The organism is Virgibacillus ihumii, assembly GCF_902726655.1.
Taxonomy (GTDB): Bacteria; Bacillota; Bacilli; order Bacillales; family Amphibacillaceae; genus Lentibacillus; species Lentibacillus ihumii.
The window spans coordinates 3,113,625-3,855,489 of the sequence record NZ_CACVAN010000001.1 but is presented as its reverse complement, the minus strand read 5'-3'; the positions used below and the strand labels follow the sequence as shown (position 1 = coordinate 3,855,489).

Genomic DNA, 741,865 nt, shown 5'->3' with positions numbered 1-741,865 from the left:
CTTTATATCTTAAATTTTTAATCACCAAGCAGGTGGTTTATTAGTCATGCAAAATTTTCTGGTAAAGTAAAAAGAATTACAGAAAGATAATTTTCAAATAATGCTTGACTTTTTATAGCTGGTCTATAAAGGAACAAGCAACATGGATTGGATTTCTTTAGTTAAGGGTAAGAACAAACTCTTCAACATCTTTACCACGCGCATTTGAATACCCGATGTCTTCACCCGAAATTGTGAAGCCACATCTTTTTAAAACCTTAAGGGATCCTTCATTGTCTTTCGCGGCACGAGCATATAGTGGACGAATTGTAACCTGTTTTAGAAATTCTCGTAATGCATTGGTTGCAATTCCCCTGCCCCAATATTCCCTTCCAATCCAATAGGTTACTTCTGGATCTCCGAACTGCTCGAAATGTGCAACATGTCCAACTACGATGTTTTCAACAATGATCGTTTGGTTAATAATATCCCTATTCGCAAGTATTTTGTTCCAATGTTCAACGAAGCCATCCCAATCATTAGGATCCTTGCTTGTAAAGGCAGCCATTTGGTTTGCTTCACTGTCCTGCTGATGCTTAAAAAAAATAGGAAGGTCATCCTCAATCACATTCCGAAGCACTAAATTGCTCATTAAACTCCTCCTCTGGCGTTTACTTTATTTTAGCGAACGCATATTCCTGTGGCAAAATATTTTTATCGTGTCAAACCACCTTGATATGCTACTAATAATTCATTTCCTTGTTCAATTAAATGGCCCTTATGTAACAATTTAGGTACGAACCCTTATTCCGGAAGCGCGCCCATTAGCTTAACAAGCACCTAAAAAAACTGTTTGAAGTTCTTCCTCAATTTTATTATTATCCAAACTTACTTTATAAGCTTTGGCGCTAACCCTTGAACTTACAATTTTATGTATATCTTGATCAATAAAATGGATTGCTACACCATCATCTGCCGCTAGTCCGGCTTTTAATTGTCTAGTTTTAATAAATTGTTGATATGACGGTCTTCTTTCTGATTCCCCATCATAATGAGGACAGTTACTACCATTTAGGAGCCCTAAACAATTAATCGGTTCTAGACCAAAACCATATGAGTCTGTAATCCCTTCATCGAACCAGCAAATGGAGCCAGCGCTTATACCAGCTAAAACAGTCCCCTGATTCCATGCTTCTTCCAAGATTTTATCCAGGCCCCATTCTTTCCATAAGGCCAATAAATTTTTGGTGCTTCCTCCCCCTACATAAATGATATCCTTTTCTAGTACATAATCTCTTATATCACCTGTAGGTGGCTTAAATAATGAAAGGTGGGTGGGCTTGCAGTTTTGTTGGGTAAAAAAAGTATAGTATTTTGAAATATAACTATCAGAATCACCACTTGCGGTAGGTACAAAGCAAATTTTAGGCTTATTTTTATTTGTTTGTTTTAATATATAACGATCAAGTAAAGAATTATCTGGCTCCATTGAAAATCCTCCGCCGCCTAGTGCAATGATTTGCCGCATATCATTTCCCCTCCCTATAATTCACAAAAATAAACTGAATTTATGATAGCTGTTTCTATGGCAATTGCGCCCTTATATTGAATAGGCATAGTATTTTTATTTAGATTTCCAGCTAATTTTTATATTGATTTTTGGATGCTCATTTAAATCTTGAATGGCATTATAAATCTGAGAAATAGAAAATGGTTGTATCCTAAATTTATCTAATTCGCTTAACTCTTCTAATGAGCCAACATCACTAAACCCAAACTCTCCTTGCACCTCAAAAGCCACTTTTTGGTAAGCTTCCCAGGCTTCCATAATCTTCTCTTTATAGTCATACATTACATCAAAGCTTAACGACTTTACCTGTTGGCAAAAGTTAGGGATCATTGGAAGAATATCAATTTCTTCTTCAAATTCTTCGACATCCTTAGAGACCACCCTCTTCCAGTCAAATTTCAGTAGCTCCTTTTTTTGCATAATGATATGTAAACCATCCTTGTCTATACGTGTCTTAGAAAGAGGAAAAGCGATGTGAGATATAATATTACGCATTTGTTTGAAGAATCGGTATTCAAAATATTCGTCGAAATAGTTGCGGTCCCTTTGTTCAAAATCCTGTCTTAATTCATTCAAATGAATACTGTATTGCTTTTTGCAATGATCAATGAACGTCGTAAAGCTGGATAATAAGTTGAGAAGTAAGCGATTTGCCTCAATTAAATGTTGCTGACCTTCTTGCTCATAAGATTTCCAGTTTTGCTTAATATCTACTAAGAAGTCCTCCAGTTCCTGGCCATTCTTCAATACAATACCCCTCATCTGAATATTGGTTCGATGAAAACTTTCAATCCTCATTGGGCCTGCAAGTGCTTCATATTCCTCATCAGGAAAAAGACGCAAAAAAGTTATGGATATTCCATCATTTACATCAATTTTAAAAATTCTCCTCATATAAACTACCCCTGTTTCTCATATTTCACAATCTGGCTAATTCTGATTGAGGCCTTCTTATTCCTCTAAAGCGCCCGTTTGCTTAAGAGTATCATGGAAAAGTTATGAGAGAATAAAAACTCACTTTCACATTTTATTCCTCTAATTTTTCGGATTAAGTATACTTTTTAATAAATCCTTATCTGCTTCGACTTGCTCATGGGAGAGAGCACCCGTATCCAGCCTTTTCTTTAGCTTTCGTTGCTTGTCAGCTTCTGAACCTTTATTGGATCGCAAATTCAGTTGATACCTAATTAGAGAAAGTAGATCAAAAAACAATGCTGGCTTTATCCACATCTTTTTAAACAGGAAAAAAAGAACTTTTTTTCTGTGGTTATCAGTTTCCATTTGGTTTAACTGTTTCTGGTTTAATGCTCTCATGGTTTCATCTTTATTTTGATGAAGATATGTTACATTTTCTTCAACTAATACCCCTTGGTTATTTACAAATTTTGCATAATTAAGTCCTTCTTTTACTGTTTTCTCAATAATTTCCTGTTGTTCAATACTATACCCCGCCATTTCTTTAAAAGAATGTAACGAGTGCAACACATCCGAAGGCGCCATAGTTTTAATCTTTTCTTGAAGTTGCTCAAGCGCGTTTAATAAATTTTTATACAACAGTTTAGTTGATGGATTCAGCCAGCCTTTCCCGATATTATTTAAATTGTGATTTGTGGTATTGAATCCTATTGCTAAAAAACCAACTTCCTTTGCCTCATCGAAAGGTGGGATAGCGCCATCTTCTCTTATAATTACATACTCAACAGGAGGTGTTACCGTAAAGAGGCTGGGACAAAACCCAGTAAAATAGAATAAGCGTGGTCTCCACCATTAAGTGGAAAGACCACGCTTATTTTTTTGCTTTTAATAAACAAAAAGGACACCTTCTGATAAAATTAAAGTAACCACACAATAATCATCGGAGGTGTCCTTATGTTTAAACATTATAACATGAATCAAGTGGTTTTGCCGTTAGATTTAGAAATAAAACTTCAAGAAGATGATATTGCTTACGCTGTGAATGACATAGTGGAAGCTATTCCGGATGATGCATTCATTAACTTTTTACGTGACACTGGTTGTCCAGCTTATCATCCACGCATGATGATGAAAATTATTTTATGTGCTTACACGCAATCTGTTTTCTCTGGCAGAAAGGTGGAAGGATTACTGAACGATAGTGTACGTATGATGTGGTTAGCCCAGGGATATGAGCCGAGTTATCGCACCATCAATCGATTCCGTGTTCATCCAGAGGTCAAAGAACTATTGCGTCAGTGCTTCGTGCAATTTCGTTGTCAGCTTGTACAGGAAGAACAGATAGATGAAGAAGCGATTTTTATGGACGGAACCAAAATCGAAGCGAATGCCAATAAGTATACATTTGTTTGGCGTAAAGCGATTGAAAAATACAGTGCCAATTTGGTGGAGAAGTCCAACCAGATGTATGATGAACTATTGGAAAAAGAAATTATTCCGGAAATCGAACGGGAAAGCGCAGATGAGCTATCTACCGATGAGCTCGAAAAAGTAGTCGAAAAGCTGGATGAGAACGTTGAAGCCTATAATAAAAAAATCGAAGCAAGTGAAGATGGAAGCGAACGGAAACGGCTTCGCTCCGAACGCAAAACACCGAAACAATATCGTAAACAATTTAAGGATTACGTGGCACGCAAACAGAAATACCAGCAGGACATGGAAACCTTCGGAACACGCAACAGTTACTCCAAGACAGATCATGATGCCACGTTTATGCGAATGAAAGATGACCATATGAGAAATGGCCAACTGAAAGCAGGCTATAATGTGCAACTTGCGACAGAAGGACAATATGCGCTCGCTTATGATGTGTTTCCAAACCCGACAGATACACGTACATTCATTCCTTTTCTGGATCATATCGAGGAACGTTTCTTTAAGCTACCGACGTATATTGTCGCTGACGCAGGCTATGGAAGTGAACAAAACTACGAAGACGTCATCGAGAATCGGAAACGCACGCCACTGATTACGTATAACCAATACCGTAAAGAGAAGAAAAAGAAATATAAGGAAAACGCCTTTAATGTAGCCAATTGGGAATATAGCGAGGAAAATGATACCTTTACCTGTCCGAATGGTAAAAGATTAACCTTCCGCTATATGTCCAACCGAACAGACCGATATGGTTATACAAGGACATTTAAAGTTTATGAATGTGAAGACTGTTCCGGTTGTCCGTTACGATCCCAATGCACCAAAGCAAAGGAAGGCCATAACCGAAGAATTTATTATAACCAAAAGTGGGAGCAACAAAAAGCATATACGAGACAACAGCTTTCGGAAAAAGAAACTGGTGAAATTTACGGTAAACGTAAAATTGAGGTGGAACCAGTCTTCGGATTCTTGAAGGCTAATTTGCGTTTCACCCGTTTTTCTGTACGGGGCAAAGAGAAAGTGGAAAATGAATTAGGATTTGCATTCATGGCGGTGAACTTGCGAAAGTACACTGCCATGAACGTAAATCAACCAACAGATCATAAAAATAATCCAAATCAAAATGGTTCCGATCACCAACAATCGATGATCGGAACCATTTTTAAGTTATTTTTGGCTAGTTATGTCCCAGCCTCGATACACTTTTAGTTGAAACAATGTTGATTTCTTTTTACCTTTTATATTTTCATATGGCTCGAGAGAATTGAATACAATTGTTGGAATCTCATCTTTACTAAGCATTAAATACACCTCAATTTATTTCTTAGCTGAAATAACTACCAAAACATAATTGAATATCTAAAGAATATGTTTTTTAAACAGGTCTATTTGAAATACGCTTAACTAAGACTAAAAGTTTCATGTCCTTTCATGAAATGGTCTAATAATGCGAGATTGGCGCCAACCCTTATTAAAGATTCGCGCCCGTTAGCTTAACAGTGTACATTTATCCAACCTGCTTCTTTTGGAAAGTCTTTTCTAGTGAATGTTTGATTCGATAACAATTGTCGATAGGAAGTAATGGTACCATCGTGAGATACAACATAGATTTTTTCCCTAGATTGGAGCTTACACCATTGAATAAACCTCTTTCCAATGATTTTAAACTCGTCTTCGGAAGTGCTATTTATTCCCCGGCTCCACAGATCATTTGTTGAATTTTTTTCTATTATAAAATCAGGAAATTCATTTTTTATTTCGCTGCAATCCATAATCACGTCACAAGGTAGGGTCTTCGATTCTTTCTTTTGCGGAAACATTCTTGGTGATACCATTGGACTCACGATTTTTTTACACCGGATACCTTCACTCCAAATAAATGCAGTTTGCAGCGTTCTTCTAATAGGGCTAATTACAACAAGATCTGTATCAGATAAAGGAATTTTCTTTCTTAATAATTTAGCTTGATCTATTCCTTCATCAGTTAATGAAGGATCTTTAATGCGTAAGCTGTTGGGTGGTTCTAGTGTATGCTGACCTTGGCCATGTCTAATAAAAGTTAAATCCATTTCAACCCCCACCAATTATTGCTTTAGATTATTTACTGGAACCTTTTCTTTCTTCAAGATAGGCGCCCATTTCTGGAATAAGGGCAATTTATCTTTTCACAGCCAAGCAATAATTCACATTGTCAAACGCCGTCATTTGATGTTGCGGATGAGCCTCGTTATACTTTTTGAAAAAATGCTCCGTAATTTCATCCGGCGTCAAATGTTCATAAATAAAGAAGGAGTTGTCGGCTAAAAGCTTTTCCATCTCCAGATAAGAATAACCGGAGTGCATTTTTTCGTTCGCTGCCCCGGCAATCGCCACTTGTTTTTTAGCTCGTACACCTGCCTTTTCTGTATGGGTGTTTTCATCAGGATAGTCGAAAACGACACTGCTGCCTTTCGGTACATACCTTGACAACACTTGAACGATTGCACTAAATTTTTCTTTTGACAAATAGTAACTGATCCCCAACAAACTGCAAAAACTTATTTTGTTTTGATCAAATGCCTGACAATCTAACAAACAGCTCTGCCAATAGTCTTCCTCAAAATCTACAGCAACATAGTGTATATTTGCCGGCCTTTTCTCTACCAAATCATGAATGCGTTTTTGTTTGTCCGCAATCATATCCGGATGGTCAAATTCAAAAATCTCGATATTTGTCGCCCAGTCAGGTTGACGGTGAGAAAACGTATCGTATCCCGCAGCAAAAATCAAATATTGCTCCGTACCAATTTTCACGGCATTTTTAAGCATACTTTCAGAAAATGCAGCTCTTCCGAGTGGAGAAGGAGATAATTGATTATCTACCACCCACTGTAAAGCTTTATCTTCTGTTCCATCAAAAGACGGATTAAAGAAATCAATTCCTTTGGACATATGGCAAGCGATTTGATCATATTCCTCTAGCGTTAAAACCTCCTTAGCTAAATAATCATTAAATATTTTTATTTCTTTTTGCGTAGAATGATACGCACGAGCAAAGGCACTTACAAGTGCAGTCATACTTTTTTGTTCCATTTTTTATCACCTCTATTACTTAATACACCTTCTATAGATGTATAACAAGACTTGAATTTTCAGACATTTTATGATAATGTAGAGTAGAGATAATGTACAAATAATCGTCTCAAATGATGATTTGGCATACGTACCTCTAATTTCACAATAAGTTTTTCAACTCTTGCCCTTACATACAATATTAGCGCTATTCCTTATTAGTTTTAATAACTATATGGAAGGCTCATTTTGCTAGTAAGGTACCTCGCCAATTCTAAAGGGGTAGCGTCAGGAAAATGCAGATTTACAACGATAAGAAAATTACAAATTAAAAGGCCCAACTTCTTTGCAAAACAAAATAGAGAAAGTGAGCTTTTCGGTTACTTCATTATTTTTATTTGAACTAATATAAAACTGCTAAGTTGATTTTTTAGCTCAGCTATTTATTGAATTCATTAACTGGAAGAAGTATTCAGGTTTATGAGTCTTATTTAGGTTATACCATGAATGTAATGTATCTGGTGCAAATACATCTATTTTTTTCAGTACCTCCATCGCAAATTCCAGAGGAGCTATTCCTGATGCAGTAACTAAATTCGCATCAGATACCGCAGATTCCAACTCATAGAACTTTTCTCCTTTATAGTTAGGACTATAACCCCTCATTTCACGATAATCATTCTTTTTCTTTACTAGTAGCTCAATCTATCGCAATATGGCTCTATGATGCAATATCGGGCGCTAAATTCTTTTAGATATTAGCGCCCGTTTACGGAAGATGCCAAACACAGCATTATCTGATTAAATCCTTTTCTTATTACCATTTAAAAAGTCCATTAAAAGCTCTCTGTCTTCCTCAAACGAAAGCGACAAATCACTAATGATGATTTCCAATCAATATCATAAATTACCTCATCAGGATCCTGTATTGTTGGTTTTCCTCCTGTTATTTTAACTTCAAAATAATGTGCTTCACTGAATTGGCCGTCCTTTTTGAATAATGGTTGTATGATTTCAACATCATAACCTGTTTCTTCCTTGATTTCTCTGATGCAACACTCTTCAAACGTCTCTTCTGTTTCAAGACCCCCAGAGGGAACTGACCAACGTTTTGGTTCTTCAGTAGTCCCTTGCAAAACCATTAAAACTTTCCCGTCCTTCACACACACTCCTCCAGCGCCATACCATTTCCCCATTATTATCCCCCCAATCCTAATTGCTTTATTTCATAAACTGGTCCAATTCAAAAATAGTAATTATGCTGGGTAAGTGGACAAGGGTATTTAATCTTGCCTAGAACAGAATTAACAAAATCAGTCTTTTCATCTGCGTATTTATGTTTATTATTGTGATTTTCCTTTGACAGTTTCAGTTTTAGTTGCTGATATTCAATTCTTGCTTCATCGTTACTTCTTAGATAATCTCTAAAATTCAACTGGTCAAGCAAATATCTACTTCCACTTTGATACATATGGATTTGATGTGTCCGGGGTTCTCCTTTATTAAAATAATGTCTATCAGGTAGAATGTTTGTGCCCTTATAAGAATAACCCAGGTTTTCCAGAGGTAAGATACAATATTCTCCGTCGCTAAATTTCTTAATTTCAACAGCAATATCAATTATTGGTTTTGCACTTAGATACTTTACTGCTGTACTTCCAACGTGATAAACATCTACAATATACATACCAATTTTCTTTTGTATTCGCTCTTTCTCCAATAAAAATTCCTTATCCCAATTCTCTGTCCAAGGTGCTAAAAAAACCTCACCTTTTGGTAGCCCAAGCATATTATCACCTCTATTAGATAATTCACATTGGACTTATTTTACTCTTTTGATTTGGTTTGTCAACGCTTTCAGTTATTCAACTAAATAACCCATTTTCGCGGAATTAGGTACCAGATTTTATTCCGGAATGGCGCCCGATTGCGGCATAGTCAAATGTATTTTCATAATTTTCCTTTTCAACTTCATTGGCTTCAGGATAATACAGAATACCCAACAGAATCACTTTATGAATAATTTTAATATTATATGAATTCCGCGCCTATTATCAATTATTCCAAAACAGCTGGTCCATTTCAATTTTTTTACAAAAATAAAGACACCTATCTTAATTCAAGGTAAGCGCCTAATTGAGAATACCTTTTAGATACCTTTTAGATATTTTAAAATGGTTACGAACCCTTAGCCATCCTTTTTTCGTTCTTCCAGCATTTTTTTTAATTCATCCTGACCCTTTCGAACGGATTCTAGCTCTTGCTCCAATATTTTTATTTTTCCTGTTAAGGGGTGTAATGCCTCTTGAAGCATCCCCTGCAAGCGTTGTGTTTTTTCATTTTCTTGTGTTTCCATAATTCCCCTCCTCCTTCAAATATGTTGCGTATTCTCTTTTAACGTGACGCTGTTACGGATGGCTTTTCAGACTTCTGTTCTTCCAAAATACTGACAGGACTAAAGACTTCATAATGCGTTTGTTTTTCTGGTATGTTCCAATCTTTGAGAGCCTTATTAACAGCTTTCATAAAAGGTACTGGTCCGCAAAAATAAAAGTCAGCCTGGTTGCTCGGTAAGATAGATTTCAACCAATCCAAATTAATGAATCCTTCTTTATCAAAGTTTTGGGCACTTCTGTCCTCTGCGGTAGGACTGTCATAGCAAGCATAAGAATCGACGTTTGGATATTCAGAAGTTAATTGCTCAACATGTTCTTTCATCGCATGGACTGAACTGTTTTGTGTTGCATGAATGTAAGTCACAGATCGTCCGGTATCAGCTAATGTATTTAACATACTCATGAGAGGCGTTAGTCCAATCCCCCCACTAATCAAAACAATGGGGAGGTCATCGTTCATCATTGTAAAATCACCGGCTGGAACAGCAAAAGGCAGCGTATCTCCTTCCTGTACGCGATTATGCAAATAATTTGAAACAACCCCATCCGGAACTTCTCCATTGCCTTCTTCTCGTTTAACACTAATTCGATAGTAGTCTTTTCCCGGGACATCCGATAAGCTGTAATGTCTCATATGGGTATATGTTTCACCTTCAATATCTGCTTTTAATGTCAAATACTGTCCGGGTTCATATGAGGAAATCGGCTGTTGATCCTCAGGTTTTAGATAAAATGATGTCACAAGGTCAGTCTCTTCAACTTTTTTAACAACACGAAAGTCCCGGAATCCATGCCAACCACCAGGTTTTTGTTCTTTCCCCTCATATAGATCATGCTCCAGATTTATAAATGCATCAGCGATGGTGTTATAGGCCTCACTCCATGCGTCAATCACCTTATCTGTAGCTTTGTCACCAAGGACATCTTTCACGGCCTGAAGAAGGGCTTCGCCAACAACGGGATATTGTTCCGGTTTGACACCTAAGGCAACATGCTTTTCAGCTACCCGCATGATTAGCGGCTCAATATTCTTTAAATGGTCCAGAGTTTCACCGGCCGCATAAACAGCGTAAGTCAATGCTTCCTGTTGTAACCCTCTTTTTTGATTGGATTGATTAAACATATTGTATAATTCCGGAGCCCTTGAAAAAAGCAGGTTATAAAAGCGTGTCCCTATCTCACGGCTATGATCTTTTAATACAGGTGCAGTCGACTTAACAATGCTTAGTTTAGTTGAATTCATTTTATGATCTCCTTTCAGCCTAAAAAGTTTTATAATCCCCTATAGAGCCAAGACTTTAGGGTCTTTTTCATCCACTTTTCACTTTACTAAAAGAAGACTTTCTAACCCTGTGATATGAATCACGATATATTAATTTAAATTGACAGTTATGTGGCATTCATAGCGCATTTGCTGAATAGTTCATAGAAATGGTCGCTTTCTTAAATAGTGGTTAGTTGTCGTGGCCAACGCTACGTTGATAACACTTAACTAATAGAATCGGGTGCAATTTATTGGAAACCAGTAAGAAACCGGCGACTCTGGTAATTGTTCATTTGTATGATGTTTATCAAACATTATAATACCTCTGTATTTAGGATTTTCAGCATTTAGAATATCCATGCAAAGGGATATTATGCGAGTGCTTCGTCATAATAAAGAAGGAAAAACACGTGCATAATAATATAAACACTTTAAACATTGGAGGTCCGACATGATGAACAACATACCTTTATCGTCTACAGAATTAGGTAATCTATGGCAAGCCTATCAGGAAAAGTCCATGAAATTACGTATTTTGGAGCGCTTTATTAAAAACTCTGACGATGAAGAAACCGAAATTGTACTACAATCTGCCCAAGATATAGAAACAAAAAACATTAATGCCATTGAAACCATCTTCCAAAACGAGGGCGTTGCCATTCCCTTAGCCTTTACAGAAAAGGATACAGATAATCATGCCCCTCGCTTATTTGATGATCAATTTCATTTAATGTATCTTCGTTTGTTGAGTCAGATTTTGATCGGTCTTTACGCGTTGCATTCAGGGATGTCTTATCGCGAAGACATCTATAACCTATACAGAGACTTTACTTCAGATAGTCAAACGATTTATAACAAATGCACCCAATCCCTGTTAAAGAAGGGCGTTTTACCACGTCCTCCCAGTGTTCCAATGCCGAACGAGGTTGAATTCGTCAAAGAAAAGAGTTATATAAGCGGATTAAACCCCTTTGGAAAAAAACGCGTACTTAACACAGTAGAAATTGGCTTAGTGTACCAGGCACTGGAAGCAAATATTACGGGAACACAATTGATGACAGGCTTTGCACAAGTTGCTGAAAGTCCTGATATTCAACAATACTTTCAACGTGGAAGAGAACTTGCTGAGAAGCAAGTATCTACCATGAGTAATTTTTTATTAGAAAGTGATTTACAAGCGCCTTCTACATGGACAGGAATCGTAACCAACTCCACCATCCCACCGTTTTCTGACAAAATTATGATGTATATGACAAACCTGTTGTCGATGTTTGGTATGGGGAGTAACTCAGTTGGAGCAGCGTTTAGCTTTCGGAGTGATTTGCTTTTAAAAATGGGTCAAATGTTGACCAATACGTTTGACTTTGCCAAGGACGGAGGGAAAATTATCATCAAACACGGTTGGATGGAGGAACCACCCCAAGCAGCAGACAGAACAAAATTATCGAGGAGACAGAGCAAATAAGGATTGGCATGCAAGTTAAGCGTTGACCGGTTTATCATTCCGCAAAGAAATCCATAAAATAACATCGATAACGGACGGATTACATGAATCAAAATCAAAAATATAAAATGCTTTTTTGGAGTATTGCCTTGCCGGGCTTTGGGCAATTATTAAACGGGAAGTATATTAAGGGAATTATATTTGTTTTGTTAGAGTTTTTAATCAATGTGTTAGGAAATTTTAACGAAATAATTATTTTAAGTTTTCAAGGAAACGTAGTAATGGCCATTGAGCAGACTAACTATCAATGGCTTATGTTTTATCCTTGTTTATACTTTTTTGCAATGTGGGATGCTTTTAAAGATGCAGGTGGAGGAAAAGAACCATATTCATTTTTACCGTTTGCATTTTCAGCATACTTTGTGACTGTGGGGACAATCTATTCATCAAACCTAACCCTATTTAATGTATTATTAGGGCCTGTCTGGCTTCCAATGTTGAGCATACTCCCAGGATTGTTTGTAGGATTTTTATTAAAAAGGATACTTACAAAAAAGTTAATCTCATGATTAGCTTTTTCTTTTCCGCAAAAATATTTGGCCTCAATAAAATTATTTGATTTTAATGTTCTCAAACGGCATTCTTCTATTAAAAAATGCAACTTTTTCAAGAGTAGAACTTTAATCCAATTATCGCAAAGATTGGCGACAATAAATTGCGCTTTTCTTCTACAATCTGAACCATCGTATTTCAGAAAGACGCCTTATTCGACAAGTATGCCCAATTGATGATGATCTTACAGCTAGTCTTAATGAATTAATGATTCCATGACTCTGGAACTTTACTTTGCAAAAAATTAATTAATTTTTTTATTTGTCTGAGATGCTATACCTATAGTGTCAAAAGCAACAAAAGGTGGAAGTTCTTCTAACTCTAAATATTCAAGTTATTTTTCTTTTCTTTAAAGAAGTTTCCTGAGCAGTGGTAAACCCATTAACATTTCTTATATTGTTTTTATCCATCCAATCAAACCAGTCTATTTCATCCATATTCTACCTCTTATTATCAATAATGAGTAATGATCTTTCTCATCAGAAAAAAAATAATTCAGAGGTTTTACAAGTCCTTAACAGCATTCTAACAACCCGGTAACAAAACAAAAGATAACAAAGTTCACATATGTATACCTTTTTCACAACAATTCCCTTCATTATCCTAATTTAGATAACCATGTACCATCCATAAGATTGGGCATAAAACCTGTAATACATGGCATCAGCCCGAAAAACAGCACCAAACCCATAATAACTGCGCTGATTTTCATAATGACCCGGCTGTGTCTGACAATCCATTTTGTTGAACCAAGGAAGAAAATCAACATCAAAATCCGCTTTATTTCATCCAGTGTTTGTTCAATATCCGGTACTTCATGCATAATAAACGATATCATAACTTTACTCAAGGAATTATCATCCAGCCGGATATGGTCCAGATTACTTTCCACATAATGAATGTTTTCAAGCTGCTCTTCCACTGCATTTTCCTTCAGCATCGGCAACCGTATCATTTTTATCTAAATCCAAATACCGGATAACTTCCTCCGGCGGTAATTTTTTTCTGCGAACGTCACTCATCAGTTTATCCGCCTTTTCCGGGTTAAAGCGTTTACCAGTCATTATTCTCTCCTTTCACTCAACACATACAGGGAGAATTACCGACTTTTCACAAGCAGATTTACCGCTTCTTTAATAACGTCTTCCGAACTTTCCCCGGATTCCTTCTCCTCACGAATGCACGCTTCCAGATTTCTGCTGACAACCAATGCTGCTGTACGGTCAAGTGCATTTCTGGCAGCAGTCATCTGGTTCACTACATCTCGACATTCTTTCCCTTCATCCATCGCTTTCAATAATCCCCTGACCTGGCCTTCAATACGTTTAATTCGGTTTTTCATCTGATCATCATAATCCATGGGACGGCACCCCCTTTTCCTATTGAATCTGGTATTTGTGTTGTAAATAAACCCGTTTTATACTATTCACTTTTATACTACTCATTTCCTACACTTCCATTATACATGATGGGGTATTAAAATTCACAAAAAAAGATGAAGGTTTTTCGTAATTAGATATTATTTTGTCTTATCGATACAAACAATCAGTCGCTCCTCTATATCAGCCGCAAATTCTTGTAATAAAGCATCATTGACCATTTCAATTAATGCTGTTGGCTTTGGCATGCCAATTTTAACCTTGTTTGTTTCAATGTCCTGGTACACAACCATTTTACATGGGAGAAAATAACCTATAAGCTGATTTTGAGATAATATATTATTCGCCTCTTTTGGATTACAAACTTCCAAAACCTGATAGGCTTGTTCAAAATCAAACCCTTTATTGTTTAACGTTTCTTTAACATCAAATTGCCAAAGCACACCGAATTTTTCTTCCTTTAGGTTTTCCTCCAGTGCATGAATCGCTTCCTCCATTGATTTTTCCGTTTCAACTGTATAATGAAACATAACTTTATACAACTCCCTTTTTATAAAAAGTTACCTGCCATAAACAGATAAAATTATATTTGGTAATTTTCATCCAACGTTTAATACTAACCCATACGACGGAATGTTAAACATCTCCATATTAATGTACCTGTTAAACTTCTTCATCATCAATCATCATACCCAGGCATTCATTCCGCCTTTAACATTAGATACTTTTTCAAAACCTTGTTTCTTAAGCATTTTGGCTGCCTTTGCGCTTCGCATACCGCTTTGACAAATAACGACTACTTCTTTATTTTTATCCAATTTTCCGGTACGTTTTGATAAATGGGCTAATGGTACATTTGCAAATTTCTTCTGATGATTGGCTTTATACTCACCCGGTGTTCTTACATCAACGAACTGTACATCTTTTTTCGCAAACTTATCTTTTGCTTCTTTTGCGGTTATATTCGAAACTCCTTTTGTCGGAAGAAAAAAGTTCACCACAAATACAATTATAATAATGAAAAAAATCCATTGTAAAATTTCCATCCAACTCCCTCCTAATCCATTAGGTAACTGGTTATCCTAGAAAAAATCCGACCATATTTTAACAGCTGTTGCCAGAATCAGAACGGCAAGAATGCCTTGTAATACTCTCGTATTTACTCGCTTACCGGCATTTGCACCAAGCGGAGATGCAATCAGACTAGCAATAATCATGATAACAGCCGGAATAAGTAATACCTGGCCCGTCATTATTTTACCTGCCGTTGAACCAACGGCTGAAAGAAATGTAATGGCAAGTGAAGATGCAATCGTCACACGTGTCGGTATCTTCAGCACAAGCAGCATAATTGGAACCAATAAAAATGCGCCTGCCGCACCTACAATCCCGGCCCCAATACCGGTTACAAATGCAAAAAATGCAGCCAGCCACTTGTTGAATGTAACCTGGTCAAGCGGGGTATCGTCGATCCCTTTTTTAGGAACAAACATCATAACGGCTGCGATAGTAGCCATTACACCATACACAAAATTGATGCCGCCATCCGTCATGAACTGGGAACCATAACCACCAATAAAGCTTCCAAGCAGGATACTTATCCCCATATAAATAATCAGTGTTTTATTTAGGTATCCACCTTTCCGGTAGGCCCATACCCCGCCAATTGTGGCAAACAAAACCTGAACGGCACTAATGCCGGAAACTTCATGTGCTGTAAACGCTGATAGTCCTAATAAAGGCGGAATGTATAGCAGCATCGGATATTTAACAATGGAACCGCCGATACCAACCATCCCGGATAGGAATGAACCACCAAATCCAATTAAAAACAGGACTAATATGAACATTAAACTGTATTCCATAGCCATCCTCCTTTCATAAAAAGAAGAGACCCCTGAATAAGGGGCCCCTCGTTAGGCTTTCTTAATCCAGAACTTCAGTACGTCATTTTCTTCAGTTTGATCCACCAGCTCGTGACCACCTGAATTAGTCCAAGCTGTTAAATCACTTTTTGCACCTTTGTCTGTCGCATGAACCTCCAGAATTTCACCCGATTCAATGTCTTCGATTGCCTTTTTCGTTTTTACTACCGGCATAGGACATGCCATTCCTTTTGCATCCAATACTTTTACTGCTTCCATCATAAGTTCCTCCTTGTAATTTTTTAATGACCGTGCTGTTTCTGGACCCATCCATTCAGTTAAATGTATTAACCGTGTACTGCACAACGATTCGGGCCAATCTCCATTTCGCGCTGTTTTTCAGCTTCCGGGTTCATTTTACCCATATTGGTCTGACGAATATTATCGTGCTCGTTTGGCTGCGGCGGCAGGTTCTCCGTTACCATTTTCCGGAACTCCTGTGCATCTTCCACCTGCAGACCTGAATTACGCTGATACAAATCACCAAGCCGTGCCTTGACACTTCCGTCATTTCCAAGTTCATCCACAAATGAATAGTGAGCAGGCAATACAATCAGATCGTCAGACAGTTCTTTATAACGGCTGTATAACGTTTCCCGCAAATCTCCGACCCAATCTTCAGCCTTTCCAGCCAAATCAGGGCGGCCAATTGATTTCACAAATAGAATATCTCCGGTCAGCAGGTATTTGTTATCAATAATCAACGATGTGCTTCCAATTGTGTGTCCCGGTGAATAGATCGGCTGTACCTGAATAGTTGTGTTGCCGACAGTAATATCTGTTCCTTCTTCCAATGATGCATAATCAAATGTTACTTCTTCCGCATCTTTATCCGGTAAATGATACGTGCCTCCGGTATTTTCAGCGAGTTGACGTCCACCCGAAATATGGTCAGCGTGAAGATGCGTATCAATCGTATGCTCAATCGATACACCTTTTTCTTCAGCAAAACGTTCATAAATACCTGTCATACGATTAGCATCAACAACCGCTGTTTTTTTGTCGGAAACGATCATATATGACAAGCAGCCTTTTCCCAAGCGTACAAACTGGTACAAACTTCCGTCGTCATTCAAGTCTGCTATTTTGACAGGCTCCAAATGTTCACTCCAGGCTTTCATGCCGCCTTCCAGGTCATAAGCATGTGTAAAACCTTCTTCTTCCAAAAGGTCTCTCACCATTTTCGATGAGCCCCCTTTGGCACAAACCACAATTACTTCCTGATCTTTACTAATTTTATCTGCTATAGCGTCAACGCCATCGAGCAGGTTGAAATAAGGTTCATTGATTATTTCAACGCTGTCCCCTTCGATCTTCCAATCATCAAACTCATCCGTATTCCGAACATCCAGGATGAGAGTCTCCTCACGGTTGACAACCCGTTTTGCAAGTTCATCAGTCGTAATACTCTTTGTCATACAATTAGCCTCCTACTGTTTAAAATGTCAGTGAAATATCGGCATCTTTGGCAAACTCAATGAATGAAGCTGCCCCGCCGACTTCAATTCCTTTCACAAAATCTTCTTTTTCCAGATTCATAACATCCATTGTCATTTGACATCCAATCATTTTGACACCCATTTCCTGAGCCATTTCCAACAACTCACTGATGGATGGAACGTTCGTTTTTTCAAAGCCTTCTTTGAAGTGCTCTTTCCCTTCCGGCATCGCCAGGTTTTTGTGAGCCTCCTTATGAATCAAGTTGAGTCCTTCAAATGTGAAGAATATCCCTACCTCTTTATCCGATGCGGCGGCTGCTGTCGCAATGTTAAATACTTTATAGGCATCGAACATACCACCATTTGCTGCTATTATTGCTACGCGTGTGTTATTGTTTTCCATTGTTTATTCCTCCTAAAATTAGTTTGTGGATTTTTCCGTTGGGCCATCCCATTCAGCCATGCCCGGCACCACATTTTTTACGATTTTGAAACCTTTTTGTGATAGCTTTTGGGCTGCAAGGTCGCTTCGGCTCCCCGTACGGCAAATAACATGAATCTCTTTGTCATCATTTATTTCATTCATTCGGTTTTCCAATTCCCCAAGCGGAATATTGATTGCGCCCGGAATATGATTAAATGCATATTCTGCTTGTTCACGAACATCAAGAATCGTTACATCTTCCTGTCCATCAACTTTTTCCCGCAATTTCCGCAATTCAAGCACATCATCATAGTTTGCTTCATTTTTTACCTCATCATCACTTGCTTTGCGCAAATAATGCTTCAGCACGTCATCTTCTTCAACAGTGCCCAGGTACTGGTGACCTGTACTTTCCGCCCAGGCCTTAATATCGGCTGTAGATCCTTTATCGGTTGCCTGCACTTCCATTACCTCCCCTGGAGCTAAATCAGAAATAGCTTTTTTTGTTTTAACAATTGGCATTGGGCAAGCAAACCCCTTTGCATCCACTGTTTCATTTGCTGTAATTCCCATTAGTAATTACCTCCGTTATTTTTCAATTTCCTCTGTCCATGCGAGCATACCGCCATCAACATTAGTTACGTCAAACCCCTGATTTTCAAGAAATTCACATGCTTTGCCACTTCGGCCGCCTGAACGGCAAATCATATAATAGTGTTTGTTTTTGTTTATTTCATTAATACGGTCCGGCACCTCACCAAGCGGAACGTGTTTCGCACCCGGTATTTTCCCTTGTGCCACTTCATCATCTTCGCGTACATCAATAACATTTACATCCCTTTTACTTTTGATTATTTCTTCCAGTTCGTTCGTCTTTACTGATTTCAATTGAATTTACCTCCTTGATAGTCTTATTTAAAAGATCCTTAAATCAAACTCTTTCTTACTAATATGGGTATGGGTATTAAATTATTTTAAATAAATAGGCTGATATTGCCTTCTTCTGCTTCACCAATATAAGCTGCAACACCGCCGTAATCAATTTCATCCAGAAGTTCTTCTTTTTGAAGACCGAGCAAATCCATTGTCATGGTACACGCAATCAGTTTAACATCCTGTTCCTGAGCCATATCCACCAACTGGGGGAGAGGCATTGCATTGTGCTTTTTCATAACACGTTTAATCATTTTTGGTCCCATTCCCAAATAATTCATTTTGGATATGCCCATTTTATCTGTACCACGCGGCATGAGTTTTCCAAACATTTTTTCAAGAAAATTCTTTTTTACGGAAACCTCACTATCTTTTCGGAGCGCATTTAATCCCCAGAACGTGTGAAATATAGTCACCTCATGGTCATAGGCCGCCGCGCCATTTGCGATGATATATGCAGCCATCGCTTTATCATAATCACCACTGAACAAAACAATTGTTGTTTTCTTTTTATCCTGCATCGATTACTTATTCAACTCCTTTTATTTTCACCCATACATGTATAGGTACTAAATATTGTTAAATAATAGGATTCGCTCTTTTGCTTAACCCTTCAAAAACATTACATGACATACCTTATACCCTTATGGGTATTTTGTCAAGAACATAATTAATATGTTTATGATGACCACGGCTACTCAACCTTTGCCAATTCCTGAATCATAAGGTCATAATTCATTGCACCCAATGCCTTGAATTGTATATGGCCACTGGAATCAATCATATACGAAGTCGGGTATGCTCGTACCTGATACGTTTCCGCAACATCGGAATTTACATCCATCAGAACAGGAAAAGTCATTCCAAATTCTTTTACAAACTTACGGACACCTTCTTTGCTTTTTTCCGTTGATGTTAGATTAACCGCTAATATTTCCACATCCTTCTTCTCATATAGCTTTTGAAAATCAGGAATTTCCGCTCTGCAAGGGGGACACCATGTGGCCCAAAAATTGACGATAACACGTTCGCCCCGGTAATCTGACAAGCGCACTGTTTTTCCTTCGAGCGTCCTTAATTTAAAGTCCGGGGCAATTTGTCCGACTGAAATCCCCACCTCATCCGTCTTTTTGACATCTCCCTTTTCCCCGGCAGGCGGTGGTGAGGTGATTTTGCCTCCACTTGAACCGGTTTTTTCCTCAACAACTGTTTCATCAGTTGTACTTGTAAAATCATAAACAGCCCATCCAAACATTCCCAGTACAACAAGGATAAGAATCGCCTTTTTCATTGCTTGTAACCTCCATACTTTCCTGAACCGATTTTTTCTTATGATTCATGGTAAAGTATTAATATGAAAGTTTGATGAAAATACCTTTTTAATTTTTAATATAACGGTGCTCCAACCTATTTGTAAAAACGTTAAATTTTAAGCAAAAAAGCCAGGCAACGACCGGATCTCCCCCGGACGATACCTGACTATTAATAACAGACAACCAATTTTTTGGATTAAACTTCTGGCAGCATTCTCAACTTTGCACGGCTTATAAAACTGATTTAATCTTCCTCAGCGGCCATTGCCTCTGCTTTTGTACGATGAACAGTACCAAACGGATGTTCAGGCGGGGCATAGATTGTGTAAAGTTTAAGCGGTGTACGACCCGTATTAATCAGATTGTGCCATACTCCGGCAGGTACCATGATTGCATAATCATCAAAAACTATATCCTGAAAATATAAATTATCTTTCCTATCTCCCATTTGAACGACTCCTTGCCCTGCCTCAACACGTAAAAATTGATCCACATCAGGATGTACTTCTAAACCTATATCTTCCCCAACTCCAATACTCATCAATGTAACCTGCAAATTATCTCCTGTCCATATGGCTGTACGAAAAGTATTGTTTTGCTTGGCAGCCTGATCTATATTCAGTACAAATGGTTCTTTTCCATGATCTTGCATCAAGGGACCCGTAAAGCTGCGGGGGTCTGCGTATGGCCAATGTTGGTTTGCATAAAATTCATTTGCTGCACTCCAGTTAAACGGTACCCTGCCACAATTACAAATTGGCGAGTAGGAATAAGGATATTCATACTGAGACATAGTTTTCAATCCTTTCTTGTGATTACATATACAAAATCATCATATGTCCCAAGTTTGTTTTCAGTTACTTTTGAATCGCTTTTGAAAAAACACTGTTGTTCCAGCCTCTCGTGTGTTCCTGCAACCATTCAATTAACCATCATCGGGGTATAAAGATTTCCAAAGCATGCACTTGTACGTTTAACAGTTCTTCCTTTTGCTGCTTGGACTGCTTATAATAAGGCACTTCCGGCGGGAATGTCAGGCTCCCAAGAAGAATACCCCCTATTTGCCTTGCAAGAAGGTTTGTGTCAGGTTTATTTTCAAATCTGGCAAAGTGTATATCCAATCCTTTTTTGAGTCCATTAAAAATAATAACGGGAAAATTAATCTCGTCAGCTAAATGTCCCATAAAACTTTCAGCAAGCAGTGTCTTTGCAAGCATATGGTTTCTTGACAAAGCTGTAAATCGGTCATCCAGAATGCGTTTGAAAAATTCCGTTGTTCCCGGTTCTTCTGCAAACTTCATGACTTTGGCATGAAATTCATTCTCGAGTGCTTTTTTCACCACAATCTCAAAAAGGTTCTGCTTTGTGGAAAATTTGCGGTAAAGTGTTACCTCGGCCACTTCGGCTTCCTTTGCGATTTCCTGAGTGGTGGACTGTAGGAACCCTTTTGAAATGAACACCTTGATTGCCGCATTCAAAATTTGATCCGTTTTATCTCGCATACCTATTTCACCCCGTTACAATTTCTGTTCCTTCATCACTTTTTGTACGCACAAACCGGTCAAGAATTACCAATATTGCGGGCAGGACAATGATCGTACTCAAAAGGGCAAAGGAAATATTCACTAATGTCATCATACCAAAATTGCTTAAAATCACGAAATCAGATATAAGCAAAGCACTGAATCCGCCAATTGTTGTGAGGGCCGAAGCAAATATAGCTTTACCCATTTTTTCATTGGCTGTTATAATTGCTTCCTGTCTTTTTGAACCTTTTTGGCGTTCCTCGTAAAACCGCTCCATTATCAGGATCGTAAATTCTGTTCCAATACCGATAATCAGCGCGCCGAGTGTTGCTGTTAAAGGAGTGTAATCAATATTAAACAAGTACATAACCCCGCCTGACCAGCCAACTATAAACACAATTGGCAGCAGGGGAATGAAAGCCTTTATCGGGTGCCGGTAAATCAGTAATAAGACGAGAAAAACAAGACCCATACCCAACAAGGTCATTTTATATCTGCCTGTCGTCAGTGCTGTTACCATTTCCACATCTACAACCGCCTTACCGGTTATTGTCGCACTGATATCATCTGGCTTATTATCTGCAACATATTCTTTTGTTTCCGTGATAAAAGTCTGCAGTTCCTCCGCTTCCAGGTGCTTGATACCGACATTTATAACAGATCTGTCTCTCTCTTCGTTTATAAATAGTTTTAATTGTTCTTCCGGCATGTCTTCAATAATGTCAGCTGTTTTTCTCTGATTCGGCATTTCACCTTCATTCATTTTCTTTAAAAGTGCTGACAATGAATTGGTGTCAACTATAACGGATGGGAATTCCTGTTCAAGGGAATCAGTCATTTCTTCCGACCATTTCAATGTTTTTTCATCAAGCACATTGTCTGTACTGTACATGATGGAAACTTGATCGGTAGTGCCCAGAATATCACGCAGTTTGTGAATATCCTCCAGTTCCTGCGTATCCTGAGGCATAAAAGTTTCCACATCAGTTTCAACACCTGTATGCATATCTCCCCAGATTCCGAAGGCTGACGTGACAATTGCTAAAAAAAGGATCAGCCATCTGAGTTTAATGATTGCATTCGTGATTTTTCTAAAACCAATGTTCACCTTTGAATCTCCAGTATTTGTCTTTGCATTCTCTATCTTTGATTTTGTGAAAAAATAATCACGTGTAAATAGTATCGGAATCAGGATAAACAAACCAACGATAAAACTGATTAACATCCCAATGGTAAGCATTTTTCCAAAGTCTTGTATCATTGGTACCGGTGAAGTATACAAGGATAAAAAACCTACTGCTGTTGCAAAAAGAGCGGTAAGAACAGCAGGCGCCATCCTTGTTACAGTTTTTTTGACGCTTTCGGTGCTTCTATTTTTCATCATTTAGTGTTTCTCCCCTTTCATTTCTTCCGTATACCTGGTCTGGAATTGAATAGCATAGTCAATACCGAGGCCAATCAAAATCGGGAAAACCGCCATCGATACCATTGTGATTGGCACACTGATCCATCCCATCAATCCTACTGTTCCAATTACAGCAATCAGGATTATCGCAAGTGGCAGAATGCGCCATTTCACCCGGAATACAATTCCAAGCACGATAATCATGAATAAAATCGAAAGACCCATCATTTTTTGCATACTATTTTTCATCTCAGTCCGGATGGAATCATCCAAAACCGGCTTTCCAGATACTATTGTATCCAGTCCTCCAACCGGATTCCCTTCTATATAATCCTTTACGAAAGCGACGGCCTCACTTTTCTCCGCGTCGGTTGCGTCTCCCGTAAACTTGACCATGTAGGTCATATATTGTCCATCAATAATCATGTCATCAAATATACTGCGCAGTGATCCATCATCTTCATAAATCATTTTATTAAATGTCTTCTGTTTTCTTGGGATGGCAGGAGACATACTGTCAGAGAAAGCAATCATTTCACTAAGATTTTCACTCATGGAAATAAGGTTTTCTCCCATTTTTGCCAGTCCCTCCGCAAGTTCCTCCAGATCTTTTTGCTGTTGAACCTGTCGCTTGCTTATTTCGTGCAACTGACTCTGCTGCTTCTTCAAACCTTTGTCCAGGCCCCGCAGACCATTAATGGTATTTCTCGATACATTTGGAAGCTCGGCGCTTTTCACGGATGCATCAATCATTTTATCTCCCATCGCATTAAGCTTCACACCAAACTGTTTGAACTTTGCAGCCTGTTTATGTCCGGCAGGGCCCTCAGCATTGTTCTCCATTTGTATCGCGGATTGCTGCATTTTCATTGCAACATCTTTTAGCTGGCTCCCCATGTTGGAATAGCCATCCAGCAATTCACCTGAACCCCGCTCAAGTTTTTTCTGACCTTCGACCATCCTGCCGATGAGCTTTTCCATTTCGGAATTTTTTGATTCGAAATCCGGCAATGACTGTCCGGTGGCATTTTTTTTGATGTTTGTACTGATTTCCTGAAGATTTTCACCCATGTCCTCCATCCCACCAGCCATTTCTGTCACGCCTTCTTCATATTTTTCCGCCTTTTGTTTCGATATTCTTTCAACTGCCGTATGAGGACCGACAATTGTATAAATACCATCTTGACTGCTCAACTGACTTTCAAGGTTTTCCATTTGGTGCAATGTTTCAGGTGTCAATAGACTGGACTTATTATCAGCCTCATACAGCACAATTATCGATTCACCGCCAAACTCTCGTTCCAATGTTTGGTTATTCTGATAGACCTCGGTATCCTCCTCAATAAGTGTGTTGTTGCCTGTTGCCAATTCTACCTGCTGTACTCCAACGGCAAATAATAAAATAACGACTATCGTTATTGTTAACACTTTAATTGGATACTTCACGATTCCGTTTGCAATAAATTTCAGTATCTTCATTTGTCATCCCCCCCTGTAAGTAACACAACTTATAATGTAAGTTATTACTTACTAACATTATCGTTTTATTTGTTGTTTGTCAAATAAATTATTTACTCTTAAACAAAAGAAACTTTACTCATTAATATTATCGGGAGAGGGTGTATGGGATGGTTAAGAAAGCTGTTAACTATGACCCATTGTGCAGGAATGCAAAGGGATCCATCTGAAACTAATATGTAAACCATTCAGACTGGGTTAGCACAACTATTTTTGTATTTTACTAATCCTTTTCAGTTTCAATTTTTGGCAACAATTAAAAAGCGCCTCAAAAAAATCGAGGCAACTTTCAAATGGGTTTTTATTAACCCTCTATAATATGACTTTCTATTTAGTCAACCTGCGCTTCATTAACCAGATAACAAGTATCGCAAATTTCATAAGGCTCCAGAATTAATTATTTAATTAAATGTCCCTTATATACGATTGTGGCGCGATTCTTATTAGATAATCGCGCCCGTTAGCGGAACAGTCTTTCTGATCTGATATTAGCCGATATTATATTGTTGAACAGTCAAAGTTGTTTAGTAAGTTATCATCCACATAACCGTATTTTGCTAATCAGGGGGACTAAGTATCTTTCCAATATGCCTTTAACACAGAAGTATGATTCATGTATCCAATACTTTACAATTGAATTGCTATTCCAATTCTGTACCCTTTTTTATACTTTTGCTTAACCTTTTTTTCATACAAACGCTGGTTAAAGTATATTTTTGCTTGGTCACCCTTATATTTAGGCGAAACGTGATAAACCAATACAATTTTGGTTGACATCCCCGGTTCTAAACCGCGTAATTTTTCTACATCAAATTTGCCATCCCTTGTCTGAAAATATTCCAGTCCATATCCCAATTTGGCTGTTATCAGATGCATGACATCTATTTTTTTATCGGATAAATTACGGACTTCCATTTCGATCGTAAACGGTACTGACTCATAATTATTTTCCACTTCTGTTTTGCCATACGATGCACTTTTGACTTGTATACTTGCATTGTCTAAATTTATTTCTTCTCCAAGCTTATAGGTTTTGATTTTATACTCTGTTGCTACACCTGCATTAACCTGATAGACCCTAACCCCCCATGCAATGACCAGCATTACTGATAAAACGACCAGAATCCATTTCTTTTTACTCATCTTCTTCACCCTGCATGTCATATGTATCCATAATTTTACCATTCTCCATTAAATAGATGGTATCTGAAAGAAAGTTGAGTTCATCCTTATCATGACTTGCCAATAATATACATTTATTTTTAGACTTTAATTTTAATAATAATGCTTTAAACTCTTCTACACCATCAGAATCGAGCGCATTGGTCGGTTCATCCAGAATGATAAGTTCAGGCTCTTCCATAATCGCCTGGGCAATTCCCAACCTTTGCTTCATCCCCAGAGAATATTTACGATACTTTCGCTTATCTTCCGGATCCAGACCCACTATGCGTATCGATTCCTTAATGCGTTCATCACTGATTTTTCCAGTTAAATCAGCGAGTAACTTCAAATTTTTAAAACCAGTATAACCATTTAAAAAACCCGGATTCTCTATTAATACGCCAACACTCGGTGGAAATGAGATCTCTTCACCAAGTATTTGACTATCGACCTTAACTGTTCCTTTGGATGGAAGAATCAAGCCGCACAACGCCCTGAACAGCATGGTTTTCCCGGAACCATTTTTACCCCTGAACCCATAAATACTGCCTTTGTTTAATGATAAATTAATATCTTGCAAAATAGGTTCTTTCTTTATAGCTTTTGACAGTTGACTCACTTGCAGGAAGGCTGAATCTGCCATTGATAATCCCCCTTTAATAGTGATCCTTTCTTCTAAACGCTAATACAACAGCAATACCCAAAATGATATAGAAGCATATACAGTAAATTATAGAAAAGCGAAACGTCAGACTGTAATCCTGAATAAAAATTTGGTGTTTCAAAATCATAGAATGTACGGCCGGTAACCATTTACCTCCATAAAAAGTTGATATACTACACAAAATAATCACACTGAAAAACACCGATATCTTCTCAAAAAACTGCATCCCTAACAATATGATGCCTGACAGCACAACACTTGATAGGATAAAACCAACCAACAGTTGAACCAATAGCTTCACAGGTGATGTTGATATATTCATGAATGGTTGAATCCTATTTAGAAAATAATCAGAACAATCTATCGAAAAATCACCAAAAATTATTCCAGATGAAATATAAATGGCCAAAAATAGGAATATCACTATTATCGTATTCTGTATTATAATCCAACCAATTTTTGCTGAAATAAAAGCAGTCCTTGAACCACTTCGAATTAATGCGTAGGTTTTATTTTTTTGCGAATCATAAAATAAATAATCGCCAATCAAAAAGAGAATAAAAAATTGAATAAAGTTCCAATAAAATGGGATTTGATAATCAGTAATATGCTTGATATACCCATTATCCTGAAGTAACAGAAAAAAGGTGCCGACACTGCTTGCATCAAATTGTTTTATTTGCAGACTTTTCATGACTGACAAAAATATAATCATGATAAAAAAGGCAATGTATTTAAACTTCCCATATTGCCAACTGTTGATTAAATCACGAAAAAGCAGCTTAAAAAAACCTTTGATGGTCATGAATGGAAGTCCTTTCTTTGAAAGATTAACCCGGTGATTCCATACAAAACCAATGACACAATTAACAGGTAGCTGCAGTGAAATAGTGTAATAGATGGATTCACCCAGTCTTTAAGCGTTAACACCGCGGTTCCAACAAAAATTTTCACCGGCAATAAAGCTGCATAATCAATACCTGCAAGGATAACCAGAATAATCATTATTAAGGCGCCATTTTTTATAATTTGCTTTAGAAATAGCACCAAAAAAGAAATCAAGAGAAAACCAAGAAATTTGGTAATAAATAACACAGCCATAATTCTATTTGCATCCAAATTCCCAACTATTTTTTTAAAGTTTCCATTCTCACCGATTACTTGACCAATTGAACCGCTTTCCTGAAGCCAGGTATTCTCAAATCCAATCAGCAGCCCGCCACCAATATAAGAAATTGCCAAAACAAACAACGTAAACATAAAAGAAATCATAATTGCTGAAGCCACTTGCACATGCCATATATGAAAACGTGACTTTAATGCCAACAAAAATCCGCTTCGCTCACTTTCATCAACAAATCTCGTCAAGACAATCACAAGAAAAGGAATGGCCGCAATAAGAAACATATTTAAATTTGTACTGCCCAAAAGCCCACCAATATCAGCAACTAAGTCGAAAATACCCCATTCAGACCAAGCTCCTTGTTTGGAGATGAGCAATAGACAACACAGAACTGCAAAACAATAAAGTAAGCCAATAATCCAAATCCTTTTGATGGACAATAGTCCGAGGCACGATATACGTATGATATTAAATCGTTTCATTTTTTTCACCGGCAATTTTATACCATACATAACTTCCGCTTGTTCCAATTAGTAAATAAAAAGGAAACCCCCAATGAAAAGGGACATCAAATAAATACATCATGGAAATAGAATAATTAACGTAACCTATACTGACAAACAATACGTCAAGTCCCATAAAAACCAAAAAAGGAAAAACAAGAATTACATATCTGTTTTTCACGGCAGTCGATAAAGCCAGCCCAAGAGATGCAAGCATTCCCCCCAATAAAAACAACATAATTACTCTGACCAGTATGTATAAAAAAGGGTAATTATAAAAAAGACCCGGTGTAAATGAATCCACTCCAACCAAATTCATGCCATAGTACATACTGTTTTCTATTAACGGAAAAGCCATCATTTCCAATAAAAAATTGATAACAGGCGGGAATATGGCTATCGCTCCACCTACAATAAAATTAACCATAAAACGGATATTAAGATATCTACGCTTTTTAACCTTTGTTAAAATTGATTTTATAAGTCCTGAATTATAATCTTGGGCATAAGCGTCTGCATAAGGAAGTGCAGCCAGCAACGGAAATATTAAAACATAAATATTGTATGTGGCAGCTCCAAAGAACATCCAGCTTACAAAGGGGTTTCTTGGATAAAAGACGTAATAATCACTGGTTACATTTCCAGGCCATGTTGCAATTACCGGCAGTAGTGCCAAAACAAATCCTGTAAAGAGTAGTACATATAATACCGGACGACTTATTACCCGTTTAAGTTCCATTCCTAACATAAAAGTTCACCTAATTTATTTTGTGATAGAATTCCTTTGTTTTATATAAGCGTCTGCAAACTAAATAAAGAATGACAATTACTAAAATGAGATAAACAAAATTAAATAACTGTTCCTGGAGTGATAACCAAGTATCCAAACCTGTTCGTATTTTCCCTGTAAAAAGACTAAATCCTTTAGGAAGAAAACTATCAATCCAAAAGAACATCTGCGTAACAAAGAATATATACATATTATTACGTAATATTGTTTTTAAAAAAATGATGATGAAGGCAATTATAACGATTACTAAAAATCTCGAAGTCAGCAAATAGCTCCAAACTTTCACGCTTGTCACATGATTTATATAGAGGGGAAAGTGCATTTTATTTTCCAAAATAAGATAGACCATTCCCTGCTCAGTCGGCCACAAATTCTGGATATGTCCAACTGCCACAAATGAACCTATTATACCGGTCATTGCCAATAAAACAATTATAATAACACTAATTATGGCTGCAAAAATTATATGCTGATTCAATAATTTATTCTTTTCTTTTATTCTGGTAATAACAAAGTCATTTTCCATCCTATCAATTAAAATTGGAAGCAGGATGGCAAGTGTTGGCAATACTCCAACATAAAACGTAATTACATTCATACTTCCCCCTGATCTGAGATTGACAATGTAATCAAACAACGAATTGCTGAACCCGTTAGCAGCATAGACAGTACTAAGTATCGCAATGACAAGGATATAACCAATACTGAAAAACATCATTTTCTTGGTGCAATATTTGTGTTCAAGCATATTATTCCCCACTACTTTTTCTCAGCTTCGGCGCCAACTGAACTTAAATTAAATGTTTTGTTGGAGACTTTCTTATCATCTGAAACATCCAGCTGAAATACTTCTGTTTCATTTTTAATACCTTCATTAATTTTAAGATTCTTTGTTCTTACAAAGAGGTCGATCTGATTATCATTTCCATACGTTTTTAAATCCAGAAGCACACCAGTATTCTTGGCAACTGTCATTTCGAAAGGCCCGGCCGCCGCTTCTGACGTACTTTTTGAAATGGTTCCTTTAATCTTATATACTTGCATGCCGTTTTCCTCAGCGACATGATAACTCCAATCGAGATAATTATCATAAATAAACTTGGACCATTGACTACTTGTAACCGTTGTATTGGACCATTGTAAATAATGGTAATAGTTCCCTTTATCATCATTTGTGTTTTGTTTTGTGTAAATATTTTTCTCAGGTCTTTGACGAATGGCAATTCCATCTTTGAAAAGAAGATTAGTTATTTCCATAATCTTATTTCCTCTTTTTCTTTTTAAGGTTACACGGTTTTTCCCTTCCATTAGATCCAAATAGAAGGATACGTGAAATGTTTCTCCCCCACTGTACCCCCATTCAAATTCACCCTGTACATTCTTTAAATTATCCCAAGCATAATGCATTTTTTTCACAATGCTGAACTTCTTTGGATGCTCCTTGGCAAATTTTTCAGCATCTTCACTTCCGAATGGATATGTATCACTTAAAAAAGGATTTTCATGTTTTTTGTTAGTACTACTTGCAGAATGATCACTCTTACTCAATGAAATGGAATCATTACTTTTATCATCCGTAAATAATTGGGTTATATGGGGGTAATATTTAATACCTACCAACGCTAAAACAAGTAATGTTATCACCACGATGGGGAGAATTTTCCTCATTCCAAAAACACCATCCAAAAAATTATAATAGCTTCTTATTGAACTGCGGATAGTATGGCCATACTATCCGCAGACAAGTTAAATAGAATCCGGACTCCAAACACCATCAGCCGTAAAACCTATATTTGGGCTGACAGCTCTGTCGGCTTCAATCCGAACCTTAGTATACCCATAATCCTCAAATGCATAATTTAATAAGTATCTACCGCGATGTAAATCCCCACTATCAAACTTGTATACCCACGTTTTTGAAAAACTTGAGTAATCGGAATGTACAACTTCAGCATAAAAAGCTGCATTGGAATGACTCAAATTTTGTAGTTTCATGTAAGATGAGGTGCTATCTGTTTTGGTTCGAGCATTAGTATATTGTGAATCATATGACTGAGGTGGAAATGTAAAATCAAAAGCTGTATCGGTATAATTATTTGCATATACTGTTAAGCTTCCAACCGATAACACCATTGCTGCAGATAAAACTACAATGTACAGTTTTTTAGCGATCTTCATCCTGAACCTCCTTTGTAAGTTATTGTAAGCGCCTACAACTCTATTGTAATTAAAATTTAATATTTGTCAATATATTGTAAATTATAGATTCTTTTATTATTAAAAACACACTAATATAATTAGACGATTTTCCGGTATCTTTTCAAGTGTTCAAGTGCTCATACAACTAGTTTTCTATCATAAAGGCTTTACTGAAGCGTTTTAATAATCTACATCATAATGGGCGGATGTTAAACTTATTCTTAATAAGCGCCAGTTTGCGCATATTTTAATCCATAAAGTTAAAGTATCATCATTACCATGAAGATGTATAATTTTATCTGCAAACTGTGTGTTCTCAACAAAATCAGAATTCAAAAACATCATTTTTTGACCTAAAAGACTTTTTCCTAATAGCGATAGTTTTATCTTATTAGGTGCTATATGTTATGATAACAATAGAATACAGCTTATTTTACACTTTAAAAAAAATAAATAATGTAAATATGTATATGCTATGAAATATTTTTTAGGAGAGATTACATTGCCGAAAACCTTGCTTTTATTTTTAATAATTGTCTTTCCACTAGTAGCTTGCGATAATAATCAAAATTATAAGGTGTATACGGGGGAAAGCAACAATTGGCAGGTCAGATATGAAATAAATCAATCAGGTGAGAGTAAACAAGAAACTTCATTTAGTATCTCTTATAAAGGAGACGATCTGTTACCTAAAAAAAGTATTAACTATACCTTCGATTATGTTACTGGAAGTACAAAGGGTGAAGATACTTTAAATGGAGATGGGCTAATTAAAGGAAATGGCAGTATGTGCGAAGGATGCGCTCAATCAAATGCAGAAGAAATAAAATTTGAAATTAAATGGGGAGAAAAATCTGAGGAGATAACTTTGACCCCATGAGATAATACTTTACTTTTGATTATCTTCTTTCTAAATTTAATAAATCTACCCTAACTTCTAATCAGAGAAACTAAGGGTGGATTTTTTTACGGTTCTAATTTTGTTTGAGAGAGGATTTATATACCATTAAAGATTATTTGTAAATGATTGATCCCAGGTAGTAGATCCTCTATGATATTTAGTATAAGAGGTTACTCCTACTACCCCACTAGTATATTGACCCCCACCATTAACAACCACAGGGTCCCAACTTGAAGGGGCATTATAAGACCATGTTAGCCCATTAGGATAGTGGTTAACTTTTTGTCCCGATATTGTACCACCTGAAAAAGATGACCATCCATTTTGACCTATCGTTACAGACATGTCTGATAGAGAAACCCTGTTATCGCTTATGTTCCATCCTCCACTTACGGAAACAATGTCTTCATGCTGAGAACCTCTACTATCAGACACATGATTATAGTAAACGGTAGAATAAGCTGTAATTCCTAAAGTGTCGTCTAGACTCGACTCATATTCAGATGCATCATAGCTAGCAGCAATCAATCTATTGTTTACTGCATTATCTTCTAAATAAAAAGTAGACGCTGCTACAACTTCTCTTTTTCTTCCTTCTGAATCTACATAACTACCAACTTTTTCAATGCTTGAAACTTTGTTATATCCTTGTTTTTCCCTAGCCTCATTATTTGGTAGCACCTTATTAATATCGTTTTCTAAGGCCTTATTAAATAAACGATCGGCTGAATTATTATTCTTATATTCTTTCACTAAACTTTCAGCAGGATTTTTGGGCTGGTCTGTACTTGCTGAAGAAGCAATAGGGAAAATAAAAGCCATGGCAATTAACACGATCAAGGATAAAAATAATTTTTTCAAAACAAACACCCCTTTCCATTTTTTTGAATAAGTTCATTAAGTTACCAATCCTCCCTCATGACCAAAATAACATGTTTTGCAGGGTAATCAAAATATTTGAATTGTTTAGGCGAATATTGTCATCAGTTGTATTAACATAATGACAATACGTTAAAGGAACGAAATGGGTTGCAAATAAGGGGCAGCCTCTCCATAAACACTAGAAATGCCCCGTATTATGCTTTGAAGTGATAGCGGCATCCTCTTGGCATTGTCGAAAATTCATTTTTTGACAATGCCAAGAGGATGGGGAAGTTTTGAAACCTAGGTTTTCAAACCGTTACAGACATATGGGGGTCTGGGGATTCATTCCCCAGTGGGTTTGGGCAACGCCCAAGGTTTTGATTTTAGCCCCCTGCAAGGACGCACGTTTTAATGACTTATGATACCATCAAATATATTATTATCAGCTGCTCATTTGAAATATTTTCTTAGCCATAGCTTGTATGAGTAAAATATATACGGGAAGGGAAATGGGGTTATGAATATTCTGACAGCAGGGATTCTGCCGGCAGAATCCCTACTATATAAATAAACTGTGAAACTTATAGTTATTGGAATAGAAACAAAAGTACGAATCAGTAATTTACTCTTTAATCTTTTATGCTCATTAGCAGGAATAGAATCACTAATATTCACAAGACCCTCTCAATAAAGTATTTTATTCTACATAATGGTCCTACAATGGCAATTTAGACAGCAGCCCTTTATTCCGGAAGTGCGCCCGATTGTGGCACAGTCACTCCCATTTTATCATAAATAAAAATATATAGTTTTTTAAATGTAAATTAATTTACAAAATGATTAAAATGTGATATATAAAAAATAATTAGCATTCACCTCTTTTGAGTGCCAAAAACTTTCTTTAAAGGAGTGATTTGGATGGTTGCAATGGTTCTTGATAGAACAAATCCGTCACCTGTTAGGGAGAGTTCAAACTGTATGTTAATTCGTTATAAAAAATGCTACAGAAAAATTGCGATGGGTCTTCTTTCATTCACGTTGAATAAAAGAGATATCAAATTATTACAAGAAATTGTTGACCAATATGAGAATAATCCTAATTGGCATCTTTATCTTTGGAAACAGTCAAATAATATTATTGGAGCAATTGGTTTTAAAATTAAAAGTGACGTAAACGTGATTATCCAACACGTTTCAGTTAATCCTTCCTATAGAAGTGACGAAATTGGTTACAAAATGATTCATGAAATAATCAAACAATATGGTCACAAATATGACATTCTCCCAAATAATCGAAATCAAAATTTTTTTCAATTGATGTGTTAATCGGTAAATAGTCTAAAACTAATAATAACCAAAGAAAAGCCTCGCGAAATTGACCGTGAGGCTTTTCTTGTACAACTTTATTCAATTTCAATTTTACGTGAATTATCCTTCACTGCTTGTTCATCTTTACCCACACTGATTCTCAGCAATCCATCTTCTAGCTTCGCCTTTACATCATCGGTCTTGGCATTTGCCAAAAAGAGTGAACGCTGCATTGAATCGTAACGTCTCTCTTGATGAATATAGTTGTTATCTTCATCTTTCGTATCAACATTTTCTTCCCGGTTCACCGAGATAGTTAAACGACCTTCATCATTTAACGTGACATCAATATCATTTTTCTTTATCCCTGGAAGTTCAGCATCTACTAAATATTCATTATCTGTTTCCTGAATATCTACCTTGAACGGATCTGTAACAAGGTTTCTTCTGGCCAATGAAAAATCTTTAAAAGCATCATCAAAAAAGTCGTCAATCATGTTAAAAGGGTTTGTTGGTGTCACATTTGATACATTTCGATTTTTTCTATTGAAAGGTATTAAACTTGACATCATGACTCACTCCTTTTCAAATAAATATTGACATTAGCACTTCATTTCAATACTAACAGAGGTGAATTTCATATTACAAAAAGAGATAAACTTTCAATTAAAATGCTTGCTAAGCCCTGTCCAAGGGCACCCTTCCCCTCAACCAAAATCCGTTTGAAAAGTCTTCCATCATACTAAAAGGAATAAATTTAATCAGAATAAATCAACTCCTTTCTTCATATTTTCTCTGACTTAGCACTAGAACCATCCGAGTGCTAAGTTCTATTTTTTATATACCACATTTTAATATATTTATAAACATAATTATTGGAGTTACATTTTTATTAAATAATTTTTTATATCTTTTTACTTTTCAGACCAGAGAGTTAATGAATTGTAAATTTTCACTATGTGTTTATTCAAAAAAAATCGGGTAAATAAAATGAACCAATTCTTATATTTATTGGAGGTGAGGTAATTGTCACGATTAACTATTGGACTTATTCCTTGTCCCGATACGCCAGAAAAATTAGCTAAAAGTTTCAAAAATAAATTACCTGAATTCTTATCTGCAAAGGTTTCAGATCAAGTCAAATGGTCTGTTGAAGTTACAACAGACCCTCTTATTGGCTCAGCTGAAGACACGCAAGAACTGATGGAGGAAACTGAGTCTATAAAAAAGCAAAAAAACTGGGATTTTGCCATATGTTTAACAGACCTCCCATTGTTTGATGATAAGGATTTGGTCGTGGCAGATGGTGATTATAATCGGCAAATAGGGCAAATATCGATTCCAGCATTTGGATCTTTTCCTTTAACGGCACGCATAAGGAAAGTATTGCTACAAGTTGTAAAAGAGTTACACAGCCATCAATCGAATAATAATATGAAAAAAACTGCTGCTACCACAAAAGAAGGCATGTCCGATCGTGAAAAAGGCGCTGTATCCAGACAATTTTTGTTTTCACTGATTCGTCGTGAACATTCAACCCCTATGGGTAAAAAAATGGATCTGCATCTTGTTATTCGCCCACGTTTTCAGGCTAAACTGCGTGTTTTAGCGGGAATGACCTATGCAAATCGCCCGTGGGGCATTATTCCATCATTTAAGCCTGTCGTTGCAGTGGCTTTTGCTACAGGGGCTTATGGCCTTATTTTCCCTACTTTATGGAAGTTAAGTGGAGCATTTGAACTTTTTCGCTTTTTGGGCTTAATGGTTGGTGCAATCTTCAGTATCGTGGTATGGATTATCGTCTCGCATAATCTGTGGGAAAAGCCAGCTATAAATAATGATAAAGCTATCAGAAAATTATATAACCGAACAACAGTAGCTACTTTAACAGTAGCAGTATTATGTTACTATATTACGCTTTTTGTATTATTCCTGCTGACAGTCCTTTTGTTTGTTCCGCCGGATTTATTTCAATCATTAGGTGGTTTAAGCGAACCTGTTAGCTTCTGGAATTATACAAAATTGGCCTGGTTGGCCACTTCCATAGCTACCTTTGCGGGATCAATTGGTGTCGGCCTTGAAAACGAAGAAATGGTACGAAACATTATGTATGGATACCGACAAAGCCAACGTTCCAAATACTATCGGGGTCAGCAAGATGAAGAAAGCAACGAAACCAAAGATGGTTAAAATAAGATACTCAATTTTCGGACATAAAAAATAAGCCCCGAAACTTGATGTAAAAAGGCTAAAGTGAATTAATTTAAGTCAGTCCTTTGACTGGATCCAATTGCCGCCCCATATTGACCAATCCCGGCTGTGTTCATTGTTGTAATATGGAACATCATAAGTTTGTCCGAAAACGGAGATTCGGATGAATCCGTTGGTTGAGCATCCCATACTGACGGTGTTGAAAGATGGTCATTGTGCATAATTTTATTGAAAATATTCACGTGTTTTTCTGATATATCCCGTCCTCGTACCATATACTTTCGAACCTCTGGCGATTGGGCTACCTGACTAAATCCCATAATCAGTGCTGTACCTACCCTATTTCTTTCAATATTGTAATATAAATTCGTAATTTCAATGGCATTTAACGGGCGTTTGTCACTAAACCATCCCCCACTCAAATAATGTTGGTCGTTGATGTATTCGACCTTTTCAGGTTTGGGAATATAGGGGGCTCTTGAAAAAATCCCTTTTGTTAGTTTTACTTGCGTGGCTTGATCCAGTAAGTCTGCAGATGTGCTTAAATTTTGTTTAAAATATTGCACAATATCAGAACGTGCAGCATTAGATAAAGCCATCGTATAGGTAGTCATACCTAGTTTCCCTAAGTTTTGGATATACAAGAGGAAAAAATCATCGGTGTATAATCTTGGTGCGTTTAAATTTACATCCTTTGCCGAAAACCCATTGGGTACAGCAATTTGCTCATTGGTAAACAGGTTTTGGATAAATTGTACATGTTGCTGAGATAGATTTAAAGCCAACTGCAGTACAGAGCGTATGTCTTCATCTTCAACCTGGCTCAATGTATAACTAATAGTCTGTACAGCCATTGAATCGCTTAAATAATTACTCCAAAGACTTGCAATTTCTGCCGAGGTCAATCCCGGATTAGACTGTGTATTCATAAAATATTCCTCCAATGGTTTTATAAATATCTTTCACCTCCCCCTGCAAAATATTCATAACCCTTTTTGGGTATTTTTGCTCGCTTGTTGAATCAACAAGTAAGCCCCCGCGATATTAACCACGGGGGCTTACTTTGACAACATTTTCAACTTTCTGCCATGTCATTTCCTTGTTTTTGTATATTTTTTCTGCTTTTATTAATCTTTTTATACAGGGCCATCACCCTTTCGTCTGGATGTTCTTCAAACGGACTAACATAAAATGATTCTTCTAGCCGTGACATCAAAACACCAAGCATTTGATTTTTACGTTTTGGAGGCAAATATGACTTCATAAGAGCCTCGTATTGTTCTTGTATCACTTGTAAAATCATGTTATATCACCCCCATTTATTAAGGGAGCCCTCTACATTAAGTAATGTAGAGTTCAAGGGTTAACAGACGTTTTGTGACCTATTCGATTTCTATCCTATGCGTGTTATCGTTATTCGCCTGTTCTTCTTTGGTCACATTAATTTTGAGCAAACCATCTTCCAACCTTGCACTGACGCCATCTGGTTTGGCGTTTTCCAAATAAAGAGAACGTTGCATAGCCTCAGAACGACGTTCCCTGTGAATATAATTACCATCTTCGTCTTTGCTCTCAACATCCTCGTTTCGATTTACAGCAATAGAAAGCCTACCGTCGTCGCTTAAATTGACATTAATGTCTTCTTTTTTTACCCCTGGAAGTTCAGCCTCAACCAGGTATTCGTTGTCGGTTTCCCTTACATCAACCTTGAATGGGTCTGTAGTCAAGTTTCTTCTAAGGGACGGGAAATCACTAAAGGCTTCATCAAAGAAGTCATCAATCATGTTGAAAGGATTCCTTGGGCTTGCACTAACCACATTACGATTTTTTCGGTTGAAAGGAATCAATCCAGCCATTATTAATCACTCCTTTTATAAAATTTTAATTGTTGTACTCATTCAGTTAATAAGTGATGATTTTTGTTTTAAATCATTGGGTTTCTGTTCGTAAACCACGGGTCATGAAAGAAGTCGCCAACCATGTTGATAAAATTCCCCGGCCCGTCCCTACTGAGACCTCGAACCCTTTTGTTGAAAGGAATCAATCTAGCCATCATTAACCACTCCTTTATGATGTTGTTGTTAGCACTCGGTAAATATGAGTACTAACTTCTATTTTTTATATATCACATTTTTATATGTTTGTAAACATGTTTTGCACAAAAAATTTTATGTTCTAATCTTCTACAATATGGCCCTACAATGGAATTTTGAACACTGCCCTTTATTCCGCAAGTGCGCCCGATTGCAGAAATAATTCTATCTAAAAAATACCCAAATGAGTATGCTGATTGAAAAGAGAATATATGCAAGATGTATGACTATGTACATTTTCGATTCAAAAGATGTAAGTTTCCTTTGTGTTTAGTTTTTTGTAAATGCCGTAAATAAAAAGCAGCACTTATAATGAGTAGTCCACTTGCTATTGCGCTTAAAACGTTCGATAGCATCAACATATATAATTCCTCCTTACTGTTCAACTAAATGGCCCAAAGATGTAATAATGGCGCCAATTCTTATTAAAGATTAGCGCCCGTTTAAATGAAGACCAATTTAATGATTTGAAGCAATAGAATTTCATTACCACATATGTATGTTTTAATGGGGATAATTAATTTGATTTCGCTTCTTTTTTATAAAAGTAAAAACAATTAAATACACTAGATAAAGCTACAACAAACCATAACCACTTTAAATCATAGTGATTGTTAAAAGAAATAACACAATTGATTACTAGTAAAATAGCTGCAATTATCGAAATTATAAACCTTGTTTTATTAGACAATCTCTCACCACCCAAAAAAATAAATAGTTTATTCAGTAAAATGTTAACATAAATATACATCGGTTAACAATTTTTAACCAAACTACTTTTTAATTCAACAAAATGGCCTTTATATCCAATATTGGCGCTATTCCTTATTAGGGAATCGCGCCCGCTTGCTTAAGAGTGCCTTAGGGTTCACCGATGTTCCAGGCAAGCAACTATAAAGTTGGCTTTCACGTTATTTCATATCACACATAAAGTATTACTTTTAGGCAAATATTAAAAAAGGAAACCCATTAGTTTAAAAAGGAAATATCCGATTTAAAAAACAACGAGTATAAGTCACCAGTTACAGCTTTACTATGGTCCATAACTATGGCGGGGTTGGGACAATTATATAACGGACAATAAATTTTTGGTACATTTATTTTTTTATTTGAAATTATAGTCAACACTTTATCTGGTTTAAATATGACAATTTTTTATTCTTTCCATGGCAATACACAACTCGCTCATGAAGTTGTGAATTATCAATGGGGATTGTTTTATCCATCTATCTACGCCTTTTCCATTTGGCAGGCTTATAACAAAGCGATAATTATGAATTGCCAACAAGAAGGGGCGAATCCACCCAGAGAAACTTATTTAACGGGATTTTGTTTTGGCTTAGTAATTGGTATGAATGTTGGAGTGTATTGGCATCATCATTTCTTTGATAATATCCCATTTTTCAAAATACTATCCATCCCTGTATTCAATGGCATTCTTCTAGGAATAATTGCTGGATTCGTAGGCCACATACTGGAAAGATACATAAAAAGGAAATATTAAAAGGTTGATAATATGGAAAAAGTAATTTTATGGGGAGTCTTTATTGTTGCGGTTGCATTGCTATTTTTTAGTTTTCGAAAATTGCCACTTAAAGATTGGCTGATTATTTTTTTGTTTACTAGTTACATCTCGGTAATTGCCGGTACAGTTGTCGTAGAAGAAAAAAAGCTTGCTTACCCTGTTAAAATTCTTGAAAAACATTTTGAGTCAAGCTTGCAATTTGAAATGCTTTCACTGCCAGTCATTTGCCTTTATTTTTATCAAACATCTTATATTCAACATATACCGTAATCCTTCTACAAGGCGTACTATACACATCTGCATTAACCTTGGCCGAAATTACGCTGGAAACGCATACTGATATAATTGAATACCATACATGGACATGGATGCATACGTTTATAAGTGTCTTTACTTAAATCATTTTCGTACGTATCTTTATAGGATTGGTACATAAAAAAACTTAGTAACGTCTAAAAATAGTTAATATTGGAGGAATTAAAAAATGGTACACCCTTGGTTTTTCGTATCAAATGATTTATTAGTAAATATGTAATCCCCAATGTTGTCATATTGATTTTATTATGCTTGAACTACGTGGGGTATAGCTAACTTTTTATCACTCAACCCACGCTAAGTCATTTTTTTATACGTTAAATAATATAAAACCACTCTATTCAATACCACCTTAGACAAATCATGAAAAATTTATTTACATAAGTTTGATGGACGAGTTTAAATGGTCTGAACCAATAGTTAATAGGAATTTATTACCTGGTTAGATGAACAACATTATTGGGTATTAAATAATAAAATCAGACTAAAGGATTAGGTTAAAATGTATAATTTGTCCGACGAACTACTTCTCAAGGCCTGCAAAAAAGCCAAAGAATTAAATCTAGGCCAAAACTTCATTGCGTTACTTAAAAAAGAGATTAAACGCCGCAATTTATAATATCGTGGTTATTTTTTGTTGTTCCACAAATATGCCAGATTAAATGGGGTTCATCACACAAGATACATTGAATTTTGAGTTTTACACATAATAAGAAGAAATCATCGTGAAACTAAAGAAAAGTTAGAAGCTTGAACGAAAAAAGTTTCTCCTAAATTGAAAAAAGCATTAGAGGAGTTCAGACAGAATGACGATTTGTCAAATATAGGTTTGAGCAAAATGAAAAACCTGTTACATTGGGATATTTAGAGACCTCAATTGATCAGGAAAGGCTGTAAACATCTGTAATGCCGTATTTGCAACTACGATTTCCATTCAACCATCTAATGCAAAATACAAATTATAGAGGGATAACGTTATGATAAAAGCCAAGGATACAGTCTCATCTCTTATGGTGTTCTTTCTTGTTTCAGCCTCACAGATCGGGGTAGGGGTGCTGGGCTTTCAAAGTGTCATCGTTAAATACGCGGGTCATGATGCCTGGATATCGGTTTTAGTGGCTGGCGCCGGTATTAGTGTTATTATCATGATAATGTATGCAATGTTGAACCATGATGAAATGGGGGATATCATTTCCATCCATTCATTTACGCTTGGAAAATGGGTTGGAGGGGCCCTCAGCAGTATCTTTTCTATTTATTTATTGCTTCTGGCAATAGTCGTTACCCGAACATATCTGGAAATTATTCAGGTATGGATGTTTCCTCATTTGAGTATCTGGGCTATGTTATTACTTCTTCTTCCGCTATTTTTCTATATAATAGTAGGCGAATTCAGAATTGTAGTCGGAGTATGCTTTTTTGGTATTGTCTATCCTTCTTTACTTATACTGACCATGTTTTTTCCGCTACAGTATTCCCGCATGTCCAATATTATGCCGTTTTTTGACCATTCCATTATCGAGGTGGTCCAGTCAAGCTCTCTGGCAATGCTAAGTTTTATGGGATTTGCTACAGTCCTGGTCTTTTATCCATTTGTGCAAAATGCACCGAAATCACAAAAAATTGCCCAATATGGCAATTTATGTACAACTCTTGCGTATACAATTATTTGTGTCGTATCGTTTGTTTATTATAATCAGCAGGAACTGAAGGAGACTATCTGGCCTACGTTGGGATTGTGGAAAATTGTGGAACTACCTATTTTGGCCCGTTTCGAATACTTCGGCATTGCGACACTGTTCTTTTCCATTTTACCCAATATCGTTTTATACACTTGGGCAAGCGGTCGGATCCTTTCAAGACAGTTTAATTTTGCTCAAAGAAAAATTACGTATGTTTTGCTTATTGTTATTTTTATCGTCTGTATCCTTTTTGATAACAGAATGGAAATAAACCTTTTAAATAGTATCAGTGGGAAGATAGGAAGCTATTTTTTATTTATTTATATACCAATCCTGTTTCTGCTGCATTGGATTCGCAGAAAGGTGAGTAAACATGCGTCGTAAATATGCCGTCATTTTGGTGTTTATAGCAGTCAGCCTAGTTGTTAATTTCAACATGCCGAAACAGGTTATTGATAAGGTTTTAATGGTGACGGTCGCTGGATATGATTATGTGGATGAGGGAACGATTCGTGGAACGGTTGTTGCTCCTACATTTTTATCAGAGGGAAAATTGGTTGATTTAGTATATTCAGACACCGCAACCATGATTTATGAAAACAGGAGCAAGCTAAACCGCCAGGCCTCCGAGTCACTGTTGAATGGAAAACTGGATGTAGTGTTGTTTAATAAGGAACTCGCCTCAAAGGGTCTAAGTGAATATATCGATTATTTAATTCGAGACCCAAGTATTGGAACACAATTGCACCTGGCAATTGTTGAAGGGTCCACCCAGGAGCTACTTCGTTCCATTAAAGCAAGGAAAGGTGCCGGACATTATTTATCTGATTTAATCGAACATAATATTCGAACCGGTAACCTTCCTATTATTAACTTAAAGCAATTCAGTTCAGAAGTTGCCAGTAAGTTCACAGATCCGTATTTACCGATGATGAAACTTGTAAATGGAGTGCCGAAAATAACTGGTCTAGCCATTTTTAATGACGATACATATGTAGATAAACTTCCCCCGAATGAAGTTATGTTATTTAAAATGCTGCATGAAAACATGCATGACGGCCAGTATTTTTTAGAAACAGAAAAATTTAATGCTGCCATTCAGAATATCGATTCCTCCCGGGAAGTAAAGGTTACCAAAAAAAAACGGTTCTTTGAAAGTAAATTTCACCTTGAAGATTAACGCGGTAGTCAGGGAATTCACGGGAAAAGGTGGATTAAAAAAGAAAAAAGAAATCAAAAAAACGTTTGAGAAGGATATCACGCAAAAATCATTGGAATTGATTAATGATTTGCAGGAAAAGAAGGTTGATCCGCTTGGAATTGAGGAAGTCGTAAAAAGCAGATTTCGATATTATAATAAGAAAAAATTTGAAGAGGCTTATCCAACCTTAGATATTGATGTGGATACTATATTTACGCTGTCGGAATTCGGAACACGCAGATAAGCCCGATTCAGAATTTGATACACTCATAGGTAAAGAGGAGGTTAATACAATGCACAATTAACTCAAAAATATATGCGCAAGAAAAACTAAAAAACTTCGTAATGCCCGCGTTGGTATGTGTTTAAACCTATTTAATATTTTAATGTCGATTTTATTTCATCTGGTAGTTGCTTATTATAGGTCATTGTTCACTATCATAGTGGGATACACCTTTTCTTTTTGTAATGGTTCTGGATAATTCACCTATACTAAGAGTTCGGGTGTTTTCTCCATGTTAAAACCTAATGTCAAGCGTTAAATACCAGATGCAATGGGTAACAGTAAGCATTTCGTAAATTTACTATCCAAAAGCGTCACCATTTACTTTTTTCTTAAAAAACCACAAATAAAATTTCCATGAAACATAAAAGGTTATAAATAAAGTTAACCAAGTCGTATACCAATGCCATTCTTCATTATAGTTAATAGCAGTTGTATAATGTTCAACCAAGATTTCTATAATAGTAATTGCTGAGCAATAAATAAAGTAATATATAAATCGACCGATCCATCCATAATTTTTCGGATAATACAAAACAAAAAACACGCATATAGCCGGATAAAGGATATATTCAAATGAAAAACTTGTTTTTGTCGCATCTGGAAAAAGAATCCGATCAGGGTATTCGAGCCAATCTAATTGGACAGCAGCAAGTCCCAGTATCCATGTCAACGCTTGTTTGAACATTAAAATAACAATGGCTTCACGAATTTTGTTCTTGGGAACGAAAATAACAAAAAGAATTATAACAAGTATTATTGCTGATATTTCAATGATGTGCGCTGTTTTCATAATAAATCTTCCTAAAATAACTCGTGGATTTCCCTTATCCTTAGTTTTCAGTAAAAATATATACATTGCAGACCATATAACGGATTGCCTAAACTTAATATCTCCCTCTATTCTCCAAAATGGCCTTATCGTATTCAGGAACACCCTTAAATTCCTAATGTTCGGATTTAATCTTTTAGAGGCGTTGAGAAAAAATATCCATACTATGGAACGCGGTTTATTATAAAATTTTAATTATCGGCCAAATAAACGCACCCAATAGAGCTCATTTTTAGCTTTCTGGTTGTTAAACAATCTGGCCCTTTAATTGAATAAAGTCCATTAAAAAACTTATTACCTCAATTCCATTTCGGACACTCGATACGGATTATAAATTTCCAGCCATTCTTCAGCTTCAGTAATTATCCAAGTACCCGTCTGCTCCAAAAAGTGTAACAATTCTTCCGTATCGGTAATTGGTTCAATTGCATACTGCAAGGCCAGTTTCATTTCAGGTTCTTTCTCCGGGTAATATTGCGAAAAAAGCTTGTACGCTGGATACAAATCTCTTGTATATCGTTTTTCTTCTACCATCACCAGGGTAAGTCCTGCTCTGACTATAATTTTCATAATCCAGCTGCAACAATCCAAAATATCCTCTGTATCATAATTATCATCAAGATCTTTCTTTGCCTGATCCACCTGATTTTTCAAGTTAATTAAATGATGGTTCGCAAGCGTTTTGTCAGCCCTATAAGATGGAAGCAGACTTATTAGATCTTCACCGTAAACGCACACACTATGCGTTTTCAGCATAAAGGGTATAATGGAAAAAGTGGAAGTCTCCAGTACATCTTCCATTAGATAAAAACTGAATTCCACTCCATTTATACAAGGAAATTTTTCATTTATCTTCTGTTCAATTCCTTCAACCCATTGCAAATCCATAGAGTCCACTTCTTCATTTACAATGGCTAAAGTGTCTAAATCTGAAACACTGTAAATAGCCTGTCCATGCGGAACAGATCCGCGCACATAGATACTATGCAAATTTTTGCCAAGCTGCATTCGGTAATATTGAATCATTTCATTCAGTACTTGATGAAATGCGGGACTAATTTTTCGTGTACAAGCTGTATTGATAATATATCCTGTATCATCAGTGTCACAAAAGCCGCCAATATTTTTTATCTCAGTCAACAATTCACCCCTTCCTTTAAAAACAATTTATATTCCGCTGCAAATCTCTCCTCCTCTTCCAGAAATGGATAATGGTTGCTTCGGTCAAAAACAACCAATGTCGAACGGGGAATATGCTGATGCATCTCCTCAGAGTACATAACCGGACATTGAACATCATACCGTCCGCACATAATCAATGTTGGAACCGTAACAAGCCCTAATTTTCTGGTAACATCAAACACATGCAATTCCCTGCTAAAAAAATTCAGTCTGACTGCGGATATTTCTTTATGAATTCCGGAATTAAAATAATCATCATGCTTTGCAGGCTCGTACAATGACAATTTTGTACGTTCCGCTTTTAATTTTTTGCGATTTTCGGTTGACAAATTATCACGTTTCAAAGCCTCCATCAATTGTTGCAAACGATTAAAATCTGGGTGCTCCTCATTATAAATACAATCTTTGGAAAAGGTCATATACTCCCGTGCTGCCGCTCCCACAATCACATTAAACGTTAAGCTTGCTGAAAAATAAATTCCGTACATGATGCCCAGCATTCCACCTGTAGAGTGTCCGGCAAAACCCCATTGATGATAACCCAATGTTTCACGGATTGCTTCCAGATCAAGTATCGTCTCCAGCATGCTGAGCTGGTATGGATCATATGCTTTCGCTGAATCCCCTGCTTCCCGCAAATTCACAAGATAAACTTTATTTGTCTTCGTGAAAGCTTCAGCAAAATAATCCCCGGTATCATTAAATATGGAATAATGATGTGACACACAAAGAGGGTTACCTTCCCCTTTAATAAACATTTCGAAGGTACCACGTGCTGTCTCAATTAAGCTTCTTTTCCATTTTTGCATAGGACTTTCCTTTCATTTATCATTAAATATTTAAGGAGATAAGCAACACCTAAATCATTCGCTTGTTTTCGGAACCCTTCAACATATACTGAATTCCTCTGCCTGCCAATGGCTCATCACCATATCTTGGCAAAACGTGAAAATGGGCATTAAAAATATGCTGTCCGCCAACTTCCCCGCAATTCCAACCGAGGTTTTATCCCTGTGGATTATATTGTTGATCCAAATACTGTTTCACCTCTTGTACAAGCGTATACGTTGCATTCCACTCATCAAATGTTAAATCAAAAACAGTTTCCTGGTGTTCTTTTGGAACAATCCGATTCCAAGTATATCCTTCATAAACATCCAAATGACTGAAGCAGCTTATACCTGTCCACAGCCAATATTCCTTTCCATTGTTGTCTTGCTACCGCATACGCTTCCGGGTAGTTTCCCCAGTTCCACGAAATATCCCATATACCGTCATCAGATAATTGATCAACATAAAATTGCAGGTTCTGTTCCACCAGATCACCAAATTTTTTACACAACGGATGCTCTGGACCATCAATGAAATCAAGTGGAAGTGGTTTATAACCGATTGACCACTCGGAAACATCTTTTTCAATACAATCCGCTGCAAGCAACATGACCTTCCCCGTAACGTTTGCAAATGAGTAGTTGAGTTTACTGTTAAACGTTTGCTCGTATGGTTTCATAATCTTTACCAACTGCTGAAAATTATTGATCTCGTGACTGTCCATTGTTTGGCTGTTCATGAGATGGTTGACGGCATATTTCAAAACCTCCCAACCTATTCTGGAATTTTCACTTTCTTCAGGCGACCATTGCACAAAGAAAGCGGCTAACTCTACACTGGGATTGTACATCCAGTTCTCCTGCACTCTTTCTTTCCAGTGCCACCAAGGTGCATGCAGATAATCATTTGTTTTTGGATGCACCGTTTGCCAAAGACCTGCTTCATGATCATAAGTGTCTGCCAAATAAGAAAGCAGCGACTGCATGATCTTTTCCTGACTGCTCACACCGATTTCCATTAAAATTTGTCCAGCCGCCCATGTTGCAATGGCTGATGAATGGGGCAACCAAAAGTCGGGTTCCAGGCCATGTCCAAATCCCCCGTCTTCGTTTTGAAACACTGACAAATAGTGTATCACCTTATCAGCTGAGCCGTTTTCAAAAAAATATTCCCACCTCGCAGTCTCAAGCGGGCGTGCATTACGCTTTATCCATGCAGCGGTTTTTTGAAATGTTTCATTTGGGATTTTCATTTTGACTCGTAAACCTCCCGTTCTTCCGTTTCCCTTTTATAAACTTTATTCCGTTCCAATACATTACACCCATTACGCTCAAAGGTTTTCAACATTGGTTTGTTATGATGACTTGTACTGCCAATATAGTAAGATGCATCAAACTGGTTTTTTAAAATAAACAGTGCCTGTTGATGAAGCGGCTTGCTCTTCCCTTTTCCTCTTTCTTCAGGAATTAAGCCAAAGTAAAATATCCTGCCCTCCTCTTTGGTGCCTGGTTCTATATGAGGCATGATGACACCTATTGGATTCTCACCTTCATATGCAACGATGCAGGAATCTTTGTAACCTGGTCCCAGTTCAACCTCTACATTTCGCATCTGCTCATCAATGTTTAAAGAGGATGGCGCATTTAGAGATCCTTCCATCGATTTTTGCCATATAGTCTTAAATTCATTTTCCGATAGCTCGTTTAACGTTTTGAGTAAATAAAATTGTTCCTCTGTAATATGAGTTTCTAATTCTTTCCGGACGGTGACATTTTCGTCGTGCATGTGGAAGCTATTTTGGCGCAACTCTGAATCTACTTGCTCGCTAAGTTTACTTTCAACTAAAATATTTATAGTCTTCGTATTTTTGACAGCTGACTGATTCATCAGATCGTTTATAAGTCGAATGAGTTCATATTCAGCCAGGTTCTTAGTATCTTCAATTGTTACAAATTTTTCCCCTTTGACAACTTTTATTTTTTCATAAAGGTCAGTTTTCATTTTTATAAACCTCACCTGCTTCAATTAGTATCATGGGAAGAGGACCTTACCAAGAAGGCCCCTACAAATTATTTACCGATATTCTGTACAAAAAGTTCCTTATCCCGCTCTTAAAATACCTGTTATCATTTTAACACAAATATTCAGAATAGGAATCATACAAAAAGACCGGCAAATCGGCGTGCGGTTTGTCGGTCTTATATGCTATTGATACTCAGAATAATTAATAAAAATAAGTTGGACAACATAAACCTTCATCATATTAAATATGAGCCTCATCATTTTGCCCTATCGGCTGGAATCGATTATTCCCCAAACCAACAGTCTTAAACTTTTAACACGAGCTGGCGGGAAAAGAAATACAAATACGTCTGAGTAACTGGTTCGTTCCAAATATGTTCAATCGCATGCCGATACAGGTCCATTTGTGTTTCATATCGTCTGACGAGTTTTTCTTTGACCTGATCATCCACTTCCTGATGGATTGCATCTGTTTTATAGTCCAAAATAATCCATCCATCATCAGCCGGGATAACACAGTCGATAACCCCTTGGACGAGCACCTGTTCATCGGTATCACTCGACCAATTGGCATAAACATCTTTGGCGGACAATGCCAAGCTGAACGGCACTTCCCGGTAAATAGTTGGTGCATTCATAATCTTTTTGGCAATCGACGTACGGAAAAATTCCTCGATTGTTTCCGTGTCAATGACTTCCGCTTCCTCGGAGGTCAGGACTTCACGCGCCACCAACCTCTCGGAGAACTCTGCAATTTCCGCAGAACCCATAGGACTGACCATTGGAATATGCTGCATGACCGTATGCATAGCCGTACCACGTTCTGCTGCTGTAATTGTCCGCTTTTTCTGCATAAAGGCCGGCCTTCTGGCAATCGGCGCCCGGAATGGCTGCATGAGCTGATCTGAACTGTATTCATCCTTCAATTCACGCTGCCGTTTAATTTCCGTAACCGTCTGTTTGGCGCGTGACACAGCCGCATCGCGATAGGGGTAACTGTAGGAAAGCCGCTTATTAACTGATTCATCCAACTCCGCATCATCCAGCTCAACCGGCCGCCATTCCGTGATGTTTTCTTTTCGCTCCAGATCTGCTCCCACATCTGATTCATCCAGGTTAGCCAATGAACTGCCATGGACGATTTTTACGTTCCATTCAGAAGGATCAATCCGAATCGCTTCCAGCACCTTATCTTTCAATTCTTCGCTCCGTAAGGCTTCATTGGATTGATGACGAATCAGAGCAGGACCGACCCAATCGAGATATGTTTTCGAATCAATCCGGTAGTGCGCTGGCAAAATCCAACCGGAATGATCCAATATCTTCTGCCATTTTTCCTGTTTCTTTTCAAACGATGCAACATTCCCTACCATTAAAAGTTTTTCCTTCGCGCGGGTCATCGCAACGTACAATACACGCATCTCCTCGGCCAGCATTTCACGGAGCTTTTCCTTCTGAAGCGCATGATAATATAGTGTCGGATAGGTGACTCGTTTCACTGGATCAATGTATTTGCTGGCAAACCCCAAATCCTTATGCAGCAAGTAACGCTGTCGCAAATCCTGTAAGTTAAACTGCTTATCCATTGCTCCCAAAATAACCACCGGAAATTCCAATCCTTTACTTTTATGAATCGTCATAATCCGGACGACGTCTTCCTGTTCGCTTAACGCCCGGGCTGCACCAAGATCATCGCCACGTTCCTCCATCCGCTCGATAAACCGCAGAAACCGGAACAAACCGCGGAATGAGGTCGTTTCATAACCCCGGGCACGATCGTACAACGCTCTCAGATTGGCTTGGCGCTGTCGTCCGCCCGGCATGCCGCCGACAAAATCGTAATAGCCGGTTTCCCGGAAAATCTGCCAGATTAATTCGGATAATGCACCTTGTCTTGCCGCCAGCCGGAAACGTTCTACCTGTTCCAGGAAATTGCTGATTTTCTCCGCCGTATCATTATGATATTGCTTTTGATAAGCCTTAAGTGCATCGAAATAATTCCCTCGCTTGTCAGCCAGTCTTACCGATGCCAACTGTTCTTCATCCAGACCGACAATCGGTGACTTCAGCACCGAGGCTAACGGAATATCCTGCCTTGGATTATCGATTACTTTGAGCACATTAATCATTACTTTCACTTCAATGGCTTCAAAATAACCGGTGGAAAGTTCAGCATAAACCGGGATTCCCTGCCGTTTCAATTCATCGACAATCGTCGGTGCCCATGTCATCGAGCGCATCAGGATGACAATGTCACGGTATTGGATTTCACGCTGTGAATCCGTGTTTTTATCATAAACCTGCAGCGGCTCTGCATCATCCCGTCCAATCCATCCTTTAATTTTTTCCGCATAGGACCGTGCTTCGAGCTGCGCTTTCTCCAAATCCTGGTAATCCTCTTCTTCCGGGGATATATCCTCTTTTTCCTCAGGTGCTTCCCGGTCGATTACAATCAATTCCGGCTCCGGTTCGGTATGTGGCAGCGTGTCATACATGTTATTCGCGTAAATCAGCTCGGCATCCTGATCATACGTAATTTCACCAAGCTCCTCATCAAGAATCTGCCGAAAAATATAATTGGTACCGGTCAGCACCTGTTCGCGGCTCCGGAAATTACTGGCCAGGTCAATGCGTTCGGCCGGACTGTCATTGCCGGCAAAACGTTTATATTTATCAATAAACAGTGACGGTTCGGCATGACGGAACCTATAAATACTCTGTTTCACATCACCAACCATGAACATATTGCCCGGTCCGGTCTGATCACTGATTAACGTTAAAATCGTTTCCTGCACCAGATTGGTATCCTGATATTCATCCACTAACAGTTCAGTGAATTGTTCTTTGAGTGCAGTTGCAACACGGGACGCGATAATATGTTCTGGTTCAGAAGTTTCGTCGCATAAAAGTTGCAAACAGTAATGCTCCAGGTCGGAAAAATCAACAATACCCCGTTCACGTTTTTGCTCAGTAAACCGATCTTTGAACTGTTTGACCAGTTCCGTCAACTGTTTGATGACAGGAGCCAGTTCCTGCATATCCGCCACATGCCCTGTGAGGTTGCGGCTGAACCAGTTATCCTTCATATCGTTCCAGCGCTTTTTATAACTGTTGCGCAGATTTTTCACCTGGTCTTTTTTCGCCTCATCACAGTCCACCCGTTTGCCGGATAATTTCGCGAAAGAACTTTCCACAAAATGAGTTTGCAGTTCATTCCACGAATCCACCTTGGCAAGTGCTTCCTGCATACTCAGGGCATCGGATTCAACCGCGTCCGCATAATGATAGGGACCATCACTTTCTTTGGTCAAGTCCATGGCCAGGTTGATTTCCTCCCGCATTGCTGCCAGCTGGTTTCGGACCTCCCGTTTGATGATATTAAGCCAGGGTAATTCCGATTCCTGCCAGTCCGCCGGAATATCATATACACCAGCAAGTTCATCCAGCCATTGTTCCGGCCACGGGTTTTGCATGGCAAATGTGTACAAATCAAGGACAAGATTCTCGACATCTGTATCGCTGCGGTCACTGGAAAAACGGTCAACCACTGCAAAAAACTTCTCCTGTTCTGTTCCTTCTGTGCCATACCAGTCCTCAAACAGATCATCCATTACTTCCTGCTTGATCAGGTCTGCTTCCATATCATTGGCAATCCGGAATGCAGGATCGATGTCCAACAGGTATGCATACTGTTTCACCACATCCAGGCAGAATGAGTGGAGCGTGGAAATGGATGCACGCTGCAGAAGGGACAGTTGCTTTTTTAAATGGTTGGATGACGGATCCTGCGCCAATGCCTCTTCAAGTGCCTGTCCGACCCGATTCCGCATTTCCTGTGCTGCCGCATTTGTAAAAGTCACGACCAGCAACGAATCAATATCGACCGGATTCTGTTTATGAAGCAGTTTTTGAATAATCCGCTCCACCAGCACAGCTGTTTTTCCGGATCCAGCCGCGGCCGCCACGAGCACATCCCGGCCGTCCGTGTATATCGCCTGTTCCTGTTCCTTTGTCCATTTAACCATTACTTCTCCCCCTTATGCCGCAGTTTTTCCAATACTTCATCGTCTTTCATATCCGTCAGCTTGCGATAGTTATTTTCCTCAAGAATCGGGTCAAACTGACAGACGGACAGAAACGGACAATACGTGCATGCCGTGTTCTGTTTATGTTGAAACGGATTTAAGTGCACCCCGCCGGATGTCATATCAATTCCAGCCTGCATCATCAGGTGGTGAATGTGGTTTTGCAGGCTGCTGAACGTTTCATTATCTGCTACTTTCGAATGGCTGTAAAAGCCGCCCTTCCGTTTCACACCAGCCGGAACAATTCTGCTCGTTCCGGAATCGAGTGACGTATCCATTAATTTAACAATTTCCTCATCTGATAATAATAAACCTTGCATTTTATATTTCTTAAATATTTCTTTTTCAATCTCATCATCCGACATTTTCATTTTGCCGGAAACCATCGGATTATGAACGTGAAAATAAAGCACCCCGGCTGGTGATGCCTTTACTCCCAGCCACTTTTCGGAATGGGACAGGACAACATCCAGATATGTCAGCATCTGCAGTGCCAGCCCATAATACACATCCAGCAAATTAAGCCCTTTTGCACTTGATTTGTAGTCAATAATCCGCAAGAAAAGATCATCCTGGTTCAATGCCTTGTCGACCCGGTCAATCCGGCCGCGCAGCATAAGTTCAAATCCGTTCTCGAGCGGCAGCGTTACCGGTGGAAGTCCACCCTTGTTTTCATCAAACCCAAAGCCAAGTTCCAGTCCGACCGGTGAAAATTCACTTTGCCTTGACTGTTCACTCAGGATAAACGTTGCCCGTGTAATGACTTCCTGCAGTTTTTCCTGGATATATTTATACCGGTTTGAACTGTGTAAAATCTGATGCTGCAAAATCGGCGCAAGGTTATCAACTGCTTTTTTTGCATATCCGGCACTGTCCTGTTTCGTAATCTTGGAAAAATCCCGTCCCTCTTCCTGAATCCATTCGGTAATTTTTTTCAATGCTTCATGAAACAGCTGGCCGATATCCGGTGCATCCAGTTTATACGTTTTCCGCTCATCAAGTTTCAGGCTGTATTTGGCAAAATGCTGATACGAACAACGGTAATACGTTTCCAATCTTGAAACGCTTGCCTTCACCTGTTTTGGAAACAGTTCCTCGGTCGTCTCTTTCGTTAAATTAACCGGCCTATTCCGGTAATACAGACTTTGCAGAATCATATAGGTCGTACCGTATTTCGGATGATTATGAATATACCAGTTCAAAACGTGCCACCAGACAGGTTTAACCGGATACCCTTTTCTGCTTCGAGCCAATTGTGCTGTTAAAGCTGACCTTGTTTTAACAGGGGTTGTAATAAACCGGTCTGCTTCCATCAATTCATCCGGATCCTGCAATAGCAGATGATTACCTGTCACGGGAAATAAATCCTCCATCCGTTTAACTAACTGGGATGGCATTTTCGTTTTACCTTCTTCATCACTTAACGGATAGCTGATCCATAAATAATCACTCGCCGCGGTAAAGGCAATGTACATATAAAACCAGTCATCAAGCAGTTGTCGTTTGCTTGATTCTGCCAGCTGGACCCCATGACCGGCGAGCAGTTCACGCTCCAGTTCATTAATAATTCCGTCAGACTGCGGTTTCATTGGCCATGTACCATCATTTACCCCAAGCAAAAAAGCACATTTCATGCCACTGATCCGGGAACGGTCAATCGTACCGGCAATAACATGATCCATGCTTGGTGGAACATGGGCAAATGTCAGCGAGTCAAATCCGGCGTCAAGAGCAGCACGGAAGGTTTCCAGTGACATCGGCTCATCTCCCGCCATTTCCACCATTTCATCAAACAGCTGAATCACCGCATTCCATACCTGGTCCTGTTCACGTGCCTTTTCAATCTGACCTGCGTCATCATAGGTTTCCCGCATTTTTTCCAGTTGCTGTGGAATCTTTAATTTTTCCATGAACAGATAAACGGTTTCGCACAGTTCCTGAACGGTTGCGGCCTCTCTGATTTCCCCGTCAATTGGCTGGAGCGCCTGCACCACCTGATTCCGGTATGCATTAATCCGTTTTTGCGTTTCTTTTTCCATGTCGGTCTGTGCCGTTTGGTCAAATCCCCGAAAACGCTGAAACAGCCATTCCTGCTCACTCATCCATCGCTCGCGGGAACGGATACCATACTCAAGTACATAGTTTTCCAGTTCATCAATCGCATCGGCCGTAAGCGGATATTTCCGGTCGTCCGCTGGAATGTATCCGGTCTTCAGCACCCGGAAAACCGCATCATAGCGCCAGTTTCCTTCCACAATATCCAAAACAGAGCGAATCAGCTCAATTAGGGCATGATTCATCATTGTTCGTCGTTCATCAATAAACACCGGAATCTCATAATCATTGAAAATTGTCGCAATCAGATCATGGTAGATATCGGTTTGCCGGATAAACACCGCCATATCACGGAACTGGTAGTTTTCTTCCCGGACAAGCCGCAGTATCTCTTGGGCTGCACCTTCCACCTCTGCTCTCGGGTGTACCGCTTCGGCGATCTGTATCGGAACCTTTCCACTGTATTCCGGGGCTGGACGTACATCAAAATTTTGTTCCAAATGCTGAAAGTACGGACGGTTTCTGAACTTTCCATGTTTCGTATCCATTAACACCGGATTGTCTATGCTGATTCCATTTTCCTGTGCAATTGCCCTGAGATTTTGATATGTTTCCTTCGTCTGATAAAACAGATCCAGCTCTGAAACACCCTCTGCATCAGGAATATCGGTAGTCAGGGCCACCGTTACTGAACGGCACTTCTCTAACAGTTCCTCCACTACAAGGAGCTCCTTAGGTGAAAATCTATGGAACCCATCCAAATAAATGTCTGCACCTTCAAGGACAGAAGCGTCGCATATTTTATCAGCAAGCAGCTGCAGCTGGTCTTCACTGTCAATGTAATTATCCTTCAACACACTCGTCAGGCGTTCATATATGTAAACAAGATCCTGCAATTTACCGGTTAACGCAGCCTCGCCGGACTCTTTGTGCACAAACTGATTGATCTGTTCAATCTGCTCATCCAGCATATCAGGCGTGATACGATAACGCTTAAATTCAGTTATCATCGCTTCCAGCTGCTGCAGAAACCCCTGCTTCTCCAATGCTTTTTGAAATATATGCCATTCGGATTCTTTTTCCTCAATAATTTTACGGAGCATCATTTGAATCCCGACCGAACTGATAAACTGTCGTGTCCCGCCACCGGTTTCCTGCAGCACACGCCAGGCGAGACGCGAAAAGCTCACGACCTGGGCACGGATACTCCCGTGGATATCATTTTCCCGGAATAGCGCATACTCCTGCTGAAACGTCATCTGATCAGGCACGATATAAAAAATGGATGCGCCATGCGGGTTATCCGTTAATTTTTCTGTTATTTCATCCAAAATCCGGCCGCTTTTCCCCGTACCGGCTCGGCCAAGCAAAAATCGCAGTCCCATAGGTTCCCCTCTCCTTCAAAAATATTTCACACGAAAAAACCTCTATCCCTATTTTAGCAGAGACAGAGGCTTTCTTATAGCTATTTACGTCAGTTGGCAAACGATAGTTCCAATTGGGAGACCGGCCAGTATGTAATGTCCACTTTACCGACAAGCCTGTCCATCGACACAAAACCGAATTTACGACTGTCCAGACTGTTATCACGGTTATCCCCCATGACAAACAGCTTTCCCTCAGGTACAGTTGTTTTTCCGGTGGTTTCCACTAATGTAAAATCTTTTGTGTATGGTTTGTCATCACTGACTTTTTTAAACGGTTCCAGAAATTCTTCTTCGACATATTTGCCATTTACATAAAGTTTATCGTTTTTGTAGACGATTTTGTCACCAGGCAGACCAATAACACGTTTCACATAATCTGTTTGCTTTGTTGCATGAAATACGATAACGTCAAAACGATCAACATCAGCCAAATCATAGGCAACTTTATTTACCATCATCATATTCCCATCATATAAAGTAGGCTCCATCGATTCACCTTCCACTACATAACTGGCGAACAGATAAGACCTGAATACAAAAGCAAGTGCGGCCGCCAGAATCACAACAGGTATGATTCTTAAAAAAAACTTTTTTATCATATTCTTTTCCTCCAGAATCATTTCTCATTGTCCATCATACCCAATTCGATATAAAATTAATCCTGGTCGGAAATCTCTTTAATCAAGGCTTTGCGCTGTAATCTTTTTTCAATATACTTCCCAATCACCCAGAACAATGTAATACAGACACCAACAATAATGGTCTTCACCGGCTCTTTGGCAAATTCCATGATGCTTGATCCAACATAGGAGATGGAAAAGATCATCACCGATTTCCCAAGTAAAACAGCCAGAATAAATTGCTGTTTGCTTATTTTCGACAACCCGGAAACAACATTAATAACCGATGAAGGGGAGAACGGAAAACACATCAGCAAAAACAGCGGACCGAAGCCATGCCGCTCCACCCAGGCAGTGACTTTACGAACCTGTTTGTTTTTGCGTATCCCTTTGAACACCCGTTTATCTCCAAGTCTTCGGACTAGCAAAAATACTAGAATTGATCCTACACTCGAGCCTGCCCATGATAATAGAAAACCTTCAAGCAAACCATATGCTGCGGCATTGGCGGCCACAAACACAAGCAGCGGCAGGAATGGCAGAAATGACTCCAGAAATGGAAGCAAAATACCCGGAATCGGTCCAAGGCTTTCATACTGGTTCAGTAACTGCATAATATATTCATCAAATTTGTCTTCTTCCAATAATCTTCTCCAATTAGCTATGCTGAGATTAAACAAATACATTCGCCAAAGTCCCCTATTCCTCTCGAACATTTAAATACTTCATTGTCTAGTTTGTCTCCTTTTATTTTAAAGTAAACCTCACTTTCTGCATAGCATTTTTAATTCGGCCTCTTTCTCTTCTCAAACATTTTATTGTATTTTTCGGCTGCTTTGTCATATAATAAATAAAAGAACAAACGTTCGATAATTTGGAGGGGTCATCATGCGCTATCTCAGTGAAGAAGAATTCCAGTTGGCGTCACGCTTTCTGTTTCTTTCGATGGCAATGGTTGTCATACAGCAGGATATTCAGCATATCCAAAATGGATCGTTTAAAATAAAGGAGCCATACATGGAGCTTCTGGAAAAAATGAATACGGAAGCAGCGAATGAACGCAGGCAGCTGCGGAAAAGTATGCAAAAACACAAACTCAAAGTTCTTACATTAAATAAAAATGATTCATTTTCATCTTTCCTGTTTTTGTGCAATGGGCGTGAAGAAAAACGGAATTATTTCAATCCGGCTATTCGCAAAAAGGTGGAAGTCATTATCCAGGAGCTTATGCAAAAGGCTCTGCCACCATATCAGCATTCTGTTTCAGCAAATACTTGATCCGGTTATCCAGCAAGTAACGGAATTGCGCGGTGCGTTGTATTTGGTTCAGCATGGAGCCGTAAGAGACAGGAATCATTATCCGTTTGCCATTTTTGAAAAGTACTTCCGTATGGCTGTTATCCACTTGGGTTACCTGATCAATATGAGAATGGGCAACCCATGAACATTTGGAGCTTGCGGGTGAAGTTGTCGGGAAAAAATACATGCCGCTGGAAGGGTCAACAGCTATCGGAGCCTTATGTGTAATCCCACAGATGTCTCTTGTCCCGTCCTGTCTGCCCCGCAGACTGGACCCGAAAAATTTGCACGCATTGTCAATAATTTTGCTGGGAGAGAACGGAACAATAGATTCAGTCTGTTCCTCAAGCACACACGTATTGGTATTCCCGTTTTGATCAAACTGTGTCAAAACGGCCATTGTAAGAGGGGTAACTTCGTGTGTTGGAGTATAGAAATCGTTAAACACTAAATCAGTCATTTGGTTAACATCCTTTCCATATTTCAGGAAAAGAAAAAGGCCTACTACTAATTTACCAAATTTTTCACAAAAATGGTATCTATTTTTGTAATTTTCAACACTATTTTTACTTACATTGGCCTAAATTACGGATCTGTCGATTTATTTTCGTTTTCAACATTCGCATTGTCCGACGTTTCACCGACGGTCTGATCAACCCGTGCATGAAAGTCAGGGTTCAACAACGTAAACGTCGCCAATTCCGGCATATTTCGCTCCCTTTCCATATTGAACACCATCCTTTTTATTAGCAGTATGCCAGAACTGGGTTGTTTTTATGCAGTAATGCCTTTATTGCAGTATTCTCCGAAAGCGTAGAAATCAGCAAAATGAACACAAATTTTAAGTCCGGTTCATTGGCGAATCGGACTTAAAAAAACAAGCTGTATTAGGAAAAAGTATCGTACTGAATTATTGGTTCACTTTGTCACGAAGAACTTTCCGCAAAATTTTTCCGGTTGTATTTTTTGGCAATTCATCCAAAAACTCAATACTGGATGGAATTTTGTATTTAGCCAGATGTGCATTGCAAAACTCCAATAAAACATCCTCTGTCAGCGTCGAATCTTTCGTGACGACAAAGCATTTCACTGATTCACCTGTATCGGGATGCGGAGCACCGATAACAGCCGCTTCAGCAATACCTGGATGTTCATACAATACTTCCTCCACTTCACGCGGATACACATTATAGCCGCCAACAAGAATCATATCCTTTTTCCGGTCAACAATATAAAAATAGCCTTCATTATCCATTCGCGCCATATCACCGGTATAGAGCCAGCCATCCCGCAAAGCCATTTCCGTTTCCTCCGGCAGTTTGTAATAACCTTTCATGACATTTGGCCCGCGAACGGCAAGCTCCCCGACTTCTCCAACCTCTGCCTCTTCGCCAAACTCATTCATGACCCTATTTTCCACATTCAGAATGCTTTGACCAATCGAACCAGGCTTTCTTGGCCGGTCCAACGGATTAAAACAGGTAACTGGTGCTGCTTCAGACAGACCGTACCCTTCCGAAACACGAACATTAAACACCTCTTCGAAATTTTTCAAAAGAGCTACCGGCATGGATGAACCACCGGAGATACAAAGCCGGATCCCCGAAAAATCAACGGTATGATCAGCAGCGCTTTGCAGCAAATAATTATACATGGTCGGCACACCGGCAAAAATAGTCGCTTTTTGCTCGGAAGCAACCTTGAAAACTTCCTGTGGTGAGAACTTCGGCATAATCAGTATAGTGCCACCATTCATCAGCGGAGCATTCAATGACACCGTTAAACAGAACACATGGAACATTGGCAGTGCAGCAATAACACGGTCTTCTTCGTTAATCGTCAAATAATCTGCCGTATCCTTTGCATTGGAATAGATATTTTGATGAGTCAGCATCGCTCCCTTTGGCTTACCGGTCGTGCCGGAAGTATACAAAATAATTGCCGTATCCTCGTCATCCAGCTGCGGTGTGTGCGTATCCAAGCTCCCCGCTTTGATCAACTCCGTAAACGATTCTATTTTATCAACCACTGGACTATCACCAAAAGACTTGCTTGACCCTGTATCACAGGATATGTAATGTTCAACCGCCGGCAGCTGATCTGCAATCGCTTCAAATTTTTCCAGCAAAACATCCATCGTAATAATTCCTTTGACATCACCATTTTTAAGGATATAACCTAGCTCATGTGAGGTGTACATCGGGTTAACCGGAATAACAACAGCACCGACCCGCAATGCACCATACAGCGCAATGACATAATATGGACTGTTACCTAACGCAAGTGCGATGTGATCCCCTTTACTGTAACCGAGTTGCTGCAGACTGGAAGCAAACTTAGTGACCATTCCTTCCAACTCCAGATAGCTTGTCTCCGAATCCTGAAAAACATATGCTGTTTTATGCGGATGTTCCTGAGCTGTCAACGACAATTGATCCGTTATATTCATTGTTTTCCTCCCCGAGTCATGAATGAATAGTCATTCACTTTTTCGTAAAAATTCAAAAGGCTCTGCTCTTCCTTAAAAAGTCAGCCTTTCGTGTTTAATAAACTTTATAATTTTTAAACTATTTAAAGTATAAAATACCGTGGAACAGATTACAAGTGGAAGCGCTGACATTTACTCTGCTGAAATTTTTACCAGAGTGGATATGCTCATGTCGAGAACTATGGGGGATGTTCTGCTTGTACGGTTGATGTTTTTGCTCGTGCGGTTGATGTTTCGCTCGTGCGGTTGATGTTTCGCTCGTGCGGTTGATGTTTCGCTCGTGCGGTTGATGTTCCGCTCGTGCGGTTGATGTTCCGCTCGTGCGGTTGATGTTCCGCTCGTGCGGTTGATGTTCCGCTCGTGCGGTTGATGTTCCGCTCGTGCGGTTGATGTTCCGCTCGTGCGGTTGATGTTCCGCCTGTGCGGTTGATGTTTTGCCCGTGCGGTTGATGTTCCGCTCGTGCGGTTGATGTTCTGCTTTGTGCGGTTGATGTTCCGCTTGTGCGGTTGATGTTTTGCCTGTGCGGTTGATGTTTCGCTTGTGCGGTTGACATTCCTTGCTTATGAATGTTGCACTATTTTACAACTAAAAAAAGCAGCCCGCCGAATTCCGGTGAGCCGCTTTCCACTGTTAATATAACAGATTAACAAATTCTTCTTTGGAGATTTTCCCAAGATAATGCGGGATATCAACATCGGCAAGTGCTTCTTCAATCGCTTTCCGTTCATGGCGGACACCGATCAGTTGTTGTTCAATATCCTTCACTTCACCGATACCGAAGAAATCCCCGTAAATTTTACAGTTTTCAATCAGACCATTTTTCACATCGAGGCGAACATCAACAAGTCCCCCGTCAAATTTATGAGACTCCTGAATGTTAAACTTCGGTGATTTTCCGTAGTTCCAATCCCACTTTTGATATCGCTCTTTGGAAATCTGATGAACATTCTCCCAATCTTCATCGGACAGTTCATACTGCGGAACATCCTTAACGTCTTCCACATCAAAAATATAGCGTAAAATCATTTCCTTAAACTCGTCCATCGTGATTTTTTCATCAAGAAATTCAGAAATATTAGCTACACGGCTGCGGATGGACTTAATCCCTTTTGATTTGATCTTTTCCATTTTTACATTCAGCGCGGAAACAACGTTCTCAATTTCAGAATCGAGCATTAAGGTGCCATGGCTGAACATGCGTCCTTTTGTTGAAAACATTGCATTACCGGAAATTTTGCGTCCATTGGCAGCAAGGTCATTGCGCCCCTGCAATTCAGCTGGTACACCGAGATTGTTCAATGCTTCTACCATAGGCTTCGTAAACTTAGCAAAGTTCTGGAAGCTTTCCCCATCGTCCTTTGTAATAAAACTGAAGTTAAGGTTTCCTTCATCATGATAGACGGCACCGCCTCCGGACAGACGGCGGACAACTTTAATTCCGTTCTCATCCACATAATTGGTGTTAATCTCTTCAATGGTGTTCTGGTTCCGTCCGATAATAATCGATGGTCTGTTAACATAAAACAACAGATATGTATCTTTTTCACCAAAATTTTGCAGTACATATTCTTCCAGTGCCAAATTTATACTCGGATCAGTTATTCCTTTATTATCAATGAATTTCATGTCATGGCCTCCCTGTGTAATATCATCCTATATCCTATTGTAATGGAAATCCGACACTCCATCAAAAGATATAACCTAGGACGACATACCTATTGAAATCCGATTTATTTCGCCCATGTGAACCCGGAATGCGCTAATTGAACAGTTCCAGTAAAAAACTGCTCAGCTTCTTCCACCAATTTATTGTTATCTCCGTACTGCGGCAAATGACTAAGCAGAAGTTCCCGGACGTTTGCTTCCCTTGCAATGGCGGCTCCATCAATGCTATTCATATGACCTGCTTTGGAACCCTCCTGGTCAGCATAAAAATTGCAATCGGTAATGAGCAAATCCGTATTTTTGGCAAAATCATACCACGCTTCGCTAAAAGCGGAGTCTGCTGTATAGACTACCGTACTGTCACCATCAGATATACGCATGCCGTAACATGGAACAGGATGGACTGTTTTTTGGAAAGTAACTGTAAACGGGCCAATTTCCAACTGTTTTTCGGGGTCATATGCAATTCCTTCTGTGCATTTGTGTGTCAATGCCTCAAAGCCTTCCCTGTCTTCAGTATGACCATAGATTGGCAGGATTTCCTTGTTTCCGGTAACATACGAATTCACCAGCCATGCATACTGCAACACGCCGATATCGGCAATATGATCCGCATGATAGTGTGATATAACAACTGCATCCAAATCCATTACTTTTTTATATTTCTGCAGTTTTGACAAGGAACCGCTGCCAGCATCGATCAATAATGTAAAACCATCTTTTTCAATTAAATATGCTGATGTAGCACCGTCCGGAGCGGGATATCCGCCCCACTGTCCAATTACTGTCAGTTTCATAGACATTCACCTCATTATTATTTTTTCTGATTTTGTTGTAACACAGTATTGACACCATGCATACTGTTATAATACAATATGTGTAATAAATACTTCAGAGGAGGATTCACATGAACAACGTCGTTGAGTTTTTCAGAAACTTGCCTAAAAAGAAGTGTCATAACTGTGGTCAGGCTATGCATGAAAAAGCAGACTGTTATGGAAATTTGTGTGACGAATGTGATCATCCGGCCAGATAATATTTAAGTTGAACGATTTGAAATTCATAACCGTATACTTTGTACTATAACACATTTTTATTTTTTCGCGCGTCATTCAGCTGATGCGCGACTTTTTTGTTTCTGAAAAATCATATCATTCTGCTTGTAATTATTTTATACTAATAATAGAGATTTGCAATACGAGGAGGAATTAGTTATGACAAACACAGCCGAACGCTGGGTGCGCGCAGAAGTCCCAGCAGAGCAAACATGGGATTTAACCGATTTGTTTGAATCAAATGAAGCATGGGAGAATGAATTGTCTGTTCTGCAGGCAAATGTTAGTGAAGTTACCCAATATAAAGGACGAATGACCAGAAAAGCTTCTACACTGTTAAATTGTTTAGAAGCATTGGAAAATTTCCAGCAGCGCCTCATACGAGTGGCTGTGTATGCAAATTTAAAAGCAGCAGCCGACGGATCTGATCCAAAAAATCAGGCTGATTCCGCAAAAGTATCTTCTGTGTTGGCAACAATCGGATCCAAAATTTCTTTTGTTGAATCCGAACTGTTAGAATTGAATCAAAATGATATAGAGTATTTGTTGGAACAAGAACCGAAACTGCAAAATTACCGGAAGATGTTTCTGGATATTTTGGAGAAAAAGCCATTTTCGCTGATTCCGGAAATTGAGGAAACACTGGCTGCTTTGAGTGAAGTACATAATGCACCGTATATGATTTATGAACGAAGCAAATCAGCCGACATGGAATTTGAATCAATCACGGGTGAGGACGGTGAGTCCCTGCCGATGTCTTTTGCACTATATGAAGATCGCTATGAACTGTCTCCGGATGCCGGAATCCGAAGCAGAGCATATGATTCTTTTGTCAAAACGTTAAACAAGTACAAAAATACATATGCAGCAACCTATGCCACTGAAATCACCAAACAAGTGACAATGTCACAGCTACGTTCGCATAGTTCCGTAACCGAGATGCTGCTTCAGCCGCAGCAAGTCACAGAAGAAATGTACCACAATCAGCTTGATATTATTCAGGAGGAACTGGCACCGCACATGCGCCGGTTTGCACGTCTCAAAAAAGAAAAACTGGGACTCGATGAAATGCATTTTTACGACTTAAAGGCACCGCTGGACCCGGAATTCAATCCGGAAACAACGTATGAAGAAGCAGCTGAAACGATTCTGGAGGCACTGGGGGTGATGGGGCCTGAGTACACTGAAATCATCAAAAAGGGACTCTATAACCGTTGGATTGACCGAGCAGATAATGTAGGGAAAGCAACCGGTGCATTTTGCTCAAGTCCTTATGGTGTACACCCATATATATTACTTACGTGGACAGATAACATGCGGGGGGCGTTTATTCTCGCACACGAACTGGGCCATGCCGGACATTTTTATCTTGCCGGACAGCATCAGTCCCTGGTCAATATGCAGCCATCCACTTATTTTATCGAGGCACCGTCAACGATAAATGAGCTGCTGCTCGCGAATCATCTGTTGAACAAAACAGATGATAAACGGATGAAACGGTGGGTTATTACCCAATTACTTGGAACCTATTACCATAATTTCGTGACCCATTTACTGGAAGGTGAATTCCAACGCCGGGTGTACGCTTTGGCAGAGGAAGGAACACCACTTACAGCAGATGTACTGTCTACACAAAAGAAAGAAGCACTGCAAAACTTCTGGGGAGATGATGTCATCCTTGATGAGGGCGCAGAACTAACCTGGATGCGCCAGCCGCATTATTACATGGGCTTGTATCCATATACCTATTCGGCCGGTTTAACCGTCTCAACCGCCGTCGCACAAAAAATCAACGAAGAAGGTCAGCCCGCAGTTGACCGGTGGCTGTCCGTCCTCAAAGCTGGAGGGTCTATGAAGCCTCAGGACCTGATTGAAAAAGCCGGCCTCGACATGTCCAAACCCGATGCCATCAAAGAAGCAGTTGCATATGTCGGTCAGCTGGTTGATGAACTGGAAAAAAGCTATGAGTAATTTGGTGAAGTGCTCCCGATTAGATTCGGGAGCGCTTTTTGTATTTAAGACAGAGGTTCATTGATATTATTGTACAAATCTCTCGAAGTTGGCCACCAAACGAAACAAAAAACCGGTGCTGGATGATATTAGGATCATCCAGCACCGGTTCCCTTCCTGTTACTTTTGCAAAAATTCAAGTACTTCTTCCACAGCTTGTTCACCTTGTCCGATGCAATCGGGCACGCCGACTCCCTCGTATGAACTTCCGGCCAGATATACTCCTGGCAGCTCTTGTTCCATGGCGGAGCGGACATTGTCAATTCGCTCTTTATGCCCAACCGTATACTGCGGCATCGCATTTTTCCAGCGGGAAATTACGCTGAATTCAGGTTCCTGGGTAATCTTCATTGTTTTCTTCAAATCACGCAGAACAATGTTGGTAATTTCCTCATCACTCATGTCCACAACGGCCTGATCATCCGGACGCCCGACATAGCAGCGCAGCAGCACTTTTCCTTCCGGTGCAGCATTCGGCCACTTTTTATGCGTCCATGTACAGGCGGTTATGCGAAAATCACTGTTCCGTGACACAACAAAGCCTGTTCCATCAATATCTTTTTTAATCGCTGAGGCATCAAATGCAAGTGCAACATTGGCGACAGATGTCGCCGGCACCTCTTTAAACGCCTGAAAAAAGTCATACTGGCTAAACATTTTTGGAACAGTATAATGTGGGGTCGCCAACACAACCGCATCAGCCTTATACACATCGCCATCGTTGAGAAGCAGATGGTAGCCATGGTCTTTTTTTTCAATATGATCAATCGCCGTGTTCAACGACAAAACATCGCCCAATTCCTCGGAAAGGCGGTCAACCATTGACTCCAACCCGCCTTTAAATGAAAAGAACATGCCGAGCTTTTTGCCGGAAGATTTTTTCTTTTTCGGTGTCGTTTTCTGCAAGCCTTTGATTAAACTTCGATGCTCTTGTTCCAATTCATAAAAGTTCGGAAATGTTGCCATCAGACTCATGTCATCGATGTTCCCGGCGTAAATTCCGGAAAGCAATGGTTCAATAAGATTTTCCACGAGTTCATTTCCAAAACGACGCCGGAAAAAGCCGCCAAGAGTCTGATCCCCTTTCTTCCCTTTTGGGAGCAGAAAATCCATACCGGCACGAAGCTTGCCAGCCGGGGAAAAAATTCCAGAAAACAGGAACGGCCGAACCTGTACGGGAATTCCCATATAGGCCCCTTTAGGCATTTTATGCAATTTGTTGTTTACGAGAATATAAGACTGACCAGTCCCATTACGGACAAGTTCTTCCCGCATGCCCAGCTCTTCCGCCAGTTTCACAGCGGGCTGTTTCCGGGATAAAAACGAGTCGGGTCCGCGTTCAATTGTAAAACCGCCCCGCTTCACCGTGCTGATTTTCCCACCAAGCCGGGAATCAGCTTCAAACAGTCGCACCTCATATGGCAGACCTCTCATCTGGATTTCTTTTTGCAAATAGTAGGCAGTAGATAACCCTGTTATGCCACCGCCCACAATTGCAATTTTTTTCATTTCGCTCATCGGACCTCACGCTTTACTTTTTTCAAAACTACATTTGACAAAGTCTCGATAAATTGTGGGTGAACATTTGGCATTTCCGGACGGTGATACGCCGCACCAATTTCGTCACACACTACTTTACATTCATAATCATTGTCATACAGTACTTCCAGGTGATCGGCAATGAATCCGACAGGGGCATAGACAAACGACTCGTACCCTTCTTTTTCATGAAGGTCACGGGTTAAATCCTGCACGTCCGGTCCAAGCCATGGATCGGGCGTATTCCCTTCACTCTGCCAGCCGATTGCATAGTCTTTGATCCCGGCCTCATCAGCAATCAAAGCAGCTGTTTCTTTTAACTGGTCAGGATATGGATCGCCATTTTGCAAAATTTTCTCTGGAAGACTGTGTGCTGATACAATCAATACAGCCTTGTCACGTTCTTCGGCAGACATGTCATCATAGACTGTGCTAATCTGATCGGCCCAATACTTAATAAATCCTGGCTCATTATACCAGCTTTCAACAGATTCAATAGTGATGCCGTGCTTTTCAGCCTCGTCACCTGCACGTTTATTGTAGGCCTTCACGCTGAATGTGGAATAGTGTGGCGCGAGTACAAGTGACACAGCTTCTTTAATACCGTCTTCCGCCATCTGTTGTACAGCATCTTCAATAAATGGTGTGATATGTTTCAGGCCAATATAGACGCTGAATTCCACTTCTTCCTGACTGGCGTTGAGATTAATTTCCAGTGCCTTTGCCTGTTCCTGTGTAATCCTGGCCAATGGCGAAATGCCACCGATTGCTTTATAGCGGTCTTTCAAATCCTGCAACGCTTCGTCAGACGGCTTTCGTCCATGCCGGATATGTGTATAATACGGCTCAATATCCGCTTCCTTATTTGGTGTTCCATATGCCATGACAAGTAATCCTACTTTTTTTCTTTCCATTTCAGCCACCTCTTCTGTTCAAAATTATCGTTTTGAATCGGTATGAATAAGTTCAGTCAGTTTCTTCAGTGTTTCCGGATTCACTTCCGGTGTTACACCATGCCCCAGGTTAAAAACGTGGTGGCCATCCTGAACCGACTGCTCCAGAATTTCCTTCGTTTTTTTATCAATTGTTTCCCAGTCGGAAAGCAGAATCGCGGGGTCAAGATTACCTTGTAAAACCTTCGTTACCCCCATCCCCCGTGCCTCTGTAATCGAAGTGCGCCAATCCAATCCGATAACATCCACAGGAAGATCATTCCATTCCAACAGCAAGTGTCTTGCGCCAACACCAAAAACAATCAGTGGTACATTCTCATTCCGTAACGCTGTAAAAATCCGGTTCATGACAGGCTTAATAAAGAATCGATAGTCGGCAGCATTCAATGCGCCCACCCATGAATCAAAGATCTGGATGGCCTTTGCACCTGCTTCGATTTGCGCACGAACGTACGCAATAATCATATCACCCAGTTTGTCCATTAGCGCGAACCAAACATCCGGCTTACTGTACATTAATGCTTTTGTTTTAGCATAATTTTTTGATGGTCCGCCTTCAACCATGTAGCTCGCAAGTGTAAACGGGGCACCGCTGAAACCGATCAGCGGCACATCGAGCTGTTCTTCACTGAGCAGGCGGATAGTTTCAAGAACATACGGCACATCAGCTTTCGGATTAATTGAACCAAGCCTTTCAACATCCTGAATGGTTGATACAGGATTGTAAATAACCGGGCCGATTCCTTTTTTAATTTCCACGTCAACACCAAGTGTCGGTAACGGAGACATGATATCTTTATACAAAATGGCTGCGTCAACACCGTAATGCTCAACCGGCAGCCTTGTCACATATGCACAAAGTTCCGGTTGATGCGTGATTTCAAACAGCGAATACTTTTCCTTCAATTTCCGGTATTCTTGTTGTGACCGGCCGGCCTGCCGCATATACCATACAGGAGTATAATCCGTTTTCTCACCTTTATAAGCTTTTATAATGGAATCATTGATAGTTCTCGTCATTGATTTGATTTCACCCTCTTTAACTGTTAGCAACTATTACTATATCGATTTCCATTTGCGGTGTATAGCAAACAGGAAGTATTGTCATCAATTTGTTTAAATTACAGGGATATTTCCACCGTATTGGATTTCTTTCCTTCTATTTTTGTCAATGGATTATACGGCACTACATAATAAGCGGAAGACCGGAACAGATTTAAGTTGTCAATTACATATTCAGACTTTCCCTTTACTTCACCGACACGTTCGTCTATTCCTTCTTCTTCACGATAAATACGATAGACGACACGGTTATCTGATGAACCGGTCCAATTCAGCTTTCCCTGAAAAAGTGAAAACCCGCCAAATGCAAGTTCCGACTGCAGGTTAATATTATTCGGCAGTTCAATCGGCTCCGGCAAATCCTCCACTTGCTCAGGTTTGGTGAAGGATGCCGCAAGATTTTCAGTTTCATTCAGCTCCGATAAAATTTCTTTGGTCAGACGAGTCGGATATTCACTCCCGCCAGTGAGATAATGGTTCTCGTCAGATGTTCCATATCCCATCCATAATGCACTGACGTATTCAGGTGTGTAACCTACAAACCAGGCATCTTTGTATTCACCTTTCACAAACGGGTGCTCCGTTGATCCGGTTTTACCTGCCAGTGCTTTGGAATACTCACCAGCGCTTCCGGTTCCTGTTTCTACGACCTCTGTCAGCATTTCGGTCATATTCCATGCTAACTGTGGACTGAAGACTTGTGTCTCTTCCGGGTCCGCCTTAAAAATAGTTTGCTGCTCCCTGTTGTAAATCTTGCTGATAGTTGTTGATTCAATTGCCTTGCCGCCGCTCGCAAATGTCCGGTAGCTCTCTGCCATCTGAAGCGGGGTAAGTCCTTTACTCAAACCACCTAATGCAACAGCCAAACCTTGATCCTCAATCGTGATATCCATCTGCTGCAGGTAGTCTTTTGCATACGAAATACCAATTTGATCAAGAAGCCAGACTGCCGGAGCATTTTTGGATTGAACAAGTGCATCATAAATCGTGACCGCTCCGGCATATTGATCGTCGTAATTTGTTGCTGTATAATCATTTATTTCCATTTTTTGATCAGGTATTACCGAATATGGCTGATATGTTTTTTTCATCATCGCCGGGCCGTATACAGCAATGGGCTTCATAACCGATCCGGGCTGTCGCTTAACCGTCACATGGTTCAGATCCCCAAGCTGATAGCCTCTTCCGCCAATTGCAGCGGTTATTTTCCCGGAAGCCTTTTCCATCATGACGAAAGCGCCCTGCACGCCTTTTGTACTGCCCGGAAAAAATCGGTCTTCTGTAAAAAGTTCATGGGCAATTTTTTGGGCTTCTTTATCCATGTTGACAATAATCCGGTATCCACCCTGTTTCAGTTCATCTATAGATAGATCGTGCTTCTCCCGTGCTTCCTGCAGTACCAAGTCGATATATCCGTCTGCCCAGGGATTTGGCTTATCTTTTCGCAGATCTAATCCAAGTGATTTATTCTGCGCTTTCTTTCGCTGTTCCGTCGAAATTTTCCCGGTATCGTCCATGACCTGCAATACAAGATTTCGGCGCGATAAGGCTTTGTCCGGATGATCAATCGGCGAATAACCATTCGGCCCCTTGGCCATCCCTGCTAATAGTGCACCTTCCGCAATTGTCAGGTCATTGACTGATTTGGAAAAATAAAACCGGGAGGCTGCTTCCACTCCGTAAACACCTTGTCCAAAATAAATTTCATTTAAATATAATTCCAGAATTCGTTTTTTGGAAAGCTCACGTTCCAGGTGAATTGCAGCCATAACTTCTTTCGTTTTCCGCATCCAGGTTTTATCGTTGTGCAGGAACAGATTCTTGGCAAGCTGCATTGTAATGGTACTTGCGCCTTCCACTTTTGCCATTGCGGCAATATCTTCCATAACCGCCCGTACGACTGACCTAAAATCGACACCCTCATGCTCATAAAACCGCCTGTCCTCGATGGCAACAAACGCTTCCTGCACGTGTTTGGGAATTTTATCAATACTGACCGGAATCCGGTTCTCATCAAACACCCTGCCGATAACTTTTCCGTCGGTGGTTTCAATCGTAGTTGTTGCATCAAGCGTGAGCTCTTCTTCGTCAACAACCAGTGCACCGCCGAATACAACGGCAGCATAGCCCATAAGCCCCAGTACAGCTACTACAGCAAACGAAAGTACCAGCCACTTTATCCTTTTCATGTATCCACCTCTAATAATTGTACCTGTATAGTATACGACAGATTTCGTCATTTAAAAAGCAATAATATCTACTATAAATTAATAATCATTATAATTGACTAACATTGCAGGAAAGAGGGTATTATTAAGATAAAGAGATTTCAGAAAGGGGAAACTGTATGAATGCATTTATGACGAAAGGTACATTTGATTTTTTGATAAAATTAAAAGACAGACACCCGGAACTTGAATTGTTTTTTATGAACGGGGAAGGCAGCACGCTTGTTTACTATGAATCCGAAAAAAAGAAAAGCGTCTTCGCATCAGGACGTGAGTTTGAAGCAATTTTACAAAAAGGACAAATTAGAAATAAAGGCTATGTTGTGATGAATAATATTCCAGTTACGGAAGAAGGCACAGCTGTTTTTGAAGAAAACTTCCGCAACCGTCAGCAGCATGTTGATTCGTTCGCTGGTTTTCAAGCATTCCGGCTGCTCCGGCCCAAGAAAGGCCACCAGTATGTTGTGTTTACACAATGGGCTTCAAAAGAGGATTTCGATGACTGGAAGAATTCAACTCAATTTAAACAGGCACATAAAGATGGAAATGTTAAACAGCCGGCATATTTTGCCGATCGTCCTTTTGTAACCACCTATCGGATGGTCAATCCGGATAAATAAGACCTGCCATACTGAAATACCAGATACGAACACGAAACAGCGCTGCAGCTGATAACGGCTGCAGCGCTGTTTCGTTATTTCCGAATACAACCCCTGAGCTCTTTTTAATAATATCTGCCACAACAGTGACAATGGTTTTTTTCCTCTTTTACTTTAAAAAGATCAAAACATCTGCAGGAATCGTGACCATGTCTCTTCTTTTTAAAAATATCATGTTTGCAATCTTTCCTGCAGTGATTATAACAACAGTTTTTCTTGCATGGATTATGATGTTTACAGGGATTGTGACAATACCTTTTCGTTTTATAATGACAATCATTTATGCAGTGTTCATCATAATGATCACGAGCATCACAATAACACATCCGAAACCCCTCCCTTTCGATTAACTCTATTCATAATATGAATATAAATCGTTTATTGATTGGACAGGTTTCATAGTCTCAAGCAGAAATGATTATTTTTTCTCTCAGTAGTGCACATGCGCAATCAATCTTTTATCGATATACATAATCTGCAGTAGAGGGATTAGAAAACGAGACAATCGCTAAGCTTTTGAGCGAATACCATACGGGCAGGAAAGTTCTATCCTTTCCTGTCTGCCAAAACAATGACAGAGGGAGGGTTTTTCATGTCAAAAATATATGCAAAACCTGTGCGGGGGTTACGGATATTCCCGGGCTACAGATGGTGTGGACCGGGCTGCAGCGGACCTGGCGCCCCAATTAACGATGTGGATGCATGTTGCAAAGCTCATGACAAATGTTACCGCAGTTCCAGATCAAAATGCCGATGTGACAGGGCATTTCTTGATTGCCTGCAGCCGAAAGTTAATGGTAACACTCGAAAAGGCAGACAGGCTGCGGCCATGTATAACTATATGAAACTGCAGCAACTTTTTACTTGTGCAGGTCGCAGGCGAAACTAAACAGAATCTGATTCAGCCAGATATTAGAAAACTTGGTTGTCACCAAGCCTTTAGGTGACAGCCTTAGTTGCACTTATGCAAAGTATTTTATACTTTCTTGCCTGCTAAAAAAAGACTGCCGCATTAATTGCAGCAGTCCATCCATAGGAAAGCTTCCCCTCTATATTTCTATTTATCTGGCAGCGGTCAGGCTTCTTGCGCCTTCTCGTACAGCAATATATTCCGGACGTTCTTTTCCGCCGGAGAACGGTTCTGCCAAACGATTCTCAACGCTGTTGTACACCATAAATAAATTGTTGCGCGGATATGGTGTCATATTGCTTGTTGAACCGTGCATCGTGTTCGATTCAAACAGCGTGATCGATCCTGCCTTCCCGGTGGGCACGGATATGCCATTCCCCTTTTTCGTAAGGTAACGGAGACTCTCCTGATCCGGAACACCAAGTTTCTGTTTTTGCAACGATTCTTTGTAGTTATCGTCAGGTGTTTCCCCTACACAACTGACATAGTAGCTCTGGGACCCTGGTATAAGCATCAAAGGCCCGTTAAATGTGTAATTGTCGGATAAGGCAATTGACAGACTGACAGCTCTCATCCGCGGCATGCCATCTTCCACATGCCAGGTTTCAAAATCCGAATGCCAATCAAACTCTTTCCCTTTAAATCCCGGTTTATAATTAATGCGGGATTGGTGTATATATACATCACTTCCCAAAAGATGGTTTACAATGTCAAGAATACGGCTGTCATACGCTATATTCTTGAAAAAATCATCATCCTGATGGACATGAAAAATGGAACGGATGTCTTCGCTTTCGGGCTCACGGATGACCTTGTCCGAGCTGACACCCTTCGTTGAGTCCTGCAATTCAAAAATGGCTTTCTGCATATCCGTTACTTCTTTTTCAGAAAAGAAGTTTTTAATCTGCAAAAACCCATTTTGTTCATAGGAATCAAGTTGTTCTTTTGAAATCGGAGCCTGATTATCTTTAGATCGGTCTGTATGAATCACAGGATCCTTCCGCTCCAAAATTGACGGCTGATCATTTTTTCTTGAAGGATAAAGATCTTTCATAAATAAAAACACTCCTCAACAAAAATTTCATGATTATTAAGTTTTTTTCTATATACTTAAGCATCCCAGATCGGGAAGCTTTCCCAACATTAAACGACATTTTTTCAACTTAATTAGATGGTAAAAATCCTAATATACTGACTCTTCTAATACAATTATACAAATTTAGACAAAGAAATCAACTGTTGGGCTCTTTGTATGTTGCAAAAAGGGCTGTGTGTGGAGTACAAATAACAAGGAAGTTAATAATAATGTTAAATTGGATTAGAGATTGAATACTGACTTTAAAGGACTGTTTGCTATGTTTATTTTTCATGATAAAGAACCAATGAACAAAAGTTTCTACCACCAGCCGACACTTGAACTGGCAAAAGGTATGTTAGGCTGTTTGCTTATCAAAGAAACGTCTGACGGAATTGCGGCTGGTTTTATAGTGGAAACGGAGGCATATATGGGGCCGCTTGATAAAGCCGCTCACAGTTTTAACAACCGGCGCACAAAACGAACAGAAATTATGTTTGGTCAACCCGGACTTGCCTACACCCATACAATGCATACACACTGCCTGATTAATATTGTAAGCGGAAATGCCGGGGTCCCTGAATCCGTTTTAATCAGAGGAATTGAACCATATACCGGGCAGGAATTGATAGCATCCCGACGACCAAAAGTAAAAAATGAACGGCAATGGACAAATGGCCCGGGCAAATTGACAAAAGCACTCGGAATTACCATGGAAGATTATGGCCACCCGCTTGATCAATCCCCTCTTTGGATCACCAGCGGATGGACAGTTAGTTCGGACATGATCATGGCGGGTCCGCGAATCGGCATTGGAAATTCCGGTGAAGCAAAAGATTATCCATGGCGGTTTTGGATAAAAGGCAATCCCTATGTATCCAAGTAAGTGGAAATACGATAACACCGCATAAGACTAGTGCATAAGCGCTGGCTATTTTACAGGTTGGTACGACGGATTTCGACCTTGATACGGCGGTTATGTACATTTGTAAGGCGGCTTTCCATACAGCGGCTCCCTTTATTTGTGTTGTGCAACCAAACTAATCTTTTATTAAGTGGGATGGCGTTTTTATCGGCGGCCTTCTTCTTTTTATCAGCGGGATCCAAATGAACGCAGGACCATTCACCAAGCATCAAAAAACATTGACATATTTGACGGCGCTTGCGTATACTTTTAAAGTACACTTTTTTTATCGGAATAATGTTATTTAAGGGGGGTCAAAATGTTTCTTCAGATGGATGATGTCAGCAAACGCTTTATGGGACGGGATCAGCAGCCCTTTACCGTTTTTTCAGATATTAACTTAACCGTACCGGAAAATCAGTTTGTATCTATACTCGGACCGTCCGGCTGCGGAAAATCAACCCTGTTATCAATGGTGGCGGGACTTGAGAATTCCACGGAAGGCACGATTTCACTTCAGGACAATATAATTAAACAGCCTGGCCGGGAACGCGGAATGGTCTTCCAGCAGCCTTCCTTATTTCCATGGCTTAATGTCCGCGATAACGTTACATTCCCGTTGAAAGGGATGATGACGAAACAGGAAGCAATTGAACGTGCGGATGATTTTTTAAAAATGGTTCACTTAAGCCATTTTAAAGATAATTACATTTACGAACTGTCCGGGGGAATGCAGCAGCGGGTTGCGATAGCACGTGCACTGGCTATGAATCCAAAGGTATTATTAATGGATGAACCATTTGCAGCATTGGATGAACAGACACGACATATCTTGCATGATGAACTGATACGGATTTGGCAGCAAACGAAAAAAACAATCCTGTTCGTTACCCACAGCATCCAGGAAGCTATTAAACTATCAGATCGCGTTATCGTAATGGGAACGCTGCCGGGCCGAATCATTGCTGACATAGAAGTGGATATTTCACGGCCACGAAAACGGGAAGATCAACAGGTGATTAAAATTGAAAAAAAGGTGATGAAATTGCTGGAAGGTGAAATTGATAAAGTATTAAAGGAAGAGCTATCCAATGAAAATTAATTTAGTCATCAAACGTATCTTATTCTTAGTAGCAGTGATCGGCTTGTGGCAGCTGATTTTTGTCATGGATGTTTTTCCGGATATTATTTTACCATCACCATTACAAATAGCAACGGCATTATATGAAGGTTTTGCCAGCGGAGATTTGGTTAAAGCTTTAGGGGCAAGCCTGAAACATTTACTTATCGGCTTATCGTTAGCCATTTTATTTGGAACAATTCTGGGGGTTATTTTCGGCAAATCGAATCAGGCGGATGAAACAGCCGGAATGTACTTGATTGCATTGCAAAGTATTCCTAGTATTGTATGGGTGCCGCTTGCGATTATGCTGTTTGGCTTTTCCGAGTTTGCAGTTATTTTCGTCGTTGTGCTGGGCGGTACATTTGTAATGGCATTAAATGTAAGAACTGCCATTCATAACGTTTCCCCACAACTCATCCATGCTGCCAGGACGATGGGAACACGCGGATTCAGTCTATTCCGACGTGTCGAGATTCCTGCCAGTATCCCCTATTTTATGCAAGGTGTCAGACTTGCCTGGGCATTCAGCTGGCGAGCACTCATGGCAGGTGAATTGCTCAGTAATGGTCCTGGACTCGGCTTTTCACTGAGCTATGCGCAGGATTTCGCCCGCATGGATCAGGTTATCGGCATTATTATCATTATTGGAGTAATTGGCGCTGTTGTTGACCAGCTTATATTTTCAAAACTGGAAAAGAACGTGATGAAGCGCTGGGGATTGCGAACAGAAAATTAGGCCGTGCCCCCCATCCTTAAATCGGGTGTTACAGGCTGTAAAAAAGGGAGAGAAAAAAATGAAAAAACTTATTTTACTGGCTTTCGTTGCTGCATTCAGTTTCATCTTAACTGCATGCGGCGGAAATGACGAACAGGCAAGTGCTGACGGATCAAAGGAAATCACAATTGGATACTTCCCGAACATTAATCATGTTGCCGGGATGGTGGCTGAAGAAAAAGAGTTATATGCCAAGACATTACCGGATGGAACAAAGGTTAATTATAAATATTTCCCGGATGGCTCTGCATTTATGACCGCGATTGAAACAGGAGAAATTGAAGGCGGCCTTGTCGGACCGGGTCCAGCCATGAATCATTTTACAAGCGGCGCAAAAATTAATATTGTTGCCGCTGGTTCAACAGGTGGTACCGTTATTATGACAAGGAAGGGCGCTGATATCGAAACACCGGAAGACATGAAAGGACATTCCTTTATTTCGCCACATGTAGGCTGCACACATGATGTACAATTTGAAACGATGATGAAAGAAAAATACGATATTACCTCAAAGCGGATTGGCGGAACCATGAAACACGTCACAGGAAAACCGGCAACATATCACCGGTTGTTTAAGACCGGAAAGGTTGATACCGCAACGGTACCAGAACCATGGGCATCTGTTATCGAGAAAAAAGGAAGCGGAGAAGTTCTCGTTGACACCAAAAATGTAGCGTATGGCCAAACATTGCCTGCCGCTGTATTCGTTACATCACAGGACTTAGTTAAAAACAATCCGGATATGGTTCAAAATATTGTCGACGCCCATAAGAAAGCAACGAAATTTATTCAGGATAACCCAGGAGAAGCTAAAGAGATCGCTATTAAAAAAATCAAAGAAATCACAGATCAAAAGCTTTCTGCGTCTGTAATTGACAATGCATGGGAACGAATCAATTTCACGTATAAAGTTGATGGCGATGTATTGCAGGACTTCGCAAATTCTTCCTATCAGCTTAAGTTTTTAAAAGAAAAACCAAACCTGGATGGGTTGGTGGATACAAGTTTTATTAAATAAGACAGTCAAAAAGCCAGCCTCGGGATTATTCCTGGCTGGCTTTTTGATCACTGCTGCCCTTATATTTATTGAAAAATGCTGTGAATAATTCTTTTGATTGTGCACCATTTACCCGGTCAACTTCTTTGCCGTTGTTAAAATAAACCAATGTTGGAGTACTTCTAACCATATACATAGATGCCATTGCCGGAAATTCGATAAGGTTCAGCTTCTTCATATCCACATTCATGTCCTTGGCAAGCGGGGCCAGCATTGGTGTCGTCTTCTTACAATGCGGACATGTAGGACTGTAGAAATAAACAAAAAGTTTTTCTCCGCTTTTCACCTTTTTGTTCAATTCTTCAGGCAAAATCTGGTTCCCGTAATATGGGCTGTCCAATTGATCAATTGTTGCCTGGTGCAGATCATCTTTGCCATATGGATTGTTTTCCATCGCCTGATCGTTTTTATAATCTATTACAAAATAGAGTCCTGCAAACAAGACTACGATAACAATCCCAAAAATAATCATCTTCTTTTTCATGTTATTTCCCTCCCTGCTGTTTCATCAGGATGATATGCAAAACAAAAATCACAATAAATGCAACCCCGGCCATAAAAGGAATGGTAATAAATCCGAAATAATTTACATATTCAGCATTACATGGTACTAATCCGCATGAATTGCCGGCATCTGCTAATGCAGGAAGTTTTTGTACCAAATAATGATAAACGGACACACACATGCCGATTCCACTCATAACAAGGCCCGGCAACGCTATCGTTATATCTTTTTTTATGGCAGCTGCACCATAAATGATAACGAGCGGATACATCAAAATCCGTTGATACCAGCATAGCTCACATGGGACATATCCCATAATTTCCGAGTAAAACAGACTCCCCAGAAGAGCGATAAATGATTGTCCCCAGATAAGCATAAGCAGTGTTTCGTTTGACTTGGAATTTCCCATAAATAAGCTCCTCATTTTATTTTACGTAGTAATTATACAGGGAATTCTGCAGAAAAATCAAAAATGAGATTTCGAAATACTAGTTTTCTTTTTTAGATAAGGCATTTTTGTGAACATACACCGCTGCCTGTGTACGGTCATGCACATCCAGTTTTGATAAAATGTTGCTGACATGGGTTTTAACCGTTTTTATACCAATAAAAAGCTTATCACTTATTTCCTGATTGGTCAGGCCGTCGCCAATACACAAAAGCACTTCCAATTCACGCTCTGTTAATTCTTCATGCGCTTTCTTCGGACTGCGCCGAAAATTAGTCATCATTTGGCCGGCAACTTTTGGTTCGATAACATTTTCACCTGCCGCAGCCTTTTTAATTGCTGCTGCAATTTCCCGGGCGGAAGATGTTTTTAAAATGTAGCTAAATGCACCGGCTTCAATCGCAGGGATAACCTGTTCATTGTCATAGTAACTTGTCAAAATTATAATCCTGCATGAAGGCAGCTCCCTCATGACCTTTTCAGTTGCCTCAATCCCGGTGCCGTTTTCCATAATAAGATCCATTAAAACAACGTCTGGCTTGGTATCCAGAATAATAGCTGCCCCATCATTCCCGCTGGATGCTTCCCCGGCAATTTCAATATCTTCTTCAGTCCGTAAATAGGAAACAATCCCTTTTCGGACAATTTCATGATCATCCACTACAACTACACGAACCATTCGTCCGCCCCCTTTTAACATGGAATCCTTAAATCAATATACGTACCTTCTCCTTGTGTTGACCTTATGGCAAACGTTCCTCCCAGTTCTTCTGTGCGTTCCTGCATCGTTTTCAACCCATAGGATGTTTTTCTTGCAGTGTTTTCTTTCAAATTAAAGCCTTCCCCATTATCACTGATATGTACAAATAACTCATTGCTCCGGGTGGAAGCTTCGATTGACACACGACTGGCTTTCGAATGACGAAGCGTATTTGACAGCGCTTCCTGGGTAATCCGAAAAACATGCTCTTCCACCGTATCTGATAAGTCTAATTCATCATCGATCACAACTTTAAATTCCATTGCAGTTTTTTCTTGTAACTCATCGATCAGCTTTTTTATACCAATTCTGAGCGGTTCGCCGGATAAATGCACCGGCCGCAAATGCAGCAGCAGTGCACGCATTTCAGTCTGTGCTTTCAAGGCGCTTTCGGCAACGTCCTGCAGCTGTTCTTTGGCAACAGCAGGGTCAATATCCAGCTGCCGCAATGATGCTTCTGACATCATCGTGATAGCGAATAACTGCTGACTGACCGCATCATGCAGGTCTCTGGCAAGCCGCTGTCTTTCCTCAATAACTGCTGCCTTATGCGCCGATTTGGCAAAATCCGCTTTTTCATCAGCCATCCGCTGCAATGATTTTACCTGGTTTTGCAATTTTCCGCCAAGCTCATTCATTTCATTACCGATTCGTGTAATTTCATCGTTCTCATTAAAATAAATTTTTGAATGATAATTACCATTGGCAAACTGCGTAATCAGACCTGATAAATAGTCAAGCCGCTCCTTCATTTCCCCGCCTGATTTAAAACCGGCATAAAACGAAATGACAACAGCAATCAACATATAAAATAAAATGAAAATAAAAATACCAAGCGCCGATAGCCAATCAGGTGAAATCAGGACATACACAGACAAAAGCAATGACAATAGAATGACAGTGGTCAGAAATACGGCATATAAATGAGAACGGATATACATATAGCGAATACTGCTTAATTTTTGCAACATAATTTTCCGCCTCCTTCTATACGGTTACAACCCGAATGGATCCTGCCTTGAGAGTAACGTGTATATCCAATTTTTTTACCGCAGATGGATAATCATTCGTTTCGTACCGCAGGCGTCTGTTGATCCCTTCCGCTTTTTGACCTGCTATATCAATGTCACCGGCTTTTGCTGACGCATCTACCCGGAAAGCAACATTTTCCGGAATCAGAATATGCACATCCCCTGCCAGTGATTTGATGGAAATCGGAATTTCCTTCTCCGGAATAAATGCTTTGGAGAAATCCATGTAAAAATCGCCGGCCATGCTCTTCAGATTCATCGGTTCCACTTTCCAGTTCGGCTGTGTGTAATCATACTCACCAACTGAAAAATAACTGCTATCGTATTTTTCTGTCTTTATCTGTTTATCATTTTCGTCAGTTGATGTATGAATAACTTTCACTCTCTTCGGTTTGCTGATAAACGAAAATCCGATATACACAATCAGCAATGGCCACAATTTCACAACATCCCAGAAATGAAACGTAATGACATCAAACCTGTCAAGAAGCAGCAGCGAACCAAAGATAAAGAAAAATGACCCGAAAATCCAGCTTCCGCCTTTATGCCTGATTTTATCAATCATCCATTTCAGTCCAAACAGAACAAAAATAGACGGATAAATAAACAGCCATGCATTATCCATATTTATATCCACAATACCGATATTTTCCAAAACCAACACAGCTCCGGCTATTATCAGCACCACTGCAATCAGAAGCCGAAAAAAACCTCCGCCCATTGCCATCCCCCCTATTTTCTTCGTAGTTAATTCACCTTTATTGTAACGGTTTGTCATTTGTATCGGAATGACCCCTGGAATGTTTTTACCTCAGACTCAAGACGGAGAACCGCTGCGCTTTTTTTGCACTGCTTTATATATAAGAACCAGTGCACACAGACATAGACTGCCAAAAAAGAAACCGCCAAGCACATCGGTCAGGTAATGCACATTAATGATGTACCTGCTTATGCCAATTAAGAAGATAAGCAATAGAAAACCAACATACATAATCGCTGAAGCTGTGTTATTTTCGATTTTTTTGGCAAGAAAATAGGAAAGCAAGCCATAACAAACTGTGGACATCATCGCATGGCCGGAAGGAAAACTGTAACCTTCCGCATCAGCTGCAGCAAAAATACTGGGACGATCCCTTTCCACAAGGATTTTTATCAAAACATTCAATCCATGGCTGGATAACGTTCCTAATCCAAAAATAACTGCCACAAGCCAATCATGATACAAACGCCATAAAACGATGGACATGATGATCGTGAATGGGGTCAAAAACGTTCCTGATCCAAGCTCTGTTATCCATCGGAAAATTGTAAAAACATACGATCCCGCCAGCTCAGAAACAAGCTCTCTGGTCCATTGATCCACGTACAATACATAACCATTTACAAGCTTAACAATCCAGGTCCCTGTTATTACTGCCATTATACTAAATAAAATGACAAATAAAGAAAAATCTTTCCTTCGCACGTACAAAACCTCCTATTTTCATCATACCTTAAAACAGGTTTTAAAAAAATGATTTAGGGAATCGTATGTACATGATAAAATTTATGAAAGGCTGGGATTTTCAATGAATCAAGATTTACAAAATTTGATAGATGGTCTCAATGAAGACCTCTCACATGAGTATGCTGCAGCAATTCAATACACGTACAGTGCATCGGTCGTCACAGGACTGTACCGTTCCGCCTTAAAGCCCTTTTTCGAGGCTGAAATAAACGATGAGATGGGACACGCTCTCTATCTGGCGGAAAAGATCTATAATATCGGCGGAACACCGACAACAAAAGCAGCTGATATCCCGCAGCCAACAGAGGTAAAAGACCTGCTTGAAGCTTCTCTGCAATCTGAGAAAGATACGATTGAGCGCTACGAAAAACGCAAAAAGCAGGCAGACGGACTGGGATATACAGAACTCGTCGTTAAAATCGAAGACATGATAGCCGATGAAACACATCATAAAGAAGAAATTGAACGATTACTCGCAGACCCGCGAGTTTCCTGATTGAGAGTTTAAATGAGGATTGCTGCAAAGATCGGCAATCCTTTCTTAATTTGAATAGAATTTTTTCCCGATATATCTTCTTCTCCGTAATTTCCACTTTCTTAATAACCACCAAATACTATATGATGTTCCACCTTTTTAAAATACCGTTTAATGTTATAATTATAAGACAATAATAAAAGGGGTTGATTACGTGCTGCATGATATACATAAACAGCTGGATGAATATTATTCCGAGATGGTGGAAATCCGGCGCTATCTTCATCAATATCCGGAGCTTTCTTTTCAGGAAACGGAAACGGCAAAATATATTGCTGATTTTTATAAAAAATTGGGAATCCCGCACGAGACGAAAGTTGGCGGAAATGGTGTCATTGCTACATTAAAAGGCGGGAAACCGGGGAAAACCATTGCACTGAGGGCTGACTTTGATGGACTTCCCATTCAAGATCAAAAGGATGTTCCCTACAAGTCAAAAGTAGACGGTGTCATGCATGCCTGTGGACATGACGGGCATACCGCAAGTCTGCTCATTCTTGCCAAAACAATGAAAGCTTTTCAGGAACAATTACCGGGAACGATTGTGTTTTTACATCAACATGCCGAGGAATATGCTCCCGGCGGCGCGAAACCGATCATCGAATCGGGTGCGCTGAATCATGTTGATGCCGTTTTTGGAACACATCTGTGGGCAACGACCCCGTTTGGTGTTTTGAAAACGTCAAAACACGCATTCATGGCGGGCGCAGACCGGTTTAATCTTACCATCCAGGGTAAAGGCGGCCACGGCGGCTATCCGCATGAAACAAAGGATGCCATCGTAATTGGCTCGCAAATCGTTTCCGAACTGCAGCAAATTGTCAGCAGACGGCTAGATCCGCTGGAAACTGCAGTTATCACAATCGGGGAGTTTAATGCGGGATCAGCTTTTAATATTATCGCTGATACGGCAGAACTCGTCGGGACAGTACGTCATTTAAATACGGACGTCCAGGAACAGGTTATACAGGAAATCCAGAAAATTATCAAAGGTGTTTGTGTGGGGCACGATGTCACATATGATCTGAATTATGAGAAAGGCTATCCCCCATTAATAAACAATGAACGTGAAGCGGATCTAGTTTTAAAGGCAAGTAAAAAGGTGCCGGAAATTAAAAAAGCCGAAGAAGTTAAGCCGGTAATGGCCGGGGAAGATTTCGCTTATTATACGATGGAAAAGCCCGGAGCGTACTTCTTTACCGGTGCAAAAATAGAAGGCCAGGGCTATCCGCACCACCATCCGAAATTTGACATTGAAGAACGCGCATTACCGGTTGCCGCGAAAACACTGATTACCGCATATTTTGATTTCCAGGAACAAAGTTTAGAAAAATGAGCTGAAACTGGACTTCGATAATAATCAGGCTTGATACCTCAGAAAAACGAAACCATCTCAAAGATGAGACGGTTTCGTTTATTACATTATTTTCTTCTTTACATATCCGTTCTGAAAAATGTAGTTAAACGCCATTCCGGCAGCAATTACAATCAAAGCGGCGAACCACTCACCCATTCCAAGCAGCAACACTGTAAAAACAATCGTCTGCAGGAGGGTCAGCTGAAACAGCAGCTTTATCATTGACTGCTGCCTGACCTTTAACGGGATTGGATACAAATCAAGCCACATGACGGTGCGATGGTGATGATACAATGTAATCATCTGAAAGCTGCTCATGTAAATAAACAGCAAAGCAAAAATAGCCTTCATCCACAGATTTGGAATAAAAAAGATAAACAAGCCGCCAATCACAATCAGCCTGAGATACATTCCAAGGTAATCACTGCTCCTGATAAAGGTAATCCGGTACAAATAGTCAAAGGTATGCTTCTTGACAAACGGTACGCGGCTGACCATTGACACCAGCCAATGTCTCCCTTTAACCCGGTTTTTCAAATGTGGAACGTCTGCAAACATATTGGCCATCCGGTAAAACGTGTGCATCCGATGCTGATCTTTTTCCAACAGCAAATCCCACAGCACGCCCGTTTGTTTTCTGGAAACCATTAAATCGTATAAGAAGACGAAAACAAATAAAATCGTTGTGATGCCTGCAAGCAGCATTTCACCTTTTACAAGAAAATAGAAAACAGCCATATTTAACAAGGTACGGGCAAGCAAATCAACCTGACGAATACCCGGTTCCCTTATTTTCAGCATCCACCAGTTGGTAAACAGATTCCACAACTTAAAAATCAGCACAACTGCCAGAATCAGTATGTATATATTACCTGCCCGATCCGGATAAGCAGCGAAATACAATGGCCCCAAAGCTCCTCCGGCAAGCAGGAGCACATAAAGCTGGACAACAAAACTGGAAATGATGGCATCGCGGAAGTATGCATCCATTTTCGTCTCAGCCGGAATCAGAAAAACAAGATCAGGCTCCTGCAACAATGTCCGCACCGGACTGTAGCTGACCAACAGCCCGAATACAACTCCTGCAATCAGAGCAACCGGGAAATTTTCGGGAAGATCCTTCAGCCACTGCTGGTAATAATAAGCCATCGCTGCCACGAAAAAAAACATGGCAAATGCGATGTGCTCATTCAATATGTAACGTGTGTACCGGCTAAGTTCCTTAAAATGGGCAGACAGCCGCTTTTTGAAAAAATCATGAGAATCAAACATGACGATCTTCCTTCGTTAGCTGCACATACAAATCATCCAATGCAGCTTCCGGCATATCAAATTCCTTCCGAAGTTCCTCCAGTGTGCCGGCAGCCCGGATTTCCCCGTCATGAATGATAACAAAACGGTCACATTTCCGCTCTGCTGTCGCCAGAATATGGGTAGACATCAACACTCCCGAACCATTGGATTTCATGCCATCCATCAATTCAAGATACGATTTAATGCCAAGCGGGTCCAGCCCGACGAACGGTTCATCAACAATGTATAATGGCGGTTCAATCAAAAAGGCACACATGATCATCACTTTTTGCCGCATCCCTTTTGAAAAATGAACCGGAAACCATTTCAGTTTTTTCTCCATCCGAAATTCCTTCAAGAGTGGCTGAAGTCTTTTTTCAAATACATCTTCCGGAATATCGTAGGCCATTGCAGTTAGCCTTAAGTGCTCGTACAATGTCAATTCATCATACAAAATCGGCATCTCCGGTATGTAGGCCATCTGATTGCGGTAGCTTTCCGGACTTTCCGCAAACGTTTTTCCATTCACGGAAACAATGCCTTTCTTGGCTTGCATTAACCCGATCACATGTTTAATTGTGGTGCTTTTTCCCGCTCCATTTAATCCAATCAGACCAACAATTTCACCTGGAAAAACATCAAACGAAATACCGTGCAAAACATTCTTATGTGTATATCCGCCATGCAGATTACCTATATGCAACAAAGATTCCACATATTCTCCTCCTAAACGTCACTTATTAAAATTTTACCATGTTTGCATGGCAATGCCAAAATAAACTCTTCCCGCTAATCCGACATTTTTTGGCAGATAAGAAAGCATAAATACTTTTTTACTGCTTAAATCCAACTAAGACGTCCGCCCAAAGGCTTGGCGAATTTTAAGTTGATCTAATGTATAAAAATCACCCAAACCAACCACAATAGCTAATGAAGTTACGAGGATGTTCCACTGTGATACAAAATTCGTGTTCAACACAAATGAGGTGTCTGTGATCGGCAATCTAACGAAATAACCGTTTTTTGCCAGCGTATCCACGTAAAATGTTACGAGGATGTACACTGTCATACAAATTCGTGTTCAAACACAAATGAGGTGTCTGTGAAAGGCAATCTAATGAGATAAACGTTTTTGCCAGAGTATCTCCGTAAAACGGGATTCTGCCAAAATAAGTTTTATTTGTAATCAACGTTAATCGATTAGCGTTAACAATCATTACAAAGTCCCCAACATTAGAATTTTGCAAGTCATCCTCTTGCTTCTTTAACAGGCAAGTCCGCATCAGCGGGCTTGACCTGTTAATTTTATGTCTATACAATTAATGTTAGAAAAACTCGGCATTTGCCTAAGTTTTTCTTATAAGGTCAACCTTAACTTATACTTTCTGACGTTATAAAGAAAATTAGGAGTGATTTCGTATGAGTCATGAAGATTGTATTTTCTGTAAAATTATTGATGGGGATATTCCTTCAGCAAAAGTTTATGAGGATGACAAAGTATACGCATTTCTTGATATCAGCCAGGTAACCAAAGGACATACACTTGTTATTCCAAAAACACATACCAAGAATATTTATGAAACCCCACCGGAAGTAGCAAGTGAATTATTTGCCCGGGTTCCAAAAATTGCTGCTGCCATTAAGGAGCGTTACAGTCCGATTGGGATGAATCTGCTCAACAATAATGAAGAACCAGCGGATCAGTCCGTATTTCACTTACATATTCATATCATACCAAGATATGGTGATGGAGACGGTTTTTCATCCAATTGGAATACACATGGCGATGATTATTCCACCGAGGAACTCCAGCAAATCGCTGCTGCCATTAACGAAAAGATATAGTCTTTTTTAGAAAATTTCCACTTTTTTATTAAGCCGGTTTTCTGCTATAATAATGATATGTTTCTGCAACTGGCAATGAGTGCACAGTTGAGGAACTAATCACTAGATTAGTTTAGCTGAGAAGAGGAGAGATACAAATGAATACTAGAGTTTTGATTATTTTGTCATTGCTGGTGGGAATAGGCGCAGTTCTGCATACAGTGGTACCATCAGTTTTGTATGGTGTCAAGCCTGATATGATGCTGTCCATGATGTTTCTCGGAATTTTGCTTTTTCCGAAATTGAAGTATGTGGTTCTGCTGTCAATCGTAACTGGAATATTATCTGCGTTAACGACAATGGCACCCGGCGGACAAATTGCCAATATGATTGATAAACCTGTCACTGGATTGTTATTTTTCGGATTGCTGCTTCTGGTAAACAAAAAAATCAATCCGAATATCAATGCTCCGATGCTGACCGGAATTGGTACAATCATCAGTGGAACCGTATTTCTCGGTTCGGCCCTATATATTGTTGGTCTTATGAATGGTGCATTTCCTGCATTATTTATTGCGATCGTTCTGCCGACAGCAATTTTAAATACTGTTCTGATGGCGGTTGTATATCCTGTCGTCCAGCGGGTCATGAAACAGACGCAAACATTATCCGTTTCATAAAAGACCGAATATCCCAATCCTCTGGCACAACTTGTCAGAGGTTTTTTAGCAACTAAGGCTTTCGCCATAATGGATTGGCGATAAGCCAAGTTTTCTAAAAGAGAATGTTTCATAGCTTCCCAAATAAAGGAAATGATATAATAAGTGCAGAAAGGGGCGTTTTATATGATTAGTAAAAAATCACTGTTACTCGGTGTTATGGTTGGTGGTGCAATCAGCAGTGCTGCAACACTTCTTAGTACACCGGCATCCGGAAAAGATTTTCGAAACCGTGCCAAATATCAGGGACTCGAATGGAAGGATATGCTTGAAAACCTGAAGCAGGATGGTCTTCGGTTAAAAAATCAACTGACAAAAACCTCTAAAGAAGGGGCTGCCCTGGTCAAGGAACTGACGCAGGAAATGAAAAGCTCTGTTGAAGAATGGAAATTGGCTGTTGAACCACACCAGGAAAACATTTATGAATACCTGGATCAGATTGAATCAAGCCTGAAAGACTTGGAAGAAAAAATTAATAAACAATAATGGCACTCCCCTCCTGCATGGAAAAGGTCTTGCTTTTCTATAGCTGGTGGGGAATTTTCATATCATCTTTAAAGCGATGTAAGAATCATTAAGCTGCCACACGAAAATTCTTGAAAATGACGTACAAACTCTCGAAGCTGTGCTTGTATCTCTTGAAAATGCACGCCTAACTCTCGAAGCTGTACCTGAATCTCTTGAAGGTGCAGCTCAAACTCTTGAAGGTGTTCTTGTATCTCTTGAAGTTGTGCCTGAATCTCTATTGATTCGAAATACAGGTTGCCTATATATCAAAAAAATGCCTAAAGAAAAGACTGCCATCTTGGCAGTCTTTTCGTATGGTTACTAAGCTTATTTTACGCCTTTCAACCATTTATCCAATTTATCCGGATGTTCTTCCAGATATTTAGACGCAACTTCTGCAGGATCTGCACCTTCATGGATTTTGCCCATCAGTGCGTTCAGCTGTTCATAGTCAGCTGTATACTGTTTCAAAATCTTATATGCAGCCGGTGCTTTATCTTTCAGTCCTTTGTTAACTACGATATCGATATGGTCACCGTCACCGCCGTAAATTCCTTTAGGGTCTTTCAGCATTTTCAAATCCATTGCTGCGAATGCCCAGTGCGGCTTCCAAAGTGGAACAATGATTTTTTCTTCATCTTCCATTTTTTTCTGAAGCTGTGAAAGCATTGCTGAACCTGAGCTTGCAGTCAATTGCCATTTGTCCAAGCCGTATTCTTTTAATGCTTTTTGCGTATTCTGCATGATCCCTGCACCTGGATCAATACCAACAATCGTCCAGTCAGTTGCTTCACCAAGTTCTTTGTTTCCTTTCAAATCTTCAACGGAATTAACATTTTCCATATAAGAAGGCACTGTCAGTGCAAGTGGTGCTTTATCAATAACCGTGTTAATCGATTCTACACTGTCTTTATATTTCTTCCAATAGCTTTGGTGAGTCGTCGGCAGCCAAGCGGATGCAGTAATATCAGCAGACCCATCTGATACACTTGACCACATTGGACCAGCTTCAACTTGTGGTGTTTCCACTTCATAACCAGCTTTTTCAAGTACCTGTGCAATCAGGTGTGTACGAGCGATTGCTCCAGCCCATGCAACATATGGCATTGTCAGTTCTTTTTCACCGAGTTCCACACCACTGCTGCTGCCTGATTCACCTTCAGATCCACTGTTTGAGGAATCTGAGCTTTCTTCATTTCCACCGCCACATGCGGCCAATACAACTGCCAATGCAACTATCATTGCAAAGCCAATAAATCTAAATTTCTTAAACATAATGTGCTTACCTCCTGTATATTGATTTATTTTTCCAATCCCTTCCGCATTTATGCAGTCGGGCATTGTAATCAAAATTATTTATCCTCTTTATTTGCACCCTGTGTAATACGATCCAGAACTATAGCAAGAATAACCAGCGCAAGTCCGCCTTCAAAACCGGTTCCAATCTGTATTTGTGTGATGGCTCGGTAAACAACTGTACCAAGACCAGGTGCACCAACCAGAGATGCAATAACAACCATGGAAAGAGTTAACATGATTGTCTGGTTAATTCCAGCCATTATTGTTGGCATTGCTAGTGGTATCTGAACCTTTGTAAGGCGTTGCCCTGTAGACGAGCCAAACGCATTGGATGCTTCGATTAACTCTTCATCCACCTGACGGATACCAAGATTCGTCAGACGTACTGTCGGTGGTGTCGCAAAGATGATAGTCGAAATAACACCTGGCACCATCCCGACACCAAAAAAGACAACCGCTGGAATCAGGTAGACGAAGGCCGGCATTGTCTGCATAAAATCAAGGATCGGCGTAATAATTGCCTGTACCGAAGCTTTTTGCGACATCCAGATCCCAATTGGTACCCCGATTATAATTGCTATCAAAACAGAGATTATAATCAGAGCGATTGTTTCAATTGTCTCCGGCCAATATCCAAGGTTATTAATCAGACCCATTCCAATCAACGTGAATAGCCCAAGCTTCCAATTGACAATCCACCAGGCAATCAGTGCAAGCGCAACAACGAATACCAACGGTGGGATAAATGCAAGTAATGTAACGAAACCTTCCGAAACAAAAGATATTCCATTTGATACCGACTCAAAAAACGCCTCAAAGTTGTCTGTCAGAAAATCGACAAACGACTCAATCCATTCTGCTAGTGGGAGCTTTGGAAATAAGTTATGCATATTATCCATCTAAGCTGTCACCCCCATTCTCATTAATTATGGTGTCATCGCCGGAAAGTGCACCTAACACCATTCCCCGTACAACCAAGCCGATCAGCCGATCCGAATCATCGATAACTGCAAGCGGAGCTTTGGCTTCCGTAATTTGTTCAAATAAATCAGCCAGTAAAACATCCGGCTTAACGGTCGGTATATCAGTTGTCAGCACGTCTTTCAATTCTTTTCTATCCTGAACAGCTTCCGACGCCTGATCAGCCGTAACATAACCAAGAAGTTTCCGTTTGCTGTCGGTAACATAAATGGTGGAAACACCATTATCACGCATCAGCTTTAAGGCAACCTTAGGCCCCTTATCAACGGTCACTTGTTCCGCACGTTTCATGACGTGACCGGCAGTTAATACTTTAGACAAATCAACGTCCTGAACAAAGCGTTCTACATAATCATTAGCCGGTGAAATTAGAATTTCTTCTGCAGTTCCAATCTGAACGATGCTTCCATCTTTCATCAATGCAATTCTGTCACCAATCCGCAACGCTTCATCCAAATCGTGTGTAATAAAGACAATCGTTTTGTGCACGGATTGCTGCAGATCCATCAGCTCATCCTGCATATCTTTACGGATTAATGGATCCAACGCACTGAATGCTTCGTCCATCAGAAGTATGTCCGGGTCATTGGCAAGCGCCCGTGCCAAGCCGACACGCTGCTGCATACCACCGGAAAGCTCACTTGGGTATTTATCCAAATACCCGCCAAGGCCAACCAATTCCAATGCCTCGCGTGCTTTCTTTTCCCGTTCCTCAGGGTTGGTCTTACGAATTTCCAGACCAAATTCCGTATTTTTTAGAATAGATTTATGAGGAAGCAGTGCAAAGTTCTGAAAAACCATGCTCATTTTTTTTCTTCTTAAATCGCGTAACTGTTCCTTACTCATCCCGGTAACTTCTTCACCATCGATTTCAATGCTGCCTGAAGTTGGTTCAATAAGGCGGTTCAGCATACGAACAAGTGTGGATTTACCACTTCCGGAAAGTCCCATGATAACGAAGACTTCACCGGCTTCTACTTCAAAGGAAGCCTGATTAACACCAACCGTCATTCCTGTCATTTCCAGGATTTCATCTTTGGTTTTATTTTCATCAAGATGTCTGACGGCCTGTTTTGGTCGTTTGCCAAATATTTTTGTTAATTTATCAACCTTTATTTTACTCATATCTTCACCTCGCTTAACTCTGTCTTTTTTCATTTTTCGGGTATTGCTCTCGTTCTTTTTTAAAAAGAAGTCAGCAGTCTACCGTGAGATCCGGCCATCTTCTTATTGTTCCTCCCTTTATGCATGTTATTCGGCCATAAAAGTGACGAAAGTCTTGCAACTAAATTATTAGTTTTAGTCCATAAATATAGGAATCTACTCATATTTCACTAATTAAATAGAACCTTCTCTCCGTCACCCACTCTATTTACTATATAAGTATTACATCTATATTTCAAACATTAAATACCATAAATTTTGTTTATTTTAATCGTACAGTTTATTCTGTATGAAATTTTATTGATTTATCCTTTTATTTACTACGATTTTCGTTCAATATCTACCCAATTATCGATTTTCAAAAAAAATCACTTTGTTGTAACCTTAATATAGCAGGGTGTTAGGAGGATTTTATGCTTGAGTCAAATATTGAGGACCTTACCAAAAAAATTATCACGGAGTTTTCAAAAACAATTGAAATGTTTGGGCTTACAACATTGGAGGCAAGACTATTTGTCTACTTATATTTGGAGGAAGCGCCAATGACACTTGATGAAATGAGTGAAGCATTGGGAAAAAGCAAGACATCCATGAGTACCAGTATTCGGAGCTTATCCGATTTTAACCTTGTCACACGTGTCTGGAAAAAAGGGGTAAGAAAAGATTTATATGTAGCAAATGAACAAATCTTTAAAACCATCATGAACTCTTATACTGGTAAATGGATCGATGCAGCTAACCATCAAAAAGATTCACTGTACGACATTAAAAAGCAATTCAAAAATGAAAACATTCCAAATTCCCCATTAAACAACCGCCTGAATAATATTATTAAATTCCATCAACAGTTGGAAAAGGCCATGCGTGAAATCAAACAGAACTGACTATTTCTTCACCCCGGCTCTCCACTTCCAGCCAGTATATTTATAAACACATTCATTAAAGAAGGATAATATCCTTCTTTTTTTAGTGCAAAAATGGTCGTATTCGGATCTAATTTTTCATTCAGCATGCCGGCAAAATGGACAAGAAGCGGTGTGAAGTCCAATAGACCTTCCTCCTTTTGTGCTTCATACCGACTGTTCAAATCGGCCAGTTGCTGCATAAGCTGTTCATATTCCCCATAAGTGATGCTCTTTTCAACCACCAGCTTAATAAATGGATATTGTTTTACATCAATTACCTTTGAAAGTAACTGTACTTGAAAAGATAACGTTTCATTGCTGACCAGATTCAAAAAAATGACCTCCCACTTGATGTCCATCAATTTGCGTGATGACGCTATTTATAATGTAAAAAAAACTTATAAAAAAACTTATGAAAAACGGTTGATTTTCCAATGAAAACATACTATTATTCTTTGAGGAGTTTAAAGACTTGAAACTTGAACGGAACTGGAGGGATCAAAAATGAATTGTTGGAAATCCATAAATATTAATAAAGAGTTTGGTTTAAACCGATTATATCTTCTGTCATTTTTGATCGGTCTGGCTGTATTCATTTTTCTCTATATGCCGATTTCAATTATCCACGGTACAGTGGAAATCTATGATTATGGAATTATTCCGTTACTGATAGCATTGTTCTTGTTGCCGACGATTCATTCATTTATGCATGTCTTACCATTAATTATGATGAATAAGCGGGCAAAATTAGTTTTCAAACGTAAAAATAAACTGTTTCCTATTATTAACTATTATACAAAAAAACATTTAACAAAAAAAGCATCGATAGTGGTAGCAATAGCACCTACTATGTTCCTGACCATTCCGGGACTCATGGGCAGCTTCCTTTTCGTCCATTATCATGTATATTTTCTAATATTTACAGCTTTTCATATTGGAATTACACTAACTGACTTTTTGTATGTTTTCAATATTGTAAAAGCACCTAAACATTCTTATATTGAAAGTACCGATGATGAAATCTCCATTCTTGTAAAGGCGTATGAGTAACAGCCATCAGCAGTAAATCTGCTGATGGCTGTTTCACTGATGAGGAAAAATTCCACGTTATTGACACGACTGCTTTGATTTTTAGTAATTTTAGGTCTGTTCATGAAGGACAACTTTTGATAAAGTATTAAATATGGATTATGTGGTATGCTTGTTAAGGGGGTTTTGGAATGACATTTTTATTTCCGGTGTATGCGGTATTTATTTTACTGATATTTAATTCATTAACCCAGCAATTCTGCACAAAAATGGAAATGAAGGACGCAAAACAATCATCAGTTTTTCGGGTTATTAATATTATGATTCTTGTACTGCTCATCTCTTCCTATGTAAAAGTAATGAACCAGATTACTTGAGTAAGTGAAGAAATAACATAATAATTGAAAAAATAAACTAAGATGGAGTGTTCTTGGATGAAAAAATTAGTTGCGGCTGCAACACTTACAGCAGCAGTATTTACCCTTTCCGCTTGCACTTCCGGCGATGATTCGGAAGCTGTCGTTGAAACAAATGCCGGTGATGTAACCAAGGAAGAATTTTATCAAGCCATGAAGGATCGGTATGGTGAAACTGTCCTTCGTGAACTGGTAACCGTTGAAGTACTGGAAGATAAATATGAAGTTACGGAAAAAGAAATTGATCAAGAAATTAACAAAGTAAAAGAACAATTGGGCGACAAATTCGAAACCGTTCTCCAGCAACAGGGGTACAAGAACGAAGAAGCTTTCCGTAAAGTAATCAAAATCAGCCTTCTTCAGGAAGCAGCTGTAGCAGAAGACATTAAAATTACAGAAAAAGAACTAAAACAGAAATATGAACGAATGAAGACGGAAATCCAGGCGTCACACATTTTGGTTAAGGATAAGAAAACTGCCAAAGAAGTAAAACAGAAACTGGAAAACGGAGCTGATTTTGCAAAACTTGCAAAAGAGTACTCCACCGATAAAGGCACAGCCAAAAAAGGTGGGCAACTTGGCTATTTCTCAACCGGAAAAATGGTTCCGGAATTTGAAGATGCAGCTTATAATTTGAAAGTAGGCGAAGTAAGCGACCCTGTTAAATCACAATTTGGTTACCACATTATTAAAGTCACCGATAAACGTGATAAGAAAAAAGATATCGGATCATTTGAGGATAATAAAGATGACATCCGCCGTACGATTCTGAACAAGCGAATGGATGTCAACAAAGCCCGCGAAAAAATTAACAATCTCCTTCAGGAAGCTGAAATCGACGTAAAAGTTGACGGCCTGGAAGATATGTTTAAGCAAAATCAGAAAAAACAAAATGCTAAAGGATAAAAATATCGGCTAGTTCACATTATGTGGACTAGCCGAATTTTTATTCCGAACCATGCTGTTCCCTTTCCCTGTTGGATTTTTGCTCGCGGAGCTCTTCCAACCGATCCATATATACTTTGCCTTCTTTTTCAATAAATTGATGTTCGAGCTCCCGTTCAGCCCGCATGGCCCTGAATGCCATATATCCACTCAGAAAAATGAAAATAATCATCAGGAAAACCCACCAAGGCACACCCAAAATCATGTTTAGCCCCCCTTGTCCATCTTCGTCTACCACAAATATATGACAACAAAGCCGAAAACATGAATGAAAAGAAAGTTTAATATTGGATTTCGCCTATGAAAACAGTGGAAGATTTTTACCTGTAACACTGACAGCTGTGTTATTTTTCAAATGTTGGTTTATAAAACGACCGGTTATCCATAGCGAAGATACGCTCGGTGAATTCTCCCGGCTTTACTTTATCGAGTGAGCGGTTTAGCATGTTCATCTTGGCATCGATTAAGTCAATCAAATGGAGAAGTTCCGCTTCCCGGACAAGCGGCGGTTTGGGACTTCCCCACTCTGCTTTACCATGATGGCTCAAAACCAGATGCTGCAATATCAGTACTTCCTCGCTTTCAATCTGCAGTTCTTTAGCCATTTGACCAATTTCTTCGACCATCATCGGGATATGTCCAAGCAGTTTCCCTTCAATAGTGTAGGAAGTCGTAACGACACCGGATAATTCCTTCATTTTACCCAGGTCGTGTAAAATAATTCCAGCGTACAATAAGTCCTTATTCAGTTCAGGGTACAGCTTATGCAACTCTTTCGCTACGCCAAGCATGCTTACGATATGGTGAGCGAGGCCGGAAACATAATTATGATGATTTTTTGCAGCAGCGGGGTACGTTAGCAGGGGCTCCTGATATTTTTTGATAAAAGCACGGACTATTCGCTGTATTGCCGGATTTTGCATTTCGAAGATAATTTCCGTCAGGTTCGCAAGCAATTCCTCTTTATCTATCGGTGCTTTTTCCACAAAATCCCCGACTTTTACACCGTCAGTCGGCTGTGCGGGACGGATGGAAATAATTTTTAACTGAGCTTTTCCGCGAAATTGATTAATTTCACCAGCAATCCGGACAATTTGTTCGCCGACAAACACTTCTTCATCCTCTTTTGATACATCCCAAAGTTTTCCATCAATCTCCCCTGTAGCATCACGAAGGATCAGCGTCAGAAAAGGTTTACCGTTACTTGCAACACCTCTTGTAGCCTCTTTAATTAATATAAAGTTGTCAAAAGCATCCCCAATATTGTAATGACCTATCCCTTTTTTCAAAGTAAATCCTCCCCCGGGTATTAGAAAACTTGGTAGTCACAAAGCCTTAAAGTGACAGCCATAGTTGCACTTTGCAGTAAGAAAGGATTTTATACTTTCTTACCTGCTGAAAAAGGATTGACGAAAGATGTATATTTTCCTGTGTCTTTCTGCCAATCACTTTCAGTGTGTGTTTTTTATTCAGTGTTTTTTGGTATATAGTTAAATATTTCACCTGACTCGATTACCTGAATGAATTTCATCAGCCATGCATAGTAATTTTGAGCATAACGCAGTCGTTCAATATCATGCTCAACCTTTTCCTGCAATGCTTTATCCTCAGTACGCTGCATTATTTCCTTTAATTCCTGCACTGCTTCTTCAGCTTCTTCAATGTTTACTTCGGTATGCTGGCGCCAGCGATTTCCAAAAAGTGAAGTAAAGGATTTGTACCAATCTTCCTCCGATTCGTATAAATCTTTTCGGATTCCCCGTTTAAACGTCGATTCAACCATTTTCATTTCCGACAAAGCGCGAACTCCTGTTGACATGCTTGTTTTACTCATTTCCAGGGCATCCCGCATATCATCAAGTGTCATTGGATCTTCGGAAAAATACAGCACCCCGTATAACCGTCCCACGGAAGGGGTAATACCATACAAGGTCATGTTTTTAGCGATTACTTGAATAAATTTTTCAATGGTCTCCTCGTACTTTTGAATGTCATTCTGCACTTCTTTTCTAGGCAATGGAAGTCCCTCCGCGTACAATTTTCTTCCTTTGTTCAAGCCCGATTCGTTCATCTAACATTCAGTGGAAAAACCATCCACTGAATGTTAGTTGAGCGTTATCTGAAAACAGTTTATCATTAATGGCTAACTTATGCGAACAGAATTATCCAATTCGATAATTTGAATGCCATCAGCTGCTTTTGAAACAACTTGTTTACAGGTAAAGAAGATGATTTGACGTGCTGTTGAAATTTCAGCCAATATGTCAACCAGCTGTTGGATTCGAACCGCATCGAAATGCACAAATGCATCATCAATTATAAACGGTAATTTATGCTTTTCACTCATTACCTCACCGATTGCCAGACGGAGCGACACATAGAGCTGATCTATCGTACCCTTTGAAAGTTCCCCTGCTGTATACCGTAAGCCATCCTTTGCCTCCACCCGAAAAGATTCCGCTGCTGAAGGCGGATATACTGCATGATAGTAACCACCTGTAATTCGGGTAAAGTAACTTTCCGTTTTTGCCAGCACATGATTGATATACTTTTCACGGTAATTCCGCTTGGTTTCCTTCAGCATTTCTTTGGCAGACTTATAAACAGACCATTCATGGGCAAGTTTTTTAAGCTGTTCGGATTCAATTGCAAATCGGTGCTGTATATCAGATTGCGATTCTGATGACTCCATTCCAGACAGTTCAGCATTGATATCTGCATACTGCTGCCGCTTTTCATTAATAGCCTCATCCAATCCGGCAATCCGTTCCGAAACCTGTTCCATGCATTTTTCCAGATCACTCTGATAAAGCGGTTCATCTGCCAATAGGACATCCAGTTCATCAGGGTTAAGAAGTGTATTTAATTGGCTGAGCTGCTTCCGGATGTTTGCTTCATGCGTCTGCCGCCTGTCAAGTTGTTTTGCCGTTCCTAAAAATTCCTCTTCATCCGCAGCATTGGCAATATTCAATAACTCCTGTTTTTCGGATTGATAAACATTCATTTTTTGCAATATATGATCCTGCTGCTCCCTATTCTCTTTCAACCACTTCTCATACTGATCCAATATGCCCAGCTCTCGTTTATAGTTTTCAGGAAGTTGTTCGATTTCCGTAAATTTGGTTTCAATTGATTTATTTGCCGATTCCCAATTCATTGTATGGTAAAACCCGTTCAACTGGTCATTCACGTTTTGGCGGTCATCCATTAATTCATTATACTGCTGTTGCAAATAATTCAAATCACGATACACATTCAAAATCGCTTTCAGTTTATTATACAAATCCGGCCAGTAATGAATTTGAACCTGCTTCAAAAACGGGTAATCGGCAAGCTGCAGCGAAACTTGCTCAAGCAGCCGATTTTCCCGCTGGTCAAGTCCTCTTTTCCTTTCTTTCCATTGCAAAAACTCAATATCCACGTTACGAAGTCTGTCCTGGATTGCAGTTAATTCATTTTTCTTCTGTTCATGAAGGGAAAGCAAACGGCTCGCTTCGTCTTTCTCATGTTCAGTAATCTGCGCTGAAAAAGACAGGTCATCACGCGTAATTGATTCCATTTCCGCAGCCGGTTTTTTTGCAAGTCCCCATTGCAAAAAACCTGCCAATGCAAGAAATGCACCCACCACGTAGAGCGTAGACTCACCGTTGAAAACAGCCATAATGAACAGTACAACTGCAGCTGCAATGCTCCCGAATAATAACATACGGGACTGTTTCTGCTGTTTTTTACGCATTGTTTCCAAACCAGTTTGCTGTCGGGTGGCCTCCTGTTTCATTTTTTCCATATAGTACTGTTCGTTATGCCGGTTAATCTGATTTTCAAATTCTTTTCGTTTTTGTTCCGATAACAGATCATTTGTTATCGCTTTTCTCTGCTCCAGCAGGTAATCCCTGTTAGCTTTGAGCTGCTGATTCGCTCTTTCCAGTCTTTCCTTTTCAGTATCCACTTCTTCCCTGTCTTTTTTTATTTGATCCCACACGTTTTCAAGATGAAATGGCAGTGTCAGCCCATTTAAGTTTGATCGGCTGAGTCCAATTTCCATTTGTTCCAATTCAGCTTCCAGTTGTATTTCGTGTTTGGTGATGGACGCTGAAAGTGATGTCAACGTATGCTTTTGTTCGAAAAATACCGGTTGCTGCTTCAGTAGTTCCCCAGCCTTTTCGTATATCTGTTTATCCAATAAATTTGAACGAAGGGAAATCAGTTTTTCCTCATACGTTTCCTCATTCCCCCGTAATACAGAAAGCTCACTTTTAAGTGGAAGCAATTCACTATTCAGCTTCGAAAGTCTTGCCTCCCCTTTTTCCGGAAATGGGATCGACTCAGAGTAGACTGAAAGCAGCTTTTTTTCTTCTCGAAATTCATGCGCCACTGGCAATGCCTGCTGCTGTCGCTCCAGCCGGTTCAATTTTAACCTTTCCTCCTTAACCTGTTCCTGCAGCTTATTGATATCAGTTAATAACTGGTGAGCAATTGCTTGTTTTTCACGGTATGTCTTTTCTGTGTTCGTATCTTTTTGAAGCGACGCATAGAGTTCATCCAGTGACTGTAATTGCTTGTTAATGATAGGTTTTCTTCCGCTTGGTTTAAACAGTTCCCCAATTTTATTGTCCAATTTTTTTTCAATTGCATGGATATTGGCTGAAGCAGTCAATCCGATGCCCAGCAATACCTCCCCAAGGTCTTCTTCCTTCATATGCTGCAGAGCTATTAGATCAAGTGCCGAAAAAGTAAAAACCGATTGGTATGCGCCATATGTCATACCATGCAGATGGTTTTGCAGCCATTCTTCACCATACGTTTCCCCATCAGGGATATGGCAGACAGCTGAACCATTTCGAACGCCATCAACTCTTTCAATCGTAAACTCCCCTATATCCTGATCAAACAATGTCAGCCTCCCCCCCATTTTTCCACTTTGTTTAGGTCGGAATGCAGAACGTCTTTTCGGCGGAAAACCGAACAGCATAAACATTAAAAATTGCTGAATTGTCGTCTTTCCGGACTCATTTTCACCATATACACATATGTAAGACCCGCCCGAAAAATCAAAGTCAGTATCAATCCATTTGCCGAAACCAAATATATGGGCGTATCTGATTTCCATCCTACTCACCTCCATGTTGCAAAAGTTCATCAATTAACAGTTGTTTCGCCCGCTGTTTAATTTCATTTTCATCGTCATCATTCAAAGGGGACATATACTTTCGTGCAAGCCTGTTTCGGTATAGTTCTGACAAATGGCTTTGTATATCGGATCCGTCAATATGGCGAATTAATTCCCCAGCGAAATGATGACCTTCAGCTAACTGTTGATCATTTACAAAATCGGTCTGTTCAATCTTATAGCGGTAAATCATTTTCCAGTTTGCCTGATGAGCGAGAGATTCATTGATCAATTCAAGCATATCCTGTAAATATCCGTCGTTATTCCATCGACTGACTTCCGCAAAGCTGTTTTTCAAATTCAGATGCAGCAGTTGCGGTATGTGAGTGGATATTGAACTGATTTCCTGCTGTATTTTCTGTTCAAGATGGTGAGGATTGATGCAATCGGCAACATCCACATTCAGCTCATTAAACTGGATGGATTGAAGCGGAACAAACGTCAATGTTGCACCGGAAGAAGTTAACTCAACATGGTAACAGCCTTTCGCACCGGATTCTTTCCGGTTTCTGCCCTGAATATTGCCAGGGTATACGACAGCCGGATTTTCCTTTAAAATTTCACGTTTATGAATATGCCCGAGAGCCCAGTAATCATAGTCTTTTTCCGTCAAGTCACCAAGCTGAAACGGGGCATAAACATCATGTTCGGTATTACTGGAAAGACTTCCATGAAGCATCGCAATGTGAAAGAGATTATGTATTTCTGACGGCTGGTACTCCGATGTTTTATTTTCTGTTACAGCCCGATTCTCATAGCTGAATCCATAAATAGACGCCATTTTCTGCCCATTTTTTTCAAACGTAAAGCTGGTGACATTTTCGTCCGGGAATACAAACACATTTTCCGGAAACTCAACCGGATGAACGTTGCCATTGATGAAATCATGGTTACCATATGACAAATAAACATTGATTTGATGTCGATGTAATTCTTCAAAAGCACGTTTCAGCCTGATTTGCGCTTTCAGATTTTGTTTTTCATTATCGAATAAATCACCTGTTATCAGAACAAAATCAACATTCCTGCTTACAGCTGCCTGCACCAGTTGGCTTAACGCGTCGAAAGTACTGTCTTTGACCTTCTTAAAAATATGTTCCGGTATATGGGAAAGTCCGATGAATGGACTGTCCAAATGTAAATCCGCAGTATGAATAAACGTAATCTGTTCCGGCATCTGATAAATCCCCTTTCAAACCTGTAATTTCATATTATCAGAAAACAAACACGAATGCACGTTCGATTGTTTCTTAAATTTCTTATCATTCCATTTGTTTTATGATACATTTAATATAATTACATTGATTCTTCGGGGGAGGAACCGATTATGAAAACGTACAATTTAACTGTATTTGATAAATCCGGTGAAAAGCTGATGGATGAGTCTTTTGAAGCTGCTAATAATGAAGAGGCTAAGAAAGTTGGTACAGCACGTCTTGAAGAGGAAGGCTACAATGAACATACACACCGCTGTGTTTCACCAGAGGCAAAACTGGTACTGTTCCATCGGTAATTCGCAGATTAGCTGTGGCAGATCCCATAATGACAGTGATCTGCCACTTTTGTATTATTGCCCCTTGAATACAGGTTTCCTTTTCTCCAGAAAGGCCCGAACCCCCTCCTGATGGTCTTCTGTGTTACGAAGCTCCCATTGTGACCTGCGTTCAGTTTCCAAATAATATTTAAGTTCGTCGACATTTTGATTGTGATATATCATTTTGGTTTTCAGCATCGCAGCATGCGGCTGACTCTTCAATTGTTCCGACATCGCTTTTGCATAATCAACAGCACTTTCTTTCGTAATTACATCGAAGAGTCCCATGGTTTTTGCCTCTGTCCCACTTACCTGGCGCATCCCCCAGGTAAACTGTTTTGCGCGATGGATTCCCATTCGCTCCTTTAGCCAAAAATGTCCCCCGCCATCAGGAGCAAGCCCAACTCCGGCAAACAGCATACCTGCTTTTGCTTCATCCTGTGCAATAACATAATCGGCGGTTAAAGCAATACTCAAACCCAAACCTACTGCTGACCCCTGGATTGCCGAAATAACAATTTTCGGCATCATGTACAATTTCACCACAACAGCCTCAATTGTTTTCATCACTGCTTCATAAAATTCTTTCTCAGCAAAATCGGTCATCATGCCAATATCACCGCCTGCACAGAACGCATTGCCCTGGCCGCTGACAATAACTGCCCGGTCATCGTTATTTTCCACTCGTTTCAAAACTTCCAGAAGTCCCTCAAGCATTTCCTTGTTCAACGCGTTATACCGCTCCGCGCGATTTAAAGTAACATAAGAAATATTATTTTTGCTTTCATATAAAACCATGCTCATTCCGCATTCCCCTTTACCGTTTTACTGATGCCGAATTTTTTCTTAAAAGGTCTATCTTAATTCTGATGTTATAAAAAAAGCCCGTAACACTAAATGATACGAGCCATGCTTTATTATTCGTTTGATTCTTGTTCGGGATTTCCGTACAGTTCTTCAAGTGGCTTTGTGATGATCCGGCTGACATCATTGATAACCACATTAAGGCGTTGTTCTTCTTCCATCAGCTTGGAAATATCCTCATGCTGCTGAACCAGTTCAACAACCTGGCGCGCTTTTTCAACTTCTTCTTCAGTAATTTCCTGTCCCTGCATTTGTTTTTCCTGCAGCTCCATTTGTGTATTCCGGAAATTATCGAACATCTGCTTGGCAGACTCATCAGCCATCACAGCATCATAAGCATTTTTTAGGTTTTGGAATTCCTCGCTGTTTCGGATTGCTTTTTCCAAATCGTATGCACTATCGTAAATATTAGGCACGTTGTATCCTCCTTCATTATTTAACTAAACCAACTATATCAAACGAACGAAGTCCTGTATACCCTGACGAAATTCAGCAACAGAGCGTAAAATCAGTTTTTCGCAACTTGTTAACCTGCTATAATAAAAAAAAGACGATGGAAAGAGGCATTTTTATGATAAATAAGCTTCGTAAAATTTTTATTTCATTAATTTTCTTTGAAGATCTAACCACAGAAAATACGGAACATTATCATTGGTTTCGTACCAAAGATAATGATTTAATCGGAATAGCAAAAGATGAATTGAGTCAAAAGGATGTAACACTTCTCAGTGCTTTTCTGCAGCCTTATCATATTGCCATTCCTGAAATGACCTCCGAGGAGAAAAAATGGAACCGTTTGCTGCATGGTTATAAGCCTGAGACAGCGGACATCGCTCCATACCGAATTATTTATTTTTCATTTTCCAAATTCCAGTTAGAACCTGCTGCCTTTAAGGAGGCAATTCAAGCTTTTTTTGCAAAACAGGTACCGATTATTTGGAGAAACGAGCATGAAGGGATCATAATTGAAACAAATCCTGATGCTGACCTGTCATTTGATCAAATCATCAATATTCTCATGAGTGATCTCTATGTAAAAATTAAGTTTCTGATTGGACCCTGTCATGATTCACTAAAGGATGTCAGGAAAAACTATGCGATGCTTGTTCAAGGTGCCGACAGCGCTTTCCCCCACTCGGAAAAAGCTGTTATACCATATACTGAAGCAGTTCATTACATACTGCTCAATCAAGCCGATTCCAAGTTTTTAGGCAATGCCGAAGTATTAATCCTCGGGGAATTCAGGCATGATGAAGAATTGTTGAAAACCATCGAGATGTTCATCACATGTAATTTGAATATTTCCGTTACCGCAAAAAAACTGCACTTGCACCGCAACAGTTTGCAGTACCGACTGGACAAATTCATTGAAAAAACCGGTATCGATATCCGTCAGTTTCAACAGGCAATGACTGTTTATCTCGCCATTCTATACAGCAAAAATTAAAACATGCACAAACATCCCGGTTATCTTTGTGCATGTTTGCCATTTACCCGAATGATAATTTTTCGCTACAATTAATGAAACGCTTACATAATTGGGGGAGAAAAAATGGCAGAATTACGTTTGGAACAAATTCAGAAATCATATGACAAAAAAGCAATTGCCGTTGACAACTTTGATTTGCAAATTCACAATAAGGAATTCATCGTGTTTGTCGGTCCTTCCGGGTGTGGTAAATCCACTACATTGCGTATGATTGCCGGGTTGGAAGAAATCACGAACGGTGAATTATATATTGATAACCGGAAAATGAATGATGTCGCACCTAAAGATCGTGACATTGCAATGGTCTTTCAAAACTATGCACTATACCCGCACATGAATGTTTATGACAATATGGCATTTGGTTTGAAACTGAGGAAATTCAAGAAAGATGAAATCGATCAGCGTGTTCAAAACGCTGCGAAGATTTTAGGTCTCGAAGCATATCTGGACCGGAAACCGAAAGCATTATCCGGTGGTCAGCGGCAGCGGGTGGCATTGGGACGAGCGATTGTCCGGGATGCCAAAGTATTCTTAATGGACGAACCACTGTCTAATCTGGATGCCAAGCTGCGCGTGCAAATGCGTGCAGAAATTCAAAAGCTGCACCAGCGTCTGCAAACGACAACTATTTATGTAACACACGACCAAACCGAAGCAATGACAATGGCAACAAGACTCGTTGTAATGAAAGACGGTATTATTCAACAGGTTGGAGCACCTAAAGACGTATACGATCATCCTGAAAATATTTTCGTTGGCGGATTTATCGGATCCCCTTCCATGAACTTTTTATCAGGTATGCTTAAGGATGGCTATTTTATGATGGAAGATACGAAAGTGAAAGTTCCTGAAGGTAAAATGAAGGTTTTGCGTGAACAAAATTATTTAGACAAAGAAGTCGTGCTTGGCATTCGTCCGGAAGATATCCATGACGAACCTGTTTTCATTGATTCAACACCAGATACAAAGATTAAAGCCGTCATTGAAGTAGCCGAGTTAATGGGTGCGGAATCCTATCTTTATTCAAAATTGGATGACCAGGACTTCATCGCACGCGTTGACTCACGATCTGATATTAACGGCGGTGAAAAAATTGATCTGGCGTTTGACATGAATAAAGCGCTGTTTTTTGATGCAGAATCCGAACAGCGCATTCGCTGAATTCCGTATGTATACTTTTCCGGAAATTGTAAAAAATACCAGTAGAAAATGATATTATTAGAGGGAAGTCTTAATGACTTCCCTCTTGCTTTAGGGGGAAAAGGGTCCCCTTAGAGGCCATGGGTTTATTTAGGTTGTTGTCCACTGAATTGCTGTTGTGCTGATTGTACTAGACGTTTAGTGATTTCACCACCGACAGAACCGTTAGCACGGGAAGTAGTATCAGCGCCAAGATTAACGCCGAACTCCTGAGCAATCTCAACTTTCATTTGGTCCAGTGCCTGCTGAGCACCAGGGATTACTAGTTGGTTTGAATTGTTGTTAGCCATGTTTATCACCTCCTGTAACCATATTGTTAGCAATTCCACAAAACTTATCACGTTTTTTAACTGGTAATTGTTGTTTAAAAATATGGATACGAGGAAGTTGGCTGTTATCCGTTTAATTCATGGTTCTATCGGCGAATTTTCAGTGAGCAGCTTCGGTTGATGTTTTGCTCGTACGGTTGATGTTTTGCCCGTACGGTTGATGTTTTGCCCGTACGGTTGATGTTTTGCCCGTACGGTTGATGTTTTGCCCGTACGGTTGATGTTTCGCCCGTGCGGTTGATGTTTCGCCCGTGCGGTTGATGTTGAATATCCAAAAAGCTCACTGCACGATGCAGTGAGCTTTTTTATTTATTTAGGATATGTCATTTCTTTCGGATTCACATACTTTTCGAATTCTTCCTCGGTCAGCAAGCCAAGTTCGACAGCAGTTTCTTTTAATGTTGAATTATCCTGATATGCTTTTTTGGCAATTTTAGCTGCATTTTCATAGCCGATATGCGGATTCAATGCCGTTACAAGCATCAAGGAATCCGTCAAATATTTTTCAATTTGTTCATGATTCGGCTCAAGTCCCTGTACACAGCGTTCATCAAACGAAAGCATACTGTCAGCAAGCAGTTGACAGGATTGCAGGAAGTTATAAGCAATAACCGGTTTAAAGACATTCAGTTCAAAATTCCCCTGACTCGCAGCAAAACCAATTGTTGCATCATTTCCCATAACCTGCGCAGATACCATTGTCACAGCTTCGCTCTGGGTCGGGTTCACTTTACCTGGCATGATGGAGCTGCCTGGCTCATTTGCCGGAATTACAATTTCACCAATACCGCAGCGTGGACCACTTGCCAGCCAGCGTACATCGTTGGCGATTTTCATCAGATCAGCAGCCAACCCTTTCAGTGCTCCATGCGCATGAACAGTTTCATCATGACTGGTCAGTGCATGAAATTTATTCGCTGCAGAAATAAATTCTTTACCGGTAATTTCATTAATTTCTTTACACACAGCTTCAGAAAAATCAGGATGTGCATTCAAACCTGTACCTACAGCTGTCCCGCCAATTGCAAGTTCCTTCACATGCTGTGTACTTTCTGCAATCATCGTTTCCGATTTTTCGAGCATACGATGCCAGCCGCTGATTTCCTGACCAAGTGTAAGTGGTGTTGCATCCTGTAAATGTGTACGACCGATTTTCACAATATCCTGATACGCATCGACTTTTTCTTTCAATGTGCCTTTCAGCGCTTTTAACGCTGGAATCACTGTATCCTCCAGTTTAAGTACCGCCGCAATGTGCAATGCAGTTGGATACGTGTCATTGGAGCTTTGTGATTTGTTAACATCGTCGTTTGGATGAAGGGAAACATCACTGCTCTGTTCATCCAGCCATTTATTTCCAACATATGCAATCACTTCATTTACATTCATGTTCGACTGTGTGCCACTGCCTGTCTGCCAAACAACCAATGGAAAGTGTTCGGTTATTTTATCATCAATGATCAAGTCAGCCGCATACGCAATTGCCTCGGCTTTCTTTTTATCCAACAGACCAAGCTCACTATTTGCTTTTGCCGCACTTTTTTTCAAAATGGCAAATGCCCGGATAACTTCAGCCGGCATTTTTTCGTTGCCAATTGGAAAATTCTGCTTGCTTCGCTGGGTTTGTGCACCCCAGTATTTATCCTTTGGCACATTAATTTCACCAATTGTATCTTTTTCAACCCGGTATTCCATCGTCTGTTGCCTCCTTATGTATGAATAATATACCCAATTTTTATTGTAACAAAATTCGCCGACATATTGTTAACGGAAACCATGATTCAGTCACAAAATAGTACGTATTTGGCCGCCCCCAACAATCCTTTTTCTTTTATAATACAGTAAAATGACGTATTATATGAGAGACGCGACAGAATATTTTATACATTCAGGATACAGCTTAATCACAGAAACCTTCTATTTGGCGTCTTATTCAAGGAGGATTTCACAATGCCAAACATATGGACACATATGCTTTTCAGCGAAGAAATAGTGGATGCAGTGATTGATAATCCCTATTCACTTTCGAAGTTCGAACCTTATATGAAACTGGGCTCACAAGGTCCGGATCCATTTTTTTACTATAATTTTTGGCCTTGGATTAAAGATGAACCTGTACATGATATTGGAATGGCTCTACATACGAAACACTGTGGTGCTTTTTTGATTGATTTAATCGAAAAAGCGCGGAATCACGAAAAAGAGGTACAAGCGTACGTATTCGGATTTGTCACCCATCATATTCTGGACAGAAATGCCCATCCGTATATTCATTACCGGGCAGGATATGAAAGCGGCGATCATCAAAAGCTGGAAGTACTGATTGACACCTTAATGATGCAGAAATGCTGCAATTTAAAAACATGGAAGGTCCCGGTTTATAAAGAGATTGATGTTGGATCGTCACTCAACAAGGAAATTGCCGAACTTTTAAATGAATCAATCCAGAAATATTATCCCGATATTACACCGGTTAAACAAGCTTATATTCAAAAAGCATACAAAGATATGAAACGTGCATTGAAAATTCTTGCAGACCCATACGGCTGGAAAAATAAAATAATGAAATCATTAATCAATTCTTATTCTCATCAGCCGGTTACAAAGGATGTTGATTACCTAAATTTAAACCATCAAACATGGTATCATCCCGCAACAAAAGTCCCGTCTACCAAAAGCTTTATTGATTTATATAACGAGGCACGAACAGAAGGCATTGAAATTATGACGGAAGTACTGACATACTGGCAGAAACCAGATGAAAACACCAAAAATAACCTAACTGCATTAATCGGCAATATTTCATACGATACCGGAAAACCGCTCGAATTCAACTTGGAAAACCGATACAGTGATCCGATCATTTAAATGAAAATGCTCTGACATACAAAGTGTTTCAAATTTATGTGCGATTTTAAGACTAATATGTCCGGTTTCACTGATCATATATGCGGTTTTGAACCACACATGAGCGATTTCGACCAATTTATGTGCGATTTCCAAAAACCAAAAGTCAGAACCTCACAACACAGATCCTGACTTTGATAGATCCTATTCATACACGTTGCTTTCTTCAGCTGTCTGAGGACGCCGAGCTTCTTTCATGCCCTGTTCAATATTGACGAATCGAAGCAAAATAATTCCGCCGATAAAGAAGACAACAAGCGAAACAATACCCAGTCTGCTTGAACCGGTCAGCTGCCCAACGAGCGCAAACAAAAATGGTCCAAAAATAGCGGCAAACTTAGAGGAAATTCCGTAAAAGCCATAGAATTCGGCATGTTTATTTTTCGGTACCATCCGGCCAAAGATAGATCTGCTCAAGGACTGTGCACCTCCCTGAACCAAGCCTACACAAATCGCCAGCATATAGAAATGCAATGCGGAATTCATAAAGTACCCAAGTATTACAATAAATAAATAGGTGTATAAGGTAATATAAAGTGCCCGTTTCGGCGTGATTTTTTTGGCCAGCCATCCAAAAAAAACCGTGCATGGAATGCCCACAAATTGTGTAATCAGCAATGCTGCAATCAAAGCATTTTGGCCAATTCCAATATCGCGTCCGTAGATTGTTGCCATTTTAATGATGGTTGAAATGCCGTCATTGTACATCCAAAAAGCAAACAGAAATATTAATAAGTGCTTATAATGTTTTATTTCCTTAAATGTGGTCGTAACCCTGCCGATCCCGATCGCCGCATAGGATTTATCCCGTTTTATCTTTGTCTTTTTCTCCTCGTGTACATTTTTTAAAAGCGGGAGCGAAAAGACAAACCACCATACGCCTACGGACACAAAAGAAACCTGGCTCGCTATGGTTGCGTTTGGCATTCCGAACCAGTCATATTTCAAAATCATCAACAGATTGATCGCCAACAGCACTCCACCGCCAATATAACCGAATGCAAATCCATTTGACGACACTTTGTCAATTTCATCTTCATCGGCTATTTCAGGCAAGAAAGCATCATAAAAGATGTTGGCACCTGAAAAGCCGATCGTTCCGATGATAAGAAGTATGGATGCAAATATGTATTCTCCTTCATTCACAAATGCCAGCAGGATACTTGCAATAATCCCCATAAAAGCAAAGAATTGAAGAAACTTTTTCTTCGCTGCTGAAAAGTCACTGATTGCACCTAAAAACGGGGCCATAAAAGCAACTATCAACACTGCAATTGACTGTGAATATCCCCAGTAACTTGTTGCCAGGGATTCTTCGAGACCCGCTGCAGCAACATCATAGTAAAAAATCGGCAGAACTGCTGCCATAATCGTCGTTGAAAAGGCTGAATTACCGAAATCATACATCATCCAGCTTATTTTTGTCTTTTTCGTCATCAGTGCTACATTCCCCCTTCCATATAAGCATAACAAATTTTTACTGATTCTTATTTATTTTTCCTGTAAAAAAGCCTCACCCGATCAAGGTAAGGCTGATAACTTATTCCCAGATATAATGTCTGTATTTTTCACTTAATCCAATAAATGCCTCTTTATTTCCGGCATCAATGGACGAATTAATCTCTTTTTCCAATCTTTCCTTATTCCAGTTGAAACAAATCTCATCCAGTAATAATCGTGATGAAAGTTTCAGCTCAAATGGAATTTCTTTTTTGGCGTGGAGTTCTACTCCCTGATATGGGAAGAAACGATAGACAACTTTTTGTTTTTTCATGGAACATGCCCCCTTGTTCCTTTTTTCTATTATCCTAAATCTTTAGAAAAATTGCAAGTGGAAAAACTTCCAACCGAATTAATTTGATTCAGGTTTAATGCCGCGATAAGCAAGAAAACCCGCTCCCAGCGCAAAAATTGTGAGCAAACTGACCATCCAGATAATATTTTCCTCCATCATCAATGCAATAACCGGTGGCCCGGCTGCAACACCGATAAAACGCATTGCACTGTAGATGGATGTGATCACACCACGTACATTTTTTTTCATGCTTTCCGTTATGAGGGCATCCAGACATGGTAATCCCATCCCGATTCCTGTTCCGCAAATTAAAAAAATCGTTAACAAGTATACCGGATGATCCATGAATGGAATAACAGCCACAGAGCAGCCAGTCAGAATAATGCCAATAAATGTAATCCACTTCATCTTAACCAGATTATCCTCAATTTTTCGGCCGGTAATAAATGATGCTATTGACAAAGCCAGCAATGGAACGGCAAGCAGCAACCCTTTCCAAATGCCTTTGTAATCATATTTCTCTTCAAGAATACTGGATAAATAAAAAAGAAAACCGAATAAAATAAACATCAGAATTGCACCAATAAAAAAAACCGAACATAACCATTTCCCGTGTTCTTTGAAGGCATCCTTTGCTAACTGGCAATATTCATGAAAATTGGTATGTTCTTCATTATTATTTTTATTTTTTACCAAAAAACCTACAAGAAGAACAGAAACCACACAAAAAACCGGAATCGAAAAGAATGGTAAAAACCAGACCACTGCAGCAAGGGCAGCACCTAATATCGGACTTAACACTTTCCCGACAGTATTGGACGTTTCGATTATACCTAGCGTAGCACTGGCTTCTTTATCATCACGAAAAATATCACCGACCAACGGTAATACAATCGGTGAGGCCCCGGATGCTCCAATCCCCTGTAATATTCTTCCAATTAAAATCCATATAAATGGATCGCTCATACTGTACGATGCCCATCCGGCCACTAGTCCGCCTGCCCCTGTAATAATAAGTGAAGGGATAATCACCTTTTTTCGTCCGAATCGATCAGATAAAAAACCTGCCAATGGAATGAAGAAAATAGCAACAATCGAATATACCGTTATAATATAACTGGACTGAAGCTTGGAAATATCCAGTTCCGTTTCCATCACAGGCAAAATAGGAATCAGCATGGAATTTCCCAATGTCATAATTAATGGTATGGATGACAATGAAATAATTGCCAAGCGTTTCTCGTGTGAATCCTGTCTCGTTTCACCCTGATTCATCATTTAAAGACCCATCCTTCATTAGAAAACTTGGCTTATCACAAAGCCTTGGCTGCAATTATGCAGAAAGAAAGTTATTCTTACTTTCTTTCCTTCGATTTAAAATAGCTGCTGAGATTTACTATTCACCACCTGTTATTATTTATTCTTATTGTTACTTTTTTATTTTATTGGTCAAATGAAACTTGATTATACATGATCAATACAATTGAATGTACGCTTAAAGGTTGCTCTGGACTTATCACTGATCCCTCTGATAGACTGTTATAGCTGTAATCATTGCAGCCAAAAAGTTTGCAATAATTAAAAGCACAAGTGCCCTAGTATTTAGTGCAGATTGATGGGTGCTGAAATTGGACATGACAAATGCTGCTAAACGATTTTTTCAAGTGTACAAATTGGAGGCTCCGAATATGGATCATGCAGATAATTTAAAACGCGGAGAAAAGGGTGCATGGGTCAGTATTTTTGCATACATCATTCTTTCTGTTGTCAAGCTGCTTGTGGCTTACGTTGGCAGCTCTGCGGCATTACGTGCTGATGGGTTAAACAATTTGACAGACGTGGTCGCCTCGATAGCTGTTCTGATTGGATTGAAAATATCACGAAAACCTCCGGATGAAGACCATCATTACGGACACTACCGCGCTGAGACAGTCGCCTCCCTGTTCGCAGCGTTTATCATGACCATGGTCGGATTTCAGGTGATTGTGGATACCTTCAGCAAAATCATGACACAGGAAATGACTGATCCTGATATGCTGACAGCCTGGACCGCACTCGGCGGCGCACTAATCATGTATGTAGTTTATCGCTATAATAGATCATTAGCTGCAAAAGTTGGCAGCAGTTCACTATATGCGGCTGCCCAGGATAACCGTTCCGATGCACTGGTAAGTATTGGTGCATTTATCGGGATAATAGGCGCACAATTCGGGTTGTTCTGGCTGGACCCGCTTGCAGGTCTCATTGTCGGAATCATCATTTGCAAAACGGCGTGGGATATTTTCGTAGATTCGACCCACACGTTAACCGACGGATTTGATAAAAGGCAGATCAGCCGTATAACCGGAAGTATCAGCAAAGTGCAGGGTGTCAAAAAGGTGGTTGATGTCAAAGGAAGAATCCATGGCAATCAGGAATTTATAGATGTCACCATTCTGGTCAATCCCGAGCTGAATGTCAGGGAAAGCCATGCAATAACCGAACAAATTGAAACACTGTTGCGAAAAAAACACAACATTACGTATGCACAAATCCATATCGAGCCGTATGAATAAAAAATCTGCCTTCCCTAAGGCAGATTTTTTAACAACTGGTCGATATTTTTCCAGCCGTATGCTGTTTCCTGGTAGGTCCCCTCCCCGATTGTTGTAACCTCTTCTCCAACTGGCTGGGCCTCATACCGCTCATAAAATCGACTGGAGGGATTTTGTTTCAAAATCCACACCATAAGCGACTGGTAGCCAAGATTTTTCATTCCTTCACTAAATATTTTCAGCAATCTTGTACCTAGACCGTACTTTTGGAATTCATCCAATAAATATATCGTGTAAATCTCACTGTCGTAGTTGAAGTTTTTCGTGCGTTCCGGCCCGCCCGATATAAAACCGACAATCTTCTCCTCATTTTGAATAACAAATGTCAGCTGTTCTTTTTTCTGTATCCGCAGCACGGTTTCCCAGAGTGCCCGGCGATTTTCATATGTCATATTTGATAAATCTTTTTCTTCAAGTAAATCTGTGTACGTGCTCTTCCAGCTGCTGACATGAATATCCGCGATCGCAGCTGCATCCTCATAACAAGCTTTTCGAACTGTAAACATCTTCGTACCCCCTGAAAAAATCAATCTCTCTGTTTACATACTGAAAAGAAAAACGGTAATGATTGCTCCGGTTACCGCCAACACAACATTTAATCCCAAGTATGCCAAGATGGCTGCCGCTAATCCGCCAAGCAGACCGATATAGGGCTGATCCGGCTTCACGCTTAGAATTCCCGGGAAAATCAGTGCTCCCAGCGCTGCAAATGGAATGGCATTCAGCCAGCGGTTTACCCAGTCATGAAACTGCAGCTTATCGACAATAAACACAGGGATTGCTCTTGGAATCATGGTCACAAGTGCCATACCAACTATGATCACAAATATCATGATTGTTCCTCCTTCAGCAGAAAAACACCGCTCAAACCGCCCAGAACAGTACCGAATACAATCGCCCAACCGCTGCTCATAAATTGACTGCATATGGCATTGATGAGCATCGCAATCACCGCGATTAATCCGATTCGCAACTCTTTTTTAACAGATGGAACAAGCAGACCAATGAACATTGCATATAGCGCAATTCCCATGCTCTGACTCAGTTGCTTCGGAATGATTTCACCAAGGACTCCCCCAAGAAACGACCCGAAAATCCAGGAAAAATATGCTGTTAAAATAAGTGCTGTGTAAAATAATGGACCTTTTTCCATCCTGGCTTCTTTTGGATGCAGAGAAGATACTGCAAACGTTTCATCTGTTAGTCCCAATGATAAAGGAAGTTTCCACTTTAGTCCAATCTCCCTTAAACGATTCATAAACGACAAACTCATCACAAAATGACGGAAATTAAGAACAAACGTTGCGACAATAATTTCCAGTGCACTTGCACCGACAGCGATCATATTCGCTCCCATAAACTGGCTTGCTCCAGCAAACACAAGCACACTCATCAATGTTAATTCAGTCAATGACATTCCAGCTTGTTTAGCAAGAACCCCATATGTAATCGCAATCGGCAAATAACCAAGCATAATGGGAAAACCAACCGCAATTCCTCTTCGAATCATATGTATAGAAGGCGATATCTTTTTCTCTGCTGCATGCATTGTCATTTATTGGTCACCTCTATTTTAAAATTGAAATTATTATAACTTATAAAAGCATTTTTACAAAACGATTGATTTCTATAAAAATATTGACAAACATGTAAGGCACCATGTATAGTCAAAATTAATATTTTGAACTGAATATCCTGTCCGGGAATGCGAAGTAGAAATATATCCTGCAGTATAAAGAGACAGAGTGGCTGGTGCAAGCTCTGGCAGATCTATTTTGAATTACTCATTCGGTTTATCGGATTGCTTTATGAAGCGGATGAGCCTGCAGATTTACAATGTGCTCATCAATCAGGGTGGTAACGCGGAGTGAATGCTTCGTCCCTATTAAGGGACGAGGCTTTTTTTAATTTGTACAACAGGAGGGGAAGCGCATGTTTCCAATAAGCCCAAAACATAATCCACCATTAATTGAATCCATTTTATTCCTTATTATTACAATTGGCCTTATCAGTTATTTTATCATTAGTTTGGGAACATCCCCGCATATTCCGATTCTAATTGCGATATTCCTGCTCGTTCTGTATGGACTGATAAAAGGAATTACTTTCAAAGACTTGGAGGAAGGTATGACGGCAGGTGCAAGATCAGGCATGGGCGCAATCTTTCTGTTTTTGCTCATTGGTGTACTGATCAGCAGCTGGATAATCAGCGGTACAATTCCAGTGCTGATTGACACCGGATTTTCAGTCATTGGCGGTACATGGTTTTATGCGGTAGTTTTTACAGTAACTGCACTGGCAGGTGTGTCGCTTGGCAGCTCATTAACCACTACAGCAACGATTGGTGTGGCGTTTATCGGGATGGCCGGAGCGATGGATGCATCAATGGCAATTACAGCCGGGGCAATTGTGTCCGGAGCCTTCTTCGGGGACAAAATGTCTCCGTTGTCTGATACAACCAACCTTGCATCATCAATTGTTCAGGTTGATTTATTTGATCACATTAAACACATGAGCCTGACTACTATTCCGGCTTTTATCATTTCGTTTATTTTGTTTGGCATCTTATCACCCGATGAAGCGACATCAATCCAAAATCTTGCATCGTATAAATCATCATTGGCAGAGACAGGATTGATTCACTGGACATCGTGGATCCCGCTCATTATTCTGGTAATTGTTACCTTTTTAAAAATACCAGCTTTTATCTCGCTGGCAATCAGCAGTTTGGCGGCAACGATATTAGCAGGAATAACAAGTGGACTTGCCTGGTCTGACATCTGGTTCACCTGGTTTAACGGGTACACCGCGACAACCAATTTTGAACCGGTCAATAGTTTGCTGACCAAAGGCGGTATCAATAGCATGCTTTTCACTATCTCATTAGTGATTTTGGCTCTGGGCTTTGGTGGCTTATTGTTTGTGACTGGAATTGTTCCTTCCATACTATACGCCTTTCAGGAAAAGCTGCAAAGCATACGGTCAATCATCGTCTCAACAGCAGCAACAGCTATTGGGGTAAATGTGTTCATCGGTGAACAGTACCTTTCCATCATGCTGACTGGTGAAACATACAAAGGATTATACCAAAAAGCCCGATTGCCAAATAAAGTCCTGTCCAGAACACTTGAGGATGCAGGTACCGTCATTAATCCGCTCGTTCCATGGAGTGTGTGTGGTGTCTTTATCACGGATGTTCTAGGGGTACCAGTCCTGACATATTTGCCATTTGCCTTTTTCTGCCTGCTGAGTCCCATCATAACGATTATCTTTGGCGGAAAAGCGTTGCAGTAATACAAAACAGAAGTGAAAATTTCCCATTTATCATCAAAAATCCCCTACGGCCAAGGGGATTTTTTACTGATTGTTCGGTTTCATTTATCTCGGTGAGTGCTCTCCCGAGTTTAAGCATTTTTCTCCCGAGTTCTCATATTCTCGGCTGCCTCTCATATCACGTACTTTACTCAAAAAAAGAGCTGTTCCCGGGATATGAATTCAGAATTATTTTAGGTGTCCTGATCTGTCGTCAATACCGGACCATCTTTAGTGATAATCACAGTATGTTCATACTGTGCGGAACGGCTTTTATCCACCGTACGCGCTGTCCAATTATTGGAGTCCATTTTACTTTGCCATTTTCCTTCGTTGATCATCGGTTCGATCGTGATGACCATTCCCTCTTTCAGCCGGACACCCTTATTTGGCAGTCCGAAATGCGGGATGTGCGGATCCTCATGGATGGTCGGTCCGATTCCATGCCCGGTAAAATCACGTACGACGGAGAAACCTTCCCCTTCAGCATACGTCTGAATGGCATGTCCGATATCACCAATTCTGCTCCCTGCCTGGGCCTGCTCAATTCCTTTATCAAGTGCAATTTTTGAAACTTCCAGCAGTTCCTTACCTTTTTCATCAATATTTCCGACAGCATATGTCCAGGCGGAATCTGCCAGGCCACCGTTCAGATTCACCACCATATCAATCGTGACGATGTCACCATCCTGCAGCTTTTCTTCGCGAGGGAAACCATGACAGATTTCATCATTGATGGAGGCACAAATCGCATATGGATACCCGCTGAATCCTTTTTGCTCCGGGGTTGCACCATGCTCAGCCAAATACTTCTCGACAAATGAATCAATTTCCATCGTCGTAATCCCGGGTTTAATCATTTTAGCAATTTCTTTATGACACTTTACAAGCAAATCACCCGCTGTCTGCATTTTTTCAATTTCGCGTTTACTTTTACGTGTTATCATCCTCTAACTTCCTTTCAACAAAGCTTCACAAGTAGTCTCACCATAAAGTGTATCATAAATCCAGGGCAAAATGAGAGTCAGTAAATTGGGAAATACTCCGGAATATATCGTGACACCTCTAAAGTTGGAAAATCTGAACCTCGCCATGCTTTAGGGTGAATGTCTTCATTTCCTATCTTCAAAAAAATGCAGAGAAGCTTCTGCCTCCCTGCATTTTTTGAATTAGTAGCCGCCGTAACCGTAGCCGCCACCCATATAAGCGGTACCAACAATGATCAGCAAAATAAACAACACGACAATCAGCGCAAAGTTGTTTCCATATTTTTCACTCATAGTTACCCTCCTACATTTTCAGGATCAATATAAACTATGCACCTGCACATGTAATTGGGAGGGCGTATGTCTAGATTACTTTTCTTAATAATATTCTTTTACATTATAAATTTTACCATTCTCAATACTTCCTTCGTCGGTCAAAATGTCAACAAGTACGCCGCCTACAGCTTCAGTATCTTTCAGCAGATTTCTATCCTTGTAGTCCTTAAAGGTATCCACCTCAATAAATTCGTCTTTGTTGCTGGCTCGAATCTTTTCCTGCATTTGCGTATCCATTATTCCCGGACTGAAGGCAATCACTTTATTCTCCGTCTTTAACTCTTCCTGCTCTAGCGCCACCGTTTTTGTGTACATATTTATACTTGCCTTCGTGCTGCAATAGGCACTCCAGCCATAAACCGGACGTTCAGCTGCACCGGAAGTGATGGTAACACCAATAAATGGCACCTCTTCTTCCGATGCTTTGTTCAAAAATAAGTTCGTCATAACCATCGGTGCCAGTGAATTCACCTGCATATGATAAGCAAGTTCACGACTGTCAAGATTCATGGATTTGTCCACCGGATCAAGCACCGCCGCATTATTGACAAGATAAACCATTGACGGTTCCTCATCGAAAATCAGACTGCTCATGTCTGCGAACGTCTGCTCAATCGCTTCAACATCACCTAAATCACATGGAAAATGCTGAAAAGATACGTTGTTTTGCTGTGCAGCCTCTTTCAAGGATTTATTCTCACTCCGGGAAATACCAATAACATGAATCCCGGATTCCATTAGTATTTTAGCGATGGATTCACCCAACCCTTTGGATACTCCGGTAACAACGCCATACCTCATTTTTTGTCCCCCTTTCTTAACGCCATCCATACCTATTATTACCCTGGAACACAATAAAAGAAACGGGATTAATTCGTGATTGTAACGGCCTGACTTCCCATTTGCTTCCATGCTGCTACAAAATCTTCCTTGGACACCCGCTGATTTTTATAGCCATATGGATTGTTTATATAGACATAATCTTCGTCAAACCCAGTCACAACAACACTATGCACACTGAATGTTACTTGTATCTTTCCGGAAGGTGTATTCCACGTTTGGAAATTATTAACCGGGACACTGTTTGTTGTGGTAATTACCCAGACAGGCATACCTTTTGCAACATACTTGAAAAGTGTTTCAGCAGATTTACCTGTCAGATCAACGGCTTTATCACCCGCATAGTTTGCTGCCAAATCATGTATCGGTCCATGGTAGACAGTCAGTCCCGGTCCATCCTCCATATCGCCAACAAATCCCTTGTTCGGGTTTCCTTTCAGTCCATTTTCATAGGTTAATGGTACACGTGCAATTTTATTCGCCAATTCCGATTTAGTAACTTCATAGTCATGATATTTTAACAGCATTGCCAAGCTGGAAACCTCGCATCCATTATAAATCTGCGGAGGAGCCATCTGATTAACCAGCGGAACATCCAGAACTGTCTTTTTCATACCTTTTTCAGCTAATGTTCGCAGTCCCTTTCCACTTCCTCCTCCAGTCTTTTTGAATTGCAGCATCTCTTTTTCTTGAAAACGGGTTTCCCTGTCAGTGTTGGCACTGGCTGGCAGACTGGATTGACTGCATCCCAAAAGTAACAGCAGAATACCACCCATAAGTATCCTTACTGCTATTTTTGTCTTACACATATACTATTTCCCCCTGGATCAAAAATTCTTGCTTAATTTTAGTTTACTTTGCTCCAATAATGAACAAGCGTTTCCATTCCTTTATCAAAACTATCCAATGGAAAGCTTTCGTTTGGTGAATGCAGACGGTCATCCGGTGTACCAAATCCCAGCAACACGATTGGTATTTGGTAAAGATCTTCAATCCATTCAACTACTGGAATGGATCCACCCATACGTACATAGACGGTCTCTTTGCCAAATGCTTTTGTATAACTCGCTGCAGCTTTTTTAATCAGTGGATGATCAGGTTCAACTTTATACGCTTTGGCAGACAGCTTCTCTTTTTTTACATCAACAGTTACACCTGATGGCGCAACATTTCTTATATGTTTTTCCAGTAACTGCTGGATGTGCTCTGGATCCTGACCTGGCACAAGCCGGCACGTAATTTTTGCCGTTGCTGTTGATGGGATAATAGTTTTCGTACCTTCCCCTTGATAGCCACCATACATACCATTTATTTCAAATGTCGGACGTCCCATCGTATGTTCTTTTGCTGAGTATCCTTTTTCCGACGCAGTTTCCGTAACACCTGTCGATTTTCGGTAATCTTCGCCTTCCACCTGTCTGATTAATTCCCTTTCGTGGTCTGTCAACGGCTCCACATCATCATAAAAGCCATCCACTGTGACTACCTCATCTTCGTTTTTCATGGATGACAAAATATGGGTCAGTGCCATTACCGGGTTCCGGATTGCTCCGCCATACATGCCGGAATGCAAATCATGATCAGGTCCGGTTACATTTATTTCGATACCCGTAAATCCTTTTAGCCCATACAGAATGGTCGGCTGATTTTCGGCAACCATCCCGGAATCGGAAATCACTGCAAAATCAGCAGCAAATTGTTCTTTCTTTTCCTGAAGAATTTTATACAGATTTTCACTGCCGATTTCCTCTTCTCCTTCAATACAAACTTTTACGTTTAAAGGCAGTTTTCCATCGGTCTTCATAAATGCTTCAAACACGGCCAGATGCATGAATACCTGCCCTTTGTCATCACTTGAGCCGCGGGCATACAAACGCCCATCCCGAATTTCCGGCTGAAATGGATCACTTTTCCACTGATCAATCGGATCCACCGGCTGCACATCGTAATGTCCATAAAACAATACAGTTGGTGCATCCGGTCCCGCCTGACTATATTCGGCATATACAAGCGGATGTCCGCCCGTTTCCTGCCGCTCTACTTTATCGAAACCAATATCGTTCAAATAGGATTCGAGAAAACCGGCTGCCTTGCTGATATCTTCTTTATGTACACTATCCGTACTCACACTTGGAATCGAAAGAAACGCATTCAATTTATTCAACAGCTGTTCACGGTTTTCAGTCAAATACTGTAATGTTTTTTCGCTCATCAACAAATTCCCTCCATATCTTTTTACATACATTATAGTATATCACAGTGCAGGATAGCAGGCAGAGTACCAGCAATATGAAATTGCCGGATTGTAGTTAGGGATCGATTTCTCAAACTTGACCTCCATCTCTTGAAGATGAGGTGTAAACTCTTGAAGTTACCCTTTCATCTCTCGAAGTCGGGGAGTAATCTCTCGAACTGCTGCTTTATCACTCAAGGCTGAGGAACTAACTCTTGACAGTGCCTCCACAAAAAAAAAGACAGTCCATCAAAAGACTGCCTTTCCAAAAATTCTAATTCAATGCCTGTTCCAAATCTTCAATCAAGTCATCCGCATCTTCAATTCCAACAGACAAACGTATCAGCCCGTCTGTAATGCCAAGTTCGGCTCTCCGGTCGGCCGGAATGGATGCATGCGTCATTTTTGCAGGTACAGAGATCAGACTTTCAACGGCACCGAGACTTTCTGCTAGGGTGTAATATTGAACACGGCTCAGTACCTTTTCTGCTTCTTGATCACTGCCAACATCAAACGAAACCATACCGCCAAAGCCGGTTGCTTGTTGTTTTGCCGTTTCATGGCCAACATGAGATTCCAGTCCTGGGTAATAAATATTGCTTACTTTCTCATGATTCCGCAAAAATTCAACCAGTTTGGCCGTATTATGCTCAATTGCTTCCATTCTGAGAGCAAGTGTTTTGATGCCCCGCATAAGCAGCCAGGAATCCTGTGGTCCCAGAACGCCACCTGCTGAATTTTGAACAAAATGAAGGTCATCGCCAAGTTTATCGGAATTGACCGCGACAAGACCCGCGACGACATCACTATGCCCGCCAATGTATTTCGTAGCACTGTGCAGAACAATATCTGCTCCCAAATCAAGTGGCTGCTGCCAATATGGTGTTGCAAATGTATTATCGACAATCAGTACAAGATTATGCCTTTTGGCAATTTCTTCCATCCTTTTAAGGTCGGTAATTTTCAGCAGCGGGTTGGTTGGTGTTTCAATGTACAGTGCTTTCGTATTTTCATTAATCGCCGCTTCCACTTCTTCCGGCTTGCTTGTATCCGTATACGTATGATTCAGGTTAAAGCGGTCAAGCACATTTGTCACGAGACGATACGTTCCGCCGTACACATCATCCGTCATAACAACATGGTCACCTGAGTTAAACAGCATCATAATAGATGTAATAGCCGCCATGCCTGAACCGAATGCAAAACCTCTTTTGCCATTTTCAAGTTCAGCAATTACCGATTCCAGCGCTTCCCGTGTCGGATTTCCGGTTCGGGAATATTCATACCCCCGGTGCTTGCCGACTGCATCCTGTTTATACGTGCTTACCTGATAAATTGGGACTGAAACGGCACCTGTCCGTTCATCGCCAGTTACCCCGCCATGAATCATTTTTGTTTTTGAACGCATTTTTCCATCTCCTTAATCATTCATGTAAATATCTTTACTTAAATACCGGTCACTGCCATCAGGGAAAATAACCGCAATATTTGTTCCCGGTTTGGCACTTTTTGCCTCCTGCAGTGCAGCATACATAGCAGATCCAGAAGAACTTCCGACCATTAGCCCTTCTTTGGCAGCCAGTTGATTGACCATATGAAATGCGTGTTCATCTGATACCGTATAAATATCATCAATCAATGAACGGTCAAAGAACCCCGGAAAAAATTCCATTCCTATTCCTTCTGTTTTATGTGAGCCCGGTTCACCACCGGCGATAATCGATCCTCCTGGCTCTACAATCACATTCTTTACATCGGGATTCTTTTCCCTCAAATATGCCGCTGTTCCCATAAATGTACCGCTAGATCCGGCACCGGCAATAAATACATCCAGGTTACCCCGAAGATCTTTCCAGAGTTCTGGTGCAAGTGTCTTGTAGTATGTCTTTGGGTTTACTGGATTGCCAAACTGTTTTGGTGAGTAGCTGTTTGGAATCTCCTGCAGAAGCTCTTCCGTTTTTTGAATCGCACCACGCATTCCATCTGAGCTTGGTGTATGCACAATTTCAGCACCGAGTGCCTTCATGAGCTGCTGTTTTTCAATACTGAACTGTTCGGGAACACAAAATAGAACTGATAAATTTTTGTTCATTGCAGCCAGTGCCAAACCGATTCCTGTATTGCCGGCAGTAGGTTCAATTATCGTACCACCAGCTTTTAATTGCCCACTTTCCAGCGCATCGTTGATTAATTCAACCCCCAACCGATCCTTAATACTTCCGCCGGGATTATAAAATTCCAATTTTGCATACAAACGAACCCCCTCAGGAAGGGGGAATTGACCTAGTTCGACTAACGGGGTATTGCCGATCAGCTGTTTAACAGAATTATATTTTACCATATCAGTTGCCTCTTACTCTGCAAATACCTGATGCCACTCATCCCGCTTCTCCAGCATTTCCCGGGCAATGTTTTGTGCACCGTCAAGGCTGTGATTTGCAGCCCAGCCACACTGAACCTCATTGCATGCTGGAACTTCAGTTGCTTCCAATACATCATTAAGTGTCTTTTCCAGCGCATCAAGAACCTGGTCATAGTTATCGTTGTTCAAAATAGACAAATAAAAACCTGTCTGACAGCCCATTGGCCCGATATCAAGCACATTGTCCATGTGATTTCGGATGTTTTCTGCCATTAAATGCTCAATTGAATGCAAACCGGGCATATCCATATGCGCCTTATTTGGCTGTTTAAAACGAATATCATATTTATACACTTTATCACCATTTGATCCAGACGTAACACCGACAAGTCGTACATATGGCGCTTTTACTTTTGTATGGTCAAGGTTGAAGCTTTCTACATTCATTTTTTTTGCCATGTTTATTCACTCCTTTAGTTGGTTATGGCTGAATCAGATTTACGCACCGCTGTGATCAGCCAGACAAAATCATTCATTTGTTCAAACGTAACATGAAACCCTGCACTTGTAAAAATCCGCTGCATTTCCGGGATGGTCGTATAATACTCCCGCTGCAAGTCTTCCGCCAGATCTGAAAATCCCTTATTTTCTGCCTGCTTTACCATTGCCTGCTTATGTTGATCTGTTTCAAACACCGTGTCAGCAAACACAATTTTTCTCATTGTAGGATGAAATTTTTTAAACTGTGTCAAAGCTTTTTCCTTTTCTTCATCTGTTAAGTGATGAAAGGCGTACGTACTAACAATGGTGTGAACAGAAATATTATCCTGCGGATACTCCAGAAAATCGCCCTCATACAAAGATAATTCCGGATATTTTGCCAATGCTTTTTGACGCATTTCTTTTGAAGGCTCAATTCCTGTAACATCATAACCCCATTCGAGCAATTTTCCGGTCAAATTTCCGGTGCCAACTCCAAATTCAAGAACATTGCCATAGGAACCCTTACTGACCTGATGCAAAATTTCATCGTAATTTTCAAAGACCGCCTTATATTGCGGGTCCACACCAGCAACACTTTTATCATATGACTCAGCCCACTCATCAAACAAGCCTAAAAACTCACGACCCATTTACATTCAACTCCATTTTTATTAATTCAAAGTAATTTACTCTGTTTAGTATGGATTATATGTATAAGAATAGCACAAGTTGCAATGAATCGCAAAAGTGCGCAAAAAATAAAGCACAAAAACCGGGTGACGGCTAAAAGCCGGCACCCGGTTTGTTATTATCGGAGCCATTTATTCTTTATTTTGCGGGAAAACCCGTTCGATCATATTGCCAACCTGATCAAACATTCCTTCAACAGGATTACCATTACCTGCTTCATCGGCATAGTTGTTCGCCAGGTTAAAGAAATCAGGGTTCGTCGAGACATAAACGTTTTCAATGTCACCATCAACTGATTTTACAATTTTAGAGATCCGGTTTTTCACATCATCTGTCAACGCATCGTCATTATTAGCGCCATTGTCATTCGTGCCTGCATTGTTGTCATTATTCGTGATGTTGTCATTTTTGGTGGGATTATTGTCATCGTTTCCAATATCGCCAATGTTGTTATCATCATCATTGCCGTTATCGTTGTCAACATCACCAAGATTATTTCCATCACCATTATTATTATTGTTATTGGTACCGCCGTCTGTATCAAGTTCTGCAGCAACGTATGCATTGTTATCGGTTTTTAGAACGTAGGCTCCACCGATTTCAGCAATTTGACTCGTTATTTTATCTGCTGCTTCTTCAGCAACTTCATATTCTCGTTTATTGTTACCTTCCTGATTACGGTCCTGGTTATTGTTATTATTCATATCATCCCCATTGAACCGTGTTTGTTCAACATTATTGCCACCATTATCGTTATTTTGACCTTCCTGATTACCATTGTCGTTATTGTTTCCGCCGCCACAAGCTGCCAGCAAAAGCATCAATACTGCAGCTAAACTCAAAATTTTCCACTTCATTGGATTTCCTCCTTACTGTTTTGCCAATTAGTATGTAACAGCAAGGATTTTTTATGCGTAATACAAAAATTGGAAAGCACACCAGTTTGTTTTTGGCATTATCAAACGGAATCGGGAAGACTAAAGAATAACCCTTTATTTCAAAGGAGGGTAAAAAAATGGATATACCGGATTACGACAAAGCCTTATTTTACACGTTGTGGGGACAATGGGATGATTTGCTCGTCTTGATGGTCCGCACAGAGGATGACATGCTTTCAAAAAAAATTCAGCACTTTCTGCACGCCTTTCACTATTCACCGGATCAGACAAAAATCATTGCGTCACATGACAGTCTGCTTTATTATATAGACCATGCAATGAAGCATGTTCCGGCAGCAGTGATGGAAGTTTAAAACGAATTAGTGAATCATTGCGCTTTAAAACGCATTCGAAAATCAAATATTGTTCAATGAGATTGGGTTGCTGTTCAGCGGATTTGACACATGTTCAACACCTTTTAGTTTTTCTTAAGCGCACATATGTGTACAACGAGGAAAAGACACCAAAATGCACCGGATTCCGGTGCATTTTTTCAATTTAATGGTTATGTTTTTGCTTATGACCTTTGCCATGGTCATTTTTAGTATGTCCTTTCGCTTTGCCGGGATGATCTTTTTGATGACCTTTGGCTTTACCCGGGTTATCTTTATAATGGCCCTTGGCTTTACCGGGTATGTTTTCGGAATGCCCTTTGGCTTTACCGGGGTTCTCTTTGGAGTATCTTTTTTCCTTTCCTGACTTTTCTTTATGATGGCCGTTTGCCCTGCCTGGTTTTTCCTGGGAATGAACGTTCGCTTTGCCTGGATTTTCTTTATAGTATCCCCTTGCCTTGCCTCGATTTTTCGGATGATGTTCTTCAACTTTGTCACGCTCACCGGCGTTTTTATTGTCCGGCTTTTCGGACTTTCCATGTTCATTCGAGTTCATGTTACTGGTTTCTTTTGCTGGTTTATTTTTAGCAGATTCTGATTCGTAGTCTGAATTGTTTTGATCAGACTGCTTTGGTGCACCTTGCAAATTATCCTTATCCACAGTCGTTTTGGTTGAATGGGAATCATTGTCATAAAAAGAATTAATAATAGCTTTTTCTTCCTCATCCATCCAAGACGATTGATTGCTCTTGTATTCCGGATCCTTCAATTTTGAAACCATCACTTCACCCATGGAAAGCTTTTTTTTATCGGCAATTTCACGGATCTCTTCTGGCACCATAAACGTTGCAACCTGCCATCCCTCGCCATTTTCCAGGAAATAATTATCAACCTTATCCAATACAGAGCTTTCATGTTTATCCAGAGCATAGCTGACACCAAGCAACATATTTTTCCCATTTTCAAGGAGTCCGGCATCTTCACTTTTTTGCATGATTAACGAAAGAATTTTTTCAAGTTTCTTCCCTTTGTATTCAGGGAGCTTTCTTAGTATTTCCTTTCCGTCTTCATTGACAGCAATCATCGAACGAACCTGCATATCTTCATTTATTTCCAGTTCAATACTCGGATTAATATCAATGCTCACATACGCATACGTCTTATTGACCCCCATCGTAAAATATACAGGCACAAGTAATAAAAGCAACACACATAACATTGCTACCGGCCGCATTGGAATTTTTTTATTCCTTACATAAAAATCAAAACGTTTTTTCGCGGGAAAAGGTTTAAACGAAATTTCTGATCCAACAGTAACATCCATTGGAGGCGCCTTATGAAATCCGCCGTCATGCTGCATGACAATCGTATAACGCCGGTGTTTCTCCATCACGATCCCTTTTTTCACTAACCCACCCCCTTCAGATACTCCTTAAGATATAAATAATCCTCACTCAATACTATGAAAATTGCCAGGATGAACTTTCTGTTCCGTTCCAGGGTTTTTTTACTGACGTCTACTTTCTTCTCCAATTCTTTAATCGGCAATTTCTTTTTTTGTTGCACATACTCCCGTAATAATGGATCGCTATACAATGTTTTTGCCACTAATATAGCTGAATCCCGGGCATCTCTGTGTTTCGGTGAGACTTCCGTAAGCTCCACCATTGACAGCTTATAAGATCGCAGTTTTTCCTTAAAATCAAGAATTTCTTCCCTGCGGTACCAGGACTCCTGCTCCTTCTGATAAATTTCCTTAACCGCCACAATCTCAGTGGGGTTTTCCATCTGTTCTTCGTCATAAGTTTCATCAAGTGACGCAGCGACAGGAGTTTTTTGAACATATCGGATATAATCAATCACTTTGCGTTTCACTACAAGTTTCGAAAAAGAAAGAAAAGAACTGCCTTTTTCCGGAGAATATGAAAGTATTGCTTCGTTAAATGCAGCCAGACCAATACTGAATTCGTCATCCTTTTTCGCATCTATATAACGTTTGCATACCTCGGAAACACACTTGGCAATAAAGGGCTGATATTTATCCAGTAAATCATTCTGAATCTGTGTATCACCTTGCTGGGCAGAAACAATCAGCTCGTTAAGGTGCTTATCATTTGATGACCGTTTCATCATCAGCCTGAACACCCCCAGCCATTATAAATTTCGTTTTATTCGTATCATTTTTGGGTGTGGTTTTTGTATATAAACATTTATTATTTATCATATAAAATCCATAATCCATGATGTATTCACCATCTTTATTATTAAAATTCGTTATATTTACCCATTTTTCCAATATGGTAATCGTAACGTACTAGGCAGAAGCATGCTATCTCAGAATAATTACAGTTTGTTTAAAATATCATTACTTTTTGTTAGCTTGTGATAACTGCGAAAACGGCCAAAAATAAAGATGCCCCCTAAAAGGCATCTTTTAACCAATTATTCTCTATAGATCTGCAAGTATATCTTCTTTATACTGATAGTGCTTTTTCTGTTTAAATGAATCCAGTGAACCTTTGACATAAATATCGCCTTCAAACCAGTCAACCGATTCGATGTCCTGTAAATCAATCACGTAATAATTGCCCTCATTTTGGAGCCCTTCACCCTTGACGACCATATATCGCATTCTCCAATAGTGGTCATCAAGTACAAAGTCAGCGGCATGCCCCAATTTACCATCATCCGCATGTACTTTATAATCCATTGTTTCATCTGCACTCCGAAGATCATGATGTTTTTCTTCATTCAAATTCAATTCCTGTTGTAATTGGTCCTTTGCCAGTGCTTCGTTTCGAACATCATTATACGGGCGGGGCTGTACACCGCCGACCATACTATCCGTCCAATACCTGCCCCAGCCATAGTAACCGGTGAGTGACTTTTCAACTTCTTTTGTGATTGGCTGCCCTTCCGGAACATTTGGGCTGTTTCGGATTGTTTCTTTATCCTCATTTGCTTTGACGAATTCTTCCTCAATATTTATGGAATCGAATGTAGCGGGTGATAACAGCACTCTTCTTCCGGGAAGCCATTTCCTGCTGTCGACTACCGCATATCGCAATCCCCATTTGCTGTCATCAAAATACAAATCATGAACTTTCCCCATTTCGCCATCAGTCGCGTAAATGTTGTATTTTTTCAATGTTGAGGTTAAATGATACATGATAAAACGCCTCCTTTTAGAGGATAGATACCCTGATTACCTGAAATTTAATCACGATGATCCAGATAATACGTTACCGGTATAAATAAACCCACTCTGTCATATTTCTCGTGATCAAGTGTGGCAAACACAACCCCAATCACCTTACCATCCTGATTTATGACCGGACTTCCACTGTTACCGTTATAGACCGGTGCATCCAGCATAACAACCGGTTGTTGCCAATCGCTGAGAGTTATCGAATCAATAATTGTGCCTTTATTGGCAATTCCATTAAAACGCAGTGGATTCCCTATAAAATAAATCGGCGTATCCGTCTTATAATCGGGATTCTCCGCCAGTTGCAGGTGTGGCAGATTTTGATCCTCCACATCCAATACAGCAAGATCAACAGATGGATATGTATGTTCAACATCCGCTTTGTACAAACCTTGATTTGGAAAGGCTACCGTGACTTCCTTCTCACCCTCAATCACGTGATGGTTTGTTAAAATCGTGCCATCAGATGAGATGGCAAATCCTGTTCCCTTACTGGTGCCTGTTTCAATAACCACTACGGCCTGTTTATATGTTTGAATTTCATCTTGTACGGATAGTTTTGCTGATGTAATCAAGAAATCGATAGCCGGAATCGAGAATGTCTTTGGTATCAGTGCAATCACATTAAAAACAAGTGCAAACGCAATAAGCCAAAACGCCCACTTTGGAAATGGACGTTTTGGCTTTTGGTTTTGTTCCTCGCTGGCTCGCGCCAATGCTCTCCGACGCTCCTGCTCAACGAGTTCATACAGTTCTTCATCATCTATTTCTTCATAAAGATCATCATCAATAATATCATGCTTATCTTTATCCATTGTACACCCTCACAACAATCAATTGATTAAACAGCGCGTTTGGCCTTACCTTGCTGCATCTGGTACATATGATAATAAATACCTTTTCCATTAATGAGCTGATGGTGGTTCCCTTGCTCTTTTATTATACCACTTTCCAGCACGAAAATGGTATCTGCTTCCTGAATTGTTGACAATCTGTGAGCAATGACAAGCGTTGTTCTGCCTTTCTTCAGCACTTCAAGTGCACGCTGAATCATTGCTTCTGTTTCAGTATCAATGTTGGCAGTCGCTTCATCAAGAATCAGGATAGACGGATCAAACGCAAGTGCTCTGGCAAAGGAGATCAGCTGGCGTTCACCAAGCGAGAATGTTGAACCGCCTTCTGTTACTTTTTCATCATACCCATTCGGCAATTTTTGAATGAAACGGTCTGCTCCGACAGCCTGTAACGCATGAATCGCCTCTTCTCTTGTAATACGGGGGTCACCCATTGTAACATTTGACAAGATGGTTCCGGAAAACATGAACGGATCCTGAAGCACAATCCCCATATGACTGCGCACCTGCTGTCTGGACCATTCCTTTGTATCATTTCCGTCAATTGTAATCCTGCCGTACTGTGGATCATAAAACCGGAACAACAGATTCATAATAGAGCTTTTTCCTGAACCGGTGTGCCCCACAAATGCGGCCGTCTGTCCCGATTTCACTTGAAACGAAATATCATGCAGTACATAGTCCAAATCATTATATGCAAACGAAACATGGTCAAATTCAATATTGCCGCGGTATTTCTCAATTTTATCATTAACCACTTGTTCACCATTATGATCCATCAACTTAAAAACTCTGGATCCTGCCACGCGTGCCTGTTCAATCAATGGCAGCTGATTAACAATATCCTCCATCGGCTCAAACAACCGGGTCAGATAGTCGACAAACGCATATAGCACACCGATGGAAATGACACTTTCCGGATTCAATGAAAATGAACCAAAATACCAGATGAATCCCACAAACGCCAGATTCCGAAATACTGTCACCAGATTGTAAGAAGTCAGGGCACTTAATTTAACCAGTTTCCGCTGGTAAGTATAATGCCGGTCATTCAACTTCTCAAAATCATCCTTTGTCTTTTTTTCCCTGCTGAATGCCTGTATAATCGGCATCCCCTGAATAGCCTCATTAATATTCCCATTGATTTCGCTGATTGTTGACCGGACAACTTTATTGTATTTTGAACCAAAATATTTATAAACTTTCATCCAGACGATAAGCAGCGGGATGAGAAGCAGACACCAAGCGGCCAGTTTCACATCGAGCAAAAACAACGCCGCGAAAATTCCTGCCATATAAATGATACTAGTCACAACAATGGACAGCACCCTCTCGTACAAGTCACGTATTGCCTCTGTATCATTGGTGATCCGCGCAACGATTTTTCCCGCCGGCTGATCAACAAAGTAATCAATCGGAATCCGTTGTGTATGTGCAAAAATATCATTCCGCATTTTTTTTACAATCTGATTAGATGCTTTCTGCAGCATAAACGTTTCGTAAAACTGAAAAACCGCTGCAATTAGCAAAAGAACAACGTACAAACCCAGTAAAAAGATAATCGGACCCTGTTCAGGTTTAAAAAAAGGATACATTTCGGACAGTGACAGTTTTTCACTTTCAAATGTCAATGTCTCATCATTTGTTTTTATCATTATCTCGCCATCTTCAACACTCCGTTTACCTTGCATTGGCACAACTTCATCAACAAAGTAATAATCATTGCCAACCTGCATGACGGTTACCTGGTCAATTTCCGTATCCGTTTCCCCTAAACGGTCTGACCGTTTATAATAGCCGTCCTGATAGGATATTGTATCGTTATCATTGTTTTCCTGCACTTGGCTCCATTTACCTTCCACACCAAGAATATGTTCATCGATAATGGTTTTGGCAATTAAAGGTCCCGCCAGTTCAAGAGCAACCGCAACAATCAAACATGCCAGCCCAATAAAAATCCCTTTCTTAAAATGCAAGGCATATTGAAATAAACGTTTTTCTGTTGAATTATTTTTCATTAGGAGGACACCTCCTTACCGTCCAATTGCTGCTGCTGATATTGATGCTTATACCAGCCGTTCAGCTTCATGAGTTCATTATGTGTTCCCTCTTCAACAATCTTTCCGTCTTCCAGCACAATGATATGGTCTGCGTGCGTTACCGCAGACATCCGATGTGCCGCAATAAATGTTGTTTTATTTTTTCGTTCCTGCCGCAGATGCTCAATAATTTTTGATTCAGTTTTACCGTCGACCGCTGACATGGAATCATCCAGAATCAGAACCTCAGGATCTTTAATAAATGCCCGTGCAAGTGCTACACGCTGTTTTTGTCCGCCTGAAAGTGTAACACCACTTTCCCCTACTTCTGTATCCAAATCGTTCGGAAGCTGTTTAATATCGTTCAGAAAATGAGCCAAATCCATTACCCGGTAAATTTCCTGATCCGTAGCATCCGCTTTTCCGAATTGGATATTTTCACGAATTGACTTGGAGAACATGATCTGATCCTGTGGGACATAACCAATCCAGTCGCGTAATTGTTTCAACTGAATTGTGTCCAGTTCGGCACCGGCCATTTTTATCGAGCCATTAATACCCGGATACTGCCTGAGCAACAACTTAAATACTGTCGTTTTTCCAGCACCGGTTTTACCAACCACACCAATCGTCTGTCCTTTCTTTACAGTAAGATTAATATTCTCCAGCTGGTTGACAGCTCCCCCCGGATAGGCAAACGAAACATTGTTAAACTGAATTGCATCCAAGGTATCAACATTCATCGGTTCACTCGGATCCGACACATCCGCCTGATAGTCCAGTGTATTGTTAACTCTGTCAAGTGAAGCATTCCCCCGCTGCAGAATATTGATCAGTTCACCGACCGCAAACATCGGCCAAATCAGCATCCCAAGATATACATTGAACGTAACAAGATCGCCGAGTGTAATCCGGCCTTCAAACACGAGCAATGCACCATACCCAAGTCCGATTGTGTACGACATTCCGACAAGGATTTTTATCGTCGGCTCAAACAAAGCATCAATTTTAGCAACTGCAATGTTTTTTTCATAAACATCATTCGTCATTGTTTGGAATCGAACTTCATCCTGTTCCTCCTGGACAAACGCTCTGACAACGCGTACCCCGCGAATAGACTCAAGAACGTCATTGTTCATGTCAGCAAAAGCTTCCTGCGCTTTCATAAACCTGGTATGAATCGCCGCCCCGTATTTATTCATGACAACCGCCATAACGGGCAAAGGAATTAACGCTGCAAGGGTGAGCGGCCAGCTGATTGTAAAGCCCATCATCGCCACAATCATGAACATGAATGTAGTTGAATCGACCAGCGTCAGCACACCAAAGCCTGCTGTCTGATTAATTGCTTTCAAGTCGTTCGTACTGCGTGCCATGAGATCTCCTGTACGGTATTTTCCAAAAAACGTCGGTGTCATTTTCAGAAAATGTGCCATCAGCTTGCTCCGTGTCCACCGTTCCAAAATCACCGCACCGCCGAACAATGTATAATCCCACAAAAAAGAAATGGCGTAATGGACAATAGTTAAGGTGATATACCCCGCAATAAGGATCACCAATACTTTCATCGTCAACGTTTCGAATTGTATTTTATCAATAACATAACCCACCAATTTCGGTGGAATCAACCCGATTGCACTGGAAACAATCAATGCAATTATCGCGAACGTATATCGTTTCCAATAATGTTTAAAAAACCAATCGAGCTTTTTAAAAACCTGAAACATGTGAATCACCTGCTTTCTCTCTGTCTGAAAACCTTCCTGAGACAACAAAAGCACACGCCTGTGACGTGTGCTTTCATGAAATAAGCATGGTGGTACCGCTATAAAACACAAAAAGCCACAGGCATGTGCGGCCTGTGACTTGCTTAAACTAGGCTGTCTTTTTACATGTTACCGTCCAGGAAGGCCACACCACATATTAAATTTTGAAATTGTTTGCCATGTTGTTGGGTTTGAATTTGTTGAATTTTCATTGGAATGACCTCCTCTCTGATTTATTGTACTCAATTATTATAGTGTTAAGAAAATTTTAAGTCAATGACTTTTTAAAATTTTTTTAATTATTTATTTGGATTAGTCGATGTGGTGATAACTTTTACACAAGGTTAAGAAAGCTCACAATTAACATAATAAAGCTCAAATTCCACTGACAAAAATAAAAGAGAACACTCCGCCAATGGAGTTATTCTCAACAAAGATACAAATTTTCATAAGGTGTCTATTGCATGCCGGTCCCATTTGCTTTCCTGATACTTATTCCAAGATTAACCATATTCTTTACTTTTTCAAGCGGGACATCAGTTGAATGAGCAATCTCTTCCAGTGATACATGTGGATGCTTGACAATGTAAGTTCGCACGTGATCGCTTTCAACCAGGCATTTCGTACACATCATAAACGGGCTGGATTCCATTGGTTCCTTACATAAACGGCAATTTCTTACAAATGCTCCCATTTATATCACCCCTTATGAAATAGTAGTTTTATTTTACAATAATCGACAACTTTTAACAATAAGATTTTGTAATCTTTTGAAAAATAATTCAATAGTCATGCAACAGTGACTTTTGATCTAATTCACCGAATTACCAAATGACGTGTAATGCCATCATGAAAAATAATAGCATGGACAGTTGCAAATGCGCACGCCGGCGTTTACCAGTAGCTTTCTTCCTTCGCAAATAGCCGCTGAACAAAACACCAATAAGGCCTGCAAATGCAATTCCTCCGCTTGCTGCTTTATACGTCACATATGTAATTCCGTACTGCTGAATGATCAACAGAACATGCAATATGATAAATATCAGTCCGATATTACCGATCATCAGATGAAACGGCATGATTTTCCGGGCATGTGCAGCTATTTTAATTCGGTCATTCCGGCTGTTCAGACTGCGTATCTTTGAAAAAATTGCATGCATATTCCAATTAAATAATATGAAAACCAGACCACTAACGGCAACCAGAACGGCCAAAGACGGATCACGAATATACAAAATGACTGAAACCATGAACAGTGCGATGTTCAGGATAAACCAATAATTCATATTTTCACCTCTGTCTGTATTGTAACCAACATGCCTTCTTTCTTTTGTGATATTTACCACAGTTTCACAAAGTCATAATGAAAAAATACACAAACATGATATAATCATATCGTAAACTTAATTCAGCATAGGCGGGAACGCAATGTTATTAAAAGGCAGCTATAAAAAAGTGGAACCAGCAAATGGAGCTATCATCATGGCAAACGGTATTTTCCTGATCGGTGCTGTAGAGGCATTTCCCCTACTGGACATTCAACTTGGAAAGTACCTTACATTTATACTTCTTATTGCATGGATTATTATATACAAAGATCTATCTGTGCAGTTTTTCCACCGGGACTTTTTAATTCCCTTTATCCATCATCCGGTTAACTCATTTGTAATCGGTACATGGATTGCCGGCGTATCGGTTCTTTGTAATGTGTTTTTACGGTACTTCCCCGGCATTTACCTGATGACCGAAGCGATGGCTATTTTTAATACGTTTTTATTTCTATTTTTTTTGGCCAATTGTTTTTATAATTTCAAGCAATTGTTTTTTGATCATAAGGATTATCCTGTTCATGGGGCAGTATTGCTATCAACCGTAGGAACCCAATCGATTATAATTCTGTTAAACAATGTTTTCTTTCCGTTTCCGGTTTATTTTTCTGAAGGAATCATTATTTTAGGACTAATATTCTATCTATCCGGCATCACACTGATCGGTAACCGGTATTTGCGTACGAAGAATTGGAATCTGGCAGATGATTGGGCAAATACGAATTGCATTATTCATGGGGCTCTGTCCATAACCGGCTTGGCAATCGTAACAACTAATACTTTTACGCCATTCTTTGTATCAGTATTCTGGGGAGTTGTCTTTGTTCTTCTCGTTGGAGTGGAAATTGTGGAAGTTATCCGCTCCGTTAAGCGTATTAAACGTTATGGACTCGACAAGGGACTATTTACATATCAAGTTACCCAATGGTCCCGCAACTTTACATTCGGCATGTTTTACACGTTCACATGGGTCATGCATTTGAATCCGTTTTATACGATTCCGGATTCGTTGTATAAATTCCAGGAAGTATTCATGAACTACTGGGCCTGGGTTGTTCTGCTGGCACTCGTTGGACAGATTACCCTCTACATCAAGTCACGATTAACGGAAGGCAGAAAACATGAACATGCGATCCAATAATTGATCGGCCGTCAACCGGCCGGTCTTTTTTTATGGCAACTGCAGCTGTGCTGCATCCTTGACTCACATTTATGTTGTCAAACACAGATGATGCTGTTATGATATAATAGTTCACTAATTGAACTATTCATGTATTGAACAATTAAATCAGGAGGAACAGAAATGGAACTGAGGAAGCTCATCAACCGCTACCAGGATGCAACAAACAGCATCTATCGCAATGTAAACAGTATGATGAAAGAAAAAATACATTCCGATATTACAACCGATCAGTTTGCAACACTGCAGTATATTCAAAAACATGAAGAATGCACCAGCACTGACATCGCACATGCTTTTGGAGTCGGAAAAAGTGCAGTTACAGCACAAATCACCCGACTGTATGAAAAAGATTTAATCAAGCGGGTCAGGGATGAAAATGATCGACGAAATGTTTATTTATATGTCACAGAAAAAGGTATAAAACTTATCGAATACACAGAAGAAGAAATTTATACGGAAATCGGTAAATACCTGGGCCATTTTGACGAAGAAGAAATAACTGAGTTTATCAGTTCACTGGAAAAACTGGCTTCCATCATGGAACGGGAGGATAAACCTGAATGAAACACATATTACGTTTTCGTTGGTTAATAGCCGGGGCATGGGTTGCGGCGGTTTTGGCGCTATTTTTTCTTTCCCCGAACCTGCAGGAGCTTGTCAGTAAGAAAGGGCAAATAACCGTTCCGGAAGATTATCCGTCCCAGGAAGCTCAGGAGCTGCTTGATAAAATGTCACCGGATGAAGGAGAGCAAGCCACGAGTGCTGTTCTCGTCTTCCACGATGATGATGGCCTCGATAAATCTGAAACAAAACAAGTCAAAGAAGCTATTGACCAACTTCAAGCTAACAAAAAGGATCTTGGTGTATCTGACATTTTAGCGTTCACAGAAGGCCAGGAAATTAAAGAACAAACCGTTTCGGAAGACAATAAAACAATAATGGTTCCATTCAGCGTCTCCTTGAAAAATCAGGAAATCGTTGAGTCACGGGAAAAGATTTACAACACGGTTGATGGCATTAAAGTTGACCATTATTTGACCGGTCAGGATTATATCCAGCAGGACATTATCAAAAACTCGCAGGAGGGACTGAAAAAAACCGAAATTATTACAGTCGGACTGATTCTCATTATCCTGTTCGCTGTTTTCAAGTCAGTGGTTGCACCATTCATCCCGCTGCTGACAGTTGGTATAAGTTATATAGCAGCACAAAGTGTTGTAGCAATTTTAGCAGACACAGCGGGCTTCCCGTTATCAACCTTTACACAAATATTCATGGTCGCCGTCATGTTTGGAATCGGTACAGACTACTGCATCCTGCTGATCAGCAGATTTAAAGAGGAAATCGCCCATCAAGAATCGATCAAGGATGCTGTACTGGCAACGTATAAATCCGGCGGAAAAACGATCTTTTTCGCAGGTTTGGCTGTACTGATCGGATTCTCTACAATCGGGCTGTCAACTTTTACCTTATACCGGTCAGCAGTAGCAGTTGCGGTCGGTGTAGCGGTTATGCTGATTGCCCTGGCCACATTAGTGCCATTTTTCCTGTCTGTATTGGGAAATAAACTATTTTGGCCCTTTGATAAAAATGTGAATCATAAAGAAAGCAAAATATGGGGTGCTGCCGGGAATTTTGCATGGGCACGGCCAATTGCGGCACTATTAATTGTCGCTGTCATTACAGTACCCGCGCTGCTGACATATGATGGTGCAAAATCCTATAATTCACTTGAAGAAATTGGCGATGAGTACGACTCTGTCAAAGGATTCAACATTATTGCGGACAGCTTCGGTCCCGGCCAGACAATGCCATCTTCGGTAGTTGTTAAAACAGATGAACCTGTCGATTCCGTCAGTGAGTACCAGGATATTGCCAAAATCACACAGGAATTGGCACAGATGGAAGGTGTCAATCAGGTTCGCAGTGCAACTAGACCAGCTGGCGAAATTATCGATGATTTTCTCGTGAAAAGCCAGACCGGTCAGCTTACAAACGGGGTCGGGCAAAGTACTGAAGGGATCAAAAAAATTCAGGACGGTCTCCAAAAAGCAGCATCAGAACTGAATAACGCGTTGCCGCAGCTTGAGGATGCGGAATCCGGTGTCAGTCAACTGATGCAAGGCACACAAAAAGCAAATAACGGTCTTGGCGACATCAGCAATGCACTTACGGAAATTCAAAACGGCATTCAGTCCGGTGCACAAGGAGCTGGTGAAATAAAGAGCAATCTGCAGACGATCAAAAGTAATCTGGATCAATCGATTGCCGGCAATCAGCAGTTGTTGAATGGGTATGAGCAGATTGCTGAAGGTCTTTCAGGATTTGGAGCAAAATCAATCGATACAGGCAAACTGGATGAGATGATAAACACATTAAAAACGGCCAAAGAAAACATCAAAACAGTCCGGGATGCTGCCTTGAAGTCCAATCCTGAACTAAAACAAAACACGGAGTTCATGCAATCCTATGGTGCTGCCAAACAGCGTATTGAAGGCACGATAGCCGGTATCAAAAAAATGCAGTCGAAACTTAACAAGCTTGGGGACGCCTCACAACAGCTGCAAAAAGAAGTCATCGGACCTTTAAATACGTTGAATGATAAATTCGCACAATCAATCGCCGGACAACAGAAACTGTCTGACGGCATCGGCCAATTAATCGGTGCAATCGACCAATTACAGTCCGGGCTGAACAAAGCTGCTGACGGTCAGAATCAGGTTACCAATAACATTCCAAGTCTGCAGGATGGCTTGTCACAGATTTATGGCGGACAAGAGGAATTAAAAACCGCCTTCTCAGATATGCAAAAACAGCTTAACACCTTATCGAACGGATTGAATGACAGTTCGAAAGGTTTGAAGAAAATCAATAATGGACTAAAAGATATGCAGCGTTATTTGAAAGAGTTTGAAACAAATAAAACCAATAACACAGTGGTTATACCAAAACAGGCGCTGGAAAATGAAGACTTTATGGAAGGTACCAAGCCATATCTTTCAGAGGAGAAATCGATTGTTAAATTTGACGTAGTATTGGAATCCAATCCGTATTCAACCGAAGCAATGAACATGGTTGATAAGATCGAGAATATGTTTAATGACAATAAAAAAGGTACGGTATTTGCTAACAGCAATCCGAAAATCGGCGGTGTTAGCAGTACAAACAACGATCTGCAAAATATTTCCGATGCCGACTATACACGGACAGCTATCCTGATGATAGCAGGTATTTTCATCATCCTGATCATTATGCTCCGTTCATTTATTATGCCGATTTATTTAATTGGATCACTGATTCTGACATATTTCACGTCAATGGCTTTTGCCGAGCTGATTTTTGTCAATATATTCGATTATGCCGGGCTTTCCTGGGCCATTCCATTCTTTGCCTTTGTCATGCTCATGGCACTCGGCATCGATTACAGTATCTTTTTAATGGACCGGTTTAATGAGTACAAAAATGGAAGTATTAAGGAAGCCTTGTTATCAGCAATGAAAAACATGGGGACGGTCATCATTTCCGCTGCGGTTATTTTAGGCGGAACATTCGGAGCAATGCTCCCATCCGGCGTCTTGTCACTTCTGCAAATAGCAACAGTTGTTATTTTCGGTCTGTTCCTGTATGCATTTGTGATGCTGCCATTGTTTGTACCGGTATTGGTTCGTCTGTTCGGCAAGGCAAATTGGTGGCCGTTTAAGAAGTAGCAATCTTGCCAGGCGGCTCCACCAATTTACAAACAGCACTATATAATAAGCGACTGCCTCCCAACGTGGAGGCAGTCGCTTATTTCATGATATTTTTAATTATCTCAATAACCCGGTCACGGGATTTGTCACTATGATATTTCTTCATATTATCTATGATAACCGGTGATTTTTCCTTCAGTTGGAACAGTTCATGAACAAGTGATTCTCCAGTCAATTTCTCTTCTTGCAATACCCGCGCGTAGCCCTGATCCAAAAAGGAATTGGCGTTAATGATCTGGTCTCCCCTGCTTGCCTGTTTGGATAACGGAATCAGCAGCATCGGTTTTCGTAATGCTAAAAACTCGAAAATAGCATTAGATCCAGCCCTGGACAAGACAAAGTCAGATGCAGCAAGCAGATCTTTCAACTCTTCATTTACATATTCATATTGGGTGTAGCCATCCCGGTCAATGGAAGAATCTGTTTTTCCGTAACCGCAAATATGAGCAATTTGAAAATGTGAGAGCAATTCATCAAGACTGCTCCTAACCGTCTGATTAATTTTTTCCGCGCCGCCACTGCCACCCATAATCAGCAGCACCGGTTTTTTTCGGTTAAATCCGCAATTTTTCAATCCGGCTTCCTTATCACCTGTAAATAGTTCATCACGGATAACCGCTCCAACATATTCAGCTTTTGCTTCCGGAAGATAGTTCATCGTTTCCGGGAACGTAGCAAGCACTTTTTTGGCAAATGGGATGGCCAGCTTATTTGCCAATCCCGGGGTGAAATCAGATTCATGAATAACCGCCGGCACCCCGCTTAATTTAGCAGCTATGATAACCGGCACCGAAACAAATCCGCCTTTGGAAAAAATGACGGACGGCTTCCGCTTGCCGATAATCCGCCACGCCTGCATCGTTCCTTTTAAAACTTTAAATGGATCCTTGAAATTTTCTTTGGACATATACCTGCGTAATTTACCTGTTGCGATGGGATAATATGTAACACCATCAAGCTGGTCAATCAGTTTCCGCTCGATACCGCTTTTAGAACCAATATAATCAATTTCCCAGCCTTCTTTTTGAAAAATAGGAATGAGAGCAAGGTTAACAATGACATGACCGGCCGTTCCCCCGCCGGTAAACATGATTCGCTTCGTACCCATCCGTTTATCTCCCTTCTGCCTGTAAAAAAATCATGTAAATAAATTATCTCAAAACAATCCAGTAACCACAATAATGAAATGGACTATTAAAAGCAAAAAAACCGCCTGGATAAGACGGTTTTTTCGGCATATTAGAGAAACAGTCCGGCGACAGTAGCTGACAGAATTGATGCAAGCGTGGCACCAATCAACAGTTTCATACCAAATCCGGAAACCTCCACTGCCTTCTTGCTGTCGATTGCTTGTACCGAACCAGCAATGATTCCAATCGATGAGAAGTTTGCGAAACTGGTCAGGAATACCGTTACAATCCCAATCGTCTTCTCTGACATGGCACCCAGCATTTTCTCGAATTCGAGCATTGCCACAAATTCGTTTGTAACAATTTTGGTACCCATAACGCCCCCTGCTCTTATTACTTCACTGGCATCAATTCCCATCAAAATACCAAGTGGAGCAAGAATATAACCAAGTATTTCCTGAAGTGTAACACCTGCAAAGATAAATTGAATAAGCCAATTAACTAGATTTAATGAAGCTATAAATGCGACAAGCATCGCCGCAACGATTAAAGCAATTTTTCCGCCGTCAAGCGCACCATTACCCATCGCCTCGAAAATACTTTTATCTGTTGAAACATCTTTAATGTCAACATGGTCTTCTTCTTTTGGTACAGTGACCGGTGCAATTACCGATGCAATCATCAATGCACTGAACATATTCAACGGCAGTGCCACAAGCACATATTCGGCCGGCAGAATCTGAATGTACGCACCGACAATTGATGCTGATACAGATCCCATCGCAGACGCACTGACAATGTACAGCCTGTTTTTATTTAAATGGTGAAATTGAGATTTGATGGCAAGCAATGCTTCTGACTGTCCGAAAAAGATACTGTTAACCGCGTTGAATGATTCGATCTTCGGCAGACCAGTAATTTTCGATAAGAATCCACCTAAATATTTTATAATAGGCGGCAAAATTTTTAAATATGTGAGCACTGACAGTATTGTTGAAAAAAAGATAATCAGAAGTAACACATCAAAGAAAAAGATACTTCCGCCTTCAGTCCGTGCTACACCACCCAAAATAAAACTTACGCCATCCGAACCAAATTCAATCAGTTTATTGAATCCGGCAGAAATTCCATTAATAACAGCTTGGCCAATTTCGGTCGCAAACATAAACCAGGTTGTTAATATTTGCCCAACCAGCATGACCCCGATACCCCTATAATTAATATTTTTTCGGTCATTGGACATAAGAAATGCGATGCCAAGAACAATTAAAATTGCCAATAACCCAAGAAGTATATCCACGGATGTTCCTCCCTTTATTAAAAATAATATTGTAACTGCTTACAAATCCACTTGTGATTTTAGCAGGTTGTCAGACGTCTTGCAAGTTAATTATACTGGATACTTTTGTTAGTATTCCCTCACTGGTGAATTATTTAACCATAAAAAAGACCCCAGCCCCATAATACAGCTGAAGTCTGTTACTCTCTTTAATGTGCCGGGAAAAAGATCATTTGCAGCAGAAAAATAATTCCAAATACATAGAGAATCCAGTGAACGTCCTTTCCCTTTCCACTTACCAATTTTAATAACGGATACGTAATAAAGCCGACAGATATTCCGGTGGCAATACTGGACGTTAATGGCATCATCAAAATAATGGCAAACGCCGGAAATGCCTCATCAAATGTTGTCCAGTCAATCCTCGCCAAACCTTCCATCATGAAACAACCGACGATAATTAAAACAGGGGCTGTAATCGCCGGCAGGTCGGAAATTGCACTAATAATCGGCGTGAAAAATATGGAGATTGCGAACAATACAGCAACGACAATCGATGTAAGACCGGTTCTTCCCCCAGCCGCAACCCCTGACGCAGACTCCACATACGCGGAAGAAGGACTTGTACCAAACACGGACCCTACTGTTGTTGCTGTAGCATCTGCCAAAAGGGCTGATTTTGCCCGTGGTAATTTTCCATCTTTCATAAATCCAGCTTGTTCTGCAACACCGATCATTGTTCCGGTTGTATCAAAAATCGTAACAAGCAAAAAAGCGAAGATAACCGTGTAAAGACCATTCGCAAATACACCACCGATATCAATATCAAAAAATACCGGAGCGGGCGGCATTGATGCTACCCCGTTAAAATCCAATTGACCGGTAAAGAAACCGATAATCCCGGTAACAAGCATCCCAATGAAAAGTGCACCTTTAACATTCCATGCCATCAGAATTAATGTTATGAACAACCCTGCCAAAGTCAATAACGTCAACGGTTGGTGCAAATCACCAAATGCAACCATATTCACTTCGTTCGGAACAACGATTCCGGACATTTTCAACCCAAGAAACGCAATAAATAAACCAATCCCCGAGGTAATACCGAACTTAAGAGAAGGAGGAATTGCTTCAATTAAGGTCTCACGCAATTTCGTAAAACTTAAGATAACAAAAATAATGCCGGCGAGAAAAACGGTTCCCAGTACAATTTGATAGGAAACATCCTGACTTGCAGCAACACTGGCAAAGTAAGCATTCATTCCCATCCCGGGAGCAATTGCAATCGGGTAGTTTGCACCCAGTGCCATAAACACGGTGCCCACCACAGCCGAAATGACCGTCGCCATAAACACCTGATCAAAAGGGATTCCTGCTGCGGACAGAATTGCCGGATTCACCACAATAATATATACCATCGTAAGAAAAGTTGTTATACCGGCAACAAACTCTGTTCGGATATCTGTATTATTTTCTTTAAACTTGAATAGTTTCTCCACACCAATCACCTTACTTCCGAATAATATAATCAACAGTTACTATAATATTCGTTTTTAAAGGTGATTGCAATGATTTGAGGCGAATTTTTCCCGTTAATCATGATTGGAACTTCAACCGTACGAGCGGAACATCAACCGCACAAGCAAAACTTCAGCCGCACGAGCAAAACTTCAACCGCATGAGCGAAACTTCAACCGCATGAGGGAATCTTCGACCGTTCAGTTGCATCAGCCTTCCCCGGATCAAGGAATCAACTTACAATACATGTGCCTGTTCCAGGGAAGCTCACATTATTTTTTCCTCATATTTAATATGCGGGGCTCTCAGAATAAATTCACATGGATCTACCCCGCTGATCATAATCAAATTGTGCATAGCCCTTGTACAAGCGGTATAAAATAAAGTTCTATCTTCCTCCCTCGAGTATGCCCTGTACGATGCATCAGGAATGATCACTGCATCAAATTCGATTCCTTTGGCTAAATAGACAGGCAGGATGAGAATTCCTTTTTCAAATGCGTAGGTTTCCTCGGTTATTTGTTTTACGGGGATCTGATCTTTTAATAAATCATATACACCATTGCTTTCCTCCATCGTTTTACAAATGATAGCAATCGTCTCATTGCCTGAATCCTGTAATTTCCGAACGTTTTCCATTAAAGCCGGGCATATTGCCTTCTCACTATCCAGCCTGATAAGTTGCGGCAATGCTCCGTCCCGATTAAACGGCTCAATCTTTTCCTCACCAGGTGCAAAACAGCTGGTGAATTCCACAATCTGCCTGGTGGACCGGTAACTTTTGGTCAACGTGATTCGTTCGTGACGCTCTTCCACTTTTTCCGGAATCAGCGGATTACCTTCTATGGTATTGGCAAAAATCGCCTGGTTAATATCCCCCAATAATGACATTCTCGTATACGGGAATACATTACTCAGATATGCAAACTGAAATTCAGAAAAGTCCTGTGCTTCGTCAATAAACAGATATCGTACTGATCGGTTGGAATCTGCACCCAGGATTCTGTTCTTAAAATAGAGATATGGTGTTGCATCTTCCCATGTTAAAAACTTATTTGCCAAATTCTCTGTTGTCTGTTCACATATTTCGTTCCAATTCGCTGGAACAATTTCAGGAGTCCACCCTGTAAATAACTGATAATACGTTGCCAGTACATTTACAAACTCCAACCGTTTTACACGCCTTTTAATTGGAGTAAATACGCGCTTTGCAACTTCAGCACGCAAAATTTCTTCCTCCAGAGCAGGGTCATCAACATCTCTTTCCTGATTTTCCTGATGTGCCTGTAAATAATCCTCTTTATCCAGCAGTTCAGCCCGTTCCAGTATCCAGTCCTTGTCTTTTTCCATCTCCTCACGTTTCCGTATTTCCTTTAACAGCCATTTTACGACAAGCTCCATTTTATTGGGAATCGCAATCGTGCTGTCAAGCGAATAAAAATAATCACGTATCTGGTCGTTTGAAATAATCGTTTCCTTTTGCAGGGTAATATTTTTAAACTGAATTCCATCACTTTCTAAGTAATCAGCAAATTGATCAATCTGATGTTTAAAATCTGCACTCGATTTATAGTTAATATTTTTCATCCGTACAGCATATCCATCGGCATCCGTTTGCGTCAGTACATACTCCATTTGTTCAAAAGGTGATTCAATGATGATATTTTTTTCAATCTGATTGCGCAGATAGTCCTGAAACGTTAATTGTCTGACGTTCGCCTCGCCGAGCTCAGGCAATACGTTGGAAACATAGCTGCTGAACAATGGGTTTGGTGAAAACAGGACAACATTATCAGGATGAAGTTCCCCGCGATACCGGTACATCAAGTAAGCGATGCGCTGCAAGGCTGCAGATGTTTTTCCGCTGCCTGCCGCCCCCTGTACAATCAACAGTTTGCTTCGTTCATTCCGAATAATTTTATTTTGTTCCTGCTGAATAGTGGCTACGATACTCTTCATCGTGGTGCTGGCATTATTTCCAAGCGCCTGCTGCAGAAGCTGATCACCAATTGTTACACCTGTGTCAAACATCCCCTGTATGAAACCTTGTCTGATGATAAACTGCCGCTTCAGCGAAATTTCACCGGATATGGTGCCATCAATTGTTCCATAGGCTGCATGACCGGGAGGATAATCATAGTACAGACTGGAAATGGGTGCCCGCCAATCATAAACGAGAAAATCTTCTTCCTCATAATCCATCAGCGAAGCAATCCCAATATAAATCTGTTCCGTTATATTGCCCGGGTCTTCTGTGAAGTCAATTCGTCCAAAATAAGGTGAATCTTTCAATTTGCCTAATGTTTTAAGTTCTTCGCTTATTTTTCCATGGCTTCGTTCCCTTTCAGATAACAATTCAGCATGTTGTTTAATGCTCGCCTGTGTCTCAATCACATCATCCGGCTCATCCAAGTTAACCGTTACATCTTCCCAAAAGTTTTTACGCAGATCAATAACACTCTCTTTTATCCCGGATGATTTGGAATAAAGCTTTTCTTCCTTCATTTCGATTTCCCGTATGACATGATTCACTCGTTGTTGTTCATCTGAACGGTTGTTTGCATAACTCACGAAACCAACCCCATTCTTTTTTATTTTCATTTGACTTTGCTTTTAATTAGTGATATAATTAAAGTGGACAATTATATATTATAATAATCAAAAATGAATATAACTAACTAAATATACCATGCTATTTATGCTTTTGCAACCTTTTTTTCTTTAAAATAATATAGGAAAAACATATTGTTGTTAGAAAACTTGGTTGTCACCAAGCCTTTGGGTGACAGCCATAGTTGTCAAAAAAGGAATCCATTTACAAATTGTTTAAAATGGATTCCTTTTTTTATTAGGTTTTATATTCTGTTAGAGTTTATCCAATTGTTTCTTTAAATAACGGAAGAATACTCATGAACCCACACCCGCATTTTTGGGGACCAGCGCATACCCGGATGAATATTTAAAATCGCCTGCTGATAACTTTTCAAATCATCATAGCCTTCTTTCATTGCATCCTTATCAGTTATGTCACCGAGATATTGCGGATAGACATCGTCAATTTTAAATTTTTTATCCTGCAATTCCATTATTTCTCCTACATTAGCATAAATGCCATTCCGACGGGACGCTGTTTTCTTTCCGGCTAATACTTTATCTATTTCTTCCTGAATCGTTACAAGTTTATCTATTGTACAAGTCTTTTCTGGTACATTTTCCATTCGTGTATTCCTCCAAATTTCGACCTTTACATTCAGAGTACCATTTAAAATAATATATTGATACATTACCAGATGAGTTTTCACATATTTTTAAGATATACCCACTTATGTCAGGGATTTGATATTGATCGACTTTTACATTAAATAACCCCCGTAACGAAATCCAAATCGTTACAGGGGCGTTTCAACTTGTCTTATCCTTCCAACAGCAAGTCGTAAGGGTCTTCCAGCAGTTCTTTGATACGAACCAGGAATTGTACGGCGTCTTTTCCGTCAACGATACGGTGATCGTATGACAATGCCAGGTACATCATCGGGCGAACTTCAATGGAATCATCCGGCATAACCATTGCACGTTTTTGGATGTTATGCATGCCAAGGATACCAACCTGTGGCGCATTAAGAATTGGTGTTGACAGCATGGATCCAAAGGTTCCACCGTTTGTAATTGTAAACGTTCCGCCCTGCAGATCTTCCATCTTAAGTTCTTTATTCATCGCTTTCTTACCAAGGTTGCCAATTTCACGTTCCACCCCGGCAAAGTCGAGACGGTCCGCATCACGGACAACAGGTACGACAAGTCCTTCTTCTGTTGATACAGCAATACCGATATCATAGAATTTTTTCAGAACTAGCTCTTTGCCTTGAATCTCCGCATTAATATGAGGGAATTCCTTCAACGCGCCAATCACTGCTTTTGTAAAGAATGACATAAACCCGAGCTTGACATCATGCTTCTTAATAAAGTTTTCTTTTCGTTCACTGCGAAGCTTCATGATGTTGGTCATATCCACTTCATTGAATGTTGTCAGCATTGCCGCTTCGTGCTGAACCTCCACGAGACGATTGGCAATTGTTTGACGGCGGCGTGACATTTTCACGCGTTCAACCGGCTTGTCAAATTCCGTTTTCTCTGATTTAGCAGGCTCTTCTTTTTTCTTCGGCTTAGATTCCTTTTGTTCGTTACCGCCTTTTGCTGCTGAATCAACATCTTCCGGGCGGATACGGCCAAGTGGATCCCGTGCCTGCACACTGCTTAGGTCAATGCCAAGTTCACGTGCACGCTTGCGGGCAGCAGGTGAAGCAATAACATCTGAGCTATCCTTTGATTCTTCTTTCGTATTCTCAATTTCTGTTTCTTCTTTTTTAGGAGCTTCTTTCTTTTCTTCAGATTGGGAAGCTTCCTCTTTCGAACTATCCTCGGATTTTGGCTCGGATGATTCTTTGGCATCATCAGCAGAACCGCTATCGCCACCTGCTTCTCCGTTTTCATCAATCTTGGCAATTACGTCGCCAACTTCGACATCATCGCCTTCTTCTGCCACAACTTCCGTAATGACACCGGCATAATCGGAGTTGACCTCGACATTTACCTTGTCTGTTTCCAGTTCGACTACTGGATCGCCTTTTTCAACTTTGTCACCTTTCTTGACAAGCCACTCAGCAATTGTACCTTCTGTAATGGACTCGGCAAGCTCTGGAATTTTAATTTCATTCACTGGAATCTCCTCCTTTTGACTCGCTTATTGCTTCTTTAATAATTTGACCTTGTTCAGCTTTATGGACATTTGGTTCACCGACGGCTGGTGCAGAACGCTCGGGACGACCAATGTATCGTAAAGATTGTCCTTCCTGTAACAATTCTCTGAGGTAATCATCAACGAAATCCCAGCTGCCCATATTTTTAGGTTCTTCCTGGACCCAGACGATTTCTTCCAGATTCGGGAGTTCTTTTAATTCTTTTTCCAATTGTTTCTTTGGAAATGGATAGATTTGCTCAAGACGAAGCGCCCGAAGCCAATCAAAGTTCTCTTCTGATTCATCAATTGCTTCCTCAATATCAACCATTACCTTACCACTGCCGATCATTAGACGTTTTGCATTTTTCTTGCTGACCTTCAAGTTAGGCTGTTGACGAAGCGGTGTAAATTTACCATCTGTAAATTCTTTCGCAGCTGATGCAACACGCTGGTTACGAAGCAGACTTTTTGGTGTCATTAAGATTAATGGCCGTGCCTCTTCTTTACCGCGCATTGCTGCCTGACGACGGATCAGATGGAAAAACTGGGCAGATGATGTGACATTCGCAACCATCCAGTTATTTTCCGCGGCAAGTTGCAAGAACCGTTCAAGTCGTGCACTTGAGTGCTCTGGACCTTGTCCTTCATAACCATGTGGAAGCAGCATCACCATATTGGATTTTTCTCCCCACTTAGCCCGGCTTGCGGAAATAAACTGGTCAAAAATGACTTGTCCTGCATTCGCAAAGTCACCGAACTGCGCTTCCCAGATTACCAGCGTATTTGGCGATTCAACGCTATAACCGTATTCAAAACCAAGCACACCAGCTTCAGAGAGTGGACTATTGCGGATATCGAACGAAGCTTTTGCCTCATCCAATCCATGCAGCGGGCAATATGATTCGCCCGTATTCACATCATGTAAGACCATATGTCTGTGTGCAAAGGTTCCTCGTTCAGTATCCTGACCCGTAATTCGAATTGGAATACCATCTTTGAGGATGGAAGCATATGCCAACGCTTCTCCAGCACCCCAGTCTGCTTTTTTACCTTCCTCCAGAACATCTTTACGGCGTTTCAGGATTTTCTCCAGTTTTTTCAGTCCTGTGAACCCTTCAGGACGTTTTAACAATCCTTCATTCAATGTTTTAAGGTCATCCAACGGAACAGCTGTTTCAAATCGGTCAAGTCCGTTCGTTAATGCTTCAGGCATGCTTTTAATTTCAGGTTCCGTAGTGGTGTTTTCGCTCATACCTTCATAAACATCGCGCAGACCAGACTGAACCTGTTCTTTAATTTGCTGGAAATCATCATCATCTATTATACCTTTATCCTTTAATCGTGCTGCAAAAACATTTGCTGCAGTAGGATGTTCATCAATTGATTTATACAAGTATGGCTGTGTAGCTCTTGGCTCATCCATCTCGTTGTGACCATAGCGGCGATATCCAACCAAATCAATCAGAAAGTCCTTATGGAATTTTTGTCGATACTCATAAGCAATTTTAATCGCCGATACACATGCAATCGGATCATCGGCATTGACGTGAATAATTGGAATTTCAAATCCTTTTGCCAAGTCACTGGCATACCGGGTTGACCGTCCGTCTCCACGATTTGTTGTATAACCCAACAGATTGTTTGCAATAATATGCAGGGTACCGCCTGTCTTATAGCCAGGCAATCCACTCAGATTCAATGTTTCTGCTACAACACCTTCACCAATAAACGCAGCGTCACCATGAATCAGCACCGGGACTGCTTTACTGATGTCCAGTTGCGGATAGCCTTTTTTCGAACGCTCATCCTGGGCTGCACGGGCAAAACCTTCGACAACAGGATTTACAAATTCCAGGTGGGACGGATTATGCGCCAATGTAATCCGTGTATTTGCTTGTTCCTCATCCCTTACCTCTTTTGTCGCGCCAAAATGATATTTTACATCACCGGTCCAGCCATAGGTAACACCTGACGAGCCCTCTGACGGCATGAGCTCCTTGTCCGGTGAATGCTGAAACTCGGAAAATATTTTATCGCAGGGTTTTCCAAGCACATGTGCCAAGACACTTAAACGGCCACGGTGTGCCATTCCCATCATAATATGTTCTATTTTTTCCTCAGTTGCATATTTTACGATGCGGTCGAGCATGGGAACCATTGATTCTAAACCTTCAATTGAGAAACGTTTTTGTCCGACAAACGTCTTCTGCAAAAACCCTTCAAATCCTTCAACATGAGCCATCCGTTCAAGTAACTGCTTTTTTTCTTTATCGGAAAGTTTTAGATGAAATTCACCCGATTCAATGCGTTCAAGAAGCCATTGCCGTTCATCTTCATGATTTACATGATCATATTCAAACGTTATGGTTCCTGCATAATATTTCTTCAGTCGTTGAAAAACATCATAACCATCCCGAACATCATCAGGAGACTGTTCCCACAGCCATGATGCGGGAATACTGCGTAAATCCTCCACCGATAAACCGTAAGTTTCAGGTTGAACAAGTTCTGTTTGACGATTCTCATGTCCTACCGGGTAAATATCCGCCTCCAAATGTCCGAAACGACGAATAGCCTCAACAAGTTTCATTGCTGAGGTCAGTTTTTTAACATCATCTATGGATGTCTCTGACTTAGATACTGCCTGTGTTGTATTTCCGGTATGTTGTATCCATTCAGGAGCACCGTGCTGATCAAACAATTCTTTCATTGAAGGATCAACATTTGCAGGGTCCTGTTTAAAGAGTTCATATTGCTCTTCAATATACCCCATGTTCGGACCATAAAATTGTTCCCAGAATCCAAGACTAGATTCTTCATTCTGTGCCACGTTTTATACCCCCATTAGAAGTTAGCTTTCTCCGCTGTTGCAACGGTCATTTTACACTCAATGTTCATTATAGAACTCTACTGTAACTTCATCAACTAATATACCCTAAATAATAACCGGAAAACAATCAAATTATAAGCTTTCTATATTTTCAGGTTTTTAGCTAAATAATGGATCGTAACCTTGTAGAACGAAAACGTGCATAACAGGCCCGAAAACGTGCAAAATAAATTGCAAACCGTGCATAAAGTCATATTAACATCAATAAATACCCTGGGAATGATTGCTTTTACAATGTACTGCTGCTAATGGTTCACATTACCGGAATTATTCGGTATAATGGAATTTATAATCTGATTACATAATTTTCAACGAGGAGGAAGCGTCATGAAACTCGCATTACTGATGGGGGTTATCGTAACATTCATCGTGTCCTGCTTCACTGCCGGTTACGATGCAAAACCAGGAGTACCGAAAAAGAACCAATAAATTTTAAAAACCGACATGTATACACATGCCGGTTTTTTGATGGAAAACGTTTTTTCATATTAGCCGCGCATTTCAGTGTTACTAACGCGCATATAATTCTCAAATCGCGCATATCGCACCTGAAACCGCGCATAAATGAAATGAAATCACATATAAAATCGGAATCAGCCATTCACCCCAACTCAGGATACCCTTGCTGTCTCAACGCTTCATAAACAATAATCGCTGCTGTATTGGCCAAATTCAGCGAACGGACATTTCCGCTCATTGGAATCCGTAAACATTGCTCTTCTTTACCCTCCAGCAGACTTTTCGGTATCCCGGATGTTTCACGCCCAAATACGAAAAACAAATCGTCATTCGGATTACTGTAATCAAAATCCGTATATTGTCCTGCACCAAAGTTTTCAATATAATAATAAGTTCCCTCAGGATATGTATCGTACAATTCAGTTATCGATGCATATTCTCGAATATCTACATGTTTCCAGTAATCCAACCCGGCCCTTTTCACCATTTTATCGTCCGTGGAAAAGCCAAGCGGATGAACCAAATGCAGGGTTGCATTTGTTGCCAGACAAGTTCTGGCAATGTTTCCGGTATTTGCAGGTATTTCCGGTTGGTATAATACGATATTTAAACTCACTTCTCATTCTCCTTGCATTTTTAATAACCACATCATTATACCACTACTCACCAATCCGGAAAAATTTATAATTGATATCGGGTGTCCATGCACGGGAATCTTCATAGGACCAATAACGGTTTCGGCTGTTATCTGTATGGGCATTAACAAGCGGCATCCCATACGCATCCTTGCCGACTACAATCGTATTGTGGTCCCACCTGCCATTTCCCTGAAAATCGTAGCAAATCACATCACCCGGGATAAGGTCACCTGCTGAATCCATTTCTTTTCCCTTTAACCCGGCTGAAGAACCGCTTAAATACCACCTTAATGAATGTGCCACCGCCCAGCTATAGCTCCAGTTATCATTTTGATACCACCAGCCATCCCCCCGATTCGGCGCGCCCCGCATTGGAGCACCACCGGCATGCATGCACTGTGACACATAATTGGTGCAGTCAACATCGAACGCACGATATGCAGGATTATAACTGTTCCACCAGCGCTCAGCATACTGGACTGCAGCTCTTCTGTCATATGAAAAGCGCTCATCTGATAGACGGCGCAGGGAATCCGCCGTTAATACCGGGGTATCGCTTTGCGGTGCCGGCATACTCATTTCCTTATGTTCGATTACCTCCTCATCCTCCATTCGATATGCAAAAGGTATCACCTGTTCCTCTTGGATAAATTCATCTTGCTGCTTCAGCAAAAATGATAAGTGCAGCAGGTATTTGCAATCTTTTTTATTGTCATAAATAATCTCTTCAAAAGTGTGTCCTTTTCCGCTGATCCGGACAATTTCAGCTTCACGATCACGGCACAATGATTTTTTTCTTTCCCACCAACTGTCTTCATTCCGCTCCAGCTGAAAAAAATCCAACCACAAATCCCGTATCTTTTCCATAAAAAAATCCCCTCCATTACCATTCTATGAAGGGAAAAAACGACCATGCCTATAATGTCAACAAAAAATATCCGGCGATAAACTGCGGAACCATAACAACACCCGAAACAAACATCATGTTACGCCGTTCAGCACGACTCTGTTTACTTTCGGAATGAAAATTAGCCTGCATCTGACTTCCGCTGATGAATGCACCACTTGTCAGCCCCGCAATAATAAAGAAAAACACACCAATACCAACCGCAATCTTTCCGAACAGCTCGGTATTCCCCGAAAGCCATCCCACTAGGAACAAAATGACTGCTGTGATGACACTTATTACAAATGCCTTTTTCAATGATTTACCCCCTTTATAAGGAGTTGTTACCTTATTCTACGGGAAAATGGCTGAAAAGTTTCATGAACATGTTGTCCGACTCTTGCTCTCTCCTATTGAAGGGTGGTTTTTCCCATTTGGAGCGGGCTCTCTCCCAATTGAGTCCATTAGGTAAACGTGTCACTCGCTCGGATTAACTGATTTCCACTATTTCATGATTCAGCAAAAATTCCTTTTTATCCAGCCCGCCATTGTATCCAACCATTTTTCCATTTGCGCCAACTACCCGATGGCATGGGACAACGATTGAAAAAGGATTTTTATTTACAGCACCACCTACCGCTCGGACCGCTTTCGGTTTGCCGATCGTTTCCGCAATGTCCTTGTACGTTTTCGTTTGACCAAATGAAATCGTATCGAACAACGCCTGCCAGACCGTTTTTTGAAAGTCTGTTCCATGAAACTCAAAAGGTATCGTGAATTGCTGACGATTATTCTGGAAATATTCCTGGAGCTCACCTTTAGCTTTGATAACTATCTCAGGTTTCTTAATAAAAACAACGTCACCAAAATATCGCTCTGCCCAGTTAGTCATCTTTTCATCCAAATCAGACAATGAACCATATTCAATTCGTACAATCTTCTCCCCATCGCTGATCAAAAGCATCGTACCGACTGGTGAATCCATTTCATCATAAAATAGCTCCATCGTACTGTCCCCCGTTCGATTAGATCTCAGCCGTTTCCTGTTGGAATGCCAACCCCTTTTCCATTTCAAACAGAACCTGTTCATCTGTTTCGCTCTTCATAGCCATCTGAATTGCAGCAAATGCCTCACCCGTTCCAATTTTACCAAGTGACCATGCAGCAGTTCCGCGAATGACCGGGCGTGGATCATGCTGCATGACTTTGATCATTTCGCTGACCGCTGTTTCATCTTTATAATGTGCCAGAGCAATCAGTGCATTGCGCTGCAAGGGCTTCTTCCCGCGCCAAGAGCCGGCGATATGGCCAAAGGTGTTTTTAAATTCCCGGTTGGAAATCCGCAGCATCGGTTTAAGCTGTGGCTTGGCCACGTCCGGCTCCGGTTCAAACTCAGGATGCACATGAAAATCCACCTTTTTATTGTAGGGACAGACCACTTGGCATGTATCAAAGCCATAGATGAAGTTGCCGATTTTGGAACGGTACTCGTCATCAAGAAAACCTTTTGTCTGTGTTTGAAATGCCAGACATTTCTGAGCGTTAAGCTGCCCGCCTTGAACAAGTGCACCGGTTGGACAGGCATCCAGACATTTCGTACAGGAACCGCATCCATCAGAAAGCGGTTCATCCGGAATAAACGGTATGTTGGTAATCAGCTCGCCGAGATAAACGTATGATCCAAACTCCGGCGTAATAATCGATGTATTTTTCCCGCTGAAGCCGATTCCCGCCCGTTCCGCGACTGCACGATCAGATAACTCGCCGGTATCGACCATTACTTTTGTTTCGGCATCCGGCATTTTTTCCTGAATAAACAATGCAAGTTTCTCCAGTTTCTTCCGTAAAACTACATGATAATCAGTACCCCATGATGCGCGGCAAAACACACCTCGCCGGGCTTCTTTTGTACTTTTCGGCGAACCTTTCACACGGGATGGATAGGCCAGTGCAATGGAAAGGATTGACTTTGCTTCAGGAAGCAAGCGCTCAGGCTCTGTTCGTTCAGCAATTGACCCTTTTTCAAAACCGGACTGATAGTCGAGTTTCTGCTGCCTGCGCAGACGTTCCTTCAACTCACTGAAAACATCCGCAGCGGCAAAGCCAATTTTATCGATGCCGATTTCTTTGCTGTATGCCACTATTTCCTTTCTCAAATTGGCCGTATCCATTCGTTTTACCTTCCTTCTACTTTTGAATGACCTTCGCTGTACGCATCCGGTTCAGCACTGCGGCTATTTCGTAACGTCTGGGGCGTGCGATATCTCCCGGATGCTGATCGTTAAAGACAGTAAATGACGCCAGACCATCCTTATCCATTTGCTTCTCAACATCATCCAACAGTTGATGTACCGATCGATTGCCCAGTCCATTGGTCCGATCCAAATACTGAATGATTTCAGCAATCATCCGTGTTTGTGATTCATCCGCCAATTGCTCGGTATCGTCAAACGAAATATCCGTTTTCCCCATTAAGATTTTGGTTAAGCCTTTTGCCTGTGTTTTGGAGCGTTTACCTTTTTGCGTCTGCAACGAGTTTTGCTTAAAATAACGGTTGGTAATATCACCGAATGTTTCAGCCGACAGCGATTCCCGGTCAAGCGGGTCCTGTTCCATAATCTTTCTCGCTTCATCCGTCACATTATAAGGAACATACGCCTCCATCATAATGACAGAGTCTGCAACGGCAAAATAATCACCGGATCCACCCATGACCAAAATCGTTGAAACATCGAACTGATCACGCAACTGTTTTATTTTATCAATAAATGGTGTAATTGGCTCCTTCTCACGTCTTACAAGCTGTTGCATCCGGTGGTCACGAATCATAAAGTTCGTCGCACTTGTATCCTCATCAATCAGTAATGTTGTGGCACCCGCTTCCAATGCTTCCATCACATTGGCCGCCTGTGAGGTGCTTCCACTGGCATTTTCGGTTGAAAAGAAATCCGTATCCTGCTTATGCGGCAGGTTATTGATGAACGGTGAAATGTTAACACCGGTTATCTGCCGGCCGTCTTCCGCCCGAATTTTCACTGCATCCGGATCAGTCAGCACGTATTCCCGGCCGTCTCTGTGCGTATGAGCATAAACACCGCGCTCAACTGCTTCCAAAATGGTACTTTTCCCGTGATACCCGCCGCCGACGATGAGAGAGATACCTTTTTTAATCGCCATTCCTTTCAGTGGTTCCGTTCGATGCGGAATTTCAATCTCCACCTCATTTTCCGGCGGGCTTTGAAATGCTACAGCATCCTTCATCGGTCGATTACTGATGCCGCTCTCCCGTGGCAGAAATGCTCCATTTGCAATAAAGGAAATCCAGTTATTTTGACGCATTTCCTTCCTAATGGCTTCCTGCTGATCAGCAAGCTGTGTGGCATTAACAATTTCATCATTGGTAATCGTAAAAACGGAATTTTTAATAATAGCCGGGATGGCGGCGGAAAATAATTTTTCTGCCTCACGCCCGTTAATACGGCGTCCGTTCGCCGGCAATCCTACTGAGATACAAACCGTTATGGAGTTTGCATCTATTTGTACAGCACTGCGTTTCAATACTTCCTGACCGGGTTTGTCAAAAAAGATACTGCCACTTTTGCCTGAGCCTTTGATGACAAAATTGCCCTTCGCAATTGCCTTCCCAACTTTCCGTGCAAAAATGTCTTCAGTTGCTGTTTGCCGTGAATCCGGAGAAAGCCACTCATCTTTTAGAGCTCGTTTATCCGTTGGGATCACAACCCGTATTTTCGACGGAGTTGCAAAGGGATCCCCTTGCACATAATCAATATGAACATCAAAATCTTTGAATTTATAGCGACCTTGAATGTTTTTATATGCTTTATAGCTTTTTCCATCAATTTGCTTTAATGTTTGCATTAATTTTTGCATGTAAATCCCTCAATTTAATAGAATATCTCTTTTCAGCATACAGGCATTGCTGCTGAATATTCAAGTGAAGCAAAACAAAAGCGGAAGCGCCCGTTTAGCAACGTACAAACTGCGCCCTGCCATGCAGGGTGGGTCGGCGTTGCCGCGCAAAGCGGCGGTTTTAGCCGATCTTCCTTATCTCTGCAATGAGATAAAGGAAACACGGTGAGCTGAAAGCGAACCGATGTTGACTTATCGTAGTGAAGAGTGTGAAGTTTGCTAGTTGCTGGGCGCTGGATCTGGCCGTGGCTGTTTGGGTAATATTAATAATCCACAGGTTTATGGTCTATATTTTTCTACAATGAAAAAACGCAATGCTTCGTATGTGATGGTACGAAACACTGCGTTAAGACTTATGTAATGGAGCGGATGATGGGAATCGAACCCACATCATCAGCTTGGAAGGCTGAGGTTTTACCACTAAACTACACCCGCATATTCAATTATTAATAACCAGATTTCAATCATTCAATATTATGTATATTTTTTTATGAACATTTTTAATTATACCAAGAGGGTGATCTTAAATCAAGTCTTTTTTGAAAAGAATGTCGAACAAAGAGCTGCAACGATGTCACAGCCCCTCTACAATACGCAATTTTCCACGCCGCACTGTTCACAAACGAGAAGCTCTTTAAAATAATCCACTTTCTTCAATAAAAAATATTTATTATCATTATCAATAATTCCTCGTTCCTTCCATTTGTTCACTATACGGCTGACCGTTTCCCGTGAAATTCCGATATGCTTACTGATATCCTGGATCATAATTGGCTCCGTTATGCGCACTCCCTCAGGTGTTACCACCCCGTACATATTGGAATAGCGGATAAATACAGATGCCACAGCACCTTCTGATCCAAACGCAATATAATCACGAATTTTGGCCTTGCTTGCCTCGAGCGATTCAGCAACCCATCTGGTAAAATGCAGTCCAATTCCACCATTATCCGTCAGTATGTTTTCCAATGTCTGATTCTCAATACGATATAATACAGAGTTCATGACAGCTTCAGCAGTATTGGAATATTTAAGGCTGCTGAAAACACCAACCTCACCAAATGCATCATCTCTCCGCCGGGTAAAAATCGTCAGTTCCTTGTTCGGACCAGTTCGCTTAAAAAGTCTGATTTCGCCTGTATGTATAAAATATAAATAATCGGATGAATCACCTTCATTATAAATGGTTTCACCTTTTGTGAATTCCATTTTTTCGGAATTTGCAAACAATACATTCGCATCTTCCTTGCTCATACGCTGCAATAGTGGTTCCATATTATTCCACCTCCTATACTAACTACTTTCCATTATACCTCATTCTTAAACTGAAATTGTGATAAATATCACTTATAATAATATTTACAAGCATTCAGATAAATTATAGAATGGATTTAATTGCAAGGAGGCGAGTAGTGTGTCAGTTTATCCAATTATTTTATCACAAACAATGTTCACCCACCGTGATAATCTGCATTATCCATTTGAGGAACGGGGATTACAATTCGGTGACGGTGTATATGAAGTCATCCGGATTTATAACGGATCCTATTACCTGCTTCAGGAGCATGTTGACCGTCTTTTCCGTTCCGCTGAAGCTATTAAACTTGTACTGCCATTTTCCAAAAATGAGATTACCAATCTGTTACTGGACCTGCTGGAACGAAACAACATGTCTGAAGACGGCAAAGTATATTTGCAGTCCACCCGCGGTTCAGCACCAAGAGACCATACTTTTCCGAAAAATGTCGAAGCAAACGTGTATGCATATGTTCAGGATTTACCAAGAAACAAAAAGAATCTCGAGAATGGCGTCTCTGCCATAACCCGGCATGACAGCCGGTGGGATTATTGCTATATTAAGAGCTTGAATTTACTTCCTAATGTGCTCGCAAAGCAGGAAGCAAAGGAAAATGGCTCCTTTGAAGCAATCTTTCATAAAGATGGTCTGGTAACTGAATGCAGCTCATCGAATGTTTATTTAGTGAAAGACGGTGAGATTCATACACACCCGGCATCAAATGGTATTCTTCACGGTTGTGTTCGCATGCGGGTTGAGCAGTTTTCCGCAGACTTGTCCTTGCCGTTTGTTGAAAATAGCTTCTCAGTAGATGATATAGCAGACGCTGATGAGTTATTCCTTTCAAGCAGTACTGCAGAAGTTATGCCAATTGTGTCAGTCGATGGTACCAAAATTGGAAACGGACAGCCTGGCAAGATAACCCGTCAGCTTCAGGAAGCATACGAAAAAGATGCCAATATTATAAGACATACCGTGTAGCCTTTTGTTTTTACAAAAGGCTTTTTTCAGCATTCCTTACTGATTAAGTGCAACGATGGCTGTCACCTAAGGCTTGATGGCAACCAAGTTTTCTAAGATTCATATCATGAAACAATAAGGGAGAGAAAATTGTATGCGTAATGAATCAAAACGGGCCTTAACCGCAGAGGATTTGAAGAAGATTGATGTGTACAGTGATCCGCAATTTAATCCGGACGGCAATGGTTATACCTTTGTTTCCACAACAGTGAATGATAAAAACGAATATGAATCGCATTTATTTTATCAAAAGCTGAATGAATCCGAACCGGTGCAATGGACATTCGGCAAAAATAATAACAGCAGCCTGTGCATTTCGCCGGATGGCAGTCGTGCAGTGTTCCAATCAGACCGGAACGGAGGGACACCGCAGCTTTACCTGTTACAAATGAATGGTGGTGAGGCAAAGCAGCTGACGACCTTCAAAAATGGTGCGACCTCCCCCATCTGGTCCAAAGATGGCAGCAAAATCTTTTTCCAGGCAGCGCTTGAAACAAATGACGATGTAACAAATCAGCGTGAATGGACAAAGGATGAGCGGGAAAAAGAGCAGGCGGAAAAAAGCAAAAAACCGCTCGTAGTGACTCGCCTGAAATATAAGTCCGATGCGAGAGGACTTCACGACGAAAAGCGTGCACAGATAGTATCACTCAAGTTGAATGAAGAAAGGTTTGAACAATTAACGACAGCAGATGCTGACCACCATTTGGAAGATGTATCACCAGACGGAAGGACTATCCTATTTTCAGCAAATCTTAATGATAATGAAGACTTTGAACTAACAAATGATCTATTTTTACTTCACCTGATGACGAAGGAACAGGTGCAATTGACCGACGGAAAAGGTGCATACGGCAATGCCCGGTTCGCTCCGGAGGGGAACAAAATTGCCTGTTTCGGTCATGAATATTCACATCAGGGTGCCACACTGAGTGAATTGTATATGTTTGATGTCCAATCCCGGAAACGTACTTGTCTGAGTAGTAAGTGGGACATGCAACTAGGCGATACAATGATTGGTGATACCAGGATCGGGCAATCAACAGAGGGCCCGGTTTGGTCAAAAAATGGAAAACACATCTTTTTCCTTGCTACAGATTATGGAGCAACGGGGCTGTACCAAATCAATCCGGCTGCAGAGCTTCAGGTGCTCTATAAAAACGATAATCATGTATTTGGTTTTTCCTATGATTCAACCGACGGAAAGTTTATTTTGGGAATCAGCACACCGACCAATCCATGTAATTTTTACCTGCTGGACGAGCACGGTCTGCAGCGAATGACCAATGGAAATAATGACCTGCTTGGAGAAGTCGTATTAAGTGAACCGGAAACCTTGACATATAAAGCGGAAGACGGCTGGGAAATTCAAGGATGGATATTAAAGCCATATGGGTTTGAAGAAAGTAAAAAATACCCGCTTGTGCTCGAAATCCATGGCGGACCGCATGCCATGTATGGTCAGACATTCTTCCACGAACTACAGCTGCTGGCAGCCCAAGGGTATGTCGTTCTTTACACAAACCCGCGTGGAAGCCACGGATACGGTCAGACTTTTGTTGATGCATGCCGTGAGGATTATGGTGGAAAAGACTTTACTGACTTAATGGCTGCCGTTGATTTTGTATTGGCCAACGATGACTATATAGACGAGAATCGGCTTGGTGTAACCGGAGGCAGCTATGGCGGGTTTATGACCAACTGGATTGTCGGGCATACCAACCGGTTCAAAGCTGCAGTAACCCAACGCTGTATCAGCAACTGGCTGAGTTTTTACGGCGTGAGTGATATCGGTTATTTCTTTACCAAATGGGAGTTGGGCAAAAACCTGCTTGAGGATCCGGAAAAACTGTGGGAATTTTCCCCGCTCAAGTACGCCGAAAATGTCGAGACACCATTGTTAATCGTCCACGGTGAAAGAGATCTCCGTTGTCCGATTGAGCAAAGTGAACAAATGTTTATTACGCTCAAAAATCTTCGAAAAGAAGTCGAATTTGTCCGCTTTCCGGGTGCAAATCATGAGCTGAGCAGGAGCGGTGATCCGGATATGCGGCTGGCGCGCCTGAACCATATCATACGCTGGTTTGAAACACATTTATAAAGTAATACTACCCGTTAAAACGGATAAAAAAACAAACGGCTGACATCAACTTCGATGTCAGCCGTTTGTTTTATTCGTTACTCATATATTTATCCAAAAATGCTTTCATTTTTCTCACATATTTATCTTTGGCGATAACGAAAGATTCACCATGGTTTGCACCATCCACAGTCATAATTTCCGCTTCACTTTTCGTATTTTCATAAAGTTTATAGCTCATCTTTGTCGGAACAAATGTGTCTGCTTTTCCGTGAATATACAAAATTGGGACTTCTGCCTTTTTCACCTGTTTCAACGCCGAGGCGCCCTTCAATGAATAACCTGCCTTAAATTGTGTAACCAGGCTGGTGCTTGGCAGAATCGGAATATCCGGCAAATGATACATCCGTTCCATCTGATATTCAAACATGCCATATACACTCGTGTACGGACTGTCAGCTATAATTGCCTTAACGTTGTCCGGAAGATCCTCACCGCTTGCCATCAATACAGTCGCAGCTCCCATCGACACACCATGCAGCACGATTTCCGTGTCTTCCCCGTACTTTTTCACAATCTTATTAACCCAGTCAATCAGGTCAAGTCTGTCGTGCCAGCCGAAGCCAATATATTCACCTTCACTCGCACCATGTCCGCGTGCATCAGCCGTAAAAATATTATAGCCCATTTTTTCATAATAGTACTTGCCATATAACCCCATATCCATTGCATCGCCAAGGTATCCATGGGCAAAAACAACCACCTTGTTTGTCGGCTTTTCCGCCTCAAGGAAGTATCCCTTCAATTCCAGCCCATCGTACGACGTCATCGTCCACTTATCAAAGTCCTGTTTATCAACCCAGGTTCGCCAGTCACCATCCAAGAGAACTTCCATTGTTTCAGCGGAAACTTCCAGATCATCATTTCCCTGCAGGAAATCCTTCTCACCACGGTCAATTGCCAAATTATAAAAATAAAAACTTGCAATCATATCTATAATAAATAAAGCACTTATAACAGCAACTAAAATCTTCAGCCATTTTTTCCGTTTCACATCTTCTCCCCTTTCTTGGAAAAACTTAGCATCCTCTAATAGCGAGTGCCGAAGTTTTTCTTAACTGCCAAAAGAGTCTCTTATTCTATTATACTAAAAAAAACGGAAATATTCGCCCAATATATGCTGGTACTTCCATGCAAAAGGGGAAAAGTTTGGCTGCTGAGTAAATTTTATAGATTCAAATCATGCTTCACCTCTTTGAGTTGTTCTGTATGCCGCATTTCATGATAGGCAACAAAAGGTATCCATTGTTTCAGTGATAACTCGCCAAATTGCGGATGCGGGTACATTCGCTCTTCAAGCAGCGTTTCATCAGCATTAATAGCAGTATCCGCAAGCAGCTTATGGCTGCTTTCCAGTTTTTGTATCAGTTCTTTACGTGTTGCAAAGTCATCTCCAGGAATAACAAAATCCGATGCATCCACTTTTTTTTCACGGTTGACCGTAAGCTCAATTGGTTTATCGGAAATATCCTTCCTTTCCCCTTCTTCCAGCTGTTTTTGTATTATTTTAGCAATAGCGCCTTCCATCAAATATAAGTGCTCCAGTATCTGTTTTATGGACCATCTATCCTCTGCAGGTCTTTTGTTAATATGTTCATCAGAAAGTCCTTCCGTTTCTGCCAGCATAGTAGTGCGGGCGCGTTCATTTAATTTCATACATAATCCCCCCAAAATTTAGTGGAACACTTTATTATAGCAATCTTTCACTCCATTTAAAAAAGATTGACCAGTAAATGGCCAATCTTTTAATCAAACATATCTTCTTTCCATCAGATGAATGCCTACCCCGGTCATCAGCACCCCCATCAGCAGTAAAATACTCATTGGAAACAGCAATTCATCAACTGGCTGTCCATAAATCGCTGCACCATACAAAATTTCCATGCCATACGTGATTGGATCGAATTTTGACAGCAACAGCATTATTTCGGATTGGACAATTTCAAGTGGCCAGTACGCACCGCCAATCATCGCCATACTTACTGCAAGTATCGGGATCATCGCGTTAAATTGCTGAACGGTTTTTACAATCCCGGTTACCAGAATCGACAACGCAACGATAGCAAACACATATGGAGTGATCAGCAGCAGCGACTCCCAAAACCTGCCATTAAAATCGATACCGACCCAATAACGGAAAACAAGAAACACGATGACCACCTGTAAGTAACCGGTTAAAAAGGTGTACAGAAAATTTGCTGTATACATTTCCCATTTCTTTACAGGTGACAGAATGATCCGATCCCAAATGCCCTCTTTTTTCTCAAGTAACACATAAAACACATTATAGGCAATCGTGTAAATGACAAAAAACAATGTGAAGCCGAACAACGTATGCAATTTCATGTCAAACGAGTCTGCTTTTGACCCGTTAAAATAACTTGACTCCATGGAGAACACGGCATCGGCAGCTGCCAATTGTTCCATGAATTCTTTTTTCTCTGAAGGACTGGCCGCACCACCTTCATTTGCAATATTATTATATTGCGCTTTTTTCAAATACGCCTCACGTACTGTCTGATGTACCAGATTTGCATTTGCTGAAGATACACCGACAATAACATCATAATCATTTTTACTCAGGAGCAGCCCAACTTCGACATTCCCGCTATGAACCTGCTGCTCTACCCGTTCTTTTGATACCCACTCAAAGGAAAAGGCATCGGATTGTTCAAGTGTCTCACCGACAGCAGAATCACGGATGGAACCATTCTCGGTATAAACAGGCACTGTAACAGTTGCGGGGTTTCCAGACCCCAGAACGAGTGCAAAACCAACCGACATCACAACCATAATAATGAATGTCCATGGATTACGCAGGAACATTTTCACTTTTGCCATGAAAATACCAATCACAGGACTTGCCCCCTTTTCGGAAAACTGAATGCAGCAATACAAATCAATACGACAGCAAAAACTCCCAGAAAAATCAGATGCTCCCAGGAAGAAGACATACCGCTGCCTCTGATTACATTCAGATAAGCAGTCATCCCAGCCCCGTTTGGCGTGAGGTTGCCAATCTTACTCATTATTTCGGCAAACTGCCCGATAGGGAAAAAGCTTCCTCCCAGAAAGGCTAATACAGATATGATAATATTGGAGAAAAAATTAATAATCATTTCCGAATTGAAACGATAGCTGATTGCCACCACTAAAACAGATAACCCACCTACCGCGACTGCCATAGCAAGTGTTACAATCAAAAACCCAGCTACATCCAGCCATGCGACACCGAAGAAAAGCCATGCTGCACCAAACACGATGAACAGATGAATAAATGCGAAAATTGCCCCGGCAAGCAGCACTCCTGTAAAATAAACCCATCTGGATACATCCGCCAATATAATCCGGTTAAAAACATGCATTTTTCTCTCACGAAACGCATAGGAGCCTATTGTCGAGGCGATAAACAGCACATTCATCACCGCCATTCCAATTGCATAATAATCCTTGGCTGATACCGGTTCAGCCTGATCCACTGACTTGATATCACCGGTGATTTTTTCTGCATCCACCTGTATCGCGTCCATCGCAATTCCCTTAGTCCGAACAAAGTTCACCAACGTCAGGTTCTCTTGGTATCGCTGCAGAACATTTTGTACAACCGATGCCGCAATATCTTTTTCGCCGTTTTCATAAACCTTCAGTGAAGACTGTGATTTTTTATCAAGCAAAAGCTTCTGCAATGTTTGATACGTGAAATGATCCGGAACCTCAATAATCACTGCATATGAATCATCCTGCAAAACTTTGTCCAGATTGGCAGGTTTTACAGTCTCCATCGTCACAATATCCCGCAGACCTTCACTTTTAAAAATAGTTCTAATCCGCTGTATTGGTGCCATTTGCTCAGCAGCCCGTTGTATTCTGTTTATCTTCTTTTCCGGTAGTTTACTGTCCTCTCCTACATCTTTCACAAATCGGTCAATCTGCTTTTGCTCATTTCCGTTTTCCACAATGGCAACTTTTGCTTCAATCGAGGTTGTTTCGCCATTCATCACTCCGCCAAGAGCTACACCCAGAATCAAAATTAAGATAAGCGGAAGTCCAATCAGCAAAAGCAGCTGAAATGGATTACGAAGCAAAGTCAAACCGATTTTCTTTATAATTTGCCAGATCATTGAATCACCCCTAATCCCTTAAAGCTCTTCCGGTAAGATGCAGGAAAACATCTTCAAGCGTAGGAGTCTGCACGTTAACGGATGTGAGCTCAATTCCCGCTTCCTCCGCATATTTCAGAATGGTACCAAACACATTTGTTTCCTTTGGCACAATGACACTGCATGCTTTTTCCTCTACGGTAACGCGGCTGATTGTCGGATCATTTTGTAATGCCCCGATAAACGTATCATTCCAGCGCGTTGCCTGAATCGAAACTGATTTTTCCGCTGAAAGAATCTGCTTGATTTCCTCCTGGGTACCTGACGCAATTAAGTTTCCTTTGTCCATGATATAAATCCGGTCACAAAGAAATTCAACTTCTTCCATATAGTGACTGGTGTATAAAACCGTCATCTTTTTCTCCTTATTCAACCGCTTTACTGTTTCCAGAATGTAGCTTCGTGACTGTGGGTCAATCCCTACTGTCGGCTCATCCATAATAATCAATTCCGGATTATGCAGGAGTGCCACACCAATATTCAGTCGGCGTTTCATTCCCCCTGAAAATTTTTTAACGACATCTTTCCGTCGCTCCGTGAGACCGATCAAATGAAGCACATCATCGATTCTCCTTTTCAATTCGGTGCCTGATAATCGATAAATTCTGCCGAAAAACTGTAAATTTTCCTGCGCGGTTAAATCATCATACAGCGCTATTTCCTGTGGCACCATGCCAATCACTTTACGAATTGGTCCCGGACTGTCAATAATGCTGACATTCCGAAAGCGAACATCCCCTTCCGTCGGCTCAGTCAATGACGAAAGCATCGAAATCGCCGTTGACTTACCTGCACCGTTTGGCCCAAGCAGACCAACAATTTCACCTTCTTCGATAAACATATTAACGTTCTTTACCGCATAAAACTGTTTAAATTTCTTGGACAAATCAACAAGCTCCAGCATCTCCCTGCCTCCTCTAAATATAGTGTAATGCCATCCCACTAATTCGCACACTAACTCAGGTCATTGATTTCCGGAAATTACGGTGACTATAGTCATAACACGAGAAACTATACCCACGGCTTACAGATTCTGGTTGTTCAGCGGGATTAGGAATTTTGTTCGGCGCGATAGCACGATTTTCCGTTTAATCTGAACCCTTACATCATGTGTTACGGAGCGATTCTTGAACGCATGCAGCACAAATAAAAAAGACCCTCCAATCAGAAAGTCTTTTAATCATTCACCTATTCCATGCTTCACTGCAAAAATCGCCAGCTGTGTCCGGTCACGAAGGTCTGTTTTTTGTAAAATATGCGTGATTTTATTTTTAACAGTGCCGATTGACAAAAACAATTCATCAGCAATTTCTCTGTTTGTTTTTCCCTGCCCTACCAAGTAGGTCACCTTTTGTTCTCTTGGTGAAAGATCAGCTTCAACAGATGACTTTTCCGCTGTTCCTTCCAGCAAACGCGGCATAACCTTTGCAGCTACCTCATCATGAATGGTCAGGCCTCCTTTCATACAGCTGTACACCGCTTCAATCAATTTTGCCGAATCGGACGTTTTAAGCAAGAACCCATTGGCACCCTCCCGTAACGCCTGCAGTGCATATTCATCATCATTGAATGTTGTCAACATCAGTATTTTTACATCGGGCCAGCATTTCTTGATTTCTCTTGTTGCTTCAATGCCGTTCATGACTGGCATCCGAACATCCATCAAAACAAAATCAACAATATTTTTTTCCAAAATTGTTATTGCTTGCTGTCCATTTTCCACATCATGGTCAACTTTGATATTTTCGTCCTGTTCCAAAATCACCTTTAACCCTTGTCTGACAATATCCTGATCCTCCGCAATCAGTACCCGCCACATCACGTCAACCCCCTATTCACCCGGAATGGTTCCTTGAACAACAAACTTTTCCGCCGTCTGATAAATCTGTAACGTACCATGCACCTCGTCCACCCTTTCTTTCATATTGGACAGTCCAAATCCATACGTAAATGGGACCGCATGAAATATCTGGTTGATTACTTCAAAAGAAACCCCGCCGTTTGCAGATTTCCCCAAAATGATCTGCACTTCACGTGACTGTGCATGACGCATCGTGTTCGTTAATGCTTCTTGAATGGCACGGTACAACACAATACTGCTTTGATTGGAAAGTTTTACAGACAGCACACCCTGTTTCATCGTGAATTGCACAAGAATGTGGCTTTCCGCCTCCAGCTTACGAATCAAATGCACCACTGTTGCCAACCCTTCCTGCTCATTCTGCTGCAATGTTTGCACCGCCTGTCTGATTTCGTCAAGACTCTCCTGTGCTATTTTTTTCAGTTCTTGATACTCCGGTTTTTGCTGCTGAATGGAAAGCATTTCAAGTTTCATAATCAGCGCTGTCAACCGGTGTCCAACTGAATCATGGATGTCCCGGGCAATTTTTGTCCGCTCTTCCAGCCGTGCGTTATTTTCAGCGGTAAGATTCATCCGTTTTAATTTACGGTACTCCTCCAGCATTTGTTCGTATTGCTCAGCCTGCCCTTTCCGCTCCATTACCAGACGATTCAAAGCAAACACCATAAAGTAAAACAACCCACTGAGAATAATCAACTCAAGCGCATAATCCGCATACAGCAAAGCTATGTGCACAGATAACAAAAAATTAATAAAAATATATGTAATCAGAATTCTTCGTTGTAATCGATACAGGGAAACCACCGTGACAAAATACAGCAGCAATAAAGTATAGAAAGCGGAATCAGTCCATAGGATACCATGAACAAAAATAACAGTCGATAAGCCGAAACAGATAACAAACATTTCTTTATGGATGGATAAAAAGAAAAATAATCCCAGCGATAGTGCGGCAAAAAATATACTAAGCGCTGCATACTCACTATCCTGTAAAATAATGAGTCCCCACAGACCGCTGAAAATCACCAGCCGAAACCAGAAAGTCTTCACATGAATTCCCCCCGCTTTCCAAATGATGCCTTTATTATATCGTATAATAAGAAACATTTGAGACAAAGGGGTGTTTTTATCTAAAAACTGATGCAGGAAATCGATTATCTGGCAGTCAATATTTCTTATGACTGTATTGTTGTGCAGCATAATTTGGGAAGGGTGGGATAATCTGTCCCGGTATGAAGTATACAACAGAACCAATGATTCACTTTATCGGAAGTACATGCGTGACCAAAGTATGCATAATACCATAAAACAGCCCGTCATCATGAGAATATTGGACCATTTCCTAAAAATTACCACATGAATCATCACTTTTGTAGTATACTATAGTAGACAGGTCTATACAGGGTGAGGCTTCTTTCGGGAAGCAGTAAAAAGTATCACTCTTTTTACTTGGCGGCTCGGAATCCCCAGAAAGGGGTGAGCGAGTGATTGAAATTGACAAGACTCTCGAGTTGATGTTGATGTTTGGAACACTCGTAGTTTTACTTGTTGGCAGCCATGAAAAGAAGTAATCACCCTGTCGTCTCCGTAAACGTGGGGTAATTACTCTTTTGTGAAAAATCCCGATTCGGAGTCGCCGCGCCTTGCGGATAACTGTCCGGGTCGCAAGTTACAGCTTGCGGCCCGCTTATTGACTCCGAAAAATTACAACCAATGTAATTCTATTTCCTTCCACTTGAAATTATTCATCATTTTCAATTTACTTGCCAACTAGTTCATAAGTTTCGGTACACTTTTGCAACTCGTGAATTATTAATACTTTTGTCTTAATTAAATCGTATCATAACCCGTCATAATCGTCTATTAAAATGATTCATTACAGAAATTCGTTTTATGAGAAAAAACTAGACTGTCGATTGTGAAATTTGTTGAAAATATTTTTTTCTGATTATAATAACATGATTCCAGCTGCTCTTGCGATGAATTTTATTTTCCCGTCAAATATCCATTTACAGCACCATTACCATATGCTCCTCGTCAAGAAAGCCTTCCCCGAATTGAATAGCTTTTTTATGTGTTCCAATCGGGACAAACCCCTGTGCGTAATACATGCTTTTCGCGGTAGTATTGGTAGTAACTACTGACATACATACCTGACTGACACCATCGAGCGACCTGGCATGTTCGACCGCCGTTTGCATCAGTTTTTTTCCAATACTCTTCCCCCTGTATGCAGGAGTGACATACATTCCAAAAACACTGGAGCGATGACTGATCTTATTTTTTGTTTCACGAACAAGTGCAACCATCCCGATCAGATTATCCTCCCTGAACGCACCAAAATTGAACGCTGCATCTGATTGCAGTCTGACTTTATAATCATCCTCCGACATTTTTTCGGCTTCCTCGTGACTGGTCAGGAATGCTTCAGGGCTGTTCAGCAATGCTTCCAGGCGCAGCTTCCGATATGCTCCGGCATCTTCTGGTTCCAATAATCGTATTTCCATTTTGCTCCATCCCCTTTTCTCTATAAACCAATATTCTACATGAAATGATATTTTCCTTCTTAAAATTGAAAAACGTCCCCCTGTAACTTGGAACGTTTTTCTTTTACTATATGTTTTATTGCTTTTGGTTCATGACAGCTCTTTTCAATTATTTTTACCGGCAGTCTCTTGCTCAGTGCGATCATCATATAACGCTGGTTTTTCTAAAAGCATCCCATCAAATAAATGAACGATTCAGTCATAAAAATTGTTTGGCAGACATATGACTGATATAATTTCTCGTATATAAGAAGAAGGAAGTGTGAAATTTGGAATACGAGGCTGGCCTTATGTTGGAAGGTGGAGGTATGCGCTGCGCCTTCACAATTGGCGTACTGGATTACTTTCTTGAGCACAGGATTGAATTCCCTTATGTTGCGACAGCATCAGCCGGAGCATTAATTGGAAGTTCCTATATTGCCAAGCAGCGTGAGCGGAACATTCAACTGCTTCATGCTATTGGCAAGAATCAGCAAGCCATATCCATCAAACGGCTGCTGCAAAAAAAAGAATTGTTCAGCATGGATTTTATTTTTGAAAAACTGGCAAATCAAACTTTCCCGCTTGAATTTCAGGCTTTCAGCGAAGCAGAGTCCAAATTTATCATCGGTACAACCGATATAAATACCGGAACACCCATTTTTTATGATACATTCCAAAAGCAGAAAGATCTTTCAACGATTATCAGAGCTTCCTGCTCATTACCCGTTTTAGCCCCCAGTATTGATTATAACGGAAAACAATTAATTGACGGCGGTGTATCTGACCCTATACCAATTACTCCATTGGTTAATTTGGGCATAAAAAAACATGTTGTCATTCTTACCCGAAATAAAGGTTATATTAAAAAACCGACAAAACTAAACTGGTTTTTCAAGCGATTTTTTAAGAATAAACCTGAACTGATCAAACTGCTGCACGACAGGCATTTGCTTTATAATGACACAATGAAGAAATTACTTGCCATGGAAAAGCGCAACGAAGTCTTTATTATCCAGCCTGAAAAGCCGCTGGAAGCAAGCAGAATTGAAAAAAGCCATTCTAAGCTTGAAGCATTATATCACCAGGGTTATCAAGAAGCGGAAAGAAAACATACTGCATTGCAAAAGTTCCTGCAAAGTACAGAAAAACCGTCCTATAATTTTTCACATAATATTTAAGGACTTATCCAATCTCACAGATTGCTTGCTGATTAAAGGTGAGTTCAATTTATTTTAAATCCTCGACAGGCGCCCTGACTTTCCTAACGGGCGTCTGTTTGGTGTACGTTATTTTTTTTCATAATATCCATGTTCTTCACCGTAAAAATGGTTATAGCGCGCTTTGAATTTCCCAAAGATGTAAATGGTGATCACTTTAATAATCGCGTACCCTGGTATGCCAAGGATTACACCAACAATTCCAAATAAATTTCCGGCTGCCAGCAAAACAATAATAATCGTGAGCGGATGGATACTCAACGTTCTTCCCATAATATTCGGCGAGATGAAATTGCCTTCGAGAAACTGTACAGCTGCCCAAACAATGCCCAATTTAAGAAGCATGATTGGTGAAGCAACCAATGCGATGATGATTGCCGGTGTGATTGCGATAATCGGTCCCAGATATGGAACAACACTCGTAACGGCAGCAATAATTGCAAGGGTAATCGCATAATCCAGTCCGATGATCAAATAACCGATAAATAATAATGTACCGATACAAAGTGCAACAATTATTTGCCCCTGAATGTAAGAGCCGACTTGAACATCCATATTGTAAAGAATTTGATCGGCGTCTTTCCGGTATTTTGAGGGCAATAATTTCAAGCAGTAATGTTTAAAATGATTTCCGTCCTTAAGCAGGAAAAACAAAATGAACGGAAACGTGATAATGGCAACCACAATACTGGTCAATGCACTGGCAATACCTTGTATCCCTTTGATAGCACCACCAAGATATTCACCAATTTTACTCGTTATGTCACTTAGATGGGTCGTCAGCCATGAATAACCCTGGTCATAATACGGTGCCAAAAACGAGCTTTGAATCCATGATTGAAACCCGTTTGCCATCTGTTCGAGATACGATGGAAATTTTTCGGCTAAATCCTTGACCTGTGCCTCGACCGCCGGAGCAATCAATAATACAAGTCCTGTGACCAATCCGCTTATGCCAAGGATTATAATGAGAATTCCCCAAATCCGGCTTATATGTACACGTTCCAGGAGATTTACAATTGGGTTCAGCAAATAATATGCTATAAACGCGAGGATCACTGGCGGTACAACTGTTGATAATACAATAATAAGCGGATTAAATATAAACTGAACCTGATTAAAAATAAAGACGGTGATGCCTATCAATGCTAAAAGTATCAACACAAACAGCAAATCACGACCGCCCATAAATTTTATGAATCTGCTCGAATTTTTCATCCCAAACCTCCTAATATCCAAATTATAGAATAAATTATAGAAATATTCCATCGAAGCGATGTTATGATAAAACACAAAAAAGCCAGTTCCCTTCAGGAAACTGACCTGTCATTGTAAAAGATAACAGCCACAATTGCCGTATTTTTCATAAAAAGTTTTAAACCACCACTTCGCAAAGTGGGTGTTTGCAGAAACCTTCCTGTCTTCCACATGATTCGAGGCACGACATTTGAGCTCCAATATAAAACTCCCTATTCATCTGTTAGAGGTTAAAACTTAAGTTAATACGAACATTGCAGCTTATTCTTATCTTAAACCTATCCTCCAAAAATTGCAATGGGAAAAAAATCCTATTTTTGCAAACGTTTTCAATGAAGCGCTTCGTATATTTCATTCAGTTCCATTGTCGCTGATCATGTTAAACGTTCCCGGCATAGTTGACCAATTATCACTTCAATACAATAGAGCTGTGTCGATGATGTTCAACCTTAAATTTTTGTGTTCTTCTTTTTTGCACGCTGCTCCAATTGTGATTCCGGCCGCTGTTCTCGCTTATCCTCACTCATGCCCTGAGGATTGACACTCGATTTAACCCGCTTATCACTTCTGATCTTATCGTTTTCAGCCAATCTAAAACACCTCCAGTTAATAGTATTTCAGTAAGCCGAAAATTTTATGCCGCCTGGATAGCGTTTTATTTTTAAATTCTTACACCATTATTGTGAAATTCTAGCACTTCTATTGTGAACTTCTAGCGCTTCATTTATAAGCTCTGGCACTTGGCCGGTTACTTCTCACACCTTACTATTTTTCAGCCAAATGCTCATACTGATCCCGCAATGAGCGTTTCAACACTTTACCACTCGGGTTTTTCGGCAATTCATCAGCAAAATCGACATACTTAGGCACCTTAAATGTTGACAGCCGCTCCTGGCAAAACTCCATGACGCGATCTTCCGACAACCTCGCACCTACTTTTGGAACAATAATTGCAGTAACCGCCTCAATCCAGTATGTGTCCGGAATACCGATGATAGCAACTTCCGATACACCATCAAGCTGGTATAGAGTTTCTTCAACTTCACGACTGGAGACGTTAACGCCGCCTGTATTGATCATATCTTTTTTGCGGTCGATAATTGTAATATAGCCTTCCTCGTCCATTACACCCAGATCACCGCTGTGAAACCAGCCGCCACGGAACGCTTCGGCGGTTTTGTCCGGATCATGCAGATAGCCTTTCATCGTATGTGGTGTCCGATGTACAATCTCCCCCATTTCCCCGCGTCCGATTTCCTGATCGTGATCATCTACAATTTTTGTCTGCACATTCAATGTTGGTACACCGGCCGACCCCAGTTTGCGCAATTGATCTTCCGGCTGCAATGCTGTGGCAAGCGGAGCTACTTCGGTCTGACCGTAGAAATTCCAGAACTTTGCATTTGGAAGACGTTCAGCCAGTTCTTTTAAAATTTCACGCGGCATGATAGCAGCGCCATAATAGCACTTTTCAAGTGTTGAGAGATCACGATTATCAAAGTCCGGATTCCGCAGAAGCGCAATCCACACGGTTGGCGGCGCAAACAGCTGTGTTGCACCTTCTTCTTCAATTGTTTTCAAAATAAGTTCGGGGCTTGCCGCACCCAAAACGATACCGCTTGATCCGACATAAACACTCGGTCCTAAAAACACGTGGAGCTGTGCGCTGTGATAAAGTGGAAGTGCATGGATTGCCACATCTTCCGCTGCCATATGACCATCAACCATACAACTTACATATTCACTGATTAAACTTTTGTGTGAGAGCATAACTCCTTTGGGTCGTGATTCCGTTCCGCTCGTATACAGCACATGTGCAAGGTCATCGTCATCCAGGTCGGAATCGACAAAATCTGCCGGCTGCCCATCCCGCGCTTCCGATAATGCTGTCCAGGCTGCAAGGTCTCCGTCATATGTACCGATTGCATCCATCAAATAGCGGAACTTAATATTCAGTCTTCCCGCAGACTTATCCAAAACACCCGCATATTCCTCCGATGCCACAAATCCGCTTACCTCTGCATGCTCCAAAATATATTGAATATCCTCACCAGTCAGCATGTAATTGATTGGAATCATCACCGCTCCAACCCTTGCCAAAGCAAAATTAACCACAACGAAATCCAAACTATTTTTGGACATGACCGTAATCATGTCACCTTTCCGCATCCCGGCATCCAAAAAAGCATGTGCTGTCTGATTGACAAGATCATCCAGTTCCGCATAATTCAGCCACTGACTACCATATGCCAATGCAAATTTCTCCGGCATTCGGTCGCGGGTCCTTGCCAGTAAGTCCCCTAATGTATTTCTGCGTGCTCGTTTCAACATCCTGTTCAAATCATCATGGATTTCTGTTCCTGACTTCATTTCTCCACCCCTCAAATGAATTTTGATGACTTAAGTGCTGAATTTTCTTTTTTTTATTTTAATTCAGATAAGAAAATAAAGCAAATTAAAACCGGGACAAGGGGCTGTACCTCTGTCCCGGTAAATATCAATCTTCTTCTTTTCGAATCTTCCTGATTTCATCCGCAACAAACTGAACCTGTGTGCCGACAACCACCTGGATGTTGTGCTTACCGACTACATTGACACCCGGCACACCTGTTGCTTTAATTTTTTCCTGGTCCACCTTTTCCATATCATTTACCTCAAGACGTAACCGCGATACACAATTATCAACGGTCAGCACGTTTTCATCGCCGCCAAGACCATCATAAATCGTTTCTGCTATGACGGCTGTCTCATTTTTTCCGGAAGCAGGTTCCTCAGCGGCATCTGCATCCTCATCTTCTGTCTCCAAGTCCGCATCGTCTTCACGCCCCGGTGTCTTCAAGTTGAACTTGACAATCAGGAATCGGAACAGGAAGTAATAGATAACCGCAAATACAAGCCCCTGTACAATCAGCATGTACGGTTCTTTTGCCATTGGTGCAACGAAACTTAACGTATAGTCAACAAGCCCGGCACTGAAACTGAATCCGGCTGTCCATTGAAAAAATGCTGCAACGAATAATGATAATCCTGTTAAGATTGCATGTACCACATATAATGCCGGTGCAAGGAACATGAATGAAAACTCAAGCGGTTCTGTTACACCAGTGAAAAAGGATGCAAAACCGGCAGCGAGCATCAAGGATGCCGTCTGCTTTTTCCGCTTCGTCTTAGCTGTATGATACATCGCTAACGCAGCTGCAGGCAGGCCGAACATCATAATCGGGAAAAATCCGGCGAGATAGCGTCCGGTAATTCCTTTTTCCCCTTCACCCGACCAAAAATTTGCGATATCATTTATGCCTGCAACATCAAACCAGAACACTGAATTGAGTGCATGGTGCAACCCGGTTGGAATAAGCAATCGGTTAAAGAATCCATACAATCCGGCACCGACTGCTCCCAATCCGCTGATAGTTTCACCAAATGAAACCAGTGCCGAATACACAACCGGCCAAACGAAAAATAATACTGCTGAAGCCAAAAACATAATGGCAGCCGTCATAATCGGAACAAGCCGTTTCCCGCTGAAGAATGCAAAGGCATCGGGCAGACGGACATCGCTGAAACGATTATAAGCCATCGCAGCAACCAGTCCGGATAAAATTCCAATGAACACATTCTCAATATTTCCAAATGCCGGATTAACACTGGATGCTTCGATTCCCTGTAAACTGGCTACTTTTTCTGTATTGAGCAGTGTAGTTACTACAAGGAAACCGACAAGTCCGCTCAATGCAGCAGCTCCGTCTTTATTTTTCGACATACCTATGGCTACACCTACTGCAAAGATCATTGCCAAATTATCGATAATAGCAAGACCGCCATTTTTAATAAATGTACCAATCGTGCTGCCATCCACAAATTGCAGAATATAATTGCCGATTCCGACCAGTATCGCAGCAGCCGGTAATACAGCAACAGGCAGCATCAGCGAGCGGCCCAGATTCTGTAAATATTTCATCATGTCGTAATCCTCCAAACGTAAAAAATATGAATTCGTTTTCAAAGTTCTTAAAGCTTTCGCAACCGTTCGATATGAAGTGTTATATAGCCAAGTTCTTCTTCCGGAAGTGTCATGTTATAGGCGTTTTGTAATTTTACTGCCACTTCCCTGGCGCATTGATAAGAAGAGCTGTATTTCCTTCTGATCATGTTGAACATTTCCTTATCCATAACATGACTGTCATAACTTTTTGCCCGCGTCACAGCAAATTGCAGATGTGTTACGAGACGTTCGAACGATATATCCGATTCCCGGATTTCTATATTCAAATAATCCTTGATCATCTGGACCATATCCTGAATCATTGTTGTCTGTCTGACGGTTTGATGTACATCACCTCCTTGCATTTTCATCGTGTGGATATACAAGGCGATAAACGCTGCCTCATCCTCTGCCATCCGAACACTGCATTGTTCCTCAATATGTCCGACTGCCCACAAACCGATTTCAAATTCTTCAGGATAAAGAATTTTTATCTCGCGGAGCAATTTATTTTTAAGATGAATGCCATTCTGTTCCCGCTCGATTGCAAACGAAATATGATCTGCGAGTTGGACACGAATGTGTTCATTCAGTTCTGTCCCAAGTCGTTCTTCCGCATGCTTCATAATTTGTTCTGAGACGGTAAAATGTGCTTCAGGTATCCGAAGTAACAATTGCTGCAGCTTTTCATTTTCTTTCAGGACAAACAGCTTCTCAACCTTATGCTGACTCAACACATCATTCTTTCGCTTGTTAAAGGCAACACCACTGCCGATTGCAATCTTTTCTTCCCCGTCATCAAAAACAATCACCGCGTTGTTATTCAAGATTTTTTTAATTTTCATTTGTAGGGTCCCATCCTTTAGCAGATTGGCTTCCACTATTTATAAGTTATGATGACCGTTTCCGCCGCTTTGCATGTTATTGTTTCTGTCATTGTAAATGTCTTATCTGTTTCCTTTCCATTCGTTATGACAATTGGTGTTATCGTATCTGCCGCATGTTCACGCACATATTCCAAATCAAACTCAAGCAGTTCATCACCGGTTGATACGTTTTTACCAACTTCGGTTTTCACTGTGAATCCTTCTCCCTTAAGGGAGACGGTTTCAAGACCGATGTGAATCAGAATCTCCACTCCATCCGCTGTCCGAAGTCCGATAGCGTGTTTCGTTTCCGGAATTTGGATAATTTCCCCATCAACCGGTGCAAAAACTTTTCCTTCAGCAGGGTTGATTGCAATCCCATCACCCATCATCTTCTGATTGAAAACCGGGTCCGGCACATCTGTCAGTTGCACTACATCACCATTTAACGGAGCGACTATTGATCCTTCTTTCTTTCCAAATAAATTTTTGAACATCTCGTAACATCTCCTTATTACTGTAAAAATAAAAAGACATGGCAGTATGAAGACGGACGTTTCCCCTCTTTCGATACCACCATGCCTGATCATGTCAGTAACATGTGATTCCTTATTATTTTCAATATTAATTATAGCATGCGATTCGATTCAAAACAAATTATTCACTCGGTAAACACGATATTATCATTAATGTCAATCGGTTCTCTGTTACGGAACATAAATAACTGGATTGGCATTGCAACCGTGAATGTAACAATTACGAAAACGAGATGCAGTGTTACATTTTTCGAATAACGTTGAATGATAAAATAGAAACCGTAAACAAGCAGAACGGTTGGAACAAGACTAATAAATGGGATAAAGAAATTCAGCACAAATGATACCAGCAAGGTTAACCCATAAATCAATGTAAATTTCCCACGCATCGATTCGTGTACATCACGTTCGACGAGTTGTGTCAGCAGGAACATATTGACAATCGGCACCCATGCCATCCATGCAATATCCGCTTTCCCTTCCCGTTTGGCGATCTTGAACAAGCCAATTGCCATCAAAACGTACAAAATAATTGCAATGACACCTACAATCAGTAAAAAAATCAATAGGCCTGCAAATAACGCAAAAAGAAAACTCTCTTCACCACTCATATAAAAACCCCCCCATGTAAGACCCGGACAGCTTTATGTCCGGGCTTATTTTATTTATCAAAAACAACCCGTGTGCTGCCAATCATATCATGTATCCCCTGTTTCTGCGGGGTAAAGGCAACAACCAGGTACAATATACTTAGTATAAAGAACACACGGTAAATAAACCGGCCGACGACCTCCCTGAATACAAGGTCACTCCAACCCAACGGGTCCTCATCTGCCCGGACAACGCGCAGGCCGAAAATCATTTTACCCAGGGTCTGTCCAAGCCATTTTGTCATCAGCAAAAAGTACAGATAAAAAATAACTGCACCCAAAATACCGGCAGCTGTCCAGAAACCGACATCTATCGCTTCCCCGTCATTGATAAACTTAAACGGCAGAAGCAGGATGCCGTTTATACTGAATACGATAATCAAATCAGCCAGATATGCCCAGAAACGCATCCAAAAACCGGCATAATTCCGATCGGATTCTTCTGTTGTGTTATATATTACTTGTTCCTCACTCATTAAACGGCACCCCCTTTACTTGGAATATAGATACATGGCACGAGGACCATCAGCTTCACGTAATATTTCAGTCAGTCCAAATAGATCTGTTCTGGCTCCGAACATGCTTTGCATCGTTCCACCCAAAAATTGATTGAACTGAAAACCAGTCGTATACTTCACTACTTTTGCGTTCGACCAGTCATTGTCCTTTTCCATCATGGCAATGGTGTCGTCCAGTGAACCAAGTGCATCAACAAGCCCGTTGTTTTTAGCCTGCTGTCCTGTATATACACGGCCATCTCCCAGTTCGCGCACTTTTTGTTCAGACATGTCGCGTCCTTTCACAATCACTTCGACAAAATCAGCGTAAAGTCCATCGATCATCGTCTGCAGAATTTCACGTTCTTTATCCGTCATCTTTCTGCTTGGCGACATAATATCTTTAAACTGACCACTTTTGATTGTATTGAACTTAATTCCGTGATTATTGGCAAACTCTGCATAGTTAATGCTCTGCATGATTACCCCGATGGAACCGGTAAGCGTTGCAGGATGAGCAACAATTTTATCAGCCGCCGCTGAAACATAATATCCGCCTGATGCTGCAGTATTCCCCATCGAAACATAGATTGGCTTATTATGTTTTTTCTTGATTTCGACGACCAAATCATGAATCTCATCACTTTCAACAACACCGCCGCCTGGCGTGTTAATCCGCAAAATAATACCCGAAACACTGCTGTCTTCACCGGCAGTCTCCAGCATTTTCATAAACTTATCATGATTATACCCGCCGGAATTTAAAAGTGATCCGCCTGCACTATCCTGTATTACACCCTGCAGTTCAAGCACGGCAATTTTATTCCCGGATCCCGATTCGATAACTTTTTCCGTAAACTCCTGATTGGTCGGCACTTTAAACATTGAATCAAAATCAGCCGCAGCCAGACTTGATACAAATTGAAAACCGATTGATACGACAAATAAAGCGACCGCTACACCAAGTGCGATCCATCGTTTTGCATTCACTTCCACGTCCTCCATTTCATTCCTGTAGATATGTATTACTGCTACTATACGAGTCCATAGCCAGCAGGTAAAGTCTGATGCAATTGTGCAATTTTAAAAACAAATCCGATTGCGGCATTAGACACCGGTCAGTCCATCTTATTTAACGCCTCTTTCAGGCTGTTAACCTCATCTGATGTTAATGTAACTCCCTTTCCCATCTTTTCTTTATCAGGTGCCCAATCACGCAAATCATACTTCGGATCGCGGCCGTTCCAGCTGATCAAGTTAAGTTCTTTGGTCCAGCCTTTTGATGATTCGGAAAGTACTGCAATTGTTTCCACGATTTCATATTGAATTGCTGCCACGTTTCCCCTCCTTAATATACTTCATAATTTTGTCCGGTTTGCCGGCCTTCCACGCTTTTTACAAACGCACGTGCAACTTTGCCAGCCGGAACCGGATTAAATCCGGCAAATAAATGACCAATCCGCTCCCATGATTCCTCAACAATATTCGGACTTACACTGTTGATGCGAATTCCACGCGGCATTTCGATTGATGCCGATTTAATAAACGCTTTGACACCACCGTTAGCCATTGCAGCAGAGGCACCCATTGGAATCGGGTCATCCATCATCACCCCGGTTGTTAAGGTGAAACTGCCTCCATCATTGACATAGTCCATCCCGAGAAGTACCAGATTAATTTGCCCCTTCAGCTTGCTTTCAATTCCTTTTTCATTCAGCTCGGGGGTCAGTTCCGAAACAGACGCAAAGTTAGCCCCGCCGGATGCGTTGACAACAGCATCCACCTTACCGACTTTTTCATACATGTTCCGGATGCTTTCAGAGGATGTATTGTCGACCTGAACATCGGCACCATTTCTTCCAGCCCGGATGATTTCATGATTCCTCTCCAATGCATACGTAATTTCCCTGCCAATGGTTCCACTTGCACCAATAATAAGTATTTTCATTGTGTTAAAACCCCTTCCCTTATTTTAGATAAAGCTTCGCGCTCTGCTTCTTCCGTTTCACTCTCGGCGGCACATACCCCCGCTCAAACATTTTTCCTTTTGAGATATTACACTTCTTTAGAAATATATCCAATTCAGCCGTCCCATATGTCTCGAAAGCTTTCATTAAAATTTTTGCTGCAACACGTGCATCCTCCAGGGCGTGGTGATGAGCAAATGTAAAGCCGAGATGCGCAGCAACTGTATTTAATTTATGATTTTGCAGCTGCGGCCAGACGTTCCTGGAGATATTCGCCGTACACAGATAGTCCAAATTTGGATATTCCAGATTAAAATGGTCAAGTGTGGCGCGGGCGACACTCATATCAAAACTGGCATTGTGTGCAACCACCATCTTATTGGAAAGATAATTTCCCAAGGTCGGCCACAGCTCAGCAAATGTTGGCGCCTCTATTACATCATCTTCTGTTATCCCATGAATGCGTTTGTTGAACGAACTGAATCGCATCATCGGGTTTATCAAACTGTAGTATTCATCCTTGATGCCGTTCTCATTGACGGTGACAATTCCTATCGCACAGGCGCTGTTCCGTTTTTCATTGGCAGTTTCAAAGTCAATCGATACAAAATCCATGCTTTGCCTCCAGTTATCTGAATCTGTTACTTCCAATTTTATCATATAATTTTCAGCTTCGGGCTTTAGAAAATTTTGAATCTGAAATTCGCAGTTGGCCGCTGATGTTCATTTAAGAAATATGCACGATTCCGCTTCCTGAATGCACGATTATGAAAATCACAGCGGAAGCATGAACGTTATCTATATTTCTATTTACTCCATCAAAATACCTTCCTTTTGTCATATAAATATAGGTAATTTTAATCGTTTTACATCTGTATAAAAGGGTAATGGTTGTGTTAACTGCGAAAGTTTTAACTTCCTGCATATATTTTAATAAAAGGAGGAACGATTGATGAGCAAAATTCATTTAATTCCCCATAAGGTGGACAAAGTCTATGAATCTGCTGCGGATATTCCCGAGGGTGTTAAGATGATTCAAGCCCCAGATATCTGGAAGAAAGCCGACAAAGGGAAAGGGAATGTTGTGGCAGTTATTGACACCGGATGTCAGACCGATCACCCGAATCTGAAAGAACGAATCATTGACGGAAAAAACTTCACATCAGACTATGGCGGAGATGAAAAAAATTATGATGACAATAACGGACATGGGACACACGTATCCGGAACCGTGTCTGCATACTCCGCACCGCAGGATGGAATTGCCGGTGTCGCCCCGGAAGCAAGTCTTCTGGTTGTTAAAGTTTTAACGGGTGAAGGGAGCGGGGAATACCAATGGATAATTGACGGCATCAATTATGCAGTGAATTGGGAAGGACCAAATGGTGAAAAAACGCGGGCAATTTCCATGTCACTTGGCGGACCTGAAGATGTACCCGAGCTTTATGAAGCAATCAAAAAAGCAATAGACGCCGGAATCCCTGTCATATGTGCGGCAGGCAACAGCGGTGATGACCGGGCAAACACGGATGAGTACGCATTCCCGGGTTCCTATAATGAAGTAGTTCAAGTAGGTGCCACTGATTTCAAACGAACAATAGCCCCGTTCAGCAACACCAACGACGAAATTGATCTTGTTGCACCGGGAGTAAATATTCTGTCAACCTATAAAGATGGAAAATATGCAAAACTGTCCGGCACCTCGATGGCCACACCTCATGTGTCCGGCGCGCTCGCACTGATCATCAATATAGCGGAAGAGCAGTTTGAGCGACGACTGACCCAAACTGAACTATATGCTCAACTTGTACGGCGCACCGTCCCGCTCGGCTATCCTAAATCGGCAGAAGGAAACGGATTGGTCGCGCTCGCAATCCTGGAAAAATTTGAACAGCTCTTTGATGTGTATACAAAACCATATGGCAATGTATAACACTGTATCTTTTTATTTATTGTTTACCATGACATTTTCCCGGGAAAAGTCACATAAAACAAATATATAAGCGTTCATTTTTTCCGATTGGAGGTGCAACGATGGCTAACGAAGTTTATGGACCGTACGGATCAGAGGAAGAGGCCATAAAAGCTGTAGACATCATGGCTTTGAAAGGACTCAAGGCAGAAAACATCACCATCCTGGCAAATCGCAAAATGTCAAAGCAGATGGAAAAATGGACAGACGCCAATGTGGAAAGCAGTGCAGAAGATGACAGTAAATCATCCGTTTTCAGCAAAATCAAAGGAATATTTACCGACGAAGAGGAAACAGAGGTTAATTTCCGGGATCGTTTAATTGAGTTAGGATTATCGGAAACACAAGCGGAAAAATTTGAAAAGATTATTGAATCAGGTCAAATTATCATTCTCGCCAGCGATGAATTAAGAATGGGACATGACGCGGCAGGCGAGACAGTCAGCATGCAAGAACCTATTTATCTTCAGAAAGGGTAAAGAAAATGCCAAGGGTTTTGCTGAAACCCTTGGCTTCCTTATTATCAGCCTTCTGCTGCTGTACTTTGCGGTCTGGAATTGCAGATGAAGAAAGAAAGCGCAAGACCAATAATTGCCGAAATACCGGCTACAATAAATGATACATTCACTCCATGCACCATTCCCTGTACACCTTCATTCGGTATCATATTATTAGTCATTACCGTAACGAGCAACGCAGTTCCAACCGCACCTGAAACCTGACGCATCGTATTGTTCATTGCCGTACCATGCGGGATCAGATCCATTGGTAAATGATTCAGCCCTGCCGTCGTAACCGGCATCATCACCATTGCTACCCCAAACATTCTGATTGCATTTACAATTGTCAAATACATAAACGATGTCTCAGCCGTCAAAATCGAAAACATAAATGTTGTAACTGTAATAATGGTCAGCCCGATAATCGCCAGCCATCTCGCTCCGAACTTATCAAACAAGCGTCCGGTAATCGGGTTCATCAACCCCATCAATAATGCACCAGGGAGCAGCATTAATCCCGATTCAAGCGCGGTATAACCGAGCATATTTTGCATAAGCAGCGGCAGAACTGTCGCTCCGCCGATCATTGCGATAAACACCAGCATTCCAAGCGCAGTCGTAATGGTGAACATTTTTATTTTAAACACACGGAACTCAAGAATCGGTTCAGGCAGTCGCAACTGACGCAAAATGAACCAGGTTAAGGTGACAGCGCCAAGGATTAACGGAATCACCACATTCAGCTTTGTCCAGCCGCTTCCTGCCACACTGAATCCGTACAGTAGTCCACCAAATCCAAGTGAAGATAAAATAATCGACAAAATATCAACTTTAGGAAATGTTCTTTTCGTCACATTCACAAGAACGAAATAAGCAATAATAAAGTCAATAACAACAATAGGAAAAATCACATAAAAGAGGCTTCTCCATGGGAAGTTTTCAACGAGCCAGCCCGATAATGTCGGTCCGATTGCCGGAGCAAACGCAATAACAAGCCCGAACATCCCCATCGCAGTCCCCCGTTTATCAACCGGAAAAATAAGAAACAGTATCGTTTGCATCAATGGCATAATAATACCCGCACCAGATGCCTGGATAATCCGTCCAACCATCAGAAATCCGAAGTTGGGTGCCACTGCACAAATCAGTGTACCTGCCGCAAACAACCCCATTGCGGTCAAAAACAATGCCCTTGTTGTATAACGCCCGATTAAAAACGCGGTAATTGGAATCATAATACCGTTTACCAGCATGAATATAGATGTCAGCCACTGTGCCAGATTTGCTTCGAGGTGCAGGTCAGCCATAATATGCGGCAGTGCAGTTGCCAGCAAGGTTTGATTCAAAATTGCCGCAAATGCACCTGATAACAGAACAGCTATCAGTGGTATTTTGTTCACATTTACATTACCTTCTGATTGTTCATGGGCCATTCAAAAAACCTTCTTCCTTTTTTATTCAAATTTTCATCTATAGTAAACAATTAATCCCGGATTCTTTCGATACAAGAGAAAATACTATCACAAAAAAAACATAAATTAAAGAAAGAAATTTTGAAAGTAAGCGTTTTCCGTCATTGACAATATTTTTAACATTGCGTATATTAAACGGAAACAATTCAGGAAATAAGGTGAAATCATGTCAGTTGAAGATCATTTGCTTCGAATTCCCGGACCTACTCCAATTCCTCCAAGTGTACAGCAAGCCATGAGTCAGCCGATGATTGGACACCGGGGCACAGAAACAAAACAATTATTACAGCGGCTAAAGCCAAGGCTGAAACAGGTATTCGGAACCAGCCAGGACGTTTTAATGCTGACGGCAAGTGGGACAGCCGGACTGGAAGCAGCAGTTGTTAATACGGTCAGACCAGGTGAGAAAGTGCTGGTATTGGTAACAGGTGCATTCGGCGAACGATTTGCAAAAATATGTGATAACCACAACCTGAACGTTATCCGGCATGATGTCGAATGGGGAAAAGCCGTTTCTACCGATGTAATCCGGGAGTATGCTGAAAAACATCCCGATATTAAAGCTGTCTTCGCCACATTTTGTGAGACGTCGACAGGTGTATTGAATCCAGTACAGGACTTGGCGGAGGCAGTGCATTCCCAAACGGAGGCTTTATTGATTGTGGATGGGGTTTCCGCAATTGGCGGTGCAGAAGTAAAAATGGACGACTGGGGAATTGATGTGCTGACTACAGGCTCGCAAAAAGCAATGATGCTGCCGCCCGGTCTGTGTTTTCTTGCAGTAAGTCCCAACGCCTGGGACGTCATAGAACATAATTCATCCCGTCCTTTCTATTTAGACCTGGTAAAGTATCGCGATAAACTGGCAGAAGACTCGACGCCGTTCACCCCGGGACTGTCCCTGTTAATGGGGTTGGAACAAGTTTTGAATCGCATAGACGATGAGGGATTGTCACAGGTTTTTGACCGGCACCTGTTAATGAAGGAAATGACCAGGGCCGCATTTAGGGAGATGAACATATCTCTTCTTACAAGTGACAAGGATGCCTCTCCAACTGTTACTTCAGTTCAACCGGCAAATTTTGATCCGGAAGCATTGCGAAAAATACTTAAGACTGAATTCGGACTCGATCTCGCAGGCGGTCAGCAACATATGAAAGGGGATATTTTCCGCATTGGTCATATGGGATACTGCTCCCCTGCAGATGTTCTGCAAACCATCAGCCTCATTGAGATCGGTGTTCATAAACTCAGCAGCGGAACAACGGAACCGGCCTACGGAACGAAGGCAGCACAGAAAATATATCTGGAATGGAAGTGATAACGTGATTTATAATGTACTGATAGCCGATCCGCTAAGTGAAGATGGTATTCAGCCTCTCCAGGAGTCCGAGGACATTAACATTGAAGTGAATACTGACTTAACAGATGCCGAGTTGATCGAACGGATTGGCGATTTTGAAGGTCTGATTGTACGGAGTCAAACAAAGGTTACCCGCGAAATCATTCAACATGCCGATAACCTGAAAATTATCGGACGGGCTGGAGTCGGCGTTGACAATATTGACCTTGATGCTGCCACGGAACGGGGAATCATTGTTGTCAATGCACCAAACGGAAACACCAATTCAGCAGCCGAGCATACGATGGCAATGCTGATGTCTTTGACGCGGAATATTCCCCAGGCGTTTAATGCCCTGAAAAATAACGAATGGAACCGGAAGAAATATGTCGGTGTCGAAGTGAAAAACAAAACGCTCGGCGTTATCGGGCTGGGAAGAATCGGTACTGAAGTTGCATCCCGCGCCAAAGGACAGCGAATGAATATTATTGCGTACGATCCATTTTTAACCGAAGAAAAAGCCGACAATCTAGGGATTCGCTTCGGCACGGTTGAGGACGTTTTGAAAGAGGCGGACTTTATAACAATACATACCCCGCTGCTGAAAGAGACAAAACACATGCTTGATGCAGAGGCTTTCCAGCAGATGAAAGACGGCGTGCAGATTGTCAACTGTGCCCGCGGAGGAATTATTGATGAAGATGCACTGTACGATGCTATTCAATCGGGGAAAGTCGCCGGTGCTGCAATGGATGTTTTTGAAGAAGAACCATTCCTTGATAATAAGCTCCTGCAATTACCGGAAGTAATCGCAACACCACATCTCGGCGCAAGCACGATCGAGGCACAGGAAAATGTAGCCATTGACGTCTGCCAGGATGTGATCCGCTGCTTAACAGGCGACTCTGTCCGAAACCCTGTGAATCTGCCATCTGTACCACAGGAAATCATGCACAAAATCGAACCTTACTTCATGCTGGCAGAAAAACTCGGGAATTTTCTCATCCACTTGGCAAACGAGGTGATCGAGGAAGTAAATATTTTTTATGCCGGCGATTTAAATGAACTCGAGGTAGCACCGTTATCAAGAAACACGGTAAAAGGCTTACTGCAGCGTCATCTCGGAGACCATGTCAATGATGTAAATGCCCTGTTCCTTGCCGAGCAAAAAGGTATATCCGTCCATGAAAACAAAACGTCTCGGGCAAAGGGATTCACCAATCTGCTAACTGTCGAGGTGAAAACAAAGTCTGCTTCCAGAAGTGTTGCAGGAACGTTGTTGAACGGCCTTGGACCACGTATTGTAAAAGTCGATGATTACAGTGTTGACTTCACACCGACCGGACACCTCGTTATCATTCATCACCAGGATCAACCCGGTGTTATCGGTAAAATGGGAAGCATGCTCGCCAGAAACCAGGTAAACATTGCCACCATGCAAGTCGACCGCTCTGACATCGGCGGCGACGCCATCATGATGCTGACCATCGACAGACACCCGGAACAGGAACTTCTCAACCAACTGCATGAACTCGATGAAATTAAAGATGTTACCGCGATAGATTTGTAGTTAACAGCTAAAAACCGGCGGATCTGACTCAGGTATCAGATCCGCCGGTTTTTATTTTCACTGTTCACGATTGTTGCGAAGTATGAAAATTGATAACACTGCTGCATCAGTTGATGTTTCGCTCGTGTGGTTGATGTTCCCGCTCGTACAGTTGATGTTCTCCCCGTGCGGTTGATGTTCCGCCCGTACGGTTGATGTTTTGGTTAAGTCCGTATAATTGTGTAAAAGCGAAATAAGAAAGGGCCATATTAATTCCTATGATACAATGTTTTCAACCACAAAAACATAAGGAGGAATTAATGATGACCCAACTACATTTTAACCTAAACATGGACAAGTTAAAAGATGAGATTATGAACTCCAATATGAACGCTATCTATAAATCAACAGCTGTATTAATTCTGAATGAGTATATGGAAAAGGAACGGGATGAATTTTTGGATGTTCCGCCATACGCCCGTACTGGTAGTTCACGTGATTATCGAAACGGCTATTATGAAAGAGAATATTTGATGAGTATTGGAAAGATCAAGTTACGGGTTCCACGGACTCGCAGCGGTGAGTTTTCACCAAGTATTTTTGAAAAGTATCAACGCTGTGACCAGGCTTTCGTCCTTGCCCTGCTTGAAATGGTGGTGAACGGGGTCTCCACACGCAAGGTTCGAAATGTAGTAGAAGAATTGTGTGGAGAGAGCGTATCCAAGTCCTTTGTATCATCGCTTACAGAGAAACTAGACCCTATCGTCAATAAATGGGCGAATCGAAATTTGGCAAACACCTATTATCCGTACATTTTTGTGGATGCCATGTATATCAAAGTTCGCGAGCATCGTAAGGTTGTATCCAAAGCTGTCTACATTGCGACAGCGATAAGCGAGGATAACCAACGGGAAGTGCTCGGATTAAAGGTTGACCATACCGAAAGTTACGAAGCTTGGAAAAGCTTTTTAAAAGAGCTGAAAGGCCGGGGGCTGCATTCACCAAGACTTATGATTTCAGATGCCCATAAAGGGCTCAAAAAAGCAATACAGGAGGAATTCCTCGGAACCTCATGGCAACGCTGCACCGTTCATTTTAAACGAAATATTGTGGATCAACTGCCAAAGAAGGGTATGTCAGAGGTAATCACGGGGTTAAAACGGATTTTTAAAGCCGTTACACCAGATGACGCAAGAAACTTCAAGGAGGAGTTCGTCACGCGTTACGAAGAAGATCCAAAGCTAAATCAAGCACTTAAGACATTGGAAGAAGGCTTCGATGATGCCATTCAGTATCTCAATGAAGAAGAGAAATATCATACATTCATACGCAGCACGAATTCATTGGAACGCCTAAATGAAGAAGTTAGAAGGCGGGAAAGAGTCATTCGTATATTTCCGAATACACAATCCGCCTTCCGTCTAATTGGCGCAGTACTAATGGATTATGAAGGGCAACAAAAGAATAAAAAAAGGTTTATTCGAAACAAAAGTTGAAGAGGATTCCAGCGCGCGAAAATTTGATGTGGTGGGAAGGGCCCTTCCCACCACATCAAATTCACATAAATACCATCATAAGGTTGAAAACTTGTATTGGACTTTTACACATAGATAAGGACTTGACTGATGTTTTGCCCGTGCGGTTGATGTTCTCCCCGTACGGTTGATGTTTCGCTCGTGCGGTTGATGTTCTCCCCGTGCGGTTGATGTTTTGCCCGTGCGGTTGATGTTCTCCCCGTGCGGTTGATGTTCTCCCCGTACGGTTGATGTTTCGCTCGTGCGGTTGATGTTCCGCCCGTACGGTTGATGTTCTCCCCGTGCGGTTGATGTTTCGCCCGTACGGTTGATGTTTCGCTCATACGGTTGATGTTCAAGCGGCTAAACCGGTTACCCAAACAAATCAGCTACAAAAGCACCTTGCCGATTTCACCTCTTTTTCAAAGATTCCAGCAACGGAAGCAGTTCTTCCAAATTCCGAATTTCATGCGTTGGCTGCACATTTTCGGCTACTTTTCCATCCCGGTTAATCCAAACAGAAGCAATTCCTGCTCTGGATGCACCGAGAATGTCGGTCTGCAAATTGTCACCTACCATCAGCAGCTCATCCATGCTTGCCTTCAATTGTCCAACCGCATGTTCAAAAATTGAAACGTCCGGCTTCCCTCTTCCAAATGCACCGGAAATGACAATAGCATCAAAATAACCCTTTAACGCGGGGGTCAGGTTCAATTTTGTTTCCTGCAATGACGGTGCGCCATTCGTAAGCAGCAGCAATTCGTAATCGTCCTTTAATTGATTAAGCACTGAAAACGTATCCTGATAAACAAAAGCATTTTCCTTACGCATCACAGGGAAAGTTTCAGCCAATTCAGCGCCGAACTTCGGATCATCAACTCCAGCTTCCCGCAAGCCGCGTGTCCAGCTTTGTTTCCGATATACCGGAGCAAGCTCGTGTAAGTTATGAAAATCCTCCCCAGGATCAGAAAAATCCGCCCACAAGCCTTCAAACGGATTGATGCCAATCATCTGTGTGAACGAATATGTATCATATGATGCATAAAGTGAACGTGCCTGCTCACGGACCTTGTTCTCCAACTCAGCCGGATCTACTTCATACTTCTCACCTGCCAATTCACAGGTTTTTCGAAAAGCTGTATCCACGCTTTTTTTATCCCAGAGCAGGGTATCATCCAAATCAAATAGAATAGCTTTTACCATGCATTTCCACCTCCGAAAAAGTCAAAAAATATAAATAAAAAATGCAGTGAGCCCCAGGAAAATAGTTATTACATAAATCAACAGCAGTCTTGGTACATTTGATTTCAGAGAATGTGACTCATAATCGCGTGAACGCTGTAATTCATCCTCAACTGTGTCCCCTTCCTGCTCATACCGCTTCATCTTTTTTTCTTCCTGCCTGAAAACAAAAAACGTCCCGCCGAGCGCCAGAACAAATAAAACAACCAATAAGATGATAAGTTCAACCGTTACCAAAAATGTTCCCCCCAATTCACATGAATAGTCCCTTAAACAAGCATGGGCGCATAGTATAAATGAATAATATTTGACGAGGAGTGTATCCAAAAATGTATTATTCATATGTACCGTTCTATTGTCAAAACCCTTCCTGCCCGAATAGTCCGTACCACCATCCCAGACAGCAGCTGTACCCTGACGTTGATGCAGGACTTTTGTATGAATCCGCAAATGAAACAAAAAAACTCATGGAAGATGCCGGTATCGTTCTCGACAAACTTGCTGATTCAAAAGCATTCGATACGGAATTAATGTATGCAGCACAGGCATCCGATATGGAAGAGGTTGAACGGCTAATCCAAACAACAGGCATTACATCCGACGTGGATGTTGACTTTAATCCGGATGGGTTATCTCTGTCTTTCAGCTCACAGCTAGAAGATCTGGAATGCTGTATATTGAGAATTGCACTACGGTGGCGCTAGAACATAGATTCATATTTTCTTACGAGATTAAAATGATGCTGTTCATGAATCGCCAGCAATTGCACACTTTGCAGCAAATTCGGATAATAAGCAATCGGATCAGGATAGCAGATGTGTCCGGCAATATCCTGCTCAATATGATTGACGTCCATCCTTAGTTTTACCGTCTCCATCACAAGTATTTCTTTGATTTCTTCAAAATTATATTTTTCCGCCAAACCTGGAGGCGGTACAATTATTTTCGGAGCGTCCATCGGCCCTTTTTGCTTTTCGGTATGCTCCCGATAAATGTCATGTATTTCCGTTTTAAATGGCTTCTTCCTCCTCAAACGAGCAACGGGGGTTGTTACCGGAATATAAAACTGTGAAAACCGACGAAAAAATTTAATCATCAACACCAAATGATATAATGTTTCCCCGACAGACCACTTATTGGGAAAAGGTCGTATAAACACTCTCGAAAAATCAATCGTTTCACTATTAAAAAATAATGTACGCTGCTGATCCAATCTTTGAAAATAATTTGTCAGTACCGCACTTTTCATATCCATCACCCTCATATCGCCATCATATCACATCTCATTCTTTCAGGGTTAAAAAAGCACAGCATCATGGTAAAAAATCCAAAATGCTGCACACTTGTATTGTTTACTATCCGATTGTCCCCCTGAAAACCATGCCCTGATCGAAATCGATTATTTTAAGTACATTTGAATCCTTTACATAAACACTTTTGAACTGGCCATTACCGTCTTCATCACTCAGGATGATAATACGGGTATGTTCGTTATCCTCAACAACTTGCATTTCATAATCATCCGCATCAATTTGTTCATCCAGTACGCTAAATTCCGGAAAACTCCCGGCTGCATTGGTCTCCAATCGCTGCTGATCCATTTGCCCGGCCCCCGTTTCAGCATGTGCTTCCTCCCCATTCGGCTGAAAAACTCCTGTTCCTGCAAATCCTCCAGCGGTGAAAATCAATACACCCGCGGCAGTTGTTACCAAAAGATTTCTCAACTTTACCTCTCCTCTTCTTCTTTATGTCTGATTACATCGTAAAACATTACTTTAAGAATCACCTTTGAAGAAAATGAGAATTTGCTGAGAATTAGACTACAGACAAATGACAATTATTTCAGTTGTATATCACAGGCTGAAAATCTGTCCGATTCCACATCAAACAAAAAAGCCAGCTCAACAGATAAACTGGCTTATTTGAAACTATTTAATTATAAAATAGGACACTATTCGAAATGTTAATTCCCTGATGTGAATATACCCGCCACAACGATAAGTATAAGAATGATAACAACCCAGAACAGTATATTCTTGTAAAATGGATTGCTTTTTTGCATCGTCTCGCACCTCCCGGAAAGAAAAGTTATACTTTAAGTATACCTCACGATGGGAGCACCTGACATCACCCGAATTTTGATAGCTTTTAGGTGACAGCCATAGTTGCACTTAAACAATAAAGTAAGATTTTATACTTTTTTTTAGCAGCCTAAAAAAAATGATGCCGCTGGAGGGCATCATTTTCCATCCTTCCCGTTTATGCCGAAATATTCTTCCTAATCTCTTCTAGGTTTTTCATAGAGAATTCAATTATACGTTCATACAGTGACAGAATCGACTGGCCATAATGATTACCAGGGACTGCCCATTTTCCATTTAACTCGACCCATGAACCGGCTGAACCACGTGTCACCAAATCAAAGCGGGGATCAACGAGCGGGTGTTTATCCGGTAATGATTTCGTCGTTGCGTATGCATATAAATGCTGGATATGGGCAAGAACTCCGTCTCGTGGCGTGTCAAAACTGGCACCTGGATTATCCGGTCCGGTTGCACCAAGGCCGCAGAAGTTATTCTGTTCCGGCTGGACAATACCGGTGAATTTCAGAAAATCTGTTTCATGCATCGCCTGAGCAAAGGCAATATCCCCTCTGATTCCGTAATCCGCACCAAATTTCAAATAATAGATTCCCAGTTCAATTGCATCTGCATTCATTTTATTAACGTATTGATTCATCAATTCCGGGGATAAAAAAGTCGCTCCGGAAATGGCATACCCCTTGGGACCACTTTCACCGCCAGTGTCCCCCTCTGTCAAAATAAAAGCATCTTTAATTCCTGCTTTTCGAACCTTTTTCAAACGGGTCTCCGCATTTTTCCGGCTCGAGAATGCACCAGCCTGAACACGGTACCATCGATTTCCGGAAAGCGTCGTTGTATAATCAAATGCCGAAATATCTTTTGATTGAAGATAGGCAACACGCTCTTCTGCGTTATCTTTAGATTGAAACGATCCGGCAATAACTTTGTATAAAGCCTTCTCCTCATTTTTTCGCTCCAGATTGAAGGCCCTTGCCAAACCATTGACATGCCCTTGTGCCACAGTTTGGCGCCATGATGGATCACTGATTAATGCAGCATCATGTTCATTGTCAATAAATCCATTTTCCGTTAGAAGTGCCGACATGACCGATTCCCGCAACACATGGAAGTTCGCTTTTTTCTGTCCGCGGTCCGTAAGCCGATTTACAGCAATGATTTCTTCATGCATCACATTCTGATAGATCGCTGTCTGTGATGAATCAGACAGACTGTCGTGAATATAATCTTCATATCCCTGTACCTGCCCGTTAAAAGCATTGCAATGAATAGACAGAAAATAGTCCGCGCCCCAGGAGTTTGCTTCATTTGTCCGCTCTTCCAGGCTCACACTTTTATCTCCCGTGCGGCTCATTTTTACTTCAACCCTATTATAGCCGCTGGTCAAAATATCACGTATTCTGAGGGCAATATCCAAGACAATATCTTTTTCAGCCATTCCATTTCCACGGGCACCCGGATCAGAACCTCCGTGCCCTGGGTCTAAGTAAAGCTTCATGAATAATACTCCTTTCGCTTAAAGGATCATGCAATATATACTATTAAAATTTTTAAATTGGTATTGGACAAATAGATCACAAATTGTGAAAATATGCTTAAATTTGTACCTTCGCACAGAGAAAGAGCATCGCACCTGAATAGGCACCATGCTCCTGCAGCAATTATTTACCCTGCTGTGTTTTCTTTTCTTTCCGTATATTATACTTCCAGGCCTCATCCTCATCCATCATTTTCTTGGCAGCGTAAATCGTCAGAAACTGAATGACAATAATTGGTATGCCCATGAGACCTGACAGCACTTCAAGCGGAGCAAGACCGCCAATACGCATCAGAATCAGTGCTATTACGGTAATAACTGCTGCAACAATAATACGCAATGCCCGGGACGGCTCTGCTTTACTCATATTGCGTGTTCCTGTATAGGAAGCAATTGTATACGTTGTCGAATCCAGTGTTGTCGTCAGGAAAATTGTCGCAACAATAATAAATACGCTGATTGCCAACCATGAGAGCGGCAATGTCGATAATATCTGCGGAATGGCTGTCATCGCATCATCTTTAATAATATCCAGGACAGGAACTTCGCCGGTCAAATACCGGTGGACACCCAGACCGCCAAGGACACCGGTTGAGAGCCAGGAAATAAGGGTTGGCGCCAGTAAGTACGTCAATATCATTTCCCGGATTGTTCTTCCTTTGGATATTTTTGCCGCAAACACACTGTGCAGCATTGCCCATGTTGCACTGTAGGCAAACCAGAACACAGTATAGCTGACAATATGTGTCGAACCATTTAAATCAAGTGAATTTGTATAAATCGAAAAATCAAGGTAATGCGAAAACAGGAAACCGACACTATCAGTGAAATAATTTAAAATGAAAATTCCCGGTCCGGCCACAAGTACGAATACAGCAAAACCGGCTGCAGCATACATATTAAACGTACTCAGTTTTTTAATCCCTTTTTCAATACCGAGATATGCGCTTAGCGAGAACAGCATTACCCAGACAACTGTCACAATCAATGTCAACCCGAACGACAACTCGAGATTAAACAAGTATGCAATATTGTACGTGACAATCGGTGCCCCAAGACCAAGTGTAACGGCAGCACCTGATAAAATACTGACCAGGAAAATTATATCCAGTACTTTTCCCCCGGCACCATCAGTAAATTTATCGCCAAAAATAACCCGGCATGCTTCGGAAATCCGCATGAACGGCTTTTTCCGGACGTGTAAAATATATCCCATTGCCGGTGCAGCCATTACAAATATCGCAAACACCTGAAAACTCCATAAAAACATGCTGTATGAGTTTCCCCACATTAATGCCTGGGTTGAGCCAGGTTCGACTCCAAATGGAGGATCCGCAGCAACTTTGGACCACTGCAGCATCCCGGTCCGCATAATGGTGGAACCAAGCCCCATCGCAATCAGAATTGAAGAATACTCAAACAAATTAAAACGCGGTTTCTCAGTCGGGTCACCAAGGACGACATTCCCATACTTGGAAAATGACAGATAGACCCCGGCAGCAACCAGAATAATGGCGTACCATATATAACCCCACTTGAAATTGTCAACAATTGTATTAAAAATACTGTTCAACAACTCCAGCGACTTCTCCTCATACAAGGAAAATGGGATAGCAATTGCGATAACAATCAGCAAGGATGGGACAAAAATTTTATAATCAATCATACCTTTCTTGTTCATTTCCTCGCTACTCTTACTCATAATAATCCTCCAATAAACCTGATTTTATAACAACTCATTTCTTCAAATGTATGTACCACAAACAATTTTTTATAAACTTGCTGAAAACAATGACAAATTGAAGAAGGAAAACTGGAGAAAATGGAAGGTGTAGAAGAAGCTAAAAGTCTTATTCAACTCCGGCAAAGTGAAATCTCCATATAGTAAAGAAGACCAGCGGAGATACAAAACACAATCGAAAAGTTTGGATATCCGATTGTAAGCTAAACAGTCCGGACAGCTCGCAATGGCTGCCCAGCTAATTTTTCAGCAGATTTTAAGCTTGCCACTTCCATCCATTTCAATGAATAAGTTATGATTCACCTGGATCCGCACAGGATGAACTTCTGAATCCTTGTCAGAAAAAATCCACCGTCTTTCCGATGGTCCCAATAATAAAAAGGCACCTTCTTCTGCTTCACCCATGAAATTAAGGCTGTTCGCATCTACAGATTCATTCTCTCGAACCGGAACGCCCCGTTCGATAATTTTTCCCGCAATTCCTATCACATCATTTACAGTCAGACTCATTTCACTGATATTCAAAACATCATTTACTGTGAACGTTGCAGCGCCAGAATTGGGGTAACTCTTTCGAGCGATAAATTCCACGATGTTCCCGCCAGGATCAAAAAAATAGATGGATTTTGAATTCAAAAATTCAAAATGTGCTTCATCATCACCGCCTTCCGTATTAAGCTCCATTTTTTCAAAAGCCCATTCTTTCGCCTGCCGAAAGAGGTTGTATGAAATATTTAAAGCAAAATGATAGTATGGCTCACTATCCAGGTTATTTTCCCGGAACTCAAGCACACTCTCCCCTGCTTTCAGTTCAAATCCCTTCTCATCCTTATTAAGCAGTTCAAATCCTAAATTTTCTACATAAAAATCTTTCATCTTCTCTAGGTGATTGCTGTACATTGTAACTTTATTTATCTTCATAACGCTCCACCCCCTCTACTTCTCTTTTGTTAGAATTAGTGACGGTTCCAACCCTTCGCTGTTGCGCATAGATTGGAAAAACTTTCGCCATCTGAATGTTTGTCATCTCATAGCCCATTTTCTTGTACAGTTCAAAAGCACGATCGTTATGAGCAAATACATGCAATGCTATTTTCTGAATACCATGTTGTTCAGCGTACCTATCAAGCTCCTGCATCGCAGCTTTTCCCAGACCCTTTCCTTGTTGATTGTCATCAAGCCTGATGTCGTAAATAAATGCATCGTTACCGTGCAGAGTCGGTCGCACATTTAACCAAAGAACCCCTATTGGCTCATCATCATTGCACACAGAAAAAAGAAAATGTCCTTTTGTTTCCAAACCATCCGGCAGCGTCTGCTCCAACTGCTTTTTTGCTTTATCAACAGCCTCATGTTCACTCCAGTTTCCGGCCTTCACATGTTCACCTGCATAGTCCACTGCCATCCTATCCGAATATTGGCTGAACTTTTCTTCACTCATCGGTTTAAATTCAATCGTCATATGTAAAACTCCCCCTTCTTTAGTCAAAAATATCCCCAATCCAGATCGGATCCAGGGGATGTTTTATCTTTGGTGTTTGGTCTAATGTAGATTTTATTATAACATAACTTTTTTGAAAAATATGAAACCTATTTAAGCATCAGCTCTACAAATAAACGTCCTCCACTTACCATGAAGCGGAGGACATGTTTACACCTATTGTTTTGGTGAAGAAGGGGTAGAAATATTGGACAGTGCTTGTCCGGCTTTGCTGTCATTTTGAGAATCTGCAGCAAGGTCACCTAAAGCAACCATCCCGACTACCTGACCGTTTTCAACAACCGGCAATCGACGTATCTGGTGCTCTGCCATGATTTGCGAAGCCTGTTGAGCATCCATTCCCGGGTCGGCCTGAACTACCTGCTGAGAAGACATCACCTGAGAAACAGGTGTATTTCCATCTCTGCCCTCTGCAGTTGTACGGAGTGTAATATCGCGGTCAGTCAACATTCCAGTGACTTGCCCGCTGCTGTTTACTACCGGAAGTGACCCGACATTTTTAGAGCTCATAATCTCGGCCGCTTCCTGAATGGATTGTGACTCACTGACTGTCGCTACATTTTGTGTCATGATATTTCCAATTTGCTGGTTCATTATAAACCTCCCCTTTCATGACATAGGTTTGGATAATACATGTCATTTATGTAAGGGAATTATTGCAAAAAAGTGTCTGACACCTTTATCGGATAATATTCTTCCTCTCCCAATGTCAGTGCCGTATCAATTCTATAGGTCAACATACCTTTTCCATAAATAAAATGACTATACCTGGATATACTAACCAACACATAATGGATGAATGTGGAAAGGTGGGATAATGATGAGTGATGAAGAAAAATCAGATGACAAAATATCGCGGCGTAAATTCATACGAAACTCGAGCTATGTTGCCGGTGGTGCAATCGGCGGTGGGGTTCTGGGTGCGTTTCTTGGCACTAATTTTCTTGATGATGAAACGGCAACCAAATCGAATAAAAATAATACAACCAATTATAACCGGGCATTAATGTTCTTTACCAGACAAGCCGATTTCCAAATACTCAGTGCAGCTGCTGAACGAATTTACCCGAAAGACGAAATTGGGCCTGGAGCGATTGAACTTGGTGCCCCATACTTTATCGACCATGAACTGGCAGGAGCCTATGGCAATAATGACAGGGAGTATATGAAAGGCCCATTTTTTGAAGGAACTGACTATCAGGGTTATCAGACTCCATTGAAACGCAGTGCTGTGTTCATGGTGGGAATAAGAGAGCTTGAGAATCAAAGTAAATCCAAACACAATAAATCCTTCGTTGATCTGGAAGGTGAACAACAGGACGAAATACTGAAGAAGTTTGAGAATGATGAGGTTAAATTAAAACATGTCAGCTCTGCATACTTTTTTGATTTACTGCGCTCGGCGACCATCTCAGGAACGTACGCAGATCCGCTATACGGCGGTAATGCTGACATGGACGGATGGAGAATGAAAGATTTTCCCGGAAGCCAAATGAGCTACATTAACCGGATTGGCAGTGAAAAATTCATTGATATTAAACCAAAATCGTTGGGAGATCATTATTCATAAAGCAGCCACATTAGGAGGATTTCGATGGTAAAAAAAATGGACAAAGTTGATGTCGTAACAGTAGGCGTCGGCTGGGCAGGCGGTATCATTGCCGCAGAGATTGCCAAAGCGGGTAAAAAAATTGTTGGTCTGGAGCGGGGTGATGACAGATCTACAGAGGACTTTCAGATGGTGCATGATGAATACCGCTATGCTATCCGTTATGAGTTAATGCAGGACCTTTCCCAGGAAACAGTCACATTCCGGAATCACATCGACGAACGTGCATTGCCAATGCGTCAGTTCGGTGCATTTCTGATTGGGACTGGTGTCGGTGGCGCCGGTGTCCATTGGAACGGGGATACATGGTTTTTTTCGCCGTATGATTTTCAAATTAAAACGATGACCGATAAAAAATACGGAAAGAATAAACTTCCGAAAGAATATACACTGCAAGATTGGGGCATCACGTACGATGAATTGGCACCGTACTATCACAAGTTTGAAAAAATGGCCGGAACAAGCGGTGAATTAAACCCGCTCAGACCCGAGCGGAAGGAAAAATATCCAACTCCGCCAATGAAGAACACCCCCATACTTGAAAAATATATGCAAGCAGCCAAAAATCTGGGACTGCACCCATTCCGGCAGCCATCCGCGAATATTTCAGAACAGTATACGAACCCGGATGGTCAGACATTAAACCAATGTCAGTATTGCGGATTTTGTGAAAAGTTCGGTTGTGAGTACGGAGCAAAATCCGACCCGACTGTAACTGTAATCCCGACCGCTCAGAAAACGGGAAACTTTGAGCTTAGAACAAATTCCTATGTAACCGGAATCACCCATGATGGAAATAAGGCGACAGGTGTCAGATATGTCGATGTCCAGACAGGTGAAGAATTCGAGCAGCCGGCAGATGTGGTTGTTTTAACAAGCTACACGTTGAATAATTGCCGCTTGCTGTTAAACTCCAACCTTGGCCGTCCATATAATCCGAAAAACGGACAAGGGGTCATCGGAAAAAATTACTGTTACCAGATTACTGCCGTCGCAACCGGGTTTTTTAAAGACAGGTTTAATGCTGCAATGGGCGCCGGTGCGCTCGGAACTACACTTGATGACTACAATAATGACAACTTTGATCATTCCGATCTGGACTTTATCCACGGCGGTTCAATTACAATGAAACAACTGGGAAAAAGACCAATTAATGAAAACGGAGCACCGAGCGATACACCACGATGGGGAAAAAAGTTTAAACAGGAATCCATTAAATGGTTTAATCGTTCCATACCAGTTACATCACAAGGTGCCTCGATGCCGCACAAGCACAATTATTTAAGTCTGGACCCGATGTACAAAGACAGTTTCGGAAAACCGTTGCTCCGGATGACATATGACTTTACCGAACAGGATCATGCACTATATGACTATATTACAGCCAGATGTGCGGATATTCTGGAAGAAATGGGCGCCGAGGTTGTTGAACCGAAAGAGCTGACAGAACACTTTAACATTGTCCCTGCTCAGAACGACCATATTACCGGCGGTGTCATTATGGGAGAAGACCCGGAGACATCCGCGCTTAATAACTACTTGCAAATGTGGGATGTCGATAATGTTTTCGTAATCGGAGCATCAGCATTTGCCCATAATGGCGGCTATAACCCGACAGGAACAGTTGGCGCTCTTGCTTACCGGGCAGCAGAAGGTATTTTAAAATACCTGAAAAATAACGGACAGCTGGTTAAACGGAAACAAAATCGTAAAACGGTTTAAACTCCAGCAGGAAAGGAGAATTTCCAATGGGCATTGCAAATATAGGCATTCCCGGACTAATTCTTATCCTGGGAATCACACTGATTATTTTCGGACCAAAAAAACTGCCTGAAATCGGCCGATCCCTGGGACAAACACTCTCGGAATTTAAAAGTTCCACAAATAAACTGATGCGTGACGATGAGGAAGAAACAAAACTGAAGCATTCCACTGAAACAACAAAAAGAGATGAATAGACATTAGCTGAAATGAACTGACACATAACTTCCAGAATCCAGCCGGGAATCAGGTTCCCGGTTTTTCTGCGTCTTTCATTCCTCGTTTACCATCTCCAAAATATGCTATCATTGGCTTATAAACAGATAAGGTACGTGAACCCAATATCCTTCTAAAGAAAGCCTTGGGGTGAATTAAAATGAATCCATCCAAACAATATCGACCCACTGTTTTCATAACAGGTGCATCAGGCGGATTCGGTCTTTTGACAAGTGTCGCCTTAGCAAAATCCGGCTATTTCGTTCTGGCATCGATGCGTGATTTATCAAAGAAGACAAGATTGCTTCAATCAGCACAAGAAAAAAACGTTGCTTCAAACATTTCGTGCATTCAATTGGACGTGACCAAACAGGATGAAATTGACACGGTGATTCCAAAAGTTATTAATCGGTTCGGACATATTGATGTACTCATCAACAATGCCGGATATGCTGCAGGCGGCTTTACTGAAGAAGTGTCACTGGAAGTGTGGCGTCAGCAGTTTGAAACAAATTTTTTTGGTCTTGTTGCTGTGACAAAGGCGGTCCTACCGTACATGCGCAAGCAGCAGCGGGGAACGATTATCAACCTTTCCAGCATCAGCGGCAGAGTGGCACTTCCAGGTCTTAGCCCCTATTCCGCATCCAAACACGCTGTGGAAGGATTCAGTGAGGCTTTACGCCTGGAAATGCTGCCGTTCGGGGTAAATGTCGTATTAATCGAACCCGGTTCCTATCAAACAGATATTTGGGCAAAAGGAATGGATAATTTCACTTCTGACGCTGCATCACCCTATAAAAACAAAAATGAACGATTGTGGAAGGTCGTCAATCATATCGCCAAAACAGCCGGTGACCCTGAAGAAGTCGTCCAAAAGATTGTCGAAGCGGCTCAAGATGACCATCCTGACCTGCGTTATCCAGTTGGGAAAGGGGTAAATAAACAAATACGATTGAAAAATTTACTGCCATGGAAATGGGTCGAGCGGGCAATTTTGAAGAAGATATAAGCTGTACCATCTAAGCTTTTTTCATATGGAGATACAACAAATATTGATATAATAAGAAAAACAATGATTATAAGAGGTTTGATTATGAGAGAATTTAAAGAATTGAAAGCTATTGAAGCGGTGAAAGATTTCATCAACAACCAGTCGCTATCTTTTCTGTATATTACCACCCCCAACTGCAGTGTCTGTCACGGGTTAAAGCCACAGGTTCAGGAGCTGATGGAAAAATATCCGGAAATTGCACTCGGATCAGTTAATGCGCAGGAAGTGGCTGAAATTGCCGGGAAGTATTCTGTCTTTACCGCACCTGTTTTGCTGCTTTTTGTAGACGGAAAAGAATATATCCGTGAAGCGCTTATTGTACATATGGACCTGCTTAAAGAAAAAATGGATAAAGTATATCAGCACATGGCTGGTTAATCCGAAACAAAAAATGATCCCTCATGCGCTTTTTGCCAAAAGGGATTTGTAGTAAAGATAATTATCTTTACTTCACTTTTTTCTCATTTTTAAACATTGTAAGTTTCAAAACAGTCTTCATAAACTCATCGAATGAAGAAAAACGATTACGCTGCTGATTATACCACTTTCGGACTGTTTCAATCAGCCAGAACGGAATCGCATTTCCATCAATTAAATGGTAATGTGCTTCGTATCCTTTTTTTAAATGTTCCCATCGGAAATCATTCCCCGGCTGTATATATTCGGAGACATCAATGATTTTGGCTCGGCCATCCTGCAGTAATATATTCTTTAAATGCATATCACGCGGATTCAACCCTTTTTCACGAACATATTCTCTCGCTCTCTCCACATCCTTCACAACTTGTTCGGGGATATGAATACCTTGCAAAAGGCAGTCAAAGAGTGTAATCCCCTCTTCATAACTTAAAACAAGATATCGATCATTGGCTGCAAAACATACCGGAAAAAAAGATGTATCTCCTAACATATCATAAATATTTTTTTCCGTTTTTATCTTGGATACTTTGTCCTCTGCATAAACTTTAAATGCAAAAGACGGGGCGTAAAGGTGCTGAAAAACAGCAGCATCTGTCCCTACACCAACACACTTCAGTTCTTCCGCATGACCAGATATGGTAACCGGTTTGTTATCCGGATTTGAATAAACGGTAATCTGGGAAAGCGATTCTTGCGCAATGTCCCAGTTATTTTCCATAATGTTGCGCTCCTTCTCTCGGATTAGCTTCACTATTAAGTCATATTATGTTTTCCAACAGGCAATATGCTTAAATTCTCCCATATCATTATTATAACGTAAGAATCCACAGTAAAAATGGAATAAATGTGGAAAAAAAGAGGAATTAACGCATGTTTTTTGTTAATTTACAATTTCCTTCACTCTGCCTACAGTGCCGTTCTCCAGCATAACCTTTATGCCATGCGGATGTGAAGCAGAATTTGTCAATATTTTAGACACCACACCTTCCGTTAACTTTCCGGTCCGCTGATCCTGCTTTTGTACAACACGTACTTTTTGTCCTTGCTTTATATTTTCTCTCCGTGTTCCTGTCATGTTTTTTGTCTCCTTCATTTATTCGTTTTCTTCAATGGAATCCGATGTTGATTCTTCCCAATTAACAAATTGCCAGTACTCTTCTTTTGTCAACTGAACACCCATCCCAACGTTCTTGTTTTCCGTGTATAAATACTATATAATGAAAATATAATATGAAGAAGCAAAGAGAAAGTAAAAAACTTTCCCTTTGCCCGTGGCTTAGCAGAAGACTATCGCTTGGTGGAGCGATGGTCTTTCTTCTTGGTGTATAATGTCAGATTTACCAACGCGGTTACCAATCCAACAATAGCTGCAATTAACACCACAATCTCCATATTTATTCACCCCCTTTCTTTATGGGGGTGATCTTATTATATCATATTTTTGTCAAAAACGAACATGTGTTTGTGTTTTTTGGCAATTTTTTTATAGTTACATTAGAAAATATAACATTTAATAACCATCACCTATTTTATATTGCTTGTATGCGAATGGTGTCATCCTCATTGAGTTTTTAAATTTATCAATGAAATAACTTGTACTGTTAAAACCCACTTGAAAGGCAACTTCTGTAACATTGGATTCTTGTTGCAACAGGCTTAAGCTTTTTTGAATTCGATAATCGATTACATAACGCATTGGGGTTGTTTTTAAATTTCGTTTAAAATACCGGCAGCATTCAGAACGGCTCAATTGACCGGCTTTTGCAATATCGTCCAGCTTAATGTTCTCGGTATAATGTAAATGTATCCAATTGATCATTTGTTTCATTCGTTGATTTTTTAACATTACCGTCTGATCATATTCTAATGGAAAACCGTTCAGGATGATGTTTTTCCAAATTAATGTCAATTGCACGGTGATGTCCATTTCATAGTACGGTAATTTTTGCTGAATCAATTGATTGATTTTTACAATCGCGTGTAAAATCAGTTTCCCCCACGACTTATTGGAATCAATATATAAGCAGGATAAATTGGTTGCCTGAATATAAGGCGATACATAGGTTGTGTAGAGTTCCTGCGACAATACAGAATGGGGTGAAACATTTACACAAATATAGACACAGCCCGATTGATTACCTTCTTCTGCCATGTGCAGACTTCCACTATTTATAAATAACCCGTCACCTTCCCGGACTGCAACGCTCTCTTCATTTATTTGAAAAATTGCTTCACCTTTTACGATAAAAATAAATTGAAGTTCATCATGCCAATGAAGTGGTATATATCCATGTATATTTTGGTTAATCGTGGTCTCGTAGCATGCAATTGGTAACACAGCTGTCCGATGCTGCGTCAGTTCTTTTAAACTCTGATCAATCTCGATATCTTTGACCTGCATATAGCCACCTCAATATAGTTATATTTTTTTATTCAATAAACGTATTATTTTAGCGAATTATCTTTTATTATAACACTATAATTATATTAATGATGGAGGTGACACATGACTATGCCTGCAAGAAGAACTGGACTATTCCTTGTTATAACAGGAGCGACCTTTTGGGGAGTCGGCGGCACCGTTGCTCAAAAACTTTTCCAGGATTACGCCATTGATGTCAATTGGCTCGTCTCAACACGCCTTGTCATTGCTGGTTTGTTACTGTTAACTGTTCAATTTTTTGGAAAAGATCGTTCACAAATTCTCGGAGTCTGGAAAAAAGGAAGAACAGCTGTTCAACTGATTATTTTCGGCTTACTGGGGATGCTCGGAGTCCAATATACATATATGGCATCCATTAACCACGGCAATGCTGCGGTTGCCACATTATTACAATATTTAGCACCCGCAATGATCATCATTTATTTACTGTTACGACGGCAAACGGTCCTGACAAGACGTGATTTGCTGACAGTGTTGCTCGCTTTAACAGGTACCTTTTTCTTATTAACCAACGGCTCCATTTCCGGACTTTCTGTTCCAGCGCCTGGCATCATTTGGGGAGTGTTATCCGGGATAGCCCTGGCATTTTATACATTATATGCCGTACCTTTGCTGAAAGAATACGACTCTCTTGTCATTGTCGGCTGGGCTATGTTCATCGGCGGTCTGGCGTTAAGCGTGATCCACCCGCCCTGGCAAGTGGATGTTGGCAGCCTGACACTTGAAGTCTATGGGTACTTAATATTCGTTATCATCTTCGGAACGATGATTGCATTTTGGTTTTACATCGAAAGTCTACAAAGTCTTTCACCAAAAGAAACAAGCCTGCTGGGCAGTTTAGAGCCGTTGTCAGCTGTATTGACTACCGTTTTCTGGTTAAACGAGTCATTCGGTATTTTCCAATGGGTTGGCACCGCTTGTATTATAGGGATGATTTTTTTATTGGCATTAAATAAAAAGTCTTCCTGATAACATTACTTGCAGAGGAAAATCTGTTTGATGTTTAACACCATATCACAGGACATTCCGACCCTTGCCGTAATGAGGGCCATATTCGACCATGGTGTGTAAACGGATATCCGCGAAAACAGCCCGGATATCCACGGTTTCGCACCGTATATCCACGTTTTTGATTACGATATCCACGAATTCAGAGTAGATATCCGCGATTTGCTCTCGATATGCGAAATCCACGGATAATACATAACAGACAGCTTCTTCAAGCTCCAGTCAGCCCTACTGCTTTTCCACATTCCTGGAATCCTGTCTCCGATACATCGAAATCAACGCAGCGCCAATCGATAGAATCACAAAGAATCCTCCGACTGTTGCATTCTGTTCAACCGACACCTGCTCGATAACCACGCCGCCAATCAATGATCCGAATGCGATGCCAAGGTGCAGGGCCGAGTTATTCAGACTTTGCTGTATGTCTGAGGTTTTCGGTGACAGACTGATCAAATAGGACATTGTAGCCGGAGCAAGTGTCCAGCTCAGCATGCCCCAGATGACGAGAATGAGCAAAAATGCCGTTAATGCAAATGTGGTATACGGGATAGCGAACATTACCATTGTAAACACAACTATCGTTAACATAATCGTCCGTTTCGGCCCTATCGTGTCAGAAAGCGTGCCGCCGACTGCACCGCCGCTCACCGCTGCAATTCCGAAAATCATGTAAATAATACTTACCCAGGTTCCATCTATCCCCATCGTTGTTTTTACAAAAGGAGTCAAATAAGCATACAGAACGGTGTGTCCAGCTATAAACAGAAATGTAATAACCTGTCCAAAAAATATTCTGCGGTTTTTCAACGTTGCCAATTGTTCTCCAATCGGACTGGAGGGCTTCGGCTCGATTCGCTCCATTAAAAAGAATACACCTGCCATGGATAAGACTGTTAATACTGCAATCAGTACGAACGGAGCGCGCCAGCCGAATGCATTTCCCAATACCAGTCCGACAGGTAAGCCCAACACTATCGACGCACTGACACCCATGGACACAATGCCGATTGCCCTGCCGCGGTATTTCGGGTGGACAATGGATGGTGCGATAGTTAGACACAATATAATCAATAGTGATCCACTTAATGCTGAGATGACCCTTCCAATAAACACAACAGTATATGTCGGGCTGAATACTGTTACAATATTTCCCAGTAAAAAGATTACCAGGGAAATTAATGTCAGCCGTTTTCGTTCGATATTGGAGGTGAGAATTAATAGAATCGGTGCACCGACAGCAAAAATCAGTGAGAAAATGGTAATCAGAAAACCTACCTGGCCGAGACTGACACCAAGGTCTTTTGCCATCAGGTCCAATAACCCTCCAATTATTAATTCAACCATTCCCACTACAAATGCAACAATCATTAAAAAGTAAACACGTTTATTCATTCTATGACGCCTTTCAACTCTAGTTTGTTCAAGTTTCAATCGTAAACCCATCTGCTGCAAAAGACAAGCATGTAATTCCAGGGAAAATTCATATCGCTTTCTCTATTACATTATGAATTTTTTGAAAATAATGTTGATAAAAATAGGTAATTTGTTATATTCTGGATATATTCAAGGATATAATTGAAGAAAAAATTATAATACCGCCGAAGTTCTCGTAAAACCTGAAAGGACGATACATATGAAAACAACATACCAATTTTGTCTAACTACAATTGGAATATTAATGCTGGGATCGCTCCCATACCTGCTTTTCGATGAAATGGAATCCATGCGGTCCGTTCTGAAATTAATGGAATCCGGCGTATTGAAAAGTGCCTCTTTTCTTGGCCATGATATTGGTTTTCATCCAGAAAACTATGTAACACATATAGTTGGTACCATTTCGGGCTTATTTCATTTTACGGAAATCAACTATTACTATAATGCTGATTTCCTGCCTCTCTTCCCTGCTTTCTTTTATAAGTTTTTATACTCGATGACCATCTTTTTGTGCGCACTTTTTGCCGGATTACTTATTGCTGTTTTATTCACCTTTCTTATTTTAATGATGCCAGATTGGTTAAAAAAACCAGTTAACTTTGTGTTGTTCGTCATTGAGTCGATACCCGATCTTTTTATTATTCTCATTCTGCAAACCACTATTATTTGGCTGTACATAAGAACAGATATAATGCTTTTCGATATTTTTTCATCCCATGAAGATCCTGCTTATATTTTGCCAATATTATGTCTGGCAATTTTACCAGCAATTTTTCTAATTAAACACCTAGTCCAGCTGTTTGAAGAAGAATCGGACAAGCTTTATGTCGAATTTGCAAGAGGAAAGGGACTAAGAAAAAGTTGGATTTTACTTGTACATATTTTACGAAATACCTTGATCATTTTGTTTTACCAATTCAAGACCATTTTCTGGTTTGCACTTTCAAATCTGCTCATGCTTGAAATCATCTTCAATATGAAAGGTTTCATGAATTTCATGTGGTCCTTTGCGCCAACAACACCGTTTATCCTGACGATCGGTTTATTAATGATATTCATACCTTTCTATTTTGTCTTAGGGTTTGGAAAACTGCTTTTGAGGAAGGGAGGGCTGGTTCATGACAGTGGTGAAAATATTTAAACAACCCCTGGTTCTTATCGGGACGCTGTTTATTCTAACGATACTCTGTATAAGCATTTCTTACAGCTTGTTTGTCGGACCGCCTGATCCACTTGAAACCACATTAGTATACAATGATAACGGAAAACTCATCAGCAAGCATCCGCTACCTCCATCTGAAAAATATCCGATGGGCACAGATCGGGATGGTGTCAGTATGTTGTATAAAATCATTCAAGGAGCGAAATATACCATTGGTTTTGCATTAGTTGTAGCTGTGTGCAGAATGGTATTGGCTATCCTGGCAAGCATTACGTTTGCTACGTTTCTGAAAAAATTACGACCGTCATTTAAAAGCTTGTTTGATTCATTTACATACGCCCCCGCTGCTCTTGTTGTATTTGTTATCGTCTCACCGGTAATTATGATCTACAGCTGGGCATTTACCGATACTGAGAAAATAATTTTCACATTAGCATCGCTGACATTCATCGCGTTACCTGCACTGGCTCTGACCATTAGTGAAGAAATAACGGAAATCGAAAAATATGAATTTATTACATGTGCCCGTTCTTTGGGAAGCAGCCGACTCCAATTATTATTGCGCCATGTAAAACCTTTTCTTTCATCACGATTGTTTATTTTATTTGCGCAACAAATTGTACAGGTGTTTTTGTTGCTGGCCCACCTTGGTATTTTGGGACTGTTCGTTGGAGGAACAAACCTCATAGTAGAGGACACTAGTTTAGAAATCGGAAATCAGTCCGAAATGGTCAGTTCATCCGCTTCCTATGAGTGGTCCGGTTTGATCGCAGCGGCACACGATGTTATTACGATTTACCCATGGATGATTTATTTTCCCGTTATTGCACTGACACTAACAATTCTGGCAATGGTTTTTATTGTCGAAGGACTGAAAAACGTTTTGCTTAAGCAGAAGCCTTCCTCTATAGACCGGAAGAAAGAAAAGCAAGCGACTGTTCAGATTAGTCCTATCAAAACGGAATCATTTAAGTTTTTGCATGATAACAGGAAAGTGATGTGAACTCCCCCATTTTGGGAAAGCGCGCTCCCGTTTGAGGGCTACTCTCTCCCGTTTGAGGGCTACTCTCTCCCGTTTGGAGGCTGTTCTCTCCCATTTGAGGGCTGCTCTCTCCCATTTGAGGGCTGCTCTCTCCCATTTGAGGGCTACTCTCTCCCATTTGAGGGCTACTCTCTCCCATTTGAGGGCTACTCTCTCCCATTTGAGGACGTCTGCCATTTCATTCCCAAATGGCCCGTTCATTTTAAAATCGACCTGCAGTACGTATGGCATGGTTATACTCCTTTATGCTTTACAATATAGGTTTCACCAAGAATTTCCCTGGTTTGATAATCAGCTGAAGACAGTTCTTTTTGCACAAATGCATCAATATCCGCTTGTTCAACATCATACATTACCTCTATTTCTTTGGAAAAAAGAAGTTCCTCTTGTTCAAGCAAGCCGGGAAGTGCCGGTTGGGCTTTTGCCTCGATCTCCACCGTATCCAATACCTGCTTCAATCCGGAAACATAGTATTCGAGCGGACGGCCGCCAACAATTTTGACGCCTTTATTTTCCTCATTCACCATAATGATACTTGGGAATCCTCTGGCACCAAGACTTCCGGCAAGTGCAAAATCCTCATTTAACAATTGATGTGCCTTGGATGATTCTGCTTCTCCTACAATTTTTTCGCCATCCAGTCCAAGTTTATTGACAATTTCCACCAAAACAGCTTTATCTGCAATGTTTTGATTAAATGCAAAAACCGCTTCTCTGGAGCGTCGTAAAAATACACCAGCTAATTCTTCATCCTGTTGTTGAATTACTTTAAATACACGGGAAGGAGGGAATGATGACTGAACAGGGTTGTCATACCAGAGTGTTCCGTCAATCGGCATCCGTGTCTGTTCCCCGACTTCTCTCCAGTGTCCGGCAACATCCGCTGGACCATTAATACCATTTGCAGGGTCAACCGGTCCGTCACCCCACTTTTCCAGCAAACCACCCATAACAATTTTTACGCTAAAATAATCGCCATATTGCTCTGTAAAACGGCGAAGTACCGGTTCCAGTGCCCAGCAATGCGAGCAAATCGGGTCTGTCACATAATAAAGGTCAATCGTTTTCTTTGGTTTGTTGAAATCAATTGTTTGCAGTCCATCTTCCCCCGATACACCGCATACGCCTGTTTCCGCATCACACATCATATTATTGTTATTTGCCATGTTATTTTTCCCCGCTTTCCGTTGGTATTTCGACATTCATGTATTTTTGCGCCCACTCCTGAATAGGTTTAAGACTATTGGCCAGCGCACTACCTTTTTCTGTTAATTCATACGAAATAATTACAGATGTTCCGCTTTCAACAAGTTTTTTAACCAATCCTTCAGTTGCAAGTTCAGAAAGCTTCAAAGAAAGTGCTCTTGGCGTAATTCCATTCAAATCCCGTTTCATATCGGAAAAATGTGCAGTATGATTTTCACATAAAGATAGATAATGAATGATTTGGCCATTCCATTTTTTCCCTAGAATTTGAAAAGATGCTTCAATATAAGGGCATGTTTGCATGTGCAACACCTCACTATAAATAGTATATCATAAATATAAAGTATATCAAGTATATAAATTATACTTGATATATAAAAAAAGCACCTCCAAATTAATAGATGGCAATTACTTCTTGAATTCATTTTTTTCAAAATATGTGCATCCCTGCATTGATGTCTAGGACGTTGACATTTTTTGAAGCTCCAATATACCTCCAATGACACCAGCGAAACCGCCTACTGCAAGTATAATAGCAAAATAGGGTAAACTGGAAATCGGCTCATCCGCTATCAATCCATACACTCCATAGATGCATAGAATAAGACTGCTGATCAAGCCAATAATTGTTCGTATTTTTTTATTAATGGCAATCACCACCCGGATAAACAAATAATAAGTTTTAGCTATCGCAGGAATTATACCTGGCAACCAATGGGGTAAGTAAGGTCAGAAATATAGCTGTTATGACTAATGAAATAGAAATCAGCGAAAACGGTACAGACATTATAAAAACTTCAGGCACCATAAAATACGCAAGCAATATTAGCGGGACTGTAGTTAAACATGCAACTCGCAATCTTGTTGAAAAAGTTACTTTATGTTTTGTTCCACATCTATGGCATTGTATTGGTTTATATCCGATCATCAACCCTTTATATAAGGTTCGCCATTTAAAGTGATAATCACAACCCACACACTTTTGCAATATCATGCTTTTACGCCCACCAACTCCAAAAGATTTTTCGGGACAAGCCGTAACTTGCCATTTTGAAAATCATTAATTGGACACCACATCAATTTAAATATGGATCCATCATCCTCTTTTCCCTCAAAGGTTTCAAGATTATAAAACGACTTATCAGCAAAGGATGCATCATAAACCATAACGATTTCATGGCCAACTTCCCCATTAAAAGTGAAGACATTTTCAACCGTTCCCAGGTAGTTAAGGGCATAAATATCCGCTTCGATTTCTTCCATAACTTCCCGTACTACTGCATCGGCACTAGATTCTCCATATTCAATTCCGCCTCCAATCGGCCGGTAAAAATAATCATCCTTTACAGAATCATATCCTTCCGCAACGAGAATCGAATCATTATGTCTGAAAACACAGATGGCTAACGGCCGGATTATTCCTTTTTTCATGAACGACCTCCAAAAATGAAATAAGATTATTTCACATTATAAGTTAATGTTATAATTAGGTAACTTGACATGATCTCCAGAAATACAAGGAAAACGGACTTGGAGCATCAAGCCCGTATTAACTTTCAGAAGGTATTACATTGGACCGGAAATTTGACCAAAACCTCTATATTTATTTTGATCCTGTTCCCTTTCCTCAGTGGATTTCGCTTTGTGGCTTGTTTGCTCTTGCGGATTCTTATATTTTTTGTATTTCCTCCAGCTGATAAAACCAAATAGTGTAACAAGAAAAACAACATAGAATAAAATTTGCATCAAGTAATTTTCCCTCCCCTCTACGACATAAGAACAGAAATATAGCTTGAATCGTGCGAACCTTAAACAGACTCTCCTACAGTGTAAAAAAATACATCCTGACCCGAAAGCTTGATCTGATTTTCAATTTTCATTCCGATCTTCTCCGCCACTTTTTGGGAACCGACATTTCCAGGCTGGACCAGTGCAATCAATCTTTGCTCAGCCAGCTCCTGCAAACCAAAATTCTTAAGTGCTGCTGCAATCTCTGTAGCATATCCCTGCCCCCAGTATGGACGTTTAACCCAATAGCCGATTTCAATTTCATTTCTTTCTTCAACCTGTTGCGGAACAAGACCGGCGTGACCAATAGGAGCATCCTCACCTTTCAGTACCATTACATGCAATCCGAATTCCGAACCATACTCATATGCACTGTAAATCCAGTCCATGAATTGTTTTGCCCCGATTTCATCTTTTATCTTTCCATTTCCAATGAAGCGCACCATTTCAGGATCAGAAAGCATTGACATGAGAAAGTCCATATCTTTATCTTCGTACGGTCGCAATATTAATCTTTCAGTGGATAGCATCATGCTATGGTCTCCTTTCAAGTACTATCAAATTGGAATTTTAACATTTTTTCTTTGAACCCATTGAAATCGCTTTCTAATAGTTTATCATGAAATTGAAAAAGACGTACATCCATTTTCTAAATGAAAAAAGGATCTCCCAATTACTTGCAGGAAAGTGCTAAGCTAAAATAAACGCTTATAAACAACAAATCACAAAAAAAGACCTTTTCAAGTGTATAACTTAAAAAGGACAATCTGTGCTTTCTTGTTCCAACTCATAGCGCTGCCAACATTTTTTCCAAATGTTTTTCCGTCGGCGTTAAATTAATCAGGAAATAGGCTTCTCTTAATCTCCTTGCTGGATTACTCTTTTGCAAGTATGCTGCCCCGCCGGAATGCAGCATATCTCCGTGTACCGCCTTAATGATCAGTTTGTCAATATCCAGCCTGATTTGCAGGACTGCTTTCCAATCCAATTTATCTTGATCCAGAAGTGTAGCAATCCTATCCTTTATAAACAGATATTCCTGCTCTATCTCTTCCGGCTGGATGGATAAAAATGTATTAACCCCACCTTGTTTTTGAGGTGATTTCTTCATCGATTGGATGGAAGCATACGTGACACCGAGACCAAGTGGTACTTGATATAATACAAAAGTTGACCTGATGTTTTCACAAAACGCTTCAGCATTATCACTGACCATCCATTCATCAGGGATAAATACATCAGTAAATCTGCACGCAAATGTTGCGCTGCCATTGACACCCAAGTAACCAATCTTTTCCTTTAATGATAATCCTATGGCATTACAGGGTACAAAGGCCATCACCTGCTGGTTGTCAGCTAAGGCAGCCACTACTGCAAACCAATGATTATCTTTCAAATTTGAAACAGAAGGGATAGTTCCCGATAACACGTACCCGCCATTCGTACGTTTCGCCTGTAAATGCAGCTTTTCCAATCCGGCATAGTACTTCATTGGATTGGATAACCCTGTGGCTCCCAAAAAGGTGCCTTGCTCAAGATATGGCAGTATTTCATTCTTTAAATAATCATTTGAACTGTTTCTCAAATAGGTTAATGAAGCAAGATGACACCATAAATTAAATGCAGTGGTCATACAATATTGCGCTGTTTTTTCAGTAACAAATAATTCCCTCTCTAATCGTTCACTGGTTGAAACGTCATCAGAACGCAACAAACCTGCTTCACCTAGCCCCGTTAAATAACCTTCGGCATAATAGGCTTCGGTATCAATTTTTCTGACAAAAGGTTTTAAATTCTTTTGAATCGCAGTATCTAACAACCTTGTAACTCCTGTCTCTTCTTTCACAACCATATACCTGCTTCCCCTTTGATAAGACATGGTGGTAAGTAAACTGAAGATCTCTCATGATAAAGAGATCTTCAGGACATTAAAAACATATTAGTCATTGTCAATTTCAGTGATGGAATCAACTGGGGTCTGCACTGCTTCTCTTGCCCTTCTTACAGCGGGCTCATCCGGTGCATCATAGAAGCAAAGACATTTTGTCATATCTTCACATACATAAGTTCGTGAGAATGAAACTTCCGGTACCTCTGCATAGTGTACAGAGTTTTTCTTTTTACGTTCCAAATATTTATCCATTGTCAAGCTTTCAGGTAAATTCCATTCCACCAGATAATTTACATTATCGGCTTGTTTTTTCACTTCGTCTAATTCTTTACCTACTAATCTTACTTCTTTTACCAGTTCAACATTAACCCCTGTTTCAACCAAAGCATCTTGCAGTTTATCACTATTCTCTGCTTCAAAAATTAAAAATACTCTGCTAAAGTCTTTCGAAACCTGAACTTCGATGAGATTATTATTCGCTTTACTTACACTCTCCTGAATAGTCGAAACCTTTTTCTCAAACTCTGCTTTGTTATTAATTGTTTCTCCTACATTTGACTCCACTAAATAAAGGGACATCCATATCCTCTCCTTAAATTATGCTAATTCCGATAAAACTTATCAACTTAATGTATTATTAGTTATTTTATTATACTAACTTCAAAAAATCAACCTTATGGAATAAATATTTCAGGTTATGTTATATTTAGGTAAATAGAAGGAGGTACAATCGTGAAAGCAACCTATGATTTGCCATGTAATATTGCTCAAACGCTCAATATTATTGGAGACCGCTGGACATTACTTGTCGTGCATGAAATTTTGATTGGCAACACGACATTTAATGAAATCAAAAATAACTTGGAAGGTATTTCCTCTAATTTACTGTCTGACCGATTAAAGTATTTAGAAAGTTGCGGGTTAATTGCAACATCACTATACTCTCATCATCCACCCCGTTACCAATATACACTGACAGAAAGCGGAAGAGACCTGGAAGATGTCTTCAATGCCATCATTCTTTGGGGAAGAAGTCATCTGGAAAAATGCTACAAAAAACTCATACATCAAAAGTGCAATCATGAAGTAAACATTACCTACTATTGCCCCCACTGCAAAGAAAACGTTGACGATGTTTCTGTAGCCGAAGTAGACATTTAAGTGCAAAAGTCAGGGGATAACTTCCCCGTTCTTTTGCCCATTACTCGCTGACTGTCATCCCCCATCTTTTTTCGATCAACCTTTCCAATAATCGAATACCCTTATCCAGTAACAGACCGCAAATCCCGATCAAAATAATTCCCGCTAAAACAAGATCCAATCTCAATAAATTTCTGGCATCAATAATCAAATACCCTAATCCTGACTGTGCGCCAACCATTTCACCGGATACAAGGAATATCCATGCTGTACCAATGCCAATATGAAGCCCGCTTGCAATAGAAGGATAGGCAGCTGGAAAAATAATTTTTGTCATCAGATGCGGCTGTTTGATTTCCATGTTTTGAGCTAACTTGAGATAATTGGTATCCACTTTTTTCACACCTGTTATCGTGGAAAGTAATATCGGAAAAAAAGCTGCAATAAAAATAATCACAATCGCCGGTGCGCTTCCAATGCCAAACCATAAAACAATGAATGGCGTCCAGGCTACCGGTGCGATAGGTCTTAGAACCTGCACAATCGGATCCGCAATATCCCATAATCGTTGAACTCTTCCCAACAGAAGACCGAGCAAAATGGCTGCAACCGCAGCGGATAAATAGCCTGAAAAAAATCTCATCAAACTTACTTTTAAATGAGCGAATAATGTTCCATCGGCAAATAAGGAGATCATTGCTTCCCCAACCATAAGTGGATCCGGCAAAAGTGCCTCTTCAATATCGGTCAGCCAAATTACAGATTGCCAAGCAGCTAACACAATAATAATTGCAATCACTATATTTAATGTTTTCTTTGTAAATCGCATGCCATCACTTCACCTTTTCAATGAATGAATTGTCTACAAATGCATCATAGCTTGGAGGGCTTTCAGATAATCCCATCTCAACCATATATCGGCTTAATTTTTTGTATGCTTCTTTATTAATTTTCAAATTATCATAAGAAATCCATTCCAGGGATAAATCCAACACTTCATCGTCTACATCCATATATTTAGATGCAACCTTCCGCATCTGTTCACCCTTTGCTTCCGCTTTTTGTCCTGCTTTCACATAACTTCCCACGAAATCCTGTGCAATTTTTTTATTGTTTTTCGCAAAATCACCATGCAACACAAGCGCACAATCAATCGAGTTTTTCCAAAGTTCACCGGATTGATACAATACCTTCGCATTATCCAACACAACGGATTGAGCACCAAAAGGCTCTGCAACTACATATCCTGCAATTCTGTCGGTAGCAAGCGCTGCCGGCATTTCGGCAGGTGCCATTTCCACTACATTTACATCCTCGTAATCTACGCCTTCCTTCTCCAGCATCATGTATAACAAAATATTATGACTGGAGAATTCATGTGGTACAGCATAGGTTTTTCCCTTTAAATCCTGTACATTGTTTATGTTGGGGGAAGCTACTAAGACGTTTCCATCTCTATGTCCCAGAGCAACTGCCTTTAAGTCTATCCCTTGCTCTTTTGCACGCATAGCTACTGTTACAAGTGTAGATGCTCCATCAATTTTCCCTGTATTTAAAGCATCCATCAGGTCTGGCCATGAAGGAAATTTCACAAGTTCCAGATTAAAACTGTTATTTTCCCCTAAAAACTCTTTCTGCATATATAACGGCACAGCATGTGTAATTGGCAAATAACCTATTTTAACTGTTGGTTTCCCGCTGCTGTTTGCTGTCTCGCTGCCCCCGCAGGCACTTAATATCACGATTACAGCAGAAAGGATGCTCATCAGTACTATTTTTCTATATTTCATCATTCTTCCCCCTTGTTGTTTAAATATTGAATTCAATTGACGGTTTAGAGTGAATCAATTCAAATTCATTTAAAATAAGCTTCCGAAAATGTTGGAAGTCATCTCCGCTTCGATCCCTTGGTTTATATGTATCTATTGGTACCTCCCGTATGATTTGACCAGGATTTGACCCCATAATCACGACACGATCAGCAAGATAAATAGATTCATCAATATCGTGGGTAACTAAAATGACTGTCGTTTCAGCTTGCTTTTGAATCTTCAGTAATTCATCCTGCAGGAAATAACGTGTAAATGTATCCAAAGCGCCGAACGGTTCATCCATTAAAAGCACGTCGGGTTCAATCGCAAGAGCACGCGCAATAGCAACACGCTGCTGCATTCCACCCGATAATTGGGATGGAAACCGATCAAGCCTATCATCCAATCCAACCATATTTAAATAATAGAGAGCCTTTTCCCGTCGCTGATCTGATGATAAATCTGTATTTTCCAAACCCAACTCCACATTTTTTAATACAGTACGCCATGGCAGCAGCCCGTAATCCTGAAACAACATCACAATTTTCCTGCCTGGTTTCGTTACTTCTTCTCCCTTAAAATGAATTTGACCCGTATCAGTAGTTAAAAACCCCCCTATTAAATTAAGGAGCGTGCTTTTTCCACAACCACTTTTTCCTAAAATGGCAATCGTTTCACCTTTACGGATGTTAAGGTTAATATCCTTCAATACTTGTTCTGATTTTCCTTTATTTTCATAGCTCTTATGTAAATTCCCGATTTGGATCACTGGCACATCGTTCAAAATATCCCTCCTATCCCTTTAAAACCTATCTACTTAGTTGGTTTTATATGTATGTTATTTTATAATATTTAGTTCAAAAAAACAACTTAGTATTTAAACAATTGAAAACCTTTTTAAATTAATTACTTAAAAAGGTTTTCACATCTACTTTTTCCGGTTTCAGAAGAACTAGCATATTTGTTTGAAGCGTGGAATAGCGACCGAACACATTAATGACTAAAAGTTTCTCACTCCAACTGCTTCATAACTTCGTACATATGCAGCATGTAAAGCCTGATCCAAATCAGCAATTAAATCATCCACATGTTCCAGACCAACCGAGAATCGGAATAATCCATCACTTATACCTCTAGTTTTGCGTTCATGCTTTGGCATTGCGGCATGTGACATGTTCGCTGGATACGACAGGATGCTTTCGACCGCCCCAAGACTGACAGCGAAAATAGGGATGCGAATGTGTTCTACAAATGTTTTAGCTTCAACTGCATCGGAGATTTCAAATGATAAAACCGCCCCCGAACCTTTGGACTGTCGCGCGTGAATGGTGTGCCCTGAGTGTGAGGACAAGCCAGGATAAAATACTTTTTTGATTAAAGGATGTTCATTCAGATACGTTGCTATATCGAGTGCTGTTTCAGATGACTGCTTCAGACGTGCCCCCAGTGTTTTAATTCCTTGCAGCAGCAGATAGGAATCCTGTGCACCTAAAATGGATCCAAATGAATTTTGCAGAAAAGCTAACCGTTCGCCAAGTTCTCTATCTTTTGTTACGGCTAATCCGGCAATAATATCGCTGTGGCCAGACAAAAACTTGGTAGCACTGTGCAGCACCACATCTACACCGAGTTTAATCGGTTTCTGGTAAAGGGGGGTCATAAACGTATTATCAAGAAACGTTAAACAGTTATTTGCCTTGGCAATTTCTACGACTCCTTTAACATCTGTAATGTTCATACAAGGGTTTGAGGGTGTTTCGATGTAGATGACTTTTGTATTTTCCTTAACTGCTTCTGCAACTTCACTAAGATTCGTCATATCCACAAAGGTATGTTCAATTTTTAACTTGGATAGTACCTCCGTAACAAAGCGAAACGTGCCCCCATATACATCTCTGGAAACCAGGACATGCTCACCTGAAGATAAAAGCATAAAGGCTGATGAAATTGCAGCCATTCCGGAAGCAAACGCCAATCCTCTTGACCCATCCTCCAGTTTGGCTATTTTTCCTTCTAATGCCTGCCTTGTCGGATTTCCGGAGCGGCTGTAGTCATACGGTCCAAATTCATCAAAACTTTCCTGGTGATAGGTTGAGGATAAATAAATTGGCACGTTGACAGCACCCGTTTTCTGTTCAACGTCCAACCCCGACGATGTATGAATAAGATTTGTTTCCAACTGTTTTTTATCGATGCTCATATCCCAATCTCCTCCCTTTTCAGTATGGAAAATACGTGTTTCAGATCTGCTATTAAATCTTCTGTTTGCTCAATGCCAACAGAAAAGCGTAATAACCGGTTGTCGACTCCACGGCGGGTTCGTTCTGCTTCCGGAATCTCTGCATGCGTTTGGGTGGCGGGATAGGTAATAAAACTTTCTACTCCACCAAGGCTTTCTGCAAACGTTATAAGCTCCAGATTTTCCAAAAACGGTTCAATCCAATTTGCTTTTTGAAGACGAAATGAGAGCATACCGCCTTTTCCCGGGTATAATACGTCGGGGACCAATGGCTCATCTGATAAATAAGATGTTATTTTCCGGGCGTTTTCATCGTGCTGTCTCATTCTAAGCGAGAGAGTTTTTAACCCCCTGATGATCAACCATGAATCAAATGGAGACAAGACACCGCCGGAAGCGTTGTGGATTTCGGATAGTTTTTCACAGATGGCATCACCCTTTGCAACAACTAACCCAGCCAGCACATCATTATGACCGCCAATATATTTTGTGGCACTGTGAACAACGATATCGGCACCCAGCTCAAGCGGCCGCTGCAAGCAAGGTGTTAAGAATGTATTATCAACAATGAGCAGTAAATTGTGCTTACGTGCGAGATTGGCATATTGTCTGATATCGATTTCCTGCATCAAAGGATTCGTCGGCGTTTCGATCAATAGAGCTCTTGTTTTAGAAGTAATTAACTTCTCTGTCGCGTCCACATTCACAAACTCCGAATAGCTTGTCTTTATATCATAGACATCTGAATAATGCTGAAGTAACCGGTAAGTTCCTCCATAGATATCTTCCGGAACAATTAATTCATCACCAGAACGGAAAAGGGAAAGAACCAATTGGATGGCAGCCATTCCTGAGCTGCAGGCATAGCCACTGTCACCAGATTCCAAATCTGCAATCCCATCTTCCAGAATAGCGCGTGTTGGATTCTTTGTACGGGTATAATCATAACCAGTGGACTTACCGATTCCCTCATGCTGAAAAGCAGTTGACAAATAAATAGGCGGATTTACAGCACCTGTCGTTTTGTCAGACTTATTACCTAATTGCACCAATTTGGTTTCGATGCTTTTTGCTGACATGTTGTTCACCCTTTTCGAAAAAATGAAGGACCCCCTTATAAGAAGAAGGTCCCTAATGCACACGTTCTTCTTACATTCAGGTAATTACTACCTTTTGGATTTAGCACTGATCGTGGCCAATCCTTCCGTCTCTCTTGATAAGAATCATGTTATCATTCAAGCTTTTAATCGATACTTCAAATTGTGCTCTTGAAGTGTCTTGTCTGTTCCGAACAGGAAATGTTTCTCCATATCGGGGGAGTATTTTGAATTTATTGTTTTAACATCTACAGCTTCCGCCACTGCCCGCAGCATCGCTGGTGATGCGCCACAGCACAAGCCAATATAATTAAGACCGGTATCTTTTGCTTCTCTTGCCCATTCAGCTAACTCATAGCGGTTATGATACAGTGGGTCAAGAGCAGTCGGAAATGTTGTTTCTGTAGGTAAATGGCAGCTGCAGCCTCCATCAGGCAAGTTAAAGAATGTTGGGTGTTCTTCTGTCGTACGATATGGGATTGGCAAGCCACCAACATATCCATCCACATTGTTTCGGATGGCAGCAAGGTATGGCTGCATCGTTTCAGGACCCCGGAAACAATTCATACCAACGACCAATGCGCCTCTTTCGGAAAGTATTTTACAGGACTCCTCTACAGTGTATCCATCCCTTAAAATATTCTCGCCCATTAAACCAAACGTAATGACTGCCGGTAAACCTTGTTTAGTGATTTCCTCCAGTGCAATTAACGCCTCTTCATGGTAATAAAATGTTTCACCATTTATGAAATCGACCCCTTCTTCTTTGCACCATTTCACCATTTCCGCAAAAATATTTCTGACTTTTTCTTTTGACTCCGGATCATCCGGATTAAAGATATTGGTATTCGATATATTTCCTGCCACCAACGCTTCTTCTTTTGGATGCTCTTTGGCTACCTCTTTTGCCAAGCGAATGGCATTTCTGTTTAATGGTTCTAATAAATCTTCTTTTCCAATAATACGCATTTTTTCCCGATGAGCATTGTATGTAAATGCTAATACAACATCAGAACCGGCATTCATATAATCCCGATATGTCTGCTTTAATGCCTCAGGATTATCCAGTGCCACCTCAGGAACAAACGAACCCGCTTGTAAATATCCCCTTCGTTCCAATTCAAATAAATAACCTTCCCCTGCAATTACGGTTCCTTCTTTTAAACGCTCTTCTAAACTACGCTTCATCATGTTTCCTCCTTTTGAGTTTAATTGTGAAGTCACGAAAAAACCCCCTTCTTAAATAAGAAGAGGGTTGACCGTGTGTTAAATACTCTTCTTATCTTCAAGCTTCACGCTACTGGAATTAGCACAGTACAAAATAGTCTGTTGCTGAGGCGTCACAGGGCCAGTCCCTCTACCTCTCTTGATAAGAATATCAGGAATTCAATTTTTGATTACTATATACAATACACGCAGTATTTTTAAAAGTCAAGACAATTTTTAATGTGAAAAAAAGTTAGCCAGTTCAACAATCATGGCTCCCATTTTCGGTTTACCCGGATGGAAAGCAGTGGTTACTCCATTCTTTCTCAATTCGGCTGTGGTTACTTTTCCCACCCCCACCGGCAGAACATGATCATGAAAAGCAGCTGTAAGTTCCTCAGCCTCACTACTGCCTTTAAAAAGATTTTGGATCTGCGTTTTACTGGTAAACACAACTGCATCGAGAGAGCGGGTGATTATCTGCTTCCTTAACGCAGTCATTATAGTAAGATCCGGTTCCATGTACTCGTACGGTTTGGAAAGATAAACAGCATATCCTTGATGTTCCAATTGCTTCTTTAACACTGCTTCATCCTGACTGTATGCCTGTAAAAACAAACGATTATTATCATCATCGAGGGCCAGTTGTGCCAGCAGACTTTCCATAGTTCCATCTTCAGAAACGAATTTGGGGGAGAGGGAATGTCTTTTTAGCCAATTCGCTGTTTTACTGCCGCGAATAGCCAATTTCGAGTTTCTGAGATTCCCGATAAAGTCCGAAAGACAATCCAAATCATTTGCCGCCTTTTCCAATGTTTCCAGTCCAATTCCTGTCGTTAAAAGAACCTGGTCAAACGGGTCACGAATAAAATCCAATACATTTTTTCTACTGACCTCTTCATCCAACACCTGCTCTCCCTGAACGGAATAGATGAATGAGGTACCTCCATTATTTTGAATTAGTTTTGCAATTGCTTCACTGTTGCGAGCAGCTGCAACGCCAATTTTTTTGTCATTCAGGCCGCTCATTGTGTTTCCCTCCTCCAGATAAGTCTGCCAGACATTTAAGCAATTTATTTTGATTATCCGTATCCTGGAATTTATCAGAAAGAATCTCCTTTAAAAATAATCGTTGTTCATTTTTAGTAAGACAAGTTTGTTTCAGCAACTTTCGACTTTCATGTAAAAAATCCACATAATCTGTGTAGCTGTTGTCATATACAGCCTGAAGATCATTTTTAATTTTTGCCGAAAGCATCGGGCTTGCCCCATTAGTTGATACACTAATAGACAATCTTCCCCGATTGAAAAATGAGGGAAATGCAACATTTCCCTCGTCAGCATCCGCTGCATTATTGATTAAAGCATTGGAAGGGGTGGCCTGAATAATGGTTTCATTCACTTTTACATCGTTGGTTGCCACGATAACCAGAAATGCATCATCAAGATCTCCAGCCTCAGCTTTCTTCTTTTTCCAGTCCAAACATCCTTCCGTCCACAGGGCATGTATTCCTTGATTAATCTTAGGACTGATCACGGTCAACTTAGCACCATTATTTATAACGGTACGGATTCTGCGCTCGGCTACAGATCCGCCCCCGATAACGATTATGTTTTTTTCAGTTAGGTCAATCATCAAAGGAACTGCTGCCATATTCCTTCAAACCCTTTCCGATTTGCGTGTTGGAGCGGCGAAATCAACATGATTATGTATTGACTCATAAACACGTTCCTGCAAAGCCTGTATCATTCCTGCATGGCCACCAAGCTGATTGCAGCATATGATTTGCTTATCCGATACTTTCAATGCATCTATTTTTTTCTTAATGGAACGCATAAGCACCCCAGTAAACCATAAATAAGGCATAACAAAAACCTGAGAATGTTTTTCTTCCAGTGAAGCCTGTAACCCCTCATCAAATGAAGGATTACAAGCCGCTAAAAAGCATATATCCACTTGTTTGAGGCCAGTTTTTCGTTCCAGCTTTCTTCCAATACTTTTAATATCCATAATGGTGTCGGGATTGCGGCTGCCACGGCCGACAAGCAAAATCTTTGCATCCAGGTTGACTGGTGTTGCCGTTTCTTCCATGCGTTCTATCAAAATGTCGATGAAGCGATCCTGCACGCCAAGCGGCTTCCCATACGTAAATTCAATTTCAGGGTACTCGGATTTTGCCTTACGTATTTCATCAGGTATATCTTTATAGTAATGCCCGGCACTTAACAGCAAAACAGGTATGACGGAAATCTTTGAAGCGCCCTGGTTTACAAGATTTTTGATACCTTGTCCGACCGTTGGCGCTGCAAGCTCCAAAAAGCATATTTCCTGAAGGGGAAAGTTAACCTGCCGGATTACCGATTCGATACATGAGACTGCCTCAGTTGTTGCTTCCCCAATACGACTGCCATGACTGACATATAGTATTCCCTGCACTTTATTCTCCCCCAAATCTACCCTGTAGTTGCTCCAGCCAGCTTACTCTCAGCAATTGCCTTCTCCTCAAACCAGTTAATCTTCTCTCTTAATCGAACGACCTCTCCAACAATGATGATGGAGGGGTTCTTTACTGCCGCAGACCTCTCGACAATATTCTCCAATGTACCAGTCACTGTCTGCTGCTTTTCGGTTGTGCCCCAGTGTACTAAAGCGATGGGTGTTTCTTTCTTCCGCCCATAACCAATGAGCCGATTACAAATATAAGGGAGGTTTTTCACTCCCATGTAGATACAAAGCGTATCAACTCCCTGTGCGAGATGTTTCCAGTATTTTTCGGAAGCAGCATCCGTTTTACCTGCTCCTGAGACAAAGGCCACCGACGAACTAAAATTACGGTGTGTTAATGGGATACCCGCATATGCAGGTGCAGCCGATCCGGACGTGATTCCCGGAATAATTTCAAAGGTAACCCCCTGCCACCATAGCACTTCCGCTTCTTCGCCGCCTCTTCCAAAAATAAACGGATCCCCGCCTTTCAACCGAACTACCGTTTTTCCTTCTTTCGCATGTAGGCAGAGCAGTTGGTTGATCTCATCCTGTGTCAGGGAATGGCGATCGGGAAGCTTTCCGCAATACGTCAATTCTGTCCCTGTCTGAGCATTTTCCAACAATTCTTCATTGATTAAACGGTCATATAAAATAACATCCGCTCGTTGGATAGCTTTTAATCCTTTCACCGTGATTAAGTCTGGGTCACCGGGCCCGGCGCCTACCAAGTAAACCTTTCCCATCATAACTTATCCTCCTTCATGCCTGCATAACTGACCGTCATGAAACAATCTAATCAGCACGGTTTATTTTTTCACCAGATTTGTCGTATGAAAGTCAAGTCCTGAATAAACCTCTTCCACATAGCCGGCACGAATGACATAATCACCAAAGTGCTCCTCTTCCTGCCGTTCCTTCGCGTATTCAATGAGAATCGGACGGAGATCTTTTAGAATTTCCGCTTCTCCTATATTCTCCCGGTATAATTTGTTCAAACGCTCACCGGCAAAACCGCCTCCCAGATACATGTTGTATTTTCCAGGTGCCTTTCCAATAAATGCAATTTCGGCAAGGCCTGGGCGTGAACACCCATTCGGACATCCCGTCATACGAATAGTGATTTCCTGTTCATTAAGGCCGGCCTCATCCAGGATTTCTTCCATTTTTTCAAGCAATGAAGGAAGATACCGTTCTGATTCGGCCATAGCCAGCCCGCACGTTGGAAAAGCTACACAGGCCATGGAATTCCGCTTCAGTGCAGAATACTCTTTTCCTTCCGTGATTCCATATTTTTCAATTAATGCATCAATCTTCTTTTTCTTTTGGCCGGTTACATTTGCAATAATCAGGTTCTGGTTCGGGGTCAGGCGAAAGTCCCCTGTATGGATCTTCGCAATTTTCCGAAGTCCAGTCATAAGTGGATAATTCTCGGTATCCTTGACACGTCCGTTTTGAATAAACAAGGTATAATGCCATCTGCCATTCCCTTTCACCCAACCATATCGGTCACCATTATGTTCAAAGTTAAATGTGCGTTCCTGTTCCAGATTCCATCCTAATCTTTCATTCAGCTCACTTTTAAACCAATCAATTCCACCGGTATCGATTGTATACTTGAACCGGGCATTTTTCCGATTGGATCGATTTCCGTAATCACGTTGAATCGTTACCACTTTTTCCGCTACATCAATAATTTTTTCTGCCGGCGTAAAGCCTATCACCCGGGAGATCTGCGGGTATGTGTTGGTATCACCATGTGTCATTCCCATACCACCGCCAACCGCAACATTAAATCCCTTTAACTCGCCATCCTCCAAAATCGCAATGAAGCCCAGATCATGCGAATAAATATCAACATCATTAGATGGCGGAACCGCAATGCCGATTTTGAACTTACGCGGCAAATACGATGACCCGTAAATTGGCTCTGTCTCTTCTTCCCTGCTATCGACCACTTTCTCATCATCCAGCCAGATTTCGTGATACGCATTGGTCTTTGGCGAAAGATACTCACTAAGTTCCTTGGACCATCCATATACTTCTGAATGTACATCGGATTGGTAAGGGTTTGGATTACACATGACATTCCGGTTTACATCCCCGCAAGCTGCCAGTGTATTCATTAACGACGCATTGATTTCCTGCATCGTCTTTTTCAGGTTCCATTTCAAAATTCCATGAAATTGAAACGACTGCCTGGTGGTTAATTTCAACGTTCCATTCGCATATTTACTGGCAATATCGTCCAGTGTTAGCCATTGCTCGGGAGTAGCCACACCACCGGGGGCACGAACACGGATCATGAATTGATAAGCAGGTTCCAACTTTTTGCGACGCCGGTCACTTCGGATATCCCGATCATCCTGCTGATAACTGCCGTGAAACTTTAACAGTTTGGTATCATCTTCAGAAATCGCTGCGGTAATTTGGTCTCCAAGCCCTTCCTTTATTGTCCCCCGCAGATAATTGCTGTCTGTTTTTAAGTGTTCCAACGCATCAAGCGGTCCATTATCCCGGGGAAAGTTATGTTCTGCCATAATTATGCTCCTTTCAATATCTATTTAAAATTCGTTCCGCACTATGACATCGTTTTATCACGTCAAAACTAAATTAATACACATCACGCTGATACCGTTTCTGCTGGCGCAAGTCCTTCAGATATCCTGCTGCTTGCTCGGTGTTCATGTTTCCCTCTTGTTCAAGGATTTTCAATAAGGTCGCTTCCACATCTTTTGCCATATTTTTTTCATCGCCGCACACATAGATATTGGCTCCTTCCGTTATCCATTGATAGAGTTCCTTGCTGTTTTTATGCATCTGGTGCTGTACATACACTTTTTCGGCAGTATCACGAGAAAATGCAACATCCATCCTGGTCAGAATACCGTCCTTCAGCCATTGCTGCCAATCCACCTGATAAAGAAAATCGGAGGAAAAGTGCTGATCCCCGTAGAATAGCCAGGTCTTTCCGTTAGTTTCTGTCTCCTCCCGTTCTTCCAAAAAGGATCTGAACGGTGCTACCCCTGTTCCGGGTCCAACCATTATAACCGGTATATCCACATCGGAAGGAAATTTAAAATTGGGATTGCGATGGACATAAACCGGAAGATATTGACCAGGTTACACACGTAATGCACATTGTCCGGAGCATACACCCGCTCTGTCTCTTCCATGTGCATGGTAGGCAACCGTTCCAATGGTAAGATGCACCTCATCCGGATTAGCCTGAAAACTGCTAGCTATCGAATACAGACGCGCCGGCATCTTCCGCAATATTTGTACAAATTCACCAGGACATACTCCCTGTAACGCAAAATCCTTTATCAAGTCAAGCAAATCCCGTCCTTCCAGATAAACTTTTCGTTCTTCCTCATGTTCCGGATACAAAAATTTGCCTAAACGATCATTCTCGAATAGCTGTGCTGCTTTTTCCAATAATGGTTTTGTCAGTTTGGTAATCTCAAAATTTGTAAGTAACGCGTTGCGAAGAGCTCGCCCCTCCCCCTCTTTGTTTATCGGAACAGTCTCTTCCGGATCCCAATTCATTTCTAGTATGAGTTGGTCCACGAGATGGGGATCATTTTCCGGAAAGATACCCACACTGTCGCCAGGTTCAAAGTCGAAATTGGAACCTTCCAAGGATAACTCCAAATGTCGGGTTTCCTTATTCGAGCCCCGGTCATTCAAATTCAAATTTTCCAGCACTTCAGCCCTGTATGGATTTGTCCGTGAATAAACAGGCTGATCCTTTGTCAGGGATTCTTTCCCATGCTGCCCTGTCTGAATAGATTCGCCTGCAGGGTGATCCGTCTGTGACTCATGTAATACCCCAAAAACGCCCTCAATCCATTCTGAAGCACCCTCGTCAAAGTCAACATCGCAATCAACCCTTGGATACAAGCGTTCTCCCCCAAGTTCCTCAAGACGCTTATCAAAATCCTTTCCGGTCTGACAAAAAAATTCATAGGATTCATCCCCTAGAGAGAGTACAGAAAATCGCACATCCTCCAGTTTTGGTGCTTTCCTGCTATAAAGGGTTTCATAGAATGAGATGGCATTATCCGGTGGATCACCTTCACCATGGGTTGCTGTGACAATCAGCAAATCCTGGACTTTCTTGAGATTCTTAGGTTTGAAATCATCTAACGCTGAAATCGTTGCTTTCATGTTCTGCTCTTCCAATTTCTGAAGTATTTCCTCAGCAAGTTGTTGTCCATTACCAGTCTCCGATCCAAACAGTACCGTCACCTCACGGGTAGCTGCCTGTTGAGCATTTTGTGCAGATACTGATGTATCCGGCGTTTCAACAGAACTTGCAGCTATCGGTGCTTTCGTATTAACTGGAACCGCAAGATACCCGCTCAGCCAAATCCTTTGTGCTTCTGTCAATGTAGGCAACAGATGATTTAAGTTATCTGCTTGTTCCTGATCAAACGGACTATTCGTTACTTGTAACTGCACAGATATTCACCTCATAACATTTAATTTTGTTGTTATTTCCTTTGTCTGTGATCATTCATAACCTTCCATAACCATGAAAATCATGTTTGATCTAATTTCATAGTATTTTTAGTAGATTAGTCGGAATTAAACAATAAAAAATGAGCGTTTCATTAGAAAACTTGGTTGTCACCAAGCCTTTGGGTGACAGCAATAGTTGCACTTATGCAGTAAGAAAGGATTTTAAATTTTCTTAACTGCTTAAAAAATCCTTACCTTCCAACTGTGTGAAGTCCACACTCCTCTTTATTGGAACCTTTCCATCTTCCAGAACGGGAATCACCAGAATCTGTTACCGGTGACGTACATGGTATACATCCAATACTTGGATAGCCTTGGTCGTGTAATTCATTATATGGCAAGTTATTCAAATGAATATGATCCCATACATCATCCCACGTCCAATGAATTAACGGACAAACTTTAATCGATTTGAAACGTTCATCTTTATTGACAAAATCAGTTTTACTGCGTAATGGTGACTGTTCTCTTCGAAGTCCGGATATCCACGCAGGAACACCCGTCAATGCCTCCTCGAGAGGTTTTACTTTTCGAATAAAGCAGCACTGATCCGGATTTCTTTTCCACAGAGCTGATCCATATTGGTCCGCCTGCTCCTCCAACGTTAAATCAGGCTTTTTCATTTCAATCCGAAGATCCGGATATTTTTCCTTAATCTCATCAATCAGATTATACGTTTCCTGAAAATGAATCTCTGTATCGAGAAACACAATTTTCGCATCTTTTTTCACCCTGGAAATTAAATCAATTAATACAATACCTTCCGCTCCGAAGCTGCATGCATATACAACAGAATCCCCGAACGATTCAAAAGTCCACTCCAGAACTTCAATAGCACCATTGGTATCATCTGTAGGATGAAAATCTTTAAATGGGTCACCGGAGAAATTACGGTAAGTAACCGAATGATTCGTCACAGTTTATCCCTCCATGAAAAAGTATTTAAACCTTACACAAAAAATATCTTGGCAGGATTAAACTCACCTTAATCTTTAAAAAATAATTTCAGCCAAAACAAATTGTAATTTATGCTAAACTAACACCAATTATATATTAATATACCAACTTATTACATAACTTCTTCCATACTGAACGTTTTTTCACTATATTATCCAGGCATTTAAAAAACCCCCTTTTTCCAGTCTTCTGGGAAAAGAGAGTATTTTTTCTGCATTCGACCCTCTTATCTCCCAAGAATAGTTCTTGCTGGATTTAGCACCTTCCTGAATTTATCAGAGGTTGCTGAAGCTTCAAAGGGCCAGTTCCCTCAACTTCTCTAGATAAGATTATTAAATTAATTGAGTGTTATTGTATGTTCAAACGCTCCAAGTGTCAAGACTTTTTCAAAAATAATATAAATTTTAATACAATTTTCTACCATTAGAACTATATAATTTCTGCCGTAATTAATACTTTTGATGGAATTTAGTTAATGTATGATTTGAGAGCTATTGTTTCTTATTTAGAGGGATCTGCTTTCCAGTACCCTCCTCTCCCATTTTGGGAATCCAACTTAAAATCAAAATAGACGCACCTCCTTTTTTCCCAAGAAAGTGCGTCTGTATGAAAAAACTTATGATTTCCGAAAGTTACCTATTACTTCACTTGTCTCACTGACGCTGACAAAAGCTTTCGGATCAACATTTTTAATGAGAGACTTGACCAATGCCAGTTCATAACGGGTAATAACGGTATAGAGCACTTTATTTTCATTATTGGAATAGGCTCCATATCCGGTCATGACGGTAATTCCCCGAATCAGGTTTCCAATCAGTTCGTTTTTAAGTTCCTCTCCCTTAGTTGTTACCACCATCAAACTTAATTTTATATGGCGCGTATGAACCCGATCGATGACAACTCCGGTAATGTAAATCGAGGCCATTGTTAATATGGCCAGATTCCAGGAAAAGACAAATCCGGAAATAAATACGACCGTACTGTTTATACCGAAAATCAACACACCTAACGGAATATCACGTTTTTGGGTAACAACGAGTCCAATAATATCGGCACCCCCAGTTGATCCGTAAAATCGTACAATAAAGCCAATGGCAATACCTGTTATGACTCCGCCAAAAACTGCCGACAGCAGGGCGTCATCGGTCACCTTCATTATTGGAATGTACTGCATCGAAACGGACGTGATAAAAACTGAAAAGATACTGTTCCAAATGAATTCCTTTCCCAGCTTCATTAAACCTATAATGAATACAGGGATGTTCAAAATAACAAGCCAAATACCGGAATTTATTGGTGAAAGCAGTCCGAGTATCATAGCAAGCCCGGTTACCCCACCTGATAAAACTTCATGTGGAAGCAGAAACATATTAAAAGCAAATCCCAAAGCAATTGAAAATACAAATAGTACTGCATATTTATAAACATAATACATGATGATGACACCCCCATCAGGTTCGATAAAAACACTTAATGAATTTTAGTGGTCGAGCAATGAAAAGTCAATATTTTATAGAACATTGATTGTTCAAGCATAACCCGGGGTGTCCGACATCCATCAGCATAACCGCATTCACGGATATAATCCCTAATATTTTTAACTTTTTTCAGGCAAGGTATATAGATAGATTTTCTGACAAAAAAGTGCCCCGTATTCTTTATTTAACAGCAATACAGGACAGTGTAGGAAAAATTAATTATAAAGCAAGACTATCAGCTTTCTGTTTTTAAAGACAAGGCCATAAGTTCTTCATCATAATATGTATCGCCAAATTTAAGTGCCCGTTTTTCCAATCCAAACACTTCAAAACCCAGCTTTTTATAAAGTCTTATAGTTTTTTCATTCGATGTTACTACTGCTAATTGCAGTATTTCTATCGCCCCAATTGATTCTGCATAATGAATTGCCTCCACCAGCAGCTGTTCCCCTACACCTTCCCCACGCATTTTTGGGCTTACATACATCGCTAATAAGTGTGCCTTATGCTTGAGTTTCAGCGGTGATTGCTGCTGAAGTAACGTTACCATACCTACAAGTTCTTCATCATTAAATGCGCCAAACGTACAGTTTTCTCCTAACCGTTGAGCTGTACTTTCTATGGGATTTTCCCTCTCCATCGCTTCGTCATAACTTACAGCAAAAGCTTCCGGATTTTGTTTGAGCGCCTCCAGTCTAAGCTGCCAGTATTTATCTGCATCTGACGGTTCCAATAATCGAATAATCATAAGTGCTCCTTTAATCAATAATACTTTATACTATATTTGTTCGTCACACCCGTTTAGAGCATAACATACGCCTTCGATAAAAGGAAAAACGTGTCGAAAATAAATACCCCCTATTTAATAGAGGGTACAATGATTATGCAATATAATCTTCTCTGTCAATATCGTGGTTCTTTTTCTTGATATAATATTTCCCTTTCGTTGCTGCAGCAATCCCAATTGTAAGAACTGCAGCAAGAATCGCTGCAAAAAATGCAGCTGTACTTTGGAGGAATGCACCAAAATATCCCAAAGCAGCAATTGTACCTAAACCGCTTGCGATGACTAAAGAGCCTACCCCTACAGGATTCCATTTATACAGGTACCTTTGCTCAGATTCGTAATAGCCAGGACCGATCTTCAATATTTTCTTTACAAAAACAGCATCTGTAACCAAAATCGCAGCCCAGGTCATAAGGAAAACGCCTTGGAAAGTCAGGGCAGTATCCAAATAATTAGTAATGCCGCCTAGCATTAAAACCATCGCTGCGACACCTGTAATAACAACCCAAAACCGTCGCCCCGGGGTGAATTTTAGAACGTTCTCGAAAAAGTTTGAAAGCGAAAGAGAGCCACTATAAATGTTCGTAATATTGATTCGTACTTGGGTTAACATCGTAAACAGTGCGCCCCAAATACCTAAAAGCATAACAATATACACGCCAGGATTTGGCTCTGCCATGCGGACACCAAACCAAATTCCTAAGCCACCCATTACACCGAAACAGAATATCTGGGGAATAAATCCTATTGCGACGATACCTATTTTTGTATCCTTAGGTTTAAGGAACCGCGCGTAGTCAGAAGCGAGTAATGGTGTTAAACCCATAATACCATGTTGCATTCCGATACAAAGCAATAATGCTGTGCCGCCAACTTGAACTCCTTCTGGCATATAAGACCAGAAATTACCATCATAAGTGGATGGTGTATATGCAGCCATAACAATGGCAGCAATTAAAAAGACGCCGAATAATGGAAGTGACCATTTTTGTAATTTGTCCAATTGCTTGATTCCAAACCAATTCAGAGGAATAACAATGGAACCGAAGAAAATAATTAATGCCCATTCCGGAATTACTGGAAAAAACTTATGGACTGCAGAAACCAGTATTAATCCCTCAAGTGCACAATACATAATAAAATTCGTGGCATAAATAAGGGAGGTAAGAGATGCGCCGATATAACCGAACCCGCCGCCCCTTGATAGCAGATTCACATTCATTCCCGATTTTGCAGAAAGATAGGCAATGAACGTTCCTAGTATGCCGGCAACAATGATGGCATATATCGCTGAAATAATGGCGTTAATGGCACCAAATTGGAGTGCCATAACACTTCCCATTTGAAAATAGAAAATAGCTGTTGCAATACCAAACGTGATATTGGTAATACTGAGCCAACCCATGTTCCTTTTGTCGCGTGGTACTCTACCTAATGAATAATCATCGCTTGTTGCTTCTTCAGTAACTTTGCGATCTGTAGATTCAACAGATCTCATACATATCAACTCCTATTCCTGGTGTGATTTTTTCCTTATATTTTGTAATGGGGTCACAAAAGAACACAATGTTAAATATTATACCTATATGGTTGACAATAATCAAATCTGATATTTTCGCAAAATTAGTCATATAAGCCCAATAAATTTGTCTATCATGGATATACTTATTCTATCTTAACTATGATGTGTGATCTAGAACTTGTATTTTAAGGAATGGAATAAGAAGTAAAAGAGCGGTAGATATAAGACATGCCTTATACCTACCGTCCAGAAACTAGAAAGTTATTTAGAAGGATTCAGCCCGTAATTTACTAAACAGGCTCTCGCACTTTTGTTATGATTATTTTTCATTATTCTCTTCTTTGTTGCCTTCTGTTCCAAAAAGGTCTTTAAATTGATCATCTTTCACGTCAATTTTTGCTTCATCTAAAAGTCCTTGGATTTTAGATTGTGCTTTTTCTGGATCAACTTTTTCATTTCGAATCTGACGGCGAATGTCGTCTTTCATATCTTTATATTCACCAATATCTTTTTCTTTTTCGCGCTTGTCAGTTACTTTAATAATGTGATAACCAAATTGTGTTTGAACAGGGTCACTGATTTCTCCTTTTTTCATGCTAAATACAGCATCTTCAAAGGCTGGAGCCATTTCACCAACGGAGAAGTAACCTAATTTACCACCTTTACTGGCGTTTGACTTATCCTTGGAATATTCTTTAGCTAATTGAGCGAAGTTTTTCCCATTGTTAAGCTTGTTCTTTATTTCTTTCGCTGTTTTCTTATCATCGACTAAAATATGCTGTGCTTGCACTTCTGTTTTCATACGATCATATTGCTCTTTAATTTCATCTTCTGTAACGTTAACATCTTCGTAAATTGCTTGTTCCAGTAAAAGATTTTTACGTACGAGTTCACGATATGCATCCTCATCCTTAATGCCCATCTGTTGAAGTGCTAATTCAAATTGTTCACCCAATTGGTCTTTTGTTTTTTTTACTTCTTTATCGATTTCTTCTTTTGAAACTTCATATTTATCATCTAAAACTTCTGTCGTAACCATTCCTCGTAGCACAACATCACCGTATTGGTCTTTTAATTTTTGATAAAATTCATTTTTGGTAATATCTCCTGCAATTGTTTCCACTACTATATCTTTAGCACCACTATTATCAGCGCATGCACTTAAACCTAATACACCAACTGTAAGTGTTACTGCGATGGCTAGTTTATTCATGAATGAAACAACACTCCAATCGGTATTTATAAACTATTATCTTTAGCTAGACCTCTTTTTCTAGTTTAAAGCTTTTCTCTATTTCATTATTTTCATCATAATTTTCACCAAAAATCTTCTTCATCCGTTCATGTGCTTGTTGTTTTATCGACTCATCGATATAGGCTTTTATTTTGTATAATGCATAAATCATTACCATTGTATCATCTGCAAATCCAATTAGTGGAATGAAGTCCGGTACAACATCAATGGGCAGAACAAGGTATCCCAGCGCACCTGCTATTGTCACTTTAGTTGATTTAGGAGTGTTGGGACTTTTAAATCCATAAAATAAAAGCAAGCTGTAATAGGAAATTTTGACTCCCATTTTCTTAGCATATTTAAAAAGTTTAGCAACATATTTATTTTCAGAGAAATGTTTTTCCTTTCCTTTAATTGCTTCGGCAGAATCGAAATTCTCTAATTGTTTATTGTAATCATTTTCCTTTGACACGTTATCTTCTCCTTGATTAATAGTAATTTTCTACGCTATATGGAATAAACCGTAATATTTAAAATACATCACCTTTCTTTATCGTAAGTGGTATCAATGAAACCCTAATTCTAATAGTAGTAAACAATTTTGAAATGGATATGTAACAAATGTGGTAAAAATGTGTAATGTACTGTTATCATAAAAACGGCAGAAAAGAAACGTATCATTCTCTTCTGCCTGTTTTTTTCAATATTTATTTAGTATTGGTACGATTGTCCGCCATCAATTGGAATAACGGCAGCATTGATAAATACAGCCTCATCTGATAAAAGGAAAGAGACAAGATTTCCAACTTCTTCTGGCTTTCCAAAACGTTTCATTGGATTGGAACTTACAAAATCTTTTCCGGCTTCTTCCCAATTGTCTTCTCCACCAATTTGTTTCAATGATGCTTCAACCACTGGTGTCATTATTGCACCCGGCGCGATCGCTTTGATGCTGATACCATATTGTCCGTACTCAATTCCGGAATTTCGAGTCAGTCCAACGACCCCATGCTTACTGGCCGCATATCCTGATTGATTACCGACACCGCGAATCCCGCCGACAGAAGCTGTATTGACAACCGATCCGGAACCTTGCTTTTTCATAACTTCCAAAACATATTTAAGTCCATAGAACACGCCATTCAGGTTGATATTGACTACCTTTTGGAATTCGTCAACGCCATAGTCACTAGTGAGGTTCTGCTTTCCTTCAATTCCGGCATTATTGAAAAAGCCATCAATTCTGTCATACGCTTGAACTGTTTCATGGACATAATTTTTAACCGATTCTTCATCAGATACATCAGCCGTTATCAATAGTACTTCTGCTTCGGGAACTATCTCCTGAACCTTTTCCTTCGTTTCTTCCAATCCTTGCTTATTTACATCGACCAGGGATAATTTTGCTCCTTCCTTCGCCGCCTGTATGGCAGAAATCTGCCCCAAGCCAGAGCCTCCTCCTGTAATCAAAACTACCTTATCGTCTAATCTACCCATCATTACCTCTCCTTCCAAAACTATTTTGAATTCAAAATAATTATATACCCATCATTTAAATTTCGCAAAAAAGATGCCTGGAAGCAAAAAACGGGCGTTTCCTTTATTACAATCCTATAATGGTGCCTATGTATGGAGATGTACATCTATCAAAGCCATTCTTTTATGAATGGATTAAAATATTTACAAGCTTACCAAATGGATCCCTGACAAAAAAACGGCGTACACCCCATGGCTCATTAGCCGGTCCATACTCAACTGGAATTCCTGCTTCTTTTATGCTGGCTAATGCATCATCAAGATCATCAACTTCAATTGACAAATCAGGCACCGGTGTTCCGGAACCACCTTCTGAAAGGAAACTGATTTGGGTTTCCATTTTTTCATGGGATCCGTACGTTGCAATAAAATCCATATTCATTAATTGATCAAGTCCAAGTACTTCCTCGTAAAAGTGCTTAGCTTTTGTAACATCTTGTGTTTCCACATTAGCAACAATTCGCTTAACCTTCATTCTTACCACCTCCAGTTGTCTCTTAAAATTGGACAAGTTTTATGCTAGTCATCTTCAATATACCCCTTTGAATCAGGTATATCGTTATAACACTTAATCCAAAGAGGAAGTTTGTCCAATTCATTGCAATTCTACATAAACGGTGGATCACTATAAAAAACTTCAGTATAATAAGGCTGTGACTCATTATTAAATGCCACTCCAACCCCCAGGTATTCATAATTTTCCCGGAGAATGTTTTTTCTGTGCCCCAAGGAATTCATCAGCCCTTGGTGGGCAAAGATGCTACTGAACTGACCATAAGCCAGGTTCTCACCGGCCGAAGTAAAACGAATACTGTCCTCCCTCAGACGGTCAAAAGGAGATTGACCTTGTAAATTTACATGGGAAAAATACTGATTCTCTGCCATGTCCAAGCTATGCTTCCGAGCTGTTCCTCTTGCATCATTATCCCATGTTAAGATAGGAAGATCGTATTTTACTCTTGATGCGTTGGTCAAATCAAATAACTGATATTCCAAGCCTTTTTTTAGTTCCTCACTTGGTTCGGTGTAAAAGGCATTTTTGTTTTGTTCGAGTTTTTCACCGATAATCTGAATCGCTGCAACCGTATTGTTTTCGTGTTTATCATAAAAAACCGTTACATAGCTGTTATCAAACCTGAATACATCATATTCTCCATTGCCGTTAATCCTATAGTTAGTCAAACCTTTTCTTATACTTGACTCAGGTGTACCGAGTTGCTCCCGAACCAACTGTTTAGCGCTCCCCTGTTCGATTCCTGTTGAAGAGGAGATCAAATCCTGATTGGTGTAAAGGCCGCTGACGATATTTTTTTCATCATAAGCAACCATGATAAAGTTTTCATAGTTATCATGATAAGCTGTCCAGTTAACACCATATCCATTTTCCGAAGACCGTTGCGGCTCCCCGGTTTTCTGCTCAACTTCGGCTCTGGAGTCGCCTATTTCAATATTATGAATCGAAAATTGTTGATCTTCAGGAGCTGTTAATTCCGGTGTTTTAACGTTTGTATCGTTTGACTCTGACCGCGGATTATCAATGGTCGCAAACAAAGTGTTCAAGTGCTGATTTAACGTATCCATCACAGAATTGATATCCGGATTATCTTTTATTGAATCAACTGCAGAGTGGATGGAATCCTCCACAGATGAAGGAACAATTTGTTGAACCGGCTCTTCCCATAACGGCTTTGATACATAACCAATAACGATAATCATAAACAATAAAATAAACCGTTTCACAACTACACTCCTTAGTTAATTGTTCCATTATTGGAATCTTTTCCGAATATCATTAGCTTACACCCTCAAGCCGACTACAAGTCAACATTTTTAAATTAAGGCAAGGTAATATTAACAAGTCATATCAAAAAAGTAAGTCCATCCAATGAAAATATAGCTGCAAATTTACTCTATTAGATGTGGCGTTTAACCTTTTAAAGGAAGCAGTGCGACTGCTTCCTTGATCGTTAACTATTAAATTTAATCTGAACATGCTCTTTCACCATTTCAGGATGCTAATTTCCACTCGCCAATTCTTTCTCTTCCAACTTTCGAATCGCTTCTATCGCCACAAGTAAATGTTTTTCGTCTGGTTTTGAAGTGAAAAGAAGATATTGTGCAGCCTTACCTATTACGAATATTGCATCCCAAATTATTTTTGGTTCACCCCTCCATAGCTCGTATCCAATACTCCAAGAGACCAGAAACAGCCAGAACGCATCACCAAATGCCACGAAAAATATACAGAAACAAATGAAAATGGATGCCACCAGATTCGTACCGCAATTTTTATGTGTTCTCGGCTGTTTCTTCACTTTTTCCAATGTTAAGCTCGAATCCCTGTCATAAGCATTGGCAGCCATGTGTTCTGCAGAATGGTACTTTCCAATGGAAGTTATTTTTATGAAAAGACCAGTGATAATAAAGAAGCAAAACAACATCACTAAGGTGTTAACTGGAATGGAGTCTAAAAAATTTGTATTTGACGTTCCGGTTAATGAAAATTCCAGCAAAAACGAAGCTATTATAAAAAACAAAAATATCTTCCAATACTCTATTATTAGTTCAAATAATAAGGAAAAAGCTCGAACAAAAGGTATCTTGGAGAAAAAAATAAATAGTTTCTTTCTACCTTTCTTCCGTCTTGTAACTGTTATGATTTCCCCATCCTTGAATCGAGCTAATGACTGATAATTTGACCCTTTAAAACTGACAGAATTATATCCAGCTCTCCCTCCGTGTATTTCCAACGTCTTTACCTCCCTAGTATAGGTCACACGTCACTTCTATATATCTACAACCATTTTACCATATATTCTAATTTGGGGAGGATGGACAGTAACAAAAAAGAATTCTAGGTTGTTACGGATTATTACCAAAGTTGATTTTCCCCGTTTGGTCCTATGTATAATCGGTTAAAAGAGGTTGTTTAGAAATAATAACCCCGTCCTCATCCGCATAAACATATTCTTTGGGCCTCCAGTCGACTCCACCAAAATGAAGAATGCTATCACGTTCGCCAGTGCCATTTTTTTTGCTTTTTAGTGGATGTGTTCCTAATGCAAGAATGCCAACGTCTATTTTAGCAAGATCAACAGAGTCTCTAACATAACCGTTTATAATAATGCCTGATAGCTTTCTTGATTGCGCGATGCCTGCTAAACGATCACCGAGAAGTGCGCATCGATTAGAACCACCACCGTTTACAACGATGACGGAGCCTTCTGGTACATTTTCAAGTGCTTCCACTATGATCACGTTATCCTCATACACATTTACAGTTTCAATTTTCCCTGAAAAACGCGTGTTTTTTCCAAAAGAACGGAATGCAATATTGCTAATTTGTAATGAATCTGAATAGTCGTCGCATAAATCAGTAGTTTTAAAGTCTAACAAAGCCGATCCCTCCTAATGTTTCTTCTATGCTAATTTAATTCAACATTCATTCCTAGAATCCCTTTAAAAAATTTTACTGTATTCCGGAATCTGTCTTATGGTATTGTCTTTAATGAAAATAAGCGCTGATCTTTTAACCGGAAAGCACCCTATAAAGACTAAAATAACCCAAAAGAGACTGTTTTGATATAATTTTTTATACCAGAGGTTTCCTGAAGATTTTTAGTTAATCATAGCCGAATACCTTTGTTTTTTTCTGTGAATCGGACAATACAACCGTATCGGCCAGTATATCATGAACAGCGCGGTGATCTTTGCGGAAACAGAGGAGTAAGAAAGATGTGATTGTCAGAACATAGCAGAACATCACAACGATAATCCATGTAAAAGCTGAAATTTGCCAATCATTATGCATTCCGGTAAAAATAAACGTGTGTGCCACCTGCCATGGTAATAGTTTAACGACATTTCTCAGGATCACCTGGAATAAGGTTGGGGAACTCCCATTAGTCGCTGCTATCCAGATCTTCATTTTACGCTTACCAATAGTTGAATGCTTTATTCCGGATTCAGTTATGAAGAAGTATAAAAATACAGGGAATACTAATGTAAAAAAGGCAATCAGTTCATCTGCCACGCGTCCTGTATCAGGTAATCCATCGAAAAATAAAATGTAAACGATTGAAGCTATCCCAAACAATAAAGCGGCGTAGGTTATGATTAAGAGATAATCAATAAACCACGCTGCCATTCGTTTAATAACACCTGCATAACTTCCCATCACATGCACCCCTATCTGTATTTGCCCGACGGTATACCTTCCATAAACCATTATATACTAAAACACTTTCAGAAACAGAATATTAAGGAAATTTCTTTTGCTATTTCCTTGTAGTCAGAATAACCCCACCAATAACCAGCAGCGCCCCTACAATTTTCATCAACGTGATCGTCTCATCAAGCCATAAATATGCCCCGGTCATTGTGACAACAGGCAGGAAATTCAAAAACACAGATGCCTGCGATGCACCAAGCAGCGACACGGCACGGTTGTAGAAAACCAGGGCGATAAACGACGGGAAAATGCCGAGATACACTAATCCCGTAATGTTATGAGTTGTAAACTGTCCAAAGGATGTCCCGGTAACAATCCATTCCACAATGACAAAAGGAAGCAGAATAATAACAGATATCCCGCTCATGACGAATAGCACGCCAAATTGCGGGAAAAGGTGCAAATATTTTTTCACCAAAATCGAATAAATCGCCCATGATACGATGGCCCCAACCATGATACCATCCCCGACATTCCAGTCCATGGAAGCCAATTGAAATATGTTTCCGTCCATGACGACCCAAATGGCACCAAATAGCGACAGCAGAACCCCGGTCTTCTGAATAGTACGCAATTTTTCTTTCAACAAATAGGCACTTAGCATAACTGTTACAACTGGAATAACAGTCTCCAGTACGGAAACATTGGTCGAAGTGGTGAATTGCAGTGCACCGTAAATGAACGTATTAAAAAATGTAACCCCGGTTATCATCATAAATAAAAAGGCTTTTTTATACTCCAAAAACTGGTGTCGATATCGCCATGCACTACGGATACCCAACGGCAGCAACACCAGAGTCGCAACGACCAGTCTGAAAAAGGCAATCGTAAACGGGGGCAACTCGTTGATAGCTTTTCCGGTAAGAATGTTTCCAGCATAGAAAACAACAGCAAAAACAATTATTATGTATGGATAAATCATAAAAATCACTCGCAATCAATCAAACTACCCTATACTCTAACAGATTTACAGCAGCAGTATAATACATGCAGACAAAAGGACTTTTGACTTTAAAGCACATTCCAATCTTCCGTGAATACAATGGGCATAAAACCAGTAAAGGGTGAAAAGTATGCCAGTATCACTACCAGTTAATATTGAGGCTGTCAGAATAAACAATGGACCGGAAATTCAGGTGTTCTATCCACAGGTTTTCGGAATGTGGGATCAATCGATGGAGCGTTTTATAAACAGGTCAATAATTCATGAAACGCAGCAGCTCATTGACATGCAAAAAGATGAAATGCCGACAACACTTGTGGAAATGGACGGATCTTTTGAAATAAAAAATAATCAGCGTGATGTACTAAGCTTAACGTTGTCCAACTATGCCTATCATTACCAGGCTGCACATGGGATGACATATATCCGGTCACTGACTTTTGATTTGGACCACCGGAAACGCTGCGAGTTGCCGGATCTGTTTAAGCCAGGGAGTAATTATGTGGAGCGGTTGTCAGAGTTAATTAATGAACAGATTCAGGAACGGAACATTGATACGTTTGAGGAGACGGTTACCATCAAACCGAATCAGGATTTTTACATTGCCGATAAAACACTTGTTATCTATTTTCAGCTTTATGAAATTACGCCATACGTATTTGGATTTCCGATGTTCCCTATTTCCGTCTATTCCATCGAGGATATCATTAACGAGGATGGACCGCTTGCTCCGATGCTGATAAATAATTAATTTTCAGACATAGTAGACAACGGAAAATCATTCCATCATAATAACGGTATATTGATAAACGTGAATGGGATGGATAGGATGGACACAATAAATGCCTTTGTATATGAATTAAAACAGCATCATTTTACGAAAGCTCCCGAAATACTTAATAAACTCGGAACCGGCGCACGAAACGCGCCCAAAACTGCTGTTAAAAATAAAGCGGTGAAAGCAGTGTTAACTGAAGTTAATACGAAACAAGAAATTTTGGATATTGCGGTCGGGCTGGCAGATACAAACGATTCAGCAGCAAAAGAAATTGCCGCCCACCTGCTTGGTAAAGTTTATGAAATTAATCCGGTACATGTTTCAGAAAAGCTGCGAATACTTGCCGATGATGAGAACTGGGAAGTCCGGGAATGGGCAGCAGGCGCTTGCGGTGATATTCTGTCTAATTATTTCGGATCATTTTATAATGAAATGATGAATTGGACTGCTGATAAATCCGGCAATGTCCGCCGCGCCGCAGCGCTTGCAGCAAAGTACGCCGGCAAAACGCGGAACCGGGAATATGCGGAACCATTACTCGATCTCGTTGAACAGCTGCTGACCGACAGCGACAGTTATGTAAAAAAGAACCTTGGCCAGTTCGCGATTGGCGATGGTCTCTTGCGCTATTATCCGGAAAGTACGCTGGCTCGGTTAGACAACTGGATAAAGATGGATGATGAATACGCCCGCTGGAATGTTGCCAAAATCTTTTCAGCAGCTGAAGGCATGAAACATATATGTGAATGTAAGGATGTTTTCCAGATTTTGCTTGAAGACGACAGAAATAAAGTGAAGCGGGCTGTTAAATCACATACAATAAAATTGAGAAGAAGTATCCGGGGTTGTTATACGAAATTTATTCCTGAACTTCCATGCAGCACTCAAGGGGAGCCAGACCATATATCGTAAAAATTATTATTTTTTATATATTACTCTTTCGTGTTAGGAAATTTCCAACGTAAAAAAGCAACCTTCCATAATAACTCCGGAAGATTGCTTTTTTTTCGCTATTTTACTTTATTCACGTACTGGCGCATGTTTTCCGTAATGCCTGCCAGACATATTTTTGCCGGATCCATCTCAATATCCAGCTTTACGGTTGAACCGTCAGTTGGTAGTGTTTCTTCAAAAATTGCTTCATATTCCGGCACGGTCACTTCTTTACGTGATGTGAACATTTTATTGTGATTTTCTGTTTTCAGATAATCACGGTAGTTTTGCTGTAGGATGCCGGTAAAGAACTCAGCTACAGCACCGGATCCATAGCTGAACAGTCCGATTCGTGAACCTGGTTCAAGATCCTCTTTTTGTTCCAGTAAGGAAAGCAGGCTGAGATACAGTGAACCGGTATAAATGTTTCCGACATTCCTGTTGTAGTTGGTGCTGACCTGATAATTTGCTTTCAGCCGCTCCTGAACATCCTCTGGTGCATCAGCCAAAAAGGGTTTCAATGCTTTTTTTCCCATTTTGGTGTATGGCAAGTGGAACGTGATGGCTTCAAAATCTTCCAGGTCAAGATCTGATTTTTCCTTATACTGCTTCCATATTTTGGCAAAAAACTCAATGTATTGTTCGTTCGATAATTTCCCGTCGACAAATGCCTTGTCCGAATAGACCGGACGCCAGAAATCCATTATATCAGCGGTCATGTAGGCGGATTTTTCCTCAAGTTCCAGGATGCCCGGGTTCGCACTGATGGTCAGTGCAACAGCGCCCGCTCCCTGTGTTGCTTCACCTGACGTATTCAGTCCGTACCTGGCAATGTCTGAGCCAAGTACGAGCACCTTGCTTTCCGGGTTCAGTCCGATGTGTCCTTTGGCCATCTGGATGGCTGCCGTTGCGCCGTAGCAAGCCTGCTTCACTTCGATTGCACGCGCATTCAGGTTAATTCCAAGCAGTTCATGTACGTAAACTGCTGCCGACTTGGAACTGTCCACTCCTGTTTCAGTTCCAAAAATAACAAAGTCAATCTGCTCTTTATCGGCTTCATCCAATATCTCGAGTGCGGCATTGGCAGCCAGTGTCACAGAATCTTGCGTAACCGGCGGAACTGCCATTTTTTCCTGGCCAATTCCGATGGTGAATTTTCCCGGGTCAATGTCTCTGCTGACAGCGAGTTCGTTCATATCAACATACAGATGCGGCGTGTAAAATCCTATTTTATCTATTCCTATTTTCAACATTCTTCCCCTTTTCCTGACAGTGAATTGTATAAGTTAGCTTTTTCAATAAGCGCGAATTTAAACGTATAGAAAATCAATAAACTACATAATAATACAATCTTTTAATGAAATCAATTCGGACGGAATTCAGTTGGTAAAATATTCTTGAATTGCTTTTCGTCCCCTTAGCACGATGACTTTCTTGCTAGGGCCCCCTGCACTCTGGAATTCCCGGAATCTGGTACGCATCTTTTTCTTGCGTTTGTGGTAGGTTGTTACGATGAATTTTATAAATTGGTAGTCCAGCTTTTCCGTGCAGCCGGGGCCCATATCCGGGCGGGTGTTGCCAATGTTTGTCAGCCAACGCTTAACCACGCGGTACAAGCAAATTATCAGTGGCAATTCCAAATAAATAATGGTATCTGCCCGTGGTGCCCGTATGTCATACGTGGTGCTGTAGTTTCCCTCGATGATCCATTTATCCTGATCAGCTATTTTGCGATTGCTTTCGCGGAACTCCTCAGTGGACGCTTGGACCCAATTCGGCTTCCAAAAATAGGCATCAAGATGATACACATCAATGTCCAATTTTTCACCAAGTTTTCTGGCAAACGTTGACTTACCAGCACCTGCCGAGACACCCATCACCATGATTCGTTTCATCATAATACCAGCCCCCACCGATTTTAGACATAGTCCATCATACCATACGCAATCCAGGCGCGATAGCAGTTTCATATTAACTCTTCTGAATGAGCGGTGTTATTTGTGACCAGTCGGTTTGAAAACTTTGAGGATAGCTCTCAAACCCTTGAAACTGGTCTTGTGATTCTGGAAGGCAGCCCGCTAACTCTTGAAGTTGGCCCTCTATCTCCCGAAGTCGTACCTCTAACTCTTGAAGTTGCTCCCCTAACTCTTGAAGTCGACCCTCTAACTCTTGAAGTTGGCCTCTAACTCTCGAAGTCGTACCCCTAACTCTTGAAGTTGGCCTCTAACTCTCGGAGTCGTGATATTTTTCAAATCCTTCTGCGCACGATTATTAAGTTATTGTAAATTATCAGCTTCTCCTATTGCACTCCCTTTTTCAGCATGCTATTTTATCAATATAGACTTTCGATATTGAAATTCGATAGCAAAAAGAGGTGACAACATTGGAGGATCGAATCCTGCGAAAACTTTTCCTCGGGTTTATTCAGATTCATATTTTGCACCATGCATTGGAGCACCCAATATATGGTGTTTGGATGCTTGATGAACTGAAGGAGCACGGGTATGACATCAGCGCTGGAACATTATACCCTATTCTTCACAATATGGAAGCGGATGGTCTTTTGCTGAAGGAAGATCGTAACGTGGATGGCAAAATACGTAAATATTACACAGCAACAGAAAAAGGCGAAGTTATTTTAGATCAGGCAAGGGACAAGGCATATGAATTGTTTAAAGAAATTAAAGACTAAGGGAGGCTTACACCCGCATGAAGGAGAACAAACTTAAATCACTGCTGGAAATATTAATGGTTTCGACCAAGCTCGGGTTCACTTCTTTCGGTGGACCAATTGCACATTTGGGGTATTTTCATGATGAATACATCAAGAAACGAAAATGGATGGATGAAGAAAGTTATGCTGACTTGATTGCACTGTGTCAGTTTCTGCCTGGACCCGCCAGCAGCCAGGTCGGCATAGGAATTGGTGTAAAACGAGGCGGTGTTCTCGGGGGGGTCACCTCATTTATCGGATTTACACTGCCATCCGTTATAGCATTGATTATTTTCGCATCCCTGCTTCACACTTTTGATTTGCAGAATGCCGGCTGGATTGACGGATTAAAAATTGTTGCTGTTGTTGTAGTGGCACAGGCCGTTTTAAATATGGCAAAAAAACTGACCCCTGATATACAGCGAAAAACGATTGCACTGATTGCACTGGTTATCACGTTATTGTGGCACACAGCGTTTACACAGATTGCGGTGATTGTAATCGGTGGAATGATTGGGTTCATTCTGTTCAAACAGCAATCTACCGATGACAAAGAATCAAAAGTATCACATTTCCCGGTTTCCAAAAAGTTGGGTGCAATTTGTCTATCCATATTTTTTGTACTGCTGGTTACGTTGCCGGTTTTAGCTAACTTAACAAAGGTTGAGTGGATTGCATTATTTGACAGTTTTTACCGCTCCGGATCACTCGTATTTGGCGGCGGGCATGTTGTCCTGCCTTTACTTGAACAGGAATTTGTACCTGCCGGGTGGCTGAGTGAACAAGAGTTTCTTGCCGGTTATGGAGCAGCACAAGCCGTTCCTGGCCCACTGTTTACATTTGCAGCTTATATTGGTGCGGTTATAAACGGCTGGCAAGGTGGTTTGTTCGGAATGGCTGCAATCTTCCTGCCTGCCTTCCTGCTTATTCTGGGTACGCTTCCTTTCTGGGATGCATTACGAAGCAATCCAAAAATCAGAGGAGCATTGATCGGTGTGAATGCATCTGTTGTCGGGATCCTTATATCAGCATTGTATTCACCAATTTGGACCAGCTCCATTACAACTGCGATTGACTTTGCACTTGCTGCGATTCTGTTCAGCATGCTGGTCTACTGGAAGTTACCGCCTTGGCTTATTGTTATAACTGGTGCATTTGGCGGAATGCTAATTTCATATATTGGATAAAAAAAGAAGTTGATTTCTGCTGCCGGAAATCAACTTCTTTTTTCTTTATCGTGTTTTTTTAACATATCATCCAAGTATCGTTGTGACTCCCCTTTTGGAATACTGAGACTTTCCCAATCGTCACCTTTCAACTGTTTTCCTATATATATAATTTGACCGACATGGGAAGCATAATGAGCCATTTGCCGCTCAATCGCCTCAAGCACCGTATGTTTTTCGCCACGGATATAAATATTCTTCAGTAAATCATCTTCCTTTAAACTATCCAACGTGCCAAAAAATGTTTCCCAGCCTTTTTCCCATGCATAAACGATCTCCTGTTTGGAAGTATTATCGTCTTCAAATTCCTGCTCCCGGTTCCGATACCCCTTTTCACCATCAGAATTCAGCAAACCAGTCCACCTGGATACCATATTGCCGTTTAAATGTTTTACAAGAACCGCAACACTGTTAGATACATCGTTATATGTCCAGTGAATCTCCTCATCCGAAAGCCGGTTAATCGTTTTATCACCCTGCTTTTTCATATCAGTAAATCTGCTTCTAATAACCTGAAGATACATTTTTTCTAATTTCATAGATTTTCCTCCTCTTGACAGTGCTTTCTTTTTCTTAGACCTCAAAATGTATACCAGAAGTGTCCCAAAGGATAGCATCAAAACCAGTGTTTCATAGACTGACATCAGGCTTCACCTCTTTACGCAAAAAATGCAACCCCCGATCGAACCAAATAATCAAACTTTCGTGTTTGCCGCGCGACTAACGTATACGCCCATCACGATACTTATTTCGCTTTTCATGACTAATAATCCTGCTAAAATCCAGTTATTTTCAAACAATTTCCTCTTATGGTAAAGTAATTTTTGCAAGGCTAGTAATCTAACAAATATTAGAAAACCTGGTTGTCATCAAGCCTTTAGGTGACAGCCATAGTTGCACTTATGCAGATAGGAAAATTTTAAAACTTTCCTATCTGCCAAAACAATTTCAGATTGAATGCCCCTTTTCCCAATCTGAAACCGATAGTAGTTATGAATAATGCATTATTCATAACACAGCTAAAAGAATAGGGTGATGGAATATGAGTTATGCGATTCGAGTTTTACAGGGTGACGATCTGCAGCTTTTGAAAGATATGGACACTGGAATCGAGAACGATTACGTGATACGGGTGTTTGACCGCCTGACACAAAAGCCGAACCGTTTATACGGCTTATTTCTTGATGAAAATCTAGTAAGTGTCGGAGGAATTTCGATTTACGCGGGATCCTATGCAATGCTCGGCAGAATCCGGACAGACCGCCGTTACAAAAAGAAAGGGTTGGCATCCGAAATTATGTCCTACATGAAAGATGAAGCATTCCGGGATGAAAGAATCCAGTGGGTTGGCGCGAATACACAAGAGGAAAATTTGCCTGCACGCCGGGTGATGAAAAAAATAGGCCTCACCAAACACACGATGCTTTACGGCGCGCTGACAAAGGATACATCCATGCTGGAATCGGGAGCTGTGCCATGGAAGCCGATTACAGATCTGGAACGTAAGAAAAAATGGCTCGACCACACATTCATACAACCGGGAAACGTTTTTCCGTATGAATGTTATTATCCGTTCCCTGCTACTGTGGAACTTTTCCAGGACAGTGAATTACATATGTGGACGTTTTATGAAAACGCGGATGCATCCAGATTTTTAATAACGAAACCGGATCAGAAAAAACATCATTATCTGCATGCGATTTATCCATGGTCCGACCTGACGGATCAGAAGGGTCTCTGGGAAACGATCAGCCGTGACTACAGGCAGCTTGCAAAACAAACTGGTGAAGAAACGTATATATGGATGGATTTGACGAAAGAAGAAGTACAAACTTTACCGGCCGATCATGATTTCATATTGGAGTCACCATGGATTTTACACGGGATAAGCAGATAAAATCGAAAAAGCGGCCTGCCAATACGGCAAACCGCTTTTTAAATCATGCACTTTCACGTGAAGACTGCGCATCCTGTTTTATTGATGAAATTCTAAACGGTGCAATAATAAGTGCAAAAATCAAGAAGAGTCCTAAATAACCAATTAATGGATAGAACAATGCAACCAAGTCTGTAAAGCCGACAAAGCTGAGGATGAAGGCTGCAATCCCTGTTATGATAACAAAAATTTTATGTTTACTCGTACCAACATCCGTAAAGCGCGCTGCAAAAGCAAAAAACATTCCAATTGCAGTGTTGAAAACCATGCCGAACAGGATGACTGCATACACAAATCCCAATACCGGTGAAATATCGTTCACCAGCTTCAGCATTGGCATGGCTGCATCAGCGACCGTGTCAATTTTAGAGAAGATAGCCAAGTTACTCAGTACAATTATAGCACCAATCCCAAGACCGCCGACGAGTCCGCCGATTGAAGCGGTTTTTTCATCATCTTCATTACCACCCATCAGAAGTGCCATTGAAGCACCGACTGCAATATTAAATGAAGCATAATTAATACCCGAGATAAACCAATTCGGCAATGATGATGTTAATCCGGCTGCAACCGGTTCAAGGTCTGCAAAAGACAATTCCATCGTTAGAATACTGTAGATCGAAACACCAATCACCGACAGTATCAAAAACGGTGTAATACTTCCGATTACTTTCTCAACAGCATCGATATTCATCATAATCGTAATTACTACCAGTATACTCATAACCAGAATACCGGCAGCAGATGGAAGTCCAAACTGCTGGCTGAAAATGGAACCTGCCCCGGCAATCATAACAACTCCTACACCGAACAGGGTAAAAATAATGATATAGTCGACAATCAGACCAAGCCACTTCCACCCGCTTACTTTATAGATGGCCTCTTTATGTGAAGTGGCTTTCATACGGCTGCCGAGCCTTGCCAGAATAAATCCTAGATACGCGAATAATGCGGTTGAGATAATGGTTGCGATAATTCCCATATATCCAAAACTGGTAAAATATTGTAGAATCTCTTGACCGGAAGCTAAACCGGCACCAATGATAACACCCATAAAAGCGCTTCCAATCTGCAGAATACGTTTCATGTTATCCTCCTTAGTTTGTCTATGCTGTGACTGTAAAATAGTATAGCATAAAAAGTCAAACAAATGTTTAGTAACATTTAACAACATAAATCTAAAAATTTGTTTAAATACACAAACAATACTTTGCCTTTATTTTGTGATATCCTTGAATTAAATAATGAAGTAACGTGAAGGAGAAATCGTATGCATTCATCAGATAAGCGTGGATTTTCCCGGGATGTCCACTCACCTGAGGGGCTGGCAGACCGTATCAGCGATATTCTGAAGTGCCCGGTTACCATCGAGGATTCCAATCACAGACTGATCTCATACAGTAAGCATGAAGCGAATGTCGATGATGCCAGGGTGGCCACAATTGTCAGAAGAAAAGTCCCTGACAAGGTCATTAACAGTCTTTGGAAAAACGGTGTGATGGCTAAACTCTTTGAAAGTGATGAGCCTGTAATTGTGCCACCTGTTGAATCAGTAGGACTCGGTCGGCGTATTGCTGTTTCCGTACGCAAAAATCAAGTTATACTGGGGTTCATCTGGGCTCAGACGAACGATGACACAGTCGATGAAAACACGATTCAAATATTGAAGGAAGCAGCCCAGCTCGCCAAAAACTATCTGCTTCAGCATCAGCCGAAACAACGGAATTCCGAGGAAAGCTACAAGGAATTTTTTTGGCAGCTGTTATCAGGAAATGTCCGTAACAGAGCGGACATTGAGCGTCAGGCAAAACGATTTGGAATGGAATTAAACGGTCATATGAGTATCACACTGATGGAATTTGATACGGATATTTCGGAGATGATGGAGCGGCATGCCTATTATTTAACCGAAACTCTGCAGCAGGCTCGGGTGATTTTTCGTTTATTTGACCAAAATCAGCTGATTATGCTTACACAACTCGGAACAATGAAAGACTCGTTTCATGATTTTACAGCAGATTTTATTCATAAAATGGAGGAAAGACTGCACATTAAACCGATTAAAGGAGCATTCGGACTGACGTATGATTCCCCCGAGCATATCACAGACAGCTATAAACAAGCATTAAAGGTACTGGAACTGAAGGAACAATTCCCCGAAAACCTGCAGGACACATACGGCTATCATGACCTTGGAGTTTTTCAATTTATAAATGAAATCCGCAAACTCAGAACCCGTTATGCCTATCATAATGAATCACTTGAACAGTTGAAGGAATACGATAAGAAACACCGGTCAGAAATGCTGGTTTCCCTGGAAAAATTTTTGGAATGTGACTGTAACGTTCATAAAGCTTCCCAATTATTGCATATTCATATCAATACCCTGAATTACCGGCTGAAACGGATTACAGAAATCGGTCATATCGACTTACGGAATTACAATCAGAAAATGACTCTGTACCTTGATTTGCTCGTGGATAAAATGGAAATGAATCGTTTGTGATTTTTAACAAAACGGATAGATTTCATTTAGATTTCCAAATGAAGATTAGTTGTGCAACAACGTGTATAATGAATACTATACTCAAATTATTAAAGGGGATGTTGTAAATGATTATCGGTATTCCTAAAGAAATTAAAAATAATGAAAATCGTGTTGCGATCACACCAGCAGGTGTCGTGCACTTGACAAAAGCCGGACATAACGTATTGGTCGAGGCTGATGCTGGTCTTGGCAGCAGCTTTACAAATGATGAATATAAAGAAGCCGGTGCTGAAGTTGTTGAAAGCGCTTCGAACGTATGGAAAAGATCTGAAATGATCATGAAAGTTAAAGAACCGCTTGAATCCGAATTTGATTACTTCCGTGAAGGACTGATTCTCTTCACATATCTTCATCTGGCAAACGAGCCGAAACTGGCGAAAGCTTTGGTTGAAAAAGGGGTTACGGCGATTGCCTATGAAACCATCACTCTCAACAACACATTGCCGCTCCTGACACCAATGAGCGAAGTTGCCGGCAGAATGGCTGCACAAATCGGTGCACAGTACCTGGAAAAAGTAAAAGGCGGCAAAGGAATTCTGCTGAGCGGACTCCCCGGTGTCAACCGCGGAAAAGTTACGGTAATTGGCGGCGGCATGGTTGGTACGAGTGCGGCACGTATCGCAGCAGGTCTTGGCGCAGATGTAACCATCCTTGATTTGGATCCGAACCGCTTACGTCAATTAGAGGAAATGTTCGGTTCAAGTGCTCAAACACTTATGTCGAACCCGGTAAATATTGCGGAATCCGTTAAAGGTTCTGATATGGTAATTGGTTCTGTGCTGATCCCTGGTGCAAAGGCACCAAAACTCGTCTCAGAAGAAATGGTCAAATCCATGCAGCCGGGATCTGTAATTGTCGACGTTGCGATTGACCAAGGTGGAAACTTCGAAACGGTTGACCATGTGACAACACACGATGATCCGATTTATGTAAAACATGATGTGCTTCACTATGCAGTTGCAAATATTCCCGGCGCAGTTCCGCGTACAGCAACAATCGGCCTGACAAATGTAACTGTTCCATATGCTGAAAAAATCGCGGCAAAAGGGGCCGAAGAAGCAATCAAAAACAATGCGGCAATCAAAACCGGTGTGAACGTCCTCAACGGCAAAGTAACGTACGAAGCCGTTGCACGCGATCTGGGATTTGACTATGTATCTGTTGAAGATGCCTTAAAATAACCATCAAACGTAAATCTTGAAACAAAACACTCTTTGCTAAATTAGCAAAGGGTGTTTTTTATTAGCATTATATTTTCTCTATTTTTGGAAAGACTAATCAGGAATGGAGGTATGCAGGATGAATAAGGAATATCGTGAGTACAGAACTGGTCAGGGAGTACCGGCAAAAGGTTATTACATGTGCCAATCAGGTGAAAAAGCAAAACTGAATAAAAATCAAACATTTCCATCATGCCCTGTCAGCGGTGACGAAACTACCTGGAAGCATGAACATTCGTAAGAGGGTGCCAAGGAGGTTCACTGGCACTGCCATTTGCCGAATAATATAGTTACCCTACAGATGCACCATCGACTGAATATACACCTGAACCATTAAATACATGACAAATGCATACTTATAATTGAATTTAAATCCATTAGTAAACGCACTTAAACCATTTGTTCCGCTTAGAACAATGGTTGGCATAAGTAACGGTGAAAGCAGGATGGAAAGCACACTGCCGGAAGTCACAGAAAGCACGACCAGTTCCGGTGGATACGGAAGCGAGATACTGTTCAAAATCCCCGTAACAAGCACCATGACGGTCAACGGCCCCAGCCCCATGAAACCCATAATAACAACGATCAGCGGCAACAGAAGTAATATATTGGCAAACGGAATTGTCTTCTGCAAGTAATACATCCCATCAACAATCGTCATACCGAACCCGGTTTGATTCAAGCCGAAAATCATAATACCGACGGACAGCATCACGCTGAATTGATACCCCTGGGGGATCAAACCCTCTTTATAGTATGTTTTCCCTTCCCTGACCATTTTTACCGGTTTCTTTTTTACGATGAAGTACAAACTGGCCCAAGCAAAAATGACCATTGGAATAATCATCATCAGCTCAATATCGATAAAGGCGTGCAGAAGAAATATCGTACCGAACAATGAAATAAACAGAAAACCAAATTCCAGTGATTTTCTGATTTGTTCCTTTTTACCTGATGCATGGTTTAATACGGTACTCATTTCCGCTGTTATATCATCTGTTAAATCCACACCGTAATGCTTTTCCTCAAAGTAGGAAAAAACTGCAGCAAGAAAAACTCCGCAAATGGACACGGCAATTCCTTGTAAAATTGTAATCCACAATGAAGCATTCAGTGTCTCCACAGCAATCGTAAAACTTGGAATAGTTACAACCCAGACAGTTGTCATGGCATACGCACGCAGTAGTGCTGTACCCTTAAAGTTTTCCCATACTTCCCCTTCCTGATGTTTCAATATCATGTTAATAAACTCATACATCATCGGAATTGCACCAAACAGCAGGAAATAGGAGATGATCTGTGTAAACGAAGCTATTCCGAAATATAACTTGCGGCTCGTATTAAGCATTTTATGTGCGAGACTCATCATTTCCTCAATATAAGGCTCTTCCCGAAGTACCCAGCCAATCAACGGGACAATAATCAACAGACCGATTACATTCCCCATAAGAAGCAGTCCTTCCTCAAGACCTGCTAAAAACGACTCGCTGTAAATAATGATTAGGGTTACCCCCGTCAGTGATAGAAAGAGCGGCAATTTAAACTTATCTACATTCAGCCGAATGCCAGCGAATAACAGTACCAGCAATCCACTTAGGGCTTGAATGTGAAAGAAAAACGTAATATCAGTATAGTATGTAAAAAAATGCAATAACGCGAATATAAAAATACAGAACCTTAAACATCTATTAATCAATGAATTCATGCGATAGTCCCCTTGATCGATCTATTGGACACTTCATCGATTGTACCGTCAACTCAAAGAAAAATAAAGAAAAGTAACTGCACACCGTTGTACAGTTACTTCCTGTTCATTTATTCCTCATATCCATTTACAACGGTTTCGAGTTTGCCTGTTTTTGGATCAATCACCAACCCGTGAATCGGCACGTCAGTTGGCATAAGCGGGTGATTTTTAACTGTTTCGACGCTATGTTTTACGCTTTGCTCAACATTATCAAAGCCTGCCAAAAACTGGTGAACATCCACACCGGCCTCTTTTATCGCATCAAATTTCTCCTGACTGATTCCGCGTTCTTGCATTTTTTTAACCAGATCGGACGTATTTACACTCGACATCCCGCAGTCCTTATGCCCGACCAAAAACATTTCTTCACACTTTAGTGCATACACCCCGACCAGGATTCCGCGCATTATACTGTCATAGGGATTGGAAACGACTGCGCCCGGGTTCTTAAGTATTTTGGCATCGCCGTTTGCCAGATTCATTGATTTCGGCAGCAGTTCAACCAGCCGGGTGTCCATACATGATAAGATCAGAAGCTTCTTATCCGGAAACTTCCCGGCTTCAAACTCCTCATATTCCCTGCCTTCTACAAACTTTTCATTGTACTCAAGAATTTCGTCTAATAGTTTCATTATTTTCACCTCTCTCCTATGTTACTAATAAATTAGAAAAATGAAAAGGCTTGTCGGATTTTGTAATGTTATGACAACCTTTGTTGAAGCTGTTGAATTTCACTAGGATAATAGGCATACTTATAAGCGGTGTTTGTCAAAACTTCAGGATAAATTTTTAAATTGAATGAGAGGTAGAAGATTGATGGTAAGATCGAATTTTGACTTGTCAACAGCAGTTTCGGCAAAAAAACAGGAAATGATTGAGCTTGGCTTGAAATACGGCTTGACAGATGAACGAACAATAAAATGCAGCCAGCAGCTTGACGTGCTCTTGAATATATATGTCGACAACGAGCGCTTTGGCCTTACAGGTTGATATCTAGAAAACGCTTCGGAATTGCTCCGAAGCGTTTTTGATAGAGTTGAACTGCTCGCTGAATGATGCTGGTATTATCAGATATCAACGATTTCAGACTCGTTATTCACGTTTTGATAACTTTATCCACGATTCTGAAGCTGATATCCACGATTTCAGACCAATTATCCACGCCAGCCATCCATATCAAACAACTTTCCCCGGATTCAGCACCCCATCCGGATCAAGTGCCGTTTTTATTTTACGCATAACCTCAAGTGCATTGCCATGTTCCTCTTCCTGATACTTGCGCTTGCCAACACCTACTCCATGCTCACCAGTACACGTTCCGCCCCGCTCGAGCGCATATGTGACAATCCGTTCATTGACCTTATTGGCTCTTTCAATATCATCTGGATTATCCACATCAACCATCAATAAAATATGATAGTTTCCATCACCGACATGACCGACAATTCCGCCATCAAGCCCGGACGCATCAACTGCAGCCCTGGCGTCTTTCACAGCACCGGCCAGCTCTGAAATCGGCACACAAACATCTGTCACCATCTGTTTTTTGCCGGGATGGCCGTGTATGTATGCGTAAGCAGCATTGTGGCGGGCTTCCCAAAGACGGTTACGAGCGGCTGTGTCGGACTCAAATTCGATTACCTGACAGTTCATATCCGTTACGATTTCTTTCATAAACTCGACGTCCTGCTGAAGCCCCGCTTCATTTCCATGGAATTCAAGAAACAGTGTGGGAACCGCATTGTAATCCGTATCGCTGAAATGATTCATTTGCTTGATGGACTGCTCATCGACGAGTTCCACCCTGGCAATCGGGATTCCGGCCTGTAATATGGAAATAACTGCTTCGACCGCATCGTCTACGGTTGAAAATTCCGCTCGGGCTGCCATGACGTTTTCCGGTATGCCATACACTTTTAAGGTCAATTCGGTAAAACAACCAAGCGTACCCTCTGAGCCGACAAAAATACCATTTAAATTATAGCCGGATGAAGATTTTGCAGCCATGTTTCCAGTATGTATGATTGAACCGTCCGCCATGACTACCTCCATATCACGAACCTGATCACGCATGATTCCATAGCGTACGGCCGTTGTTCCGCTTGCATTTGTGGCAGCCATTCCGCCAAGTGTTGCATCTGCACCCGGATCGACAGAAAAAAACAAGCCGTATTTTTTCAATTCTTTATCAAGCTGTGAACGCGTAACGCCAGGCTGGACTTTTACTAAAAAATCATTTTCACGAATTTCCAACATCTTGTTCATCAGCGAAAAATCGATGACAATTCCGCCATCATACGGGATTACATTTCCTTCCAGACTTGAGCCATAGCCATATGGCACAACAGTTGTATCATGTTTGTTTGCCAATTTAACAACAGCACTTACTTCATCGCTATTTTTCGGGAAAACAACAATCTCCGGCAGATTCGGTGTATGATATGATTCATCCGAACTGTGCTGTTCCAGTAATGTTTCATTTTCAGATACGCGATCCGGAGCCAGTGCATTCTTCAATTCTTCAAATAGTTTCATAGAAAACATCTCCTTGCGTTATTTTGCCTGTGAAATTTGAATCAGGTTTCCACATGTATCATCAAAAATGGCAAATGTGACGGGACTCATTTCCGTTGGAGCTGCTGTGAATTCAACGCCAAGATTTTTCAAGTGTTCATATTCTTCCTGAATATTGTCCACCACAAAGGAAGTTGCAGGGATCCCTTCGTCATAGATTGCTTTTTGAAATGTTTTTGCTGCAGGATTATCATTTGGTTCAAGCAGTAGTTCCACACCGTCCGGATCCTCTGGCGAAACTACTGTCAGCCATTTAAAGTCTCCAGCAGGTATATCCATTTTTTTCTCAAACCCAAGTACTTCCGTATAAAATTTCAATGCCTTCTCCTGGTCCTCCACAAAAACACTGGTGATTTTAATTCTCATTTATAGTCCTCCTCGGCTTCCTGCTCAATTCGACGGATGTCAGGTGCCATCCGAATTTTATTGAATAATAGTTTAATTTCGATTCCTCAGTATCCACCTTAATCTTATTTCGACGATTCTTCAAAAAATTCCTCTTTTGTACTTGAATTACGTGACAGAAACTTCCTTATTCGGGGTCTTCACTATTGATGGGGTAAATCTGGCTGGTATTTTGCATGTAGAAAACACATTGCTAGTTGTTGTGACAGATGGTCTGGTATCCTGGGTGGTCAGAAATTTGTCCGATCAGAAACGGATGTTATACGACATGGGCTTGTACGTATGCTGTTTTTCTACACTCAGTTTCGCGACAGCACCCTTATTTGGTACAACTCAGATCTTATCAAAAAATATTTCACAGTAGATTGAATGATTTAAAGAGTCCATACAGAAATAACGGAAGTGACCCAATCAGTATCGGATTGAGGAGACTCAGGGCTTTTGCTTTTACTCGTTTTTTGACTTTCACGGTCCGGTCAAATTCCTCGGGATCCGGATAATAACTCATCATGGGCAGGCTTGTAATAGCGCTCGAAAATAAGAGTGAAATGATAACGCCAAGAACTCCAACGAAAAATGCAACTGTTGCAAACGACTGGTCGATAGCGGGTACAAATTCCGTCACAAGGAAATATTCCAGACCGAATGTCAAAGCCGATAAACCGAAAAATAATAGAAAGCGCAACATATAAAACACCCTTTCCTTATGGGTTAGAATGGCGGTGGTGATGGCGATGCCAACTGCAGAATTCCCCATAAAAGACCATAGGCGATGAACGGAATCAGCAGCAGATAAAGCCTGTTTCTTTTTCCCTTCAACTTCCGGCTGTATAGCCAGCGGTCAATAATAGCATAAAACAATGCCGCAACAGCTCCCAATACTGCAAAAATGGGACTGCCGAAAAGCAAGCCATTTGCAAGTCCAAACACTCCGTGCAAGACAACATATAACCAATCACGCGGCCTGCTCCAGCTTTTTTGCCAATACTCAAGAAAAACAGATACTAAATTCCCGTAAATTAACACAATCGGACCAACATACACCATGTAAAAAAGGCTCCAGAGCATCAGCTTGTCACCAACATCATATTTAGGGTTTCCACCCAGGACATAACTGCATGCAAAAAACAATGAAACAAACATCACGACAAAAAAAGTAGTTACAATTTTTCTATAAAACATCTATGTTGACTCCCCCAGGAATTTTTTAATAGCTACGATATCTTTGTTCCGTTTGACACGTCTTCATCCGGCCGAAGCAGGACAACATCCCCATCTTCCGGCACGCCGCCAATAACAAGCACTTCCGATTTATACCCAGCGACCCTCATCGGTGGAAAATTCACCACTCCCACAACCTGACGTCCAACAAGCTTCTCCGATTCATAGCGCTTCGTTATTTGCGCGGATGACTGTTTTATGCCAAGCTCACCAAAATCCACTTCCAATTTAATTGCCGGTTTTCGCGCCTTCGGAAATGGTTCCGCTTTCACAATCGTCCCAATCCGCATATCCAACTCCATAAAATCCTCAATTGTTGCCATGAACATTACCTCCCTGGTCAGCTCCCGCACCTTGTTTTCCCGGCAGCTTTTGATGAATTCGTTTTAAGTTCGTATTAATGTTATTCAATGTAATTAAAATGAATCCAAGCATCACAAACGTAACAATCTCACCAGTGATAAAGGACAATACCCCTAAAATAATCGCATAAATGATGTATGGCCAGTTGCTCATTATTCATTACTCCTCCTTAACTTTACTGTATCATAAATGAACTTACAACAATTCCTCTTTCCAGGCATTGCATGTGACAAATCATGCTGCAAGCGGTATAATAGAAATATAATAACATTCCTATTAAGGGGAGTAGCTTTAGCAGCAAGGTCGTCATTACAGAGCAAACCAGCTCTCGGCTTTGTTGGCAACCAACCGTTGTTAGCAAGACCTTACCAATTTAGTTGGTCAGGTCTATTTTTATAACGTTAACAAGTCTTATTTGCGCTTGTCTAATATAATCGATCGTTATGGAGTGATGATTCGTATGAATAATTTTATGATGACAAACGTACCAGCATTTATTGAAAGAGAAATGCAGAAAATCACCGAAATGATTAAACCACAATTAAAAAAGAGTTCCCGTTACTCAATAATTGCACTGCCACTGCTCGCGATATCACTTACCAATCTATTTTTCTCGTTGATATCCGGCGGATGGAATTTAGACAACATGATAATTCTTGGGATATACGCCTTAATGGCCGCAGTCGGCATCGCCCTGTTCAAGGAATCCAACCATGTAAAGAAGGAAATGTACAAAATCGGTATGGAGCACATGATTGAACGGATTAATCAGAGTGAGCATGTAAACGGTTATTCGAAGGAACAATATATTAATAATATAAAAGCACAACCAAAATTTGGCATGCAGACTTTCTTTAACTTCCTGACTGAAGAAAACAACCGGAAAGAACGAATGTCGGAAAACTAAGATGAAGAACCTTTGATAGAGGTTCTTTTTTATGACTAAATAATTATCCACCAACAAGCCTTGTGTATGTCATCCATTCTAAATCCTTCTTAGTCATAAAATTCCATATGCGGTTTATCCGTTTTGTAGTATTCAATACGGTCTTTTAATGTACCTGTATGTAATTCAAATTTATGTCCATCCGGATCGGTAAAATAAATCGACTTTTTATCACGTTCGTCCCGTTCCCGTCCCGGTAATATACTTACACCAAGCCGTTTCAACTTTTTATGCATATCCTCAACTTCTTCTTCGCTGATAGAAAATGCTGTATGTGTATACGACTGGTGGATTTCATTCCGCGGAATATTCTTTTCAACATTCAATGCAAGCCATAACCCATCCAGATCAAAGTAAGCGGTGTTGTTGCCCTTCACCAGGAGTTTCGCATTAAATACTTTTCTATAAAACTCGATGGATTTTTCCAGATCGCTGACTGAAAAAAGCAGATGATTGATTTTCATTTGAAACCTCCCCAAAACTTTTACGTAATACTAATATCAAGACATTCCTTCTACTCCATGCTATGCTAATATTATCGGAATGAAAAGGAGAATTCTAATGAAAAAAATGTTGAGTGGAATAATACTTGCCTCCATTATTGCCCTTAGCGGCTGTTCACTACTGGAGGAAGCAAATAAATCGATAAATTATGCTACTGAAGCCACAGAATATATCAATGAACTAAGTACATTTGCTGAAGAAACGTCGAATATCGAAGGCGAAAATTTAAAGTCTGAGTTAGAATCTCTAGAAACAACCATCAAAGACTTTAAGGAAACAGAGCCTCCTTCATTTGCGGAAGACATTCACAAGGAATTGGAAAATAAAAGCCAGACACTGCTGGATGCAATAAATAGTGTTCAAAAAAATGGTGAGATTACCATCGAAAGGTTAAAGCAATCGGATGTGTATCAAACCATTGAAAATATTACCGAACTGAAAAAGCAAATTGAACAATTAGGATCATAAACACGGATTCCATTGCAATTCAGATAGGTGCCATAAATAGTTATGGCGCCTTTTTTGCTTGTGAAAAAGTAGCAGGATATTGCCCGTTATTACAGCAATTTTCAGTAAGACATACAGCCTTGTTACCTATAAAGTGGTAATGGAGGTGAGATAAATGTACAAAAATCTATTGTTAAACAAAAATATTCGTTACTATTTAATCGGCGGTGGAATCTCGCGCCTGGGAGATGTTTTATCAGGGATGGCTTTCCTGTTCCTGGCATATGATTTAACAGAATCAACCACACTCACTACTGGAATGGCCATTGCCGAAACACTTCCATATCTTCTTTTCGGATTGGTTGGCGGCGTGATAGCTGACTGGCTGCCACGCAAAAAACTCTTAATTACACTGGACTTCATTCGTATTCCAATCATTTTTTCGGTTTTCCTTATGTATCAACTTGATATGCTTCATTATTGGTATTTGCTTATTGCCAGTTTTTCCATCCAAACAATCGGCTGTTTCTTTAATCCGGCGCACCGTGCAGTACTGCCTATGATCACTAAGCCTGATGAGCGTTCACTTACCAACAGTTTAAATGATACCGTGACCCGCGGTGTAACTGTTCTTAGTCCTGTGGTGTCTGTCTGGCTGCTTTCATATGGGGCCATCTATTTCTTCTTAATCGACACGTTAACATATTTAATTAGTGTCATTGCACTGCTTCAGCTGCATTTCACAGAACAAACACAATCCGTAAACAAATCAATTAAAGGAGTCTTTTTTGCGATTGCTGATTTCTTTCGGTGGGCGAAAAGTCAGGTAACTATAAAGCAATTATTTATGTTCACATTCCTGATCGTATTCTTTAATACCTGGGTGTGGGAAGTCGGGCTGCTGCTTGCGCTAACAGAAATGAGCAGCAAAAGTGAAGAGTTATATGCGGTGCTGCAAGGCGTTTTTGGAGGAGTGGTTATTGTAACAAACATGATAATTCCATTTTTCATCAAAAAAATGTCGCTCAAACATTACCTGATTGGAGCAGTCATATGGGGGTCTGGCATTACATATTACGGGATATTCTATCACGTTGAACACTTTTTCATCGGGGCAATCCTTGTTGGCATTGGACTGCCAATTTCAAGTCTTGCAAGGATATTCCTGATCCAAGCAAAAGTGCCTGAAAATAAGCTTGGCCGCGCATTCAGTTCAAATGCATTTTTGCTTTATTCAGCGAATACCATTTCACTTTTATTTTTTGGAGCACTGGCAGCCATCATCCCAATCCAATTGCTTATGACTGGAAGCGGGTTGGTCATTCTGATGATAAGTATAACCGGCTTAGCTGTTCATACGATGAAACACCCGAAATTCGGTAGGGGTTTTTCCATAAACTTTTTTAAATAATTGATTGTAAGAGGATATATTTTTAAACCCGACCTCAAGGGCGATTGATAACACAGAATCATTTGTATTAACCAGAAATTGCTGGCTTCTAATCAGACGATATAATTGCAGCCAGGAATATGGGGACATTCCAGTACGTTTTTTAAACCCGTGTGCAAATTGAAATTTACTTAGCCCGGATTGTTCTGCCATCTCATCCAATGTCCATTCCTGGTCATAACTTTCTTTAACCGCATCCATCATTCTATCCATGTTTCCTGACATATTAGTTAACTCTGTCAGGTGTGACCCGGGGCAATTTTCCAGCATAAGGATGGCCAGCTGTGTGAGACTGTTTTCCATAAATAATGGATTGGGAGAGATCGTTATGTATTCCCGGATAAACTTTGTCCAATTCAAAATATGCCTGTTACTATAAGGCAGAAAAGCAAATTCCGGCTCTATGGAACTGAGTCCCAACTCATCTACTACTTTTTTTAGCAGAGGTTTTTCTACTTCAACAAGAAATTTCTCCTCGGTTGCCAGCAATTGTTTATGATCTTCATTCGGGTTAAAAATCACAAAGTTGCCTGCATCAATCGATACATCTCCCCTGTTCGTCTGATAGATTCCATCACCGTATGTAGAAAAAATAATTTTATAGCATTCATCATTCCTCCAATTACGCTCACCCAAATAATCATGGCGCATGAGAATTAAGCCATCATCGTGATCTATAATCATGTAAAGTCTCTCCCTCTTCCAATCCATCAAATAGATGCTGACGGGCGTGAAAGTGCTCATCTCCACCATCACGCCCATCAGGTTCTGACTTTTCTGCCAGTCAGAGTACGGGGCAAGCAGCATATTTCCCCTTAGATAATGGAATATCTGCTGCTACATTTGTTCTTTTTTACGCTTGCGTTTATTAATAAATTTTTTTACCATCGGATACACAATCGGACCATATTTAACAGCCATTCGCAGTAACTTTTTCATGTTATCTCCTCCATTGGTGTTGTTCCTGATCAGGGATTCCCAGTGGCCAGCATTCTTCTTCACGCCGCTCCACTTTAACATCAACAATATCCATTCCTTCATATTTAAATGTGAAGTTAAAGCACCCCGGCTCGTCCAGCATTTTGGGCAGAAAATAACTTGATGTTCTGGACGACGCCCTTGTTTTCCTCATTCATCAGCCATGAATAATCTTTCCAGTCCAGAATACCTTCATCTGTCCCTTTAGGCGTATGATACTCATAGTTTTCCGGAATCTTGGCAATAAATACATACCGCCAAGATCCTGCCCATCCGCTTCTTAGAAAACTTGGTTGTCACCAAGCCTTTAGGTGACAGCGTTAGTTGCAATTATGCAGTAAGAAAGGATTTTATACTTTTTTAACTACCCAGCAGACGTTACCTTTAAACTCCACATCATCCGTCACGATCGCTGTTTCTTCTTTTATTTCACGAATAATGCATGCAGCGGGACTCTCATTTTCCTCGATTTTTCCCCCAACACCATTCCACATTCCCATCCATAACGGGGACTGTCTATTCAGCATCAGGATTTTGTTTCCTCTTTTTATAAAACAAATGGCATATTGCAGCATGCTTGTCCTCCCTCTGCTTACGACTGAAATAGAATCGACAGCCGCACCATATCCCGGCATTGGATTCCATTCTCGTATATTGGTTCATCGTAATTTTTTATAAAGTAATCACGGCGGATTTTCACCATTCGAAAGCCGCATTGCTGATAAAGTTTGAGTTGATGGATGCTCGAGTTGCCTGTTCCGACGTCAATGAACCGGTAACCTTGCAGTTGTACGTTCGCAATTGCATGTTGAATCAGCTTTTTCCCGATACCCTGTCCCTGATATCGCTCCAAAACAGCGACATTGATCAGCTCCATTTTTGTACGTAACGTCTGGATAAGAACATACACACCAATGATTAAACCTTCTTCCCTGATAACGTAACACTGTCCCTTGGATAGATATTCCTTAATTTTTTCCTCAGACGGATCCGCTGTCAGAAGCAATTCCATTGGAGGTTCTTCGGTTGACTTTAAACGTTGAATTCTCATGTTGCTCTCCTTTATTTTTTCCATTTACTATAATCTATCATACCAGAAAGAACACTTGACAGGCAGTGAACTACATGTAACCGCGCATTCCAGCCTTAAATGCCAATTCATCATTATGTTCAACACCATGGAGAGCCTCAAGCAATGCGAACGTCTTTTGGTAAAATAAAGCACGGTGTTCGATGCCGGTTTCATTATCATAGTAGTTGTCAACACATTGTTTAAAAAATTCATAACCATAGCTTGCCAGAACACCTGCAAAATCATATGCAGGATCCCCAACCCCGGACTCGCCGAAGTCAATGACACCAGTCAATTCAAGCTTTTTACTGTCCCAGAGCAGATTGGATGCACCGAAATCACCATGGATCAAAACCGGTTTAAAATGAAATGTATTGACCTGCGCGAAAAAATCCTCGAAGAATCCAGACACTTCCCTTTTTGCATCTGACCGCATATATGGAAAAAGCTTGCGTTGAATTCTGTCAAAAAGATTGTTGTATTCCGCTTCCAAATCAGGTGCCGCTTCATCCAATCCATCGGTTGAAGCAGCGTGTAACCGCAGCAGGAAATTTACTAATGAAAAAGAGCGTATGCTTGTCTCAAGTTTCCCGGCTCCAGTAATATCCGGCTTCTGCAAAGAAACGCCTTCAATTTTACGATACCCTGCGAAAACCTTTCCAACTTCTTTCTTACCAAAAGACTGATAAATCGGATCCGGAATCGCACAGTCACGCATCATTTCTTTGGCTTTTGCCAAAATATCTGCTTCATCGATAAGTTTGTCGACCCCCTCTTTATATTTGGGAAAGCGAAAAATCAATGAATCGTTAATCTCAAGGACATCGTTGTTTTGTCCGATATCAATCTGCTTCACTTTTTCGATAGCCAAATCAGGATAGACCTGATTTATTCGGTTTATGTAAGTTGATTGCATGTTATTTCTCCTCTATAAATTTCTCTTAACCCGAAATCAGCCAGAATACCGGCTTAAGCAAAACAGGCATTGTCACCCCCTGATTCTAAAAATGACTTAAATCCTTCCATCCATAAGCTATCTCCGTTAATGTAACACCATGAATTTCTAACTCATCCGTACCAATTCTTTTCCCGCCAATCGATTTATAAAAATAAGTTGCCGGATTGTCTTTTAGAACCCAGATCAGCATCGAATTAAACCCTGCTTTTAAAAGTGAATCAACAACAGCTTCAATCAGCCGTTTGCCGAGTCCTTTTCCCTGATACTCCTGTAAAATATAGATGGCATACAGCTCCCCTTCATAGCCTTCGAACTTTCCCTGACGTTCTCTGCCGCCATTTGCAAAACCGACAATCTCACCATCATTCGTTTCCGCCACAAATACATTTTGTCCAACACTGTTCTTTTGCCAACGCTTCGTTCGTTCCTCATAAGACATCCCATCCAAAAAAGAATCGGGAACAATCCCCTTGTATGTCGTCCGCCAGCTGTCAACATGGACCTTGGCGATTTGAGCTGCATCATTGACGGTCGCAGTTCGTATTTTCATAACCTCCATGAAAACGCCTCCTTGTCAATTTCATCATACCGCTTAATCTTTCATAATGCCAGAGTCTCTTATAAGGTTGGAGCCAGTAGTCGACCTTCATCTTTATGCACGATTTTTTACTGGATATGCACGGTTTTAGGATAGAAATGCACGATTCCAGACTATTAATGCACGGTTTTACGCATAAAATGCACGATTTCAATATTTCGACTCAAAACTTAAGAATATATTTCGCTCCCCTGTGCGCACCCATTTGTTCGAAGCCTGCTTTTTTCATCAAGCGGTAAATGATACTTCTACTATCCAACCCTAAAAACTCTCTCACCTGACGATTACTAATCTCCTTTCCAAACAATAAGTAAAAATCTTTCAGCGCATCAAGATACGCCGCTTTTGAAGTTTCCCCGCATGCCGTGCAGTTCCATTTAGCAGCTGAATATATCATTGGCAGCGCACCACATTTCGGGCAAAAAACGCCGCACCGTATCTGCTCGCAGCTCACGTGAAATTTCTTCAGAATATCCACTTTCTTCGGAGTGTGCAACGAAACGAGCAATTCAGATAAGCGCCGAAGTTGTTGCTCCGTATAACATGCTGCACAATACTTCTCCGTAAAATTCGATACTTTCGTCAGCAGCTGTTCTTTATGAATGACCATATTCGCGATGCTTTTGTTGTTCGTGATATTTTTGATGATGGTGTTGGGATTGCTGTAAGTGATCAGCTTTTCAATTGGAATTGCGGGAAGATTATAGTCTCGCATCAGACGAAGTAGCCTGAAGTGCTGAAGGTTTACTTGTTCGAGGTGGTTACCGAGATTTTCCTCCTTGCCGTTATCCCTGATACGAATTGCCTGACCAAACTCGTCATAGATAACGGTGCCGAAGATATTCTTCACTTCGTTAATGAGGATTAGCTGGCGAGAATTGATCAAATTGTCCATCTGGAAAAAATCATTTTCGTCGGGAATCGGAGATTGTGGAGAATATGAAAAGAATCGTTATGGAGAAAGTCTAAATGAAAGCTGAGTGATTTTTCGCCGTTGTATCCCGCCCGCTGTCTCCGGGCACTTTCATCGACCTCCGCCTTTTTAAAATGATGGGGGTGCAGCCGTCTGCTGAGAGCCTCAGTCTGCTGCATCAAAAGTGGCGGCTCAAGTGGTTTGATTATCAAGTTGTTCACTTCCTTTACTTAGTGGGTAATATTATAATACGCCACTACTCCGGAAAACCCTGCTTTTTCGACAAAATTTCTTTGAAGATTCCAAACGTGCATTACCAAGTGTTAGATACCAATATTAACTGCTCTAATAATCACTCTCACGCACCCTCCCGTTCATCGCGCAAAATCGAATAGACCATGCATCATGTGACTGGTCAAAGCCTTGGAAATTCCCGCATGGTTTCAGACCCCTGAATATTTAAACCACCTACGTCCAAACTCCTTCTCAAAATAAATATTTCACCTCAACGTGTGCAGCTATTTCCATTTGTCCTGGTTGAATATTGGTGGATGACTCAGCAGTTGCATACGTCTTATATGCCGCCGGGTCTTCATTAATCTGTTCATCTATTTGAACCGGAATTGGCATAACGGTCAATTTCATGGTAGCAGCCAATGTTTGCGCCTTGGCATATGCGTTACGCAGCGCCATACTCAGTGATTGTTGATAAATTTCATCCCAATCAGAGATTGTAAACTGTATATCAGATACACGGTTCACACCATTTTTCACAGCTGTATCAATCACATTGCCGGTTTGATTGATATTTTCAATCGTAACTTCAATTGCATGGGTCACTTCATATCCTCTGAATTGCTGAACACCGTCAACATAGTCATACATCGGATAAATATTGTAAGCGGTGGTTTGGATTTTTTCCTGTGATATCTCGATATTCAGCAAGGCTTGAATAACCTGATTCATCCGCTGATTGTTCTCACGCTGGGCATCGGATAACGTCATATTTTCCGTTACGACCTGCAGTTCCACTGTTGCAATGTCCGGTTCGGCCGACACAGCAGCGGTGCCTGTCACCGACATAATGCGCTGTTCATACTTCAACATATCACCCTCCACAGCAATCTGTTTTTAGATAATATGCCGACAGATATCGTTGCATGAAAAAAAGACAGTTGCAAACTGCCTTTTTTACATATCATGATCCGATTTTTGTTTTTGGCGCGAATGATTCCGCTGTTTCACTTTGTGTGAACCGTCAAGCGGCTCACCATATGGCTGTTTTGGGCTTTTTGGCAAGTCAGGACTTTCCTGCTGCTTTGGCCCTTTGCGATTTTTGCTCATGTAAACACCGCCTCCTTCCCTCTCGTAGTTTTTGGAGAGAGAAGGATTCTATACATAACATACCAAGCAGCCGCATATAATCAGGATGCCATTTTGTTTCGGCGTTTCCCAGTTCCGTTTCGAAGCACTTTTACATACGGCAGGAACATACTGATAAGCACCCCGGAAATGAGCGCGTTAATCAGAGTGCCAACTCCAATTGCTCCACCAAAAAGAAAGGCAACGATAACAAGTCCTCCACTGATTGCTGCTCTTGAATAGGTAACACTCCAACCGGTCAGATCCGATATAACCAGCATTGTGCGATCCATTGGGTTTGGGGCAAAGTTTGACTGCAAATAAAAAGCGACACCAAGGCCGATTAAAATGATGCCGGCTGAAAGCGCAATCCATTGCCCAATCAACGTAACCGGAGCAACCAAGTCCCGAAGCACGAACAACCATGAGTCAATGCCAATCCCAGTTACCAGGGAAGTGACCAATGCCAGATACTCCGGTCTCTTTTTCGCGGCCAGCGCATTGCCGATAACCATCGTAAAGCCAACTACAATCTCCCAGCTTCCGACAGTTAATCCAAATGTCCGGTGCAGCCCGACCAGAAGTGCATCAAACGGGGAGGCGCCCAAAGTCGATTGAATGGTGAGCGCGATTCCAAGTGTCAAAATCACAATACCGATCAAATAAAAATGAATTCCATCCCGTATGAACCGCATATCATCACTTCCTTTCCGAAATTTTGCTCCCTATAGTGTATCAAACCCGTCAACTAAACTAAACAAAATGAACCCAAAATCATTCCAAAGTGCACCAGCCTCACCTTCTAATAATAAACTGTATATAAGGGAGGAGACATTTTATGAAAATTTCTCAACTGCTATACTGGATTGCGTTCCTTTTAATACTTGCAATCCCCGTCCTGATCGCACTGTATTTTTACAGCCCAGCCGAGCAAACTACTGGAAACTGGGGCGTTGCAACCAGCCAAGACCCCCATGCTGTTACGCATGTTGAGGATGTCTGTATTTAAAAAGGAAGCCCGCCTGGCAGGCTTCCTTTTACTATTATTAGAAAACTTGGTTGTCACCAGGCCTTCAGGTGACGACCTTAATTCACTTATGCAGTAAGAAAATATTTGTACTTTCAACCGCTAAAGAAATACTCTATAGTTTTTGCTTTTTGACAAAAAAATTCATCCATGATATATTATATCCATTCGAAACGTTAAATTTTTTTTAAACAAACTTAACAATACATTGTCGAAGGAGGGGTCACATTGACTGTTAAACGGCAGTTTATTAATGGAAAATGGGTGAATTCCAATTCCAATAAAGTGCGCGATATCATCAACCCATTTAACCAGGAGGTAATCGCACACGTAACAGAAAGTGATGAAACAGATACGAAAACTGCAATTGCTGCGGCAAAAGACACATTTGACCAAGGTGTCTGGCCAACCACTCCAGCTACCGAACGTGGCCAAATTGTCGGTAAAATTGCTGCGTTAATTGAACGTGACAAGGAAGAACTTGCTGAACTGGAGTCATTGGACACAGGCAAAACAATGGAAGAAAGCCGCGGTGATATGGAGGATATTGCCGGGGTATTCCGTTATTATGCGGAGCTTGCCGATAAAAATGGCGGAGAAGTGATTGACTCCCCTGTGCCAAATTCCGTGAGCAAGGTGGTTCACGAGCCGATTGGGGTTTGCGGACAGATTACCCCATGGAACTATCCGTTGCTGCAGGCATCCTGGAAGCTGGCACCGGCACTTGCGGCAGGTAACACCCTGGTTATGAAGCCGAGTGAAATCACTCCGCTTACTTCCATTAAAGTATTTGAGCTGATGGAAGAAGCAGATGTACCTGCAGGAGTGGCCAATCTCGTGCTCGGACCGGGGAATTCGGTCGGTGCTGAGCTTTCCGCTAATACCGATGTTGACCTGATCTCGTTTACCGGCGGAATCGAAACCGGGAAAAAAATCATGCAGGCAGCAAGTGTCAATGTGAAAAAACTGGCACTGGAACTTGGCGGAAAAAACCCAAATATTATTTTTGCCGATGCCGACTTTGACACAGCAGTCGACCAAGCCATGAATGCTGTATTTTTCCATGCTGGGCAAATCTGTTCAGCAGGTACACGGTTAATCGTTGAGGACTCCATCCATGATGAGTTTGTCAACGCCCTTGTTGACCGCATCGGTAAAATCAAACTGGGCAACGGCTTTGATGACGCAACACAAATGGGACCGCTTATCTCTGAGGAACATTTAAGTAAAGTTGTGGGCTACGTGGAAAATGGAAAACGGGAAGGCGCAACAGTCGCAATTGGCGGCGAGCGTCCGGATGACCCTGAGCTGCAGGATGGATTTTTCTATCTGCCGACCGTTTTAACGGACTGCACAACCGATATGCGGGTTGTTCAGGATGAAGGCTTCGGCCCGGTCATAACGGTGGAAAAATTCTCTTCAGAAGAGGAAGCAGTGCGACTTGCAAACGACTCCATTTATGGACTGTCCGGCGGAGTCTGGACACAGGATATTGCCAAAGCCGACCGCTGTGTAGCCAAAATGCGGATGGGTACTGTCTGGATTAACGATGTTAACCTGTATTTTCCGCATGCACCATGGGGCGGGTTCAAGCAATCCGGTATCGGCCGTGAACTCGGCAAAACCGGTCTCGAGGAATACCAGGAAACCAAACACGTATTCCAAAACCTGAAACCTGAGCCAATGAATTGGTTCGGTACAGAGTAAAAAATGACAATTCACCAGATTAACAAGTAGTTAACGAAGCAGCTTGGCCCCGGGTCAGGTTGCTTTTTTGCTAATGTGCAGGAATTTTTGGTTCCAATTGTGAACTTCTAGCAATTAAGTTGTGAACTTCTAGCAGATAGATATGCACTTCTAACACGTATGCTCTAAACTCCAGCAAAATAATTATTACATCTAACACTGTGACTACTCATCCAGCAATTTTTCAACACTGAGTTCATATTTCCTGCCACTACTTACCCCAACATGAGAAAATTTTTCCCGATGAAACAGACGTCTCATTGAATGTACAGAGTTTACCTGTAAAAATTCCCGAGCCTGCCTGTTATTTATATATTTTTGATTCAACAAGGCATAATCTGCAAGTGCCAGGCGATGTGCAGTTTTAGATACCTTTCCACAATAAAAACATTCCCATTGGCCGACACTCCATTTCATAGGAATATTACCGCATTCGGGGCATTCAACGCCTTTCACTAATTGATCGGCGGTAATCCCCAACTGATCGATTAGCAGGAATTTTTCCGGAGTATGCTGTTCAAGCAATTTGTATGACATTTCCATAAGTTGCTTTTCCGTTAAACGAAGGGTTTTATGTTTACCCATGAATAGTTGTATTTTCGGGAGTAGCTTATCACGATGCATAACGAGGTCAGTAATTAATTTGTTGTTTGTGAGGTTTCGCAAGTAAATATCGTCACGACTGTAAATCACTACCTTTTCCACAGGGACAGCCGGAAAATCGTTGCACCGGTTCCAATCAACAAATCTGTTATGCTGCAAACTCACCTGCTCAACAGGATTGTTAAACACTTGGACTTCTTCGGCCTTGATACGAAATGACTGTCCGAACTCGTCAAAACTGATATTGTCGTAGAAATTTTTCACCTCAATAATCAGATGAAAATACATAGACAGAATAAGGAAATCCATTTGAAAGTGACCGTACTTATCAGGCAGCCGCAAATAATGAAAGATAAAGAATTGATCCTCGGGAAGAAAATTCAAGTAGTACTCCAGCGCCTTTTCACCTTTATAACCGGAATAAAGATTAGAGGCCCGCTGCGTTATGAATTCCTTGTGTGGATGGGATACGGGGATGCGTCTGTCCAAAGCCATTGTTTTTAAAATATGGCAGGGGATTTTGAGAGGTTTAATAAACAATAAAACCCAACCTTTCTTATTTAGTTTTACTATCCGAAAATATATATTCGACATAAACCGAAAAAATCCTGCTTCCGCGCTCAAAAAGTTAATTAATCCCTCTTAAAATTTAAAACTCTAACACTGCAATTGTGAACTTCTAACAGTTAAGTTGTGAACTTCTAGCAGTTGACTCTGAATTTCTAACACTTTTACAACGAACTCTAACACAAACGTCTTTAAGGCAAAATCATCACTCCCAAAACTCTTCATCCATCATGCGCATTTCCTCAACAGTTTCATCCAGGTCTGCCGGGGTGATCAAATAAATCGGATAATCGTCACCTGCTTTCACAGCTGCTTCATGGAAAAATCGGTTGCTACCTGGGAATTCTTCATCCAGGAGCATCAGGCAAGCATCGCTCTTGTCAACCAGCCACATGTTTTTTGCCTGAAATTGATATGGACCCTGATAGTCACCTTTGTATAGCGGCTTGTAAAAATCCGCTTCGGCCATCAGCTCCTGATAGAGCAACTGAACTTGCTCTGGCCACCTTGATTCCTGATTTTCAAATGGCGGGAGCACCGCAAGTTTAATCGGATACTTTTCCTGCATAGCAAGAACGACCTCACCAGCCCACAATTCCACACCCATTTGCCCTGAAATGAGCACCCATTCCAGCCCTTCTTCCAAAAAGTCGATTAGGCGTTTCTCAATTGCACCTTTGACAAAAGCAATCCGCGAGTCATCGGGTTTAAAAATGTTGAGTTCCATTGGCTTATATCCGGTTACGGTTAAAATTTTCACTTACTCTTTCCCCGCTTTCGATATTATTTCCCAAACTGATTCAGGCTCAGCACACTCAGCCGCCGCCAAAAATTGGTCCGTCCAGTACCGTTGTATGATATTCACCGGACTCCCCCATTGGACAGACATTATATCGGGCAATCTCATCGGCAAATTCGCTGTCGACCAGCCGGCCCGTCCAGCTTTCCGGAAGCCGTTCCGAATCGACTTTGATCACTTTCGCCTTAAATCCAGTTGCAATGACCTCATGCAGAAGCTGCATCATGTTTTCCTGTTTAGTCCAAAGCGGATAAACCGCCTCCACCCCGGCCAAAGACGCCACCTGCTCTCCCCACTCACGATGTCCTTCCAGGTAAATATCGCCAAAAGCAACACCGTCAATTCCATATCGCACTTTCAAATTTTCCACTGCTGACACAAAATCCTCTGTATACACAGAGAAATCAGTTTTGATAAAGTAAACCGGAATTCCGGCCCGCTCTGCCTGTTTTTCGATTTGCTCCCGCTTTTCATCATGTGCAACTGTAATGCCGCTCTTTTGCCAGATGGTTGTAAGCAAACAAGTGACTTCAATACCATTTTCCTGCAATCTATATAAAGTAAAACAACTGTCTTTTCCCCCGCTGAATGAAAGTGCAACTTTTTCTGCCATTACCTGATCTCCTTTCTATTTGCCATCATATCCTCACTTTAAATTACCTGAAACCAATGCTATCATTATAACGTATAATAAATAGCAATTATAGAAAAGGAGGTGAATACAGATGGTTTTCGAGCTATTATATGATGTTGTCGGGGAAATTTCGCCCATATATATTTATTTAAGTATCATTCTTTCCTTAGTCTGCAGCTTCCGGATTATGAATGTGAGTATGCAGCATTCCATTATCCGAAATCACGATTATACAAAAGAATGTCATGCCACCCATATTAAGCTGCTGCCGGTAAATGAGCCGATTGGTCAGGTCACAGAAATTTACAACTGGATTACACACAGGACTAAGCGCATCGATGCACCTGATGATGATTCGGATCACCATTCCTTCTCGTTACACAAGAAATTCTTACGAGGAGGACAATCATGCAAAAGAAATCTGTATTCACTCTCATTTACAAATATAGTTTAACAGGAGCAGTTCTAATATTGTTGCTGACCGGGTGCGCAACGAATGAACCAATCGATCCGGAGTCTGCCAACTTTTTTGAACATTATTTTATTCTGCCGTTTTCGATTATCATAAAATACGTGGCAGCGCTGTTCAGCGGGAATTTTGGACTGTCCATTATCGTCATTACGCTGCTAATTCGGCTCGCCATTATGCCATTCATGCTGAAACAAATGAAAACAAGCAGAGAAATGCAGCAAAAAATGAAAGTCTTAAAACCGGAAATGGATACCATTAACGAAAAATACAAGGGTAAAACGGACATGGACTGCAAAATGGAAAAGCAGCAGGAAATGCAAAAACTTTACCAAAAGCATCAGCTGAACCCGATTTCTTCAATGGGATGCCTGCCAATGCTAATTCAATTCCCTATACTGATTGGCTTTTATTACGCCATCAGAAGAACACCGGAGATTGCCACTCATAATTTTCTGTGGTTCAATCTCGGACATACCGACCTTATCCTGACAGGGGCTGCGGTGTTAATCTACTTTGTTCAATCACGGGTATCACTAATCGGAATGGACGAAAAACAGAAAAAGCAGATGGCACTATTCAGCTTTATTTCACCGGTTCTGATAGGAATTGTTTCACTCAACGCCCCCGCTGCCTTGCCGTTATACTGGGCAGTCGGCGGATTGTTTCTTATTTTCCAAACGATTATTTCTAAAAAAACAATTACGGCATAAAAGCAATCATATCCCGGTCTAAAATTGACCGGGATTTATTATGTCTGATAAAGTTTTTAAATTATTCTTAAAATTACCTTGCGAAAATGTATGAATCATGATATCTTTCATATAAATGAAGTGTATACTTCTTTATCCAAAAAAATAAAGCATTTCCTTCTCATCCTATATGAATTGGGGATAATCAATGGAAAAATTATATGCAAAAATCAAGCAGCACCAAGCTTCTTTTTCAAAAAGCTTAAAAAAAATAGCAGCTTATGTATACAATGATCCCTCTGTTTTTGCTATGAACTCAGCAAAAGAGGCTGGCAAACGGATTGGAGTTAGTGAAACAACGATTATTCGCTTTGCACATACACTCGGTTACAAAGGATACAGTGCTTTGCAACAGGAATATCAGAATAGCATATTCCGAAAAAAAAGCAGCTTAGATAACTATCGCAATCAAAAGTTTTCGCCCCATGAAAGTAAGTCTATTAAGAACCATATGTTTCAGGATTTGCATACTATCCAAACGGCAATGGAACAGATTTCTGATAATGATTTAGAAAAGGTTGTGCAGAAACTGCGGAATTCCAGCAATACAGTTGTTACCGGTGCCCAGGCATCGTTTCCCCTTGCATACTGGTTAACATTCACGCTTGATATCGTTTCAGGTAATGTCCAGCAATTTGTACCGGGAGTGGACAGTTTGAAGCGGATCAGCGAACTGGATGAAAACAGTGTGTTTGTCGCCTTTTCCTTTCACAGATACAGCAGTGAAACGACAAAACTGGCCAAAGCGGCCCGAAAACAAGGGACGACCGTAATCAGCTTTACTGATAATGCATTTTCACCAATAGCAGAGCATTCGGATATAACGCTCGCTGTACACACAGATGAACGATCGACACTGGATATTGTGCCTGCGATCTTCTCGCTGGTAAACAGTATTATGTCCGCCGTATCCAGACGTAACCCTAAATCATTCCAGCAAAGTATTGAAGCTTTTAATTCAACAATTGTCAACGAATTTTTTGAATGATAATACGTGAGGTGGCCAAGATTGGAAAAAATCATCAAAACATCAACAATTACAATCCGACCGTTAACAACGATGGAAGAACTGCTGGAAATGCAAAAAGTGGAAGAAGTCGTTTGGCAGATGTCACCAAATCCGGTTCACCAGACTTTCACAGCACTGAACAATGGCGGAATCATTCTAGGAGCTTTTGATGGCAACAGAATGATAGGATTTCTGTACAGTTTTGCCGGATTTGATGGGCAAAATGCCTACCTATGCTCCCATATGCTTGGTATTTTATCAGCGTATCGAAGTGGTGGGCTGGGAATGCGAATGAAACGAAAGCAAGCGGAAATGGCCGGAGAATTGGGATATTCCATCATCACATGGACATTCGACCCGCTTGAGAGCCTCAATGCCTATCTTAATCTGCATAAGCTGGGGGCTGTTGGTGCAGCATACCATATTGATCATTACGGTACGATGAATGATAACTTGAATAAAGGACTGCCCTCCGACCGAATTCAAATTGAGTGGTCAACTGTTGAACAGGAAGACACTCCGCCTGTAAATTTTGCACCGGAAAGACTTCTTACTGATATAGATGAACACAATAAACCACTTGGACGAACTGCTATTTTTCATGATGATCATGACGGTTGGTTTGTCGCTATCCCGGCAAACTTCCAATCCATTAAAAAAGAGAATATCGAACTTGCACGGAGTTGGCGACTGGTGACCCGGAAAGCCTTTCAACTTCTTTTCAACCATGAATACGTTGCAGTAGATCTTTTACACAATCCATCAAAAAAAATTAGTTATTATTACTTTTCTAAATAAATTTGCCTGGAGGTTGCCCACATGACAATACCAATAGAACAGATTAAACTGCGAAGGCTGAAAATGCAGCTGAAACATCCGTTTACAACAAGCTTCGGCACGATGCAGAACAAAGAATTTTTTATAACGGAAGTACTTGATAATACCGGAAACCAAGGTTTTGGCGAATCAGTTGCCTTCTCCAGTCCCTGGTACAATGAAGAAACAGTGCAAACCAATTATCACGTGATGAAGGAATTTTTAATTCCATTGCTTCGGGAAAACGACATTCACCATCCCGATGATGTCCTGGATGTTTTTAGCCCAATCAGACGGAACAATATGGCCAAGTCCGCAATGGAAGGCGCCATTTGGGATCTTTACGCAAAACGGAGAAAGGTGCCGCTTGCTGAAGCGCTTGGCGGAAAAAAAGAGGAAATCGATGTAGGCATCAGTATTGGCATTCAACCAACCATTGATGACCTGCTGAATACGGTAGGCAAATATGTTCAGGAAGGATTCAAACGTGTAAAAATCAAAATTAAGCCAAATTGGGACTATGATGTACTTGCTGCAGTTAAGAAGGAATTTCCGGATGTTCCGGTTATGGCAGACGCCAATTCAGCCTATACACTCGAAGACATTAATCAGCTGCAGCGCCTTGATGAACTTGGCCTGATGATGATTGAACAGCCGCTGGCACATGATGACATCGTGGATCATTCCAAGCTGCAGGCCGTTATGCAGACGCCTATCTGTCTCGATGAAAGCATTCATTCGCTGGAAGACACGAAGAAAGCAATCCAATTGGAATCGTGCAGAATTATTAATATTAAAATCGGACGTGTTGGAGGTTTGTCTGAGGCAAAGCGGATTCACGATTATTGCAGAGCTCACGGAATTCCCGTCTGGTGCGGCGGTATGCTGGAAGCGGGTGTTGGACGCGCGCACAATATTGCTCTTACCTCCCTTTCACAGTTTGCACTTCCCGGTGATACGGCGGGTTCATCACGCTATTGGAAGAAAGACATTATTACACCTGAAGTGACCGTGGAAAATGGCAGGATAACGATTCCAAATAAACCTGGTATCGGTTATGAAATCGATAAGGATGCGCTAAACAGGTTTACGGTTGAAGAGGAAACATTTAAGATGTAGCGCCCGATTACGGATACTGCTCACCCGGTTTGGGGAGTTCACACGTTTCTGCACTTCACACGTTTGCGACTGCTTCCTGCTGTTCCTCTGCTCAATTCCATTAAAAAACGCTCCGGGCCATATATAAATGGCAGGAGCGTTTTTAATTCGAATTATTTTTATTTGCTGAACTCCTCTGTCAGCACGGTTACGATTTGTTTCTTACGTGACACAACGCCTTTAAGAAGTGCTCTGTCATTTTCGTCCAGTTTCACATCAAAAGCTTTTTCAACAATTTCTTTTGACTTCCCTGCTGCGAAAACTTCTGAATCATTGTTTAGAATATCGGTTGCAACGAATAGGAAGAGATCAAGTCCTTTTTCCTCAATCGTTTTATTGATTTCCGTTTCCAAATCTGCTTGAAGCTTGTAGATTTCATTAATATCGACTGCATTAACCTGAGCAATTTCCACCTTTGCATCTCCCATGGAAAATTCCTTGGCGTCCATTGTAATCATATCATTAGCAGTTTTGTCACTGATATCCGCTCCTGCTTTGAGCATTTCCAGGCCATACGTTTCCAGATTGACACCGGCAATTTCAGCCAGTTCATATGCAGCCTCAACGTCATGTTTCGTGCAAGTTGGTGATTTTAATAGTAAAGAATCAGAAATAATAGCTGAAACAAGCAGTCCGGCAATATCCTTCGTTACTGCTATACCTTGTTCCTTGTACATCTTATTCAGAATGGTTGCTGTACAGCCAACCGGTTCAGCACGGAAATAAAGCGGTTCTTTTGTTTCAAAATTAGAAACACGATGATGGTCAATTACTTCGGAAATCTTCACATCACTAATGTTATCCACGCTTTGCTGGAATTCATTGTGATCAACAAGAATAACGTCAGTAACATCAGAACCAACTTTTTCTATCAATTGTGGTGCTTCCACACCGAAATAATCCAGTGCATATTGTGTTTCTGCGTTAACTTCACCAAGCCGTGCCGGTTCGGCGTTCACATCAACTTTCTTTTTCAAATCCGCATATGCCAATGCAGAGCAAATCGTATCTGTGTCAGGACTTTTGTGTCCGAAAATTAGCGTCTTGTCCATGTTTCATTACTCCCTTTTGTCTATTCATTCCATATACAAGACTATCATAAATATATGGCTACTGTGTACTAATTTGATGTTTCCAAAGTTTCAGTCACGTTCCAAATTTTATCATAGGCCTTATAATTGTTCAAAGCGATATCAAGATCATGAAACATCCGGTGCAAATATCGGACCTTTTCCGTATCTTCATGGGACTTAATTTCATTGGCCAGCCCACGTATGTGCTTCAGATCTGATTTCAATGCCTTTTGATTTACCTCGGGAAGCAGATTTTTAAGTGAGGCAAGAATCTGCTCTGCCCTTTTCTGCTGCTGATCCCAGTCCAGCGAAGCAATATCTCCGTATCCCGTTGTATCATTGTAAAAATCATGTGTTTTGGATACAAACGTTCCTATCTCCTGATGTGATTTACCAACTGTTTCATTTATCTTTTTCACTTTTTGCCGGGTTTCCTCTGAAATAGGCTCATCCGACCCTGATGCCTGACCGTCAAATAAAGCATTGCTGAAGCCGAATAAATTAAAAAAGAATAATGACGAAGCTGCGACAGTAAGTACGATTACACCGATAACCGCCCAGCCGAACCAGCCCATTCCAAATTTTTGATTACGTTTAGCCAAACAGACAACTCCTTATAATGATGTTTTTATTGATTATAGCAAAAAACATATACAAATTTTTGATTTGCGACTTATGTATGAACGCCTTACTATTGTTTTCGAGGAACAGTATTTAATTCCTTTTTTTATTTACAAATCGTTTTAATGCTTTTATAGTTGTTTTCAGGTATGGAAAGGATTTTTTTATGAAAAAAATAATTGTAATCGGTGCTGGAATATTAGGTGCATCCACTGCATACCAACTGGCAAAATCAGGAGCGGAAGTGATCGTTGTGGATCGGCGTGATTCCGGTCAGGCTACTGATGCGGCGGCAGGTATTGTTGCTCCGTGGCTTTCAAAAAGACGCAATAAAGCATGGTACAAACTTGCGAAAGGCGGTGCCCGGATCTATCAGGATCTGATAGAGGAACTGGCTGCTGATGGTGAAACAAACACGGGTTATGCCAAAGCAGGTGCGCTAAACCTCCACACGGATGAAGAAAAACTGACAGCCATGAAGGAACACGCCATGAAAAGACGTGAGGATGCACCGGAAATCGGTGAGCTTACAATACTGGATGACAAGGAGACAAAGAAAATGTTTCCCCTTGTATCTGAAAAATACAGCGCACTGCATGTAAGTGGTGCAGCCCGTGTTGACGGTCGCGCACTCCGGAGTGCACTATTGCGTGGGGCTGAAAAACATGGCGCAACCATTATCCATGGGGATGCCACCCTCTTTCAAGAAAATGCCAACATAACAGGCATTCATGTGAACAATGAATACATTTCAGCGGATGAAGTGATTGCAGCAACCGGGGCCTGGACACCGCAATTGCTGAAGCCTCTTGGAATACAGTTTGATATCCGGCCACAGCGTGCTCAAATTGTACACTTACAAATGCCCGGGACAACTCTGGATAATTGGCCGGTTGTCAAGCCGCCATTTAATCAGTACATGCTGACTTTTTCGGATCGGATTGTCGTTGGTGCCACACAGGAAAATAACGTTGGCTTTGACAGACGGATTACAGCCGGCGGTCTGCAGTTTATCCTCCGGAACGCCTTCGAAACAGCACCGGAACTGGAAAATGCCACAGTGCTGGAAACGCGTGTCGGATTCCGCCCAATGACCCCGGAATCTGTGCCAGTCATCGGCAGACTGCCCGGCTATACCGGATTACTGCATGCAAATGGGCTGGGTTCTTCCGGTCTTACCATGGGGCCGTATGTCGGCAAACAGCTCGCAGATCTTGCCCTTGGAAATAACCTGGAAATCGACCTGAAGAACTATGACATGACCCGGCTAATCCGCTGATTTTGAACAAACTTTGTCCATTCCAACACCTTTGTTTACAGGATGTGGCGGGTTTGCTAATCTTAAAGTAAGGAAACTAAGGGGGATGACAGAATTGGGTGGTAGAAAGTTTGTCTTGCTGCTTGTAACTGCGACATTAATTGTAATTATCGCAGCCTGGTTCATCTTACAAAGTGTTATGGTTAACTATGATGTCGACCGGGACACATCGCAGCCGGAGCACAGAACTCAGTTAAAAACAATTCAGTTTTAGATAAAATAGTGCCCGCTGGGGTCAAGAACCGGAATCCCCGGGCACTATTTATTTTGCACGTTGATTATACGCATTGCTTCCTGTGTGTTTCAAATCCTGCTGTTTAATATAACGATCAATTTTTAAAAAGGTATATTGGAAAATGGGACTTTGTATGAAGGTAAAAATAAACGTAAATATAAATACCGGACCACCGAGAACCAGCCCAAGCACCAGTATAGAACTTTCCGTTATTATTCGCACCCTGCCAATCGGAGCACCAAATTTATCGGCCATCGACAGCATGAACCCGTCACGCGGTCCGGACCCGAGCCTCGCCGCATTATACATACCGCCGCCAATACCCATAATAATAATCCCGGATAACATGAAGAAAGTATCCGTCCACGTATGGCTTGCTTGCGGAAGCAGGTCGAGCCACAGAAAAAGATCCACAAACATTCCAACCATAAATGCATTCAGAAACGTTCCCAGTTTGATATAACTTTTATCCAGAATCCAGGAGATAACAATCAGCGTAAATCCGCAAATTATATTCCAGGTGCCAATTGTAAAGCCAAACTTTTCATACAGGCCCACATTAAGCACATCCCACGGATGAATTCCCAGATGCTGCACATGGATTGCCACTGATATGCCAAAACTGAACGATATAATTCCCACAACAAAAAAAGCCACACGAATCGCAGCAACCAATCCTCTCACCTTGCTTTCATAGCCTATTATTATATAGTGCAGCAGTTTTGCAAAATGTGCAAGATTTCTGATTGGGAATTAGCTGCAGGCTGATAGATTGCTGCCATCCACCCGGCATACCAAAAAACTGAGCCCCATACAGCTCAGTTTTTTCCTTTTTTTCTTTTGAACACAAAATACTTGATCATAAAAAAGCTTGCCAAAAACGACAGGAACATGGCCATACCTTTAGCGATGTTGTAGCGAAGCCAGTTTGGAACGCCGATGACTTCCATCAGGGCGTTTGCTCCTATGAAGACCAGATTATTCACTCCAAGACTGACAATAGCCTGAATGATGAACAAAATCCGCTGCCTATTGCTGCCCTTCGCAGTATGCTGAAAGGTGAACCTGGCATTCCAGAAATAGCTGTTGATGATGGCCAATGTATATGCGATGGTATTATACAAAATCAATATCGCTTTTTCATCTGTATAAAATAAAATCAGCAGCAGATTCAGTGTCCCAATATCGATTAACGCATTGGCAACACCGATGACACTGAACTGCATGAATTGAAATGGGCCGCTTTTTCGTTTCTGCTTTGTCATAGAAACCTCAATTACATTACCTTTTTCTTTTGCGTGTTTGCTATCTCTTTATAATACGAAAGTACTTGTCCGGACTGACTGTCCCAGCCCAAATCGGCAATTTCCTCGTGCGCAGCTTTGGCAAGACGTTTGCGTAATGTTTCATCCTCAAATTTCAGAACGGTTTCCGTGAAATCACCGGCTTTTGTCGAATCATACAGCAAACCGTTATGATTATCTCGAATCTGTTCACATGTTGGCCCGCTCTCGGCTGCAACGAGCGGCAGCCCTGATGCCATTGCTTCACTAATGACAAGACCAAGTGTTTCAGTCGTTGACGGAAAAACAAATACATCTGAAGATGCAAATGCGGCGGCAAGCTCTTCACCATGGAGCAGCCCGGTAAATACCGTGTTTGTTCCCTTAAAGTGATTTTCCAATGTTTTACGGTGCGGGCCGTCACCAACAATACCCAGGACAAAATCATCCGAGCGTTCCAGAACAGACCGGATTTTCTCAATTTCCTTTTCCGCTGCGAGCCTGCCAACATACAGCAATAACCGCTTATCCGACTGGTTATTTGTCAGCCTGTCCCGCATTTCCCGATCATATTTATTCGGATGAAACAGCTCCGTATCCACACCGCGTTTCCAGACATGGACACGTTCGATACCATGCTGTTCGAGTTCACCCTTAACCGTGTTGGACGTGCAGAGGTTCAACTCCGCCTTATTGTGCAATTTCCGGAAATACCACCAAATCAGTCCTTTGAACGGAGAAAGCTTGTAATAATCCAAATATTTTGCCACATTGGTATGATATGAAGCAATCATTGGATAGCCCAGCTTATCGGCATAATAAACCCCTGATGCGCCAAGAATCGCCGGATTGACCACATGGACAACATCCGGATTATAATTCAGCAGCAGGTCTTTAACATTCCGGTTGGGCAGCGCAAACTTTTTTGAGCGGTAAAAAGGCAGTGTTGTCGCAGGAAGACCGTCAATTTTTGCTCCTTCAAATTCGTACACACCAAGGTCCGGTGCGATCACCCTGACATCATGTCCCTCCCGTAAGAAGTAGCGGATACAGGCCTTCAGTCTGGTAACAACGCCGTCTGTTGATGGCAGAAATGTTTCGGTTATGATAGCAATTTTCAATGATGACACGTCCTTATTTTACTTCCAGGTTACTTGCGGCAATACATTTTCTTTAATCACGCGATCTTTATGATGAACAACTGTTTTTAAAATATCACGGATAACTTCTTCTGTCAGCAAGTTTGGTTCAAGCCCCAGATCTTGCAGCTTCGTATTTTCTGCATGGAAGTAATGCTCTTCCAACTCAACCCTTGGATTTTCCAAGTGTGCGATTTCTGTATTCAACCCTTCTTCTTTTGCAGCTTTTACGACCATGTTAGCCAAATCAAGCACTGAAAATTCCTCGGTAAATTGGTTAAACACCTGAAACTCTCCATTTTCCGGCGGGTTTTCTGCCGCAATTTCAATGCAACGAACCGTATCTTTAATATTCAAAAACCCGCGGGTCTGACCGCCTTTTCCATAAACCGTAACATCATGGCCGATGGTTGACTGGATGATAAACCGGTTTAATGCCGTACCAAATACTCCATCATAATCAAGGCGGTTGTTCAAAACCGGATCCATTTTTGTCTCGTCCGTATCCAGACCATATACAACACCCTGATTCAAATCTGTCGCTTTAATACCCCAGATTTTACAGGCAAATGTAATGTTATGGCTATCATGAACTTTAGACAAATGGTAAAAAGAACCAGGCTGTTTCGGGAATGGCAAAACATCCTTCCGTCCTTTATGTTCAACCTCAATATATCCTTCTTCAATTGGGATATTTGGGGTACCGTACTCACCCATTGTTCCAAGTTTAATCAGATGGCACTCCGGCACAATCTCCTTGATGCCGAATAATACGTTCAGCGTTCCAGTCACATTGTTGTTTTGAGTAAACACAGCATGTTCACGATCTATCATCGAATATGGGGCTGAGCGCTGTTCCGCAAAGTGTGCAAATGCTTCAGGCTGTTCTTTTTTTAAGACTTCCCGTAAAAAATCATAATGGTTCAAATCACCATCATAAACCCGAATTTCCTTTCCGGTTAATTCTTTCCACTTCGCTACCCGTTCTTCAAGCGAAGCGATAGGAGTCAATGAATTCGAATGCAGTTCATTATCCCACTTTCTCCTGGCCATATTGTCAATAATGGCTATGTCATGCCCCTGTTTTGATAAATAGAGTGCAGTTGGCCAGCCACAAAAGCCATCTCCCCCAGCTACAATAATCTTCACGTCATTACCTCCAGTTTTCTTCTTTTCTCTTCTATACAGCTGCATTAAAAAACAGCATTTTTTCATGAGTTATCAAGTTAAAATTATCATTATATGTACCATTTTACAAATGATGTACTATAAACGATGTATAATTATAGACTGTTCGAAATTCAAAGTACAATTATGAACTTCAAAATTTACTTTTTGAGTTTCCAGAAACTGTCTGCCCCCTTTTTCCTCCATAAAACTCCCCCTACCATTTCGTTATGCTCCATTGGTATTATATCAAATTCGAAACTGTTGGTGTTGCATAACTTTAAATGGATTTACTTAATTTAAAATGATTTTACAAAATCACGGAATGCATCCACTCTTTTATCCAGAAAAGCAAGCGTGTCTTCATCCGTCAATTGTCCGTCTGCAAACTTTTGTCCGGCAAAATTAATTAACACTTCATTGCCGCCCGGTGCAAGCAATTCTGCCTGAATTCCAGGTGCTGAAAGAATTTGACGTAAATGGAGCTGAGCACGCAAGGTTCCTGCAGATCCGGGAGTTACCCCAACAACCATAACCGGTTTTCCGATCAAAACCTTATCAACTCTGGACGTCCAATCGAGCGCATTTTTTAAAACACCGGGAACCGACCAATTATATTCAGGCGTTACGATTAAAACCCCATCTGCATGTTTGATGGACTCCTTAAAATCCTGGACAATTTGTGGCGGATTGTGTTCTTCATCCTGGGCAAAAAAAGGAAGTGATCCGATATCGGCAATTTCGATGTTCAACTTACCCTTATACCGTTCCTTCATTGTTTTTGCCAATTGCATATTATAGGAATCTTTTCGTATACTTCCTGCAATCGCTGTAATATTCATATTTTTATTACCTCCTACCAAGTAATTTATCGCTTAGGCATTCAAAATTCAACCAGAACGAAAAGGGAAGCTGCACCTGCCTGAAAACACTTGTCATGCCACAAGTTTCCATTAAAGTTTTGGGCCTGGACTTCTCACCATTAAAACTGATAAGCTAATAAAGTTAGTCACTCTAACTATTAACCACGCTAACTATATGAGGAGGTTTTTTCAATAAAGACTACACAAAAATTCTTTCATCAGCTTATCTTATTATTCCGCCCATTTGAAAACCGTCTGAATGAGCAGTTGAACAAACACAACCTGCACAGGGCACAATGGACTGTTTTATATTACTTATATAATTACGGCCCTTCCACAAATGTGGACATATCACACTACCAGGGCGTTGAAAAACCAACCACGACCAGAACCGTTAACCGTCTGGAGGAACTTGGTTATGTCGAGCAGGTCAAAGGTAAAGACAAACGCGAAAAACGCGTACAGCTTACCGGATCAGGCATAACCGTTTATGAAACCGTCCGTATTACGATTGATCAGTTTGAACAGGAGATTTTAACCGGCATATCAGAGGAACAGCAGCAGGAGACCATTCGAATTATGGAAACAATACGAAACAACATGAAGATGTAAGGAGACAGATACGTGAATCAATCAAAAGCAAAACTATGGACCAAAGATTTTATCATTATTTCATCGGCAAATTTTTTCTTGTACTTAGTCTTTTATTTATTACTCGTAACCATGGCTGTCTATGCAGTCGAGCAATTTCATGTTTCCGAAAGCCAGGGCGGACTTGTAACTGGTATTTTTATTATCGGAACATTAATCGGTCGGCTGTTTATCGGCCGGATGATCACTACAATCGGCAACAAACGAATGCTCTATCTGGGGCTGATCTTTTTCGTACTGATTTCACTTCTGTATTTTATTAAAATCGGAATAACATTTCTGCTGATCACCCGATTATTGCACGGGATTACACTTGGAATGGCTAGTACGGCCACCGGAACCATTGTGGCTGGAGTGATTCCGGAAGTGCGGAAAGGGGAAGGGATCAGCTATTACAGCATGAGCATTACACTGGCTACCGCAATCGGCCCTTTTATCGGTCTGTTCATGAGTCAGCATACAAGTTTTTCGGTGATTTTCGGCTTTTGTTTGGCACTGGGAATCATTAGTTTCATCATTGCACTCTTTTTAAATGTACCGGAAGTTGAAAAACCCGCAACATCCGCTGAAAGGTCCAAATTTAAACTTTCCGATTTTGTTGAACCAAATGCATTGCCAATTGCCTTTGTCATTCTCATCGTCTCACTCGGTTATTCAAGCGTTCTTTCCTTTATTAATTTTTATGCGATTGAAATTGACCTGGTTGAAATGGCAAGCCTATTTTTTGTTGTTTATGCTCTAGCAATCCTGGTGTCACGCCCATTCACAGGAAGGTTAATGGATGTGAAAGGTGCAAATGCTGTCATGTACCCGGCATTTATTTTATTCACAGCAGGGTTATTGCTTTTAGGTACAGCCGAATCAAGCATACCGTTATTATTAGCAGGTATTCTGATTGGTTTCGGTTTCGGGAATATGCAATCAATCACACAGGCCATCGCCGTTAAGGTGACACCACCTCCCCGGATCGGGCTGGCAACATCCACCTACTACATCGCGCTCGATGCGGGCCTTGGCTTCGGACCATATGTGCTTGGGTTTATCATCCCGTTAACCGGATACAGTAACTTGTATATCATAATGGGTGTGATGGTACTGGCAGCAACTATGCTCTACTACTTCATGCATGGAAAGAAGGAAAGTTCGGCATTAAAATCTATTCATCCTACTGAGGCACAGTAAGGCAGGTTTGAAATCAGGATATATCCGTGATTTTGGTTGCGATATCCGCGGTTCCAGAGTGGATAACCACGTTTTTGTATAAGATATCCACGAATATGAGGTATTTATCCGCGATTTAGCGTTTCGCCGGGGAATTTCACAGGAAATAAATCGCACATATATGATGAAAAAACGCACAAGTCCGAGGCAAAACCGCACGTAAACCGATCCCTTAAGTTGGAATCGAATCCGCGTAACTATTTGAAAACGCGAATACGTGGTTTAAAAACGCTAATATTCCGGTCTGAATCACGAATAAGTAGTTCAAAAACGCGAATATCCGTAACGAAATCGCGAATATTTTTTCATGAGCGTTAAAAAGAGGAGTCCCGTTATTGACAGGACTCCTCATCAGCCTTATTATACCATCTCCGCAAAAAATTCTTCCGTTAGTATCGAATACTTCCACAACTCCCGAACACTCTAATGTATCCTTTCTTAGCCTCATCCCCCACCGGCAATTTCAACTTTATGAAACAGCGCACCTGCCTTTGATGCAATTGTATTCTGAAACGTCCGTAAGTATATAACCACAAAACATGTTGCAGGACCAGATGTTTTGTTCAAATCGATTTCGCTTGTGAAGGTAAGAGATTGATCAATGAATAACTGTCTTAATTCGTAAAGACTTCCTTTTGATCCAACCGGCACGACTGCGGCGACTGCTTCCTGATGACAGCACCACTGAAACAGATGCAGCGGGGCAATTTGCTCCTTTTTCTGCATGACCTCATCGCCAACCAGTGGATATCCGATAATGGCTGCAGACAGTTCACCTAAAGGCTTATCGCCTGACTCCCTATGATGGAAGCGCTTGCCGAGAACCGTAATGCCTGTTGCTGATTGCTGCATGGAAAAATTCGATTCGGTACTGCCGGTTATTGGAAGTGCTTCAATTCCCAGTTCAGCGATTCCCCGTTCGATTCCCCTGACAAGCACATTCCAGACTTTATCTCCATTAAAGTTTTGGAGAATAACTGAAAATGGATTACCTCCAACCGACGCACATTCCATATACGCAACCCGAAAAGCAAAGTAAGCCACAACATCATATGGAACCTGAACATCATCAAGAGCTTTTTTGCCAATCGATCCGCTGTTATCCGTGGCAATCACCAATTCATCATTTCCATCAAACGGTACGATCAGTGCATCACGCCTCATTTCGTTATCCCCGCCAGTCTGGAATCGAACACTTCAACCAGCTTTGGAATGAATAATAGTGCGATCACGACATTAAAGAGTGAACCGACGAATAACGAAGGGACAACTACAATATAAAAAGATGTACCGAGGAGGGCTATCATAGGCAATGGTGCCAGCACCGCCAGCACAAATACGATGCCTGCCAGCTGACGCTTTCCGCTCTGATACATGGCACCAAACACCCATACGAGGAGTGTCATTTCCAGCGCAATAACCACATGCATCGGGCCAAGCGGCATACCGCCTAGAAATGCGGAAACGAGGTGACCGACCCCAGCAATGAGTGCCCCCTGCCGTTTGCCAAGCAGACACGCTGCAAGAAGTGCGGGAAATACATCAAGGGCGATACTCCCTATAAAAGCTGGTATTTTAATAGCGGACCCGATAACTGACAGCGCTATGAAAAGAGCAAGCATACTCACCTGTTTCGACTGCATGCTTAATTCTCCTTTCGTTTTCCACCACGGAACACACGGGCACTTCTTACATATTCAACGTCCGCTACTCCAAGTTTGGCATTGACGACCCTGGCCAGAGCAAAGAAGTAATCGGAAAGACGGTTTAAATATTTCAATGGAACTTCCGGCACCTCTGATTCCTGTTTCATCAGCCGAAGTACAACCCGCTCCGCCCTTCTTGTGATAGTCCGTGCAATATGAATGGACGCAGCAGCATTGCCACCACCCGGTAAAATAAACCGTTCTACTTTTGGTGCCTGCTCGATGAACTGATCAATTTTTTCCTCAAGATAGTCGATAGATTCTTCGGTCAACTTTAGTTGTCGCCGTTTCGAAACATTTGCCAAATCTCCACCGCAATCAAACAGTTCATGCTGGATTTTTTCCAGGTCATCCAGTATGTCTGCAAATTGCTCCGGATCAAGCTCAGTCATAATTTTTCCCACAAAGCAATTTAACTCATCGATTGTTCCATACGCCTCAACCCGGATATCATCCTTGTCCACGCGTCCTCCAATCAGACCTGTTTGTCCTTTATCCCCTGTCCTTGTATAAATACGCATCGTTTTTCCCCTCCAAATTGTTATTTCAATTGTTTCTGAATCCCATACCAGATGAGATCCAGCCGATCACAGTTTTTGACCAAATCCTGATAAGACCATCCAGTCACATCTCGCCACAACCGCATTTCCTGATTCATAGGCACAATCCCTTTGGAAATATCAACACCAATGACGACCAACGTTCGACCCGCTTTGGATTGCTCCCATCCGGTCCAATCACCGATAATCTGTTTGCCAAAATCCCGTGGATCCTCGGGTTGCCTCTTTTTTATCCAGTTCCAAACCCATTGCTCTATTCCTTCAAAAATAACCAGATCCTGCTTCAAGTCAGACATCGCGTTCGGACAGGACATATCTTGGCAGGCATCTATCCACCGAAAATGTTTTTCACCTTCAAGACGGTAATGTTCCTTTACCCAGGCTGATTTTCCGTTATAGGCTCCTCCTGTAACGACATGCACTTTTCACCCCTCCTAAAGCTTTCCTTAGTCCAAACCAGGCGGTATCCCCCGCCATAAGGAATGTTCCAATCAAAGAAAGACTTGTTTTGTCCGCAAAAAACCGTAAGTAGATAGCGAATCACCCCGCCATGCGTAACAAGGGCGGCATGTTGTTTTCCTTTTGCCAGGATCCGCTGTCGAACATGCATAAACCCTACATTGATTCTACTGCAAAACTCCGCGTACGTTTCACCTCCAACTGGTCGCACTGTAAAGGGTTGTTCCACCCACTGTTGATATGCCGCCAAATGTTGCAACTCATCATATGTTTTACCTTCAAAATCGCCGAAATGAAGCTCCCGTAATTCCGCTGATTCCGTTATTTCCTGATTTGGAAACAATATGACCGCAGTCTCACGACACCTTCGTAAATCACTTGAAAAGACAATTCCCGGTCTTGAATAACACCCAATATATGGCTGTAGTTCTTTTTTTCCTTCTTCTGATAACGGAGAATCCTTCCAACCGATATATGCTTTTCGTGTATTCTCTTTTGTCATCCCATGCCGTAGTAATGAAACAGCCAAATAATCAGCCATAACCAGACCTCCACCCCCTCCGTTGAAGCACCGATGATATCACCGGTCATGCCTCCAAACCATTTCATCACTCTATTTCGAATCACCAGGAAAAGAATTACTGTACCGAGCAGCATCAATAAAGCAGGAATCGCACCGCCCGAATTCCAAAGCCATATCAGCACCAATACTACCGGAAAATAGGCAAGATAACTCAGGTACGTTGCCTGGTTGGAAGCCTGCTGAAATAACTTCCCCATCTCCTCATCTCTGGCAGGCGGGACAAGCACAAGCAGCAACCCCATTACCATCCGGCTAAAAAACGGAATGAACAAAATCAACAAAAACGTGAGCGGCGCCATTCTTGCGACAATTTCATACATAAACAGAAACCTGGCTGCAAGAAGGACAATCACGCTGATCACTCCAAACGCACCTGTGCGCGGATCATTCATAATTTCCAGCCGCTTATGCTGATCACGATAGGAAAAGAACGCATCACTCGTATCCATCCAACCGTCCAAATGAATACCACCAGTCAACACAATCATTACCACCCAAAGAATAAATGTTGTACTTAAAGGTGATAAGATAGTCCACTCCGTCAGACCATACAATAGACCGGTGCAAATACTTCCAAGCAATAGACCAAACAGCGGAAACATCCTGATTGCCCGCTCGATTGTCCGGTTTGTCATCGGTATTTCTTTTCGGATCGGCAATACACTAAAAAATTGAATGGATATGATAAAGCCGTAAAAATAAGTTTTCATGATTCCTGCCACCGCTCGATGATATCAAGCAACAGCTTCCAATCAAGATGTTCTTTTAACTGATCTGCCAGCTGATTGTATTTGTCACATGAGTCCGCAGCTGCAGCTACACGTGAGTTCTCCCAGTCTGCCAAAGACAACGAATCTTCCTCTTCTATCATATGTTCAACAACAGGTACAAGTCCCAACACCGGAATCCCAGTCTTCTCCTCAATCCACTTCATGCCATCAGAAAATAAGGAAGGATCCCCGCAAAATTTATTCACAATAATTCCCTGAACACGTTCCCGCTCGGGTGGACTTAGTAATTCAAGTGTTCCAACAATGCTTGCGAACACACCGCCACGGTCAATATCAGCAACAAGCAGAACCGGTACCTTAGCAAGCTCAGCCACTTTCATGTTGACCAGCTCTTTTTCTTTTAAATTTAGTTCAACCGGACTCCCGGCACCTTCCAGGATGACAACATCATAATCGGCACGTAAACGCTCAAGTGACTCATGAATAGCTGACAATCCTTGTTCATAAAAAACTTTACGATATTCCTTATCAGTCAGTGCTCCTGAAGGCTTACCAAGCATAATGACTTCTGCTTCCAAATTGGATCTCGGCTTCAACACAATCGGATTCATCCAAATTGACGGCTCAGCTTTGGCTGCTTCCGCCTGAAGTGCCTGGGCCTGTGAGATTTCACCACCTTTCTTTGTAAGACAAGTGAAATTGGACATATTCTGGGATTTAAACGGGGCTACCCGGCAGCCATCCCGTACGAACATGCGGCAAAGAGCAGTCGCAATCAGGCTTTTTCCGACGTTAGATGCCGTACCTTGCACCATAATTCCCTTCATCTGCAGGCACTCCCTTCATCAGTATTGGTATCCCCGTTTCAACCATGTATGCTTCAGATGCCATATCGACGATTTGTTGGTGTAACTTTCCAAGCAGTCTGCTGTACGCCTGTACAAGAGGCTGGTCATGCATAGGATGATTTAACACCTCATTGGATACGACCAAGAGTGTAATCTCCCCGCCTTGAATCTGCCGAATTCCATCCAGGATCGACTGCACGACCTCCTGCTGAAATTTTTGCTGTTGCCAAGCGGATTCCTCAAAATCACCCCGAAACAGTTCATTTGTCAAAAGAATCGTCAGACAGTCCAGCAGTACGACATCACCACGTCTGAACAAATGGGAAGCGGTTAGTAGATCATTCGGACATTCAATTGTGTGCCACTGCTGACCACTTTTTTGGCGCAGCTGCCGGTGTCGTTTAATGCGCTCTTTCATCTCATCATCAGTTGGTCTTGAAGTGGCAAGATAATACAGTGCACCTTGCTTTTTGGCAGCAATGGCCTTCGTTGCATATGACTCTGCAAAGCTGCTTTTACCGCTTCGTGCACCACCTGTAATAAAGATCAATTGTGAGTTCGCCATTCAAGTAATGCCTCCAATAAGATGTCATTTTGCCTGGACTGTTTCACTGCAAACCGCATCCAACGTCCGTTTAACCCTTGATAATTAGCGGTATGTCTCGGTACAATGCCTTTTTTTAGCAAAAACCGAAACAATGGCAGCTGTTCATCTAAAGCCCGATCCTGCAGCAGATGAAAATTCACCTTACTCGGCGACACCCGGTATCCGGCCTTCTTTAGAACAGCAAGGATGCGCTCCCGTTCCCCGGAAATAAATGAGCGTGTCTTCGCTGCATGTTTCCCGTCAAGCAGACATTCTTTGCCCGCTTCAAGTGCCAATGCATTTACACTCCAGTGTGGCTGAAAAGACTTCAATTTCCTAACCAGTTCAGGCGACGCTAATAAGTAACCCAACCTCAATCCAGCAATCGCATACATCTTCGTCAAAGACCGGATGACCATTAAGTTGGAATACTTATTTACAAGCGATGCTACTGACTGCTTGTTATCCAAAAAATCATAAAAAGCTTCATCGGCTATGAGCAGACAGTTGTGCTCATGGCAGGCAGAAATGATTTGTTCCATCAAGGATTCGGAATAAACGATTCCAGTCGGGTTGTTCGGGTGACATAGAAAAACAGCATCCGCTTCGGCTAATTTTGGAATCAACTCCTCCATCCGCAACTGCCAATCCCCTTCCTGCAGCACAAGACTCGTCATTTCACAACCAGCCACACTGCACATCCGCCCATACTCTGAAAATGTCGGATGAATCAGTAATACCCGCTTACCTGCCAGCATCCGTGTGACCAGTGCAATCAGTTCAGCACCACCGTTTCCTAGCAATATAGTGTCTTCCGATAGGCCTTCTTCCCGAGCAATCTGCTGAACCAGCTCCTTACCATTTGGATCCGGAAAATCCGAAATTTTTTCAAACCAGTCAGACCAGTTTGCTTGAATGCCAGCAGGTGGACCAAACGGATTGAGGTTTGCACTGAAATCAATAATTTTATCCGGCATGGGCAATTCAAGAGATTCATAGAGATGATGGGCATTCGCCCCATGTAGTGGCCAATTCAATGGTTATTCCTCCTATCAACATGCATAGCAAAAAGAAAAATACTGTTCGCCGCATAATCGTAATCGTTTGCAAAATATGTGCGCTGGTCAGTGGTTGATGTGGATCGCCTAGCCTCTGGGAAACCGATGTCATTCCATGATAGACATTTGTACCGCCCAGCCGCACCCCCAATAACGCCGCAACCGCTGCCTCAACCCAGCCGGCGTTCGGGCTTTTATGTTTGCGTGCATCGCGAAATAAAACAGACCATGCACCATGGAACGAGGTCATTGCCGGCTTTTGCACAACCATCATCAGGAATCCGGTAAGTCTGGCAGGAATCCAGTTCAACACATCGTCCAGCCTGGCAGATGCCCAGCCAAACTTCCCGTATGTTTCATTCCGATAGCCGACCATCGAATCACACGTATTTACCGCCCGATACATAAGTGCCAATGGAGCACCACCGATAACACTCCAAAACAGTGGAGCGGTGATCCCGTCACTTGTATTTTCCGCAACGGTCTCCACTGCCCCCCGAACGATTTCCGGTTCCGGCAACCGGTTTGTTTCCCGCCCGACAATATATGATAATTTCGTTCTGGCCTCGGGCAAGTTCGCTGCTTCCAACAGGTGATAGACTCTCATTACTGCTTCGGCAAGATTGTTTTGCGCGATTGTTGTGGAAATAAGAACAGCTTCAAGGGCGACGCCTGCCACCGGATGCCACTGATAGCTCAACACCATCAGAAGGCAGCTGCTCCCAAACGCAGCCAGTACAACTGTCAATACGAGTAAAACACCTTTTAATTTACGAAATCTGCCGTTATTAAGCCGTCTATCCAATAAGCCGATAAGCCGTCCAAACCCTTTTACGGGATGCGGCCATTTTTCCGGGTCGCCAATTAACCAATCCAATGCAACAGCAAGTACAATCGCTGCCAGATGACAAATCATCGGTTCGTCATCCTTGAAAAATAATTTGCAAGTGCCTGGTTCGTACATTCGAATACACCTTTACCAATCATGCTGCCAACCGGTGTGATCGATCCGCCAAACGGGATGTCAGGCCCTGTTTGAGTTGCTGCAATCAGGATGCTGTCAGTCGATGTACCAGTTGCAATCGTTCCAGTGACCGAATCCATAACCTGCGTTTTCCTGAGTACTTTAGTCTTTGCCTCTGTAGCCGTCATGACACATTGAATATACGCTTCATCGGTTAATTTGCCGTTAATGAATATCCACGTATTAATCGTCCCGGGAGCAAACTCTAGCGCATGTTTGTCACCAAATGCCGCGTCAACAGCATTACCGGTTCCAGCTGTCACCACAACAAAGATGGAGTAACCGTCTTGCTCCAAAAACTGAAAGGACACATCCTGTAATGTAACCGCCGTCATCATCCCGACTGTTTCATTTGGATCAAATCCGTGTTCCAGTAAATAGTCAACCATTTCCTGTTTATGATTCGCACAATTATATGATTTTGCAACGTGGCGATTTACAAACGCCCGGTTCCAGCCCAGCCCCGAGCCGGTAACCCCGGATGACATCGTCCGTAATGCGATTGGAGAATGCAGCTGGATCATGTCATCCCCAACAGTCAAACAACTTTCATCAATAAATGTATTCGGACTATTTAACTGTTTATCCGGTACCAGCATAATTTGTGGTTTGGGCACAGCCGGATGCGGATATTTTTGGATATCAGTTTGATAGATTTCTTGAATCCGATTTGCCTTTAATACATCATCCGGTGTTCCACATGCTTTCATGTCGCCATTATCCAAAAGCAGCAGCCGATCACAGTATAAGCCGGCAATATTCAGGTCATGAAAAATAGAAATGACGGTAAGCTGCTTTTCTTTAGTCATTTTTTTCAGCAAGTCGAGTAAATCTTTCTGAAAAGCAAGATCAAGGTGGTTAGTCGGTTCATCCAGTAAAAGAATTTTCGGGTTCTGCGCCAACGCCTGAGCCAAATAAACCCGCTGCTGCTCCCCGCCTGAAAGCTGGTCAAGCAGTGCATCCTGGTAATGAAGCACACCCGTCTGTTCCATCACTTCCGCAATTACCCGTTCATCTTCCTCGGAAAGTGATTGAAATATACCGCTGCGGTGTGCATACCTGCCAAGCGAAACGGTCTCCTTCACTGTATAGCTGAATGTTTGTGATGTGTGCTGGGGCAGAACGGCAACCAGTTTGGCAAACCCTTTCGTCTGATACATCGAAACAGATTTGCCATCCATCGTAATCACCCCACTTTTGATCGGCAAAATACTACTCATCATTTTCAGCAAGGTTGTTTTTCCGCTTCCATTCGGACCGATTACTCCGAACAGCTCCCCCTGCTCAACATGAAACGAGATTCCCCGTACAATCAGTTCATTCGTATAGCCGCCTGCTGCATTTTTGACCTCAATCATGTTAACCACTCTTTCCAATCATTAGACTGTTTTTAATTTCTGCTTCATTAAAATAACCGCAAATACCGGTGCACCAACTAGCGCCGTTATGACACCGATTGGCAATTGAGAGGGGGCTATAATCGTCCGGGAAATAAGATCGGCTATGATTAAAAATCCTGCTCCGGCAAGCACGGACAATGGAAGCAAGTGTCGATGGTCCGGTCCCCATAAAATGCGAATCAGATGAGGAATGACCAGTCCGACAAATCCAATTGTTCCGGAAACTGCCACCGCTGCCCCTGTTAAAATCGACCCGGCAATCAGCACATTCATCTTCTTCCGTCCAACATTGACACCCAAATGCTTTGCCTGCTCCTCACCAAACGACATCGCGTTCAGTTCCGTTATATGCAGCAATAAAATGAGAGCCCCAAAAAGAAAAAACGGCAGGATAATCCAGACGTATTCCCATCCGCGCATTGACACACTGCCAAGCAGCCAACCGATAATCTGCCGCAATTCATCACCTGTCAGTGCAATCATAAGCGAGATTAGTGCACCAAGAAATGAACTGAAGATAACACCGGTCAGAATAATCGTCTCCACCCGCATTCCACGGTCCACCCTTCTTGCAAAAAACAGAACGATAAAAATCGTAATAAATGATGCCGTAATACTTAAAACCGGCAGCGTGTACATACCGATAACTGGTAATGACAAGTGGAAAAAGACCGTTACAACTGCACCAACACTGGCGCCGGATGACACACCAAGCGTGTAAGGATCAGCCAGCGGATTGCGCAATAGACCTTGAAACGCAGCCCCCGCAATGGCCAAAGACGCTCCGACTAAGCCGGATAATACAACACGCGGTAGACGGATTGCCATTACAATTGTTTCATGCATTGGATCAACCGAATCGGACAAAGCTGTTCCGGTGACATGTGAAAACAATATTCTTAAAATATCAGTCACCGGAACTTTCACTGTTCCAATCGAGACTCCAAGCAGAATCGACCAAGCCAGAATAAACAGTAATACGACGTATGGTCCGGCCTTCTTAATTACCGAAAACATCCGGATAAATCGCTTTTCCAAGTTCTTCTACCCCTTTAACCAAACGTGGACCAGGACGGGAGACAAGGTCCGTATGAACATTAATCACTTGCTTATTTTTAACCGCGGCTACATTTTCCCAACCTTCACGGCTCAACACTTTTTTTCGCGGTTTGTCCACAAAATGTCCATAGGTTGTTATGATAACATCCGGGGTCTTGGCAATGATGGCTTCTTGATTTACTTTTGCCCAGCCTTCCATTTCAGATGCAGCGTTGTCCGCATGAATAATTTCCAAAAGCTTGGCCATGAATGTGTTTTTTCCAGCTGTGTAAATATCCGGGGCCGGCGAAATCTCAATAAAAGCAGTTTTGCGTTCATCTTCTTTTATCGCATTTGCTTTTTCCTTCAGTTTTGCCAGCTTGTCCTTCATACCGGTTATAACATCCTCTGCTTCCGAAACGGCACCGGTTGCTTTACCAATTAAATTGATGTTATCATAAACGCCCTGAAAATCCGTCGCCGCGCCGGTGAGCAGTACTGGAATACCGGCATTCCGCAGTTGATCGAGAACTTTTTGATTATTCGACGGATCCGCGAGCACAAGGTCTGGTTTAAGGGCAATGATTTTTTCGATGTTTAATTCCAGCCCTCCAACTTTTTCAATATCCTGTACTTCTTTTGGATAGTTATCATGTTTGGAAACACCGACAATCTTATTTCCCAGACCAAGTTCAAACGCAATTTCCGTGTTGCTTGGCAGGACAGAAACAATACGTTCCGGTTTCTGTTCTATCGTCTGTTTTTCACCAGTCCCATCTGTTATCGTAACCGGAAAACTTGCCTCTTCTGTATCTTCCGTTTGTTCCGTATTGTTATCATTGCTATTAGCAGTTTGCTCCGTATCATCGGTTGTACTTCCGCAACCAACAAGCAGACCAAGCGTCAGAATTGTTAGAAGCAACAACAAATAAACCTTTTTCATTTCCTTGCCTCCTGGGTTTTTGAAAATCATTTCACACTATTTTCTATTCCATTAAAAAACACCCTCCTACAAAGGTGTTCACATGGGTTATTCACAAAACAAGACTATTCTTAGCCTGCGATCATACACCTCCCCATCCTCGTAGGTTTTCTGGCGTATCAGAACGAGGCAGGTCTCCTGGCTTATGCTTATTGTTTTCTGCTCCTTCCCATGCATCCGCATGCACAGTGGATTGTACAGATAAACAAGCATTCACAGTGGCGGGACCGCGGTGGCGGTTAAACAAACTTCCCTTTTAAGTCTTAGAAATGAAAAACGGATAAAAATTCTGAACATGCAAAGTCATATGACTCCCCGGATCCAGTCTCTTTAAGACACCTCATTCTGGTACTTATTCAATTTTTCATCTCTAGTATAAACTATCGGTCGCAATTGGGAAAGAGTATTACCGGCAAATTATCTGAATGTGTGACAAATACCGCATCTTTCTATTACAAGATTCTTCATTTGAAGACCAGACATTAATACGCCCGGTCAGAATAAAAAGGAGGCTCCAATAGATTACCTCCTTCCTTCTAACTCTTGATGATTTTATACCTGAACAGCAACCTTCAATTTTTCAAGTTCCTCCCCTAAATACTTGGCAACTTCAAGCATTCCATACTGTCCACTTTTTGCCTCCGCTTCACTGTTGTAATTGGTGTTCGTATTAATATCATAGGTGAAAATAGTACCATCCTGATCCTCGATAAATTCGATGCCGGCAATTTTAATATCATTTGCTGCCAGGACACGTTCATATTTTTCAATAATCGGATGATCGAATCCTTCCCTGACCTGGAATTTAGAGGGCTTAGAACTTTCGTCACCTGCCGGGCAAGACATGTCATCAAGGCTGCATGCATCAGCAGGGCATAGTTCAAATCCTTCTGATGTGTCGACCCGCACTGCATAAAGAAACTTACCACCGATAAACTCGCAACGTGTAATAAATGACTGGGGTGACTCGATATATTCCTGAAGCAATGTAATACCGTCGACTGGTTCCTCAAAACTATCTCCCTCAATGTAGCTTTTTAATGCCTCTATTGAGTTAAACAGCTGTACTCCCAATCCTTTGCCGGCGCGATTATGTTTGGTAATAAATTTCTTCCCATCAAATTTTTCCGCCGCCTGAAGAATCTCGGCTTTGCCGATCGCAGCAATTGTCTTGGGTGTCTTGATGCCGTACTTTTCAAGCTCAAGATACTGCAACACCTTACTCACTTCCAGCTGAAGCACACGGCTGCCATTAATCACTACTCTTCCATGCTGTTCCAGCCATGCAAGCACCGCACTGGTTAACTCCGGAGCAAACTGGTTACCCCGCGTATGGGATGAAGCACTCATCCGGCTGTAAAATATCCCCTCAGGCGGCTCGGAAGTAAGGTCAACCATCCCATCACTAAGATTCCATTCTTCATATGGCAGATTTAATTCTTCCAATCTATTAGTCAAGTGTTCTGTCCATTCGCTATTCTCATGGATGACATAAATTTTATTCATGTAAATATCCCTCCCTTATTTTTTTGGCAAAGCAGCGCGCAGTTCTTCCACTTTAGGCATAACCTGCTTGGAGAAACGTTCCAGTTCCTCCAATTGCGGCGAACTTTGTAACAACAAGAGATCCACTCCAGCTTCTTCAAAAGCTAAGATCTGTTCAGCGATTTGCCTAGGCGTACCAACGAGATTCGGACGCAGCCCCCGATTGGATACCGAGTAATCCTGTAACTGAATCTGCTGTTCAAGTTCCGATTTGGATGTGAAGTCCTTGAACCCGACATAGCCACTTGTGTCTTTTACTGTGGTAATTCGTTTTAATTCTTTCTGAGCTTCTTCCTCTGTATCACGGCAAATCACATATGCTGCCATTCCAATACTCCGGAATGGCTCACGTCCGGCATCCTTTCTGCGTGCCTTCATGCCGGAAATCTTTTCTGCAGCCTCTTCAACCGTATGTCCATGAAGGATATAGGCATCACAAAGCGACGTAATAACTTGCTTGCCCTTTTTACTTTCACCACCTGCATATAAAACAGGATTCGGACGTTGCACGGGTTTTGGTGAAAGCTTCGTATCTTCAATATTGTAAAAACTCCCGTCATAGGAGAACGTCTCCTCGGTCCATAACCCTTTTAAAACCTCAATAAATTCGCTTGTCCGATCATACCGTTCATTATGTTCCGTAAAAGCCCCGCCATATTGTTTCGCCTCTTCGGCCCACCAGCCGGAAACGATATTTAAGGTGAAACGTCCATTACTGATGTGATCAATATTCGAGGTCATTTTTGCCGTCACAGCCGGGTTATGAAACAACGGACGGACAGCCGCCATAATTTCAATTTTTTCGGTCACTGCTGCCAAAGCTGCCGCCGTTGACCATGCCTCCAGCGAATCTTTGTCCGTACCTTTAATATCATTCAAGTAAAGTTCAGCAATTAAGGTTGTATCAAATCCCCATTTTTCTGCTGATTGAATTGCTTCTTTTGCATAATCAAATGTTGGCGGCATCTGTTCATCCTCAACATTGCGAAGCCACCCGCCAAAAATCGGCAGCCAAAAACCATACTTCATACATTCCACTCCCCGCCTTAGATGAATTAAACGCAAAAAACTCTTTCCCCGGATAGGAAAAGAGTTTTATACTAAAAATCAGTTTTGTCCTCCCCTATCTTTCAAGACATGCTTGATGGAATTGGCACAGTATTCAAAGGATATACATCCATAGTGAACCTGTTGCCGAGGCTTCAAAGGGCCATTCCCCTCCACCTCTCTGGATAGGCAATTATTTAATTATTGCTTTTTATCATAAAGTAATCATTTATGTCATGTCAATAGAAAAGCCTAGTTAATTGATGGGAATTGTTAATCCTAGAAACCGGACACCGTATTGTCAAGTATCTCAGAGATCCCAGTAATCTGCCCTTCTTTGCTTCGCTTTTTCCTTTTTGATTCGATTTGCCTCCGCGCTTCCGACTTCTTTGGAAAACTCGGAATCCCGCTTACTGGAATCAAACCCATCCTTATTCTTTTGATCAGCATCGTTTTTCTTCGTTCGCTTAGCCATAATGTAACCTCCCTTTTTCTCTTAGTATGAGAATTGAAGGTTAAAATATACCGTTATTCTAAAAGGGATTCGTCACCCAAATGGTTGAAGTTTTATCTCTTTTTCTGAAAAGCTCAATAAGTTTAGCCTCTTATATGGAATTTCATCGCCATAATTGATAGATGATTATGATGAAGATACCTTGTCCTTGAATTGATTGAGCTTTTCGTTTGTTTCTTTAATGAGCTTTGTGAGCTTATTGGTATCCGGATTTTCTTTCTGTGCTTCACCGATGAGCGGATACAGACTCTTTTCAATATTTTCATACGCATCAGGATTTCGTTCTTCTATCTTCTTTTCAATGGGCTCCCAGCTTTCTGAAAGTGTCTTCCCATTACTGTTGATTTTCCCGGTTTCGCCGGGTGATGATTCAATGGTATTCTTCAATTCATGAAGAGAAGTCAATACCTTTTCAATTCCTTTATCCAAAGAAGCTGAATTGTTTTCTTTTTCATTTTCAGAGGCTTGTTCTGACTTCTGCTCATTTTCTTCTTTTGATGACTCACTATCGCCGCCCGATCCACAGGCGGTTACCAACACAACAACGACCAAGGTTACGAACAGCAATAATAAATTTGATTTTTTCATCTGAACACCTCCACTGTTTATTAGTTTGTGCCATTTTAACAACAGATATATGTTAAGTAAAATAAATATTAATAATAATCATAATAAGAATTTGTGATAAAGGAATATAAAAACAACTCTTGTGTCAGATTTTATGTATGAAAACCGCAAAAAGACAATCCGCCTAAAAGGCAAATTGTCTTCCGCAGCAACTGCTTTCCGTTAAACTAATTTTATTGCTTCATTGACAGATGTAGTTCCGCCGACAACCTGAAATTCCTTTCCGACCGTAGTTTCATCCTGCAAGCTGGCAAGAATAACACTTGCTATATCTTCTCTTGGAACCTCGCCACGATCCACTTTTTCCGCCAGTTCCACCTGACCGGTTCCTTTATCATTTGTCAGTACGCCAGGATGAATAATTGTATAATCCAAATCTGTCTTGCGCAGCCAATCATCAGCAAAATTTTTTGCAATAACATACGGCGCAAAGGATGCATTAGCCTCCTGAATTGCTTCACGGGTCGTATCAAACGAACTGATCATTACAAAGCGCTTCACACCTGCATCCTTAGTCGCCTCAATTGTTTTAACAGCACCATCCAAATCGACCATAATGGTTTTATCTTTTCCAGTGTGGCCGCCAGATCCTGCTGTGAACACAACTGCATCGACGCCCTCAGCGGCTTGTGCAATCGGCTCGATATCTCCTTCTAAATCCACAATTGCCGTTTCCGCACCCAGATTTTCAAAGTAAGACGCCTGCTCCTGCTTACGAATCATTGCCTTTGCTTCAAAACCGTCACTTTCCTGTATGATTGACACAAGATGCTTTCCAATTTGACCATTTGCACCTGCTACAAGAATTTTCAAATTATCCATCCTTTCAAAAAAGATTTCACCTATCTATCATATATGAATGGGAAAGAGATTGTCTAAATTCCCGTCTCAACAATTTTTGGTTTACTCGTCATTTGACCCCCGTTTTGTTTTACGATGAATATTGTACAATACTCTGTCCATTTTTAATTTGTGTCTTTCCGAAACGGACTGTTAATGGACAGGATAGATATAAACTCTTCATTCAACTCCTGGGCAGAAATCTCATAACCGTATGGACAGAAAGGCATCACTATAACGCAATTGCTCCAGAAGGTGTGGCAACTAATATTTCATCCTCTATGGAAAATGTTAATCAGTTCGGCATGGAGCGGACCAAACCGGTACAGTCTGTGATGCCTCGTGTCGGACAGCCTAAGAACATCCAAACACCGATGCCATCCTGCAGCCATACTAATGGCCATTGATTGATCATCAAAAGTATGTCTGCCATTTTGTTCGTACAGTTGTCCCTAGTCACTCACACACTGTGCCTCCTTATATAAAATATTTTTTAAAAGCAACAACCGCATTATGGCCGCCAAATCCAAAACCATTGGATAAAGCAATATTAATGCTGCCTTCCAATGCTATATTTGCTACATAATCCAAGTCACATTCCGGGGCCGAATGTTCCAGATTGATGGTTGGCGGGAAAACATTTTCTGCCATACTTTTCAATGTAATAATAGCTTCGACACCACCTGCCGCCCCAAACATATGCCCGACCATTGATTTTGTGGAACTGGCTTTAAGGTGATATGAATACTCACCGAAAACCTCCTTAATCGCTTTCGTCTCAGAAATATCACCCGCCGGCGTACTGGTGCCATGGGTATTAATATAATCAATGTCTTCCGGTTCAACTTCCCCCCGTTCAATAGCCAGTTTCATTGCTTTGGCAGCGCCCTGATAATCCGGTTCGGTAATATGATACGCATCTGTTGTGCTGCCGTAGCCGATAATTTCACCGAGAATAGGCGCACCACGCTCCTTGGCATGTTCATATTCTTCTAAAAATAACACACCTGCACCCTCTGACATAACAAATCCGTCCCGCTTTTGGTCAAACGGACGTGATGCTGCTTCAGGTGTCTCATTCTTAGTTGACATGGCACGCATCTTTGAAAAACCAGCAAAATATAGTGGTGTGATAGTAGCCTCCGCTCCGCCTGCCAAAATCGCATCCGAATAACCATGCGCGATATTTAAATATGCTTCTCCAATGGCGTGGTTACTCGTTGCACAAGCAGATACAGTCGCGAAACTTGGCCCGCGGAACCCGGTTTTGATCGCAACCAGACCAGCAGCCATATTATTAATCATCGTTGGAATTAAGAAGGGTGATACCCGTCTTGTTCCTTTTTCCAGCATCGTTTTATGATTACTTAACAGTGTCTGCAGACCCCCTGTGCCGGAACCAATATAGACGCCGACGCGGTCCTTATCCACTGTTTCCAAATTGAGTTCTGACTGCTGCAATGCTTGCATCGCAGCAGCATACCCATATTGTGTAAACAAATCATATTTTTTAATTTCCTTTGTTTCCAAATACTTTTCCGGATGGAAATCATCAATATAGCCGGCAATTTTTGTGCTGATGTCACTATATTCTTCGGATTCAAGCCGCTTAATCCCGGACTTTCCCTTTTTAACATTATCCCACAGTGTTTCCACATCATTTCCCAATGGCGAAACAACACCTGTTCCAGTTACAACAACTCTTCGCTTCAAACTTAAACTTCCTTTCAAATTGCAGCGTATCTTTCATGCATACATCTTAACATATGGGAAGCTATCATTTCCCGGTCTGAATGGATGGATAATATTCGAAAATATGCAAGCTTGTTTCGGCAATCAAAAAATAATAAAATAAAATAACAAGCAGGATTCTTAAAACGAGCAGCTTGGAGGTAAAATAAGTGGAAAAAGCCGTTTCATTAAACACCCTGAAAACCTTGGCAGAAAAGAAGATGAACAAAAAAATTCTAGTGAAAATAATGTGGAACGATAACGAAAAAATCACATTATTCATCACACCAAACATGAAAATCAACTCGTTTATATATGACGAAAAAGATGGTTATCTGTTTTACAATAATGACGGAAAGCTTGTGGAAAAGGATATCCCATGTATTCTTGCAGAGAAGGATTTCGCAGATGGAAAAGTGATGCTGGAAGGAGCAAAAATTAATAATGAACCCTTGTCAAATGAAGACTTGGCATTTTTAGAGGAATATGACTCGTAGTAATTGATGAAATACATTATTTATACAATTCCAGTGTCCCTCACTTCAGGAATAATAATCAACAAAGGAATCTGCTTTTAACAGATTCCTTAATTCATATTCAGTGCTCCATTCAGCGGGAGTTCGATTTGAAAGTGCGTTCCTTCTGGTGAACTTTCTATAATCTGAACATTCCCCAAATGTTCGATAATCGTCTTTTTTACGAAAGGCAGACCCATGCCCATACCCCGATCACCAAATGAAATAAACGGGTCAAAAACGCTCTGCCAATTCTCCGGATTTATCCCCTTCCCGGTATCCCGCAAATGGATTATAATCATTCCGTTGTCAAGTTCGGTGGAAATCGTAATTTTCCTATTCTCCCTGTCCACCGGCATTGCCTCAATACTATTTTTAATCAAATTGATAAAAACCTGTTCCAGATTGGTTCGGTTCACATAAACAGTTAACTGTTTATAGGGATTCATGAATTCAATTTCCACATCATTTTCTTCACTCATACTTGAAGAAAAATCAACAGCCTGACCGATAATGGATTCCAAGTCTTCTGTTTTCATCTCCTGGTCAGAAGATTTCATGTAAGCTTTATAGTTATTTACCAGATTTCCCAAGTGTTCGGATGATTTCTGAATCATTTCCATTGAACTTTTTTCCTGCTCTGTCATGGTATCACACTTGTTCAGTGACTTTGAAAAACCTTTGATGATTTGATTCGTGTTTTTCACCTCATGAATTAAACTTCCCGCTAAATTCCCCGTATAATCCAATTTTTTCTGCCGTTCCATTAATTGATAGTAATTGTCTTTCAGGCTTGTGCTGAACTTTATAAACTCATGCACAATCGCCGCCGAGAAAATGACAACACCGATACTGCTTGGTATTGCTCCTGTTTCGGGTGAGAAATTCAAAAAACCAGGTACAATCAGCCAAATAAACGAATGAAGACAAAAACCCCTTAGGAAGTTTTTGAAATTTGGATTGGCAATTTTCTGCGATACAATATAGACAATCAGCAAAAAGATAATAAAACTGCTCATATGAACGACATAGAGCCATGCCAAAGGTCCATATTCAGGGAAATGAATAAAGGTAGTTGAATTTGTGTTCTGTAACCTTAATCCTTCTATCCCTAAACTCGTCCAATTTATTATGTAAATCAATCCACTCCAAATACCAAAGAAAACCAGCACTTTTTTATTAAAAAGCTTAAGCAGTGTTCTGGTTATTCCACTTGTTTCCTTAAGCATGGCCGGCTGGTCTTTAATAAAAATATAGGTTAAATAAAACACAACAATAATGGAAAGTGTTGGACCTGCTCTGAACAATTTAAATAAAAATAGAACAACACTTTCAGGAAGAACATTTCCAAAGTAAAGAATTCCCACATTAAATTGCCAAACTGTAATTAAAACCATATATATAAACAGTACGGAAGAAACTTTTGATTCTTTATAGATAGCTCTGATACTTAAACCCAAAACCAACGGAATTAATCCTATCGTGCAAATTAACAGCCCTGTAATCATAAGTCTTCACCCCTTACTGCTACATCATTATTCCGTGTAACTTTTCACATAAGCACATGCATTATTTCCACCATATCCATGGTTGGTAACAGCAACTTCATTTACATCTTCGAACCTTGTTTCCAAAGGAATATTCATAGTTTCATAACCTTTTTTTGATGTTCGAATAGTTGGCGGTATGAATCCATGCTGCACACTCAAAAGGGAAGAAATAACCTGTAAAATACCAATTGCCCCGAAAGAATTTCCATACATACTCTTTATGGAAGTATACGGTGTTTCATTGTTAAACAGCAACTCTGAACACTTTTTTTCAATCTGATCATTCAGTTTTATTCCAAGTGCATTACTGTTAATATAATCCGGCTGACGGCCTCCTGTAACCTCTTGTAAAGCGTTTATCATCTGCTCGCCAGTTTCATCCAGCGAATATATATAAATCCCGTCATTATTCGAAACGACATCAACAATCTCACCTTTAATATTCGCCGATCTATCTATCGCATCTTCTTCTCTTTCCAGCACAATCGCACCTGACGATTCTGCCATCGCAAAACCATTACTTCCCTCCTGAAACGGAACTGCCCCTTCTTCAAGCGTCTGATTGAGCGGAAGAACTCTTGTTTTCGCAAAAGAATACGTAGTTATTTTACTGATCGGACTATCGGTTCCCCCAACAATTGCCACATCGATTTTTCCGCTTTTCAAATAAAGCATCGCCTCTTCAACTGCTTCCAAACTAGCCGTACATCCTGTTGAAATGGTTTTTGTAATACCCTTCACCCCAATCGAATGGGCAATTGCGGAAGTTATGCTGTGATAATTGGCATAATGGGCATATGTAATAGGTATTTTTCTATAGTCCTCATCATTCACAAATTGAATGCCATCCCTAAGAATTTTTTCCCCGGTTGCGCCAAGCGACAACCCGAAAAAAATTCCTACTTTTTTACCCTCTAAATTTATATCAGCCGATTGAAGGGCTTCCTTAGCTGCAGATATTCCCATTTTTGTCACTTTTGGAAGTCTGTTTATTCTCTTATTCTCTTTAAATTCTTCCAAGCCTTCATTAACGACACCGAGAATATTGGACTCCCCTTTTGGTCCTTCCTGATCCACAACCTCAAGTGAACATACACCATTTTTTAAATTGTACAGGTACTCTTCAATATTTGTTGTCTTAGGAGCCAGGATACCATAGCCGGTACAAACTATTTTCATATATTCTCCACCTTAATCAGATAAATTTCCCCATACAATTATATCAGAGTTATTGCTTTTTACCTATTGGCAAATGGAATTCCGCAACAATAATTCCCATGCGGTATTGATATTAGGAATATCATGGTAAAAAATAAGACCCTTTTACCCACAATTCATTATGACACGCAAATAATACCCGGAACCATAACTAATAAATATTTTTGCGAAATAAAAGAGGCTGGGACATAACTAGCCAAAAATAACTTAAAAATGGTTCCGATCATCGATTGTTGGTGATCGGAACCATTTTGATTTGGATTATTTTTATGATCTGTTGGTTGATTTACGTTCATGGCAGTGTACTTTCGCAAGTTCACCGCCATGAATGCAAATCCTAATTCATTTTCCACTTTCTCTTTGCCCCGTACAGAAAAACGGGTGAAACGCAAATTAGCCTTCAAGAATCCGAAGACTGGTTCCACCTCAATTTTACGTTTACCGTAAATTTCACCAGTTTCTTTTTCCGAAAGCTGTTGTCTCGTATATGCTTTTTGTTGCTCCCACTTTTGGTTATAATAAATTCTTCGGTTATGGCCTTCCTTTGCTTTGGTGCATTGGGATCGTAACGGACAACCGGAACAGTCTTCACATTCATAAACTTTAAATGTCCTTGTATAACCATATCGGTCTGTTCGGTTGGACATATAGCGGAAGGTTAATCTTTTACCATTCGGACAGGTAAAGGTATCATTTTCCTCGCTATATTCCCAATTGGCTACATTAAAGGCGTTTTCCTTATATTTCTTTTTCTTCTCTTTACGGTATTGGTTATACGTAATCAGTGGCGTGCGTTTCCGATTCTCGATGACGTCTTCGTAGTTTTGTTCACTTCCATAGCCTGCGTCAGCGACAATATACGTCGGTAGCTTAAAGAAACGTTCCTCGATATGATCCAGAAAAGGAATGAATGTACGTGTATCTGTCGGGTTTGGAAACACATCATAAGCGAGCGCATATTGTCCTTCTGTCGCAAGTTGCACATTATAGCCTGCTTTCAGTTGGCCATTTCTCATATGGTCATCTTTCATTCGCATAAACGTGGCATCATGATCTGTCTTGGAGTAACTGTTGCGTGTTCCGAAGGTTTCCATGTCCTGCTGGTATTTCTGTTTGCGTGCCACGTAATCCTTAAATTGTTTACGATATTGTTTCGGTGTTTTGCGTTCGGAGCGAAGCCGTTTCCGTTCGCTTCCATCTTCACTTGCTTCGATTTTTTTATTATAGGCTTCAACGTTCTCATCCAGCTTTTCGACTACTTTTTCGAGCTCATCGGTAGATAGCTCATCTGCGCTTTCCCGTTCGATTTCCGGAATAATTTCTTTTTCCAATAGTTCATCATACATCTGGTTGGACTTCTCCACCAAATTGGCACTGTATTTTTCAATCGCTTTACGCCAAACAAATGTATACTTATTGGCATTCGCTTCGATTTTGGTTCCGTCCATAAAAATCGCTTCTTCATCTATCTGTTCTTCCTGTACAAGCTGACAACGAAATTGCACGAAGCACTGACGCAATAGTTCTTTGACCTCTGGATGAACACGGAATCGATTGATGGTGCGATAACTCGGCTCATATCCCTGGGCTAACCACATCATACGTACACTATCGTTCAGTAATCCTTCCACCTTTCTGCCAGAGAAAACAGATTGCGTGTAAGCACATAAAATAATTTTCATCATCATGCGTGGATGATAAGCTGGACAACCAGTGTCACGTAAAAAGTTAATGAATGCATCATCCGGAATAGCTTCCACTATGTCATTCACAGCGTAAGCAATATCATCTTCTTGAAGTTTTATTTCTAAATCTAACGGCAAAACCACTTGATTCATGTTATAATGTTTAAACATAAGGACACCTCCGATGATTATTGTGTGGTTACTTTAATTTTATCAGAAGGTGTCCTTTTTGTTTATTAAAAGCAAAAAAATAAGCGTGGTCTTTCCACTTAATGGTGGAGACCACGCTTATTCTATTTTACTGGGTTTTGTCCCAGCCTCGTTCCAGATAAATTTCTCATCTTTTTTTTACTTTATGAACGATTTTTTCCAAGTTCCAGAAGTTTTTGCTTCATTTCATTCTCCATCCCTGTTATTTCCTCTTCTGCCTGTTTCCGTTTTTCACGTCCTTCTGTTTGAATACGCATTGTTTCTTCAATGGTTGATAGCAAGTTTTCCTGCGTTGTTTTTAATGTTTCTATATCTACCACACCACGCTCATTTTCTTTTGCAGTTTCAATTGTGTTGGTTTTAAGCATATCCGAATTTTTCAGCAGCAATTCATTTGTTGTCTTAGATACTTCTTTCTGAGCCTCCACAGCATTTTGCTGGCGAAGCAGTGTAAGTGCAATAGCAATTTGATTTTTCCAAAGTGGAATGGATGTTAAAATCGAGGATTGAATTTTTTCCACTAACGCCTGATTGGTATTTTGAATCAAGCGAATTTGCGGGGCGGTTTGCAACGTAATTTGTTTGCTCAGCTTTAAATCATGCAGCCGTTTATCAAGCCGTTCTGCAAATTGCATAACATCATTGACTTCTTGCGTATCCATTTGATTTTGGGTCCGCTCAGCCTTTTGTTTTAATTGAGGGATGGTTGTATTGATTAGTTCCTCTCTTTTTACCTCACCTGCTGCGATATAAATGTTTAAGGCATCAAAGTAATCATGGTTTTTATCAAACATGTCCTGCAGCATATGATTGTCTTTTTCTAATACATCTTTGCTTCGCTCCAATTTAACACTGATTTTATCAATTTGCGCACCAGTTTTTTGATATTTGGACATTATTTCATTAACTGAACCGGAAACTTTTCCGAAAAAACGGGAGAATAAGCCGCATTTTTCCTGCCGCAATTCATCCGGATTGACTTGTTCCAGTCTTTTCATTAAATCCGTTAAAATAGAGCTAATGTCACCTACATCCTTATTCTTTACATTATCAAGCATCGAATGGGAAAAATTCATCAGTTTTGACTGTGCTTCTGTTCCATATTCCGTAATAGACTGATAATTTTCAGGATCAATTTGCTCAGACAAATCCATCGCTTTTTTCCGATCCTCTTCGCTTAATGTATCCACTAATTTATCGTTTTTATTCTCCATGCTTTCCGTTGATGGTTTCTTTTGATTTTGTTCACCAAATGGGTTGGCTAATAAGTCATCCATGGCATCGCGTTTACGTTCTGTGTTTTCACTCATTCCGGTATCCTCCTGTTATATTTCTTCTTATCACTAATCGTACGCTTGGCTGTTTCCAATTCAACATCCAATACTTCCAAATCGTCCCTTAACATATAATGCAAATCATTATTCACTGTACCGGTTAACATGTGCATCGTTTCACGTGTATCCGCTAAGGCTTTGGACATCTCAGCGTTTTTTGCAGGCTGCTGCTAGCAAATAAGTATATTTTTCTGCTATTTCCACAAGAGAGTCCAGGTTTTTATAATAAAATCGTTCTGCCTTGTAAAAACGTTCCGGTTCTTTTTTAGTATTCGTATAAATTTTACGCACGGTCTGCATTAGAAGTAAATTCTGTCTTGCATCCCTAAAGTTTCGTATGCGAAATAAGACTTTTTGCAGACGTGAAATTTTCTTTTTTGCTTCTTTTAAATTTTTCGTGATATAACGGTACTCTCCTACCTTCAATCCACTTCTTTTTATATCTATTCCCCGTTGCACACCTTTAACGGCAAAGAAAACAGATCCCCCTCCAACAAGAGCATACAATACTGAAAGAAGAAAAGCTTGTTCGAATGCAAAGAAACTGATCGGCCAAATAATGAAATAACCAAACAGGCCGGCTGTACTGCGCAATAGAAAAGACCCCACTAGCTTCATCATTACCATCTCCAATTTTTATGAAAAACGGCTTCCTGTGCCGAATTACTTACTACAATTGCAGTAAAATCTATAAACTTTAAACGCTATATTAAATCTATCCTTACACGATAATTATAACATGTGAACTACATCGTTCCTATCGATGTTATAGAAAGGGCATTTTTGAGCAAAGTAATAATAATTAGGATATCAAATCAATAAGGGGACTATATTTAATATGAAGGCAATACAAAAAGGACAAAAAATAGTTCGTTATGAAAAAAATGATAACAGGTATTACGGTATAGCTGAGGATGACGAAATTATACAATTATCCAGTACATTTACAGAGATTGTTAACAATGAACTCAAATATGAAAGCATACGGGTTAAATATAATGATGTAAAGGTTCTGGAGCCCGTAATCCCTTCGAAAATTGTTAATTTTGGTTGGACATATGCTGAACATGCCAAAGAGACCGGGGGAGAAGCAGGCCTCACGGAACCATTTCTGTTTTTAAAACCAAATTCATCTCTTATTCCTGATCAAGGTGAAATCATTTTACCACCTACCGAATTATCAAACCAGGTAGAATTGGAAGGAGAAGTCGCACTCGTTATTGGGAGACGCGGTAAAAATATAAAAAAGGAAGAAGCATTAAATTACGTTTTTGGCTGTACAATTTTTAACGATGTGACAGCAAGAGACCTTACGAAATCTGACCCGCAGTTTACAAGAGGGAAAGGATTCGATACCTTTGGCCCATTAGGCCCTCATATCATGACAGGCATCGATCCAACTAACTTAAAAATTGTTACGACTTTAAACAAAAAAGTCGTTCAAGACAGTAATACGAATCAGATGTCACTTTCCATTCCCTATCTTATTAGCTGGATTTCGGAAGTTATGACACTGGAGCCTGGTGATATTCTCGCAACTGGTTCCCCTTCAGGAAGCTGCCCATTGAAATCTGGGGATACGGTGGAAGTTGAGGTGGATCAGATTGGAAAACTTTGTAGTAATGTTAGGTAATATAATGTGAGTGAGACAGTGAGGCCAATCGCAAAACTTAGCTTAAGTAGAATAATTTAGTTTAATGATACTTATTGACCGTAAGTTCTGTCCGCACGATTATACTTCGCTTTAACCCCTGAAACGTAAAAAGCCAATACTCTGAATCACTCAAAGCATTGACCTATAAGGATTTTTAACTTTTGTAGTACCGGTGGTCGGGATCGAACCGACACTCCCAGAAGGAACATGATTTTGAGTCATGCGCGTCTGCCAATTCCGCCACACCGGCATGTGTGTGTTGGAGGCGGTAACCGGATTTGAACCGGTGATAAAGGTTTTGCAGACCTCTGCCTTACCACTTGGCTATACCGCCAAAACCGATTAATCAAAATGGAGCGGAAGACGGGATTCGAACCCGCGACCCCCACCTTGGCAAGGTGGTGTTCTACCACTGAACTACTTCCGCAATATGGCTGGGCCACCAGGATTCGAACCTGGGATACACGGGATCAAAACCCGATGCCTTACCGCTTGGCTATGGCCCAATATTTAATTAAAAATGGGGCGACCGGTGGGGATCGAACCCACGTGTGCCGGAGCCACAATCCGGTGCGTTAACCACTTCGCCACGACCGCCATCATATATTTAATGGCAGGGGTAGTAGGAATCGAACCCACATCAAAGGTTTTGGAGACCTTCGTTTTACCATTAAACTATACCCCTGTATTCAAAATGGTGGAGGGGGAGAGATTCGAACTCCCGAACCCTGAGGGAGCGGATTTACAGTCCGCCGCGTTTAGCCACTTCGCTACCCCTCCAAAAAAATGGTGGCTCCGGACGGAATCGAACCGCCGACACAGGGATTTTCAGTCCCTTGCTCTACCGACTGAGCTACAGAGCCAAAATAGAATTATTAAAGCGTGATCCTTATTCATAATCACTAAACCAGATAATGCCTTATCGGCTTACTAATAAATTAATATGTATGTTAAACCAAAAATTAGTGGCGGTCCGGACGGGACTCGAACCCGCGACCTCCTGCGTGACAGGCAGGCATTCTAACCAGCTGAACTACCGGACCAATTTATGTAATAGAAGTAATTTGGTTGCGGGGGCAAGATTTGAACTTGCGACCTTTGGGTTATGAGCCCAACGAGCTACCAGACTGCTCCACCCCGCGATATGAATTTAAATGGTGGAGGATGCAGGGCTCGAACCTGCGACCCCCTGCTTGTAAGGCAGGTGCTCTCCCAGCTGAGCTAATCCTCCATATTAGTGGTGACCCGTACGGGATTCGAACCCGTGTTACCGCCGTGAAAGGGCGGTGTCTTAACCACTTGACCAACGGGCCAATATTGAAAATGGCGGAGAGCGAGGGATTCGAACCCTCGAGACCGCGATAGCGGTCTACACGATTTCCAATCGTGCTCCTTCGGCCTCTCGGACAGCTCTCCATGGCTCCACAGGCAGGAATCGAACCTGCGACGGATCGGTTAACAGCCGATTGCTCTACCGCTGAGCTACTGTGGAATAATACAAGTAGTAAATTCAATGCATGAATATTATATAAAATTATTCACTACATGACGACCTTGGCGGCTATTTCCTTGAGACCATAATCAAAAGTCTTCCTAATCAATCAGCGCTAGCCATGTATGTATATGGCCTGGCGGCGTCCTACTCTTGCAGGGGCAAAGCCCCAACTACCATCGGCGCTGGAGAGCTTAACTGCTGTGTTCGGCATGGGAACAGGTGTGACCTCTCCGCTATTGCTACCAGACCTTCGGGCTGGAACCATGACATCTTTCGTCACGATGTTCTCCCTCATTTTTCAAGACAAGATATATTATAGGCATTTTCGATAAAAAATGCAAGGGCTATTCAGGAATTTATACCCTGAAAACTGAATAAGCGTCCATGCAACGCATCATCAAAAGCGATTTAGTTAAGTCCTCGATCGATTAGTATCCGTCAGCTCCACGTGTCACCACGCTTCCACCTCGGACCTATCTACCTCATCGTCTCTGAGGGATCTTACTCACTCGAAGTGATGGGAAGTTTCATCTTGAGGGGGGCTTCATGCTTAGATGCTTTCAGCACTTATCCTTGCCACACGTAGCTACCCAGCTGTGCTCCTGGCGGAACAACTGGTACACCAGCGGTGTGTCCATCCCGGTCCTCTCGTACTAAGGACAGCTCCTCGCAAACTTCCAACGCCCACGACGGATAGGGACCGAACTGTCTCACGACGTTCTGAACCCAGCTCGCGTACCGCTTTAATGGGCGAACAGCCCAACCCTTGGGACCGACTACAGCCCCAGGATGCGATGAGCCGACATCGAGGTGCCAAACCTCCCCGTCGATGTGAACTCTTGGGGGAGATAAGCCTGTTATCCCCGGGGTAGCTTTTATCCGTTGAGCGATGGCCCTTCCATGCGGAACCACCGGATCACTAAGCCCGACTTTCGTCCCTGCTCGACTTGTAGGTCTCGCAGTCAAGCTCCCTTCTGCCTTTACACTCATGCGAATGATTTCCAACCATTCTGAGGGAACCTTTGGGCGCCTCCGTTCCCTTTTGGGAGGCGACCGCCCCAGTCAAACTGCCCGCCTGACACTGTCTCCGGACCGGATTACGGCCCTGGGTTAGAAGGTCCGTACAGCCAGGGTGGTATCCCACGGGTGCCTCCACCGAAGCTGGCGCTCCGGGTTCAATGGCTCCCACCTATCCTGTACAAGCTGTACCAACATTCAATATCAGGCTACAGTAAAGCTCCACGGGGTCTTTCCGTCCTGTCGCGGGTAATGTGCATCTTCACACATCGTATAATTTCACCGGGTCTCTCGTTGAGACAGTGCCCAAGTCGTTGCACCTTTCGTGCGGGTCGGAACTTACCCGACAAGGAATTTCGCTACCTTAGGACCGTTATAGTTACGGCCGCCGTTTACTGGGGCTTCGGTTCTGCGCTTCGCACCGAAGTGCTAACGCTTCCCCTTAACCTTCCAGCACCGGGCAGGTGTCAGCCCCTATACTTCGCCTTTCGGCTTCGCAGAGACCTGTGTTTTTGCTAAACAGTCGCTTGGGCCTATTCACTGCGGCTCACTCGTAAGCAAGCACCCCTTCTCCCGAAGTTACGGGGTCATTTTGCCGAGTTCCTTAACGAGAGTTCTCCCGCTCACCTTAGGATTCTCTCCTCGCCTACCTGTGTCGGTTTGCGGTACGGGCACCTATGAACTCACTAGAGGCTTTTCTTGGCAGTGTGGATGCAGGAACTTCGGTACTCTATTTCCCTCCCCATCACAGCTCGGCATTATTGGACGGATTTACCTATCCAACTGCCTTACTGCTTGGACGCACACGTCCATCGGTGCGCTTTCCTTCTCCTCCTGCGTCCCCCCGTCGCTCAAACGCTCATGAGGTGGTACAGGAATATCGACCTGTTGTCCATCGCCTACGCCTTTCGGCCTCGGCTTAGGTCCCGACTAACCCTGAGAGGACGAGCCTTCCTCAGGAAACCTTAGGCTTTCGGTGAAAGAGATTCTCACTCTTTTTTCGCTACTCATACCGGCATTCTCACTTCCAGGTGCTCCACCAGTCCTCACGGTCTGACTTCACAGCGCCTGGAACGCTCTCCTACCATTGTTCGAAGAACAATCCGCAGCTTCGGTGATACGTTTAGCCCCGGTACATTTTCGGCGCAGCGTCACTCGACCAGTGAGCTATTACGCACTCTTTAAATGATGGCTGCTTCTAAGCCAACATCCTGGTTGTCTGGGCAACGCCACATCCTTTTCCACTTAACGTATACTTTGGGACCTTAGCTGGCGGTCTGGGCTGTTTCCCTTTCGACTATGAACCTTATCACCCATAGTCTGACTCCCAAGGCTACGTAACCGGCATTCGGAGTTTGACTGAATTCGGTAACCCGGTGAGGGCCCCTCGTCCAATCAGTGCTCTACCTCCGGTACGCTTCCCTTGAGGCTAGCCCTAAAGCTATTTCGGAGAGAACCAGCTATCTCCGTGTTCGATTGGCATTTCACCCCTACCCACACCTCATCCCCGCATTTTTCAGCATACGTGGGTTCGGGCCTCCAGTCAGTGTTACCTGACTTTCACCCTGGACATGGGTAGATCACACGGTTTCGGGTCTACGACCGCATACTCATTCGCCCTGTTCAGACTCGCTTTCGCTGCGGCTCCGTGTCTTCCACTTAACCTTGCATACGATCGTAACTCGCCGGTCCATTCTACAAAAGGTACGCCGTCACCCATTAACGGGCTTCGACTACTTGTAAGCGCACGGTTTCAGGTTCTCTTTCACTCCCCTTCCGGGGTGCTTTTCACCTTTCCCTCACGGTACTGGTTCACTATCGGTCACTGGGGAGTATTTAGCCTTGGGAGATGGTCCTCCCGGATTCCGACGGAATTCCTCGTGTTCCGTCGTACTCAGGATCCACTCCGGAGGAGACGCATTTTCGACTACAGGGCTCTTACCTTCTTCGGCCGGCCATTCCAGGCCGATTCGTCTAATGCATCTCTTGGTAACTCCAATGGAGTGTCCTACAACCCCAGAAAGCAAGCTTTCTGGTTTGGGCTGCTTCCGTTTCGCTCGCCGCTACTCGGGAAATCGCGTTTGCTTTCTCTTCCTCCGGGTACTGAGATGTTTCAGTTCCCCGGGTGTGCCTCGCGTACCCTATGTATTCAGATACACGTCCTGTTCCATTACGAACAGCGGGTTCCCCCATTCGGAAATCCCCGGATCGAAGTCTACTTACGACTCCCCGGGGCATATCGGTGTTAGTCCCGTCCTTCTTCGGCTCCCAGTGCCAAGGCATTCACCGTGCGCCCTTCTTCACTTAACTATGAATAGACGTACTTCTTCTTCGCCTTCGCTTTTGATTTGATGTCGTTGATCTTGCTTATTCAGTTTTCAAGGTACAAATGAGAGAATTTACTCCCTCAAAACTGAACCAAACAACCAAGTATGCCTTCCGTCATAATCCAGCTCCGGCGCCCATCGACTAGCAGACTTCCTTCTTCTTCCTACGATAAATCAACATCGATTCACTACGTTCATCGTGTTTCTTTTATCTCGTCAGAAGCAGTCCAGTCTGTACGTCGATGACCAGGCGCCTACGCTTTCTTATAATCCTTAGAAAGGAGGTGATCCAGCCGCACCTTCCGATACGGCTACCTTGTTACGACTTCACCCCAATCATTGGCCCCACCTTCGGCGGCTGGCTCCAAAAGGTTACCTCACCGACTTCGGGTGTTGCCAACTCTCGTGGTGTGACGGGCGGTGTGTACAAGGCCCGGGAACGTATTCACCGCGGCATGCTGATCCGCGATTACTAGCGATTCCGGCTTCATGCAGGCGAGTTGCAGCCTGCAATCCGAACTGAGAATGGTTTTATGGGATTTGCTACACCTTGCGGCTTCGCTGCCCTCTGTTCCATCCATTGTAGCACGTGTGTAGCCCAGGTCATAAGGGGCATGATGATTTGACGTCATCCCCACCTTCCTCCGGTTTGTCACCGGCAGTCACCTTAGAGTGCCCAACTGAATGCTGGCAACTAAGATCAAGGGTTGCGCTCGTTGCGGGACTTAACCCAACATCTCACGACACGAGCTGACGACAACCATGCACCACCTGTCACTCTGTCCCCGAAGGGAACACGCTGTCTCCAGCGCTGGCAGAGGATGTCAAGACCTGGTAAGGTTCTTCGCGTTGCTTCGAATTAAACCACATGCTCCACCGCTTGTGCGGGCCCCCGTCAATTCTTTTGAGTTTCAGCCTTGCGGCCGTACTCCCCAGGCGGAGTGCTTAATGCGTTAACTGCAGCACTAAGGGGCGGAAACCCCCTAACACCTAGCACTCAACGTTTACGGCGTGGACTACCAGGGTATCTAATCCTGTTCGCTCCCCACGCTTTCGCTCCTCAGCGTCAGTTACAGACCAGAGAGTCGCCTTCGCCACTGGTGTTCCTCCACATCTCTACGCATTTCACCGCTACACGTGGAATTCCACTCTCCTCTTCTGTACTCAAGTCCTCCAGTTTCCAATGACCATTCGCGGTTGAGCCGCGAGATTTCACATCAGACTTAAAAGACCGCCTGCGAGCGCTTTACGCCCAATAATTCCGGACAACGCTTGCCCCCTACGTATTATCGCGGCTGCTGGCACGTAGTTAGCCGGGGCTTTCTGGTCAGGTACCGTCACGGTACCGCCTTATTCAAACGGTACTTGTTCTTCCCTGACAACAGAGTTTTACGATCCGAAAACCTTCATCACTCACGCGGCGTTGCACCGTCAGACTTTCGTCCATTGCGGATGATTCCCTACTGCTGCCTCCCGTAGGAGTCTGGGCCGTGTCTCAGTCCCAGTGTGGCCGATCACCCTCTCAGGTCGGCTACGCATCGTCGCCTTGGTAAGCTCTTACCCCACCAACTAGCTAATGCGCCGCGGGCCCATCTGTAAGTGACAGCTAAAAGCCGCTTTTCATCACGTCACCATGCGGTGACGCGCTTCATTCGGTATTAGCCCCGGTTTCCCGGAGTTATCCCAATCTTACAGGCAGGTTGCCCACGTGTTACTCACCCGTCCGCCGCTCGTTCCACAAGCTTCCGCCCGAAGGCTTCCGCCTGCTTCCCGCGCTCGACTTGCATGTATTAGGCACGCCGCCAGCGTTCGTCCTGAGCCAAGATCAAACTCTCCATAGAAAGTTGATATATGATTGACACCAATCAACCATAGCTTAGCTTCGTAAATTGAATCCAGGGGAAAGCTTTTGCTTTCGTCCTGTTTCTTGACATACTGGTTGTTTTGTTCAGTTTTCAAAGAGCAAATTTATTGCGCCGCGTTCAAAACAGCGACTTCACTAATATACCATCTTCCAAAAATAATGTCAATAATTAATTGAAGTTTTTTTGAAAGAAGTTCCGTTGCCTAACCAAGCGCAACGATATTCAATATACCATGATATCCTGCTCAAATCAAGAGCAAATTTTAATCATGTTTCGCCTCGCAAATTCGCCATGAATTTCAACAGCGAATATTACTTTATCATGCCTCATTTTTAAAGTCAATATTATTTTCCAACCAAACCAATAATAAATCAAGGGCTATGGAATAACTGCCATAGCCCTTATTGCTGCATCAACCATATATTCTTATGCTGACCAAACGTCCAGTGTGCATAAATTTTTATATAGATTTGTACTTCAGCTGATAAACTCCAGCACCCTTTGTCAAAGCCAATTCGGTTTCAAGCAAACCTTTTTCATGAAGATACATTAACATTGCGGCGAGATCAAGCACGTATGGTGATACCGCCGGCTGCTGCTTCAATTCTTCATACGACCAGGCCGCATCTTTCGTCCGGATAATATCCAGTAAATGTTTTGCGGAGACTTCCGCTCTGGTGCTGATAGCAAAGTCCGCGGCCAGAATCATCAGTTTAATACGTTGTTCAATATCCTCTTCACTTTCAACTAGCTCTTCATACAACTTATATACCTCGGGGTCAATCTGTTTCACTTGGTTCCAAAGTGTCACTTCCGGATGGTAGCCTTTTTCAATGACAGCAAGTCTCGCCAAATAATGAAGCGAATGCACCATTCGGCTGTATGCGTCTTTAAGCTGATTTGATTCATGAAGCTCTTTCACTTCATTATAACTCTTGACCAGTTTTCCAAATTCCATTGCTTTCCGCAAATTTCGTTTCTCCAACGGGAATTTGCGCAACTGATTTTTTAAGTCAGCAATATAACCGTTACGATCAAACACAACTTTCCCATTAATTACCCATTCAACTGCTTTTCGATAACCGCTTGTATCAATCCATTCCATCAATTGTTTCTCTGTCACAATGTGCATGGCTGCTGTCTTTTCATCTTCAAGTTCATAATGTTTTACAAACCAGTCCTGCTTTGCGTCATCATTTACAATAATCAGCAGAATCACATCAAAATTATCAGTAATCGGACTGTTTGGTTTCATTTTTTCAATAATCACTATACCTAACGTGCCGCAATCACTGGCACGTTCCTGATAAATTGGTCTCAGTAAATCTTCCATTTTGACGATTCCCCCATTAACCTCAATAGTATATAATTCGTTATATTTTTGTGAAATCCTTTTTTTGAGGTCAAAAAAGCTGTGAAAATATGCTATACTGTTTAGAAAACTTGGTTGTCACCAAGCTTTTGGGTGGCAACCATAGTTGCACTTATGCAGTAAGAAAGTTTTTATACTTTCTTATCTGCCAATGGAATATTAAGGAGGCCAAGCATGGCAAAGCAGCAGTTAGTCTACTCAAGCAAAATTAATAAAATCCGTTCTTTTGCCCTGGCTCAGGTATTCATTGGCTTTGCCTTTATGTACGGTGGAATCCTGTCCAAGCAAATTGAATGGCTGATGGCAACGTTTATGATAATCGGCCTGCTGTTTGTCATTTTCAGTTGTGTTGTTTATTTTTGGATCGGCATGCTATCCACAAAAGCGGTTCCCATCGTCTGTCCAAACTGCGAGAAACCGACCAAGATGCTTGGACGTGTTGATGCATGTATGCACTGCAAGCAGCCGCTGACTCTTGACAAAGACCTTGAGGGAAAAGAATTCGATGAAAAATATAATACACGCAAATACCGTAAAGAAGCAAAACAGAAGGCAAAAGAGGACAAAAAATAAAAAGCCCGCTAACAAAGGGAACTTCATAAACAAATTAGAAAACTTGGTTTGTTACCAAACCTTTAGATGAACTTATGCGGTAAGCAAGGATTTTATACTTTCTCAACTGCCAATAAAGCCGGATGCCCACACAGGACATCCGGCTTTTTATATAATGATTAATGCTTTTGTGTTTCAAGCTGCTGGCAACCTTCGCATTTGCCATAAATTTCCATTCGGTGATGACTAACCTCAAACCCGGTTACTTGTTCTGCAAGAGATTCCACTTCGTCCAGCGTCGGATAATGGAAGTCCACTATTTTACCACATTCATCACAAATTATATGATAGTGCTCTGTTGTGTTGCAGTCAAAACGGCTGGAAGAATCACCATAAGTCAGTTCACGGACAAGACCGATTTCCCGTAATACGCGCAGATTGTTGTAAACCGTTGCCACGCTCATATTCGGAAATTTGCCTTCAAGTGCTTTATAAATCTCATCGGCTGTCGGGTGAATCATCGAGTTTAAAAGATACTCAAGAACCGCATGACGCTGTGGTGTTATCCTGACGCCTGAATCTTTTAGTGTATCGATTGCTTCACGAAGTTTCTGTTCAGACACCGTCATGCACCTCACTTTCGTTTTGTATGATTAAAGCCTTATTAATTCTTATTTTATAATTCTTATAAATAGTGTACCTTCCTGAAGAGCTGTCTGTCAATATAAGTATATTGGAGCCTTGAAAAAATAATACATAAAAAAGCAAATGATTGTTTTAAAAAAATCATTTGCTTTTATAATATCTTATATATCAGCTTTCAAAGGAATCTCAGTTCCATTCAGGCTTTGATTCACATACCTGGCTGCCACAAACAGGAAATCGGACAAGCGGTTCAGGTATGACACAACAAGCGGATTTTCCAATTCATCGCCCATGCCAACTGCAGTGCGCTCCGCCCGTCGTGCTACAGTTCTTGCAGTGTGCAATGCACTTGAAGCACTGTGACCTGATGGCAGGATAAAGTTTCGCAATGGTTCCAAACTCTTATCCCATTCATCAATTTGATCTTCAAGTTCCTGAATATATTCCTGTTTCAGTTTCCATTTCACATCTTTGTCTTTTGGTGTTGCAAGTTCTGCCCCAACATGAAATAAAATCGTCTGGATGCGGTGCATTTTTTCGAGAAATGCCTTTTTCTCATCCCATTCCTCATTTTCCAGAAAACTTAATGCCAGTCCGATCATTGAATTGGTTTCATCACATGTCCCGTATGCTTCCACGCGCAAATCATTTTTCGGTACGCGTTGACCATAGATTAACGATGTTGTCCCTTTGTCACCTTTTCGTGTGTAAATTCGCATCCTTAATACCCCCTGGTTATATCAATTTTATTTACGTAATCATCACGATCTTCCAGATATGTGCGGAGATTTTGTTCAAAAATTTCCATTGCCCTTGTCTGGTACATTGGTGAACCGCCTGATATGTGCGGAGTTACAGTAATATTCTCTTCGTTCCAAAACGGATGATCTGACGGCAGCGGTTCCGTTTCAAACACATCCAGTACCGCATGGGCAATCTCTCCTTCTCTGATTACCTTTAGAATCACGTCACTGCTCACTGCGTCACCGCGTCCCATATTCAGAAATACCGCGTGATCGGGCAGCAGCTGAAAATGTTCATAGCTAAAATAATTTGTTGTTTCGGATGTGCTTGGTAATACTGATACAACGATATCTGCTTTAGGCAAAATGCTTTTTAACTCATCATTGGTATACATTTCATCAATGTTATCAACTGGCTTGCCGCTTCTGGAAATGCCATAGGTTGTTATTCGGAATGCTTTTGCAAGCCGTGCCACTTCCCCGCCAATTGCTCCAGGACCGGCAATCAGCATGGATTTCCCATTTAACTCCTGCAATCGGACGGATTTATCCCACTTACCGTTTTGCTCATTTTCCATTATCACCTTTGATTGCCGATAAACTTGAAGCAGCATGGAAATGGCATATTCCGCCATTTGATACTTGTGAATCCCTTTCGCGTTTGTTACCAGAATCCCCTGCTCCTCAATTGTTGTCAAAGGCATTTTCTCCAATCCGGCAGAAATTACCATAATCCATTTTAGTTGGAATGCACGCTCAACTAATTCGTCCGTGAGATCCTCTCCATACGTAATCAGAATCTCAGCCTGGTTCAAATACTGTTCTGCTTCCTCTATCTTTTCGCAAAAAATAAATGTGAAATCAGGGTATTTATCGTGCAATGCCCGTTTATGCTTGTCTGAAAGTTTTGCTGATGACAGGATAACCAACTATCATTCCCCCTCATGTTTGTCTACTTCCATGGTATACGTTTTCATGGCAAATTTCCATAAATAAAAGGATAGAAAAAGCTTATGCGATACTTTTTCTACCCTGATTTTTTACTATAAATTAGCTTTTTTCGGCTGCCATCCTTTCAGAAGCTACCACATCCAATGCATTGGTTACTTTCCCAAACTCACTTGCATGCGGGCGATTATCACCATCTTCATACCCGTAATCAAACATGCGATTGCGATTCAGTGTTAATTTAGTAAACGTCGGTCGCAATAAATCGAATAATTGATAACGTTCCTTTAAATGAGGGAACCTTTGTTGATAACTTAAAATTTCCGCTCTGACAATTTCCCAAAACGTGTATTCAGAAAAGGCTTCATGCTCTTCCAGAATATCGCTCAAGTAACGGAAATGACAAATGAACAATCCAGTAAAAATAAATTGTGTTAACCCTTCCGGAGCTTCACTCCTCAGTACTTGCTTCAATCTGTCTGAAACAGACTCCAATTCAGGGAATGGCTGATCACTTATATTAACGTCATCAACAAAGTCCTTCATAATCGTCCGTTCCGGCACATTGTCCTTTAAAACAAGCACCGTATTTTGTCCATGTGGCGAAAAAACGGTACCATATTGATACAAATAATGCAGCAGCGGTGGCAATATGGCTTTTACAAGCCTATTTACCCATTCTGTAACCGTCAAACCGGATTTCTCAATCAGCTTGGAAACAAATGGTGTTCCTTCATGATCAACATGCAATAGTGCAGCAAGTGTGATGGCATGTTCTCCATCATTCAGCTCATTATATATACTCTCTCTCCAAACAACACCGAGCAGTTCAAGATACTGATAAGGGGCTCCTTTCACAGCATGAAAAACCGGATGATCAACATTCATCGTTGCTACTTCCCCTAATAACCCCAGCCTGCATTCATCCTTTAAAAATGAATCATTTTCAAGAATATTTTTCATGAAGCTCGTAACCTCCGGAGCAATCACGGTTCTCTCCCCCGGCAGTCCCCTGTAAACTAACGTATTTAAAATACGCATTGGCAATTTCACATGATACTTCGCCGTATTTGTCGTATTGACAAATGTCCGGATGGACTGCTGTGGAAGATATTCATCACCACCCTCACCTACTGGAATCAGCTCCTTCCTGGCAATATTTGCAGCAAACATTTGGACGATAGACTGATTCCATTGCCAAAGGTGTACCGGCATAAAATAATAATCCTCCGGCTGAACCTCCATCGACTGCAAGCGCCTAATAAACAAATGAAATGTATCCTCTTCCAGCTCTTGATTAATGACCTGCTCATAAGCCAGCCCCTCAACCGAATGAAACGTTCCAATGTTTTTGTGAACAGCTATCCATGATAGATTGACATGGTTCTTCCGTTCCGGGGCAAATTGCAGATAATCATCATAACCAAAACCAATTCGGCCTTTATTATAGGTAATCCATGGATGACCAGTCATTTGCCCTTCCAATTCGGCATAACCCAATTTCACCAGTTGTTCCGCTGTTTTTGACGCTTCATTCAAATGGGTGTCCGCCATTAACGTGTGTAAGTATTCCCGAATCAAATGTCCCGTTGTAGAATCTGACATCTTCCCTTCTTCCTGAATACTGAGTAAGAGGGACACAGCCAACGGAACTTCTCCATGCTCATCTGACTGAATCTCAATACTATCAGCGATTACAGAGACACTATCAAACAAACGTATTTTTGCCTGGAAGCGGTACACGGTTCCCTTTTTATCTTCCCATTTATACGTACGAATTCCGTCTTCCTCATTTATTAAATCCGGGATTAAAATTTTCTCATACATAAATTCTTCGAGCATCTTCACTAATAACCGCTTATCTGCATCGTTCCAATTTCTTTCCGTTAACGTGGTTAAGGGTGTATCCCATATCTTCACGTTATCCAGCCTCCTTTGTTAAAACTGCATTCCAAATTGTTGAAAAACATTATCATCATATGTTTTATAAATCGTTTGACCTGCTATTTGATTAATAATGGTTGCACTTCTAAACGCTCCGAGCCCTAAATCCGGAGCACCGACTCCATGCGTATGCAGCTCACCATTTTGGACAAATACGTGATGATTCCCGTTATCATTTGTTTTGACTTTATAGTTTTCCGTTATTACTAACTGGCCATTTTTATCCCTCTCCAGCAGTGATCCAATCCCTTCCAGGAAATCAGGAGTACATGGTTGATATCCTGTTGCGATGATGACGATATCGGTATTTACCTGTTTACTGACTTCCTGTTCATGCTGATAAAGTGACAGCTGTAAACAATCGTGTCGATCCTCTGCTGAAACCAGCTCAGTCAATGCTTGCAGATGGACATCCGGTTTGCTGTTACCGACGGTTCGCTCATACAGCAGATCATAAATATCAGAAATCGTAGAAAAACTGATCCCTTTATATAGTAAGGATTGATTGTCCAAAATTCCCTGCTTCTTTTTCTGTGGCAGCTGATAGAAATATTTCGTATAATCAGGTGAAAAATGCTCTAAACCAAGCTTCGAATATTCCATTGGATAAAAGCCCTTTGATCTGGTATACCAGGATAATTGGTAGTTATAATCCGACTGCCTGGATAATAGATCATAAAAGATTTCAGCTGCACTTTGTCCTGAGCCGAACACGGTGATCGAGTCAGCCTGTATCGCCTGATTTCGTTTCTCCAAATACTCTGATGAATGAAAGATCCGACCGCTGTCCTCCAGGCGAAACTTTTCCGGAATGTTTGGTTCTGTTCCGATTCCCAGTACAACATGTTTCGCAGTATATAATTCTCTTTTTCCCTTGTCAGAAGAATATACTGTTACTTGAAAACAGCCTTCTTCCGTACGTTCAATATTCTCTACTTCAGAACTGAATTGAAGCTGCGGTAGCTGTTGTGCTACCCATTGACAATAATGGTTGTATTCGTTTCGGGGAATATGAAAGCTTTCCAAAAAATAAAACTGATACAAGCGATTATGTTCATGTAAATAATTTAAAAAGCTGAACCTGCTTGTTGGATCCACCATGGTAACCGTGTCCGCCATAAAGGGCACTTGCAGGGTCGTCCCTTCCAGCAGCATTCCGGGATGCCATTCAAACCGCGGCTGTTTATCAAAAAAAATGGACTTGCATTCTGTTTTTTCCAATAATGCCGCTAACCCTAAATTAAACGGTCCGATTCCTATTCCAATGACGTCTAAAAGTTGTTTTGCTGCCAATCCGTCCATCTCCTTTCAAACAAACTGCGTTCACAAAACATCAATAATCCTGTTTTATCAGGAAGCTCTACCTCTTTAATCGGAGTGAAACCGCATTTTTTAAAAACATGAATCATTTTCTCATTCTGGATATCCGGTTCTGCGACTACTTTAGCGGTCTCCCGTATGTTGAATTTATGTGCCAAGATTGTCAGCAGCAACGGATAAATATAACCCTTGCCCAAAAAATCTGACGGTCCAATTAATAAATGAATGCCCTGGTCAAATCGATTAAACGCATAGTAGTTTCCAATTAAATCATCCTGAACCCAGTAGGACTCCCAATAACTCATTGGCTTACCATTCAACTCGCCAATCAGCAGTTTTTGATGATTATCTGTCAAATGTTTTTCAACATGTGTTTGATAATCTTTAAATGGCAGATTCAACTTCCAGTAAGGGATCACATGCTTTTCATGCATCCAGGAATGAAGTAAACGAGTGTCCTCCAATGTGACTTCGCGAAACGTAAGAGTCATTTGTTGAATTGGGTCGTAATACTCAAAAGGATATGCTGATGTTATTTCCTGTTTATACTTCATACAGCTCACCCGCCGTCTTATACAGTGGATTTTCAACCGATGTATAAACGGACTGTGTCTCAAGAGATCCAACCAGTTCATCCATATCATGTACCCTAGTTAATAGATTGGCCTTGCATGGAAGTGTTTCTTCATTTAATAATGAGCTGATTAAGTTCGTAGAATCACCAAATTGCTTGAATAACGCATGCAGTTCCTCTTTTAACAGCTTTAAAAGCCGGTGCTCTTCAATAAGATGGCTGACTCCGAATGCATTAATTAATCCGAATATATGGTTGAAAAAGAAATAATACCGGAAACGCTCTTCTGCGATTGAATCAGTGCAGATTGTGTCGCTTTTTTCATTTAAATTTGGCACCACTTGCTTTAACCATTGCGCCTTGGAATCCATAAAGTAGTACCCCTGGTTATCCCGATAGAAAAATGCTGCCGGAAGACCATTTTCATCCAGTTGGACAACGGAATTCTGCTGGTGCGCCTCAAGTGCAATCCCATAAGTAGTGTATATCCAGTAAAGCGGACGTAAGGTAATATTTAGGTAACGACGAAACCATTGCTCGCTTGCTTCTTCGATTGATAATTGTTTCCGTTCAGCAAGCTGATGTATAACATTTGCGAGATGTGACTTTCCGCCTTCAACATGATCTTGACTCAGTCCTGCAAGCAATGTTGTTCGCTGCGCATTTTCTGCTTGAAATGGATTGTCACGAACAACTGTTTCAAATCCTGACTCTTCTTCCATATCCAGATTCACCGTTATATAGGCAGGATCTTCAATAACTTTGAATGAAGGGTACAGTTCGTTTAGACTATCCATTATCTCCTGCCGCAGCAATCGGCTCACTTCAACGCCGCGGTCAAGCTCTTTACGTTTGTTGACTCGTAATGAATTGGTGATCTTTACCGGTATTGAAAATTTATACATGTATGCTGCATCCTGATGATATACCGTACGAATCGAAGCAGTTGGATAATACTCCCTCCCCTTTGGCCCTAAATAGACTAGCTTTCCGGCTTCAATCTGGTTATGAACCGATTGCTTACCCAGCAGTTTTCTTGCCTGTAAAGGATGAACCGGAATTAATGACCAGTCATCTTGTTGACAGTACAACTCCTTAAATGACTCTGAAACAAATGGATCCCGGCTTAATTCTTCTTTTATAAGCATTGTTGCTGTTTGGGATAAAACCGAATCTTCTTCAACCAACTCATGTTTCACACGAAAATAATGAATCTGGAATGATCCTTTTCTTTCAGGTGCAAAAATATGTTCTTCCTCATCATCAATTCCCTGTCTGCTCTTTGGTGTCGGATGAACCTGGTGACCGATTAACAGCGACTGCTCTGATTGCAAAAACGTTTTTTCTGCCTGATAACATTCTGTCAGGTCATCACTTCTGTGCGAGAGGATTCCTTTCATTGTTTGATAGCTTAAAATCGTTCTAAGCAGCAGTTCCTCAGTTTGAACCGGTTTGGCAGTCATTTTGGCTAAATCCTTTTGCATATATGACAATAAGGTTAGAAAATCAAGCTGCTGTACTTCTTCATTCCGATCTTGATAATACATATTGGGTGCAAATAGATGACGGCCAGTTTCAGATTTATATCGAACAGGTATATATAATGTGACGGAAAAATCAGCAAATGGGATAATGAGCACGTATTCATACTTCTTTTCAAATGGCAATTCTATTTGAGTGGCTGCCTTCCATTCCCCTTTACCAGTCTCTTTGATATAGCAATTCAGCAGATTTTGCATCGTTATATGATCAGTAGTGAATGGAATATTCATAAACTTCCCCGCCTTTCTCAGTCTCGATTTCCTTCCCGATTTGTTTGATGTTTTCAATATGACCCTTCATTTTATCAACTGTATTTAACGGATTAAGCATCGTTAGTTTTAAGTACACGTTTCCGTTTTGCACCGTTTTTGCCATAATCAATTCGCCGCTTTGATAGAAATGGCGCTGAAGCTCACGATTAATTTCATCTGCAAAACACGCATCATCAAGATTTTCCGGTAAATATCGAAATAGCACTGCATTCAGCACCGGCTCATGAAATACGTCAAAATGATGCTGGCGTAAAAGCTGCTGTGTTTTCTTAGCTAGGTCGATGGTGTAATCTATCATATTCCCAAACTGATCTGTACCGAGTAATTTCAACGACATAAGAATCTTTAAAGCATCAAAGCGCTTTGTCGTTTGCGTGCTTTTTTCAACAAGGTTGACAATACCTTTTTCCTGATCTTCCTCAGGATTTAAATAATCGGCGTGATACAAAATGTGTTGAAACGATTGTTTATCTTTAACAAAAAACGCTCCGCAGCTTATCGATTGAAAATAAAGCTTATGGAAATCAATCGTAATCGAATCAGCTTCCCACAAATAATCAAGCAGATAACGATACTGATGGGAAAATAATAATGCCCCGCCATATGCCGCATCAACATGCATCCATAACCGATATGTATCCGCGAGGTCAGCAATTTCTTTTAAATTATCAATGCTGCCAAAATCTGTTGTGCCGGCAGTAGCAACAATTGCAAAAGGAATCAAGTCTTGTTCATGAAGCTGCTCAAGTTTTTCCTTTGCATCGGCTAAGCAAAGCTGTTGTTGATCGTTCGTTTTAACTGTTATAACAGAATTACTGCCCAGGCCAAGCTGTGCGGCTGATTGCTGAACAGTAAAATGCGCATGATCTGAGCACAGAATCCGTAACCTGCTCGCTTCAGCCGGAAAGCCGTCCTGCTGAATATTGACAGAAAAATAAGTTTCACATGCCTGATTGCGGGCGAGCAGCATTCCCATATAGTTGGACTGTGTTCCGCCACTTGTAAATACACCATCTGCATGCAGGTAATAACTAATCTTCGTAATAAAATGCTTCAGCACTTCTTCTTCTACATGCGTTGCTGCAGGACTTTGATCCCATGAATCCAATGATTGATTAAGTGCAGCAATGATCATTTCTGCAGCAATCGACGGCAGCATTGGCGGACAGTGAAGATGGGCTATCGCTGAAGGATGTGAAATCCATAATGAGTGTTTCACAACTTCATGAATGTCTTTCATCACATATTCTAATTCCTGCCCGTTTATTGGCACGCGGGTTACGCACCTTGCCATTGCTTTAATATCATCGTGCACAATACCGGAGAATGGCCTGTTTCCCTCAACCGATTGATTTGCAATGATGCTGACTGTGCTTTCAATCAATTCCCGGAATTTTTTCGTGCTCTGCTCCCCCGGATGCAAAAACCATTGTTCAAAATCCCATGCCGAATCATCTATATGATTATGAGCAGTGTTTGCAATCATAAATATTCACTCCTTTAATGCGACAATACAAATGATAATGATTTTCATTTTCACTTACATTAATTGATAATGATTATCAATGTCAATGGGTTATGTGAAAAATAAATCGATATACCTAAATTGGAGTGATTCAGGCTTTTAGACAGATTTCTTAGTTGCACTTATGCAGATGAGGCTGGGACAAAAAGTGATTTATCAAAAGAAACAACGAATTAAATGGTGGACTCAGCCGCTCCGGAAATATACTTCGCTTTCCGCGGGCGGCTGTTGAGCCCTCCTCGTGCTTACGCACTGCGGGGTCTCATCTAGGCCTGTCCTCCCGCAGGAGTCTACGTATATTTCCTCCGCTAGGCTCTAATATTGTTCGTTTTTTGTATTACACTTTTTGATTTGTCCCAGCCTCATCTGCCAAAAAAAAAAGCGAGCATAGGATGCTCACTTAAAAAACAGATTGATTATTTTATTTTAGCTTAAGACTCTTTTATAGATGCTAATGCTTCCTCCACATGTCCGTTCACTTTTACTTTACGAAATTCTTCTTGAATAGTGCCTTCCGGGTCAATGATAAATGTCGACCGCTCGATGCCGTAATATTCTTTGCCGAAATTTTTCTTCAGTTTCCAGACACCATATGCTTCGGCTGCCTTATGATCTTCATCAGCCAGCAGCAGAAAGGGAAGATCATGTTTATCAATAAACTTTTGATGCCGCTCGACCGGATCAGGGCTGACACCAATGATGACAGCATCCAACTCACTGAAACTTTCCTGTGCATCACGGAAATCACAAGCTTCCGTAGTACACCCCGGCGTCATATCTTTCGGGTAGAAATATAAGACAACTGATTTTCCTTTAAAGTCTGACAGGCTTACTTCGTTTCCATCCTGATTCGGCAATGTAAAATCTGGTGCCTGCTTCCCTGCTTCAACACTCATACAATTATCCCTCCATTTAAACCTCACTTATTTCCACTATAGCATATCCATTTATTCGTCTCTATTTTCTTGATTCGACTGCACGATTCTAAGTACAAAGGCAGTTGGCAGAATATACCCAATCAGAGCCTGAATCAATGCAATCAACCGCCCGATACCGATTGGAGTTATATCTCCGTATCCAATCGTCAAGAGCGTTACCCCACTGAAATAAATTGAATGAATCATTGAGGCTATAATACTGACCTCTCTTAATTCACCATTTTCCACGAGTAAAATCCGGTTAATGGACAGGATGAAATATATTAAACCGAATCCGATAATAACCGTGAAATAAACAATTACTAATGTATAAAAAATTTCAGCAGAAAACTTGCTTTCACGCAATTGCAGATTGAGGCGATATTTTCCGCCACGAATAAATTGAATAAGGCTCCACACCATTATTCCGCAAATACTAAAAATGAAAATCCATGATAAAATTCCCATAATATCCCCCGCTTATCCTATACATATGCTTATCCAACTGACGATTTGCCAAGATTTTATTGGCCGATAAGATTTGCGATTAAATTATGGGGGACAAACGCTTAATATTGGGTGCTGCTGGCTCAATTTTATGAACAGCGTAAAATGTACAGGCCATAATTTTTTGATATAGTAGATAGTGGTTCAAAAAAGCACGTAATCGGGAGGCATTATCAGATGGACTTTTCAAAATCAAAGGAATTACATACCGAAGCATTGGAGCACATTGTCGGCGGAGTGAATTCTCCTTCACGGGCATACAAAGGTGTTGGCGGCGGCACACCTGTTTATATGGAGCATGCCAAAGGGGCGTACTTCTGGGATGTGGACGGCAATAAATATATTGATTACCTCGGGGCATATGGTCCGATTATAACCGGCCATGCTCATCCGCACATCACAGAAGCCATATCATATGCTGCGAAAAATGGTGTTTTGTATGGGACACCCACCCGGCTCGAAAACAAATTTGCCAAAATACTTAAACAAGCCATTCCTTCACTGGAAAAAGTCCGCTTCACCAATTCAGGAACGGAGGCGGTTATGACGACTGTCCGTGTTGCACGTGCATTCACAGGACGGAACAAACTGATCAAATTTTCCGGCAGCTATCATGGCCATTTTGATTCTGTATTGGTTGAAGCTGGTTCAGGTCCGGCAACACTCGGCACGCCGGATTCAGCAGGGATTCCGGAATCGGTAGCGGCAGATGTCATCACGGTTCCGTTTAATGACCTTGAAAGTTTTAAAGCTGCGATGGAACGCTGGGGTGACCAGATTGCAGCGGTATTAGTCGAGCCGATCGTAGGTAATTTTGGTATCGTTGAACCTGAAGAAGGATTTTTACAGGCTGTAAACGATATCACCCATGATGCAGATGGACTCGTTATTTACGATGAAGTCATCACGGCATTCCGCTTTACTTATGGAAGTGCTCAACAAGTGTATGGAATTGAGCCGGACATGACTGCAATGGGAAAAATCATTGGTGGCGGGCTGCCAATTGGGGCTTATGGCGGCCGTAAAGATATTATGGAACAGGTGGCTCCGCTCGGACCGGCATATCAGGCTGGCACTATGGCAGGTAATCCTGCATCGATGGCAGCAGGAATTGCTTGTCTTGAGGTTTTGCAGGCTGATGGTGTTTATGAAAAACTTGATGCACTTGGCAAGCGATTGGAAGAGGGAATCATACATCAGGCATCAGAAATCGGAATACCAATTTCGGTTAACAGACTGTGTGGAGCATTAACAGTTTATTTTGGTGACGGAAAGATTTCTAACTACGAACAGGCTGAGGAAAGTGACGGTGAGGCTTTCGCAGAATTTTTCCGCCTGATGCTCGAGCAGGGCATTAACCTCGCGCCGTCCAAATTTGAAGCATGGTTTTTAACGACAGAACACACGGAGACAGACATTGACCAAACAATTAAAGCTGCAGGTGAAGCTTTCCGCATTATGGCAGGCAAGTAATCAACGATTGAACAGGAGCACCCTTCTATGATGGAGGGTGCTCTTTAGCTTCTCTGGATTTATCAGTCAGTTGAGGACTTTTATCGGTCACTTCCCTGAATTCATCGGTCACTTTGGGAGGTTTATCAGTCAGTTTCAGACATTTATCAGCCGCTTTTGCATTATTATCAGTATTTCAAAAGAACTCCCCTGCACTGCTGCAGAGGAGTTCCCCATATCTATAATTCCATCTGTTCCGGGTTGTCCAAATTCTGAACCTGGTACAAATCATAGTAGCTTCCTTTTTGCGCCATCAATTCTTTATGTGAGCCGATTTCCTGAATCTCACCGTTTTCTATCACCACTATGCGGTCGGCATGTGTTATGGTTGCCAGCCGGTGTGCAACGATAAATGTCGTCCGGTCTGATGCCAGTTTTTCCATTGCTTCCTGAATGGTGTGCTCACTCTCCAGATCAAGTGCTGATGTTGCTTCATCAAAAATCAGGATTGGCGGATTTTTCAAAAATACACGGGCGATGGCTATCCGCTGCTTCTGACCGCCGGAAAGTTTGACACCACGTTCACCAACCAGTGTGTCATAGCCATGCTGCAGATCGTTAATAAAGGTATCTGCATTTGCCGCTTTAGCAGCTGCAACCACTTCCTCATCAGTCGCGTCAGGGTTTCCCATACGGATGTTCATGGAGATGGATTCACTGAATAATGTATTGTCCTGCAAAACCATGCCAATGTTATCACGCAAGGAACGGGCCTCTACGTCACGGATGTCCATGCCATCTACCTTGATGGAACCTTCCATTACATCATAAAACCTTGGTATTAGACTGATCAGTGTCGACTTGCCTCCACCGCTCATACCAACAAAGGCGATCGTTTCACCTTCTTTTACGTTCAGACTGACATTTTGTAATACTGACGGTTCCGCTTCTTCGTACTGGAAGGACACATTTTCAATATCAATTTGCCCGTTAACACGTCCAAGTTTCGTTGCATCTTCTTTATCGACAATGTCATATTTCTCATTCATAAGTTCAAAAACTCTGTCGATCGATGCTACCGACTGTGTCAGCACCGTAGACGAGCTGATCAGGCGGCGTAACGGACTGTACACGCGTTCCATGTAGCCGACAAACGCAACCATCGTACCCATTGTCAGATCCCCGCTTATAACAAGATAACCTGCAAAAGCGATAACCAGTAATGGGGCAAGGTCTGTAATAGTGTTCATGACCGCGAATGTCTTGGCATTCCAATTTGTATGATTCAGCGCTTTCTGCAGGAAGTTTTCGTTACGAACGTCAAATTGCGACTGTTCGTATTCTTCCAGTGCAAAACTTCTGGTGACCGGGATGCCCTGCACCCGTTCATGCAAGTGACCCTGCACTTCAGCCAATGACTGGGAACGTTCCCTGGTCAGGTGCCGCAGCCTTCCATAGAAAAACTTGACGGAAAACCCATAGAACGGGAACAAAATAATGGCCACCAATGTCAGCCACGGATCCATTGTCAGCATAATAACGATTGCGATTAAAATCGTAATCATATCCAGCCAGATGTTCATTAATCCGGTTAAGACAAAAGTCTTTGTTTGTTCGACATCATGTATTACCCGGGAAATAATTTCCCCGGTTTTTGTCTGAGAATAAAATCCCAGACTCAATTTTTGGATGTGATCAAACAGCTTATCCCTTATATCATAAAGGATAGTGTTCCCTACCCACTGCGCCAGGTATTGTCGAAAATATTCTATCGGCGGCCGCAAAACAAGGAATATTACGAACGCTCCGCCCATCAGCCAGAACAATTCATTTAATTTTGCGGCATCCGACATATTTTCCGCATTGATAATTTCATCAATTACATATTTCAGGATCAGCGGCATTAGCAAAGGTATAGAAAATTTAACAATCCCTATCAGAACCGTCCAGAAAATTTTCCATTTATATGGTTTTACAAAAGATAAATATTGCTTAATACTGCTCATTACGTCGCATCCTTATAAAAGTAGTGAATTTCACGAAAAAGAAAAGCCTTGCTACTCGATTGTAACAAGGGAACTCTTTATCAATTACATATTGCATTATAAATCGAACAACACCCATAATCAACGAATTGATTTATGCGTAGATAACTTGTGATAATCTCCGAAAAAAATGCCGTTTTCTTTGACAATCAGTCGATCTTAAAAATACCCTGTAGACTGACGTTTCCTTTTATTACCGGTACGTTAAATACCGCTCGTACCATTTATCAATAAAATCAGCTGCAAACGGACCCTTCCCCTGCCTGATCCAGTGAAGTAATATACGGACATTTTTCCATAAAATCCCATCCAATACTGATGGGTAGTTCATGACTGCTCGATGCTCTTCATACTCATCTTCATCAAGTAAATCCCAAGTCATATCAGGATAGACCTTTACATCCAAATCGTAGTCTATGTACTTCAGTGCTTCATGATCAAAAATAAATGGTGAGCTTATATTACAGTAATAATAAATTCCATCGGTTCGGAGCATTCCGATTATATTAAACCAATACTTGGAGTGAAAATAACTTATGGCCGGCTCACGTGTTGTCCAGGTTCTGCCATCGCTTTCCTTAACCGGTGTTTTATCGTTTGCACCAATTACGATCATTTCCGTGCCCTTCAATACAAGGCTGTTTTCCCACACCCGATGTAATTGCCCATTATGCTTATAACTTTGTATCTGCATGATTGAGCCTGCTTGCGGACTAACCATCCTATCGTCCTTTCTATATTTTAGCGAAAAGTTTGTCCTTATATTATATAGGCAACCGCCCCATTTATAAAGCAATACTTCTCAATGCATCTAAAAAATGGAAAATGTTGCTATGTGACCACGTTGTTCTGAATTGAGCACCTCTTCGGTTTGGGAACGTACGTTTGGACAGCATTGTCTCCCATTTCATGGTGGTCTCTCCCGTTTGGACGGCGCTCTCTCCCGTTTCATGAAACACATTAAAAGAGCTCCCTGGGAACGGGAGCTCTCTAAACGTTTAAAATCGGGGATAGGCAAGTTACTTTTTCTTTTGCTGAGATTTTTGATTCTGTTTTTTAACTTGTTGTGCATTTGTTTGTTCAGATGCAAATTCAGTACCGTACTGACCTTGCCCTTGGGCTGCCTTTTGGTTTTGTTTTTTTACTTGCTGAACGTTTGTACCAGCAGCTGACTTTTTAGGTTGTTTAGCCATCAGTATCACCTCCGCAGTCCTTAATTTGTCCAGTGCGTGAGTTTTTATCCTCACTTTAAGGAAGTAAAGCTTAACCTGTTTTGGGAAAAAATAGTAAAGGACTGCAATACACATCTCCAGTAAAACCTTGCGTATAATCCAGTAAGCAAATACAAAAAATAATCTTATTCGCGTATGTATTTCATCATTTTCTGATGTGAAACAGGGAATGGGAAATCAGCCAGGTGGTTTTTCCCAACAAACTGGATACGTTCATCGCTGGGAACAACGTTGCCCGTGACTGCCCCGAAAATTTCAAGCTGCCAAATAATATGAGAAAACACATGCTTAAGTTCTCCCTTTTTTTCGTTCAGCTTGATTGTTATCCCGTATTCCATCTCCATCCAATTTTCAATATGGTCCATGCCTATTTCTGTGGCCGGCACCATCGGGAATTGATAAAGATTGGCGAGTAACCCCCTGTCCGGACGCTTTTCAATAACATATTGATTCTGCTCATTTTGAATCAGAAGCACAATATATGGGATTTTTTTCTGCTTTTTTGCTTTTGATTTTACAGGCAAATCTTCTTCTATTCCTTCCGCGTATGCCTGACAATGCTCCTGGATGGGACAAAACATACACATCGGTGATTTTGGTGTACAGATCAATGCGCCCAATTCCATAATTCCCTGATTAAAGGAAGATGGATCTTCGGCAGATATCAGTTCGTGCACATATTTTTCAAATTGTTTTTTAACTTTGGGCAGCGCGATATTGTCTTCGATTTTCAAAACACGAGACAACACACGCATGACATTGCCGTCAACCGCCGGTACAGGCTGCTGGAACGCAATGGACAGAATTGCCCCTTTCGTATAAGGTCCAACACCTTTTAATGCACCAAGTTCCTTTTCATTGGCCGGAACCTCACCATTATATTCTTCCACGACTTCACGTACTGCGTTTTGCAGGTTTCTGGCACGGGAATAGTAACCCAGACCTTCCCACGTTTTCAGTACATCCTGCTGATCGGCGTTTGCCAGATGAGAAGGCGTGGGATATTTCTCAATAAATCGATTAAAATATGGGATAACGGTATCAACTTTCGTTTGTTGAAGCATAATCTCAGAAACCCATATTTTATAGGGATCCTGGTCGTTACGCCATGGCAAATCCCGTTTATTCGATTGATACCAACTGATTAAATCGTGCTGGAATGACGGAATATCAATATTTTGCAATGCTTTATCGTTCATGTTGAAACATCCTTTATGATACAATTATTATACTGGAAGTTTTTCGGCAAACGGCGAACTTTGTCGATTTTTTTCTGAGGAGGCTCTTGACCTATGGACACTGGTACCCATATTGTTATGGGAATTGCATTGGGCGGATTGGCGACGCTGGATCCTGCCGTCCAGAATGATCCTGTCATGTTTAACGCGGTGCTTGCAGGAACCATCGTCGGATCCCATGCACCCGATTTTGATACAATTTTAAAGCTGAAAAATAATGCAGTATATATCCGGCATCACCGTGGTGAAACCCATTCCATCCCTGCTGTTATCATGTGGGGGGCATTGATTGCCGGCATTATCCATATGTTTGTGCCGCAAGTGGACTTCCTGCATTTGTGGGCCTGGACATTTCTTGCGGTTATCCTCCATGTTCTTGTCGATATCCCAAATGCATATGGAACCCAGGCTTACAGGCCCTTTACAAATAAATGGATAGCAAAGGGATTTATTAACACTTTTGACCCGTATATTTTCTTTTTACATGTAGCAGGTATATTCGCCTGGCTGCTTGGAGCCAATCCGGGCTACACATTTTTGATCATTTATACCGTCATTATTTTGTACTACATTAAGCGATATATCGATAAACGGGAAATTGTCCGTAAAATTATGGATTATTTCCCGGACACTGTCGAGATTGCAACATCACCGACCGTTAAGCAAAATGAGTGGCGGGTTGCCATCACAACAATGGATAAATTTTATGTCGGTACAGTAAAAGACAGACACATTGAAATCGTTGATGAATTTGAAAAGATTCCATTACCGGAAAATGAACTAATGGAAATGGCGCAAGACGATAAAAACGTTTCGGCATTTCTGTCGTTCTCACCAGTATACAGATGGGAAATCAATGACTTTGATGATTTCACTGAAATCCGCTTTATTGATTTACGGTACAGGTCAAATCAGTATTACCCATTTGTTGCTGTTGTTCAGATTGATGACAACATGCGAAAAATGAATTCATATACCGGATGGATTTTTTCCGAACACAAACTTCAGCGCAAACTGGACGTAGGCGACAATCCGGTTTAAACAACAGCCCGAAAAGTTTTCGGGTTGTTGTTTTACTTTTCTACCTTGTCACCGAGCAGTGAAATCGGAATGGCTTCTTCTTTTGCATACGTTTCGTCCAGAAGGTTGATCCTGTGTCCCCATGCAAAAACGCCATTTATATAGTTTATTTTGAACCGGTGTCCGGGATCGCCTTTCATTTCATGGATATCTGACGCCTGAAAGTCATCCGGGTTCAGCATATATGCCATGGCAACTTGCATCTTTCGCTCATAAATGGCTACTTCACTTACATTGCCCACTTGTTCAGCCTTCAGTGCCTTTTCTTTGAATTTGCCAATTTCTTCCCGCAATTGCTCCAATGAATAGTCGCTGTATCGGTAATCCATTATAATTACTCCCTTCTCTATCAGTTTACATTTTACCAATAGTTTAGGAGAATGGAAATAATGATACTCACTATTTAGGAGGACAAGAATATGCCGACAGTAGCAATTACTGGCGCGGGCAGCGGCCTCGGGCGTGCACTTGCCCTAAAATATGCCAAAAATGGCTATAAAATTTTTTTGCTTGGAAGAACAGATACGAAGTTGCAAATCGTTCAAAAGGAAATTATGAATGACGGAGGCGTTGCAGAAGTAATTCTTTGCGATGTACAGGAACCAGCCTCAGTCAGTATCGCGTTTCAGCAAATAGGCGAACTCGATATATTTATTAATAATGCTGGGGTTGGTATTTTTGGACCCGTGGAAAATTACACAGTAAATGATATTCAACATACATTAAATACCAATATAAAAGGAGCCATTTTAACCGTACAATCTGCCCTGCCATTGATCAGAGCCAGTAATGGACGAATACTTACGATTATTTCCACAGCCGGACTGCGCGGCAAAGTAAACGAATCGATTTATTGTGCAAGCAAATTTGCTGTAAAAGGGTTTACTGAAAGTCTGCAGAAGGAATGGGCAGATGATTCGATTTCAATTACAGCGGTTTACATGGGTGGTATGAATACACCATTCTGGGATAATTCCACACATGTACAGGATGCATCCGGGTTAAAAGGCCCCGAACCTGTTGCCGATCAAATTTATGATGAAGATGATGGTCGAAAAGAGATTATAATTGATAGATGAAAAATCAGCTGGCATACTGTCAGCTGATTTTTTGTTTATAAATGGTTAAAAATACCTACTTTTTACAGCCTGTTTATCCAAATATCGGAAAATTAGTTCTTTTTACCCGCAGGAATTCCGACCCCCTATCGGGAAGTAAGTAGTGTAAAGAAAATCAAAACTTGTCGAAAGGGGTTTTATAATGAAGAATTGGCGTATGCTGCTTGCTGCTGCTTTACTGGCCATTCCGGTCAGTTTCGCTGGAATTGGCACAAATTCAGCCGAAGCAGCAAGTGAAGGAAAGCCTGATCCGGTTGATATCGGAAAGGAACTGAGGGGGCAGAATGTGAAGGAAGCAGATTTTGACAAATCCACCATTCCATTCAGTACCTTCAGCGAAGTGCAATCTGAACCTTATGAGCCTGTACCTGGGACTGAGAAATTATGGGTTGCACTTGATCAGACAGAGAACCAATATTACCTGAAGCCTTTTACACTGAAGGCAGTTGGGGAACATGCGGAAATCTGGGTGGCAAATGATCGCAAATTCCCACAGGAAAACCGGAACGATTCTATTCAAATTACCCAGGAGCAAATTGATTACATGCTTTCTGAGGTAGACAACAACATTTATCCGACTGATACGGAATTTTTCGGTACTCCCGACTCCCACAGCGGTGAAAACGCATTGCTGGAGAGCAGTTTGGGTGAAAATTATTACGTCAGTCAGGATAACAGCGACCGCAGCATTATTCTAATTGATAACATCAAAGATGAAAACTTCTATAATCCTGATTTCCCAAGTTATGTGGCAGGATTCTTCTCTCCAGTACTTGAAACATACACAGATCGCAACATTATCACAGTTGATTCATATGATTGGGCTAATCGTGTCGGGGATGACGCTGCCAATCCTAATTTGTATGAAGGTACCGTGGCACATGAATACCAGCATTTGATTCATGCAGACAATGATGCGGATGAAGAAACATGGATCAACGAAGGTATGTCAGACTTTGCCGAATACCTTGTTGGTTACGGACATCCGGAAGGCCATATTCAGTCGTTTGCTGAAAAGCCGGAAAACTCGCTTGTTGCCTGGGAAGATCAGGGACCACGCGAAATCCTGGCCGACTACGGTAATGCATACTTATTTCAGTTATACTTAAACGATCACTTTGGCGGCAAATCATTTATACAGGATCTGGCCAAAAATAAAAAGCCTGGCATTAAAGGGGTAAATGATTCGCTGCAAACATTCGGCTATGATAAAACATTTGATGATATTTACCGTGATTATCAAACCGCACTCGTCCTGGACGAAGAACGTAAATTCGATGGTAAATACGGCTTTGAAAGCATTGACTTTACCGTTAACACGGGTACAGAACAAGCTTACGCATCTGCTGGGGCACCTGCCTGGGGAACGGATTTCATTGAAATGCCGAAGAAAGATGATGCGGAACTGTTATTTGATGGAATAGACTTTTTGCCATTGCAATGGAAGTCCGTATCTGATCCGAATGATTCCGCAAATAACATACTATGGGGCGGAACCGGTTCGCTTACTGATAACTTCATGATCAAAGAATTCGACTTGTCGGGCACACAAAATCCGAAACTTACTTTTGACACGATGTACAACATCGAATCAACCTGGGACTACGGATTTGTACAAGTTTCCACTGATGGCGGTGAAACATGGACATCACTTGCAAACGGAAATACGACGGAAGAAGTCAATCCGAGCGCCCATCCAAAAATCAAATCGAATGTTCCCGGTTTTACTGGCACATCTGACGGATGGACATCACAAACGTTTGACCTCAGCAAATATGAAGGGCAAAAAGTATTGGTTGCCTTCCGATATGTAACTGACTGGGCTTCACAACAGGATGGCTGGTACGTCGACAACATCAGCATTGATGCAGTCAACTACAGCAACGACGGCAGCAGCACCGATGATTTCCAAAGTCTTGATGAAGTGCAGAAAAACTATGTTGACTACCTCATCTCCATTATTGAAATTGAGGAAGATGATGGTGAAACGGAATACGATGTGGAAGAAATCGATCCGCTCAACTTCACAGATAAAGATATGATTAGACTTAAAGAAGAAATCGAAAGTGATGATGATGAAAGAGTCATCATGACGGTAACATACGGCGCACCAGATGACGGATTGAACAGTGTTGATTACAGTTACGAGCTTCGTGAAGAAGATGATGATCGCGATGATGACGATGACCGCGACGATGATGGATGGGATGATGACGACCGCGATGATGACAGATGGGATGACGATGATCGCGACGATGACAGATGGGACGATGATGACCGCGATGACGACAGACGAGACGATGACGATCGCGACGACGATGATGATGATGAAGATGACGATGATGAGGACTGAGTAATTATCGGTGTGTATACATCCAGTCAACATCACTGAATCTCACTAACAAAATGGCAGCTGACCATGATGAATGGTCGGCTGCCATTTTTATGAATGATACCTGTTTCTTGTACGACGCAGTGAAAAGCAGCATGGAATCCAGTTAAGGTTATCCTCTTAGCGGAGCGAATTTTTCCACTCTGCTTACAGCATCTGCAAGCAAATAAATAACGACCTGAATAGGAAAAGAATAAATATAATTCCAATTCAGCAGCTCATAAAGTCCCAGCCAATTCAAAAACGGAAGTCCGATAAAAGATGTAACCGCACCCAACACCAATGCTTTTACGAGAGGATTAACTTGTGGTTTAAACCGTATTAATACCATTACAAGAGTCGGTACAACCAGTAAATCCCAGGGAAGATAGGTGTCAATGGAAGGAAATACTTCATATCTGTATTCCCATAGACCAAAAAATACCCCTATTAAATCGAGACCTGCTGCAACGAGTGCCGTAAAAAAGCCAACGAACAGCAAACGATTTCCACTCTCATTCCTGCTCAGGTAGTAACATATCCATAAACACGCAAGAATAATTGCAATACCCAGCCACCATCTCCAAGTAAACAAAATATGATCAAGCCATATCTGAAATTTTTCCTCATAAGCAAATCTGAAAAGCATCGAATTTTTCTCGAAAACTGATTGTACATCCAACAAAAACACTCTCCCTGATTAACTTACTGTTTATTATTGCCAACAAAACAGGTATTATGAACAGTAATCCTGAATCATTATCGTGCTGGAACACGATATTTGTTGGACCCAGTAAAAAATCAGAAGGAGGTTGCAGCTCGACTACAATTCTATATCTTCATTGTCAATATAATACTCATACTCATCTAGAAATTGATTGATTTGATCGATGGTAAATCCTTTCCGATAAAGCCCTTCTTTTATTTTATTGCGGAGTTCATAACCGGATGTTTTTTTCCGGTGCTTGCGCAAAAGTTTCTCACCCTGGCTCACCAGTGCACCCCACTCAGCATCATCATCCTTCATTTCATTCACATCAGTTAGGACGTCCTGAATAACATCCTGTGTAAATCCTTTTTGCATTAAAGTTCCCTGTAATTGCTGCACTTTCTGTTTGAACGACTTATTTTTGCTGCTGCCATTAAGTTTTTTCGCAACCCATTTTTCCGCTCGTTCATATTGGATGGCGTACGTGTACAGATTAATTGCTTCGCCGGCAAATTTCGGTTCGACGCCTTTTTCCAGTAGTTCTTTTTTAACCAGCTGCGGACCTTTGCTTGTCGTCTCAATCCGGGTCCGGACGAACGCCTCAGCAAACTGCCTGTCATCAACCAGCTTTTCGTTAATCAGCTTGTCCATTATTTGCTTAATATGCTCAGCATCAACTTCTTTTTTTACCAAATAATCATAGATTTCTTTTTTAGTCCGCATCCGATAGCTTAAAAAATTAATAGCAAGGGTATATGATTTATGTAATGTATCTTGATGGACGAGAGTGGTAACCATTGAATCATCCAATACAAGATTTTTCCGCAGACGGTTCTCGATTAAAACCGACTCATCCACACTGAATCCATATTTTTCACCATTTCCATCGTCCAAAAAAATATTATAACGATCTTTACGTTTTTGTTGCGTGGTGATTCGGGTAATTTTTACCATTGCTTACTCACCTCTCTCCTTTATTTTAGCATGAAAAAGTTCTCTGACACCATAATACGTATAAATGTTAATGTATAATAAAGGATAGTAAATGCTGTTTTCAAGGAGTGATAAATATTGAATGTACTGATTACCGGCGGTACCGGATTTGTTGGACAGAATCTTTCCCGTGCTCTAACCGAAAAAAGTCATCATGTATACATTTTGACACGTTTTCCCGACTACCATTTTGATACGGAACGTACGACGTACATCGCATATGACCACCCGATCAGCAACCTTCCAATAATACACGGTATCATTAACCTGGCAGGTGATTCCTTATTCGGATACTGGTCCAAAAAGAAAAAGGACGCGATTCATAAAAGTCGTATGGAAACAACACAATTTCTGATTGGCCTTATGAACCAGCTGGAGAAAAAACCGGATATCTTTATCAGTGGTTCAGCTGTAGGCTTTTATGGAATGTCGGAGGACTTAATGTTTACCGAGCAAACAACTAAGCCTGGCGATGACTTTCTAGCGGGGGTTGTAACAGATTGGGAGAAAACCGCAAGTCAGGCTGAAACAATGGGAATTCGCACCGTTTATGCACGTTTCGGCGTAATACTTGGTGAAGAAGGCGCTTACCCATTAATGCGCATGCCGGTTAACATGTACGCTGGCGGCAAAATTGGCGATGGTGAACAATGGTTATCCTGGATTCACATAGAAGATGTTGTCCGGCTTATGCTATTTTGCTTGTTTAGTGATCATATTTCTGGACCAGTAAATTTTACAGCACCAGAACCAAGACGCAATAAGGAATTCACAAAAGAATTGGCTGATGTTCTGAAACGTCCATACTGGGTGCCAACACCTGCCCCACTTATCCACACTGCACTGGGCGAAATGGGACAATTGATAACCAAAGGTCAGTATGTTCTTCCGGGGAAGGCACTTGAGTACAATTTCCAATTCGCATTTCCGGATTTAAAAGCAGCACTCATGCAGCTGGAAAGGCGTATAAATTGAATTCCAGTTGACAATCCTAATGGTAAAGTGAGGGATTGCACATGAATAAAAAGAGTGATAATCACCGTCAAAAAATTTTATCGAAAACCCAGGAAGTGCGCTATCAACGGGAATTCAAACGAGCAGACCGTGTGTATAACCAACTTTCCCAAAGAAGAAACCGCCACTAAGGCCGGTTTCTTTTTTTATTGTTTATTTCATCAGAATGCATCAGCTCTGTAATATATTCGCGTTTTCACGTCTTATATTCGCGATTTGATGCCGGATATTCGTGAATCTGCATCATATATTCGCGTTTTTGAGTATGATATACGCGTTTTTGCATTTAACTATTTTTTAACAGTATTTATCCACAAATTATTCACCGATTGTGCATAACCGCTAAACATATTTCCACAGCAACACCACTTATGAACAGCTTACCTGTGCATAAAATCGAGTTGTCCTGTGAATTGTGTGGACAAATAAGGTGATAACTTATGGACCGCATTTTTCTCTGTGGACAAGTGTGTTGATGAATTATTTACATTTCAATAGAACCTTTTTGTTGTTAGGTTCGTATATAGACCAATACAATAAAAGGAGTGATTTGCATGGAAGCAGTAAATCTTTTATCAGAAATAAATTGGGCAGTCATTGCCCCGATAATGGTAATTCAGTTTATCTTACTTGTTATTGCACTTATTGATGTTATTCGCATTGAAAGAACAAACGGACCAAAATGGATGTGGATTCTTATTATTTTATTTATCAATATTATCGGACCAATTGTTTATTTCATCTTTGGAAGGAGACAGCAATAAATGGCACTGCTGACGGTAAACGAACTGACCAAAGAATATGATAATAAATTGGCAGTAAATCATATTAATTTTCAATTTGATCCGGGAAAATGTGTCGCACTGATCGGACCAAATGGTGCCGGCAAAACAACTACATTGCGCATGCTGTCGGGATTAATCAAACCAACAAACGGAAATGTTTTGTTTGAAGGGATGGGGCAGCATGATGATTTACGCAAATTTATCGGCTACCTGCCGCAATATCCGATTTTTCATACATGGATGACAGGCAGGGAATTTCTTGTTTATGTCGGGCGTCTAGCCTATATGTCAAAAAAGGAAGCGTCAAAACGGGCTGATGAATTATTACAGCTGGTTGGATTGGAAGATTCCGTCAGCAAACGGATCGGGAAATATTCCGGCGGCATGAAACAGCGTCTTGGGATTGCCCAGGCCATCATTCATAATCCGAGACTGTTAATGCTGGATGAACCAGTTGCATCCCTCGATCCAATTGGCCGTCGGGATGTGTTAGGTCTGCTGGAAACATTAAAGCAGAAAATGACCATTTTATTTTCAACGCATATTTTAAGTGATGCTGATGAGATAAGTGATGAACTTTTACTGCTTCATGAGGGTAGAATTGTTGAATCCGGTTCGATAAAAGAACTGCGAGAAAAATACCAGACTTCCGAAATTGAGCTGGCTTTTCAGGATGATCCAACAGCCTATCAATCAGCTCTGGAGAATCTGCCTTCCATTGAAACCTGCTACATGAACAAAAATATGTTATATGTTACAGCCGGGGATATGCAACAGGCCCGAAAAGAAATCCTGTCCAGTGCCGCGCAGAAAGACTGGCCGTTAACCTCTTACTCCATCAAACGCACTTCGCTGGAAGATTTATTCATGAAGGCGGTGAATAACTGATGCAGTGGGTAACAATTTTACAGAAGGAATTAATCGAAAATGTACGTAATATAAAATGGATCTGGGTGCCGCTCGTCATGATTTTAATTGCGAGTTTGGATCCTGTTTCAAGCTACTATTTGCCGCAAATCATTGAAGCTGTGGGTGGAATGCCGGAGGGTACCGAAATCCAGCTTCCTGAATTTAAACCGAGTGATATCGTCATGATGAGCCTGTCGCAGCTCAGCAGCATCGGTGTCCTTGTGATTGCTTTAATTTCGATGGGAACGATTTCCGGTGAGCGCAGAAGCGGGGTTTCCGAACTTATTTTGGTAAAACCAGTTTCCTATATAAACTACATTACAGCCAAATGGGCATCAATACTCCTGCTGACGTTGACAGCAACATCACTGGGGATCTTGGCAAGCTGGTATTATGTCAATGTGTTGTTCGGGGAATTGTCATTCGGGATGCTTGTGAAAATCATTTTCTTTTACGGTTTGTGGATGACCCTTGTTGTATCGTTGTCTATTTTTTATAACACACTGTTTAAAACACCTGGATTGGTGGCGTTCTTGACTTTAGCATCGATTTTGCTGATGAAAGCAGTTACGGCAATATTCGCCCATGTGCTCGAATGGAGTCCGAATAATATTTCAAGTTACATTCATGAAATGATCGTATCCGGTAATATACCAGCCGAATTAACCGGTACATTTGTTGAAACAATCACCCTTATCATATTACTGCTGGCAGCATCGATTTTTACTTTTAAAAGAAAAGAGATGGCTATTTAAAAGGACTGGCTGCACCAGTCCTTTTTTCATTTTACTTTCACAATGGTAATCTTTCTTAAAAACACAAACGAGATAAAGTAAAAAACAACCCCTATTCCAATCATTTGATAGAAAAACGTTAATTCAATATCTGCAAACAAATTCATAAAGAAATCAATAATCCATCCCTTGGCAATACCGATAAGCAATAGTACAACCAGCACTCCCAGAAAGCCACCGCCACCGGCAAAACCATATTTATAAAAGATTAAACCGACTATAAACATAAATGACAGGAAGAAAAACGAAACTGAAGTATCGATGACAATCCTGGTATACCATGTATTTTCCAAAAAGTAGGCAAGATGCATAAAGGTAAATGTATCAATTCCTGTCGCCCCAGTAATACCATTTACTATTTCCTGCAGTACACTTGCCGCAACAGACATGGCGAGTGAAAGTGCAAAAAAGAAAATTCCCAGACTGATAAATAAATTTTTGCGCGTTGCTCCCATTTTGATTGAGAAAGGCACCGATTCCTTGACTGTTAAAAATCCCAGGATCGCGCAGTAAACATAGATTGGAGCGGTTAACATAAAATACATAAATCCATCCTCTACACTGGTTAGAAAAATCGCAAATGCGAATGATACAACCAGAATACTTAACAAAATCGTCCAGAATACAATAAGCGAATGGCGAATATCCGTAACAAAGAAATAAAGCAATCCTTTAATTTGTCTTCCCATTGGTTATGCCCCCTTCTTTTCAGTCAAATGAATCATCAATTCCTGAATCGGTATCCCTTCCGCTGTTAACCCGGCCGACTGAGCCTGCTTCATATCGGCGTGTACATAAGCAGTCATCATACCAGCAATTTTCTTCTTATCTATAACATCTTTATCGGATATAAATGCCTCCACTTCCTCAGCGGTCCCGGAAACGGCACACGTGCTGTTCCGTAATACTTCTGCTTCCTCTTTCATAACCAGCAAACCATTTTGCAGAATCAAAATTTCCTCAAACATCAAACTGACTTCATCAATCAGATGTGTGGAGAAAATAATCATTCGCTTTTCGGCTTCGTATTCTTCCAGCAATATCTCGTAAAATTTCTTCCTCGCCGCAGCATCAAGTCCAATGTATGGTTCGTCAAAAATCGTAATCGGCGCTTTACTTGCCAGACCGACGATGATTCCGAGTGCTGATTCCATGCCTTTGGATAATGTCTTTACTTTCGCATTCAGATTCAGGTTATACTCCTGAATTAATTCGTCGGCAAGCTGCTGATCCCACGTTGGATAAAAATAAGCAAAGATGCGCAGTACATTTTTGATTTTCAAATCCCTTTTAAAGTTGTTGCCTTCTTTAATTAAACAAATTGACTGCGTCAGACGCTGATTATCAAACGGACGTTCCCCGTCAATCAGAATCTCTCCGCCGGATGCTAAAATATGACCGGATAAAATATCCATAAATGTCGTTTTCCCTGCACCATTACGACCGAGCAAACCGTATATTTTCGGTTCCGCCAGCGTGAATGAGACATGATCAAGCGCGCTAGAATCTTTATACTGCTTTGACAGATTCTTCACTTCAATCTTCATCTAATTGTCCCCCTCTTTACCATTTCAAGCAATTCTTCATTACTGATGTTCAGTTTGTTTGCTTCGCTTTTTAAAGGAAGCATGAAATTCTCATAAAACGTTTCTTTTCGTTTTCCGGTTACCAACGCTTTGGCATTTTCTGTAACAAACATTCCCACACCCCTCCGTTTGACTAATATTTCTTCTGCTACAAGCTCATTAATTCCCTTTGCAGCTGTCGCCGGATTGATCTGATAATACTTGGCAAACTCATTGGTGGATGGCACACGTTCCCCCGGCTTTACCGATCCATTGATGATGGAGTCTTCAAGTTGTTCCTTGATCTGTTGAAATATCGGCTTATTTTCATCCAATTTACTCTTCATAAAAAGGCTCCTTAGTTATTCGGTTAATTACTTATGTAACTAACCATATAACTAACCAGTGATTTTGTCAATAATTTTTTGAAAAATTTTTAAAAAATATTTGCGGTGAAAAAACTCACCATAAAAAAAGAGCCCTGCACCTTCAACAGTGCAGAGCATCAATCATCTTCGCCTATTTTTTTATCCTGTGACTTGGGCAAACGCCCGGCTTTTTTAGCCGATTCGCGCAGGAGGAATTCCACATGGCTGTTGACGCTGCGGAATTCATCCTTAGCCCAGGACTGTAAAATATCATATAGCTTTGGGTCGATTCGCAGCGGGAAGTTTTTCTTTTTAGCCATATAACCCCTCTATTGGTACAGTGTTCCGGTATTTACGACTGGCTGTGTGCCATGATCAGATACAATCGATACAAGCAGATTGTTGGTCATAGCTACACGGCGCTCCTCATCCAGATCCACAATACCATCCCGCTCGAGTTGCTCAATTGCATCTTGAACCATTCCAACTGCACCTTCGACGATTTGTTTACGAGCTGCAATAATCGCGCTTGCCTGCTGGCGCTGGAGCATTGCCTGGGCGATTTCCGTGGAGTATGCAAGATGTGTCAGCCTTGTTTCGATAATTTCCACTCCAGAAACCGTTAATCGCTCCTGCAGATCCTTTGCCAGATGATCTGAAACTTCTTCTGCATTTCCGCGCAATGTCATTTCATTTTCAGTAAATGTATCATACGGGTATTTTGTTGCCACCGCACGTATGGCGGTTTCACTCTGGATTTCCACGAAGTTTTCATACCGGTCAACGTCAAACACCGCTTTAGCGGAATCAACCACTTTAAAGACAATTACAGCAGCGATTTCAATCGGGTTTCCGTTCACATCATTGACTTTCAGACGCTTACTGTTAAAGTTGCGAACCCGGAGTGAGATCGTTCTTCGGTTAGAAAATGGAACCGTAATGGCAATCCCCTCTTTCCGGATACTTCCCATGTATTTCCCCAGGAAAATAACAACCACGGACTGATTTGGCTGAACCAAGGTAACGCCGCTTCCTAATGCAACAGCCAGTATCAGAGAGATAGCTCCAAGTACAAAATATTCCTGAAAAAAGCTGAATACGGTTACTGCCAGCAATACAATGATTGCCAGAATGCCGGCAAATCCATTCATCACCCAAGCATCTTTTTCACGCATTTAGCCAACACACCTTCCCCATGTTTAGTTTCATATTGATATTTATATGATATCATAATTGTTTATTTTTGTAAAAATATTACCCAGCATCCAAAATACTGACAGGAGTTTTTTCCGTCATGAGCATATAACTATTACCATCAGTACGGATAGTCATATCACCAAACACCGCCGTTGAATATATATCAGCATTGACCTTATCCAAATTATTTATAACCCTGTCAACCGGGTGTCCGAAATCATTTGTTCGGCCATAACTTATCACCGCAAGCCGCGGACTTACTTCTTTTAAAAAATCGAGTGATGTACTCGTACTGGAGCCATGGTGCGCAATTTTAATAATTTCCGAATCAAGCTGATATTTTTTGGCCATTTCTTCTTCCTGCTCCTTTTTTACATCGGCCATCAGCAAAAAATCAATTTCCTTAAAACTGATCCGCAATACAGTCGACGATTCATTGTTGTTTTCGCTGCCACTATGCGCGTTTAATATCCTTATTTTTACATGAGGGTCAATTTTGATAAGTTCATCTTCTTTCGCAATTGCTACCGGTATTTTATAAAACAATATTTGACTGATATATCTGGCATACGTTTTCGTTGTATACATTTTTCCGGAATCCAGTAATTGCTTCACCTCTACCGATTTCAGGATAAAGGGCAGCCCACCGATATGATCAATATCCGGATGTGTTGCCACCAGCAGGTCGATCTGGTTCACATTATGTTTTTCAAGATAGGCGGCAACCTTTTTTCCAGCATCAGGTGGCCCACCGTCAATCAGAATGTTTTTGCCGGATGGGGTTTGAACTAATATACTGTCACCTTGCCCAACATCAATAAAATGCACATCCATCTTCGGCTGCTCTTCAGCATGTATGTACCCGGCTTGGCCAGTCATTATTAAAAGTATCACGATTGTCCCTGACAAAAATCTCAACATGAACCGGTTCATACCTACCCATCCTTTCTGATAATGTGACAATATAGTTTTTCCGGATGTAGGGATTACTATCCAATTTTGTGATTGATATACGCTTTGTGCGGTTGATGTTTCCCTTGTGCGGTTGATGTTTCCCTTGTGCGGTTGATGTTTCCCTTGTGCGGTTGATGTTTCCCTTGTGCGGTTGATGTTTCCCTTGTGCGGTTGATGTTTCCCTTGTGCGGTTGATGTTTCCCTTGTGCGGTTGATGTTTCCCTTGTGCGGTTGATGTTTCCCTTGTGCGGTTGATGTTTCCCTTGTGCGGTTGATGTTTCCCTTGTGCGGTTGATGTTTCCCTTGTGCGGTTGAACAAAAAGCCGCTAGTGCAGTGCACCAGCGGCTTTTATCCACTCACGGTTATTCACTTTTAGCAACAACAATTTCGCCGTTGTCAACATTCACCTGAACCGAATCAACGGTTTCCTCTTCCAGAATCAGGTCTGTGAGCTGATCCTCAATTTTATCCTGGATGACGCGGCGCAGTGGTCGTGCACCAAAACGGCGGTCGTAGCCAAGACGGACCAGTTCATGTTTTGCCTCATCTGAAATGGTAATATTGATATTGTTTTCTTCAATTGTTTCCTCGAGTTCATTCAGCATCAAATCGACAATTTCCATCAGGTTATCTTCTGACAGTTCGTTGAAGGTGATGATACTGTCAAAACGGTTCAAGAATTCCGGCTTGAAATATGCACTCAAGTTTTCAAGTGTTGAGACGGATTCATGTTCCGCACTGTTGAACCCGACATTGACTTCTTTCACACCGGTTCCTGCGTTACTTGTCATGATAATGACCGTATCTTTAAAGCTAACGGTACGACCATGGGAATCAGTCAATTGACCATCTTCCATGATTTGCAAAAACATATTTTGCACGTCAGGATGTGCCTTTTCAATCTCATCAAGCAGCAGGATTGAATAAGGATTGCGGCGTACCCGCTCAGTTAATTGTCCTGCTTCCTCATGTCCTACATAGCCTGGAGGTGAACCGATAATTTTAGACACCGCGTGTTTTTCCATATACTCACTCATATCAAGTCGGAGCAGGCTATCACGTGAACCGAATAATTCCTCAGAGAGGGCTTTCGTCAGTTCCGTTTTTCCGACACCAGTTGGTCCTATAAACAAGAATGAACCAATTGGACGATATTTCGATTTCAATCCAGCACGGCTGCGGCGGACTGCTTTGGCCACTTTGTTAACCGCTTCGGCCTGTCCAATCACTTTTGTGCCAAGGTTTTCAGCAAGATCTCTCATTTTTTCCTGTTCATCTCGTGCCAGTTTTGTTACAGGAATACCTGTTTTCTCCTCGACGATCAGCTGAATGTCGGAAATATCGACATCAATGACTTGTTCATCATCTTTTGCTTTGTCCAGTTGCTTTTGCAGCTGGATTTCCTGATATCTCAGATTTGCTGCACGTTCATAATCTTCCTGTTCAGCTGCTTGTTCTTTTTCCTTCACGATCTCATCCATTTTTTGCTGAATGGAGTTGGAATCCTTCTCAGCGTTAGCAAGATTCAATCTTGAACCGACTTCATCCATCAGATCAATTGCTTTATCCGGCAAAAAACGATCCTGAATATAGCGCTGTGACAAGGTAACAAACGCATGGATTGCCTCATCGGAATAACGAACCTCATGAAATTTTTCATAGCGATCTTTAATGCCGTTCAAAATTTTCACTGCATCTTCAACGGAAGGTTCCTTGACGATAATTGGCTGAAAACGGCGTTCCAAGGCTGCATCTTTTTCAATTTTACGATATTCCTTCAGTGTTGTTGCACCAATCAATTGCATTTCACCGCGTGCCAGTGCAGGTTTTAAAATGTTCCCGGCATCCATTTGCGAACCTTCTGCAGTACCTGCTCCAACTAAGAGATGAATTTCATCGACAAACAGGATGACATCCTGGCGTTCCTGCAGTTCCTGTACAAGTTGCTTCATTCGCTCTTCAAATTGACCGCGGACACCTGTATTGGCAACAAGTGATGCAACATCCAGCAGATAAATTTCCTTATTCATCAATTTAGCCGGAACATCACCTTCCGTAATCTTTAGTGCCAGCCCTTCCGCAATTGCGGTTTTACCAACACCAGGTTCACCAATCAGCACCGGATTATTCTTATTACGGCGATTCAATGTTTCAACAACACGTTTTACTTCATTGTCACGCCCAATGACCGGATCAATCAGTCCTGCTCGCGCTGCATGGGTTACATTTTTGCCCATTTCATCAAGCAGCCCATTGCCGTTTCCGGTATTCTGCTGTGTTTTCGTACCTGTGAAACTTTGACCATTACCTTGGAAAAATTTATCGGCAAATCCGCCTTGCTGACCATGTCCGGAATTCATTCCGCCATTCATCATCTGACCTTGAATTTCACGAAAACATTTATTACATACATGCATTTGCATCGTTTCATTGTTTATTTGCATAGCTACATTTATTGTTGCTGGTTGAATACCACAATTTTGACATTTCATGTGTCATTCCTCCTAGTAAATAAATTATCAAGGTTTGACTTTGACTATCTTTGACCTTTGATTATTATTATACTCTGACCTTATTTGACTTTCAAGTGATTTGGTCAAATTTTTTTGATTAATTTTTTGACCAAAATAAACAACGGCGCCCCACCGTCATAACGCGTTATAGTTATTGTTATCACGGCTTTTTTCATCTATAATAGTTTACACAATTATATAGGACATTTTGCCCGTTTATAATAAATTTTTCCGAAATCAGCATTTTATAAACATAACTATTGATCAAACATATTAGGGGGAGATTGGATGGATGAATCCAGATTAAATCGCAGAAGGCATAAACGTAAATCATGGAAGAGACCTGTCCTGCTAATTATTCTTTTACTATTATTACTGGTTGCTGTGATTGTCATTTATGCCGCTTATCAAGGTTTTCAGGCTGCGGAAGAAGCATATAATGGTTTGGATCGCCCCGGTGAAAAATCAGCATTGCGAAATGAGCCTGTCACCATCGGCGAAGATCCCATCTCCCTATTATTAATCGGCGTGGAGACATACGCAACAGATGGTCAAAACGGCCGTGCCGATACATTGGTCGTTGTTACACTGAATCCTGAGACTAACAAGATGACAATGACATCGGTTCCCCGTGATACACGGGTAAATCTATCAGCCGAAGCAGTTGGCCAGTATGCCGGATTTCATAAAATCAACGCTGCCTATACGTATGGTTCCATCACCGGGTATGGTGGTAATAAACTGACGGTCGAAGCAGTTGAAGATACGCTTCAAATACCGATTGACGAATACATTGCAGTTAACTTTAAAGGATTCCGCAACATCGTAAACGCCCTTGGCGGGGTCACCCTTAATATTAAGAAAGGTTTTTGGGAGAAAAATATTTTTAACAATAACAAACGAATCTATTTTGAAGAAGGAAAAACAACGTTGAATGGCGAAGAAGCGCTTGCATTTGTACGGATGCGTAAGCGAGATGTCAACACTGTTTATTCACGGGATGAACGGCAGCGGCAGTTTATTCAGGCTGCGGTGGACAAAGCAATATCTGTCAGAACCTTATTCAATCTTGGAGAGATTTCAAATATCCTTGGCAAAAATGTCGAGACCAGTCTCAGACCAATGGAGATTTTTAAACTGATGCGAACTTATGCGTCACTAGATTCGTCACAAATTCAAACCATTGAAGTCGAAGGGTCCGACCAGCGTGTAGGTGGATCGGTATATTTTATTCCATCTGAAGAGGGATTAAATCAGGCAACGGGTAAATTGAGGGAATCGCTTGGTATATCAAAATAACAAAAAACCCAAGCACAGCTGCCAGCTGTACTTGGGTTTTTCACCTATATCATCTCTACTGTTTCGCTTTCTCCTTTTGTCGTAACTCTACACGCCTGATCTTTCCGGAAGTCGTTTTTGGCAGTTCGTCAATAAACGCTATTTCTCTCGGATATTTATACGGCGCTGTTGATTGCTTCACATGATCCTGAAGTGTTTTGACCAGTTCGTCATTGCCGTCAACACCCGGACGCAATACAACGAATGCCTTCACAATATTCCCGCGAATTTCATGCGGACTTGCGACAACCGCACATTCCTGAACAGACGGATGTTTGACGAGGGCATCCTCTACCTCAAATGGGCCAATCGTATAGCCGGAACTGATAATGATATCATCACTGCGGCCTTCAAACCAGAAATATCCTTCTTCATCTTTGGATGCCTGGTCACCGGTAATATAATAATCACCGCGTCTTGACATGCTTGTACGCTCTGAATCTTTGTAGTACTCACGGAACAATGCCGGACAATCCAGCTTCACTGCAATGTCACCAACTTCACCGGCAGGCAAGGGATCACCGTTTTCGTCAACGACCTCAACATCGTTGCCCGGAGTCGGTTTCCCCATTGCGCCTGGTATTACCTTCGTATCTTTCATAAAACCGAGCAATAACGTATTCTCGGTTTGACCATAGCCGTCACGAACGGTTACATCAAAGTATTTCTGGAATGTATCAATCACTTCCCTGTTCAGCGGTTCACCTGCCGAAACTGCGCTGTGCAGCGCCGGGAGCTGATAATCATCGAGATTGTCCACTTTAGCCATCAGCCGGTATTCCGTTGGCGTACAACATAATACATTGATGTCCTCGTCCTGCAGCAATCCCAAATATGTCTTCGGATCAAATTTACCATTATAAACAAAACCGGTTGCACCCGCACCTAATACGGACAGGAACGGACTCCAGATCCACTTTTGCCAGCCTGGCCCTGCAGTCGCCCAGACTTTATCTCCTTCATTAATCGAAAGCCAGTTTGCCGAGGCGGTTTTCAGATGTGCATAGCCCCAGCCATGTGTATGTACTACGCCTTTTGGATTTCCCGTTGTTCCGGACGTATACGGTAAAAATGCGATGTCATCGCTTTTTGTATCAGCCATTTCCAGCTCGTCCGATGCATTTTCTTTCAAATCATCAAGACTGTGCCAACCATCGACCTGTTTTCCGACTGAAAATAACGTTAGATCATCATATTCTTTTATATCTTTATACTGATCAACGAAAGGATAGTAGCTGACAACACCGCTGACTTCCCCGTGGCTAACACGGTATTGCAGGTCTTTTGTTTTCAGCATTTCTGAGCTTGGAATAATAATTATTCCGGTCTTCAGCGCTGCCAGATATGTTTCATATGCTCCAATCAACCGGGGGATCATAACCAGAATTTTGTCCCCATGTTTCAAGCCCTGTTCCAGAAAAACATTCCCAATCTTGTTTACATTTTTTATTAATTGATCATACGTAATTTCTTTTGCGTCACCTGCTTCATTTTGCCAAATCAATGCTTTTCGGGCAGGATCTTTTGCAAAACGCTCCATTTCCATCACAATGTTGTAGTCTTTCGGAGCAATCAAATCTTCCCTGTTCATGCTATCAACTCCAATTCTTGTGGATAGTTCCATTATAGCAAACGTTCGGAATATTTGAAACGAAAGACATAGGATCTAACTACCCACGGTGATATGTACAGTAGAAAATAGGAAAAAAGCGGGGGCCACATACCTGGACCCTCGCTTGTCCATGCCTCATCTTCACACATTCCTATTCCAATGGCGATGTTGAGACACTGCATCCACATATGCAGAAAGAAATTGTTCCACATCTTCACCCGTTACGACACCGGCAACATCCGTAATACCCGCTTCATGAAGGATAGCGATACCCTCACCTGTTGCACCGATTGGTTTATAATGATTGAACATTTCGGTTACAAAATAGCCTGCTTGTTTTTGGAAGTTGGCATCCGTTTCTGCACCGCCAGCTACATACACTGCATCAAACAGTACGGGATGTCCCGTATCAAACGTGCCAACGGCCTCAATTTCTGTGCCATCATCACCGTGGATTTTGCCCAGTTTGGAGCTAATCACCGTTGGATACGTCTTATTTTCTTTCAATCCATCCAGCACTTTTTGCACTGCTTCACCAGTAAATCCATCATCAAGTAAAACCCCAATTTTCATCGTATCCGGCTTATTGACCGTATTTGCCTGACTGAGTGCCGGTGAAGATTTGGTCACATTCGATCCTCCTTCCGTCGGGACTTGTACACCAATATTTGCAGCAACCTCTTGAGAGAGTTCCAAATTAATATTCGTAATCATATTCACTACCTGCTGGCGGATAGATTTGTCATTCACCATACCGAGCTCAAAGCTAAACGCTTCTTTAATATGCGTTTTTTCCACATCTGTCATGCTGTTGTAAAATAGTGTGGCCTGTGAGAAATGATCTTTAAAGCTTTCACTTCTGGCCTGGATCTTACGTCCGTCGACTTTTTCCTGATAATGGGCATAGCCCCCTTCCGCTTCTGTTGCAACAGATGGTGTATTGCTGGCAATGGAATTGTTGTGATAGCTTGTCTTGCCTACATTGATTGTCTGTCTTCCATAGCCATCCCGTTGATTGTTATGGAAAGGGGAGACTGGCCGATTAATCGGCAATTCGTGGAAATTCGGTCCGCCAAGCCTGATCAACTGCGTATCCGTATAGGAAAACAAGCGCCCCTGCAGTAATGGGTCATTGGAAAAATCGATGCCGGGCACCACACTTCCCGGGTGAAATGCCACTTGCTCTGTCTCAGCAAAAACGTTGTCAACATTGCGGTTGAGTGTCATTCTGCCAACCACTTTAACAGGCACTTCTTCTTCCGGCCATAATTTCGTTGGATCTAATATATCAAAATCAAATTTGAACTCATCTTCTTCCGGAATGACTTGTACTCCTAGTTTCCATGAAGGATAATCACCATTTTCAATCGTCTCGTGGAGGTCCTGCCGGTTAAAGTCCGGATTCTTTCCATTTATTTTTTGGGCTTCATCCCACACTGTGGAGTGAACACCTAGCTCTGGTTTCCAATGGAATTTAACAAAATGGGATTTCCCTTCTTCATTGACCAAACGGAAAGTATGCACACCGAAACCTTCCATCATCCGTAAATTCCTCGGGATTGCCCGGTCCGACATAAGCCACATGACCATATGTGCAGATTCCTGATTATTGGCGATAAAATCCCAAAAAGTATCATGTGCCGAAGCTGCCTGTGGATACCCCGTATCCGGTTCTGGTTTGACGGCATGGACAAAATCAGGAAACTTAATAGCATCCTGGATAAAAAATACCGGCATATTATTGCCAACTAAGTCGAAATTACCTTCCTCTGTGTAAAACTTCGTTGCAAACCCCCGGACATCCCTCGGAATATCCGCAGAGCCCTTCGATCCGGCAACCGTAGACATTCGTACAAATACAGGAACTTTCGAACCTGGTTCCTGCAAAAATTTCGCTTTCGTGTATTCTTTCATTGATTCGTAAAGTTCAAACTCGCCATGAGCTCCATATCCTCTTGCATGCACAATCCGTTCAGGAATACGCTCATGGTCAAAGTGCGTCATCTTTTCGCGAAAATGAAAATCCTCCATTAAAGTTGGACCACGTTCCCCTGCTTTGAGTGAAAATTCATCTTCAGAAACCTTCAGCCCTTGATTGGTCGTCAGATGCTTATCACGATCATCGCTGCGAAACTGTTCGAGCTGTTCGTTCTTGCTATTTACATTCCTTTTATTTTCTTCACTCATACTTCCCCTCCTTGTTATCACTGTATGGATGTTTTCTATTAAAACGTTTTCCCAACAAAAAATTTTCCAAAACATGTGGAGGGGAATTGTCTCTATTGTAATTTTTCTATACTTCCAGTAACGGTGCCCGTCAGATGACTGACCTGGCCTTGATAAGAAATCCAATCACAAAAAAACTGCCCAAATCAATTGAGTTGAGCAGTCCTTACATTAATATCCAAACACAGGTCGTGGCAGCATATCTTTCATTACCAGATAATCAAGGCTTTTAAATTTATAGCCCTTCTCCTTCAGTGAGGTAATAACTTTGTCGAGTGCCTTGGCATTATCCGATGACACCGTATGCAGAAGTACGATCGCACCGGGATGGATTTGTTCCATAATATTTTTATACGCATATTTCCATCCTTGTTGATGATCCGTTTCCCAGTCCTTAAAAGCAAGCGACCAGAAGATGTGGATATAACCTAATTCATTTGCCCATTCCAACGTGTCTTCATTAAACATCCCTCTTGGCGGCCGCAAATATTTCATTTCCTCCTGATCCGAAACTTCGGCAACCGCGTCCTCCAACGATTCCAATTCTTTTCTCATTGACTTCTTGGTGACCGTTGTAAAATCAGGATGATGATAAGAGTGATTCCCGACGATATGCCCCTCGTCTACTATCCGTTTCACCAGCTTCGGTTTGCTTTCCACATAGTGTCCGGTAACAAAAAATGTTGCTGGTACGTTTTCTTTTTTCAACACATCCAGAATATTATCGGTATAACCTTCTTCGTAACCATTATCAAATGTCAGATAAATCACTTTCTCGCCGGAATTATCGGCAAAATAAGCCCCATATTTATCAAGAAGATCCTTGTACTTACCGATTTCCGGTATTTTATTTTCATTGTTTTTCTTGTAACCCCAGCCAAAGCCGCTTTCAGCAGATACCTGGCCAGCGAAAAACAGAAAAGCAAAGAAAAACATGATGATGGAAACAGAAATGAACGATTTCCGCAAGACAACTCACCTCATTTTTCCTTACTTTTACCTAAATCTGCACATGCTATTCAACTATAATACCATAGCGCCGATCCATCCTAAGATGAACAGCGGAATGTTATAGTGTAAAAAAGTCGGTACGCAAGTATCCCAAATATGGTGATGCTTACCATCGGCATTTAAGCCTGATGTCGGTCCGAGTGTACTGTCTGATGCCGGTGACCCTGCGTCACCCAGCGCACCTGATGTTCCGATCAGTGTTGCAATTGCCATTGGCGAAAAACCTGCGGCAAGACAAATCGGCACAAACAATGATGCGATAATCGGAATTGTTCCAAACGATGAACCAATCCCTATTGTGACAATTAGACCAACAAGCAGCAGAATCAATGCAATTAATCCTTTATTGTTATTCAGAGTACCAGAAGACGCTTCGACCAATGCATCCACTGCCCCGGTTTCAGTAAGGATGTGACCATAACCGGATGCGACAAGCATAACAAAGGCAATTGTCCCCATCATGGCAATCCCATCCGTCATAATCTGATCGCCATTTCCAAACGGAACAGCGACAAGTGCAAACATTAATATCAGTCCGGTTAGTGCGCCCGCTACAAGATTTTGTGAAACAAGCTGAACGACTAAGGCTCCGGCAATTGCCACTAAAGTCATGAAGTGCTTACGGTTAAATGTTACCTTTTCCAGTTGGGGGGCTGTAAAATTAACCTCTCCACCCCCTGCGCCGGGTTTTGCTACACGATCTTTCCGGTAGGTAATGAATACCGCAATCAATAAGCCGATAATCATCCCTGATCCCGGGATAAGCATGGAAAGGGCTGTTTCCGTCATGGTAATTTCCACACCATTCTGTTCCATCCCTTTTACAATAATTCCGTGAAAAATCAGTCCGAACCCTGCAGGGATCATAATATATGGCGCTTTTAACCCGAAGGTCAATGCTGACGCTACAGCACGCCGGTCCAATTTCATATCATCAAATACTTTTAATAATGGCGGTATTAATATTGGTATAAATGCAATATGAACTGGTACCAGGTTTTGCGAAAGTGAAGCAACACCGGCAATAACGAGAACCATCATCGTTTTCTTTCCTGTCAATACCCTTATTAAAAAATTGACAAGGATAGCGGTAATCCCCGTATAACTGATTGCCACTGCAAAAGCACCAAGCAGGATATAACTCAGAGCCGTTTCCGCTTGTCCTCCCATTCCGCTGATCATCATATCAATTGATTCTATAATCGACTGCCCTGATAATACACCAGCCGTTATTGCCGCGATGATGATTGCCAACACCACATTAACCCGCAATAAGCTGAGTATTGTCATTACCAGAACAGAAATAACCACAACCCATTCCATCATTTTTCCCCTCTCTAGCGAAACTATCTTTAACACTTCATTATGATAAAGCATTAAAGTGAGGAAATCAACCCTTTTCTTACATATTTCATTTTAACCAATTCATATGGTGGTTTGGTTGTCACCTAGCATTTATGCAGTAAGAAAAGGTTTTATTCTTTCTCAACTGTCCAAAAAACCCGCCTGCAACGGGCGGGTTTTTCGTAACATTATTTCATCTGAAAAGAAAATGAAACATAATCCTGAATTGGAATCCAGGCGCCAATTCCCTGCTTGGTTACATTTTTAACAACAATTGCTTTATCTGGACCTTTCAGCTGAAAGTAAACTTCACCAAAGGTTACACGCCCCTTTTCATTAACAGCTGGAGCATAAGCCTGCAAAACGCCAAACTTTTTAGGCGGGATAACGTAGGAGTTATCCTTCTTTGTTTCCTTGCCAATTACAGTACTGTATGCTAGTGGAAGCTCAATCTTCTCTTTTGCTTCCAAAAGCATCATTTTCTTAATATCATCAGGGTTGGCAATTTTATTTGTCAGAGCACCGGTGATTTCCTTTTTCTTATGCTGTGTATAATGCAGCTTTTGCTCAGATTCCCCTCCCCTGTTGTTCATTTCGTTTGTATTAATTTTTTGATACTCCCAATTAATGTTCGTTTCCTGTGAATCGTAATTCAGCGGCCATCGACCGATATAAACCATCCCGCGGTATCCAAATGCAATCGGGGACGGGTTTATCGATGTTTCATTAAGCATTTTTATCAATTCGGGATTTTCAATCGGTATATCGACTTCTGCTATCATTTCTTTGGTAAACTCGCTTGGCTCCACTATTTCCTGATCCTCGGTTGAGTTCGGGTACGTATTTTCTTTCGATATGTTCAAAACATGGCTTGGAACCTTCGTGTCATCTTCTTCCTTCTGCTTTTCTTTACCGAAGACAGAAAAAGGAAGTGATAATATCAATGCGGATAAAATCAAAGTGATAAACGTACTTTTTTTCATGTATCCCATTCCTTTCCTTTTGGCTTAGTTTTTTCGGACACATGAAATTTATACGCCGTAAATTTACTCGCTTAATTCAATTGCTTCAATCGTCTCCTCGATATCAATGGAACTTTCCACAGAACGAACCATTGAACAGTTTTGCCGTGAAAGTTTCAGGTTCTTTTCCAGTTTGTCATAATTCAAATGACGGCCTTTTACGGTATAATGCAAGACAATCTTTTCAATTCTGTTCGCTTCTTGCGGATTCCTTTCAACCTCAGCGGAAATAATAAGATCTTCAAAATCAGTCCGCTGTTTAGCAAGAATCTTGCGGAAAACAGACCCACTGCAACCGGCAATCGAGGCAACCATCAACTGGAATGGTCTGAATCCATATTCCTCATTTCCGGATACCGCCAATTCTCCATAATCCAGCTTTGTGTGCATGCCCTGGTCCTTCAAATAAAACTCCATTATACCCGCTCCTTTTCATTGATCTTTTAGAACATATATATCCATTATGACTATCATGGTAAACAATTGTATTGAAGTTTAACAAAAAAACAATTAGATTGAAAGAATGAGCACTTTTGCATTGTTAGGGGGATAATATATGGTGTCGGTAAAAACCAGATTCTGGATCCTGATTTCGCTCGTATCCATTTCGGGATTCTCACAAGGAATGCTCCTGCCGCTGCTGGCAATCATTCTGGAGCAAAGCGGTGTATCATCGTCAGTCAACGGACTCCATGCCACAGGATTATATATCGGGGTACTGTTGGCCTCCCCTTTTATTGAAAAACCGATGCGCAAATACGGATTCAAACCCGTGATTCTTGTTGGCGGTGCACTGGTAATTATCTCCCTGACGTTATTTCCTTTTTGGCAGTCTCTCTGGTTCTGGTTCGTGCTGCGGGTGACCATAGGAATTGGAGATAATATGCTCCATCTCGGTACGCAAACATGGATAACGACAACTAGTCCCAAAAATATACGCGGCAGGAATATTGCCTTTTATGGCTTGTTTTTCGGACTTGGATTTACGGTCGGACCCTTAATGACAAAGTTGCTTTCGATTAACGAAGCACTTCCTTTTTTACTGTCAGCATTATTGAGCCTAATTGTCTGGTCAACCATGTTCTTCGTACGGAATACATGGCCGGAAGCGGATGAGTCAATCAATACGGGGACATCCACTTCCATGGGCCGATTCATTCAGACAGGTAAAATCGCTTGGGTAGCGCTTCTTCCGGCATTTGGGTATGGTTTTCTGGAAGCAACCCTTCATGGGATATTTCCGATATATGGTTTGCGGATAGGACATAATGTGGACATTCTGGCCCTGATCATTCCATGTTTTGCCGGCGGCAGCCTGATTACGCAAATCCCATTGGGCGTTTTAAGTGACCGTTATGGCAGGAGGACGATTTTGATTGGTGTTCTCACACTTGGCATCGGCAGTTTTCTTCTGGCAGCATTTATGGAGACATCCGTAATCGGCTTATTTGTTTCGTTTGCATTGGCGGGCATGTTTGTCGGCTCACTGTATTCATTAAGTATTACATACCTTTCAGACATCCTGCCGTCCTATTTGTTACCGGCCGGGAACCTGATGACCGGAATTTCGTTCAGTCTTGGAAGTATTACCGGTCCGTATTTAGGAGGACTGTTTATTGAATTTGTCCCTGAGGTTTCCTTCTTTTACATGATTGCAGGTGTGCTGGTACTGATCCTGATTGCTACCTACTTTAAAAAAATTCCTGAATTACAGCATAGTTGACACTCGATAACGGGTGTCTTTTTTATTGTATGGTTGTTCAAACCCCTGTCAGTGTGAAATTGGCGGCGGCGTCTCCCGAGTTTGTGCTGCTCCCTCCCGACTTCACGGCAGTCTCTCCCGAGTTTGTGATGCTCTCTCCCGACTTTGTACCATTCTCTCCCGAAATTTACAATTATCAACAATTAGGCGTAATTACGTATTGACTTTATTAATTATAATGGTAATATAATAATTAATATTTATTTATAATAATTATAATCTAGGGAGGTAACAATACATGTCAACTGGCTCGGAAACATTGCAGTCCTCTAAAAATAATCCGCTTCAACCGTTTTTGAATACATCATTTTTTTCTCGTGTTTCACCGCACCTGGAATTAATCGCAGCTTTATTCAGCGGTTTTCTGATTCTGGTGACATGGCTTCTTGGTGATCGTCTGTCAGATACATTGTGGGTTGTCCTCCACTTAATCGCATTTGTGGTCGGGGGCTATGCCAAGGCAAAAGAGGGAATCCAGGAGACCATCGCAAACAAGGAACTAAATGTCGAAATGCTGATGATATTTGCAGCAATTGGTTCAGCAGCTATCGGATATTGGACGGAAGGCGCAATTCTGATATTTATTTTTGCATTATCCGGAGCACTGGAAACCTATACGATGAATAAAAGCAATAAGGAAATTTCCGCATTGATGAATCTGCAGCCGGAGCAGGCACTATTAATTTCGAATGGAAAGGAAAAAATTGTACCTGTATCCGAGTTGGAAGTTGGAGATATCATTTCAGTAAGGGCGGGAGAGCGGATCCCCGCTGACGGCACTATCATGAAAGGAACTACTGCAGTAGACGAAAGTGCGATAACCGGAGAATCGATTCCGGTGAGTAAAATAAACAGTGAAGACGTATATGCCGGCACCGTTGCACTTGATGGATCGATTTCCGTAAATATTACCAAACCGGCCAATGAAACACTCTTTCAAAAAATCATCCAGATGGTCCAATCAGCACAGGAAGAAAAATCACCATCACAACTCTTTATCGAGCGTTTTGAAGGTACGTATGTAAAAGTTGTGCTGGCTGCAGTTGCAGTTATGATGTTTCTCCCAACCGTTTTGTTTAATTGGACATTGTCGGAAAGCATTTACCGGGCCATGATTCTGCTCGTTGTTGCATCACCGTGTGCCCTTGTTGCATCGATTATGCCTGCCACATTATCGGCCATTTCCAACAGTGCCAAGCACGGCGTGTTATTTAAAGGTGGAGTTCATGCCGAAAACTTAAGCCACATGAAAGCAATCGCATTTGACAAAACCGGTACTCTAACAAATGGAACACCTGAAGTAACGGACCTGTATATCAGCCCCAACACCGATGAAGAAGATGTCCTGCTTCACACTGGTGCCATTGAAAAAGAGTCTACCCATCCGCTGGCAGAAGCCATTACAGCGAGAAGCGGCAAACTGGATTTATCAAAAGTGAATGTACAACACGTTAAAACATTAAGCGGAAATGGCATTACTGCAGTTGTCAACGATGAAGCGTGGAAAATCGGAAAAGCCGGATTTGTTGGCGAAACCGAGGCAAATGCATTTCAGAATGGTATTGCTGAAAAACTCGCTGCAGAAGGAAAAACAATTGTATTTGTAAAACGAAATAATCATATCATTGCACTGTATGCGCTAAAGGATACCATCCGGACGGAGGCCAAAGAAGCAATCAAAACGTTGAGGAAACACGGTATTCATACCATTATGCTGACTGGTGACAACGAAATAACTGCAAAAGCGATTGCAGCTGAAGCCGGGATTGATGATTATATTGCAAAATGCCTCCCGGAAGAAAAAGTGGACCATGTAAAAGCATTGCGGGGTAAATATGGCAATGTCGGAATGGTTGGTGATGGCATCAATGATGCACCCGCACTGGCAACTGCCAACATTGGAATTGCCATGGGAAAAGGAACAGATGCTGCACTTGAAACGGCAGATGTTGTCCTTATGAAAAATGATTTGCCGAAAATAACAAATGCGATTCATCTGTCGGAACGGATGAACCGCATTGTTAAACAAAATGTCATTTTCTCCATGAGTGTCATCCTTTTATTGATTGGTTCGAACTTTCTGCAGATTCTGGACTTACCATTAGGTGTTTTTGGCCATGAAGGCAGTACCATCCTGGTCATTTTAAACGGATTGAGATTACTGAAATAGCTGTCATATCGATGACAGCTATTTTTTAATCTGCTAAATTATTTTTCCGCAACACCGCATTAATGAGACCGCCAATTAAAATAATAATTCCTGTCAGATAAAACCAGATCATCAACACAATGACAGTTCCCAGACTTCCGTATGTTGCTGCATAATTGCCCATCGAATTAACATAATAAGAGAATGCTAGTGATACGAGCTGCCAGCTGACTGTTGCAAACAATGCACCCCAGACTGCATATTTGAAATAAACCTTTCTGTTGGGAGCAAGTTTATACAGCGCGATCAGAACAATAAAGAACGTTATGGATGAAATTACCCATCTCAATGTTTCCCATACATTCAGAAAACCTTCCGACAGGCCGACAAATGTAAAAAGAAATTCCCCGATAACCTTTCCGAAAACCGGCAGCAGAAATGCCATACAAATCACAAAGAACATGGCCAGCGTTAATATGACCGCGATTAACCGGGATACAATAAAAGAACGGTCCTCTTCAACTTCATATGCGTTATTGAGTCCCTTCATAATCGCATTGATCGCATTTGATGCAGACCACAATGTACCGATTATACCAATAGATAACAACGAGCCGTTGCGATTATTGACAAGTTCACTGATATTTTCATTAATCAAATCAGCAATTTCACCTGGAGCATACGTCGCTATTAACTCTATAATGGCCTGATCATCAATCGGAACGTATCCGACAAGTGTCATTAAAAATAATAAAAAGGGAAAAAGGGATAACAGGAAAAAATAAGCAAGCTGAGCCGCAGTTCCAAACACATCATGTTCCGTAATTTGTTCAAACAGCTGCTTTCCAAACGTTTTCACTTTTTCCATATTCCATCATCCCCATGAATTTATTTTGACGAATCATCAAGTTGCTTCTGGTTCTCTTGCTTTTTATTCACATACTTGTCAAGCGAGCTTTCCACCTGATCAAGTGCTTTTAAAGCATTTTCTGTTCCACTCGTCAATTTTTTATTAAAGGAATCAAATCTGATTCGGGCTGTTTTAACTGCGTCTGACGGATGTTTCGCATAATATCCTGACCGGTCTTTGACAACACCCATCTTGTGTTTTGTATAGTCTCTTGTATCACGATTGAATAACGATACAAGTCCACCTGCAATCGCCCCCGCGATGACTCCGATAAATAGTTTCTGTTTGCCCATCTCTGTTTCGCTCCTTTAACTATATGTTTTTTTCCTTTTTTATATTATCCAATAAACCATTGCAGCCTTTTGATACTAATTCATACGTGTAATCAAAATTGCCTGTAAAGTATGGGTCAGGTACATTTTCATTGTCAGGATCTTTTACAAAATCCATCAGTTTCGCAATCGTGACTTCGCTCATTTCGTCGTTTATATTGCGAAGATCACGAATGTTTTGATCATCCATTGCGATAATGTAGTCAAAATCCCGCCAGTCAGTTGAATGTACCTGTCTTGCTTTCATATCTTTGTAGGAAATATGCAGTTTGTCCAGCATGTCTCTGGTGCCCTTGTGCGGCGGTTCCCCGCTGTGCCAATGCCCAATTCCTGCAGAATCAACCGTTATTTTATCTGAAAGATTATCCTGTTGCACAAGGTTGCGGAATACAGCTTCCGCCATCGGTGATCTGCAGATATTTCCCAGACAAATAAATAAAACCCTTATCATACCAAAATCTCCTTATCTTTTCTTTACCCATTCATTCAAGGTATAAACGCCCTCCTATTCTGCCAGTGGTTCAATACATGCGGCATCATTATTTTTGGCCGCATTTACATATGTATCCACATTATAAGACGTAAACGTGTCGGCTTCCAGTGTTTCCAAAAAATGATGCCATACATTCACATCACGTTCAGGCGATGCAATCCACTCGTCTTCTTTTTCCTTTGGCAGTATAATTGGCATGCGGTGATGAATCTGCTGCATGTACTCATTCGCGTCTTTTGTAAGAATCGTACAAGTGAACAGTTTTTTATCCTCGTGTTGCCATTGATCCCATAGACCCGCAAAAGCAAACAGCTTCCGGTCAGCCAGCTGAATGCGCTTCGGCTGTTTTTCTTTCCCATCCCGTTTCCACTCATAAAAGCTGTCTGCAACAATTAAGCAGCGTTTGCGGGCGATCAGCTTTTTAAAACTTGGCTTTTCATGTGCTGTCTCGCTTCGGGCATTAATCATTTTGTAGCCGATTTTTTCATCTTTTGCCCATGATGGAACTAGCCCCCAGCGTAAATATCCGGCCCGCTTTTTCTTTCCATCATGGATGATTGCCAGCACATTCTGTCCGGGTGCAATGTTAAAACTTGGTTGATACGATTCAATCGGCTGTTCCAGGTCAAACTCGCGTAAGATTTCCACCTCATCTGCCAATAATGTGTAACGTCCGCACACGCTTATTCCCCCTTATCATATTAGAATATGCTTAAGTCCCACTGGCTCGCAATGTGCCTCAACAGCCGTATTCCAGCAATACTGTTGCCTCTATCATCCAGTGCCGGCCCATAGACACCGATCCCGCAGCCTTCCAGAAACGGCAGCTCCTCGTCACGTACTCTTGGAGGTACTGCAGCTATGATACCACCAGACACCCCACTTTTCGCAGGAATTCCCACATAAGTGGCAAATTTTCCTGAAGCATCATACATACCACATGTTAGCATAAGCGCTTTGGCAATTCTTGCAACCTGCCTTGGAATAATTTCTTCCCGCGATTCCGGATCAATTCCATCATTGGCGAGAATTAAGCCGATTTGTGCCAAATCATTAACGGTTACTTCAATTGAGCACTGCTTAAAATAAGTCTCCAGGGTAATATTTAAATCCGATTCAAGAAAGTCGGTCTCCAAAAGATAGTAGCCGATTGCCCTATTCCGTACAGAGGTATCACGCTCGGATTCATACACATCAACATTGATTGCCGGACGGTAACCGAGCATTTTCGTGAGCAGTTCAAAGATTGGTTCCATCTTTTCATCGGATGTACGTCCTTCCAGAATGGATGAAACGGTAATGGCACCTGCATTAACGAGCGGATTAAACGGTTTTTTTACCTGCCGCATTTCCAGGTGCATGATGGAATTAAATGCTTCGCCGGTCGGTTCCACATCCACTTTATCAAGCATATAGGCAACCCCGCGTTCCATACATGCCACAATAAAACTGAGCACTTTGGAGATACTCTGGACCGTGAACGGTGATTCTATGGCACCAGAACTGATTGTCATTCCGCTCTTTCCGATAATCGTAATACCAAGATCATTCGGATCGGCTTTTTGCAGTTCAGGAATATAGGATGCCACCTTTCCGTCGCCTGTTTTATTATGGTAAAAAGCCACCCAGTCATCAACATATTCCTGGAGCCATTCTTCTGTCTGCTCCGTATTCCAGTTTGCTGTCCCCTGTACCATACCATCCACCTCACTTTTAGTATACAACTTTATTGAAATGTTCCACGTATTAATTATGTTTCCCATTGTTATGCTGTAAAATGCTCAATGGCGTTAAGAATTAATGTTTCACCCTTGCTCCATTGCGCGATATTCCATTCTGACGCGCGATTTTGTTATGAACAATATATCGGTCAATAACGATAATATATCTCAACCGCCATTTCTTAATAAAAACCTGGCATGCCTCGGTTTATAGCAAGTGCCGAATTTTTTCATATACGCTTAGTTTCTGACGTTATAAAAACATACTCTTTTCACATAAATCAAGCCGGAGCAATAATATTGAAGGAAAATTTGCCCGGACTCCATAACGATTATGTGTTTTTCCCGTGAAAAAGCCTTCCACTGGTTTTGATAATTTTCACTAATGCAGACCTATGAATAAATTCCACTGATCTACCGTCATCAAACCACTTAATAGGGTGTTTTAGGATGATCGTACCTCTAAAGAATTTTTATGGCGAATGCCTAGTTGCACTTATGCAGTAAGAAACTTAATTGCCAAAAAAAGTGCTGATCCACATAAGATCAGCACTTTTCAATCTTTCTATTAATTCATTTCTTATTTGCCAATGAATTGCTGTGTCCAATAATTTCCATTCTCCACATATCCTACACCAATATGAGTGAAGCTTTCATTTAGAATGTTTGCACGGTGGCCTTCACTGTTCATCCAACCGTTCACAACCTCTTGTGGAGTTTGTTGACCCCTAGCAATGTTTTCGCCTGCAGTTTTGTACGTGATACCGAATTGTTTCATCATGTCAAACGGTGAACCGTACGTTGGGCTATTGTGGGAGAAATAATTGTTTTCAGCCATATCACGGGACTTCTCACGGGCTACTTTACTCAATTCAGTACTGATTTCAAGCGGTTCCAGCCCGCGTTCAGTACGTTCCTGATTCGTCAATTCAACAACTTTCTTTTCATACTGGCTCAACTGATAAGCTTGGCTGTTGTTTTGCTGTTGCTGCTGAGTTGTTTGATTCTGTTGTTGTGTTTGCTGCTTTGCAGGTGCCTCTGTTTGCTCCTGTTGAGGTGCCTGTACTTGTTCAGCTGGTTCTTGTTGTTGTTCAGACTGCTTATTCTGCTCAGGCTGTGCCTGTTGATCTTGCTGCTGAGTATTCTGTTCTGGTACAGGTTGTTTTGTTTCCTTTTTTGGTTCAGGTTTTTCCTGCTGTGCAGTGACCTGTTTATTGACATTAACTTTCTCCCAGTCGACATTACCGAAATATTTATTCAGGAAATTATCTAATTCCTTTTTTGAAAACTGGAAGCAATCACTGTTTTGTTGTGATTGATTTTGAGATTTATCTGTATTTGCTGAAGCATCAGTGGTAGTTTGAAAAGCTCCACCAAATAAAACTGCCGCAGAAACGGTTGTTACTACTAATTTGTTTAGCATCTATCTTGTCACCTCTCCTGTGTTTTTTAATTTGCAAAATCATCATACCATGTGGTTCGTGTAATAATTTTGGAAGCTATTACCATCAATAGGATTAAGTTCAGAAACTGCCATGAAATAAGACCTGAGACATAGATTAATAGGAAAATATACTTTTTAAAGGGTAAAATTGGAAAAAAGTATTCCTTGACAATTGTTGAATGAAGGCTGTTATATTACAAAAACAGTAGAATTGTAATAAAAATGTTACTTGAATTTTTGTAATCAACTGTTCTATTGAAGTACCGTCAAACCAATATATGTAAGATGTTTATTTACCCCCAGAAAGTATGGTAAAGTATAGAATAAATATAATGAATTTCTATATCTTGTGTCGTTTATGAGCTTAATAGAAAATAGTTACATCATTGGAGGAACTTGCTATGCTATCAACTGCTGAAATTGGAATTGATTTAGGTACTGCAAATATACTTATATATTCAAAGACAAAAGGAATTGTTTTGAATGAGCCGTCTGTAGTTGCAATTGATATGAACACCAAAAATGTTGTCGCCGTTGGGTCGGAAGCAAAGGAAATGGTCGGGAAAACGCCTCAGAACATTGTACCGATCCGCCCATTACGGGATGGTGTGATTGCTGACTACGATGTCACCGCGCAAATGCTGAAGGAATTTTTGAAAAAAGTCAGCAAAAAAATGGGACTTTCCATGCGTAAGCCGACAGTGGTTGTATGTACACCATCCGGAAGCACAACCGTTGAACGCCGCGCCATTCACAATGCTGTAACCAGTTACGGGGCTAAACATGTCCATTTAATAGAAGAACCCGTTGCAGCAGCAATCGGTGCGGATTTGCCTGTAGACGAGCCAATTGCTAATGTAATCGTCGATATTGGCGGCGGTACAAGCGAAGTGGGCATCATATCATTTGGCGGAGTAGTTTCCTGCAACTCCATTCGTACCGGCGGGGATAAGATGGATGAGGAAATCACCCATTATATCCGTAAAAAGTATAATATTTTGATCGGTGAGCGGACAGCAGAAAATATTAAAATGGAAATTGGCCATGCCTATGAAGATCATAAGGAAGAAACAATGGAAGTACGCGGCCGCGACATGGTAACCGGTCTTCCAAAAACTGTGTCCGTTTCCTCTAAAGAAGTATATGCTGCCTTAAACGAATCGTTGGATAAAATCCTTGAAGCAATCCGAGCAACACTGGAGAACTGCCCGCCTGAATTAAGCGGGGACATTGTTGACCGCGGAATTGTTCTGACCGGCGGCGGGTCATTATTAAACGGAATGCAGGACTGGCTGTCAAACGAAATTATCGTTCCGGTTCACATTGCACCGAACCCGCTTGAGTCAGTTGCCATCGGAACCGGTAAGGCGCTTAAAATGATTGGCAAATTACAAAAAGCAGCTAAATAATACCAAAAAAATCCAACAAACTCTCAAGTGCATTTACTAATTATTGAAATAAGCTTCTCTTTTCCAGAAAAGAGCCTGTTTTTGATTAATCTTTTTCAAAAACGGGCTCGCTTTTTTTCTGGTGTCTCATGTTAGTTCGATAATCATACATTTATTTACTTTCCTCTTTGTACTTATCAATTTCTGTTTCCCCTGCTTCCTCAGCAGGCGGATAGGTTCTTTTAACAAAAATAGATAAGATAATCCCAATGAACGATAAAACAACAATCACTAAAAAAGCGACATTTACTCCGTGAATACCCGGGTTCGATATCGACGGGCCTTGCTGAGCGTTTTGCGCAGCCATCGTCATAATCGTAACGAGAATTGCTGTTCCGACAGATGCTGCAATTTGCCGCATCGTATTGTTCATAGCTGCACCATGTGGTATCAATTTTTGCGGCAATTGATTCAATCCTGCTGTTGTCACAGGCATCATCACCATTGAGAATCCAAACATGCGAACAGCATACATAACAATCAGGAACGTGAGTGTCGTTGTTGTGCCGAGGAACCCAAAAGCCAAAGTTGCGGCAGTCATAATAATCAAACCAACAAGCGACAACATACGGGCACCGAACCGGTCGAAAATTCGTCCTGTAATCGGCGACATGAATCCGGAGATAAGAGCGCCGGGAAGAAGGACGAGTCCGGATTCCATGGCAGTGAAACCTCTCATGTTCTGCATATAAAGCGGTATTAGAGTTTCCGATCCAATCAACCCAAGGAACGAAATCATGCCAATTATTGTTGTAATGGTAAACATGTTATATTTAAATACCCTGAATTCCAGCATTGGCTGCTGCATGCGCAATTGCCGCATTACAAAAACGGCTAGGGTAAAGGAACCAACTGCAAGAATGGCAATGGTCCGTCCACTATCCCATCCATAGTTTCCGGCACTTGAAAAGCCAAACAAGAGTCCGCCAAAGCCGACAGAGGATAAGATAATCGATGGAATATCGAGTTTCGGATACGTTAGCTCGGTTACATTCCTTAAAATGAAATACGCAATAAAAATAATTAAAATGGCTAAAGGTAAAATAAGTAAAAATAAGAATCTCCAGGAATAATGATACGTAACCCACCCGGACAAAGTCGGTCCAATAGCCGGTGCAAAAGAAATGACAAGTCCGATGTAGCCCATTGCTGCTCCACGTTTATTAACAGGGAAAATTAACAGGAAAACCGTCTGCATGAGCGGCAGCATAATCCCTGCTCCTGCTGATTGAATAATTCTTCCGGTCAGCAGAACAGCGAAATTTGGAGCAAGCCCGCCTACAACAGTTCCAACTGCGAATACACTCATCGCAGTCATAAAAAGCTGACGGGTTGTAAACCGTTCAATCAAAAAGGCAGTGATTGGGATCATAACCCCATTAACAAGCATAAAGACCGTCGTCAGCCATTGAGCCGTATTGGCAGAAATATTCATTTCCTTCATGATTGGAGGAATGGCTGTTATCATTAGTGTCTGATTTAAAATTGCAATAAATGAACCCGCAAGCAGAAGGGCAGCCATTAATGTTTTGTTATAAGGTTGCGACGTCATTTTTATCCCCCTACTTTCACCAATAAATCATTTAACTTTCAAATTATACTCGGTGTGAGGACATCTTACAACCATTTAATTTAGCTTTTTCCCTCCGCCTCGTATATACAAGTTTTCTGTCGACAATAAGAATTTTTCTGTCAAAAATGAAGGATTTTTACGAGCAATATTGAATTACTGTATATAGTAGGAATGATGAGGTGATTACATGTATACCGTTATTTATCTGTATCGGGTAAAACAGGAGAAATTGCAGCATTTTATTGAAATTAATGAAAAGGCAAGTGAAATATATTTATCAAGCGGTGCATTGGAGGACATGACCTACCTCGCGGATAATCTTGATGGAAGCAATAACTGCAAAGGACTGCTTGGTGTGGTTGACGTTGCTGATGACGAGTCTGTAGTTTTCGGTCAGTCCGTTTTCCGCAACAAATCCCATTATAATGAAGTCATGGAACAGGTTGACAGTGATCCGGAAATCAACCGGCTTTTTGACGAAATGAAAAACACGATTGATTTATCAAAGGTTATCACTTCAACATTTTCAACTGATTTATAAAATTTTTGTTTACAAATTTTTCAGAATACTATACAATATATATAGAATCATGTGAAGACGTTGCCGCGTCCACCTAACATGATCGTGCTTGACCCACAAAATAAATACTGTGCTGCCAAATCTGTTTACAGTTCGAATCCAGTTCTGTTCCAGCGGATAAAAGCCAGTTCGATTTGACTCCGGAGAATTCTGTGGTCATTTTGAAGTGGTTTATTTTAATTTGGAGAGGAGTGATGTTGTGTCTGGAGCGCTCGAAAATATCAAAGTGCTTGATTTGTCGCGCGTGCTCGCAGGCCCGTATTGTACGATGATTCTGGGCGACCTTGGTGCAGAAGTCATTAAAGTGGAAGCTCCCAGCGGAAGTGATGAAACAAGGAAATGGGGTCCCCCTTTTCAGAATGGCGTCAGTGCTTATTATCTTTGCGCAAACCGTAATAAAAAAAGTATCACAGTGGATTTAAAGAGTGATGAAGGTGTGGAAGTTATTAAATCACTCGTAAATGAAAGCGATGTCATCATTAATAACTTCAAATCAGGTACAATGCAACGGTTCGGTCTTGACTACGACACGCTTGCCGAAATAAACCCGGGCATTGTGTACTGTTCGATCACCGGGTTTGGGGAAACAGGTCCATATAAGGATTTTCCCGGCTATGATTTTATTATCCAGGCAATGAGCGGATTAATGAGCATTACCGGGGATAAAGAATCCGGACCACAAAAACTTGGCGTAGCCATTACGGATATTTTAACTGGGTTGTACGCGTGCATTGGAATTCAGGGTGCACTTTTGGAACGAACACAATCCGGCAAAGGACAGAAACTGGACATTTCCCTCTACGATGCTGCTGTTAGTTCGCTAGTAAATATCGGCAGCAATTATTTAATGTCCGGGAAAATTCCGGAGCGGCTTGGTAATCATCATGCCAATATTGTCCCTTATCAGACCTTCCAGACAATAAACGGTGAAATGGTGATTGCAGTCGGCAACGATAACCAATTCAAATTGCTTTGCAAACTGCTGGGAAAACCGGAGTATGCAGCAGATGATCGTTTTCGAACAAATCCGGACCGTGTTGCCAACCGTGATGTACTAGTCCCGCTACTGCAGGACGAATTTATACAAAAACCGACTGACTATTGGCAGGAAAAATGTCAGGAAAACAAAATTCCATGCGGACCGATTCAGACGATTGATGAGGTTGTTGCAGATCCGCAGCTGCACGCAAGAGATATGTTTATCAACAGCGAACACCCTAGTGCAGGGCCGATCAGGATGATAGGAAGTCCGCTGAAACTGTCACGGACACCATTCGAGTTGCATCACCATCCCCCGGATCCAGGCGAACACACCGAGGAAATATTAAAGCAATTAGGCTTGACCAATACAAATAATTAGGAGTTGATACAATGGATTTTAATTTTTCAGAAGAGCTGACAATGCTCAGAAATACAGTCAGAAGTTTTGTTGATAACGAGATTATGCCCCATATAGCGGAATGGGACCGGGAAGGCAAATTTGACCCCTCCATTATGAAACGGCTTGCCGACCTCGGCTTAATGGGGGTTTGTATCCCGGAAGAATATGGCGGAAGCGGCATGGACTATAATGCACTTGCCATTGTGTGCGAGGAACTGGAACGCGGCGATACAGCCTTCCGTACTTCTGTCTCGGTTCATACCGGCTTAAACAGCATGTCCATTCTGCAGTGGGGTACCGAGGAACAAAAGCAAAAATACCTTACCCCGCAGGCGAAAGGTGAAAAAGTTGGTGCCTTTGGTCTGACTGAGCCAGGTGCCGGGTCCGATGTTGTCGCATTACGAACCACCGCTAAAAAAGATGGCGACCATTATATTTTAAACGGACAGAAGTCCTGGATTTCACTCTGTGACAGTGCCGACCATTTCCTTGTTTTCGCCTATACCGACAAGGACAAAAAACATCATGGAATATCAGCATTTATTGTCGAGCGGACATTTGAAGGTTTCTCCTCAAAAGCGACGAAAGGAAAACTCGGAATTCGTTCGGGAAACACCGGGGAGTTGTTTTTTGATAATGTAAAAGTGCCAAAAGAAAACCTGCTTGGTAAGGAAGGTGAAGGGTTCAAAATCGCGATGGCTTCCCTGGACAATGGAAGATTCACCGTTGCTGCCGGAGCAGTCGGTCAAATCAGAGCATGCCTTGAAGCAAGCGTGAAATACTGTCATGAGCGGGAAACGTTTGGAAAACCAATTGGTCAGCATCAGCTTGTCAAGCAAATGCTTGCCAACATGGAAGCTGGTCTGCAAATGAGCAGTATGCTGGTCTACCGTGCCGGTGAATTGAAAAATGAAGGAAAGCGGAATACCCGGGAAACATCCCTCGCAAAATGGCAGGCATGTGATTTTGCCAACAAAGCAGCAGATGATGCTGTCCAGGTGCACGGTGCGTATGGATATTCCGATGAGTATCCAGTTGAACGATACTTGCGCAACTCAAAAGCTCCTGTTATTTACGAGGGAACGCGTGAAGTTCACACGTTGATGCAGGCAGATTATGTCCTGGGTTATCGTCAAGATAAAGAGCTGAACAAAATGCTGCCGGCATGGGAAGGAAAATAAATTTACAAGGAGATGTTGGCATGAAATTTAAAAACGAAACGCAGAGTATTTCCTAGACGGCAAATGGCGGGGCGTTGATTTGCAACAGGCAGATACAGTATATAATCCGGCAACACTGGCGCCGATCACAAAAGCTGTGTCGATTGGGATCAAATAGTGGGTTGATGTTCGGCTAAGCCGAACATCTTCCTTCTTGGTATTTTTTTGACTGATAATCTGCCCCGTTGTTGGCAATTTAGGATTATTTTATTGGTGCGAAATTGAATTACTAAATAAACCACTTATAACAGAAGCAACCTACCTGTGTTCTCAGGAAGATGACCCATCATTAATCTTATTACCAGCACCTGTTTTACCGGATACAAACCATCCGATTACAGCAATACCAAGCAGGACTGCCCAGAAAATGATCGTCCAGATAGCAGAATGTGGAAAGTGTGCAGGTAGAACACCAACATCTTTATGTGCAAGTGTAATGACAGCAAGTTTAACACCAACCCACGCGACAATTAAGTATGCAGTCGTCTCCAATCCGGGACGTACGTCAAGAAGTTTTACAAACCAGTTGGCAGCAAACTTAATTAGTATCAGTCCTGCCACACTTGCAAGAACAATAATACCGAATTTCCCACCGTCCATCCCGCCGAATTTTGGTAATGGTGTATTAGGTAAAGTGACAGCAAGTGCAACGGCAGCAAGGATTGAATCTATTGCAAACGCAATATCAGCTATTCCGATTTTTGCCACAGTAGGCCAGAAACCTGAGCCAGGCTTGTTCGCCTCTTCACTGCTGTCATCCCCTTTTGAACTGAATACGTTTTTATAAACATGTTTTCCGCCCAAATAAATAAGATAAGCTGCACCGATGGCTTGTACCTGCCAGATATCTGCAATGAACGTTATAAGAAATATGGCAGCAAACCGGAAAATGAAAGCCAAATAAATCCCAAGATCGATTGCACGTTTTTTCTGTTTATCCGGCAGATGTTTCGCAATAACGGCCAACACAAGTGCGTTGTCAGCGGACAACAGGCCCTCTAAGCCTATCAGTATCAATAACGTCCACGCATATTCCAGCATTAGTGAAGAATCCACAACTATTTCCCCCTTCAAATAAAAAAGCCTCTTACAAATTAATGTGGTAAAGCCACAAAATGAAATCAGACCTTTACCATAGTTGGTAAAGGTCTTGCTAACAAAATCATATGTTGCCAATAATGCCGAGAACGACCTGATTCATTCTGTGATGACGACATTACTGTAAAAGCTACTCCCCTTTTACTATTTAATTATAGCACAAAAAAATAAAAGATACTCATAAACTGGTTCCTGGCGTCCAGCAAGCTTTTTGGCGAATTATTTAGTATCCTGTGATAAACGATAACTATATCTGCCGGACAGATGATCAATATCTGTGCTATAATTTCACACAAATCTTCTTTATTGGGGCATGAAACATAGATACAAATCTATAAGCAACAATAAAAACGGAGGAAATACTATGCGATTGTGGCATGATCATCTACTACCCAAATTACCCCGTCCGCAGTTGCTTGGACAGCACAGAGAATGTTGCGCACTACGAGGAGACGGTTGGAGAAAAAAGCATAAGACGGTTAACTATGTATTCAGTTATTCTCCCTATAGATTGTACCTGTACCACATGAAGGTCATGAACGAAATGAAACGAAGGGGTTATAAAAATGATCCTTTATGGGAGAATCCATTATATCGCGGAAAAACCTGCCCACCCTATAAAAATGAGCAATTGATAAGAACATGCAATAACGAAGGGGAACCGGTTTACCCGGAACACAATCAGGAATATTTGCAGGAATGCATTAAAAATCTTGAGGAAAAAGGAATCAACCTGTAAATGTATAATAGCTTGGAAACGACATAAATTAACTGCGGAACAAATGGTTTAACCATAATAATCCCTATCCTCCGGTGTACGAACGCCTCATAAAAAGTCTGCCCAGTTTCTTCTTCTGTTTCAAAGACCGCAAATTACTTCTGACAATGGAAAGTATGCTTCATGCAAAACCATGCCAGTTCATCGGGATTATCTGGGTTTTTGCTCGTTTAAACAACACCTCCAGCAAAATTAAGGAATATTAAATCATGACCCACTTTTTCCCGAATGTAACTTATGTAATCTTTATTATTGATCATAAATAGCTCTCACTTTCTTTACCCTTTTATTTAAGTAACAAGGATCAATGATTCTGAACATAATCTTATTAGAGATTGATTGAATAATGACTAATATACTTTCTTTGGTTCTTGGTTTTCAAACCAATTTAATGCCCTCAGTTCCAAGTCCTTCACAAAGGGTTTTTTTGCTTTACTGTAGAAAGCTGTATCATCATATCGTTGGGCAAGTTCTTCTTTCAAACTTCTATATCTTTCAACTTCGTCTGGATGTGTTCTTAAATAATCTCGTAAAACCAGATGTCGTTCAATTTGAGGGTTGCCATATTGATAAACATGAATATGATGGGTTCTGGTCTCTCCACCTTTACGAAATAAGCGTCTTCCTTGTATCCCCCATTCGCCAGCAATATCGAATCCAAGCGAACGCATGTGATCATTGAAAGAATCGATTTTCTTGATACCTTTTACAAGGCACATCATGTCAATAACAGGCTTTGCCTTCATGCCTGGAACAGAGGTGCTTCCAAAATGTTCAAATTTAATTACATTATCCCCGAATATTCCTTTTAAAATTTGAACCTCATCATCGTACATTTGAACCCAATTTTCATCATACTCTGACAGTCGAACCTTCAAACGAATCCCCCCTTTGCTACGGCATTTTATTAATCCATTTTATTACCATCATACCTCTCCTTTTGTGGAAACTAGTAAAAAGTTTTTTCTGTAAACAAGTGTGTAATATTTTTTGACTATTTACAAAAAAGAGATTATTTATGGCTTGTAAAGTCACCTTTAATTAGGTTTTTTCATTAATAGAAAAAGACTTATAAGTATTTATCACTAATCACTTTCATATGGTGTAACTCGTGCCCGGCAATGCCATATGCAATGGTACCTATCGATACTGGGCTGTTCATTATAGTTCCATTACGAAACCACGCTGCATCATCAATGGTTGAAATAAGGCTTAACGTGTTGGAGCGTACCGCGTCTAAACCAGCTAGTAACTGCTCCCAGGATAATTTGTTGAAGTTTGCCGCAGAAACGTATTGATCCTGATCCATTGCTGGAAGTGGTGCACTTTCATTTCGTGCAATGGCAAGCATTCGATACGACATCACACGTTCCGAGTCGGTCATATGCCCAATCACTTCTTTTAAAGTCCATTTCCCTGGTGCGTACGCCTTCCTTGCTGACTCCTCTGATACGCTGCTTAAGAGGGTAATGGTCTTAGTTCGTTGCTTACTAAGTATTTCTTCAATATCTCCATCTGGCACAAGACTAACATACCTATCATGCTCTGGGTTTTCGATAAATAACGGTCGTGGACGCACAAGAATCCTCCTCATAGTTAATTATGGTTCTATGCTAATATTCGACCTTCAAGAAGATATTTCCTTTATTTTTATATTAAATTTCATTACCGCAAGATAATTGCAAATTTAACAACTTTATTATCTCTGTACAACTGAATGATTAAAAATTTCCCTTTCTTTTGCAGTTAATTGATCCACGTTTATGATGTCAATTACAATTTTATTAAGACACCCTCTTTTTTAAAAAAATAATTTCCCTTTTAAGTGCATATATATGTTCTAAAAGGGTTGAAAGAGGGTCATTATGCTAAAAAGAAATAAAGGCCCCATTATTTCTGGTGCTATTTTTTTATTGGTCATAACGGCGTTAAATGTGTTAGCATTAACAACCTTATTAAATCAATTTGGGAAAGAGATATTAGGGGTCCAGATAGCCCATTGGCAATTATTCTTTCGAATACTGGGGATAGGCATACCTGGGTTTTGGATTGTGTTTAAATCTAAAATGGCAACGAATATCTCAACTGAATACCTACAGCAGCGTGATGTGCTTTTAAAAGAGTTAAAAACATTATGGATGAGATCAATTTATAAGGAATACGATATTTCCCTTGAAGAACTTAATATTCGTTTCTGGGTTGAATTGAAAAACCCATTAAAAAAAATAAGGTTAAAAAAGTTTAATCGAAAAGTCTTTGTATGCCAAAGAAATGAACAACTGGCTGATAATGTCGCTGATAATCTTTATTTTGAGGTATACCCAAACGAAGAAGGTGGCGTTGGCATATGTTATAACCAAGGGAAAGGGGAAGTCGTCGCTTCCCATGATCAACATGATGATCCCGAAATGGCATTGGATAAAAAAATGAATGAATTTCAAAAACAGCAAACAAGAAACACGAAGTTTTTATTGTGTATTCCGCTTTATGATAAAAAGGGAAAAATTAAAAAGATTGTATCTTTTGATAGTCCATATGCCATACCCAAACAACATATTGATTCAGTCGTCAATGAATTAAGAGTCCTTTGCGATTTTCTGCAGAATAATATGCCAGACAATCTGGGTAAAAGGAGGGAAGTCAGTGCCTAGATATTCTCCAAGTATCCCCCCCCTGACTAATGATCAGAAAGAAAAGCTCTATAATCGTATTGCTGAGTATGCTGTAAGAGAGGGTATTAATAAGTATGTAACGACCGCTCAAACAAATACTAACAAACACCTTGCCTTGAATAAAAGCTAATATGATGGCCTTTTTGTTGTCTGTCGCAATTGGCGGCAGATTTATTTTTTGCAATAACGTTGTTTTTGCCCCCCCAAACACCTCAGATGTAATATCTCCCCCTTCCCGAAACCATAAAATCCTCGCAAACATTGATAATACAACATTTACGAGGATATATATTTTTATAGTAAATCAGGATTTAATTACAGGCGCTGGTGTGTTCAAGGTTCAATATCCACTCCAGCCGGACCACGATTTTTGAAAGAAAGATTACGCCGACCTATCCCACTTTTGTCTTTCGCGTTTTGACATAACTTCTTTATTGGCAGTTTTATAGAAAGAATAACCCATCAGCAAGACAACAACCGAAAACGGGAAGGCGGCAATGATCAGAACATTTTGGAGTCCTTGCGCCCCCCCGAAATAGACAATGATCGCAGCCATTGCTGACAGACTTATTCCCCAAACAATCTTCACCACACCCGAAGGATTGATGGAGCCTTGTGATGATAACATACCCAGGACAAATACTGCTGAGTCCGCGGAGGTAATAAAAAATAGGGCAATCACCACAATGGTTATGAACGACATAAGTGCCCCAAGCGGATATTGCTCCAGCATGGCAAAAGTCGCTGTTTCCATTGGGTACTCCGAAATAGCCGTAATTCCCTGCTGTTCAATATTGAGTGCGGATACTCCAAATACCGCAAAGAAAATGAAACAAATTACGGCAGGTACGAACAAGACGCCAAGCATAAATTCTTTGATGGTACGTCCTCTGGAAATCCTGGCGATAAATATGCCGACAAACGGTGACCAGGAAACCCACCATGCCCAATAGAAAATGGTCCAGGCATTAATCCACGAACGATCCTCATCCAATGGCGCAGTACGGAAACTAAAATTAAAGAAATTGGTGAGATACCCGCCAATCGAATCAAGAAACATATTCATGATGTATAAAGTCGGACCAACAATTAACATCATAAGCATCAAGAGAAAGCCAAGACCCATATTGATGTTACTCAAATATTTGATTCCTTTACTGATCCCTGACCAGGCGGATATGGTAAATAAAATCGTACTGATAATCAATATGATTAATTGCACGCCATAATTACTAGGCGTATTGAACAAAAAAGCCAGACCTGCATTGATTTGAGCTGAACCAAATCCCAGGGTGGCAGCCACACCAACGATAGTAGCAACTACTGCTAAGGTGTCAATCAGTTTACCTGCTATCCCTTTCATACGGTCTTGTCCAAAAACCGGTATTAGCGTCGCGCTGACCAACCCCGGATAGTCTTTATGAAATTTAAAATAGGCGAGTACCAATGCAACAAGCGCGTACACTGCCCATGCGTGAACACCCCAATGAAAAAAAGAGAACTGAAGCGATTGTTCAATAGCCTGATCACTGCCCTCTTTTGCAACCGGACTATTCTTAAAAGCATGAGAGATGGGTTCAGCTGTTGTCCAGAAAACGAGTCCCATACCCATACCAGCACTGAAAAGCATTGCAAACCATGATGGAAGGCTGAATTCAGGCTTCTCATCCTGTTTGCCAAGCTTAATATGGCTCATTCGTGAAAAAATCAAGTAAACACAGAAAACGAGTATGATCGTAACAATTAGCAAGTAATACCATCCAAAACTCGTGGAAATAAATGACGTAACTTCAGCTGTTACACTTTTTAAATGTTCAGGAGCTATTGTTCCCCATAAAACAACTAGTGCACAAACAGCCAGACCGTACCAAAAAACAGATGTAACATGTTTCATGTAGTAACACTCCTTAAAGATTATGTAGTGATTATTATATAAAGTTTGTACAAACAATTGTTAATTCTTACACAAGATAGTTTTCTTTGCAAACTGGTTTCGCTTTTTAAAGAACCATTCAAACACTCTTATATCTCGCTTTTCAGATTCATACCCTCCCTCTTAAAATCCTGTCAATAGGGTAAATCCCCCGCATCATTCACCTGATCCATTTAGAGTTTAATCAGGAGAATAAAAATTTTTTAAATTAATTTAAAACAAAAAACTGCCACTGAACCCCACTGAGCTTCACTGAGCTTCACTGAATGATCTAAATGCCACTCATTCACTGTGAGTGGATTTGGGAGTCTTCAAAGAAGTCTGATACGATTTCAATTGTTCGAAAAATGATTACGAGGAGGCCACTAATTATGGATCATAACAAAATGGCAATTGTCGATACAGACATCCATGAACGCGTTCAGTATAATGATATTGTTGATAAGCTGGATGAACCGTTCAAACATTACATTAAAAACTGCCACTGGATGCAGGAAAAACATATGCCTTATACACAGCCAACCGTTGCGGGAGTCGATCGAGCTGATGCAGCACTTTCGGATGGCAGACCAGCAGGCACAGACTTAGGATTCATGCAGGAACAGCTGCTCGACGAAATCGGTCATGAGGCTGGTATTTTGACAGGGGCATTGGACCCATCCCCTTCCTCCATGCATGGCTGGCATGAAATGGCGACAGCATTGGCAACGGCCTATAATGACTGGCAAATTGAAACGTGGCTGAATCAGGATAAACGGTTATACGGTTCGGTTCACATTGCCGCACAGGACCGCGACGGAGCAGTTAGGGAAATTGAGCGTGTCGGCTCTCATCCCAAAATGGTGCAGGTATTACTGCCGATCGATGACATTATGTGGGGAGAACCATACTATCACCCTATTTTTGAAGCAGCTGAGAAGCATAACTTAATGATTGGTATGCATCATAACGAGCCACCTGTCTATTACGGTAAATGGCCACGCTACTTTATCGAGTGGCACACATTGATTCCAACAGCGCACATGAAGCAAATTACCAACATGATGTTCAATGGTGTATTCGAGAAATTCCCAAACCTGGGACTTATGATGATTGAAGGCGGCTTTACTTTTATTCCGCATCTAATGTGGAAAATGGACCAGCAATATCGGGATTTGCGTCATGAAGTTCCATGGCTCACAAGAAAGCCAAGTGACATTATGAAAGATCAGGTTCGTTTCACAACACAACCTGCAGAAGAGTTAACGAAACAGGAATTCTACTCCCTGATTGAGCAGATGGGTACGGATGAAATGCTCTGTTTCTCAACCGATTATCCGCATTGGGATTATGATTCACCACATAGAGCGTTACCACGAATGGATTCAGACCTTAAGAATAAGGTGTTCGCTGAAAACGCCAGGAACTTTTACCCGAAATTGGGGAAAGCAGGGGATGAATAAACATGAAGGAACAAATTGTATGTCAAACATCCGATATAAATCCAGGCGGCATGATGAAAGCAGTATTTGGAAAGCAAACAATATTGGTTTGTCGTACGCCAGATGGGGAATTCTATGCTTTTTTGAATCAATGTATCCATCAAGGTGCTCCGCTCGATAAAGGCATGATGTGCGGGGCAACGACTGCTAACAGCAAGCCGGGTGATTATGATTATTGTCATCACGGTGAGATTATCCGTTGTCCATGGCATGGCAGGGAATTTGATATCAAAAACGATGGTCGAATGCTTGCTAACCCGGATAAAAGAATTCCAAGTTTTAACGTGCGTATAGAGGATAAAAATGTCATCGTTTATAAATGATGATTGAATAAATAAGAAGGTGATTAACGTGAACAACGCTGAACACATCGATGATATCATCATTATCGGCGCCGGGCCAACTGGCTTATTTGCCGCCTTTTACGGGGGAATGCGTGAAATATCTGTCAAAATTATTGACAGCCTACCCCAAACAGGTGGCCAAATGATGGCCTTATATCCGGAAAAATATATTTATGATGTGGCGGGATGGCCAAAAGTATCAGCCAAAGAACTCACCCACCAGTTGGAAGAACAGGCCAGGCAATTTGACCCGGCCATTTGTCTGGAAGAAAACGTCCAGAATGTCCAGAAGCTTGAGGAACGGTTATTTAAAATAACGACTACTAAAACTGTCCATTATGCCAAGACAGTACTCATTACAAGTGGAGCTGGCGCCTTCCAGCCACGTCGTCTAAAACTCGAAGCAGCCGATTACTATGAAGGTAAGAATCTTTTCTATTCTGTTAGTGACCTGCAGGTTCTTAAAGGGCATCGTGTCTGTATATCGGGAGGGGGCGATTCGGCTGTCGATTGGGCCCTGATGCTCTCAGACATCGCTGAAGAAACCACGCTCGTCCATCGCCGGAATCAATTCAGGGCGCATGAACAAAGCGTTAGACAATTACACGAGACAAACGTCCAAATCAAAACCCCTATGGCCATTAACGGATTGAACGGTACTGACGATCGAATCGAATCTGTCGCCTTAAAAGAACCTAAAGGAGATAACGCTGAGATATTGGACATCGATTCCCTGCTTGTTAATCACGGGTTTCTATCAAATATTGGAGCCATTAAGGAATGGGGATTGGAGCTGACAAAGAATTCAATTGTTGTTAATCAAAAGATGGAGACCAATATTCCGGGAATTTACGCTGCCGGCGATATCACAACCTACGACGGCAAAGTTAAGCTGATTGCCACAGGATTTGGCGAAGCACCGGTCGCTGTTAGTCAAGCCAAACATTACATCGACCCTAAGTCAAAGATTCAACCTCCCCACAGCACACGTGTACTAGGTGGCGCCTAATTATTTACAACCTTTTAAGGAGGTCATCAATCATAATGGATAAGTATATGTATATCAACGGTCAATGGGTTGCAGCCGTTAACGGACAAACCCGCACCATTATCAATCCGTATAACCAAGAACCGGTTGCCAACGTTCCTGAAGGGGATGAAACCGACACACAGGCAGCCATCAATGCTGCCAGAGAGGCTTTTGATTATGGTGTTTGGCCTTATAAGCCAGCAACTGAACGGGGAAACATTGTTCTAACCATAGCCGAACTTATTGAACGGGATAAAGCGGAACTAGCCGAGCTTGAGACGATGGATACAGGAAAAACACTAACAGAGAGCCTGGACGATATGAGCGATATCGCTGATGTGTTTCGCTATTACGGCGGACTGGCTGATAAGGATGACGGCGACATCATTGATTCCCCTATCCCAGATTCTAGAAGCAAAGTTGTTCGTGAGCCTGTCGGTGTCTGTGGGCAAATCACCCCCTGGAATTATCCACTGCTCCAGGCATCGTGGAAACTGGCACCAGCATTGGCAACAGGCAACACTATCGTTATCAAGCCAAGTGAAATCACACCACTGACAACCATCAAAGTTACCGAACTCATGGAAGAAGCTGGTGTACCGATGGGTGTGGTCAATCTCGTGCTTGGTCCAGGTACCAAAACCGGTCAGTTGCTTGCTGAAAGTCATGCCGTCGATCTCATTTCCTTTACCGGCGGCATTGAAACGGGACGAAAAATCATGATGGCCGCTTCAGGCAACTTCAAAAAGATTGCCCTTGAACTCGGCGGGAAAAATCCGAATATCGTGTTTGCTGATGCTGACTTTGAAACAGCTGTGGACCAAGCACTAAATGCCGTGTTTTTTCATGCTGGTCAAGTCTGCTCAGCAGGTGCCCGATTATTAATAGAGGATACTATTCATGATGCCTTTGTCGAGGCACTGGTGGAACGCACCAAGCATATTACGTTGGGCAATGGATTCGACAGTTCGGTCCAATCGGGGCCGCTCATTTCTAAAGAACACCTTAGAAAAGTCGAAAACTATGTTGCTGTAGGTGTTAAGGAAGGCGCCGAACTAATCATCGGTGGTAAGCGTCCTGAGGATGAAGTATTACAGGCAGGTTTCTTCTTCGAGCCAACCATTTTTATAAACTGTGATTCATCGATGCGCATCGTCCAGGAAGAAACATTTGGTCCTCTATTAACCATTGAACGCTTCAGCACCGAAGAACAAGCGATCCAACTGGCCAACGACTCAAAATACGGACTGGCTGGCGCCATATGGACCAACAATTCTGACAAAGGTGGACGTGTAGCCAGCCAGTTGCGGATGGGAACGGTCTGGATCAACGACTTCCACCCTTATTTCGCCCAGGCACCATGGGGCGGCTATAAATCTTCCGGTATCGGTCGTGAATTGGGAAAACAGGGACTTGATGAGTATACGGAAGTCAAACATGTATTCGAAAATACAAACCCAACCCCGCTTAACTGGTTCTAAGCGGGTTGGGAACCTAAAAGTAGTACAACAAAGTCGTCCAGATAGCTAAATCACCTATATCATGGGCATTGGAAAGCCTGGGCAATATGGGGAGGAATTAATATGGGTAAAGAAGAAAAAACGTCCCAATTAAAATATGCACAACAACACCTGGCAAACGAACGAACGTATTTAGCATGGATTCGGACCTCCATTGCAATTATCGGCATTGGGCTTTTAATGACAAGTTTACATTTCTCAGGAAATATAACTCCCTCCGCGAGTAATGCTTTCGAGATCATGTTGGGGATTATTACAGGGTTTTTTTTCTTTGGTATGGTCATCATTATCATCGCCACAACTAGTTACCTGAGTAAGAAAAAACAAATTGAAAATCAATCTTTTTATTCCTCCCATATGCCGATTGTATTCGTTTCATTTATTCTAATCGCGATTGCAATCATTGTAATTTTTTGTGTTCTCAGTCAATGGTAAGCAGAGAACACAAAAAGAATTCCCGAGAACTCTTGATTAAGGAGTACCACTATTGCATCCCCAATTAAAGTCCTATTCAAAGGATATTCAGCCTTTTGTTGGTAATCCTACTGTAATTCATAAAGGAAAACAACAGGCGATATCCTGGTAAAAACTGGGTGCCACCTGTAACCGCAAACCCTCTTTTAAGTTTAATATTATCATGGGGGTTCTACCTCGATGTGTCGGCGATATACGATCTTTTTTCCAATCATTAGCATTGTCCACGATCTTTACCCCCTAAACATTTATCAGTCTTTTATTCCAAAATGGGCGACCAACGATGGAATATTGGCCACAATCCTATTAAAGATAGGCGCCTATAATGGAACAATTGGTTAGCATTTTTCCTATTTACTTTTATTGACCGTTTTATTGACCGCGATCGCCGTAATCCCGTTAAATGGGGGGTGATATTCATATACACAAGTAAACTAGATACTATAACAAAAAGTAAAATTTTCACACTATCCCTACTCAGATTATTATGGATTGCCACTACAAAATTTTCGCTAACTGGCCCAATGATCCAATATCGCCGCCAATCTTATTAGAGATTAGCAGCCGTTTAGGGAACAGTCTTTTTTATATGCTAGATAGTTGACAAAGAATTAAATTTATAAGTTTTTATTTTCTATCAAGATTTGATTGTGAATATGGTGTTCCATATGCCCAAGATAATCTTGTATTAGCCATTCTAGTGTCTTATGTTGATTATTTCCTATGTCACATAGGTTAGATAACTTTTCATCAGGAATATTTTTAATTATATTCAAAATTTGATTATTTAAAGTTTGAAAAAGGTTTATTATTTCATCGATTTTTCTACCTTGATAATTCTGAACCGCTACCCATTGGTCTTGATTATACGATTGAACAACATAAATTGTTTCTTCATATTGAATTTTTATAAACCTCTCAATATTAATTATCGCAGAATCACACAAATGTCCTAAAATCTCTTTTTCAGACCATTTATTTGGTAATGGTCGAATTGAAATTTGTTCTTCAGACATAATGTTATACTCATCTGGTAATGTTTTTATCCAATAATTTATTCCTTCAACTATTTTCTGCATATTTTATTCCTCCATATTTCTTTATAAAACAAATATGCGATTACCGCCTTTAATGTTATTTAATTAAATAGCCTTTTTATGCGATATTGGCGCTAATCCTTATTAGGGAAAAGCGCCCGTTTGTTTAAGTATATTTGTTCACAAACTTAAAGGTTTTAAGACCTGCCTCTTTTCTTTCTCTCAGTTATTTTTTAGAGTATAAGTTTAAATGCCTTTACAAATAATACCCCTATAACAAATTAGGGGGTTAATAAAATGGCAGAAGCACCCACAAGTAATAATGCTATGAGCACAAGTAATAATGGAATGAGTACATCTAATAAGATAAACCTTTCAGGTCTTGGTATTGGAGCAATTGTACTAACCACTGTTTATACGGCGGTTTTGGCTTCGCAGTTAATGGCTACCAAGCATAAAGTCAATTACCTTTATTACAAAGAATTAACACAAAATAAATAGCGAATTATAGACGGTGCTTTTTTCACCGTCTTTTATTTAAATAAAACAGAATCTGAACTAACCTGCCCGTTACTTTAAGTACATTTCTTCACAATCACCATTTATCCTAACATAAAAAATCCATTTGCTTTACGAGCGTTGCTAAACAATCTGGCCCAATTCTTGAATAGTTACCAATTATAATTGTATCAAACTTTTCTCTAAAATTTATTTAAAATAAAACCTCCCACCATAAATAACAACTGGTGGGAGGTTTTATTTTTTGACAAACTCTTCATATTGTTTATACAAATCTTTTAAGGCCGATTCCAATGCATTACCTGCCTTTCCGAGGTAATGCTCCTTCACAACCTGGACAGGTTCATCAATTCCATCCTGCAGACTGTGCCCTCTCAGGAGTTGCTGTACAAACTCGCGGCCATGCAATGTTGCTAGTGTACAGCCGGCTGTTACGATTACACCATATTTCTTATCAATTTCCGCGGTAATCGTTAATGTTTCATAAATACTTTTGGCTGCCATACCAGATGGGAGCCGTGCATGCCCAGCAATAAAAACGGTATTCATTGATAGATCCACCTCTCACCTTTAAAAATCAGAACCTTTGTAACCGAGTTGTCCGGAAATTGTTTTTGCGGTTTGTTTTGACTTTGTTTTTATCCATTCCAGATTTTCTCCTTCAAAATGGCTGGATAAACCGCTGACAGCCAGGGCAGCAATAACCTCATTGCGATAATCATATACCGGATATGAAATACCGGTTGTATCGGCATCCTGCTCCCCGACACTATAAGCATACCTGTTTTCGCGGATTTTTTCCAACTGGTCTATTAACTCATGTTTATCAACTAATTGGTTGTTCCGATAAAAGGTGTCTGCTGTCAGAATCTCATGCTGCTGCTCCGGTGGCAAATTTGCCAGAAGCATTTTGGGACCAGATCCTGCATACAAAGGTGAGCTTTTACCAACTCGTGTGTTAAGACGAAGCGCTCTGGAGCTGTCCACTTTTTCGATGTAGGTAGCTTCATCCTGATTCACAATAACCAGGTGGACCACTTCATTAATTTCCTGGGCCAGTTGTTGCATGTACGGCAACGCGATAGTGCGTACCTCGAGCTGATCCGAGACAATGTGCCCCAGTTCAAGCAGTTTCAGACCAAGGCGATACCTGCTGTCATGCTCATTTTCTTTTGTTTTGTATAAAAAATCACTTTCTTCCAGTGCAGCTAACAGCCGATATGCTGTTGGCTTTGGAATATCTGCTTTAGCTGCTATTTCCTTTAATGTCAACTCCGGTGTATCCGCCGAAAAAAAGTTTAATAGTTTTAATGCCTTCATAACACTTTGATTCATAGTAGGTACTCCTTGCTGTAATTTCTTCTGCATTTATAGAAAGTTGAGGTTGTCACAAAAAAGGACAACCTCAATTCCATCAATTAGATGCTAACTTTATCTTTTTCAGCTGATAAGTCTGATTCATGAATAATGACCCCGCGTTTTTCCATTTCCTTCATGTAAGGCTTTCCAGGGACACATTGCTCCGGCGGGAAAACACCACGTTTTGTAATGGTACCATTTCCAATCATCTGAGCGACTGCCGAAATAGTATTTGCGGTTGCCCGTGCCATGGCAGTAACATTGTTTCCCCTGTCTTTATACGTTGTCATTTCATAAACATACGTTTTCGGTTTGCCGTCTTTCTCCCCGCTTACTTTTATCCGCAGCAGCACGGCATCGTCTTTATCTTTCAAATCGACAATCGGATCAAGTACTTTTAAAAGCACTTCTCTCGGGTTGACTTTTTGCCCGTTTACATCCACTTCATAATCCATTCGGGTTAAATTCAGATCGACAAGCAACTTAAACTTTTCCGCATGACCCGGATACCGGATTGTTTTATATTCCAGCGTTTTTAACTGCGGATACGAGATGGATAGTGTTGATGTTCCTCCTGATGTGTGAAAAGCTTCGAGCGGTCCGAATTTTTCAAAATGCACGCGCTCCACTTCAGACAGTGATGTAATTTCCTGTTTGATTCCATCACGAATAATAAGGGCCGGGTCTGTATAATGATCAAATACCCCTTCCATGGAAAAAACATGATTATATTCAAAAGGAGGCTCAGGACGTACCGGGATGCCCCCGACATATAACTTAATTTCTTCCAGTATATCAAGTTTGCCGGCACCATGACCGGACAGAATATTAATCATTCCGGGCGCAACACCCAAGTCAGGAATAAGCGTTACCCCTGCTTCAGCAGCTTCCTCCTTCAATTCGAGAACGCGGTCGGTCATATGGCCGATATGGCCTCCCAAATCAACTGAGTTTACACCCACTTTAATAGCTGTTTTGGCAACAACTTCATTAAATGAATAGAATAATGCATTTATAATAACATCAAACTGACGCATATAGTTTGCCAGATCCTGTTCATCCTTGGCGTTAACTTTATAGGCTGTCAATTTAGGAGAATTCAATTGATCACATACCTGTTGTGCTACTTGCAGATCGATATCGGCCAAACCAACTGCTGTTACTCCTTCACTCGCTGTCAGATCACGAGCTGCTTCTTTTCCCATTAATCCGGATCCCAATACACCTATTTTCATCAATCAACCACTCCTTCAAAAAAATTACGCTACCTTCTATAATTGCTCGCTTTCTGTTGGCAGAATCTTTTTTGCACGGGCATCACACTGAACGGGCGTCTGCGCTTTCCTTCTTATTCAACATCAATCTGAGCGCGCTGCAGTTTGCCGCTGTAATCGATATAGACAGCTTTCCATTCAGTGAATACATCGAGTGCCTGCACCCCTGAGTCTCGGTGGCCATTGCCGGTCCCTTTCGTTCCGCCAAATGGCAGGTGGATTTCAGCACCGGTTGTTCCTGCGTTTACATATACAATTCCGGTGTCCAGATCGCGTTGCGCCTTAAACACACGGTTGGCATCTGTTGTAAAAATTGAGCTTGACAGACCGAATGAAACACCATTGTTCACTTCGATTGCTTCTTCAAAACTTTTCACCGGAATTAACGAAATAACCGGACCAAAGATTTCTTCCTGGGAAATGCGCATATCCGCTGTACAATCCGTAAACAGGGTCGGTGCGAAATAATGTCCGTCAGCATACTTGGCGCCATCGAGCACATAACCGCCGGCAACCAATTTTGCGCTCTCTTCCTTACCAACTTGAATATATTTTTCAATCTTTTCCAGACCGGCCTTATTGATAATTGGACCGACTTTGTTTGACTCATCCAGTCCGTCGCCAATGGTCAGTTTTTCAATTTCCGCGAGCAGTCGCTCTTCTAGCCGTTCTTTCACATCTTCATGGACAATCACCCTGCTGGCTGCGGTACAACGTTGCCCACTTGTACCATAGGCGCTCCAGAGAATGCCTTCAACAGCCAGATCCAGGTCGGCATCATCCATGACCGTGATTGCATTTTTACCGCCCATCTCAAGGGATACCTTTTTCAGTTGTTTACCGCATTCACCGGCAATATTACGGCCGGTTTCATTGGACCCGGTAAATGAGATGACCCGGATATCATCATGATGCACCATCGCATCACCGACTGCTGATCCCTTACCAAACACCACATTCAGGACACCTTTTGGCAGTCCGGCTTCTTCAAGAATCTGCGCCAGTTCATAGGCCATGATTGGTGTTTCGGTTGCTGGTTTCCAGATAACCGCATTACCTGCAACAATTGCCGGGAATGACTTCCACGTAGCTATCGCGATTGGGAAGTTCCACGGTGTGATAATCCCGACAACGCCAACTGGTGCACGCTGGCTCATGGAAAATTTATTTGGCAGTTCTGCCGGGGTTGTGTGACCAAATAAACGGCGGCCCTCACCAGCCATATAAAATGCCATATCAATACCTTCCTGCACTTCACCACGTGCTTCTTCAAGCACTTTTCCGTTTTCCATTGTCAGTAGTTGAGAAAGTCTCTCTTTCCGTTCCTTCATTATCTGGCCGACCTTAAACAGCACCTCAGCGCGCTGTGGAGCGGGAACAAGCGCCCATTCCTTTTGTGCTTTTTTGGCAGTCTGAACCGCCTTATCCACGTCTTCCGCATCTGATAGTGGTACGTCGACAATTGTTTTCCCGTTTGCCGGATTGACTACAGCTGTGTGATCCTTTCCGTCCACCCAATCGCCATTGATATAATTTTTCAGTTTCTCTGTTGTAAGCAGTGCTTCTGTCATAATGAATTCCTCCTATAAATTATTATTTTCCTTTCGCTCTGTCGCGAATTTGCGTAATAGTCGATGATACGGAAATCTGTTCTTTAGCTGTTAAAATTTCAATTACGCATGGTTTCTTATTTTCAAGCGCTTGATCTAATGCCTGCTCAAACGCTTCGGCAGTACTTACCTGATAACCATCTGCACCAACACTTTCCGCCATATCCTTAAAAGAAACATTGCCTAAATCGGTACCAATCACTTTTTCCGGATAATGCATTTCCTGGTGCATCCGAATTGTTCCATACATCTGATTATTAAAGACCAGACTAATGATCGGGATGTTGCACCTGACGGCTGTTTCCAGCTCCTGAAATGTCATCATAAATCCGCCATCACCCGAAAATGAAACGACTGGTTTATCCGGGAAGGCAAGTTTCGCGCCAAGTGCTGCGGGCATCCCGTATCCCATTGCCCCAGAAGTCGGACCAACATACGTATGTTTCTTGTTAAACCGATAAAAGGCGTGCAGCCATCCCGCAAAATTTCCGGCATCATTGGTCAACAGGGCATGATCAGGCAATCTCTTTGCGACCATTGCTACAATATGCTTGTTAATCACGTCATTATGCGAAAGATCCAGACGGCTGACATCCTCATAATCATCCCGGCGTTCCCCCGCCCAGCTGAGCCATGGACATTGTACTTCCATTTCGGACAATACTTGCAATGTCTCCTGTAAATCAGCAACAATCCCGACATTAGGGGCATAAACTTTTCCAATCGAGTCATGATCAATATCAACATGGATCAATTTTTTATCCGGAGTGATGATTTTATAATCCTGTGTTGTAACCTCCGACAACCGTGTTCCCAATGCCAATACCACATCTGCTTCGCGTACCGTTTGCAGCAATTTCTGATTGGTTCCTAGACCGAGATGACCGGCATATAACGGATGATCATTCGGGAAACAATCATGTCTGCGGAAAGCAGCCATGACCGGAATGGAAAACTTTTCGGCAAACGCGATGAGAGCTTGCTCCGCCTGTGAACTTTTTACACCGCCCCCTGCAATAATCAGTGGCTTATCGGCTGTTGAAAGAATTGCTTCCACATTGTTCATTTCCTGTAACGAAGGCTTTGGCTTCGGCTTCATCAGAGCAGGCCCAAAATGCATTTCAGCTTTTGCAGGCAGCACATCCTCCGGCAGTGACACTACAACAGGACCAGGCCTGCCTGACTGTGCAATCCTAAGTGCACGTTGAACAAGTTCAGGCATGCGTTCGGGGTCTTTCACCTCAACCGTCCATTTGGCGATGTGTCCAAAAAAACGGTCCAGGTCCACTTCCTGAAAACCTTCCCTTCCCCTGAACTTGCTATGTACCTGCCCCAAAAATACAACCATTGGAGTCGAGTCCTGGTAAGCTGTGTGCACACCGATTGATAGATTGGCAGCACCGACACCCCGTGTGGCCAGCACAACCCCGGGTTTTAAGGATGACTTGGCATAGCCTTCCGCCATAAACGCTGCACCACTTTCATGTCTTGCTGATATAACCCGAATGGTGTCTTCATCATACAGCGCATCCAATACCGGCAGATAACTTTCACCGGGTACACAAAACACATTGGAGATCCCTTCTATTTTCAGACATTCTACAATTGCCTGCGCAGCAGATATCGTTTCGGTTTTGCCAGTAACCGGAGACGTATTCATCCATTCGTCACCTCCTTTAAATCAAGCTCTTTTATTCTGCGTATCACTTCATCCAATCTGTCCTCCCCGACCGATAGTGATATTCGAACATAACCTTCACCAAGTGATCCGAATGCGTTGCCTGGTGTCACAATGACACCAGCTTCATTTAATAACTTCGCGGAAAAACCCATTGAAGTGTAACCGTCCGGAATTTCTGCCCAAATAAAAATCGTTCCGTTCGGCCGATTCGCCCGTAATCCAATTTCATGCAGGGCATCATGCAATTTTTCCATACGTTTCTGATAAATTTTGTTGTTTGCTGCAGGTGCTTTAAAGTCACTTTTTAACGCTGCAGCGGCTGCCTTTTGGACAGGGAGAAACTGACTCGTATCAATGTTGCTCTTCAAGGCAGACAGCGCCTGGACAACCTCCTTGTTACCAACCATATAGCCGATTCGCCAGCCGGTCATGGAAAAACTTTTGGACAATGATCCAAACTCAACTGCTGTTTCTTTGGCATTCGGCACCTGCAGAACACTCGGTGATTGATAGCCATTAAAGGTAACCATGTCATATGCAGCATCATGCACAAGCAGCATGTTGTTTTTTTTAGCAAAAGTAACCGCTTTCAAAAATGTGTCGAAATCAACCGTTGCTGCAGTCGGATTAGCGGGATAATTTAAGAACATTGCTTTTGCTTTTTGCACAGATGACAGATCAACCTGCTCAAATAATGGGACATAACCATTTGTGCGATCGAGCGGCAGGGAAACATTCTTCCCTCCTGCCAAATGAACAGCTGTCCGATAAACCGGATAACCAGGATCAGGTACAAGCACTGTATCTCCCGGGTCAATCACCGCATGCATGAGATTGGCTATCCCTTCCTTGGAGCCGATAACGGCCAATACTTCTGTGTCCGGATCCAGATCCACATTGTACTGTTTCTTATAGAATGCGGCCACTGCTTCCCTGAATTCCTGACATCCACTATAGGTTGAGTACCGGTGATTTTCCGGTATTTGTGCTTCATCGGCCAACTTTTCAACAACGAACTGTGGAGCTGGTAAATCCGGGGCGCCTATACCCAAATCGATAACATCCATCCCCTCCGCTTCGAGTTTCTTTTTTCTTCGTTGAAACTCCGAAAACAAATACGGCGGCAGATTTTTCACTTTGTCAGAAACAAAAGCCATCATTCACCCACCTGTTTCATTTATTGAAATGCCATTTCAAATATCTGATTTTAGTATAAATCAACCGCAAGAAATTTGCAATTGTTTAAAATAAACTGATTAAATTTATACAATCGAAAAATGAACTGGTCTGGAAATACTGATAAAAGCAGAAAAGTTACTGATAAATTCCTATAAGTGACCGACAAAAGTACAAAACTGACTGATAAGCTCAGTGACCCACTTCACGTTTAATTTATACTACAATCTCCACACCATCATTGTTATGATGAAGATAGTTTTATAATACTTTTTGATGAGGTGGATCGTTTTGAATACTGAAAAATCCTATGCCAGATATCTGGATCAACAGGACGTCCTGAAAAAATTTCGCAATGAATTTTACATTCCAAATAACACCATTTACTTTGACGGCAACTCGCTGGGACTTATGTCCAGACGTGCTGAACAAGCAGTCGATAATGCGATGCAGTCATGGAAAGAATATGCGATTAACGGGTGGACTGAAGGAGAGGAACCGTGGTATTACTTATCCGAAAAACTGGGGGCTTTGACCGCACCATTAATCGGCGCAAAAGCTGAGGAAGTTGTCATAACCGGTTCAACAACAACAAACCTGCATCAGCTTACTGCCAGCTTTTTCAATCCAAAAAACAATAAGACAAAAATTATTGCCGATGAACTAAATTTTCCATCCGATATTTACGCTTTAAAAAGCCAGCTCAAGCTGAAAGGCCTGAATCCCGATAAACACCTGGTTCAAGTAAAAAGCAGTGATGGAAATACTTTTACAACACAGGAAATTATTGATCAGATGTCTGATGATATTGCATTAATTGTATTGCCAGGTGTACTGTACCGGAGTGGTCAGATTCTTGATATGAAAACCCTGACTAATGAAGCACACAAACGTGGAATTTTAATCGGATTTGATTTGTGTCACTCGATTGGCTCCGTTCCGCATCATATGTCCGACTGGGGAGTGGATTTTGCCTTCTGGTGCACGTATAAACATTTAAATGCCGGTCCAGGAAGTGTCGCCGGGTTATATGTAAATAAGAGACATTTCGGCAATGAGCCCGGGCTTGCAGGCTGGTTCAGCTCGTCCAAAGAAAAACAGTTTGACATGGAACACACACTCACACCAGCAGCAGATGCCGGGGCTTATCAGATTGGAACGCCACATCTGCTAAGCGCTGCACCGTTACTTGGTTCGCTCGAAATGTTTCAGGAGGCGAGCATCGAACAGATTCGTAAAAAATCGCTCCAGCTTACCCAGTATTTAATGGAGCTGGTTGAAGCGGAATTGACGGATTACGACCTGAAAATTGCCAATCCAACCGAAGATACCGAACGTGGCGGACATGTTTTTCTAGTGCATCCCGAAGCCGCCAGGATCTGTAAGGCACTGAAAGCCGATGGCGTTGTTCCTGATTTTCGTACACCAAACGGCATCCGCCTTGCCCCAGTTGCCTTGTACAATACGTTTGAAGAGGTATGGACAACAGTGGATATTCTAAAAACGATTCTGAAAGAAGAACGCTATAAAAAATACGAAAACAAAAGGGGCGTTATCGCATAATGAAACATTCACAGTGGATTGATATTTCACAGCCGTTAACAAATGATATGGCGCATTTTCCGGGTGATACCCCATACAATTATTCATTGTCCTTCGCCAAACAAGACGGCGGGCCGGCGAATGTCGGTCAAATGATGGCCAGCCTGCACACCGGCACACATGTCGATGCTCCTTTTCATTATGATTCTGAAGGGGAGACCATCGAGCAGCTCTCCCCCGACTTGTATATTGGCCGTGCTAAAGTCATCGACGTCAGCCATACCGACAACATTACCGCTGATGTGTTGGCAGCTTATGATTGGGAAGGGGTAAACCGTGTCCTGCTGCACACTTCCCTGCCAAATAACCCGAAACATTTTCCGGAAAAAATCCCGGAACTGGATCCCGGCATTTCTGAATTCCTGAACAACAAAGGGGTAAAATTGCTTGGTGTTGATATGCCGTCAGTCGATGCTCCGGACAGCAAAGAATTGGCAACACACCATGCACTGCATGCCAATGGGATTTATATACTAGAAAACCTGATGCTCGATCATGTACAGCCAGGCACTTATGAGTTGATCGCCTTGCCGCTCGCGCTCCATGGCGCTGATGGCAGCCCGGTTCGTGCTGTGTTAAAACCACTGGAAGGGAGCAGAAACGATGACAGACAAACGTTTCGAAAATGAACAGGACATTCACACTGATTTTCTAAAAAAAATGACGTACGGTGATTATCTGCAGCTTGATCAGCTGTTATCCAGCCAGAAGCGTCTTTCCGATCACCACGATGAGATGCTGTTCATCATTATTCACCATGTCAGTGAATTATGGTTGAAATTGATTATCCACGAAACACAGGGAGCAATTGAGGCGATTCAGAAAGATGATTTGCGCACTTCTTTTAAAATGCTTTCCCGTGTTTCCAAAACGCAGGGACAAATCATTCAGGCGTGGGATGTTTTATCAACGCTGACACCGGCTGAATACATGGAATTCCGTGATAAACTCGGCAATGCTTCCGGCTTTCAGTCCTATCAGTACCGTCTGGTGGAATTTGTACTTGGCTATAAGACACCGCACATTCTGAAAATTTATAAGAAGAACCCTGAAATTCACGCTGTTTTGGAAGATGCCTATCATAAACCCGGGCTTTATGACGTTGCAATTGAAGCACTGGCACGGAACGGATTTGATATTAATCCGGAAGTGCTGAACAGGGATGTTTCCAAAACCTATGAGAAAGATGAATCTGTTGAAAAGGCTTGGATGGAAGTATACAAAAATGTATCCGTAAACTGGGAGTTGTACGAACTGGCCGAAAAACTGGTTGATATTGAGGATTGGTTTCAGCAATGGCGCTTCCGGCACATGAAAACGGTCGAACGGATTATCGGACATAAAAAGGGAACCGGCGGATCATCCGGGGTTGGTTATTTAAAAAGTGTGCTGGATCATTACTTTTTCCCTGAATTATGGGATTTGCGGTCAAAGATTTAAAAATCTTATTGCGAATCCACTAAGTAATGTTATACTTATGAATAATATTTTTTAGTGATGGAGGCGAACAATGGATTCAAACAAAGATCAATGGTCATCACGAATTGGATTTATTTTATCATCTGCAGGTGCCGCAATCGGCCTCGGGGCAATTTGGAAGTTCCCATACATGACCGGCATGAATGGCGGCGGCGCGTTTTTCCTGCTGTTTATCGCATTTACAATCGTTATCGGCCTCCCGCTGTTAGTTGCTGAATTTGTCATCGGCCGGGGTGCCCAGCGTGAAGCAATATCTGCTTATAAGAAGCTGGCTCCGAAAAGCGGCTGGTCCATCATCGGAGGCTGGGGCGTTTTTGGTTCATTCGTCCTTTTGTCATTTTACAGTGTTGTTGGCGGCTGGGTACTTTTATATTGTCTTTTATCAATCCCCGGTCTTGTTATAAAAAGCGGTACTGATTATGAACAGTTATTCGGATCGATTACAGCCAACCCGCTGTGGACGATTGCAGGCCTTGGACTGTTTCTGATTATTAATATTATCGTCGTTTCATTTGGAATCAAAAATGGAATCGAAAAAGCAAGCAAAGTAATGATGCCGCTCCTGTTTATCTTTTTTATCATTCTCGTCATCCGCTCTGTTACGTTTGAAGGAGCGTCAGCAGGATTGGAGTTCTTTTTACAGCCTGACTTTTCCAAAATAACCGGCGAAAGCGTTCTCTATGCATTAGGACAATCTTTCTTTTCACTGGCGGTCGGATTTTCGGTAATGGTTACCTACAGTTCCTACCTTGGAAAAGATGTCAGTTTGCCGTTTGCTGCCGGTTCCGTATCACTCATGAATATTTTTGTCTCACTGCTGGCCGGACTGGCAATTTTCCCGGTCGTCTTCTCTTTCGGACTTGAACCGACTGAGGGTCCCGGACTGTTGTTCATGGTTTTACCGGAAGCTTTTGCGCAAATGCCATTTGGTGAAGTATTCCTGAGTTTGTTTTTATTACTGTTTTTATTTGCTATTTTAACATCATCATTCAGTATGCTGGAAATTATCACATCAGCATTCACTGTCAACAAGAACCGCTCAAGGTCAAAAGTCGCCTTGATTGCCGGAATTGTTGTATTTATCGCTGGAATTCCAGCTGCACTCTCATCAAGCACAATGAAAAATATTACGATTTTTAACCTGACTGTATTTGATGCAAGTGATTTTCTGGTCAGCAATATTTTACTGCCCGGGGGCTGTCTGCTGATTGCCTTATTTATCGGAATCCGCATGGATAAAACACTAATGAAACAGGAATTTTCCTATAGCAACAATCTATCACCGTACATGTATCAAGTCTGGTTTCAGATTATGCGCTGGCTTGTGCCGATAACGATTATTATTGTATTTTTGGGTTCGATGGGAGTTTTATAAAAGATGCCTGTTTCAGGGCATCTTTTTTTTTGGTTAAGAATAATGTTTTGAGGGAAATAATGATTATGGAGGGATTGATAATGTCCGGTAAAATTGTAATCGTTGGTGGTGTTGGCGGCGGATCCACCGTAACATCACAAATCAGACGAATGGATAAACATGCAGAAATCATCCTATTCGATAAAGGGAGCCACATAGGCTTTTCCAATTGCGGGATGCCGTATTATATTGGCGGCGTAATCGAAAAACGGGATAAACTGCTGGTCAGCACGGAGAAATTTATCGATAAGTTTGGTGCTGACGTCCGAACAAATTCAGAGGTATTAGCAATTAATAGAGATGATAAAAAAATTACTTATGAAGATCCATCAGGGAAGCATGAGGAATCATACGATAAACTTATTTATTCACCTGGCGCTGCAGCGGTCACACCTAATGTGGCAGGTATGAACCCCAACAGAACATTCACATTAAGAACCATTCCGGATATGGATGAAATCCAACATTATATCGACGAACACCAAACGCAAACCTGTGCTATAGTCGGCGCGGGATTTATCGGGATGGAAATGGTTGAAAATCTGATCAATCTTGGCATTGATTGTACCATTATCGATCGTTCAAAACAGGTTATGAAATTGGTCGATGATGATATTGCTTCTACCATCCATGACCACCTGGAAGAAAAAGGTGTCCACGTCATTTTGGAAGATGGTGTTGCGTCATTCGCAAATAACGGCTCCACCTTACACCTGAACAGTGGCAAAACATTGCAGGCCGACATGACCATCATGGCAACAGGCGTTAAACCAATTACCACTATTGCTACTGCTGCGGGACTGGAAACAGGTAAAACCGGTGCGTTGAAGGTCAATGATTTCATGCAAACCAATGACCCGGACATATATGCTCTCGGCGACGTCGTGGAAACAGAAGATTTTCTGACAAAAACTCCGCGCCACGTAGCACTTGCCTGGCCGGCTCACCGGCAGGCATATATTATTGCGAATCATCTGCAGGGTGGTGAGGTTCCATATAACGGGACATTGGGATCAGCGATTTTTAAAGTGTTTGATCTGGACGTTGCGGCAACGGGATTGAATCGTACAGCACTGGAACGTCTGGAGATTCCGTTCAAAGAAGCTTCCCACGAAGCATTATCACATGCCGGCTACTACCCTGGTGCAGATAAAATAAAAATCAAAGTTCTATTTGATGAAAAAGATGGAACAATATACGGCGCTCAATGTGTCGGCGAAAGCGGTGTCGATAAGCGAATTGCCATTATTTCCACAGCCATGAAAGGAAAGATGACCGTAGCAGACCTGTCTCAACTTGAACTTGCATATGCACCGCCCTACTCTTCACCAAAAGACCCGGTTAATATTCTTGGTTATAAAGCAGCCGGAATGCTGGATGGCTAATGTAAATTGGAACAAAAAATGATTTAAAAAACAAATTCGCTATCAAATAAAACCATAATAAAAGCACCAGGCAATCCTGGTGCTTTTCCTGTATTACAGATCGTCTGCTACGCGGTAAACAACTGAAAACTTTGATTCATCCATTAAATCACTGACATGCACACGAACACCATGTCCAAATATTGCTTCGTCTTTTGTCATCGCAATAATCATTGCTTTCGTTTTGTTTTGCAGATCCAGATAAATATCTCCGACAAGCGGCTTCAGTTCATCATTATCATCCATATTTTGTGGTGATTCATCGCGCAATCTTTGTTCGTCAGTCACCACGCTTTTATCATGATATGCAATATCGTTGCTGCCTTCAGCCTTGCCCTGAGCCATTACAACATACTCACTGTGTTTGACTCCATTATCTCTTGTGGTAACAACATTACCGTCCTCGACACTGTCGACTTTTTCGATATCATTCAATGAATAATGGTCAAGAAAATCCGGAGTTGGTTTAATGATTAAAATGTAATCACCTGGCTTAGGTTTGGAATCTTTGTCGATGGTATATCGTTTACCGTAAAAGAGAAATGAGTCATTATGATTTGGACGGTAGAACGTAATTTCACTTGCCTTCGTCAAAACCTGCTTCATATCTTTCATACGGTATAAGTGAACGGACTGTCTGAACATTGGCTTTACGGAATATACTTTGTGAAGTTCATTTTTATAAAAAACAAATTGACCTTTTCTTACTTGAAACAGCTTCATAATCAGCTTCCTCCCAAATCACGGTATATATTATATCATTCTTATTTTTCCATATTATCACGGACTTTAAACATGAAACAGCGTAAAATTAAAAAATTTTCCTGAATCGTACTACTGAACGGTCCTGTTATGTTAGAAAACTTGGTTGTCAAGGTGACAACCTTAATTACCTATGCAGTTTAGAAAGTTTTTATACTTTCTTATCTGCCAAAAAACCTATCAAGAGCACTGTGCCCGTGATTATTGCTGTCCACATATATGTCAGAAACCCATGATCCAGGTTAAACCAATCCATCACGACCTGATCCTCCATTATCATACCGCCTGCTGTCCAGGCGAGGATGCCCGCACCAACATAAGCAATCCAGGCATACCTGTCCATCATCCGAACGATCAGTTTGGAACCAAAAATCATAATTGGTATACTGACTGCAACCCCGATTGCAATCATGCCGAGGTGCCCATTTGCTGCCCCGGCAATTGCCACAACGTTATCCAAACTCATAATCGCATCAGCCATAATAATCGTTCCAACTGCTTTTATAATCGTTCCGGATGACTTAATTTCTGTTTCCTCTTCATCTTCCATCAGCAAGTTAACCGCGATTCCAATAAGCAGAATGCCGCCAATTAAGTGAACCAATGGAGCCTGCAATAAAAATACAATGAGAATGGCAAATAATATTCGTAACAGAACAGCTCCACCGGTCCCTATTAAAATTGCCTTATTCCGCTGATGTTTTGGAAGGGCTTTCGTTGCCATTGCAATTACAACCGCATTATCACCGGATAATACAACGTCAATCGCAATTATATTTACCAGTGAAAAAATAGCCTCCGCAGAAAATTCAAAACCAATCATTCTACTGCCACCTTCCTGAAACAACCCGACACTACTATTTTATAACTTATGACGGGGTTGATATGACAGTTTTACCTTAGAATAAAAAATGATTTGAGCAGCATAATTTTAACACGAAAGTACTAGCGGACATTCTCATCCATATGGACAAAGCGCAGGTCAGTATCAACATCTCCTATTACTTGTTTTGTATGAATCTTTTCACCACGGAGCCAGGCTGCAAAATCAAAAATCACAGGCTCGCGATCTCCTCCAAGGGCAAACCAAGCCTTCAGTTGTTTTGGAAAGTAGGCAGAAGTATGAATCGTACCTGACCAGTTTTTATACTGATCGGAAAAAATTCCCTTATCTGTATCGTTTAACAGCCGAAACGCTTGATGTGCATCAGTTGCCATATACCGCTGTTCTTCCATAGCATCCATCCGTTTATGTGAATCGGCGAGATGGTGACGGTTTTCATCCTTCATCAGCTCAAAATGATTTGTACAGACGTTTGATTGCCGCACCATAACTCCGCGTGGCGTAGCTTCGACCACATATGTTTCCTCAGTTCTGTCCAACAAAATGTAACTGAATGAATGACGGTGGGGAATTTCTTTTAACAGCGAGATGGCCTCTCCTACATCCGCGCATGTTTCCAGAACAAGTCTTCCAATCATATTGCAAATAAATCCGTCACCGGGCTTTTTCCGGTGCATAAAGTTATATCCCAACACAAGCCCTTTTTCATTCATACCATCCATTCGTCCGGTTATTCGCTGAGATGGCCCGATAATGGCATAACCCTGATCGGATGGCTGAAAAAAGGTGAATCTGCCTTCGTATGTTTTCGGATGATAGTCATAATTCCGGATCATGTAATCATTACCTGTTAAGATGGAACACCCGCTCCGCACGTAATCCAGACGATAACCGCCGAAGTCCTGAAGCACCGCATCCATACCCCATTCAAGCGCATCCCCTATTCCTTCCAGCTCATTCCAGACACCCGGGGCCACGCTGGTAATCGCATCCTTTGCTTCATTTTGATCTATTGTAAACCGCGGTTTTCTGATCTTCCACTGTTTTTTACGGTTTTTTATTGTCAGGGAATCTTTTAACAATTCGCCCTGCATATAACCGAAATCATAATGTGAACCCCTGAACTTTACAATATCGCTGTAAATTCTTTTCAAAAATACCTCTCCCGTTCCTGAAACCAAATTGGATATTTTACGTATATATACATGTAACATATCATATCTTAGGAGCTGAAATCATGACAGGAATCTTAACGACAACTATCCTATCCTTTATTTTGTATGCCATATTTGCAGGCATTATTATTGCCAAAAGTAAAACGGCAAAAGGACGGGCTGCAAAAATGGCCGGGCTTATTTTTATTGCCCTTTTTATTATCGGAGGAATCATCAATTACATTATTTTGCTGCCGATTACCATTCCGAATATGGTCATCGCGAATATTATCATTGCTGCGATAGGTACATTCTTACTGTTTGGCATGACCGCAACCAAATTTCAAAAGAAACTCCGCGGTACGTATGAAGCGTCTGCCGGATTTCTGATTATCCTGGCAGTTATAGCGGTTCCCGGAATATTTGTGCTTGGCATTTTAACATTGGATAACACATATGATTCAATCGCCAAAGAAGACGTGGAAGAGGCAGAACCATTGGATAAGGACGCAACGCCAATCGTTGTCTCACCGGAATTTGCCCGCAATAAAATGCAAAAATCGATGAGTGTCGTACCGAACACACAATTTTATGACCTTGGTAAATTGCAGGTGCAGAAAGTGAATGATGAGGTAATTTTTGTTGCCCCGGTTGAATTCACAAGCTTCTGGAAGTACCTGAGCGGCGGAGAAACAGAAGGGTATTTCACCATTTCCGCGACAAACATCAATGCACAACCTGAGTTTGTTAAAAGCAAAATGAAATATACGAGTTCCAGTTATTTTAATCATAATGTGCAGCGTACCATTTACAATGCGTATCCAAACTATATCCAAAGCGGTGATCCGCAAATCGAAGTGGATGAAAACGGAAAACCGTGGTATGTTCAAACGTTGTATCAGCCGATTGGATTGACTAATAAACCTGATATGAGCGATCTATATGCAGCCGTAGTCGATCCGGTTTCAGGAGAAGTCAAAAAATATAAAACCGAGAATGCCCCGGAATTCATTAATGGATCCGTCAGTTCAGAAATGGCTTCCGCCGAAAATGAGTATTTCGGGAAGTATGTCCATGGCTGGCTGAATTCCCTGTTCGGCAAGGAAGATGTTAAAATTCCGAACGAGTCCGGAACCGAAAGCAGTGTTACACCTATATTTGATGAAAACGGTGATATGTACTACTTTACCGATATGGCATCACCAAAAGAAAACATCGATTCCGCACTGGGGTATACGATGATCAATGCCCGTACCGGGGAATTAACCTATTATAATGGCAAAGAAAATAACGGCATTATGGATAGCAAAGGGGCAAAAGAGATTGTAAACAAGGAGTTCCCTGAGAAGAATTGGAAAGGCTCGATGCCGGTATTATACAACATTGATGGCAACCCGACATGGGTCGTTAACGTACTTGATCCAAATGGTTTATTTAAAAAATATGCCTATATTAAAGCGGGCGATGCTGACTTTGTCGTATTCGGAGACACTGCTAGAGAAGCACTGGAAGCGTACCGTCTGCAGCTTGTCCAGAATCCAAGTAACGTTGAATCCAGTGGCGAATCAAACCTGGAAACAGTAAAAGGAGAAGTTAACCGTGTACTCGTAACTTCCACACAAAAAACCGGCCAGGTAATTCAATTCATTCTTAAAAATGACAAGACCATTTATACTATCAATGCTGGAAAAGAACCACTGGCACTGTTCCTGCAATCCGGCGACAACGTAACATTCGAAGCCATCATCCGCAACAATGGAACCGGAATTGTGGAAACAATTGAGATTAAGGGACTAACGAATTAATCGGCAAATAAACGTCCTGAACGGCCATAAGCCCGTTCAGGACGTTTTCTATTTTTCCGCTAAGTTTTCAGCTAGTTCCGATAGCTCTTCCCAGCGTTCCATTTTCTGCTCCAATTTCTCTTCCAGCTGTTCCTGTTCTGTATAGTAATCCTGGACCTTCTCGACATCACTTCCGGCCTGTGCAATCTTTTCCTGCACTGTTTCAATCTTCGTTTCCAGCGCCGTAATGTCATCTTCAATCGTTTCCCATTCCTTTTTATCCTGATACGACATTTTTTTGCGCTGTGCCGGCTTCTTCTGCTTTTCTTTAACCGTAGCCGTTTTCTTCGCGGTGTCCTGCTTTATTTCCTGTTTGAGATATTCGCTGTAATTCCCATAAAAGTGTCCGACTTGATCCGTTTCCTGAAACACCAGCATATGATCAATAACCCGATCCAAAAAGTACCTGTCGTGTGATACGGTAATAACAACCCCTGGAAACTCATCAAGGTATTCCTCCAGCACACTCAATGTTTGTGTATCCAGATCATTGGTCGGTTCATCCAGAAGCAGCACGTTCGGCTCGTTCATCAGCACCTTTAACAAATAAAGACGCCGCTTTTCACCGCCTGACAGCCTTCCAATATATGTCCGCTGTTCAGGACGCGGAAATAAAAACCGTTCCAGCATTTGTTCGGCAGTAATTGTTTCACCATTTTTCGTATGGATGACCTCGGCAACTTCCTTAATGTAATCGATAACCATCGAATCGTGGTCCAGTTCTTCCTCACCTTGTGTGTAATAACCGATTTTTACCGTTTCACCGATTTCAATTTCACCCTGGTCCGGCTCGATTCGGCCGGCCATCATATTCAGCAAAGTCGTTTTACCGGAACCGTTTGGCCCAATAATTCCCAATCGATCGCCTGGAACAATAAGAAAATCAAAATCATTTATCAGCGTTTTACCCATGAAGTTTTTTTCAACGCCTTGCAGCTCCATCACTTTTTTACCAAGACGGGCAGAGCCTGCCTGAAACGCTACATTCTCTTTTTTTGTATCGAATTTCTTTTCCTGAAGTTCATGAACCCGTTCGACATGCGCTTTCTGTTTGGTCGAGCGCGCCCTTGCACCTCTTTTCAGCCAGGCCAGTTCCCGTTTCAGCGTATTCTGATGTTTCTGTTCATTCCTCACTTCCAATGCTTCACGTTCTGCTTTCTTCTCCAAAAACAACTCATAATTACCTTCATACATATAAAAATTGCCTTTATCCAATTCAAAAATATGATTGGTTACCCGATTCAGGAAATACCTGTCGTGTGTTACAAGCAGTAATGCCCCCTGAAATGAAGAGAGAAAATTCTCCAGCCATTCCACTGTCTCATTGTCCAGATGGTTTGTCGGCTCATCAAGAATAAGCAAATCGGCAGGCTGAATAAGCGCTTTGGCAATGGCTACGCGTTTCTTCTGGCCACCGGAAAGTTCGGTTACTTTTTTATTGAAATCGGTAATGCCAAGCTTTGTCAAAATGGTTTTAGCTGCAGAATTTGCCTCCCATGCCTCGTGCTGGTCCATTTGCTGCTGCATATTCATCAAATGTTTCTGTGCCTGCTCATTGTTGGACTCATCCTGAAGCCGCTGCAATGCCTGTTCATAATTGCGCATGACCTTCATAATCGTTGCGTCACCATAGTAGATCTGTTCAATGACGGTCAAATCGGAATCAAGTTCCGGATCCTGTGCCAAATATTCAATGCGATAATCTTTAGAATGATTAATTGTACCGCTTTCGGCCGAATCAATCCCGTCAATCACTCTTAAAAATGAGGATTTCCCGGTTCCATTCACACCAATCAGACCAATTCGATCCTGCTTTTTGATGGTGCAGGTTACATCCTTGAACAATATCTTTTCCCCATAAGATTTATATAAATTCTCTATTGTGAGCATACTATTCCCTTCCGTTCCGCTGTCTGATATATTGTTTCACATAAATAACAATCAGAAATAATAACCATGACGTTACACCATAGTAAATATATTTGCTGATTTGATCCATTTCTGAAAAGAAAATTGTCATTCCTCCCCAGATTACCCCGATGGCGAGAATCTGATAACCGAAAAACTTCATAACGATCGCCTCCAGCTCTTTCCTGTGCCTCTCTGTCTACAAGTTTATCGCAATATAAGCTTATTTTCCATCACAACAAACAGAGATCCCCGAAGTCAATCAATCATGTTTACTAACTTAGTGCTGGTGCTATTTTCATAAAACCGGCATTGAATTGGGATGACCGCCGTACGTTGGGAGATTTCCGCCGTATAAATACCTTTTTATTCATTTATATAAATCGTTCGGAACGCCAAAAAGGTGGCATCAATTTTTAAAAGATGCCACCTTTTTTCTTTTCGATACGATTACAGGGTGAAAACCGCTTTTTATGCTGCGCAGCATGTTATGTCATTGCACCACACATATATATAGGCCCTCGGTGAACTCATATATAGTAAATAAAATTCACCGGAAAAAATACTGGAAGCAGTTTAGTAAACTATTTCTCCCTAATCACTTTACGATTCAATCTGTTTAGAAAGATTTGCGGTTTCAATTGCTGCAACCGCTGCATCAGCGCCTTTATTACCAGCCTTTGTTCCGGCACGTTCAATTGCCTGCTCAATCGTTTCGGTCGTAATGATGCCGAAAATTACCGGCTTGCCCGATTGCATTGATGCATTAGATACACCTTTTGCTGCCTCATTACAGACATAATCAAAATGCGGTGTTGAGCCGCGAATTACCGTGCCAAGGGTAATAACCGCATCATAGTTGCCGCTGTTTGCCATTTTCTGAGCAATCAGCGGAATTTCAAATGCTCCAGGTACCCAGGCAACATCAATATTTTCCTCTTTTACACCATGCCGCTTTAGTGTGCCAGTTGCACCATCGAGTAACCTGTTCGTTATAAAATCATTAAACCTCGCAACAACAACACCTATCTTCAAATCCGTTCCTACCAGATTTCCCTCAAACGTTTTTCCCATTTCTGCCATCTCCTTTTCATTGGTGAAAGTTTAGCATGTGCCCCATTTTATCAAATTTTGTATGCATATATTTTTCGTTTTCTTTTCGTGTACCGGTTTGGATAGGGATGCGTGACCCGATTTCAATTCCGTATGATGAGAGCCCGCTGACTTTTTCCGGGTTGTTGGTCAAAAGATCCACCCTCGTAACGCCCAAATCCGATAAAATTTGTGCACTCAAATTGTATTCCCGCAAGTCAGGGGCAAATCCAAGCTGTTCATTCGCTTCAACTGTATCCATTCCCGCATCCTGCAGCTGATAGGCACGAAGTTTATTCAGCAAGCCGATGCCGCGGCCTTCCTGACGCATGTATACTAGCACACCTGAACCTGCTTCATTGATTTTCTGTAGTGCCGCGTGCAACTGTGGTCCGCAATCACAACGGAAGGAACCAAATATATCGCCAGTCAGACATTCCGAATGCACCCGTGTCAGAACAGCATCCTCAGAATTGATTTCCCCTTTAACAAGGGCGATATGTTCTTTGTCATCAAGATCATTCGTATACCCATACACTTTAAACGTTCCAAATTCTGTTGGCAATGAGGTTTCAACCACCCGGCTGACATGGACCTCATGTTGTTTGCGATATGCCGCCAAATCAGCAATCGTAATGAATTTTAAATCAAATTCATCAGCCATCTCTTTTAAGTCAGGAACACGGGCCATCGTACCGTCTTCTTTTATAATTTCGCAAATAACACCGGCGGGAAAAGCCCCACTCAACATAGCCAAATCAACCGAAGCTTCTGTATGTCCAGACCGTGTAAGCACACCGCCATCTTTGGCGACCAGCGGAAATACGTGTCCGGGCTGCTTGAAATCACTTTCTCTCACTGCCGGATCCAACAATGCTTTTATCGTCTGAGACCGCTCCGCTGCACTGATTCCGGTTTTGGTATCCTTATGATCAATACTGACGGTAAATGCCGTTCCAAATGGATCACTACTCCTGCTTGTCATCATTGGCAGGTTTATTTTTTTCGCCAGTCTTTCTGTAATCGGTGTGCAAACAAGCCCTTTTCCGTACGTTATCATGAAATTAATAACTTCCGGTGTCGCCTGTTCAGCAAGCGCGACCAGATCACCTTCATTCTCCCTGTTTTCATCATCGACAACGATTATCGGTTTCCCTGCTTTTAAAGCCTTTACTGCTTCATCTATTTTGTCAAACATTTTTCCACTTCCTTCACATCAGTCCATTATTATTAAACAAGTTCGCACGTTTGTGTAAATCAGCATTTGCCTGATTGTGCTGAGTTTTCTATAAAGTCAGCCATATTTTCTTAATCACGAAGAAACGCTTGGTTAATCCCATCTTTTTGGTCGATACTTTGATTTTGGACCATATTATAGACATGTTTCGCAAGCATATCACACTCGATATTTACCTTATCGCCTTGCTTTTTATCACCTAAAATTGTTTCGGAAACAGTGTGCGGAATGAGTGAAATGGTAAACGCATTTGGCATGACATCGAACACCGTTAAGCTGACACCATCAACCGCTACCGAACCTTTCACTATGAAAAAATCAGTGAGATCTTCCGGGACTTCAATATCATAATAAACCGCATTTTCTGCTGCCTCTTTTCGTGTAATCTTACCCGTTCCGTCAACATGCCCGGAGACAAAGTGGCCGCCAAATCGTCCATTTGCAGGCATCGAGCGTTCCAAATTGACACCGGCCCCTTCATTCAATTCACTTAATGAAGTCGACTTAATGGTTTCCGGCATGACATCAACCTGAAAATCTATTTCTGAAAACTTCGTGACCGTCAGACAGATTCCATTAACCGAAATACTGTCACCAACATGAATATCTTCCACAACTTTTTCCGAACCGATTGTCATCTCCACTGACTGCTCTGATACTCGCGTCATCTTTTTAACCGTGCCTTTTTCTTCAATTATTCCTGTAAACATGTGAATCGTCCTTTCGCGGTTCTGCGACTATTTTTACATCATTATCCAGCATCGTTACATACAAAATATCCATCTCCTGCGTATCTTTCATCGTTGAAAAGCCATTGCCGGCAATGGACGTTGGGGCATTCTGGCCCCCGATTAATTTTGGAGCCATGTACGTAACCAGTTGATTGATACAACCGCTTTCCAAAAATGATCCGTTAACTGTTGCCCCACCTTCTACAAACAATGACATAATGCCTTGATCACCCAAAAATTGTAATATATCCTCTATATTCAGCTTATCCAATCGATGAACAGTTACGCCCTTTTTCTTTTTATAAGGTTCCAGCGCTTCCTCCGAAACATCTTTTCCTGAAAAAACCCATGTCTCTGCTTTACCATCATTCAGAACATTTGCATCCAATGGGGTTCTAAGGGAAGTATCCAAAATGATGCGGAGCGGATTTTTTCCACCGTTTGGAAAGCGCGTGGTCAGACTTGGGTTATCGGCTATGACCGTCTGCACACCAACCAGAATGGCATCATGTGTATGACGGTACTGATGGACATCCAGCCGCGCCGCTTCTCCGGTAACCCATTTGCTGTCACCGGTATGTGTTGCCGTTTTCCCATCAAGACTGACAGCAGTTTTCATCGTTACATACGGTGTTTTTGTCTGTATATAATGAAAGAAGACAGCATTTACGGCATTTGCTTCTTTTTCCATTATTCCCTGCTCAACTTCAATTCCAGCCCGCCGGATTTTTTCAATTCCCCTGCCTGCTACTTTCGCATTTGGATCGGTCGCAGCAATCACGACCCGGCTGATGCCTTTCTCAATGATTAAATCAGCACACGGAGGTGTTCTCCCATGGTGACTGCACGGTTCCAGAGTGACATATATGGTTGCATCGTTTGCCCGATCACCCGCCATCCGCAATGCATGAACTTCCGCATGATCCTCTCCTGCCTTCAGATGCGCCCCGAAGCCAAGAATCGCTCCATTTTTGACAACGACCGCACCGACTGGCGGATTTGGACTCGTCTGACCTGCTACAGTACGGGCAAGATCCAGTGCTATCTGCATGTAATGTTCATCATCCAATTTTATTCACTCCTTTTTTAGCAGATAAGAAAGTATAAAAGTTTCTTATCTGCAAATTGCAACTAAGGTCGTCTCCTAAAAGCCTGGTGACAACCAAGTTTTCTAATAAACTAAAAAAACCTCTGAATCAGCTTCAGAGGTAAAGTGTAAGGGTAGAATTTTATAAGTATAACGCATCTGATATACACGACCAGTAATTGCATACACAAAAAATGCTGCACTGCTCATCCTGTAAACATGCGAACAACCTGAAAATTCCTTCTCCCATCCAGACTTTAACTGTCGGCCCCAGAGTTGCACTGGATCCACCGTTTGGCTGACTGCCGCACGGGTCACGGACTGAGAAGCATGTGCTTCAACACCGTCGATTGGGAATTTCACCCGACCCCGAAGGAACTTGCATATGAAATTATTTTTAAGTATAGCACTTAACTGTGAATCATTTCAATAAATATAGACTTACTCGTTCTCCCCTGACTTTAGTCCTCTGACTTTGGAACTGTCTTCGAAGCAATTTCCAGTTATTTTTTAACCACGGCTTAATTTTATCCCTACGATAATACTATTTATTTTCATTCATTTTATCTTTCCAGAAAACTTCCATGGTATCCGACAAAATATAAATCTATTCGACTATTTTACTGGGAGTTGCTTTCAATTAAGCTATTAGTAGATTCACAAATATTTTTTGAGGAGGAGAAACATGTACAAAAAGTTTTTGGCAGTATTAGGTATTTGTGCACTAATCGCAGGAAGTTTCTTGGCGATGTCTGGCGGCTCCACCTCCACCAGTGCAGACGCTGGCAACAAATTCGATTCTCCCAACAATGGAAAAGTGAAGAATGTGATTGTGTTAATTGGTGACGGAATGGGACCGGCTTATACAACAGCATACCGCTACATGAATGATGACCCTTCCACACCGAAAATGGAACGGACTGTATTTGATAATCATTTTGTCGGGATGGCCAGCACGAATCCTGAAGATGCTGAGGAGAACGTAACCGACTCAGCAGCTGCGGCCACTTCCATGGCAGCGGGAATTAAAACATACAACGGTGCCATTTCCGTTGACAATAACCGCGAACCGGTGGGGACAGTATTGGAAGCTGCCAAAAAAAGAGGCATGGCAACAGGACTTGTCGCGACATCCCAAGTAAACCACGCCACACCAGCTGCATTTGGAGCGCATGACGTATCACGGCACAATTATAACGATATCGCCGATGACTATTTTGATGACATGATTAACGGTAATCATAAAGTAGATGTAATACTTGGCGGCGGTACAAGTTATTTTGACCGTGAAGACAGGAACCTTATCGAAGAGTTCAAAAATGACGGCTACAATTATGTGACCTCAACAGAAGAACTGATGGAAAATGACAGTAAACAAATGCTTGGCTTATTTGCACCGGTTGGTATGCCAAAAGCAATTGACCGTCCTGAATCAGATCCTTCCCTTGAACAAATGACAAAAGCAGCAATTAAACAATTGAATAAGGATAAAAACGGCTTTTTCCTAATGGTGGAAGGAAGCCAGATTGACTGGGCCGGCCATGCAAATGATGCAGTTGGAGCAATGAGTGAAATGGAGGACTTCGCCAATGCATTTGAGGCAGCAATTGAATTTGCCAAAGAGGACAAACATACCCAGGTTGTTCTGACAGCCGATCATTCAACAGGCGGATTCTCCATCGGGCGTGACGGTGATTATAATTTCTATCCTGGGCCAATTGAAGCAGCAGAGCGCACGCCGGAATTCATGGCACAGGAAATTATCGACGGTGCTGCTGTTGAAAATGTACTGAATGAATATGTAAGCTTTGAATTTACAAATGAGGAAATGAATTCCATTAAAGAAGCGGCTGAAACAGATAATTTCGACAAACTGTACAGCACTATTTCCGAAGTCTTCAACAAACGCGCTGGAGTTGGCTTTACGACCAGCGGGCATACCGGTATCGATGTTCCAGTCTATGCTTACGGGCCAAAGAGTGAAGTCTTCTCAGGTCTGATTGATAATACCGATATCGCTGTAGAAGTGTTTAACTTTTTGAAGTAAACAATAGTTATTTTATAAACAGGCTGCCGTTTTGAATGGCAGCCTGTTTTTTGTTAGGAACATCAACCGCATGAGCGAAACTTCAACCGTACGAGAAAAACTTCAACCGCACGAGAAAAACTTCAACCGTACGAGCGAATCTTCAACCGCACGAGCGAATCTTCAACCGTACGAGCGGAACATCAACCGCACGAGCGAATCTTCAACCGTACGAGCGGAACATCAACCGCACAAGCGAATCTTCAACCGTACGAGCGGAACATCAACCGCACGAGCGAATCTTCAACCGTACGAGCGGAACATCAACCGCACGAGCGAATCTTCAACCGTACGAGCGGAACATCAACCGCACGAGCGAATCTTCAACCGTACGAGCGGAACATCAACCGCACGAGCGAAACTTCAACCGTTACAAGTTAATAATTATATATAAGCTATGTTTTTGCTATAATACAGTCATTAAGGGGGATACTTTTATGACTTTGCCAAAGGGAACATTCAATTGTATTACCGATGTTAACGGTGTGAAGGTTGGCCATGTCACCCTTTACGAAAAAATTAATAACGAGGACACGATTTGTACCGGGGTAACTGCCATATTTCCGCATGATGACAATCTTTTCCATAAAAAGACACGCGCAGCCAGCCATGTAATAAACGGATACGGAAAAACCATCGGCCTTGTGCAAGTGGATGAATTGGGACTGCTGGAATCGCCGATTATGCTGACAAACACATTCAGTGTCGGCGTTGTGCTTCAGGGAACACTGCAATACATGCTGCAACAAAATAAAGATATTGGCGATACAACAAGCTCACTGAACATTGTTGTTGGTGAATGCAATGACAGCTACCTGAATTCTATGCGGCTGCAGGCTGTTAAACCGGAACATGCCGTCACGGCGATTGAAAATTCCAATCGAAAACCTGTTAAGGAAGGTGCGGTTGGTGCAGGAACCGGTATGATCTGTTTTGGCTATAAAGGCGGAATAGGGACATCATCCCGAAAAGCAGAAGATTACACAGTTGGCTGCCTTGTTCTGAGTAACTTCGGAAAACGGGAACATGCCCTATTCGCTGATTTGGCTGAAAAGGAAATGGATACAACGGACGGATCGATTATGATGATCATTGCAACCGATGCACCACTATATGACCGGCAATTAAAGCGGCTTGCCAAACGGTGTGCTGCAGGACTTGGCAGAACCGGAAGCCATATCGGAAACGGAAGCGGCGACATTGCAATTGCGTTTTCCACGGCCAATACATACGAGCATCATTCCAAATCGCAAACGGAAACGCTTTCGTTTATTCGCGATAATCATTCGATTATGAACAAACTTTTTCAGGCGGTAATTGAAACAACGGAAGAAGCAATCATCCGTTCGCTCAAATATGCAGAAACAACTGAGGGAAGATATGGAAGGATTGTAGAAAAGGCACCACTTGAATGAGCTGGTGCCTTGATAATTTGATTTTTGCTGAAGTTTATTTTATGATAATATTGAGTTGTCCAGTCAAAAATGGACTTTTAAACTTCAAAGGGGAGTAGCTGACAGTTGCATCGACATATACGTGGTAATCCATTTATCACCGGTGTAACTGGCAACAGATCCAGTTGTTTGCGAGACCTTTGCCATACCCGGTAAAGGTTATATAAATTGACACCGGACCTTTACCATTTATAACTTGGTAAAGGTTTTTTATCTTTTCGGAAGTTTTGAAAAACTTATTTAGTTTTAAATTTTACGGGAGGTGAAATCCTTACATGGTTATTACTGTGTAAGGGGGCGTTTTTGGAAATTTTTAATTTGATTATGGTTGCTATTCTAATCATTCTAACAGCATTTTTTGTGGCATCGGAGTTTGCAATTGTAAAGATGAGAAAATCACGAGTCGAAAATCTGGTTGCACAGGGAAAACCGGGGGCAAAAGCTGTGGACAAGGTCACAAGCAACCTGGACGGTTACCTCGCTGCCTGTCAGTTAGGAATAACTGTCACAGCACTTGGAATAGGCTGGCTTGGGGAGCCTGCAGTCGCCCATCTGCTTCATCCGGTCATTGCTTCACTCAATCTTCCGGAGGCAGCTGTCTCAACGATTTCCTTTGTCATTGCATTCAGTGTAATTACGTTCCTGCATGTAGTCCTTGGGGAGCTTGCACCAAAGTCGTTTTCAATTCAAAAAACGGAATCAGTCAGCCTTTTACTTGCTCCGCTATTAGTTACATTTCATAAAATTATGTACCCGTTTATCTGGGTCTTAAATGGGGCTGCTCGTGTTTTGGTAGGATTATTTGGACTTCCACCTGCAACCGAAAGCGGAGAAGTATACTCTGAAGAGGAAGTGAAATCCATTCTGACAACCAGCCACAAGAGCGGTGAAATTAACGATAATGAGATGCAATACCTGAACAATATATTTGATTTTGATGAACGGGTCGCAAAAGAAATCATGATCCCAAGAACCGAAATCGTATGTATTTTCAATAATCATACACAAGAAGAAAATATTGATATCATGAAAACAGAAAAGTATACAAGATACCCTGTAGCTGAAGGGGATAAGGATCGTATTATCGGAGTTGTCAACACAAAAGAATTGTTTAATGATTATATCAATAAAAAGGAAAAAGACGCTCAAAGCTATATTAAACCGATCATTCACGTTGCAGAATATACCCCAATTAATGAAGTACTGACAAGAATGCAGCGGGAGCACAGCTATATGGCCATTATTGTTGACGAATATGGGGGAACAGCCGGGCTGGTTACTGTTGAAGACATCATCGAAGAAATTGTAGGAGAAATTCAGGATGAACTTGATATTGATGAAACACCAATGTTTCAGCGAATTGATGACAATACAACGATGTTGAACGGCAAGCTCCTTATCTCTGAAACAAACGAATTGCTGGGCACAACTATTGATGACGAGGAATTGGACACAATTGGCGGTTGGGTACTCAACCAGGAAGTTAATGCTGTACCGGGAACAACCATTCAATTTGACAATCATCAGTTTACTGTTAAAGAGATAGACGTTCATCAAATTAAATTAATCGAAGCCAAACAAACAAATGAAAATGACGATACATTCTCTTTAACGGAAAGTTATAATTAAGAAAATCTGACAAATGATCAATTTCAATAAAGCCTTCAGTAAACAGCTGCATTTCCCCTTTAGAATTGCAGCTGTTTATATTTTTCATCGACTGTTTGTTTGCTTGGAATCTTGACAAAACAGCCAGTGGTCATAGCCATTGTCAAATTAATTTAATCCTCATCCTTCACATCGACATCTTCCGGGAGCGGTTCACGCAAATATTCCTGAATCATTTCCCGGTACTTTTCCATTTGTTGCAGGTGGGTGCTGAACTGATTTTTATTAATCAGGTACTGCTCACCATCAAATACAGAACGGATTTTACCCTCAAGCACAAATGCTCTGATTTTGGCTTCATCCAGTTCAAGATATTCAGCTGTTTCAGAAATAGTTAAATACATAATAGCCCCTCTTCCCGCACAGTAAAGCAGGCGATTTTCATCCGGATTAAATCGCCTGCTTTCAAATACGTGAATATATGATTATTTAGCCAATATGTCCCGGTACTCCGGAGTATCTTCAATTTTCTTTTGAGCGTACGGGCAAGTTGCTTCAATCTTCTTACCTTGTTCCCTGGCAAATTCCACCATTTTGCCGACCAATTTACCCGCAATACCTTGTCCACGCAGTTCATCTGCAGTATAAGTGTGATCTACTTCATACACATCGTTACCAATTTCCTTATATGTGATTTCAGCGATTGGGTTTTGTTCGTCCTCGCCCATATAAAATTTATGATCACCTTTTTTAATTTCAGCCATCTTAAATTCCTCCTTCTACTTTATCTATTTCCCGCAGCAACGGTAACTAAACAAAACAGTTGTTACATAGTCACAACGATTGCCAAAAGGAATACAAACATTAAATAGTTGACGGAGAATAAAAACATCTTGTTCGCCCATTTTAAGTCATCTTTTCCGAAAAGACCACGGATGGCAAATATGAGCCAGCCGAAATTCATGGCAGATACCAGAACAACAAATCCGGTACCGAGTGATACGAGATAAAACGGCAATGGCAACAGACAGGCAATGTAAATAACAATTTGCCGTTTGGTGATTTCAAAACCATGCACTACAGGGAGCATTGGCACACCGGCCGACTTATATTCGTCATATTTCCTGATTGCGATTACGAACGTATGTGGAATCTGCCAGATAAACAGGATGAGTGCCATCATAATTGGCACAATATGGTTCGACGGTTCAATCGCTGCCCAGCCAATCAATGGTGTTACCGCACCGGAAACACTGCCAATAACAGTATTTAGCGTAAATCTCCGTTTTGACCACATGGTATACAAAAACACATATACGAACCAGCCGACAAACGCATATAATACTGCTTCAACCGTTGTAAATAATAATAACCCCATACCAGCAGCTGACAAAATAATACCCGTCCATAGAACGGCCTTCAGAGAAAAGTTCCCAGTAACCGTCGGACGATTTTGTGTTCGGGCCATCTTCCTGTCGATGTCCACATCAAACCAGTTATTAAGAATAAGCGCACCAGCCATAACCAGCGTGCTGCCAACAATGGTTGCAAGCAATAAACCAATATTATCCTCCAATGAAGACCCGGTAAAATAAACTGCCAGCCAAAATCCGGCAAATACAGGGACAACATTTGAAATTAAAACAATCAATTTAAAAAGTTCCTTAATATCCCCCGCCAGGGTAGTACTTCTACTATCCATAGTATATACACCACTTACTTCTGCATTCTTTGTAATGAATGGCCCTTCTTTATTCATTTTTATTATCCTCCCTTTAACGGGTAAAGAAAGTTTTTCATCTATCATCATAATATCACTGAAAAGCATTTCTATCTGACCCATATTACCTAATTTAGTATAACAGGAATCTTCATCCATCACACGCGACTCAGCTTATTGTTAAAAAAACTGTCAGAAATGAGATGATCTTGTATATTTTTTTCGTATACAAGAAAAATATTAAAAAACTGCATTAAATAACGTAAGGATGAACCCTACATGAAGCAGAAACAGCAAGCTGCAAAGCCTGTAATATTACTGAACATCGATTCGTTAATGCCACATTCACTTGAAACAGCTGCCCAAACCGGACGTGCACCCGCCCTGAAATTTTTAATGGAAAACGGCGCATACTTCCATAATATGGTTAGCTCCTTTCCAACAATGTCAGTAACGATTGACAGCAGTCTTCTGACTGGAACATATGCTGATAAGCACCATATCCCAGGACTTAACTGGTTTGACAATTGCCGAAAAGAAATCTTCAACTATGGAACAGGCTTTCGTGAAACATTTCGGCTGGGGCTGCGACGATCGGTTCATAACATGCTTTATCGTTTGAATAACGAACACTTAAGCAGTGATGTCACAACACTCTATGAGGATCTGGCAGCAAAAGGAATCAGTTCCGCTTCCATTAATTCATTTGTCTATCGCGGGAATACTCCACAGCGGCTGCATGTCCCGCGTTTTCTGAGCACATTAACCCGTTTCAAGAACGGTAAATGGACCACCGATACCACATCCATTTTCTCGTTAGGGAGTTTTTCCAGATTGCGGCCACGTGGGTTCACCCTGCAAATAGCTGCCGGAAATTATAAATATACAGCCAAAGAACTCAGACATTTAATTCGTAAAAACAAACTTCCGGGCTTTACATTCTGCATCTTTCAGGACATGGATGCGCGCCTTCATCTCAAAGGACCCGGATATATAAAAGGTATCGTAAAAATTGACAGGGAAATCCAAAATATTTTAAACATGTATCCAAGCTGGGAGGAAGCGCTTAAACAAAATGTATGGATGGTCATGGGGGATAACGGCCATGCTGCGACAGGAGATAAGTATCGTGAATTTATGATTGATTTGCGAAAAATACTTAAGTCGTATCGTATTGCGAAAATACAGCGTCCTGTTCGAAAAAAAGATCAGCTTGTCATATGTGTCAATCAGCGAATGGCCTATATATACATTTTGGATGACAGCCTTCCTAAGAGCACACTTGTACAGCAATTAAAAAATGACAATCGTATCGACATTATTGCCTGGAAGGATAACGGCAATATTCGCGTGGAATCCGGCATGCGGGGAGGCTCTTTTCACTTCAGCCCAAACGGTGAATATAAGGATGTCTATGATCAGACGTGGAACCTGGAGGGAAATCTCAACCTGCTGGATTTGGATATTACAGACGACAAAAGATTATACTACCGGGATTATCCGGATGCACTGGCTCGAATACGCAGCGCGTTGCACTCCCATGCCGGACGCTTCGTTATTGTAAATGCAAAGCCGGGATATGATTTTAAAGCCCAGTCCACCCCAAAACACTTAAGTGGAGCGGCGCATGGATCATTACACAGACAGGAATCGCTTGTTCCGTTAATCATTGCGGGAACTGCCGAAAAACCGGTGGGCTCACGTCTCATAGATATGAAAGAATTCATCCTGCGCTTATGCATGAGCGAGCAGGAGTAAACCATTTATTCCTGCTCTTTTACTTCTAATGTGAAAAAAATTTATTTCCCACCCTTTCCTTCATTCAGCATCTTTTTAAATTCCTGTTGTTCTCTTCTCAATTCCTTTACTTCCTGCTCCAGTGTGGCAATTTTATCAGTCAATGGCTTTAGCGCCTCTTCCAACTGACTTTGTAAGCGTAGTGCTTTCTCATTATTTGCTGTTTCCATGATTCCATCCTCCTTCCCTTTCATGTTACAAAAATAGATTTCATTTTAAAAGAAAACCGGATATTTTCCTAGATTCCCGCCCAGTTGTATAATGAACATGAAAGGACGGTTGCTGATGTGTTTAATTACCCTTCAATTTCAACGCCATTCTAAATACAAATTAATTATTGCGGCCAATCGTGATGAATTTTATCAGCGTCCCACGGCCGATGCACATTTTTGGGAAGACAACCCCAATATTTTAGCCGGTCGTGATTTAACTGCAAACGGCACATGGCTTGGCATTACAAAACAGGGGCGAATTGCTGCATTGACTAATTACCGTGACCCTGAGCAGACAACTGCCGGCAAAAAGTCTCGCGGGAATATTGTCAAAGACTATCTTGCGGGCAATGCCGCACCAATCGAATACATCAAAGAACTGCAAAGCCAACAACACAATTTTGTGGGATACAATGTAATAGCCGGCACGCCGGATGAGCTGTTTTATTACAGCAATATCCAAAATAAAATCAGGCAAATCCCAGCAGGCACCCACGGCCTCAGTAATGAATTTCTGAATACACCATGGCCAAAAGTGACACGAACAAAGACAAAGCTTCATGAATACGTTCGGTTAAATGACAGTCTGGATGAAAATAAATTATTTGAAATGATTGCAGATACGGAAGAAGCAGCTGACGAACAGCTTCCGGGGACAGGTGTCAGCCGCGAACTTGAACGTAAACTATCTCCACCGTTTATTATGACACCCGAATACGGATCCCGCTCCTCAGCAGTACTATTGGTTGATTATGAGAATAACGTAACATTTACGGAGCGAACATTTGAAAAAGGAAAGTTCAAAGACGAAAACCATTTTTCGTTCCAGATTCAAAAAGAATAATGAGCCTGACCCCTTCAGGCTCTCACACGTTCAAGCTGACGGGATGTCAGCAATCTACTTGCCCCCTTTCCTCCTCTTCAAACGAATCAACTGTTCCAAATATTCCATTGCAAATATATCCAATCCGCAATTTTCCAACCGAAATTACGTTACTAACTTCCTTCTTTCTTTAAGATTAAACTTTCATATGGTCAACCTACACAATTCGTTTAATTGTCGGCAGTACTTATAGAAAACTCAAGTAAATTAATTGTGATGTTACTTAACTTACATTATAATATAATTAAGTAACATATTTACCGGAGGAAAACTTATGGAATTTGTCGAGCCTATCAAGCGTCTGGATGATATAAAGGCTATTAAAAAAATACTTAAAAAACATTCACAACGTGATTTATTATTTTTTGTTCTTGGAATCAATACAGGCATGCGCATCAGTGATTTGCTTTCCTTAAAAGTAAGCGATGTATGGGATGATAAGAAGATCAGAAATTTTGTATGTATAATGGACAGCCATGCCGGTGAGGAGAAAGCTTTCTACTTAAACAAAAGTGTGGAAAGGGAATTAAAAAACTACCTTTCTTCGGTTGATTTGGATCAGCAGGATTATCTTTTTAAATCAAAAAAGAATAATTATCCTATTACGCGTCAGCAAGCGTACCGCATCGTTAATCAGGCCGCAAAAGAAGCGGGTATGTCCGAAAAAATTGGTACGCATACATTACGGAAAACATTTGGATATCACGCTTACCGCAAAGGGATTGCAATTTCCTTTATTGCAAAGATTTTGAATCATCATTCTTCCTCTGAAACGTTACGCTATATTGGTGTCGACAAAAATGAAAAACAATTGGTGAAAGTGGATGTCAATTTATAATCGCACCGCTTGATTTTTACTAAATAAAGAAAGGAATGAACGGACCCTTGAATGTACTAATTTCGAAGTTAAAAGAAGTATTGCTTGCCGTACTCCCCATTACCATTATGGTATTAATCCTGAATTTCACATTAACTCCCCTGGATCCCTCACTGTTAGCACGATTTATTATTGGAGCAATATTAATCATCATTGGATTATCTATTTTCTTATTTGGTGTGGATATCGGAATTACTCCTATTGGCGAAACAATAGGAAAAGCTATTGCCAAGTCAAATAAAATCTGGATTGTTATGATTGCGGGCTTATCGCTTGGCTTTTTTATCTCCATTGCAGAACCGGATTTGCATATTCTCGCAGGACAGGTTGAAATGGTTACCTCAGGACTAATATCAAAAACAAGTCTTGTTGTTGTCGTATCAATTGGGATTGGTTTACTTATTGCCATCGGCCTTGTACGAATCGTCTATAACATTCCACTTTATAAGCTGTTAACGATACTTTACCTGATTATTTTTGTACTTGCGATTTTTACATCCCCTGAGTTTTTAGCCATTTCATTTGACTCATCCGGTGCAACAACCGGTGCATTGACCGTACCATTTATTCTAGCACTTGCTTTAGGTATTTCTTCATTAAAAAAAGACAGCAAAGCCTCCGAGAAAGATAGTTTCGGATTAGTCGCTATAGCTTCAACAGGTGCCATCATAGCCGTAATGATTATGAATATTGTTATGCAAACCGACAAAATGACCGGCAGTCTGGAAGAGGCACATGAATCAAATTCCATCATCGGACCTTTTCTTCATGAGTTACCGATTATAACATTTGAAATTGTTATAGCTTTGTTACCGATTTTACTAATTTTCCTTGTATTTCAGAAAAAATCGTTTAAAATGTCTAAGAAAGCAGTTAAAAAAATCTTAATGGGAATGCTGTTCACTTTCATAGGTCTTGTTTTATTCCTGGTCGGTGTAAACGCAGGGTTCATGGACGTCGGCAATGCTATGGGATATAATATAGCATCACTTGATAATAAAACATATATCATAATCATAGCCTTTGCATTAGGACTCGTTACTATTTTGGCCGAACCTGCCGTACACGTCCTTACCAACCAAATTGAAGATGTAACAAGCGGTTATGTAAAAAGATCAGTCGTACTTGGTACACTGTCAATCGGGGTTGGTATGGCAGTTCTGTTGTCCATCCTGCGCGTACTTATTACAGACCTGGAGTTGTGGCATTACCTGCTTCCCGGATATATCATCGCAATTGCACTTTCCTATTTTGCTCCAAAACTGTTTGTTGGGATTGCGTTTGATTCCGGTGGCGTGGCCTCTGGTCCGATGACTGCAACCTTTATATTGGCATTTGTCCAGGGAGCTGCCCAGGCAACAGCAGGGGCAGATGTATTAGTAGATGGATTTGGCATGATTGCCCTTGTAGCGATGACACCTATCATTGCCTTGCAGATACTGGGGCTTGCCTTTAAATATAAATCAGGCAAGGGAAAAGGAGGAGTAAAGCAAAATGTCGGGCAACAATGAATTGGCGAACCTTGAATTAGTCTGTATTGTCGTTAATTTCGGACTTGGAAGTAAAGTCATGCAAACTGCGAAAAAAAACGGAATTTCAGGGGGAACTGTGCTGGTCGGAAAAGGAACAATCAAAAGCAGGCTTCTTGAGATGCTGGGCTTAACTAATGTTAAAAAAGAAATCATCCTGCTGGGATCCAGCAAGGAAACTGCCAGTCAGATGCTTGAACGGCTGAATGAGAAATTTAAATTCACCAAGCCCAATCACGGCATCGCCTTTACTACCTCAATCAATCAAATTTTTGGTGCAAGAAGTTTTAAAAGTGATCGTATGATGGAAAACGGAGGTGCAAATGACAAAATGTATCATGCCATTACAGTGATTATTGAAAAAGGAAACGCAGAGGACGTAATCGATGCTGCAACTGAGGCTGGCTCAAAAGGTGGTACAATCATTAACGCACGTGGTTCGGGAATCCATGAGACCAGCAAAGTCTTTTCAATGGAAATTGAACCGGAGAAAGAAATTGTCCTTATTCTGTCCGAAAAAGAAAGCACCGAAGCAATCGTTTCCTCGATCAGAAAAAAACTTAAAATCGACGAGCCAGGTAATGGGATCATTTTCGTTCAGGATATTAATAGTACGTATGGGTTGTATGAGTGATAGATTTCAATAGCTTTAAATATATCGGCCTGTCTTTCAAAGAAAGACGGGCCGATTTTGTCTTACAAAAATCATAACCTTCTTTAATTTCCTTCATCTTTAATATCCGCTTTTCCTTCCAAATTTCACAAGCTTAGTTTTCAATAAATACAAATTAATAGCACGAAAAAAATATCTATATTTCATATCTGCATATCAATGGTAAAATTTTCTCGCCTTCCTTTCTTCTAACCGGAAGAAGTAATTTAATCTATATAAATCTCATATACCTTTCATTTAATTCTAATAATTCATTAATAATTTGCTAATGGCTTGGTAATTTTTGCATGGCATACTGACAGTAAGATGAAAGGAGGGAAACCAAGTGACCTATTTCGACATCGTAACACCAGCTGCCTCGGCAGATATTTCAAGCATGAGCTTCAGCGAAGAAAGTCAAAGCTACAGTAATAGTGACTCTTAAAAAAGTGCAAATTTTACTTACCATTGAAAGGAGGCTTTAAAATGACTTACTTTGACGGTCTTAATCCAGCTGCTGCAGAGGTTTCCAGCGTTAGCTTCAGTGAAGAAAGTGTTAGCTACAGCAATAGTGATTCTTAAGAAGTTCATAAATTTTGATCTTACCATTGAAAGGAGGCTTTAAAATGACTTACTTTAATGGACTTAACCCAGCTGCTGCAGAGGTTTCCAGCGTTAGCTTCAGCGAAGAAAGTGTTAGCTACAGCAATAGTGATTCTTAATTTGAGCAGTTCAGAACACTTGAACACTTGAAGTGCGGCTCCTTTCGAGAGGAGCCGCTTATTCATTCGGGGGTGAGATGAATGGAAAATAGAAAACAACGAATGAAGGGGAAAAAAAATCAACATCCAGTTTTCCAAAGCTTTAAAAGTCTGTGGAAAATAGAAAATACGGATGATAATCTTATATCTGAATCTCCTCCGGTTCCAGTGAAAGAGGTATTCCGCAGGTTTTGGCCGTATGCTCGTCCCTACCGTTTTTGGATTTTGTTAAGTTTACCGTTAATTGCGCTTCAGCCAATCGCTCAGTCTGGAACAGTCTGGCTTTTGCAGGTTTTTATCGATCGTGTGCTCACAGCCGGGGATGTCAGTCTCATCTATTGGCTCATTCTTTCGTACCTGGGACTCACATTGCTTTACGGTATCCTTTATTTCAGCGGGACCTACCTTTCTAATTGGGTCGGGGAAAATTTTGTTTTTTCCTTAAGAAGAAGTCTTTTTGAACATCTGCAAGGACTATCGCTTAACTTTTTTGAGAATAGTAAACTGGGGGATATTATTTCAAGAATCTCCAGGGATATTGCCTCCATTGAACGTCTGGTGATAACCGGGGCAACCTCGGCCATTTCCTATATATGTCAGATTGTTGTTTTTATTAGTATACTGTTTTTCATGCAATGGAAATTGGCGGGAGTTACTCTCATTGTTGTTCCGCTCTTTTATGTGGTTACCCGTTTTTTCTCAAGACGGATTAAAATAGCTTCACGTGAGCGAACAAGCAGAGAGGGAGCAATCAGCGCGGTGTCTGAGGAATGTTTTTCCAATGTGGCTCTAATGCAGGCATATAATCAGCAGGATGCAGAAAGTGAACGGTTCAGCCTGCAAAACCAGCGCAGCTTCAAGGCTAAAATGCTGAAAGTACGTTTGAAGGCAGCATTTACGCCAGTAATAAGTCTCATCGAAATGGCCGGAACGCTTGTGGTAATGACTGTTGGGGCCTGGCTTCATTTCAATGGTGAGCTTACGTTGGGAACACTTATCGCCTTTGCAGCGTTGTTAAGCAAATTATACAGTCCTGTACGGGGACTAAGCAAATTATTAAATACCATCTATTCCGCCTCGGCAAGTGCTGAGAGAGTAATCGAATATATGGAGAAAAAGCCCATGGTGAAAGAATCTCCCTATGCATTGAATCATCCTGCAGGTCGTGTCGAATTCGATCATGTCTCTTTTTCTTATCCGGATAAGTCTAAAAATATTCTTTCCAATGTTTCATTTCGAATCGAACCCGGTGAATCCATTGCCCTCGTTGGTTCAAGCGGGGTAGGAAAATCGACTATCGTTAAATTGCTCATGCGTTTCTATGACCCGACCAGCGGCAGGATTCTACTTGATGGAAATGTACTAAAAGGATTAAAACTTAATTCACTCAGGGAAAATGTGGCTGTGCTTTTTCAGGAATCACTGATTTTTGATGGTACAGTTAGAGAAAATATCGCATATGGGAAACCGGGAGCAACAGATGAAGAGATTGTAAGAGCTGCCAAATCCGCTGATGCTCATGAGTTTATTCAAGAAATGGCAAACGGATATGACACACAGGTAGGACAAAAAGGTAGAAATATATCCGGCGGACAGCAACAACGTCTGGCGATTGCCAGATCTATGATACGAAATGCCCCTATCCTGATTCTCGATGAACCGACAGAAGGGCTTGACGGCAATTCTGAAAAACGTCTTATAGATCCAATGAAGCGACTGATGAAGGAAAAGGCAACCCTTATCATCACGCATAACTTAAGAAGCGCTGCCGCTGCAGACCGAATTCTATATCTTAAAGATGGAGAAGTGAAGGAAAGCGGTACACACGAAGAATTACTTATTCAAAACGGGGAATATGCCAGGCTCTATCGTATCCAACAAGAGGAAAAGCAACATGAAACGACAGTCCCGTCTGCAGATGACACCCCTGATAATGAAGGAAGCAATGTTAGATCAATAACAACAAAGGAGCTGGTATAGTTATGATTGTTCAACAAAAAAATGAGTTGGAAAGCACCGAAAATATTGATCCACTGCTGAAGGGAGACCCCCTAATCCCGGGTTATACAGTCATCCATCATATGAGACGCGGAAGAGATTGCGATGTTTACTACGTATGGAGTGAGCAGCGGTTCACTGGTTGTATTGCAAAAACCCTCCAGCCCGAAGCACAGAACAATGAAGATGCACGACAGCGGCTTATACAGGAAGGCGAATGTTTAAAGTCCCTTTCCCACCCTAATTTGGTTCGTGGTTACGAAATAATTGCCAATCCAGTACCTGTATTGATACAAGAAACGTTAACAGGTGAGACACTTTCTCATTTGATTAGAAACATTACAAATGAAAACAAAGCACTGCCAATCAAGCAATTGTCGCATCTTGGCATGCAGCTGTGCTCGGTCGTCCATTATCTTCATCTGAACGATCTTTTACATCTTGACCTTAAACCGTCTAATATCATTTCCCAGCCGCCACTCGCGAAGGTTATTGACCTTAACCTGTGCGCGGCACCCGGAGAAATTAGAAAAGGAACCGGGACAAAGCAGTATATGTCGCCTGAACAGGCAGGCGGAGATGTCTTAACAACAGCTGCTGATGTATGGGGGATAGGTGCAGTACTATTTTTTGCAGCAACTGGAAAACGACCGTTTCAGTCTTTTGAAGAAGGAAAATATGAGCAGCTCGAAAGACCAGCGAAATCCGTGAAAACCTACCGTGATATGGATGATTCTTTAGCGAACCTGATTGACCAATGTCTTCATATAGTCCCGCAACAGCGACCTAATTTAAGAGAAATCTATAATATTTTACATTTATATATAGCGTAGGATACTGGAACCTGATCAAAATAACATAATTCTTTAAGGTGGTGTCTCCCCAACTGAAACATGTTAATAACGGCTATTAAACACTTTAACAATTTATTAATTATCCGGCACGATTTCAACAATTATTTTCCGAAAAAAGGAACACCCTATTAGTCCTGGCTAACATAGGTGTTCCTTTTATATCTCTTAACCTAACAATCCCGTTCACACACTAAGGAAGGTTTGAATACTGGGACACTTCTTGTTCCCTCGTACCATTAACATCCTGTTGTCCAAAGTCATCGAGCAATGCACGCACTTCATCTGTAGACTCTGCATCCATCAATTGATTTCTTAATTCACTTGCCCCTCGGAACCCGCGGATATAAATCTTAAAAAAGCGACGAATCGGTTTAAACGGACGGGCTTCAAATTGTTGTGAATATTTATCATGAAGATTAAGCTGCAGCCTTAAGAGATCAAGCAATTCATTACTGCTATGTTCTTTCGGTTCCTTTTCAAAGGCAAATGGATTTTTAAAAACTCCACGCCCAATCATAACACCGTCAACACCGTATTTATTAGCAAGCTCCAAGCCAATTTGACGGTCAGGAATATCGCCATTGATTGTCAAAAGGGTATCCGGTGCTATCTCATCACGAAGTTTTTTAATTTCCGGAATCAGTTCCCAATGAGCATCCACTTTGCTCATTTCCTTTTTCGTACGCAGGTGAATGGAAAGATTGACGATGTCCTGTTCCAATAAATGTCTCAACCAGTCGCGCCATTCATCTACATTCGTATAACCAAGTCTTGTCTTCACACTTACAGGCAAACCGCCTTCTTTAGCTGCCTGGATGATATCTGCTGCAACATCCGGACGACGGATAAGGCCGCATCCTTTCCCTTTCGGTGCTACATTGGGAGCAGGGCAGCCCATATTGATATCCACCCCCTGGAATCCTTGTTCCGCCATACCAATACTCATTTGCCGAAAGTGTTCCGGCTTATCCCCCCATATATGTGCTACCATTGGCTTTTCATCCTCTGTAAAAGTCAAACGCCCGCGCACACTATAGATCCCTTCTGGGTGACAAAAACTCTCTGTATTTGTAAATTCTGTAAAAAACACGTCCGGTCTGGCTGCTGCGCTTACCACATGGCGAAAAACAACATGTGTCACATCTTCCATTGGTGCCAGTACAAAAAACGGACGTGGTAAATTACGCCAAAAATTATCTTTCATAATAAATTCAGTTCCTCTCATTATGGGACATAAAAAAGTGAAGATGTCCCTGCTTCCTTTACACTTATACCATGTATAAGCACTTTTTATCAAACTGATTTGTTTATATTGACTGTAATATCATCTCTCAAGCCAACAAACACACTCAACGTGCGGTGTTTGCGGAAACATATCAACCGGCTGCACTTCTTGTGTTTTAAAACCGCCATCTTCTAAAATGCGCAAGTCACGTGCCAATGTGGATGGATTGCAGGAAACATAGACTATTCGCTTCGGCTGCATTTCAATCATTGCCTGAAGCAACTCCTCGTCACAGCCTTTACGCGGCGGGTCAACCACAATAACATCCGGATCCAGTCCCTGCGCTTTCCACCATGGCATGACTTTTTCCGCTTCACCCACATAGAATTCCGCATTTGTGATACCATTCATTTTTGCATTTTTCTTGGCACCAGTGATAGCTTCAGGTACGACTTCCACACCGTAAACTTTCTTCGCCTGCTGTGCCAAAAATAATGAAATCGTTCCGATCCCGCAATACGCATCGACTACTGTATCTTTACTATCTATGTCCGCATACTCCAGTGCTTTATCATAAAGCGTCTTCGTCTGGAGTGGATTGACCTGGTAGAATGATTTGGCTGAAATCGCAAAACTTATGTCACCGATTTTGTCATGAATATATTCATCGCCCCAGATTAATTTCGTCTTATCCCCCATGATGGCATTTTTCCGCTCACTATTAACATTTTGGACAATCGATTTTATGTGAGGGAATTTATCAGTTAATGCCTTGACAATTTCTTCTTGGTGCGGCAGCTTATCTGTCCTTGTGACCAACACAACCATAATATCTTTTGTTTCCTTACCTGTTCGCACCATAATATGACGCAGCACACCTTCATGCCTTACTTCATTATATGCTTTTATACCAAGTCTGTTGGCAATTTCACGGATTGTCTTAACAACTTCATTAATTACTTGGTTATGGGTTGTGCACGTTTCCGTATTTTCAATAATCCGGTGGCTGCGTCTTTGATAAAACCCGGTTATGAGTTCACCGTTCTTCTCACCAACCGGAATCTTCGCCTTATTTCGGTAATGTAATGGATTATCCATTCCGATAATCGGGTGGACGGGAACATGTTCCAGGTGGGCAATTTTTTTCATCGCATTCTTTACCTGGTTTTGCTTCATCTCAAGCTGCAGCTGATAACTCATATGCTGCAGACCGCATCCGCTGCATTTGATATCACATACCGGTTCAATACGCTCTGGACTTTCTTTGGTCAGCTCCAGCAACTTGCCGAAACCAAAGTTTTTATTTACTTTAACGACCTTCACCGTACCTTCTTCACCGGGTAATGCACGCGGAACGAATAATGGATAACCATTAATCTTCCCGACACCACTGCCCTCGTGGGTTAGGTCTTCAAAATAGAGTGTGATTGTTTCATTTTTTTTAACAGGAACAGTTTGTTTACTCATGGGTACCTTCCTTTTCGTTCAAACTTATGGTTTACATCTTATCATACCTGAAAATTGAATTTGAGAAGTATTGCTCATGGAAAAATATAATATTAAAATTAATCTATACTGAATCTGCAATGTGTGGGTTTTATTCCAACTTTGGACAACATATATTAAGTGCTGAGGGAGGTGCATTTATGGAGGCAATACCTTTTGTAGCTGCATTCATTCCATTAATTATCATGTGTCTCATATACATAGGAATATTAGCGCTGATTATCTGGTTTGCGATAACTTTCATCAAAACGCAAAAGGAACGGAATACAATACTACAATCCATTTCCGATAAGCTTGATTACCTGGAAAAGAAGCATACTGGTCTGTAAACCGGAAATAGAAGAAGATCCATCTCCCCTTATACTACCGGGATGATGGATCTTCTTCCATTTCAGCCGCAAACTTTTCCATTTCCACAAATTTATCTGGAACAAAGAATTCGATATGCTGCTGCAAATTGGTAAATGTACCCGGAAGCAGTCCACCGAATTCACCATCTACATTCAGTTGCATTTTTTCATCCGTTGTAACGTTCACCTGCTTGGCTTGCGCATAGATAATATGTTTATCTTCCAAATGTGCTCCGCGCATTGCCAGACTTGCGATACGGACAAATTCTGCCAGATTGGCATGCTTAATGATGATAAGGTCAAAGTAGCCGTCATTAGCTTTGGCATCTGGTGCAAGCTTTTCAAAACCACCGACAGAATTGGTGTTGGAAACGAGAAAAAGCATAATATCCTCATCAACTACATTGCCGTCATATTCAATTCTCGCCCGGGTCGGCCTTAGCGATGGAAGCATCTCAATGCCTTTCATGTAATAAGCCATATGCCCCAGCATTGTTTTTAACTTGCTTGGAACCTCATACGTTAATTCCGTCAATTTACCGCCGCCCGCTATATTCATGAAATAATGATCATTGACCCGACCAATGTCAAGGAGCATGGACTGTCCTCCCAGGATAATATCAACAGCCTTTTTAATATCACGAGGGATTAATAATGCCCGGGCAAAATCATTTGTCGTGCCCGTCGGAATAATGCCGAGCTTGGGACGGTATTCCTGTTCTGCAAGTCCATTGATGACTTCATTTATAGTTCCGTCACCGCCAGCAGCTACAACCAAATCAAAGTGTCGTTCCACCGCTGTTTTTGCCGCATTAACAGCGTCTCCCTCACCAGTTGTTGCATGTGTGGATGTTTCATACCCGGCAGCTTCAAAACGTTCCAAAACAGTTGCCAGTTCTCTTCTAAACGCTTCCCGGCCGGATGTCGGATTATAAATAATACGTGCTTTCTTCATCTTGTTTCCCCCCCATGTTTCCGAAAAACTATTAAAAAGGCGGATTAATTTCTGCATACAAGGTATATCATAGCTTCTTTTTGTCCATTTGAAAAGGGGAAAGTAATGCTAAGTACTTAACTGCTAAAAATAAAAGGCGGGATGCCATTCCAACCCGGAAAACATCCCCGCCTTTTTTTCTCTAACCCAGGACAGCTCGATCGCTTTCAAATTGTGCCCCGCGTATACGCTGAAATTCTTTTAACAGATCCTGAATTGTCAGCTTTTGTTTTTCTTCACCAGCGATATCCAGAATAATCTGTCCTTTATCCATCATAATCAACCGGTCGCCTAAATCAAGTGCCTGTTGCATATTATGCGTGACCATCAAAGTTGTTAACTCATACTTTTTTATAACATCGTCCGTTAATGTTGTAATCAATTCAGCACGGGAAGGATCTAGTGCTGCCGTATGCTCATCAAGAAGCAGAATATTTGGTTCGGTGAACGTTGCCATCAACAATGATAAAGCTTGCCGCTCACCTCCGGAAAGAAATCCCACTCTGGCATTCAGCCGGTCTTCCAGCCCCAGATTCAAGCTGGATAACGTCTCTTTGAACATATCCTTCCTTTTTTTTGAAACACCGGGAACCAGTCTCCGTTTTTTGTTGCGGGCATATGCCATTGCCAGATTTTCCTCAATTGTCATAGAAGGTGCGGTTCCTGCCATTGGATCCTGGAACACCCGGCCAATGAATTTGGAACGTTTGTATTCCGGCAGATGAACGACATTTTTTCCGTTAATGTTTACTTCCCCGATATCCGGAATCAGGTTCCCGCTGACAACATTCATCAACGTTGATTTGCCGGCACCATTACTGCCAATCACAGTGACAAATTCACCCTTGTCCATGTTCAGCTCAACATCCTGCAATGCCTTTTTTTCATCTGGTGTCCCTTCATTAAATGTAACGGAAATATCCTTCATGCTAAGCACCCTTATGCACCTCCCCGGACTTACTCTGCTGCAATTTAATCTGTTTTGCCACACGGCGCTTTTTCTCTTTTCTAGCGTGCATGTATTTTGGCGCAACAAGCGCAACAATTACGAGTAAAGCAGTAATCATTTTCATATCACCGGTTTCCAAAAATCCAACCCGAAGTGCCATGGCCACAACTATACGATAAATAATGGCTCCGCCGATTACAGCTAAAGTAGCCCTGGCAATCGTTTTGGTTCCGAACAGTGCCTCCCCGATAATGACCGAAGCAAGGCCGATAATAATCATTCCAATACCCATGTTAACATCAGCAAATCCGCCATGCTGGGCAATTAAACCTCCAGAGAAAGCAACTAGCGCATTTGATAGTCCAATCCCGACAATAATCAATGAATCTGTGTTAGCGGATAAACTTCTGATCATCACCTGATTATCACCTGTTGCACGAAGCGCCAATCCGACCTCTGTTTTCAAATAATAATCAGTCAAAAATTTGATGGCCAGGGTTACTGCGATCATAATCAGCACTATGCTCCAGGTTGGCGGAGCATTATTGGCGCCAAAAAATGTGAACAATCCATTCAATATAGGATCAAGTCCGGTTTTTCCCCAAAGTGACTCCAATTGTTTAAAAACAGTTGATTCACTCAACAGCGATAACGTAGGCTGCCCCATTATCCGCAGATTAATGGAATAGAGGGCAATCATCATGAGAATCCCTGAAAGCAGTGCATTAATATTTCCTTTTGCATGAAGAATCCCGGTAATACATCCTGCCAAAAACCCCGCCATTCCAGCCAGCAGACTCGCAATGATCGGATGGACTCCGCTTATAATGGAAATCGCGGCGACCGCTGCACCTGTTACAAAGCTCCCGTCAACAGTCAAGTCGGGGAAATCCAGAATGCGGAAGGATAAATAGACTCCCAGAGCCATAATTGCATAGATAATCCCTAGTTCAACCGCGTTAAATACAGATAGAAACATATTTTCCTCCTTCGCGCAATCTACTTTTGAAGAAAAAAGCAGGGACTTTTTAATTTGTCCCGGCTTCTGTCATAAGCTACTTCTCTTCCACAAATTTTGCCTCATCCCAGTCACTGTTCCACTCAATCCCTTGTTTTTCTGCAGCTTGTTTATTAATATACAATTCGATTTTAGGAGGATACTCGACCGGAATATCTGACGTATTCTTTTCACCGGTCAAAACCTTTACAGCCATTTCGCCGGTCCGGTAACCAATATCATAATAAGAAATTCCATACGTAGCGAATCCGCCTTTTTCAAGTGAATTCGGCTCCCCTACAATTAATGGAATATCCTGTTCATTAGCAACGCCGACAACTGTCTCCAGCGCGGAAACAACGGTATTATCGGTTACAACATAAATAACGTCAGCTCCACTTACAATTGTTGATGCAGCCTGCTGTACCTCAGCGGAATTGGCAACGGTGCGTTCTTCAAAGCTTAAACTTGTTCCCTCTGCAGCCTTCTTGACGGCCTCAATCTGTGAAACCGAGTTTTGCTCCCCAGCGTTATAAATTAACCCGACGGTGGCACCTTCAAAATACTTATCAATAAATTCAACTGTCTTCTTAATGGCATCCGGATGAAGATCCGTTACCCCGGTAATATTCTCACCAGGCTTATCCATTCCTTCAACTAATCCGGCACCGACCGGGTCAGTTACTGAAGTAAACAAAATCGGGATTTCCTTTGTTGCCTGCAGCGCGCCCAATGCACTTGGGGTAGAATTGGCAAATATCAAGTCCACACCATCAGTAACAAATTTATTGCTGATTGCACTGACATTGTTCATATCGTTCTGTGCACTTTGATAATCATACTCGACGTTCAATCCTGCTTCTTTAATTGCGTCTTTGAAGCCCTTGTAGGCAGCATCGAGCGATGGATGTTCCAGAATTTGAGTTGCCCCGATGGTGTACGTTTCACCGGATTCATCACTGCCCCCTTGAGAATCTTCTGCTCCAGAAGATTCATTCGAACCACATGCAACAAGCATCATGATGCCAAATAACATAACCAATAACAGTAAGCCTTTCTTCATCTGCATATTCCTCCATTTCATTTTGGATTTTAGAAAACTTGGCTTATCGCCAGACCTTGACAGCAAAGGTCTTAGTTGACTTGTGCAGCCAGTAAAATATTATTACTTTCCCAACTGCCGAAAAATTCAATAATCTAATTGTACAACTTTTTTATCAGAATGGAAATACTCCGTGATGAAGATTTTTGTGGAATAATCAGGATGTAAGACTTATCGGGAGGCTGCAATGCCCCCCTAAAAATTAAATGCTTTCTCAATACTGTTCAGCACCCGTTTGGCATTTGGTAAATAATAGTCCTCCAGAGCGAAAAACGGGACCGGTACATCATAACCTGCGACCCTTTCAATTGGAGCACGCAAATACAGAAATGACGTATCGTTTATAACAGAAGCTATATGCTCTCCAACTCCTCCGGTTGCATGAGCTTCATGAACAATAACCGCCCTGCCTGTTTTCTTGACTGACTCAGCGATAATCTTCTGATCAAGCGGATATAAAGTCTGCACATCAATTATGTCACAGGAAATTCCTTTCTGCTCCGCTTTCTTTACTGCTTTCTCAACAACGGGAATCATTGCACCCCAGGCAATCACACTTATATCTGTTCCTTCGTTGAGCTGTCTACCTTTTCCGATTTCTGTTTCATATTTCCGGATTGGAACATCTTCTCTGGAAGCCCGGTAATTGTGCATTGGTTCGAGAAACAGAACAGGATCCGGATCTTCAATCGCTGAAATCAACAGACCTTTAGCCTGTATCGGTGATGATGGACAAACTACCTTCAGACCAGGCATATGAGTGAAAATCGCTTCCATGCTGTCTGAGTGTACTTCCGGTGCGCGAATTCCCGCACCATACGGCGCCCTGATAACCATCGGTACACTAAAATGCCCCATCGTTTTCATACGGATTCTTGAAACGTGTGTCATGATCTGATTATACGCCGGGTAAATAAACCCCATGAACTGGATCTCAGCGATGGGTTTAAATCCATTAACTGCAAGCCCCACGGATGTTCCGACGATTCCCGATTCGGCGAGCGGGGTGTCAACAACCCGGTCCTCCCCAAAGCTTTCCTGCAACCCATCCGTTGCACGGAAGACGCCTCCATTTTTACCTACATCTTCCCCAAGTACAAGTGTGCTTTCGTCCAGCTCCAGCATTGTTTTCATCGCATCATTAATTGCCTGAATCATCGTCATTGGTTTAACTGCCTCACGCTTTTTCATTTCCCGTTGCCAATCAATAGCCAAAATCATTCCTCCTTCAAGCTTTAACCGGTTATATTTTTCAGTTAAAATATTTGGGTTGTCACAAGAAGCTGGGACAAAGATGTTTTATCAAAAGAAAAAACGAATTAACTTAATTGATGGGTTCAGCCGCTCCGGAAATATACTTCGCTTTCACTTTCGAGCATAAGTGCGACATCAGCTCAAGGAAATCACTTTCGCTGTGTCTTCTTTACCGCGGGCGGCTGTTGAGCCTCTCCGTGCTGACGCACTTCAGAGTCTCACCTAGGCCTCTGCTCTAGGCCGCTGAAAAAGTCCATTAAAATTCGATGGTTGAAAATCCAATCCCAAATTTCATGCTAAAAATTATATGGAAGTGGGAGATAGCAGCTGAAAATAATTCAATTTCAGCACTTAAAGTGGGAAAATTAATTTCCAAAATATGTTTTTCAGCAGCCTAGCCTCTGCTCCCGCAGGAGTCTACGTATATTTCCTCCGCTAAAGTAGTGCATTATTCGTCTTTTCTGATACACATATTTGTTTTGTCCCACCCCCTTCTATTCTTCCTTATCTGCCAGCGCAAGAAAGGATTCTTTTTGTTTCAGAAGCTGCTCCGGAAGTTCGGAATATAAATGATCGAACATGTCCTCGGCTTTTGCATCAGGATACTTTTCCATCGCCGCAATAGCCTGATCAACTTCATCTTTCAGCGAAGATTTGATTTCACCGATTTTCTGTTCATTCCACATATCATGCTTTTTCATATACCGCTCCAGGCGCACCAGTGGATCAATGATATTTTTTCCTTTATCAGCAGGTCGGTATTTGCCTGGGTCATCTGCGGTGGTATGTGCCCCGGCACGCCACGTAACTGCTTCAATTAATGTTGGGCCATTGCCGGTCCGGGCCAGTTCAACCGCTTTTTTTGTTTCAAAATAGACAGCCAGACAATCATTACCATCCACCCGGACACTGCGCATATCATACCCGGCTGCTTTCTGAGCAATTGTTTTGGAATGTGTTTGTTTTTCAAAAGGAACGGAAATCGCGTAGCCGTTATTCTGGTTAAATAATATTGTAGGGGTCTGAAATACACTGGCAAAATTCATTCCTTCATGAAAATCACCTTCTGACGTTGCTCCATCACCGAAGTAGGCAATCGCAACACGATCTGTCTTTTTTCTTTTTTCTGCCCATGATGCGCCTACCGCGTGCGGAATCTGACTGGCTATTGGTACTGCCGGCGGAAAAATATTTTTCCCCTCAGGTGGTACACATCCTTCTATCCGCCCGTTCCAATACAAAAACATTCGTGTCATATCCGCTCCATATGTCAGAGTTGCCCCGTGATCGCGGTAGGTCGGAAAAATCCAGTCACCTTCCCCCATAGCAAGCGCGCTTCCCACCTGTGCAGCCTCCTGTCCGCCAAACGGCGGATACGTCCCAATTCTGCCCTGACGCTGCAAACTAATGGCTTTCTGATCAAATGTCCGAATCCGGTACATATGATAGTACAGCTTTTCGATAAGTGTCGCGTCTAAATCAGATGTACAGGAACCATCAACGAGTACCCCGTTATCATCCATCATTTGTTTAATCGGGTAGTTTAACCCCATATCGTCTTCCCCCTCTTAACTCCGAATATCCCACTTTGGCTTAACAGACCGTGTATAAAAATTATTTCGTCTGCCCCTTGATTCCAGTACGTTTTCACAAATATGGTTTGCTGCCGTAATGGTTGACTCACCACTTTTTTCCGCTTGATGGTAAACATCCAGTAAAGCATTATAAATTTCCTTTGTTTTCATAAGTACTCTTTCTTTGTTTGCACCATACAGTTCATCGGCCACCTGAATCAGGCCGCCTGAATTGATAATATAATCCGGAGCATACAGGATACCCCTGTTTGCAAGTTCCGCACCATGCTGCTCTGTCTGCAGCTGGTTATTCGCCGATCCGGCAATTGCTTTGACCCATAATTCATTTATCGTCTGATCGTTAATGACCCCGCCGAATGCGCAAGGTACAAATACATCCGCATCCTATGAATAAATTTCATTACTCCGAACAAAACGGGCCACACCTGGGCTGGTTTCCGCCTTTCGTAAAATGGCGTTCACGTTCTTTTTACTTATATCTGTTACATAAATTTCCGCACCTTCGTCAAGAAGACTTGCTGCCACTTTATATCCAACCTTGCCAAGTCCCTGTATAGCATAAACCGCCCCTGACAGATCATCATTTCCAAACAGCATTTTATTCGTCGCCTTTAACCCATGCAATACTCCTGTCGCAGTCGGAATCGATGAGTCACCCCCGCCGCCGTAAACTTCCGGAACACCAACAATATTATTTGTTTCCTTCATGGCGTACACAAAGTCATCCATATTGGTTCCCATGTCAGTTCCGGTATAAAAACGTCCTCCTAGAGACTCAACATACTGTCCGAAACTGCGGAACAGTTCCGGTGATTTATCTGTATCGGGGTTACCGATAATAACAGCCTTTCCGCCGCCAAAATCGACATCCGCCGCTGCACACTTATAAGTCATTCCTTCCGCCAGCCGCAGCACATCCTCAAGTGCCTCATCAAGATTGGAATACTGCTGCATCCGGCAGCCGCCGAGTGCCGGGCCCAGCGTTGTGTTATGTATGGCTATAATTGCCCGCAGTCCTGCTTCAGGATCATTGCAGAAGATAACCTGCTCATGTTCGGACATTTTATCGAGCAGTGCAAAATCCTCCGTAACGGATGAATCCTTTACCAACCCCATAATCATCCTCCTACTATCGTATTTCAGTACTTTTAACACCATTATTAAAGCGCTTACAAAATTATTTTTATATAACGTTATTCAAACGTTATTTTACCACTGTGTGATAGTATCGTCAATATTTTTTGAAATGTTACCACTTTTAAAACAAAGGAACGGACATCCGAACAGAAATGTAAGAACCGTTTCCAACTATGAAAGAACCATTATTACGCACAAAGTGGTGTGTTTAGCTAATCTTCTTTTTAGTCCGGGTTTTTACTCCAACAAACCCGACATATTCTCCAATTGTTTCTTTGCACCATTTACCATCCCATCGATAACTTCCTGTACAGTCATAACGCGCTCAATTAAGCCTGTTACCTGACCGGCATTCATAAATCCATGTTCCAAATCTCCGTCAAGCGCACCTTTCTTATGCTGAAGTTCCGATGTCATCGTACTGTACTGCTCAAGGGACATACCATTCATCTCAAGTTCCTGTAATTGTTGGGCATAATCGGTATTCAAAATACGCCGCATCCGGCCATAGGTTCTACCGATAAGTATTGTCCCGAATCCTTCTGATGCAACAAGCCCCTTCTTATAAACATCGTGAAAAGGTGCTTCTTTTGTTGAAATAAGACACGTTCCAAGCTGCACACCCGATGCTCCGAGGGCAAGTGCTGCTGCCAATCCCCTCCCATCACCTACACCGCCGGCGGCTATCACCGGCACACTGACATTACGGCTGACCTGGGGAATCAGGGTGAATGTTGTCAGCTCCAAATTGGAATTAATTCCAGCAGCCTCAAATCCTTCAGCAACAATAATGTCAGCACCAGCTGTTTCCGCCTTTTTGGCATGCTTAACGGAAGCAACCACAGCTAGAACTTTAACATTGTGTTCACGCAGAACAGGGATATAACCTGCCGGGTTCCCGGCTGATAAAGAAACAACTGGTACATTATATTCTGTTACTAATTGAATTAATTCCTCAACGTGCTCCGAAACATTTATGGCAATGTTGACAGCAAACGGTTTATTCGTCCGTTCTGTCGTTTCTTTAATAATTTTTTCAACCTGCTTTGGTGTCATCGTGCCACACCCGATTGTCCCAAGCCCTCCGGCTTCAGACACAGCTGCAGCGAGCTGGGCATTGCTGATATTCCCCATTCCGCCCTGAACAATCGGATAGGTTATTCCAAGAGTCTTACAGACCGGATTCATCGTCACCACTCCTTTGACTTCACGGTTATCTATTTTCCTTTAAATTCCGGATTTCGTTTTTCATTAAATGCGGCAAGTGCCTCAAGTCGGTCTTCGGTTGGAATCGTTAATTCATACGCTTTCGCTTCCATTTCCATTCCGGTTTGCAAGTCTGTGTTCATTCCACTGGTAATTGCATACTTCGCTTGTTTTACTGCAACCGGGCCATTCTTCATTATATCAGCAGCAAGCTGCAGACAAGTATCATGCAATTCACGCTTCCCTACAATCTTCAAAAGAAGTCCCATTTCAAGCGCCTCCTCAGCGGAGACTTTTTTGGCAGTAAGAATCAGTTCTTTTGCCTTCATTTCGCCAACCAATCTTGGCAGACGCTGCGTTCCACCGGCTCCAGGGATAATTGCCCAGTTCGTTTCGGTGAGTCCCATTACGACCCCGTTTGCAGCGATAGAAAAGTCACAAGCCAGCATCAGCTCAAAGCCGCCTCCAAATGCATAACCATTTACAGCAGCTATTGTTGGCTGCGGCAATGAGGCAATACTGTTAAAGACATCCCGGATTAATTTTACATTTCGTCGGACTTCCTTTTCGTTAAGTGTTTTTCGTTCTTTCAAATCAGCACCAACACTAAATGATTTATCACCTGCCCCGGTAAATAAAACAACTTTAACCTCCGGATCAAGATGGACTTCTTCAACGACTTCCCGAAGCCGTGAGAGTGTTATGTAGTCAAAACAGTTCAATACTTCTTCCCTGTTAATGGTTACAAATGCAATATTATTTTTCTTTTGCAAAAGTATAGTCGACATAAGGACAGCCCCTTCAACTTTTCTAATCCCCGGCATTCTCTACAATAGTTGCAATTCCCTGGCCAACCCCGACACACATTGTAGCCAAACCGTATCTTGTCTTTTGCTTTTTCATCTGGTGGATAAGCGTTGTTAAAATCCGTGCGCCGCTTGCACCGAGCGGATGGCCAAATGCAATTGCTCCTCCGTTAACATTTACTTTCTGTTGGTCAAGTTCAAGCTGGCGAATACATTCAAGCGACTGAGAAGCAAATGCTTCATTCAGCTCGACCAAATCGATATCCTTCACACTAAGATCTGATCGTTTCATCGCTTTCCGGCTTGCATAAATCGGACCAAGCCCCATAATTCTCGGTTCGAGTCCCGCCGCAGCACCAGCAACATATTTCACCAATGGTTTGAGTTCTAACTCACTGGCTTTTTCAGCACTCATTACAAGCAATGCGGATGCCCCGTCATTAACACCGGACGCATTTCCCGCTGTAATCGTACCATTTTCAAAGAGCGGTCTGAGTTTACGGAGTTTTTCCGGTGATGTTTCCGGACGCGGATGTTCGTCGGTATCAACTGTAATTTCACCTGCTTTTCGATCTGTGTAGGTGACAGGTACAATTTCGTCAGCGAACTGGTTATTTTCCATCGCCTTTTTCGCCCGCATCTGACTCTGGTAGGCAAATTTGTCTTGTTCTTCACGGCTAATCCCAAATTGTACCGCAACATTTTCAGCAGTTTGCGGCATGGAATCTGTCCCAAATGATTTTTCCAATTCAGGATTTATAAAACGCCATCCAATGGTCGTGTCATAAAGTTCCTGGTTACCGCGCGGAAAAGCTTTATCCGGCTTGGGCATTACCAGCGGCGCCCGCGTCATGCTTTCAGTTCCACCGGCAATAAAGATATCGCCCTCTCCGGCAGCTATTGCCCGTGCAGCATACATGACTGCATCAAGACTTGATCCGCACAGACGATTAATCGTTGTACCACCTGCCTGAACGGGAAGTCCGGCAAGCAATCCTGCCATTCTGGCGACATTACGGTTATCCTCACCAGCCTGATTGGCATTTCCAAGCACAACATCTTCAATTTCTGCTGCTGGCAGTCCTGGATTCCGATCCAGCAGCGCTTTAATAACAACAGCGCCCAGATCATCGGGGCGGACATGCTTTAAGGCGCCCCTGTATCTGCCAATTGGCGTGCGGACAGCATCAACGATAACAACTTCTTTCATTTTTTTACCAACTCACTTTTTTCCGTATAATCATATACACCTTTACCGGATTTCCGACCCAGCCGGCCAGCTTTCACATATTGCTCCAAAAGAGGTGCCGGACGATACTTTTCACCAAGGGTTTCATGTAAATACTTCAAATTATTCAGCCGCGCATCCAACCCGACAAGATCACCAAGCTCCAGTGGCCCCATCGGATAGTTCAAACCAAGTTTAATGGCTTTATCAATATCTTCCGCAGTCGCCACACCTTCCTGCAACATAAGGAATGCTTCATTTCCGACCAGCGCACTGATTCGGCTCGTCACAAAACCCGGAAACTCATTCACCTCCACCGTTTCCTTGCCCATTTGTTCAGCCACGGATCGAATAGCAGCAACTGTTTCCCCATCTGTATCCAGTCCTTTGACCATTTCCACAAGACGCATTCGGTGAACCGGATTAAAAAAATGCATGACAGCAAACTGACCCGGACGATTTGTGTACGACGCAAGCTCGGTTGGACTGATTGTCGATGTATTGGAAGTCAAAATCGCATGATCCGGGGCATTCGCCGAAGCAGTTTCCATGACACTTTTTTTCAGGTCACGTTTTTCCGGTACAGCTTCAATGATAAAATCTGCAGTTTCGGATGCTTCTTCAAGTACAAACGACGTATGAAGATTAGCCGTCAAATCTCCCGCTTGTTCACTGGTCACTTTCCCAATCTTCATCCCCTTTTCAGAGGTCCGTTTTGCATAAGTTATTGCTTCCTCCAGCTTTTCACCGGAGACATCCACCAGTGTCGTGGAAAAACCGGCAAGGGCGGAGACATATGCTATCCCACGCCCCATTACACCGGCTCCCACAACAGTTATATTTTGAACTGTCATGGCAAAACTTCCTTTCTGTTATTTTGGTTAAATCTATCATTTCGTTTTGTGGATTTCTTCACCGTATTATATCTACCGCCGTACTTTTCTGGGAATCCGCTGTATAAAAGTACAATAGCGCTGTACTTTAGCCCAAAGCCGCTGTATAAAAGAGAGAGTCCGCTGTACAAGAGGGCAAAGTCGCTGTACAAAAATAATTACCGGCGGTTGGAATAGGCGAGTCCCCGCAAAGAAGGTGTGAACTTCAAAAAAGTTCTACACACCAAATGGATTTAACGGCTTGGATCCGTAGTATGAAAGGACACTCTTATCCTCCATATACAGATCAAGGGATTCAACAGCCAGTTCACGTCCGAAGCCGGATTCCTTGTAACCCCCAAATGGTGTCCCCGGAAATGCGGAAAACGGTGTATTTACCATAACAATACCGGCCTGAATCTGATGGGCTACACGAGTCGCCCGTGCCTGGTTTGTCGTCCAGATAGCCGAACCAAGTCCATATTTTGTATCGTTCGCACGCTTGACGACTTCTTTTTCGTCCGTGAACTTTTCAACAACGACGACTGGTCCGAAGATCTCTTCTTTTACCGCCTTCATATCCGGTGTAACATCGGTAATGACAGTTGGTTCATACCAGTGGCCATTTTCAAACCCTTCGACATGCATAACTTTTCCACCTGTCGCGATGGTTGCGCCTTCTTCTTTGGCAGACTGAACATATCCATCAATAACTTCAAGCTGATTATTGCTGATGATGGAACCTAAATGAGTCCCCTTATCAAAAGGATCACCAGACTTCAGCCTTTTCGTTTTCTTAATAAACCTCTCCATGAATTCGTCATAAATGGATTCGTGTACAAACATACGTGACCGTGCCTCACACGACTGTCCCGTATTGAAGTAAATACCGAATAAAGAACCGGCTACTGCAGCTTCCATATCTGCATCCTCAAACACAATATTAGGTGATTTTCCACCAAGTTCGAGTGTAACCCGCTTCAGCGTGTCAGATGCTTTTCCCATAATATCCTTGCCGGTTGGTGTGGACCCTGTAAAAGCCACCTTATTGACATCCTCATGTTTCACAAGATAATCCCCAACAACCTGTCCGGATCCCGGAACGGTATTGATCACCCCTTCCGGAACGCCTGCTTCATGACAAATTTCATTCAGAAGGATAGCGGTTACCGGGGTTAGACTTGCCGGTTTCACGACAACAGAACACCCCGCTGCAAGTGCCGGAGCAATTTTCCATGCTGCCATCATCATCGGATAATTCCACGGGATAATCTGCGCACATACCCCAACAGGCTCTTTATGTGTATAGTTGAAAAAGCCGTATGGCATGTTATTTACAGTACCGCGATGGCCGACAATTGCCCCTGCGTAAAATTCAAAGTCTTCAATAGCCTGATTCACCTGTACCTGCGCTGCTCCAATTGATTTACCGCTGTTCAGAACTTCCATTTCGATGAGTTCCTTGATCCGTTCCCGCATAAGTTGTGCAACTTTATTAAGTACTCGTGAACGTTTTCCAACCGGATACTTGCGCCATTTACCATGATCAAAAGCATTCCGGGCTGCCTGAATTGCCTTTTCCGCATCTTCTTCATGAGCTTTTGCTACGGTCGCCAGCACTTCTCCTTTTGCCGGATCATAGGTTTCAAACGTTTTGCCTGTACTTCCTTCAACACGCTCTCCGTTAATGATCATTGCATAATGATTTCGTTTCATTTCTCCAACTTCTGTAATCTTTTCCACATTTACTGTTTGCGCCATGAAAAAACTCCTCCCCTGATATTAGTGTGTTTTCTTTTTTATTTTCCGGTGAATTCCGGATTCCGTTTCTCCTGAAAGGCTCTTAGTCCTTCCTGATGGTCGTCAGTCATCCCGGAAATCCGCTGTGCCTGCGCTTCATTTTCCAAGAAGTCCTCATACGGCTGATGCATTCCGTCTTGCATGTAACGTTTGATCAAAGCAAAGGCCTTTGTCGGCATGGCAGCAACTGAATTGGAAAACTGCTGTACTTTTTCATCCCAGTTATGCGGGTCAATGACTTCGGTTGCCAAACCAAGCTGTAATGCCTCTTCACCGGTTATTGGTTTCCCCAACACCGCGATTTCCAGCGCTTTAGCATAGCCGACAAGGCGCGGAAGGGCGTACATAAAGCCGGAATCCGGGACAAGCCCGATATTCATAAATGCACTGATAAATTTCGTCTTTGGCTGAACCAGTCTGAAGTCCGCCGCCAACGCCAGACTCATTCCCGCCCCGGCTGCTGTGCCGTTTACGGCTGCGATAATCGGTTTTGGAAATTCTTTGATAGCCTTCATCATTGGATGGTAGCGTTTACGAAGAAATTCCGCATGGTTGGTATTTTCATCTACTCCACCCAAATCTTCCCCCGCGCAGAAAGCCTTACCATTACCTGTAATGACCACACACCGGATAGCATCATTTTTAGCGGCTGATTTCAGTGCATGTGTGATTTCCTTATTCATCTCAGTCGTAAAAGCGTTATATGCTTTCGGCCGGTTCAATTTGATGGTTGCAATGTTGTTTTCAGATATATACTGTATGGTCTGATAGTCCTCGGAAACCATTTCTACACCCCTTTAAACGAAGGTCGCCGCTTATCCATAAACGCCTGCATACCTTCTTTTTGATCATTCGAGTCAAATGCGAGGTAAAAATTTTTCCGCTCCAATTTCATCCCATCAGTTAAGGAAAGTTCTTCAGCTTTATGTACCGCCTCTTTGATGAGTCTTAGTGAAATTGGTGCCTGGTTCGCCAATTGCTTTGCTAATCGCATTGTTTCCTCTTCCAGCATTTCCGGAGCAACCACGCGATTGATCACACCAAACCTCTCCGCTTCGGCTGCGCTCATCGATTCACCAAGCCAAATCCATTCCAATGCTTTTCGTTCACCCATGGCTTTTGTTAAAAATTGGGTTCCGCCTGCTCCCGGCATAACACCTAGTTTGACTTCCGGAAAGCCGAATTTAGCCTTCTCGCCGGCAATAATCAAATCACAGTGAAGAGCCAGCTCAAATCCACCGCCAAGGGCAAAACCATTGACAGCCGCAATTAACGGTTTTTTAATGAGCGTTATCCGATCCCAGACGGCAAAAGGGTCCAAAAGCTCAAGTGACAATGGACTATCCTCCAGCATCTCCTCGATATCTGCACCGGCTGCAAAAAACTTCTCATGCCCCTTCACAACAATGACACGGACAGTTTCATCACGGTCAAGCACTTCCATTTCTCCAACTATTTCATCGACCATTTTTCTATTCAACGCATTGGAAACGTCGGGCCGGTCGAGTTGAATCACACCAATACCCTCTTCTTTGACGACATTGATATGTGCATATTCACCCATCGATTTCTTCACCAATCATTAAGGTTACAAGATCACCGGCAAACTCCATGACATCTTTTCCGGATGCCTTCCCTTCATCGGTTTTCATTGCTTGTTGAAGGGACTCCTTGTCATCATAAAACATTTCACAAAGCAGATAATAATCACTCTTACCCATTGGTGATCCAACTATTTTGGTCACTTTCATTTCCCTAAGGCCCGGAATCTCTTTTGTAATTGGTGTGTGTACATTAAAATAATGTTCATCGAATTTTTCCTTATCCTCAGGCTGTTTATACAAAGCTATCAATTTAGTCATCTAAAAACCTCCTATGGATTTCAGCCGCTTTTTTGTCTGGCCTCTGTTCTAATAACTGGCTTCATCGCTTCAAATGGATTCCTGCATTCCATACAATACAAAATACTTCTGCATGCAGTCGGACCGAATACATTTTCCATGGATGTATATTCCGAATCACAATAAGGACAATTAACGGTCCACTGTTCACCTGGAATGTAATGTTCAGGTGGCGGTGCAATTCCATGTTTCTTCAGGTTTCGCTTTCCAGTATCCGTAATTGCATCTGTCGTCCATTCGTGCTGAAACGAAAATTCCACGTGGCATTCCTGTACCCAATCAATTTGCTCAATCGCTTTTCTGACGTCCTTTTCAATAATGTCCAGAGCAGGACATCCGGCAAAAGTAGGCACCATTGAAATGGATACGATGTTTCTATCAACCTTTAGGTCATGAATCATGCCCAAATCATATACACTTACTGTTGGAAGTTCCGGGTCATCAACCGTCTTTAGTACAGCGAAAATCTCGTCGCGTTTTTGTTTCACCTCCATGGCCCCCTTTTTATGGTGAAATTTGAACCTACCAAATTGCTTCTTTGTCACTGTTATACACTTCAGCGAAAGTCTGAATAGCCTGATCCAGATCAGCCGTGTGCTCCTGGTTCCGTCCAATGCCAAGTCCTTTTTCAGGCATACCGGCTGGCAGGGAAACCAGTATAGTTTCCACTTCCTTCAACCACTGTTTTTGCATAAATTCCTCACTGGCAATCAACTGAAATGTAACAATGTCTGATGCTTTCGGCCCCAATTCAAACGCATCACCGAACGCATTCCAGGCCTCTTCTATCCTTTCCTGAATTCTGGAGCGTGCCTCTTCATTAGCGTGCTGCAGCTGCTCCATCCATAATTTCCAGTGTGCCAAGTGATAGGTTTGCTCCATCAAAACTTTTCGTGCAATATTAGCCAGTGGGACATAGGAACTTTTTGTAAGCGCATCCGACTTAACTTTTTTAAGAACCTCGTAAAAATATTGCCGCACAACAACTAATGCCCAGTCATAATATGGTTCCTCGAAATAAATTCCGTCTCCATTTCGTTTTTCAAGAAAAACTGCATTTTTCCGCTTATCCGCAGGCCGTTCATGTGCAAGGATATCTGTTTCGCCTTCCCCAAGTTCCTCCAGCAGACCAAAATACATATTGGCATGCCCCATCGTGTTCTGTGTGATCGACGAAAAAGCAACGTCTTCTTCGATATGTGGTGCAAGTCCAAGCCATTCAGACCCGCGGAATGCCACAATAAAATCATCATCCGCCATCTGATAGATTACTTCTTTTAATGCTTCCAAATAAACAGGATTTTGTTTTGCTTCTCCAGCAGACCTTACGTTATCTGTCATGATTTCTTCACCTCTTTCCACGACATGATTTCTTTCTCATCAAGCATTCCCTGCTCTTTTTCACGCCATTTTTTCCGCAAATATCCATAACCTTTTGTTGTCCGGTATTGTTTATTATCCAACCGTTTTGTCCAGGTTGTTCGTTCCTCACTGGTCATCGAGCGAATATGATCCCGCTGTACAACCCATACATCAAAAACAGCCTCACGACGCATAAAGTTTTCCTGTGCCATCAACATCGCCATGTCGTCATTTGGTGCAAGCAGGCTGAACTGATGCTGGATTGGTGCTTTAGCGCTTTTCTTGCTGAACACTTCATATTCCTTGTAAAACTTTGACTCATCCTGCATTTCCATTGTAACTCCCCTTCCAATTTGTGGTTTGTCATTCAACTATTATGAACTCATTTCCTGCGGGATCAGTGCCTGACGTACCCAGCGATTTTTCTCATAGGCGATTTCCCTTAACCTCAGCCGTTCCTTTGACCTTGGTCCATTATTTTTAATGATATTCTTAAATGCCTTCCAGTCAGGCTGTTGATAAACCCACTGTCCTTTTTCTTCATCGTAATGGATGGTGTCGTCCGGTACAGTCAGCCCAAGTGAAAAAGCACGCGGTAAATACTTATCCAGGAAGGCCTGCCGCAGTTCTTCATTGTTACTCTTTCGAATGCGGTATTTCATCATAATATCCTGTTTGGATGACCCGGTTGTATCTGCAGATGGCGGACCAAAAAACATGAGAAGTGCAGGCCACCAGCGATTCAGCGACTCCTGTAAAATCTCCCGCTGGTATTCGTTACCTTCCGCTAGTGCCATGATAATTGCCTCACCATGTTGAGCATGGAACACTTCCTCTGCGCAAATACGTTGCAGGGCGCGCTGATAAGGACCATATGACGCATCCAGCATATTAGTCTGCGAAATTATTGCTGCACCATCAACCATCCAGCCGACCATGCCCGCATCAGCCCAAGTTTTTGTTGGCATGTGAAAAACGTTGTGAAACTTAAGATCACCGCTCAAGAGATTCTCCATCAAGTTCTCGCGTGTCTTCCCGTAAGGCTTCATTAAATCTTCCGCCACGCGAAGCAGTAGCTGCCCATGCCCCATTTCGTCCTGCACTTTGGCCATAATGCCAAGCTTTCGTTTCAATGTCGGTGCTTTTGGAACCCATTCTTTTTCAGGCAAAGCACCCATAATTTCACTTATACCATGCATAGAAATGAGCTTAATAAGTGCCTGCCGATAATCATCCGGCATCCAGTCATCGGCTTCAATTTTCTCCCCTGCTTCAATCCGTTCCATAAACGCTTCGTATTTTTCCTGATCCACTTCGGAATGATCATTTGCAACATAATCTCCATCCGGAATGTAATTATACATCATTTCATCCCCTTATTACGTTTTATTAACGTCATTGTATCAAATCGTTATATATTGTCAACACAAATTTTAAAATTGTTTGAACAGTTTGTCTTATTTACATAGAAACAACATGTTTGTCAACACTTATTTAATTGACAGAAATGCTGAAACACTATACGATTAATATCACAAATTTATATTTACCGTTTATAATTAATCACATAAACGTTTTAAACAAGAGGTTATTAAGAAAGGAACATAACATGGAAAAACAATTTAATACACGTTCCATGATTTTCACTCTTTATGGTGACTACATCAGACATCATGGTAATGTTATATGGATTGGCAGCCTCATACGGTTGCTGAAAGAATTTGGTCACAATGAAATGAGTGTGCGTGCGGCCATTTCCCGCATGCATAAACAGGGCTGGGTACAGTCCGAGAAAATAGGCAATAAAAGCTACTATTCGCTGACAGAACGCGGAAGGGCACGGATGGAAGAGGCATCCAACCGGATATACAAGTCCCAGTCACCTTCCTGGGATGGCATGTGGCGTATGCTTGTATACACCATTCCCGAGAATAAGCGTCATTTGCGTGACGAACTGCGGAAAGAATTAGTTTGGAGCGGCTTCGGTCTTTTGTCCAATAGCTGCTGGATAACTCCAAACCCGCTGGAGGATCAAATAAATCGATTAGTTAAAAAATATGGAATAAGTGATTATGTATCATTCTTCCGTTCAACGTATGAAGGAATGAGCACTAACCAGGAGCTTGTCGCGAAATGCTGGGATATAGATGAGCTTAATGATCATTATTCACAGTTCATTCAGGAGTACAGCCAAAAGTATGTTATCGATAAACCAAAAATTGAAAAAGGTGAAATCAGCGACGGCAGTTGTTTTGTCAAAGCCGCGATGCTCGTTCATCAATACAGAAAATTTCTTTTTATTGATCCAAACTTGCCTGCAGAACTGCTCCCCGAAAAATGGCTGGGTGATTCAGCGGCATCACTTTTCACGGACTATTACCAGCTGCTTAAGAATCCTGCCAACCGCTTTTTCGAATCGGTGTTTAAACTTGGTAACATCAAAGAGGTAAATAAATAAGGTCAGGCTTTCCGGAGAGTTCGGAAATTATGTGAGTATTCATCCGCCGCAATGTAAATCAAACGCGGCGGATGAACATTTTTCAAGATTATCGAGGCGTTCATTAGAAAACAGCTTTATTGATCTTCTCAAATACTTCCTGTTTACGGAATTCCTGACCCTTTTTTGTATATGTGGAAATCGTTTCTTCAATCATCTCCATATCCTTATCAGTTAAGGTCCGAACTACTTTTCCAGGTGAACCGACTACAAGTGATCTGGGTGGTATTTTTTTGCCCGGTGGAATTAGACTGTTAGCTCCGATAATGGAATACTCCCCAACCTCAACTCCATCCAGCACTGTTGCACCCATCCCGACAAGCACACCTTTCCGTAAGGTACACCCGTGAACAATAGCATTGTGACCAATGGAAACCTCATCTTCCAATGTAAGCGGAAATTGTTCATATAAGTGGCACATGCTATTTTCCTGTATGTTACATCGTTCACCGATTTTAACAGGACCTTCATCTCCACGAATTACTGTATTAAACCAGACACTGGACTCAGCGCCAATTGTTACATTTCCAATCACTCTTGCACCGTCAGCAATGAACACCGAATCATGGATATCCGGACGATGCTCCTTATATCTGTAAATCATAAACTATACCCTCCTCCTATTCATCTTCCATCGTTTTTATTAGTATGGAAGAAACACAGGTTGCAGCTTTCTTGCCGTTTTGCTCCAGTTCTGTTACAACATACGCCAATGTCCTGCCAAGCCGCTCCACTTTTGATGTGATCTCCACTTCACCTTCAAAAACCGGCCGATGAAAGGTTGTGTCCAAATCGATTGACGCAAAACCCTGCTTATCGGTCAGTTTGGATGAAATCGCATAGGCCATCATGATATCCGCAGCTGCCGACAGAAATCCGCCCATTGCCACACCAATTCCATTAATATAATTACGGTCAACCTCCCATGTCCCATATGCAATTCCATCCATGGCTTCATGTGCTGTGATTTGCATGGTGGTATCACATGGTGGTGGTGTCATGCTTTGGTTTGCCACTTTTTGCAAATCACTCATTTTAAAAGTAGTCATCATGAATCCCTCTCTCCGCTCACTGCAAGTTTGCTTATAAAGTTTGTTTTTTTAATGTATACCATCCCTTCCATAGTAGCCACCACTTCTCCGGTGGAAAGCTGTATTTGAATATCATACACAGCTATTTTAGGTGTCCGTTTCTTTTCGGAAGCCGTGCAGATTAGCCTGTCTCCTTCCTTTGCCGGTTCCAGGTAGGACATGTGCACATTCAGCCCGACTGCAATTTGACCATGCGAATTGCTCGCAATGGCAAAGGCGTAATCGGCTAGGGAAAACAACAGTCCGCCATGTGCATACCCATGAAAGTTCAGCATATCATCTTCAATCGTTAATCCTGTTTTTGCAAACCCTGTATCACATTCCAGGAGCTCTATATTTAACCTGCTTGCAAATGGATCCTGTTTGAAAAAATCTATAAGTTCCGTGTCCATCAACTACCTCCTATAATGGCATCAGAAACCAATATTAATTAACCGCCTGTTCCATACGTTTATCGACTATCCGAACCGCTTTCCCCTCTGAGCGCGGAATGGATTTTGGAGGTTTTACATTAACATCAACTGATACAAGACACTCCTGTTTTATAGACGACCGCAATTGCTGTTTAAGCCTGAAAACATCCGCATGCTCCAAATCCTGCTCACACCGTACATACGATTCTTCGGAAAGTTCAACACTTAATTCGACAGCATCCAAATGCCCATCTTTACTCAGGAACAACTGATAGTGTGGTGTCAGTTCTTTTACTTTCAGCAGAGAACGTTCCATTTCAAATGGAAATACGTTAACTCCACGTATGACGAGCATGTCATCAATCCGTCCCTTAACCCGGGTCATCCGGGCAGTAGTTCGGCCGCAGCTGCATTTTTCACGATTAATCGCAGCAATATCCCCTGTACGATATCGTATTATTGGAAGCGCTTCCTTTTTCAGGCTGGTAATAACAAGTTCGCCATATTCCCCGTCCGGAACACGTTCATTTGTATCAGGATCAATCACCTCAAACAGAAAGTGATCCTCCTGAATATGAAGTCCATCCTGTTCTTCCACACATTCGATCGAAACTCCTGGGCCGACTATCTCACTAAGTCCATAAATATCCATTGCTTTAATTCCCAGTTTCTGTTCAATTGTATTACGCATTGCTTCAGACCAAGGTTCTGCACCGAAAATTCCGTATTTCAGACTGGTCCTTTTCGGATCAATCCCCTGCTCCTTCATCTTTTCGGCAATATGTAGTGCATAGGAAGGTGTGGAGCAAATGACTTGCGGCTGAAAGTCCTGAATCAGCATAATCTGCCGTTTCGTATTCCCGCCCGAAACAGGTACCGTTGTAATCCCCAACTTCTCTCCCCCATGATGAAGCCCAAGTCCACCGGTAAACAATCCATAACCATATGCATTATGCATCACATCATTTGGACTGCCGCCTGAAGCTGCAATTGATCTTGCTACAATTTCAGCCCAATTATCAATATCGTTCTCGGAATAAGCTACAACGGTTGGCTTTCCACTCGTCCCGGATGAAGCATGAAGACGGACAATATCCTTCATTGGAGAAGCAAACAACCCATATGGATAATGGTTGCGGAGATCTTTTTTGACAGTAAAAGGCAGCTTTTGTAAATCATCCAATGACTGAATGTCATCAGGATTCAAACCAGCTTCCGTAAACTTTTCCTTATAAAATGGAACCTTGTCATATACGCGCTGCACCGTTTTTTGTAAATTGTTCAATTGCAGCTCCTCCAGCTTATCCCGTTCCAATGTCTCCAATTCTTCATTGAAAATCATGAAATCTCCCTTTCTGATAATATATTTCAGCAAATCCCGGATGTATGACATAATGGTTACTGACGTAGTAAATACGTTATCTATATATGATATCGACACCTCCAAAAGTTGTCAACTGTATTTTGAATTTTTAAAACTAATTATCTTTTCGCTCTACTTTTTGAATGTCTTCTCAACAATTATTCCTCTAACAGCTCATTCCACATATCGAAGGATCCATATTCAGAAAAAAATAATTTTACTGTTGACAACAGAGGTAGATTTTTTATACCATTTGTATAATGAAAAATACTTAACCGTTTATTATTCGTTATATAAAAAGGAGGGTATCAATGGCGTTTTATACAATTGTTGACCGGGAAACATGCATTTCCTCAGGAACCGTTTGATGAAGACCCGAACAAATTTGAGTAATAAAGGAGTTGCATAAAGTTGTCAGAGGAAAATATTTATGATATTACCATTATCGGTGCAGGGCCGGTTGGATTATTTACAGCTTTTTATGCCGGCATGCGGAATGCATCTGTACACATAATAGACAGTATGCCTGAAGTCGGGGGGCAATTAGCTGCTCTGTATCCGGACAAATATATTTATGATGTAGCAGGCTTTCCAAATATCAAGGCAAAAGACCTTGTAGAGCAATTGTATGAACAATCCAAGACGTTTTCCCCTGCATTCAGCCTGAGCGAATCCGTCAAAGATGTCATTCAACTGGAAGATGGCACGTTTAGAATCGAAACATCTGCTGCGATACATCATACCCGGAGTGTCATTATTACAGCAGGCGCGGGAGCATTCCAGCCGCGTAAGCTAAAAGTGGAAAAGGCTGCAGAATTTGAAGATGGTAATCTGCACTATTTTGTTAAAGAGCTTGATAAATTCAGGAATCGACGCGTACTTATTTGCGGTGGCGGTGATTCAGCTGTTGACTGGTCACTGGCACTTGAACCAATCGCCAAAGAGGTTACACTTATCCATCGACGTGATAAATTCCGTGCACATGAGCACAGTTTATCCTTGCTCAAGAAGTCCGGTGTCAACGTCAAAACACCCTATCAGGTAGGTAAATTAATCGGAAATGATAAAATTGAGCAAGTAATGCTTCAGGAAATTAAAGGGGATAACATATATTTATTGGATGTGGATGATGTCATTATCAACTTCGGGTTTGTAACAACCCTCGGACCACTCCAAAACTGGGGGATGGAAACATCCAAAAATGCGATTTACGTAAATCAGCAAATGGAAACGACCGTTCCGGGTATTTTTGCAGCAGGTGATGTTTGCGCATATGAAGGCAAACCAAGGTTGATTGCCACCGGATTTGGCGAGGCGACCATTGCTGTTAACCATGCCAAAGCAATGATTGATCCGAAAGCGAAACTTCATGTGCACAGTACACATTTGTTTGCAACTACTACATGACCAGGTCATACTTAGGAGGTTTCGCTCGTTTGAACAGGGCTTTCGCACGCTCCAGCTGTCATGTAAAAAATACCCTGGCGACATAAAAAGTCAGCCAGAGGTATTTTTTACTCTCGGGCAATTTTTCCTCCTCCAGTCCCCTAACGCCAATCAATCCAATATATAATTAATGGTTACCTTAACATTATCGCTGATCTGCAACTTAACTAAGAAACAGTAATAATTATAAGAGATAGACGGCTGGTTATGATGGCAGGCACTATCATATAGTATTGCCCGATTTGGAGCCATTCCGTCATTCAGATGATTCCTTTGTGTTAATGAAATCCAATGACGAAAAGAGGGCCGTACAATACTGTCAAGCATATGAGCATCTTCCTTATCCGATTCGCCCAAAGTGTTTAACCTCTTGATCATTTCTTTCGCGCTGAGTATCCCCATCCCATGACCATAATAAAGACCATCACCAAGGTAAACGGCATTTTCCCCTTGCCATTGAGGTTCAAGATTGTCAGGATTATCAAAATAAATAACATCACCTGGAATTGGATCAGTGTCTGTAACGATTTTCAATACAAGATCCGAATCGGTAAACCAGCTATACAAATATAAATTCTGAAAATAATTATTAAACGTTTCAGTTCCCAGGTATTGAAGCAAGGCATAGTAATAGATAATGATCATAGCTGTTGCGCATTCAAAAGCATATTCATAACCATTCTTAAAAATATCGGAAATTGCAGCTGAAGGTTTGACTCCTTTTTTTAAATGAAGACCGCCTTGTTCCGTTACAGCCCAAAACACAGTGTTCGCCCTGGTGTTTTCAAAAGTAGCAAAACTAACATGGCTGTTGTTAAGCTTTTTTGCTGCATCCATAATATGTTCCCTTATCAGAATAGTCGTTTCCAAGTTCTGAAAGGTTGAATACCTGTATACGGTTAAGCTATTGTCGAGTTCTTTTAGGATTTGTCTACCTTTATTTGAAACAAAGATGTGATCAATCAATTCATCCCAATGAAAGGACGTACCCGAAATTTCAATCATTTTTGTACACACCTATCCCTAAAAGTCATTTTGACAGTGTATACAATGAAAGGAAATTTTGTGATACCTTCCTTTAAAGTATGCTCCGTAAACTTAAAAGCAGTGAACTTCTTTACGAAGCCCACTGCTTTTAGTTCTATCTTTTCTCCATTTCAGCCATAAGAATTTTATTAACCATCGGCGGATTTGCCTGTCCTTTGGTTGCTTTCATAACCTGACCAACAAGGAAGCCTAAGGCACGGTCTTTTCCATTTTTATAGTCAGATACTGATTGTTCGTTTTCATCAAGAACTTTTGTAATAATTGGTGTCAGCTGACTTTCATCAGAAATTTGTACAAGTCCTTTTTCTTTGACAATCTTTTCCGGATCGCCGCCTTTATCAACCAGTTCAGCAAAAACTTTCTTAGCGATTTTGGAGGAAATCGTTCCATCCTCAATCAATTTAATCATTTTCGCAAGGGCTTTCGGTGTCATCTCCAGATCATGCAGTTCTTTCTGATGCTTGTTCATATAACCGGAGACTTCACCCATCAGCCAGTTTGACGACTGCTTGATATCAGCAGCATGATGAATGGTTTCCTGGAAATAGTCGGACATTTCCTTGGAACTCGTTAATACACCTGCATCATATTCCGGCAGCCCAAGCTCAGCAATGTACCGTTTTTTACGTGCATCCGGAAGTTCCGGAATCTGCTGGCGAATACGCTCCTTCCATTCTTCATCAATATACAATGGTACAAGATCCGGTTCTGGGAAATAGCGGTAATCATCGGAGCCTTCCTTAACACGCATTAAAACCGTTTCCTTCGTTTTTTCATCGTACCGTCGGGTTTCCTGCAGGATTTCACCGCCGCCAAGCAAAACTTTTTCCTGACGCTTTTCTTCAAATTCCAATCCTTTTTGCACAAATGCAAATGAGTTTAGATTTTTCAATTCAGATTTCGTTCCAAACTCTTCTTGACCGATTGGGCGAATGGACAAATTGGCGTCACAGCGCAGTGAACCTTCCTCCATTTTACAGTCTGACACACCTGTATACTGAATAATGTTCTTCAATTTTTCCAAATAAGCATATGCCTCTTCCGGTGAACGCATATCCGGCTCGGAGACAATTTCAATCAACGGGGTGCCTTGGCGGTTATAGTCAACGAGTGAATAGCCGTCATCCTGATGATTCAGTTTCCCGGCATCTTCTTCCAGGTGCAAACGGGTAATGCCAATCCGTTTTTTCTCCCCGTTTACTTCAATCTCAATCCAGCCGTTTTTCCCGATTGGCTTATCAAACTGGGAAATCTGATATGCTTTCGGGTTGTCCGGATAAAAATAGTTTTTCCGGTCAAATTTTGTATCGGTTGCGATCTCACAATTTAATGCCATCGCAGCTTTCATAGCGAAGTTCACTGCTTCTTCATTTAACACTGGCAGTGTACCCGGAAATCCAAGGTCAATCGGGTTTACATTTGAATTTGGTTCATCCCCGAATGCGTTTGGGCTCGGGCTGAAGATTTTTGAATCAGTTTTCAGTTCAACGTGAACTTCAAGTCCGATAATTGTTTCAAAGTTCATTTGTCAGCACCTCCCACTTGAGGGCGTATTGTATGGAAATCAGTAGACTGCTCGTATGCATGTGCAGCACGATAGACAGTGCCTTCATCAAACGGCTTGCCGATAATCTGCAGACCAATTGGAAGTCCTTTTTCCGAAAATCCGCATGGGATAGAGATCCCCGGTACCCCTGCAAGGTTAACTGGAATGGTTAAAATATCATTTGCGTACATTGTCAGTGGATCCTCAATCTTCTCACCGACTTTAAATGCCGGTGTCGGTGTTGTTGGTCCGATGACAACATCATAGTCTTCAAAAATTTTATCAAAGTCATTTTTAATCAGCGTACGGACTTTTTGTGCCTTTTTATAATAGGCATCATAGTAGCCAGAACTCAGTGCAAACGTTCCAAGCATAATCCGGCGTTTCACTTCGTCGCCAAATCCTTCACTGCGGGAGTATTTAAACATATCAATCATGTTGTCGGCTTTTTCTGAGCGCACTCCATAGCGAACCCCGTCAAAACGGGCAAGGTTTGCCGATGCCTCGGATGATGAAAGCAGATAATACGTCGCTACTGCATATTTGGAATGCGGCAAGGAAACTTCCTCCCATTCCGCACCCATTGATTCATATACTTTTAGCGCCTTTTCAACCGATGCCTTTACTTCCGGATCCACACCTTCACCGAGGTATTCTTTTGGAACAGCAATTTTAAGTCCTTTCACATCACCGGTTAATGATTCAGTGTATGCCGGCACATCAACATTCGCACTGGTTGAGTCCATCTTGTCATGGCCGGAAATGATTTCCAGAACCCGTGCATTATCCTCAACATTCCGTGTCAGCGGGCCAATTTGGTCAAGTGACGATGCAAAAGCCACCAGTCCAAACCGGGAAACACGTCCATATGTAGGTTTCAATCCAACGACGCCACAAAATGCTGCCGGTTGACGGATGGAACCGCCCGTATCTGATCCAAGTGAAAATAATACTTCACCAGCTGCAACTGCCGCTGCTGAACCACCGCTTGAACCACCCGGTACGTATGCGATATTCCATGGATTACGGGTCGGCGTGAAACTGGAATTTTCATTGGATGATCCCATTGCAAATTCATCCATATTAAGTTTGCCAATTGTTACCACTTTTTCCGCATTCAGTTTATCAATGACAGTCGCATTGTATAATGGGTGGTCAAAGTTCCGCAAAAATTGACTACCGCACGTTGTCCGCAGTTCTTTTGTAACAATGTTGTCTTTGATGCCAGCAGGTATTCCAAATAAACTTGATGTTTCATCCGGTGAATTTTCCAGTGATTTTGCCTGGCTGCGGGCGTTTTCTTCATCAAGTGTCAAAAAAGCATGGATATCACCCTCGACCTCATTAATCCGATCATATGATGCATCAACGAGATCTTCCGGTGTAATTTCTTTCTTTTTCAACATGTTTTCCAATTGCTTTATACTGTGATCAAACAATGCCATAATTACCTACCCTCCCTATTCCAAAATTGATGGAACACGGAACAGACCATCCTGTTTATCCGGAGCGTTTTTCAGCGCTTCCTCTTTAGTGATCCATTCTTTCGGTTCATCTTTGCGTAGTACATTTTTCAAATCGAGCACATGTGTTGTTGGTTCCACATCATCTGTATCCAGTTCATTCAACTGTTCAGCATATGTAATGATGGAATCCAGCTGATCAGCAAGCTTGTCCGCCTCTTCGTCGTTAAATGCCAGCCTGGCCAAATGCGCAACATGCTTTACCTGGTCTTTGGAAATATCTGACATATGGTTCACACCTCCATAAAAATTTTGTTTATAGCCTTTTTCATATACTACAATTCACTTAATTTCCCTCTTCTTATTATTATAATTTTATTTATTCAACACTATAGATAATAGCAGAGTCGGCAGTACATAAGCAACTAATGCACAAAAACGTATGCAATATTACAACAGGAATAATTGCTAACATATTCTTTTTAGCTGCATACGATATAGCATTAAAAAAACACAAAAAAATACCCGGGGGTTTCCACACCACCCAGGCAAGTTCATATAGTAATAGGGTAAAAACTTTAGTGATCAGTCTCTAGATAATTAGAGACTGATAGTGTTGCCGATTGAGAGAACGCTAGGTTCCGCGTCTGAAGCCAAATCAACTGGCTCCTGAGTGAATAAAAATCCTGCTGTAAGGAGTGTGCCTAATGACAATGTTACAATCAACTTTTTCATTTATATCCCCCCTTTAAAATAATCATCTATAAATTAATCAATTCATCATACGTTTGATTAGCTAGTTTATAATACTTTACAGACTCTTTATATTTCTTTAGTGCTTCAAAATGTCTGCCAAGCATTCTAGCATATACAGCTAAATTGGCAAAATCTTTCTGTTTCTGCAAAAATGGTATTAATTCATTAATAACCAATTTTTCATATTGTTCATATTCTTGTCTTATAACTAAATCATATGCATTTAATGCGAGAAAATGAATATTATATGCACTTTTATCTGAAATAGACTCAAATAATTCGAATCCCTTTTCAATTATCTCACTAGTTTTCTCAATCTCGGAAATATTATAATACTCTTTAATTAATGATATAACAGTAATAAGTCTTGTATTTAAATCAACTTCTTTATTATTTAAAACCTCATTATAATAATATATTGCTTTTTTTCTTTCCCCTTTTGATGAATGAAGATATCCTAAATTATGGTTGGTTAATTGTATGATTTGAGCATTATTACTTAATTCGCCTAAATGCTTTGCTAAGTTATGATGCTTTATTGACTTATCATACATTCGAATTCTTCGGTATGAAATCCCTAGAACCGAGTGACACTGAGCACAGCGTATAAAATTATAGCTTTTTCTGAAAGTATCAATTGCCTTTTCAGCATATTCAATTACTTCGAGCGTATTATGTAATTTACTGTGTGTAACTGCAATCACATACTGTATATCGGCAGTTGAATCTTCCGATAAATCCAAATGGTTTAATTTTTCTTCTGCTTGTTTATACATTCGCATTGCTTGATTAAATGCGCCTGTAATCGAGCAATAATTACCTTTAAACTTATACCAATAAAACTGATGAAGGCTGTCAAATGTTCCTGACAATTCGGTTATTTTATTAATTTGTTTCAATGCTGAATCGTTTTCACCAATAACCAGAAAATATCTGATTTTGTGGATTTCAAACATAACCAGATTATCAGATTGGCTTTCATAGATAAGTTCATTAAGTTCCTCATAAGTTTTGATAATTTCCGCTTTATCCTTCGTATCAAACAGCATGTCATACCATTCCTGGCATTTCTCTTTAATTGTTTCATCTGTTTCGTCGGCAAACTGAATGCCAAGGCGTGTACAAAGCAAACTGATTACATTCGGACTTGCCTCTGTTTTTTGGTTTTCAATTTTTGACAAATAAGCATATGATACAATTCCCTCAGCCAATTCAGCCTGGGTCATTTCCTGCTGGATTCGATGTAATTTGATATATGGACCAATTTCCATCTTTATACCCACCTCTCTGACTGAATTGAAATTGCATACAGGCTTTTTCTATATTTCTATAATAGCATATTTTCAAAAAAATTCATATTGGGAAAGTTGAAGGCTTTCAAGAGGTTTAAACCACTTAAAAACTTGCCGACTTTCCTGATTCGAGGAAAGTTGTACAAAAAAAGTCCTTTTTTACCATGTTTCTGTGTAAAAAGGACTTTATCGAATTTTGTAAGCCTATAGACTTATAACATTTCTGATGTAGTTTTCCCTTGCATGTGATGGATCAGATAATCAGGGCCGCCTGCCTTGGAGTCTGTACCCGACATATTGAACCCGCCAAATGGCTGGTACCCGACGATTGCTGCAGTGCAACCGCGGTTGAAATACAGATTACCGACATGGAAATCTTCGCGTGCCTGTTCCAAATGTTCGCGATTATCGGTAATTACGGCACCAGTCAGTCCGTATTCCGTATTGTTGGCAATTTCGATCGCACTGTCAAAGTCTTTCGCTTTCGTCAATGCTACAACCGGACCGAAAATTTCTTCCTGCATGATGCGTGCTTCTGGATCAGCATTACCGAATACTGTTGGATTAATAAACCACCCTTTGCTATCGTCACCGGTACCTCCAGCCAAAAGTTCACCTTCTTTTTTACCGATTTCAATATAACCCATAATTTTATCATATGCCCCCTGATCAATAACAGGACCCATAAAGTGTGAGTTATCATGCGGATTACCCGCTGACAGTTCTTTTGTCAATTCGGTAACACGGTCTTTCACCTGATCATAAACATCTTTGTGAATGACTGCGCGTGAACATGCCGAACATTTCTGGCCGGAAAATCCGAATGCTGACTGAACAATGGATTGTGCCGCGAGCTCAAGATCTGCTTCATTGTCAACCACGATTGTATCTTTACCCCCCATTTCAATAATCGTACGCTTCAACCATTTTTGGCCCGGCTGTACTTTTGCTGCACGTTCGAAAATACGTGTGCCGACATCACGCGATCCGGTAAAGCTGACGAAGCGTGTGCGCGGATGCTCAACGAGGTAGTCGCCAACTTCACCTCCCGGACCGGGGATATAGTTGATAACTCCTTTTGGAAGTCCTGCTTCCTCCAGCACTTCCATCAATTTGTAGGCTATAACGGGGGTTGCGCTTGCCGGCTTAAGTAGAACCGTATTTCCCGTGACCATTGCCGCAACCGTTGTTCCCGCCATGATTGCAAACAAAAAGTTCCAAGGTGAGATTACCACACCGACACCTAAAGGAATGTAGTGGAACTGATTATGTTCAATTGGACGGCTGTTAACATGTGCACCGTCTTTCAGTGCAAGCATTTGCCGGCCATAATATTCCATGAAATCAATCGCTTCCGCTGTATCTGCATCTGCTTCCTTCCATGGCTTTCCACCTTCTTTCACCAAAAGAGCGGTGAATTCATGTTTCTTTCTGCGGACAATTGCTGCTGCACGAAAAAGTACATCAGCACGGAACTTTGGATCTGACTTTCTCCAAGTTTCAAACTTTTCATCAGCTGCTTTCATTGCCTGCTCCGCTATTTCTTTATCTGCTTTAGAGACATATCCGACGACCTCATCCTTTTTTGCCGGATTCACCGAAACTATTTTTTCTTCCGTTGTAATGCGCTCTCCACCGATAATCAGCGGGTACTCCTTACCAAGATCTGCTTCAACCTTTTTAAGGGCTGCAAGCATTTCATTTCTGTTTTCTTCGATTGTAAAATCTGTGAAAGGTTCGTGTTTGTATGGTATTACCATGTCAATTACCTCCCTGAAAAGTTTTGGCTTGATAAAGATGACTGGATATTCGCGGTTTTGCACAGGATATTCGTGTTTATGATGCGTATATTCGCGTTTTTGATACATATATTCGCAGTTTCGGATCGGATATTCGCGTTTTTGAAATTTTCCAAGTCCAATAGTAACAAAACACTGGCAGATTCAAATCAATAAGCAAAAAAGGTATGAATCAGACTGATTCATACCTTTTCTTTAATGCAGAATATGGACTTCCGGTTTATTGGAGCCTGCTTTCCGGTAAATGAAGCTTTCCAGACGTTCATTCGATTTAATTTTAATTTCCAGATCATAATAGTCCGGAAACATTTCTTTTACCAGTCCATATGTGTACTGGGTAAAACCGATAACCTCCCCCTTCCCGTAAAATTCAATCGGGATTTCCAGTGTAAGTTTCTTAAGTTCATTCTTAATATAAAAACCATTTCCAATTACCCCAACATAGTTTGGAAAGTAATCCGCAATTTCAGCTGCGAAGTCATCAATCAGCTGTTTATCATCAAAGTGGTGTTCTTCGGCAAAATCGGATGGAAAAAGAACATAGTCTTCCTGTATTTTTTCCCATTCATTTATTTTCTTGTCGCCGCCTTTCACAGCCGTTTTTGCTACATAGTTACCGGGTACGGGAGAACTTTGCTTTTCTTCACGGTAAATGGCTATCAAAATCGGAATGTTCTTAAGACCATCCATTTCCCGGATACGTTTAAGTACTGTTTGTGCTATCTGTTTCCCTTTTTTCAGCATGACATCCTTATCGATTTCCTCGTAATAGTACGGTCCACCGGTTTCTGTCTGAAACCTGTATACGGATTTCATAGCGATGCCAATAGACAGCCCTTTCAGCTGAACAGAATTATCCTCCTTTTTTACAAGATAATTCTGCTCCAGGATGTGTGATAAATATTTAGGATTATTCCGTTGTTGTTTTTCGGACTCATCATTCTTGATTGGTGGATTTAATGCCATGGAAGACACACGCTTAACTTCTTCCTCAACTTCCTTCCTGTGCGTCTTAATTTCTTGCTCACTTGGGCTGTTGTTACTTTTCCATATTTTCATTTTTTGGTCAATTGCATCCTGAATTTGTTTGTCTGTCAATTCCCGTTCAAGCCATTTATACATCATGTCTTTACCCAAATATTGACCTTCTTCAAAAAAATACTTGTTTGGATCATAGTATTCTTTGGAATGTCTCCTAAGACCTTCTGACATTTCATCTATATCAAGCCTGTTGCCCATTTGATTCACAATAACACCACGTGCAGCACTGGGACGATAAGGCAGAATCGTCTTATACATTTCATCCGACAATTGGTAACTGGGAACAATCGATGTCTTTTCCGATTCACTATCGTCTTCCTTTTTAACTACCTCTTCATTATCAAGTGTAGATGGTGAACAGCTCGTCAGGATCAGGACGGCACCCAACAGCAATATTATAAATTTCTTCAACTTCCCCCGCTCCTTACTAATCTAAGACTTCACTAAGTTGTTCCTCGCTCCAGACCGTTACACCCAGTTTTTGTGCTTTTTCAAGCTTTGACCCGGCATCTTCACCGGCAATGACGAAATCGGTCTTCTTGCTGACACTACCCGTAACTGTACCACCGAGTTGTTCAATCGCTTCCTTGGCTTCTTTCCTTGTAAACCACTCCATCTTCCCGGTAAGGACAACCGTTTTTCCTGTAAATACTGAGTCCCCGGAAATATCCTGCTGCTTCGGTCCAGTGTATTCCATGTTGACACCCAGATTGTCCAATTCATTTATCAGCTCTTTAACTTCCACTTCCTCAAAATAGCGGACAATGGAATCAGCCATTTTTTCACCGATTTCATCAATCGCAACAACATCCTCAAATGTTGCCTGCTGGAGATTTTCCATTTTTTCAAAATGGGATGCAAGCGTTTTTGCGGCTTTCGATCCGATAAACCGGATTCCCAGCCCGAAAAGCAGTCGCTCCAGTGAATTTTCTTTGGAAGTTTCAATAGCCTGAAGCAAGTTACTGACAGACTTTTCGCCCATCCGCTCCAGTTGCAATAGATCTTCCTCTTTTAATCGGTAAATATCGGCAATCGTATGAACGAGGTTTTCCCGGAACAGCTGAATAATCACCTTCTCACCGAGTCCGTCAATGTTCATGGCATTTCGGGATACAAAATGGATCAGTCCTTCTTTTAACTGCGCCGGACAGCTCGGATTAATGCATCGTAATGCTACTTCTTCCTCCAGTCGGACAAGCTCACTGTCGCACTCCGGACATTCTTCCGGCATAAAAAATTCCTTTTCCTCACCTGTCCGTTTTTCCTGAACCGCGCGAACAACTTCAGGGATGATATCACCGGCCTTTTTAATGACAACCGTATCACCGAGACGAATGTCCTTTTCGCGAATCAAATCCTCATTATGCAGGGAGGCGCGCTGGACAGTTGTTCCGGCCACCTTAACGGGGTCAAGTAATGCAGTTGGCGTGATTACCCCGGTTCGTCCCACACTCAATTCAATCTCACGTATAGTTGTAATCACTTCTTCGGCAGGAAATTTATACGCAATTGCCCATCGGGGACTTTTAGCAGTGAATCCGAGTTCCTCCTGTTGGTCAAGATTATCCACTTTCACGACAATCCCGTCAATCTCATAGTTCAAGTTCGGACGTTCATTCTCCCAATATTCCACATACTCAATAACTTCCTCAATCGTTTCACACTTTTTCCATTCCGAATTCGTTTTGAAGCCTAGTTCTTTTAAATATTTAAGCCGCTCACTGTGGGATGAGAGGTTTCCTGACTCCCATTCGCCAACCCCGTACAGAAAAATATCAAGATTCCGGCTGGCGGCAATTTTTGGATCAAGCTGTCGTAACGATCCTGCTGCCGCATTCCTCGGATTGGCAAATGGTTCTGCGTCATTTTTTTCACGTTGCTCATTTAATTTCAAAAAAGATTGATGCGGCATAAACGCTTCACCGCGCACTTCAATCGTTTCTGTGTCTTTTATGGTTAACGGCATACTGCGGATGGTCCGTAAATTACTCGTAATATCCTCGCCGGTTGTTCCATCACCGCGAGTTGCGCCGCGAACAAACTTTCCGTTCTCATAAAGCAATGAAACAGCGAGTCCATCAATCTTCAATTCACATACATATGAAATGGGAGCATCGGTGCCTTGTCTTGCCCGACGTGCGAAATCACGCAGGTCGTCCGCGCCAAAAGCATTCCCAAGACTCAGCATCGGTACATTATGCTGCACCTTCTGAAATGCCTCAAGCGGCTCACCGCCCACTCGCTGCGTCGGTGATTCAGGCGTAACCAGCTCAGGAAATTGTTCCTCCAGCTTGCGGATTTCCTGCATCTTCTGGTCATATTCCGCATCCGGTACACTCGGATTATCCAGTACATGATATTCGTAATTATATTGATTCAGCAGGTCTGTCAGTTCAGCAATCCGTTGCTGTGCCTCTTGCTTTTCCATCAGACAGACACCTCCCTATTGTTTCGTAATTGGGGCAAATTTAGCCAGTACGCGTTTAACACCAGTCGGTGCCGGGAACGCAATATCCAATTCCATTCCTTCGCCTTCACCCTGGACCCTTACAACAGTTCCGGTACCCCATTTTTTGTGACTTGCCTTATCGCCGGGTGCCCACGTTTTACTTTCAGCACCGGTTGTTTGCTGCATTTTTTCCGCCTTGCGTTTCATTGGCTTGTTCTTCGGTTGTTCTCCGATCGACCCAAACATCGTATCTCGGGCCTGTTCGAAGCCATCGAGCAGTTCTTCCGGGATCTCGTTAATAAACCGGCTGATTGGATTCATATTGGTCCTTCCATATAATGTACGCATTTTTGCATGGGTCATGTATAGTTGCTGCTCTGCCCGGGTAATTCCGACATATGCCAAACGCCGCTCCTCTTCCATTTCTTCATCGTCAAACATGGAGCGGCTGTGCGGAAATACATTTTCCTCCATCCCAATCAAAAAGACGACAGGAAATTCGAGGCCTTTAGCTGCATGAAGTGTCATTAGCGTTACTTTCGTTTCTTCATCGGCATCTGCATCATCATTCACCTTATCAAGATCAGCAATCAGCGCGAGGTCCGTTAAAAAAGCGACAAGTGTCTTATCTTCACTCGTCTTCTCAAAATCCTGGGTTACCGTCATGAATTCCTCAAGGTTTTCCAGTCGGCTTTGAGACTCAATCGTCCGCTCATTTTTCAGCGAATGTTCATATCCGGTCCGCTGCAAAACTGCTTCCACCATATCTGTCGCGGTCAAAAATTCCTGCTGCTGTGACAATGTTTGAATGAGTTTGCCAAATTCTGCGAGTGCTTTGGCCGCTTTTTTCGGTACTCCGGTAAAGTCCACTTCTTTCACTGCCTGATAGAATGAAATCCCTTGATCTTCCGTATATGCACGCAGCCGTTCAATCGATGTTTTACCGATACCTCGCTTCGGTTCATTGACAACCCGTTCAAAGCTCAAATCATCATCAGGATTGGTTATCAGTCGTAAATATGCCGTTAAATCCTTGATTTCTTTCCGCTCATAGAACTTTTGACCGCCGACCATCTGATAAGGAATAAAAGATTTAGTCAAGGTAGACTCAATGGCACGGGACTGTGCATTTGTCCGGTACAGTATCGCAATATCATTTCGGGAAAAACCTTCTTCTCCGGTAAGCTCCTGGATTTTATCGGTAATAAACAATGCTTCTTCCTGTTCCGTTGTGCCTTGGAAATAATGAAGGTTTTTCCCCTCGTCATTTTCCGTCCACAGATTTTTCGGCTTGCGTCCGGTATTATTTTTAATAACTGTATTTGCTGCATCCAAAATCGATTTGGTCGAACGGTAATTTTGTTCGAGAAAAATCGTCCGTGATGACGGGTAGTCCTTTTCAAAGGAAAGAATATTGGCGATATCCGCACCGCGCCAGCGATAAATCGACTGGTCGGAATCCCCGACAACACAAAGATTTTCATATTTACTGGCGAGTTGTTTAACCAAATAATATTGGGCATGGTTTGTATCCTGATACTCATCGACATGGATATACTGAAACCTGCGCTGATAATACTCCAGCACTTCCGGAACCCGCTTGAACAGATGAATCGTCTGCATAATCAAATCATCAAAGTCAAGCGACTGGTTTTTCTGCAATGTTTTTTGATAGCGATCATACACCTGGGAAACCTGCCGTTCAAAAAAGTCGCCGACCTTACTGCTGTATTCCTCCGGCGTAATCAGTTCATTTTTGGCGGAACTGATGGCTCCAAGCATCGCACGTGGTTCAAATTTTTTTGGATCAATGTTCAAATCTTTCAACGTTTGTTTAATCACCGAAAGTTGATCACTGCTGTCGAGGATCGTGAAATTGCTGCTGTAACCGATTCGGTCAATATCCCTGCGGAGAATCCGGACACACATCGAGTGAAACGTCGAGACCCAAATCTGTTCACTTCCCGGTCCGACAAGTCCGCGGACACGCTCTTTCATTTCACGGGCCGCCTTATTGGTAAACGTGATTGCCAGTACATTCCGTGGCGGGACATCCTTTTCTCCAAGCAAATAGGCGATGCGGTGTGTGAGCACACGCGTTTTTCCGCTTCCGGCACCTGCCATAATCAGTAATGGGCCTTCTGTATGTTTAACAGCTTCCCGCTGTTCATGATTTAATCCTTTCAGTAAATTATCCATTGTTTGACTCACAATGTCACCGCCTTTATTTATCGTTTGTTTCATTTGCTGCTTCTACCGTTTTAATTGCTTTTTTAATATCTTCATAAATAATATTGCCAACAACGATTGTGTCAGCATGCTCTTTCATTTCGTTCGCCTGAAAACTGTTTTCGATTCCACCGCCGTAAAACAATTTCGTATGGTTTAATTCATTTTTTACCTTTTCAACAAGCTGCGGGTCACCATATGTACCGCTGTATTCCATATAAAAGACAGGCAGATGAAAAAAGTTTTCAGCCATTTCAGCATATGCCAGCACATCTTCTTCATCGGGCATAGTGCAATTTGTTTTTTTAAATGCTTTTGCTTCATGGTTCAAAATACAATACCCTTCGACAGCTGTTTCATCCCAGTTCATCAAACCTTTATATTCTCTAAGGGCTTGATGCTGCAAACCCATCATCCACTTTTTTTCCGTGCTGTTCATAACCATTGGAATGTAGTAATAATCAAAGCCCGGCGTAATTGCTTCCATTGATGATATTTCCAGAATACATGGAACGGTGTGCCGGCGAATGCGTGACAGCAAGTCCAAAACCCCGTCCAGTGTAACATCGTCAGTTCCGCCAACCATAACGGCATCTGTCCCGGACTCACAAATCAGATCGAGATGTTCATCCGAAATATCTTTGGCCGGATCCAGTTTAAATAAGTGATTCCAATTGTTTGCTGTATAACCCAATGTTCATATCCTCCATCGTGTTGATTCCGATTCTAAATTCGCTACATTTAAGTATACCAAAAATTGCGTTGTGAATTTAGGTTTATGTAGGATGTTTTTAAAATTGTTATAGGGAGAGGCTGATTGCTTCAGCAGTGTTGTGAATTTGGATGACTTTTAACCTCGCAGTTAAAATAAAGCAGCTAATTCATTTATCAGGGGAAAAGCTGAAGAAGGGAATGCTGCAGCGGAGGGGCCCTGCTGCAGCATTATGTAAACATTTATTCATCAGCATCCATAATCCGGTCCAGGACAAGCTTATACCCGTCACTGCCGAAATTTAGACACCTTCGCACGCGGGATATGGTTGCCGTTGACGCATTTGTTTCCTTTTCAATAATATTGTACGTATGGCCTTCTGTCAGCATTTTTGCAACCTGCAGCCGCTGGGCGATGGAATGTATTTCGGACATCGTAGCAATATCATCAAAAAATTTATAGCATTCTTCCCGGTCTTTTAATGATAAAATTGCATCGAAAAATTGATCCAGCTGCTTTCCGCGCAGTTTATCGATTTGCATGACTGGCCCACCTTCTTTCCTTAATTTGTGATCGTTACGGACTGATCCATTCCAGGCTTTTCGGGAACAATATTAATCCATGTTTTTCCTGGCACAAATCCAACCGGTTCTCCATCTTTTACAGGAATAATTCTGCCATTCCGGTTTTCCCATTGTATTTTCCGAACTTTTCCCCGCTGGGTCAGATATGCCTCACCGCCCGATGTGATGTCAATGTCGCGGCGGCCAGCATCATCAATTACCTTGTGCTGTGTTTCCACAATAAAAACGTTATCAACTTGTATCGGTTTGCCGGAATTTAATTCAACTGTTTTTTCATGGTCACTATATCGGGTGTATTTTTCGCTTTGTTTGTCATAATCGAATTCAACAATTTCCATCGGATTGTCGGAATAAACAATTTCAACGTGTTCAGCCGGCTCTCCTTTGAACGATCCAGCTTCTTTTTCCGTCATAAACGGCAATGACTTATAGGACGCCTTCACATCATATCCTTTTTTCTCAGCTGCATCATACACCGCATCAAACAGCAGATACGAGTTATGTGGGGCTTCACGGAAGGATTCCCGTTTAAATAAATAGCCATCATTATCATGAAGTGATCCATTTAAATGCTCAATTCCACGCTCTTTGATCATATCATTCACAAAGTTTGCTGCACCATGATAAACATAGATGGCATTATACCCATCAGCAAGTTCAAAATAATACTCCCTTGCACTGCGGACAGGCCCTGCCACTTCCGGTTTCTCGCTCTGGTATAAAGCTAAAAACCGGGTAATGTAGCCCTCAGCCAATATTTCAAAAACGATATCAGCCTTTGACAGCCCTGTCTGCGGACGTGCATCGGTATGATTGTTAATCATCACACCGACAATTCGGTCGTTCGCATTCTTATCGGTTTTAATTCCTGTCAGAGGAAAAGCTGCAGCATTTTCCGGCATGCCGCTTTTTTCATCTACCGCGTTTTCCTTTGACTGACTTTCACTGGCATTGCGTTCCTCATCCGAACAGGCTGTAAACAGTACAGTCAACAACAGAACCAGTAACACGCATACTCGCTTCATGTTTCCACCCTTTGACAAATAGTAGTAGTTACATTATACGTCATCGCATGATTGCTGGAAAGAGTACCTCACGTTTTTTTACATCCAATATTCCTTGTTGGGTAACACGAATATACGGCAGGTGGGTTGCTGACAGAAAAAGAATGGTATATATCGGATCAGCAAACGGGTAGCCAAACTCTTTCAAAAGATTCTTCAACTCTTTTTCTTTGCCAATCAAGTCGGACATGTCTCCATCAAACATACTTCCACCAAGACGGAGCGGCAATTCAAAAATGATTTCACCCTGATGGGCAAGGACAATCCCTCCGCCAAGCTCTTTAACACGCTGCCACGCCAAAAGCATATCCGGCTTGCTCTTTCCGATACAAACAAAGTCTCCAGTTGTTGAGTAGGAGCTCACCATCGCCCCGAGATTATTGGTAAAGCCTTTAATGGCGGTATTGATGCGCCACTTTCCATTTCGGTCGATAAGCAATAGAAATGCATCATTATTTGTATTTGGAATAACATCAAGCGTCACATCAGTTTCAATCGGATATGGCTTAATGATCACATTATTCATCATCTCAAGACCGATTGGTACGGAAAACTGCAGATCAGACATACTTAACTCCCAATCGACTTCAAGCGGAGCCAAGTTATATTTTTCCCACTCAAAGTTCACAATTCGCTGTTGCGCTTCCTGATCAATTTTAATCCATTTCCCTTTAGCAAGGACACTGACCGGATGTGGATTTTCCTTTGCATCCAAAATATTAATATTTGCTAACCGGCCGGGGGCAATTGTACCAAGATGTTCTGTCATACCATAGTGCTGGGCTACATTGTGGGACGCCATCCGGTACGCATCAGGCAGCGGAACACCCTGTTCAATTGCAATCTCAATACAAATATTCATTAAGCCTTTTTCATAAAATGCGGGAGTCGCACCATCTGTTGTCATCATCATGTTATCAAACGTGTCGATACCGGCGTCCATAATTTCTTCCAACAGCTTCGGCAAATCCGGTCTGATTGACGAATAACGAAGACCAACCTGATAGCCAAGGCGCAGCCGTCTGATTACTTCTTCACCCGTAATTGATTCATGGTCTGCTGAGACACCAAGCAGCTTCATTTTGGTCAATGTCTTTTCCGAAGCGCCAGGCAAGTGTCCCTCCACCGGTTTCCCCATCCGTTTTGCTTCCTGCATCCAATACAACAGACGGTCATCCCCTTGAAGCAGACTTGGCCATGCGGTCAGTTCGCCACCTTGCACAACCGAAGAATGTTCAAGCCAGGACAGCACCTCTTCCGTATTAAAAAACTCTTCCTCATTCTGCAAGGCTGTCTGAGAGTCAAACCGTGCCCACCAGAACATGGACACCGGCAATTTATTAAACGCTCGCAATAAAGTAACCGCTTTCTTTTTATCTAATAAAAAATTCCAAACCAGGTTATCATTTATCAATGTTGTTGTTCCAAAATCTGCAGCATACTTGGCCAAAGATACCGGATTATATAGTTGAAACGGGTGGGCATGCGGTTCCATATACCCCGGGACCAGATATGAATCTTCGCAATCTATAATTTTAACAGATTGGTTTTCCGGAAATTTATCACCAACATAGACAATTCGGTCATTTAAAATCCAGATGTTTCCTTTAAGCCATTGCTTTGTATATGTATTCAAATAGGTTCCATTCGCTAAGATAAAATCAGGTTTCACTGTACCATCAATTACAGCAACATGTTCTCTTATTTCACGATTTCTCCAATGATATCCATTTTCCAACATGAACAGCACTCCAATAAAAACGATTTCCTTTATTTTACCATATTTTCGTACTTTACTACACTAAATAACAGTAGTTATAATGAAAATTCTATGACACTTCCACTTTTTTTAAATTCCCCGCATGAAAGTTTCTTCATAAGGTACAAACTTCCCTCCCACCTTTTCAAAGGAACACTTTTGTCTCTGAACTAATAAGATAGCCTATAACCGATTATCTATTTAATTTTCGTCAGGAGTGTTGCACATGCCAGCGATTACCGGGAAAGAATATGTCAGCCGCATCAACCAGCAGAAGGCGAACATATGGTGTAACGGCAGCAAAATAACCGGAAACATTTCTGAACATCCCGCTTTTAAAGGAATTATCCAAAGTCAATCAAACCTGTATGATATGCAGAATGACAACGACTTGAAGGATCTAATGACCTTTCCGTCACCAACAACCGGCAATAGCGTCGGCACGTCTTACCTGCAGCCAAAAACAAAAGAAGACCTTGCCAAGCGGCGCAACATGATTCAGCAGTGGGCCCGAACCAGTGCAGGTCTGCTTGGAAGAAGTCCCGATTACCTAAACACGATATTAATGGCTTTTGGCTCATCAGCAAAATTGCTTGAGGGAAAAGAAAATTGCTTCCCTGAACATATGCGTGCCTTTTACGAAAAAGCAAGGGAAGAGGACTTATCGTTTACACACACGTTTATTAATCCGCAAGTCAACCGGTCTGAACTGTACTTAGAGCTATCAGATGAACCGATTGCCGCAAAGATAGTTGATGAGAATGAGGAAGGAATAGTAGTAAAAGGGGCAAGGCTCCTTGCCACACAAGGCGGCATTACCGATGAAGTACTCGTCTTTTCACCAGGCGGCATCCTGGATAAAGCAAATGCATTTGCTTTTTCGATTCCAAGTAATGCAAAAGGGTTAAAATTTATTTGCCGCGAATCATTTGTTCATGGTGAATCACACTTTAACTATCCATTAAGTTCACGGTTTGAAGAAATGGATACAGTGGTTGTATTTGATAATGTGACGGTTCCATGGGAGCGTGTGTTTTTTTATAAAAACCTGGAAGTCGCCAACTCATTTAAAGCGACCAGTGCATTTCTGCCGTTCACACTGCATCAGGTCGTATGCAGACAGACAGTAAAAGCGGAATTTATGCTTGGCGTTGCACAATCTATTATCGATACGATTAACATCTCTGAATTCCAGAACGTTCAGGAAAATGGGGCGGAAATAATCACCACCCTGGAAACGATGAAGGCACTTTTAACCAAAGCTGAAGTGGACGCGACGACAGATGAATTCGGATTAATGCATCCTGACCCGAAACCGTTACAAACTGCTATTTGTGTTTTTCCACAGGTGTACCCAAGATTAGCAGAAATCATCCAATTGCTTGGTTCAAGTGGCATGATTACGATTCCGACTGAAACAGACTTTTACTCCGAAATCCGGAGTGACCTCGATCAATACCTGCAAAGTGCGTCGGGAAATGCTGTAGACCGTGTGAAGCTGTTCCGGCTGGCATGGGATTTGACAATGAGTCCATTCGGCACCCGTCAAACACAATATGAACGATTTTTCTTCGGGAATCCGATTCGATTGTCTAGCCAGCTTTATTTTGATTATGAAAAAGATTCATATGTTGATTGGGTCCATGATTTCATTAAAAAGCCCGAGGAATAATTCCCCGGGCGTTACGATTATTCTTTACCGATATCTTCACGATAATAGAAAGCATCCAAGTTGCTGAATGGCTTCAGACACTGATAGGCATCTTTTGCAGCTTGTTTTAGGCTTGCCCCTCGTGCACCAGCAAGTAACACCCGGCCGCCGTCTGAAACCAGTCCATGTTCTGTTTGCTTTGTTCCGGAATGAATAATATATCCATTTCCTGATTTTTGGATAGCAGGCAAACGAACACCTTTTTCATATGCTGCCGGATAGCCTTTTGATGCGAGCACAATACCAAGACAGCTGTCATCAGCCCAATTAAGATCCGGATCTTTTCCGGCGAGAACATCCACGAAGACCTGTACAAGATCATTCTCCAGAAGCGGCAATACAACCTGTGTTTCCGGATCACCAAACCGCACATTAAATTCGATTACTTTGGGTCCAGCCTCGGTCATCATCAGACCGGCATATAAAATCCCTGTAAACGGGCGACCTTCCTTCATCATACCGTCCGCTGTTTTCCGAAGAATGTTTTGCATTGAGAATTCAAGTGTTTCAACAGAGATATCCGTTGCCGGTGCAAACGCCCCCATTCCGCCGGTGTTCGGTCCCTGATCACGATCAAAAGCCCGTTTATGATCCCTTGCAGTTACCATTGGATACACGTCGTTTTCATGAACAAATGCCATTAACGAGAACTCTTTTCCAACGAGACATTCCTCGATAACAATCGTTGCACCCGCTTCAGAAAATGCTTTGTTGACGAGCATATCATCAACTGCCTGGAAAGCTTCCTCTTTCGTTTCTGCGACGATAACGCCTTTTCCCGCTGCAAGCCCATCAGCTTTGACCACAATCGGCGCATCCTGTTCTTCAATATAGCCTTTTGCATCGGCAGCATTAGTAAAACTCTTGTACGCGGCTGTCGGGATTTGATATTTCTGCATAAATTCCTTGGCGAACTGCTTACTGCCTTCCAGTAATGCAGCTTCTCTTGTTGGGGCAAATACAAGCAGTCCTGCTTCACGAAAACGGTTGACTATTCCGGATAGCAACGGATTTTCCGGTCCGACAATGGTAAGATCGACTGATTTTTTCCTGGCAAATGCAATCAGTCCGTCCATGTCCATCTCATTAATATCTGCACATTCAGCAATCTCAGCAATCCCGCCGTTCCCCGGTGCTGCATATATTTTGTCCGCTTTATCACTTTCCGCCAGCTTCATCACAATACTGTGTTCACGTCCGCCCCGTCCAACAACTAAAATGTTCATGTGAAAACACCTTTCTGATTAATGTTTAAAGTGACGCATTCCAGTAAACGCCATGGAAATTCCGTACTTGTTGCACATATCGATTGAGTCCTGGTCACGCTTGGATCCTCCAGGCTGAATAATGGCTGTTACACCGGCTTTTGCTGCGGTTTCCACAGTATCCGGCATTGGAAAAAATGCATCGGAAGCGAGCACCGATCCTTTCACTTTTTCGCCAGCCTGTTCAATCGCGATTTTAGCAGCACCAACACGGTTCATTTGCCCGGCACCTACACCGACCGTCTGCTTGTTCCTTGCCAGGACAATCGCGTTTGATTTAACATGCTTAACTGCCTTCCATGCAAACAAAAGATCTGCAACTTCCTGATCAGACGGTTTTTTTTCAGTTGGGAACGTCAATTCATTTTCGTTCACTTCACCGGAATCGTTGCTTTGAACAAGAACACCGCCCTTAACGGTAGTGAGCTTGTGATAGGAGGACTCACCAGTTTTCATTTCCAGTTCAAGCAGGCGGATATTTTTCTTTTTCGTCAAAATGGCCATCGCCTCTTCCGAAAATTCCGGAGCGATAACAATTTCCAAAAAGATTGCACCAAGTTTTTCAGCTGTTTCTGCATCCATCGGCCGGTTGCAGGCAACAATCCCGCCAAAAATGGACGTCGAATCAGATTCGTATGCTCTGGTGAAAGCCTGACTGAGGTTTTCCGCAACACCAATGCCGCAAGGGTTCATGTGTTTAACGGCAACTGCTGCAGGTTCGCCATAGTCCGCGATTATTTCAAGTGCTGCGTTAGCATCCTGAATATTGTTGTAAGAAAGTTCTTTACCATGAAGCTGCGTGGCTGAAGCAAGGCTCATGCCAGTATCCAGCGCATTTTTATAAAATGCAGCATTCTGATGCGGGTTCTCCCCGTAACGCAATGTCTGTTTTTTTTCATAGGTAACGGTATAGTTTTCCGGGAATTCTTCTTCAGTAAAATAATTTGCAATCAGTGCATCATATTGTGCTGTATGACGGAAAGCTTTGGCGGCCAATCGTTTGCGTTCAGCAAAATCAAGCTGATCAACTTTCAGAGAAGTCAGCACGGAATCATAATCGTCCGGATCCACAATGACCGATACATCAGCAAAACTCTTTGCTGCAGCACGCACCATTGTCGGCCCGCCAATATCAATATTTTCAATGATATCTGATTCGGTTACGCCCGATTGTTCAATCGTTTGTTTAAACGGATAAAGGTTCACAACAACGATATCAACCGGATCAATACCATGTTCTTTCAATTGCTTCATATGACTTTCGTTATCGCGTTTAGCCAGCAGCCCGCCATGAATCATCGGATGCAGTGTTTTAACCCGACCATTTAAAATTTCCGGAAATCCGGTTATTTCCTCAACCGCTTTCGCTTCCACACCTGCCTCCTGTAAAACTTTCAACGTTCCGCCTGTTGACAGTACTTCATAATCCAGTGCCGTCAGACCCTTGGCAAAGTCTGAAACATTCTCTTTATTGGACACACTGATTAACGCTCGCTTTTTCATCAAAAAACTCCTCACTTTCCCGATAGTCTTGTCTTATAACCAACGCTTTTAATATAAATTGTTTTGCGGACATTACTTCCCCATCAGCTGATTTATAACTTCAGGATACAAACGATGCTCCACATCCTGGATCCGTTTTTTCAACGCTTCTTCTGTATCACTCGGCAAAACATCGACACTTTCCTGTGCAATAATCGGCCCGGTATCGATGCCTTCATCAATATAATGGACCGTCACACCGGTTGTGCCAACGCCTGACGTAAATGCCTGGCCGATCGCATCCTTGCCCGGAAAGTCCGGAAGAAGTGACGGGTGGATATTAATTATTTTGTTTTCAAAAGCCTGGAGCAGAGTGGGACCAGCAATTCGCATATATCCGGCCAAAAATATCCACGTAACGCCTGCTCCCATCAGTTTTTCAACCAGCAGCGCCTCATACTCCGCTTTTGAAGCAAACGACTTCGGGTTAAATTCAAGTACCGGCACGCCATACTTTTCCGCTTTCTCAACAACACTGGCACCTTGTTTATCACAAACAAGCAGAACCACTTCACAACGAAGATCACTTTTTTCCATTATCGCCTGAAAATTACTGCCGGTTCCGGATGCGAAAACGGCAGCCTTTACGACACTCATGATGTGAAATGCACTCCTTCATTTACTGTCACTTTTCCAATAACAGAAGCTGATTCTCCTTGTTTCTCCAAACAATTCAATGCATCTTCAGCATCATCCGCTGCAACGACAAGTGTCATGCCAATTCCCATGTTGAACACGCCATACATCTCATCGTCTGAAATATTACCCTGCTTTTGTAAAAAACCAAAGATAGCCGGACGTTCCCAGCTTGTTGTATTAATTTCCACACCAAGACCCTCCGGCATCATACGCGGGAAATTTTCATAAAAACCGCCGCCGGTAATATGCGAGGTTCCTTTCACTTCCACTTTCTTCATTACAGCCGCCACCTGCTTAGCATAAATTCTCGTAGGTTCGATAAGTGTATCGGCAAGTGATTCGGTCAACCCTTCGTACGTTTTCGTCAAATCAAGTCCCGAAACTAGTTTGCGGACCAGAGAATAACCATTCGAATGAATTCCGCTTGATGGAAGCCCGATTATCACATCGCCTTCCGCAATCTCATCACCGGTGATCAATTTGGATTTTTCTGCGATCCCAACGGTGAATCCTGCCAGGTCGTATTCTTCTTCCCCGTACATGCCAGGCATTTCAGCCGTTTCGCCGCCAATTAAAGCTGCCCCTGCATCCTTGCAGCCGTCGGAGATGCCGGCTACAATCTGCTCAATCATTTCTGGATCATTTTTTCCGCATGCAATATAGTCAAGGAAAAACAACGGCTGGGCACCCTGTGCGACAATGTCATTGACACACATTGCAACCAGGTCAACGCCAACGGTATTGTGTTTCTGCAGTTGAAATGCAAGTTTCAGCTTGGTTCCGACCCCATCGGTTCCGGATACGAGAACCGGCTCCTTATAATTAAAGGAGGACAGTTCAAACAGTCCCGCAAAAGCACCGATGCCGCCTAGAACTTCCGGCCGGTTTGTTTTTGCAATATGTTTCTTCATCCGTTCAACAGCTTCATAACCTTTTTCCACATCAACACCGGCATCTTTATATACATTTGACATGCCACACACACCTTTCAGCATCATTAGCTACATTTTCGTATAGGAGATGGTTGCTTCGTTCGTCTTTTTAACTGGATACTTACCGGTCATGCATGCCGTGCAAATTCCCTGATGAATTGTCTTATCCTTGACAACCGCCTGTTCAAGCCCGCTTTCCGATAAATATGCAATACTGTCAGCACCAATCTGATCGCACATTTCATCCAGCGTGTTGTTTGCCGCAATCAATTCGTCCTTCGTTGACATGTCAATGCCGTAAAAACACGGACTGACAATCGATGGAGATGCAATACGGACATGTACTTCCATTGCACCGGCATCCTTCAGCATTTTTACAATTCGTCTGCTTGTCGTACCACGCACAATCGAGTCATCTATCATGACCACCCGTTTGCCGCTTACAATTTTCCGCACCGGCGAAAGTTTCATTTTTACGCCTTGCTCCCGTAACTCCTGTGAAGGCTGAATAAACGTTCGGCCGATATAACGGTTTTTGATGATTCCCATTTCATATGGAAGTCCCATTTGTTCAGCATAACCGATAGCGGCCGAGATACTTGAATCCGGCACCCCTGTTACTACATCAGCTTCAGCAGGTGCTTCCTTTGCGAGTTCCATCCCCATCCGTTTACGGGACGCATGTACATTCACATGGTTCAAATCACTGTCCGGTCTTGAGAGATAAACATATTCCATCGCACACATCCGACGCTGTTCGCGCATCGCAAATCGTGTTGAGTACAATCCTTCATCACTGATTGTCAACAATTCACCCGGCAAAACTTCACGTTCAAAGGTGGCTCCGATCAGATCAAAGGCGCTCGTTTCCGATGCAACCACATAGGCATCGCCAAGCCGGCCGATTGATAATGGGCGGATTCCTCGTGGGTCAAGTGCGACGTACATCCTGTCCTCGGTCATAATCAGGTAGGCATATGCACCGACAAGCTTTTGCAATGCCTCGGCAATTGCTTCTTCCTTATTCGCTTTCGTACTTCGCTTTATCAGGTGAGCAAGCACTTCTGTATCAGATGTCGTCTGCAGGATGCTTCCTTCGTTTTCAAGCTCGCCCCGAAGCTCATATGCATTCATGACATTTCCGTTATGTGCAAGTGCCATACTGCCCTGCTGTGTATGAAACAATAATGGCTGTACGTTGGCATACCCTTTTTCTCCTTGAGTTGAGTATCGGACATGGCCAATCGCTGCATTACCGGCAAGATCCGAAAAATTTGCTTGTTTAAACACATCGTTAACAAGTCCTGTATCTTTATGAATCTTCAAAGATTCACCATCATTAACGACCACCCCGGCACCTTCCTGGCCACGATGTTGCAGGGCATGAAGACCGTAATATGTCAATTCCGCTGCCTTTTCGTGACCCCAGATTCCAAACACACCGCATTCCTCATTTATGCCTTTGATTTCAGTAAGCATGGGATTGCTCCTTTCCACAGTTTACTGAGCTGGCTGGTGTCTTCCTTGATTAACGCTTCATTATTGACAGTTACATTCAACATTCCAGAGCCATTTACAGTTCCGATATGCTGATAGTCGTTCATTACCTTTTCAAACGCTTCCTGATCTTCCGGTTTTACAGTTACTAGAAAACGGGATTGTGATTCACTGAACAATTGCACTGTAGGATTTCCTGCCAGATGCACTACTGCGCCCAGTCCGTTTTGCTCAAATGTACTTTCAGCAAGCGCAACACCAAGCCCGCCTTCTGCCAGATCATGTGCTGACTGAACGAACCCGCTGCGGATTGTCTCGTGCAGCTGCTTCTGTCTGGATGCTTCTACTTCCAGATCAATTACAGGTGCTTTTCCTTCATAACGATCTTCAACAATCTTCTGCAATTCACTTCCGCCAAATTCAGCATTTGTTTTCCCGATCAGATAAATCAGATCACCTTCCTGCTGAAAAAAGTTTGGAGTCAGATGGTCAAGCGATTCGAGGAGACCAACCATCCCAACGACAGGTGTCGGAAAAATTGAATTCCCTTTTGACTGATTAAACAACGAAACATTACCACTGATGACAGGGGTTGCAAGCATCCTGGATGCCTCACTCATGCCTTCCACACTTTTTTCCATCTGCCAGAACACTTCCGGATTCGTCGGATTGCCAAAATTCAACCCATCGGTAAGACCTAACGGACGGGCACCGGAGCAAACAATATTGCGGGCAGCCTCGGCAACCGCAATCTTTCCGCCAGCTTCCGGATCGAGATAAATATAGCGGGAGTTGCAGTCAGTGGTGATTGCCAATGCTTTATTCGTGCCTTTTATTCGTACAACAGCAGCATCGGAACCTGGCGTAACAACCGTATTGGTCTGAACCATCGAATCGTATTGGTCATAAACCCATTCCTTACTGGCAATTGTCGGCTGCTGCAACAGCTGTTTCAGCATTTCCGCATGATTTTCCACTGCTGGAATTTTGTTGTTCATCTGTTGGAACTCTTTGAAATATTCCGCCTCTTTTGATGGCAGGTGGTAAACCGGTGCTTCTTCAGCCAAGGCATCGACTGGTATATCAGCCACCATTTCGCCATGTTGTTTCAGGCGGAAAACTTTTTCTTCAATTACTTCGCCGACTGCTACTGCCTGCAGTCCGTATTTTTCAAAAATAGATATGATTTCCTGCTCACGGCCTTTTTTGACAACTAGCAGCATGCGTTCCTGTGATTCCGACAGCATTAATTCATAGGCGTTCATGTTCTGTTCACGCTGTGGAACAAGGTCCAAATCCATTTCCAGCCCAGTACCGGCCTTACTTGCCATCTCACTTGCCGATGATGTCAGTCCGGCTGCACCCATATCCTGCATGCCAACCAATGCATCCGAATGAATCACCTCAAGACACGCCTCAATGAGCAGTTTCTCCATGAATGGATCACCAACCTGAACCGCCGGACGATCTTTATCCGAGTCCTCTGCCAGGTCATCTGATGCAAATGTTGCACCATGAATGCCATCCCGTCCTGTCGGGGCACCGGCATACAGTACGGTATTTCCGATTCCCTTGGCAACGCCTTTCTGAATGTCGTCATGGTTGATTAATCCGACACACATGGCATTGACCAATGGATTGTCCTCATAGCTGTCATCAAACTGAACTTCCCCGCCAACTGTTGGCACACCGACACAATTTCCATAGCCGGCAATACCATGAACTACTTCCTGAAAAAGGTATTTCACACGTTCAGTAGTGAAATTTCCGAATCGAAGCGAGTTCATCAGTGCAATCGGACGGGCACCCATGGAAAAGACATCACGGATTATCCCGCCAACACCCGTTGCGGCACCTTGATATGGTTCAACTGCAGACGGATGGTTATGGCTTTCCACTTTAAAAACGACCGCCTGATTATCACCAATATCGATAACACCCGCTCCCTCACCTGGCCCTTGCAGAACATGCGGGCCTTCTGTCGGGAATTTTTTCAGCAGCGGTTTTGACGTTTTGTAGCTGCAATGTTCCGACCACATCACAGAAAAGATACCGGTTTCGGTAAAATTCGGACGACGCTTCAGGATATTTTTGACCATGTCATACTCCTGATCGTTCAACCCCATATCTGTGTACAATTTTTCACGCTCGATCTGTTCCGGACTGATATCACGTGTTGATAACATAAGCGTCCCTCCAATTCTCCACAATGGACTGGAATAGTTTTAAACCATCATCACTTCCGAGCATTTTTTCAACAGCCCGCTCCGGATGAGGCATCATACCAAGCACATTGCCTTCTTTATTCACGATACCGGCAATATCCGCGATTGAGCCATTCGGATTTTTTTGATAGGTAAACACAATCTGGTTATTCGCTTGTAACCCAGCCATTGTTGCTTCATCACAAAAATAGTTGCCCTCTCCATGAGCGATCGGGAAATGAATCGTTTCACCGCTCTCATAGTTTGTTGTAAATATAGTCTGGTTGTTTTGTACGACAAGCGGTTCCTGATGACACATGAACGCCAGATTTTTATTGCGGAGCATCGCACCGGGCAGCAAACCTGCTTCCAAAAGTATTTGAAATCCGTTGCAGACGCCCAGTACCGGTTTTCCTTTTTCAGCTTCGGTTCGGATCTGCTTCATAATGGCTGACGTTGATGCAACAGCACCTGAACGAAGGTAATCTCCATATGAAAAGCCACCAGGCAGCAGAATGCCGTCATAGTTTTCAAGACTGCTGTTCTCATACCAGACAAGGTCCGCATCTTCCTGCAAAACTTCTTTTGCGGCATGGTACATATCACGATCACAATTCGATCCCGGAAAAACTACTACGGCAAATTTCACAGAACTTCAGCCTCCTCCAAATCAAACCGGTAATCCTCTATCACAGGGTTTGCAAGCAGTTTGTCACACATTTCTTTCACACGTTTTTCCATGTCGTCTGTTTCTTCCACCATCAGTTCCATATACTTGCCAACACGGACTTCCTCAACCGCATCATAGCCAAGGGAATTTAATGATTCTTGAATTGCTTTACCCTGCGGATCAAGAACACCCTGCTTCAGTGTAATGTGAACAGTAACTTTTCTCATGATTTTGCCTCCAGTCGTTGTAGGATTTCCTGATACACTTCCAGCAGATCGCCGGTCCCCTGCCGGAACACATCTTTATCCAATTTTTCCTGAGTGTTAATATCCCAAAGCCTGCATGTATCCGGTGATATTTCATCCGCAAGCACGATGTCCCCGCTTGCCAGACGGCCGAATTCCAGCTTGAAATCTACCAATGCTATATTAATAGACGCGAACACTTCTTTTAATTGTTTGTTAACATGAAGAGCCTTTTCTTTAATTTCACCTAGCTCGACATCACTGACATCACTCAGCAATAACGCATGAGCGTCATTGATGAGCGGGTCACCAAGCGCATCATCCTTGTAAAAAAGTTCAATGAGTGGTGGTTCGAATGGTGTCTTTTCTTCAATACCCAGCCTTCTTGTAATACTGCCTGTAGCTTGGTTGCGGACAACAACTTCCAGTGGGATAATCTCCGTTTGCTGGACAAGCTGTTCCGTTTCGTTCAGTTTTTCTATAAAATGTGATTCAACTCCTTGTTCCTGAAGCAGTTGAAAGACCCTGGATGAAATTTCATTATTCAATCTGCCTTTGCCGGAAAAAGTCGCTTTTTTTTCACCATTAAAAGCCGTGGCATCATTTTTATAGGATAAAACGAGCTGTCCGGATTTCTCCTTTGCAGCGTATACACGCTTTGCCTTACCTTCATATAACAGTTCCGCTTTCATTATTTCACCTCAAGTCCAATTCGGTTAAAGATCGCATCGACATTTTTCAGGTGATACGTGTAATCAAAACAATCATCAATTTCGTCCTGGGTCAGCTGTGAATTGATTTCTGCGTTTTCCTCAACCAGCGTTTTAAAATGTGTTGCGGTTTCCCACGCCTGCATCGCTTTCGGCTGGACAAGATCGTAAGCTTCCTCCCGGCTCATACCTTTATTAATCAATGCAAGCAGCACACGCTGTGAAAAAATAACCCCGTGTGTCTTGTCAATATTGCGTTTCATGTTTTCCGGAAAGACGGTCAGCTTTTCAACGATGTTGGCAAACCGATTGAGCATATAATTTAATCCGATGGTTGTATCCGGCAAAATGACGCGCTCAGCTGATGAATGTGAGATATCGCGCTCATGCCACAGTGACACATTTTCAAATGCTGTTACCATATTGCCGCGCAATACCCGGGCCATCCCGGTCATGTTCTCTGATCCAATCGGATTTCGTTTATGCGGCATTGCGGAAGACCCTTTTTGTCCTTTGGCGAAAAATTCTTCCGCTTCACGGGTTTCTGTTTTCTGAAGCCCGCGGATTTCAGTTGCGAACTTTTCAATAGACGTTGCAATCAGGGCCAGTGCTGACACGTAAGCCGCATGACGGTCACGCTGCAATGTCTGCGTTGATACCGGCGCCGGCGACAGTCCAAGTTTTTCACAGACGTACTGCTCAACAAACGGGTCAATGTTGGCATATGTCCCAACCGCACCTGACAATTTCCCAAATTCAATATCCTTTGCCGCTGCTTCAAAACGTTCCAAATTACGCTTCATTTCCTCATACCACAGTGCCATTTTCAAACCGAATGTTGTTGGTTCGGCATGGACACCGTGCGTTCTGCCCATCATGACGGTATGTTTATGTTCAATGGCTTTGTTTTTTAGAATGTCAACGAAACGATGCAGATCATTACGGATGATTTCATTCGCCTGTTTAAGCTGATAAGAAAGAGCTGTATCGACGACATCCGTTGAAGTCAGTCCGTAATGAACCCATTTCCGTTCCTCATCAAGCGTTTCAGAAACAGCCCGGGTAAAGGCAACAACATCATGGCGGGTCTCCTGTTCTATTTCATAAATCCGCTCAAGATCAAAGGAAGCATTCTGTCGCAGTTTTTTAACATCGTCAGCCGGAATGACACCGAGCTCACTCCATGCCTCACATGCCAGAATTTCCACTTCCAGCCATGCATTAAATTTATTTTCTTCTGTCCAGATAGCACCCATTTCTTCCCGTGTATAGCGATCAATCATTGTTTTGCCCCCTCATAAGCTGCAGCCATTTCGGTAATTTCCTTAACTGAATTTCCAATAAACGTTACATGCCCCATCTTCCGTTTCGGTTTCACACCGTCTTTCCCATACAAGTGAACAAATCCATCGGTAAGTCCCTGCATCTGAGCAAGTGTCGGCTCCAAATCCTCACCCAAAATATTGACCATCGCAGCCGATTTCAACAGGCTGACCGGTATCAATTCAAGCCCGCCGATGGCCCGAATATGCTGACCGAACTGAGAAATATTGCAGGCTTCAATCGTATAATGTCCGGAATTATGCGGGCGTGGAGCCATTTCATTCAAAAAGATATTGTCTCCATTCACGAACATTTCAATCGCAAACGTGCCGACAATGTTCATTTTTTCTGCCAGTTTTTTTGCGGCGTCAATTGCCTGACTCTGAACCGTTTCCGAAATATTAGCCGGTACGGTCGTCTGATAAAGAATGTGGTCCTTATGATCATTCTCTGCAATCGGGAAAAATGCCATTTCACCCGATTGCGTTCGGGTAAAGACAACAGAAATTTCCCGGTCGAATGGCACCCATTGTTCGATAATGCATGTATCATTTTTTTCAGCAAATACACAGGCCGCTTCGATGTCGTCCGCACTTTCCAGTTTCAGCTGCCCTTTTCCGTCATAACCACCACTGCATGTTTTAATGACTGCTGGAAATGTAAAGTTATCAAGTGCCTGTTCACATTCCTCAGAAGTCGATACAATGGTGAAATATGGTACCGGCAATCCGGCATCCTGCATTACCGTTTTTTCCTTCTCCCGGTTTTGTGTAACTTCCAGTGCATATGCTCCCTGTGGAAGTTTGCCGAGCTGCTCCAGAAATGTCGCGGCATCGAGATCGACATTTTCAAATTCATATGTGATGACGTCACTGATTTCAGCGAGTTGTTTAATACCGTCCATGTTGTCATATGCTGTGGTAATTTGTTCGTCAGCCACCTGTGCTGTTGGACAGTTCGGTGTCGGATCAAGCACAGCTATTTTATACCCCATATATCGTGCAGCAACCGCCATCATCCGTCCAAGCTGACCGCCGCCAATGATTCCAATTGTTTGTGGTGGAAGAATTACATTATTTTTTGGCAAGATTGTCCCTCATTTCCTCAACATTTTCCTGCATGGCTGCCCGTGAGTTCACAAGGCGTTCAGCCACTTTCTCATCAAATGCGCCGATTATCTGCGCGGAAAGAATCCCGGCATTTTTAGCACCGGATCTGCCAATCGCAACTGTCGCTGTTGGCACACCACCTGGCATCTGCACGATAGAAAGCAGCGAATCAAGGCCATTTAATGCCTTTGACTGCACTGGAACCCCTATAACCGGCAGTGTCGTCTGTGCCGCTACCATGCCTGGCAAATGCGCAGCACCGCCCGCTCCGGCAACAATTACCTTTAGCCCGCGGTCACGAGCTGTTTTTGCATAATCAAACATCTTGTCGGGCGTCCGATGTGCGGAAATCACATCTTTTTCATATGAAACTCCCAAATCATCAAGCATGGCACATGTATGCTGCATTGTTTCCCAATCTGAAATACTTCCCATGATCACGCCAACTTGTGGCATCTGATACCCTCCGTTCTTTGGAAAATGGTATATCGGTAGTCAGGCCTGTTTCTTTTCGCCTGGAAATACAAAAAGTCTATTCGTCTCCCCTCAGTCATGAGAGAAGATGAATAGACCTTTCCAAACATAATAACGGATCATTGCATGACAATGATTCACCTTCCCTCATAGTCCAGCATTTATGGTGCCGGGTAGAAACTTCCAGGCCGTATCCCCGGAAATATATGAGGTACCGTATTCATTTCTTCTTTTAGAATATCAAAATATCTTCTGGAATGTCAATAAAAAATCGAACAATACCTATTATTGACAAGTGAATGTTCGGTTTTTACTAAAACATGTGTCAGAATATCTCTTTCTTGAGGTTAACTGGCTGAAACGTTGTTTGAATCGTTTGATTTACAATCGGTATACCGGAATTTCCTGTAGATAATCCAATAATCCATGGCCGATATTCATATTCATAAAGCCTGTTTAATAACCTGCTATTTCCCTGTTTCCGCAAAACGCTTAATTCGCTCACCAATTTTATCACGTACACGTTGAAATTCTTCCCATTTTTCTTCAACTGTCCCGTCTGCTTTTGCAGGATCATCAAATCCCCAATGTTCTCGTTTTACATGAGGGGGTGTCATTGGGCATTTGTCTGCCGCATCCCCGCAAAGCGTGACAACCATTGCTGCATTATTTAAAACATCCGGATCAATTATTTCAGATTGTTGCTCCGAGATATCAATATCAATTTCATGCATTGCTTTGACTGCATTCGAATTTACACCATGTGCCACAATCCCCGCACTTTTCACATTCCACTCGTTACCTAAATATTTTTTCGCCCAACCTTCCGCCATTTGGCTTCTGCAGGAGTTGCCGGTACATAAAAAGTAAATCGTTTTTTTAAACATATGATGATTCTCCTTCGTTTCTGGGTAATAAACATTTTATAACATAATCGATAACCAAACATATAATCCCGTTAACGTAATAAACAATGTTGGGATAGTAAGAATGATACCTACTTTGAAGTAATATCCCCAGGAGATTTTAAATCCTTTTGTTGAAAGAACATGAAGCCATAATAATGTTGCTAATGATCCGATTGGCGTAATTTTCGGACCTAAATCAGATCCGATGACGTTGGCATAGATTAACGCCTCTTTCATAACTCCCGATGTATTTGTTTCAGCAATTGCCAGTGCATCGATCATAACAGTTGGCATATTATTCATAACCGATGACAAAAACGCTGCAATGAATCCCATCGAAATCGTACCAACAAATACCCCCTGCTCTGCCGCAGACTGAATAACATTAGCCAACACGTCGGTTAATCCAACATTACGCAACCCGTAAACGACAACATACATTCCCAAAGAGAAAAAGACTATATCCCACGGAGCTCCTTTTATGACTTTAACCGTCTCAACCGCAGAACTTCTTCTCGCCATTACAAGAAAGAAAACCGCAACAATACCCGCTATGATTGAAACGGGAATTTCCAATGGCTGACTTGCAAAATACCCAATCAGCAATATCGCAAGCACACCCCAGGACAGACGGAACATTTTATAATCCTTAATCGCATAAATTGGTTCTTCCAGTTGATTTACATCATAATTTTCCGGAATGCTTTTTCTAAAGAATAGAAAGAGCACCAAAATACTTGCACCGATCGAAAGTAAGTTCGGAACAATCATCCGTGTCGCATATTCAATAAATCCAATTCCAAAAAAATCCGCTGAAACGATGTTGACCAGATTACTCACAACAAGTGGTAACGAGGCAGTATCTGCAATAAAACCACTTGCCATAATAAATGGCAAAATCATTTTTTCCTTAAAGTTTAAATTTCTTACCATCGCAAGTACAATCGGTGTAAGAATAAGCGCAGCTCCATCATTGGCAAAAAGAGCTGCAACAACAGCACCCAGCAGAATCACATAAATAAACATTTTCTTCCCATTACCTTTGGCGATTCGCGCCATATGGAGAGCAGCCCATTCAAAAAAGCCAATCTCATCAAGAATAAGTGAAATAATAATAATCGCTACAAAGGCCAATGTGGCATTCCAAACAATATCCGTTACGGCTAACACATCTTGAAAATTAACCACGCCTGCGATCAACGCTAAAATCGCTCCACCACAAGCGGTCCAGCCGATGCCTAAGTTTTTTGGCTGCCAAATCACGAATACAAGTGTAAGTATAAAAATAATCGTTGCTACAATCGTTAAATTCAAACAAATCCTCCCTACAAATCACATTGGATACGTAATTCCGCATCATACAATGTACGTAATTTCTCTTTTTGATCAGGTACCTGCTCTAAAACCTGTTGAATAATCGGATATGTCGCATGGGAAGTATTTAATGAGTAAAAAATCCATTGTCCTCTTCGCTGTTCCTTTACAAGACCAGCATCCCTCAGTTTTCTTAAGTGTTGGCTAATAGCTGGCTGGGTCATTTGCAGCACCTCAACAAACTCACACACACAACAGTCACGATTCTTTACCAACCCCATAATCGTTAAGCGTGTATGATCACCCAGCAGTTTTAGCGTTTGGGCGGCAGCTTCCAATTCAATTATCGATTTTTCCATAAACATCACCTCGAATCATTATATAAGTATATACTTATATATACAATAAAAAAGACATTAAAAACATGCCGGCTTTGCATGTTTTTAATGCTTCTATTTTGTAACGTCAGAAAATATAAGTTCTCAGACGAGGCTAGACCTGAGTTTTTCTAATCTTTTAAGCTATGATCACTCACCAAGCGTATCTTCAGGCTTCACTTCCGGTTTAGCTTTTGGAACATTATTTTTCCGCGGATTGAACAGTCGCCCTTTTCGAACTTGTTTTACCCAAAAACCGCCATTAATCTGCTTCGGCTCATATGAAATAATAAATGCCTTTGGATCAATGTGCTTAATGGTTTCATACAGCTGTAATTCATATTTTCTTGGTGTTAGAATTTGCATTGCAAGCCGATCACCATCCATCCCGTAGGCAAACCAGCTTGTCACTCCATAACCGCGATCCCTTAATTTACGGGTAAATGCAATATCCGGATCTGAGGAAATAACGTTGACCGTAATATAACCAAGGGCGAGTTTTTCCTCAATTCGTGTCCCGACAATCACGCCAAGACCAAAACCAATCGCATACGCAATCAGATTCTGGATTTCATTTAAATTATCCAATACGAGACCCAGTCCAACCACATATACAACAATCTCAAACATACTTACAAAAGCAGCCGTATACCTTCGTCCTTTTAACGTCAAAATCATTCGCATCGTTGACAGCGATACATACACAATATTAATTACAAGAATAATTGCAACCATAACAAACGCGTTACCCAGCATTAAAATACCTCCTGCATCTCTTACCAAATATCATACTTCATACTAAATATGTATGTACAACATTTTTTCACCATGCAATGATCTTTTTAAAGTCATTATTTGTTTGGACCGAATACCCGTTTTTCCACAGATGACTGTTTACCGCGTAATCTTTTATTTAAGGTCCGTTTCCAGTTCGGTGCAAGCAACTCGCAGGATGCCAATTTTTCGGCTGCCTTTAAATCATCTTTTTTTACATGCATTACTTCATTACATGCAGCTATTGTCCATTGTGGATAAGGGCGCTCAATTAATTCGAGATACATTCCGGAACTGGCATTCCCTTCCTTAAGCACACGAAAATACCAGCCTGTACGTCCACTGTTCTGTATGCGGAGTGCAAAATCCATGATACGGAATCTCCTGGCAGGCTTCCAGCATGGTTGCCGAGGCTGTGACACTTGAATAAGGCTTTCACCAAAACGGTATGTATCACCTATACAAACTTGAAATTCATCAGCATTTTCCACTGACAGGTTTTCCCCCATCGCTGACACACCAATTGAATCCAGCTCTAGTTCATCCTGCCAAAACACATAATGCTTTTTAGGATAGGCAAACACAGCCTTTTCCGGGCCGCCATGATTTTTCGTATCAGCCACTTCATCTTCAGTAAACCCGGTTTTTCCCAACCACGGCTCACCTTGTCTTTCCTGCTTGAACATACCGCTTTTCCATGGCCGGTCCATCCGGTTTTCTGCACCTTCATAGCCCATTTGCTTTACTTTTCCAGTAAATAATTTATGTACGTAGGCTTTATCCATTTATGCCACCCTCTTTCTTTTCATATTGTATACGGAATACCGGCGGAAAGTAAATAACACGGAATTCGTTTCAGGAATCCGTGTTAAAACTGTTACGTTATTTTTTCTTTTAATATTGCCTTATTAATTTTTCCGACGTGGGTTTTAGGAAGTTCATCCAGCAAGATAAATTTTTTGGGTATTTTATACCTGGCCAGTTTTCGTCCGCAGTATTCATGCCATTCATGATCACTAATCACCACATCCGCAACAATAAATGCAACAACAATCTCTCCCCACTTTTCATCTGGAAAACCCAGTACCGCTGCCTCTTTCACGCTTACGTGCGATTCCAGCCAGTGTTCAATTTCCAATGGATAAACATTTTCCCCGCCGGTAATGATCATATCTTTTTTTCGGCCGACAATATAAATATATTCTTCATCATCCCGTCTTGCTAAATCACCGGTGCGCACCCATCCGTTAATAAGCGTCTGTTCCGTCTGCTCCGGTTTATTCCAATAATATTCAAAGGAATGATTTCCGCGTATCAACAGTTCACCAACCTCGTTTCCGCTAACTTCTTTACCGTTTCCCGCAACAATTTTAATGTCATTAAACAGCATTGGTTTGCCTACAGAGCCAAGTTTTCGTTTTGTTTCAAAAGGGTCAATGTAAAAATTATTCGGCCCAGCCTCAGTTAACCCATACCCCTCTTTAAATGGAATACCTTTTGCACGGAAGGCATTGTAAATTTTATGCGGACACGGGGCGCCCCCTGATAAAAAAACCTTCATATGCGGAAACGAAGCGTTCTGAAAAGCCTTTGTCTGTATCATCATGTGATACATAGTCGGAACACATAATACAATTGTACATTGATATGTAAGTAAATCATTAATTGCCGTAGCAGCCTCAAACTCAGATGAAATCACCACCTTGCCGCCTGAGAGCAGTAAAGGCAGTGACAGCACATTCAATCCACCTGTATGGAACATTGGGAGACAAGTCAAGGTTATGTCTTCATTCGTCAAGTTCCAGCTGATGATCGTGTTCATTGCATTCCATAATATTGAACGATGGGATAGTACCGCTCCTTTAGGTTTTCCTGTGGTCCCTCCTGTATATATCATTGCGAGGGGATCCCCTTCCGTTGGCACTTCTTCGACCGAATAGCTCCCGGATAAATGTAATCCATCCAAATAATTATTATCCGTAATCGCTATGCAGGTTGTTCGATTTTGCTTAAGTTTATCCTGAAAAACCGGCGATACCCCGATCAGTTTCGGTGAACAATCCTTTAGGACATAATCTAGTTCATTCCTTGAAAGACGCCAATTAAGCGGAACAAAAACTGAACCAATTTTCATGCAGGCAAATACAAAATCGAAATAACTGACATGATTAGGCGCCAAAAGTGCTACCCGATCCCCTTTTCTGACTCCGTTTTGCAATAAATACTGTGCCAGAAATTCCGCCCGATCATTTAATTCGGTATATGTCCAGGCCACATTCGTTTCCGCATCTACCGCCGCCTGTTTATCAGGGAAGAGATTCACCCTGCTCTGAAACCAATCCACCGCAGCTTGCATTGCTATCCCTCCAGTTCCATCTGTATTATGGCCAGTATAGAAAACAGAAGTTACATGATGGTTACACTTATACAGGAAAATACTGCTGATCCATGAACCATCCATAAAAAAGCACCCCCATCTGGAGCGCTTTTTACATTACATCATAATACCGCCGTCCACGTGCAGCACATGTCCATTCACATAGTCCGCTTCGTTGGAAGAGAGAAACAGATAGGCATTTGCAATATCTTCCGGTCTGCCCAGCCGCCCCATCGGCACCTGTGCTTTCATTTTGTCAATTACCTTATCCGGCACATCAGCTACCATCCCCGTTTCGGTAAAACCAGGAGCTACTGCGTTTACATTTATTCCCTTACGAGCAAGTTCTTTCGCCCATGTCTTCGTCATCCCAATGATTCCCGCCTTTGCTGCCGCATAATTGGTTTGGCCAATATTGCCGTATGTACCGGTTACTGAAGACGTATTGACGATTTTCCCTTTTCCTTGTGCTGTCATCGCCGGCAGAACAGCCTGTGTACAATGAAACACTCCGGTCAAGTTAACATCAATCACCTGCTGGAAATGTTCCGGAGCTAATTTGGAAAGCATCCCGTCCCTGGTGATCCCTGCATTGTTAATTAAAATATCTACCTTCCCATAACCCGATAGAACGCTGTCAACCATAGCATCCACACTTCCCCGGTCAGCAACATTCACCTGAACAAATGTGCACGTCAATCCCTCCGCAAGCAGTTCTTGCTCGCGCTGCTCACCTTTCTCTTCATCAAAATCTGCGATGACAACCTGTGCACCTTCTCCAGCAAAAGTCTTTGCAGCCTGTAAGCCAATCCCGTTTGCAGCACCTGTAATAATCACTACTTTATCCTGCAATCTGTTCATTTACGAACGTCCTTTCCATTAAAAAAGTCTTCCATCATTATAAGCAGTTTCTCCAAATTGTCGATCAGCGGAGAATGCCCGGCCCCGGAAAATTCCAGATAAACCGCTTTATCTCCATAATCAGCAATGAGTTCATTTGTCATTTCTCTTGATACAACCAAATCCTCATCACCCCGGGTAATCAGGATTGGAATCGTAATATGTTCCACTTTTCCATTTCCATCCACCAGCCCATTGCTGACATTACTGATATTAAATAGATTCAAAACATGGTAGGTTTCCGCCAGGTTCCGCTGGGTTGTCATATCCGCCAAATATTTTTCGTACCGCGCCGGATCAGGTTTCTCATTTCGATAGATCAGCATATCCCATGTCTGCCGAAGCAAATCATAATTTTTCGTGTCATATGCTCCCTGAACAAGCTTGGTTTTCCCGTCCTTTCTTACCTCGTCCAACGACGTAAGCCGGTTTGACGTATCAGGAAAACCATTTGCACCTGTTGCATAATATGCATACCCTCGTGTTGATGCTGATGCAAGCAGGAATAGCCGGTTCGCATAGCCCGGATTATCAGCACAAAATTGCTGGGCTACTGCACCACCGAGCGACCAGCCCGCTAATGCAAAATCATGTAATCCAATTTGATCACAAAACATCTTCAAATCATCTGAAAAATCCTTAATCGATTCAATCGGATGATGATACGAAGAATTGCCGAATCCGCGCAAATCAACAGCAATCACGTTAAAAAAATCGTTCATGTTTTCCATAACAACGTCCCAATGTTCCGACGAGGTCATATTACCATGGACCAGCAGCACCTTATCATCGCCGCCTTCACGCTCGCGATAGGCAATTTCCTCGCCATTTGGCAAAGACACCCTTTTCAGTAAAATATTTACCATCTATCCAGCCTCCTTTTGTTCACCCCAAACAATTACATTGGCCCCCCAGGCATAGCCAATCCCGGCAGATACCAGCACAACGACATCGCCTCTCTTCAGCATACCACGTGCTTCAGCAAGTTCCAGGGAAATAATCTGGTCCATCTGACCGATATGTCCGTAGTCTTCCAGATAAATAGATTTATTATGATTGACCCCAAGCTGATCAAGAACATATTCATGCGCGGACCGCTTCATATGCAGCATCGCAATATAATCAATATCTTTTTTATCCATTCCGCTTTTAGACAAGGCCTTTTCAATACAGATGATAAAATTAACCATTGATTTTTCTGCCAATCTCTTTTTCATGCCGGGCGGATCCAGCACATCCAGCTGATAAAGACCTGCTTCCAGCGTTTTTCTCGTCAGCGGGTTTTTGGTTCCGCCTGTTGTGACAACCACATCCTCGGAAAACGTTCCATCTGTAATCATGTGGGTCGCAAGCAACTGATTTTCCGTGTGACCTTTTTGCAGGATAACCGCACCGCCGCCTGCTCCAAGATTAAACATAAACCGGGTTCGTTCATTCTGATAATTTATAAAATCACTATTTCGATATCCTCCGGCAAGGAGAACTGTTTGAATCGAATCATCAGCTGTCATCATATCTTTGGCAACTTTCAATGCTGCAATTGTTGTTCCGCAGCGTAATGCCATATCAAATGCCCAGGCATTCACTGCACCGATTTCCTCCTGCAGCTTGATTGAAGCTGTCCATAATGGGTATTCTTTATGTTCCTCGCCGATATAAATGACCAGGTCAATTTCTTCAGGGTTAAGATCAGCCTTCGCAACTGCCTTTCTTGCAGCAAAAACACCCATGGCACATGTATGATCATCATCACCGGGTACTGGTTTTTCCGTGATTCCCATTTTCTGTTCAACCACTGCAATCGGCAGACCGGATTGTTCTGCAATTTCTGTCGAGCTCATTTTGGGGGCTGGAATGTATACACCTGTACTTAATACACCAATTGGTTCCATGTAAACACCTCACTTTCGTAATCGATTCACAAATTTATTCTGAATTGTACCGACAATCCCCTGCGGAAAAAAGATAACAGCTAAAATATAAACGGTACCGTAAATAATAATCCAACGCTCAAAAATCCAATGCACATCTGCAAGATCTGATAACCAGTGATGTGCAAACTCCATTAACCCAGCACCGATAATCGGTCCAATGAGCGTTCCGACTCCACCTATAATTGTCATCAGAAGTGCATCCAACGTTACATCTACGGCAAAAACACTTGTATCAATAAAGCGCAGTGATAATACATATAACACGCCAGCAAGGCTTGCAATGATGCCTGAAATAACACTGACAATCACTTTATAGTGAAGCACCTGAAAACCAAGTGATTCTGTTCTGTTTTCATTTTCCCGAATGGCCACCAGCACTTTGCCCATTGGTGATTTGGTAAACCTTCTAAGTCCAAAAAAGAACAGAATCAGCGAAACGAGGCAGATCACATACATCGTTCCGGAATCACGCAGTATATCCGGAAGCAAAAATGTGAATCCTTCTCCGCCGCCAGTCAGACTGGTCCATTTTTCCGCCGCTACCAGAAACAGACCTGCGAGCGCTAATGTCAACATAGCATAATAATGACTTTTAAGACGTAATGTCATAATGCCTGCAATAAAACTGACAAGGGCGGCAATGATCACCGCCAGTAAAATACCGGCAACCAGTGACATGATCGTCGCATCACTTTGATCCAGCATAAGTGCGGCTGAATATGCACCAATTCCGAAAAACATGGCATGCCCAAATGAAATGATGCCAGTATAGCCTAAAAGCAAGTCGTAACTCATAGCAAAAATACCAAAAATAAAAATCTGCATAATTAAAAACAGAATACTTCGCTCAGTAAAAATGAATGGTACTGCAAATAAAAGCAATGCAACGACCAGGTAAATCCAGGTGCTTTTTTCAACATGACGCAGCTGCATTTTTTTCACCCCTTCGCCTTGAATAATCCCTGTGGACGGAAAATAAGTACTACTGCCATCAACAGCATATTAACTGCCAGGCTGAGTGCGGGCACATAGTAGGCCATAAACGCTTGTGTCAATCCAACTAAAAGTGCAGCGTACAATGAACCTTTAAAACTCCCCATGCCGCCAATTACAACGACAATAAATGCCAGAATTGCAAACTCAAGCCCCATTTCTGCATAAATAACACCGGAATAAGGAGCCATCAGCATTCCACTCAGTGCGGCCATCGCTGCGCCGACCATAAATACAGCCATGAACACAAATTGTATGTTGATCCCGAGCGACTGCACCATTTCTTTATTCATCACACCCGCCCGGACAATAAGACCAATCCGTGTCCGTTTTAATATAAAGGAGGTTGCAGCATAAATGAGAATACCGACTGCAATGATAAATAGCCGATATTTGATAATGATGACATCCCACAACATAAAACTGCCGTCAAGAAATGCCGGGGGCTGAGCAGATTGCTGTTCCGGCCCGAATACTACTTTAATCAACTCAGCAAGCACCAGCATAAGACCCAGTGTAATCAAAATCTGCTGGATATGATTTCCGTATACCGGTCTGATAATCAAAAATTCCGTTATCGCCCCGAGAATTAAGCCGGTAACGATTGCCGCACCAATTCCAAGGGTAAAACTGCCGGTTAAATCGTACACCCAGACTCCACTGAACGCCCCCCAGACAAACAAGCCGCCATGGGCAAAATTCAAAACATCCATTAACCCGAAGATCAGTGTCAAACCCGCAGCCAGGAGAAATATAATCATTCCTGTCGCAAGCCCATTAATTGTTAATCCGAAAATTAAATCCATCCATATCCCCCCTTAAGCGATGCCGAGGTATTTTTGCATCAGCATTTTATCATTACGCAAATCATCCATACTGCCGTTGTGAACGGTTTGACCATCATCAATAATATAAAAGCGGTCACCAATTTTGCTTGCCATCATAAAATTTTGTTCAACCAATAAAATGGTTGTTCGTTCTTTCATCTCTTGGATGGATTCCATAACCTTTTCCACTACAATCGGGGCAAGGCCCTTACTTGGCTCATCAATCAGCAGCAGATCGTTTTCATTCACATATGCCCGTGCGATAGCAAGCATCTGCTTTTGTCCTCCACTCAGTTTGCCGCCTTGTTTTTTCCAAAATTTCTTTAGATCCGGAAACAGTTCCAGGATCCACTCCATCCGCTTTGTTGTTTCCTCATCTTCTTTCATCATGGCGACCTTCATATTTTCACCGACAGTCAGTTCAGCAAAGATACCCTGATCCTCCGGTACATAGCCAACACCACTTTTGGCAATGGCATGCGTTTTTAACCCGCCAATTTCGTGATCTTTTAAAAAGATAGATCCGTTCGACATGCTGTTTAATCCCATAATCGTCCGTAATGTCGTCGTCTTGCCTGCACCGTTTCTGCCCAGCAGCACAGTTACCTCGCCTTTGGGGACCTCAAAAGAAATATCATGCAGAATATGAAACTGCTGTATGTATGCTTCAACCTGTTTTAGCTCAAGCAAGCTGCTCATCATACATGCCTCCCAAATAGGCTGACTGCACCGTTTCATTCTCAATAATCTCTTCGGGTGTGCCTTTTGCCAGTAATTCCCCGTGAAATAAAACCAGCACTTCATCCGAAAGATCCATAATCATATCCATTTTGTGTTCGATAAGGACAATCGTCCGATCCTCTTCCGCTTTAATATTTTTGATTACCTCAATAATCGCCGGGACTTCATCAAGAGACATACCGGCAGTCGGTTCATCAAGCAGCAGTATATCTGTTTTTAGCGCTAGAAGCATCGCCAGTTCCAATTTTCTTTTTTCCCCATGTGCAAGATTGGCCGCAAGTAATTCAGCCTTCGAATCCAGATAAACCCTTTCCAGCAGCAGCATTGCTTGATCAACAAACTTTTTATAATGTTTGAAGTGGGCAATCATCTGGTAACGCACCTTAGCCTGGGACTGAACTGCCAGCCGGACATTTTCAAGCACTGTCAGGTTAGGAAAAACATTTGTAATCTGAAATGATCTGCCTATTCCCATTCGCGCTCGTTTTGTCGTTGACTGCTTGGTTATATCCTGACCTTTATAAAAAATCTGTCCTTCAGTTGGTGTAAGCTGACCGCTCAGAAGATTGAACAGAGTTGTTTTCCCCGCACCATTTGGTCCAATGATGGAGGTGAATTTCTTCTCGGGAATCCGTACCGAAATGCGATTCACAGCAGTATGACCGCCGAAAGCTATCGACAGATCCGTTATTTCCAATATCGCCGCCATTACATCTCCTCCTCAAGGTTGGATGGAATATACCCTTGCCGCAATTGGACAAGGGCATGTATCCAATCATTTTTGTTAGTCATTTTTGATTGGTGGTGCTGTTTCTTCCGGTGTAAGCACGCGTTCAAGCACTGGAACCGGATAATCGTATCCTTCTTTATTTTTTAGTGTAATCGCATAGAGTGACTGCAGAGCCTGATGGTCTTCCGGACGAAATGTCATCTCTCCTTTTGGCGTATCAAAGCTCATTCCCTCCATCGTCTTAATCAGCTGATCAGCTGAAGCATTACCATCTGTCTTTTTAAGCGCTTCCACAATTGCGATAGCCGCACTCATTCCACCCGGAGTAAATAAATCCGGCACTTCCCCGTAGCGTGCTTTATGTTCTTTCACAAGCCAGTCATTAATTTTATTATCCGGAAGCGTATGATAATAGACAGTGAAACCTTTCATACCGACAAGCGGCTTCATTGTTGATAATGCTGCAATGTCAGGTGCCCCTGTTGTAATGTTGATACCGCGATCCTGCAGTTTCATATCAGCAATCTGATTCCATGGTGTATTCGCTCCGGCCCAGACCACAAATAAATAATCAGGATTCGCGTCAATAATTTTCTGGATGTTTGCCGTGAAATCCGTAGCTGAAGGATCTGCATATTCTTCATGAATAATTTCTGCTCCCAGATCAGTTGCCGCCTTCTTGAATGCCGCTACTCCATCCTGGCCAAATGCTGAATCAGGCGCCAATGTAGCAATTTTCACCCCTTCATCAGCAATCGCGGCAGCAGCCGCTGCAGCATCCTGTGATGAATTACGGGCCGTCCGGAAAATATAGTCATTGTATTCTGAGCCTGTGATACTGTCCGCTACAGCCGGTTCAACAATCATGATCGTTTCATATTCTTTTGCAAGTGGTGTTACAGCCAGCGTATCCCCGGAACTGGACGAGCCAACGAGAAAATCCACATTCTCTTCTTCCAGCAGCCCTAACGCTTTCTGCCTGGCTACTTTGGGATCTGTTTCCGTATCCTCATAGATTACTTCAACCTTTTTACCGGCAACCTCCATTGTTCCGTCCGTCGCATATTCCATCCCCAGTTCAAATCCCCGCTTCGTCTGTTCGCCGTACGCTTCCAACGCTCCAGTCTGCGAAGTAAGCACACCAATTTTAATGGTTTCCTTTCCCTTAGCCTCACTGGAAGCTTCTTCACTATCACCACAAGCTGCAGCAAATACAACAATAAATGTCATCACAAACAACAAACTGATTATCCGTCCTGCTTTCATTCTGATTTCCCCCTTTAATTTTGTTATTACAGCTTGCAGCAATCATAAAAAACAACAGTTACAGGGAAGTTACACAAGTTGGGATGCGGTTTTTCGCAAGATTTTGCGTGGGTTCGCGCGACTTTATTCGGGTGGTGGCTGACCCTATCCAAATAAATGGGGTAACTTAACTTTTATACAGGAGCCCATACGCAAAAAACTCCCTCAATGCTTTGCATCAAGGGAGTCCGTTAATCGGGTCCAACTCTGCTGATTTACTTATCATTTCATATAATTCTTTCGTGGCTTCCATCGGTTCAATTCCCAATTCACGATCCAGCATGTCAGTACATTTAGCATACCACCTTATTGCCTGTGGTCGGTTATTATTCTGATAATAGCCATACATCAGTAACCGGTATGCCTCCTCCCACGCCGGATCCAGTTTCAGGATTTTTTCACACCATTCAATGCACGCATTGAATTCATGCAGTCTCACGGTGACCTGTGCCATTTTTTCACATCCGCGGAGATAGATTAACTGCAATCTTTCACGTTCTGTCATACACCACTCTGCATAACGAACATCCGCCAAGTAGCTGCCATGATAAAGTGTCAGCATCCTTTCCAGTAATTCTTTTGCTTGCTTTGGATCATTTTCATCAATTCCGCTCAACACTCCTTTTTCAAACATGTTGCAGTCCAATTTATAACCCGATTCAGGATTCAGCCCATATGAACTCCCATTCCGCTGGATAAAGAAAGATTCCTGACGCGGTTTCCTATCCGGTTCAAGTGCTTTTAATAATGCATTAAGCGAAACTTTGAACAATTTATTTGCGCTGTTTTCATCCTGATCCGGCCATAATGCCTGAAAGATTTCCTCTTTAGTCATAAGCGTTTCCCTGTTTGTGATAAACAATTCAAACAGTTCCTTTGCCTTACCACGCTGCCAGTTACTGCTTTCAAGTTTTCTATCACCTAATCTGACTGTTAAATGACCGAACGTCTGTATCGTAAGCGTATAACCCGGATGACTTTTAATGGTTTCATCAAAACCAAGTTCATGCAATGTTCGGGCAATAAATGCTGGTTCAATATCAAGCTCTTTGGCTTTGAGCAGCATTGGTGCCACATTTTGTACATCTGAGGGGCCAAACAACGTTCTTTTTTTAATGAAAAAGTCATACGCATATGTTTGAACCTCCTGCAAAAAAGGGCCCATTTCACCGGCGAATGTTTCCTGTTCATCCTGCTTAAGGGCAATATACGCTTTCCAAAACCTGCTGACAATGATGCCGTATCGATCACCGCACGATTTAAATTCTTCCAGCACTTCCGACATAACACGTGATGCAGTAGTAAAATTATTGTTATATACTTCCGCTACCCCAAGTCCCAATCGAATCACTGCGGTCAACCACCGATCGTTAACTTTTTCCGTTTCGCGCAAGCCCTTTGCTGCCATTTCAACAGCCTGATCGTACTTCTGTTCTTTTCCATACAATACGGCAAGTCCCATATATGGTTCAGCCTTGCCTCTGGAAACATTTATTTTCTCCATAATATCCAGGGATGTTTCATAACAATCCTTGGCCAGATCCGTATCATAATGATCCAGCAGCTGAACGGCATGTCCCATCCGCATCCAGCCGCACGCTTCCACAAACGGCGACTGGACGTTCAATCCCAGCTGAATACCTTCACCCGCAAGCTTTTTGCTCGATTCTGCCTCCCCCATAAACGCCTCAATGATTGACAAAAGAATATCTGTCTCCCGGTGTGACTGTGGCAGATGTTTTGTCGTTTCAGCCATCTTTTTTCGCTGTACAAGCAATTCTTTAGCTTTTTCAAGCCTGCCTGTCCGAAGATAAATTCGTGCCTGGAGATTCCCCTCCTCCAACGGCAAGTTCAGTTCTTTCGCCCGATCAAACCATGCTTCAGCTTTTATGGCCTGCCCGGAATTAATCAGATTTTCAGCCATCAGCTGATATAAGCGCGCCATCTCTTTTTTCGGTGCATCGGAGTGTTCACGCATATGAATTGCCTGACTTACATAGCGCTCCGCTTTATCGGGCTGAATTGTATCAAGGTAAATACGAGTCTTTCCTTCCAAAGCAAGCCCGGCCAAATAGTAATTATCCTGATAGTTTGTAAGTATCCGATCATAACTCTTTTCCGCATCGGCATAGGACGATTGATATCTTTCAATTTCACCCTGATAAAAGTACAATATTAAACTCTTTTCTTTATATGATGTCGGAAGCTCCTTAAGTAATTCATTCAGATATTGCAATCTTCCGGTACGGAGTAACTTAGTACCATGTTCTCCTAATATTTGAGCTATTGCACCATATTCCTGTATGCTGCGGTAATGGTACAAAGCAGTATCCAAATGAAATATTTTCATATAATATTGTGCCGCATGCTTATGCAATTTTTTAAATTCATGCGGATAATTCTGCTGCAGCTGATTTTCAAGAAACGTTTTAAATAAGGAATGGTATCGATAGTGGTTGCCCTCACCGTCAATGATAAATAAATTTTGTTCAACAAGTCCGGAAAGCATTTCTGACGATCCGTTAATTTCCAGGACATCATCACAAATATCAGCTGTCAGGACATCAATAATACTTGACTGCAGTAAAAACTGCTGCATAATAAACGATTGCTTTGACAGCACTTCAGATGCCAAATAATCAAATAAATTCTGCAATGACTGCCGACGATTTTCCAAAATATTATGAATGGATGATTTGCTCTGAATATGCTGGGCAAACATACTGAAGGCGATTGCCCATCCTTCTGTAAGCTCATGTATTTTTTGTAAATCTTCCGGTGTCAGATTTACCTGATAGATGTCCCTGAGCACATGATCCATTTCTTCAGCAGAAAGGGTCAGATCATTCTGATCAATATCGAGCAAATCCCCCTTTACCTTCAGCTTCGGAATAACCTCCCATTTGGGCTGATTACGGCTCGATAGAATAATGTGCAGGTTTTCCGGCACATGTTCCAACAGCAAATTTGTCCATTGTCCGATTTCCAATGAGTTTTTTACATGATGAAAATCATCCAATATAAGGGTAACCGGTTTTTTTAATTGAAGAATTTCATTAATGAAGGTGGAGGTCAGCAGCCAAATTTGCTCATTGTTTATATAGTTGTCCAATTCTGCCAGTTCGTCCAGAATTGACCCTCCAAATAATGGATACTTTTGTTTAACAGCGTGGGTCAGATTATTAATAAATGGAAGAATATCATCATCATTACGGGAAATCGAATACCAGCAGATTACTGTTTTGGAATCGTGAACAAACGATGCGAGTGCTGTACTTTTACCATACCCGGCACCTGCATGCACGATTGTGAGCGGGTAGTCAGCTGCACGCATCAGTTTACGGTTTACTTTCACGCGTCTGACATAACGTTCTTTCATCGGCGGCGGACTGAGCTGGCTATGAATGATTGGTATTTTCTCCATCACCAATACCTTCTTTCAAAAATTTCAATCTTCTTATAGTTTAACATATGATGCGTCATACAAAATAATTTATTATACCATCACGTTTATGATATATTGGATTAACATTTTATTTACAGCTGGAGGCGAAAACAAACATGAATGGTCAAGTGGAGAAAGCTACGTTTGCAGGCGGTTGTTTCTGGTGCATGGTGAAGCCGTTTGATCAATGGGACGGCATACATGGCGTTGTGTCCGGATATACTGGCGGGCACACGGAAAACCCGACATATGAAGAAGTGAAAAAAGGGACAACCGGACACTATGAATCGGTTGAAATAACCTATGACCCCTCTATCATAGCCTATGATAAAATTCTAGAAATCTACTGGCGGCAAATCGATCCGACAGATGATGGCGGACAATTCCATGACCGTGGTGATTCTTACCGGACAGCCATTTTTTATCATGATGATCAACAGAGGGAAGCTGCTGAGCAAACGAGAAATGCGCTTGAAGCGAGCGGGAAATTTTCCAAGCCAATCGTGACGAAAATATTGCCTGCATCAACATTTTATCCCGCTGAAGATGATCACCAGGATTTTTATAAAAAGAATAAAGCTTATTATAAGGAAGACCGGGCCAAATCCGGCCGGGATGAATTTATAGCCGAAGTGTGGGAGCAGCAGAAATAGGGCTGCTCTTTTTTGAACAGGATTCTAAGCAGGAATGTGCGATTTACTGTCGTATATGTGCGGTTTCTACAAATTATTTGCGATTCGATGCAGGGTATGTGCGGTTTTGAGCCATATATGTGCCATTCCACTATCCATGAATTCAATCTCTCGACTCAAAATCCTTTCCCTCCCCCATAAAGGGGTTTTCAATAGCGGTAATTATAGTATAATTGGTGTTCATGAAGTGAAGGGGCGAGCTTATGTCAAATCAGGATTCACTGACACCGCTGAAAATGCTGTTATTCAGCTTTCATGCGACAAATACCATTATAATCAGTTTTTTGCCGTTGTACCTGAAATATAAAGGGCTGAATGGCACGGAAATCGGGTGGGTACTTGCGGTTGGACCGCTGGCATCCATATTCTCGCAGCCATTTTGGGGATACATGAGTGATAAATATAAAACAGTCAAGCGCATGCTGATCATCTGTATCATAGGACTTCTGATTAGCAGTGTTTTATTTTTTCAGATGAACGGATTAATTGCGATTATCCTGATGGGAGCTGTGTTCTATTTTTTCACCTCACCAATCGGGGCATTGGGTGACAGTCTGGCCCAACGACGTGCTGATGATCTGCAGGTATCATTCGGGACCATCCGCACATGGGGATCGATCGGGTTTGCCACCTCCTCCCTGATTGTAGGGGAAATCCTTTCCAGTATCGGTGTACAATATATGATTTGGCCATATGTAATTTTTGGTGCCATTGCGCTGGCCGTCGCTTTCCGTCTGACAGATGTGAAAGTGGAATCCGATCCGATTCAATTCAGTGATATTAAGCAGCTGTTGCAGAATAAACCGTTTCTCATATTTTTATTTATGATTATGTTCCTGACAATCTCACACCGTGCCAATGACAGTTTCATCGGACTCTATATTGTCCAACTTGGCGGCAGTGAAGGGCTTGTCGGTCTTGCATGGTTTGTCGGCGTGGTAAGCGAGGCGCTGGTATTTGCATTAGCCGGGCGATGGTTCCGGAAATTCCATACGCTCATTTTCATCATCATTGCCGGAGCTCTCTACAGTTTGCGATGGTTTATTTATGCAGCTGTAGAAGATCCGATGGTTATCATCGCCTTACAAGTTCTGCATGGCGTCACATTCGGAGTCTTTTATTTAGCAGCATTGGAATATGTGACCAGACTGATACCAAGGCTGCTGCAGTCAACCGGTCATTTGATGTTTTACGCGGTATTCTTCGGAATATCCGGAATCATTGGCTCGCTCACCGGCGGCGCACTGATTGATTCCTTCGGCGGAGACATATTGTATATGGGAATGGCTTTCTGCGCATTAACCGGAACGATTTTTCTGACGTTGTATCATGTACTTCCCTTTGGTAAAAAAGTACGTGGATAAGTTTTTTGCCGGTGCGGTTGATGTTTTCCCCGTACGGTTGATGTTCCGCTCCTGCGGTTGATGTTTTCCCCGTACGGTTGATATTCCACTCCTGCGGTTGATGTTTCCCTCGTACGGTTGATGTTCTACTCCTGCGGTTGATGTTTTCCCCGTACGGTTGATGTTCTGCTCCTGCGGTTGATGTTTCCCTCGTACGGTTGATATTCCCCCCATATAAAACATTCCCGCAAAAAAACAACTAAAGCGGAACCGCTCCGGCAGCGGCTCCGCTTTTTTATGCCTAACTCAAAAATATAAAATACAGAATAAAGATAACAAAAAGTCCGTACATAACCGGGTTGATTTCTTTGACGCGTCCTTTCAACGCCATCGTAATCGGATAAAAAATAAACCCAAGTGCGATGCCGGTTGCGATACTGTATGTCAGCGGCATTGTAATTATGATAAAGAATGCCGGTACCGCGATTTCAAACTTATCCCAGTCAATATCCTTCAGGGAGGATGACATTAAAACACCAACGATAATCAACGCAGGCGCAGTCACTTCCGCTGTCACAACGCTCAATAATGGTGAGAAAAATAAGGCCAAAAGAAAGAATCCCGCCGTGACTACAGCGGTGAATCCGGAGCGTCCGCCAGCCGCCACACCTGCTGTTGACTCAATGTATGAAGTTGTTGTTGAGGTACCAACAACCGCACCGACAACCGTAGCACTGGAATCAGAAAACAAAGCTTTCCCGGCGCGCGGCAATTTGTTGTCTTTTATCAAGCCAGCCTGCGTCGCAACTGCCACAAGTGTTCCAGCCGTATCAAAGAAATCAACGAATAAAAATGTTAAAATGACGACAAGCATTTCCATTGTAAAAATATCACCAAAGTGTGCAAACGCCTGTCCAAATGTTGGTGCCAGACTTGGAACTTCACCGACAACACCGCCAAGACCCGACGGCGGATCAATCAAGCCGAAAATAATACCCGCAATGGACGTCAGAATCATGCCGTAGAAAATGCCGCCCTTAACATTTAACGTTAATAAAATGATTGAGATAATAACCCCGAATACAGCTAATAAAACATGCGGGGAGGTAAGGTCTCCCAAAGCGACCAGTGTAGCATCGTCTCCCACAATAATCCCAGAACTCTGAAATCCAATGAAGGCGATAAATAAGCCAATTCCTGATCCCACTGCAAGCTTCAGATTCGCGGGAATTGCGTTAATTATTTTTTCACGAAATCCTGACAACGTTAACAGAATAAATATAATTCCGGATGCCAATACACCTGATAGTGCAGTTTGCCACGGTATACCGTATCCAAGTACTACTGTATAAGCGAAAAAAGCGTTCAAACCCATCCCGGGTCCAAGGGCAATCGGATATTTCGCGATTATCCCCATAAAAAGCGACCCGACCGCAGCAGCAATTGCTGTGGCGGTGAAAACTGCTTCCTTATTGATCCTCGTCACACCTTCAGGCAATTGGTCGACACCTTCCAATGCCATCGTTGACGGAATGACGAACAGGATATAGGCCATGGCCAGAAAAGTTGTTAATCCTGCCATAAATTCCGTTTTGTAATTTGTCCCCAATTCCTGAAAGCGAAAGTATTTTTTCAATGCATATCCTCCTCATTATATGAAAGAGTACTGCATAACTTTTGTGGAAATTGATCCATTGAGAATGGTGGTCATGCTCAATGGATTCTGCGTAGTCAGACCGTTAGCGGCGGTCCGGTAGAAACTCTCAGGCCAAATTCCCAAAATTATACGCAATATCTTATTATTTTATTTGGACTACTCCCATTCAATTGTTGCCGGCGGCTTGCTCGTAACATCATACACAACACGATTGATGTGTTCAACGTCATTAACAATTCGTGTTGAAATTTTTTCCAAAACATCCCATGGAATCCGCGCCCAGTCAGAGGTCATACCGTCGATTGAAGTAACCGCTCTGATGCCGATTGTGTAATCATATGTCCGGGCATCACCCATTACACCAACACTTCGGATATCCGGCAGCACGGTAAAGTATTGCCAAATATCCCTTTCCAGTCCAGCATTGGCAATTTCTGAACGAAGGATAGCGTCAGATTCACGGACAATCGATAGCTTTTCTTCCGTAATTGCGCCCAACACGCGAATGGCAAGTCCAGGTCCCGGGAACGGCTGCCGCCAGACAATGCTATCAGGAACCCCCAACTGTGTCCCAAGCTCACGGACTTCATCTTTAAACAACGTATTTAATGGCTCAATCAGTTCAAACTGCATATCTTCCGGAAGACCGCCGACATTATGGTGTGATTTTATTGTTTGCGCTGTATCTGTACCACTCTCGATGACATCCGTATACAGTGTACCTTGCGCAAGAAAATCAATGTCCGTCAGTTTGGCCGCTTCATCGTCAAAAACATAAATGAATTCATTTCCGATAATTTTTCGTTTGAGTTCCGGGTTATCCACATTTTCCAGCTTGGATAAAAATCGTTCGGAAGCATCCACCTTGATAATATTCATATGAAAATCATCGGCAAATACTTTCATCACGTCATCCGCTTCATTTTTTCTAAGAAGTCCATGGTCCACGAAAATACATGTAAGCTGATCACCGATTGCTTTATGAATCAGGGCTGCTACAACAGATGAATCAACGCCGCCGCTAAGTGCGCACAAAACTTTCCGGTCACCAACTGTTTCCCGGATTTTATCAACTTCCATATCGATAAAGTTGTTAATCGTCCAGGAATCAGTGCATCCGCACACATCAAATACAAATTGTTTTAACAGATGATTGCCATACTCGGAATGACCGACTTCCGGATGAAACTGAACCCCGTAGAGCTTTTCATCCGGTTTACTCATGGCTGCGATTGGGGTTGATGGGCTGGTCGCATCAACCTGAAATGTATCAGGCGCCTTCAACACTTTATCACCATGGCTCATCCAGACAGACTGCTGTTCCGGTGTGTCCCGGAACAATACCGGGTTATCAGCTAAATCAATCATAGCCTTTCCATACTCACGATTTTTTGCCTTGGCAACTTCACCGCCGTAATGTAAGGCCATCAGCTGCATCCCGTAACAGATACCCAGTACAGGAATGTCCAGATCAAAAATCTTTTCATCGCAACGGAAACTGTTTTCGTCATATACACTATGAGGGCCGCCGGACAAAATAATCCCCTTTGGATTCATCTCGCGGATTTCATCAGCAGTCAGCTTGTGTGAGTGCAATTCACTATATACCCCATGCTCGCGGATTCTTCTTGTAATTAGCTGGTTGTACTGACTTCCGAAATCCAGCACTAAAATCATTTGATTGTCCATACCATACGCTCCTATCTTTAATCGCATTCTTTGCCCGAAATGGATAGTATGCTCGGTAAACGTCGTATTTCTCCCGTCTGCGTGCTTCTCTCCCGAGTTTGAGTATCTCTCTCCCAGGTTCGAGTGCTTCTCTCCCGAGTTTGAGTGTTTCTCTCCCGAGTTCGGCATTTCCGCTTTCAAACGGACTCAGCCTCTAACCTAATAAGCGGATCCACACATCAAAAAGCCCGAATTCCCTCCTTGCATGCGGCACTTAAGCTGCATAAAGGCAGAAAATCCGGGACAATTGCCAACAGATATTCCGCCTCCATAGTCAGTGCATTTACGGTGCACCGGTAGAAACTTTCGAACCATATTATCGAGGATATACGAATGGCGATTTATGTCGTTTTTTAATAATTTTTATTCTACTAACCAAGTGATGCAAGGTCAAGCCTTTACACGCTTTATTAAATATTTCCATAATTGATTTAATTCAGCTGCTTCCTTATTGTCCGTCTCATTCTTGTAGAGAATTCGTTCATAATGGCTTGTCAAACGTCCCATCGCGTCGGTTTGGAACCTGTAATCAATGCGCTGTGAATATTCCCGCAATGTCTGGTCAGGCTTTTTCGAAAGACCATTTTTTTCTAATACCTTTAACAACAGATGATAGGCCTCCTGATAGGTCTTCGCATCACTTTTGCTGTTGTATTTCAACATTACAAACAGTGTTTGCCAATGCAACCTCGTCCGGTAAATAATATATGCCGCGAGCAGCACGACTGCAGAGATAAGCAACACACTCCACCAATTCACATTTGATCCGGCCGTACTGTTACCTGCACTTGTTCCGGCGTCGTTTTGCTGTTGCTGAGGGCCAATCGGCTCAGGCTGTCTTTGTTGCTGCTGTTGCTGGCTATCACTTCCAGTCGACTGTTCGGTTCCTCTGGTTGCGGTCTCATTATCAAGATTCAGCTCAAAATCCGATAAATTGGAAAAACCTTGTGTTGGCTCAAAAGGAACCCAACCGATCTCCGGAAAGTAAACTTCAACCCATGAATGCGCATTTGAGTTGGTTATTTCGTAGACATTTTTACCGTTATCCGTGCTGCCGACCTGTTCGCCCCCTGTGAAGCCTTTTACCCAGCGAGCCGGAATATCAAGCGTTCTGAGCAAAACAACCATGGAGGTGGAAAAATTATCACAATAGCCCGCTTTTGAATCAAATAAAAATTGAGCGACGTAATCTTCTCCCTTATCAGGTATCGGTACATTTGTCGTCTGATAGACAAAACCATTGCTGTTGAAATACGATTCAACCGCTTGTGCTTTGTCATAACGGTTATCCTTATCTGATGTTATTTGCTTGGCAAGATCGCCCACACGTCCAGGAAGCGAATCAGGCAACTGTGTATAACGTTCATCAATAAATGATGGATCCTCCATACTGGCATTGCGTAACTTATTGATGGCAAATGTCGGTTTATCATACATAATAGAGTAATGATTCAACTTTACCCCTTCATCGTCAATCTCGGTTCGGATTTCTCCAGAACCAGATTCCAGCAAGTAATTCACATCATCTTTTTCAGCCGTTACTTCTTCGATACCATATGGATAGATCAGCTTTTCCATACCACTGTCACCTTGAAAATTCACTTCAGCCTCAAATTCTTCCGTTTCGACACTGTCGGCAAATGTTTCCAGTGCGAAATTATCCGGATTCTGCCTTGAGTAACTTAAATTTTGTGACTTAACCCAACCTTTTCCGGTATAGATATCCTTTGTTTCAACCCGCCAGTAATTCTTGTCTTCAGCAACTGCCTGGAATACCGGGGTATTATCCTGTACGAATGATCCACCAAGTCTTGTGTCATCGTTTCCGTATCCGACTTTTTGTATGACAGACGAGCCATCACCTGGCCCTCCAGCATTGTCAGCCGCACTCTTTATAAATGGAACAGGATCAGGCCACTGCGGGTCAAACTTTGGCGCAGCGTAGCCGACCAACGTGGAAAACATCACCACAAGTACCAGCGGCACAATCCAAACCGTCTGCTTTTTCATCCAGGAGAAACGGATCTCCTCCTGATCAATTTCCTTAAAGAGACTTGTCATTCCAAGTGCGATAAACGACACGACAAATGTGCGAACAATTGCCATATCCGCATCGTAAACCGTAAATGTATCCAAAACGGTCAAATAAATAAACGTAAGCAAAATAAACAGGAAAATTCGTTTCATGACAATAAACCAATACTGAAGCAGATAGCTCATCAACCAAATCAGGATCAGGAACAGTACACTGCGGAAAAGCGGGGTCAGTTCATACCACTGTTCGGAAAATAACGCATTAAGATTATAACCGATTTCCGTAAACAACTGTGTAACCCAAGGCTTGCTCAAAGGAGTACCTGTCAAAAACAGGGAGTCAATGATAAAAATCAGACCAATTCCTTTTAATGACATGGACAGCAGCCAATGGAGCTGAAGAATCGAGATAAAAAAGCAGAATAACGTAAACAGAATAAAAACGGTTAAATTGTTTACATCCCCAACTACATTAATCGGGTATAACCATTCCAAAAACAGAACAAATGCGCAAATATACAGAATGATAGTATATAGGATTGGGATTTTCGTATTCATGACACACTCACCTCGGTGGCATTGTGGACCAATTGCTTTTCCGTAAGCACATTTATTACAATTCCGGCCAGACGAAGCTGCTGAATGATCTGATGCTCCCTGTCTGATATCAAAGCGGACCCTTGGATAAACAGAACGATGACCTGCTTCGCCTGTTGATTTGTCTTTTGAATCATTTCCATAAATCCGTCATCAAAATGAGTCGTGAGCATGATGATGTTCGATCCTTTGGGGACCTTTGGCAATTCCCCCTGCAGCTTCATTGAAAATGGCTGAGTCCCTCCGTCCGGCTGAATCCTGGTCAGGTGCCTGCGAATGGAATCCGCTTTGATCGGATCATGATGCATTGGAAAGAAAACCGCGTTCCCTCCAACTGATAAAAAACTGACCTGTGATGCCTGCTTGCGAACATATTCCAGCATGGATACAGTCAATTCAACTGCCGCTTCGAAAGCAAGCTTATTAATTCCCTCATAATCACATGCGTCCAGCACAACCATTGTGTCCGTGCTCTTCTCCTGCTCAAACTCTTTGGTGATGACATTATTTTTCTTAGCGGTTTGTTTCCAATCTATCCAAGAAAATTTATCACCGGGTTCATACTCCCGGACACCTGTAGCAACATTACTATTTTTCAGGTTCAGTGCGTAGGAGGAAATCGATCCCTGCTCGAAACTGCTGAAAGTTTCATTCATATGAACGCTCCGCTTATCAGGAAATGCGACAACCTGATCTTTCACATGGAAGGTATGCTCTTTTTTAACAAAACCAAACACATCTCCGACGCGGATGCGGATAAACTTCAGCTGGTGTTCACCGCGGGGCACCTGCTGCAGCACGTATGGAAATTCAATTTCACGACGGAAACCCGGAAACACAATTTTTTTAATACTCCGGTTGACATGCATCCGGTCGGGCTCGTTCAAATAACGGTAGGACTCATTACTCCCTTTTGTCCGCTGCAAGGTATCCGGAAAAATTTCTTCACAAATACAGAAATAAAGCGGGTATGGCATCGAGCGTTTTACTTTTACGGTGACATCAACGTTATCACCTGTACGAACGACATTCCGGGAAAAGTGGCGGGTAACCTGCCATTTATGAATTGGATACAATAACAACCCTAGATGATAAAGGAAGATAGGCAAAAAGCCAAAAAACAAAAACCAGCTGGTGAACCCGCCCTGGAACATGGCATACGAAAAAAGCACCAGTATCAGAAAAACAACAGAAAGCAGCTTCCCGACAAATTTCAGGCGTTCACTCATCAACCAAATTCCTTCCGAATCGGTATATGTGTATCCCCAACAATCGATTGAATGACCTGATCGCTTGTTAATCCATCATATTTTGCCTCTGAGTTCAGGATTACCCGGTGGGCCAGCACGTATGGAGCCAGATATTTCACGTCATCCGGAAGAACATAATCCCGTCCATGCATATATGCATACGCTTTTGCTGCTTTCATGAGAGCAATTGAACCCCGTGGGCTGACTCCTAAATAAATAGATTTACTGTGGCGGGTTTTTTGTACAAGATTAATAATATACTGCTGTACGTTCTGATCGATATAAATATTTTGCACTTCTTCCTGGATGGTAATGAGTTCATCTCTGGTCAAAACAGCGGAGATAGATTCGATTGGATGGTGTTTTGATGTAAGACCAAGCATCTGCAACTCCTGTTCAGGTGTAGGATAACCCATGTTCAATTTCAGAATGAAGCGGTCAAGCTGGGCCTCCGGAAGCGGATACGTGCCTTCATATTCGATCGGATTTTGCGTGGCCATCACAAAAAACGGCCGCTTTAATGGAATGGTGTTGCCATCAACGGTAATGTTTTTTTCCTCCATTCCTTCCAATAGTGCTGATTGTGTCTTGGGGGATGTTCTGTTTATTTCATCAGCTAGTACAATATTTCCGAGGATCGGTCCGCTGCGAAATTCAAATTCCAATTCTTTCGGGTTGTAGATGGATACACCGGTAACATCTGACGGCAATAAGTCAGGTGTAAACTGGATCCTTCTGAAATCACAATCCAATGATTTTGCCAATGCCCTGACAAGCATCGTTTTACCGACCCCAGGTACATCCTCCAAAAGCACATGTCCCTGCGCCAGCAGCGCAATCAAACTTAATGCTGCTTCCTCTTCCTTGCCGACTATTACACTATTTATATTCGTTAATACTTTTTCAATACGCTCATTATATAACGTTTTCTCCTGCATCATGCGATTGTTCCCCTTCCTCACCACTATGAGGCTGGAACTGGTCATCAATCAATCTGACAATCCAACAGCCTTTAAGTTGTTATAATTTGCTAGATAATTTAGAAAACTTGGTTGTCACCAAGCCATTGGGTGACAGCCATAGTTGCACTTATGCAGTAAGAAAGGATTTTATACTTTCGTAACTGCCTATGAAAATAAAGCTATCTTTATCATACTAAAAAATACCTATAAAGTACAAAAAGAAAACTGGTTATCAGCCAGTATACATGGTTTGGAAGATTTTTATACATATTGCGGTAAGACGGGTGCGGCTGGACCTTAACCGCTGAAATACGGATTTCCGTCCAGCCCTTGCCAAATATCAGACTGCTCTGTCTGACATGCCAGCTGCAAAAGCTTATGTTCTTCTCCCTTTGGAGCCATCACCTGGACACCGAGCGGCATGTTTTTATCAGATACATATATTGGCAGTGACATAGCTGGCTGACCTGTTAAATTTGCCAGTTGTGTGAAGGGGGTATATGTCAGGCTTGGCAGGAACATCTCATAAATCAACTTCTGCTGATCACTGCTGTCGGACTCCCGCATCTCCTCGCGCATTCGCTCCTGCTCTTCAGGCGAATGTGTCAGTTCCCCCACTTTTGGCGCTGTAAATGCTGTAGCAGGTGTAATATAAAAATCATACGACTCATGAAAAGCTGCCATCTTTGCTGCAGCAGTATCCCATGAGGCAAGACTGGCTGAAAATTCTGCCGCTGATATCGATTCCCCGGCTTTATTCAGCATCCACGACTCTATTTCCAGGTCATCTGCAGTGAGCTGCCGACCCAGTGATGCTTCCAACTGTTTTACAACGGAAGACATTTCACCACTGTTCATCAGATAATAATCCTTCATCAGTTTGACACCATTCACATTATTTTCCTGTTCCTCCACGTAATGTCCTTGTCGTTCCAGCCACCTTGCCATTTTTTCAACCGCTGCCCGGGCATCCTCGGAAACAGGTGTGCCAACAGGAGATTCAGTCGAAAAAGCAACCCGTAAAGGTTTTTCAAATGACTTTTTCATATGATCAACATACTTTTCCTGAAAAAGCGGCGTCTGGAATGCCGCTTCCGGCTGGATTACCTGCAGCAGATCAAGCATTGACGCACTGTCCCTTACTGTTCGGCTCAATGCAAAATCAATCGCTGCTCCTTGCCAGGCCCGTCCCGCACCAGGGCCGACTGGTGTTCTCCCCCTTGTCGGCTTCAGACCAAAAAGCCCTGTAAAGGAAGCCGGAATTCGAATCGATCCACCGCCATCACTCGCACCTGCCATTGGAACAATTCCGGATGCAATTGCTGCAGCCGCTCCTCCACTCGAACCACCCGGTGAGTAATCCGGATTCCATGGATTTCGTGTTGGGCCATAATAAGCAGGTTCAGTTATATTTTTCAGTGCAAACTCAGGTGTATTGGTATGACCTAAAGGCAGAAATCCTGCATCACGAATTTTTTTAACCAGATGGGAGTCATGGTCACTGACAAACTCCTTCATCAATATGGAACCTGAAGTCAGTGGCTCATTTTTAACTGCTTGCGAGATATTTTTTAGCAAAATAGGTACACCGGAAAATGGCTGGCCCTCAGCAACCACAGCCGCTTCCTTTTGAGCTTGTATAAGCCTGTCATGGACAACTGCATTCAACAGTTTATTAACTTTTTCCAGCTGCATAAAAGCGGCATCAACTAATTCAGACGGATGTGCCTGCTGCTGCCTGACCTGTTCGGCCATTTCCGTAGCATCCATGGATAAATAGGTTCTGGAATCCATCGTATTCCCTCCAATGAAAAGATATCTTCATTGTATCACGCAAAACGATTCCAGACAGTCAATTCTTCTCCTTCCACGGAGGATCCCCATATTTATGCAATTCCTGATTTATTTTACCGATAGTAAGCGGAATAACAACTGTCAAAATCGTGCATATGATTCCCAACGTTCCAGGAATTCTTTCTGAAATAGTCTGCCACATAATCTTATTCACCTCAATCGCTGGTCTGATCGACTCCTCCTGTTGCTCGAATATTCACATTGACTTGAACCGTAATATCACTGTTTGTGAAATAATTTTTGCCATGGTCCCAGTTATCTTTTATTTTTTTCCAAAAATCATAATGATGCTGTTTCAGAAGCTGTTCAACACCAAGTACATCTGTATGCAAATCCTGCTGTGCTTTCTCCACGGTTCGTTCTACCAGTTTGGTTATTTTTTGCTCCGTCTTCATTTCAAGTTTTTCTAAATTTCGCTTGTTTGCCACATCTATTGAACTGAACGTTTCAGCAACTTTTCCGGATAAATCGATTTTAATTGAAGCTTTAACGTTATTTTGCTGCAAACTTGTTATGCTCATATTGCTCTTTGTCCGTAAGATTTCCGTTGTGGTCAGATGCTCATTCAATTCTGTCTTAATCAGCCCGCCCTGTATTTTTCCTGTGATGAGATTCATACCCTTTAATTCTTTGGAATTGAGAGTTCCAACAACACGATTTTTTCCGCCATTAAAAACTGCCCCCCCTTCATATTTTACCCTGTTACCTTTCATTTCAATTTTTGGAATGACAAAACTCTGTTCCGTGACCAAATAACCATGAATTTTACCAACCCGCAACGGCGTCAGCACATCAGCATTTTTAAAACTGTTATCCATCATTGATTCAATATAAATAGTCGGGATGTTCTCATTATCAGAAGTTGCCTCGAGTGCTTCTATTGGCCTTCCGTCCATAATAATAACCCTGTTCCCTCTGCGCATTTCATGGTCACGAATAAAAAAATCCATCAAACTAGAAAACAAATTCGGCTTACTGGCTACATCTTCAGAGATGATAACCATCTTTAAATGTTGAAAATAAGGTGACCTACTCGTTTTTTGGGCTAATTCACGCTCAATCGCAAATAAACTGTGTCCTGTTGCCGAAATGTTCATATAAGCCTTCTTTTTGCTGCCCCCACCGGTTGGAGTACCAAGTCCCGATGGTACAACAATCTGCGCCGTTAATGTAAGCTGAAGTTCATCATCCGTTTGTTCTTCCGCTATATCAATTGCTGCTCCAAGCACAAAGCCGCGCTGCTCAATTTCCACCCGATCCCAGCACCCCGCCAGCAGCATAACCGATATACCGGCTATTATCAGACATATTAATCTACTTTTCACCACGTTTTGTCACCCCTCTAAGCTTTGCGAATGCCAACAGTAAAAGTGTTGTGAACATCGTGATTCCCAAGCCATAGTAGCCGACAAACGATCCAAGTACACTAAGTTCGGTAATATCCTGCGGTGCCAAACCAATTAAGAAAACAATCGGAGCAAGGATTATAATAATTTTTCGTTTTGCAGTTTTTTTAAAAATAGATTGCAGAGCAAAAACAGAGGCATCCATTGCCAATGCCGACGTGTTGAATATAGCCATGATCCAAATAACAAAAAACACGGATTCAAATCGTTCGAAAAAGCCTCCGGGAATTTCCACTTCTTTGGCAAGCTCAACTGTCGGGTAAAGCAGATTTGCGGTTGCCTTATTGCCAAAGACCGCAATACATGCGATAAACAGTATCATATATATTAACACTACCAGGATCATCCCCAGTGCAGCTTTTGCAGGTGCATTCCCGGGTCGTTTAACCAAGGACATATAAAAGAGAAGAATCCAAAACCCAAGGCAGGAAAAAATACTTACATTAAACGAAGACAGATAGCCGCTTGTGTCGGTTTGAAATAACGGCAGCAGATTGCCATGATCAAACCAGCCTAGTGTGAACAAAATAACAACCATTGTGATAAAGATAATAATCGGCAGAAACATCATATTCAGACGGAATACACCAGCTCGTGATCCGGAAACGGCATAGATTACAACGAGCAGAAAGGCCAACATGATAACTTCAATTGGGGTTCGGGCAAACAGGTAATGTTTGGCCAAATCCCCAATAGCACGGACTTCAAAAGCAGTAATGATTATTCCATGAACAGTCAATAACAAGGTCAGACAAATACCCACCGGTCTCGACACTAGTTTAGACGCATAGTCAAGAAATTCCTGACCGGGAAACTGTGCGGCAAGTCTGGCAGTAAGCCAGGTGAAAAACGTGATGATCCCCCCGCTTACCAATAAGGAAATCCAGCCATCTGCGCCAATCGTGCCTTCCGCAAGTGAACGTGGCAGGTAAAGGACACCAACACCGATTACAATGGAGGGAATAGCAATCATAATCTCTTTGTCGGTAATTTTATCGTCCCCGTACTCAAACCGATCCATCCATCATCTCCCCTTCTTATCAGCAGACTTTTTATCATTCGGCAGCAAATAACCCGGACGTTTCGTCAATACCGGAATTGGTGCCCGGAACACAAGGTCCTTCCAATCCCGAATAAACGTCGGGGCATATGGACTCGAATACGGAACACCGATACTTTTCAAATTGACAATGTGGATATTGATCATAATATACGCAAGGATGATACCATACAGCCCCAATATGGCTGCTGCAATCATTACGCCAAAACGAAGCACCCGAAACGATATGGCAACACTGTAGGCGGGAACACAGAACGATGCGATTGCCGTCAGCGCTACGACAATTACCATTATCGGACTGACAACCCCGGCATTAACCGCTGCCTCACCTATTACCAGCCCCCCAATAATCCCGATGGTCTGCCCGATTGCTTTTGGCAGCCGCACACTTGCTTCCCGCAGCAGTTCCATGGTAAAGCCCATCAGGAAGGCTTCCACGACAGATGGAAATGGTACCCCTTCACGTGTCGCGGCAATCGAAAAAGCAAGCTTGGTAGGAATCATCCCCTGATGATATGAGGTAAGGGCAATGTATAAAGCTGGCGCAAACATTGCCAGAAATGCTGCCAAATAGCGCAGCATACGCAGCCCCGTTCCAATCCACCACCGTTCATAATAATCCTCGGGGGCCTGCAATGTATTTCCGATTGTTGCGGGAGCAATCAATACAAATGGCGTGCCGTCCAAGATGATGGCAAATTTTCCTTCAAGCAGTGATTCTGCCACTGCATCAGGCCGCTCTGTATTCATCATTTGCGGAAATGGAGACAAAAAGCTGTCTTCAATCCACTGTTCAATATAGCCTGATTCAGGCGCACTATCCATATCAATCGAGGAGAGCCGACGTTTCACCTCTTTTAAAAGATCCGGGTGGATAATCCCGTCCACATATGTAAGTGCAAGTTTTTTCTTGGAACGGCGGCCGACATCATACGTTTTAAAACGCAAATTCGGGTCACGTATATATCTGCGGATCATAACCATGTTTGTCCGGAAGTTTTCGATAAAACCTTCTCGGGGGCCGCGAATAATCGTTTCGGATGGAGGCTGATCAATCGAACGTGTTTCCCATCCTTTCACATCCGCGATGATCGCTTTACGGACACCATCAACATATAAAATGGCGCTTCCATAAAGTAGTGCATTGGACACGTCATCCAGATTTTTTCCGGTACTGACATCACTGATTGAAACAAGTTCCTGCTTGATATCGTGAAATAATTTCGTATTTGATGATGGAAGTTCTTTCCACTCAGCCATTACCTGCAAATTTTTCAGGATATTATCGTTGATCAGATTTTTGTCGACAAGTCCATCCATAAAAACAAGGGCACATTTATGATCTGTATGACCTGCAGTGAATTCACGGATTACAAGATCATTCGGTTCCTCCAGCATTACTTTGAGATTGTAGATATTTTTATCAAGGTCTTTATAGACATCCAGCGTGAAATCTTCCTGTTTGTCTTGTTGCTTTTTGCTTCGTCTGGAAAAGAACCCCATTTCACTCCCCCTTATCAACAAATCCTTTCTCTTTTGTTTCCCAACTCTGCCTTTTTTTATACAGCCGTATAAGATGGCACTTTGCGTCCACACTATAGTAATAACTAGAAAAAGGAGATGAGCTTTACGTGGAGAACCATACCAGTAATATTCCCCTTACCGCTGCGGAAATTTCCTCGCTTTGGAATTCCTATCAAAGTGAAACAATGACGATTTGCGGTTTGCGTTATTTTCTTCAAAATGTTGAATGTGAACAAACAGAAGCTTTATTGACCTTTGCACTTGAAAAATCACAGAAAAACAAAGAAATATTGCAGCAATTTTTCCGTGGTGAGGGCTACCCTGTACCGCAAGGATTTACCGATAAGGATGTCAACCTGGATGCACCGCGATTATTCTCAGACAAATTATATATTTATTATCTTTTGCATATGTCGATGATTAAATTGACCATGAATAATTTTTCACTTGTAGTATCTTCCACGTCAGATGTCATTAATTATTACAACGATAACGTTAATCATCTTCAGGAGTTGCATATAAAGGCGAAAGAATTAGCAAAAGAAAAAGGTATATATATTCGCGATCCGCATCTTCCAAAACCTGATCAGATTGATTTTGTGAAGAAACAAAGTTTTATGGCCGGGTGGTTCGGGGATCGACGTCCTTTGCTCGGCCAGGAAATCACCAGCCTTGTATACAATTCCAAACGAAATGCATTGGGACAGGCGCTAATCACCGCCTTCAGTCAGGTTGCCAAGTCGAAAGAAGTAAGAAAATATTTTGAACGCGGCCGTGATATTTCCGGCAAACAAGTAGAAGTTTTTAAGTCCATTTTAAGTAAAGAATACATTTCAGATTCAGCTTTTCTGCTGACTTCAGAAGTTACCGACTCAACAACAGCACCATTCTCCGAAAAATGTATGATGTTCATTGTTACCCTGCTCAGCGCATCCGGTATAGGTCAATATGGTACTGCCATGTCAACGAGTTCCAGACATGACCTTGGTGCTCAATATACACGTCTGATTGCAGAAATTGCCAATTATGCGGATGATGGGGCTGATATCATGATTAACCATGGCTGGATGGAACAGCCCCCGATGGCAGCTGACCGAAAAGAATTGGCGAAATAGGGCTGCTTATGGAAAAAGGGAAAAACAGAGACAAACTGGAAGTACTGTTCTGGAGCATTGCGCTTCCAGGATTCGGACAATTGCTGAATGGAGCATACATTAAGGGGTTACTGTTAGTCGGGCTGGAATTTTTAATTAATGTAATGGGAAATTTCAACCAGATTATTATTTTAAGCTTTCACGGTGAAATACAAAAAGCAGTAGAAGTGACAAATTACGGATGGCTGATGTTCTACCCATGTTTGTATTTCTTTGCAATTTGGGATGCATACAAAGATGCAAAGGGTGAAAGCAAACCATATGCATTTCTGCCTTTTGTTTTTTCGGCTTATTTTGTAACCGTTGGGGTTATTTTTTCTGCCGACCTGAAACTGTTCGGTATTCTGATTGGACCGGTCTGGCTGCCAATCCTGTTTTTACCGGTTGGTCTTTTGGCAGGCGGCATCATCAGGTGGATATTATTAAAAAGATCGGAATAACGCTTTTCAAAGGATTAAAAACCTTTAAAAAGCGTTATTTTAATGATTATTCTGCAGTTGGTGGTAGATCATTTTCTTCCATTCTAAGAATTCCTCCGAAAGCGTCAGATTCTTATTTCTTGGACGTTCAAAAGGAATTTGGAGTTCTTGTTTAATGGTAGTTGGTTTTTGCGACAGGACGATGACACGATCCGATAAGTAGATCGCTTCTTCAATATTATGGGTTATGAACAGAATCGAACGCTGATAGGACTGCCAAATCGACAACAGCCACGCTTGCATATCAAGCCGGGTGAATTCATCCAGCGCTGAAAATGGCTCGTCCAAACAAATCAGCTGCTGGGGACTTAACAGACTCCGAACGAAGGCAGCACGCTGCATCATTCCACCCGATAATTCATGCGGATAGGCTTTTTCATACCCTTTCAGACCAGCACGGTTTATTAATTCCAGTGCCTTCCGTTCATCCTGATCACCAGTTAACTCCGCCCCAAGCATAACGTTCTGCAAAATCGTTCTCCAAGGCAAAAGCGATGGAGCCTGCGGAGTATAGCTAATACCTCCGCGCTCACCGTTCATCCGCCTTCCATCCAGCCATATATCTCCGGAATCAGGATTGGTGATGCCGCCGATCAGATGGAACAGCGTACTCTTTCCGCTTCCGGACGGACCCAAAATGGACACAAACTCCCCATCTTCTACAGATAATGACACTTTATCCAAAATCGTTTGGCCGGCAAATTTTTTCGTCAAGTTCCTAATGCACAGTTTTGTCATGTTAACTCCTCTCCGGCCGCCATTTAACCATAATCCGTTTAAGCAAATTAATGAAAGCGAAAAACACTAAGCTCAAAGCCATAATAAAAACGATGGCCACGAAAACCCGGTCTGTCTGAAATGAAGAAGAAGCAAGCGTCATATAGACACCAATTCCCTCTCCGGCGCCAAGCCATTCGGCAATGACCGCTCCCATCACACTGTATGTGGCCGCGATTTTCAACCCGGAAAAAACAGAAGGCAGTGCATATGGCCATTCCAGCTTCTGAAAAACCTGACGCCTGCTTGCTCCAGCCATCTGCATGTAATGCTTCAAATTGGTGTCCGTCTGGCTGAAACCGTCCAATGCAGCAACAGCAATGGGAAAAAAACAAACTAATATAATAATAATTAATTTTGGCAGCATCCCGAATCCAAACCAGATCACAAGCAGTGGTGCAAGAACAATGATCGGGATATTTTGCGATAAAATAATGAGCGGATAAAAAGCTTCCCGAACCGATGGAAGCAAATGCAGGCAGCAAGCGACAGCGATTCCGAATGAACTGCCAAGTACAAAACCCATCACAGCGAGTTTTATCGTGGCTGTTAAGTGGGGACGGAACTCTTCCCATCCCCCCACTCCTGCCTGCCAAATTTGTGATGGCGCCGGCAACAGCCAATCTGGGATTTGAAAAAACCTGCTGGAAAACTCCCACAACAACAGAATGATAAGGAGAACCGCGGCAGGCTTCCACCCCTGTTTCATGACCTGTTTCATTATCGGTATTTCTCCGTCAGATCACTCATGGTAATGCTATCAGGTTTATACAGCACTTTAACTTGTGAGATAACACTTGGAGAGCCGAGTTCCTCCATTTTCCGGTTCATTTTTTCGATGACTGTCAATAATTCCGACAATTCGCCTTCCATCGTTGTTTCCAGTGGATGCACTTCATACTTAACTCCCGCCGCATCGATGCTCTCAATCGCTGCATCCACATACGGAATAACATCTTCTCCATTTTCAGTTTTAGGTATAATTTGTATACTGACCAGCGAATTACTCATGATTCATCCTCCTCATTATTGGGTAAAAATTCATTCGTAAATGCTTCTTTACTGTTCAGTTTTTTATCAAGCAAATCATTGTTGTACATCCAGTCAGCATAGTTCTCCCAAACCTCAAGCTTCTGAACACCCCACTGCTCAGCATCTGCTTTATATTTTGGCGATAACCATTTCTGACTTGCTTTTACCAATTCAGCGTCAATTTCCGGAACCGCATTGATTAAGATCTCAGCAGATTTTTCCGGGTTATCGATTGCAAAGTTATATCCTTTGGAAACTGCTGCCATGAACTTTTTGACAGTTTCCGGATTGTTACTGATCATATTTTCATTCGTAATCAGCAAAGGTGTGTAATAATCAAGTTTCTTGGAATAATCCGTCAAGTACAGCATGTTCAGTTCAACACCGCGAAGTTCGGCCTCAACTCCGGTCCAACCATAGTAAATCCAGGCAAAATCAACATCCCGTTTAACCGCCGTGAAAAAATCTGTGTTACCCATATTGATAATGTCGACCTTGCTGAAATCCGCTCCGGCTTTTTTCATCAGGGATGACAAAATCGCCTTCTCCACCGGGGCACCAAACCCGCCATATGTTTTTCCTTCAAAATCTTTCAGTGAATTAATGCCTTTTGATTTCGGAGAAGCAAATCCGGAAGTATTGTGCTGAATGACAGCGGCTATCGAGACAATTGGAACATCCTGAACCCGTGCTTCGGTAACACCTTCCTGATAGCTTACGCCAAAGTCTGCTGTACCTGCTGCCACTAGTTGATTGGAACCTGCTTCACCAGGCATGATAATTTCCACATTCAACCCTTGATCAGCAAAATATCCTTTTTCCTTCGCTACATAAATGCCTGTATGATTCGTGTTCGGTGTCCAATCCAGCACAATGGAAACATCTTTCAAGCTTCCCTCACCTTTGGACTCCTCTGCTTTTCCGTTATCCCCACATGCAGTAAGAACCAGCAAAAAGCATAAAACGACCAGTATTTTCTTCAACATCCATTCCTCCTATCCGTTGTGGAACAATCTGTTTGCCGACAGGCGCAATGGAATATACAGAAAATAAAAAACACCATAGGTTCAATACCTACGGCGCACGCAAAGTTTATACATATCCTCATCAACATGTTCCCTACGCCGGTCTCAACCAGATCAGGTTCCAAGGGTCAGTATCTATCGGATACAATCTCAACCAGCATACACTGGTCCCCCCACAACTTGTATTATTTAAATGTCCAATTGTATTCTAACAGATTGATAGCGCTTTAACCAGCCCTTAGTTTTAATATTCTATCAGCAACTTTTTCAGTTCTATCAGTATTTCACACGACAGTGTTTTTCGTACAAGCGCCTTTTTTGCTTGATATCCTAACAAACACCGCGTCCACTATTTTGTTCAATCATAAAATATATCGAAATGAATAAAGGAAGGTGGATTATATGTTAGGATTTTCGATGATTCAGCTCATCCGAAATCACGACAAAAAGCTTGACAAAAAGTTGCGGCAAAGTCTGTTACACTTGTATCGGCCTTTTCGCCGAATTCCCTGTTTTTTGCATCGTCCCATCGAGAACTTGATGAAAAAGTTCAAACGATATCCGGTTGTCATCGAATTCGAAAATAAAGATGTCCCTTTATCCTCAGCAGTAAACAAAGCCCATCACGTAATGAAACCGGAAGCCCGATCCGAACTGATACACCAGTATCACAGCATTTGCTGCTGTTCAGCAGTGTTAACTGCCTCGACAATCGAAAAACTCATGAACAGCGATTGCAGTATTAAAAAAATTCATTATGACCGGGAAGTCACTGCCCTGTTGGATGTTGCTTCGCCAGCTGTGCATGCAACTCAATTGAATGAACAGGGGTTGACCGGAAAGGACATCAATATTGCTGTCGTTGATACAGGTATTTATCCGCATGAGGATTTGAAACAACCATCCGATCGAATTGTTGCCTTTAAGGATTTTATTAACAACCAGACAGAGCCATATGACGACAATGGACATGGAACACATTGTGCCGGGGATGCAGCAGGTAATGGTTTTTCATCAAATGGAAAATATAAAGGCCCTGCGCCCGAGGCCGGCGTTATCGGCGTGAAAGTACTCAATCAAATGGGATCAGGATCGCTTTCCACAATTGTTGCCGGAATTCAATGGTGTATCGATAATAAGCAAAAACATCAAATTGATGTGATTTCCCTATCATTGGGTGCGGCAGCGGATGAATCAAATTGTAACGATCCACTTGTTCAAATTGTTGAACAGGCGTGGGCAGCCGGAATAGTTGTTTGTGTCGCTGCAGGAAATTCCGGTCCCGATCAGCGAACAATTGGTACGCCTGGAATCAGTTCCAAAGTGGTCACAGTTGGAGCAATGGATGATAAAAATACAACCGACCGAGCCGATGAACAAATTGCGTCCTTTTCCAGTCGCGGTCCTGCGTGTGGCGAGGAATCCAAACCGGATTTACTGGCTCCCGGAGTGAATATTATCTCTTTACGGGCCCCCGGTTCTTTCCTGGACAAAACGTCCAAGTCAGGTCGGGTAGACAGTAATTATTTCTCTTTATCCGGCACATCAATGGCGACCCCAATCTGTGCAGGTGTTGCTGCCCTTATATTACAAAACAATCCGGGTTTTTCTCCAGACCAAGTAAAGCAAAATCTTCTTCAAGGTTCAGTTGACAAGGGATTGCCAGCCTATGCGCAAGGTGCCGGGTATTTGGATGCAGAACAAGCTGTCAAAAATAGTAATGGTAATTAAAGACCAGATTGGTTGAAATCCTATTGGGGTATACACCGTAATATAGTGGTATACCCCTTTTATATTCTGGTGCGAGGAGGAATAATAATGCAGCATTTAACTTCTCAACAAGAGGAAAAATTCATCCCGGTGACAACTGATCGGCAACGCCTCAACAAGATTATCGCCCAACATTCGGACACGAAGAAAAAGATCCAGAAGGACAAAAAGGCTTATTATGACGAGAAAGAAGATCAGCGGATTATCAAACAATATTACCAAAACATCGATTTTAATCATTCCAATGAAGAATTATTTCAATCGCTGAAACAACTTCTTTCGGAAACCCATACAAATCATTTGGAGTACGATCCAAGCGAGTATGTGTATCCATGGGTTGATTTAAGACCAGACGGAAACGTGGCCAGCATTTATTCGAGAATAAAACGGCAAACGGAAGAAGTACTCAAAGAAGACTACGAAACCTCATTAAAACGCAAAGAACAAATGGAAAAAGTACCGGATGATGAACAGAAAGAGCGTAAACTGAAACAGATTGAGGAAGATTTCAAATATAACTGCGAACATGCTGTCCCGCAATCCTGGTTCAATGAACGAAAGCCGATGCGTGGGGATCTTCATCACCTGTTTACGTGTGAACCTGCATGTAATTCAACCAGGAGCAATTACCCGTATTATGATTTTGCCGATTACAAGCCTGAAAATCAACCTGAAGCATCGTGCGGTAAAGCGGATGAAGAGATGTTTGAACCTGCACATGCAAAAGGTGCGGCTGCAAGGGCCATGCTGTACTTTTTAATCCGGTACCCTGATGAAATTGAAAAATCGCATCTGGAAAAGGTCGATACAAACATATTGTTCAACTGGCACCAGAAGTTCCTGCCGTCTCTTTATGAAAAACATCGAAATCTGGCAATCTTTAATATTCAGGGGAACCGTAATCCTTTCATTGATTTTCCGGAAAAAATGAAGCCCCTAAAGACGGAAATGATATAGCTTAACATAGAAAAAGGCGTTTCGGCGTAAGTAAATTTATCCGAAACGCCTTCATTTTTTACTGTATCCCCATCATGATCCCAAAATAGACGGACACCACCATCAACAACGAAGCAAAAGTCGAAACAAAAACAGATTCTTTCTTAACGGCTGCGATAATCGTCAGTAATCCGAATAATACACCCAAACCAAATAATAAATAACTCTCCATGCCAAAAATTACCGTAACATTAAAAATACCGGTACTTTCAGCATTATGGATAGTGCTTATAAAATTTCCCTCATATATCGTTTTGAAGAGTGGAGATGCTCCATATGATTTGATCAAAGTGTAGATCTGATGCGGCGGCCAGGACTGCCCCATGAACGCTGTCAACCCAAATACAATTAACGCATATACACTTTCCAGCCGCCCCCATTTCAATGGATTAAATGATTCTTCATGATGTTTTTTTCGAAACAGGATTCCATTGAGAAAAGCAAACAACACCAGTGAAATAATAAATATATGTTTGATAACCAATGCTTGTCCATAATTAACAACAAGACTGTTTTGGTATTCCTGCAATACCGTTGCATTCGGATCATCATACGAATTTATATCAATTGTCATAGTGAAATAGCCGGCCACCAGCGTAACAGCCAGACAAACAACAGCAACCGGCGTGAACCATTTCAGAAATGTTAACCAGTTCGTTTTATTTTTGGAAAACCAGCTTGCCACAAGTAAAAGCCCAATCCATACGGTAACTGCCAGAAAATGAAAGGAATGTGCCATAAATCCCTGCCATTCTGTAATGGTTGCTGCATGGCTTGACATTGTGTAACTAAACAGCATTAACAATGTTAGAACAAGCGCCCATGTAATGAAGTGTGTCTTTGTTTTCAACTGCCTGGCACCTAAAACACAAAGCAGAATCACCGAAATGAAAGTAACAAACATCCATGCTTTTCCGATTTCAAATGTCATGATAACACCTTTCAAAATCGGCCACAGATCTTTATTCCCCGCCAGAATGTTCGCGGTATTAAAAACCGGCAAAAACGATGTTACAGGTATTAACACGGCAGCGAGATATAGTACTTTTTTCGGAATATCCATTGGCGGTTTTTTATCTTCCGGAACCAGGAACAAAATCAGCGAACCCATTAGAACCGAAAAACAAATGTATAATATAAACTCTGTAAATGAGATTAGCAGCACTTAAAATCACCTCAACCTTATTCATTCCGTTTACTGAAGAACAACCAGGCTATTAATATGACTTCGGCAATCACCAGAAATATAATAATACCATTTTCAAAGAAAGATTGCTAAATATCAAATGTAATAGCATTATTATCATAAATGAGTAAGTCACAATCCAAGCAGTCCAATAACATCTTATCCAAGAGTATGATAGCATACTGGTAAATCAACAAATTAAGGAGTGAGTTAATGACAAACCAAATTCCCGAAATTACACTTAATGACGGCACCCGTATCCCAGCAATCGGCTTTGGTACGTATAAACTGTGGGGAAATGACGGTGCTGCCGCTATTGCAAGTGCAATTGATAACGGATACCGTTTAATTGATGCTGCGTACAATTATGAAAACGAAGGAACGGTCGGGAAAGCACTTAAGCAGACATCTGTGCCGCGGGAGGAATTGCGCATTGCTTCAAAACTTCCCGGTCGCTATCACACGTACGACAAGGCAGTGAAAGCAATTCAGGAATCACTCTACCGGGCGGATTTGGATTACTATGATTTTTATTTAATCCATTGGCCAAATCCACTCCAGGATATCTATGTTGAAGCATGGCAGGCATTGGTTGATGCAAAAAAATGGGGGCTAATCCGCTCCATTGGCGTTTCCAACTTCCTTCCTGAGCATATAGAGCGCCTTGAAAAAGAAACAGGAGTGCTGCCGAGTATCAACCAAGTGGAACTGCACCCGTTTTTCAACCAGGAGGAGCAGCGCAAGTGGCATGAAAAAAATGGCATTGCAACCGAATCGTGGAGTCCTTTAGCGCGTGCCAACGACCTTTTTACAAATGATACGATAAAAACGGTTGCGTCCAAGCACAGTAAGAGTATTTCGCAGGTGATTTTGCGCTGGCATTATCAGCATAACACAGTGCCAATTCCGAAATCCGCATCACCTCAGCGCCAGCTGGAAAACATCTCTATTTTTGATTTCACTTTGGATAACAACGACATGACCACATTGGACAAACTAACACAACCGGATGGCAGAATGAAAGACCAGGACCCGGCTGTTTATGAGGAATTTTAGAGAAAATACGATACCAAAATAATGCTGTCCTTCCTGTTGAACCAGGAAGGACAGCATTATTTTGCAACAGTTATTTTTCCATAAAGGCCTAAGATGTTTCTGGCACTTCTTATTTTTCAATGACAGCGGCTCGTATAAGCAGCACACGGTAAGCATCATATCTCTTCAATTTCATTTTTCTTCATTCTGTTTCTATCGGCGAAAGTAGTAATTCTAACGGCGAATTTTTGTTTCTATCGGCGAAAGTCATTGTTCTATCAGCGAATTTTTAATTCTATCGGCGAAAACAGCACTTCTATCGGCATTTTCACTCATGAAGTTACAGGTATTAAAAAGAACCGCCAGAACCTGCTTCCGACGGTCAAAAGTAAAAGATTTAAACTTCACCATAACTCTCTATCAAATTCGCAATATGTGCGTAGGAACCGCCAGCCAGCAGTGCTGAAGCAACTAATACTGCTTCAGATAACTCCTCTCTTGTTGCTCCTTCTTTATTGGCACCCTTGGTATGAACATCGATGCAATACGGGCAAAGTGTCGCATGTCCAACCGCAACTGCCACAATTTCCTTAAACTTTTTGCTCAGCTTGCCTTCCTTCATGGCTGCTGAATTGAATCCGGAATAACCCTGGAATCCATCTTTCGCATGCTTGCCAAGTTCGTTAAGATTCTTCAAATTGGAGCGTTCATACAATGAATCATCCGCATCATCTGAAAGTGCATTATGCATATTGGTACTGTGCGTTACAGCCCCGCCAGCTTCAACTGAAGATGTAACAAAGACAGCTTCTACCAGTTCTTCTAGAGCAGCTCCTTCCTTTTTGGCATTTTTAGTATGGATATCAATACAATAAGGACATTCCGTGACATGCGCAATTGCAACCGCAATAATTTCCTTTTCCTTTTTAGTCAGGGCGCCTTCTTTGAAAACACCTGCATCAAACTCCGAAAAAGCCTTTGCCTGTTCCGGTGCAAAGTCTTTCACTTTATTTAAATTTTTTGCCTGACTCTTATCGTAAAAACTATCAGCCATTGTAAAATCCTCCTTCACACGAATGTATATGTTTTCCACTTTATATTCTACCACTGGATTGAAATGGCTAAACCACTTTCTGTTTAGGTAATTTATCGCTTCATCTCTGACGCTCCCATTTAATGATATTTATCATGCGAAATAACTTATATTCATGACTAAAAGGATTTTCTGTCTGCAGTATGCTTGAATTACAAATTCAAAAGGGGTGAATTATATGAAAAAAGGGTTATCTGCAGGCTTTACTGTTGGGATCTTATCTGGGGTTACAGCCTTGATCACAGAATTTATCATTGGTTCAATAACTGGTCTTTGGTTCAAGGAATTAAATATCGTCTCTATTATGTTCTCCTGCATTATCACCAATCTAGCTGGTTCAGTCATTTTTGTGAATCTGGATAAGAAAACTTCAAAACCCACGTTATATTATACAATGATTGTTGCAGGAGTAACTTTGTTTCTGACCTTCAACACCATTGTCAATCCGCCGCAGGAACAATTTGGAACAGTCAGCCATCCCCTGCACATTGTCGCTGCGTTACTATCCATTTGGCTGATTCCAACATGGACAGTGAAAAATGTGCCTTTTTTGCAGGACAATTTGACACAGAAGTCAAACTAACTGGTATGACATCAGTAATAAGAAATGGAGGTGATGTCATTTGCGATCAATTTTGATACAGAAGAAACGCAGGGATTCTGCACTATTGGCAATGTTGGTTCTACCCGCTGTTTACTTATTTTACGGGCCGTATAATGAAGCATGGGCAGTGAATCTATCATTATTTACCATTTTGGCTATTTCCTATTGGCGGAGCATAACCCGCTCTACCTACAGAGAAATATTTATCGTCCTGCAAATATTGACAGTTGGCGTAATCGGTGCGCTTTATTCCCCATGGAGTCTTGCTCTTGCATTTTATCCGGGATTAATCATCGGAGTATTTGTGCCTGAACGGTCAATTCGACGGTATGCAGGATTAATGGCGGTAGTCATATTTGTTTCAATACTTACTTTCTTTATTTTCAGGGAAAATGAGTGGCATTTTTATTGGCTACCTATGGTAATTGCCATTACCGCAATGCCGTTTATTGCAAGAATATACCGCAGATCGATAATGATGAATCACGAACTGAGGAATGCAAACGAAGAAATCACCCGTCTGATAAAAAATGAAGAACGGCAGCGGATTTCCAGAGACCTCCATGATTCTGTCGGTCACACTCTGTCCTTGATAACGTTAAAAAGTGAACTAATGGAACGCCTAATCCGTAATAACCCTGAAGAGGCTATTGAAGAAGCAAAAGCATTACAAAGCATATCCCGTTCGGTATTGCTTCATATTCGAAAATTAATAAGCGATATGCAGGCTATTGATATTGATGAAGAGCTTAAACATGCAGATGAAGTTTTTGCATGGGCAAATATCATATTGCGCCACGATAACCGCTGTGAAATAGAAGAAATTTCTTCCATAACACGAAATATCCTCGGTATGTGCTTGCGTGAATGTACCACCAATGTATTGAAGCATAGCAGGGCAAAAAACTGTACAGTATCTCTTCACACAAATGCGGGGAAATATATGCTTTATGTGAACGATGACGGTAAAGGCTTCAGCATCAATGACGGCGACACGAAAGACTTCGGAAATGGACTTCACGGGATGAAAGAACGGCTGTCGCTCATTGGAGGAAAACTCCAAGTCAATACTAGCTCAAAAGGCACAAACGTAACGATTATAGTACCAAAAATGTAACTTACGGAGGGTGAAAATTGAAAATTGTTATCGCCGAAGACCAGGGCATGCTCCGCGGTGCAATCAGCCGGCTATTGGGAATGGAAGAGGATATCACAGTAATCGGTGAGGCAGATAATGGAAAAGAAGCTTTGGAACTCATCCGAACAGCGGAACCTGATATAGCTATTCTGGATATTGAAATGTCTGTTCTAAGCGGGCTGGAAGTCGCAAAAAAACTGAAAAACGATAAAAATCAGTGCCGGGTAGCAATTGTAACCACTTTTGCCAGGAGCGGATATTTACAAAAAGCGGTCAAAGCAGATGTTCAAGGTTATCTACTAAAAGAAACCCCTGTCTCCGAATTGGCAGAAGCATTGCACAAAATCCACCGTGGCGAGCGGGTATTCAGCCCTCAACTGACCTTTACTTTCCTAGAAGCATCCAACCCGCTGACCAAAAGAGAGATAGAAATTCTTCAATGCTTGAAGAGCGGAGATTCAGTAAAAGAGATGAGTCAGACCCTTTACCTTTCAGAAGGTACGATCAGAAATTATATATCCGAAATTATTCAGAAGCTGGAAGCCAAAAACCGGATTGATGCTGTGACAATTGCCGATGAAAAAGGCTGGCTGTGAACTCATAATTTGCAGCCAGATATTACTACTTATCCACCATCAATTGTTAAAGAGCCAACCTGACTAAGATTGGCTCTCCTAATATTTATTGATTTCCCTTTTTAACCCATTCGGCAACATTTACCGTACGTTTGGCCTGATGCTTCACTGCACCTTCAACATCCTCGACCATTTTGCCATCCTGATCAACAGATACGCTTGTTCCATATGGATTTCCTCCAGCACCGAAAAGCACCGGATCCGTATAGCCTGGAGCTGCTATGATAGCACCCCAGTGCATCATGGAAGTATATAACGACAGCAATGTAGCTTCCTGACCACCATGCGGATTTTGTGCTGAGGTCATCGCACTTACTACCTTATTCACTGTCTTGCCGCTTGCCCAAATGCCACCCTGGATATCAAGAAATTGCTTCATTTGTGATGGCACATTACCAAAACGTGTTGGCGAACTGAATATAATGGCATCTGCCCATTCAAGGTCATCCGAGGTTGCTGCCGGAACGTCTTTTGTTGCTTCCACCGTTGCTTTCCATGCTTCATTTCCATCAATAACTGACTGTGGAGCCAGCTCTTCCACTTTTAATACTTTAACCTCGGCGCCTGCCTCTTTTGCTCCTTCTTCAGCCCATTTTGCCATTTGATAATTTGTTCCGCTCATACTGTAAAAAACCACTGCTAATTTAACGTTTGACATATTTTCATTCTCCTTTGATTTTCCAAATATTTTATCTAAAAAACTCATATATTACACCTTCTTTTGTTTAGTTTTAACAACTTTTAATAAATTTCCACCCCCTTTAAAATGAATGTTTAAGACATTTGAGGTGGTTCATTGCAGGAGACTCCGTTTAAACCAAGAGTTCACAAGACAAATGGCTCCTTATTACTAATTTGTATATTATCATTTCATATATCCTTAATTCAAAATATATGCTTATATTATTCCATTGCCCACCATTTCTTCTCCCATTGTTTCAAGCGACTATTTTGCTGCATCAGTTAATGATTTTCTGCGCCTCCTGTAATTGAAACCTTCGAACTGTTCTTGGCAGGAACTTGCGGATCTCATCTTCGTTGTATCCTACCTGCATACGCCTTTCATCCTTAATAATGGGTCGTTTTAAAATACCTGGATTTTTTTCAATCAAGCTGTATAGATTTTTTATTGGTAATTGCTCAACATCAACATCTATCGTTTTAAACACTTTAGAACGTTTTGAAATAATCTCATCCGTTCCATCCTCCGTTAAGCGCAAAACACCCTTGATTTCGTCCTCGGTTAATGGCTCATGAAACAAATTACGTTCTTGAAAAGGTACACCCTGCTCCTGTAACCATGCTTTTGCCTTTCTGCAGGATGTGCAACTTGGTGTCGTGTAAAGTGTAACCATAAAATCACCTCATAATAATTTTTAATGTATCATCACGAATATCTTATTTTAGATATTCTGAATTCAGAATATATGGTTAAAAAATTTTAACTACATTTCTTCTGCATGATGCCCTGCTCTCTTCAGCAAATCAATTGCAGTATCGATTTCTTTTTCAGACCAAACATTAAAAACAGATTCTATTTTTTTCTCATGTTCCGGAAAATACGCATCCATAAATTCTTTTCCAGGTTCCGTAATGGCCGCATACATGACACGACGATCATCCGGACAAGCTCTTCGGTATAGATATCCTTTCTTTTCAAGTTTATCAACAACGTACGTTATACTGCTGTTGGCAACCAGAATATTTCTTCCAATTTGTTGTATTGGCTGATCACCTTTATGATACAGTAATTCCAAAACAGCAAACTCATTAAGATTCATTCCATACTGAGCCACATCTTTTTTAAGAACATCCTGTATGGATTGCGTTGCCCGATTTAGAACTGTAAAAGCTTTAAGGCTGGTATTTGCATCGCTCAATTGTCTCACCCCGTCAATAAGCTGCCATTCACACCAAAATTTATCTTGAATTAATTTATTTCAAATTCGTATTATTTAATTTAAGTATATAATACCATCGGATAATAATACTGTCAATAACGGTGCAGTATTAAAACAGTGAAACATTTTTACCAAAAAATAGTGCAAACCGCTTATATACCAAGATGACCGTTCAATGAAGGGACCTTACTATATGGGAAAACCGGCTTATTGAACCTTTTTATAGGCGGCATTAAAATTATAATATACAAACTTTTAATAGTAATCCAAATTTAGGAGATGGTCATTATCACAAAACCGGTTTTCATTATTTCTACTGGAAGAAGTGGATCAACAGCCTTATCAAATTGCATTAACTTAAACCCTAATATACTTAGTCTTTCGGAATTCTTATTATCGATCAATATGAATTCTTCCGGTCCGGATCCAGAAGCAAACAACTGGCCTGGATTGTCATTGGAAAGATGGGACGGAAAACAATTTTGGGACCTTCTTGCAAAAAAGGTGCCTCTTAATATCGAACCTTATATCAAAAAAGGGGTACGGCTTAAAGAATTTTTATATAAAGTCACTGATACATCACGATTTAATTTTAAAACGGGAGTACCAGCTATTCTTGCTATGACACTCCCCCATATAACGGAAAAACCAGACGAATTGTACGAAGAATTGGAATCAGTGGTTCCCCAATTCCCGGAAGATCGGCTTGACCGCCAGTACCAGCGTCTATTTGAATGGCTCCTGCGAAGATACCAAAAGGATGTTTGTGTGGAACGGTCCGGGGTGTCAGTCCATTTCGTAGATCGTTTAATCGACATGTTTCCGGATGCTAAATTTATATTTTTGTACCGCGATGTCAGGGAAACTGCAATGGCCTTCAACCGATTTCAAGCTTTTAAATTAGGTACGGCATTAAAAAAGGCTAAGGAAACTACTGGTGAGGACCCCACGAACCCAAACAGCGATGTATCCCGCTTAGGGGAGTTCAAATGGCTGCACCCGGATTACTTTGACATGGAGCAATTCAATAACTATGAAATGTCTTATGAGGCCTTGGGGGAAAACTTATCTTCATCCTTAGTTTCAGCTGAAAAAAATATTTCCAAACTACCATCAGAGCAAGTGCTTTATCTTCGTTACGAGTCGCTAACGGAAACACCGCACGATCAACTCAGGCGCATCATTCAATTTATACAGCCGGCATCAGCCACTGCTCAGGAAAATGAAAAATGGGTCGAACAAAGTGCTTCTATGATTCGATCGAAGCCAGCCACTTGGCCTGAATTACCAGCAGAAAAACGGAAAAAGCTTGAGAGGGCAAGTGAACCGGCGTTGAAATTACTGGAGTATATCTAATTCATTAAGGTCATCTATAATAGGGATAAAACCTTTTAAACGGGGCGCTTTTCTTTGTACGAAAAGCGCCCCGTTTAAATTATAAAAAGATTCATTCCTTGTTACTTCTTAGCTCAAGGTTTATGAACAAAATTGACACCACCTGGCCTTCACTGCTTCATCCGACCATTAATACTCTGCTGCAAAAACAAAATCTCATCAGCAAGGTTTTGCAGTCGTTTAGCAACCAGTTTATCGGTGATTTCTTCCGTTTCCAAATCGAAGCAATCATTCTGCACAAACACATTTCCTGTAGGAACCAGCCCCTTAAAATAAGAAAGAATGGGTTTCAACTGGTATTCCGTTACAAGGAAATGTTTCTCAGAAAAGCCTGTTGCAACAATACCGGTAACTTTATTTTTAAAAGCATATTCGGGAAGATGATCGAGCAGATTTTTCAATACCCCAGCGATGGAAGCTTGATAAATCGGTGTGCCAAATACCAAACAGTCTGCAGACAGGATTTTATCAGCCACGGGCCAAGTGTCATCGTCGAAATAAGCAAGCGGGGATCCGTCAGCGAACGACAGGTCATAATCCCTTAAATCAATTAGTTCGGTCTTCAACGATCTATCCATCAGACTGGCAGCTTCCAATACATCATAAACAGCCTTGGATGTCTTTCCTCCAGCCAAAGTCCCTGAAACGCCAACTAACTTCAACATTACGCCTCCTCTTAGTTCTAACAAGTTTAACGTCTATCCAGCCATTATTTTATCATAAGGAGTTCAGAAGGACAGAACCTTTGCCTTAAATGATAATGCTGGCAGGATTTGAGTTTTACTCAACTGCCTATTCCTGAATCAATAATGGCCTTTTTGGTCCCATAAAGACAGTCGCCATGCCAACTATTCCATAAAAAATAAAAGAAGTAACATAGCCATACGTTCCAATAAACCATCCAGCGAGTATTGAACCTATTACCTGTCCAACAGCCAGCAGTAAAAATGGAACGCCAATACCTAATGATGCATTCGTAATAAATACCCGGATCCCCCAAACAAGAAGAACACCGGTTAAGAATATATAGGAGCAGCCAAACAATCCGGCCGATACGTAAGCGATTAACACGTTGCCAGGTGCAGCAGCCAGAACAATCGATGATGAAGCTATTAACAGCCCTCCTAATTTATAAGCAAAAGACAGTCCTCCTTTTTCAATTAGAGAGCCGGAGAACCCGCCCAGCACACCAAAAAGTCCTATGATGACCCAAAATCCGGATAGCTGCCAATTACTGTAATCTCCAGCTGTTTCAATAAATGATCTGGAAAATGTCCAAAAGGCTGCTGTCGATATTCCCAGTGTAAGAGATGCCAAAACCAAAGGGATAGATCCCTTTACACCCTTAATGGAGAGATCCCCTTTTTTAAACGTCAGCCTCGAACCCATCCTGTCTTGAGGAATAGCCTTGAAATTCCATATCAACACCAGGAAAGTCAGGATAGTATAAATCAAGTACGTCAGTCTCCAATTCGATATTAACAAAATCGCTCCAGCTCCGGAAAGGGCTATACCAAAACTTGTACCTGAATTAATCCACGTATTCGCTTTGGCTTGCCGATCTTCATTAATCCAAAGCGATATCGCCGCCCCATAAGGCGGAGACGCCAAGCCTGTGCTTCCTCCAGCAAATATCACGCCTAACGCCAGCACCCATACATTCGGCGTAATGCTCATTAACAGCAGTCCAACAAAGGCTGATAATCCGGCTAAGAGAATCATTCTTCTTGGTCCGTCTGTTGTAGTGATGACAGTGGACAGGATAATTGTAAAGCAATAGGACAAATAAAATAATGATGAGATTACTCCTGATATATACTCAGACATTCCAAGTGATTGATTTATTTCAGGCAGAAGCAATCCAAAGCTAAACCGTGCCAATCCATAAGTAACAGCGATCATGGTAACTCCAGGTAAAACCAACCTTGAAAAATTCAAGGTACCCCTCCTTATAATTGCCCGAATTATATAGAACGACCTTTATACTTTTGAGTTAAAAAAATTACGATGTCTATTGGACAAGCGTCCTCGCCATCGCAATGGAATATTCCGTTGCTTTCTCTGCACCAATCAAAGTTGTCATGGAGGTAGTTCCTTCGAGCAGCAATGTAAACTGATAAGCTAAGTCCCGTTCGTTATCTTTCCCCTTACTTTGAGCCAATTGCTGAAAATATTTAAGCAATTTCAATTTGTGACCTCTTGCAATGTTTTCAATCTCATTATCAGTACCCGTATAATCTTCTATTGCTCTTAAAAACATATCTCCTTTGTAGGATTGTTCTTTTAACCAACGGCCGTGAGCTTCAACAGCAAGAATGAAAGGAGAACCCGAATCCATTTCCACATGTGAATCCAAATAAAACCAATAGCGTTCTTCACGCTTTCTAAGTACTTCTTCGACTAAATTATCCTTGGAAAGAAAATGATTATAAAGTGTCATCGTTGCCACATTTGCTTCACTGATGATTTGTTTCAATCCTACTCCACGAAATCCATGCTCATAAAATAATCGTTCGGCCACTTTAAGTAATGTTTCTTTTTTAACAGATCGACTCATAACCTTCACTCCACTTTCATTTATATAGAACGACCTTTCTATTTAAAGGATATCAATCCTAAACTTATATCGTCAACCATTTCATTCATTTTAATAAACTGCACCTGCATTCTTTTCAGGAATCTAGCAAAAAACGATTCGTGAACCTTTTTGCCACTTTTTTCGAACCATATTGATTTCACTTATATGAGATATCAGCGCTAATCCCTATTAAGGAAAGGCGCCCGTTAACAGGATTCTCCATTGCTGCTATTACCTGGTGTTGCGAAATGTACAAATGAGTATTTTGATTTTTTGAAAAATATGTTAGAATAAGGATAAAGAAAATCATTTAACAAAGGGTCAGAAAGTTTGTATTTTACAATGTTACGATTTAAAAGAAGGTGAATGATTACTATGTTTTTATTTATATTTATACTGCCCGTAGTGGTAGCTATTGTTACCGCAGTCTTGATTGATCTAATAAATAAGAAAAAAGGGAACTCTCCTGCTTACACAAATTCTGAAAGAAAAAATTATCATCGCGCCAAATTTATGTCTCAATCACCCCCGACATCTCTTATTTAAAATGAATACCCCACAATTTATACACTCTAAGATAAGATTAAAACATTGCATTTATTTTTCTCGCATTCGTTTTATCAACACAAAAGGATATTTCGTGAATAGGTCTTTTAATGTATTACGGGCGCTAATCCTTATTAGGGAATAGCGCCCGTTTGCTTAATCCCCATCCTCATCCACCACCGTTCCCAAAATCAGAGGTTAATAAAATAAGGCATATACATGATAAAGCTCGTTATAAAACCGGTTATTCCAAACAATAGGGTTCCTGACTTGGCCGGTGTCAGCGTAAACCGGGAAACCGTAACCTGTTGCTTCGCGTCCACACCAGGTAACTCCTTTGCCTCTGCTCTTGTGTAATTATCAAAACTACTTTTAAAGACAGCAGACACCCACATCACCGACAAAAGCATCAAGCTCATCATAAACAGTACATCGATAAACCGCCAACCCGAAATATAAACAAAACCCCAGGTGGTAAGTAATTCGAGACTACTGATATTTAGAACAATGGCAAGGTCCCTTGCACGGGGTTTCAGGTATTTTAGAATTCGATTCTCAATCCATCTGCTTCCTACTACAAGACTCGTGATGATGACAAACAAAATGACCAAAAATATACCTATTCCCTGAAGGTAATCCAACAAACCCTGAAGCATAACATCCATCCCCCTCGCCAGCCCCTCTCTTAAATTATTTTATTTATCTAAACTTCTATTTCCTTCACAAAATTCCTGCCTTGATTCAATAATATGTCCTTTATATGCGATAATGACGCTACTATTCCTTATTAGGGAAAAGCGCCCTTTAGCTGAAGAATACTTTTATCTTAATACCAATCATCGTACATTTCTTTTAGAAAACCTTCCGTAATGGTTATTGTTGTCGTGTAACATCCAAGTCAGTCATTTAACAACAAAGTTGGTAGCCTTACAATAATACTGAAATTGATTACCTATCTTCCGCAACGGGCGACGCGACAAGTTCTGCTATAAACACTTTGAAGCGCGAAATGCTGGAAATTTTCAAATGAATTCCAACTTTACAACGGAGGGTGGAAATGACGGAGCCACGTTTCCCGAATTCATCTCGTTAACAATCCTGAGTGCATCTATTCTTGAGGTATGAAGCCAGTTGATTCGGCAGAACGAAGGCATGAAGCCACTCTTCGAGAGAAGGTATGTCGAAGGATATCTTGAAAGGCTGAAGAACTGGATAGGGGATCTACAAGAATACCAGTAAAATATACAGTTTGTGAGTATAATGGCGTTATGAAAGGTTTTTAAGAAGTCCGTAACCATTATTATTGGAATCAATCTTATGAAAAGCCACCTTTTTATAGGTGGCTTTTTGAAGAAAGGATTTAAATCTGTTAATAGACACCAGGGAACCATCCAGGGGTGTGGATAATCGCTTTCCAAAGAGGATTCGGTACGACCAGCCGAACCTGACCATTTGTATCTAAAATGGTCTCAATGTCGGAAGCCTTTCCTTGTTCGATTTTGCCTACCCAGTCGGGATCTATAATAAGTTCGCGTCCTAAAGCTAGCAAAGGTACATCGCTTTGGATTGCGGATCGGGCATCCTTGGCTGAGTAGATGGAGCCTACTCCGACAACAGGGACTTTGTTCCCTACACGATCTTGGATGATTTCTATACGTGAACGTGTATCTTCCACGCCTCGTCTAGGACGGGACCAAAAATTCATTTGTGAAACGTGAATGTAATCCAGTTCCTGATCGGATAACACATCGACGAATTTCAACGTGTCCGCCATTGTAATACCCGGAGTTTGGGGTTCTTCAGGAGAAAGCCGGTGCCCCACGATGAATGGATCTTTTGCGTGGTCACCCACGGTTTTCTGGATCTCATTGATGACAGCCCGTGGAAAGTTCATTCGTTTTTTCAGGCTTCCACCCCAGTGGTCGTCACGATGATTTGAATGAGGAGAAAAGAACTGATGGATCAGGTATCCATTCGCTCCATGGATTTCAACCCCATCGAATCCGGCTTGAATGGCTCGACGGGCGCCTTCCCATACGCATGAATGATTTCCTTAATTTCGCCATCCTCTAATACACGGGGAATCCGTTCGTTCTCTCCTGCCGGAACTGCACTAGCACTGACAATGTCCCCATTTGGGACTAAATCCGGTGGACACAACCGTCCGCCATGATAAATTTGCAAGACCGCTTTGGCGCCTTGATCTTGAATCGTTGTCGCCAACCTTCTTAATCCCGGGATCATATCATCATTGTGCACGCCAATTTCGCCGGAGAAGCCTTTGCCGCCTGCTGTCACATTGGCACAGGCTGTGACGACCATGCTGACCCCTTTTGAACGACGTTTATAATATTTCACTTCATCATCAGAAACCGTTCCGTCCGAATTTGAGGACCAGTTAGTCATGGGGGCCATGACCACACGATTCTTCAATCGGGTACCATTCGGAAAAGAAAAGGATTCAAATAATGGCTGGTATTTTTCATTCAACGTTTTTGCCTCCCCTTTATAACTTCACCTTAAAAAAGATTATTTTACAAAAATAAATGTACCTTCCTATAATAAAAACAACCAATCGCATATCATATAAATACTTTCATTACTCGCAAATTCCTCAGACATTCCTTAGCGCCCCTTCAATCGGAACATCGCCTGAGAGAATTTCAAACACCCGATGAGATGTATTTTCTGTATTTAATGAAGTGACAGCAACCTGCGCTACATCAGCACGCGGAATGCCATTGGAACGGTCTTCGATATGTTCCGCTGCGGTAATGGTCCCATTGTCAGGTTCGTTTAATAACCTTCCGGGACGGAGAATGGTATAATTCAAATGGCTGGATTGCAGTTTTTTGTCCGCATCGCCTTTTGCTTTGAAATAATATTTCATGGACTCCGGACCATTATCAGGGGTATCAGCATTCATCGAACTGACCATGATAAAACGCTTTACATGATTATTTTCTGCCTCATTCACTGCCTTCATAGCACCTTGGCGATCTACCAATTCCGTTTTTTCTGGACCGGTATGGCCACCGGAACCAGCGGTAAAAATCACCGCATCGCAACCTTCAAAAGCATAAGAAAAATCCTGTTCTAAATCAGCAACAACAATCTCCGCCCCTAAATGTTCTAGTTCATTCGCCTGATTTTCGTTGCGAATCATCGCCTTCGCTTGATGTTCGCTCTTGTCCAGGACAGATAAAATATGTTGTCCAATTTGTCCATATGCACCGATCACTAATACTTTCATGCAAACAGCTCCTCATCTAATAATTTCACAGCTTTAACTGATGATTACTTTTCATCCCTAATATTTAAATTTGTCTTCTCTAAAAGGATTAAACAATCGAATCAATTCCATTAAGCAATCTTTTATATGCTATCAATACCGAATTCATCAAGTATGGATGCAGTATTGAACTTTTGTTCTATTTTACCAAGCTAGCCCTTAATTAAAATAAGGACCATAATCGCGTCTTTCGTGTTGGACAGATACCCATTGTACTGTTGTGAATTCGTCAAGAACCCAGTCCCCATTAAATCGACCAAGGCCTGATTCTTTTTCCCCGCCAAACGGGACGTGGGACTCGTCATTAATGGATTGATCATTGACATGAACCATACCGGTATGAAGTCTTCTAGCGATGTTTACCCCATGTTCTAAGGAATAAGAATGGACGGCTCCGCCTAAGCCATACGGTGAATCGTTGGCGATGTCACTCCTTTACTCTGAAAAAAGTCGTTTGTAAAATCTGTCCACTTCCCTTACCCCACACGGAGGACAATTTTTCCTTTGGCATGATGTGTTTCACTTAATCGGTGGGCTTCTTGAATCTCCTCAAGTTTCATAACTGTCCCTACATTTGCGCGGATCTTTCCTTGTTCAGTCATTTCCCCAATCTTGGCAAGCTGTTCACCATCAGGTTCAAGGAAAACATACCCCGCTTTCACCTTTTTCGTTTGGGCTAATTCCTGATCAGGCTGACTAGCAATAGAAACCAGAACACCTTCTTCTTTTAACACATCATAACTTTGCGTCTGGATGTCACCGCCAAGCGTATCAAACACAATGTCCATATCGGCAAGAACCTGTGTGAAATCTTCGTTGCGGTAATCAATAACTTTGTCTGCCCCCAGCGATTTTACAAATTCAACATTTTTCGTGCTGCAAGTCGTTGCCACCCAGGCACCCAAGGATTTTGCGAGTTGAATGGCAAAACTTCCAACTCCCCCTGACCCAGCGTGAATTAACACTTTGTCATCTTGTTTGATGTCAGCAAAGTCATCAAGACATTGCCACGATGTTAATCCAACAAGCGGAATTGATGCAGCTTCTTCAAAAGATAGATTTTCCGGTTTTTTTGCAACAAGGTTTTCATCAACAGCTACATATTCCGCATAAGTTCCATTACGGGTTATATCCGGCCGGGTAAATACCTTGTCTCCGACCCTGAATTTCGTCACTTTTTTTCCTACCTCTTTTATTGTTCCTGCGGCATCCAAACCGAGAGTAAGCGGAAAGTTATAATCCAGCATTCCTTTCAGATACCCCTCACGTATTTTCCAATCAACAGGGTTTACGGACGTAGCTGCTATCTCAATCAAAACATCATTGTCTTTCAAATTTGGTTCGTCTATTTCCGTATACTTTAACTCATCAATCCCGCCGTAATTTTCAATAATAACTGCTTTCAATTTGGGTCCTCCTTCATCATGCATTTCCTTATTCCTAATTCGTTATTCCCCATCGACTTTTATAAGTTGCTTGCCAAGATTCTCACCTTTAAACAACCCGAGAAAAGCTTCTGGTACGTTCTCAAATCCTTCCACAATATTTTCTTCATATTTCAGTTTCCCCTCGGCTAACCAGCTTGAAAGATCTCGGATACCTTCACTGAAACGGTCAGCATAGTCACCAATGATAAAGCCTTTGATCAATCCACGGCTCTTAATGAGTTTTGTCTGAATTCTTGGACCTAGATCACCGTCAGTCCGGTTATAAGACGAAATCGCACCGCAAAGAGGGATGCGTGCAAATTCATTTAATAGATTTATCGCTGCGTCAGAAATTGGTCCGCCGACATTGTCAAAATATATATCTATTCCATTTGGACAGGCTTTCTCAAGCGCCTGTTCCATATTTGGAGAGGTTTTATAGTTAATCGTTTCGTCAAAGCCAAGTTCCTGCTTTAAATAGGTTGTCTTTTCATCGGAACCAGCAATTCCGACAACTCGAGCTCCTTTAATTTTGGCAATCTGTCCAACGATCATACCAACCGCTCCTGCTGCACCGGATACAACAACTGTTTCCCCTTCTTTTGGCTGACCAATATCAAGCAGACCAAAATAAGCAGTCAAGCCAGTTAAGCCAAGGACACTCAGGTATGCGGTCAGAGGAGCGATTGTTTCATCAATTTTACGTACCTTGGATTCCTGAATAACGTTATATCGCTGCCATCCGAGCGTCCCGACTACTTTATCACCGACGCTTAACTGATCTGAATCAGACAAAACGACCTCTCCAATAATTCCGCCACAGATCATCTCATTTAATTCGAAAGGTTTCACATACGATTTTGCATCATCCATCCTGCCCCTCATATACGGATCAACAGATAAATAGATTGTTTTAACAAGAACCTCTCCTTCTTCCGGTTGTGGTACAGGACTGTCTTTAAATGTAAAATTCTCTTTTGTTGGCATCCCTTTTGGGCGCTTTGCCAATAAAATCTGACTATTTTTCAATTTTTCTTTTAATGTCATTATCTTTCCACCCCTTTAGCCTTCAAGTCGACTGCAATATTATCCCTGGTTGCTTTGGAGTATGGACAGATTTGATGGGCGGATTCAACAAGTTGTTCAGCTACTTCTTGTTCAACCCCTGGAATTTTAACATCCAATGCAACAGTAAGAGCGAAACCTCCATCGGTATCTTTTCCTATTGATACTTGCGCTTTCACCTCTGTTTCGCCAATTTTAGTTCGTTGCTTTCTGGAAGCCAGATTCAACGCACTGTCAAAGCAGGCTGCATACCCAGCAGAAAATAATTGTTCCGGATTGGTCCCTTCTCCCCCAGCACCGCCAAGTGATTTAGGCATTACTAATGGCATATCAATTATCTTATCATCTGAAATCACACGTCCATTACGTCCACCTCGGACAGTGGATGAAGCAGTATATAAAGCATTCAAGTTTATCACCTCATTTTAATTGCGCACAATTTAATTGCGCAAGACCTATTAAAACATAGAAAGTTCTTCTCGTCAAAAAACAAGTTTGACATTTTATGAACTTCCATATAGTTTAAAATAGAGAAGGACTGAAAGGATGAATGTTAATGGAGAAAGATGAAGCAATAAAATTAAACAACCAACTGTGTTTTTCTATCTATTCATTATCAAGAGAAATAAATAAATTGTATCGTCCTTTTTTGGAAGAACTCAATTTAACTTATACACAGTATCTTGTCATGCTTGTTTTGTGGGAAAAAGAATCCTGTGCAATGAAGGAGTTGGGAGACAGTCTTTTTCTCGATTCCGGAACACTTTCCCCAGTGCTCAAGCGCCTTACAGAAAGAGCGTTAACATACCGAAAGCGAGATCCTGATGATGAAAGGCGTGTATTAATTTCCTTAACTGAAGAAGGAAAACAATTAAAGGAAACGGCAGCGGAGATTCCCGGTAAGCTTATTAAAAAGAGTGGTCTCAGTAAAGAGGAATTTTCGAAGACCCTTTTCGACTTCACAAATTTATTACAGCAAATTCAGCAAGCGAATACAGAGTAGATCATGTGCCTCAGCAAAAAGGAAAGAAAAGGTAATAGGCCCCTCTTTCCTTTTTACAGTTTAAATGTCTTTCGCTTACTAGAATATTTTTGTATCCGGGATGGCTGATGCTCCTGAAAAAAATCCAAAATGAACAATAAAAAGGTGACAACCCCTCACCTCTTTATTTGGCTCACATACAGGAGAAAATAAAGATTTTCTTTATTCCAGATAGGCGCCCGTTTGAGGAAGATCATGGCAGATGGGCATGAGCGCTTTATCTATTATCAAATAAAAAATAAAGAGAGGCTGCATGATTAACAGCCCCCCTATACGATCGACGAATTATTTTTCTAAAAGCTTTAGAGATTCGCGATTGAATGCAGGAAGATCATCAGGTGTTCTGCTTGTTACAAGGTTTCCATCTACGATTACTTCTTCATCTTTTACAGTTGCTCCTGCATTTTCCAAGTCTTTTCTTACGGAAACAAAGCTTGTTAGCTCTCTACCTTTTAGTTGGTCTGTATTAACGAGAAACTGTGGACCATGGCAAATTGAAAATATGGGTTTATTATCTTGGAAAAATGTTTTCGCAAACTCACTATTCTTCGGATTAATACGTAGTAAGTCAGGAGAAAACCCGCCAGGTACGAGTAATGCATCATAATCGTTTGCATTTACTTCATCTATGCCTCTATCTGCTTGTATTTCGTCCCCATTTTTGCCATTGATGGTTTTTTTTGCTTCATTACTGATAATATCTACCGTATGCCCAGCTTCTTTGTAAGCTTTCACAGGATCAGTTAATTCAATTTCTTCTACCATGTCTGTTACAAGGACTGCAATGTGTCGACTCATATAGCACTTCCTCCCTTTATCATTCTCGAATATATTCTAGCAGACTGCCCATAACTTTATTAAGCAGTATGCTCATGAACCGTATTATACACGAACCAAATAACGATGCTCTAACTGACAGGCACTTGTTCCCTTCTACCTTATCGTGTTACATAAACGTGCACTACAATGGCATTTGGGCGCTGGTCTTTATTCCCCAACTGTTAGCAATAGGTAAGCCTTTGAGGTTATCTCCAGCTTTTCCCCTGCTCCACACCAAGGACGTGCCAGTTTCCCAGCATCCGGCGCTCCATCTACCGATGTATAATTGATTATAAGTTCTTCGTTACTTTTAGACGTGAGATAATTCTACCTTTTCCAGCCCGCATTCCATTCGGAATTGATTTAGTTTCTTTATTATTGAGTTATTCAATCCGAATTTCTGTATTTCGGATGCAATTATTTCGTTATCTTTACGATGTACAAGCCGATGTATGTCCTTATGAAGGATACGAAGATTGTTGAACCTATCCGTTCCCCCAAGATGTTTGGGTGTATAATGATGACAGTGAACTTCATAAGCAGTTAAATCCCAACCTGTGATTTCGCATTTCCCCATTTTCATACTGAAACGACTAATGCGATTATCCATGTATTCAACTGTTCTATCTGGAAGGTTTGCCTTCATTAACACGCTGATTTCAAATTTAATATTTGGCTTTAATTTATCGTAAATTTTCTTCCTGCCTTCTTCTGTAAAAAGAGATAATGATGGACTAAAGTTCATGGCATTTACTGTTTTGACGTTTCCTATAGGAAACAGGTGTACAGTGGCAATTTTGAACGTTTTAAACCCTTTACTATAAAACTTCTTATAAGTTGAAGTAGGATTGATTGGATGTCCGTATTCCCCAACAGTACGAAGACGGTTGTACAGAAAGGCTTTTAGATCATAGGCAAGACGTGAGAATTCTGGATTGACATGTGTGGCTCTGTTAAAATAATTGTGAATACCTAAAACAAAACTGTTAAAGCGCAAAGCATTTTGGGCTGTAGGGGAGTCTTTCATCCTTCGGATGTGCCTTTTGGCTTGTTCTTTAAGTTTCTCCCTTTTCTTACGTTTGATGCCTGTATGGGCAACCCTTTTATCCTTCTTTACATTTGCTTTAATGGTAAACCCTAAGAATTCGGATTCTCTTTTTCGCAAATTCGCAATCTGCGACTTTTCTGGTGAGATATCCAGTTTTAAACGTTCTTTAATATATAATCTAACTGCATGGTACCACTTTTGGGCTGTTTTTCCATCTCGACAGAGAATTTTAAAATCGTCCGCATAGCGGACGAGGTAACCTTCTTTAAGGTTTGTACGTTTCTTCGCCTGTCTTTCTCCCACTTTTGATTTATAGTTTTTCGAGAGGGGGAAAAACTCCCACTGACCTGCAACCCACTGGTCTAAATCATTTAATACAACATTCGATAATATCGTCGACAAAATACCTCCCTGGGGTACACCCTTAGAAGGCACTCCTTCTTTATCAATTTCAGCTTTGAGCATTTTAGATATACAAGCTAATACTTTTCTATCATGGATACCTAAATTCCATAACTGTTTGATGAGAAGTGTATGATTAACATTATCGAAAAAGCTCTTGATATCAACGTCCACAACATAATGAAGCTGCGAGTGATTGATTAAGTATTGTATTCTTGCCATAGCGTTATGAGTAGACCGTAACGGTCTAAATCCATAGCTATGTTTATAAAAGTGGGCTTCAGCAATTGGCTCAAGAACATGTTTAAAACACTGTTGAATGATACGATCAAGAATACATGGAATGCCAAGTGGTCTTAATTTGCCGTTTTCCTTTTCAATCCATTTTCTTCTGACCTTCTTAGGATGATAGTTTTTTAGTTTTGTTTGAATTACTTTCACTAATTCATTTTCCGTAAGCCTTTTGATATCTTTGATGGTTTTTCCATTTGTGCCAGATGTTTTCGAACCTTTATTAGATTTGACCATCCGATAAGCTAGTAAAATATTCTCTCGTGATGTAATCATTTCATATAAATGGTTAAATGAATCGTTGTTACTAGCCCTCTTGTGTAAATCCGTAAAGGTTTCCGTCATATTGTAGTAATCCCAATATCTCAAAGTTGACACTGTGGCATCCCTCCCAAAGAGTGATGTTCCCACATTCCTACCCGATCGGTGTCATTCACATGAAGAAAATAATCGTTCTAATTCGCTAGACTTGGGGCTGTTCCTCCACTCCCATTACAGAGATTCATCAGTCGTACCCCTACCTTCGCAAGGATAAATGTATTTCGGCTTTCCCCTTATTACAAACGTTTCAGATGACAGTCCTTCTTTCAACGTTCCTTACTTCCCAAGTGCCTTACAACGTAGCTATCCATTTTAGACGTAGGTGCTTCCTTTAAGCCTGCGAGCATGATACCGCCATTGTTCGGTATAGCGTATTTCAGAGGGCGCAGTTTTACTCTACACCACTCGCCTCAACGTTAGTTGAGACATAGCTTTACACTATGTTGAATCTTTAGACCCTTACATTCGGAAGTTTGTCAGTTCGCTTCTAGTGGAACATTCTCACCGTGTCTACTTTTTCAGCCATCCGGCATATCAGTTAACATACCTTTTCCAATTGAAATGGCTTTAGACTTCCTTCTGCCGACTCTACCTGTGCTTCGTACCCCATGAACTGTCATTCATGACGCACGCAGGAATATTGATGGGATAGTTTCAGAAAACCTGGTCTCATCATTCCTATCCTCCGTTGTAAAGTTAGAATTTATCAAGATAAATTCTCTGCATTTCACGCTATAAAGCGCTTATAGCAGAACTTGTCGCGCGCGCCCGATTCCGGAACAATTTTAAGGCGTTTTATAATCATTGAGGGTATTTGTTATTTTTATTTTTATCATCACCTTTTTCATCCTCATCCTCTTGTTCCTCTTGTTGCACTTCTTCTTGAAATTCTTTACCTTGTCCGTATATTGCTTCCAGCGGGGTGTAATAACTTCTTGGAGTTTTGCCTGTAATAATGATTTTACAAGCAATAAAAATCATTAAAATGAGGATAAATGATACTGCGATAAATAAAAGAACCGGAATAATATTCATCTAACCCCACCTCCCTTTACTGTTTTAATCGTTTATTATGGCTCGACCGATGAACTAATTTATTCCGGAACAGCGCCCGTTTGAGGAAGATTGATTAAAATTTATTTTTGATCATAATTCAGGCCTAGATTATACGCCCGATTTAACCATTTCTCCATATATCCTGGCTTTTCATTTATGGTCTCATATAAAAGTTCAAACTGCGAATTCGGGATTCCACAATAATCAGCCAATCCAACATTGAAGTAACGTGTCATCATCTCATCGTAATGTCTCTTTTCAAAACGTTCAACCGGAGCACCAGCCAAGCTAAGCCACAATACTTTGTGATGGTCAAGTTTACTTGGACCATAAGCAAACCCCCAATTCCATACACGGTCTATATATCCCTTTAACATGGCGGGCATGCTCCACCACCAAAGGGGAAATACGAAAGCCAACGCATCGTTTCTTTGCATCCGTTCCATTTCCCTTTCTACCTCAGGAGAATATTGTTGCCGATCAGCTGACCATTCGGGTTCATCCTCTTCCCATAGTACAGGACTAAAACCGCTGCGATATAAATCTAATATCTCTGTTTCGTGACCTGCATCCTTAAGCCCCTGAACAAAACGTTCCGAGACTTTAAAAGTCAAAGAATTTTCTCTTGCATGAGTAATAACTGTCAGTACCTTCATTATTATTTTCCCTTCTTTCTTTTAGTATTTTGGTTAATTTATTGATAAATAGAACTAATCCAAACAATATAACATCATATCGGAATATCCCGATATGAATAAACAAAAAAAGGACTTATAGCTCCTCTTTTATGTATTCGGATACATCCTGAATCGTTTTTTCATTTCTTCGGTAGTAGGTCCATTTCCCTTTGCGTTCAGCTTTCAATAGACCTGCCTTTTGCATCATAGATAAATATTGAGATGTCGTTGATTGTGACAATTGTGCTTTCTTTTGAATAACACCTACACAGACACCGCCTTTCTCATCAATATTCTCCGGATCCTTGCCAGGAGGATTATCAAAGTGTTGTTTTGGTTCTTTCAACCATCTCAATATCTCTAAGCGAGTTTCATTGGATAAAGCTTTAAAAATATCAATATGCATCATACTTTTATATTAATCGTCTTTTTTCGATATGTCAATGTGAAAAAATATATTATTACGAAAGATGGACGCTCATCCTTATTCAAGGAAAGCACCCGATGATTGTATAAACCATTTTCTGCTATTAGCTGGTATAACGGAAGAATGTTGTGATGATTTTAAAATAAAAAGCAGCCATTGTCTTAGTTTAATTCATCATATTCAGATAACTGTATAAATTCCTCTGCATCTCCAATACACATTTTAAGCCCTTTCTCCCAAAACGCCTCAGATGTAATATCTTCCCTTAAATGTTTCATTACTAGATCTTCCACTGTCATACTGCCTGAATCTCGGAGTATAGCGAGATATTTTGTTTCAAACTTTTTCCCTTCCACTTTGGCCTTTTCATATATACTAAGCGCAAACAAGTACCCGAATGTATATGGAAAATTGTAAAATGGGGATTTAGTAATATAATAATGTGGTGTCCAAACCCACGAACGAATTGGAATGGTGTCAATAGATCCCTTATATCCTTCATTTATTGCTTCTTGCATTAGTTCATTTAGACGTGATGATGAAACAATTCCTTCTTTTCGTTCCTCGTAAAAGTTTTTCTCAAACAAAAACCTGGAGTGGATATTCATAAAGTTCATCACACTGCGTTTTAACTTTTCATCTAACAATAATAGTCGCTCTTTATTAGAACTTGTCTTTTCTATTGCGGCATCCAGCATTACCATTTCCGAAAAAGTCGAAGCTGTTTCTGCTATACTCAACGGATATTGTTTGTTTATCCCTTCAACAGATTTCATGGCATCATTATGGAAAGCATGTCCCAGTTCATGCACTATAGTTAGTACATCTTTTATCGTACCACCATAAGTCATGAATACTCTTGATTGTCCAGAAAGAGGAAACCCTGCACAAAATGGAATTGCGGATTTATTTGGGCGGTCTTCCGATTCCACCCACCCCTTTTCGAAAGCTTGTCGAGAGAACTTTTCCATTTCTGGTCCAAATCGACCAAGGTGTTCAATCACAAAATTAATGGCCTCATTATAGTTCATTTGTTGTTTACTTTCTGTAATGGGTGCCCAAAAGTTATAGGAGTTAAGCCTTGGTTCACCAAGTATTTCAGCCTTCTTATTAAGATAACCTATAAATGGTTCCTTATATTTGCTAACTGCTCTCCACATTGCATTCAGGGTTTCTTCTTGCATGTGGTTATCCAATAACGGCTCTTTTAAAACATTTTCAATGCCTTTATGTTTATGTACTTGCAAACGGAAGCCGGCTATATGGTTAAGGACTTTTGCAACCAATTCCTCTTTCTGCATCCAAACGTCTTCTAACGCCTTATGCGACTCTTTACGCACCTCTACATTAGGGTGTGACCTTAAATTCATCGCCTGCCCCATTGACAATTCACTTATTTTACCGTTGATTGGAACATGCACTATTATATCACCCATAAGTGCATTGTATAATGAACGCCAGGCATGGTAACCATCAACCATTAAATCAGTCACTAATTTCTCTTCATTATCAGGTAATTGCAATTGCCCTTTTTCCCGCCATTCATTTAATTTGAATTCATAGTTGCATAATACATCAGTATCTAACAGTGCTTCCCACAAATTCCTCTCTGTATTTACCAGGGTACTTTGTGTTTTTTGTACAACGGATTCAAAACTAGCTCTAACAGATTCTATCTGACCTTGGAGTGATGAGGCTTTCTGATCCTTCGGGTTTTGGGCTAGCAAACATGTGGTAAAGGAATTGGCTTCCGATAGATGAGTTGTAATGGTACTGATATAGTCAATTAACTCTGCAACCTTTATTGAATCGCCAACGTCTTGTGGAGTATGAAAACAATCTGCCTTACTTTTAAATTCGCTAACCATTCCTACTAAGCCTTCTATGTGTTTACTTAATTGATGCGATTCACTTCCTCCTGGGAATAACGTATCTAAGTCCCAAATTTTGCGATACCTAATATCTTTCACCCTAAACTCCCCCACTCATATAACCGAATAATTGTTCGATTATATTGTGACAGATATTCATCTATCCTTCAACCTCCTTACTGCTATTTAATATGCTCAGAAGGGCCAATTATAGAAACCATTTTTTGGAGAAGTTATTTTTTAAAAATTCGACAAAATCATTTATCATTTGTAAATAATGGAGTACATCTTCTTCAGATAAATTAATAAGTTTTCCAATATAACCGTATTCTTTATTAAATTTCTCATCTGTCCTTCCTAGCCTATGAACTAGTAAATGGCGAATATCATGGAGCTTATTAATATCTTTAATATTATAGTTGTTAGAATCAATGGAGGTTTTAAAATCATTAAAATCTATATTAAAGGTTTTCTTATAATACTTTTTAACATCATTAAAACCTTGACGATGAAGGTTCTGTACTTTCCCTTCTATGAATTTTTCTTCTAACTCTTTCATATCTTTAGACAAAAATTCAGAAACCTGAAATTCAATAGTTTGCTTAGGTTCATAAAAACATGTTTTATCATGGTAAAAAGAAGTTTTAATTACATCCACCAAAAAATTTTCTAGTATGGAAATAACTCTAATTAAAGTCATTTCTTCCAAAAAATTAACATAGTTCTTTTTATATTTTTTTTCAAGTGTAAAAGGAGTGTTTTCAATAAGGTGAGAATCTTTATAATATATTTTGTTCACCTTCTTTTTATCGGGTATATTTTGGTTGATAATTTCCGCAGTTGAATCATAAGAATACAAAGTGGCTAGGTACCACCTCTTCAGTCTTTTATAATCTAAATCATATTTTCTAAAAGGTTTAAAAAATTCTTTTTCATTCATAAACAGTTCTCCTTAATTTGGTTATGCACTAATTTTACGAACCATAGCAAGTAACATCATTAGTAATTTTTCAACTAGTCTGCCAGTTAGTTAAAGAACAACCCTTCATATACTTTATTTCCAGTACCCTTAAAATAGGTATTTTTTTATTCAACAAAATGGCCCGATTGTGGAATTGTTACAATCCCGATTTTCAACGTACGTAATTGTATCAAACTTTATTATAAATTATCGGACTTTATTCAAAATGATCAATCTTTATTATAAATTATCAAACCTTATTTAAAACCACACCTACCACTTCTCCTTGTTCATTCACTGCAACCCAATACTTTGCATGTAATGTTTCTTTATAAAATTGCGCAAGATTGCCCAGTTGTGGGTCAAAATAGGCTGTTCCTGGAATGTTTAAGTTAAATGATTCCAATGACCGCTGAATAATTTGTTCCATCGTTTGATTGTCCTTGTCTTGTATCTCGCGAATCTGCACTGTTTCATCCCTCGCATCAAATATTTATTAAAACAATTCCTTATCCCACCATATGATCCCCATATCCGTTATTCTCTTTATTGCGTTAATCATCATTTAATAACATGGCCTCTATAATGAGCGAGGTGATGGCCTCTGGATGAATTTCTTCCACCTTTTTTATTTTTATATGTCTCATTGCCTTTCCTGTACCCTGCAATAATTTAGTTGTATCTTTTTCTTGGAGTTTGTTTCCTTTATGAAAACCGAGATTAACGTGTTTTTTGGAAGGCTGCAGATAACAAACTAAACCATTATATGAATAATTGGGCATCGACCATTTATACTCTTCAGTTAGTTCTTGCGAAGATTCAATAATGATTTTCCTTAAAGCAGTTGTAATGTCTTGAATATCTTTCGGCAAACCTGAAATAAACTGGTCAACCTCTTCAATTTTCCTTTTCTTATTATCCATAAAACTCTCCTTTTCATAAGGGTTTGTATTCATACTACTTTAGGTTCCAATAACAAACATTCCATTTTATTATAAATTAAAAAGGACAATACTGAACAAATCAGATTGCCCTTTGATTCACTGACGGTATCTCAAAGTATGAAATCACACATAGGGGATATCACCAAACCATAATATTCCTGATATATCAATCTACTTTTCTTAAAAATTACATTACAAAAAACCTATTAAGACTTTTTAATACTAGAAGTTACCCATTAGGTAAACTTGTATCGCCCTCTCCTTGCTTCGCATTAAATTTCCACTTCAGATTGATGGAGTCCCCCTGATATTGATTTTGTGGCTCACCACTGTCCACAAATTCAAATTGAACAGCAAACAAGTTTGAATCTCCTGCTTTTAATCCAGCCCCATGACCATCAGCTTCTGGATCAAGAACATTTGCTTCTACAAGACTAAGCGGATTTTCTTTAAGTTCCGCCAATGTGGTTTCAAAGACAACTGTATACCCCTTCGTATCATTAATGAGGAAATTCAATTCAATTTGTTCGCCAAAGTCACCAGTATTATCCCCATTTACATCTGTTACTGTATATGCCGTATTCAAGATGATTTCACTCATATCAAGGTTACCTATATTATTTAGTTGAAACTCCCGTACCACTTTGTCGCCAGGCTTCATGTTATCCAAATTAATAATCGTTGATTTATTTGCAGAAAGATCCAAAGTCCCAGCAGCAAAGGTATTATTAGTTACTACTTGATCACTGAAGTAAGCGTATGTTCCACCTCCTACTAATGATAGTCCAAGCGCTGCTGATGCAATGCCTAAACCTAATTTCTTTTTAATTCCCATTTCTTTCCCCTTCCCCTACCTATTCCTGGAACAGGTAATATTTAATATTTTGAACCCCATACGGGGATATCAAGCATCAGTTGATGATACTTCTTCCTTTTTCTTATGCCTGTCTATTTCTTTAAAAGACTTCCAAATCATGATGACAGAATAGATAAGCAGCAAAACGCCCGGCAGGATCACCAATAGTGCGGTGCCCTCTTTCGACTGCGCAAAGTGCATAAAATAGCCAACAAATGGAACCGTAAATCCTGTATAAACAGCTTCAACATTCTCAGGGAGAACTGGTTTAAAATCACGATTGTCATTATTGTCTCCCTTTGTAATATATTTTGTTTGGTTACCCGTACCCTTAACTTCATGGATACGGTGCGTGACAGTTGTTGTTTTGTCTATTTTATAAGTAATCACGTCACCTTTTTTTAATTTGGATGCATTATTAACGGCTTGAACTGCAATAATTGATCCGGTTTGAAAAGTTGGTTCCATCGAACCTGATAAAACTGTCTTAAATTGATAACCAAAAATGCTAGGTTCACCACCAGAGGCTTTTGATGAAATAACAATTAAAACCATAAAAATTAATATGATAAATAAAAAAGCGGTCACTGCACCACTCAACCATTTTTTCAGTGTATGAAATGTCAATTTTCACCCTCACTTTTACGCAATTGCTTTTTATCTTCATTTTCATTTAATTTTTCCCGGTCCTTTTCATCCTGTTTCTTTTCTGCAGACTGATTATTATTGTCTGATTCAGTATTAATAGATTCTTTTGCATCAGGGTCTTTTTTTGCAGTTTCTTTTTCCACGGAAGCTGTCTGGTCCTCCGTTTTCTCTGTTTCATCTTGTTTGACTTTTTTCGTCTTTGTTTGTTCATTGTTTTTTGGGTTATCCTTTTCCTCAGTAATTGTCTGCTTCGTTTCTTTATCGGTTGTTTTTTGCCTATCTTGTTTGACTGGATCCGGGTTCTCCTTCTCCATTTCCCATGTTCCCATCGTAATCGTACCAGATGCTTCTACTGTGTCAGTGAAGTAAGCATTAGTTGGAGTCGTTATATTTATGAAACAAATCAGTGTAATAAAAAGGATAATGCCTAATTGCAGACAAAACATCGAAAGCCAGTGCTTATGTATAAAAGTTTTTAAACGCTTATTTTTAATCGTTATTGATACCTCCCTTATTGCAGGCATAGAGAATGATTCAGTAGTTCCTCTTAACAGTATTCGTCGTTTTATTACAAATTCCTTTTATTTTATTTCAAAAAATTACAAAATGGGTAAATAGTAGCATCTTTTTGCAAAATGTGACTCTGTATGCGGAGTGTGAAAAGCCTTAAGTACCTACTATAAATCCCAAAAGTAAGTGTGGCTGAAACTGAATAATGCTGTATCGCAAACGTCGAATTCTAGAACGAATAAACAGATCTTGCAGCATCTAGCTGTTTTATAGATTTAATAACACATATAAATAAAATAAAAAAGGACGTCTTCGTAAAAGTTAACAGATTCTACGAAGGTGTCTTTTTATTCGCATAAGACTAACACCCATCAAAGACATCCTTGTTGATATTCTTGGTTGGAATATGTTTACTTTTTAAAAAGTCAAATATCGACTTCACCATTGGCTTTGGTCCTGCAATAAAGTACTTGCCATCCCCCTTATTCAAGGTGGTGAACCTATCTATCTCCTGATATAAATCATCCCTCGAATCCAAATAATTAACACTGATTGAAGTATTGTAAGCAATCACATCAAGTTCATCTTTAAAAATAAATGACTTATTGCTATCCAAATAGAGTAGACGTATTGGCCTCTCGATGCCATTTCCATCTGACTCTATTTGTTTTAAAATTGATCTAAATGGTGTGATGCCAATTCCGCCTGCGATGAGAAGGGATGGATTGTCATCTTTTAGATTAAATGACCCTATAGGCCCAGTCAGGTTTATTTTCATTCCCTGTTTCAGTTCCAGCATCGCTTTTTTGAATTCACTTGGATTTTCACTAATACGTGTCGTTATTCTGACTACATTCTCAGTGGGAGCAGATGCGATAGTAAATGGGCGAGTTTTATTTTTTATTTTCTTATGAGTTATCGTAAACAAACCATGTTGCCCAGCTATCCAACTTAAATCGTTCTCTTTTTCAAATAGGAAGGTATAAACACCCTCTGATTCTTTGTAGCTTTCTATGAATAATAAATCTTTTTTCTTAAACATGGATAATGCATCCTGAAATAAACTCATTTTACCGCTCCTTTTGCCTAATTAGAAACCCAATCATACTTTCTAAGGGCTATTCTAATTTTTTATTTCTTACATATTGACAGTTCGACTTGCCATACATATTAAAATTCATGTTTCAAAAGAGTTACTCTTCTATTTCGACTATCATTTTTTTAAGTTCTTCAATCTTATACTTCCAACCATATTTCGCACCGTTGAAAGCTCGATCTTCTTTGTCAAAGCCTGTATGGTCGAGGTGTAAATAGGTTATTCCACCCTCTTCCTTCAATGTCCATGTGACAATAGTTTCTATCGGTCCACCTACCCATGTGTATGATAACTTATGAGGCTCGTCCACTACTAATACTTCACTATCTACAATTAAATCTATTTCCTCATTACGAAACTGACATTTGTATCCGACAACGGGTTTAAAATCATTTTCCATTACCCATTGTGCAAGCGTATCTGAATTTGTTAAGGCTTCCCATACTTTATTAATTGCACACTTAAATTGAAAATCCAATGATATATCTGCCATTATCTATTCCTCCATACATGATATATAAAATTCTAATCATTTAAGCCTTTTCCATCCAAAATTTTCTGCATATATTTTTCAACTCTTGAACTTCGGGTTTTGGATTGTTTGGCTCCTGAAAAATAAAAAAGATATGCTCTTTGTCGTCCGGGTGTCAGCGAGTCAAATGCTGTTTTCAATGCAGGCATTTCATCGAATTTAGCTTGTAATTCTTCAGGAACGGTATATTCAGAGGTTTTTTTGAATTCTACTTCCAACCCGGATTTTTCTACTTCAATAGCATTTTGTATATAGGTTTTTAAGATGTTTTCCTTGTCCATTATTTCTTGAACATTGGTGAACCTGATTTGGCGTGCGGACTGCGTATTCTCCGTTTGTTGAATAAGTATATTATTAGGATCCTTTAACAAGACACCTTTGTGAAACAAAAGAGCACAATATTTTTTAAAGCCGTGAATTAAAACAATATTCTTTCCATCTAACGTATAACACGGGTGCATCCACTTAAAATCTTCTGTTAGCCCGCAATCTAAAACTATTTGTCTTAACTTTTCAAATTCACTCTTCCACTTTTCCTCTTTTCTTAAAAATTCCTCTACCTTTTGACTTGCTGCACTATTTGTCATTCTGAAACACCTTCCTTCGAAGTCACATTCAAGAATAAATCAACCTTAATTTCATTATTTTTGAAATACCCTGTGGTAATCCTGTTATTATCTACTCCTCCAATATATTCTTTAGTAATAACGCTTTTTCATTCCAAAACTTCTCATAAAAAGATAACCAATCTTTCACCTCTTTTAAGGGAGCTGCATTTAGTCGGTATCTTGTTTCTCTGCCTATTTTACGATTGGTTACTAAATCTGCTTCTTTTAAGATAGCCAAATGCTTTGAGACAGCAGTACGGCCCATTTGAAAATGAGAGGTTAATTCATGTAGAGGCAGTTCTTTAGTACTTGCCAACAAATGTATTATTTTTCGTCTTTTTGAATCTGCAATCGCTACAAAAACATCCTGCTTTTGGTCAGTATTTTCCAAGATTTTCTCTCCTTCATTAAAAATAAGACACCTATTAGTGTCTTTTATTATATGACACCATTAAGTGTCTAGTCAACGGTTAGGGCTAAGCCTATGTCTTATGGTTACAACACAAGGACTCATAATGGCTGCACTTGTTGTTCCTAATGCGTTCATTATTACTAACCAAATAAAGCATCGTGTAATCCAAAAGCTATAATTGACCCCTATTATAATTACACCAGCAATCTGATATAATGAAAAAAATGCGGTGATTCTTATGTTAAAATAGCAAAACAATGACCCCAAACGAAAATACGACTGGGTTGACAATCGGTTTTTCCAATTCATTTTCTAATGGTTCATTAAATGCTTAAGCCTATAATAAATCCAATAATAAAGTTAATATGATCCAGACCATTTAGAAGCTATATCATTAATCTTTGTTGCATTGTCACTTGCTTGCTTTATCAGTTGTCATCATTGTTACAACGATTAACACAAGAACCGCTACAGGGAGTGCTACAATTACACTGTTTAATTCAAACGGTTTTGCTAGTACAATCTCCCAAATCAATGTAGTTATGACACCTGCAATCATGGATGAAATACCACCAACCGCATTGACGCGTTCCCAGAAAAAAACGGCCAATAGCGCTGGTGTTAACCCCGCTCCATAAACAGTATATGCATACATTTGAACTGACAAAACCGTTGGGAAAAAGCTTATTAACACATACGATAATGCACCTAAAATCACAATAAATATTTTTGTTATATACAATAATTGCTTATCTGTCGCATCCCTTTTAATAAGTTTATTGACTATATCATACGTCACATTTGTTGCAGCCGATAATAAGTAAGAATTCCCTGTTGTTACAATAAATGCTGTCGCAGCAGCAAGTAGAACACCACCGACAATTGTAGGCATGACAACTGTTGTTGCCATTAGAGCCATTCCAGGAGCAATATCTGGAAACATCGAGCTGGATGCAAAAGCAATAAATGATATGGCAGGTGAAATAAGAACCATCCCTATCAGCCAACCGATTTGTGCCCTTTTAGATGACTTGTCGCCTTTAGACGAAGCAAGCCGTTGATACATATTTTGATCACCTAAAAGTAAAAACAACGACGGTAACAAAAAACCTAACAATTGTACATTGCTTAACGTACTCGTTGCTGTTAAATGTTCAGCTGGTACATTTGCTGTTACTTCATTCCATCCACCTGCAATCACAAAAATCGTTGGAAGGGTTATAAATAATGCAGCAATCGCTAAAAATGCACTCAATGCATCAGTCGGTGCAACAGACTTTAAACCACCAATCGTTGCCAAAAATATAATTAATATTGTACCGATGATGGTGCCCATTCCAACAGACATTCCTGTGGTTAGGTTTAAAATAAAACCGATTCCCTTCATTTGATAGGAGACAATTCCTACAAAGGCTAAAATAATAATTACGCTTGCAATAATACGTGCAGTCGACCCATATTTTGCTTCAAGAATACCCGAAACTGTATATTTCCCAAACTCCCGTATTTTAGGGGCAATTAAATATAAGATCCCGATACCTACTAAGGTTGGAATCATCATCATTAAAGCTGGAATAATTCCATATGAATACGCCATCGAAGTTTCACCGCCTGAAACACTTCCACTGCCAGTCCATGTAGCAAGTAATGTACCGGTTAAGACAATCGTTCCAAGTCCTTTTCCTGCCAGGATGAAATCTTCGCTATTAGAAACCTTCTTTGAATAATAAATACCCAAGATCACCATGATTATGCCATATCCCGCAACAAACCATAATAATGTTGGATTATGTGTAATTTCCACTAATATTCCTCCATTTTTTCTTTTGGTTAGCTTTTACCAAATAAAATATATTCATACCTCAACCTTCTCAGACTGAAATATGCAGAAATGTTATTTTACAGAGTTAAAAACACATAATCCAGAACCTGGCCCAACTAACGAAACAAAGAGCGTCTCTTTATTCCGGATAGGCGCCCAATCGTAATATGGAAAATGAACATAAATGACAGGAGGTTGTTCTAAGCAATAGAAACGTTTTTAAGTATTTCCATACCTGAAAATTATGTCAATAGGTTTGGCCCAAAAATCAATTGTTTGACACAACTATTTATTTTTTTATGTAACGCTAGTGATAATTTCCTGGTGGACAATTAAAAAATAAATATTATTTACCTATTTCGGAAACGCTAAGTTTATTGAAAGGAGGTCCATATGAAAAAGGTTACTTTCGTTTATTGGATAGGTATGTTTATCGCTGTTATTTTTGTAATCTGGGGTGTCGTTTTTCCTGAAAATATCACTACTGTCATGGAAAGTTCAAAGGCCTTTTTAATGGAAAAGTTCGGTTGGTTTTATCTTTTATCGGCTTTTTTCTTTTTAATATTCGCGATTTATTTGATTTTCAGTAAATACGGTAGAGTGAAGTTAGGTCATGACGAGGATAAACCTGAATATAGCCGTGCTTCCTGGATTGCGATGCTATTTAGTGCTGGGATGGGCATTGGTTTGCTATTTTATGGAGTTTCCGAGCCGATTGCACACATGACCACCCCCCCTTTTGGACAAGGTGGAACAACAGAAGCAGCAAAGGTCGCTCTTCGTTTTACTTATTTAAATTGGGGGATTCATGCCTGGGCTATTTATTCTGTCGTGGCATTGGCTTTGGCTTACTTTAAATTCAGGAAAGACGCCCCTGGTTTAATGAGCGCCACATTGTACCCTATCCTTGGCGAAAAAATAAAAGGGCCAATTGGCATTACCGTTGACATCATTGCTGTATTTGCTACGGTTTTTGGAGTGGCAGCTTCACTCGGTCTCGGCGCGGCACAGATTAACGGTGGACTTGCTTATTTAACAGGAATTCCAAATGCCTTCTGGATACAGGTTATTATCATCTTAATCACAACAGCATTATTTATTATTTCAGCAAGTACAGGCATTAACAAGGGGATCAAGTATTTGAGCAATATCAATATGGGGCTTGCGGTAGTGTTGTTCATTCTCTTCCTAATACTTGGGCCGATACAATTTGTCATTAGTATATTGATGACAACGATTGGAGGATATCTGCAAAATTTACCGATAATGTCCTTTCGAATGCCCCCATTTAATCCGGAAAATGCATCATGGGTCCAAAATTGGACAATCTTCTTCTTTGCCTGGTGGATTGCTTGGGCTCCGTTTGTCGGGACCTTTATTGCCCGTATATCAAAAGGACGAACGATTCGAGAGTTTATTGTTGTCGTGATGCTTGTGCCGACTGCTGTCTGTATTCTTTGGTTTGGTGTTTTCGGTGGCACGGCTATTTATTTTGATTTGTACAGTGGGACAAATATTGCGGATAAAAGTCTGGAAACCGCGTTATTTGCAACTTTTAATCAGATGCCATGGAGCAATATTTTATCCGCTATTTCCTTGTTCCTGATCTCAACATTTTTTATCACATCAGCTGATTCCGCTACCTTCGTGTTGGGCATGCAAACAACAAACGGCAGTCTACATCCCCCCAATTTCGTCAAAATAAGCTGGGGAGCCTTCCTGGCTGCATCTGCTCTAATTTTAATGGGAAGAGGTGGTTTGAGCGGACTGCAAACAGCTATCATTGTGAGTGCGCTACCATTAACGGTCATCTTGCTTTTCATGAGTTTATCTATGTTAAAGGTGTTAGGCGAAGAAAACGTTGAAGAAAAAAGACTGGAAAAGAAATTAGAGAAGATCCGAGAGAAAAAGAGACGAAAACAAACAGAGAAAAACCTACAGACTGAATTTGGAACAGACGTAGATATCAAATCAGAAAGAAATAGGAAGAAAAATAAATAACACAATGGGAGTGTAATATTAACTGTGTAAGTAGGAATGCGTACGGTTCTTACTCACACAGTTTTTTTATTTGGTAAAATAGAATTACTAGACTAGAGGAGTGATTTTTATGGCAAAGCCGAAAAGAAATCCTTACTCCGAAGAATTAGCGAACAAGATTATTGAAGAATACCAGCCAAAGTCCGTTGAAGATATGCAGGACGCCCTAAAAGATATATTTGGACCCATGTTTGAATCTATGTTAAAGGGAGAGATGAATCATCATTTGGGGTATGAATCGAATGATAAAGCCGAAAAGGACACAGAGAACAGGCGGAATGGATATGGTAAGAAAAACATTCATACCAGTTCAGGTGCATTGGATATTCAAGTCCCTCGGGATCGTGACGGGTCATTTAATCCAAAACTTATCCCTAAACGGAAAAAGGATGTTTCGGCTATTGAAAGCAAGGTGATAGCCATGTATGCCCGTGGAATGTCCCAACGTGATATCTCCTCCACGGTGGAAGATATCTATGGTTTTTCGGTTTCCCATGACATGGTTTCGGACATTACAGACAGTGTATTACCTGATTTGGAAGAATGGCAGGCGAGGCCTTTAAGTAACTGTTATGCTTTCGTATTTGTGGACTGCATGTATACGACTATCCGGAACCAATATGAGACAAAGAAATATGCCGTCTATACGATTCTTGGCTACACCATGGAGGGAACAAAAGAAATACTTGGGCTATGGCTAAATGAAACAGAAAGCAAGCATAAGTGGATGCAGATTTTTGATGAAATCAAAGCCAGAGGAGTGGAGGACATTTTCTTTATTTCCATGGATGGTGTCAGTGGATTGGAGGAAGGAGCACAAGCCATTTTTCCAAACGTTGTCGTTCAACGCTGCATGGTTCACCTGATACGTAATTCTGTAAAATACGTTCCAAGCAAGGATTATAAGCCATTTACTCAAGCATTAAGAAAGGTATATGGTGCACCAAGTTTAAAAGCTTGTCACAGTGCCTTTGAATCCTTTAAACAACAATGGGCTGCCTATCCGGGGGCGATTGATGTTTGGATACGAAATTTTAATCATGTTGAACAGCTTTATGATTATGGAAGTGCCATACGCAAAGTCATGTATACTACAAACGCCGTAGAAAGTATCCACTCCAGCTTTCGAAAAGTAACGAAAAAAGGAGCATTCCCCAACGAGAATGCCCTGTTAAAACTATTGTTTTTACGAATTCGGGAACTGGAAGACAAATGGGATGGCGGACATCTCCGGAACTGGGCTATGGTTATGAACCAGCTTCTTGTACATGATCATTTCAAAGACAGGGTCTTAAAATATCTTGAGTAAGTTATGACTTACACACTTTATTTGACAAACCCAACACAATAGCAAAATTAAGCCCCCATCCTTCAATATACGAAGGGGGCTTTTCATGTCCAAACCTTAAGAACTAATATTTGATTGCTGCTTCCCAGGATTTTCGGGATAATATTGAATCTATATTAGTATCCCTTTCTACCATTTACCTGAAAGGTCTCTTTCGGGCAATACAGGCTTACAGTTAAAAACCTTAATATAAAAATCAGATAATCTACGCCGGTCTTTTGCAACAATCTGGCCCAATTCTCAAATAAACATGTCACTAAAAAAGACGCTTCCGCAAAAATGAAACACTTTTACGAAAACGTCTTTCTCTATTAAATTTAAAACTACATTCTACTTACTTGTAACATTTTAAGTTTTGCGTAGATGCAAAATCCTGTCATCACAGGCATGAGAGCATGCTTACATCATGCCGCCCATTCCGCCCATGCCACCCATGTCTGGCATGCCGCCGCCTGCAGCGCCGCCTTCTTCTTCAGGAAGGTCTGCTACGACTGCTTCTGTAGTCAGGAACATTGCTGCTACAGATGCTGCGTTTTGCAGGGCATAGCGGGTAACTTTTGTTGGGTCAATGATACCTGCTTTAACCATGTTTTCAAATTCGCCTGCTGCAGCGTTGAAACCAACACCGACTTTTTCGCCTTTCAGACGTTCAACAATGATGGAACCTTCAAGACCAGCGTTGTGAGCGATTTGACGTACCGGCTCTTCCAATGCGCGAAGCACGATTGCTGCACCTGTGGATTCGTCACCGTCAAGTTTCAATTCACCGATTTTGTTTAGTACGTTAACAAATGCCGTACCACCACCGGAAACGATACCTTCTTCAACTGCAGCACGAGTTGAGTTCAGTGCGTCTTCAATGCGTAGTTTGCGCTCTTTTAATTCTGTTTCAGTTGCAGCACCAACTTTGATGACTGCTACGCCGCCTGCCAGTTTAGCAAGACGCTCCTGCAGTTTTTCTTTATCAAATTCAGAAGTTGTTTCTTCAGCTTGGGAACGGATTTGCGTTACGCGCTGAGAAATTGCTTCAGGGTTGCCTGAACCTTCGACGATTGTAGTGTTATCTTTTGTAACAACTACTTTGTTTGCGCGGCCAAGTTGTTCCATTGTAGCGCTCTTCAGATCCAGTCCAAGATCTTCCGTGATTACTTCTGCACCGGTCAATACAGCGATATCTTCCAGCATTGCTTTACGACGATCACCAAATCCAGGTGCTTTAACGGTTACTGCGTTAAATGTTCCACGCAGTTTGTTCAGTACAAGTGTTGCAAGCGCTTCGCCTTCAACATCTTCAGCGATTAGAAGAAGTGGTTTGCCTTGCTGAACAACTTGTTCCAATACAGGCAGTACTTCCTGGATGTTGTTGATTTTTTTATCGGTAATCAGAATGTATGGATCTTCAAGTTCTGCTTCCATTTTATCCTGGTCAGTAACCATATATGGAGAAGCATAGCCACGGTCAAATTGCATACCTTCAACAACTTCCAATTCCGTGTTGAAGCCTTTTGATTCTTCAATTGTGATAACACCGTCATTGCCAACGCGTTCCATTGCTTCTGAAATCAGGCTTCCTACCTCATCGTCACCGGAGGAAACAGATGCAACCTGTGCAATGGATTCTTTGCTTTCGATTGGTTCTGAAATAGTTTGCAATTCTTTTACAGCTGCTTCAACTGCTTTTTCGATTCCACGGCGAATACCTACTGGGTTAGCCCCGGATGTAACGTTTTTCAATCCTTCTGTAATCATGGATTGTGCCAAAACGGTTGCTGTTGTAGTACCGTCACCTGCAACGTCATTTGTTTTGGATGCCACTTCAGATACAAGCTGGGCACCCATGTTTTCGAAATGGTCTTCCAGTTCGATTTCCTTGGCAATTGTCACACCATCATTTGTGATGAGTGGTGAGCCGAACTTTTTATCAAGTACAACATTGCGGCCTTTTGGTCCCAACGTTACTTTTACAGCATTTGCAAGTGTATCCACACCACGAAGCATTGCGCGGCGGCCATCTTCACTAAATTTAATTTCTTTAGCCATATGAAAGTCTCCTCCTTATAATCAGTTCAAAATATTATCTGACATCCATTGTTAGCCGATTACAGCTAAGATGTCATTTTCTCTAAGAATTAAGTATTCTGTGCCTTCATATTTCACTTCTGTCCCGGCAAATTTAGAGAAAATAATCCGGTCTCCATCTTTTACTTCAAGTGCAACCTTTTCCCCATTGTCTGTAACTTTGCCGGAACCTGTTGCAACCACTTTACCTTCCTGTGGTTTTTCCTTTGCAGAGTCTGGGAGTACAATACCGCTTGCCGTTTTTTCTTCCTGTTCAACAAGCTCGATGACAACACGATCTCCTAGTGGTTTAATCATGTGACAACCTCCTTAGTTCATCTCATTTATTTGAATCGTTATTAGCACTCTAAGATGCCGAGTGCTAAACCCAATTATTATAATAAATAATTCAGCATTAAAATGCAAGTATTGGCTTTTAAATTTTACAAATTTTTAATTGTATGTCCACCTGAACCATTCTATTATAACGCGCAGATAAATTATGATAAAATATTTATCAGAGTTTTTCCTTGCAGATTAAATAAGTCTTATCGTAAGCGGAGCTGGGATTTTTACCATAAATCGCTGATGACAGACCCAGTTTTTCTAATATCCGGAAGACGGACTGCATAAACATATAGCAACCTATGAAGTAAAGGGAGTCGTATATTTTGACGAAACGATACTGGTACGTGATTTTAACATATATTTTGATGCAATTTTCCGGGATACTGTTCATCCCGCTCATGTATGTCGCTTTTCCGCTCAGCGAGCAGGAAGCGCTTGTCAGCTGGACCATAATCAGCTTTATAGTTGGACTTGCCATTATTTTATTACTGATGAAACCGGACATGAAAATGCCCCAAAGCAGGGATGCTTCATCACCCGGAATGATGACCGTATGGATTCTGGCTGGTCTCTTTATGGCATATCTGGCACAGGGAATTGCGGCAATGATTGAAACATATGCATTCGGAATCCAGCCTGGTTCAGAAAATACGGAAACGATTATGGACATTGCCAGGGCTGCACCAATATTCATGGTTATCCCGGCATTAATCGCCCCGATTATGGAGGAAATTATTTTCCGGAAAATCATATTTGGAGCATTTTATAAACGGACAAACTTTGTTATTGCTGCATTATTATCCTCGCTCATTTTTGGGATCATACATGGAGAGCCTGAACATATTCTGATTTATGCATCCATGGGATTTGTTTTTGCTTTTCTGTATGTGCAGACAAAGCGGATTATTGTACCGATAATAGTACACATACTGCTGAACTCCATTTCCGTTACGGTTCAGTTTCTTCTTGACCCGGAACAGCTTGAAAACATGATGAAGCAATATGAGCAGATGCAAATGATTTTAATTGGAGGTTAGCTTTTTTATGAAGACTACACCAAAAATGATGTTTTTCGTTTATTTTGTGATGGGTCTTTTGTTTACATTTGTAGCCATCCGAAGTTCCGGCGACACTGTCTGGAATGTCACGACAATCATTCTGGCAGTCGCAGCAACACTGAACTTCGGTGTTAGTCTGCGAATGTTACTGATCCACTTTAAATTAAAGAAAAAAAATAAGTAAGAGCAGCGCCTATTATGCACTGCTCTTTTTTAATTCATTTACCCCTTTCATGACAAACGACACCGGAACCATCACCAATATAAATGTTCCTGCAATCAGAAAAGCCTCGTTCAAGGCCTGCAGTGTCGCCTGCTGCCTGGTGATGTCCAGGGAAAACAACTGCGCCTGCCTGACTTCATAATAGATGGAGAAAAAGACTATTCCGAACGATGAAAATATCTGCCGGATAACATTATTCATTGCTGAACCTTGAGCGACCTTGGGATCGGGAATGGCATTCATCCCAGCTGTTGTTGCCGGCATATTGCTCATTCCGAGTCCGGCACTGCGCAGACAGTTTAAAACCAGGATTATCCAGAATGACGTGGATAATGTGTTGAAACCGAGTGATAATGTAAATCCGCCCAAAATTACCAGACCAGCCGGCACAACGTATTTGGGACCTTTTTTATCCAGCAGTTTCCCCCCAAGCGACATCGATACCCCGCTTAACAGTGCGGCAGGCAAAAATAACAGTCCGGTCTGAATTTCGCTTAAGCCGTATACCTCCTGAATCAACAGCGGAAGTAGAAAAATACCGGAGAACAGCCCGATTGATGCCGTAGCAGTAACCGCGATGGATACAGAATACGTCGGAATACGGAAGATGGACAAATCCAATAACGGCTGCTTCTGCTTCCCTTCATATTTGACAAATATAACAATCAAAATGGCCCCGGCAGCAAACAAACCAATGCTGGTCGGCGACAACAGGAGATCCAATGTTGATCCGCGACCCAGCGCATACAATATGGAAGCAATGCCGGTTGTAATTAGCAGAAAGCCGACAAGATCAAACTTCAGATTGCGGTTTGTTTCAGTCGGTGATAAAAACTTGATAGACATAATAATCCCCGTAATGGCGAACGGAATATTAACCAAAAAGAGAAATGGCCATGGCAAATAACCAATTACCACACCGCCGATAGTCGGCCCGATAGCCGGGGCAACCATTGCTGCCACGCCGTAAATCCCCACTGCAAGGCCTCGCTCATTTTTCGGAAATGCATTAAAAATCAGTGCCATCGCAATCGGCATCATCAGTCCGCCAGCAATTCCCTGAATTGCCCGCGAAATAATGACCATCGCAAGATTCGACGACAGTGCACCGGAAATGGATCCGATCATGAAAATAATCAGTCCGATAATATAAATTTTCTTTTTTCCGAACCGGTCGCCCAAATAACCGGTTAATGGCATTGTCGTTCCCATCGCAACCATAAAGATGGTCAGAATCCAGCTGATTGCTACAGCATCTGCATCGAAAATATCCATCAATGTCGGCAACGTTGGATTCAGCATACTATTGTTTAAAATAACGGTGAACGTACCAAACAAAACGGACATGACAACGAGCCATTTATGATCCAGTTTTTTCATAGTGGTTCCTCCATCACATACTTAGTTCTCTTTATAGTAATCTCCGGATTTTCCGCCCTGTTTGGAAAGCAGATAGGTTTGCCCGATGACCATGCCTTTATCAAGTGCCTTGCACATATCATAAATCGTCAGAGCAGTTGCCGAAGCAGCTGTCAGTGCCTCCATTTCCACCCCGGTGCTCCCTTTTGTTTTAACGAAAGCCTCAATTTTAAGCTCATACCTGTTATCTTCCACGTTCCAGTTAAACGAAATGTCAATGCCTTTTAACTGGAGCGGATGGCACATCGGAATCCAGTCCGAAGTATTTTTGGCAGCCATTATTCCTGCTACCTGTGCAACAGCCAGCACATCCCCTTTTTGTATATCATTGGAATTAATTTTTTCATATATTTCCTTTGTGACAATGATGCTTGAGGCAGCAACAGCGGTCCGTTCTGTTTCACCCTTTTCACTGATATCGACCATTTTAGCCCTGCCTTGTTTATTGAAATGTGTAAACTCTGCCATACGATCACTCCATAATAGTAGCTTTTTAAACCATCTTATCAGAAACAGCAGACGAGTTATATTTTTAAACCCGATTATATTGCCCCTCGTATTCAATGTACGGTACACTTGTGATGAACGAGGTGACATAATGATTATCATGCAGTTAAACGATATATCGAAATCTTTCGGAGCGGAGACCATACTATCCAATATAAAACTCGAAATCAAAGAAAAGGACCGGATTGCCATTGTCGGCCGGAATGGTTCCGGAAAGTCGACCTTGCTGAAAATTATGGCGGATGAACTTTCACATGATGAAGGTGAAATTTTTAAACCAAAAGGACTTACGACAGGCTATTTATCCCAGCATACCAGTCTCGAATCAGGTCAATCCATTTGGGAGGAAATGGCCGAAGTGTTTCATCACCTGAAAGAGCAGGAGAAGGCACTGCGGAACATGGAAAAAAGGATGGAGAATGTTGCCGCCTATACGGATGAACAATATGAACAGCTGCTGCTGGATTATGACAAATTGCAGCAGACGTTTGATTCTGATGGCGGTTACCGTTACGAAGCAGATATTAAAGCCGTACTGACCGGGCTTCATTTTCACGAATATGATTACAATACACCAATTACAGAATTGAGCGGCGGACAGAAAACCAGGCTTGCGCTTGGGAAGCTGCTGTTAAAAAAGCCTGACTTGCTGATTCTGGACGAACCGACAAACCACCTGGATATTGATACACTGACATGGTTAGAAAACTATCTAGCGGGTTACCCCGGTGCTGTCGCAATCGTTTCGCACGACCGGTATTTCCTTGATAAGACAGCATCGATTGTTTATGAAATTTCCCGGCATAAAGCCAAAAAATATATTGGCAGCTACAGCAAATTTCTGGAGCAAAAAGCAGCTGACTTTGAAAAAGAGATGAAAGAATACGAGAAACAGCAAACTGAAATAAAAAAAATGGAAGATTTTATCCAGAAAAATATTGTCCGGGCATCTACAACCAAGCGTGCACAAAGCAGGCGAAAACAGCTGGAGAAAATGGAAAAACTCGATAAGCCAAAAGGCGATGAATCATCCGCATCGTTTTCCTTTCAAGTCAGTAGGCGCAGCGGGAATGATGTGTTGAAAATTGACCATTTGGGATTCCGTTATGACAAAGATCGGGTTTTTTCCGATGTTACGTTCCATGTCAATCGAGGCGAACGAATCGCCCTGGTTGGTCCAAACGGAGTCGGAAAAACAACCCTGCTTAAAGCGATCCTGGGAACACTTGAACCTTCAGCAGGCACGATTCAAATCGGCACCAATGTGGAAATCGGCTATTACGACCAGGAACAACAGACATTATCATCCAATAAAACGATCCTGCATGAACTTTGGGACGAGCATCCGATGGTTGATGAAAAAGATATCCGCACTGTTCTGGGCAACTTTTTATTCAGCGGTGATGACGTCCTAAAAAATATCCCGGCCTTAAGCGGTGGTGAAAAAGCACGGCTATCACTGGCCAAGTTAATGATGCAAAAGGCAAATCTTCTCGTCTTGGATGAACCAACCAACCACCTGGACATTGATAGTAAGGAAGTACTTGAAGCTGCGCTGATGGATTTCCCCGGGACGATTATCTTTGTTTCCCATGACCGTTATTTCATCAATAAAATCACCGATCAGGTTGTGGAAATGCAGCAGGATGGATCCACGGTTTATTTAGGCGATTATGACTATTATGTTGAGAAGAAGCAGGAAGAACAGGAACTAACGCGACTTCGCGAGGAAGAAATGCTTATTCATAAGCAGGATGATCGGAAGGCAAACATTAAAGAGGAAAAAGCCATCCGCAGTGAGGAGCGGAAACGAAAACGGCAGATCGCTAGCCTGGAAAATGCTATTGAAAAGCTGGAAGGCGAATTGGCAGAAGTGGAACAAAAAATGACCGAACCCGAAAATTTTCAGGACCATGAAAAAGCAATGGAACTGACCAAACAATCCGGTGAACTGAAGCAGGAAATTGAACAGTTAATGGAAGAATGGACTGCCTTGCAGGAATAATCAGTATTTACAAAGCTTTGTCAGGAACCATTTTTCCGACTGGGGGCTTTTTGTCTTGTAACGCGGCAGGTTATCTGTTATAGTAAGTTTAATAAAATAATTTCTTACCTCAATATTATTGAAGTGAGGATAGAGGATGCAAAGACCATCAGTACACAATAAGAGGATGATGAGGTCCGGGGATGATTGTGGAAAGGGGAATTTGCCGAAGCTGAAAGTAACTCATATTCTTGAAGCTGGGACTGTATTGAATAAATGCAGGACTGTCATGTAGGAGACTATGTGGTGGGCTATCATGCGCGGAAACACTTTTTCATACTATTTGTTTCTACTGCAGCAGCGATGCCCTCGTTGTTGCTTTTTTGCGTTTACATTTAGGCCCTGACCATCTTTCATTTAAAAATTATGAGAAGGATGTGAAGTGATGAATTTTGGCCAAGTTTTAACAGCAATGGTTACCCCATTTGATCAAAATGGAGAGGTTGATTTTAACGCGGCAAGATCATTAGTCAATTATTTAATTACTAACGGTTCAGATGGATTAGTTGTAGCCGGTACTACTGGAGAAAGTCCAACATTAACGACAGAGGAAAAGCTGGACTTATTCAGATGTGTTGTGGAAGCTGCAGATGGAAGAATTCCGATTATTGCCGGAACCGGATCCAATAATACAAAAGCTTCCATAAACTTAACAAAGCAGGTGGAACAAATAGGTGTTGATGGTATTATGCTTGTAACACCGTACTATAATAAACCATCGCAGGAAGGGCTGTTTCAGCACTTTAAGGCAATAGCAGATGCCGCATCTTTACCTGTTATGCTTTATAACATACCGGGACGAAGTGTTGTCAATATGTCTGTTGAGACGATTGTTCGTCTATCAGCGATTGACAATATCGTTTCGATAAAAGAAGCTGGCGGTAACTTGGATGCCATGGCAGAAATTATCAGTCAAACCCCCAATGATTTTACATTGTACAGTGGTGATGATGGATTCGCCTTGCCGGTTCTTTCGATTGGCGGTGCCGGCGTTATTTCCGTTTCGTCGCATATTATCGGCAATGAAATACAACGAATGGTTCAAAACTTTAACAACGGAAATGTTCAGGAGGCGGCTGCCATCCACCGAACTTTGCTTCCGGTTATGAAGGCTTTATTTGCTCAGCCGAGTCCTTCGCCGGTGAAAGAAGCATTAAACATGAAAGGAATCCATGTCGGGGACGTTCGGCTGCCGATGATTCCGTTAAATGATGCTGAAAAACATGAACTGCGGCGGATTCTACAATACAATATAGATAAAGCGAGTTAATTCGTCATGACATTAGAAAAACTTCGGCATTCGCATTGTCTTTTAGCGAGTGCCGAAGTTTTTCTTATAAGGTCTACCATAATTTATATTTTATGACGTTAGAACAAAGCAAACCACGGCAGAAAGTTAATTTTTTCCCGCCTTGGTTTTTTATATGTTGGCGTTACCCTCCAGTGTGTGTCTGATTTTATTGTCGGGGACTGATAAACTCAATGAATAAATTATTCTGCGGGGTGGACACTATACATAACTATTTTTCTGGAGGAATCGTATTCATGGCCAACAAATCTGTTGTTAAACTGACATCTGCCGAGATATCACAGATCTGGGCATCATATCAAAATGACACGGCATCCATCTGTATTCTTAAATATTTTTTAAAAACGTGCGAAGACCCTGATACAAGTGAGATTTTGGATTATGCTTTAAAATTATCCCAGGAACATGTCGTGAAAATGACGGCTATATTCGACGGGGAAAGTTACCCGGTTCCAGCCGGTTTTTCAGAAAACCACGATTTAAATATAGAAGCACCAAGACTTTTTTCCGACCAGTATTTACTCCATTTCATGTTTCAGATGTCCCAAATATCACTTAATTCGTACAGTGTTGCTAAGTCATTAGCGGTTAGAGCTGATGTTGATACATATTTTGATGAATGTCTGAAAGAAGCTATGAAATTAAACACAATGGCAAAACAGACTTTATTTTCAAAAGGACTCTTTATCCGCTCTCCTTACATCCCTTATCCAGAGAAAATTGATTACGTTAAAAAGCAATCCTTCCTGACGGGATGGTTCGGTGAGAGACGGCCGCTCCTGTCATTGGAAATCGCAAACCTGTTTGGTAATTTTCAGCGTAATGCTTTGGGTATTGCTACATTGGTGGGATTCAGTCAAATTGCAGAAACTAAAAAGGTGGGGCAATTTTTTACACGAGGAAAAGAAATTGCTGAAAAACACAATGAAATATTCGGATCCATTTTGCGTGAAAATAACTTGCCTGTGTCAATGTCTTCTGATACATTTGTGACCGAATCCAAGGTTTCCCCGTTTTCTGACAAGATGATGTTGTTTATCGTGACTGCTTTAATTGGTCTGGGGGTTGGCTATTACGGAACAAGTATTTCCACTACGCTCAGACGTGATCTAACAGTACATTATGACCGGCTAATCCATGAAATCCTGAAATTTTCCGAAGATGGGGCTAACCTGCTTATTGATCATGGATGGATGGAGGAACCTCCCCGGGCTAGTGACCGGAACGAACTGACAAACTAGTGAACAAATCACCACTCAGCTTTGCTTGAAATAGGAGCTTCTCACTTCCACGAAGAAAACAACTTTTCATCCCCATGATCTAAAGCCAATTCATCTTCCATCCTATTCATTGGGCTAGACCTTTCACATTCCTTTGGGATGAAGACTTCATGGCTGCGTTCATTAAGGTGAAAATAAAGCTGATCGAAAGGGTTATTTTGGCAAATAACCCTTTGTAATATCAAGACACGATGATCAAGAACTATTCAGCACTGAGGGCAATTTTGATTAACACCTTTTAGCATTCCACTTCCCCGTTTTCTTTGGCAGCAAGAAAATAGAGTTATTCAGATAATCCACAGACATATACACAAGCAAAAGGCTTTTTCACCCTTCTCCCAAAAAGTTATACACAATATCCACAGTTATCCACCGAGTTATTCACAATTTTTGTCCACACGCGAAATATATTTTCAGATTGGCTTCGCATAAAATATCCACTGCCCTGTGGATAATAAGTGGGGATATCATTTTAAAATAAGGGACGGGTTTGCATTTAAATCCCAGCCGGATCTTTTACCATGTTGATACGCAATAAAACCTGCTGCACCAATCATTGCAGCATTATCTGTACACAACTTTAATGGCGGAATCAAAAGCGGAATTTCCGTATCAGCAAATTTCCTGTCAAGTTCGGTACGAAGCCCATTATTGGCTGCCACACCCCCAGCCACAATCACCTGTTTTACATCATATTTTTTAGCAGCCTCAACCGCTTTTGTGCTTAGTACATCAGTAACGCTTGCCTGAAAGCTGGCAGCAATGTCCTGCTTCTTCAATTTTTCACCACGTTGCTTTGCATTGTGAATTGTGTTAATAACGGACGATTTTAACCCGCTGAAACTGAAATCAAAGCTGCCTTCCTCAAGCCATGCACGTGGAAAATTAATATTTTCTTCTCCGCCTGCAGCCAGTTTATCCACATGCGGTCCGCCCGGGTACGGTAAATCAAGCATCCTTGCTACTTTATCATATGCCTCGCCTGCTGCGTCATCACGTGTCTCGCCAATTACTTCAAAGTGTCCATGCTCCTTCATAAGGACAAGCTCCGTATGGCCGCCGGATACGATCAGCGCCATCAGTGGAAACTCAAATTCCCGTTCAAGTCGGTTGGCATAAATATGACCGGCAATATGGTGAACGCCGACTAACGGTTTTTGTTTGGCAAAGGCAAGTGCTTTCGCTGCATTCACACCAATCAACAATGCCCCGACCAGGCCGGGCCCCTCAGTAACTGCAATCGCATCAATGTCATCCCATGTCAATCGCGATTCCGCAAATGCCTCTTCCAGTACAATCGTTATTTGTTCCACATGGTGGCGGGAAGCAATTTCCGGGACAACACCGCCAAATCGTTTATGACTGTCAATTTGTGATGCCACCACATTGGAAATAATCTCCCTGCCGTTTTTGACGATGGCAACCGCTGTTTCGTCACAGCTCGTTTCAATTGCAAGTATTAACGTGTCTTTCTTCATGATAAATTCACCCACATTACAATAGCGTCTTCCTGATTATCGGTATAATAATTTTTTCGGATGCCGCCGGGGACAAGTCCGAATTTCCGGTACATCCGCTGGGCGGCAACATTCGATTCACGCACTTCCAATGACAGCCGTTTTGCCCCCATTAAAACAGCCTGTTCCATTGTATAATAAAATAATTGTTGCCCAAATTTTTGCCCGCGATATGCCGGAGCAATCGCAATATTGGTAATCTGGGCATCATCAATTACCAGCCACATCCCGGCATAACCGACAATTTTCCCGTCTGCTTCGACAACATAATAGTGCGCATAATGGTTATTGGCAACTTCCTGCAAAAAAATATCCTTCGGCCACGGGGCTGCATAAGAAGCCGTCTCCACCTGCATAACCTCCTGTGTATCTGATAGCTTCATCTCACGAATAATCAGCTCACCCATTTTGCTGCTTTCCTTTCTGTGACTTCAGCCAATTGGCTTCCGCTTCAGCCAGTCTGATGTAATTTGGCACCAATGTATGGGTTTCGTCAGGCTGTTTATTCATACCGGCAAACGCTAAATGTGCCGGGTTCGGTAAATGTGCCGAGCCATCCGGGATGATTGCGTGTCCGCCAAGGTATTGTTCAATTGTCTTCCGGTGCAGGCTTATATCCTGACTCAGGAACATGATGTTTTCTTGTGGAAGGGTCCGCAGCCATTCCTCCATCAATATATTTTGCTCTTCTATAACCTGGACAATTTTGTTGGTTTGCCATTGGTATAGCCCGGTGTAGACCAATCCGCGACGGGCATCAAAGAATGGACAGATATATGAATTGAAAAAACGCCCTTGATAGGCAAGTGCTTCCAGACTTGATACACCAACCACCGGAATGTTCAATGCCCAGGCCATTGATTTAGCTGTTGTCAGCCCAATCCGCACACCCGTATACGAACCCGGACCTTTGGCTGCAACAATTCGGTCCAGCTGATCTGGTGTCATATTCACGTCCCGCATCAGTTGATCAATTGCAGGCATCAGACGCACCGAGTGATTTTTTTTTATATTCGTTACAGCTTCACCCAGCAACTCGCCATCCTTAAGTAACGCAATGCCTAATATTTGATTTGATGTGTCTATGGCTAGTACATTCATTCGTTTGACTCCTTACGTTTAACTCGTTATTTCGGCAGTAATGCTTTCATAATGTAAACCTTTCGGGAAAAATTCCAGACGTCTTGTATGATCATCAAGATGCGTCAGTTTAATATCCAACCGTTTTGCTGGTAAAAATTCATCAATGAAACGAGCCCATTCCACCACGGAAATTCCCTCGCCATGAAAATATTCCTCAAAACCGATATTTTCATCGGAATCTTCCAAGCGATATACATCCATATGATAGAAAGGAAGTTCCCCTTCATACTCCTTTATAATCGTATATGTAGGGCTGTTGACATTCCGCTTTACGCCGAGTCCTGTGGCAATCCCCTGCGCAAATGCGGTCTTCCCCGCACCAAGGTCGCCTTCCAAGGTAATCACATCACCCGGCTTAAGCAGTAATGCCAGACGCTCTCCTGCCCGCTTGGTTTCAGCAGCCGAATGTGTATCAAATTGATGCAAACTCATCTTCTCACCTGCTTTTAAATACTTAGTTGTTATTTTTTACTAAAGAAAAGCTTACGAAAGCGTTTTATGCTTTCTTAGAAGCTCTTATGAGCGTCAGTATAAGCCTTTAGGTGACAACCATAATTGAACTATGCAGATGGAAAATTATTTCCTAATCTGCCAAATGTGTATAACCCTTTTTCTCCAAAGGTTTTCTCTGATTATTCCGGTCAATGATAAAAACGCTGTGCTGATCAGGTCCCTTGCTTTGTTCAACAAAACCAACTTGAGTCAATGGCGTATCCGTATTGCGGGCAATATCTGATAACCTTTCCCAATCACGTTGCGATACGGTGCCAACCAGTTCAAAGTCCTCTCCGCCAAACAGTTTCCATTCATACTGCTGTTTCCTGGAAAACTGCCCGAATGACGAACTGGTAGGAATCTGTTCCTCATAAAGGACAATATCCACCTTTGAAGCCTCCGCGATCTCAGCTGATTCATTGGCAATTCCATCGCTTATATCATTTAAAGCTACTCTTTTCAGGTTTGATAACCCGACAGAAAAGTCGACCCTCGGAAGTGGTTTACGGTGCCTGTCATAAAAATACGATTCATTTTCATACAATCCGGGATTTGTCAGCATATGAAGCCCGGCACGGGAGTCACCAAGATAACCAGTAGCAAAGACGATATCTTGTTCTTCGGAAGTACTCCGAAATCTGGCCTGATTCGTATTTGCATAGCCAATTACCGTAACCGAAACAGATAAAACAGGGCCCGATACAGTATCCCCGCCAATCAAATCCATATGATGCCGGGCAGCCATCGCTTTCATGCCCTTATATACCTCATCCAGTTCATCGGAAGACCATGTCGTGGGAATGATCATCGAAACCAGATAAAACGCAGGTGTTGCTCCCATAGCCGCCAGATCACTCACATTCGCTGCAACCGAACGAAACCCGATGTGAAACGGTGCCATCGTGGACCGTGCAAAATGAACATCCTCTACGAACGTATCGACGGCTGTTATGACATCTTTATATGGCTGACGAAAAACTGCCGCATCATCCCCGATTCCCTTAACGATTGACGGCTGTTTATACGTATGCTGCTTTATTGAGTTGATAAAGGAGAATTCATCCATCATTATCACCACTTTTTTCATAGCTATGTTTATGATAGCAAAAAGTGCTGTAAAAGAAAAAAATTATAAGTGCAGATGTAGTTGGTTTGGGTGGTTTCACAATTGTTTTCGGGCAGGGCCGATTTATTTTATCAGGAATTCAATTGATTTTTGGACTTCCTTGATGGTTTTGATATGAGCCCGATCGACTTTAGGGCTATCTCGATCGTCCGTCAGGTCAACTCGATCGTTTTTAGACTGACCTTGATTAACTAGAACATTACTTAATTGACCTGAACATAATTACAGCAATTAACGTTTCTTTATGTACATTCTTCCTCTCAATTAGCGTGGACCCGATTTGCAATCCTATACAAATATTACAGAGTAGAGTAGGAGGAGGGCTTTCGCCCTCCGACCCCTCGTCAAACCGGACGTGCAGATTTCCCGCATCCGGCTTTCACTTCGTCAGTTCCCCATTTCCGGGAATGAGTTGTTACTTTATTTCACTCACGAATTAGGAACGTTTGGTGAGTAAGCTGACCATTGAAACCAATCCCGCTTGTGCTAACACTTTATTGGGTATGCGCCAATTCGACTCCATGGAACGCTTTTTCCTCATATAAGCTCGCACCCTCATTCGAATCCATTCATCCAGACGTTCGAATTTCTTTTTGACATTTCCTATCCTGAAGTAATTGGCAAATCCCCGAATGACTTCATTCAGTTTGTGAATCACTTCTACCAGACTCTTACCTTGTTGTCTTCTTGATAGATGCCTTATTTTATCTTTAACCTTTCGGGCTCTTTCATCTGGAAGGACTAGATAGTCTTTCCAGAAATGAAACCCCAGAAAACGAAATCCTTCATCAAAATGAACGACTTTCGTCTTTTCGGGATGCATCGTAAGCTTTAAATTGCCTTCCAATATCTCTTCAGCTGCTTTATACGCTCGATTAGCTTTTATCTTCGTTTTACAGAAAATAATCGCATCGTCCGCGAAACGTACAACTGGAAATCCTTGTTGGTTCATTTTCCAATCAAATTCATCCAAATAGACATTCGCCAATAACGGTGATATGACCCCTCCCTGAGGAGAGCCGGAAGTCGTGTCATAGAACCGATCGTCTTCCATGACACCTGCTTTTAACCACATTTCAATCAAATCAAGTATTCGCCCGTCGGCGATTTTTGTTTTGACTTTTTCCATCAATAAGTTATGCGGGATATTATCGAAATACGATTGGATATCCAAATCCACCACGTATTCATACCCATTCTTCTTCGCACGTCTTACGACGTCCACTGCCTGATGTTGGGAATGTCCCTTTCGAAACCCATAACTGTGTGGATAAAAGTCCCGGTCAAACAAGGGTTCCATCATTTGCCGTACGGCTTGTTGGATGATTCGGTCCCTTACAGTGGGGATGCCCAGCGGTCGTTTCTTTTTGCCGTCCCCTTTTGGGATATAGTGACGTAGTACCGGTTCCGGTCGATAACGCTGTTGCTTCAAAAGCCGTTGGACTTCTCTAAGATTTTGTTCCAACTGCGCCTCAAACCATAGGATGGTTTCACCATCTACCCCGGCGCTACCTTTATTGGTCTTAACGGCATTCCATGCATCGTACAGGTTACTCATGCGGTACACCTTATCAATGATGGAATAAAATTTGCGCTTTGGTCGCATATTCATCACCACCTTCGCGCTTACTCACCACATTGGTCTTATGGTCACTACAAGAGGCGATTCCTCGCTTGTTCCACCATGTTGGATTACGTGTTTAGGCAAAAGCCAATCGCTCCTATCCAATCATCATGTACTCAGGTCGCAAGTCCACCTGTATCCTTACATGGCTTTTCATGTTCGGCAGGACGTACCCCTTGGTGAACCTTTTCATTTAATGCGTTACGTCTCCCACTCACTTCCATTCACAATGTTGACGAAGCAGGTCCCTTCACCGCCATATCACAACTTTTGGTCGTGACACAGGTTAGATGACATCATGCATCTACTCATCCGACTTTTCCCCTCCAGACTGTCGCCAGCCTTCATCGGCTCGAATTTCATCGCTACTACGGAGCCATCCGCCACCTGCAGTACCCTCGGTTTGGCTTTCCCCATTTAGGGTTATACCTCCCCTACCTACCGGTGTTTACCGATAGGAGTCTACAGTGCTTCCCCCAGTAATCACACACTCTGTTCCATCCATCCTGACCCTAATCACGTCGATGTGCCCTATAGGTCGTTTCCCTTTTCTAGTTTCCCTACAAGGTGCGCAACTGCACAGGTTTCCCCGTTTTTTTGGGCGGGTCACCCAACATCGCCGCCACCTCTGGTTCACACAATGTTCCGGGCTGGACTTTGCCTGCAGACCTTTCGGATTCCCCTTCGCAGAGGACACCCTGTCAATCCTGCCTCATCAGCGAGGATTCTTCTTCGGCTACGATACTTGAAAGGATAAAGTTATCGAGTGGATTTGAACCACCTAGAGTGTGGAACAGTGAGGCACACCAAAAAGCCGCATCCGAACAATAGGAAGCGGCTGTAATTTTATTACTTTAGAAATTAAAAAAACATGTTTCCTAATGGAACATGCATCGTTTAATGGCGGTCCGGACGGGACTCGAACCCGCGACCTCCTGCGTGACAGGCAGGCATTCTAACCAGCTGAACTACCGGACCTAATTATAAAATGATTCTTATGCTATAAACTGTTTTGAAGAAATGTTCAGCACAGCTAGATAAATCATATTATTTTAAAATAAATTGGTTGCGGGGGCAAGATTTGAACTTGCGACCTTTGGGTTATGAGCCCAACGAGCTACCAGACTGCTCCACCCCGCGATATGAAAAAGTTATCACAATAAATATCTCGAATTATTTTCCTGAAAAATTGCCAAGCCTGGCGGCGTCCTACTCTTGCAGGGGCAAAGCCCCAACTACCATCGGCGCTGGAGAGCTTAACTGCTGTGTTCGGCATGGGAACAGGTGTGACCTCTCCGCTATTGCTACCAGACCTTCGGGCTGGAACCATGACATCTTTCGTCACGAAGTTCTCTCTCATTTTTCAAGACAAGATATATTATAGGCATTTTCGATAAAAAATGCAAGGGCTATTCAGGAATTTATACCCTGAAAACTAAATAAGCATCCATACAACGCATCATCAAAAGCTTGTTTAGTTAAGTCCTCGATCGATTAGTATCCGTCAGCTCCACGTGTCACCACGCTTCCACCTCGGACCTATCTACCTCATCGTCTCTGAGGGATCTTACTCACTCGAAGTGATGGGAAGTTTCATCTTGAGGGGGGCTTCATGCTTAGATGCTTTCAGCACTTATCCTTGCCACACGTAGCTACCCAGCTGTGCTCCTGGCGGAACAACTGGTACACCAGCGGTGTGTCCATCCCGGTCCTCTCGTACTAAGGACAGCTCCTCGCAAACTTCCAACGCCCACGACGGATAGGGACCGAACTGTCTCACGACGTTCTGAACCCAGCTCGCGTACCGCTTTAATGGGCGAACAGCCCAACCCTTGGGACCGACTACAGCCCCAGGATGCGATGAGCCGACATCGAGGTGCCAAACCTCCCCGTCGATGTGAACTCTTGGGGGAGATAAGCCTGTTATCCCCGGGGTAGCTTTTATCCGTTGAGCGATGGCCCTTCCATGCGGAACCACCGGATCACTAAGCCCGACTTTCGTCCCTGCTCGACTTGTAGGTCTCGCAGTCAAGCTCCCTTCTGCCTTTACACTCATGCGAATGATTTCCAACCATTCTGAGGGAACCTTTGGGCGCCTCCGTTACCTTTTGGGAGGCGACCGCCCCAGTCAAACTGCCCGCCTGACACTGTCTCCGGACCGGATTACGGCCCTGGGTTAGAAGGTCCGTACAGCCAGGGTGGTATCCCACGGGTGCCTCCACCGAAGCTGGCGCTCCGGGTTCAATGGCTCCCACCTATCCTGTACAAGCTGTACCAACATTCAATATCAGGCTACAGTAAAGCTCCACGGGGTCTTTCCGTCCTGTCGCGGGTAATGTGCATCTTCACACATCGTATAATTTCACCGGGTCTCTCGTTGAGACAGTGCCCAAGTCGTTGCACCTTTCGTGCGGGTCGGAACTTACCCGACAAGGAATTTCGCTACCTTAGGACCGTTATAGTTACGGCCGCCGTTTACTGGGGCTTCGGTTCTGCGCTTCGCACCGAAGTGCTAACGCTTCCCCTTAACCTTCCAGCACCGGGCAGGTGTCAGCCCCTATACTTCGCCTTTCGGCTTCGCAGAGACCTGTGTTTTTGCTAAACAGTCGCTTGGGCCTATTCACTGCGGCTCACTCGTAAGCAAGCACCCCTTCTCCCGAAGTTACGGGGTCATTTTGCCGAGTTCCTTAACGAGAGTTCTCCCGCTCACCTTAGGATTCTCTCCTCGCCTACCTGTGTCGGTTTGCGGTACGGGCACCTATGAACTCACTAGAGGCTTTTCTTGGCAGTGTGGATGCAGGAACTTCGGTACTCTATTTCCCTCCCCATCACAGCTCGGCATTATTGGACGGATTTACCTATCCAACTGCCTTACTGCTTGGACGCACACGTCCATCGGTGCGCTTTCCTTCTCCTCCTGCGTCCCCCCGTCGCTCAAACGCTCATGAGGTGGTACAGGAATATCGACCTGTTGTCCATCGCCTACGCCTTTCGGCCTCGGCTTAGGTCCCGACTAACCCTGAGAGGACGAGCCTTCCTCAGGAAACCTTAGGCTTTCGGTGAAAGAGATTCTCACTCTTTTTTCGCTACTCATACCGGCATTCTCACTTCCAGGTGCTCCACCAGTCCTCACGGTCTGACTTCACAGCGCCTGGAACGCTCTCCTACCATTGTTCGAAGAACAATCCGCAGCTTCGGTGATACGTTTAGCCCCGGTACATTTTCGGCGCAGCGTCACTCGACCAGTGAGCTATTACGCACTCTTTAAATGATGGCTGCTTCTAAGCCAACATCCTGGTTGTCTGGGCAACGCCACATCCTTTTCCACTTAACGTATACTTTGGGACCTTAGCTGGCGGTCTGGGCTGTTTCCCTTTCGACTATGAACCTTATCACCCATAGTCTGACTCCCAAGGCTACGTAACCGGCATTCGGAGTTTGACTGAATTCGGTAACCCGGTGAGGGCCCCTCGTCCAATCAGTGCTCTACCTCCGGTACGCTTCCCTTGAGGCTAGCCCTAAAGCTATTTCGGAGAGAACCAGCTATCTCCGTGTTCGATTGGCATTTCACCCCTACCCACACCTCATCCCCGCATTTTTCAGCATACGTGGGTTCGGGCCTCCAGTCAGTGTTACCTGACTTTCACCCTGGACATGGGTAGATCACACGGTTTCGGGTCTACGACCGCATACTCATTCGCCCTGTTCAGACTCGCTTTCGCTGCGGCTCCGTGTCTTCCACTTAACCTTGCATACGATCGTAACTCGCCGGTCCATTCTACAAAAGGTACGCCGTCACCCATTAACGGGCTTCGACTACTTGTAAGCGCACGGTTTCAGGTTCTCTTTCACTCCCCTTCCGGGGTGCTTTTCACCTTTCCCTCACGGTACTGGTTCACTATCGGTCACTGGGGAGTATTTAGCCTTGGGAGATGGTCCTCCCGGATTCCGACGGAATTCCTCGTGTTCCGTCGTACTCAGGATCCACTCCGGAGGAGACGCATTTTCGACTACAGGGCTCTTACCTTCTTCGGCCGGCCATTCCAGGCCGATTCGTCTAATGCATCTCTTGGTAACTCCAATGGAGTGTCCTACAACCCCAGAAAGCAAGCTTTCTGGTTTGGGCTGCTTCCGTTTCGCTCGCCGCTACTCGGGAAATCGCGTTTGCTTTCTCTTCCTCCGGGTACTGAGATGTTTCAGTTCCCCGGGTGTGCCTCGCGTACCCTATGTATTCAGATACACGTCCTGTTCCATTACGAACAGCGGGTTCCCCCATTCGGAAATCCCCGGATCGAAGTCTACTTACGACTCCCCGGGGCATATCGGTGTTAGTCCCGTCCTTCTTCGGCTCCCAGTGCCAAGGCATTCACCGTGCGCCCTTCTTCACTTAACTATGAATAGACGTACTTCTTCTTCGCCTTCGCTTTTGATTTGATGTCGTTGATCTTGCTTATTCAGTTTTCAAGGTACAAATGAGAGAATTTACTCCCTCAAAACTGAACCAAACAACCAAGTATGCCTTCCGTCATAATCCAGCTCCGGCGCCCATCGACTAGCAGACTTCCTTCTTCTTCCTACGATAAATCAACATCGATTCACTACGTTCATCGTGTTTCTTTTATCTCGTCAGAAGCAGTCCAGTCTGTACGTCGATGACCAGGCGCCTACGCTTTCTTATAATCCTTAGAAAGGAGGTGATCCAGCCGCACCTTCCGATACGGCTACCTTGTTACGACTTCACCCCAATCATTGGCCCCACCTTCGGCGGCTGGCTCCAAAAGGTTACCTCACCGACTTCGGGTGTTGCCAACTCTCGTGGTGTGACGGGCGGTGTGTACAAGGCCCGGGAACGTATTCACCGCGGCATGCTGATCCGCGATTACTAGCGATTCCGGCTTCATGCAGGCGAGTTGCAGCCTGCAATCCGAACTGAGAATGGTTTTATGGGATTTGCTACACCTTGCGGCTTCGCTGCCCTCTGTTCCATCCATTGTAGCACGTGTGTAGCCCAGGTCATAAGGGGCATGATGATTTGACGTCATCCCCACCTTCCTCCGGTTTGTCACCGGCAGTCACCTTAGAGTGCCCAACTGAATGCTGGCAACTAAGATCAAGGGTTGCGCTCGTTGCGGGACTTAACCCAACATCTCACGACACGAGCTGACGACAACCATGCACCACCTGTCACTCTGTCCCCGAAGGGAACACGCTGTCTCCAGCGCTGGCAGAGGATGTCAAGACCTGGTAAGGTTCTTCGCGTTGCTTCGAATTAAACCACATGCTCCACCGCTTGTGCGGGCCCCCGTCAATTCTTTTGAGTTTCAGCCTTGCGGCCGTACTCCCCAGGCGGAGTGCTTAATGCGTTAACTGCAGCACTAAGGGGCGGAAACCCCCTAACACCTAGCACTCAACGTTTACGGCGTGGACTACCAGGGTATCTAATCCTGTTCGCTCCCCACGCTTTCGCTCCTCAGCGTCAGTTACAGACCAGAGAGTCGCCTTCGCCACTGGTGTTCCTCCACATCTCTACGCATTTCACCGCTACACGTGGAATTCCACTCTCCTCTTCTGTACTCAAGTCCTCCAGTTTCCAATGACCATTCGCGGTTGAGCCGCGAGATTTCACATCAGACTTAAAAGACCGCCTGCGAGCGCTTTACGCCCAATAATTCCGGACAACGCTTGCCCCCTACGTATTACCGCGGCTGCTGGCACGTAGTTAGCCGGGGCTTTCTGGTCAGGTACCGTCACGGTACCGCCTTATTCAAACGGTACTTGTTCTTCCCTGACAACAGAGTTTTACGATCCGAAAACCTTCATCACTCACGCGGCGTTGCACCGTCAGACTTTCGTCCATTGCGGATGATTCCCTACTGCTGCCTCCCGTAGGAGTCTGGGCCGTGTCTCAGTCCCAGTGTGGCCGATCACCCTCTCAGGTCGGCTACGCATCGTCGCCTTGGTAAGCTCTTACCCCACCAACTAGCTAATGCGCCGCGGGCCCATCTGTAAGTGACAGCTAAAAGCCGCCTTTTCATCACGTCACCATGCGGTGACGCGCTTCATTCGGTATTAGCCCCGGTTTCCCGGAGTTATCCCAATCTTACAGGCAGGTTGCCCACGTGTTACTCACCCGTCCGCCGCTCGTTCCACAAGCTTCCGCCCGAAGGCTTCCGCTTGCTTCCCGCGCTCGACTTGCATGTATTAGGCACGCCGCCAGCGTTCGTCCTGAGCCAAGATCAAACTCTCCATAGAAAGTTGATATATGATTGACACCAATCAACCATAGCTTAGCTTCGTAAATTGAATCCAGGGGAAAGCTTTTGCTTTCGTCCTGTTTCTTGACATACTGGTTGTTTTGTTCAGTTTTCAAGGAGCAAAATTATTGCGCCGCTTCAAAACAGCGACCTAATTAATATACCATCTTCTCAAAAACAAAGTCAATATCTTTTTTTAATGTTTTTGAAAAAATAAATGATATTTTGGTGGAGCCTAGCGGGATCGAACCGCTGACCTCCTGCGTGCAAGGCAGGCGCTCTCCCAGCTGAGCTAAGGCCCCAAAGATGGTCGGGAAGACAGGATTCGAACCTGCGACCCCATGGTCCCAAACCATGTGCTCTACCAAGCTGAGCTACTTCCCGTAAATGGCGCGCCCGAGAGGAGTCGAACCCCTAACCTTCTGATCCGTAGTCAGACGCTCTATCCAATTGAGCTACGGGCGCTTTAAAGCGACATTTTTAAATATATCATGTATGCATTATGATTGCAAGAATTATTTCAAATGCGGTCGAGAGGACTTGAACCTCCACGGGGTCGCCCCCACTAGGCCCTCAACCTAGCGCGTCTGCCATTCCGCCACGACCGCGTATGCTATAATTTTATCAATCAAATTGCAAAAATAAAATGCCATGTGACCACAGCAATCTATTGAATGCGGGTGAAGGGAGTCGAACCCCCACGTCTGTCAAGACACTAGATCCTGGGTCTAGCGCGTCTGCCAATTCCGCCACACCCGCAAAAAATGGTGAGCCATGGAGGATTCGAACCTCCGACCCTCTGATTAAAAGTCAGATGCTCTGCCAGCTGAGCTAATGGCTCAAGTTTAATAATAAAAGACTTTAGATCATCCACGTTTTCAGGTCATTTATCGTGATTCCATCAATATATTCACATATTCATGAATTCTGATAGATTACGCAACTCCAAAAAACAGCAATAAAAAAGGCTGGGCCACCAGGATTCGAACCTGGGATACACGGGATCAAAACCCGATGCCTTACCGCTTGGCTATGGCCCAATAGTGGCGGTCCGGACGGGACTCGAACCCGCGACCTCCTGCGTGACAGGCAGGCATTCTAACCAGCTGAACTACCGGACCCAACCAATTCATTAAAATATGATGACCCGTACGGGATTCGAACCCGTGTTACCGCCGTGAAAGGGCGGTGTCTTAACCACTTGACCAACGGGCCATTAATGGCGGAGAAGGAGGGATTTGAACCCTCGCGCCGCTTACACGGCCTACACCCTTAGCAGGGGCGCCTCTTCAGCCACTTGAGTACTTCTCCGTTTGGCTCCACAGGCAGGAATCGAACCTGCGACTAATCGGTTAACAGCCGATCGCTCTACCGCTGAGCTACTGTGGAATAATAATGAAGTTTGTTGCGATGCGTAAGTACACAACGATTTAACTGTCTAATCAAGTGCAACGAGAAATATCATACAATATATCACGTTTTTTGTCAATATGTTTTATGTATATTTTCAACTGAGAAACCGTCGCATTTCCCCGCCTTTTTTATAAGGCTTATTTAATTTAACATGTTGGACAAGGTTCGTCAATCCATTTTATAAGTTTTTTCATACCTGCATCTTCATGTTCTCTCTTTTTGAAGGATCAGTTTTCCCCGGCATCTTCCACACCGGTATTTATTCACATCGACACGACGAATCCTTTGGTATAATTGTGAACAACTGCGGCATTTATACGTATATTTCCTTCTATTTTTAGAAGATGGCAATGGTTGGCAATGTCTGGGCGCTCCGGTTGCCTTCAACAAACTTTTGAATTCGGGATCACCGTGTTTATACCCTTTTCCTTCTATATGAAGATGATAGTGACACAACTCATGTTTAATAATCCCTTCCACTTCGTCTGCGCCCATTTCTGCAGCATATTTCGGATTAATTTCAATTAACCGCCGGGAAGGAATATACCTGCCCCCTGTCGTTCGCAGCCGGTTATTATAGATAACTTTGTCGTCATACGGTTTATTAAAAAATGCCATCGAAATATCATCGACAAGCCGGTGCAGTTCCCTTTCTTCCAGCAGCTTCATATCATTCATCCTCCGTGTTTTTTCGATATTTATTTTACCATATTAGCGTGGGTAACAAAATCTCCCTTATTTATAGTTATTTTAATTAAACATTCATTTTTAATAATTGATTTTTGATAGATTTGTATTATAATAGAACTTGTACAAAATGATTCTATAAGGAGAGGTGTTCAGGTAGTGAGTAATGAAAAGAAAAGAATGACTACTGCTTCTGGTGCTCCTGTAGGTGATAATCAGAATTCAATCACTGCAGGCGAAAGAGGCCCAACTTTAATTCAAGACGTTCACTTTTTGGAAAAAATGGCTCATTTTGACAGAGAACGTGTACCGGAACGTGTTGTGCACGCAAAAGGTGCGGGCGCACATGGCGTTTTCGAGGTCACAAATGATGAAATTTCAAAATATACAAAAGCTGATTTTCTAAATGAAAAGGGTAAACAAACACCAATGTTCATCCGGTTCTCAACAGTTGCCGGCGAATTGGGATCTGCGGACACTGTTCGTGACCCGCGCGGATTTGCCATTAAGTTTTATACACAGGAAGGCAACTATGACATGGTCGGTAACAATACACCGATTTTCTTTATCCGCGATGCTATCAAATTCCCGGATTTCATCCATACACAAAAGCGGAATCCGAAAACCAATTTGAAAGATAAAAATGCGGTCTGGGATTTCTGGTCACACTCGCCTGAAGCATTGCATCAAATTACTTATTTGCATGGTGATCGCGGCATTCCGGCTACTCTCCGTCACATGAACGGATATGGAAGCCACACGTATAAGTGGGTCAACAAAGACGGTGAGCCGGTATGGATTAAATACCACTTTATCGCTGATCAGGGTGTTAAAGGGTTGGATGTGGATCTTGCCGACAAACTTGCCGGTGAAAATCCTGATTACCATACAGAAGACTTATACAATGCGATTGATCAAGGAGATTATCCGTCTTGGACACTTTATGTTCAGATTATGCCTTATGAAGATGCAAAAGACTATAAGTGGGATCCATTCGATGTAACAAAGACTTGGTCACATAAAGATTATCCCCTTATCGAAGTCGGTAAAATGACACTTAACCGGAATCCGGAAAACTATTTCACAGAAGTGGAACAAGCAGCCCTGTCACCAGCCAACCTGGTACCGGGAATTGAGCCTTCCCCGGATAAAATGCTGCAAGGCCGTCTGTTCAGTTATTCGGATACACAGCGTTATCGTATCGGTGCCAACCACCAGCAGCTGCCAATTAACCGTCCGCTTAACGATGCAAATACATCGAACTATCAATTCAACGGACCAATGCGCTATGATAATGGCGGCCGCAGTGTACACTATGAGCCAAACCGCTATGAAACGGAACCAAAAGAAGATCCGGATTCAAAAATCAATCCATTTGAAGTGTACGGAAATGCTGACAGTGTTGCCTATTCACAAAAAGACCATTACACACAGCCAGGTGACCTGTACCGCCTAATGAGCACGGATGAGAAAGACCGTCTCGTCCAAAACATCGTAGATCATATGTCACAGGTCGATTATGACGACATTAAGCTGCGTCAAATCGAGCATTTCTACAAGGCTGATCCTGAATTAGGCGAGCGTATTGCTGAAGGATTGGAATTAAAAGTACCGGAAAACGTTAAATAACTTCAACCTAATTAAAAAGCTGATGATCACTTAAGATCATCAGCTTTTTTAGTCAGAAAATTGATTGCTGCCCTGAAACATTCAGCACTCACTATAATATTATACGAATACAGTGTTTTTATTTTGCAGTTAAGATAGAATAAAATCCTTTCTTACGGCATAAGTGCAACTATGGTGTCACCTAAAGGCTTGGTGACAACCAAGTTTTCTAATCAACCATCGATAAAGCAATCCGACCTTTATCCGCATCAACCTGTTCGACCCATACGGTAACAACATCGCCAACCGCTGCAATGTCCATTGGGTGTTTTACAAACTTCTTAGCCATCTTAGAAATATGAACAAGTCCATCTTGTTTCACACCGATATCAACAAACACACCAAAATCGACCACATTTCGAACCGTCCCCTGCATTTCCATACCAGACTGCAAGTCCTCCATGCTTAGTACATTTTGCTTCAACAATGGTTTTGGCAGGTCATCGCGCGGGTCACGCTCCGGACGGCTCAATGCACTCATGATATCAGCCAACGTCGGCTCACCGATTTCGAGCTGTGCAGCCATTTCTATTTTATCGAGCAGATGCAGTTGCTCACTCAAATGCTCTGAACCGATATCCTGAATCCCGCAGTCTATGGACTGGAGCAGCTTTTTCACAGCTGCATAGCTCTCCGGATGGATTGGGGTTCGGTCGAGTGGATTCTCCCCATCCGGAATCCGTAAGAAACCAATCCCCTGCTCATACGTTTTTGCACCCAGCCTTGGTGTTTTCTTCAATTGTTTACGATCAGTGAACTTTCCATCCTCATTCCGCATGTTTACAATATTATTTGCCACTGTTTTACTTAACCCGGAAACATACTGCAGCAGCGAGGTTGAGGCTGTGTTTACATTGACGCCAACCTGGTTAACGGCTGTTTCGACAACGAACGTTAACGACTCATTGAGTGCCTTTTGACTGACATCATGCTGGTATTGACCGACACCAATCGATTTCGGATCGATTTTCACCAGTTCTGCCAACGGATCCTGAACCCTTCTAGCAATGGATGCTGCACTCCGCTCTTCCACCCGCAAATCAGGAAATTCCTCGCGGGCAAGCTTTGAAGCTGAATATACACTTGCACCGGCTTCATTGACAATGATGTATGGAATATTGAGTGTATGCTTATTGATAACATCCGCTATAAACTGTTCTGTTTCCCGTGAAGCCGTACCATTACCGATCGCAATCAGTTCCACGTCGTATTTTTTAATATAGTCCATCACAATCTTTTCAGCACCGGCAGTATCATGTTTCGGAGCGGTTGGATACATAACTCCAACCTGGTGGACCTTTCCTGTCTCGTCCACTACAGCAAGCTTACAACCGGTTCTGTATGCCGGATCAACCCCCAGAACCGTTTTACCTTTAAGCGGCGGCTGCAACAGGAGATTCTTCAGGTTTTTTGAGAAAACATCAATAGCCTGTTCTTCCGCTTTCTCAGAGAGGCCGTTGCGAATTTCCCGTTCCACCGATGGCTGAATGAGCCGCTTATAGCTGTCCTCAATCGCCAATCGGATAATATCTTCTGTCTCCTGATTTGATGGATTGGTAATAGTTTGTTTTTGTAAAAACTCAATTACACGATCCACCGGCGGTTCAATCGACACTTTGAGCACATCTTCTTTCTCCCCGCGATTTAATGCCAGAGTACGATGGGAAACCATGGAACGAACCGCTTCGCTGTAGTCGTAATACATTTCATAGACGCCTTTTTCATCTTTAGCTGCATCTTTCACCTCGGATCGCATCATTCCGCGATTAAATGTTTCATTACGTATGTATTTACGGAATTCCGGATCATCGGAAATCCACTCGGCGATAATGTCATTGACACCTGCAAGCACATCTTCAACCGTAAACAGTTCGTGTTCTTCTGATAAATATGCCTCAGCTTCTGATTTAACATCCTGCTGTTCCTGTTCCCACACAAGCACTGCTAATGGTTCCAGGCCTTTTTCCTTTGCCTTGGCAGCTTTTGTACGTCGTTTTTGTTTATACGGACGGTACAAGTCCTCCACACGTTGAAGCTGAGTTGCCTGATTTATCTCGCGCTCAAGCTCTTCCGTAAGTTTATTCTGCTCATCAATCAGGCGGATGACTTCTTCTTTCCGTTCAGCAAGATTAACAGCATATTGATATTTATCCTCAATTAATTTAATTTGAACCTCATCAAGTCCGCCGGTCATCTCTTTACGGTACCGTGCGATAAATGGAACGGTATTCCCTTCTTCCATTAACGAAATAACCTTTTTTACTGTACCCGCGTTAACCTCTGTTTCTTTTGCAACCCACTTTTCTATTTCAATTGACACCATTCGTTCCTCCTTCTATCCTACGAACTTCATTTTACCAAAGATCTTTGTAAAATGAAAAAAGCCAACCGGTTTGGCTGACTTCTCATTCGTCATATCGAATCGCAATTAACGTTGTATCATCATACCTTGATCCGCCGACAATATTCTCATAGTCAATGACAATCTGATGTACATCTGTATTTAGAAACATGCCCTTTGACAAGTCAGTATCTGATACACCATCCGAAAACATAATAAAATTCATTTCAGCATCCAGCTTATCCGTTACCACTTTAAATGACCGGTGATAACCTGCCAGATAACCTGCATTCGGTATATTGCGCTTTTTTTTGCCGCTTTTCGGAATAGTAAGTACGCCAATGTTTCCAATCGAGGAGAAAGAATAGCGTTTTGACAGGAAGTCCATTTTCAGAATACCTATGACCACGCCTCTTTTTCCTGACAGCTGTTCATTGCACCGTTTGATTAACTGTTCGACCGTTGTATGAATATTGCTTCGGATAATTTCCGTTACAATCCGCGAAGATTCCATGGCAAATTCACCGCTGCCCAGGCCGTCTGCAAGCACACACACAAATTCATTCTCTGTTTCTGTATAAAAATAACTGTCACCACAGTAATATTGGCCTTTTTTTGCCTTCTGGTAAACAGCTACATCCACTTTTTTTCGTTGATCAGTCAATCAAGAACCTCCGAGCTTTCTGATTGTATAGCTTCCCGCAGTTTTCTAAGTGAACGGCGCTGCAGCCTTGAGACGTGCATTTGGGAAATACCAAGTAACTCTCCTGTTTCTTTTTGGCTCATCTGGTCAAAATAGGTGCAACGCAAAATTTGCTGTTCACGCTCAGACAGCACCGGTAAAATTTTCTCCAGTAACATTTGCTGGTCAATCGTATCAAAGCCTTCTTCACTGTTGCCTACCAGATCAAGGATAGCAACTGTGCTGCCATCAGAATCGGCTTCAATTTTTCGGTCTACCGAAAGTGCCTTATAACTTTTACCCATTTCCATTGTTTCCAGTACTTCTTCTTCGGCGACCCCAAGATGATCAGCAATTTCCCGAATCGATGGAGAATCCTGATTCGACGTGGTCAATTCTTCCACAGCCTTTTTGATTTTCGGACCAAGTTCTTTAATCCTGCGTGGTACATGAACACTCCAGGTCTTGTCTCTGATAAACCGCTTAATCTCACCAATAATTGTAGGAATTGCAAACGATTCAAATGTCTTGCCATAGGAAGCATCATATCTCCGCACTGCAGCAAGCAGTCCAATCATGCCCACCTGAACAAGATCTTCATGAATCGTACTGTTTTTGGAATATTTTCTGGCAATCGATTCGACTAAATCATTATATGCCAGGACAACTTTTTCCTGGATCGCTTCATCTGTCGGGTCCTGTTGGAGATGTTCAATCCATTGGTAAACCTCATCTCTGCCTTTATTGTGTTGTTGAGATTTGGTCGTCATCAAGACCCACCTCAGTTTCGTAAAGGTACTTCGTCATTAATACGATAACACCATAATTATTGTTAATTTCCACCTTGTCCATTAACGCATTAATTAAGAAGAGCCCAAATCCGCCTTCACGCAAATTCTCTACTGGTTCTGAACGCGTATATGGACCTATCCCGCCTTTTATTTCCTTTAAATTAAAGCTTCCGCCATGGTCTGCAACCATAACTTCCAGGCGATTTTCATATACACCGAACCCGACAGTAATCTCGCCATCATCATCCTCATGGTACGCATGGTCAACAGCATTCGTGATTGCTTCTGAGATTGCAACTTTCAAATCTTCTATATCTTCATATGAAAAGCCCATCCGATTAGCGATTCCGGAGATACTTAAACGTACAACGCCGACATACTCTGCTTTAGCAGGTATTCTCATTTCAATAAAATCAAACTTTTCCATTACTCATTCCCACCTCTGATTGCGGTATCGATGTCAATAACTTCATCCAGACCGGTAATGTTGAACAGACGAGCAACACGGGACTGCAGGTTTACCAGCTTCAAGTGACTGCCTGTCTCTTTAGTTGACTTTAATGCACTTATAAAAACCCCAAGTCCGGTACTGTCCATATAGTTAACATCTTCCATGTTCACTTCAACGGTATGACCGGATTCTTCCGTTAATGGCAGAATCGTACTTTTAAGTCTTGGAGCTGTGTATGCATCTATTTCCCCCGTCAGTTGTACTACGGATTTCATTTCCTGTTCCACTACATCTATCTTTAATTCCATATCCATCCTCCTCGAACACAAATGTTGGTCAATATCTCCATATAGCAGTACCTTTTATTTCCCTGTAATCCGTTATTTTAAACTTGCTGTTTTAAAATGATCAATGTGAAATCATCCCGCAGCTGGAATCCCTGAAGACGTTCAAAATACTTGTATACACCGTTCACCATCTCCTGCGCAGGCAGATGCGAAAAAGATCGAATGGTTTCCAGAATTTCTTCCGTTTCAATAAACCGCTCACCCTGTCTGCACTCGGTCACACCATCTGTCAGCAGAATAACCATGTCGCCTTTTTCAATGGTGCGTTCATATTGTTTGTAATTGGAATCTGATGATACGCCAAGAACAAGTCCTTTTGTCTCGATTTCTTCAAACGTATCCGTAGCGGCTTTATAATAAAATCCCGGTTCATGGCCTGCAGATGAATATCGGAGTTTATTTTCATCCGGAATATATTGCGCATAAAACATGGTGATAAACATACTCGGATCCACGTTCCGTTCCACAACACGGTTCAGGTTTTTTAAAATTGATCTCGGACTCATTATTTCTTCCGGGAAACTGTCCATCGAGTATTTGATCATGGACATGCATAATGCAGCGGGAATTCCTTTTCCGATAACATCTGCAAGAGCTATTCCAAGTGATCCGTCCTTACCTTTAATAAAGTGATGATAATCTCCGTTCATTTGATGTGCCGGGACACTTACCACACCGATATCGAGGTTATCAATTGCCGGTTTTGTTGTAGCGAGGAGCGTATCCTGCATACCGGCAGCAACTGAAATCTCTGACTTCAGTTCCAGCTGTTGTTCCCTTAATGCCTGATATTCCTGCAAAGCCAAACCATATGAAATCATCGTTTCCAACAGGAAATTCATCGAATGCCAAATATGCTCCGGTATATCAGGGTATAGTTCCACTAATGCCTGGTTATGCAGATTAACGATTTCTTCAGGAGGAATACTGTTTTTAATAAACGTTTTACTGATTTGTTCGGCTCCATATAGAGATTGTTCATCCAGGTTCTGAAGATAATGTTTCAGGAATTGCTTATAGTTTGCTGCATCCGTATTCAACATATCCATTTACTCGTAGCCCCCATTGCAAATTTAATGGGGAGATGGCTCCGTCTCCCCTCTATGTTTACCGGACAGGTCTGAGCCTCTGTTTACCCCGGTGCAACCATTCGTATAAGACTCACTCAAAACGTGAGGTGATAAAGTTGTACAGGTGGGAGTTAACGGACACTGACACCGATTCGTTCAACTGATATCAGGAGAAAGCAATTCCCCGGTGATTTAAGTTTCACGTTATCTTACCCACTTGATTGCTCTGATTTCGGTTCCTTTTCCTTCTGATGATTTGATATCAAATTCGTCCATCAACCGTTTCACACCCGGCAGGCCAGCTCCCAGGCCACCTGATGTTGAATACCCGTCCTCCATAACTTGACTGATATCACGGATTCCCGGACCGGTATCTATACAAATCAAGCACATTCCCTTTTCTTCAAGATTTTCTATGACATCAAAGCAAACCTTTCCAGTCCCGGCATATAAGTATATGTTGCGAGCTAATTCAGAAATTGCTGTTGCAATTCTCGCCTGGTCAACGGTACCAAATCCGGTTTTTTTTGCGATTTCCCTACCAAGCTGCCGGGCAGCAACAATATCCCACTCTTTATTTATATTGACACAGGATTGGAGATCCATGATCATTCCCCCAGTTCCTGATGCAGTTTTATCAATCCTTGCTCCAAATCTAAGGCAGTTGGGACATTATTCAGATGTATGCCCAAATCAATTAACGTCATTGCAACTGCTGGCTGGATTCCGGTTAAAACCACTTTCGCCCCCATTAGATCTGACATAGTAACGACATCACCCAATACTTTTGCAATAAACGAATCAATCACTTCAACGGATGTTAAGTCAATTACTACTCCTGATGAACCGCTCTTATGAATTTTGTCCAATAAATCTTCCTGAAACTGTATCGCCGTGTTATCATCAATTTCTGTTTGAATGGAAATTAATAGATAATTGTGCAATTTTAGAATTGGTATCCGCATCATTATCACCCTTCACCTAAGGAATCAATCATTTCTTCTATTTCATTGTGCTTTTTGTCAAGATCAACCACTTCTCTGTCGGTGATTTCCAACGCTTTACGGAATCCTTTTTTCAACGAACTTTTCGTTGGGAACTTGCCAAGGTCAATTCCCAGATTAACAATTGTCTGAGCAATTTCAGGACGGATTCCGACAAGAATACACGTTGAGCCGATCAGCCGCACTGCCTCAGCAGCCTGAATAATATGGTGAGCCACCATTGTATCGACAACAGGTACCCCTGTGATATCAATTAAAACTACCTCAGAATTATGCTTAATAACCCCTTCCAAAAGGTTTTCCATAATTAATTTGGCTCGTTCTGTATCAATCGTCCCAATCAGCGGCATAATCGTAATCCGATCCATGACCGGTATTAACGGGGCTGATAATTCCTGAAGTGCCACACGTTGCAGCGATACAATGTGTTCCCAGCTTCCGGTATACTCATTGACCAACTGACGAATAATCGGTTCAGTCCAATGGTCAACGCTCTGCAGCACGTTTGATATATAGGTGGAATCAACCTGTTCAGATTGACTGAGAATATAATCAATTGTTACACGTCGAAAAACCTGCAGTCCATCTGTTATATAACTTAGCGGCCAGCCAAGATTAATCAGTTTTTCCGAGAAATCCTCGACAGCCTTTGAATTTCCCTGATTCTTGATACTGGAAAAAATAACATTGACAAACTCTCTGTTCGTACTTTCAAATAATTCTTCCGATATACTTGATGTATAGTTGTAGTCTTTCATGGAGCCGATTTCATCTAACCACAAATGAACAATGGAATCACTATTTTCCATAGCAATCTTTTTGAATTTCTCGTCCATGGTTTCCCTCCTGAAAACTGTTATTATAAAATTCGATTTACTGTTATACTATCATTTCATGTCGAATTTAGCATTCATAGTGCCGCTGCCTGCAATTTTTAAGCATTTGAACCTATTATACCATAGTGTGAGGTACTCTTTCCCGCTTCAGTTACTTTTCTTACGGAGGGGGTCCCTATATCACATTCAGATAACAACCTTGCAACAACACTAAAAAATACCCCATTTCCTTTTAAAGTGGGGTATTTCCTAACGGTCATACATATCTTTTAGACCTAAACTTATTTCCAATGCTTTATCAATTTTCTCCATCATCTCTTTGTCGAGCTTTGTAATTTTGTCAGTTAACCGTTGTTTATCCAATGTCCGGATTTGTTCCAGCAATATAACAGAGTTGCGGTCAAAACCATACCGTTTCGCATCGATTTCCACGTGTGTCGGCAATTTGGCTTTTTGAATCTGTGCAGTAATTGCTGCTACAATAACGGTTGGACTGAAACGGTTACCTATATCATTTTGCAGGATCAATACTGGGCGTATGCCCCCCTGTTCGGATCCCACGACAGGTGATAGATCGGCGAAATATACTTCGCCACGTTGAACGATCAAAAGCTTACACCCCGATCACGGAGCGCTCTAAGGTGTTTTTTTCGGCCTCCTCTTCGGCTTGAAATGCCTCCGAAGCGATTGTTAGATTGATTCTGGCCATTTCTTCATAACCTTGCTGCATGGATTCGCGAAATTGTTGAATGTGCTCATCTTTTTTATATTCCAGGTAATTTCTTGTTGCCTGACATATGAAGTCACTTAAATCGCTCTGTTCATACTTCATTAATCCATCCACCTCGTTTATCAGGTTTTTTGGTAGTCGTACTAAAATCTCCTGTATGCTCTCTGACAAAACCATACACCTCCGCGAACTGTTGAACGAATTCCATTTAATCCTTTTTTAATAATATCATTCTCTGACAAGGTTTGCAAAGGCTTATAGGGAATTTCCCTGAAATACAGAAAATTTATTAGAACTTGCTCAAAAACATTTGTATTTAAAAAGAAGAAGCCCTGTTACCTATGTTTATTTAGATTTGGAAAGATTATGCATTGACCTTATCCTTTTTATTCTCCTGTGCATATTCTCGGGACACGACTACTGATCATACAAGGTATTTCATAACTGATTGTATCGAGATAATCGGCAATTTCATCGACTTCAATCATATCATTCTGCTGTCTTCCTATCAGTGTGACCTCCGTGCCTACAGGATATTCCTTATCCAGCCTGATCATGGTCTGATCCATGCAAATTCGGCCAACAATCGGCATGCGCTTACCTTCAATCAATACATCCATCCCCTGCAGCTTGCGGATCCATCCGTCGGCATAACCAATCATAATTGTTCCAATCCATTCATAGTCCGAGGTGGTATACGTCGCACCATAACTGATAGACTCACCAGGCTCCATCTGTTTTACGTGAATCAGTTTACTGTGAAGTGAAAAAGACTGCTGCAAATCGATGTTCCGTTCTTCTTTCACAGTGGAGGAAGGATACATCCCGTACATTGAAATGCCAAATCGGATATAATGATACATTTTTTCCGGAAAACGGATGGATGCAGCACTGTTACCGGTATGAATGGCCACGGGGTCTTCCCAAACCTTCTCGAATGTTGTCAGCAACTGATCAAAACGCTCATTTTGCATGTTAAAATAATCTGCACCCGGTTCATCGGCAGTTGCAAAGTGTGTATAAATCCCGGTTAATTGAACGTTTGATTGATCCTTTAATTCCCCAACAATCTCTTTCAGTTCCTCATCGGTTCGCAGCCCAATCCGCCCCATGCCGGTATCCCACTTCATGTGAAGCTTCAGCGTCTGTGGCAGGGACGTTTGTTTCACTTCCTGCAGCCACTCTTTTTGAAAAAATGTCAGCGTGATATCTTTTTCGGCAGCAACAGCGGCATCCTTTGGTGCGACCCGTCCAAATACTAAAATCGGCACATCGATTCCAGCTTCCCGTAAAACCAGCGCCTCCTCCAGAATGGCCACGGCAAGCATTTCCGCTCCGCTTTTCAATGCCCTTTCAGCAACCTTAACCGCTCCGTGACCATAGCCATCAGCCTTGACTACTGCAATGACACTGCAGTGCTGCGGTATTTGCTCTCTTATTTGGTTTATATTATATTCAATTGCATCCAAATTAACTTCCGCCCAAGTATCACGATAAATAGGTTGTGTCATGTCAGTATAACTCCCTTCATTCTCTATCCGGTACCATTTTATCTTAATCCGGAAAAAATAAAAAGCAGACCCCCTCTCCTTATGAGTCTGCTTGCCGCTTTTCATTTACTTCACTGCTTTGCTCTCAACGGATTTTGCCACTTTGATCAATTCTGTTTCGGTCAGTTCTTCGCTGGCCAGATAAAAATTCACCCCGTTATTGGTCCATTCAATTGCATTTCCGGATAGAGCTCCAATGGAATGTCCGAGATTTACAATTTCGCCGTTAACGTATTGCGGAGAGGCCATCGTCGGAACAGTTTGCAATTTTTCTTCGACCAGTGTAAAGCTTTTATCCCCGGAAAAAGTCATGATAACCCGTTTTCCATTTTCCATCTCGATCTCTTTCTTTTTCGTCATCTCGCTGCCTGCCATATAAAATGGAAATACTACCGGGAATGCGTCTGTTTTTACATCACCGGAAACCGCTGAATCGGAATTGTCGGCAGACATATTTTTCTCCATTTCAAAATCGCCTTTTGTAAAGCTCGGATTCGTATTAAACTCAGAGAAAGCGACCTCCACCAGCGTATTTTTATCTTTATCCAGTACTTTAACCATTACCGGTGTATATGTTTTCTTATCAAAATAAATTTTCTGGTATGGCAGGTTATTGTTACTTTGATAGTTCGTTCTGGTTTGGAAGATGTAGTATTTTTCCCCAACTTTAAATGTGGCATCTTTGTCCTTTTTCACATCACTTACCAATGACTGAAATAGATAAGGCTGGCTGCCATTTTCCGGCCATTCTTTCTGAAACTTAAAGCTTTTATTAAGTGCCGGCGACAGTACAAAAACCCCTTCCTCATTCTTCAAAATGATTTGACTGCCTTTGTCATCCTTGGCATTTTCCAGTGTCACCCGGTAGAAATCTTTTTTCTTATGCCAAATATCAAGTTTATACTTCTGTCCTTCTTTACCAGTATTCATTTTCATCTCGGCCGTTGCCTTATATCCATTCATTTCTTCCAGTTTGGACTCCAGCTTATCCAGCACTTCCTCCTGAGATTTTTCCCCACAGGCAGCCAGTAAAAGAACAAAACCTAATGCAATCATCATCCTGATAACAATCTGTTTTTTCATGGACATATCTCCCTTGTCTCATTTCACACGCGATAACGCGATTTAAATTGGACTAGGAGAACAATATTGTCACGTTTCAGCCGTCAATGTACGGTACACTTTCCCGATACCTTCCACAACATCTGAAGCCATCAAATCGTAAACCGAGCGGGATTCGGATACGAGCAAATCAGCCGCTTTCCCATGCACAAAACAAGCATTGCACACTGCATCAAAAAGACTTTTATGCTGCATCGTCATTGCCAAAATAATTCCCGACAGAACATCACCGCTTCCCCCTTTTGCGAGACCCTGATTTCCGGTAATATTTACGGATTGATGTCCATCCGGAGCAGTGACAATGGTAAAGCTTCCTTTAAGGACAACATAGACCTGATACTCCCGGGCAAACCCTTTGGCATATGCGAATGGCTTCCGCAAAATGTCTTTAACGGATGCACCTGTCAGCATAGCCATCTCCCCGGGATGCGGCGTGATTACGGCAGGGGCTGTCCGGTTTTTAAACAATTCAAGGTCATTTTGAATATGGAATAACCCATCAGCATCCAAAATGAGTGGACTATCAACCTGCCTTACTGCGTCGGTAACCAGTGCGCGAGTCGATTCATGACGTCCAAGGCCGATTCCGAGTGCGACAGCGTCATATTTTTCATAGGGGACCCCTGTTTGTTCACCACTGATGACCCCGTTTGATTCATTCAGTTTCAGATTGGTAGCCTCAATACACTGGGACGCGACAACAGGTATTGCCTGTTTGACCGTGCCAGCAGTCACGAGTCCTGCGCCGGTTCGTAACGCCGCCCGAACTGTCATTGCAAGGGAACCCGGCATTTCCTCACTTCCACCAATAACAAGCCCCCGGCCATGATCACCTTTGTGCGAGTCTTTTTCCCGGATCGGCATGCTTTTTTGGAATTGCCTGTGTGTCCAGACAGATCGTGTTAACGGTGTTTGAACTGCTTCGGGAAAACCGATGTCGACTGTTTCCCACTTCCCATAAAAAGGTGCCGTATGCTGCAGGAACGTGCTCATTTTGGGATAGCCAACCACGATGGTTTGATCAGCTTGTACGGAATCAAAAGCCGTTTCCCCCTCATCTGCCGGCAGCCCTGAAGGAATATCAACCGAAAGAACCTGCGCCGGACTCTCATTAATTGTGACTGCAATCGTTTTAATTGGTTCGCGAAGCTCTCCTTTTACCCCGATTCCTAAAATTGCATCAATAATAATATCCGTTTGGTTCAATGCCTCACCAATTTCAAAAGAATCCTGGGTTATGGAAAGATCCCCGCCACAATTAATAAACAAGTTTTTATGAAAACGCGCATCTCCGGTTATCTTTTCATCAGGGACAACCTGAATGACCGCTATCCGGTATCCTTTGTTCAGCAATGTCCGGGCAATAACATAACCGTCCCCGCCATTATTACCTGACCCAGCGAAAACTGTGATTACATCGTCCTTCTCAATTTTGGATTCAATTTTCCCACTGATGGCACGGCCGGCATTTTCCATCAGCAGCTTGCCATCCATTCCAATCTCCTCTGTCGTGTACCGGTCAATACCGTACATTTCTTTTGCGGTGACAATATACAATTTGTTCCCTCCTACCCGCACTAAAATATATGAGACAACCATTGCAATTATGCAGAATACACTGGCGGTTATTTTCTAAAACAAAACCGTAGCGCCCATTCAGCAATACTTTCTTACTCTTCTATCACTACTTGCGCCACAGCATAATCCCTGCTGTGCGTGATGGACAGATGAATGGTGTATTCATCGTACCCGCTGACTTGCATTGATGGTGCACCAGCCGCATTGGTGATGACCTCCATATCCTGAAAGCTAAGTTCACCAATTCCCCGTCCGCAAGCTTTGGCAAACGCTTCTTTTGCCGCAAACCTGCCGGCAAGAAATTCCGTTTTTCTGTGAGGACTGGCTAGTTTTTCAAAGTAATGTGTTTTTTCCTTTTCCGTTAAAATCCGATCGGCAAAACGGCTGTTTTTCACAAGCGCCTTTTGAATCCGGTCCATTTCAATTATGTCGATGCCAATTCCTTTTATCAAAAAAACCACCTGTCCTTCAGCAAGCAAAAGTTATGGTTGTTGCAGTTTACTATGGTATTTTAGTACGCTTATAGTGGTCATACTATTCATGGTATACTATTAGACTAATATATGAAAATTTATAACACAGGGAGCGCTTTGAATGTTTATCCGAACGGAAAGAAGTATAAAAGAATTCAAGCAGTTTTATCCGATTGTATCCACACTGGTGATTATACATCTTGTGCTCTGGCTGATTTGCGACTTCCTGCAGCTTCCATTTGCTGTCCAGCTGGAGTCGTGGGGGAGCGGGAACAATTACTATATCTATCAGGGACAATACTGGCGTTTAATCACACCAATCTTTCTGCATGCCGGACTTACGCATGCCTTATTTAATTCGTTTGCACTTGTTCTGTTTGGGCCGGCATTGGAGCAAATGTTGGGTAAATACAAGTTTATTCTTGCTTATTTTACAGCAGGGATTGCAGGCAACATTGCAACCTTTTTACTCGGACCGCCAATTTATATTTCCGTAGGCGCTTCCGGTGCCATATACGGGTTATTCGGAATCTATATGTTTATGGTGGCATTCCGCAAACACCTGATTGACCAGAACAATTCCCAAATCATTGTGGTTATTTTCGTAATTGGGGCGGTGATGACGTTCATCCAGCCGGGCGTTAATGTTTATGCACATGTCTTCGGATTTATAGGCGGATTCGCCATAGCCCCCCTCGTATTGACGAATACCCGTCCCTTTTCTCCGTGGCGAAACAAACGATATAAAAACAATGACGGCATTCAATTCGATCCAAACCGCTGGAAAAAGCGCAGAATCCCTAAGAGTGTTTATAAATATGCTTTTTGGACATTTCTCGCCATCCTTGTTTTATTCGGATTGCTTGGGAGGATTTTATGAACTAGCAGCCCCCTTCTTCAAACGGGAAATTTCACAACGTGCAGATTCATTCCACTGAACTGCAAAAAAACACACCAGGCGGTAAGTCCGTCGTGGTGTGTTTTTTTAGCTATTCCCGGTATGAATACCAATCAGCTATTTGATTGACGTCAGATTCATCCAGTTCTTTTACAGTGAAATGCTTTCCCATGCCCATCTTCCCGATAATCGACAACTGGACATTGGCGAGTCGCTGTTTAACATGCACCCGATGTTGTTTTTTCTCGAAAGCTTGGACACGTTTATGATACATCGTTATGGTATTCCTGCTGAAAATACGGTGGCGTACGGTTAATTTTTCTTCATCCCGCCGGAAGCCGCCGTCTTTATGGCGCAGAATACCCAAATAAGTGCTCACAGCCAATACAATCAGCGGCAGCCATATAAACGTCGGTATAACAAATGCCAATACCGCTGTAATAATGAGAAAAAGAATCGATGAACGCAACACATAAAACTTGCGCGCACGCTTCGGCAATGGTTTCAAATCATTAGTGATTCCTGCATACTCAGGAAGAAACTTTTGTAAAAACTCCTCCACTTCATCCGCTTTCATAATTGGAAAAAGAATCGATGAAAAGTCCTCCCCTTTATCCATCGAACCGCCGGCAATCTCAGCAAACACCGTCACATATCCAAGCGGCTGCCGGATCAGACTTTCCTGAATGCCTACCGCCTGAATCCGTTTCATCGGTATGGTCAGCTGCTTTTTTTCCAGCAAACCGCGTGTAATAAACAATTCGTCCTCCATTTTGGTTATCGTAAAATTGCCGTATTTAATCATCGTTCCGGCTATCCCGAGCATCCAGAGCAGAAACAGACCGATTATCCCCAAAACAACCATAATGATGATGCCCAGTCCGATGATCCATTCAAATGTACTGTCATAAAAATCATCCGGGATAAATTGTTCCAGTTCCGAGGAACCAGCGGCAACTATAGCCAGAATAACACCGATACTTCCGGATGTCGTCCCGGCAAGAAACAGCCTTTTAAACGATATGGTCGATGACGGATAGTCTTCTTCCGCTGCTTCTGGTTCTTCCGCATTATCAACGGTGTTTACCATTTTCAATTCATGGCGCAGTGCTTCCCCTTCCGAAAGTTTGACTGCTTTTAATGATGCCTCTGCACCCGTACTGCTCCCGGCCGTTTCAATGTTTACCCGGGTCAGTTTAAAAATGCGGTGAACCACACTGGAGGTCAGGTCAATCGACTGTATCCTATTTTTGGAAATATATCGCTTCTTTCTAATGAAAATACCATATTCAATCCGTAGCTCATCATCCTCCACACGATAAGTGTATCGGTACCACGATAAAATACTGAATATAATCATCACGATAAGAATAACGGATGATGCAAGGATAAAATACATTAGTGCGTTATCCTTAAATGTAATAAACCCTAAAATGATTGCAAATGCGGCCTCTTTGACAATCCGTATAAAATTGAAAAAAACTGCTGCGGGATGGAGTCTTTTCGCCTCAGACATCATCTTCATCCACCCTTGCCAGCGCGGAAATCCTGTCCCTCAGTTCCGAAGCATCCTCTTCCAGCAATGCTGGTATTTCATGTGTAGTAGCTGCAGTGGAAATCGTAACACTGGCCAGTTTGTATTTTTTCAGAATCGGCCCTTGCTGGGTATCCACATGCTGAACCCGGATCATCGGAACCAGGGTACGCGATACAATCAGAATGCCATGCTGAATATAGATTTCTTGTTCAAACACTTCATAACGCCATCTTCTCCAACGCAAAACCGGCAGCAAAAATACAAACACGTATGTACATATTGCACTTAACGCAACAGCAATTGCGATAATCCAAACCGGCCAATCGAAAATAAAAGTTAGTACGGTTGCAGCAATCGCAGCGAGCCATAAAACCCCGACGTAGATGCCGGCAGTTATTTTCCACGCTTTTACTGCTTCCTCTGCAATCGTGTGAATTGGTGGCTGTCTCAATGGTGATCCCCCTTTTTTATCTATAGTTCCTGTACGTTTATTATAGGATATATGTTTCATCAACAAATGAGCACTTTCAATCCTATTTTACACTATTCCACTTATAATACCTAGATCCCACGCTCCCAGTAAATTCTCCCGTACCGGCGGACCAATAATTTACATTAAAAAAGCTCCTTACCAAAAGGAGCCTCTTCTTAGCTGTTATACTTATTGTTTTTGTGATTTCTGCGCTTTTGGTAATTTCCTTTGCGATTGTATCCTCCGTGACCGCGTTTACCCTGTCCACGTTTGCCGTAAAACTTTTTGTTGTTGTTTCTGTGATGTTTCCCTTTGCCGCCTTGTGTTTTTTTAACACTGACCGGCTGGATGGAGGAAAGGCGTACAGGTGTATTTTTACGTTCTTTTGTCAGCATTTTTAATGCGGCGGAAATTACCGTAATCGAATCGTGTTCCTGAAGCAGCTCGTTCGCTGTTTCCTGATAATCCGTTAAATCTTTTTTATCAATTGTTCGCAGCAGCTTGTTCACTGCTGATTGCTGCTGACCACGCTGGGCTTCCTTGTTTGTCGGCGGCATAATCCGCTTCATCTTGCTTTTTGTTACCCGTTCAATTATTTTCAGATGACCCATTTCCCTCGGTGTAATGAATGAGATAGCCTCACCGGCTTTCCCGGCTCTCCCTGTCCGGCCAATCCGGTGTACATAGCTTTCCGGGTCTTGCGGAATATCAAAATTGTATACGTGCGTGACACCTGAAATATCAAGGCCGCGTGCAGCTACGTCTGTTGCAACCAGCACTTCAACTCGTCCATTTTTAAATTTGTTTAAAACAGACATCCGCTTGCCCTGCGTCAGATCCCCATGAATACCTTCAGCGCGAAAGCCTCTAATCTGCAATCCTTCAGCAATCTCATCGACCCGCTTTTTCGTACGGCTGAAAATAATCGCCAGTGCAGGTGCATTTATGTCCAAATGATTGGTAAGCGTGTCGAACTTATATTTTTCCGGTACTTCGATGAAATACTGATCAATATTTTCGACGGTCATTTCTTTTGCTTTTACTTTTACTTCTTTTGGCGAATTCATCAGATTTGTTGCGATATCACGAATTTCCTTAGGCATTGTTGCTGAAAACAGCAATGTCTGTCTTTGTTCAGGGATATTCTTTAAAATTTCTTTAATATCATCAATGAAACCCATGTTCAGCATTTCATCTGCTTCATCAAGAACCGCAGTCTGAACACCTGCAGTCCGTATCGTCTTCCTGCGCATATGGTCAAGCAGTCTCCCTGGTGTTGCCACAACAATCTGCGGACCATCCTTTAACGCACGGATTTGCCGTTCCATATGCTGACCGCCGTAAACAGGCATTGCCCGAATCCCCTTAAATCTTGCCAACCGGTTCAATTCCTCGGCAACCTGTATTGCCAGTTCCCGTGTCGGGGCAACGACCAGACCCTGAATTTTCTTCTGGTCTTTATCAATTTTATCGATCATGGGAATCCCAAATGCTGCGGTTTTTCCCGTCCCGGTCTGTGCCTGACCGATTACATCGTTGCCATCCTGAGCAAATGGTATCGTCTCAGCCTGGATCGGCGTCGCTTCTTCAAAGCCCATTTTTTCCAAAGCCTTCATTATGGGCTGTGAAATATTTAATTCTTTAAATGTTGTCACCTTAAAACTCTACTCCTTTTTATTTCAATAAAATTAAAAGAGGCATCACCCAATTCAGGAAGAGGCCTCATCCTTGAAATCACATGCATATAACAGTCAATCTATCTTAACACATGTTCCATCATGATTTCCACTACTTGCTGAATGATTTTTTCATGCGGTAATGTTAAACTAAATTAAATTACATATAAACAAAAAGGAGGAATACCATGCGTCTGCCTCCGTTTAATCCATATATAGCTGTTGTCATTGGTGTGTTGTCGGTATCTTCAGCAGCAGTTCTTGTGAAATTGGCTGATGGAGCACCCGCTTCCATCATTGCCAATTATCGTCTTCTGTTTGCAGTCATTATTATGGCCCCGTATATTTTTGTTAAACACCGTAATGAATTTAAGTTAATCCAAAAAAAAGATTGGCTGCTGTCAACAATGGCGGGCATCTTTCTGGCTTTTCACTTTATTCTCTGGTTTGAATCATTGAATTATACTTCAGTAGCAAGCTCCACTGTGCTTGTTACGATGCAGCCGATTTTTGCCTTTCTGGGAACATACCTTTTATTTCAGGAACGTTTTTCACCGGGAGCTTTAATTAGTATGGTTATCGCTTTATTTGGCAGTATCATTATCAGCTGGGGAGATTTTCGCATTAGTGGACTGGCATTGTTCGGTGATTTTCTTGCACTCATGGGTGCTGTGACCGTTACAGCGTATTTCCTGTTGGGACAACAGCTCCGAAAACGATTATCGCTAATGACGTACACCTTTGTCGTATATAGCATCAGTTCCCTTATGCTTATTCTTTATAATTTGATTTTACAAAATGAATTTTTCGGTTACTCTGCCGAACATTGGTTTATTTTTCTGGCACTGGCCGTGATTCCGACATTTTTCGGTCACTCCTTATTCAACTGGGCACTGAAATGGCTTAGTACGTCAACGATTTCGATGGGGATTGTGTTTGAACCAATCGGGGCTACAATTCTGGCCTATTTCATATTGGACGAAGTTGTAACCTGGTCACAGTTTCTTGGCGGGACAATCGTTATTTTCGGACTGTTTTTATTCATTATGAGCACAACCCGGAAATCAAAAGTTACGATTGCTCGAAAACACCATCATTGATTCAGTATCCGCATGAATAAACTGATATAATGAGAATATACAATTAACGGAAATGAGGGTTTTCATGACTATTCAACTAATGACGGACGGTGGAGCCGATATTCCAAAACGAATTGCGGATTCAATGGATATTATTTCTGTTCCACTCTACTTGCACTTTAAAGACCAGCATTATAAAGCCGGGGAAACCATTGATTTGGAAACCTTTCATCAGAAAATAAACGAAACGAATGAACTGCCCCGTTCCGCCGCACCCAGTCCCAATGATTTTTATAATGCATATAAGCGGATTGACAGCAATACTCCGATCATTATGCTCAGCTTATCAAAGGGTTTAAGTGCCACATACGAAAACGCAAGACTTGCTAAAAACATGCTGCTTGAAGAAGAGCCGAACCGTAAACTAGAAGTCATCAATACAAAAACGGCATCATGCGGGATAGGCCTGTTGCTGCATGAAGCCAAAATTAAAATGGAACAGGGCCATACGTACAATCAACTGATTGATCACCTGCATCATCGTGTTGAACAGACAACAACGCTGTTTGTCCTAAAAACGCTGGAAAACCTTGTGAAGGGTGGACGACTGGACAAGGTCAAGGGCACAATAGCAAAAACACTTAACATCAAAGTACTGATGAAGGCAAGTGAGGAAGGCACAATCGAAGTGGCCGACCGGGTTCGCGGTGATAAAAAATCAATCCGTCGTTTCATTGAACAGATCGGCGAATATACAAAGGACTTTGAAAACAAAGTAATTTCCATGACCCATTGCAATGCCGAGGAACGAGCCACACATGTTCTTGAAGAAATCCGTAAAAAATACCCCTTCAAGGATGCATACTTAACAGAAATGGGCCCGTTGATCGCAACATATGCAGGAGAAGGCGGGCTTGTCATTTCCTTCTTAAAAGATTAGAAAAAGCAGGGAGATTGCTGTGAAGGCATCTCCCTGCTTTTAGCCGGGACTTTTCAACAAAAATTCATGAATAAGATGATTGAGCGTATCTTTGTCATCCCCCAGACAGATAAGATGTCTTGACCGCTCAAAGAAAACGACTTCTGTCTGATCTGAGGTAATTTCTTTATCCAAATAATAAACTGTTTTATAAGGAACCATCCCATCCTGCTGACCTTGAGCAATTAATACAGGCAAATCCAATTCCTTTAAATATCTGCGGGTGAACCGCACCAGTTTCAGGAATTCAATATTTGCTTTGAGCGGGACTTCGCCAAGCTTCCGTTTATAGTTGAGGTACAGTTTGTTTTCCCGCAGCCTCCCTTTAAAACCATCCTTAACAGCGTCCCTTAAATCCTTGGCCATCTGGCGAATTGATAAATATTTTCCTGCCGGTGCCAGGAGCACCAATTTATCGGTCGGGTGTTTTGCCGCCAGATACGAGGCAATCATGCCTCCCATCGAAAAGCCGATCATATAGATCTTTTCAAATTTACCTTGCATCTGCTTCAGTTTATCTTCTGCTGTTTCGAGCCATTCTTTATGGGATGCATTTTCCAATGCTAATTTCCTTCCATGCCCCGGCAATGTCGGCACCTCGATATGCCAGTCCGTATTTTCCTTTAAATAACGTACAAGCGGATCCACTTCATATGGACCTCCTGTGTAACCATGAATTACCAGACATCCAATCATACAAATTCTCCTTTGTCATCCCTTACTCTTTATTTACCCCTTCACACCGCTAATAATACAAAATTAAAGCCGATGAATAATTTTTCATCAGCTGCTGGTCTATTTGAATTGCTTCATGAGTGCACCAATTTGTTTAACAACCGGGGAAACCTGTTGAACGGTATTGGAAACCTGACCGATTGCAGACACCAATTTATCCAGGTCAACCTCCTCTTTTTTCGTTTCAAAATAATGAAACAGTTCATTTCGTTCAGTTGCTGCGCGGGACTGGCCGCCCGTTTTGTTAGCCGGATGCCAGTTAAGCGGTTGACTTGGTTTGGAAAAATACTCAAAAGGTGTCTGGAAGGTTTCTTTGCGTTGGGGAACAGGTTTATTAAACGGTGATTGCCGGATATAGGGTCGTTCATGATTCATATAATCAACATGATTTCTGTCCATTACACACACCTCTTCTGCAGGTTCTTTCATTAAAATATGCGAAAACCGCCGAAAGTGTGCGGAAGGTTAATAACTTCCATATCCGGTACTGTAAAACGTGCTTCCCTGATTACTTTCACCTAACATTCGATTCATTTTATTTTTTTGCAGTCCTAAAATCATTTGATTATCAACAAACGTAACAGGTGTACCAAAGACACCTTTCTCCTGAAGCTGTTCCATATATTTATGGTTTTCCGTGACATTTTTAGTCTGATAATTTACATTCAATTTATTTAAATGCTCCAGCAATTTATCGCATTGAGAACAGTCATCACTTACATATACAATCACATTTTTCTCATTCATAGATGATATCCTCCCTGAAGTTTATGAATTTATATTTTAAACCTCACACATTATTTACCCACGTATGTAACAAAATAAACGAGTTTATGTGAAAAAGATTACAATAATATTACGAAAAAATCGCTGCAGTCTCAGTTTAGAAAACTTGGTTGTCACCAAGCTTTTAGGTGACAGTCATAGTTGCACTTATGCAGTAAGAAAGGATTTTATTCTTTCTTAACTGCCAGGAGTAAAAAGCAAAGTACGCTCCAACAGAAGCGTACTTTGCATATGGTCTGTTCCCAATGGTTCGTTTATATCCCATTTACAGAACAGAAGCCCATCCCATGTAAAGAATACAATATGCTAAGCTTTTGTACTGTGATTCAAATCACACATCCGCACTTTTTTATTGTAGCCATGCATGTGTACCCATTCAAGGCTGCATTTGTTTGTCGGTCACAGGAAGGTGTATCATCCGAATATGATCGGGAAGTATACTGATTTTATCAGGCGTGATACCATCGACTTCTCCATCCATATCGACACTCATTTCCTTGCCAGTTGAAATTTGGATAGACGATGCCTGAAAATGGACAATCTCCTTAAGTTGCTCAGCGTCAGTACTTGGATGGTTCATTGACAATAATTCTCGTAATGACGCAATTGTCGACTCCTTTATGATGAGCACATCAAGCAGTCCATCTGCCGGGCTTATCGCAGGAATTGGAAACTGCCTGGTTCCGACAAATTTTCCATTTAAAACAAGAACCATAACCGCTTTGCCCTCATAGTTTTCGTTATCGCTCGTTATGTTGTATGAAAACGATTCTGCCTGATTAACCGTTTTTAGTGTACTCATAAAATAACTGAGCACCCCGAAATTCTGTTTTTGTGTCTCACTGATATTTAACGATGTTTCCGAAACAAGACCAATCCCCCAAAAATTAAGAAAATATCGCTTGTCGGCATTTCCAACATCAATTTCCTTTACTTCACCATTCACAATTGCAGCGGCTGCCTGACTCAAATTTTGCGGTATGTTAAGCATCCGGCTGAAATCATTACACGTTCCCCCGGGAAGAATCGCGATAACAGGACGTTTTTCTAGGGGAGCGATACTATTAATACATTCATGAACGGTACCATCCCCGCCAAGAATGATTACCAGATCAACTTTTGGTGCAAAGTCCACACAAGTACCTTTCAAATCCTCAATAGACATTGTCTGAATAACGGTCAGTTCCTTAACAGCCGCGGACAAAACAGGCAATGTTCCAGCCAGATTCTGCTGCATTTTGGAGTCATTTTCATTACCGTTGAAAACGAACAGGGCCTTTTCATATTTCATCGTACATTACCTCCAAAAACTCTTTACTGCATAACAGTAACTTGAAATAATCATAACACAAGTATTTTATATATATCTAAACCAGTAATTTTATCGTGGAAGAGCGATGGAAAACTGCCGTTCAAAATAACCAATTTATTCTTCATCACGGAGGCGGCTGAATTGACAAGTAAGAAATTTTAACATAAAGTATTCCTGAATATGGTAGTGGTATTGAAATCGATATACAATAGGAGGCTTCATACTCTATGTCACATCTTTTTTCTCCATTAACAATAAAGGATATAACACTGCGTAATCGGATTGGGGTCTCACCAATGTGTCAATACAGTTCAGATGACGGTCTGCCGAATGACTGGCATCTTGTTCATCTTGGTTCCCGCGCTGTTGGCGGTGCAGGGCTGGTGATTGCTGAAGCATCAGCTGTTGAACCAAAGGGACGTATTTCCCCAGAAGATTTGGGTATTTATTCGGACAAACATACAGAAGCTTTCAAGCGGATTACCCAGTTTATCAAAGACCAGGGGGCTGTACCAGGGATTCAGTTGGCACATGCTGGTAGAAAGGCGTCCACATATGCCCCGTGGAAACAGAAGGAATTTGGCGTTAATGTTCCTGATGACCAGGGCGGATGGAAAGTTGTCGCCCCAAGTCCTGTTGCTTTTTCCGAGAACAACCGCGTACCAGAGGAAATGTCAAAAGCAGACATTCAGGAGGTACAGGAGGCATTTCGACAGGCAACAGCCAGAGCCCGGGACGCAGGGTTCGAGTGGGTTGAATTTCATGCAGCACATGGTTATTTAGCACATAGTTTCTATTCACCACTAAGCAATCAGCGGACAGATGAGTATGGCGGCAGTTTTGAAAATCGGATCCGGTTTACAGTCGAAACAGTGCGATTAATGCTTGAAGAATGGCCGGATAACCTGCCATTTACTGTACGGATATCCAGTTCAGATTGGGAAAAGGGCGGCTGGACAATGGAAGATTCCATTGCGCTGTCCAAACGCTTAAAGGACGAAGGAGTGGACCTGATCGATTGCAGTTCCGGAGGCAATACGCCGAGTCCATCAATCGATGTCGGACCAGGTTATCAAATCTCTTTTGCGGAAAAAATCCGGCATGAAGCAGATATTGCAACAGCCGGTGTAGGCCTGATTACAGATGGGATGCAGGCAGATGACCATATCCGCAACGGGCGCTGTGACATCGTGCTGATGGCAAGAAAAATGCTGCGGGATCCATATTTCCCAAAACAAGCCGCACATGCTGTCCATCAGCTGGAAAGTCTGGACACACCGCCTCAGTATGAGCGCGGGTGGTAATAAAACGATCCTTCTAACAAAGGACAGAAGTCTGGTATTCATTCAAAATAATATTCCCGCAAACTTTTCTGGCCGATCAGCAATTTTAGCTGTTCGGCCATTTTTATTTTATAGAACTTTCCTTAATTAGATATTACCGTAATATCGGAGTTCGCGTTTGGGAGCAGAACTTAGCTTCAGAAAAGCGGGGGCAGATTTTTGGCTATTCAGAATGCTGCTTACTGTCCTCCGCTCCTTTTTTATGGAGTACATCATATAATTCATCTTCTACAGTTGTGTCAGCCATTTTAACTTTTCGGCGATATGCTGCTCTAGAAATAAGATGGCCTGCAACCGGGGCTGTTAAAAATACAAACAGAATTCCCAGGAGAATACGAACACTGAAAATGGACTGTCCCCACCAGAAAAACAGAAATGCACCAAATAATGTCAACAGGATAGACAATGTCGAGCTTTTCGTAGCTGCATGGGAACGAGTATAGACATCCGGAAAGCGTATAATCCCTATCGCGCTTATGACAGCTATTATACTGCCAATAAGGATTAGCAGTGCCGCGATAAATTCACCTATTTCGCTTGCGTTCAATGACAACCCCCCTCTCTATGTATCTTGCAAAAGCAATGGTACTGATAAAAGCCAATATAGCCAGAATCAGGATAACTTCAAGAAACGCTTTGGTATTGAGCAGAACAGAAATTACAGCAACCACAGATACAAGGATAACCCCAATCATATCCAGTGCAATGATCCTATCAGGAAGACTCGGTCCAATGATAATACGAACCAGTGTAATAGCACTTGCCAATCCAAATAAAACCAGTGCTGTAATGAGCATGATTTCTGTCATTACCTTGTCACCTCCATAATAGCTTTTTCAAATTTGGAAAGAGACTTCAACAGCATTTCCTTAGATTCTTCCACATCCATTGCGTGAATATAAAAAGCATCCCCATCAGGGGTCACTTCCAACACAACGGAACCCGGGGTCAATGTCAAAAGCAGACCGAGAGCAGGTATCTCCCATTCACCTCTGAGCTCTGTTTCATATTTAAAAATTCCCGGCTTGATCCGAATGTTTGGCCGTAAAATATGTTTCAGGGTATGGATGCTGGACTGCATCAGCTCGGAAATAAATATAAAAACAAGTTTCATGACCATATAGAATCTGTGTAAATAAAACCGGTCGCCGAAAAACCGGTGCATAACAAAAATAATACCAATCCCAATAATGTACCCCGTAACAAAAGTGGTAAAGTTTAAATCACTTTCATCTTTAAACATCATCCATAGAAATGCAATACTTAAATTCAGTAAAAACTGGGCAGGCACCTGCATTCACCCCTTTCGTTATAACCCTCTACCATTATTTGTTCATCACAGCATCAATATAAACTTCCGGATTCAAAAGTGTATTTGCGGCATCTTCAACATAGACAGCGAGCGGTTCGGCCCCCAATCCCAAACCAATCGTACAAATTGTCAGGAGCATGCATGGTATAATCCACCCTTTTTTCATGGGGATTTCATCTTCCACACTAATAATTGTCTCTCCCCAAAAACAGTTCAGGAAGACTCTCAGCAATGAATACAATACAAAGATACTCGACAAAAAAGCAAGTGCAACGAGGATATATGCTCCTGTCTCGACTGCACCCTGACCCACCAGCACTTTGCCAATAAAACCGCTAAGTGGGGGAATACCGGCCAATGACAACGTAACTATGAAAAATATCCAGCCAAGCACCGGGTAATTCCTAATCATCCCGCTCATGTTATCAATTCTTGCTGTACCGGCAAGTACAATCATGGTACCAGCCACAAGAAACAACAATGCTTTCACAACCATATCATGCACCAAATAATAGATGGATCCCTCAATTGCCTCGGGTGTTCCAACAGCAAGCCCCACCATAATAAAGCCGACGGCAATCAATACATTATAGGAAACAATCAGGCGGATATCCCTGTACGCAATAGCGCCAATGCTTCCACCAATTAGAGTTAGTGCAGCTAAAATCCCTATCATATTATGCGTGATTTGAGGTTCATGGTAAAAAACCAGTGTAAACATACGGAACATGGCATAGATTCCGACTTTTGTCATAAGCGCCCCAAACAGTGCAGCAACTGCAGTTGGAGGTGCACTGTAGGATCCGGGAAGCCAATAATACAGAAAAAGTCCGGCTTTTAAACTGAAAACCACCAGAAATACAACACCAATGACTGTTAACAGCGGTGTCTGACCGGATTCGGCTACACGCTGTGATATATGCGCCATATTCAATGTTCCAACCATTCCATAAAGGTAGGCAATCCCAATCAGGAAAAAGAACGATGAGACGACATTAATGGCTACATATTTGATTGATTCCCGAAATTGAAGTTTTCTGTCCCCAAGCGCAATAAGAACATAAGAAGCCAACAGCATAATCTCAAAATTAACGTACAGATTGAAAATATCCCCGGTTAAAAAAGAGCCATTCACACCTGCTACAAGGAAATTCACAAACGGGTAAAAAAACATTTTTTCTCTCTTTTCACCAATAGAGGAAAAAGCATATAAAAGACAAACCGCGGTGATAAGACTTGTTGTTAGTACGAGCAGCATAGAAAAAGAATCCGCGACAAACAAAATACCAAATGGCGGTTCCCATCCGCCAAAATCAAGCCGCAGTATTCCTTCCGATTGAATTTGATTCAAAATATAAAGGCTAATGAACGTATTCGCCATCATTACACTGAAGCTTATCCACCGCCCGGCACCAATATAATGACGGAGAAAAATAAGGATGATACCTGTCAGAACAGGAATAGCCATTGGGAGTACAAGAATGTTAGTCATCATTAAAACCTCTCAACTTCAGAAGATTATCAGTTCCCAGCTTTTGATAGGCCCTAATTGCAAGTACGAGCATGATGGCAGTGACGGCAAAACTGATGACAATGGATGTTAAAATCAGTGCCTGTGGAAGAGCATCGGTAAAGGAAGACACTTCTTTACCCAATATAGGCACCGCCCCTGTTTTCAACCCGCCCATACTGATAATCAAAAGATGTGCGGCATGTGAGAGAATTGCCGTTCCCAGAATAACCCGAATCACACTTCTGGAAAGCAGCAAATAAGTAGCTGCTGAAACCAGTACCCCGGCCAGGACGATTATTAATGTTTCCATCTTATACATCATCCCCAATCGTAAGAATTATCGTCACCACAACTCCGACAACAGTAAGTGCTACTCCGGTTTCAAAAATGGTAACTGTTGTGAGTTCTGTTTCCCCGAAGTATGGAAGTTCAAAATAACCATGGGTCATACTCAGAAAAGGCTCACCGAAAACAAGGGAACCGAAGCCAGTACAAACTGCGATGAAAGCACCTATTGCTGCTACAATTTTAAAATCAAATGGAAGTCCGGACTTTATCGTTTCCATATCAAATGCAAGAAAGAGGAGCACAAAAGCAGCAGCCAGTATTATTCCTCCAATAAATCCGCCCCCGGGGTTATGATGCCCGGAGAGAAATAAATAAACTGCCATCGTCAATAGAATAAACACGACAATTTTTGTTACTGCATGCAAAATAACATCATTAATCTTCAAGGTTGTGCCCTCCTTTTTTGGATTTCGACTTGACAAAGGAATATACACCAATCCCTGCAATCAGGAGAACAACCACTTCGAGCATTGTATCAAAAGCCCGGAAATCGCCTAATATTGTATTGACAATATTTTTCCCTCCGGCAAGCTGATAGGAATTTTCATAATAACCGGATATGGTTTCAAACAATTTCCCGCTTTGGGCAGCAAGCGCAACGATGATGAAGACTGCACCAACCGATAAAGATATAAGGATATTAAGGCCCTTTGTACGCTTAGGCGTATTCTCCTTTTGCCATTCCGGCAAAAAATAATAACTGACAAGGAAGAGAACCGTCGTTACAGTTTCAATACCAACCTGGGTAAGTGCCAGATCCGGTGCCCGGAATAATACAAAGAAAACTGCAATGGAATATCCAAGCACCCCGTTCAGCAAAATGGCAGTCAACCGTGATTTGGCAAAAAGAATGGAAATTCCAGCAACCATCATGACAACAGCAAGAATCCATTCATAGACAGAAATCGGTGCATTGCCGGATACTTCAAAATCAAACGCTCCTGTGTAGATTAACGCTCCGCCTATCAGTATGCTAAAGAATAAAAAGATATAAACAAAATAGTCACGCAGGAACCCTGTCATATAAGAGTCGGTTACAACTCTGGATTTGATTTCGAGCTGATCCAGCACATAACGGAATAACACATTAAATGTCCATTTTTCCGGAAACAGTCTGTAAATCCCTTTCCAGTAACGCAATGTGAGATACAATAAGAGTCCGGCAGAAACCACGCCAATCGTCATAAATAATTCCGTATTAAAACCATGCCATGGTGTAATTTTCATACCAAGCTCGTCTTCAGGGAATGTAGGGAAAATTCCTGCCACCGCCGGTTTAAGTAAATTATTACCCAACATGTTCGGAAAGAAAAACAAGCCTACCACAATCAAACCCAAAACAGCGGGTGCAATCAGCATTCCGATCGGAGGTTCATGTCCCGGACGTTCCAGCTTTCCCAACTGATACGGCCCGAAAAATGCCTTAAAAACAATAATCATCGAATAAATAAACGTAAACACACTGGCAACCCAAGCAATTACCGGGAACAGCACTCCCCAGGTTTCCATCGAGAAAATGTTCATTTCACTCATGGTTAAGACAGAAGTAAAAAACATTTCCTTACTTAAAAACCCATTAAATGGCGGTAATCCTGCCATTGAGAAGCTTCCGATTAATGAGATGGTAAATGTAATCGGCATTAATGTAACCAAACCGCCCAGTTTGCGAATATCCCGAGTTCCCACCTCATGGTCGACAATTCCGATAACCATAAAGAGCGCACCTTTAAAGGTTGAATGATTCACTAAATGGAAAAGTGCCGCAAATATTGCTTGTGTATAGATTACAGATTCTGTTGTATAACCATAATAAAGTGCAGCTGATCCGATACCGAACATCGTCATAATCATACCGAGCTGACTTACAGTTGAATAGGCAAGCAATGCCTTGAGATCGGTTTGTTTCACTGCATTAAACGAACCCCAGAAAAGTGTTAAACAACCAACCCCTCCAACGAGCCAGAACCACAATGCTTCTCCGCCGAAAACCGGTGTAAAACGGGCAACTAGATAAATTCCTGCTTTTACCATCGTAGCGGAATGCAAATAAGCACTGACCGGTGTTGGGGCTTCCATGGCGTCCGGCAGCCAAATGTGAAAAGGGAATTGTGCCGACTTCGTAAATGCTCCTATAAGAATCAATACCATTGCAGGCAGAAAAAGGGTATGGTCCGTATACTGCGAAACTTCACGGATAATCTCACGGACACTGAAGGTACCTGTCATCACGTACAACATAATAAAGCCGACAAGCATCGCAAAGCCGCCGCTAACCGTAATAAGCAGCGACTTTTCCGCACCTTCCCTGGATCTTTTCCGATGGTACCAAAACGCAATTAATAGAAAAGAGGAAATACTTGTCAATTCCCAAAACACGTATAAAACCAGGATATTATCTGAAAGCACAAGCCCGAGCATTGCACCCATAAATAACAGCAAAAAGACATAAAAATGCTTTAAGGATTCCTCCGGGGATAAATAATAAATAGAGTAAAGAACCACAAGAGCCCCTACACCGGTAATTAAGAGTCCCAAAATCATGCTGAGCCCGTCCATGTATGTTGTGAAATTAATGTCATAGCTGGGAATCCAATGAATCGTTTGCAAAAAGATTTCCCCATCAGCTATCTCCGGAATATAGCTTGCAAGCAAAATAAACAGTCCAAATGGGACAAGCAGTACAAACCAGCCGATATGTAGTGTTTTCAGTCGTTTCGCTAAAAAAGGAATAAAGGCGGCAACTATAAAAGGAATAATAATTGCTGCATGCATCGTTAACAAATTTTAGCCTCCGTTTCCTGTTCAGACCGTACTCTGTATGAGAATCCCCTAACTGTAATTGGGATTTTGCGGGAATAAATAAAATATTTTAATTTTCAGGAGAAGATTGTCAAAACCCAGGTTAAGTTTATAACAATTGAAATATCATTAAGAAGGATAACAATTTAATTTTAAAAAAATATATAGTACATAAATATTATACATGAAATTAAATGACCCTTCACTTTATACGACCCTGTCAATTTTTTTATTCAGAACAAAAAAGACATCTTTTGCGGCAGTTTTACTAAATATCCCGACTATAAAACAAATTGGCACTGGAACTTTTCTTATGGATGATTTATGATATACAGAAATATGTATTCTTTTGAATCATTGGGGATTGACATCGTATTTAACCATGTTAAAATAATACAGCTTCAATCATTTACACTGAACGAATAAGAGGTGATTGCCGTCATGAAAAGAATTAAGGGTCGTATGGATGAAAGCATTCTGGTTTGTGTGTATTATGGACCCAACGGCGAAAGACTGATCAGACGGGGCAACAAATTGGCTGACCTGTTGGATTGCCCGCTATATGTATTAACCGTTGATCCAATACCATATGACGAATTCGATGCAGAAAAATCCGATTATATCGAGCGTTGGAAGGTATTATGTGATGAACTGGATGTAGAGGAGTTCATTGTTCGCGACAATGAAAAACGCACTTCCGTTAAAGCAATTGCAGAAGTTGTTCACAATCTTAATATTACCCAAGTCGTGATTGGCCAAACTCCGCAGAACAGATGGGAAGAAATCACAAAAGGGTCCTTTGCCAGTTCCCTGCAGCGTGTCATTACATTTGTCGACATTCATATTGTCTCCATTGACAGAACACTCAAAGGGGATGAAGATACTTCCACCTATGAAAAAGGGGTACGTGCTTTTTTGCAAAAGGACGGCGAGAAATATCATCTCAGCTTCAGCAGAACGAAAAAAAACCTTTATGAAGGTATTTTCTATAAAGAAATCGGCACAGACTTTAATAATGGTGTTTTTAAATTTATCAACAAAGACGGCAAAACCTGCCAGGTACACGTCACAGATGATAAAGTAACCAGTGTTTTAAAAGAAGAACCAAATGCGAAAGTATAGAAAGACAGTCCAGAAGGGCAGTCTATCATAGCGTTGAAGATAGAACAGCTGCCGGAGACCCGGCCAGCTGTTCTACTTAATTATTTATTATTACTGCCATCTTCCTGATCGTTACCATCGTCACGATCGTTGTCTTTATCATCCTGGTCATCGTTACGATCATCGTCGCGGTCATCGGCATCATCTTTTTCAGCAGTATCGATTGACATCATGATAATTTCACCGGTATAGGCATCGATATCAAATTCGGCTTCTTTTTTATCGGATTTCACCTCAATTTCATAAATCAATCTGCCGTCATCCTCATCCAATTCACTGCTTACTAATGTTCCGGGAACTTCTTTCAGTGCAATATCCTGTGCTTTTGCAGCGCTGATGCGGGGTTCTTTGGATGTTTTGTTATTATTGGCTTCGTTCTTTTTATCATTGTTTTTCGCGTTTACGTCATCATCACGGTTGTCATTACCCGCTTTTTCGTTACGGTCATTCTCATCGTCATCCCGGTCATCCTTGTCGTATTTCTCATCATCTGCGTCATCTTTTTCATTTTTGGCAGCATCATTTTCGGAGCTGTCATCGTCCTTTTCAGACCGATCATCTGAATCATCATCGTCTTTTGAAACACTATGTTTTTCCAATGAGAGTACTTCGCCGGTATTTCCGTCAAAAATAATTTCATATTCTTTTCCATTCTGAACTACTTCCACTTCGTATACTGCACGTTTGCCTTCTTTGTCAAATTCCAATTCAGTTATCTTACCCGGATATTGATTTTTTACCTTGTCCCTAATCTGTTCCTTTGACAATTCCGGCGCTGCCTGTGAAGCACTTGTGTGATACATGCCCAGACCGAGTGCAGATAAACCGAGCAAAATACTTAATACAAATCCTACTTTTTTCTTCATGGTAAATGCCTCCTTGTTTTCTTCTTGAGTACATCATATCCCTTCCAAATGAAAGGAGGATGTGTGCAAGATTAGAATTCAATGAGAAACATATTAATTTCTGTTTATTGTCGGCAGCATCATGCTGAAAGTGGACCCTTCACCCGGATTACTTATGACAGATAAACTGCCATGATGTTTCTCCATAATAGCTTTTGCAATTGCCAGGCCAAGCCCAGTTCCACCAAGCTCACGGCTTCGTGATTTTTCCATCCGGTAAAACCTGTCAAAGATTTTTTCCATTTCCTCCTGCGGGATTCCTTGACCATAATCCTGAACATTTATCTGCACTTCAGAAGGTTGCTGTGAAAGAGTGATGTTTACCGACTTGTCACTATATTTCAATGCATTGTCGATTAAAATATAAATTACCTGCTGCAATTGATCATAATTCCCATTCACGTAAATATCCTGGGAATCTGTTTCCACAATCAATTCACGATTATAGGCTCCCTTAAACTGATCAACGGTTGCCCATGCTAATTGTACAATATTTAGCTTGCTGTAGGCTCCCTGTTCCTGATTTTTGGCGAGCAGCAGCATTTGCTCAACCAACTTTTGCATGCGATCTGCTTCTGAATCAATTGCCTGCACCGACTCATTTATAAGTTCCGGGTTCTCCCGGCCGCGCCGTTTCAATAGTTGGGCATAACTTTTTACGATGGAGATTGGCGTCTTTAATTCATGCGATGCATCCGATACGAAAATTTCCTGTTTTTCAAAGTTATCCTTCAAATAGTCAATCATCACATTAAAGGTCTTCTCCATTTCGTAAAGTTCATCACGCGATCTGTTCTCCAAATTAATTTTTTTCCAATTGGTGGATGAGATATTTTCCTTCATTGTGGACGTCAATGACTTAATTGGATTTAAAATAAACCGTCCCAGTAAAGAACCGGCGATAATGGTCGGAATCAGCACGATGATGGATGCCACCATTAAAACATAAAACAAGGTTTCCATTGTTTCCGTATGTGCGACAAGCTGCTTATATACCTGTAATGTTGCCACTTCTCCATTTTTCCAGATAATTGGTTTGGAAACAGTCAAAAAATTAGCCTGATCCTTTAATGGAATGATCCTGCTCGTTTGTTTTTTTGAATAGCTTGATGGCAGATCCTTATAAGACCAGTCTTTCGTCAAAGTTGACATAAGTAGATTACCATCTTTCCCAACCACCCGAATCATTCCATCCGTAGGGAGGTACGCTCTCAGCAAATCACTTTTTGCAATATTAGGTGAGTCATTTAGCGCTGTCACAATCTCATTCGCCTGCTCAGTCAGTTCCGCCCTTTCCCCGTTCAGTGACATCGTATGAAACATATAGTAGATTGCCGTATTGACGAGCAACACCAGTATAAGCATAAACAGGCTGGAAAACAGGCGGATTTTAGTTGATAGTTTCATTATGAATTTCCTTTATCGTATAACCGACACCACGCACAGTCTGAATGTACGCCCTGTCAAATTCCTTATCAATTTTTTGGCGCAAATAACGGATATAAACGTCCACTACGTTGGTGTCGCCATAATAGTCAAAGCCCCAGACATGTTCAATAAGTTGATCCCTTGTTAAAACCTGATTTTTATTTTTCAGCAAGTAGATGAGCAAATCAAATTCACGCGGAGTCAATTCAATCTGCTTACCGCTTCTTGAAACTTCCCGCGTTCCAATATCAACCATCAAATCACCGACGGAAAGCTGCTCACCATTTTGCTCGATAGTCGTCCGCTGTCTCAAGTGAACACGAATTCTTGCCAGCAGCTCCTCAATCTGAAAAGGTTTGGTCATATAGTCATTCGCCCCAAGATCCAAACCGCTCACTTTATCGTGCACCTGATCTCTTGCTGTTAGGAGAATAATAGGCGTCGTCTGATTGCTGCGCCTGAATCTCCTCAGGACCTCCATCCCACTAAGTTCAGGAAGCATGATATCCAGCAGCACCAGATCCCATTGGCTTTTTTCCAGTTTGTTCAGCGCATCCTTTCCATTATCTGCAATTTCCGTAATATAATTTTCGTATTCCAGTTCAAGCTGCAGTACCCTGCTGAGTTTCTGTTCATCCTCCACGATTAATATGTTTGATTTATCCATCTGGTCACCCACTTCAAAATACCTTTTAGTGTACTATACCAAAATTTTTTGAAAATGTATTGAAAGAGGGGCATTGTTAACTGCAAATTGATAGAATTGGAACCCGTCAATTGTGCGATTGGAAGTTAACGTGCCTCTGATGCGGTTGATGTTCCGCTCGTGCGGTTGATGTTCCCCCCGTGCGGTTGATGTTCTACCTCGTACGGTCGATGTTCCGCTCGTGCGGTTGATGTTTTCCCCGTGCGGTTGATGTTCCGCCCGTACGGTTTATGTTTTCCCCGTGCAGTTGATGTTCCGCCCGCGGCATTTCAAAGATAAGTTGTGCAGGCACGATGTACAACCAACAACATCCATTATCGCACCTTGGCAAAAACACACGTGTCCCGCAACTCATCTCCATCTACTGCAATTGAATCATTGTAATGAATCCCTTCCAATATAAAGCCAAGCCGTTCCGGGATCGCCCTGCTCTTGTGATTCTTTGCATCGCACTGAATTTCAATACGATTGGCGCCCAGCTCCCTGAACGCAAATTGCGTCAGACCTTTCACTGCTTCTGTTATGTATCCTTGTCCAGTTTTTCGTGAATCAAGCCAATAGCCGATCTCAAATTTAGGAACTCCCCAGTCAATCCGATGCAGGCCAGTCAAACCGACTAACTCTCCCGTCTCCCGGTGAAAAATGTGCATCCGCAGATCCTCTCTTTTCAAAAATGCAGCATGTGCTTCACGAACATTTGCCTCGACTTCTTCAACGGTCTGGTCTTTTTGGGCAAACGGCAGCCACTTTTTCAACTCCGCTTTACTTGCTTGAATCGCTGCAGAAACACCCTTGCCATCACCTGGTTTTGGCATCCTAATATACAATCGCTCCGTATAAAATTCAGTTGGAAAATCGCTTAAAATCGGATTCTGCATCTGCCTCCAACTCTCCCTGTAAAAATAAATTTCTTTTCATTATATCCATTTTTCTGTAAAATTGCGATAACAACCTTTTAAGGAGGTGAAAAAAATGCTTGCACTTGACCATATTATTCTTGCTTCCAAAGACCCGAAACAGGCTGCAGAAGCTTTTGCCAACAAACATAATGTAACAGTTCTGGAAGGTGGGAAACATGAAGATTGGGGAACGTATAACTATCTCGCTTATTTCAGCAATGACTGTTACCTGGAATGGCTTGGAATTTTCGATGAAGATTTAGCTGGCAAGTCTGAAAATCCGCTGATTGACCAGCTTGTCCGCACCTTACACAGTGATGTGGAGGGGGCAATTCAATATGCACTGAGAACAAATGCAATGGATGATTATTTGGGGCATTTTCATCAACATGACGTATCATTTACCGGACCAATTGCCGCAAGCAGGAATCGCCCGGACGGTTCATTGCTGGAATGGCGAATGCTTTTTCCACAAGCTGAAATCATCCGTCATCCATTTCTGATTGAGTGGAATAGCGAAAAAAATGTGCCGAATGACACTGCCCTCATCAACAAACAGCAAATCGACACCTTTTATCCCGTAATGCCCAACCCAAATGACTTCGACACCATTTTTCAAACGGACCATCAACTTGAAAATGTGCAGTTTACACCGTCAGCCATGATGGGATTTTCCATATCCAACTAACCCGCAGTCCTAAGACATGCGGGTTTTTTATTGACATTCAAATAAATATTTGAATATAATATAATCAAATATTTATTTGAATGAGGTGGAGAATTTGCCAAAAGATATATGTGAGGTAACCTGTGTCCATGAAGAAAAAGTTAATCGGATAAGGCAGCAATTAGCTGAACAACCAATCGATAACGTTTCATCGATTTATAAATTACTGGCAGATGGAAATAGGCTTCAAATAGCGTATTCTTTGTTAATGGAAGAAGAACTCTGTGTCTGTGACCTGGCCAATATTATCGGAGCAACTACCGCAACAACATCCCATCATCTGCGACAACTTCACAAGTCCGGGATTGCCACGTTCCGAAAAGAGGGTAAACTGGTCTATTATTCCTTAATGGATCACCACATTAAACAATTGATTGCTCAGGCATTTAACCATCAAGAGGAGCATACCGCTCATGCCCTCTAAACAGCAGACTTACAGGCTTGAAGGAATCTCATGTGCCAATTGTGCCAAAACATTTGAAAGCAATGTCAGAAACATTGACGGTGTCAACCATGCAGAAGTTAATTTTGCTGCGTCCAAAATCAATATTGCTGGAAGGGTGTCCATTCCGGAGATTGAGAAAGCCGGATCTTTTGAAAATATAAAAGTAGTCCGAGAACATCAGAAAACATCCAAAAAACCCCTTTGGATTCGTTATAACCGTGTACTGCTGGCATCACTATTCATTATGCTGGGGATTATTTCGGAAGTCGTTTTTGACAATGCAGCATTTATCTCAACACTTTTGTATGGAATTGCAGCGCTTGCAGGCGGTACCACTCTTTTTAAAGCCGGTTTAATTAATCTGACCAGGCTTCAATTTGATATGAAAACGCTCATGACCATTGCTGTGACCGGGGCAGTGATTATTGGCGAATGGCGTGAAGCAGCCATAGTTGTGGTCTTATTTGCCATCAGTGAAGCACTGGAATCGTATTCAATGGATAAAGCACGTGCTTCCATCCGTTCGCTGATTGATATTTCACCAAAACAGGCTTTAATCCGGCGGCAAAGTGGAGACGAACAAAGAATTGCTGTCGAGGATATCAAAATTGGTGACGTGATGATTATCAAGCCCGGCGACCGAATCGCAATGGATGGAAACATTGCAAGCGGGTTCTCATCCATTAATCAGGCATCCATTACCGGAGAATCAATTCCGGTTGAAAAGACGCTGAATGACGAGGTCTTTGCAGGTACCATCAATCAGGACGGCTACCTGGAAATTGAGGTTACGAAAAAAGCAGAGGATACGACGATTGCGAAAATCATTCATCTTGTTGAGGAGGCGCAGGATGAACGGGCACCATCACAGGCTTTTGTCGATCGATTCGCTGCTTATTACACACCGGCAATCATTGCAATCGCTATGTTGGTGGCTGTTGTTCCACCTCTTTTCGGAGGAGCATGGGGAACATGGATTTATCAGGGGCTTGCGGTTTTAGTTGTTGGCTGTCCGTGTGCTTTGGTCATTTCAACGCCGGTCGCAATCGTAACAGCCATCGGAAACGCCGCCCGCAATGGTGTTTTAATCAAAGGCGGAGTCCACCTTGAACAGATTGGCGGACTGCGTGGCATTGCTTTTGACAAAACCGGAACTTTGACGTACGGAACGCCGGCTGTTACTGACGTATTTTTTTACACCGATGATCATGAAAAGGCATTGGATTATCTCCTTACATTGGAATCAAAATCAAACCATCCGTTGGCCAAAGCTATAATTGATTACATGGACAGTAAGAAAGCCAGTGTGCTGCCAATGGATCATTTCACAACCATACATGGGAAAGGAATCGAAGGCAAAGTTAACGGAGAAATGGTGTATGCCGGTTCTCCAGCAATGTTTCCCGGTGTTCAATCTGACCAAATAAAAACATATCAGGAAGCCGGTAAAACAGTTATATTGTGCGGAACAGACGAGGAGCTGTTGATGGCAGCGGCACTGCGTGATAAGCCCCGAAAAGAAAGCAAGCATGTTATCAAAATGCTGCACAAACTTGGAATCAATCACACCTGCATGCTGACGGGAGACCACGCCAAAACGGCCGTTGCACTGCAAAAAGAGCTCAACTTAACGAATGTTAAAGCTGAGCTCTTACCAGAAGACAAACTGGAGTTCATTAAAAAATTTGAGCGTAAAAATGGTTCGATAGCGATGATCGGCGATGGCATAAACGACACACCGGCACTGGCAGCATCATCCGTTGGAATCGCTATGGGGTCAGCGGGAACTGACAGTGCGCTGGAAACCGCTGATGTTGCCTTAATGGGAGATGACCTGGAGAAACTACCCTTTACTGTTAAATTAAGCCGGCGGGCACTATCCATCATAAAACAAAACATCGCATTCGCGCTTGGTATCAAAGTATTGGCACTGCTGCTTGTCATCCCGGGCTGGCTGACGCTCTGGATTGCCATATTTGCCGACATGGGCGCTACTTTACTTGTTACGTTAAATGCATTACGATTGCTGAAAATAAGATGAGCATCCCGCAACGGAATGCTCATCTTATTTCGTTCCGAGCGCACATACTGTGTTACACGGATTTGTTAGTTTAATAAAAAATTCAACATCTCCAAACCCGGCGTTTGCCAATAACGCTGAAAGCTGCCCGCCGATTAAATTACTCGTTTCATCGGTTGCGCCTTTTTCATGTGGTTTAATGGTCAGGGCTATTCTGCCGCCTTTATTCATTTGGCTCCGGATTTCTCCAAGGGTATTTACCGGATTTTCCCAAAACGTAACATTGTTGATGACAAGCACTTTGTCCAATTTTTTCGAAAATACAGGTAAATCTTGTGCATAGCCTTCAACGAGCCGAACTTGTTCATTGGTCAAATGCTTGTTTAACCTGCGCAAAGCTTGATGCACCATCACTCCGGACGGATCCAGCCCAGTAAGTATTAAATCATCCTTCTGTTCCAGAATGTATTTCATTGCCTTTCCGGAACCAAAACCGATTTCCAGTACATGCTCCCCGTGCTGAATATGCAGAAATTCAATCGTCCATTTATTAATTGCTCTGTTTTCCTTTGCCATCAACCAGCCGGCAACCCGTCCAGCAGTACCACGTGGCTGTGCAAACTGTGAAAATAAATTATCCATCGGACATGTCTCCTTTAAAGGACTCATTCCACCATTTGCACAAAAATAATCACCCTCACGAAGAGGATGATTATTATGCCCTATGCCAATTGCTGATGCAGGAACTCACTTACAGATTCTGGTGATTTTGTGTCCGCACTGTGCTGATGGGCGATTTTTTCACCGTTTTGAAACAACAGAATGCTCGGAATACCCATAACTTCATATTTTTGAGCAAGACCGTCAATTTCATCACTGTTGACCTCATACCATCCATGATTATTAAATTCATCCATCACACCGTCAATAAACATATCCATCCGCTTGCAATCCGGGCACCAATCAGCAAAAAACTTTACAATAACCGGTTTATCCGACTGAATAATTTCATTGAATTGTGCTTCAGTATCTATATGTTTCAACTTGCATTCACCTCACATATGATTTTCTATATTCATTGTATCGTGTGTATGATTTATTGTCCTGCAGTTTGCTTATTCATACTCGACTTTTCCGAGCAGATACGCAGCTGCGAGCCCAAGTCCGAACGTAACCACACTAAGAATCATTCCGGCCATATCCCCCGGCCAGCCGGGAAACACGACGAAAACAGAACCAATAACCATGCCGATAATCAAGGCGAAAGTGCCGGTATAATATTGATTCAGAAAATAATTAATGATTTTCGTCATGACTACAAGCCCAATCACAATTCCTGTTCCAGTCACCGCAATAATATCCAGTTGCATATTTTCAACCGCGCCAATTACGGTTGTATACACACCAATCACATACAGCATAAACGATCCGCTTATCCCCGGGAGAATCATCGCACTGCTGGCAATCATCCCGGAGAAAAACAGCAATATGTAGGTTGATGTTGTGATGTTCTCGATGGAAGCTCCTTCACTTGTCTGAAAAATCATCAACGAACCAACTACTACAGCTCCAACCAGCAATATAACAATGTGTTTTGCATTAAATGTATTTTTCGCATCTGACTTATGAAACAAATAAGGCAATACCCCGATAATCAGGCCGAGAAAGAAAAATTTTGTCGGTCCAGGATAATGTTCAAACAGCCAGCTTATTACATGGCTCAACAACAGAATTGCAGTACCAACACCAATCCCAAGCGGAATCAGAAACCCCAGCTGTTTTTTCCAATCCTTACTCGTCAGTCCGTTAATTGCTGCGATTAATCGTTCATAGATTCCGAGCAGAACAGCAATCGTTCCCCCACTCACCCCCGGAATGACGTCGCTTGTCCCCATAAGCAATCCACGATAGATATTCTTCCATTCCATGTTTAATTGTCTCCTCTAACTGTCTTCTTTTTAAAAGCATATCGTTATCTTATCAAATTATGATTGTTATTTATAGAAAAAGAATATTTGCTAAACGCTGGTTTTTATACAAGGGAACTGATTATAGCTAAACTATCTGGTATTATCGTATGGTTGAACTCTCCTTTTGCATAAAAAACGGCTTCGGCTCACAAAAAATGCTCACAATCGCTGTGAGCATTTTCTATTTCTCTATAAATTTTAAACCCGGCATCCACTGCGACATATGCTGCTTTATTTCCTTATAGTGCTGCTTGGCGTTTGGAAGCTCTTTATCAGTCAGCTGGTACATTGGAATCACTTCAAAATCTGTAAAATTATCGTACTTCACAAAAGTTGGCATGAATTTAGGTGCTGTTATTTCGATTGATTCCTTATCACCTTTAATCGTTTTTTGAACAGAAAACTTAAAAATTCCACCGATGCGCCGGTAAAATTCGTCCTGCCCGGACAGAAAATTACCCAATGAGTAAGCGACAAGTGTTTTGTTTCCATCGGCGCCTTTCACCCAGTCAACTGGCTGGAGAACGTGTGGATGATGTCCAATCACGACATCGACACCCTGATCAGCGGCAAATTGAACGAGTGCCTTTTGTTCATCATTCGGCAGGCGTATATACTGATCGCCAAAGTGCAGACTCAACACAACGATGTCCGCCTGTTTTTTGGCTTTTTGAATATCTGCCTGCATCAATCCCCTATCAATTAGATCAACCAGATAGCCTTTCCCATCAGGCACTGGAATTCCGTTGGTGCCATAGGTATATGCCAAAAACGCGACTGATATATCTTTATCAGTATGATAAACTCGTAATTTATTCCTGTCTGCTTCGTTTTTATATGCTCCTGTATACATCATATCGATATTTTCCCAATGCCTAATGGCACTTTGAATTGCTTCATTGCCGCCATCCAATGTATGGTTGTTTGCTAATGTAACAACGTCTACTCCGGAATCTTTTAATGCATCCCCAACCGCATACGGACTATTAAACGTCGGATAGGATGACAGTCCCAGTTCGACCCCGCCAATCATCGTTTCCTGATTGGCCATTGTAACAGTTGAGTTCTTCAAATATGGCTTAACACGATCGAGCATCGGGCGGAAATCATATCCTTTTTTTGTTTTTGCATCTTCATACACGCTGTCATGGATCAACATATCGCCAATTGCCGTTATTGTAATTTTCTTCTGAACAGTTTTTGATATGACCGGTTTTTCCTTTGTGTTTCTTTTATTTTCAGAATGGTCGTCTGATGATTTTGACACTTGATTTGGCCCGTTTTCTGAGCATGCCACAAGCAACAGACAAGCCATTAGCAAGAGAATACTGCCAGCCAGTGTTATTTTTTTCATAACATGATACTCCTAGCATGATTTTCCTCCATCATACCACATAAACTGACATAAAAATCTATAATCCAATATTTTTTGCAATAATTGATTTCATGATTTCATTTGATCCTGCATAGATTGCTGCTACTGGGGTATCGCGAAAACGTCTGGCAATCTTATACTCTTCCATATAGCCGTAACCGCCGTGCAGCTGCATGCATTCATTGGCAATCTGCTTAGCAGTATCTGTCAGCCAATATTTCGCCATCGATACTTTCGAGACAATATCCTTTCCGGCGATGTGGTCTTCAATCAGTGACTCCAAAAAAGATCTGCCCAGTTCAACCTGTGTTGCTATTTCAGCGAGTTTGAACTGAGAGTTTTGAAACGAGCCGACTGTTCTGCCAAATGCTTTTCGGGATTTCACGTATTCGAGTGTCATTTCCAGCATATCCTCTGAAGCAACCTGCCCGGAAACGGCCACAACAAGCCTTTCCTGCTGCAGTTTTTCCATTAAATATGTGAACCCTTTTCCGTCCTTACCAATCAGGTTCTCTTTTGGAACCCGGCAATCCTCAAAGTATAATTCAGCTGTATCCTGCGCATGCAACCCGACTTTATTCAGTTTTCTGCCGCGGGAAAAACCCGGGGAGTCCGCTTCAACCATTAACAGGCTGACCCCTTTATGTTTCGGCTGTGCATCCGGATCAGTTTTAACAACAACAAGGATAAGATCCGCCTGAATCCCATTTGTAATAAACGTTTTTTGACCATTAACAATAAAGTGATCGCCATCTCGGATGGCTGTCGTCTTAATGTTGGCTAAATCTGACCCTGTCCCCGGTTCTGTCATGGCAACGGCTGTTATGTTATCGCCTGTCACGCACCCCGGCAGCCATTTTTCTTTCTGTTTTTTTGTTCCGTACGATTCAATATAAGGCGTTACAATATCAGAATGAAGCCCGATTCCAATCAAGCTTGTACCTATCCGTTCCAATTCTTCCAAAATAATCAGCGAATAGCTGAAATCCAGGTCCAATCCACCGTATTTTTCTTCGACATGAGGACACAGAAAACCCATATCGCCCATATTTTTCCAAAAATTAAGCGGAATCATCCGGTCCTCTTCCCATTGCTCGTAGTACGGTTCCGCTTCTTTTTGCAAAAACTTCCGGATCGTTGTTCGGAAAAGTTCATGTTCATCCGTCTCAAACCGATATTTGCCCATATAATCCCTCCTCCTACGATACATTTGATGCAGTAATTCGCACGTTTTTGTGGGCCACTTCGCACGTTTTGATGCGTAGTTCGCACGGTTCACGGGCCACTTTGCACGTTTGACGCGCAGTTCGCACGGTTCACGGGCCACTACTTCGGCTGCATGGGAATGGCGCCGTCGAGCCGAATCATAGTGCCTTCTCCTTTCTATTCGATTCGTTCAATGATCGTGGCATTGGCTGTACCCATGCCTTCGCAAATGGCCAACAGCCCATATTTGCCGCCTGACCGCTCCAATTCATGGACAAGTGAGATTAATAGTTTTGTTCCGGTAGCACCCAATGGATGACCAAGCGAAATTGCACCGCCGTTTACATTCAGTTTTTCCGGATCGGCGCCAATATCCTGCAACCATGCCATTGGAACCGGTGCAAAGGCTTCGTTCACCTCATACCGATCCATATCAGCAATCGTTAGGTCCGCTTTTTTCAGAACTTTTCTGGTTGCTTGGATTGGCCCGGTTAACATTAGTGTTGGGTCTGATCCGACGACCGTTCTGGCTACGATTTTTGCTTTGGGCTTCAGTCCAAGTTCAGCAGCTTTTTTCGCCGACATCAGCATCACTGCACTGGCCCCGTCACTCATTTGGCTTGCATTGCCGGCAGTTATTTTGCCGTTTTCTTTAAATACGGTTTTTAACCCTGCTAATGCCCCTATTGTCGTATCAGCTCGTGGACCTTCATCAACCTGAACGACTGTACCTTCACCCGTTTCGACCGGGACAATTTCCTTTTCAAATTTCCCTTGTTCAATAGCTTTCAGTGCACGTTGATGACTTTGCAATGAAAATTCATCCAGCTGGTGACGGGAAAACTCCCACTTCTCCGCAATTTTTTCCGCTGAAACACCTTGATTAACGATTTCATACCGGGATGTCAGCTTTTTACTTGGCTTTGTTTCCTGTACATTCGAAAACATCGGAGCGCGTGTCATACTTTCCACACCACCGGCAATAGCAACATCCATATCCCCAGCGGCAATCGCCTGTGCACCAAAATGAACCGCCTGCTGACTTGATCCGCATTGTCGGTCAATCGTTACACCGGGAACATCAATCGGAAATCCGGCAATCAATGCTGCTGTTCGCGCAACATTGCCCGCCTGCTCTCCAACTTGCGTGACACAGCCCATAATGACGTCCTCGACCATCTCTTTATCTACATTGGAACGCTTAGCCACTTCCTCAAGTACGATTGCTGCGAGTTCATCCGCCCGGTAATTGGCGAACATCCCTTTTCTTCGTCCAACCGCAGTACGGCAGCCCTCGACAATAACAACCTCCCGCATAACCTCACCTCTTTTTGTAATTGTAACTGTTTTCATTATATCTGATTTTTTTGGAAAAATAAAAAAAGTATGGCGTTTTATTTAAAATCGAGTGTATTGCCTGAAAAGGGGCAGAGTGTAATTTCTGAAGGACCGTATTTTACCGCAAACGCTCGTTTTTTTGATGAGCATGCCACCTTTTTTCTATTTGATTCGATTGTATTAATGAAGAGGGACATGTTTAACACATTTCACACCGGGAATAGAATTGTGACGGAAAATCTATTTATAGAAAGGAAGTCATAAATGCGAAAAACGCAATACCAGCCCACAGAGAACAAGCAGCTGACAGATGCGCAGGAGGTTCATTACGCAAAAGAATTTAAACATGCAGACATTGCAGGCGGCTATCGTCAGCCTCGTGTCAAAGAAGCAAAAGGCGAAAATTAATTAATATGATCATTAGAAGGCACCTCTTTTTTGGAGGTGTCTTTTTGATTGGACTATAAAAAAAGGCTGCATTCACCAAATCAGAAACTATTGTCGCCTGAAACTGGTATACTTTCCTTTTTTCATAAATTTGTCGTTAAATGAAACTTCTTGGGACCATGTGTCGTATAAATCTGGCAGAGCATTGAAATTGGGGGGAATTACTTGATGTCGGAAACAGCAATGGACTTAGTCAATTTAAAGAAAAACATCGGCAGTAAGAATATTATTAAGGGATTAAACTTCTCCATCAATAAAGGGGAAGTGTTCGGCTTCATCGGTCCGAATGGTGCCGGTAAAACAACTACAATTCGCATGATGGTTGGTTTAATGCAAATTTCCGATGGAGACGTACACATTCTTGGCAAAAGTGTGCAATCAGATTTTAAAGATGCTGTCAAAGAAGTAGGAGCAATTGTTGAGAACCCGGAGATGTATCCGTTTATGAGCGGGATGCAAAACCTGAAGCATTACGCCCGCATGATGCCGGGGGTTACAAAAGAACGGATCAATGAGGTTGTTCGTCTAGTCGGACTGGAAAAGCCGATCAAAGAAAAGGTCAAAAAATATTCGCTCGGGATGCGTCAGCGATTGGGAATTGCCCAGGCTTTACTGCATAATCCATCAGTGCTGATTCTTGATGAACCGACAAATGGACTGGATCCGGCGGGAATCCGGGAAATCCGTCAATACATACGTAAACTGGCCCGGGAGGAAGATGTGGCAGTTATCATTTCCAGCCATTTGCTATCAGAGGTTGAACAGATGTGTGACCGAATCGGGTTAATCAAAAATGGTGAAATGATTGCAATCCAGGATGTCCATGAAGTTACAGAACAGGAAGACACTTCAAAAATTTTAATGGACGTATCACCTGCTGACCGTGCACTGGAAATTTTGCGGACGGATCTCGCGCTCGAAGCTTCGCAAATCGATGAGGGCATCAGCGTATACTGTGCGCGGGAAAAAATTCCGGAAATCGTTAAGTTGCTCGTAAATCACGATATACTTGTTTATCAGGTGACGATTTCGAAAACAACGCTGGAAGATAAATTTTTTGATTTGATAGGGGAGAATACGATTGGCTAATTTTATGAACCTGCTAATGAATGAGCAGATCAAACTGTATATCCGTAAATCAACATGGATCATGTACATATTAACTGCAGTTATTATTATCGGCCTGGCCGCCCTTAGCAATTTTGCCGCACCCAATGAAAAATACCAGGTGGATAATTGGCAGCAGGTGCTGAAAGAAGAAAATGCTGACATGAAAGAAAAAGCGGAAAAAGAAGAAATGATGCAAAGTTTTTATTCCGGCCAAATAGAGAAAAACAACTTTTATCTGGAAAATGACATCCAGCCGGCAGCATATGACGCATGGCGATTTGTTATGGAAAATGAATTTTTGCTGTCACTGGTAAGCTTATTTACGATTATCGTAGCTGCAGGGATTATTGCTGATGAATTTAGATGGGGAACGATTAAACTCCTGCTGATCAGACCGATTTCCCGTACGAAAATTCTTACTGCTAAATATGTTTCAGTGTTGATATTTGCATTATTCACACTGATTTTCGTCCTTGTTTTTTCATGGATTAGCGGGGCGTTGTTTTTTGGAGTTAATGGAATGGATCCGCATATTGTCATGAACACAAGTGAAGGATATGCATATGTATCTGTTATGGAAAAGATCGTTGAAGGATATGGCTATCAGCTTGTGACTTTACTGATGATGGCAACATTTGCATTTATGATTTCGGCGATTTTCCGTCAAAGTGCATTGGCCATTGGGCTGGCGATTGTCCTCATGTTTGCCGGAAACGCGATTGTTACATTTTTTGCCAAATATGACTGGTCAAAATTTATTCTTTTCGCAAATACAGATTTGCAGCAGTATGCAAATAATACTGCCGCAGAAGGAATGACGCTCGGATTTTCCATTGCGGTACTGGCGGTCTACTATATCACCTTTTTAGTACTGACCTGGGTATTTTTTACAAAAAGAGATGTCGCCGGAACATAATAGTATAATCCTTCAACAATTCTTCTATTATATGTTATAACTATTATGTGAGGCATGAATTACCGTATAATCCATGCCTCAACCGGAGAATGGACATTAATCTTGACCGGAGTGTTAACAATGAAGCGTTATTTGACATTAATTTTCTTCATCCTGAGTGTTGTTATACTAATAATTGGTCTCCAGATCAATCAACATTGGAGCAGCATTGCCTCCTGGGGGCTGGCTTTCATCAGCCTCATTTTTGCAACATACTATACCAAGTATATTCCAAATGATAAACGCGATGAAAACGAAAAGAATTCATAATAAAAGTCGGAGGGAGATCCTTCCGACTTTTATTGTTTATCGACGATGAAATGCATTATCTGCTTAATTTGTTTTTCAGCCATATCAAATTCAACCAGTTAAAAAGAAATCCCCCCCTGTAGGATCGTCAGTCTTTCTGATCCAGCAGCTGATGTTTTTCTTTCAATGACTGCGGCGCAGCTTTAACCATCCATTGCAGCAGGAAAGCAGCAACCGTAATATCATCAAAAATTCCAAACCAAAAAAGAAAGTCCGGTATAATATCAAATGGAAAAGCTATATACCCGATTAGCAGAATCGCAAACAACCATTTACTGCCGGATCTGACTTCTCCTGACAGGAAGAAATCTTTTACAAACGGTATTGATTTGTGAAATTTTAATAGAAATTGAAGTCGTTTTAAAAAGCGCCTCATAGACCTCACCTCTATCACAGTATAAAGAAAAAAGCCGTCTTATCAAAAATAAAACGACTTTATCACATATATTATTCGACAAAATTCGGTGGTGGAGGCAACTGCCAAACTCACTCAACGTCGGGCAAAATCCACGAACCGGAATTTATCAGGTCTGTGTCGTGATTCAGTATACTGAAACAGGCTGGTATCGTCCAGATATACCATGCTTTTGATAACAACCACATTGGAGTAGCCCTTAAGGTCAAGCAGTTCACGGTCCTCATCAGTCGGTTCCTCCACAACGATTTCTTTTCGGGCAAAACTGATATCCAGCTGCAAGTCATTTTCCAGAAAGCTGTAAATGGAGTCTGCACAAATTTCCCTGGTTAATTCCGGAACGTACGCCGAATTGAAGTAATCCTTGTCCAGGATGATTCTTTCTCCGGAAATCTCCCGGACACGCACCACTTTCCAAACCAGGTCACGCTTCCCCACTTGCAGCTTGGATTGCAGCTCTTTATCCGCTTCGAACCTTTCCAGCTCACTGACAATCGTACGTGTCTCCTGCTTTAAATTAGCAGCCAATTCCTTAAAACTAACAATCCCGGAAACCGGAAAGTCGAATTTGTTAACATCAATGATAACTGAACCTTTCCCGCGAATTTTTTGAATAAACCCTTCCTGCGCCAACAGGGTCAGCGCCTTCCGAATTGTCTCACGGGATGTTTCATACATTGCTGTCAATTCATTTTCCGATGGAAGCATCGTTGATTTTGACCAGTAGTTTGTTTTAATTTTTTCGGCAATATCATGATAAATGGTTAAATATTTTTGCATCGCCAATCCCCGCTATTTTAGGTGATAAACAATTGACTCATATGGCCTTAGTATTAATTCGCCTGCTGGTTGGGCATGATCTGCATAATTGGATAGTAACACATCTGCCTCACGATTCTTCTCCAGCGGAATCTGTACGGTTTTCTCTTCCGGATAAAAATTACTCACTACAAGCAATGTCTCACCATTCCAGTTCCGTGTAAACGCAAATATCCGCTCATCATCCGCCAGCAGCAACTGATAATCTCCATACGTAATGATATCATATTCTTTGCGAAGTGCGACAAGCTTCTGATAAAAGGCAAAAATAGAATTCGGATCTTCGATAGTCTTTTCCACATTGATGGTTGGATAATTGTCCGCTACCTTAATCCACGGAGTTCCCGAGGTGAAACCAGCATTTTCCTCATTCGTCCATTGCATTGGCGTTCTCGCATTATCGCGGGACTTTTCCCGAAGGATGGCAAGTGCTTCCTCCTCGGACTTCCCTTCCCGCTGCATCATCTGATAGGCATTCAGTGACTCCACATCACAATAGTCGCCAATATCCTGAAAACCCGGGTTTGTCATGCCGAATTCTTCACCCTGATAGATGTATGGGGTACCTTTCATCATGTGCAATGTCGCAGCAAGCATTTTTGCCGACTTCCGGTGGTATTGCCCATCATTACCGAAGCGGGAAACGACACGCGGCTGATCATGGTTGCACCAGAACAGTGCATTCCATCCCCCGCCTTCATGCATACCGACTTGCCAGTTGGATAAAATTCGTTTTAATTCAACAAAGTCAAACGGTGCTTTGGTCCATTTTTCACCATTGGCATAATCAACTTTCAAGTGATGAAACTGAAACGTCATATCCAGTTCCTGGCGTTCCGGACGGGTATACAGCACGCAATTATCCAACGTTGTCGACGACATTTCACCGACGGTCATCATGTTGTACCGGGAAAAAACCGCCTGATTCATTTCATGCAAATATTCATGAATTCGCGGTCCATCGGTATAAAATTTGCGACCGTCCCCACTGTCATCATTGGGAAAATCCTGGTTTTTGGAAATCAGGTTGATAACATCCAGACGGAATCCATCAATTCCTTTTTCCGCCCAAAAGCGCATCATGTCAAACAGTTTTTCCCTCAGTTGTTCATTTTCCCAGTTCAAATCCGCCTGAGTCGTATCAAATAAATGCAAATAATATTGATTGGTCTGTTCATCCAGTTCCCATGCAGGTCCCCCGAACTTGGACTGCCAGTTATTTGGCAGTTCGGGACCATCCTTCCAAATATAAAAATCACGGTATGGATTATCCTGAGAAGCTGATGCCTGTTTAAACCATTCATGTTCAGTCGATGTATGATTTATGACAAGATCCATAATCAGCTTCATATCACGCTTATGGGTTTCCTCGAGCAACTCCTCAAAATCTTTCATCGTTCCGTAATCAGGCTCAATATCGAAATAGTTGCTGATATCGTATCCATTATCATGTTGTGGTGACTGGTAAACAGGGGTCAGCCAAATCACATCAACACCAAGCTTTTTGATGTAATCCAGTTTCTGAATAATTCCCTGAATATCCCCGGTGCCACTTCCGGTTGTATCATTAAAGCTTTTTGGATAAATTTGATACACAACAGCTTTTTGCCACCATGATTCATGCATTGTTATCACCTCTTTGTTCATGTTACATATTTATTTGTTAAGTTTACGTTTTGCGATAAGGAACGTAATGATAAATGGAATGACAATAACGATGCCCATTCCGATAAAGAATGAAGCCATCCCGTTTTCAATAGATAAGAATCCGGGAACACCGCCAATACCAATAGATGCTGCTGTAACATGCTGCATTGTAATGAAAGCACCTGCAATAGAAGAACCACCTACTGCCGCAATAAATGGATATTTATACAGCAAATTAACACCAAACATCGCTGGTTCGGTGATGCCAAGCCAAGCCGAAAGACCTGAAGTCCCTGCCAAACCTTTTAATTTTTCCTCTCGTGCCACCATCATCATTGCAAATGCAGCTGAACCTTGAGCAATATTGGAAAGTGCCGTGATCGGCCATAGGAATGTTGAACCAGTACTTCCAATTAACTGTAAATCAACTGCAAGGAAAGTATGATGCATACCTGTGATAACCATTGGTGCATAAAGCGCTCCATAAATCAGCCCGCCAAGAAGTGCATACTGTTCAAATATTGCAACCAGCCCGTCTGTTATCCAATTTCCAATCGCAAATGTGATTGGGCCAATGATAATAAACGTGAGAAACCCTGTTACTAGCAATGCAACCGGACCTACCACCAGCAGTTGCAGTGAATCCATCACCCGTTTTTTCATGAAAATCTCAATTTTCGCCAGTACCCATGATGCAAATAACACCGGTAATACTTGTCCCTGATAACCTATTTTATCAACTTCAAATCCAAACAGATTCCATGTCGGAATGTCACCCGATTTCAACGCATCGCCATATGACCACGCATTAAGAAGTTCCGGATGTACCATAATTAAACCAAGTACTACCCCGAGCAGCTCATTACCGCCAAACCGTTTCACTGCAGACCAACCGATTAAAGCAGGTAAAAACACGAATGCGGTATTGGCAATGATGATAATCATATTAGCTATTCCGGACCATTGCGGATACATTTCAATAATGGACTGTTCACTGAATACTGGATTAACTAATACGTTATTAATCCCCATTAACAGACCGGCTGTTACGATTGCCGGTAGTATCGGAATGAAAATATCCGCAAGAACCTTGACACCACGCTGCAGCCAGTTTTGTTTTTTGCCGACAGCCGCTTTTACATCATCTTTTGATGCTTCACCCATGTTTGTTTCGTTCAGCATCGCGGCATATACTTTATCAACGGTTCCCTGCCCGATAACAACCTGGAACTGCCCGTTGGCCGAAAAGGAGCCTTTGACAAGATCCATATTTTCAAGCGATTCCTGATTCACATTATCCTCATCATTTAACGCGAACCGCAGCCGTGTAATACAGTGCGTCGCAACATTGATATTTTCCTCGCCGCCAAGTGCTTCCACAATTTCACTTGCTTCTTTGCTGTACGGTGTATCTGATGATGCTGATGTTTTCTCACTTGCTTTTTCACCGGACTTTTCCTGTCTTTCTGCTGTAAGCAGCACTGTTTCTCCGGCAATAGCAGTGGCTTCTTTTGTTTTTTCCAAAAAACCGACTTGCTCTCCATTCGTAATGATAACCGGCGTAATGATACCGGCAGCCTTTTCACGGACAAACTCCACATCAAATGTAATGAGCGGATCGCCTGCCTTGACTTTATCCCCTTGCTGAACATGTGCTTCAAAGCCATCTCCATCTAAATTAACCGTTTCCAAACCTATATGAATAAGTACTTCTGTGCCTTCATCACTAAGGATGCCAACCGCATGTTTTGTCGGGAATATCTGCACAATTTCCCCATCAAGCGGTGCAACCACTTTTCCATCTTCAGGATCAATCGCCAGGCCGTCACCCATCATTTTTTGGGAAAATGTCGGATCCGGAACGTCTTCCAGCGATTTGATTGTTCCATTCAGTGGTGCAAAAATTTTTTCCTGGTTACTAACCATAGGAGTGCCTCCCTTATTTTAGCTGCTTTTCTTTGCAACTTGTATATACATGTTTCATTGACTAGTATAACTTGTATATACAGGTTGTGCAAGGGCTTACAACATATATTGCCGGAAATACATAATATTATTCGACAAAATTCAAGTGTCATCAGGCATTGAAACAATCGACTTATATGACAAGGCGTTAAGCTAGACAGTATTATATTATATCTGCCCAGAAAAAAACGCATCCGATCAGAATGCGTTCAAACGCGTTTGCTAGCTTTTGGATGTGGATGATTTTGACTTTGGCTCTGCAATTTTACCAAGAAAAAAACTGTCTACTTCACTTAGCTTGCCACGCCAGAGGATCTTTCCTTTGGATGGTGTCGGCTTACTGTCACCGCAATAAATTCGGGTATTTTTTAAGTGAATGTAATGTACATCACTATGATTTCCTGATTCAACCGCTTCTCCTGCTTTTGAAAGCTGTTTGCTTAATTTATGGGAAACTTCACTTCCGTCTTCAAACGACTTGCTTATATTCTCAAAATAATCGCCGGCGGAAATTAACGTTCCGGTCACTATAATCCCATGAATTACCAATGAAATATCTAGTTCAAACTCATATTTATTGGCTGCCATTACAAAGTGTTCCAATACATTATCTTTCATACCTTCACTCATCCTTTTCTCCCCTTTCTATGAAGATGTATCGTCATCGCTTGTCACTGCCGTTTCTTTTTCTGCTGCTGTTTTACCGCTTTGTTGTTTTTTATTTTTGCTCTTATTGGTTGATGACTTTGTGTTCGTAGTTTTATCACCCTCCAATTCACTTCTTTCGGGGTTTTCGTCTATTTCATTTAATCCATTCATCTTCAGCAGTTTATCGATTTTTTCTTCCAGGCTTTGCAGTCGATGATACATATTTTCCTGCTCCAGTTTCAGATTTTCAAAGTCTTCCTGTTTTTGGCTGGAAAATAGATTACCTGTAGAAGTTTTTACTCCCTGCAATGCCTGGTTTGATTTTTCCATTCCGGATTCTTTCCAATAATTCATTTTCGATTTCGTTTTTGAACTAACCTCGGAACCTTTTTCCTTCAAGAACTCCTTGTTAGCTGCCTTAACCAGCTTTTGCCGATTCTTTTCACTGGAGATACAGCCGATTGCTAAACCTACTACACCCCCAGCCAGAGCCCCTTTTAAAGATTTGCCTTTATTATCTGTTTCAACATTTGATTTCGTCTCTTCATTGTTCACATCAGACCTTTTTATCATTCTGAATCTCTCCCTTATCATTAGTGGTAACCCGATTATTATTGTCGACCATATTTTCCAGATCATCGAGCCGATCTTTCAGCATTCGATTCTCTTCTTCCAATGATTGTATATTGTCATTCGCTTTTGAGCTTAAATAAGGGTCAGTTTCCCACCAATCCATCCCAATTTCTTTCGCTTTATCAACTGACGCAACGATTAGCCGGATTTTAATGGTGATCAACTCAACATCCGCAACCCCAACCCGAATGTCCCCGGCAATTACGACGCCTTTGTCAAGTACTTTTTCAAGTACATCCACAATCGTACTGGACTGCATGGGATGTTCGACTGCCATTACTGTCACCTTCCTTCTTCGTAGCAATTTCCGGTATAATTACAACAGATTACCTAATGGCCCCAGATCAATATTCAAGTCTTCTGCATCTAAACCAAAAACTTCTTTTAACTCGTCCATTTTTTCTTCAAGATTCATCAAAGCCACTCCTAAATCTTCCACCTGTTCCTCAGACAAGGTTCCACCTTCCACACGCCTCATTGCATGCCTTTCAACGATTTGCCGAAGTAATTCAATCACAGTCATAACCAGTTGGGCAAGACCATCTTCTGCATTATCCGGATCTAGATTTATTCGACCATCCGCTTGGTTGGCTGGCTGCATCCTCCAACATCCTCCTTTCAACATCAAACCGGTTGGAAGAAACCTCGGTTTGATTAGTTTCATAAAATTGCACCAATTTCTCCACTGAGGAGATTAACACACGCAAATCAAGATAAACGAGATCAACTCTTGCAATTGAAATAATTAAATCCCCTTTGATGGCTACACCTTTGTCCAGTATGACATCCAGAATATCAATCAGTCCGACTTCCTTATCCTCAACAGTTTCTCTTACATTTGGCATTGGATTTTCCTCACTTTTCCATTGTAGTCAAACTGACAAAATGATAGCTTGGCCATGGACCTGTTATTTCGATTTGAATACCCGAATATTGCATCTCTTGCTCTTTCCGCTCTATTTTTTCCAAAAACAGATTTACATCAGAAACTGCAACCAAATAGACACTGTTCCAGCCCATGCGTTCTTTCCTTCCAGTTACATCCTTGCCTAAAGTTTTCTTCACATCTGCCTGAGCCGCCATCAATTTAAACTCATTATGAATCTGTTCACAAAGCTTATCCCGTTCCTTTTCCAGTTCCTTATTCACTAGTTGCTCTATCTTCTTTTTTTCGAAAAATTGTCGACCTGGCGATAACTTTCGTATCTCCGCTCTTTTCTCATTTATAACAGGGTTCCGTTCGTTTACTGTTTCTTTGAGCTTGTCATCGTTGCAGTAGATTTTCAAATTCCATTCCTCTTTACCATTTATTCGTTCAAAAGACTCAAACAAACCATTGAGTTCCGGGGTGACCGATTGAACCAGGCTGTTCTGATTGTTGTAAATGGTACAAAAAGATAATGGAATTACGGTGTACAGTTTATTCAGCTCCATCAAAATCTCATGGTGATGAAATGCCTTTTTCTGGAGCCATTCCAAATCATTGTTCATTTTTTCTTCCACTATTTCCTCGGTATAGGCTTCAGGTTCCAAATCAGCCACGAGAGCGGTAACTGTTCCCATGTTGATTGAATACAAATTTTCCGATTCATCGAAGCCCTCATGTTCTGGAATAGGCTGATTCTGCACTTCATTCGCAGGAACAAATCCATATACATATATTTTCTTATCCATCGTCGTTCACTCTTCCTTTGGTTTCGTTAATTCTTCCCATTGCTCTAGCTCTTTTTGTTTTGCAATTTCATAGCGGTGTAAAAGTTCCGCTTCCTGTTCTTCATAAACTTCCCTGGAAACTTCCCCGAGTTCATACATCATTTGCTGCTGCGCCAGTTTTTTCTGAATGGTGGAAAGGTCATATAATTGCTTATCCGCTTCTTCCTGCACTCGTTCTCCAACGTTCTTAATCAACTTCATCGGACCAGTAACCAATTTGTGCAGCATTACGTTTCCTCCACTGTTAGCCTAATATTAATAAAATTGTAGGCAGGCCATGGACCTGAATAATTAAAATCTGTGTACGCCTTCCATTTCTCATGAACGTCATTTACTAGACCGTCAAATGCTGATTCGTTGTCACGATCTATTAAGAAAGAGGCATTTAACAGCATCGTTTCACTTAACGGATCATTTATTTTGGCAGCCTCCGCGTTTTCCTCCAGCGGAGCGAAAATATTAACTTTTACTTCCTCCTGAAGCCTGGTGAAAATTTCCTGAGCCGCTCCACCTAATCTAATTCGGTCATAATAACCGGCAGCCTCTGATTTACCCTGAACAGTTTTTGCCATCTCTTCCACTTCCGGATGCTTGTTTACTCTTTTGTCCAACCAATCTTTTTTCCCGATCACTTTCAAACCAAGCTCCATTTTCCCTTTAATTTTCGGGAAAAGCGCTTCAAATTGCGGATACAGATTTTCAAGCAGTACCTCGACATCCTCTTTTGAATGAAAAATGTTGCCGAAACTGATGGGAATTACAGTATCATTCTGCTCCATCACCTGGGACATGACTTGTTGATGCATCATTAAATTTTCTTTATTCGGATGGTAGATTTTCATGGGAACTTCTGCTGCAACCATAGCTGCATCGCGATAATGTATCGTAAATGTCCCATATTGACTTCCCTCCAAGTCGATGTCCCCAAAATTTGTTTTATCCGTTGTTTGGATTCCACAAAACAAATAGATACCTGTTTCTGTTTGTTGTTCCATTGTTTCCTCTCCATTCCAACCTTTGCTTGATTCAATGCACCTTTTTGATCACCAACCGGTCAATTTTCAATTTTACTCCGGTACCGTATTTCCTGTCGTTTAAAAGTGGTAACCTCTTTCTTGTTATTTACCATCACCTGATAAATCCCCACCATTTCATCCTTTGCATACTTCTTCATATAATCCTTTTCTTCAATTACCTCGAGCATGATTCGCCAGCCATCTTTTTCGTCTGCCTCCACTGCAGTTATTTTGTGCAAAGGAGCTACATGTTCTGCAAAAAAATCGTTTACACTTTGCATCACTTCTTTTATTTCCATTGTCTTCCTCCCGTTAATTAGTAGTAAAAAGGGAAGGAACCACCCAGAGGGATGGAATCCTTCTCCTATATACTGAATTGTGCGCTTCGTTCATTTGGCTGTACCGGGAGACCTTCTTCTTCGACATCGTCACGCAATAAGCCAACCGCTTCTGCATAACGGAGCCATGTATCAACACTGGCAATAACCACCCTTGCTTCCACAGTGAGAATCTCAATACCTACCACAGAAACTCTTGCATACGCATCAATTACAATCCCTTTATCCAATATTCGGTCAATTACTTCAGCGAGACTGGAACTATCAGTTGACTTTTGAATAGCCATCGTAAAATCTCCTCCTTTTAATCGTCATCAACCTATCTTTTTAATTGATGTAATCGACTTGATGTTTGATGATTTTTTGACGTCCGCCGGCCCTTTCATGTTTGAGGGACTTTTTACATTTGAAATTCCTTTTATATCATGAACTCCTTTCACTCTCGAATTGTTTTCGTTAGTGGAAGAAGATATTTTATCCTGGAATTCATCTCCAGCATTTTTAACCTTTTTCAGCTTGTCTCTGAGTGTCAATAAAGCATCCTGTGTTTTCTCTTTGGCAGTTTCTGCATTAGCATGTACTTTGTCCGCATTCCTGTTTTTCATTTTTGCAAGCTTTTCCGAAGCATGATTCGCTTTGGATTCCACCTTTTCTTCAATCTGCTTTGCTGATTCTTCCTGTATTTCGTCCTTTGCTTTTTCCTTCCATTCGTCCGGCACTTTCTTCATTGCTTTTTTTGCTAACTTGCCAGCTTTCTTTTTTACCGGCTCGACACTCATGAATTTCCTCCCTCCATCAGGACTTAATATTAAATTTTGTAACCTTTAACCCTTTCTATATTTATCAAAACTTCCAAAAGCTGAAAATATAACGGATTTTCGAAAATAGTCTTAATCTTAAACAATTTTTTCTCTCCATTGTAATAATTTTTTCCCATCATCAAAGGAATTTCACGTTGCTTCAAATGGTTGAGTTATCATTGCATTTCACTTCTATTACGTTTAGATAACAACTATAAAAAAGCTGCCGTGCAAAACTTTGCATAGCAGCTTTTTCCCTCAATCTAATTCAGTTTCGGATATGAACAGCAGTCGATCATCCTTCTTATCCGGCATTCCCCTGCCGTCCGTATTATTGGTTATAAAATAGATACCGTTCTCAGCAGCGCGTGCGTCCCGTACACGGCCAACATCCGAGACAATCAGTTCCAGCTCCCCGCCTTCCGGATCAAACCGCCGCAAGCCTTCTCCTGCCAATGAAGCAAAGTAGAAATCACCATTAAAAAATGTCATGCCGGACGGTGCCCACGTATCGTTTCCTGAATGAATTACCGGCTCTTTCATGTCCGGTGCCGATTCATCTCCGCGGATAGCTGGCCATCCATAATTCTCCCCTTTAATGATCCGGTTAACTTCATCATATGCACTTGAGCCATGTTCCGTCGCATACAGCTGATTATCATCATTCCAGGCGAGTCCCTGTGGATTACGGTGTCCATAGGAATAAACATACGAATCAGTAAAAGGGTTATTCTCAGGAACTGAACCGTCTAGATTCATCCGCAGAATTTTTCCGGCCAAACTGCTCCTGTCCTGTGCCAATTCAGGGTTCGTTGCGTCACCGGTAGTAATATACAATTTATTATCCGGACCGATCTCAATTCGTCCACCCTGATGAAATGTACCACCAGGAATTTTATCCAGCAGTGTTTCCATCTCTGTCCACTTTCCATTTCGCGCCCGGATGGTTACAACCCGTTGATAATATTGTTCATTCTCCTGATAGGAGTAATAAGCATATGCCGTTCTAGTCTCACTGAAGTTTTTTGGAAAATCAATTCCGAGCAGCCCGGCTTCCGGCTGATCGGAAAGGTTTTCCGAAAACTCCACCGGCATACGGGTTTTCTCCCCATTCTGAACTTTGACAATACTGCCTGTCCGCTCACTTATATAAAAAGTCTCCCCATTTTTCACAATCTCCCAAGGTTCATCAAGATTTTGTGCAATGACCTTTAGGCTTTGTTCGGAATCAGAAGCTTCCTGCATTGTTGTCTCCGGATTAGGCTTCTCTTGCTGTGAACAGGCACTTGTCACACATACGACCGCCAATAATATGAGAAGATATCGGATCTGGATCACCCTTTGCATGATAGTTTGTTTCAGTTTACCTGCTTATGCATACCACTTCAACTATTACAGGAACAGTGGTTTGAAGTTTATGCTCGTATGGTTGATGTTCTACCTCGTATGGTTGATGTTTCTCCCCTGCGGTTGATGTTCTGCTCGTACGGTTGATGTTTCTCCCGTACGGTTGATGTTCCGCCCATAAAAAACGGCGGAAGCGCATAAATGCACTTCCGCCGCATATCACAACAGCAACTTATCCTAGCTTGGATTTTTTCGCTGCTTTCTCACGTTCATTTTTATTTAAAATTTTTTTGCGAAGACGAATCGATTCTGGTGTTACTTCACAATATTCATCATCATTCAAGTATTCGATTGCTTCTTCCAATGACATCTGACGCGTCTTTCGGATCGTTGCTGTCTGATCCTTTGTTGCCGAACGAACATTGGTCAGATGTTTTTCCTTGGTAATGTTAACGGTCAGATCATTTTCACGGTTATGCTCGCCGACGATCATACCCGCATAAATCTCGGTTCCCGGCTCGACAAAAATAACACCACGATCCTCAAGCTGCATAATGCCGTATGTCGATGCTTTGCCATGTTCCATTCCGACAAGTACACCTTCACGACGTCCTCCAACCGGGCCATTGGCAATTGGTTCATATGCGTCAAATGTATGGTTTATAATACCATAACCACGGGTTTGAGACATGAATTCAGTAGAATAGCCGATAAGACCGCGCGATGGAACCTTAAACTCGATACGAACCTGGCCGTTTCCCTGATTCACCATATCAAGCATTTCACCTTTACGTGCACCAAGTGATTCCATAACACCACCTGTATATTCTTCCGGAACATCTACTTGCACACGTTCATAAGGCTCGCATTTTACACCATCGATTTCTTTAATGATAACTTGTGGTTTAGAAAGCTGCAGTTCATAGCCTTCCCGGCGCATATTTTCAATCAGAATCGACAAGTGCAGTTCACCACGTCCCGATACGGTCCATGCATCAGGAGAATCGGTCGGATCAACACGTAAACTCACATCCGTTTCCAGCTGTTTCATAAGACGCTCTTCAATTCGACGTGATGTTATATAATTACCTTCCCGGCCGGCAAATGGACTGTTATTAACAAGAAACGTCATTTGCAGGGTCGGTTCGTCAATACGGAGCCATGGCAGCCCCTCTGCATGATCCCGGTCACAAATTGTTTCCCCGATATTAATATCATCCATACCGGCAATCGCCACAATATCACCGGCTTTTGCTTCCTGGATCTCCATCCGTTTCAGTCCGATAAAACCAAAAAGCTTGCTGATACGGAAATTTTTTGTCGATCCGTCTTTTTTCATGACAACCACTTGTTGACCGACACTGATTTTTCCCCGCACAACACGTCCGACACCGATTCGTCCGACATAATCATTATAATCCAGCAGCGTAATCTGGAACTGTAATGGATCATCCTGTGTATCTATTGGTGCAGGAATATGATCCATAATTGTCGTAAACACCGGATCCATCGTTTCCGTCTGATTATCCGGCTCTGTACCGGATGTACCATTCAATGCAGACGCATAAACAACCGGAAATTCCAGCTGTTCATCGTCTGCTCCCAGTTCAATGAACAAGTCCAGTACTTCATCGACAACATCATTCGGGCGCGCATTGGGACGGTCGATTTTATTTAAAACAACAATTGGCGTTAATTTCTGTTCCAGTGCTTTTTTTAACACAAAACGTGTTTGCGGCATTGTTCCTTCATAGGCATCGACGACCAAAATTACACCATCAACCATCTTCATAATCCGTTCGACTTCCCCGCCAAAATCTGCGTGTCCCGGGGTATCGAGAATATTTATGGCTGTATCATTATATTTTATCGCAGTATTTTTCGCTAAAATGGTAATCCCGCGTTCCCGCTCTATATCATTTGAGTCCATGGCCCGTTCATTTACTTGCTCGTTTTCCCGGAAAGTTCCGGAGTATTTTAAAAGCTGATCGACAAGTGTTGTTTTGCCATGGTCAACGTGGGCAATAATAGCGATGTTGCGGATATCTTCTCTTAATTGCATAAAAAAGTACGCTCCTCTGTGATTTCGAGATGAATCAAACTATCCTATTATATCACAAATAAATTAATTGTAAAATTCGTATACCCTACTGAAACCGGATGATAAACTTAGCACCGCCCAGTTCTGAATCTTCTACTGATATTTTCCCTCCGGACTGTTCGATAATCGCTCTCGCTATCGCCAGTCCCAGCCCGGTTTCACCATTCTTACCTTTAACAAACCGGTGGAAAATATGTGGAATCAAATCATCCGCAATCCCATTTCCGTCATCTTCTATTATAACGGTTTTACCCTCTACCGAGATATTAACCTGTGACACTGCATGCCGTATCGCGTTCACGGTAATATTCAACAATGCGCGCAACAGCTTCTCCTGGTCAACATACAGTCTGCTTTCCGGGTCTTCATCATATGTCAGTTCAACACCCTTCTCATTGACTGTTGGCAAGGTTCGGTCCATTACTTGCTGAATCAAATCGGATGTCCGGATTTTTTCCGGCTGGTATGCAGCCTGGGAGCTATCCAGTTTGGCAAGCAAAATCATTTCATTGATAATTGTCTTCAACCGATTTACTTCAGTTACCATCATTTCCAGTCCTTTTTCTTCATCAGCCTGATCAAAAACCTTATCCCTGATTCCTTCCGCATATCCCTGGATGGTCATCAGCGGAGTTTTCAACTCATGGCTGGCATTCTGAAAAAAAGCCTGCTGTGTGTTAATATAGCGCTGCAATTCCGTTGCCATATCATATACACTCTCGGCAACCTCACGGATTTCACCCGTTGCCTTAATCGGTTCGACATCAACAAATTTTCGTTTTTCAATCTTTTTCAGTTGGTGCTTCAGTCTGCTCAGCGGGGTGACCAATTTATTTGTCAAAAAATAACTGAGCATCATTGCAGCAATTGCTCCAATGATAAATACAATCAACAGGCGCCTGAAAAAATCCTGTTGAACTTTTTGCAAATCATTCAATGGCGTAAGCAGAATAAGCTCCATGCCGGAACTTTCCGGGTAAAACAATATTCGCGATGTAACATATTTCCTGTTACCAATCTCCCACAATTGCTCTTCTTTATTCTCGAAGTAATCCTCTCTTGAAAATCCTTCGACAAACTGACGCGGCATCGTATAAAACAAGACACTGTCCTGTTGTCGATTATATAAAAACAATTGCAAGTCCTGATCTTCCAAAAATGCACTAAGCTGCTGATCATTTTGCAGTGACCCATACTCTTCATTAATTAACTGGACAAGCAGCTCCCCTTTTTGCCTAAGTTCTGCTTTTTCATCATCAATCAGCATATCCAGAATTAATGAATATGTAACAAAGCCCGCAGCTGTGAGAATAACGAGCAAAAGTGCAGAAAATGCCAGATTAAGCTGTGATTGAAGTTTCATACGTTAATCCTCTTCACTGCGCAGCCGGTATCCATAACCCCAAACGGTCTCCAGGGAGATACCTTTCAATTTTTTTCGAATACGTTTGACGAGATCATCTACCGCACGATCACTTCCAAAGTAGTTTTCCCCCCAAATTTTCACAAGCAGCTCTTCACGGGAGAACGCACGATTCCTGTTTTCGGCGAACAAAAGAATCATTTCATACTCTTTTGCTGTTACCTCCTGTTCCTCCCCATTCCAGAAAATCCGCCGCTCATTCTCATAAATCAGAAGGTTATCCACCTTCAGCTTGCCTTCAGACGGTTCTTTCTGCGCTTCTTTTGGCTGTACTCGTTTAAAAACACGCTTAACCCGTGCGAGTAATTCCCTTGGGCTGAACGGTTTCGTCAAATAATCATCACCGCCAAGCTCCAGGCCGAGTATTTTATCAATCTCATCATCTTTTGCTGAGATAATAATAATTGGAACGTCACTTTCATTTCGGATTTTTTTACAAAACTCATATCCATCCATTCCAGGAAGCATAATGTCCAGCACCCACATATCCGGAGGTTGCGTTTCCCACAGTTCCCAGGCATCTTCCGCAGACCCCAGTACCGTTACCTGATAATCCTCCTTCTTTAAATATGCGGATACAATATTTCGGATATTTGCATCATCTTCCACAATTCCAATATGCTTGCTCATAAGTCCGAACTCCTTATCAAATTGTTATCTTACTGTTATTTTTACATAAAAAAAGGGTAGTGAACACTAAAAAGGTAGATTACACACTTTTTACTTATTTATACCAATAGCCTGCCAAACCGCATGGGTATAATAAATACTGTAATTATAATTTAACTTAATCGAAAGGTGGTCATAAAATGGAACGAAATGATAATCAGCATGAATTTGAAAACGACTCTTCCAATAATCAACAGGATTCCAACGAAAATTCTTCAGATATGCATCATGAAATGAAGGAAAGTCCTTCTGACAATGGGAATCAGACTGAACAGGAAAACACTTTTCACACGCAGCAGGAACCTACAGCCTCCCATGAACAAGAAAATAAAGGTGTGGCGGAATCAGCAAGAGCAAACACACAAGCCAAGAAGCCGAAAATCAAAAAACAAAAAAGCGGTTTTTCATCCCTTGTCAGCGGATTAGTTGGAGGTGTTATCGCGGCAGTGATTGTTGCACTATTGTTCGTCACAAATGTAATTCCAACGAATACTACCAACAGCAGCAATACAGACTCGGCAAACGCAAACGAATCTGCAACGCCTCCAATTGCCGAGACCGTAACTTCAAGCAATGTCAATGTGGCCTCAACTATTGATGAGGCATCCAAAGCGGTTGTAGGTGTATTGAACATGCAACAGAAAAACATATGGACAAAAAGTATGGAAGCTGGTTCTGGTTCAGGCATCATTTATAAAGAAGAAAATGGTAAAGCCTATGTCGTAACAAACCACCATGTGGTGGAAGGCGCTGAAGAAGTAAAGATTGTACTGAACAATGGAGATAGAATTAATGCAAAAGTTCTTGGTTCGGACCCATTAACAGATTTGGCGGTACTTCAGGTTGACGGTAAAAAAATTAACACAGTGGCAGATCTTGGATCATCCAAAAACCTTAAAGTCGGGCAAACGGTTATCGCTGTTGGAAACCCGCTCGGTATGAATTTTGCAAACTCAGTAACGAAAGGAATTATCAGCGGACTGAACCGTTCCGTTAAAGTTGATGTTGACGGGGACGGCCGCCCTGACTGGGTTACCGAAGTGATTCAAACGGATGCAGCCATTAATCCAGGAAACAGTGGTGGAGCACTATTGAATGCTGATGGCGAGGTTATTGGAATAAACTCGATGAAAATTGCCCGCCGTAATGTGGAAGGAATTGGATTCGCCATACCAATTGGCCAGGCAAAACCAATTATGAAACAGCTTGAGGAGAACGGAAAAGTTGCCCGGCCATATATCGGAATCAGCACGGTAGGAATCAGTCAGGTGCCGCTGCAGTACCGTGATCAAATACAACTGCCGGATTCTGTCAAAGGCGGTATGGTTGTTGCACAGGTTGAGCCTGGTTCACCAGCTGCAGAAGCAAACTTGCAGCAATTTGATGTGATTACAAAAATCAATGGTCACGAAATCAAGTCCATTCTTGATTTACGAAAATATATGTACACCGAAACCGAGATCGGTGAAACGGTCGAGATGGAAGTTTACCGAAATGGAGAACCCCAAACAGTCGAATTGACATTAGCTAAACGTGCACAACAAAACTAAGATGCTGTCAAAGTCTTAGTTGCACTAATGTGATGAGAAAGTTTTATACTTGCTTATATACCAAAAAGAGGCTGGGACAAAAAGTGATTTATCAAAAGAAAAAACGAATTAAATGGTGAACTCAGCCGCTCCGGAAATATACTTCGCTTTCCGCGGGCGGTTGTTGAGCCCTCCTCGTGCTTACGCACTGCGGGGTCTCATCTAGGCCTGTTCCCCCGCAGGAGTCTACGTATATTTCCTCCGCTAGACTCTAATATTGTTCGTCTTTTTGTATTACACTTTTTGATTTGTCCCTGCCTCTTTTTGACGTGACAGGAAAATTGGCTATCATTGTCGAAAGTGTATAAAATAAGGGTAATAATAAGAAAGGAAGTGATTTCTTATGCAATGTCCAAGTTGCGGTCTTGAATCAGATGAAGGAAAGTATTGCACAAATTGTGGAGCAGAACTGCCGTTTCACGACGATAACAACTCTTCCTTGTCTGAGACTGTCACGGGTGCCACATCCACCAAAGAACAAAATAAGAACCAGCATTATGAAAAGTCAGAAAAACTGAAAACAACAGGTGCGAATTTTGGCCACTTTTTTATGGCCCTTCTTAAAAACCCGAGTGAAGCAAGAAAAGCCAATAAATCGGATTTCAGTTCCGGAATCATTATGTTTGGTCTGTTTTCACTGCTGATAGCTATTAGTTACCATTTTGTCATCAATTCAGTGTCATTGGGACCTATGGGGCTATCTGTCATGATTGAACTCTCATTTCTGGATAGTTTTGTCATCCCGTTTATTTTGTTAATCCTGCTCTTCTTCTTAATCGCAGGATTAACATTTCTATGTTCCAAATTGACTATCCAGGCTGCAAAGTTTCCTGATATCGTTGCGAAGTACGGTGCATATCTGGTCCCGTTTTTTATATTTCATATTGCAGGCATCGTTTTTTCGCTGGTTGGATTTCCAGCTTTTGCACTATTGCTTACATTCATAAGTATACTGGGGATGCTGCTTATCGCTCCGACTTTCATCCTGTTGGAGCAGCCATCCGACGGGTTTGACCGAATATATATACTGCTGGGACTATATATCACCATCTTACTGGTCTATGGCTTTTTCATGCGAATCTTTCTGGATGCCCTTATGGGGGCGCTCATGAATTCATTTATGGGCGGGTTCTGATGTGTATATAAGAATATGCACAGCACATAACTGTGGCTGTGCATATTTATTCTTCAAATTTATTATGGTTCGGTGTTACACCTGTAAATTTGCCGTATCGGTCTGCTGCAAGAAAGCTTTCTTCATCCTCGACACTGCCAATATTTTCATCACTATTAGGGTACATTTCATCATAATTATCCCGGTCACCAAAGAAGTCTGATGGTGTTTCTGACGTGCCGTATCTGCCGACTTCCTGCCAGGCATCCTCGGCGTCATATCCCGTCTGTTCCTCAGGTGTCACTTCATCGGGATTTATATTCGGACTGAACACCTGCTCCTCAATCGGACGGTCATTAATTGGGTTACGATGTTCAGCATGTTCGAGACATCTATCCGCAGTCGGCATAGCAGCAAGTCGTTCATAGGGAATATCTCTTCCGCATTCTGCGCAAATTCCGTATGTCCCATTTTCCAGCGCATGCAGTGCGGCATTAATATCTTCGAGTTCCTTCTCAGCATGCTCATTTAATGCCGTGTCCTTTTCCCGCTCAAACATTTCTGTCCCCATATCGCCCGGATGATTATCATAACTGGATAATTCATGCATCGATTCCTTCCAAAAAGCTTGGGTCATTCCGAAATGATCGTTGACATGATTAATAAGTTCGTCCTGCCGCTCCGTCAGAGCAGCTTTGCACTGGTTCATCTGTTCGTTTGTTAGCATAGCATTCAGCCTCCATTTCAGCAGAATAAATACCGCTAATTATACTATGTGTAAAACAAAACAGTTGATACTTCAATTCTGCTCCCAAATCATGTCAATGTGGGGAATTCCATCCTCCATATATGATGCTGAAACTTGTCTGAAACCTAATTCCGTGTAAAATTTCTTCAAATATTCCTGCCCCTGAATTTGAATGGTTGGCGCATGCCATTGCTCGACACTATAGGCAATCGCCTTTTGCATAAGCTGTTTTGCATATCCGTTCCCCCGAAATTTTCCAGTCACCAGAACCCTGCCAATCGAGACATTCTCAAACTTTGAGCCAGCCGGTAATATACGTACATTTGCTGCAATCTCTTCATTAATTTTTAAAAAATAATGCATTGCCTCCTGATCATAATTATCCAATTCCGGGTATGGACAATCCTGTTCGACCACGAAAACATCAACCCTTGCCTTCAGTAGTTCGTATAACTCATTCGTTGTTAATTCCGAAAATGATTTGACTTTCCATTTCACTGGTTTTTCCCCCGCTTTTCGATTTCTTCCTGAACAATAAAGGCCAAATCATCATTTCCAAATAGCTGCAGTACATTCAAAACGGTCTGATCAGGTATATCTTCCGACTCTTTTCTGGGGACAGTCAGTTCCAATGCCTCCCGAAGTGCCTGATTGTTTATTTGGTTTGGATATGCTTTTTGATACAATTCTTCCGGGTCCAGATTATGATTCACGCTCCATTGGGCAAAGACTAAAATCATCATTTTCTCATCTTGCTTATAGCCTTCAATTATTTTTTGTTCCATCTCTTCTCTGCTCATTTTATTCACCTTCTTTCCTGAGCATAAACAACCACAAAAATGATAATGCCTGCCTTAAATCAGGTGACAAACCTTCGTGATGATGTGGTTTTACACCTTCTTTGTAAACACCGAATCCGTCCAGATATGTAAAATTATAGTCTGCCGCCAGCTTTTCGAATTCCCATGGCATCATTGTGTTGCAAATCGCCTTTTCACCATGCAGGCGCGGATAGCTGTTTGCCCGTGGACCTGCTGCCGGCCCAAGAATTCCGCAATACAGAGTCCCGCCGCGCTTCAACACACGAAACAACTCCTGCAATGCAACCGCAGGCTTTTCTGTCCATTCCAATACATTGATTGCCATTACCGCATCAAAACTACCATCCGAAAATGGCATATTGGAAATATCACCTTGGATGAAGTGGATTTCATTCTGATTCAGCCGTTCCCTCGCCTTACTGATCATTTCATTGGACAGATCCATCCCAGTCGCAATATATCCCGATTTATGCAGTCTGTATGTACCATAACCATCTCCACAGCCAATATCAAGAATACTGTTTTCTTTCTGCAAATGCTTCTCAATAAATGGAATGATATCTTTTCGGCTGCCGTCATCCCACATTGTCTTACTCCGTTCATTCCAGAAGCCGGCACGTCCGTCCCATTGAACTTCTGCTTCCTTATGCCAATCAAACGACTCAGTCATGAGATACCTCCTCATTTTAATTATAAACGAAAAAAACATTTGCCGCCACGAACACGCAGCTGAATTATTCTCCTGTCCGCTTCAATTATTTACCTTAAGGTTAATTATCCAAACAAAAAAAGACTCATCTCACAAATGAGATAAGCCTTTTTGAAAACTTCTATTATTGAGCGTTTACGTTAGCTGCTTGCGGTCCGCGGTTTCCTTCAACGATTTCAAATTCAACGTCTTGACCTTCTTCAAGCGTTTTGAAACCTTCAGCATTGATTGCTGAGAAGTGTACGAATACGTCGTCTCCGTCTTCGCGCTCGATGAAACCGAACCCTTTTTCAGCGTTAAACCATTTTACTTTACCAGTCATCATAATAAACGACCTCCTTATACAAATATGTGCAAAGTAATTGAACCATAAATACTTTTACACCACTTTGTGAAAGAGATCGTAAAGTATTACTAATTTCAATTTCCTATTGCACTTCTAACTTTAAACCTTCCAGCGCTAAAAAGCAAGTGATTCTGAAAATAAATTTATTTTTATTTGATTAAGTTGAATTTTACGGAATCAATCTTCACTAGAACGAATATCTTTTGCAGCGTTTTTGTATTCTTTTCCTTTAATTCTTAATTCTCTTTTTCTAATTGAAAGTATAACAAAAACAATTATAAGTAATAACAATATGACATAGACCACATTGATCAGGAAGGTATATGGCCACCTATGCTCTTATCATTTTTGATGTACTTTTACAAACTGGAAGAAAGCCTAAGAAAGTGATAAAATAAACAATTGCAAGAGTAAAAATGAATAATAAAAACCATACACATTTGTATCTTGCAAATATGAATGACAGGTGGTAGTAACATGACAAGCAGTAATGAGTATCAGGTTTTACTGTACTACAAGTATGTATCGATAGAGGACCCTGCAGAATATGCAAGTGAGCATCTGCAATTTTGCAATGACTTGGAATTGAAAGGACGCATTCTTGTAGCACATGAAGGAATCAACGGCACCGTATCCGGTACGGTTGAACAAACGAACAAATATATGGAAGAGATGCACAATGATCCGCGTTTTGCGGAAATGGAATTCAAAATTGACCCGCATGACGGGCACGCGTTCAAAAAAATGCATGTGCGTCCGCGTAATGAGCTGGTTTCACTTCGGCTCGAAGATGATATCAATCCGAAACAAACGACAGGTCAATATTTTGAACCAAAAGAATTTTTTGAGGCAATGCAGGATGACAATACAGTCGTATTAGACGCTAGAAACGACTACGAATATGACCTTGGACATTTTCGTGGTGCTATTCGCCCGGATATCGAAGCTTTCCGCGAACTGCCTGAATGGGTGGAAAAGAACAAACACCTGATTGAAGGCAAACGAATTCTGACTTATTGCACCGGGGGAATCCGTTGCGAAAAATTTTCCGGATGGCTGATTAAAGAAGGCTTTGAAGATGTAGCTCAACTGCACGGTGGAATCGTCACATACGGCAAAGATCCGGAAGTGCAAGGCGAACTGTGGGACGGACGGTGCTACGTGTTTGACGAACGTATCTCCGTACCAATCAACAAAAAAGACCACGTTATTGTCGGTGAGGATTACTTTGACGGAAAACCATGTGAACGGTATGTAAACTGCGCTAATCCGGAATGCAACAAACAGATTATCTGCTCTGAGGAAAATGAGCATAAATATATGCGCGGCTGCTCGCATGAATGCCGTGTCAGCCCCCGTAATATGTACGTGAAGGAACACGACCTTTCAGAAGAAGAAATTCAGCAGAGACTGATGAATATTGAAGATGAAAAGATTAAACAGGAAGTGTAATGTGAAACGGTGGGGGTTTTACCCTTACCGTTTTTTAGTTGAACGAATCGAACATTTTCCTGAAAATTTATCCCATTTTTTATAATGCCAGTTAAGGGCAAATAAATTTTATGGGCAGGCGAATTGAATCGCCTGCCCATTTTTTATTTTTAAGAAGTTTGTTCTTTTAAGTGATTAGGTTTTCCCCGCATGAACTGAATTACAGTGATTACTGCAAAGATTGCCAGACCGATAAGTGATAATGTTATGTCCGGGTATACAAGCAGTAATCCTGCTGCAACAAGTATAATCCGTTCCAGCCAGCTTAAACTGCTGACAAAGTAACCAATCATACTTGAACTGATCGCCGCCATTCCTAACATTGCACTAATTACAGCAATCGAAACATTCACTGCATTGGCATCACCCTGCAGAAGCAGAATCGGCTGCGACACGAACATATATGGAATGATGAATGCCGCGATGGCTAATTTGACCGCAGTCACCCCGGCCTTCATCGGGTTCGCCTTCGCTATCCCTGCACCGGCATATGCAGCCAGACAAACAGGCGGTGTGATATCCGCTACAATCCCGAAATAGAATACAAACATATGAACCGCAATTACCGGAACATCAAACGCCAGCAAAGCCGGAGCTGCCATGGTTGCTGTAACAACATAGTTTGCAGTTGTCGGCAGACCCATTCCAAGTATAATACAAGCAATCATGGTAAAGAACATGACCAGGAAGAATTCACCTTGTGCCAGATCAATAATACCGCCTGCAATCTTCGGTCCAAGCCCTGTAGTTGTTACCGTACCAGCAATAATACCTGCCGTAGCACAGGCAGCAATAACCGGTAATGCGGTACGTGCGCCTTCTTCAAGAATATTAATAATTTCCTTAAAGTTCATTCTTGTATCTTTTCTGAAGAAACTTATAACAAAAGCAGCACCTATTGCGTATAATGCCGCATATGTCGGTGTAAATCCGAGCAGCAGCATTCCTATAATGAGGACAAGCGGTGCAAACAAATCAAACCTCTTAATTAAATTTTTTGTCTTTGGAAGTTGTTCTTTTGCCAGTCCTAAAATCCCTTGCTTCCTGGCTTCAAAGTGTGTTCCCATAAATACACCGGAAAAATATAAAACCGCTGGAATAATTGCGATTATTATTATTTCATTATATGGTACGCCCGTATAGGATGCCATGATAAAGGCAGCTGCTCCCATGATCGGTGGCATAATCTGCCCACCGGTGGAAGCTGATGCTTCCGTTGCAGCTGCAAAATGAGGTTTAAACCCTGCATTTTTCATCATCGGGATCGTGAAGGAACCGGATCCCACCGTATTCGCAACCGAACTTCCGCTCACCATTCCCTGCAAACCACTGGCCGCAACTGCCGCTTTGGCCGTACCACCTGTGTAACGACCGGTTAAGCGCAGCGCAATATCGTTAAAAAACTGGCCAATGTTTGTCTTTACCAGCATTACCCCGAAGAAGAGGAACAGATAGATATATGTGGATGAAATTTGAATTGGGATACCAAAAATGGAACTTGAGCTGAAGAACATTTCTGTCGCCAGCGATGGCCAATCATAGCCAGCATGGCCGATAACCGGGATGTACGCACCAAACAATCCGTAAAGCAGTGCTAAAATTGCGATGATAACGATTGGAAGACCAACGACCCTTCTAGTTGCTTCAAGTAATAAAATAATACCAGCCGTTGCAACAATCTGATCAAACGCAGTAAACCCGAATATAATTGCTTCATTTATTAATCGTTCATAATTGTAGACAATATAAAAGTTGGTAAATAACGCAATAATTGCGAGCAGCGCATCATACCACGGAACGCCTCGTTTTTTAGTCATCGATGATTTAATCGGATAAAGCAAATATACCAAACATAATGCAGCTCCAAGATGAATCGCACCCTGAATCATTGAAACATATGCTCCGCGAAGAGCCGTATAAAGCTGGAAAATGGTCAGTGCACCACCAAGTATAAGCGTTACCCAACCCCATGGTCCAAGATTTGTCCTGAATGCACTCTCTTTATCGTATTTCGCCATCAGTTCGTCTTTGTCGATTTGTTGTGTGTCTTGAACACTCACTGTTTTCCCCTCCGTTCTGTCTTGTTAGGATATTGAGGGGAAAGAACCGGGCAGCATTGCCCGGTTCTCCCGTTTACTCAATAACGCCGATTTCTTTGAAGTATTTTTCAGCACCGGGGTGCAGCGGCAGGTCATCACTTACACCAGTTAGAGCACCATCTTTGGTAATCAATTTAGCCTGTGCAATGGTCATATCGCCGGCTTTTTCATAAAGCGTTTTCGTCAGTTTATAACCAAGATCTTTACTTACCTGCTCAGTTGACGCAAGCAATAGTGCCATTGCTGTAATGGTTTGAACAGGTTCTTCCTGCCATTCGTATGTTCCAGGTTTTACCGTGTACGCTTCATATTGACTCTTTTCAAGCACTTTATCCAGCGCCTCACCTTCAATATCCAGGAATTTCACTTCCCCGGTTGCGTTGGCAAGCTCATTCGTTGTTGATGAAGGGACACCTACAACTGCAAATGAAGCGTCAATGGTACCATTCTGCAATTTACTCTTCGCATCGCCAAATCCTTCTTCATAGGCAGTGAAATCTCCTTCTTCAATACCGTAGGCTTGCAAAACAAGTTCAGCAGCTTCACGGGTCGCGCCGCCTGGAGGTCCGATTGCTACCTTTTTGCCTTTCAGATCTTCAATTGAATCAATTCCTGTGGATTCAAGCGTAACTACCTGAAGCGCTTCGGGATATAGAGAACCAATGACTCCAACGTTATTAATTTCTTTGCCCTTAAATTCACCTTTTTGGTTAACAGCATTAACCATTGTGGTATTTTGTGCAATCCCAAGCTGGAATTCTCCTGCCTGGATTTTTGCAATGTTTTCAACTGAAGCCCCGGATTCAACGGAACTTACGTCAAAACCTTCCACATCAATGTTATCGGTCCATAAGTTAGCCATTTCACCACCGAGTGGATAGTAAACGCCGCCAACACTCCCTGTCCCCATTGTCAGGTTGGTTGTCTCTCCTCCGCCAGAGCCTGAACCAGAGCCTTGGCCGCTGTCACCGCACGCACTTAGAATCATGCCAATGGCCAGAACTAACATGACTGAAATTAGAGTTCTTTTTCTCAAAGTAACTCCCCCTTTTATGTTTATTATTGGAAACACGTTGTCGTAAACAACATGTTTCACCCAAATGAAGACGCTCTCTTCCAAAATACTATGGTATAGAAAACGCTTTATTTATGTATTTTACCTTTTATTAGTCCAGGATTCAAGTTTTTAGAAAATTATGATTTATATTTGATTAAAATTACCTGTTTTTGACATATATGCATTAAAATTGCTATTATTTTGGTAAAGGAGGGGGTTCCGATTAGTGTATATGATTTTTCCGCGGTAACTATTCTAGGTGATTTAAAATCGTTGGGAGAATATGAAGGAAAGGTTCTTTTGATTGTGAATACTGCGAGTGAATGTGGATTCACACCTCAGCTGGACGGTCTTCAGAAATTATACGATCAATATAAAGATCAGGGATTTGAAGTTCTAGGTTTTCCATGTAATCAATTTCATAGCCAGGATCCGGGTACAGATGCAGAAATATCCAATTTTTGCCAAAACAACTATGGAGTTACATTCCAGATGTTCAGTAAAATAGACGTAAAAGGTGAGCATGCCCATCCCCTGTTTGTTCACCTAACCAATCAGGCGACGGGGATGGTGACGAAGCAAATCAAATGGAATTTTACCAAGTTTCTCGTGGGAAGAGATGGTGAAGTGATTAACCGATTTGCCCCGCAGACCAAACCGGAAAGTATTACCACAGAAATAGAAAATACATTGAGCATGTAAATCTTGTCACACTCATAGGGCCACCTACTGAGTGTATTTTATTTTTTCGTCCACCTGTTGTTTGATCCCTGCTGGATATATACAGAAAAAAAGGCTAACCGGCTTGTTAAACCGGCTAACCCTATTATTGTTCGTAAGTGCGTTTTTCTTCCACTTCATGCTCTTTTGTCAGAATTGACAACGTGCTGGGTTTATTTTCCTTTGCGGTTTCCTCAGCCGCCTCGATTGCCTTATCCCGTTTATCATATTCCTCTGTCGGTGCTACATCTTCTATTTTAACATACCATGCGGTCGCATCTTTATTTGGTGCTACTGTATAATGTTTCATTTTATTAACTCCTCCTGTAAAAAATCACTTGTATGAATTGTGTACTTCGATTGTTCCATCTTTTCGGTGAATCGTGACATCGGTGCCTTTGTTCCGGGCAATTTCTTTTCCACGCTCAACAGCATCTGACTTTGCTTCAAAAATATCACTCGGCTGTTTTGCATCTTTAGCCTGAACTGCCCATCCATCATCATGTGGTACAACATGCTCTCCTTTTTCAAGAAGTTCCGGGCGACTTTCATAGTTTTTATCCTTTTCGGATCTTTTGGTTGGATCGCCTTGATTTTTAAATTCACGAACCTTATTGCTGTCAGCATTTTCATACCACTCTTTTGCCTGTCTGGTAGCTATCGGGATTGCGCGACTCTCATCATATCCCTCGTCTACCATCGCATTAGCAATATCTATCGCTTTTTTTCGGACTGCAATATCCAGGTTTTTTAAGGAACTCGGATAATCATTCATAGTCCACGGCACAATTACTCACCTCCGTTGGAAACATCGGTATGTAATAAGCGGTTCCCTGCTACCCAAGGCTTGTAAACATAAAATTTTCTACAGTCGGGGCGGTTGATGTTTGGGTTAAGTCCGTATAATTGTGTAAAAGCGAAATAAGAAAGGGCCATATTAATTCCTATGATACAATGTTTTCAACCACAAAAACATAAGGAGGAATTAATGATGACCCAACTACATTTTAACCTAAACATGGACAAGTTAAAAGATGAGATTATGAACTCCAATATGAACGCTATCTATAAATCAACAGCTGTATTAATTCTGAATGAGTATATGGAAAAGGAACGGGATGAATTTTTGGACGTTCCGCCATACGCCCGTACTGGTAGTTCACGTGATTATCGAAACGGCTATTATGAAAGAGAATATTTGATGAGTATTGGAAAGATCAAGTTACGGGTTCCACGGACTCGCAGCGGTGAGTTTTCACCAAGTATTTTTGAAAAGTATCAACGCTGTGACCAGGCTTTCGTTCTTGCCCTGCTTGAAATGGTGGTGAACGGGGTCTCCACACGCAAGGTTCGAAATGTAGTAGAAGAATTGTGTGGAGAGAGCGTATCCAAGTCCTTTGTATCATCGCTTACAGAGAAACTAGACCCTATCGTCAATAAATGGGCGAATCGAAATTTGGCAAACACCTATTATCCGTACATTTTTGTAGATGCCATGTATATCAAAGTTCGCGAGCATCGTAAGGTTGTATCCAAAGCTGTCTACATTGCGACAGCGATAAGCGAGGATAACCAACGGGAAGTGCTCGGATTAAAGGTTGACCATACCGAAAGTTACGAAGCTTGGAAAAGCTTTTTAAAAGAGCTGAAAGGCCGGGGGCTGCATTCACCAAGACTTATGATTTCAGATGCCCATAAAGGGCTCAAAAAAGCAATACAGGAGGAATTCCTCGGAACCTCATGGCAACGCTGCACCGTTCATTTTAAACGAAATATTGTGGATCAACTGCCAAAGAAGGGTATGTCAGAGGTAATCACGGGGTTAAAACGGATTTTTAAAGCCGTTACACCAGATGACGCAAGAAACTTCAAGGAGGAGTTCGTCACGCGTTACGAAGAAGATCCAAAGCTAAATCAAGCACTTAAGACATTGGAAGAAGGCTTCGATGATGCCATTCAGTATCTCAATGAAGAAGAGAAATATCATACATTCATACGCAGCACGAATTCATTGGAACGCCTAAATGAAGAAGTTAGAAGGCGGGAAAGAGTCATTCGTATATTTCCGAATACACAATCCGCCTTCCGTCTAATTGGCGCAGTACTAATGGATTATGAAGGGCAACAAAAGAATAAAAAAAGGTTTATTCGAAACAAAAGTTGAAGAGGATTCCAGCGCGCGAAAATTTGATGTGGTGGGAAGGGCCCTTCCCACCACATCAAATTCACATAAATACCATCATAAGGTTGAAAACTTGTATTGGACTTTTACACATAGATAAGGACTTGACTGATGTTTGCCTCGTGCGGTTGATGTTTGCCTCGTGCGGTTGATGTTTGCCTCGTGCGGTTGATGTTTGCCTCGTGCGGTTGATGTTTGCCTCGTGCGGTTGATGTTTGCCTCGTAAAAAAATCGAGCGCAGCAGGCGCGCTCGATTTTTAACATTAATATGCTTTTGACCAGTAGACAAGTTCTTTGGCTTCTTTACCGCAGCATATGCATTTATCGGAAACAGTTTCCTGTTCAAACGGGATGCATCGGGATGTTGCTGCTGTTTCTTCCTTGATTTTTTCCTCACACTCCATATCACCGCACCACATTGCCTTGATAAACCCTGGTGTTTCTTCCAGGTTCTTTTTAAATTCTTCCATATCCGTTGCAGTGGTCGTTTTGTCATTGCGGTGCGCGAGTGCTTTTTCAAAAAGTCCCTGCTGAATTTCTTCAAGCAGTTCCGGCAGCCGCAGCTCCAGCTTGTCGAGTCCAACAAATTCTTTTTCACCCGTATCACGGCGAACAAGGACAACCTGATCTTTCTCTATATCTTTCGGCCCCATTTCGATTCTGACCGGTATGCCTTTCATTTCATACTCGTTAAATTTCCAGCCCGGCATTTTATCGCTCGAATCGATTCCGACACGTGCCAAATCTTTCAGTTGATCACGAAGGTCATACGCTTTATCGAGAACACCTTCTTTATGCTGGGCAACCGGAACAATCATCGCCTGGGTTGGTGCAATTCGCGGCGGGATGACCAGCCCGCGATTATCACCGTGCACCATGATTAAAGCTCCCATAATACGGGTCGACATGCCCCATGATGTTTGATGGACAGGTTGTTGGTCGCCTTCTTTATCCAAATAGCGGATATCAAAAGCTTCGGCAAATCCTGTGCCCAAATAATGCGATGTCCCCGACTGCAGCGCCTTTCCGTCGTGCATCAGCGCTTCAATTGTTAGCGTATAGTCCGCACCGGCGAACTTTTCTTTCTCGGTTTTCCTGCCGCTGAGTACCGGAATAGCCAAATAATTTTCAGCGACATCTTTGTACACTTCCAGCATTCTCGCGGTTTCTTCCTGTGCATCGTCAGCTGTCGCATGGCATGTATGCCCTTCCTGCCATAAAAACTCGGAAGTACGCAAAAATGGACGTGTCGTTTTTTCCCACCGGACAACATTGCTCCACTGATTATAAAGCATTGGCAGGTCACGATAGGAATGAATGTTTTTTGCATAATATTCACCGAAAAGAACTTCGGAAGTCGGACGGACACAAATCCGCTCCGCCAGCTCCTCTTCGCCGCCATGTGTAACCCATGCTACTTCCGGTGCAAATCCTTCAATATGATCCTTCTCTTTTTGCAGCATACTTTCCGGAATGAACAGTGGAAAATAAACGTTGGAATGCCCGGTTTCCTTAAATTTGCGATCCAGTTCTGCCTGGATATTTTCCCAGATTGCGTATCCATGCGGCTTGATCACCATCGTGCCACGAACAGCACCATAGTCAACCAGTTCCGCCTGTTTGACCACATCGGTATACCATTGTGCAAAATCATCTTCCATCGCAGTGATTTTTTCAACAAACTGTTTATTTTTTTTACCCAATCCAAACACTCCTATATTTAAAATTTATTTATTCGAAACCTGCCATCCTGTTGGCTTTGATTTAGCAAATACGAATGATATTTGTATACAAAAAAACCTCCATCCTGATAAGGGACCGAGGTCTGGTGGTACCACCCTTGTTTACAGAGAACCCCTCTGTACACTTGGCATGATAACGGTCATGAACCGCGCACATCTTACAGCAAGATGCTTTTCCGATGGCGAACTACAAGGCAGGTTCCCATTTATGTCTCTGGAAATTTTTCAGCAGCTATTTCCTCTCTGCAAAAGACATTCAAACAGTACTAATCCCAGTCAACGTTTCACATATTATATTTTTAAATATAAATGGATGTGAGGGCAAAGTCAAGCCTTGCCCATCACGCTCACTTCATCCGTAATCGTGAATATTTCATCTGGCTATTACTACTTCCTAAATCACTTCCGCACCCAGGGTATTTTCAAAATGCCCAAGCGCCCAGTCATGCCCGGCAGCATTAAAGCTGGCGACAGCATCTTTATGAACAACAATTTTAAATCCTTTGTTGTACGCATCAACGGCGGTATGCAGCACACAAATATCCGTACAGACTCCGACGAGATGAAGTTCTTCTATTCCACGCTCACGCAGTTTCAGTTCCAAATCGGTTCCGGCAAATGCACTGTACCGGGTTTTATCAAAATAATATACATTCTGCGCATTTCGATTCGATTGATATACCTCGGCCAGTTCCCCGTAGAGCTCCTGCCCCTTCGTACCGATAATATTATGTGGCGGAAACAATTCCGACTCCGGATGATACGAGTCGCCTTCATGATGTGCATCAATGGCAAAAACGACATATTCCCCCGCTTTCAAAAATTCCTTCGTCAGTGAAATCACTTTCCCTTCGATAGCCTGCCCGGGCTTGCCGCAAGTCAGCTTACCTTCATCGGCAACAAAATCAACCGTATAATCAACATTTATTAAGGCTCTTTTAACCATCCTCAATCCCCTTTCACCTTAATTTGGTGTGCTTCGCCAAACTTACGGGCAGCCGCATGGTATGTCGGCCCCACCATTTCTGTGTATGAGAATCCATTGGTGATTGCGGTGGTAACAAAGCTTTTCGCTGAATGAACAGCATTCAAAACAGTCTTGCCTTTTGCCATTTCAGCGGCAATAGCTGCCGAGTATGTACATCCGGCTCCGCTCGTGTTAACTGTATCAATCCTCGGTGCTTCATATGTAGTCAAAGTTTCCCCATCGTACAGCACATCCACTGCCGGACCTTCCAATCTGCCGCCTTTCACCAGTACATATCTTGTGCCAAGCTGATGTAAATCAATCGCAGCCTGCTTCAGATCTTCCACCGATTCCAGCTTCCGCCCGTCAAGCAGGATGGATGCTTCCGGGATATTCGGCGTAATGACCGTCGCCAGCGGAATGAGCTTCGCTTTCAAGGCATCAATGGCGTCATCCTCCAGTAACTTCGAGTCCAGTTTTCCAACCATGACCGGATCAACTATGACCGTTTCCACTTTTGACTCTGAAATAATTGCTGCCACCTTGTCTATAACTTCTTTGGAAAAAAGCATCCCTGTTTTTAGTGCATCCATTCCGACCTGTTGAACGGCGGTTGAAAATTGAGCTTCAATTGCCTCGATTGACTGTGGATGGACGTTTTTTCCGATTTCCTGATGATACGCCACAATTGCAGTAATGGCACTCATTCCATAAACATCAAACTCTTGAAATGTCTTCAGATCTGCCTGAATGCCGGCACTTCCCCCGGCTGCAGACCCGGCAATTGTCATAACACGTGATGGATAATTCATATAACCAAGATCCTTTCTATCCTAAAACCGTATTAAAAAATAACTTCAATGAAGAACCAGCCAATCATGACGAGCTGCAGCACTACTTTGGCCACTGCTCCGCCAAGAAAGCCGATCAGCGAACCAACTGAAGCACGAAACGCTTCATTCGTCGTTCGTTTCTGTACCAGCTCGATGATAATGACAACGATGAATGGCAGCACCAAAATGCCAAATGGCGGATAAATAAACGAGCCGATAATAACGGCAATCCCGGCACCACGTTCACCCCATTTACTGCCGCCGAATTTTTTAACAAAGTAGCTGTTCGCAATGATGTCCGCTACAATGAGGATTACTGTTAAAATCGCCATTCCGATCCAAAACAGCACTGTCAGCTCCCCGTCATTAATCACAAAATGATATAACAGATAACCGATCCACAATACCAGCGGGCCCGGAATAATCGGAAAAATTATCGAGACAAAACTTAAAATAAACATTGCTGCAATGACAATCCAAATAATGATATCAAGCATTTGCTTCCTCCAACTATGATTCTTTTTTAAACATACTGGATATTCTTGTTTCTTTCTGACTGAATATACGTTTATAGTTTTCCAGATGTTTCATTATGCTCATAATTGATAATAACACAACGACCATTGCTGGTTCGATTCCAAAGAATAAATAGGTAGTCACCAGGAAAGAAATATACATAAACAAAACACCGACCACCAGATAATCCGTTGCCAATGAAAGCAACAGCAATATCCCGATTCCTATTAAGGCTATTTTCCAGTCAATTGCCAGCAGCACCCCGACCAGGGAAGCTGTTCCTTTACCGCCACTGAAACGCATCTGAATCGGATAATTATGACCAATTATAATAAACAGGGCATTTACGTACACCAGCAATGTCTGTGTCTCTCCAGTTATACCTTGGCCTTCAAGAATATATAAAACGAATAAGATCGATAATGTTGCTTTTAAAATATCAATAAGTGCGACAACAATACCAAATTTCCACCCCAGCAAAATAGTTGTATTTGATGCTCCTGAATTTTTCACGCCACTGTTTTTTATATCTATCTTTTTCATTTTGCCAACCAATTGAGACCCATGAATACAACCGGTTAGATAACCAATAAATATGACAAGAAGCACATACATGTAACCCCCTCCTTTCGTCTTATAATATACACAGCACCAATCAACGTGCAAGGTGAATTTTTCAATCTTTTGTCACTTCTACCGGGTCACACGTGATTGAGTAGATAAGATATAATAAGGAGTAACATACACCCGGGGAGATTTAACATTGAAATTATTTCGTAAAGACATGATTGCCTGGATCTTAATTATTCTGTTCGTTGCCATTCTTTTCATCATATATGAACAAAAAAATGACCGCTATGTCAAACTTGACAAAAATCAGCCGGAAACGAAGCAACTTGATCCTGTTGTGGCTAAAAAAACCAGGCAGTTGGTACAAATGGCTGCCCGGAATGGCATTAATGTCGTCATCACAGATAAGGTTCGCACCAAAAAGGAACAAAACCAATTATATGCACAAGGAAGAACTACCGGCGGCAATATCGTAACGTATGCCAAAGGAGGCGAATCCTATCACAATTATGGACTGGCAGTGGATTATGCTTTAAAAAATGACAATGGCGAAATTATTTGGGATACAAACTATGACGGAAATAATAATGGACAAGCGGACTGGTTCGAGGTGGCCGATATGGCCAAAAAATTGGGATTTGAATGGGGTGGTGACTGGAGAAACCCTGATTACCCGCACCTGCAAATGGATTTTGGTCTAAGTATCAGGCAACTTCAGAATGGGCTGCGGCCAAAGCATAGAGACAAGAAGAATCAAACAGGATAATGGACACTTCCGAAATTATAGCTTATAATTATTTTGAATTCAAAATAATTTTTTCACCCGTCAGGAGGGTTACCAATGGAAATAAAAGGTATTCACCATGTATCAGCAATCACTGCAAACGCAAAAAATAATCATCATTTTTACACCGAAATTCTTGGAATGCGGCTTGTTAAAAAGACGGTTAATCAGGATGATACTTCTGTGTATCATCTGTTCTACGCTGATGAAGCGGGCAATCCAGGGACAGACTTTACCTTTTTTGAAATACCCAATGCCGGGCATACCTATCCCGGAAGCAGCAGTATTTCCACAACATCATTAAGGGTTCCGAATGACCAGGCGCTGGAATACTGGCTCCAACGATTACAGAAATACAGCGTTGAGCATGACGAAATAACAGAACAGTACGGACGAAAAATACTGCCATTTCGCGATCCTGAAGGGCAGCGTTTATCCTTTGTCTCGGATGAAAATAATCAAGGCGTCGCCGGCGGAAAAGCATGGAACAGGAGTCCGGTTTCTGTTGAAAAAGGAATTCATGGACTAGGCCCTGTAAAATTAACCGTCAAAGACCCGCAGCCAACGGAACAGGTTTTAACGGAACTGCTGACCTTTAAAAAAGCAGGTACCTATTCATCTGCATCAGACAGCAAGGATGACACACTTGTCTTTTCAACTGCAGAAGGTGGAACCGGCGCTGAAATTCACCTGGAAACCAATCCTGACTTACCCCGCGAACGTCCCGGCCGGGGAAGTGTCCACCATGTTGCCTTCCGCGTTCAGGATGAGGAAGAATTGGTCTTATGGGAAAACCGCATCCGAGAAGCACGCATCCCAAATTCAGGACTGGTAGATCGCTTTTACTTTAAATCGCTTTATTTCAGGGAACCGAATGGAATTCTTTTTGAGCTGGCGACGGATGGGCCGGGATTTGCAACCGATGAAGATATCAATCATCTTGGTGAGTCATTGGCACTGCCCCCGTTTTTTGAAAACCAGCGTGATGAAATTGAAGCAAAACTTAAGCCACTGGATACAACAAGACCGCACTCTTAATCGGTGCGGTCTTGCTCTATATTATCTTTCATTCGCTGTTCATCATCCGGCAGCGGGTCAATGGAATGTTTATAAGCGTATCCTTTGGAAATGGCGATTAACGTCATAACAAGAACTCCCAGGACAATTGCGATGCAAACTATCACATAGAAAATCATCCGTTAACCCCTTTACAAAATTCATCACTGTCATTTAATCGATACCAGCCCTTTTCCTCAAAAAAGGTATGAACGACTGGGCTTGTTGTTGTAATTTCAGCCATAATTTGTTCATAACCGCCGCGATCAGCCAGCCGCTCCACCTTGCTGTATAAATGCTCATCGAGACCTTTTTTAACATAACTCGCCTCAACCGTCAGCTTGTTAATGTGAACTTGTTTTGATTCCTTATCCAATTCAAACAGAATGAATGCACGGACTGCCCCACTCTCCTCAATGACATAAAGCCTTTCTAAATTTCCCGCAAGTATATTTTCAATCGTGACTTCGCTGACAGGCTGCTCCTTTTTATGCAAGTGAACATTCCCTTCACCCTCAGCCAATGTATTAATTGCATTAATATCAGTTTTTTTCATTTCACGTATCTTGTACATCTGATTATATCCTTTCATATGGTTTGATAATTCCATGAACTGCATCTAAATATGGCACAGCCACGCCCTTATCTTTTGCCAGCCGAATTGCTCCGCCATGCAGATGATCCACCTCCAGCGACAGTTCCTTGCGCCGGTCCTGATGCATGGAGGACGTTGCTTCCGGATCCAGCTTCAGCAGTGTTTTTCGCGTTCCCTCAATCTCCGCATCAGATACCTCAACACCATATTCCGCCGCCAACTGCTGCATTTCGAGAAGTATGCGCTCAGCTATCCGGAAAGTGTCCGGTTTTTCCCGGATCGGACCAATTGGCAAATCAGCTGCTGTAGTTATTCCTGAAAATGCGTTAATAAAGGTATATTTTTTCCACAACTCATGTAAGATCGAATCACTATTAACAGCTTCCAAATCTGTTTTTCCACAGAGCTGTTCTAAACGACTGCATATTTCCTTTTGCGAATCATGCAGCATTCCGAAAATAATACGGTGAACGTTGCTTGAATGAATAACATGCCCGGAATCATCTAATGTCGCCATAATAAAAGACAATCCGCCAAGTACGGCTTCGTCTCCCAGTTCCTTTTGCAACACAGAAAAATGTTCCATGCCATTTAATACAGGCAGGACATATGCTCCTTTTTCCGTTAATATCCTCAAATCATCGATTGTATTTTTTAGATGGTAGCCTTTAACACTTACAAATACAAGCTCAGGATTTTCAATATGATGTGCATCTGTCACAACTTTTGGCTCACTGTTTTTGTAATCACCCATTGTACTTGAAATGTTCAATCCATTCTGCCGCAGCTGTTCTGCCCTTCTTTCGCGAACAAGATATGTAATATCCGCACCAGCCTCTTCCCACCGTGATCCAAAATAACCACCTAATGCCCCTGCACCTAAAACGGTTATCTGCATACATTCCCCTCCATTTATTCGGTATTAAATTCAATAGTAGCCTGCTGAAGCTTATTTGTCCATGAAACAATTCGGATAATTACAGCAATTAATGAGAAAATTAAAGCTTAAAACATTATAAACAAGTATATATTGGCATGTTTGAGATTTATTGGTCTCATGAGCAAATTTGAAGTGAAATTCCAAATTATCTAAAAATATACTGTTTGAATGAGTAGGCCAAAATCTATACTATTATAGTATGACTGTTAGAAAGAATTTCCCCGTCAATTTACTCTTTATTTATGCTCGGGGTCTTGCCCAGGGTTAAAGCTATCCATTTTCTAGTCATAAAGTCTTAAGAGAAACAAAATTAAGAGGAGGTCATTTAGAAAATGAAAAAATTATTAGCAGTTGCGGTTGTTTGTTTTTCGCTTGTACTGCTGGCAGCCTGCGGGTCAGGTTCTGAAGAAGGATCCGGCAGCGGCAGTGACGGCGGCGAAAGCAAACTAGCTAAGCTTAAAGAATCAGGCACAGTTACGGTAGGTTTTGCCAATGAAGAACCATATGCATACCAGGAAAACGGTGAGTTGAAAGGTGCTGCAGTGGACATTGCACAGGCAGCATTTAAAGAGATGGGGATTGAAAACGTTAAAAGTAAATTGGCAGATTTCAGTCAGCTGATTCCAGGTTTGAATGCCGGAAAATTTGACGTAATCACAGCAGGAATGGCAATTAACCCGGACCGCTGTAAAAATGCTGATTTCGCTGAACCATCCATGATGTATGGGGAAGGATTAGTCGTACAAAAAGGAAATCCAATGGACCTGCACAGTTATAAAGACATCGCTGAAAAAGGTGCATCAGTTTCCATCATGCAGGGAGCAACTGAAATTGAGTACGTACAAAAAATGGGCGTAAAAGAAAGCCAGATTCAAACAGCTGCTGATATACCGGCAACTTTTTCTGCTGTAGCATCGGGGCGTGCAGATGCGACAACAGGTACAGAAATGACGGTTAAAATGGCTCTGGAATCTTCCGGAAATGATAAACTGATGTTCGTGGAGGACTTCAAACAGCCTGAAATTGAAGGTATTCCAAGCTATGGTGCAGCTGCTTTCCATAAAGATGCCGATGAACTGCGTAAAGCTTATAATGAAGCATTGGCTAAATTGAAAGAAAACGGAACAGTTAAAGAGTTACTCGAAAAGAATGGCTTCAGTGCTGAAAACAACTCTGTTCCGGAAGACATCACTGCTGAAGGAGTTTGCAGCGGCGAACAATACTAGATTTACAACTCGAAGATCATTGACAACGACTCCATAGGGTCCGGCTCCCTCACCCAGGGGGTCTGACCCTTTCATTTTGTTTTAAGAAATGTACACATAACTCAATGTATCCATGATCAAATTTTTAAAATCCACCTCTAAAATTGTACAAGGTGTATAAACCGAATACTATTTTAATAAAGTAATAGTAAACACTAAAGGAGTGATTATCATCGATGCAATAGCAGAAATTTTTCCCGTCCTGCTAAAAGGGGTAGAAATTACTGTCAAGGTTCTGCTTGCTTCAATCGTTCTGGGATATCTGATGGCATTTATTTCCGGGTTTTGTAAGCTCTCACGTAATGTTATCATAAGAAAATTTACAAGCTTTTATGTTGAAGTTTTTCGTGGCACCTCACTGATCGTACAATTATTCTGGTTTTACTATGCATTGCCAATCTTATTCGGCTGGGAAATCGGAAGCAACTTCTGGGCTGGCGTTCTGGCCATAGCGCTAAACTATGGTGCATACATGTCTGAAATCGTCCGCTCATCCATTTTGTCTGTTGCTGAAGGACAATATGAAGCTTCAACAGCACTCAATATGTCAAGATTTCAACGGATGCGGCTGATCATTTTTCCACAGGCTGTAAGGATGATGCTGCCGGAATTTGGTAACTATCTTATTCTGATGCTAAAGTCGACATCACTAGTTTCATTGATTGGTATGACAGATATTTTATACTACGGAGATATTTTACGCAGTTCGAACCTGGATCAGGCACCAACTGTATATTTCCTTGTGCTCGTATTCTACTTTATCCTTGCACTTCCATTCATCTGGCTGACCAAGAAAATGGAAGCTGCATCCAAGAAAGGGGTGGCTAGTTCATGAGCGGTGGTTTAAGTAACTGGAGCTGGGAAACATTTTTTGACGCTTTCCCAATTATTTTGGAAGGTCTCGGTATTACCGTTTTACTGACCATTGCATGTTACCTTTGTGCACTAATAGTTGGGTTCTTCTGGACAGCCGTCAAAAGACTTCCGATAGCTGCAATCAGACTTCCATTACTTGGAATAATGGAATTTATCCGTTCCACGCCACCATTGGTACAGCTCTTTTTCATTTACTATGCATGGCCAATGGTCCCTGTTGTCGGAATGGCACTTGATCCATTTACAAGCGCAGTGCTCGGTCTGGGTATTCACTACAGCACATACATTGGCGAAGTATACCGATCCGGAATTGATGGAGTGCCGAATGGCCAGTGGGAGGCTGCAACAGCGCTTAACTATTCTAGAAGGAAGAAGTGGACCAAAATCATTCTTCCACAAGCAATTCCGCCAACCATTCCGATGCTTGGAAACTACTTAATTATTATGTTTAAGGAAGTTCCATTGGCATCGACAATTGGTTTCCTTGGAATTCTGGCATTGGCCAACGATTACGGTGCACAACACTGGAGATACCTGGAACCACTTACTATCGTGGCAATCCTGTTCCTTGTGCTGAGTTACCCTTCAGCACTACTGGTCAATAAACTGGAGAAGAAATTTAACAGACGGCTTGATAAAAATGCTGTAACGGAAAGCAAAGCAAATTAAGAGAAAAGGGAGACGTGATGGAATGTCTGAACCTATAGTAAGATACCAGGATGTACACAAATCATTCGGCGATACTGAAGTACTCAAAGGTATCGATTTGGATATAAAACCAGCTGAAAAGGTTGCCGTTATCGGTCCAAGTGGATCTGGTAAAACAACCATTATCCGAATGCTGATGACTCTGGAAGAGCCAACGTCAGGTGACATCATTGTAGACGGTACAAATCTATGGCATATGGAAAAAAACGGATCGATGGTACCTGCCAATGAAAAACACTTACGACAAGTACGCGGTGATATCGGCATGGTTTTTCAGCACTTTAATCTATTTCCGCATATGTCCATTCTTGAAAACTGTATGACCGCACCAATCAACGTACAAAAAGTGGAAAAACAAGATGCCAAGAAGCGTTCGATTGAAATGCTGGAAAAGGTTGGTCTTGGTGACAAGCTCGATAGTTACCCTGACCAGCTTTCGGGCGGACAGAAACAGCGTGTGGCGATGGCCCGGGCACTGGTTATGCGTCCAAAAATCATGCTTTTCGACGAAGTAACTTCCGCATTGGACCCTGAGCTTGTGGGGGAAGTTCTAGAAGTTATCCGTGGCATCGCACAAGAAGGTGAAATGGCAATGGTACTGGTTACCCATGAAATGGAATTCGCCCGTGACATTGCCGACCGCATCCTTTTCCTTGATAATGGCGTTATTGCTGAGCAGGGACCGCCAATGGAGGTATTGGAAAACTCCACAAACGAACGGCTGCAAAGCTTCCTGCACAGATTCAGAACTTAATATGACTAGAAAAACTTTTGCATTCGCTCCGTCTTATAGCGAGTGCCAAAGTTTAGTTGCACCTATGCAATAAGGAAATTTTTAACTTATTTAACCATTAAAAAAAGCTGGCTCATTGGGTCAGCTTTTTTAATAGATATTTTCTAATCTACATTAATTATATTCTTTACTTATTAATCTTCCCTTATAAAAAGGAGTACATCTCCACGGACTACTTTGTCACCAACTTTTACACTTAGTGTCTCGACTATTCCACTTGCACCAGTCAGAACTTGCTTTACCTTTCCCCGCTCTTCCCGAATCAATACTAACAATTGCTGATCGCTGACTTTTTCTCCTGTTTTCACCTCAATACTTTTCACATTTCCTTTAACCGGGCTAGTAATAATTTGTCCGTGACCCCAGCGCGTAGGGAATACTTCATACTCCAACATTAGATTCAGCCCCTTTATTCATGGATAAAATTCTCATAAAGTTAGTATCTGTTAATAACTCCCCTTCAACCATAAACCTTTTCCTGTAATCCCGTTTTTAACTAGTTTATTACTATTTTGCCTTGTATATAAAATCTCCTATTTTGAATTTACTGTATATTACTAATTATAAGTTTCCGAATCATTCAAAGCAATATATAATTTAGATTAAATTAATCTGTTTTTGATATGAATTCCAATATGAAGGAAGAAATATTAAATTAAAGCGGACTCGAATTAGCTGTCCTGCCTTATATTACGGTTGAGAGTGCCATTATTTCTCCTCAAAAAACCACTCAGGCCTGCTTGTCTCGGAACTGCTATATAAAGATAGTCACTGCACAATAAACGAGCAGCAAACACATTACGACCCGGAACGATTTGTCATGTTTTGCAAAAACCCTTTTGAACATTGAGCCGAAACCAGACCATAAAAGCAATGCTGACCACCCCAAAATAATAGTTAACGTCAAATAAAATCCAATTGATTTCATGGAATTACTGAATGGTAAAATAAATGCGCTCATCACAGTTAGAAAGAACAAAATGCTTTTCACATTGATAATCTGAATAATAAAACCTGGCAGGAAAGAAGATTTCACATTCGTGGAATCTTTTTTTGAATCTTTTGCAAACCCTACTTGCCATGCCAGATAAAGCAAATATGCTGCACCGGCAATTTTAAAAAATGGTTCGAAAACAGGTATCCAATTGTAAAGTCCTGTCGTCAATATCCCACTCAAAATCCCCAGAACTGCAAAGCCCGATAAAATACCGCTGCTAAACCTCCACACTCCAGTAAATCCAAATCGCCTCGACTCATTCATCATTAAGATGTTACTCGGACCAGGCGTTATTGATGTAATAATGACATATGAAAGAAATGCTACTAAATTCATATTTTCACCTTCAATTCCAATTTACTTCCGTCCAATAGTTATTGTATAATACAAATATCTATTAATAAAATTGAAATTATAAAAAGTATTATCATTTTTTTCGATATACCTTACATGAGGAGGATTGTTATGGAAATCAGACATCTTATCACGTTTCAAACCATTGTGGAAATCGGAAGTTATACCGGGGCTGCTTCAAAGTTAGGTTATACGCAATCCACGATAACCTCTCATATTCAGGCACTTGAACAGGAAATCGACGGGGAATTATTCACCTATGTAAAAAGAAATTTGCAGCTCACCCGTCTGGGACGGGAATTAATACCTCTAGCGGAAGATTTACTTTCGACGCATGCTCAGATCCAAAATATGCAAAGCGCCCATGAAGTTAAAGGAACCTTAAGAGTGGCTGCGCCCGAATCTTTAACTATCTCGAAATTAAGTCCAATCATACGGGAATATTCCCTAAAATATCCTCAAGTTAAATTAATATTAACCAATGGTACTTGCGGGCAGAACCAAACTGACCTGCTTAGCGGACGGGTAGATGTTGCTTTAATGGTTTACCCGGAAATAAACCTGGAAAAATGCATTCATTACTCATTGGGTGAAGAAAAAATCGTCCTTGTGGGAAGCAATGATGGTCCGGATCATTTCGATGAATATAAAAAAAGCAGCACCAGCCCATTTTTCATTACAAACGAAGAAGGCTGCAGTTATCGTACCATGTTCGAAAGACATCTTCTCAAGCACAACATTCACGACTTCCAAACGATGGAATTATGCAGTATTGAAGCAATCAAACAAACGGTCATGAGTGGACTTGGATTTGCTGTCCTGCCTTATATAACCGTTGAAAATGAGGTGAAAAACGGTAAATTAAAAATCCTATCTCATTCTGAGCAACTCGACCCGATATATTCTCATATGTTAATTAAAAAGAAAAAATGGCTGCAACCGTCTGTGGAAGCTTTTGCTGAACTTGTTCTCCATTCCATGAGTGAGTTTGATTTGCCGACTGCAGTCAAGCATTAACAATTTATATTTTAAAATCACATCCGAATACGATGTGATTTTTTCATTATCATCAGGACACCGAATGCCGGGGTAATCTCCATCTGAAATGTACCGACAACATTCTCAACGTAACGATTACAACAAACAAGGCACCTGTCATCCAAGGTCCCTGAATAAAGCCAATTCCAATCATTAAACCGCCCAGTGTTGCCCAAAGCGCATAAATTTCTTCACGAAAAATCATCGGCTTTCTTCCGGCAAAAACATCCCGGGTCATGCCTCCGCCACATCCTGTCAAGGTTGCCGCAACGAGTACGGCACTTAATGGTGCACCAATTTGAACCGCGCTCATCGCCCCTTGTATCGCAAATGAAGCCAGACCCATCGCGTCAAATAGAATACCCCACTTATCCCATTTCTGCACCCAATCATTCGGTAAAATAAATATAATAATATTCGTTGTAAAAACGGCAACGAATAAATCTCCCTGTGTCCAAATGGTTTCTATTGGTATGCCGATTAAGAGATTTCGAATCGTACTTCCCCCAAATGCGGTTGTGAATCCCAGCACTTGGACACCTAATATGTCATAATCCTCTCTCATCGCAATAATGGCACCACTAATAGCAAAAGCTAATGTACCTATAATATTCAGAACATCCCATGTCATCAATGCTTATCTTCCTTTATTCATATAAAAGTAAGGCGTTATAGTTTAACAAGCTTTTTCCAATTATTATTTTATTTTTATTAAGAGCATGTAGCAAACTTTACGGGTTGTATCAATATTCCGTTTTAATCCAGTTGAACTGCTTTATGCTGCCCAAGTGGAAATTAATTAAATATCTGGATCCCGGATAATGAAAACCCATGTTTTTTTACTGTTTTTTCATTCTACAGACAAGGTCTCCCTGTTATGCATGAACGTTGGTTAAGCTGTTTCAATTGAGAATGGTTATTGAATTAGCTAAAATATAGCAGTTGACAGCATGAAGACAGAGGAGGCTGATTTAATGCTCAAAACGTATTGGTGGCTGACATTCTGTGTAACGGTCTGGGGAAGCAATTTTGTATTTGGGAAAATCCTGACAGACTATTTTTCCCCGGCTGTTTTAACATCATTAAGGTTATTGTTTATCATCTTTTTTCTGATTCTATTCGTTTTATTTAAACATGGACTCGAAAAAATTTCTCTTCGTGATTGGGCCTGGATTCTCCTACTCGGTGTTGTAGGCGTATTCATTAATCAGTGGACGTTTTTTGAAGGACTTGTCACGGCAGATTCCACAACTTCAGCACTCATTCTGGCCACAGCCCCTATTTTGACAGGCATTCTGGCAGCAATATTTTTAAAGGAAAAGTTTACATCACGCATGCTTCTGGGTTCCGTGATTGCCATCATCGGCATTTATTTTGTCGTGACGAAAGGTGGCGCTGCACTGCATTTTGAGCCCGGTCTGTTATGGATTGTCGGTACGATGGTGTCGTTTGCCATTCTGATTATTATCACCCGGATATTGTCACAGCGTATAAGTCCTATTGTCACAACATTATATTCAAATATCATCGGATTTGCTGTGTCGGTGCCGGTTATTTTTGTTGCGGACGATCCGGTCGAATTGGGAGCAAACTGGCAGCCGTGGGGACTCCTGATTGTAACGGCTGTTGTTGTCCATGGTATCGCAACACTGGTCTGGAATCATCATATCCGCTATGCGGATGCATCGAAAGCTTCTATATTATCAAATCTGGAACCGTTCATTGCGATGATAATGGGCGTTATCCTACTGCAAAAAACAATTACGGGGCATGAAATAATTGGTTCGCTTTTTATTGTAGGTGGGGTCATATTTGCTACTTACCAACGTCGGAAGTGGAAATGGAACCGCCAAATACCGCAACATTAATGGGCCGAAAAAATCCCCCTCTTACCTCAAGAAGGGGATTCATTTACCTGTATACTGAAAAAGCCTTGCATCGGCCTTTCTTATGCTTTTTTTTCCTCCACCAGATCATCGCCAATTATTTTCACCTCACGTTCAAGTCTGACGCCAAACTTATCTTTGACCGTATCCTGAACAAAATGAATGAGTCCGATGTATTCATCCGCTGTTGCCTCATCCCGGTTCACAATAAATCCAGCATGTTTCAGGGAGACTTGAGCACCACCCAGTTGTTTGCCCTGAAGTCCGCTGTCCTGGATCAGCTTTCCGGCAAAATAGCCGGGCGGACGTTTAAACACACTGCCACAGGACGGATATTCCAGCGGCTGTTTTGACTCACGCTTAAATGTCAGGTCATCCATGATGGCTTTAATTTCATCATATTCCCCATTCTTCATGGAAAAGGTTGCTTCCAGCACAATATATCCGTTGTCAGGAATATTACTGGATCGATATTCCAGATCCAGATCATCAGCTGAAAGATTCAGGAGATTGCCTTCCTTGTCAACAACAAGCGTACTTTCCAGCACATCCTTAATCTCACCGCCGTAAGCACCGGCGTTCATAAATAACGCCCCGCCGACAGAACCGGGAATACCACAGGCAAATTCCAGACCGGCCAATGATTTTGACAGTGCGTGTCTCGATGCATCAATGATTCTGGCACCGCTCTGTGCCACAAGCACGGTTCCGTCCGTTGAAATATCCGTTAACCGTTTTAAATTCAAAACAATTCCCCGGATACCGCCATCCTTGACAATAAGATTAGATCCATTTCCAAGCAATGTAAACGGCAAAGCCACCTTGTTGGATAACTTTACAATTTCCTGCACTTGTTCATATGTCTCCGGGGTAACGAAAAAATCCGCTTTCCCGCCCAAATGTGTATACGTATGATTTTTCAAGTGTTCATCAACCATCACATTATCCACTGATGTAATTTCGGTTAGTTGATCGTACACATGATGATAATTAACCACTAAAATCAATCCTTTTATAAATAATCAAATCATTTGCTGCCGGCCGCCAGAAACGAATAAACTAATATATCAACCATTGCACTTTCATGTAATCCGCTGTGACCTAGCGACTTATTTTCAATTATTTTCTCCGTTAACTGATCCTCATTTACAACCTTTCGTATGGCATGCACGCTTTCCGGCAGTGCTACAATATCACCGGTACTTCCGATGCTTAACACCTTGAGTGAATCAGGAATGATCTCTTTGTTAGCCCGCATCAGTTTCAAAGCACCGGAACCTGGCTTCAAATCGACTGTTGCCGGGTCTCGATTTAGTTGAAAGTACTCCTTACTGTATATGCCATCAAATGGACTTCCGATTGTAACGAGTTTATGGACACGCGGGTATACAGCCGTATCCTGATACGTCTGAACATATTTCATGGAAACAAGTCCGCCCATGGAATGCCCGACCAAATTGACCGTATCAATCCGGTAGACACGCTTCATATGCGCTAATACTTTTGCCAGCCATTTGGACGTATCCGCAATACTCGCCCGATTATTTTCAAAAATAACCTGCACAAACGCCGATTCATTCTTTCCTTTGTTAAGATTATAAACATTAAGATGCCCTGATGAAGACACATGGTAAACAATTGCCTTATTCCCCCAACCATACTCATTTTCGAATCTGTTCAACAAATTGCCGAACGAATTGACTGTACCTTTGTATCCGTGCACAAACACAGTTGGGTATTTTATATTATTTTCCGATTCAGCTGATTTCCGTACATCCGTCATCAAAAATACAAGAATGAAAAAAGAAAATAAACCTGCTGCAATTATAATATGCTGCTTCTTCAAAAAACTGCCCCCGCTAACTTGTTGTTTATCTTTCCGCCTTATATAACGTTTTCTGCTTTAAAATAAACCATGTAAAAAAGGCTCCGATCCCCGCCAGCAATAGTTTAACCGAAAGTAACGGAATGATAAATACAATGGAACAGCCCATGGTTATCCAAAGAAAAGTTACTCCCATTATTTTTGCTTTTAAAGGAATCCCTTTGCCCTGTCTGTAATTTTCTATATAGGAACCAAAATATTTATTCGTAATCAACCATACATACAATCGTCTGGAGCTTCTGACATAGCAAGCTGCAGCCAGCAGCAACAACGGTGTAGTGGGCAGCAGTGGCAGTATAATGCCTATAAGACCCAATACCAATGAAATAGATCCGGCAATGACTAATAAAAATTTTGTTACGCCTTTCATGTTTACACCAGCTAATATTAAATATTCTATCTTTATTATACCATTCTGCCTCTTTTCATGCCTTATAAATACAGAAAAATTGTGTCCGTTTTTTAACGTGCTGTTAAAGTTTGCTGAGCTTGTAAAACTCCGGCACTCCTTCATTAAAAGTTGTTAAATACGTAAAGCCAATCTGTTTAAGCAGTTCAATTGAGTCATGGAAATCATAAGCAACGGTTGAGGCCACATGTGAATCAGACCCAAGCGTTATGATCTCTCCTCCGCACTCTTTGTACAGTTTCAAAATATCCACACTTGGCATGCCGTGCTTCATACCATACCGTTTTCCAGATGTATTCAGTTCAATCCCCTTCCCCGCCGGAATAATCTCGCGGAATATTTCACGAATGATTTCATGAAAATTTTCAGTGCTTTGATGCTGCAAATATCGTTTTACCAAATCAATATGACCCAGGATACTAAACCTTGAAAAATGCTTAATACAGGTTAGCAGCTCATTATAATATGCCTCACACGACTTTTCAGCAGATCTGCCCTCAAAGAAACTTCCGGAGTGGAGATCTTTCCCTTCAGCGCTGTGCATGGAACAGATAATAAAATCAAACTGATGGTTCTCCAACAAATTATTGTACCTTTTCAGCAAATGCGGCTGCAGTCCGATTTCCACCCCTTTTTTTATCCGGATTCGATCTTTATATGAAGCCTGCATCTCACGAATTTTTCTGTCATAGGCTTTTAGGTCAAACTCAAACACAATTGATTCATCCGGATAATCATAATCAATATGCTCCGTAAAACATATCTCCTTCAGCCCAATTTCCATTGCTTTTTCAATCGTCTGTTCCATCGGCGTTTCACAGTCTGCCGAGAAGTTACTGTGAATGTGATAATCAAACATTACAATTCATCCTTTCCGGTTGACAAGAATTCTGTTAAATTATAGAATACTATATAACTTTAATTAAATAAAGCGATAAAGTAGTAAAGTGAATGAAAGGAGTAAATTTCCTTGCAGCAATATTTATTGGATAGTTCTAAAGATACCGGTGCGGAGGATTTTCAAGTTCGGAATCGCACCATATCCGCTTTAAAAAAACGTTTTTTCACATATGGATACAGACAGGTACAAACGTCAGTTTTTGAAGATTACGATTTATACGCGGCAATAGCCGGCACCATTCATAAAGACGACATGATAAAAGTGGTGGACAATTCCGGAAAAGTTCTTGTCATGCGGCCGGATATGACCATCCCCATTACCCGGATGGCCGCTGCAGAAAATAAGAAGGTAAACAACTCACGGCTGTTCTATGTACAGGACGTATTTCGTCAGTCTTTTGAGCAAATAGACCGAAAAGAAGTCACACAAGCCGGGGTTGAGTGTTTTGGGGAAAGCACAGCCGAAAATGATGCGGAAATTATTGCGCTTGCAATCCAATCCCTGAAGGATCTCGGTTTCGACTCCTTTAAACTGGAAGTCGGCCATGCCGGTTTTTTCAAAGCTCTTATTAATGAATTAAATTTACCAAATGGAAAAAAAGAGCAAATCAAGACACTTATTCAATCTAAAAATGTTGCCGAATTGGAGGGTTTACTTGCTGACCTTTCAGCTGAAAAGGAAATAGTTGCAGCTGTCAGGGCAATTCCCATGCTTTATGGTGATCCGATAACGGTAATCAATCAAGCAGATAAACTTGTTTTAAATGAAACAATGAAACGGACACTGCAAAAACTGCAGAATGTTTATGAACTGTTGGAAGCATATGGACTGACAGACTATATTGTATTCGATCTTGGATTAATCAATAACATGAATTACTATACTGGCGTTATCTTTCAGGGATTTGTACAAAATCTTGGTAAGCCGGTGCTTATGGGTGGGAGATATGACCATCTTGCCAGGAATTTCAACGCTGACATGCCGGCTATCGGATTTGCCTGTGACGTTGACAGCCTGCTGCAGGCAATATACAAACAGGGAAAACCAGGAAAGTCTCCTGTCACAGACAGTATTTTGATAGTTTACGAGAAGAGTCGACAGAAAGATGCAATGGCAGCAGCAAATGACTTAAGGGATTCCGGATATTCTGTTATTTCCTCCTTATCAGGCAAGGAGGAAACTGCCGATGTCCAGATCAGATTCCATACAGAAGAAAATCTGCTGATTATGAATGAGACGAAAACAGCTTTCACCAACATTTCAGAACTGTTGCAGCTCATCGAGAAAGGAATGAAAAACACCACATGGATTCAATCACTATAGCACTTGCCAAAGGACGAACTGCCGAGAGCACAATCAACCTGCTGGAAAATGCCGGAATCCATTTTCCTGATTTCGACCCGAAAAGCAGAAAACTGATTTTTCATACCGATGATCAAACTGTAAGCCTGATTTGTGTCAAAGCTGTTGATGTTCCAACATATGTGGAAAACGGGGCCGCTGATATTGGTGTAGCAGGAAAGGACACAATTTTGGAATCGCAGGCAGATGTTTATGAACTTCTTGATCTTAAAATTGGTGAGTGCCGCTTTGCAGTTGCCGGAAAACCGGAAACATCATTGACTGATACACATCAGATAAGCGTTGCCACAAAATATCCGAATGTGGCAAGGAATCATTTCCTGAAAAAAGGAATAACAGCAGAGACCATTAAACTGAACGGATCAGTTGAACTTGCACCGTTAATCGGATTGGCGGATGTCATTGTTGACATCGTCGAAACCGGCACAACATTACGAGAAAATGGACTGGAGGTAATCGAAGAAATAGAACCCATCAGCACACGGCTGATTGTTAATAAAGCAAGTTTTACGACAAGGTCTCAAGCAACACATGACCTTATCCATAAATTACAAACGGTAATGGGGTGAGAAAATGAAAATAATGACAGTGGGACAGTTCAGAGAGGAAAAAAATTCATTGTCAGGTATTCCTGACAACAGCGCTGAAATAGATAAAACAGTGCTGGATATTATTCAAGACGTCCGGGATTCAGGCGATGCAGCATTATTTCGTTACACGGCAGAGTTTGACGGAGTGGACCTGGAGCAATTAGCCGTGTCACCGGAAGAGTTTACAGAAGCAAGATCAGCAGTCAGTGATTCCTTGATGACTGCACTGAAACAAGCGCAGGAAAACATTGCCGCCTTTCACAAAAATCAAAAGGAAAAGTCATGGTTCACCAATCGCGCGGATGGCGTAATACTCGGACAGCAAGTTACCCCATTGGAAAATGCCGGCATATACGTGCCCGGCGGGAAAGCCGCCTACCCGTCGACAGTGCTGATGAATGTCATTCCAGCAAAACTGGCTGGCGTCGGGAAAATATGTATCACCACACCACCGGATTCAGATGGAAAAATAAGCCCAGAAGTATTGATGGCCGCAAAACTTACCGGTGTTGATGAGGTATATAAACTGGGTGGTGCACAAGCAATTGCTGCATTGGCTTATGGAACGGAATCAGTTGAAAAGGTTGCCAAGATTGTCGGACCCGGAAATGCATTCGTTGCACGCGCAAAAAAGTGGGTTTACGGAGATGTTGCTATCGATATGATTGCAGGACCAAGTGAAATTTGTGTTGTCGCTGACGAAACCGCACAGCCTGAATTTGCCGCCGCAGATCTTTTATCACAGGCTGAGCATGATGAACAGGCACGAGCCATCTGTATTACTGTAAGCCAGGCACTTGCGGAAAAGATCAGCAAATCCGTATCACACCAGACCGGACAACTTGAGCGAAAGGAAATCATTCAAAAATCACTTGACGCAAACGGAAAAATTATACTTGCGAATAACCTTTCCGAGGCATTTGACGTTGTGAACGAGATAGCCCCTGAGCACCTGCAGCTGATGATTGAAAATCCTGGTGAAAAACTCGGAATGGTTCAGAACGCGGGGGCCATTTTTCTGGGGAACTATGCACCTGAACCATTGGGCGATTATTTTGCCGGACCGAACCATACGCTCCCGACCAGCGGAACTGCTGTATTTTCATCGCCGCTGGGTGTATATGACTTTGTTAAAAAATCAAGCATTATTCAATACTCCAGACAGGCACTGCATAAAGCCTCCGACAGTATTATTACCCTGGCAAACGCAGAAGGACTGACTGCACATGCCAATTCGATTCAAGTAAGAAAGGATGTCAACGATGCGTAAACAGTCTATTCAACGAAGTACAAGCGAAACAGCAATTAAACTGACTTTTTCCATCGATGGAACCGGTACAGCCACGGTAGACACCGGTGTCGGATTTCTGGATCATATGCTGATTTTAATGAGCCGGCACGGACTTTTTGATATAGAACTTACCTGCAACGGCGACTTGGAGGTCGATCAGCATCACACAGTGGAAGATATCGGTATTGTGCTCGGGCAGACATTTAACGAAGCATTAGGTGATAAAAAAGCTATTAACCGGTATGCGACAGTAACCACGCCGATGGATGAATCCCTGTCAACGGTTTCGGTTGATATCAGCGGGCGGTCGTATTTTGTTTATCATGTGGAGGGACTCAAAGATAAGGTCGGCACGTTTGATACTGAGCTGGTTGAGGAATTTTTCCAAGCATTTGCCAGCAATGCGCAACTGACACTTCATATCAATCTTGCTTACGGTTCAAATACACATCATATAATTGAGTCCATTTTTAAAGGCTTTGGCAGGGCGCTCGATCAGGCAAGCTTTCAGAATTCTAGGATTGAAGGGGTTCCTTCGACGAAAGGGACTTTGTAATGCATCATTGCGAGGGGCACAATAGGATCGGGGTTCGCACGTTTGAGCGCGACTTCGCACGTTTGGGCGATGAGTTCGCACGTTTGACACCGGTTTGGTGGATGGAAGTGTTTTTTATAAAAAAAGTCAATGTTATTTGAGTAAAGGAGACAAAAACCATGATCGCAATCATCGATTACGGTGCGGGGAATATCAAAAGTCTGCAATTTGCCTGTCAGCGGGTTGGTCTTGATACTTGCCTGACAACCGATATCCAAACAATTAAAAAATCTGCGGCAATTATCCTCCCCGGTGTTGGAGCATTTAAAGATGCCATGGATGCACTTTACAGACACAATTTAGTCAATACACTAATCGAGGAAGCGTCAGCCGGGAAACCTCTTTTGGGAATTTGCCTTGGCATGCAGCTGTTTTACGAACAAAGCTTTGAAAATGGCAGCTGGCAAGGTTTGGGACTGCTAAAAGGCAATGTCAGCCGTTTGCCGGATTCGGTAAAAGTGCCGCATATGGGATGGAATACGCTAAAGCACCATCAAAAAAACGCTCTTTTGAACGGGATTGACCAGGAAGCATATGTTTATTTTGTTCATTCCTATGCAGTAACAGATGATCAAAAGAGAGATCTGATCAGCAGTTCCGAGTACGGTGGAACAGTTCCAGCTATTGTTCAGTCCAAAAACATCACAGGCATGCAGTTCCACCCAGAAAAGAGCGGTGAAACCGGACTGCAGCTGTTAAAAAATTTCGGGGAGATGGTTTCATGATAATATTTCCGGCAATCGACATCAAAAATGGAAAATGTGTCCGCCTGAGACAGGGGGACTATAGTCAGGTAAAGGTCTATAACGATTCTCCTGTGGAAGCTTCATTGGATTGGCAGCAAAAAAGGGCAGCCTATCTGCATGTTGTTGACCTTGATGGCGCCAAATCAGGCAATTCCACCAATCTTGATACGATTAAACAAATAGCCGAAGAAACGTCCATTCCTGTTCAGGTTGGCGGCGGAATCCGGTCACTGGAGCGCATTCACGAATATGTGCGTGCTGGAATTGACCGCGTCATTCTTGGTACTGCTGCGATTACCGATAAAACCCTGCTGAAGGAAGCGGTAGCTGAGTACGGATCAAAAATTGCTGTCTCCATCGATGCCAGAAATGGATACGCAGCAACGGACGGCTGGACGGAAACAACCGATGTTAAGGCGGTTGACCTCGTTAAAGAACTTGAGGAAATTGGTGTTCAAACCATCGTGTATACAGATATCCTGAAAGATGGCATGCTGAAAGGACCCAATTTTAAAGAACTACAGAGAATTGACACGGCAACGTCTATGAATGTCATCGCTTCGGGTGGGATTACCACAGAAGCTGATATCACCCTGTTGCGGGAGATGGATCTGTACGGTGCCATTATCGGCAAGGCGCTTTATGATGGGACACTTGACTTTACGTCTGTAGCGGATGGTGATGTAAATGCTCGCTAAGCGAATCGTGCCCTGCCTCGATGTCGATAAAGGAAGGGTTGTTAAAGGGCGTAAATTCAAGAATATTAAGGACGTTGCAGACCCAGTTGAACTTGCCAAAAAGTATAACCAAGCTGGTGCTGATGAACTTGTTTTTTATGATATAACTGCTTCCAATGAAGAACGCGATATTTTTCTCGATGTAGTAGAAAATGTTGCAGCTGAAATCGCCATCCCCTTTTCAGTTGGTGGTGGAATCCGATCGGTCGATGATATTCATCGGACATTAAGGGCCGGTGCGGATAAAGTATCCATTAACAGTGCAGCAGTTAAAAACCCGCAGATTCTGACTGACGCTGCGATGAAGTTCGGCAGTCAGTGTGTTGTTCTGTCCATTGATGCAAAAGCAACCGAACAAGAAGATTGGCAAGTATTTATAAATGGCGGAAGGACGAATACTGAAATCGATGCAATTGAATGGGCAATAGATGGAGAAAAACGTGGTGCCGGCGAAATCGTCATTAATGCCATCGACACAGACGGGGAAAAAAACGGCTATAACCTGGAACTGACCAGGGCAATTGCGAATAGCGTCAACATCCCGGTTATCGCCAGCGGTGGCGCCGGTACGATGGAGCATTTCTCAAAGGTACTGAATTCAGGTGGAGCTGATGCAGCCCTTGCAGCATCCGTATTCCATTATGGTGAGATTGATATAGCCAATTTGAAGGAATTTCTCAGCGAAAACGGCATTATGGTCAGGAGGGAAAAATAATGGAAAAAACTTTTAACCACCTTTCATTTGACGATAACGGACTAATACCGGCAATCATTCAGGATGCCAGGACAGGTGATGTTCTCACGCTTGCCTATATGAACGAAACGTCGTTGCAAAAGACTATCGATACCGGCGAAACCTGGTTCTTCAGCAGAAAACGCCAGAAACTTTGGAATAAAGGTGAAACGTCCGGTAATAAACAGCTTGTTAACAGCATTTCGTATGATTGCGATGCAGATACATTGCTGGTTCAGGTCAATCCTAAAGGACCGGCATGCCATACGGGCAAAACGTCCTGTTTTTATCAAACCCTTCTTTCAGATGAGACCTCTGCCCGCACCGTGGTTCATGATGTAGCAGGAAAAATCAAGGAACGGAGACAAAATCCAGTTGAAGGTTCCTACACCAACTACCTGTTTACTGAGGGAATTGATAAAATACTTAAAAAAGTCGGCGAAGAGAGCAGTGAAGTAATCATTGGCGCAAAAAATAACGATAAAGATGAAATCAAATGGGAAATCGCTGATCTGACGTACCACACGTTAGTGCTGATGGAACTGCTCGATGTATCAATCGATGATATTAAAGAGGTATTGTACAGCCGCCATATTGCAAAGGAAAATAGCTATGACGAGTAAATTCTGGAGTGAGACTGTCAGGCGCACGGAGCCATATGTACCAGGAGAACAACTTGACCTGCCTGATTTGCTGAAACTGAATACAAATGAGAACCCTTATCCGCCCTCGCCTGCCGTACTTGAGGCAATTCAACGGGAATTGAATCGAAAACTGCAGCTTTACCCCTCACCAACTGTTGATGGACTGCGCCGGAAAATTGGCGGCTATTATAAATTAGACAGCAGGAACGTGTTTGTTGGGAACGGGTCGGATGAAGTACTGGCATTTTCCTTCATGGCGTTTTTTAACAGCTCGGAAACTATTCGATTTCCAGCTGTTTCCTACAGTTTTTATCCGGTATATGCAAAGCTGTTTAACATTCCATATGAAGAAGTATCATTAAACCGGGACTTTACCATCCAGGCAGAATGTTTTTTCCAGTCTGAGGGCGGTGTTATTTTCCCAAATCCGAATGCACCAACGGGGATTTACCTTGAATTGGAGGCAATTCGGGATATTTTGGACAGTAATCCGGACCAGGTCGTCATCATTGATGAAGCCTACGTGGATTTCGCCGGTGAATCAGCTGCCTCTTTGGTGAATATGTACGATAACTTACTCGTGGTGCAGACTATGTCCAAGTCACGATCACTTGCTGGACTACGTATTGGGTTCGCATTGGGTTCCCCTGATTTAATTGAGGCACTGAACCGGATAAAAGATTCATTCAACTCTTATACATTGGACCGCTTGGCGATAGCCGGTGCAGAAGCGGCCATTTTGGATTCGGAATATTTTCGCAAAACAATAGAAAAAATTGTCCGGACAAGGGAATGGACAGCGGAAGAACTAAAAAAGCGCGGGTTCCACGTACTGCCTTCAAGTGCTAACTTTGTATTTGTCAGCCACTATAAACATACAGCTGAGCAAATGTACACAAAGCTTAAAGAACAGCACATTTTAATCAGACACTTTAAAAAAACAGGAATCAATAATTACCTTCGTATCACGATAGGAACAGATGAACAAATGCAGCAATTGCTGAATCAACTGGATAAAATGGAGTAAAAAATGGCAGCCACCCTAGCCAATAGGGCGGCTGCCATTCATTTAATTAGGGCTGACGGTTGTTCACGCTGGAACGCAAGCGCAGCCCTCTGTCATGTTCTTAAATCATTTCTTTAATTTCAGCTTTATCTTTCAGGCTTTTTACTTTAGCCTGCAGTTTTTGATTCTCTTTTTGACTTTGCATCTGTTTCTTTAAGCGATCCTTTATTTTTTCAAATTTTGGAACGTTCTTTTGTTGTTTCTTAATTTTTTCATACTGATCTTTTACTTCTTTGTCCGAAACCTTTGTACCTGAGAGCTCCTGATCAATATATTTCTGCAGTGTCATTTCGAATGCCAACTGCTCTTTATATACATCTTCTGTCAGATGATAGCGGTCAAGAATTTTAGAGAATTGGTCTTTATTTTGAGCTTTTGTTTTATCGAATCTTTTTTGTACTTTTTCTTCAGAAATGTTAATTCCGTTTTTCTTCGCATCCTGCTTCAGAAGTTCCTGCTGGATAAGAATATCAAGTGTCTGCTGTTTTAACTTCTTGGTGTTGCTTACATCTTGACCGTATTGATGCATCATAATCTTCGTCTGCGCGTACATTGCATTGTATTCTTTACCATTAACTTTATTATCATTTACCTTTAAAACCACTTTATCTTTTTTAACTTTTTCCTCATCCGTTATTTCCACATTTTGCTTAGCTGCCTGTTCTGATTGCTGTGATTGCTTTTCTGATTGCTTATCTCCCTGCTTGTCTTCACTAGCAGAATCATCTCCACAAGCACCTAAAACTACTGCTATACTCAATGCCAGGAAAAGCATTATGAACTTTTTCATCAAAGAATTCCCTCATTTCATGTGATTGTCCTTTTATTCAAACATACTCAAGCGTAAGATGGCAAGTACTTTGAAAACAGTCTAACCTCCCTCCAGGTTGTCCCGGCGCGCTTCAAGCCTTATCATTACATTTCATTTACATTTCATTCCAAATTTCTGCCGTAAAAATCCCTCCGTAACGGGAGTTTTCCGGGATGTGAATCTTGATATATTTTGCTGTTCTCCTGATATATTTTTTCCCATTCAAAAAGGACAACCACTGATGGATTGCCCGAGTCTATACTTATTATTTATTTCAAACTTGCAGCAATTTCATTCACCATTTCCTGGACGGATACTAAACCACCGCCTGACAGATACCAGTAGTCCGGATTCAGATAAACAATATTATCATTTTTATAGGCATTTGTTTTCTTGGTAAGCTCATTTTCCACTAATTGTTGCGCGGATGAATCACTGCCGACAACTGCTCCGCGGTCAATAACGTACAGAATATCCGGGTTTTGTTCGACTACATATTCAAATGAAACGTTCATGCCATGCGTTGAAACTTCAATTCCTTCGTCAGCTGCCGGCACACCGAATACATCATGAATCATACCAAACCGTGAATTCGGTCCATACGCGCTGATTTTATCATCATTAGCCAGAATGATCAGTGTCTCTTTATCCATATTGGATGCTTTCTCCTTTAAATCTGCTATGGATTTTTCAATTTTCTTCATTTCCTGATCAATTTTATCCTGCTTATCAAATATTTTTCCGATTGTTGCCAGGTTTTCTTTAAATGAATCCATATAACGGGTGGTGTCTACTCCCAAATAAATCGTTGGTGCAAGCTCCTGTAACTGATCATACAAAGAAGATTGTCTGCCGGAAATGATAATCAAATCCGGATTAATTTGAGCCAGCTTGTCAAAATCCGGTTCTTTTAAACTTCCCACATTTTCATAATCATCACCTTCATATTTTGACAGGTAATCCGGCATACTTCCATGTGGAACACCTGTCACTTCAATTCCAAGTTTATCAAGCGTATCAAGTGTGCCGTAATCAAACACAACTACTTTTTCCGGATTTTTCGGTACTTCCGTTTCACCCAGTTCATGTTTTACTGTAATCGTTTCTGCACTTCCATTTGATTTATCCCCGCCGCTTGCATCGGTACTTCCACAAGCAGCCATGAAGACAACCATTGAGACTATAACAGATAATAATAAAACCTTTTTCATTAAAAACCTCTCCTTTTATGAAAAATAGACACAAATTTTATTGTTGTTTATATTTTTAATATCAATGTCCATATCGTAAATATCCTTCAAAACACATTCATCAATCACATCACATGTCGGACCTTGCTTAATGATTTTTCCATCCTTCAATGCAACAATCTGATCGGAATAACATGAGGCAAAATTAATGTCATGAATAACAATTACAATCGTTTTTCCCAAGTCATTTACGAGCCGGCGAAGTGTTTTCATAATTTGAACGGAATGACGCATATCGAGATTGTTCAACGGTTCATCCAGCAGAATATATTCCGTATCCTGAGCAATAACCATTGCAATATGCGCGCGCTGACGCTGGCCGCCACTGAGTTCATCTAAGTATTTATCCTGAATTGGTTCAAGCTCCATATATTCAATTGCCTGATTAACCATTTCCCAGTCTTTCTCTTTCAGTCTTCCTTGTGAGTATGGGAATCGGCCAAAGGAAACAAGTTCTCGAATCGTCAGACGCAAATTGATCGCATTGGACTGCTTGAGAATAGAAATCTTTTTGGCAAGATCATTGTTTTTTGCGGTGGTAATATCCTCACCATCAATGGTAATTGTACCTGCATCCTTCGTTATCAGCCTGCTGATCATCGAAATTAGTGTACTCTTACCGGCACCATTCGGCCCAATGAAAGACGTGATGGTTCCCTTCTCAATCTTCACCGAGACATCATCAATGACGCTTTTTCGGTTATATTTTTTAAATACACCTTTAATATCTACCATGATTTATTCTCCTTTAATAAAAGATAAATAAAGTAAACCCCGCCGACAAAATTAATAATGACACTAACTGTTGTCTGGAACGTAAAAACTTCTTCCACAATAAACTGTCCGCCCAGGAGTGCAATGATACTGATCAACGCAGAACTAATTATGATATAAAAGTGGCGGTATGTTTTCATAAATTCATACGCTACGTTTACGACAAGCAACCCGAGAAACGTGATGGGCCCGATTAATGCCGTTGCGATCGAAATCATAATCGCAACAATTATCAAAAGCCGCTTGACAACGAAGTCATATGGCACGCCGAGATTAATCGCCTGATGCTTACCCAGCGCCAGCACATCCAGATACTTGTAAAAACGCATGAAGTACGCAAATACAAGAACCATCAGCACGAGTGACAAATAAACCAGATTTTCATTCACATTGTTAACACTTGCAAACATCCGGTCTCTGGCAACCATAAACTCATTCGGATCAATCAAAACCTGCATGAAGTCAGTGAAACTTCCAAAGAATGTGCCTAAAATCATCCCGATTAATAATAGGAAGTAAATATTGTTGCCTTCCCCTTTGAACAAAAAGCGGTACAAAACAAGTGAAAATAACACCATTGCCCCAACAGAAATAAAGTAATTGATATTGCTGCTCATCATGACCAGCGACTGGGAGCCGAATGCAAAAATGATAAACGTCTGAATCAGCATATACAATGAATCAAGACCGAGAATACTTGGTGTCAGAATCCGGTTGTTCGTAATGGTCATGAATACCGCTGTCGAAAAAGCAATCACTGATCCGGTAAGAATAATTGCAACCACTTCCATAATGCGCCGGGGCAGGATGTAGCCAATGTTTCCGGTTAGGTCATAACAAATATACAGAGTGCCAATAAGGATTGCGATGACTGCCAGGATAATTGTTTTTTTCTTATAACCCATATTTCTTTCTCCTCAGCAGCAAGTAGATAAAGATTCCGCTCCCGATAACACCAACCGTCAAGCTGATAGGAATTTCATACGGATAGATGATTACCCGGCCGATAATGTCACAGGCAAGCACAAAAACTGCTCCAAGCAATGCTGTATGTAATAAACTTTTCTTGAGATGGTCGCCCTGATAGATGGTTACGATATTCGGAATTATCAGCCCCAAAAACGGAATAACCCCAACAGACAGGACAACGGAAGCAGTAACCAGTGCAACGATGATTAAACCGATATTGACGACCTGCCGATAATTCAAGCCAAGATTTTTGGAAAAGTCCTCCCCCATCCCCGCAATCGTAAATTTATTGGCAAACAAATAAGCAACAATCAGGATCGGAATACTGACATACATCAGCTCATAATTACCACTCATGATCATTGAGAAGTCACCCTGCATCCATGAGGACATGTTTTGAATCAAATCATTTTTATAGGCAAAGAATGTGGCAAGGGAACTAATGATATTCCCAAACATCAAGCCGACAAGCGGAATGAAAATCGCATCCTTGAACTTAATCTTTTCAAGGATCTTCATAAAGACAAATGTTCCGATTAACGCAAATGCAAATGAAATGAGCATTTTCTGTAATGGACTCGCTGAAGTGAAAACCATCAACGCAACAAGTATCCCCAGCCTTGCTGAGTCCAGTGTTCCTGCAGTCGTTGGCGAAACAAACTTATTGCGGCTCAACTGCTGCATGATTAATCCACAAATACTCATGCTCATTCCTGCAATCAGGATGCTGATCAGCCTCGGAACACGGCTGATCAACAATATCTCCAGCTGGTCATTTGTCAGACTGAAGATTTCCCACGGCGCAATATCTGATACGCCAATAAAAATAGAACAAACGGATAAGATGATAACCGAAAGTACCAGGTAACGGATTTTCATATAAAAATTCCTTCTTATGTTGTTTAGTATGATTATTATCTTCTAAACAATCTAATTAATAATGATATTCATTATCAATTAGATTCTAAAGTAGATTATAGCACAATAAAAAATCCCGTCAATATACCTTCTGGAAAAAGTTTTGGTGATAATGGAAATTTTTTGAGAATCAAGCGGTCAGGGGCGGTGTCCCCCAAGCGTTCCTTCTTGAGACAGGTTTGATTACATATTTTTGAATTGTACGGCGGGTTTGCGCTTTTGTTCAGCGCGGGGTATTATTTTCCAATAAAAAACTAACCCTCGGAAATAAGTGGGTTAGTTTTTTAAACAGCTGATTTAATTTTTAACGTCCATCATTCGTCTTCTTCTGTGACACAGCCCTCATCCGTGCAGTACGTCGTTTTTGACTTTTTTGGATTCAGTGATTGCAGTACAGGCTGCTCTTGCTCTTCCTGCCATACCTTTTCGAGAGCTTCCGAAAAGGCTTCCGGCGGCTGTGCGCCGGAAACAGCATACTTCTCATTAAATACAAAAAAAGGTACACCTTGAACACCGATTTGTCTAGCCTGTTCTTCATCAGCACGTACATGAAGGGCATAATCGTCAAGTTTCAGCATTTCGGTGACTTTTTCAGTATCCAAGCCCATCCCTCCAGCCAGTTTTATCAGCGTCTGATGATCGCTGATAAGCTCAGAATCTGTGAAATAAGCTTTTAACAATCTTTCTGTCATTTCTTTTCCTTTACCTTGTTCATCGGCAAACTTGGCAAGCCGGTGTGCATCAAAGGTATTCGTATGGCGCATTGTATCAAAATTATATGTTAGACCCAGTTCGGCGGCCTGTTGTCCGAGCGATTCATTTGAATTCTTTGCTTGTTCCACGCTCATTCCATATTTTGAAGCTAACAGTTCATGAATACTTAAACCAGGGTCAATCTTTGCGTTCGGATCCAGCTCATAACTTTTATATTCAATACTTACGTCATCTTTATGTGTGAAATCATTTAATGCCTTTTCCAGTCTGCGTTTGCCGATATAACAAAAAGGACATACAAAATCGGACCAAACTTCTATTTTCATGGAAAACACCTCATTTCTCACATCATTGTAGCACGAGTGCTGCTTTTTCATGAAATGTTGTGCTTAAATCCGCTAGTCTTAATGGTCTACATAACGTCCATAATCCGGAACCGCAAGCTGATCAAACTCTGCTGCAAGTTTATCCAATCCAGTTCGAAGTTCGTCTCCTTCCATCACGTACCCATGCCCGGGAATCACTATATCGATCTTTAAGTGAGCCAGCTTTTCCACGGAATTTTTTGCTGCCTGCCAATCTGTCGTCAAGTATCTTGGCGGCCCATTTACTTCTGAGGTTTGCATCAATACATTATAAAGGGAATCCTGCCTGACCGTAATGAACGCATCACCTGAAATCAATGTGGCGTCATCTTCCCGGTAAAACGACACATGCCCCGGAGAATGTCCTGGTGTATGAATCCATTTCCAGCCATCCAATCCTGGTACACTGTTATCGTCTGGCAAAGCTTTGATCGCCTCCCCGACATTGATCGGTTCATTCGGATACACTCCCGAAACCTTGGCCAAAAGCCCGCCCTCAACTGTGGCATCAGGCTCAGGATAACTTTTTTCACCTGTTAAGTAGGGCAGTTCCAATTTATGTGCATATACCGGGACGTCCCATTCTTTAATGAGGTCAATCAGTCCGCCGACATGATCAAAATGTCCGTGAGTCAATATAATTGCAGATGGTTTACTGTTTTCACCAAAGCGTTTTGCTGCCGCCACCTTGATTTCAGCCGCAGCATTGGGCAGACCGGCATCAACAAGGACCCAGTTACCTCTTTTCGGAAAACCGATGAAAGCTATATTCACAATTTGATCCGTATAGAAATATACGTCATTTACCACTTCCTCACCGGACCTGCTCGTAATGGAAGTCATCGGAATTATCCGTTGATCCTCACTCTCATGCAGTTCTTCATCCATTGATAATACCTCCTTTTTCTTTAGTATCCGGTGAAAGGAGCATTATCATGCATTGCTGTTTTTAACTTCATAGCGGACACGATGGGAGTTCTAGCGAGATTGAGGATGGTTTGCATGGTGTGGCCGGAGTTCGCACGCTTCATTTGCTGCAAATAAAAAACTGCCTACCGATTAAAGGCAAGCAGTCCACTTTTTATTATTCTTTTTCAAGCAATGATTTGCCCATGATGGTTACGCGCTTCGTATTTTTCAATTCGTCAATAGTCCGTGCTCCGATTCCAAACATCGTCATTTTCAGTTCCAGTTCAATTTGATCCATCGTTTCGACAACTGCACGATCTGACTCAGTTGCGGCCTTCAAAAGTGTTCTGGCAAAACCGACCAGATCTGATCCAATCGTAAGTGCCTTTGCTGCGTCCATACCGGTTTTCATCCCGCCGCTGGAAACGAGCGGAACATCGCCAAGCGCGCTTTTGACCGAGACAATACAGTCCTTCGTCGGAATTCCCCAGTTGTTAAACGCCTCAGCTGCCGCTTTTTTCAATGGATCCTGTGATCGTAATTTTTCAACCTGGCTCCAGGAAGTACCACCGGCTCCTGCCACATCTATATAGGAAACACCTGCATCATACAATTTTTTAGCTACGGTGCCATCAATGCCAAAACCCACTTCTTTTGCACCAACCGGAACCGTCAATTCCTTGCACACCTTTTCAATGTTAGGAAGCAGATTTTCAAAGTTCAAGTCGCCTCCGTCCTGAACGGCTTCCTGCAGCGGATTAAAATGCAACACGATGGAGTCCGCTCCGGTCAAATCAACAATACGCTGGCATTCAGCGGCACCATAACCGTAATTCAGCTGTACCGCACCGATATTCGCAATCAACGGGACGGTTGGCGCCTGCCTTCGTATCAAAAAGGAGTCTTTATGCGCATCGCTTTCAAGCAGTGCCCTTGTGGACCCAAGACCAATTGCCCAACCCTTTTCTTCAGCGGCAACCGCCAGATTCTGGTTTATTTTCTCGGCAAGTTCCGAACCGCCAGTCATGGAACTGACCAGAAATGGCGCATTAATTACCTTACCGAGAAAACTTGTCTCCAAATCAATATCATTAAAGTTTATTTCCGGCAATGCATTATGTATAAAGGAGATGCCCTCGAGCCCGGTTGACTTATTAACACCCTCCACATTATCTGTTAAACAATGGCGAATATGTTCTGTCTTACGCTTGTTGATACCTTCCTCCATCATTACACATCCTAACTGTATATTTGAAACTGAATTATTATTAAAGTCGTTACTATTATCATACCAATTATTTGGACAGGAATCACACTTTTTCTTTTTTTGGAAAGATGGTATAGCTGAAGCTGATAACAAAGTCAATGCCGAGAACGAGCGACCAGAGCCGGAATGTATTAAATAAAGCCTCTGTCTGTGACGGATTGTTAATGTAAAAAATGATTGCTCCCAGAATCGCACTTCCGATGCACCAGGCTAAAAAATGGTGGTACCAGCCTTTGCGTTCATATCTGGCCAGCTCCCTGCCGAATTTTTTATTTTTAGGTGGTCTTTCAACACCGCCAAATAAATATGAGAATTGCCGATCCGCCCAGTTAATCATTTGATGACCATAGCCAACACTGACCCCGATATAAATTGCCGCAATGCCATGAACAGTAGTAGCCGTTGATCCATTCCGCAGATCAATAACGGTTACAATCAGAAGAATTAAATCCACGATTGGAGTACATACGAACAGGAAATATCCTAATTTATCATTTTTAAAAACATATCTGGCAACTAACCCTGATAGAACAAAAATCCAAAACCCTATCTCACAGGCAACAATCAGCCAGCCTATCATAATCCCGCCCCCCCTTTTTTAATACGTATGTGCTAAAAACATCGTACCATAATTTAGTTTGATAATACAAGTGTGTTATAATAATCCTATGCCAAAAAAAGTTGATCATACGAAGCGAAAAATATTAATTGCTGAAGCAACCTGGAATGTGATTATACGGGATGGTCTGGAGAAAGCAACGGTCAGGGAAGTAGCCAAGGAAGCGGATTTATCAGCCGGAGCACTCCGGCATTATTTTTCAACCCAGTCGGAAATGCTCGCTTTTTCCATGAAACTTGTCTCCGATCGTGTCAGGGAACGGGCGGTGGGCAAACATTACACAGGTCCGCCGTTGGATGCAATGCTTGAATTGCTGTGTGAGTTTTTGCCAATCGATGACGAACAGCGAATTGAAATGGAGGTGTGGCTTGTCTTTTCATCACGAACACTGATTGACAAAAAACTTCACGCATTAAGCAGAGACGTATATTTGGAAATGAAGCAGGCAATTCACCAGGTTATCGACGGAATAATCCAATTAGGATTTGCCAAAGCGGATATAAATAAAGAAATGGAAACCCGAAAATTGCATGCACTTATTGACGGGATTGCCCTGCATGCCCTTTTGCACCCGGATGAATACCCCGTTGAAAACATGATGAACTTGCTTCAAAGCCATTTGAAATTACTATGCATTGACAAGGAGGAACACGCATGAAACAGCGGGCAAGAGCTTTTGCTGAAAAAGCACATGCAGGTCAAAAACGAAAAAGTTCAGATGCACCCTATATAACCCACCCAATCCGGGTAGCTGAACGATTGGAGTCAGCGGGTTACAGTGAGGAACTGGTCTGTGCCGGATACTTACATGATGTCGTGGAAGATACTCCTTATGAAATGGAAGACATTGAAACGGAATTCGGGCCAAGTATCACCCGTCTTGTGGCCGCTCATACTGAGGACAAATCAAAATCCTGGCAGGAACGGAAGCAGCATACAATCGATACAGTTAAATATGCTGAAAAAGAAGTGAAATATTTGATTGTCGCTGATAAGCTTGATAATCTGCTCTCCATGGAACAAGAGTATCAACTCCAGGGTGACGCACTGTGGAACAAGTTTAATGCCGGCTTTGATGAACAGAAATGGTACAACGGATCTGTGGCAGCGAATATGGCTGTCGGCTTGGACGATGATGAAGTACCAGCTTATTTTTATGAATTTGCCGATGTGGTGAAGCGGATGTTTGGAGGGGAAGGTTGATTTTCATGCTTGAGCGACTGAAATTGGAAAACCGCGGATATGTTGGCTGAAATCGCGGATATCTGCGCTGAAACCGCGGATATCCTGGTAAAAATCGTGGATATCACCCCAAGGATCGCGGATATATTAATGGGAAGCTGCTCTAAAGGTGGATTTCAAAAGCGAGCATATATGATGACTTGAAAACGGGCATTTATTTAAAATGAGAAAACGCCTCCCTGCCGCAATCCTCACCTGCAAGGGAGACGTTCATCATTATCTTTTGTTCCGAAACTTATAACCGGCATGCCGTTGCTTCTTCAATTTTTTCCATCTGTTTTTCTCTTCCAAATATGCACGCTGATCCTGCTTTCGCCGTTCGAACGCCAATTCACGCTGCAGCTTCAGATAACTTTGAAATCGCTCTTCCGACAACTCGCCACTCTCCAAAGCCTCCCGCACCCTGCAGCCAGGCTCCATATCGTGCTGACAATCATTGAACTTACATTCTTTTTCAAATGCTTCCACATCACCGAATGCGGTTTCCATGGACGATTCTCCATCCCAAAGCTGCAGTTCACGCATTCCCGGTGTATCAATCAGCATCGCACCGTTTGGCAGTATAAACATTTCCCGGTGTGTAGTCGTATGCCGCCCCTTGCTGTCTGCCTCGCGGATATCTTTTGTTTCCTGCACCGCTTCATCGAGCAATGTATTGACCAGAGTTGATTTGCCCACACCTGATGAACCAAGCAATGCTGCCGTTCGTCCTGCAGGCAAATATTCCAGCAATTCATCTATGCCATCGCGTGTTACATTGCTGATAGCAACAATCGGCACACCAATTGCCACCTCTTCCACCTGCGCAATGGCAGCCTCCACTTCATCGGCAGAACACTCATCTTTCTTAGTCAAAACAATTGCCGGTGAAGCATCGCTTTCATAGGCAGCCAACAGATACCGCTCAATTCGCCGCACATTCAAATCATGATTTAATGAATTGACGATAAAAACTGTATCCATATTGGCAGCAACAATTTGCGCCTCCGTTTTCGGACCAGCCGCTTGTCTGACAAACTGGCTTTTCCTAGGCAAGAGTTCCTGTATAACAGCCTTTTGTTCACCTTCCAGTTTGTGAACGTGAAGCCAATCACCTACAGCTGGAAGATCAAGCGAATTCATCACCTGGTTTAAAAATTTGCCACTCAGGTGGGCGGCAAATTCCAGTTCACCATCTGAAACATGATAACTGTTTTTTTGAATTGCCATCACCCGTACAACATTTTCATCATAAACATTCTGGACAGAACGATTCCATCCGATTTTTTCCAGACTATTCAATTTATAAATTCCTCCCTGATTTTCGGAGGAAGAGCCTTGCTTTATACCGACCGTTCCTCCATTTTGCTGTTTGTGTTTTTGATTAGGATTCGATTCACAATTGCCATAAAACACCACTCCTTTCAAAATGGATGAACCTGAATATCTATTAGTATACGTTTTTTCTGAAAAAATGCAATTGGTGTTTGCGTCTGTCCGACGTTGAAAGTTAATATTTTCACTGGAAAGACTGTATTTCCATAAAAAATCGGACGCAGCATTTACACTGCGTCCGATTCACATATCACCTATGATTCATTTGGTTTGGTTCAGGACCATTGCGATGATTTCGCTCCAGTTGAGCAATCTTATTCATGTCATCTTCACTCAGTTCAAAATCGAACACATCAAAGTTTTCCTCAATCCTTGATGGTGTAACGGATTTTGGAATGACAATCGAATCGGACTGCAAATGCCAACGAAGAACAACCTGTGCGATGGTTTTGTGGTACTTATCTGCGATACCTTTCACAACATCATTGCTTAAAACATCGCCGCCACTCATCAGCGGGCTCCAGGATTCTACATAAATATTATGCTTCCTGCAAAAATCTTTCATTTCTTTTTGCTGCAGGTACGGATGACATTCGACCTGATTGACTGCAGGTACAACGTCACATTCATCCAGCAGGCGCTGCAAATGGTCAATGTTGAAGTTGCAGACTCCAATCGCTTTCACGCGACCATCTTTATACAGTTTTTCCATTGCTTTATATGTCTCAACATAATCATCAAACTCAGGTGTCGGCCAGTGAATCAAATACATATCCACATAATCCAGTCCTAAACGCTCAAGGCTTTTATCAAATGCTTTTAACGTATTTTCATAGCCTTGATCTGCATTCCAAACCTTAGTCGTAATAAACAAGTCCTCTCGCGAAATATCACTTTTTTCAAGTGCCCGTCGCACACCATTTTCATTTTCATATACTTTTGCGGTATCAATTGAACGATAACCAACTTCCAGTGCTTTCGCTACGGCTGGTGTTGCCTCCTCGTCCGGAACCTGCCACACACCAAATCCGAGTTGCGGCATCTTCAGACCATTATTTAATGTTACGTAATCCATCTGATCGCTTCCTTTCTGTGTAGTGCGTTGTCAAGTTTATCACAACTATTATTCATGTAAAAAATCATACATTCACTAAATATCGATGGCAAAGTTTTGTTTTCCAGACATTTCTTGCTGCCTTCTTTTTTGGGGATATTTATTCCCAAGTCACGGAGAAAATTTTCCCCTTTATCGATTACGTAAAACTTCTTTTCCCCTTTTATCATAAAACCTTCGTCTACCATGAAATCAGCAAGCTTTACGCCCAATTCCCCCGCAATATGGGAATAACATGTTCTTGCATCACCAACAGCCCTCTTCTTCGGATTCTCTTTCAATGGTCTGATATCCGGTTTTGGCATTGTTTTTAATGCACCTTATCAATATTCATTAAAAAACACGCCCCTTTATGAACTAAGCACTAGCTATCCCGCTTTTCCCGCGCAAACGAATAGTTCCCTTCGAATTTCTTAAGACTACCATCCTCCAGCCAATACGTTACCTGGAAAATTTTATCCAAAAAATAACGATCATGTGAGACTGCGATAATCGTCCCGTTAAATTGTTCCAAAGCGTCTTCCAAAACTTCCTTCGACTCGATATCCAGATGGTTCGTCGGCTCATCTAAAATCAGCAGGTTATGGTTCTGGTGGACCAGCTGCGCCAGACGCAACCGCATCTTTTCACCTCCGCTTAAATTCTTTACTTTTTGAAAAACGGTCTTCCCGTAAAACATAAACCTTGCTAATATGCCCCTCGCAATTCCTTCTGTCACATGAACCTGATCACGGAATTCATCAAGGATCGATTGTTCACCGTCGATCTCAATCATGTGCTGTGACAAGAAACCTGCCGATATATTACTTCCAAGACGGATTTCACCTTGTGTTGCTGTTTCTGTTCCTAACATCATTTTCAGGATAGTCGATTTACCGCTACCATTTTCACCGATAACGGCAATTCTCTCCCGAAACCGGACAAGCATGTCAACATCCGCCAATAATTGTTTGTCACCGTATGACTTACAGACATCTTCCATCGTCACAACATCTTTCCCGCTCCGTTTGTTCATCTGAAAATCCAAATCCATTTTCTTTTGTTCCAAAACCGGCTTTTTCTTCACTTCCATTCGCGCCAACGCTTTTTCCATACTTTTTGCACGCCGGTGAAGTCCTGCATTTGGCGGGTTCGCTTGGTTAGCCCACTCTTTCAGTCGTTTAATCGTATCTTTCATCTTTTTAATCTTCTTCTGCTGATCTTCATACTGCTGAAATTCACGCAGCAGACGCTCTTCCCTTTCTTTGACAAAACCGGAATAATTCGTATGATAAGTTATCAGTTCACCCTGATCCATCTCTAAAATAGATGTTACGGTTTCATCCAAAAAATAACGATCATGCGAAACGATTACTACCGTTCCCCGATATAGATTGATAAATTCTGTCAGCCATTCAACAGCTCCCAAATCCAGATGATTGGTTGGTTCATCCAGCAACAACAAGTCAGGTGATTGCAACAATAATCGTGCTAAACCAACTTTCGTCCGTTCACCGCCACTAAGCTGATGCCATTCCATTTCTGCCAAATGTTCTATATTCAATCCGCTCATGATTCTTCTGACTTTTGAATCGACTTCATATCCGCCATCCTGCTGAAATTTTTCCAGTAAAGCACCATATTTTTCAATGTGCTTTGTTAATTTATCAGGGTCTGTCTCTTCGGCCATGGCCAGCTCCAGCCCCGTCATCCTCTTTTTTAATTTTTCAACGGAGGCGAATACCTCATAAAGTATTGCTTCCATCCGTTTATCGTCATCGGTATCAGGTGTCTGTTCCAGCAGCCCTACTGTCGAATCTTTTTTCCACGTAATCCGGCCCGACACCGGTTGCGTTTTCCGGGCAATCAAGTCCAGCAATGTTGTCTTACCTTCCCCATTTCTGCCGATCAGACCAATTCGGTCCCCCTGCTTTATTTCAGTCGCTATATCTTCAAAAATCGTATTTGCACCAATAACCTGCGTTACATTCCGTAAACCGCATAAAATCATTTTCTCTTCCTCCGTTTAGAAGAGACAATTCCACTTCAACGTAAAAAAGACGACAGAGAACACTTCTCCGCCGTCTTTAATATAAAAAATCCGTTTGTGGGCAGATGTCTCTTACTGGTATTTTTCCGTTAAGTTGTCTTCAAAAAGGGCATACGTATCCCCTGGAAAGAAACATCGGAAAAAAGCGCATAGCAAATCCACAAGTATTCCGTGAATTTTGATATGCCGCTTCCAGTAAAATTCATCTAACCCACCTCCTTTCGATTTATAAATAGTTTATTCAAATTATCAAAAAAAGTCAACGGACCAAGTTTGATCAATTATCAAATGTTATCTATCTTTTAGGTTTTACGTCTATATGCGATATTCTTAAACCCGAACTTTTCCCGGAATGTTCACTCCCCGGGTATAAGGGCTAATTTATTAACTCAACTATTCTGCTATAATTGCACTTATAAAATAAACTCCAGAAGGAGGAACCCCATGTCAATCACAATAACCGAAGCAACCATTTCCGAAATGCAACTTGGGATGAGCACTGGTAATCTAACAGCAAAAAAACTAACCACGCTTTATCTGGAAGAAATTGCGTTATTAAACAACGAAATTAATGCCGTTTCGGAAATCAATCCGGAAGCAATGCATATTGCCGAAGCACTCGATACAGAACGGGCAGAAAAAGGTGTACGCGGGCCGCTGCACGGCATTCCAATTTTAATAAAAGACAATATCAACACGGGTGACAAAATGCATACAACTGCGGGGTCCGTTGCACTTGAAAATAATTTTGCAGATGATGATGCTTTTATTGTCAAAATACTTCGCGAGGCTGGAGCTGTTATTCTAGGAAAGACCAATCTGACTGAATGGGCCAACTTCATGACGGAAGGAATGCCTAATGGGTACAGTTCATTAGGTGGACAAGTGATGAATCCATATGGTCCTGGGAAACTTGACGTCGGTGGCTCAAGTGCAGGATCAGGCGCAGCTATTGCTGCAAACTTTGCTGCGGGGGCAATTGGCACGGAAACAAGCGGATCGATTCTCAGTCCCGCCAGCAGCAACTCGCTTGTTGGCATAAAACCAACCGTTGGATTAATGAGTCGCACCGGGATTATTCCAATTTCGAACAGTCAGGATACAGCTGGACCAATGACACGGACTGTGGAAGATACTGCAGTTATGTTGAGTATACTTGCCGTTACCGATAGGGAGGATCCGGCTACTACCATTAATCAGCAAGAGCTGGATTATTCTCTATTTTTAAATAAAAATGGATTGCAGAACACAACACTTGGCATTTCACGTGATTACCTTGAAGGCTTAGATGAAGAGGAACTCAGTATCATTAACGCGGCTTTAAGAGATATAGAAAACTTGGGGGCTAAAATAATTGACCCAATAACACTACGGGCTGATATAGATGATTTTAATGTAATGCTTCATGAATTTAAAAGTGGCGTAAATGCGTACTTAAAAGATTTATCGGCCAATGTCCCGGTCCATTCGTTAGAGGAAGTTATCCAATTTAATGAAGTTCATAAAGAAGAAGCTTTGCAATACGGACAATCTGTTCTCAAACAATCAAATGAAAAAAGTGGACGACTTGTGGAGGCGGAGTATATCAACTCCCGATTAAATGATATAAAAATGTCTCAGAACCAAGGGATCGATAAGGTAATGGATGAGCATCTATTGGACGCTTTAATTTTTGCCAATAATTATGGTGCAGAAATTGCCGCAAAGGCAGGCTACCCATCGATCACTGTTCCAGCAGGCTTCACTTCAGAAGGAAAACCGGTCGGCATAACATTTTCAGGGAAAGCTTTTTCTGAATCGAAACTGATTGAGTTGGCGTATGCTTATGAACAAGCAACAAAGCATAGACAAATACCAAAACTAGATTAACTTGACCATAAAAAAAGGAAGGCTGTTTCTCGGTTAAACAGAGTCAGCTTTCCTCACAAATCATTCCAAATAATTTCACCATACTGTTCCTCGTGGTCAATTTTCACATCAAAATTGTGCTTGCTGTAAAAATGTTTTAATCGTTCAACATGATCGAAATCCCGCTTTACAATGTCGCCTGTAATATATTGAAAATTGTCATCCCTGGCAACATCCTTCAAATGCTTTATTAGAATGGAACCATACCCTTGATTTTCCTCGCCTTTTATATCAGCGATGTGCAGATTGCCGTCACCCTTGAATTCCGCCTGGATAGCAGAATTCCATTTGCCGCGATATGGCCTTGCACAGTTATGCAGCATCAGTTGACAGGTAGATCCTTCCTTATAAGCATAGATAACAACCCAATCATTTTCTTTGGTTTGATCAATGCTAATCACTTCAGCATATTTTGCAATCTTATTTATATTTTCCTTCATCCGAAACATTTGAATTTCCAGCGAATCTAGTTCCTGTTTCAATTCATCTTTACTTCTCGTTTCTTCCTGTTCCAAGAAAATACTGTTCATACCCTTCCCTCCATCAAAAAACGCGCACAATTTGGTATTGTACTAGAGTATGAAGAGGGATTTCAAGAGGGTGGGCCCCAACCCGCTGAAAAAATAGCTAGAGGGGGGCTCATCAACTGAAAACAGCAGTCTTATCATATGCTACCATGATAAAGAAAACAATCTTTCGTATGATCATTCACCATACCCGTCGACTGCATAAATGCATAGCAAATCGTTGGGCCGACAAATTTGAATCCTCGTTTTTTTAAGTCCTTGCTCATCTGTTTCGATTCCTCGGTATAATCGGGTACATCCTCATGCTGTTCCCAATCATTCAAAACCGGCTCACCGCCAACAAATTGCCAGACGTAGCGATCAAAACTGCCGAACTCCTCCTGAACTTTCAGGAACTGCCTTGCATTATTTATAAAAGCATTCACTTTAAGCTTATTTCGAATGATTCTTTCATCCTGCAGCAATTCCTCTCGTTTCCGATCATCATACTGACTGATTTTGACCGGATCGAAATGATCAAATGCTTTCCGATAATTTTCCCGACGCTTCAAAATTGTAATCCAGCTTAATCCAGCTTGCGCACCTTCCAGCAGGAGCATTTCAAATAATTGCTGATCATCATGTGACGGTTTTCCCCACTCATAATCATGATAATCAATATAAATTTGCTCATCGGATACCCATTGACAACGATTTTTGTCCATCTGTCACTCTTCCTTTTTCTCTACTTCATTTTCCTCATAGGAAATCCAGTCACTGAAGCTGCCCGGATACAGTTTCACATTTTCAAATCCCGCCGCTTTTAATGCCAGCACATTTGGCGTTGCAGACACACCTGACCCGCAGGAAACAATTATCTCTTTATCATGAGGGAGATCATTAAAATGTTCTTTCAAATCGGCTTCGTTCTTCCATTTCCCTTCGTCATCCAAAACTTTTTTCCAAAAGTAGTTTTTAGCACCCGGAATATGACCTGCCTTCGCATAAAGCGGTTCTGTTTTCCCCAGATATCTGTCTTTCCCGCGTGAATCTATTAAGATTGCAGACTTATCATCAAGCTTTTCTTTAACATATTCAATGTCAACCGCTTCATTCTCCTGAATGGCTGGGTTAAACGTCGCTGCTTCCAATCTGGGAATATCAGTGGAGATATCATAACCCTTTCTGACCCACTCATCGTAACCCCCTTCAAGCAAATATACCTTTTCAAGCCCTACGTATTGAAGCAGCCACCATAGTCGGCCGGCAAACATGTCGTTGTCTTTTCCATAGACGACCACTGTCGTATCATTGTCAATACCGATATGGCTGATTTTTGCCGTAAAGGTTTCCATATCCGGCAATGGATGATTACCGCCATGTTTCGCCGCTTTACCAGACAAGTCCTTATCCAAGTCCAAATATACCGCGGTTGGAATATGTCCGGCCAAGTATTCCTTTCTGCCTGCCTCATCATCGGTCAGTTGAAAACGGACATCGACAATCACGGTGTCCCGCGAATTTTCCTTCATTCGCTCCGCAAGCCATTCAACACTTACAATTTCTGTCATAACCGTTAGCCTCCTTCATTTCACTCAAAAACTTATTCATTTTAGTTAATTTTCCAAGAGTTCCTGATTCCAGTCTACCGCAAATCATGGAATATTCACACAAAAATTATTATTGTAAATGACATGGACGGTGAATTTATCCTAGTGTTATGATATGTAAAGATATAGAAAAACAGGGAGAGAAAATAATGTTGAAAAAGGTTTTGCCAATAGCCTCGGCACTAGTTGCTGTGATGCTTTTAACGGTTGCGTGTTCAAATGATGGCACTCAAACAAGCAATCAGGCACCAAATAGTGAAAAAAATACCGCCAATAAAAGCGAGACACCCGAACAGGTCAAAGCAACACTGCCTGTACCTGTTTTGCAGAAAACGGATCAGGGTGAAAATGTGAAGGCATTGCAGCAAGTATTGAATAAAATCGGCTACCAGGTTTCGATTACCAGCAAGTTCGATGAGATGACTACCTGGGCAGTTACAGACTTTCAAATGCAGCAGGAAAACATGCCGATTACCGGAATCTACAACAAAGCGACGAAAAAGAAATTACAAAAAACGCTCGATTCAAATAAAAAACTGACACCCGGATCCGCTTTGGATAAGCCTGATCAAAATGAAAAAGTTGCAAGTAATCCGCATGAAGTTCTTGTGCTTGTAAACAAACAACATTCTCTTCCGGATGGCTTTAAACCGAAAAACCTGGTCGTGCCTGATGTGAATTTTCCGTTTGACGGATTTCATGAAAAAAAACAAATGCGGAAAGTTGCAGCGAATGCTCTGGAAAAATTGTTTCATGCTGCAAACAACCAAGCAGGGCTTGAACTGTTTGCACAGTCAGGATACCGATCCTATGAACGGCAGGACGCCATCTTTGCTTCCAATGTAGAGGCATACGGGGAGGAAGAAGCCAATGATGTTAGTGCCCGTCCAGGCGAAAGTGAGCATCAGACAGGATTGACAATGGATGTTACAAGTCCCGATGTCGGATTCCATTTAAATACTGATTTTGGAAAAACCGATGAAGGAGAATGGCTGAAAGAACACGCAGCGGAATATGGCTTTATCATTCGCTACCCGAAAGGTAAAGAAAATATCACAAAATATCAATACGAACCATGGCACCTCCGTTATGTAGGGGAAAAAGCCGCTACTGAAATCATGAACAAAGGCATAACATTAGAAGAATTTTTAGGGAAGAAATAAACTGGGGAGCGCGCATAAAAATGTGCGCTTTTTTAATGCAGTGATTATCCAATTTTATGAATTGGCTTTCCTTCACTGTCTATCCGAGCGTCAAGCGCACGAATCCGCTCCAGGGCTACGTGATTGGAAACTGTTTTATAATGATGATTGCCGCCGGTTTCCTCATCCGTTTCATCTGCCAGCGCTACTGCTTTTTGCAGCGGTTTTAATTTCAACTCACCTGTAGGCAAATAGGAATCGGTATGCAGTAAAATGGCAATCGCAATTTCTTTTGCTGCTTCCGGGTCCTCACCAATTCGAATCAGCAGTTTATGCGCACGGCTCGCCCCTTTAATGGCATGAATATCATTTTCCTCGTATAGTTCGTAATCCCATTCGCCGTTACGATACCAATTGTAATGGCCCACATCGTGCAGCAGTGCAGCTTTTGTTGCAAGATCAGGATCTGCTTGATACCGTTTGGCAAACATATAAGCATATTCCGCCACGGCAATGGCATGGGCGACTCCGGACCTTCCCAAGTGTTTCTGTGTAACCGGGTGTGTGAAAATTTCCTCCAATGTCACATTACGCATGAAGCATCCTCCTCTCCGTATTTCCAATCCTTAATACCCGATTATAAGTTAGTTAAACATGATAAATGATTATGATTGAAAATGAATTATTTTGATTGATTATGATTGATTTTTGCAAACGTTTCCGTTAAACTATATTTATACTAAAAAAATAAGGTGATAACATGCTAACTACAGAAAGGCATAATACAATCCTGAACTTATTGCAGGATAAACAAACAATTACACTGCAGGACATTATCGATAAAACAAATGCATCCGAGTCAACCATCAGACGGGATTTATCAGCGCTTGAGAATAAAGGCGAACTGACACGGATTCATGGTGGTGCAACATTAACGGAACGAAAACGAAAAGAATACAGCATTACTGAAAAATCAGCCAAAAACATTCATGAAAAACGTGCAATAGCCAAACATGCAGCGTCATTCGTGAATGATGGTGACTGTATTTTTCTTGATGCGGGCACAACCACATTGCAGCTTATCCCTTTTTTACTGGATAAAGATGTTGCCGTTGTTACGAACGGGTTAACACATTTGGATACATTCATCGAAAACGACATCCAGGCATATTTAACCGGGGGCCTGATTAAACCCAAAACAAGCGCATTAATCGGACCACAGGCTATTCAGTCACTGGAACATTACCGGTTTGATAAATGTTTTTTAGGTGTGAATGGGTATCATATTTCATATGGCTACACAACACCTGATCCGGAAGAGGCACACGTTAAATACACCGCTTCCACACTGGCAAAAGAAACTTATGTACTGGCGGATCGTGCAAAATACAATCAGATTAGTTTCGCAAAGATTTGCAACCTGCCCGATGCAGCACTTGTTACCAGCAACTTGGAAGAAAATGAACTGCAGCTATTGGCTGAACGAACAGACGTCACGGAGGTGTCCACTTGATTTACACATGTACATTTACTCCATCCATTGATTACACGACATATCTTTCCGATTTTAATCCCGGCACGCTTAACCGTACAAATGACGTTTATTATTATCCGGGCGGTAAAGGAATCAATGTTTCGCGAGTTCTGCAGCGGCTGAATATCCGAAGTACAGCACTTGGATTCACCGGCGGATTCACCGGCGATTATATAGCCGACTTTTTACAACGGGAAGGAATTGAAACAGACTTTATCGATACAAACGAAGTTACGCGGATTAATGTCAAAATAAAATCCGGCAAAGAAACTGAATTAAATGGACCGGGACCAACTATAGCACCGGAACAGCAAGCCTTATTACTGGAAAAAATCAATACATTGCGCGAAGGTGATTGGTTCGTACTTGCAGGGAGTTTGCCGAATTCAATTCAAACCGCTTTTTACTATCAAATTGCGGAAAACTGTTCCAAACAGGGCATTCGTTTCGTGCTGGATACATCGGGTCCGGCACTTAAGAATCTAATTCCGGCCAAACCTTTTCTGATGAAACCGAACCAGGATGAACTTGGCCAGATATTTGATACCAAGATCACGAACAAAAAACAAGCATTTAAATATGCCTCACAGCTTGCCGGCGATGTTGAACATGTTATCGTTTCCATGGGTAAGGAAGGTGCCCTTCTTGTTTCGGGAAATAAAAAATGGGATGCTACGCCACCCGCTGGAAAAGCAGTAAATACAGTCGGAGCAGGAGATTCATTAGTATCAGGCTTTATTGCATCGTATTTACAAAATAAAAATCCCGAAGAAGCATTTCGATACGGTGTTGCTGCTGGGAGTGCAACTGCTTTCCAGACGGATTTATGCAGCAAAGAAAATGTAGCGTCACTTGTTTCGAAAGTTAGTATTAATCAACTTTAAAAAGGATGTGACATAATGAAGATAACGGAACTGTTAAGCAAACAAACGATCATTCTTGACCTGCATGCCGATTCTAAACAGGGAGTGCTTGACGAATTAGCGGATCAGCTTGATGATGCCGGCAAATTGGCAGACAAGCAGGCTTTCAAAGACGGCATAATGGAGCGGGAAGAACAGAGCACGACCGGTATCGGGGAAGGAATCGCCATTCCGCACGCCAAGTCAGCTGCGGTTAAAACACCAGCCATTGCGTTCGGACGTTCCAAACCCGGCGTTGATTTTGTATCGCTGGATGGACAACCTGCCCATTTATTTTTCATGATAGCGGCAAGTGAAGGTGCCAACAATGACCACCTGGAGGCGCTTTCCCGCTTATCAACATTCCTGATGGATGAAAACTTCCGGCAAAAAGTGCTCGATGCCACGTCTGAAGAAGAGGTGCTGCAGGCAGTTAATGACAAGGAAAACGAGGTCGATGGGCCAACAGAAGAAGAATCTGCCGGGTCAGATCAGAGAATTCTTGCGGTGACAGCCTGTCCAACCGGTATCGCGCACACGTACATGGCAGCCGAAAAACTATCGGAAACCGCCAACGATATGGGAATTTCCATCAAGGTGGAAACAAATGGTTCCGGTGGTGTTAAAAACAGGTTGACCGATAAGGATATTGAAGAAGCGGACACAATTATTGTAGCAGCAGATACAAAAGTTGAAATGTCCCGCTTTCACGGTAAACCTGTCATTGAAACCGGTGTCGGAAAAGCAATTCATGAAGCGGAAGATTTGCTAAATCGCGCGGTTAATGAAAATGCGCCGATATATGAACATGAAGCATCAGCTAGTGAAAAATCTTCTGAGAAGGAAGGACGAAGCGGGTTTTACAAACATCTAATGAATGGTGTTTCCAACATGCTACCGTTTGTTGTCGGCGGCGGTATTTTAATCGCGCTTTCTTTTTTATGGGGTATTAAATCAGCTGACCCGAACAGTTCCCAATACAATGAACTTGCCGCTATGCTCAATACAATCGGCGGTGGAAAAGCCTTCTTCCTGATGGTTCCTGTTCTGGCAGGTTTCATCGCATCCAGTATCGCTGACCGGCCGGGCTTTGCACCAGGTATGGTCGGCGGCTTAATCGCTGTAACCGTTTCGGGTGCGGAAGGTGCAACCGGTGGATCAGGCTTTCTTGGCGGACTTATTGCAGGGTTTCTGGCAGGTTATTTGACTGTCCTGATTAAAAAAATCTTTTCCGGACTCCCGGATGCACTAGAAGGATTAAAGCCGGTATTGTTTTATCCATTATTCAGCATTGCTATCACAGGATTGATCATGATGGTAATCAATCCGCCACTGACACAAATTTACACCGGTATATCCGAGTTCCTGGAAAGTATGGGCGGCACGAACCAGATTATTGTCGGAATCATTTTAGGCGCGATGATGGCTTTTGATATGGGTGGACCAGTTAACAAAGCTGCATATACGTTCGGCCTCGCCATGCTGGATGCAGGAAACTATGCGTTCATCGCTGCAATAATGGCAGGTGGTATGGTTCCGCCGCTTGGAATGGCAATTTCGACTACATTGTTTAAGAATCGTTATTCCAAAGAAGAGCGGGAAGCCGGGAAGACTGCATATCCGCTCGGCATTTGCTTCGTTACAGAAGGCGTTATTCCATTCGCAGCTGCCGACCCTGCACGGGTAATTCCGTCAACGATGGTCGGAGCGGCGGTTGCAGGTGGTCTGACTATGCTGTTTGACATTGGCCTGCGTGCACCCCATGGCGGTATTTTTGTCATCGGTCTTGTTGACGGCGGGTTTGGCAAAGCGTTGCTTTATCTTGCATCGATTATCATCGGTGCTGCCATAACTGCCATCATGGCGGGCATGTTAAAAAAGAAAGTTACCGCATAAAGAAAATGGGAGCGCTTCTGGAAAGTGCTCCCGTTTTTATTAAAATGGCTTCAATATCATCAATGCAATCACTATTAAAAACAGTGTATTTTCAATTCGCTCATAGAAAAACAGCTTTTTGGAGAGAACGAAATATTCGGGCGGTATTTCATCCCCTGTTGATTTCTTCAACAAAGCTTTTACTGGCTTGGATCTGGGCGACAGTACAGACGGGCCGAATCCGAGCGCAATCAAATACAGCACAAGACTTGTCACATACCATCCTTGCTGGAACAAATAGGTGTGCAGCAAACCCATCCATATACCGGTAATCAAGAGCAATGTTCCGCCAACCATGACAAAGATGTGCAGCCTGCTCCGGATGATGTAGGCATGCTTCAATTCGGTTAAGTTGGCTGCTTTTGTTACAATATAAATCATCACAAATCCTGGTCCAAGTCCTAATATAGCTGAAAAAACATGTACAAAAACAAGCAGATCATAGAATGTCACCATTATTACCCCCAGCAAGCTATATCCAATCCTATCATACATCATTTCTGGCGATGTGAGGTGTGACAAACTACACTCCGACCTCTCCAAATGTAACAAAAATGTGTCAAAAACTATCTCCCGACATACTGTTTTAGGACTGAATCAACTGCTCCGCCATACATCTCACCGAAAATATTCAGATGAACAAGCAAGTAATACAACTGATATAACGGTTTTACGTCCTCATAGTCAGCCATCAGCGGAAAGCGCTCTTTATAGGCATGATAAAAATCAGCGGAATACCCGCCAAAAAGCTCGGTAAACGCCAGCTCGAAATGACGGTCCCCATAAAGAAATGACGGATCAATCACATACGGTGTTCCGCCGGCACCAACCAACCAGTTACCACCCCATAAATCACCATGCAGATAGGACGGGGCAACATCGTCCGGAATCCACTTGTCCAGATCATTAATCAGTTTTTCCAGCCGGTCTCGCCGCTTACCCGTGATGCTCTTTTGATTGATTCCCTGCTTCAACTGCGCGGCCAGCCGGCGGTCACGGTAATATTCCACCCAGCTGTCGAACAACCCATTCGGCTGGGGGAGTAATCCAATGAATGTATCATCCGAAAAACCGTGCTGTTCGCCGGTTGTCTGATGCATTTGTGCAATCCGGTCTCCCAGCATGCTTTCGGTTTGCGCTGTTTTTGAGCCTTCCACCCATTCCAACACTAGATAGGCACTTCCTTTTTTATCGGAATACGCCAAAACATCCGGCACGGAAATGGAATTTGTTTCCCCGATTCGCTTCAGTCCTTTTGCTTCCAGCTCAAAAAATCGCTCCGGTGCGTCCGGATGAAATTTAATGAAATATTTCTGCTGCTCCGTCTCTATAAAATAACTTTCATTGATGGAGCCGCCATGCGATTGTTTTACTGTTAAGGCTTTTGTATCATCGCCCGCCTCATATAGTGCTGTTTCAATAACCGTATTCATCATACACCTCCGAGTACATCGTTTTACCCTCCATTATCGGGAAATTATGTCAATTCATCAAGCGTTTGATGAATCAGCCGGATTTCGTTTAAAATTCGTTCCTGCTCTTCATCTGAATCAGCTTCTGCACCCATCAGTTGTGTCAAACGCAACTGGAGCTCACGAACTTTTGGTGAAACCGTATCTGGATTGTGGACATGAGCTTCATACTCATCATAAGCACCATCGTAGATCACCAATTGTTTCGCCCCGAGATCAATAATCCTGTTGGCGACTTTCCGGATCAGGTATCGATCGTGTGAAACGACAATCAGTGCTCCATCGTATGATACAAGCACTTCTTCGATAATTTCTCTGGTATCTACATCCAAAAAGTTCGTTGGTTCGTCGAGTACAAGCAAATTTGCATCACTGAAATACAAGCGGATAAACGCAACGCGGCACTTTTCCCCCATGCTCAAGGAAGCAATTTTTTTGAACACGTTTTCCCTGGAAAATAAAAAACAGCCAAGGATTGTCCGTGCTTCCGTTTGCGTCATATCGGGCAGCGCTAACATACTGTCCAGAATCGTCATATCATCATCCAGGTTATCAAGTTCCTGGGCAAAGTAGCCGATTTTCGTGTGCGGATTCCGTTTTGTGAAACCTGTGTCAGGTGCCAAACGACTGGTCATCAATTGAAGCAGCGTTGATTTTCCCGATCCATTCGGGCCAATAACACCGACACGATCACCGCGATTCACAGAGAAGTTTAACGCGGAAAATAACGGCATTTCCTTTTCATAGGAAAACGACAAATCTTCTACATACAACAGCCGCTTCGCCGAAAATTGAGCATCATCAAGTTGGAAGTTTATCCTCTTATCCGGTTCCGGTTTTTCCACTTTGTTTTGATCCAGCCGCTCCAACTCTTTTTCCTTCGCCCTGAATCTGGACACATTTTTCTTTGCCTTGGACCGGGCAAAATCGTCCTGTCCCGCCGCTTTATGTGCCTGATGAAACCATTTTTGATAATTTTGGATCGTCTGTAATAATTCCTTCCGCTGCTGCTCCTGTTTTCGGTACTGGGTTTCCTGTGTCTTCCATTCCAATTCCTTTTGCTCACGGTATGCGGTATAACCGCCTTCATATCGCTTGCATCCATCGGCACTCAAATCATAAATTGCATCCGCTGTCCGGTCCAGAAACTGCCGGTCATGCGACACATACAGAGCTGCGCCAGAGTATTTGGCAAGCCATGATTCCAGCCACTCTATCGTTTCCTTATCCAGATGATTTGTCGGTTCATCCATCACAATGCATTCCGGCTGTTGCAATACCAGCCTTGCTAACTGTGCACGTGTTTTTTGCCCGCCGCTCAATTGGTTATATGTGCTATTCCACACCGACTGATCCAAATTCACTTGTTGAAGTGCTGCTTCTGTTTCCTGATCCAACTGATAGCCATCCAGTGTCAAAAATTGATTATAAACTTCGCTGTATCTTTCCATGTCAAAATCAGATTGCATCTGCAAATGATTCAGTTCTTTTTTTAATTGATATCGCTCCCGGGAAGCACTCTGGACAAAATCCATCACGGTAATTTCTGATTTGATTACCAATTCCTGCTCCAGTATGGCCCACTCGTCAACAGGGACAAACTGCTGGACAGACCCTGCATCAAATTGTGTTTTCCCAAGCAGTCCGTTGAGCAATGTTGTTTTTCCGACACCATTTTGCCCGAAAAGTGCTACATGTTCACCCTTCTTCAATTCAAGATTAACATTTTTAAAAAGGGTTACACCGTTCCAATCTTTACTGAGCTTATTTGCCTTAAAAATAAACATATCCATACCCCCATGAAATCAGTCTCTGCCTGAGAACAATCAACATGGACATATGGATATACCAATCCGTAAAATATTGTCACCAAGCCTTTTGGTGACAACCTAGTTACATTTGTGCAGGCAAGAAAGTTTTATACTTCCCCGCCTCCCAAAAAGACTATCCGGTATAAGCATACGTATCCCCATTGTTTTCTGCGGGCAGAAACATTCGTTTGAGTTGATTCAAACTTTTTTGGAAATACGCAGCTTACTTCATTGTCGGATATATCCTCCTTTTCGTCTCATTTCCTTTATCATAGCGATTGGATGAACTGCTGTCAAATCAGTTTTTTTCCTGCCACATCTTCATTGGGTTGTCCTGCCTATCTTCCAATGGCATGTGAATCAATTTAAAAGTGCGTTCTTCGTTTGGTTTCTTAAGGTCTTCATAAATTTCTTTTGACTTTCCAAGGCCGGCATCTTGTGCATCGTCAACTGTTGCACAATAATACACTTCTGTGATTCCGGCAAACTGCATCGCGGTCAGACACATCGGGCATGGCTCACCACTCGCGTACATTGTGTATCCTTGCAGAACCGGTGTGTGCATCTTTTTCTGCGCCCGACGGATGGCAAGCATCTCCGCGTGTCCACTGACATCGAAATGCTTATGCAATTCATTTACACCTTCCGTTACCAGCTTATTGTTTTTTACCAAAACTGCACCAAACGGCTGTCCGCCATCCTGCACATTTTTTGCTGCCAATTCAACGGCCCGCTGCATGAATTTGTCCAATTTGGATCCTCCTTTTTCTATGTATTTTATATGGATTCCCGGAATATATCTAATCGAATCAGCATTTCATCACCAGGATGGACACGTCACTCAATGCCTTTAGTGCATGCCGTTCGTATGGTTCCATATACAGGACCTTTTCCGTACTGATAATATATGGTTCGCCGGATACCGTGAATTCCACCTCTCCGCTTTTCACGAAGATAAAAACATGCTTGGGTGAATCATGCTCCTTGATTTCTTCGCCTTCTTTAAGTTTAATATGCATAATTTGCCTGTGTTCTTCCTGAAAAATTTTAGAACCCTGTTTCGGTTTTGCAATCGTATGGTCCACTGGCAATACTTGCATTTTTTCACAGCCTTTCAATTTTTTTCATAAATCAAGTATACCAAACAAATCAGATTATACCGTGACTGTAATCACATATATAAACTTCTAAATTTCAGATCCGTTCATATTGATTAATTATACGTAATCCGCTACAATCTAATTGATAATAATTTTCATTTATTGAGCAAGGGGGAAACAAAATGGAGAATATAAAACAATCAACCGACCTCGCGACAGCCATCCGTGAACGCCGCGCTGTCAAAAAAGGCTATAATAATAAACCGGTTACCGAAGAAACAGTCATGGAATTATTGGAAGATGCAAGTTGGGCGCCTACCCATGGCATGCGGCAGCCATGGCGATTTATTTTTGTCGGTCCGGAAGAGAAAGAAGCATTCGCTGAAAAAGTCGCTGCCACATATCCGGAAGAACGGCAGGAAAACCGCCGTCAATACTTGAGTGAGCCAACCGCGTTCCTCGTCGTTGTAATGGATGAACCGGACAATCAGAAACAGTGGGATGAAAATTTCGGGGCAACCGCCTGCATGATTCAAAATTTCTGGCTGCTGGCCTGGGAACAGAAGCTCGGCGTCGTCTGGAAAACCAATCCGCACATTTATGATCCAGCAGTTAAAGAGATTTTGAATGTCGAGGAAAACGAAAAGATCGCTGGGTTCCTGCACCTTGGTTATTTCGATGAAGCTCCGGTCAAAAAAGACAGACTACCAGTTCAGGAGAAATTCACAAAATTTAAAGCGTAGAATGAAAGAGTGCCAGTTTTTTGTGGCACTCTTTCGTGTATTTGGAAGCAGACAGAGGTTTGTCCCATACGAGTGAATATTTTTGCGCGTATGGTTGATGTTTCGGTTAAGTCCGTATAATTGTGTAAAAGCGAAATAAGAAAGGGCCATATTAATTCCTATGATACAATGTTTTCAACCACAAAAACATAAGGAGGAATTAATGATGACCCAACTACATTTTAACCTAAACATGGACAAGTTAAAAGATGAGATTATGAACTCCAATATGAACGCTATCTATAAATCAACAGCTGTATTAATTCTGAATGAGTATATGGAAAAGGAACGGGATGAATTTTTGGATGTTCCGCCATACGCCCGTACTGGTAGTTCACGTGATTATCGAAACGGCTATTATGAAAGAGAATATTTGATGAGTATTGGAAAGGTCAAGTTACGGGTTCCACGGACTCGCAGCGGTGAGTTTTCACCAAGTATTTTTGAAAAGTATCAACGCTGTGACCAGGCTTTCGTTCTTGCCCTGCTTGAAATGGTGGTGAACGGGGTCTCCACACGCAAGGTTCGAAATGTAGTAGAAGAATTGTGTGGAGAGAGCGTATCCAAGTCCTTTGTATCATCGCTTACAGAGAAACTAGACCCTATCGTCAATAAATGGGCGAATCGAAATTTGGCAAACACCTATTATCCGTACATTTTTGTAGATGCCATGTATATCAAAGTTCGCGAGCATCGTAAGGTTGTATCCAAAGCTGTCTACATTGCGACAGCGATAAGCGAGGATAACCAACGGGAAGTGCTCGGATTAAAGGTTGACCATACCGAAAGTTACGAAGCTTGGAAAAGCTTTTTAAAAGAGCTGAAAGGCCGGGGGCTGCATTCACCAAGACTTATGATTTCAGATGCCCATAAAGGGCTCAAAAAAGCAATACAGGAGGAATTCCTCGGAACCTCATGGCAACGCTGCACCGTTCATTTTAAACGAAATATTGTGGATCAACTGCCAAAGAAGGGTATGTCAGAGGTAATCACGGGGTTAAAACGGATTTTTAAAGCCGTTACACCAGATGACGCAAGAAACTTCAAGGAGGAGTTCGTCACGCGTTACGAAGAAGATCCAAAGCTAAATCAAGCACTTAAGACATTGGAAGAAGGCTTCGATGATGCCATTCAGTATCTCAATGAAGAAGAGAAATATCATACATTCATACGCAGCACGAATTCATTGGAACGCCTAAATGAAGAAGTTAGAAGGCGGGAAAGAGTCATTCGTATATTTCCGAATACACAATCCGCCTTCCGTCTAATTGGCGCAGTACTAATGGATTATGAAGGGCAACAAAAGAATAAAAAAAGGTTTATTCGAAACAAAAGTTGAAGAGGATTCCAGCGCGCGAAAATTTGATGTGGTGGGAAGGGCCCTTCCCACCACATCAAATTCACATAAATACCATCATAAGGTTGAAAACTTGTATTGGACTTTTACACATAGATAAGGACTTGACTATGTTTCGCTCGTGCGGTTGATGTTTTGCTCATACGGTCGATGTTTTGCTCGTACGGTTGATGTTTTCCTCATGCGGTCGATGTTTTCCTTGTGCGGTTGATGTTTCGCTCGTGCGGTTGATGTTTCCCCTGTGCGGTAGATGTTTCACTCATGCGGTTGATGTTTTCCCTGTACGGGATGTGGACATCCGTTTGGTAGGTGATAACGATAGAATATTATGAGCGACAGCAAATGTATTTGCCAAAAGAACTATTAGAAGCGACCATGATTTTGCGAAAGAGGTTTTTAATAAAGGCTGCAAAACTATATAAGTTTTACAGCCTCCCATTCCCACTATTAATCTTCCCAGACAGCGCTTTTCAGCTTGCTGTTCTTCTGGTGGCGGTCGATGGCCAGTTCAATTAAACGATTGATCAATTCCGCATACGGGATCCCGCTCACTTCCCACAGCTTTGGATACATGCTGATTTTCGTGAAGCCTGGCAGTGTATTCACCTCGTTCACGTACACTTCACCGTCTTCCTTCAAAAAGAAATCAACACGAGCGAGTCCTTCACATTCCAGCGCCTGAAATGCCGCAATTGCAGCCTCCTGAATGTTTGCAACAATATCTTCCGGAAGATCTGCCGGTATTTCCAGTTTTGCGCCGCTTTCATCGATGTACTTCGATTCATAGGAATAAAATTCGGTTTGCGGTAAAATTTCACCAGGAACTGACGCCGCCGGATCTTCATTTCCCAGTACGGAACATTCGATTTCACGTCCGACAAGCGTTTCCTCAATTACAATTTTCCGGTCATATTGAAAAGCTTCATCGAGGGCCTGCTCAAACGCTGCCTTTTCCGCAACTTTGCTGACACCGACAGAGGAACCCTGATTTGCCGGTTTAATAAACATTGGGACACCAAGTTCATCTTTCAGTTTAGCAAAATCAATTTGATTCCGATTGAAACTAGAAAACGCTCTTCCCTTCGCAACGTTCACGCCTGCATCCTTTAACAAACGTTTGGCAACATCTTTGTCCATACACACGGCAGAACCTGTCACACCAGATCCGACAAATGGAAGATTCGCAAGACGCATCATCCCTTGCAGACTGCCATCTTCGCCAAGTGTACCATGGACAATCGGGAATACGACATCGAGCTGGTCGAGCAAACCTGCATTTGCCGAGTGAATCAGCTGATTATGATCCTGCCCCGGAACAATTGCCACGGTGTCATTCGATTTGTTCAGGCTGATCAGTTTCGGGTTCTCCGCATTAATTAAGTATGATGACTGGTCATTTATATGCCATTTTCCCTGTTTATCAATCCCAAGCAGTACAACATCGTATTTATCTTTATCAATTGCATCCACAATATTTTTCGCTGATTGCAGTGATACTTCATGTTCTGCGGATTTTCCGCCGAAAATAATACCGACCTTCTTCTTTTCCATCGTCAGAACTCCTTCTTGAAAATCATATATACCTAATTTAGCACAATAAGGGTTGTTTAAAACAGTGAAAAATGAACAGTCTGAAATTTTTAGCAAAAAACTCTTGACTTCTGTGGTAAATTCCCCTATGATTATTTTCAATAACTTTTATACGAACGGCAAAGACGAAGATTAGTAATCTGCTGGAACACTTCAGAGAGTTGGCGGACGCTGCAAGCCAATGGTTACCGACAGACGAATGGACTTCCGAGCCCCAAACCGAACTTATTTTGTACAGTAGGCTTTGGCGGACGATCCCATCGTTACCCGGGATGAATATGAAGCATATGCTTTATATTGCCAAAGTGAGCTGTTCTCAGCTAATAAAGGTGGCACCACGGGTCCCCCCGTCCTTTCCAAGGATGGAGGACCCTTTTTTATTTCCATAATAATTTCATACGCTAAATCGTTAAGTAAGAGAAGTAAGCTGTATTGCAGCGTAACAGAGAACCGGTGATGGTGAAATACCGGTACGTGAATGGCAGCTGAATGGACTTACGAGAGGTTTCCTGAACATCAGTACGGAAACACGGAGTTCCGCCGTTACACGGATAGGATATACGGGAACAGGGTTGACCCTCCCCTGTTTCCACGTATCTGAAATGAGAAGAAGAATTTTTCTTTAAATAGAGGTGGCACCACGGTCACAATCGTCCTCTGCAAATGCATGCTATGCGTTTGCAGAGGATTTTTTTAGCATAAAAAGTATAAAACTTTCTTGCATAAGCGCAATTAAGACCGTTACCTAAAGGGTTAGGTTTTCTAATAATTAAGCTTATATAACAAAATGAATGCTAGATTTTTCCAATACCAAAAAGGAGCTGATCTGTATGAACACAAAAACATTACCGTGCAAATTTTCCGAGCATAATGCCGATATGCTGACGCCTATTGGAATATACAACAATCTGGAAGGGAACAAAAAGTTTCTGCTGGAAAGTTCATTCCAGCATGAAGCGAACGGAAAATTTTCCTTTATCGGAGCAAATCCATATCAGGAGATTGTCGGTAACCAAGATGAGACAACGATTAGCGATTACAACAAAGCGACCGCAACAACTCGTCATGAGCCGATTGTATCTGCCTTACAAGAGATTTTTCCTAAAAAGGATATTCATCTCCCTTTTCCATTTTTCGGTGGGGCAATTGGTTATTTGGGATATGATGCGGTTCGTCCTTTTGAAAATATAGGTGAAGAGCTGCCTGACGAAGTAAACATGCCGGATGCACATTTCATGCTATACAAGGATGTTATCGTATTTGATCACCGAAAAGATAAAGTTTACCTGGTTGCAACAAACTTGGATGAACAGCCGGAACAAAAATTGGATGAACGACTTGAACAACTGGAACAGGCATTAATTCCAGCCGCTAGCGTTAATCAGGTGCATGATGTTGAAGTTAATTTTCAGCCCAGTATTGATAAAGAACAATTTATGCGCAATGTGGAAATCGCCAAAGAGTATATTGAACAGGGCGAGGTCTTACAAGTCGTATTGTCACAACGGATGATAGCAGCAGTAAACGGGGACTCGTTTTCACTTTACCGGAAACTGAGAAATGCGAACCCTTCCCCATACATGTTTTACATCGATTTTGACGATTATGTGCTGCTCGGTTCTTCACCCGAAAGCCTGCTGAAATCGGAAGACGGAAATATTGTTACAAATCCGATTGCTGGAACACGGCCGCGGGGACGTTCACGGGATGACGATAATGCACTCGTTAAGGATCTTGTCACTGATAAAAAGGAAATTTCCGAACACCAGATGCTGGTTGATTTAAGCCGGAATGATTTTGAACGTGTCTGCAACAAGGACACGATTACGGTGCCTGCATACATGCATGTGAAAAAATATGAACACGTCATGCACATGGTATCGGAAGTGCATGGCGAACTGAATCCATCGCACTCAAGTATTGATGTCCTGCTTGCCTGCTTACCTGCCGGCACAGTATCTGGAGCACCAAGAACACGGGCTATGCAAATTATTAATGAACTTGAAAATACCAGGCGTGGTGCTTATGGCGGCGGGATCGGCTACATCAATTTTAATCATGATTTGAATTTTGCCCTGGCCATCCGCTCCCTTATGATTAACGACAACAAGGCATATTTGCAGGCTGGTGCTGGCATTGTACTGGAATCTGATCCGGAAAAAGAGTACTACGAAACCATGCACAAGGCACGGTCATTAATGGAAATTGACGGCGTAAAAAACTAATCAAACTGAAAGGAGATTTTTCCATGAAACAATATCTTGAAAAATTACTGAATAAACAGGATTTGACGGCAGAGGAGATGAAAGACGCTGCAACGAACTGTTTTTCACCGGAAACCAGTGACAGTGAACTTGCTTCATTTTTAACCGCATTACGAGCTAAAGGTGAAACTTCCGAGGAAGCAGCCGGGCTTGCAGCAGTGATCCGCGCACAATCCAGCGAGACTACCAACACACTGACTGATGTTATGGATAACTGCGGTACTGGGGGCGATTACTCAAACAGTTTTAATATCAGCACGACTGCTGCATTTGTGATTGCGGGTGCGGGAATTAAAATTGCCAAGCACGGCAATCGGAGCATCTCCAGTAAAACCGGGAGTGCTGACGTCCTGGAGGAACTGGGTATTTCCCTATCCTTTTCGAAAGATCACGTTGAAAAAGTTTTACAAGAAAATAATATCGCCTTTTTATTCGCTCCACACGTTCACCCCGGCATGAAGCGGATTTCAAAAGTCCGAAAAGAGCTTGGTATACCTACCACATTTAATCTGATTGGTCCGCTGACAAACCCGGTCAATCTGGATTCACAGCTGCTCGGTGTATATCGCCGTGACATGCTGCCAATGCTTGCCGAAGCACTGAATCAGATGGGTAGAAAACGAGCCGTCGTTGTACATGGTGCAGGCAATATGGATGAAGCATCCCTTTCCGGCGGGAACCATATTACACTGCTGAATGATGGTGAAATCACATCATTTACATTGCACCCGGCTGATGTCCGCTTACCGGTATATGCTAATGCAGACATCCGCGGTGACACTGCCAAAGAAAACGCAGCGATTTTACGCGGTGTTTTAGAGGGTAAACGCGGAGCCTACTTTGATACGGTGCTGCTTAATGCGGGACTTGGCATTTATGCAAACGGAAAAGCATCCACCATTTTCGATGGCATTGAACTGGCACGAGAAAGCATCGAAAGCGGCGCTGCACTGGAAAAATTAAACTATCTTGTTAAATACAGTTCAGCCGTTGCAAAGGAGGCAATCTAAGGTGACCATTTTAGATAAAATCATCACTGAAAAAGAGAAAGAGGTAAAAGCGCTGAAACTGGAAACGGCTGAAACGACTCCTGTTAAGCCTAAATCCGTTCCGCGTATTGCTGATTCTTTTCGCAACACAGATACAATGAATGTCATCGCCGAAATCAAACGTGCCTCCCCTTCCAAAGGATCAATTAATTTGGAAGTAGATCCGGCTGAACAGGCAAAGAAATATGAGGCATGTGGTGCCGGGGCAATTTCCGTTCTGACTGATAAAACATTTTTCCAAGGATCAATGGATGATGTACGAAACGTCCGGGAGGCAGTTGACCTGCCAATCCTTTGCAAAGACTTTTTTATTGATACTGTTCAGATTGATCAGGCCAAAGCGGCAGGTGCCTCGATCATTCTATTGATTGTTGCAGCCCTGTCACCGGAAAAGCTGAAGGAACTGTATGAATATGCGACGGATCAGGGATTGGAAGTTCTTTGTGAAGTACACGATGAGGAAGAAATGAAACAGGCAATTGCACTCGATGCAGCAGTCATGGGAATAAATAACCGGGACCTGAAAACATTTAATGTAAGCTTGGACACTTTTGGACAGCTTGCATCCATGGTAACCAATCCGGAAACAGTGCTGATCAGTGAAAGCGGCATTAAAACAAGGAGCGATGTATTTCACGTCCAAAACAATGGTGCAAAAGGAATTCTTGTTGGCGAAACATTGATGCGTGCTCATAATTTAGCTGCACAATTCGAGGCGCTTAAAGTCCCGATATCGAAAGAAGGCCCTGCAAATGCTCGTTAAAATCTGTGGTATCCAAACAAAAGAAGCTGCGCATACGGCCGCGGATGCCGGCGCTGATTTTATCGGATTTGTGTTTGCAACGAGCAAACGGCAAATCACCCCGGAGCAGGCAGCTGAACTTGGGGCCGGCCTCCCTTCTTCAGTCCGGAAAGTCGGTGTTTTTGTGAACGAAACAAAAGAGGCAATTGAGCGGACTGCTGAAATTGCCGGCCTGGATGTGATTCAGCTGCATGGGGATGAAACACCGGAATTTGTAGCCGAACTTTCTTACCCGTTTATCAAGGCCAAACCGATGACCGATGAGTTTACATCAGCAGCTGCAGCATTTCCTGGCGAATTCCTTTTGGTTGATAGCCCGCGTGGTCCTAATCGTGGCGGAAATGGTACAACATTTGATTGGAAGTTACTGTCTGACAGTGGACTTGATCCAAATAAAATTATTTTGGCCGGCGGACTCAATGCTGACAATGTGCAGGAAGCAATTACGGCAGTCAACCCGGCTGGCGTCGACGTTTCCAGCGGCGTGGAAACGGATGGACAAAAGGATGCTGGCAAGATTGTCCGTTTTGTCCAAAAGGCAAAAGCGAAATCCTGATAGAAAGCGGAAAGTTGCTAATAGAACATCAAAGGTTACTGATAGAACCGGGATAATTCCTGATAGAATCCCTAAAGTTGCTGATAAATAAACTAAACTGACCGATAAACTAGCAAAACTGACTGATAAACAATGAGAGGATGATAAACAATGACAACTTATAAGATGCCGGATACAACAGGAAGGTACGGCAGCTTCGGTGGTAAATTTGTCCCGGAACTGTTAATGCCGGCAATTTATGAATTGGAAGAAGCCTATGAATCTGCGAAAAATGATCCTGCTTTCACATCGGAATTGGACTACTATTTAAAACAGTATGTTGGACGGGAAACGCCCCTTTACCATGCTGAAAATTTATCCAAACAGCTGGGTGGTCCGTCCATTTATCTGAAGCGCGAGGATCTCAACCATACCGGTGCACATAAAATCAACAACACCATTGGGCAGGCGTTGTTAACACTCCGAATGGGAAAAAAGAAAGTCGTCGCGGAAACGGGTGCCGGCCAGCACGGTGTTGCCACAGCGACTGTATGTGCCCTGCTCGATCTTGAATGTGTTGTATTCATGGGGGAAGAAGACATACGCAGACAAAAACTCAATGTGTTCCGGATGGAATTGCTTGGTGCGAAAGTTGAGAGTGTCTCACAGGGAAGCGGAACATTGAAAGATGCAGTAAATGAAGCACTCCGTTACTGGGTAACACATGTGGAGGACACCCATTATATCATCGGATCTGTCGTGGGCCCACATCCGTTTCCGAAGATGGTCCGTGATTTCCAATCGGTTATCGGCCAGGAAACAAGAAAACAGTTCCAGGAATTAACCGGTAAACTGCCGGATGCAGTCACAGCCTGTGTCGGCGGCGGCAGCAATGCAATAGGAATGTTCTATCCGTTTATTGAGGATGAACAGGTCAGCCTTTATGGAGTCGAAGCAGGCGGAAGCGGTATTGAGTCAAACAAACACGCTGCTACCATTACCGCCGGAAGTGTTGGCGTTTTGCACGGCACGATGACTCATCTGCTGCAGGATAAAGATGGTCAAATTGAAGAGGCGCACTCGATTTCAGCGGGACTTGACTATCCGGGCATTGGACCTGAACACAGTCATCTTTATGAATCAAACCGGGTAAGCTATACGTCGATTACAGATGACGAAGCAATACATGCATTCAAATTGCTTTCCCAAACAGAGGGGATCATACCTGCGTTGGAAAGTGCGCATGCCGTTGCATACGCATTGAAACAGGCCAAAAATATGAATCAGGACGAATCTTTAATTATTTGCTTATCAGGACGTGGGGATAAAGATGTAGAATCAGTAAAAGACGTACTTGGAGGTGAAGTTGATGAGTAATACGGAGTTGGATAAGGCACTTGCAGAAAAACTAGAGAACAACAAAAAAGTGATTGTTCCGTATATCATGGCCGGTGACAAACCACTTGATCAGCTGGAGGAGCAGCTGGAATTTTTACAGGAGAGTGGCGCAGCGGCAGTGGAACTGGGAATTCCTTTTTCAGATCCCGTTGCCGATGGACCGACCATTCAGGATGCCGGTCAGCGTTCCTTGAAAAATGGCACGACCCTTACCACCGTTCTGAAAGCCTTAAAAAGTTTTGCTGATAAACGGACGGTACCGGTTATTTTAATGACCTACCTGAACCCGGTATTTAAATACGGCATCGAATCCTTCGCCAAAGATTGTGCGAATGCAGGAGTGAACGGAGTCATCATTCCTGATTTGCCACTTGAAGAGGAAACGATAATTACGGATGATTTGCAGCAGAATGAAATATCCTATATCCGGCTAGCTGCCATGACTTCACCAGTTGACCGCCTGCAAAAAATTGCCGAGCAGACAGAGGGTTTTCTATACGCTGTATCCGTCACAGGCACAACCGGAGCCCGGACAACACATGATGATAAAGTGAAAAGCTATCTGCAAAAATTAAAACAGTATACCGAAAAACCAGTATTAGCTGGGTTTGGTGTCTCCACCAGTTCGCAGGCACACAACCTTGCCGAAGCATGTGACGGGGTAATTATCGGCAGCACCATTGTCAACTTTTTGCATCAGGATGAAAAAGTAAACGTTCAAAAACTGTTACAGGAGAGCGTATAACAAAACACTCGCACCCCAAGGTGTGACTGATTTTAATATGAATTTTCGCGAATCGTGGATAAGTTGACGAAAATCGTGGATATCGGTTCCGAATTCGTGGATATCACGCGTAAAATCGTGGATATCCATCTCAGAACCGTGGATAAAATCACAAGGCCCGGGGGCTGTCCATCGGTATTAACGTGCATATTCAGGGGGCACCGAGGGCCCCTTACCTGCTTTGAAATATGATTCGCAGGGACCTTTACATTAAGAAAGTTTCCCGTTAAGATAAGTAATAATAATTATATACTACTTTTAAGCACTAGGGGAGCTGTCTGGCTGAGAGGAATACATTTATTCCGACCCTTGGACCCGAACCGGATAATACCAGCGTGGGAAAGTGCAGTCTGTTAAATACACATTATCTGACTGCAGCCCACTGGCTGCAGTTTTAATTTATTCGGAGGCTCCTGAAGTCATCAGCAAAGGAGGGAACATTATGCGTCAAAAATGGGGATTCCTGGACAGTGGAATTCATGACGCTTCCGTGAATATGGCATTGGATGAAGCATTATTGAACTGGCATAGCGAAGGAAAAATCCCGCCTGTGCTCAGATTTTATGGATGGACAACGCCAAGCCTATCACTCGGGCATTTTCAGAAAGAATCCGAAATCAATTTCCAAAACATGAAAGAACACCAGTGCCAATACGTTCGCCGGTTGACCGGAGGAAGTGCAGTTTTACATGATGATGAACTGACCTACAGTATCGTCATTTCTGAAAAAAACCCGGATATCCCATCATCTATCCAGGAAGCATACTATGTTTTGTCCAAAGGAATCATCCAGGGCTACAAAAACTTGGGAATTGAAGCAGATTACGCTGAGGATCTTTCAAGGGAAAGAAGCGCCATTTGCTTTGAACGCCCCGCTTTTTATGAAATGGTTGCTGACGGAAAAAAATTATCCGGAAACGCACAAACACGGAAACGGGGAATTATACTGCAGCATGGTTCCATACCAATATCCATTAATGAGGATATGTTATTTGATTTATTTGTTTTCCCAAATGAAAAAGTAAAAGCAAAAAAACGCCGTGCTTTTGCACAAAAGGCAGCTGCTATTAACCAATTGACCGGAAATAAGCACACTTTCAAAACTGTTAAACAAGCATTTTATGAAGGATTCAAGAAAGGGCTAAATCTTCAGCTCGAACCAATCACACTGTCAAAAAGTCAATGGGATGAAGTATACCAGCTGGCCAAAACCAGCTATTCAACTAAACAACCAACAAGGAGCGTGTAAGTGTGGCAAAACAGGAAGAATACATACGTAAACCGGAATGGCTAAAAACACGAATCAATACAAATAAATCATACCGCAACTTAAAGAAATTAATGCGTGACAATCGATTGAACACTGTTTGTGAAGAAGCACGCTGCCCGAATATCCATGAGTGCTGGAGTGAGCGCAAAACCGCGACATTCATGATTCTCGGTGATACGTGTACACGAGGTTGCCGCTTCTGTGCCGTAAAAACCGGAATGCCGAATGAATTGGACTGGGGTGAGCCGAAGCGGGTGGCAGACTCAGTCAGCGTGATGGGACTCAAACATGTTGTCATTACTTCAGTGGCCCGGGATGATTTGGAGGATGGCGGGGCCCAGGTTTTCGCCAATACCGTCCGGGCTGTACGCGCCCAAAACCCGGGATGCACTATTGAAATTCTGCCGTCGGATATGAAAGGTGATTACGAAAGTCTGCACACCCTGATGGACAGTAAACCGGATATTTTTAACCATAATATTGAAACTGTCCGCCGCCTGACGAAACGTGTGCGTGCCATAGCTATGTATGATCGTTCCCTGACATTGCTAAAACGCGTAAAAGAGATTGCGCCAAACACACCAACTAAATCAAGTATCATGGTCGGGCTTGGAGAAGAAAAAGACGAAATTATCCAAGCGATGGATGATCTGTTGGCACATGACGTGAACATTATGACAATTGGTCAGTACCTGCAGCCAACAAAGAAGCACTTAAAGGTAGAGCGCTATTATCACCCTGATGAATTCGCCGAACTGAAAGAAATTGCACTTAAAAAAGGATTCAGCCATTGTGAATCAGGACCGCTTGTTCGTTCCTCCTATCACGCCGACGAACAAGTAACCCAAGCATCAGCCCAGCGTCGTATCAAATATATGAAGGGCTATGAAGAACAGGAAAATGAACAGGTAGACTTTACATTTTAATCATACTTATTTCACCTGAAGGAACGCACATTCAAATTCGGAATGTGCGTTTTTCTATAATTATTTATGGGTTGTTTCTCTTTTGATATAAAATTATATGTAATAGATAATATATTGCATCGGCTATTGCCCCCTACCATTAGTACATTTCCCAATAAGGACAACGAAACCATTTTTTTAATAACTAGACTATAAAACAAGCACTTGATAGCTGACTCCATATCCTGTTAATGAATCATCAAAAAATAAGGAGTGAGTTATAAATGAGCTGTGGAGGTAACAAACATGTTGGCGGCGTCTCCAGCGGAAATTGTGTCTGCGATGTCGTAAGTGAGATAATTAAAGCTCAAGATGAAGTCAGCAACAATGGCAATGGCTGTTGCGATACAGGCTGCGATCAATCTATACGGGACTTACTTTCTCCGTCACAAAATGGCAATGGACCGAATGGCCCGACAACGATTCCTTTTATCCTGTATTGTAAGGGAACCTGTAAACCATTTATTGCAAGCGGAGTATACCGTGATCTTGTGACTGGTACAAATGCTACTTTCTTTAACTGTCTTGAATCACCAATTTTCCGTGCCAAAGGATTTGCAGACGATGACGAATGCTGTGTAAGACTTGAACTTCTGGCACCAGTCAATTCCGAGGGGAATGTTACAATTGAAAGGGCAGATGAGGTATGTGGTTTCTTTTCTGAAACAACAGGCGCAAGAGCGAGAAACTTTATTGCAACAGGTATCTGTATTACAGTAGACTTGCATTCCTTTAAAGGAATCCAATGCTTGGATGCGATTACGCCACTTTCTTCATCCCAGTTTCCAACAGATTAAATGAGTAAAAACCAAAGGCTGATTTGCAGCCTTTGGTTTTTATGTTTATTTCCATATTTCCAACCAAGTGGCAGAATATTTTCATGATGATCGCATACTCATTTCAAAAAAGTTCAAAATAACTTTTTCCTTCGATGGTTGTTCCAGCGTAATTTCACCAACATACACCGGCTCACCTGAACCAATATTGACAACTGTTAATTGTTGAGCTACTGGCGAATTACCTTTTGTAAATAAGACATATAACTTACCATCATGAACTTCTGTAGCGCGGGCATTCAAATATTGTGAATCCGCATCACCAGCATCCAACCCAAACCGATTTGTTATCTTCCGCTGGTTTATGCCATACTGGATAACTTCCATCTTTCCCTCAGCAGCTGATTGCAAATAAAGGTTTGAACCATCCACAGCCAATACCTGCTGATTACGCAGTTTTTCCGGCAATTTAACGTCCAATTTTTGCTCTGTTTTTAAATTATATGCGGTAATGCTATCCACCTTGGTTTTAACCTGCTGGGCAACAGCGCCGCTTTTCATATCCTGTTGCTGTACCGTTTCGTCTTCCAACTTCTTAAATATAACGATTTGGCTGGGACTGGTGTTGTAATGATATGACATGGACAGAGGTCTTGTATATGCCTCATACCCGGTTTTCATGATCAATTCTTCATCGACCAGTTCTTTTTTTTCCATATTAAAACTGTACACATGAATTTCCTCATTGACGTCAGTTGTCTCAGATGGTTCACGGATATTCTTTGTGATGACTTTAAGTTCTCCATTCACATATTGTACATCCTGTATCCGCACGCTGTTATACATTGCCCGGTTTGGCACCACTGCAGAAAATTCAACCGCTTCATTATTTTCCTTATTTAAAATAGCAACCGAAAATTCCATATCGCTGTTCCTGCTGCCGAACGACTGATTGATAACATCTGCATAACCAACAACTTTGTCTGTTTCCACATAGGAAGATGCAGTACCGCTTTTCCCGCGCATAAAGCTGCGATACTTATCCTGTAGGGCGGCAATCCGTTTATTATACATGCCGGAGATCCGTTCAAAAAAAGAATTGCCAGCATCAAATTCAGCCCCATCGGTTGTCAAGCTCAATTCACTGGAAAAACTCTCCGCATAATATCCCCCCTCAAGAACGACATCCTGAATAGCTGTTTTATCCCCTTGTTCTTTTTTAAAAACTATTTCCGGATAACTACCGGCAGATAATGCTGATTTAATATAAAATGCTCCAATGACAATGACAATCAATGGCACAATGACAATTAGCTTCCAATACTTTCTCATTCTTTTTCTCCTTTCATACCCTGATTTTTTTCATCAGCAAGTAATGGCCAACCCAAATAGCTGCTGCTGTTATCATAATTCCGAACAGAACTTCCAAACCAAGCAGTTCGAGCGGATACAATAGTGGGTGTTCTGTAAACATCATGGAGATAAATGGTAAAGCAAATACTATGATTGAAATTCCACCATAGAGTACTGCCAGTAAAATTCCTTTCCATCTGAAACTGCGCTCGAACATAATAGCGGTAAATAAAATAAATACAGCCATAAAACCGGCACCATAATACAGCAAAAACTCGATAAAACTCTGCGGGTAAAGTATTGCCAATTCACGGTGATTGTGAACAATTTCAAATACCCCTAAGTCTGTCTGAAAATCGTCTGGCACAAGCCACATTAATAATGAATTTTCAAGTGGCAAGAGCAGCATTTGTATGGAAATAAGTCCAAGCACCATCAGAAAAATCGCCGTCGCCTTAGCCAAGTAAACGTTCAGTCGGTTAGTCGGCAGCATAAGCAGCCGGTAAATAAATGTATTCTTACCAAACCAATCACGGTACCAGATCAGAAAAACATAAATGATCAAGGTCACCGCACATAATGCAATTGGCCCCATCAGCCACAAACTTTGCGCAAGATCCATCATTGACATCGTTCCAAATTCGTCAAGAAAATCCGATTTTGACATCATTTCCTCATAAATCTTCTGATCAGCATTTGCCATAAATGTTTTCGCCTTTACAATAACCCCGGTAATCTGAACAACAACTGTAATGGCAATCAGGATCAGATAAAATTTCATAAAACGACTCAGTTCAAAGTTAACCAATTTCAAATAGCGATTCATTGCACATACACCTCTCTCATGACATCAACTACCGATTTCCCTTCCGTTTCCCTTAATTCTTCCGTATCAAATTCCTGCAGCACGACACCATCATCAAGTAGTACCGCTTTGTCAATCAGGTGTTCAATATCGCCAATTTCATGTGTGGTCACGATAACACCCCGGTCTTCCACCAGATGGCTCGTAAATATATCGGCAATCTGTTCGCGGGTAAACATATCAATCCCGGAAAACGGTTCGTCCATTAACAAATAGTCAACATCCAGTGCCAATCCGAGCAGAAGATTGATTTTCGCCGTATTCCCTTTCGACAGACTGGAAATCTTCTCTTCTTTTTCGAGCTTGAAAAAACCAAGTATTTCGTCAGCCCGTTCCTGATTCCAGCTATCATAATAATCCGCCATAAACTGCATGGCTTCACTAATTGTCATGCTTGGAATCATCGTAATGGCATCCGGTATAAAGGTTATTTTTTCATAACTTTTCTTATTCAACTGCGCACCATCAATCAAAATTTCCCCTTCATTAACCGGTGTCAGGTTCATGATGGCATTCATAATCGTTGTTTTTCCTGAGCCGTTGATGCCGATCAGACAGGTTATTTCCCCTTTATTTGCGGTAAACGAAACGCCATTTAATACGTTTTTGCGCCCAAACTTTTTCTTAATAGATTTAAGCTCAATCATTCGAAAACCCTCCTATTCCCAATTGTCCATTGAATATTTTTCTTTGATCAGCCCGAGCACTTCATCAATCGGAACATTTATCGACCGAATCGATGCGACAAATTCACGTATCGCATCATCAATCAACTCATCCCGCACACGGCCAAGCACCTCTTCATCCTTCGTAATCCTGCTCGGCAAATTCCGCTCTGTATAAATCAATCCCTGTTCCTCCATTTCCTTATATGCCCGCTGTGCCGTGTTCGGATTTATTTTAATCCGGTTTGCCAGTTCGCGTCTGGACGGAATCTCCTGCCCCGGTTCAAAAGTGCCGGTTGCAATCTGTTGTTTAAAATATCGAATCACCTGCACATATACCGGATCGCGGTTGTTTAATTGTATTTTCATAAACACAGCTCCTCGCAAAATTCAGATGTACACCATTTTCGCAAGTGTATTAAACTGTTAATACACCAATTGCAAAAAATCACTGTATTAATCACTTAATACGCTTCTGGGATGTATTATACGATTAATACACTAAGAAAGTCAACAGCTCATGTTAATTTTTAGTGAGATTCTTTATAATTGCCTGATTCACCGCTTTTCGCCGGAAAAAATTAAAAAGTTTAGGACTCACACGATTTTTTCCCAATCAATCACTGTTCCCAAATCCTTTTTGCCGCTGGTCAGGCAATCAGCACACATTAACGATGGTATGTTAAAATTAAATTAGACTGATAATTGTATATTGGAAGGACGGATTACAAATGACCGATACTATAAAACTTACATCATTATCATCAAAAGGCGGATGCGGTTGTAAAATTGGACCGGCTGATCTGGAACAGGTTTTGCACACGCTCCCACCTGCCACTCCTAACGAAAATTTACTTGTCGGACTTGATACGAGTGATGATGCCGGCGTGTACAAACTGACCGATGATCTGGCAATTGTCCAAACGGTTGATTTTTTCACCCCGATTGTTGATGATCCCTATTCATTCGGACAGATTGCGGCTGCAAATGCAATCAGTGATGTATATGCAATGGGAGGAACGCCAATAACTGCTCTTAACATCGTTGCATTCCCAATTTCAACACTGGACAAAGACATACTGACCGAAATTCTGCACGGTGCCCAGGATAAACTTGATGAAGCGGGTGTTTCACTAGTCGGCGGTCACTCCATCGATGATCAGGAACC

747 protein-coding genes, 28 tRNA genes, 6 rRNA genes, 1 other RNA gene, 9 pseudogenes, 11 riboswitches and 3 other annotated features (1 of these 805 running past the window's edge) are annotated in these 741,865 nt (G+C 41.8%); of the genes and pseudogenes, 204 read left to right on the top strand and 587 right to left on the bottom strand.

Going from position 1 to position 741,865, the window contains the following annotated elements; translation table 11 throughout:
• Positions 1-157: 157 nt before the first annotated feature.
• The 4 genes from HUX68_RS19160 to HUX68_RS19145 all read right to left on the bottom strand — a co-directional run bounded on the left by HUX68_RS19160 (position 158) and on the right by HUX68_RS19145 (position 3,103).
• Positions 158-631: a GNAT family N-acetyltransferase gene (locus HUX68_RS19160; protein WP_174616295.1), complete on the bottom strand. Its 474-nt coding sequence runs from the start codon at positions 629-631 to the stop codon at positions 158-160.
• Positions 632-808: 177 nt separating this feature from the next.
• Positions 809-1,507 (bottom strand): Type 1 glutamine amidotransferase-like domain-containing protein, encoded by a 699-nt coding sequence (locus HUX68_RS19155; protein ID WP_174616294.1) that lies wholly within the window; start codon positions 1,505-1,507, stop codon positions 809-811.
• A 96-nt stretch (positions 1,508-1,603) separates the two neighbouring features.
• The gene (locus HUX68_RS19150) at positions 1,604-2,443 is read right to left on the bottom strand and encodes a hypothetical protein (RefSeq protein WP_174616293.1); all 840 of its coding nucleotides are present in this window, start codon (positions 2,441-2,443) and stop codon (positions 1,604-1,606) included.
• 141 nt (positions 2,444-2,584) lie between these two features.
• Positions 2,585-3,103: a hypothetical protein gene (locus tag HUX68_RS19145; RefSeq protein ID WP_174616292.1), complete on the bottom strand. Its 519-nt coding sequence runs from the start codon at positions 3,101-3,103 to the stop codon at positions 2,585-2,587.
• 315 nt (positions 3,104-3,418) lie between these two features.
• Here HUX68_RS19145 and HUX68_RS19140 point away from each other — a divergent pair, with 315 nt between their 5' ends.
• Complete coding sequence (locus tag HUX68_RS19140; protein WP_246206727.1) at positions 3,419-5,110, top strand: IS1182 family transposase; 1,692 nt, start codon at positions 3,419-3,421, stop codon at positions 5,108-5,110.
• Between the two features lie 284 nt (positions 5,111-5,394).
• Here HUX68_RS19140 and HUX68_RS19135 read toward each other — a convergent pair whose 3' ends face one another.
• The 7 genes and pseudogenes from HUX68_RS19135 to hmpA all read right to left on the bottom strand — a co-directional run bounded on the left by HUX68_RS19135 (position 5,395) and on the right by hmpA (position 10,591).
• Positions 5,395-5,970 (bottom strand): phosphoglycerate mutase family protein, encoded by a 576-nt coding sequence (locus HUX68_RS19135; protein WP_174616291.1) that lies wholly within the window; start codon positions 5,968-5,970, stop codon positions 5,395-5,397.
• An 88-nt stretch (positions 5,971-6,058) separates the two neighbouring features.
• A complete protein-coding gene (locus HUX68_RS19130; RefSeq protein ID WP_174616290.1) occupies positions 6,059-6,973 on the bottom strand; it encodes a class I SAM-dependent methyltransferase in 915 nt (304 codons plus the stop codon).
• Positions 6,974-7,387: 414 nt separating this feature from the next.
• Positions 7,388-7,606: pseudogene (locus HUX68_RS19125) on the bottom strand (glutamine amidotransferase); the annotation flags it as partial.
• Between the two features lie 182 nt (positions 7,607-7,788).
• Positions 7,789-8,148 (bottom strand): NUDIX domain-containing protein, encoded by a 360-nt coding sequence (locus tag HUX68_RS19120; protein ID WP_343033691.1) that lies wholly within the window; start codon positions 8,146-8,148, stop codon positions 7,789-7,791.
• Between the two features lie 47 nt (positions 8,149-8,195).
• A complete protein-coding gene (locus tag HUX68_RS19115) occupies positions 8,196-8,741 on the bottom strand; it encodes a GrpB family protein (protein ID WP_174616289.1) in 546 nt (181 codons plus the stop codon).
• A gap of 399 nt (positions 8,742-9,140) precedes the next feature.
• Positions 9,141-9,308: a hypothetical protein gene (locus HUX68_RS19110; RefSeq protein ID WP_174616288.1), complete on the bottom strand. Its 168-nt coding sequence runs from the start codon at positions 9,306-9,308 to the stop codon at positions 9,141-9,143.
• A gap of 38 nt (positions 9,309-9,346) precedes the next feature.
• Positions 9,347-10,591 carry an NO-inducible flavohemoprotein gene (gene hmpA / locus HUX68_RS19105; protein ID WP_174616287.1) on the bottom strand — a complete coding sequence of 415 codons (1,245 nt, stop codon included), beginning with the start codon at positions 10,589-10,591 and terminating at the stop codon, positions 9,347-9,349.
• Positions 10,592-11,063: 472 nt separating this feature from the next.
• On the opposite strand from hmpA, the gene HUX68_RS19100 reads away from it, so the two are divergent.
• Together HUX68_RS19100 and HUX68_RS19095 are read left to right on the top strand one after the other, a co-directional pair.
• Positions 11,064-12,077 carry a DUF3231 family protein gene (locus HUX68_RS19100; protein ID WP_174616286.1) on the top strand — a complete coding sequence of 338 codons (1,014 nt, stop codon included), beginning with the start codon at positions 11,064-11,066 and terminating at the stop codon, positions 12,075-12,077.
• An 83-nt stretch (positions 12,078-12,160) separates the two neighbouring features.
• Complete coding sequence (locus HUX68_RS19095) at positions 12,161-12,625, top strand: hypothetical protein (RefSeq protein ID WP_174616285.1); 465 nt, start codon at positions 12,161-12,163, stop codon at positions 12,623-12,625.
• A gap of 641 nt (positions 12,626-13,266) precedes the next feature.
• On the opposite strand, the gene HUX68_RS19090 is transcribed toward HUX68_RS19095, so the two are convergent.
• The 25 genes and pseudogenes from HUX68_RS19090 to HUX68_RS18970 all read right to left on the bottom strand — a co-directional run bounded on the left by HUX68_RS19090 (position 13,267) and on the right by HUX68_RS18970 (position 30,952).
• The gene (locus HUX68_RS19090) at positions 13,267-13,608 is read right to left on the bottom strand and encodes a class I SAM-dependent methyltransferase (protein WP_246206783.1); all 342 of its coding nucleotides are present in this window, start codon (positions 13,606-13,608) and stop codon (positions 13,267-13,269) included.
• Entirely contained in the window at positions 13,574-13,732 is a 159-nt protein-coding gene (locus HUX68_RS19085; protein ID WP_174616283.1) for a hypothetical protein, read from the bottom strand. The genes HUX68_RS19090 and HUX68_RS19085 overlap by 35 nt, the downstream gene beginning before the upstream one ends.
• 35 nt (positions 13,733-13,767) lie before the next feature.
• Positions 13,768-14,028, bottom strand: coding sequence for a metal-sensitive transcriptional regulator (locus HUX68_RS19080; protein ID WP_174616282.1), 261 nt, complete (start codon positions 14,026-14,028; stop codon positions 13,768-13,770).
• A gap of 159 nt (positions 14,029-14,187) precedes the next feature.
• Positions 14,188-14,577 (bottom strand): DUF302 domain-containing protein, encoded by a 390-nt coding sequence (locus tag HUX68_RS19075; protein ID WP_174616281.1) that lies wholly within the window; start codon positions 14,575-14,577, stop codon positions 14,188-14,190.
• 156 nt (positions 14,578-14,733) lie between these two features.
• Positions 14,734-15,093, bottom strand: coding sequence for a rhodanese-like domain-containing protein (locus tag HUX68_RS19070; protein ID WP_174616280.1), 360 nt, complete (start codon positions 15,091-15,093; stop codon positions 14,734-14,736).
• Between the two features lie 36 nt (positions 15,094-15,129).
• Entirely contained in the window at positions 15,130-15,912 is a 783-nt protein-coding gene (locus HUX68_RS19065) for a sulfite exporter TauE/SafE family protein (RefSeq protein WP_010652053.1), read from the bottom strand.
• A 51-nt stretch (positions 15,913-15,963) separates the two neighbouring features.
• Positions 15,964-16,191, bottom strand: coding sequence for a sulfurtransferase TusA family protein (locus tag HUX68_RS19060; protein ID WP_174616279.1), 228 nt, complete (start codon positions 16,189-16,191; stop codon positions 15,964-15,966).
• A gap of 68 nt (positions 16,192-16,259) precedes the next feature.
• A complete protein-coding gene (locus tag HUX68_RS19055) occupies positions 16,260-17,390 on the bottom strand; it encodes an MBL fold metallo-hydrolase (protein ID WP_174616278.1) in 1,131 nt (376 codons plus the stop codon).
• Positions 17,391-17,409: 19 nt separating this feature from the next.
• Complete coding sequence (locus HUX68_RS19050) at positions 17,410-17,814, bottom strand: DsrE/DsrF/DrsH-like family protein (RefSeq protein WP_174616277.1); 405 nt, start codon at positions 17,812-17,814, stop codon at positions 17,410-17,412.
• Between the two features lie 18 nt (positions 17,815-17,832).
• Positions 17,833-18,408, bottom strand: coding sequence for a sulfurtransferase TusA family protein (locus tag HUX68_RS19045; protein ID WP_174616276.1), 576 nt, complete (start codon positions 18,406-18,408; stop codon positions 17,833-17,835).
• Between the two features lie 15 nt (positions 18,409-18,423).
• Positions 18,424-18,723, bottom strand: coding sequence for a rhodanese-like domain-containing protein (locus HUX68_RS19040; protein WP_174616275.1), 300 nt, complete (start codon positions 18,721-18,723; stop codon positions 18,424-18,426).
• A gap of 86 nt (positions 18,724-18,809) precedes the next feature.
• Complete coding sequence (locus tag HUX68_RS19035; RefSeq protein ID WP_174616274.1) at positions 18,810-19,289, bottom strand: DsrE/DsrF/DrsH-like family protein; 480 nt, start codon at positions 19,287-19,289, stop codon at positions 18,810-18,812.
• Positions 19,290-19,462: 173 nt separating this feature from the next.
• Entirely contained in the window at positions 19,463-20,059 is a 597-nt protein-coding gene (locus HUX68_RS19030) for a peroxiredoxin family protein (RefSeq protein WP_174616273.1), read from the bottom strand.
• A gap of 266 nt (positions 20,060-20,325) precedes the next feature.
• On the bottom strand, positions 20,326-20,874 hold the full coding sequence (locus tag HUX68_RS19025; RefSeq protein ID WP_174616272.1) for a cupin domain-containing protein: 549 nt from the start codon (positions 20,872-20,874) through the stop codon (positions 20,326-20,328).
• A gap of 139 nt (positions 20,875-21,013) precedes the next feature.
• A complete protein-coding gene (locus HUX68_RS19020; RefSeq protein ID WP_174616271.1) occupies positions 21,014-21,583 on the bottom strand; it encodes a TetR/AcrR family transcriptional regulator in 570 nt (189 codons plus the stop codon).
• A gap of 7 nt (positions 21,584-21,590) precedes the next feature.
• Entirely contained in the window at positions 21,591-22,316 is a 726-nt protein-coding gene (locus HUX68_RS19365; protein WP_246206782.1) for an MMPL family transporter, read from the bottom strand.
• A 486-nt stretch (positions 22,317-22,802) separates the two neighbouring features.
• Positions 22,803-23,972 (bottom strand): annotated as a pseudogene (locus HUX68_RS19555) (MMPL family transporter); the annotation flags it as partial.
• A gap of 1,185 nt (positions 23,973-25,157) precedes the next feature.
• Positions 25,158-25,673: a hypothetical protein gene (locus HUX68_RS19005; RefSeq protein WP_174616268.1), complete on the bottom strand. Its 516-nt coding sequence runs from the start codon at positions 25,671-25,673 to the stop codon at positions 25,158-25,160.
• Complete coding sequence (locus HUX68_RS19000) at positions 25,666-26,337, bottom strand: ATP-binding cassette domain-containing protein (protein WP_174616267.1); 672 nt, start codon at positions 26,335-26,337, stop codon at positions 25,666-25,668. The genes HUX68_RS19005 and HUX68_RS19000 overlap by 8 nt, the downstream gene beginning before the upstream one ends.
• Before the next feature lie 13 nt (positions 26,338-26,350).
• Entirely contained in the window at positions 26,351-27,163 is an 813-nt protein-coding gene (locus HUX68_RS18995; protein ID WP_174616266.1) for a hypothetical protein, read from the bottom strand.
• Positions 27,160-27,963, bottom strand: coding sequence for a hypothetical protein (locus HUX68_RS18990; RefSeq protein WP_174616265.1), 804 nt, complete (start codon positions 27,961-27,963; stop codon positions 27,160-27,162). The genes HUX68_RS18995 and HUX68_RS18990 overlap by 4 nt, the downstream gene beginning before the upstream one ends.
• Complete coding sequence (locus HUX68_RS18985; protein ID WP_174616264.1) at positions 27,950-28,732, bottom strand: hypothetical protein; 783 nt, start codon at positions 28,730-28,732, stop codon at positions 27,950-27,952. Before HUX68_RS18985 ends, HUX68_RS18990 begins: the two co-directional genes overlap by 14 nt.
• Positions 28,733-28,742: 10 nt before the next feature.
• Positions 28,743-29,522 (bottom strand): hypothetical protein, encoded by a 780-nt coding sequence (locus tag HUX68_RS18980; protein WP_174616263.1) that lies wholly within the window; start codon positions 29,520-29,522, stop codon positions 28,743-28,745.
• Between the two features lie 11 nt (positions 29,523-29,533).
• Positions 29,534-30,442: a hypothetical protein gene (locus HUX68_RS18975; protein ID WP_174616262.1), complete on the bottom strand. Its 909-nt coding sequence runs from the start codon at positions 30,440-30,442 to the stop codon at positions 29,534-29,536.
• Between the two features lie 78 nt (positions 30,443-30,520).
• On the bottom strand, positions 30,521-30,952 hold the full coding sequence (locus tag HUX68_RS18970) for a hypothetical protein (RefSeq protein WP_174616261.1): 432 nt from the start codon (positions 30,950-30,952) through the stop codon (positions 30,521-30,523).
• Positions 30,953-31,475: 523 nt separating this feature from the next.
• Between HUX68_RS18970 and HUX68_RS18965 the strand changes: the two genes are divergently transcribed.
• On the top strand, positions 31,476-31,853 hold the full coding sequence (locus tag HUX68_RS18965; RefSeq protein ID WP_174616260.1) for a hypothetical protein: 378 nt from the start codon (positions 31,476-31,478) through the stop codon (positions 31,851-31,853).
• Positions 31,854-31,979: 126 nt separating this feature from the next.
• Here HUX68_RS18965 and HUX68_RS18960 read toward each other — a convergent pair whose 3' ends face one another.
• Positions 31,980-32,735 carry a hypothetical protein gene (locus HUX68_RS18960; protein ID WP_174616259.1) on the bottom strand — a complete coding sequence of 252 codons (756 nt, stop codon included), beginning with the start codon at positions 32,733-32,735 and terminating at the stop codon, positions 31,980-31,982.
• Between the two features lie 921 nt (positions 32,736-33,656).
• Here HUX68_RS18960 and HUX68_RS18955 point away from each other — a divergent pair.
• Complete coding sequence (locus HUX68_RS18955; RefSeq protein WP_246206726.1) at positions 33,657-34,064, top strand: GNAT family N-acetyltransferase; 408 nt, start codon at positions 33,657-33,659, stop codon at positions 34,062-34,064.
• A 77-nt stretch (positions 34,065-34,141) separates the two neighbouring features.
• Here the strand turns inward: HUX68_RS18955 and HUX68_RS18950 are convergent, their stop codons facing one another.
• The gene (locus HUX68_RS18950; RefSeq protein ID WP_174616258.1) at positions 34,142-34,615 is read right to left on the bottom strand and encodes an Hsp20/alpha crystallin family protein; all 474 of its coding nucleotides are present in this window, start codon (positions 34,613-34,615) and stop codon (positions 34,142-34,144) included.
• Between the two features lie 457 nt (positions 34,616-35,072).
• Here HUX68_RS18950 and HUX68_RS18945 point away from each other — a divergent pair, with 457 nt between their 5' ends.
• Positions 35,073-36,236, top strand: coding sequence for a hypothetical protein (locus HUX68_RS18945; protein WP_174616257.1), 1,164 nt, complete (start codon positions 35,073-35,075; stop codon positions 36,234-36,236).
• 68 nt (positions 36,237-36,304) lie between these two features.
• Here HUX68_RS18945 and HUX68_RS18940 read toward each other — a convergent pair whose 3' ends face one another.
• From HUX68_RS18940 to HUX68_RS18930, 3 genes are all read right to left on the bottom strand, one after another.
• Complete coding sequence (locus HUX68_RS18940) at positions 36,305-37,186, bottom strand: DUF3231 family protein (RefSeq protein WP_246206725.1); 882 nt, start codon at positions 37,184-37,186, stop codon at positions 36,305-36,307.
• Between the two features lie 146 nt (positions 37,187-37,332).
• Complete coding sequence (locus HUX68_RS18935; RefSeq protein WP_174616256.1) at positions 37,333-37,560, bottom strand: hypothetical protein; 228 nt, start codon at positions 37,558-37,560, stop codon at positions 37,333-37,335.
• 79 nt (positions 37,561-37,639) lie between these two features.
• A complete protein-coding gene (locus HUX68_RS18930) occupies positions 37,640-38,113 on the bottom strand; it encodes an Hsp20/alpha crystallin family protein (RefSeq protein ID WP_077326285.1) in 474 nt (157 codons plus the stop codon).
• A gap of 1,381 nt (positions 38,114-39,494) precedes the next feature.
• Between HUX68_RS18930 and HUX68_RS18925 the strand changes: the two genes are divergently transcribed.
• The 6 genes from HUX68_RS18925 to HUX68_RS18900 all read left to right on the top strand — a co-directional run bounded on the left by HUX68_RS18925 (position 39,495) and on the right by HUX68_RS18900 (position 43,317).
• Positions 39,495-39,854: a hypothetical protein gene (locus tag HUX68_RS18925; protein WP_246206724.1), complete on the top strand. Its 360-nt coding sequence runs from the start codon at positions 39,495-39,497 to the stop codon at positions 39,852-39,854.
• 12 nt (positions 39,855-39,866) lie between these two features.
• On the top strand, positions 39,867-40,145 hold the full coding sequence (locus tag HUX68_RS18920; RefSeq protein ID WP_174616255.1) for a CBO0543 family protein: 279 nt from the start codon (positions 39,867-39,869) through the stop codon (positions 40,143-40,145).
• A 547-nt stretch (positions 40,146-40,692) separates the two neighbouring features.
• Positions 40,693-40,809 carry a sporulation histidine kinase inhibitor Sda gene (locus tag HUX68_RS18915; protein WP_174616254.1) on the top strand — a complete coding sequence of 39 codons (117 nt, stop codon included), beginning with the start codon at positions 40,693-40,695 and terminating at the stop codon, positions 40,807-40,809.
• A gap of 358 nt (positions 40,810-41,167) precedes the next feature.
• A complete protein-coding gene (locus HUX68_RS18910) occupies positions 41,168-42,256 on the top strand; it encodes a GerAB/ArcD/ProY family transporter (RefSeq protein ID WP_174616253.1) in 1,089 nt (362 codons plus the stop codon).
• The gene (locus HUX68_RS18905) at positions 42,246-43,052 is read left to right on the top strand and encodes a Ger(x)C family spore germination protein (protein ID WP_174616252.1); all 807 of its coding nucleotides are present in this window, start codon (positions 42,246-42,248) and stop codon (positions 43,050-43,052) included. Before HUX68_RS18910 ends, HUX68_RS18905 begins: the two co-directional genes overlap by 11 nt.
• Positions 43,042-43,317, top strand: a complete 276-nt coding sequence (locus HUX68_RS18900) for a Ger(x)C family spore germination C-terminal domain-containing protein (protein WP_174616251.1) — start codon at positions 43,042-43,044, stop codon at positions 43,315-43,317. The genes HUX68_RS18905 and HUX68_RS18900 overlap by 11 nt, the downstream gene beginning before the upstream one ends.
• A 55-nt stretch (positions 43,318-43,372) precedes the next feature.
• On the opposite strand, the pseudogene HUX68_RS19645 reads toward HUX68_RS18900, so the two are convergent.
• The 11 genes and pseudogenes from HUX68_RS19645 to HUX68_RS18850 all read right to left on the bottom strand — a co-directional run.
• Positions 43,373-43,515, bottom strand: a pseudogene (locus tag HUX68_RS19645) (IS4 family transposase); the annotation flags it as partial.
• Positions 43,516-43,657: 142 nt separating this feature from the next.
• On the bottom strand, positions 43,658-44,149 hold the full coding sequence (locus HUX68_RS18895; RefSeq protein WP_174616250.1) for a CBO0543 family protein: 492 nt from the start codon (positions 44,147-44,149) through the stop codon (positions 43,658-43,660).
• A gap of 333 nt (positions 44,150-44,482) precedes the next feature.
• Positions 44,483-45,328 carry a nucleotidyltransferase gene (locus tag HUX68_RS18890; protein WP_174616249.1) on the bottom strand — a complete coding sequence of 282 codons (846 nt, stop codon included), beginning with the start codon at positions 45,326-45,328 and terminating at the stop codon, positions 44,483-44,485.
• Positions 45,325-46,179 carry an alpha/beta fold hydrolase gene (locus HUX68_RS18885; protein WP_174616248.1) on the bottom strand — a complete coding sequence of 285 codons (855 nt, stop codon included), beginning with the start codon at positions 46,177-46,179 and terminating at the stop codon, positions 45,325-45,327. Before HUX68_RS18885 ends, HUX68_RS18890 begins: the two co-directional genes overlap by 4 nt.
• A 49-nt stretch (positions 46,180-46,228) precedes the next feature.
• A pseudogene (locus HUX68_RS18880) lies at positions 46,229-46,498 on the bottom strand (HIT family protein); the annotation flags it as partial.
• Positions 46,499-46,517: 19 nt separating this feature from the next.
• The gene (locus HUX68_RS18875; protein ID WP_174616247.1) at positions 46,518-47,453 is read right to left on the bottom strand and encodes a hypothetical protein; all 936 of its coding nucleotides are present in this window, start codon (positions 47,451-47,453) and stop codon (positions 46,518-46,520) included.
• Positions 47,450-48,202, bottom strand: coding sequence for a GNAT family N-acetyltransferase (locus HUX68_RS18870; protein WP_174616246.1), 753 nt, complete (start codon positions 48,200-48,202; stop codon positions 47,450-47,452). The genes HUX68_RS18875 and HUX68_RS18870 overlap by 4 nt, the downstream gene beginning before the upstream one ends.
• A gap of 326 nt (positions 48,203-48,528) precedes the next feature.
• Positions 48,529-52,248, bottom strand: a complete 3,720-nt coding sequence (gene addA, locus HUX68_RS18865) for a helicase-exonuclease AddAB subunit AddA (RefSeq protein WP_174616245.1) — start codon at positions 52,246-52,248, stop codon at positions 48,529-48,531.
• Positions 52,248-55,748 carry a helicase-exonuclease AddAB subunit AddB gene (addB, locus tag HUX68_RS18860; protein ID WP_174616244.1) on the bottom strand — a complete coding sequence of 1,167 codons (3,501 nt, stop codon included), beginning with the start codon at positions 55,746-55,748 and terminating at the stop codon, positions 52,248-52,250. The genes addA and addB overlap by 1 nt, the downstream gene beginning before the upstream one ends.
• A gap of 89 nt (positions 55,749-55,837) precedes the next feature.
• The gene (gene lepB, locus HUX68_RS18855) at positions 55,838-56,389 is read right to left on the bottom strand and encodes a signal peptidase I (protein ID WP_174616243.1); all 552 of its coding nucleotides are present in this window, start codon (positions 56,387-56,389) and stop codon (positions 55,838-55,840) included.
• A 56-nt stretch (positions 56,390-56,445) separates the two neighbouring features.
• The gene (locus tag HUX68_RS18850; protein WP_174616242.1) at positions 56,446-57,096 is read right to left on the bottom strand and encodes a TVP38/TMEM64 family protein; all 651 of its coding nucleotides are present in this window, start codon (positions 57,094-57,096) and stop codon (positions 56,446-56,448) included.
• 202 nt (positions 57,097-57,298) lie between these two features.
• Between HUX68_RS18850 and HUX68_RS18845 the strand changes: the two genes are divergently transcribed.
• Entirely contained in the window at positions 57,299-57,688 is a 390-nt protein-coding gene (locus HUX68_RS18845; RefSeq protein ID WP_174616241.1) for a YhjD family protein, read from the top strand.
• Here the strand turns inward: HUX68_RS18845 and HUX68_RS18840 are convergent.
• The 6 genes from HUX68_RS18840 to HUX68_RS18815 form a co-directional block, all read right to left on the bottom strand.
• Positions 57,636-58,169, bottom strand: a complete 534-nt coding sequence (locus tag HUX68_RS18840) for a competence protein ComK (RefSeq protein ID WP_174616240.1) — start codon at positions 58,167-58,169, stop codon at positions 57,636-57,638. The two genes, HUX68_RS18845 and HUX68_RS18840, sit on opposite strands and share 53 nt — an antisense overlap.
• Positions 58,170-58,294: 125 nt before the next feature.
• Positions 58,295-58,435, bottom strand: a complete 141-nt coding sequence (locus HUX68_RS18835; protein WP_174616239.1) for a hypothetical protein — start codon at positions 58,433-58,435, stop codon at positions 58,295-58,297.
• Between the two features lie 184 nt (positions 58,436-58,619).
• On the bottom strand, positions 58,620-60,158 hold the full coding sequence (locus HUX68_RS18830; protein ID WP_174616238.1) for a fatty acid--CoA ligase family protein: 1,539 nt from the start codon (positions 60,156-60,158) through the stop codon (positions 58,620-58,622).
• Positions 60,159-60,376: 218 nt separating this feature from the next.
• Positions 60,377-60,751: a hypothetical protein gene (locus HUX68_RS18825; protein WP_174616237.1), complete on the bottom strand. Its 375-nt coding sequence runs from the start codon at positions 60,749-60,751 to the stop codon at positions 60,377-60,379.
• A gap of 77 nt (positions 60,752-60,828) precedes the next feature.
• The gene (lplA, locus tag HUX68_RS18820; RefSeq protein ID WP_174616236.1) at positions 60,829-61,824 is read right to left on the bottom strand and encodes a lipoate--protein ligase; all 996 of its coding nucleotides are present in this window, start codon (positions 61,822-61,824) and stop codon (positions 60,829-60,831) included.
• Positions 61,825-61,928: 104 nt separating this feature from the next.
• Entirely contained in the window at positions 61,929-62,660 is a 732-nt protein-coding gene (locus HUX68_RS18815) for an MBL fold metallo-hydrolase (RefSeq protein ID WP_174616235.1), read from the bottom strand.
• Positions 62,661-62,770: 110 nt separating this feature from the next.
• On the opposite strand from HUX68_RS18815, the gene yhfH reads away from it, so the two are divergent.
• Together yhfH and pepF are read left to right on the top strand one after the other, a co-directional pair.
• The gene (gene yhfH, locus HUX68_RS18810; RefSeq protein WP_174616234.1) at positions 62,771-62,899 is read left to right on the top strand and encodes a protein YhfH; all 129 of its coding nucleotides are present in this window, start codon (positions 62,771-62,773) and stop codon (positions 62,897-62,899) included.
• 178 nt (positions 62,900-63,077) lie between these two features.
• Positions 63,078-64,889: an oligoendopeptidase F gene (gene pepF / locus HUX68_RS18805; protein WP_174616233.1), complete on the top strand. Its 1,812-nt coding sequence runs from the start codon at positions 63,078-63,080 to the stop codon at positions 64,887-64,889.
• Between the two features lie 159 nt (positions 64,890-65,048).
• Here pepF and hemY read toward each other — a convergent pair whose 3' ends face one another.
• The 4 genes from hemY to HUX68_RS18785 form a co-directional block, all read right to left on the bottom strand.
• Positions 65,049-66,446, bottom strand: coding sequence for a protoporphyrinogen oxidase (gene hemY, locus HUX68_RS18800; protein ID WP_174616232.1), 1,398 nt, complete (start codon positions 66,444-66,446; stop codon positions 65,049-65,051).
• Positions 66,443-67,381: a ferrochelatase gene (gene hemH, locus HUX68_RS18795; protein ID WP_174616231.1), complete on the bottom strand. Its 939-nt coding sequence runs from the start codon at positions 67,379-67,381 to the stop codon at positions 66,443-66,445. Before hemH ends, hemY begins: the two co-directional genes overlap by 4 nt.
• Before the next feature lie 24 nt (positions 67,382-67,405).
• Entirely contained in the window at positions 67,406-68,440 is a 1,035-nt protein-coding gene (gene hemE, locus HUX68_RS18790; protein ID WP_174616230.1) for a uroporphyrinogen decarboxylase, read from the bottom strand.
• Between the two features lie 101 nt (positions 68,441-68,541).
• Positions 68,542-70,671 carry a transglycosylase domain-containing protein gene (locus tag HUX68_RS18785; RefSeq protein ID WP_174616229.1) on the bottom strand — a complete coding sequence of 710 codons (2,130 nt, stop codon included), beginning with the start codon at positions 70,669-70,671 and terminating at the stop codon, positions 68,542-68,544.
• 158 nt (positions 70,672-70,829) lie between these two features.
• Between HUX68_RS18785 and HUX68_RS18780 the strand changes: the two genes are divergently transcribed.
• Together HUX68_RS18780 and HUX68_RS18775 are read left to right on the top strand one after the other, a co-directional pair.
• Positions 70,830-71,330 (top strand): antibiotic biosynthesis monooxygenase family protein, encoded by a 501-nt coding sequence (locus HUX68_RS18780; RefSeq protein WP_174616228.1) that lies wholly within the window; start codon positions 70,830-70,832, stop codon positions 71,328-71,330.
• Positions 71,331-71,961: 631 nt separating this feature from the next.
• Positions 71,962-72,258 (top strand): phospholipase A2 family protein, encoded by a 297-nt coding sequence (locus HUX68_RS18775; protein ID WP_174616227.1) that lies wholly within the window; start codon positions 71,962-71,964, stop codon positions 72,256-72,258.
• Positions 72,259-72,430: 172 nt separating this feature from the next.
• On the opposite strand, the gene thpD is transcribed toward HUX68_RS18775, so the two are convergent.
• Complete coding sequence (gene thpD, locus HUX68_RS18770; RefSeq protein WP_174616226.1) at positions 72,431-73,333, bottom strand: ectoine hydroxylase; 903 nt, start codon at positions 73,331-73,333, stop codon at positions 72,431-72,433.
• 301 nt (positions 73,334-73,634) lie between these two features.
• On the opposite strand from thpD, the gene HUX68_RS18765 reads away from it, so the two are divergent.
• From HUX68_RS18765 to HUX68_RS18750, 4 genes are all read left to right on the top strand, one after another.
• Positions 73,635-74,240, top strand: a complete 606-nt coding sequence (locus HUX68_RS18765) for a DNA-3-methyladenine glycosylase (protein WP_174616225.1) — start codon at positions 73,635-73,637, stop codon at positions 74,238-74,240.
• Positions 74,241-74,577: 337 nt separating this feature from the next.
• Positions 74,578-75,360: an ABC transporter ATP-binding protein gene (locus tag HUX68_RS18760; RefSeq protein ID WP_174616224.1), complete on the top strand. Its 783-nt coding sequence runs from the start codon at positions 74,578-74,580 to the stop codon at positions 75,358-75,360.
• Positions 75,350-76,117, top strand: coding sequence for an ABC transporter permease (locus tag HUX68_RS18755; protein WP_174616223.1), 768 nt, complete (start codon positions 75,350-75,352; stop codon positions 76,115-76,117). Before HUX68_RS18760 ends, HUX68_RS18755 begins: the two co-directional genes overlap by 11 nt.
• A gap of 58 nt (positions 76,118-76,175) precedes the next feature.
• Positions 76,176-77,174, top strand: a complete 999-nt coding sequence (locus tag HUX68_RS18750) for an aliphatic sulfonate ABC transporter substrate-binding protein (protein WP_174616222.1) — start codon at positions 76,176-76,178, stop codon at positions 77,172-77,174.
• Positions 77,175-77,199: 25 nt separating this feature from the next.
• On the opposite strand, the gene HUX68_RS18745 is transcribed toward HUX68_RS18750, so the two are convergent.
• The 6 genes from HUX68_RS18745 to HUX68_RS18720 form a co-directional block, all read right to left on the bottom strand.
• Entirely contained in the window at positions 77,200-77,697 is a 498-nt protein-coding gene (locus HUX68_RS18745) for a thioredoxin family protein (protein ID WP_174616221.1), read from the bottom strand.
• Position 77,698: 1 nt separating this feature from the next.
• A complete protein-coding gene (locus HUX68_RS18740) occupies positions 77,699-78,127 on the bottom strand; it encodes a disulfide oxidoreductase (RefSeq protein ID WP_246206723.1) in 429 nt (142 codons plus the stop codon).
• A gap of 79 nt (positions 78,128-78,206) precedes the next feature.
• Positions 78,207-78,845 (bottom strand): response regulator transcription factor, encoded by a 639-nt coding sequence (locus tag HUX68_RS18735; RefSeq protein WP_174616219.1) that lies wholly within the window; start codon positions 78,843-78,845, stop codon positions 78,207-78,209.
• Positions 78,846-78,859: 14 nt separating this feature from the next.
• Positions 78,860-79,897, bottom strand: a complete 1,038-nt coding sequence (locus HUX68_RS18730) for a sensor histidine kinase (protein WP_174616218.1) — start codon at positions 79,895-79,897, stop codon at positions 78,860-78,862.
• 16 nt (positions 79,898-79,913) lie between these two features.
• A complete protein-coding gene (gene liaF, locus HUX68_RS18725; protein WP_174616217.1) occupies positions 79,914-80,678 on the bottom strand; it encodes a cell wall-active antibiotics response protein LiaF in 765 nt (254 codons plus the stop codon).
• 96 nt (positions 80,679-80,774) lie between these two features.
• Positions 80,775-81,422 carry a phosphatase PAP2 family protein gene (locus tag HUX68_RS18720; RefSeq protein WP_246206722.1) on the bottom strand — a complete coding sequence of 216 codons (648 nt, stop codon included), beginning with the start codon at positions 81,420-81,422 and terminating at the stop codon, positions 80,775-80,777.
• A 103-nt stretch (positions 81,423-81,525) separates the two neighbouring features.
• Here HUX68_RS18720 and HUX68_RS18715 point away from each other — a divergent pair, with 103 nt between their 5' ends.
• Both HUX68_RS18715 and HUX68_RS18710 read left to right on the top strand, forming a co-directional pair.
• Entirely contained in the window at positions 81,526-81,960 is a 435-nt protein-coding gene (locus HUX68_RS18715) for a ferritin-like domain-containing protein (protein ID WP_174616216.1), read from the top strand.
• Positions 81,961-82,153: 193 nt separating this feature from the next.
• Entirely contained in the window at positions 82,154-83,335 is a 1,182-nt protein-coding gene (locus HUX68_RS18710) for a M20 family metallopeptidase (RefSeq protein WP_281355783.1), read from the top strand.
• Between the two features lie 81 nt (positions 83,336-83,416).
• On the opposite strand, the gene HUX68_RS18705 is transcribed toward HUX68_RS18710, so the two are convergent.
• Together HUX68_RS18705 and HUX68_RS18700 are read right to left on the bottom strand one after the other, a co-directional pair.
• Positions 83,417-84,628 (bottom strand): ABC transporter permease, encoded by a 1,212-nt coding sequence (locus HUX68_RS18705; RefSeq protein WP_174616215.1) that lies wholly within the window; start codon positions 84,626-84,628, stop codon positions 83,417-83,419.
• Positions 84,621-85,364, bottom strand: coding sequence for an ABC transporter ATP-binding protein (locus tag HUX68_RS18700; protein WP_174616214.1), 744 nt, complete (start codon positions 85,362-85,364; stop codon positions 84,621-84,623). The genes HUX68_RS18705 and HUX68_RS18700 overlap by 8 nt, the downstream gene beginning before the upstream one ends.
• Before the next feature lie 704 nt (positions 85,365-86,068).
• Between HUX68_RS18700 and HUX68_RS18695 the strand changes: the two genes are divergently transcribed.
• The 3 genes from HUX68_RS18695 to HUX68_RS18685 all read left to right on the top strand — a co-directional run bounded on the left by HUX68_RS18695 (position 86,069) and on the right by HUX68_RS18685 (position 87,678).
• Entirely contained in the window at positions 86,069-86,494 is a 426-nt protein-coding gene (locus tag HUX68_RS18695) for an HIT family protein (RefSeq protein WP_174616213.1), read from the top strand.
• Positions 86,495-86,631: 137 nt separating this feature from the next.
• A complete protein-coding gene (locus HUX68_RS18690; RefSeq protein ID WP_174616212.1) occupies positions 86,632-87,153 on the top strand; it encodes a tryptophan transporter in 522 nt (173 codons plus the stop codon).
• Between the two features lie 165 nt (positions 87,154-87,318).
• On the top strand, positions 87,319-87,678 hold the full coding sequence (locus HUX68_RS18685) for a YtxH domain-containing protein (protein WP_174616211.1): 360 nt from the start codon (positions 87,319-87,321) through the stop codon (positions 87,676-87,678).
• Positions 87,679-88,026: 348 nt separating this feature from the next.
• Here HUX68_RS18685 and HUX68_RS18680 read toward each other — a convergent pair whose 3' ends face one another.
• From HUX68_RS18680 to HUX68_RS18670, 3 genes are all read right to left on the bottom strand, one after another.
• Positions 88,027-88,974 (bottom strand): glycine betaine ABC transporter substrate-binding protein, encoded by a 948-nt coding sequence (locus HUX68_RS18680; protein WP_174616210.1) that lies wholly within the window; start codon positions 88,972-88,974, stop codon positions 88,027-88,029.
• Between the two features lie 77 nt (positions 88,975-89,051).
• A complete protein-coding gene (locus HUX68_RS18675; protein WP_217424811.1) occupies positions 89,052-89,897 on the bottom strand; it encodes an ABC transporter permease in 846 nt (281 codons plus the stop codon).
• Positions 89,890-91,104 carry a quaternary amine ABC transporter ATP-binding protein gene (locus HUX68_RS18670; protein WP_174616209.1) on the bottom strand — a complete coding sequence of 405 codons (1,215 nt, stop codon included), beginning with the start codon at positions 91,102-91,104 and terminating at the stop codon, positions 89,890-89,892. Before HUX68_RS18670 ends, HUX68_RS18675 begins: the two co-directional genes overlap by 8 nt.
• 452 nt (positions 91,105-91,556) lie before the next feature.
• On the opposite strand from HUX68_RS18670, the gene HUX68_RS18665 reads away from it, so the two are divergent.
• The gene (locus tag HUX68_RS18665) at positions 91,557-92,027 is read left to right on the top strand and encodes a GbsR/MarR family transcriptional regulator (protein WP_174616208.1); all 471 of its coding nucleotides are present in this window, start codon (positions 91,557-91,559) and stop codon (positions 92,025-92,027) included.
• Between the two features lie 8 nt (positions 92,028-92,035).
• On the opposite strand, the gene HUX68_RS18660 is transcribed toward HUX68_RS18665, so the two are convergent.
• Positions 92,036-92,380, bottom strand: coding sequence for a DUF1878 family protein (locus HUX68_RS18660; RefSeq protein ID WP_246206721.1), 345 nt, complete (start codon positions 92,378-92,380; stop codon positions 92,036-92,038).
• Between the two features lie 172 nt (positions 92,381-92,552).
• On the opposite strand from HUX68_RS18660, the gene HUX68_RS18655 reads away from it, so the two are divergent.
• From HUX68_RS18655 to HUX68_RS18645, 3 genes are all read left to right on the top strand, one after another.
• A complete protein-coding gene (locus tag HUX68_RS18655) occupies positions 92,553-93,098 on the top strand; it encodes a DUF3267 domain-containing protein (RefSeq protein ID WP_174616206.1) in 546 nt (181 codons plus the stop codon).
• Positions 93,099-93,268: 170 nt separating this feature from the next.
• Positions 93,269-93,454, top strand: coding sequence for a hypothetical protein (locus HUX68_RS18650; RefSeq protein WP_174616205.1), 186 nt, complete (start codon positions 93,269-93,271; stop codon positions 93,452-93,454).
• A gap of 57 nt (positions 93,455-93,511) precedes the next feature.
• Positions 93,512-94,399 carry a peptidylprolyl isomerase gene (locus tag HUX68_RS18645; RefSeq protein ID WP_174616204.1) on the top strand — a complete coding sequence of 296 codons (888 nt, stop codon included), beginning with the start codon at positions 93,512-93,514 and terminating at the stop codon, positions 94,397-94,399.
• Positions 94,400-94,439: 40 nt separating this feature from the next.
• Here the strand turns inward: HUX68_RS18645 and HUX68_RS18640 are convergent, their stop codons facing one another.
• The 5 genes from HUX68_RS18640 to HUX68_RS18620 form a co-directional block, all read right to left on the bottom strand.
• Entirely contained in the window at positions 94,440-94,643 is a 204-nt protein-coding gene (locus HUX68_RS18640; protein ID WP_425509528.1) for a sporulation YhaL family protein, read from the bottom strand.
• 139 nt (positions 94,644-94,782) lie between these two features.
• Entirely contained in the window at positions 94,783-95,727 is a 945-nt protein-coding gene (yhaM, locus tag HUX68_RS18635) for a 3'-5' exoribonuclease YhaM (RefSeq protein WP_174616203.1), read from the bottom strand.
• Positions 95,728-95,903: 176 nt separating this feature from the next.
• On the bottom strand, positions 95,904-96,455 hold the full coding sequence (locus HUX68_RS18630; protein ID WP_174616202.1) for a GbsR/MarR family transcriptional regulator: 552 nt from the start codon (positions 96,453-96,455) through the stop codon (positions 95,904-95,906).
• Between the two features lie 126 nt (positions 96,456-96,581).
• Entirely contained in the window at positions 96,582-99,548 is a 2,967-nt protein-coding gene (locus HUX68_RS18625; protein ID WP_174616201.1) for an ATP-binding protein, read from the bottom strand.
• Position 99,549: 1 nt separating this feature from the next.
• Positions 99,550-100,785 (bottom strand): metallophosphoesterase family protein, encoded by a 1,236-nt coding sequence (locus tag HUX68_RS18620; protein WP_174616200.1) that lies wholly within the window; start codon positions 100,783-100,785, stop codon positions 99,550-99,552.
• 150 nt (positions 100,786-100,935) lie between these two features.
• Here HUX68_RS18620 and HUX68_RS18615 point away from each other — a divergent pair, with 150 nt between their 5' ends.
• Positions 100,936-101,121 carry a YhzD family protein gene (locus HUX68_RS18615; protein WP_174616199.1) on the top strand — a complete coding sequence of 62 codons (186 nt, stop codon included), beginning with the start codon at positions 100,936-100,938 and terminating at the stop codon, positions 101,119-101,121.
• 54 nt (positions 101,122-101,175) lie between these two features.
• On the opposite strand, the gene HUX68_RS18610 is transcribed toward HUX68_RS18615, so the two are convergent.
• Together HUX68_RS18610 and HUX68_RS18605 are read right to left on the bottom strand one after the other, a co-directional pair.
• Positions 101,176-101,946: an enoyl-CoA hydratase-related protein gene (locus tag HUX68_RS18610; RefSeq protein WP_174616198.1), complete on the bottom strand. Its 771-nt coding sequence runs from the start codon at positions 101,944-101,946 to the stop codon at positions 101,176-101,178.
• A 113-nt stretch (positions 101,947-102,059) separates the two neighbouring features.
• Entirely contained in the window at positions 102,060-102,422 is a 363-nt protein-coding gene (locus HUX68_RS18605; RefSeq protein ID WP_174616197.1) for a YlbF/YmcA family competence regulator, read from the bottom strand.
• Positions 102,423-102,577: 155 nt separating this feature from the next.
• Here HUX68_RS18605 and HUX68_RS18600 point away from each other — a divergent pair, with 155 nt between their 5' ends.
• Both HUX68_RS18600 and HUX68_RS18595 read left to right on the top strand, forming a co-directional pair.
• Entirely contained in the window at positions 102,578-103,453 is an 876-nt protein-coding gene (locus tag HUX68_RS18600; RefSeq protein ID WP_174616196.1) for a PucR family transcriptional regulator, read from the top strand.
• Between the two features lie 105 nt (positions 103,454-103,558).
• On the top strand, positions 103,559-104,656 hold the full coding sequence (locus tag HUX68_RS18595; protein ID WP_174616195.1) for an ABC transporter ATP-binding protein: 1,098 nt from the start codon (positions 103,559-103,561) through the stop codon (positions 104,654-104,656).
• Between the two features lie 125 nt (positions 104,657-104,781).
• Here the strand turns inward: HUX68_RS18595 and HUX68_RS18590 are convergent, their stop codons facing one another.
• The 3 genes from HUX68_RS18590 to fumC all read right to left on the bottom strand — a co-directional run bounded on the left by HUX68_RS18590 (position 104,782) and on the right by fumC (position 106,719).
• On the bottom strand, positions 104,782-104,985 hold the full coding sequence (locus HUX68_RS18590; protein ID WP_174616194.1) for an alpha/beta-type small acid-soluble spore protein: 204 nt from the start codon (positions 104,983-104,985) through the stop codon (positions 104,782-104,784).
• A gap of 125 nt (positions 104,986-105,110) precedes the next feature.
• Positions 105,111-105,299 carry a hypothetical protein gene (locus tag HUX68_RS18585; RefSeq protein ID WP_174616193.1) on the bottom strand — a complete coding sequence of 63 codons (189 nt, stop codon included), beginning with the start codon at positions 105,297-105,299 and terminating at the stop codon, positions 105,111-105,113.
• A gap of 34 nt (positions 105,300-105,333) precedes the next feature.
• Positions 105,334-106,719 carry a class II fumarate hydratase gene (gene fumC, locus HUX68_RS18580; RefSeq protein WP_174616192.1) on the bottom strand — a complete coding sequence of 462 codons (1,386 nt, stop codon included), beginning with the start codon at positions 106,717-106,719 and terminating at the stop codon, positions 105,334-105,336.
• A gap of 255 nt (positions 106,720-106,974) precedes the next feature.
• Between fumC and HUX68_RS18575 the strand changes: the two genes are divergently transcribed.
• A complete protein-coding gene (locus HUX68_RS18575) occupies positions 106,975-107,892 on the top strand; it encodes a zinc dependent phospholipase C family protein (protein WP_174616191.1) in 918 nt (305 codons plus the stop codon).
• Positions 107,893-108,075: 183 nt separating this feature from the next.
• Here the strand turns inward: HUX68_RS18575 and HUX68_RS18570 are convergent, their stop codons facing one another.
• The 3 genes from HUX68_RS18570 to HUX68_RS18560 all read right to left on the bottom strand — a co-directional run bounded on the left by HUX68_RS18570 (position 108,076) and on the right by HUX68_RS18560 (position 111,004).
• Complete coding sequence (locus tag HUX68_RS18570; protein ID WP_174616190.1) at positions 108,076-109,368, bottom strand: MFS transporter; 1,293 nt, start codon at positions 109,366-109,368, stop codon at positions 108,076-108,078.
• A 103-nt stretch (positions 109,369-109,471) separates the two neighbouring features.
• On the bottom strand, positions 109,472-109,705 hold the full coding sequence (locus tag HUX68_RS18565) for an IDEAL domain-containing protein (protein ID WP_174616189.1): 234 nt from the start codon (positions 109,703-109,705) through the stop codon (positions 109,472-109,474).
• 78 nt (positions 109,706-109,783) lie between these two features.
• On the bottom strand, positions 109,784-111,004 hold the full coding sequence (locus HUX68_RS18560; protein ID WP_246206720.1) for an MFS transporter: 1,221 nt from the start codon (positions 111,002-111,004) through the stop codon (positions 109,784-109,786).
• 410 nt (positions 111,005-111,414) lie between these two features.
• On the opposite strand from HUX68_RS18560, the gene HUX68_RS18555 reads away from it, so the two are divergent.
• On the top strand, positions 111,415-112,281 hold the full coding sequence (locus tag HUX68_RS18555) for a cation diffusion facilitator family transporter (RefSeq protein WP_174616188.1): 867 nt from the start codon (positions 111,415-111,417) through the stop codon (positions 112,279-112,281).
• Positions 112,282-112,295: 14 nt separating this feature from the next.
• On the opposite strand, the gene HUX68_RS18550 is transcribed toward HUX68_RS18555, so the two are convergent.
• From HUX68_RS18550 to HUX68_RS18540, 3 genes are read right to left on the bottom strand one after another with little or no spacing between them, the layout of a single operon-like run.
• Positions 112,296-112,826, bottom strand: a complete 531-nt coding sequence (locus HUX68_RS18550; protein ID WP_174616187.1) for a GNAT family N-acetyltransferase — start codon at positions 112,824-112,826, stop codon at positions 112,296-112,298.
• Positions 112,827-112,859: 33 nt separating this feature from the next.
• Positions 112,860-113,153 (bottom strand): AzlD domain-containing protein, encoded by a 294-nt coding sequence (locus tag HUX68_RS18545; RefSeq protein ID WP_174616186.1) that lies wholly within the window; start codon positions 113,151-113,153, stop codon positions 112,860-112,862.
• Positions 113,150-113,875, bottom strand: a complete 726-nt coding sequence (locus HUX68_RS18540) for an AzlC family ABC transporter permease (RefSeq protein ID WP_174616185.1) — start codon at positions 113,873-113,875, stop codon at positions 113,150-113,152. Before HUX68_RS18540 ends, HUX68_RS18545 begins: the two co-directional genes overlap by 4 nt.
• Positions 113,876-114,252: 377 nt before the next feature.
• On the opposite strand from HUX68_RS18540, the gene nhaC reads away from it, so the two are divergent.
• Positions 114,253-115,614, top strand: a complete 1,362-nt coding sequence (gene nhaC, locus HUX68_RS18535; protein WP_174616184.1) for a Na+/H+ antiporter NhaC — start codon at positions 114,253-114,255, stop codon at positions 115,612-115,614.
• A gap of 212 nt (positions 115,615-115,826) precedes the next feature.
• Here nhaC and map read toward each other — a convergent pair whose 3' ends face one another.
• The 10 genes from map to HUX68_RS18485 all read right to left on the bottom strand — a co-directional run bounded on the left by map (position 115,827) and on the right by HUX68_RS18485 (position 124,419).
• Complete coding sequence (gene map, locus HUX68_RS18530; RefSeq protein ID WP_174616183.1) at positions 115,827-116,579, bottom strand: type I methionyl aminopeptidase; 753 nt, start codon at positions 116,577-116,579, stop codon at positions 115,827-115,829.
• 222 nt (positions 116,580-116,801) lie between these two features.
• Positions 116,802-116,912, bottom strand: a complete 111-nt coding sequence (locus HUX68_RS18525) for a YjcZ family sporulation protein (protein WP_174616182.1) — start codon at positions 116,910-116,912, stop codon at positions 116,802-116,804.
• Positions 116,913-116,996: 84 nt separating this feature from the next.
• On the bottom strand, positions 116,997-117,755 hold the full coding sequence (locus tag HUX68_RS18520; RefSeq protein ID WP_174616181.1) for a (S)-benzoin forming benzil reductase: 759 nt from the start codon (positions 117,753-117,755) through the stop codon (positions 116,997-116,999).
• A 68-nt stretch (positions 117,756-117,823) separates the two neighbouring features.
• Positions 117,824-118,474 carry a C39 family peptidase gene (locus tag HUX68_RS18515; RefSeq protein WP_425509549.1) on the bottom strand — a complete coding sequence of 217 codons (651 nt, stop codon included), beginning with the start codon at positions 118,472-118,474 and terminating at the stop codon, positions 117,824-117,826.
• Positions 118,475-118,641: 167 nt separating this feature from the next.
• Entirely contained in the window at positions 118,642-120,006 is a 1,365-nt protein-coding gene (locus HUX68_RS18510) for a dipeptidase (RefSeq protein WP_174616180.1), read from the bottom strand.
• 295 nt (positions 120,007-120,301) lie between these two features.
• Positions 120,302-121,435 (bottom strand): bifunctional cystathionine gamma-lyase/homocysteine desulfhydrase, encoded by a 1,134-nt coding sequence (locus HUX68_RS18505; RefSeq protein WP_174616179.1) that lies wholly within the window; start codon positions 121,433-121,435, stop codon positions 120,302-120,304.
• A 12-nt stretch (positions 121,436-121,447) separates the two neighbouring features.
• On the bottom strand, positions 121,448-122,368 hold the full coding sequence (locus tag HUX68_RS18500; RefSeq protein WP_174616178.1) for a PLP-dependent cysteine synthase family protein: 921 nt from the start codon (positions 122,366-122,368) through the stop codon (positions 121,448-121,450).
• A gap of 12 nt (positions 122,369-122,380) precedes the next feature.
• Positions 122,381-122,848, bottom strand: coding sequence for an S-ribosylhomocysteine lyase (locus tag HUX68_RS18495; protein WP_174616177.1), 468 nt, complete (start codon positions 122,846-122,848; stop codon positions 122,381-122,383).
• Positions 122,849-122,862: 14 nt separating this feature from the next.
• On the bottom strand, positions 122,863-123,522 hold the full coding sequence (locus HUX68_RS18490) for a class I SAM-dependent DNA methyltransferase (protein WP_174616176.1): 660 nt from the start codon (positions 123,520-123,522) through the stop codon (positions 122,863-122,865).
• Positions 123,523-123,693: 171 nt separating this feature from the next.
• Positions 123,694-124,419 carry a YhcN/YlaJ family sporulation lipoprotein gene (locus HUX68_RS18485; RefSeq protein ID WP_174616175.1) on the bottom strand — a complete coding sequence of 242 codons (726 nt, stop codon included), beginning with the start codon at positions 124,417-124,419 and terminating at the stop codon, positions 123,694-123,696.
• A gap of 158 nt (positions 124,420-124,577) precedes the next feature.
• Here HUX68_RS18485 and HUX68_RS18480 point away from each other — a divergent pair, with 158 nt between their 5' ends.
• Positions 124,578-124,814, top strand: a complete 237-nt coding sequence (locus tag HUX68_RS18480) for a YhdB family protein (RefSeq protein WP_174616174.1) — start codon at positions 124,578-124,580, stop codon at positions 124,812-124,814.
• A gap of 184 nt (positions 124,815-124,998) precedes the next feature.
• Here HUX68_RS18480 and HUX68_RS18475 read toward each other — a convergent pair whose 3' ends face one another.
• From HUX68_RS18475 to HUX68_RS18440, 8 genes are all read right to left on the bottom strand, one after another.
• Positions 124,999-126,240: an anti-sigma-I factor RsgI family protein gene (locus HUX68_RS18475; RefSeq protein ID WP_174616173.1), complete on the bottom strand. Its 1,242-nt coding sequence runs from the start codon at positions 126,238-126,240 to the stop codon at positions 124,999-125,001.
• Positions 126,240-126,965, bottom strand: a complete 726-nt coding sequence (gene sigI, locus HUX68_RS18470; protein WP_174616172.1) for an RNA polymerase sigma factor SigI — start codon at positions 126,963-126,965, stop codon at positions 126,240-126,242. The genes HUX68_RS18475 and sigI overlap by 1 nt, the downstream gene beginning before the upstream one ends.
• A 316-nt stretch (positions 126,966-127,281) precedes the next feature.
• The gene (locus tag HUX68_RS18465) at positions 127,282-128,001 is read right to left on the bottom strand and encodes a PRC-barrel domain-containing protein (RefSeq protein WP_174616171.1); all 720 of its coding nucleotides are present in this window, start codon (positions 127,999-128,001) and stop codon (positions 127,282-127,284) included.
• A gap of 47 nt (positions 128,002-128,048) precedes the next feature.
• A complete protein-coding gene (locus HUX68_RS18460) occupies positions 128,049-128,855 on the bottom strand; it encodes a S1C family serine protease (protein ID WP_174616170.1) in 807 nt (268 codons plus the stop codon).
• A 26-nt stretch (positions 128,856-128,881) separates the two neighbouring features.
• Positions 128,882-130,912, bottom strand: a complete 2,031-nt coding sequence (locus tag HUX68_RS18455) for an ABC transporter ATP-binding protein (RefSeq protein WP_174616169.1) — start codon at positions 130,910-130,912, stop codon at positions 128,882-128,884.
• The gene (locus HUX68_RS18450; RefSeq protein ID WP_174616168.1) at positions 130,912-132,660 is read right to left on the bottom strand and encodes an ABC transporter ATP-binding protein; all 1,749 of its coding nucleotides are present in this window, start codon (positions 132,658-132,660) and stop codon (positions 130,912-130,914) included. The genes HUX68_RS18455 and HUX68_RS18450 overlap by 1 nt, the downstream gene beginning before the upstream one ends.
• A 496-nt stretch (positions 132,661-133,156) precedes the next feature.
• Entirely contained in the window at positions 133,157-133,393 is a 237-nt protein-coding gene (locus HUX68_RS18445; RefSeq protein WP_174616167.1) for a hypothetical protein, read from the bottom strand.
• A gap of 130 nt (positions 133,394-133,523) precedes the next feature.
• Positions 133,524-133,985, bottom strand: coding sequence for a hypothetical protein (locus HUX68_RS18440; RefSeq protein ID WP_174616166.1), 462 nt, complete (start codon positions 133,983-133,985; stop codon positions 133,524-133,526).
• 142 nt (positions 133,986-134,127) lie between these two features.
• Between HUX68_RS18440 and HUX68_RS18435 the strand changes: the two genes are divergently transcribed.
• From HUX68_RS18435 to HUX68_RS18425, 3 genes are all read left to right on the top strand, one after another.
• Complete coding sequence (locus tag HUX68_RS18435) at positions 134,128-135,168, top strand: TDT family transporter (RefSeq protein WP_174616165.1); 1,041 nt, start codon at positions 134,128-134,130, stop codon at positions 135,166-135,168.
• A gap of 162 nt (positions 135,169-135,330) precedes the next feature.
• Positions 135,331-135,774: a MarR family winged helix-turn-helix transcriptional regulator gene (locus tag HUX68_RS18430; RefSeq protein WP_174616164.1), complete on the top strand. Its 444-nt coding sequence runs from the start codon at positions 135,331-135,333 to the stop codon at positions 135,772-135,774.
• Entirely contained in the window at positions 135,771-138,917 is a 3,147-nt protein-coding gene (locus HUX68_RS18425) for an MMPL family transporter (protein ID WP_174616163.1), read from the top strand. The genes HUX68_RS18430 and HUX68_RS18425 overlap by 4 nt, the downstream gene beginning before the upstream one ends.
• A 79-nt stretch (positions 138,918-138,996) precedes the next feature.
• Here HUX68_RS18425 and HUX68_RS18420 read toward each other — a convergent pair whose 3' ends face one another.
• The 3 genes from HUX68_RS18420 to HUX68_RS18410 form a co-directional block, all read right to left on the bottom strand.
• The gene (locus HUX68_RS18420) at positions 138,997-140,067 is read right to left on the bottom strand and encodes an undecaprenyldiphospho-muramoylpentapeptide beta-N-acetylglucosaminyltransferase (protein ID WP_174616162.1); all 1,071 of its coding nucleotides are present in this window, start codon (positions 140,065-140,067) and stop codon (positions 138,997-138,999) included.
• Between the two features lie 131 nt (positions 140,068-140,198).
• Complete coding sequence (locus tag HUX68_RS18415) at positions 140,199-141,389, bottom strand: NupC/NupG family nucleoside CNT transporter (RefSeq protein WP_174616161.1); 1,191 nt, start codon at positions 141,387-141,389, stop codon at positions 140,199-140,201.
• Positions 141,390-141,577: 188 nt separating this feature from the next.
• Positions 141,578-142,867 (bottom strand): NCS2 family permease, encoded by a 1,290-nt coding sequence (locus tag HUX68_RS18410; RefSeq protein WP_174616160.1) that lies wholly within the window; start codon positions 142,865-142,867, stop codon positions 141,578-141,580.
• 74 nt (positions 142,868-142,941) lie between these two features.
• On the opposite strand from HUX68_RS18410, the gene HUX68_RS19480 reads away from it, so the two are divergent.
• Positions 142,942-143,070 carry a hypothetical protein gene (locus HUX68_RS19480; protein WP_281355780.1) on the top strand — a complete coding sequence of 43 codons (129 nt, stop codon included), beginning with the start codon at positions 142,942-142,944 and terminating at the stop codon, positions 143,068-143,070.
• Positions 143,071-143,153: 83 nt separating this feature from the next.
• Here the strand turns inward: HUX68_RS19480 and helD are convergent, their stop codons facing one another.
• From helD to HUX68_RS18350, 12 genes are all read right to left on the bottom strand, one after another.
• Positions 143,154-145,457, bottom strand: a complete 2,304-nt coding sequence (gene helD, locus HUX68_RS18405; RefSeq protein WP_246206718.1) for an RNA polymerase recycling motor HelD — start codon at positions 145,455-145,457, stop codon at positions 143,154-143,156.
• Positions 145,458-145,774: 317 nt separating this feature from the next.
• Entirely contained in the window at positions 145,775-146,104 is a 330-nt protein-coding gene (locus tag HUX68_RS18400) for an ASCH domain-containing protein (protein ID WP_174616158.1), read from the bottom strand.
• A gap of 194 nt (positions 146,105-146,298) precedes the next feature.
• The gene (gene odhB / locus HUX68_RS18395) at positions 146,299-147,603 is read right to left on the bottom strand and encodes a 2-oxoglutarate dehydrogenase complex dihydrolipoyllysine-residue succinyltransferase (protein WP_174616157.1); all 1,305 of its coding nucleotides are present in this window, start codon (positions 147,601-147,603) and stop codon (positions 146,299-146,301) included.
• Positions 147,596-150,454 (bottom strand): 2-oxoglutarate dehydrogenase E1 component, encoded by a 2,859-nt coding sequence (locus HUX68_RS18390; protein ID WP_174616156.1) that lies wholly within the window; start codon positions 150,452-150,454, stop codon positions 147,596-147,598. The genes odhB and HUX68_RS18390 overlap by 8 nt, the downstream gene beginning before the upstream one ends.
• Positions 150,455-151,115: 661 nt before the next feature.
• Positions 151,116-151,589: a tRNA (uridine(34)/cytosine(34)/5-carboxymethylaminomethyluridine(34)-2'-O)-methyltransferase TrmL gene (trmL, locus tag HUX68_RS18385; protein WP_174616155.1), complete on the bottom strand. Its 474-nt coding sequence runs from the start codon at positions 151,587-151,589 to the stop codon at positions 151,116-151,118.
• A gap of 43 nt (positions 151,590-151,632) precedes the next feature.
• A complete protein-coding gene (locus HUX68_RS18380) occupies positions 151,633-152,478 on the bottom strand; it encodes an amidase domain-containing protein (protein WP_174616154.1) in 846 nt (281 codons plus the stop codon).
• A 49-nt stretch (positions 152,479-152,527) separates the two neighbouring features.
• Positions 152,528-152,815: a DUF5316 family protein gene (locus HUX68_RS18375; RefSeq protein WP_174616153.1), complete on the bottom strand. Its 288-nt coding sequence runs from the start codon at positions 152,813-152,815 to the stop codon at positions 152,528-152,530.
• A gap of 172 nt (positions 152,816-152,987) precedes the next feature.
• On the bottom strand, positions 152,988-153,503 hold the full coding sequence (locus tag HUX68_RS18370; RefSeq protein WP_174616152.1) for a methylated-DNA--[protein]-cysteine S-methyltransferase: 516 nt from the start codon (positions 153,501-153,503) through the stop codon (positions 152,988-152,990).
• A 19-nt stretch (positions 153,504-153,522) separates the two neighbouring features.
• Positions 153,523-154,668, bottom strand: a complete 1,146-nt coding sequence (queG, locus tag HUX68_RS18365; RefSeq protein WP_174616151.1) for a tRNA epoxyqueuosine(34) reductase QueG — start codon at positions 154,666-154,668, stop codon at positions 153,523-153,525.
• Between the two features lie 16 nt (positions 154,669-154,684).
• Complete coding sequence (locus tag HUX68_RS18360; protein ID WP_174616150.1) at positions 154,685-156,388, bottom strand: ABC-ATPase domain-containing protein; 1,704 nt, start codon at positions 156,386-156,388, stop codon at positions 154,685-154,687.
• Positions 156,389-156,788: 400 nt separating this feature from the next.
• Positions 156,789-156,862 (bottom strand) — tRNA-Gly (locus HUX68_RS18355).
• Positions 156,863-157,012: 150 nt separating this feature from the next.
• Positions 157,013-157,702 carry a Crp/Fnr family transcriptional regulator gene (locus tag HUX68_RS18350; protein ID WP_174616149.1) on the bottom strand — a complete coding sequence of 230 codons (690 nt, stop codon included), beginning with the start codon at positions 157,700-157,702 and terminating at the stop codon, positions 157,013-157,015.
• Between the two features lie 139 nt (positions 157,703-157,841).
• Between HUX68_RS18350 and dat the strand changes: the two genes are divergently transcribed.
• Together dat and HUX68_RS18340 are read left to right on the top strand one after the other, a co-directional pair.
• Positions 157,842-158,705 carry a D-amino-acid transaminase gene (gene dat / locus HUX68_RS18345; protein ID WP_174616148.1) on the top strand — a complete coding sequence of 288 codons (864 nt, stop codon included), beginning with the start codon at positions 157,842-157,844 and terminating at the stop codon, positions 158,703-158,705.
• 133 nt (positions 158,706-158,838) lie between these two features.
• Positions 158,839-160,845 carry a S9 family peptidase gene (locus HUX68_RS18340; RefSeq protein ID WP_174616147.1) on the top strand — a complete coding sequence of 669 codons (2,007 nt, stop codon included), beginning with the start codon at positions 158,839-158,841 and terminating at the stop codon, positions 160,843-160,845.
• Positions 160,846-160,915: 70 nt separating this feature from the next.
• Here the strand turns inward: HUX68_RS18340 and HUX68_RS18335 are convergent, their stop codons facing one another.
• The 8 genes from HUX68_RS18335 to HUX68_RS18300 form a co-directional block, all read right to left on the bottom strand.
• Positions 160,916-161,878, bottom strand: coding sequence for an alpha/beta hydrolase (locus HUX68_RS18335; RefSeq protein ID WP_246206717.1), 963 nt, complete (start codon positions 161,876-161,878; stop codon positions 160,916-160,918).
• Positions 161,879-162,051: 173 nt separating this feature from the next.
• Positions 162,052-162,540: a DinB family protein gene (locus tag HUX68_RS18330; RefSeq protein WP_174616146.1), complete on the bottom strand. Its 489-nt coding sequence runs from the start codon at positions 162,538-162,540 to the stop codon at positions 162,052-162,054.
• 93 nt (positions 162,541-162,633) lie between these two features.
• Positions 162,634-163,740, bottom strand: a complete 1,107-nt coding sequence (locus tag HUX68_RS18325) for an ABC transporter permease (protein ID WP_174616145.1) — start codon at positions 163,738-163,740, stop codon at positions 162,634-162,636.
• On the bottom strand, positions 163,737-165,005 hold the full coding sequence (locus HUX68_RS18320) for an ABC transporter permease (protein ID WP_174616144.1): 1,269 nt from the start codon (positions 165,003-165,005) through the stop codon (positions 163,737-163,739). Before HUX68_RS18320 ends, HUX68_RS18325 begins: the two co-directional genes overlap by 4 nt.
• Positions 165,006-165,015: 10 nt before the next feature.
• Positions 165,016-165,948, bottom strand: a complete 933-nt coding sequence (locus HUX68_RS18315) for an ABC transporter ATP-binding protein (RefSeq protein WP_174616143.1) — start codon at positions 165,946-165,948, stop codon at positions 165,016-165,018.
• A 276-nt stretch (positions 165,949-166,224) separates the two neighbouring features.
• Positions 166,225-166,863 (bottom strand): response regulator transcription factor, encoded by a 639-nt coding sequence (locus HUX68_RS18310; protein WP_174616142.1) that lies wholly within the window; start codon positions 166,861-166,863, stop codon positions 166,225-166,227.
• Between the two features lie 12 nt (positions 166,864-166,875).
• A complete protein-coding gene (locus HUX68_RS18305; protein WP_174616141.1) occupies positions 166,876-167,955 on the bottom strand; it encodes a sensor histidine kinase in 1,080 nt (359 codons plus the stop codon).
• Between the two features lie 959 nt (positions 167,956-168,914).
• Entirely contained in the window at positions 168,915-169,412 is a 498-nt protein-coding gene (locus tag HUX68_RS18300; RefSeq protein WP_174616140.1) for a GNAT family N-acetyltransferase, read from the bottom strand.
• Positions 169,413-169,741: 329 nt separating this feature from the next.
• Between HUX68_RS18300 and HUX68_RS18295 the strand changes: the two genes are divergently transcribed.
• Positions 169,742-170,611 carry a patatin-like phospholipase family protein gene (locus tag HUX68_RS18295; protein WP_246206716.1) on the top strand — a complete coding sequence of 290 codons (870 nt, stop codon included), beginning with the start codon at positions 169,742-169,744 and terminating at the stop codon, positions 170,609-170,611.
• A 108-nt stretch (positions 170,612-170,719) separates the two neighbouring features.
• Here the strand turns inward: HUX68_RS18295 and HUX68_RS18290 are convergent, their stop codons facing one another.
• From HUX68_RS18290 to HUX68_RS18230, 13 genes are all read right to left on the bottom strand, one after another.
• Positions 170,720-171,868: an AI-2E family transporter gene (locus tag HUX68_RS18290; RefSeq protein WP_174616138.1), complete on the bottom strand. Its 1,149-nt coding sequence runs from the start codon at positions 171,866-171,868 to the stop codon at positions 170,720-170,722.
• 120 nt (positions 171,869-171,988) lie between these two features.
• Positions 171,989-172,173: non-coding RNA, 6S RNA (ssrS, locus tag HUX68_RS18285), on the bottom strand.
• Between the two features lie 183 nt (positions 172,174-172,356).
• Positions 172,357-172,479, bottom strand: coding sequence for a small, acid-soluble spore protein L (gene sspL / locus HUX68_RS18280; RefSeq protein WP_425509548.1), 123 nt, complete (start codon positions 172,477-172,479; stop codon positions 172,357-172,359).
• Positions 172,480-172,672: 193 nt separating this feature from the next.
• Positions 172,673-174,277 carry a fatty acyl-CoA synthetase gene (locus tag HUX68_RS18275; RefSeq protein WP_174616136.1) on the bottom strand — a complete coding sequence of 535 codons (1,605 nt, stop codon included), beginning with the start codon at positions 174,275-174,277 and terminating at the stop codon, positions 172,673-172,675.
• 127 nt (positions 174,278-174,404) lie between these two features.
• Positions 174,405-175,871, bottom strand: coding sequence for an N-acetylglucosamine-specific PTS transporter subunit IIBC (gene nagE / locus HUX68_RS18270; RefSeq protein WP_174616135.1), 1,467 nt, complete (start codon positions 175,869-175,871; stop codon positions 174,405-174,407).
• A gap of 47 nt (positions 175,872-175,918) precedes the next feature.
• Entirely contained in the window at positions 175,919-176,737 is an 819-nt protein-coding gene (locus HUX68_RS18265; RefSeq protein WP_174616134.1) for a PRD domain-containing protein, read from the bottom strand.
• A gap of 35 nt (positions 176,738-176,772) precedes the next feature.
• Positions 176,773-177,255 carry a PTS sugar transporter subunit IIA gene (locus HUX68_RS18260; protein WP_174616133.1) on the bottom strand — a complete coding sequence of 161 codons (483 nt, stop codon included), beginning with the start codon at positions 177,253-177,255 and terminating at the stop codon, positions 176,773-176,775.
• 164 nt (positions 177,256-177,419) lie between these two features.
• Positions 177,420-177,905 carry a hypothetical protein gene (locus HUX68_RS18255; protein WP_174616132.1) on the bottom strand — a complete coding sequence of 162 codons (486 nt, stop codon included), beginning with the start codon at positions 177,903-177,905 and terminating at the stop codon, positions 177,420-177,422.
• 50 nt (positions 177,906-177,955) lie between these two features.
• Positions 177,956-178,420 (bottom strand): RDD family protein, encoded by a 465-nt coding sequence (locus HUX68_RS18250; RefSeq protein WP_174616131.1) that lies wholly within the window; start codon positions 178,418-178,420, stop codon positions 177,956-177,958.
• 15 nt (positions 178,421-178,435) lie between these two features.
• The gene (sppA, locus tag HUX68_RS18245) at positions 178,436-179,431 is read right to left on the bottom strand and encodes a signal peptide peptidase SppA (protein WP_174616130.1); all 996 of its coding nucleotides are present in this window, start codon (positions 179,429-179,431) and stop codon (positions 178,436-178,438) included.
• A 128-nt stretch (positions 179,432-179,559) separates the two neighbouring features.
• Positions 179,560-179,778 (bottom strand): YdbC family protein, encoded by a 219-nt coding sequence (locus HUX68_RS18240; protein WP_174616129.1) that lies wholly within the window; start codon positions 179,776-179,778, stop codon positions 179,560-179,562.
• An 11-nt stretch (positions 179,779-179,789) separates the two neighbouring features.
• On the bottom strand, positions 179,790-180,389 hold the full coding sequence (locus HUX68_RS18235; protein ID WP_174616128.1) for a short chain dehydrogenase: 600 nt from the start codon (positions 180,387-180,389) through the stop codon (positions 179,790-179,792).
• Between the two features lie 19 nt (positions 180,390-180,408).
• Positions 180,409-181,023, bottom strand: coding sequence for a 3'-5' exonuclease (locus HUX68_RS18230; RefSeq protein WP_174616126.1), 615 nt, complete (start codon positions 181,021-181,023; stop codon positions 180,409-180,411).
• A gap of 337 nt (positions 181,024-181,360) precedes the next feature.
• Here HUX68_RS18230 and HUX68_RS18225 point away from each other — a divergent pair, with 337 nt between their 5' ends.
• Both HUX68_RS18225 and HUX68_RS18220 read left to right on the top strand, forming a co-directional pair.
• Complete coding sequence (locus tag HUX68_RS18225; protein WP_174616124.1) at positions 181,361-182,341, top strand: S8 family peptidase; 981 nt, start codon at positions 181,361-181,363, stop codon at positions 182,339-182,341.
• 101 nt (positions 182,342-182,442) lie between these two features.
• Entirely contained in the window at positions 182,443-182,859 is a 417-nt protein-coding gene (locus HUX68_RS18220; RefSeq protein ID WP_174616123.1) for a general stress protein, read from the top strand.
• 44 nt (positions 182,860-182,903) lie between these two features.
• On the opposite strand, the gene HUX68_RS18215 is transcribed toward HUX68_RS18220, so the two are convergent.
• The gene (locus HUX68_RS18215; RefSeq protein ID WP_174616122.1) at positions 182,904-184,313 is read right to left on the bottom strand and encodes an MDR family MFS transporter; all 1,410 of its coding nucleotides are present in this window, start codon (positions 184,311-184,313) and stop codon (positions 182,904-182,906) included.
• A gap of 205 nt (positions 184,314-184,518) precedes the next feature.
• Between HUX68_RS18215 and HUX68_RS18210 the strand changes: the two genes are divergently transcribed.
• Complete coding sequence (locus HUX68_RS18210; RefSeq protein WP_174616121.1) at positions 184,519-185,673, top strand: pyridoxal-phosphate-dependent aminotransferase family protein; 1,155 nt, start codon at positions 184,519-184,521, stop codon at positions 185,671-185,673.
• A gap of 4 nt (positions 185,674-185,677) precedes the next feature.
• Positions 185,678-187,264 (top strand): phosphoglycerate dehydrogenase, encoded by a 1,587-nt coding sequence (gene serA / locus HUX68_RS18205; RefSeq protein ID WP_174616120.1) that lies wholly within the window; start codon positions 185,678-185,680, stop codon positions 187,262-187,264.
• Between the two features lie 106 nt (positions 187,265-187,370).
• Here serA and HUX68_RS18200 read toward each other — a convergent pair whose 3' ends face one another.
• Entirely contained in the window at positions 187,371-187,511 is a 141-nt protein-coding gene (locus HUX68_RS18200) for a hypothetical protein (RefSeq protein ID WP_174616119.1), read from the bottom strand.
• 55 nt (positions 187,512-187,566) lie between these two features.
• Between HUX68_RS18200 and HUX68_RS18195 the strand changes: the two genes are divergently transcribed.
• Positions 187,567-188,739, top strand: coding sequence for an IS256 family transposase (locus HUX68_RS18195; RefSeq protein WP_174616299.1), 1,173 nt, complete (start codon positions 187,567-187,569; stop codon positions 188,737-188,739).
• A gap of 104 nt (positions 188,740-188,843) precedes the next feature.
• On the opposite strand, the gene HUX68_RS18190 is transcribed toward HUX68_RS18195, so the two are convergent.
• Genes HUX68_RS18190 through HUX68_RS18180 form a run of 3 tightly spaced genes read right to left on the bottom strand, consistent with a single transcriptional unit; the run spans position 188,844 to position 190,236 of the window.
• Positions 188,844-189,137 (bottom strand): hypothetical protein, encoded by a 294-nt coding sequence (locus HUX68_RS18190; protein WP_174616118.1) that lies wholly within the window; start codon positions 189,135-189,137, stop codon positions 188,844-188,846.
• 31 nt (positions 189,138-189,168) lie between these two features.
• Positions 189,169-189,960 carry an HAD family hydrolase gene (locus HUX68_RS18185; protein ID WP_174616117.1) on the bottom strand — a complete coding sequence of 264 codons (792 nt, stop codon included), beginning with the start codon at positions 189,958-189,960 and terminating at the stop codon, positions 189,169-189,171.
• Between the two features lie 21 nt (positions 189,961-189,981).
• The gene (locus tag HUX68_RS18180) at positions 189,982-190,236 is read right to left on the bottom strand and encodes a hypothetical protein (protein ID WP_174616116.1); all 255 of its coding nucleotides are present in this window, start codon (positions 190,234-190,236) and stop codon (positions 189,982-189,984) included.
• 92 nt (positions 190,237-190,328) lie between these two features.
• Here HUX68_RS18180 and HUX68_RS18175 point away from each other — a divergent pair, with 92 nt between their 5' ends.
• The gene (locus HUX68_RS18175; protein ID WP_174616115.1) at positions 190,329-190,703 is read left to right on the top strand and encodes a YuzC family spore coat inner layer protein; all 375 of its coding nucleotides are present in this window, start codon (positions 190,329-190,331) and stop codon (positions 190,701-190,703) included.
• Here the strand turns inward: HUX68_RS18175 and HUX68_RS18170 are convergent.
• The 7 genes from HUX68_RS18170 to HUX68_RS18140 form a co-directional block, all read right to left on the bottom strand.
• Entirely contained in the window at positions 190,700-191,248 is a 549-nt protein-coding gene (locus tag HUX68_RS18170; RefSeq protein WP_174616114.1) for a DinB family protein, read from the bottom strand. The genes HUX68_RS18175 and HUX68_RS18170 overlap by 4 nt on opposite strands.
• Positions 191,249-191,354: 106 nt before the next feature.
• Positions 191,355-191,723, bottom strand: coding sequence for a hypothetical protein (locus tag HUX68_RS18165; protein WP_174616113.1), 369 nt, complete (start codon positions 191,721-191,723; stop codon positions 191,355-191,357).
• Between the two features lie 535 nt (positions 191,724-192,258).
• A complete protein-coding gene (locus tag HUX68_RS19640; RefSeq protein ID WP_174616112.1) occupies positions 192,259-193,599 on the bottom strand; it encodes an N-acetylmuramoyl-L-alanine amidase in 1,341 nt (446 codons plus the stop codon).
• A 163-nt stretch (positions 193,600-193,762) separates the two neighbouring features.
• Positions 193,763-195,340: a BCCT family transporter gene (locus HUX68_RS18155; RefSeq protein WP_246206715.1), complete on the bottom strand. Its 1,578-nt coding sequence runs from the start codon at positions 195,338-195,340 to the stop codon at positions 193,763-193,765.
• 285 nt (positions 195,341-195,625) lie between these two features.
• On the bottom strand, positions 195,626-196,300 hold the full coding sequence (locus HUX68_RS18150; protein ID WP_174616111.1) for a VOC family protein: 675 nt from the start codon (positions 196,298-196,300) through the stop codon (positions 195,626-195,628).
• On the bottom strand, positions 196,287-196,841 hold the full coding sequence (locus tag HUX68_RS18145) for a GNAT family N-acetyltransferase (RefSeq protein ID WP_174616110.1): 555 nt from the start codon (positions 196,839-196,841) through the stop codon (positions 196,287-196,289). The genes HUX68_RS18150 and HUX68_RS18145 overlap by 14 nt, the downstream gene beginning before the upstream one ends.
• 195 nt (positions 196,842-197,036) lie before the next feature.
• The gene (locus HUX68_RS18140) at positions 197,037-197,474 is read right to left on the bottom strand and encodes a CBS domain-containing protein (protein WP_174616109.1); all 438 of its coding nucleotides are present in this window, start codon (positions 197,472-197,474) and stop codon (positions 197,037-197,039) included.
• A gap of 226 nt (positions 197,475-197,700) precedes the next feature.
• Between HUX68_RS18140 and HUX68_RS18135 the strand changes: the two genes are divergently transcribed.
• The 5 genes from HUX68_RS18135 to HUX68_RS18115 all read left to right on the top strand — a co-directional run bounded on the left by HUX68_RS18135 (position 197,701) and on the right by HUX68_RS18115 (position 201,895).
• Positions 197,701-198,450, top strand: coding sequence for a gluconate 2-dehydrogenase subunit 3 family protein (locus HUX68_RS18135; RefSeq protein WP_174616108.1), 750 nt, complete (start codon positions 197,701-197,703; stop codon positions 198,448-198,450).
• Between the two features lie 24 nt (positions 198,451-198,474).
• Positions 198,475-200,211 carry a GMC family oxidoreductase gene (locus HUX68_RS18130; RefSeq protein WP_174616107.1) on the top strand — a complete coding sequence of 579 codons (1,737 nt, stop codon included), beginning with the start codon at positions 198,475-198,477 and terminating at the stop codon, positions 200,209-200,211.
• A 26-nt stretch (positions 200,212-200,237) separates the two neighbouring features.
• Positions 200,238-200,447 carry a twin-arginine translocase TatA/TatE family subunit gene (tatA, locus tag HUX68_RS18125; protein WP_174616106.1) on the top strand — a complete coding sequence of 70 codons (210 nt, stop codon included), beginning with the start codon at positions 200,238-200,240 and terminating at the stop codon, positions 200,445-200,447.
• Positions 200,448-200,626: 179 nt separating this feature from the next.
• Entirely contained in the window at positions 200,627-201,475 is an 849-nt protein-coding gene (locus HUX68_RS18120) for an SDR family oxidoreductase (protein WP_174616105.1), read from the top strand.
• An 84-nt stretch (positions 201,476-201,559) separates the two neighbouring features.
• Positions 201,560-201,895, top strand: a complete 336-nt coding sequence (locus tag HUX68_RS18115) for a thioredoxin family protein (protein ID WP_174616104.1) — start codon at positions 201,560-201,562, stop codon at positions 201,893-201,895.
• 67 nt (positions 201,896-201,962) lie between these two features.
• On the opposite strand, the gene HUX68_RS18110 is transcribed toward HUX68_RS18115, so the two are convergent.
• The 3 genes from HUX68_RS18110 to HUX68_RS18100 all read right to left on the bottom strand — a co-directional run bounded on the left by HUX68_RS18110 (position 201,963) and on the right by HUX68_RS18100 (position 204,338).
• On the bottom strand, positions 201,963-202,655 hold the full coding sequence (locus HUX68_RS18110) for a serine/threonine protein kinase (protein WP_174616103.1): 693 nt from the start codon (positions 202,653-202,655) through the stop codon (positions 201,963-201,965).
• Positions 202,656-202,817: 162 nt separating this feature from the next.
• Positions 202,818-203,012: a YwbE family protein gene (locus tag HUX68_RS18105; protein ID WP_174616102.1), complete on the bottom strand. Its 195-nt coding sequence runs from the start codon at positions 203,010-203,012 to the stop codon at positions 202,818-202,820.
• Between the two features lie 435 nt (positions 203,013-203,447).
• Entirely contained in the window at positions 203,448-204,338 is an 891-nt protein-coding gene (locus HUX68_RS18100) for an AraC family transcriptional regulator (protein WP_174616101.1), read from the bottom strand.
• Positions 204,339-204,443: 105 nt separating this feature from the next.
• On the opposite strand from HUX68_RS18100, the gene HUX68_RS18095 reads away from it, so the two are divergent.
• Positions 204,444-205,349, top strand: a complete 906-nt coding sequence (locus tag HUX68_RS18095; protein ID WP_174616100.1) for an EamA family transporter — start codon at positions 204,444-204,446, stop codon at positions 205,347-205,349.
• 267 nt (positions 205,350-205,616) lie between these two features.
• Here the strand turns inward: HUX68_RS18095 and HUX68_RS18090 are convergent, their stop codons facing one another.
• On the bottom strand, positions 205,617-206,780 hold the full coding sequence (locus HUX68_RS18090; RefSeq protein WP_174616099.1) for an MFS transporter: 1,164 nt from the start codon (positions 206,778-206,780) through the stop codon (positions 205,617-205,619).
• Positions 206,781-207,021: 241 nt separating this feature from the next.
• On the opposite strand from HUX68_RS18090, the gene HUX68_RS18085 reads away from it, so the two are divergent.
• Positions 207,022-207,963: an ABC transporter permease subunit gene (locus HUX68_RS18085; protein ID WP_174616098.1), complete on the top strand. Its 942-nt coding sequence runs from the start codon at positions 207,022-207,024 to the stop codon at positions 207,961-207,963.
• On the top strand, positions 207,941-208,987 hold the full coding sequence (locus HUX68_RS18080) for an ABC transporter permease (protein WP_174616097.1): 1,047 nt from the start codon (positions 207,941-207,943) through the stop codon (positions 208,985-208,987). The genes HUX68_RS18085 and HUX68_RS18080 overlap by 23 nt, the downstream gene beginning before the upstream one ends.
• On the opposite strand, the gene HUX68_RS18075 is transcribed toward HUX68_RS18080, so the two are convergent.
• The 9 genes from HUX68_RS18075 to HUX68_RS18035 form a co-directional block, all read right to left on the bottom strand.
• Positions 208,949-209,257 (bottom strand): hypothetical protein, encoded by a 309-nt coding sequence (locus tag HUX68_RS18075; RefSeq protein ID WP_174616096.1) that lies wholly within the window; start codon positions 209,255-209,257, stop codon positions 208,949-208,951. The genes HUX68_RS18080 and HUX68_RS18075 overlap by 39 nt on opposite strands.
• Positions 209,258-209,259: 2 nt before the next feature.
• Complete coding sequence (locus tag HUX68_RS18070) at positions 209,260-210,192, bottom strand: DsbA family protein (RefSeq protein ID WP_174616095.1); 933 nt, start codon at positions 210,190-210,192, stop codon at positions 209,260-209,262.
• Position 210,193: 1 nt separating this feature from the next.
• Positions 210,194-210,535 (bottom strand): winged helix-turn-helix transcriptional regulator, encoded by a 342-nt coding sequence (locus HUX68_RS18065; protein ID WP_174616094.1) that lies wholly within the window; start codon positions 210,533-210,535, stop codon positions 210,194-210,196.
• Between the two features lie 379 nt (positions 210,536-210,914).
• Positions 210,915-211,226 carry a TIGR04104 family putative zinc finger protein gene (locus tag HUX68_RS19635; RefSeq protein ID WP_174616093.1) on the bottom strand — a complete coding sequence of 104 codons (312 nt, stop codon included), beginning with the start codon at positions 211,224-211,226 and terminating at the stop codon, positions 210,915-210,917.
• On the bottom strand, positions 211,223-211,663 hold the full coding sequence (locus tag HUX68_RS18055) for an NUDIX hydrolase (RefSeq protein ID WP_174616092.1): 441 nt from the start codon (positions 211,661-211,663) through the stop codon (positions 211,223-211,225). Before HUX68_RS18055 ends, HUX68_RS19635 begins: the two co-directional genes overlap by 4 nt.
• Positions 211,664-211,798: 135 nt before the next feature.
• A complete protein-coding gene (locus HUX68_RS18050; RefSeq protein WP_174616091.1) occupies positions 211,799-211,981 on the bottom strand; it encodes a hypothetical protein in 183 nt (60 codons plus the stop codon).
• Positions 211,982-212,040: 59 nt separating this feature from the next.
• Positions 212,041-212,553, bottom strand: coding sequence for a GNAT family N-acetyltransferase (locus tag HUX68_RS18045; RefSeq protein WP_174616090.1), 513 nt, complete (start codon positions 212,551-212,553; stop codon positions 212,041-212,043).
• A gap of 254 nt (positions 212,554-212,807) precedes the next feature.
• A complete protein-coding gene (locus HUX68_RS18040) occupies positions 212,808-213,872 on the bottom strand; it encodes an acyl-CoA dehydrogenase family protein (RefSeq protein WP_174616089.1) in 1,065 nt (354 codons plus the stop codon).
• An 87-nt stretch (positions 213,873-213,959) separates the two neighbouring features.
• The gene (locus HUX68_RS18035) at positions 213,960-214,490 is read right to left on the bottom strand and encodes a DUF4242 domain-containing protein (protein WP_174616088.1); all 531 of its coding nucleotides are present in this window, start codon (positions 214,488-214,490) and stop codon (positions 213,960-213,962) included.
• A gap of 153 nt (positions 214,491-214,643) precedes the next feature.
• Between HUX68_RS18035 and HUX68_RS18030 the strand changes: the two genes are divergently transcribed.
• Complete coding sequence (locus tag HUX68_RS18030) at positions 214,644-215,072, top strand: winged helix-turn-helix transcriptional regulator (protein ID WP_174616087.1); 429 nt, start codon at positions 214,644-214,646, stop codon at positions 215,070-215,072.
• Between the two features lie 40 nt (positions 215,073-215,112).
• On the opposite strand, the gene HUX68_RS18025 is transcribed toward HUX68_RS18030, so the two are convergent.
• The 22 genes and pseudogenes from HUX68_RS18025 to HUX68_RS17920 all read right to left on the bottom strand — a co-directional run bounded on the left by HUX68_RS18025 (position 215,113) and on the right by HUX68_RS17920 (position 238,440).
• Positions 215,113-215,880 carry an ABC transporter permease gene (locus HUX68_RS18025; RefSeq protein WP_174616086.1) on the bottom strand — a complete coding sequence of 256 codons (768 nt, stop codon included), beginning with the start codon at positions 215,878-215,880 and terminating at the stop codon, positions 215,113-215,115.
• Positions 215,881-215,884: 4 nt separating this feature from the next.
• Positions 215,885-216,841, bottom strand: a complete 957-nt coding sequence (locus tag HUX68_RS18020) for an ABC transporter substrate-binding protein (RefSeq protein ID WP_174616085.1) — start codon at positions 216,839-216,841, stop codon at positions 215,885-215,887.
• Between the two features lie 19 nt (positions 216,842-216,860).
• Positions 216,861-217,646, bottom strand: a complete 786-nt coding sequence (locus tag HUX68_RS18015; RefSeq protein ID WP_174616084.1) for an ABC transporter ATP-binding protein — start codon at positions 217,644-217,646, stop codon at positions 216,861-216,863.
• 216 nt (positions 217,647-217,862) lie between these two features.
• Positions 217,863-219,062: a cystathionine beta-lyase gene (gene metC, locus HUX68_RS18010; protein WP_174616083.1), complete on the bottom strand. Its 1,200-nt coding sequence runs from the start codon at positions 219,060-219,062 to the stop codon at positions 217,863-217,865.
• Positions 219,059-220,180, bottom strand: coding sequence for a methionine biosynthesis PLP-dependent protein (locus HUX68_RS18005; RefSeq protein WP_174616082.1), 1,122 nt, complete (start codon positions 220,178-220,180; stop codon positions 219,059-219,061). The genes metC and HUX68_RS18005 overlap by 4 nt, the downstream gene beginning before the upstream one ends.
• 156 nt (positions 220,181-220,336) lie before the next feature.
• The gene (locus HUX68_RS18000) at positions 220,337-221,386 is read right to left on the bottom strand and encodes a homocysteine S-methyltransferase family protein (RefSeq protein ID WP_174616081.1); all 1,050 of its coding nucleotides are present in this window, start codon (positions 221,384-221,386) and stop codon (positions 220,337-220,339) included.
• An 88-nt stretch (positions 221,387-221,474) separates the two neighbouring features.
• A riboswitch (SAM riboswitch) is annotated at positions 221,475-221,574 on the bottom strand.
• A gap of 67 nt (positions 221,575-221,641) precedes the next feature.
• The gene (locus HUX68_RS17995) at positions 221,642-222,433 is read right to left on the bottom strand and encodes a uroporphyrinogen-III synthase (protein ID WP_174616080.1); all 792 of its coding nucleotides are present in this window, start codon (positions 222,431-222,433) and stop codon (positions 221,642-221,644) included.
• Positions 222,417-223,058 carry an NAD(P)-binding protein gene (locus HUX68_RS17990; protein WP_174616079.1) on the bottom strand — a complete coding sequence of 214 codons (642 nt, stop codon included), beginning with the start codon at positions 223,056-223,058 and terminating at the stop codon, positions 222,417-222,419. The genes HUX68_RS17995 and HUX68_RS17990 overlap by 17 nt, the downstream gene beginning before the upstream one ends.
• 6 nt (positions 223,059-223,064) lie before the next feature.
• The gene (locus tag HUX68_RS17985; RefSeq protein WP_174616078.1) at positions 223,065-223,841 is read right to left on the bottom strand and encodes a sirohydrochlorin chelatase; all 777 of its coding nucleotides are present in this window, start codon (positions 223,839-223,841) and stop codon (positions 223,065-223,067) included.
• Between the two features lie 17 nt (positions 223,842-223,858).
• On the bottom strand, positions 223,859-224,635 hold the full coding sequence (gene cobA / locus HUX68_RS17980) for a uroporphyrinogen-III C-methyltransferase (RefSeq protein ID WP_174616525.1): 777 nt from the start codon (positions 224,633-224,635) through the stop codon (positions 223,859-223,861).
• A gap of 63 nt (positions 224,636-224,698) precedes the next feature.
• Positions 224,699-226,429: an assimilatory sulfite reductase (NADPH) hemoprotein subunit gene (gene cysI / locus HUX68_RS17975; RefSeq protein ID WP_174616077.1), complete on the bottom strand. Its 1,731-nt coding sequence runs from the start codon at positions 226,427-226,429 to the stop codon at positions 224,699-224,701.
• 73 nt (positions 226,430-226,502) lie between these two features.
• Positions 226,503-228,353: pseudogene (locus HUX68_RS17970) on the bottom strand (assimilatory sulfite reductase (NADPH) flavoprotein subunit).
• A gap of 251 nt (positions 228,354-228,604) precedes the next feature.
• Entirely contained in the window at positions 228,605-229,330 is a 726-nt protein-coding gene (locus HUX68_RS17965; protein WP_174616076.1) for a phosphoadenylyl-sulfate reductase, read from the bottom strand.
• A 263-nt stretch (positions 229,331-229,593) separates the two neighbouring features.
• A riboswitch (SAM riboswitch) is annotated at positions 229,594-229,700 on the bottom strand.
• Positions 229,701-229,986: 286 nt separating this feature from the next.
• A complete protein-coding gene (locus tag HUX68_RS17960; protein ID WP_174616075.1) occupies positions 229,987-230,805 on the bottom strand; it encodes a YitT family protein in 819 nt (272 codons plus the stop codon).
• 278 nt (positions 230,806-231,083) lie between these two features.
• The gene (locus tag HUX68_RS17955) at positions 231,084-231,596 is read right to left on the bottom strand and encodes a GNAT family N-acetyltransferase (protein ID WP_174616074.1); all 513 of its coding nucleotides are present in this window, start codon (positions 231,594-231,596) and stop codon (positions 231,084-231,086) included.
• 133 nt (positions 231,597-231,729) lie between these two features.
• The gene (locus HUX68_RS17950) at positions 231,730-233,133 is read right to left on the bottom strand and encodes a purine-cytosine permease family protein (RefSeq protein ID WP_174616073.1); all 1,404 of its coding nucleotides are present in this window, start codon (positions 233,131-233,133) and stop codon (positions 231,730-231,732) included.
• A gap of 343 nt (positions 233,134-233,476) precedes the next feature.
• On the bottom strand, positions 233,477-234,370 hold the full coding sequence (locus tag HUX68_RS17945) for a peptidylprolyl isomerase (protein ID WP_174616072.1): 894 nt from the start codon (positions 234,368-234,370) through the stop codon (positions 233,477-233,479).
• Positions 234,371-234,416: 46 nt separating this feature from the next.
• Positions 234,417-234,863, bottom strand: coding sequence for a YkvA family protein (locus tag HUX68_RS17940; protein ID WP_174616071.1), 447 nt, complete (start codon positions 234,861-234,863; stop codon positions 234,417-234,419).
• Between the two features lie 239 nt (positions 234,864-235,102).
• Positions 235,103-235,888, bottom strand: coding sequence for an SDR family oxidoreductase (locus tag HUX68_RS17935; RefSeq protein WP_217424809.1), 786 nt, complete (start codon positions 235,886-235,888; stop codon positions 235,103-235,105).
• A 163-nt stretch (positions 235,889-236,051) separates the two neighbouring features.
• A complete protein-coding gene (locus tag HUX68_RS17930; RefSeq protein ID WP_174616069.1) occupies positions 236,052-236,402 on the bottom strand; it encodes a VOC family protein in 351 nt (116 codons plus the stop codon).
• A 131-nt stretch (positions 236,403-236,533) separates the two neighbouring features.
• On the bottom strand, positions 236,534-237,667 hold the full coding sequence (locus HUX68_RS17925; RefSeq protein WP_246206714.1) for a CAP domain-containing protein: 1,134 nt from the start codon (positions 237,665-237,667) through the stop codon (positions 236,534-236,536).
• Between the two features lie 275 nt (positions 237,668-237,942).
• On the bottom strand, positions 237,943-238,440 hold the full coding sequence (locus HUX68_RS17920; protein WP_246206779.1) for a DUF1385 domain-containing protein: 498 nt from the start codon (positions 238,438-238,440) through the stop codon (positions 237,943-237,945).
• Here HUX68_RS17920 and HUX68_RS19345 point away from each other — a divergent pair.
• On the top strand, positions 238,331-238,618 hold the full coding sequence (locus HUX68_RS19345; RefSeq protein WP_246206784.1) for a hypothetical protein: 288 nt from the start codon (positions 238,331-238,333) through the stop codon (positions 238,616-238,618). The genes HUX68_RS17920 and HUX68_RS19345 overlap by 110 nt on opposite strands.
• Before the next feature lie 210 nt (positions 238,619-238,828).
• On the opposite strand, the gene rraA is transcribed toward HUX68_RS19345, so the two are convergent.
• From rraA to HUX68_RS17905, 3 genes are all read right to left on the bottom strand, one after another.
• The gene (gene rraA, locus HUX68_RS17915; protein WP_174616067.1) at positions 238,829-239,323 is read right to left on the bottom strand and encodes a ribonuclease E activity regulator RraA; all 495 of its coding nucleotides are present in this window, start codon (positions 239,321-239,323) and stop codon (positions 238,829-238,831) included.
• A 226-nt stretch (positions 239,324-239,549) separates the two neighbouring features.
• Entirely contained in the window at positions 239,550-240,104 is a 555-nt protein-coding gene (locus HUX68_RS17910) for an RDD family protein (RefSeq protein ID WP_174616066.1), read from the bottom strand.
• A 100-nt stretch (positions 240,105-240,204) separates the two neighbouring features.
• Positions 240,205-241,080 (bottom strand): DMT family transporter, encoded by an 876-nt coding sequence (locus HUX68_RS17905; protein ID WP_174616065.1) that lies wholly within the window; start codon positions 241,078-241,080, stop codon positions 240,205-240,207.
• Between the two features lie 151 nt (positions 241,081-241,231).
• Here HUX68_RS17905 and HUX68_RS17900 point away from each other — a divergent pair, with 151 nt between their 5' ends.
• Complete coding sequence (locus HUX68_RS17900) at positions 241,232-241,852, top strand: DUF3298 and DUF4163 domain-containing protein (protein WP_174616064.1); 621 nt, start codon at positions 241,232-241,234, stop codon at positions 241,850-241,852.
• Between the two features lie 78 nt (positions 241,853-241,930).
• Positions 241,931-242,791: a DNA alkylation repair protein gene (locus HUX68_RS17895; protein WP_174616063.1), complete on the top strand. Its 861-nt coding sequence runs from the start codon at positions 241,931-241,933 to the stop codon at positions 242,789-242,791.
• Between the two features lie 98 nt (positions 242,792-242,889).
• Here HUX68_RS17895 and HUX68_RS17890 read toward each other — a convergent pair whose 3' ends face one another.
• Together HUX68_RS17890 and HUX68_RS17885 are read right to left on the bottom strand one after the other, a co-directional pair.
• Entirely contained in the window at positions 242,890-244,062 is a 1,173-nt protein-coding gene (locus tag HUX68_RS17890) for a hydroxymethylglutaryl-CoA synthase (RefSeq protein WP_174616062.1), read from the bottom strand.
• Positions 244,063-244,191: 129 nt separating this feature from the next.
• The gene (locus HUX68_RS17885; protein WP_174616523.1) at positions 244,192-244,707 is read right to left on the bottom strand and encodes a P-loop NTPase family protein; all 516 of its coding nucleotides are present in this window, start codon (positions 244,705-244,707) and stop codon (positions 244,192-244,194) included.
• A 488-nt stretch (positions 244,708-245,195) separates the two neighbouring features.
• Here HUX68_RS17885 and HUX68_RS17880 point away from each other — a divergent pair, with 488 nt between their 5' ends.
• On the top strand, positions 245,196-245,504 hold the full coding sequence (locus HUX68_RS17880) for a PadR family transcriptional regulator (protein WP_174616061.1): 309 nt from the start codon (positions 245,196-245,198) through the stop codon (positions 245,502-245,504).
• A gap of 17 nt (positions 245,505-245,521) precedes the next feature.
• Entirely contained in the window at positions 245,522-246,712 is a 1,191-nt protein-coding gene (locus HUX68_RS17875; RefSeq protein WP_174616060.1) for a chromate transporter, read from the top strand.
• Positions 246,713-246,741: 29 nt separating this feature from the next.
• Here the strand turns inward: HUX68_RS17875 and HUX68_RS17870 are convergent, their stop codons facing one another.
• A complete protein-coding gene (locus HUX68_RS17870) occupies positions 246,742-247,395 on the bottom strand; it encodes a DUF1572 family protein (RefSeq protein WP_425509527.1) in 654 nt (217 codons plus the stop codon).
• 398 nt (positions 247,396-247,793) lie between these two features.
• Between HUX68_RS17870 and HUX68_RS17865 the strand changes: the two genes are divergently transcribed.
• Positions 247,794-248,648, top strand: a complete 855-nt coding sequence (locus HUX68_RS17865; protein WP_174616058.1) for a GNAT family N-acetyltransferase — start codon at positions 247,794-247,796, stop codon at positions 248,646-248,648.
• Between the two features lie 43 nt (positions 248,649-248,691).
• Here the strand turns inward: HUX68_RS17865 and HUX68_RS17860 are convergent, their stop codons facing one another.
• The gene (locus HUX68_RS17860; protein WP_174616057.1) at positions 248,692-249,774 is read right to left on the bottom strand and encodes a YkvI family membrane protein; all 1,083 of its coding nucleotides are present in this window, start codon (positions 249,772-249,774) and stop codon (positions 248,692-248,694) included.
• A gap of 183 nt (positions 249,775-249,957) precedes the next feature.
• Between HUX68_RS17860 and HUX68_RS17855 the strand changes: the two genes are divergently transcribed.
• The 3 genes from HUX68_RS17855 to HUX68_RS17845 all read left to right on the top strand — a co-directional run bounded on the left by HUX68_RS17855 (position 249,958) and on the right by HUX68_RS17845 (position 252,696).
• Positions 249,958-251,193 (top strand): PucR family transcriptional regulator, encoded by a 1,236-nt coding sequence (locus tag HUX68_RS17855; protein ID WP_174616056.1) that lies wholly within the window; start codon positions 249,958-249,960, stop codon positions 251,191-251,193.
• A gap of 107 nt (positions 251,194-251,300) precedes the next feature.
• A complete protein-coding gene (gene ald / locus HUX68_RS17850) occupies positions 251,301-252,416 on the top strand; it encodes an alanine dehydrogenase (RefSeq protein WP_174616055.1) in 1,116 nt (371 codons plus the stop codon).
• Positions 252,417-252,534: 118 nt separating this feature from the next.
• Positions 252,535-252,696: a hypothetical protein gene (locus HUX68_RS17845; protein ID WP_174616054.1), complete on the top strand. Its 162-nt coding sequence runs from the start codon at positions 252,535-252,537 to the stop codon at positions 252,694-252,696.
• A gap of 54 nt (positions 252,697-252,750) precedes the next feature.
• Here the strand turns inward: HUX68_RS17845 and HUX68_RS17840 are convergent, their stop codons facing one another.
• Positions 252,751-254,160, bottom strand: coding sequence for a hypothetical protein (locus tag HUX68_RS17840; RefSeq protein ID WP_174616053.1), 1,410 nt, complete (start codon positions 254,158-254,160; stop codon positions 252,751-252,753).
• A gap of 110 nt (positions 254,161-254,270) precedes the next feature.
• Positions 254,271-254,834, bottom strand: coding sequence for a beta-class carbonic anhydrase (locus tag HUX68_RS17835; protein ID WP_174616052.1), 564 nt, complete (start codon positions 254,832-254,834; stop codon positions 254,271-254,273).
• A 184-nt stretch (positions 254,835-255,018) separates the two neighbouring features.
• Between HUX68_RS17835 and HUX68_RS17830 the strand changes: the two genes are divergently transcribed.
• Positions 255,019-255,192 (top strand): aspartyl-phosphate phosphatase Spo0E family protein, encoded by a 174-nt coding sequence (locus tag HUX68_RS17830; protein WP_174616051.1) that lies wholly within the window; start codon positions 255,019-255,021, stop codon positions 255,190-255,192.
• 186 nt (positions 255,193-255,378) lie between these two features.
• On the opposite strand, the gene HUX68_RS17825 is transcribed toward HUX68_RS17830, so the two are convergent.
• The 6 genes from HUX68_RS17825 to HUX68_RS17800 all read right to left on the bottom strand — a co-directional run bounded on the left by HUX68_RS17825 (position 255,379) and on the right by HUX68_RS17800 (position 258,918).
• Positions 255,379-256,737, bottom strand: a complete 1,359-nt coding sequence (locus HUX68_RS17825; RefSeq protein WP_174616050.1) for an FAD-binding oxidoreductase — start codon at positions 256,735-256,737, stop codon at positions 255,379-255,381.
• 18 nt (positions 256,738-256,755) lie between these two features.
• Positions 256,756-257,142: a VOC family protein gene (locus HUX68_RS17820; RefSeq protein WP_174616049.1), complete on the bottom strand. Its 387-nt coding sequence runs from the start codon at positions 257,140-257,142 to the stop codon at positions 256,756-256,758.
• Positions 257,143-257,536: 394 nt separating this feature from the next.
• Positions 257,537-257,869: a hypothetical protein gene (locus tag HUX68_RS17815; protein WP_174616048.1), complete on the bottom strand. Its 333-nt coding sequence runs from the start codon at positions 257,867-257,869 to the stop codon at positions 257,537-257,539.
• Positions 257,870-257,892: 23 nt separating this feature from the next.
• Entirely contained in the window at positions 257,893-258,363 is a 471-nt protein-coding gene (locus HUX68_RS17810) for a hypothetical protein (protein ID WP_174616047.1), read from the bottom strand.
• A gap of 32 nt (positions 258,364-258,395) precedes the next feature.
• Positions 258,396-258,725, bottom strand: coding sequence for a chaperone CsaA (csaA, locus tag HUX68_RS17805; protein WP_174616046.1), 330 nt, complete (start codon positions 258,723-258,725; stop codon positions 258,396-258,398).
• A complete protein-coding gene (locus HUX68_RS17800) occupies positions 258,712-258,918 on the bottom strand; it encodes a hypothetical protein (protein ID WP_174616045.1) in 207 nt (68 codons plus the stop codon). The genes csaA and HUX68_RS17800 overlap by 14 nt, the downstream gene beginning before the upstream one ends.
• A 307-nt stretch (positions 258,919-259,225) precedes the next feature.
• On the opposite strand from HUX68_RS17800, the gene HUX68_RS17795 reads away from it, so the two are divergent.
• Positions 259,226-259,672 carry a DUF5392 family protein gene (locus HUX68_RS17795; protein ID WP_174616044.1) on the top strand — a complete coding sequence of 149 codons (447 nt, stop codon included), beginning with the start codon at positions 259,226-259,228 and terminating at the stop codon, positions 259,670-259,672.
• 89 nt (positions 259,673-259,761) lie between these two features.
• Here the strand turns inward: HUX68_RS17795 and fosB are convergent, their stop codons facing one another.
• Positions 259,762-260,175 carry a metallothiol transferase FosB gene (gene fosB, locus HUX68_RS17790; RefSeq protein ID WP_174616043.1) on the bottom strand — a complete coding sequence of 138 codons (414 nt, stop codon included), beginning with the start codon at positions 260,173-260,175 and terminating at the stop codon, positions 259,762-259,764.
• Positions 260,176-260,272: 97 nt separating this feature from the next.
• Between fosB and HUX68_RS17785 the strand changes: the two genes are divergently transcribed.
• Positions 260,273-260,683, top strand: coding sequence for a DUF6376 family protein (locus tag HUX68_RS17785; RefSeq protein WP_174616042.1), 411 nt, complete (start codon positions 260,273-260,275; stop codon positions 260,681-260,683).
• Between the two features lie 154 nt (positions 260,684-260,837).
• Positions 260,838-262,073: an MFS transporter gene (locus HUX68_RS17780; protein ID WP_174616041.1), complete on the top strand. Its 1,236-nt coding sequence runs from the start codon at positions 260,838-260,840 to the stop codon at positions 262,071-262,073.
• Here the strand turns inward: HUX68_RS17780 and HUX68_RS17775 are convergent.
• The 11 genes from HUX68_RS17775 to HUX68_RS17725 form a co-directional block, all read right to left on the bottom strand.
• Positions 262,008-262,796, bottom strand: coding sequence for a helix-turn-helix transcriptional regulator (locus HUX68_RS17775; protein WP_174616040.1), 789 nt, complete (start codon positions 262,794-262,796; stop codon positions 262,008-262,010). The genes HUX68_RS17780 and HUX68_RS17775 overlap by 66 nt on opposite strands.
• Before the next feature lie 256 nt (positions 262,797-263,052).
• Entirely contained in the window at positions 263,053-263,244 is a 192-nt protein-coding gene (locus tag HUX68_RS17770; RefSeq protein WP_174616039.1) for a hypothetical protein, read from the bottom strand.
• A 196-nt stretch (positions 263,245-263,440) separates the two neighbouring features.
• Complete coding sequence (locus HUX68_RS17765; RefSeq protein ID WP_174616038.1) at positions 263,441-263,665, bottom strand: NUDIX hydrolase; 225 nt, start codon at positions 263,663-263,665, stop codon at positions 263,441-263,443.
• Between the two features lie 17 nt (positions 263,666-263,682).
• Positions 263,683-264,141 (bottom strand): GNAT family N-acetyltransferase, encoded by a 459-nt coding sequence (locus HUX68_RS17760; RefSeq protein WP_174616037.1) that lies wholly within the window; start codon positions 264,139-264,141, stop codon positions 263,683-263,685.
• Between the two features lie 70 nt (positions 264,142-264,211).
• A complete protein-coding gene (locus HUX68_RS17755; RefSeq protein WP_174616036.1) occupies positions 264,212-265,078 on the bottom strand; it encodes a phosphotransferase family protein in 867 nt (288 codons plus the stop codon).
• A gap of 85 nt (positions 265,079-265,163) precedes the next feature.
• Positions 265,164-265,679: a GNAT family N-acetyltransferase gene (locus HUX68_RS17750; protein WP_343033683.1), complete on the bottom strand. Its 516-nt coding sequence runs from the start codon at positions 265,677-265,679 to the stop codon at positions 265,164-265,166.
• Between the two features lie 202 nt (positions 265,680-265,881).
• Complete coding sequence (locus HUX68_RS17745; RefSeq protein ID WP_174616035.1) at positions 265,882-266,613, bottom strand: hypothetical protein; 732 nt, start codon at positions 266,611-266,613, stop codon at positions 265,882-265,884.
• The gene (locus HUX68_RS17740; RefSeq protein ID WP_174616034.1) at positions 266,601-266,843 is read right to left on the bottom strand and encodes a hypothetical protein; all 243 of its coding nucleotides are present in this window, start codon (positions 266,841-266,843) and stop codon (positions 266,601-266,603) included. Before HUX68_RS17740 ends, HUX68_RS17745 begins: the two co-directional genes overlap by 13 nt.
• A gap of 274 nt (positions 266,844-267,117) precedes the next feature.
• Positions 267,118-267,738 carry an SIMPL domain-containing protein gene (locus HUX68_RS17735; RefSeq protein ID WP_174616033.1) on the bottom strand — a complete coding sequence of 207 codons (621 nt, stop codon included), beginning with the start codon at positions 267,736-267,738 and terminating at the stop codon, positions 267,118-267,120.
• An 84-nt stretch (positions 267,739-267,822) separates the two neighbouring features.
• Positions 267,823-267,975, bottom strand: coding sequence for a small acid-soluble spore protein P (locus HUX68_RS17730; RefSeq protein ID WP_174616032.1), 153 nt, complete (start codon positions 267,973-267,975; stop codon positions 267,823-267,825).
• A gap of 80 nt (positions 267,976-268,055) precedes the next feature.
• On the bottom strand, positions 268,056-268,688 hold the full coding sequence (locus tag HUX68_RS17725; protein WP_174616031.1) for a YczE/YyaS/YitT family protein: 633 nt from the start codon (positions 268,686-268,688) through the stop codon (positions 268,056-268,058).
• 143 nt (positions 268,689-268,831) lie between these two features.
• Here HUX68_RS17725 and HUX68_RS17720 point away from each other — a divergent pair, with 143 nt between their 5' ends.
• Positions 268,832-269,002: a hypothetical protein gene (locus tag HUX68_RS17720; protein WP_174616030.1), complete on the top strand. Its 171-nt coding sequence runs from the start codon at positions 268,832-268,834 to the stop codon at positions 269,000-269,002.
• A 246-nt stretch (positions 269,003-269,248) separates the two neighbouring features.
• On the top strand, positions 269,249-270,727 hold the full coding sequence (gene betB / locus HUX68_RS17715; RefSeq protein WP_174616029.1) for a betaine-aldehyde dehydrogenase: 1,479 nt from the start codon (positions 269,249-269,251) through the stop codon (positions 270,725-270,727).
• Positions 270,728-270,931: 204 nt separating this feature from the next.
• Here betB (HUX68_RS17715) and HUX68_RS17710 read toward each other — a convergent pair whose 3' ends face one another.
• From HUX68_RS17710 to HUX68_RS17700, 3 genes are all read right to left on the bottom strand, one after another.
• Positions 270,932-271,909, bottom strand: a complete 978-nt coding sequence (locus HUX68_RS17710) for a nuclease-related domain-containing protein (protein ID WP_174616028.1) — start codon at positions 271,907-271,909, stop codon at positions 270,932-270,934.
• 232 nt (positions 271,910-272,141) lie between these two features.
• Positions 272,142-272,696: an SLOG family protein gene (locus HUX68_RS17705; RefSeq protein WP_174616027.1), complete on the bottom strand. Its 555-nt coding sequence runs from the start codon at positions 272,694-272,696 to the stop codon at positions 272,142-272,144.
• A gap of 55 nt (positions 272,697-272,751) precedes the next feature.
• Positions 272,752-273,348, bottom strand: a complete 597-nt coding sequence (locus HUX68_RS17700) for a Dph6-related ATP pyrophosphatase (protein ID WP_174616026.1) — start codon at positions 273,346-273,348, stop codon at positions 272,752-272,754.
• A 112-nt stretch (positions 273,349-273,460) separates the two neighbouring features.
• Here HUX68_RS17700 and HUX68_RS17695 point away from each other — a divergent pair, with 112 nt between their 5' ends.
• The 5 genes from HUX68_RS17695 to menC all read left to right on the top strand — a co-directional run bounded on the left by HUX68_RS17695 (position 273,461) and on the right by menC (position 277,534).
• Positions 273,461-273,823 (top strand): hypothetical protein, encoded by a 363-nt coding sequence (locus tag HUX68_RS17695; RefSeq protein WP_174616025.1) that lies wholly within the window; start codon positions 273,461-273,463, stop codon positions 273,821-273,823.
• Entirely contained in the window at positions 273,778-274,551 is a 774-nt protein-coding gene (yidC, locus tag HUX68_RS17690) for a membrane protein insertase YidC (RefSeq protein WP_174616024.1), read from the top strand. Before HUX68_RS17695 ends, yidC begins: the two co-directional genes overlap by 46 nt.
• A 187-nt stretch (positions 274,552-274,738) precedes the next feature.
• On the top strand, positions 274,739-275,578 hold the full coding sequence (locus HUX68_RS17685; RefSeq protein ID WP_174616023.1) for a MurR/RpiR family transcriptional regulator: 840 nt from the start codon (positions 274,739-274,741) through the stop codon (positions 275,576-275,578).
• Between the two features lie 21 nt (positions 275,579-275,599).
• On the top strand, positions 275,600-276,397 hold the full coding sequence (locus tag HUX68_RS17680) for a GNAT family N-acetyltransferase (protein WP_174616022.1): 798 nt from the start codon (positions 275,600-275,602) through the stop codon (positions 276,395-276,397).
• Positions 276,398-276,418: 21 nt separating this feature from the next.
• Positions 276,419-277,534: an o-succinylbenzoate synthase gene (gene menC, locus HUX68_RS17675; RefSeq protein WP_174616021.1), complete on the top strand. Its 1,116-nt coding sequence runs from the start codon at positions 276,419-276,421 to the stop codon at positions 277,532-277,534.
• A 158-nt stretch (positions 277,535-277,692) separates the two neighbouring features.
• On the opposite strand, the gene HUX68_RS17670 is transcribed toward menC, so the two are convergent.
• The gene (locus HUX68_RS17670; RefSeq protein ID WP_174616020.1) at positions 277,693-278,625 is read right to left on the bottom strand and encodes a manganese-dependent inorganic pyrophosphatase; all 933 of its coding nucleotides are present in this window, start codon (positions 278,623-278,625) and stop codon (positions 277,693-277,695) included.
• 68 nt (positions 278,626-278,693) lie between these two features.
• Positions 278,694-279,248, bottom strand: a complete 555-nt coding sequence (locus tag HUX68_RS17665) for a hypothetical protein (protein ID WP_174616019.1) — start codon at positions 279,246-279,248, stop codon at positions 278,694-278,696.
• 185 nt (positions 279,249-279,433) lie between these two features.
• On the opposite strand from HUX68_RS17665, the gene HUX68_RS17660 reads away from it, so the two are divergent.
• Both HUX68_RS17660 and HUX68_RS17655 read left to right on the top strand, forming a co-directional pair.
• The gene (locus HUX68_RS17660) at positions 279,434-280,546 is read left to right on the top strand and encodes an NAD(P)/FAD-dependent oxidoreductase (protein ID WP_174616018.1); all 1,113 of its coding nucleotides are present in this window, start codon (positions 279,434-279,436) and stop codon (positions 280,544-280,546) included.
• Positions 280,547-280,640: 94 nt separating this feature from the next.
• On the top strand, positions 280,641-280,799 hold the full coding sequence (locus tag HUX68_RS17655; protein ID WP_174616017.1) for a hypothetical protein: 159 nt from the start codon (positions 280,641-280,643) through the stop codon (positions 280,797-280,799).
• Between the two features lie 48 nt (positions 280,800-280,847).
• Here the strand turns inward: HUX68_RS17655 and HUX68_RS17650 are convergent, their stop codons facing one another.
• From HUX68_RS17650 to HUX68_RS17630, 5 genes are all read right to left on the bottom strand, one after another.
• The gene (locus HUX68_RS17650) at positions 280,848-281,495 is read right to left on the bottom strand and encodes a YczE/YyaS/YitT family protein (protein WP_174616016.1); all 648 of its coding nucleotides are present in this window, start codon (positions 281,493-281,495) and stop codon (positions 280,848-280,850) included.
• Positions 281,496-281,638: 143 nt separating this feature from the next.
• A complete protein-coding gene (locus HUX68_RS17645) occupies positions 281,639-282,085 on the bottom strand; it encodes a GtrA family protein (protein WP_174616015.1) in 447 nt (148 codons plus the stop codon).
• An 11-nt stretch (positions 282,086-282,096) separates the two neighbouring features.
• On the bottom strand, positions 282,097-283,224 hold the full coding sequence (locus HUX68_RS17640) for a glycosyltransferase family 4 protein (protein WP_174616014.1): 1,128 nt from the start codon (positions 283,222-283,224) through the stop codon (positions 282,097-282,099).
• An 18-nt stretch (positions 283,225-283,242) separates the two neighbouring features.
• Complete coding sequence (locus HUX68_RS17635; RefSeq protein WP_174616013.1) at positions 283,243-284,391, bottom strand: NAD-dependent epimerase/dehydratase family protein; 1,149 nt, start codon at positions 284,389-284,391, stop codon at positions 283,243-283,245.
• 317 nt (positions 284,392-284,708) lie between these two features.
• Entirely contained in the window at positions 284,709-285,251 is a 543-nt protein-coding gene (locus tag HUX68_RS17630; protein WP_174616012.1) for an NADPH-dependent FMN reductase, read from the bottom strand.
• 288 nt (positions 285,252-285,539) lie between these two features.
• Between HUX68_RS17630 and HUX68_RS17625 the strand changes: the two genes are divergently transcribed.
• Together HUX68_RS17625 and HUX68_RS17620 are read left to right on the top strand one after the other, a co-directional pair.
• Entirely contained in the window at positions 285,540-285,884 is a 345-nt protein-coding gene (locus HUX68_RS17625) for a MarR family winged helix-turn-helix transcriptional regulator (RefSeq protein ID WP_343033680.1), read from the top strand.
• 12 nt (positions 285,885-285,896) lie between these two features.
• Positions 285,897-287,105: an MFS transporter gene (locus HUX68_RS17620; protein WP_174616011.1), complete on the top strand. Its 1,209-nt coding sequence runs from the start codon at positions 285,897-285,899 to the stop codon at positions 287,103-287,105.
• Positions 287,106-287,588: 483 nt separating this feature from the next.
• Here the strand turns inward: HUX68_RS17620 and HUX68_RS17615 are convergent, their stop codons facing one another.
• The 20 genes from HUX68_RS17615 to fabF all read right to left on the bottom strand — a co-directional run bounded on the left by HUX68_RS17615 (position 287,589) and on the right by fabF (position 304,405).
• Positions 287,589-288,308, bottom strand: a complete 720-nt coding sequence (locus HUX68_RS17615; RefSeq protein ID WP_174616010.1) for an ATP-binding protein — start codon at positions 288,306-288,308, stop codon at positions 287,589-287,591.
• Entirely contained in the window at positions 288,305-288,787 is a 483-nt protein-coding gene (locus tag HUX68_RS17610) for an ECF transporter S component (RefSeq protein ID WP_174616009.1), read from the bottom strand. The genes HUX68_RS17615 and HUX68_RS17610 overlap by 4 nt, the downstream gene beginning before the upstream one ends.
• 2 nt (positions 288,788-288,789) lie before the next feature.
• The gene (locus HUX68_RS17605; protein WP_174616008.1) at positions 288,790-289,371 is read right to left on the bottom strand and encodes a cob(I)yrinic acid a,c-diamide adenosyltransferase; all 582 of its coding nucleotides are present in this window, start codon (positions 289,369-289,371) and stop codon (positions 288,790-288,792) included.
• A 20-nt stretch (positions 289,372-289,391) separates the two neighbouring features.
• A complete protein-coding gene (locus HUX68_RS17600) occupies positions 289,392-289,832 on the bottom strand; it encodes a bifunctional adenosylcobinamide kinase/adenosylcobinamide-phosphate guanylyltransferase (protein ID WP_174616007.1) in 441 nt (146 codons plus the stop codon).
• Positions 289,784-290,410 (bottom strand): histidine phosphatase family protein, encoded by a 627-nt coding sequence (locus tag HUX68_RS17595; protein WP_174616006.1) that lies wholly within the window; start codon positions 290,408-290,410, stop codon positions 289,784-289,786. The genes HUX68_RS17600 and HUX68_RS17595 overlap by 49 nt, the downstream gene beginning before the upstream one ends.
• Complete coding sequence (gene cobS / locus HUX68_RS17590; protein ID WP_174616005.1) at positions 290,368-291,162, bottom strand: adenosylcobinamide-GDP ribazoletransferase; 795 nt, start codon at positions 291,160-291,162, stop codon at positions 290,368-290,370. The genes HUX68_RS17595 and cobS overlap by 43 nt, the downstream gene beginning before the upstream one ends.
• Complete coding sequence (locus HUX68_RS17585; RefSeq protein WP_174616004.1) at positions 291,159-292,010, bottom strand: cobyric acid synthase; 852 nt, start codon at positions 292,008-292,010, stop codon at positions 291,159-291,161. Before HUX68_RS17585 ends, cobS begins: the two co-directional genes overlap by 4 nt.
• Positions 291,976-292,596, bottom strand: coding sequence for a bifunctional adenosylcobinamide kinase/adenosylcobinamide-phosphate guanylyltransferase (locus HUX68_RS17580; RefSeq protein ID WP_174616003.1), 621 nt, complete (start codon positions 292,594-292,596; stop codon positions 291,976-291,978). The genes HUX68_RS17585 and HUX68_RS17580 overlap by 35 nt, the downstream gene beginning before the upstream one ends.
• The gene (cobD, locus tag HUX68_RS17575; RefSeq protein ID WP_174616002.1) at positions 292,578-293,654 is read right to left on the bottom strand and encodes a threonine-phosphate decarboxylase CobD; all 1,077 of its coding nucleotides are present in this window, start codon (positions 293,652-293,654) and stop codon (positions 292,578-292,580) included. The genes HUX68_RS17580 and cobD overlap by 19 nt, the downstream gene beginning before the upstream one ends.
• The gene (gene cbiB, locus HUX68_RS17570) at positions 293,611-294,588 is read right to left on the bottom strand and encodes an adenosylcobinamide-phosphate synthase CbiB (protein ID WP_174616520.1); all 978 of its coding nucleotides are present in this window, start codon (positions 294,586-294,588) and stop codon (positions 293,611-293,613) included. Before cbiB ends, cobD begins: the two co-directional genes overlap by 44 nt.
• Positions 294,588-296,057, bottom strand: coding sequence for an adenosylcobinamide amidohydrolase (locus HUX68_RS17565; RefSeq protein WP_174616001.1), 1,470 nt, complete (start codon positions 296,055-296,057; stop codon positions 294,588-294,590). Before HUX68_RS17565 ends, cbiB begins: the two co-directional genes overlap by 1 nt.
• A gap of 21 nt (positions 296,058-296,078) precedes the next feature.
• A complete protein-coding gene (locus HUX68_RS17560) occupies positions 296,079-297,137 on the bottom strand; it encodes a FecCD family ABC transporter permease (RefSeq protein WP_425509526.1) in 1,059 nt (352 codons plus the stop codon).
• Entirely contained in the window at positions 297,100-298,080 is a 981-nt protein-coding gene (locus tag HUX68_RS17555) for an ABC transporter substrate-binding protein (RefSeq protein ID WP_174616000.1), read from the bottom strand. Before HUX68_RS17555 ends, HUX68_RS17560 begins: the two co-directional genes overlap by 38 nt.
• A gap of 149 nt (positions 298,081-298,229) precedes the next feature.
• A riboswitch (cobalamin riboswitch) is annotated at positions 298,230-298,410 on the bottom strand.
• A 261-nt stretch (positions 298,411-298,671) separates the two neighbouring features.
• A complete protein-coding gene (locus HUX68_RS17550) occupies positions 298,672-299,625 on the bottom strand; it encodes an ATP-grasp domain-containing protein (protein ID WP_174615999.1) in 954 nt (317 codons plus the stop codon).
• Between the two features lie 15 nt (positions 299,626-299,640).
• Positions 299,641-300,693, bottom strand: coding sequence for an LLM class flavin-dependent oxidoreductase (locus HUX68_RS17545; RefSeq protein ID WP_174615998.1), 1,053 nt, complete (start codon positions 300,691-300,693; stop codon positions 299,641-299,643).
• A 91-nt stretch (positions 300,694-300,784) separates the two neighbouring features.
• Positions 300,785-300,903: riboswitch (SAM riboswitch) on the bottom strand.
• Positions 300,904-301,021: 118 nt separating this feature from the next.
• Positions 301,022-301,186: a hypothetical protein gene (locus tag HUX68_RS17540; RefSeq protein WP_174615997.1), complete on the bottom strand. Its 165-nt coding sequence runs from the start codon at positions 301,184-301,186 to the stop codon at positions 301,022-301,024.
• 165 nt (positions 301,187-301,351) lie between these two features.
• Complete coding sequence (locus HUX68_RS17535) at positions 301,352-301,813, bottom strand: hypothetical protein (protein ID WP_174615996.1); 462 nt, start codon at positions 301,811-301,813, stop codon at positions 301,352-301,354.
• Positions 301,814-302,014: 201 nt separating this feature from the next.
• Positions 302,015-302,674: an SDR family oxidoreductase gene (locus HUX68_RS17530; RefSeq protein ID WP_174615995.1), complete on the bottom strand. Its 660-nt coding sequence runs from the start codon at positions 302,672-302,674 to the stop codon at positions 302,015-302,017.
• 313 nt (positions 302,675-302,987) lie between these two features.
• Positions 302,988-303,152, bottom strand: a complete 165-nt coding sequence (locus tag HUX68_RS19630) for a hypothetical protein (RefSeq protein ID WP_174615994.1) — start codon at positions 303,150-303,152, stop codon at positions 302,988-302,990.
• Positions 303,153-303,169: 17 nt separating this feature from the next.
• Positions 303,170-304,405: a beta-ketoacyl-ACP synthase II gene (gene fabF / locus HUX68_RS17520; RefSeq protein ID WP_174615993.1), complete on the bottom strand. Its 1,236-nt coding sequence runs from the start codon at positions 304,403-304,405 to the stop codon at positions 303,170-303,172.
• Positions 304,406-304,593: 188 nt separating this feature from the next.
• On the opposite strand from fabF, the gene HUX68_RS17515 reads away from it, so the two are divergent.
• A complete protein-coding gene (locus tag HUX68_RS17515; protein ID WP_246206713.1) occupies positions 304,594-304,920 on the top strand; it encodes a hypothetical protein in 327 nt (108 codons plus the stop codon).
• Between the two features lie 89 nt (positions 304,921-305,009).
• Here the strand turns inward: HUX68_RS17515 and HUX68_RS17510 are convergent, their stop codons facing one another.
• The 6 genes from HUX68_RS17510 to HUX68_RS17485 form a co-directional block, all read right to left on the bottom strand.
• Positions 305,010-306,446 carry a sensor histidine kinase gene (locus HUX68_RS17510; RefSeq protein ID WP_174615992.1) on the bottom strand — a complete coding sequence of 479 codons (1,437 nt, stop codon included), beginning with the start codon at positions 306,444-306,446 and terminating at the stop codon, positions 305,010-305,012.
• Between the two features lie 27 nt (positions 306,447-306,473).
• Complete coding sequence (locus tag HUX68_RS17505; RefSeq protein WP_174615991.1) at positions 306,474-307,667, bottom strand: beta-ketoacyl-[acyl-carrier-protein] synthase family protein; 1,194 nt, start codon at positions 307,665-307,667, stop codon at positions 306,474-306,476.
• 158 nt (positions 307,668-307,825) lie between these two features.
• Positions 307,826-309,562, bottom strand: a complete 1,737-nt coding sequence (locus HUX68_RS17500; RefSeq protein WP_174615990.1) for an IS1182 family transposase — start codon at positions 309,560-309,562, stop codon at positions 307,826-307,828.
• Positions 309,563-309,744: 182 nt separating this feature from the next.
• A complete protein-coding gene (locus HUX68_RS17495; RefSeq protein ID WP_174615989.1) occupies positions 309,745-310,911 on the bottom strand; it encodes a toxic anion resistance protein in 1,167 nt (388 codons plus the stop codon).
• Complete coding sequence (locus HUX68_RS19470) at positions 310,908-311,081, bottom strand: hypothetical protein (protein ID WP_174615988.1); 174 nt, start codon at positions 311,079-311,081, stop codon at positions 310,908-310,910. The genes HUX68_RS17495 and HUX68_RS19470 overlap by 4 nt, the downstream gene beginning before the upstream one ends.
• A 1-nt stretch (position 311,082) precedes the next feature.
• On the bottom strand, positions 311,083-311,556 hold the full coding sequence (locus HUX68_RS17485; protein ID WP_174615987.1) for a 5-bromo-4-chloroindolyl phosphate hydrolysis family protein: 474 nt from the start codon (positions 311,554-311,556) through the stop codon (positions 311,083-311,085).
• Between the two features lie 217 nt (positions 311,557-311,773).
• Between HUX68_RS17485 and HUX68_RS17480 the strand changes: the two genes are divergently transcribed.
• The gene (locus tag HUX68_RS17480; protein WP_174615986.1) at positions 311,774-312,568 is read left to right on the top strand and encodes a fumarylacetoacetate hydrolase family protein; all 795 of its coding nucleotides are present in this window, start codon (positions 311,774-311,776) and stop codon (positions 312,566-312,568) included.
• A gap of 188 nt (positions 312,569-312,756) precedes the next feature.
• Here the strand turns inward: HUX68_RS17480 and HUX68_RS17475 are convergent.
• From HUX68_RS17475 to HUX68_RS17390, 18 genes are all read right to left on the bottom strand, one after another.
• Positions 312,757-312,839, bottom strand: a tRNA-Leu gene (locus HUX68_RS17475).
• Between the two features lie 10 nt (positions 312,840-312,849).
• Positions 312,850-312,923, bottom strand: a tRNA-Cys gene (locus HUX68_RS17470).
• Between the two features lie 18 nt (positions 312,924-312,941).
• Positions 312,942-313,016, bottom strand: a tRNA-Gly gene (locus tag HUX68_RS17465).
• Between the two features lie 4 nt (positions 313,017-313,020).
• Positions 313,021-313,095 (bottom strand) — tRNA-Gln (locus HUX68_RS17460).
• A gap of 15 nt (positions 313,096-313,110) precedes the next feature.
• Positions 313,111-313,186: transfer RNA gene (locus tag HUX68_RS17455), tRNA-His, on the bottom strand.
• 14 nt (positions 313,187-313,200) lie between these two features.
• Positions 313,201-313,274, bottom strand: a tRNA-Trp gene (locus HUX68_RS17450).
• 10 nt (positions 313,275-313,284) lie between these two features.
• Positions 313,285-313,369 (bottom strand) — tRNA-Tyr (locus HUX68_RS17445).
• A gap of 7 nt (positions 313,370-313,376) precedes the next feature.
• Positions 313,377-313,452, bottom strand: a tRNA-Phe gene (locus HUX68_RS17440).
• A gap of 103 nt (positions 313,453-313,555) precedes the next feature.
• Positions 313,556-313,632: transfer RNA gene (locus HUX68_RS17435), tRNA-Asp, on the bottom strand.
• A gap of 22 nt (positions 313,633-313,654) precedes the next feature.
• A tRNA-Met gene (locus HUX68_RS17430) sits at positions 313,655-313,731 on the bottom strand.
• Between the two features lie 13 nt (positions 313,732-313,744).
• Positions 313,745-313,820: transfer RNA gene (locus HUX68_RS17425), tRNA-Val, on the bottom strand.
• Between the two features lie 7 nt (positions 313,821-313,827).
• A tRNA-Glu gene (locus tag HUX68_RS17420) sits at positions 313,828-313,902 on the bottom strand.
• Positions 313,903-313,913: 11 nt separating this feature from the next.
• Positions 313,914-314,005 (bottom strand) — tRNA-Ser (locus HUX68_RS17415).
• 1 nt (position 314,006) lies between these two features.
• Positions 314,007-314,081 (bottom strand) — tRNA-Asn (locus HUX68_RS17410).
• Between the two features lie 134 nt (positions 314,082-314,215).
• Positions 314,216-314,331, bottom strand: a 5S ribosomal RNA gene (rrf, locus tag HUX68_RS17405).
• 161 nt (positions 314,332-314,492) lie between these two features.
• Positions 314,493-317,411 (bottom strand): 23S ribosomal RNA (locus HUX68_RS17400).
• 294 nt (positions 317,412-317,705) lie between these two features.
• Positions 317,706-319,269, bottom strand: a 16S ribosomal RNA gene (locus HUX68_RS17395).
• The 16S, 23S and 5S rRNA genes sit together here with 14 tRNA genes alongside, the layout of an rRNA operon.
• 484 nt (positions 319,270-319,753) lie before the next feature.
• Complete coding sequence (locus HUX68_RS17390; protein WP_174615985.1) at positions 319,754-320,626, bottom strand: nucleotidyltransferase-like protein; 873 nt, start codon at positions 320,624-320,626, stop codon at positions 319,754-319,756.
• A 213-nt stretch (positions 320,627-320,839) separates the two neighbouring features.
• Here HUX68_RS17390 and HUX68_RS17385 point away from each other — a divergent pair, with 213 nt between their 5' ends.
• The gene (locus HUX68_RS17385; RefSeq protein WP_174615984.1) at positions 320,840-321,238 is read left to right on the top strand and encodes a YgzB family protein; all 399 of its coding nucleotides are present in this window, start codon (positions 320,840-320,842) and stop codon (positions 321,236-321,238) included.
• Positions 321,239-321,396: 158 nt separating this feature from the next.
• Here the strand turns inward: HUX68_RS17385 and perR are convergent, their stop codons facing one another.
• From perR to HUX68_RS17335, 10 genes are all read right to left on the bottom strand, one after another.
• Positions 321,397-321,846 carry a peroxide-responsive transcriptional repressor PerR gene (gene perR / locus HUX68_RS17380; RefSeq protein ID WP_174615983.1) on the bottom strand — a complete coding sequence of 150 codons (450 nt, stop codon included), beginning with the start codon at positions 321,844-321,846 and terminating at the stop codon, positions 321,397-321,399.
• 177 nt (positions 321,847-322,023) lie between these two features.
• Positions 322,024-322,581, bottom strand: coding sequence for a cob(I)yrinic acid a,c-diamide adenosyltransferase (locus HUX68_RS17375; RefSeq protein ID WP_174615982.1), 558 nt, complete (start codon positions 322,579-322,581; stop codon positions 322,024-322,026).
• A 2-nt stretch (positions 322,582-322,583) separates the two neighbouring features.
• The gene (locus HUX68_RS17370) at positions 322,584-323,534 is read right to left on the bottom strand and encodes a D-2-hydroxyacid dehydrogenase (protein ID WP_174615981.1); all 951 of its coding nucleotides are present in this window, start codon (positions 323,532-323,534) and stop codon (positions 322,584-322,586) included.
• A 121-nt stretch (positions 323,535-323,655) separates the two neighbouring features.
• The gene (locus HUX68_RS17365) at positions 323,656-325,473 is read right to left on the bottom strand and encodes an IucA/IucC family protein (RefSeq protein WP_246206712.1); all 1,818 of its coding nucleotides are present in this window, start codon (positions 325,471-325,473) and stop codon (positions 323,656-323,658) included.
• 18 nt (positions 325,474-325,491) lie between these two features.
• On the bottom strand, positions 325,492-326,799 hold the full coding sequence (locus HUX68_RS17360) for a lysine N(6)-hydroxylase/L-ornithine N(5)-oxygenase family protein (protein ID WP_343033678.1): 1,308 nt from the start codon (positions 326,797-326,799) through the stop codon (positions 325,492-325,494).
• Positions 326,769-327,371 (bottom strand): GNAT family N-acetyltransferase, encoded by a 603-nt coding sequence (locus tag HUX68_RS17355; protein ID WP_174615979.1) that lies wholly within the window; start codon positions 327,369-327,371, stop codon positions 326,769-326,771. The genes HUX68_RS17360 and HUX68_RS17355 overlap by 31 nt, the downstream gene beginning before the upstream one ends.
• Positions 327,361-329,163, bottom strand: coding sequence for an IucA/IucC family protein (locus HUX68_RS17350; RefSeq protein WP_174615978.1), 1,803 nt, complete (start codon positions 329,161-329,163; stop codon positions 327,361-327,363). Before HUX68_RS17350 ends, HUX68_RS17355 begins: the two co-directional genes overlap by 11 nt.
• Entirely contained in the window at positions 329,141-330,691 is a 1,551-nt protein-coding gene (locus HUX68_RS17345; RefSeq protein ID WP_174615977.1) for a pyridoxal phosphate-dependent decarboxylase family protein, read from the bottom strand. The genes HUX68_RS17350 and HUX68_RS17345 overlap by 23 nt, the downstream gene beginning before the upstream one ends.
• Before the next feature lie 470 nt (positions 330,692-331,161).
• Positions 331,162-331,626: a thioredoxin-dependent thiol peroxidase gene (gene bcp / locus HUX68_RS17340; RefSeq protein ID WP_174615976.1), complete on the bottom strand. Its 465-nt coding sequence runs from the start codon at positions 331,624-331,626 to the stop codon at positions 331,162-331,164.
• 51 nt (positions 331,627-331,677) lie between these two features.
• Complete coding sequence (locus HUX68_RS17335; RefSeq protein WP_174615975.1) at positions 331,678-332,115, bottom strand: potassium channel family protein; 438 nt, start codon at positions 332,113-332,115, stop codon at positions 331,678-331,680.
• A gap of 216 nt (positions 332,116-332,331) precedes the next feature.
• Here HUX68_RS17335 and HUX68_RS17330 point away from each other — a divergent pair, with 216 nt between their 5' ends.
• Positions 332,332-333,627 (top strand): glutamate-1-semialdehyde 2,1-aminomutase, encoded by a 1,296-nt coding sequence (locus HUX68_RS17330; protein ID WP_174615974.1) that lies wholly within the window; start codon positions 332,332-332,334, stop codon positions 333,625-333,627.
• A gap of 218 nt (positions 333,628-333,845) precedes the next feature.
• On the opposite strand, the gene HUX68_RS17325 is transcribed toward HUX68_RS17330, so the two are convergent.
• From HUX68_RS17325 to mutY, 4 genes are all read right to left on the bottom strand, one after another.
• Positions 333,846-335,612 (bottom strand): ABC transporter ATP-binding protein, encoded by a 1,767-nt coding sequence (locus HUX68_RS17325; RefSeq protein ID WP_174615973.1) that lies wholly within the window; start codon positions 335,610-335,612, stop codon positions 333,846-333,848.
• Positions 335,613-335,844: 232 nt separating this feature from the next.
• The gene (gene ntdP / locus HUX68_RS17320) at positions 335,845-336,372 is read right to left on the bottom strand and encodes a nucleoside tri-diphosphate phosphatase (RefSeq protein ID WP_174615972.1); all 528 of its coding nucleotides are present in this window, start codon (positions 336,370-336,372) and stop codon (positions 335,845-335,847) included.
• Between the two features lie 298 nt (positions 336,373-336,670).
• On the bottom strand, positions 336,671-336,844 hold the full coding sequence (locus tag HUX68_RS17315) for a gamma-type small acid-soluble spore protein (protein ID WP_174615971.1): 174 nt from the start codon (positions 336,842-336,844) through the stop codon (positions 336,671-336,673).
• 164 nt (positions 336,845-337,008) lie between these two features.
• The gene (gene mutY, locus HUX68_RS17310; RefSeq protein ID WP_174615970.1) at positions 337,009-338,082 is read right to left on the bottom strand and encodes an A/G-specific adenine glycosylase; all 1,074 of its coding nucleotides are present in this window, start codon (positions 338,080-338,082) and stop codon (positions 337,009-337,011) included.
• A gap of 93 nt (positions 338,083-338,175) precedes the next feature.
• Between mutY and HUX68_RS17305 the strand changes: the two genes are divergently transcribed.
• Positions 338,176-339,162 carry a metal-dependent hydrolase gene (locus tag HUX68_RS17305; protein ID WP_174615969.1) on the top strand — a complete coding sequence of 329 codons (987 nt, stop codon included), beginning with the start codon at positions 338,176-338,178 and terminating at the stop codon, positions 339,160-339,162.
• A 32-nt stretch (positions 339,163-339,194) separates the two neighbouring features.
• Here HUX68_RS17305 and HUX68_RS17300 read toward each other — a convergent pair whose 3' ends face one another.
• The gene (locus HUX68_RS17300) at positions 339,195-339,530 is read right to left on the bottom strand and encodes a YfhH family protein (RefSeq protein ID WP_174615968.1); all 336 of its coding nucleotides are present in this window, start codon (positions 339,528-339,530) and stop codon (positions 339,195-339,197) included.
• Positions 339,531-339,620: 90 nt separating this feature from the next.
• On the opposite strand from HUX68_RS17300, the gene HUX68_RS17295 reads away from it, so the two are divergent.
• Both HUX68_RS17295 and HUX68_RS17290 read left to right on the top strand, forming a co-directional pair.
• Entirely contained in the window at positions 339,621-340,280 is a 660-nt protein-coding gene (locus HUX68_RS17295) for an SDR family NAD(P)-dependent oxidoreductase (protein ID WP_174615967.1), read from the top strand.
• Positions 340,281-340,461: 181 nt separating this feature from the next.
• The gene (locus HUX68_RS17290) at positions 340,462-342,672 is read left to right on the top strand and encodes a choice-of-anchor J domain-containing protein (protein ID WP_174615966.1); all 2,211 of its coding nucleotides are present in this window, start codon (positions 340,462-340,464) and stop codon (positions 342,670-342,672) included.
• Between the two features lie 151 nt (positions 342,673-342,823).
• On the opposite strand, the gene HUX68_RS17285 is transcribed toward HUX68_RS17290, so the two are convergent.
• Together HUX68_RS17285 and recX are read right to left on the bottom strand one after the other, a co-directional pair.
• Positions 342,824-343,372: a CBO0543 family protein gene (locus tag HUX68_RS17285; protein ID WP_174615965.1), complete on the bottom strand. Its 549-nt coding sequence runs from the start codon at positions 343,370-343,372 to the stop codon at positions 342,824-342,826.
• A 141-nt stretch (positions 343,373-343,513) separates the two neighbouring features.
• Positions 343,514-344,353: a recombination regulator RecX gene (gene recX, locus HUX68_RS17280; RefSeq protein ID WP_174615964.1), complete on the bottom strand. Its 840-nt coding sequence runs from the start codon at positions 344,351-344,353 to the stop codon at positions 343,514-343,516.
• Between the two features lie 117 nt (positions 344,354-344,470).
• Here recX and HUX68_RS17275 point away from each other — a divergent pair, with 117 nt between their 5' ends.
• The 5 genes from HUX68_RS17275 (at position 344,471) to HUX68_RS17255 (ending at position 347,855) form a co-directional block, all read left to right on the top strand.
• Complete coding sequence (locus HUX68_RS17275) at positions 344,471-345,367, top strand: TIGR01777 family oxidoreductase (protein ID WP_174615963.1); 897 nt, start codon at positions 344,471-344,473, stop codon at positions 345,365-345,367.
• 41 nt (positions 345,368-345,408) lie between these two features.
• Positions 345,409-345,537 carry a YfhE family protein gene (locus tag HUX68_RS17270; RefSeq protein WP_174615962.1) on the top strand — a complete coding sequence of 43 codons (129 nt, stop codon included), beginning with the start codon at positions 345,409-345,411 and terminating at the stop codon, positions 345,535-345,537.
• Between the two features lie 423 nt (positions 345,538-345,960).
• The gene (locus tag HUX68_RS17265; RefSeq protein WP_174615961.1) at positions 345,961-346,170 is read left to right on the top strand and encodes a PLD nuclease N-terminal domain-containing protein; all 210 of its coding nucleotides are present in this window, start codon (positions 345,961-345,963) and stop codon (positions 346,168-346,170) included.
• A complete protein-coding gene (locus tag HUX68_RS17260) occupies positions 346,171-347,079 on the top strand; it encodes an ABC transporter ATP-binding protein (protein WP_174615960.1) in 909 nt (302 codons plus the stop codon).
• Positions 347,079-347,855 carry an ABC transporter permease gene (locus HUX68_RS17255; protein WP_174615959.1) on the top strand — a complete coding sequence of 259 codons (777 nt, stop codon included), beginning with the start codon at positions 347,079-347,081 and terminating at the stop codon, positions 347,853-347,855. The genes HUX68_RS17260 and HUX68_RS17255 overlap by 1 nt, the downstream gene beginning before the upstream one ends.
• 26 nt (positions 347,856-347,881) lie before the next feature.
• Here the strand turns inward: HUX68_RS17255 and HUX68_RS17250 are convergent, their stop codons facing one another.
• The 7 genes from HUX68_RS17250 to HUX68_RS17220 all read right to left on the bottom strand — a co-directional run bounded on the left by HUX68_RS17250 (position 347,882) and on the right by HUX68_RS17220 (position 354,471).
• Positions 347,882-348,583: a hypothetical protein gene (locus tag HUX68_RS17250; protein WP_174615958.1), complete on the bottom strand. Its 702-nt coding sequence runs from the start codon at positions 348,581-348,583 to the stop codon at positions 347,882-347,884.
• A gap of 3 nt (positions 348,584-348,586) precedes the next feature.
• Entirely contained in the window at positions 348,587-349,441 is an 855-nt protein-coding gene (locus HUX68_RS17245) for an ABC transporter ATP-binding protein (protein ID WP_174615957.1), read from the bottom strand.
• A complete protein-coding gene (locus HUX68_RS17240) occupies positions 349,438-349,806 on the bottom strand; it encodes a GntR family transcriptional regulator (protein WP_174615956.1) in 369 nt (122 codons plus the stop codon). Before HUX68_RS17240 ends, HUX68_RS17245 begins: the two co-directional genes overlap by 4 nt.
• Before the next feature lie 158 nt (positions 349,807-349,964).
• A complete protein-coding gene (locus HUX68_RS17235; protein ID WP_174615955.1) occupies positions 349,965-350,147 on the bottom strand; it encodes a type II toxin-antitoxin system antitoxin in 183 nt (60 codons plus the stop codon).
• Between the two features lie 9 nt (positions 350,148-350,156).
• Positions 350,157-351,002 (bottom strand): SPFH domain-containing protein, encoded by an 846-nt coding sequence (locus tag HUX68_RS17230; protein ID WP_174615954.1) that lies wholly within the window; start codon positions 351,000-351,002, stop codon positions 350,157-350,159.
• A 79-nt stretch (positions 351,003-351,081) separates the two neighbouring features.
• Positions 351,082-352,335 carry a ComEC/Rec2 family competence protein gene (locus HUX68_RS17225; protein WP_246206711.1) on the bottom strand — a complete coding sequence of 418 codons (1,254 nt, stop codon included), beginning with the start codon at positions 352,333-352,335 and terminating at the stop codon, positions 351,082-351,084.
• Between the two features lie 6 nt (positions 352,336-352,341).
• On the bottom strand, positions 352,342-354,471 hold the full coding sequence (locus tag HUX68_RS17220; RefSeq protein ID WP_174615953.1) for an ATP-dependent Clp protease ATP-binding subunit: 2,130 nt from the start codon (positions 354,469-354,471) through the stop codon (positions 352,342-352,344).
• A 309-nt stretch (positions 354,472-354,780) separates the two neighbouring features.
• Here HUX68_RS17220 and HUX68_RS17215 point away from each other — a divergent pair, with 309 nt between their 5' ends.
• The gene (locus tag HUX68_RS17215) at positions 354,781-355,791 is read left to right on the top strand and encodes an LCP family protein (RefSeq protein ID WP_174615952.1); all 1,011 of its coding nucleotides are present in this window, start codon (positions 354,781-354,783) and stop codon (positions 355,789-355,791) included.
• A gap of 55 nt (positions 355,792-355,846) precedes the next feature.
• On the opposite strand, the gene mbcS is transcribed toward HUX68_RS17215, so the two are convergent.
• The 6 genes from mbcS to HUX68_RS17185 form a co-directional block, all read right to left on the bottom strand.
• On the bottom strand, positions 355,847-357,421 hold the full coding sequence (gene mbcS / locus HUX68_RS17210) for an acyl-CoA synthetase MbcS (RefSeq protein ID WP_174615951.1): 1,575 nt from the start codon (positions 357,419-357,421) through the stop codon (positions 355,847-355,849).
• A 162-nt stretch (positions 357,422-357,583) separates the two neighbouring features.
• The gene (locus HUX68_RS17205) at positions 357,584-359,629 is read right to left on the bottom strand and encodes a catalase (RefSeq protein ID WP_174615950.1); all 2,046 of its coding nucleotides are present in this window, start codon (positions 359,627-359,629) and stop codon (positions 357,584-357,586) included.
• A gap of 210 nt (positions 359,630-359,839) precedes the next feature.
• A complete protein-coding gene (pdaA, locus tag HUX68_RS17200; protein ID WP_174616515.1) occupies positions 359,840-360,604 on the bottom strand; it encodes a delta-lactam-biosynthetic de-N-acetylase in 765 nt (254 codons plus the stop codon).
• An 87-nt stretch (positions 360,605-360,691) separates the two neighbouring features.
• Complete coding sequence (locus HUX68_RS17195) at positions 360,692-362,002, bottom strand: Na+/H+ antiporter family protein (RefSeq protein WP_174616514.1); 1,311 nt, start codon at positions 362,000-362,002, stop codon at positions 360,692-360,694.
• Positions 362,003-362,211: 209 nt separating this feature from the next.
• Positions 362,212-363,006, bottom strand: coding sequence for a YfkD famly protein (locus HUX68_RS17190; RefSeq protein ID WP_174615949.1), 795 nt, complete (start codon positions 363,004-363,006; stop codon positions 362,212-362,214).
• A gap of 63 nt (positions 363,007-363,069) precedes the next feature.
• Positions 363,070-363,462: an OsmC family protein gene (locus HUX68_RS17185; protein WP_174615948.1), complete on the bottom strand. Its 393-nt coding sequence runs from the start codon at positions 363,460-363,462 to the stop codon at positions 363,070-363,072.
• A gap of 139 nt (positions 363,463-363,601) precedes the next feature.
• Between HUX68_RS17185 and HUX68_RS17180 the strand changes: the two genes are divergently transcribed.
• Together HUX68_RS17180 and HUX68_RS17175 are read left to right on the top strand one after the other, a co-directional pair.
• Positions 363,602-364,768 carry an MFS transporter gene (locus tag HUX68_RS17180; protein ID WP_174615947.1) on the top strand — a complete coding sequence of 389 codons (1,167 nt, stop codon included), beginning with the start codon at positions 363,602-363,604 and terminating at the stop codon, positions 364,766-364,768.
• Between the two features lie 277 nt (positions 364,769-365,045).
• Positions 365,046-366,977: a heavy metal translocating P-type ATPase gene (locus tag HUX68_RS17175; RefSeq protein WP_174615946.1), complete on the top strand. Its 1,932-nt coding sequence runs from the start codon at positions 365,046-365,048 to the stop codon at positions 366,975-366,977.
• Between the two features lie 25 nt (positions 366,978-367,002).
• Here HUX68_RS17175 and HUX68_RS17170 read toward each other — a convergent pair whose 3' ends face one another.
• The 6 genes from HUX68_RS17170 to HUX68_RS17145 form a co-directional block, all read right to left on the bottom strand.
• A complete protein-coding gene (locus HUX68_RS17170) occupies positions 367,003-367,824 on the bottom strand; it encodes a YihY/virulence factor BrkB family protein (RefSeq protein ID WP_174615945.1) in 822 nt (273 codons plus the stop codon).
• Between the two features lie 20 nt (positions 367,825-367,844).
• Positions 367,845-368,159 carry a YtxH domain-containing protein gene (locus HUX68_RS17165; protein WP_174615944.1) on the bottom strand — a complete coding sequence of 105 codons (315 nt, stop codon included), beginning with the start codon at positions 368,157-368,159 and terminating at the stop codon, positions 367,845-367,847.
• Between the two features lie 19 nt (positions 368,160-368,178).
• Positions 368,179-368,649, bottom strand: coding sequence for a low molecular weight protein-tyrosine-phosphatase (locus HUX68_RS17160; RefSeq protein ID WP_174615943.1), 471 nt, complete (start codon positions 368,647-368,649; stop codon positions 368,179-368,181).
• Between the two features lie 54 nt (positions 368,650-368,703).
• Entirely contained in the window at positions 368,704-369,372 is a 669-nt protein-coding gene (locus tag HUX68_RS17155; protein ID WP_174615942.1) for an SOS response-associated peptidase, read from the bottom strand.
• A gap of 20 nt (positions 369,373-369,392) precedes the next feature.
• Entirely contained in the window at positions 369,393-370,388 is a 996-nt protein-coding gene (locus tag HUX68_RS17150; protein ID WP_174615941.1) for a glutaminase, read from the bottom strand.
• A gap of 604 nt (positions 370,389-370,992) precedes the next feature.
• The gene (locus HUX68_RS17145) at positions 370,993-371,835 is read right to left on the bottom strand and encodes a CAP domain-containing protein (RefSeq protein WP_174615940.1); all 843 of its coding nucleotides are present in this window, start codon (positions 371,833-371,835) and stop codon (positions 370,993-370,995) included.
• A gap of 422 nt (positions 371,836-372,257) precedes the next feature.
• Between HUX68_RS17145 and mreBH the strand changes: the two genes are divergently transcribed.
• Positions 372,258-373,265 carry a rod-share determining protein MreBH gene (gene mreBH, locus HUX68_RS17140; protein ID WP_174615939.1) on the top strand — a complete coding sequence of 336 codons (1,008 nt, stop codon included), beginning with the start codon at positions 372,258-372,260 and terminating at the stop codon, positions 373,263-373,265.
• A 151-nt stretch (positions 373,266-373,416) separates the two neighbouring features.
• On the opposite strand, the gene HUX68_RS17135 is transcribed toward mreBH, so the two are convergent.
• Positions 373,417-374,856, bottom strand: a complete 1,440-nt coding sequence (locus HUX68_RS17135) for an MDR family MFS transporter (protein ID WP_174615938.1) — start codon at positions 374,854-374,856, stop codon at positions 373,417-373,419.
• A 208-nt stretch (positions 374,857-375,064) separates the two neighbouring features.
• Here HUX68_RS17135 and HUX68_RS17130 point away from each other — a divergent pair, with 208 nt between their 5' ends.
• The 3 genes from HUX68_RS17130 (at position 375,065) to HUX68_RS17120 (ending at position 378,019) form a co-directional block, all read left to right on the top strand.
• Complete coding sequence (locus tag HUX68_RS17130) at positions 375,065-375,418, top strand: DUF1428 family protein (protein ID WP_174615937.1); 354 nt, start codon at positions 375,065-375,067, stop codon at positions 375,416-375,418.
• Positions 375,419-375,656: 238 nt separating this feature from the next.
• Positions 375,657-376,817, top strand: coding sequence for a CaiB/BaiF CoA transferase family protein (locus HUX68_RS17125; protein WP_174615936.1), 1,161 nt, complete (start codon positions 375,657-375,659; stop codon positions 376,815-376,817).
• Between the two features lie 11 nt (positions 376,818-376,828).
• On the top strand, positions 376,829-378,019 hold the full coding sequence (locus tag HUX68_RS17120) for an acyl-CoA dehydrogenase family protein (protein ID WP_174615935.1): 1,191 nt from the start codon (positions 376,829-376,831) through the stop codon (positions 378,017-378,019).
• Positions 378,020-378,328: 309 nt separating this feature from the next.
• Here the strand turns inward: HUX68_RS17120 and HUX68_RS17115 are convergent, their stop codons facing one another.
• The gene (locus HUX68_RS17115) at positions 378,329-379,099 is read right to left on the bottom strand and encodes a TerC family protein (RefSeq protein WP_174616513.1); all 771 of its coding nucleotides are present in this window, start codon (positions 379,097-379,099) and stop codon (positions 378,329-378,331) included.
• A gap of 421 nt (positions 379,100-379,520) precedes the next feature.
• Between HUX68_RS17115 and HUX68_RS17110 the strand changes: the two genes are divergently transcribed.
• Positions 379,521-379,895: a TIGR02328 family protein gene (locus HUX68_RS17110; RefSeq protein WP_174615934.1), complete on the top strand. Its 375-nt coding sequence runs from the start codon at positions 379,521-379,523 to the stop codon at positions 379,893-379,895.
• A gap of 212 nt (positions 379,896-380,107) precedes the next feature.
• Here the strand turns inward: HUX68_RS17110 and HUX68_RS19540 are convergent.
• The 3 genes and pseudogenes from HUX68_RS19540 to HUX68_RS17100 form a co-directional block, all read right to left on the bottom strand.
• Positions 380,108-380,194, bottom strand: a pseudogene (locus tag HUX68_RS19540) (NUDIX hydrolase); the annotation flags it as partial.
• Positions 380,195-380,284: 90 nt separating this feature from the next.
• A complete protein-coding gene (locus HUX68_RS17105) occupies positions 380,285-380,812 on the bottom strand; it encodes a GrpB family protein (protein WP_174615933.1) in 528 nt (175 codons plus the stop codon).
• Between the two features lie 191 nt (positions 380,813-381,003).
• The gene (locus HUX68_RS17100) at positions 381,004-381,513 is read right to left on the bottom strand and encodes a DinB family protein (RefSeq protein WP_174615932.1); all 510 of its coding nucleotides are present in this window, start codon (positions 381,511-381,513) and stop codon (positions 381,004-381,006) included.
• A 286-nt stretch (positions 381,514-381,799) separates the two neighbouring features.
• Between HUX68_RS17100 and HUX68_RS17095 the strand changes: the two genes are divergently transcribed.
• On the top strand, positions 381,800-382,585 hold the full coding sequence (locus HUX68_RS17095; protein WP_174615931.1) for a hypothetical protein: 786 nt from the start codon (positions 381,800-381,802) through the stop codon (positions 382,583-382,585).
• A 403-nt stretch (positions 382,586-382,988) separates the two neighbouring features.
• Here the strand turns inward: HUX68_RS17095 and HUX68_RS17090 are convergent, their stop codons facing one another.
• Positions 382,989-384,500 (bottom strand): BCCT family transporter, encoded by a 1,512-nt coding sequence (locus tag HUX68_RS17090; protein WP_174615930.1) that lies wholly within the window; start codon positions 384,498-384,500, stop codon positions 382,989-382,991.
• A gap of 410 nt (positions 384,501-384,910) precedes the next feature.
• Here HUX68_RS17090 and HUX68_RS17085 point away from each other — a divergent pair, with 410 nt between their 5' ends.
• The 5 genes from HUX68_RS17085 to HUX68_RS17065 all read left to right on the top strand — a co-directional run bounded on the left by HUX68_RS17085 (position 384,911) and on the right by HUX68_RS17065 (position 389,349).
• Complete coding sequence (locus tag HUX68_RS17085; RefSeq protein WP_174615929.1) at positions 384,911-385,981, top strand: amidohydrolase family protein; 1,071 nt, start codon at positions 384,911-384,913, stop codon at positions 385,979-385,981.
• A 2-nt stretch (positions 385,982-385,983) separates the two neighbouring features.
• Entirely contained in the window at positions 385,984-386,343 is a 360-nt protein-coding gene (locus HUX68_RS17080; protein WP_174615928.1) for a Rieske (2Fe-2S) protein, read from the top strand.
• Between the two features lie 28 nt (positions 386,344-386,371).
• The gene (locus HUX68_RS17075) at positions 386,372-387,373 is read left to right on the top strand and encodes an NAD(P)/FAD-dependent oxidoreductase (RefSeq protein WP_174615927.1); all 1,002 of its coding nucleotides are present in this window, start codon (positions 386,372-386,374) and stop codon (positions 387,371-387,373) included.
• A 35-nt stretch (positions 387,374-387,408) separates the two neighbouring features.
• Positions 387,409-388,875 carry a betaine-aldehyde dehydrogenase gene (gene betB, locus HUX68_RS17070; protein WP_174615926.1) on the top strand — a complete coding sequence of 489 codons (1,467 nt, stop codon included), beginning with the start codon at positions 387,409-387,411 and terminating at the stop codon, positions 388,873-388,875.
• A 102-nt stretch (positions 388,876-388,977) separates the two neighbouring features.
• The gene (locus HUX68_RS17065) at positions 388,978-389,349 is read left to right on the top strand and encodes a YidH family protein (RefSeq protein WP_174615925.1); all 372 of its coding nucleotides are present in this window, start codon (positions 388,978-388,980) and stop codon (positions 389,347-389,349) included.
• A gap of 656 nt (positions 389,350-390,005) precedes the next feature.
• Here HUX68_RS17065 and HUX68_RS17060 read toward each other — a convergent pair.
• Positions 390,006-390,467 (bottom strand): DinB family protein, encoded by a 462-nt coding sequence (locus tag HUX68_RS17060; protein WP_174615924.1) that lies wholly within the window; start codon positions 390,465-390,467, stop codon positions 390,006-390,008.
• A 255-nt stretch (positions 390,468-390,722) separates the two neighbouring features.
• On the opposite strand from HUX68_RS17060, the gene HUX68_RS17055 reads away from it, so the two are divergent.
• Positions 390,723-390,926, top strand: coding sequence for a hypothetical protein (locus HUX68_RS17055; RefSeq protein ID WP_085520978.1), 204 nt, complete (start codon positions 390,723-390,725; stop codon positions 390,924-390,926).
• 255 nt (positions 390,927-391,181) lie between these two features.
• On the opposite strand, the gene HUX68_RS17050 is transcribed toward HUX68_RS17055, so the two are convergent.
• The 6 genes from HUX68_RS17050 to HUX68_RS17025 all read right to left on the bottom strand — a co-directional run bounded on the left by HUX68_RS17050 (position 391,182) and on the right by HUX68_RS17025 (position 398,025).
• Complete coding sequence (locus HUX68_RS17050; protein WP_174615923.1) at positions 391,182-391,493, bottom strand: DUF3870 domain-containing protein; 312 nt, start codon at positions 391,491-391,493, stop codon at positions 391,182-391,184.
• A 21-nt stretch (positions 391,494-391,514) separates the two neighbouring features.
• Complete coding sequence (locus HUX68_RS17045; protein WP_174615922.1) at positions 391,515-392,279, bottom strand: IclR family transcriptional regulator; 765 nt, start codon at positions 392,277-392,279, stop codon at positions 391,515-391,517.
• Between the two features lie 83 nt (positions 392,280-392,362).
• Entirely contained in the window at positions 392,363-393,538 is a 1,176-nt protein-coding gene (locus tag HUX68_RS17040) for a saccharopine dehydrogenase family protein (RefSeq protein ID WP_174615921.1), read from the bottom strand.
• Positions 393,539-393,651: 113 nt separating this feature from the next.
• Positions 393,652-395,148, bottom strand: coding sequence for an aldehyde dehydrogenase family protein (locus HUX68_RS17035; RefSeq protein ID WP_174615920.1), 1,497 nt, complete (start codon positions 395,146-395,148; stop codon positions 393,652-393,654).
• Between the two features lie 22 nt (positions 395,149-395,170).
• Positions 395,171-396,847, bottom strand: a complete 1,677-nt coding sequence (locus HUX68_RS17030) for a thiamine pyrophosphate-binding protein (RefSeq protein WP_174615919.1) — start codon at positions 396,845-396,847, stop codon at positions 395,171-395,173.
• On the bottom strand, positions 396,844-398,025 hold the full coding sequence (locus HUX68_RS17025; protein WP_174615918.1) for an aminotransferase class I/II-fold pyridoxal phosphate-dependent enzyme: 1,182 nt from the start codon (positions 398,023-398,025) through the stop codon (positions 396,844-396,846). The genes HUX68_RS17030 and HUX68_RS17025 overlap by 4 nt, the downstream gene beginning before the upstream one ends.
• A gap of 295 nt (positions 398,026-398,320) precedes the next feature.
• On the opposite strand from HUX68_RS17025, the gene kynU reads away from it, so the two are divergent.
• The 5 genes from kynU to HUX68_RS17000 all read left to right on the top strand — a co-directional run bounded on the left by kynU (position 398,321) and on the right by HUX68_RS17000 (position 403,924).
• Positions 398,321-399,607 (top strand): kynureninase, encoded by a 1,287-nt coding sequence (gene kynU, locus HUX68_RS17020; protein WP_174615917.1) that lies wholly within the window; start codon positions 398,321-398,323, stop codon positions 399,605-399,607.
• Positions 399,607-400,275, top strand: a complete 669-nt coding sequence (kynB, locus tag HUX68_RS17015) for an arylformamidase (RefSeq protein WP_174615916.1) — start codon at positions 399,607-399,609, stop codon at positions 400,273-400,275. The genes kynU and kynB overlap by 1 nt, the downstream gene beginning before the upstream one ends.
• Positions 400,250-401,086 carry a tryptophan 2,3-dioxygenase gene (gene kynA, locus HUX68_RS17010; protein WP_174615915.1) on the top strand — a complete coding sequence of 279 codons (837 nt, stop codon included), beginning with the start codon at positions 400,250-400,252 and terminating at the stop codon, positions 401,084-401,086. Before kynB ends, kynA begins: the two co-directional genes overlap by 26 nt.
• Positions 401,087-401,156: 70 nt before the next feature.
• Positions 401,157-402,500: a sodium-dependent transporter gene (locus tag HUX68_RS17005; protein ID WP_174615914.1), complete on the top strand. Its 1,344-nt coding sequence runs from the start codon at positions 401,157-401,159 to the stop codon at positions 402,498-402,500.
• 80 nt (positions 402,501-402,580) lie between these two features.
• Complete coding sequence (locus HUX68_RS17000) at positions 402,581-403,924, top strand: CoA-disulfide reductase (RefSeq protein ID WP_174615913.1); 1,344 nt, start codon at positions 402,581-402,583, stop codon at positions 403,922-403,924.
• A 93-nt stretch (positions 403,925-404,017) separates the two neighbouring features.
• Here HUX68_RS17000 and HUX68_RS16995 read toward each other — a convergent pair whose 3' ends face one another.
• The 3 genes from HUX68_RS16995 to HUX68_RS16985 form a co-directional block, all read right to left on the bottom strand.
• The gene (locus HUX68_RS16995) at positions 404,018-404,686 is read right to left on the bottom strand and encodes a hypothetical protein (RefSeq protein ID WP_174615912.1); all 669 of its coding nucleotides are present in this window, start codon (positions 404,684-404,686) and stop codon (positions 404,018-404,020) included.
• A gap of 190 nt (positions 404,687-404,876) precedes the next feature.
• Positions 404,877-405,548 carry a TerC family protein gene (locus HUX68_RS16990; protein WP_174615911.1) on the bottom strand — a complete coding sequence of 224 codons (672 nt, stop codon included), beginning with the start codon at positions 405,546-405,548 and terminating at the stop codon, positions 404,877-404,879.
• A 122-nt stretch (positions 405,549-405,670) separates the two neighbouring features.
• The gene (locus HUX68_RS16985) at positions 405,671-406,723 is read right to left on the bottom strand and encodes a C45 family autoproteolytic acyltransferase/hydrolase (protein WP_174615910.1); all 1,053 of its coding nucleotides are present in this window, start codon (positions 406,721-406,723) and stop codon (positions 405,671-405,673) included.
• An 83-nt stretch (positions 406,724-406,806) separates the two neighbouring features.
• On the opposite strand from HUX68_RS16985, the gene HUX68_RS16980 reads away from it, so the two are divergent.
• Positions 406,807-408,528, top strand: coding sequence for a DNA-binding protein (locus tag HUX68_RS16980; protein ID WP_174615909.1), 1,722 nt, complete (start codon positions 406,807-406,809; stop codon positions 408,526-408,528).
• Positions 408,529-408,576: 48 nt separating this feature from the next.
• Here the strand turns inward: HUX68_RS16980 and HUX68_RS16975 are convergent, their stop codons facing one another.
• From HUX68_RS16975 to ribD, 6 genes are all read right to left on the bottom strand, one after another.
• Positions 408,577-410,457, bottom strand: a complete 1,881-nt coding sequence (locus tag HUX68_RS16975) for an ABC-F family ATP-binding cassette domain-containing protein (RefSeq protein WP_174615908.1) — start codon at positions 410,455-410,457, stop codon at positions 408,577-408,579.
• Between the two features lies 1 nt (position 410,458).
• Complete coding sequence (locus tag HUX68_RS16970) at positions 410,459-410,638, bottom strand: hypothetical protein (protein WP_174615907.1); 180 nt, start codon at positions 410,636-410,638, stop codon at positions 410,459-410,461.
• Between the two features lie 440 nt (positions 410,639-411,078).
• Positions 411,079-411,549: a 6,7-dimethyl-8-ribityllumazine synthase gene (gene ribH / locus HUX68_RS16965; protein ID WP_174615906.1), complete on the bottom strand. Its 471-nt coding sequence runs from the start codon at positions 411,547-411,549 to the stop codon at positions 411,079-411,081.
• Positions 411,550-411,565: 16 nt separating this feature from the next.
• Entirely contained in the window at positions 411,566-412,765 is a 1,200-nt protein-coding gene (locus tag HUX68_RS16960; protein WP_174615905.1) for a bifunctional 3,4-dihydroxy-2-butanone-4-phosphate synthase/GTP cyclohydrolase II, read from the bottom strand.
• 110 nt (positions 412,766-412,875) lie between these two features.
• Positions 412,876-413,514, bottom strand: a complete 639-nt coding sequence (gene ribE / locus HUX68_RS16955) for a riboflavin synthase (RefSeq protein WP_174615904.1) — start codon at positions 413,512-413,514, stop codon at positions 412,876-412,878.
• Positions 413,495-414,604, bottom strand: coding sequence for a bifunctional diaminohydroxyphosphoribosylaminopyrimidine deaminase/5-amino-6-(5-phosphoribosylamino)uracil reductase RibD (gene ribD / locus HUX68_RS16950; RefSeq protein ID WP_174615903.1), 1,110 nt, complete (start codon positions 414,602-414,604; stop codon positions 413,495-413,497). Before ribD ends, ribE begins: the two co-directional genes overlap by 20 nt.
• Positions 414,605-414,856: 252 nt before the next feature.
• A riboswitch (FMN riboswitch) is annotated at positions 414,857-415,003 on the bottom strand.
• Positions 415,004-415,307: 304 nt separating this feature from the next.
• On the opposite strand from ribD, the gene HUX68_RS16945 reads away from it, so the two are divergent.
• From HUX68_RS16945 to HUX68_RS16930, 4 genes are all read left to right on the top strand, one after another.
• Positions 415,308-416,669 (top strand): alkaline phosphatase, encoded by a 1,362-nt coding sequence (locus tag HUX68_RS16945; RefSeq protein ID WP_281355769.1) that lies wholly within the window; start codon positions 415,308-415,310, stop codon positions 416,667-416,669.
• Between the two features lie 70 nt (positions 416,670-416,739).
• A complete protein-coding gene (locus HUX68_RS16940; RefSeq protein WP_174615902.1) occupies positions 416,740-417,102 on the top strand; it encodes a hypothetical protein in 363 nt (120 codons plus the stop codon).
• 43 nt (positions 417,103-417,145) lie between these two features.
• Complete coding sequence (locus HUX68_RS16935; RefSeq protein ID WP_174615901.1) at positions 417,146-418,123, top strand: DmpA family aminopeptidase; 978 nt, start codon at positions 417,146-417,148, stop codon at positions 418,121-418,123.
• A 342-nt stretch (positions 418,124-418,465) separates the two neighbouring features.
• Entirely contained in the window at positions 418,466-419,791 is a 1,326-nt protein-coding gene (locus tag HUX68_RS16930) for a hemolysin family protein (RefSeq protein WP_174615900.1), read from the top strand.
• Positions 419,792-419,943: 152 nt separating this feature from the next.
• Here HUX68_RS16930 and HUX68_RS16925 read toward each other — a convergent pair whose 3' ends face one another.
• The 3 genes from HUX68_RS16925 to cyoE form a co-directional block, all read right to left on the bottom strand.
• Positions 419,944-420,174 carry an excisionase family DNA-binding protein gene (locus HUX68_RS16925; protein ID WP_174615899.1) on the bottom strand — a complete coding sequence of 77 codons (231 nt, stop codon included), beginning with the start codon at positions 420,172-420,174 and terminating at the stop codon, positions 419,944-419,946.
• An 81-nt stretch (positions 420,175-420,255) separates the two neighbouring features.
• A complete protein-coding gene (locus HUX68_RS16920; protein WP_174615898.1) occupies positions 420,256-420,534 on the bottom strand; it encodes a GNAT family N-acetyltransferase in 279 nt (92 codons plus the stop codon).
• 62 nt (positions 420,535-420,596) lie between these two features.
• Complete coding sequence (gene cyoE, locus HUX68_RS16915; RefSeq protein ID WP_174615897.1) at positions 420,597-421,529, bottom strand: heme o synthase; 933 nt, start codon at positions 421,527-421,529, stop codon at positions 420,597-420,599.
• A gap of 240 nt (positions 421,530-421,769) precedes the next feature.
• Here cyoE and HUX68_RS16910 point away from each other — a divergent pair, with 240 nt between their 5' ends.
• A complete protein-coding gene (locus tag HUX68_RS16910) occupies positions 421,770-423,248 on the top strand; it encodes an alkaline phosphatase family protein (protein ID WP_174615896.1) in 1,479 nt (492 codons plus the stop codon).
• 41 nt (positions 423,249-423,289) lie between these two features.
• On the opposite strand, the gene HUX68_RS16905 is transcribed toward HUX68_RS16910, so the two are convergent.
• Entirely contained in the window at positions 423,290-423,457 is a 168-nt protein-coding gene (locus HUX68_RS16905) for a hypothetical protein (protein WP_174615895.1), read from the bottom strand.
• Positions 423,458-423,572: 115 nt separating this feature from the next.
• On the opposite strand from HUX68_RS16905, the gene HUX68_RS16900 reads away from it, so the two are divergent.
• The 6 genes from HUX68_RS16900 to HUX68_RS16875 all read left to right on the top strand — a co-directional run bounded on the left by HUX68_RS16900 (position 423,573) and on the right by HUX68_RS16875 (position 431,032).
• Entirely contained in the window at positions 423,573-424,343 is a 771-nt protein-coding gene (locus HUX68_RS16900; protein ID WP_174615894.1) for an NRDE family protein, read from the top strand.
• Between the two features lie 313 nt (positions 424,344-424,656).
• Positions 424,657-425,220 (top strand): tyrosine-type recombinase/integrase, encoded by a 564-nt coding sequence (locus tag HUX68_RS16895; RefSeq protein ID WP_174615893.1) that lies wholly within the window; start codon positions 424,657-424,659, stop codon positions 425,218-425,220.
• 47 nt (positions 425,221-425,267) lie between these two features.
• On the top strand, positions 425,268-426,770 hold the full coding sequence (locus HUX68_RS16890) for a DUF1538 domain-containing protein (protein ID WP_174615892.1): 1,503 nt from the start codon (positions 425,268-425,270) through the stop codon (positions 426,768-426,770).
• Entirely contained in the window at positions 426,754-427,422 is a 669-nt protein-coding gene (locus HUX68_RS16885; RefSeq protein ID WP_174615891.1) for a P-II family nitrogen regulator, read from the top strand. The genes HUX68_RS16890 and HUX68_RS16885 overlap by 17 nt, the downstream gene beginning before the upstream one ends.
• Positions 427,423-428,243: 821 nt before the next feature.
• Positions 428,244-430,181, top strand: coding sequence for an ABC transporter ATP-binding protein (locus HUX68_RS16880; protein ID WP_174615890.1), 1,938 nt, complete (start codon positions 428,244-428,246; stop codon positions 430,179-430,181).
• A 2-nt stretch (positions 430,182-430,183) separates the two neighbouring features.
• Positions 430,184-431,032 (top strand): serine/threonine protein kinase, encoded by an 849-nt coding sequence (locus HUX68_RS16875; RefSeq protein ID WP_174615889.1) that lies wholly within the window; start codon positions 430,184-430,186, stop codon positions 431,030-431,032.
• Between the two features lie 211 nt (positions 431,033-431,243).
• Here HUX68_RS16875 and HUX68_RS16870 read toward each other — a convergent pair whose 3' ends face one another.
• Together HUX68_RS16870 and rlmD are read right to left on the bottom strand one after the other, a co-directional pair.
• Entirely contained in the window at positions 431,244-432,257 is a 1,014-nt protein-coding gene (locus tag HUX68_RS16870; protein ID WP_174615888.1) for a tRNA dihydrouridine synthase, read from the bottom strand.
• A 120-nt stretch (positions 432,258-432,377) separates the two neighbouring features.
• Positions 432,378-433,745 carry a 23S rRNA (uracil(1939)-C(5))-methyltransferase RlmD gene (gene rlmD, locus HUX68_RS16865; RefSeq protein ID WP_174615887.1) on the bottom strand — a complete coding sequence of 456 codons (1,368 nt, stop codon included), beginning with the start codon at positions 433,743-433,745 and terminating at the stop codon, positions 432,378-432,380.
• 179 nt (positions 433,746-433,924) lie between these two features.
• On the opposite strand from rlmD, the gene HUX68_RS16860 reads away from it, so the two are divergent.
• Complete coding sequence (locus tag HUX68_RS16860; protein WP_174615886.1) at positions 433,925-434,113, top strand: hypothetical protein; 189 nt, start codon at positions 433,925-433,927, stop codon at positions 434,111-434,113.
• 34 nt (positions 434,114-434,147) lie between these two features.
• Here HUX68_RS16860 and HUX68_RS16855 read toward each other — a convergent pair whose 3' ends face one another.
• The 19 genes and pseudogenes from HUX68_RS16855 to paaA form a co-directional block, all read right to left on the bottom strand.
• A complete protein-coding gene (locus HUX68_RS16855; protein WP_174615885.1) occupies positions 434,148-435,089 on the bottom strand; it encodes a diacylglycerol kinase in 942 nt (313 codons plus the stop codon).
• A 181-nt stretch (positions 435,090-435,270) separates the two neighbouring features.
• The gene (locus HUX68_RS16850; RefSeq protein WP_174615884.1) at positions 435,271-436,065 is read right to left on the bottom strand and encodes an ABC transporter ATP-binding protein; all 795 of its coding nucleotides are present in this window, start codon (positions 436,063-436,065) and stop codon (positions 435,271-435,273) included.
• Positions 436,058-437,056 (bottom strand): ABC transporter permease, encoded by a 999-nt coding sequence (locus tag HUX68_RS16845; protein ID WP_174615883.1) that lies wholly within the window; start codon positions 437,054-437,056, stop codon positions 436,058-436,060. The genes HUX68_RS16850 and HUX68_RS16845 overlap by 8 nt, the downstream gene beginning before the upstream one ends.
• A 76-nt stretch (positions 437,057-437,132) precedes the next feature.
• Positions 437,133-438,137 carry an ABC transporter substrate-binding protein gene (locus HUX68_RS16840; RefSeq protein WP_174615882.1) on the bottom strand — a complete coding sequence of 335 codons (1,005 nt, stop codon included), beginning with the start codon at positions 438,135-438,137 and terminating at the stop codon, positions 437,133-437,135.
• A 234-nt stretch (positions 438,138-438,371) separates the two neighbouring features.
• Positions 438,372-439,367: an alpha-ketoacid dehydrogenase subunit beta gene (locus tag HUX68_RS16835; RefSeq protein WP_425509547.1), complete on the bottom strand. Its 996-nt coding sequence runs from the start codon at positions 439,365-439,367 to the stop codon at positions 438,372-438,374.
• A 557-nt stretch (positions 439,368-439,924) separates the two neighbouring features.
• Complete coding sequence (gene pdhA / locus HUX68_RS16830) at positions 439,925-440,983, bottom strand: pyruvate dehydrogenase (acetyl-transferring) E1 component subunit alpha (protein WP_174615880.1); 1,059 nt, start codon at positions 440,981-440,983, stop codon at positions 439,925-439,927.
• 15 nt (positions 440,984-440,998) lie between these two features.
• Positions 440,999-442,141: pseudogene (locus HUX68_RS16825) on the bottom strand (Leu/Phe/Val dehydrogenase).
• Positions 442,142-442,399: 258 nt separating this feature from the next.
• A complete protein-coding gene (locus HUX68_RS16820; protein WP_174615879.1) occupies positions 442,400-443,350 on the bottom strand; it encodes an NAD(P)H-dependent flavin oxidoreductase in 951 nt (316 codons plus the stop codon).
• 29 nt (positions 443,351-443,379) lie between these two features.
• A complete protein-coding gene (locus HUX68_RS16815; protein ID WP_174615878.1) occupies positions 443,380-444,156 on the bottom strand; it encodes an enoyl-CoA hydratase-related protein in 777 nt (258 codons plus the stop codon).
• Between the two features lie 22 nt (positions 444,157-444,178).
• On the bottom strand, positions 444,179-445,384 hold the full coding sequence (locus HUX68_RS16810) for an acetyl-CoA C-acyltransferase (protein ID WP_174615877.1): 1,206 nt from the start codon (positions 445,382-445,384) through the stop codon (positions 444,179-444,181).
• Positions 445,381-446,256, bottom strand: a complete 876-nt coding sequence (locus HUX68_RS16805) for a 3-hydroxyacyl-CoA dehydrogenase (protein ID WP_174615876.1) — start codon at positions 446,254-446,256, stop codon at positions 445,381-445,383. Before HUX68_RS16805 ends, HUX68_RS16810 begins: the two co-directional genes overlap by 4 nt.
• A gap of 255 nt (positions 446,257-446,511) precedes the next feature.
• Positions 446,512-448,035, bottom strand: a complete 1,524-nt coding sequence (locus HUX68_RS16800) for an aldehyde dehydrogenase family protein (RefSeq protein ID WP_174615875.1) — start codon at positions 448,033-448,035, stop codon at positions 446,512-446,514.
• A gap of 38 nt (positions 448,036-448,073) precedes the next feature.
• On the bottom strand, positions 448,074-448,859 hold the full coding sequence (locus HUX68_RS16795) for an enoyl-CoA hydratase/isomerase family protein (protein ID WP_174615874.1): 786 nt from the start codon (positions 448,857-448,859) through the stop codon (positions 448,074-448,076).
• Positions 448,860-448,861: 2 nt separating this feature from the next.
• Entirely contained in the window at positions 448,862-449,638 is a 777-nt protein-coding gene (locus HUX68_RS16790) for an enoyl-CoA hydratase/isomerase family protein (protein WP_174615873.1), read from the bottom strand.
• Positions 449,631-449,936: an EthD family reductase gene (locus HUX68_RS16785; protein ID WP_174615872.1), complete on the bottom strand. Its 306-nt coding sequence runs from the start codon at positions 449,934-449,936 to the stop codon at positions 449,631-449,633. Before HUX68_RS16785 ends, HUX68_RS16790 begins: the two co-directional genes overlap by 8 nt.
• A gap of 20 nt (positions 449,937-449,956) precedes the next feature.
• The gene (paaD, locus tag HUX68_RS16780; protein WP_174615871.1) at positions 449,957-450,469 is read right to left on the bottom strand and encodes a 1,2-phenylacetyl-CoA epoxidase subunit PaaD; all 513 of its coding nucleotides are present in this window, start codon (positions 450,467-450,469) and stop codon (positions 449,957-449,959) included.
• A 28-nt stretch (positions 450,470-450,497) separates the two neighbouring features.
• Positions 450,498-451,316 (bottom strand): 1,2-phenylacetyl-CoA epoxidase subunit PaaC, encoded by an 819-nt coding sequence (gene paaC / locus HUX68_RS16775; protein ID WP_174615870.1) that lies wholly within the window; start codon positions 451,314-451,316, stop codon positions 450,498-450,500.
• Positions 451,313-451,666, bottom strand: a complete 354-nt coding sequence (gene paaB, locus HUX68_RS16770; RefSeq protein ID WP_174616511.1) for a 1,2-phenylacetyl-CoA epoxidase subunit PaaB — start codon at positions 451,664-451,666, stop codon at positions 451,313-451,315. Before paaB ends, paaC begins: the two co-directional genes overlap by 4 nt.
• A gap of 45 nt (positions 451,667-451,711) precedes the next feature.
• Positions 451,712-452,701 carry a 1,2-phenylacetyl-CoA epoxidase subunit PaaA gene (gene paaA, locus HUX68_RS16765; protein ID WP_174615869.1) on the bottom strand — a complete coding sequence of 330 codons (990 nt, stop codon included), beginning with the start codon at positions 452,699-452,701 and terminating at the stop codon, positions 451,712-451,714.
• 245 nt (positions 452,702-452,946) lie between these two features.
• Here paaA and paaX point away from each other — a divergent pair, with 245 nt between their 5' ends.
• Positions 452,947-453,795, top strand: a complete 849-nt coding sequence (gene paaX, locus HUX68_RS16760) for a phenylacetic acid degradation operon negative regulatory protein PaaX (protein WP_174615868.1) — start codon at positions 452,947-452,949, stop codon at positions 453,793-453,795.
• A 103-nt stretch (positions 453,796-453,898) separates the two neighbouring features.
• Here the strand turns inward: paaX and HUX68_RS16755 are convergent, their stop codons facing one another.
• Genes HUX68_RS16755 through paaK form a run of 4 tightly spaced genes read right to left on the bottom strand, consistent with a single transcriptional unit; the run spans position 453,899 to position 456,680 of the window.
• Positions 453,899-454,438: a gamma carbonic anhydrase family protein gene (locus tag HUX68_RS16755; RefSeq protein ID WP_174615867.1), complete on the bottom strand. Its 540-nt coding sequence runs from the start codon at positions 454,436-454,438 to the stop codon at positions 453,899-453,901.
• A 16-nt stretch (positions 454,439-454,454) separates the two neighbouring features.
• On the bottom strand, positions 454,455-454,886 hold the full coding sequence (locus HUX68_RS16750; protein WP_174615866.1) for a PaaI family thioesterase: 432 nt from the start codon (positions 454,884-454,886) through the stop codon (positions 454,455-454,457).
• The gene (paaI, locus tag HUX68_RS16745; protein WP_174615865.1) at positions 454,883-455,317 is read right to left on the bottom strand and encodes a hydroxyphenylacetyl-CoA thioesterase PaaI; all 435 of its coding nucleotides are present in this window, start codon (positions 455,315-455,317) and stop codon (positions 454,883-454,885) included. The genes HUX68_RS16750 and paaI overlap by 4 nt, the downstream gene beginning before the upstream one ends.
• A gap of 34 nt (positions 455,318-455,351) precedes the next feature.
• Positions 455,352-456,680: a phenylacetate--CoA ligase PaaK gene (gene paaK / locus HUX68_RS16740; protein ID WP_174615864.1), complete on the bottom strand. Its 1,329-nt coding sequence runs from the start codon at positions 456,678-456,680 to the stop codon at positions 455,352-455,354.
• A 432-nt stretch (positions 456,681-457,112) separates the two neighbouring features.
• On the opposite strand from paaK, the gene HUX68_RS16735 reads away from it, so the two are divergent.
• A complete protein-coding gene (locus HUX68_RS16735; RefSeq protein WP_174615863.1) occupies positions 457,113-458,108 on the top strand; it encodes an NAD(P)/FAD-dependent oxidoreductase in 996 nt (331 codons plus the stop codon).
• A 150-nt stretch (positions 458,109-458,258) separates the two neighbouring features.
• Here HUX68_RS16735 and HUX68_RS16730 read toward each other — a convergent pair whose 3' ends face one another.
• The 14 genes from HUX68_RS16730 to HUX68_RS16670 all read right to left on the bottom strand — a co-directional run bounded on the left by HUX68_RS16730 (position 458,259) and on the right by HUX68_RS16670 (position 475,870).
• Positions 458,259-459,152 (bottom strand): protein-glutamine gamma-glutamyltransferase, encoded by an 894-nt coding sequence (locus HUX68_RS16730; protein ID WP_174615862.1) that lies wholly within the window; start codon positions 459,150-459,152, stop codon positions 458,259-458,261.
• A gap of 136 nt (positions 459,153-459,288) precedes the next feature.
• Complete coding sequence (gene gatB, locus HUX68_RS16725) at positions 459,289-460,719, bottom strand: Asp-tRNA(Asn)/Glu-tRNA(Gln) amidotransferase subunit GatB (protein ID WP_174615861.1); 1,431 nt, start codon at positions 460,717-460,719, stop codon at positions 459,289-459,291.
• Entirely contained in the window at positions 460,716-462,185 is a 1,470-nt protein-coding gene (gene gatA / locus HUX68_RS16720; RefSeq protein ID WP_174615860.1) for an Asp-tRNA(Asn)/Glu-tRNA(Gln) amidotransferase subunit GatA, read from the bottom strand. Before gatA ends, gatB begins: the two co-directional genes overlap by 4 nt.
• A gap of 15 nt (positions 462,186-462,200) precedes the next feature.
• Complete coding sequence (gatC, locus tag HUX68_RS16715; RefSeq protein WP_174615859.1) at positions 462,201-462,491, bottom strand: Asp-tRNA(Asn)/Glu-tRNA(Gln) amidotransferase subunit GatC; 291 nt, start codon at positions 462,489-462,491, stop codon at positions 462,201-462,203.
• Positions 462,492-462,803: 312 nt separating this feature from the next.
• Positions 462,804-462,938 carry a hypothetical protein gene (locus HUX68_RS19465; protein ID WP_281355766.1) on the bottom strand — a complete coding sequence of 45 codons (135 nt, stop codon included), beginning with the start codon at positions 462,936-462,938 and terminating at the stop codon, positions 462,804-462,806.
• Positions 462,939-462,964: 26 nt separating this feature from the next.
• Positions 462,965-464,230 carry a helix-turn-helix domain-containing protein gene (locus tag HUX68_RS16710; RefSeq protein ID WP_174615858.1) on the bottom strand — a complete coding sequence of 422 codons (1,266 nt, stop codon included), beginning with the start codon at positions 464,228-464,230 and terminating at the stop codon, positions 462,965-462,967.
• A 233-nt stretch (positions 464,231-464,463) separates the two neighbouring features.
• Positions 464,464-466,011 (bottom strand): L-glutamate gamma-semialdehyde dehydrogenase, encoded by a 1,548-nt coding sequence (gene pruA, locus HUX68_RS16705; protein ID WP_174615857.1) that lies wholly within the window; start codon positions 466,009-466,011, stop codon positions 464,464-464,466.
• 234 nt (positions 466,012-466,245) lie between these two features.
• Positions 466,246-467,502, bottom strand: a complete 1,257-nt coding sequence (locus tag HUX68_RS16700; RefSeq protein WP_174615856.1) for a CamS family sex pheromone protein — start codon at positions 467,500-467,502, stop codon at positions 466,246-466,248.
• A 16-nt stretch (positions 467,503-467,518) separates the two neighbouring features.
• A complete protein-coding gene (gene ligA, locus HUX68_RS16695) occupies positions 467,519-469,519 on the bottom strand; it encodes an NAD-dependent DNA ligase LigA (RefSeq protein ID WP_174615855.1) in 2,001 nt (666 codons plus the stop codon).
• Positions 469,520-469,534: 15 nt separating this feature from the next.
• Positions 469,535-471,739, bottom strand: a complete 2,205-nt coding sequence (gene pcrA / locus HUX68_RS16690; RefSeq protein ID WP_425509546.1) for a DNA helicase PcrA — start codon at positions 471,737-471,739, stop codon at positions 469,535-469,537.
• Between the two features lie 25 nt (positions 471,740-471,764).
• The gene (gene pcrB / locus HUX68_RS16685; protein ID WP_174615854.1) at positions 471,765-472,463 is read right to left on the bottom strand and encodes a heptaprenylglyceryl phosphate synthase; all 699 of its coding nucleotides are present in this window, start codon (positions 472,461-472,463) and stop codon (positions 471,765-471,767) included.
• A gap of 260 nt (positions 472,464-472,723) precedes the next feature.
• On the bottom strand, positions 472,724-473,023 hold the full coding sequence (locus HUX68_RS16680; protein WP_174615853.1) for a YerC/YecD family TrpR-related protein: 300 nt from the start codon (positions 473,021-473,023) through the stop codon (positions 472,724-472,726).
• A 20-nt stretch (positions 473,024-473,043) separates the two neighbouring features.
• Positions 473,044-474,090: a DUF3048 domain-containing protein gene (locus HUX68_RS16675; RefSeq protein WP_174615852.1), complete on the bottom strand. Its 1,047-nt coding sequence runs from the start codon at positions 474,088-474,090 to the stop codon at positions 473,044-473,046.
• Positions 474,091-474,130: 40 nt separating this feature from the next.
• Positions 474,131-475,870 carry an adenine deaminase C-terminal domain-containing protein gene (locus HUX68_RS16670; RefSeq protein ID WP_174615851.1) on the bottom strand — a complete coding sequence of 580 codons (1,740 nt, stop codon included), beginning with the start codon at positions 475,868-475,870 and terminating at the stop codon, positions 474,131-474,133.
• A gap of 244 nt (positions 475,871-476,114) precedes the next feature.
• On the opposite strand from HUX68_RS16670, the gene hpaB reads away from it, so the two are divergent.
• Entirely contained in the window at positions 476,115-477,560 is a 1,446-nt protein-coding gene (gene hpaB / locus HUX68_RS16665; protein WP_174615850.1) for a 4-hydroxyphenylacetate 3-monooxygenase, oxygenase component, read from the top strand.
• Positions 477,561-477,577: 17 nt separating this feature from the next.
• Here hpaB and purD read toward each other — a convergent pair whose 3' ends face one another.
• The 27 genes from purD to HUX68_RS16530 all read right to left on the bottom strand — a co-directional run bounded on the left by purD (position 477,578) and on the right by HUX68_RS16530 (position 506,813).
• Positions 477,578-478,825, bottom strand: a complete 1,248-nt coding sequence (gene purD / locus HUX68_RS16660) for a phosphoribosylamine--glycine ligase (RefSeq protein ID WP_174615849.1) — start codon at positions 478,823-478,825, stop codon at positions 477,578-477,580.
• An 18-nt stretch (positions 478,826-478,843) separates the two neighbouring features.
• Positions 478,844-480,367, bottom strand: a complete 1,524-nt coding sequence (purH, locus tag HUX68_RS16655; RefSeq protein ID WP_174615848.1) for a bifunctional phosphoribosylaminoimidazolecarboxamide formyltransferase/IMP cyclohydrolase — start codon at positions 480,365-480,367, stop codon at positions 478,844-478,846.
• A 72-nt stretch (positions 480,368-480,439) separates the two neighbouring features.
• Entirely contained in the window at positions 480,440-481,003 is a 564-nt protein-coding gene (gene purN, locus HUX68_RS16650) for a phosphoribosylglycinamide formyltransferase (RefSeq protein WP_174615847.1), read from the bottom strand.
• Entirely contained in the window at positions 481,000-482,019 is a 1,020-nt protein-coding gene (gene purM / locus HUX68_RS16645; RefSeq protein ID WP_174615846.1) for a phosphoribosylformylglycinamidine cyclo-ligase, read from the bottom strand. The genes purN and purM overlap by 4 nt, the downstream gene beginning before the upstream one ends.
• Before the next feature lie 27 nt (positions 482,020-482,046).
• Complete coding sequence (purF, locus tag HUX68_RS16640) at positions 482,047-483,456, bottom strand: amidophosphoribosyltransferase (protein ID WP_174615845.1); 1,410 nt, start codon at positions 483,454-483,456, stop codon at positions 482,047-482,049.
• Positions 483,432-485,660 carry a phosphoribosylformylglycinamidine synthase subunit PurL gene (gene purL / locus HUX68_RS16635; protein WP_174615844.1) on the bottom strand — a complete coding sequence of 743 codons (2,229 nt, stop codon included), beginning with the start codon at positions 485,658-485,660 and terminating at the stop codon, positions 483,432-483,434. The genes purF and purL overlap by 25 nt, the downstream gene beginning before the upstream one ends.
• Positions 485,644-486,327 (bottom strand): phosphoribosylformylglycinamidine synthase subunit PurQ, encoded by a 684-nt coding sequence (gene purQ, locus HUX68_RS16630; protein ID WP_174615843.1) that lies wholly within the window; start codon positions 486,325-486,327, stop codon positions 485,644-485,646. Before purQ ends, purL begins: the two co-directional genes overlap by 17 nt.
• The gene (gene purS, locus HUX68_RS16625; RefSeq protein ID WP_174615842.1) at positions 486,324-486,575 is read right to left on the bottom strand and encodes a phosphoribosylformylglycinamidine synthase subunit PurS; all 252 of its coding nucleotides are present in this window, start codon (positions 486,573-486,575) and stop codon (positions 486,324-486,326) included. The genes purQ and purS overlap by 4 nt, the downstream gene beginning before the upstream one ends.
• On the bottom strand, positions 486,572-487,285 hold the full coding sequence (gene purC, locus HUX68_RS16620; protein WP_281355765.1) for a phosphoribosylaminoimidazolesuccinocarboxamide synthase: 714 nt from the start codon (positions 487,283-487,285) through the stop codon (positions 486,572-486,574). The genes purS and purC overlap by 4 nt, the downstream gene beginning before the upstream one ends.
• On the bottom strand, positions 487,285-488,586 hold the full coding sequence (purB, locus tag HUX68_RS16615; protein ID WP_174615841.1) for an adenylosuccinate lyase: 1,302 nt from the start codon (positions 488,584-488,586) through the stop codon (positions 487,285-487,287). The genes purC and purB overlap by 1 nt, the downstream gene beginning before the upstream one ends.
• Complete coding sequence (purK, locus tag HUX68_RS16610; RefSeq protein WP_174615840.1) at positions 488,583-489,713, bottom strand: 5-(carboxyamino)imidazole ribonucleotide synthase; 1,131 nt, start codon at positions 489,711-489,713, stop codon at positions 488,583-488,585. Before purK ends, purB begins: the two co-directional genes overlap by 4 nt.
• Positions 489,700-490,191 (bottom strand): 5-(carboxyamino)imidazole ribonucleotide mutase, encoded by a 492-nt coding sequence (purE, locus tag HUX68_RS16605; protein ID WP_174615839.1) that lies wholly within the window; start codon positions 490,189-490,191, stop codon positions 489,700-489,702. Before purE ends, purK begins: the two co-directional genes overlap by 14 nt.
• A gap of 148 nt (positions 490,192-490,339) precedes the next feature.
• Positions 490,340-490,439: riboswitch (purine riboswitch) on the bottom strand.
• Positions 490,440-490,676: 237 nt separating this feature from the next.
• Positions 490,677-491,096, bottom strand: a complete 420-nt coding sequence (arsC, locus tag HUX68_RS16600) for an arsenate reductase (thioredoxin) (RefSeq protein WP_174615838.1) — start codon at positions 491,094-491,096, stop codon at positions 490,677-490,679.
• Between the two features lie 36 nt (positions 491,097-491,132).
• Entirely contained in the window at positions 491,133-492,431 is a 1,299-nt protein-coding gene (locus HUX68_RS16595; protein WP_174615837.1) for an arsenic transporter, read from the bottom strand.
• Between the two features lie 11 nt (positions 492,432-492,442).
• On the bottom strand, positions 492,443-492,790 hold the full coding sequence (locus HUX68_RS16590; RefSeq protein WP_174615836.1) for an ArsR/SmtB family transcription factor: 348 nt from the start codon (positions 492,788-492,790) through the stop codon (positions 492,443-492,445).
• Positions 492,791-492,958: 168 nt separating this feature from the next.
• Complete coding sequence (locus tag HUX68_RS16585; RefSeq protein WP_174615835.1) at positions 492,959-493,564, bottom strand: DUF2179 domain-containing protein; 606 nt, start codon at positions 493,562-493,564, stop codon at positions 492,959-492,961.
• Positions 493,565-493,659: 95 nt separating this feature from the next.
• Positions 493,660-494,367: an MOSC domain-containing protein gene (locus HUX68_RS16580; RefSeq protein ID WP_174615834.1), complete on the bottom strand. Its 708-nt coding sequence runs from the start codon at positions 494,365-494,367 to the stop codon at positions 493,660-493,662.
• Between the two features lie 92 nt (positions 494,368-494,459).
• Positions 494,460-496,043 (bottom strand): class I adenylate-forming enzyme family protein, encoded by a 1,584-nt coding sequence (locus HUX68_RS16575; RefSeq protein WP_343033668.1) that lies wholly within the window; start codon positions 496,041-496,043, stop codon positions 494,460-494,462.
• 33 nt (positions 496,044-496,076) lie between these two features.
• Positions 496,077-496,820 (bottom strand): 3-oxoacyl-ACP reductase FabG, encoded by a 744-nt coding sequence (gene fabG, locus HUX68_RS16570; RefSeq protein ID WP_174615833.1) that lies wholly within the window; start codon positions 496,818-496,820, stop codon positions 496,077-496,079.
• Positions 496,817-497,725: an intracellular short-chain-length polyhydroxyalkanoate depolymerase gene (phaZ, locus tag HUX68_RS16565; RefSeq protein ID WP_174615832.1), complete on the bottom strand. Its 909-nt coding sequence runs from the start codon at positions 497,723-497,725 to the stop codon at positions 496,817-496,819. The genes fabG and phaZ overlap by 4 nt, the downstream gene beginning before the upstream one ends.
• Entirely contained in the window at positions 497,726-498,751 is a 1,026-nt protein-coding gene (locus tag HUX68_RS16560) for a 3-oxoacyl-ACP synthase (RefSeq protein ID WP_174615831.1), read from the bottom strand. It abuts the gene before it with no gap.
• 9 nt (positions 498,752-498,760) lie between these two features.
• Complete coding sequence (locus HUX68_RS16555; protein ID WP_174615830.1) at positions 498,761-499,726, bottom strand: branched-chain amino acid ABC transporter permease; 966 nt, start codon at positions 499,724-499,726, stop codon at positions 498,761-498,763.
• A gap of 5 nt (positions 499,727-499,731) precedes the next feature.
• On the bottom strand, positions 499,732-500,592 hold the full coding sequence (locus HUX68_RS16550; protein WP_174615829.1) for a branched-chain amino acid ABC transporter permease: 861 nt from the start codon (positions 500,590-500,592) through the stop codon (positions 499,732-499,734).
• Positions 500,593-500,604: 12 nt separating this feature from the next.
• Positions 500,605-501,312 (bottom strand): ABC transporter ATP-binding protein, encoded by a 708-nt coding sequence (locus HUX68_RS16545; RefSeq protein WP_174615828.1) that lies wholly within the window; start codon positions 501,310-501,312, stop codon positions 500,605-500,607.
• Positions 501,296-502,063, bottom strand: coding sequence for an ABC transporter ATP-binding protein (locus tag HUX68_RS16540; RefSeq protein ID WP_174615827.1), 768 nt, complete (start codon positions 502,061-502,063; stop codon positions 501,296-501,298). The genes HUX68_RS16545 and HUX68_RS16540 overlap by 17 nt, the downstream gene beginning before the upstream one ends.
• A gap of 75 nt (positions 502,064-502,138) precedes the next feature.
• A complete protein-coding gene (locus tag HUX68_RS16535) occupies positions 502,139-503,350 on the bottom strand; it encodes a substrate-binding domain-containing protein (RefSeq protein WP_174615826.1) in 1,212 nt (403 codons plus the stop codon).
• A 217-nt stretch (positions 503,351-503,567) separates the two neighbouring features.
• Positions 503,568-506,813: an AfsR/SARP family transcriptional regulator gene (locus tag HUX68_RS16530; RefSeq protein WP_174615825.1), complete on the bottom strand. Its 3,246-nt coding sequence runs from the start codon at positions 506,811-506,813 to the stop codon at positions 503,568-503,570.
• 137 nt (positions 506,814-506,950) lie between these two features.
• Between HUX68_RS16530 and msrA the strand changes: the two genes are divergently transcribed.
• Entirely contained in the window at positions 506,951-507,487 is a 537-nt protein-coding gene (msrA, locus tag HUX68_RS16525; RefSeq protein ID WP_174615824.1) for a peptide-methionine (S)-S-oxide reductase MsrA, read from the top strand.
• A gap of 242 nt (positions 507,488-507,729) precedes the next feature.
• Positions 507,730-508,890, top strand: a complete 1,161-nt coding sequence (locus HUX68_RS16520; protein WP_174615823.1) for an MFS transporter — start codon at positions 507,730-507,732, stop codon at positions 508,888-508,890.
• On the opposite strand, the gene HUX68_RS16515 is transcribed toward HUX68_RS16520, so the two are convergent.
• From HUX68_RS16515 to HUX68_RS16470, 10 genes are all read right to left on the bottom strand, one after another.
• Entirely contained in the window at positions 508,825-509,103 is a 279-nt protein-coding gene (locus HUX68_RS16515; protein WP_174615822.1) for a hypothetical protein, read from the bottom strand. The two genes, HUX68_RS16520 and HUX68_RS16515, sit on opposite strands and share 66 nt — an antisense overlap.
• A 67-nt stretch (positions 509,104-509,170) precedes the next feature.
• On the bottom strand, positions 509,171-510,505 hold the full coding sequence (locus HUX68_RS16510; RefSeq protein ID WP_174615821.1) for an NCS2 family permease: 1,335 nt from the start codon (positions 510,503-510,505) through the stop codon (positions 509,171-509,173).
• 72 nt (positions 510,506-510,577) lie between these two features.
• A riboswitch (purine riboswitch) is annotated at positions 510,578-510,679 on the bottom strand.
• 3 nt (positions 510,680-510,682) lie between these two features.
• Complete coding sequence (gene guaA, locus HUX68_RS16505) at positions 510,683-512,215, bottom strand: glutamine-hydrolyzing GMP synthase (RefSeq protein ID WP_174615820.1); 1,533 nt, start codon at positions 512,213-512,215, stop codon at positions 510,683-510,685.
• Between the two features lie 290 nt (positions 512,216-512,505).
• Positions 512,506-512,607: riboswitch (purine riboswitch) on the bottom strand.
• A gap of 37 nt (positions 512,608-512,644) precedes the next feature.
• Positions 512,645-514,846, bottom strand: coding sequence for a transglutaminase TgpA family protein (locus HUX68_RS16500; RefSeq protein WP_174615819.1), 2,202 nt, complete (start codon positions 514,844-514,846; stop codon positions 512,645-512,647).
• Entirely contained in the window at positions 514,843-516,114 is a 1,272-nt protein-coding gene (locus HUX68_RS16495) for a DUF58 domain-containing protein (RefSeq protein ID WP_174615818.1), read from the bottom strand. The genes HUX68_RS16500 and HUX68_RS16495 overlap by 4 nt, the downstream gene beginning before the upstream one ends.
• On the bottom strand, positions 516,114-517,076 hold the full coding sequence (locus tag HUX68_RS16490) for an AAA family ATPase (RefSeq protein WP_174615817.1): 963 nt from the start codon (positions 517,074-517,076) through the stop codon (positions 516,114-516,116). The genes HUX68_RS16495 and HUX68_RS16490 overlap by 1 nt, the downstream gene beginning before the upstream one ends.
• 318 nt (positions 517,077-517,394) lie before the next feature.
• Entirely contained in the window at positions 517,395-518,891 is a 1,497-nt protein-coding gene (locus HUX68_RS16485) for an amidase (RefSeq protein WP_174615816.1), read from the bottom strand.
• Positions 518,892-519,106: 215 nt separating this feature from the next.
• Positions 519,107-520,279: a Ger(x)C family spore germination protein gene (locus HUX68_RS16480; RefSeq protein ID WP_174615815.1), complete on the bottom strand. Its 1,173-nt coding sequence runs from the start codon at positions 520,277-520,279 to the stop codon at positions 519,107-519,109.
• A complete protein-coding gene (locus HUX68_RS16475) occupies positions 520,266-521,378 on the bottom strand; it encodes a GerAB/ArcD/ProY family transporter (protein ID WP_174615814.1) in 1,113 nt (370 codons plus the stop codon). The genes HUX68_RS16480 and HUX68_RS16475 overlap by 14 nt, the downstream gene beginning before the upstream one ends.
• Positions 521,379-521,381: 3 nt before the next feature.
• Positions 521,382-522,920, bottom strand: coding sequence for a spore germination protein (locus HUX68_RS16470; RefSeq protein ID WP_174615813.1), 1,539 nt, complete (start codon positions 522,918-522,920; stop codon positions 521,382-521,384).
• A gap of 128 nt (positions 522,921-523,048) precedes the next feature.
• Here HUX68_RS16470 and HUX68_RS16465 point away from each other — a divergent pair, with 128 nt between their 5' ends.
• Positions 523,049-524,056 (top strand): DUF3231 family protein, encoded by a 1,008-nt coding sequence (locus HUX68_RS16465; RefSeq protein ID WP_174615812.1) that lies wholly within the window; start codon positions 523,049-523,051, stop codon positions 524,054-524,056.
• A gap of 8 nt (positions 524,057-524,064) precedes the next feature.
• A complete protein-coding gene (locus HUX68_RS16460) occupies positions 524,065-524,535 on the top strand; it encodes a hypothetical protein (RefSeq protein ID WP_174615811.1) in 471 nt (156 codons plus the stop codon).
• 39 nt (positions 524,536-524,574) lie between these two features.
• Here the strand turns inward: HUX68_RS16460 and HUX68_RS16455 are convergent, their stop codons facing one another.
• The 4 genes from HUX68_RS16455 to HUX68_RS16440 are packed head-to-tail and all read right to left on the bottom strand — an operon-like array spanning position 524,575 to position 527,366.
• Positions 524,575-525,312 carry an ABC transporter ATP-binding protein gene (locus tag HUX68_RS16455; RefSeq protein WP_174615810.1) on the bottom strand — a complete coding sequence of 246 codons (738 nt, stop codon included), beginning with the start codon at positions 525,310-525,312 and terminating at the stop codon, positions 524,575-524,577.
• Position 525,313: 1 nt separating this feature from the next.
• Positions 525,314-526,072, bottom strand: coding sequence for an ABC transporter permease (locus HUX68_RS16450; protein WP_174615809.1), 759 nt, complete (start codon positions 526,070-526,072; stop codon positions 525,314-525,316).
• Complete coding sequence (locus HUX68_RS16445) at positions 526,072-526,362, bottom strand: thiamine-binding protein (RefSeq protein WP_174615808.1); 291 nt, start codon at positions 526,360-526,362, stop codon at positions 526,072-526,074. Before HUX68_RS16445 ends, HUX68_RS16450 begins: the two co-directional genes overlap by 1 nt.
• Positions 526,359-527,366, bottom strand: coding sequence for an ABC transporter substrate-binding protein (locus HUX68_RS16440; protein ID WP_174616507.1), 1,008 nt, complete (start codon positions 527,364-527,366; stop codon positions 526,359-526,361). The genes HUX68_RS16445 and HUX68_RS16440 overlap by 4 nt, the downstream gene beginning before the upstream one ends.
• 116 nt (positions 527,367-527,482) lie before the next feature.
• A riboswitch (TPP riboswitch) is annotated at positions 527,483-527,593 on the bottom strand.
• A 217-nt stretch (positions 527,594-527,810) separates the two neighbouring features.
• On the opposite strand from HUX68_RS16440, the gene HUX68_RS16435 reads away from it, so the two are divergent.
• Positions 527,811-529,139, top strand: a complete 1,329-nt coding sequence (locus HUX68_RS16435; RefSeq protein WP_174615807.1) for a S8 family peptidase — start codon at positions 527,811-527,813, stop codon at positions 529,137-529,139.
• Positions 529,140-529,226: 87 nt separating this feature from the next.
• On the top strand, positions 529,227-530,135 hold the full coding sequence (locus HUX68_RS16430; RefSeq protein WP_174615806.1) for an endonuclease: 909 nt from the start codon (positions 529,227-529,229) through the stop codon (positions 530,133-530,135).
• A gap of 58 nt (positions 530,136-530,193) precedes the next feature.
• On the opposite strand, the gene HUX68_RS16425 is transcribed toward HUX68_RS16430, so the two are convergent.
• Entirely contained in the window at positions 530,194-531,339 is a 1,146-nt protein-coding gene (locus tag HUX68_RS16425; RefSeq protein WP_174615805.1) for a copper resistance D family protein, read from the bottom strand.
• Between the two features lie 234 nt (positions 531,340-531,573).
• Here HUX68_RS16425 and HUX68_RS16420 point away from each other — a divergent pair, with 234 nt between their 5' ends.
• Complete coding sequence (locus HUX68_RS16420) at positions 531,574-532,416, top strand: aldo/keto reductase (protein ID WP_174615804.1); 843 nt, start codon at positions 531,574-531,576, stop codon at positions 532,414-532,416.
• 376 nt (positions 532,417-532,792) lie between these two features.
• Here the strand turns inward: HUX68_RS16420 and HUX68_RS16415 are convergent, their stop codons facing one another.
• Complete coding sequence (locus HUX68_RS16415; RefSeq protein ID WP_174615803.1) at positions 532,793-533,449, bottom strand: carboxymuconolactone decarboxylase family protein; 657 nt, start codon at positions 533,447-533,449, stop codon at positions 532,793-532,795.
• Between the two features lie 217 nt (positions 533,450-533,666).
• Here HUX68_RS16415 and HUX68_RS16410 point away from each other — a divergent pair, with 217 nt between their 5' ends.
• The 3 genes from HUX68_RS16410 to HUX68_RS16400 are packed head-to-tail and all read left to right on the top strand — an operon-like array spanning position 533,667 to position 535,826.
• Positions 533,667-534,071, top strand: a complete 405-nt coding sequence (locus HUX68_RS16410) for a hypothetical protein (RefSeq protein WP_174615802.1) — start codon at positions 533,667-533,669, stop codon at positions 534,069-534,071.
• 40 nt (positions 534,072-534,111) lie between these two features.
• Positions 534,112-535,209, top strand: a complete 1,098-nt coding sequence (locus HUX68_RS16405; protein WP_174615801.1) for a sensor histidine kinase — start codon at positions 534,112-534,114, stop codon at positions 535,207-535,209.
• A gap of 17 nt (positions 535,210-535,226) precedes the next feature.
• Positions 535,227-535,826 (top strand): response regulator transcription factor, encoded by a 600-nt coding sequence (locus HUX68_RS16400; protein ID WP_174615800.1) that lies wholly within the window; start codon positions 535,227-535,229, stop codon positions 535,824-535,826.
• Positions 535,827-535,911: 85 nt separating this feature from the next.
• Here HUX68_RS16400 and wrbA read toward each other — a convergent pair whose 3' ends face one another.
• The 3 genes from wrbA to HUX68_RS16385 all read right to left on the bottom strand — a co-directional run bounded on the left by wrbA (position 535,912) and on the right by HUX68_RS16385 (position 537,745).
• The gene (gene wrbA, locus HUX68_RS16395; protein ID WP_174615799.1) at positions 535,912-536,523 is read right to left on the bottom strand and encodes an NAD(P)H:quinone oxidoreductase; all 612 of its coding nucleotides are present in this window, start codon (positions 536,521-536,523) and stop codon (positions 535,912-535,914) included.
• Positions 536,524-536,824: 301 nt separating this feature from the next.
• Complete coding sequence (spxA, locus tag HUX68_RS16390; RefSeq protein ID WP_174615798.1) at positions 536,825-537,220, bottom strand: transcriptional regulator SpxA; 396 nt, start codon at positions 537,218-537,220, stop codon at positions 536,825-536,827.
• Positions 537,221-537,310: 90 nt separating this feature from the next.
• Positions 537,311-537,745, bottom strand: coding sequence for a MarR family winged helix-turn-helix transcriptional regulator (locus tag HUX68_RS16385; RefSeq protein ID WP_246206709.1), 435 nt, complete (start codon positions 537,743-537,745; stop codon positions 537,311-537,313).
• A 300-nt stretch (positions 537,746-538,045) separates the two neighbouring features.
• Between HUX68_RS16385 and HUX68_RS16380 the strand changes: the two genes are divergently transcribed.
• A complete protein-coding gene (locus tag HUX68_RS16380) occupies positions 538,046-539,122 on the top strand; it encodes a sulfotransferase family protein (RefSeq protein WP_246206708.1) in 1,077 nt (358 codons plus the stop codon).
• A gap of 149 nt (positions 539,123-539,271) precedes the next feature.
• On the opposite strand, the gene HUX68_RS16375 is transcribed toward HUX68_RS16380, so the two are convergent.
• The 10 genes and pseudogenes from HUX68_RS16375 to HUX68_RS16330 all read right to left on the bottom strand — a co-directional run bounded on the left by HUX68_RS16375 (position 539,272) and on the right by HUX68_RS16330 (position 548,479).
• The gene (locus HUX68_RS16375) at positions 539,272-539,823 is read right to left on the bottom strand and encodes an NADPH-dependent FMN reductase (RefSeq protein ID WP_174616504.1); all 552 of its coding nucleotides are present in this window, start codon (positions 539,821-539,823) and stop codon (positions 539,272-539,274) included.
• A gap of 130 nt (positions 539,824-539,953) precedes the next feature.
• Positions 539,954-541,099, bottom strand: coding sequence for an MFS transporter (locus HUX68_RS16370; protein WP_174615797.1), 1,146 nt, complete (start codon positions 541,097-541,099; stop codon positions 539,954-539,956).
• A 73-nt stretch (positions 541,100-541,172) separates the two neighbouring features.
• The gene (locus HUX68_RS16365; RefSeq protein WP_174615796.1) at positions 541,173-541,718 is read right to left on the bottom strand and encodes a TetR/AcrR family transcriptional regulator; all 546 of its coding nucleotides are present in this window, start codon (positions 541,716-541,718) and stop codon (positions 541,173-541,175) included.
• A gap of 758 nt (positions 541,719-542,476) precedes the next feature.
• Positions 542,477-542,941 carry a hypothetical protein gene (locus HUX68_RS16360; RefSeq protein WP_174615795.1) on the bottom strand — a complete coding sequence of 155 codons (465 nt, stop codon included), beginning with the start codon at positions 542,939-542,941 and terminating at the stop codon, positions 542,477-542,479.
• A gap of 713 nt (positions 542,942-543,654) precedes the next feature.
• Positions 543,655-544,775, bottom strand: a pseudogene (locus HUX68_RS16355) (NADH-dependent flavin oxidoreductase).
• A gap of 124 nt (positions 544,776-544,899) precedes the next feature.
• On the bottom strand, positions 544,900-545,538 hold the full coding sequence (locus tag HUX68_RS16350; protein ID WP_174615794.1) for an SDR family oxidoreductase: 639 nt from the start codon (positions 545,536-545,538) through the stop codon (positions 544,900-544,902).
• A gap of 198 nt (positions 545,539-545,736) precedes the next feature.
• Positions 545,737-546,006, bottom strand: a pseudogene (locus HUX68_RS16345) (aldehyde dehydrogenase family protein); the annotation flags it as partial.
• A 47-nt stretch (positions 546,007-546,053) separates the two neighbouring features.
• Positions 546,054-546,983 (bottom strand): NADP-dependent oxidoreductase, encoded by a 930-nt coding sequence (locus HUX68_RS16340; RefSeq protein WP_174615793.1) that lies wholly within the window; start codon positions 546,981-546,983, stop codon positions 546,054-546,056.
• 42 nt (positions 546,984-547,025) lie between these two features.
• The gene (locus HUX68_RS16335; RefSeq protein WP_174615792.1) at positions 547,026-548,051 is read right to left on the bottom strand and encodes an NADP-dependent oxidoreductase; all 1,026 of its coding nucleotides are present in this window, start codon (positions 548,049-548,051) and stop codon (positions 547,026-547,028) included.
• The gene (locus HUX68_RS16330) at positions 548,051-548,479 is read right to left on the bottom strand and encodes an organic hydroperoxide resistance protein (protein WP_174615791.1); all 429 of its coding nucleotides are present in this window, start codon (positions 548,477-548,479) and stop codon (positions 548,051-548,053) included. The genes HUX68_RS16335 and HUX68_RS16330 overlap by 1 nt, the downstream gene beginning before the upstream one ends.
• Positions 548,480-548,625: 146 nt before the next feature.
• Here HUX68_RS16330 and HUX68_RS16325 point away from each other — a divergent pair, with 146 nt between their 5' ends.
• Positions 548,626-549,072, top strand: a complete 447-nt coding sequence (locus tag HUX68_RS16325) for a MarR family winged helix-turn-helix transcriptional regulator (protein ID WP_174615790.1) — start codon at positions 548,626-548,628, stop codon at positions 549,070-549,072.
• 324 nt (positions 549,073-549,396) lie between these two features.
• On the opposite strand, the gene HUX68_RS16320 is transcribed toward HUX68_RS16325, so the two are convergent.
• The 17 genes from HUX68_RS16320 to HUX68_RS16240 form a co-directional block, all read right to left on the bottom strand.
• Positions 549,397-549,909 (bottom strand): type 1 glutamine amidotransferase domain-containing protein, encoded by a 513-nt coding sequence (locus tag HUX68_RS16320; RefSeq protein ID WP_010530576.1) that lies wholly within the window; start codon positions 549,907-549,909, stop codon positions 549,397-549,399.
• 331 nt (positions 549,910-550,240) lie between these two features.
• Positions 550,241-552,049, bottom strand: coding sequence for a group II intron reverse transcriptase/maturase (gene ltrA / locus HUX68_RS16315; RefSeq protein ID WP_174615789.1), 1,809 nt, complete (start codon positions 552,047-552,049; stop codon positions 550,241-550,243).
• A 744-nt stretch (positions 552,050-552,793) separates the two neighbouring features.
• Positions 552,794-553,027: a DUF3951 domain-containing protein gene (locus HUX68_RS16310; protein WP_174615788.1), complete on the bottom strand. Its 234-nt coding sequence runs from the start codon at positions 553,025-553,027 to the stop codon at positions 552,794-552,796.
• Between the two features lie 101 nt (positions 553,028-553,128).
• Entirely contained in the window at positions 553,129-553,704 is a 576-nt protein-coding gene (locus HUX68_RS16305; RefSeq protein ID WP_174615787.1) for an NAD(P)H oxidoreductase, read from the bottom strand.
• Positions 553,705-553,819: 115 nt separating this feature from the next.
• Positions 553,820-554,134, bottom strand: coding sequence for an ArsR/SmtB family transcription factor (locus HUX68_RS16300; RefSeq protein ID WP_174615786.1), 315 nt, complete (start codon positions 554,132-554,134; stop codon positions 553,820-553,822).
• A 179-nt stretch (positions 554,135-554,313) separates the two neighbouring features.
• Complete coding sequence (locus tag HUX68_RS16295; protein WP_174615785.1) at positions 554,314-556,122, bottom strand: M3 family oligoendopeptidase; 1,809 nt, start codon at positions 556,120-556,122, stop codon at positions 554,314-554,316.
• Between the two features lie 109 nt (positions 556,123-556,231).
• Positions 556,232-556,963 carry a hypothetical protein gene (locus HUX68_RS16290; RefSeq protein WP_174615784.1) on the bottom strand — a complete coding sequence of 244 codons (732 nt, stop codon included), beginning with the start codon at positions 556,961-556,963 and terminating at the stop codon, positions 556,232-556,234.
• A 271-nt stretch (positions 556,964-557,234) separates the two neighbouring features.
• Positions 557,235-557,414 carry a hypothetical protein gene (locus HUX68_RS16285; protein ID WP_174615783.1) on the bottom strand — a complete coding sequence of 60 codons (180 nt, stop codon included), beginning with the start codon at positions 557,412-557,414 and terminating at the stop codon, positions 557,235-557,237.
• 124 nt (positions 557,415-557,538) lie between these two features.
• Complete coding sequence (locus tag HUX68_RS16280) at positions 557,539-557,907, bottom strand: DUF1801 domain-containing protein (RefSeq protein WP_174615782.1); 369 nt, start codon at positions 557,905-557,907, stop codon at positions 557,539-557,541.
• 250 nt (positions 557,908-558,157) lie between these two features.
• Entirely contained in the window at positions 558,158-558,763 is a 606-nt protein-coding gene (locus tag HUX68_RS16275; protein ID WP_174615781.1) for a TasA family protein, read from the bottom strand.
• Positions 558,764-558,832: 69 nt separating this feature from the next.
• Entirely contained in the window at positions 558,833-559,411 is a 579-nt protein-coding gene (gene sipW, locus HUX68_RS16270; protein WP_246206707.1) for a signal peptidase I SipW, read from the bottom strand.
• The gene (locus HUX68_RS16265) at positions 559,408-559,878 is read right to left on the bottom strand and encodes a SipW-dependent-type signal peptide-containing protein (RefSeq protein WP_174615780.1); all 471 of its coding nucleotides are present in this window, start codon (positions 559,876-559,878) and stop codon (positions 559,408-559,410) included. The genes sipW and HUX68_RS16265 overlap by 4 nt, the downstream gene beginning before the upstream one ends.
• 425 nt (positions 559,879-560,303) lie before the next feature.
• On the bottom strand, positions 560,304-561,011 hold the full coding sequence (locus HUX68_RS16260) for an FAD-dependent oxidoreductase (protein ID WP_174615779.1): 708 nt from the start codon (positions 561,009-561,011) through the stop codon (positions 560,304-560,306).
• Between the two features lie 124 nt (positions 561,012-561,135).
• Positions 561,136-561,531, bottom strand: coding sequence for an SRPBCC family protein (locus HUX68_RS16255; protein WP_174615778.1), 396 nt, complete (start codon positions 561,529-561,531; stop codon positions 561,136-561,138).
• 32 nt (positions 561,532-561,563) lie between these two features.
• A complete protein-coding gene (locus HUX68_RS16250) occupies positions 561,564-562,157 on the bottom strand; it encodes a YdeI/OmpD-associated family protein (protein ID WP_174615777.1) in 594 nt (197 codons plus the stop codon).
• 91 nt (positions 562,158-562,248) lie between these two features.
• Positions 562,249-562,569, bottom strand: coding sequence for an ArsR/SmtB family transcription factor (locus tag HUX68_RS16245; RefSeq protein WP_174615776.1), 321 nt, complete (start codon positions 562,567-562,569; stop codon positions 562,249-562,251).
• 433 nt (positions 562,570-563,002) lie between these two features.
• Positions 563,003-564,394 carry a sodium:solute symporter family protein gene (locus tag HUX68_RS16240; protein WP_174615775.1) on the bottom strand — a complete coding sequence of 464 codons (1,392 nt, stop codon included), beginning with the start codon at positions 564,392-564,394 and terminating at the stop codon, positions 563,003-563,005.
• 411 nt (positions 564,395-564,805) lie between these two features.
• On the opposite strand from HUX68_RS16240, the gene HUX68_RS16235 reads away from it, so the two are divergent.
• Together HUX68_RS16235 and HUX68_RS16230 are read left to right on the top strand one after the other, a co-directional pair.
• The gene (locus HUX68_RS16235) at positions 564,806-566,413 is read left to right on the top strand and encodes a BCCT family transporter (RefSeq protein ID WP_174615774.1); all 1,608 of its coding nucleotides are present in this window, start codon (positions 564,806-564,808) and stop codon (positions 566,411-566,413) included.
• A 109-nt stretch (positions 566,414-566,522) separates the two neighbouring features.
• On the top strand, positions 566,523-567,761 hold the full coding sequence (locus tag HUX68_RS16230; RefSeq protein WP_425509501.1) for an IS256 family transposase: 1,239 nt from the start codon (positions 566,523-566,525) through the stop codon (positions 567,759-567,761).
• A 438-nt stretch (positions 567,762-568,199) separates the two neighbouring features.
• On the opposite strand, the gene groL is transcribed toward HUX68_RS16230, so the two are convergent.
• Positions 568,200-569,840: a chaperonin GroEL gene (gene groL, locus HUX68_RS16225; protein WP_174615773.1), complete on the bottom strand. Its 1,641-nt coding sequence runs from the start codon at positions 569,838-569,840 to the stop codon at positions 568,200-568,202.
• Positions 569,841-569,891: 51 nt separating this feature from the next.
• A complete protein-coding gene (groES, locus tag HUX68_RS16220; RefSeq protein WP_174615772.1) occupies positions 569,892-570,176 on the bottom strand; it encodes a co-chaperone GroES in 285 nt (94 codons plus the stop codon).
• A gap of 353 nt (positions 570,177-570,529) precedes the next feature.
• Here groES and HUX68_RS16215 point away from each other — a divergent pair, with 353 nt between their 5' ends.
• Positions 570,530-571,243: a CPBP family intramembrane glutamic endopeptidase gene (locus HUX68_RS16215; RefSeq protein ID WP_174615771.1), complete on the top strand. Its 714-nt coding sequence runs from the start codon at positions 570,530-570,532 to the stop codon at positions 571,241-571,243.
• A gap of 7 nt (positions 571,244-571,250) precedes the next feature.
• Positions 571,251-571,448, top strand: a complete 198-nt coding sequence (locus HUX68_RS16210; protein WP_174615770.1) for a YdiK family protein — start codon at positions 571,251-571,253, stop codon at positions 571,446-571,448.
• 12 nt (positions 571,449-571,460) lie between these two features.
• On the opposite strand, the gene HUX68_RS16205 is transcribed toward HUX68_RS16210, so the two are convergent.
• Positions 571,461-572,867: an MDR family MFS transporter gene (locus tag HUX68_RS16205; protein WP_174615769.1), complete on the bottom strand. Its 1,407-nt coding sequence runs from the start codon at positions 572,865-572,867 to the stop codon at positions 571,461-571,463.
• Between the two features lie 21 nt (positions 572,868-572,888).
• Positions 572,889-573,374: a cyclic pyranopterin monophosphate synthase MoaC gene (moaC, locus tag HUX68_RS16200; RefSeq protein WP_174615768.1), complete on the bottom strand. Its 486-nt coding sequence runs from the start codon at positions 573,372-573,374 to the stop codon at positions 572,889-572,891.
• A 130-nt stretch (positions 573,375-573,504) separates the two neighbouring features.
• On the opposite strand from moaC, the gene HUX68_RS16195 reads away from it, so the two are divergent.
• The 3 genes from HUX68_RS16195 (at position 573,505) to HUX68_RS16185 (ending at position 578,007) form a co-directional block, all read left to right on the top strand.
• Entirely contained in the window at positions 573,505-575,418 is a 1,914-nt protein-coding gene (locus HUX68_RS16195; RefSeq protein WP_174615767.1) for an ABC-F family ATP-binding cassette domain-containing protein, read from the top strand.
• Between the two features lie 122 nt (positions 575,419-575,540).
• A riboswitch (Lysine riboswitch) is annotated at positions 575,541-575,719 on the top strand.
• Between the two features lie 123 nt (positions 575,720-575,842).
• Complete coding sequence (dapA, locus tag HUX68_RS16190) at positions 575,843-576,727, top strand: 4-hydroxy-tetrahydrodipicolinate synthase (RefSeq protein WP_174615766.1); 885 nt, start codon at positions 575,843-575,845, stop codon at positions 576,725-576,727.
• A gap of 275 nt (positions 576,728-577,002) precedes the next feature.
• Positions 577,003-578,007: a DUF3231 family protein gene (locus HUX68_RS16185; RefSeq protein ID WP_174615765.1), complete on the top strand. Its 1,005-nt coding sequence runs from the start codon at positions 577,003-577,005 to the stop codon at positions 578,005-578,007.
• Positions 578,008-578,513: 506 nt separating this feature from the next.
• Here the strand turns inward: HUX68_RS16185 and tsaD are convergent.
• The 23 genes from tsaD to HUX68_RS16070 form a co-directional block, all read right to left on the bottom strand.
• Positions 578,514-579,524 (bottom strand): tRNA (adenosine(37)-N6)-threonylcarbamoyltransferase complex transferase subunit TsaD, encoded by a 1,011-nt coding sequence (gene tsaD, locus HUX68_RS16180; protein ID WP_174615764.1) that lies wholly within the window; start codon positions 579,522-579,524, stop codon positions 578,514-578,516.
• Complete coding sequence (rimI, locus tag HUX68_RS16175) at positions 579,521-579,970, bottom strand: ribosomal protein S18-alanine N-acetyltransferase (protein WP_174615763.1); 450 nt, start codon at positions 579,968-579,970, stop codon at positions 579,521-579,523. Before rimI ends, tsaD begins: the two co-directional genes overlap by 4 nt.
• Positions 579,963-580,664 carry a tRNA (adenosine(37)-N6)-threonylcarbamoyltransferase complex dimerization subunit type 1 TsaB gene (gene tsaB, locus HUX68_RS16170; RefSeq protein WP_174615762.1) on the bottom strand — a complete coding sequence of 234 codons (702 nt, stop codon included), beginning with the start codon at positions 580,662-580,664 and terminating at the stop codon, positions 579,963-579,965. The genes rimI and tsaB overlap by 8 nt, the downstream gene beginning before the upstream one ends.
• Before the next feature lie 18 nt (positions 580,665-580,682).
• Positions 580,683-581,138: a tRNA (adenosine(37)-N6)-threonylcarbamoyltransferase complex ATPase subunit type 1 TsaE gene (gene tsaE, locus HUX68_RS16165; protein WP_174615761.1), complete on the bottom strand. Its 456-nt coding sequence runs from the start codon at positions 581,136-581,138 to the stop codon at positions 580,683-580,685.
• A gap of 151 nt (positions 581,139-581,289) precedes the next feature.
• A complete protein-coding gene (thiL, locus tag HUX68_RS16160) occupies positions 581,290-582,270 on the bottom strand; it encodes a thiamine-phosphate kinase (RefSeq protein ID WP_343033665.1) in 981 nt (326 codons plus the stop codon).
• Positions 582,271-582,763: 493 nt separating this feature from the next.
• Positions 582,764-583,933, bottom strand: coding sequence for a group II intron reverse transcriptase/maturase (gene ltrA, locus HUX68_RS16155; RefSeq protein ID WP_174615760.1), 1,170 nt, complete (start codon positions 583,931-583,933; stop codon positions 582,764-582,766).
• Between the two features lie 919 nt (positions 583,934-584,852).
• Positions 584,853-584,929 (bottom strand) — tRNA-Asp (locus HUX68_RS16150).
• 85 nt (positions 584,930-585,014) lie between these two features.
• A tRNA-Met gene (locus HUX68_RS16145) sits at positions 585,015-585,091 on the bottom strand.
• A 56-nt stretch (positions 585,092-585,147) separates the two neighbouring features.
• Positions 585,148-585,263 (bottom strand): 5S ribosomal RNA (gene rrf / locus HUX68_RS16140).
• Positions 585,264-585,425: 162 nt separating this feature from the next.
• A 23S ribosomal RNA gene (locus HUX68_RS16135) occupies positions 585,426-588,344 on the bottom strand.
• Positions 588,345-588,638: 294 nt separating this feature from the next.
• A 16S ribosomal RNA gene (locus tag HUX68_RS16130) occupies positions 588,639-590,203 on the bottom strand.
• Between the two features lie 228 nt (positions 590,204-590,431).
• A tRNA-Ala gene (locus HUX68_RS16125) sits at positions 590,432-590,507 on the bottom strand.
• A 5-nt stretch (positions 590,508-590,512) separates the two neighbouring features.
• Positions 590,513-590,589 (bottom strand) — tRNA-Pro (locus HUX68_RS16120).
• A 4-nt stretch (positions 590,590-590,593) separates the two neighbouring features.
• Positions 590,594-590,670, bottom strand: a tRNA-Arg gene (locus HUX68_RS16115).
• A 60-nt stretch (positions 590,671-590,730) separates the two neighbouring features.
• Positions 590,731-590,813, bottom strand: a tRNA-Leu gene (locus tag HUX68_RS16110).
• 67 nt (positions 590,814-590,880) lie between these two features.
• Positions 590,881-590,964 (bottom strand) — tRNA-Leu (locus HUX68_RS16105).
• A 6-nt stretch (positions 590,965-590,970) separates the two neighbouring features.
• Positions 590,971-591,046 (bottom strand) — tRNA-Lys (locus HUX68_RS16100).
• 127 nt (positions 591,047-591,173) lie between these two features.
• Positions 591,174-591,245: transfer RNA gene (locus HUX68_RS16095), tRNA-Gln, on the bottom strand.
• Between the two features lie 4 nt (positions 591,246-591,249).
• Positions 591,250-591,326: transfer RNA gene (locus tag HUX68_RS16090), tRNA-Asp, on the bottom strand.
• 22 nt (positions 591,327-591,348) lie between these two features.
• A tRNA-Glu gene (locus HUX68_RS16085) sits at positions 591,349-591,420 on the bottom strand.
• A gap of 5 nt (positions 591,421-591,425) precedes the next feature.
• Positions 591,426-591,516: transfer RNA gene (locus tag HUX68_RS16080), tRNA-Ser, on the bottom strand.
• Between the two features lie 3 nt (positions 591,517-591,519).
• Positions 591,520-591,594, bottom strand: a tRNA-Asn gene (locus tag HUX68_RS16075).
• 228 nt (positions 591,595-591,822) lie between these two features.
• The gene (locus HUX68_RS16070) at positions 591,823-592,287 is read right to left on the bottom strand and encodes a SprT family protein (protein ID WP_174615759.1); all 465 of its coding nucleotides are present in this window, start codon (positions 592,285-592,287) and stop codon (positions 591,823-591,825) included.
• Positions 592,288-592,485: 198 nt separating this feature from the next.
• On the opposite strand from HUX68_RS16070, the gene HUX68_RS16065 reads away from it, so the two are divergent.
• The gene (locus HUX68_RS16065; protein WP_174616500.1) at positions 592,486-593,934 is read left to right on the top strand and encodes a catalase; all 1,449 of its coding nucleotides are present in this window, start codon (positions 592,486-592,488) and stop codon (positions 593,932-593,934) included.
• Positions 593,935-594,142: 208 nt separating this feature from the next.
• Here the strand turns inward: HUX68_RS16065 and HUX68_RS16060 are convergent, their stop codons facing one another.
• The 15 genes from HUX68_RS16060 to acpS form a co-directional block, all read right to left on the bottom strand.
• Positions 594,143-596,296 (bottom strand): Tex family protein, encoded by a 2,154-nt coding sequence (locus tag HUX68_RS16060; protein WP_174615758.1) that lies wholly within the window; start codon positions 596,294-596,296, stop codon positions 594,143-594,145.
• A gap of 82 nt (positions 596,297-596,378) precedes the next feature.
• The gene (locus HUX68_RS16055) at positions 596,379-596,978 is read right to left on the bottom strand and encodes a SpoIIE family protein phosphatase (RefSeq protein WP_246206705.1); all 600 of its coding nucleotides are present in this window, start codon (positions 596,976-596,978) and stop codon (positions 596,379-596,381) included.
• The gene (gene sigB, locus HUX68_RS16050; RefSeq protein ID WP_174615757.1) at positions 596,975-597,766 is read right to left on the bottom strand and encodes an RNA polymerase sigma factor SigB; all 792 of its coding nucleotides are present in this window, start codon (positions 597,764-597,766) and stop codon (positions 596,975-596,977) included. Before sigB ends, HUX68_RS16055 begins: the two co-directional genes overlap by 4 nt.
• A complete protein-coding gene (rsbW, locus tag HUX68_RS16045) occupies positions 597,738-598,214 on the bottom strand; it encodes an anti-sigma B factor RsbW (RefSeq protein ID WP_174615756.1) in 477 nt (158 codons plus the stop codon). Before rsbW ends, sigB begins: the two co-directional genes overlap by 29 nt.
• Positions 598,214-598,546, bottom strand: coding sequence for an STAS domain-containing protein (locus HUX68_RS16040; RefSeq protein WP_174615755.1), 333 nt, complete (start codon positions 598,544-598,546; stop codon positions 598,214-598,216). The genes rsbW and HUX68_RS16040 overlap by 1 nt, the downstream gene beginning before the upstream one ends.
• A gap of 77 nt (positions 598,547-598,623) precedes the next feature.
• Positions 598,624-599,634, bottom strand: a complete 1,011-nt coding sequence (locus HUX68_RS16035; protein ID WP_174615754.1) for a PP2C family protein-serine/threonine phosphatase — start codon at positions 599,632-599,634, stop codon at positions 598,624-598,626.
• Positions 599,635-599,859: 225 nt separating this feature from the next.
• Complete coding sequence (locus HUX68_RS16030) at positions 599,860-600,261, bottom strand: anti-sigma regulatory factor (RefSeq protein ID WP_174615753.1); 402 nt, start codon at positions 600,259-600,261, stop codon at positions 599,860-599,862.
• A gap of 2 nt (positions 600,262-600,263) precedes the next feature.
• Positions 600,264-600,620, bottom strand: coding sequence for an STAS domain-containing protein (locus tag HUX68_RS16025; protein WP_174616498.1), 357 nt, complete (start codon positions 600,618-600,620; stop codon positions 600,264-600,266).
• Positions 600,621-600,625: 5 nt separating this feature from the next.
• Positions 600,626-601,495, bottom strand: coding sequence for an RsbT co-antagonist protein RsbRA (locus tag HUX68_RS16020; RefSeq protein WP_174615752.1), 870 nt, complete (start codon positions 601,493-601,495; stop codon positions 600,626-600,628).
• A gap of 249 nt (positions 601,496-601,744) precedes the next feature.
• Entirely contained in the window at positions 601,745-602,104 is a 360-nt protein-coding gene (locus tag HUX68_RS16015) for a type II toxin-antitoxin system PemK/MazF family toxin (protein ID WP_174615751.1), read from the bottom strand.
• Between the two features lie 4 nt (positions 602,105-602,108).
• A complete protein-coding gene (locus HUX68_RS16010) occupies positions 602,109-602,396 on the bottom strand; it encodes a CopG family ribbon-helix-helix protein (RefSeq protein ID WP_174615750.1) in 288 nt (95 codons plus the stop codon).
• A gap of 215 nt (positions 602,397-602,611) precedes the next feature.
• A complete protein-coding gene (gene alr / locus HUX68_RS16005) occupies positions 602,612-603,736 on the bottom strand; it encodes an alanine racemase (protein ID WP_174615749.1) in 1,125 nt (374 codons plus the stop codon).
• Positions 603,737-603,841: 105 nt separating this feature from the next.
• Positions 603,842-604,858, bottom strand: coding sequence for a LolA family protein (locus tag HUX68_RS16000; RefSeq protein WP_174615748.1), 1,017 nt, complete (start codon positions 604,856-604,858; stop codon positions 603,842-603,844).
• Positions 604,859-604,927: 69 nt separating this feature from the next.
• A complete protein-coding gene (locus tag HUX68_RS15995) occupies positions 604,928-606,454 on the bottom strand; it encodes an NAD(P)H-hydrate dehydratase (RefSeq protein WP_174615747.1) in 1,527 nt (508 codons plus the stop codon).
• Between the two features lie 113 nt (positions 606,455-606,567).
• On the bottom strand, positions 606,568-606,927 hold the full coding sequence (acpS, locus tag HUX68_RS15990) for a holo-ACP synthase (protein WP_174615746.1): 360 nt from the start codon (positions 606,925-606,927) through the stop codon (positions 606,568-606,570).
• Between the two features lie 142 nt (positions 606,928-607,069).
• Between acpS and HUX68_RS15985 the strand changes: the two genes are divergently transcribed.
• On the top strand, positions 607,070-607,828 hold the full coding sequence (locus HUX68_RS15985) for a rhomboid family intramembrane serine protease (protein WP_174615745.1): 759 nt from the start codon (positions 607,070-607,072) through the stop codon (positions 607,826-607,828).
• 109 nt (positions 607,829-607,937) lie between these two features.
• On the opposite strand, the gene HUX68_RS15980 is transcribed toward HUX68_RS15985, so the two are convergent.
• From HUX68_RS15980 to cshA, 3 genes are all read right to left on the bottom strand, one after another.
• Positions 607,938-609,362, bottom strand: coding sequence for a PH domain-containing protein (locus tag HUX68_RS15980; protein WP_174615744.1), 1,425 nt, complete (start codon positions 609,360-609,362; stop codon positions 607,938-607,940).
• Positions 609,355-609,834, bottom strand: coding sequence for a PH domain-containing protein (locus HUX68_RS15975; protein ID WP_174615743.1), 480 nt, complete (start codon positions 609,832-609,834; stop codon positions 609,355-609,357). The genes HUX68_RS15980 and HUX68_RS15975 overlap by 8 nt, the downstream gene beginning before the upstream one ends.
• A gap of 197 nt (positions 609,835-610,031) precedes the next feature.
• Positions 610,032-611,510: a degradosome RNA helicase CshA gene (gene cshA / locus HUX68_RS15970; RefSeq protein WP_246206704.1), complete on the bottom strand. Its 1,479-nt coding sequence runs from the start codon at positions 611,508-611,510 to the stop codon at positions 610,032-610,034.
• A 209-nt stretch (positions 611,511-611,719) separates the two neighbouring features.
• Between cshA and HUX68_RS15965 the strand changes: the two genes are divergently transcribed.
• Complete coding sequence (locus HUX68_RS15965) at positions 611,720-612,631, top strand: DMT family transporter (RefSeq protein WP_174615742.1); 912 nt, start codon at positions 611,720-611,722, stop codon at positions 612,629-612,631.
• Positions 612,632-612,695: 64 nt separating this feature from the next.
• Positions 612,696-613,550, top strand: a complete 855-nt coding sequence (locus tag HUX68_RS15960; protein WP_174615741.1) for a DegV family protein — start codon at positions 612,696-612,698, stop codon at positions 613,548-613,550.
• A gap of 39 nt (positions 613,551-613,589) precedes the next feature.
• Here the strand turns inward: HUX68_RS15960 and HUX68_RS15955 are convergent, their stop codons facing one another.
• From HUX68_RS15955 to HUX68_RS15940, 4 genes are all read right to left on the bottom strand, one after another.
• Complete coding sequence (locus HUX68_RS15955) at positions 613,590-614,285, bottom strand: alpha/beta hydrolase (RefSeq protein ID WP_174615740.1); 696 nt, start codon at positions 614,283-614,285, stop codon at positions 613,590-613,592.
• Positions 614,286-614,384: 99 nt separating this feature from the next.
• Entirely contained in the window at positions 614,385-614,723 is a 339-nt protein-coding gene (locus HUX68_RS15950; RefSeq protein WP_174615739.1) for a YppG family protein, read from the bottom strand.
• A 66-nt stretch (positions 614,724-614,789) separates the two neighbouring features.
• Positions 614,790-615,071 carry a glutaredoxin family protein gene (locus HUX68_RS15945; protein ID WP_174615738.1) on the bottom strand — a complete coding sequence of 94 codons (282 nt, stop codon included), beginning with the start codon at positions 615,069-615,071 and terminating at the stop codon, positions 614,790-614,792.
• A 415-nt stretch (positions 615,072-615,486) separates the two neighbouring features.
• Positions 615,487-616,401, bottom strand: coding sequence for a YegS/Rv2252/BmrU family lipid kinase (locus HUX68_RS15940; RefSeq protein WP_174615737.1), 915 nt, complete (start codon positions 616,399-616,401; stop codon positions 615,487-615,489).
• Positions 616,402-616,649: 248 nt separating this feature from the next.
• Here HUX68_RS15940 and HUX68_RS15935 point away from each other — a divergent pair, with 248 nt between their 5' ends.
• On the top strand, positions 616,650-617,726 hold the full coding sequence (locus HUX68_RS15935) for an NADH:flavin oxidoreductase/NADH oxidase (RefSeq protein WP_174615736.1): 1,077 nt from the start codon (positions 616,650-616,652) through the stop codon (positions 617,724-617,726).
• Positions 617,727-617,928: 202 nt separating this feature from the next.
• Here the strand turns inward: HUX68_RS15935 and HUX68_RS15930 are convergent, their stop codons facing one another.
• The 7 genes from HUX68_RS15930 to HUX68_RS15900 are packed head-to-tail and all read right to left on the bottom strand — an operon-like array spanning position 617,929 to position 623,719.
• Entirely contained in the window at positions 617,929-618,312 is a 384-nt protein-coding gene (locus HUX68_RS15930) for a Na+/H+ antiporter subunit G (protein WP_174615735.1), read from the bottom strand.
• The gene (locus HUX68_RS15925; protein ID WP_174615734.1) at positions 618,290-618,574 is read right to left on the bottom strand and encodes a Na(+)/H(+) antiporter subunit F1; all 285 of its coding nucleotides are present in this window, start codon (positions 618,572-618,574) and stop codon (positions 618,290-618,292) included. The genes HUX68_RS15930 and HUX68_RS15925 overlap by 23 nt, the downstream gene beginning before the upstream one ends.
• The gene (locus tag HUX68_RS15920; protein ID WP_174615733.1) at positions 618,574-619,056 is read right to left on the bottom strand and encodes a Na+/H+ antiporter subunit E; all 483 of its coding nucleotides are present in this window, start codon (positions 619,054-619,056) and stop codon (positions 618,574-618,576) included. The genes HUX68_RS15925 and HUX68_RS15920 overlap by 1 nt, the downstream gene beginning before the upstream one ends.
• Before the next feature lie 34 nt (positions 619,057-619,090).
• On the bottom strand, positions 619,091-620,569 hold the full coding sequence (locus HUX68_RS15915) for a Na+/H+ antiporter subunit D (RefSeq protein WP_174616496.1): 1,479 nt from the start codon (positions 620,567-620,569) through the stop codon (positions 619,091-619,093).
• Entirely contained in the window at positions 620,562-620,900 is a 339-nt protein-coding gene (locus tag HUX68_RS15910; RefSeq protein WP_174615732.1) for a Na(+)/H(+) antiporter subunit C, read from the bottom strand. The genes HUX68_RS15915 and HUX68_RS15910 overlap by 8 nt, the downstream gene beginning before the upstream one ends.
• 1 nt (position 620,901) lies before the next feature.
• Positions 620,902-621,324: a Na(+)/H(+) antiporter subunit B gene (locus HUX68_RS15905; protein WP_174615731.1), complete on the bottom strand. Its 423-nt coding sequence runs from the start codon at positions 621,322-621,324 to the stop codon at positions 620,902-620,904.
• Positions 621,314-623,719: a Na+/H+ antiporter subunit A gene (locus HUX68_RS15900; RefSeq protein ID WP_174615730.1), complete on the bottom strand. Its 2,406-nt coding sequence runs from the start codon at positions 623,717-623,719 to the stop codon at positions 621,314-621,316. Before HUX68_RS15900 ends, HUX68_RS15905 begins: the two co-directional genes overlap by 11 nt.
• Positions 623,720-624,178: 459 nt before the next feature.
• Here HUX68_RS15900 and HUX68_RS15895 point away from each other — a divergent pair, with 459 nt between their 5' ends.
• The gene (locus HUX68_RS15895) at positions 624,179-624,859 is read left to right on the top strand and encodes an adenine nucleotide alpha hydrolase family protein (protein WP_174615729.1); all 681 of its coding nucleotides are present in this window, start codon (positions 624,179-624,181) and stop codon (positions 624,857-624,859) included.
• A gap of 80 nt (positions 624,860-624,939) precedes the next feature.
• On the opposite strand, the gene HUX68_RS15890 is transcribed toward HUX68_RS15895, so the two are convergent.
• The 5 genes from HUX68_RS15890 to HUX68_RS15870 form a co-directional block, all read right to left on the bottom strand.
• Positions 624,940-625,764 (bottom strand): PepSY domain-containing protein, encoded by an 825-nt coding sequence (locus HUX68_RS15890; RefSeq protein WP_174615728.1) that lies wholly within the window; start codon positions 625,762-625,764, stop codon positions 624,940-624,942.
• A 93-nt stretch (positions 625,765-625,857) separates the two neighbouring features.
• Positions 625,858-627,210, bottom strand: coding sequence for a HAMP domain-containing sensor histidine kinase (locus HUX68_RS15885; RefSeq protein WP_174615727.1), 1,353 nt, complete (start codon positions 627,208-627,210; stop codon positions 625,858-625,860).
• Positions 627,194-627,898, bottom strand: coding sequence for a response regulator transcription factor (locus tag HUX68_RS15880; protein ID WP_174615726.1), 705 nt, complete (start codon positions 627,896-627,898; stop codon positions 627,194-627,196). The genes HUX68_RS15885 and HUX68_RS15880 overlap by 17 nt, the downstream gene beginning before the upstream one ends.
• A gap of 193 nt (positions 627,899-628,091) precedes the next feature.
• The gene (locus tag HUX68_RS15875) at positions 628,092-628,238 is read right to left on the bottom strand and encodes a hypothetical protein (RefSeq protein ID WP_174615725.1); all 147 of its coding nucleotides are present in this window, start codon (positions 628,236-628,238) and stop codon (positions 628,092-628,094) included.
• Between the two features lie 13 nt (positions 628,239-628,251).
• The gene (locus HUX68_RS15870; RefSeq protein WP_174615724.1) at positions 628,252-628,815 is read right to left on the bottom strand and encodes a GNAT family N-acetyltransferase; all 564 of its coding nucleotides are present in this window, start codon (positions 628,813-628,815) and stop codon (positions 628,252-628,254) included.
• 94 nt (positions 628,816-628,909) lie between these two features.
• Between HUX68_RS15870 and HUX68_RS15865 the strand changes: the two genes are divergently transcribed.
• From HUX68_RS15865 to HUX68_RS15855, 3 genes are all read left to right on the top strand, one after another.
• Positions 628,910-629,524 carry a VOC family protein gene (locus HUX68_RS15865; RefSeq protein WP_174615723.1) on the top strand — a complete coding sequence of 205 codons (615 nt, stop codon included), beginning with the start codon at positions 628,910-628,912 and terminating at the stop codon, positions 629,522-629,524.
• Positions 629,525-629,618: 94 nt separating this feature from the next.
• Positions 629,619-629,987, top strand: a complete 369-nt coding sequence (locus tag HUX68_RS15860; RefSeq protein WP_174615722.1) for an ArsR/SmtB family transcription factor — start codon at positions 629,619-629,621, stop codon at positions 629,985-629,987.
• The gene (locus HUX68_RS15855) at positions 629,977-632,049 is read left to right on the top strand and encodes a heavy metal translocating P-type ATPase (protein ID WP_174615721.1); all 2,073 of its coding nucleotides are present in this window, start codon (positions 629,977-629,979) and stop codon (positions 632,047-632,049) included. Before HUX68_RS15860 ends, HUX68_RS15855 begins: the two co-directional genes overlap by 11 nt.
• A 24-nt stretch (positions 632,050-632,073) precedes the next feature.
• On the opposite strand, the gene HUX68_RS15850 is transcribed toward HUX68_RS15855, so the two are convergent.
• The 6 genes from HUX68_RS15850 to HUX68_RS15825 all read right to left on the bottom strand — a co-directional run bounded on the left by HUX68_RS15850 (position 632,074) and on the right by HUX68_RS15825 (position 637,896).
• On the bottom strand, positions 632,074-632,670 hold the full coding sequence (locus tag HUX68_RS15850) for a class I SAM-dependent methyltransferase (RefSeq protein WP_174615720.1): 597 nt from the start codon (positions 632,668-632,670) through the stop codon (positions 632,074-632,076).
• Positions 632,671-632,750: 80 nt separating this feature from the next.
• On the bottom strand, positions 632,751-633,071 hold the full coding sequence (locus HUX68_RS15845; RefSeq protein WP_174615719.1) for a thioredoxin family protein: 321 nt from the start codon (positions 633,069-633,071) through the stop codon (positions 632,751-632,753).
• A 72-nt stretch (positions 633,072-633,143) separates the two neighbouring features.
• The gene (locus HUX68_RS15840; RefSeq protein WP_174615718.1) at positions 633,144-633,956 is read right to left on the bottom strand and encodes a DUF368 domain-containing protein; all 813 of its coding nucleotides are present in this window, start codon (positions 633,954-633,956) and stop codon (positions 633,144-633,146) included.
• A 223-nt stretch (positions 633,957-634,179) separates the two neighbouring features.
• On the bottom strand, positions 634,180-635,352 hold the full coding sequence (locus HUX68_RS15835; RefSeq protein WP_174615717.1) for a CapA family protein: 1,173 nt from the start codon (positions 635,350-635,352) through the stop codon (positions 634,180-634,182).
• 58 nt (positions 635,353-635,410) lie between these two features.
• Positions 635,411-636,559 carry an acyl-CoA dehydrogenase family protein gene (locus HUX68_RS15830; protein WP_174615716.1) on the bottom strand — a complete coding sequence of 383 codons (1,149 nt, stop codon included), beginning with the start codon at positions 636,557-636,559 and terminating at the stop codon, positions 635,411-635,413.
• Between the two features lie 197 nt (positions 636,560-636,756).
• Positions 636,757-637,896 carry a thiolase family protein gene (locus HUX68_RS15825; protein WP_174615715.1) on the bottom strand — a complete coding sequence of 380 codons (1,140 nt, stop codon included), beginning with the start codon at positions 637,894-637,896 and terminating at the stop codon, positions 636,757-636,759.
• Positions 637,897-638,181: 285 nt separating this feature from the next.
• Between HUX68_RS15825 and HUX68_RS15820 the strand changes: the two genes are divergently transcribed.
• The 4 genes from HUX68_RS15820 to HUX68_RS15805 all read left to right on the top strand — a co-directional run bounded on the left by HUX68_RS15820 (position 638,182) and on the right by HUX68_RS15805 (position 640,699).
• A complete protein-coding gene (locus HUX68_RS15820; RefSeq protein WP_174615714.1) occupies positions 638,182-638,325 on the top strand; it encodes a YfhE family protein in 144 nt (47 codons plus the stop codon).
• A 207-nt stretch (positions 638,326-638,532) separates the two neighbouring features.
• The gene (locus HUX68_RS15815) at positions 638,533-639,453 is read left to right on the top strand and encodes an ABC transporter ATP-binding protein (RefSeq protein ID WP_174615713.1); all 921 of its coding nucleotides are present in this window, start codon (positions 638,533-638,535) and stop codon (positions 639,451-639,453) included.
• Positions 639,446-640,390 carry an ABC transporter permease gene (locus HUX68_RS15810; RefSeq protein ID WP_174615712.1) on the top strand — a complete coding sequence of 315 codons (945 nt, stop codon included), beginning with the start codon at positions 639,446-639,448 and terminating at the stop codon, positions 640,388-640,390. Before HUX68_RS15815 ends, HUX68_RS15810 begins: the two co-directional genes overlap by 8 nt.
• A 120-nt stretch (positions 640,391-640,510) precedes the next feature.
• Positions 640,511-640,699, top strand: a complete 189-nt coding sequence (locus tag HUX68_RS15805; RefSeq protein ID WP_174615711.1) for a hypothetical protein — start codon at positions 640,511-640,513, stop codon at positions 640,697-640,699.
• Between the two features lie 127 nt (positions 640,700-640,826).
• Here HUX68_RS15805 and HUX68_RS15800 read toward each other — a convergent pair whose 3' ends face one another.
• The 20 genes from HUX68_RS15800 to HUX68_RS15705 all read right to left on the bottom strand — a co-directional run bounded on the left by HUX68_RS15800 (position 640,827) and on the right by HUX68_RS15705 (position 656,233).
• Positions 640,827-641,114 (bottom strand): YkvA family protein, encoded by a 288-nt coding sequence (locus HUX68_RS15800; RefSeq protein ID WP_174615710.1) that lies wholly within the window; start codon positions 641,112-641,114, stop codon positions 640,827-640,829.
• A gap of 114 nt (positions 641,115-641,228) precedes the next feature.
• Complete coding sequence (gene treR / locus HUX68_RS15795; protein ID WP_174615709.1) at positions 641,229-641,933, bottom strand: trehalose operon repressor; 705 nt, start codon at positions 641,931-641,933, stop codon at positions 641,229-641,231.
• A gap of 12 nt (positions 641,934-641,945) precedes the next feature.
• Positions 641,946-643,598 (bottom strand): alpha,alpha-phosphotrehalase, encoded by a 1,653-nt coding sequence (gene treC, locus HUX68_RS15790; RefSeq protein WP_174615708.1) that lies wholly within the window; start codon positions 643,596-643,598, stop codon positions 641,946-641,948.
• Positions 643,599-643,628: 30 nt separating this feature from the next.
• On the bottom strand, positions 643,629-645,545 hold the full coding sequence (treP, locus tag HUX68_RS15785; RefSeq protein ID WP_174615707.1) for a PTS system trehalose-specific EIIBC component: 1,917 nt from the start codon (positions 645,543-645,545) through the stop codon (positions 643,629-643,631).
• Between the two features lie 261 nt (positions 645,546-645,806).
• Positions 645,807-646,214: a gas vesicle accessory protein GvpU gene (gene gvpU / locus HUX68_RS15780; RefSeq protein ID WP_174615706.1), complete on the bottom strand. Its 408-nt coding sequence runs from the start codon at positions 646,212-646,214 to the stop codon at positions 645,807-645,809.
• 15 nt (positions 646,215-646,229) lie between these two features.
• Complete coding sequence (locus tag HUX68_RS15775; RefSeq protein ID WP_174615705.1) at positions 646,230-646,805, bottom strand: YtxH domain-containing protein; 576 nt, start codon at positions 646,803-646,805, stop codon at positions 646,230-646,232.
• Positions 646,789-647,142, bottom strand: coding sequence for a gas vesicle protein (locus tag HUX68_RS15770; protein WP_174615704.1), 354 nt, complete (start codon positions 647,140-647,142; stop codon positions 646,789-646,791). The genes HUX68_RS15775 and HUX68_RS15770 overlap by 17 nt, the downstream gene beginning before the upstream one ends.
• Positions 647,143-647,181: 39 nt before the next feature.
• Positions 647,182-647,466, bottom strand: a complete 285-nt coding sequence (locus tag HUX68_RS15765; protein WP_174615703.1) for a gas vesicle protein K — start codon at positions 647,464-647,466, stop codon at positions 647,182-647,184.
• Positions 647,417-647,710 carry a gas vesicle protein gene (locus HUX68_RS15760; protein WP_174615702.1) on the bottom strand — a complete coding sequence of 98 codons (294 nt, stop codon included), beginning with the start codon at positions 647,708-647,710 and terminating at the stop codon, positions 647,417-647,419. Before HUX68_RS15760 ends, HUX68_RS15765 begins: the two co-directional genes overlap by 50 nt.
• A gap of 10 nt (positions 647,711-647,720) precedes the next feature.
• The gene (locus HUX68_RS15755; RefSeq protein ID WP_174615701.1) at positions 647,721-648,539 is read right to left on the bottom strand and encodes a GvpL/GvpF family gas vesicle protein; all 819 of its coding nucleotides are present in this window, start codon (positions 648,537-648,539) and stop codon (positions 647,721-647,723) included.
• Positions 648,540-648,545: 6 nt separating this feature from the next.
• Entirely contained in the window at positions 648,546-648,806 is a 261-nt protein-coding gene (locus HUX68_RS15750) for a gas vesicle protein GvpG (RefSeq protein WP_174615700.1), read from the bottom strand.
• Positions 648,806-649,573 (bottom strand): GvpL/GvpF family gas vesicle protein, encoded by a 768-nt coding sequence (locus HUX68_RS15745; RefSeq protein WP_174615699.1) that lies wholly within the window; start codon positions 649,571-649,573, stop codon positions 648,806-648,808. Before HUX68_RS15745 ends, HUX68_RS15750 begins: the two co-directional genes overlap by 1 nt.
• 59 nt (positions 649,574-649,632) lie before the next feature.
• Entirely contained in the window at positions 649,633-649,893 is a 261-nt protein-coding gene (locus tag HUX68_RS15740) for a gas vesicle protein GvpO (RefSeq protein ID WP_174615698.1), read from the bottom strand.
• Positions 649,894-649,958: 65 nt separating this feature from the next.
• A complete protein-coding gene (gene gvpJ / locus HUX68_RS15735; protein WP_174615697.1) occupies positions 649,959-650,219 on the bottom strand; it encodes a gas vesicle protein GvpJ in 261 nt (86 codons plus the stop codon).
• A 27-nt stretch (positions 650,220-650,246) separates the two neighbouring features.
• Positions 650,247-650,711: a gas vesicle protein GvpQ gene (gene gvpQ / locus HUX68_RS15730; RefSeq protein WP_174615696.1), complete on the bottom strand. Its 465-nt coding sequence runs from the start codon at positions 650,709-650,711 to the stop codon at positions 650,247-650,249.
• A 279-nt stretch (positions 650,712-650,990) separates the two neighbouring features.
• The gene (locus HUX68_RS15725; RefSeq protein WP_246206703.1) at positions 650,991-652,025 is read right to left on the bottom strand and encodes a PQQ-dependent sugar dehydrogenase; all 1,035 of its coding nucleotides are present in this window, start codon (positions 652,023-652,025) and stop codon (positions 650,991-650,993) included.
• A 122-nt stretch (positions 652,026-652,147) separates the two neighbouring features.
• Entirely contained in the window at positions 652,148-652,297 is a 150-nt protein-coding gene (locus HUX68_RS15720) for a hypothetical protein (RefSeq protein ID WP_174615695.1), read from the bottom strand.
• 14 nt (positions 652,298-652,311) lie between these two features.
• Complete coding sequence (gene typA / locus HUX68_RS15715) at positions 652,312-654,141, bottom strand: translational GTPase TypA (protein ID WP_174615694.1); 1,830 nt, start codon at positions 654,139-654,141, stop codon at positions 652,312-652,314.
• 85 nt (positions 654,142-654,226) lie between these two features.
• Entirely contained in the window at positions 654,227-655,543 is a 1,317-nt protein-coding gene (locus HUX68_RS15710) for a sensor histidine kinase (RefSeq protein ID WP_174615693.1), read from the bottom strand.
• Between the two features lie 3 nt (positions 655,544-655,546).
• Positions 655,547-656,233 carry a response regulator transcription factor gene (locus HUX68_RS15705; protein WP_174615692.1) on the bottom strand — a complete coding sequence of 229 codons (687 nt, stop codon included), beginning with the start codon at positions 656,231-656,233 and terminating at the stop codon, positions 655,547-655,549.
• A gap of 179 nt (positions 656,234-656,412) precedes the next feature.
• On the opposite strand from HUX68_RS15705, the gene HUX68_RS15700 reads away from it, so the two are divergent.
• Positions 656,413-657,822, top strand: a complete 1,410-nt coding sequence (locus HUX68_RS15700) for a S1C family serine protease (protein ID WP_246206702.1) — start codon at positions 656,413-656,415, stop codon at positions 657,820-657,822.
• Between the two features lie 382 nt (positions 657,823-658,204).
• A complete protein-coding gene (locus tag HUX68_RS15695; protein WP_174615691.1) occupies positions 658,205-658,996 on the top strand; it encodes a zinc ribbon domain-containing protein in 792 nt (263 codons plus the stop codon).
• Between the two features lie 46 nt (positions 658,997-659,042).
• Here HUX68_RS15695 and HUX68_RS15690 read toward each other — a convergent pair whose 3' ends face one another.
• The 5 genes from HUX68_RS15690 to HUX68_RS15670 all read right to left on the bottom strand — a co-directional run bounded on the left by HUX68_RS15690 (position 659,043) and on the right by HUX68_RS15670 (position 661,578).
• The gene (locus HUX68_RS15690) at positions 659,043-659,702 is read right to left on the bottom strand and encodes a TraR/DksA C4-type zinc finger protein (protein ID WP_174615690.1); all 660 of its coding nucleotides are present in this window, start codon (positions 659,700-659,702) and stop codon (positions 659,043-659,045) included.
• A 72-nt stretch (positions 659,703-659,774) separates the two neighbouring features.
• Positions 659,775-660,221, bottom strand: coding sequence for a GNAT family N-acetyltransferase (locus tag HUX68_RS15685; protein ID WP_174615689.1), 447 nt, complete (start codon positions 660,219-660,221; stop codon positions 659,775-659,777).
• Complete coding sequence (locus HUX68_RS15680) at positions 660,218-660,523, bottom strand: hypothetical protein (RefSeq protein ID WP_174615688.1); 306 nt, start codon at positions 660,521-660,523, stop codon at positions 660,218-660,220. The genes HUX68_RS15685 and HUX68_RS15680 overlap by 4 nt, the downstream gene beginning before the upstream one ends.
• 1 nt (position 660,524) lies before the next feature.
• A complete protein-coding gene (locus HUX68_RS15675; protein WP_174615687.1) occupies positions 660,525-661,214 on the bottom strand; it encodes a class I SAM-dependent methyltransferase in 690 nt (229 codons plus the stop codon).
• 163 nt (positions 661,215-661,377) lie between these two features.
• On the bottom strand, positions 661,378-661,578 hold the full coding sequence (locus tag HUX68_RS15670) for a cold shock domain-containing protein (protein ID WP_174615686.1): 201 nt from the start codon (positions 661,576-661,578) through the stop codon (positions 661,378-661,380).
• Positions 661,579-662,076: 498 nt separating this feature from the next.
• On the opposite strand from HUX68_RS15670, the gene trhO reads away from it, so the two are divergent.
• Positions 662,077-663,051 carry an oxygen-dependent tRNA uridine(34) hydroxylase TrhO gene (gene trhO, locus HUX68_RS15665; RefSeq protein ID WP_174615685.1) on the top strand — a complete coding sequence of 325 codons (975 nt, stop codon included), beginning with the start codon at positions 662,077-662,079 and terminating at the stop codon, positions 663,049-663,051.
• A 149-nt stretch (positions 663,052-663,200) separates the two neighbouring features.
• Here trhO and HUX68_RS15660 read toward each other — a convergent pair whose 3' ends face one another.
• Both HUX68_RS15660 and HUX68_RS15655 read right to left on the bottom strand, forming a co-directional pair.
• Complete coding sequence (locus HUX68_RS15660; protein ID WP_174616493.1) at positions 663,201-665,108, bottom strand: TRAP transporter permease; 1,908 nt, start codon at positions 665,106-665,108, stop codon at positions 663,201-663,203.
• A 115-nt stretch (positions 665,109-665,223) separates the two neighbouring features.
• On the bottom strand, positions 665,224-666,225 hold the full coding sequence (locus HUX68_RS15655) for a TAXI family TRAP transporter solute-binding subunit (protein WP_174615684.1): 1,002 nt from the start codon (positions 666,223-666,225) through the stop codon (positions 665,224-665,226).
• A gap of 243 nt (positions 666,226-666,468) precedes the next feature.
• Here HUX68_RS15655 and HUX68_RS15650 point away from each other — a divergent pair, with 243 nt between their 5' ends.
• On the top strand, positions 666,469-666,948 hold the full coding sequence (locus HUX68_RS15650; RefSeq protein ID WP_174616492.1) for a glutathione peroxidase: 480 nt from the start codon (positions 666,469-666,471) through the stop codon (positions 666,946-666,948).
• A gap of 124 nt (positions 666,949-667,072) precedes the next feature.
• Here HUX68_RS15650 and HUX68_RS15645 read toward each other — a convergent pair whose 3' ends face one another.
• Both HUX68_RS15645 and HUX68_RS15640 read right to left on the bottom strand, forming a co-directional pair.
• Positions 667,073-667,276 (bottom strand): DUF2188 domain-containing protein, encoded by a 204-nt coding sequence (locus tag HUX68_RS15645; RefSeq protein WP_174615683.1) that lies wholly within the window; start codon positions 667,274-667,276, stop codon positions 667,073-667,075.
• Between the two features lie 24 nt (positions 667,277-667,300).
• Positions 667,301-667,753, bottom strand: a complete 453-nt coding sequence (locus HUX68_RS15640) for a DUF2188 domain-containing protein (protein ID WP_174615682.1) — start codon at positions 667,751-667,753, stop codon at positions 667,301-667,303.
• 204 nt (positions 667,754-667,957) lie between these two features.
• On the opposite strand from HUX68_RS15640, the gene HUX68_RS15635 reads away from it, so the two are divergent.
• The gene (locus tag HUX68_RS15635) at positions 667,958-669,130 is read left to right on the top strand and encodes an IS256 family transposase (RefSeq protein ID WP_174616299.1); all 1,173 of its coding nucleotides are present in this window, start codon (positions 667,958-667,960) and stop codon (positions 669,128-669,130) included.
• Between the two features lie 61 nt (positions 669,131-669,191).
• Here the strand turns inward: HUX68_RS15635 and HUX68_RS15630 are convergent, their stop codons facing one another.
• The 6 genes from HUX68_RS15630 to HUX68_RS15605 form a co-directional block, all read right to left on the bottom strand.
• Positions 669,192-669,437, bottom strand: coding sequence for a hypothetical protein (locus HUX68_RS15630; protein ID WP_174615681.1), 246 nt, complete (start codon positions 669,435-669,437; stop codon positions 669,192-669,194).
• Complete coding sequence (gene proS, locus HUX68_RS15625; RefSeq protein ID WP_174615680.1) at positions 669,412-670,851, bottom strand: proline--tRNA ligase; 1,440 nt, start codon at positions 670,849-670,851, stop codon at positions 669,412-669,414. Before proS ends, HUX68_RS15630 begins: the two co-directional genes overlap by 26 nt.
• Before the next feature lie 107 nt (positions 670,852-670,958).
• Positions 670,959-671,179 (bottom strand) — a binding site (T-box leader).
• A gap of 105 nt (positions 671,180-671,284) precedes the next feature.
• Positions 671,285-671,836 carry a cysteine hydrolase family protein gene (locus HUX68_RS15620; RefSeq protein WP_174615679.1) on the bottom strand — a complete coding sequence of 184 codons (552 nt, stop codon included), beginning with the start codon at positions 671,834-671,836 and terminating at the stop codon, positions 671,285-671,287.
• Between the two features lie 2 nt (positions 671,837-671,838).
• Positions 671,839-672,669, bottom strand: coding sequence for a bifunctional hydroxymethylpyrimidine kinase/phosphomethylpyrimidine kinase (thiD, locus tag HUX68_RS15615; protein WP_174615678.1), 831 nt, complete (start codon positions 672,667-672,669; stop codon positions 671,839-671,841).
• A 32-nt stretch (positions 672,670-672,701) separates the two neighbouring features.
• On the bottom strand, positions 672,702-673,187 hold the full coding sequence (locus HUX68_RS15610) for a DUF456 domain-containing protein (RefSeq protein WP_174615677.1): 486 nt from the start codon (positions 673,185-673,187) through the stop codon (positions 672,702-672,704).
• 13 nt (positions 673,188-673,200) lie between these two features.
• Positions 673,201-673,821 (bottom strand): glycerol-3-phosphate acyltransferase, encoded by a 621-nt coding sequence (locus HUX68_RS15605; RefSeq protein ID WP_174615676.1) that lies wholly within the window; start codon positions 673,819-673,821, stop codon positions 673,201-673,203.
• A 148-nt stretch (positions 673,822-673,969) separates the two neighbouring features.
• Here HUX68_RS15605 and HUX68_RS15600 point away from each other — a divergent pair, with 148 nt between their 5' ends.
• Positions 673,970-674,542 (top strand): M15 family metallopeptidase, encoded by a 573-nt coding sequence (locus HUX68_RS15600; protein ID WP_246206701.1) that lies wholly within the window; start codon positions 673,970-673,972, stop codon positions 674,540-674,542.
• A gap of 75 nt (positions 674,543-674,617) precedes the next feature.
• The gene (locus HUX68_RS15595; protein WP_174615675.1) at positions 674,618-675,598 is read left to right on the top strand and encodes a ring-cleaving dioxygenase; all 981 of its coding nucleotides are present in this window, start codon (positions 674,618-674,620) and stop codon (positions 675,596-675,598) included.
• On the opposite strand, the gene ytzI is transcribed toward HUX68_RS15595, so the two are convergent.
• From ytzI to HUX68_RS15580, 3 genes are read right to left on the bottom strand one after another with little or no spacing between them, the layout of a single operon-like run.
• A complete protein-coding gene (gene ytzI, locus HUX68_RS15590) occupies positions 675,595-675,756 on the bottom strand; it encodes a YtzI protein (protein ID WP_174615674.1) in 162 nt (53 codons plus the stop codon). The genes HUX68_RS15595 and ytzI overlap by 4 nt on opposite strands.
• Positions 675,753-676,190 (bottom strand): GNAT family N-acetyltransferase, encoded by a 438-nt coding sequence (locus HUX68_RS15585; RefSeq protein ID WP_174615673.1) that lies wholly within the window; start codon positions 676,188-676,190, stop codon positions 675,753-675,755. The genes ytzI and HUX68_RS15585 overlap by 4 nt, the downstream gene beginning before the upstream one ends.
• 4 nt (positions 676,191-676,194) lie before the next feature.
• On the bottom strand, positions 676,195-677,109 hold the full coding sequence (locus HUX68_RS15580; RefSeq protein WP_174615672.1) for a ketopantoate reductase family protein: 915 nt from the start codon (positions 677,107-677,109) through the stop codon (positions 676,195-676,197).
• A 374-nt stretch (positions 677,110-677,483) separates the two neighbouring features.
• On the opposite strand from HUX68_RS15580, the gene ehuB reads away from it, so the two are divergent.
• The 4 genes from ehuB to ehuA all read left to right on the top strand — a co-directional run bounded on the left by ehuB (position 677,484) and on the right by ehuA (position 680,754).
• The gene (ehuB, locus tag HUX68_RS15575; RefSeq protein ID WP_174615671.1) at positions 677,484-678,377 is read left to right on the top strand and encodes an ectoine/hydroxyectoine ABC transporter substrate-binding protein EhuB; all 894 of its coding nucleotides are present in this window, start codon (positions 677,484-677,486) and stop codon (positions 678,375-678,377) included.
• Positions 678,378-678,588: 211 nt separating this feature from the next.
• On the top strand, positions 678,589-679,251 hold the full coding sequence (locus HUX68_RS15570) for an amino acid ABC transporter permease (RefSeq protein WP_174616490.1): 663 nt from the start codon (positions 678,589-678,591) through the stop codon (positions 679,249-679,251).
• Complete coding sequence (gene ehuD / locus HUX68_RS15565; protein WP_174615670.1) at positions 679,248-679,961, top strand: ectoine/hydroxyectoine ABC transporter permease subunit EhuD; 714 nt, start codon at positions 679,248-679,250, stop codon at positions 679,959-679,961. The genes HUX68_RS15570 and ehuD overlap by 4 nt, the downstream gene beginning before the upstream one ends.
• A gap of 22 nt (positions 679,962-679,983) precedes the next feature.
• Positions 679,984-680,754, top strand: coding sequence for an ectoine/hydroxyectoine ABC transporter ATP-binding protein EhuA (gene ehuA, locus HUX68_RS15560; RefSeq protein WP_281355761.1), 771 nt, complete (start codon positions 679,984-679,986; stop codon positions 680,752-680,754).
• A gap of 173 nt (positions 680,755-680,927) precedes the next feature.
• Here ehuA and HUX68_RS15555 read toward each other — a convergent pair whose 3' ends face one another.
• On the bottom strand, positions 680,928-681,188 hold the full coding sequence (locus tag HUX68_RS15555; RefSeq protein WP_174615669.1) for a biotin/lipoyl attachment domain-containing protein: 261 nt from the start codon (positions 681,186-681,188) through the stop codon (positions 680,928-680,930).
• A 359-nt stretch (positions 681,189-681,547) separates the two neighbouring features.
• Entirely contained in the window at positions 681,548-682,126 is a 579-nt protein-coding gene (locus HUX68_RS15550; RefSeq protein ID WP_174615668.1) for a LysE family translocator, read from the bottom strand.
• 129 nt (positions 682,127-682,255) lie between these two features.
• Here HUX68_RS15550 and HUX68_RS15545 point away from each other — a divergent pair, with 129 nt between their 5' ends.
• Positions 682,256-683,161 (top strand): LysR family transcriptional regulator, encoded by a 906-nt coding sequence (locus HUX68_RS15545; RefSeq protein WP_174615667.1) that lies wholly within the window; start codon positions 682,256-682,258, stop codon positions 683,159-683,161.
• A 52-nt stretch (positions 683,162-683,213) separates the two neighbouring features.
• Here the strand turns inward: HUX68_RS15545 and HUX68_RS15540 are convergent, their stop codons facing one another.
• The gene (locus tag HUX68_RS15540; RefSeq protein WP_174616488.1) at positions 683,214-683,813 is read right to left on the bottom strand and encodes a trimeric intracellular cation channel family protein; all 600 of its coding nucleotides are present in this window, start codon (positions 683,811-683,813) and stop codon (positions 683,214-683,216) included.
• Positions 683,814-684,132: 319 nt separating this feature from the next.
• Between HUX68_RS15540 and HUX68_RS15535 the strand changes: the two genes are divergently transcribed.
• Positions 684,133-685,050, top strand: coding sequence for a DMT family transporter (locus HUX68_RS15535; RefSeq protein ID WP_246206700.1), 918 nt, complete (start codon positions 684,133-684,135; stop codon positions 685,048-685,050).
• 80 nt (positions 685,051-685,130) lie between these two features.
• Here the strand turns inward: HUX68_RS15535 and murB are convergent, their stop codons facing one another.
• From murB to HUX68_RS15515, 4 genes are all read right to left on the bottom strand, one after another.
• Positions 685,131-686,006 carry a UDP-N-acetylmuramate dehydrogenase gene (gene murB, locus HUX68_RS15530; RefSeq protein ID WP_425509544.1) on the bottom strand — a complete coding sequence of 292 codons (876 nt, stop codon included), beginning with the start codon at positions 686,004-686,006 and terminating at the stop codon, positions 685,131-685,133.
• 89 nt (positions 686,007-686,095) lie between these two features.
• Positions 686,096-686,914 (bottom strand): alpha/beta fold hydrolase, encoded by an 819-nt coding sequence (locus HUX68_RS15525; protein ID WP_246206699.1) that lies wholly within the window; start codon positions 686,912-686,914, stop codon positions 686,096-686,098.
• A 25-nt stretch (positions 686,915-686,939) separates the two neighbouring features.
• Positions 686,940-687,323 (bottom strand): YbaN family protein, encoded by a 384-nt coding sequence (locus HUX68_RS15520; protein WP_174615665.1) that lies wholly within the window; start codon positions 687,321-687,323, stop codon positions 686,940-686,942.
• Positions 687,324-687,426: 103 nt separating this feature from the next.
• The gene (locus HUX68_RS15515) at positions 687,427-688,221 is read right to left on the bottom strand and encodes a histidinol-phosphatase HisJ family protein (RefSeq protein WP_174615664.1); all 795 of its coding nucleotides are present in this window, start codon (positions 688,219-688,221) and stop codon (positions 687,427-687,429) included.
• Between the two features lie 111 nt (positions 688,222-688,332).
• Between HUX68_RS15515 and hisZ the strand changes: the two genes are divergently transcribed.
• The 9 genes from hisZ (at position 688,333) to hisC (ending at position 695,988) form a co-directional block, all read left to right on the top strand.
• Positions 688,333-689,586 carry an ATP phosphoribosyltransferase regulatory subunit gene (gene hisZ / locus HUX68_RS15510; RefSeq protein WP_174615663.1) on the top strand — a complete coding sequence of 418 codons (1,254 nt, stop codon included), beginning with the start codon at positions 688,333-688,335 and terminating at the stop codon, positions 689,584-689,586.
• On the top strand, positions 689,568-690,194 hold the full coding sequence (hisG, locus tag HUX68_RS15505) for an ATP phosphoribosyltransferase (protein WP_174615662.1): 627 nt from the start codon (positions 689,568-689,570) through the stop codon (positions 690,192-690,194). The genes hisZ and hisG overlap by 19 nt, the downstream gene beginning before the upstream one ends.
• A 4-nt stretch (positions 690,195-690,198) precedes the next feature.
• Positions 690,199-691,485 (top strand): histidinol dehydrogenase, encoded by a 1,287-nt coding sequence (hisD, locus tag HUX68_RS15500; protein WP_174615661.1) that lies wholly within the window; start codon positions 690,199-690,201, stop codon positions 691,483-691,485.
• Positions 691,478-692,062, top strand: a complete 585-nt coding sequence (gene hisB / locus HUX68_RS15495) for an imidazoleglycerol-phosphate dehydratase HisB (protein WP_174615660.1) — start codon at positions 691,478-691,480, stop codon at positions 692,060-692,062. Before hisD ends, hisB begins: the two co-directional genes overlap by 8 nt.
• 158 nt (positions 692,063-692,220) lie before the next feature.
• A complete protein-coding gene (hisH, locus tag HUX68_RS15490) occupies positions 692,221-692,826 on the top strand; it encodes an imidazole glycerol phosphate synthase subunit HisH (protein ID WP_174615659.1) in 606 nt (201 codons plus the stop codon).
• A complete protein-coding gene (gene hisA, locus HUX68_RS15485) occupies positions 692,823-693,545 on the top strand; it encodes a 1-(5-phosphoribosyl)-5-[(5-phosphoribosylamino)methylideneamino]imidazole-4-carboxamide isomerase (protein ID WP_174615658.1) in 723 nt (240 codons plus the stop codon). Before hisH ends, hisA begins: the two co-directional genes overlap by 4 nt.
• On the top strand, positions 693,535-694,299 hold the full coding sequence (gene hisF / locus HUX68_RS15480) for an imidazole glycerol phosphate synthase subunit HisF (RefSeq protein WP_174615657.1): 765 nt from the start codon (positions 693,535-693,537) through the stop codon (positions 694,297-694,299). Before hisA ends, hisF begins: the two co-directional genes overlap by 11 nt.
• On the top strand, positions 694,299-694,940 hold the full coding sequence (hisIE, locus tag HUX68_RS15475) for a bifunctional phosphoribosyl-AMP cyclohydrolase/phosphoribosyl-ATP diphosphatase HisIE (RefSeq protein WP_174615656.1): 642 nt from the start codon (positions 694,299-694,301) through the stop codon (positions 694,938-694,940). Before hisF ends, hisIE begins: the two co-directional genes overlap by 1 nt.
• Positions 694,930-695,988, top strand: a complete 1,059-nt coding sequence (hisC, locus tag HUX68_RS15470; RefSeq protein WP_174615655.1) for a histidinol-phosphate transaminase — start codon at positions 694,930-694,932, stop codon at positions 695,986-695,988. Before hisIE ends, hisC begins: the two co-directional genes overlap by 11 nt.
• 100 nt (positions 695,989-696,088) lie before the next feature.
• Here hisC and HUX68_RS15465 read toward each other — a convergent pair whose 3' ends face one another.
• From HUX68_RS15465 to HUX68_RS15425, 9 genes are all read right to left on the bottom strand, one after another.
• Positions 696,089-696,817, bottom strand: a complete 729-nt coding sequence (locus HUX68_RS15465; protein WP_174615654.1) for a SurA N-terminal domain-containing protein — start codon at positions 696,815-696,817, stop codon at positions 696,089-696,091.
• A gap of 290 nt (positions 696,818-697,107) precedes the next feature.
• Positions 697,108-698,049, bottom strand: coding sequence for a siderophore ABC transporter substrate-binding protein (locus HUX68_RS15460; protein ID WP_174615653.1), 942 nt, complete (start codon positions 698,047-698,049; stop codon positions 697,108-697,110).
• A gap of 15 nt (positions 698,050-698,064) precedes the next feature.
• Positions 698,065-698,823, bottom strand: coding sequence for an iron ABC transporter ATP-binding protein (locus HUX68_RS15455; RefSeq protein ID WP_174615652.1), 759 nt, complete (start codon positions 698,821-698,823; stop codon positions 698,065-698,067).
• The gene (locus HUX68_RS15450; RefSeq protein WP_174615651.1) at positions 698,817-699,767 is read right to left on the bottom strand and encodes an iron chelate uptake ABC transporter family permease subunit; all 951 of its coding nucleotides are present in this window, start codon (positions 699,765-699,767) and stop codon (positions 698,817-698,819) included. The genes HUX68_RS15455 and HUX68_RS15450 overlap by 7 nt, the downstream gene beginning before the upstream one ends.
• Positions 699,757-700,710, bottom strand: a complete 954-nt coding sequence (locus HUX68_RS15445; protein ID WP_174615650.1) for an ABC transporter permease — start codon at positions 700,708-700,710, stop codon at positions 699,757-699,759. Before HUX68_RS15445 ends, HUX68_RS15450 begins: the two co-directional genes overlap by 11 nt.
• 353 nt (positions 700,711-701,063) lie before the next feature.
• Positions 701,064-701,789, bottom strand: a complete 726-nt coding sequence (locus HUX68_RS15440) for a DsbA family oxidoreductase (RefSeq protein WP_174615649.1) — start codon at positions 701,787-701,789, stop codon at positions 701,064-701,066.
• Between the two features lie 78 nt (positions 701,790-701,867).
• Positions 701,868-702,716, bottom strand: a complete 849-nt coding sequence (locus tag HUX68_RS15435; protein ID WP_174615648.1) for an MBL fold metallo-hydrolase — start codon at positions 702,714-702,716, stop codon at positions 701,868-701,870.
• Positions 702,717-702,912: 196 nt separating this feature from the next.
• Positions 702,913-703,965 carry a type 2 isopentenyl-diphosphate Delta-isomerase gene (gene fni, locus HUX68_RS15430; protein WP_174615647.1) on the bottom strand — a complete coding sequence of 351 codons (1,053 nt, stop codon included), beginning with the start codon at positions 703,963-703,965 and terminating at the stop codon, positions 702,913-702,915.
• Between the two features lie 82 nt (positions 703,966-704,047).
• The gene (locus tag HUX68_RS15425; RefSeq protein ID WP_174615646.1) at positions 704,048-704,584 is read right to left on the bottom strand and encodes a 2TM domain-containing protein; all 537 of its coding nucleotides are present in this window, start codon (positions 704,582-704,584) and stop codon (positions 704,048-704,050) included.
• A gap of 88 nt (positions 704,585-704,672) precedes the next feature.
• On the opposite strand from HUX68_RS15425, the gene HUX68_RS15420 reads away from it, so the two are divergent.
• Together HUX68_RS15420 and HUX68_RS15415 are read left to right on the top strand one after the other, a co-directional pair.
• Positions 704,673-705,281, top strand: a complete 609-nt coding sequence (locus tag HUX68_RS15420; RefSeq protein WP_174615645.1) for a TetR/AcrR family transcriptional regulator — start codon at positions 704,673-704,675, stop codon at positions 705,279-705,281.
• Complete coding sequence (locus tag HUX68_RS15415) at positions 705,278-705,826, top strand: HD domain-containing protein (RefSeq protein ID WP_174615644.1); 549 nt, start codon at positions 705,278-705,280, stop codon at positions 705,824-705,826. The genes HUX68_RS15420 and HUX68_RS15415 overlap by 4 nt, the downstream gene beginning before the upstream one ends.
• A 255-nt stretch (positions 705,827-706,081) precedes the next feature.
• Here the strand turns inward: HUX68_RS15415 and rsgA are convergent, their stop codons facing one another.
• From rsgA to HUX68_RS19460, 5 genes are all read right to left on the bottom strand, one after another.
• Entirely contained in the window at positions 706,082-707,146 is a 1,065-nt protein-coding gene (gene rsgA / locus HUX68_RS15410) for a ribosome small subunit-dependent GTPase A (RefSeq protein WP_246206698.1), read from the bottom strand.
• A 283-nt stretch (positions 707,147-707,429) separates the two neighbouring features.
• Positions 707,430-708,254, bottom strand: coding sequence for an aldo/keto reductase (locus tag HUX68_RS15405; protein ID WP_174615643.1), 825 nt, complete (start codon positions 708,252-708,254; stop codon positions 707,430-707,432).
• Complete coding sequence (locus HUX68_RS15400) at positions 708,242-708,598, bottom strand: hypothetical protein (protein ID WP_174615642.1); 357 nt, start codon at positions 708,596-708,598, stop codon at positions 708,242-708,244. The genes HUX68_RS15405 and HUX68_RS15400 overlap by 13 nt, the downstream gene beginning before the upstream one ends.
• Positions 708,599-708,657: 59 nt before the next feature.
• Complete coding sequence (gene abc-f / locus HUX68_RS15395) at positions 708,658-710,283, bottom strand: ribosomal protection-like ABC-F family protein (protein WP_174615641.1); 1,626 nt, start codon at positions 710,281-710,283, stop codon at positions 708,658-708,660.
• 128 nt (positions 710,284-710,411) lie between these two features.
• Positions 710,412-710,528: an RAxF-45 family protein gene (locus HUX68_RS19460; protein WP_281355758.1), complete on the bottom strand. Its 117-nt coding sequence runs from the start codon at positions 710,526-710,528 to the stop codon at positions 710,412-710,414.
• 238 nt (positions 710,529-710,766) lie between these two features.
• Between HUX68_RS19460 and HUX68_RS15390 the strand changes: the two genes are divergently transcribed.
• The gene (locus HUX68_RS15390) at positions 710,767-712,191 is read left to right on the top strand and encodes an amidase family protein (protein WP_174615640.1); all 1,425 of its coding nucleotides are present in this window, start codon (positions 710,767-710,769) and stop codon (positions 712,189-712,191) included.
• Between the two features lie 53 nt (positions 712,192-712,244).
• On the opposite strand, the gene HUX68_RS15385 is transcribed toward HUX68_RS15390, so the two are convergent.
• The 3 genes from HUX68_RS15385 to HUX68_RS15375 form a co-directional block, all read right to left on the bottom strand.
• On the bottom strand, positions 712,245-712,760 hold the full coding sequence (locus HUX68_RS15385) for a hypothetical protein (RefSeq protein ID WP_174615639.1): 516 nt from the start codon (positions 712,758-712,760) through the stop codon (positions 712,245-712,247).
• A 134-nt stretch (positions 712,761-712,894) separates the two neighbouring features.
• A complete protein-coding gene (locus tag HUX68_RS15380; RefSeq protein WP_174615638.1) occupies positions 712,895-713,461 on the bottom strand; it encodes a DNA-3-methyladenine glycosylase I in 567 nt (188 codons plus the stop codon).
• 3 nt (positions 713,462-713,464) lie between these two features.
• A complete protein-coding gene (locus HUX68_RS15375; protein ID WP_174615637.1) occupies positions 713,465-714,307 on the bottom strand; it encodes a sulfurtransferase in 843 nt (280 codons plus the stop codon).
• A gap of 188 nt (positions 714,308-714,495) precedes the next feature.
• Between HUX68_RS15375 and HUX68_RS15370 the strand changes: the two genes are divergently transcribed.
• Complete coding sequence (locus tag HUX68_RS15370; protein WP_174615636.1) at positions 714,496-715,509, top strand: D-alanyl-D-alanine carboxypeptidase family protein; 1,014 nt, start codon at positions 714,496-714,498, stop codon at positions 715,507-715,509.
• 44 nt (positions 715,510-715,553) lie between these two features.
• Here the strand turns inward: HUX68_RS15370 and HUX68_RS15365 are convergent, their stop codons facing one another.
• A complete protein-coding gene (locus tag HUX68_RS15365) occupies positions 715,554-716,084 on the bottom strand; it encodes an HD domain-containing protein (protein ID WP_174615635.1) in 531 nt (176 codons plus the stop codon).
• Positions 716,085-716,248: 164 nt separating this feature from the next.
• On the opposite strand from HUX68_RS15365, the gene HUX68_RS15360 reads away from it, so the two are divergent.
• The 3 genes from HUX68_RS15360 to HUX68_RS15350 are packed head-to-tail and all read left to right on the top strand — an operon-like array spanning position 716,249 to position 719,820.
• Positions 716,249-717,001 (top strand): DeoR/GlpR family DNA-binding transcription regulator, encoded by a 753-nt coding sequence (locus HUX68_RS15360; RefSeq protein WP_174615634.1) that lies wholly within the window; start codon positions 716,249-716,251, stop codon positions 716,999-717,001.
• Positions 716,998-717,906, top strand: a complete 909-nt coding sequence (gene pfkB, locus HUX68_RS15355) for a 1-phosphofructokinase (protein ID WP_174615633.1) — start codon at positions 716,998-717,000, stop codon at positions 717,904-717,906. The genes HUX68_RS15360 and pfkB overlap by 4 nt, the downstream gene beginning before the upstream one ends.
• A gap of 15 nt (positions 717,907-717,921) precedes the next feature.
• Positions 717,922-719,820 carry a PTS fructose transporter subunit IIABC gene (locus HUX68_RS15350; RefSeq protein ID WP_174615632.1) on the top strand — a complete coding sequence of 633 codons (1,899 nt, stop codon included), beginning with the start codon at positions 717,922-717,924 and terminating at the stop codon, positions 719,818-719,820.
• A 39-nt stretch (positions 719,821-719,859) separates the two neighbouring features.
• Here the strand turns inward: HUX68_RS15350 and HUX68_RS15345 are convergent, their stop codons facing one another.
• The 5 genes from HUX68_RS15345 to HUX68_RS15325 all read right to left on the bottom strand — a co-directional run bounded on the left by HUX68_RS15345 (position 719,860) and on the right by HUX68_RS15325 (position 724,242).
• A complete protein-coding gene (locus HUX68_RS15345) occupies positions 719,860-720,315 on the bottom strand; it encodes a DUF2269 family protein (RefSeq protein ID WP_174615631.1) in 456 nt (151 codons plus the stop codon).
• Between the two features lie 110 nt (positions 720,316-720,425).
• Positions 720,426-721,292 carry a fructosamine kinase family protein gene (locus HUX68_RS15340; RefSeq protein WP_174615630.1) on the bottom strand — a complete coding sequence of 289 codons (867 nt, stop codon included), beginning with the start codon at positions 721,290-721,292 and terminating at the stop codon, positions 720,426-720,428.
• Positions 721,293-721,336: 44 nt separating this feature from the next.
• Positions 721,337-723,118 carry a ribosomal protection-like ABC-F family protein gene (gene abc-f / locus HUX68_RS15335; protein ID WP_174615629.1) on the bottom strand — a complete coding sequence of 594 codons (1,782 nt, stop codon included), beginning with the start codon at positions 723,116-723,118 and terminating at the stop codon, positions 721,337-721,339.
• A 322-nt stretch (positions 723,119-723,440) separates the two neighbouring features.
• Entirely contained in the window at positions 723,441-723,893 is a 453-nt protein-coding gene (locus tag HUX68_RS15330; protein WP_174615628.1) for a nucleoside deaminase, read from the bottom strand.
• A gap of 58 nt (positions 723,894-723,951) precedes the next feature.
• Complete coding sequence (locus HUX68_RS15325; RefSeq protein WP_174615627.1) at positions 723,952-724,242, bottom strand: cupin domain-containing protein; 291 nt, start codon at positions 724,240-724,242, stop codon at positions 723,952-723,954.
• 182 nt (positions 724,243-724,424) lie between these two features.
• Between HUX68_RS15325 and HUX68_RS15320 the strand changes: the two genes are divergently transcribed.
• Both HUX68_RS15320 and HUX68_RS15315 read left to right on the top strand, forming a co-directional pair.
• Positions 724,425-724,985 (top strand): nitroreductase family protein, encoded by a 561-nt coding sequence (locus HUX68_RS15320; protein ID WP_174615626.1) that lies wholly within the window; start codon positions 724,425-724,427, stop codon positions 724,983-724,985.
• A gap of 205 nt (positions 724,986-725,190) precedes the next feature.
• Positions 725,191-726,363: an IS256 family transposase gene (locus HUX68_RS15315; protein WP_174616484.1), complete on the top strand. Its 1,173-nt coding sequence runs from the start codon at positions 725,191-725,193 to the stop codon at positions 726,361-726,363.
• A gap of 465 nt (positions 726,364-726,828) precedes the next feature.
• Here HUX68_RS15315 and ddlA read toward each other — a convergent pair whose 3' ends face one another.
• The gene (gene ddlA, locus HUX68_RS15310) at positions 726,829-727,932 is read right to left on the bottom strand and encodes a D-alanine--D-alanine ligase (protein WP_174615625.1); all 1,104 of its coding nucleotides are present in this window, start codon (positions 727,930-727,932) and stop codon (positions 726,829-726,831) included.
• A gap of 152 nt (positions 727,933-728,084) precedes the next feature.
• Positions 728,085-728,329: a binding site (T-box leader), on the top strand.
• Between the two features lie 42 nt (positions 728,330-728,371).
• Positions 728,372-728,632 (top strand) — a binding site (T-box leader).
• 169 nt (positions 728,633-728,801) lie between these two features.
• On the opposite strand from ddlA, the gene trpE reads away from it, so the two are divergent.
• From trpE to HUX68_RS15265, 9 genes are all read left to right on the top strand, one after another.
• Positions 728,802-730,196, top strand: a complete 1,395-nt coding sequence (gene trpE, locus HUX68_RS15305) for an anthranilate synthase component I (protein WP_174615624.1) — start codon at positions 728,802-728,804, stop codon at positions 730,194-730,196.
• A gap of 23 nt (positions 730,197-730,219) precedes the next feature.
• Positions 730,220-731,245, top strand: coding sequence for an anthranilate phosphoribosyltransferase (gene trpD / locus HUX68_RS15300; RefSeq protein ID WP_174615623.1), 1,026 nt, complete (start codon positions 730,220-730,222; stop codon positions 731,243-731,245).
• A 1-nt stretch (position 731,246) separates the two neighbouring features.
• Positions 731,247-732,047, top strand: a complete 801-nt coding sequence (trpC, locus tag HUX68_RS15295) for an indole-3-glycerol phosphate synthase TrpC (RefSeq protein WP_174615622.1) — start codon at positions 731,247-731,249, stop codon at positions 732,045-732,047.
• Positions 732,037-732,642 (top strand): phosphoribosylanthranilate isomerase, encoded by a 606-nt coding sequence (locus HUX68_RS15290; protein ID WP_174615621.1) that lies wholly within the window; start codon positions 732,037-732,039, stop codon positions 732,640-732,642. Before trpC ends, HUX68_RS15290 begins: the two co-directional genes overlap by 11 nt.
• 150 nt (positions 732,643-732,792) lie before the next feature.
• Positions 732,793-733,998, top strand: a complete 1,206-nt coding sequence (gene trpB / locus HUX68_RS15285; protein ID WP_174615620.1) for a tryptophan synthase subunit beta — start codon at positions 732,793-732,795, stop codon at positions 733,996-733,998.
• A complete protein-coding gene (gene trpA, locus HUX68_RS15280; protein ID WP_174615619.1) occupies positions 733,991-734,764 on the top strand; it encodes a tryptophan synthase subunit alpha in 774 nt (257 codons plus the stop codon). Before trpB ends, trpA begins: the two co-directional genes overlap by 8 nt.
• Positions 734,765-735,060: 296 nt before the next feature.
• Positions 735,061-735,162, top strand: a riboswitch (TPP riboswitch).
• A gap of 83 nt (positions 735,163-735,245) precedes the next feature.
• The gene (locus HUX68_RS15275; RefSeq protein ID WP_174615618.1) at positions 735,246-736,052 is read left to right on the top strand and encodes a lipoate--protein ligase family protein; all 807 of its coding nucleotides are present in this window, start codon (positions 735,246-735,248) and stop codon (positions 736,050-736,052) included.
• A 2-nt stretch (positions 736,053-736,054) separates the two neighbouring features.
• The gene (gene lipA / locus HUX68_RS15270; protein ID WP_174615617.1) at positions 736,055-736,999 is read left to right on the top strand and encodes a lipoyl synthase; all 945 of its coding nucleotides are present in this window, start codon (positions 736,055-736,057) and stop codon (positions 736,997-736,999) included.
• A gap of 263 nt (positions 737,000-737,262) precedes the next feature.
• A complete protein-coding gene (locus HUX68_RS15265; RefSeq protein ID WP_174615616.1) occupies positions 737,263-737,835 on the top strand; it encodes a CotY/CotZ family spore coat protein in 573 nt (190 codons plus the stop codon).
• Positions 737,836-737,916: 81 nt separating this feature from the next.
• Here the strand turns inward: HUX68_RS15265 and HUX68_RS15260 are convergent, their stop codons facing one another.
• The 4 genes from HUX68_RS15260 to HUX68_RS15245 are packed head-to-tail and all read right to left on the bottom strand — an operon-like array spanning position 737,917 to position 741,066.
• Complete coding sequence (locus tag HUX68_RS15260) at positions 737,917-739,146, bottom strand: hypothetical protein (RefSeq protein ID WP_174615615.1); 1,230 nt, start codon at positions 739,144-739,146, stop codon at positions 737,917-737,919.
• 13 nt (positions 739,147-739,159) lie between these two features.
• Positions 739,160-739,993, bottom strand: coding sequence for a hypothetical protein (locus tag HUX68_RS15255; RefSeq protein WP_174615614.1), 834 nt, complete (start codon positions 739,991-739,993; stop codon positions 739,160-739,162).
• On the bottom strand, positions 739,990-740,679 hold the full coding sequence (locus HUX68_RS15250; RefSeq protein WP_174615613.1) for an ABC transporter ATP-binding protein: 690 nt from the start codon (positions 740,677-740,679) through the stop codon (positions 739,990-739,992). Before HUX68_RS15250 ends, HUX68_RS15255 begins: the two co-directional genes overlap by 4 nt.
• Before the next feature lie 12 nt (positions 740,680-740,691).
• Positions 740,692-741,066, bottom strand: coding sequence for a GntR family transcriptional regulator (locus HUX68_RS15245; protein WP_174615612.1), 375 nt, complete (start codon positions 741,064-741,066; stop codon positions 740,692-740,694).
• Positions 741,067-741,428: 362 nt separating this feature from the next.
• Between HUX68_RS15245 and selD the strand changes: the two genes are divergently transcribed.
• On the top strand, positions 741,429-741,865 hold the start of the coding sequence (selD, locus tag HUX68_RS15240) for a selenide, water dikinase SelD (protein ID WP_174615611.1). The gene runs 607 nt beyond the window's last position; 437 of the gene's 1,044 nt are visible here — the first part of the coding sequence; the start codon lies at positions 741,429-741,431; its stop codon lies beyond the right edge, outside the window.

What these genes read in the sequence shown, in the direction of transcription:
- HUX68_RS16325 (WP_174615790.1), top strand. Translation starts at nt 548,626, where the DNA reads ATGGAGAAAGATGAAGCAATAAAATTAAACAACCAACTGTGTTTTTCT.
- HUX68_RS18990 (WP_174616265.1), bottom strand. Translation starts at nt 27,963, where the DNA reads ATGAAACGATTTAATATCATACGTATATCGTGCCTCGGACTATTGTCC.
- HUX68_RS15855 (WP_174615721.1), top strand. Translation starts at nt 629,977, where the DNA reads ATGCCCTCTAAACAGCAGACTTACAGGCTTGAAGGAATCTCATGTGCC.
- HUX68_RS17895 (WP_174616063.1), top strand. Translation starts at nt 241,931, where the DNA reads ATGGACACAATAAATGCCTTTGTATATGAATTAAAACAGCATCATTTT.
- HUX68_RS18935 (WP_174616256.1), bottom strand. Translation starts at nt 37,560, where the DNA reads ATGATTTTACAAGTGATACAAGAACAATACGAGGCTCTTATGAAGTCA.
- HUX68_RS16975 (WP_174615908.1), bottom strand. Translation starts at nt 410,457, where the DNA reads ATGCTCACAATAGAGAATTTATATAAATCTTATGGGGAAAAGATATTG.
- hemH (WP_174616231.1), bottom strand. Translation starts at nt 67,381, where the DNA reads ATGGAAAGAAAAAAAGTAGGATTACTTGTCATGGCATATGGAACACCA.
- HUX68_RS18730 (WP_174616218.1), bottom strand. Translation starts at nt 79,897, where the DNA reads ATGTTGCAAAAATTAAGCAGTATTCGCTATATGTATATCCGTTCTCAT.
- HUX68_RS18055 (WP_174616092.1), bottom strand. Translation starts at nt 211,663, where the DNA reads ATGAAAAAAGGAATAATCCGGCCGTTAGCCATCTGTGTTTTCAGACAT.
- HUX68_RS18110 (WP_174616103.1), bottom strand. Translation starts at nt 202,655, where the DNA reads ATGGAAAATAACTGGGACATTGCGCAAGAATCGCTTTCCCAGATTACC.
- HUX68_RS16970 (WP_174615907.1), bottom strand. Translation starts at nt 410,638, where the DNA reads ATGAAGTTTTTCGGTTATCAGATTCTCGCCATCGGGGTAATCTGGGGA.
- HUX68_RS16730 (WP_174615862.1), bottom strand. Translation starts at nt 459,152, where the DNA reads ATGATTGAAATTTCGGGTACGTCCTTTCATTGGGATGAATTGATTGAT.
- HUX68_RS17355 (WP_174615979.1), bottom strand. Translation starts at nt 327,371, where the DNA reads ATGAAGTATAAACAGGAAATAACATCAGCATATCCTTTTGAGTATTAC.
- HUX68_RS18675 (WP_217424811.1), bottom strand. Translation starts at nt 89,897, where the DNA reads ATGGATAATATGCATAACTTATTTCCAAAGCTCCCACTAGCAGAATGG.
- HUX68_RS17060 (WP_174615924.1), bottom strand. Translation starts at nt 390,467, where the DNA reads ATGCAGAAAATAGTTGAAGGAATAAATTATTGGATAAAAACATTACCA.
- HUX68_RS15275 (WP_174615618.1), top strand. Translation starts at nt 735,246, where the DNA reads ATGCGTCAAAAATGGGGATTCCTGGACAGTGGAATTCATGACGCTTCC.
- HUX68_RS18120 (WP_174616105.1), top strand. Translation starts at nt 200,627, where the DNA reads ATGAATCCATCCAAACAATATCGACCCACTGTTTTCATAACAGGTGCA.
- HUX68_RS17545 (WP_174615998.1), bottom strand. Translation starts at nt 300,693, where the DNA reads ATGAAGTATGGTTTTTGGCTGCCGATTTTTGGCGGGTGGCTTCGCAAT.
- HUX68_RS18545 (WP_174616186.1), bottom strand. Translation starts at nt 113,153, where the DNA reads ATGATATTTGTGATCATAGTTGGTATGGCACTTGTGACCATGATTCCA.
- HUX68_RS17325 (WP_174615973.1), bottom strand. Translation starts at nt 335,612, where the DNA reads ATGAGCAGTATTAAGCAATATTTATCTTTTGTAAAACCATATAAATGG.
- HUX68_RS17180 (WP_174615947.1), top strand. Translation starts at nt 363,602, where the DNA reads ATGGTGTCGGTAAAAACCAGATTCTGGATCCTGATTTCGCTCGTATCC.
- HUX68_RS15405 (WP_174615643.1), bottom strand. Translation starts at nt 708,254, where the DNA reads ATGGATTACGTAACATTAAATAATGGTCTGAAGATGCCGCAACTCGGA.
- HUX68_RS18525 (WP_174616182.1), bottom strand. Translation starts at nt 116,912, where the DNA reads ATGAGTGAAAAATATGGAAACAACTTTGCGCTGATTGTCGTGTTGTTT.
- HUX68_RS17040 (WP_174615921.1), bottom strand. Translation starts at nt 393,538, where the DNA reads ATGAAAATAGGTGTATTGGGATCCGGATTAATGGGAAAAGAAGCAGCT.
- HUX68_RS18090 (WP_174616099.1), bottom strand. Translation starts at nt 206,780, where the DNA reads ATGAATAAACGTGTTTACTTTTTAATGATTGTTGCATTTGTAGTGGGA.
- HUX68_RS17780 (WP_174616041.1), top strand. Translation starts at nt 260,838, where the DNA reads ATGTACAAAAATCTATTGTTAAACAAAAATATTCGTTACTATTTAATC.
- HUX68_RS16795 (WP_174615874.1), bottom strand. Translation starts at nt 448,859, where the DNA reads ATGGTTTCCGAGGACTATCAGACCATACAGTATATATCTGAAAACAAC.
- hisB (WP_174615660.1), top strand. Translation starts at nt 691,478, where the DNA reads ATGCGTAAACAGTCTATTCAACGAAGTACAAGCGAAACAGCAATTAAA.
- HUX68_RS16230 (WP_425509501.1), top strand. Translation starts at nt 566,523, where the DNA reads ATGGCAAAGCCGAAAAGAAATCCTTACTCCGAAGAATTAGCGAACAAG.
- HUX68_RS15915 (WP_174616496.1), bottom strand. Translation starts at nt 620,569, where the DNA reads ATGACTAACATTCTTGTACTCCCAATGGCTATTCCTGTTCTGACAGGT.
- HUX68_RS17025 (WP_174615918.1), bottom strand. Translation starts at nt 398,025, where the DNA reads ATGGCTTTTGTTTCTGACAAAGTGAAAAATCTGCCGCCGTATTTGTTT.
- HUX68_RS16945 (WP_281355769.1), top strand. Translation starts at nt 415,308, where the DNA reads ATGTACAAAAAGTTTTTGGCAGTATTAGGTATTTGTGCACTAATCGCA.
- HUX68_RS17810 (WP_174616047.1), bottom strand. Translation starts at nt 258,363, where the DNA reads ATGTTTTATAGAAAAATTGTAACTACTTTTTTTGTCGTGATGTTTGTT.
- HUX68_RS19110 (WP_174616288.1), bottom strand. Translation starts at nt 9,308, where the DNA reads ATGGAAACACAAGAAAATGAAAAAACACAACGCTTGCAGGGGATGCTT.
- HUX68_RS17480 (WP_174615986.1), top strand. Translation starts at nt 311,774, where the DNA reads ATGAAGGCAATACAAAAAGGACAAAAAATAGTTCGTTATGAAAAAAAT.
- HUX68_RS18780 (WP_174616228.1), top strand. Translation starts at nt 70,830, where the DNA reads ATGAATGCATTTATGACGAAAGGTACATTTGATTTTTTGATAAAATTA.
- purH (WP_174615848.1), bottom strand. Translation starts at nt 480,367, where the DNA reads ATGAAAAAGCGAGCGTTAATCAGTGTGTCCAATAAAGAGAATGTTTCA.
- HUX68_RS18145 (WP_174616110.1), bottom strand. Translation starts at nt 196,841, where the DNA reads ATGACGATTGAATTTAAACCGATGAGTGAAGAAAAGTTCAGCCAATAT.
- HUX68_RS16710 (WP_174615858.1), bottom strand. Translation starts at nt 464,230, where the DNA reads ATGGAAATTGGTCCATATATCAAATTACATCGAATCCAGCAGGAAATG.
- mbcS (WP_174615951.1), bottom strand. Translation starts at nt 357,421, where the DNA reads ATGAACAGGGAAGATTTGATTGCTCCGAAAGACTACAACATTGTGATG.
- purL (WP_174615844.1), bottom strand. Translation starts at nt 485,660, where the DNA reads ATGTTATCAACACGTGATATCAGTCCGGAACAGATCGAGCGTGAAAAA.
- HUX68_RS17265 (WP_174615961.1), top strand. Translation starts at nt 345,961, where the DNA reads ATGGAAGCAGTAAATCTTTTATCAGAAATAAATTGGGCAGTCATTGCC.
- paaK (WP_174615864.1), bottom strand. Translation starts at nt 456,680, where the DNA reads ATGATTTTCAATGAAGAATTGGAGACATTGGAACGGGATAAGCTGGAG.
- ytzI (WP_174615674.1), bottom strand. Translation starts at nt 675,756, where the DNA reads ATGATTTTCTATGTGATAGTTTGCATCGCAATTGTCCTGGGAGTTCTT.
- HUX68_RS15320 (WP_174615626.1), top strand. Translation starts at nt 724,425, where the DNA reads ATGGAGAATATAAAACAATCAACCGACCTCGCGACAGCCATCCGTGAA.
- purM (WP_174615846.1), bottom strand. Translation starts at nt 482,019, where the DNA reads ATGTCAAATGTATATAAAGATGCCGGTGTTGATGTGGAAAAAGGTTAT.
- HUX68_RS18735 (WP_174616219.1), bottom strand. Translation starts at nt 78,845, where the DNA reads ATGGTTCGTGTAGTTGTAGTGGATGATCATGAAATTGTCCGAAAAGGG.
- HUX68_RS18380 (WP_174616154.1), bottom strand. Translation starts at nt 152,478, where the DNA reads ATGGAAAAGATACGGGATTTGTGGTTGGATTTTTTTCAGCTGGAGCGG.
- HUX68_RS18045 (WP_174616090.1), bottom strand. Translation starts at nt 212,553, where the DNA reads ATGATGCTATCCACTGAAAGATTAATATTGCGACCGTACGAAGATAAA.
- HUX68_RS18520 (WP_174616181.1), bottom strand. Translation starts at nt 117,755, where the DNA reads ATGAGGTATGGCGTTGTTACCGGAGTATCCAAAGGGTTGGGTGAATCC.
- HUX68_RS17295 (WP_174615967.1), top strand. Translation starts at nt 339,621, where the DNA reads ATGCCGACAGTAGCAATTACTGGCGCGGGCAGCGGCCTCGGGCGTGCA.
- gvpQ (WP_174615696.1), bottom strand. Translation starts at nt 650,711, where the DNA reads ATGAGTGTCGAGCCGGTAAAAAAGAAAGCTGGCAAGTTAGCAAAAAAA.
- HUX68_RS15705 (WP_174615692.1), bottom strand. Translation starts at nt 656,233, where the DNA reads ATGAGCAAGCATATTGGAATTGTGGAAGATGATGCAAATATCCGAAAT.
- HUX68_RS16455 (WP_174615810.1), bottom strand. Translation starts at nt 525,312, where the DNA reads ATGACAAAACTGTGCATTAGGAACTTGACGAAAAAATTTGCCGGCCAA.
- HUX68_RS18850 (WP_174616242.1), bottom strand. Translation starts at nt 57,096, where the DNA reads ATGTATTTGTTTAATCTCAGCATAGCTAATTGGAGAAGATTATTGGAA.
- HUX68_RS18665 (WP_174616208.1), top strand. Translation starts at nt 91,557, where the DNA reads ATGCTTGAGTCAAATATTGAGGACCTTACCAAAAAAATTATCACGGAG.
- HUX68_RS16025 (WP_174616498.1), bottom strand. Translation starts at nt 600,620, where the DNA reads ATGCGGATACCAATTCTAAAATTGCACAATTATCTATTAATTTCCATT.
- HUX68_RS18785 (WP_174616229.1), bottom strand. Translation starts at nt 70,671, where the DNA reads ATGAAAAGGATAAAGTGGCTGGTACTTTCGTTTGCTGTAGTAGCTGTA.
- HUX68_RS18745 (WP_174616221.1), bottom strand. Translation starts at nt 77,697, where the DNA reads ATGAAAAAGAAGATGATTATTTTTGGGATTGTTATCGTAGTCTTGTTT.
- gatA (WP_174615860.1), bottom strand. Translation starts at nt 462,185, where the DNA reads ATGGCATTGTTTGATCACAGTATAAAGCAATTGGAAAACATGTTGAAA.
- HUX68_RS17145 (WP_174615940.1), bottom strand. Translation starts at nt 371,835, where the DNA reads ATGCTAAACAAATTAGTAGTAACAACCGTTTCTGCGGCAGTTTTATTT.
- HUX68_RS15815 (WP_174615713.1), top strand. Translation starts at nt 638,533, where the DNA reads ATGTCGGAAACAGCAATGGACTTAGTCAATTTAAAGAAAAACATCGGC.
- HUX68_RS19115 (WP_174616289.1), bottom strand. Translation starts at nt 8,741, where the DNA reads ATGCTTGGGCTACCAAAAGGTGAGGTTTTTTTAGCACCTTGGACAGAG.
- HUX68_RS18460 (WP_174616170.1), bottom strand. Translation starts at nt 128,855, where the DNA reads ATGGATAAAGATAAGCATGATATTATTGATGATGATCTTTATGAAGAA.
- HUX68_RS16515 (WP_174615822.1), bottom strand. Translation starts at nt 509,103, where the DNA reads ATGGGGGGAATATCAACCGTACGAGGGAAACATCAACCGCAGGAGCAG.
- HUX68_RS19635 (WP_174616093.1), bottom strand. Translation starts at nt 211,226, where the DNA reads ATGATATTGCAAAAGTGTGTGGGTTGTGATTATCACTTTAAATGGCGA.
- HUX68_RS17580 (WP_174616003.1), bottom strand. Translation starts at nt 292,596, where the DNA reads ATGGCGAACTCACAATTGATCTTTATTACAGGTGGTGCACGAAGCGGT.
- HUX68_RS15835 (WP_174615717.1), bottom strand. Translation starts at nt 635,352, where the DNA reads ATGAAAAAAATAACACTGGCTGGCAGTATTCTCTTGCTAATGGCTTGT.
- HUX68_RS18910 (WP_174616253.1), top strand. Translation starts at nt 41,168, where the DNA reads ATGATAAAAGCCAAGGATACAGTCTCATCTCTTATGGTGTTCTTTCTT.
- HUX68_RS18575 (WP_174616191.1), top strand. Translation starts at nt 106,975, where the DNA reads ATGCCAAACATATGGACACATATGCTTTTCAGCGAAGAAATAGTGGAT.
- HUX68_RS17605 (WP_174616008.1), bottom strand. Translation starts at nt 289,371, where the DNA reads ATGCGTATTTATACAAGGACAGGGGATAAAGGACAAACAGGTCTGATT.
- HUX68_RS18150 (WP_174616111.1), bottom strand. Translation starts at nt 196,300, where the DNA reads ATGAAGATAAATAAAGTTACAATGTACAGCAATCACCTAGAGAAGATG.
- HUX68_RS17230 (WP_174615954.1), bottom strand. Translation starts at nt 351,002, where the DNA reads ATGCGTGAAAAAGATGCTTGGGTGATGAATGGATTTGCCGGCATTCTG.
- HUX68_RS18650 (WP_174616205.1), top strand. Translation starts at nt 93,269, where the DNA reads ATGACATTTTTATTTCCGGTGTATGCGGTATTTATTTTACTGATATTT.
- rsbW (WP_174615756.1), bottom strand. Translation starts at nt 598,214, where the DNA reads ATGGAAAAGTTTGATTTTATTGAAATGAGAATACCTGCTAAAGCAGAG.
- HUX68_RS17935 (WP_217424809.1), bottom strand. Translation starts at nt 235,888, where the DNA reads ATGGGTAGATTAGACGATAAGGTAGTTTTGATTACAGGAGGAGGCTCT.
- paaD (WP_174615871.1), bottom strand. Translation starts at nt 450,469, where the DNA reads ATGGAGGTGAAACAAAAACGCGACGAGATTTTCGCTGTACTAAAGACG.
- HUX68_RS17165 (WP_174615944.1), bottom strand. Translation starts at nt 368,159, where the DNA reads ATGGGCAAACAGAAACTATTTATCGGAGTCATCGCGGGGGCGATTGCA.
- HUX68_RS15645 (WP_174615683.1), bottom strand. Translation starts at nt 667,276, where the DNA reads ATGAAACATTATACAGTAGCACCAAATAAAGATGCGACCGCATGGTAT.
- HUX68_RS15610 (WP_174615677.1), bottom strand. Translation starts at nt 673,187, where the DNA reads ATGCTTGATATCATTATTTGGATTGTCATTGCAGCAATGTTTATTTTA.
- HUX68_RS15520 (WP_174615665.1), bottom strand. Translation starts at nt 687,323, where the DNA reads ATGAAAGGCGTAACAAAATTTTTATTAGTCATTGCCGGATCTATTTCA.
- HUX68_RS18595 (WP_174616195.1), top strand. Translation starts at nt 103,559, where the DNA reads ATGGCAGAATTACGTTTGGAACAAATTCAGAAATCATATGACAAAAAA.
- HUX68_RS15935 (WP_174615736.1), top strand. Translation starts at nt 616,650, where the DNA reads ATGTCACATCTTTTTTCTCCATTAACAATAAAGGATATAACACTGCGT.
- HUX68_RS17120 (WP_174615935.1), top strand. Translation starts at nt 376,829, where the DNA reads ATGGATTTTAATTTTTCAGAAGAGCTGACAATGCTCAGAAATACAGTC.
- HUX68_RS16540 (WP_174615827.1), bottom strand. Translation starts at nt 502,063, where the DNA reads ATGGCGGCGATATTGGAAATAACGGATCTGTCGATAGCTTTCGGCGGT.
- HUX68_RS17900 (WP_174616064.1), top strand. Translation starts at nt 241,232, where the DNA reads ATGCCAGTATCACTACCAGTTAATATTGAGGCTGTCAGAATAAACAAT.
- gvpJ (WP_174615697.1), bottom strand. Translation starts at nt 650,219, where the DNA reads ATGGCTATTCAAAAGTCAACTGATAGTTCCAGTCTCGCTGAAGTAATT.
- HUX68_RS17800 (WP_174616045.1), bottom strand. Translation starts at nt 258,918, where the DNA reads ATGAGCAACTGGCCATACATCATTTATGCGATTATTTTAGGGGTATTG.
- HUX68_RS16020 (WP_174615752.1), bottom strand. Translation starts at nt 601,495, where the DNA reads ATGGACGAGAAATTCAAAAAGATTGCTATGGAAAATAGTGATTCCATT.
- HUX68_RS16185 (WP_174615765.1), top strand. Translation starts at nt 577,003, where the DNA reads ATGGCCAACAAATCTGTTGTTAAACTGACATCTGCCGAGATATCACAG.
- paaC (WP_174615870.1), bottom strand. Translation starts at nt 451,316, where the DNA reads ATGACAGATAACGTAAGGTCTGCTGGAGAAGCAAAACAAAATCCTGTT.
- HUX68_RS17820 (WP_174616049.1), bottom strand. Translation starts at nt 257,142, where the DNA reads ATGAGAATTAAAATCACCAGTGTTTTTGTGGAGGACCAGGAGAAGGCA.
- HUX68_RS16670 (WP_174615851.1), bottom strand. Translation starts at nt 475,870, where the DNA reads ATGTTGGAAAATGGATATCATTGGAGAAATCGTGAAATAAGAGAACAT.
- HUX68_RS17085 (WP_174615929.1), top strand. Translation starts at nt 384,911, where the DNA reads ATGGATCATAACAAAATGGCAATTGTCGATACAGACATCCATGAACGC.
- HUX68_RS18485 (WP_174616175.1), bottom strand. Translation starts at nt 124,419, where the DNA reads ATGAAGTGGAAAATTTTGAGTTTAGCTGCAGTATTGATGCTTTTGCTG.
- HUX68_RS15325 (WP_174615627.1), bottom strand. Translation starts at nt 724,242, where the DNA reads ATGCAAGTATTGCCAGTGGACCATACGATTGCAAAACCGAAACAGGGT.
- HUX68_RS16195 (WP_174615767.1), top strand. Translation starts at nt 573,505, where the DNA reads ATGATTATCATGCAGTTAAACGATATATCGAAATCTTTCGGAGCGGAG.
- HUX68_RS19060 (WP_174616279.1), bottom strand. Translation starts at nt 16,191, where the DNA reads ATGGAAGCAGTAAAAGTATTGGATGCAAAAGGAATGGCATGTCCTATG.
- nhaC (WP_174616184.1), top strand. Translation starts at nt 114,253, where the DNA reads ATGTTTCCAATAAGCCCAAAACATAATCCACCATTAATTGAATCCATT.
- HUX68_RS18930 (WP_077326285.1), bottom strand. Translation starts at nt 38,113, where the DNA reads ATGGCTGGATTGATTCCTTTCAACCGAAAAAATCGTAATGTGGTTAGT.
- HUX68_RS18420 (WP_174616162.1), bottom strand. Translation starts at nt 140,067, where the DNA reads ATGGGTACGAAGCGAATCATGTTTACCGGCGGGGGAACGGCCGGTCAT.
- HUX68_RS19150 (WP_174616293.1), bottom strand. Translation starts at nt 2,443, where the DNA reads ATGAGGAGAATTTTTAAAATTGATGTAAATGATGGAATATCCATAACT.
- HUX68_RS19030 (WP_174616273.1), bottom strand. Translation starts at nt 20,059, where the DNA reads ATGAAAAAGGCGATTCTTATCCTTGTTGTACTGGGAATGTTTGGATGG.
- HUX68_RS15740 (WP_174615698.1), bottom strand. Translation starts at nt 649,893, where the DNA reads ATGGAAATAAAAGAAGTGATGCAAAGTGTAAACGATTTTTTTGCAGAA.
- HUX68_RS18095 (WP_174616100.1), top strand. Translation starts at nt 204,444, where the DNA reads ATGACTATGCCTGCAAGAAGAACTGGACTATTCCTTGTTATAACAGGA.
- HUX68_RS17055 (WP_085520978.1), top strand. Translation starts at nt 390,723, where the DNA reads ATGGCAGAAGCACCCACAAGTAATAATGCTATGAGCACAAGTAATAAT.
- HUX68_RS17505 (WP_174615991.1), bottom strand. Translation starts at nt 307,667, where the DNA reads ATGAAAATAGTTTGTACCGGCTATGGTATCCTGGCTCCTAAGACAACA.
- dapA (WP_174615766.1), top strand. Translation starts at nt 575,843, where the DNA reads ATGAATTTTGGCCAAGTTTTAACAGCAATGGTTACCCCATTTGATCAA.
- HUX68_RS16410 (WP_174615802.1), top strand. Translation starts at nt 533,667, where the DNA reads ATGAAAAAAGGGTTATCTGCAGGCTTTACTGTTGGGATCTTATCTGGG.
- HUX68_RS17870 (WP_425509527.1), bottom strand. Translation starts at nt 247,395, where the DNA reads ATGTCAGTCTATGAAACACTGGTTTTGATGCTATCCTTTGGGACACTT.
- recX (WP_174615964.1), bottom strand. Translation starts at nt 344,353, where the DNA reads ATGGTAAAAATTACCCGAATCACCACGCAACAAAAACGTAAAGATCGT.
- HUX68_RS16070 (WP_174615759.1), bottom strand. Translation starts at nt 592,287, where the DNA reads ATGAAGCTGCTGGAAGAAAGGGAACTGCACCGGCTTGTCGATGATATT.
- tsaB (WP_174615762.1), bottom strand. Translation starts at nt 580,664, where the DNA reads ATGAATGTACTAGCCATAGACACATCAAATCAAATATTAGGCATTGCG.
- HUX68_RS18670 (WP_174616209.1), bottom strand. Translation starts at nt 91,104, where the DNA reads ATGAGTAAAATAAAGGTTGATAAATTAACAAAAATATTTGGCAAACGA.
- HUX68_RS17330 (WP_174615974.1), top strand. Translation starts at nt 332,332, where the DNA reads ATGGACTTTTCAAAATCAAAGGAATTACATACCGAAGCATTGGAGCAC.
- HUX68_RS16755 (WP_174615867.1), bottom strand. Translation starts at nt 454,438, where the DNA reads ATGATTTACAGATATAAGGAGCATCGTCCGGATATCCATGATTCGGTG.
- wrbA (WP_174615799.1), bottom strand. Translation starts at nt 536,523, where the DNA reads ATGTCAAACGTTAAATTAGCAGTGGTTTTTTACAGTATGAGCGGAACA.
- HUX68_RS18655 (WP_174616206.1), top strand. Translation starts at nt 92,553, where the DNA reads ATGAATTGTTGGAAATCCATAAATATTAATAAAGAGTTTGGTTTAAAC.
- HUX68_RS17885 (WP_174616523.1), bottom strand. Translation starts at nt 244,707, where the DNA reads ATGAAACGAATCATGGTGATGGGTGTCTCGGCAGGTGCTGGTAAGTCA.
- HUX68_RS18320 (WP_174616144.1), bottom strand. Translation starts at nt 165,005, where the DNA reads ATGATCTGGCAAATTATAAAGAAAATCGGTTTGACTTTGCTTCGTAAT.
- HUX68_RS16995 (WP_174615912.1), bottom strand. Translation starts at nt 404,686, where the DNA reads ATGAAGCTGTTTCAAGTAAGAAAAGGTCAATTTGTTTTTTATAAAAAT.
- HUX68_RS16580 (WP_174615834.1), bottom strand. Translation starts at nt 494,367, where the DNA reads ATGGATAAAGCCTACGTACATAAATTATTTACTGGAAAAGTAAAGCAA.
- HUX68_RS17730 (WP_174616032.1), bottom strand. Translation starts at nt 267,975, where the DNA reads ATGAGCAAAAATCGCAAAGGGCCAAAGCAGCAGGAAAGTCCTGACTTG.
- HUX68_RS17585 (WP_174616004.1), bottom strand. Translation starts at nt 292,010, where the DNA reads ATGAAGGGAATTATGGTGCAAGGTACGGCATCTAACGTCGGAAAAAGC.
- HUX68_RS15250 (WP_174615613.1), bottom strand. Translation starts at nt 740,679, where the DNA reads ATGATTGAGCTTAAATCTATTAAGAAAAAGTTTGGGCGCAAAAACGTA.
- HUX68_RS18350 (WP_174616149.1), bottom strand. Translation starts at nt 157,702, where the DNA reads ATGGAACCACTATTGCAGCGTATGAGCAAGGAAGATGCGAATGTATTG.
- addA (WP_174616245.1), bottom strand. Translation starts at nt 52,248, where the DNA reads ATGGTTAAATGGACAAAGGAACAGGAACAGGCGATATACACGGACGGC.
- HUX68_RS16415 (WP_174615803.1), bottom strand. Translation starts at nt 533,449, where the DNA reads ATGGCTGATAGTTTTTACGATAAGAGTCAGGCAAAAAATTTAAATAAA.
- HUX68_RS18465 (WP_174616171.1), bottom strand. Translation starts at nt 128,001, where the DNA reads ATGTATCATTTAACCTCAACATTGAAAAAATACAACATTTACGCGACT.
- HUX68_RS18310 (WP_174616142.1), bottom strand. Translation starts at nt 166,863, where the DNA reads ATGTGGCGGGTACTGATTGCGGAGGATCAGGATATTGTCAGACAAGGG.
- HUX68_RS18135 (WP_174616108.1), top strand. Translation starts at nt 197,701, where the DNA reads ATGAGTGATGAAGAAAAATCAGATGACAAAATATCGCGGCGTAAATTC.
- HUX68_RS18195 (WP_174616299.1), top strand. Translation starts at nt 187,567, where the DNA reads ATGACCCAACTACATTTTAACCTAAACATGGACAAGTTAAAAGATGAG.
- HUX68_RS16060 (WP_174615758.1), bottom strand. Translation starts at nt 596,296, where the DNA reads ATGGTGTCAATTGAAATAGAAAAGTGGGTTGCAAAAGAAACAGAGGTT.
- HUX68_RS17755 (WP_174616036.1), bottom strand. Translation starts at nt 265,078, where the DNA reads ATGCAATCAACTTACATAAACCGAATAAATCAGGTCTATCCTGATTTG.
- HUX68_RS18300 (WP_174616140.1), bottom strand. Translation starts at nt 169,412, where the DNA reads ATGGAAATACGATTATTGGAACCAGAAGATGCCGGAGCATATCGGAAG.
- HUX68_RS15775 (WP_174615705.1), bottom strand. Translation starts at nt 646,805, where the DNA reads ATGATAAAAAGGTCTGATGTGAACAATGAAGAGACGAAATCAAATGTT.
- HUX68_RS15885 (WP_174615727.1), bottom strand. Translation starts at nt 627,210, where the DNA reads ATGAAACTATCAACTAAAATCCGCCTGTTTTCCAGCCTGTTTATGCTT.
- HUX68_RS16205 (WP_174615769.1), bottom strand. Translation starts at nt 572,867, where the DNA reads ATGAAAAAACTGGATCATAAATGGCTCGTTGTCATGTCCGTTTTGTTT.
- arsC (WP_174615838.1), bottom strand. Translation starts at nt 491,096, where the DNA reads ATGTTTAAAAAAACGATTTACTTTTTATGTACCGGCAACTCCTGCAGA.
- HUX68_RS19130 (WP_174616290.1), bottom strand. Translation starts at nt 6,973, where the DNA reads ATGGAACAAAAAAGTATGACTGCACTTGTAAGTGCCTTTGCTCGTGCG.
- HUX68_RS17610 (WP_174616009.1), bottom strand. Translation starts at nt 288,787, where the DNA reads ATGCAGTCGAAACAGGTGAGTATGCTTGCTCTTTTCATAGCGCTGTCA.
- HUX68_RS17930 (WP_174616069.1), bottom strand. Translation starts at nt 236,402, where the DNA reads ATGAAGGTTAAGCGAATTGTTGCTAATGTGGAAACACAAGATGTTACA.
- HUX68_RS15260 (WP_174615615.1), bottom strand. Translation starts at nt 739,146, where the DNA reads ATGAGAAAGTATTGGAAGCTAATTGTCATTGTGCCATTGATTGTCATT.
- HUX68_RS15870 (WP_174615724.1), bottom strand. Translation starts at nt 628,815, where the DNA reads ATGCAGAATCCGATTTTAAGCGATTTTCCAACTGAATTTTATACGGAG.
- HUX68_RS16280 (WP_174615782.1), bottom strand. Translation starts at nt 557,907, where the DNA reads ATGGATAATAAGAAAAGGAAAATTGAAGAGGTTGACCAGTTTATTTCA.
- fni (WP_174615647.1), bottom strand. Translation starts at nt 703,965, where the DNA reads ATGGAGGAAGGTATCAACAAGCGTAAGACAGAACATATTCGCCATTGT.
- HUX68_RS17685 (WP_174616023.1), top strand. Translation starts at nt 274,739, where the DNA reads ATGGAAAAATTATATGCAAAAATCAAGCAGCACCAAGCTTCTTTTTCA.
- HUX68_RS16265 (WP_174615780.1), bottom strand. Translation starts at nt 559,878, where the DNA reads ATGTTTTGTCTGCAATTAGGCATTATCCTTTTTATTACACTGATTTGT.
- HUX68_RS18480 (WP_174616174.1), top strand. Translation starts at nt 124,578, where the DNA reads ATGGATATACCGGATTACGACAAAGCCTTATTTTACACGTTGTGGGGA.
- HUX68_RS18695 (WP_174616213.1), top strand. Translation starts at nt 86,069, where the DNA reads ATGAGTCATGAAGATTGTATTTTCTGTAAAATTATTGATGGGGATATT.
- HUX68_RS15950 (WP_174615739.1), bottom strand. Translation starts at nt 614,723, where the DNA reads ATGGACAGAAATCATGTTGATTATATGAATCATGAACGACCCTATATC.
- HUX68_RS18570 (WP_174616190.1), bottom strand. Translation starts at nt 109,368, where the DNA reads ATGACGAAAAAGACAAAAATAAGCTGGATGATGTATGATTTCGGTAAT.
- sigB (WP_174615757.1), bottom strand. Translation starts at nt 597,766, where the DNA reads ATGACGACCAAATCTCAACAACACAATAAAGGCAGAGATGAGGTTTAC.
- HUX68_RS18215 (WP_174616122.1), bottom strand. Translation starts at nt 184,313, where the DNA reads ATGGCCCATGAACAATCAGAAGGTAATGTAAATGTGAACAAAATACCA.
- HUX68_RS15940 (WP_174615737.1), bottom strand. Translation starts at nt 616,401, where the DNA reads ATGAAATATGAAAAGGCCCTGTTCGTTTTCAACGGTAATGAAAATGAC.
- HUX68_RS16905 (WP_174615895.1), bottom strand. Translation starts at nt 423,457, where the DNA reads ATGGAAACAGCAAATAATGAGAAAGCACTACGCTTACAAAGTCAGTTG.
- HUX68_RS17290 (WP_174615966.1), top strand. Translation starts at nt 340,462, where the DNA reads ATGAAGAATTGGCGTATGCTGCTTGCTGCTGCTTTACTGGCCATTCCG.
- HUX68_RS16235 (WP_174615774.1), top strand. Translation starts at nt 564,806, where the DNA reads ATGAAAAAGGTTACTTTCGTTTATTGGATAGGTATGTTTATCGCTGTT.
- HUX68_RS18295 (WP_246206716.1), top strand. Translation starts at nt 169,742, where the DNA reads ATGTTGGAAGGTGGAGGTATGCGCTGCGCCTTCACAATTGGCGTACTG.
- HUX68_RS16350 (WP_174615794.1), bottom strand. Translation starts at nt 545,538, where the DNA reads ATGAAAGTATTAGTGATCGGTGCATATGGACAAATTGGACAACATATT.
- HUX68_RS18115 (WP_174616104.1), top strand. Translation starts at nt 201,560, where the DNA reads ATGAGAGAATTTAAAGAATTGAAAGCTATTGAAGCGGTGAAAGATTTC.
- HUX68_RS16940 (WP_174615902.1), top strand. Translation starts at nt 416,740, where the DNA reads ATGAGCGAAACTTCAACCGTACGAGAAAAACTTCAACCGCACGAGAAA.
- HUX68_RS18100 (WP_174616101.1), bottom strand. Translation starts at nt 204,338, where the DNA reads ATGCAGGTCAAAGATATCGAGATTGATCAGAGTTTAAAAGAACTGACG.
- HUX68_RS18450 (WP_174616168.1), bottom strand. Translation starts at nt 132,660, where the DNA reads ATGTTTCAGGTTTTTAAAAAGCTCGATTGGTTTTTTAAACATTATTGG.
- HUX68_RS17945 (WP_174616072.1), bottom strand. Translation starts at nt 234,370, where the DNA reads ATGAATAAACTAGCCATCGCAGTAACACTTACAGTTGGTGTATTAGGT.
- ehuD (WP_174615670.1), top strand. Translation starts at nt 679,248, where the DNA reads ATGAGCGGTGGTTTAAGTAACTGGAGCTGGGAAACATTTTTTGACGCT.
- HUX68_RS18070 (WP_174616095.1), bottom strand. Translation starts at nt 210,192, where the DNA reads ATGGCAAATAACAATAATATGATGTGTGATGCGGAAACAGGCGTATGC.
- HUX68_RS17550 (WP_174615999.1), bottom strand. Translation starts at nt 299,625, where the DNA reads ATGAATAAAATTTATGTCATCCATGAGAATAGCGAATGGACAGAACAC.
- HUX68_RS16285 (WP_174615783.1), bottom strand. Translation starts at nt 557,414, where the DNA reads ATGGAACAAATTATTCAGCGGTCATTGGAATCATTTAACTTAAACATT.
- HUX68_RS17845 (WP_174616054.1), top strand. Translation starts at nt 252,535, where the DNA reads ATGAATAAGGAATATCGTGAGTACAGAACTGGTCAGGGAGTACCGGCA.
- HUX68_RS15765 (WP_174615703.1), bottom strand. Translation starts at nt 647,466, where the DNA reads ATGCAGCCAGCCAACCAAGCGGATGGTCGAATAAATCTAGATCCGGAT.
- HUX68_RS16065 (WP_174616500.1), top strand. Translation starts at nt 592,486, where the DNA reads ATGACTACTGCTTCTGGTGCTCCTGTAGGTGATAATCAGAATTCAATC.
- lepB (WP_174616243.1), bottom strand. Translation starts at nt 56,389, where the DNA reads ATGATAAAAAAGTTTTTTTTAAGAATCATACCTGTTGTGATTCTGGCG.
- HUX68_RS17785 (WP_174616042.1), top strand. Translation starts at nt 260,273, where the DNA reads ATGAAAAAAATGTTGAGTGGAATAATACTTGCCTCCATTATTGCCCTT.
- HUX68_RS18275 (WP_174616136.1), bottom strand. Translation starts at nt 174,277, where the DNA reads ATGAAGTCAGGAACAGAAATCCATGATGATTTGAACAGGATGTTGAAA.
- HUX68_RS17385 (WP_174615984.1), top strand. Translation starts at nt 320,840, where the DNA reads ATGGCAAAGCAGCAGTTAGTCTACTCAAGCAAAATTAATAAAATCCGT.
- gatB (WP_174615861.1), bottom strand. Translation starts at nt 460,719, where the DNA reads ATGAACTTTGAAACAATTATCGGACTTGAAGTTCACGTTGAACTGAAA.
- HUX68_RS19460 (WP_281355758.1), bottom strand. Translation starts at nt 710,528, where the DNA reads ATGAATTTTACTGGAAGCGGCATATCAAAATTCACGGAATACTTGTGG.
- HUX68_RS18035 (WP_174616088.1), bottom strand. Translation starts at nt 214,490, where the DNA reads ATGTCCCTTTATTTAGTGGAGTCAAATGTAGGAGAAACAATTAATAAC.
- HUX68_RS15675 (WP_174615687.1), bottom strand. Translation starts at nt 661,214, where the DNA reads ATGACTGAGTCGTTTGATTGGCATAAGGAAGCAGAAGTTCAATGGGAC.
- HUX68_RS18025 (WP_174616086.1), bottom strand. Translation starts at nt 215,880, where the DNA reads ATGCGATTTACAAAGAAAACATTAAATATAGTGATTGCAATTATTATT.
- HUX68_RS17170 (WP_174615945.1), bottom strand. Translation starts at nt 367,824, where the DNA reads ATGGAAAAAGTGAAAACGTTTGGAAAGCAGCTGTTTGAACAAATTACG.
- HUX68_RS18715 (WP_174616216.1), top strand. Translation starts at nt 81,526, where the DNA reads ATGAATCAAGATTTACAAAATTTGATAGATGGTCTCAATGAAGACCTC.
- HUX68_RS17645 (WP_174616015.1), bottom strand. Translation starts at nt 282,085, where the DNA reads ATGACAAAGCAGAAACGAAAAAGCGGCCCATTTCAATTCATGCAGTTC.
- pruA (WP_174615857.1), bottom strand. Translation starts at nt 466,011, where the DNA reads ATGGTAATACCATACAAACACGAACCTTTCACAGATTTTACAATCGAA.
- HUX68_RS18740 (WP_246206723.1), bottom strand. Translation starts at nt 78,127, where the DNA reads ATGGGAAATTCCAAGTCAAACGAAACACTGCTTATGCTTATCTGGGGA.
- kynB (WP_174615916.1), top strand. Translation starts at nt 399,607, where the DNA reads ATGAAACATTCACAGTGGATTGATATTTCACAGCCGTTAACAAATGAT.
- HUX68_RS17245 (WP_174615957.1), bottom strand. Translation starts at nt 349,441, where the DNA reads ATGAAGATTGAAGTGAAGAATCTGTCAAAGCAGTATAAAGATTCTAGC.
- HUX68_RS18550 (WP_174616187.1), bottom strand. Translation starts at nt 112,826, where the DNA reads ATGTTTACAGTTCGAAAAGCTTGTTATGAGGATGCAGCTGCGATCGCG.
- paaA (WP_174615869.1), bottom strand. Translation starts at nt 452,701, where the DNA reads ATGTATAATTACATTCCGGATGGAGATTATGTTGCAAATGATCATTCC.
- HUX68_RS19160 (WP_174616295.1), bottom strand. Translation starts at nt 631, where the DNA reads ATGAGCAATTTAGTGCTTCGGAATGTGATTGAGGATGACCTTCCTATT.
- HUX68_RS18825 (WP_174616237.1), bottom strand. Translation starts at nt 60,751, where the DNA reads ATGTCAACCGCACAAGCGAAACATCAACCGCACAGGCAAAACATCAAC.
- trpE (WP_174615624.1), top strand. Translation starts at nt 728,802, where the DNA reads ATGAACACAAAAACATTACCGTGCAAATTTTCCGAGCATAATGCCGAT.
- ltrA (WP_174615760.1), bottom strand. Translation starts at nt 583,933, where the DNA reads ATGCGACCAAAGCGCAAATTTTATTCCATCATTGATAAGGTGTACCGC.
- nagE (WP_174616135.1), bottom strand. Translation starts at nt 175,871, where the DNA reads ATGATGAAATATTTACAGAATCTGGGCCGCTCGCTGATGCTGCCTGTT.
- HUX68_RS19140 (WP_246206727.1), top strand. Translation starts at nt 3,419, where the DNA reads ATGTTTAAACATTATAACATGAATCAAGTGGTTTTGCCGTTAGATTTA.
- HUX68_RS18080 (WP_174616097.1), top strand. Translation starts at nt 207,941, where the DNA reads ATGACAGTGGTGAAAATATTTAAACAACCCCTGGTTCTTATCGGGACG.
- HUX68_RS18430 (WP_174616164.1), top strand. Translation starts at nt 135,331, where the DNA reads ATGGAACTGAGGAAGCTCATCAACCGCTACCAGGATGCAACAAACAGC.
- HUX68_RS18610 (WP_174616198.1), bottom strand. Translation starts at nt 101,946, where the DNA reads ATGAGCATGGTTTTATATGAAAGCAAAAATAATATTTCTTATGTTACT.
- HUX68_RS19345 (WP_246206784.1), top strand. Translation starts at nt 238,331, where the DNA reads ATGAAAAGACCAGTGATAATAAAGAAGCAAAACAACATCACTAAGGTG.
- HUX68_RS18105 (WP_174616102.1), bottom strand. Translation starts at nt 203,012, where the DNA reads ATGACAGGAACACGGAGAGAAAATATAAAGCAAGGACAAAAAGTACGT.
- HUX68_RS16035 (WP_174615754.1), bottom strand. Translation starts at nt 599,634, where the DNA reads ATGGATATGTTGAATACGGATGCAGCAAACTATAAGCAATTCCTGAAA.
- HUX68_RS17530 (WP_174615995.1), bottom strand. Translation starts at nt 302,674, where the DNA reads ATGGATAATTTGAAAATTCTTGTAGCAGGTGCAAATGGTCAAATTGGA.
- HUX68_RS19100 (WP_174616286.1), top strand. Translation starts at nt 11,064, where the DNA reads ATGATGAACAACATACCTTTATCGTCTACAGAATTAGGTAATCTATGG.
- HUX68_RS15980 (WP_174615744.1), bottom strand. Translation starts at nt 609,362, where the DNA reads ATGTCTGAGGCGAAAAGACTCCATCCCGCAGCAGTTTTTTTCAATTTT.
- HUX68_RS15620 (WP_174615679.1), bottom strand. Translation starts at nt 671,836, where the DNA reads ATGGTTAAAAGAGCCTTAATAAATGTTGATTATACGGTTGATTTTGTT.
- HUX68_RS18500 (WP_174616178.1), bottom strand. Translation starts at nt 122,368, where the DNA reads ATGGTAAAATATAATTCTGTTAAACAGCTGATCGGCAATACCCCGTTA.
- HUX68_RS16535 (WP_174615826.1), bottom strand. Translation starts at nt 503,350, where the DNA reads ATGAAAGCAGGACGGATAATCAGTTTGTTGTTTGTGATGACATTTATT.
- HUX68_RS18020 (WP_174616085.1), bottom strand. Translation starts at nt 216,841, where the DNA reads ATGAAATATAGAAAAATAGTACTGATGAGCATCCTTTCTGCTGTAATC.
- HUX68_RS17250 (WP_174615958.1), bottom strand. Translation starts at nt 348,583, where the DNA reads ATGGGAAGACAAATTAAAGGATTGCTTTATTTCTTTGTTACGGATATT.
- HUX68_RS18690 (WP_174616212.1), top strand. Translation starts at nt 86,632, where the DNA reads ATGAATACTAGAGTTTTGATTATTTTGTCATTGCTGGTGGGAATAGGC.
- paaI (WP_174615865.1), bottom strand. Translation starts at nt 455,317, where the DNA reads ATGGACACGGAACTTATAGATTTTTTCAAACAGGATCCATTTGCAAGC.
- HUX68_RS16250 (WP_174615777.1), bottom strand. Translation starts at nt 562,157, where the DNA reads ATGACAAATAGTGCAGCAAGTCAAAAGGTAGAGGAATTTTTAAGAAAA.
- HUX68_RS18875 (WP_174616247.1), bottom strand. Translation starts at nt 47,453, where the DNA reads ATGAAAATCCCAAATGAAACATTTCAAAAAACCGCTGCATGGATAAAG.
- HUX68_RS16255 (WP_174615778.1), bottom strand. Translation starts at nt 561,531, where the DNA reads ATGGCAGATATATCATTGGATTTTCAATTTAAGTGTGCAATTAATAAA.
- HUX68_RS18440 (WP_174616166.1), bottom strand. Translation starts at nt 133,985, where the DNA reads ATGAATTATTGGTTTATCCTGAACATCGCACTGTTCATGGTTTCAGTC.
- HUX68_RS17750 (WP_343033683.1), bottom strand. Translation starts at nt 265,679, where the DNA reads ATGGAGGTTATGAAAATACGAACTGCGACCGTCAATGATGCAGCTCAA.
- groL (WP_174615773.1), bottom strand. Translation starts at nt 569,840, where the DNA reads ATGGCTAAAGAAATTAAATTTAGTGAAGATGGCCGCCGCGCAATGCTT.
- fosB (WP_174616043.1), bottom strand. Translation starts at nt 260,175, where the DNA reads ATGAAAATCAATCATCTGCTTTTTTCAGTCAGCGATCTGGAAAAATCC.
- liaF (WP_174616217.1), bottom strand. Translation starts at nt 80,678, where the DNA reads ATGGGCGGAGGTTTTTTTCGGCTTCTGATTGCAGTGGTGCTGATAATA.
- HUX68_RS15255 (WP_174615614.1), bottom strand. Translation starts at nt 739,993, where the DNA reads ATGAATCGCTATTTGAAATTGGTTAACTTTGAACTGAGTCGTTTTATG.
- HUX68_RS17150 (WP_174615941.1), bottom strand. Translation starts at nt 370,388, where the DNA reads ATGGTACAGGGGACAGCAAACTGGAATACGGAGCAGACAGAAGAATGG.
- queG (WP_174616151.1), bottom strand. Translation starts at nt 154,668, where the DNA reads ATGGATACGGCCAATTTGAGAAAGGAAATAGTGGCATACAGCAAAGAA.
- hmpA (WP_174616287.1), bottom strand. Translation starts at nt 10,591, where the DNA reads ATGAATTCAACTAAACTAAGCATTGTTAAGTCGACTGCACCTGTATTA.
- HUX68_RS15535 (WP_246206700.1), top strand. Translation starts at nt 684,133, where the DNA reads ATGAAGACAGAGGAGGCTGATTTAATGCTCAAAACGTATTGGTGGCTG.
- HUX68_RS17595 (WP_174616006.1), bottom strand. Translation starts at nt 290,410, where the DNA reads ATGGCTGATTATTTGGCTGTTTCATTACTACGGCATGGGATGACAAAA.
- HUX68_RS16335 (WP_174615792.1), bottom strand. Translation starts at nt 548,051, where the DNA reads ATGACATTAAAAGAAAAATTGAAAAATAGTCAGATTTTATTGGCAAAG.
- HUX68_RS15340 (WP_174615630.1), bottom strand. Translation starts at nt 721,292, where the DNA reads ATGAATACGGTTATTGAAACAGCACTATATGAGGCGGGCGATGATACA.
- HUX68_RS16520 (WP_174615823.1), top strand. Translation starts at nt 507,730, where the DNA reads ATGTCAAATCAGGATTCACTGACACCGCTGAAAATGCTGTTATTCAGC.
- trpD (WP_174615623.1), top strand. Translation starts at nt 730,220, where the DNA reads ATGAAACAATATCTTGAAAAATTACTGAATAAACAGGATTTGACGGCA.
- HUX68_RS16260 (WP_174615779.1), bottom strand. Translation starts at nt 561,011, where the DNA reads ATGAGTTTATTTCAGGATGCATTATCCATGTTTAAGAAAAAAGATTTA.
- HUX68_RS15680 (WP_174615688.1), bottom strand. Translation starts at nt 660,523, where the DNA reads ATGAGCAGAGAAGAGATGGAACAAAAAATAATTGAAGGCTATAAGCAA.
- HUX68_RS17240 (WP_174615956.1), bottom strand. Translation starts at nt 349,806, where the DNA reads ATGAAGAGTAAATTGGATGAAAATAAGCCGATATTTCAACAGATCAAG.
- HUX68_RS18975 (WP_174616262.1), bottom strand. Translation starts at nt 30,442, where the DNA reads ATGAGGAAAATTCTCCCCATCGTGGTGATAACATTACTTGTTTTAGCG.
- HUX68_RS15315 (WP_174616484.1), top strand. Translation starts at nt 725,191, where the DNA reads ATGACCCAACTACATTTTAACCTAAACATGGACAAGTTAAAAGATGAG.
- HUX68_RS15745 (WP_174615699.1), bottom strand. Translation starts at nt 649,573, where the DNA reads ATGGAACAACAAACAGAAACAGGTATCTATTTGTTTTGTGGAATCCAA.
- HUX68_RS17760 (WP_174616037.1), bottom strand. Translation starts at nt 264,141, where the DNA reads ATGAGAATTCAACGTTTAAAGTCAACCGAAGAACCTCCAATGGAATTG.
- paaX (WP_174615868.1), top strand. Translation starts at nt 452,947, where the DNA reads ATGGAAAAACAATTTAATACACGTTCCATGATTTTCACTCTTTATGGT.
- HUX68_RS16030 (WP_174615753.1), bottom strand. Translation starts at nt 600,261, where the DNA reads ATGGATCTCCAATCCTGTGTCAATATAAATAAAGAGTGGGATATTGTT.
- ligA (WP_174615855.1), bottom strand. Translation starts at nt 469,519, where the DNA reads ATGGAAAAGCAAGAGGCACAGCAACGGATTGCTGAACTGACAGACCTG.
- HUX68_RS15960 (WP_174615741.1), top strand. Translation starts at nt 612,696, where the DNA reads ATGACTATTCAACTAATGACGGACGGTGGAGCCGATATTCCAAAACGA.
- thiL (WP_343033665.1), bottom strand. Translation starts at nt 582,270, where the DNA reads ATGATGGATGAATTCTCCTTTATCAACTCAATAAAGCAGCATACGTAT.
- HUX68_RS16960 (WP_174615905.1), bottom strand. Translation starts at nt 412,765, where the DNA reads ATGTTTGACAAAATAGATGAAGCAGTAAAGGCTTTAAAAGCAGGGAAA.
- HUX68_RS18250 (WP_174616131.1), bottom strand. Translation starts at nt 178,420, where the DNA reads ATGAGTGAGGAACAAGTAATATATAACACAACAGAAGAATCCGATCGG.
- HUX68_RS18445 (WP_174616167.1), bottom strand. Translation starts at nt 133,393, where the DNA reads ATGGGAGCATTTGTAAGAAATTGCCGTTTATGTAAGGAACCAATGGAA.
- HUX68_RS18360 (WP_174616150.1), bottom strand. Translation starts at nt 156,388, where the DNA reads ATGCAAAAATTAATGCAAACATTAAAGCAAATTGATGGAAAAAGCTAT.
- HUX68_RS16925 (WP_174615899.1), bottom strand. Translation starts at nt 420,174, where the DNA reads ATGTATTTAACTATTTCTGAAACAGCTGAATATCTTGAACTGGATGAA.
- HUX68_RS19035 (WP_174616274.1), bottom strand. Translation starts at nt 19,289, where the DNA reads ATGCAGGATAAAAAGAAAACAACAATTGTTTTGTTCAGTGGTGATTAT.
- paaB (WP_174616511.1), bottom strand. Translation starts at nt 451,666, where the DNA reads ATGCAGGATGAGTCAAAGTTTTACAAGGAATATGAAGTGTTCAGCAAG.
- HUX68_RS17540 (WP_174615997.1), bottom strand. Translation starts at nt 301,186, where the DNA reads ATGGCTAAGCGAACGAAGAAAAACGATGCTGATCAAAAGAATAAGGAT.
- HUX68_RS16210 (WP_174615770.1), top strand. Translation starts at nt 571,251, where the DNA reads ATGAAGACTACACCAAAAATGATGTTTTTCGTTTATTTTGTGATGGGT.
- HUX68_RS15390 (WP_174615640.1), top strand. Translation starts at nt 710,767, where the DNA reads ATGTCAATCACAATAACCGAAGCAACCATTTCCGAAATGCAACTTGGG.
- cyoE (WP_174615897.1), bottom strand. Translation starts at nt 421,529, where the DNA reads ATGAATAAAGAAGGGCCATTCATTACAAAGAATGCAGAAGTAAGTGGT.
- hisIE (WP_174615656.1), top strand. Translation starts at nt 694,299, where the DNA reads ATGGAAAAAACTTTTAACCACCTTTCATTTGACGATAACGGACTAATA.
- HUX68_RS18515 (WP_425509549.1), bottom strand. Translation starts at nt 118,474, where the DNA reads ATGCTGCAATTCAAAAAGACTGGAGGAGGAAGTGGAAAGGGACTGCGA.
- HUX68_RS17670 (WP_174616020.1), bottom strand. Translation starts at nt 278,625, where the DNA reads ATGGACAAGACGCTAATTTTCGGACACAAAAGTCCTGACACAGATACG.
- HUX68_RS16840 (WP_174615882.1), bottom strand. Translation starts at nt 438,137, where the DNA reads ATGAAGAAAGGCTTACTGTTATTGGTTATGTTATTTGGCATCATGATG.
- HUX68_RS18840 (WP_174616240.1), bottom strand. Translation starts at nt 58,169, where the DNA reads ATGACTGATTTAGTGTTTAACGATTTCTATACTCCAACACACGAAGTT.
- HUX68_RS15445 (WP_174615650.1), bottom strand. Translation starts at nt 700,710, where the DNA reads ATGAAAATCCGTTACCTGGTACTTTCGGTTATCATCTTATCCGTTTGT.
- HUX68_RS15585 (WP_174615673.1), bottom strand. Translation starts at nt 676,190, where the DNA reads ATGTACAAGATACGTGAAATGAAAAAAACTGATATTAATGCAATTAAT.
- HUX68_RS18370 (WP_174616152.1), bottom strand. Translation starts at nt 153,503, where the DNA reads ATGGAGCTATTTTATGATGAAATGGATTCACCAGTCGGTACGATGCTT.
- HUX68_RS17205 (WP_174615950.1), bottom strand. Translation starts at nt 359,629, where the DNA reads ATGAGTGAAGAAAATAAAAGGAATGTAAATAGCAAGAACGAACAGCTC.
- HUX68_RS18455 (WP_174616169.1), bottom strand. Translation starts at nt 130,912, where the DNA reads ATGAAAAATAATTCAACAGAAAAACGTTTATTTCAATATGCCTTGCAT.
- HUX68_RS15925 (WP_174615734.1), bottom strand. Translation starts at nt 618,574, where the DNA reads ATGACAGAAATCATGCTCATTACAGCACTGGTTTTATTTGGATTGGCA.
- csaA (WP_174616046.1), bottom strand. Translation starts at nt 258,725, where the DNA reads ATGGCAACAATTGAGGATTTTATGGAGTTGGATATGCGGATTGGGACG.
- HUX68_RS15805 (WP_174615711.1), top strand. Translation starts at nt 640,511, where the DNA reads ATGAAGCGTTATTTGACATTAATTTTCTTCATCCTGAGTGTTGTTATA.
- HUX68_RS17830 (WP_174616051.1), top strand. Translation starts at nt 255,019, where the DNA reads ATGGTAAGATCGAATTTTGACTTGTCAACAGCAGTTTCGGCAAAAAAA.
- HUX68_RS15460 (WP_174615653.1), bottom strand. Translation starts at nt 698,049, where the DNA reads ATGAAAAAGGTTTTATTATTATCTGTTATAGTCTCAATGGTTGTCTTC.
- HUX68_RS15415 (WP_174615644.1), top strand. Translation starts at nt 705,278, where the DNA reads ATGAAACAGCGGGCAAGAGCTTTTGCTGAAAAAGCACATGCAGGTCAA.
- HUX68_RS15370 (WP_174615636.1), top strand. Translation starts at nt 714,496, where the DNA reads ATGTTGAAAAAGGTTTTGCCAATAGCCTCGGCACTAGTTGCTGTGATG.
- HUX68_RS16300 (WP_174615786.1), bottom strand. Translation starts at nt 554,134, where the DNA reads ATGATGCATATTGATATTTTTAAAGCTTTATCCAATGAAACTCGCTTA.
- HUX68_RS17080 (WP_174615928.1), top strand. Translation starts at nt 385,984, where the DNA reads ATGAAGGAACAAATTGTATGTCAAACATCCGATATAAATCCAGGCGGC.
- HUX68_RS15360 (WP_174615634.1), top strand. Translation starts at nt 716,249, where the DNA reads ATGCTAACTACAGAAAGGCATAATACAATCCTGAACTTATTGCAGGAT.
- HUX68_RS17390 (WP_174615985.1), bottom strand. Translation starts at nt 320,626, where the DNA reads ATGGAAGATTTACTGAGACCAATTTATCAGGAACGTGCCAGTGATTGC.
- HUX68_RS15515 (WP_174615664.1), bottom strand. Translation starts at nt 688,221, where the DNA reads ATGTTTGATTATCACATTCACAGTAACTTCTCGGCAGACTGTGAAACG.
- HUX68_RS16920 (WP_174615898.1), bottom strand. Translation starts at nt 420,534, where the DNA reads ATGGCTGAAATTAAAAAAGGTGATCATAAATTTTATATGGGCGAGGAC.
- HUX68_RS15420 (WP_174615645.1), top strand. Translation starts at nt 704,673, where the DNA reads ATGCCAAAAAAAGTTGATCATACGAAGCGAAAAATATTAATTGCTGAA.
- treR (WP_174615709.1), bottom strand. Translation starts at nt 641,933, where the DNA reads ATGCAAAAATATTTAACCATTTATCATGATATTGCCGAAAAAATTAAA.
- HUX68_RS17485 (WP_174615987.1), bottom strand. Translation starts at nt 311,556, where the DNA reads ATGATGAAGCTAGTGGGGTCTTTTCTATTGCGCAGTACAGCCGGCCTG.
- HUX68_RS19005 (WP_174616268.1), bottom strand. Translation starts at nt 25,673, where the DNA reads ATGAGTAAAAAGAAATGGATTCTGGTCGTTTTATCAGTAATGCTGGTC.
- HUX68_RS16895 (WP_174615893.1), top strand. Translation starts at nt 424,657, where the DNA reads ATGGAATTTGTCGAGCCTATCAAGCGTCTGGATGATATAAAGGCTATT.
- HUX68_RS15580 (WP_174615672.1), bottom strand. Translation starts at nt 677,109, where the DNA reads ATGCAGATAACCGTTTTAGGTGCAGGGGCATTAGGTGGTTATTTTGGA.
- pcrA (WP_425509546.1), bottom strand. Translation starts at nt 471,739, where the DNA reads ATGGATAATTTACTGAAAGGATTAAATCATGAACAGCGGGAAGCTGTT.
- purF (WP_174615845.1), bottom strand. Translation starts at nt 483,456, where the DNA reads ATGCTTACTGAAATCAAAGGCATAAATGAGGAATGCGGTGTGTTTGGA.
- HUX68_RS17990 (WP_174616079.1), bottom strand. Translation starts at nt 223,058, where the DNA reads ATGGCAGCAGTTCCTTTGATGATTGACCTAACTGAAAAAAACATAATC.
- HUX68_RS17960 (WP_174616075.1), bottom strand. Translation starts at nt 230,805, where the DNA reads ATGTATTATGTTTATAAATATGCAGTACTATTTGTATTTTCAATTGCT.
- HUX68_RS16555 (WP_174615830.1), bottom strand. Translation starts at nt 499,726, where the DNA reads ATGCAGCTGCGTCATGTTGAAAAAAGCACCTGGATTTACCTGGTCGTT.
- HUX68_RS17840 (WP_174616053.1), bottom strand. Translation starts at nt 254,160, where the DNA reads ATGAATTCATTGATTAATAGATGTTTAAGGTTCTGTATTTTTATATTC.
- pdaA (WP_174616515.1), bottom strand. Translation starts at nt 360,604, where the DNA reads ATGTTTTTCTTTGCTTTTCTGTTTTTCGCTGGCCAGGTATCTGCTGAA.
- kynA (WP_174615915.1), top strand. Translation starts at nt 400,250, where the DNA reads ATGACAGACAAACGTTTCGAAAATGAACAGGACATTCACACTGATTTT.
- perR (WP_174615983.1), bottom strand. Translation starts at nt 321,846, where the DNA reads ATGACGGTGTCTGAACAGAAACTTCGTGAAGCAATCGATACACTAAAA.
- HUX68_RS16790 (WP_174615873.1), bottom strand. Translation starts at nt 449,638, where the DNA reads ATGGGTGAATATGCACATATCAATGTCGTCAAAGAAGAGGGTATTGGT.
- HUX68_RS18835 (WP_174616239.1), bottom strand. Translation starts at nt 58,435, where the DNA reads ATGGAAAGGGAGCGAAATATGCCGGAATTGGCGACGTTTACGTTGTTG.
- HUX68_RS18435 (WP_174616165.1), top strand. Translation starts at nt 134,128, where the DNA reads ATGTTATTAAAAGGCAGCTATAAAAAAGTGGAACCAGCAAATGGAGCT.
- HUX68_RS17185 (WP_174615948.1), bottom strand. Translation starts at nt 363,462, where the DNA reads ATGGAGTTTTATTTGAAGGACCAGGGCATGCACACAAAGCTGGATTAT.
- HUX68_RS16785 (WP_174615872.1), bottom strand. Translation starts at nt 449,936, where the DNA reads ATGACTAAATTGATAGCTTTGTATAAACAGCCTGAGGATAAGGAAAAA.
- HUX68_RS16910 (WP_174615896.1), top strand. Translation starts at nt 421,770, where the DNA reads ATGAAGCAGAAACAGCAAGCTGCAAAGCCTGTAATATTACTGAACATC.
- gvpU (WP_174615706.1), bottom strand. Translation starts at nt 646,214, where the DNA reads ATGAGTGAAGGTATGAAAGATAATGTATTGGAACACTTTGTAATGGCA.
- HUX68_RS15985 (WP_174615745.1), top strand. Translation starts at nt 607,070, where the DNA reads ATGTTTATCCGAACGGAAAGAAGTATAAAAGAATTCAAGCAGTTTTAT.
- HUX68_RS17815 (WP_174616048.1), bottom strand. Translation starts at nt 257,869, where the DNA reads ATGTTGCGCTTTCTATTATTTTTCGGTTTATCGGCTTTGACATTCGGT.
- trpA (WP_174615619.1), top strand. Translation starts at nt 733,991, where the DNA reads ATGAGTAATACGGAGTTGGATAAGGCACTTGCAGAAAAACTAGAGAAC.
- treC (WP_174615708.1), bottom strand. Translation starts at nt 643,598, where the DNA reads ATGCATGAATCATGGTGGCAAAAAGCTGTTGTGTATCAAATTTATCCA.
- HUX68_RS15550 (WP_174615668.1), bottom strand. Translation starts at nt 682,126, where the DNA reads ATGAATTTAGTAGCATTTCTTTCATATGTCATTATTACATCAATAACG.
- HUX68_RS18615 (WP_174616199.1), top strand. Translation starts at nt 100,936, where the DNA reads ATGAAAACGTACAATTTAACTGTATTTGATAAATCCGGTGAAAAGCTG.
- HUX68_RS18640 (WP_425509528.1), bottom strand. Translation starts at nt 94,643, where the DNA reads ATGATTTTGGGTGTGCCTTGGTGGGTTTTCCTGATGATTATTTTCATT.
- HUX68_RS17615 (WP_174616010.1), bottom strand. Translation starts at nt 288,308, where the DNA reads ATGAGGCGTGATGCACTGATCGTACCGTTTGATGGAAATGATGAATTG.
- HUX68_RS15375 (WP_174615637.1), bottom strand. Translation starts at nt 714,307, where the DNA reads ATGACAGAAATTGTAAGTGTTGAATGGCTTGCGGAGCGAATGAAGGAA.
- HUX68_RS16750 (WP_174615866.1), bottom strand. Translation starts at nt 454,886, where the DNA reads ATGATGACTACTTTTAAAATGAGTGATTTGCAAAAAGTGGCAAACCAA.
- HUX68_RS17660 (WP_174616018.1), top strand. Translation starts at nt 279,434, where the DNA reads ATGAAAAAAATAATTGTAATCGGTGCTGGAATATTAGGTGCATCCACT.
- HUX68_RS16445 (WP_174615808.1), bottom strand. Translation starts at nt 526,362, where the DNA reads ATGAGTAATTCGCTGGTCAGTATACAAATTATACCTAAAACTGAAAAT.
- HUX68_RS17835 (WP_174616052.1), bottom strand. Translation starts at nt 254,834, where the DNA reads ATGAAACTATTAGACGAAATTCTTGAGTACAATGAAAAGTTTGTAGAA.
- HUX68_RS17955 (WP_174616074.1), bottom strand. Translation starts at nt 231,596, where the DNA reads ATGATTATTCGATTATTGGAACCGTCAGATGCAGATAAATACTGGCAG.
- HUX68_RS18600 (WP_174616196.1), top strand. Translation starts at nt 102,578, where the DNA reads ATGATAAATAAGCTTCGTAAAATTTTTATTTCATTAATTTTCTTTGAA.
- HUX68_RS15760 (WP_174615702.1), bottom strand. Translation starts at nt 647,710, where the DNA reads ATGCCAAATGTAAGAGAAACTGTTGAGGATAAGGAAGTCGGACTGATT.
- HUX68_RS15800 (WP_174615710.1), bottom strand. Translation starts at nt 641,114, where the DNA reads ATGAGGCGCTTTTTAAAACGACTTCAATTTCTATTAAAATTTCACAAA.
- HUX68_RS16880 (WP_174615890.1), top strand. Translation starts at nt 428,244, where the DNA reads ATGGAAAATAGAAAACAACGAATGAAGGGGAAAAAAAATCAACATCCA.
- HUX68_RS15965 (WP_174615742.1), top strand. Translation starts at nt 611,720, where the DNA reads ATGCGTCTGCCTCCGTTTAATCCATATATAGCTGTTGTCATTGGTGTG.
- HUX68_RS17005 (WP_174615914.1), top strand. Translation starts at nt 401,157, where the DNA reads ATGGATTCAAACAAAGATCAATGGTCATCACGAATTGGATTTATTTTA.
- HUX68_RS16380 (WP_246206708.1), top strand. Translation starts at nt 538,046, where the DNA reads ATGGTCATTATCACAAAACCGGTTTTCATTATTTCTACTGGAAGAAGT.
- HUX68_RS18590 (WP_174616194.1), bottom strand. Translation starts at nt 104,985, where the DNA reads ATGGCTAACAACAATTCAAACCAACTAGTAATCCCTGGTGCTCAGCAG.
- HUX68_RS17050 (WP_174615923.1), bottom strand. Translation starts at nt 391,493, where the DNA reads ATGAATACCGTTTTTATTGCTGGGCATGCACGGCTCCCATCTGGTATG.
- HUX68_RS18085 (WP_174616098.1), top strand. Translation starts at nt 207,022, where the DNA reads ATGAAAACAACATACCAATTTTGTCTAACTACAATTGGAATATTAATG.
- HUX68_RS17500 (WP_174615990.1), bottom strand. Translation starts at nt 309,562, where the DNA reads ATGTTTAAACATTATAACATGAATCAAGTGGTTTTGCCGTTAGATTTA.
- HUX68_RS16805 (WP_174615876.1), bottom strand. Translation starts at nt 446,256, where the DNA reads ATGACAGTTCAAAATATAACTGTTGTGGGAGCCGGTGTAATGGGGCGT.
- HUX68_RS17905 (WP_174616065.1), bottom strand. Translation starts at nt 241,080, where the DNA reads ATGATTTATCCATACATAATAATTGTTTTTGCTGTTGTTTTCTATGCT.
- HUX68_RS15820 (WP_174615714.1), top strand. Translation starts at nt 638,182, where the DNA reads ATGCGAAAAACGCAATACCAGCCCACAGAGAACAAGCAGCTGACAGAT.
- HUX68_RS18645 (WP_174616204.1), top strand. Translation starts at nt 93,512, where the DNA reads ATGAAAAAATTAGTTGCGGCTGCAACACTTACAGCAGCAGTATTTACC.
- HUX68_RS17720 (WP_174616030.1), top strand. Translation starts at nt 268,832, where the DNA reads ATGAAAATTTCTCAACTGCTATACTGGATTGCGTTCCTTTTAATACTT.
- HUX68_RS18620 (WP_174616200.1), bottom strand. Translation starts at nt 100,785, where the DNA reads ATGCCGGAACAGATTACGTTTATTCATACTGCGGATTTACATTTGGAC.
- HUX68_RS17535 (WP_174615996.1), bottom strand. Translation starts at nt 301,813, where the DNA reads ATGAAAAAATCAAATTTATTATTGCTGTTCGTAACCTTGGTCGTTGTT.
- ribH (WP_174615906.1), bottom strand. Translation starts at nt 411,549, where the DNA reads ATGGGAAAAACGTTTGAGGGAAATCTGGTAGGAACGGATTTGAAGATA.
- HUX68_RS17495 (WP_174615989.1), bottom strand. Translation starts at nt 310,911, where the DNA reads ATGAGTGAAAACACAGAACGTAAACGCGATGCCATGGATGACTTATTA.
- HUX68_RS18330 (WP_174616146.1), bottom strand. Translation starts at nt 162,540, where the DNA reads ATGAAATTAAATGAACGCGCCCGCACTACTATGCTGGCAGAAACGGAA.
- HUX68_RS17065 (WP_174615925.1), top strand. Translation starts at nt 388,978, where the DNA reads ATGGGTAAAGAAGAAAAAACGTCCCAATTAAAATATGCACAACAACAC.
- HUX68_RS16305 (WP_174615787.1), bottom strand. Translation starts at nt 553,704, where the DNA reads ATGAAGGTACTGACAGTTATTACTCATGCAAGAGAAAATTCTTTGACT.
- HUX68_RS16560 (WP_174615831.1), bottom strand. Translation starts at nt 498,751, where the DNA reads ATGGAACCAATTGGTGTATTAAGTACAGGTGTATACATTCCAGCCCCC.
- HUX68_RS18075 (WP_174616096.1), bottom strand. Translation starts at nt 209,257, where the DNA reads ATGCCATACGTACTGCAGGTCGATTTTAAAATGAACGGGCCATTTGGG.
- HUX68_RS15890 (WP_174615728.1), bottom strand. Translation starts at nt 625,764, where the DNA reads ATGAAGAAAAAAGTAGGATTTGTATTAAGTATTTTGCTCGGTTTATCT.
- HUX68_RS19020 (WP_174616271.1), bottom strand. Translation starts at nt 21,583, where the DNA reads ATGCGAGATAAAACGGATCAAATTTTGAATGCGGCAATCAAGGTGTTC.
- HUX68_RS18625 (WP_174616201.1), bottom strand. Translation starts at nt 99,548, where the DNA reads ATGGAAATCAGATACGCCCATATATTTGGTTTCGGCAAATGGATTGAT.
- cysI (WP_174616077.1), bottom strand. Translation starts at nt 226,429, where the DNA reads ATGGCAGAACATAACTTTCCCCGGGATAATGGACCGCTTGATGCGTTG.
- HUX68_RS15770 (WP_174615704.1), bottom strand. Translation starts at nt 647,142, where the DNA reads ATGGCAGTCGAACATCCCATGCAGTCCAGTACGATTGTGGATGTACTT.
- HUX68_RS18400 (WP_174616158.1), bottom strand. Translation starts at nt 146,104, where the DNA reads ATGGAAAATGTACCAGAAAAGACTTGTACAATAGATAAACTTGTAACG.
- HUX68_RS18750 (WP_174616222.1), top strand. Translation starts at nt 76,176, where the DNA reads ATGAAAAAACTTATTTTACTGGCTTTCGTTGCTGCATTCAGTTTCATC.
- HUX68_RS16800 (WP_174615875.1), bottom strand. Translation starts at nt 448,035, where the DNA reads ATGGCGCAAACAGTAAATGTGGAAAAGATTACAGAAGTTGGAGAAATG.
- HUX68_RS15425 (WP_174615646.1), bottom strand. Translation starts at nt 704,584, where the DNA reads ATGATAGGCTGGCTGATTGTTGCCTGTGAGATAGGGTTTTGGATTTTT.
- HUX68_RS18290 (WP_174616138.1), bottom strand. Translation starts at nt 171,868, where the DNA reads ATGAAAAATTCGAGCAGATTCATAAAATTTATGGGCGGTCGTGATTTG.
- HUX68_RS18000 (WP_174616081.1), bottom strand. Translation starts at nt 221,386, where the DNA reads ATGAAGCGTAGTTTAGAAGAGCGTTTAAAAGAAGGAACCGTAATTGCA.
- HUX68_RS17375 (WP_174615982.1), bottom strand. Translation starts at nt 322,581, where the DNA reads ATGCGAATTTACACACGAAAAGGTGACAAAGGGACAACATCGTTAATC.
- HUX68_RS16875 (WP_174615889.1), top strand. Translation starts at nt 430,184, where the DNA reads ATGATTGTTCAACAAAAAAATGAGTTGGAAAGCACCGAAAATATTGAT.
- HUX68_RS16000 (WP_174615748.1), bottom strand. Translation starts at nt 604,858, where the DNA reads ATGAAAAAACAGATTGTTATCAGGATGATGATTGCATTAGGTTTTGTT.
- HUX68_RS15455 (WP_174615652.1), bottom strand. Translation starts at nt 698,823, where the DNA reads ATGGTAGATATTAAAGGTGTATTTAAAAAATATAACCGAAAAAGCGTC.
- sigI (WP_174616172.1), bottom strand. Translation starts at nt 126,965, where the DNA reads ATGATGAAACGGTCATCAAATGATAAGCACCTTAACGAGCTGATTGTT.
- HUX68_RS16980 (WP_174615909.1), top strand. Translation starts at nt 406,807, where the DNA reads ATGACAGGAATCTTAACGACAACTATCCTATCCTTTATTTTGTATGCC.
- HUX68_RS18200 (WP_174616119.1), bottom strand. Translation starts at nt 187,511, where the DNA reads ATGGCCCTTTCTTATTTCGCTTTTACACAATTATACGGACTTAACCAA.
- HUX68_RS19070 (WP_174616280.1), bottom strand. Translation starts at nt 15,093, where the DNA reads ATGGAAATTTTACAATGGATTTTTTTCATTATTATAATTGTATTTGTG.
- HUX68_RS18260 (WP_174616133.1), bottom strand. Translation starts at nt 177,255, where the DNA reads ATGTTCAAAAATTTATTTGGAAAGAAAGAAGGATCAATAGTCGCTCCG.
- HUX68_RS18565 (WP_174616189.1), bottom strand. Translation starts at nt 109,705, where the DNA reads ATGAAAAAACAAAAAGTTGTCTATCGTTTCTTCCCATATCAGGGAGTA.
- cobA (WP_174616525.1), bottom strand. Translation starts at nt 224,635, where the DNA reads ATGGGAAAGGTTTACTTGGTAGGCGCCGGGCCCGGTGACCCAGACTTA.
- HUX68_RS16485 (WP_174615816.1), bottom strand. Translation starts at nt 518,891, where the DNA reads ATGGATTCCAGAACCTATTTATCCATGGATGCTACGGAAATGGCCGAA.
- purC (WP_281355765.1), bottom strand. Translation starts at nt 487,285, where the DNA reads ATGAAAGCGGAACTGTTATATGAAGGTAAGGCAAAGCGTGTATACGCT.
- abc-f (WP_174615629.1), bottom strand. Translation starts at nt 723,118, where the DNA reads ATGTTTATTTTTAAGGCAAATAAGCTCAGTAAAGATTGGAACGGTGTA.
- HUX68_RS15540 (WP_174616488.1), bottom strand. Translation starts at nt 683,813, where the DNA reads ATGACATGGGATGTTCTGAATATTATAGGTACATTAGCTTTTGCTATT.
- HUX68_RS17030 (WP_174615919.1), bottom strand. Translation starts at nt 396,847, where the DNA reads ATGAATACGTCTCCGGTTACTGGCAAAACCGAAACGATATCTGCTGCG.
- HUX68_RS17700 (WP_174616026.1), bottom strand. Translation starts at nt 273,348, where the DNA reads ATGGCAGAAAAAGTTGCACTTTCATTCAGCGGGGGAAAAGACAGTTGT.
- HUX68_RS19075 (WP_174616281.1), bottom strand. Translation starts at nt 14,577, where the DNA reads ATGTTTCATTATACAGTTGAAACGGAAAAATCAATGGAGGAAGCGATT.
- HUX68_RS15350 (WP_174615632.1), top strand. Translation starts at nt 717,922, where the DNA reads ATGAAGATAACGGAACTGTTAAGCAAACAAACGATCATTCTTGACCTG.
- pepF (WP_174616233.1), top strand. Translation starts at nt 63,078, where the DNA reads ATGACAAACACAGCCGAACGCTGGGTGCGCGCAGAAGTCCCAGCAGAG.
- HUX68_RS17190 (WP_174615949.1), bottom strand. Translation starts at nt 363,006, where the DNA reads ATGAAAAAAAGTACGTTTATCACTTTGATTTTATCCGCATTGATATTA.
- map (WP_174616183.1), bottom strand. Translation starts at nt 116,579, where the DNA reads ATGATAACACGTAAAAGTAAACGCGAAATTGAAAAAATGCAGACAGCG.
- HUX68_RS18920 (WP_174616255.1), top strand. Translation starts at nt 39,867, where the DNA reads ATGGAAAAAGTAATTTTATGGGGAGTCTTTATTGTTGCGGTTGCATTG.
- HUX68_RS16835 (WP_425509547.1), bottom strand. Translation starts at nt 439,367, where the DNA reads ATGAAAAAGCGTGAGGCAGTTAAACCAATGACGATGATTCAGGCAATT.
- HUX68_RS16870 (WP_174615888.1), bottom strand. Translation starts at nt 432,257, where the DNA reads ATGAAAGATAATTTTTGGCGTAATTTACCACGTCCGTTTTTTGTACTG.
- HUX68_RS15660 (WP_174616493.1), bottom strand. Translation starts at nt 665,108, where the DNA reads ATGGCGAAATACGATAAAGAGAGTGCATTCAGGACAAATCTTGGACCA.
- HUX68_RS17345 (WP_174615977.1), bottom strand. Translation starts at nt 330,691, where the DNA reads ATGATTGCAAACACTGCTCATAATCATATAGATGATTCGGCATGGGAT.
- hisH (WP_174615659.1), top strand. Translation starts at nt 692,221, where the DNA reads ATGATCGCAATCATCGATTACGGTGCGGGGAATATCAAAAGTCTGCAA.
- HUX68_RS15265 (WP_174615616.1), top strand. Translation starts at nt 737,263, where the DNA reads ATGAGCTGTGGAGGTAACAAACATGTTGGCGGCGTCTCCAGCGGAAAT.
- hisF (WP_174615657.1), top strand. Translation starts at nt 693,535, where the DNA reads ATGCTCGCTAAGCGAATCGTGCCCTGCCTCGATGTCGATAAAGGAAGG.
- HUX68_RS17795 (WP_174616044.1), top strand. Translation starts at nt 259,226, where the DNA reads ATGAATAATTTTATGATGACAAACGTACCAGCATTTATTGAAAGAGAA.
- HUX68_RS16360 (WP_174615795.1), bottom strand. Translation starts at nt 542,941, where the DNA reads ATGCTTCAGGGTTTGTTGGATTACCTTCAGGGAATAGGTATATTTTTG.
- hisC (WP_174615655.1), top strand. Translation starts at nt 694,930, where the DNA reads ATGACGAGTAAATTCTGGAGTGAGACTGTCAGGCGCACGGAGCCATAT.
- HUX68_RS15555 (WP_174615669.1), bottom strand. Translation starts at nt 681,188, where the DNA reads ATGTTGGAGTATGAAGTATTCCCTACGCGCTGGGGTCACGGACAAATT.
- HUX68_RS16470 (WP_174615813.1), bottom strand. Translation starts at nt 522,920, where the DNA reads ATGGGGTTCTTTTCCAGACGAAGCAAAAAGCAACAAGACAAACAGGAA.
- HUX68_RS16680 (WP_174615853.1), bottom strand. Translation starts at nt 473,023, where the DNA reads ATGCAAATCGATAAACTGCGCGGAAAGCAGCTGGATCAATTTTTCGAT.
- HUX68_RS16275 (WP_174615781.1), bottom strand. Translation starts at nt 558,763, where the DNA reads ATGGGAATTAAAAAGAAATTAGGTTTAGGCATTGCATCAGCAGCGCTT.
- HUX68_RS16575 (WP_343033668.1), bottom strand. Translation starts at nt 496,043, where the DNA reads ATGGATGGTTCATGGATCAGCAGTATTTTCCTGTATAAGTGTAACCAT.
- HUX68_RS18995 (WP_174616266.1), bottom strand. Translation starts at nt 27,163, where the DNA reads ATGACCATCAAAGGTTTTTTTAAGCTGCTTTTTCGTGATTTAATCAAC.
- HUX68_RS18760 (WP_174616224.1), top strand. Translation starts at nt 74,578, where the DNA reads ATGTTTCTTCAGATGGATGATGTCAGCAAACGCTTTATGGGACGGGAT.
- hisA (WP_174615658.1), top strand. Translation starts at nt 692,823, where the DNA reads ATGATAATATTTCCGGCAATCGACATCAAAAATGGAAAATGTGTCCGC.
- addB (WP_174616244.1), bottom strand. Translation starts at nt 55,748, where the DNA reads ATGGGACTGCGATTTTTGCTTGGCCGAGCCGGTACGGGGAAAAGCGGC.
- HUX68_RS16500 (WP_174615819.1), bottom strand. Translation starts at nt 514,846, where the DNA reads ATGAATACGAAAATCCCAATCCTATATACTATCATTCTGTATATTTGC.
- HUX68_RS18175 (WP_174616115.1), top strand. Translation starts at nt 190,329, where the DNA reads ATGTATTATTCATATGTACCGTTCTATTGTCAAAACCCTTCCTGCCCG.
- mutY (WP_174615970.1), bottom strand. Translation starts at nt 338,082, where the DNA reads ATGAACGATAAAGCATTGCAAAATATTGATATTCCGTCATTCCAGCAC.
- HUX68_RS16475 (WP_174615814.1), bottom strand. Translation starts at nt 521,378, where the DNA reads ATGGATCGGTTTGAGTACGGGGACGATAAAATTACCGACAAAGAGATT.
- HUX68_RS19365 (WP_246206782.1), bottom strand. Translation starts at nt 22,316, where the DNA reads ATGCCGGAAGAACAATTAAAACTATTTATAAACGAAGAGAGAGACAGA.
- HUX68_RS18955 (WP_246206726.1), top strand. Translation starts at nt 33,657, where the DNA reads ATGGTTGCAATGGTTCTTGATAGAACAAATCCGTCACCTGTTAGGGAG.
- HUX68_RS16815 (WP_174615878.1), bottom strand. Translation starts at nt 444,156, where the DNA reads ATGTCGACTATACTTTTGCAAAAGAAAAATAATATTGCATTTGTAACC.
- kynU (WP_174615917.1), top strand. Translation starts at nt 398,321, where the DNA reads ATGAGGTGGATCGTTTTGAATACTGAAAAATCCTATGCCAGATATCTG.
- HUX68_RS19000 (WP_174616267.1), bottom strand. Translation starts at nt 26,337, where the DNA reads ATGGCAGATTCAGCCTTCCTGCAAGTGAGTCAACTGTCAAAAGCTATA.
- HUX68_RS15830 (WP_174615716.1), bottom strand. Translation starts at nt 636,559, where the DNA reads ATGGGCAAATATCGGTTTGAGACGGATGAACATGAACTTTTCCGAACA.
- trpB (WP_174615620.1), top strand. Translation starts at nt 732,793, where the DNA reads ATGACAACTTATAAGATGCCGGATACAACAGGAAGGTACGGCAGCTTC.
- hemE (WP_174616230.1), bottom strand. Translation starts at nt 68,440, where the DNA reads ATGACGAGAACTATCAATGATTCCATTATAAAAGCTTATAAAGGTGAG.
- HUX68_RS16435 (WP_174615807.1), top strand. Translation starts at nt 527,811, where the DNA reads ATGTTAGGATTTTCGATGATTCAGCTCATCCGAAATCACGACAAAAAG.
- HUX68_RS17725 (WP_174616031.1), bottom strand. Translation starts at nt 268,688, where the DNA reads ATGCGGTTCATACGGGATGGAATTCATTTTTATTTGATCGGTATTGTG.
- HUX68_RS18495 (WP_174616177.1), bottom strand. Translation starts at nt 122,848, where the DNA reads ATGGCAAAAAAAATGAATGTAGAAAGCTTCAACCTTGACCATACAAAA.
- groES (WP_174615772.1), bottom strand. Translation starts at nt 570,176, where the DNA reads ATGATTAAACCACTAGGAGATCGTGTTGTCATCGAGCTTGTTGAACAG.
- HUX68_RS18940 (WP_246206725.1), bottom strand. Translation starts at nt 37,186, where the DNA reads ATGAATACACAGTCTAATCCGGGATTGACCTCGGCAGAAATTGCAAGT.
- gatC (WP_174615859.1), bottom strand. Translation starts at nt 462,491, where the DNA reads ATGTCAGATATTTCCAAAGACCAGGTAAAGCATGTTGCGCATTTGGCC.
- purB (WP_174615841.1), bottom strand. Translation starts at nt 488,586, where the DNA reads ATGATTGATCGCTATACACGGGAAGAAATGGGTGCTATCTGGACAGAA.
- hpaB (WP_174615850.1), top strand. Translation starts at nt 476,115, where the DNA reads ATGCCAGCGATTACCGGGAAAGAATATGTCAGCCGCATCAACCAGCAG.
- HUX68_RS15840 (WP_174615718.1), bottom strand. Translation starts at nt 633,956, where the DNA reads ATGGAATGGAAGAATATCTATCGTGGATTGCTTATGGGGACAAGCGAC.
- ehuB (WP_174615671.1), top strand. Translation starts at nt 677,484, where the DNA reads ATGAAAAAATTATTAGCAGTTGCGGTTGTTTGTTTTTCGCTTGTACTG.
- HUX68_RS18985 (WP_174616264.1), bottom strand. Translation starts at nt 28,732, where the DNA reads ATGTTAGGAATGGAACTTAAACGGGTAATAAGTCGTCCGGTATTATAT.
- HUX68_RS19055 (WP_174616278.1), bottom strand. Translation starts at nt 17,390, where the DNA reads ATGACAAAGAGTATTACGACTGATGAACTTGCAAAACGGGTTGTCAAC.
- HUX68_RS17855 (WP_174616056.1), top strand. Translation starts at nt 249,958, where the DNA reads ATGCATTCATCAGATAAGCGTGGATTTTCCCGGGATGTCCACTCACCT.
- HUX68_RS18230 (WP_174616126.1), bottom strand. Translation starts at nt 181,023, where the DNA reads ATGGATTTTGTATCGATTGACTTTGAAACTGCCAATGAAAAACGGAAC.
- HUX68_RS17135 (WP_174615938.1), bottom strand. Translation starts at nt 374,856, where the DNA reads ATGACGTCGCAACCTTATAACAAAACATTAATGGCTGCCCTTCTGCTT.
- yhfH (WP_174616234.1), top strand. Translation starts at nt 62,771, where the DNA reads ATGAACAACGTCGTTGAGTTTTTCAGAAACTTGCCTAAAAAGAAGTGT.
- HUX68_RS19155 (WP_174616294.1), bottom strand. Translation starts at nt 1,507, where the DNA reads ATGCGGCAAATCATTGCACTAGGCGGCGGAGGATTTTCAATGGAGCCA.
- HUX68_RS15825 (WP_174615715.1), bottom strand. Translation starts at nt 637,896, where the DNA reads ATGCGGGAGGTTGTTATTGTCGAGGGCTGCCGTACTGCGGTTGGACGA.
- HUX68_RS18895 (WP_174616250.1), bottom strand. Translation starts at nt 44,149, where the DNA reads ATGAAAACAGCGCACATCATTGAAATATCAGCAATAATACTTGTTATA.
- alr (WP_174615749.1), bottom strand. Translation starts at nt 603,736, where the DNA reads ATGACACAACCTATTTATCGTGATACTTGGGCGGAAGTTAATTTGGAT.
- HUX68_RS19090 (WP_246206783.1), bottom strand. Translation starts at nt 13,608, where the DNA reads ATGCTGAAGGAAAATGCAGTGGAAGAGCAGCTTGAAAACATTCATTAT.
- HUX68_RS17305 (WP_174615969.1), top strand. Translation starts at nt 338,176, where the DNA reads ATGGACACTGGTACCCATATTGTTATGGGAATTGCATTGGGCGGATTG.
- HUX68_RS16900 (WP_174615894.1), top strand. Translation starts at nt 423,573, where the DNA reads ATGTGTTTAATTACCCTTCAATTTCAACGCCATTCTAAATACAAATTA.
- HUX68_RS17825 (WP_174616050.1), bottom strand. Translation starts at nt 256,737, where the DNA reads ATGAAACTATTTGAAGAATTGAAGAATGCACTGGCTCCGGATCGCGTA.
- phaZ (WP_174615832.1), bottom strand. Translation starts at nt 497,725, where the DNA reads ATGGTAAATATTTTACTGAAAAGGGTGTCTTTGCCAAATGGCGAGGAA.
- HUX68_RS16320 (WP_010530576.1), bottom strand. Translation starts at nt 549,909, where the DNA reads ATGAGTCGACACATTGCAGTCCTTGTAACAGACATGGTAGAAGAAATT.
- HUX68_RS15945 (WP_174615738.1), bottom strand. Translation starts at nt 615,071, where the DNA reads ATGAATGAGAAAAATGTGATTGTATATGTAAGTGATGACTGTTCTCAA.
- fabG (WP_174615833.1), bottom strand. Translation starts at nt 496,820, where the DNA reads ATGAACAGATTGCAGGATAAAGTAGTGATTATTACAGGTGCTGCAAAC.
- hisG (WP_174615662.1), top strand. Translation starts at nt 689,568, where the DNA reads ATGGATTCAATCACTATAGCACTTGCCAAAGGACGAACTGCCGAGAGC.
- HUX68_RS18065 (WP_174616094.1), bottom strand. Translation starts at nt 210,535, where the DNA reads ATGCAAACATGCCCTTATATTGAAGCATCTTTTCAAATTCTAGGGAAA.
- hisD (WP_174615661.1), top strand. Translation starts at nt 690,199, where the DNA reads ATGAAAATAATGACAGTGGGACAGTTCAGAGAGGAAAAAAATTCATTG.
- HUX68_RS16290 (WP_174615784.1), bottom strand. Translation starts at nt 556,963, where the DNA reads ATGAATGAAAAAGAATTTTTTAAACCTTTTAGAAAATATGATTTAGAT.
- HUX68_RS15400 (WP_174615642.1), bottom strand. Translation starts at nt 708,598, where the DNA reads ATGCCAAAACCGGATATCAGACCATTGAAAGAGAATCCGAAGAAGAGG.
- HUX68_RS18555 (WP_174616188.1), top strand. Translation starts at nt 111,415, where the DNA reads ATGGATCATGCAGATAATTTAAAACGCGGAGAAAAGGGTGCATGGGTC.
- HUX68_RS15670 (WP_174615686.1), bottom strand. Translation starts at nt 661,578, where the DNA reads ATGATGACTGGTAAAGTAAAATGGTTTAACGCTGAAAAAGGGTTCGGT.
- HUX68_RS18775 (WP_174616227.1), top strand. Translation starts at nt 71,962, where the DNA reads ATGTCAAAAATATATGCAAAACCTGTGCGGGGGTTACGGATATTCCCG.
- HUX68_RS16590 (WP_174615836.1), bottom strand. Translation starts at nt 492,790, where the DNA reads ATGGAAAAATCGATAATTGAATTGGAAGCTGCCGCCCAAACGCTAAAA.
- HUX68_RS15755 (WP_174615701.1), bottom strand. Translation starts at nt 648,539, where the DNA reads ATGGATAAGAAAATATATGTATATGGATTTGTTCCTGCGAATGAAGTG.
- spxA (WP_174615798.1), bottom strand. Translation starts at nt 537,220, where the DNA reads ATGGTTACACTTTACACGACACCAAGTTGCACATCCTGCAGAAAGGCA.
- HUX68_RS16310 (WP_174615788.1), bottom strand. Translation starts at nt 553,027, where the DNA reads ATGAATATTATTCCGGTTCTTTTATTTATCGCAGTATCATTTATCCTC.
- HUX68_RS19470 (WP_174615988.1), bottom strand. Translation starts at nt 311,081, where the DNA reads ATGTCCAAAGCCTTAGCGGATACACGTGAAACGATGCACATGTTAACC.
- HUX68_RS19085 (WP_174616283.1), bottom strand. Translation starts at nt 13,732, where the DNA reads ATGACTGGTAAACGCTTTAACCCGGAAAAGGCGGATAAACTGATGAGT.
- HUX68_RS19120 (WP_343033691.1), bottom strand. Translation starts at nt 8,148, where the DNA reads ATGGGGAAATGGTATGGCGCTGGAGGAGTGTGTGTGAAGGACGGGAAA.
- HUX68_RS15700 (WP_246206702.1), top strand. Translation starts at nt 656,413, where the DNA reads ATGGAACGAAATGATAATCAGCATGAATTTGAAAACGACTCTTCCAAT.
- ald (WP_174616055.1), top strand. Translation starts at nt 251,301, where the DNA reads ATGATTATCGGTATTCCTAAAGAAATTAAAAATAATGAAAATCGTGTT.
- guaA (WP_174615820.1), bottom strand. Translation starts at nt 512,215, where the DNA reads ATGGACAATCAAATGATTTTAGTGCTGGATTTCGGAAGTCAGTACAAC.
- abc-f (WP_174615641.1), bottom strand. Translation starts at nt 710,283, where the DNA reads ATGATTTTATGCGGTTTACGGAATGTAACGCAGGTTATTGGTGCAAAT.
- tsaD (WP_174615764.1), bottom strand. Translation starts at nt 579,524, where the DNA reads ATGAAGAAAGACACGTTAATACTTGCAATTGAAACGAGCTGTGACGAA.
- HUX68_RS18265 (WP_174616134.1), bottom strand. Translation starts at nt 176,737, where the DNA reads ATGAAAATTAAAAAAATCTTGAATAACAACGCGGTGATTGTTTTTGAT.
- HUX68_RS17775 (WP_174616040.1), bottom strand. Translation starts at nt 262,796, where the DNA reads ATGATTATAGATCACGATGATGGCTTAATTCTCATGCGCCATGATTAT.
- bcp (WP_174615976.1), bottom strand. Translation starts at nt 331,626, where the DNA reads ATGAGTGTTGAAGCAGGGAAGCAGGCACCAGATTTTACATTGCCGAAT.
- HUX68_RS17555 (WP_174616000.1), bottom strand. Translation starts at nt 298,080, where the DNA reads ATGAAAAAGGTTTATTTGTTGTTGCTTCTAACAATTCTGACGCTTGGT.
- HUX68_RS17115 (WP_174616513.1), bottom strand. Translation starts at nt 379,099, where the DNA reads ATGCTGGAATATGCGTGGACGTTATTGATACTGATAGGCTTAGAGGGC.
- HUX68_RS18170 (WP_174616114.1), bottom strand. Translation starts at nt 191,248, where the DNA reads ATGAAAAGTGCGGTACTGACAAATTATTTTCAAAGATTGGATCAGCAG.
- HUX68_RS18185 (WP_174616117.1), bottom strand. Translation starts at nt 189,960, where the DNA reads ATGGTAAAAGCTATTCTATTTGATTTGGATGATACCCTGCTCTGGGAT.
- purS (WP_174615842.1), bottom strand. Translation starts at nt 486,575, where the DNA reads ATGAGAAAAGTTACTGTTCACATTACACTGAAGCAGGGTGTTCTTGAT.
- betB (WP_174615926.1), top strand. Translation starts at nt 387,409, where the DNA reads ATGGATAAGTATATGTATATCAACGGTCAATGGGTTGCAGCCGTTAAC.
- HUX68_RS18140 (WP_174616109.1), bottom strand. Translation starts at nt 197,474, where the DNA reads ATGAACCAGCAAATTGGAAATATCATGACACAAAATGTAGCGACAGTC.
- HUX68_RS16460 (WP_174615811.1), top strand. Translation starts at nt 524,065, where the DNA reads ATGGAAAAAGGGAAAAACAGAGACAAACTGGAAGTACTGTTCTGGAGC.
- HUX68_RS19065 (WP_010652053.1), bottom strand. Translation starts at nt 15,912, where the DNA reads ATGGAATACAGTTTAATGTTCATATTAGTCCTGTTTTTAATTGGATTT.
- HUX68_RS18705 (WP_174616215.1), bottom strand. Translation starts at nt 84,628, where the DNA reads ATGTTTGATTCTCATGATTTTTTCAAAAAGCGGCTGTCTGCCCATTTT.
- HUX68_RS18755 (WP_174616223.1), top strand. Translation starts at nt 75,350, where the DNA reads ATGAAAATTAATTTAGTCATCAAACGTATCTTATTCTTAGTAGCAGTG.
- msrA (WP_174615824.1), top strand. Translation starts at nt 506,951, where the DNA reads ATGAATGGTCAAGTGGAGAAAGCTACGTTTGCAGGCGGTTGTTTCTGG.
- HUX68_RS15595 (WP_174615675.1), top strand. Translation starts at nt 674,618, where the DNA reads ATGGAAATAAAAGGTATTCACCATGTATCAGCAATCACTGCAAACGCA.
- HUX68_RS15695 (WP_174615691.1), top strand. Translation starts at nt 658,205, where the DNA reads ATGCAATGTCCAAGTTGCGGTCTTGAATCAGATGAAGGAAAGTATTGC.
- HUX68_RS17270 (WP_174615962.1), top strand. Translation starts at nt 345,409, where the DNA reads ATGAATAAAAAGAGTGATAATCACCGTCAAAAAATTTTATCGAAAACC.
- treP (WP_174615707.1), bottom strand. Translation starts at nt 645,545, where the DNA reads ATGGTTAGTAACCAGGAAAAAATTTTTGCACCACTGAATGGAACAATC.
- HUX68_RS15450 (WP_174615651.1), bottom strand. Translation starts at nt 699,767, where the DNA reads ATGGGTTATAAGAAAAAAACAATTATCCTGGCAGTCATCGCAATCCTT.
- HUX68_RS16550 (WP_174615829.1), bottom strand. Translation starts at nt 500,592, where the DNA reads ATGGATTTAATTTTCGGATTAACAATTAATGGGCTTGCGACAGGAATG.
- HUX68_RS19050 (WP_174616277.1), bottom strand. Translation starts at nt 17,814, where the DNA reads ATGGAAAACAATAACACACGCGTAGCAATAATAGCAGCAAATGGTGGT.
- HUX68_RS15465 (WP_174615654.1), bottom strand. Translation starts at nt 696,817, where the DNA reads ATGAAAAAGTTCATAATGCTTTTCCTGGCATTGAGTATAGCAGTAGTT.
- HUX68_RS18685 (WP_174616211.1), top strand. Translation starts at nt 87,319, where the DNA reads ATGATTAGTAAAAAATCACTGTTACTCGGTGTTATGGTTGGTGGTGCA.
- HUX68_RS17335 (WP_174615975.1), bottom strand. Translation starts at nt 332,115, where the DNA reads ATGGGAATTTTATCATGGATTTTCATTTTTAGTATTTGCGGAATAATG.
- HUX68_RS15895 (WP_174615729.1), top strand. Translation starts at nt 624,179, where the DNA reads ATGAAAAGAATTAAGGGTCGTATGGATGAAAGCATTCTGGTTTGTGTG.
- HUX68_RS17360 (WP_343033678.1), bottom strand. Translation starts at nt 326,799, where the DNA reads ATGGACGGATTGGCAGCAAAACAACTTTTAGACGTCATTGGAATAGGA.
- hemY (WP_174616232.1), bottom strand. Translation starts at nt 66,446, where the DNA reads ATGAGCGAAATGAAAAAAATTGCAATTGTGGGCGGTGGCATAACAGGG.
- HUX68_RS15245 (WP_174615612.1), bottom strand. Translation starts at nt 741,066, where the DNA reads ATGAAAATACAATTAAACAACCGCGATCCGGTATATGTGCAGGTGATT.
- HUX68_RS17255 (WP_174615959.1), top strand. Translation starts at nt 347,079, where the DNA reads ATGCAGTGGGTAACAATTTTACAGAAGGAATTAATCGAAAATGTACGT.
- HUX68_RS17035 (WP_174615920.1), bottom strand. Translation starts at nt 395,148, where the DNA reads ATGACAGAAGCACTGCTTACAACAGAGAAACTGAAAAATTATATCAAT.
- HUX68_RS16845 (WP_174615883.1), bottom strand. Translation starts at nt 437,056, where the DNA reads ATGTTTCTATCTGTATTTAACGCGGTTGAACTAGGGATTATCTATGCA.
- HUX68_RS17860 (WP_174616057.1), bottom strand. Translation starts at nt 249,774, where the DNA reads ATGAAACGTATTCTGCAGATTGGAAGCGCTTTTATGGGTGTTATCATT.
- HUX68_RS18925 (WP_246206724.1), top strand. Translation starts at nt 39,495, where the DNA reads ATGACAATTTTTTATTCTTTCCATGGCAATACACAACTCGCTCATGAA.
- cobS (WP_174616005.1), bottom strand. Translation starts at nt 291,162, where the DNA reads ATGAAAACTTATTTTTACGGCTTTATCATATCCATTCAATTTTTTAGT.
- rlmD (WP_174615887.1), bottom strand. Translation starts at nt 433,745, where the DNA reads ATGAGTAAACAAACTGTTCCTGTTAAAAAAAATGAAACAATCACACTC.
- HUX68_RS18210 (WP_174616121.1), top strand. Translation starts at nt 184,519, where the DNA reads ATGTCAGTTGAAGATCATTTGCTTCGAATTCCCGGACCTACTCCAATT.
- HUX68_RS17215 (WP_174615952.1), top strand. Translation starts at nt 354,781, where the DNA reads ATGGATGAATCCAGATTAAATCGCAGAAGGCATAAACGTAAATCATGG.
- HUX68_RS16495 (WP_174615818.1), bottom strand. Translation starts at nt 516,114, where the DNA reads ATGAGTGAACGCCTGAAATTTGTCGGGAAGCTGCTTTCTGTTGTTTTT.
- HUX68_RS17130 (WP_174615937.1), top strand. Translation starts at nt 375,065, where the DNA reads ATGTATACCGTTATTTATCTGTATCGGGTAAAACAGGAGAAATTGCAG.
- HUX68_RS16530 (WP_174615825.1), bottom strand. Translation starts at nt 506,813, where the DNA reads ATGGAGAAAATACCAATCATTCATAGCCAGCTCAGTCCGCCGCCGATG.
- HUX68_RS17175 (WP_174615946.1), top strand. Translation starts at nt 365,046, where the DNA reads ATGTCAACTGGCTCGGAAACATTGCAGTCCTCTAAAAATAATCCGCTT.
- HUX68_RS15750 (WP_174615700.1), bottom strand. Translation starts at nt 648,806, where the DNA reads ATGCTGCACAAATTGGTTACTGGTCCGATGAAGTTGATTAAGAACGTT.
- purE (WP_174615839.1), bottom strand. Translation starts at nt 490,191, where the DNA reads ATGCCACAAGTTGGCGTGATCATGGGAAGTATTTCAGATTGGGAAACA.
- HUX68_RS17000 (WP_174615913.1), top strand. Translation starts at nt 402,581, where the DNA reads ATGTCCGGTAAAATTGTAATCGTTGGTGGTGTTGGCGGCGGATCCACC.
- HUX68_RS15290 (WP_174615621.1), top strand. Translation starts at nt 732,037, where the DNA reads ATGCTCGTTAAAATCTGTGGTATCCAAACAAAAGAAGCTGCGCATACG.
- HUX68_RS16040 (WP_174615755.1), bottom strand. Translation starts at nt 598,546, where the DNA reads ATGGAATTAAAGATAGATGTAGTGGAACAGGAAATGAAATCCGTAGTA.
- pdhA (WP_174615880.1), bottom strand. Translation starts at nt 440,983, where the DNA reads ATGGGGTTAAACTACCCGATTAAACAAATGATGGATGATAACGGGGTA.
- HUX68_RS16450 (WP_174615809.1), bottom strand. Translation starts at nt 526,072, where the DNA reads ATGAAACAGGTCATGAAACAGGGGTGGAAGCCTGCCGCGGTTCTCCTT.
- HUX68_RS17630 (WP_174616012.1), bottom strand. Translation starts at nt 285,251, where the DNA reads ATGAATATTACAGCGATTGCAGGAAGTATACGAAAAGATTCCTATAAT.
- HUX68_RS16810 (WP_174615877.1), bottom strand. Translation starts at nt 445,384, where the DNA reads ATGAAAGAAGTTGTTATCGTTGATGCTGTCCGCACGCCAATTGGCAGA.
- HUX68_RS17745 (WP_174616035.1), bottom strand. Translation starts at nt 266,613, where the DNA reads ATGGACAATTTGATCAATTCTCGCCAGCTAATCCTCATTAACGAAGTG.
- HUX68_RS18040 (WP_174616089.1), bottom strand. Translation starts at nt 213,872, where the DNA reads ATGGTTGTGAAAGAAGAGACAGGAGTTACAAGGTTGTTAGATACTGCG.
- thiD (WP_174615678.1), bottom strand. Translation starts at nt 672,669, where the DNA reads ATGAATTATCCATCACGTGTTATGACAATTGCCGGGTCTGCAGCCGGG.
- HUX68_RS18765 (WP_174616225.1), top strand. Translation starts at nt 73,635, where the DNA reads ATGTTTATTTTTCATGATAAAGAACCAATGAACAAAAGTTTCTACCAC.
- HUX68_RS17160 (WP_174615943.1), bottom strand. Translation starts at nt 368,649, where the DNA reads ATGATAAGGGTTTTATTTATTTGTCTGGGAAATATCTGCAGATCACCG.
- HUX68_RS18235 (WP_174616128.1), bottom strand. Translation starts at nt 180,389, where the DNA reads ATGAAAATACTTATTATTGGTGCAAGTGGAACCATTGGCAGGGAAATT.
- HUX68_RS18830 (WP_174616238.1), bottom strand. Translation starts at nt 60,158, where the DNA reads ATGAATATAACGGATCAATTGTCGTTGACAGCTCAGGAACATCCGCAT.
- HUX68_RS16430 (WP_174615806.1), top strand. Translation starts at nt 529,227, where the DNA reads ATGCAGCATTTAACTTCTCAACAAGAGGAAAAATTCATCCCGGTGACA.
- HUX68_RS18915 (WP_174616254.1), top strand. Translation starts at nt 40,693, where the DNA reads ATGTATAATTTGTCCGACGAACTACTTCTCAAGGCCTGCAAAAAAGCC.
- HUX68_RS18905 (WP_174616252.1), top strand. Translation starts at nt 42,246, where the DNA reads ATGCGTCGTAAATATGCCGTCATTTTGGTGTTTATAGCAGTCAGCCTA.
- HUX68_RS17235 (WP_174615955.1), bottom strand. Translation starts at nt 350,147, where the DNA reads ATGGCTAAAAAGAAAAACTTCCCGCTGCGAATCGACCCAAAGCTATAT.
- mreBH (WP_174615939.1), top strand. Translation starts at nt 372,258, where the DNA reads ATGCTATCAACTGCTGAAATTGGAATTGATTTAGGTACTGCAAATATA.
- ribE (WP_174615904.1), bottom strand. Translation starts at nt 413,514, where the DNA reads ATGTTTACAGGAATAATTGAAGAAAAAGGCACGGTTAAAAAGATGACG.
- HUX68_RS19135 (WP_174616291.1), bottom strand. Translation starts at nt 5,970, where the DNA reads ATGGATTTAACTTTTATTAGACATGGCCAAGGTCAGCATACACTAGAA.
- lplA (WP_174616236.1), bottom strand. Translation starts at nt 61,824, where the DNA reads ATGAAATTCATTGATAATAAAGGAATAACTGATCCGAGTATAAATTTG.
- HUX68_RS16545 (WP_174615828.1), bottom strand. Translation starts at nt 501,312, where the DNA reads ATGAGCAGCTTGCTTGAGCTAAAACAGGTTGAAGCATACATACAGCAG.
- HUX68_RS19080 (WP_174616282.1), bottom strand. Translation starts at nt 14,028, where the DNA reads ATGGATTATGATGATCAGATGAAAAACCGAATTAAACGTATTGAAGGC.
- tatA (WP_174616106.1), top strand. Translation starts at nt 200,238, where the DNA reads ATGGGCATTGCAAATATAGGCATTCCCGGACTAATTCTTATCCTGGGA.
- HUX68_RS16585 (WP_174615835.1), bottom strand. Translation starts at nt 493,564, where the DNA reads ATGCTGGGTAACGCGTTTGTTATGGTTGCAATTATTCTTGTAATTAAT.
- ehuA (WP_281355761.1), top strand. Translation starts at nt 679,984, where the DNA reads ATGTCTGAACCTATAGTAAGATACCAGGATGTACACAAATCATTCGGC.
- purD (WP_174615849.1), bottom strand. Translation starts at nt 478,825, where the DNA reads ATGAACATTTTAGTTGTTGGACGGGGCGGACGTGAACACAGTATTGTG.
- HUX68_RS18540 (WP_174616185.1), bottom strand. Translation starts at nt 113,875, where the DNA reads ATGACAATGCATGCAGCAGAGAAAAAGATATCGCCTTCTATACATATG.
- typA (WP_174615694.1), bottom strand. Translation starts at nt 654,141, where the DNA reads ATGCAATTAAGAGAAGATATCCGCAACATCGCTATTATTGCCCACGTT.
- HUX68_RS16990 (WP_174615911.1), bottom strand. Translation starts at nt 405,548, where the DNA reads ATGATTGGTTTTGAATTTTCTGCGGAGGCTATTTTTTCACTGGTAAAT.
- purN (WP_174615847.1), bottom strand. Translation starts at nt 481,003, where the DNA reads ATGAGTGTCGTAAAGGCTGCCGTTTTCGCATCCGGAACCGGCAGTAAT.
- HUX68_RS16490 (WP_174615817.1), bottom strand. Translation starts at nt 517,076, where the DNA reads ATGATGCAGGAGAAAACGTTATATAATGAGCGTATTGAAAAAGTATTA.
- HUX68_RS15435 (WP_174615648.1), bottom strand. Translation starts at nt 702,716, where the DNA reads ATGGATGAAGAACTGCATGAGAGTGAGGATCAACGGATAATTCCGATG.
- thpD (WP_174616226.1), bottom strand. Translation starts at nt 73,333, where the DNA reads ATGAAAGATCTTTATCCTTCAAGAAAAAATGATCAGCCGTCAATTTTG.
- HUX68_RS18680 (WP_174616210.1), bottom strand. Translation starts at nt 88,974, where the DNA reads ATGTTTAAGAAATTTAGATTTATTGGCTTTGCAATGATAGTTGCATTG.
- HUX68_RS18560 (WP_246206720.1), bottom strand. Translation starts at nt 111,004, where the DNA reads ATGATGAATCAGGGTGAAACGAGACAGGATTCACACGAGAAACGCTTG.
- HUX68_RS18220 (WP_174616123.1), top strand. Translation starts at nt 182,443, where the DNA reads ATGGCTAACGAAGTTTATGGACCGTACGGATCAGAGGAAGAGGCCATA.
- HUX68_RS17875 (WP_174616060.1), top strand. Translation starts at nt 245,522, where the DNA reads ATGAAGGAGAACAAACTTAAATCACTGCTGGAAATATTAATGGTTTCG.
- fumC (WP_174616192.1), bottom strand. Translation starts at nt 106,719, where the DNA reads ATGGAATACCGGGTTGAAAAAGATACAATTGGTGAAATTAATGTGCCA.
- HUX68_RS16365 (WP_174615796.1), bottom strand. Translation starts at nt 541,718, where the DNA reads ATGAGTCGATCTGTTAAAAAAGAAACATTACTTAAAGTGGCCGAACGA.
- ntdP (WP_174615972.1), bottom strand. Translation starts at nt 336,372, where the DNA reads ATGGTTAGTCCGCAAGCAGGCTCAATCATGCAGATACAAAGTTATAAG.
- HUX68_RS15880 (WP_174615726.1), bottom strand. Translation starts at nt 627,898, where the DNA reads ATGGATAAATCAAACATATTAATCGTGGAGGATGAACAGAAACTCAGC.
- HUX68_RS17770 (WP_174616039.1), bottom strand. Translation starts at nt 263,244, where the DNA reads ATGAGGAAAACAAGGGCGTCGTCCAGAACATCAAGTTATTTTCTGCCC.
- HUX68_RS15380 (WP_174615638.1), bottom strand. Translation starts at nt 713,461, where the DNA reads ATGGACAAAAATCGTTGTCAATGGGTATCCGATGAGCAAATTTATATT.
- HUX68_RS18815 (WP_174616235.1), bottom strand. Translation starts at nt 62,660, where the DNA reads ATGAAACTGACAGTAATTGGACAGTGGGGCGGATATCCCGCTCCGGAC.
- HUX68_RS17045 (WP_174615922.1), bottom strand. Translation starts at nt 392,279, where the DNA reads ATGAATCAAAGTGTTATGAAGGCATTAAAACTATTAAACTTTTTTTCG.
- HUX68_RS15710 (WP_174615693.1), bottom strand. Translation starts at nt 655,543, where the DNA reads ATGAAACTTCAATCACAGCTTAATCTGGCATTTTCTGCACTTTTGCTC.
- HUX68_RS18225 (WP_174616124.1), top strand. Translation starts at nt 181,361, where the DNA reads ATGAGCAAAATTCATTTAATTCCCCATAAGGTGGACAAAGTCTATGAA.
- HUX68_RS17095 (WP_174615931.1), top strand. Translation starts at nt 381,800, where the DNA reads ATGCTAAAAAGAAATAAAGGCCCCATTATTTCTGGTGCTATTTTTTTA.
- yidC (WP_174616024.1), top strand. Translation starts at nt 273,778, where the DNA reads ATGCAAAAGAAATCTGTATTCACTCTCATTTACAAATATAGTTTAACA.
- HUX68_RS18950 (WP_174616258.1), bottom strand. Translation starts at nt 34,615, where the DNA reads ATGTCAAGTTTAATACCTTTCAATAGAAAAAATCGAAATGTATCAAAT.
- HUX68_RS15545 (WP_174615667.1), top strand. Translation starts at nt 682,256, where the DNA reads ATGGAAATCAGACATCTTATCACGTTTCAAACCATTGTGGAAATCGGA.
- HUX68_RS19045 (WP_174616276.1), bottom strand. Translation starts at nt 18,408, where the DNA reads ATGGGAATTACAGCAAATGAAACAGTGGATGCAAAGGGGTTTGCTTGC.
- HUX68_RS16860 (WP_174615886.1), top strand. Translation starts at nt 433,925, where the DNA reads ATGGAGGCAATACCTTTTGTAGCTGCATTCATTCCATTAATTATCATG.
- HUX68_RS17110 (WP_174615934.1), top strand. Translation starts at nt 379,521, where the DNA reads ATGCGATTGTGGCATGATCATCTACTACCCAAATTACCCCGTCCGCAG.
- HUX68_RS18315 (WP_174616143.1), bottom strand. Translation starts at nt 165,948, where the DNA reads ATGCTGGAGCTTGTTGATTTGTCCAAGAAATTTAAACAGTTTTATGCG.
- menC (WP_174616021.1), top strand. Translation starts at nt 276,419, where the DNA reads ATGACAATACCAATAGAACAGATTAAACTGCGAAGGCTGAAAATGCAG.
- HUX68_RS18425 (WP_174616163.1), top strand. Translation starts at nt 135,771, where the DNA reads ATGAAACACATATTACGTTTTCGTTGGTTAATAGCCGGGGCATGGGTT.
- HUX68_RS17090 (WP_174615930.1), bottom strand. Translation starts at nt 384,500, where the DNA reads ATGAAACATGTTACATCTGTTTTTTGGTACGGTCTGGCTGTTTGTGCA.
- HUX68_RS17995 (WP_174616080.1), bottom strand. Translation starts at nt 222,433, where the DNA reads ATGAGCGGCCTGAATGACAAAAAAATTGGCGTTGCAGCTGCTCGCAAC.
- HUX68_RS17865 (WP_174616058.1), top strand. Translation starts at nt 247,794, where the DNA reads ATGAGTTATGCGATTCGAGTTTTACAGGGTGACGATCTGCAGCTTTTG.
- HUX68_RS18980 (WP_174616263.1), bottom strand. Translation starts at nt 29,522, where the DNA reads ATGCTTGAACACAAATATTGCACCAAGAAAATGATGTTTTTCAGTATT.
- HUX68_RS17765 (WP_174616038.1), bottom strand. Translation starts at nt 263,665, where the DNA reads ATGCTGCAATATGCCATTTGTTTTATAAAAAGAGGAAACAAAATCCTG.
- HUX68_RS18490 (WP_174616176.1), bottom strand. Translation starts at nt 123,522, where the DNA reads ATGGGTCGTGAGTTTTTAGGCTTGTTTGATGAGTGGGCTGAGTCATAT.
- HUX68_RS19025 (WP_174616272.1), bottom strand. Translation starts at nt 20,874, where the DNA reads ATGTCTCAGTATGAATATCCTTATTCCTACTCGCCAATTTGTAATTGT.
- HUX68_RS17260 (WP_174615960.1), top strand. Translation starts at nt 346,171, where the DNA reads ATGGCACTGCTGACGGTAAACGAACTGACCAAAGAATATGATAATAAA.
- HUX68_RS18005 (WP_174616082.1), bottom strand. Translation starts at nt 220,180, where the DNA reads ATGTCAGCAAAAAGCATCGAAACCAAATTGGTGCAATTAGGTAATAAG.
- HUX68_RS17910 (WP_174616066.1), bottom strand. Translation starts at nt 240,104, where the DNA reads ATGGGAAGTTATGCAGGTGTTATTAAACGAATGGCAGCGTGGTTTATT.
- HUX68_RS19095 (WP_174616285.1), top strand. Translation starts at nt 12,161, where the DNA reads ATGAATCAAAATCAAAAATATAAAATGCTTTTTTGGAGTATTGCCTTG.
- HUX68_RS18505 (WP_174616179.1), bottom strand. Translation starts at nt 121,435, where the DNA reads ATGCGTTCAAAAACAAAAATGATTCATGGCGGGGTAACTGGCGATGAA.
- HUX68_RS15345 (WP_174615631.1), bottom strand. Translation starts at nt 720,315, where the DNA reads ATGGTGACATTCTATGATCTGCTTGTTTTTGTACATGTTTTTTCAGCT.
- HUX68_RS17735 (WP_174616033.1), bottom strand. Translation starts at nt 267,738, where the DNA reads ATGTTGAAGTATGAACAGCGCATTATGTCGGTGACAGGCACCGCTGCT.
- HUX68_RS16820 (WP_174615879.1), bottom strand. Translation starts at nt 443,350, where the DNA reads ATGAATCCGGTCTGTAAGACTCTTGGAATAACCTATCCGATTGTTCAG.
- HUX68_RS15385 (WP_174615639.1), bottom strand. Translation starts at nt 712,760, where the DNA reads ATGAACAGTATTTTCTTGGAACAGGAAGAAACGAGAAGTAAAGATGAA.
- HUX68_RS18885 (WP_174616248.1), bottom strand. Translation starts at nt 46,179, where the DNA reads ATGCAAAAATGGAAAAGAAGCTTAATTGAGACAGCACGTGGTACCTTC.
- HUX68_RS17195 (WP_174616514.1), bottom strand. Translation starts at nt 362,002, where the DNA reads ATGGAATGGGTTGTGGTTATTTCTGTTCTGGTAATGACAATACTCAGC.
- HUX68_RS16885 (WP_174615891.1), top strand. Translation starts at nt 426,754, where the DNA reads ATGTCGGGCAACAATGAATTGGCGAACCTTGAATTAGTCTGTATTGTC.
- HUX68_RS18130 (WP_174616107.1), top strand. Translation starts at nt 198,475, where the DNA reads ATGGTAAAAAAAATGGACAAAGTTGATGTCGTAACAGTAGGCGTCGGC.
- HUX68_RS15720 (WP_174615695.1), bottom strand. Translation starts at nt 652,297, where the DNA reads ATGCGGCGGAAGTGCATTTATGCGCTTCCGCCGTTTTTTATGGGCGGA.
- HUX68_RS17510 (WP_174615992.1), bottom strand. Translation starts at nt 306,446, where the DNA reads ATGATTACAGGGCTGTTAATTTGCACGATAGGATTAATTCCGTTGGTT.
- HUX68_RS15850 (WP_174615720.1), bottom strand. Translation starts at nt 632,670, where the DNA reads ATGGATAATTTATTTTCACAGTTTGCACAGCCACGTGGTACTGCTGGA.
- HUX68_RS19465 (WP_281355766.1), bottom strand. Translation starts at nt 462,938, where the DNA reads ATGAAAAAGTTGATTGTAACATTGTCATTAGGCACACTCCTTACAGCA.
- rimI (WP_174615763.1), bottom strand. Translation starts at nt 579,970, where the DNA reads ATGGGTGAGCTGATTATTCGTGAGATGAAGCTATCAGATACACAGGAG.
- HUX68_RS19640 (WP_174616112.1), bottom strand. Translation starts at nt 193,599, where the DNA reads ATGAAGCTTTACTTAGACCCAGGGCACGGAGGTTCTGATCCGGGTGCC.
- HUX68_RS16935 (WP_174615901.1), top strand. Translation starts at nt 417,146, where the DNA reads ATGACTTTGCCAAAGGGAACATTCAATTGTATTACCGATGTTAACGGT.
- HUX68_RS16855 (WP_174615885.1), bottom strand. Translation starts at nt 435,089, where the DNA reads ATGAAGAAAGCACGTATTATTTATAATCCGACATCCGGCCGGGAAGCG.
- HUX68_RS15690 (WP_174615690.1), bottom strand. Translation starts at nt 659,702, where the DNA reads ATGCTAACAAACGAACAGATGAACCAGTGCAAAGCTGCTCTGACGGAG.
- HUX68_RS15440 (WP_174615649.1), bottom strand. Translation starts at nt 701,789, where the DNA reads ATGAAAATAGAAGTTTGGTCCGATTTTGTATGTCCTTTTTGTTATATC.
- HUX68_RS18155 (WP_246206715.1), bottom strand. Translation starts at nt 195,340, where the DNA reads ATGAGTAAGAGTAGCGAGGAAATGAACAAGAAAGGTATGATTGATTAT.
- HUX68_RS18970 (WP_174616261.1), bottom strand. Translation starts at nt 30,952, where the DNA reads ATGAAGATCGCTAAAAAACTGTACATTGTAGTTTTATCTGCAGCAATG.
- HUX68_RS17300 (WP_174615968.1), bottom strand. Translation starts at nt 339,530, where the DNA reads ATGGATTACCGATACAGCGACTATTCATTGGAGCAATTGCGGGAAGAA.
- HUX68_RS17565 (WP_174616001.1), bottom strand. Translation starts at nt 296,057, where the DNA reads ATGATTGAGGTCAAAAATGCAGCAGGCGGCTATACGAATGAACTGATT.
- HUX68_RS17950 (WP_174616073.1), bottom strand. Translation starts at nt 233,133, where the DNA reads ATGAGATCTGTTGAATCTACAGATCGCAAAGTTACTGAAGAAGCAACA.
- HUX68_RS15635 (WP_174616299.1), top strand. Translation starts at nt 667,958, where the DNA reads ATGACCCAACTACATTTTAACCTAAACATGGACAAGTTAAAAGATGAG.
- HUX68_RS17695 (WP_174616025.1), top strand. Translation starts at nt 273,461, where the DNA reads ATGGTTTTCGAGCTATTATATGATGTTGTCGGGGAAATTTCGCCCATA.
- HUX68_RS18340 (WP_174616147.1), top strand. Translation starts at nt 158,839, where the DNA reads ATGCGTAATGAATCAAAACGGGCCTTAACCGCAGAGGATTTGAAGAAG.
- ddlA (WP_174615625.1), bottom strand. Translation starts at nt 727,932, where the DNA reads ATGGAAAAGAAGAAGGTCGGTATTATTTTCGGCGGAAAATCCGCAGAA.
- trhO (WP_174615685.1), top strand. Translation starts at nt 662,077, where the DNA reads ATGACAAGCAGTAATGAGTATCAGGTTTTACTGTACTACAAGTATGTA.
- HUX68_RS18870 (WP_174616246.1), bottom strand. Translation starts at nt 48,202, where the DNA reads ATGAAAACTGACCTTTATGAAAAAATAAAAGTTGTCAAAGGGGAAAAA.
- HUX68_RS15910 (WP_174615732.1), bottom strand. Translation starts at nt 620,900, where the DNA reads ATGGAAACATTAATAATCGTCCTGGCCGGGGTACTGGTTTCAGCAGCT.
- HUX68_RS15605 (WP_174615676.1), bottom strand. Translation starts at nt 673,821, where the DNA reads ATGTATGTGCTTCTTGTCATATTTATTGGTTATCTAACCGGTTGTATT.
- HUX68_RS15365 (WP_174615635.1), bottom strand. Translation starts at nt 716,084, where the DNA reads ATGCGTAATGTGACATTGGAGGAAATTTTCACACACCCGGTTACACAG.
- HUX68_RS17315 (WP_174615971.1), bottom strand. Translation starts at nt 336,844, where the DNA reads ATGGCTAAACAACCTAAAAAGTCAGCTGCTGGTACAAACGTTCAGCAA.
- HUX68_RS16420 (WP_174615804.1), top strand. Translation starts at nt 531,574, where the DNA reads ATGACAAACCAAATTCCCGAAATTACACTTAATGACGGCACCCGTATC.
- HUX68_RS17220 (WP_174615953.1), bottom strand. Translation starts at nt 354,471, where the DNA reads ATGAAATGTCAAAATTGTGGTATTCAACCAGCAACAATAAATGTAGCT.
- murB (WP_425509544.1), bottom strand. Translation starts at nt 686,006, where the DNA reads ATGGTTGATGAACACTTGAAAAATCATACGTATACACATTTGGGCGGG.
- moaC (WP_174615768.1), bottom strand. Translation starts at nt 573,374, where the DNA reads ATGGCAGAGTTTACACATTTCAATAAACAAGGCAGGGCTAAAATGGTC.
- HUX68_RS18255 (WP_174616132.1), bottom strand. Translation starts at nt 177,905, where the DNA reads ATGAGTGGTGAAGAGAGTTTTCTTTTTGCGTTATTTGCAGGCCTATTG.
- metC (WP_174616083.1), bottom strand. Translation starts at nt 219,062, where the DNA reads ATGAGCATCGATAAAAAACAGTTGGAAACAAATCTTATTCATACATCG.
- HUX68_RS18845 (WP_174616241.1), top strand. Translation starts at nt 57,299, where the DNA reads ATGCGCTATCTCAGTGAAGAAGAATTCCAGTTGGCGTCACGCTTTCTG.
- HUX68_RS15865 (WP_174615723.1), top strand. Translation starts at nt 628,910, where the DNA reads ATGCTTGCACTTGACCATATTATTCTTGCTTCCAAAGACCCGAAACAG.
- HUX68_RS18510 (WP_174616180.1), bottom strand. Translation starts at nt 120,006, where the DNA reads ATGAGCGAAAAAACATTACAGTATTTGACTGAAAACCGTGAACAGCTG.
- HUX68_RS16675 (WP_174615852.1), bottom strand. Translation starts at nt 474,090, where the DNA reads ATGAAGCGAGTATGCGTGTTACTGGTTCTGTTGTTGACTGTACTGTTT.
- HUX68_RS15955 (WP_174615740.1), bottom strand. Translation starts at nt 614,285, where the DNA reads ATGATTGGATGTCTGGTAATTCATGGTTACACAGGAGGTCCATATGAA.
- tsaE (WP_174615761.1), bottom strand. Translation starts at nt 581,138, where the DNA reads ATGAGTTTGCATCAATTTGATACACATTCGGCTGCTGAAACCAAGCGG.
- HUX68_RS17350 (WP_174615978.1), bottom strand. Translation starts at nt 329,163, where the DNA reads ATGAATATTCCATTCACTACTGATCATATAACGATGCAAAATCTGCTG.